Annotated in this window: 553 protein-coding genes, 4 tRNA genes, 2 rRNA genes, 26 pseudogenes and 2 riboswitches (2 of these 587 running past the window's edge); of the genes and pseudogenes, 258 read left to right on the top strand and 327 right to left on the bottom strand. The window is 60.2% G+C overall.

Features of this window, described 5'->3' with window-relative positions; genetic code table 11:
* Positions 1 to 2436 (top strand): 23S ribosomal RNA (locus LOY70_RS20845); it begins 456 nt to the left of the window's first position.
* A gap of 149 nt (positions 2437 to 2585) precedes the next feature.
* A 5S ribosomal RNA gene (gene rrf / locus LOY70_RS20840) occupies positions 2586 to 2701 on the top strand.
* A 116-nt stretch (positions 2702 to 2817) separates the two neighbouring features.
* Here rrf and LOY70_RS20835 read toward each other — a convergent pair.
* Positions 2818 to 3219 carry a lysozyme inhibitor LprI family protein gene (locus LOY70_RS20835; protein ID WP_265029172.1) on the bottom strand — a complete coding sequence of 134 codons (402 nt, stop codon included), beginning with the start codon at positions 3217 to 3219 and terminating at the stop codon, positions 2818 to 2820.
* A 123-nt stretch (positions 3220 to 3342) separates the two neighbouring features.
* Here LOY70_RS20835 and LOY70_RS20830 point away from each other — a divergent pair, with 123 nt between their 5' ends.
* The gene (locus tag LOY70_RS20830; protein WP_265029171.1) at positions 3343 to 3813 is read left to right on the top strand and encodes an SRPBCC family protein; all 471 of its coding nucleotides are present in this window, start codon (positions 3343 to 3345) and stop codon (positions 3811 to 3813) included.
* Between the two features lie 493 nt (positions 3814 to 4306).
* Here the strand turns inward: LOY70_RS20830 and LOY70_RS30245 are convergent.
* Positions 4307 to 4597 (bottom strand): annotated as a pseudogene (locus LOY70_RS30245) (hypothetical protein); the annotation flags it as partial.
* Positions 4598 to 4757: 160 nt separating this feature from the next.
* Entirely contained in the window at positions 4758 to 5705 is a 948-nt protein-coding gene (locus LOY70_RS20820; RefSeq protein WP_123416464.1) for an AraC family transcriptional regulator, read from the bottom strand.
* Between the two features lie 202 nt (positions 5706 to 5907).
* Between LOY70_RS20820 and LOY70_RS20815 the strand changes: the two genes are divergently transcribed.
* Both LOY70_RS20815 and LOY70_RS20810 read left to right on the top strand, forming a co-directional pair.
* On the top strand, positions 5908 to 6645 hold the full coding sequence (locus LOY70_RS20815) for an SDR family oxidoreductase (protein WP_265029169.1): 738 nt from the start codon (positions 5908 to 5910) through the stop codon (positions 6643 to 6645).
* Between the two features lie 27 nt (positions 6646 to 6672).
* The gene (locus LOY70_RS20810) at positions 6673 to 6930 is read left to right on the top strand and encodes an Atu4866 domain-containing protein (RefSeq protein WP_265029168.1); all 258 of its coding nucleotides are present in this window, start codon (positions 6673 to 6675) and stop codon (positions 6928 to 6930) included.
* A 62-nt stretch (positions 6931 to 6992) separates the two neighbouring features.
* Here the strand turns inward: LOY70_RS20810 and inhA are convergent, their stop codons facing one another.
* The gene (gene inhA / locus LOY70_RS20805) at positions 6993 to 7679 is read right to left on the bottom strand and encodes an isonitrile hydratase (protein WP_265029167.1); all 687 of its coding nucleotides are present in this window, start codon (positions 7677 to 7679) and stop codon (positions 6993 to 6995) included.
* A 98-nt stretch (positions 7680 to 7777) separates the two neighbouring features.
* On the opposite strand from inhA, the gene LOY70_RS20800 reads away from it, so the two are divergent.
* On the top strand, positions 7778 to 8770 hold the full coding sequence (locus LOY70_RS20800; RefSeq protein ID WP_265029166.1) for a GlxA family transcriptional regulator: 993 nt from the start codon (positions 7778 to 7780) through the stop codon (positions 8768 to 8770).
* On the opposite strand, the gene LOY70_RS20795 is transcribed toward LOY70_RS20800, so the two are convergent.
* The 6 genes from LOY70_RS20795 to tam form a co-directional block, all read right to left on the bottom strand.
* Complete coding sequence (locus LOY70_RS20795; protein WP_265029165.1) at positions 8739 to 9641, bottom strand: alpha/beta fold hydrolase; 903 nt, start codon at positions 9639 to 9641, stop codon at positions 8739 to 8741. The two genes, LOY70_RS20800 and LOY70_RS20795, sit on opposite strands and share 32 nt — an antisense overlap.
* 28 nt (positions 9642 to 9669) lie before the next feature.
* Positions 9670 to 10047 (bottom strand): hypothetical protein, encoded by a 378-nt coding sequence (locus LOY70_RS20790; RefSeq protein ID WP_265029164.1) that lies wholly within the window; start codon positions 10045 to 10047, stop codon positions 9670 to 9672.
* A 320-nt stretch (positions 10048 to 10367) separates the two neighbouring features.
* Positions 10368 to 12191: a glycoside hydrolase family 15 protein gene (locus LOY70_RS20785; RefSeq protein WP_265029163.1), complete on the bottom strand. Its 1824-nt coding sequence runs from the start codon at positions 12189 to 12191 to the stop codon at positions 10368 to 10370.
* A complete protein-coding gene (locus tag LOY70_RS20780; RefSeq protein ID WP_265029162.1) occupies positions 12184 to 12984 on the bottom strand; it encodes an SDR family oxidoreductase in 801 nt (266 codons plus the stop codon). Before LOY70_RS20780 ends, LOY70_RS20785 begins: the two co-directional genes overlap by 8 nt.
* 311 nt (positions 12985 to 13295) lie before the next feature.
* Positions 13296 to 14429 carry a cupin-like domain-containing protein gene (locus tag LOY70_RS20775; RefSeq protein ID WP_265029161.1) on the bottom strand — a complete coding sequence of 378 codons (1134 nt, stop codon included), beginning with the start codon at positions 14427 to 14429 and terminating at the stop codon, positions 13296 to 13298.
* An 82-nt stretch (positions 14430 to 14511) separates the two neighbouring features.
* Positions 14512 to 15282 (bottom strand): trans-aconitate 2-methyltransferase, encoded by a 771-nt coding sequence (gene tam / locus LOY70_RS20770; protein WP_265029160.1) that lies wholly within the window; start codon positions 15280 to 15282, stop codon positions 14512 to 14514.
* A 144-nt stretch (positions 15283 to 15426) separates the two neighbouring features.
* Here tam and LOY70_RS20765 point away from each other — a divergent pair, with 144 nt between their 5' ends.
* The 5 genes from LOY70_RS20765 (at position 15427) to LOY70_RS20745 (ending at position 48776) form a co-directional block, all read left to right on the top strand.
* Positions 15427 to 16224 carry a thioesterase II family protein gene (locus tag LOY70_RS20765; protein WP_265029159.1) on the top strand — a complete coding sequence of 266 codons (798 nt, stop codon included), beginning with the start codon at positions 15427 to 15429 and terminating at the stop codon, positions 16222 to 16224.
* Between the two features lie 213 nt (positions 16225 to 16437).
* Entirely contained in the window at positions 16438 to 29007 is a 12570-nt protein-coding gene (locus LOY70_RS20760) for a non-ribosomal peptide synthetase (protein WP_265029158.1), read from the top strand.
* Positions 29007 to 42557, top strand: a complete 13551-nt coding sequence (locus LOY70_RS20755; RefSeq protein ID WP_265029157.1) for a non-ribosomal peptide synthase/polyketide synthase — start codon at positions 29007 to 29009, stop codon at positions 42555 to 42557. Before LOY70_RS20760 ends, LOY70_RS20755 begins: the two co-directional genes overlap by 1 nt.
* A complete protein-coding gene (locus LOY70_RS20750) occupies positions 42554 to 45781 on the top strand; it encodes a non-ribosomal peptide synthetase (protein ID WP_265029156.1) in 3228 nt (1075 codons plus the stop codon). Before LOY70_RS20755 ends, LOY70_RS20750 begins: the two co-directional genes overlap by 4 nt.
* Before the next feature lie 523 nt (positions 45782 to 46304).
* On the top strand, positions 46305 to 48776 hold the full coding sequence (locus tag LOY70_RS20745; protein ID WP_265029155.1) for a TonB-dependent siderophore receptor: 2472 nt from the start codon (positions 46305 to 46307) through the stop codon (positions 48774 to 48776).
* Between the two features lie 275 nt (positions 48777 to 49051).
* Here LOY70_RS20745 and LOY70_RS20740 read toward each other — a convergent pair whose 3' ends face one another.
* The 5 genes from LOY70_RS20740 to pvdM all read right to left on the bottom strand — a co-directional run bounded on the left by LOY70_RS20740 (position 49052) and on the right by pvdM (position 58799).
* Positions 49052 to 53209, bottom strand: a complete 4158-nt coding sequence (locus tag LOY70_RS20740) for an amino acid adenylation domain-containing protein (RefSeq protein ID WP_265029154.1) — start codon at positions 53207 to 53209, stop codon at positions 49052 to 49054.
* Positions 53210 to 53246: 37 nt separating this feature from the next.
* Complete coding sequence (locus LOY70_RS20735) at positions 53247 to 54905, bottom strand: cyclic peptide export ABC transporter (protein WP_265029153.1); 1659 nt, start codon at positions 54903 to 54905, stop codon at positions 53247 to 53249.
* A 346-nt stretch (positions 54906 to 55251) separates the two neighbouring features.
* The gene (locus LOY70_RS20730) at positions 55252 to 56127 is read right to left on the bottom strand and encodes a formylglycine-generating enzyme family protein (protein WP_265029152.1); all 876 of its coding nucleotides are present in this window, start codon (positions 56125 to 56127) and stop codon (positions 55252 to 55254) included.
* 24 nt (positions 56128 to 56151) lie between these two features.
* On the bottom strand, positions 56152 to 57432 hold the full coding sequence (locus LOY70_RS20725; RefSeq protein ID WP_265029151.1) for an aminotransferase class V-fold PLP-dependent enzyme: 1281 nt from the start codon (positions 57430 to 57432) through the stop codon (positions 56152 to 56154).
* Entirely contained in the window at positions 57429 to 58799 is a 1371-nt protein-coding gene (pvdM, locus tag LOY70_RS20720) for a pyoverdine-tailoring dipeptidase-like protein PvdM (protein WP_265029150.1), read from the bottom strand. Before pvdM ends, LOY70_RS20725 begins: the two co-directional genes overlap by 4 nt.
* Positions 58800 to 59128: 329 nt before the next feature.
* On the opposite strand from pvdM, the gene LOY70_RS20715 reads away from it, so the two are divergent.
* The gene (locus LOY70_RS20715) at positions 59129 to 60751 is read left to right on the top strand and encodes a PvdJ/PvdD/PvdP-like protein (RefSeq protein ID WP_265029149.1); all 1623 of its coding nucleotides are present in this window, start codon (positions 59129 to 59131) and stop codon (positions 60749 to 60751) included.
* Positions 60752 to 60946: 195 nt separating this feature from the next.
* Here the strand turns inward: LOY70_RS20715 and LOY70_RS20710 are convergent, their stop codons facing one another.
* The 4 genes from LOY70_RS20710 to LOY70_RS20695 all read right to left on the bottom strand — a co-directional run bounded on the left by LOY70_RS20710 (position 60947) and on the right by LOY70_RS20695 (position 66340).
* Entirely contained in the window at positions 60947 to 61273 is a 327-nt protein-coding gene (locus LOY70_RS20710; RefSeq protein WP_265029148.1) for a DUF6124 family protein, read from the bottom strand.
* Between the two features lie 539 nt (positions 61274 to 61812).
* Positions 61813 to 63207, bottom strand: coding sequence for an efflux transporter outer membrane subunit (locus LOY70_RS20705; RefSeq protein ID WP_265029147.1), 1395 nt, complete (start codon positions 63205 to 63207; stop codon positions 61813 to 61815).
* Positions 63208 to 63217: 10 nt separating this feature from the next.
* On the bottom strand, positions 63218 to 65188 hold the full coding sequence (locus LOY70_RS20700) for a MacB family efflux pump subunit (protein ID WP_265029146.1): 1971 nt from the start codon (positions 65186 to 65188) through the stop codon (positions 63218 to 63220).
* Positions 65189 to 66340 carry an efflux RND transporter periplasmic adaptor subunit gene (locus LOY70_RS20695; protein ID WP_265029145.1) on the bottom strand — a complete coding sequence of 384 codons (1152 nt, stop codon included), beginning with the start codon at positions 66338 to 66340 and terminating at the stop codon, positions 65189 to 65191. It abuts the gene before it with no gap.
* A 473-nt stretch (positions 66341 to 66813) separates the two neighbouring features.
* Between LOY70_RS20695 and LOY70_RS20690 the strand changes: the two genes are divergently transcribed.
* The 11 genes from LOY70_RS20690 (at position 66814) to LOY70_RS20640 (ending at position 81323) form a co-directional block, all read left to right on the top strand.
* Positions 66814 to 67311: a sigma-70 family RNA polymerase sigma factor gene (locus LOY70_RS20690; protein ID WP_265029144.1), complete on the top strand. Its 498-nt coding sequence runs from the start codon at positions 66814 to 66816 to the stop codon at positions 67309 to 67311.
* Positions 67312 to 67455: 144 nt separating this feature from the next.
* Positions 67456 to 68790: a lysine N(6)-hydroxylase/L-ornithine N(5)-oxygenase family protein gene (locus tag LOY70_RS20685; RefSeq protein ID WP_265029143.1), complete on the top strand. Its 1335-nt coding sequence runs from the start codon at positions 67456 to 67458 to the stop codon at positions 68788 to 68790.
* A 352-nt stretch (positions 68791 to 69142) separates the two neighbouring features.
* Positions 69143 to 72358 (top strand): ATP-binding protein, encoded by a 3216-nt coding sequence (locus LOY70_RS20680; RefSeq protein WP_265038138.1) that lies wholly within the window; start codon positions 69143 to 69145, stop codon positions 72356 to 72358.
* A 143-nt stretch (positions 72359 to 72501) separates the two neighbouring features.
* Entirely contained in the window at positions 72502 to 72936 is a 435-nt protein-coding gene (locus LOY70_RS20675; RefSeq protein WP_265029142.1) for a response regulator, read from the top strand.
* Positions 72937 to 73051: 115 nt separating this feature from the next.
* Positions 73052 to 73666, top strand: a complete 615-nt coding sequence (locus tag LOY70_RS20670; protein ID WP_265029141.1) for a response regulator transcription factor — start codon at positions 73052 to 73054, stop codon at positions 73664 to 73666.
* 227 nt (positions 73667 to 73893) lie between these two features.
* On the top strand, positions 73894 to 74760 hold the full coding sequence (locus LOY70_RS20665) for a pirin family protein (protein WP_265029140.1): 867 nt from the start codon (positions 73894 to 73896) through the stop codon (positions 74758 to 74760).
* A 207-nt stretch (positions 74761 to 74967) separates the two neighbouring features.
* Complete coding sequence (locus LOY70_RS20660; protein WP_265029139.1) at positions 74968 to 76410, top strand: mechanosensitive ion channel family protein; 1443 nt, start codon at positions 74968 to 74970, stop codon at positions 76408 to 76410.
* 158 nt (positions 76411 to 76568) lie between these two features.
* Positions 76569 to 77009 (top strand): carboxymuconolactone decarboxylase family protein, encoded by a 441-nt coding sequence (locus tag LOY70_RS20655; RefSeq protein WP_265029138.1) that lies wholly within the window; start codon positions 76569 to 76571, stop codon positions 77007 to 77009.
* 258 nt (positions 77010 to 77267) lie between these two features.
* Positions 77268 to 77768 carry a sigma-70 family RNA polymerase sigma factor gene (locus LOY70_RS20650; protein ID WP_025214715.1) on the top strand — a complete coding sequence of 167 codons (501 nt, stop codon included), beginning with the start codon at positions 77268 to 77270 and terminating at the stop codon, positions 77766 to 77768.
* Between the two features lie 37 nt (positions 77769 to 77805).
* Entirely contained in the window at positions 77806 to 78789 is a 984-nt protein-coding gene (locus LOY70_RS20645) for a FecR family protein (protein WP_265029137.1), read from the top strand.
* Positions 78790 to 78887: 98 nt separating this feature from the next.
* Positions 78888 to 81323 carry a TonB-dependent siderophore receptor gene (locus LOY70_RS20640; protein ID WP_265029136.1) on the top strand — a complete coding sequence of 812 codons (2436 nt, stop codon included), beginning with the start codon at positions 78888 to 78890 and terminating at the stop codon, positions 81321 to 81323.
* A 199-nt stretch (positions 81324 to 81522) separates the two neighbouring features.
* On the opposite strand, the gene LOY70_RS20635 is transcribed toward LOY70_RS20640, so the two are convergent.
* Positions 81523 to 82674: an MFS transporter gene (locus tag LOY70_RS20635; protein ID WP_265029135.1), complete on the bottom strand. Its 1152-nt coding sequence runs from the start codon at positions 82672 to 82674 to the stop codon at positions 81523 to 81525.
* Between the two features lie 185 nt (positions 82675 to 82859).
* On the opposite strand from LOY70_RS20635, the gene LOY70_RS20630 reads away from it, so the two are divergent.
* On the top strand, positions 82860 to 83885 hold the full coding sequence (locus tag LOY70_RS20630; protein WP_265029134.1) for a diaminopimelate epimerase: 1026 nt from the start codon (positions 82860 to 82862) through the stop codon (positions 83883 to 83885).
* A 32-nt stretch (positions 83886 to 83917) separates the two neighbouring features.
* Here LOY70_RS20630 and LOY70_RS20625 read toward each other — a convergent pair whose 3' ends face one another.
* A complete protein-coding gene (locus tag LOY70_RS20625) occupies positions 83918 to 84406 on the bottom strand; it encodes a hypothetical protein (protein WP_265029133.1) in 489 nt (162 codons plus the stop codon).
* 98 nt (positions 84407 to 84504) lie between these two features.
* A pseudogene (locus LOY70_RS20620) lies at positions 84505 to 84582 on the bottom strand (transcriptional regulator); the annotation flags it as partial.
* A 130-nt stretch (positions 84583 to 84712) separates the two neighbouring features.
* Here LOY70_RS20620 and arsN2 point away from each other — a divergent pair.
* Entirely contained in the window at positions 84713 to 85138 is a 426-nt protein-coding gene (gene arsN2, locus LOY70_RS20615; protein WP_265029132.1) for an arsenic resistance N-acetyltransferase ArsN2, read from the top strand.
* On the opposite strand, the gene chrA is transcribed toward arsN2, so the two are convergent.
* Complete coding sequence (chrA, locus tag LOY70_RS20610) at positions 85135 to 86493, bottom strand: chromate efflux transporter (RefSeq protein ID WP_265029131.1); 1359 nt, start codon at positions 86491 to 86493, stop codon at positions 85135 to 85137. The two genes, arsN2 and chrA, sit on opposite strands and share 4 nt — an antisense overlap.
* Before the next feature lie 297 nt (positions 86494 to 86790).
* Here chrA and LOY70_RS20605 point away from each other — a divergent pair, with 297 nt between their 5' ends.
* The 4 genes from LOY70_RS20605 to LOY70_RS20590 all read left to right on the top strand — a co-directional run bounded on the left by LOY70_RS20605 (position 86791) and on the right by LOY70_RS20590 (position 92027).
* Positions 86791 to 88362, top strand: a complete 1572-nt coding sequence (locus tag LOY70_RS20605; protein WP_265029130.1) for a GGDEF domain-containing protein — start codon at positions 86791 to 86793, stop codon at positions 88360 to 88362.
* Between the two features lie 277 nt (positions 88363 to 88639).
* Entirely contained in the window at positions 88640 to 89434 is a 795-nt protein-coding gene (gene xth / locus LOY70_RS20600) for an exodeoxyribonuclease III (RefSeq protein ID WP_123343032.1), read from the top strand.
* A gap of 113 nt (positions 89435 to 89547) precedes the next feature.
* Complete coding sequence (locus tag LOY70_RS20595; protein WP_265029129.1) at positions 89548 to 90372, top strand: arylamine N-acetyltransferase family protein; 825 nt, start codon at positions 89548 to 89550, stop codon at positions 90370 to 90372.
* A gap of 134 nt (positions 90373 to 90506) precedes the next feature.
* A complete protein-coding gene (locus LOY70_RS20590; protein WP_265029128.1) occupies positions 90507 to 92027 on the top strand; it encodes a nucleobase:cation symporter-2 family protein in 1521 nt (506 codons plus the stop codon).
* 87 nt (positions 92028 to 92114) lie between these two features.
* On the opposite strand, the gene LOY70_RS20585 is transcribed toward LOY70_RS20590, so the two are convergent.
* Positions 92115 to 92465, bottom strand: coding sequence for a hypothetical protein (locus tag LOY70_RS20585; protein WP_025214700.1), 351 nt, complete (start codon positions 92463 to 92465; stop codon positions 92115 to 92117).
* A gap of 258 nt (positions 92466 to 92723) precedes the next feature.
* On the opposite strand from LOY70_RS20585, the gene LOY70_RS20580 reads away from it, so the two are divergent.
* On the top strand, positions 92724 to 93542 hold the full coding sequence (locus LOY70_RS20580) for a shikimate 5-dehydrogenase (RefSeq protein ID WP_265029127.1): 819 nt from the start codon (positions 92724 to 92726) through the stop codon (positions 93540 to 93542).
* Positions 93543 to 93549: 7 nt separating this feature from the next.
* Here the strand turns inward: LOY70_RS20580 and LOY70_RS20575 are convergent, their stop codons facing one another.
* Positions 93550 to 94197: a YceH family protein gene (locus tag LOY70_RS20575; RefSeq protein ID WP_123343036.1), complete on the bottom strand. Its 648-nt coding sequence runs from the start codon at positions 94195 to 94197 to the stop codon at positions 93550 to 93552.
* A gap of 131 nt (positions 94198 to 94328) precedes the next feature.
* Between LOY70_RS20575 and LOY70_RS20570 the strand changes: the two genes are divergently transcribed.
* On the top strand, positions 94329 to 94838 hold the full coding sequence (locus LOY70_RS20570; protein ID WP_123343037.1) for a DUF1993 family protein: 510 nt from the start codon (positions 94329 to 94331) through the stop codon (positions 94836 to 94838).
* A gap of 219 nt (positions 94839 to 95057) precedes the next feature.
* Here the strand turns inward: LOY70_RS20570 and sstT are convergent, their stop codons facing one another.
* The gene (gene sstT, locus LOY70_RS20565; RefSeq protein ID WP_265029126.1) at positions 95058 to 96290 is read right to left on the bottom strand and encodes a serine/threonine transporter SstT; all 1233 of its coding nucleotides are present in this window, start codon (positions 96288 to 96290) and stop codon (positions 95058 to 95060) included.
* A 286-nt stretch (positions 96291 to 96576) separates the two neighbouring features.
* Between sstT and LOY70_RS20560 the strand changes: the two genes are divergently transcribed.
* The gene (locus tag LOY70_RS20560; protein WP_265029125.1) at positions 96577 to 97734 is read left to right on the top strand and encodes an MFS transporter; all 1158 of its coding nucleotides are present in this window, start codon (positions 96577 to 96579) and stop codon (positions 97732 to 97734) included.
* Here LOY70_RS20560 and nhaR read toward each other — a convergent pair.
* On the bottom strand, positions 97731 to 98627 hold the full coding sequence (nhaR, locus tag LOY70_RS20555; protein WP_265029124.1) for a transcriptional activator NhaR: 897 nt from the start codon (positions 98625 to 98627) through the stop codon (positions 97731 to 97733). The two genes, LOY70_RS20560 and nhaR, sit on opposite strands and share 4 nt — an antisense overlap.
* Before the next feature lie 138 nt (positions 98628 to 98765).
* Between nhaR and LOY70_RS20550 the strand changes: the two genes are divergently transcribed.
* Complete coding sequence (locus tag LOY70_RS20550; protein ID WP_265029123.1) at positions 98766 to 99017, top strand: hypothetical protein; 252 nt, start codon at positions 98766 to 98768, stop codon at positions 99015 to 99017.
* Positions 99018 to 99044: 27 nt separating this feature from the next.
* Positions 99045 to 99794: a TerC family protein gene (locus LOY70_RS20545; RefSeq protein WP_265029122.1), complete on the top strand. Its 750-nt coding sequence runs from the start codon at positions 99045 to 99047 to the stop codon at positions 99792 to 99794.
* A 73-nt stretch (positions 99795 to 99867) separates the two neighbouring features.
* Here LOY70_RS20545 and LOY70_RS20540 read toward each other — a convergent pair whose 3' ends face one another.
* Complete coding sequence (locus LOY70_RS20540) at positions 99868 to 100029, bottom strand: hypothetical protein (RefSeq protein ID WP_185045864.1); 162 nt, start codon at positions 100027 to 100029, stop codon at positions 99868 to 99870.
* 224 nt (positions 100030 to 100253) lie between these two features.
* On the opposite strand from LOY70_RS20540, the gene LOY70_RS20535 reads away from it, so the two are divergent.
* The 3 genes from LOY70_RS20535 to LOY70_RS20525 all read left to right on the top strand — a co-directional run bounded on the left by LOY70_RS20535 (position 100254) and on the right by LOY70_RS20525 (position 101569).
* Positions 100254 to 100931, top strand: coding sequence for a peptidase C39 family protein (locus LOY70_RS20535; RefSeq protein WP_265029121.1), 678 nt, complete (start codon positions 100254 to 100256; stop codon positions 100929 to 100931).
* A 100-nt stretch (positions 100932 to 101031) separates the two neighbouring features.
* Entirely contained in the window at positions 101032 to 101235 is a 204-nt protein-coding gene (locus LOY70_RS20530; RefSeq protein WP_265029120.1) for a DUF6021 family protein, read from the top strand.
* Between the two features lie 178 nt (positions 101236 to 101413).
* Entirely contained in the window at positions 101414 to 101569 is a 156-nt protein-coding gene (locus LOY70_RS20525; protein WP_185067214.1) for a hypothetical protein, read from the top strand.
* Positions 101570 to 102050: 481 nt separating this feature from the next.
* On the opposite strand, the gene LOY70_RS20520 is transcribed toward LOY70_RS20525, so the two are convergent.
* The 3 genes from LOY70_RS20520 to folD all read right to left on the bottom strand — a co-directional run bounded on the left by LOY70_RS20520 (position 102051) and on the right by folD (position 105604).
* Positions 102051 to 103226: an integrase core domain-containing protein gene (locus LOY70_RS20520; protein ID WP_265028313.1), complete on the bottom strand. Its 1176-nt coding sequence runs from the start codon at positions 103224 to 103226 to the stop codon at positions 102051 to 102053.
* 239 nt (positions 103227 to 103465) lie between these two features.
* Positions 103466 to 104404, bottom strand: a complete 939-nt coding sequence (pbpG, locus tag LOY70_RS20515) for a D-alanyl-D-alanine endopeptidase (RefSeq protein ID WP_123416513.1) — start codon at positions 104402 to 104404, stop codon at positions 103466 to 103468.
* Positions 104405 to 104749: 345 nt separating this feature from the next.
* Positions 104750 to 105604: a bifunctional methylenetetrahydrofolate dehydrogenase/methenyltetrahydrofolate cyclohydrolase FolD gene (gene folD / locus LOY70_RS20510; protein WP_025214688.1), complete on the bottom strand. Its 855-nt coding sequence runs from the start codon at positions 105602 to 105604 to the stop codon at positions 104750 to 104752.
* Positions 105605 to 105885: 281 nt separating this feature from the next.
* Between folD and LOY70_RS20505 the strand changes: the two genes are divergently transcribed.
* From LOY70_RS20505 to LOY70_RS20460, 10 genes are all read left to right on the top strand, one after another.
* Positions 105886 to 105962 (top strand) — tRNA-Arg (locus LOY70_RS20505).
* Positions 105963 to 106002: 40 nt separating this feature from the next.
* Positions 106003 to 106078 (top strand) — tRNA-His (locus LOY70_RS20500).
* A gap of 58 nt (positions 106079 to 106136) precedes the next feature.
* Positions 106137 to 106221: transfer RNA gene (locus tag LOY70_RS20495), tRNA-Leu, on the top strand.
* Between the two features lie 417 nt (positions 106222 to 106638).
* A complete protein-coding gene (gene tig, locus LOY70_RS20490; protein WP_265029119.1) occupies positions 106639 to 107949 on the top strand; it encodes a trigger factor in 1311 nt (436 codons plus the stop codon).
* A 93-nt stretch (positions 107950 to 108042) separates the two neighbouring features.
* Entirely contained in the window at positions 108043 to 108684 is a 642-nt protein-coding gene (gene clpP, locus LOY70_RS20485) for an ATP-dependent Clp endopeptidase proteolytic subunit ClpP (protein ID WP_003183177.1), read from the top strand.
* 107 nt (positions 108685 to 108791) lie between these two features.
* Complete coding sequence (clpX, locus tag LOY70_RS20480; protein WP_123343048.1) at positions 108792 to 110075, top strand: ATP-dependent Clp protease ATP-binding subunit ClpX; 1284 nt, start codon at positions 108792 to 108794, stop codon at positions 110073 to 110075.
* A 160-nt stretch (positions 110076 to 110235) separates the two neighbouring features.
* Positions 110236 to 112632 (top strand): endopeptidase La, encoded by a 2397-nt coding sequence (gene lon, locus LOY70_RS20475; protein WP_025214685.1) that lies wholly within the window; start codon positions 110236 to 110238, stop codon positions 112630 to 112632.
* Between the two features lie 148 nt (positions 112633 to 112780).
* Positions 112781 to 113053: an HU family DNA-binding protein gene (locus tag LOY70_RS20470; protein WP_003183171.1), complete on the top strand. Its 273-nt coding sequence runs from the start codon at positions 112781 to 112783 to the stop codon at positions 113051 to 113053.
* 224 nt (positions 113054 to 113277) lie between these two features.
* Positions 113278 to 115149 carry a SurA N-terminal domain-containing protein gene (locus LOY70_RS20465; RefSeq protein ID WP_265029118.1) on the top strand — a complete coding sequence of 624 codons (1872 nt, stop codon included), beginning with the start codon at positions 113278 to 113280 and terminating at the stop codon, positions 115147 to 115149.
* A 227-nt stretch (positions 115150 to 115376) separates the two neighbouring features.
* Positions 115377 to 116189, top strand: a complete 813-nt coding sequence (locus LOY70_RS20460; RefSeq protein ID WP_265029117.1) for a DUF2242 domain-containing protein — start codon at positions 115377 to 115379, stop codon at positions 116187 to 116189.
* A 320-nt stretch (positions 116190 to 116509) separates the two neighbouring features.
* Here the strand turns inward: LOY70_RS20460 and LOY70_RS20455 are convergent, their stop codons facing one another.
* Together LOY70_RS20455 and LOY70_RS20450 are read right to left on the bottom strand one after the other, a co-directional pair.
* Entirely contained in the window at positions 116510 to 117547 is a 1038-nt protein-coding gene (locus LOY70_RS20455) for an AraC family transcriptional regulator (protein ID WP_265029116.1), read from the bottom strand.
* A 2-nt stretch (positions 117548 to 117549) separates the two neighbouring features.
* Complete coding sequence (locus LOY70_RS20450) at positions 117550 to 118680, bottom strand: carbon-nitrogen hydrolase family protein (protein WP_265029115.1); 1131 nt, start codon at positions 118678 to 118680, stop codon at positions 117550 to 117552.
* A 341-nt stretch (positions 118681 to 119021) separates the two neighbouring features.
* Here LOY70_RS20450 and LOY70_RS20445 point away from each other — a divergent pair, with 341 nt between their 5' ends.
* Complete coding sequence (locus LOY70_RS20445; protein ID WP_265029114.1) at positions 119022 to 121061, top strand: FAD-dependent oxidoreductase; 2040 nt, start codon at positions 119022 to 119024, stop codon at positions 121059 to 121061.
* Between the two features lie 739 nt (positions 121062 to 121800).
* Positions 121801 to 122709 carry a 1-aminocyclopropane-1-carboxylate deaminase/D-cysteine desulfhydrase gene (locus tag LOY70_RS20440; RefSeq protein WP_265029113.1) on the top strand — a complete coding sequence of 303 codons (909 nt, stop codon included), beginning with the start codon at positions 121801 to 121803 and terminating at the stop codon, positions 122707 to 122709.
* 7 nt (positions 122710 to 122716) lie between these two features.
* Here LOY70_RS20440 and LOY70_RS20435 read toward each other — a convergent pair whose 3' ends face one another.
* Positions 122717 to 123265, bottom strand: a complete 549-nt coding sequence (locus LOY70_RS20435) for a cytochrome b (protein ID WP_123343056.1) — start codon at positions 123263 to 123265, stop codon at positions 122717 to 122719.
* A gap of 130 nt (positions 123266 to 123395) precedes the next feature.
* Entirely contained in the window at positions 123396 to 124802 is a 1407-nt protein-coding gene (locus LOY70_RS20430; protein WP_265029112.1) for a type VI secretion system Vgr family protein, read from the bottom strand.
* Positions 124803 to 125022: 220 nt separating this feature from the next.
* Here LOY70_RS20430 and LOY70_RS20425 point away from each other — a divergent pair, with 220 nt between their 5' ends.
* Positions 125023 to 125727: a YebC/PmpR family DNA-binding transcriptional regulator gene (locus tag LOY70_RS20425; RefSeq protein WP_003199952.1), complete on the top strand. Its 705-nt coding sequence runs from the start codon at positions 125023 to 125025 to the stop codon at positions 125725 to 125727.
* Between the two features lie 3 nt (positions 125728 to 125730).
* Here the strand turns inward: LOY70_RS20425 and LOY70_RS20420 are convergent, their stop codons facing one another.
* The 8 genes from LOY70_RS20420 to LOY70_RS20385 all read right to left on the bottom strand — a co-directional run bounded on the left by LOY70_RS20420 (position 125731) and on the right by LOY70_RS20385 (position 133875).
* On the bottom strand, positions 125731 to 127077 hold the full coding sequence (locus LOY70_RS20420) for a leucine-rich repeat-containing protein kinase family protein (RefSeq protein WP_265029111.1): 1347 nt from the start codon (positions 127075 to 127077) through the stop codon (positions 125731 to 125733).
* A 94-nt stretch (positions 127078 to 127171) separates the two neighbouring features.
* Positions 127172 to 128233: an ABC transporter substrate-binding protein gene (locus LOY70_RS20415; protein WP_265029110.1), complete on the bottom strand. Its 1062-nt coding sequence runs from the start codon at positions 128231 to 128233 to the stop codon at positions 127172 to 127174.
* Between the two features lie 17 nt (positions 128234 to 128250).
* Positions 128251 to 129366, bottom strand: a complete 1116-nt coding sequence (locus LOY70_RS20410) for an NAD(P)/FAD-dependent oxidoreductase (protein WP_265029109.1) — start codon at positions 129364 to 129366, stop codon at positions 128251 to 128253.
* Positions 129363 to 130718 (bottom strand): NAD(P)/FAD-dependent oxidoreductase, encoded by a 1356-nt coding sequence (locus LOY70_RS20405; RefSeq protein WP_265029108.1) that lies wholly within the window; start codon positions 130716 to 130718, stop codon positions 129363 to 129365. The genes LOY70_RS20410 and LOY70_RS20405 overlap by 4 nt, the downstream gene beginning before the upstream one ends.
* A 166-nt stretch (positions 130719 to 130884) precedes the next feature.
* Entirely contained in the window at positions 130885 to 131175 is a 291-nt protein-coding gene (locus LOY70_RS20400; protein ID WP_265029107.1) for a (2Fe-2S)-binding protein, read from the bottom strand.
* 7 nt (positions 131176 to 131182) lie between these two features.
* Positions 131183 to 131977 carry an ABC transporter permease gene (locus LOY70_RS20395; RefSeq protein WP_265029106.1) on the bottom strand — a complete coding sequence of 265 codons (795 nt, stop codon included), beginning with the start codon at positions 131975 to 131977 and terminating at the stop codon, positions 131183 to 131185.
* 6 nt (positions 131978 to 131983) lie between these two features.
* Positions 131984 to 132853, bottom strand: a complete 870-nt coding sequence (locus LOY70_RS20390) for an ABC transporter permease (RefSeq protein WP_265029105.1) — start codon at positions 132851 to 132853, stop codon at positions 131984 to 131986.
* A complete protein-coding gene (locus tag LOY70_RS20385; protein WP_265029104.1) occupies positions 132850 to 133875 on the bottom strand; it encodes an ABC transporter ATP-binding protein in 1026 nt (341 codons plus the stop codon). The genes LOY70_RS20390 and LOY70_RS20385 overlap by 4 nt, the downstream gene beginning before the upstream one ends.
* A gap of 242 nt (positions 133876 to 134117) precedes the next feature.
* Here LOY70_RS20385 and LOY70_RS20380 point away from each other — a divergent pair, with 242 nt between their 5' ends.
* Positions 134118 to 134954, top strand: coding sequence for an IclR family transcriptional regulator (locus LOY70_RS20380; protein ID WP_265029103.1), 837 nt, complete (start codon positions 134118 to 134120; stop codon positions 134952 to 134954).
* 133 nt (positions 134955 to 135087) lie between these two features.
* Here the strand turns inward: LOY70_RS20380 and LOY70_RS20375 are convergent, their stop codons facing one another.
* A complete protein-coding gene (locus LOY70_RS20375; protein ID WP_265029102.1) occupies positions 135088 to 135840 on the bottom strand; it encodes an anti-sigma factor family protein in 753 nt (250 codons plus the stop codon).
* Complete coding sequence (locus LOY70_RS20370) at positions 135837 to 136343, bottom strand: sigma-70 family RNA polymerase sigma factor (RefSeq protein WP_123416533.1); 507 nt, start codon at positions 136341 to 136343, stop codon at positions 135837 to 135839. The genes LOY70_RS20375 and LOY70_RS20370 overlap by 4 nt, the downstream gene beginning before the upstream one ends.
* 167 nt (positions 136344 to 136510) lie before the next feature.
* Here LOY70_RS20370 and LOY70_RS20365 point away from each other — a divergent pair, with 167 nt between their 5' ends.
* Together LOY70_RS20365 and LOY70_RS20360 are read left to right on the top strand one after the other, a co-directional pair.
* Entirely contained in the window at positions 136511 to 137590 is a 1080-nt protein-coding gene (locus tag LOY70_RS20365; RefSeq protein ID WP_265029101.1) for a catalase family peroxidase, read from the top strand.
* Complete coding sequence (locus tag LOY70_RS20360) at positions 137587 to 138123, top strand: cytochrome b (RefSeq protein WP_265029100.1); 537 nt, start codon at positions 137587 to 137589, stop codon at positions 138121 to 138123. The genes LOY70_RS20365 and LOY70_RS20360 overlap by 4 nt, the downstream gene beginning before the upstream one ends.
* Positions 138124 to 138318: 195 nt before the next feature.
* Here LOY70_RS20360 and LOY70_RS20355 read toward each other — a convergent pair whose 3' ends face one another.
* Both LOY70_RS20355 and LOY70_RS20350 read right to left on the bottom strand, forming a co-directional pair.
* Positions 138319 to 139470, bottom strand: coding sequence for a M14-type cytosolic carboxypeptidase (locus LOY70_RS20355; RefSeq protein WP_123416536.1), 1152 nt, complete (start codon positions 139468 to 139470; stop codon positions 138319 to 138321).
* A gap of 502 nt (positions 139471 to 139972) precedes the next feature.
* Positions 139973 to 140314, bottom strand: a complete 342-nt coding sequence (locus LOY70_RS20350) for a DUF6124 family protein (protein ID WP_265029099.1) — start codon at positions 140312 to 140314, stop codon at positions 139973 to 139975.
* 129 nt (positions 140315 to 140443) lie between these two features.
* Here LOY70_RS20350 and LOY70_RS20345 point away from each other — a divergent pair, with 129 nt between their 5' ends.
* Positions 140444 to 141091 (top strand): LexA family protein, encoded by a 648-nt coding sequence (locus LOY70_RS20345; RefSeq protein ID WP_265029098.1) that lies wholly within the window; start codon positions 140444 to 140446, stop codon positions 141089 to 141091.
* 29 nt (positions 141092 to 141120) lie between these two features.
* Here the strand turns inward: LOY70_RS20345 and LOY70_RS20340 are convergent, their stop codons facing one another.
* From LOY70_RS20340 to LOY70_RS20325, 4 genes are all read right to left on the bottom strand, one after another.
* On the bottom strand, positions 141121 to 143070 hold the full coding sequence (locus tag LOY70_RS20340) for an acetyl/propionyl/methylcrotonyl-CoA carboxylase subunit alpha (RefSeq protein ID WP_265029097.1): 1950 nt from the start codon (positions 143068 to 143070) through the stop codon (positions 141121 to 141123).
* On the bottom strand, positions 143067 to 143885 hold the full coding sequence (locus LOY70_RS20335; RefSeq protein WP_265029096.1) for a gamma-carboxygeranoyl-CoA hydratase: 819 nt from the start codon (positions 143883 to 143885) through the stop codon (positions 143067 to 143069). The genes LOY70_RS20340 and LOY70_RS20335 overlap by 4 nt, the downstream gene beginning before the upstream one ends.
* Before the next feature lie 13 nt (positions 143886 to 143898).
* A complete protein-coding gene (locus LOY70_RS20330; RefSeq protein ID WP_265029095.1) occupies positions 143899 to 145503 on the bottom strand; it encodes a carboxyl transferase domain-containing protein in 1605 nt (534 codons plus the stop codon).
* Between the two features lie 106 nt (positions 145504 to 145609).
* Positions 145610 to 146773, bottom strand: a complete 1164-nt coding sequence (locus LOY70_RS20325) for an isovaleryl-CoA dehydrogenase (RefSeq protein ID WP_265029094.1) — start codon at positions 146771 to 146773, stop codon at positions 145610 to 145612.
* A gap of 189 nt (positions 146774 to 146962) precedes the next feature.
* Here LOY70_RS20325 and LOY70_RS20320 point away from each other — a divergent pair, with 189 nt between their 5' ends.
* Positions 146963 to 148660 carry an AMP-binding protein gene (locus tag LOY70_RS20320; RefSeq protein WP_265029093.1) on the top strand — a complete coding sequence of 566 codons (1698 nt, stop codon included), beginning with the start codon at positions 146963 to 146965 and terminating at the stop codon, positions 148658 to 148660.
* 652 nt (positions 148661 to 149312) lie between these two features.
* On the opposite strand, the gene LOY70_RS20315 is transcribed toward LOY70_RS20320, so the two are convergent.
* The 3 genes from LOY70_RS20315 to LOY70_RS20305 form a co-directional block, all read right to left on the bottom strand.
* The gene (locus LOY70_RS20315) at positions 149313 to 150212 is read right to left on the bottom strand and encodes a hydroxymethylglutaryl-CoA lyase (protein WP_265029092.1); all 900 of its coding nucleotides are present in this window, start codon (positions 150210 to 150212) and stop codon (positions 149313 to 149315) included.
* 149 nt (positions 150213 to 150361) lie between these two features.
* Entirely contained in the window at positions 150362 to 150763 is a 402-nt protein-coding gene (locus tag LOY70_RS20310) for a MerR family transcriptional regulator (protein ID WP_265029091.1), read from the bottom strand.
* A 198-nt stretch (positions 150764 to 150961) separates the two neighbouring features.
* Positions 150962 to 151891, bottom strand: coding sequence for a LysR family transcriptional regulator (locus LOY70_RS20305; protein ID WP_003200002.1), 930 nt, complete (start codon positions 151889 to 151891; stop codon positions 150962 to 150964).
* Positions 151892 to 152068: 177 nt separating this feature from the next.
* On the opposite strand from LOY70_RS20305, the gene LOY70_RS20300 reads away from it, so the two are divergent.
* On the top strand, positions 152069 to 153298 hold the full coding sequence (locus LOY70_RS20300) for an acyl-CoA dehydrogenase (protein WP_265029090.1): 1230 nt from the start codon (positions 152069 to 152071) through the stop codon (positions 153296 to 153298).
* A 233-nt stretch (positions 153299 to 153531) separates the two neighbouring features.
* Here the strand turns inward: LOY70_RS20300 and LOY70_RS20295 are convergent, their stop codons facing one another.
* The 8 genes from LOY70_RS20295 to LOY70_RS20260 form a co-directional block, all read right to left on the bottom strand.
* Entirely contained in the window at positions 153532 to 154401 is an 870-nt protein-coding gene (locus LOY70_RS20295; protein WP_265029089.1) for an isocitrate lyase/PEP mutase family protein, read from the bottom strand.
* Between the two features lie 158 nt (positions 154402 to 154559).
* Positions 154560 to 155594 carry an arginine N-succinyltransferase gene (gene astA / locus LOY70_RS20290; RefSeq protein ID WP_265029088.1) on the bottom strand — a complete coding sequence of 345 codons (1035 nt, stop codon included), beginning with the start codon at positions 155592 to 155594 and terminating at the stop codon, positions 154560 to 154562.
* Positions 155595 to 155655: 61 nt separating this feature from the next.
* Positions 155656 to 156672 carry an arginine N-succinyltransferase gene (locus tag LOY70_RS20285; protein WP_265029087.1) on the bottom strand — a complete coding sequence of 339 codons (1017 nt, stop codon included), beginning with the start codon at positions 156670 to 156672 and terminating at the stop codon, positions 155656 to 155658.
* 108 nt (positions 156673 to 156780) lie between these two features.
* On the bottom strand, positions 156781 to 158130 hold the full coding sequence (locus tag LOY70_RS20280) for an APC family permease (RefSeq protein ID WP_265029086.1): 1350 nt from the start codon (positions 158128 to 158130) through the stop codon (positions 156781 to 156783).
* Between the two features lie 58 nt (positions 158131 to 158188).
* Positions 158189 to 158941, bottom strand: a complete 753-nt coding sequence (locus LOY70_RS20275; protein WP_265029085.1) for an N-formylglutamate amidohydrolase — start codon at positions 158939 to 158941, stop codon at positions 158189 to 158191.
* Entirely contained in the window at positions 158925 to 160277 is a 1353-nt protein-coding gene (locus LOY70_RS20270) for a glutamine synthetase family protein (protein WP_265029084.1), read from the bottom strand. Before LOY70_RS20270 ends, LOY70_RS20275 begins: the two co-directional genes overlap by 17 nt.
* Positions 160274 to 160918, bottom strand: a complete 645-nt coding sequence (locus tag LOY70_RS20265) for an isochorismatase family cysteine hydrolase (protein WP_123343082.1) — start codon at positions 160916 to 160918, stop codon at positions 160274 to 160276. The genes LOY70_RS20270 and LOY70_RS20265 overlap by 4 nt, the downstream gene beginning before the upstream one ends.
* Before the next feature lie 2 nt (positions 160919 to 160920).
* A complete protein-coding gene (locus LOY70_RS20260) occupies positions 160921 to 161775 on the bottom strand; it encodes a MurR/RpiR family transcriptional regulator (RefSeq protein WP_265029083.1) in 855 nt (284 codons plus the stop codon).
* Positions 161776 to 162064: 289 nt separating this feature from the next.
* Between LOY70_RS20260 and LOY70_RS20255 the strand changes: the two genes are divergently transcribed.
* The gene (locus tag LOY70_RS20255; RefSeq protein ID WP_265029082.1) at positions 162065 to 162643 is read left to right on the top strand and encodes a histidine phosphatase family protein; all 579 of its coding nucleotides are present in this window, start codon (positions 162065 to 162067) and stop codon (positions 162641 to 162643) included.
* Positions 162640 to 163398 (top strand): precorrin-6A synthase (deacetylating), encoded by a 759-nt coding sequence (gene cobF / locus LOY70_RS20250; protein WP_265029081.1) that lies wholly within the window; start codon positions 162640 to 162642, stop codon positions 163396 to 163398. The genes LOY70_RS20255 and cobF overlap by 4 nt, the downstream gene beginning before the upstream one ends.
* A gap of 169 nt (positions 163399 to 163567) precedes the next feature.
* Here the strand turns inward: cobF and ftrA are convergent, their stop codons facing one another.
* On the bottom strand, positions 163568 to 164527 hold the full coding sequence (gene ftrA / locus LOY70_RS20245) for a transcriptional regulator FtrA (protein WP_123343086.1): 960 nt from the start codon (positions 164525 to 164527) through the stop codon (positions 163568 to 163570).
* 102 nt (positions 164528 to 164629) lie between these two features.
* Between ftrA and LOY70_RS20240 the strand changes: the two genes are divergently transcribed.
* Positions 164630 to 165064, top strand: coding sequence for a rhodanese-like domain-containing protein (locus LOY70_RS20240; RefSeq protein ID WP_123343087.1), 435 nt, complete (start codon positions 164630 to 164632; stop codon positions 165062 to 165064).
* Between the two features lie 411 nt (positions 165065 to 165475).
* Here the strand turns inward: LOY70_RS20240 and LOY70_RS20235 are convergent, their stop codons facing one another.
* On the bottom strand, positions 165476 to 165760 hold the full coding sequence (locus LOY70_RS20235) for a fructose-bisphosphate aldolase (RefSeq protein ID WP_265029080.1): 285 nt from the start codon (positions 165758 to 165760) through the stop codon (positions 165476 to 165478).
* 1186 nt (positions 165761 to 166946) lie between these two features.
* On the opposite strand from LOY70_RS20235, the gene LOY70_RS20230 reads away from it, so the two are divergent.
* The 3 genes from LOY70_RS20230 to LOY70_RS20220 all read left to right on the top strand — a co-directional run bounded on the left by LOY70_RS20230 (position 166947) and on the right by LOY70_RS20220 (position 169723).
* Positions 166947 to 167726: an ABC transporter substrate-binding protein gene (locus LOY70_RS20230; RefSeq protein WP_265029079.1), complete on the top strand. Its 780-nt coding sequence runs from the start codon at positions 166947 to 166949 to the stop codon at positions 167724 to 167726.
* A gap of 103 nt (positions 167727 to 167829) precedes the next feature.
* Positions 167830 to 168942, top strand: a complete 1113-nt coding sequence (locus LOY70_RS20225; protein ID WP_265029078.1) for a M14 family metallopeptidase — start codon at positions 167830 to 167832, stop codon at positions 168940 to 168942.
* A 64-nt stretch (positions 168943 to 169006) separates the two neighbouring features.
* Complete coding sequence (locus LOY70_RS20220) at positions 169007 to 169723, top strand: alpha/beta hydrolase (protein WP_265029077.1); 717 nt, start codon at positions 169007 to 169009, stop codon at positions 169721 to 169723.
* A gap of 118 nt (positions 169724 to 169841) precedes the next feature.
* On the opposite strand, the gene LOY70_RS20215 is transcribed toward LOY70_RS20220, so the two are convergent.
* Both LOY70_RS20215 and LOY70_RS20210 read right to left on the bottom strand, forming a co-directional pair.
* Positions 169842 to 170429 (bottom strand): hypothetical protein, encoded by a 588-nt coding sequence (locus tag LOY70_RS20215; RefSeq protein WP_265029076.1) that lies wholly within the window; start codon positions 170427 to 170429, stop codon positions 169842 to 169844.
* Between the two features lie 105 nt (positions 170430 to 170534).
* Entirely contained in the window at positions 170535 to 171464 is a 930-nt protein-coding gene (locus LOY70_RS20210; protein WP_265029075.1) for a LysR family transcriptional regulator, read from the bottom strand.
* Between the two features lie 142 nt (positions 171465 to 171606).
* On the opposite strand from LOY70_RS20210, the gene LOY70_RS20205 reads away from it, so the two are divergent.
* Complete coding sequence (locus tag LOY70_RS20205) at positions 171607 to 172209, top strand: NADPH-dependent F420 reductase (protein WP_265038137.1); 603 nt, start codon at positions 171607 to 171609, stop codon at positions 172207 to 172209.
* 14 nt (positions 172210 to 172223) lie between these two features.
* Here LOY70_RS20205 and LOY70_RS20200 read toward each other — a convergent pair whose 3' ends face one another.
* Complete coding sequence (locus tag LOY70_RS20200; protein ID WP_265029074.1) at positions 172224 to 173156, bottom strand: LysR family transcriptional regulator; 933 nt, start codon at positions 173154 to 173156, stop codon at positions 172224 to 172226.
* 112 nt (positions 173157 to 173268) lie between these two features.
* Between LOY70_RS20200 and LOY70_RS20195 the strand changes: the two genes are divergently transcribed.
* Both LOY70_RS20195 and LOY70_RS20190 read left to right on the top strand, forming a co-directional pair.
* Complete coding sequence (locus LOY70_RS20195; protein ID WP_265029073.1) at positions 173269 to 173766, top strand: DMT family transporter; 498 nt, start codon at positions 173269 to 173271, stop codon at positions 173764 to 173766.
* A gap of 2 nt (positions 173767 to 173768) precedes the next feature.
* Positions 173769 to 174221, top strand: a complete 453-nt coding sequence (locus tag LOY70_RS20190; RefSeq protein ID WP_265029072.1) for a DMT family transporter — start codon at positions 173769 to 173771, stop codon at positions 174219 to 174221.
* 5 nt (positions 174222 to 174226) lie between these two features.
* Here the strand turns inward: LOY70_RS20190 and LOY70_RS20185 are convergent, their stop codons facing one another.
* The 3 genes from LOY70_RS20185 to LOY70_RS20175 form a co-directional block, all read right to left on the bottom strand.
* The gene (locus LOY70_RS20185) at positions 174227 to 174511 is read right to left on the bottom strand and encodes a hypothetical protein (RefSeq protein ID WP_265029071.1); all 285 of its coding nucleotides are present in this window, start codon (positions 174509 to 174511) and stop codon (positions 174227 to 174229) included.
* A 247-nt stretch (positions 174512 to 174758) separates the two neighbouring features.
* Positions 174759 to 175784, bottom strand: coding sequence for a purine-nucleoside phosphorylase (locus LOY70_RS20180; RefSeq protein ID WP_265029070.1), 1026 nt, complete (start codon positions 175782 to 175784; stop codon positions 174759 to 174761).
* Between the two features lie 41 nt (positions 175785 to 175825).
* Positions 175826 to 176776, bottom strand: a complete 951-nt coding sequence (locus tag LOY70_RS20175; RefSeq protein ID WP_265029069.1) for a nucleoside-specific channel-forming protein Tsx — start codon at positions 176774 to 176776, stop codon at positions 175826 to 175828.
* 310 nt (positions 176777 to 177086) lie between these two features.
* On the opposite strand from LOY70_RS20175, the gene selD reads away from it, so the two are divergent.
* Complete coding sequence (gene selD / locus LOY70_RS20170; RefSeq protein ID WP_025214629.1) at positions 177087 to 178121, top strand: selenide, water dikinase SelD; 1035 nt, start codon at positions 177087 to 177089, stop codon at positions 178119 to 178121.
* Complete coding sequence (mnmH, locus tag LOY70_RS20165) at positions 178121 to 179224, top strand: tRNA 2-selenouridine(34) synthase MnmH (protein ID WP_265029068.1); 1104 nt, start codon at positions 178121 to 178123, stop codon at positions 179222 to 179224. Before selD ends, mnmH begins: the two co-directional genes overlap by 1 nt.
* A gap of 123 nt (positions 179225 to 179347) precedes the next feature.
* Here mnmH and LOY70_RS20160 read toward each other — a convergent pair whose 3' ends face one another.
* Positions 179348 to 180022, bottom strand: coding sequence for a histidine phosphatase family protein (locus LOY70_RS20160; RefSeq protein WP_265038135.1), 675 nt, complete (start codon positions 180020 to 180022; stop codon positions 179348 to 179350).
* Positions 180023 to 180341: 319 nt separating this feature from the next.
* On the opposite strand from LOY70_RS20160, the gene LOY70_RS20155 reads away from it, so the two are divergent.
* The 4 genes from LOY70_RS20155 to LOY70_RS20140 all read left to right on the top strand — a co-directional run bounded on the left by LOY70_RS20155 (position 180342) and on the right by LOY70_RS20140 (position 184461).
* Positions 180342 to 181040: a glutathione binding-like protein gene (locus LOY70_RS20155; protein WP_265029067.1), complete on the top strand. Its 699-nt coding sequence runs from the start codon at positions 180342 to 180344 to the stop codon at positions 181038 to 181040.
* 8 nt (positions 181041 to 181048) lie between these two features.
* Positions 181049 to 181894, top strand: coding sequence for a PhzF family phenazine biosynthesis protein (locus tag LOY70_RS20150; RefSeq protein ID WP_265029066.1), 846 nt, complete (start codon positions 181049 to 181051; stop codon positions 181892 to 181894).
* A 115-nt stretch (positions 181895 to 182009) separates the two neighbouring features.
* Positions 182010 to 182984 carry a porphobilinogen synthase gene (hemB, locus tag LOY70_RS20145; protein ID WP_025214624.1) on the top strand — a complete coding sequence of 325 codons (975 nt, stop codon included), beginning with the start codon at positions 182010 to 182012 and terminating at the stop codon, positions 182982 to 182984.
* Between the two features lie 382 nt (positions 182985 to 183366).
* Positions 183367 to 184461 carry a DUF1615 domain-containing protein gene (locus LOY70_RS20140; protein WP_265029065.1) on the top strand — a complete coding sequence of 365 codons (1095 nt, stop codon included), beginning with the start codon at positions 183367 to 183369 and terminating at the stop codon, positions 184459 to 184461.
* A 101-nt stretch (positions 184462 to 184562) separates the two neighbouring features.
* Here the strand turns inward: LOY70_RS20140 and LOY70_RS20135 are convergent, their stop codons facing one another.
* Positions 184563 to 185309 (bottom strand): phage infection protein, encoded by a 747-nt coding sequence (locus LOY70_RS20135; protein ID WP_265029064.1) that lies wholly within the window; start codon positions 185307 to 185309, stop codon positions 184563 to 184565.
* A gap of 221 nt (positions 185310 to 185530) precedes the next feature.
* Between LOY70_RS20135 and LOY70_RS20130 the strand changes: the two genes are divergently transcribed.
* Positions 185531 to 186160 carry a glutathione S-transferase family protein gene (locus LOY70_RS20130; RefSeq protein WP_265029063.1) on the top strand — a complete coding sequence of 210 codons (630 nt, stop codon included), beginning with the start codon at positions 185531 to 185533 and terminating at the stop codon, positions 186158 to 186160.
* A gap of 1 nt (position 186161) precedes the next feature.
* On the opposite strand, the gene LOY70_RS20125 is transcribed toward LOY70_RS20130, so the two are convergent.
* From LOY70_RS20125 to LOY70_RS20105, 5 genes are all read right to left on the bottom strand, one after another.
* Positions 186162 to 186698: a membrane integrity-associated transporter subunit PqiC gene (locus tag LOY70_RS20125; protein WP_265029062.1), complete on the bottom strand. Its 537-nt coding sequence runs from the start codon at positions 186696 to 186698 to the stop codon at positions 186162 to 186164.
* Between the two features lie 17 nt (positions 186699 to 186715).
* Positions 186716 to 188374, bottom strand: coding sequence for an intermembrane transport protein PqiB (locus tag LOY70_RS20120; protein WP_265029061.1), 1659 nt, complete (start codon positions 188372 to 188374; stop codon positions 186716 to 186718).
* Positions 188355 to 189014: a paraquat-inducible protein A gene (locus LOY70_RS20115; protein WP_413776610.1), complete on the bottom strand. Its 660-nt coding sequence runs from the start codon at positions 189012 to 189014 to the stop codon at positions 188355 to 188357. The genes LOY70_RS20120 and LOY70_RS20115 overlap by 20 nt, the downstream gene beginning before the upstream one ends.
* On the bottom strand, positions 189011 to 189607 hold the full coding sequence (locus LOY70_RS20110; protein WP_265029060.1) for a paraquat-inducible protein A: 597 nt from the start codon (positions 189605 to 189607) through the stop codon (positions 189011 to 189013). Before LOY70_RS20110 ends, LOY70_RS20115 begins: the two co-directional genes overlap by 4 nt.
* Positions 189608 to 189678: 71 nt before the next feature.
* The gene (locus LOY70_RS20105; protein WP_123343109.1) at positions 189679 to 190119 is read right to left on the bottom strand and encodes a CBS domain-containing protein; all 441 of its coding nucleotides are present in this window, start codon (positions 190117 to 190119) and stop codon (positions 189679 to 189681) included.
* A gap of 211 nt (positions 190120 to 190330) precedes the next feature.
* On the opposite strand from LOY70_RS20105, the gene LOY70_RS20100 reads away from it, so the two are divergent.
* Positions 190331 to 192694: a DNA polymerase II gene (locus tag LOY70_RS20100; RefSeq protein ID WP_265029059.1), complete on the top strand. Its 2364-nt coding sequence runs from the start codon at positions 190331 to 190333 to the stop codon at positions 192692 to 192694.
* A gap of 196 nt (positions 192695 to 192890) precedes the next feature.
* Here the strand turns inward: LOY70_RS20100 and LOY70_RS20095 are convergent, their stop codons facing one another.
* Together LOY70_RS20095 and LOY70_RS20090 are read right to left on the bottom strand one after the other, a co-directional pair.
* Positions 192891 to 193712: an aldo/keto reductase gene (locus tag LOY70_RS20095; protein ID WP_265029058.1), complete on the bottom strand. Its 822-nt coding sequence runs from the start codon at positions 193710 to 193712 to the stop codon at positions 192891 to 192893.
* Between the two features lie 230 nt (positions 193713 to 193942).
* Positions 193943 to 195094 carry an aldose epimerase family protein gene (locus tag LOY70_RS20090; protein WP_265029057.1) on the bottom strand — a complete coding sequence of 384 codons (1152 nt, stop codon included), beginning with the start codon at positions 195092 to 195094 and terminating at the stop codon, positions 193943 to 193945.
* Between the two features lie 319 nt (positions 195095 to 195413).
* Here LOY70_RS20090 and LOY70_RS20085 point away from each other — a divergent pair, with 319 nt between their 5' ends.
* From LOY70_RS20085 to LOY70_RS20075, 3 genes are all read left to right on the top strand, one after another.
* A complete protein-coding gene (locus LOY70_RS20085; RefSeq protein WP_259696019.1) occupies positions 195414 to 196139 on the top strand; it encodes a hypothetical protein in 726 nt (241 codons plus the stop codon).
* Positions 196140 to 196248: 109 nt separating this feature from the next.
* Positions 196249 to 197034 (top strand): sulfite exporter TauE/SafE family protein, encoded by a 786-nt coding sequence (locus LOY70_RS20080; RefSeq protein WP_025214611.1) that lies wholly within the window; start codon positions 196249 to 196251, stop codon positions 197032 to 197034.
* 269 nt (positions 197035 to 197303) lie between these two features.
* Positions 197304 to 197849 carry a DUF4174 domain-containing protein gene (locus LOY70_RS20075; protein WP_265029056.1) on the top strand — a complete coding sequence of 182 codons (546 nt, stop codon included), beginning with the start codon at positions 197304 to 197306 and terminating at the stop codon, positions 197847 to 197849.
* A gap of 172 nt (positions 197850 to 198021) precedes the next feature.
* Here LOY70_RS20075 and ampC read toward each other — a convergent pair whose 3' ends face one another.
* A complete protein-coding gene (gene ampC / locus LOY70_RS20070) occupies positions 198022 to 199170 on the bottom strand; it encodes a class C beta-lactamase (RefSeq protein ID WP_265029055.1) in 1149 nt (382 codons plus the stop codon).
* A gap of 272 nt (positions 199171 to 199442) precedes the next feature.
* Here ampC and LOY70_RS20065 point away from each other — a divergent pair, with 272 nt between their 5' ends.
* Positions 199443 to 200321, top strand: coding sequence for a Dyp-type peroxidase (locus tag LOY70_RS20065; RefSeq protein ID WP_025214608.1), 879 nt, complete (start codon positions 199443 to 199445; stop codon positions 200319 to 200321).
* A gap of 77 nt (positions 200322 to 200398) precedes the next feature.
* The gene (locus tag LOY70_RS20060) at positions 200399 to 201145 is read left to right on the top strand and encodes an SDR family oxidoreductase (RefSeq protein ID WP_025214607.1); all 747 of its coding nucleotides are present in this window, start codon (positions 200399 to 200401) and stop codon (positions 201143 to 201145) included.
* A gap of 150 nt (positions 201146 to 201295) precedes the next feature.
* Here the strand turns inward: LOY70_RS20060 and mapR are convergent, their stop codons facing one another.
* From mapR to LOY70_RS20045, 3 genes are all read right to left on the bottom strand, one after another.
* Positions 201296 to 202705: a GntR family transcriptional regulator MpaR gene (mapR, locus tag LOY70_RS20055; protein ID WP_265029054.1), complete on the bottom strand. Its 1410-nt coding sequence runs from the start codon at positions 202703 to 202705 to the stop codon at positions 201296 to 201298.
* Positions 202706 to 202775: 70 nt separating this feature from the next.
* On the bottom strand, positions 202776 to 204188 hold the full coding sequence (gene ccoG / locus LOY70_RS20050; protein ID WP_265029053.1) for a cytochrome c oxidase accessory protein CcoG: 1413 nt from the start codon (positions 204186 to 204188) through the stop codon (positions 202776 to 202778).
* A 205-nt stretch (positions 204189 to 204393) separates the two neighbouring features.
* Positions 204394 to 204633 carry a DUF3203 family protein gene (locus tag LOY70_RS20045; RefSeq protein WP_265029052.1) on the bottom strand — a complete coding sequence of 80 codons (240 nt, stop codon included), beginning with the start codon at positions 204631 to 204633 and terminating at the stop codon, positions 204394 to 204396.
* 137 nt (positions 204634 to 204770) lie between these two features.
* Between LOY70_RS20045 and LOY70_RS20040 the strand changes: the two genes are divergently transcribed.
* Complete coding sequence (locus LOY70_RS20040) at positions 204771 to 205271, top strand: MgtC/SapB family protein (RefSeq protein ID WP_265029051.1); 501 nt, start codon at positions 204771 to 204773, stop codon at positions 205269 to 205271.
* A 148-nt stretch (positions 205272 to 205419) separates the two neighbouring features.
* Here LOY70_RS20040 and LOY70_RS20035 read toward each other — a convergent pair whose 3' ends face one another.
* Positions 205420 to 205584, bottom strand: a complete 165-nt coding sequence (locus LOY70_RS20035; RefSeq protein WP_265029050.1) for a hypothetical protein — start codon at positions 205582 to 205584, stop codon at positions 205420 to 205422.
* Positions 205585 to 205795: 211 nt separating this feature from the next.
* Here LOY70_RS20035 and LOY70_RS20030 point away from each other — a divergent pair, with 211 nt between their 5' ends.
* The 3 genes from LOY70_RS20030 to glgB all read left to right on the top strand — a co-directional run bounded on the left by LOY70_RS20030 (position 205796) and on the right by glgB (position 213590).
* Complete coding sequence (locus tag LOY70_RS20030; RefSeq protein WP_265029049.1) at positions 205796 to 207793, top strand: alpha-1,4-glucan--maltose-1-phosphate maltosyltransferase; 1998 nt, start codon at positions 205796 to 205798, stop codon at positions 207791 to 207793.
* Between the two features lie 206 nt (positions 207794 to 207999).
* The gene (treS, locus tag LOY70_RS20025; RefSeq protein ID WP_265029048.1) at positions 208000 to 211344 is read left to right on the top strand and encodes a maltose alpha-D-glucosyltransferase; all 3345 of its coding nucleotides are present in this window, start codon (positions 208000 to 208002) and stop codon (positions 211342 to 211344) included.
* An 11-nt stretch (positions 211345 to 211355) separates the two neighbouring features.
* Positions 211356 to 213590 carry a 1,4-alpha-glucan branching protein GlgB gene (gene glgB / locus LOY70_RS20020; protein WP_265029047.1) on the top strand — a complete coding sequence of 745 codons (2235 nt, stop codon included), beginning with the start codon at positions 211356 to 211358 and terminating at the stop codon, positions 213588 to 213590.
* 174 nt (positions 213591 to 213764) lie between these two features.
* On the opposite strand, the gene gudD is transcribed toward glgB, so the two are convergent.
* Both gudD and LOY70_RS20010 read right to left on the bottom strand, forming a co-directional pair.
* On the bottom strand, positions 213765 to 215108 hold the full coding sequence (gudD, locus tag LOY70_RS20015; RefSeq protein ID WP_123343130.1) for a glucarate dehydratase: 1344 nt from the start codon (positions 215106 to 215108) through the stop codon (positions 213765 to 213767).
* Between the two features lie 19 nt (positions 215109 to 215127).
* The gene (locus LOY70_RS20010; protein WP_265029046.1) at positions 215128 to 216477 is read right to left on the bottom strand and encodes an MFS transporter; all 1350 of its coding nucleotides are present in this window, start codon (positions 216475 to 216477) and stop codon (positions 215128 to 215130) included.
* Between the two features lie 337 nt (positions 216478 to 216814).
* Here LOY70_RS20010 and LOY70_RS20005 point away from each other — a divergent pair, with 337 nt between their 5' ends.
* Positions 216815 to 217525, top strand: coding sequence for a FadR/GntR family transcriptional regulator (locus tag LOY70_RS20005; protein ID WP_265029045.1), 711 nt, complete (start codon positions 216815 to 216817; stop codon positions 217523 to 217525).
* Between the two features lie 375 nt (positions 217526 to 217900).
* Here the strand turns inward: LOY70_RS20005 and LOY70_RS20000 are convergent, their stop codons facing one another.
* From LOY70_RS20000 to LOY70_RS19990, 3 genes are read right to left on the bottom strand one after another with little or no spacing between them, the layout of a single operon-like run.
* Positions 217901 to 219082: an acetyl-CoA C-acetyltransferase gene (locus tag LOY70_RS20000; protein WP_265029044.1), complete on the bottom strand. Its 1182-nt coding sequence runs from the start codon at positions 219080 to 219082 to the stop codon at positions 217901 to 217903.
* A gap of 11 nt (positions 219083 to 219093) precedes the next feature.
* Entirely contained in the window at positions 219094 to 219759 is a 666-nt protein-coding gene (locus tag LOY70_RS19995) for a CoA transferase subunit B (RefSeq protein ID WP_207966691.1), read from the bottom strand.
* A 35-nt stretch (positions 219760 to 219794) separates the two neighbouring features.
* The gene (locus tag LOY70_RS19990; protein ID WP_063322042.1) at positions 219795 to 220493 is read right to left on the bottom strand and encodes a CoA transferase subunit A; all 699 of its coding nucleotides are present in this window, start codon (positions 220491 to 220493) and stop codon (positions 219795 to 219797) included.
* 168 nt (positions 220494 to 220661) lie between these two features.
* On the opposite strand from LOY70_RS19990, the gene LOY70_RS19985 reads away from it, so the two are divergent.
* Positions 220662 to 221567 (top strand): LysR family transcriptional regulator, encoded by a 906-nt coding sequence (locus LOY70_RS19985; protein ID WP_265029043.1) that lies wholly within the window; start codon positions 220662 to 220664, stop codon positions 221565 to 221567.
* Positions 221568 to 221693: 126 nt separating this feature from the next.
* Here the strand turns inward: LOY70_RS19985 and LOY70_RS19980 are convergent, their stop codons facing one another.
* Positions 221694 to 222533 carry an NAD-dependent protein deacetylase gene (locus tag LOY70_RS19980; protein ID WP_265029042.1) on the bottom strand — a complete coding sequence of 280 codons (840 nt, stop codon included), beginning with the start codon at positions 222531 to 222533 and terminating at the stop codon, positions 221694 to 221696.
* A gap of 166 nt (positions 222534 to 222699) precedes the next feature.
* Between LOY70_RS19980 and LOY70_RS19975 the strand changes: the two genes are divergently transcribed.
* From LOY70_RS19975 to LOY70_RS19950, 6 genes are all read left to right on the top strand, one after another.
* Positions 222700 to 222972 (top strand): hypothetical protein, encoded by a 273-nt coding sequence (locus LOY70_RS19975; RefSeq protein WP_265029041.1) that lies wholly within the window; start codon positions 222700 to 222702, stop codon positions 222970 to 222972.
* A gap of 35 nt (positions 222973 to 223007) precedes the next feature.
* Complete coding sequence (locus tag LOY70_RS19970; RefSeq protein ID WP_123413183.1) at positions 223008 to 223256, top strand: metallothionein; 249 nt, start codon at positions 223008 to 223010, stop codon at positions 223254 to 223256.
* 233 nt (positions 223257 to 223489) lie between these two features.
* Entirely contained in the window at positions 223490 to 223867 is a 378-nt protein-coding gene (locus LOY70_RS19965) for a general stress protein (protein WP_265029040.1), read from the top strand.
* Between the two features lie 253 nt (positions 223868 to 224120).
* Positions 224121 to 225002: a manganese catalase family protein gene (locus tag LOY70_RS19960; RefSeq protein WP_265029039.1), complete on the top strand. Its 882-nt coding sequence runs from the start codon at positions 224121 to 224123 to the stop codon at positions 225000 to 225002.
* Positions 225003 to 225105: 103 nt separating this feature from the next.
* A complete protein-coding gene (locus LOY70_RS19955) occupies positions 225106 to 226035 on the top strand; it encodes a ZIP family metal transporter (protein ID WP_265029038.1) in 930 nt (309 codons plus the stop codon).
* Positions 226036 to 226222: 187 nt separating this feature from the next.
* Positions 226223 to 227242 (top strand): hypothetical protein, encoded by a 1020-nt coding sequence (locus LOY70_RS19950; RefSeq protein WP_265029037.1) that lies wholly within the window; start codon positions 226223 to 226225, stop codon positions 227240 to 227242.
* A gap of 10 nt (positions 227243 to 227252) precedes the next feature.
* Here the strand turns inward: LOY70_RS19950 and LOY70_RS19945 are convergent, their stop codons facing one another.
* On the bottom strand, positions 227253 to 227447 hold the full coding sequence (locus LOY70_RS19945; RefSeq protein WP_025214578.1) for a hypothetical protein: 195 nt from the start codon (positions 227445 to 227447) through the stop codon (positions 227253 to 227255).
* 152 nt (positions 227448 to 227599) lie between these two features.
* Between LOY70_RS19945 and glsB the strand changes: the two genes are divergently transcribed.
* Complete coding sequence (glsB, locus tag LOY70_RS19940; protein WP_265029036.1) at positions 227600 to 228508, top strand: glutaminase B; 909 nt, start codon at positions 227600 to 227602, stop codon at positions 228506 to 228508.
* A gap of 219 nt (positions 228509 to 228727) precedes the next feature.
* Here the strand turns inward: glsB and LOY70_RS19935 are convergent, their stop codons facing one another.
* Together LOY70_RS19935 and LOY70_RS19930 are read right to left on the bottom strand one after the other, a co-directional pair.
* Positions 228728 to 229057 (bottom strand): hypothetical protein, encoded by a 330-nt coding sequence (locus LOY70_RS19935; RefSeq protein ID WP_265029035.1) that lies wholly within the window; start codon positions 229055 to 229057, stop codon positions 228728 to 228730.
* Positions 229058 to 229753: 696 nt separating this feature from the next.
* Positions 229754 to 231676 (bottom strand): annotated as a pseudogene (locus tag LOY70_RS19930) (DNA topoisomerase III); the annotation flags it as partial.
* A gap of 241 nt (positions 231677 to 231917) precedes the next feature.
* On the opposite strand from LOY70_RS19930, the gene LOY70_RS19925 reads away from it, so the two are divergent.
* The 4 genes from LOY70_RS19925 to LOY70_RS19910 all read left to right on the top strand — a co-directional run bounded on the left by LOY70_RS19925 (position 231918) and on the right by LOY70_RS19910 (position 236491).
* On the top strand, positions 231918 to 232325 hold the full coding sequence (locus tag LOY70_RS19925; protein ID WP_265029034.1) for a response regulator: 408 nt from the start codon (positions 231918 to 231920) through the stop codon (positions 232323 to 232325).
* 114 nt (positions 232326 to 232439) lie between these two features.
* Positions 232440 to 232961: a sigma-70 family RNA polymerase sigma factor gene (locus tag LOY70_RS19920; protein ID WP_265029033.1), complete on the top strand. Its 522-nt coding sequence runs from the start codon at positions 232440 to 232442 to the stop codon at positions 232959 to 232961.
* Positions 232958 to 233917: a FecR domain-containing protein gene (locus tag LOY70_RS19915; protein WP_265029032.1), complete on the top strand. Its 960-nt coding sequence runs from the start codon at positions 232958 to 232960 to the stop codon at positions 233915 to 233917. The genes LOY70_RS19920 and LOY70_RS19915 overlap by 4 nt, the downstream gene beginning before the upstream one ends.
* Positions 233918 to 234013: 96 nt before the next feature.
* A complete protein-coding gene (locus LOY70_RS19910) occupies positions 234014 to 236491 on the top strand; it encodes a TonB-dependent siderophore receptor (protein WP_265029031.1) in 2478 nt (825 codons plus the stop codon).
* A 43-nt stretch (positions 236492 to 236534) separates the two neighbouring features.
* On the opposite strand, the gene LOY70_RS19905 is transcribed toward LOY70_RS19910, so the two are convergent.
* Complete coding sequence (locus tag LOY70_RS19905; protein ID WP_265029030.1) at positions 236535 to 238157, bottom strand: MFS transporter; 1623 nt, start codon at positions 238155 to 238157, stop codon at positions 236535 to 236537.
* A 205-nt stretch (positions 238158 to 238362) separates the two neighbouring features.
* On the bottom strand, positions 238363 to 240006 hold the full coding sequence (locus LOY70_RS19900; RefSeq protein ID WP_265029029.1) for a GMC family oxidoreductase: 1644 nt from the start codon (positions 240004 to 240006) through the stop codon (positions 238363 to 238365).
* 130 nt (positions 240007 to 240136) lie between these two features.
* On the opposite strand from LOY70_RS19900, the gene LOY70_RS19895 reads away from it, so the two are divergent.
* The 7 genes from LOY70_RS19895 (at position 240137) to LOY70_RS19865 (ending at position 249475) form a co-directional block, all read left to right on the top strand.
* The gene (locus LOY70_RS19895) at positions 240137 to 241021 is read left to right on the top strand and encodes a LysR family transcriptional regulator (RefSeq protein ID WP_265029028.1); all 885 of its coding nucleotides are present in this window, start codon (positions 240137 to 240139) and stop codon (positions 241019 to 241021) included.
* Positions 241022 to 241102: 81 nt separating this feature from the next.
* Positions 241103 to 241720, top strand: a complete 618-nt coding sequence (gene lexA / locus LOY70_RS19890; RefSeq protein WP_265029027.1) for a transcriptional repressor LexA — start codon at positions 241103 to 241105, stop codon at positions 241718 to 241720.
* Positions 241720 to 242352, top strand: a complete 633-nt coding sequence (imuA, locus tag LOY70_RS19885) for a translesion DNA synthesis-associated protein ImuA (RefSeq protein WP_265029026.1) — start codon at positions 241720 to 241722, stop codon at positions 242350 to 242352. Before lexA ends, imuA begins: the two co-directional genes overlap by 1 nt.
* Before the next feature lie 7 nt (positions 242353 to 242359).
* Positions 242360 to 243781 (top strand): Y-family DNA polymerase, encoded by a 1422-nt coding sequence (locus LOY70_RS19880; protein WP_265029025.1) that lies wholly within the window; start codon positions 242360 to 242362, stop codon positions 243779 to 243781.
* Positions 243757 to 246855 (top strand): error-prone DNA polymerase, encoded by a 3099-nt coding sequence (locus LOY70_RS19875; protein ID WP_265029024.1) that lies wholly within the window; start codon positions 243757 to 243759, stop codon positions 246853 to 246855. Before LOY70_RS19880 ends, LOY70_RS19875 begins: the two co-directional genes overlap by 25 nt.
* A 130-nt stretch (positions 246856 to 246985) precedes the next feature.
* Positions 246986 to 249097, top strand: a complete 2112-nt coding sequence (locus LOY70_RS19870) for a PAS domain-containing sensor histidine kinase (protein WP_265029023.1) — start codon at positions 246986 to 246988, stop codon at positions 249095 to 249097.
* Between the two features lie 96 nt (positions 249098 to 249193).
* Entirely contained in the window at positions 249194 to 249475 is a 282-nt protein-coding gene (locus LOY70_RS19865; protein ID WP_185067104.1) for a hypothetical protein, read from the top strand.
* Between the two features lie 59 nt (positions 249476 to 249534).
* Here LOY70_RS19865 and LOY70_RS19860 read toward each other — a convergent pair whose 3' ends face one another.
* Together LOY70_RS19860 and LOY70_RS19855 are read right to left on the bottom strand one after the other, a co-directional pair.
* Positions 249535 to 250188, bottom strand: coding sequence for a Pr6Pr family membrane protein (locus LOY70_RS19860; protein ID WP_265029022.1), 654 nt, complete (start codon positions 250186 to 250188; stop codon positions 249535 to 249537).
* A gap of 218 nt (positions 250189 to 250406) precedes the next feature.
* Positions 250407 to 250928: a DUF4142 domain-containing protein gene (locus LOY70_RS19855; protein WP_025214561.1), complete on the bottom strand. Its 522-nt coding sequence runs from the start codon at positions 250926 to 250928 to the stop codon at positions 250407 to 250409.
* A gap of 217 nt (positions 250929 to 251145) precedes the next feature.
* Between LOY70_RS19855 and LOY70_RS19850 the strand changes: the two genes are divergently transcribed.
* A complete protein-coding gene (locus tag LOY70_RS19850; protein ID WP_265029021.1) occupies positions 251146 to 251379 on the top strand; it encodes a DUF465 domain-containing protein in 234 nt (77 codons plus the stop codon).
* Positions 251380 to 251477: 98 nt separating this feature from the next.
* On the opposite strand, the gene LOY70_RS19845 is transcribed toward LOY70_RS19850, so the two are convergent.
* From LOY70_RS19845 to LOY70_RS19830, 4 genes are all read right to left on the bottom strand, one after another.
* Positions 251478 to 252341 (bottom strand): LysR family transcriptional regulator, encoded by an 864-nt coding sequence (locus tag LOY70_RS19845; protein WP_265029020.1) that lies wholly within the window; start codon positions 252339 to 252341, stop codon positions 251478 to 251480.
* Positions 252342 to 252404: 63 nt separating this feature from the next.
* Positions 252405 to 254123 (bottom strand): hydrogenase maturation protein, encoded by a 1719-nt coding sequence (locus LOY70_RS19840; protein WP_265029019.1) that lies wholly within the window; start codon positions 254121 to 254123, stop codon positions 252405 to 252407.
* 218 nt (positions 254124 to 254341) lie between these two features.
* Positions 254342 to 254656 carry an SCP2 sterol-binding domain-containing protein gene (locus tag LOY70_RS19835; protein WP_265029018.1) on the bottom strand — a complete coding sequence of 105 codons (315 nt, stop codon included), beginning with the start codon at positions 254654 to 254656 and terminating at the stop codon, positions 254342 to 254344.
* 51 nt (positions 254657 to 254707) lie between these two features.
* Positions 254708 to 255418: a histidine phosphatase family protein gene (locus LOY70_RS19830; protein WP_265029017.1), complete on the bottom strand. Its 711-nt coding sequence runs from the start codon at positions 255416 to 255418 to the stop codon at positions 254708 to 254710.
* Positions 255419 to 255682: 264 nt separating this feature from the next.
* Here LOY70_RS19830 and sohB point away from each other — a divergent pair, with 264 nt between their 5' ends.
* Positions 255683 to 256714: a protease SohB gene (gene sohB / locus LOY70_RS19825; RefSeq protein ID WP_265029016.1), complete on the top strand. Its 1032-nt coding sequence runs from the start codon at positions 255683 to 255685 to the stop codon at positions 256712 to 256714.
* 213 nt (positions 256715 to 256927) lie between these two features.
* On the opposite strand, the gene LOY70_RS19820 is transcribed toward sohB, so the two are convergent.
* The 4 genes from LOY70_RS19820 to metH form a co-directional block, all read right to left on the bottom strand.
* The gene (locus LOY70_RS19820; protein WP_123413203.1) at positions 256928 to 257422 is read right to left on the bottom strand and encodes a DUF934 domain-containing protein; all 495 of its coding nucleotides are present in this window, start codon (positions 257420 to 257422) and stop codon (positions 256928 to 256930) included.
* Positions 257406 to 259064 carry a nitrite/sulfite reductase gene (locus LOY70_RS19815; RefSeq protein ID WP_123343169.1) on the bottom strand — a complete coding sequence of 553 codons (1659 nt, stop codon included), beginning with the start codon at positions 259062 to 259064 and terminating at the stop codon, positions 257406 to 257408. The genes LOY70_RS19820 and LOY70_RS19815 overlap by 17 nt, the downstream gene beginning before the upstream one ends.
* A gap of 484 nt (positions 259065 to 259548) precedes the next feature.
* Positions 259549 to 259767: a DUF2970 domain-containing protein gene (locus LOY70_RS19810; RefSeq protein ID WP_092170364.1), complete on the bottom strand. Its 219-nt coding sequence runs from the start codon at positions 259765 to 259767 to the stop codon at positions 259549 to 259551.
* 139 nt (positions 259768 to 259906) lie between these two features.
* A complete protein-coding gene (metH, locus tag LOY70_RS19805; protein ID WP_265029015.1) occupies positions 259907 to 263617 on the bottom strand; it encodes a methionine synthase in 3711 nt (1236 codons plus the stop codon).
* Between the two features lie 155 nt (positions 263618 to 263772).
* Between metH and LOY70_RS19800 the strand changes: the two genes are divergently transcribed.
* Both LOY70_RS19800 and nfuA read left to right on the top strand, forming a co-directional pair.
* Entirely contained in the window at positions 263773 to 266064 is a 2292-nt protein-coding gene (locus LOY70_RS19800; RefSeq protein ID WP_265029014.1) for a fatty acid cis/trans isomerase, read from the top strand.
* Positions 266065 to 266181: 117 nt separating this feature from the next.
* Complete coding sequence (gene nfuA, locus LOY70_RS19795) at positions 266182 to 266766, top strand: Fe-S biogenesis protein NfuA (protein WP_003182850.1); 585 nt, start codon at positions 266182 to 266184, stop codon at positions 266764 to 266766.
* A 208-nt stretch (positions 266767 to 266974) separates the two neighbouring features.
* On the opposite strand, the gene cobM is transcribed toward nfuA, so the two are convergent.
* From cobM to LOY70_RS19775, 4 genes are all read right to left on the bottom strand, one after another.
* A complete protein-coding gene (gene cobM / locus LOY70_RS19790) occupies positions 266975 to 267721 on the bottom strand; it encodes a precorrin-4 C(11)-methyltransferase (RefSeq protein ID WP_265029013.1) in 747 nt (248 codons plus the stop codon).
* 76 nt (positions 267722 to 267797) lie between these two features.
* Positions 267798 to 268202 (bottom strand): cobalamin biosynthesis protein, encoded by a 405-nt coding sequence (locus LOY70_RS19785; RefSeq protein ID WP_265029012.1) that lies wholly within the window; start codon positions 268200 to 268202, stop codon positions 267798 to 267800.
* Entirely contained in the window at positions 268199 to 268894 is a 696-nt protein-coding gene (locus LOY70_RS19780; protein WP_265029011.1) for a CbtA family protein, read from the bottom strand. Before LOY70_RS19780 ends, LOY70_RS19785 begins: the two co-directional genes overlap by 4 nt.
* A gap of 11 nt (positions 268895 to 268905) precedes the next feature.
* Positions 268906 to 269094 carry a CbtB domain-containing protein gene (locus LOY70_RS19775; protein ID WP_025214547.1) on the bottom strand — a complete coding sequence of 63 codons (189 nt, stop codon included), beginning with the start codon at positions 269092 to 269094 and terminating at the stop codon, positions 268906 to 268908.
* A 100-nt stretch (positions 269095 to 269194) separates the two neighbouring features.
* Positions 269195 to 269430: riboswitch (cobalamin riboswitch) on the bottom strand.
* A 178-nt stretch (positions 269431 to 269608) separates the two neighbouring features.
* A riboswitch (cobalamin riboswitch) is annotated at positions 269609 to 269824 on the top strand.
* A 97-nt stretch (positions 269825 to 269921) separates the two neighbouring features.
* Here LOY70_RS19775 and cobW point away from each other — a divergent pair.
* The 14 genes from cobW to LOY70_RS19705 all read left to right on the top strand — a co-directional run bounded on the left by cobW (position 269922) and on the right by LOY70_RS19705 (position 285970).
* Positions 269922 to 270986: a cobalamin biosynthesis protein CobW gene (gene cobW / locus LOY70_RS19770; RefSeq protein ID WP_123343177.1), complete on the top strand. Its 1065-nt coding sequence runs from the start codon at positions 269922 to 269924 to the stop codon at positions 270984 to 270986.
* A 3-nt stretch (positions 270987 to 270989) separates the two neighbouring features.
* Complete coding sequence (gene cobN, locus LOY70_RS19765) at positions 270990 to 274763, top strand: cobaltochelatase subunit CobN (protein ID WP_265029010.1); 3774 nt, start codon at positions 270990 to 270992, stop codon at positions 274761 to 274763.
* Between the two features lie 210 nt (positions 274764 to 274973).
* The gene (locus LOY70_RS19760) at positions 274974 to 275972 is read left to right on the top strand and encodes an ATP-binding protein (RefSeq protein WP_265029009.1); all 999 of its coding nucleotides are present in this window, start codon (positions 274974 to 274976) and stop codon (positions 275970 to 275972) included.
* Positions 275973 to 276025: 53 nt separating this feature from the next.
* Complete coding sequence (locus tag LOY70_RS19755) at positions 276026 to 276631, top strand: vWA domain-containing protein (protein ID WP_265029008.1); 606 nt, start codon at positions 276026 to 276028, stop codon at positions 276629 to 276631.
* A 198-nt stretch (positions 276632 to 276829) separates the two neighbouring features.
* Positions 276830 to 278476, top strand: coding sequence for a phospholipase D-like domain-containing protein (locus tag LOY70_RS19750; RefSeq protein WP_265029007.1), 1647 nt, complete (start codon positions 276830 to 276832; stop codon positions 278474 to 278476).
* Positions 278477 to 278540: 64 nt separating this feature from the next.
* Positions 278541 to 278789: a type II toxin-antitoxin system Phd/YefM family antitoxin gene (locus tag LOY70_RS19745; protein ID WP_265029006.1), complete on the top strand. Its 249-nt coding sequence runs from the start codon at positions 278541 to 278543 to the stop codon at positions 278787 to 278789.
* Positions 278790 to 279206: 417 nt separating this feature from the next.
* Positions 279207 to 280055 carry a transporter substrate-binding domain-containing protein gene (locus LOY70_RS19740; protein WP_265029005.1) on the top strand — a complete coding sequence of 283 codons (849 nt, stop codon included), beginning with the start codon at positions 279207 to 279209 and terminating at the stop codon, positions 280053 to 280055.
* Between the two features lie 54 nt (positions 280056 to 280109).
* Positions 280110 to 280772 (top strand): amino acid ABC transporter permease, encoded by a 663-nt coding sequence (locus LOY70_RS19735; protein WP_265029004.1) that lies wholly within the window; start codon positions 280110 to 280112, stop codon positions 280770 to 280772.
* 9 nt (positions 280773 to 280781) lie between these two features.
* The gene (locus tag LOY70_RS19730) at positions 280782 to 281444 is read left to right on the top strand and encodes an amino acid ABC transporter permease (RefSeq protein ID WP_265029003.1); all 663 of its coding nucleotides are present in this window, start codon (positions 280782 to 280784) and stop codon (positions 281442 to 281444) included.
* A complete protein-coding gene (locus LOY70_RS19725) occupies positions 281441 to 282232 on the top strand; it encodes an amino acid ABC transporter ATP-binding protein (protein WP_265029002.1) in 792 nt (263 codons plus the stop codon). Before LOY70_RS19730 ends, LOY70_RS19725 begins: the two co-directional genes overlap by 4 nt.
* Positions 282233 to 282257: 25 nt before the next feature.
* Entirely contained in the window at positions 282258 to 282644 is a 387-nt protein-coding gene (locus LOY70_RS19720) for a RidA family protein (protein WP_265029001.1), read from the top strand.
* A 234-nt stretch (positions 282645 to 282878) separates the two neighbouring features.
* Positions 282879 to 283643 (top strand): IclR family transcriptional regulator, encoded by a 765-nt coding sequence (locus LOY70_RS19715; protein WP_265029000.1) that lies wholly within the window; start codon positions 282879 to 282881, stop codon positions 283641 to 283643.
* 41 nt (positions 283644 to 283684) lie between these two features.
* The gene (locus tag LOY70_RS19710; protein ID WP_265028999.1) at positions 283685 to 284902 is read left to right on the top strand and encodes an amino acid deaminase; all 1218 of its coding nucleotides are present in this window, start codon (positions 283685 to 283687) and stop codon (positions 284900 to 284902) included.
* Between the two features lie 153 nt (positions 284903 to 285055).
* On the top strand, positions 285056 to 285970 hold the full coding sequence (locus LOY70_RS19705) for a sugar kinase (RefSeq protein WP_265028998.1): 915 nt from the start codon (positions 285056 to 285058) through the stop codon (positions 285968 to 285970).
* A gap of 123 nt (positions 285971 to 286093) precedes the next feature.
* Here the strand turns inward: LOY70_RS19705 and LOY70_RS19700 are convergent, their stop codons facing one another.
* On the bottom strand, positions 286094 to 286369 hold the full coding sequence (locus tag LOY70_RS19700; protein ID WP_019690952.1) for a peptidylprolyl isomerase: 276 nt from the start codon (positions 286367 to 286369) through the stop codon (positions 286094 to 286096).
* 45 nt (positions 286370 to 286414) lie between these two features.
* Complete coding sequence (locus LOY70_RS19695) at positions 286415 to 288958, bottom strand: PAS domain-containing protein (RefSeq protein WP_265028997.1); 2544 nt, start codon at positions 288956 to 288958, stop codon at positions 286415 to 286417.
* Positions 288959 to 289091: 133 nt separating this feature from the next.
* Between LOY70_RS19695 and LOY70_RS19690 the strand changes: the two genes are divergently transcribed.
* A complete protein-coding gene (locus tag LOY70_RS19690; RefSeq protein ID WP_265028996.1) occupies positions 289092 to 290207 on the top strand; it encodes a PilT/PilU family type 4a pilus ATPase in 1116 nt (371 codons plus the stop codon).
* A 151-nt stretch (positions 290208 to 290358) separates the two neighbouring features.
* Here LOY70_RS19690 and LOY70_RS19685 read toward each other — a convergent pair whose 3' ends face one another.
* From LOY70_RS19685 to LOY70_RS19640, 10 genes are all read right to left on the bottom strand, one after another.
* Positions 290359 to 292314, bottom strand: a complete 1956-nt coding sequence (locus LOY70_RS19685) for an acetoacetate--CoA ligase (RefSeq protein WP_265028995.1) — start codon at positions 292312 to 292314, stop codon at positions 290359 to 290361.
* Positions 292315 to 292513: 199 nt separating this feature from the next.
* Positions 292514 to 293290 (bottom strand): 3-hydroxybutyrate dehydrogenase, encoded by a 777-nt coding sequence (locus LOY70_RS19680; protein WP_265028994.1) that lies wholly within the window; start codon positions 293288 to 293290, stop codon positions 292514 to 292516.
* A 7-nt stretch (positions 293291 to 293297) separates the two neighbouring features.
* Positions 293298 to 294689, bottom strand: coding sequence for a GntP family permease (locus LOY70_RS19675; RefSeq protein WP_265028993.1), 1392 nt, complete (start codon positions 294687 to 294689; stop codon positions 293298 to 293300).
* A 302-nt stretch (positions 294690 to 294991) separates the two neighbouring features.
* Positions 294992 to 296407 carry a sigma-54 interaction domain-containing protein gene (locus LOY70_RS19670; protein WP_265028992.1) on the bottom strand — a complete coding sequence of 472 codons (1416 nt, stop codon included), beginning with the start codon at positions 296405 to 296407 and terminating at the stop codon, positions 294992 to 294994.
* Between the two features lie 144 nt (positions 296408 to 296551).
* A complete protein-coding gene (locus tag LOY70_RS19665; protein ID WP_265038131.1) occupies positions 296552 to 298132 on the bottom strand; it encodes an ABC transporter ATP-binding protein in 1581 nt (526 codons plus the stop codon).
* Between the two features lie 26 nt (positions 298133 to 298158).
* Positions 298159 to 299181 carry an ABC transporter permease gene (locus tag LOY70_RS19660; protein WP_265028991.1) on the bottom strand — a complete coding sequence of 341 codons (1023 nt, stop codon included), beginning with the start codon at positions 299179 to 299181 and terminating at the stop codon, positions 298159 to 298161.
* Positions 299181 to 300239, bottom strand: coding sequence for a microcin C ABC transporter permease YejB (locus LOY70_RS19655; RefSeq protein ID WP_265028990.1), 1059 nt, complete (start codon positions 300237 to 300239; stop codon positions 299181 to 299183). The genes LOY70_RS19660 and LOY70_RS19655 overlap by 1 nt, the downstream gene beginning before the upstream one ends.
* Entirely contained in the window at positions 300239 to 302107 is a 1869-nt protein-coding gene (locus tag LOY70_RS19650; RefSeq protein ID WP_265028989.1) for an extracellular solute-binding protein, read from the bottom strand. Before LOY70_RS19650 ends, LOY70_RS19655 begins: the two co-directional genes overlap by 1 nt.
* A gap of 127 nt (positions 302108 to 302234) precedes the next feature.
* Complete coding sequence (locus LOY70_RS19645) at positions 302235 to 302516, bottom strand: peptidylprolyl isomerase (RefSeq protein WP_016781241.1); 282 nt, start codon at positions 302514 to 302516, stop codon at positions 302235 to 302237.
* Between the two features lie 95 nt (positions 302517 to 302611).
* A complete protein-coding gene (locus tag LOY70_RS19640) occupies positions 302612 to 303490 on the bottom strand; it encodes an esterase/lipase family protein (RefSeq protein WP_265028988.1) in 879 nt (292 codons plus the stop codon).
* Positions 303491 to 303814: 324 nt separating this feature from the next.
* Here LOY70_RS19640 and LOY70_RS19635 point away from each other — a divergent pair, with 324 nt between their 5' ends.
* Entirely contained in the window at positions 303815 to 304876 is a 1062-nt protein-coding gene (locus LOY70_RS19635) for a hypothetical protein (protein ID WP_265028987.1), read from the top strand.
* A 34-nt stretch (positions 304877 to 304910) separates the two neighbouring features.
* Here the strand turns inward: LOY70_RS19635 and LOY70_RS19630 are convergent, their stop codons facing one another.
* Positions 304911 to 305981, bottom strand: coding sequence for a 3-deoxy-7-phosphoheptulonate synthase (locus LOY70_RS19630; RefSeq protein ID WP_265028986.1), 1071 nt, complete (start codon positions 305979 to 305981; stop codon positions 304911 to 304913).
* Between the two features lie 615 nt (positions 305982 to 306596).
* On the opposite strand from LOY70_RS19630, the gene LOY70_RS19625 reads away from it, so the two are divergent.
* From LOY70_RS19625 to LOY70_RS19595, 7 genes are all read left to right on the top strand, one after another.
* Positions 306597 to 307355 carry a carbon-nitrogen hydrolase family protein gene (locus LOY70_RS19625; RefSeq protein ID WP_265028985.1) on the top strand — a complete coding sequence of 253 codons (759 nt, stop codon included), beginning with the start codon at positions 306597 to 306599 and terminating at the stop codon, positions 307353 to 307355.
* Positions 307356 to 307365: 10 nt separating this feature from the next.
* A complete protein-coding gene (locus tag LOY70_RS19620; RefSeq protein WP_092459230.1) occupies positions 307366 to 307800 on the top strand; it encodes a GNAT family N-acetyltransferase in 435 nt (144 codons plus the stop codon).
* A 127-nt stretch (positions 307801 to 307927) separates the two neighbouring features.
* On the top strand, positions 307928 to 308569 hold the full coding sequence (uvrY, locus tag LOY70_RS19615; RefSeq protein ID WP_003200277.1) for a UvrY/SirA/GacA family response regulator transcription factor: 642 nt from the start codon (positions 307928 to 307930) through the stop codon (positions 308567 to 308569).
* A 3-nt stretch (positions 308570 to 308572) separates the two neighbouring features.
* Positions 308573 to 310396 carry an excinuclease ABC subunit UvrC gene (gene uvrC / locus LOY70_RS19610; RefSeq protein WP_265028984.1) on the top strand — a complete coding sequence of 608 codons (1824 nt, stop codon included), beginning with the start codon at positions 308573 to 308575 and terminating at the stop codon, positions 310394 to 310396.
* A 32-nt stretch (positions 310397 to 310428) separates the two neighbouring features.
* A complete protein-coding gene (gene pgsA, locus LOY70_RS19605; RefSeq protein ID WP_123343204.1) occupies positions 310429 to 310989 on the top strand; it encodes a CDP-diacylglycerol--glycerol-3-phosphate 3-phosphatidyltransferase in 561 nt (186 codons plus the stop codon).
* 62 nt (positions 310990 to 311051) lie between these two features.
* Positions 311052 to 311127, top strand: a tRNA-Gly gene (locus LOY70_RS19600).
* A gap of 305 nt (positions 311128 to 311432) precedes the next feature.
* Positions 311433 to 311627 (top strand): hypothetical protein, encoded by a 195-nt coding sequence (locus tag LOY70_RS19595; protein ID WP_265028983.1) that lies wholly within the window; start codon positions 311433 to 311435, stop codon positions 311625 to 311627.
* Positions 311628 to 312046: 419 nt separating this feature from the next.
* On the opposite strand, the gene LOY70_RS19590 is transcribed toward LOY70_RS19595, so the two are convergent.
* Positions 312047 to 315286: an AAA domain-containing protein gene (locus tag LOY70_RS19590; RefSeq protein ID WP_265028982.1), complete on the bottom strand. Its 3240-nt coding sequence runs from the start codon at positions 315284 to 315286 to the stop codon at positions 312047 to 312049.
* A gap of 1194 nt (positions 315287 to 316480) precedes the next feature.
* On the opposite strand from LOY70_RS19590, the gene LOY70_RS19585 reads away from it, so the two are divergent.
* The 6 genes and pseudogenes from LOY70_RS19585 (at position 316481) to LOY70_RS19560 (ending at position 323570) form a co-directional block, all read left to right on the top strand.
* On the top strand, positions 316481 to 316906 hold the full coding sequence (locus tag LOY70_RS19585; RefSeq protein WP_265028981.1) for a LexA family protein: 426 nt from the start codon (positions 316481 to 316483) through the stop codon (positions 316904 to 316906).
* Positions 316899 to 318176, top strand: coding sequence for a translesion error-prone DNA polymerase V subunit UmuC (gene umuC / locus LOY70_RS19580; RefSeq protein ID WP_265028980.1), 1278 nt, complete (start codon positions 316899 to 316901; stop codon positions 318174 to 318176). The genes LOY70_RS19585 and umuC overlap by 8 nt, the downstream gene beginning before the upstream one ends.
* Positions 318177 to 319056: 880 nt before the next feature.
* Complete coding sequence (locus LOY70_RS19575; protein WP_265028979.1) at positions 319057 to 319800, top strand: abortive infection family protein; 744 nt, start codon at positions 319057 to 319059, stop codon at positions 319798 to 319800.
* A 149-nt stretch (positions 319801 to 319949) separates the two neighbouring features.
* Positions 319950 to 320212 (top strand): annotated as a pseudogene (locus LOY70_RS19570) (hypothetical protein).
* Between the two features lie 123 nt (positions 320213 to 320335).
* A complete protein-coding gene (locus LOY70_RS19565) occupies positions 320336 to 321580 on the top strand; it encodes a Shedu immune nuclease family protein (RefSeq protein ID WP_265028978.1) in 1245 nt (414 codons plus the stop codon).
* Between the two features lie 853 nt (positions 321581 to 322433).
* Positions 322434 to 323570 (top strand): HNH endonuclease, encoded by a 1137-nt coding sequence (locus LOY70_RS19560; protein ID WP_265028977.1) that lies wholly within the window; start codon positions 322434 to 322436, stop codon positions 323568 to 323570.
* A 348-nt stretch (positions 323571 to 323918) separates the two neighbouring features.
* On the opposite strand, the gene LOY70_RS19555 is transcribed toward LOY70_RS19560, so the two are convergent.
* From LOY70_RS19555 to LOY70_RS19545, 3 genes are all read right to left on the bottom strand, one after another.
* Complete coding sequence (locus LOY70_RS19555) at positions 323919 to 325190, bottom strand: hypothetical protein (protein ID WP_265028976.1); 1272 nt, start codon at positions 325188 to 325190, stop codon at positions 323919 to 323921.
* 409 nt (positions 325191 to 325599) lie between these two features.
* Entirely contained in the window at positions 325600 to 326565 is a 966-nt protein-coding gene (locus tag LOY70_RS19550; RefSeq protein WP_265028975.1) for a hypothetical protein, read from the bottom strand.
* A 1-nt stretch (position 326566) separates the two neighbouring features.
* A complete protein-coding gene (locus LOY70_RS19545; RefSeq protein WP_265028974.1) occupies positions 326567 to 328036 on the bottom strand; it encodes a GIY-YIG nuclease family protein in 1470 nt (489 codons plus the stop codon).
* A 782-nt stretch (positions 328037 to 328818) separates the two neighbouring features.
* On the opposite strand from LOY70_RS19545, the gene LOY70_RS19540 reads away from it, so the two are divergent.
* The gene (locus tag LOY70_RS19540) at positions 328819 to 329037 is read left to right on the top strand and encodes a hypothetical protein (protein ID WP_265028973.1); all 219 of its coding nucleotides are present in this window, start codon (positions 328819 to 328821) and stop codon (positions 329035 to 329037) included.
* A gap of 1 nt (position 329038) precedes the next feature.
* Complete coding sequence (locus tag LOY70_RS19535) at positions 329039 to 330268, top strand: YcaO-like family protein (protein WP_265028972.1); 1230 nt, start codon at positions 329039 to 329041, stop codon at positions 330266 to 330268.
* A gap of 945 nt (positions 330269 to 331213) precedes the next feature.
* On the opposite strand, the gene drt5 is transcribed toward LOY70_RS19535, so the two are convergent.
* From drt5 to LOY70_RS19520, 3 genes are all read right to left on the bottom strand, one after another.
* Positions 331214 to 332710, bottom strand: coding sequence for an antiviral reverse transcriptase Drt5 (gene drt5, locus LOY70_RS19530; RefSeq protein WP_265028971.1), 1497 nt, complete (start codon positions 332708 to 332710; stop codon positions 331214 to 331216).
* 171 nt (positions 332711 to 332881) lie between these two features.
* On the bottom strand, positions 332882 to 335536 hold the full coding sequence (locus LOY70_RS19525; protein WP_265038129.1) for a DEAD/DEAH box helicase: 2655 nt from the start codon (positions 335534 to 335536) through the stop codon (positions 332882 to 332884).
* A 6-nt stretch (positions 335537 to 335542) separates the two neighbouring features.
* Complete coding sequence (locus LOY70_RS19520; protein ID WP_265028970.1) at positions 335543 to 336559, bottom strand: DUF1837 domain-containing protein; 1017 nt, start codon at positions 336557 to 336559, stop codon at positions 335543 to 335545.
* Positions 336560 to 337103: 544 nt separating this feature from the next.
* Between LOY70_RS19520 and LOY70_RS19515 the strand changes: the two genes are divergently transcribed.
* On the top strand, positions 337104 to 337970 hold the full coding sequence (locus LOY70_RS19515; protein ID WP_265028969.1) for a DNA/RNA non-specific endonuclease: 867 nt from the start codon (positions 337104 to 337106) through the stop codon (positions 337968 to 337970).
* A gap of 65 nt (positions 337971 to 338035) precedes the next feature.
* Here the strand turns inward: LOY70_RS19515 and LOY70_RS19510 are convergent, their stop codons facing one another.
* A complete protein-coding gene (locus LOY70_RS19510) occupies positions 338036 to 338287 on the bottom strand; it encodes a hypothetical protein (protein ID WP_265028968.1) in 252 nt (83 codons plus the stop codon).
* Positions 338288 to 338548: 261 nt separating this feature from the next.
* Positions 338549 to 340390, bottom strand: coding sequence for a MobH family relaxase (gene mobH, locus LOY70_RS19505; protein WP_265028967.1), 1842 nt, complete (start codon positions 340388 to 340390; stop codon positions 338549 to 338551).
* A 190-nt stretch (positions 340391 to 340580) separates the two neighbouring features.
* On the opposite strand from mobH, the gene LOY70_RS19500 reads away from it, so the two are divergent.
* Complete coding sequence (locus LOY70_RS19500) at positions 340581 to 340946, top strand: DUF3742 family protein (RefSeq protein ID WP_265028966.1); 366 nt, start codon at positions 340581 to 340583, stop codon at positions 340944 to 340946.
* Between the two features lie 23 nt (positions 340947 to 340969).
* On the opposite strand, the gene LOY70_RS19495 is transcribed toward LOY70_RS19500, so the two are convergent.
* The 34 genes from LOY70_RS19495 to LOY70_RS19330 all read right to left on the bottom strand — a co-directional run bounded on the left by LOY70_RS19495 (position 340970) and on the right by LOY70_RS19330 (position 371317).
* On the bottom strand, positions 340970 to 342475 hold the full coding sequence (locus tag LOY70_RS19495; RefSeq protein WP_265028965.1) for a conjugal transfer protein TraG N-terminal domain-containing protein: 1506 nt from the start codon (positions 342473 to 342475) through the stop codon (positions 340970 to 340972).
* A complete protein-coding gene (locus LOY70_RS19490) occupies positions 342472 to 342825 on the bottom strand; it encodes a hypothetical protein (RefSeq protein ID WP_265028964.1) in 354 nt (117 codons plus the stop codon). The genes LOY70_RS19495 and LOY70_RS19490 overlap by 4 nt, the downstream gene beginning before the upstream one ends.
* A complete protein-coding gene (locus LOY70_RS19485; RefSeq protein ID WP_265028963.1) occupies positions 342822 to 344228 on the bottom strand; it encodes an integrating conjugative element protein in 1407 nt (468 codons plus the stop codon). The genes LOY70_RS19490 and LOY70_RS19485 overlap by 4 nt, the downstream gene beginning before the upstream one ends.
* Positions 344225 to 345178 carry a TIGR03756 family integrating conjugative element protein gene (locus LOY70_RS19480; RefSeq protein ID WP_265028962.1) on the bottom strand — a complete coding sequence of 318 codons (954 nt, stop codon included), beginning with the start codon at positions 345176 to 345178 and terminating at the stop codon, positions 344225 to 344227. Before LOY70_RS19480 ends, LOY70_RS19485 begins: the two co-directional genes overlap by 4 nt.
* Positions 345179 to 345345: 167 nt before the next feature.
* Complete coding sequence (gene radC / locus LOY70_RS19475; protein ID WP_092459192.1) at positions 345346 to 345840, bottom strand: RadC family protein; 495 nt, start codon at positions 345838 to 345840, stop codon at positions 345346 to 345348.
* Between the two features lie 368 nt (positions 345841 to 346208).
* Positions 346209 to 346577 (bottom strand): hypothetical protein, encoded by a 369-nt coding sequence (locus tag LOY70_RS19470; protein WP_265028961.1) that lies wholly within the window; start codon positions 346575 to 346577, stop codon positions 346209 to 346211.
* A 71-nt stretch (positions 346578 to 346648) separates the two neighbouring features.
* Complete coding sequence (locus tag LOY70_RS19465) at positions 346649 to 349498, bottom strand: conjugative transfer ATPase (protein ID WP_265028960.1); 2850 nt, start codon at positions 349496 to 349498, stop codon at positions 346649 to 346651.
* Entirely contained in the window at positions 349498 to 349923 is a 426-nt protein-coding gene (locus LOY70_RS19460; protein WP_265028959.1) for a TIGR03751 family conjugal transfer lipoprotein, read from the bottom strand. The genes LOY70_RS19465 and LOY70_RS19460 overlap by 1 nt, the downstream gene beginning before the upstream one ends.
* Entirely contained in the window at positions 349901 to 351328 is a 1428-nt protein-coding gene (locus tag LOY70_RS19455; RefSeq protein ID WP_265028958.1) for a TIGR03752 family integrating conjugative element protein, read from the bottom strand. The genes LOY70_RS19460 and LOY70_RS19455 overlap by 23 nt, the downstream gene beginning before the upstream one ends.
* Positions 351318 to 352205 (bottom strand): TIGR03749 family integrating conjugative element protein, encoded by an 888-nt coding sequence (locus LOY70_RS19450; RefSeq protein ID WP_265028957.1) that lies wholly within the window; start codon positions 352203 to 352205, stop codon positions 351318 to 351320. The genes LOY70_RS19455 and LOY70_RS19450 overlap by 11 nt, the downstream gene beginning before the upstream one ends.
* Positions 352202 to 352885, bottom strand: coding sequence for a PFL_4703 family integrating conjugative element protein (locus tag LOY70_RS19445; protein WP_265028956.1), 684 nt, complete (start codon positions 352883 to 352885; stop codon positions 352202 to 352204). The genes LOY70_RS19450 and LOY70_RS19445 overlap by 4 nt, the downstream gene beginning before the upstream one ends.
* Positions 352882 to 353277, bottom strand: a complete 396-nt coding sequence (locus LOY70_RS19440) for a TIGR03750 family conjugal transfer protein (RefSeq protein WP_265028955.1) — start codon at positions 353275 to 353277, stop codon at positions 352882 to 352884. The genes LOY70_RS19445 and LOY70_RS19440 overlap by 4 nt, the downstream gene beginning before the upstream one ends.
* Before the next feature lie 12 nt (positions 353278 to 353289).
* Entirely contained in the window at positions 353290 to 353649 is a 360-nt protein-coding gene (locus LOY70_RS19435; protein ID WP_265028954.1) for a TIGR03745 family integrating conjugative element membrane protein, read from the bottom strand.
* Between the two features lie 16 nt (positions 353650 to 353665).
* Positions 353666 to 353899 (bottom strand): TIGR03758 family integrating conjugative element protein, encoded by a 234-nt coding sequence (locus LOY70_RS19430; RefSeq protein ID WP_265028953.1) that lies wholly within the window; start codon positions 353897 to 353899, stop codon positions 353666 to 353668.
* Entirely contained in the window at positions 353896 to 354234 is a 339-nt protein-coding gene (locus LOY70_RS19425) for an RAQPRD family integrative conjugative element protein (RefSeq protein ID WP_265028952.1), read from the bottom strand. The genes LOY70_RS19430 and LOY70_RS19425 overlap by 4 nt, the downstream gene beginning before the upstream one ends.
* A 114-nt stretch (positions 354235 to 354348) precedes the next feature.
* Entirely contained in the window at positions 354349 to 355098 is a 750-nt protein-coding gene (locus LOY70_RS19420; protein ID WP_265028951.1) for a TIGR03747 family integrating conjugative element membrane protein, read from the bottom strand.
* Positions 355095 to 357224 (bottom strand): type IV conjugative transfer system coupling protein TraD, encoded by a 2130-nt coding sequence (gene traD, locus LOY70_RS19415; RefSeq protein ID WP_265028950.1) that lies wholly within the window; start codon positions 357222 to 357224, stop codon positions 355095 to 355097. The genes LOY70_RS19420 and traD overlap by 4 nt, the downstream gene beginning before the upstream one ends.
* A gap of 2 nt (positions 357225 to 357226) precedes the next feature.
* A complete protein-coding gene (locus tag LOY70_RS19410) occupies positions 357227 to 357598 on the bottom strand; it encodes an integrating conjugative element protein (protein WP_256244317.1) in 372 nt (123 codons plus the stop codon).
* Between the two features lie 53 nt (positions 357599 to 357651).
* Positions 357652 to 358227, bottom strand: coding sequence for a transglycosylase SLT domain-containing protein (locus LOY70_RS19405; RefSeq protein WP_265028949.1), 576 nt, complete (start codon positions 358225 to 358227; stop codon positions 357652 to 357654).
* Entirely contained in the window at positions 358212 to 358931 is a 720-nt protein-coding gene (locus LOY70_RS19400) for a TIGR03759 family integrating conjugative element protein (protein WP_265028948.1), read from the bottom strand. The genes LOY70_RS19405 and LOY70_RS19400 overlap by 16 nt, the downstream gene beginning before the upstream one ends.
* Before the next feature lie 8 nt (positions 358932 to 358939).
* Positions 358940 to 359587, bottom strand: a complete 648-nt coding sequence (locus LOY70_RS19395) for a hypothetical protein (protein WP_092459163.1) — start codon at positions 359585 to 359587, stop codon at positions 358940 to 358942.
* On the bottom strand, positions 359584 to 360111 hold the full coding sequence (locus LOY70_RS19390) for a PilL N-terminal domain-containing protein (RefSeq protein WP_265028947.1): 528 nt from the start codon (positions 360109 to 360111) through the stop codon (positions 359584 to 359586). The genes LOY70_RS19395 and LOY70_RS19390 overlap by 4 nt, the downstream gene beginning before the upstream one ends.
* Positions 360112 to 360279: 168 nt before the next feature.
* On the bottom strand, positions 360280 to 360582 hold the full coding sequence (locus LOY70_RS19385; protein ID WP_063321920.1) for a hypothetical protein: 303 nt from the start codon (positions 360580 to 360582) through the stop codon (positions 360280 to 360282).
* 137 nt (positions 360583 to 360719) lie between these two features.
* Positions 360720 to 361202: an STY4534 family ICE replication protein gene (locus tag LOY70_RS19380; RefSeq protein ID WP_092459159.1), complete on the bottom strand. Its 483-nt coding sequence runs from the start codon at positions 361200 to 361202 to the stop codon at positions 360720 to 360722.
* A gap of 122 nt (positions 361203 to 361324) precedes the next feature.
* A complete protein-coding gene (locus LOY70_RS19375) occupies positions 361325 to 361729 on the bottom strand; it encodes a hypothetical protein (RefSeq protein WP_092459157.1) in 405 nt (134 codons plus the stop codon).
* A 205-nt stretch (positions 361730 to 361934) separates the two neighbouring features.
* A complete protein-coding gene (locus LOY70_RS19370) occupies positions 361935 to 363191 on the bottom strand; it encodes a DNA cytosine methyltransferase (protein ID WP_265028946.1) in 1257 nt (418 codons plus the stop codon).
* 459 nt (positions 363192 to 363650) lie between these two features.
* Positions 363651 to 365666 carry a DNA topoisomerase III gene (locus LOY70_RS19365; RefSeq protein WP_265028945.1) on the bottom strand — a complete coding sequence of 672 codons (2016 nt, stop codon included), beginning with the start codon at positions 365664 to 365666 and terminating at the stop codon, positions 363651 to 363653.
* A gap of 285 nt (positions 365667 to 365951) precedes the next feature.
* Positions 365952 to 366353 carry a single-stranded DNA-binding protein gene (locus LOY70_RS19360; RefSeq protein WP_265028944.1) on the bottom strand — a complete coding sequence of 134 codons (402 nt, stop codon included), beginning with the start codon at positions 366351 to 366353 and terminating at the stop codon, positions 365952 to 365954.
* Between the two features lie 11 nt (positions 366354 to 366364).
* A complete protein-coding gene (locus LOY70_RS19355) occupies positions 366365 to 366865 on the bottom strand; it encodes a DUF3158 family protein (RefSeq protein WP_265028943.1) in 501 nt (166 codons plus the stop codon).
* Positions 366865 to 367656, bottom strand: coding sequence for a PFL_4669 family integrating conjugative element protein (locus tag LOY70_RS19350; RefSeq protein ID WP_265028942.1), 792 nt, complete (start codon positions 367654 to 367656; stop codon positions 366865 to 366867). Before LOY70_RS19350 ends, LOY70_RS19355 begins: the two co-directional genes overlap by 1 nt.
* Positions 367657 to 367808: 152 nt before the next feature.
* Positions 367809 to 368987: an STY4528 family pathogenicity island replication protein gene (locus LOY70_RS19345; RefSeq protein ID WP_265028941.1), complete on the bottom strand. Its 1179-nt coding sequence runs from the start codon at positions 368985 to 368987 to the stop codon at positions 367809 to 367811.
* Positions 368959 to 369519: a DUF2857 domain-containing protein gene (locus tag LOY70_RS19340; protein WP_265028940.1), complete on the bottom strand. Its 561-nt coding sequence runs from the start codon at positions 369517 to 369519 to the stop codon at positions 368959 to 368961. The genes LOY70_RS19345 and LOY70_RS19340 overlap by 29 nt, the downstream gene beginning before the upstream one ends.
* Positions 369516 to 371090, bottom strand: a complete 1575-nt coding sequence (locus LOY70_RS19335) for a ParB family protein (protein ID WP_265028939.1) — start codon at positions 371088 to 371090, stop codon at positions 369516 to 369518. The genes LOY70_RS19340 and LOY70_RS19335 overlap by 4 nt, the downstream gene beginning before the upstream one ends.
* A gap of 8 nt (positions 371091 to 371098) precedes the next feature.
* Entirely contained in the window at positions 371099 to 371317 is a 219-nt protein-coding gene (locus LOY70_RS19330) for an AlpA family transcriptional regulator (protein WP_265028938.1), read from the bottom strand.
* Between the two features lie 858 nt (positions 371318 to 372175).
* On the opposite strand from LOY70_RS19330, the gene LOY70_RS19325 reads away from it, so the two are divergent.
* Together LOY70_RS19325 and LOY70_RS19320 are read left to right on the top strand one after the other, a co-directional pair.
* Positions 372176 to 372991: a helix-turn-helix domain-containing protein gene (locus LOY70_RS19325; protein WP_265028937.1), complete on the top strand. Its 816-nt coding sequence runs from the start codon at positions 372176 to 372178 to the stop codon at positions 372989 to 372991.
* A gap of 86 nt (positions 372992 to 373077) precedes the next feature.
* A pseudogene (locus tag LOY70_RS19320) lies at positions 373078 to 373539 on the top strand (DSD1 family PLP-dependent enzyme); the annotation flags it as partial.
* A gap of 127 nt (positions 373540 to 373666) precedes the next feature.
* On the opposite strand, the gene LOY70_RS19315 reads toward LOY70_RS19320, so the two are convergent.
* The 15 genes from LOY70_RS19315 to gabT form a co-directional block, all read right to left on the bottom strand.
* Positions 373667 to 374911, bottom strand: a complete 1245-nt coding sequence (locus tag LOY70_RS19315; protein ID WP_265028936.1) for an OprD family porin — start codon at positions 374909 to 374911, stop codon at positions 373667 to 373669.
* 154 nt (positions 374912 to 375065) lie between these two features.
* On the bottom strand, positions 375066 to 376214 hold the full coding sequence (locus tag LOY70_RS19310) for an NAD(P)/FAD-dependent oxidoreductase (RefSeq protein ID WP_068934443.1): 1149 nt from the start codon (positions 376212 to 376214) through the stop codon (positions 375066 to 375068).
* Positions 376211 to 377599 carry an NAD(P)/FAD-dependent oxidoreductase gene (locus LOY70_RS19305; RefSeq protein WP_265028935.1) on the bottom strand — a complete coding sequence of 463 codons (1389 nt, stop codon included), beginning with the start codon at positions 377597 to 377599 and terminating at the stop codon, positions 376211 to 376213. Before LOY70_RS19305 ends, LOY70_RS19310 begins: the two co-directional genes overlap by 4 nt.
* The gene (locus LOY70_RS19300) at positions 377584 to 377889 is read right to left on the bottom strand and encodes a (2Fe-2S)-binding protein (protein ID WP_265028934.1); all 306 of its coding nucleotides are present in this window, start codon (positions 377887 to 377889) and stop codon (positions 377584 to 377586) included. The genes LOY70_RS19305 and LOY70_RS19300 overlap by 16 nt, the downstream gene beginning before the upstream one ends.
* Positions 377886 to 379730, bottom strand: coding sequence for an ABC transporter ATP-binding protein (locus tag LOY70_RS19295; protein ID WP_265028933.1), 1845 nt, complete (start codon positions 379728 to 379730; stop codon positions 377886 to 377888). Before LOY70_RS19295 ends, LOY70_RS19300 begins: the two co-directional genes overlap by 4 nt.
* Before the next feature lies 1 nt (position 379731).
* Positions 379732 to 380604, bottom strand: a complete 873-nt coding sequence (locus LOY70_RS19290) for an ABC transporter permease (protein ID WP_413776609.1) — start codon at positions 380602 to 380604, stop codon at positions 379732 to 379734.
* Positions 380601 to 381557, bottom strand: a complete 957-nt coding sequence (locus LOY70_RS19285; RefSeq protein ID WP_265028932.1) for an ABC transporter permease — start codon at positions 381555 to 381557, stop codon at positions 380601 to 380603. Before LOY70_RS19285 ends, LOY70_RS19290 begins: the two co-directional genes overlap by 4 nt.
* Before the next feature lie 36 nt (positions 381558 to 381593).
* Positions 381594 to 383237 (bottom strand): ABC transporter substrate-binding protein, encoded by a 1644-nt coding sequence (locus LOY70_RS19280; protein ID WP_265028931.1) that lies wholly within the window; start codon positions 383235 to 383237, stop codon positions 381594 to 381596.
* A gap of 96 nt (positions 383238 to 383333) precedes the next feature.
* Positions 383334 to 384611 carry an NAD(P)/FAD-dependent oxidoreductase gene (locus LOY70_RS19275; RefSeq protein ID WP_265028930.1) on the bottom strand — a complete coding sequence of 426 codons (1278 nt, stop codon included), beginning with the start codon at positions 384609 to 384611 and terminating at the stop codon, positions 383334 to 383336.
* A gap of 26 nt (positions 384612 to 384637) precedes the next feature.
* Positions 384638 to 385306 (bottom strand): haloacid dehalogenase type II, encoded by a 669-nt coding sequence (locus LOY70_RS19270; protein WP_265028929.1) that lies wholly within the window; start codon positions 385304 to 385306, stop codon positions 384638 to 384640.
* Positions 385307 to 385608: 302 nt separating this feature from the next.
* Positions 385609 to 387612, bottom strand: a complete 2004-nt coding sequence (locus LOY70_RS19265; protein WP_265028928.1) for a hydantoinase B/oxoprolinase family protein — start codon at positions 387610 to 387612, stop codon at positions 385609 to 385611.
* A 4-nt stretch (positions 387613 to 387616) separates the two neighbouring features.
* Complete coding sequence (locus tag LOY70_RS19260; protein ID WP_265028927.1) at positions 387617 to 389668, bottom strand: hydantoinase/oxoprolinase family protein; 2052 nt, start codon at positions 389666 to 389668, stop codon at positions 387617 to 387619.
* Between the two features lie 174 nt (positions 389669 to 389842).
* A complete protein-coding gene (locus LOY70_RS19255) occupies positions 389843 to 391321 on the bottom strand; it encodes an aldehyde dehydrogenase family protein (RefSeq protein WP_265028926.1) in 1479 nt (492 codons plus the stop codon).
* A gap of 143 nt (positions 391322 to 391464) precedes the next feature.
* Complete coding sequence (locus tag LOY70_RS19250; protein ID WP_068934466.1) at positions 391465 to 392166, bottom strand: hypothetical protein; 702 nt, start codon at positions 392164 to 392166, stop codon at positions 391465 to 391467.
* Positions 392167 to 392258: 92 nt separating this feature from the next.
* Positions 392259 to 393551: a 4-aminobutyrate--2-oxoglutarate transaminase gene (gene gabT / locus LOY70_RS19245; protein ID WP_265028925.1), complete on the bottom strand. Its 1293-nt coding sequence runs from the start codon at positions 393549 to 393551 to the stop codon at positions 392259 to 392261.
* A 424-nt stretch (positions 393552 to 393975) separates the two neighbouring features.
* Here gabT and LOY70_RS19240 point away from each other — a divergent pair, with 424 nt between their 5' ends.
* Positions 393976 to 394692: a cupin domain-containing protein gene (locus LOY70_RS19240; RefSeq protein ID WP_265028924.1), complete on the top strand. Its 717-nt coding sequence runs from the start codon at positions 393976 to 393978 to the stop codon at positions 394690 to 394692.
* A 43-nt stretch (positions 394693 to 394735) separates the two neighbouring features.
* On the opposite strand, the gene LOY70_RS19235 is transcribed toward LOY70_RS19240, so the two are convergent.
* The 5 genes from LOY70_RS19235 to LOY70_RS19215 form a co-directional block, all read right to left on the bottom strand.
* Positions 394736 to 395227 carry an Lrp/AsnC family transcriptional regulator gene (locus LOY70_RS19235; protein ID WP_265028923.1) on the bottom strand — a complete coding sequence of 164 codons (492 nt, stop codon included), beginning with the start codon at positions 395225 to 395227 and terminating at the stop codon, positions 394736 to 394738.
* Positions 395228 to 395453: 226 nt separating this feature from the next.
* The gene (locus LOY70_RS19230; RefSeq protein WP_265028922.1) at positions 395454 to 396914 is read right to left on the bottom strand and encodes an NAD-dependent succinate-semialdehyde dehydrogenase; all 1461 of its coding nucleotides are present in this window, start codon (positions 396912 to 396914) and stop codon (positions 395454 to 395456) included.
* Between the two features lie 216 nt (positions 396915 to 397130).
* Positions 397131 to 400094 carry an FAD-binding and (Fe-S)-binding domain-containing protein gene (locus tag LOY70_RS19225; RefSeq protein ID WP_265028921.1) on the bottom strand — a complete coding sequence of 988 codons (2964 nt, stop codon included), beginning with the start codon at positions 400092 to 400094 and terminating at the stop codon, positions 397131 to 397133.
* A 167-nt stretch (positions 400095 to 400261) separates the two neighbouring features.
* Positions 400262 to 401158, bottom strand: coding sequence for a LysR substrate-binding domain-containing protein (locus LOY70_RS19220; protein ID WP_413776656.1), 897 nt, complete (start codon positions 401156 to 401158; stop codon positions 400262 to 400264).
* A gap of 449 nt (positions 401159 to 401607) precedes the next feature.
* On the bottom strand, positions 401608 to 402567 hold the full coding sequence (locus LOY70_RS19215; protein WP_265028919.1) for a GGDEF domain-containing protein: 960 nt from the start codon (positions 402565 to 402567) through the stop codon (positions 401608 to 401610).
* Between the two features lie 23 nt (positions 402568 to 402590).
* On the opposite strand from LOY70_RS19215, the gene LOY70_RS19210 reads away from it, so the two are divergent.
* The 4 genes from LOY70_RS19210 to LOY70_RS19195 all read left to right on the top strand — a co-directional run bounded on the left by LOY70_RS19210 (position 402591) and on the right by LOY70_RS19195 (position 406542).
* Positions 402591 to 402878, top strand: coding sequence for a fibronectin type III-like domain-contianing protein (locus LOY70_RS19210; RefSeq protein ID WP_265028918.1), 288 nt, complete (start codon positions 402591 to 402593; stop codon positions 402876 to 402878).
* 145 nt (positions 402879 to 403023) lie between these two features.
* A complete protein-coding gene (locus LOY70_RS19205; protein WP_265028917.1) occupies positions 403024 to 404031 on the top strand; it encodes a carbon-nitrogen hydrolase family protein in 1008 nt (335 codons plus the stop codon).
* Positions 404032 to 404060: 29 nt separating this feature from the next.
* Entirely contained in the window at positions 404061 to 405308 is a 1248-nt protein-coding gene (locus tag LOY70_RS19200; RefSeq protein ID WP_265028916.1) for an MFS transporter, read from the top strand.
* Positions 405309 to 405411: 103 nt separating this feature from the next.
* Positions 405412 to 406542: an alpha-hydroxy-acid oxidizing protein gene (locus tag LOY70_RS19195; protein ID WP_265028915.1), complete on the top strand. Its 1131-nt coding sequence runs from the start codon at positions 405412 to 405414 to the stop codon at positions 406540 to 406542.
* Between the two features lie 170 nt (positions 406543 to 406712).
* Here the strand turns inward: LOY70_RS19195 and LOY70_RS19190 are convergent, their stop codons facing one another.
* The 3 genes and pseudogenes from LOY70_RS19190 to tnpB form a co-directional block, all read right to left on the bottom strand.
* Complete coding sequence (locus LOY70_RS19190) at positions 406713 to 407120, bottom strand: DUF3224 domain-containing protein (RefSeq protein WP_265028914.1); 408 nt, start codon at positions 407118 to 407120, stop codon at positions 406713 to 406715.
* A 69-nt stretch (positions 407121 to 407189) separates the two neighbouring features.
* Positions 407190 to 408735, bottom strand: a pseudogene (gene tnpC, locus LOY70_RS19185) (IS66 family transposase).
* A gap of 61 nt (positions 408736 to 408796) precedes the next feature.
* Positions 408797 to 409132: an IS66 family insertion sequence element accessory protein TnpB gene (tnpB, locus tag LOY70_RS19180; protein ID WP_265028913.1), complete on the bottom strand. Its 336-nt coding sequence runs from the start codon at positions 409130 to 409132 to the stop codon at positions 408797 to 408799.
* A gap of 162 nt (positions 409133 to 409294) precedes the next feature.
* Here tnpB and LOY70_RS19175 point away from each other — a divergent pair, with 162 nt between their 5' ends.
* The gene (locus tag LOY70_RS19175) at positions 409295 to 409498 is read left to right on the top strand and encodes a hypothetical protein (protein WP_265028912.1); all 204 of its coding nucleotides are present in this window, start codon (positions 409295 to 409297) and stop codon (positions 409496 to 409498) included.
* Positions 409499 to 409531: 33 nt separating this feature from the next.
* Here the strand turns inward: LOY70_RS19175 and LOY70_RS19170 are convergent, their stop codons facing one another.
* The 6 genes from LOY70_RS19170 to LOY70_RS19145 all read right to left on the bottom strand — a co-directional run bounded on the left by LOY70_RS19170 (position 409532) and on the right by LOY70_RS19145 (position 414740).
* A complete protein-coding gene (locus tag LOY70_RS19170) occupies positions 409532 to 410347 on the bottom strand; it encodes a DUF1206 domain-containing protein (protein WP_265028911.1) in 816 nt (271 codons plus the stop codon).
* Positions 410348 to 410540: 193 nt separating this feature from the next.
* Positions 410541 to 411095, bottom strand: a complete 555-nt coding sequence (locus tag LOY70_RS19165; protein WP_265028910.1) for a restriction endonuclease — start codon at positions 411093 to 411095, stop codon at positions 410541 to 410543.
* Positions 411096 to 411328: 233 nt separating this feature from the next.
* Positions 411329 to 412021: a DUF421 domain-containing protein gene (locus LOY70_RS19160; RefSeq protein ID WP_265028909.1), complete on the bottom strand. Its 693-nt coding sequence runs from the start codon at positions 412019 to 412021 to the stop codon at positions 411329 to 411331.
* 154 nt (positions 412022 to 412175) lie between these two features.
* On the bottom strand, positions 412176 to 412403 hold the full coding sequence (locus LOY70_RS19155) for a DUF6555 family protein (protein WP_265028908.1): 228 nt from the start codon (positions 412401 to 412403) through the stop codon (positions 412176 to 412178).
* Positions 412404 to 412567: 164 nt separating this feature from the next.
* Positions 412568 to 412978, bottom strand: a complete 411-nt coding sequence (locus LOY70_RS19150; RefSeq protein WP_265028907.1) for a response regulator — start codon at positions 412976 to 412978, stop codon at positions 412568 to 412570.
* A gap of 538 nt (positions 412979 to 413516) precedes the next feature.
* On the bottom strand, positions 413517 to 414740 hold the full coding sequence (locus tag LOY70_RS19145) for a zinc-dependent alcohol dehydrogenase (protein WP_265028906.1): 1224 nt from the start codon (positions 414738 to 414740) through the stop codon (positions 413517 to 413519).
* A gap of 249 nt (positions 414741 to 414989) precedes the next feature.
* Between LOY70_RS19145 and LOY70_RS19140 the strand changes: the two are divergent.
* The 3 genes and pseudogenes from LOY70_RS19140 to LOY70_RS19130 all read left to right on the top strand — a co-directional run.
* Positions 414990 to 415103: pseudogene (locus LOY70_RS19140) on the top strand (glycosyltransferase family 2 protein); the annotation flags it as partial.
* 240 nt (positions 415104 to 415343) lie between these two features.
* Positions 415344 to 415787, top strand: a complete 444-nt coding sequence (locus tag LOY70_RS19135; protein WP_265028905.1) for a DNA methylase — start codon at positions 415344 to 415346, stop codon at positions 415785 to 415787.
* 46 nt (positions 415788 to 415833) lie between these two features.
* Positions 415834 to 416649, top strand: coding sequence for an alpha/beta fold hydrolase (locus LOY70_RS19130; protein ID WP_265028904.1), 816 nt, complete (start codon positions 415834 to 415836; stop codon positions 416647 to 416649).
* Positions 416650 to 416779: 130 nt separating this feature from the next.
* On the opposite strand, the pseudogene LOY70_RS19125 reads toward LOY70_RS19130, so the two are convergent.
* The 7 genes and pseudogenes from LOY70_RS19125 to LOY70_RS19095 all read right to left on the bottom strand — a co-directional run.
* Positions 416780 to 417102: pseudogene (locus LOY70_RS19125) on the bottom strand (integrase core domain-containing protein); the annotation flags it as partial.
* Between the two features lie 19 nt (positions 417103 to 417121).
* Positions 417122 to 419143 (bottom strand): nitric oxide reductase activation protein NorD, encoded by a 2022-nt coding sequence (locus tag LOY70_RS19120; RefSeq protein ID WP_265028903.1) that lies wholly within the window; start codon positions 419141 to 419143, stop codon positions 417122 to 417124.
* Positions 419144 to 419959, bottom strand: coding sequence for a CbbQ/NirQ/NorQ/GpvN family protein (locus tag LOY70_RS19115; RefSeq protein WP_320110191.1), 816 nt, complete (start codon positions 419957 to 419959; stop codon positions 419144 to 419146).
* A gap of 14 nt (positions 419960 to 419973) precedes the next feature.
* Entirely contained in the window at positions 419974 to 421341 is a 1368-nt protein-coding gene (locus tag LOY70_RS19110) for a cbb3-type cytochrome c oxidase subunit I (protein ID WP_013692871.1), read from the bottom strand.
* Between the two features lie 15 nt (positions 421342 to 421356).
* Positions 421357 to 422214 (bottom strand): c-type cytochrome, encoded by an 858-nt coding sequence (locus LOY70_RS19105; protein ID WP_230147165.1) that lies wholly within the window; start codon positions 422212 to 422214, stop codon positions 421357 to 421359.
* A 670-nt stretch (positions 422215 to 422884) separates the two neighbouring features.
* Positions 422885 to 423235 (bottom strand): hypothetical protein, encoded by a 351-nt coding sequence (locus tag LOY70_RS19100; protein WP_034114485.1) that lies wholly within the window; start codon positions 423233 to 423235, stop codon positions 422885 to 422887.
* A gap of 365 nt (positions 423236 to 423600) precedes the next feature.
* Positions 423601 to 423753: pseudogene (locus tag LOY70_RS19095) on the bottom strand (DUF488 family protein); the annotation flags it as partial.
* 563 nt (positions 423754 to 424316) lie between these two features.
* On the opposite strand from LOY70_RS19095, the gene nosR reads away from it, so the two are divergent.
* The 6 genes from nosR (at position 424317) to LOY70_RS19065 (ending at position 432125) form a co-directional block, all read left to right on the top strand.
* A complete protein-coding gene (nosR, locus tag LOY70_RS19090; RefSeq protein ID WP_265028902.1) occupies positions 424317 to 426506 on the top strand; it encodes a transcriptional regulator NosR in 2190 nt (729 codons plus the stop codon).
* 76 nt (positions 426507 to 426582) lie between these two features.
* Positions 426583 to 428520 (top strand): TAT-dependent nitrous-oxide reductase, encoded by a 1938-nt coding sequence (nosZ, locus tag LOY70_RS19085; protein WP_265028901.1) that lies wholly within the window; start codon positions 426583 to 426585, stop codon positions 428518 to 428520.
* A gap of 29 nt (positions 428521 to 428549) precedes the next feature.
* The gene (locus LOY70_RS19080) at positions 428550 to 429842 is read left to right on the top strand and encodes a nitrous oxide reductase family maturation protein NosD (protein ID WP_265028900.1); all 1293 of its coding nucleotides are present in this window, start codon (positions 428550 to 428552) and stop codon (positions 429840 to 429842) included.
* Entirely contained in the window at positions 429839 to 430762 is a 924-nt protein-coding gene (locus tag LOY70_RS19075; RefSeq protein ID WP_265028899.1) for an ABC transporter ATP-binding protein, read from the top strand. The genes LOY70_RS19080 and LOY70_RS19075 overlap by 4 nt, the downstream gene beginning before the upstream one ends.
* Positions 430759 to 431589, top strand: a complete 831-nt coding sequence (locus LOY70_RS19070; RefSeq protein WP_265028898.1) for an ABC transporter permease — start codon at positions 430759 to 430761, stop codon at positions 431587 to 431589. The genes LOY70_RS19075 and LOY70_RS19070 overlap by 4 nt, the downstream gene beginning before the upstream one ends.
* Positions 431590 to 431612: 23 nt before the next feature.
* Positions 431613 to 432125, top strand: coding sequence for a nitrous oxide reductase accessory protein NosL (locus LOY70_RS19065; RefSeq protein WP_265028897.1), 513 nt, complete (start codon positions 431613 to 431615; stop codon positions 432123 to 432125).
* Positions 432126 to 432194: 69 nt separating this feature from the next.
* On the opposite strand, the gene LOY70_RS19060 is transcribed toward LOY70_RS19065, so the two are convergent.
* Both LOY70_RS19060 and norR read right to left on the bottom strand, forming a co-directional pair.
* The gene (locus LOY70_RS19060) at positions 432195 to 432509 is read right to left on the bottom strand and encodes a c-type cytochrome (RefSeq protein ID WP_265028896.1); all 315 of its coding nucleotides are present in this window, start codon (positions 432507 to 432509) and stop codon (positions 432195 to 432197) included.
* Between the two features lie 769 nt (positions 432510 to 433278).
* Positions 433279 to 434802: a nitric oxide reductase transcriptional regulator NorR gene (gene norR, locus LOY70_RS19055; protein ID WP_265028895.1), complete on the bottom strand. Its 1524-nt coding sequence runs from the start codon at positions 434800 to 434802 to the stop codon at positions 433279 to 433281.
* A gap of 158 nt (positions 434803 to 434960) precedes the next feature.
* Here norR and norV point away from each other — a divergent pair, with 158 nt between their 5' ends.
* Both norV and norW read left to right on the top strand, forming a co-directional pair.
* Positions 434961 to 436403 carry an anaerobic nitric oxide reductase flavorubredoxin gene (gene norV, locus LOY70_RS19050; RefSeq protein ID WP_265028894.1) on the top strand — a complete coding sequence of 481 codons (1443 nt, stop codon included), beginning with the start codon at positions 434961 to 434963 and terminating at the stop codon, positions 436401 to 436403.
* The gene (gene norW / locus LOY70_RS19045) at positions 436400 to 437533 is read left to right on the top strand and encodes an NADH:flavorubredoxin reductase NorW (RefSeq protein WP_265028893.1); all 1134 of its coding nucleotides are present in this window, start codon (positions 436400 to 436402) and stop codon (positions 437531 to 437533) included. Before norV ends, norW begins: the two co-directional genes overlap by 4 nt.
* A gap of 861 nt (positions 437534 to 438394) precedes the next feature.
* Here the strand turns inward: norW and LOY70_RS19040 are convergent.
* Positions 438395 to 438750 (bottom strand): annotated as a pseudogene (locus LOY70_RS19040) (type II toxin-antitoxin system RelE/ParE family toxin).
* Positions 438751 to 438752: 2 nt separating this feature from the next.
* Positions 438753 to 439043, bottom strand: a complete 291-nt coding sequence (locus tag LOY70_RS19035; RefSeq protein WP_265028892.1) for a type II toxin-antitoxin system ParD family antitoxin — start codon at positions 439041 to 439043, stop codon at positions 438753 to 438755.
* Between the two features lie 379 nt (positions 439044 to 439422).
* Here LOY70_RS19035 and LOY70_RS19025 point away from each other — a divergent pair.
* The 3 genes and pseudogenes from LOY70_RS19025 to LOY70_RS19015 form a co-directional block, all read left to right on the top strand.
* A pseudogene (locus LOY70_RS19025) lies at positions 439423 to 439751 on the top strand (DUF421 domain-containing protein); the annotation flags it as partial.
* Positions 439752 to 439753: 2 nt separating this feature from the next.
* A pseudogene (locus LOY70_RS19020) lies at positions 439754 to 440113 on the top strand (hypothetical protein); the annotation flags it as partial.
* A 37-nt stretch (positions 440114 to 440150) separates the two neighbouring features.
* On the top strand, positions 440151 to 440507 hold the full coding sequence (locus tag LOY70_RS19015; protein ID WP_265028891.1) for a hypothetical protein: 357 nt from the start codon (positions 440151 to 440153) through the stop codon (positions 440505 to 440507).
* A 371-nt stretch (positions 440508 to 440878) separates the two neighbouring features.
* On the opposite strand, the gene LOY70_RS19010 is transcribed toward LOY70_RS19015, so the two are convergent.
* The 4 genes and pseudogenes from LOY70_RS19010 to LOY70_RS18995 form a co-directional block, all read right to left on the bottom strand.
* The gene (locus tag LOY70_RS19010) at positions 440879 to 441520 is read right to left on the bottom strand and encodes a dihydrofolate reductase family protein (protein WP_265028890.1); all 642 of its coding nucleotides are present in this window, start codon (positions 441518 to 441520) and stop codon (positions 440879 to 440881) included.
* Positions 441521 to 442013: 493 nt separating this feature from the next.
* Positions 442014 to 442246, bottom strand: a pseudogene (locus LOY70_RS19005) (IS21 family transposase); the annotation flags it as partial.
* 160 nt (positions 442247 to 442406) lie between these two features.
* Positions 442407 to 443384: a DMT family transporter gene (locus tag LOY70_RS19000; protein WP_265028889.1), complete on the bottom strand. Its 978-nt coding sequence runs from the start codon at positions 443382 to 443384 to the stop codon at positions 442407 to 442409.
* Positions 443381 to 443953 (bottom strand): TetR/AcrR family transcriptional regulator, encoded by a 573-nt coding sequence (locus LOY70_RS18995; RefSeq protein ID WP_265028888.1) that lies wholly within the window; start codon positions 443951 to 443953, stop codon positions 443381 to 443383. Before LOY70_RS18995 ends, LOY70_RS19000 begins: the two co-directional genes overlap by 4 nt.
* Positions 443954 to 444116: 163 nt before the next feature.
* Here LOY70_RS18995 and LOY70_RS18990 point away from each other — a divergent pair.
* Together LOY70_RS18990 and LOY70_RS18985 are read left to right on the top strand one after the other, a co-directional pair.
* Positions 444117 to 444266, top strand: a pseudogene (locus LOY70_RS18990) (transposase domain-containing protein); the annotation flags it as partial.
* A 211-nt stretch (positions 444267 to 444477) separates the two neighbouring features.
* Positions 444478 to 444888 carry a YybH family protein gene (locus LOY70_RS18985; RefSeq protein ID WP_265028887.1) on the top strand — a complete coding sequence of 137 codons (411 nt, stop codon included), beginning with the start codon at positions 444478 to 444480 and terminating at the stop codon, positions 444886 to 444888.
* A gap of 546 nt (positions 444889 to 445434) precedes the next feature.
* Here the strand turns inward: LOY70_RS18985 and LOY70_RS18980 are convergent.
* Positions 445435 to 446421, bottom strand: coding sequence for a fimbrial protein (locus LOY70_RS18980; RefSeq protein WP_265028886.1), 987 nt, complete (start codon positions 446419 to 446421; stop codon positions 445435 to 445437).
* 289 nt (positions 446422 to 446710) lie between these two features.
* On the opposite strand from LOY70_RS18980, the gene LOY70_RS18975 reads away from it, so the two are divergent.
* Complete coding sequence (locus LOY70_RS18975; protein WP_265028885.1) at positions 446711 to 447079, top strand: type 1 fimbrial protein; 369 nt, start codon at positions 446711 to 446713, stop codon at positions 447077 to 447079.
* Between the two features lie 8 nt (positions 447080 to 447087).
* Here LOY70_RS18975 and LOY70_RS18970 read toward each other — a convergent pair whose 3' ends face one another.
* The 7 genes from LOY70_RS18970 to LOY70_RS18940 form a co-directional block, all read right to left on the bottom strand.
* Complete coding sequence (locus LOY70_RS18970; RefSeq protein ID WP_265038122.1) at positions 447088 to 449550, bottom strand: fimbria/pilus outer membrane usher protein; 2463 nt, start codon at positions 449548 to 449550, stop codon at positions 447088 to 447090.
* 176 nt (positions 449551 to 449726) lie between these two features.
* Positions 449727 to 450464 (bottom strand): molecular chaperone, encoded by a 738-nt coding sequence (locus LOY70_RS18965; protein WP_265028884.1) that lies wholly within the window; start codon positions 450462 to 450464, stop codon positions 449727 to 449729.
* Positions 450465 to 450535: 71 nt separating this feature from the next.
* Positions 450536 to 451126: a fimbrial protein gene (locus LOY70_RS18960; RefSeq protein ID WP_265028883.1), complete on the bottom strand. Its 591-nt coding sequence runs from the start codon at positions 451124 to 451126 to the stop codon at positions 450536 to 450538.
* Between the two features lie 239 nt (positions 451127 to 451365).
* Positions 451366 to 452013: a response regulator gene (locus LOY70_RS18955; RefSeq protein ID WP_265028882.1), complete on the bottom strand. Its 648-nt coding sequence runs from the start codon at positions 452011 to 452013 to the stop codon at positions 451366 to 451368.
* Between the two features lie 35 nt (positions 452014 to 452048).
* A complete protein-coding gene (locus LOY70_RS18950) occupies positions 452049 to 455264 on the bottom strand; it encodes a hybrid sensor histidine kinase/response regulator (RefSeq protein ID WP_265028881.1) in 3216 nt (1071 codons plus the stop codon).
* A 78-nt stretch (positions 455265 to 455342) separates the two neighbouring features.
* Entirely contained in the window at positions 455343 to 456530 is a 1188-nt protein-coding gene (locus LOY70_RS18945; RefSeq protein ID WP_265028880.1) for an EAL domain-containing protein, read from the bottom strand.
* Positions 456527 to 459340, bottom strand: a complete 2814-nt coding sequence (locus LOY70_RS18940) for an ATP-binding protein (RefSeq protein WP_265028879.1) — start codon at positions 459338 to 459340, stop codon at positions 456527 to 456529. Before LOY70_RS18940 ends, LOY70_RS18945 begins: the two co-directional genes overlap by 4 nt.
* Positions 459341 to 459615: 275 nt before the next feature.
* Here LOY70_RS18940 and LOY70_RS18935 point away from each other — a divergent pair, with 275 nt between their 5' ends.
* Positions 459616 to 460521: a cation diffusion facilitator family transporter gene (locus LOY70_RS18935; protein ID WP_265028878.1), complete on the top strand. Its 906-nt coding sequence runs from the start codon at positions 459616 to 459618 to the stop codon at positions 460519 to 460521.
* 191 nt (positions 460522 to 460712) lie between these two features.
* Positions 460713 to 460991 (top strand): annotated as a pseudogene (locus LOY70_RS18930) (ammonia channel protein); the annotation flags it as partial.
* A gap of 80 nt (positions 460992 to 461071) precedes the next feature.
* Here LOY70_RS18930 and LOY70_RS18925 read toward each other — a convergent pair.
* Together LOY70_RS18925 and LOY70_RS18920 are read right to left on the bottom strand one after the other, a co-directional pair.
* Positions 461072 to 462115 carry an LLM class flavin-dependent oxidoreductase gene (locus LOY70_RS18925; RefSeq protein ID WP_265028877.1) on the bottom strand — a complete coding sequence of 348 codons (1044 nt, stop codon included), beginning with the start codon at positions 462113 to 462115 and terminating at the stop codon, positions 461072 to 461074.
* Positions 462116 to 462217: 102 nt separating this feature from the next.
* On the bottom strand, positions 462218 to 462703 hold the full coding sequence (locus tag LOY70_RS18920) for a flavin reductase family protein (RefSeq protein WP_056740501.1): 486 nt from the start codon (positions 462701 to 462703) through the stop codon (positions 462218 to 462220).
* Between the two features lie 205 nt (positions 462704 to 462908).
* Between LOY70_RS18920 and LOY70_RS18915 the strand changes: the two are divergent.
* Positions 462909 to 463939, top strand: a pseudogene (locus tag LOY70_RS18915) (purine-cytosine permease family protein); the annotation flags it as partial.
* Positions 463940 to 464337: 398 nt separating this feature from the next.
* Here the strand turns inward: LOY70_RS18915 and LOY70_RS18910 are convergent.
* From LOY70_RS18910 to ribBA, 5 genes are all read right to left on the bottom strand, one after another.
* Positions 464338 to 465486 (bottom strand): ABC transporter ATP-binding protein, encoded by a 1149-nt coding sequence (locus LOY70_RS18910; protein ID WP_265028876.1) that lies wholly within the window; start codon positions 465484 to 465486, stop codon positions 464338 to 464340.
* A 17-nt stretch (positions 465487 to 465503) separates the two neighbouring features.
* Positions 465504 to 466313 (bottom strand): ABC transporter permease, encoded by an 810-nt coding sequence (locus LOY70_RS18905; protein ID WP_265028875.1) that lies wholly within the window; start codon positions 466311 to 466313, stop codon positions 465504 to 465506.
* A 6-nt stretch (positions 466314 to 466319) separates the two neighbouring features.
* Positions 466320 to 467264 carry an ABC transporter permease gene (locus tag LOY70_RS18900; protein ID WP_265028874.1) on the bottom strand — a complete coding sequence of 315 codons (945 nt, stop codon included), beginning with the start codon at positions 467262 to 467264 and terminating at the stop codon, positions 466320 to 466322.
* Positions 467261 to 468286 (bottom strand): ABC transporter substrate-binding protein, encoded by a 1026-nt coding sequence (locus LOY70_RS18895; protein WP_265028873.1) that lies wholly within the window; start codon positions 468284 to 468286, stop codon positions 467261 to 467263. Before LOY70_RS18895 ends, LOY70_RS18900 begins: the two co-directional genes overlap by 4 nt.
* A 283-nt stretch (positions 468287 to 468569) precedes the next feature.
* Positions 468570 to 469679: a bifunctional 3,4-dihydroxy-2-butanone-4-phosphate synthase/GTP cyclohydrolase II gene (gene ribBA / locus LOY70_RS18890; RefSeq protein WP_265028872.1), complete on the bottom strand. Its 1110-nt coding sequence runs from the start codon at positions 469677 to 469679 to the stop codon at positions 468570 to 468572.
* A 71-nt stretch (positions 469680 to 469750) separates the two neighbouring features.
* Between ribBA and LOY70_RS18885 the strand changes: the two genes are divergently transcribed.
* Entirely contained in the window at positions 469751 to 470044 is a 294-nt protein-coding gene (locus LOY70_RS18885) for a DUF1330 domain-containing protein (RefSeq protein ID WP_265028871.1), read from the top strand.
* A 6-nt stretch (positions 470045 to 470050) separates the two neighbouring features.
* Here LOY70_RS18885 and LOY70_RS18880 read toward each other — a convergent pair whose 3' ends face one another.
* The 8 genes from LOY70_RS18880 to LOY70_RS18845 form a co-directional block, all read right to left on the bottom strand.
* A complete protein-coding gene (locus LOY70_RS18880; RefSeq protein ID WP_265028870.1) occupies positions 470051 to 470614 on the bottom strand; it encodes an NUDIX hydrolase in 564 nt (187 codons plus the stop codon).
* A 2-nt stretch (positions 470615 to 470616) separates the two neighbouring features.
* Complete coding sequence (locus tag LOY70_RS18875) at positions 470617 to 471369, bottom strand: GntR family transcriptional regulator (RefSeq protein WP_095129270.1); 753 nt, start codon at positions 471367 to 471369, stop codon at positions 470617 to 470619.
* 87 nt (positions 471370 to 471456) lie between these two features.
* A complete protein-coding gene (locus tag LOY70_RS18870) occupies positions 471457 to 471846 on the bottom strand; it encodes a carboxymuconolactone decarboxylase family protein (protein ID WP_008059553.1) in 390 nt (129 codons plus the stop codon).
* Positions 471843 to 473318, bottom strand: coding sequence for an NAD-dependent succinate-semialdehyde dehydrogenase (locus tag LOY70_RS18865; RefSeq protein ID WP_265028869.1), 1476 nt, complete (start codon positions 473316 to 473318; stop codon positions 471843 to 471845). The genes LOY70_RS18870 and LOY70_RS18865 overlap by 4 nt, the downstream gene beginning before the upstream one ends.
* Positions 473319 to 473385: 67 nt before the next feature.
* Positions 473386 to 473871: a flavin reductase family protein gene (locus LOY70_RS18860; protein ID WP_265028868.1), complete on the bottom strand. Its 486-nt coding sequence runs from the start codon at positions 473869 to 473871 to the stop codon at positions 473386 to 473388.
* A gap of 12 nt (positions 473872 to 473883) precedes the next feature.
* Positions 473884 to 475365: an aldehyde dehydrogenase gene (locus LOY70_RS18855; RefSeq protein WP_095129274.1), complete on the bottom strand. Its 1482-nt coding sequence runs from the start codon at positions 475363 to 475365 to the stop codon at positions 473884 to 473886.
* A complete protein-coding gene (locus LOY70_RS18850; protein ID WP_265028867.1) occupies positions 475362 to 476195 on the bottom strand; it encodes an alpha/beta fold hydrolase in 834 nt (277 codons plus the stop codon). The genes LOY70_RS18855 and LOY70_RS18850 overlap by 4 nt, the downstream gene beginning before the upstream one ends.
* 43 nt (positions 476196 to 476238) lie before the next feature.
* Positions 476239 to 476829: an amino acid synthesis family protein gene (locus tag LOY70_RS18845; RefSeq protein WP_018927718.1), complete on the bottom strand. Its 591-nt coding sequence runs from the start codon at positions 476827 to 476829 to the stop codon at positions 476239 to 476241.
* A 536-nt stretch (positions 476830 to 477365) separates the two neighbouring features.
* Here LOY70_RS18845 and LOY70_RS18840 point away from each other — a divergent pair.
* The 6 genes from LOY70_RS18840 (at position 477366) to LOY70_RS18815 (ending at position 483746) form a co-directional block, all read left to right on the top strand.
* Positions 477366 to 478085, top strand: coding sequence for an ABC transporter ATP-binding protein (locus LOY70_RS18840; RefSeq protein ID WP_265028866.1), 720 nt, complete (start codon positions 477366 to 477368; stop codon positions 478083 to 478085).
* Positions 478078 to 479295: an ABC transporter permease gene (locus LOY70_RS18835; protein ID WP_265028865.1), complete on the top strand. Its 1218-nt coding sequence runs from the start codon at positions 478078 to 478080 to the stop codon at positions 479293 to 479295. Before LOY70_RS18840 ends, LOY70_RS18835 begins: the two co-directional genes overlap by 8 nt.
* Positions 479288 to 480763 (top strand): TolC family protein, encoded by a 1476-nt coding sequence (locus LOY70_RS18830; RefSeq protein ID WP_265028864.1) that lies wholly within the window; start codon positions 479288 to 479290, stop codon positions 480761 to 480763. The genes LOY70_RS18835 and LOY70_RS18830 overlap by 8 nt, the downstream gene beginning before the upstream one ends.
* Entirely contained in the window at positions 480756 to 482039 is a 1284-nt protein-coding gene (locus LOY70_RS18825; protein ID WP_265028863.1) for an efflux RND transporter periplasmic adaptor subunit, read from the top strand. Before LOY70_RS18830 ends, LOY70_RS18825 begins: the two co-directional genes overlap by 8 nt.
* Before the next feature lie 310 nt (positions 482040 to 482349).
* Positions 482350 to 482796 (top strand): hypothetical protein, encoded by a 447-nt coding sequence (locus LOY70_RS18820; protein WP_215004908.1) that lies wholly within the window; start codon positions 482350 to 482352, stop codon positions 482794 to 482796.
* Between the two features lie 149 nt (positions 482797 to 482945).
* Positions 482946 to 483746 carry a hypothetical protein gene (locus LOY70_RS18815; RefSeq protein ID WP_265028862.1) on the top strand — a complete coding sequence of 267 codons (801 nt, stop codon included), beginning with the start codon at positions 482946 to 482948 and terminating at the stop codon, positions 483744 to 483746.
* Positions 483747 to 483809: 63 nt separating this feature from the next.
* Here LOY70_RS18815 and LOY70_RS18810 read toward each other — a convergent pair.
* A pseudogene (locus LOY70_RS18810) lies at positions 483810 to 483983 on the bottom strand (IS4 family transposase); the annotation flags it as partial.
* A 355-nt stretch (positions 483984 to 484338) separates the two neighbouring features.
* Here LOY70_RS18810 and LOY70_RS30010 point away from each other — a divergent pair.
* Positions 484339 to 484521: pseudogene (locus LOY70_RS30010) on the top strand (Arm DNA-binding domain-containing protein); the annotation flags it as partial.
* 61 nt (positions 484522 to 484582) lie between these two features.
* Here LOY70_RS30010 and LOY70_RS18805 read toward each other — a convergent pair.
* The 4 genes and pseudogenes from LOY70_RS18805 to LOY70_RS18790 all read right to left on the bottom strand — a co-directional run bounded on the left by LOY70_RS18805 (position 484583) and on the right by LOY70_RS18790 (position 486648).
* Positions 484583 to 484939 (bottom strand): annotated as a pseudogene (locus LOY70_RS18805) (type II toxin-antitoxin system RelE/ParE family toxin).
* Between the two features lie 9 nt (positions 484940 to 484948).
* A pseudogene (locus LOY70_RS18800) lies at positions 484949 to 485139 on the bottom strand (type II toxin-antitoxin system ParD family antitoxin); the annotation flags it as partial.
* Entirely contained in the window at positions 485138 to 485344 is a 207-nt protein-coding gene (locus LOY70_RS18795; RefSeq protein WP_265038257.1) for a hypothetical protein, read from the bottom strand. The gene LOY70_RS18795 and the pseudogene LOY70_RS18800, both read right to left, overlap by 2 nt.
* Before the next feature lie 428 nt (positions 485345 to 485772).
* On the bottom strand, positions 485773 to 486648 hold the full coding sequence (locus tag LOY70_RS18790) for an alpha/beta fold hydrolase (RefSeq protein WP_230164590.1): 876 nt from the start codon (positions 486646 to 486648) through the stop codon (positions 485773 to 485775).
* 202 nt (positions 486649 to 486850) lie between these two features.
* Between LOY70_RS18790 and LOY70_RS30005 the strand changes: the two are divergent.
* Together LOY70_RS30005 and LOY70_RS18785 are read left to right on the top strand one after the other, a co-directional pair.
* A pseudogene (locus LOY70_RS30005) lies at positions 486851 to 487024 on the top strand (helix-turn-helix domain-containing protein); the annotation flags it as partial.
* Between the two features lie 45 nt (positions 487025 to 487069).
* Positions 487070 to 487750, top strand: coding sequence for a LysR substrate-binding domain-containing protein (locus LOY70_RS18785; RefSeq protein ID WP_320110205.1), 681 nt, complete (start codon positions 487070 to 487072; stop codon positions 487748 to 487750).
* 374 nt (positions 487751 to 488124) lie between these two features.
* Here LOY70_RS18785 and LOY70_RS18780 read toward each other — a convergent pair whose 3' ends face one another.
* A complete protein-coding gene (locus LOY70_RS18780; protein WP_265028860.1) occupies positions 488125 to 489681 on the bottom strand; it encodes a methyl-accepting chemotaxis protein in 1557 nt (518 codons plus the stop codon).
* A 904-nt stretch (positions 489682 to 490585) separates the two neighbouring features.
* On the opposite strand from LOY70_RS18780, the gene LOY70_RS18775 reads away from it, so the two are divergent.
* From LOY70_RS18775 to LOY70_RS18725, 11 genes and pseudogenes are all read left to right on the top strand, one after another.
* Positions 490586 to 491701 carry an amidase gene (locus LOY70_RS18775; RefSeq protein ID WP_265038120.1) on the top strand — a complete coding sequence of 372 codons (1116 nt, stop codon included), beginning with the start codon at positions 490586 to 490588 and terminating at the stop codon, positions 491699 to 491701.
* 23 nt (positions 491702 to 491724) lie between these two features.
* Entirely contained in the window at positions 491725 to 492897 is a 1173-nt protein-coding gene (locus LOY70_RS18770) for an acyl-CoA dehydrogenase family protein (RefSeq protein ID WP_265028859.1), read from the top strand.
* Between the two features lie 26 nt (positions 492898 to 492923).
* Positions 492924 to 493286, top strand: a complete 363-nt coding sequence (locus LOY70_RS18765) for an IacB protein (RefSeq protein WP_265028858.1) — start codon at positions 492924 to 492926, stop codon at positions 493284 to 493286.
* A 3-nt stretch (positions 493287 to 493289) separates the two neighbouring features.
* On the top strand, positions 493290 to 493805 hold the full coding sequence (locus LOY70_RS18760) for a nuclear transport factor 2 family protein (RefSeq protein ID WP_265028857.1): 516 nt from the start codon (positions 493290 to 493292) through the stop codon (positions 493803 to 493805).
* Between the two features lie 39 nt (positions 493806 to 493844).
* A complete protein-coding gene (locus LOY70_RS18755; protein WP_265028856.1) occupies positions 493845 to 495119 on the top strand; it encodes an aromatic ring-hydroxylating oxygenase subunit alpha in 1275 nt (424 codons plus the stop codon).
* Positions 495120 to 495186: 67 nt separating this feature from the next.
* On the top strand, positions 495187 to 495663 hold the full coding sequence (locus LOY70_RS18750) for an aromatic-ring-hydroxylating dioxygenase subunit beta (RefSeq protein WP_047703540.1): 477 nt from the start codon (positions 495187 to 495189) through the stop codon (positions 495661 to 495663).
* A gap of 10 nt (positions 495664 to 495673) precedes the next feature.
* Entirely contained in the window at positions 495674 to 496414 is a 741-nt protein-coding gene (locus LOY70_RS18745) for an SDR family NAD(P)-dependent oxidoreductase (protein ID WP_265028855.1), read from the top strand.
* Between the two features lie 117 nt (positions 496415 to 496531).
* Complete coding sequence (locus LOY70_RS18740; RefSeq protein WP_265028854.1) at positions 496532 to 497491, top strand: PDR/VanB family oxidoreductase; 960 nt, start codon at positions 496532 to 496534, stop codon at positions 497489 to 497491.
* A 17-nt stretch (positions 497492 to 497508) separates the two neighbouring features.
* Complete coding sequence (locus tag LOY70_RS18735) at positions 497509 to 498009, top strand: flavin reductase (protein WP_047703537.1); 501 nt, start codon at positions 497509 to 497511, stop codon at positions 498007 to 498009.
* Positions 498010 to 498188: 179 nt separating this feature from the next.
* Positions 498189 to 498296: pseudogene (locus tag LOY70_RS18730) on the top strand (IS5/IS1182 family transposase); the annotation flags it as partial.
* Positions 498297 to 498450: 154 nt separating this feature from the next.
* The gene (locus LOY70_RS18725) at positions 498451 to 499074 is read left to right on the top strand and encodes an NIPSNAP family protein (RefSeq protein WP_265028853.1); all 624 of its coding nucleotides are present in this window, start codon (positions 498451 to 498453) and stop codon (positions 499072 to 499074) included.
* Positions 499075 to 499130: 56 nt separating this feature from the next.
* Here LOY70_RS18725 and LOY70_RS18720 read toward each other — a convergent pair whose 3' ends face one another.
* The 4 genes and pseudogenes from LOY70_RS18720 to LOY70_RS18710 form a co-directional block, all read right to left on the bottom strand.
* Positions 499131 to 499274, bottom strand: a complete 144-nt coding sequence (locus LOY70_RS18720) for a hypothetical protein (RefSeq protein WP_197678627.1) — start codon at positions 499272 to 499274, stop codon at positions 499131 to 499133.
* 77 nt (positions 499275 to 499351) lie between these two features.
* A pseudogene (locus LOY70_RS30240) lies at positions 499352 to 499497 on the bottom strand (LysR family transcriptional regulator); the annotation flags it as partial.
* A pseudogene (locus tag LOY70_RS18715) lies at positions 499486 to 499698 on the bottom strand (transposase); the annotation flags it as partial. The pseudogenes LOY70_RS18715 and LOY70_RS30240, both read right to left, overlap by 12 nt.
* A gap of 308 nt (positions 499699 to 500006) precedes the next feature.
* A complete protein-coding gene (locus LOY70_RS18710; protein ID WP_265028852.1) occupies positions 500007 to 500939 on the bottom strand; it encodes a helix-turn-helix domain-containing protein in 933 nt (310 codons plus the stop codon).
* A gap of 176 nt (positions 500940 to 501115) precedes the next feature.
* On the opposite strand from LOY70_RS18710, the gene LOY70_RS18705 reads away from it, so the two are divergent.
* The 5 genes from LOY70_RS18705 to LOY70_RS18685 all read left to right on the top strand — a co-directional run bounded on the left by LOY70_RS18705 (position 501116) and on the right by LOY70_RS18685 (position 506359).
* Positions 501116 to 502156, top strand: a complete 1041-nt coding sequence (locus LOY70_RS18705; protein WP_144402720.1) for an NAD(P)H-dependent flavin oxidoreductase — start codon at positions 501116 to 501118, stop codon at positions 502154 to 502156.
* Positions 502153 to 503511, top strand: coding sequence for an amidase family protein (locus LOY70_RS18700; RefSeq protein WP_265028851.1), 1359 nt, complete (start codon positions 502153 to 502155; stop codon positions 503509 to 503511). Before LOY70_RS18705 ends, LOY70_RS18700 begins: the two co-directional genes overlap by 4 nt.
* Positions 503512 to 503513: 2 nt before the next feature.
* Positions 503514 to 504299 (top strand): MOSC domain-containing protein, encoded by a 786-nt coding sequence (locus tag LOY70_RS18695; RefSeq protein ID WP_265028850.1) that lies wholly within the window; start codon positions 503514 to 503516, stop codon positions 504297 to 504299.
* Positions 504300 to 504361: 62 nt separating this feature from the next.
* Complete coding sequence (locus LOY70_RS18690; RefSeq protein ID WP_265028849.1) at positions 504362 to 505261, top strand: NAD(P)H-binding protein; 900 nt, start codon at positions 504362 to 504364, stop codon at positions 505259 to 505261.
* 81 nt (positions 505262 to 505342) lie between these two features.
* Entirely contained in the window at positions 505343 to 506359 is a 1017-nt protein-coding gene (locus LOY70_RS18685) for a transporter (protein WP_265028848.1), read from the top strand.
* A 193-nt stretch (positions 506360 to 506552) separates the two neighbouring features.
* Here the strand turns inward: LOY70_RS18685 and LOY70_RS18680 are convergent, their stop codons facing one another.
* The 5 genes and pseudogenes from LOY70_RS18680 to LOY70_RS18660 form a co-directional block, all read right to left on the bottom strand.
* On the bottom strand, positions 506553 to 507029 hold the full coding sequence (locus tag LOY70_RS18680) for a MarR family winged helix-turn-helix transcriptional regulator (RefSeq protein WP_265028847.1): 477 nt from the start codon (positions 507027 to 507029) through the stop codon (positions 506553 to 506555).
* 412 nt (positions 507030 to 507441) lie between these two features.
* Positions 507442 to 508599: pseudogene (locus tag LOY70_RS18675) on the bottom strand (IS3 family transposase).
* 121 nt (positions 508600 to 508720) lie between these two features.
* Entirely contained in the window at positions 508721 to 509806 is a 1086-nt protein-coding gene (locus LOY70_RS18670; protein ID WP_265028846.1) for a maleylacetate reductase, read from the bottom strand.
* Between the two features lie 28 nt (positions 509807 to 509834).
* A complete protein-coding gene (locus tag LOY70_RS18665) occupies positions 509835 to 510848 on the bottom strand; it encodes a cyclase family protein (protein ID WP_047703528.1) in 1014 nt (337 codons plus the stop codon).
* A 51-nt stretch (positions 510849 to 510899) separates the two neighbouring features.
* Entirely contained in the window at positions 510900 to 511685 is a 786-nt protein-coding gene (locus LOY70_RS18660) for an IclR family transcriptional regulator C-terminal domain-containing protein (protein ID WP_047703527.1), read from the bottom strand.
* A gap of 222 nt (positions 511686 to 511907) precedes the next feature.
* Here LOY70_RS18660 and LOY70_RS18655 point away from each other — a divergent pair, with 222 nt between their 5' ends.
* From LOY70_RS18655 to moaA, 3 genes are all read left to right on the top strand, one after another.
* On the top strand, positions 511908 to 512717 hold the full coding sequence (locus LOY70_RS18655; RefSeq protein ID WP_265028845.1) for a dioxygenase: 810 nt from the start codon (positions 511908 to 511910) through the stop codon (positions 512715 to 512717).
* A 111-nt stretch (positions 512718 to 512828) separates the two neighbouring features.
* Positions 512829 to 513983 carry a muconate/chloromuconate family cycloisomerase gene (locus LOY70_RS18650; RefSeq protein ID WP_265028844.1) on the top strand — a complete coding sequence of 385 codons (1155 nt, stop codon included), beginning with the start codon at positions 512829 to 512831 and terminating at the stop codon, positions 513981 to 513983.
* Positions 513984 to 514474: 491 nt separating this feature from the next.
* The gene (gene moaA, locus LOY70_RS18645) at positions 514475 to 515467 is read left to right on the top strand and encodes a GTP 3',8-cyclase MoaA (RefSeq protein WP_265028843.1); all 993 of its coding nucleotides are present in this window, start codon (positions 514475 to 514477) and stop codon (positions 515465 to 515467) included.
* A 331-nt stretch (positions 515468 to 515798) separates the two neighbouring features.
* Here moaA and LOY70_RS18640 read toward each other — a convergent pair whose 3' ends face one another.
* Entirely contained in the window at positions 515799 to 516683 is an 885-nt protein-coding gene (locus LOY70_RS18640) for a LysR family transcriptional regulator (RefSeq protein WP_265028842.1), read from the bottom strand.
* A 125-nt stretch (positions 516684 to 516808) separates the two neighbouring features.
* On the opposite strand from LOY70_RS18640, the gene LOY70_RS18635 reads away from it, so the two are divergent.
* From LOY70_RS18635 to LOY70_RS18615, 5 genes are all read left to right on the top strand, one after another.
* Complete coding sequence (locus LOY70_RS18635; protein WP_265038118.1) at positions 516809 to 517957, top strand: muconate cycloisomerase family protein; 1149 nt, start codon at positions 516809 to 516811, stop codon at positions 517955 to 517957.
* A gap of 12 nt (positions 517958 to 517969) precedes the next feature.
* The gene (gene catC / locus LOY70_RS18630) at positions 517970 to 518260 is read left to right on the top strand and encodes a muconolactone Delta-isomerase (RefSeq protein ID WP_265028841.1); all 291 of its coding nucleotides are present in this window, start codon (positions 517970 to 517972) and stop codon (positions 518258 to 518260) included.
* A gap of 52 nt (positions 518261 to 518312) precedes the next feature.
* Positions 518313 to 519242 (top strand): catechol 1,2-dioxygenase, encoded by a 930-nt coding sequence (gene catA / locus LOY70_RS18625; protein WP_265028840.1) that lies wholly within the window; start codon positions 518313 to 518315, stop codon positions 519240 to 519242.
* A 744-nt stretch (positions 519243 to 519986) separates the two neighbouring features.
* Positions 519987 to 520400, top strand: coding sequence for a hypothetical protein (locus tag LOY70_RS18620; protein WP_265028839.1), 414 nt, complete (start codon positions 519987 to 519989; stop codon positions 520398 to 520400).
* Between the two features lie 190 nt (positions 520401 to 520590).
* On the top strand, positions 520591 to 521034 hold the full coding sequence (locus tag LOY70_RS18615) for a hypothetical protein (RefSeq protein WP_265028838.1): 444 nt from the start codon (positions 520591 to 520593) through the stop codon (positions 521032 to 521034).
* Between the two features lie 377 nt (positions 521035 to 521411).
* Here LOY70_RS18615 and LOY70_RS18610 read toward each other — a convergent pair whose 3' ends face one another.
* The 15 genes from LOY70_RS18610 to LOY70_RS18540 all read right to left on the bottom strand — a co-directional run bounded on the left by LOY70_RS18610 (position 521412) and on the right by LOY70_RS18540 (position 548175).
* Positions 521412 to 521783: a beta-ketoacyl synthase N-terminal-like domain-containing protein gene (locus LOY70_RS18610; protein ID WP_265028837.1), complete on the bottom strand. Its 372-nt coding sequence runs from the start codon at positions 521781 to 521783 to the stop codon at positions 521412 to 521414.
* 252 nt (positions 521784 to 522035) lie between these two features.
* Positions 522036 to 522440 carry a hypothetical protein gene (locus LOY70_RS18605; RefSeq protein ID WP_092225402.1) on the bottom strand — a complete coding sequence of 135 codons (405 nt, stop codon included), beginning with the start codon at positions 522438 to 522440 and terminating at the stop codon, positions 522036 to 522038.
* 602 nt (positions 522441 to 523042) lie between these two features.
* Entirely contained in the window at positions 523043 to 524404 is a 1362-nt protein-coding gene (locus LOY70_RS18600; protein ID WP_265028836.1) for an isochorismate synthase, read from the bottom strand.
* Positions 524401 to 524709, bottom strand: coding sequence for an isochorismate lyase (locus tag LOY70_RS18595; RefSeq protein ID WP_265028835.1), 309 nt, complete (start codon positions 524707 to 524709; stop codon positions 524401 to 524403). Before LOY70_RS18595 ends, LOY70_RS18600 begins: the two co-directional genes overlap by 4 nt.
* Entirely contained in the window at positions 524706 to 525464 is a 759-nt protein-coding gene (locus tag LOY70_RS18590) for a thioesterase II family protein (RefSeq protein WP_265028834.1), read from the bottom strand. The genes LOY70_RS18595 and LOY70_RS18590 overlap by 4 nt, the downstream gene beginning before the upstream one ends.
* Positions 525461 to 527059 (bottom strand): (2,3-dihydroxybenzoyl)adenylate synthase, encoded by a 1599-nt coding sequence (locus LOY70_RS18585; RefSeq protein WP_265028833.1) that lies wholly within the window; start codon positions 527057 to 527059, stop codon positions 525461 to 525463. Before LOY70_RS18585 ends, LOY70_RS18590 begins: the two co-directional genes overlap by 4 nt.
* The gene (locus LOY70_RS18580) at positions 527052 to 527771 is read right to left on the bottom strand and encodes a VOC family protein (protein ID WP_265028832.1); all 720 of its coding nucleotides are present in this window, start codon (positions 527769 to 527771) and stop codon (positions 527052 to 527054) included. The genes LOY70_RS18585 and LOY70_RS18580 overlap by 8 nt, the downstream gene beginning before the upstream one ends.
* Complete coding sequence (locus LOY70_RS18575) at positions 527768 to 528913, bottom strand: Gfo/Idh/MocA family oxidoreductase (RefSeq protein ID WP_265028831.1); 1146 nt, start codon at positions 528911 to 528913, stop codon at positions 527768 to 527770. The genes LOY70_RS18580 and LOY70_RS18575 overlap by 4 nt, the downstream gene beginning before the upstream one ends.
* Positions 528910 to 530622, bottom strand: a complete 1713-nt coding sequence (locus tag LOY70_RS18570; protein ID WP_265028830.1) for a methyltransferase — start codon at positions 530620 to 530622, stop codon at positions 528910 to 528912. The genes LOY70_RS18575 and LOY70_RS18570 overlap by 4 nt, the downstream gene beginning before the upstream one ends.
* Complete coding sequence (locus tag LOY70_RS18565) at positions 530622 to 531653, bottom strand: class I SAM-dependent methyltransferase (protein ID WP_265028829.1); 1032 nt, start codon at positions 531651 to 531653, stop codon at positions 530622 to 530624. The genes LOY70_RS18570 and LOY70_RS18565 overlap by 1 nt, the downstream gene beginning before the upstream one ends.
* Positions 531650 to 532753: a saccharopine dehydrogenase NADP-binding domain-containing protein gene (locus tag LOY70_RS18560; RefSeq protein WP_265028828.1), complete on the bottom strand. Its 1104-nt coding sequence runs from the start codon at positions 532751 to 532753 to the stop codon at positions 531650 to 531652. Before LOY70_RS18560 ends, LOY70_RS18565 begins: the two co-directional genes overlap by 4 nt.
* Positions 532747 to 534492 carry an ABC transporter ATP-binding protein gene (locus tag LOY70_RS18555; RefSeq protein WP_265028827.1) on the bottom strand — a complete coding sequence of 582 codons (1746 nt, stop codon included), beginning with the start codon at positions 534490 to 534492 and terminating at the stop codon, positions 532747 to 532749. The genes LOY70_RS18560 and LOY70_RS18555 overlap by 7 nt, the downstream gene beginning before the upstream one ends.
* The gene (locus tag LOY70_RS18550; protein ID WP_265028826.1) at positions 534489 to 536228 is read right to left on the bottom strand and encodes an ABC transporter ATP-binding protein; all 1740 of its coding nucleotides are present in this window, start codon (positions 536226 to 536228) and stop codon (positions 534489 to 534491) included. Before LOY70_RS18550 ends, LOY70_RS18555 begins: the two co-directional genes overlap by 4 nt.
* Complete coding sequence (locus tag LOY70_RS18545) at positions 536225 to 541699, bottom strand: non-ribosomal peptide synthetase (RefSeq protein ID WP_265028825.1); 5475 nt, start codon at positions 541697 to 541699, stop codon at positions 536225 to 536227. The genes LOY70_RS18550 and LOY70_RS18545 overlap by 4 nt, the downstream gene beginning before the upstream one ends.
* 38 nt (positions 541700 to 541737) lie before the next feature.
* Positions 541738 to 548175 carry a non-ribosomal peptide synthetase gene (locus LOY70_RS18540; protein ID WP_265028824.1) on the bottom strand — a complete coding sequence of 2146 codons (6438 nt, stop codon included), beginning with the start codon at positions 548173 to 548175 and terminating at the stop codon, positions 541738 to 541740.
* Between the two features lie 309 nt (positions 548176 to 548484).
* Here LOY70_RS18540 and LOY70_RS18535 point away from each other — a divergent pair, with 309 nt between their 5' ends.
* From LOY70_RS18535 to LOY70_RS18525, 3 genes are read left to right on the top strand one after another with little or no spacing between them, the layout of a single operon-like run.
* Positions 548485 to 549369: an ABC transporter ATP-binding protein gene (locus LOY70_RS18535; RefSeq protein ID WP_265028823.1), complete on the top strand. Its 885-nt coding sequence runs from the start codon at positions 548485 to 548487 to the stop codon at positions 549367 to 549369.
* On the top strand, positions 549366 to 552461 hold the full coding sequence (locus LOY70_RS18530; RefSeq protein ID WP_265028822.1) for a hypothetical protein: 3096 nt from the start codon (positions 549366 to 549368) through the stop codon (positions 552459 to 552461). The genes LOY70_RS18535 and LOY70_RS18530 overlap by 4 nt, the downstream gene beginning before the upstream one ends.
* 32 nt (positions 552462 to 552493) lie before the next feature.
* Positions 552494 to 554641, top strand: a complete 2148-nt coding sequence (locus LOY70_RS18525) for a TonB-dependent receptor (protein ID WP_265028821.1) — start codon at positions 552494 to 552496, stop codon at positions 554639 to 554641.
* A 26-nt stretch (positions 554642 to 554667) separates the two neighbouring features.
* Here the strand turns inward: LOY70_RS18525 and LOY70_RS18520 are convergent, their stop codons facing one another.
* A complete protein-coding gene (locus LOY70_RS18520) occupies positions 554668 to 556638 on the bottom strand; it encodes a TonB-dependent receptor (RefSeq protein ID WP_265028820.1) in 1971 nt (656 codons plus the stop codon).
* Between the two features lie 420 nt (positions 556639 to 557058).
* Between LOY70_RS18520 and LOY70_RS18515 the strand changes: the two genes are divergently transcribed.
* Positions 557059 to 557937 (top strand): helix-turn-helix transcriptional regulator, encoded by an 879-nt coding sequence (locus LOY70_RS18515; RefSeq protein ID WP_265028819.1) that lies wholly within the window; start codon positions 557059 to 557061, stop codon positions 557935 to 557937.
* A 447-nt stretch (positions 557938 to 558384) separates the two neighbouring features.
* Here the strand turns inward: LOY70_RS18515 and LOY70_RS18510 are convergent, their stop codons facing one another.
* The 8 genes from LOY70_RS18510 to LOY70_RS18475 form a co-directional block, all read right to left on the bottom strand.
* On the bottom strand, positions 558385 to 559980 hold the full coding sequence (locus LOY70_RS18510; protein WP_265028818.1) for a gamma-glutamyltransferase family protein: 1596 nt from the start codon (positions 559978 to 559980) through the stop codon (positions 558385 to 558387).
* 24 nt (positions 559981 to 560004) lie between these two features.
* Positions 560005 to 560877 carry an ABC transporter permease gene (locus LOY70_RS18505; protein ID WP_265028817.1) on the bottom strand — a complete coding sequence of 291 codons (873 nt, stop codon included), beginning with the start codon at positions 560875 to 560877 and terminating at the stop codon, positions 560005 to 560007.
* Positions 560874 to 561821: an ABC transporter permease gene (locus LOY70_RS18500; RefSeq protein WP_265028816.1), complete on the bottom strand. Its 948-nt coding sequence runs from the start codon at positions 561819 to 561821 to the stop codon at positions 560874 to 560876. The genes LOY70_RS18505 and LOY70_RS18500 overlap by 4 nt, the downstream gene beginning before the upstream one ends.
* Positions 561822 to 561855: 34 nt before the next feature.
* Positions 561856 to 563358: an ABC transporter substrate-binding protein gene (locus LOY70_RS18495; protein WP_265028815.1), complete on the bottom strand. Its 1503-nt coding sequence runs from the start codon at positions 563356 to 563358 to the stop codon at positions 561856 to 561858.
* Positions 563355 to 564473: an ABC transporter ATP-binding protein gene (locus tag LOY70_RS18490; RefSeq protein ID WP_265028814.1), complete on the bottom strand. Its 1119-nt coding sequence runs from the start codon at positions 564471 to 564473 to the stop codon at positions 563355 to 563357. The genes LOY70_RS18495 and LOY70_RS18490 overlap by 4 nt, the downstream gene beginning before the upstream one ends.
* Complete coding sequence (locus tag LOY70_RS18485) at positions 564470 to 565474, bottom strand: ABC transporter ATP-binding protein (protein WP_265028813.1); 1005 nt, start codon at positions 565472 to 565474, stop codon at positions 564470 to 564472. Before LOY70_RS18485 ends, LOY70_RS18490 begins: the two co-directional genes overlap by 4 nt.
* A complete protein-coding gene (locus LOY70_RS18480; RefSeq protein WP_092396186.1) occupies positions 565471 to 566208 on the bottom strand; it encodes a FadR/GntR family transcriptional regulator in 738 nt (245 codons plus the stop codon). The genes LOY70_RS18485 and LOY70_RS18480 overlap by 4 nt, the downstream gene beginning before the upstream one ends.
* A gap of 600 nt (positions 566209 to 566808) precedes the next feature.
* A complete protein-coding gene (locus LOY70_RS18475; protein ID WP_265028812.1) occupies positions 566809 to 567720 on the bottom strand; it encodes a LysR family transcriptional regulator in 912 nt (303 codons plus the stop codon).
* A gap of 91 nt (positions 567721 to 567811) precedes the next feature.
* On the opposite strand from LOY70_RS18475, the gene LOY70_RS18470 reads away from it, so the two are divergent.
* Genes LOY70_RS18470 through LOY70_RS18460 form a run of 3 tightly spaced genes read left to right on the top strand, consistent with a single transcriptional unit; the run spans position 567812 to position 570156 of the window.
* Positions 567812 to 568252, top strand: a complete 441-nt coding sequence (locus LOY70_RS18470) for an ester cyclase (protein WP_265028811.1) — start codon at positions 567812 to 567814, stop codon at positions 568250 to 568252.
* Positions 568253 to 568272: 20 nt separating this feature from the next.
* On the top strand, positions 568273 to 569193 hold the full coding sequence (locus LOY70_RS18465) for an NADP-dependent oxidoreductase (RefSeq protein ID WP_265028810.1): 921 nt from the start codon (positions 568273 to 568275) through the stop codon (positions 569191 to 569193).
* A 15-nt stretch (positions 569194 to 569208) separates the two neighbouring features.
* Positions 569209 to 570156, top strand: coding sequence for an SDR family NAD(P)-dependent oxidoreductase (locus LOY70_RS18460; RefSeq protein ID WP_265028809.1), 948 nt, complete (start codon positions 569209 to 569211; stop codon positions 570154 to 570156).
* Between the two features lie 69 nt (positions 570157 to 570225).
* Here the strand turns inward: LOY70_RS18460 and LOY70_RS18455 are convergent, their stop codons facing one another.
* Positions 570226 to 571137, bottom strand: a complete 912-nt coding sequence (locus LOY70_RS18455; protein WP_123413425.1) for a LysR substrate-binding domain-containing protein — start codon at positions 571135 to 571137, stop codon at positions 570226 to 570228.
* A gap of 108 nt (positions 571138 to 571245) precedes the next feature.
* Between LOY70_RS18455 and LOY70_RS18450 the strand changes: the two genes are divergently transcribed.
* A complete protein-coding gene (locus tag LOY70_RS18450) occupies positions 571246 to 572325 on the top strand; it encodes a tartrate dehydrogenase (RefSeq protein WP_025214295.1) in 1080 nt (359 codons plus the stop codon).
* Between the two features lie 100 nt (positions 572326 to 572425).
* Here the strand turns inward: LOY70_RS18450 and LOY70_RS18445 are convergent, their stop codons facing one another.
* The 11 genes from LOY70_RS18445 to LOY70_RS18400 form a co-directional block, all read right to left on the bottom strand.
* Positions 572426 to 573133 carry a LysR substrate-binding domain-containing protein gene (locus LOY70_RS18445; RefSeq protein WP_265028808.1) on the bottom strand — a complete coding sequence of 236 codons (708 nt, stop codon included), beginning with the start codon at positions 573131 to 573133 and terminating at the stop codon, positions 572426 to 572428.
* Positions 573124 to 574068 (bottom strand): LysR substrate-binding domain-containing protein, encoded by a 945-nt coding sequence (locus LOY70_RS18440; protein ID WP_265028807.1) that lies wholly within the window; start codon positions 574066 to 574068, stop codon positions 573124 to 573126. Before LOY70_RS18440 ends, LOY70_RS18445 begins: the two co-directional genes overlap by 10 nt.
* Before the next feature lie 370 nt (positions 574069 to 574438).
* Positions 574439 to 576232, bottom strand: a complete 1794-nt coding sequence (locus LOY70_RS18435) for an FAD/NAD(P)-binding protein (RefSeq protein ID WP_265028806.1) — start codon at positions 576230 to 576232, stop codon at positions 574439 to 574441.
* Positions 576233 to 576235: 3 nt separating this feature from the next.
* Positions 576236 to 577252, bottom strand: a complete 1017-nt coding sequence (gene sbnB / locus LOY70_RS30000) for a 2,3-diaminopropionate biosynthesis protein SbnB (protein ID WP_320110190.1) — start codon at positions 577250 to 577252, stop codon at positions 576236 to 576238.
* 10 nt (positions 577253 to 577262) lie between these two features.
* Positions 577263 to 578255, bottom strand: a complete 993-nt coding sequence (gene sbnA, locus LOY70_RS29995; protein WP_320110189.1) for a 2,3-diaminopropionate biosynthesis protein SbnA — start codon at positions 578253 to 578255, stop codon at positions 577263 to 577265.
* A gap of 18 nt (positions 578256 to 578273) precedes the next feature.
* A complete protein-coding gene (locus tag LOY70_RS18425) occupies positions 578274 to 579533 on the bottom strand; it encodes a SidA/IucD/PvdA family monooxygenase (protein WP_265028805.1) in 1260 nt (419 codons plus the stop codon).
* Between the two features lie 13 nt (positions 579534 to 579546).
* On the bottom strand, positions 579547 to 580449 hold the full coding sequence (locus tag LOY70_RS18420) for an ABC transporter substrate-binding protein (protein WP_265028804.1): 903 nt from the start codon (positions 580447 to 580449) through the stop codon (positions 579547 to 579549).
* A 46-nt stretch (positions 580450 to 580495) separates the two neighbouring features.
* The gene (locus tag LOY70_RS18415; protein ID WP_265028803.1) at positions 580496 to 581515 is read right to left on the bottom strand and encodes an NAD(P)/FAD-dependent oxidoreductase; all 1020 of its coding nucleotides are present in this window, start codon (positions 581513 to 581515) and stop codon (positions 580496 to 580498) included.
* A 10-nt stretch (positions 581516 to 581525) separates the two neighbouring features.
* On the bottom strand, positions 581526 to 583034 hold the full coding sequence (locus LOY70_RS18410; protein WP_265028802.1) for a methionine--tRNA ligase: 1509 nt from the start codon (positions 583032 to 583034) through the stop codon (positions 581526 to 581528).
* Complete coding sequence (locus LOY70_RS18405; protein ID WP_265028801.1) at positions 583027 to 583416, bottom strand: cupin domain-containing protein; 390 nt, start codon at positions 583414 to 583416, stop codon at positions 583027 to 583029. The genes LOY70_RS18410 and LOY70_RS18405 overlap by 8 nt, the downstream gene beginning before the upstream one ends.
* A 144-nt stretch (positions 583417 to 583560) precedes the next feature.
* Complete coding sequence (locus LOY70_RS18400; RefSeq protein WP_265028800.1) at positions 583561 to 584811, bottom strand: MFS transporter; 1251 nt, start codon at positions 584809 to 584811, stop codon at positions 583561 to 583563.
* A gap of 183 nt (positions 584812 to 584994) precedes the next feature.
* Between LOY70_RS18400 and LOY70_RS18395 the strand changes: the two genes are divergently transcribed.
* Entirely contained in the window at positions 584995 to 586212 is a 1218-nt protein-coding gene (locus tag LOY70_RS18395; protein WP_320110188.1) for an amidohydrolase, read from the top strand.
* Positions 586213 to 586261: 49 nt separating this feature from the next.
* Complete coding sequence (gene cysE / locus LOY70_RS18390) at positions 586262 to 587023, top strand: serine O-acetyltransferase (protein WP_413776655.1); 762 nt, start codon at positions 586262 to 586264, stop codon at positions 587021 to 587023.
* A 63-nt stretch (positions 587024 to 587086) separates the two neighbouring features.
* On the opposite strand, the gene LOY70_RS18385 is transcribed toward cysE, so the two are convergent.
* From LOY70_RS18385 to LOY70_RS18370, 4 genes are read right to left on the bottom strand one after another with little or no spacing between them, the layout of a single operon-like run.
* Complete coding sequence (locus LOY70_RS18385) at positions 587087 to 587761, bottom strand: glutathione S-transferase family protein (protein WP_265028798.1); 675 nt, start codon at positions 587759 to 587761, stop codon at positions 587087 to 587089.
* Entirely contained in the window at positions 587758 to 588282 is a 525-nt protein-coding gene (locus LOY70_RS18380) for a GNAT family N-acetyltransferase (protein WP_265028797.1), read from the bottom strand. The genes LOY70_RS18385 and LOY70_RS18380 overlap by 4 nt, the downstream gene beginning before the upstream one ends.
* Before the next feature lie 26 nt (positions 588283 to 588308).
* Positions 588309 to 589748: an NAD-dependent succinate-semialdehyde dehydrogenase gene (locus LOY70_RS18375; protein ID WP_265028796.1), complete on the bottom strand. Its 1440-nt coding sequence runs from the start codon at positions 589746 to 589748 to the stop codon at positions 588309 to 588311.
* A gap of 22 nt (positions 589749 to 589770) precedes the next feature.
* Positions 589771 to 590949 carry an iron-containing alcohol dehydrogenase gene (locus tag LOY70_RS18370; RefSeq protein ID WP_265028795.1) on the bottom strand — a complete coding sequence of 393 codons (1179 nt, stop codon included), beginning with the start codon at positions 590947 to 590949 and terminating at the stop codon, positions 589771 to 589773.
* Positions 590950 to 591102: 153 nt separating this feature from the next.
* On the opposite strand from LOY70_RS18370, the gene LOY70_RS18365 reads away from it, so the two are divergent.
* Positions 591103 to 591888: an alpha/beta fold hydrolase gene (locus tag LOY70_RS18365; protein WP_265028794.1), complete on the top strand. Its 786-nt coding sequence runs from the start codon at positions 591103 to 591105 to the stop codon at positions 591886 to 591888.
* Between the two features lie 222 nt (positions 591889 to 592110).
* Here LOY70_RS18365 and LOY70_RS18360 read toward each other — a convergent pair whose 3' ends face one another.
* Positions 592111 to 592821: a hypothetical protein gene (locus LOY70_RS18360; protein WP_265028793.1), complete on the bottom strand. Its 711-nt coding sequence runs from the start codon at positions 592819 to 592821 to the stop codon at positions 592111 to 592113.
* 315 nt (positions 592822 to 593136) lie between these two features.
* Between LOY70_RS18360 and LOY70_RS18355 the strand changes: the two genes are divergently transcribed.
* Together LOY70_RS18355 and LOY70_RS18350 are read left to right on the top strand one after the other, a co-directional pair.
* On the top strand, positions 593137 to 594117 hold the full coding sequence (locus tag LOY70_RS18355; RefSeq protein ID WP_265028792.1) for an AraC family transcriptional regulator: 981 nt from the start codon (positions 593137 to 593139) through the stop codon (positions 594115 to 594117).
* 214 nt (positions 594118 to 594331) lie between these two features.
* Positions 594332 to 594787 carry a hypothetical protein gene (locus LOY70_RS18350; RefSeq protein ID WP_265028791.1) on the top strand — a complete coding sequence of 152 codons (456 nt, stop codon included), beginning with the start codon at positions 594332 to 594334 and terminating at the stop codon, positions 594785 to 594787.
* Positions 594788 to 594997: 210 nt separating this feature from the next.
* Here the strand turns inward: LOY70_RS18350 and LOY70_RS18345 are convergent, their stop codons facing one another.
* From LOY70_RS18345 to LOY70_RS18325, 5 genes are all read right to left on the bottom strand, one after another.
* Entirely contained in the window at positions 594998 to 595807 is an 810-nt protein-coding gene (locus tag LOY70_RS18345) for an isocitrate lyase/PEP mutase family protein (protein WP_265028790.1), read from the bottom strand.
* 202 nt (positions 595808 to 596009) lie between these two features.
* A complete protein-coding gene (locus LOY70_RS18340; protein WP_265028789.1) occupies positions 596010 to 597356 on the bottom strand; it encodes an MFS transporter in 1347 nt (448 codons plus the stop codon).
* Positions 597346 to 615159 carry a non-ribosomal peptide synthase/polyketide synthase gene (locus LOY70_RS18335; RefSeq protein WP_265028788.1) on the bottom strand — a complete coding sequence of 5938 codons (17814 nt, stop codon included), beginning with the start codon at positions 615157 to 615159 and terminating at the stop codon, positions 597346 to 597348. The genes LOY70_RS18340 and LOY70_RS18335 overlap by 11 nt, the downstream gene beginning before the upstream one ends.
* Complete coding sequence (locus LOY70_RS18330; RefSeq protein WP_265028787.1) at positions 615156 to 624719, bottom strand: non-ribosomal peptide synthetase; 9564 nt, start codon at positions 624717 to 624719, stop codon at positions 615156 to 615158. The genes LOY70_RS18335 and LOY70_RS18330 overlap by 4 nt, the downstream gene beginning before the upstream one ends.
* A gap of 442 nt (positions 624720 to 625161) precedes the next feature.
* Positions 625162 to 626493, bottom strand: a complete 1332-nt coding sequence (locus tag LOY70_RS18325; protein ID WP_265028786.1) for an ankyrin repeat domain-containing protein — start codon at positions 626491 to 626493, stop codon at positions 625162 to 625164.
* Positions 626494 to 626720: 227 nt separating this feature from the next.
* Between LOY70_RS18325 and LOY70_RS18320 the strand changes: the two are divergent.
* Positions 626721 to 627335 (top strand): annotated as a pseudogene (locus LOY70_RS18320) (methyl-accepting chemotaxis protein); the annotation flags it as partial.
* Here the strand turns inward: LOY70_RS18320 and LOY70_RS18315 are convergent.
* The 11 genes from LOY70_RS18315 to LOY70_RS18265 form a co-directional block, all read right to left on the bottom strand.
* Positions 627291 to 628430: a class II histone deacetylase gene (locus LOY70_RS18315; protein ID WP_265028785.1), complete on the bottom strand. Its 1140-nt coding sequence runs from the start codon at positions 628428 to 628430 to the stop codon at positions 627291 to 627293. The pseudogene LOY70_RS18320 and the gene LOY70_RS18315 overlap by 45 nt on opposite strands.
* Positions 628431 to 628463: 33 nt before the next feature.
* The gene (locus LOY70_RS18310) at positions 628464 to 629609 is read right to left on the bottom strand and encodes an MFS transporter (RefSeq protein ID WP_265028784.1); all 1146 of its coding nucleotides are present in this window, start codon (positions 629607 to 629609) and stop codon (positions 628464 to 628466) included.
* Between the two features lie 22 nt (positions 629610 to 629631).
* Positions 629632 to 630507: a transporter gene (locus LOY70_RS18305; protein ID WP_265028783.1), complete on the bottom strand. Its 876-nt coding sequence runs from the start codon at positions 630505 to 630507 to the stop codon at positions 629632 to 629634.
* Between the two features lie 140 nt (positions 630508 to 630647).
* Positions 630648 to 631619 (bottom strand): helix-turn-helix transcriptional regulator, encoded by a 972-nt coding sequence (locus LOY70_RS18300; protein WP_265028782.1) that lies wholly within the window; start codon positions 631617 to 631619, stop codon positions 630648 to 630650.
* 311 nt (positions 631620 to 631930) lie between these two features.
* The gene (locus tag LOY70_RS18295; RefSeq protein ID WP_123413452.1) at positions 631931 to 633295 is read right to left on the bottom strand and encodes an MFS transporter; all 1365 of its coding nucleotides are present in this window, start codon (positions 633293 to 633295) and stop codon (positions 631931 to 631933) included.
* 52 nt (positions 633296 to 633347) lie between these two features.
* On the bottom strand, positions 633348 to 634577 hold the full coding sequence (locus LOY70_RS18290; protein ID WP_265028781.1) for an OprD family porin: 1230 nt from the start codon (positions 634575 to 634577) through the stop codon (positions 633348 to 633350).
* Positions 634578 to 634696: 119 nt separating this feature from the next.
* Positions 634697 to 636061 (bottom strand): MFS transporter, encoded by a 1365-nt coding sequence (locus tag LOY70_RS18285; RefSeq protein ID WP_265028780.1) that lies wholly within the window; start codon positions 636059 to 636061, stop codon positions 634697 to 634699.
* An 80-nt stretch (positions 636062 to 636141) separates the two neighbouring features.
* Positions 636142 to 637419 (bottom strand): FAD-dependent oxidoreductase, encoded by a 1278-nt coding sequence (locus LOY70_RS18280; protein ID WP_265028779.1) that lies wholly within the window; start codon positions 637417 to 637419, stop codon positions 636142 to 636144.
* 99 nt (positions 637420 to 637518) lie between these two features.
* Complete coding sequence (locus LOY70_RS18275) at positions 637519 to 638001, bottom strand: aconitase X swivel domain-containing protein (RefSeq protein WP_265028778.1); 483 nt, start codon at positions 637999 to 638001, stop codon at positions 637519 to 637521.
* The gene (locus LOY70_RS18270) at positions 637998 to 639281 is read right to left on the bottom strand and encodes an aconitase X catalytic domain-containing protein (RefSeq protein ID WP_265028777.1); all 1284 of its coding nucleotides are present in this window, start codon (positions 639279 to 639281) and stop codon (positions 637998 to 638000) included. The genes LOY70_RS18275 and LOY70_RS18270 overlap by 4 nt, the downstream gene beginning before the upstream one ends.
* Positions 639278 to 640990 (bottom strand): dihydroxy-acid dehydratase, encoded by a 1713-nt coding sequence (locus LOY70_RS18265; protein WP_265028776.1) that lies wholly within the window; start codon positions 640988 to 640990, stop codon positions 639278 to 639280. The genes LOY70_RS18270 and LOY70_RS18265 overlap by 4 nt, the downstream gene beginning before the upstream one ends.
* A 121-nt stretch (positions 640991 to 641111) precedes the next feature.
* Here LOY70_RS18265 and LOY70_RS18260 point away from each other — a divergent pair, with 121 nt between their 5' ends.
* The 3 genes from LOY70_RS18260 to LOY70_RS18250 all read left to right on the top strand — a co-directional run bounded on the left by LOY70_RS18260 (position 641112) and on the right by LOY70_RS18250 (position 645204).
* The gene (locus tag LOY70_RS18260; RefSeq protein ID WP_123413459.1) at positions 641112 to 642044 is read left to right on the top strand and encodes a LysR family transcriptional regulator; all 933 of its coding nucleotides are present in this window, start codon (positions 641112 to 641114) and stop codon (positions 642042 to 642044) included.
* An 87-nt stretch (positions 642045 to 642131) separates the two neighbouring features.
* Positions 642132 to 643370 carry a thiolase family protein gene (locus LOY70_RS18255; RefSeq protein ID WP_265028775.1) on the top strand — a complete coding sequence of 413 codons (1239 nt, stop codon included), beginning with the start codon at positions 642132 to 642134 and terminating at the stop codon, positions 643368 to 643370.
* 82 nt (positions 643371 to 643452) lie between these two features.
* The gene (locus LOY70_RS18250) at positions 643453 to 645204 is read left to right on the top strand and encodes an acyl-CoA dehydrogenase (RefSeq protein WP_265028774.1); all 1752 of its coding nucleotides are present in this window, start codon (positions 643453 to 643455) and stop codon (positions 645202 to 645204) included.
* A gap of 42 nt (positions 645205 to 645246) precedes the next feature.
* Here the strand turns inward: LOY70_RS18250 and LOY70_RS18245 are convergent, their stop codons facing one another.
* From LOY70_RS18245 to LOY70_RS18235, 3 genes are all read right to left on the bottom strand, one after another.
* On the bottom strand, positions 645247 to 648339 hold the full coding sequence (locus LOY70_RS18245; RefSeq protein WP_265028773.1) for an efflux RND transporter permease subunit: 3093 nt from the start codon (positions 648337 to 648339) through the stop codon (positions 645247 to 645249).
* 26 nt (positions 648340 to 648365) lie between these two features.
* On the bottom strand, positions 648366 to 649517 hold the full coding sequence (locus tag LOY70_RS18240; RefSeq protein WP_265028772.1) for an efflux RND transporter periplasmic adaptor subunit: 1152 nt from the start codon (positions 649515 to 649517) through the stop codon (positions 648366 to 648368).
* A 62-nt stretch (positions 649518 to 649579) separates the two neighbouring features.
* Complete coding sequence (locus LOY70_RS18235) at positions 649580 to 651085, bottom strand: efflux transporter outer membrane subunit (protein WP_265028771.1); 1506 nt, start codon at positions 651083 to 651085, stop codon at positions 649580 to 649582.
* A gap of 159 nt (positions 651086 to 651244) precedes the next feature.
* Here LOY70_RS18235 and LOY70_RS18230 point away from each other — a divergent pair, with 159 nt between their 5' ends.
* The 3 genes from LOY70_RS18230 to LOY70_RS18220 are packed head-to-tail and all read left to right on the top strand — an operon-like array spanning position 651245 to position 654100.
* Positions 651245 to 652060: a MipA/OmpV family protein gene (locus LOY70_RS18230; RefSeq protein WP_265028770.1), complete on the top strand. Its 816-nt coding sequence runs from the start codon at positions 651245 to 651247 to the stop codon at positions 652058 to 652060.
* Positions 652060 to 652746, top strand: a complete 687-nt coding sequence (locus tag LOY70_RS18225; protein ID WP_265028769.1) for a response regulator transcription factor — start codon at positions 652060 to 652062, stop codon at positions 652744 to 652746. The genes LOY70_RS18230 and LOY70_RS18225 overlap by 1 nt, the downstream gene beginning before the upstream one ends.
* Complete coding sequence (locus LOY70_RS18220; RefSeq protein WP_265028768.1) at positions 652715 to 654100, top strand: sensor histidine kinase; 1386 nt, start codon at positions 652715 to 652717, stop codon at positions 654098 to 654100. The genes LOY70_RS18225 and LOY70_RS18220 overlap by 32 nt, the downstream gene beginning before the upstream one ends.
* A gap of 33 nt (positions 654101 to 654133) precedes the next feature.
* On the opposite strand, the gene LOY70_RS18215 is transcribed toward LOY70_RS18220, so the two are convergent.
* Entirely contained in the window at positions 654134 to 654475 is a 342-nt protein-coding gene (locus tag LOY70_RS18215) for a hypothetical protein (RefSeq protein ID WP_265028767.1), read from the bottom strand.
* 200 nt (positions 654476 to 654675) lie between these two features.
* On the opposite strand from LOY70_RS18215, the gene LOY70_RS18210 reads away from it, so the two are divergent.
* From LOY70_RS18210 to LOY70_RS18200, 3 genes are read left to right on the top strand one after another with little or no spacing between them, the layout of a single operon-like run.
* The gene (locus LOY70_RS18210) at positions 654676 to 655308 is read left to right on the top strand and encodes a TonB C-terminal domain-containing protein (protein ID WP_265038115.1); all 633 of its coding nucleotides are present in this window, start codon (positions 654676 to 654678) and stop codon (positions 655306 to 655308) included.
* Positions 655305 to 655850: a sigma-70 family RNA polymerase sigma factor gene (locus tag LOY70_RS18205; RefSeq protein ID WP_123413469.1), complete on the top strand. Its 546-nt coding sequence runs from the start codon at positions 655305 to 655307 to the stop codon at positions 655848 to 655850. The genes LOY70_RS18210 and LOY70_RS18205 overlap by 4 nt, the downstream gene beginning before the upstream one ends.
* Positions 655851 to 655887: 37 nt before the next feature.
* A complete protein-coding gene (locus tag LOY70_RS18200) occupies positions 655888 to 656829 on the top strand; it encodes a FecR family protein (RefSeq protein WP_265038113.1) in 942 nt (313 codons plus the stop codon).
* A 5-nt stretch (positions 656830 to 656834) separates the two neighbouring features.
* On the opposite strand, the gene LOY70_RS18195 is transcribed toward LOY70_RS18200, so the two are convergent.
* On the bottom strand, positions 656835 to 657446 hold the full coding sequence (locus LOY70_RS18195; RefSeq protein ID WP_265028766.1) for a type II secretion system protein J: 612 nt from the start codon (positions 657444 to 657446) through the stop codon (positions 656835 to 656837).
* Positions 657443 to 657892, bottom strand: coding sequence for a type II secretion system minor pseudopilin GspH (gene gspH, locus LOY70_RS18190; protein ID WP_265028765.1), 450 nt, complete (start codon positions 657890 to 657892; stop codon positions 657443 to 657445). Before gspH ends, LOY70_RS18195 begins: the two co-directional genes overlap by 4 nt.
* A 116-nt stretch (positions 657893 to 658008) precedes the next feature.
* Between gspH and LOY70_RS18185 the strand changes: the two genes are divergently transcribed.
* A complete protein-coding gene (locus LOY70_RS18185) occupies positions 658009 to 658440 on the top strand; it encodes a type II secretion system protein N (RefSeq protein ID WP_265028764.1) in 432 nt (143 codons plus the stop codon).
* Positions 658441 to 658452: 12 nt separating this feature from the next.
* On the opposite strand, the gene gspI is transcribed toward LOY70_RS18185, so the two are convergent.
* On the bottom strand, positions 658453 to 658833 hold the full coding sequence (gene gspI, locus LOY70_RS18180) for a type II secretion system minor pseudopilin GspI (protein ID WP_265028763.1): 381 nt from the start codon (positions 658831 to 658833) through the stop codon (positions 658453 to 658455).
* A gap of 149 nt (positions 658834 to 658982) precedes the next feature.
* Between gspI and gspG the strand changes: the two genes are divergently transcribed.
* The 19 genes from gspG to LOY70_RS18085 all read left to right on the top strand — a co-directional run bounded on the left by gspG (position 658983) and on the right by LOY70_RS18085 (position 692055).
* The gene (gspG, locus tag LOY70_RS18175; protein WP_123413473.1) at positions 658983 to 659426 is read left to right on the top strand and encodes a type II secretion system major pseudopilin GspG; all 444 of its coding nucleotides are present in this window, start codon (positions 658983 to 658985) and stop codon (positions 659424 to 659426) included.
* Between the two features lie 8 nt (positions 659427 to 659434).
* Complete coding sequence (gspK, locus tag LOY70_RS18170) at positions 659435 to 660418, top strand: type II secretion system minor pseudopilin GspK (protein WP_265028762.1); 984 nt, start codon at positions 659435 to 659437, stop codon at positions 660416 to 660418.
* On the top strand, positions 660415 to 661593 hold the full coding sequence (gene gspL / locus LOY70_RS18165; protein WP_265028761.1) for a type II secretion system protein GspL: 1179 nt from the start codon (positions 660415 to 660417) through the stop codon (positions 661591 to 661593). The genes gspK and gspL overlap by 4 nt, the downstream gene beginning before the upstream one ends.
* Positions 661586 to 662131: a type II secretion system protein M gene (locus LOY70_RS18160; RefSeq protein ID WP_265028760.1), complete on the top strand. Its 546-nt coding sequence runs from the start codon at positions 661586 to 661588 to the stop codon at positions 662129 to 662131. The genes gspL and LOY70_RS18160 overlap by 8 nt, the downstream gene beginning before the upstream one ends.
* Positions 662128 to 664482 carry a type II secretion system secretin GspD gene (gspD, locus tag LOY70_RS18155; RefSeq protein WP_265028759.1) on the top strand — a complete coding sequence of 785 codons (2355 nt, stop codon included), beginning with the start codon at positions 662128 to 662130 and terminating at the stop codon, positions 664480 to 664482. The genes LOY70_RS18160 and gspD overlap by 4 nt, the downstream gene beginning before the upstream one ends.
* A 196-nt stretch (positions 664483 to 664678) precedes the next feature.
* Positions 664679 to 666097 carry a type II secretion system ATPase GspE gene (gene gspE / locus LOY70_RS18150; RefSeq protein WP_265028758.1) on the top strand — a complete coding sequence of 473 codons (1419 nt, stop codon included), beginning with the start codon at positions 664679 to 664681 and terminating at the stop codon, positions 666095 to 666097.
* Entirely contained in the window at positions 666097 to 667308 is a 1212-nt protein-coding gene (gene gspF, locus LOY70_RS18145; RefSeq protein WP_265028757.1) for a type II secretion system inner membrane protein GspF, read from the top strand. Before gspE ends, gspF begins: the two co-directional genes overlap by 1 nt.
* A gap of 535 nt (positions 667309 to 667843) precedes the next feature.
* Positions 667844 to 669025 (top strand): substrate-binding domain-containing protein, encoded by a 1182-nt coding sequence (locus LOY70_RS18140; protein WP_265028756.1) that lies wholly within the window; start codon positions 667844 to 667846, stop codon positions 669023 to 669025.
* A 213-nt stretch (positions 669026 to 669238) separates the two neighbouring features.
* On the top strand, positions 669239 to 681676 hold the full coding sequence (locus LOY70_RS18135) for a filamentous hemagglutinin family protein (RefSeq protein ID WP_265028755.1): 12438 nt from the start codon (positions 669239 to 669241) through the stop codon (positions 681674 to 681676).
* 259 nt (positions 681677 to 681935) lie between these two features.
* Positions 681936 to 682538 carry a transposase gene (locus LOY70_RS30235; RefSeq protein ID WP_123343308.1) on the top strand — a complete coding sequence of 201 codons (603 nt, stop codon included), beginning with the start codon at positions 681936 to 681938 and terminating at the stop codon, positions 682536 to 682538.
* Positions 682539 to 682564: 26 nt separating this feature from the next.
* On the top strand, positions 682565 to 684169 hold the full coding sequence (locus tag LOY70_RS18125; RefSeq protein ID WP_123343309.1) for a ShlB/FhaC/HecB family hemolysin secretion/activation protein: 1605 nt from the start codon (positions 682565 to 682567) through the stop codon (positions 684167 to 684169).
* Positions 684170 to 684186: 17 nt separating this feature from the next.
* On the top strand, positions 684187 to 685986 hold the full coding sequence (locus LOY70_RS18120; protein ID WP_265028754.1) for a DUF2341 domain-containing protein: 1800 nt from the start codon (positions 684187 to 684189) through the stop codon (positions 685984 to 685986).
* Between the two features lie 11 nt (positions 685987 to 685997).
* A complete protein-coding gene (locus LOY70_RS18115) occupies positions 685998 to 686423 on the top strand; it encodes an ExbD/TolR family protein (RefSeq protein WP_003201710.1) in 426 nt (141 codons plus the stop codon).
* A gap of 2 nt (positions 686424 to 686425) precedes the next feature.
* Positions 686426 to 687130 carry an energy transducer TonB gene (locus tag LOY70_RS18110; RefSeq protein WP_265028753.1) on the top strand — a complete coding sequence of 235 codons (705 nt, stop codon included), beginning with the start codon at positions 686426 to 686428 and terminating at the stop codon, positions 687128 to 687130.
* Between the two features lie 39 nt (positions 687131 to 687169).
* Complete coding sequence (locus LOY70_RS18105) at positions 687170 to 688861, top strand: putative porin (RefSeq protein ID WP_265028752.1); 1692 nt, start codon at positions 687170 to 687172, stop codon at positions 688859 to 688861.
* Between the two features lie 15 nt (positions 688862 to 688876).
* Complete coding sequence (locus LOY70_RS18100; protein ID WP_265028751.1) at positions 688877 to 689533, top strand: DNA repair protein; 657 nt, start codon at positions 688877 to 688879, stop codon at positions 689531 to 689533.
* Positions 689534 to 689554: 21 nt separating this feature from the next.
* On the top strand, positions 689555 to 690034 hold the full coding sequence (locus LOY70_RS18095) for a YbjN domain-containing protein (protein WP_265028750.1): 480 nt from the start codon (positions 689555 to 689557) through the stop codon (positions 690032 to 690034).
* On the top strand, positions 690031 to 690975 hold the full coding sequence (locus tag LOY70_RS18090) for a peptidylprolyl isomerase (protein WP_265028749.1): 945 nt from the start codon (positions 690031 to 690033) through the stop codon (positions 690973 to 690975). The genes LOY70_RS18095 and LOY70_RS18090 overlap by 4 nt, the downstream gene beginning before the upstream one ends.
* A gap of 99 nt (positions 690976 to 691074) precedes the next feature.
* On the top strand, positions 691075 to 692055 hold the full coding sequence (locus LOY70_RS18085) for a LysR family transcriptional regulator (protein WP_265028748.1): 981 nt from the start codon (positions 691075 to 691077) through the stop codon (positions 692053 to 692055).
* Positions 692056 to 692094: 39 nt separating this feature from the next.
* Here the strand turns inward: LOY70_RS18085 and LOY70_RS18080 are convergent, their stop codons facing one another.
* From LOY70_RS18080 to ppk2, 3 genes are all read right to left on the bottom strand, one after another.
* Complete coding sequence (locus LOY70_RS18080; RefSeq protein ID WP_265028747.1) at positions 692095 to 693786, bottom strand: thiamine pyrophosphate-binding protein; 1692 nt, start codon at positions 693784 to 693786, stop codon at positions 692095 to 692097.
* Positions 693787 to 693877: 91 nt separating this feature from the next.
* Positions 693878 to 694633, bottom strand: a complete 756-nt coding sequence (locus LOY70_RS18075; protein ID WP_265028746.1) for a molybdopterin-dependent oxidoreductase — start codon at positions 694631 to 694633, stop codon at positions 693878 to 693880.
* A gap of 241 nt (positions 694634 to 694874) precedes the next feature.
* Positions 694875 to 695792 carry a polyphosphate kinase 2 gene (ppk2, locus tag LOY70_RS18070; RefSeq protein ID WP_265028745.1) on the bottom strand — a complete coding sequence of 306 codons (918 nt, stop codon included), beginning with the start codon at positions 695790 to 695792 and terminating at the stop codon, positions 694875 to 694877.
* Between the two features lie 184 nt (positions 695793 to 695976).
* On the opposite strand from ppk2, the gene pstS reads away from it, so the two are divergent.
* The 6 genes from pstS (at position 695977) to LOY70_RS18040 (ending at position 701217) form a co-directional block, all read left to right on the top strand.
* A complete protein-coding gene (pstS, locus tag LOY70_RS18065) occupies positions 695977 to 697005 on the top strand; it encodes a phosphate ABC transporter substrate-binding protein PstS (RefSeq protein ID WP_265028744.1) in 1029 nt (342 codons plus the stop codon).
* 74 nt (positions 697006 to 697079) lie between these two features.
* Positions 697080 to 698045 (top strand): phosphate ABC transporter permease subunit PstC, encoded by a 966-nt coding sequence (gene pstC / locus LOY70_RS18060; RefSeq protein ID WP_265028743.1) that lies wholly within the window; start codon positions 697080 to 697082, stop codon positions 698043 to 698045.
* Positions 698045 to 698956, top strand: coding sequence for a phosphate ABC transporter permease PstA (pstA, locus tag LOY70_RS18055; RefSeq protein WP_123413492.1), 912 nt, complete (start codon positions 698045 to 698047; stop codon positions 698954 to 698956). Before pstC ends, pstA begins: the two co-directional genes overlap by 1 nt.
* 75 nt (positions 698957 to 699031) lie before the next feature.
* On the top strand, positions 699032 to 699793 hold the full coding sequence (pstB, locus tag LOY70_RS18050; protein ID WP_025214260.1) for a phosphate ABC transporter ATP-binding protein PstB: 762 nt from the start codon (positions 699032 to 699034) through the stop codon (positions 699791 to 699793).
* Positions 699794 to 699886: 93 nt separating this feature from the next.
* Positions 699887 to 700585 (top strand): hypothetical protein, encoded by a 699-nt coding sequence (locus tag LOY70_RS18045; protein ID WP_265028742.1) that lies wholly within the window; start codon positions 699887 to 699889, stop codon positions 700583 to 700585.
* Positions 700585 to 701217 carry a hypothetical protein gene (locus LOY70_RS18040; RefSeq protein ID WP_265028741.1) on the top strand — a complete coding sequence of 211 codons (633 nt, stop codon included), beginning with the start codon at positions 700585 to 700587 and terminating at the stop codon, positions 701215 to 701217. The genes LOY70_RS18045 and LOY70_RS18040 overlap by 1 nt, the downstream gene beginning before the upstream one ends.
* Before the next feature lie 24 nt (positions 701218 to 701241).
* Here LOY70_RS18040 and LOY70_RS18035 read toward each other — a convergent pair whose 3' ends face one another.
* Complete coding sequence (locus LOY70_RS18035; protein ID WP_265028740.1) at positions 701242 to 702246, bottom strand: aldo/keto reductase; 1005 nt, start codon at positions 702244 to 702246, stop codon at positions 701242 to 701244.
* 101 nt (positions 702247 to 702347) lie between these two features.
* Positions 702348 to 702908, bottom strand: coding sequence for a PaaI family thioesterase (locus tag LOY70_RS18030; protein WP_320110187.1), 561 nt, complete (start codon positions 702906 to 702908; stop codon positions 702348 to 702350).
* Positions 702909 to 702967: 59 nt separating this feature from the next.
* On the opposite strand from LOY70_RS18030, the gene LOY70_RS18025 reads away from it, so the two are divergent.
* Positions 702968 to 703423 (top strand): MarR family winged helix-turn-helix transcriptional regulator, encoded by a 456-nt coding sequence (locus LOY70_RS18025; RefSeq protein WP_265028738.1) that lies wholly within the window; start codon positions 702968 to 702970, stop codon positions 703421 to 703423.
* A gap of 61 nt (positions 703424 to 703484) precedes the next feature.
* Here the strand turns inward: LOY70_RS18025 and LOY70_RS18020 are convergent, their stop codons facing one another.
* The 5 genes from LOY70_RS18020 to LOY70_RS18000 form a co-directional block, all read right to left on the bottom strand.
* Entirely contained in the window at positions 703485 to 704993 is a 1509-nt protein-coding gene (locus LOY70_RS18020) for an amino acid ABC transporter permease/ATP-binding protein (RefSeq protein ID WP_265028737.1), read from the bottom strand.
* A 106-nt stretch (positions 704994 to 705099) separates the two neighbouring features.
* On the bottom strand, positions 705100 to 705903 hold the full coding sequence (locus LOY70_RS18015; protein ID WP_265028736.1) for an ABC transporter substrate-binding protein: 804 nt from the start codon (positions 705901 to 705903) through the stop codon (positions 705100 to 705102).
* A gap of 79 nt (positions 705904 to 705982) precedes the next feature.
* Complete coding sequence (locus LOY70_RS18010) at positions 705983 to 707035, bottom strand: isopenicillin N synthase family dioxygenase (RefSeq protein WP_265028735.1); 1053 nt, start codon at positions 707033 to 707035, stop codon at positions 705983 to 705985.
* A gap of 13 nt (positions 707036 to 707048) precedes the next feature.
* Positions 707049 to 707900: a sugar phosphate isomerase/epimerase family protein gene (locus tag LOY70_RS18005; RefSeq protein WP_265028734.1), complete on the bottom strand. Its 852-nt coding sequence runs from the start codon at positions 707898 to 707900 to the stop codon at positions 707049 to 707051.
* A 293-nt stretch (positions 707901 to 708193) separates the two neighbouring features.
* On the bottom strand, positions 708194 to 709087 hold the full coding sequence (locus LOY70_RS18000) for a LysR substrate-binding domain-containing protein (protein WP_265028733.1): 894 nt from the start codon (positions 709085 to 709087) through the stop codon (positions 708194 to 708196).
* A 94-nt stretch (positions 709088 to 709181) separates the two neighbouring features.
* On the opposite strand from LOY70_RS18000, the gene LOY70_RS17995 reads away from it, so the two are divergent.
* The 7 genes from LOY70_RS17995 to LOY70_RS17965 all read left to right on the top strand — a co-directional run bounded on the left by LOY70_RS17995 (position 709182) and on the right by LOY70_RS17965 (position 720102).
* On the top strand, positions 709182 to 710348 hold the full coding sequence (locus LOY70_RS17995) for an MFS transporter (RefSeq protein ID WP_265028732.1): 1167 nt from the start codon (positions 709182 to 709184) through the stop codon (positions 710346 to 710348).
* A 187-nt stretch (positions 710349 to 710535) separates the two neighbouring features.
* Positions 710536 to 713811: an amino acid adenylation domain-containing protein gene (locus LOY70_RS17990; RefSeq protein WP_265028731.1), complete on the top strand. Its 3276-nt coding sequence runs from the start codon at positions 710536 to 710538 to the stop codon at positions 713809 to 713811.
* Positions 713812 to 713855: 44 nt separating this feature from the next.
* A complete protein-coding gene (locus tag LOY70_RS17985; protein WP_265028730.1) occupies positions 713856 to 715520 on the top strand; it encodes a cyclic peptide export ABC transporter in 1665 nt (554 codons plus the stop codon).
* 99 nt (positions 715521 to 715619) lie between these two features.
* Positions 715620 to 717848, top strand: coding sequence for a TonB-dependent siderophore receptor (locus tag LOY70_RS17980; protein WP_265028729.1), 2229 nt, complete (start codon positions 715620 to 715622; stop codon positions 717846 to 717848).
* A gap of 91 nt (positions 717849 to 717939) precedes the next feature.
* A complete protein-coding gene (locus LOY70_RS17975) occupies positions 717940 to 718251 on the top strand; it encodes a hypothetical protein (protein ID WP_265028728.1) in 312 nt (103 codons plus the stop codon).
* A complete protein-coding gene (locus LOY70_RS17970) occupies positions 718251 to 719798 on the top strand; it encodes a PepSY-associated TM helix domain-containing protein (RefSeq protein WP_265028727.1) in 1548 nt (515 codons plus the stop codon). Before LOY70_RS17975 ends, LOY70_RS17970 begins: the two co-directional genes overlap by 1 nt.
* Positions 719791 to 720102: a DUF3325 domain-containing protein gene (locus LOY70_RS17965; protein ID WP_265028726.1), complete on the top strand. Its 312-nt coding sequence runs from the start codon at positions 719791 to 719793 to the stop codon at positions 720100 to 720102. The genes LOY70_RS17970 and LOY70_RS17965 overlap by 8 nt, the downstream gene beginning before the upstream one ends.
* Before the next feature lie 49 nt (positions 720103 to 720151).
* Here LOY70_RS17965 and LOY70_RS17960 read toward each other — a convergent pair whose 3' ends face one another.
* The 5 genes in view from LOY70_RS17960 to LOY70_RS17940 are tightly spaced (at most 54 nt apart) and all read right to left on the bottom strand, a layout consistent with a single transcriptional unit that may run on beyond the window.
* Complete coding sequence (locus LOY70_RS17960) at positions 720152 to 724783, bottom strand: non-ribosomal peptide synthetase (RefSeq protein ID WP_265028725.1); 4632 nt, start codon at positions 724781 to 724783, stop codon at positions 720152 to 720154.
* Positions 724784 to 724837: 54 nt separating this feature from the next.
* The gene (locus LOY70_RS17955; protein WP_265028724.1) at positions 724838 to 725890 is read right to left on the bottom strand and encodes a TauD/TfdA family dioxygenase; all 1053 of its coding nucleotides are present in this window, start codon (positions 725888 to 725890) and stop codon (positions 724838 to 724840) included.
* Between the two features lie 3 nt (positions 725891 to 725893).
* A complete protein-coding gene (locus tag LOY70_RS17950) occupies positions 725894 to 730660 on the bottom strand; it encodes a non-ribosomal peptide synthetase (protein WP_265028723.1) in 4767 nt (1588 codons plus the stop codon).
* Positions 730661 to 730683: 23 nt separating this feature from the next.
* Positions 730684 to 733791 carry a non-ribosomal peptide synthetase gene (locus LOY70_RS17945; protein WP_265028722.1) on the bottom strand — a complete coding sequence of 1036 codons (3108 nt, stop codon included), beginning with the start codon at positions 733789 to 733791 and terminating at the stop codon, positions 730684 to 730686.
* An 8-nt stretch (positions 733792 to 733799) separates the two neighbouring features.
* On the bottom strand, positions 733800 to 735455 hold the final stretch of the coding sequence (locus tag LOY70_RS17940; RefSeq protein WP_265028721.1) for a non-ribosomal peptide synthetase. 7281 nt of this gene lie beyond the right edge of the window; only the last 1656 of its 8937 coding nucleotides appear in the window; the start codon falls outside the window, past its right edge — the gene reads right to left on this strand; the stop codon is at positions 733800 to 733802.

Below are 735455 nucleotides of genomic sequence, written 5' to 3'. Positions count from 1 at the left end.
AGGGAAAGGCGAAAAGAACCCCGGAGAGGGGAGTGAAATAGATCCTGAAACCGTATGCGTACAAGCAGTGGGAGCCCACTTTGTTGGGTGACTGCGTACCTTTTGTATAATGGGTCAGCGACTTATTTTCAGTGGCGAGCTTAACCGAATAGGGGAGGCGTAGCGAAAGCGAGTCTTAATAGGGCGTCTAGTCGCTGGGAATAGACCCGAAACCGGGCGATCTATCCATGGGCAGGTTGAAGGTTGGGTAACACTAACTGGAGGACCGAACCGACTACCGTTGAAAAGTTAGCGGATGACCTGTGGATCGGAGTGAAAGGCTAATCAAGCTCGGAGATAGCTGGTTCTCCTCGAAAGCTATTTAGGTAGCGCCTCATGTATCACTGTAGGGGGTAGAGCACTGTTTCGGCTAGGGGGTCATCCCGACTTACCAAACCGATGCAAACTCCGAATACCTACAAGTGCCGAGCATGGGAGACACACGGCGGGTGCTAACGTCCGTCGTGAAAAGGGAAACAACCCAGACCGTCAGCTAAGGTCCCAAAGTTATGGTTAAGTGGGAAACGATGTGGGAAGGCTTAGACAGCTAGGAGGTTGGCTTAGAAGCAGCCACCCTTTAAAGAAAGCGTAATAGCTCACTAGTCGAGTCGGCCTGCGCGGAAGATGTAACGGGGCTCAAACCATACACCGAAGCTACGGGTATCACTTAGGTGATGCGGTAGAGGAGCGTTCTGTAAGCCTGTGAAGGTGAGTTGAGAAGCTTGCTGGAGGTATCAGAAGTGCGAATGCTGACATGAGTAACGACAATGGGTGTGAAAAACACCCACGCCGAAAGACCAAGGTTTCCTGCGCAACGTTAATCGACGCAGGGTTAGTCGGTCCCTAAGGCGAGGCTGAAAAGCGTAGTCGATGGAAAACAGGTTAATATTCCTGTACTTCTGGTTATTGCGATGGAGGGACGGAGAAGGCTAGGCCAGCTTGGCGTTGGTTGTCCAAGTTTAAGGTGGTAGGCTGGAATCTTAGGTAAATCCGGGATTCTAAGGCCGAGAGCTGATGACGAGTTACCCTCTGGGTGACGAAGTGGTTGATGCCATGCTTCCAAGAAAAGCTTCTAAGCTTCAGGTAACCAGGAACCGTACCCCAAACCGACACAGGTGGTTGGGTAGAGAATACCAAGGCGCTTGAGAGAACTCGGGTGAAGGAACTAGGCAAAATGGCACCGTAACTTCGGGAGAAGGTGCGCCGGTGAGGGTGAAGCATTTACTGCGTAAGCCCACGCCGGTCGAAGATACCAGGCCGCTGCGACTGTTTATTAAAAACACAGCACTCTGCAAACACGAAAGTGGACGTATAGGGTGTGACGCCTGCCCGGTGCCGGAAGGTTAATTGATGGGGTTAGCTAACGCGAAGCTCTTGATCGAAGCCCCGGTAAACGGCGGCCGTAACTATAACGGTCCTAAGGTAGCGAAATTCCTTGTCGGGTAAGTTCCGACCTGCACGAATGGCGTAACGATGGCGGCGCTGTCTCCACCCGAGACTCAGTGAAATTGAAATCGCTGTGAAGATGCAGTGTATCCGCGGCTAGACGGAAAGACCCCGTGAACCTTTACTATAGCTTTGCACTGGACTTTGAATTTGCTTGTGTAGGATAGGTGGGAGGCTTTGAAGCGTGGACGCCAGTTCGCGTGGAGCCAACCTTGAAATACCACCCTGGCAACTTTGAGGTTCTAACTCAGGTCCGTTATCCGGATCGAGGACAGTGTATGGTGGGTAGTTTGACTGGGGCGGTCTCCTCCTAAAGAGTAACGGAGGAGTACGAAGGTGCGCTCAGACCGGTCGGAAATCGGTCGTAGAGTATAAAGGCAAAAGCGCGCTTGACTGCGAGACAGACACGTCGAGCAGGTACGAAAGTAGGTCTTAGTGATCCGGTGGTTCTGTATGGAAGGGCCATCGCTCAACGGATAAAAGGTACTCCGGGGATAACAGGCTGATACCGCCCAAGAGTTCATATCGACGGCGGTGTTTGGCACCTCGATGTCGGCTCATCACATCCTGGGGCTGAAGCCGGTCCCAAGGGTATGGCTGTTCGCCATTTAAAGTGGTACGCGAGCTGGGTTTAGAACGTCGTGAGACAGTTCGGTCCCTATCTGCCGTGGACGTTTGAGATTTGAGAGGGGCTGCTCCTAGTACGAGAGGACCGGAGTGGACGAACCTCTGGTGTTCCGGTTGTCACGCCAGTGGCATTGCCGGGTAGCTATGTTCGGGAAAGATAACCGCTGAAAGCATCTAAGCGGGAAACTTGCCTCAAGATGAGATCTCACTGGGACCTTGAGTCCCCTGAAGGGCCGTCGAAGACTACGACGTTGATAGGCAGGGTGTGTAAGCGCTGTGAGGCGTTGAGCTAACCTGTACTAATTGCCCGTGAGGCTTGACCATATAACACCCAAGCAATTTGAGTCGAAAGGCCAGATTGCGGTGTGTGAAGACGACATGAACCGAAAGTTCAACGCTGCTCACAAACACCCACCTATCGCATACCCATTCGCTGGAACGTGACCGCAAGGCACGCGCTGGCTACCGAATTTCTTGACGACCATAGAGCATTGGAACCACCTGATCCCATCCCGAACTCAGAAGTGAAACGATGCATCGCCGATGGTAGTGTGGGGTTTCCCCATGTGAGAGTAGGTCATCGTCAAGATTAAATTCCGAAACCCCTATCTGCTGATGCAGGTAGGGGTTTTGTTTTTGTGCTAGAAAAAGCCTGTTCCAAAAAAAAATGACCTTTAGGAGGTCATCTTTTTTTATCCGGGGTGGTTAGGCCTCGGGTACAGGGCAGCTCAAATCGCCCTCCTTGCACTTGAGATAGGTCTTGAATGCCTCGACCCGGGCCTTGGTCTGGGCTGTGATGCAGTTGCTGTAGATCAGCGGATAGACGCTGCCACCCTCGACTCCGGACGCGGAAAAATTGCATTCGGCGTCACGGAAGTCGATCCAGGCCCGTTGTGCCTTGACCAGCATTTGCTTGGCCTCGGGGTTGTCTTTCAGGCGTGCTGTGATTTGCTTATACAGGCTGTTCAGTTCGTTGTCGGCGGCCTTGTTTTCTTTGGCCGCGCACTGGTTCATCTCTCCCTGAGTAATGGCATTGGCACAGTCGTCGGCTTGGGCCGCGGTGATAAAAAACAACGGCGTGAGGGCCAGAAGCAAGCGTGGTGGCATGGTCGATCTCTCCTTGAGGGGGGGACAAAATGCCGAAGGAGTGTACCCAAACAATGGACTGATACAACTTTCCGGTTGGCCGCGTGGTCTTACAAGCCTACTGTTGAACACAGGAGGTGACCCATGTATTCATCCGATCGCATTGAAAGAAAGATCCTGCTCAAGGCGCCGCGCTCTCAAGTCTGGCGTGCCCTGGCCAATGCTGAAGCCTTTGGCCAATGGTTTGGCGTCGCCCTTGAGGGCAAGCGGTTTGTGGCGGGCGAGCGTACGCAGGGCCAGATCACTTATCCAGGTTATGAACACCTCATTTGGGACGTGGCGGTGGAGCGGGTCGAGCCCGAGCGAGTGTTCTCGTTTCGCTGGCATCCATACGCCATCGAGCCCCAGGTTGATTACTCTCAAGAGTCCGAAACACGAGTGCAATTCGAACTCGAAGACATGGATGGCGGCACCTTGCTGAAAGTGGTGGAGTCGGGGTTCAACAATATTCCTGAGGCGCGCCGACTCAAGGCCTTTCGCATGGATAGCCGTGGCTGGGACGAACAGATGGCTAACATTGAGGCGTTTCTGAGCAAGGCCGATCTTCTCCGCTGACGCAAATACTGCGATGCCTGGCGAGGCTAAGGGTTTGCGGAAGCGCTGGTATAGCGAATGTCTTACACGAGATAGTAGCTATATCGTCTATTGCACTTTGGATCCGAGGCGTAATCTGGACTCATCCACTGAAGCACAGGAAGTGCTCAGGATCAGGGACGATCGACCTTGCAAGGATGGCTACCGACAGGGAGTCGTAATGGTCTTGGAAAAACCCGCTTCGGCGGGTTTTTTTTCGCCCATCAAAAAGGCCCGAAGGCGCTGTATAGCGAAACGCTTACACGTTGGCGCTGCTTTCTCGTCTTTTTCCAAGGCAGTGGTGGGACTAATCTATGTTCATCCATTGAGTACAGGGAGTGCTCGGGGTCATGGATGATTGGACCAGGCATGGAATGCCGGACAGGGAGTCAAATTGGTCCTCAAAAAACCCGCCTAGGCGGGTTTTTTTTCGTCTGTGAAAAAGTGCTCCCGATCATGCCAGACGCCGAGTCATCGTACGATCCGCGCCATCAGCAGCCAGGGTTTGCCCACCCGGCGTACGATCCGCGCCATCAGCAGCCAAGGTCTGCCCACCCGGCGTGCGATCCGCGCCATCGGCAGCCAGGGTCTGCCCACCCGGCGTACGATCCGCCCCATCAGCGGCCACAGGCTGTTGATATTCGGAGACCTGGGTAAAGAAACGGTCTTGCTGTTGGCTCGGCAAGGCAAACGCGCCAGCGCTCAGGGCAAAGGTGGTAGCGGCGATCAAAGTACTGAAAGTTTTCATGGTAAAGACTCCGGTCATATCAAGGGTTGAGTGCCGGGTCGTTCAGATGTCGTGATCTGCTGAACCCGTTGCAGCGCGGACGGTTGTCTTGCTGCATGGGTTCAGAGTAGGGCGGAGGAGGGGGCGATCGTTAGACGGATACTGCCCGCGGTTTGCCTGATCCTGTTTATGTGCAGGATCAGGCGCTGCTGGCCTGCAGCGCCTGGGCACGCAGGCGAGCGATATCCTTGCTTGGAGAAGCGCCAAATAGACGGCTGTATTCGCGACTGAACTGTGAGGGGCTTTCATACCCCATCTTGTAGCCGATTGACGAAACGTCGCTGTTCTCCGCCAACAGTAACCGTCGGGCTTCTTGCAGGCGCAGCTGTTTCTGGTACTGCAGCGGGCTCATGGCGGTCACGGCTTTGAATCGGTGATGCAATGCCGAAGGGCTGAGGTTGATCATTTGCGCGAGGCTGTCGATGCTCAGCGGCTCGGCGTAATGGGTATTGAGCCACTCGATGGCCCGGCTGATGCGATGGGTCTGAGTGTCGGGAATCGCAATTTCGTGCAAGCGCTGGCCTTGGGCACCCCGCAGCAGCCGGTAGAAAATCTCCTGTTGGGCCAGGGGCGCCAAGGTCGGGATATCATCCGGACTGTCCAACAGCCGTAGCAGGCGCAACATCGCATCGAGCAGCGGCGCATCGATGCGGTCCAGGAACAACCCACGTCCGGTCCGTTGGGCCGGTACACCGATAGGGCTGGCGTCGGCGATCAGACGGCAGATCTGTGCCGGGTCGATGTCCAGGCGAATGCACAGATAAGGACGCTCGGGACTGGCTTCGATCACCTGCCCGGCCAACGGCAGGGTCACCGAGACCACCAGGTAGTTGAGCGGGTCATACACGTAGCATTCATCGGCCAGGCGCACTTCCTTGCGCCCCTCGATGATCACGCACAGACCGGGCTTGTGCACGACGTGCAGGGCTTCGCTCGGCTGATCGCTGCGGATCAGGTGCAACGCCTCGATGGCCGTGGGGTGGACGCCGTATTCCGGCGCGAAACGCTTCATCAGCGCCGCCAGTTCGGCGCGACGCTGATTGACGCCGTCATCAGGCGCAATGTGGATGGACGTGGATACCGACATGCCGCTCAATCTCCCTGGCCAAATGCGTAGATCGCGCTAGTAAAGCCGATTGTGCGGCTGGCGACTAGAGTCCGTTTTCTCGCTACAGGATCGTGCAAGCGCACAGGAGGATCCGTCTAACCCAGTCATCGACCGGTTCCCTAATCTGAATGTGTCCAAACGCTCCCACCGGGAGCCAGCACATCCAGACGAGGAACCCATCATGTCCGATATCCAAAACAAAGTCGTAGTCATCACCGGTGCCAGCAGTGGAATTGGCGAGGCTGCCGCACGGCTGCTGGCGGCCCGGGGCGCTCGTGTCGTACTGGGGGCACGACGTGTCGAGCGCTTGCAGGCGTTGGTCCAGGAGCTTGAAGGCGCCGGCCAGCAGGCCGTCTGCAAAGCCGTGGACGTGACTCGTCGCGAAGATGTCCAGAGCCTGATCGATTTCGCTGTCGAGCGTTTCGGCAACGTCGACGTCATCATCAATAACGCCGGGGTCATGCCCCTTTCCAAACTCGAGGCGCTGAAGGTCGAGGAGTGGGACCGCATGATCGACGTCAACATCCGTGGCGTGCTTCACGGCATCGCCGCAGGCCTGCCCTTGATGCAGCGCCAGCGCAGTGGCCAGTTCATCAACATCGCGTCCATTGGAGCCTATACCGTCAGCCCGACCGCTGCCGTGTATTGCGCCACCAAGTATGCCGTGCGGGCGATTTCCGAAGGCCTGCGCCAGGAGGTCGGCGGTGATGTGCGGGTGACGGTGATTTCCCCCGGGGTCACGGAGTCGGAGCTGGCCGAGAGCATTTCCGATGAGGGTGGCCGTGCCGAAATGCGCGAATTCCGCCGAATCTCGATTCCTGCCGAAGCGATCGCCCGGGCGATTGCCTACGCCATTGAGCAACCGGCAGATGTGGACGTCAGCGAACTGATTGTGCGGCCAACCGCCAGCCCGTTCTGAACCGAGCCAAACGACAGGAGATGCTCCATGAGAAAGGCATTTGGAGACCAGGATAAATTCGTCGGCCTGTGGGTGACGGCCGATGGCGTGATCCGCCATCGGCTCTTGCCAGGCGGACGCTACGACGAAGCACGGGGTTTGTGTGAAAGTGCTTATCAAGGCGACTACTGGCTGCAGGACGACCATATCGAATACCACGACGACACCGGTTTTACCGCCGACGGGGATTTTCGCGAAGGCGTGCTCTATCACGCGGGAATGGTGCTGTATCGCCAGGAGGGGTGATGAACCGATGACCTTTGTGGTGAGGGGGGACAACTCCCCTCACCACGGATCGGGACCGATCGTTACGCCTGTTCCAACCGCGCCGCAGCGCGCTGGGCGATCTGCGAGCGTACCCGGAACGACTCCGCCGCGCGCCGCTGGGCTTCTTCCAATACTTGCGCGGGTGCAGTGTCCGGGCAGCCGGCGTTGAACGGCGGGGCAGGGGCGTATTCGAGTTGCAATTGGACCAGTTCGGCAGTGTCCTGGTCGAACAATTCCGCCGCCAGGGTCAAGGCGAAATCGATCCCGGCGGTAATGCCGCCACCGGTAAGCAGGTTGCCGTCGCGGACCACCCGTTCCTTGATCGGTGTCGCGCCCAGGGTAGCCAGCAAGCTGTGGTAGGCCCAGTGGGTCGTGGCCCGTTTCCCTTGCAACAGGCCTGCCGCACCGAGCACCAGTGAACCGGTGCACACCGAGGTGATGTATTGCGCGTGGCTGGCCTGTCGCTTGATGAACGCCAGGGTCTGCTCGTCTTCCATCAAGGGGCCGACGCCGGTACCACCGGGGACGCAGATCACGTCAAGCTTCGGGCAATCCTCGAACGTGGTGGTTGGCAACAGCCTCAACCCGGTGCTGGAGGTGACCGGCGCCAAGTCTTTCCAGATCAGGTGAACCTTCACGTCGGGCAACGAGGCCAGCACGTCATAAGGACCGGTCAGGTCCAGTTGCTGAACCTGGGGGAATAGCAGCAAACCGATCTGCAGCGTCATGGTGATTTTCTCCTTAAGGATGCCCGAGGGGTGGACGGCTTTACTTTAGGCTCGTAGGATTTGGCGCATACGCCAATAAGCCCACGAATTACGCCAATATGCCCAATACTCCGAAAACCGTTCACGTCCTGGCCTTTGCCAACGTGCAAGTGCTGGATGTCACCGGGCCCTTGCAAGTGTTCGCTTCGGCCAATGACCTGGCCCGCCAGCAAGGCTTGCCGTTGCCGTACGCGCCGACGGTGATCGCCTCTGGCGGCGGGGCGGTGATGTCGTCGGCGGGGTTGGCGCTGATGGCCGAGCCGCTGCCAAGCGAAGGCAGCGACACCTTGCTGATCGCCGGCGGCTGGGGCGTGTACGAAGCGGCGAAAGATCCGGCACTGGTGGCCTGGGTCAAGGAACATGGCCTGCGCTCGCGGCGCGTGGCGTCGGTGTGTACCGGGGCCTTCCTGCTGGCCGCCAGTGGTTGGCTGGACGGACGGCGAGTGGTGACGCACTGGACCCGTTGCGAGCAATTGGCCGAGCAGCATCCGCAATTGCGGGTCGAACCCAATCCGATTTTCATCAACGATGGCCCGGTCTGGACGTCGGCTGGCGTCACCGCCGGTATCGACCTGGCCTTGGCACTGGTCGAGGAAGACCTGGGCCGTGCCGTGGCCCTGGAGGTCGCCCGGCATCTGGTGGTGTTTCTCAAGCGGCCTGGCGGGCAATCGCAGTTCAGCGTGACGCTGTCGCTGCAGAAACAGGGCAGCCGTTTTGACGACTTGCATGCGTGGATTGCCGAAAACCTCACCCGTGACCTGGGCTTACCGAGCCTGGCCGCCGAGGTGGGCATGAGCGAACGCAGTTTTGTCCGCCACTACCGCGCCGACACCGGCCAGACCCCGGCGCGGGCGGTGGAGTTGATTCGGGTGGAGACCGCTCGCCGCCTGCTGGCCGACACGGCGGTGTCGATCAAGCGCGTGGCGGTGCAATGCGGCTTTGGCAGCGAAGAAACCCTGCGCCGCAGCTTCCTGCGGGCCATGGGGGTGACGCCCCAGGCGTATCGCGAGCGGTTTGCGCTCAGCCCTCAAGCAGATCCAGCAATGCCTTGAGCGTGGCCTCAGGGGCTTCCTGGGGGATGTTGTGGCCTACACCGGCCAGCACTCGGCGCTCGTAGAAGCCGCTGAAATGCCTGGCGTCTTCATCGTGTTCCGGCGCAGGCCCCACGCCATCGTCGGCTCCGCACAAGGAAATGCTCGGTACACTGATGACCGGTTGCTCGGCAAGTCGTTCTTCCAGCCATTCTAGCGTCGGGTCGCCCGGTGCGTACATGAAGCGATGACGGTAGGAATGAATCACCACGTCGACAAAATCCGGGTTGTCGAACGATGGGGCACTGAGGGGATAAAGTTCGGCGCCGCGCTTCCAGGTCGGTGACCACAGGCGCCAGAGCAGTTCACACAGTTCGCGTCGATTCTGTGTCAGGCCCTCGACGCCCCGCGCCGTGTGGAAATAATACTGGTACCACAGGCGATGTTCGGTTTGCGGGTCCAGCGGTTGTTTGGATCGGGGAATATCCTGCAGGTTATAGCCATCCCCGGTCACCAGGCAGCGCACGCGCTCGGGCCACAGCGCCGCGACGATACACGCGGCCCGACCGCCCCAGTCATAGCCGCACAACGCCGCCTGGGGGATGGAGAGGGCGTGCATCAGGTCCAGCAGGTCCTGGGCCAGCGCCGCTTGTTGGCCGGAGCGCAGGATGGCCGGGTTGTTGAACCGGGTTGGGCCGTAGCCGCGCAGGTAGGGCACGATGACCCAATAGCCCCGCTGGGCCAGAACCGGCGCGACTTCATCGAAAGCCCTGGGATCGTAAGGGAACCCGTGCAGCAGGATCACCGGTTCGCCCTTGGCGGGGCCGTGTTCTTCGTAGGCGATGCGCAGCAAGGGCGTCACTGCGAAGTTGATCCTGGGCTCGAGGTTCATGTTGGTCTCCGGCATTGCGTGGTTGCGCTCAGGCAGGTTCCTGATTCACATATTTGGCCCGATCCGGCGTGAACGTCACGATCATGTTCGTGTTCGAGCAGGTCAGGGTGCGTTCCTGGGTCAGGTCGATGTCCAGGTCTTCACCGCGCAGGCCCTGCCATTGTGCGAGATATTTGAGACAACCGAATTTTGCGTTTTTCTTCAGGCTGCGGCTGACGCCGCCTTTCCAGCCGAGCACCGGCAATTCACCGGCCAGGCAGCGTTGCGCCAGTTCCGGAAACTTCAGCGCGCGGTCGCGACCGATTTCCCAGCATTTGATCAGGCCCCGGTCCTGGCCTTCCCAGAGGTCTTCCCGGGTCAGGCCTGTTCGGGGTGGGGTGGTGATGGGGCGTTTGATATGGGTCATGTCAGGTCCTTGAGTCGGGTTTTTATCGGGCAGCTCCGCTGCACCCGTGAGAGCATCGATCTTAGGAGGGGTTTGGGGGGCTGGCAACCTGTAACGGGGAGTGGCGATAAATAGGGAAGTGGCGGTGATCGCTTTTGTAGCGAGGGGATTTATCTGTGGCGAGGGGATTTATCCCCGTTGGGCTGCGCAGCAGCCCCTCAAAAGAACAACCTCAATTAACCTGACATACCGAGTTGCCAGATTTTGGGGCCGCTTCGCAGCCCAGCGGGGATAAATCCCCTCGCCACAGTGTGTTCACCCGAAAGTGCTGGCGACCTCGCTCACGGCTGCCAATGATTCTTCTCCCCACTCAATTTGCGATCCAGAAAACTCGCCGCGCTGATCAACGCCAAGTGGGTCAGGGCCTGCGGGGTATTGCCCAAGTGATACCCATGGCTGTCGAACTCTTCGGCGTACAGCCCCAGCGGGTTGGCGTAGCGCAGCAGCTGTTCGAATTCCAACTGGGCTTTTTCCACGCGACCGGCGCGGGCCAGGCATTCGACGTACCAGAACGAGCAGGCGGCGAATGAGCCTTCGATGCCGCTGAGACCATCAATGGGGCTGTCGTCGTTGCGGTAGCGGTACACCATGCCGTCGCGCACCAGGCTTTTTTCAATGGCGTCCAGGGTCGATAGCCAGCGCGGGTCGCGGGCACTGACGAAACGCACCAAGGGCATTAACAACATTGAACCGTCCAGGGCGGTGCTGCCCTGGCGCTGGATGAAATGTTGGTGTTCCTCGTTCCAGAAATTCGTCCAGATGTCCTGGTAAATGGCCTGGCGAGTCTCGTCCCAACGGGCGAATGGAGCAGGCAGGGAGCGTTTTTCGGCCAGGCGGATGGCGCGGTCAACGGCAACCCAGCACATCAACCGCGAATGCAGAAAATGCTGCTTGTCGCCGCGCATTTCCCAGATGCCCACGTCCTTGTCCTGCCAGACCTCGCACACCTGGTCGACCACGTCGACGGTATGTTTCCAGCCTTGATGGGAGATGGCTTCGCCGTATTTGTTGACCAGGTACACCGCGTCCATCAGCTCGCCAAAGATATCCAGCTGCACCTGTTGGTAGGCGAGGTTGCCGATGCGCACCGGCTGCGCGCCACCGAAACCACTCAGGTGGGGCAGCTCGGTTTCCGGCAACTCCAGCCGGCCGTCCAGGCCGTACAGGATGTTGAGCTTGGTCGGCTGGTCACAGCAGTCACTGACTCGATTGCGCAAGAAGCGCATGTAGGCGTTGGCTTCTTCGACGAAGCCCAGGCGCATGAATGCATAGACGGTGAACGAAGCGTCGCGGATCCAGGTGTAGCGGTAATCCCAGTTGCGCTCGCCGCCCCGGGTTTCCGGCAGGCCGAAGGTGGCGGCAGCGAGGATGGCGCCGTGTTTGCGCGAGGTCAGCAGCTTCAGCGCCAGGGCCGAGCGGTTGACTACTTCCCGCCAGCGCCCGCGATAGTTCGATTGGCCGATCCAGCCGCGCCAGAACGCGAGGGTGCGTTCCAGGCAGATCGCGCTGACGTCATCCTGGAGTCGCGGATCGTCGATGCCGCCCAATAGGAACTCGGCGGTCTGGCCCTGTTCCAGGGTGAACTCGGCCACCGCCGCGTTGCCGTCCAGCGTCATGGTCTGGTCGGAACACAGGCGTAGGCTCGGTTGCCTCGGTGCGTCGAAGCAGATGTGGGCACCGTCCTGGCGCGCCGTGGTGGCGGCCCGGGCGTAGTCGTGGCGCACCGCGCAGCGCATGCGAAACGTCGCGCTGCCAATGGTCATGCGCACCCGGCGCATCAACACCGGCAAATCATCCTCGCTGTCGCCTATGGGCAGCAGGTCGGTGACTTCCACCACGGCGCCGTCGCTCAGCCAGCGGGTTTGCAGCACGTTGGTGTCGGGCAGGTAGATTTGTTGGCGACGGGCATCGAGCAGGTCGGGCGCGAGTTGGAAAATGCCCGCTTCGGGGGTGTCCAGCAGCGAGCAAAAGATCGACGGGCTGTCGAATTCCGGCCAGCAGAAAAAGTCGACGCTGCCGCGGTCATTGACCAGCGCGGCGGTGCGCATGTCGCCGATGATGCCGTGGTTCTCGATGGGGCTCTGTGGTTCGTCATGATCAGCCATTGCCGCGAAACCCCGGATAAAGGCTCATCCCGCCATCGATGAACAACGTGGTGCCTACCACGTAGTCGGACAAGTCCGACGCCAGCCAGACCACCGCGTTGGCGACGTCTTCCACGTTGCCCACACGACCATAAGGAATCAGCTCCAGCAGTTTCTGCTCCTGTGCGCCTTCGGTGGCGTCGCGGTTGATGGCCGTGCGGATGGCGCCGGGGGCGATGCTGTTGATGCGGATGCGCTGATGGCTGGTTTCCTGGGCCAGGCTCTGCATCAGTAGATCGACACCGCCCTTGGACGCGGCGTAGTTGACGTGACCGGCCCAGGGAATGCGTTGGTGCACCGAACTCATGTGAATGATCTTGCCAGCGGCCCGGGACACGCCCCGGCGAATGCCCTGGCGGGTGAAGATCCGCAGGGCGGCGCGGGCGCAGAGGAACTGTCCAGTGAGGTTGGTACCGATCACGGTGTTCCAGTCTTCCAGGCTCATGTCGACGGCCGCAGCGTCTTTTTGCAGACCGGAATTGGCCACCAGGATGTCCAGCGTGCCAAAGGCTTCGAGGGTCTGGGCGAACAGCCGCTCGACGTCCGGCTCTTTCGACACATCGGCCCCGACGGCGATGGCGCGGCCGCCGTTTTCATTGATTTCACGGGCCAGGTCTTGCGCCGGGCCGGCGCTGGAATGGTAGTTGAGCACCACGGCGGCACCAGCGTTCGCCAACGCCCTGGCCGAACCTGCGCCAATGCCCGAGCTGGCGCCGGTGACCAGGGCGACTTGTTGCGCGAGGGATATCTGCATGGGTCTAGCACCTTGAACTGAGGGCCTTACCTGCTGACTGGCGTGAGGCGGGCAGAGTTCATTTGGGTGAAGTGATCTTCACGATGGAGCGACACGCACATACCGAACACAAAACCTGTGGCAAGGTGATTTATCTGTGGAAAGGAGATTTATCTGTGGCGAGGGGATTTATCCCCGCTGGGCTGCGGAGCAGACCCAAAGGCTGCCAACTCGCTGTGTCAGGTTAATGGCGTTGTCTTCTGGAGGGGCTGCTGCGCAGCCCAGCGGGGATAAATCCCCTCGCCACAAGGGCGGTGTTCGAACTCCGGCGGCTACCAACCCCGCCCCGAGTTCACCCAGAAATTCACCGACAACGACGTGGACACCGACTCCACCTGATGGAACCAACCTTCGGGCAGGAACAACAGATCCCCGGCCTCCAGCGTCACCCGCAGGAAGGTCACGTCCCGGGCGTGGGGGAAGCGCTGGTAGTCCGGCGCGTCGGGGTTGAAGTCACAACCGTCCAGCCCGCCTTGGGGCGCTGTGGACCACGTACCCAGCGCTTCGCGGTGATGGGGTGCGGCGAGGGTGAAGATCTTCTGCCCCCAGACCTGGGCAAACAGGTTGTCGGTGTCATCGCGGTGCAGCGGCGTCAGGGTGCCCTTGGGGCCGATCCAGATGCGCGGTGGGATGAACAGCGACGGGTCGAAATAGGGCGGGTATTGGATCTGCTCCATCAATTGCGCCGGCAGGATGTTGTTGCCCATGTAGGCCGGTGGTTCGCCGTCGGCGCCCTTGACCGCCGGGCTGTCCAGGGAGGCGATGAAGTCGGCCATGGACGTGGAGCGGAAATCCCGTTCGGTAGAGAAGGTTTTCTTCACGTAGTCGCCATGGCGGGTAATGCCTTGCAGCTCGGCAAAGTGCACCAGGGACTCCTCGCGGCTGAGCTTGAACAACGGCCAGTCCTGCAAGGCATCGCTGATGACCACCGGAATGCCATGGGGCAGGTAGCGTGCTTGAAACTCCTGCACCGATAGCTCGCTACGCGGTCGTCGTTCCACACTGTATTGGGTGGGCAGGCTGGCGGTGAGTTTTTCGCTGAAACGCGCCGGGGTGGGGTAGCGCTTGTTCATGTCGACCTTTTCCACCACGCCACCGCCATGACGGGCATGGTCGATGATCTGCGGCAGCAACGTCGCCAGGCCCATGTTGCCGCCGATCTTCAGCCGACCGCTGGCAAACAGTTCTTCGACATTGGCCATGCCGGCCATGATCCCGAGAAAATCCTTTTCCGCCACCTCGATGGTGACGTCGGGGCTGGTGTGCCGACCGGCCTGGGTGCGGCTGCTGGCCTTGACCTCGGACCAATACGCCTGATGCGGGCCGAACACGAATTGGAAGACACCTTCGATACCGACGGCGCCGGCATTGGCGAACAGTTTGCCCAGGATGGTTTGCAGGTCCACGGCGGTCACTCTTGTGGGTTTTGGTCTTAGCAGGTAACGAGGGCCTTCATCAGAAATTTAGCCCTCGCTGCTGACCATCGCCTTAGCGCGTCGCAACCATGAACACCCGGGGAAACGGCAGCAATACCGTGCCATCGTCCAACGCGGGATAAGCCTGTTCGATCGCCTGGAGATAACGCTCCAGATACTGCTCGCGCTGCGCCTGATCCAGCCGCTCGAGAAACGGCCGCAAAGCGCTGCCCTTGAACCACTCCACCACGCCCTCGGCACCGCCGGCCAGTGGATGGTGATAGGTGGTGCGCCACACGTCGACGCGGGTGCAGTGGGACTTGAGGATCGCGTAATAAGTGCTGGTGTCCTCGACTTTCGTACGCATATCAGCCACCCCGGCCAGTGGGGTGGCCCAGGGGCCGTTGGCGGCGATTTCCCGCATTAATTGGTGGGATGGTTGGTGGAGGTTGTCGGGCATCTGGACCGCCAGGCTGCCACCCTCGGCGAGTTTGTCCACCAGCGAAGGCAACAGGGTGGCGTGGTCGGGCAGCCATTGCAGCACGGCGTTGGCGAAAATCACGTCGAACGGCCCGGGTTCGTTCCATCGGCCGATGTCCGCCGTGTCGAACGTGACGGCCGGCAAGCGCTGGCGCGCGGCTTCGATCATGTCGGCGGAACTGTCCAGGCCGCGCACCGTGGCGCCGGGGAAGTGTTCCACCAGCAGCTCGGTGGAGTTCCCGGGGCCGCAACCCAGGTCGATCACTGAGCGCGCTTCCACGGAGGGAATGGCGGCCAGCAGGTCCCGGGCCGGACGGGTGCGTTCCTGTTCGAAGGTGACGTATTGCTTGGCGGACCAGCTCATGGCGTGCTCCTTTGTGGTGGAGTGGTCGAGGTGCCGCCAGTATAAGGGGGCGCATGGAAGATGTAGCGAACGTAACGTTTTTGACTAATTCTGTGTGCTGTTCCTTCGTTATTTTCCATACACGACCGATCGGAGAAAACCGCAGTGACTCAACTGACCCTGCTGTGCTTGCCTTATTCTGGCGCCAGCGCGATGGTTTACAGCCGTTGGCGGCGCACATTGCCGCAGTGGCTGCACGTGCAGCCGGTGGAGCTGCCGGGACGCGGAGCACGTTTCGACGAACCGCTGCACACCGACATGGGCCCGTTGGCGATGCAGTTGGCGCGAGAGCTGTTGCCCTCGATCAAGGCCCCTTACGCGCTGTTCGGTCACAGCCTGGGTGCGCTGCTGGCCTGTGAAATCGCCTACGCCTTGCGCGAACTCGGCTGCCCGGAGCCGGTGGCGCTGTTTGCCTCGGGCACTGCGGCGCCGACCATGCGGGCCGATTACGACCGTGGTTTCGCCGAGCCGAAAACCGACGTCGAACTGATCGACCAACTGCGCACCCTCAACGGTACCAGTGAGGAAATATTGGCCAACGAAGAGCTGATGGCCCTGACCTTGCCGATCCTGCGGGCGGACTTCCTGCTGTGCGGACGTTTCCAGCCCCGGGTGCGACCACGGCTCAACTGCCCGGTGCATGTGCTTGGCGGCACCACCGACAAGGCCACCACCGAGCAACTGATTGGCTGGCGCCAGGAAACCACAGGCAGTTTTTCGGTGGACATGCTGTCCGGTGGGCACTTCTTCATTCACCTGCACGAGGCCAGGGTGCTGCGACTGATCAAGGATCAGTTGAGCGTGCATCATCGGCGGCATGGGTTGGCGACTGTGGCGAGGGGATTTATCCCCGTTGGGCTGCGCAGCAGCCCCGAAAATGGTCAACCCAGTTTGTCAGATTGATTGAGATTGTTCTCCTGAGGGGGCTGCTGCGCAGCCCAGCGGGGCGGTGCGACGTTTCGCTAAATCCCCTCGCCACACTGTGGGCGGTCTGTTGCATGTCGGGATGCTCTTCCTGATACCTGTTCTCAAACGCTAATTTTTCCGGTCTGCATTCGTTTTATAGGGACGACTTGCCTTTGTGCCTTGTGCCCACTGATTCCGGATACCCCAGAAATGAATGCTGAAGACGCCTTGAAACTTGCTCGCCGGTTTATCGGGTTGCCCCTGGACAAGCGCCGGATGTTCCTCGCGGCGTTGGCCAAGGAGGGCGTGGAGTTCAGCGGTTTCCCCATTCCCCAGGGCGTCGAGGCCGAGGATCGCCAGGCCTTGTCCTATGCCCAGCAGCGCATGTGGTTCCTCTGGCAGCTGGAGCCGGACAGCGGCGCCTACAACCTGCCGGGGGCGGTGCGGCTCAGCGGAGTGTTGAGCCTGCCGGCCCTGGAACAGGCCTTCGCCAGCCTGGTGGCGCGGCATGAAACCCTGCGCACAGTGTTCCAGCGCCAGGCCGACGACCGTCTCCTGCAGGTGCCGGCCAGCGCGCCGCTGGTGATCGACCACGCGGACTTCAGTGCCATGCCGGCGGACGAGCGCGAGCAGGCGGTTCGCCTGGCTGCCGAGGCCCAGTCGATGCGGCCCTTCGACCTGGCCTGCGGCCCGTTGCTGCGGGTCGAATTGCTCAAGCTCGATGAGCAGGAACATGTGCTGCTGCTGACCCTGCACCACATCGTTTCCGATGGCTGGTCCATGAACGTGTTGATCGATGAGTTCATCCGTTTCTACGACGCCCATGAGGCGGGCGTTGCACCGCAGTTGGCCGACTTGCCGATCCAGTACAGCGACTACGCCCTGTGGCAACGTCGTTGGCTGGAGGCCGGCGAGCTGCAGCGGCAACTCGATTACTGGCAAGCGCAACTGGGCGACGAGCATCCGGTGTTGGAGCTGCCCCTCGATTACCCACGGCCGGTGCTGCCGAGCTATCGCGGTTGCTGTCTGGAGCACGTGGTGGAGGCCGAGCTGGTCGAGCAACTGCGCGGCGTTGCCCGGCAGCAGGGGGTCACTTTGTTCATGCTGTTGCTGGGCACCTTCAATATCCTGCTACACCGTTACACCGGACAAGCCGACCTGCGGGTCGGCGTCCCGGTCGCCAACCGCAACCGCCAGGAAATCGAAGGGTTGATCGGTTTTTTCGTCAACACCCAAGTGTTGCGGGTGCAAGTGGATGGCCAGGCCCGCCTTGGCGACCTGTTGCGTGACATCAAGGAAACCGCCCTCGGCGCCCAGGCCCACCAGGACCTGCCCTTCGAACGGCTGGTCGAGGCGCTGAAGCTTGAGCGCAGCCTGAGCTACAACCCATTGTTCCAGGTGATGTACAACCACCAGCCGGAAGTGGCCGACGTCACCACGCTGAAAGTCGGCAGTGGTCTGGAGCTGGGTGTCATCGAATGGGAATCGCGCAGCACCCAGTTCGACTTGAGCCTGGACACCTACGAAAAGGGCGGCCAATTGCATGCCGCGTTCACCTACGCCAGCGACTTGTTCAACCCCGAAACCATCGAGCGCATGGCGCGGCACTGGACGCTGCTGTTGCGCAACATCGTCGCCGACCCACAGCAGCGGGTCGGCGAACTCGCGTTGCTGGCGCCGGCTGAATATCGGCAGTTGGTGACAGAGTGGGGGCGCCACGACACGACCTGGCCGAGCGAGCGCCCGGTACACGAACTGTTCGAGGCGCAAGCTGAACGCAGCCCGGACGCCATCGCCTTGATCTGCGATGGACAACGATTGACCTATGGCCAGCTCAACGCCCGGTCCAACCGCCTGGCGCGCACGTTGGTGGCGGCGGGTGTCGGTCCTGACGTGCTGGTGGGCATAGCTGTCGACCGCAGCCTGGAACTGGTGGTCGCCATCCTTGCCGTGCTCAAGGCCGGCGGTGCGTACGTGCCGCTGGACCCTCAGTACCCGGTCGATCGCCTGCGATTCATGATTCAAGACAGCGCCAGTCGCCTGCTCCTGACCCAAAGCCACTGGCTTGAACGCCTGCCTGTGCCCGATGGCGTGCGTTGCTTGTGCCTGGATCAGGGCCAGTCTTGGGAAGGCGCCGAGCCCGGCAATCTGCAACGCCAGGTGTGGGCCGACAGCCTGGCCTACGTCATGTTCACCTCCGGCTCGACCGGGCGCCCGAAAGGCGTCGGCATCAGTCATGGCGCGCTGAGCAAGCATGCGTTTGCCTCGCAGCACTATTACGGTTTGAGCAGTGCCGACTGCGTGCTGCAATTCGCCACGTTCAACTTCGATGCCTTTGGCGAGCAACTGTTCGGGCCGCTGACCTGCGGCGCCTCGGTGCTGCTGCGTGGCAACGAGGTGTGGGACAGCGAAACTCTGTACCGCCAGATCGTCGAGCAGGGCATCACGGTCATGGACCTGACCACCGCCTACTGGAACATGATCGCCAAGGAGTTCGCCGCTGTCGGCCCGCGTGACTACGCGGCGCTGCGCCAGGTGCACAGCGGTGGTGAAGCGATGCCGCCCGAAGGCGTGCAGGCCTGGCGCCGGGCCGGGCTCGAGCGGGTCAAGCTGCTCAACACCTACGGCCCGACCGAAGCCACGGTCACCGCCACCACCCTTGATTGCAGTGACTACGTCTTCAATCGCCGGCCGCTGCCGTTGACCTTGCCCATTGGCCAACCGCTTCCAGGCCGGCACACCTATCTGCTCGATGGGCACCTCGAACCCACACCGGTGGGCGTGGTTGGCGAGTTGCTGATTGGCGGCGAGCTGCTGGCGCGCGGTTACTTCCAGCGTCCGGGTCTGACCGCCGAACGTTTCATTCCCGATCCGTTCTCCACCACCGGCGCGCGCCTGTATCGCACCGGCGACCTGACACGTTTCAACACCTTGAGCCAGATCGAATACGTCGGTCGCGTTGACCATCAAGTGAAGATCCGTGGTTTGCGCATCGAGCTGGGCGAAGTCGAAGCGCGGCTGCTGGAACTGGACGCGGTAAACGCGGCCGTCGTGTTGGCGGTGCAGGGTGGCAGCAGCCTGCAACTGGTGGGCTACGTGGTGCCCCAGGATGCATCGCTGGTGTCGGCCTCGGCCGAGGCGCAGGGCGCGGCACGGGAAACCCTGAAGGCGCAACTCAAGGAACACCTGCCGGATTACATGGTGCCGACCCAGGTGCTGTTCCTGGCGCAATTGCCGCTGAGCCCCAACGGTAAGCTCGACCGCAAAGCCTTGCCTTCAGCCGATGCCAGCCAACTGCAGCAAGCCTTCATCGCGCCCCGCAGTGAGCTGGAACGAGGCATCGCGGCCATCTGGCAAGACGTACTCAAGCTTGAGCAGGTCGGCCTGACCGACAACTTTTTCGAGCTGGGCGGCGACTCGATCATCTCGATCCAGGTGGTCAGCCGCTCGCGGCAGGCCGGGATCTATTTCACCCCCCGTGACCTGTTCCAGCATCAAACCGTGCAAGGCCTGGCGAGCGTCGCGCAGCAGGGCGGCAGTGGCTTGCAGATCGATCAAGGACCGGTCAGCGGCGAGCTGCCATTGCTGCCCATCCAGCAGGTGTTTTTCGAGGACGCCATTGTCCAGCGTCACCACTGGAACCAGGCCGTCCTGTTGCGCAGCCATCTACCGTTGCAGGCACCGGCGTTGCTCCAGGCGCTCAACGCACTGCTGGCGCATCACGATGCCTTGCGTTCGCGCTTTACCGAAACCCCGACGGGCTGGCGCGCCAACGTGGCGCCGGTGGCGATCGACCCCGAGCTGCTGTGGACCGCGGACAACCTGAGCGCCGCTGAGCTGCAAGACCTCTGTGCCAAGGCCCAGCGCAGCCTCGACCTGCTAAATGGCCCGCTGCTGCGTGCCGTGCTGGCGAACATGGCCGATGGCAGCCAGCGTCTGTTGCTGGCCGTGCACCACCTGGCCGTGGACGGCGTGTCGTGGCGCATCCTGCTGGAAGATCTGCAACGGGCTTATCAACAGGCCAGCGCCGGAGCCGCCCTCCAGTTGCCGGTCAAGACCAGCGCCTACAGGGCCTGGGGCGAACATCTGCAGGCCTACGCCAGCACTGAAACGCTGCGCGCCGAATTGACCTTCTGGCAGCAGCAACTGCAAGGCGCCGTGCTGGATCTGCCCTGGGATAACCCCCAAGGCAGCCGGCAAAGCCGATACGCAAAAGTGCTGCACAGCCGACTCGACAAAACCCTCACCCAGCAACTGCTGCAACAGGCGCCCGCGGCGTATCGCACCCAGGTCAATGACCTGCTGCTGACCGCCCTGGCGCGAGTGATCTGCCGCTGGACCGGGCGTGCCGACACACTGATTCAACTGGAAGGCCATGGCCGCGAAGAGCTGTTCAGCGACGTCGATCTGACCCGCACGGTCGGCTGGTTCACCAGCCTGTTCCCGGTGCGCCTGACTCCGGCCGACAGCGTGGGCGCCGCGATCAAGCAGATCAAGGAACAGCTGCGGGCGATCCCGAACAAGGGCATAGGTTTTGGTGTGCTGCGCTACCTGGGCGACGACGCGGCACAAGCCTGTCTCAAGGCCTTGCCATTGCCGTGCATCACCTTCAATTACCTCGGCCAGTTCGACGGCAGTTTCGATGCCAGCGAGGGCGCACTGTTCAGCCCGGCGGGCGAAAGCGCGGGGCGTGAGCAGAGCCTCGATGCGCCGCTGGACAACGGGCTGGGCGTCGAGGGTCAGGTCTACGACGGCGAGCTCGACTTGCGTTGGACGTTCAGCACTGAGCAATTCAACGAGGCGACCATCGCCCGTCTGGCCGATGACTATGCCCGCGAACTGGAAGCGCTGATCGACCATTGTTGCCTGGCCGATGCCATGGGCGTCACGCCGTCGGATTTCCCACTGGCGCGTATCACCCAGGCGCAGTTGGACGCGATCCCAGTGCCCGCTGCCGCTATCGAGGACATTTATCCGCTGTCGCCGATGCAGCAAGGCATGTTGTTCCACACCTTGTACGAGCAGGGCACCGGCACCTACATCAACCAACTGTGCGTGGATGTCGATGGCCTCGACCCCGAGCGTTTCCGCGCCGCGTGGCAGGCGACCCTGGACGCCCACGAGATCCTGCGCAGCGGCTTCATCTGGCAAGGCGAGTTGCAGGAGCAGTTACAGATCATCCATCGCCGCCTGGCGCTGCCTTACACCTTGCTCGATTGGCGCGAGCGCCATGATGTCGCCCAGGCCCTCAAGGATTTCACCGCCACTGACCTGGCTAAGGGCTTCGACCTGACTCAGGCCGGACTGCTGCGGGTCACGCTGATTCAATTGAGCGATGAGCGTCACCACCTGATTTTCACCAACCATCACATCCTGATGGACGGCTGGAGCAGCGCGCAGATGCTTGGCGAAGTGCTGCAACGCTACGCCGGTCAACAACCGCCGCGTCCGGTCAGCCGCTACGCCGATTACATCCAATGGTTGCAGCGCCAGGACACAGCCCTCAGCGAAACGTTCTGGCTGGGGCAACTGGCCGATCTCCAGGAGCCGACGCTGCTGGCGAACGCCGCCGCGGCGAGTGCTGAAGTGCGCAGCGAAAGCGCTCACGCGCTCAGGCATTACACGCTGGATGCGCCGCGCACGGGCCGTCTCAATGCATTCGCCCGCCAGCAGAAAGTCACCGTCAACACCCTGGTGCAAGCGGCGTGGTTGCTGCTGTTGCAGCGTTACACCGGCAGTGATTGCGTGGCGTTCGGCACCACCGTGGCCGGGCGGCCGGCAGAGCTGGTTGGCATCGAACAACAGGTCGGCCTGTTCATCAACACCTTGCCGGTGATCGCAGGTTCGCGTCCGGACCAGACGGTCGCCGCCTGGCTGGCCGCTGTGCAGGCCCGGAACCTGAGCCTGCGCGAATTCGAGCACACGCCGCTGGCGAGCATCCAGCGCTGGGCCGGGCAGGGCGGGGGAGCGCTGTTCGACAGCCTGCTGGTGTTCGAGAACTTCCCGATCTCCGCGGCGCTGCAACGTGGCACCGCCCAAGGCGTGGTGTTCGGCGAAGTCGCCAACCAGGATCAGACGCACTATCCACTGACCCTGGGCGTGACCTTGGGCGAGACGCTGGCGCTGCACATGAGTTTTGACCGGGCGCATTTCAGCGTCGCGACCATCGAGCGCTTGAGTGCGCAATTGCTGCACTTGCTGGAACGGTTTGCCGAATCCGCCGAGCGTCGCCTCGGCGAGATCGCCCTGGCCAACGATGAGGAACACCAGGCGCAACAGGCTGCCAACTACCCGCAACCGTACCCGACCGACATCGCCGTGCATCAACGCATCGCCCATCTGGCGGCGCTGAAACCGCACAGCACGGCGGTGATTTTCGATGGCCAGCGCTTCAGCTATGGCGAGATCGACCGCCGGGCCAACCAATTGGCCCATGCCCTGATCGCTCGTGGCGTGGGCCCGGAAACCCGCGTCGGCGTGGCCCTGCCGCGCAGCGAAGGGGTGATCGTCGCGCTGCTGGCGGTGCTCAAGGCCGGCGCTGCCTACGTGCCGCTGGACACCAGCTACCCTCGTGAACGCCTGGCGTACCTGATCGAGGATTCGGGGCTGGCGCTGTTGCTCACCGATTCCCGGGTGTCGGCACAGCTGCCCCTGGAACGTGCCGCACAGGTGCTGGAACTCGATCGCCTGGACCTGAGCTTGCAACCCATCCATGCACCTTCCATCGAGGTCGATCCACAGAACCTGGCGTACGTGATCTACACCTCCGGTTCCACCGGCAACCCCAAGGGCGTGAGCGTCGCCCATGGGCCGCTGGCGATGCACTGCCAGGCCATCGGCGAGCGCTATGAAATGCAGGGCAGCGATTGCGAATTCCATTTCATGTCCTTCGCCTTCGACGGTGCCCACGAACGCTGGCTCACCAGCCTGACCCACGGCGCGTCGTTGCTGATTCGCGACGACAGCCTGTGGACCCCGGAGCAAACCTACAACGCGATGCGCGAGCACGGCGTGACCGTGGTGGCGTTCCCACCGGTGTACCTGCAACAACTGGCCGAACACGCCGAGCGCGAAGGTAACCCGCCCAAGGTGCGCATCTATTGCTTCGGCGGCGATGCGGTGCCCAACGCCAGTTTCGAACGGGTCAAGCGCGCCCTCGATCCGGACTTCATCATCAATGGCTACGGCCCGACCGAAACCGTGGTCACGCCGCTGATCTGGAAAGCCGGCCGTGACGTGACGTGCGGCGCCGCGTATGCGCCCATCGGCAGTCGTATCGGCGACCGCAGTGCCTACGTGTTGGATGCTGACTTGAACCTGCTGCCCCAAGGCATGGCCGGTGAGTTGTACCTGGGCGGCAGCGGCCTGGCCCGGGGCTACCTGAACCGCCCGGGGCTGACGGCCGAGCGCTTTGTCGCTGATCCATTCAGTGCTGAAGGCGGCTTGCTGTACCGCACCGGCGACCTGGTGCGCCAACGCACCGACGGCGCCTTCGATTACCTGGACCGTATCGACAACCAAGTGAAGATCCGCGGTTTCCGCATCGAGCTGGGTGAAGTCGAAGCCAGCCTGCAAGCCCTGGACGGCGTGCGTGAAACGGTCGTGGTGGCCCAGGAAGGCCCGGCTGGCAGTGGCAAGCGTCTGGTGGCCTATGTTGTGGCTGACGAGCCCGCAGCCCAGCGTGAGGCGTTCGCCGAGCACCTGCGCGAGCAGCTCAAGGCGACCCTGCCGGCGCACATGGTCCCGGTCTATCTGCTGCTGCTTGAACGCCTGCCGCTGACCCCCAACGGCAAGCTCGACCGCAAGAACCTGCCCAAGCCTGACGTCAGCCAATTGCAGCAAACCTACATGGCGCCGCGCAGCCCGCTGGAGCAGCAATTGGCGGCCATCTGGCAGGACGTACTCAAGCTTGAGCAAGTCGGCCTGCAGGACAACTTCTTCGAACTGGGCGGCGATTCCATCGTCTCGATCCAGGTGGTCAGTCGCGCCCGGCTGGCCGGTATTCACTTCACGCCGAAGGATCTGTTCCAGCACCAGACCATCGAGGCCCTGGCCGCCGTAGTCCAGACGGGCACGCCGCGGCAGTCGATCGACCAGCAACCCGTGACCGGCGAAACCGCACTGCTGCCGATTCATCAATGGTTCTTCGCCCAGCCGATTCCCGACCGCCATCACTGGAACCAGTCAGTGATGCTCAAGCCGGCGCAGGCACTGGATGCGCAGGCGTTGGAGCAAGCCTTGGGCGCGCTGATCGAGCACCACGACAGCTTGCGCCTGGACTTTATCGAGCAGGGCGAAGGCTGGACCGTGCGTTACCGTGACGTCGAGACGCAGGCCGCTGGCACGCTGCTCTGGCACGCCGACGTCGCCGATCTCGCTGAGCTGGAGGTGCTGGGCGACCGGGCCCAGCGCAGCCTGCAACTGGATGGCGGGCCGCTGCTGCGCGGGCTGCTGGCGAACCTCGCCGACGGCACGCAGCGGCTGTTGCTGATCGTGCATCACCTGGTGGTGGATGGGGTGTCCTGGCGGATTCTGTTCGAAGACCTGCAAAGCGCTTATCGGCAGAGGCTCGCAGGCGCAGCGCTGCAACTGCCGGCCAAGACCAGCGCGGTCAAAGCCTGGACCGCCGCGTTGCAGGACTACACTGCCAGCGCACCCTTGCAGGCCGAGCTGGGCTTTTGGCAGCAACAGTTGCAAGGCGCCTCGGCGGGGTTGCCTTGGGATAATCCCCAGGGCGGGCAGCAACACTGCCAAGCCGTGACGATTCGCACGGCACTGGATAAAACCCTCACCCGGCAACTGTTGCAGCAGGCCCCGGCGGCCTACCGCACCCAGATCAACGACCTGCTGCTGACCGCGCTGGCGCGGGTGATGGTGCGCTGGACCGGCGACGACAGCGTGTGGGTACAACTCGAAGGCCACGGTCGCGAAGATCTGTTCGACCACGTCGACCTAAGCCGTACCGTCGGCTGGTTCACCAGCCTGTTCCCCGCAAAGCTGACCCCGGCTGCCGATCTCGGCACCTCGCTGAAGCAGATCAAGGAACAACTGCGCGCCATTCCCAACAAGGGCATTGGCTTCGGCGCCTTGGCGCACCTGGGCGATGACTTTGCGCGCCAGACCCTGCATGCCTTGCCGAAACCGCAACTGACCTTCAACTACCTCGGCCAGTTCGACGGCAGTTTCGATGGGGCCGACGAGGCCTTGTTCGTGCCGACCAGCGAGCGCGGCGGCGAAGAAGTGAACCTGCAAGGCCCGCTGGGCAGTCCGCTGGCTCTCGACGGCCAAGTGTTTGGTGGCGAGCTGGACTTGAGCTGGACCTTCAGCGGCGACCTGTTCAACGCCGCGACCATCCAGCGCCTGGCCGATGACTATGTGCAGGAGCTCACGGCGCTCATCGCCCATTGCTGCGACAGCACTAGCGGTGGCGTGACGCCGTCGGATTTCCCCCTGGCGCGGCTGACCCAGGCGCAACTGGACATACTGGTGCAACAGCCCCAGGCCATCGACGACATCTACCCGCTGTCACCGATGCAGCAGGGCATGCTGTTTCATTCCTTGCTCGGCCAGGGCAGTGGCGACTACATCAACCAGATGCGCCTCGACGTCGAGGGCCTCGACCCGCAACGTTTCCGCGCCGCCTGGCAAGCCGTGGTCGATGCCCATGACATCCTGCGCAGCGGCTTCTTCTGGCAGGGCGACCTGGCGCAGCCGGTGCAGATCGTGCAGCGTCAGGTCGAGGTGCCGTTCCGTGTGCTCGACTGGAGCGGGCGCACTGATATTGATGGCGCCCTGCAAACCCTCGCCGATGCAGAACGTGCCCAAGGCGTGGACCTGACCAGCGCGCCGCTGATGCGCCTGGTGCTGGTGCGCACCGGCACCGACCGTCATCACCTGATCTACACCAACCATCACATCCTGATGGACGGCTGGAGCAGCGCGCAGTTGCTCGGTGAAGTCTTGCAGCATTACCGGGGTGACAGCGTGGCCCGTCCGGCCGGGCGCTATCGCGACTACATTGCCTGGCTGCAACGCCAGGACGAGGCCACCAGCGAGGCGTTCTGGACGCCTGCGCTGCAACGCCTGGAGACGCCGACGCGGCTGGCCGACGTTATGGCGAAGCCGGCAGAGTCGCTGGCCGGTTATGGCGATCATGTCCAGGTGCTGGACGAAGCGCTGACCCGACGCCTGGAAGCCTTTGCCCGTGCCTCGAAAGTCACCGTCAACACCTTGGTGCAGGCGGCATGGCTGCTGCTGTTGCAGCGTTACACCGGTCGAGACACGGTGGCCTTCGGTGCGACGGTCGCCGGTCGCCCGGCGGATTTGCCCGGCATCGAGCAGCAGATCGGCCTGTTCATCAACACCTTGCCGGTGATCGCCAGCCCGCGGGCCGAGCAGTCCCTGGACAGTTGGTTGCAAGCGGTGCAAGGGCAGAACCTGGCGCTGCGGGAGTTCGAGCACACCGCGTTGCTGGACATCCAGCGCTGGGCCGGGCAGGGCGGTGAAACCCTGTTCGACAGCCTGCTGGTATTCGAGAACTACCCGATTGCCCAAGCCTTGGAGCAAGGCGCGCCGGACGGCCTGCGCTTCGGTCCGGTGGCCACCCAGGAGCAGACCAACTACCCGTTGACGCTGTTGGTGGGCCTTGATCGGCAGCTGTCAGTGCACATGAGCTACCAGCGGGCCAGTTTTGAGCCCGCCACCGTGGCGCGACTGGCGGCGCACCTGGCGCAACTGTTGGGGCAGATGACCACCCATGGCGAACGCTGCCTGGGTGAACTGTCGATGCTTGAGTTTGATGAGCATCAGCGCCTGACCCATGACTGGAACCCGGTGGACGCCCCGTTCGAGCAAGCGCTGTGCATTCACCAGCTGATCGCTCGTCAGGTCGAAGCCACGCCAGATGCCCTGGCGGTGACCTTCGCCAACACGCGCCTGAGCTACCGCGAATTGGACGGCCAGGCCAATCGCCTGGCCCATAGACTCATCGAACTGGGTGTGGGCCCGGAAGTGCGAGTGGGCGTGGCAATGCCGCGCTCCGAGCAGTTGCTGATCGCCTTGCTGGCGGTGCTCAAGGCCGGCGGTGCCTACGTCCCGCTGGACCCGGACTATCCGGCCGAACGCGTGGCCTACATGCTCGACGACAGCGGCGCGCGGGTGCTGCTGACCGAGCAAGCGGTGGCGGCGACGCTGACCGTTGCGGCCGAGACCGCTGTGTTGCGGCTGGATCAACTCGACCTGACGCACTACCCGCTGAGCGCACCCCACACCCAGGTCACGCCAGACAACCTCGCCTACGTGATCTACACCTCCGGCTCCACCGGTAAGCCCAAGGGCGTGGCGATTGCCCATCGCAACGTGCTGGCGCTGATCGACTGGTCGAAATCGGTCTACAGCCGCGACGATATCCAAGGCGTGCTCGCCTCCACTTCCGTGTGTTTCGACTTGTCGGTGTGGGAGCTGTTCGTGACCCTGGCCAATGGCGGCTCGCTGATCATTGCGCGTAACGCCCTGGAGCTGCCCCACCTGCCGGCCCGGGATCAGGTGCGCCTGATCAACACCGTGCCGTCGGCCATCGCCGCGTTGCAGCGCAGCGGTGAAATTCCGGCCAGCGTGCGCATCATCAACCTGGCGGGCGAGCCGTTGAAGCAGAGCCTGGTGGAAGCGCTGTACCAATGTGTGTACCAAGGTGGGAGCGAGCTTGCTCGCGACAGCGGTGGATCAATTACACATAAGCCAGCAGATGGATCGCCATCGCGAGCAAGCTCGCTCCCACAGTTGACCGAGTCGCCTTTGAAAGGGGGCATCGAACACGTCTACGACCTCTACGGCCCATCGGAAGACACCACCTATTCCACCTGGACCCGCCGCACCGTCGGCGGCACCGCGAACATCGGCCGGCCCCTCAAGCACACCGCCAGTTACCTGCTGGACAGTGACTTGCAAGCGGTGCCCCAAGGCGTCTCGGCCGAGCTGTACCTGAGCGGCGCGGGCATCACCCGTGGCTACCTCGGCCGCGCGGCGATGACCGCCGAGAAGTACGTGCCCAACCCGTTTTCCAGCAACGGCGAGCGCTTGTACCGCACCGGCGACCTGAGCCGTTATCGCGTCGATGGCGTGCTCGAATATCAGGGCCGGATCGACCATCAGGTGAAGATCCGCGGCTTCCGTATCGAGTTGGGGGAAATCGAAGCGCGGCTGCTGCAACAACCCGAAGTGCGTGAGGTGGCCGTCCTGGCCCAGGACGCGGCGGGTGGCCAGCAACTGGTGGCCTACGTGGTCGCCCCAGCGCTGGACCTGGACGCCACCGAAGCGCTGCGTGCCCTGCGCGATCAACTCAAGGCCGGTCTCAGGGAACACTTGCCCGACTACATGATTCCGGCCCATCTGCTGTTCCTCGACCAACTGCCGCTGACGCCCAACGGCAAGCTCGACCGCAAGGCCTTGCCGGCCCCGGAGACCGGCTTGCTGCAGGCCGGTTATGTCGCGCCGGCCAGTGAACTCGAGCAGCAGGTCGCAGCAATCTGGGCCCAGGTGCTCACGGTGGAACGCGTGGGCCTGAACGACCACTTCTTCGAGCTGGGCGGCCATTCGCTGCTGGCGGTCAATGCCGTCTCGCGTCTGGCCCTCGAATTGGGGCTGAGCCTGACCCCGCAACTGATTTTCCAGCACCCCGTCCTAAGGGACTTTGTCGCGCAACTGGACACCGGGGACGGGCCCATCAACGAACAGAAACTGAACAAGCTGGAAGCCCTGCTTGATGAAATGGAGGAAGTCTGATGGATAAGAGTGTTGCTTTGAGGATTGCCAAGCGCTTTATCACTCTGCCGCTGGACAAACGCCGGCTGTACCTGGAAAAGATGCTCGAAGAGGGCGTCTCGCCGGCCAACCTGCCGATCCCCGAGGTGCGCTCCGGGTTCGAACACATCGCGCTGTCCTATGCCCAGGAACGCCAATGGTTCCTGTGGCAGATGGACCCGCACAGCTTGGCCTATCACATCCCCAGTGCCCTGCGCCTCAAGGGGCCGTTGGACGTGGCCGCCCTGGAGCGCAGCTTCAACGCCCTGGTCGAGCGCCACGAGAGCTTGCGCACCACCTTCATCGAGCATGGCGAGCAGGCCGTGCAGGTCATCCACCCGCACATGCCGCTGCGCATTGCGGTCCAGGCATTACCCGCCGGTTCGCCGGCCAGCCAGGACGACAGCATCAAGGCCTTCGTCGAGGCGCAAAGCGCGCGCCCATTCGATCTGCGCCAAGGGCCGCTGCTGCGGGTTTCACTGTTGAAAATCGCCGAAGACGACCATGTGCTGGCGCTGATCCAGCACCACATCATCTCCGATGGCTGGTCGATGCAGGTGCTGGTGGATGAGCTGGTGCGTCACTACGCCTTCAACACCGCCGCCGACACTGCCGGCCAGCCACTGGAACTCCCGGAACTGACCGTGCAGTACGCCGACTACGCCATCTGGCAGCGCCACTGGCTCGAGGCCGGTGAGCGCGAGCGGCAACTGGCCTATTGGCTCCAGACCCTGGGGGGCGAACAACCGGTTTTAGAGCTGCCCCTCGATCACCCACGCCCACCCGTGCAGAGTTTTCGCGGTGCGCGCCTGGACCTGAACCTACCGCCGGAACTGGGCGCGGCGCTCAAGCAATTGGCCCAGCGTGAAGGGGCCAGCCTGTTCATGGTGCTGCTGGCGTCGTTCCAGGCGTTGCTGCACCGCTACAGTGGCCAGCCGCAGATCCGCGTCGGCGTGCCCGTGGCCAACCGCAACCGGGTCGAGACCGAGGGCCTGATCGGCTTTTTCGTCAACACCCAGGTGCTCAGCGCAGATGTCGATGGGCAGTTGCCGTTCGATCGTTTGCTCCATCAGGTCAAGCAGGCGGCCATGGCCGCCCAGGCTCATCAGGACTTGCCCTTCGAGCAGCTGATCGAAGCCCTGCAACCGGAGCGCAGCCTGAGCCACAGCCCGATCTTCCAGGTCATGTTCAACCACCAGACGGCCGGCGATACCCAGGACCGGCAGTTGCAGCTGCCACAGCTGAGCATCGAGGACCTGGTGTGGGAAGGGCGCACCGCCCAGTTCGACCTGACCCTGGGCACCTATGAAACCGAGCAGGGCGTTGCCGCCGAACTGACCTACGCCACCGACCTCTTCGAGCCGCAGACCATCGAACGCCTGGCCCAGCACTGGCAGAACCTGCTGCAAGGCATTGTCGAGGCGCCGCAACGACGTATCGGTGAGTTGCCGTTGCTCGACGCCGCCCAGCAGCGCCTGACGCAGCAAGACTGGTACCGCGTGGCCGACCACGGTGCCGGAACCAGCTGTGTGCATTGGCGCATCGCCGAACAGGCGCGCCAGACTCCCGACGCGCTGGCGCTCACCATCGATGGACAGACCCTGACCCAAGGGCAACTGGACGCGCGCGCTAACCAGCTCGCCCACCGCTTGATGGCCCTGGGCGTGACGCCTGACCAGCCGGTGGGCATCGCGGTGGAGCGTAGCGTCGAAATGATCGTCGGCCTGCTGGCGATCCTCAAGGCCGGTGGCGCCTACGTGCCCCTGGACCCGGCGTATCCCGAGGATCGCCTGGCCTACATGATCGAGGACAGCGGCATCGAATTGCTGTTGACCCAGGCTCGTTTGCAGGCGCTGCTACCGATTCCGGCCACCCTGCAGACCCTGTTGCTGGACCAGCCCGACGCCGCGCTGCAGGCCGCACCGTGCAGCTGTCCGGTGGTGCCACTGACCGCCGAACACCTGGCCTACGTCATCTACACCTCCGGTTCCACCGGCAAACCCAAGGGCGTGATGGTACGGCATGGTGCGCTGAGCAATTTCGTCGCCAGCATGATCGCCCAGCCGGGGCTTGCGGCCAGCGACCGCATGCTTTCGCTGACGACGTTTTCCTTCGACATTTTCGGCCTGGAAATCTACGGGCCGTTGGCGGCCGGGGCCAGCATTGTGCTGACCGGCCAGAACGTCCAGCAGGATCCACAAGCGGTGCTGGCGCTGATCGAACGCCATGATGTGACCGTGCTGCAAGCCACCCCTTCGAGCTGGCGCATGCTGCTGGACCATGAGCACGCTGCGCTGCTGGCCGGGCGCACGTTCCTGTGTGGTGGCGAGGCGCTGCCCCTGGAGCTGGCGCAACGCATGCTGGCCCTTTCGCCGAAGGTCTGGAACCTCTACGGCCCGACTGAAACCACGATCTGGTCGGCGGTGCACCCCTTGAGCCTGGAGAACAGCCGTCCGTTCCTGGGCAAGCCCCTGGACAACACCGCGCTGTACATCGTTGGCAGCGACCTGACGCTCAACCCACCCGGTGCGCCGGGTGAGCTGTTGATTGGCGGTGAAGGCCTGGCCCGCGGCTATTTCCAACGCCCGGCCCTGACCGCTGAACGCTTCGTGCCCGATCCGTTTTCCAGCACGGGCGAGCGGTTGTACCGCACCGGCGACTTGACCCGTTATCGGGCCGAAGGCGTGGTCGAGTACATCGGTCGTATCGACCATCAAGTGAAGATCCGTGGCTTGCGGATCGAACTGGGGGAAATCGAAGCGGCGTTGCTGGCCCAGGCGAGCGTGCGTGAAACCGTGGTGGTGGCCCATGAAGGCCCGACCGGGGCGCAACTGGTGGGCTATGTGGTGCCGGCCACGGCTGAAGTGCTGGACGCCGAAGCCGAGGCCGCGTTGCGCGCCTCGCTGAAAACCGCGCTCAAGGCGCAGCTGCCCGAGTACATGGTCCCGGCGCACCTGTTGTTCCTGGCGCAACTGCCGCTGACGCCCAACGGCAAGGTCGATCGCAAGGCGTTGCCGGCCCCGGATGCCAGCGAATTGCAACGTACCTACGTAGCGCCTTGCAGCCAGCGCGAGCAGCAAGTGGCGCAGATCTGGCAGGAGGTCCTCAAGCTTGAGCGCGTGGGGCTGCACGACAACTTTTTCGAGTTGGGCGGGCACTCGTTGCTGGTGACCCAAGTGGTTTCGCGGGTCCGTCGGCTGCTGGACATCGAGGTGCCGTTGCGCAGCCTGTTCGAATACAGCACGTTGCAGGATTTTGTCGAAGCCCTCGACGCCGGGTCGGGCCCGCAGCCGCAGGCCATGGTCGCCGTGGCGCGGGACCAGCCGCTGGCGCTGTCGTTTGCCCAGGAACGCCAGTGGTTCCTGTGGAAAATGGACCCGGACAGTGCCGCCTACAACATTCCCACGGCGCTGCGATTGCGCGGCACCTTGGACAAAGTCGCTTTGCGCCGCAGCTTTGAAGCGCTGGTGCAACGGCATGAAAGCTTACGCACCGTGTTCGTGGAGGACGATGGACGCACCTGCCAGGTGATTCGTCCGCAGGGGCACGTCAGCTTCGTCGAACAGCGTCTGAGCGCGGCGGATGAGGTCAGCATTCAGGCGTTCATCGAAGAGCAGACGCAACGCCCGTTCGACCTCTTGAACGATGCGCTGCTGCGCGTGGCATTGCTGGAACTGGGTGAGCAGGACCACGTCCTGGCGCTGACTCTGCACCACATCGTTTCCGACGCCTGGTCGTTGCAGGTGATGGTCGATGACCTGATGAGCCTGTATTCGGCGTTCACCCAGGGGCTGCCCGCGCAGTTACCCGTGCTGGAAATACAGTACGCCGACTATGCCGTCTGGCAGCGCCAATGGATGGCCGCCGGCGAACAGGATCGGCAACTGGCCTACTGGACCGCGCAACTGGGCAGCGAGCAACCCTTGCTGGAACTGCCCACCGACCATCCGCGCCCGGCCCAGCAAAGCCTGCGCGGCGCGCGGCTGCCGATTGTGCTGGATCCTGCGTTGAGCGATGCCCTCAAGGCCCTGGCCCGGCGGGAAAACGTCACGCTGTTCGTGTTGTTGCTCGGTTCTTTCCAGGCATTGCTGCACCGCTACAGCGGCCAGGCCGACATCCGTGTCGGGGTGCCGATTGCCAACCGCCAGCGCCTGGAAACCGAGCGCTTGATTGGTTTCTTCGTCAATACCCAGGTGCTGCGCGCCGAGTTCCACAGCGATCTGACCGGTGCCGATTTGCTGCAACAGCTCAAGCAGACGGCCATGGCGGCGCAGATGCACCAGGACCTGCCGTTCGAGCAATTGGTCGATGCCTTGCAGCCGCAGCGTAACTTGAGCCACAGCCCGTTGTTCCAGGCCATGTTCAACCACCGCAACGAAACCGCCTCGGTCTTTGAAGACGCATTGCCGGGCCTGGCGGTCGAACCCCTTGGCTGGGCGCAGCGCACCGCGCAGTTCGACCTGAGCCTGGAGACCACCGACAGCCCGCAGGGCCTGCACGCCGCGCTGATCTACGCGACGGACCTGTTCGAACCGGCCACCCTCGAGCGCATGGGCCAGCATTGGCTCAACCTGTTGCACGGCTTGGTGCAGGACCTGCATCGCCCGGTTGCGCAGTGGGCGTTACTGGATGCTGACGAGCGTCGGCGCCTGCTCGTCGACTGGAATGCGACGGCGGTTGCGTACCCCCTCGATCGCAGTGTCCAGGGGTTGATCGAAGAACAGGTACGCAAGACGCCGGATGCCCCGGCGCTGGTATTCGGCGAGCAACGCCTGAGCTACGGCGAGCTCAACGCCCGGGCCAACCGCCTGGCTCACACCCTGATCGAGCATGGCGTCGGCCCGGATGTGCTGGTGGGCATCGCCGTGGAACGTTCGGTGGAAATGGTCCTGGGGCTGTTGGCGATTCTCAAGGCCGGCGGTGCCTATGTGCCGCTGGACCCGGAATACCCACGGGATCGCCTGGCCTACATGTTCGAAGACAGCGGCATCGGTTTGCTGCTGACCCAGCAGCATTTGCTCGATCAATTGCCGATTCCGCAGGGGATCGACAGCCTGGTGCTGGACCTACCTGATGGCGGGGTGTACGCAGGTCGCGACACGAATCCAGACGTCGTGGTCGACGGCGAGAACCTCGCCTATGTGATCTACACCTCCGGTTCCACCGGCAAGCCCAAGGGCGCGGGCAACCGGCATTCGGCGCTGGTCAACCGCCTGTGCTGGATGCAGCAGGCCTATGGGCTCGATGCCTGCGACAGTGTGCTGCAAAAAACGCCGTTCAGTTTCGACGTGTCGGTGTGGGAGTTCTTCTGGCCGCTGCTGACCGGCGCGACGCTGGTGGTGGCTGCGCCAGGGGCTCATCGTGACCCGGCGCAACTGATCGGGCTGATCACGGCGCAGCGCATCACGACGCTGCACTTTGTGCCATCGATGTTGCAGGCGTTTGTGCAAGACCCCCACGTAGCCGAATGCACCAGCCTCAAACGCATCGTTTGCAGCGGTGAAGCCCTGCCGGTGGATGCGCAACAGCAGGTGTTCGCCAAACTGCCGAACGCCGGCCTGTATAACCTCTATGGCCCGACCGAGGCGGCCATCGACGTGACCTACTGGACCTGTGTCGACGAAGGTCGCGACAGCGTGCCGATTGGCCAGCCGATCGCCAACCTGGGCACCTACATCCTGGATGATGAGCTTTCGCCAGTGCCGGTGGGCGTGATCGGCGAGCTGTACCTGGCGGGCGAGGGACTGGCCCGTGGTTACCACCGCCGCGCCGCGCTGACGGCCGAGCGGTTCGTGACCGGTCCCTTTGGCCACGGCCAGCGGCTGTACCGCACCGGCGACCTGGCGCGCTACCGCACCGACGGTGTGATCGAATATGCCGGGCGCATGGACCACCAGGTGAAAATCCGTGGCCTGCGCATCGAACTGGGGGAAATCGAAGCGCGCCTGGCCGAGCACGATGACGTGCTCGAAACCGTGGTGATTGCCCAGGGCGGTAGCCTGTTGGTGGCCTACGTGGTGCCGACACACGCTGAATTACTGAGCGCCGAAGAGGCCGTGCGCCAGGCGCTGCAAGGCCGGCTCAAGGCGTATTTGAGCCAGTCCTTGCCCGACTACATGGTGCCGCAGCACTGGTTGTGGCTGGAAAAAATGCCGGTCAGCCCCAACGGCAAACTGGAGCGCAAGGCGCTGCCCCCAGCCGATCTCAGCACCAGCCCCAAGGCTTACGTCGCAGCGCATACCGCCATGGAGCGGGCGCTGGCCGGTATCTGGCAAAGCGTGCTCGGGCAAGCGCAAGTGGGTGTCAGCGACAACTTCTTCGAGCTGGGGGGCGATTCGATCATCTCCATCCAGGTGGTCAGCCGGGCCCGTCAGGCCGGGATCCATTTCAGCCCCAAGGATTTGTTCGTCCACCAGACCATCCAAGGCCTCGCCAGTGTGGCGACCCTGGATGACAGCCGCCCAGGCATCGACCAGGGCCCGGTGACGGGGAACGCGGTGTTGCTGCCGTTCCAGCAGTTGTTTTTCGAACACGACATGGCCGAGCCTCATCACTGGAACCAGTCGGTGCTGCTCAAGGGCTTGCGGCCGATCCACGGTGGGTATCTGGAGCAGGCGCTCCAGGCCTTGGTGGTCCACCACGATGCCTTGCGCCTGGCCTTCAAGCGCGAAAATGGCAGCTGGACCGCGCACCATCAAACCCTCGCCGAGCAGCAGGCGGTTTGGCAACGTTCTCCACTGTTGTGGACCGCCGAAGTGGCCGATGCCCCGGCGCTCGAACGCTTGGCCGAACAAGCCCAGCGCAGCCTGGCGCTGGAAAGCGGCGAGCTGCTGCGTGGGGTATTGGCTAATCTCGCCGACGGCAGTCAACGGCTGTTGCTGGTGATTCATCACTTGGTGGTGGACGGGGTGTCCTGGCGCATTCTGCTGGAAGACCTGCAACAGGCTTACCAGCAGTTGCAAGCCGGCCAGGCCCTGGAACTGCCGGCCAAGACCAGTGCCACCCAGGCCTGGGCGCAACGCTTGAAGCTGCATGCCGACAGTGCGGCGTTGCAGGCGCAGATGACTTATTGGCAAGCGCAACTGGCGGGCGCTCGTCACGATCTGCCTTGCGACCGACCTCACGGCGAATTGCGCAGGTGCGATGGGGTGCAGGTTCAGACGCGACTGGACAAAGAGCAGACCCGCCGGCTCTTGCAGCAAGCGCCAGCGGCCTATCGGACCCAGGTCAACGATCTGCTGTTGACCGCCCTGGCCCGGGTCATCGGTCGATGGACCACCGATGGCTCGACCTTGATTCAACTGGAAGGCCATGGCCGTGAGGCGCTGTTCGATGATGTGGACCTGAGCCGCAGCGTCGGCTGGTTCACCAGTCTGTTCCCGGTGCGGTTGACACCGGCAGCGACCGTTGGGGAGTCGATCAAGGCCATCAAGGAGCAATTGCGGGCGATACCCGACAAAGGCCTCGGATTCGGTGTATTGCGCTACTTGGGCGACGAGCAGACGCGGCGCACCCTCCAAGCGCTGCCGAAGCCGCGGATCACCTTCAACTACCTGGGCCAGTTCGACAGCGGTTTTGCCGAGGAGGCCGACGGGCTGTTCAGCCCGGCCAGTGAAGCGGCAGGCGAGCCACAGAGCCCCCTGGCGCCGCTGGACAACTGGTTGACGCTCAACGGCAGTGTCTACGCGGGCGAGCTGAGCATCGACTGGACATTCAGCGCACAGATGTTCGACGCCTCGACGATCCAGGCGCTGGCCGTGGACTACGGTCAAGAGTTGCAAGCGCTGATCGAGCACTGCTGCCAGGCGCAGCACCAGGGCTTCACACCGTCGGACTTCCCCCTGGCCGGGTTGACCCAGGCGCAACTGGACGCCTTGGTGCTGGCGCCGCGACAGGTCGAGGATATCTATCCGTTGTCGCCCATGCAGCAGGGCATGTTGTTCCACACGTTGCTTGAGCAACAGGCCGGCAACTACATCAATCAGTTGCGGGTGGATGTCGAAGGCTTGGACGTCGAGCGCTTCCGCCAGGCCTGGCAGGCGGCCATGGACGCCCATGAGGTGCTGCGCAGCAGTTTTGTCTGGGAAGGCGAATTCAAGCGTGCCTTGCAGGTGGTGCACAAACGCTTGGACGTTGCGTTTGTGTCCCATGACTGGCGCGCCAGGACGGACCTGGACCAAGACCTTGAAACCCTTGCGTCGGCACAGCGCCAGGGCTTTGCACTGGATGCGGCGCCGTTGCTGCGGCTGGTGGTGGCGCGCGTGGCAGAGGACCGCTATCACTTGATCTACACCAGCCATCACATCCTGATGGATGGCTGGAGCAACTCGCAGTTGCTCGGCGAAGTGCTGCAACGCTACAGCGGCCAAGTCCTGGCCCGGCCATCCGGACGCTACCGCGACTACATCGAGTGGCTGTCGGCTCAAGACCCACGGGCCAACGAGCAATTCTGGCAGGCGCAACTGGCCGAACTGGACGAGCCGACGCTGCTGGCGGGGGCTTTTGCCCGGGACAACCGCACCGATGCCCGCCATGGCCACGGCGAACACGAGCAGTTGCTCGATGCCCAAACCACGGCGCGGCTGCAGCGCTTTGCCCGTGAGCAGAAAGTCACGGTCAACACGCTGGTGCAAGCGGCCTGGCAGTTGTTGCTGCAACGCTGTACCGGACACGCCGCCGTTGCCTTCGGCGCCACCGTGGCCGGACGTCCGGCACAGATTCCCGGTGTGGAGCAGCAGATCGGTCTGTTCATCAACACCTTGCCGGTCATCGGCCGGCCACGGGCCGAGCAGAGCGTCGGCCAATGGTTGCAGGAGGTTCAGGGGCGCAACCTGAGCCTGCGCGAGCACGAACACACGCCGCTGTTCGATATCCAGCGCTGGGCCGGGCAGGGCGGTGCGGCGCTGTTCGACACGCTGCTGGTGTTCGAGAACTACCCGGTTGCCCAGGCGTTGCAAGAGGGGGCGCCGGCCACGTTGCGCTTCGGCGAGGTGGCCAATCACGAACAAACCAACTACCCGCTGACCCTGGCAGTGAACTTGGGGGAAACGCTGTCGTTGCTCTTGAGTTACAGCCACGACAGCTTCACGCCGGCCGACGTGAGCCGTATCGGCGGGCACCTGCGCCATCTGCTGGAGCAACTGCCCCTGGGCGGCGAGCGCTCGGTCGGGCAATTGTCATTGCTCGATGCCGAACAGCAACAGGTCCAGCAGGGTTGGAACGCTACCGCGATGGATTACCCCCTCGATGGCAGTGTGCATCGACTGATTGAAGCGCAAGTGGATAAAACCCCCGACGCCTGTGCCCTGGTTTTTGCGTCCCAGCGGCTGAGCTATGCCGACCTCAATGCCCAGGCCAACCGCCTGGCCCATGTGCTGATCGAGCACGGGGTCGGCCCGGATGTGCTGGTGGGCATCGCCGTGGAGCGCTCGGTGGAAATGGTGGTCGGCCTGTTGGCGATCCTCAAGGCGGGCGGCGCCTACGTGCCGCTGGACCCGGAGTATCCCCAGGATCGCCTGGCCTATATGTTCGACGACAGCGGCATTGGCTTGCTGCTGACCCAACATCATTTGCTGGAACGCTTGCCGGTGCCGTCGGGCCTGCGCAGCCTGGTGCTGGATCAGCCCGGCGACTGGCTGGCCGGCCGCAGCGACAGCAATCCAGCGGTCGCGGTCGATGGCGAAAACCTCGCCTACGTCATCTACACGTCGGGCTCCACCGGCAAACCCAAGGGCGCGGGTAACCGTCATTCGGCGCTGCTCAATCGGTTGTTCTGGATGCAGGACGCCTATGGGCTGGCGGCGAGCGACCGTGTGCTGCAAAAAACGCCGTTCAGTTTCGACGTGTCGGTCTGGGAGTTCTTCTGGCCATTGCTGACCGGTTCGACCCTGGTCATGGCGCCGCCCGGCGCCCACCGCGACCCGGCGCAGATGATCGAGCTGATCAGCGCGCAGCAGATCAGCACCTTGCACTTCGTCCCATCGATGTTGCAGGTGTTCATGCAAGACCCGGCGGTGGGGCGTTGCCAGAGCCTGAAACGGATCATTTGCAGTGGCGAAGCCTTGCCGGTGGATGCCCAATTGCAGGTGTTCGCCAAACTGCCCGCTGCCGGCCTGTACAACTTGTACGGCCCCACCGAAGCGGCCATCGACGTGACGCACTGGACCTGTGTCGACGAAGGCCGGGACGCGGTGCCGATTGGCCAGCCGATCGCCAACCTGAGCACGTTTATCCTCGACCCGGACCTGTCGCCGTTGCCGGTGGGGGTCACCGGCGAGCTGTACCTGGGAGGCGAAGGCCTGGCGCGGGGTTACCACCGTCGCCCGGCGTTGACCGCCGAGCGCTTTGTCACCAGCCCGTTCGGTGACGGCGCGCGCCTGTACCGTACCGGTGACCTGGCGCGCTACCGGGCCGACGGAGTGATCGAGTACGCCGGGCGCCTGGATCATCAAGTGAAGATCCGTGGCCTGCGCATTGAACTGGGCGAGATCGAGGCGCGCCTGGCCGAACATGCCGAGGTCCGCGACAGTGTCGTGATCGCCCAGGACGGCACGTTGCTGGTGGGCTATGTGGTGCCGCAATCCTCGGCGCTGTTGAATGCCGAGGCCAGTATCGGCCTTGCCTTCGAGCAGGCCTTGAAGACCCACCTGGGCCAGCACCTGCCGGACTACATGGTCCCGCAGCATTGGGTATGGCTTGAGCGCATGCCGGTGAGCCCGAACGGCAAACTGGAGCGCAAGGCGCTGCCCCGCTTCGACGCCAACCAGTCGCAGCAAGGCTTCGTGCCGCCCGAGGGTGAGCTGGAGCAACGGATTGCCTGCATCTGGCAAGAAGTACTGGAGGTGGAGCAGGTCGGGCGCAACGATCATTTCTTCGAACGCGGCGGCCATTCGTTGCTGGCCACCCAGGCGGTTTCACGGCTGCTCAAGCTGACGGACTATCCGCTGAGCCTGCGGGACCTGTTCAATCATCCGCAGCTCAAGGCACTGGCGGCCCTGATGGGCGCCAGCATCGACGGGCAGGCGCCGCGGGCGGGCGACTCCCGCGGGGTCCGGCTCAAGGCCCATGGGCCGCGACGTTCGGCACCGTTGTCGTTGGTGCAGCGGCGCCTGTGGATCGCCGAACAATTGTCTGGCGGCACCTCGGCCTATGGCATGCCGTTGGCGTTGCGCTTGTCTGGCGAGTTGTCGGTGGAACATCTGTTGAGCAGCTTCGCCGAAGTGGTCCGCCGCCATGACGTGCTGCGCACGGCGTATACCCAGGACGACGAAGGCGATCCGCTGGCGCTGATTGCCGATGAGATCGAGGGGGACTTCCCGGTGATCGATTTGTCGGGCCTTTCGCCCAGTGCCCAGCAAGAACAGGTGGCCCGGGCGACGCTGGAAAACGCGCGCACGCCGATTGACCTGCAACAGGCTCCGCTGTGGCGCGGGCGAATCTTGCACCTGGGACCGACCGAGCATGTGTTGTTGTATGCCATGCACCACATCATCTCCGATGGTTGGTCGATGGGGCTGTTGATCAACGAGCTGGTGCAAGTCTACGAAGCGTCCCTCAACGGCCAACCGATGCCGCTGCCGCCCCTGGACGTTCAGTACTACGACTTCGCGTTGTGGCAGCAGGCGCTGGAAGACCAGGGCGTGCTGGCGCGTCAGGCCGACTACTGGAAACACCGGCTCAGCGGCTATGACGGTTGCCTGAGCCTGCCACTGGAAAACCCTCGGGGGCAGACGGCGTCCTATGACGGCGATGCGTTGCAGTTCCACCTTTCCCCCGGATTGACGGCGGCATTGCGGCGCTTGTCCAGCGAGGTCGGTGTCACGCTGTACAGCACGCTGCTGGCGTCGTTCCAGGTGTTGTTGCACCGGGTCTGCGCCGCGCAAGACGTCGTGGTGGGCGCCGACGTGGCCGGCCGTGAACAGCCTGAGCTTGAACGCCTGATCGGTTTCTTCGTCAACGTGCTGCCCCTGCGTTCGCGCTTTGACGCCGAACTCACGTTTTCGGCTTTCCTGGCACACACCCAGGACAACCTGCTCGGTGCGCTGGAGCACCAGGACCTGCCGTTTGACCAGATTGTCGAGGTGTCGGGCGTGCCGCGACACAAGGGGATGAACCCGTTGCTCCAAGTGTTGTTCGTGATGAACAACGTACCGGTGCGCAGCCGAACCGTGGCCGGATTGAACGTGGAGGCCCTGCCGGCCCTTGAGACCCATTCTAAATTCGACATGGCGTTGTTCGTTGACGAAGAAGAAGGGCAACTGCGTGGTAATTGGCAGTTCGCCACAACCTTGTTCGGACATGAGCGCATTCAGCACCTGATTCAGGCCTGGACAGCCCTGTTGGAACAGATCGTCGCTGATCAGGACATTCAATTGGGAGCTATCCGCATGCCAGTCGACAACTTGGCGGCAGCCGCCAGGCCTGCCACCGTCCCGGGGCCCAAGGCCGATAAGCTGGGCAAGTTTCTCAAGCGTTCCGCGACACCCGTCGCCAGGCCCCGTCCAACCCGGGTGCGCGAATCACTGGTGGCGGCGCCGCAACGATTCCCGCTGATGCTGGAGCCGGGCGAGCCCCATCTGGATGTCATCGAGTGGATCCAGCAGAACCGGCCGTTCATCGAACAGAAGCTGGCCGAACATGCGGGCATCCTGTTTCGCGGTTTCGAGCTGGACGGCATCCAGGGCTTTGAAGCGTTCGCCGAAGCGATCCAGCCGGGCCTTTATGGTCAGTACGGCGACCTGCCCAAGAAGGAGGGGGGCAAGAACACCTACCGCTCCACGCCGTACCCCGAGCGCAAGATGATCCTGTTCCACAACGAGAGCTCCCATCAGGACCGCTGGCCGCGCAAGCAGATGTTCTATTGCGAGCAAGCCGCGCCCGTGGGCGGTGCCACCCCAGTGGTGGATTGCCGCCTGATGTATGAAAAGCTGCCGGCGGACCTTCGCGAAAAGTTCGAGGACAAAGGCCTGCTCTACGTGCGCACCTTCACCGACAAACTCGATGTGTCGTGGCAGCACTTCTTCAAGACTGAAGATCGCCGCGAAGTCGAAGCCCGTTGCCGAGCGGGTGGCATCCAGTGGCGTTGGCTCGATAACGACGAGTTGCAAACCCGCACGCCGGGCCCGGCGATCATCACCCACCCGATCACTGGCGAGAAGTCGTTCTTCAACCAGGTGCAGTTGCATCACATCTACTGGCTGGAGCCGGACGTACGGGAAGACCTGTTGTCGATGTTCGGCCTCGAACGCATGCCACGGCAGGTGTACTACGGCGACGGCACACCGATCGAAGACGAGGTGATGGCGCGTATCGGTGAGTTGTACGAAGCCTGTGCGGTGCGTTTCGACTGGCACAAAGGCGACGTGATCCTGCTGGACAACATGTTGGTGGCCCACGCCCGCGATCCGTTCGAGGGGCCCCGCAAGATCGTGGTGGCCATGGGCGATATGTACGACCACAGCAGTCTTGAGCACCGGCCTGTCGCCGGGCAAACCACCCAGGACGCACTCAACACCGAGGAAAGCGGAGCATGAACGAGGTTACGATGGACGCGTACGATTCGGGTTTCGCCCTGACGCCCGAGCAACAAACCGTGCTTGAGCAACTGTCGACCACGGCGACCTGTGGCGACGCCTTGCGCTGGTTGAACGTGGTCATTGACGGCGATCTCGATCCGCAGCGCTTGCAGGTGGCGTTCGATACGCTACTGGCGCAGCAGCCGATGCTGCTGGCGCAACTGGGCAAAGTCGCCGGGTTCCACGGTTCGCGTCAGGCCGCCGCCGGTGCCGGGCGCTTCCCATTGACGGTGCGGGGGGGTGAGCAAGGGGCCGAGGAGGTCCAGGCGCAGATCAACGAATCGATGGGCCGCGCGTTTGTGGCCGGCGAATCGGCAAGCGTCCAGGCCGTGCTGTATCGCCTCGGGCCCCAGCAATGGCAACTGCTGCTGGGCATCGCCCGCTACAGTGCCGATGGGCAATCGCTGAATCTGCTGCTTGAGCAAGTACAGCAGGCGTACGCCGGGGTTCTGGCATCGGAAGACGAAGCGCCGGGCGAATTTGCCCAGTACCTGGAATGGCGCAGTGAAGTGGTGCTGGATGAAGATGCCGCCAGCGCGCGCACCTACTGGCAGCAACACCTGCAAGACCAGCAGACGGACATCGCCACGCCATGGCTGGCGGCACGCAGCGCCAGCCGTGAAACCAGTGCCGCCGACACGCGCTTATCCTTGACGCTGCAACCTGCCCAGCGTGAGGCTTTGCAACGTCTGGCCGCGCAACTCGGGCAGCCGCTTGCCACGCTGCTGCAAGGCGCCTGGTGGGTGTTGCTGGGCCGTTTGAGCGGGCGTGAGCAGGCGCTGGTCGGTGTGCGCCATGACAGCCGCAGCGACTACGAATATTTCGCCAGTGCCGTGGGCGTGTTCGAGAAAACCTTGCCGCTGTGCGTTCCGTTGCCCGCCACCCAGTCGTTCGATGAGTGGCTGGTGGCGCTGGCGGCTCGCCTCGAAGAACACCGCACCTGGCAGGAATACTGGACGCCGGAACTCAGCCCTGACGCGGCGCGCCCGGTCTACGGTTTTACGGTTGCCCAGACGAGTCGTGCCCAGGACAGCAGCGGTCTGCACTGGGCGCCGGTGTCGGTGCCTGTGCGGGCCGATGGGTTCGAGTGGCTGTTGCAGGTGCAATTGAACGGTGCCGAGCAGCTTGCCGGGATCGATCTGTATTACGCCAGCGCGCTGTATTCGCCAGTCTCGGCCAGTGCCGTGCTGGAACAGTACGGCGTGCTGCTGACTTCGATCCTTGCGGCCGGGCACACCCCATTGGCGCAGCTCAACCTGTTGAGTCACGCCGAAGAACAGCGCTTGCGAGCGATCAACCCGCCGATGCAGGCCTTGGTCGATGGCCGCTATCTGCCCCGGCGCATTGCCGATTGGGCGAGTCATGCGCCGGATGCCATCGCCCTGACTGATGCCCACCAGCAGTTGAGCTATGACCAGTTGCAAACCCGGGTCGACAGCTTGGCCCAGGGCTTCAAGCAGCAAGGCCTGGGCGACGGTTCGATTGTCGCGCTGGCGTTGCCGCGCTCGGCGGAGCTGGTGATTGCAATGCTGGCGAGCTGGCGCGTGGGGGCGGCGTATCTGCCCCTTGATGTGCAATGGCCCCAGGCGCGCCAGGCATTGATGCTGGAACAGGCCGGCGCGGCTATGTTGCTGACCGATGCGGCGCATCTGCCGGTGTGGCAGGATCAGCCATACAAGGCGCTGACCGTGGCGGGGCTGAGCCAGTCGGCGGGGGCATTGCCGGACCTGGTCACTCAGGGCAACGATATTGCCTATGTGTTGTTTACGTCTGGCTCCACCGGTGTGCCCAAGGGCGTGGTGGTCGAGCATCGGCAATTGCTCAACTACACCGCCCAGGCCAGCCAGGCCCTGGGACTTGAGCAGTGCAAGGACGTCGGGTTCACGTCCACCGTGGCGGCGGACCTGGGCAACACGACGTTGTTTGGCGCGTTGTTCAATGGCGCGACCCTGCATGTGGCCAGCGATGAGCAAATGCAGGACGGCGCGTTGTTTGCCGAGTACCTGCAACAGCATCGGATCGACTGCCTGAAAATCGTGCCATCGCACCTCGCGGCGCTGCTCGACAGTGAGCACACGACCCTGCCGCGTACGCTGGTACTGGGTGGCGAGCCGATTCCGCCGCCGCTGATCGAGCGCATCGCCCGGTTGCGCAGCGATTGCCGGGTGTTCAACCACTACGGCCCGACCGAAACCACGGTCGGGGTGATGATCCATCCCTTGGCCCTGGACGGCGCTGCCGACGAGTGTGCGGCGCTGACGCAAGTGCTGGGCAACAACCAGGTTTATGTGCTGGACGCCGATCTGCGCTTGGCGCCGGTGGGTGTGTTGGGCGAGGTGTACCTGGGCGGTGCGCAGGTGTGCCGGGGTTATCTGAATGCCGAGGCTGATGAGCAAGCGTTCATCCAGAGCCCATTCGATCCGGCCCAACGCTTGTATCGCAGCGGCGACCTGGCGCGTTACCGCGCGGACGGGGCGATCCAGTTGCACGGTCGGCGTGATCAGCAGGTCAAGGTGCGCGGGTTCCGGATTGAACTGGCGGAGATCGAGGCCGAGCTGCTGCGCGTGCCGCAGGTGGCCGAAGCGCTGGTGCTGCCGGCCCTGTCGGCCGAGCAAGGACTGTTGGCCTTTGTCGTGGCGCAGCAGGGCAGGTCGACGGGCTTGCTGGACGCCGTCCGTGCTGAGCTGAGCGCTCGGCTGCCCAGCGTGATGCTGCCGCAGCACCTGCAACTGATCGAACGGTTCCCGCGGCTGGCCAACGGCAAGGTCGATCGCAAGGCGTTGCAACAGTGGGTGGGTGCGGCGATGGCGGACGAAGACGCTGCCCCGCGCGATGCACTGGAGCAATTGCTCGCCGCGCGCATGGCGCAGTTACTGGGACTTGAACGATTGGGCATCGACCGCGACTTCTTCGCCGCCGGTGGTCATTCGTTGCTGGTGATCAAACTGGTGGCCGGTATTCGCAAGTTGTTGCAGTGCGACATTCATCCGGGACTGGTCTTCGATCATCCGACTGTGGCGTCGTTGGCCCTGGCCTTGCGAGCAGTGGAAAGCAGTCCGGGGCAGTTGGAGAAAATCGCCCAGGTGCGCCTGCGCATGGAAGCGATGAGCCCCGAGGAAAAGGCCCTCCTGACCGAACAGGCGCGGCAGATGCAAGCCGCCAGGGCGGCGCCGCTGGGCTGATTCAGGGGCGGATCGGATCTTAAAACCCAGCAGAACCCTGTGGTGAGGGGATTTATCCCCGTTGGGCTGCGAAGCAGCCCCAAAACCAGGCAACTCGGTGTGTCAGGAAGATTGAGTTTGCTGTTTTAGGGCTGCTGCGCAGCCCAGCGGGGATAAATCCCCTCGCCACATTTGTGTTCACAGCTTTGGTATTGGCGGTGTTCAAAAAAAACCGGCGCCCATCAGCGCCGGTTTTTTTTAACTTTTTACGCGAATGATAAATAAACTCATTCCGGTTTTTTGCAGGTGCTGCGTCTTACTAAGGTATGCGGGCAAATCGGGTCGGGCAGGGCAGCCCAGGCACCGGATTTGTCCAGTAAAGATTTCGCCGTCGTCCAGCCAGATGACCGTGCCCGGGGAGGGGCCGGTCGGCCACGTACTGACCCATTGCCCCGAGGCAATCGATCGTGCGGGCTCCCCTGTGCTGGCGAGCGGCGGGCCCTTCGGCCCCATGGACTTTTACTTACCCATAATAGAGAGCGCGATGTCAGCAATTCATGAGTTGAAACCTCTGTTCAAGGCACTCGTCATGTCCCGCGGCCTGCGTCCACGTCGAGTGCTGGCCGGTTTGGGGTTGGTCTGCGGACTGCCACTCAGTGCTCAGGTGATGGCTGAAGACGTCAGCATCGACATTCCTGCGCAACCGCTGCCGCAGGCACTGCAAGCGTTCGGTCAACAGACCAACCAGCAAGTGATCTACAACGCCGCCGACATGGCCGGCCTGAAAAGCACCCGCGTCAGCGGCAAGATGAGCCCGCAGGCGGCCATTGCCGAATTGCTCAAGGGCACTGGTGTGCGCTACAGCCTGGAGGGCAACACCCTGATGCTGATGCGCGGCCCTGCCACGGGTGGCCTCGAGCTGGGCGCGACCACCGTGAAGGCAACGGCACTGGACGCGACGACCGAAGGCAGCCAGGCCTACACCAGTAACGCGGTGACGATTGGCAAGGGCACCCATACCCTCAAGGAAATTCCCCAATCGGTCACCGTGATGACGCGCAAGCAGATGGATGACCAGAACCTGGTCAGCCTCAAGGACGCGGTCAACCAGACCACCGGCGTCGTTGGCCTGCAGGGCGTCGGCCAAGGCATGATCCTGTCGTCGCGCGGTTTCCAGATCGACGACTGGCAGTACGACGGTGTGCCGATCCTGCGTAACAACTATTCCCTGGGCAACTGGGCGACCCAGGACCTGATCTTCTTCGACCGCCTGGAAATCATGCGCGGCGCCGCCGGTCTGCTGCAAGGCACAGGCAGCCCCGGCGGTGCCGTCAACCTGGTGCGCAAGCGTGGCCAGAGCGCACCGACCGTGACCCTGACCGGCAAGGCCGGCTCGTGGGATCACTACGGCCTGCAACTGGACGCCGGCGGCCCGCTGAACGACGCCGGCAACATCCGCGGCCGTATCGTCGCCGACGAAGACCAGAGCAACTCCTTCGTCGACCATGCCTGGACCAAGACCCATTCGCTGTACGGCGCGCTGGACATCGACCTGAGCGAAGACACCACCCTGGGCTTCGCCGTCAGCCAGTCCAACGGCGAATCGCGCGGCAACATCCGCGGCCTGCCACGCTACGCCGACGGTTCGATGCCAGACGTGTCGCGTTCGACCTACACTGGCGCGCGCTGGAACCGTTCCGACATCGATGTCACCACCTACTACACCGATCTGGAGCATCGCTTCAACGAGGACTGGGCGTTCAAGGTGGGTGCCGTGTACATGACCGAAGACAACCAGGCGAAAAACCAAAGGACGCAAAATGGCGGTGTCGGCCTCGCCCCTGACGGCAGTGGTGTGCAATATGCCGACTTCGTGACCGATTTCCAGTCTACGAAGTCCGGTCTGGACATGAACCTGAACGGCAAGTTCGAAGCCCTGTCGATGGAGCAGGAGGTCATGCTGGGCGGCAACTTCTCGCAGTTGGAGACGGATGATAAATTCGCCCGTACCTTCAACAACAGCAGCGACACGATCTTCGACCTGAATAATAACCGGCCGGACATCAGCTACGACGGCCTGATCAATAGCCCGGGTGGGCGAGGCACCCTCAGCAAATACGATATCCGCCAGAAGGGTGTATACGGCACCTGGCGCGTCAAGCCGGTCGATGACCTGACGCTGGTGCTGGGTTCCCGGGTCAGTTGGTATGACTTCAGCTACAAGTCGAAAACCGAAACCGCGGCCAACGGTATCACTCGCAACGAGCCAAGCACCGGAACTGAAACCGGCGTGGTCACACCGTACGCCGGCATCATCTATGACCTGAGCCGTGAGTGGGCGGTATACGCCAGCTACACCGATGTGTTCCAGCCGCAGACCGAGGTCGATCCCAGCGGTTCGGTGCTCAAGCCTATTATCGGCAGCAACTACGAAGTCGGCCTCAAGGGTGAGCTGATGGACGGTCGGGTCAATACCTCCCTGGCCGTCTTCCGTTACGACCACGAGAACCGTGCCGTCTCCATCGATGGCTGTACTGACGTGAACTGCTCCAGTGCCTCGGGGAAAGTGCGCAGCCAGGGTATCGATGCGGAAATCAGTGGTGAAGTGGTGGACAACCTGCAGTTGTTCGCGGGCTACACCTACAACACCACCAAGTACCTGGAGGACCCGGACAATGAAGGTCGTGTCTTCAGTACCTGGACGCCGAAACACATGCTGCGCGTGTGGGGTAACTACCAGTTCACCGGTGACTGGAGCCGTGTCAGCACGGGCTTGGGTTTCACCACCCAAAGCCACACGCTTGTCTACGACTATGACCGTGAAATCCCGGGTTACACCGTATGGAACGCCCGCGTCGGCTACCAGCTGACGCCGGAAATCGCTTTGGCGGTCAACGCCAACAACCTGTTTGACAAGAAGTACTTGACCTCCGCTTACAACCAGCTCAATGGCAACAACAACTTCGGTGACCCGCGTAACCTGATGTTCACCGTGAAGTACACCCCGCAGTTCTGATTCGCGCGCGCAGAAAAAACCGACCCGCCTTGTGCGGGTCGGTTTTTTTATGGCTGATGGGGAAGTGTGCAAACACCTGAAGCAGCACAAAAACTGTGGCAGCCCAAAACCTGTGGCAGCCCAAAACCTGTGGTGAGGGGATTTATCCCCGTTGGGCTGCGAAGCAGCCCCAAACCAAGCAGCTCGGTGTGTCAGGAGGATTGAGTTCGCTGCTTTAGGGCCGCTTCGCAGCCCAGCGGGGATAAATCCCCTCACCACAATGACTGTGCCTGACGCTACTTATCGTGTGTCGTGCTGCTCAGAAAAGCCTCGATCAGCGAATCGAGCAACGTCTCATCAAAGATCATGCTGCGATGGCGCAGCGGGGAATACACCGAGCAATGCAGCTCCCCAGTTAGGCTATAACCCTTGATCAAACTCTCGCAGAAGGCCAGTTCTTCTGGCGTTTTTTCCGCCTGGGTCCACCAGCAGCTGGGGCGTACCCGTACCGGTTTGAAGGTGAATCCGTCGAACGCTTCCAGCAACCGATCATGCACCGAGAACGCCTGGGCGTTCATGACTTCATCCTTGACGCTCTGCACGATTGACAACAAGTCGCCTCGCCCCGGCTCGATCTGGCTGGCGGCCCATTCGTGGAATGCCTGGACCGTGCTGTCGGGGTGCTCTTGCCGGTAAGCCGCCGTGCGCTCGGTGAGGGTTGGAAACAGCAGGTCGAAGTATTCGATGGCCCCAAGCAGATCCTGGGAGGCTGGGTCGGCTTGTTCATCGCCTGGCAAATGCCGATGACGCGCCAAGGTTGCCGGGTACAGGTGTTCCGGAATCGTGCTGTCCACCAGGCCGAGGAAACTCACCGTGTAGCCCTGGCTTTCCAGCGTCGCCGCGATGTCCAGCGCGATGGTCCCACCCAGGGACCAGCCCATCAGGTAATACGGGCCTTGGGGCTGGGCCGTGACGATTTCCCGGCTGTAATCGGAGATCATCTCGCGCCAGGCTTCAGGGCTCGCATGGGGTTCGCTGAAGCCACGGTGCATGACGCCAAAGGTGCGCGCCCGGTGTTGGAGTTTGCGCGCCAGTGGCTGATAGCAGAAGACGATGCCCCCGCTGGGATGCAGGCAAAATAACTGCGGTGCGCTGGCGGGTGCGTTGTTCAATTCGACAAGGCATGGGGTCTGCTCCCGATGTTTTTGCGAAATGAACAGGGCCAGCTCGGCGATGCTCGGGTGGGCCAGCAGCTCTTGCAGCCGCACCGTGATATTCAGGCGGGCCTTGAGGTTGGCGATCAGCTCGATGGCCAGGATCGAATGCCCGCCCAGTTCAAAGAAGCTGTCGTTGACACCCACGCGCTCGACCTTGAGGGACTGTTGCCAGAGCTGCGCCAGGGCCTCTTCCAACTGAGTGCGGGGCGCCACGTAGTTCGAATGCCGGAGGCTGGCGTCGGGCTCCGGCAAGGCCTTGCGGTCGAGCTTGCCATTGGCATTGAGCGGTAAATGATCGATGAACAACAGGTGACTGGGCACCATGTAGTCCGGCAGCTGCGCTTTGAGCGCGCTCAACAAACCTTCGCGTAACTCGGTCGTGGACGGTTGCGTGGCAATCACATAGGCGATCAGTTGCAGGCCGCCCGGGCCTTCATGGGTCAACACGACACAATCGCGCACCTGCGGCAGCGCTTGCAGGCGCGCCTGGATTTCGCCCAATTCAATGCGGAATCCACGGATCTTGACCTGATGATCCAGACGCCCGATGTATTCGATGCTGCCGTCGGTGCGGTAGCGCGCCAGGTCGCCGGTGCGATACAGGCGTCCACCCGGCAGCGGATCGAACGGGTCGGGGATAAACCGGCTGGCGGTCAGGTCGGCGCGCTGGTGGTAGCCACGAGCCAGGCCGGCCCGGCCGACATACAACTCACCGATGCAACCCTTGGGAACCGGGTTCAGGTGCGCGTCGAGCAGATACCAGGACAGGTCGACGATGGGCTGGCCTATAGGGCTCGCGGCCTCGCTGTTCAGGTCCTGCATCGACAGCGGTCGCCAAGTGACATGGACCGTCGTCTCGGTGATGCCATACATGTTGATCAATTGTGGCGACTGGTCGCCGAAACGTTCAAACCAGGGCCGCAGGCTCTGCACGTCAATCGCTTCGCCGCCAAAAATGACTTGGCGTAACCGGTGCTCAAGCGGCTGCCGAGGCGCGCAGGCGACCTGCAACAACGACTTGAACGCCGAAGGCGTCTGGTTGAGCACGGTGACGTTTTCCTGGCAAAGCAGGGCGTAGAACTCCTGCGGCGAACGGCTCACGGCGTGAGGCACGATGACCAGCCGGCCGCCGTGCAGCAAGGCACCGAAAATCTCCCACACGGAAAAGTCGAAGGCATAGGAATGGAACAGGCACCACACGTCCTGGTGATCGAAACTGAACCAGTGCTCCGTGGCCTGGAACAGGCGGCTGACGTTGTGGTGCGCGAGCAGTGCGCCCTTGGGCTTGCCGGTCGAGCCTGAGGTGTAGATCACGTACGCCAGGTTATCCGGATGCATCGGCACATCCGGATTGTGTTCGGGATAGGCGCTATCGGCATCGTCCAAATCCAGCAACAGACAATTTATGTCAGCGGGCAGCGCCAGCGATTCACGCAAATGAGCCTGGGTCAGGACCTGGGTGATGCCGCTGTCCTCGATCATGTAGGCCAGGCGATCGGCCGGGTAGGCCGGGTCCAGCGGCACGTAGGCGCCACCGGCCTTGAGAATCGCCAGCAGGCCGATGAGCATCTGCGGCGACCGCTCGACGGCGATGCCGACCAGCACGTCGGGCCCGACGCCTTGCTCGATCAGCCGATGGGCCAATGGGTTGGCTTGTCGGTTGAGCTCGGCATAGCTCATGTGCTGCCCTTCAAAGGTCAGGGCGATGGCGTCGCCCGTGGTGGCGGCATGGCTTTCGATCACCTGGTGCAGGCAACGCCCACGGGGCAGTTGGGTCGGCTGGCGGTTCCAGTCGTGCAGGGTTAGCTGGCGTTCATCAGCACTGAGCAATGGCAGCTCGCCGAGGGCGCGTTCAGGTGTTTCGATCAGGCCCCGCAGCAGGTTCTGCCAGTGCTCGGCCATGCGCTCGATGGTTTCAGTGCGATAGAGGTCACGGCTGTATTCGAAGGTCGCCACTACCTGCTGTTGTGAATAGTCGACATCCAGCGATAAGTCGAACTTGGCCTGGTTGTCACCGGTATTGAGAAATTCCAGCGCCAGTTCGCCTTTGGGCGACATCGGCAGGGACGGCGAGCCGGTGCGCCAGTTGAACAACACCTGGAACAGCGGACTGGCGCCCTGTACGCCGGGACGTTGCAGCTGATCGAGGATCAACTCCAGCGGGTAGTCGGCATGTTCAAGGGCTGCGAGGGACTGCCCGCGCAGATTCCGGAGAAAATCCAGCCCGCTGCGGCTCGAGTCGATTCGTGTGCGATACACCTGGCTGCTGACGAAAAAACCTACCAGGTCTTGGCTTTCATGGCTGTTGCGGTTGGCGTTGGGGACGCCGACGGTGAAATCGTCCTGGTTGCCGTACCGGCCCAGCAACATTTGCCAGGCCCCCAGCGCCACCACGAAAGGCGTCAGCCCCTGGCGTTGGCAGAACGTGTCCAGGGCCTGTGCCAATGCGGGGGCAAGTGACAGATGTACGCGTCCGGCCATATGTTGCTGGCCTGTGGCGCGGGGGAAATCCTGGGGCAGCTCCAACGTGGGCAGGTCCTGCCCCAGGTAGCGACTCCAGTATTCGCCACTGCGCTGGCAGGCCGTACTCTGCAAGTACTCGCCTCGCTGGCGGGTCGCGTAGTCGGCGTATTGCATGGGCAATTGTGGCAGCGGTGTCGGATCGCCGATCAAGGCCCGGGCATAGGCCTGGGTCATGTCCTGCATGAGGATCGTGTTGGACCAGGCATCGGAGACGATGTGATGCATGTTGAGCAACAGCACGTGTTCGTCGCTGTCCAGCCTCAGGAGCGTGGCCCGCATCAGCGGCGCGTGGCTGAGATCGAACGGTTGCCGGGCGTGCAGCTCGATGCGCTGTGAGAGTGCCGTGGCCCGCGCCTGGGGGGCGAGGGCGCCGAGGTCTTCCCGGTGCAGGACGAGGCAGGCGTTGCGCTCGACGACCTGGACCGGCGCGCCGTCGATGTCATTGAACGCGGTACGCAGGATGTCGTGTCGGTCGATGACGCGATTCAGGGCCTGTTCCAGGGCGTCGGCGTCGAGCTCACCGCTCAGGCGCAGGGCCCGTGGCAGGTTGTAGGCCGAACGGGCCGGGTCACGCTGGTGCTCCAACCACAAGCGTTGCTGGGCGAAAGACAGGGGGGCGCGGTCCAGTCGGCGGCGGCTGGACAGGGCGTGCGTGTCGCCCGCCAGGTCATCGAGCAGCAGCGTCAGCAGATCATCATCTAGCAGTTCGTTCATGGTGTTCTCGCGGTAAACAGCATTGCGTCGGGCGGGCTCAGGCAAACGCCGCCGCAGCTTTTTCACTGACCACCTGACCGGCCTGCATCCGGACCAGTTGATCGGCGATGTCGAAATAGCGGTCGTCGTGGGAAATGACGATGATGGTTTTGCCCAGTGCCTTCAGTTCCGGCAGCAGTTCGGTATAGAACACCCGCCGGAACACTGGATCCTGGTCGGCGGCCCATTCGTCGAACACCAGCACGGGGCGCTCCTCGAGCCAGGCGTTGAGCAACGCCAGGCGTTTGCGCTGGCCGGTGGACAGATCGGTGGTGCTGAAGGCACCGTCGCGGATGCTGACCTTGTGGGCGATTTCCAGACGCTCCAGGTAGCGGTTGGCATCCTTGGGCACCTGTTGATCGCCCTGGACCAGCTCATCGAACAGGTAGTAGTCGGCAAAAATCGTGGTGAACAACTGGCGATAATCATCCCGTTGAGCGGCCCCTACCGGCGCGCCGTCGAGGAGGATTTCGCCGCCCTGGGGGAAATAGAGGCCCAGCAGCAGTTTGATCAGCGTGGTCTTGCCCCCACCGTTTTCGCCAACGATGAACACAATCTCACCTTGGGCGATGGACAAGTTGACCGGTCCCAGGGCGAAGGGTTGGCTGCCTTCGACCACCGGGAAGGCGTAGTGCACATCACGCAGTTCCAGCTGCTGGATCGTGGGTTTGCGCAGGTGCTTGTCATCGAGCAGCAGATGCGGCTCTGGTGAGGAAAACTGCTCGCCCAGTTCGGCAATGCGCTTGAAGGCAATGTTCGCCCGGCTGATCACCGGCAAGGTCATCACCAGGTATTCCAGCGGGCCCTTCATGTACAACAGCACCAGCACGAAGCCGCTGAGCACGGTTTTATCGATGCCCAGCCACAGAGATTGCAGGGCCAGGACCAGGCCAATGACCACGAAGAACAGCATCGAGCCGAAGGTCTTGGCCACCACGAAGGTGTTGACCGAGCGGATGTTGGTCGCGCAGATATAGTCGGCGGTCGCTTCGATGCGCTGGCTGAACATGCGCTGGCGGCGTGGGCGATGAATGCGCAGTTCCTTGGCCCCGGCGGCGATGGCGCCGTAGTGTTTCTGCAGCGCATCCTCGGCCTCACGGGCCGCTTCGAAACCCCGGATGCCACGGGCACGCGCCAGGTATTGCACGACCGTGCCGATCACCAGCGCCACCAGCAGCAGGAAAAACATGGGCAGTGACAGGTAGGCCAGGTAACCCAGGCAACCGAGGGTGACCGTGAAGGCGATGGCCAGCGGCGCGAAAGAAAACGCGAAGTCGCTGACGGTGTTGACGTCGTGGGTCAAGACCGGAATGAGCCGATGGCTGCGATAGCGTTCGATCTGTTCGATGGGGGCCAGCAGGACTTTCTTGCCCAGGGATTTACGCAGCTCGGCGATGATGTTCTGGCCGACATGGTTGGTGCCGATGTCCGACAGAATCGAGGCCAGCAGCGCCGCCGCGCAAAGCCCGGCGAACGTCGCCAGCAGCCGGGGCGTGGGCGTTGTGGCGGCGTTCAGGGCGTCGTTGATGGTCGCCAGCAGGGCGGTGATGCTCAGGCCGCCCAACATGCCCAAGAGGATGGAACCTACGACAATCAGCCGGAAGGGTTTGAGCAAGGTGAACATTTCATTGATCACCCCGCGTGTTGGTTGGCTCATGGAGGTTTCCCTGCTTGATGAAAAGGGCGAAGGCCATCGCGGGCATTCACCGCATGGGCTGGAGGACGGCGGCACGCCGGTTGGGGCGCGCCCACCTGTAGAACGATTGGTGGGGGAGGGGATTTAGTGATGCCTACTGCATCGGTCCAGACGAACGAAGCACTTTGTGGCGAGGGGATTTATCCCCGCTGGGCTGCGAAGCGGCCCCAATGAAATCACCGCGTTATTTCTGACTGATCGGTGTTGCCTGTTTGGGGGCTGCTTCGCAGCCCAACGGGGATAAATCCCCTCGCCACAGGTTAACCATGTCTCCGGTCTAAACAGGTATTTGGACGAGTCCGTTGATTTACATATCCCGCGCCACCCGAAAACCAATCCAATCGCCGCGATCGCTGGGCACCAATGCGTTGCGGTTGCCGGAGCGGGAGAACACCGGTGCTTCGCCCCAGTCGTTGCCACGGATCCGCTTGAACTCGCACTTGCCGGTCAGCCAGGCGCTGCCGTCGCTCGGCGCGCCGACGTAGCTGTCGTTGTAGCAATCGGCCGTCCACTCGTAGATGTTGCCGTGCATGTCGTAGACGCCGAAGGCGTTGGGCGCGTAGCTGCCGGCCGGCGCGGTGAAGTTGTAGCCGTCCGCCGCACCGTAGGTGTTGGCGTGTTGGGCGATGCTGTATTCCTTGCCTTCATCGAACGGGAAGGGGAACGGGCCGGTGCTGCCGCCGCGTGCCGCGTACTCGCGCAGGGATTCGCTGACCAGCCGGTACTGTTTGCCGGTTTTTTTCGACAGCCAGGCCACGTAAGCGTTGGCCTCGGCGAAGTCCATGCACACCGCCGGGTGTCGGTCGGTGTATTGCTTGCGCGGGTCGCTGCCCTGGTAGTCCGGGATACCGGCCTTGCAGGCGCGACCGGGACGCTTGTCGCCGTCGGGCATCTGGTAACCGGTGTCGCGCAGGTAGGCGAACCATTCGCCCTTGAGCACCTGGAAGCGGCTGATCGCCAGCGGTTTGGCGAAGGTCACCGGGTGCATCGGACCTTCGTCGGGTTCGCGGCCCACTTCATCTTCCGGGGTGCCCATCTGAAAGGTGCCGGTGGGCAGCACGACCATTTCCGGGCAGTCCTTGCAGTCACGGAACACCTGCCCCGGTTGCGAGGCCTGGGCGCCGGAGGGCAGCAGGGCGGCGAGGGTCAGTGCCGGCAATAGCTTCAACGAAAAACTGTTCATCCATCTCTCTCGATAACGTCAGGTTCAGAGTGTTTTGCCCAGCAAGCCCATGAACCGATCGATCTCGGCTTCGCTGTTGAGCAGCCCCGGCGCGGTACGGACCACCGGCCCTGCATCGCGGTGCACGGTGTCGGCGATCACGCGATTCTTCATCAGGTAGCCGGCGATCTCATCGCTGTCGCGACCCTTGACCCGGAAGAAGGTGAAACCGGCTGAAAGATCCGGACTCAGAGGCGTGACCAGTTCGATCTGCGGCAGTGCCACCAAGTGTTTTTTCAGGTAGGTGTTGAGGGCATGAATGCGTGCTTGCACCTCGGCCTTGCCCAGTTGCAAGTGCAGCTTGAAGGCTTCGTCCGCCGCCCAGCGATGCTCGAAGGCGTGGTAGCCGCCCGGCGTCAGGGTGGTGGAAAACGCCGTGGCTTCGGAAAAGGTCGGGATGATCGGCGTGACGTACTTGAGCTCTTCGCTGCGGCTGCACACCAGGCCCGTACCCCGTGGGCCGAACATCCACTTGTGGGTGCCGGCGATGAAGAAGTCGCAGTTCATCGCCGGGAAGCCCAGGTCCTCGACGCCAAAACCGTGGACGCCGTCCACCACGTAAACGATGCGCTGCGCCTCGCTGCGGCCTTGGTTGTGCTTGTCCACCAGCGCGCCGATCTTGTCGATGGGCAGCTTCACGCCGCTGCCTGAATGCACCCAGGTCATGCCCAGCACTCGAGTCTCAGGGCGGATGTTGCGGTCGATGGCCGTGAGGATTTCTTCGTGGCTAGCGTTGTGGGCGTTTTCGAACAGCTTGATCTTGCGCACCCGGGTGCCATCCCGTTGGGTGCGCAAATCGAGGATGGTGTGGGTGGCGTAGTGCTCGTGGGCAGTGGTGAGGATTTCCTGATCGGCCGCCACCTGCACGCCGCCGTAGATTATCGCCAGTCCCTCGGTGGTGCTGCCGGTGAGGGCGATTTGCTTCGGCGTGGCTTGCAAGTAACGGCCGGCCCAGGTCCGCACGTTCTCCTCGCGTTCCTCGGTAACACCCAGGTCCCAGTCCATCAACAGCCCCGGATTTTTATCCAACGCGGCGCGGTGTTTTTCGATGGCCTCGCGTACCGGACGTGGGTGGGTGGTGACCAGGAAATTGGAGAAGTGCAGGTACTTCGGGTCCTGGTCGAACAGCGTGCGCAACTGCGCCCATTTGTTACGCGGCAGTGGCGGCAGCGAATCGGCGGCGGCCGTGGCTGGCAGGCTGGTGGCCAGCGGCAAACCGGCGGCGAGGATCCCGGCTTGCTTCAAGAATTTGCGGCGTTCATTCATGGCTGGACGGCTTCCTGGGTTGAGGCCAGGGTCGGACGGGCCGATTTCTGGACTTGATCCCAGACTCGCAGGAAGTTGCCGCCCCACAGTTTGGCGATGTCGGCTTCGGAGTAGCCACGGGTCAGCAGCTCGGCGGTGACGTTGCGGATGTCGCCGACGTTCTCCCAGCCTTTGACGCCGCCACCCTCGTTGAAGTCCGAACTGATGCCGACGTGGTCGATGCCGATCTTGCGCACGGTGTAGTCGATGGCATCCCCCAGGTCCTTGAGGCTGGCCTTGGGTTCTTCCTCCAAGATGGCGTAGAGCTGGCTGGCGTATTCGCCAAACTTCTTCTCCGGCCAGGCGGCGATGATCGGGTCGCCGGGCATCAGCGCCATCGCCAGGTTGGGCAGCGGTGGCAGGTCGAAACGTTCGCGCAGGGCGTTGAGCCGGTCCTGGGTCTTTTGCGTCAACGGGCGCAGGTATTGGGAGAAGCCGACGATCTGCACCACGCCGCCACTGGCCTTGATCAGCTGCATTTCCTTGTCGCTGAGGTTGCGCGGGATGTCCACCATCGCCCGGGGTGCGGAGTGCGAGGCCACCAGCGGCGTGCGGCTCAGTTGCGCGACTTGCTCCAGGGCCTGGGTCGACATCTGCGACACGTCGATGATCACGCCGAGGTCGTTCAGGCGGGTCACCGCTTGCTTGCCGATGTCCGACAGGCCACCGAGGGCGTCGGGGGAATCGTTGAAGAACGGCAGCGGGCGCGAGGAGTCGGCCCAATCGTTGTTGCCGATGTAGCTGAAGCCGAACATGCGCATGCCCCGCGCCGTCCACAGGTCCAGCAGGCTCAGGTCATGGCCGAGGGGGTAGGCGTTGAGCATGCTGATGAAAATCGCAAACTTGCCTTCGCCGTGCAGGCGGCGGAAATCATCCGGGGTGTAGGCGATGGCGACCTGGTTGGGAAAGTCCCGGACCAGGCCGGTGATGATCTTGTAGCGCACTTCCTGTTGGTTGCGCGCTTCCTCGACGAACCCGGCGGTAGGTTTGTGCGGCGCGTTGTCGCCGTTCCACAACTCGGGCCAGCCGAACACCGTCAGGGCCGCGCCGGACAGCTGCCCGCGATTGGCCTTGACCAGGTCGAACTGACCGCTGCCGTCCTTGTCGGCTTCATTGCCGGCGGTGCCGAAATCCAGCGGCACGGTGATGTGGCTGTCAAAGGACAGCAGGCGTTCGTGCAGCTCCCGGGCTTCTTTCATCACCTTGACCGGGTAGCCGGGGTTGTCCCGCCACCAGTGGTCCCAGGCTGCCAGACCACCACCGACGGCCAGCGCCAGGGCCAATGGCAGGCCGATGAAAAGAGCCTTTTTCGAACGTCGTGTTGTCATTGCCGATCTCAGTCAGGTTCGCCTTGGAAGGACAGGCGCAGGGGCCTTTGCTATCTGGGGAGAACGAGTGATCGGGCGGAAAATTTAGGCGCTTTCAAGGGCCCCTTCGCGAGCAAGCCCGCTCCCACATTGGAACGCGGTCACCTGTGGGAGCGAGCTTGCTCGCGAAGGCGGCCTTGAACCCATCAAATTTTCATCGAATGTACTCACCTCTATTGTGGGAGCGAGCTTGCTCGCGATGAGGCCCTCACAGCCTCTATAAATTTGTTGGCCCGCCCATCGTTCTAGCTTGGATAAAGCCCGTTCCAGGGCTGGACACAGGTAAGGCAATGACGATTTCTCGACGATGGTTCATGGCAGGCCTGGCGCTGACCGGTGCCGCCGTGCCTGCGGTGTATTACGGGCATCGCGAACTGACCCGGCCGGACCCGACCATCACCCCCGGCGAGGCCTCGTTCGATGTGGCCGACGTGGCAGGCCAGCGTCGGGCCGATACGTTGCGGGGCATCTGGACGATCCGTTTCACCGGCCGCGACGCCGGCCTCGACGGCTTGCCCCAGGACGGTCTCCAGGTGTTCCTCGATATCGGCCACAAGGGCCGTGGCCTGGTGGGTTGCCTCGATACCGCCGAACGGCTGCGTGCCGGGGATGAACCGCGTTATCGGGTGTTGGGCGATTTGGCCGACACCAACCCCAAGCAACTGAGCTGGCGACTGATCGGCGCCCAGGCCCCGGGCGGCGCGCCGGACTATGAATTCACCATGACCCTGGACGAAGTCTGGGCCGGCTTCGGCAATGCCGGCACCGCGACGCTCAGCGGTCGTGTGTTGCGGTTGGATCGTCCGCTGGGCCTGCTGGAACTCGACAATCAGTTCATCGCCCGCAAGCAAGCCTTCCCCGAAGCCCGCGAGCGTACGCCGCTGAGCCCGGCGCTACTGGCCTGGCTGGTGTCGCCCGAGCATCGGCTGTTCCACCAACTCTGGCATGCTTCCCGGGATAAATGGCACACCCTGGACGAGGACAAGCGCAACGCCTTGCGCGGCATCGGCTGGCAGCCCGGCCCCAGGGACCGGGAGCGCGATGCCCGCGGGCCGCGCAAGGATCGCAACGGCTCGGGCATCGATTTCTTTTTCATGCACCGGCACATGCTGGGCACCGCGCGTTCGTTCCAGCCGCTGCCATCGTGGCCGCGCTTCCCCTTGCCACAACCGGAGCTGGAGCGTGATCGCCCGGGCTTCGCCCGCTATTTCGATAACCACGACGGCACCGCGTTGCCGCCGACCTGGCTGGCCGATGGCGACGAGCAATACGCCCAGTGGGTCAGCGACATCAAGACTGCCGAGACCTACCACAGCAATTTCCAGGTCTGGGAATCGCGCTACCGCGACCCGCGTTATCTGTCGAAACTGACCCTGGGCCAGTTCGGCTCGGAAGTGGAACTGGGCCTGCACGACTGGCTGCACATGCGCTGGGCCTCGGTGCCACGGGACCCGTCCAACGGCCACCCGGTGCCGTTCGCCCGCGACCCGGACGACTTCGCCCAGCGCTGGTTCGCGCCGGAAAACGACTTCCTCGGTGATCCGTTTTCCTCCCATGTGAGCCCGGTGTTCTGGGCCTTCCACGGCTGGATCGACGACCGCCTCGAAGACTGGTTCCGTGCCCATGAGCGTTTCCACCCGGGCGAAGTGAGCCGGCTCGAAGTCAGCGGCGTCCCTTGGTTCGCCCCCGGCCGCTGGGTGGAAATCGCCGACCCCTGGCTGGGCCCGGACACCCACGGTTGCAACACCACGCCTGGGCTACAGGTCGGGCGCTCGGTGGAAATGGACCCGGAAACCATGAAACTGGCGTTGCGCATCACCTTCGGCAGCGATGACAAAAAGCTCACCGAACTGTTCCGCCGGGTGCCGCAACGGCCGTGGTATGCGCGCAATCTCAAGAGCAAGCCCGTTTAACCTTTCCTATTGGATGAACACTGTTGTGGTGAGGGGATTTATCCCCGCTGGGCTGCGCAGCAGCCCCCAGAGCCGGCACCTCGGTGTGTCAGGTGTTTTTGAGGGAGCCGGTTTTGGGGCCGCTTCGCAGCCCAGCGGGGATAAATCCCCTCACCACAATGTCACTTGGCTTGAGGGTTGTGTTGTAAGGGTTTTTTAGCGCGGCGCGGCGATGTCCAGGGCGCGGTTTGCCAGCAGTTCTGCCAACTCGATCATTTGCTGGATGCCCAGCGCAAAATGGCGCCGCGAGCCTTCCAGTTCAAAAGCTTGCTCGCTTGCCATGACGTTGACCGAAGCGAGGGTTTCGCTGAGGTTGGCCAGCAGGCATTCCATATCCACGCCTTCTGCCACAGTGAACAGCTGACCCGGTGGTGGATTGGGTTTTTCAGGTTTGGGATCGAGGTAAAAGGCGAGGGCGCGGTCGGCGGCTTCGTTGAGTTTTTTGGAATCGTCTGCGGGGGGATTGGGGGTGATCTTGAACATGGTGCAGCTCCTGATTATTCAAAAGGCGCTGCCAGTCATCACTTGCAGATGATGGGTGGCAGCTATGCGCGGGTCTGCAAGACCGGGAAATCAGGAACCCGGCAGACCCGAAGGTCTCCCACACATAGCCGCCATGGAACGAACACAGATGTGTCGACCTTTGGCTATGCGCCTGATATTCGTCGGGCTTGCAGACCCGATCACTGATGAGCAGTGACAGGGAACAAGTTATCGATGGGGTGCCAGGCGCACAAGCCGGCGGATTCTGGCGCAGTTGTAGGTAACGGCGCAAGGCGATGTAGCCTCACTCGGGAGTCCTACACGGCTGGATAAACAGAACCAAAGCCGAACACTATTTATAAAGATGGAATGATCTGTGGCGAGGGGATTTATCCCCGCTGGGCTGCGAAGCGGCCCCAAAACCAGCGCCCTCGAAGCATCTGACACACCGAGGTGTTCGCCATGGGGCTGCTGCGCAGCCCAGCGGGGATAAATCCCCTCGCCACAAATGTCACTTGGCTTGAATGTGTATTCGAGGCTTACATCACCCGCCAACCTCCACCCAACGCCCTGTACAACGCCACACTCGCCTGTACCCGCGCCAGTCTCAGTTGCACGTTCGTATCCTGGGCGGTATAGAGGGTGCGTTGGGTTTCCAGCACGGTGAGCAGGTCTTCGGCGCCGGCCTGGTAGCGGTGTTGGGCGATGTCGAAGGCGGTCTGGGCCTGCTGCAGTTCTTCGCTTTGCCACTGCCGCTGCTGGTCCAGGCCGTTGATGCTGTTCAGGGCTTTTTCGACGTCGGCGAAGCCGTTGATGATGGCGGCGCGATAGAGCTCCAACAGTTCCTCCTGGCGGGCAGTGGCCTTGTCCCGTTCGGCCCGCAGGCGACCGTTGTTGAAGATTGGCGCGGCCAAACCGGCGCTGAGGTTGTAGACGTTGTTGCGCAGCAAATGGTCGGCGATGTCGGCGCCAGTGCCCAGGCTCAGGCCCAGGGTCACCGAGGGCAGCATGGCGGCGCGGGCCACGGTGATGTCGGCCTGGGCGGCGGTGAGGCGCGCTTCGGCGGCGGCGATGTCCGGGCGGCGGCGGAGCAGGTCGCTGGGCACCCCGGCGTCGATGGAAGGCCACTGCAGTTGTTCGAACTGTTCATCGTCGAGCCTGACCGCCTGCACCGGTTGCCCCAGCAGCGCCGCCAGGGTAATCAGCGCTTCCTTGGCCTGTTGCTGCACTTGGGGCAAGCGGCGTTGCTGCGCCGCCACCAGGCTTTTCTGCTGGGACAGTTCCAGGGCCGTGGCGCTGCCGGCGTCGTAGCGAGTCTGCACCAGCTCGAGCACACTTTCGGCGTTGGCCAGGTTCAGTTCGGCGATGCGCTGTTGTTCGCGCAGGGACAACGCCTGGGTGTAGCTGTTGGCGACCGCGCTGAGCAGGGTCAACTCCACGGTCGCCCGGTCGAACTGACTGGCCGAGAGCGTGCTCAACGCACTGTCCCGGGCCGCCCGTTTGCCGCCCCAGAAATCCAGCTCGTAGCTGGCGCTGAGGTTGGCGTCGTAGTAATCAATGGTGCGGTTATCCTGATCCACGTCCAACTGGCTGTAACCCTTGCCCCGCAGCAACTCCTGGCGATTGCCGTTGAGCCCGGCCCGGATTTCCGGCAGCAGTGGGGCGCCGGCGATCACCGCGCTGGCCTGGGCCTGGCGCACCCGGGCCATGGCCGCGGCGAGGTCGTGGCTGTCCAGGCGCGCCTGTTCGATCAGCCGGTTCAACTGTGGGCTGCCGAAGTGCGTCCACCATTGCTGGTTATCGGCGCGCGCGCTGGGCGTGTCGAGGTGCTGCCAGGCCGGTGGTGGCTGGATACCGCTGTCCGGTGGCGACAACGGGCTGGCGCAGGCCGCCAATAGCAGGCTGGCAGCCAGGAGGGTCAGGGACGCTTTCATGGGATGAGGTTCATTCACTGGTGAGGGCCGCGACCGGGTCGAGGCGGGCGGCCTTGCGGGCCGGCATGAAACCGAAGACAACGCCGGTGACCAGGGCGCAGCCGAAGGCGCCGAACACCGCCAGCCACTCGAACGCTACGGCGATCTTGCCCAGCAGCAACGCACCGCCCACCAGCAGGGCCAGGCCGATGCCCGCCAGCCCGCCGACCACCGAGAGCATCACCGCTTCGGTGAGGAACTGGCGCAGGATGTCGCGCTGGCGAGCGCCGGTGGCCATGCGGATGCCGATTTCCCGGGTCCGTTCGCGCACGGTCATGAGCATGATGTTCATCACACCGATGCCGCCCACCAACAGCGAGATCGCCGCAATGGCGCCGAGCATCAACGACAGCGTGCCCTGGGTGCGGGCCTCGGCCTGGATCATCGCGGCGTTGTTGGTCAGTTCGAAATCCTGCTTGCCGTCATGCAGGCGCAGCAGCGTTCGGGAGACGGCTTGCTCGGCTTCCTTGACCTTGCCCGCGTCCTTGGCGGCGATCACCACGTACTCGGGATGACGACTGCCGAACAGCCGCACGCTGGCGGCGGAGTAGGGCACGGCGATGCGGTCATCGGCGTCCGAATCCCCGGAGCTGGCGCCTTTTTCGGCCAGCACGCCGACCACCTGGAACGGCATGTTCTCGATCAGGATGTAGCGGCCGACGGGGTCGGCGAGGTCCTTGAACAGTTTCTGCCGGACCCGGTAGCCGATCACCGCTACCGCGGCAGCGCTACGCTCATCGGCCTCGCTGAAGTAACTGCCCTGGGCCACCGGCCAATTGAAGATGATCGGGAAATTCGTGTCGTTACCGCCGACGTAGCTGGTGTGGTCGAGGTTGCCGAAACGCACGCTGGCGTCGGCGCCGTTGACCGGCATGATCCGCTGCACTTCGGGCAGGGCAGCGAGGGCGGCCAGGTCGTATTCGCTGATGATGCCCTTGGCCGCGCGCGGGCTGGGTGCGCTGCCGTTGAGGTAGATGATATTGGAACCGAAGGCGCCCATCTGGGCCATGACCTGACGCTTGCTGCCTTCGCCCACCGCCAGCATCACCACCACCGAGGCCACGCCGATGACGATACCGAGCAAGGTCAGGGCGGTGCGGAAACGGTTGATCCACATCACCCGCCACGCGGCCTGCACGGCGTCGACCAACTCGCCTTTCCAGGCGCCGTTGTGTTCGCTGCCGGCACTCAGGCGCTGGCGCAGGTCCACGGCTTGCAGGGCTTTTGGATTGGCTTGCACGTCGGCCGGCAAAGAGGTGGCGCTGTCGCTGATGATCGAGCCGTCGCGGATTTCAATGATGCGTTTGGCCCGGGCCGCCACTTCGCGGTCGTGGGTGATCAGGATCACCACGTGGCCCTGGCTTGCCAGTTCGTCGAGCAAGGCCATGACTTCGATGCCGCTCTGGCTGTCGAGGGCGCCGGTGGGTTCGTCGGCGAGAATGATGTGGCCGCCGTTCATCAAGGCCCGGGCAATCGACACCCGTTGTTGCTGGCCGCCGGAGAGCTGATGGGGACGGTTGCCGGTGCGGCTGGCCAAGCCCAGTCGTTCCAGCAGGGCGCTGGCGCGGGCATGGCGTTCGGCGGCCGAGGTGCCGGCATAGATGGCTGGCATTTCGACGTTTTCCTGGGCGGTGCCGGACGGGATCAGGTGGTAGCCCTGGAACACGAACCCGAACGCCTCGCGCCGCAACCAGGCCAATTCATCGCTGCCCAGATTGGCGACGTCTTCACCGGCAAAACGGTATTCGCCGCTGGTAGGGCGGTCGAGGCAGCCGAGGATGTTCATCAAGGTGGATTTACCGGAGCCGGACGCGCCGACAATCGCCAGGAATTCCCCGGCGTGGATGGACAAGTCGATGCCGCGCAGCACCTCCACCCGGGGACTGTCGCCGCCGCCGTAGGCCTTGTGAATGTCCCGCAGTTCGACCAGGGGCGTGTTCATTCAGCCTCCGCTGCCGGTGGCCGGGCCGATCAGTACCTGTTCGCCCTCGCTCAGGCCGTCGACGATCTGGATGCGCAGTCGATCGCTGACGCCGGTGCGCACGGCCCGCGACTGGACATCGCCGTTGTCGGCCAGCACCCGCACCTGGGCGGCGTTGTCCTGTAGCGCAGCGGTGGGCACGGTCAGCACGTTCTGGGCCTGGGCGGCGACGAAAAACACTTGGGCGGTCATGTCGGTCATCAGGCTGCGGTCGGCGTTGTCTACGTCGAGCAGCACGGTGTAGAGCACCACCCGTTCGCTGCCACTGCGCCCGCCGGTCGGGCCACCGCCCTGGCTGGCTTCCAGCGGACGTGGCGGTACCGGGAGGATCTGGCGCACGGTGCTGCTCCAGCGACGGGCGCCGCCGGACAGCGTCGTGAAGTAGGCGGTCATGCCCGGTTTGACGTGGCCGATGTCCGCTTCTGAAACCTCAGCCCAGACCGTCATCGGCGACAGCCGGGCGATGCGCAGGATCAATGGGGTTTGTTGCTGGGCGTTGAGGGTCTGGCCCTCCCGCGCGCCGACGGCGACCACGGTGCCGCTCATAGGCGCATAGATTCGCGTATAGCCCAACTCGGCCTCGTCACTGCGCAAACTGGCCTGGGCCTGACGGATCTGGGCCTGGAACATGTCGATCCGCGCTTGGGTCGCCCGCACTTCGGCCTGGGCGGTCTGCACGTCTTCCTCGCGGGTGGCGCCGCCGGCCTTGAGTTGCTGCTGGCGGCGGAATTTCTGCTGTGCCAGGTCGTGTTGGGCACGCTGTTCCTGAAGCTGGGCCTTGAGGTTCTCGATGGAGAAGCGTCCGGCGTCCAGCCGGGCCTTTTGCGTGGACGGGTCGATTTCAACCAGCAACTGGCCTTCGCGAACCTCGTCGCCGGCCTCCACATGGATCTTCTGGATTTGCCCGGAGGCCTGGGCGCCGACGTCCACGTAGCGACGCGGTTGCAAAGTGCCCAGGGCGGTGACGCTGTTTTCGATATCGCCACGGGTGACGGGCGCGGTTGCCAGGGGCTCGCGATTCGGTGCGACCGCTTGCCAGGCGGCGAAGGCCACGGCCGGAAGCAGGGCCAAGGTTAAAAGCCAGGCGCGTCGGGTAGGACGGGGACGTTTCATGCAGGGTTCCGGCCAGTGATATCGGGTCCGTCGCAGGCAGGGCAGGGACGGGAGGCTGTTCTGGTAGACGAGCGCTTGGGGTGGGAATTTACTGGCTTGAAACACTTGGTAGCAGGTTGAGGGGAAGGCAACTCGGCAGCCAAGTCATGTGATGTTGTGGTGAGGGGATTTATCCCCGCTGGGCTGCGAAGCAGCCCCCCAAAGCCAACGCCTCGGTATATCAGGTGGATTGAGTGGGCTGGTTTGGGGCCGCTTCGCAGCCCAGCGGGGATAAATCCCCTCGCCACAGATACATCCCCTCTCCACACAAAAGCCGTGCTCCGCCAGGGTTGAGATGAACGAATCAGCCCTGATACAAACGAAAGCTTTAAATCTATATGAGAATTACTATAAATTACGCCATTGAATCTGCCACTATCGTGCCATTGCCTGTCCAGGCATGCCGAATGGGCACAGGGATAGCTGGCGCAGCCATGCGCACGGGAGTCATGTTGGAAAACTACTATCGCGAGCTGGTGTGTTTCCTGAACGCCAGGCTAGGCAACCGCCAGGCGGCCGAGGATGTGGTGCATGACGCCTATGTACGGGTGCTGGAGCGCGCCAGCGACACCCCCATCGAACAACCCCGGGCCTTCTTGTACCGCACCGCATTGAATCTGGTGATCGACGGTCATCGGCGCAATACCTTGCGCCAGGTCGAATCCCTGGACGTGCTGGACAGCGAAGAGCGCTTCTTCACGGCGTCGCCCCACACCAGCCTCGACCATGGCCAGCGCCTGGACATGCTGCAGCGCGCCCTGGCCGAGCTGCCACCGCTGTGCCGCGAGAGCTTTCTGCTGCGCAAGCTCGAAGGCCTGTCCCATCCGCAAATCGCCGAGCGCCTGGGCATTTCCCGGGCGCTGGTGGAGAAGCACATCGTCAACGCCATGAAGCACTGTCGCATTCGTGTACGACAGTGGGACGCGCATTAATCCGTCGACGGCGGTCGCATCGCGGTAAATTTTTTTTCATTGTCCTCGTTTCTCTCAACAGACGACTTGCCGGCCTCACAAATGCTGGTCAGGTCCCCCAGGCTTTTTGTGCCCTGTTGAGGGCTTCTCCAGAGGACACTGGACATGACACAGGCAATTGCATCGCCCACCGTTCACGACTTGATCGGTATCGGCTTCGGCCCCTCGAACCTGGCGCTGGCCATCGCGCTGCAGGAGCGGGCCCCGGTCCAGGGCGAACTGGATGTGCTGTTCCTCGACAAACAGGCCGATTACCGCTGGCACGGCAACACCCTGGTGACCCAGAGCGAGTTGCAGATTTCCTTCCTCAAGGACCTGGTGACCCTGCGCAACCCCACCAGCCCTTATTCGTTCGTCAATTACCTCAAGCACCATGGCCGCCTGGTGGACTTCATCAACCTCGGCACGTTCTATCCGTGCCGCATGGAATACAACGACTACCTGCGCTGGGTGGCCGCGCAGTTCGCCGAACAGAGTCGCTACGGTGAAGAAGTGCTGCGCATCGAACCGCTGCTGCACAACCAGCAGGTCGAAGCCCTGCGGGTGATTTCCCGCGGCCGCCAGGGCGAAGAATTCGTGCGTACCACCCGTTCGGTGGTGGTCAGTGCCGGTGGTACGCCACGCATTCCCGAGGCGTTCAAGGCCTTCAAGGATGACGGCCGGGTGTTCCACCATTCCCAGTACCTGGAGCGCATGGCGACCCAGCCGTGCGTGAACGGCCAGCCGATGAGCATCGCGATCATCGGTGGCGGACAGAGCGCGGCGGAGGCCTTCATCGACCTCAACGACAGCTTCCCGTCGGTGCAGGTCGACATGATCCTGCGCGGTTCGGCCCTCAAGCCGGCGGACGACAGCCCGTTCGTCAACGAAGTGTTCTCGCCGGAATTCACCGACCTGGTGTTCCAGCAACCCCACAGCGAGCGCGAGCGCCTGGTCAACGAGTACCACAACACCAATTATTCGGTGGTGGACATCGACCTGATCGAACGCATCTACGGGATCTTCTATCGGCAAAAGGTCTCGGGCATCGCTCGCCATGCATTCCGTACCCTCACCACGGTGGAGAAAGCCACGGCCACCGACGGCGGCGTGGAGTTGGCGACGCGCAACAACGCCACTGGCGAGCTGACCGTGCGCCGCTACGACGCAGTGGTGCTGGCCACCGGTTACGAACGGCAAATGCACCGCACCCTGCTGGAGCCGCTGGCGCAGTACCTGGGAGATTTCGAGGTGGATCGCAACTACAAGCTGATCACCGACGAACGCTGCAAGGCGGCGATCTACATGCAGGGTTTCTGCCAGGCCAGCCATGGCCTGAGCGATACCCTGCTGTCGATCCTGCCGGTGCGCGCCGATGAAATCGCCGGCTCACTCTATGAGCACGGAAAAAATCGCGGGCAGGGTCGTCCGGTGCGCGATCTGTTGCTCGCCGCCGTATAGGCGAGCGCTGCGCGACTTATCAGTCAATGCACAAACCCTGTGGGAGCGGGCTTGCTCGCGAATGCGGTGGGACAGTCGACATCAATGTAACTGACCCACCGCCTTCGCGAGCAAGCCCGCTCCCACTGGTCTGAACCTCTGACCCCTGAACTGACCTGCCTCAGGTCACCCGCAGGAAATTCTTCAGAAGTTTCCTACACTCATTTCGCGCCTTGTGCATTTTTGCCTGGCGCCCAGACGGTTCGCTGTTCCCTCGTTTTGGCAGTCTGAACCCATCAGCCGGTCACCCTGACTGATTGTGAAGTCGCAGGTGTACCGGGCCGACTACGCCAAGCGAAACAACCTGATCCAGATGATGCTGCTTCGACGCACAGGCCTGGTGGTGCTGTTGCTGGGCTCATTGAGTGTGATGCCACGGGTTGGCGCGGCACCCGAGACGCTGCAGGTGCTCGGGCGCTCCAATGTGAACGACTATTCGGTGTCCCTGGACGCGGCCGACCAGGCCTGGCTGCGGCAAAAAGGCCGGTTATTGCTGGGCGCTTCGGCACCGGACTATGCGCCTTTCAGCATCACCGGCAATGGCCGCGACTATGAAGGCCTGACCGCCGACTTTGCACAATTGCTCGGGCAACTCTTGCACGTCGAGGTGCAGGTGCTGCGCTATCCGTCCCGCGCCGAATCGCTCCAGGCCCTGCGCAGCGGTGAGATCGACTTGCTCGGTACCGCCAACGGCTTCGAGGCCAGCGACCCGGACCTGGCGATGTCCCAGGCCTACGCCGATGACCTGCCCACCCTCGTGGCTCGCATCGATGACAGCCAGGATTTGCCTGCGGACCTGGCGGACAAGCGTATCGCCATGCTTTACCACTACTTGCCGCCGGACACGGTCGAGGCGTTCTACCCCGAGGCGTCCCTGCAGTTGTACCCCTCGACCCTGAGTGCCATTGGCGCCGTGGCGTTTGGTCACGCCGATGTCTATCTGGGGGACTCGATCAGCGCCAACTACCTGATCAGCAAGAACTACCTGAACAACGTCCAATTGGCGGATTTTTCGCGCATGGAAGTGCAGCCGTTCGCCTTTGCGGTCAGTCGCGACAATGTGCGTGTGTTACGTGTCGTCAACGCCGCGCTGCACGCCATTCCTCCCAGCGAACGCATGAACATCCTGCGCCGCTGGAGCGCTGGGGGCGCGAGCATGCCGGGTCAGCAAGCGCTGCATTTCAGCGTCAAGGAGCAGCGCTGGCTGGAGGCCCATCCGCGGATCAAGGTGGCCATCAACGAAAACTTCCTGCCGCTGACGTTCTTCGATGAGCAAGGCCATCTGCGCGGCATCAGCGCCGATGTGCTGGCCCGCATCAGCTTGCGCACCGGTTTGAAGTTCGATGTGCAGCGTGGCGGCTCGGTTGACGATCTGATCGGGCAGATCGAGAGCGGCAAGGCTGACGTTTTGGCGACGGCCATACCCAGCGCCGAACTTGAAGATGAGTTGCGCTTTACCCGGCCTTACCTGACCAACCCGTTCGTGCTGGTGGTGCCCGCTCGGGACAAGGTCCCGCTCACTCTGGACCAGATGGCCGGCAAGCGCCTGGCGCTGGTGCGTGGCAACGTACTGCGCGAGTTCCTGCTGGAGCAGTTTCCCCGGGTGCAGTTGGTGGTGGCGCAGAATGCGGCCGACGCCATGGCCATGGTTGCCGCAGGCACGGCGGACGGTGCGATCAATCCGCTGATCAGCGCCCGCTACATGATCTCCCGCCAATACCGCGACAAATTGCAAATCACCAGCACCGTGGGCACCTTGCCCGCGCGCGTTGCCCTGGCGACGAATCGGGGAGCATTGGAGCTTTACTCGATCCTGGACAAGGCGTTGCTGAGCATCTCCCCCGAAGAAATGGACGAGCTGACCAACCGCTGGCGCAGTGAAGTGGTGATCGATGACAGCTACTGGCTGCGCAACCGCACGACCATCGTCCAAGGTTTTTCCATTGCCGCGCTGCTGTTGCTGGTGACGTTGGGTTGGGTTGTCTACCTTCGCCGTCTGCTGGAGCAATTGCGCGTGGCCAAGAAGAGCGCCGACGACGCCAATCGGGCCAAGACCACGTTTGTGGCGACCATGAGCCATGAAATCCGCACGCCGATGAATGCGGTGATTGGCATGCTGGAGCTGGCCTTGAAAAAGGCCGACCAGGGCATCGTGGACCGGTTCGCTATCGAAGTCGCTTCGGACGCCGCCCGGGGCATGCTGGAATTGATCGGCGACATCCTCGACATCGCCCGCATCGAGTCAGGCAAATTGTCCCTGGCGCCGGAGCGCGCCAACCTGCGGGAACTGATCGAGTCGGTGGCGCGGATTTTCGAAGGCCTGGCGTGGCAGAAACACTTGCGCCTGCCACTGGACCTGGAGGCGGCGATCGACCGCGACATATTGATCGACCCGTTGCGCTTCAAGCAGGTGGTGTCGAATCTGTTGAGCAACGCCATCAAGTTCACCGAGCAGGGCGAAGTGCGCCTGAGTGCGCGCGCCGAAGCGGGGCCCGACGACGGGCGCCTGGGCATCTGCCTGCGGGTCGAGGACACCGGCTGCGGTATTTCGGTGGAGGACCAGCGACGTTTGTTCAGCCCCTTTACCCAGGCCAGCCATAGCACCCAGTCGGCCCGCAGCGGTTCCGGGCTGGGGCTGGTGATCAGCCGCACCTTGTGTGAAATGATGGGCGGCAGCCTGACGCTGAGCAGCGTGCCGGGGGAGGGCACGCAGGTCGAGGTCCGGCTGAGCCTGCCCGTGCTCGATGCCTTGCCGACAGCGCCGCCTGCCGAGGTCGAGACGTTGGGGCCGGGACGGACGCTGAACATCCTGGTGGTCGACGATTACCCGGCCAACCGCGTGCTGCTGTCGCAGCAACTGAGCTACCTGGGGCATCGCGTCCAGGATGCGCCGGACGGCGCCCAAGGTTTGCGCGCCTGGCGCAGCGAACTCTTTGATGTGGTCATCACCGACTGCAACATGCCGATGATGAGCGGCTACGAACTGGCCCGCGCCATTCGCGACGAGGAGCAAACGCGAGGCTTGGCATCGACGGTCATCCTGGGGTTCACCGCCAACGCCCAACCCGAGGAAAAGGACCGCTGCGTCGAAGCCGGGATGGACGACTGCCTGTTCAAGCCCATCAGCCTCAGGGACCTCAATGCGCGCCTGGCTTCGGTCATGCCGGATGCCGAGGCGGCTCCGTCCGCCGAGTCCTTCGACTTGACCCGCCTGGAACAACTGACGGGCAACGACTCGACTGCCATCCAGCATTTGCTGAAGGAACTGGTCAGCAGCAATGCCGAAGATGCCGCGCGACTGTTGCGCTTGTCCGCTCAACAAGACTTGCCGGGCTTGGCGGACCTGGCGCATCGGATCAAGGGCGGGGCGCGGATCATCCAGGCGCAACGCCTGATCGCCGCCTGCGAGGCGTTGGAAAACGCTTGCCGAGCGTCCGACAGGACGTTGCTCGCCCAAGCGGTCGACGACCTGCACCAGGCCATGGAGCAACTGGCTGAACAACTGGAGATCCCTGTGGCGAGGGAATAAGTCTTCTCGCCGCAAGGGCTGCGTCTGGCTTCATTTTAGGACTAGTCCTACAGCGCCTCTCAAAAGCTTCCACTAGCCTGACGCCCCTTAATAACGTTCACAAGCCGGTTCATACCTGGCGCGTCGCTATTGGAATGCCTGCCATGCCGAACAAAGCACTACGTATCCTGATTGCCGACCCACAACATACTCATCGAATCGTGCTGGAGCGCTTGTTCAATCAACAGGGCTATTTCCGGATTGTCCCGGTGAGCAATCTGCCGGAGTTGCTGACGCTGGTGGAATACGGCAGCGAGCCGTTCGACCTGGTGGTCGTCAACGCCGGGTTGGCGAGTGGGGCGCTGAACCTGCACGATTTCGTTATCTACAACCCACAGGTTCGTCACGGGATGATCTACAACGCTCAACAGGTCAGTCAGTCGTCAGCACCTGTCGCGCGTCGATCGAGCATGCACTTGAGCCAGGCCCCGCTGCCTGATCTCGCTGCACTGCGGGGCCTGATGGAACGGGTTGATCATCAGGCCGGAGAGTCGCTGCCAGCTTGGGATCATGGCCTGCGACAGGGCGGTTCAGGTTGAGGCAGACCGTTGGTCCGCACTGTCGGATCTGACAGGTGGCATGGCTTGGCGATTGTGCAAGAGTCCGGTGCAGTCATGGCACCGGCGCCGTTTGTATTGACCTTGGGGGACTGCCTTGAAAGACGTGTTGATCGTGGATGACCACCCTGTCATACGCGGGGCCTTGCGGCTCATCTGCCAGAATGAGGGGTTCACCCGCATCAGGGATGCCAGCGGCGTGGTCGATGCCAGGAGACTCATCAAGGAGGGGATGCCAGACCTGGTGATCCTGGACCTGGTGATGAACGGTTTCGATGGCCTGGACCTGCTGGTCTGGATCATGGCCCAGTTTCCTGAGTGCAGTGTGCTGGTGTTCACTGCCCAGGATGCGCAGCACTTCTGTAACCGTTGCATCTCGGCCGGGGCCAGGGGGTTCGTGACCAAGAAAAGCGATCTGCAAGAGCTGACCAAGGCCATTCATGCGTTGAAGTCCGGTTACGCCTATTTTCCTCAAGTGTCGGTCAGGCTGGATCTACAGCAGCGCACCGAACAGCAGGCCCTGGAAAGCCTGTCCACCCGCGAGTTATCCATTCTGCGCATGTTGTCCATGGGCATGCGCGGCAAGGACATTGCCGAGAACCTGTTCCTGAGTCCAAAGACCGTCAGCACCTACAAGACTCGGCTGTTGGAAAAGCTCGGTTTGCGATCCTTGGTGGGCCTGTCGGAGTTCGCCAAGCGCAATCACCTGTGAATGCGTAACACCTGAACTTGTGGGAGCGAGCTTGCTCGCGATAGCGGTCCGCCTATCGATGCATCTTCGGCTGATACACCGCTATCGCGAGCAAGCTCGCTCCCACAGTGCGATTTGACTGTTCTCCAGATAGAACGCTAAGGCCGGTTTTTGCAGTCTAGTGCTTCAAAGGTGGCGGTTTTATCCTGTGTCCATTGAATCGCAGTACCTGATATGGGAGACACAGCATGAAGAACATCATCGGCCTCTACACCAGCCCACGGCCCCATTGGGTCGGCGACGGCTTCCCGGTTCGCACGCTGTTTTCCTATGACAACCTGGGCAAGCACATCAGCCCGTTCCTGCTGCTGGACCACGCGGCCCCCAGCGAATTTACACCCACTACCGAGCGTCGTGGCGTCGGCCAACACCCGCATCGCGGTTTTGAAACCGTGACCATCGTCTACCAGGGCGAACTGGAACACCGTGACTCCACTGGCAGCGGCGGCAAGATCCGCCCTGGCGACGTGCAATGGATGACCGCCGCATCCGGGATCATCCACGAAGAATTTCACTCCGAAGCCTTTGCTCGCCAAGGCGGGTTCATGGAAATGGTCCAGCTGTGGGTCAACCTGCCCGCCAAGGACAAAATGGCCCCGGCCGGCTACCAGACGCTGCTCAAGGGCGACATTCCGAACATCGCCCTGAAGGACAGCGCCGGCAGCCTGCGCCTGATTGCCGGGCGCTTCGAGGGACATCAAGGGCCCGCGAAGACTTTCACCCCCATCGACGTCTGGGACATCCGCTTGAATGCCGGGAAAAGCCTGACCCTTGACCTGCATGAAGGCCACAACACCGCCCTGGTGGTGCTGCATGGCTCGGTCCAGGTCAATGACCGCGAACGGGTCGAGGCCGGGCAACTGGCCCTGTTCGACCGGGCCGGCGACCAGGTGAGCCTGCAAGCCAATAACGATGCGGTGGTGCTGCTGCTCAGTGGCGAGCCCATTGACGAACCTATCGTCGGCCATGGTCCGTTCGTGATGAACAGCGAGCAGGAAATCCACCAGGCCTTCAACGATTTCCATTCCGGACGCTTCGGCCAGATGGACGATTGATGCCCTAGCTGAAGGCTAAGTAACGGACAACGCGGATCCACTGTGGGAGCGGGCTTGCCCGCGATAGCGGCCTGACAGTCAATGCATCACTGACTGACACACCGGAATCGCGAGCAAGCTCGCTCCCACATTGGATCTGCAGTGATCTCTACAGGGCGTTCAATCTGTGCCAATCTTCGCCCCAAATGATCTTTCTGGAGCTGTCCGATGCTGTCTCTGATCTCCGACCACCCGTTGCTCTGTGCCTTGGCGCTGCTGGTGCTCGACATACTGATGTGGCGCTTGGTCAGTGCGGATCGGACCTATTGGAAAATCGGCGCGCGGCTGGTGATTTTCTCCTTGTTCAGCATGTTGCTGTTCAACGAGGGCCTCAACCCCATGGAACCGGCGCAGTGGGTCGACGATGTGCCACGACACTTGGCGGCCACCGGGTTGCAAATCGCCTGGTGGCTGCTCGCTGCGCGAACCCTGACGGTGATGATGGGCGCGGTGATGATGCAACGGGTCGGTCATACCGGGCGCTTGTTGCAGGATTTGCTCGGCGCGGTGATTTTCCTGATCGCCGTCATCGCGGCGCTGGCCTATGTGCTGGACCTCCCGGTCAAGGGCGTGCTGGCGACGTCCGGCGCGATGGCGATCATCGTCGGCCTGGCCCTGCAGAGCACCCTCAGCGATGTGTTCTCCGGAATCGTACTCAACACCACCAAGCCTTATCAGCTCGATGACTGGATCTCCATCGACGGCACCGAAGGCCGGGTCACCGACATTGACTGGCGGGCCACGCGGTTGCAGACCGCCCAGGGCAGCATGGCGGTGATCCCCAACTCACTCGCGGCCAAGGCCAAGGTCATCAACTTCAGCCGACCCAGCGATGTCCATGGGTTGTCCATCAGTGTCCAGGTCAGCCCTCACGCGCGGCCCCAAACCGTGATCGACGCGCTGGAGCGAGCGATGATCGGCTGTCGGACCTTGCTCGCCGACCCGGCCCCCTGCGTGACGCTCAAAAGCAGCAGCAGTGACGGGGCGGAATACGAGATCAGCGGCTTCGTTGTCTCCAGGGCCCAGAAGCGCGAGGTGCGCAACCAGTTGTTCGACCTGGCGTTCCGGCATTTGCAGGCATCGGGCGTGAGCCTGTTGTCCAACAGTGAAAGCGTCACGGCCAAGGATGCGTCGCGGCCCCGGGCGTTGCTGGAAAGCTCAAACATCTTCTCCACCTTGCGCCAGGACGAGAAAGATACCTTCAGCCAGAACATGACCCTGCAGACCTTCCGCGCCGGCGACATGATTTTGCCGGCGGGGGAGGTCAGCGATCATTTGTTCATCATTGAATCCGGCGTGGTCAGTGTGACCCTTATGCGTAACGGCCAGCCCTTCGAGGCTGGGCGCATGGGGCCGGGGGAGGTGATCGGGGAAGCCGGGATCGTTTCCGAACAGGCCGCGCTGGCGAGCTTTTCGGCCAAAACCTTTTGCACCCTTTATCGCATCGAGAACAGCTACCTCAAACCTTGCCTCGACGCCCGTCACGACATCAACGACGCCATGAAAAACCTGCTGGACGTGCGCATCCACCTCGCCCAGAACCTCATCCGCGAGCTGCCAAAGCCCGTCGCCAAGAAGCGCTTCCTGCAGTGGTTGCGCAGCCGGGTCTGAATCAACTCTTGAAGTGTCCACCCTGTGGTGCGGTATTCATTTCCAAGGGATAGGTATCAGTCACCCATTGGCCACCCGAACTTCCCAACAATTGGCTATTTGTCCTTCGCCAGGGCAACGCTAACGTAGCGCCACACCCCATTGTTCTGGAGTTCATCATGCAACCGCGTATCGACTTCTACACCGCTTCCCCTGAAGCTTATAAAGCCATGCTGACGTTCGAAACCACTGTCTCGAAACTGGGCCTGGAAAAGTCCCTGCTGGAGCTGGTCAAGCTGCGTTCCTCGCAAATCAACGGCTGCGCCTTCTGCATCGACATGCACACCGCCGATGCCCGCAAGGACGGCGAGAGCGAACGTCGCCTGTACGCCGTGACCGCCTGGCGCGAAGCACCGTTCTTCACCCCGCGCGAACGCGCCGCACTGGCCTGGACCGAAGCCCTGACCCGCCTGAGCGAGACCCACGCGCCGGACGCCGACTACGAACAGCTGAACCAGCATTTCACTCCCAAGGAAATGGTCGACCTGACGGTGGCGATCAACGCCATCAATGGTTGGAACCGCCTGGCGGTGGGCTTTCGCAAGATGCCTGAGGCGTAAGCTCACCCTTTCTATACGGACAGGGCATGTGTCCTGCCGTCCTCAATGAAAACACCATACCCTGTGGGAGCGAGCTTGCTCGCGATAGCGGACTGACCTTCAACGGTGAGGGTGACTGATGTACCGCCATCGCGAGCAAGCTCGCTCCCACAGGACATTCTCAATTCTGAAAGCTTCGGACGACAGGCACCGCAATAGGTTTGCTTCGCATTAATGGGAAGCATTACTATCCGTACCCCGTTTCCACAGCGCGCCGCGATGACCCCCAAGCTGCCCCGCAGACCCGGCTTTTTCGAGCATTACGAAGAGTTGATCGGCACCTGGACCCGTCGCTTGCGCAATCGCCAGCAGGCCGAGGACCTGGCCCATGACACCTTCGTGCGGGTGCTTGAGTCCGATTCGGCCGGGGTCGAGCAGCCGCGGGCCTATTTGCACCAGACGGCGCGCAACATTGCAGTGGATGGTTATCGGCGCGAAGATCGACGGGGGGCCATGGAGGAGGCGGCCGTCGACCATAGCCAGTCGCTGTCGGGCGACCCGGAGCACTACATGCATGCGATCCAGCTGGCAGACTCCATCGAGCGAGCGCTTGCCGAGCTGCCGGCCAACTGCCGTACGGTGTTTGTCTGGCAGAAGATCGAAGGCCTGACCCAGGCGGAAATCGCCGAGCGCCTGGGCCTGTCAAAAAACATGGTGGAAAAATATATGATCCGCACCCTGCGGCATCTGCGCGATCGCCTGGACGGGCCAGGCCAATGATCCGTCGTCATCTTCCACCTGAACCACAGGACCTTCCATGATGGATAGCCGTGAATGCCCGTGCGGGCAGAACAGGGTTCGCGACGAGGCGGCGCAATGGTTCGTGCGCCTGCAAGCGCCCGCCATGAGTGTCGAGGAGCGCCAGCGTTTCGACACCTGGCTCGACGAGCATCCCAACCACCGCGACGAAATTCACTTGCTGCAAGGGATCTGGAGTGCCACGGACCTGCTGCCTCGGGAACGCCTGCAGGCGCTGTGCGAACGCCCCGCCGAACGCCCCAAGCGGCGGCCGCTGCTGCGCTACGCGGTTGCCGCCGGGCTGTTCGCGGTGGCGGTCGGCTTGGGTCTGTTCAGCGGGCTGAGTTCTTCCACCGATTACAGCGGCGACTTTGCCACTGCCTTCGGCGAGCGTCGGCACCTAGCCTTGCCGGACGGTTCGATGATCGACCTCAACAGTCGTAGCCGGGTACGGGTTCAATTCGTCCACCGCCAGCGCCGAGTGGAACTGGTCGAAGGCGAGGCCTTGTTCAGTGTCGAGCATGACGCTGGCCGGCCATTCACCGTCGAGGCGGGGAATGGCCAGGTGACGGTGACCGGGACGCGCTTTGACGTGCGTCGCGATGCGAACACCACCCGGGTGGCGGTGGAGCAGGGCAGCGTCAAGGTCCAGGGGCGGGATGCGCCACGGGCGCAGGTCGTCAGCGTGACGGCGGGCCTGGGCACCCAGATCGATGCCCAGGGCCAGGTCGCCGCACCTTATGCGATCAACGCCGACGCGCTCACCGCCTGGCGCAACGGCAAACTGGTGTTCAACAACGCGCCGTTGAGTGAAGTGGCCGAAGAAGTTTCCCGCTATCGGGCCAAGCCGTTGCGGGTCGGCAGCGCGGCGGTGGGCAATCTGCGCCTGACCAGCGTGTTCCGTTCCGATGATCCCGAGGCGCTGCTCAAGGCGCTGCCAAACATCCTGCCGGTGGCCGTGCGGACCCTGGAAGACGGCAGCCAGGAAATAATTGCGCGATAGATTCAGGTTTTTTTCGAGTTCTTCGTCTTCTTGTCCAACTGCAACTGGTTTGCATTAACAGACGCGTATTCTTGCGATTCGACAGGATAAGGTTCGACGTGAAAACTTCCGCCAAACACCACAACCGCACCTCTTCGCGCTGGCTGCCGCTGGCCTTGGCCCTGGCCGTCGGCGCCGCGCTGCCCCAGGCGTTCGCCGATCAGGCCAGCAACATTCATATCCCGGCGCAGCCGCTGGGCCAGGCCCTGAGCCAACTCGGCCAGCAGACCTCGTTGCAGGTGTTCTTCAACCCCGAGCTGGTGGCCGGCAAGCAAGCCCCGGCGGTGGATGGCAACCTGTCCCCGGAAGCGGCCTTGCGCCAACTGTTGCAGGGCAGCGGCCTGCAATACCAGATCAATGACGGTTCAGTGACGGTGCTGCCACCGTCGCCGGTATCCGACGCTGGCCCGCTGGAGCTGGGGGCGACTGAAATCCAGGTGGTCGGCGACTGGCTCGGCGATGCCAACGCCGAAGTGGTGCAGAACCATCCCGGCGCGCGGACGGTGATCCGCCGCGAAGCGATGGTGGAGCAGGGCGCCATGAACGTCGGCGATGTGCTGCGGCGTGTGCCAGGGGTGCAGGTGCAGGAGGCCAACGGCACCGGCGGCAGTGACATCTCCCTGAACGTCGGCGTGCGCGGCCTGACCTCGCGCTTGTCACCACGCTCCACAGTGCTGATCGACGGCGTACCGGCGGCATTCGCCCCCTACGGCCAGCCGCAACTGTCCATGGCCCCGATTTCCTCGGGTAATCTGGACAGCATCGACGTGGTGCGCGGCGCCGGTTCCGTGCGCTACGGGCCGCAGAACGTCGGCGGGGTGATCAACTTCGTGACCCGTGCCATTCCGGAAAAAGCCACCGGTGAAATCGGCAGCACCCTGGAAACCTCCCAGCACGGCGGCTGGAAGCACATCGACACGGCCTTCCTCGGCGGCACGGCGGACAACGGCCTGGGCGTCGCGCTGCTGTATTCCGGCGTGAACGGCAACGGCTATCGCCAGAGCAATAACGGCAATGACATCGACGACGTCATCCTCAAGACCCATTGGGCGCCCACCGAGGTGGACGACTTCTCGCTGAACTTCCATTACTACGACGCCAAGGCCGACATGCCCGGCGGCCTGACCCAGGCCCAGTACGACGCGGACCCGTACCAGTCCGACCGCGATTGGGACAACTTCAGCGGCCGGCGCAAGGACGTGTCGTTCAAGTGGTTGCGACAGATCGACGACCGCACCCAGGCCGAAGTGCTGACCTATTACTCCGACAGCTATCGGGGCAGCACCATCGCTTCCCGGGACCAGCGCAACCTGGCGTCCTACCCGCGCACCTATTACACCTTCGGCATCGAGCCGCGGGTGTCCCATGTGTTCGACCTGGGCTCCACCACCCAGGAGGCCAGCGTGGGTTATCGCTACCTCAAGGAAGGCATGCACGAGGAGGCCAGTCGCCTGGCGTTGCGCGATAACCAGCCGGTGGTGCGTCCAGGGTCCGACGGCCACGTCTACCAGGACCGTACCGGTGGCACTGAAGCCCACGCGGTCTACTTCGATGACAAGATCGACGTCGGCAAATGGACCATCACCCCGGGCATCCGCTTCGAAAGCATCAGCACCGAATGGCACGACCGCCCGGTGCTCGACACTGCTGGCCGCCCAGTGCAGGAAAAACGCCGCAGCATCGACAGCAACGAACCGCTGCCGGCACTGAGCGTGATGTATCACCTGTCCGATGCCTGGAAGCTGTTCGCCAACTACGAGACCTCGTTTGGCAGCCTGCAATATTTCCAACTGGGCCAGGGCGGCGACGGCAACAACACCGCCAACGGCCTGAGCCCGGAGAAGGCCAAGACCTACGAGATCGGTACGCGCTACAACGATGACGTGTGGGGCGGGGAGGTGACGCTGTTCTACATCGACTTCGATGATGAGTTGCAGTACATCAGCAACGATGTGGGCTGGACCAACATGGGCGCCACCAAGCACCAGGGCCTGGAAGCCTCGGTGCACTACGACCTGGCCGCGCTGGACCCGCGCCTCGAAGGCCTGAGCGCCAATGCCGGTTTCACCTACACCCGTGCCACCTACGAAGGCGAAATCCCCAGCTTCAAGGGCCGCGACCTGCCGTTCTATTCCCGTCAGGTGGCCAATCTGGGCCTGCGCTATGAGATCAACCGCTGGACCTACAACCTCGATGCCTTTGCCCAGTCCAAGCAGCGTTCACCGGGCAACAACGTGAACGCCGATGGCAGCTTCAGCGGCGACTACATCACTGACGGCAGCGCCGACGGGCAGTTTGGCGACATGCCCGGCTACGTGCTCTGGAACGTGCGCGCCGGCTATGACTTCGGCGCGCAGCTGTCGAACCTGAAAGTCGGCGCCGGGGTGAAAAACCTGTTCGACCATCAGTACTACACCCGCTCCAGCGACAACAACTCGGGCATCTACGCTGGCGCACCACGCACGTTCTTTGTGCAGGCGAGTGTGGGGTTCTGAGCAAAATCCAAGGCTGAGGCATATCCTTGTGGCGAGGGGATTTATCCCCGCTGGGCTGCGAAGCAGCCCCAAATCCTGTCGATGCGGTCTGTCTGGCATACCGGGGTGGCTGGTTTCAGGGCTGCTTCGCAGCCCAACGGGGATAAATCCCCTCGCCACAGATAGATCTCCTTTCCACAAAGAGCTGTGTGTGGGGGCATCAGACCTTCAAGACTTTCCCGCTGACGGCTACCGCCATCAGCGACAACGCAATCAACCCAAACGCAAAGCTCAAACTGCTGCCATGGGCAACAAACCCGATCAGCGCCGGGCCGGCGAGGATGCCGGCATAGCCGATGGTGGTGATGGCCGGTACGGCGATCGCTTCAGGCATCAGGGTCTGTTTGCCGACGGCGGTGTACAACACCGGCACGATGTTCGAACACCCGATGCCCACCAACGCATACCCCAGCAGCGCCGCTTGCCACATCGGTGCCAGGGTCGCCAGCAGGAACCCCGCCGCAGCGACCGCACCGCCATAAATGATCACGCGTCGGGCGCCCAAGCGATGCACCACTGAATCGCCCGTCAGGCGGCCGACGGTCATGGTCAGTGCGAACGCGGCATAACCCAACCCGGCATAGGCCGCATCCACCGCACGCTCGGTGGTCAGGAACACGGCGCTCCAGTCCAGCACCGCACCTTCGGCCAGGAATACGATGAAGCACAGGATGCCGATAAACAGCACCACGCCGTGGGGAATGGCAAACGCGGGTCCTGAGCTTTCACTGCCGTAGGGCAGCAGATGCGGCGCGGCCTTGAACAACGCCACCAGCAGCACCCCATTGACCACCAGCGTCGCTCCCAGCGGCGAAAGCCCCAGGCCGAGCAAGGCGCTTACACCGGCTGCGCCAATGATCCCGCCGAGGCTGAACATGCCGTGGAAACCCGACATCATGGTCTTGCCACTGGCGCGCTCGACGATCACCGCCTGCAGGTTCACGGTCGAGTCCACGGTGCCGAGCCCGGCGCCAAACAGGAACAAGGCGGCCACCAGCCAGGGCAGGGACGTCATTGTCGCCAGCAGCGGCAACGCCAGGCAGATCAGGAGCGTGCCGCCGCTGAGCACCCGACGGCAGCCGAATCGCGTGGCGAAAGCGCCGGAAATCGGCATCGCCAGGATCGAGCCCACGCCGAGGCACAACAACAGCAGCCCGAGGGTGCCTTCATCCAGGTTCGCCCGTACCTTGGCGTAAGGCACCAGCGGTGCCCAAGCGGCGATGCCGATGCCAGCGATGAGATACGCAATGCGGGTGGACATCTGTTCCAGGCGTCCGGGAATAAAGGTGGGCGGGGGCGTAATGGCAGTCATGAAACGTCCTTGGTTTTCTCGCGGTGCGGTGATGCGGGGCAGGGGGCCCATGCTTGCATATCCACTGACCGCACCGCGACCCCAAGGTGCCGATTCAAGTGCGGGGCACGCGAGCAAGCTTTGCCCGCAGGGCCGATGCCAGCATAAAGTACTGGCCCTTGCTGGCTGATTCCGAGGTCTGATCCATGACGCAGTTCTATGACGCGCGCGGCAATATCTATGCGGTCGTTTCTCCGCAGCAGGTCCGTGCCGGTGGTGTGGACCTACCGCACTCGGCGGCCCAGGCCGCACAAACGCGTCAATCCTGGGCAGTGGCTGCCGTGCACGTCTTCTGTGCCTGGGCGCCGGGCGAAGCGCCGCCGGATGCCAAGGCCCATCGTAGCGACGGACTGTTGATCGGCCCGTTCCAGAGTGAACCCCCCTTTGACGTTTTGATCGTCAACACCGACGGCACCCTGGCCGAACGCAGCGGCAATGGCCTGACGATTTTCTCCCAGGCCCTGCAGGAGCAAGGCTTGATGCCGGATGATCAGGATTGTGTGCTACAGGTTCATCACGACCAACCCCACGGCTTGTCACCGCTGCAAACGTCGGTTCAGGCCGCTGGGTTCGAGGGGATGCAGGGTTTTTGGCTGGACTTGGGACAAGCGCTGTTCGGGCCTCAGGCGGTGGACGCCCAGGACGTAGAGAAAGTGACCTTTAACCAACGCGACGTCAGTCGAGTCGCCGCGCTGCAGGCGTTGAACCCAGGCTGGGGCAACAGCCAATTCGTGAGCATCGGTAACCCTCACTGCGTGACGTTGGTGGACGATGCCAAGGCGTTGCCGAGCAACCCGCAGATGCGGGCTACGGCGTTGTCGCAACCCCTGACGCGCATCGCTTATGCCGTTCCCGGTGGGGGCGGAATTCCGTGTGCGATGGGGGTGAACCTGCAATGGGCCTGGCTCGAAGCCGAAGGGCGGATCGTTGCCCGGGTATTCGAACGCGGCGAAGGCCCCACCGCGTCCTCGGGCACCAGTGCCAGCGCCGTGGCCTGCGCTGCGTGGCGGGTGGGTTGGGTGAAGGCGGGCCAGGTGCGTGTCGTGATGCCTGGCGGCATTGTGCCGATCCTGTTGCAGGAACAGGGCGATGGGCAGGTGCGGGTCAGCCTGTTCGGCACGGCCAAACCCGTACCAGAGCAATCCACGCAGAGTTCTGTGTCGGTTAACTGATCGGATTTAACCTCCGGGGTCGCCCGTTGGCATTAAAGGCCAAGGCCTTCCTCGATCAGCGAGAGCAAGGCGTCCTCGTCCAGGGGCACCGGTTCAGGTTGCGGTTGTCCGCTCGACCGGAGCGTCTGGAGATGCCAAAGCGATTGGCCATGCTCGCCGAGTGTTCGCACCATGCAGCGTGCTTGCCCTTTCATATGGACCTCGATGCACCCATCTCCCTTGGGAGAAAAGCGGGCGATGGGATCGAATGAAAGGCGGTGATGGTTGCCTTCAATCACCAATTGATCGATGGCGTAGTGGTAGGTCGAACCGCTGGAATGACTTTCGAATACGTGAGTGGGGTTGCGCCGGATGTCCAGCCCGGCCTCGCATACGGGGGCCAGCCAGGTTTCGATCTGGCGGTACAACTCGTAGACCTGGGCGGGCCAATGTTCGATTGCCAGGTCGGCACAGTTGTCGGTATCCGCGCGGGTCTGCTGGGTTTTCCTCAGTTTGGCCGCTAGCTCGTCTGCCTTGCTCATGTCGATTCCCTGTCGTGATGATAGGTTGAGCTTAGCTGATGGGGTGTTGGGTTTATTTGCGCTGGGTCATGCGGTGGTATGTTGTTGGAAGTGGGCGGGGACGGTTGGCGCTCGCCTTGGACGATCTCATCCATCTGCTGAACGCTTTCCATCAACTCATTGAAAAATTTGCTCATGTGGTTATCTCCGGTGTTTGAAGGTGAACAATGCTAGGGGACTTTCATTCCTCGATTCACCTCGTGAGTTGTAACCAAATTTGGAAATGCCCCGATGATCAGGACCGGAGAACAAAGCAAGACCATGCACATGACAACACTGAGTCATAACGATCTGGAATCGCTGCGCCACGCGCTTACCCTGGCCAGTCTACCCGTGGACGACCTGACGCTTCCCGGCCGACGGTTTTTCAGCTTCAACCAACACGGCATCGACGTGGCGTTCGGTGGAATCGAGGGCAGTGGTGCCGACCGGTTGCTGCGCTCGCTGGTGGTCCTCGAGGGCCAGCGGGGGCGAGGCACCGGCGCGGCGGTGTTGGGCGCCCTCGAGGCGTTTGCGAAAAGCGAAGGGGGCGGGCGGCTCCATTTGCTCACCGACAGCGCCGTCGCGTTCTTTACTGCCCACGGCTATCAGGCACGAGATCGTTCGCTGGCGCCTGCGTCGATCAGCGCAATGGCCCAATTCAAGACGTTGTGCCCGGCTTCGGCGACGTATCTGAGCAAGGGCCTCGCCTAGCGCAGCAGGTGCACCGCTAGTCCGGCCAGCCCGCATGCCAGCAAGACCTGGATCACCCCGCGCTTGTAGCGAAACAGTGCGATGGCTGCGGTGATCGCGATGATTGCCGAGGGCCAGTCCAGCGCGCCTGCAAAACCGTTGGGCCAGAGCACGTGGTAACCGAAGAAGCAGGCCAGGTTGAGGATCACCCCGACCACCGCGGCGGTAATCGCGGTCAGCGGTGCGGTGAATTTCAGCGTGTTGTGGGTCGACTCCACCAGCGGGCCGCCGGCCAGGATGAACAGGAACGAAGGCAGGAACGTAAACCAGGTCACCAGCGCGGCCGCTACGGCGCCGGCGAGAAAGGCCTGTTCGGGGCCGAATACCTGCATCACGTAGCCACCGACGAAACCGACGAACGCCACCACCATGATCAACGGCCCGGGCGTGGTTTCACCCAAGGCCAGGCCGTCGATCATTTGCGTCGGCGTCAGCCAGCCGAAGTGTCCCACGGCGCCCTGATACACGTAGGGCAACACCGCGTAGGCGCCACCAAAGGTCAGCAGTGCGGCCTTGGTGAAGAACCAGGCCATTTGCGTCAGGGTGCCTTCCCAACCGAACATCACCGTCAGCAGCCCCATGGGCAATGTCCACAACACGGCACCGATGAGCGCCAGTTGGGCGAGCCGCAACGTGCTGAATCGGGCATGGTCCGGGGTCGGGGTGTCATCGTCGATCAGTGCCGGGCCGAAGGACTGGTGCTGGGCGTCATGACTGCCCGGGCTGAATTTTTCCGGTACCCAGCGACCGCCCAGGTAACCGATGACAGCCGCACCCAGCACGATCAAGGGGAAGGGCATGTTGAAGGCAAATATCGCGGTGAACGACGCGGCGGCGATTGCCCACAGCCAATTGTTCTTGAGCGCGCGGGAGCCGATCCGGTGGGCGGCATGCACCACGATCGCCGTCACGGCTGGCTTGATGCCGTAGAAAATTCCCGCCACCACCGGCACTTCGCCAAAGGCGACGTACAGCCAGGACAGTGTGATCAGAATGAACAGCGAAGGCAGCACGAACAGCGCCCCGGCAATCACCCCGCCCCAGCTGCGGTGCATCAGCCAGCCCAGGTAGGTCGCCAACTGCTGGGCCTCGGGCCCTGGCAACAACATGCAGTAATTGAGCGCATGCAAGAAGCGTCGCTCGGAAATCCAGCGGCGGCGCTCCACCAGCTCCTGATGCATGATCGAGATCTGTCCCGCCGGACCGCCGAAGCTGATAAAGCCCAATTTGAGCCAGAACCAGAAGGCTTCACGCAGGCTGACGACCGCGGGCCGGGCGAGGGGGAGGGCGTCGACGGTTCGGGTGGGTTCGCTCATGGTTGGCGGGTGCTTAACAATCAGGGGCGGTCTACGTTATGGGGCGTTACGCAATTTAGATAGCCCCCGGCTGGAAAAAGGCTCAAGACGCAGTGCCGGGGCGGGGAAATTCGGGTGTCGCCAGTGTGGCAAGCGCGTGTTATTTCTGCGGAGTAATGACTGGTTTTTGGATCCACTCCAGCCGCCCATCGGCTGCACAATACAGGCAAATTGCCGCCCCACAAACGGTAGGATAAGCTCACGGATATAAGGGGCTTTGAGCGATTTGCTCATGCTTTGCCCTCTTCAGGAATTCGCTTGCCTATCCCCATTTTCGATCCGTTCCATGTCCATGGCGGTGCCCTGAAACGCCTGCCCCTGCTCAAAGCAGCGGTGATGTTTATTGCGGCGGTGTGCCTGTGCCTTTGTGGTTTGCTTTACCTGCAACTGGAGCAGTCGCGTCGCCACGACCTGGAGTCGGCTCGCGTCGCCTCGGCCAACCTGACACGCGCCATGTCCCAGCAGGCCCAGGATACTTTCCTGCAGACTGATCTGGTATTGGCCAGCTTGGCAGATTGGATCCAAGTCGATGGTTTTGGCCCGGCGCAGAAATCGCGCTTGCAGAGTACGTTCGAACGGCGGGTCCAGTCTCTGGAGCAGTTGCATGGCCTGTTCCTGTTCGACAAGCACGGTCATTGGGTCGTTACCTCCTTTGAAGACCTGCACAGGGGGCCAGGGGTAGCGGATCGGGATTATTTTACGTTCCACCAGCAGAACGCCTCCCTGATCGCACATATCGGTCCGGCGATCCGCAGTCGGCAAAATGGCGAATGGATCATCCCGGTTTCCCGGCGCTTGAATGATCAGGACGGCAACTTCCAGGGTGTGCTGCTGGCCGGCATCAAAATGTCGTACTTCGATCGGTTCTTTAAAAGCTTCAGTCTCGACGATAAAGGCGAGATGGCCTTGGCGTTGTCCGACGGGACATTGTTGGCCCGCCGGCCTTTCGACGAGGCGCGGATCGGCCATCCTCTGGCCGAGGAGCATGTTCTCAGGCATGACCCGGTGAGCGGGATGTCCGGCGATGCCATCATCCGTTCCGCTGCCGACGGCATCGTCAGGCTCTATGGCCATCAACATTTGCAAGCCTACCCACTGACGGTTACCGCTGCGATGTCTGAAGAGTCGATCCTGGCGGGCTGGTATGAGCGGGCTTTCCAATCCAGTCTCATTGTGGCCCTGGTGGTCCTGGGCATTTGCCTGTTCGGCTGGGTATTCGTGCGTCAGGTGCGTAACAGCGAGCGGATCGAAGCGGACCTGCGCAAGGCCCAGCAAGCGCTGGAGCTGATTGCCACCCATGACAGCCTGACCGGGCTGGCGAACCGGCGATTGTTCGAACGGGCCCTGGACATCGAGTTCGGTCGAGGCGCCCGCCAGCGCAGCCCCTTGAGCCTGATCATGGTCGATATCGATTTCTTCAAGCGCTACAACGACACCTACGGGCACGTGGCGGGGGATCATTGCCTGGCGGAGGTGGCGCAGGTCCTCAAGGATTGCTGTCACCGCAAGGCTGACCTTGCGGTGCGTTACGGCGGTGAAGAGTTCGCGGTGCTGCTGCCTGACACCAACCTGAACGGGGCCATGGCGTTGGCCGAACAGATCCGTCACCGGGTTATCGACAAACACATCACCCATGCAGGATCTCCGACCGGCTACTTGACGGTGAGCCTGGGTTGCTACGCCTTTGTGCCTAGCAGCCTGGACAACATCGAAGTCTTCATCCAGCGGGCCGATGCGGCGCTTTATCAGGCCAAGCACGGCGGCCGCAACCGTGTGGCGGCGTTGTCGACCGAAGGCGGACTCGACGCGCTGGAGCGCTCGGATCGTTGAGATCGGTTGGAATCATCAGCACCTGACGACGGTCCATTGCTCAGACACTTCGCTGGCGAAATGGAGGCGGTGTGTAGGCCCTGTCGCTTCAGGTCATGAATGCCACGAAGTACAGGGCTATTTCCTCAGCCGACCGATCGACAAAGCGGCGTTCGCGCATTTGCTGCAAAGCGGTCGGCCCTTACCGAAAACCGGTTCCTGAGCACCCATTGCAACCACCGCGACCTGTCGTCGGTCACAGCTAATGTCCTGAAAAAGTAGATCGAGTGCTGGCTCCATGAAAAACCTGCGGATCGCGACCTTCAATATCAACGGCATCCGGGCGCGGTTGCCTAACCTGCTGGAGTGGCTGGAGCGGGAAAAACCCGACATTGTCTGCTTGCAGGAGCTCAAGGCAGCGGACAAGGATTTCCCGGCGGCGGAGTTGGAGTCGGTGGGGTATGGGGCGATCTGGCACGGGCAGACGTCCTGGAACGGCGTTGCCATTCTCGCCCGTGATGCGCAGCCGCTGGAGAGTCGCCGTGGCCTGCCCGGTGGCGATGAGGACAGCCACAGTCGCTACTTGGAGGCGGCGGTGCATGGCGTCCTGGTGGGCTGCCTCTACCTGCCCAATGGCAATCCGCAGCCTGGCCCCAAGTTCGACTACAAACTGGCGTGGTTCGAACGGCTCATCGCCTACGCACAAGGGTTGCAGGCCAGCGATCATCCTGTGGTGCTGGCGGGTGACTACAACGTGGTGCCCACCGACATGGACATCTACAACCCACGGTCCTGGCTCAAGGATGCGTTGCTACAGCCCGAAAGCCGCGAATGTTATCAGCGCCTGCTCGACCAGGGCTGGACGGACTCGTTGCGCCATCTGTATCCAGAAGAGCGGATCTACACCTTCTGGGATTATTTCCGTCAGCACTGGCAGAAAAATTCCGGGCTGCGCATCGATCACCTGCTGCTCAACCCCGTGGCAAGCCCCTACTTGAGTGAGGCCGGCGTGGACGCCTGGGTCAGGAACCAGGCGCACCCCAGCGACCATGCCCCCACCTGGATCCGGCTGGCATCGCGAAAACGGCGATGAGAGACGAAGCGCCCTGACCGCTTATTGTCTCTGCAAGGGGAATGCCTTATACCTGGCGCCAACCGCAGCGAGCTTTCTGCAAGCCCTGCATCGGACCAGGAAAGGACACCCTCATGAGCCAACCCCGACTGAGCGATATCGGCCGCTATCTGCAACGGCTGGGCTTCGATACGCCGCCAGCCCCGACCCTCGACACCTTGCGTCAACTTCAATGGCGCCACACGGCCGAGTTTCCCTTTGAAACCCTTTCGACGCTGCTGCGTCAGCCGGTTCCCATTGACCTCGAATCGGTCGAGCGAAAAGTCTTCGAACAAGGGCGCGGCGGCTATTGCTATGAACTCAATCAACTGTTCCTGGCGCTGTTGCAGGCGCTGGGCTTCGAAGCCCGAGGCATCACCGGACGGGTGGTGATGAATGCCCCCGAGGGCGCCTGGACTGCTCGGACGCACCGCCTCAGCCTGGTGATGTTCGACGGCGTGCGCTACATCACGGATGTGGGCTTCGGCGGCATGGTGCCCACTGCGCCACTGTTGCTGGACAGCCGAGACACCCAGCTCACCCCCCACGAACCGTACCGCATCGAGGTCAACGACGACGGTTACCTGTTGCGCGCCAACGTCGCTGGTGAGTGGCGGCCAATGTACCTGTTCGATCTGCAGCGTCAGCAGGACATCGACTACACCGTCGGCAATTGGTACGTCTGCAACCACCCTGAATCGCCCTTCATGGGCCGGTTGATGGTGGCCCGCACCGGCGACGGGCTGCGCAAGACCCTTAATGGCAACAGCTATGCTGTCCACCGGATAGGGCAGGAGAGCGAGCGACGAACCATCAACGACGCAGACGAATTGATTGACCTGCTGGAAACTGAATTCAGCTTGCGCGTACCCCCCAGGGAGCTCTTGCGACCCGCAGTCGAGGGGTTGTTCCAGCCATGAGCCAAGCTTCTTGATACCGGATTGAACCTCTGTTGAAGGCGTGAATGGCAACAAATTGTATACAACTCTATGGACATTTGTCCTGAGTTTTGAATACAGTGTGCCCATAACAAAAAACAGGGAACCTGCGAACCATGAAAACGCCCCATGTTTCACTCCCACGGCCCGAGGACGAAACCCTCGGCGTCGGTGCGAATATGGCTTACGGCCTGCAACATGTACTGACCATGTACGGGGGGATCGTCGCGGTGCCGTTGATCATCGGCCAGGCTGCCGGGCTTTCACCGGCGGATATCGGCCTGTTGATTGCCGCGTCATTGTTTGCAGGAGGCTTGGCGACCTTGTTGCAAACCCTCGGCTTGCCGTTTTTTGGCTGTCAGCTGCCGCTGGTCCAGGGGGTTTCGTTTTCAGGCGTTGCCACCATGGTGGCGATTGTCGGCAGCGGTGGAGAAGGGGGCTTCCAGGCCATCCTGGGCGCGGTGATCGCCGCGTCCTTGATCGGTTTGCTGATTACCCCGGTGTTCTCGAGAATTACCCGGTTCTTTCCGCCACTGGTCACTGGCATCGTGATCACCACCATCGGCCTGACGCTGATGCCCGTGGCGGCACGCTGGGCAATGGGCGGCAACAGTCACGCCGCCGATTTCGGCAGCATGGCGAACATCGGCCTGGCTGCCGTCACGCTGGTGCTGGTGCTGTTATTGAGCAAACTGGGCAACGCCACCATCTCCCGGTTGTCGATTCTGCTGGCGATGGTCATCGGCACGCTCATCGCGGTGTTCCTGGGCATGGCGGACTTTTCCTCCGTCAGCCAAGGCCCGATGTTCGGCTTCCCCACACCCTTTCACTTCGGCATGCCGACCTTTCACATCGCTGCGATCCTCTCGATGTGTATTGTGATCATGGTGACGCTGGTGGAAACCTCCGCCGACATCCTGGCGGTGGGCGAGATCATCGACACCAAAGTCGACTCCAGGCGCCTGGGCAACGGCCTGCGGGCCGACATGCTGTCGAGCATGATCGCGCCGATCTTCGGGTCTTTCACGCAGAGTGCCTTTGCCCAGAACGTCGGGCTGGTGGCGGTGACCGGGATCAAGAGCCGTTTCGTGGTGGCGACCGGCGGCCTGTTCCTGGTGGTGCTCGGCCTGTTGCCCTTCATGGGCCGGGTGATTGCGGCAGTGCCAACCTCCGTACTGGGCGGCGCCGGTATCGTGCTGTTCGGCACCGTTGCCGCCAGCGGCATCCGAACCCTGTCGAAAGTCGATTACCGCAACAACGTGAACCTGATCATTGTCGCCACCTCAATCGGCTTCGGCATGATTCCTATCGCCGCACCCAGTTTCTACGATCATTTCCCCAGTTGGTTCGCGACGATCTTCCACTCGGGTATCAGTTCCTCGGCCATCATGGCAATCGTGCTGAACCTGGCGTTCAACCATTTCACCACGGGCAATTCCGACCAGCAGTCTGTCTTTGCCGCCGGAACCGAGCGGGTGTTGCGCTACCAGGACCTGGCCGCGCTGCGTGAAGGCGACTACTTCATCGACGGCAAGTTGCACGATGGTGATGGCAACGAGATACCTGTGGTGACGGAACCTTCCCATGCGCCTATCGGACAGGGTCAGGTTCGGCTGAAAAGCAGCGAGCATGTCTGATCCAGTCAGACTGACCCTGGTCCAATAAAAAAGCAGCCTGTGATCCTCGATCACAGGCTGCTTTTTTTGCGTCACCGCAGTGGCTGGCTACCAGCGACCGTAATGACCGCGAGGTGGGCCGTAGTAGTAGCCCCGTGGTGGCCCGTAATACACCGGCGCCGGGCGATAGTAGATGGGCTGCTCTACATACACCGGCTGGGGCTGGTAATAGACCGGTGGCGGTTGCTGCACATAGACCGGTTGCGGTTGGACGTAGACGGGTTGTTGCACATAAACCGGCCGGTCACGGTTGATCAATGCCGAGCCGACGATGGCCGAACCGACGATGGCACCAAACACGGCGGGACCCTCCCAACCACCACGACCATGGGCGGATGCCTGGCCGGTGACCGCGAGTGCCCCCATGAGCAGGGCGATGATGGGAAGTTTACGATTCATGGCTGTTCCTCGTTTCGGCCCCGGCGCCTGTGGTCTGCAACAGACCCAATGAGGGTTGCGGGGATACTTGCTCTGACAGCGATTTTTCCAGATTTTACCGCGCCGTTGGGTAAATATTGTGTAAGGTCTGTACCGATTTCTTTACCGCGCCGAGCAACCCGGCGGGCCTGAGGCCTGGCTGGGCTTGGCTGAATCATCGAATAAGACCTGATGGGACGGTGACTCCGTCTGTCCGAATGTGACTGCAAGGAGACGAGCATGCAGATCAATCCTAACAAAGACACTCAACTGTGCATGTCGCTGTCGGGGCGCCCCGGAAATTTCGGCCTGCGCTTTCATAATCACCTGTATGAACAATTGGGCCTGAATTTCTATTACAAGGCGTTCAGCAGCCAGGACCTGCCCGGCGCTGTCGGGGGGATCCGCGCCTTGGGCATCCGCGGGTGCGGTGTGTCGATGCCGTTCAAGGAAGCCTGCATTGCCCTGGTCGACGAGCTGGATCCTTCCGCCGCGGCGATTCAGTCCATTAACACCATCGTCAACACCAATGGCCATTTGAAGGCCTACAACACCGATTACATTGCCATCGCCCAGTTGCTGCAAACCCACGCCGTGCCCCGGGACTCGACCTTTGCCCTGCGCGGCAGCGGCGGCATGGCCAAGGCCGTGGCCAGCGCCTTGCGCGACGGCGGCTACAAGAACGGGGTGATCGTTGCCCGTAATGAAGCGGCCGGCCGCGCCCTGGCCGCGTCCCTGGGGTACGAGTGGCAAGCTGAAGTGGGGGCGCTGCGGCCACAGATGTTGATCAACGTCACGCCGATCGGCATGACCGGCGGCCCGGAAGCCGATCAACTGGCGTTCGAGCCCGACGCCATTGCAGCGGCCGAGACTGTGTTCGATGTCGTCGCGATTCCGTCCGAGACGCCACTGATCGTGCGCGCCCGGGCGCAGGGCAAGCGGGTCATCACCGGGTTGGAAGTGATTGCGATCCAGGCCCTGGAGCAGTTCGTGCTGTACACGGGCGTGCGGCCAGACCTGGAGCAATTCGAAAAAGCCGTGGCGTTCGCCCGGTCCTGAACAGCGGTTATTCCAGGCGTGCCAGACGCTCCTCCAGCGCCGCGATCCGCGCTTCGAGCTCTTCGATGCGCTCCAGTGACACACCGCTGCCGGCACCGCGTTCCACGGGATGCTGGCGGGCGGCGAGGATTGTCTCGATGTCCGCCGGGTCGCCCATGGCATGCATATAGCGATCTTCGCGCTGGCCGGCCTGGCGCGGTATCAGCAACGCCAGCCCGCGAGCGATCAGGCGTTCAAGCTGATGCACCACCTGTTCGGTATCCTCGAAGTCGTGCATGCGGCCGCTGCGGGTCAGCAGCTCATTGACGGTTTGCGGGCCGCGCAGGAACAGCAGCCCCATCAGAATCACCTGGGCCGGCACCAGCTCCAAAGCCTTCTCGATCCGATGTTCCCAACGGTCGGCGCGGCTGCCCATTACCAGTCTGGTAAAGCCGCGACCTTCCAGTGCCCGCAGGCTCTGGCCGACCTGGCCCGGGTTGAGATTCATCACCGGTTCACGGCTGGTCTTCTGGTTGCAGGCCAGTACCAGGGCGTTAAGGGTCAGTGGGTAGGTCTCAGGGTTGGTGGCCTGCTTCTCGACCAACGCGCCGAGGATGCGGATTTCCGTGCTGTTGAGCCGTGGCTCTTGAGCCTGGCTTTGTTCTTCTATGCTCATCGCGCGTTCCCTATGCTGTGGAAGCCGCCTAGCCTAATCCTTGCGCAATAAAAGACAAGCTGCGCAACAGCCGTGGCTATAATCGCTCCACGTTTTGATTTGTCCTTTTCCACCACCTGCATGAGATCACCATGACTATTTCCCTGTACGCCGCTTCCGTCCCGGTTTTCAAGCAGATGCTCAACGCCCTGAGTGATGTCTTGAACAAGGCTGAAGCCCACGCCAGCGCGAAAAACATCGACCCGAATGCCTTCCTGCAAGCCCGTCTGTACCCGGACATGTTCCCGTTGGTGCGCCAGGTGCAGATCGCCGTGGACTTCGCCAAAGGCGTGTCCGCGCGCCTGGCCGAGCTTGAAGTGCCGAAGTATGACGACAGCGAGACCACCTTCGCCGAGCTGCAAGCCCTGATCGCCAAGGTGCTGGCCTTCATCGACGGCATCAGCCCCGAGCAGATCGATGGCAAGGAAGGCATCGAAATCGTTACCCGCCCGGGCACGCCGAAGGAAAAACGCTTCACCGGCCAAAACTACCTGCTGACCTATGGCCTGCCGCAGTTCTTCTTCCACGTCACCACCGCTTACGCACTGCTGCGTCACAACGGTGTGGAAGTAGGCAAGCGCGACTACATGGGCGCGTTCTAAACCCGCCGGTATGAAAAAGCCCGGAACGGTGTGGGCCGTTCCGGGCTTTTTTGTGGCTGCTGTTTATGGGATCAGCTGGTTAGTCATCTGTGAGTGATCTACCGCTATCGCGAGCAAGCTCGCTCCCACAGGGTTTGCGACAGGCACAAATCCAATGTGGGAGCGAGCTTGCTCGCGATGACGGCGCCACAGAGGCCACCAGAGGCAGGTCGATCCTGATTACGCCGTACGCGCGAGCTTCTCTTCTTCACCCAGGCAAGCCGCCGCGGTGAACAGCACGTCCGTAGACGAATTCAATGCCGTCTCCGCCGAGTCCTGCAAGACACCGATGATGAAGCCCACCGCGACCACCTGCATGGCGATTTCGCTGGGAATGCCGAACAGACTGCACGCCAGGGGAATCAGCAACAGCGAGCCGCCGGCCACGCCGGACGCGCCGCAGGCGCAAATGGCGGCGACGACGCTCAGCAGCACAGCCGTCGGCACGTCCACCGCGATACCCAGGGTGTGCACGGCCGCCAGGGTCAGCACAGTGATGGTGATGGCAGCGCCGGCCATGTTGATGGTCGCGCCCAGCGGGATCGATACCGAATAGGTGTCTTCGTGCAGGCCCAGGCGTTTGCTCAGTTCCAGGTTCACCGGAATGTTCGCCGCCGAGCTGCGGGTGAAAAATGCAGTGATGCCACTTTCACGCAGGCAGGTGAATACCAGCGGGTATGGGTTGCGACGCAGTTTCCAGAACACGATGAGCGGATTGACCACCAGCGCCACGAACAGCATGCAGCCGATCAGTACGCTCAGCAGGTGCAGGTAACCGAGCAGGGCACCGAAACCGGACGTCGCCAGGGTCGAAGCGACCAGTCCGAAGATCCCCAGCGGGGCGAAGCGGATCACCAGGCGCACGATCACGGTTACGCCGTTGGACAGGTCTTCGAGCACGGTGCGTGTGGTCTGGCCTGCATGGCGAATGGCGAGGCCCATGCCGATGGCCCAGGCCAAGACGCCGATGAAATTACCGTCGATCAGCGCCCGGACCGGGTTGTCCACCGCGCTCAGCAGCAGGCTTTGCAGCACCTCGCTGATGCCGCCGGGAGCGGTGACCGCAACGTCTTGGGTCGTCAGCACCAGGCTGGACGGATACAGCGTGCTGGCAACCACCGCGACCACGGCCGCTGCGAAAGTACCGAGCAGATACAGAAACAAAATCGGCCGGATGTGGGTTTCCTGGCCATGCTTGTGGTTGGCGATCGACGCCATGACCAGCACGAACACCAGGATCGGCGCCACGGCCTTGAGCGCGGACACGAAGACCTTGCCAATGAATGCGGTGGACTTCGCCACGTCCGGCGCCAGCCATGCCAGGACAATACCGGCGATCAGGCCAATGATGATTTGCGTCACCAGGCCGGTGCGTTTGAGGCGGTGCAAGAGAGAAGGGGACACAGCAGTCATGACGGCATCTCTGATTTTTTTGTGTGCAACGGTCGACGAATCAGGGCAACAAGCGGGCAGGCCACATGAGCGGGACCGAAAAGGAGTACGACGTTTTGCAGGCCGCGGACTTTATCACAGCCCGACGAAAAATCTGACGGACCTGTGACGATCCGTCACCCTTATCCGGGTCATCCTGCGCGCTTGTCTGATGCCCACATTCTGTTAGGCTTTGTCGCCTCACCTTTCTATTCCGCCAGCGGGCCCTTGGGCTAACGCTGGTGTCGTCGTTTTGCTGGAGTTTTGCATGTTGTTGCCCATTTTCCTGTTGTCGGCCGCCGGTTTTACGGTGTTGACCACGGAATTCATCATCGTTGGCCTGTTGCCGTCCATCGCCCGCGACCTGCAAGTCACCATCCCCCAGGCCGGGTTGCTGGTGACGTTGTTCGCGTTTACGGTGGCGGCGTTCGGGCCGTTCCTGACCGCCTGGTTCGCCCGCTTCGAGCGGCGCAAGCTGTTCATCAGCGTGCTGGTGATGTTCGGCCTCGCCAACACACTGGCGGCCCTGGCGCCCAACATCTGGGTGATGGCCGTCGCTCGGTTGATTCCCGCCCTGGGTTTGCCTGTGTTCTGGGCGTTGGCCAGTGAAACGGCGGTGGACATCGTCGGGCCGGAGTACGCCGGGCGGGCCATCGCCCGGATCGGGTTCGGCATCGTGTGTGCGACTGTATTTGGCATTCCCGTGGGTACGCTGATTTCCGATGCGTTCGGCTGGCGCAGCGCGTTTGCGATCCTGGCGGTCATTGCCTTCGCCAAGGCCTTGCTGCTGTATATCTACCTGCCCAAGACCGACCTGCACCAACATCAGGTGAGCTTGCGTTCGCAATTCAAAATCCTGCGCAGCCCGTTGATGCAAGGGCATGTGCTGCTGTCGATCCTGGTGTTCAGCGGCATGTTCACCGCCTACACCTATCTGGCCGACATCCTTGAACGCCTGGCCGGTTTTGACGGCACGCTGGTGGGCTGGTGCCTGATGGGCTTCGGGGCCGTGGGGCTGGTGGGCAATTCCCTGGGCGGCCGTGCGGTGGACCGGCATCCGTTGATGGCGTCGATGGTGTTCTGTCTGTTCATGATTGGCGGCATGGTGGCGCTGGTGCCGAGCATTCACTCGACCCTCGGGCTGGCGGCGGCGATGGGCATTTGGGGCGTGACCCAGGCGGCCTTGTTCCTGGTCAGCCATGTGCGGCTGATGAAGGCCGCGCCCGAAGCACCGGCTTTTGCCGCGTCGCTGAACATTGCCGGTGCCAACCTGGGGATTGGTTTGGGCGCGATGGTCGGTGGGCGGGTCATCGATACCCTGGGCCTGGGCAGCGTCGGTTTTGCAGGGGCCGGGTTCATTCTCGTATCGATCCTGCTGGCGTTGTTGCTGATGACCTTCAAACCCCGCGCCACCTGTTCGGGCTAGCCATTGAACAACTCGCGACGTGCCCCTTCGGCAATCGCGACGATGCCCGGATGGCAGACCTTGCGTTCTACGGAAATGGCGTAGAACGACTCGCTCACCGCATCGGTCCGGCCGATCACCTCCACGCCGTATTGGCGCTTTACCTCTTCGGCGATCACGCTCGGGCCGATGAAAATCCCGCTGCCTGATTGGCCGAAGGCCTGCATCAACGCGCTGTCGTCGAACTCACCGACGATGCGCGGTTGGATCTGTTGCTCGGCGAACCAGCGTTGCAGGCGGCTGCGTACCACGGTTTCCGGGCCGGGGATGAGCAATGGCGCGTCATGCAGGCTGCGGGGAAAGTCCTGCCCGTAACGTTCGGCCAGCGCCGCGGTGGCAAAGAAACTGATTCCGCATTCCCCCAATTTCTGGCTGTAGCCCTTGATGTCCAGGTGGGTCGGCATCGGGCTGTCGGAAATCACCAGGTCCAGGCGCTGGATCGCCAAGTCCGCCAACAGCCGTTCGAGCTTGTCCTCGCGACAGGTGATGCGCAGCGGTTCATTCAATTCCATGGTCGGTGCCAGTAGCCGATAAACGATGGATTTGGGCACCACATCCGCTACCCCGACCCGAAACAGGGTTTGCTGCTCGTTGGGCTGGGCCCGCAGCATCAACTCCAGTTCACCGCCCAGCTGGAACATATGTTCGGCATAGGGCAGCGTCTGGCGCCCGGCTTCGGTCAGTTCCAGCTGTCGCCCGACGCGGCGAAACAATTTGATGTTATAGGTCTGCTCGAACAGGGAAATCTGCCCACTGATGGTTTGCGGGGTGAGGTTCAGTTGCTCGCAGGCCCGCACGATGCTCCCGGTTTTCGCCACCACCCAGAAGTAATGCAGTTGTCGGTAATTGAGCATGGGGTCACGTCAGTTCGTAAAAAACGAAGTATAACCGCTAAAAATACGAATTTTCCTGAAGTATCCTCGTCTCTAGAATGCCTTGCCATTGGTGGGCACCTTTCGGGCTCCTTCTATTTCTCAAGAGGCATTTATTTCATGACATACAAATCCCTGGGGCTTGTAACCTTGCTGGCGATGTCTTCAATGACCCTCGTGGGTTGTGAACAGGCTGAAAAAAGCGCCCAGCAATTAATGGGGCAGGCTGCGGAAACCGCCAAACAGGCCATCGACGACACCCACAAAGCCGCCGAACAGGCCATCAGCGAGGCCACCGGCGGGTTGATCAGCCCCGAGAAAAAACCGGCGGACGACGCTGAAAAAACCGAAAACTCCACCCAAACCATCTAAGCCGCCCTATCGAGTCAGGACTGACCCATGGATTATCTTCTGCAACTCGTTGCCAGCCCCACCGCCTGGATCGCCCTGGCTACGCTGGTCGTCATGGAAATCGTGCTCGGCATCGATAACCTGATCTTCATTTCGATCCTGACCAACAAACTGCCTGAACAGCATCGTGCCAAGGCCCGGCGCATCGGTATCAGCATGGCGCTGGTCCTGCGCCTGGGCTTGTTGAGCACCATTGCGTTCATCGTGCAGCTGACTGAGCCTGTCATCGAAATCCTTGGCCATGCGTTCTCCTGGAAGGACATGATCCTGATCGCCGGTGGCCTGTTCCTGCTGTGGAAAGCCACCACCGAGATCCATCACAGCATGGACCCCGCGCCGGAAGATCCTAAAACGGCCGCGTCTGGCGTGACCCTGGGCTTTGCGGCCGCCATCGGTCAGATCCTGATGCTGGATCTGGTGTTTTCCATCGACAGCATCATCACGGCCGTGGGCATGACCGAACACCTGCCCATCATGATCATCGCGGTTGTGGTCTCGGTACTGGTGATGCTGCTGGCGGCCGAGCCCCTGGCTAAATTCATCAATGACAACCCGACGGTGGTCATGCTGGCGCTGGGCTTCCTGATCATGATCGGCATGACGCTCATCGCTGAAGGCTTCGGGGCGCATGTACCTAAAGGCTACATCTACGCCGCCATGGCGTTCTCGGCGGCGATCGAGGTGTTGAACATGATGTCCCGTCGACGCCGGGAAAAGGCGTTGGCCAACAGAGCCTGACTCCAGGCAGACGCAAAAAAGCCTCCCGGGTCCAGGCCCGGGAGGCTTTTTCATGAATGTTGCACAAGGAGGATCAGTGTGCGGCGGCGTGGCGCCTGGTGGATTTCGCGGTTTTTTCCGCTTGCGGTGGCGCGTGATGGTGGCGACGGGTGATCCGCAGCACACCCCACAGCATGGCCGTGGCTACGCTTAGCCAACCGAATATCAGCATCAGAATTGTCGTTGTCAGGCTCATCTGTGCCTCCTTCCGCCCAGGTTCAGGGCACGCAATCAGTACAGTAGACAGTCTAGTCGACCCAGTGTTGCAGGTAGTCGATCGTCAACGCCCGGGACGCAGCGGTTCGCTCTATCGCGGTGTTGCGACTGTTGTTTAAGGCTATATACCCAGGCGTTTGCGCACCTTATGATCGACGGCCCAAGCATGGCCCGAATATCGGGTGCCTGAACAAGAGAGTCATAATGTTGCCGGTAATTTCCTCTTTTCGATCACTGGTATTGGCGACGGCTTGCCTGGCGGCCCTGGCAGGCTGCGCGGCCAGCGTGTCGCCCCAGATCAAACGGCTGCCCGAGCGGGTGGAACTCAACAGCGTGCCGTTTTTTCGCGGCGAAATGTACCAGGGGGCCCCGCAGTCCCTGGCCGCCCTGTTGACGTTGCAAGGCACAGTGATCACGCCGGGGCTGTTGGAGAAACCTTTGCACCTGCCGGGAGGCGAAGCCGGTTTGCAGCAAAATATGCAAACCCTGGCGCGCGAATATGGGTTGGTGGTGTACCCACTCGACGACGAGCTGTCGGCACTGCTGGAGCAGGTTGCGGCGGGCTACCCCGTGTTGCTGCGCTACACCGGCGGAACGGCGTTCTGGTCCGGGCCGCGCTATGGGATTCTCGTTGGGTACAACCGGCAGAAGCAGACGGTCTTGTTGCGATCAGGCATGGATCGGCGACAGCTGATGAGCTTCAGTTCGTTCGAGTCGGCCTTCAAAAGCGCAGGTGGCTGGGCGGTACTGGTCCAACGTCCTACGCAGCTTCCGGCCAATGTCAACGCACAGCGCTGGCTGAAAGCGGCGGATGAACTGGCCGGCGCAGGGCAGGAACGAGAGGCGGCGCGGGCCACCAAGACGCTGGGCGCCGCCCACTGATCGTCGGTTCCGTTCGTCACTTGTCGGGCACGACCGGGCATGCCTGGGGCTCTTATCGTCAGGGTCCGGCGTTTCCGGGCCATGATTCGAGGAGGCAGGTATGGCACAGTCGAAAACACCTACGGGGCCGCATTCTTCCGAGCATTCATCGGGTGACGATGAGCTGGGGTTCGATCCTGATTCTCCGGATCTGGGGGATCCTCAAGTGGATCCGATCGGGCCGGCCAAGGCGCCTCGGGATAAGGAAAAGCAGGAGAAGTCCCCGTCCAAGGCTTATGACCCGCTTGGTGATCTAAAGCCTTGAACTGAAAAGTTCTCAGGAACTATTTAGGCGGTGGTCAGGGCGTCTGGGGTGGGGTGTATATCCATTTCTGCGGTAACGGCTACTGGCGGTTCCGCTCTTACAGCGGGTCACTTTCGAAAAGCGCGAAAGTAACCAAAGCGCTCTTGCCCCACCACTCGGTGCCTCGCCTAGGCTCGGCATGCCCGAACGCAGGCATTGCTCCGTGGGCCGCCGCGAAGGGCCATCCATGGCCCAGCGCGGCTACCTCGGCATCCATGCCGAGGTGCCCACTGCGCAATACCTACGTTCGGCCAGCGTGGTTTTATGGGGCGCTCAGATCAAGATCAAGATCTAAAGCAGAGCAAGAGCGGGGGGTATATCCAGCATCTATGTGACTGGACCACCGCTATCGCGAGCAAGCTCGCTCCCACATGGGTTTGTGGGTGCTCATAGCATCTGCACACGACACAAAAACCTGTGGGAGCGAGCTTGCTCGCGATGAGGCCAGCCCATTCAACATCTTTATCTCAGTGACACCGCCATCGCGAGCAAGCTCGCTCCCACAGGAGGAACGCGTTCACCCCAAACTAGGCCGGCTATTAGGCCGCCTCGCTTCGGCTTTTGATCTTAGGCGCCCCGTTAAACCACGCTGGCCGAACGCAGGCATTGCGCAGTGGGCATCCCGGCATGGATGCCGGGATAGCCGCGCTGGGCCATGGATGGCCCTTCGCGGCGGCCCACGGAGCAATGCCGGAGAGAGGGCACACCGAGCCTAGGCGAGGTGCCGAGTGGTGGGGCATGTACGGAACAACCACATGGGTTACAAAAAAGTGCATTCACATAGGTGACACTTTGATTGAAACGTAGCCGTTCTTGGCATTTCTCGCATTAACATGACCCAGGATCACCGGCCCGAAGATCACATTCCATATCCCATCACCAATCATCTCCATGCCGATGGTCTGATAACAGAGCAAATTACCTACATAAACCCTCATACCGCCTCGATTGATGATCCCATTACTATCGGCCAGGTAACTTTCGATATGGCTCGCATAAGTCATTTCAGGCAGCGTTTCGGGATACATTCGAGTTGAAGGCGTATAACAGGCAGCAGGCGTTTTCTGTCCCAGCGACTCGTGCCCACGCTCGTAATTGTAGTGCTGTCTGAAACGATCAAAATGACGTTGCTGGGCCTCCCAAGCAATAGCCGCAGGTTGAGGCAACGTACTTTTCAGCGTCCGATGCATGCGCTCGTGACGCCCATTTTGATCCGGGCGGCCCGGCTCGATCCGCTCAGGGATGATCCCGAGTCTCATCCACCAGATCGACAGCTGTGACAGCCCCGCACGACTCGTACTGGCAAACGGTACGCCATTGTCGGTACGAATCCGTTCCGGCAGCCCATACTCACGAAAAACCCGCTCGAAGGTTTCCTGGGTTTCCTTGAAGTTGGTGCTGCCCATGCTCTGGCAAGCCAGTAGAAAGCGACTGGCATGATCCATGATTGTCAGTGGATAGCACCAAACACCTGCCCCGGTCAGATACTGACCTTTGTAATCAGCGCTGAAGAGCTGGTTGGGATTCTCTGCCTTGTGCAAAGGCTTGGGATAAACAGCCACACGCCTGCGCAAAGGCCGAGGCGTGATCAAATCAGCTGCCTTGAGTACATTATAAATGGTCGTTTTCGACGGCGGATCCTGATCAGGAAAACGCTGCACGAGGCAGTTTTGAATTTTCTTCGGGCCGGGAATCGTCTCGCCAATGGAGCGAAGCTCAATGATCGCCTGTTTCACGACCAGGGGCACAACATAGGTTTGGTTGTGCCGGCGGCGGCTACGCTCATCAAGCCCACCGGGGCCCTCTGTTTCGTATCGTTTAACCCATTTGTACGCAGTCTTTCGGCTGATCTCATAGTCCCGGCACAGCTGACTTAAGCTGTGCTCTTTGGACAGATAATCCGCGATGAACATCACTTTCAGGTCCATAGGTTTCAGCTCTCTCCAGGGCATGGTCAGATCCTCGCGAAATCGACCCTGCCAGTTAAAAACTGTTACCTATGTGCGTGAACTGATTTGTAACCCATGTGGGTGAGTCATACCGGCAAGAGCGTTTTGCTTACTTTTGCGCTTCTCAAAAGTGAGCCGCCGTAAGGGCGGAACCGTCAGTAGCCGTTACGCAAAAACGGATATACACACGAGAACCCCCGCCCCCCGCATTGCGACGAATCGGGGGGCTTTGCGAAGCGCAGTTACTGAGAAGCCTCCACAACACCACTCTGGCGGCTCTTGAGATTCTTCGCCGCCTTGTACTGAAGGGCCACCGCCGGCACGTTAGCGCTCTTCCCGGTTTCGACCCAGCTACGAATCCGGCTGGCATCGGCAAAGTGGGTGTACTTGCCGAAGGCATCCAGAATCACCAACGCCATCGGACGATTACCCATTTTCGTGACCAGCACCAGGCAGTGGCCGGCCTGGTTGGTAAACCCGGTCTTGGTCAACTGAATGTCCCAATTGGCCTTATGCACCAAATGGTCGGTATTACGGAAGCCCAGGCTATACACCGGTTTACGGAAGGTGACGGTCTTTTCCTTGGTGGTGCTCAGTTCGCTCAGCAGCGGATACTTGCGGGCGGCGATCAGCAGCTTAGTCAGGTCCCTGGCGGTGGAAACGTTATGGATCGACAGGCCGGTGGGTTCGACATAATGGGTGCTGCTCATGCCCAGCGATTTGGCCTTGGCATTCATGGCCGCGATGAACGCCGCGTAACCGCCCGGGTAATGGTGGGCGAGGCTGGCGGCGGCGCGGTTTTCCGAGGACATCAAGGCGATCAGCAACACATCCCGGCGCGACAGTTCACTGTTGAGCTTCACTCGGGAAAACACACCCTTCATTTCTGGCGTGTTGGCGATTGTGATGGAAATGTATTCATCCAGGTTCTGTTTGGCATCCAGCACGATCAGGCCGGTCATCAACTTGGTCACCGACGCGATCGGTACCACCACGTCCGGGTTGCTGGAATAAACCACTTTATCCGTTTGCAGATCCAACAGGATCGCACTGCCCGAGGCGACTTGCAGTTTTGACGTGTCTCGTGGGGTCGCGATGGTTTCCTGCGCATCGACATTCTGCGTGATAAAGGTGCCTGTGAAAGCGATGAACAGGCTAAGGATCGAAAGACGGATTTTCACGCGAGTAGGTCCGATGGAGTTGAAGGTGCCGTTGGCGACGGCTTTCTAAAAAAACGTCGCATTTTATGAGTATGGGCGACGGCAGCGCTATATGCCTGTGCCGCAAGGGCTTGTGAATAAATAAAGTTTAATGAAGGTGTGATTTTGGCGAATCGAATCTGAAAAATTTGTAATTTGGGTGATTTCAATAAAAAACATCAGCCTGTCGGTTGAGGATCAGGTGACAAAAGCGCCTGTGGGAGCGCGCTTGCTCGCGATAGCGGTGTGTCAGTCAACTTGGATGTTGGCCGGTGCACCGCTATCGCGAGCAAGCGCGCTCCCACAGGTTTTTTGTTGGCGCGTCTATCAGCTGTGCAGCGTTTCCGCCGCGTACAGCGTGTTTTCCAGCAGGCAGGCGCGGGTCATTGGGCCGACGCCACCAGGGACGGGCGTAATCCAGCCGGCACGGGGCAGGGCGGTCTCATAGACCACGTCACCCACCAGCTTGCCATCGTCCTGGCGGTTGATGCCCACGTCGATGACGATGGCGCCTTCCTTGATCCACTCGCCCTGTACCAGGCCAGGCTTGCCGGCGGCAACGACCACCAGGTCGGCGCGCCCGACGTGGCCTGCCAGGTCCTTGGTGAAACGGTGGGTCACGGTGACGGTGCAGCCAGCCAGCAGCAACTCCATCGCCATCGGGCGGCCAACGATGTTGGACGCGCCCACGACTACGGCATCAAGGCCATAAAGGTCCACGCCGGTGCTTTCCAGCAGGGTCATGATGCCTTTGGGGGTGCAGGGGCGCAGCAACGGGATGCGTTGGGCCAGCCGGCCGACGTTATAAGGATGGAAACCGTCGACGTCTTTGTCCGGGCGGATACGCTCCAGCAGTTTGGAGGCATCGAGGTGTTCGGGCAGGGGCAGTTGGAGCAGGACGCCGTCGATGTTCGGGTCATCGTTCAGGCGATCGATCAGATCGGCCAACGCTTGCTGGGTGGTTTCGGAAGGCAGGTCGTAGGCCTGGGAAAGGAAGCCGACCTCTTCACAGTCTTTACGCTTGTGCGAGACATAAACCTGAGAGGCAGGATCGCTGCCGACCAGGATCACCGCAAGGCCGGGCGTGCGCAGGCCTTGCTGGCGCCGCTCGGTGACTCGTTGGGCGATCTGCTGGCGCAGGCTGGCGGCGATCGATTTGCCGTCGATAAGTTGTGCAGTCATTGCGCGTGGTTAACCATCGAGAGGGGAAAAAAAGAGAACGCATTCTCGCATGCCGAGGCGTGAGGGCAAAGGCGCTTGGTCTGCAAATTCCCCTAAGCCCTTTAATTAAATGAATTTTTTTTAAAAAAGAGTTGACGCCCCATGAGGCCGTCTATAACATTCGTCGCACTTGTCGGGCACAGCCTAGCACTGGTTAAGAAGGTGGAGCGGAGTTGGTTGTTTAAACTCGGCAAAGCTGAAAGCACTTAGTTTGTAATCGTCCAAGAATACAGATTAAAAAGGCGCCCGTAGCTCAGCTGGATAGAGCATCCGCCTTCTAAGCGGATGGTCGCAGGTTCGAGTCCTGCCGGGTGCGCCATTAGGCAGCTTTGGCACAAGTAACGCAACAAGGCAATATGGTGGGCGTAGCTCAGTTGGTAGAGCACGGGATTGTGACTCCCGTTGTCGTGGGTTCGATCCCCATCGTCCACCCCATATTCTAGGAAGGCGCCAGATTTAACAGTCTGGCGCCTTTGCTTTAAAAGCTTGATACGCGGATGTGGTGGAATTGGTAGACACACTGGATTTAGGTTCCAGCGCCGCAAGGTGTGAGAGTTCGAGTCTCTCCGTCCGCACCATACAAGTGGCTATTTAAATAGCAGAAAACGGCGCAGTACCTGAAGAGGGCTGCGCCGTTTTTGTTTTCAGTGGTTTTGTGTTCATTGTCAGCTCCATTTCGGGGAGTGGGTGGTCGGTTCGTCGCGATTGTGTTTCGTGATGATGCGCGCGATGCCCGTTGGTCCCCTCGTGGGGCCGGGCGCCAGTGGTGCTGGTGCAGTGCTTCTATATATAGAAGCGTTGGCGCAGAGCCCTGGGATGATCGACTGTATTTGCAAACCGGGCGAGACATGACCGTTTGTCTCGCTCCTAAATTCGGCGCCTGTTTCCTGCCCGTTTTCAGTAGGGTGACTTCTTGAGTTTGACCTACTAGAATGCATGCCCTTGATTCTGGGGTCGGAAACGCCCGGCCAACGTCTGTGCAACGAGGAATATCCATGCAAGTTTCTGTTGAAAATACTTCTGCTCTTGAGCGCCGCATGAGCATCACCGTGCCGGCTGAGCGCATCGAGACTCAGGTCAACAAGCGTCTGCAGCAGACTGCCCAAAAGGCCAAAATCCCAGGTTTCCGCCCAGGCAAAGTGCCAATGAGCGTGATCCGTCAGCGTTACGAAGCTGATGCGCGTCAGGAAGCCGTGGGCGATGTGATCCAGTCTTCGTTCTACGAAGCGGTTGTCGAGCAGAAGCTGAACCCGGCTGGCGCTCCATCCGTCGAGCCTAAAGTGCTGGAAAAGGGCAAGGACCTGGAATTCGTCGCCACGTTCGAAGTGTTCCCTGAATTCACTGTTGCCGGTTTCGAGTCCATCGCCGTCGAGCGCCTGAGCGCTGACGTGTCGGATGCTGACCTGGACAAGATGCTGGATATCCTGCGCAAGCAGAACACCCGTTTCGAAGTGGCCGACCGCGCTGCCCAGAACGAAGATCAACTGAACATCGATTTCGTCGGCAAGGTCGACGGTGAAGTGTTCGCTGGCGGTTCCGCCAAGGCCACTCAGCTGGTGCTGGGCTCCGGTCGCATGATCCCAGGTTTCGAAGATGGCCTGGTCGGCGCGAAAGCCGGTGAAGAGCGCGTTCTGAACCTGACCTTCCCCGAGGACTACCAGAACCTGGACCTGGCCGGCAAAGCCGCCGAGTTCACCGTGACCGTCAACAGCGTTTCCGAGCCGAAACTGCCTGAGCTGAACGAAGAGTTCTTCGCTCAGTTCGGTATCAAGGAAACAGGTCTGGAAGGTTTCCGCACCGAAGTTCGCAAGAACATGGAGCGTGAGCTGCGTCAGGCCATCAAGTCCAAGGTCAAGAACCAGGTCATGGACGGTCTGCTGGCCTCCAACCCGATCGACGTGCCAAAGGCACTGCTGGACAACGAAGTGAATCGTCTGCGCGTGCAGGCTGTTCAGCAGTTCGGCGGCAACATCAAGCCCGACCAACTGCCTGCCGAGCTGTTCGAAGAGCAAGCCAAGCGCCGGGTCGTGCTGGGCCTGATCGTGGCCGAAGTGGTCAAGCAGTTCGAACTCAAGCCTGACGAAACCCGCGTTCGCGAGCTGATCCAGGAAATGGCCTCGGCCTACCAGGAGCCTGAGCAAGTCGTGTCCTGGTACTACAAGAACGACCAGCAGCTGAACGAAGTCCGTTCGGTTGTGCTGGAAGAACAAGTTGTGGATACTGTTCTGCAGAAAGCTAGCGTGACCGATAAAGCGGTCTCTTACGAAGAAGCGGTCAAGCCGGTGGAAGCTCCACAAGCCGATTGATTGTTTTGCGGTAAGAAATACACACCCATAAGCCAGCCTTCGCGCTGGCTTATGCGTATTCAAGACATAACTATTTGGGAGTGACTGCGAGACATGTCCCGCAATTCTTTTTATCAGCAGAGCTCTGACATCCAAGCCGCAGGCGGCCTGGTCCCGATGGTTATCGAGCAGTCCGCCCGTGGCGAGCGTGCCTATGACATCTACTCGCGTCTGCTCAAGGAACGCGTCATCTTCCTGATCGGCCCCGTTGAAGACTACATGGCCAACCTGGTCGCGGCGCAATTGCTGTTCCTTGAAGCGGAAAACCCGGACAAGGATATCCATCTCTACATCAACTCACCTGGCGGTTCGGTGACGGCTGGCATGTCGATCTACGACACCATGCAATTCATCAAGCCAGACGTTTCCACCATCTGCATCGGCCAGGCCTGCAGCATGGGCGCGTTCCTGCTCGCCGGTGGCGCAGCGGGCAAGCGTCACTGCCTGCCGAACTCGCGCATGATGATTCACCAGCCACTGGGCGGTTTCCAAGGCCAGGCGTCGGATATCGACATTCATGCCAAGGAAATCCTCCATATTCGCTCGCGCCTGAACTCGCTGCTGGCCCATCACACCGGGCAAAGCCTCGAAACCATTGAGCGTGACACCGAGCGTGACAACTTCATGAGCGCAGAGCGTGCGGCCGAATACGGCCTGATCGACTCCGTGATCAACAAGCGTCAAATGCCTGCCTAAGCCGCTCAAAATGCAGGTGGTTGGGATGACCGGCCGCCTGCGGGCTTGAAAAAGCCCGCAATTGCCTTCATCTTGTGTTGCAAGCCTATCGGATTTGGATCGATCGAATGACTGACACCCGCAACGGCGAGGACAACGGCAAACTGCTTTATTGCTCCTTCTGTGGCAAAAGCCAGCATGAAGTACGCAAATTGATTGCCGGCCCCTCGGTCTTCATTTGCGACGAGTGCGTCGACCTGTGCAATGACATCATCCGCGAGGAGGTGCAGGAAGCCCAGGCCGAGAGCAGCGCGCATAAATTGCCTTCGCCTAAAGAAATCAGCGGCATCCTTGATCAGTATGTGATTGGTCAAGAACGCGCGAAAAAGGTACTGGCCGTAGCGGTGTACAACCACTACAAGCGCCTGAACCAGCGCGACAAGAAGAATGACGACGTCGAACTCGGCAAGAGCAACATCTTGCTGATCGGCCCGACAGGCTCGGGTAAAACCTTGCTTGCCGAAACCTTGGCCCGCTTGCTGAACGTTCCGTTCACCATCGCCGACGCGACCACCCTTACAGAGGCGGGTTATGTCGGTGAAGATGTCGAGAACATCATTCAGAAGTTGTTGCAGAAGTGCGATTACGATGTGGAAAAAGCCCAGATGGGCATTGTCTACATCGACGAAATCGACAAGATTTCCCGCAAGTCCGACAACCCGTCCATCACCCGGGATGTTTCCGGAGAGGGCGTGCAGCAGGCCTTGCTCAAGTTGATCGAAGGTACGGTCGCTTCCGTTCCGCCCCAGGGTGGTCGCAAGCATCCACAGCAGGAATTCCTGCAGGTCGACACGCGTAACATCCTGTTCATCTGCGGTGGTGCGTTCTCCGGTCTGGAAAAGGTTATTCAAAACCGTTCCACCCGTGGCGGCATTGGCTTCAACGCCGAAGTTCGGAGTAAGGAAGAGGGCAAGAAGGTCGGTGAATCCCTGCGTGAAGTCGAACCTGACGATTTGGTCAAGTTTGGTCTGATCCCGGAATTCGTCGGTCGCCTGCCGGTCCTGGCGACGCTGGACGAGTTGGATGAAGCGGCGTTGATGCAGATTCTGACCGAGCCGAAGAACGCCCTGACCAAGCAGTACGCCAAGCTGTTCGAAATGGAAGGTGTCGACCTTGAGTTCCGTTCCGACGCGCTGAAATCGGTTGCCAAACGTGCCTTGGAGCGTAAAACCGGTGCTCGTGGGTTGCGCTCGATTCTGGAAGGCGTGTTGCTCGACACGATGTATGAGATCCCCTCGCAGTCCGAGGTGAGTAAAGTCGTGATCGACGAAAGCGTTATCGAAGGCAAGTCCAAACCATTGTATATCTACGAAAACAATGAAAAGCCTGCCAAGGCTGCACCGGACGCTTAAGCGTCCTGCTGCCGGAACAAAGGAGGGGCCTTCGGGCCCCTTTGCTTTTAGCGCGCTTTAGACGTGTCTTGCGCTTGTTTTTTTTCAAGGCTGCCCCCATCTTGGTTTCAAGCTTACTTCCATCTGTTTCCGGCCTTGTGGCCGCCGTAGAGGCGAAATCATGAAGACAACCATCGAATTGCCTCTCTTGCCATTGCGCGATGTCGTGGTGTATCCGCACATGGTTATCCCGCTGTTCGTGGGGCGCGAGAAGTCCATCGAAGCCCTCGAGGCTGCGATGACGGGTGACAAGCAGATTCTTCTGCTGGCTCAGAGAAATCCTGCCGATGATGATCCCGGCGAGGACGCACTTTATCGCGTAGGTACGATTGCAACGGTTCTGCAGTTGCTCAAGCTGCCTGACGGCACCGTCAAGGTCCTGGTCGAAGGCGAGCAGCGAGGTGCAGTCGAGCGTTTCAGTGAAGTGGACGGCCATTGCCGGGCCGAGGTGTCGCTGATCGAAGAGGTGGATGCGCCCGAGCGTGAATCAGAGGTGTTTGTCCGCAGCCTGCTGTCCCAGTTCGAACAGTACGTGCAACTGGGCAAGAAGGTGCCTGCCGAGGTCCTGTCGTCGCTTAACAGCATCGATGAGCCTGGACGACTGGTCGATACGATGGCGGCCCATATGGCCCTCAAGATCGAGCAGAAGCAGGAGATTCTCGAAATCATTGATTTGTCGGCCCGTGTCGAACACGTGCTGGCATTGCTCGACGGCGAGATCGATCTGTTGCAGGTCGAGAAACGCATTCGTGGTCGGGTCAAGAAGCAAATGGAGCGCAGCCAGCGCGAGTACTACCTGAATGAGCAGATGAAGGCCATTCAGAAGGAGCTTGGCGATGGCGACGAAGGCCACAACGAAATCGAAGAGCTGAAAAAGCGTATCGATGCCGCTGGCCTGCCCAAGGACGCGCTGGCCAAGGCCCAGGCCGAGCTGAACAAGCTCAAGCAAATGTCGCCGATGTCGGCTGAAGCCACCGTTGTACGCTCCTACATCGACTGGTTGGTCCAGGTGCCGTGGAAAGCCCAGAGCAAGGTGCGTCTGGACCTGGCCCGTGCCGAAGACATCCTCGACGCCGACCATTACGGCCTGGAAGAGGTCAAGGAACGCATCCTTGAATACCTCGCCGTGCAAAAGCGCGTGAAGAAAATTCGTGGCCCGGTGCTGTGCCTGGTCGGTCCGCCCGGCGTCGGTAAAACCTCCCTGGCCGAGTCGATTGCCCACGCCACCAACCGTAAATTCGTACGCATGGCCCTCGGTGGCGTGCGCGACGAGGCGGAAATCCGTGGTCATCGTCGTACCTACATCGGGTCGATGCCAGGAAGATTGATTCAAAAGATGACAAAGGTTGGTGTGCGCAACCCACTGTTCCTTTTGGATGAAATCGACAAGATGGGCAGCGATATGCGCGGTGATCCCGCCTCTGCGTTGCTCGAAGTGCTCGATCCTGAGCAGAATCACAATTTCAACGATCACTACCTGGAGGTCGACTACGACCTGTCGGACGTGATGTTCCTTTGCACCTCCAACTCCATGAATATCCCGGCGGCATTGCTGGATCGGATGGAGGTGATTCGCCTGCCGGGTTACACCGAAGACGAGAAAATCAACATCGCCGTCAAATACCTTTCGCCCAAGCAGATCCAGGCCAACGGCCTGAAAAAGGGCGAGCTGGAATTCGATGCGGAAGCGATTCGCGACATCATCCGTTACTACACCCGTGAAGCGGGTGTGCGTGGCCTGGAGCGGCAAATTGCCAAGGTTTGCCGCAAGGCGGTCAAGGAGCATGCGCTGGAAAAACGCTTCTCGGTGAAGGTCACCGCGGACCTGCTGGAGCACTTCCTGGGTGTGCGCAAGTTCCGCTACGGTCTTGCCGAGCAGCAGGATCAGATCGGGCAGGTGACCGGTCTTGCGTGGACTCAAGTGGGGGGTGAATTGCTGACCATCGAAGCGGCTGTGGTGCCGGGCAAGGGGCAACTGATCAAGACCGGTTCCCTGGGTGACGTGATGGTCGAATCGATCACCGCGGCGCTGACGGTGGTTCGTAGCCGGGCCCGGAGCCTGGGTATTCCCCTGGACTTCCACGAGAAGCGCGACACCCATATCCATATGCCTGAAGGGGCGACCCCCAAGGACGGCCCTAGCGCTGGCGTAGGCATGTGCACGGCCCTGGTATCGGCACTGACCGGGATTCCGGTGCGCGCCGATGTCGCCATGACCGGTGAAATCACGCTACGCGGGCAGGTACTGGCGATCGGCGGCCTGAAGGAAAAACTGCTGGCGGCTCACCGTGGCGGGATCAAGACTGTGATCATTCCCGAAGAGAATGTCCGCGATCTGAAGGAAATTCCCGACAACATTAAGCAAGATCTTCAGATTAAACCGGTTAAATGGATTGACGAGGTCCTGCAAATTGCGCTGCAATACGCGCCGGAGCCCTTGCCGGATGTGGCTCCGGAGATAGTCGCGAAGGACGAAAAGCGAGAATCTGACTCTAAGGAAAGAATTAGCACGCATTAATACGCATTTGCCTGGGGGGCTTCCTTGACAGTTTTTTAGAGCCCTTGTTATAAAGCGGCTCTTAAGTGTCTGTAGGCCATTCAGCACTCGTTTTTGCTTTCACCAAAAAAACTTAGAATCATCTCAAATAGATATAAGGGGACTTAGAGTGAACAAGTCGGAACTGATTGATGCTATCGCTGCATCCGCTGATATCCCGAAAGCTGCTGCTGGCCGTGCGCTGGACGCTGTAATCGAATCCGTCACTGGCGCTCTCAAAGCCGGCGACTCCGTTGTTCTGGTAGGTTTCGGCACCTTCTCCGTGACTGATCGCCCAGCTCGTACCGGTCGCAATCCGCAGACTGGCAAGACGCTGGAGATCCCTGCTGCCAAAAAGCCAGGTTTCAAAGCTGGTAAAGCGCTGAAAGAAGCCGTTAACTAAGGTTTCATTGAGTTTATCCGGGTCGGGGTCATGCCTGGCTTGGCAGCGGAGCGGTAATACGACCGGTTGCTACCGGTCTGTGACGCCAGGGCTTGCGGGTTCGAGCCCGGTCCGCTCCGCCAGTTACGAGAAGGCGCATCCTCGGATGCGCCTTTCTTCTATCCGGATTCTACCCACGCTCCACGGTTGCCTAATTTTGAAGTTCAACCGTTTCTGGGGGACGCATGCTGCAGAATATCAGGGACAATTCACAAGGCTGGATTGCCAAAACCATCATCGGGGTTATCGTCGCATTGATGGCGTTGACCGGTTTCGATGCCATTTTTCAAGCCACCCGGACCAGCAATGACGCGGCCAAGGTCAACGGCGAAGAAATCAGCCAGAACGAGCTGAACCAGGCGGTCGAAATGCAACGCCGTCAGCTCATGCAACAGCTGGGCAAGGATTTTGACGCCTCCCTGCTGGACGAAAAAATGCTGCGTGATTCGGCGCTCAAAGGCCTGATCGATCGCAAGCTGTTGCTGCAAGGCGCACACGATGCGAAATTCGCGTTCTCCGAAGCCGCGCTGGATCAAGTCATCCTGCAAACGCCTGAGTTTCAGGTCGATGGCAAATTCAGCGCCGAGCGTTTCGATCAAGTGATTCGCCAGTTGGGTTACAACCGCATGCAATTCCGCCAGATGCTGGCTCAGGAAATGCTGATCGGTCAGCTGCGCGCGGGTCTGGCAGGCAGCGGTTTCGTCACGGATGCCCAGGTGCTGGCATTCGCCCGCCTGGAAAAACAGACCCGTGATTTTGCCACCTTGAACATCAAGGCTGACCCGTCGGCCGTGAAGCTGACCGATGACGAGGTCAAGGCGTACTACGATAAACACGCCAAGGAATTCATGACGCCTGATCAGGTGGTCATCGATTACCTGGAGTTGAAGAAGGCTTCTTTCTTCAATCAGGTCAGCGTGAAGGACGAAGACCTGCAGGCGGCCTACCAGAAAGAAATCGCGAATCTGTCCGAACAGCGTCGGGCCGCGCACATCCTGATCGAAGTGAACGACAAGGTCACCGAAGCCCAGGCCAAGGCAAAGATCGAAGAAGTCCAGGCCCGTCTGGCCAAGGGCGAATCGTTTGAAGCCCTGGCGAAGGAGTTCTCCCAGGACCCAGGTTCGGCGAGCAACGGCGGCGATCTCGGTTATGCCGGTCCTGGTGTCTACGATCCGGCGTTCGAAAAGGCGCTGTATGCCTTGAACAAGGACCAGGTCTCGGCCCCGGTGCGCACCGACTTCGGTTTGCACCTGATCAAGCTGCTGGGCGTCGAAGCGCCTGAAGTCCCGACGTTTGCCAGCCTCAAGGACAAGCTGACCCGCGAGCTGAAAACCCAGCAGGTAGAGCAGCGTTTCGTGGAGGCGACCAAGCAACTGGAAGACGCCTCGTTCGAAGCCTCCGACCTGGCGCAGCCGGCCCAGGACTTGAATCTGACCGTTCACACGTCGGCAGCATTCGGTCGCGAAGGCGGAGAGGGGATTGCCGCCAACCGCGCCGTGGTGACGGCGGCGTTCAGTCCGGAAGTGCTGGATGAGGGTGCCAACAGCACCGCCATCGAGCTGGACCCGGAAACCGTCGTGGTGCTGCGCGCCAAGGAGCACCGCAAGCCTGAGCAAATGCCGCTGGAAAGCGTGGCCGGGGCGATTCGCACCCAGTTGTCCAAGGAGCACGCCAGCGCGGCGGCCAAGACCAAGGCTGATGAGTTGATCGCCAGTCTGCGTGACGGCAAGACTGCGCTGGATAAGCCTGTCGCCGGCCAAAACTGGAAAGTCAGCGAAGCCGCCACTCGCAACCAGGAAGGTATCGATCCGGCGGTGCTGCAAGCACTGTTCCGCATGCCCAAGCCTGAGTCGAAAGACAAGCCGACATTTACCAGCGTGACCTTGCCCGACGGCAGTCTGGTGGTCGTGCGTCTGAACGGCGTGAATGAAGCGGCGGCACCGACCGACGAAGAGAAAGCCCAGTACCGTCAATACCTCGCTTCTCGTATCGGCCAGCAGGACTTCGCGGCTTATCGCAAGCAGTTGGAGAGCCAGGCGGACATCAAGCGTTTCTGAATGCCTTGATGGCTTGCTGTTAACCAAAGACCTCGGCCGAAAAGCCGGGGTCTTTTTGTATCTGCTTATTGCCAGTGGCGGGATGTTCGTCGATCCATGGACATCGCACCTTTTTCCTGCCAACAACCCCCAGTAGACTGGTCACCCTTTTAGTCGTGATTACTTCACGTTGCCGAGCCGTGTTCTGTTGCACAATACGCCCCGGACTGTTTTTCTCAGGATGTTCAATGTTCAGATCACCTCACATGCGCACCCTCGGGCTTGCATTGGCGCTGGCCGCCGCAGCCGGTTGCTCGTCCAAGAAAGCCGCCATTTACGAGCATGAAAACTTCGATGATTCCGGTACGTTCTCGCGGACTTACCCGGTGAGTGATGCCGCGACGTGTGAAGCCGGGCGCCGGGCGTTGCTCAGTCAGGGCTACATCATTACCAGCAGCGATGCGAAGCTGGTCAGCGGTCACAAGAGTTTTCAGCAGACCGGCGAAACCCACATGGAGATCAGCTTCAACCTGGTCTGTGCCGAAGACGGCGGTGGGCACCGTGCGACCATATTCGCCAACGCCCTGCAGGACCGTTATGCGCTGAAGAAAACCAATAACTCCGCCAGTCTGGGCGTGGGGGTGTTGGGGTCGGTGTCGATGCCGATCGGCTCGTCAGATGACTCGATGGTCAAGGTCGCCAGCGAAACCGTGTCGGCGGCCAAGTTCTACGAGCGGTTCTTCGCCTTGGTGGAACTGTTCCTGCCACCAGAAGCGAAAAAACCTGTTGAGAACGTCGAAAAACCAAAAACCGAGTTGGGCGTTCCGGAGACCAAGGTCGAGCCGGCTGCGTTGATGCCTGCTCCTGAAGCTGCCGCGCCGCAAGCTGCGCCAGCACCTGTCGAAACCGCCCCGGCGGTGTCGGAGCCGATCGCCCCGCCAGCCGAGTCGACGCCGATTGCCCCCGAGTCGTCAGAGCCAGCGCCAGCGACGCAAACCATCACTGCACCGCCACCCAGTACGTTGCCGGCTCCGACCGAGCCAATCCAGCCGCTTCCATGAGGCGCTCGGCGAGGGTTGATCCCTTGCCAGCCTCCTAGCGGTAATTTCCCGACGCTGTGCTACGTTTAATTCATGAAGCTTTTGCTTCATGTTTTGTTCATAAAGCAGCTTTATGCTGGTACCAGCGCCATCAGGCATTGGTTTCAACGACAGGGGAAGGACGCGTAATGGATGATTATCAGGAAGAGCTGCTGGAATACCAGGCGTATGAACTGGACCCGCTGGAACCCGCCGAGGATGCGACGGAGCTTTAATGACGGAGCTGATGACGTCGCCCTGATGCAGCGACAGGCGACATATCAAAAGCGGCAAGCCGAAGCTCAAATGATCCGGTGACTGCGACGAAACTCTCCGGGCGTCTGGTCGTTCCAGCGCTTGAAGGCCCGTTGAAACGCCTCGGCTGAGGCGAAGCCCAACAGGTAGGCGATTTCGCCGAACGCCAGTTCGGTATCGCGGATGTAGGTCATGGCCAGGTCTCGGCGCGTGTCGTTGAGGATGGCGCGAAATTGCGTGCCTTCCTCGGCCAGTTTGCGGCGCAACGTCCAGGTCGGCAGTTTCAGGCGTGCCGCCACTTCTTCCAGGTCAGGCTCCCGCCCGCCATTGAGCAACGGCCCCAGCAGCTGAATGATGCGCTCACGCAGGCTGCGGGTGCGGGTCAACTGTTCCAGTTCCCGCTCACACAGTTGAACCAGGTGCTGCCAGGTGCTGGGGCAATGCTGTGGGTTGCGCTGGGCGAGGCTGCCCAAGCCCAGGCGCAGCTGATTCTGTTCGGCGCCAAACTGGATCGGGCAGTCGCCGAACAGCCGGTAGGCCTCCAGATACGCCGGTTCCTCGAATTCGATGTCTATGCGTTCGGCCCGCAGCGCCACGCCGCTCACGCTGGACAACTGCGCCAGCCAGCCGGCGATGATCGAGTCCACGACGAAGCGGTTGTAGGCGTTATACGGGCTAATGGAGTAGAACCGTAGCCACGCCCCCCGGGCGTCCTCATGAAAACTCGATTGGCCACGATAGTTGGAACCGTACAGCGGCTCGAAGCGGATCAGGCAGCGCGCGGCTTCGCGTACTGTCGGCGCCTGGGCGGCGGTAACGCCCGCTAATCCGGCCTGGCTCAAGCGGCTGAGTTGACCCATGCGCAGGCCCAAAGCCGGATCCTGGGTCTGTTGGATCGCGGCGTGGCCCAGGCGCATGTAGCGCGGGATCGACAGTCGAGCACCTGGCTCGGCCAGGCGGGCGGCATCCAGGCCGTATTGTTCAAGCAAGGGCAGGGGGTCCTGTCCATGGCTGGCAACCGCGTCCGCCAGGCTGTGGACGAAGCCCACTGACAGATCCCCCAGGCGCATCGGTTGCGGTTTCATGCTCACAACCAAAGGTTCAGCAGGCGGGCGCCACGGGCCTCGCCGTCGGGGAACTGTTCGCCGTTGTGGCTGATGAAACTCTGGCCGGCGCTGCCGCTGTCCCAGAACTGGCCCCGCAGGAAGACGCTGACACCGCCCCTGGCTCGACTGATGGGCTGCTGGCCGGTCAGCGTCAGGCGATGCCAGGCTTTGCCTTCACTGACTTCACCTGGCTTGAGGCTTACTTCGCTCGGTGTGGACACACCCTTGTAGCCGCTCCAGGGTTTGTCCCATGTGTCGCGGCCGCTGACGAAGGCGGGGACGGCGATCAGTTCCACGCCTTGCTCGTCGAGTTGCCGATAGTGAAGTGGGTACCAGCTGTCGCTGCCGATCAGTACGCCCAGGCGGCCGGCGGGGGTGTCGATGACGCGGGTGGCGTCCGGGCGATCAGCCCCCAGCACGTCTCGCTGTTCGAACACTGGATGTTGTTGACGCTGGGGCTGGCCGATCGGCCGCCCGTCGCGGCCGAACACCAGGCTGCTGTTATACAACGCGCCGCGGCCAACTTTCAGTTCGCCTTCGCTGACGCGGGGTTCGGGCAGCACGATGGAGCCGGCCACCAGGGTCACGCCGAATTCCTTGGCCAACCCGCCAAACAGCGCCTGGTAGTCACGGGCCATGGTAGCGGCCTTCATACGCAGGTAGGCGTCGTCCAGTCGATTGTCACCTTGAGCACTGAACAGCGCGCGGGTAAACGCCAGCGGGTTGCTGACTGCCAACCAGTTCATGGCGTCCTTCAACGTGGCGGCCTGATACAGCTCGTCTTTTTCACCGCTGATCATCAACCAGGTGCCGACGTGCTCGGGCAAGACCACGATGGTTTTGTCATTGAGAAAACCCAGGTCGCGCGCGTTCTGCAAATAGGCCGCCAGTTTGCGACGCAGGTGCTCGGGGCTTTGGTAGTCGGTGGGAAATAACTCGGGTTGGATGCCCAGCAAGTTGCCCCGGTCGGCGCGGGTGCCCTGGTCGACCGCCAGGTTGATGCGAAGGTCTGACAGGTAATGACCCGCCGGACGATCCGCCGTCCACAGTGCATAAGTGATCAGGGCGGCAATCAAGGCCAGTGAAAACAGCAGGTACAGAAATTTGCGCATGGGGACAGTTCAGCGGCCGTATGCAGGTTCGTGATGCTTCATCAAGAGCTACGGGGCAGGGTACGGTAAAACAAGGGATTAGCGAAGGGCGCGGGCTTATTTGTGCTGGCTGGGAGCCTACGCAAAGTCGCCCTGCACCCGTGCTTGAAGCAGGTCGCCGGGGTAGGCGCAGCTCATGGCCGGCTGTTCGAGGCATTGATCGGCGCACTGCGCATTTGGATCATTAAGTTGTCAGTTACGGTCATTGAGCGCCCGCACCCCGGCTCTTAGGCTGTCGGGCATGACTGATGGAAGCCGCAGAGCTTCCGCAATTCCCGTGATTGCCGTTGTGGAGTGACCCGATGACCGCCTCTCATTACCCGCACCTGTTGGCCCCGTTGGACCTGGGTTTTACCACGTTGCGCAACCGTACCCTGATGGGGTCGATGCACACCGGCCTTGAAGAGAAACCCGGTGGTTTCGAACGCATGGCGGCGTATTTTGCCGAACGGGCGCGGGGCGGCGTGGGCCTGATGGTCACCGGCGGGATCGGGCCGAACGATGAGGGCGGCGTGTACTCCGGTGCCGCCAAGCTGACCACTGAAGAAGAGGCCCTCAAGCACCAGATCGTCACCCGGGCGGTACACGAGGCCGGTGGCAAGATCTGCATGCAGATTCTTCACGCCGGGCGCTATGCCTACAGCCCCAAGCAAGTGGCGCCGAGCGCGATCCAGGCACCGATCAACCCGTTCAAGCCCAAGGCGCTGGACGAAGAGGGTATCGAGAAGCAGATCAGTGATTTCGTCACCTGTTCGGTGCTGGCCCAGCAAGCCGAATACGACGGTGTCGAAATCATGGGCTCGGAAGGTTATTTCATTAACCAGTTCCTGGCGGCCCACACCAACCACCGTACTGACCGCTGGGGCGGCAGCTACGAAAACCGCATGCGCCTGCCGGTGGAAATCGTGCGTCGGGTACGCGAAGCGGTCGGCCCGAATTTCATCATTATCTTTCGCCTGTCGATGCTCGACCTGGTGGAGGGCGGCAGTTCCTGGGACGAAATCGTCCAGCTGGCCAAGGCCATCGAGCAGGCCGGTGCGACGATGATCAACACTGGTATCGGCTGGCACGAGGCGCGGATCCCCACCATTGCCACCAAGGTTCCGCGGGCGGCATTCAGTAAAGTCACGGCCAAACTGCGCGGTTCGGTGAATATCCCGCTGATCACCACCAACCGTATCAACACGCCGGAAGTGGCCGAGCGGATTCTCGCCGAAGGCGACGCCGACATGGTCTCCATGGCGCGGCCGTTCCTGGCGGACCCGGAGTTCGTCAATAAGGCCGCCGCGGGGCGTGGCGATGAAATCAACACCTGCATCGGCTGCAACCAGGCCTGTCTCGACCATACCTTTGGTGGCAAGCTCACCAGTTGCCTGGTGAACCCGCGGGCGTGTCATGAAACCGAACTCAACTACTTGCCGGTCACCCAGGTGAAGAAAATCGCCGTGGTGGGCGCTGGCCCGGCCGGGTTGTCCGCCGCCACCGTGGCGGCCGAGCGCGGTCATCAGGTGACGCTGTTCGATTCGGCCAGTGAAATCGGCGGTCAGTTCAACGTCGCCAAGCGCGTGCCGGGCAAGGAAGAGTTTTTCGAAACCTTGCGTTACTTCCAGCGCAAATTGCAGACCAGCCACGTCGAGCTGTGCCTCAACACCCGTGTGGATGTGGCGCAACTGGTGGCGGGCGGTTACGACGAGATTATCCTCGCCACCGGTATCGCGCCGCGGGTGCCGGCGATTCCCGGAGTGGAGCATGCCAAGGTGTTGAGCTACCTGGACGTGATCCTCGAGCGCAAGCCGGTGGGTCGCACCGTGGCGGTGATCGGCGCTGGCGGTATTGGCTTCGACGTGTCGGAGTTCCTGGTTCACCAGGGCGTCGCCACCAGCCAGGACCGCGATGCGTTCTGGAAGGAGTGGGGAATCGACACCTTGCTCCAGGCTCGCGGCGGCGTGGCCGGGATCAAGGCAGAGCCCCATGCCCCGGCGCGTCAGGTGTTCCTGTTGCAGCGCAAGAAATCCAAGGTTGGCGACGGCCTGGGCAAGACCACCGGCTGGATTCACCGCACGGGGTTGAAGAACAAACAGGTGCAAATGCTCAACAGCGTCGAGTACCTGAAGATCGATGACGACGGCCTGCACATTCGCATCGGCGAAACCGGCGAGCCACAAGTGCTGGCCGTGGATAACATCGTGATCTGCGCCGGCCAGGATCCGCTGCGCGAGTTGCAGGAAGGCCTGGAAGCGGCCGGGCAGAACGTCCACCTCATCGGCGGTGCCGACGTGGCGGCGGAGCTGGATGCCAAGCGGGCGATCAACCAGGGTTCGCGGTTGGCGGCGCAGTTGTAAGGCGCAAGGCCGGTAGAACCCCAATCCTCCTGTGGGAGCGAGCTTGCTCGCGATTGCGCTTAGTCAGTTGCATAAATGTCGACTGGCCTGCCGCTATCGCGAGCAAGCTCGCTCCCACATTTGTTCTCGGTCGTTCACAGACTCAGTGTTCGCCGCCAGCCCCTGTGGGAGCGGGCTTGCCCGCGAAAGCGGTGAGTCAGCTTGCATCGATGTTGGATGTGCCGCCGTCTTCGCGAGCAAGCCCGCTCCCACATTTGTTCTCGGTCGTTCACAGACTCAGTGTCCGCCGCCAGCCCCTGTGGGAGCGGGCTTGCCCGCGAAAGCGGTGAGTCAGCTTGCAACGAGGTTGGATGTGCCGCCGTCTTCGCGAGCAAGCCCGCTCCCACATTTGTTCTGGGCCGTTCACAGACTCAGTGTCCGTCGCCAGTCCCCTGTGGAAGCATGCTTGCCCGCGAAAGCGGTGAGTCAGCTTGCATCGATGTTGGATGTGCCGCCGTCTTCGCGAGCAAGCTCGCTCCCACATTTGTTCTTGGTCGTTCACAGATTCAGTGTCCGTTGCCAGTCCCCTGTGGGAGCGGGCTTGCCCGCGAAAGCGGTGAGTCAGCTTGCATCGAGGTTGGATGTGCCGCCGTCTTCGCGAGCAAGCCCGCTCCCACAGGGAATGCAATGAACATGGATACTGAGGTCATCCCCAAGCGAGCTGTTAAGATTCCAGCTCGTTCCAATTTGGCCCACTGCAATGCTACTCCCCGCCCTCGACTGGCATCCTCAACCCCACCTCGAACCCCTTCATCTGGATTGGCTTGCCCGTGCCGGCATTGAAGTGACGGTGTTGCGTCTGGACCGGATCGATCCGCTGATCAGTGGTAACAAGTGGTTCAAGCTGGTTCACCATTTGCGCGCCGCCCACGAGACCGGTGCCCAAGGGGTCATGAGCCTGGGGGGGGCCTATTCCAACCATCTGCATGCCCTGGCCGCGGCAGGCAAGCGCTTCGGGTTTGCAACGGTCGGGCTGCTGCGCGGCCATCCCCAGGACACGCCGACGGTGCTCGACCTGAAAGCGTTCGGCATGGCGTTGCACTGGTTGGGGTATGGCGGATACCGGGAGCGACACGCCGCGGATTTCTGGGGGCCGTGGCAGGCGCGGTATCCTCATTTGCATCCGGTGCCCGAAGGCGGTTCAGGATTGCCCGGTGCGCAGGGCTGCATGGGCTGGGTGACCCGTGCCCGTGAACAACTGGCGACATTGGGGTGGGCGGATTATCACGGCTGGTGGTTGGCCTGCGGCACCGGAACATCGCTGGCGGGGCTGGTGTTGGCTGAAGCGGGGGAGCGCCCGGTCTATGGCGTGCTGGCGGTGCCCCAGGATCACGGCGTGGCGCAGCAAATCGAAAGCATCGTGGCGACGGCGGGGCTTTGTAGTCCGCGTTATGAGTTGTTCGACGGCAGCCGTGGCGGGTTCGCCCGGGTCGATGCCGAACTCAGCGCCTTCATTGATACCACCGACGCAATCGAGCTGGAGCCGGTGTACACCGGCAAAGCACTGATGGTGCTCAAGGCACAGGTCGAGGCTGGGCGGTTTGTCCCAGGCACCCGCTTGATCTTTGTGCACACCGGCGGCTTGCAAGGCCGCCGAGGGTTCGAATAGTCGGCTATCAACCGCGTTTGGGCATCATCCGCAACAGCGTGTTATCGCGCACCACGTAGTGGTGATACAGCCCCGCCAAGGCATGCAGGCCAATCAACCAATAGCCGATGGTGCCGCCCAGCACATGCCAGCCTTCCAGCCGTTTGGCGAAGTCCTTGTCTTGATCGATGAGCAGCGGCAAATCGAAACCGTAGAACATCACCTGGTGACCTTCGGCGCTGGTGATCAGCCAGCCAAGCAGCGGCATAGCGATCATGAACAGGTACAACGCCCAGTGCATCAGGCGCGCCAGGACGGTTTGCCACGCAGGCGACGCGGGAAATATAGCCGGTGCCTTACCCATGCTGCGGGCGAACAGGCGCAGCCAGACCAGTACAAACACCGTCAGGCCGAGCATGAAATGCGCTTCCTTGATCAGGGTCCGGCCGCCACTGCCCTTGGGAAAAATCCCGCGGAACTCGATGCAGGCGTAAACCACGGCGAGCAGGACCAGCATCAGCCAATGCAGGGTCACCGTGACGGTACTGTAGCGGCTTTGCGAGTTTTTCCAGGGCATTGCAGTTATCTCCAGCGATCAGGTAATACGCCGTCTTGTGCGGCGTTGTGTGCTTACTGTAAGCCCGTTTCGCTGGGCTTGCTTGAGTCAGATCAGTTTTATCAGCAGGAAGCCCCGCGACGGGGTTGGCTCAGGGCGTCAAGTCCGGCGGGTTCAGCAGCCAGTCCAACAGCAGCCCCGCATCATGATCGCGCAACGGTGGTTTCGGCGCTGCAGCGGCCGATCCTGCGCCGGTATCGACAGCCCCGGGGCACAGCACTGGCCGGTCGGGGTCGCCGTCGAGAAAACTCACCAGTACTTCACTGCCGGCTATCAGGGCGGGGCTGTCGTCCAGTGTCAGTCGCGATACGGGCAGGGTGATGCCTTCGCCATCCGGCGCCCACAGGCTGACGCTGACGTGGCCGCGCTCATCGAGTCTGGCCGGCTGGCCGGCAGGGCCGAGCACATGAGCGAGGTGATAACCGGGGATGCATGGCTTGCGATGCTTGAGTGCCGGCCTGAACACGGTGGACCAGGCAATGGCCGAGAATCGGTTGCGATAGTCCTGGGCGGGCGGTGTGGACGGCAGATCGGTTTCAAGAATCGAAAACTGCCGCCCACGATGTTGGACTTCTGTGATCAACCATTGGTCATTGAAGGCGGATACCGGGTGTTCGCTGATCTGCGCGACATGGCCGCTGCGCAGGGCCGGCTGGGTGCTGTGGCCGTGGATCTGCCGTTGCCGACAGCGCAACCGTTCAAGGTTTCGGCGACCGACCTGGTCACGATAAGCCAGCGCTGGATTGCTGCGCATGGTTTCGTGGTCGACACCGTTGAAGGGGTGATTCGCTGCGCTGGCCGACGTTTCGGTCAGCCCCCGGTCGCTGAAGCCGGCAGGCAGGCCAGGGGCTATTGAGTGGTGACGCTGGTACAGTCGCTGGACCGCCGGTTGCGGGCCGGCGCCTTGGTGCATCGTCAGCTCGACCGGCCGGGCGGGGAAGCTTTTAGGGTCTTCGGCAAACACCAAGACATGCCCCTGGAAGGCATGTTCGAAGTGATAATGGATGCCTTCTTCTTCGCATAAACGGTGCAACAGATCCAGATCGCTTTCCTCGTACTGGATGCAGAAGGGACGGCACGGATACTGCCCATGGGGCAAATCGAAACGGTAGCTGTGGACGGGCAGCGCATTGTCCTCCAACAGCCGTTGCAGCACTTGCACAACGCTCAGTCGATGGAAAACCCGGCGCCGTGGGCCTTGTTCCAGATGCTGGAGGTAAGGCACCAGCGTCACTCGGTAGCCGATGCGGTGCGGGGCATTAGCGCTCAGGCTGACACTGTGGACAATCCCATGGATGCCCGATTCGTCGTCCAGGCACAGGAAGGCCGGCTGCCCCAGCAGCGTGTCGGGACTCATTGGCGGCGCCAGGCCGATCAGCTCGAGATCAAAACGGTACGGCTGGTTGAGGGCTTCCCGACCGTTGAAGCGCAATACTTGCAGTCGCAAGTCGCTTTGCGTGAGGGTCAGGCTGAAGGGACTTTCCGTGTCGTTGCGCATCGCGGCTCTTACTTGCAGGGAGAAAGGCGCAGAGGGTACGAAACCCTGGGGAAGAACGGTGCTAGCGAATCGCTATTTCAGAAACCCCCTACAACATCCTGCGCAAATGTCGATTCAACAGGGCCAAATTTTTTGGTCGATCAGCCGGTTTAGGCCGTATAAACTTGCGCCACAGCGCCGGCCGGCAGATGTCTCGGCGCGTCAGACAAGAGAGTGAGTAATGGGCGCACAGTGGAAGGTTAAACACAAAGAAGCGGCTGCCAACGCCAAGGGCAAGATCTTCGGCAAGCTGGTGAAAGAAATCACCATTGCCGCGCGCAACGGCGCCGATACCGCGACCAACGCGCACTTGCGACTGGTGGTCGAGCAGGCGAAGAAGGCCTCGATGCCCCGCGAGACCTTGGAGCGTGCGATCAAGAAAGGCTCCGGCCAGCTCGGTGAGACCGTGCAATACCATCGCGTCACTTACGAAGGGTTCGCCCCGCATCAGGTGCCGCTGATCGTTGAATGCGTGACCGACAACATCAACCGCACCGTTGCCGAAATTCGCGTCGCGTTCCGCAAGGGCCAACTGGGCGCCTCGGGTTCGGTGGCGTGGGACTTCAACCATGTCGGCATGATCGAGGCCGCGCCGGACAGCCCGGACGCCGATCCGGAAATGGCCGCCATCGAGGCCGGTGCCCAGGATTTCGAGCCGGGCGAAGAGGGCGCGACGTTGTTCCTCACCGATCCTGCCGATCTTGACGCCGTGCAGAAGGCGCTGCCGGAGCAGGGCTTCACCGTGTTGTCGGCCAAGCTGGGCTATCAGCCGAAAAACCCGGTCAGCGGCCTGACCGATGAACAAATGGCTGAAGTCGAAGCGTTCCTTGAAGGCCTCGACAACCATGATGATGTGCAGGATATGTTCGTTGGGTTGGCGGGTTAAGCACTACCCGACATGCCCTGTGGTGAGGGAGTGTGCTCCCTCGCCACGGTCGCGCAGTAAACCTTCGATTTCATCGAATCCTGGCCGTGCCAGCACATCCGGCTGACAGCAGCGCGCCTCCAAATCCAACAGCCATGCAAGATCCTGCGCACCGAGCGCCGGTTCGATCCGCGCCAGCAATTCCCCCAGCAGAATCCCGAAGGCCCGCACCTCGATGCGTTGCAGCGCCTGAGTTTGCAGGGTATCGGCGCTGGCGTGAAAAGACGCTGCGCCAAAGTCCCCCAGCAGGCAATCGCCTTGGTCATTGCAAAGGATGTTGTGTCCGTACAAATCGCCGTGGGTAATGCCCTGGCGATGCAGGTGTGCCGCCACCGAAGCGATGCCGCGGGCGATGCGCAAGGCCACCGGGGCGCTCAAGCGCAGCTCGTCGGCATACACGTCGCGGGTGCACGAGGCCAGGCTCGGCAGCCCGGCCAGGTTACGGTAACTGGGCTCGATCAGTGCCATCACCAGCCCGGCCTGTTCCTCGGGATGCCCGACGATCTGGCCCAGCACGTCAATCAGGTTCGGATGTCGACCTGCGGTGATGCTGGCCTGCATTTCATGCAACGGCGAGCCGTCGCTGGTGATCTGGCCTTTGTACAACTTCACCGCGACGTTGCGCGCACTCTGGTCTGGCGGCTGCCAGAGTGCCTGGTGAATCACTCCCGACGCCCCTTCGCCCAACCGTTGTTGCAGACTCAGTTGCGACCAGTCGAGAGGCGTTGTGGCAGCGAGGGCATCGGCTTGGGCTTCCAGCGGGTTGCCGGCGTAGGCCAGCCAACTGAGGCAGGGCAGTTCCAGCAACCATTGCGGCAGTTCGGTCAACTGATTGGCGGCAATGCGCAGCAGTTCCAGACGATGGCACTGGCCCAGGCTCGCCGGCAATTGCTGCAAACGGTTGCCGGCCAACATCAGCTTTTGCAGATGTGGGCGTTGGCCCAGCTCATCCGGTAATTGGCTGACGCAGTTGTCCGTCAGGATCAGCCAGCGCAGCAGCGGCGGCAGGGCGGCGCCGGTTACGCGCTCGATGCGGTTGGCCTTGAAGCCGACCATGGTCAGCGCGGCACAACGGCCCAGGCATTCGGGCAGTTCAGTGAAACGGTTATCCGAACAGAACAGCACGCGCAGGCGAGTCAACCGATGCAGGTCGTCGGGCAGTGTGTCCAGCGCGTTGCCGCTGAGGTTGAGGACTTCGAGGGAGTCGGCCAGGTCGAAGATTTCCCGGGGAAACTGCGTCAGGCCGCAGGCCAGGTCCAGCCGGGTGATGCCTGACAGCTGGCCGGCGCGGAGTTGGGCGAGGGTATTCATGGAAGGGTTCGCTGTTGATCAAGGGGCGGGCGCAAGGTCCGAAGCCCGACAGTTAACCAATAATCAACCCAACACAAAACCCCTCGCCACCGTTCTAGCGCTCGATGCTGCGGTTCCAGCGTGCGTTCCAGGCCGGGCGCTGTTCGTTGACCTGGTCCCAATCCACGGCAATCGCGGTTTCCAGATATTGCTTCATCGCCTCCACCTGGCCACGGGTCTTGTCGGTGGTCGGGGTGTTGGGGTTGGACGGGATCTGGTCGCCTTCTTCCAGGGCGACGGCCTGGGCTTGTGGAGACAGCAGGAACGCGGCAAGTTTTTGCGCCAGTTCAGGCTGGGTGTTTTGGGCGATGGCACATTCGGCAACGTTGAGCACCACGGCGCCTTCCTTCGGTTGCGCGTACTCGACCGACATGCCCTTGATTTTCAGCGCGGTGACCTGGGTCGGCGTCAGCGGGAACAGCGCGGCTTCATCGGTCTGCAGCATTTCGGAAATCTTCGCCGAGCTCGGGATGTACTCCAGCACGTTGCGTCCGACGGTGTTTGGCCAGGCCTTGAAACCCGGCTCGACGTCGGCCTCGCTGCCGCCCTGGATCCGGTTGAACATCAGGAAGCCGTGCAGGCCAAATGTGGACGAGGCCATCGATTGGAACACCACTTTGTCCTTGAAGCGCGGATCGGCCAAGTCCATCCATGAAGTCGGCGCGCTCCAGCCTTTTTCCTTGAACAACCGTGTGTTGTAGGCCAGCCCCGTCACCCCGAGGCTGACGGCCACGGCCTGATCCTTGATGCGACCCTTGGCCGGAATCTGCGCCAGGGTCGGGCTGTCCTCGAGCTTGTCGCACAGGCCCATGGCGATGGCGCGGTACATGATGCCGTCATCCAGGAACATCACGTGCATCTGCGGGTTGCCTTTGCTGGCCTGGACTTTCGCCAGGATGTCGGCAGAGGTGCCGGGCACGATCACCACCTTGACGTTGTTGGCTTTCTCGAAAGCCGGCAAGACCTTGTCGGCGTAGAGCCGCTCCATGGTTCCGCCGTTCATGCCCAGGTAAAGCGTCGGTTCGGCCAACGCCTGGGTGACCGGGAGCAGGGCGCCCAGGCAAGCGGAACCCAGCGAGCAGAAACCGAACAATGCACTGCGTTTGACGTGATTCATGGCGCGACCTTCCTCTATCAAGCAACGGAGATGGAGTGAAACCGGGTGATGGAAAACGCATCCAGCGGCGTGGTTGAGGCGCCGCTGCAGATGATCTCGGTGAGCGCCTGGCCCACCGCCGGGCCGATCTGGAAGCCTGCGCCGGCAAAGCCGAATGCATGCAACAGACCGGGCTGGGTGCTGCTGTGGCCGATCACCGGCTGGCGATCGGGCAGGTAACCTTCGGTGCCGCTCCAGGTACGAATCGCCTGGGCACCTGCCAAAAATGGGTAGAGTTCGACCGCTTGGCGCAAGATCTCAATCACCGCGTTCTGCCCGGGCCGGGCGCGAGCATCGTCCAGGGCGAAACCTTGGCCGCCCCCCAGCACGCAATTGCCGCGCGCGACTTGGCGGGCGTAAATACCGCCGCCCTCGACACCGGTGCTGGCATTCATCACCAAGGGCAACGGCTCGGTGACCAGCATCGCCGGGTGCCCGGCAGACATCGGCACCGCTTCGCCGAATTGTGCGGCGAACTGGCTCGACCAGGCGCCGGCGCAGTTCAGCAGCCAAGGCGCGTGGAATGCCAGGCCCGTTTCGGTGTGTACACCAAAGCGCTGGCCGTCGTGCGCCACGGCACTGACGGCGCATTGTTCGTGGACCTGCGCGCCATGCCGGCGGGCCGCCTGGGCGAATGCCGGCGACACCAGGCGCGGATTGGCGTGGCCGTCATCCGGGCACAACGACGCCCCGACCGCGACGGCACCGACCCACGGAAACCGCGCGCGTAACTCATCGCGGTCGAGCAGTTGCAGATCGAGGCCGAAGCCCTGGCTGCTGGCGGCGTAGTCCTGCAACGCTTGCAGGTCTTCAGCGCTGCGGGCCAGTTTCAGATGGCCGCTGCGCTGGTACTCACCATCGATGCCGATCAACTGGGGCAACTGGTTCCAGATTTCATGGGCCCGTTGTGACAAGGGCAGTTGCGACAACGGCCGTCCCTGGCGGCGCACACCGCCGTAGTTCACGCCGCTGGAGTGCGAACCGCAGAAATCCCGTTCCAGCAGGGCCACCCGCCGTCCGGCCTTGCTCAAGAACAACGCCGCCGAGGCGCCGACGATGCCGCCGCCAATGATCACCACATCCACGTCGATCATGGCTCGACCTCCAGGCCGAACGGCACCGGTTTGATCGGCGCCTGGGCCCGCAAGCGGCCGACGCTGGCGACCGGGCGGCCACTCTCGCGGGCAATGATTTCCGCTGCGGCGGCGCCGCACATCCGTCCCTGGCAACGGCCCATGCCGACCCGGCAATGGGCCTTGACCCGGTTGATCTCCCAATGACCTTCACCCACTACCTGGCGGATGTCGCCGACGCTGACTTCTTCGCAGCGACAGATCATCAGGTTGTCAGCTGCGTCGGCGGCCCAATCTTCGGGAAAGGCAAATGCGCGCTCCAGGCCTTGTCGGAAATGGCCGATGCGTTTGAGGGATTGTTCCAGCTCGGTGCAGCGCTGCGGGTCGATCAAGTAACCGATGTCTTCAAGCAAGGTCAGGGCCGCCCGTTCACCGGCCATCTCGGCGGCGTCGGCGCCCATGATTCCGGCACCGTCACCCGCCAGGTAAACCCCGGGCACGCTGCTGCGTCCAGCGTGGTCCCGCAGTGGCAGCCAGGCGCGGTTGAGGGCGCTCCAGGCAAACTCGCAGCCCAGCAGGTCGGCCAATTGGGTTTCGCTGCGCAAGCCGTGGGCAAAGGCCACCGCGTCGCAATCGAGGGCTTGCTCGCCTTTTGCGTTGCGCCATTTCAGCGACTGGACCCGGCGTTCCCCGTCGATGCGCGACAGGCTCGCGCCTTGATGCACACTGACTCCGTGGGCAGTCAGCCAGGCGCGGTAGTAAAGCCCCTTGGCGAGGGTGACCGGTTGCGCCAGCAGGCCGGGCAGGGCGCGGGCCTGGGCGCTGAAGGGCGAACTGTCGAGCACCGCGACCACGTCGGCACCGGCCTTGGCGTACTGATACGCCACCAGATACAGCAAGGGACCGCTGCCGGCGAACACCACCCGTTCACCGATGGCGCACCCCTGGAATTTCAGCGCGATCTGCGCCGCGCCCAGGCTGTACACCCCGGGCAGGGTCCAGCCCGGCACGGGCAGGATCCGGTCGGTGGCACCCGTGGCGACGATCACGCTGGCATATTCAAGACGGTCGGCGCGGCCTTCATGCAAAGTGTCCAGCAGGCCGGCTTCGGCGTTCCACACCAGGGTGTCCGGACGATAATCGAGCTGCTCGCGCAACTCGTCGAGGGTCTGGTGGAGGGCGCTGGCCTTGTGTGCTTCGAAGCCATAGAGCTTGGCGGGCGAGCGCTTGAAGTTGGCCGGTTGACGCCGATAGATCTGCCCGCCACCGCGGGCGGCTTCGTCCAGCAGGACGGGGTACACGCCGTGGGCGACGAGGGTCTGCGCGGCACGGATACCGGCCGGGCCGGCGCCGATGATGGCGACGGGTTTCATAGCCACCTCATCGACAGGCGCTGTGGATTCATGGTGCTGTTGAAGCCGCCATCGCGAGCAAGCTCGCTCCCACATTGGATCGGGGCTGGGTTTTGGTTGTGTGAACGCTGCCGCTTCCCTGTGGGAGCGAGCTTGCTCGCGATGGGGCCATTCCAGGCGGCATTGTTCATACCTGACGCCCCGGCTCGCGGCGGATGTCCTGCCCGGCTTCGAGCAGGGTCGAGCAGGCGCGGACGCGGCGGCCGTCGCCCAGGCGGACCCAGCAATCCTGGCAGGCGCCCATCAGGCAGAAACCGGCCCGGGGCTCGGCGCTGAAGTCGCTGCCGCGCAAGTGTTCACTGCGGGTCAGTACGGCGGTCAGCAGCGTGTCACCCAACAGACCGCTGGCAGGCTTGCCATCGAGGGTAAAGTCCAGGGCCGGGCGGTCGCCTTCGGCCAGTCGTTTCAGCAGAGCCATGTCGCCCTCATTGTTTGCCTACCAGGACCCGATCCAGGCCGTAGACCCGGTCGAGCAGAATCATGGTCACCGCGGTCAGCGCAATGACCAGCGCCGACACCGCCGCCATCATCGGATCGATGGACTCGGTGGCGTAGACGTACATGCGCACCGGTAAGGTTTGCGTGGCCGGCGAGGTGACGAAAATCGACAACGTGACTTCATCGAAACTGTTGATGAACGCCAGCAACCAGCCCCCGGCCACTCCGGGCAGGATCATCGGCAAAGTGATTTGCCGAAACAGTGTGAAGCTCCCGGCCCCCAGCGATTGCGCGGCCTGCTCGGCGCTGCGGTCCAGGCCGATGGCCGAAGCGAGCACCAGGCGCAGCACATACGGCGTGATCACCAGCACATGGGCGAAGATCAGCCAGGCAAAGCTGCCATTCACGCCCATCAGCGCAAACAAGCGCAGCAGCGCCACGCCCAATACCAGGTGCGGAATGATGATCGGCGACAGGAACAGACCGTTGAAAAAGTCTCGGCCAGGGAACTCGAGGCGGGTGATCGCCAGGGCCGCCGGCACCGCGATCAACGTCGCCAGCGAAGCGGCGCAGAAGGCGAGGATCAGGCTGTTGTAGAACGCATCGATGAAATCCGCGCGCTCGAACACTGCGCGGAACCAGCGCAGGGAAAACGTCGTGGTCGGCAGGCTCAGGGTGTTTTCCGGGGTGAAGGCGACGAGGCAGACCACCACCAGCGGCGCCAGCATGAACACCACCACCAGGGCATGAAACAACAGGGCGAAAGGACCGTTCCTGGACATGACTGATTACCCCAATGACTTCTTGTAGCGGCCTTCGATCATCCGGTTCCACGACAGCATGATCAGCAGGTTGAGCAGCAGCAGGGCGACGGCGATGGCGGCGCCCATGGGCCAGTTCAGCTCCGACAGGTATTGGTCGTAGATCAGCGTGGCGACCATTTTCAAACGGCGACCGCCAAGCAGGCCGGGAATGGCGAAGGAGCTGGCGGCGAGGCCGAACACAATCAGCGTGCCCGACAGCACGCCGGGCATGATCTGCGGCAGCACGACCTGGCGGATCACCGTGAACTGGCTGGCTCCCAGGGACAGCGCGGCCTGTTCGGCGGCCGGGTCGAGCTTTTGCAACGAGGTCCAGACCGGAATGATCATGAACGGCAGCATCACGTGGACCAGGGCGATGACCACGGCGAACGGCGTATAGAGCAGTTTCATCGGCGAGCCGCCGAAGGCTTGCAAGGCTTGGTTGACCAGGCCGTCGGCGCCGAGCAACAGGCTCCAGCCGAAGGCCCGCACCACCACTGAAATGAGCAGCGGGGTGAGGATCAGGATCAGGAAGATCGAGCGCCACGGCGCCCGCATGCGGCTGAGGACGTAGGCTTCGGGCACGCCGATCAGTACGCACAGAATGGTGGTCAGGGCGCTGATCCAGAGGGTTCGCAGGAAGATCTCGTAGAAGTACGGGTCGCCCAACAGGCTGGCGTAGTGGTCGAAGGTATAGGCGTCGCCGTCGATGCCCGAGCTGTAGTCGAAGACGTTGAACGACAGCACCAGCGTCAGGCCCAGGGGAATGACCAGCAGTCCCACGTACAAGGCCAGGGCCGGCGCGGACATCAGGTAACCCTGGCGTCCCCGGCGCATCGCGTCGAGCAGCTTCATGCCGGCACCTCGTCCACGCTCAGCACCCGCAGCAGCGCCGGGTCCCAATCCAGGCCCACCGCCGTGCCTTCGGTCATGGGCGCGGAGCCGTCGTTGCGACGCACCACGCAGAGTTCGCCCAGGCTGGTCGAGACGCCATACAGCCATTGGCTGCCAAGGAAGAAGCGGCTGGTGAGGGTGCCTTGCAGGCGTCCCGAACCGGCTTCGCACAGGTCGATTTTTTCCGGGCGCAGGCTCAGGGTCAGTTCCCCGTGACCCGGGCTGCAAACTTGCACGACGCCTGCACTGTCGCGGGTGCCTGGCAGCAGGTTGGCTTTGCCGACGAAGCCGGAAATGAATTCGGTGCGCGGGTGTTCGTAAAGGGTGTATGGCGCGTCGATCTGGGTGATGCGCCCGGCCTGCATCACCACGACCCGGTCACTGATCGACAGCGCCTCGGACTGGTCGTGGGTCACCATCAATGTGGTGATCCCGACTTCTCGCTGGATGCGGCGGATTTCGTATTGCATTTCCTCGCGCAGGTTGGCGTCGAGGTTGGACAACGGTTCGTCGAGCAGCAGCACCGGCGGTTCGATCACCAACGCCCGGGCCAGGGCGACGCGCTGGCGCTGGCCGCCCGAGAGTTCCCGTGGGTAACGTTCGGCGTGCGGGTCCAGGCGCACCAATTTCAGCACCCGATCCACCCGTTGTTGCAGCTCGACGTTGGCCACTTTGCGCATGCGCAGGCCGAAGGCGACGTTGTCCTTGACGGTCATGTGGGGAAACAGCGCGTAACTCTGGAACACCACGCCCAGGCCTCGGCTGGCCGGCTTGGCGTGGGTAATGTCGCGACCGTCCAGCAGGATGCGGCCACTGCTGGCTTCGACGAAGCCGGCGATCATTTGCAGCGTCGTGGTTTTACCGCAGCCGGAGGGCCCCAGCAGCGAGACGAATTCGCCTTTCTCCACCGAGAGGTTGGTGGCGACCACGGCGTCGATCTCACCGTAACGTTTGCCAAGTCCTTCAAGTTGCACAAAAGCCATCGCTGCGCTCCACCTGAGATTGTTATGCGTCGCCGTGAGGCGGGCTTTTTTATGGGCAGATACGAAAGGGTGCTGCGGGGTGCGTTGGCGCTCGACCTCAGTCGGCTGCCGCTATTGTTCGAATCGCCCCTGTATGGACGCAGAGTAGGACGAAGAATAGGATGGGCTCAATGGACTATTTCACTGAAGCTATGACTATTTTCAGTTTCATTCGGTGAGTAAATTTAGTGATAGGAAAATGAATGAAAGATTCCACTGAACGGAATGTCAGCAAAAGCGAAGTGGGGGTGGGTGCCGTCTCGAGGTTGTTCGCCGTGTTGCGTAGCCTGGGTGACACCGTCGAAGGCGGGGAGCGGGTGACGCAGTTGGCCCAGCGCGTCGGTCTGTCCCAACCCACCACCCATCGCTTGCTGCGTAGCCTGATGGACGAAGGCATGGTAGAGCAGGACGCGCGCAGTAAACGCTATCGCCTGAGCCTGGATTTCTTCGCTTTGGCCGCCCGCGCCGGCAACACCGGCAATCTGCGCGACCTTGCACGGCCGGCCATGCTGCGGCTGTCAGCGTCCCTGGGGGATTCGTTGTTTCTGCTGGCGCGCAGCGGTTTTGATGCCATCTGCCTGGACCGCAGCGAAGGGCCGTTTCCGATCCGTACGTTCACTGGCGACATCGGCGGGCGCGTGGCGTTGGGCGTAGGGCAGGGCAGCCTGGCCATCCTTGCGTTCCTGCCGGAAGAAGAGCGTGACACGGTGATTCAATACAACCTGCCACGGCTCAAGGATTTCCATTTGTACGACGAAGTCTTCCTGCGTTCGGAAGTGGAGAACGTGCGCACGCTGGGTTACGCCGGGCGCAATACCGGCGTATTGCAGGGCATGGCTGGGGTGGCGGTGCCGATCCTGGATCGTGATGGCAGGGCCGTGGCGGCCTTGAGCGTGGCGACGGTGAGTGATCGACTGGGGCCTGATCGCCTGCCAACGGTGGTGGAAATGCTCAAGCGCGAGGCGGCCCTGATCGGACCGCGGGTCAATCCCTTCGACCCGCTGCTGCGCAGGCCTTCGCAGGTGTTTGGGCAGGGGTGAGCACCCTCTCAAGAACACCGCCGTCCCCCTGTGGGAGCGAGCTTGCTCGCGATGGCGGTCGTTCAATTGGCAATGATGGCGACTGACACACCGCTATCGCGAGCAAGCTCGCTCCCACAGGGATCTGCGCGGATCAGAAGTCCAACGTCTGCTTGAGCCGCTGCACCGTCGGCGTATCGCTGGGTATGACCATCGCATAGTTGTATCCCGGCCCGGACCAATACTCGGCCTGCAGCTCGCCGTCGCGGCGGCTGCCACGGGGCAGCAGGTAGTTTTTCGGACCTGGCGGGCGTACGTAGAAACTGATTTTCTGGCCGCTCGGGTCCTGATAAACCACCATCGCCGCTGCGCCTTGCTCGGTGCTGAGCAACCGGCCGCTGACCGGCTTGAAGCCCGCGCCCGACAGGTCCGGCAAGCGGTTGGCCTGGGTGAAGTAACGGTCGAGCCAGCCTTGCATGCTGCCCTCGTCACCCGTTTGGTAATCGGCTGGAAGGATGCCCTGCTGGGCGAACAACCGGTACGCTTCCAGGGCATCTGCCATGGGCGCTGCGGCGCTGATGAAGGTCATTTCCCGTGCCTGCCAGCCACTGTAGCCACTCACGCTGACCGCCAGCAGCAACACCGCGGCGCTGGCCAGATGGCGACGGGAGCGATGTTTCAAGTGTTGGCGAATCATTGCCGGATCGAGATCCGGATTAGCGGGCTGTTGCAAAGCGCCACTCAGGGCCGTGCGCAGGTGTTGCACGTCCTGTTGCCAGGCGCGGACCCGAGCGGCGACGTCGGGGTGAGTGCCGAGGTACGTTTCCATCAGGCGCAGGTCGTCGTCACTCAGTTGGCGATCGACATAGGCGTGCAGGTCGCTTTCGCTAGGGGGCATGTTGATCATTTGAGTCTCCGCAGGGTAGGGCGGGTGATTTCGCCGTCGCTGAGTTGGCGCAGGGCCTGGCGAGCGCGGGACAGGCGAGACATCACGGTGCCGGTCGGCACGCCGAGGATGTCGGCGACTTGCTGGTAACTCAAGCCTTCCACCGATACCCATAGCAACAGCGCCCGTTGTTCAGTGGTGAGTTGCTCGAACGCTTGGAGGGACGATTGCGCGATCACGCTGCGCTCGGCCGAGGGATGGGCATCGTCGCGGTCGGTGAAAAATTCCAGCATGCGTGCATAGCGCCGGGAGCGGCGATGGGCGTCGAGAAACTGCCGATAAAGAATCGAAAACAGCCAAGCCCGCAGATCGCCGTCCGGGCGCTTGTCGTTCCATTTGGACAACGCCCGCTCCAGGCACGCCTGCACCAGATCATCGGCGTTGCTCGGGTTACGCGTCAGCGACACGGCAAAACGCCGTAGCCTGGGGATGAGCTCGCGTAACTGTTCGTCGAGTTCGTTCATGGGAGTATGGCTTCTGTAGGCAGTCACTGCACCGGGACTGGAAAGACGACCCGCGCACGAGATTATTCCAGCGCAGGAAAAATAAATACGAGGCGTGGGAATAAACCTGTCAGGGCTTCGTCTGACAGGTCCTTTCCGCAAATGGCCTTGAGCCCTGGAGCTTCCTCATGGTTGACCCTTCCTCTTCACCGAGTCGGCCGCCGTTGAGTGCGGCCAGCCTGACGCTGCGCCTGAGCGGCATCGCCGTGATCGTCGCCGTGCTGGCTGGGGCGTTTGCCTACGTCCATGGCACCCTCGACCCACAGCGGTTGACGCCGGATGCGCTGGTCAACGTGCTGGAAAAAAATAACGGTGTTCATCCGGGTTTCCGGCGTAATCACTCAAAAGGTGTCTGTGTCGCCGGCTACTTCGAGAGCAGCGGCGAGGCCCGCTCCTTTTCCAGCGCCCAAGTATTCATGGACGCGCGAACGCCGGTGGTCGGACGTTTCGCCTTGCCCAGTGGCAACCCCTATGCACCTGACGGCAGCGTGCCGATCCGCAGCCTGGCGCTGCGTTTCACCCAGGCCAACGGCCAGCAATGGCGCACCGGCATGAACAGCATGCCAGTGTTTCCGGTGGGCACGCCCGAAGCCTTCTATCAACTTCAACAGGCTCAATCACCGGACCCGGCCACAGGGAAACCGAACCCTGCCGCCGTGCCGGCGTTCTTCGCCGCGCACCCCGAGGCTGCGCCTTTCCTGCAATGGATCAAGACCGCCAAGCCGTCGGCCAGTTACGCCACTGAAACCTACAACGGCATCAATGCGTTCTATTTGGTCAACCCGGCGGGGCAACGCCAGGCGGTGCGCTGGGGCGTGGTGCCGATGAGCCAGGATGCTGCCGATGCGATGCCGCCCCAGGGCGCTGATTTTCTCGAGCAGGATCTGGTGAAGCGTCTTGCTGCAGGGCCATTGCGCTGGCAGTTGAACATCACCCTGGCCAATCCAGGGGACCCGGTGAACGATGCCAGCAAGGCCTGGCCTTCTGATCGCAAGGTACTCAATGCCGGCACGTTGGTGCTGGAACGTACCCAGGCACAGGACAACGGCGAGTGCCGCGATATCAACTATGACCCGCTGATCCTGCCCAACGGCATCGAAGGTTCCGAAGATCCGCTGCTGGCGGCGCGTTCCGCCGCCTATGCCAGTTCCTATCTGCGGCGTACCAGTGAAGTCAGCCAACTGCCTGCCAAGGAGTCCCGCCCATGAGCGTCCCCCGTCACTTCGCCCCGTTGGCCCGGTTGCTGCACTGGCTGATGGCATTGATGGTCATCGCCATGTTGTTTATCGGCGCGGGCATGGTTGCCTCGGTGTCCGAGCGCCATGAATGGCTGCTCCAATTGCACAAACCGTTGGGCATTGCGATTCTGTTGCTGGTGATCGTGCGCCTGGTGGTGCGTTTCAGTACCCGACAACCGCCGCTACCGGCCGATCTGCCGGGCTGGCAGGTGTTGTCGGCCAAGGCCTCACACGTCTTGCTGTATGCACTGATGCTGATCCTGCCGCTGTTGGGTTGGGGCATGATTTCGGCGGCCGGAGACCCGGTGATGCTCAGCAGCTCGCTGCAACTGCCCTCGATCCTGCCGGCGGACGCCCAGACTTTCGCACTGCTGCGCAAGGCCCATGGGTACCTGGCGTATGTGTTGTTCTTGACTGTGCTGGTGCATCTGGCGGCGGCGCTGTTTCACGGTTGGGTGCGCCGGGATGAGGTGTTGGACAGTATGTTGCGAGGCAAGGGCTGATGCCCGCTGATATCTGACGACGAGCGAGAACCTGTGGCGAGGGGATTTATCCCCGTTGGGCCGCGAAGCGGCCCCTCTACCAGACACTTCAGTGGGTCATGAGGACCCCGTCGACAGGTTGGGGGTTGCTGCGCAACCCAACGGGGATAAATCCCCTCGCCACAGTGAATATATTGGATGGAGAGACAAGGATTTTTAGCGCAATTCGTCGACCATGCTCGCAACGGTGCTCAACACATCCTTGCCTAATTGCATCGAGCGCTTGCCGGACCAGCCTGTGAGCGGATTCGGGTGGTCGTCGTGGTCCTTGAAGGGCATTTCCAGGGTCAGGGACAAGCAATCGTATTTCTGGCCGACCGCGTTACAGGCCAGGGTCATGTTGGCACGGCCCGGTTCGTCGCGGGTGTAGCCATAAGTGGTCTGGAAGTCTTTGGTCTGATGCTTGAGATGGCTGCGAAAGCGTTCTTCGAGTTCAGCTATACGCGGCGTGTAGCCCGGATTGCCTTCGCATCCGGCAGTGAAGACGTAGGGGATTTCTTCATCGCCATGAACGTCGAGAAACAGGTCGACGCCGTACTTTTCCATTTGCTGTTGTACGAAAAATACCTCGGGACTGACTTCCGGACTGGCGTTCTGCCAGGCTCGGTTGAGGTCCTGGCCCATGGCGTTGGTACGCAGATGGCCATGAAACGCACCGTCCGGGTTCATGTTCGGCACCAGGTACAGATCGGCCTCGGCAAGCAGTTGCTCCAGTTGCGCATCATCCTGATGTTGGAGGCGTTCGATCACACCCTCCATGAACCACTCGGCCATGTGCTCGCCCGGATGCTGCTGGGCGATGATCCAGATTTTGCGCCGCCCTGGCGCACCGCTACCTTTGCGCAGCAAGGGAATGTCACGACCTTCCACGCTTTTACCAGTGGCCAGCAGTTCGGTACCGGCCTTGTGCAGCGCTTGCTCGATCAGCCAATCGTGACGGCCACGGCTGTAGGGTTCGAAGTAGGCAAACCAGGCGTGAGGCTGTTCGGCTTCCAGGTGAAAGCGCAGGGCGTCGCCTTCGAACTGCGTGGGAATACGGAACCAGTTCACGTGATCGTAAGAGGCGACTGCCTGATAACCGGTCCACGCCTTGTTGTAGGACGATTGGCTGGCATTGAGCAGGCGAAAGGAATATTCCTGACCCACATGCAGGCCGCTGGCCTTGAAGTGAAACCATTGAAAGTGGGCGCTGCGGGTGTCGGGCCTGATCTTCAGCAGCGACTGCAGCGGGTTGCTGATGTCGACGACCTGGATGTTGCCACTGTCAAAATTGGCGCTGATATCAAAAGAGGATTTAGCCACGGTCACGGCTCCTGAGAGGATTTTTATGGCCGTTACTTTACACGCAAGAAAGAGAAAGTCAGACGATTTGCGTCATATGAAGAAGGGGGTGAAGAAGGGGGCGCCCTCCCTGGACGCCAAAGCAGCTTAGAGAGTCAGCGATGGATACTCAAGTGCTTGCCTATCGATTGTTTTCGCCGGTGTGGTGGACGGATGCTTGTAAATGAATATTCATTTGCTATCATCGCCGCCACCGAATTTGCGACACCCAAAGACTTCATTAGCCTGAAGCCATAAGCCGAAAATCGGCAAAAAAAAGACCCGGCAAAAAGCCGGGTCAAAAACCGTGATTAGCCTGATGAGGAGATATTCCAGAAGTCCGACCTAAGGTCTTCTGGCCTATCGACTGATCTCGCGACCAGCTGATGCAATAATAATCATTATCATTTGCAAGTCAAATGGTTTTATCGCATCGATTGGAAATTTTTTTCTCCGTGCGCGTTCGCCACGCCATTCCCCTGTGTTACGCCTAGCGAGTAGGGTAGCCATCCAGGGATCGGTCAAGCATCACCTTGACCAGGTCAATCATATGCACCACTGAAAATGCCAGGTCACGGCTCGAGCCATTGAGTTGGTTGGCGGATTCGTGGGCGGTGGCCGCCGCACAGCGCAGCAGGTCACACGCGTGGACCAGGGCTTCCTCTGCGCTGATGTTGTGGTTGACGTCGAAGAAGCGGTGCTCTTGCTGTACATCCGAAACACTTGGTTTCAAGTAGTAGTCGAGGGCGCGTTGGGCGGCCGGGCAATCCTGCAGTGAAGGAAACGTGCTGTTGAAAGGGCTGTTGGGCTGATCCTTGTTGGGGGTGTCCATGATGTCGAGATTCTCCGTGTGGGGGCTGAAGTCCTCAGTCCAGAATAGTACTTATCGTAATTGTGACGATAATTTAAATACTACAATTTGTGTTTTGATGGTCAGGGCCAGCCACGTATCGTGCCGCACATGGATAAATGGATAGAGTTGGTCAAGGCCAAGATGAAGGAGCTGCGCGTCACGCAAGTGGTGCTCGCAGAACGTTTGGGCATGTCTCAGGGCGGCGTCGGCCATTGGCTGACCAAGCGCCGGCAACCCAGTGTCGAAGACATGAATCGGGTTCTGCAGGAGTTGGGGCTGGAATTTCTGGAAGTGGCGATGGTGATTCGCGAGCCGGACACCACGACCGAAGAAGGCATGGCCCTGGCGCAGAAGTACAACCCGTACTTTCGCTACCCGGTGAGTGATTGGAGCGAAGTGGGTGAGATCCGCGAAGGCGATCTCACCGCCTACGGCCAGGCGCGCTATGAACTGACGGATTACCACGCCCAGGGGCCCGCGTTCTGGCTGGTCGTGGTCGGCGATGCGATGACCGCTCCGAGCGGCTTGAGCATTCCCGAGGGCATGTCGATCCTGGTCGACCCGGCCATCGAAGCGGTGCCGGGCAAACTGGTGGTCGCTCAGCTGCCTGGCAGCAGCGATGCGACCTTTCGCAAATTGATCGAAGAGAGCGGGCAGCGTTACCTGGTTCCGCTCAATCCGACTTACCCGAAAAACCTGTACACCGAACAATGCCGCATCATCGGTGTGGTGGTGCAGGCCACCATCAGGTTCTAACTGGATCGGCCCGTAAAAAGGGCCGATGCCTATTCTTCGAACGCCACCAGCACACTGCCCTCGCTGACCATTTCACCTTCCTGGCAATACAGTGCCTTGATCACGCCGGCCTTGGGCGCGCGAATGCTGTGCTCCATTTTCATCGCCTCCAGCACCACCAATTGCGCCCCGGCCTCTACGGGTTGGCCGACATTGACCAGTACGCGAACGATGCTGCCGTTCATAGGCGCGGTCAGGCCGCCCTGATGGCCATGGCTGGACTCGGCGGCGGCTAACGGGTCATACACATCGATTCGGTGCAGGTCGCCTTCCCATTGCAGATACAGGCTGTCGCCCTGGCGGATGGCGCGATGCCTGCGGCGCAGGCCGTTGTGCTCGATGATCAGTTGATCGTCCTGGCGTTGCGCACAACCGGCTGTAACGTCCAGTGTCATCGCCCGATCCTGACCCTCGCAGCTGAGGTGCAAGGTGGTTTCCCTTGGCAGCCCCAGGCGCAACCCGGCGGCATTGGCCCAAGGCGAATGGGCGTCGTCGCAGCGTACACGCGGCGTCAGGCTCAACGCGAAGCCCTGGGCTGCTGCGAGCCAGAAGTCGTCATCCAATTCGCCAGGCTCTGGTAGCAGTTGCGCCTGGTAACGGGGAATAAACCCGGTGTCCAGTTCCGCCGCCGCGAAGGCCGAGTGGGCGACGATCCGCCGTAGAAAGCCGATATTGGTTTTCAGCCCACCGATCGCGAATTCATCGAGCATGCTCAACAATCGCAGGCGCGCCTGTTCACGGTCCTCGCCCCAGGCGATCAGCTTGCCGAGCATCGGGTCGTAGAACGGCGAAATCTCATCACCTTCTTCAACCCCACTGTCCACGCGACGCCCCGGCCCCGCGGCAGATTCGCGATACAACGCCAGGCGCCCGGTGGCCGGCAGGAAGTCGTTGGCCGGGTCTTCGGCGTACAACCGCACTTCGATGGCGTGGCCCAGCAGCGGCACCTGTTCCTGGGTAATCGGCAGTCGCTCGCCACGTGCCACGCGAATCTGCCAGGCCACCAGGTCGAGTCCGGTAATGGCTTCGGTCACCGGATGTTCGACTTGCAGGCGCGTGTTCATCTCCATGAAGAAGAACTCGCCGCGTGCATCCAGCAAAAATTCCACGGTACCGGCGCCGACATAACCGATGGCCTGCGCCGATCGCACTGCGGCTTCGCCCATGGCACGCCGCAGCTCCGGACTCAGGCCCGGCGCCGGTGCTTCTTCGACGACCTTCTGATGCCGGCGCTGGATCGAACAATCACGCTCGTTGAGGTACAGGCAGTGACCGTGTTGGTCGGCAAAGACCTGGATCTCAACGTGGCGCGGCTTGAGCAGGTATTTTTCCACCAGCATCCGCGAATCGCCGAACGACGACTGCGCTTCACGTTGGGCCGAGGCCAGGGCTTCGGCCAGTTGACTGACGTCCTCGACCACTTTCATGCCTTTGCCGCCACCACCGGCGGTGGCCTTGAGCAGCACCGGATAACCAATGCGTTCACAGGCGTCGCGGAAGGTGTCGAGGTCCTGGGCTTCGCCGTGATAACCGGGCACCAGGGGCACGCCGGCGGTTTCCATCAGGGCCTTGGCGGCGGATTTGCTGCCCATGGCGTCGATGGCCGAGGCGGGCGGGCCGAGGAAGATCAGGCCGGCTTCTTCAATCGCCCGGGCGAACCCGGCGTTCTCCGAAAGAAAACCATAACCAGGATGAATCGCCTGAGCGCCGCTGGCTTTCGCGGCGGCAATCAGTTTATCGATTTGCAGGTAGCTGTCGGCGGCCTTGCTGCCACCCAGGTCGACGCGAATGTCGGCTTCGCGACTGTGGCGGGCATTGCGATCGGTGGCGCTGTGCACGGCCACGGTGGTCAGGCCCATGGCCTTGGCGGTGCGCATCACACGGCAGGCGATTTCACCGCGATTGGCCACCAGCAACGTGGTGAGGACAGGGGCGCTCATCGACGCGGCTCCTTGTTATTCGATTCGGCTTGCCAGTTCGGCGCACGTTTTTGCAGGAAGGCCCGCAAACCTTCCTGGCCCTCCGGGCTGACACGGATGCGGGCAATGGCATTTTCGGTGTAGCGCCGCAGCGCCGGGGTGAGGGCGCCGTTGCCGACTTCACGCAGCAGGTCTTTGCTGGCGCGCATCGCGGCCGGGCTGTTGAGCAACAGGTTATCGACCCATTGCTCGACCTGATGATCCAGCGTCTCGGCCGGGTAGCTTTCCGACAGCAAGCCGATTTCCCTCGCCCGTTGCCCGCCGAAGCGTTCCGCGGTCAGGGCGTAACGCCGGGCCGCGCGCTCGCCGATGGCTTGCACCACGAACGGACTGATCACGGCCGGCGCCAGGCCAATGCGCACTTCCGACAGGCAGAATTGCGCTTCATCGGCGCCAATGGCCATGTCGCAGGCGCTGATCAACCCCAGGGCGCCACCAAACGCCGCGCCCTGGACGACCGCCAGCGTGGGGATTTTCAGCTTGGCGAGGTTGTACATCAGCTCCGCCAGTTCCCGGGCGTCGTCGAGGTTGGTGTGGTAGTCGAGCTCGGCCGATTGCTGCATCCAGGCGAGGTCGGCGCCAGCGCTGAAGTGTTTGCCACGCCCGCGGACCAGCAGGAATCGCAGGCTCGGATCGCTGCTGACCTGGTCCAGGGCCAGGATCAGCTCGCGGATCATTTCGGCGTTGAACGCGTTGTTTTTCGACTCGCGGCTGAGCCACAAGGTGGCGACGCCACGGGAGTCGGTGAGCAGTTCGAGGGTGTTGAAGTTATCCATGGGCATTCCCCGTTTACATCCGGAACACGCCGAAGCGGCTCGGTTCGATGGGCGCGTTCAGCGACGCGGACAAGGCCAGGCCCAGCACATCGCGAGTCTGGGCGGGGTCGATGACGCCGTCGTCCCACAGTCGCGCACTGGAATAGTAGGGGTGTCCCTGTTCTTCGTACTGGTCGAGAATCGGTTGCTTGATCTCGGCTTCCTGGGCAGCGCTGAAAGGATGGCCGCTGCGTTCGGCCTGTTCGCGCTTGACCTGCACCAAGACCCCGGCCGCCTGTTCGGCGCCCATCACGCCAATCCGCGCGTTCGGCCACATCCACAGAAAACGTGGATCGTAGGCGCGACCGCACATGCCGTAGTTGCCCGCGCCGAAACTGCCGCCAATGATCACGGTGAATTTCGGCACCTTGGCGCACGCCACAGCGGTCACCAGTTTTGCGCCGTGCTTGGCGATGCCGCCGGCCTCGTACTTCTGCCCGACCATGAACCCGGTGATGTTCTGCAGGAACAGCAAAGGGATGCCGCGCTGACAGGCCAGTTCGATGAAGTGCGCGCCTTTCTGTGCGGCTTCGGCGAACAGGATGCCGTTGTTGGCGAGGATCGCGACGGGGTAGCCGTGCAGATGGGCGAAGCCGCACACCAGCGTCGTCCCGAACAGCGCCTTGAACTCGTCGAACACCGAACCGTCCACCAGCCGCGCGATCACTTCCCGGACATCGAACGGCTGCTTGGCGTCGGCCGGCACCACGCCGTACAGCTCATCGCTGCTGTACAGCGGCGCGATTGGAGCCCGTTGCTGCACCTCTCCGAGCTTGCGCCAGTTGAGGTTGGCGATGCTGCGGCGGGCGATGGCCAGGGCATGTTCATCGCTGTCGGCGTAATGATCGGCCACACCGGAGATCTTGCAATGCACATCGGCACCCCCCAGGTCTTCGGCACTGACCACCTCGCCGGTGGCGGCTTTCACCAGGGGTGGGCCGGCGAGGAAAATCGTGGCTTGCTGGCGGACCATGATCGCTTCGTCGGCCATGGCCGGCACATAGGCGCCACCGGCGGTGCAAGAGCCCATGACCACTGCAATCTGCGGGATGCCCATGGCACTCATGTTGGCCTGGTTGAAGAAGATCCGGCCAAAATGCTCACGGTCCGGGAACACCTCGTCCTGGCGCGGCAGGTTGGCGCCACCGGAGTCCACCAGGTAAATGCAGGGCAGGCGATTCTGCTGGGCGATGGTCTGGGCGCGCAGGTGTTTTTTCACTGTCAGCGGGTAATACGATCCGCCTTTTACGGTGGCGTCGTTGGCGACGATCATGCATTCGATGCCTTCCACGCGGCCGATGCCGGCAATCACCCCGGCGGCTGGAACGTCTTCGCCATACACCTCATAGGCGGCCAATGGGCTGATTTCCAGAAACGGCGCGCCGGGATCCAGCAGACGATTGATCCGCTCACGGGGCAGGAGCTTGCCCCGTGACGTGTGACGTTCTTGTGCCTTTGGACCGCCACCTTGCGCGACTTGCGCGAGCAAGGTGCGCAGGGCCTCGACCTGGTCGAGCATCGCATCGCGATTGGCGATGAACTCCGGCGAACGCGGATTGAGCTGAGTGTGAAAAATCATGGGGGCTACTCCGTAGCAGCTTCGGGTTGCAAGCTACAAGCTGCAAGTAAAGGCAGAAGCGCAATATGCTTGCCGCTTGAAACTTGCCGCTTGCCGCCGACGAAATTCATTTCGTCTCGTTAAACAGTTCGCGGCCGATCAACATCCGACGAATCTCACTGGTGCCCGCGCCGATTTCGTACAGCTTGGCGTCACGCAGCAGACGTCCAGCCGGGAATTCGTTGATGTAGCCGTTGCCGCCCAGAATCTGAATGGCGTCGAGGGCCATTTGCGTGGCGCGTTCGGCGCTGTAGAGAATCACCCCGGCGGCGTCCTTGCGAGTGGTTTCGCCGCGTTCACAAGCCTGGGCCACCGCATACAGGTAGGCGCGGCTGGCGTTGAGCTGGGTGTACATGTCGGCGACCTTGCCCTGGATCAGCTGGAATTCGCCGATGCTCTGGCCGAACTGTTTGCGGTCGTGGATGTAGGGCACGATCAGGTCCATGCAGGCCTGCATGATCCCGGTCGGGCCGCCCGAGAGCACCACGCGTTCGTAGTCCAGGCCGCTCATCAGCACTTTCACACCGCCGTTGAGTACGCCGAGGATGTTTTCTTCCGGCACTTCGACGTCATCGAAAAACAGCTCGCAGGTGTTGGAGCCGCGCATGCCGAGCTTGTCGAATTTGTTGCTGCGGCTGAAACCTTTCCAGTCGCGCTCGACGATGAATGCGGTGATGCCGTGGGCGCCTTTTTCCAGGTCGGTCTTGGCGTAGATCACGTAAGTGTTGGCGTCGGGGCCGTTGGTGATCCAGGTCTTGCTGCCGTTGAGCACGTAACGGTCGCCACGTTTGTCGGCGCGCAGCTTCATTGAAACCACGTCGGAACCGGCATTTGGCTCGCTCATGGCGAGGGCGCCGATGTGTTCGCCGCTGATCAGCTTGGGCAGGTACTTGATTTTCTGTTCATGGTTGCCGTTGCGGTTGATCTGGTTCACGCAGAGGTTGGAGTGGGCGCCGTAGGAGAGGGCGACCGAGGCCGAGCCGCGGCTGATTTCTTCCATCGCCACCACGTGGGCCAAGTAGCCCAGGCCGGCGCCGCCGTATTCTTCCGGCACGGTGATACCCAGCAGGCCCATGTCTCCGAACTTGCGCCACAGGTCGGCGGGAAACAGGTTGTCGATGTCGATCTGAGCGGCGCGGGGGGCGATCTCTTTGGCGACGAAGGATTGAACCTGGTCGCGCAGCATGTCGATGGTTTCGCCGAGGGCAAAGTTCAGGGATGGGTAGCTCATGGGACACCTTTGGCTTTTTTATCGGGTGCGGAGAGCTGAGAAATGGCTCTCACCTTTACGTTAACGTAAGCCTGCGGCGAATGACTGTCAATCGTCCTTTACGTTAACGTCAACTTGGGCGAGAGTAAGGGCGCTTTTGTGCATGAGGTTCACCGATACACCCACTAATAAAGATAAGAGGGGGGCGTCATGGATCAACTCGGTTCGCATTCGCAGCTCAGCTACACCCGTGGTTCCCAGGCCAAGGCCTTGCTGGCCCAGACCATCGGCCAGGCTTTCGACCAGACGGTGGCCCGCTACGCGGAGGGCGAGGCGTTGGTGGTTCGCCATCAAGCGCTGCGTTACACCTGGCAACAACTGGCTGACGCCGTCGACCTGCACGCCCGAGCCTTATTGGCGTTAGGTGTGAAAACCGGCGACCGCCTCGGCGTGTGGGCGCCCAATTGCGCCCAGTGGTGCATCACTCAATTCGCCAGTGCGAAGATCGGTGTCATTCTCGTCAACATCAACCCGGCCTACCGTGCCTCCGAGCTGGAGTACGTACTCCAACAATCCGGATGTCAGTGGCTGGTGTGCGCCGGGGCGTTCAAGACGTCGGATTACCACGCCATGGTGCAGGGGCTGGCGCCAGAGCTGGCGGAGCAATCGATCGGCCACCTGCACAGCGAGCGTCTGCCGGATCTGCGCGGTGTGATCAGCCTCGATCCCCAGCCGCCTTCAGGCTTCCTGCCCTGGTCGCAACTGACAGCCCTTGGCGCAGCGGTGACGCCTGGGCAATTGGCTGAGCACCAGGCCAGCCTGCATTTCGATCAACCGGTCAATATCCAGTACACCTCCGGCACTACCGGCTTCCCCAAAGGCGCGACCCTTAGCCACCGCAACATCCTCAACAACGGCTACATGGTCGGCGAAAGCCTGGGCCTGACCGCCGCCGACCGCCTGGTGATCCCGGTGCCGCTCTACCATTGCTTCGGCATGGTCATGGGCAACCTGGGCTGCATGACCCACGGCAGCACCATGATCTACCCCAACGATGCCTTCGATCCGTTGCTGACCCTGCGCACCGTGGCCGAAGAGAAAGCCACTGCGCTGTACGGCGTGCCCACCATGTTCATCGCCCTGCTGGATCAGCCGCAGCGGGGTGAGTTCGACTTGTCCAGCCTGCGCACCGGGATCATGGCTGGGGCGACGTGCCCGATCGAGGTGATGCGACGGGTCATCAACGAGATGCACATGGCCGAAGTGCAAATAGCCTACGGCATGACGGAAACCAGTCCGGTGTCATTGCAGACCGGCCCTTCAGATGAGCTGGAATTGCGCGTGACCACCGTCGGTCGCACCCAGCCGCAATTGGAAAGCAAGATTATCAACGAAGCGGGGGAGGTCGTCCCTCGGGGCACCATCGGCGAGTTGTGTACCCGTGGCTACAGCGTGATGCTCGGCTATTGGAACAACCCCAAGGGCACCGCCGATGCGGTCGACCAGGAGCACTGGATGCACACCGGTGACCTGGCGACCATGGACGAGCAGGGTTATGTCTGCATTGTCGGTCGCAACAAGGACATGATCATCCGCGGCGGTGAGAATGTTTACCCCCGTGAGCTGGAAGAGTTCTTCTTCACCCACCCGGCGGTGGCGGATGTGCAGGTGATCGGCATCCCATGCTCGCGTTACGGCGAGGAAATCGTCGCCTGGATCAAATTCCATCCCGGCCACAGCGCCACGGAGCAGGAGCTACAGGACTGGTGCAAAGAACGCATTGCCCACTTCAAAACGCCACGACATTTCAAGTTCGTCGAAGAATTCCCAATGACCGTGACCGGCAAGATCCAGAAATTCCGCATGCGTGAAATCAGCGTCGAAGAACTGCGCGATAAGCAACGCTAGCCACAATACTGTGGGAGCGAGCTTGCTCGCGATGGCGGTGGGATAGTTGACAGATAGGTTGGCTGTGTCGCCGTCATCGCGAGCAAGCACGCTCCCACAGGGGAAAATGTGAAATCCGGAAAGCACAAAGGGGAGCCGAAGCTCCCCTTTAATTTTGTCGTCGCGTGCTCTTTTTTTATTATTGAGGGGCGGCCTGTTGTTGTTTTTGGTAGCCGTGACCCGTACCGCTGTTTTTGGCGATCCCCATCCGGGATCAAGAGCAAACGTATTTTTTTGAGCGCTGATCTGCTTTTTCGCCTGGCGATCCAACCGATTCGGGAGCTACCTGAAGGTAGTTTTATTGTTCTCTGCCCGGTTGCGGGTTGCTCCTGAAAGCACCCTGAAAAGCACATCCTCTCCAAAAAAATCTGTTAGCTGCGTCTCTGCCGTGTTGTTTTTGTTATGTCAGAGTCGTTTCGTCTTGTTTTTATTGGGTTTGCTGCATTTTTTATTCTTGTTATGTCAGAGATATAGCAGGTGGCGTGCCAACTTTAAAAAATGCATATAAATCAATGAGTTAATTTTTTTATCTGAAAAACCTGACAGAGCAAACCTGACAAATTGTTTCCGTGTTACTCGTTTCGCTTCCGTTACAAAGGCGCGCGGTAACACCTCACTGTGCGGCGCGTGCCTTGGCGACCCGCGAACCGGTCGGGCGACCGAGCACATCACAGATCTGCCGCCCCGCAGCGATCAGCGCGTCCAGGTCGACGCCGGTTTCAATGCCCAGGCCATTGAGCAGGTACAGCACATCTTCGGTGGCAACGTTACCGCTGGCGCCCTTGGCATAGGGGCAGCCGCCAAGGCCGGCGATGGAACTGTCGAACACGGCGATGCCTTCCAGCAGGCTGGCGTAGACGTTGGCCATGGCCTGACCGTAGGTGTCGTGGAAGTGTCCGGCGAGCTTGTCGCGAGGCACCTCAGCCGAAACCACTTCGAACATCTTGCGCGTGGCGCCGGCGGTGCCCGTGCCGATGGTGTCGCCCAGGGACACTTCGTAACAGCCCATCGCATACAGCTCCCGCGCGACCCAGGCGACCTGCTCGGGCTTGACCGCACCTTCGTACGGGCAGCCGAGCACGCAGGACACGTAACCGCGCACGCTGACATCGTGCTGCTTCGCGGCCTCCATGATCGGTGCGAAGCGCTCCAGGCTTTCCTTGATGGAACAGTTGATGTTGCGCTGGGAGAAAGCTTCGGACGCAGCGGCGAACACCGCGACTTCTTTCACACCGGCCGCCAACGCGTCTTCAAAACCGCGCAGGTTCGGTGCCAGGGCACCGTAGGTGACGCCGGGCTTGCGCTGGATCTGCGCGAACACCTCGGCGGAACCGGCCATTTGCGGCACCCATTTGGGCGAGACAAAACTGCCGACCTCGATGTAGCCCAGGCCGGCGGCACTCAGGGCATCCACCAGGCGCACTTTGTCGGCGACGCTGATGGGTTGAGCTTCATTCTGCAGCCCGTCGCGGGGGCCAACTTCAATCAAGCGTACAAAGGAGGGGAGGGACATGGGGGTTGACCTGTAGTGAGTTGCCAATATGTCGAGCGCAATGATGAACCCATTGTGGCAGCGAGCTTGCTCGCGGTAGCGGTGGATCAGCTTGCAATGATGTTGAATGTGCCGCCATCGCGAGCAAGCTCGCTCCCACAGGGAGAGTGTTACTGGACGATTTCCTCGCCCTCGATCGTCTGCTCCAATGCCTGGATACAGCGTTCTTCGGCGGTGTCGAGTTCCAGCTTCATTTGTTCGATGTCCAGCAATTGCTGTTCGAGTTGTTCCCGACGCTCGGCGATTTTCGCCAGCATGCTGTGCAGCTGTTTCTGATTGCCGCTGGTGGGGTCGTAGAGTTCGATCAGTTCTCGGCATTCGGCCAGGGAGAAGCCAATGCGCTTGCCCCGCAGGATCAGCTTCAGGCTGACCTTGTCCCGCGGCGAGTAAATGCGTTCCTGGCCTCGTCGTTCGGGGCTCAACAGGCCTTGCTCTTCATAGAAGCGAATGGCCCGGGTGGTGATGTCCAGTTCGCGGGCGAGGTCGGAGATGCTGTAGGTCTGGCTGCTCATGGAAGCGCTCGAAACGAAAGGGGCTGGCGCTAAAGCTAATGGCAGGTTGACGTTCGCGTCAAGCATGGGGGCCGACACTGCATGGAAGGCATGAACCTGTGGGAGCGAGCTTGCTCGCGATGGCGTCGGATCAGTCGCCATTGATATTGGCCGGTCTATCGCTATCGCGAGCAAGCTCGCTCCCACAAGTTCGATCCTTTAGACCTTATCCAGCTTTTTCTCATGAGCCGTCACCTGCTGGCACAGCTCGATCATCTGCTCGCGCATCCAGCGGTTGGCCGGGTCCTGGTCGGTGCTTTCGTGCCAGTACAAGTGGGTTTCAACCGGCGGCACGTCGTTGACCGGTAGCAGGAAGGCATGCAAATCGTGGCGACGGGCAAAGCGTTCGGGGACGGTCATGACCATGTCGGTCTGCTGCAGCACCTGGGAGGCCATCAGGTAATGCTGGGAACGCAGGGCGATCTTGCGCTGGATGCCCATCTTGCCCAACGCCAGGTCGACATAACCCAGCCCGTTGCGACGGCTGGAAATATGCACGTGGGTCTGGGCCAGGTAATCGTCGAGGCTGATCTTTTCCTTGCCCGCCAGCGGATGGCCCTTGCGCATGGCGCACACGTAACGGTCTTCCATCAGCTTGACGTGGCGTACCTGTGGGTCGGTGTTGAGCGGCGCGTCCACGGCAAAGTCGAGGCGGCCGGCGGCCAGTTCCTTGGTGGTTTCGCGACGTTTGGACAGGAAGCTCTCGATCGCCACGGTCGGCGCCAGGCGGCGCAAGCGCTGGAACAGCAGCGGCAGGATCACGCCTTCGGTGAGGTCGGTCATGCTGATGCGGTAGGTCTTGACCGCCTGCAGCGGGTTGAAAATCCGGCTCTCTTGCACCGACACCCGCAGCAGCGACAGGGCGTTGCGCACCGGGCCGATGATGTTCTGGGCCATGGGCGTGGGCACCATGCCTTGGGCAGTGCGCACGAACAGCGGGTCGTTGAACGTTTCCCGAAGACGGGCCAGGGCATTGGACACGGCCGGTTGCGTGATGCCGACGATCTGCCCGGCGCGGGTCAGGTTGGCTTCGGTGTAGATCGCATCGAAGACAATGAAAAGGTTGAGATCGACCTTGCTCAGATTCATGGCGCTGCACTCTTATTCTTGGACGTGTTGTGAGGTGCCGGATGGCGATGCGAATCAGTGAAACATATATCGGTGATGAATGTTAATACACGCCGAGAATAGGTTAGGTAAATTTTCGTAGCTGAACTAGCATCGATTTCATGACCTAAAACAACCTCTGCCAAGAAGGTGCTGCTCATGGATTTTGCCTATTCTCCCAAGGTTCAGGACCTGCGTGAACGCGTCACGGCGTTCATGGATGCCTACGTCTATCCGGCCGAAGCGGTGTTCGAGCGGCAAGTGGCCGAAGGCGATCGCTGGCAGCCCACGGCCATCATGGAAGAGCTCAAGGCCAAGGCCAAGGCCGAGGGCCTGTGGAATTTGTTTCTGCCTGAGTCTGAGCTGGGGGCCGGCCTGACCAACCTGGAATACGCGCCGCTGGCAGAGATCATGGGCCGTTCGCTGCTGGGACCGGAACCCTTCAACTGCTCGGCGCCAGACACCGGCAACATGGAAGTGCTGGTGCGCTACGCCAATGAAGAACAAAAGCAACGCTGGCTCGAGCCGCTGTTGCGCGGCGAGATCCGCTCGGCCTTCGCCATGACCGAGCCGGACGTCGCCTCTTCGGACGCCACCAACATGGCCGCCCGTGCCGAGCGTGACGGTGACGAGTGGGTGATCAACGGCAAGAAGTGGTGGACCTCCGGGGCCTGCGACCCGCGCTGCAAGATCCTGATCTTCATGGGCCTGAGCAACCCCGATGCGCCACGCCATGCCCAGCATTCGATGATCCTGGTGCCGGTGGACACGCCCGGGGTAAAAATCGTCCGGCCGCTGCCGGTGTTCGGCTACGACGATGCGCCCCACGGCCATGCCGAAGTGCTGTTCGATAACGTGCGGGTGCCGTACGAAAATGTCCTGTTGGGTGAAGGACGAGGGTTCGAAATTGCCCAGGGTCGCCTCGGCCCAGGTCGGATTCACCACTGCATGCGTTCCATTGGCATGGCGGAGCGCGCACTGGAATTGATGTGCAAGCGTGCCATCAGTCGCACCGCGTTCGGCCAGCCACTGGCGCGCCTGGGCGGTAACGTCGACAAGATTGCCGACTCGCGGATGGAAATCGACATGGCCCGCCTGCTGACGTTGAAGGCGGCGTACATGATGGACACCGTCGGCAATAAAGTGGCCAAGAGCGAAATCGCCCAGATCAAGGTCGTTGCGCCGAACGTGGCCCTGAAGGTCATCGACCGGGCGATCCAGATCCACGGCGGGGCCGGGGTTTCCAACGATTTCCCGCTGGCCTACATGTACGCCATGCAACGCACCCTGCGCCTGGCCGACGGCCCGGATGAAGTCCACCGCGCCGCCATCGGCAAGTTCGAGATTGGCAAGTACGTACCCAAGGAGATGTTGCGTAGCGGGCGCTGAAGGCCTGTTTTACCTTGGCAACGCCATCGCGCTCACCGCAACCCCCCTGTGGGAGCGAGCTTGCTCGCGATGGCGTTGGTACATCCAACACTCATGCAAGCTGAACCACCGCTATCGCGAGCAAGCTCGCTCCCACAGGGAACGGGGTATGTGCCCGAGATATTTGTCGCACCGCAAACCCACTGTGGGAGCGAGCTTGCTCGCGATGGCGGCCTCCAGGACAGTGAGCCTTCTTACTCCTTGACGCTCATGTACTCCTCGGCCCAACGGATGTAGTCCTCGGGTTGGGTGTAGGTGTGGGTCAGTTCGGTGGCGCTGAGGTCCGACGCCTGGGTGAAGATCTGCCGCTGTTCCCGCAGGCTGTCGTAAGTGGCCTTGATCGCGGCGAAATAGGCGCCGTGGCCGTCGATGGTGACTCGTACGCCCAGTTCGGCCAGGCGTTTGTCGTCGCGCAACTTCGGGTTGCCATAGGTGACGAGCATCAACGGCAGCGTCAGGTTTTCGCTGATTTTTTCCAGATGCTCGAAGTCTTGAACCCCCACCATGCAAATCCCATCGGCACCGGCACGTTCATATTGCTGGGTGCGGCTGATGATCTCCTGGACCGGCAAAATCCCGGCGTTGGTCCGGGCAATGATCGCCATTTCCGGATCGACTCGGGCTTCCAGCGCCGCGCGAATCTTGCCGACGCCTTCGGCTACGCCAATCAGGTCGGTGGATTTGCGGCCAAACTGGGCCGGCAATAAGGTGTCCTCGATAGTCAGCGCCGCCACGCCAGCGCGTTCCAGTTCGATGATGGTGCGCATCACGTTCAGGGCGTTGCCATAGCCGTGGTCGGCGTCGGCAATCACCGGCAGTTGGGCCACACGGCCGATGCGGGTGGCCTGTTCGGCGAATTCACTGAGGGTAATGAGGGCAAAGTCCGGGGCGCCCAATACTTGCAACGACGCGACCGAGCCACCCAGGATACCCACTTCAAAACCCAGGTCGGCGGCGATGCGCGCCGACATCGGGTCGAACACCGACGCGGTGTGATAGCAGGTGTTGGAAGCCAGCAGTTGGCGAAAGTCACGACGTAAATCTTGATGAGAAAGCCTGGGCATAAGAGTTCCACCAATGGAATGGAAAGGCTTGAGCAAAAGTGTCAACGCCGAAGGAATGGAAAGCTATCACGTGGGACGGCCAGGGATGATGACGAATTTACAGGGACAGACTGGCCGAAGTCGATCCCGCGAGACGTGGATGCAGCAACAAGCGAGGCTTATGCGGCCGCCGCCTGCTGCCCTTGCTTGAGCAACGCCACGGCGCGCACCGTGTCGCCCGGTTGTACTTGCAGGCGTTTGGCGGTGAGCCGGTCGACGAGCAGGCTGTGACCGTGCAGGCGTGCCCGGGCGCTGGTCACGCGGCAGTTCTCCAGGCGGCGATTATGGATCAACCAGACCGGTGCCTGTTCGTCCGGCGTGCCGATGGCCAGGGTCAGCGATTGGCTGTCGCGCACAGTGCGGATCTTCGAAACCGGCGCCTCGATCACCGGGCCGGCGTCGAAAATGTCGATATAGCCCCTATGGGAAAAACCCTCGGCGCCGAGAATCTTCATGGCCGGCTCGGTGTTCGGGTGAGCCTTGCCGATCACTGCCTGGGCCTGTTCAGTGAGTAGGCAGGTGTACAGCGGCTGGCGCGGCATCAACTCGGCAATGAATGATTTGTTGCCCATGCCGGATAACTGATCGGCGTAGCTGAAATCCTTCTTGAAAAAGTGCCGTCCCAGGCTGTCCCAGAACGGCGAACAGCCTTGTTCATCGGCATGGCCGCGTAATTCGGCAATCAGTTTTTCACCAAACAATTGGGAAAACTCAGCGACAAACAGCAGGCGCGCCAGGGACAACAGCCGCCCATTGTGGCCGTGACGCTGCTCGGGATGCAGGAACAAGGAGCAGACTTCCGATTGCCCGGTCATTTCATTATTGAGAAACAGCGTCGGGATCTGCCGCTGGATACCCAGTTCAGGTGCCGAGCTGACAGTGACCCCGACCCGGTAGTTGTACCAGGGCTCGCGCAGCCCGACCGCGCCGGTCAGGGCGCTGATGCCCACCACTTGCCGGTCATCGTCCTCGAGCACGAACAGGTAATCGGCATCGGCACGTTCGACTTGCCCGGCAAAGGTGCGTTGGGCCCAGCGCACGCGATGGGCCAGGCGCTCTTCGTTGGCCGGCAGGCTGGTAAAACCGGGGCCCGCGCAGCGGGCGAGGTCCAGTAACGCGGGCAGGTCGGTGATGGCGACCGGGCGGACAATCATGAGGCAGCTCCTTCATCGTGTCGGTCGAAGCGTCGATGCACGGCACGAGATCGAATGATATTCATAAGGCAACCACCCGGACCCGCTCGCCATCCGTGATGCCCAGGGCTGCCAGCATGTCTGGTGACAGCGCCACGGCGCCCTCGGCGTCGAGATCCAGTTCGGCCACGATGGCCCGGTAGTTCAGGAGGCTGTCGTTGCTCACCAGATAACGCCCTCGGGCGTCGATCTGCGCGCTTTGCCGGGCCACCGCGACACGGCTTTGGGTGATGGAGCGGATGTTCGCGATACGGGCGTGCAGCGTCGGCCCGCCGTCGAAGATGTCCACGTAGCTGTTGGTTTCAAAACCCTCGCGCTCCAGGATGTCGAAGGCTTCCTGGCCGTCGGGATGCACCCGGCCGATGCAGGCCTGGGCCGCCGCAGGGAGCATGGGCACGTAGATCGGGTATTGCGGCATCAGTTCGGCGAGGAAGGTACGGCTTTGCAGGCCACACAACCGCTCAGCTTCGACGTAGGGCAGGTCGAAGAAATGCTGGCCGATGGCGTCCCAGAAGGGCGACTGGCCATCCTCGCTGCTGAAACCGACGATTTCAGTGATCACCGATTCGGCAAAGCGATGGGGGTGAGCGGCGATAAACATCAACCGGGCCCGGGACAGCAACTCCGACGCTGGCGTGCGCACCCGCTCGGCGTCGATGTGAAAACCGCGCAGCAACGTCTGGCCGTTGAGGTCCTGGCACAGCGACAGCGCCGGCACGCCATGGTGGATGTTCAATTCCCGGGACTCGCTGGAGAACGGCCGGTTGCGCAAACTGTAGAACGGTTCATTGCAACCGGTGCTGGCGAGAATCTCCGAGCAGCCCGTCAGGCGTCCGGATACCAGGTCCTGCAAGACGAAAAAATAGTTCTCCCCGCCAGGGCTTCGTACATCGGACTCGAACGAGTCGCACGAATCGAGGATTTTCTCCCGCAGGCGCTCGGTATCGTCTGGAAGCGAGGTAACGCCCACCAGGCTGTCACGGGCCAGTTGCTGCAGTTGCGGCAGATCGGTTAATTGCACTGGACGTAAAGCCAGCATGGATTGCACTCCTGTTCCAGGGCCCGGTGACAGGCACCGGGCTTGACGATCACTGTCGATGTCCACGCGTAACAACCACGACGGGTCGAGCCTTTCGACCGCCGGACCTCAAGGAGCGGCCGGATCCGGCAGCGCCGTGGGGTTGCCGAACTTATTCAGCACACACAGATAGACCACGCCCGCGGCAATCCAGATCAGGCCGAGTTTCTGCGCATCCACGCCCATGTTGTACATGATGGCCGCGACGATCACGAAGCCGACCAGCGGGCAGAGCAGATGGCGAATCACCTGGCCGGACCGCTGGCGGCGCCAGTAATGGTTGATCACCGTGATGTGCAGCAGCATGAAGCCGCTCAGGGCGCCGAAGTTGACCAGGGAGGTCAGGGTGTCCACGGCGTTGATGAACAGGTAGCAGATCAGCAGCGACAGCACCGCGACCAGGTAGATGCTCAGGTACGGGGTGTTGTGTTTCGGATGGACCTTGGCCAGCACTTTGGGCAACTTGCCGTCCCGGGCCATGCCGAACAACAGGCGCGACACCGCCGCTTGCGAGGTGATTGCCACCGCGACGCCCCAGGCCAGCGCCGTGGCGACCGCGGTCAAGGTTGCCAGCCAACTGCCGGCCGCCAGTTCGGCGATCTCATAGAACGCGGTGTCGGCGGACTTGAAGCCCATGCCGGCCGCCAGGTCAGTGGCGATCCAGGTCTGCACCACGAAAATCGCGCCCATCACCAGCAAGGTCACCAGCGCTGCCTTGCCCACGCTGCGGCCCGGGTCGCCCTTGATCTCTTCGGCCAAGGTGGAGATGGCATCGAACCCCAGAAACGACAATACCGCGATGGATACGGCTTGCATCAGCAACGCGAAGTCGAAGTGTTCCGGGCTGTACAGCGGCGCCAGGGTCAGCTGGCCGTTACCGGCGCCACCGTGTAGGGCATTCCAGGCGTAGAACAGGAAGATCCCCAGCACCACCAACTGCGCCAGCAGAAAAATGATGTTCATCCGCGCGGTGAAGGTGATGCCCCGCAGGTTGACGAAGGTCGCGCTCACCAGGAACGCCAGGATGAAACCGACCTTGGGAATGTCCGGGTAGAGGTGGTTCAACGCCATGGCGGCGTAGACATACAGCAGCGGCGGGATCAGCAGATAATCCAGCAACATCAGCCAACCGGCGATGAAGCCGACGTGTGGGTTGAGTCCCCGTTGTGCGTAGGAATAGACGGAACCGGCCACTGGAAAGGCCCGGGCCATGCTGCCGTAGCTCAACGCGGTGAACAGCATCGCCACCATGCCGATGATGTACGCCAGGGGCACCATTCCCGGCGCCTCGGCGTTCACGTAGCCATACACGCCAAACGGTGCGATGGGGATCATGAAAATCATCCCGTACACCACCAGGTCTGTCAGCGACAGGCTGCGTTTCAATTCCTGTTTGTAGCCAAATGCCTCGATACTCATAAGCCGTTCTCCTTCTCAGCTGTGTGTGGATGTGTCCTTGCTCGCTGCCGCTGCTTTTCTACAACAATGGAGCCAGGTAAGCGCTCCAGGTCCGCACCGACTCGGGGCTGCGCAGCAGGTCGTTGCGCACTTCGATCAACACCGAGTCCAGGCCGCGGGCGTCGCCGTGTACCGGGACGGTCATGTCGGTCAAGGGGTTGATCTTGTAGGGCTGGTTGCCCGCCACGCGCAGCGAGTGCCGGCTCAGCCCATCGACGATGCGCTGGGCATAATCCTTTGCCTCGCCGAACAGCACGCCGGCTTCCAGCGCGCGCGGCTGGCCATAGAACACCGGGGTGAAGCTGTGGATGCCCACCACCCGCACCGGTCGGTTGGCGGCCAGGCGCTGGTCGATCAACGCGCGCAAGCGGTCATGGAAGGGATGGAACAGGCACTGGCGGCGATATTCGCGCGTGGCCTCGTCCAGGGACTGGTTGCCCGGGACCTGGTAGATCTCACTCTGGGGCGGAATGCTGTCCGGTACGTGCAGCGGACGGTTCAGGTCGATCAACAGCCGTGAATAATTGGCCGACAGCAAGGTCGCGCCGAGGGTTTCGGACAGGCGTTCGGCCAGGGCCAGGGCACCGATGTCCCAGGCGATGTGTTCCTGGGAGGCGGTTTCATCCAGGCCCAGAGCGTTCAGCGCAGCGGGAATGAAGCGGCTGGCGTGCTCGCACACCAGCACCAACGGATGCTCGGCCTCTTCCCGGATCAGTCGGTAGGCCGGCCCGGTGTAGAGGCCCGACTCAGCACATTCAATAGATTCGTGCATAGTGCTCACAACGCTCGGCAGGTGACAGCGCCTGGGTCAAGGCCAGCTCCTGGGCCTTCAAGGCGAAGTAGGTTTCGACCAGGGGGCCGGGCAGGGCCTCGAGCAGCGCCCCGCTGTGGCGCAGGCAATCCAGTGCCTGGGCCAGGGTCGTCGGCAGGGCGATAATGCCACGGGCGCGACGTTGTTCTTCATTCAATTCATCGGGTATTTCATCGGTCACGGCGTTCAGCACCAGCCGCTGCTCGATGCCCAGGCGCCCGGCGATCAACAGCGCGGCCATCGCCAGGTGCGGCGAAGCGGTGGCGTCCATGGCACGGAATTCCAGGTTGTACTGGTTCGCCAGCGGTTTGCCGCCCAGGCTCACGGTCGGGCAGATGCGCAACGCCGCTTCGCGGTTGCGCTGTCCCAGGCAAGCATAGGACGCGCTCCAGTGATGGGGTTGCAGGCGCTCGTAGGACACTGGCGTCGGAGCGGTCAGCGCACACAGCGCTGGCAGATAATGCAGCACACCGGCGGCCCAGTGCTGGCCGAGGCTGGACAAGCCGTTGCTGCTGGCGGCGTCATGGAGCACGGGATCACCGCTCAAGTCTTGCAGGCTCAAGTGCAGATGCACACCGTTGCACACGGCATTTTCCGAAGTCTTGGGCGCGAAACTGAGCGCCAGGCCCATTTGCCGGGCGATCTCGCGGGTGATCTCCCGTACGTTCACGGCGCGATCGGCGGCGGCTACGCCCAGGGTGGGGCGGCAGGTAATCTCGTACTGCTGCTTGCCGTATTCGGGCAGGAACATTTCCGGTTCGACGCCACCGGCGCGCAATGCGCTGAGCAGCCATCCGGCGAACCCGGCCTGCTGGCGCTGGGCCTGGAGGCTGAAGGCCAGGCGATCGGGTTGGGGAGGCGTGGCGCTGAGGTTGAATTCGTGCTCGAACGCGGCGAACACCTGCAAGTCCAGCTCAGCCCGATAACGCTCCACTTCATCGTGCAGCAGGGTGCGCGGGCAGGTGCTCCAGGGCCGGCCGTCGGTCTCGCGTATGTCGCAATGGATGAAATCCAGGGCAGGGGCCTGGGCGTCGGGGCCATTGTTGACGGTGACGCGGCTGGACAGGTCCGGGATCAACCGCAGATCGCCATAAGCGCCCCAGGGGTTGGCCGAGGCGATGATGTCTTGGGGCGTCAGCGCGCTGTTGGCCGGCACCCAGCCGCAACCGGCGGTGACGTAGTGGGGCAGTTCATCGCTGGGGAACGAGCGCCCGCGGGTCACGCCGATCAGGTCGGTGCTCACCAGCGTCGTGACCGGCAACGGTGCCAGGGGTATTGCAGCATCGAGGCGGTTCACGGCTGCATCTCCTGCAAGCGCCCGAGTACGGTGTCGGTATCGGTGATCCAGCAATAGCCCTTGATCGCGTTCAGGCACGCCAGATGCCGTTGTTCGGTGTAAGTGGCGCAGGCATCTTCCACCAGCGTGACCAGGTAGCCGCGGTCGGCTGCATCGCGTACGGCCATGTCGACGCATTGGTCGGTGACAATGCCGGCGACGATCAAGTGGCGGGTCTGCAGGTTGCGCAGCACGTAGTCGATATTGGTGGAGTTGAAAACGCCCGAGGACGTCTTGGGCAGCACGATTTCATTTTCCAGCGGCGTCAGCTCGGCAATGATCTGCGCCTCGGGGCTGCCCTTGGGCAGGTGCATGTCCGACAGCTTGTGATCCAGGGAGCGATCACGGCCATCGGCGGTGAGGCTTTCGATGTGGGTGTGCAACACGTTGTGCCGCGCCGCGCGCATCGCGTTGAGCAAACGCTGTTGGTTGGGAATCACTTGTTGGCGGGCCCGACGAATGAAATACGCGGCCTCGGGCGCATCCAGGTGGGCATCGAACTGCGCTTCCAGCCAGGCCCGTTGCATGTCCACCAACAGCAATGCCGTGTGGTCGTGAACGAAGGGTAAATCCCGTGGCGAGCGATGGGGGAGCGAGAACATCCTTATTTTTCCTCCAACAAGTGCGTGTTGAATTCCGTGCGCAAGGCATCGATACCTTCCAGGCGTTCGGCCAGGTCAGGGCAATGCAAGGTCATGCAGGCGATCAGCGCCTCGACCTGGGCCAGCGCCGGTACCAGGCTGTCGAAGGCCGAGACCGACTCCACCGGCGCGCTGATGATCAGGTCGGCCAGTTCGCGCAAGGGAGAAGCGTAGACGTCGCTGAACAGCACGACCCGGGCGTGGCGTTCCTTGGCCGCGCTGGCTACACGCTGGGCCTGGGCCTGGTAGCGACGATAATCGAAGATCAACACCACGTCCTGGCGCTGCACGTCGAACAGCCGGTCAGGCAACTGGGCGTTGTCTTCCAGGGCAAAACAGCCGGCGCGCAGCAGGCGCAAGTGGTTGAGCAGGTAGTGGGCAAGAAAGCTGCTGAAGCGTCCACCGAAGCAATGTACCTGGTGCCGGCTGTCGAGCAGCCACTGGACGAGAATGCGCACGTCTTCGGGCTGGGTCAGGGCCTGGGTGTTGATGAGGGCGCGTTGGCTGGCCGCCAGGTACTGGCTCCAGGTATCGCCTTGCGGCAATTTGGCCCGTGGTTGCAACAGCGTGCGAGGGGAGCGCAGGCGATGGTCCATGTCACTGAGCAGCGCATCCTGGAATTCGGCATAACCGCCAAACCCGAGTTTTTTCACCAGCCGCACGATGGTCGGGTCGCTGACGCCGGCATGGTCCGACAGGCGCGACATCGGGCCGAGGCCGTTGCGTGGATAGTGATCGAGCAGGGCTCGTACGACCTTGCGTTCCGACGGCGTCAAAACGAGGCCGGGATCGGTGATCAGGTCTCTGAGGGGCGGCATCCGTGCTCCTTGCTGGGATGGTGTGTTGGATTTCTTTCATTACTCCTGAAAATAGTATTTATGTAGCTGGTACTACATGTCCAGTGGTTTTTTCGTTCCGTTTAAAATGCTCGAAGATGGTGCGAAACCCCTGTAGGACTTGGAGTTGGTTGCCGGGAGGGGATATGTCAGTCGGTGCTTCAGTTTGTGTCAGATATAACGCCTTTTTGTCTAAATTATTTGATTTCATATAAGGTGCTGTACAAGAAAAAGCCTGAGTATCCGCCCACTGATTGCGTGAGTACGCCGCGTGCAAGCCACCCGCCTGACCCTGATCTGTCACGCCCGCACCGTCGCCCAGAAGCGGGCGCGCTTTGCCCTGGAAGAACCGCTGGAGGCCGACTGGTTGGCACAGCGCCCGGAGGCTGGCCAGGGCTATCGAAATGTCCGGCGGGTGCTCTGTGGGCCCGAGCTGCGTACTCGCCAGACGGCCGCGTTGTTCGGCGATGAGCCCCAAGTGGTCCAGGCCTTGGCCGATTGCGATTTGGGGCGCTGGCGCGGTTTGTCCATCGATGACCTGCTCAAGACCGAGCCGCAACAACTGCAAGCCTGGCTCGACGATCCCGAGGCCGTTCCCCATGGTGGCGAATCCGTAGCCCGGTTGTGTCGCCGCGTCGGGGACTGGCTGGCAAGCCTGGAAGACCGACCGGGACATTGGCTGGCCGTCACCCATCCGTTCGTGATCCGCGCGGCCCTGGTGAATGTATTGCACTGCCCGGCAGCCACGTTCAACCGAATCGACATCGAACCGCTGTCCGCCATCGAGTTGCGTTTCAACGGCGTGTGGCGATTGCGTGCCCAGGGGCCTGGCCAGGAGTCAGTGGAATGAAAAAGTTATCAGTCATCGGCATCGGCGCCGGCGATCCGGACTACCTGACGATGCAGGCGGTGAAAGCCTTGAATCGGGTGGACGTGTTTTTCCTCATGGACAAAGGGCCGGCCAAGCACAAGCTGCTGGATCTGCGGCGGGAAATCTGCCAGCGCTACATTGTTGATCGTACGTACCGCTTCGTCGAAGCCTACAGCCCTGAGCGTGAACGCGGCGACTTGGACTACACCGTCAGTGTCGAAGCGCTGAACCGTGCGAAGCAGGCCACCTTCGAGCGGCTGATCGATGAAGAATTGTCCGACGGGCAGTGCGGTGGTTTTCTGGTGTGGGGTGATCCGGCGTTGTACGACAGCACCGTGCGCATCCTGCAGACGATTCTCGACGCCGGTCGCTGCGTCTTTGAATTCGAGGTGATCCCCGGCATCACCAGCGTCCAGGCCCTTGCGGCCCGTCACAAAGTACCGTTGAACGGCATTGGCGGGTCGCTGGAAATCACCACCGGACGCCGGTTGGCGACAGGGCAGGTGAGCGACGCGGCGAACGTGGTGGTGATGCTCGATGCCGAGGATGCGTATCGCCAGGTGAGCGATCCTGAGACGCATATTTACTGGGGCGCCTATGTGGGGACGCCGGATGAGATCCTCATCGCCGGCCGGCTGGGGGACGTGGCCGATGACATTGAACGCACCCGCCAGGCTGCGCGGCAGGCGCATGGGTGGATCATGGATACCTATCTACTGCGCAGACCCCAATGAAGCCGACACTCCACCTGTGGCGAGGGGATTTATCCCCTCTGGGGCGCGAAGCGGCCCCAATAACCCCGACAAAACTTGCCTGACAAACTGAGAGGGCTGCTTCGCAGCCCAACGGGGATAAATCCCCTCGCCACAACAGTGTTCGACAGTCCCATTGACTGGGCTGACTTCACCCCCGCCCAAACCGCTCCCGATACACCGACGGCGCCAACCCCACCACACTGCGAAACGCCACGCGAAAGCTTTCCACCGAGCGGTAGCCGCACAACTGCGCGATGTTGTCGGTGTTGTCCGTGGTGCTTTCCAGCAACTCGCGGGCTCGGGCCAGGCGTTCATGTTGCAGCCAGGCCTTGGGTGACACGCCGCAGGCTTGGGTGAAGTGGCGCAAGAAGGTCCGTTCGCTCATGGCCGCCTGGCTGGCCAGTTCGCGCACGCCGAGGGGGTGATGCAGGCGTTCGCGGGCCCATTGCATGACGCTCGACAGGTCGCTGCGTGGCGTGCGGCTGACCGGTGATGGAATGAACTGCGCCTGCCCGCCCGTGCGTTGCGGTGACATCACCAGTCGGCGCGCCACGGTGTTAGCGACCTGGACCCCAAAGTCCCGCGCCACCAGATGCAGGCAGGCATCGATGCCAGCGGCGCTGCCCGCCGAGGTGATGACCTGTCCTGAATCCACGTACAGCACATCCGGGTCCACCCGCACGGCGGGAAAGCTTTCAGCCAGTTCGTCGGTGTAGCGCCAGTGGGTAGTGGCGCCCAGCCCATCGAGCAGCCCGGCGGCGGCCAGTACGAAGGCCCCGGAGCAGATCGAGAGCAGACGCGTGCCGCGGGCGTGGGCCCTGCGCAATGCGCCGAGCAAGGCTTCGGAAGGTGGTTCGCTGCGGCTGCGCCAACCGGGTATGACAATGGTTCGCGCCGTTTCCAGCAGTTCCATGCCGCCATCGGCCAATACCTGGAAACCGCCCATGGCGCGCATGGGGCCGTCATCGACCGCGACGATTCGATGCTGGTACCAGGGGAACGTGAATTCGGGTCGCTCCAAGCCGAAGATCTCGACGGCAACGCCGAATTCAAACGTGCACAAGCCGTCGTAGGCAAGAATCGCGACCAGACCGGGGTTAGGCTGCATTTGGCGGAAAATTCCCACAGAGTGTCTTGTACGCCACTGTAGCGGTAAGCCTCAGGCGGATAAAGTCTTCTTACGCCCTCATCCTCCCTGGAGTACCCGCCGATGACCAGCCTGGTTCGTGAAGTGCCTGCCGCCCCGTCCGAGATCGCCCTGCAGCATTTCAGCAGTCGCCTGGCGTTCGAAACCGATTGTTCCGACGTTCACGCCAGCCAACAGGCCGGTGATGTCGATTTTGTGCTGGTGGATGTGCGTGGGCCCCTGGCTTACGAACGCGGGCACGTGCCCGGGGCGATCAACCTGCCAAGTCGGACGCTCACTGCCGAGGCTTTGGCTGCCTACCCCAAGACCACTCTGTTCGTGGTGTATTGCGCCGGTCCGCATTGCAATGGCGCGAACAAGGCGGCGGTGCGTCTGGCGACCTTGGGGTATCCGGTGAAGGAGATGATTGGCGGGGTTATGGGGTGGCTCGATGAGGGCTTTCGTCTGAACGGTTTGGTGGAGCGTGTGGCGGATCAGGCTATCCGTTGTGACTGCTGACTTTTTCCCGAGATGGGACGACAGGGTTTTATAGTTCGTGTGTATATCCGTTGCTGCGGTAACGGCTACTTAGGGTTCCGCCCTGACGGCGGGTCACTTTCGAAAATCCGGAAGCCGGCCCAGGCGAAAGTAACCAAAGCGCTTTAGCCCCACCACTCGGTGCCTCGCCTAGGCTCGGCATGCCCGAACGCAGGCATTGCTCCGTGGGCCCGCCGCGAAGGACCATCCATGGTCCAGCGCGGCTACCTCGGCATCCATGCCGAGGTGCCCACTGCGCAATACCTACGTTCGGCCAGCGTGGTTAACGGGGCGCCGAGATCAACGTCCGCCGCGAGGCGGCCTTATAGCCGGCCTGGTTTGGGGTGGACGCATTCCTCCTGTGGGAGCGCGCTCGCTCCTACCAGAGGAGCTTTACTGTCCTTCGAGCCCGCGCTGTTCAATCACTCCAAAAACATCCGCCACATCCTGGACCATGATCCGGGCGATGTTGGTGACGGTATTGATGTCGGTCTCGGCTGAGTCGCGCAGGGTCGTGCAGGCCATGAGCGTCAGGTAGTCGAGGGTGGCATGCAGGCGTTCGCTGACGCAGGCGTGGAGTTCGGGCAATGGGGCTGTTTTATCGATGAACAGGACGGGGTGGGTGTTGGCAATTGGAGTAAGCGGGGTGAAGCGGCGGAACGATTGTTCGGTAGTCATAGTAAATCCCTAACTCAAGAGAAAATTTTCCACCGTTTTGCTGCGAAACAATTGGGTGGCAGCCATGTGCGGGTTCGCAGACCGAGGAGTTAGGACTCGGCAGACCCGAAGATCTCCCACACACAGCCGCCATGACAAGCCGAACGTAGGCGCGAATGCCTATGCCGATTCTTGACGGTTGTGATTCTAACTCACCAGGGCTGCGAAACCCTCCTGCTGACTAACGCCAGCAGGTGAGCCCAACTATAGAAGGGGATTTTGAGGCAACAACCGACCTGTAGGACACCCGCAAACCCCGTGGCGAGGGAGCTTGCTCCCGCTCGGTGGCGCAGCCGCCGTAAATCCTGGGCATGTGGTTGGTCTGACGAAAAGAGGGGGCTGCTTCGCAGCCCAGCGGGGATAAATCCCCTCGCCACAAAAGGGGGGATTCCTACGAGATTTTCAGAAGGCCAGGGAAGCAATTGATTTCAGAAGCGGAACGCGGAGCGTCCCTGGCGGCATTCCCACGCGGAGCGTGGGAACGATCAATTTCAAAAACGGAACGCGGAGCGTCAAAAATTTGTGGGAGCGAGCTTGCTCGCGATGACGTAGGCACAGCCAACATCACCGCAAACTGGCCCTCCGCTTTCGCGAGCAAGCTCGCTCCCACAGTTGGATCGGAGTACGACAAAAGAGCCAGGTCGGCTATCAGGCCGCCTCGCGCCGGACGTTGATCTCGGCGCCCCATTAACCACGATGGCCGAACGCAGGCATTGCGCAGTGGGCATCCCGGCATGGATGCCGGGATAGCTGCGCTGGGCCATGGATGGCCCTTCGCAGCGGGCCCACGGAGCAATGCCTGCGTTCGGGCATGCCGAGCCTAGGCGAGGCACCGAGTGGTGGGGCTAAAGCGCTTTGGTTACTTTCGCGCTTTTCGAAAGTGACCCGCCGTCAGGGCGGAACCATAAGTCGCCGTTACCGCAGCAATGGATATACACCCGAACTACAAACCTGTCAGGTTTTTCCCAAACCTAATGCTCCCCAGCCAACCCTGATTATTTTCATAACTATTTGTCGCCTCAACACAATTCCCCTCCCGAGCACCCCTCTAGACTCCCGCCCACTTCGGTTCCTCGCTGACCGAACGCTGCCTACGAATCTGCCAATAATTGCCAATAAAAAAACCCCTGCGCACTCAGGAGCAAAAATGAAGAAGCTAGCAATGTTCGGTGCCCTGGCACTGTCCGTGTTGTCCCTGTCGGCCGTGGCCGAAGAGGCCAAGCCAATCCGCCTCGGGATCGAAGCCGGGTATCCACCGTTTTCGATGAAAACCCCCGACGGCAAGCTGACCGGCTTCGACGTCGATATCGGTGACGCGCTCTGTGAGCAGATGAAGGTCAAGTGCACCTGGGTCGAGCAAGAATTCGACGGCCTGATCCCTGCGCTGAAAGTGAAGAAAATCGACGCGATCCTCTCGTCCATGACCATCACCGACGACCGCAAGAAAAACGTCGACTTCACCATCAAGTACTATCACACCCCGGCGCGTTTCGTGATGAAGGAAGGTTCCGAGGTCAAGGACCCGCTGACCGAACTCAAGGGCAAGAAAGTCGGTGTGCTGCGCGCCAGTACCCATGACCGTTTCGCCACCGAGGTGCTGGTGCCGGCGGGCATCAACCTGGTGCGCTACGGCTCCCAGCAGGAAGCCAACCTGGACATGGTCGCCGGGCGCCTCGACGCCATGCTGGCCGACTCGGTCAACCTCGACGACGGCTTCTTGAAAACCGATGCCGGCAAAGGTTTCGCCTTCGTCGGCCCGACCTATGAAGACGCGAAGTATTTCGGCGGTGGCGCCGGTATTGCGGTGCGCAAGGGTGACAAGGCCCTGGCCGAGAAATTCAACGCCGCCATCACGGAAATCCGCGCCAACGGCACCTACAAGAAGGTCCAGGACAAATACTTCGCGTTTGACGTCTACGGGCATTAATCGCTGAGTCCAAGGTGGCCCGCCGTTGACCCGGTCGGCCACCTTTTTCATGGGCGATTGTTTTACCCTGCGCCTATCGAGATACCGTCATCCGGAGTTCCCCATGCAACGCATCGACCATACCCTGCCATGGAGCCACCTGGGCACAGAGCGCCGGCTCAGCGTGTTTCGCTACGGCCATGGCCCGCGCAAGGCCTATATCCAGGCCAGCCTGCACGCCGATGAATTGCCGGGCATGCGCACTGCCTGGGAGCTGAAGCGACGGCTCAACGACCTTGAGGCCCAGGGCCTGCTCAAGGGGGTGATCGAACTGGTGCCGGTGGCCAATCCCATTGGGCTGGATCAGCATCTGCAAAGCGCTCATATGGGGCGTTTCGAGTTGGGCAGTGGCAAGAACTTCAACCGCGCCTTTGTCGAACTCAGCGCCCCGGTGGCGCAACGCATCGGTGATCGCCTGGGTGACGATCCAGCCGCCAATATCACGTTGATCCGCCAGACCATGGCCGAAGTCCTCGATGACCTGCCGGCGCCACCTTCGCAACTCGAAGCACTGCATCGCCTGCTGCTGCGCCACGCCTGCGACGCCGATGTCACCCTGGATTTACATTGCGATTTCGAGGCGGCGATCCACTTGTATGCCTTGCCACAGCACTGGCCGCAGTGGCGCTCCCTGGCCGCGCGGTTGAACGCCGGGGTGGCGTTGTTGTGCGAAGACTCCGGTGGCAGTTCGTTCGACGAATCCTGCTCCTCGCCCTGGTTGCGCCTGGCCAAGGCTTTTCCCGAAGCGGCGATTCCGCCGGCCAACCTGGCGACTACGCTGGAACTGGGGAGCATGGGCGACACCCGGGTGGAGCAGGCCCGGGCCAATTGCGAAGCCATCCTCGGGTTTCTGGCCGAGCAGGGCCTTATCGCCGGGGACTGGCCGCCCGCGCCCAGCGAATGCTGTGAAGGCTTTCCATTCGAAGGCACGCAATACCTGTTCGCGCCGCACCATGGCGTCGTGAGTTTCCTGCGTGAAGCCGGGGAGTGGGTGGAGCAGGGCGATCCGTTGTTTGAAGTGGTCGATCCGCTGAGCGACCGGGTCACCACCGTGCGGGCCGGCACCAGCGGTGTGCTATTCGCCCTGGACCGCGGGCGCTACACCCAGCCGGGGATCTGGCAGGCGAAAGTCGCCGGGCGTGAGCCGATTCGCGTGGGGAAATTGATCAACGACTGATAAGTGCTGTCTACCTCACCGCACGGTGTTTGCCGTGTGGCTATCGAACGATGGAGGAAGATCAATGTTTAAAGCGCTCGCCCTGTTCCTGTTGCTGGTTTCGTCCGGGTTGCAGGCCCAGCCCTCGCTGCACACGGACTTGCCGCTCAACTACCTCGCCCACGTCGATGAACAGGCCAGGAACCGACCGCTGGTGATCTTTCTGCATGGCTCCGGCAGCAACGAACAGGACCTGTTCGAACTCAGGGAAGAACTGCCCAAAGACTACAATTACCTCTCGGTGCGGGCCCCCAAAACCATGGAGCCGGATCACTACCAGTGGTTCGCCAAGAAGGGTGAGGGCGCCTATGACGGCGACACGTCAGACCTGAAGGCCAGCGGCCAGATGCTGTTGGCGTTCATCGAGAAGGCCCGGGCCAAGTACCTGACCGACGCGAGCAATGTCTATCTGGTGGGCTTCAGCCAGGGCGCCATGATGAGCTATGAGGTGGCGCTGCGACACCCCGAGGCTGTTGGCGGGATTGCCGCGATGGGCGGAAAGGTCCTGCCGGTGCTACAGGCTGAACTGACCCCCGACGAGTCGCGCCGGACACTGGCCGTGTTCATCGGCCACGGCACGGCAGACCCGGTCATCCCTTATCACGACGGTACCGAGGCCAACACCTTCCTCAAGACCTTGGCCCTGGAACCCGAATTCCATGCCTACCCGGGCGTGGGTCACAGCATCAGCGCCCTGGAAGTGCAAGACCTGCGGGCCTGGCTGGAGCGGCTCAACCCCTGATCACTGTAAATCCCTGTGGGAGCGAGCTTGCTCGCGATAGCGGTGGGTCAGCTTGCATCAAAGTCGGGTGTGCCGACGCCATCGCGAGCAAGCTCGGCTCCCACATGTTCTGGGGCGCTTATTGACCGCTGGCGATCTGTTTCACCAACGTCTCATGACCCGCCTTGTCGCTGGCCCGGGAGATGACCTGAACCACCGCCATACGTGTGCCGGAGGCAGCCAGCAACGTGGTGTCGAGGGTCGGCCCGCCGCCCTGGGTGGCGCTGGTGTCGAGCTGACGCAGGCCCAGGCCGGTGCCTTTCTGGGTCAGGCCTTTTGCGCTCAGGATCTTGGCGTCCGGCAGCGCTGTGGTTCGCTGGGCAGCGAAGTCGCCCATGGTGGCGTCGAGGAACGCACCATCATCATCTTTCACCTTCGCGCCGTTGATAATGGTGTTCTCTGCGGCGATCACCACGGTCCGGCTGGTGGCATTGCTGTACATCGTTCCTGTCGCGCCAGCGGTACCCTGGGCGGCGTCACCGGCGGGCAATGGTGTTGCGATGAACCCCTTGGGCAAGGTGAAGAGGAACTTACCGCCGAGCATCGAAACCTTCTGCGCCGGCGCATCACCGGCGGTTTTGGGCTGGGCCGCCTGGGCGGATATCGCGACCAGGCTGGCGATGGCCGTCAGCAACAGGGCGGCGGCGTGTTTACTCAGCAATGACATTGAAACTCTCCACGGTGATCGCGTTTGGAGGCCAATCATCCCATGGGCGCCGTGCCTGACTCCAGCGCCCGTGGCGAATGGGCGGGTCATTGCGGTGATGGACGTTCAAACCGGTCCGGCACTGAAGCGCCGGGCCAACGCCTCGCGCTCGAAATGCTCGGTGATGAAATCGATAAAGGCCCGGGTCTTGGCCGGCATCAGCGTGCGGCTGGGGTAGTAGAGGGAAATCACACCAAGGTCCACGTACCAATCCGGTAACAGCCGCACCAGTTCGCCACGCTCCAGCCAGGGCAGGGCATCGGGCACCACCAGCAAGGCCACGCCCAGACCCAGCAAGGCGGCCTCACGCATGGCAACGGGATCATTGAAGATCATGGACTCGTTCAGTTGCACGGCGCATTCACGCCCGGCGGCGTTGCGCAGCACAGTCTGGCGTACCCGGCCGGTGCGGCTGGCCCGCAACACGATGTTGTCCAGACTGGCCAGGTCCTCGGGTTGTCGGGGCAGGGCGCGTTCGGCCAGGTAGGCTGGGCTGGCGACGGCAATCAGGTGAGCGGGCGCCAGGGTGCGCGATACCACCCCGGGCGTCAGTGCGAAGCCGCCTCCGATGGCCGCGTCGAAACCTTCGGCGATCAGGTCCACCGGGCGGTTTTCGAAATGCCAGTCCGGACGGATCAGCGGGTAGCGGGCCAGCCATTGCGGCATCAACGGCAGTACCTGACCGATGCCGAAACTTGGCGAGAGGCTGACACGCAAGACGCCGGCCGGTTCGCCGCGCTCCGTGGTCACCGCACCAATGGCCGCCTGCAGGGCGTGCAAGTTGCCACCGATGCTGGCCAGGAAATGTTCTCCCGTTTCGGTCAGGGACAGCTTGCGGGTCGAGCGTTGGAACAACCGCACCCCCAGGTTGCGCTCGAGCATCGCCACGTTGCGGCTCACGGCGGCGGGCGTCAGCGCAAGCAACCGCGCGGCCGCCGAAAAACTGCCGGTTTCGGCGCTGCGAACAAAGCATTCGAGATTGGCGAGGCTTTCCATGGCATGGACCTGATAGTAATGCTTGAAAATGATTCGCCATATTACCGGCTAATAAGAAGGTAATGGCAAGGGCACCATGCACCTCAACGGCGGACATCACCGCCAGGCTTATCCAACCTTGAGGACACACAACATGAGCAACATCGACTCCATCGGCATCATTGGCGCCGGCGCCATCGGCAGTGCTTTCGCTCGGGCCCTGGCCCGCCAGAACATCAACGTCGTCATTGCCAACAGCCGTGGCCCGCAAAGCCTGGCCGAGCTTGTGGCTGACCTCGGTCCAAGCGTACGCGCCGGCACCGTGGAGGAGGCCGCCGCCCAGCCGATGGTGCTGGTGGCGGTCAACTGGTCGAAGTTACCCCAGGCGCTGGGTGGTCTGCCGGATTTTGCCGGGCGCATCGTGATCGACGCCAACAATGCGATCGAAGTGCCGGGGTTCAAGGCCGTGGATCTCCAGGGCCGGGCTTCGACCGAGGTGTTCAGCGAGTGGGTGCCGGGCGCACGGGTGGTCAAGGCCTTCAATCATCTGCTGGCGCGCCTGCTGGAGGCGGACCCGACGTCCGAAGGCGGCAAGCGGGTGCTGTTCCTGACCGGTGACGACGCGCAGGCACGGGGTGAAGTCGCGCAGTTGATCGAGCGCCTGGGCTTTTTCGGCGTGGACCTGGGCCCGTTGAGTGTCGGCGCACGCTTGACCCAGTTCCCGGGCGGCCCGCTGCCGGTGCTGAACCTGGTCAAGTTCGACTGAGCCCCGCGTCAGGCTCAACGATCCCAGTAAGGCACTTCGCCAAAACACTCCAGGAAGAAATCGATCACCGTGCGGACCTTCACCGACAGGCGTCGGCTGCCCGGCCAGAGGATGGCGATCTGCTGGGGTTCGAGGCTGTTGGACGCCTGGTAATCCTGCAGCACCGGGACCAGTGTGCCGGTGCGCAGGGCTTCGCCGATCAGCCACGACGGGAACATCACCAGTCCCAGGCCTTGTTCGGCGGCCTGGGTCAAGGTGTCGGCGTGGTTGCCGGTAATCGGACCTCTGACGCTGTAGGGCGTCCAGGCCTGGCCCGGGCGGCGGAAGAACCAGCGCTGCTGGCCGCTCACGCCTTTGTAGGCCAGGCACTGGTGGTGAGCCAGGTCCTGGGGCTTGAGTGGCGCGCCGTGGCGGGCCAGGTAGGTCGGGCTGGCGGCGATCTGGAAACGATGGGGCGCGAGGATCCGTGCCTGCATGCTCGAATCGTGCAACGGGCCGATGCGAAACAGTAGGTCGGCGCCTTCTTGCAGGGGATCGACGTAGCTGTCGGTCTGCTGGATCTCCAGTTGCAACTTCGGATAGCGCTCGCATAACGGCCCCAGCCACGGTGTCAGGTGGCGCTGCCCAAACACCACCGGGGCGTTGATCCGCACCAGTCCAGACGGCTCGCTGTGTTGCTCCTGCAGCGCCTGTTCGGCTTCCTCCAGTTGCACCAGCAGCAGCCGAGCATGATGCCCCAACAGGCGGCCAGCCTCGGTGGGTGAGACGGCCCGGGTGTGGCGATAGAGCAACTGTTGGTTCAGGGCCTGTTCCATCAGCTGGATCTGCCGGGAAATCGAGGACGGCGCCAGGCCTTCGCGCCGTGCTACTTCCGAGAAACTGCCGTGATCGAGCACGGCGACAAACAATCGCAGTGCCTTGAAACCCAGTTCATTGAGGCCGTGCATGATGCGGCTTTCCTGTGCGTATTGCGCAAAAGTATTATCGGGATACTCACATTTATCGCAAAGCGGCACCAGCCGATAATGCCGACCATCTTTCAATGAACAGGTCCTGATCATGCAAGCATCTTCACTCGGCGAGGCCGCGCCGGTCTCGACGGCCTCCAGACCCCGGGCATCGCTGCGCTGGCTACTGCTGCCCCTGGTGATCCTGGCCGGCATGGGCTTGTCGGTGGAGGCCGGCCTGCTCGGGCCACTTGGGGCCCGGGTCGGGCATCTGTGGGCCACGCTGAGCATCTTCGGCGTCGGTTCCGCGCTTCTTTTCCTGCTGTTGTTGCTCAGTGGCCGGCAGCAAGGCCCGGCCTTGCATGAGTTGCCGCGCTGGCAGTTGATCGGCGGTTTTCTCGGTCCGATCTATGTGGTGGTGCTGACACTCGCCACGCCCCACATTGGCATCGCCATGACCATGATTGCGATTCTCTCCGGCCAGGTGGGTAAAAGTGTCCTGATCGATCACTTCGGCTGGTTCGGGACGGCCCGCAAGCGGGTCAATGGCGAGCGCTGGCTGGCGTTGGCCCTGATTGTCGTCGCCCTTGTCCTGATTGCCCGAGGTTGAACATGAACCTGTTTGTTTTGTTGCTGGTGGTCGTCGCGGCCGGTGCGGTGTTGAGTGTGCAGGCGGCCATCAATGGGCACCTGGGCCAGACGGTCGGTGTGTTGCGCAGCAGCCTGCTGACGTTCACGGTAGGCACGGTGACTACCGGATTGCTGATCGTATTCTTCGAACCTGCCCACGCGGTCTCCCTGCTGGAGGTGCCGAAATGGCAACTCAGCGGTGCATTGTTCGGGGTCGTCTACATGATCGTTATGGTAGGTGCCGTGCCCAGGGTTGGCACGGCGGTGGCGACAGTGGCGGTGATTGTCGGCCAACTGGGCATGGGCATGCTGATCGACAACTTCGGCTGGCTGGGCAACCCGGCCATCGAATTGTCCGGTAGCCGGATCCTGGCCATGGCCTGCCTGGCATTGGCGCTGGTGTTCATGTATCGCAGCAATGCCCGTCAGGCCTGAACGGCTCAGTCGGGCTCCACGTTCAGTTGCAGGCTGCCATCGGCCAGGCGTTCAGTGCTGCGGACAATGCCGCTCAGGCGCCGGCCCTCGGCGCTGAACACCACGATCTCGGCCTTGTCCAGGTCGTCCGGCATCGGCGGTTGAACGTGCAGCGCGAACCACACCGGTTTGTCCTCGTCGAGGCGCTGGACGTCGTATTGGCAGTCGATACTTTTGGTCTGGCGGCCGAACAGGGTGTCGAGACCGTAGTCCAGGTGAGTGCTGTCGGCGGCGGAGGGGGTGAGAGGCATCGGCGGTCTCCTCGGGGCGCGCGGTTGATGTTCAAATGATCCCGCCCGGAATGGAAAATTCCATTGGATGATCCGTTGAGAACAGCCCAACCTCCGTCGCTCAACGGTTCCCTGTGGCGAGGGGATTTATCCCCGTTGAGCGCGAAGCGGTCCTGAACCCCGGTTATCCGGCGGGCCAGACTTGGGGCCGCTTCGCGACCCAGCGGGGATAAATCCCCTCGCCACAAAGGATCCAGGTCCTGAGGGATCAGAGGCCTGGCACCCCGTTTTTCCAGGCCGACCAGTTCTTCACAATGTCCTGCACCAGTGGGTTACCGGTGCGGAACAGGTTTTCCAACGCAGGGACGAACGCGCCCTGGTCGGCGTACTTGAGCAGGTTGTCCACTTCGCTGCCGCCAGGCTCGGGACGGTCGAAGTCGGATCCGGCCCGCAGAACCGCCAGCCGGTTGATGTCCACCCGGCCTTCGCGACTGGCCCGTAGCAAGGCTTCGTAGGTGGAGTTGTCTTCCTGTTGGGTCGTGCAATACACGCCTTTGTTGTCCGTGAGCAGGCGCGTCCAGACTTCGGCGCGTTCGCTCAGGCGCGTACCGGAAAACCAGGTGTTGCCCGCCACCGTGTCGCAGCGGGTCACCGCTGGCGGCTGGTTGGCCGGTGCGTAGGGGTATTTCAGGCGCCAGGCCGCCGATTCCTTGCTTTCGGCCAGGGCCACGTTCTGGCTGAGGGCGAACGCTTTGGCCTGCAGGGCCGGGTTGAGTTCGAAGACTTCGGTCTTGTAGTCCAACGGTGGTTTTTCGTTCGGCCCCTTGGTATTGATGCCCAGGTAGCCGGTGGGCCAGTCCTTGGGCGCGTCCCGTGAGTCCAGCTCCCATTGAGTACCGAACTCCACCAGGTAATGGGCCCAGGCGGCTGTGCCGAGGGAGCCATGGTGCGGGTTGATGCCGGCGATCCCGGCTACCAGGAAATAGCTCTTGCGCAGGTCGACGGTCGGCGAGAGCGCCAGGGCCAGGGTCGAAGCTGCCGCATTGGTCTGGCCCATGCCGGTGATCAGCAGGCAGACCCGCTGGGTGTTGCAGTGGATGGCCGGGTACTGGGCGGACAGTCCCGGCACGCGGATTTCATCCTTGAGCGCCAGGCGTTCGATCCAATTCTGCGCCTCGGGGGCGAACATCGTGATCAGCATGACCTTGGGCTGATACGGCGGTGCGGCCCCGGCGGCTGAGCAGAAGAGGGCCGTACCGGCCAGGCCGATTGAAGCAAGCAGGCGTTTGTTCATGTGTGCGTTACCTCCATGGATGCTAAGTGTGTTTCGACAGGTCAGAACTGGTAGCCGACGCCGGCGTAGTATCCCCAGCCATCGGAGCGGGCGCGAAAGTCGCCGTCGCCAAAATTGAGCTCGCTGCCGTCCTGCCAGTTGCCGCCGTTGTGGAAGTAACGGCCCACCAGGGTGAAGCGCAGGTGCGTGAATGAATACAGCAAGACGTTGGTGGCGACCGTGGCGTTGGCGGTGCGGGCCGGGTTGTCCTTGTGCAGGTCTGAACCGAAGTCGAAGTTGGTAAAGCCGATGTACGTCAGCGAGGCGCCATTGCCGAACTGGCTGATGGGCACGATGTACTTCAGTTGGGCGCGGTAACCGTCCCAGGAATACTCGTTGCTGGCGCCGTAGTTTTCCCATTGATAGCGCCCATAGAAATTGGCCGACAAGTTGACCCTCGAGTGAGTGTCGATGTCGGTGCCCAGGCCGCTGTACAAGGTGTTGGCGCGGTTGGCGCTGTTGCTGCCGTGATCGTAGATCCAGTCGAACGCCACATACCATTCCTTGAACGGCCCGATGGCCAGGCTGCGGCCGGCCAGGTAGTCGATGGAAATCCGCGGTTCATGTTCCATGAACACTGGCGAACCGTGGTCCCAGGCACCTTTGTCGTGGCTGTTGCCAATGTTGAAAATCTTCGGGATATCGACATAGCCATACAGTTCGAAAGGCCCCTTGCGTCCGAAGTATTCGTATTCCAGGTAGACATCGTCGACCGGCTGCGGACCAAAACTGATGTCTTTGCTGCCGATGAGCGTCAGGTCCTGGTTGTACCAGTCCGACAGGTAGGCGCCTTTTTTCGTGGGGGTGGCTTCGGGGCTGAGGGCTTCGCCTTGGGCGGACGCCTCGCTCGTTTGGGCCTGAGTCGGGGAGCTGAGTAATCCGGTAACGGCACTCAGTAGCAAGGCAGCTGCGAATACGCCGGGCACGGCGCCACATCGGGAAGGGAAGAGCATTGGAAAGTCCTTGTCCGTGCGAGCCGAAACCCGCGTTCCATGAAGGTTGAAAGAGCCATCGATCCGTTGCGGCCGACAACTTGCGCAAACGTTTGCACATCCCATACCAGATTTTGTCAGAGCCTTGAGAAACTGGGTGTTAGGGCATTTTTCCTGTCTTTTTGATCAGGTTGCGTGCACCGGAGGGCACCTCGACGCTCGAATCGGCACCAAGGCATGGCAAGGTACATTGGGGTACCCATCGCGATGCAGCGCTGAGCCACCGCTGTTGCTGTAGAATCAGCCACCTTGACTTACGAGAGGTATGCCCATGAGCGAGCCGATTCGCCTGACCCAGTACAGCCACGGCGCCGGTTGCGGCTGCAAGATTTCGCCACAAGTGCTGGAGGTGATCCTGGCCGGCAGCGGCGCGCAGAACCTTGACCCCAAGCTGTGGGTCGGCAATGCCTCCCGGGACGATGCCGCGGTGTATGCCATCGACGAGGAGCGCGGGGTGGTCTCGACCACCGATTTCTTCATGCCGATTGTCGACGATCCGTTCGACTTCGGCCGCATCGCCGCCACCAATGCCATCAGCGACATCTATGCCATGGGCGGTGATCCGCTGATGGCCATTGCGATTCTCGGCTGGCCAGTCAACGTGCTGGCCCCGGAGATCGCCCGCGAGGTGATTCGCGGCGGTCGTTCGGTGTGTGACGAGGCGGGCATTCCCCTGGCCGGCGGGCATTCGATTGACGCACCTGAGCCGATTTTCGGCCTGGCGGTCACGGGCCTGGTGCAAAAGCGCCACATGAAACGCAACGACACCGCCACCGCCGGTTGCCGCTTGTACCTGACCAAGCCCCTGGGCATCGGCATCCTCACCACCGCGGAAAAGAAAGGCAAGTTGCGCGCCGCCGACGTTGGCCTGGCTCGCGACTGGATGTGCACCCTCAACAAACCCGGCAGCCGCTTCGGCAAGCTCGACGGTGTCACGGCGATGACCGACGTCACCGGTTTCGGCCTGCTCGGGCACCTGGTGGAAATGGCCGATGGTAGCCAGGTGACGGCGCGGATTCGCTACGACGCGGTGCCGCGCCTGCCGGGTGTCGAGTACTACCTCGACCTGGGCTGTGTACCGGGCGGTACGTTGCGCAACTACGACAGCTACGCCAGCAAGCTCGGTCGCGTCCAGGAACTGCACAAACGCGTGTTGTGCGACCCTCAGACCAGCGGCGGCCTGTTGATCGCCGTCACCCCCGAGGGTGAGGGCGAGTTTCTGCGGGTTGCCGTTGAACTCGGCCTGGCGCTGGAGCCAATTGGCGAGTTGGTTGAGCGACAGACCTACGCGGTCGAGGTGTCTTGATGACCCAGGACATCACCGATTACCGCGATATCTTCCTCAACGACCGGCCGATGATGGACACTCGCGCGCCGGTCGAATTTCTCAAGGGCGCATTCCCCGGCGTGGTCAATTTGCCGTTGATGACCGACCTCGAACGGGAACGCGTCGGTACCTGCTACAAACAGCAGGGGCAGCAAGCCGCCATTGTCCTGGGCCATCAGTTGGTGTCCGGTGAAATCAAGGCGCAACGCATCCAGGCCTGGGCCGAGTTCGCCCAAAGCCATCCTGACGGTGTGTTGTATTGCTTTCGCGGTGGCTTGCGTTCGCAGATCGTCCAGCAGTGGCTCAAGGACGAAGCGGGGATCGAATACCCCAGGGTCGGTGGCGGCTACAAGGCCATGCGTACCTTCCTGCTCGGCACCGTCGAGCAGGCGGTCACCGAATGTGACCTGGTGCTGTTGGGCGGCATGACCGGCACCGGCAAGACCGAAGTGCTGACTCAGTTGGGCAATAGCCTGGACCTGGAGGGCTATGCCAATCATCGCGGCTCGAGCTTTGGCAAGCGCGCCACCGGGCAGCCTTCCAACATCGATTTCGAGAACCGTCTGGCGGTGGACGTGCTGAAAAAACGTGCCGCCGGTATCGAACAATTCGTGCTGGAAGATGAAAGCCGCATGGTCGGCAGCTGCGCCTTGCCGCTCCCCTTGTTCCAGCGCATGCAGCAGGTTCCGATGGTCTGGCTTGAGGATAGCCTGGAGCGGCGGGTCGAGCGGATCCTGCGCGACTACGTTATCAACCTGTGCGCCGAATTCATTGCCGTACATGGCGACGAAGGCTTCTCGCTGTTTTCCGAGCGATTGCTGGCGAGCCTGAACAACATTCACAAGCGCCTGGGCGGCGACCGCCATCGGCGTTTGATGGAAATCATGGAGGCTGCCCTGGCCGAGCAGGCCAATAGCGGCGCCGTCGACTTGCATCGCGGTTGGATCGAAGGTTTGCTGCGCGAGTATTACGACCCGATGTACGTGTTCCAGCGGGAGAAGAAAGGCTTGCGGATCGAGTTCTCGGGAGAGCAGGCGGCGGTGTTGGAGTACCTGCGCGAGCGAGCGCTGCGGGGCGGGTAATACCGGAACAAAATGTGGGAGCGAGCTTGCTCGCGATAGCGACGGATCAGCCAACGCTTATGTTGACTGACGCACTGCTATCGCGAGCAAGCTCGCTCCCACAAAGGAAGAAGCACTCAGTGGTTACGTCGGACAGGTTTCCTTGCCGTTGTCCAAGCCTTGCTTGTAGCTCCGGCTGCTGAGGCTGGCCTTGCCGTTATGCCAGGTCAGGGTCAGCACGAACAGCGAATCGAAGTCGCTGGATGCCCAGTCATCGGTAATGGTCTGCTTCTCGCCCACTGCTTCTTCGGCGACCTTGTTGATCAGCTCCGGCAAATAGCCGTGGGACCAGGCGGTATAGACGGTGGCGTTGTGGTACTTGTCGTGAAGCAACTCATCAGCCAGGTCGCTGGTGTCGTTGGCCGAATAATTGATATTCACCGGCAGCCCAAGCTTGATGGCACTGGGGCTGATGGTCATCAGCGGACGAATATAGCTATAGGAATTGTCCAGCTCACCCTCTTCGACGTTGCGGGTAGGGTTGGCCGCGAACACGTAGTCAGCCTTGCCGAATTTTTCCGGCAGCAGGGTGGCCAAATCGATGGCGCGGTTGAGGCCCTGGCAATTGAGCTGGCCCAGGCCGCCGGCGGGTTTCTCGGCATGCCGCAGGAACACCAGGGTCTGGGTGCCATCGGCGGGTTGGGCGCGGCTGACGCTGGATTCCAGCGACAACACCAGGCCACAGACCACAAGCAGCGTTGGCAGCAACAGCCACGAACGGTGTTTCAAGCGTTTGGCGAAATTCAGTGGGTTCATCATCGAGTAAATATTCTTCAGCACTCTTGATTCAGGCTGACAAACCTTGGCACCGCGAGGCTGTTGGCCGCGGGTGTGTTCCCTGTCGTGATGCCGCTTCGATTCTTCGGGGGCACTGCTCAGAGTCCCTTGAAGCCCTTTGGTTCGATCTCGGCTGATCCGCTGCACTGTAAAGCCTCTTCCTTGGAGGCAGGTCGAATGTTAACGACAGGATGTTGCGGAATTAAGAACGATCGGTGTGAATGCCATGACGTGCTCGTGATGCTGTCCCCTCCATCTTGGATTATTCTCAGGCCTTTGTTTAATCTGCGAGGCCGCTACCATGCCCGACCTGACTCCATTCCCCATCACCCAAAAATGGCCCGCTCAATACCCTGAGTGGCTCCAGCTCTATTCCCTGCCAACCCCCAACGGCGTGAAAGTCTCGATCATGCTCGAAGAGATCGGCCTGCCCTATGAACCGCACAAAGTGGACTTTGACAGCAACGACCAGCTGTCTCCCGAGTTCCTTTCCCTGAACCCCAACAACAAGATCCCGGCGATTCTCGACCCTCATGGGCCAGGGGATAAGCCGTTGGCGTTGTTCGAGTCGGGGGCGATCCTGATTTATCTGGCGGACAAAAGTGGCCAGTTGCTGGCCCAGGAGTCGGCGGCGCGCTATGAGACGATTCAGTGGTTGATGTTCCAGATGGGCGGTATCGGGCCGATGTTCGGGCAGTTGGGGTTCTTCAACAAGTTCGCCGGCAAGGACTACGAGGACAAACGGCCTCGCGATCGTTATGTCGAGGAAAGCAGACGCTTGCTCAAGGTGCTCGACGGTCGTCTCGAAGGCCGGGATTGGATCATGGGCGAGCGCTACACCATCGCCGATATCGCCACGTTTCCCTGGGTGCGCAACTTGATCGGTTTTTATGAGGCCGGTGATTTGGTGGGTATCCAGAACTTTCCCAATGTGACACGGGTGTTGGAGCGTTTCCTGGCGCGACCGGCTGTGGCGCGCGGGCTGAAGATCCCGGAATGAATGAGCCGATGAGCAGTCGATTCGAGTTCAAGCAACTGGATGTGTTCAGCTCCGTACCGCTCAAGGGCAATCCATTGGCGGTGGTGCTCGGCGCCGACGGGGTCAGTGACGAGCGCATGGGGGCCTTTGCCAACTGGACCAATCTCAGCGAAACCACGTTCCTGCTGGAGCCACGGCATCCGGAGGCCGATTACCGGGTGCGAATTTTCACCACATCGAGCGAGTTGCCGTTTGCCGGTCATCCGACGTTGGGCAGTTGTCACGCCTGGCTGGAAGCTGGCGGTGTGCCGAAAGGGCAGGAGATCGTGCAGGAATGTGGCGTCGGCCTGGTCAGGATCCGCCGTAGCGATTACGGATTGGCGTTCCTGGCGCCACCCTTGCTCAAGTCCGGTCCGCTGGAAGCCGACCTGCTGGAGCGGGTGCGCCAGGGGCTCGGGCTGGCGGCCGAGGCGATTGTCGAGGCGCAATGGGTGGATAACGGCGCCGGTTGGCTGGCTTTGATGCTCAAGGATCGCCAGCAGGTGTTGACGCTCAAGCCCGATTATCATCAATTGCTGGACTTGGCCGTGGGCGTGATTGCACCGTGGGATCTGGCGGTGGATGGCGATGAGGCGCAATTTGAAGTGCGCGGTTTTATTGCCGGTGACGGTATGCCGGAGGATCCAGCCACCGGCAGTCTCAACGCCGGGCTCGCGCAATGGATGCTGGGCAAGGGTTTGGCGCCGACGTCCTATGTGGTCAGCCAGGGACTGACGATGGGCCGGGCCGGGCGCATTCATGTCGAGCAGGTGGGGGATGACGTCTGGATTGGCGGCGCAGTGGTGACTTGCATCAATGGCTCGCTGACCTTGTGAGGCGATTATTGCCTGGCTGGTAACACTCTGTTCGCCAGCCGGCGTTTGTGCCCTGGCCGACCAGGGCATAAGCTTTGCCCCCTGTGATCGAGTACCCATTTGCCCCAGGAGTCCCATGTCCAGCCAGTTCCCCGAAGCGCGTCCACGCCGTCTACGTCGCAATGCGAGCCTGCGCAGCCTGTTCCAGGAAACCGAGTTCACCTTGAACGACCTGGTGTTGCCGATTTTCGTCGAAGAAGAGATCGATGATTTCGTGCCGATCAAGAGCATGCCGGGCGTGGTGCGCATTCCTGAAGCGAAACTGGCCAGCGAGATCGAGCGCTATGCCCGTGCCGGTATCAAGTCAGTCATGACCTTTGGTGTGTCCCATCACCTGGACAGCGACGGCAGCGACACCTGGAACGAGCGCGGCCTGGTCTCGCGCATGGCTGGGATCTGCAAGGACGCGGTGCCGGAAATGATTGTGATGTCCGACACGTGCTTCTGTGAGTACACCGATCATGGTCATTGCGGCGTACTCCACGGGCATGAAGTGGACAACGACCGGACCTTGCTCAACCTGGGCAAGCAAGCCGTGGCGGCGGCCCGTGCCGGTGCCGATGTGATCGCGCCGTCTGCGGCCATGGACGGACAGGTCCAGGCCATTCGCAGGGCCCTGGACGAAGCGGGCTTCAGCCAGACGGCCATCATGGCCTATTCCACCAAATTCGCTTCGGCGCTTTATGGTCCGTTTCGCGAGGCCGGCGGCAGCGCCTTGAAAGGCGACCGCAAGAGCTATCAGATGAACCCGATGAATCGTCGCGAAGCACTGCGCGAATCCTTGCTTGATGAGCAGGAAGGCGCCGATGCGCTGATGGTCAAGCCTGCCGGGGCCTACCTCGACATCATCCGCGACATTCGCCAGGCCTCTAACCTGCCGCTGTCGGCCTATCAGGTCAGCGGCGAATACGCGATGATCAAGTTCGCCGCCCAGGCCGGCGCCATCGACGAAGCCCGCGTGGTGCGCGAAAGCCTTGGCGCGATCAAACGGGCGGGTGCGGATCTGATCTTTACCTACTTTGCGATGGATTTGGCGTTGAGCGGGATCTGATCCAGCGTCAGGGACCGCGGTCTGACGCAAAATCCATATCCACCCCCAATCCCCTGTGGGAGCGAGCTTGCTCGCGAAAGCGGTGGGTCAGCTTGCACCGATGTCGAATGTGCCGACGCCATCGCGAGCAAGCTCGCTCCCACATGGATTTCGGGCGTTCACAAAAGTCAATCCATCCCCAATCCCCTGTGGGAGCGAGCTTGCTCGCGAAAGCGGTGGGTCAGCTTGCATTGATGTTGAATGTGCCGACGTCATCGCGAGCAAGCTCGCTCCCACATGGGTTTCTTCCCTGCATCATTTTGTTGCTCTGCGCGACGGAACATAGCCCGTGCCCGTTTTTGATCGTATGGTTGCTCCGGAATAACCAACCTGATGGAGCACCATGCAACTCAATCGATTGATGTTCAGCCTCGCCGCGTTGCTAGCCCTGGCCGGTTGCGGCAGCCGCCAGGCCCAGGAGCCTGAACGCCAGCCTGCCGAGGTCAAGGCGCAGATCGTGCGGTTGTTGCCGGCCAAGACTACGGATCGCGAAGGCTGGGCGACGGACATCTATGTGGCTTTCGCGGCTCAGCAGATCTCCCCCACGACACAGAATATCTGCGCTGTCCTGGCGGTGACCGAACAGGAGTCGACGTTCCAGGCTGATCCGACGGTGTCGGGGCTGGGCAAGATCGCTCGGCAGGAAATCAACCGCCGTGCGGCGAAGGTGCATATTCCAGAGCTATTGGTCAGCGGCGCGCTGCAGGTGCGCTCGCCCAATGGCAAAAGCTACAGCGATCGACTCAACGGGGCGCGTAGCGAGAAGGAACTGAGTGAAATTTTCGATGATTTCATCGACATGGTGCCGCTGGGCAAGACGCTGTTCGGCGGTTTCAACCCGGTGCATACGGGTGGGCCGATGCAGGTCAGTATCGCCTTTGCCCAAGCCAATGCCCGGGATTATCCCTACGCGGTGGACGGCTCGATTCGCCGTGAAGTGTTCAGTCGTCGCGGCGGGATGTATTTCGGTATCGCGCATTTGCTGGGCTATCCGGTGAGCTACACCGAGCCGTTGTATCGTTTCGCCGATTTCAATGCCGGGTGGTACGCCAGTCGCAACGCGGCTTTCCAGCATGCGGTGAGTCGGGCTTCGGGCATTTCCCTGGCGCTCGACGGCGATTTGATTGTGCATGACTCAATCATGCCGGGCAGTACCGAATTGGCGGTGCGCACGCTGGGTAAATCCTTGGGGATGCGCAACCCGACCATTCGCAATCAATTGGAGCAGGGTGATAGCCTGGCGTTTGAAGACAGCAAGCTCTACAAGCGCGTGTTCGAATTGGCTGAACAGGCTGAAGGCAAGCGGTTGCCTAGGGCCGTATTGCCGGGGATCGTGCTCAAGAGTCCGAAAATCACGCGCAAGTTGACCACAGCGTGGTTTGCCAAGCGGGTGGATGAGCGTTATCAGCGGTGCATGGCGAAGGCGTCGGGGCGTTAGCCAGACGTTGGGGGCATGAAAAAGCCCGGCGGATGAGGCCGGGCTTTACTGGGGTGGTTTTGGTTCGGAAGCTGTCTGGAGCGTTGTAGCGACAGAACAACTCATGCGCGGTTTTCGGTCAGACGATCAGAACCACCTTCGGCTACGCGGTTTTCGATCAGACGATCAGAACCACCTTCAGCGACGCGGTTTTCGATCAGACGATCAGAACCACCTTCAGCGACGCGGTTTTCGATCAGACGATCAGAGCCACCTTCGGCTACGCGGTTTTCGATCAGACGATCAGAGCCACCTTCAGCGACGCGGTTTTCGATCAGACGATCAGAGCCACCTTCGGCGACGCGGTTTTCGATCAGACGATCGGAGCCACCTTCAGCGACGCGGTTTTCGATCAGGCGATCAGAGCCACCTTCAGCGACGCGATTTTCGATCAGTCGATCAGAACCACCTTCAGCGACGCGATTTTCGATCAGTCGATCAGAACCACCTTCAGCGACGCGGTTTTCGATCAGACGATCAGAGCCACCTTCGGCGACGCGGTTTTCGATCAGACGATCGGAGCCACCTTCAGCGACGCGGTTTTCGATCAGGCGATCAGAGCCACCTTCAGCGACGCGATTTTCGATCAGTCGATCAGAACCACCTTCAGCGACGCGATTTTCGATCAGTCGATCAGAACCACCTTCAGCGACGCGGTTTTCGATCAGTCGATCGGAGCCGCCTTCAGCGACGCGGTTTTCGATCAGTCGATCGGAGCCACCTTCGGCAACGACTGGTTGGGAGGAGGCGGCGAATACATTGGCTGCCAGTACAGAGAAAGCGAGGCTGAGGATGATTTGGCGTTTCATGATGGTGTGCTCCGGGGATGCAGTGGGTTGGTGTGGGGCCATTGTTGCGCCGGGCAATCATCAAGAGAACTTCATTGGCATGATGGTGAACATCGATGGCAGTGATAGCTCGTCCACTGACCTTCGGTTAGCGTGATATCGGGATGGCGTATCGTCCGCCCAGTGGAACACCGACGGATTTGTGAGCTCTACCGCCAGAATGTCCAGCAGGAGACAAGCTCATGTATCAGTTATTCGGCCACAGGCAGTCCGGTTCTTCGGCGGTGGAGATTGCCCTGGATCTCTGTGGCGTGGCGTACCGCCGGATCGATGCCTATTCGACCGAGGACAGCGCGGCGGCGAAGGAACTGGAGGCGCTGAACCCTCAGAAGTTGGTCCCGACCCTGCAACTGCCGGACGGCTCGGTCCTGACTGAAGCCGCAGCCATTCTGATTCACCTCGGGTTGTCCTTTCCCCAGTCAAAGTTGCTGCCTGAAGACCCTGGGCATCGCGCGCAAGTCATACGGGGCCTGGTCTATATCGTTGCCCATTGCTATACGCCCATCGGCATTATCGATTTTCCGGAACGCTGGCTGGAGGATGCGGACGAAGCGACTCGGCAGCGATTGGTCTCCGGCACCCAGCAACGGCTGTATCGCAACTGGGCGCTGTTTGCCGACCAATTCCCGGCCCGGCCGTTTCTCAATGGCGACGAACCGGGAGCGCTGGACATCCTGGCCGCTGTGATCACCAAGTGGCAAGGAACCCGCGAAGCCATGTCAAGTGCCCGTCCGGAGTTTCATGGGCTGCTGGAGCGTATCGATCGCCATCCGTGCGTTGCGCCGATTCTGTCGCAGCATTGGCCGGAATGAGTCACGGACACGCCTTGCGTGATGCAGCCTGCTCGACGAGGCCGACAAATTGCCGGACATTGTTCTGATGCGCCGTCACCAGGTCGTCGATGCTGCCTCCCGCCGGCGTTTGCAGGCTGCTGCGGCAGGTGAGGGGACGGGCCTCGTTGCCGAAGTTACGCAGGCGCCATTGCACATCCATGCGGGCATAACGGCCAGGGATCGAGTCGAAGCGCTGCACATCCACCCGCAGCGATAGCTTCGGTGCGCCGGGGTTGTTCAGTTGTTCGTCCAGGCTGCTGTGCAGCTCATCCGCCAGGCTGGCGCCCCACCATTCGGTTTCCAGGATCGCCAGCCCGCTGTTGCCTTGGCGAATGACCATCTGGGTGCGATCCACTTGAGGTGGAACACTGACTTGCTCGACCTGGATGTCCACGCTGGCGCGCGTCTGATCGGCCGGTTGGGCCGGGCTCAGGGTGTGATAGTGGATAGGATCGCTGCGGCAGGCGCCGAGCAACAATGCCAAGGCAATCAGTGAGCATTTCAGCATCCGCGGCATAAGGCGTGCTCCTGTGATCATTCTTTCACCGGGAATGTGAGGTTCTGCGCCGGTGCGTCCTTGGGACGGCCGCGAAGCAGTGATTCGGGGTGGCGGCTCAGGTAGTCGGACAGCTCGCGCAACGAGCGCGACATGCGCCCCAGGTCGTCCAGGGTCTGGGTCAGTTGTTCGCGTTGCGGCGAGTCTTCGGCCAGGGTGGAGTTGGCCGATTGCAGGGTCTTGCTCACATCCTGCAGGGTGTTTTGCACACTGGGCAGGGTCTTGCTGTTGAATTGGGCCAAGCCCTTGCGCAGCTCCACCAGGTTGCCGTTCAGGTTGCTGGCCACGCTTTCCAGCGGCAGTTTATTGATCCGCTCGACCATCGCCTGCAGTTGTTCCTGCAATTGCTGGAGGCTGCCGGGAATGGTCGGAATACGGACAGGTCGAGCGGCAGGGTCGAAGGCGACTTTCTCCGCCTTGGGGTAGAAATCCAGCGAAATGTACAACTGCCCGGTCAGCAGGTTGCCACTGCGCGCCTGGGCACGCAGGCCTCGTTCGACGAAGCTGCCGATCAGGCGGGCCCCGGCGGCTTCGTCGTCGGGGTTGTGGTTGAGCGACTTGAGCAGTTTTTCATGGGCCTTGCCCAGGCGCTGAGGGTAGATCACCACACCGACGTTGACCGGAAAACTGCGCTGCTTCTCGTCGAAGTCCAGGTTGATGGCGACGACTTTGCCGATTTCGACGCCCAGGAACTCGACTGGCGCATCGACTCGCAACCCACGCAGTGCCTGATCGAAACGCAAGGCCAGGTACTGCGCCTTGCCATTGGGCGGGGCGAGGGCGCTTTGCTGGTCGGCAAACAGCTCGTACGTCTTGTCTTCGCTGGCGGGGGTGTCGTTGGGGCTGTATTCCGGCGCCCGGAACGCGATGCCTCCCAGCAGCAGTGCCGAGAGTGATTCGGTCTTGACCGCGAAACCGTTGGCACCGACGTTCACGTCCACGCCGCTGACGTTCCAGAACCGGGTGTTTTCGGTGACGTACACGTCATTGGGGGCATTGATGAACACGTCGATGTTGACGCCTTTGCCATCGGCGTCCAGGGCATAGGACACGACCTGGCCCACCGGGATCTTGCGCAGGTACACCGGCGAGCCGATGTCCAGCGAGCCGAGGTCCTGGGAGTGCAGGGTGAAGCGCTTGCCCGGTTCGCCGTAAGTGATGGGTGGCGGGTTCTCCAAGCCCGTGAAGGACTTGGCGCGCACTTTCGACTGGCCGGCGTCGGCCCCAATGAAATCGCCGGACAGCAAGGTGTCGATCCCCGAGATACCGCCGGCCCCGATGCGCGGCCGTACCACCCAGAACACCGAGTCTTCGTGGGTGAAGGTGTCGGCCGTCTTGGCCAGCTTGACCGTCGCGGTGACGTTCTTCTGGTCGTCGCTCAGTTGCACGTCGGTGACCTGGCCGATGACCACGTTGCGATATTTCACCTGGGTCTTGTTGGCGGTCAGGCCCTGGCCGGTCTTGAAGGTGATGGTGATGGTCGGACCTTCCTGCAGCCAGTTGTGGACCACCAGGGACAGCCCCACCAGGACCGCGATGATCGGCACGATCCACACCAGCGACACCGTCCAGCGGCGTGTGGTGACATTGGCGCGACCCGGTGCGGGTTGGCGCCCGTCAGTGGCTTGCGACTTCATCCAGGATCTCCTCGCAGGGTTGGGTGTCCCAGATCAACCGGGGGTCGAAACTCATGGCCGAGAGCATGGTGAACAGCACCACGAGGCCGAAAAACAGGATGCCCGGCCGCGGTTCGATATCGCTCAGTGCCTGGAACTTCACCAGCGCCGCCACCAGGGCCACCACCAGCACGTCGAGCATCGACCAGTAGCCGATGACTTCCACCAGCCGATACAATTTGGCCCGCTGGACCTGGGCCCAGGTGCTGCGTCGTTGCACCGTGACCAGCAACAGGGTCAGCACCACGAACTTGATGCCTGGTACGGCGATACTGGCGATGAAGATGATCAGGGCGATGTCCCAGGCGCCACCTTGCCAGAACTCGATGACGCCGCTGATGATGGTGCTGTCGGCACCTTCGCCAAGCATCTTGGTATTCATGACCGGCAGCAGGTTGGCCGGAATGTAGAACACCAGTGCCGCCAGCATATAGGCCCAGGTGCGGGTAATGGAGTCGGGCTTGCGCCGATGCAGGGCGGCCTCGCAGCGCGGGCAAGTCTCGGGCTGGTCGGTCATGTCGCAGGCCAGGCCGCAGCTGTGGCACAGGCACAGGTTCAGGTCGCTGGCCTGGGGCAGGGTGTCCAGGGGCGTGCCGTTCACAGGCGCTCCCACAGGTCGCGGACATCGCGCCCGGCAATGCGGATCATCAACAGGCTCAAGGCTGCCAGGGCGAACAGGCCGATGCCCGGCAGTACGTCCAGCAGCCCGGCGAGCTTGATCACCGCCACCAGTGCGCCCAGCAGGCACACCTCCAGCATGCTCCACGGCCGCAGGGTTTCCAGGCTGCGCATGCACAGGTTGAACCCTGGCGCCCGCTGGCTGGCGTAGGCATAGGCCAGGACCCAGATCAGCAGCGCCAGTTGCAAGGCCGGGGCGACGATGATCGCCACCGCGGCGACCAGGGCGATGAAGGTAATCGACCCCTGGCTCAGCGCCACGATGGAATCCCATAGCGTGGCGCTGTTGCTCAGGCCCTGGAGTCGGATGCTCATCACCGGATAGACGTTGGCAAATGCCCAAAGCACCGCGGCCGTCACGCTCAAGGCCAGGCGCTGCTCGATGCTCAGGCCGTCGTAACGCTGGATCACCGCGTGGCATTGCACGCACGAGGCTTTCTGATGCGGGACGAGCACCACCGGCTCGTACACCGCATCGCAATGTTCACAAATGATCAGTCGGTCGGTATCGGCCATCGGGGCGCTCGGGCAGGAACAACCCCTTCAATATAGAAGTGCGTTGAGAATGAGCAAACCGCCCGAACGGATCATTCGCCGCGAATGTATTGCTCCAGTTGTCGGATCAGGTCCGCCTGTTCGGCAATGGCTTCCTTGACCAGGTCACCGATGGATAGGAGCCCGACGAGCTTGCCGTCCTCGACCACCGGCAAATGCCGCAAATGCTTTTCGGTCATGATGCTCAGGCAGGTTTCGACATTCTGTTGCGGGTCTACCGTGATCACGGGGGATACCATGATGTCACTCACTTTCGTGCCCACCGACGAGCGGCCGTGCAAGACCATTTTGCGCGCATAGTCGCGCTCACTGATGATCCCCAGCACTTCATCGTTTTTCACCACCAGCAAGGCGCCGACGTTTTTCTCGGCCATGCGCATCAAGGCCTGCAATACCATGTCGTCCGGTGAGATGGTGTGCACTTGCTGGTTTTTCTCATCTTTTAGCCGGAGCAACTGCGCGACGGTTTTCATGGGGGAGCCTCGGGTGTTGTTTTTACGGGTGGTTTAAGAATCGTAGACCCAACGGCGCAGAGCAAGCGGGAAAGCGGCCGCCAGTCATCCAAAAACGTCATTACCGGTGAATTCACCTCAATATTAGGCCACGAGAGGCTGTCAGTTGAGCAGGTGAAGTCCCCCCGCCACAGGTAGAATCCGGACTCACGCAAAATTCGAGGTTACATCGGTGGATTTACAGCAGGGCTTCGTCCTGACCCGGCATTGGCGCGATACCCCGGCCGGCACCGAAGTCGAATTCTGGCTGGCGACCGACGCCGGCCCCCGGCGCGTGCGCCTGCCGGTGCAGCCGTCGGTGGCGTTCGTGCCGCAGGTCCAGCGCGGTCAGGTCGAAGCGCTGTTGCAAGGGGAGAAAGACGTTGAGTTGCGGCCCCTTGACCTGCTGGATTTCGAGCATCGCCCGGTGTTGGGGCTGTATTGCCAGCAGCACGCCCAACTGATGCGCCTGGATACCACCTTGCGCCGTGCCGGTGTGGAGGTGTTCGAGGCTGATATCCGGCCGCCGGAACGCTACCTGATGGAGCGTTTCATCACCGCTCCCGTCTGGTTTGGCGGCACAGCCACTGCTGACGGCCCACTACTCGACGCCCAGATGAAACCGGCGCCCGAGTACCGCCCACCGTTGCGCCTGGTGTCCCTGGACATCGAAACCACCGCCCAGGGCGATTTGTATTCCATTGCCCTGGAAGGCTGCGGTGAGCGCCAGGTCTACATGCTCGGCCCCCCCAATGGCGACGACACCGGCGTGGATTTTCAACTGGAATATTGCGAATCGCGCACCGTGCTGTTGAAAAAGCTCAATGACTGGTTTGCTCGCTTTGACCCCGACGGGATCATCGGCTGGAACCTGGTGCAGTTCGATCTGCGGGTGCTGCATGAACACGCCCGGCGCCTGGCCGTGCCGTTGCGCCTGGGGCGTGGCGGGGAAGAGATGCAATGGCGTGAGCACGGTGCGCGCAACAACCACTTTTTCGCCTCGGCGGCCGGCCGGTTGATCATCGACGGCATCGAGTCCCTGCGTTCGGCGACCTGGAGTTTCCCGTCCTTCAGCCTGGAGAACGTCGCCCAGACGCTGTTGGGGGAGGGTAAGTCCATCGACAACCCGTACCAGCGCATGGACGAGATCAACCGCATGTTCGCCGAGGATAAACCGGCCCTGGCCCGCTACAACCTCAAGGACTGTGAGCTGGTGACGCGGATCTTCGCCAAGACCGAACTGCTCAAGTTCCTCTTGGAACGGGCCAGCGTCACCGGCTTGCCGGCGGACCGCAGCGGTGGTTCGGTGGCGGCGTTCACCCACTTGTACATGCCGCTGATGCACCGCCAGGGTTTCGTGGCGCCGAACCTTGGCCAGCGCCCGCCCGAAGCGAGCCCGGGTGGGTTTGTCATGGACTCCCAGCCAGGGCTCTACGAGTCGGTGCTGGTGCTCGACTACAAGAGCCTGTATCCGTCGATCATCCGCACCTTCCTCATCGACCCCGTGGGCCTGATCGAGGGACTGCGTCACCCGGACGACCGCGAATCGGTGCCAGGCTTTCGCGGCGCACGCTTCTCCCGTACCCGGCATTGTCTGCCGGCCATCGTCGCGCGGGTCGCCGAAGGCCGCGAAACCGCCAAGCGCGAACACAACGCACCGCTGTCCCAGGCGTTGAAAATCATCATGAATGCCTTTTATGGTGTGCTCGGTTCCAGTGGCTGTCGCTTCTTCGATCCACGGCTGGCGTCGTCCATCACCTTGCGCGGCCACCAGATCATGCAGCGCACCCGGCAGTTGATCGAAGCCCAGGGGCATGTGGTGATCTACGGTGATACCGACTCCACGTTCGTCTGGCTGCGCCGCGCCCACGGTCAGGAAGAGGCGGCCAGGATCGGCCAGGAGCTGGTGGCCCACGTCAATCAATGGTGGCGCGAACAGGTGCGTGACGAGTTCGGGCTGGAGAGTGCGCTGGAGTTGCAGTTCGAAACCCATTTCAAACGCTTCCTGATGCCGACCATTCGGGGCGCCGAGGAAGGCAGCAAGAAACGTTACGCCGGGCTGGTGACTCGCGCCGATGGCCGCGATGAAATCGTCTACAAGGGCCTGGAAACCGTGCGCACCGACTGGTCGCCGCTGGCCCGGCAGTTCCAGCAAGAGCTCTACGGGCGAATCTTCCATCGCCAGCCGTATCAGGAATATGTGCGCGATTATGTGCAGCAGACCCTGGCCGGCGCGTTCGATGATCGACTGGTCTACCGCAAGCGCTTGCGCCGGCCCCTGGAGGACTACGAACGCAACGTACCGCCCCACGTCCGGGCCGCGCGGCTGGCCGACGAATTCAACCAGCGCCAGGGCCGGCCACGGCAATATCAGAATGGCGGCTGGATCAGCTACGTCATCACCGTTGCCGGCCCCGAGCCCCTCGAAATCCGTAGTGCGCCGATTGATTACGATCACTACGTGAGCAAACAGCTGCAACCAGTGGCGGATGCGATCCTGCCGTTTGTGAACGATGACTTTTCGACGTTGGTGGGGGGGCAGATGGGGTTGTTCTGAGATTTGCGTGTATTCCTGCAGAACTCTTTGGGCCGGGGATATGGTGGATCTGTGGCGAGGGGATTTATCCCCGTTGGGGCGCGCAGCGGCCCCTGAGATTTCGTGGTACCGATAAAGTTGCGAGTGCTGCGCACTCGAGCGGGGATAAATCCCCTCGCCACAAATCAGTGGGTTCCCGATGGTCCGTATTTAGGCGTCAGACCATCGCCAACCGCTGCTTGCCCTGAGGCTGGGGAAACATCAGGTCAAGGGCCGCCAAATCCTGCGGTTCAAGCTTCAGGTTCGCCGCCTCGGCATTCAGGCGTACGTGCTCAGGCTGTACGGCCTTGGGAATGGCAATGACACTGTCCTGGCGCAACAGCCAGGACAGTGCGATCTGCGCCGGTGTTGCCCGATGGCGTTCGGCGATCTGCCCCAAGGTATGGTCCTTGAGCAGATGCCCACCCTGGCCGACCGGGCAGTAAGCCATGACCGGCATACGCTGTTCCTGACACCAGGGCAGCAGGTCGAATTCGATACCACGCTCTTGCAAGTTGTACAGCACCTGATTGGTGGCGCAGGCCGGCGAGGCCAGTTCTTCAAGGTCGTCGACATCAAAGTTCGACACGCCCCAACGACCGATCTTGCCTTCTTCGCGCAACCGTTCGAAGGCTTCGACGGTTTCTTCCAGCGGGTACTGTCCGCGCCAATGCAGCAGATAAAGGTCGATGTAGTCGGTGTCGAGCCGCCGCAAACTGCGTTCGCAAGCCAGGGGAATGCCTTTGCGGCTGGCGTTGTGGGGATAGACCTTGCTCACCAGGAAAACCTGGTCCCGCAGGCCGGTGATCGCTTCGCCGACGACGGTCTCGGCACCGCCTTCGGCATACATCTCCGCCGTGTCGATCAGGGTCATGCCCAGCTCGATGCCCAACCGCAGGGCCGCGACTTCTTTCTTGTGATGGGACGGTTCCTCACCCATGTGCCAGGTGCCCTGGCCGATTACCGGTACGGACACACCCGCCAATTCCAGCGTCCTCATGCCTACCTCCTGTTTTTTGCTTTGACGTGTGGCAGCAGGATAGACCAAGCGTTCCCACATGGATCGTTCCCATGCTCTGCGCGAGCCCGCAGTATCCGAACTCAACACCAACCCGTGGGAGCGAGCTTGCTCGCGAAGGCGTCGGCCCATCCAGCATCATCACACGCAGACACACCGCTATCGCGAGCAAGCTCGCTCCCACAAGAGCATGGGAACGATTCGGCGGGGAGTTACTTCGCGGAGAACTTCAACACCATGGTCTGGGTGTAGGCCTGGCCTGGATCAAGCCGTGTCGAAGGGAAGTTCGGCTGGTTGGGCGAGTCGGGGTAGTGCTGGGTTTCCAGGGTAAATGCGCCCCAATGCGGATAGACCTTGCCTTGTTTGCCCTTGATCGTGCCGTCGAGGAAGTTGCTGGTGTAGAACTGCACGCCAGGTTCGGTGGTGTAGAGCTGCAGGCGTCGTCCGGACTCCGTGTCATACACCTCGGCGGCCAGTTTTTTCACATCGCCCTTGGCGTCCAGCGCCCAGTTGAAGTCGAAGCCGCCCTGTTTCGGTTCGGCGAACTTGAGTTGTGGGTGATCAGCCTTGATATGGGTGCCGATGGCGGTGGGTTGGGTGAAATCCATCGGTGTGCCGGCCACAGGGGCCAGTTCGCCGGTGGGAATGAGTTTGCCGGTGACCGGCGTGTAGTGGGCTGCGTGCAGGGTCGCGAGTTGCTCGAGTATGTCGCCGTTGCCTGCGCCGGCCAGGTTGAAATAGCTGTGGTTGGTCAGGTTCAGCACCGTGGGTTTGTCGGTGCTGGCCTTGTAGTCGATGCGCAACTCGTTCTGTTCGTTGAGGCTGTAGGTGACGTCGGTCTTCAGCGTACCGGGAAAGCCCATCTCACCATCGGGCGACACGTAGGTCAGGGTGACGCCCACCGAGTCCTTGCCATCATGGGGTTGGGCCTTCCATACACGTTTGTCGAAGCCTTGTGGCCCACCGTGCAGGGAGTTGCCATGGTCGTTCTGCGGCACCTGGTAACGCTTGCCGTCCAGCTCGAACGCGCCGTCGGCCAGGCGATTGCCGAAGCGGCCGATGGTTGCGCCGAAATACACGCTGCCGTTCTTCTGGTAACCCTGTACGTCGTCGAAACCGAGCACGATGTCGGCGGCCTTGCCGTTTTTGTCCGGCACGCTCAACGACTGAAGGATGCCGCCGTAAGTGATGACGGTCGCCTCCATGCCGTGGCTGTTGCGCAGCACGAATTTTTCCACCGGGGTACCGTCATCGGTCTTGCCGAACGCACCGCGTTCATTGGTCAGGCCGGCAGCCTGGGAAGCCGAGGTGGCGATCATCAGAGACACTCCGAGGGCCGTGAGCAGATGTCTGGATTCAAGCATGGTATGACCTTCCTTCTATTGTTTTGTTGTTGTTTTGAACGCGGGTCGAGTCGTTACTGGTCGGACAGCTTTGAAGGCTTTTCTGTTTAGTAGTCTTTCTATTTGAGTGGCAAGAAGGGATTTATAGCCATAAATAGAGATTAATCAATTAAAAAGTAAGACTAATTTGGTGTGAAAAGCGTAGCCCAAGGGTGAGGATTTTTGTCGGGCACTGCACTTTTGCGATTTTTGCCGCTCTATCCATGGCCTGGAAGCGGCGACCCCCATCGCTTCCCCCTATCCAGACCGAGACTCGATGGCCGGTGCTTTTTATTCTGTGATGAGGTTGCGACGTCGCTGTTCAGTGTTGTTGGTCGGTGTGTTGTTGCTGTTCAGCGGCGGCTGCAGCCATCAGCAGGGGCAGGACATGGTCACTCAGTTCAGCAACGCCAGGCCCCAGGAGTTCTTGCAGACCAGCGTCGACCGCATGGCCACGTTGGCGATGCGCGACAACCTGCAAAGTCTTTACCTGTTGATGAGCAAGCTGTACCTGCGCAACCCAGAGGAATTGCGCAAGTCCGGCTTTCTCGACGCTCGCGCCGCCGAAAAACAGGTTCGCCTGGCCATCGAGCAGCAGAAGCCCTTGCCGACCCTGGGTGGCAAGAAGGACCTGGCGGCCCTGAGCTATGCCATGAGTCCGGAGTTCCTCGGTGATCGGGTCGGTGCCTTCATCTATGCCATTGGCAGCATGTTGGTCACGGCCCATGGCAATCGCCTCGAGTTCTACATGACCGACGCCATCGACCCGCGCTTTGTCAACAACGCGGCGCGCAATATCGAAAAAGCCACCTGGCTGCTGAGCCAGCGCCAAACCAAGGATGGCAAGCCGTTGCTGTTTTCCAACGAAATCTCGGAGGAGGGCAGCAACCTGAGTTTCGCCGTGGAGTTCGGGAAAGTCGTCGCGCGACTGGACCTGCTGACCCAGATGCTGGATGAGCGCTATCGGCGCATCGGCCTGAATTACGCCCAGAGCCTGCTGTTCCTTAACTTCCTGCCGGTCCAGTGAGATACGACTGAAAAGGAATAAAGATAGATCACATCGATATAGGGGGTTATAAGAAAAATCGCTATGCTCGCGGCCAGATTTTTCACGCGGTAGCGCTGAGACGGGTTTAATGGATTTCGGTAATGTCGGTTTAGTCGTAGCAGGCTTGGTGGTCGGTTTCATCGTCGGGATGACCGGCGTGGGCGGTGGTTCGCTGATGACTCCCATTCTGTTGTGGTTCGGTATCAACCCTGCCACGGCGGTGGGTACGGACTTGCTGTACGCGGCCATTACCAAATCGGGTGGTGTGCTGGTTCACGCCAGGAACCGCAACATCGACTGGGCCATTACCGGCTGGCTGACCTTGGGCAGCGTGCCGGCGGTCGGATTGACGCTGTGGTTTCTCAGCAGCCTGCACAGCTCGCCCGACGCCATGAACGCGGTGATCAAGCAAGCCCTGGGTTTTGTGCTGTTCGCCACTGCCCTGGCAATCCTGTTCAAGAAACGCCTGCTGCAATTCGCCCATGACCGCGCGGGTGGACACTACAATCCCACCGGCACGCGCCTCAATGTGCTCACGGTCATCACCGGCCTCGTGCTGGGCACCATGGTCGCGTTGACCTCCATCGGTGCCGGGGCCCTGGGTACCGTTGCGCTGTTCATCCTCTATCCATTCCTGGTCACCAAGCGCCTGGTGGGCACCGAAATCGCCCACGCCGTGCCACTGACCCTGGTCGCTGGCCTGGGCCATGCGAGCATGGGCAACATGGACTGGCACATCCTGGGGTTCCTGCTGATCGGTTCGTTGCCGGGCATCTACCTGGGCAGCCATCTGTCAGGACGCATCTCCGACGAACTGCTGCGCCCTTGCCTGGCGGTGATGCTGGCGATGATCGGGTTCAAATTGGCGTTCTAAAACGATCACCCCCGTTCCACTGTGGGAGCGAGCTTGCTCGCGATGACGGAGTCACATTCAGCATCGATGCAAGCTGAACCACCGCTATCGCGAGCAAGCTCGCTCCCACAGTGGTCCCCGTTCCAACTTTCGCGCCGAACGCTCTCCACGGTTGCGCAATGAACCCTCTGGCCTAAGCTTCAAGGCAGGCAGGCGTAGTATTGATCGACTCGCGGAACAATCGCCGCCATGCGCAATCAGTACAGCGTAAATATCAAAAGGAGAGGCGCATGCTCATTCGGTCATTGACCTTCGCTACCTTGCTGGCTGTCGCCGGTCCCCTGTTCGCCGCCGACGGCGATTCACCTTTGTTGGCGGAGACGGGCAAGGCCCGCCCCTTGATCGTCATCGCCCCCAGCACTGTCGACCCTGCGTGGGTCAGCCTGAAAAAAGCCTTGGAGGAACCCGCCGGCAAGCAGGGTTTTTCCGAGCGTAATATGGTGCTCTATACCATCCTCAACACCATCGGGCAGCGCGACGGTAAAGACCTGGACCCGCAAAGCACCATGGCGTTGATTCGCTCACTCAAGTTGGGAGCCGGTGCCCAGACCAAGATCATCCTGGTGGGCAAGGACGGGGAAAAGAAGCTTGAGCATTCCGGGGCGATCGAGCTGAAAGAGATCTTCGACACCGTCGATAAACTGCCCGCGGCAGAAAAAGAAGCGGCGCCTCCGCCCCCGCCTCCCGCGCCGGAGCCTGCGCCGGCTAAGGATGCGAAGGGTGCCAAGCCTGGCAAGGCGGGCAAACCGGCTGCGGCGAAGCCGTTGGACGATTGATCTAAAAGTCGATGAGATCCCTTTTGTGGCGAGGGGATTTATCCCCGTTGGGCTGCGCAGCAGCCCCCAAACCAGACAACTCGGTGTGTCAGGAAGATTGAGCTCGCTGCTTTAGGGCTGCTTCGCAACCCAGCGGGGATAAATCCCCTCGCCAAAGTACTTGCTCAACCTTCTACTGCGCTTGCAGCGCCGTCAGGATCCGGTGCGCCGCCTTTACCCGCTCCTCAATCGGATAATTCTTGTTCGCCAACAACACGATGCCCATGTTTTTACCGGGCACGAAAGCCGCGTAGGCGCCAAACCCGTTGGTCGAGCCGGTCTTGTTGATCCAGGCATCGTCCGGTGCGGGGCGGGGCGGATCAAGCGGTTCTACCTTGTTCGGCGTCATGGCCATCTGCGGTGCATTGCCGGCCAGCAACTCATCCAGGCTGATCGGATAAGGGTAGAACTCCCAGCCCAACCCTTGGGTCATCCCGCCAACCGAATAGAACCCCGTGTGGGTCGTGGCGATGGCCTTGCGCAGATCGGCGTCGAGTTTTTCCGGCTGCAAGTTGGCCTCGATGAAGCGAATCAGGTCCGATGAACTGGTCTTCACCCCGTAAGCCTCGGAATCCAGCGCACCAGGCCCGACCCGGACGGGCTTGCCGTCCTTTGCGTAGCCTTGGGCATATCGACCCAACTGATCCTGCGGCACCCGCACATAACTGTGCTTGAGGCCCAACCCTGGCATCAGCGTGTGCTCCATCACCTCATCGAATGGCTGTCCCAGGCTGCGGGCCGCCAGGAAGCCGAACAGGCCGATGCTCGGGTTTGAATAGACCCGTTGGGTGCCGGTCGGGTAGAGCGGTTTCCAGGTCTTGTAGTAATCGAGTACCTGGCCTGGATGGTCTGCCTCGTCGGGAAACTGCAACGGCAGGCCACCGGGGGTGTAGGTGGCGAGGTTGAGCAGGCTGATGCCGTCGAAGGCGCTGCCACGCAGCTCGGGGGCGAAGCGACTGGCCGGGTCCGACAGGGACAGTTTGCCCTGGGCCTGGGCATAGGCGCCCAGGGTCGCGGTGAAGGTCTTGCTGACCGAGCCGATCTCGAAGAGGGTTTGGTCGGTGACCGGTTTTTTCGTGTCCTTGGACGCCACGCCATAATTGAAGAAATGGCGTTGACCGTTGTGGGTGATCGCCACGGCCATGCCCGCGACGCCTTGTTGCTTCATCAGGGGCTCGATGGTGGCATTGACCGTCTCTTCAATGCGTTCCTGGGCAAAGCCGGGAGTCGTCCCGCAGGCCAGCAAAAAAGTACCTGCGAGTAGCGCTTTGGCAATGTGCATGTCGGACCGTCTCCTTGGGTTGCGATGGTCAAGCCGCCTGCATCCAGCAGCTTTGAGTGCCTGAGTTCACCTGAGGGGGAGGCCAATCTAGGAGGTTTTCGGTTATTCGGCAATCGGACGTCACCCGGCCCAGGCCAGGTTCCGAGTTGTCCGACGGGGTCGCAGGAGCGTTCCTACGAAAATCTTTGGCCGTTGAGGTTTCGGCCGTGCATGGCAAATCACACAAACCTGCGGCTGCCGGGTAAACTTGCGCTCTTTCTAAAGGAGCCCACATGAGTTACTACCAGCCCGGCATTCTCGCCACCCCTGTTCCGCCTCAGGCCCGCCATTTGTTTTTTGCCCTGGAATCGGTCGAGGCGCTGCCGGCTGCGATAGACAAACTCCTGCTGCAGCTCGATGGCCGGGCCGTGATCGGCTTTGGTGAATCGCTGGTCCAGGCGCTGGGCGCCCAGGTCGAAGGCCTGCGGGCGTTTCCTGCGCTGGCCGGCGTCGGCGTGGACAATCCCTCGACCCAGCACGCGTTGTGGTGCTGGTTGCACGGCGAAGACCGGGGCGAGCTCATGCACCGCAGCCGCGCCATCGAGGCGGCGTTGGCCCCGGCGTTGCGCCTGGTGCAGATGAACGAAACGTTCCGCCACATGACCGGCCATGACCTGACGGGTTACGAAGACGGCACCGAAAATCCTCACGATGAAGCCGCCATTGCCGCCGCCCTGGCCCAAGGCGTTGACGGGGTGCGCGGTGGCAGTTTCGCGGCGATCCAGCAGTGGCAACACGATCTGGACGGTTTTGCGGCGATGCAGCCCCATGAGCGCGACAACATCATGGGTCGACGCCTGAGTGACAACGAAGAAATCGACGATGCGCCGGAATCGGCCCACGTCAAACGCACCGCCCAGGAAAGCTTCGCGCCGGAAGCCTTCGTCGTGCGCCGCTCCATGCCCTGGATCGAGGGTGATCGCGCGGGCCTGATGTTCCTGGCGTTTGGTTTCTCCCTCGACGCCTTCGAGGCGCAACTGCGCCGCATGAGTGGCTTGGAGGACGGCATCACCGACGGTCTGTATCGCATGAGCCGGCCGATCACCGGCGGTTACTACTGGTGCCCACCGCTGCTGGACGGGCGCCTGGATCTGCGGGCCCTGGCCCGGTAAGCGCAGCGGTTTGTGCAAAACGTGACGTGAACGCTATCCTTGGGGCGCACGTCATCCGTGGAACGGGAGAAGCAAGCGTGGATAAAGTCATCGTCATTACCGGTGGCGGCCGCGGAATCGGGGCGGCCACGGCACTGTTGGCTGCCGAGCTGGGTTATCGGATCTGCATCAATTACCAGTCCGATGAAAGCGCCGCGCAGGATGTGCTCGAACAAGTCCGGGCCAAGGGTGCCCAGGCGATCGCCGTGCGGGCCGACGTCAGCATCGAAGACGAAGTGATCAGTCTGTTCGACCGGGTGGACGCCGAGCTGGGCCGTGTCACCGCCCTGGTGAACAACGCCGGCACGGTGGCCCACAAATCCCGGCTCGATGAAATGTCCGAATTCCGCATCCTTAAGATCTTGAAGACCAATGTGCTGGGGCCGATTCTCTGCGCCAAGCACGCGGTGCTGCGCATGTCCCCCCGGCATGGCGGGCAGGGCGGGAGTATCGTGAATGTCTCCTCGGTGGCGGCCCGCCTGGGCTCGCCGAACGAATACGTCGACTATGCCGCTTCGAAAGGCGCCTTGGACACCTTCACCATCGGCCTGTCCAAGGAAGTGGCCGGCGAGGGCATTCGCGTCAATGCGGTTCGCCCGGGTTATATCTACACCGATTTCCACGCCCTCAGTGGCGACCCGGACCGGGTCAGCAAGCTTGAATCGGCGATCCCCATGGCCCGGGGCGGTCGTCCGGATGAAGTGGCCGAAGCGATTATCTGGTTGCTGTCGGACAAGGCCTCGTATGCGACCGGGACGTTCGTCGACCTGGGCGGCGGCCGCTGAGGTTCTGGATTTCGGTTGTCCGGACCGGCCTCTTCGCGAGCAAGCCCGCTCCCACCCTGGATTTGATGTGCACAAGAAATATGTGTTCGCAGGAGAACAAAAGTGGGAGCGGGCTTGCTCGCGAATGCGATAGCCAGATCAACATCGCATTCAAAACGATCGAATAATCCGCCCCAACGTCTCCATGGCCTGTTCCGACGCCTCGGTCCACGGGCTGCCGTAGTTCAGGCGAATGCAGTTCCGGAACCGCTGGGTCGGTGAGAAGATCGGTCCCGGCGCGATACTGATGCCTTGGGCCAGGGCCATCTGGAACAGTTTCAGCGAGTCCGTCTGCTCCGGCAGTTCCAACCACAGGAAGTACCCTCCCGTCGGCCGGCTGACGCGGGTCTGGGCCGGAAAGTAGCGGGCGATGGCGGCGAGCATGGCGCTTTGCTGTTCTTCCAGGGCATAGCGCAGTTTGCGCAGGTGACGGTCGTAGCCGCCGTGTTGCAAGTAGTCGGCGATGGCGGCCTGGGCCGGCATCGAGGCGCACAGTGACGTCATGAGCTTCAATCGCTCGATCTTCTGCGCGTAACGTCCGGCGGCGACCCAACCGATGCGATAACCCGGTGCCAGGCTCTTGGCGAACGAGCCGCAATGCATCACCAGTCCTTCGGTGTCGAACGCCTTGGCCGGCTTGGGGGCCTGTTGACCGTAATAGAGTTCGGCATACACGTCGTCCTCGATCAGCGGCACCTGATGGCGGCGCAGCAGTTCCACCAACGCTTGTTTCCTTTCCTCGGGCATCGTCGCGCCCATGGGGTTCTGGAAACTGGTCATGCACCAGCAGGCCTTGACCGGATGACGCTCCAGCGTCTGTTCAAGGACTTCCAGATCGATACCGTCGCGTGGGTGCACGGGGATTTCCACGGCCTTGAGCTTGAGCCGCTCCAACACTTGCAGGCTGGCATAGAACGCCGGCGCCTCGATTGCCACCAGGTCGCCGGGTTCGGTCACGGCCTGCAGGCACAGGTTCAAGGCTTCCAGGGCGCCGTTGGTGACCAGCAGTTCTTCCATGGGCAGCATCAGCCCGCCGACCATGTAGCGCAGGGCGATCTGCCGGCGCAGTTGCGGATTGCCGGGGGACATGTCCGTGACCACCACCCGCGGGTCCATGTCCCGGGTGGCGCTGGACAGCGAGCGGGACAACCGTTGCAGCGGAAACAGCATCGGGCTGGGGAATGCCGACCCGAACGGTACGGTACTCGGATCCTTGATTGAATCCAGTACTGAAAACACCAGTTCGCTGACGTCGACTTCGGTGGACTCGTGCACCTGGCTGCTGATCGCCGGCTCGGAGAACGGGCTCGGCGCATGGGTGTTGACGAAGTAGCCCGAACGCGGCCGAGCGCGGATCAGGCCGCGTCGCTCCAGCAGGTAATAAGCCTGGAACACAGTGGACGGGCTGACGCCGTAGGTCTGGCTGGCATAACGCACCGACGGCACGCGCTGGCCCGGCCCCAGCATGCCGGAGCGGATCAGTTCAGCAATGTCGTCGGCGAATTTCTCGTAGCGTTTCATGGCGGGCCCAGTCTTGAACGATTCGGCGGGAGCCGCGTGAGATGCACTCGGCGCCCGGCATCTTAAAGCTTCACCGATTCATCGGCGCGACAAAACGGCTCTTGCCCAGGCTGTAGATGCCGGGCTCATCGCTGTCGGTCACCTTGAAGGTCATTTCCTGGGAGCCACTGCGGGGCCGTTCGCTGAGCATCGCCACCGACACCGGCACATCGACGATTTCCCCCGGCGCCAGGCTCAGTTGCGTATTGCCTTGCAGGGCAAAACCGTCACCGTCCACCAGAGACAGCTGATAGTCCTGGCGTTGCTGGGTCTTGTTGATGATTTTCAGGCTGTAGATGTTCTCGATCTGGCCTGCGCTGTTTTCGCGGAACAGGCCGCGGTCCTTGCTGACGTCCAGGGACACCATGGGCCGCTCCACCAGCGCCAGGGCCAGTGCGCCGATCATCACCAGCAGCACGGCGGTATAGCCGATCAGTCGAGGCCGCAGCAGGTGAGTCTTGCCGCCTTGCAGCTGATGCTCGGAGGTGTATTTGATCAGCCCGCGGGCGTAGCCCATCTTGTCCATGATCGAGTCGCAGGCATCGATGCACGCCGCGCAGCCGATGCATTCCATTTGCAGGCCGTCGCGAATGTCGATGCCGGTGGGGCAGACTTGCACGCACATCTGGCAGTCGATGCAATCGCCGAGGCCGACATTGGCCGGGTTCACTTCGCGTTTGCGCGGGCCACGGATTTCGCCACGGGCCGTGTCGTAGGAAATGGTCAAGGTGTCCTTGTCGAACATCACGCTCTGGAACCGTGCGTAGGGGCACATGTGCATGCACACTGCCTCACGCAGCCAGCCAGCGTTGAGGTAGGTGGCGGCGGTGAAAAACAGCACCCAGAACAGACTGACGCCGGCCATTTGCAGGGTCAGCAACTCTTCGGCCAGGGGACGGATAGGCGTGAAGTAACCGACGAAGGTCAGGCCGGTGAGCAGGCTGATGGCCAGCCACAGCGTGTGCTTGGCCGAGCGGCGCAGCAGTTTGTTCAAGCCCCACGGCGCTGCTTGCAGCTTGATCCGTTGGTTGCGTTCACCTTCGGTGATTTTCTCGCACCACATGAAAATCCAGGTCCAGGAACTCTGTGGGCAGGTGTAGCCGCACCACACACGCCCGGCGAACACGGTGATCGCAAACAGACCGAAGGCGGCGATGATCAACAGGGCCGACAGCAAGATGAAATCCTGGGGCCAGAAGGTCGCGCCAAAGATGTGGAACTTGCTTTCGGAAAGATCCCAGAGCACCGCCTGGCGGCCGCCCCAGTCCAACCACACCGTGCCGAAGAACAGCAGGAACAGAACACCCGCACCGCTGATGCGCAAGGTGCGGAACAAGCCGGTGAAGCTGCGGGTGTGGATCAGGTTATCGGTGGTCCTGGCCTTGATTTTCGACGGCGCGGGTTCGAAGGTCTGTATCAACTGGACGGGGATTCTATCGCTCATGGTCGGTCGCTCATCAGCCTCTATCTGGCCGACGCACTATGACCATCGAACTGTTTGCATAACAGACTCAGGTAAATCGTTAAAAACCGGATCAGATGGTGTTAAGTGCCGCCCCTGCGACACTTTGATGCAGTCTGGAGATTGCTAAGCATCTTTGTGGCGAGGGGATAAATTCCCTCGCCACAAAATCTTCCTGGGCAAATCTTCAGATAACCGAATCACCATCGGTGGCCTTGACGTGGCGGCGTCCATCGACCGCGCCGGCCACAGTCAAGGCATCGGCTTCAGCCTCGGTGATGTAGACCCGCCCGCCATTGAGTTCCACGGCTGACATGGCTTTGTCCGGGTCGGTGATAACGGTCAGCTCGCTGGCGGGGCGTTGTTCCGTGCCGTTGGAGAGCTGGAAATGGCAGGTTCTTTTGTCTTCATCGATACGTACAGTCATGGTTGCACTTCCTTCTGGATGTCCTGAACGTTAGGCGCCGCCCCAAAGCCAGGGTTCGTCGCGGCTGATCAGCGGTCGGGCGCACCTCTGGCTTCGCTTGCGGTCCATCGTTTATTGAATGGAAAAAGGAGCGATTCATGGATGCCTGGTGGCATGAAGTCTGGGTGACCCTGCAAGCGGAATTCGCCGATATCACCGATGCCCAGCAGATGACGCGGGTCACGGTGCGTCTGCTGATGGCCGCGCTGCTGGGCGGCATTCTTGGTTTCGAGCGAGAACACAAGGGCAAGGCGGCCGGCGTGCGCACCCACATGCTGGTGGCCCTGGGGGCTGCGTTGTTCGTGCTGGTGCCGCAGATGTCCGGTTCCCAGGCCGACGCCATGAGCCGGGTCATCCAGGGAGTTGTCGCGGGCATTGGTTTTCTCGGCGCGGGCACCATCCTGAAAAGCACCGACGGCGATGAAAGCCATGTCAAAGGCCTGACCACTGCCGCCGGCCTGTGGATGACCGCCGCCATCGGCGTCGCCGCCGGGTTGGGTCGGGAAGCGACGGCCGTGCTCAGTACGATTCTGGCGTTGGCGATTTTCAGTGTGATGCCGGTGATTGTCCGGGCGCTGGAGAAGGAGGACAAGCCGTGACCGCGATCTCTAGCCAAAACACACCATCCGATGTGGGAGCGGGCTTGCTCGCGAAAGCGGTGTGTCAGTCGACGGAAACCTTGGCTGACACTACGCCTTCGCGGGCAAGCCCGCTCCCACAGTTTTTTGTTATCCACTAGGCTGTTGATCAAGCCCGTTCCGGCGGCGCTTCGCTCGGCGGGTCGCCCAACGGCGGCTGAGGATCGAGCGGTGGGTCTTTTTCGGGAATCGGCTCCGGGTCAGGGCCGGGCGGCGGTAGGGTGGGATCATCGATGTTGGGATCGGGTGTTTCGGCCGGGATGGGAATGTTCATCGGGACGGGTCTCCGTGACGCACATGGCTTGAGTCGTGCTTATTGTTGTTGACCACCCCGCGCCGGGTTTGATCCACCGGATGCCTCCGGGCAAATCCCTCTGAACTTTTAAGCGCTGGTTCGGTTCGGAGTTTAAGTGAGTTTTTTCAGGGACCCGTTGGGCCTTTACCGCCACAAGCGCGTCCATGGGGCGTAAAAGGAGTGATGCTCGATGACTGCTGAACACCCGACTGACATGGCTTATAACCCGCATTTGCCATTGTCCCAGGCTTTGTTGCTGCCACGTATCGCGATTGAAAACACGATGCCGGTGATCGACGGCGGACAGTTCGCTGCCAAGGCGGTGGCGGGCCAGGACGTGACGGTGACCAGCAAAGTGTTCGCCGATGGCCATGACAAGCTGGCCGTGCGTATCCGTTGGCACGCGTTGGAGGACGAGATATGGAACAGCGAGGTCATGACCGACCTGGGCAATAACGGCTGGCAAGGCCAGTTCAATGTGCCGAAACAGGGCCGTTATGTCTTCTGCATTGAAGCCTGGATCGATCAGTTCGCCAGTTTCTGCTATGAGCTGGAAAAAAAATTCGGCGCCGGCGTTCCCATCAGCCTGGAGTTGCAGGAAGGCCGCAACCAGGTGCAAATGGCTGCCGAGCGCAGCGACGGTGAACTGAAGGCGCAACTGACCGCGTTGCATCATGAGCTCTCGGGGTTATTGCCCGCCGAGCAGGTGGCGCTGTTCCTGGCGCCGCGCAGCGTCGATCTTATGTCCCTGGCCGATCATCGCCCCTACTTGAGCATCAGTCCCGAATTCCCATTGGATGTGGAACGCGAGTTGGCCGAGTTCGCCAGCTGGTACGAACTGTTCCCGCGCTCGATCACCGATGATCCTGCGCGCCATGGCACTTTCAACGACGTGCATTCACGCCTGGAAATGATCCAGGACATGGGCTTCGATGTGCTGTACTTCCCGCCGATCCATCCCATCGGTCGCAGTTTCCGCAAAGGCCCGAACAACTCCCTCACCGCCGGCCCCGACGATCCGGGCAGCCCTTATGCCATCGGCAGCGAGGAGGGCGGACACGAGGCGATTCATCCGCAATTGGGTTCCCGTGAAGATTTCCGACGCCTGGTGGCGGCGGCGGCCGAGCATGGCCTGGAGATCGCCCTCGATTTCGCCATCCAGTGTTCCCAGGATCACCCTTGGCTCAAGCAGCATCCGGGCTGGTTCAGCTGGCGGCCGGACGGCACGATCAAATATGCGGAAAACCCGCCGAAGAAGTACCAGGACATCGTCAACGTCGACTTCTATGCGGCCGATGCGATTCCCAGCCTGTGGCTGGAACTGCGGGACATCGTGGTGGGCTGGGTCAACGAAGGCGTGAAGATCTTCCGCGTCGACAACCCACACACCAAGCCGTTGCCGTTCTGGCAATGGCTGATCGCTGACGTTCGGGCCCAACACCCTGAGGTGATGTTCCTGGCCGAAGCCTTCACCACCCCGGCGATGATGGCGCGCCTGGGCAAGGTCGGTTATTCCCAGAGCTATACCTACTTCACCTGGCGCAACACCAAGGCCGAACTGGCGACTTATTTCACCGAACTGAACGAATCGCCGTGGCGCGAATGCTACCGGCCGAACTTTTTCGTCAACACGCCGGACATCAACCCAGCGTTTCTCCATGAGTCGGGACGTGCGGGCTTTCTGATCCGCGCGGCGCTGGCGACCATGGGATCGGGCCTGTGGGGCATGTATTCGGGCTTTGAACTGTGCGAATCGGCGCCGGTACCGGGCAAGGAGGAATACCTCAACTCGGAGAAATACGAGATTCGCCCTCGCGACTTCACCGCGCCGGGCAACATCATTGCCGAGATCGCCCAGCTCAACCGTATCCGTCGACAGAACCCAGCGTTGCATACGCACCTGGGGCTGAAGGTCTACAACGCCTGGAACGACAACATCCTGTACTTCGGCAAGCGCACCCCCGATGGCAGCAACTTCATCCTGGTGGCGGTGAGCCTTGACCCCCACAACCCGCAGGAAGCCAATTTCGAGTTACCGCTGTGGGAAATGGGCCTGCCGGACGATGCACAGACCCAGGGCGAGGATTTGATGAGCGGCCACCGCTGGACCTGGTATGGCAAGTATCAGTTCATGCGCATTGATCCGGCTTACCAGCCGTTTGGGATTTGGCGGATCAGCGTGGCTTAAGGCTGAACCATTCTTTTGTGGCGAGGGGATTTATCCCCGTTGGGTTGCGAAGCGACCCCCATGGATCGCACTGGGTACGTCAGGTTGGCCGTGTTGGAAATGTTGGGGCTGCTTCGCAACCCAGCGGGGATAAATCCCCTCGCCACAACGGCCCATCAAAAGCCTTTGTACAACGGCGGCTTTATAGAATTCATCAGGAGTTGCAAATGGCGAAGAAACCCCGGTCTGCCACCTTCATCAAAGACCCGCTCTGGTACAAGGACGCGGTGATCTACCAGGTTCACGTCAAATCCTATTTCGACTCCAACAACGACGGGATCGGTGACTTTCCCGGCCTGATCGAGAAGCTCGATTACATTGCCGACCTGGGCGTCAACACCATCTGGCTGTTGCCGTTCTATCCGTCGCCTCGGCGCGACGATGGCTACGACATCGCCGAATATCGCGGCGTGAGCCCCGACTACGGGACCATGGCCGATGCGCGGCGCTTCATTGCCGAGGCCCACAAGCGCAACCTGCGGGTGATCACCGAGCTGGTCATCAACCACACCTCGGACCAGCACCCGTGGTTCCAGCGGGCGCGCAAGGCCAAGCCGGGTTCGGCGGCGCGGGATTTCTACGTGTGGTCCGACAACGACCACAAATACGATGGCACCCGGATCATTTTCCTCGACACCGAAAAATCCAACTGGACCTGGGACCCGGTGGCCGGCCAGTACTTCTGGCACCGCTTCTATTCCCACCAGCCCGACCTGAATTTCGATAACCCGCAGGTCATCAAGGCTGTGCTGTCGGTAATGCGCTACTGGCTGGACATGGGCATCGATGGCCTGCGCCTGGATGCCATCCCGTACCTCATCGAGCGCGATGGCACCAACAACGAAAACCTGCCCGAGACCCATGACGTCCTGAAGCTGATCCGGGCCGAGATCGACGCCAACTATCCTGATCGCATGTTGTTGGCCGAAGCCAACCAGTGGCCGGAAGACACCCAGCTGTACTTCGGTGATGTCGATGCCCAGGGCCTGAACGGCGACGAATGCCACATGGCCTTTCACTTCCCGCTGATGCCGCGCATGTACATGGCGCTGGCCCAGGAAGACCGTTTTCCCATCACGGATATCTTGCGTCAGACGCCGGAGATCCCGGCCAATTGCCAGTGGGCGATTTTCCTGCGCAACCACGATGAGCTGACCCTGGAGATGGTCACCGACAAGGAGCGTGACTATCTGTGGAATTACTACGCGGCCGACCGTCGGGCGCGGATCAACCTGGGGATCCGCCGGCGCCTGGCGCCGTTGATGGAGCGTGATCGCCGCCGCGTGGAGTTGCTCAACAGCCTGCTATTGTCGATGCCGGGCACGCCGACCCTGTACTACGGCGACGAAATCGGCATGGGCGACAACATCTATCTGGGCGACCGCGACGGCGTGCGCACGCCAATGCAGTGGTCCATCGACCGCAACGGCGGTTTCTCCCGGGCCGACCCGGCCAGCCTGGTGCTACCACCGATCATGGACCCGCTCTACGGCTACCTGTCGGTGAACGTCGAGACCCAGGCCGGTGACCCGCATTCGCTGCTCAACTGGACCCGACGGATGCTGGCGGTGCGCAAGCAGTCCCAGGCCTTCGGCCGGGGCACGCTGAAAATGCTGTCCCCGAGCAACCGTCGGATCCTGGCCTATACCCGGGAGTACACCAGTCCGGAAGGCAAGCACGAAATCATCCTCTGCGTGGCCAACGTATCCCGCAGCGCCCAGGCCGCCGAGCTGGACCTGTCGACCTATGCCGGCATGGTTCCGGTGGAAATGCTGGGCGGTAATGCCTTCCCGCCTATCGGCCAGCTGAATTTCCTGCTGACCCTGCCGCCTTATGGCTTCTATTGGTTCGCCCTGGCGGCGGAAAACCAGATGCCGAGCTGGCACGTGGAACCGGCCCAGAGCCTGCCGGACTTCACCACCCTGGTGCTGAAAAAACGTCTGGAAGAGTTGCTCGAAGCGCCGTCGCGCACCACGTTGGAGCAGACCATCCTGCCGAGCTGGTTGCAGAACCGTCGTTGGTTTGCCGGCAAGGACAGCGCCATCGAGAAGGTCAACATTGTCTACGGCATGCGCTTCGGTGACCCGCAGCATCCGGTGCTGCTCAGCGAGATCGACGTCACCAGCGCTGGCCAGACCCTGCGCTATCAACTGCCGTTCGGCCTGTTGCCTGAAGACCAGTTGGGCGCTGCGTTGCCGCAGCAGTTGGCGTTGTCGCGTGTACGTCGGGGTCGCCAGGTCGGCTTGATTACCGATGCGTTCAGCCTCGAAAGCTTCGTGCGGGCCGTGCTGCAAGGCATGCAGAACGCCACGGTGCTACCGTTCGCTGAAGGTGAGTTGCGCTTCGAACCCACCGAGGGCTTGGCCGCATTGAACCTGGGGGCCGAGCCCGAGGTGCGTTACCTCTCCGCCGAACAATCCAACAGTTCGGTAGTGGTGGGCGGCGCGCTGGTGCTCAAGCTGATCCGCAAAGTCGCCTCGGGCGTGCATCCGGAACTGGAGATGAGTGCCTACCTGACGGCCGCCGGCTTCAGCAATATCTCGCCGCTGTTGGGCTCGGTGGTGCGGCGTGACGCCCAGGGCGAGGATGCCCTGCTGATGATTGCCCAGGGCTACCTGAGCAATCAGGGCGATGCATGGGAATGGACCCAGAACAACCTGGAACGCGCATTGCGCGATGAACTGGCCAATGCCGTGTCCGAGCAGGAGCAGCATTACAACGCCCTGGGCGAGTTGAAGGATTTTGCCGGCATGCTTGGCCAGCGCCTGGGGGAAATGCACCAGGTACTGGCCCAGGCCACCGACGACCCGGACTTCGCGCCCCAGCCCACCCATGCCAAGGAAGCCCAGGCCATCGGCAAGGACGTGGTCGCGCAGGTGGAAAACGCCTTGCGTCTGCTCAAGCAGAACCAAGGCCAATTGAACCCGGCAGACCAGGCCATGGTCGCACGTTTGCTGGAGCACAAGAAAACCGTCCTGGCCCATATCCAGGCGCTGGCCGCCAAGGCCGTCGGTGGCTTGCGCATCCGCGTCCACGGCGACCTGCATTTGGGGCAGGTGCTGGTGATCAAGGGCGACGCCTATCTGATCGACTTTGAAGGTGAGCCTGCGCGGCCATTGCATGAGCGTCGGGGCAAGCACAGCCCGTACAAGGATGTCAGCGGTGTGCTGCGCTCCTTCGACTACGCGGCCGCCATGGCGATCCATTTGAACACCGTCGACAGCACGGCTGATGCCGATGCCGCCCGGCAACGGGTGGCTGATCGTTATTTGAAAGAGGCCCGCGAAGCATTTGTTCAGGCGTATCGACTGGCGGCAGCTAGTCTTGCTCATGAATGGAAGGATGCTGAAGGCGAAGACGCCGCGCTGGCGTTGTTCGGCCTGGAGAAGGCGGCCTATGAAGTGGCTTATGAAGCCGAGAATCGCCCCGCCTGGCTGCCCGTGCCATTGCACGGCCTGGTCGGGTTATTGAGTGGGCTGGAACCGTTTTCCGACTTAGCCGGACCGATTTAGTGGAGAGAATCATGAGTGTCTCGAACAAAGAACCACAGGGGCAGGCCAAAGAGTCGTTACTGCCGGCCTCCCATGACATCGACGCGCTGGTGCGTGCCGAACATCATGACCCGTTTTCCATCCTCGGTCCCCACGGCGACGAGGCGGGCGGGCAATTCATCCGCGCCTACCTGCCCGGCGCACTGAGCGTGCAGGTGCTGGCCCGCGAGGGCGGCGAAGAATTGGGCGAATTGCAGATCACCGAAACACCGGGTCTGTTCGTCGGTCATTTCGACCGTGCCCAGCCGTACCTGCTGCGCACCCGTTGGGCCGGTGGTGAACAAGTGGCGGAGGATCCGTACAGCTTCGGGCCGTTGCTGGGGGAAATGGACCTTTACCTGTTTGGCGAGGGTAATCACCGCGACCTCAGCTCCTGCCTCGGCGCGCAACTGACGACGGTCGATGGCATCGACGGCGTACGCTTCGCCGTGTGGGCGCCGAACGCTCGGCGCGTCTCGGTGGTCGGGGATTTCAACGCCTGGGACGGGCGTCGGCATCCGATGCGCATCCGTTATCCGTCCGGTGTGTGGGAGCTGTTTATCCCGCGGCTCGGCGCGGGCGAGGGCTACAAATATGAAATCCTCGGGGCCCACGGCATCCTGCCGCTCAAGGCTGACCCCGTGGCATTGGCCACCCAGATGCCGCCCGACACCGCGTCGAAAGTCGCCTCGCCCTTGAAGATCGAGTGGCAGGACGACGACTGGATGCAGCACCGTCGTGAGCGGCAGCTGCCAGGCGCACCCTTGTCGATCTACGAGTTGCACGCCGGCTCCTGGCAGTGTGAACTCGACGAGGCCGGCGAAGTGGCCCGGCAGTACAACTGGCATGAAATGGCCGAACGGTTGATCCCCTACGTCAGGGACCTGGGCTTCACTCACATCGAGCTGATGCCGATCATGGAGCATCCCTTTGGTGGTTCCTGGGGCTATCAACCGCTGTCGCAGTTCGCCCCGACGGCGCGTTTCGGTTCACCGGACGATTTCGCCGAGTTCGTCAATGCCTGTCACCAGGCCAACATCGGGGTGATCCTCGACTGGGTACCGGCGCACTTTCCTACCGACGCCCACGGCCTGGCCCAGTTCGACGGCACCGCGCTGTATGAATACGGCAATCCGCTGGAGGGGTTCCACCAGGATTGGGACACGCTGATCTACAACCTGGGCCGTACCGAGGTGCATGGCTTCATGCTGGCTTCAGCCTTGCACTGGTTGAAGCATTTCCACATCGACGGCCTTCGGGTCGATGCCGTGGCCTCGATGCTGTACCGCGACTATTCGCGCAAGGCTGGCGAGTGGGTACCTAACCGCCATGGTGGGCGTGAGAACCTGGAAGCCATCGATTTTCTGCGGCACCTCAATGACGTGGTGGCCCTGGAAACCCCCGGTGCGCTGGTCATTGCCGAAGAGTCCACGGCCTGGCCGGGTGTCAGCCAGAGCACGCAGCAGGGTGGCCTGGGCTTCGCCTATAAATGGAACATGGGCTGGATGCATGATTCGCTGCATTACATCCAGCAGGATCCGGTGTACCGGGCTCACCACCACAACGAGCTGAGCTTTGGCTTGATGTATGCCTGGTCCGAGCGGTTCGTCCTGCCGATTTCCCATGACGAAGTCGTCCACGGCAAACGCTCGCTGATCGACAAGATGCCCGGTGATCGCTGGCAGAAGTTCGCCAACCTACGGGCCTACCTCAGCTTCATGTGGGGGCATCCGGGCAAAAAACTGTTGTTCATGGGTTGCGAGTTCGGCCAATGGCGCGAGTGGAACCACGATCAGCAACTGGACTGGTACCTGCTGCAATACCCTGAGCACCGCGGGGTGCAGCAACTGGTGACCGACCTGAACCGGCTCTATCGCGAAGAACCGGCGCTGCATGATCAGGATGACGCGCCCCAGGGTTTCCAATGGTTGATTGGCGACGATGCGGTCAACAGCGTCTACGCCTGGCTGCGTTGGAGCAAAGAGGGCCGGCCGGTATTGGTGGTCGCTAACTTCACACCGGTGCCGCGCGAGGCCTATCGGGTCGGCGTGCCGTTCGCCGGGCGTTGGGTGGAATTGCTCAACAGTGATGCCGACACCTATGCCGGTTCCAACTACGGCAATGGCGGCGGTGCTTCCACCGAAGAAGTGCCCAGCCATGGGCAGAACCTGTCGCTGGAACTCAACCTGCCGCCGTTGGCGGTGTTGATTCTGCGGCCGGAGGGTTAGGTTTTACAGAAGCCTGAAGGCGAATGACGACTGTGGTGATCATAAAATCAAAGGTCACCACAGTTCCAAATGTGGGAGCGAGCTTGCTCGCGATATCGGAGAGTCAGTCAACATCAATGTGGTTGATCCACCGCAATCGCGAGCAAGCTCGCTCCCACAAGGGGCGGAGTCGCTTCAGCGCACCAGGCACGGCCGTTTGTTGTTAAACGTCCAGCCTGGAATCAGGTATTGCATCGCCACCGCATCATCCCGCGCGCCCAAGCCCATGCCTTTGTACAACTCATGGGCCTTGGCCAACTGATCCGTATCCAGCTCAATCCCCAAGCCCGGCTTTTTCGGTACCTGCACGCAGCCGCCCTGGATCTGCAACGGTGCCTTGGTCAGGCGCTGGCCGTCCTGCCAGATCCAGTGCGTGTCGATCGCGGTGATCTCGCCCGGTGCCGCAGCGGCCACGTGGGTGAACATCGCCAAGGAAATGTCGAAGTGGTTGTTGGAGTGCGAGCCCCAGGTCAGCCCCCATTCATTGCACATCTGCGCCACCCGCACAGATCCCTGCATGGTCCAGAAATGTGGGTCGGCCAGGGGGATGTCCACCGACTGCAAGGTGATGGCGTGGCCCATCTCGCGCCAGTCGGTGGCGATCATGTTGGTGGCGGTCTTGAGACCCGTGGCGCGACGGAATTCGGCCATGACCTCACGACCGGAATAGCCGTTCTCGGCGCCGCAAGGGTCTTCGGCATAGGCCAGCACCTTGTGTTGGTCGCGGCACAGGCGAATGGCCTCTTTCAGTGACCAGGCACCGTTCGGGTCCAGGGTGATGCGGGCCTGGGGAAAGCGCTCGGCCAATGCGGTGACCGCTTCGATCTCCGCGTCGCCCTGGAGCACGCCGCCCTTGAGCTTGAAATCCTGGAAGCCGTAGCGTGAATGGGCCGCCTCGGCCAGGCGCACCACGGCGTCGGCGTCCAGGGCCTTTTCGTGGCGCACGCGGAACCAGTCGTTGTCGGCGTCCGGCTCGCTGCGGTAGGGCAGGTCGGTCTGTTGGCGATCGCCGACATAAAACAGATAGCCGAGCATTTTCACTTCATCGCGTTGCTGGCCTTCGCCGAGCAGGGCGGCGACCGGTACGTCCAGGTGTTGACCCAGCAGGTCCAACAACGCCGCTTCCAGACCGGTCACCGCGTGGATGGTGATGCGCAGGTCGAAGGTCTGCAGGCCTCGGCCGCCGGCATCGCGGTCGGCGAACGCGTGGCGCACGGTGTTGAGAATCTTCTGGTACGTGCCGATGGGGCTGCCGACCACCAGCGAGCGGGCATCCTCGAGGGTCTGGCGAATGCGCTCGCCGCCAGGCACTTCGCCCACGCCGGTGTGGCCGGCGTTGTCCTTGAGAATAACGATATTACGGGTGAAAAACGGGCCATGGGCGCCACTGAGGTTCAGCAGCATGCCATCGTGACCGGCGACGGGGACGATCTGCATGCTGGTGATGATCGGGGCTTTGCTGGCTTCTGGGGTCGTCATGTGCGCTTATCCTTGATGATCAGACGTGACTGGCGGCAGGAGGGTTGGCCGGCGTCGTTGCAGACTTGGGTTTAGGCGTATTCCGTGCGGCGAACACGATGATCGCGGCGATGATCGAGGTGGCTGCCAGGCCATAGAGGCCGCCCTGGATGGAGCCGGTGTGCTCTTCCAGCAGGCCGAAGGTGGTGGGGGCGACGAACCCGCCGAGGTTGCCCACGGAGTTGATCAGCGCAATCACCCCGGCGGCGATCCGGGCGTCCAGGTAGGCCTGGGGAATCGGCCAGAACAGCGACGACGCGGATTTGAAACCCAGGGCCGCGAAGCAGATGGCGACGAAGGCGAAGATCGGCCCGCCGGTGGTGGACATGAACATCCCGGCTGCGGCGATCAACAAGGCCGTGGCGACCCAGGCCTGTTGGAACTTCCACTTGGCCGACAGCGAGGCGAAGGCGTACATGCCGACAATCGACAGCAGCCAGGGGATCGAGTTGAACAGCCCGACCTGGATATCGCTGAGCTCGCCCATCTTCTTGATGATGCTTGGCAGCCAGAAGGTGGCGGCATAAATCGTCAGCTGGATGAAGAAGTAGATCAGGCAGAACAGGATGATCTGGCGATCCTTGAGCAACTGACCGATGGACAGTTTGACCGGTGTGGCGGCTTCCCGGGCCCGTTGCTCATCGTCAATGGTCTTCACCAGTGCGTCCTGCTCCTCGCGACTCAGCCATTTGGCGTCGTGGGGCTTGGAGTCCAGCCAGAACCAGACGAAGACGCACAGGCAGACGGAGAACATCCCTTCGATGAAATACATCCACTGCCAGCCGTGCATACCCAGGCCGTTGATTTGCAGGAGCAACCCCGACAGCGGGCCGGAGATCAGCGATGCGATGGCCGAGCCGCTGAGGAAGATGGCGATGGCTTTGCCGCGTTCGACTCCCGGCAACCAGCGGGTGAAGTAATAGATCACCCCAGGAAAGAAGCCGGCCTCGGCCACGCCTAGCAGGAAGCGCAGGATGTAGAAGTGGGTTTCGTTCTGGATGAAGGCCATGGCCGCCGCCACCAGGCCCCAGGTGAGCATGATGCGAGTCAGCCAGATACGGGCGCCGATTCTTTGCAGCAGGATATTGGACGGGACTTCGAACAGCGCGTAGCCGACAAAGAACAGGCCGGCGCCTAAACCGTAGGCGGCGGCACCGATACCGAGGTCGTGCTCCATGTGGGCACGGACGAAGCCGATGTTCACGCGGTCGATGTAGTTGACGATAAACATGATGACGAACAGCGGCAGGATGTGGCGCTTGACCTTGGATATGGCCGACAGCAGCACCGGATCCGCGCCGGCATTCGCCTTGAGGCTGGATGTGTTCACTTGGTTTTTCTCCCACTCGTTATTTTTATGCGGGCATCGTGCAGGTGCCGATGTTGATAGACATCATACAACTTGGATTTTTTCGATGACAAGGGGTTTTTGATGACAATTGGAAAGGATGGTTGGATTGTTTATGCCGTATTTGCTGGGCTAATCGGATGATTTTTGGGTTTTATGGGGCGCAGCGGCCGTGCGAGGTGATGTCTATACTGTGCCACTGATAGAGGGAATGTCGGTCTAACTTGAGTGTTGTCATACAAGTTGATTGTCCACCCATGATCATTTCCAGTCCCACTGATGGTAGGATCGCTTAGCCTGTTTTCGAGGAACCCTGGCGATGCAAGACACTGAAACCCCGCTGCGCAAGCGCACCCACAACCTGGCCCATGAGTTGGTGGCGAAGCTCAGCCAGAGCATTCTGCTGGGGCAGTTGAAGCCGGGGGAGAAGCTGCCGTCGGAAGGGGCCATCGTGCAGGAGCATGGGGTCAGTCGTACGGTGGTGCGCGAGGCGATTTCCAAGCTGCAAGCCTCGGGACTGGTGGAAACCCGCCACGGCATCGGTACCTTTGTGCTGGAGCAGAGCGACGAGCCGGGGCTGCGCCTGAATGTCGACACCGCTGCCGGTGTGCGGGGCATCCTGGAGTTGCGCCTGGGCCTGGAAACCCAGGCCGCCGCCCTGGCCGCCCAGCGCCGTAGCGAGCAGCAGTTGCAGCAGATGCGCCAGGCGCTGGATGACTATCAGCGGTTGTTCAGCAACAACGACAGTTGCGTCGAAGCCGACCGGCGTTTCCATCTGCTCATCGCCGAGGCCACGAACAACACCTGCTTCGTCGAAATCATGCAGCACCTGGGCAGTGCGATGATTCCCAGGACCCGGGTCAATGTGGCCGAGCGCGGCCAGGCTGACCTCGGGAAGCTGGCGCAGCTCGCCAACCTCGAGCACGAGGCGATCCTCAATGCCATCAAGCGCCAAGACCCCGACGCCGCCCGCGCCGCCATGTGGCTGCACCTGACCAACAGCCGCGACCGGTTTGGTGCGCGGACCTGACAAATAATTTTCTGCTAAAAACAGTTCGGCAATCTGTCCTGGTTAGGCGAGCACCTCCCTCTGTGGCGAGGGGATTTATCCCCGTTGGGCTGCGAAGCGGCCCCAAACCAAGCAACTCGGTGTGTCAGGAAGGTTGAGTTCACTGCTTTCGGGCCGCTCCGCAGCCCAGCGGGGATAAATCCCCTCGCCACAATGGACCGCTCTGTCAGGTACACCGATGTTGACGACATGAAGGGCACCAGAGTCCGATCCGGCCAATCATGCGCAAAGCCAACAGGCAAAAAAACCGGCGCAACCGAAGTTGCGCCGGCGGTGTTGCCGATGGCTGCGCGGATGTTCGTGGGTCCGCACAACCACCGTTGAACACTTTGCCGGTCAGGCGCGTTCCAGCGCCAAGGCCACGCCCTGGCCGCCGCCGATGCACAGGGTGGCGAGGCCTTTCTTGGCGTCGCGCTTGATCATTTCATGCAGCAGCGACACCAGCACACGGCAGCCCGACGCACCGATGGGATGACCCAGGGCGATGGCGCCGCCGTTGACGTTGACCTTGTCCATGTCCCATTTCAGTTCCCGGGCCACAGCCAGCGACTGGGCGGCGAAGGCTTCGTTGGCTTCGATCAGGTCCAGTTGGTCCAGCGACCAGCCGGCCTTGTCCAGGCAGCGACGGGTGGCCGAGACCGGGCCGATGCCCATGATCGCCGGATCAACGCCGGCGTTGGCGTAGGCGCTGATTTTTGCCAGTACCGGGAGGCCCAGGGCTTTGGCTTTTTCGGCGCTCATCAGGATCACGGCGGCGGCGCCATCGTTGAGCGAGGACGCATTGCCCGCGGTGACGCTGCCGTCCTTCTTGAAGGCCGGCTTGAGCTTGCCCAGGGATTCGGCGGTGGTACCGGCGCGCGCCTGTTCGTCAGTGGCGAAGGCCACGGGATCGCCTTTGCGCTGGGGGATCAGGATCGGTGTGATCTCATCGGCAAACCGACCGCCCTCGATGGCGGCGACGGCTTTCTGCTGGGACGCGGCGGCAAAGGCATCCTGTTCTTCACGGCTGATACCGTACTTGTCCACCAGGTTCTCGGCGGTGATGCCCATGTGGTAATCGTTGAAGGCATCCCACAGGCCATCGGTGATCATGCTGTCGATCATCTTGGCGTGGCCCATGCGCAGGCCGGTGCGGGCGGCCGGCAACACGTACGGGGCCAGGCTCATGTTTTCCATGCCGCCGGCAATGATGACCTCGGCGTCACCGCAACGAATTGCCTGGGCGCCCAGGTGCAACGCCTTGAGCCCCGAACCACAGACTTTGTTCAGGGTCAGCGCCGGCACCGCATGGGGCAGGCCGGCGAGGATCGACGCCTGGCGCGCCGGGTTTTGCCCGGAACCTGCGGTCAGCACTTGGCCGAGGATCACTTCATCGACCTGCTCGCCGGACAGACCGGTTTGCTCCAGCAGGCGCCGAATCACCGCTGCACCGAGCTCCGGCGCGGGAATGGAAGCCAGCGAACCCTGGAAACTGCCAATGGCGGTCCGGGTGGCGGCGACAATCACGACTTCTTGCATCGAATCTCTCCTCACTGGGCAGTGAACTGCATTTCAGGCACATGGTCCGGCACGATCAACTTGCCGGCGGTCTTGGCGACGATTTCCTCGACGCTGACACCCGGGGCACGTTCTTTCAGGATGAAGGCGCCGTCCTGGATTTCCAGGTAGGCCAGGTCGGTCAACACGCGCTTGATGCAACCGGCGCCGGTCAGCGGCAGGCTGCAACGGGGCAGCAGTTTCGACTCGCCGTCCTTGGACGCGTGGGTCATGGTGACGATGATGTTCTCGGCGCCGGCCACCAGGTCCATCGCGCCGCCCATGCCCTTGACCAGCTTGCCAGGGATCATCCACGAGGCAATGTTACCTTCGACGTCCACTTCGAACGCGCCAAGCACCGTCAGGTCGATGTGACCGCCGCGGATCATGGCAAACGATTCGGCCGAGGAGAAGATCGAGGCGCCAATGCGCGCGGTGACGGTCTGCTTGCCGGCGTTGATCATGTCGGCATCGACTTCGGCTTCGGTGGGGAATGCGCCCATGCCGAGCAAGCCGTTTTCCGATTGCAGCATGACTTCCATGCCTTCGGGGATGTAGTTGGCGACCAGGGTCGGAATGCCGATGCCCAGGTTCACGTAGTAGCCGTCCTGCATTTCGCGGGCGACGCGTTGAGCCATTTGTTCGCGGGAAAGTGCCATGTTCTTATTCCTTCATTCGGGCCGGGGGCAGGGGATCACTTACGCACGGTGCGCTGTTCGATGCGTTTTTCGAACGTGCCGCAAATGACCCGGTCGACGTAGATGCCAGGGGTGTGGATCTGCGTCGGGTCCAGCTCGCCGGGTTCGACGATTTCTTCGACTTCCACCACGGTGATCTTGCCCGCCGTGGCGGCCAGCGGATTGAAGTTCTGCGCGGTGTGGCGATAAATCACGTTGCCGAAATGGTCGGCCTTCCAGCCTTTGACGATGGCGAAGTCGCCGGTGATGGATTCTTCCATCAGGTACTGGCGGCCATGGAATTCACGTACTTCCTTGCCTTCGGCCACTGGCGTGCCGACGCCCGTGGCGGTGAAGAACGCGGGGATGCCGGCGCCACCGGCGCGCATTTTTTCGGCGAGGGTGCCTTGGGGGGTGAGCACGACTTCGATTTCGCCGCTCAGCAGTTGCTGCTCAAAGAGGGCGTTTTCGCCGACATAGGAAGCGACCACCTTGCGGATCTGCCGGTCTTCCAGCAGCACACCGAGGCCGAAGCCGTCGACGCCGCAGTTATTGGACACCACCGTGAGGTCGCGGATGCCCTTGCGCTTGATCTCGGCGATCAGGTTTTCCGGGATGCCACAGAGGCCGAAGCCGCCGGCGATCACGGTCATGCCGTCCTTCAAGCCTTCCAGCGCTTCTTCATAAGAACTCACGCGTTTGTCGAAACCTGCCATAGACACCTCTTTTATTCTTGATGGGGTCGCAATGAAATGCAGTGTTGCGCCAAGTCATATATTTGTTAAGTTGATTTTTAGGTTGAATTGATTGATAAAACTCAACAGTCGCCGCCATCCACTTGCGGCTCGAAACTTACGGCTTGCCGCTGGAGCGAAGCGATCCCCATGACCCTCAAGCAAGTCCGCGCGTTCCTTGCCGTGGCCCAGAGCCTGAGCTTCGCCGTGGCGTGCGAGCGCCTGCATCTGTCCCAATCGGCCCTGAGCCTGACGATCAAGGCCCTGGAAGAAGGCCTGGGTGGCCGTCTGTTCAGCCGCAATACCCGCAACGTGGCGCTGACGCCCGAAGGTGAATCCTTGTTGCCACTGGCCCGACGGCTGGTTGCCGATTGGGACAATGCCGAGGATGAAATGCGCCAACGTTTCACCTTGCAGCGCGGTCGCGTGACGTTGGCGGCGATGCCTTCGTTCGCGGGCAACCTGCTGCCACCGATCCTCAAGACCTTCCGCGCCCGCTTTCCGAATGTCAATGTCACGGTCAACGATGTGATCAATGAACAGGTGCTGGAAATGGTGCGGGACCGGCATGTCGAGCTGGGCGTGGCGTTCGAGCCGATGCAGAGTTCGTCCCTGGCCTTCACTGCGTTGTACCTGGATCGTTTTGTCGCGGTGGTGCCGCTGGATTCACCGTTGGCCCGACTCGGCGAAATCAAGTGGCAGGCCTTGTTGGAACAGCCGTTCATTACCCTGCAGCGGCCGTCCACCGTCCGCGTGATGCTTGAAGAGCACCTGCAGGCACGGGGGATGAAACTGCCCGTGGAATTCGAGAGCCATCAATTGGCGACCGTCGGCCGGATGGTCGCCAGTGGGTTGGGCGTCAGCGCGGTGCCGGCGCTGTGTATCGGGCAGATGCATGAGCTGGGGGCTCGGTGCATTACGTTGAGCGATCCAGTGATCGAACGGGCCATCGGAGTGCTGACCAAGCCGGGGCATGAACTCTCTGCGGCGGCGCAGGCGCTGTTCGATACGCTCAGGGATCAGGAGTTGGGCACGTTGACCGCAGGCCAGCACTGACCCTGTGAGAGTGATGGCCCTGTGGGAGCGAGCTTGCTCGCGATGGCGGTGTGTCAGTCAACATCAATGCTGGCTGATCCGACGCCATCGCGAGCAAGCTCGCTCCCACAAGGGGTCCGGGTGTTGCTAAAACGGGTGTTGTGTCAGCAATGGCAGTAATTGCTCACACGGCTCTTCAAGCTTGAGGTCCAGCAACTCATCGGCCCGGGTCTTGCCTCGGTTGATCGCCAGCAGCGGCTTGCCCTGGTCCTTGATGGCCCGGCACAGGCGAAATGCCGAATACGCCATCAGCGACGAACCCACCACCAGCAGGCCGTCGGCTTGCTCGACGGCTTGCATGGCGCGGGTCGCGGTGAGGGGGGCGACGTTCTCGCCGAAAAACACCACGTCGGGTTTCAACCGTTCGCCGCCGCAATGGGGGCAATGGGGCACTTGGAAGCGTGCCTCGAACGCCGGGTCCAGCAGGGTGTCGCCGTCGGGCGCCTGCACGGCGTCGACACCGGCCAGGTAAGGATTCTGCGCTTCCATCAACAACTGGATCTGCTGCCGTTCGCTGCGCTGGTCGCAATCCAGGCACAGCACGCGGTGCAGGCTGCCGTGGAGTTCGATGACGTCCTGGCTGCCGGCCTGATCATGCAGCGTATCGACATTCTGGGTGATCAACCCGGTGATGCGCTGCTGCGCCTGCAATTGGGCCAAGGCTTCATGGGCCACGTTCGGCCGGGCCTGCCTCACCCGTGGCCAGCCCAGCATCGCCCGTGCCCAATAGCGTCGGCGGGCCTCGGCCTGGGCGAGGAATTCCTGGTACATCATCGGCTGTCGACCCCGGCGCACGCCGTCGCGGTCGCGGTAGTCGGGAATGCCCGAGGGCGTGCTGATGCCAGCCCCAGTGAGCACCAGGAAACGACGCCCGGCCATGTGCTCCAGCAACTGATCGAGCGGTTCGAGGTGAAGGTCGTCGGGCATTGGGTGTCTCCGTTGGCCTGGAGCCGTTGAGGTTAGCACTCCAATCGGGCAGGGAAACCGTTGCCGCGCCTTTCGTCGCCCTGGCCTGTGGTCTTTTCAAACTTTCCCCGGCGCCGTGATATCCACCTTTATGTGCGGGACTTCGGTTGCCGAGAAGAGGAGACCTATGAACAAGACCACCGGTGAAGTACGGGCCATCAATCGACAGAGTGCAATGGTGGGGGTGTATGTGGCGCAGGAGGACGGCCATACCGTGCTCGAACTGAGTTCGGCCAACGACATCGACATTGGCGACATCCTCGAATGGAACAGCGGCACGGCCTTGGGCACGCAGTCCTATCACAACCTGACCAAAGGTTGGACCGCCGATGTGTACGTGGCCAATCACGGCGTTGCGGCGGCGAATCTCGAGGTCCAGCTGATGGTCGGGTCTTCCTGACGACGCCTGCGACCCCTTATCCCGGGAGAAAGAGCATGAGCGAATTAAAGTGCGGTTGCCCCGATTGCCAGTGTGAGGTCGATCCGCAACGGGTTTTCAATCACGACGGCGAGGCTTACTGCAGCCAAGCCTGTGCCGAACAACACCCCAATGGTGAGCCGTGTCCGGCGCCAGACTGCCATTGCGAACGCAGTGGCAAGGTGGGCGAGCGGGACGTCACCAATAAGCAGCTGGACGACGCGCTGGAGGAAACGTTTCCGGCCAGTGATCCGATCTCACCTTGACTTTGGCAGACAGCGTGGAAAGACACGCACTGATTTGCAATAAGTCTTTGCTCGATTATTTAAGATAATTTATTAAGTGCCGCTTATTTGATAGGACTTCATGAATGGATCTGTAAGTTATGACCGTTCGTCGCTGCTCACGGATTTTATTTAAAACCTTATTCGCGGCAGGTTTTCCCAATAACACGAGCCAGTGAGGCTCGTTTTCAACTTTAACTAACGAGGTGAATGAAATGGCTAACACAGGAAATAACAATCCTGGCAATTTCGCTAACGATCGTGACAAGGCATCGGAAGCCGGGAAAAAAGGTGGGCAAGCGTCCGGCGGTAATTTTGCCAATAACCCGGAACGCGCCTCCGAAGCAGGGCGCAAGGGTGGTCAGGCATCGGGCGGCAACTTTGCCAACGACCCTGGACGTGCTGCAGAAGCTGGCCGCAAAGGCGGGCAAGCGTCGGGTGGTAATTTTGCCAACGATCCTGAGCGCGCCTCGGAAGCGGGCCGCAAAGGGGGCCAAGCGTCGGGTGGCAACTTTGCCAACGATCGGGAAAAGGCCTCCGAAGCCGGTAGGAAGGGCGGAGAAAACAGCCGTGGTGGCGGTCGTGATTCGTAATGCCCGATGACCTGGCAGGCCCCGTGCCCATGGCATGGGGCCCCTAGGGTTTATATAACCCATTGTGCCAGGCCAGCGTATAGAAAGTTGTCCTGTTATATATGGCGAAATGATCGGTGAAAGTTAAGTCAATGACCGTTCGTCTCGCTTGTTGGGTAGAAGATAAATAACGTTTCCTTAACTTCTTCTTGTCCTTGTGAGCCTGTTACCAGCAGTGCTCTCATTCCGTGTGCCTTGAACGAGGGATTTAATCATGTTCCTGCATAACAAGAGACTGCAATACACCGTCCGCGTTGCGGAACCCAATCCAGGACTGGCCAACCTGTTACTTGAACAGTTCGGTGGGGCCCAGGGTGAGCTGGCGGCGGCGTCACGCTACTTCACCCAGGCCTTGTCCGAGGACGATCCAGGCCGCAAGGATCTGCTGATGGACATCGCCACCGAGGAACTCAGCCATCTGGAAGTCATCGGTTCGATCATTGTGATGCTGAACAAAGGTGCCAAGGGCAAGATGGCCGAGGGCGTGGAAAAGGAGGGCCAGTTGTACCGGGACATCAACGGTGCCGGCAATGATTCCCACATCACCAGCCTCCTGTATGGCGCCGGCTCGCCATTGACCAACTCCGCCGGTGTGCCCTGGACCGCCGCCTACGTAGATACCATCGGCGAGCCGACAGCGGATATGCGTTCAAATATCGCGGCCGAGGCGCGGGCGAAAATCGTCTACGAGCGCTTGATGAATGTCACGGATGATCCCGGTGTCAAAGAGGCGCTGGGCTTCTTGATGACCCGTGAAATCGCCCACCAGCTGTCGTTCGAAAAAGCCCTGCACTCGATCCAGCCCAATTTCCCCCAAGGCAAATTGCCGGGCATGCCGGAGTTCACCAACGTGTACTTCAACATGTCCCAGGGCGAACCTAGCGTGCGCGGCCCATGGAATCAGGGCGACGATTGGGAGTTCGTCGAAAATCCAGCGCCGGCAGTGGATGGCGGCGATGGCCTGGCCAGCGTCCAGCTGAGTGAAAAAGACGAAGCGCTGCTGATGGACATGAAGGCACGGACGATGTCCAACCCGCAGAGCAACCCCACCACGGGTGCCGACTTGGGTTCGGGGATGCAAGGTGACAAACTGTAAACAACGGCGAGGGGGGTAACTCCCTCGCCTGAACTTTCCGTCTGATCGTTCCCGCCATGCAACGATCAGACTAGCCATGCCCGCAGAGCATTAAGGACATTCGATGGACCAGCCCACTTCCCGGATCCGATCCCCCTGGCGTACCTGGCTGGGTCCTGTGCAAAACAACCTGCTGCTGGGGGTGAGTTTCTGGCTGGGGCTGGCGGTGATAACCGCGTTGTTACTCTACAGCGGCTACAACGCCTTGGTCGGTGCTGATCGGAACAATCTGGGTTACGCGGTCCTGGGCGGCACGTCCGGTTTCGCCGCCACGGCCTTGGGCGCATTGATGGCGGTGGTGCTGCGGGACATCTCGTCACGCACCCAGGACATCATGCTGGGTTTCGCCGCCGGCATGATGCTCGCCGCCAGCTCTTTCTCACTGATCCTGCCGGGCATCGAAGCCGCGCAGGTGATTTGTGGCAATCAGTTGCTGGCCGCGTTTGTCGTCGTGGTCGGCCTGGGCCTGGGTGTGGCCCTGATGATCGGCCTCGACCGTTTCGTGCCCCACGAACACGAGTTGAGTGGGCGGCGCGGTCCCGAGGTGGAGCGCATTAACCGTGTGTGGCTGTTCGTACTCGCCATCACCTTGCACAACCTGCCGGAAGGCATGGCCATCGGCGTCAGTTTTGCCGATGGCGATTTCAAGGTCGGCTTGCCGCTGACCACTGCCATCGCCATCCAGGACATTCCCGAAGGACTGGCCATTGCCATGGCGCTGCGGGTGACGGGCATCAGCACCCTGCGCGCGGCATTGATTGCGGTGGGCTCCGGGCTGATGGAGCCGCTGGGGGCGGTGATTGGCCTGGGCATGTCGTCGGGTGTCGCCGTCGCGTACCCCATCAGCCTCGGGTTGGCGGCGGGGGCGATGATCTTCGTGGTGTCCCACGAAGTGATTCCCGAGACCCACCGCAACGGCCATGAAACCCCGGCGACGCTGGGCTTGATGATGGGGTTTGCGGTGATGATGTTCCTTGACACGGCGCTGGGTTGAAAGACTCACCGATACCCTCCGTCAACGTTTCGACAAATGTCTGGAACATCCGAAATTTTCTCCGGTTCAGTGTTGATGACATGACGCCTCTCCCGGTTTGATCACCCTATGTGCTCAAGGCCGGATGGGTTGAATTAGCGAGGTATACTCAACCCCGTGGATGGCATGAATCCGGGGTGGCGCAATCGTGCTGCGTTCGCTGATGTTGGCCGTTGTGCTCGTTCTGGCGGGGTGCGCCACGCCACAGCTCGGCCAACCGACCGCCACGGTGATGATTGCCCAGGACACTTGGCGACAGGTGGACCAGCAGCTCATCGCTGCATCGAAAAGCGCCGTCGAACAGGCGGCACTCTACGCCCGCGGATCGATGGAGCATTGGCGCGTGTTGGTCTATGAGCGCACCGAGGTTGAATTCATCCCCTGGTTCAGCAGCTATTGGACCCAGGAGTGGCTGGCGGTGAAGGTCAGTTGGTACGCCGCCAGCGCCGAGGGCGAGACGGATTCCTCGGCCAGGCGCCTGGCGGCTTACCTGCAGGAACAATATCGCGAGCAGGTGCTGGAACCGGTGGCGGTGGAAATCGATCCCGAGGCGATCAGGGCCAATGCCATAGGCTACTACCTGCGCCAGCTCAATCAGCAGGTTCAGGTCATCGCCCTGCGGCATCGCATCCCGAACGAACTGATGAGCCGACGCCTGCACGGCATCCCGGCCATCCGCCTCGGGCCGCCAGCGGCGCGTGACGCTTCGTTGTACGAGATGGTCCACACCGAACCGTTGAACACCCTGCCGGCCTATGCGGCCCTGATCGATCACGTCAACAAGGCTGCAACCACAGGCGCCGGACCCTCGGAGGCGGTGATCGCCATGGTGGCGCAACGCACCAGCGAAAAAATCGAGGCCCAGTTCGCCACGCGTGGGGCAACCGGTGCGGCGGCGGCCGTGGCTGGGAAGGCGGCGGGAGCGTTGATCTCGGTGGGCGTGGCGGGCATTCGCGCGATCATCCACGAGGGCGAGCGGCCGGAAATGGAGGCGCAGATCCGCAAAAGCCTGAGCGCCGCTTTCGACGAGGCCTGGTTCAAGTCGCTCAAGCATCCCCTCAGCGGGGTGATGGCACCGGTTTACTACCTGGACGAAGAAATAGAAAGCAATCTGGTGGAGGCGGATCTGGCCAATCGAGCACTGGTGCTGCCGGATATCAAGCCGTGACGGGGTGGGGTCATTCTGGCCCGAGGGTGACGCGGCAACCCTTGCGATGGCGGATCTGTTCGTCCGTGGGGCGCTCTTTTACGAACTCGAAGCGGGGTTCACCTTCGCTGTAAATCACCAGCCAGCCCCATTCCAGCTCACTTTCGTCCTGTCCGGGCCTGGGCGGCGAGGCCCACCAGGGTTCTTTCTGCATGATCTGACGCATGGTGTCCCTCCTGCCGTTTGATCCTCTCAACTATAGACTGCTCGATTTCGCCACAAGACCTTGTTTGATGGGGCAGTGTGCTCTGACGCCGCTCATCAGCGTCTAGCGTCTGTATCCCCGCACTCGAACGGGGAATGATTGGACCCGCGCATATGCAAGCACTGTTGAACGAGATCCTCGATGCGGTTCGCCCCCTGATCGGTCAGGGCAAGGTGGCCGATTACATTCCGGCCCTGGGCACCGTGGTGCCTAATCAGCTGGGCATTGCCGTGTACGGCAACGACGGCGAGATGTATTGCGCAGGCGACGCCGATACGGCGTTTTCGGTGCAGAGTATTTCCAAGGTGTTCAGCCTGGTGCAGGCCATTGGGCATTCCGGCGAAGCGATCTGGGAGCGTCTGGGCCATGAGCCATCCGGCCAGCCGTTCAACTCCCTGGTGCAGCTGGAATTCGAGCGCGGCCGGCCACGCAACCCGTTCATCAACGCCGGCGCCTTGGTGATCTGCGATATCAATCAGTCGCGTTTCGCCGCCCCTGCGTTGTCGATGCGCGATTTCGTGCGGCGTCTGTCAGGCAACCCGCAAGTGATGGTGGACGGCAAGGTCGCCGAGTCGGAATACCAGCACCGCGCCCGCAACGCTGCGATGGCCTACTTGATGCAGTCCTTCGGCAACTTCCATAACGACGTGGAGGCGGTACTGCGCAGTTATTTCAGCCACTGCGCCCTGCGGATGAGCTGCATCGACCTGGCCCGGGCCTTCTGCTTCCTGGCCAACGACGGATTCTGCAAGCACAGTGGCGAACAGATCCTCAGTGCGCGGCAGACCCAGCAGGTCAATTCCATCATGGCCACCAGCGGGCTGTATGACGAGGCCGGAAATTTCGCCTATCGCGTGGGCCTGCCTGGCAAGAGTGGGGTGGGCGGCGGAATCGTCGCCGTAGTGCCGGGACGCTTCACGGTGTGCGTCTGGTCGCCTGAACTCAATGCCGCCGGCAACTCTCTGGCCGGCATGGCGGCCTTGGAATTGCTCAGCCAGCGGATCGGTTGGTCGGTGTTTTAGTGTCCTGTATCACAAATACTGTTCCTTTTTGACGGCGTCTGTTGTCGTCATGCTGCGTTGCCGCTCCTCGCCATAGCGGGCTATGACTCGTCGCGGCGCCTTGCCTGACGACAACAGCCACTCGTCAAAAAAGGAACGTATTTGCGAAACAGGACACTAGGCCCCACGAAAAAGGGCCCGTTCCTGATTGAGGAACGGGCCCTTTTCATTCAAGTGCAATCAGCAGAGGCGGTCGATGACCCGCACTTGCGAGGTGTTCTGCATCGACTCCCAAGCCTGGGTCAGCGTTTGCAGGACGCGTCCCATGAAGTCCTTGTCCGCGGCGGCCTTCTTGCCGACGTAGCCCTGGCCGCGACGGTACATCTTCAGCCGGGCGCACAGGTCTTGTGTGTTCTTTTCGAACTCGTCTTCCTGGGTGTAGGGAGACAGGCAGTCCATATGCACCTGGCCAGTCTTGCTGATCCACAGGATATGGCTGTCGAGTGTGTCTTTGTGCGCTGCGAACATGCGAGCCAGTTCATCAATAGATGGTTGATTATTCAGATTCATGTGTAAGCCCCTTGACCATTTGGTTGATCTGTCTGGTGGTTCGCAAAAACTTCGCTTCTCGGTAAGTGCCTGCCTGCTACCGAAACCAGGCCGTCAGCGTTCGTCCGTCGAACTTCGACGGGGTCGTGCATCGGTTGTGTAGTGTTATCGAAGGGCTGCTACGCAAATGCGCTACAACGAAGAGAAACAGCGAAGAATCGTCAGGCATTGTCAACTTTCGAGGGTCGACCACGCGCGTCATGAGGATCTTCGCCGACGTTTCTCGTCCTTGTTACCGGACGGTCAGGCCAGGTCAGCACCTTCAATCTGCCTTGTGGGCAGTCCCTTATCCAAAAAACAGCTCGGCGGTCAGACGAGCTTGCTCAAACAGTTGCCTGTACTCCCGATCGGGGAGACGTCTGCATCATGCAAGGGCAAATCGGAGGCGTCAACGGTTTTGTAGTGATTATTTTTGATCACTACATATTGTCGGACAAAACGGTTTGGGTATGAAAAATGGCTGAGAAGCTCGGCTGTGTTTTCTGTGGCGAGGGGATTTATCCCCGCTGGGGCGCGAAGCGGCCCGAATGGTTGGTGAGGTTGTCCTGATACACAGAAGCGTCTGGCTTGGGGTTGCTTCGCAACCCAGCGGGGATAAATCCCCTCGCCACAGGTTCTGTGTTTGGCATCATCTGATTGACTAGGCTCATGTCGCCTTGGCTTTGCTCGCCTTGCGCGGTGCACCGGCAGCCTTGCGCGCTTGTTCTTCCACGGTGTTGCGCCCCGCCCGGCAGGGCTGGCCGGGCCGCTGATGGTCAGGCTCATGCCCTGGCAGCGGGCGATGTGCTTGCTCATCCACGCGGCTTGCCGGGTCACGAATTCTTCCAGGCTCATTTCACCGCTTTGCACCATGTCCAGGGCCTGCTCCCAGATGGCGGTGGTGCCCGGGTCGGCGATGGCGCGGGGCACGGCGTCGATCAGGCTGAAGGCCGCCGGGGTGGCGGACAGGGCCTTGCCGTTCTTCACCAGGTAACCGCGGTCGAGCAGCCCCTGGATGATCGAGGCCCGGGTCGCTTCGGTGCCGATGCCGGTGGTGTCCTTGAGCTTTTGCTTGAGCAGCGGGTCCTCCACCAGTTTGGCGACGTTCTTCATGGCCTTGATCAGGTCGCCTTCGGTGAACGGCTTGGGCGGTTGGGTCCACAGGTCCTTGAGCTTCACCTCGTCCACCGCGCAGTCACGGCCCTCGGTCAGCGCCGGAAGGGTTTGCGGCGTCGGTGCTTCACGGCCCTTTGCTGGCGCCAGCGCTTCGGGCAGGGCGCGTTTCCAGCCGGGTTCGACGATCTGCTTGCCTACGGCACGCAGTGCCTGGCCGGCACAGTCGAAGTCGGCCTGGGTCCGGTCGTATTCGTGGTTGGGCAGGAACTGCGCCAGGTAGCGCGCACGAATCAGCGTATAGACGGCTCGCTGCTTGCTGGCAAGCTTGTCGAGGTTCTTCGCGGCGGCGGTGGGGATGATGCCGTGGTGGGCACTGACCTTGGCGTCGTTCCAGGCCCGGGATTTACGCTGCGGTTGCAAGTGTTCGCGCAGCGGCGCAAGGCTGGGGTCGGCCTGGGCGAGGGCGGCCAGGATGGCCGGTGCTTCGCTGTGCTGGCTCAAGGGCAGGAAACCGCAATCGCTGCGGGGATAGGTGATGAGTTTGTAGGTTTCGTAGAGCGACTGGGCAATGTCCAGGGTTTCCTGGGCACCGAGGCCGAGCTTCTTCGAGCAGATTTCCTGAAGGGTGCCCAGGTCGAACGGCAGCGGCGCGGCTTCGCGCAGGCGCTCGGTACGCACTTTCAGCACCCGGGCAGTGGCGGCGTTGCCCATGGCCTGGGCGGCATCGCGGGCCAGGGCCTGGTTCAGGCAACGTTCCTGATCGTCGCAAGCATCCGGGTCGGCGCGCCACTGGGCGGTGAAGGCCGTGCCTTCGTGACTGAGCTGCACGTCGATGGCCCAATAGGCGACCGGCACGAAGTTGGCGATGCTGCGGTCGCGATCCACCACCAGCCGCAGCGTCGGTGTCTGCACGCGGCCCACCGGCAGCACGCCCTGGTAGCCGGACTGGCGCCCCAGCAGCGTGAACAGGCGACTCATGTTCATGCCGATCAGCCAGTCGGCCCGGGAGCGGCCCAGGGCCGAATGGTACAGGTTGAAGGTTTCGGCGCCCGGCTTGAGGGTGGCCAGGGCCTTGCGGATCGACGCTTCGTCCAGGGCCGATAGCCATAGCCGCTGGATCGGCCCGCGGTAGCGGCAATGTTCCACCAGCTCCCGGGCGATCATTTCGCCCTCACGGTCGGCGTCGGTGGCAATCACCAGTTCCTTGGCTTCCCCCAGCAGGCGCTTGACCGCCTTGTATTGCCCAGCGGTTTTCGGCTTGACGGTCATTTTCCATTGCGCCGGCACGATAGGCAGGTCAGCCAGTACCCAGCGCTTGTAGCGGGCGTCGTAGGCATCTGGCGGGGCGGTTTCCAGCAGGTGACCGATGCACCAGGTGACCGTGACGTTCGTGCCCAGCCAGCAACCGTCGCCACGGCGCGTGGCGCCGAGCACGGCTGCGATGTCCTTGGCCTGGGACGGCTTTTCACACAGGTACAGCTGCATGGCACCCAATTCCTAAACAGATTTCATGGGGCTGTAGCATGGTCATGGATGCGCGCCGGGGCAAGTTTTATCTGTATGGATATACAGATAAAAGCGTTGCGCTGCGTTGCAACGGGGTGTCTAAGTCGACGTTCGGCGATCTCTTGGCAAGCAGAATGAATTTCTCGAAGGGGTATCGCTCATAACTTCAAGGCGGCTGAAACCGCACAGAAGGTTTATGAGGTCAGGGAGAGTCACTTACATGAATTCGATGCCAAAGGGCAACGGACAGGCGACGACACGTTTGATTCTCGTTGTGGAAGATGATCCGACAATCCTGGAGTTCCTCTGCGAAATCCTGGAAGAGGAGGGGTTTGTCGTGGAGCCTCGGGAAAGCGCCGACGCGGCGCTGACGTTTCTTGAGGAGAGTGCTGATTATGTGGACCTGCTGCTCACCGACATCACCATGCCCGGCATGCTGAACGGTGCGGACCTGGCCAACGTCACCGGGGACCGTTGGCCGCAGATACCGCTGCTGATCATGTCCGGCTTCGAGACCCCGGAAAGTGCCGGGATCAAGCACCACGCGTCCTTTATCGCCAAGCCTTGGGCGCTGGGGCAGATGTTGGATCTGGTGGAAAGCACGGTGAAAAGCCATTCAGTGCACTGATCGATCCCAGAACGACGGGTTGTGATCGACCCGTCGCACTCATGTTTGGGTTGCAAGCGGCGATGGCTCCCACGACAATGCGAGTCATTATCAGTCGCGAATTATTCCATTGCCATGTCCGCCAACGATCTGTCCTTACGCAGTGCCGTCGACGTCCTGTACAGCGATCATCACAGTTGGCTCCAGGGCTGGCTGCGCAAGCGCCTGGGCAATGCCTTCGATGCAGCGGACCTCACCCAGGACACCTTCGTGCGAGTCATCAAGGCTCGCTCCGCGCTGGAAATTCGTGAGCCGCGACCGTATCTGTCGATGATCGCCAAAGGGCTGTTGATCGATCTGTTTCGCCGCCGCTCACTGGAACAGTCCTATCTCGAAGCATTGGCCGCCATGCCGCAAGAGCAACATCCATCGCTGGAGGAGCAAGCCATCCTGCTCCAGGCCTTGATGGAAATCGACCGCTTGCTGCTGGGGTTGGGACCGCGCGTCAGGCAGGCGTTCATCCTGTCGCAGTTCGATGGCCTGACGTACCCGCAAATTGCCGAGCGCTTGGGCGTGAGTGTCCGCACGGTCAATAACCACATGGCCAAGGCCATGGAACATTGCTGCCTGATGCAAATTCAATTGCAGCTGTCATGAACCTGCCGCCCGAAGAGTTGAACGCCATCCGTGCTGCCGCGCAGTGGTACGCCAAGTTGCATTCCGGCATCACGACCGACGCGGACCGGACCGGGTGGACTGCCTGGCTGAGCGCTGATCCGTTGCATGGCCAGGCCTGGCAAAGAATGACGGCGGTGGCCGAACAGATGGCCAGTGTCCCGGGTGCCCTGGCGGCGCCGGCCTTGAGTGATGCCCACAACCGATCCCGGCGCCAGGTATTGCGTAGCGTGTTACTGCTGACGTCCGCCAGTGGCCTGGGGTGGTTGGGCTGGCGCAGTCAGGCGGCTCGGAATCTGTTTTGCGATTACCGCACCACGGTGGGCGAGCGCCGTGAGTTTCAACTGGCGGACGGCAGCACGCTACTGCTCAACACCGACACATCGGTCAATGTTCGTTTCGATGCAAACCAGCGGCGACTGGAGCTGTTGAGGGGGGAGATTCTCGTGACGACGGCGGTTGATCCCTTGCAGCGTCCTTTCAAGGTGGTCACCGGTCATGCCGAAGTACTCGCCTTGGGAACGCGTTTTATCGTCCGTGGCCAGGCGCGGGGCGGCGAGGTGGCGGTGCTGGAGAAAGCGGTCGAGGTCAGTCTGCCGGCTATTGGCTCAAGGCTGCGGGTCGAAGCCGGCCAACGCCTGGACTTCAACGATCGGTCGCTGGGTACGCTGCGCGGCAACGATGTGTCGGTGGGTGCCTGGCAGAAGGGAAGCATCATCGCCATTGACCGTCCCCTGGCGGCGCTGCTGGAGGAGCTTTCGCGTTACCGCAACGGCGTGCTGCGTTGTGATCCGGCCATTGGCGACTTGAAGGTGTCGGGGGTGTTTCCCGTCGATGACACTGACCTCGCCCTGGCGGCACTGGAGAGTGGTTTTTCCTTGCGGGTGACCCGATACAGTCGTTTCTGGGTCCAGGTATCGAGTGGCGACCGACGCTGACGCTACGGCGCGATAAAAAATTGTTCTGCACTTTTCATCCGCATCGTTCGGCTCTTCCTCAGTGAGTTTTTATCGACCGTTTTGGGGAGGGGAAGCATGTCTTGGGTGAGCGCGCCAGGTCGTCTGGTGTTTGCAGTGAAAATCGGCTTGCTGGCAGTCGCTACGGGCAGCGCCGGGGCCGTGAGTGCCAGCCCGGTTCCAGAGGCTTCGGCGCAGCAGCGTTTGGCGCAGGCCTACGATATCGGGGCCGGCAGCCTGGTGGATGTCCTGACCCGTTTCTCCAGCGCCGCCGGTGTCGCTATTTCGTTCGATGCCCGGCAACTCCAGGGCCTGCAATCGCCCGGCCTGAGAGGTTCGTTTGGCGTGGGTGACGGGTTTGCCCGCATTCTGGGGGGCAGCGGCCTGCAAGCCGCCCTTCAGGCCAACGGCACGTACGTACTTCGTCCTGTGCCCGGCAACGGTTCGGCAATGGAGCTGGGCGTCACCACCATCGATGGGCAGAGGCTCGGCGCGACCACTGAAAACAGTGGCTCCTACACAACTGGGGCGGTCACCATCGGCAAGGGCGAGCACTCGCTGCGCGAAACGCCGCAATCGGTGACGGTGATCACCCGCAAGGTGCTCGATGACCAGAACCTGAACACCATCGATCAAGTGATGGAAAAAACGCCTGGAATCACCGTCTACGACTCGACCATGGGCGGCAAATATTTCTATTCCCGCGGGTTTCGGATGTCCGGCCAGTATCAATATGACGGCGTTCCGCTGGACATGGGCAACAGCTATGTCCAGGCCGACAGTTTCAGCAGTGACATGGCGTATTACGACCGTGTCGAAGTCCTGCGCGGTGCGGCCGGGATGATGAAGGGCTCGGGCGGCACCTCCGGCGGCGTCAATTTCGTCCGCAAACGCGGCCTGGCCACGGCCCAGACTGAACTCAGTCTCTCGGGCGGCACCTGGGACAACTACCGTGGACAGATCGATACCGGCGGCCCGTTGAATGATTCCGGCACCGTGCGGGGCAGGGCGGTGATCGCCGAGCAGAGCCGGCATTATTTCTACGATGATGCCCGGCGCAAGGACCAGATCTATTACGGCGCCCTGGACTTCGATCTGTCGCCCGACACGACGCTCGGCCTGGGCGTTGCCTATGAGGACGTCGATGCAAACCCCTGCTGGGGCGGGCTGCCGCGCTACCGGGACGGCAGCGATCTGAAACTCAGCCGTTCCACTTGCCTGGACCCATCGTGGAACACCTGGCGCAGCCAGCGGACCACGGTGTTCGGCGATCTCAAGCACCAGCTCAACGACGACTGGGCCGTGAAAGTCGCCAGTGTCTATACGAAAAATACCCAGGACATCAAATACGCGTTTGCATCGGGCTCGGTGGCGCCAGGCACCTCGACCACCAACATGCTGGGCAGCATGTATGACTATGACCAGGTCGATTACGGCCTCGATGCCTACCTGGACGGCAAGTTCGACGCCCTGGGGCAGCAACATGAGTTGATCGTCGGTTTCAACGCCAGTCGTTCGGACAAGGACGACTTCTTCTCCGTCGCATTGCTGCCACAGAAGCAGAACGTATTCGATCCGGATCGCCATATCCCCGAACCGGACGACAGTTACTTCATCGCAAACTCGACGCGTGGTGGTCCGGTCAAGACCGTTACCGAGCAGCAAGGGATGTATTCGACCCTGCGCCTGAAGCTGGCGGAGCCCTTGACGTTCGTGGTGGGCAGTCGGGTGAGCTGGTACAGCTCCAAGACCGACTCGGTGTTCCTCACCGGCGGCTCGGAACACGCCAAGAGCACGGAGACGGGCCAGGTCACCCCGTTTGCCGCCGTGTTGCTGGACCTCAACGAACACCTGACGGCCTACGCCAGTTACTCGGACATTTTCACGCCCCAAGGCAACTACCGCTCCGAAAGCGGTTCGGCACTCAAGCCCCTGGTGGGTGAAAGCTATGAGCTGGGAATCAAGGGCGAATGGTTCGAGGGGCGCCTGAACAGCGCCTTCAACCTGTTCCGCACGTTGCAGAAAGACCAGGCCCAGACCGACTACAACTCAAGTTGTGCGTCCTCGGACGGTTACTGCTATGAGAATGCCGGCAAGGTGCGCGCCCAGGGTTTCGAAGCCGAGATCAGCGGTGAAGTCATCGAGCGCCTGCAACTGCTGGCCGGCTACACCTACACCCAGACCAAGACCCTCGACGACATTGACACCAGCCTCAACGGCGGCTCGTTCAACAGCTACGTGCCGCGCCATGTGCTGCGCCTGTGGGGTGATTATGCCCTCGGCGGGGCATTGGAACGGTTCAGTGTCGGCGCCGGGGTCAATGCCCAAAGCGACAATTTCCGTGTATCGCCGGCGACGGGCGAGAAGATTACCCAGGCCGGTTATGCCGTGTGGAACGGTCGCGTTGGCTACCGCATCGATGACACCTGGACGGTGGCCCTCAATGGCAACAACCTGTTCGACAAGCGCTACTACACCACCATCGGCACTGAGAGCTTCGGTAACTATTATGGTGAGCCGCGCAACTTCACCATGACCCTGAAGGGACGCTTCTGAGCCGGTGGCGAGGGCGCCAATGCCCTCGCCACGGTTTTTGCCCTCAGTTGGTATCCAGGTCCACGTTGCGGGTTTCCCGCAGGCAGATCATGCCCACCACCAGGCTCACCCCGGTGATCACCACCGGGTACCACAGCCCGTAGAAAATATCCCCGGTGTAGACCACCAGGGCAAACGACACGGTAGGCAGGAAGCCGCCGAACCAGCCGTTGCCGATGTGGTAGGGCAGGGACATGGAGGTGTAGCGGATCCGGGTCGGGAACAGCTCGACCATCAACGCCGCCAGCGGTCCGTAGCACATCGCCGAGATGATGATCAGCGCAACGATCAAGGCCACGATCATCGGCCGGTTGATCTGCTGGGCGTCGGCCTTTTGCGGATAGCCCGCGAGGGTCACCGCACCGCGCAGGGCGGCTTCGTCATAGCCTTCGAGCTTCACGTCACCGACGCTGACCTGCACCGTGCTCCCGGCCGGGGCTGCGACGCTGCTGTAGGGCAGGCCTTGCTTGACCAGGAAAGTCTTGACCTTGTCGCAAGGGCTGTCGAAACGCGCCTTGCCCACCGGGTCGAACTGGAAGGTGCAGGTGGCCGGGTCGGCGATCACGGTGATCGGTGCCTGGCGGCTGGCCTGGTCGATGGCCGGGTTGGCGTAGTGGGCCAGGGTTTTGAAGATCGGAAAGTACAGGGCAGTCGCCAGCAGCAGGCCGATCATCAGCACCGGTTTGCGCCCGACCTTGTCCGACAGCCAGCCGAAAAAGATGAAGAACGGCGCACCAATCACCACGCTGACAATCAGCAGGCTGTTGGCCAGGGCCGGGTCCATCTTCAGGAACTGGGTGAGGAAAAACAGCACGTAGAACTGCGCGGCGTAGAAGGTCACCGCTTGCCCGGCATTGATGCTGAACAGGGCGATCAGCACCACCTTCAGGTTTTCCCATTTGCCGAAGGATTCGCGGATCGGCGCCTTGCAGCACTTGCCTTCTTCTTTCATTTTCAGGAAGGCCGGCGACTCGTGCAGGCTCAGGCGAATCCAGGTGGAGATGCCCAACAGCAGGATCGACAGCAGGAACGGAATGCGCCAGCCCCAGACTTCGAACTGATCGCCAGTGAAGTAGCGGCAGCCCAGCACCACCAGCAGCGAGAGCAACAGCCCCAACGTGGCGGTGGACTGAATCCAACTGGTATGGAAACCGCGCTTGCCCATCGGCGCATGCTCGGCGACATAGGTGGCGGCGCCGCCGTACTCACCACCCAGGGCCAGGCCCTGGAGCATGCGCAACACCACCAGGATGATCGGCGCGGCGATGCCGATGCTGGCGTAGTTGGGCAGCAGGCCGACGCAGAACGTCGCCAGGCCCATGAGGATGATGGTGGCCAGGAACGTGTACTTGCGCCCGATCATGTCCCCCAACCGACCGAACACCAGTGCCCCGAACGGCCGCACGATGAAACCGGCGGCGAAGGCCATCAGGGCGAAGATGAACGCGGTGGTGTCGTTGACCCCGGCGAAGAACTGCTTGCTGATCACCGCCGCCAGGGCGCCGTAGAGGAAAAAGTCGTACCACTCGAATACCGTCCCCAGGGACGAGGCGAAGATGACTTTCTGGGTTTCCTGGCTGGTGCCGGCGCTGCGCGTGGCTTCCAGGGGCTGAACATGCTCGGACATAGCGGTATCCCTCACAGTGATTGTTTTTGTTGTTCCACTGTCGACGCCGGGTGGGCGTCTCCTGCTTTGACACACTTTCCTTGAATCGACTCACCCCCTTGTGGGAGCGAGCTTGCTCGCGATGACGGCGGCACATTCAACTTGTGGGTGACAGACAGGCCGCTATCGCGAGCAAGCTCGCTCCCACAGGTGTTTCTGTTGTTCTTCAGACCGTAGCAGGTGCTTTTTCGATGCTGGTGTTCCTCGTCGCGGGGTTGAGCATCATCTGCGCCGCCTTCTCGGCAATCATCAGCGTCGGCGAGCAGGTGTTGCCCGAGGTGATGCGCGGCATGATCGAGGCGTCGGCGATGCGCAGGCCCTTGATGCCGTGGACCCGCAGTTGTGCATCCACCACCGCGTCGCGATCCTGGCCCATGCGGCAGGTGCCGACCGGGTGGAAAATCGTCGTACCGATGCGGGCGGCGGCCTGGTGCAGTTCTTCTTCGGTTTGCAGGCTGGGGCCCGGCAGGTATTCCACCGGTTTGAACGCGCTCAGGGCCGGGGCCGCGACGATGCGGCGGGTCAGGCGGATGGCGTCGGCGGCGACCCGCAGGTCTTCGGGATGGCTCAGGTAATTGGGCTGGATCAGCGGCGCTTCGTGCGGATCGGCAGAGCGGATGTCCACCCGGCCACGGCTGTGCGGGCGCAGGTCGCAGACCGACGCGGTGAACGCCGGGAAGCTGTGCAACGGTTCGCCGAAGCGTTCCAGGGACAACGGCTGTACGTGGTATTCGAGGTTGGCCGAGGTCTGTTCCGGCCCCGAGCGGGCGAATGCGCCGAGTTGGCTGGGGGCCATGGACAGTGGGCCGCTGCGGTCGTATAGGTAACGCAGGCCCATGCCCATCTTGCCCCACAGGGTGCCGGCGATCTGGTTCAGGGTGCGGGCGTTTTCCAGCTGGTAGATCAGCCGCAGTTGCAGGTGGTCCTGCAAGTTGCCGCCGACACCGGGCAGTTCATGGGTCACGCCGATGCCCAGGCGTTGCAGCAGGCTGCGCGGGCCGATCCCGGAACGTTGCAGGATCCCCGGCGAACCCACGGCCCCGGCGCACAGGACGATTTCCTTGCGGGCCTGGAAAGTCATGCCCTTGCCTTGCCAGCGAGCGCTGACGGCGTAGGCCCGGTCGTCACGCAGCAACACGCGGTCGACCTCGACGTCGGTCAACACCGTGAGGTTGGCGCGCTGGCGAACCGGTTTGAGAAACGCCTTGGCCGCGTTCCAGCGCACCCCGGCCTTCTGGTTGACCTGGAAGTAGCCGCAGCCTTCATTGTCGCCGCTGTTGAAATCGTCGACGTTGGGAATGCCGCTCTGCTCTGCGGCACTGCGGAAGGCATCGAGAATCGGCCATGACAGGCGCTGGCGTTCGACCCGCCATTCGCCGCCGGCGCCGTGAAATTCGGACGCGCCGGCAAAGTGGTTTTCGCTCTGGCGGAACAGCGGCAGCACGTCTTCCCAGGCCCAGCCGGGATTGCCCTCGGCAGCCCAGCCATCGTAGTCCGCAGCCTGGCCGCGCATGTAGATCATGCCGTTGATGGAGGAGCAACCGCCCAGGACCTTGCCACGCGGGTAGCTCAGGGCGCGCCCTTGCAGGCCCGGTTGTGCTTCGGTCTTGAAGCACCAGTCGGTGCGTGGGTTGCCGATGCAGAACAGGTAGCCGACCGGGATGTGAATCCACGGATAATTGTCGCGTCCACCGGCTTCGAGCAGCAGCACCCGGTGGTGCGGGTTGGCGGAAAGCCGATTGGCCAGCAAGCACCCGGCAGGGCCAGCGCCCACGATCACGTAATCGTATTCATCGACGACAGGTTGCATTCGCGACCTCATTCTTGTTGTTGTGGGATCCATCCTAGTTGTTAGTTTTCGTCAAAAGAATGTTAGTTTTTGCGCAGTGGCTGTGCGTTTATAAACAGTCATGCCTTCAGGCGTGTTCAAGGATCGCTTCATGTTCGACTGGAATGACCTGCGCTATTTTCTGGAACTGCAACGCAGCGGGCGTTTGTTGACGGCTGCACGGCGCCTGAACACCACCCACGCCACGGTGGCCCGGCATATCGAGGCCATCGAGAAAAGCCTGGGCACCGCATTGTTCGTCCAGCATGCCCAGGGCTATGAACTGACCCCGGCCGGCGAGACGTTGCTCAAGCACGCCGAAGCGATGGAAAACGTGGCGTTGCTGGCCCAGGAAGACATCACCCAGTCCAGTGCGCCCCTGGGCAAGATCCGCCTGGGGGTGACCGAAGGGCTGGGCATCATGTTTCTCGCCAGTCGCATGGACGGGTTGTTCCAGCGTTATCCGGGTCTGGAGGTGGAGCTGGTGGCCGTGCCGCGCTTTGTCAGCATACTCAACCGTGAGGCGGAAATCAGTATCCACCTCGAACGCCCGGCGGCCGACCTGCTGGTGACCCGCAAACTCACCGACTACAGCCTGGCGCTGTACGCCAGCCAGGCCTACCTGGACCGCTCGCCGGTGTTGCGCAGCCGCGAGGACCTGGCTCGCCACGCCTGGATCGGTTATGTCGATGACCTGCTGTTCAGCCAGGAACTGATGTTCCTCAACAGCTTTTGCCGCAACCCCCGGGTGGTGTTCCACAGCACCAGCGTCATCGCCCAGCAACAGGCTGCGCGCTCGGGCCTGGGGATCGCCGTGCTGCCTTGCTACATGGCCAGCAGCGACCCGGCGCTGGTGCCACTGCTGCCAGACGAAACCATTCGCCGCAGCTACTGGATCAGCACCCGCCGTGAGCTGCACAAGTCTGTGCGGTTGAGGGTGCTGTGGGATTACGTGGTGCAGTTGTGCGAGCGTGAGCAGGGGCTGCTGCTGCCCTGACCCCAATCGCCACAATGACTGGTACAAACACCCTGTGAACTGACTGGCGGCGCTTGTCAGAAAAAACCCATAAGAGTACAAATGTACTCCATGACGACTCTCACCCCCCGCCGTACCGCCATCCTGACCTTCATCCGCGAACGCATCGCCGAGCAGGGCCAGCCGCCGAGCCTCGCTGAAATCAGCGAGGCGTTCGGTTTCGCCTCCCGCAGTGTGGCGCGCAAGCATGTGCTGGCGCTGACCGAAGCCGGGTTTATCGAAGTCAATCCGCACCAGGCCCGGGGTATCCGCTTGCTGAACCAGCCGGCACGCCCGGAGCTGCTGGACGTCCCGGTGCTGGGGCGAGTGGCGGCCGGCCTGCCGATCGGCGCCGATGCCGAGGTCCACAGCCGCCTGATGCTGGACCCGGCGATGTTCACCAAGGCGCCGGATTACCTGCTGCGGGTCCAGGGCGACTCGATGATCGGGGACGGTATTCTCGACGGCGACCTGGTGGGCGTGCAGCGCACCCCCCAAGCCTCCAACGGCCAGATTGTCGTGGCGCGGCTCGACGGTGAAGTCACCATCAAGCGCTTCGAGCGAATCGGCGAACGGGTGCGCCTGCTGCCGCGTAACCCCGCCTATGAGCCGATTATCGTCGAAGCCGACCAGGACCTGGCCATTGAAGGGGTGTTCTGTGGCCTGTTGAGGCAAGGCTGATGGGTGCTGTCGTTGCGCTGGACACGCTGTTCAACGGCGGCCAGGTCTGGAAGGGCCGGCCTGCGCCTCCGGCCGCCAGCCCGCAACCCACCGGCCATGCGGCACTGGATGCGGCGTTGCCCAGTGGCGGCTGGCCAGAAGCGGCGTTGACGGAGCTGCTCATCGCCGCGCCGGGCGTGGGGGAGTTGCAACTGGTGTGGCCGACCCTGGCGCGGTTGTCGGCGGCGGGGGAGCGGATCGTGCTGGTGGCGCCACCGTTCGTGCCCTATCCCCAGGCCTGGCAGAACGCCGGGGTAGACCTGCGCCATCTGTCAGTGATCCGGGCCGATGAACGCGATGCCCTCTGGGCCACCGAACAATGCCTGCGCTCGGGCAGTTGCGGCGCGGTGCTGTGCTGGCCCCGCCTGGCGGACGACCGGGCCCTGCGCCGCCTGCAAGTGGCGGCGGAAACCGGCCAGACCCTGGCGTTCGCCTGGCGCTCGATCCAGGAAGCCATCAACCCGTCGCCAGCGGCCTTGCGCATCGCCATTGATGCCCGGCCTGGGCAATTGCGCGTGCTCAAGTGCCGGGGCGGGCTGACCCGTTCGGCGCCGATTGCCTTCGCCACGCCTGCCTCACTGACAGAGCATTGAGGTTGCGATGCGCTGGGTGTGTATTCTCTTCCCGCAATTGGCCCTGGACGCCGCGCTGCGTCAGCGCCCCGATCCCGACCACCCCCTGGCGCTATTGACCGGCCCGGCCCAGCGTCGGGTGCTGCAAGCGGTGAATGCGCAGGCAAGGGCCCTGGGTTTGCGTCCCGGCCAGACCATGACCGCCGCCCAGGCCCTGAGCAAAGGTTTTGCCACCGCCGAATACGACGCCGCGCAGATCGAACACTGGCAACAGTTCCTGGCGGCCTGGGCCTACCGGTTCAGTTCCCAGGTCAGCGTGCATTACCCACGTACAGTGCTGTTCGAGATCGAGTCGAGCCTGGGCCTGTTCGGGCCCTGGCCGGTGTTCGAGGCGCGGTTGCGGGCCGAACTGAGCGAACTGGGCTTTCGTCATCGCATCGTCGCCGCTCCGAACCCGGTGGCGGCACGGGTATTGGCCAATGCCTATGACGCCCTGGTGGTCCCCGATAGCGAGACCTTGCAGGCGTGCCTGGGGCAAATGCCGGTGGAGCGGATCGGCCTGGAGCCCGACGTCGCCATGGCGCTGTCGCGCATGGGCCTGCGTCGCCTGAGCCAGGTCCAGGCCTTGCCCCGGCACACCTTGGCACGACGCTTCGAAGCCCAGGTGCTCAAGCACCTCGACGCACTGACGGGCAGCCGCACCCTGGCGTTGTCGTTCTATTTGCCGCCGGACCGTTTCGATGTGCGCATCGAACTCAACTACGACGTGCAGTCCCATCAGGCGTTGCTGTTCCCGTTGCGCCGACTGACCGGTGATCTGTCGGCTTTCCTCTGCGGTCGTGACAGCGGCGTGCAGCGGTTTGACCTGCACCTGGAACACGCCGGGTTGCCGGACACGCTGATCAAGGTCGGCCTGCTCAGCGCCGAACGAGATCCCTCGATGCTCTTCGAACTGGCCCGTGGCCGCTTGGAACAAGTACAGGTGGAAGCCCCGGTGCGGGGCTTTCGCTTGTGTGCCGAAGACCTGCCGAGTTTCGTGCCCCAGCGCCTGGAACTGTTCGATGAGCGCCCGCAACAGTCCTTGCCCTGGGAGCAACTGCGCGAACGCTTGCGGGCCCGGCTGGGGGATGACGCCGTGCAGGGCCTGGGGTTTCGCGACGACCATCGGCCTGAATGCGCCTGGCAGATGACACCCCAGCCACGGCCCCAGGCCTGCCCGGTGCGCGACGGCGTGCAGCGTCCCGGCTGGCTGTTGGAGGAGCCCCAGGCATTGGCGCAAGGTCAGGCGCTCATCCTCATGGGCCCCGAGCGCATCGAGACCGGTTGGTGGGACGGCGCGGATGTGCGTCGTGACTATTACCTAATCGAAACCCGCAGCGGACAACGAGGCTGGGCCTATCGACCGGTAGGCGAGGGCGGGCCGTTGTGGCTGCAAGGTTGGTTCGCATGAACGTCGAATATGCCGAGCTGCATTGCCTGTCGAACTTCAGCTTCCAACGTGGCGCTTCCAGTGCCCTGGAGCTGTGCCGACGGGCTAAAGAGCAGGGCTACCAGGCCCTGGCGATCACCGACGAGTGCACCCTGGCCGGGATCGTCCGGGCCTGGCAGGCGGCCAAGGAACTGGATCTGCAACTGATCGTCGGCAGCGAAATCCAGGTCGAGAACGGGCCCAAACTGGTGTTGCTGGTGGAGAACCTGGAAGGCTACCAAGCCTTGTGCCGGTTGATCACCCGCGCCCGGCGTCGCAGCGAGAAGGGCCGCTATCGCATCGTGCGGGAGGACTTCGACGAGCCCCTGCCGGGCTTGCTGGTGCTGTGGGTGCCCGATGATAAAGCCTGCGAAGAACAGGGCCGCTGGCTCCAGTCGAGGTTTGCCGGACGCCTGTGGCTAACGGTGCAGTTGCATTGCGGGCAGGACGACCGGCGTCGGCTGGCGGATGTGCTGGCGTTGGCGGAGCGCTTGAACCTTCCGGCCGTGGCCAGTGGCGATGTGCACATGCACGTGCGTGGTCGTCGCGCCTTGCAGGACACCATGACCGCCATTCGCCACCACGTCACGGTGGCCGAGGCTGGCCAGCGCCTGCACCCCAACGGCGAACGCCATCTGCGCAGCCGCAAGGCCCTGGCGGATCTCTATCCCCGTACCTTGCTCGACGAGACGCTGGACATTGCCCGGCGCTGTACCTTCGACCTCGACCAACTGCGTTATCAATACCCCCGCGAGCTGGTGCCCGAGGGCCATGATCCGGCGTCCTGGCTACGGCAACTGACCGAGCGGGGCATGCGCGCGCGTTGGCCTGATGGGGTCAGTGATAAGGTCCGGCGACAGATCGACAAGGAATTGGCGTTGATTGCTGAGCTGGGCTACGACAGTTATTTCCTCACCGTGCAAGACATCGTCAGCTTCGCCCGGCAGCAGCGCATCCTCTGTCAGGGACGTGGTTCGGCGGCCAACTCGGCGGTGTGTTATGCCCTGGGCATTACCGAAATCGATCCGAGCCAGACCAACCTGCTGTTCGAGCGATTCCTGTCCAAGGAGCGCAACGAGCCGCCGGACATCGATGTGGATTTCGAACATGAGCGCCGCGAAGAAGTGCTGCAATACGTCTTCCGGCGCTACGGTCGTCATCGCGCGGCGCTGACGGCGGTGGTCAGCAGCTACCACGGTGCCGGGGCGGTGCGGGACGTCGCCAAGGCCTTGGGCCTGCCTCCGGACCAGGTCAATGCATTGGCTGACTGCTGTGGGCGCTGGAGCGACGAAGCACCGCCGCTGGAGCGTTTGCGCGAAGGGGGCTTCGACCCGGACAGCCCGGTGTTGCGCCGGGTGCTGGGTCTGACCCAGCAACTGATCGGCTTCCCCCGGCATTTGTCCCAGCACCCGGGCGGTTTCGTGATTTCCGAGCAGCCCCTGGACACCTTGGTGCCGGTGGAAAACGCCGCCATGGCCGAGCGCACCATCATCCAGTGGGACAAGGACGACCTGGACGCGGTCGGGCTGCTCAAGGTGGATGTACTGGCCTTGGGCATGCTCAGCGCGATTCGTCGATGCTTCGACCTGATCGAGCGCTACCGGGGTCAGCGCCATACCCTGGCGTCGTTGCCCAAGGATGATCCGGCGACCTACGAGATGATCAGTCGCGCGGACACCATCGGCGTGTTCCAGATCGAATCACGGGCACAAATGGCAATGCTGCCCCGGCTCAAGCCCAGGACGTATTACGACCTGGTGATCGAAGTGGCGATCGTGCGGCCGGGGCCGATCCAGGGCGGCATGGTGCACCCGTACCTGAAACGGCGAAACGGGGAGGAAGCCGTCACGTACCCTTCGCCGGAGCTGGAGACGGTGCTGGGACGGACCCTGGGCATTCCGTTGTTCCAGGAGCAGGTGATGCAGATTGCCGTCGTCGCGGCCGACTACACGCCCGGCGAGGCCGACCAGTTGCGTCGCTCCATGGCCGCCTGGAAGCGTCACGGCGGGCTTGAGCCGCATCGGGTTCGCCTGGCGCAGGGGATGGAAAAAAATGGCTACTCTCCTGAATTCGCCGCGCAAATCTTCGAACAGATCAAGGGTTTCGGTAACTACGGCTTTCCCGAATCCCACGCGGCCAGTTTCGCCTTGCTGACCTACGTCAGCAGTTGGCTCAAATGCCACGAGCCGGCAGCGTTCGCCTGTGCCCTGATCAACAGCTGGCCCATGGGTTTCTACAGCCCGGACCAGATCCTCCAGGATGCCCGCCGACATCAATTGCAGATCCGTCCGGTGGACGTGCGCGCCAGTGATTGGGATTGCAGTCTCGAACCGATTGAAGGCCGGCAACCGGCGCTTCGCATGGGGTTGCGCATGGTCAAGGGCTTTCGCGAAGAGGATGCCCGCCGTATCGAAATGGCCCGTCGGCAGCGGGCCTTCAGTGACGTGGCCGACCTGGGCGAGCGCGCGCAACTCGATGCCCGGGCCCAGGCGCAACTGGCTGATGCCGGTGCCTTGCAGGGCTTGGCCGGTGATCGCCACCGTGCCCGCTGGGCAGTGGCCGGGGTGCAGAAACAACTGGGTTTGTTCGCCGGTTTGCCCAGCCAGGAGGAACCCCCCGTGGCTCTGCCCGAACCCACACTGGGGGAAAACCTGTTTGCCGATTACGCCACGCTTGGCACGACACTGGGCCCCCATCCGCTGGCCCTGCTGCGCCCCGAACTGCGCGCCCGACGCTGCCGCAGCTCACGGGAATTGCAGGCGGTGGAACATGGTCGCAACGTCAGCGTCGCCGGGCTGGTCACCGGCCGCCAACGTCCGGGCACGGCCAGCGGCGTGACCTTCGTTACCCTGGAAGATGAGTTCGGTAACCTCAACGTGGTGGTCTGGCGCGACCTGGCCGAGCGCCAACGCAAGGTTCTGGTGGGTTCGCAATTACTCAGGGTCGATGGGCGTTGGGAAAGCGTCGGCGAGGTCCGCCACCTGATCGCCGGGCGCTTGAGTGATTTGAGCGAATTGCTGGCAGGCATCCAGGTGCATAGCCGCGACTTTCGCTGAAATCGGCTGCCAACTTGTTTGGATCGACCAGCATGAAACCAAACGCCAACGCAGCGCTCGAAGCTCTGAGCGCTAGGGACTCGTGGTATACCCGTTCCCTACAAGCATTTTCAGCTTCAGAGTCGACCCTATGCAGTTTCTATCCCAGAATCACGGGTGCCCCGGGTGGGGCGGTGAAATGGCCGGGCGTATCCGGGCGTTCGATTGGAGCCGGACCGAATTGGGCGCTATCGAACACTGGTCCGCAAGCCTGCGCAGCGCTGTCCAGGTGTTGCTGGCGTCGCCTCTGCCAATGGTGATGTTGTGGGGCCGTCAGGGTTTCATGATCTACAACGACGCCTATGCCGAGTTCGCCGGCGGCCGCCATCCCTACTTGCTGGGGTGCGCGGTGGAGTTGGGCTGGCCGGAGGTCGCGGAGTTCAATCGCCATGTGCTGGACGTTTGCCTGGCCGGCGGCACCTTGTCCTATCGCAGCAAGGAACTGGTGCTATTGCGCAATGGCAAGCCTGAAGACGTGTGGATGGACCTTTACTACAGCCCGGTGCCGGACGACGACCAGGCCCCGGCAGGCGTTTTGGCGATCGTGGTGGAGACCACGGAGCTTGTATTGACCGAACGCGCCCGGCAAGAGGCCGAACGCAGTTATCGTGCCGTCAATGAGCGCATTCAGTTGGCGCTTTCGGCCGGCCCCTTGCTGGGCTCATTCGTCTGGGATGTCCAGGCCGACACACTGTCGGGCGATGAGCGTTTTGCCCGTACCTTCAACTACCCGCCAGACACTCCACTGGATGCACTGCCCGTCGAGATTGCCCGCCAGAGCATCCACCCGGACGACCTTGACGACGTCGATCAACGCGTCCAACTGACCTTGCGCACGGGCACACCTTACAGCGCTGAATATCGGGTGCGCCGCCTGGGCGGTGATTACCTGTGGGTGCTGGCCAGCGGTCGATGCGAGTTCGATGCGACGGGCAACCCCCTGCGGTTTCCGGGTGTGCTGATCGACATCAATGAACGCAAGACCGCCGAAGCCTCACTGCTTAAATTCACCCGTGACCTGGAACAGCGTGTCGCTGATGAGGTGCAGGCGCGACTGACAGCTGAAGACCAATTGCGCCAGTCACAGAAACTCGAGTCCATTGGTGGTCTCACGGGCGGTGTGGCCCATGACTTCAACAATTTGTTGCAAGTGATCGCCGGTAACCTGCACTTGCTGGCCCGCCACGAGCGGGACAACGCCAATGTACAACGGCGGGTCAGCGCCTCCATCGAAGCCGTGGAGCGGGGCGCCAAGCTGTCATCGCAACTGCTGGCATTTGCCCGGCGCCAGCCACTGTCACCGGCGGTCTACAATCCCCGAAGTATCTATGACGGAATGGGTGAACTGCTGCAACGGGCCTTGGGCGAAACCATTCAGATTGAAGTGAGCTTGCCTGATGAACCCTGGTGCATCCACGTCGACCGCAACCAGTTGGAAAACGCCCTGTTGAACCTGGCGATCAACGCTCGTGATGCCATGGGCGGCGAGGGAACGATCAGTATGATCGGCGAAAATATCGTGCTCGACGAACCGTCCTGCGCCGGCAAGGGCATTGCGGCTGGCGACTATGTGCGATTGTCGGTGACCGATCGCGGGGTTGGCATGCCGCCCGATATTCTCAAACAGGTATTCGAGCCGTTCTTCACCACCAAGACCGACGGCCAGGGCACCGGGCTTGGTTTGAGCATGGTGTTCGGGTTCGTCAAGCAGAGCGGTGGTCATATCGAACTCTCCAGCGAGCTGGGCGAGGGAACCCAGGTGCGGATGTATTTTCCTCGCAGCTACCAGGCGGAAACGGGCGAAGTGGCGCAACTCTACACGCTTGATTCCGGCGGGCAAGAGACGATCCTCGTGGTGGAGGACAATGACGAAGTACGCAGTGCGTCGGTGGAACTGTTGGAGCAGTTCGGCTACCAAACCCTCACGGCCAACAACGGCGACGAGGCCATGAGACTGCTGCTTGAAGGCGTCTCGGTGGACCTGATCTTCACTGACGTGGTCATGCCCGGCCTGATCAAGAGCTCCGACCTGGCAGCCTGGGCCAAGGTGCAGGAACCGCCGGTTCCCGTGCTATTCACGTCGGGCCACACCCGGGACATCATTTCCCGTAACCACCAGTTGAGCCCCGATACCCATCTGCTGAGCAAACCCTACGGTCCGGACGCGCTGATGCGGATGGTCAAGAGTGTGCTGGGCTGCTGATCGCGGCCCCATAAACAAATGGAACCGAAGTCGTTGCGTCGCCTTCGAATAAGCATGACCGGTCATCCATCCGGCCCTGCCATGAACGAGGTGCCCATGAACGACGATCCTGCACACACCCAGCAACAAGGCCAGACGCAAACCCCGTCCCCGCGTAACGATCCGGCTATCGATCCGCAGCTTCCGGCTGATTCGTCGGACACCCAGCCCGTCAGCCCCGCCGGGACCGACCAGGCCCAGAGCGCTGCCCCAGAGGTTGATCAGAAGAATCTTCATCAGGACAACGACAATACCTTCAGCCCTGGCTTCGAGCCTGATCCGGATCGGCCGAAGTCCGGCGAAAGCACGGATGCGGATATCGACACCGACGGTGGTTGACCGCTACCCGATTCGTCGGCCCATTGGGTGCTGATGAGGTGTTTGGCGCTGGGGCTGCCTCAGTGCCTGCCTTTCCAGCGATCCAGGGCAATCAGCACCAGCGACACCCCTACGAACCCCAGCAGTACCAGCACCGCATTAATGAACACCTGGGGGTAACCCAGTGTGTCCACTTCGATAAAAGGATAGGGGTAGGAACCGACAAAGTAACCACGCACCAAGGCGTAGATGAAATAGACCAGCGGATAGATCAACCACGGCCAGACGTCCTGCCATTGCAAAGTGCCCTTGGGCACGCAGAACCACCAATAGACCACAAACAGCACCGGCATCACGTCATGCAGCAATTCATCGGCCACCCACTGCAAGCCCTGGGGGTTCCAGATATTGCGCAGCAGCAGGTTGTACGCCAGCCCCACGAGTATGATGGCAGCGGCTACACCGCCCTGGACTTTGGGTTTGAGAAAGAAGCGCCGCAGCGCCGAATCCCCTGAAGTGGCCGCGCAGGTCAGCACCACTGCCACCAGGATATTGGTCAGCACCGTAAAATAACTGAAGAAGATGTCGACTCCGCCCCACAGGCTCTTGTCGCCCTGCCAGCGCGAAGTCAGGATCAGGTAGAGCTGGAGGATCAATGCGAACCATCCCAGCAGTGCGGCGACTTTCACCGCAATACCGCCAGCGCTTTGCGTTAACACCGGTTCATCGCTCATGACTTGGCTCCTGCTACGCGACACCTGCGACTGCAAAGCTCCAAGAGGTTGGACGCTTGTATAAGCAGGAGTGTCTATTGAGCAAGACCCTAGGAGCGTGAGTTGCAATATTCTACTGTCAGAAATGACAGTGCTGACCAACGGTAGTCATGAACACCGACGGGCTTGGGTCGAATAAGGCCATCTTCATGAAGACGGCCTTATTTTGTGTCGCAGGGTTACTTGCTGGGGTGAGCCGCCTGCAGTTTCTTGGCTTCGTCCAAGTGATGCTGCAGATCGGGCAGCATTTTCTGGGCGAACGCCTTCAGTTCGGTGTTGCCTGCCTTTTTATCGTCCGTAACCGTCTCGGCCTCTTTCTTGAATAGGGCGATGGTTTCTTCGTGGGCCTTCACCTGGTTGTTGGCGTAGGCCGCATCAAAGGATTCATCACGTACTTCGAGAATCTTGGCCTTGGCCTTCTTCATCAACGTGGTTTCGTCTGGCACTTCAATGTCATGTTTTTTCGCCAGTGCGAGCAGCTCTTCATTGGCCTTGGTATGGTCGGTGATCATCTTGTTGGCAAACGCCTTCACGTCCGCCGAGGCGCTTTTTTCCAAGGCCAGTTTGCTGGTTTCGATTTCCGCGATGCCACCGGCCGCCGCATTGTCGACGAAGTCATTGGAGGTTGCGGCCCAAGCCATGCCCATGCTGGTGCTGAGGGCAACTGCCAAGCCGAGTTGACGTAGGGTAAATCCGTCCATAGGTAAGTCTCCACACAGGTTGAAAGAGCGATTCTTTTCGTCTCTGATTAATGGAGAGCGACGCCTGGACAAAGGTTTGATTTGAAGGCGTTGCGTTACGACGAACGGTCACCGCTGGTCGGATTGGCGGTCGACAGAACCCCGTCGACGAGGCCATCCTGATCATCGACGAGCGCTGTAAAGGCGTCTTCCACCGACCCACTGAAGGAGGTGTTCCATGCCGGTGTCCCACGATTTGTGCCAGGACCTGAACTGCACAACAGACCACATCCAGCAAAAACGCAGCGAGGATCCAAGGCTCGACTCGTTACTCAATAAATACTCCCAACTTGATGCCGAGGTTGTCGACGCTGAAAAACCATCATCGCCGGGGCTGTCCGACAATGTCCTGGAGACGCTCAAGAAGAAACGCTTGCTGCTCAAAGATAAGATCGCAGCGAGAGTGAAGTAGCCGTGAGGCCAGCCTGCTTGTAAGGAGCGGCAGTGAGGGGGCTCACATTTTGAGGCGCGCTTCTGTGGCGAGGGAATAAATCCCTCACCACAGATCCATCAGGTCAGCGGGTCCCAGCGCTGGGACCAGTCGCTACCGGTCTTGACGATCTCGCGCAGCACTTCGAACGCCTGCTGCAGCGCCACCGAATCCCGGTCCCGGGAATAGACCAGGTAGGTCGGGTAGTTGAATTCCGGCGCCTTGGGCACCCGCTCCAGGATGCCGCTGTCCAGGTAGCTCTGCACAACGCGGGTGCGGAAGTAGCCGCTGCCACCGTTTTCCAGAATGTACTGCAAGGCCAGTGGGCCAAGGTTGAAGGTCACTGCCGCCTTGGCCTTGTCCGGTAGCGCGGTGTCGTGTTGGCGGCGGAAGTCGGCGCTCCAGTCGATGTACACGTAGGGTTCGGGACACGTGGCAAGGCGCACCAGGATGAGTTTTTCCTCCAGCAGTTGCTCGACTTGCAGGCGCGGCCAGTATTCCGGCTGGTACACCACCGCCGCATCCAACAAACCCAACTCCAGCTGCTGCACCAGTTTTTCACCGTCGCGGATGTCCATGCGCAGGGCATGGCCGGGGATCTTCTGGCGCAGTTCGCCGGCCCAGGCGAGCATCAAGGGGTTGCACAGGCTGACCTCGCCGCCGAGGTGCAAGACGTTGCGATAGCCCTCGGGCAGTGGCAGGTCGCGGCGGGCAGCTTCCCAGGTTTGCACCAGTTGGTTGGCGTAGATCACGAAGGCCTCGCCGTCGGCGGTCAGGCGTGCGCCGGCCCGGTTGCGCACGAACAACGCACAGCCGAGCTGGCTTTCGAGCTTCTGTACCCGAGCGGTAATCGCTGTCTGGGTGACGTGCAGCTTATCGGCTGCCGCGGCGAGACTGCCGTGGCGGACGATTTCCAGGAAGGTACGGGCGAGGTCGATGTCCATGTTCAGGCCGATGCAGGGGAAGCGGGCATTGTAAGAGCTGCCACGCGTCCCCGATACCGGGAATCATTGGAGGGCATGGGCCCGCGCCATCCGCGCCCAGGGCGCCACCAGGCGTTCTGGTGTGCGGCAGGCCTTATGCTTGAGCACGAAATGCCGGCACTTCTCGGCGAAGCCGTGGCGATTGTCCACCATGTCACGGCGCATCTGCATGAGCTCGCTGTCACGGCACGCCTGGATCGCCGACAGGCTCCGTTCGGCCTTGCGAACCCGAATGGCTTCATAGGTTGGATCGAGCAGCGCACTGTTGGCCCGTTGCAGTAGCCATAGGCCGAATTCGTCGGGGCAGCGTGGCCCGATCTCTTGGACCATGCCATAGCGCAGCGCCTGGAGCGTGCTGATGGGCAGGCAGTCCTGGGTGAGTTGCCGGGCTATGTCCGGCCCGACTGCGCGGGGCAGGCTGTAGGTCCAGTATTCGGAGCCGTACAGGCCCATGGTTGCGTAGTGAGGGTTGAGCACAATGTCGCTGCGTGCCAGGACGACATCGGCCGCCAGGGCCAACATCACGCCGCCAGCCCCGGCGTTCCCCGTCAGGCCGCTGACAACCAGTTGCCGGGCACTGAACAATTCGAGGCAGACGTCATCGATGGCCTGGATGTTGGCCCAGGCCTCCAGGCCGGGCTCGGCGGCGGCCTGGATCACGTTCAGGTGCACGCCATTGGAAAAGCTGCCGCGCCCGCCCCGGATCAACAGCACCTCGGTGTCCCGGGACTTGGCCCAGCGCAGCGCCTCCACCAGACGTTGGCATTGCCCGGTGCTCATCGCGCCGTTATAGAACTCGAACGTCAGTTCACCCACATGGCCGCATTCGCGGTAGCGAATGGGCTGATACGCTTCATCGCTGAATGGCTGCCGGGCCAGGGAGCTGTCGAGCACCGGGACACCCTTGAGTCGTTCCGACAGCACATGGCGCGCCGGGCGCTTGAATGTCTGTTCGCCAGGTTGCGGTTTATGGCGCAGGGCGCCGATCCACAGGCTCGCATCGCCTGTGGCCACCAACACCGCATCGTCGCGCACGGCCAGCAGTTCGCCGGGCAGGCCACGACGAACGTCCGCATGGGCGTCATACAGGTAGAACTGGCTACCCGCCAGGCTCGCGAGCACTCCGGGCTGACCGTCGGCGGCGTCGATGCAGCGCTTGATGAAGCGGCTGCTGTCATGCCAGCTGAAGGTGCGATCGTCCTGGGTCATGTTCGGTTGCAGGCGTCCGACCACGTCATGACGGTTGTAGTCCAGCGGCACCGGGGTGAAACCGTTGACGAATTTTTCCACGACTTCGCGAATGCAACGGATGGCCGCATCGCTGACCGGGCCGTTATACAACTCGGACTTGCGCAGGCCTTCGGGCAGGTTGAATTCGCAAGTGGCCCAGATCGGACCGGCGTCCATTTCCTCTACCGCCTGCAACGCCGTCACGCCCCAGCGCTCGGTTTGCCGGGTGATGGCCCAGTCCAGGGCGCTGGCGCCGCGGTCGCCGACGATGCCCGGGTGAATGATCACCACTGGACGCCGGGAATTGCGCCACAACTGTCCGGGTACGCGGTCCTTGAGAAACGGACAGATCACCAGGTCGGCGCCGCTTTCTTCGATTTGCCGACAGACCGAGGCGGGATCGGTGAACAGCACCACGCTGGGCCGGTAGCCGGCTTCGCGCAGCGCCAGCCAGGCGCGTTGGGTCAGGCCATTGAACGCGGTCGATAGCAGAATGATCTTCAGTGCGGGCATGAAAGTCTCTTCCTTGAGATGAGCAGGCGCAGGCTCCCGATGAGCCGTCCCTGGCTTTGATGGAGGCGCTAAATTACTGGTTGGCGGGCGATTGGCAACTGACTAGGGTCAAGGTTGTGTGTGCTGCGGGAAATCGGCGGAGGTTAAAAACAAGAATCCCGCCTTGGGGGCGGGATTCGTTTGCAGCGTAAAGGCCTGCGAAGAATGCAAGCGCCGTTTCAGCCAGGGAACAGTTCGGACAGTTTCATGGCCAGCATCATGTCGCCTTCGGTTTTCAGCTTACCGGACATGAACGCTTGCATGCCGTCGGTGCTGCCGTCGACGATGCCTTGGAGGGTTTCGCCGTCCATGACCAGGGTCACCTGGGCGTCCGGATTTTCACCTTCCTGCAGTTCGCAGGTGCTGTCCTTGACGATCAGCGAGAAATGCTTGGTATCGTCGATGCGAAAACCGAATACCAGGTCCAGGCCGGCAGCGGCGGCAGGGTTGAACTTGGCTTTCATGGCTTGTACGGCGTCGGCTACGGAGGTCATGGTTTCGATCCTTATTTGGGTGATACAGCAAGGGTCTACAGTAATCCGGACTCAGCGAAAGGTGATGAGGTCCGGGACCTTCAGCAGTTGCAGGTGGGCATGACTGTTGAAGGAAGCCAGGGCCACCTCGCGGCCCCTGAATTTCAGGTGGTTGAGCGAGGTGTTGACGATTTGCCAGTTGAGTTCGAAGGCCTGTCGGGCCGGTATCTGGGTGATCAGGTGGAGCAGGGCGGTGATGGTGCCGCCGGAGGTGAACACGGCGATTTTCTGGGCATTGTCGGCTTGTTCCAGGATGCGCTGCAGACCGGCCTGGACCCGCTCGACGAACCCCAGCCAGCTTTCCAGCCCGGGCGGGTCGTAGCGGCCGCTGAGCCAGCGCTCGACGATCAGCGCAAAGATGCGTTGGAATTCGGCGCGGTTCTGTGCGGCGTTGCGCAGGGTCTCCAGGGCGCCGGGTTCCTCGGGGAGCATGTCCGGCAACAGGGCGCGGATCACCGCGTCAGCATCGAACTCGTTGAACGCGGTGTCGATTTCCAGCTCGGGAACCGGCAATCCGGCGGCGACCATCTGGCCCAGCGCGCCCGTGGCGGTGTCCTGTTGGCGACGCAGGTCACCCGAGAGGCAACGATCGAATACGACACCGAGTTCCGCCAGGTGGCTACCGAGCACTTGCGCCTGGCGTATACCGTTGGGCGAAAGGACATCGTAGTCGTCCGCACCGAAGGAGGCCTGGCCATGTCGAATCAGATAGATGCTGCCCACGTCCGCGTCATCCCGGTACGTTGAAGGTTTGGCGAGGTTATGAGGATGGCGGTGAGCTGTCAATGAAAAAACATACGCTTGTTTGAAATGCCTGTTACAGCCGATGACCAGGGTCCTTGCTCGCGTTTGAATGCTCAGCCTGTATTCCAGGGAGCGCCAAGGTTACCGCAGGTTTCATGGCTGGCCGCGAGGCGGGCGCATGGGTATGCTGGGAGCGTTAGGTGCCCGCGTTTGAGCGGCGTTTTGAATTGACTAGGAGCCATTGTGGAGTTCTTCATCGAATACGCCAGTTTTCTGGCCAAGACCGTGACGCTGGTGATCGCCATCCTGGTGGTGCTGGCCAGTTTTGCTGCGCTGCGCAGCAAGGGACGGCGCAAGTCGGCCGGCCAGTTGCAGGTGAGCAAGCTCAACGATTTCTACAAAGGTCTGCGCGAGCGTCTGGAGCAGACGCTGTTGGACAAAGACCAGCTCAAGGCCCTGCGCAAGACAGAAAGCAAGGCTGAAAAGGCTGCGAAGAAGCAAAAGGACAAACCGGCGAGCAAGCCGCGGGTGTTCGTGCTGGATTTCGATGGCGACATCAAGGCTTCGGCCACCGAGAGCCTGCGTCATGAAATCACCGCGCTGCTGACCCTGGCGACGCCGAAGGATGAAGTGGTACTGCGCCTGGAAAGCGGCGGGGGCATGGTCCACAGCTACGGCCTGGCCTCCTCGCAACTGGCGCGTATCCGTCAGGCTGGCGTGCCGTTGACGGTGTGCATCGACAAGGTCGCGGCCAGCGGCGGCTACATGATGGCGTGCATCGGCGAGAAGATCATCAGTGCACCGTTCGCCATCCTGGGTTCCATTGGCGTCGTCGCGCAGTTGCCCAACGTCAACCGGCTGCTGAAGAAACACGACATCGATTTCGAAGTGCTGACCGCCGGTGAATACAAGCGTACGTTGACGGTGTTCGGCGAAAATACCGAGAAGGGCCGGGAGAAGTTCCAGGAAGATCTGGACATCACCCATGAGCTGTTCAAGAATTTTGTGTCCAACTACCGTCCGCAACTGGCCATTGATGAAGTGGCGACCGGTGAAGTCTGGCTGGGGGTCGCGGCGCTGGGCAAGGGGCTGGTGGACGAACTGAAGACCAGCGACGAATACCTCGCCGAGCGGGCCAAAGGTGCCGAGCTGTACCACCTGCACTACGCCGAACGCAAAAGCCTGCAAGAACGCATCGGCATGGCGGCCAGCGGTTCGGTGGATCGGGTCTTGCTGAGTTGGTGGAGTCGCCTGACCCAGCAGCGGTTCTGGTAATTGCAGAGAGAGTGCCTACCCCCCTGTGGGAGCGAGCTTGCTCGCGATAGCGGCGACACATCCAACATAGATGCAAGCTGATCCAGCGCTATCGCGAGCAAGCTCACTCCCACAGTGGGCCTGAGGCGGGTGGGAGCGAGATGGATCAAGGTACCGAAAACAAAAAAGCCCTGAACCGGAACACCCGGATCAGGGCTTTTTCATGGGGCTGTTTCAGCGACGACGAAACAGCGGCAGCGGCTCGTCGGTGGCGGCCTGGTAGGTCACCGAGAAGTCCTTGAGGCTTTCGAGGGCCTCGTAGGGGTCTTTATCGGCGCGCAAGGCAAAGGCGTCGAAACCGCAGCGGCGCATATAGAACAGCTGGTCGCGCAGGACATCGCCAATCGCCCGCAATTCACCCTTGAAGCCGTAGCGATCGCGCAGCAAACGAGCGTTGGAGTAGCTACGCCCGTCGGTAAAGGCCGGGAAGTTCAGGGCGATGACTTGCAGCTGGTTGGCGTCATCACCAATCTCTTCCGCTTCCTCGTCGGCGTCCAGCCATACGCCCAGGCCGCCGTCGCGAGCCTTGAGGGCGTGAGCATGATCGCGCCACAGGGCCAGGGGAACGATCAGGTCATCGCAGTTGGAGATGCCATCGAAAGACGCATCCTTGGGCAGAAGGTGCCAGGTTTCGTCGATGACCTCGTTGTTCTTAATGATTCGCTGCATAGACGCGTTCCTTGAAGAGGTCGATGCCAATACGTTGATAAGTGTCGATGAAGCGCTCGTCTTCGGTACGTTGTTCAATGTACACGTCGATCAGCTTCTCGATCACATCAGGCATGTCATCCTGGGCAAACGACGGGCCGAGGATCTTGCCCAGGCTGGCATCGCGGTTACCGCTGCCGCCCAGGGAAACCTGGTAGAACTCTTCGCCTTTCTTGTCCACGCCCAGGATGCCGATGTGGCCGACGTGGTGGTGGCCACAGGCGTTCATGCAACCGGAAATGTTCAGATCCAGCTCACCAATATCGAACAGGTAGTCCAGATCGTCGAAACGGCGCTGGATCGACTCGGCGATAGGGATCGACTTGGCGTTGGCCAGGGAGCAGAAATCACCGCCCGGGCAGCAGATGATGTCGGTCAGCAGGCCGATGTTCGGGGTGGCGAAGCCTTGCTCGCGCAACTCGCCCCACAGGGTGAACAACTGGCTCTGTTCAACGTCCGCCAGGATGATGTTCTGCTCGTGGGAGGTGCGCAGTTGACCGAAGCTGTAGCGCTCGGCCAGGTCGGCCACGGCGTCCAGTTGCTTGTCGGTGATATCGCCTGGCGCAACGCCGGTTGGCTTCAGGGACAGCGTTACTGCCACGTAGCCCGGCTTTTTGTGGGCCAGGGTGTTGCGAGTGCGCCAGCGGGCGAAGCCTGGATGTTCTTTGTCGAGGGCAGCCAGCTCGGCGTCCTGATTGCTCAGGGCCTTGTAGTCTGGATCGACGAAATGCTTGGCCACACGGTGGACTTCGGCTTCGGTCAGGGTGGTCTGGCCGCCGCGCAGGTGAGCCATTTCGGCCTCGACCTTCTCGGCAAACACTTCAGGCGTAAGAGCCTTGACCAGAATCTTGATCCGCGCCTTGTACTTGTTGTCGCGACGGCCGTAGCGGTTGTACACCCGCAGGATGGCGTCGAGGTAGCTCAGCAGATCCTGCCACGGCAGGAACTCGTTGATGAACGCGCCGACCACCGGCGTACGGCCGAGGCCGCCACCTACCAGCACACGGAAGCCCAGCTCGCCGGCGGCGTTGTAGACCGTCTCCAGGCCGATGTCGTGGACTTCGATGGCCGCGCGGTCCGAACTCGAGCCATTGATGGCGATCTTGAACTTGCGCGGCAGGTAGGCGAATTCCGGATGGAATGTGGTCCATTGACGGACGATCTCGCACCATGGACGCGGGTCGATCAGCTCATCGGCGGCGACACCGGCAAATTGGTCGGTGGTGACGTTGCGCAGGCAGTTGCCGCTGGTCTGGATCGCGTGCATCTGTACAGTGGCCAGTTCAGCCAGGATCTCAGGCACGTCTTCCAGCGCCGGCCAGTTGTACTGGACGTTCTGCCGGGTACTGATGTGGGCGTAGCCCTTGTCGTAGTCGCGGGCGATCTTGGCCAGCATGCGCACTTGGCGCGAAGTCAACTGGCCATAAGGCACAGCCACGCGCAGCATCGGGGCGAAGCGCTGGATATACAGTCCATTCTGCAAGCGCAGAGGGCGGAATTCTTCTTCGCTCAGCTCGCCTGCCAGATAGCGTCGGGTCTGATCACGGAACTGCTTGACGCGGTCCTCGATGATTCGCTGATCGTACTCGTCATATACGTACATATAAGTCTCGTTCTCAGGCTTGGGCCGATCAGAAACAGCTGCGTGTTGGCTCGCTGGAATCGGATTCTGCCTCGGCAATTCTGCGCGCACGGCCGCGCACTCCTAGAGGAGCCGGTGCAAGATACCTGTTTTGGGTTATGCGCAAAAGTGATGTTTGAGTATATGTAAAGAACCAAATCGACTATTGAGACTGATTATTGCCTAACCCACATTTGTCGTACGGGCAATCATCGTCTTAACTGTGGTCGAGTCCCTATGCAATCACCTACAAAACCGACAAGAGGCGATGCAATGAGCAATCCGACCAAAGCAAGGAAAAGCGACAGTACTGTTGATGCCTGGGCCATTTTGTTCCTGATTATCCTGGTGGTAGGCACCGCAGTATTCTGGGTCAGTCACCAATAACCGGTTATCCCAGGCGATGAAAAACCTGTGGGAGCGAGCAAGCTCGCTCCCACAGGGGCATGTGTTGTGTTGGAGAGCGTTACAACCCCGCCAGATGCACCACCAACTTGACGATGCCAAACAGCGTCAAGGCGAAAATCACCGTGAACGTGATGCCCAGTATCACGAAGTGACTCGGCTTGCCGTGGGTGAAATCACGGGCGCGGTTCTTGCCACTCTGCACGCCGAAAGCGGCGGCCAGCACGCTGTGCATCATCTGCCACAGCGTCGGTGGCTTGTTGTCGACTGGATCGTCCATAAATCCCTCGTCTGTCATGTGTGTGGAACAAGCATAGACAACACATGAAAAAAAGATCGCAGCGTGCAGCAGCTCCTGCAGAGATTGTTGATCCCTGTAGGAGCTGCTGCACGCTGCGATCTTTTTGGTTGAAAGGGTTTTAGTTGTCGTAACCCAAATTCGGCGACAACCAACGCTCGGTCACACTCAAGTCCTGGCCTTTACGCGCGGTATAGCTCTGGACCTGGTCCTTATCGATCTTGCCCACGGCAAAGTATTGCGCCTGGGGATGGGCGAAGTACCAGCCGCTGACCGCCGCTGCCGGGAACATCGCGTAGTGTTCGGTGAGGAACACGCCGCTGCGTCCAGCCTTCAGTTCGCTGGCCTCGGGGTCGAGCAGGCGGAACAGGGTGGCTTTCTCGGTGTGGTCCGGGCAGGCCGGGTAACCGGGGGCAGGGCGGATGCCGGTGTATTGCTCCTTGATCAGGGCGTCGTTGTCCAGGCTCTCGTCCTGGGCGTAGCCCCAATAGTTCTTGCGCACCTGCTGGTGCAACCATTCGGCGCAGGCTTCGGCCAGGCGGTCGGCGAGGGCCTTGACCATGATCGAGTTGTAGTCGTCGCCGGCCTCCTGATAGGCCTTGGCGACTTCTTCGGCACCGATGCCGGCGGTGGTGATGAAGCCGCCGACGTAGTCGGTCACGCCGCTGTCCTTCGGCGCGACGAAGTCGGCCAGGGAGAAGTTGGGCTTGCCATCGGTCTTGATGATCTGCTGGCGCAGGTGATGCAGGCGTGCCAGCGGCTTGCCGTCGTCACCGTAGACTTCCAGGTCGTCGTCATGCACCTGATTGGCCGGCCAGAAACCGAACACGGCGCGAGCGCTGATGAGTTTCTCGTCGATCAGCTTTCGCAACATCGCTCGGGCATCGGCGTACAGCGCGGTGGCGGCTTCCCCGACCACTTCGTCGGTGAGGATGCGTGGGTACTTGCCGGCCAGGTCCCAGGAAATGAAGAACGGCGTCCAGTCGATGTATTCGGCCAGGACGTTCAAGTCGATGTTGTCCAGCACCTTGGCGCCGGTGAAGGTCGGCTTGACCGGCTGGTAGCTGCTCCAGTCGAACTGCGGCTTCTTGGCCACGGCCGCCGGGTAGCTCAGGCGCTCGGTGCGGGCGCTGCGGTTGGACGTACGCTCGCGCACGTCCATGTATTCCAGGCGGGTTTTCTCGACGAACGCCGGCTTGAGTTCCTTGGACAGCAATTGCGTGGCCACGCCCACGGCGCGGGAGGCGTCGGTGACGTAGATCACCGCGTCGTTGCTGTACTTGGGCTCGATCTTCACCGCCGTGTGGGCCTTGGAGGTGGTGGCGCCACCGATCATCAGAGGCAGATGGAAATCCTGGCGCTGCATCTCGCGCGCCACATGCACCATCTCATCCAGGGATGGGGTGATCAGGCCGGACAGGCCGATGATGTCGCACTTCTGCTCCTTGGCCACCTGCAGGATCTTCTCCGCCGGCACCATCACGCCCAGGTCGACAATGTCATAGCCGTTGCAACCCAGCACCACGCCGACGATATTCTTGCCGATGTCATGGACGTCGCCCTTGACCGTGGCCATCAGGATCTTGCCCTTGGCCTCCGGCTTGTCGCCTTTTTCCGCCTCGATGAACGGAATCAGGTGGGCCACGGCCTGCTTCATCACCCGGGCGGATTTCACCACTTGGGGCAGGAACATTTTACCGGCACCAAACAGGTCGCCGACGATGTTCATGCCGGCCATCAGCGGGCCCTCGATGACTTCGATGGGCCGGGTGAAGGACTGGCGCGACTCTTCGGTGTCTTCGACGATGTGGGTGGTGATGCCCTTGACCAGTGCATGTTCCAGGCGCTTGTTGACTTCCCAGCCGCGCCATTCCTCGGTTTCCGCTTCCTTGACGCTGCCGTCGCCCTTGTACTTGTCGGCGATGGCGAGGAGGGCGTCGGTGCCTTCGGGGGTACGGTTGAGGATCACGTCTTCCACGGCGTCGCGCAGTTCCGCCGGGATCTGGTCGTAGATCTCCAACTGGCCGGCGTTGACGATGCCCATGGTCAGGCCCGCGCGGATCGCATACAGCAGGAACACCGAGTGAATCGCCTCGCGCACCGGGTTGTTGCCACGGAACGAGAACGACACGTTGGACACGCCACCGGAGGTCAGTGCGTAGGGCAGTTCGTCGCGGATGTAGGCACAGGCGTTGATGAAGTCCACGGCATAGTTGTTGTGTTCTTCGATGCCGGTGGCGACGGCGAAGATGTTCGGGTCGAAGATGATGTCTTCCGGCGGGAAGCCGACTTCATTGACCAGGATGTCGTAGGAGCGCTTGCAGATTTCCTTTTTGCGCGCCTCGGTGTCGGCCTGGCCGGCTTCGTCGAAGGCCATCACCACCACGGCGGCGCCGTAGCGTTTGCAAAGTTTGGCGTGATAGATGAACTGCTCGACGCCTTCCTTCATGCTGATGGAGTTGACGATGCCCTTGCCCTGGATGCACTTGAGGCCGGCTTCGATCACTTCCCATTTCGACGAGTCGATCATGATCGGCACGCGGGAGATGTCCGGTTCGCCGGCGATCAGATTGAGGAAGGTCACCATGGCCTTCTTCGAATCGAGCATGCCCTCGTCCATGTTGATGTCGATCACCTGGGCGCCGGCCTCGACCTGCTGCAGGGCCACTTCCAGGGCTTCGGTGTAGTTGTCTTCGCGGATCAACCGGGCGAACTTGGCGGAACCGGTGATGTTGGTCCGCTCGCCGACGTTGACGAACAGCGAGCTGCGATCGATGGTGAACGGTTCCAGGCCCGACAGGCGGCAAGCCCTCGGGATCTCCGGGATCTGGCGCGGCGCGTAGCCGGCCACGGCCTTGGCGATGGCTTCGATGTGTGCCGGGGTAGTGCCGCAGCAGCCGCCGACGATGTTCAGGAAGCCGCTCTGGGCGAATTCCTCGATGACTTGGGCGGTCTCGGCCGGCAATTCGTCGTATTCACCGAATTCGTTGGGCAGGCCGGCGTTCGGGTGGGCCGAGACGTGGGTGTTGGCCTTGTTCGACAGCTCTTCCAGGTACGGCCGCAGTTCGCTAGCGCCGAGGGCGCAGTTCAAACCCACGGAAATCGGCTTGGCGTGGGCCACGGAGTTCCAGAAGGCTTCGGTGGTCTGGCCGGAGAGGGTGCGGCCGGAGGCGTCGGTGATGGTGCCGGAGATCATGATCGGCAGTTCGACACCCAGCTCTTCGTAGACGCCCTGCACGGCGAAAATCGCCGCCTTGGCGTTCAGCGTGTCGAAAATGGTTTCGATCAGGATCAGGTCGGCGCCGCCTTCGATCAGGCCCTTGGTGGCCTCGGTGTAGTTCTCCACCAATTCATCGAAGGTCACGTTGCGGTAGCCGGGGTTGTTCACGTCCGGCGACAGCGAGCAGGTGCGGCTGGTCGGGCCGAGCACGCCGGCGACGAAGCGCGGCTTGTCCGGGGTTTCCAGGGTCTTGGCGTCGGCCACCTTGCGGGCCAGGCGCGCGCCTTCCAGGTTCAGCTCGTAGGCCAGGGCCTGCATGCCGTAGTCAGCCTGGGACACCTGGGTGGCGTTGAAGGTGTTGGTTTCCAGGATATCGGCGCCGGCATCCAGGTAGGCTTTTTCGATGGCGCCGATCACGTCCGGGCGGCTCAGTACCAGCAGGTCATTGTTGCCCTTGACGTCGCTCGGCCAGTCGGCAAAGCGCTTGCCCCGGTAGTCCTGCTCCTCGAGCTTGTAGCTCTGGATCATCGTGCCCATGCCGCCGTCGAGGATCAGGATGCGTTCCTTGAGGGCTTGCTGGAGAAGATAAAGGCGAGCGCTGCGATCGGACATAGGACTACCTGGGGAAAAGACCATTACGAAGGCCGGAATGATAACAAACCTGTACGGTATTTGATCATGGGTGGCTTTTGCATGAATGTTGCTCATGTTTGCATCGCGATGCTGGCCCGGTAGAATCGCCCAATTATCTCCTTGGGACCCGAGACATGCCGTACCGCGTCTTATTCGGCAGTCTGTTGCTGTCGTTTTCTTTTAGCGCAGCCGCCGGGAATCCCGCTCCGGCGATCTCTTATACCCGCGACATCCAACCGATCTTCACGGAAAAATGCGTGGCCTGCCACGCCTGCTACGACTCCGCTTGCCAGTTGAACCTGGGCAGTGGCGAAGGTGCGTCCCGGGGCGCGAGCAAACTGTCGGTGTACGACGGTGAGCGGCGCCAGGCCGCCGATCCGACCCGCTTGTTCTATGACGCCTCGGGCCCGCGGGCCTGGCAGCGCAAGGGCTTCTATTCGGTGCTCGATGCCCAGGGCAGCCAGGCGGCGTTGATGGCGCGGATGCTGGAGCTGGGGCACCGCACGCCGCTGCAACCCAACGCCAAGCTGCCGGAAGACATCGTGCTTGGGCTCAACCGTGACAACACCTGTCCAGTGCCGGGGCAGTTCGATGAATACGCCGCTGCGCATCCCCGCGAAGGCATGCCGCTGGCGGTCACCGGCCTGACCGACCCGCAATACCAGACCCTGCAGCGCTGGCTGGCCGCCGGCGCTCCCATTGATCAGCAGGCCCTGGCCCCGAGTGCTGCTGAAGCCTTGCAGGTGGTGCAATGGGAAAACCTGCTCAATGCCCCCGGGGCTCGGGAAAGCCTGGTGGGCCGCTGGTTGTTCGAGCATTGGTTCCTGGCGCACATCTATTTCAAGGACGGTGAATCGGGGCATTTCTTCCAATGGGTGCGGTCGCGCACGCCCACCGGCCAGCCGATTGACTTGATCAATACCCGCCGTCCGAACGACGACCCCGGCACCCGCGTGTATTACCGGCTCTGGCCAGTGCAAGGGGTGATCGTGCACAAGACCCACATCACCTACGGCTTGAGCGCGGCCAAGATGGCGCGGATCAAAAGCCTGTTCTACAGCGGCAATTGGCAGGTCAATGCATTGCCGGGCTACGGGCCGGAGCGCCGGGCCAATCCGTTTTCCACGTTCGAAGCGATCCCGGCCCAGGCCCGCTACCAGTTCATGCTCGATAACGCCGAGTACTTCGTGCGCACTTTCATCCGGGGCCCGGTGTGTCGGGGGCAGATCGCCACGGATGTGATCCGCGATAATTTCTGGGCGCTGTTCCAGGCCCCTGAGCATGACCTGTACATCACCGACCCGAACTACCGGGGCCAGGCCACGCCGTTATTGGCGATGCCGGGGCAGAACGACGATGTGGGCAGCGTCGTCAGCCTGTGGCTCGACTATCGCGACAAGCGCAACGCGTACGAAGCCTTGCGCCGCGACAGCTATGCCGATGTCCCGGCGCCAAGCTGGTCGACGCTGTGGGCGGGTAACGACAATGCGCTGTTGAGTATCTTCCGCCACTTCGACAGTGCCTCGGTCAGCAAAGGGCTGATCGGTGAAGTGCCGCAGACGATGTGGTTGTTCGATTTTCCGCTGCTGGAGCGGACCTATTATCAGTTGGCGGTGAATTTCGATGTATTCGGCAACGTGTCCCACCAGGCCCAGACCCGGCTGTACTTCGACCTGATCCGCAATGGCGCGGAGCAGAATTTCCTGCGCCTGATGCCGGCCGATTCCCGGGAGGATTACCTCAACGATTGGTATCAGTCCGGCGGCAAATTCAAGATGTGGCTGGATTACGAAGCCATCGACGATGACAAGCCGACCGCACTCAAGTTGGACGAACACGACCCTAAACGCGATTTCGCCCAGCAATTGCTGACCCGTTATGGCGAGCTGAACGCGCGGCCCGATCCGATCAACCGCTGCGACGGCGCCTATTGTTCCCGGCCGAACATCGACCCGACCCTGCAGAATGCCGAGCAGGCCCTCAGTCGCCTGGTGTCGCGACCGGCGGCGGGGCTCAGCGTCATCAATCAACTGCCGGAAGCGACCATGCTGCGCATCGAAACCGCCAGCGGTGGGCGCGAGATCTACAGCCTGTTGCGCAATCGCGCCCACAGTAACGTGGCGTTCCTGCTTGGCGAAGCGTTGCGTTACCAGCCCGGGCTGGACACCCTGACGGTGTATCCGGGCGTGATGAGCAGTTACCCGAACTTCATGTTCAACATTCCCGCCGGGCAAGTGCCGGCGTTTGTCGACGCCATGGAAAACGCCCAGGATGCGCCGGCATTCGAGCGAATCGTCGAGCGTTGGGGGATCCGTCGCAGCCACCCGCAGTTCTGGTACTACTTCCATGACCTGGACCGATACATCCAGGAAACGGAGCCTCTGGAAGCCGGTGTGCTGGATATGAATCGCTACCAGAACCTCTGATCGGGAGGCCCGGCGGCGAATCTGTGCCGCCGCCGACTGCTTTCCCGACAAAAATACTAGGACTTTGTCCGGCGCGATGATTGGCGTAAACTGCCGACAAGCCTGTGAGGAGTTCCCATGACCGCCATTACGATTACCGATGCCGCCCACGATTACCTGGCTGACCTGCTGTCCAAGCAGAACACCCCGGGTATCGGGATCCGCATCTTTATCACCCAGCCCGGCACCCAGTACGCAGAGACGTGCATTGCCTATTGCAAGCCGGGGGAAGAAAAACCCGAAGACACCGCGCTGGGGCTCAAGAGCTTCACCGCGTACATCGACTCGTTCAGCGAAGCGTTCCTGGATGATGCGGTGGTCGACTACGCCACCGACCGCATGGGCGGCCAACTGACCATCAAGGCGCCGAATGCCAAAGTGCCGATGGTCAACGCCGACAGCCCGGTCAACGAGCGCATCAATTATTACCTGCAAACCGAAATCAACCCGGGGCTGGCCAGCCACGGCGGCCAGGTTTCGCTGATCGACGTGGTGGAAGACGGCATCGCCGTGCTCCAGTTCGGCGGCGGCTGCCAGGGCTGCGGTCAGGCCGACGTGACCCTGAAGGAAGGCATCGAGCGCACCTTGCTCGAGCGTATTCCGGAGCTCAAGGGCGTACGCGACGTGACCGACCACACGCAGAAAGAAAACGCCTACTACTGATTGTGGCGAGGGGATTTATCCCCGTTGGGGCCGAGAAGGCCCCATCAAATTGTCTGACATACCGCCACAATAGTTTCAGCCGTCAGTCTGTACCCACCGCCCCTGTGGGAGCGAGCTTGCTCGCGATAGCGGTGGGTCAGTCTGCGATGATGTTGAATGTGCCGTCGTTATCGCGAGCAAGCTCGCTCCCACAGGGGATCGGATTGCGTCAGGGCCGGTAGAGATGCGCATGCCCGGCGCGGTACAGCGATGATTCGCTGAACACGTCATTGCCCAGCACACGCCCCACCAGGATCAGCGCCGTTCGGCGGAAACCCTTGGCCTGCACCTTCTCGGCAATATCAGCCAGCGTCCCCAGCACCCAGTCCTGATCCGGCCATGTCGCCCGGTGAATCACCGCGATCGGGCAATCCGCGCCGTAGTGGGGCAGCAGTTCACTGACGATTTTTTCCAGATGATTGACCCCCAAGTGAATCGCCATGGTCGCCCCGTGCTGCGCCAGGCTGGCAAATTCCTCCCCGGCGGGCATCGCGGTCTTGTCCGCGTAGCGGGTCAGGATCACGCTTTGGGAGACGTCGGGCAGGGTCAGTTCCGCACCCAGCAAGGCGGCGCAGGCTGAGGTCGCGGTCACGCCCGGGATGATCTCGAAGGGGATGTCCAGCGCCCGCAGGCATCGAATCTGCTCGCCGATGGCACCGTACAGACTCGGGTCGCCGGAATGCACCCGGGCCACGTCCTGGCCCTTGAGGTGCGCGGTTTTGATCAACTCGATGATTTGTTCCAAGTGCAGCTCGGCACTGTTGACCACCTGTTCGGCGTGATGGCCTTCAAGCACGGCCGCCGGCACCAGGGAGCCGGCATAGATGATTACCGCGCAATGGCGAATCAGCCGCTGGCCTTTGACGGTGATCAGTTCCGGGTCGCCGGGGCCGGCGCCGATGAAGTAAACGGTCATGACCGGCTCCTGTAGAAGTAAGTGGGCGTCGCCCAGATGAAGATCGCTCATGATCCTGAGGGCGAATTATCGGGATTTACGACACGAGCGCCAATGCCAACGTGACGCTGGGGGCCTTCTGGCGGGAAATCAGCAGGGTCGCGGGCTTCGTGCCTAACTGGTCGGCCAGGGCTAGGGCCGCGCTTTCGGCGACGCCGTAGCAGCCGGTGCGCTCGAAGGCGATTTCGGAGCGGTGACTGAGTCGATCCTGATAACCGGCCAACTGCTGGGCACTGAAGCAGGTCAGTGGCAACATCAATTGCTTGGTCAGTTCCAGCAGGCCCGGCTCGTCACACTTGAGATCGATGCTGGCCAGGGCCCGCACCTGATCAAGCGCAATGCCGTGGGCCAGCAGCGTCTGGTCGAGCAATGCCCGCAACGTGCTGGCCGGGCAACCGCGCTGGCAGCCGAGGCCGACCACCAGCATCGGCCCGTTGTTCATGCGTTGTGATGGGCTTGGCCGTCCCGGCGAAACAGCCAGGCGCTGATCAGGCCCAGGGCCAGCCAGAACGCGACGTTGGTCACTTGCGAGGCAATCTTGAATTGAGTTTCAAGCGCTTCTGGCGCCAGCATCGAATGGACTTCGGGTTGCGGCGCACCGATGACATGGGGCACCAGCAACGTCGCCACGCCGAGCAACTTGAGCAGCCAATGCTTGCCGAAGGCGATCAGCGCAATGCCCACCGCCGTGGACGCGGCGGTGCCGATCCACCACATCTGCCGCTGGGCCAGGTCGGCCGCTGCGGTGCCGGGCAATTCCGGCGGCAGGCCAAGGGTGGGTGCCAGGACGAAGGTGGCATAACCGGCCAGGCCCCAGAGCAGACCCTGGGAGGTGCGAGTCGGTGCGCGCAAGGTGTACAGGCCCGCCAGCATCAGGGCGAAACCCACCGCGACCACCAGGTTGCCACCGGTGGTGGACAGCACGCGCTGCCAGCCATCTTCCGGTTCCCAGGCCTCGGCATCATGGGTGTGGGCAACGCCGTCGGCGTGTTCATGGACTTCAGCGGTTGGGGCCTTCTCAAAGGTCTCGGCCTGCAGAATCAGCGGCGATACCCAGAAACTTTGCAGGAGGGTCAGCAGCAGGGCGGCCAGCAATCCGCTGAAACCGGCAGTCTGGGCGATACGCTTGATCATGTCGTCAGGTCTCAATGGCACGGAAATGCGGCGCTGTGACGGGTATCGTGGGCGGCGTTGTGCACCGCTTCGATGTGGGAGAAACCGGCGAAATAGACCAGGCCGGCACCCAGGATCGAAGCGAAGATCGCGGCGCTCAGGCGTTGGCTCAGGGTGGTGGTGCTGCTGGCGGTGCGGGCGGTGCTGCTGATGGTCGACATGGCGCTTCCCTCTGTTTTTGTTCCATGGGGGATGCGAGCGCAATGAGACCCCGGGCCAAAGACCGCCAAGGTTCGAACAGCGCCCGCCCACCGCGGGTTTGTTGATGCTTGAGTCATGGGCCGGTCTCCGGGCTCGCGAGGGGCAGAGGCTGGGCCTTGCCTGCAAGCGTCACCTTCCCATGGGCCCTTGTAGCAGGGCAGACACAGTGGCTCAGACGCTTCGCTCGCTTACCGTTGCGGGGGCAGCACCGGACTGACGTGGCCTTGAAGTAAAGCACACGATTCACCGGTTTCCCGTTTCACCCTGTGAAGGGCACCCGTAACTAGGCGCACAGGAGAGCATGGGCGGGGCGGGGCCGTCAATGCACAGGGGGCCGCTGCGCAGCCCATCGCGAGCAAGCTCGCTCCCACAGAGGGCTGCGGGATCCAATGTGGGAGCGAGCTTGCTCGCGATGGCGGCGGCAAGGACACCGCAGAACTTACTTGCGGACATTGACCCGTCTCCACACCCTGCGTAGCCTTGCGCCTTCGAGGTTCTTCGGCCTGCGCCGAAGCTAAGAAGGGAACGCGGTCCAAGCCGCGGCTGCCCCCGCAACTGTGAACGGTGATGTTTCTGCAAGGCCACTGTGCATACCCTTTTATCCGGGTTGCGCGGGAAGGCGCAGCAATTGCCAGTCGAATGACTGGCCCACCGTCAGCCAGGAGACCTGCCTCGACACAGATTCTCACTACAACCGGGCGGGGTGATCCGGTGGCGAAATCTTCCGCGCGCGCCTGTGCCAGCGGTTGTCGTCCCGTTTGCCCGCCACCTTGCCAAAGGGCATCCGATGAAAACACTGGCCAAACTCCCCGTCACCATCGTCACCGGTTTCCTCGGTTCGGGTAAAACCACCTTGTTGCGGCACATGCTCGACAACGCCCAGGGCCGGCGCATCGCCGTGATCGTCAACGAGTTTGGCGAACTGGGCATCGACGGCGAGATCCTCAAGCAGTGCTCCATCGGTTGCACCGAAGAAGAAGCCAACGGCCGCGTCTACGAACTGGCCAACGGCTGCCTGTGCTGCACGGTGCAGGAAGAGTTCTTCCCGGTAATGCGCGAGTTGGTGGCGCGGCGCGGCGACCTCGACCACATCCTCATCGAAACTTCCGGCCTGGCCCTGCCCAAGCCGCTGGTCCAGGCTTTCCAGTGGCCGGAAATCCGCAGCGCCTGCACCGTCGATGCGGTGATCACCGTGGTCGACAGCCCGGCCGTGGCCGCTGGCACTTTCGCAGCCTTCCCCGACCAGGTCGATGCCCAGCGCAAACTCGATCCGAACCTGGACCACGAATCACCGCTGCATGAGCTGTTCGCCGATCAGCTGGCCAGCGCCGACCTGGTAATCCTCAACAAAGCCGACCTGATCAGCCCTGAAGACCTGGCCAAGGTTCGCCTGGAAGTCGCCGAAGAGCTGCCGCCGGCGGTCAAGGTCATCGAAGCCAGCAGCGGTCGCCTGCCACTGGAAGTACTCATCGGCCTGGGCGCCGGCTCCGAAGAACACATCGACGGCCGCCATAGCCATCACGATCACCACCATGACGGCGACGATGACGACCACGATCATGACGCCTTCGATTCCATTTCCATCGAGCTGCCCCAGGCTGACGAGAGCCTGCTGCTGGACGCGCTGACGCAACTGGTGGTCCAGCACGGCGTGCTGCGGGTCAAGGGTTTCGCGGCGATCCCGAACAAACCGATGCGCCTGCTGATCCAAGGCGTTGGCACGCGATTCGACAAGCATTTCGACCGTCAGTGGGGCGCCGAGGAAGCGCGGGTGACCCGCCTGGTGCTGATCGGCCAGGCGCTGGACGCGGCGCTGCTTGAAGCGCAGTTGCGCGCAGCCCTCAGCGCCTAAGCCATGCACCTGCTCAGGACCCAGCCCGGCGGTTTCGTGTCGGATGACAACATTGCCGACCTGGGGCAAACCCCCGCCGAGCTGGTGATCCTGTGCAGCGGCGACTCCAGCCTGGCGCTGCTGGCCGAAGCGGCGAAGCAGTTGCCGGGTGATTATCCCGAGTTTCGCCTCGCCAACCCGATGCAGGTGCAGAACCACGCCTCGGTAGACCTGTACTTCGAAGACGTGCTGCGTCACGCCAAGGTCATTCTGTTGTCGCTGCACGGCGGCATTGGCTATTGGCGCTACGGCATCGAGCGCCTGATGGACCTGGCCGGGCGCGGGGTGACGCTGATCCTGGTGCCGGGGGATGATCGTCCGGACCCGGAACTCAGCGACCTGAGCAACGTGCCCTTCGAAGACCGCGACCGGCTCTGGCAGTTCTTGCGCCAGGGCGGACTGGGCAATGCCCTGGACCTGTTTCACAACCTGGGCAGCCAATGGTTCGGCCGCGATTATCCCTGGGCCGAACCACAAGTCCTGCCGCGCACGGCGATCTACCATCCCGGAAAAAGCAACGCCAGCCTCGACGATTGGCAAGCCGACTGGCAGGCCGGACAACCGGTGGCGGCGGTGTTGTTCTATCGCTCCCACTTGCAAGCGGCGAACACCGCATTCATCGACGTATTCTGCCAGCGCCTGCAAGCGGCGGGGCTCAACCCGTTGCCGATTGCCGTGGCGAGCCTCAAGGAGCCCGGTTGCCTGGCGCTGGTCGAAGACTGGCTGGATGCGGTGGAGGCCGGGGTGATCCTCAATACCACCGGCTTCGCTCAATCCAGCCCGGAGGCGCCGCATTTGCGGCCGTTCCGCCGCAACATCCCGGTGATCCAGGCGATCTGCGCCCAGGACAACGAACCGGGCTGGCGCGCCAGCGAGCAGGGCCTGGGCCCGCGAGACCTGGCGATGCACATTGCCTTGCCGGAGCTGGACGGGCGGATCATCAGCCGCCCCATCAGTTTCAAGGACCTGGCCTGGCGCAGTGAGCGCAGCCAGAGCGACGTGGTCTGCTATCGGGCCGTGCCGGAACGCATGGATTTCGTCGCCGAACTGGCCCGGCGCTGGACAACATTGGCGCGTTTGCCCAACGCAGAAAAACGTGTGGCATTGATTCTCGCCAACTACCCGACCCGGGACGGTCGCATCGGCAATGGCGTCGGCCTGGACACCCCGGCGGCGGCGTTGAACATCCTGCGGGCCATGCAGGCCGAGGGCTATCCACTGCCGGCCGAACTGCCGGCGAGCGGCACTGCGCTGATCCAGCAGTTGCTCGGCGGCGTCAGTAACGACCTGGACAGCCTCGACCTGCGTCCGTGTCACCAGAGCCTGGCCCTCGATGCCTACCTGGCCATGTTCGACGCGCTGCCCGAGGCCAATCGCCAAGCGGTGCTGGAGCGCTGGGGCACGCCCGAGAACGATCCGATGTTCCGCGACGGTCGCCTGATGGTCGCCGGCCTGCGCCTGGGCCTGACGTTCGTCGGCATCCAGCCGGCGCGGGGTTATCAGGTCGACCCGAGTGCGGTGTACCACGACCCGGACCTGGTGCCGCCCCACGGTTACCTGGCGTTTTATTTCTGGTTGCGCCACACCTATGGCGTCCACGGGGTGATCCACGTCGGCAAGCACGGCAACCTTGAGTGGCTGCCGGGCAAGGGCGTCGGGCTGTCGGAGAACTGCTGGCCGGACGCGCTGCTGGGGCCGCTGCCGAATATCTATCCGTTCATCGTCAACGACCCGGGCGAGGGCGCCCAGGCCAAGCGTCGCACCCAGGCGGTGATCATCGACCACTTGATGCCGCCGCTGACCCGGGCCGAAACCTACGGGCCGCTGCGTAACCTCGAGCTGCTGGCCGACGAATACTACGAGGCGCAATTGCTCGATCCGCGCCGCGCCCGGGAGCTGCAACGGGACATCCTCAACCTGGTGCGCGAGACGCACATCGACCGCGAGCTGCAACTGGATGCCGGCCTCGACAGCGATGCTGACGCCGCGATCTGGCTGCCACGCCTGGACACGTACCTGTGCGACTTGAAGGAGTCGCAGATCCGCGACGGCCTGCACATTTTTGGCGAATCGCCCAGCGGACGGCTGCGCATCGACACCCTGCTGGCGTTACTGCGCATTCCCCGGGGCGACGGTAAGGGCGCGCAGTCGAGCCTGCTGCGGGCGTTGGCCAAGGCGTTCGGGCTGGGTTTCGATCCGCTGGATTGCGCCCTGGCTGAGCCTTGGGCGGGTGATTGTCCCGAGGCCTTGCGTCGGGTTAGCGCCGAGCCTTGGCGCACCGCTGGCGATAGCCGTGAGCGTCTGGAATTGTTCGCCGCGCAGTTGATTGAGCAGGCACTGGACGGTGTGGTCGAGCAGCTCAATGCGCCGGGCTGGGAGACGGTGGGCAGCCTCATCGAAAACCTGCGCACTGTCGTGGCTCCGCGCCTGGACGCCTGCGGGCCGGCGGAAATCCGTGGCCTGCTTGATGCCTTGAACGGGTGCTTCGTGCCGGCCGGCCCCAGTGGCGCACCGAGTCGCGGGCGCCTGGATGTGTTACCCACCGGGCGCAACTTCTTCTCGGTGGACGTGCGCAACCTGCCCACCACCACGGCGTGGCGCATCGGTTTTCAATCGGCGAACCTGATCCTTGAACGGCACCTGCAGGACCACGGCGATCACCTGCGCCAGCTCGGCCTGTCGGTGTGGGGCACCGCCACCATGCGCACTGGCGGCGATGATATCGCCCAGGCCATGGCCTTGATGGGCGTACGCCCGGTGTGGGCCACCGGCAGCCAGCGAGTCGATGACTTCGAGATCCTGCCGTTGAGCCTGCTGGACCGGCCGCGGGTCGATGTCACGCTGCGGGTGTCCGGGTTCTTCCGGGATGCTTTCGCCAACCTGATCCGTTTGTTCGATGCCGCCGTGCAGGCCGTCGCCGCCCTGGATGAACCGGACGACATGAACCCCTTGGCGGCCAAGGTCCGCGGCGAACGCGAAGCCCTGTTGGCGTCGGGCCTGGAGCCAGAAGCGGCGGCGCGCCAGGCCGGCTGGCGGATCTTCGGCGCCAAGCCCGGTGCCTATGGCGCGGGCGTGCAGGGGGCTGTCGACGGTCGCCTGTGGCAGAGTCGCGAAGACCTGGCCGAGGTGTACCTGAACTGGGGCGGCTACGCTTACGGCGGCAGCGATGAAGGCACCGCTGCCCGGGAGCAGTTCTCCCGGCGCCTGAGCCAGGTGCAAGCGGTGTTGCAGAACCAGGACAACCGCGAGCACGACCTGCTCGATTCCAATGATTACTACCAATTTCAGGGCGGCATGCTGGCGGCGGTGGAGACCCTCAGCGGGGAAGCCGCGGCCAGCTATCACGGCGATCACAGTCAGCCGGACTTGCCCAGGATTCGCACCCTGAAAGAAGAACTCAACCGGGTCATCCGTTCCCGCGCGGCCAATCCGAAGTGGATCGACGGCGTGAAGCGCCACGGCTATAAAGGCGCGTTCGAACTGGCGGCGACGGTGGACAACCTGTTCGCCTTCGACGCCACCACGCAACTGATCGACGATCACCAGTACGCTTTGCTGGCCGATGCCTACCTGCTCGACCCGGACACCCGGGACTTCGTCCGCCAGCACAACCCCGATGCCCTGCGGGACATGACCGAGCGCATGCTCGAAGCGCAGCAGCGGGGGATGTGGCAGGAACCGGGCGAGTATCGCGAGGCGCTGGAGAGTTTGTTGTTGGACATCGAGGAGGATGGCTGAAATGCATAATCAGCAGGTCAGAGACCGTCCCTGTGGCGAGGGGATTTATCCCCGCTGGGTTGCGAAGCGACCCTAAATTCCAACACCTCGGTGTATCAGGCAGATTGAGTCGACTTACATGGGACTGCTTCGCAGCCCAGCGAGGATAAATCCCCTCGCCACAAGTACTCCGTTCATATTGACGTTATCGACCACCCTTGAGAATTAGACATGATCCAACCCCATTTCCCACTCTCCGCCGTGGTCGGCGCCGATGACCTGAAACTGGCCCTGTGCCTGGCCGCGATCGATCCGAAAATCGGCGGTGTGCTGATCGAAGGCCCGCGTGGCATGGCCAAGTCCACCTTGGCCCGGGGCCTGGCGGATCTGTTGGCCAGCGGTCAGTTCGTCACCTTGCCCCTGGGTGCCACCGAAGAACGGCTGGTGGGCACCCTCGATCTGGACGTGGCCCTGGGGGAAGGGCGCGCGCAGTTCTCTCCCGGCGTGCTGGCCAAGGCCGACGGCGGCGTGTTGTACGTCGATGAAGTGAACCTGTTGCCCGATCATCTGGTGGACCTGCTGCTGGACGTGGCCGCCAGCGGTACCAACCTGATCGAGCGTGACGGCATTTCCCATCGGCATCCGGCGCGCTTTGTGCTGATCGGCACCATGAACCCGGAAGAGGGCGAACTGCGCCCGCAGTTGCTCGACCGTTTCGGTTTGAACGTGGCCCTCGACGGTCACACCGTACCGGCTGAGCGCGGGCAGATCATTCGCCGGCGGTTGGATTTCGACAGTGATCCGGCAGCGTTCTGCGCGGAGTGGGAGGTGGCCCAGCACCAGCTGCGTGAACGCTGCCAACAGGCGCGCAATCGGTTGGTCGGGATTGCCTTGGATGATTCAGCGTTGGCGCAGATCACCGAGCGCTGCTTTGCCGCCGGGGTCGATGGCTTGCGCGCCGACCTGGTCTGGCTGCGGGCGGCACGGGCCCATGCCGCCTGGCGCGGGGCGGATGCCATTGCCGATGAAGACATCGATGCGGTCGCCGAGTTTGCCTTGCGCCATCGGCGCCGCGGGCACTCGGCACCGGCGTCGTCCCAGGCGCCGCAAGCGGCTGCGAATGCAACCACCAAGCCCAACGAAGGCCAAGGCCAGTGGGGCGACCTGCCGGCCCGGGCACTGCCGACCGGTGCCCGACGTGACGTGCCGAGCTGGCCAAAAAAGCCCTAGGCATTCGCCCTCGTTCAACGGCGGGGGCGAATGCCAGACCCCGTGCAGGACAATTGGAGCAGGGACGCCAGGGCCGCAGCAAAGCCGCGGCCAGCGGTGCGGTGAACTGGCCGGGTACGCTGCTCAATGGTCGTCCACGCCGGCAGGAAGACCTGCGTTTTCACAGCCGCCAGCGCTCGCCCCATGAGCTGTGGCTGGTCATCGTCGATGCCTCGGCCTCGACCCGTCGGCAGGGTGCCTTGAGCGATGGCAAGGGCCTGCTGGCGCAATTGTTCGACGACGCCTACCGGCAACGCGCCCGCTTGGCGCTGTTGACCGCCAGCGGTACCGTCCCGACTTGGCAGGTGCAAGGGCTCAAGGCCTCAGCCGGGCTGCGGGATTGGCTCGATGGACTCGGTGCCGGCGGCGGTACACCGTTGCTGGCGGCGCTGAACGAGGCCGGACGCTGGTTGACGGCCCGACGCAAGCGTTTCCCGGCGGAGCAACAGCGGGTGTTGGTGATGACCGATGGGCGCGTGAAAGACGGTCTGTCACTGCCCTCCCTGGATTGTCCGTGCCTGTTGATCGACATTGAGCGTGGCCCGATTCGCCTGGGCCGGGCCCGGCAGTTGGCGGGGCGGTTGGGGGCTGAGTATCGGCATATCGATGAGGCTGATTGAGAGGCTCTGTGACTGTCAGGGCCCCATCGCGAGCAAGCTCGCTCCCACACGGGTTTTGTTGTGAACACATGAATGATGAACACCTCGGCCCCTGTGGGAGCGAGCTTGCTCGCGATGGCATCCCCTCGATTCCAATGGCCTGCCCACCTGACCCGCATCACTGCACTATGCTCAGGCAGCCCCTCACAGGAGTGAACCATGCGCGTACTCGTCACCAACCCCCAGGACGATTTTCGGGTCAAGGCCTATGCCGGCACCAACGGCGTGCTGCTCGCCATGGACCTGGCCGAATCCCGGCGCAAGGGCTTGCTGGGTTTTGCCATCGAGAAACAGCAGGGCGACAAGCCCTGGCTGTTCCTGTTCAACAGCCTGACCTTCCCCGACAAGGCCCACACCTTTCCCCAGTTCCACGCCACCCCCAGCGACAAGGCACCCCTGCAGAAATTTCGTTGGGCCGACTACGCCGTCAACCCCGGCGTGACGATCCACTATCGCGTGCACCTGGCCTATGGCAGCCCCGATGCACCGCAGCTGGGGGAATCCCTGGCAGTCACGGTCACCAGCGACGACGGTCAGCCAACCAGCCAGCGAGTGATATTCAATCGGGCCGTGGCCGCCAGCCAGGCGTTCCAGCGCAAGTTTCCCGAGGTGGACGCGTTGATTAGCGCCAATAAAAACCTGTCCATCGATGATTGGCCCGATGCCCCCCGTCGCTGGTTGGAAAATGGCTTGCTGGGGCGCTTGACCGGTTTCATTGACCGGGCGCTGGATGCCCACTGGGCCCTGGACGTCGCCATCTATGAATACGAATTGCCGGTGATCGTCGACGCGGTCAACGCCGCTCACGCGCGCGGCGCACGGGTCCGAGTGCTTTACCATGCCGAGCCAGGCGACGACACCACGCTGCGCAACGAAGCCAATCTGGAAAAATTGCCGGCGGCCAACAAGCGCGGGCGGGTCACCCACAACATTTTTCACGACAAATTCATCGTGTTGAGCAAGGTCGATGGCAGCGGCGCGTTACAACCGGAGGCGGTGCTGTGTGGCAGTACCAACTTCACCGCCAACGGCGTCTACCGCCAGGCCAATGTGATTCATGTGCTGGACGATCCGCGGGTGAGCGACAGCTATCACCAGGTGTTCGAGCAGATCTGGGCCGTACCGCAGGACGTCGGGACCACCCGTGAGTGGATCAATCAGAACAATCCCATGGTCCCGGAAGAACAGTTGTTCATCGGCTTTTCGCCACGCACGGGAGAGGGCGACCTGGACCGCTTCGTCGACATCATCAACGCGGCTCGAAAGGACCTGTTGTTCGTCACCGCATTCGTCTTGCCCGACCGGATTCTCGATGCCGTGCTTGGCCAACCCAATGACGACGTGTTGCGCTACGGCCTGCAAAACACCAAGAGCCGCATCACCGGCTTCCATGCCGACCGCACCGCCGAATTCGCCGCCACCGCACTGCTCAACACCGGCCTGGAAGGCTGGCTCAAGGAAACCATGAAAGGCCAGAAGGGCAACCTGCTGGTCCACACCAAGGCCATCGTCACCGACTTCACCAGCGACACGCCAACCATCATCAGCGGCAGCCACAACCTCAGCGCCGCCGCCAGCAGCGGCAACGATGAGAACTACCTGATCATCCAGGGCGACACCCACCTGGCCGACCGCTACGGATTGGAATTGCTGCGTTTCTATGAGCACTACCGCTTCCGCTACTTCGCGAAAAAACTCGCGCTCAAACAAGTCAAGCCGCTGGCAGTGGATGACAGCTGGAGCGATGACTATTACCGCGAGGGGGATTTGCGGATGTTGTCCAGGGTGAGGTTTTGTGGGCGTTGACAGTTTTAAGTGTTGTTTTAGATCGCTATTGTTTAGCGTCATTAAGTGTTCAAGGTCTCATTTCATGACTCATATCGTGCTTTCTCGAGTGGTAGCCAGCATTTCTGAACTCAAGAAAAATCCGCTGGGTACCGTTGCAGCGGGTGAGGGATTATCCGTGGCGATCCTGAATCGTAACGAGCCTGCTTTTTACTGTGTCCCAGCCAGGGAATATGAAGCCATGATGAATCGGCTTGAGGACATGGAGCTTGTCGCTCTTTGTCACGAGCGGGAGAGCACCCCATCGATCAAGATTTCTCTTGATGATTTATGAGTAGAAGTTCTCCAAGGAAAGCGTCGTCGCTGTTTCCAGTGACACCGCCGAACAAAATGTGTGAGCTTGCTCGCGATAGCGTTAGGTCATCCAACATCAGCATTGACTGATCCACAGCTATCGCGAGCAAGCTCGCTCCCACAGGTATCCATTTACAGCTCCAGAGTGGCTCCGTTTCGGTGCGCGAGTACCCGGTTTGGGGCCTTATTACCCGTGCGTCGTAGCTAACGGTAGCAACAGCATTCACATGCGGGTGCCGGCGTCCGCAGGTCTGTCTTTCCCATCTCCCTGATTTCCTTAACTTTCCATTTTCCTCGCCCATGGGCATCAAACCTATGGCACACTTTCTGCTGTCTATTCCGTTGTTACATACTATGTTCCGGTATAGCGGAATAAACTCATCCTGGAGTGCTTGCCATGCAACGCCGACCTTCCTTGTTCAAAACATGTGTTTTTCTCTTCGCGGCCACGGTGGCTGCCGTGGGTGTCGCCCAGGCGGCCGACAGCAAGCTGGACAGCGTGCTGCAACGTGGGAAATTGATCGTGGGCACGGGTAGCACCAATGCGCCGTGGCACTTCCAGGGAGCGGATGGCAAGTTGCAGGGTTTTGATATCGACATCGCACGGATGGTCGCCAAGGGCCTGTTCAATGACCCGGAGAAAGTCGAGTTCGTGGTGCAGTCGTCCGATGCGCGCATTCCCAACCTGCTGACCGACAAGGTCGACATGAGCTGCCAGTTCATCACCGTCACCGCCAGCCGCGCCCAGCAAGTGGCGTTCACCCTGCCGTACTACCGCGAAGGCGTGGGCCTGCTGCTGCCGGCCAACAGCAAGTACAAGGAAATCGAAGACCTCAAGGCCGGCGGCGATGGTGTCACCGTGGCGGTGCTGCAGAATGTCTACGCCGAAGAGCTGGTGCATCAGGCATTGCCCAAGGCCAAGGTCGATCAGTACGACAGCGTCGACCTGATGTACCAGGCGGTGAACTCCGGTCGCGCCGATGCCGCCGCCACCGACCAATCCTCGGTCAAGTACCTGATGGTGCAGAACCCCGGCCGTTATCGCAGCCCGGCCTACGCCTGGAGCCCGCAAACCTATGCCTGCGCGGTCAAGCGCGGCGACCAGGACTGGCTGAACTTCGTCAACACCACCTTGCATGAAGCCATGACCGGTGTGGAATTCCCCACCTACGCCGCATCGTTCAAGCAGTGGTTCGGCGTGGACTTGCCGTCGCCAGCGATTGGTTTCCCTGTTGAATTCAAATGACCCTGTGAGCCCGGGGCGCCCGAAATTGGCGCCCCGTCGAAGGTACTGCCGACCATGAATTATCAGTTGAACTTTGCCGCCGTCTGGCGCGATTTCGACATCCTGCTGGCGGGGCTCGGCCTGGGGCTTTCCCTGGCGCTGGTGTCGATCGCCATCGGTTGCGTGATCGGCCTGGCCATGGCGTTCGCGCTGCTGAGCAAGCATCGGCTCCTGCGGGTGCTGGCGTCGGTGTATGTCACGGTGATCCGCAATACGCCAATCCTGGTGCTGATCCTGTTGATCTACTTCGCCTTGCCGAGCCTGGGCATCCGCCTGGACAAGCTGCCGTCGTTCGTCATCACCCTCTCGTTGTACGCCGGGGCCTACCTGACCGAAGTGTTCCGCGGCGGGCTGTTGAGCATTCACAAGGGGCAGCGGGAAGCGGGGCTGGCCATCGGCCTGGGCGAGTGGCAGGTGAAAGCCTACGTCACCGTGCCGGTGATGCTGCGCAACGTGTTGCCGGCCCTGTCGAACAACTTCATTTCGCTGTTCAAGGACACCTCCCTGGCGGCGGCGATTGCCGTGCCGGAGCTGACCTATTACGCCCGCAAGATCAACGTGGAGAGCTACCGGGTGATCGAAACCTGGCTGGTGACCACGGCCCTGTATGTCGCGGCCTGTTACCTCATTGCCATGCTGCTGCGCTATTTCGAGCAGCGCCTGGCGATCCGCCGTTAGGAGTGTCCCATGTACGAATCCCCCAGTTGGTTGCATGAGTTATGGGTCGCCCGGGACACCTTGTGGACCGGTTTCCTGACCAGTGTGCAGTGTTCGCTGTTGGCGATTGTGTTGGGCACGCTGATCGGGCTGGTGGCCGGCCTGGTGCTGACCTATGGCCGGACCTGGATGCGCGCGCCGTTTCGCTTCTACGTCGACCTGATTCGCGGCACGCCGGTGTTCGTGCTGGTGCTGGCCTGCTTCTACATGGCCCCGGCCCTGGGTTGGCAGATCGGCGCATTCCAGGCCGGTGTCCTGGGCCTGACGCTGTTCTGCGGTTCCCATGTGGCCGAGATCGTGCGCGGTGCCTTGCAGGCGTTGCCCCGGGGGCAGATGGAAGCGAGCCAGGCCATCGGCCTGACGTTCTTCCAGGCACTGGGCTATGTGCTGCTGCCCCAGGCGTTGCGGCAGATCCTGCCGACCTGGGTCAATTCTTCCACCGAGATCGTCAAGGCCTCGACCCTGTTGTCGGTGATCGGCGTCGCCGAATTGCTGCTCAGCACCCAGCAGATCATCGCCCGGACCTTCATGACCCTGGAGTTTTACCTGTTCGCCGGGTTTCTCTTTTTCATCATCAATTACGCCATCGAATTGCTCGGGCGGCACATTGAAAAGCGGGTGGCCTTGCCATGACTGATATTTCGACTCCTTCCAACACTCAACCGCTGTTGGACATTCGCGGCCTGCGCAAACAATACGGCCCGCTGGAAGTGCTCAAGGGCGTGGACCTGAGCATGCAGCGCGGCAACGTGGTCACGTTGATCGGCTCCAGCGGTTCGGGCAAGACCACGCTGCTGCGCTGCGTAAACATGCTCGAAGAGTTCCAGGGCGGGCAGATCATGCTCGACGGCGAGTCCATCGGCTATGACGACATCGACGGCAAGCGTGTGCGCCACCCCGAGAAGCTCATCGCCCGGCACCGGGCCATGACCGGCATGGCGTTCCAGCAATTCAACCTGTTCCCGCATTTGACCGCGTTGCAGAACGTCACCCTGGGTCTGCTCAAGGTGAAAAAACTGCCCAAGGACGAAGCGGTGGCCCTGGCCGAGAAATGGCTGGAGCGGGTCGGCCTGCTGGAGCGGCGCAATCACTTCCCCGGTCAGTTGTCTGGCGGCCAGCAGCAGCGCGTGGCGATTGCCCGGGCGATCGCCATGAACCCCAGCCTGATGCTGTTCGACGAAGTCACCTCGGCCCTGGACCCGGAGCTGGTGGGCGAAGTGCTGAACGTGATCAAGGGCCTGGCCGAAGACGGCATGACCATGCTGCTGGTGACCCACGAAATGCGCTTTGCCTTCGAAGTGTCGGACAAGATTGTATTCATGAATCAGGGGCGCATCGAAGAGCAGGGGCCACCGAAAGAATTGTTCGAGCGGCCGCAATCGCCGCGGCTGGCGGAATTCCTCAAGAACACTCGTTTTTAATTTTATTCAGTAAGGAGAAACACCCATGAGCATTACGCGCTACGGCACCGGCAGCTCCGCAGGCGGCGGTCAGCCACGGCCATTCGCTCGCGCCGTGGAGGCCGATGGCTGGTTGCATGTGTCCGGTCAGGTGCCGGCGGTGAACGGCGAGATTATTGTCGGCGGGATCGTCGAGCAGACGCACCAGACCATGAAAAACCTGATCGCGATCCTCGAAGAGGCCGGTTACGAGCTCAAGGACGTGGTGCGCTGCGGCGTGTGGCTGGATGACCCGCGGGATTTCTGGAGTTTCAACAAGGTGTTCAGCGAGTACTTCAGCCCCGAACACGCCCCGGCCCGGGCTTGCGTGCAGGCGAGCATGATGGTCGATTGCAAGGTCGAGATCGATTGTGTGGCCTACAAGACGAAGTGAGGCCCATTGCGGGTGAGCCGTGATGCCGTGAAGAGAACCCTGTGGCGAGGGGATTTATCCCCGTTGGGCTGCGCAGCAGCCCCAAACAAGCTACAGCGGAGTGTCAAGCTGGATCGTAGGCAGGTTTATTTGGGCCGCTTCGCGGCCCAACGGGGATAAATCCCCTCGCCACAAAATCTGTGAACAGCTTGCAGTCTGGTTACACTCGCGGCGAACTGATTGGGAACCAAAGACATGACCGAAGACACCATCAAACGCCGGGCCCGGGGACTGGATCGGGCGTTCGATATCCTCGATTTCCTCAAGGAAATCGGCCAGCCGTTGCGACCGAACGACATAGCCAGCGGCATCGGCAGCCCCAAGTCCACGGTCTATGAACTGGTGGCGTCGCTGCTGGAGCGGCGCATCCTGGAACCGGTGGGCAAGGACGGCCACGTCTACCTGGGCCGCCAGTTGTATTTTCTCGGGCAGGCGCACCTGCGGCATTTCGACCTGAGTCGCGAGGCCGATCACGCCTTGCAGGAGATCGTCAGCCAGACCCGCGAAACCGCACAGATGTGCCTGCTCAACGGGCGCAAATACACTGTGGCCTTGATGAAGGAGGGCGAGCGGCATTTCCGCATTTCATCGGACATTGGCGAAAACGCGCCGATTCCCTGGACGGCGTCCGGTCGCCTGCTGCTGGCACATTTGAGCGACCAGCAAATTGTCGACTTGATTGACCCCGACGACTTCATCCTGCCGGACGGTGAGCGCCTGCCCCTGGAGCAATTCCTCAAGGAAATCCGCCAGGCCGGCCTCGACGGGTTTTTCTCGTTCGACAGCGTCGCCGACACCTTCACCCATTGCTTCGCCGCCCCGGTCAAAGACCCCAGCGGCGTGGCCATCGCGACCCTGTGCATCGTCGCCCCGAGGGCCGATGCCAGGAACAATTACGCCGATTACCGCCGGGTGCTGATCGAAAGCGCCAACAACCTGGCCCGGCGTATCAATGAATAGATAGCCTCGGCTGCGAGCGGCCGCGTGCAAGGAGTTCGAACATGTCATCTGCCATTCCCAATGCTGACGTAGAGAAAGGTGCCGCCCCTGTCGGCGCTCACCTGCTAAAGGACGTCAGCCTGCCGGCGCTGGTGCTGCATCGCGCAGCGCTGGAGCACAACATTCGTTGGATGCAAGCGTTCGTCACCGACAGTGGCGCCGAACTGGCGCCCCACGGCAAGACCAGCATGACCCCGGCGCTGTTTCGCCGCCAGCTCGATGCCGGTGCCTGGGGCCTGACCCTCGCCACCGCCGTGCAGACCCGTGCCGCTTACGCCCACGGCGTTCGTCGGGTGCTGATGGCCAACCAACTGGTGGGCACGCCAAATATGGCGCTGATCGCCGATCTGCTGGCTGACCCGAGTTTCGAATTCCATTGCATGGTCGATCATCCCGACAATGTCGCCGACTTGGGGACGTTCTTCGCCTCACGCGGTATGAAGCTGAACGTGATGATCGAGTACGGCGTGGTCGGTGGCCGTTGTGGTTGCCGGAGCGAGGCCGAGGTGCTGGCCCTGGCCGAGGCGATCCGGGCGCAACCGGCGCTGGCGTTGACCGGCATCGAAGGCTACGAAGGGGTGATCCATGGTGACCACGCCATCAGTGGCATCCGCGCCTTTGCAGCGTCCTTGGTGGGGCTGGCGGTGCAGTTGCAGGACAGCGGCGCGTTTGCCATCGACAAGCCGATCATCACCGCCTCGGGTTCGGCCTGGTACGACCTGATCGCCGAATCCTTCGAAGCCCGGAATGCCCACGGGCGTTTCCTCAGCGTGCTGCGTCCCGGCAGTTACGTGGCCCATGACCACGGCATCTACAAAGAAGCCCAGTGCTGCGTGCTGGAGCGGCGCAACGACCTCCACGAAGGCCTGCGCCCGGCCCTGGAAGTCTGGGCCCATGTGCAATCGCTGCCGGAACCAGGCTTTGCGGTGATCGCCCTGGGCAAGCGCGACGTGGCCTACGACGCCGGATTACCGGTGCCGCTCAAACGCTACACGCCCGGATCGGATTCGGTAGCGGGTGACGATGTCAGCGGTTGCAAGGTGACGGCGGTGATGGACCAGCATGCGTTCATGAATGTGGCGGCCGGGGTTGAGCTGCGTGTGGGCGACATCATTTCGTTTGGTACTTCACACCCGTGCCTGACGTTCGATAAGTGGCGGGTGGGGTGCCTGGTGGATGAGCAGTTGCGGGTGGTCGAGAGCATGGAGACGTGTTTCTAGGGCTTAAGACCGAGTCGCGGCTATCGCGAGCAAGCTCGCTCCCACAGGGGGATCGAGACGATCACAGAGTTTGTATTCACAGCAATCCACTGTGGGAGCGAGCTTGCTCGTGATAGCGGCCTGCCAGACACCACCGAACCATCAGGATCATCCATGAACCACCCCAAACCCCGCATCGCCCTGATCGGCGAGTGCATGATCGAACTGCAACAACGCGCCGACGGCAGCCTGCTGCAAAGCTTCGGCGGCGACACCCTGAATACCGCGGTGTATCTATCCCGGGCCTTGGGTGACAACGGCTCGGTGGATTATGTCACCGCCCTGGGCGACGACAGTTTCAGCGATGCCATGTGTGAGCGCTGGGCCGAAGAAAACATCGGTCTGCAACGGGTCCAGCGCTTGCCTGGACGCCTGCCGGGTCTGTATTGCATCCAGACCGATGCTGCGGGCGAGCGGCGATTCCTCTACTGGCGCAACGAGGCGGCGGTGCGCGATTGCTTTACCACCCCGGCCGCCGGGCCGATCCTGGCTGCGTTGCTGGATTACGATGTGCTGTATTTCAGTGGCGTTACCCTGGCGGTGCTTGGCGAGAAGGGCCGGGCCAAACTCATCGAAACCCTGGTCGAAGCGCGTCGGCGCGGGGCCCAGGTGGTGTTCGACAACAACTACCGACCTAGGCTCTGGGCATCAGTCGAAGCGGCCCGCGCGGTCTATCGCAGCGTCCTGCCCTACGTGGAATTGGCCCTGCTGACAGTGGACGATGAACAGGCGCTGTTCGGCTATGCCGACACTGACACGGTATTCGCCGCCTATGCTCAGTTCGGCACACCGGAAGTGGTGCTCAAGCGCGGCGCCGAGGCGTGTCTGATTCGTTGCGATGGCGAGTCTTATGAGATTCCCGCTCAACGGGTCGAGCGCGTGGTGGACACAACGGCGGCGGGAGATTCATTCAGTGCCGCGTACCTGGCGAGCCGCTTGCAGGGTGGCAACCCGCAGGAGGCCGCCGAGGCAGGGCATTTGTTGGCGAGCCGGGTGATCCAGGTGCCGGGGGCGTTGATGCCAAGATAAGAGGTGGGCACAAAACCTGTGGGAGCGAGCTTGCTCGCGATAGCGGTGGGTCTGCTTGCCAACATATTGACTGTGTCGCCGCCATCGCGAGCAAGCTCGCTCCCACAAGAGCCCGGCTCAGTTTCAATCCCGGTAAAACACCTGCACCAGGTGATAGCCGAACTTGCTCTTGATCGGCCCATGCACCACCCGCAGTGGCTTCTTGAAGATCACCGCATCGATCGCACCGACCATCTGCCCCGGCCGCACTTCACCCAGGTCACCGCCGCGTTTGCCGGAGGGGCAGGTGGAGTACTTCTTGGCCAGCACGTCGAAGGCTTCGCCCTTGGCAATGCGTTGCTTGAGCTGTTCGGCTTCTTCGGCGGTTTTCACCAGGATATGGCGGGCTTGGGCTTTCATTGCAGCGCGGACCTGAACGTAACGGGCCGGCGATTATGCCTCAAGTCAGAGGCCATGGTTGATCATCGTCCGAATCTTGTTCGCCAGCAGATCGAGGCTGAAAGGCTTGGCGACCAGGTCCATGCCCTGGTCCAGGAACCCCTGGCGTTCGGCGGCTTTCTGCGCATAACCGGTCATGAACAGCACTTTCAGGTCGGGCCGGTGCTGGCGGGCGATCTCCGCCAGTTGCCGGCCATTCATGCCCGGCAGACCGACGTCGGTTACCAGCAAGTCGATGCGCTGGCCTGACTCCAGCAGGGGCAGGGCCGACTTGGCATCCTGGGCTTGAAGGGCGGTATAGCCCAGGGCGTGCAGCAGATCGAGTATCAGCATGCGCACCGCCGGTTCGTCTTCCACCAGCAATACGGTCTCCCCGGCGATCGCCGCGGGCGCGTCGACAGCCACTGACGCCGCCGGCTGTTCGGTGGGCGCGACGTGCAGCCGTGGCAGGTACAACTGCACCCGAGTGCCCTGGCCCGGCACACTGTCCAGGCTGAGGTGCCCACCGGACTGCTGGGCAAACCCGTAGATCATCGACAGGCCTAGGCCGGTGCCCTGGCCGATGGGCTTGGTGGTGAAGAACGGATCGAAGGCTTTTGCCAGTACAGAGGGCGTCATGCCGCTGCCATTGTCGCTGACGGCAATCATCACGTAGTCCCCGGCCTTCACCGGTTCCAGGGTTTTGATGTCATTGCCGTCGAGGTAGACATTGGCGGTTTCGATGGTCAGTTCACCGCCATCGGGCATGGCGTCCCGGGCGTTGATCACCAGGTTGAGCAAGGCGTTTTCCAACTGGCTGACATCGGTACTCACCGGCCAGAGCTCATCGGCCAGTTGCAGCCGCAGTACGATGTGATCGCCGGTGGTGCGACTCAGCAGGTCTTCGAGCGAATGCACCAGGGTATTGGGATCCAGCGGCTTGCGGTCCAGCGATTGGCGTCGGGAGAACGCCAGCAGCCGGTGGGTCAGGGCGGCCGCGCGATTGGCCGAGGACACCGCCGCTTCGGTGAAGCGACCGATCTCGGCGGCGCGACCGTTGGCGATGTAGCGCTGCATCAGGTCGAGGCTGCCGAGAATACCGGTGAGCATGTTGTTGAAGTCATGGGCAATGCCGCCTGTGAGCTGGCCCACGGCTTCCATCTTCTGGGCATGGCGCAGGGCTTCTTCGGCGCGCTCGCGTTCGAACATCTCGCTTTGTAACCGCTGGTTGGCTTCGGCCAGTTGCTGGGTACGGGCGATGACTCGCTCTTCCAGGGTTTCGTTGAGGTTACGCAGGGCTTCCTCGGTTTTCTTGCGTTCGGTCTCGTCGATCACAAAGATATAGAAGCCGTTCACCGCACCGTCCGACCCGTGGCGGGGCAGGTAGTTGATCAGTGCATGGCGTGGGCGCCCGTCGCGATGATCCGACTGTACGGCGAAGCTGCAGGGCTTGCCCGCCAGGGCGCCGGCGATCTGTTCGGCGCGAGCCGCGTAGGCCTGCTCGCCGAGTACTTCGCGGACGGTCTTGCCATAAAGTTCCTCAGGCGTCAGGCCATACCAGTCCAGGTAGGCGCTGTTGTTCAGCCGGAAACGTTCTTCGCGATCCACATAGCTGATCAGGATCGGCATGGCGTTGATGATCAACTGCAGCTCGGTCTGGCTCTGGCGCAAGGCTTGCTCGGTGTGCTTGCGCTCGGTCAGGTCCAGGGCCGCGCCGAGAAAACGCTTGGGCCGGCCATGGCGATCCTTGTAGCAACGCCCGCGCACGAACACCCAGCGCAGCTCGCCGTCGGGCTGCAGCAGCCGGTATTCCTCGGCATATTCGGTGCCGTGGGTGATGCAGTGCTTGATGCTGCGGGCGATCATCGCCCGGTCTTCGGGGTGCACGCCCTCGAGATAGGCGCTGATGGGCAACTGGCGCGACAGGCTCGGATCGACGCCATGCAGCAGGGCGAAATGCTCGTCGGCAATGAAGCGGTCTTCGCTGATGTCCCAATCCCAGGTGCCCAACGCGTCCGTGGCGGCCAGGGCCAGTTGCAGGCGCTCTTCGCTTTCGTGTTGGGCCTTGAGGCTGGCCTCGGAGCGCCGTTCGAACTCCTGGGCCAGCCGTCGTCGTTCGCTGGTTTCGATGGCCGTGACCAGGATGCCGGCGACGGCACCGCTTTCGTCGTGCACGGGGCTGTAGGTCAGGTCCAGCCACAGGTCGCAGAGGCGGCCGGCGAAGGGCAGGCGCCATTGCTGGTCGCGGCTGCTGTGCGTGCGACCTTGCAACACGCTGCGATAAATCGGTGCGCTGGTGGCCCTGAGTTCGGGCCAGGCTGTGTGGGTCGGCTGGCCGAACGCCTGCGGATGCTTGTCGCCGGCCAATCGGGCGAAGGCGTCGTTGTAGAAGTGGATCAGTTGGGGGCCCCACAGCAAGGCCATCGGCATCGGTGAGTGGAGCACGATGTCCATGGCGGTGCGCAGTCTTTGCGGCCAGGTTTCGGCAGCGCCCAGCGGGCTGGAGGCCCAGTCCAGTCCCAGTCGGGCGATCAGGCGCTGTATGTCGCTGTCGGAGGGTGTTGCGTTCATAGCGGAACCCCTGGAAGTCGTGTCACTGCCTCGGCGTCTACTATCCTCTGAAGAAGGTATGCGCGGGTTGGTCTGAAAGGTTTCATGCTCGGGTCAGCTTGTTTCAATTGATGTCTCGCGGAAGTTTCAATCCATGGAAATCGATCCCTTGTTGCGAATCCTGGCGAGTCAGGATGGCTCCGACCTCTACATGTCCACCGGCGCGCCGCCGTGCGCGCGATTCGAAGGTGTGCTCAAGCCCTTGGGTAACCAGGCATTCAAGGTCGGCGACATTGCCGGGCTCGCCGAGTCTTTGATGGACGCCGAACAGCGCCTTGAGTTCGATCGGGAACTGGAAATGAACCTGGCGATCTCCATGGCCGGTGTCGGGCGGTTCCGGGTGAATATTTTCAAGCAGCGCAACGACGTGTCCATGGTGATACGCAACGTCAAGCTGGACATTCCGCGCTTCGAAGACCTGAAGCTACCGCAGGTATTGCTGGACACCATTATGCAGAAACAGGGGCTGATGCTGTTCGTTGGCGCGACAGGCTCGGGCAAGTCGACGTCCCTGGCGGCACTGATCGATTATCGCAATCGCAACAGCAGCGGCCACATCATCACCATCGAAGATCCGGTGGAGTATATCCATCGGCACAAGAAATCCATCATCAATCAGCGGGAAGTCGGGGTCGACACCCGCAGTTTTCATGCCGCCCTGAAGAACACCTTGCGCCAGGCGCCGGACGTGGTGCTGATCGGCGAGATCCGTGATCGCGAAACCATGGAGCACGCCCTGTCCTTCGCCGACACCGGGCACCTGGTGATTTCCACGCTGCATGCCCATAACGCCAACCAGGCCCTGGACCGGGTGATCAACTTCTTCCCGGAAGAGCGCCGGCCGCAGTTGCTCAATGACCTGGGCAACAACCTCAAGGCCTTTGTCTCCCAGCGCCTGGTGCGCACCCGTACCGGCCAGCGCCGGGCGGCGGTGGAGGTCATGCTGGGCTCGCCCACGGTGGCCGATTTGATCCGGCGCAACGAGCTTGGCGAGCTCAAGGGGATTATGGAAAAGTCAGAGGAGCTGGGCATGCAAACCTTCGACCAGGCCTTGTTCAACCTGGTGGTGGAGGGAGCGATCGACGAGGACGAAGCCTTGAAAAACGCCGACTCGGCGAACAACTTGCGCTTGCGTTTGAAGTTGCATGCCGAGTCGGGTGCGGCGCCTCCATCTGACCCGGCGGCGGGGGAATGGGGGTTGGTGGATTGATTTTTCAACGTTCGACCGCGTTATCGTTCATCGCGAGCAAGCTCGCTCCCACAGGGTTCTAGGGTGACTGCGATTTCTGTGTTCACAGCTGACCCCTTGTGGGAGCGAGCTTGCTCGCGAAGAGGCCCTCACGGCCAACAGATAGCCAACGTCAGGTAGTCAGCTCCGGCCGATCCCGAAACTGCTCCAACGCCTGCGGATTGGCCAGGGCATCGGTGTTTTTCACCCCCTCGCCGTGCACCACGTTGCGCACCGCCAGCTCGACCACCTTGCCGCTGATGGTCCGTGGAATATCGCTGACCGCCAGGATCTTCGCCGGTACATGCCGCGGTGTGGTATTGGCGCGAATGACCTGGCGGATCTGCTGCTCCAAGGCCTCGTCCAGCCTCACGCCCTCGCGCAGGCGCACGAACAGCACCACCCGCACATCGCCCTGCCATTGCTGGCCGATGGCGACGCTGTCCAGCACCTGCTCGACCTTCTCCACCTGCCGATAGATTTCCGCTGTGCCGATGCGTACGCCACCGGGGTTGAGCACGGCGTCGGAGCGTCCATGGATCAACAGGCCGCCGTGGGGCAGTTCTTCGGCGTAATCACCTTGGGCCCACACGCCGGGAAACTGGGCGAAGTAGGAGGCGCGGAGCTTTTCCTGCCGAGGATCGTTCCACAGGCCAATGGGCATCGCCGGGAAATGCCGGGTGCACACCAGCTCGCCTTTCTCGCCGATGACCGCCTGGCCGGCTTCATTCCAGACCTGCACCGCCATGCCCAGGCTCTTGCCTTGCATCTCGCCCCGACGCACTGGCGTCAGCGGGTTGCCGTTGACGAAGCACGACACAATGTCGGTGCCGCCCGACATCGACGCCAGGCAGACATCGGCCTTGAAGTCGCGGTACACGTAATCGTAGCTGTGGGGCGCCAGGGCCGAGCCGGTGGACAGGAGCGTCCTCAGGCTACTGAGATCATGGCGTTGCCGAGGTTTCAGGCCCTGGCTTTCCAGGGCGGCCAGGTATTTGGGACTGGTGCCGAACACGCTGATGCGCTGGTGGTCGATCAGGTCCAGCAGGCGCTCGGGGCCGGGATGAAAGGGTGAACCGTCGTAGAGCACCACCGCACTGCCCACGGCGAGGGCCGACACCAGCCAGTTCCACATCATCCAGCCGCACGTGGTGTAGTAGAACAGACGATCCTCAGGGCCGAGGTCGACGTGCAGGCCATGTTCCTTGACGTGTTGCAGCAACACGCCGCCAGTACCGTGGACGATGCACTTCGGCACGCCGGTGGTGCCGCTGGAGTAGAGGATGTACAGCGGATGATCGAAGGGCACGCCGATGAACTGCGGTTCGCCACCGCTTCGGTAAAAGTCATCCCATAACGCGACGCTGGCCGGGGTCTTGAAATCATCCGTACGTGCATCAGGCTGGGCATAGGGCAGCACGATCAGCTGCTGCAGCGACGGCAGCCGTTCGAGGATTTCATTGACCTTGGCCCGCTGGTCGATGACTTTGCCGGCGTAGCGGTAACCGGCGCAGGTGATCAGCACCTTGGGCTCGATCTGGCCGAAGCGGTCGATGACGCCCTGGGTGCCGAAGTCCGGCGACGAGCACGACCAGATGGCCCCCAGGCTGGTGGTGGCGAGCATGCCCACCAGGGTCTGCCAAGTGTTGGGCATGCACGCTGCCACCCGGTCGCCCTGGCTGACGCCAGCGGCTTGCAGGCTTTTTTGCAGGCCGGCGACGTGGGCGGCGAGCTCGGCCCAGGTCAGTTGTTCCTGGCCGCCGTTTTCATCGATGGCGACCACCGCTACGGCTTCGTCGCGGCGGCGCAACAGGTGTTCGGCAAAGTTCAGGGTCGCCCCCGGGAACCATTGGGCGCTGGGCATTTGCGGGCCTTCCACCAGGACCTCGCTGGGTGCCTGGTGAAAGCGGATCTCGAAGAAATCGACGATGGCCTGCCAGAAGGCTTCGCGCTGGTCGATGCTCCAGGCGTGCAGGGCGGGGTAGTCACTCAGTTGCAGGTGATGCCGTGCGTTGACGAACAGGCGAAAGGCGTTCATGCGCGACTGGGCGATGCGTTCGGGGCTGGGTTGCCAGAGGATGTCGGACATGGGAGGCCTCTTGTTTTCTTATGTACACACAAACTATAGAGCGACCCGATCTTGTGGCGAGGGGATTTGTCCCCGTTGGGCTGCGAAGCAGCCCTCAAGCTGCAGACTCAATTTGCCTGACAGATCGAGGTGCCAGGTTTTAGGGTCGCTGCGCAACCCAGCGGGGATAAATCCCCTCGCCACAAGGAGTCGCAGGACCTTACTGAGCCAACCACCCACCATCAATATTCCACGCCGCGCCGCGCACCTGGCTGCCGGCTTCGCTGCACAGGAACAGCACCAACTCCCCCAGTTGCGGCGGGGTGACGAACTCCAGGGACGGCTGCTTCTCGGCCAGCAAGTCATGCTGCGCCTGCTGCGGGTCTACGCCTGTGGCGATGCGATCGTCGATTTGCTTCTGCACCAGCGGCGTCAGCACCCAGCCGGGGCAAATGGCGTTGCAGGTCACGTTGCTGGTGGCGGTTTCCAGGCCGACCACTTTGGTCAGGCCGATCACCCCATGCTTGGCCGCGACATACGCTGCCTTGCCCACCGAGCCGACCTGGCCATGCACGGAAGCGACGTTGATGATCCGTCCCCAGCCCTTGGCGCGCATGCCCGGCAGGCTCAGGCGGGTGGCGTGGAACACCGAGGACAGGTTGATGGCGATGATCGAGTCCCAGCGCTCCACCGGGAAATCTTCCACGGCGGCCACGTGCTGGATCCCGGCGTTGTTCACCAGGATGTCCACGCCGCCGAACTCGCGCTCGGCGTAGGCGAGCATGTCGGCGATCTGCGCCGGGTCGCTGACATCGGCGGGATGATGGCCGACCTTGCCGCCGAACTGTTTCACCTCGGCGATCACCGCCGAGGCATCGCCGAAGCCGTTGAGGATCAGGTTAGCGCCGGCCTTGGCCAGGCTCAAGGCGATGCCCAGGCCGATGCCGCTGGTAGAGCCGGTGACCAGGGCGGTCTTGCCCGAAAGAGGGGATGTCATAGGAACCTCACACAATGCCAGTGGCGTAGAACACACCGATCACGAAGAACACCGCGAGGGTCTTGATCAGCGTAATGCAGAAAATGTCTTTGTAGGCTTCCCGGTGGGTCAGCCCGGTGACGGCCAGCAAGGTGATCACCGCGCCGTTGTGGGGCAGGGTGTCCATGCCGCCGCTGGCCATGGCGGCGACGCGGTGCAGCACTTCCAGGGGAATGTTGGCGGCGTGGGCGGCGCTGATGAAGCTTTCGGACATCGCCGCCAGGGCAATGCTCATGCCGCCCGACGCGGAGCCGGTGATGCCCGCCAGCAGCGTGACGGTTACGGCTTCGTTGACCAGCGGGTTAGGGATGTTCTTGAGCCAGTCGGCCAGTACCAGGAAGCCCGGCAGCGAGGCGATCACCGCGCCGAAGCCGTATTCCGAAGCGGTGTTCATCGCCGCCAGCAATGCACCACCCACCGCGCTCTTGCTGCCTTCGGCCAATTTGCTGCGAATGGCCCGGAAGCCGAACAGCAGGACCATGATGATGCCCACCAGCAACGCCGCCTGCACGGCCCAGATCGCGGTGAGCTTGGCGATGTCACTGGTCACCGGTGTCGCCATGCCCGGCAGTGCCAGGCTGTGGGTCTTGCCATACCACTGGGGGATCCACTGGGTGAATAGCAGGTTCATGACCCCCACCGCCAGCAGCGGCGAAACAGCGATCCAGGGATTGGGCAGCTTGATGTCTTCGGCGGTTTCCGGCTCGTTGCGCAGTTCGGTGCCGTAGCCTTCACCCACGCGCTGGGCCTTGTTGCGCTGGCGTTGCAAAAACAGCATGCCGAGGCTGAACACGAAGATCGTACCGATCACCCCCAGCCACGGCGCGGCCCAGGCCGTGGTGTTGAAGAAGGTACTGGGGATGATGTTCTGGATTTGCGGCGTACCGGGCAGGGCGTCCATGGTGAACGAGAACGCACCCAGGGCGATGGTGGCCGGGATCAAGCGCTTGGGAATATTGCTCTGGCGGAACATCTCGGCGGCAAACGGGTAGACCGCGAACACCACCACGAACAGCGACACGCCACCGTAGGTCAGCAGGGCGCAGACCAGCACGATCACCAACATGGCCTGGCGCGTCCCCAGCAGGCGAATTGCCGCCGCGACGATGGAGCGGGAGAAGCCCGACAACTCGATCAGCTTGCCGAACACCGCGCCGAGCAGGAACACCGGGAAATACAGTTTGATGAAACCGACCATTTTCTCCATGAACACCCCAGTGAACGCAGGGGCGACGGCGGAAGGGTCGGTGAGCAGGACGGCGCCGAGGGCGGCGATGGGGGCAAAGAGGATAACGCTGTAGCCACGGTAGGCGGCGACCATCAGCAGCGCGAGGGCTGCCAAGGCAATGATCACACTCATGGTGTGTCTCCTGGATTGTTATTGTTGTGATGAAGCTGTGGGAGAGGCTTTAGCGAGTTTTGTGCCAGGTTGGTAACTTTATGAAATATAAGGAAATTATTTAATTTCGCTGAGCAGGTTTGGAGTTTTGTCTCTGTTTTGAGAATTTTGTGGGCTGTGCTGGCCTCATCGCGAGCAAGCTCGCTCCCACAGGTTGACCGTGTTTATTGGGATGACGCCGTACACTGTGGGAGCGAGCTTGCTCGCGATAGAGCGCAAAGCGCTCCGAAAGGAATTATCTATTTTTAGAGACTAAAGTCTCTTTATTGAGACTCTGCGATCCCCAACGCCACCATTTTCTTGTACAGCGTCGACCGGCCCAGCCCCAACCGCTCAGCCGCTTCGACCACCTTGCCCCCGCATTGCGCGAGGGTGGTTTCGATCAGGTGTCGGTCGAATCGCGCCCGGGCCTGGCTAAAGGTTTCATGGGGCAGCGGCTCAAGGCTCGCACTCGTCGGGCGGGTGACTGGTGTGAACGTGCCGATGGCCGCGCGGATGTCCGCCGCCGTCAGTACCAGGTCGTCACTGAGCAACGCGGCCCGTTCCAGCACGTTGCGCAGTTCGCGGATATTGCCCGGCCAGGCGTGTTGGCCCAGCAGGTCCAGTGCATCGCGGTTCAGTTCGTGCTGGCTACGAAGTTCTTCAAGGATCGCCTCGCTCAGGGCGGGCAGGTCATCCAGGCGTTCGCGCAGCGGTGGGACCTGGATCGGCAGCACGTTGAGGCGGTAATACAAGTCGGCGCGAAACTCCCCGCGCTTGATGGCCGCTTCCAAATCCATGGACGTGGCAGCGATCACTCGCACATCGCTTTGCAGCACCTCGTTGGAACCCACCGGTTCGTATTCCTTTTCCTGGAGCACCCGCAGCAGTTTGCTTTGCAGTGGCAACGGCATGTCGCCGATCTCATCGAGGAACAGTGTGCCGCCCTGGGCAATCTGCAGTTTACCGGCGCGGCCCTTGCGGTCGGCACCGGTGAAGGCCCCCGGGGCGGTGCCGAAGAATTCCGCTTCCAGCAGCGATTCGGGGATCGCTGCGCTGTTGATGCTGACGAATGCCTTGTGCGCCCGGGGCGAAGCGGCGTGGATGGCCTGGGCCAGCAGTTCCTTGCCGGTGCCGGTTTCGCCGAGCAACAACACTGGCGAATCGGCGCTGGCGCTGCGCCGGGCACGCCGCTTGACCTCCAGCCCGGCGCTGCTGGTGCCAATGAAGTGAGCGAAGTTGTACTTGGTTTGCCGCGCCCGCAACAACGAGCGAGTGGAGGCCAGTTCTTCCTGCATGCTCAGGTAGCGCTTGAGCATTGGCGACAGGCTGCGCAATTCATCGAACAAGGCAAAACCGATGGCGCCGATCACCGCGCCCGCGCTGTCATGGATCGGCAGGCGCATCACCACCAGCGGTTCCTTGGGCGTGTCCTGCATGTCCAGCAGGATCGGCCGCCCGGTACGCACCACTTCCCGCAACAAGCTGCCGGGAATCACGCTCTCGCACGCCCGACCGATGGCTTCCTGCGCCGAGTTCAGGCCGAAACGGCGGGCATAGCGTTCGTTCATCCAGACGATGTTCGCATCGCGGTCGACAATCACCGTGCCTTCGCTGGACTGCTCGATGATCTCGAACAACGAACGGATCGCCAGCGTGCGCACGCGCTTGTAATCCTTGAGGCTTTCGGTGGGGTTCATGGTCGGATCCGGATTAGGTAGTGCCTGTCAGGCCGTCATCGCGAGCAAGCTCGCTCCACAGGGGGGCTGCGTCGCACCGAAGATCGAGTGTGGGAGCGAGCTTGCTCGCGATGGGCGCGATACGGAGCCAGGTCATGCGTCGCATTATGCCCACCCCGGATGCGCCGCCGCCAACAGCTCCTTGGTGTAGGGATGCTGGGGTGAGTCGAACACGTCATGGCTGGCGCCTTGCTCGACCACTTTACCGTCCTTGATCACGATCATGTCGTGGGCCAGGGCGCGAATCACTGCCAGGTCATGGCTGATGAACAGGTAGGTCAAGCCGTACTTTTCCTGGAGCTGACGGAGCAGGGCGACCACTTGCTTTTGCACCGTACGGTCCAGGGCCGAAGTCGGTTCATCCAGCAGAATCAACGCCGGCTTGAGCACCAGCGCCCGGGCAATGGCGATGCGTTGGCGCTGGCCGCCGGAGAATTCGTGGGGGTAGCGGTGGCGGCTCTGCGGGTCGAGGCCGACTTCCTTGAGCGCCTGGATTACCTGGGCTTCGCATTCTTCAGGGCTGGACGGGCTGTGCACCTCCAGGCCTTCGCTGATGATCTGCTGCACCGACATCCGTGGGCTGAGACTGCCGAACGGGTCCTGGAACACCACCTGCATCTGCTTGCGCCACGGCCGCAGCGCTTTTTGCGACAGGTGTTCGAGGGCCTGGCCCTGGAAACGAATGCTGCCTTCGGACTCGATCAGCCGCAGGATCGCCTGGCCGAGTGTCGACTTGCCGGAGCCGGATTCGCCGACGATGCCCAGGGTCTTGCCGCGCTGGATGCTCAGGCTGATACCGTCCACGGCGTGCAGGTATTCCTTGCGCCGGAACAGCCCGCCGCCCAGGGGAAAACTCACGCGCAGGTCTTGTACCTGCAACACGTCCTCGCGGTCGTCCCGGGGCAGGGCCTCGCCTTCCGGTTCGGCATGCAGCAGTTCGCAGCTGTAGGGGTGTTTCGGCGCGCTGAAGAGGGTTTCGCATGGCGCCTGTTCGACGATTTCCCCGGCCTTCATCACGCACACACGCTGGGCGATGCTGCGCACCAGGTTGAGGTCGTGGCTGATCAACAGCAATGACATGCCAAGCCGTTGTTGCAGGGATCTGAGCAGCAGCAGAATCTTGCGCTGCACGGTCACGTCCAACGCGGTGGTCGGTTCGTCGGCAATCAACAGTTCCGGCTCGCAGGCCAGGGCCATGGCAATCATCACCCGTTGCCGCTGACCACCCGACAGCTGATGGGGGTAGGCCTTGAGGCGTTCGGTGGGTTTCTGGATGCCCACCAAGGCCAACAGTTCCAGGATGCGTTGGCGCGCGGCCTTGCCGCCCAGGCCCTTGTGCAGCATCAGGGTTTCACCGATCTGCTTTTCGACGCTGTGCAGCGGGTTCAGCGATGTCATGGGCTCCTGGAAGATCATCGCGATCCGGTTGCCGCGCAGCTCCCGCAGGGTCTGGGCGTTGGCCCCCAACAGTTCCTGGCCGCGATAACGAACGCTGCCGGTGCTGCGGGCTTCGTTCTCGGGCAGCAATTGCAGGATCGAATGGGCGGTCACCGACTTGCCCGAGCCCGACTCGCCCACCAGCGCCAGGCACTCGCCGGGGCGGATGTCCAGGCACAGGTTGCGCACCACGGTTTGGTCGTTGAAGGCCACGTTCAGGTCGCGGATTTCGATCAGGTTGTCGCTCATCTCAAGGTTCCGCTTCATGGCTGTTTTCAAGAGCGTGGGTCGAACGCGTCTCGCAACGCCTCGCCGATAAATACCAACAGGGAAAGAATCAGCGCCAGGGTGAAGAACGCCGTCAGCCCCAGCCATGGCGCTTGCAGGTTCTGTTTGCCCTGGCCGATCAACTCACCCAGCGATGCGCTGCCGGCCGGCATGCCGAAGCCGAGGAAGTCCAGGGCCGTGAGTGTCGAGATCGCCCCGGTGAGAATGAAAGGCAGGTAACTCAGGGTGGCGTTCATCGCGTTGGGCAGGATGTGTCGGACGATCACTTTGCGGTCGCTGAGCCCCAGGGCCCTGGCGGCTTTCACGTATTCGAGGTTGCGCCCGCGCAGGAACTCGGCCCGTACCACGTCTACCAGGGCCAGCCAGGAAAACAGCGCCATGATCCCCAGCAGCCACCAGAAATTCGGTTCCACGAAGCCGGACAGAATGATCAGCAGGTAGAGCACGGGCAGCCCGGACCAGACTTCCAGCAAGCGCTGCCCCAGTAAATCCACCCAGCCGCCGTAATAACCTTGCAACGCACCGGCGGCAATGCCGATCAGCGCACTGATGGCGGTCAGCGCCAGGGCGAACAGGATCGACACCCTGGCCCCGAAGATCACCCGGGCCAGCACATCTCGGGACTGGTCATCGGTGCCCAGCCAGTTCACCGGTGAGGGCGGGCTCGGGGCGGGCTGGTTGAGGTCATAGTTGGGCGTGTCGTCGCTGAACGGGATCGGCGGGAACAACAGCCAGCCGCCGTCCTTGTGGATCAGGTTCTGCACGTAGCTGCTGCGGTAGTCGGCCTGGAACGGCAACTGCCCGCCAAACTCCTGTTCGGTGTGGCGCTTGAACACCGGGAAATACAGCGAGCCCTGGTAGCTCACCACCAGCGGCTTGTCATTGGCGATCAGTTCGCCGCCCAGGGTCAGGATGAACAGGCCGATGAACAGCCACAGCGACCACCAGCCCCGGCGGTTTTTCTTGAAGCGCTCGAAGCGCCGGCGGCCCAAGGGTGAAAGCTTGAACATCAGGCATTCCTCGCGGCGAAGTCGATGCGCGGGTCCACCAGGGTGTAGCAGAGGTCACCGATGAGTTTGATGAGCAGGCCGAACAGCGTGAAGATAAACAGCGAGCCGAACACCACCGGGTAGTCCCGGGACACGGCGGCCTCGTAGCTCATGCGTCCCAGGCCATCGAGGGAAAAGATCACCTCGATCAGCAGCGAGCCGGCAAAGAACACGCTGATGAACGCTTGGGGGAGGCCGGACACCACCAGCAGCATTGCGTTGCGGAACACGTGGCCATACAGCACGCGTTGTTCGCTCATGCCCTTGGCCCGTGCCGTGACCACGTATTGGCGAGTGATTTCATTGAGGAACGAATTCTTGGTCAGAATCGTCAGGGTGGCGAAGCCGCCGATCACCAGTGACGTCACGGGCAGCACCAGGTGCCAGAAGTAATCGGCGATCTTGCCCAGCGTCGACAGCGACTCGAAGTTATCCGACACCAGCCCGCGCACCGGAAACCAGTTCAACGACGTGCCGCCGGCGAACATCACGATCAGGAACATCGCGAAGAGGAACGCCGGCATGGCATAGCCAATGATGATCGCCGTGCTGCTCCATACATCGAACGCGGAACCGTGACGCACGGCCTTGCGGATCCCCAACGGAATCGACACCAGGTAGGTGATCAGGGTTGCCCAGAGCCCGAGGGAGATGGTCACCGGCATTTTTTCCAGGATCAGGTCGGTGACCGTGGCGCCGCGGAAGAAGCTTTTACCGAAGTCCAGGCGGGCGTAGCTGCTGAGCATCAGCCACAGGCGTTCATGGGCCGGTTTGTCGAAACCGTATTGTTTTTCGATGTCCTTGATCAGCTGTGGATCGAGGCCGCGGCTGGCGCGGGAACTGCCGGCCATGGTGTTGCTCGAGCTGCCGACGCTGGCGCCGCCAATGCCCTGCAGGTGAGCGATGGCCTGTTCCACCGGCCCGCCTGGTGCGGCCTGCACGATGACGAAGTTCACCAGCAGAATGATCACCAGGGTCGGAATGATCAGCAGCAGGCGCCGCGCGATATAAGCCCACATCAATGCGGCCCTCCGGGTTTGCCGCGCTTGAGGCGCTCGGCGGTCATCTGCTCGTTGGTCAGCGGCGTGGTGCTCACTTCCCACCAGCTCTCGATGGCTTCGTCATTGCTGGCCTGGACTTTCGGGATGCCGAAGCGGTTCCACCACACGGTCGAGCTGCCCGGCGGGTAATAGTTGGGGATCCAGTAGTAGTTCCATTGCAGCACTCGGTCCAGGGCGTGGGCGTGGCGGAGCATGTCGGCCTTGGTCGTGGCCTTGACCAGACCGTCGATCAGGGCGTCCACCGCCGGGTTCTTCAGGGCCATGTAATTGTTGGCACCCGGGTCGTTGGCCGCCGCTGAGCCAAAGTAGTTGTAGAGTTCCATGCCCGGCGAGGTGCTGACGGGGTAGCCGGTGATGATCATGTCGTAGTCACGGCTCATCAGGCGATTGACGTATTGGGACGCATCGATGCGCCGGATGCTCATGTCGATGCCAATCTGCGCCAGGTTGCGCTTGTAGGGCAGCAACAGGCGATCCAGACCGTTCTGGGTGTTCAGGAAGGTGAAACTCAGCGGCTCGCCCTCGGCATTCACCAGGCGATCGCCGTCGGGTTTCCAGCCGGCGTCTTCCAGCAAGGCCAGGGCTTGCAATTGTTTGTCACGGATCACGCCACTGCCGTCGGTTTTCGGTGCCTCGAACACCTGGGTGAAGACTTCGTCGGGTATCTGTCCGCGCAACGGTTCGAGGAGCGCCCGTTCGCCGGCATCGGGCAGTTGTCGGGCGGCCAGGTCGGTATTGGAGAAAAAACTCTGCTGACGCACATAGAGGTTGCGCATCATCTGGCGGTTGCTCCATTCGAAATCCCAGAGCATGGCCAGGGCCTGGCGTACACGGCGATCCTGGAACTGCGGTTTTTGCAGGTTGAACACAAAACCCTGGGCGGTCTGGGGCGCCTCGGTGGCCAGGTGGGCCTTTTGCAGGCGACCGTCGCGCAGGGCCGGGCTGTCATAGCCGATGGAAAAGCCCGTGGCGGAGAATTCGCGGTTGTAATCATAGGCGCCGCCGCGCAGCACTTGGCGGGCCACGTCGGTGTCGCCAAAGTACTCGATGCTGAAATGGTCGAAATTGTAGAGCCCGCGGCTGACCGGCAGGTCCTTGCCCCACCAGTCGGCATTGCGCTCGAAGGTAATGCTGCGCCCGGAATCGACCTTGCCGACCCGGTACGGACCGCTGCCCAGTGGCGCCTCGTAGCCGCCTCCGCTGGCAAAGTCGCGGGTCTTCCACCAATGTTCGGGGAAGACCGGCAGGGTGGCGATGTCCAGGGGCAGGGTGCGGTTTTCGTTGTTCTTGAAGTCGAACCGAACGGTGCGCTCGGATTCCACCTCGACCCCTTTGACGGCCGCGAGCTGGGTGCGATAGCGCAGGCTGCCCTGGGTCATCAGCAACTCGAAGCTATAGCGCACGTCCTGGGCGGTGATGGGCTTGCCATCGGCGAAGCGGGCCTTGGGGTTCAGGTAGAAGCGCAGGGACAGGCCGTCGTCGGCGCGCTCCATCTTCTCAGCCACCAGGCCGTAGACGGTATAGGGTTCATCCAGCGAACGCTGGGCCAGTGGCGAATACAACAGCCCGTCGATCTGGCTGACGCCGATGCCTTTGTCGATGTAGGGCAGCACATGGTCGAAATGGCCGATCTCGATGGCCGAACGACGCATGGTCCCGCCTTTGGGCGCCTGGGGGTTGGTGTAGGCGAAGTGGCCGAATCCCTCGGGGTACTTGGCCGGCTCGCCATAGACGGTCAGGGCATGTTGTGGTGCGGCATCCACGCCCATGGCGCCTGTCAGCAGGGCCACGGCAGTGAAGAGCAGTGAAGGGAACGCCAGTCGCATTGTCAGCCTTAAAGCCGGGTGATCGATGAGCACGATTTGTACGCGAGCGGCGCGTGGATCGCCAGCCCCGTGTGACCCAAACACAACGGCCCACCGAAGGGCGGGCCGTCATGTCGATAAACCGGGATCAGTCCTGGCGGCTGGTCACTTCCAGCAGGTGATAACCGAACTGGGTCTTGACCGGGCCCTGGACCACATTGATCGGGGCGCTGAAGACCACGGTGTCGAATTCCTTGACCATCTGGCCCGGACCGAACGAACCCAGGTCACCGCCTTGACGGCTGGATGGGCACGAGGAGTTGGCCTTGGCGACTTCGGCGAAATCGGCGCCGCCTTCGATCTGGGCTTTGAGTTCGTTGCACTTGTCTTCGGTGGCAACCAGGATGTGGCGGGCAGTGGCTTTGGCCATGGGGCATTCCTTTCGATATTTTTTGAAGGTGTTGAGCCTACCGGATTCATTGACGGGTTGTTGTCAAAATTGCGTCAAAACCTTGAGCCTGGCGATCAAAGGCCAGCTTTGCGCAAGCGCTCGGCGTGGCGCAGGTAAAGCTCTGTCGGGTCGATATCCTTGCGTACTTTGCCGGCTCCTGGGCGGAGGGTGTCCATGTGGTCCATGGGATAGTCGGAGCGAATGACCTTGCCCAGGTGCGAGCTGAAGCGCCCGACCATGCCGTCGTTCTGCCCGGCTTCGGTAATGAAGTATTCGGAAAAGGCACGGCAGAACGCATGCGAGGGATTCGTTGCATCGAGTCTTTCCTTCGGCGCGTCGGGCAACGTGCCGCTCCATGAGTAGTAGCGCACGCCGTTGACCTTGTCCGGGCCGTGTTCCCCCCAGTTTCTGGGCAGGCCTTGGGGATACTTGTCATTGAAGGCCCCCACGCCTTCGGTGGTCAGCGCTGCCAGTGCTGCGATGGCGGCTGGCGGGAGCTGCGCCTGGCCATTGAGCAAGGAGATGAAATCGGCGAAAAGCGTGGCGATTTTACTCGCTACATGCCCCGGCAGCCGTCCCGGAGTGAGAGCCTTGAGCAGGAAATCAGCCAGTTCGGAGCCATGGTTGGGGCCGCTGACCGACGTCACCGAGGCAACCCTGTCAGGCGCCTGTGCGGCGGCATAGCGGGCGGCCAGCGCACCTTGGCTGTGGCCGATCAGGTTGACTTTGGCCGCGCCGGTACTGTCCAGGATCCGATCCATCTGCGCCAGCAACTGTTCGCCCCGGGCCTCATTGGAATGGGTGGCCGACAAATACGGGATGAACACCCGGGCACCGGCAAGGCGCAGTGCTTGTTTGATGCCGTGGAAAAGTTCGAAGCCGCCGATCCTGTCAAACCCGAACAACCCATGGACCAGCAGGATGGGAAATTGAGTGGTTGCATTCCGTTGCATGTTCGTACCTTTTTCGAAGAGGTTCACGTTGAAATTGCGACGTCACTCTAATGCAGGCTTTTGCTCGGCGGTGTAGGAAGAAACCGCAGTGACTCACTGAAACTGGAATAAAAGAAGTAGGAAGAATTGGACGGAAGCCAGACGGAGAGAAAGGTGTCTGGATACTTCCGATAGCGCCTGTGGTTTGCAGCTACAGCCTCAAGCGCCAGGGACCACTGATGTCGCTGCCTTGTCTGACTGCGGGGTGGGGGCGGTGGGGTTTTAATGGCTTTGTCGGGCACCGTCATATGGACGGTGCCTTCATCCAAGGACTGGAGCTTACGCATGACCACTTACCGATCCGCCCAACGAACCCTGCTCAGATCGCCAGCGAAGCTGTCGGCGCCTTCTCTGCCTGCCGCCAAGGGTGGGGTGATCAATCCCGCCTGGAGGAAAGCGGTCATCACCGTGAAACCTTATCCGCTGATGGCCTGTGGGGATGAGGTGTTGCTGTGTTGGCTAGGGCTCAATTCAGACGGCCAGCCCTACTGGCATGAAGAAAGCCGGTTCGTGACGGAGCGCCAGGTTGGGCGAGACCTCGTTTTCGTCGTACGAGAGCGGCATATCGCCGAGCTGGATGGCGGCTCGCTGGCGATTTCCTACCAAGTGACTGGCAAGCAATTGCCGGCCACGCTGGACTCGGAGCTCCTTCAACTGCAGATCGGCGACGCACCCTTGCAACTGCTGGCCGTCGTTGCCGACGATGCGGTGGGTGGCTGCCTTGATCCGGCCCGGGTGCCAGAAGGTACGCGTTTGACCGTCCGGCCCTATCCCAGGATGGCCGTAGGGGACCGCCTGATCCTGATTGCCAGCCGGCAGGCCAAGGCGCTCTGGCGCGATGTGCTGGAGATCGAGGCCCACACAGTCGGCCGCGAGGTATCGTTCTGGATCGATCATTCGCAAATCGCCCCCCATGTCGGCCACGAACTGAGCTTGGCTTATGTTGTCCGGCACGGGCATTCGGTACGCCGCGCCGAGCCCTTTTCGTTGCACATAGGCCCTCTGGAGCGCCCCGCGCTGAAGGCACCTCGGATCCTGGGGGTGGCGGAGGGGGTGTTGGAGGTCGATGAGCTTCAGGGGGGGCTGACGGTGGTCATCGACGGCGCCGGACTTGAGGCGGGGGAGCTGGTCTGGTTCCAGTGCAATGGCAACTACGCCCATGTCGAGGAGCGGGAAATCACCGAGGCCATGGCCGGTCAGCCGCTCAACTTTGTTGTGCCGGCGGCGTATTGGCAGGACCAGCGCGACCGATCGGTGCGCCTGTTTTATCAGGTCGAGCGCCTGGATGACGTCAGCCAGCAATCCGGCTGGGTCACGGTCCAGGTGCGTTCCAGGGTGCAAGGCTGAGCGAGCCCTCCCGGAGGAGGGCGCTTGTGGGATCTCAGGCGGGTGCTTGCAGTTTGCGATGGGCCTGGCGCAACAGCTGCTCGGTGGCTTCCCAACCCAGGCAACCGTCGGTGACCGACACGCCGTAGCGCATCGACGGGCCCAGCGGCTGGCAGCCTTCGAACAGGTGGCTTTCCAGCATCATGCCGATGAGGGCCCGGTTGCCTTGCAGGCGTTGCTCCAGCACGTCATTGAACACCTGCGGCTGGCGCAACGGGTCTTTGCCGCTGTTGGCGTGGCTGCAATCGACCATGATCCGCGCCGGTATCTTCAGGTGGGTCAGGTCGTTGTGGATCTGGTTGACGCTCTGTCGGTCATAGTTCGGCCCGCGATGGCCGCCGCGCAGCACCAGGTGGGTGTCGGGGTTGCCCGGGGTCTGGATGATCGCCGGATGGCCCTGGCTGTCGACACCAAAATGCCGATGAGGATGGGCCGCCGAACGCATGGCATCGCAGGCAATGGCGACCCCGCCGTCCGTGCCGTTCTTGAAACCCACTGGCATGCCCAGGCCGCTGGCCATTTCCCGGTGGATTTGTGATTCGGTAGTACGAGCGCCAATGGCGACCCAACTGAGCAGGTCATCGAAGTAGCTGGCGGCCATGGGTTGCAACAGTTCGGTGGCAACGGGCAGGCCAAGCTGCAGCACCTCGCGCATCAGCTCTCGGGACAGCGTCAGGCCAGCGGCCATGTCATCGCTGCCGTCCAGGCCCGGATCGTAGGCCAGGCCTTTCCAGCCCACGGTCGTGCGGGGCTTTTCCACGTAGGTGCGCATCACCAGCAGCATGCTGTCGCTCACGTCGTGGGCAACACGCGCAAGGTTGGCGGCGTATTCGAGGGCGGATTTCGGGTCGTGGATGGAGCAGGGGCCGACGATGACCAACAGACGGGCGTCTTTACCGTCGAGGATCGCGCGGACGGCCTGGCGATGGGCCTCGACCTGCTGGCTCAGCGCGGTGCTGAGGGGCAATTGATGCTTGAGCTGCAAAGAGCTGGGCAGACGCAGGGTCAGCGCTTCATTGGCAGGGTTGAGCGTGGACAGCGGCAAAGCGGAGACGGACGAATTCATGATCTGGCTTCCTGGACGAGCGGCGGGTTCGTTCCCGCGCGCCGGTCCTAGTGGGGTGTTCGACAATTGGCCGTAGGGGCCCGCAGTTGAGGCTTGCCACCGGTAGGTGACCGATCGGAGGCGGCAGGCTGTCCCGAGCGGTGGCTGGTAAATCGCCAGGCGGAAAAACTGTCGTAACGGTAATAAGTGGCGTAGTTCATGGCTCAATCCTCAATGTGTCGGTGTTGCAAATGTTATGGCCGGAAAAAACAAAACCCCCGGTCGGGAGGCCGACCGGGGGTTTTTGGAAAACTCTGGAAGGCGACCCGTTTAAAGTGGGCGCCGGTTGGGTATCAGGCGCGCCAGTGGCTAAACCAATACCCAAAATAAAAGCTGGCCGGAGTGTGCACGCTGTTCGCCCAGGCAGCCGCAACCGAGCGCGGGGCGCTGGCGGTTTGAAGCGGTGAGAGGGCGTTGAACATGGTCTGTCTCCGATGAATGGCCCCGAGCTTACTAGACGGCGGTGTGTCGGTTCAATCAGAAAATTCTATCGCCGACATGCAATTGTTCAGCCCGGCTTGAGTCCGGTGGGCTTTATGACAAACTTCAGGCTTGCGCCACCTTCCAGGGATAACCATGACCGCTCCAGCCTTCGCCGCCGCCCAGTCGATTTCCATCGCGGGGGATGTCCACGCCAATCTCTTGCGCCATCAGCGCTTCATGCAAGCCGCCGCTGAGCAGAACGTGCAGTTGCTGGTCTTTCCCGAGCTGTCACTCACGGGCTACGAGCGCGGCCTGGTGGCGGACCTGGCCATCCTGCCGCAGGACGCCGTACTGCAACCGCTGCGTGACCTGGCGCGTGAGCTTGGCTTGACCGCGGTGGTTGGCATGCCGATTCGCCTGGCGGCAGACGCGCCGATCTTGATCGGTGCGTTGGTGCTCGGCGCCGACGGCTCCCTCGGGGTGTACAGCAAGCAGCATTTGCACCCAGGGGAAGAGGTCGCCTTTGCTCCGGGCCACGGCGGCTCGATGTTGGCGATGGGCCAGGATCTCATCGCGCTGGCGGTGTGTGCCGATTTCTCTCACCCCAGCCATGCCGACGCCGCAGCCGGGCAGGGCGCTACGCTGTATGCAGCGGGCGTATTGATCACCGAAGGTGGCTACGTGCCCGATACGACGTTGTTGCAAGGTTATGCCAAGCAACATGCCATGACCGTCCTGATGGCCAACCATGGTGGCGTCACGGGTGGCTGGGAGTCGGCCGGCCGCAGTGCGATCTGGGGCCCTGACGGCTCGCTGATTGCGGCGGCCCCAGGTCCGGGTGAGCTGTTGGTGATTGCCCGCCGCGATGCCAATGGTTGGGCAGGGCAAGTCGTGTCGGCGACAACGCTTTGACGAGGTACCCATGAATTTCCAGTGGCGTGCGGCAACGGCCGAGGACATCGCTTTTGCCCGGCAACTGACGTGCGTCAACATGCTGCCCTATTACTTGCAGCACGATTTGTTATGGCAGGACGAAGCATTCGATCTGGCCTGGATCATTCGCCAGAACTGGATCATCTGCCGCGAGGGGCAAGCGCTGGGTTTTGTCAGCCTTAGTCGTGATGCGCGGGCGTTGTATATCCGGGAGCTACAGATTGCCGAGGCGTTTCGGGGGCAGGGTGCCGGCACTTGGGCGATCGGTCAGGTTTGGGACATGGTGGTGCAGGAGCGACGCCCGGCTCTGCGCCTGACGGTTTTCAAGAACAATCCGGCCAGGGTGCTCTACGAGCGCCTGGGCTTGCGGGTGGTCGGCGAGGATGAATGTTTCCTGAGGATGGAGCGGGATGCCAGGGCTTGAGGCCGCGCAGAGTGCGCCTCTGAAAGACGCGTTGTAACTTTTATATGTCCCTTTGCGCTAGGTCTGTCGGATGCTTTTTGCTAAGGTGTTGGGCAACCCAAATAAGACCAAATCGTGAGGTGTCTGCTTGATTAGGGTGTTAGTGGTCGACGACCATGATCTCGTCCGTACGGGCATTACACGAATGCTGGCTGATATTGACGGTCTGCAGGTAGTTGGCCAGGCTGAGTCCGGGGAAGAGTCCCTTATCAAGGCGCGTGAACTGAAACCCGACGTGGTCCTGATGGACGTCAAGATGCCAGGCATCGGCGGTCTTGAAGCCACGCGTAAACTGCTGCGCAGCCACCCGGACATCAAGGTGGTCGCGGTGACCGTGTGTGAAGAAGATCCGTTCCCGACCCGGTTGTTGCAGGCGGGCGCTGCGGGTTATCTCACCAAGGGCGCCGGTCTGAACGAGATGGTCCAGGCCATTCGCCTGGTATTTGCCGGTCAGCGTTACATCAGTCCGCAAATCGCCCAGCAGTTGGCGATCAAGTCGTTCCAGCCGACCAACGATTCGCCCTTCGATGCGTTGTCGGAGCGGGAAATCCAGATTGCCTTGATGATCGTTGGTTGCCAAAAAGTGCAGATCATCTCCGATAAGCTGTGCTTGTCGCCCAAAACCGTCAACACCTACCGTTACCGTATCTTCGAGAAGCTTTCGATCAGCAGCGACGTCGAGTTGACACTGTTGGCGGTGCGCCACGGCATGGTCGATGCCAGCGCCTGAAAAATGACTGAATTGTTTGATCCAAGCGCGTTCCTGTCCACTTGCAGCGGTCGCCCAGGCGTGTACCGCATGTTCGACAGCGACGCGCGCCTGCTCTATGTGGGCAAGGCCAAGAACCTCAAGAAACGCCTGGCGAGTTACTTTCGTAAAACCGGACTCGCACCGAAGACTGCTGCCCTGGTGGGACGCATCGCGCAAGTCGAAACCACCATCACCGCCAATGAAACCGAGGCGTTGCTGCTCGAGCAGACGCTGATCAAGGAATGGCGGCCGCCCTACAACATCCTGCTGCGTGACGATAAATCCTACCCGTACGTGTTCCTGTCCGACGGGGCGTTTCCGCGCCTGAGTATTCATCGAGGGGCGAAGAAGGCCAAGGGCCGCTATTTCGGTCCTTATCCCAGCGCCGGGGCGATTCGTGAAAGCCTGAGCCTGTTGCAGAAGACTTTCTTTGTGCGCCAGTGCGAAGACAGCTATTACAAGAACCGCACCCGGCCCTGCCTGCAATACCAGATCAAACGCTGTAAGGCGCCGTGTGTAGGATTTGTCGAGCCCGAGGTCTATGCCGAGGACGTGCGTCACTCGGTGATGTTCCTGGAAGGTCGCAGCAACGCGTTGACCGACGAGCTGTCAGCGGCGATGGAAGACGCGGCGGTCAATCTTGAGTTCGAGCGCGCCGCCGAGCTGCGCGACCAGATCGGGCTGCTGCGGCGCGTGCAGGACCAGCAAAGCATGGAGGGCGGCAGTGGCGACGTCGATGTGATCGCCGCGTTCATCAACCCGGGCGGCGCCTGCGTGCACTTGATCAGCGTGCGCGGCGGTCGTGTACTGGGCAGCAAGAACTTCTTCCCTCAAGTGGGCATCGAGGAAGACGTCTCCGAGGTCATGGCGGCTTTTCTGGGCCAGTACTACATCAGCAGTCCGGAACGCGACCTGCCTGCCGAGTTGATCGTCAACGTGGTCCACGAAGACTTTCCGACCCTGATTGAAGCCATCGATACGCTCCGCGGTCGCGAACTGACCATCAGCCACCGCGTACGCGGCACCCGGGCGCGCTGGCAGCAATTGGCTGTGACCAACGCCGAACAGGCCTTGGGTGCGCGCCTTGCCAATCGCCAACACGTGGCGGCGCGGTTCGATGCCCTGGCCGAAGTGCTTAACCTGGACGAGCCGCCGCAACGGCTGGAGTGCTACGACATCAGCCATTCCAGTGGCGAGGCCACCGTGGCCTCCTGCGTGGTGTTCGGTCCGGAAGGCCCGATCAAGTCCGATTATCGCCGCTATAACATCGAAGGCGTGACGCCGGGCGATGACTACGCGGCGATGCACCAGGCGCTGATGCGGCGCTTCGGCAAGCTGAAGGACGGGGAGGGCAAGCTGCCGGACATCCTGCTGGTGGATGGTGGCAAGGGCCAGTTGTCCATGGCCCGCGATGTGCTCAACGAGTTGATGGTTCCCGACCTGATCCTGCTGGGCGTGGCCAAGGGCGCAACCCGCAAGGCGGGTTTCGAGACCCTGTACCTGAACGATGCCGCCCATGAGTTCACCCTCAAGGGCGACTCGCCGGCGCTGCACCTGATCCAGCAGATCCGTGACGAAGCCCACCGTTTCGCCATCACCGGACACCGCGCCCGGCGTGGCAAGACCCGCCGTACGTCTACGCTGGAAGGGGTGGCCGGGGTCGGCCCGACGCGGCGACGCGACTTGCTAAAACATTTTGGTGGATTGCAGGAGCTGTCTCGTGCCAGCATCGAAGAGATAGCCAAAGCACCCGGTATCAGTAAAAAGCTCGCTGAGTCGATTTATGCAAACCTGCACAGCGAGTAGAATGCCCGTCAACCTCGTAGCCAGTTGTGCCGATGAATATCCCAAACCTGATTACCGTTCTGCGCGTCCTGCTCATCCCGATCTTCATATTGCTGTTCTATTTACCGTACCACTGGAGCTACGTGGCCTCGGCCTCGGTCTTCGCTTTCGCCGCCGCGACAGACTGGCTGGACGGCTACCTGGCCCGACGCCTGGAGCAAAGCACGCCTTTCGGCGCCTTCCTCGACCCCGTGGCCGACAAGCTGATGGTCGCGGTGGCCCTGGTGCTGCTGGTGCAGGAACACGGCAACCTCTGGCTGACCTTGCCGGCGGCGGTGATCATCGGGCGCGAAATCGTCGTATCGGCACTCCGGGAATGGATGGCCGAGCTGGGCGCCCGCGCCCAGGTTGCCGTGTCGAACCTCGGCAAATGGAAAACCGCCGCGCAAATGTTGGCCCTGGTGATCCTGCTGGCCAACCCCTCGGACTTCAGTTTCTGGGTGCTGTTGGGCTATGCGCTGCTGCTGATATCCGCAGGCTTGACGCTGTGGTCGATGGTCCAGTACCTGCGCGCCGCCTGGCCGCATCTGCGGACTGACGTGGACCCGAAATAAACTTTTTTGAATCAAAGGGTTGACGGCGTATTCTGAACCTATAGAATGCGCCACACCAAGACGCGGGAATAGCTCAGTTGGTAGAGCACGACCTTGCCAAGGTCGGGGTCGCGAGTTCGAGTCTCGTTTCCCGCTCCAAGATTCAGAAAAAAGCCACTCAGATGAGTGGCTTTTTTTGCCTGAAATTTGATGTCCTTGCGGTGGGGGGTAGTTAGTGGCCTCTTGGGAAATGGCAGGGGAGTGGTCTTTTAGCTTTTTCGGATAGCGCTCTTATCCTTGAGTTCCCATTCCCCTTCCAGCCCTTACCCGTCGTTTTTCCGCGTGTCCCTTTGTGTGGCAATCGTAATATCGATCTATCCTAGTGCCGTTTTGTTGGGTGCGTATGCTGGTACGAAAAAGGAAAGTGTCGGTACACTGCGGTGCGAATTTTATTGGGTCTCGCCATGAACCTAACTGATGCCACGCTCGTGCTGCTACTCGCGGCACGTATTCATGGAACAGACGAAGCCGTTAGGGCCTCGGCGAAGAGCGTGGTCAAGAAGCTTCCGCGCAGCAAACGTGATCTGATCTACAAGGTGATTGACAGCCGGAGCCCGCTCCATCTCGTGGATTTTCTGGCAGAGAATCTTGATGATTGACGGATGTTCAGCGATAGAATTCTTCTGGTTTAACTGCCCTTTTTTGCGCAGCCTATTGCCGGTCAGCTTGGTGCGGTGAGAGCGAGCATCTAGAGGCACGCAAATGGTGATATTCATCATGGATGGCCAGTTTTTATTGCGGAGGAGGTCTCCATTTGGCAATAATCTCGCCCCCGTATTCTTCTGTCAGCCCTCCATCCCTCTCATTTGAGGGCTGCGTTTTGGAGAAGTGGGTAACCCGGCCTTCGTGCCGGGTTTTTGTTTATTGGGGGAGCTCCTCTCAATCGACTTCGAGCGACGATCAGAGGTAAGCGTCTGCCTAACACCTCGTGTTTCCTGACCATCCCCTGAGACGGGCAGCCATTCGTTTTTGCCGAACTTCGTACAAAGCCCGAAGTAGGACTCAAGGCGACCGTTTGTCATGCAGGGCTGTCGATGGCCATCTTGGGATGTTCCGGCAACAGCTCTATAACGTCGCAGAAGAGTTTCCGTTGCTTCCAGTCATTGCGATCACCAATCACATACAAGCGTCGCTTGGCTCGAGTGGCAGCGACGTTGAGTAGGTTGGGTTTGGAAACTGCCCATTCGCGAGCCCCGCCATTTTCGCTGCTGCCACCCAGGACAAGGATGATCACTGCAGCTTCCTTGCCCTGCATGGTGTGAATCGTGCCGCGCACGATCTTGGCGTGTAATCGATCCTTTAGTTGGTTGCGCACGTCTTGGAAGGGCGTGATAACAGCGATGTTATCCAGCGGTACACCGTCCCCCTTCAGTAAGGCCAGCAAACGTTCGAGCGCTTTGCCTTCATTGTCGACCCAATTGCCAGAAGATCGGCCACTGGCGTGCACCCAGCCGGTGGGTAGACGGGCAGGAGTTTCTTTGGTGGGTGAAGGGGTGATGGTGCCATAGACCATGGCTCCGTCGTAGGCGATGCGATTCGCCAGGTCGAACATCGGTTTGTCACAGCGGCGGTGCACCACCAGCGGAAGACCGACCCAGCATTTCTTATCTTTAGGACCAGCCATGCGACCCCAAGGGGTCGCATGGTCGGCTAAGGTCTGAGCGGACTGGCGATTGGGCAGCCAATGGGCGTCGACTTGATAGCGGGTACGCATGTGTTCTAGCACGGCATCGGATACGGTGACGATCGGCTCCAGTTGCAGCGGATCACCGACCAGCACAGCCCGGCGTGCACGCCACAGGGCACCCACTGCAGCCTGCGGGGTAGCCTGACCTGCTTCGTCCACCAACAACCAGCCAATTTCCCCGCAGCCAAGGCTACCGAAGGAGCGGGCGAACGAGGCGAAGGTACTGCTGAGCACCGGCACTACCAGGAATAGCGAAGCCCATGCTGAACGCACCACGGTTTGGGACACACCACGGTAACGACTGCCGGTGAGCGTACTGGTGATGAAGTCCAAGTTAGCGCGCAAGCGCGAAGCTTCGATCTGGAAAAAGGCGCGGTGCAGCTTGAGTGCTTCGATGAATACCTTTGCCCGTGCCTGGCGCGAACCTTCGACTAGCCATGGTTCGAGCAGCTCGATCTCGTTGCCTCTGCCGATCTGGCCTTGTTCGAGCCACACCTGCAGGTGTTTGGCGTGGCCAACCAGGGCAATGCTGCGAGCCTTGTCGATCTGCCGAGACGCGTGGTGCACGGCTTCGTTTATCTCCAGTTCGTCTGTAGCCAATTGTCGATTGAGTTCAGTGAGTCGGCCGACGAGCCGCTGCATTTGGCGTTGGGCACTATTGAAGGCATCCTTGGCCAAGGCGTAGGAGCTATCGAGCAGGCGTTGCCGGGCGGCCCAGTTGCGGTGAGCGCCCCAGAGGCTAAATAGGTTGGAAAGGAATCCCGGTTTTTTTGCCTGGTGTGCTTCAAGAGCCCGAAGTTCGAGCTGCAGTTGCTCGCGGGCGGGCGTGAGCTGCAGCGTTTCCAGCGTAGCTTGTTCGTCATCGAGACTGCTGCGTTGGGTCAGGCGGACTTGGCGCTCTTGCTCCTTCTGACGCACGCGGGCTTTGGCACTGATCACCGCCTGAATCCGCTCCGAGATATCGCTGACTTGAGCTCGTATCTTCTGTTCGGCGTTCTTGGCATCCTGGTATTGCTTGACGGCGCCGCGCCAAAGATCGTTTTTTTCGGCGGAGGAGAGCAATTTCATCTGTTGGGCTTGTTCGGAAAGCCATTCACGCATCCCCTTGGGGGCTGGCTTGTCGTCCGTACTATTCGCTACAGCCTCGTCGCTTGTTGGATCGCCGTCGTATAAATCCTCGTCTAGGTCGCCATTGTCGAGGGGCTCTGGATGGGAGGCTATGAATTCGTCTTTGGCCTTTGTCGCTTTGGGCGGACGCTTGCCATAGAAGAAACGGTCAACGAATTGGGTGCGTTTGGCTTTGCTGCCCAATGCCGCAGAGATCATTGCCCAAGCTGGCTTGCCGCTGGTGAGCTCGCCCAATTCACTGAAGTACTCGGCATCGGGCAGCCAGGATGGGTCAACCTTATCCTGCTGGGGCAACTCGAGAGTTACGTTCTCGACGGCACCATTGTTGGAGGAGGCCACCACCATCTCGAAGCCGAACAGGCGTGGATTGAGTTGGTAGGCAAAACGCTCGCGCCCACCATCGTTTGCGGACTCGCGGCCATCCTTGATGAAGGCGTCCGAGGCCCTGCTCAGCGACGCCAGTACGTCGGCTCGTTGTGTCACCACTGCCGCGATCAGATCGCGCAGGAGAGTGGTTTTCCCGGTTCCTGGCGGACCGTTGACGCCCATTATGCCGGTGTGGCTGCTGAGATTCTGAAGCAGGCTGTTAACCGCCAGTTGTTGGGAGTGCACCAATCCCAGATGTTTTTCTGCAGGCCAGCAGCCTGCCGCATAACGCGAGGGGGCGAGGCAATTGATCATAGCCAGATCGGCTTCGGGCTTGTCGAGGTTCAGGCGCTGGGTGGAATCGTGATGGCTGAGGTAGCGAGCCAATGGCTCGCTTGTTTCGCCGCGGGCCAGTGCATCGGCCATGTCAGCTAAATCGCTTAGAAGGAAGCTGTTGAGCGGATCGTCTTCCTGTTCGGGCTTGTTTGGGTTAATCGGTGCCGAGCGGAAGCGATGCTCGCGTGGCTCGTCTCCGAAAAACTCATCAAGTCCCAAGGTCTGCCGAATATAGTCAGTCAGGCGTGACAGATCGGCGGCCTGGACTATGCCGCCGAGCAGACTTTTAGCCTTCTCGCGGAGAAAGTCTTGAGTCTCCTCAAATCCGCGGGTCCAATCTCTCTCGTTGACGGCGCAGCCAACGAACCATGCCTCGCTGGATAGCACCAAACTGTTGACCAACATCATGCCTTGATCGTTGAACTTGAGCGCGTATAAGGCGGAAATCCTTCGTTGCGGCTCCTTGTAGCCCTGATCAGCGCCGTAAAGAGCCTCTAACTGGCGAGAAACATCCTGGTTGTTGTAAAGGTGTGCATAGAGCGTATGGCTCCATACGCGTTTGTCAGGTAGGCGTTGCCGGGTCAGGATATTGCCTGGCGTCCACGGCAGGATTGTGGACCTGGAGGGGATGTCTTGAAGGAACGGTTGGTAGTCGCTGTCGCGCTTTTTCAGCTTGGGGACTGCTTGAGGTTGTAGCAGTTCGACGGCATGCCAGTAACGCACGATATTTTGCGAATTCATTCACTTCGTCCTTGAAAGTACTGAGGCTTGGATTCCTGATAGGGAAGGATATCAGGCCTGTTGCATCGTTTCCTGGCGCCGAGGCGTGGAAGCGATGCTGAAGTGGACCGAATCACTTCCTGAGGGATACCCAGGTGGAGTAGGCATGGGGTGCAGTTCGCGCTTTGTAACCTCTTGGACTTCTTGCCATTTGTGGCGCTAGGCTTGCAGCTGTGATCTGGTCTTATGGGCATGGACATAGAGGCACATCCCCGCGCTGGCAACTTGATAGGCCCTGATATTCGGTATCTCAGGCGGAGCCTATCTGTTCACTCGCTTTTCCAGCCGCCCTTACGTGCAACCTAGCGCGAGTAGTGGCTTGTGTTTGGTGTCCGAACAGTCTGCTGCATTTGCTCAGTACCGGTTATTCCTGCTCCACATCCGGCCCGGCGCTTTTACCTAAAAAAATTTCCGTTCCGTGTTTAGTTCGGACGCTCGGTCGTTATGGTTATAGGGGTATTCATAGCCGCGAGTAACCCAGATGTACGACCGTTTCCTCATGATCTGTAACCAACCTCTCCTGGGACACATCAATCCATTCTCAGTTTCGATACTTAGAGGCCACCACAGCCGAAGCGTGAACACCATGCATACCTTACCTCTAAGCCCTCTTTACAGGGACTCATCATCGACCATATCCAAGCTTTTCGCCGAGCATGCGGGAAAAATCGGCCTGCTTACGATGGTGCGGTCGGCGAAATCAAATTGATGAGGAGGAAGGCCATGCAAGGATTGAAATCGGTAGGGCAATGGTTGGCTGAGCATGCTGCACGGGCGCTGTTCAGAGAGATCTTCAGGGTGGTCATCCAGCGGATAGTGAAATTCTGGTGGCTGGATTAACTGCAACCAATCCGGGGCCGGCTTCGGCGGCGGCCCCGGTGATGACTGTCATGTCTCTGGGTATGGAGACACTGGTGTAGTTTCTGCGGCAAGTGATGCGGTTCAGCCAGCTTTGAGGTAGTCATACGGCTCATGCCTGCGATTGCGCTTTAGTAGCGCTGGTCGCGATCACAGCAGCCCTTTGCTGCTGGCATGCTTCTCAGTTCGGGCCGACCATTCCGGTCTCCGTCTGTCAGATCATTCCTATACACATTGACCCCAAAACTTGTACAAGATTAACTGTATATTCGTACAGGTTCTCGGAAGTCGTGCGTCATGAGCTTTTCAATTCTCGGTCCTATCGCCGTGGGTGGCTTGAAGCTGCCCTTGTGTTCGTTTCGTGTGCCTGCCGGGTTTCCATCCCCTGCGGCGGATCACATCGAAGCGCATATCTCATTGGATGAGGTTCTAAATATCCGTGCCCCACATGTGTACCTGGTCTCGATTGCCGGGGAGAGCATGCAAGGTGCTGGAATCTTTGAAGGAGATCTGGCGGTAGTGGACCGGGCGTTGGAGCCGGTGCATGGCCACATCGTCGTGGCGCTGTTGAACAACGAACCCGTCTGCAAACGACTGTGCATTCGCGGCAAGGAGGTGATTCTCCATTCGGAGAACCCAAAGTACCCGCCGAGGTACGTGCTTGAAGGCGATGAGCTGGTGATCTGGGGCGTTATCACCTGCAGTGTGCGCAGCCATGTCTAAAGCCCAGCCGGTTTTCGCCCTGATTGATTGCAACAGCTTCTACGCCAGTTGCGAACGGGTGTTCCGTCCGGACTTGGCTCGGGTGCCCATCGTAGTGTTAAGCAACAACGATGGTTGTGTGATCGCTCGCAGCTATGACGCCAAGCCCTACGTGAAGATGGGCGCGCCGTACTTTCAGATCAAGGACACGCTGCGTCAGCATGGCATCGTCCCGTTCTCTTCGAACTACGCGCTCTACGGCGATATGAGTGAGCGGGTGATGACGCTTATTGAATCGATGCTGCCCGCAGTTGAGGTGTACAGCATTGATGAGGCTTTTGCGGATCTGACGGGTATTGAGGGGCTGGACGCCCTCGGCCGGAAGATACGCAGCCACGTGCTGCGCTGCACCGGTATTCCGGTGGGGGTGGGCATTGCTCATACCAAGACTTTGGCAAAGCTGGCTAATCACACGGCCAAGCGTTTGCAGGGGCAGACGGGTGGGGTGGTCGATATCTGCGATCCGTTCAAGCGCGACTGGGTGCTGCGCAATACCGACGTCTGTGAAGTTTGGGGTGTGGGGCGCAAGATGAAGCTGCACCTGGAGGGGATGGGCATCAAGACGGCAATGGATTTAGCCAAAGCTGATCCATGGACGCTGCGTAAGAAATTCAGTGTGGTGATTGAGAAGACGGCTCGTGAGCTGGCGGGGACGCCGTGTCTGGAGTTGGATGAGCCGGATCCGCCCAAGCAGGAAATCTGCTGTAGCCGCATGTTCGGTAAGCGGCTCATCGAGTTGGCGCCCATCAAGGAGGCGGTGGCCACCTACATGATGCGGGCTTCGGAAAAGCTCAGGGCTCAGAAATCGTTGTGCAAGAAGATTCGAGTCAGCATCCGTACCGGCATGTTCAACCCGGAGGAGGCGAAGTATGCCAACGGGGTGTTGGTTGAGCTGCCGTATCCGACTGACGACGTGCGTCTTTTGACGAAAGCGGCAGTGGAGGCGCTGGATCGGGTTTTTCGGCCTGGCTTCAAATACAGCAAGGCTGAGGTGTTGCTGATGAATCTCTGCCAGGCGGGGGAGTACACCGATGATCTGTTTGCCACGTCGCAGCCTGCTGATGCGGCAAAGTTGATGGCTGTGTTGGACCAGATCAATGGGCGATGGGGCAGGGGGACGCTGCGCTCTGCGAGCGTGCCTGGGGACCCTGATTGGGAGATGCGGCGGGAGATGATGAGTCAGAGCTATACCACCAAGCTGGATCAGCTGTGGCGGGTTCATTGTCATTAAACCGGTCTGGGGGGGGCGCTTTGGTCCAGTTTATCGCCTGATTACAGTCGGCAGTCGGCCAGAAGCAGACCGTTCAGCAGCGGCCTAACAACAGGGCTACGTTAAGGCTTGGAGGTTTCTTCGAAATCCATGGCCTGTTCCGAAGAGGAAGTCTGCCAGGGTGCCTGCTGCCAGGAATATCGCAATCTGGTTCAAAGCTGTCGGAGCGTGCGCGGAAATATACGGCGACGCTGATCGTTCATGTGCGGGTAGCCTCGACGTTGGGCCAGTCCCCAGTACCGGGATGGCTTGCAGTCGTCTTTTCAGAGGAAATGACACGGTACCAGCCTGCATCCTAACGCAGAAAAATAAGCAGTGGGTCTACTAGGAGACTGATCGAGACTACCGAAACTGGTTGGCAAGATGTGCTAACACCAACCACTTCCGGAGTCACCATGCACCATACCCCTACACTCAACGACGCCTGCCACATGCTCACGTCCCTAGACAGCATTCCCCGTCCTTACGGAGACAACGAAGGCGACCCGATCAACAGCGACAGCGTTTACTACTCGTTATCAGCTGAACACCAAGCGATGGTCAACCATGCCGAAGGCGTGCTGAAAATCTACACACGGACGCCAGACCAGCAGCCCAACAGAGGCCAAGCTGGCCGTGTTGAGCCTCAGGCACCAGAAGTAAGCGGGGTAGCCGCAATCCCAAGGCGCCTATTTCACTCCTTGTCAGTTTGAGACAGAGGGGCGATCAGCTCTGGCCTTTGATTCCTGACATTGCCAACGGTTGTGCCGACTGGATACCAATGAAAGTCGAAGACCAGTCACGAACGTGTGCGGGCTGCTATAACGGGTTGGTACTACAACACGGTGAAGGTGCGAAATCCATGGCTCTCATTGATGACGTTGACAGCTTGCAATCGATTTACATCAATCGTGCCACCGGGAACGGGAACGACGATGATGAGCGAGATTACCCTCTTTACCGACAGAGCGTCCTCGATGATCATCGGGTGGCCTCACTGGTTCCCGCGTGGGTGCGTCGTTACAGGAACTTGGATCAGTTTTGGGGGTTCATCCAGCCAAAATTCCCAAGCTACGCCGAGCGTAGGAAGTTCATCTGGGACGGGTTTAAGGCGCTCGTTGACTTCGCTGAATCGGGTGGGGAGCGTCCTTCAGATATCGTTGTTTCGGAGGCGCTGGACCGCATTGACGCTGAGCACGTTCGGATCGCTTGGACAAAGGCGCTTGAAAGGCGCTCTACTGATCCCGAGGGAGCTATCACCATGGCTCGTACGCTTTTGGAATCGGTATGCAAACATATTCTTGACGAAGCCGGAACGAGCGACCATGAGACGACACCTGATCTGAACAAGCTCTACAAGCAAACCGCTACGCTTCTAAATCTGACGAAGGCACAGCACGAAGAGGTTGTGTTCAAGCAAATCCTTGGAGGATGCACAGCAGTTATAGAGGGGCTAGGTGCGCTTCGGAATCGTTTGAGCGATGCCCATGGAAAAGGAAAGGGCGGCGTGAAGGCTGCTCCAAGGCACGCAGAGCTGGCAGTGAATCTAGCGGGCTCAACTGCGCTTTTCCTGCTTGCCACATGGGAGGCAAAGCACGGGGATTGAGTGTGGTATCGCTCAATAAGGGGGCGATCAAATTCGTAGCAGATGGGTGTCAACTTAGGACCGACATATCAGCGGGTCTGGATGAGTAGCTTGAACCAGGAGCGAAGTCAACTAGCCTTCCGCACCGCTAATCCAAGAGCGACATTTTTATACCAGATAATTTTGAAGCCAACATACACATAGCTGACGCTTTCACACTGCTACTGCACAACCAGCATGCCTTGGCTGCGGCCATCGAGGATGTAACGGGGTTGGATTACAGAGAATGGGGGGGGGTGTCGCCGCTAACGCGATAGCTGCCCTGAACACGTTGGACACGAATGCCCAGAGGCTTACAGATGCCATCATGCGACTACGTCAGACGTTAACCTTCTGTCCCTCCAGGACGGAGGCACGACACCGACCCACTTAAGGCTTCTGCGCTAGCGAAAGATTTATCTCCGCGCATTAACCTAGGGGCGACAGGGAGGCGATCACCAACGGCAGAATCTTGAGATCGGTAGAATTCGCAAGCCCCAGGGAGGACGTATTAGTCATGACCACGACGGCAGTAGAATTTGAAGATGATGGAAATCAACTCATCTTGGTGTACCGCCCGCACGACGGAACAAATTGGGTATTGAGGAAGATTCAGGAAAAGGGCGAGGTGGTTATTAAAGGCACCTTCCATCTCTCTGATGAACACCTCGTCGCGCATGATCAGGCACCGTTTGAAGGTGATGCTTTTATCGATGCAGGCTTAGGGAATACGGACCATCTTGACGGTCCGTGGATGGCATTCAAGATCGGCAGTAGTTATGGTGACTATTTCCGTCTCGATCCTGCGGTTTTGGATATCGATGTACCGGTTCTCTTCTCAAAAGATGCCCCGGTGACATGGCGGTGGTTCAGCACTGACCATTCGGTCTCTATATTGGCTGTGATTGCTGAACTGAAACCCAGTCGCATCGTCATTGGTGGAAGCGAAGCAGATGCCATCCCTCTTTCCGAGTATAAGAAGCTCATAGATCAATTTCCCACTCGCTACGAGGTTCGACGTTACGTTCAGGCGAGGGTTAGCACGGTTGTAAGGCAATATTCGGACGCGAAGGTAGACGCGGAAGCCAAGCTCAATGCCTACGTAAACAAGCGTGTACAGACCAAGGGGAGGGATCTGTTCAAACCAGTTCGCCAAGCGGAGATTGCTAAATATGAGTTTCTGCTAGAGCAACTACAACAAATGCTTGATAGCGAAGACGGCTATTCTGAAGCGGTCTGGCAAAAAGAAATCCTTCAGATCGTCTGCCTCCTGAACCCAAAATATATCGCAGCCTTTCCAGAAGTCGAGATTCCAGATACTGATAGCGGGACCAAACGATTCCTCGATTTTCTCTTGGTCGATGCCTCTGGGAACGTCGATGTAATCGAGATCAAGCGGCCATTCGCCAAAGGGCTCGTTACCTCAACGACCTACCGTGATAACCACATCGCTTCGCGGGACCTTTCTGGCACTGTGATGCAGATTGAGAAATATCTCCGCCATCTCAACCGTTGGGGGGCGAAGGGAGAGACTGCGCTGCGGAAGCAGATTGGTGACAAGCTGCCGTCGGATTTCAAGATCAAGATCACGAATCCTTGTGGCGTGATCATCATGGGGCGGGAGAAAGGCCTTACACACGCTCAACTGCGTGATCTCGAAGTTACTCGCCGCCACTACAAGCACATCGCAGACATCGTGACCTATGACGAACTGCTGCGAAGGCTAAAGTTCATCTTGAAACATCTTCAAGCAGAAAGCTAAGCATAGCGGGAGTGTTGATGGATTAGGACCGTCTGCATTGATAAGCGAAATTGATGAGAGTCTGCCTTTGGCCGACTTCTTCTTGGGCGTTGAGTAGTCACGAATCATAATTGATGCCTGGGATAGTGCTTTTACCGGAGAAAGCAAGGGGCTTCAGATTACGGATGCTCGTAACGGAGGGGCGCAAGGACGATCACCTAGCCCACTACCTCAATCGTTAATTCGTCCCGAAACTTAAACCCATTTTTGAAAGCGGAACGGGCGGTAAATCGATTACAAGGTCGCCACCTCCATCCACGGCATCTTGGCATTTCACAAACCAGCGTTCGTCGTAGCTCATACCGGTACACACCATCCAATCATCGTTATCCGAAAGTCATCACGCTCATGCGGCTTTCGAATCGTAATTTTGACAACCGCCGACATTTACTTTGTAACCGTACAATAGACGTTAATCGGGTCGCGTCGATGACACCCTGTAGCGAGCGTTGTCGATAAGCGGCGTTATCTAAGGGCGGTGCACTATTGCCCGCCAGATTTGGCGGGTGTACCGGCGCTCAGTGTTGTAGCCCACCTGTGGGAGGTACGGACTGAGGCAGCCAGCAGTGGGGAAACTAAGATCGCCCCCTACAGTCGCTTGTGCGGTCACAGCGCGGTGTGCCCCTGCGGACAGGTCTCATCAATCTGTGCGTAAATGGGACAACCTCTCCAGTATTTCTTTGTGGCTATAGCCGAACCCGAGGCAGAGGAGGCTTGGTAGCCCTGCTCGGTTAGGGCAACCTTCCAACAAGAAAGCGCTGTTGCAGAAAACATCTAAACCGTCAATAAGCCCCTTATCGTTAAGGAGTACGCGTTGGAAAATTTGCAGGTCCCCTCAGAAGTACAGCCCGAAACCAAGTGTATGTATTGCTGGATATTGAAGCCTGCGAGCGACATGACTTTGGAGCATGCGATTCCTCAGAGCTTGGGCGGTGCACAGGCCCCCCAACGCTACAAAGTCCGAGCGGCATGTCGTAAGTGCAACAGCAGCTTGGGGTTGCACGTCGATGCGAGCTTCGAAAAGTCTTGGTTGCCCACTACCGCCTTGGGTGAGGCCGCCCGACACCTCTCTAAAACAAACGACAAAGTCGTACCTCCCTTGGTATGCACAGGCATTATCCATCTCGACATCCCAGGGCTACTCGAAACTGAAGTCTGTGAATGGTGGATCGGATCTCAGGCCGAACACGTCATCCTGATCCGCCCCGTTGACGAAGAACGCTACTGGTACATGGGCGGCAACCCTATTGCATTAAAGCAGGTATCGGCGAATGCGAGGGCATACTATTTTTTCAATGAAAGCGCCGATCCGAATCGCTCATTGTTAGAATTCAAGGAGTCGTTCAAACGTCGAAAGGTAAAAAAAATCTCGGGCACCAAGATCGACGGGATATCACCGGCTGATTACGGCTTTTCGGCTCCCGACGAGGCTGACTCCGCGGCCATTGAATGGATATGGAACAACGTATTTTCAGGGGGGAACATAGAAGGAGCCGTGCCATTTAACTCGGAGTTTGATATCCGTTTTATGTGCAAACTCGCATTGGCCATTGCGTATTGCGAGTTCGGCGAAAAATATCTCGAGACCGTTTATGCGAAATTATTGCATGCAGGACTGTGGCATCGTGGGGAGGGGGAGGCTCCAGATATTCCTGGGGCACGTCCTTTCAACGCGCCAGTCGACGAAACTCTCAAAAAATTCACCTGCGATCTTGGTGCAGTGTCCTTGCTGATCATGCCTGCAGGAGAATATTTGCAATTAACCCTTAACATTCATCAAAAACACACGTGGACAATCGCCATCGCGGCAAAGTCTGAGTTAACCGCTGAAGAATTTGGGCGTTTCACAGATGGCAAGCTATTGATGCTATTCGGTCCAACTCACTCCTCCTATGAAATCGATTTTCCGGATTATCTATCCCGTCGACTTCACCCGAAGGGGGGTAAGTAAAAAGCTCCTGTCATGGGGTGGTTACATCAGAGGGTGGTTGGTTCGGCGAAGGATCGGAACACGGCCATGAAATCGAGTTATGGGCCGTTTAGCCGAGTGCCTGCCAACGCCCATCCGGCAGATGTCGTGCGTCTTGGCGAACTGGCAGCCTTGGATTTTTCTCGACGCCCAAGGCATTACTTTCGTTCATCAGGTTGATCAAACTTAAGCAGGTTCTGGTAGATGGTGACTTTGTTGTATTGGTTGTCTACGAAAAAATTTGCACTGAGTTGCCCTTTATTTGCATTCAATTTGACCAGCCATTTGCATCGGTTTTGTCCTTACCACTACACGATCATAATCTCCACCTCACATTAACAGCTTGCGCACTATATTTTCTTCGGTGTTCTTCTCAATAGCGATGAATTTCTTCAGAAGGTGCTCGTCCACAGAGGCTGTAGTCGGGTGATTATATCCTTGATGTGTCCCGGCAGAGAAGAACGCGGGGGATCCGGGTACACAGTCAACAACAGATCTCGCGCTTGCTAAATCCCCGTGATGGGGAACAATTACCGCATTATAGATCTCGCTAAGCAGCTCTTTAATACCCGTATTGGCATCGGTAGCAAACCGGTGATAAGCGTAATCACCTGGGGCTAAGGCAAGCTTGCCGCCTTTGTAGAACGTAGTAACCAAGCATTGGCCGTTGCTGTCTGGGTGGCTGGGATCGCTCCGATAAATGCGAAGAAAAGCGTCTGCGGCAAGTCTTATGGAGGTGTCACTTACTTGAACTATTTTCTTCTTAATATTTTTGTCATTGAAAACCGGTGGCCGAGCCCCTGAAGGTACGTAGATGTTTTTAATTCTATTCCTTAGCTTCGTATCCCACGCTAGGATTCTCCAATGATCCGAATCAAAGTGCGAAATCAGGAGATTTAGTTCCTTCAATTTATCCGTCACAAGATGTAGATCGTTACTCAGTGTAGGGTATTTAGGCCGAAGGACCGGTTTTCCTGCCCCCATATCAAGAAGTATTCCCCATGTACCGTCGTGAACTATTGAGCACATTCCCTGACCTACATGAAATGACTCTAATACGAAGTCGCCGCCAAAATATTTATCCTCCAAGCGCAGATCTAATAAAGCGGTTTGGGCGGTGGCGACAATCCATTGTCCGGACGAGATCAGGGATGCTCTTATGAATGAAAGTGATTGGGTTGGTGGTCTGACCTCCAACCCAGGCTCCTCAATTAATCCCAAATCTTTTATCTCAAAATATCTAGGCGGATCCTCCGAAAATGTTGAGTAGAGGTAGTTTCTCGCATAATTACTTGGTTCGATGCGCAACGCATACCATCGATTGTAGTGCTCTGGGAGGTCCTCGAAAGCATATATAAAATTCCGAGTATCTCTATTAGGGATTCGTTTGTGGAGAATCTCTGCAAATTTCCAGAGATCAATGTCCACAATAAATGTTTCGACACCCTCATCATGATTTAAAATATTTCGGGTCGCAGCTTTTATACCTATGAGTCTTACGCACAAGCCTCCTTGCACATAATCTTTGGTTGCCCGAAACGTATCGACCCTACAGTAAAAAAAATTGTCTTTTGTAATTTCTTCCGGTGGCGCATTTTCCATAGCTATTCTCTTCTAAAATTGTAAGCATTCAACGAGACGTGACCTTGACACACAATGGTTGGAATCACTGTTAAATTACCCTAGCATTGGGGCAGCGGTCAGACGCTTCGATACGTGTCGATAACAATGCTCGCCCAATGTTTGGTGCCTACGGAATCACACTCCACTTGACCGCCTGATTCATTGGTACTGACCACTCGTTCGCATTGCACTTGACCAGGTGTTTGCATTAATCAGACCACCGATTGCATCGCATTTGACCAGCACACTTAGTAACCATGATCGGCTGAGAGCTGCGCATGGCTACCGTTCACCAACCGTCAAAAGCTGCCGCCTGAAATTGTCTACAAAAACAGAGACGATTTAGACGGTAAGAATCGCCGAGATCGATACTCCCCACGCGCTTACCTCATGAGGCAAACATCGAGGCGAGCGCCGCGCCTGCAAGCCCCACCGCGACAAGGGCCACAGCCTGTTGCCGCAGCCAGCTGGGTCTGACCAATAATTGTGCTTCCAATTGCTCGATTCGAGCTTGGGTTCGTTGTTGGTTTTCGAGTAATTCGCCCAGTATCGATTCGACGCGTTCCAGATGCTGGTTCAGCGCCTCGCTCACCTCTTTCAACGACGCCGTCATCGCGGTCGATAGACGTTCTCTCGCCTGGATTTCACGGCCCAGCAGCTTGGTCACTTGCTCGATCTGTTTCTGCTGGGCCCCCTGAGCTTCCCCCTGTTGAGTCAACTGACGTGCGGCCGTTACGTTAAGTTGTTCCTGCACCTGGGCGCCGCTTGAGAAGGACAGGCTCAATTGCTGCAAATTCGTCTCATGGTTGTTCTGCGCGGCTGCCAGTTGGTTCACTGCATGCTTGCAGTACTCATAGCCATCTGCAAGTGCCAACAGTTCGTCGATCTGATGCTTGAACTCATAGAGCACCACCAGCGCTCCGTTCTGATTGCCTTCAAGGGTCTGAGTATCCGCTTGTAGGCGTTCGATCTCGCGCACCAGGGCATCATTGAACCCGCGCAGTACATTATTATTTACGGTATGCACCTGAGTGACCAGTTGCAGCACGCTTTGCGTAACCTCAAGGCTCGCGCCAAATTCGGTCAGCAATTTGGCCAGGTCCTTGTCATTCCTGCCTGACAAGCCACCCCAAAATGAGTCCCAGCTACCCTGGTTTTGAAAATCGTTCAATTGCGCTCTAGTCTTTGAACCACGCCGTAGTGCCGTGTTGAGCTTTTGCAGGCCTTCATGGAAGTCTTTTAGTTGGTTCTCTTCGGAGCGCGGCGCAGGCAGCAACTGCTGCACTGGTTGAAGGATTACTCCATTGGCCGACGATCCAGTCAGTACAACTTTGCCACCCAGAAAATTGAACACGTCAGGGCTCCAGCGAAATACGGTTGGTTGGCAAGAGTGTCGAAAAATCGATTGCGCGCACGCTGCTGTGGCGAGCCAGTCGTTCGCGGTGGTCTATCATTTCCTTGGCCAACGCATCTACCGAATGTGCATATTCGATCAGGCCTTCGGCCATCAACCATTCGTTTTCCTGTACCTTAATAAGTTGCAGTGCCGCCTCTCGTTTGGCTTCCAGCGACTCGCTCCACCCGGTTTTGAAATCCACCAAGTAGGCAACGATAGGGGGCACCAGGTTCTGCAAGTGATAGCTGCACAGCCCGAAACCGATGGCCGACAGCACGCAGGATATATAGGGCGCTGCCACCCCGGTCAGTGGAATCAGCTGCGACTCTATCAGCGGCTCCAGGCCGTCCCAGAGCATTAGCGTGCCGCTGACGACTACGGTCTCGACGATTTTTTGGATCAGATCTTCCCGCGTCATCGACTGCGCGCCTTTGTACAGTTGCCAGGCGCTATGAGTGAGGTCGAAAAGGTTGCGGGCGAGGTTGTAAACTTGGCGGATCGCCTTGGACAAGGTATTGACGATGAATTCGACTATTCCGTTGAGCAGCTTCAGGGGCGCCTCGATGATTTTCTCGATTACCGCCCAGATCTTTTTGAGGAAGCGCTCCACACGCTGGCTCAGGCGGGCAGCGCCGCCCGTGAACACGTCGACCAGTTCGTCTTTAACGGCCATTATTGCGGCTGAGGTCAGTTGTTCCAGCAATTGCCAGCCTGAGTTTTTAAGTGCTTCTTCGCCAGCACCCATGGCGACGTTCGTGGCATTGCCCAGAGTGTCTTTGAGTTTTTTGGCTTCGATGTTGCTGCGGGTTCCTTGCTCCTGATGCAGTTCCTGGCGCTTGTTGATGGGCGGGTTTTCGGTCCTGATAAGGTGCGCCTCCAGGGCAGCAGCTGTTTCGGCAGAGTCCATGGTCACGAATTTCACCCTGCATCCCACTTCGAGTTGCTCGGAAAGCTTGTACGGTTCGCCTTTTTTGTTGCCGTTGCGATGATCGTTCAGATGTCCATCCTGCCAGCGCTGTCGCATGTTGGTGCTATCGCCGATGTAGACCAGCTTGCCACTCGTGTCATAGACCACATAAACGCCCGGTTTTTCAGGCAGTTGGCTGGTGCTTGAGGTATCGGCAGCGATGAGATTGATCTCTCCATCGAACTGCAAGGTAGTAAGTGACCCGATTCCAACTGACAAACTTTTCAGCAGAATTTCCTTCCACGCTACCCCTCGATTCGCAATATCCATCGCACTTTGCGCTGACGTGGCGGCAAGGGTGTCCTTGCCGACCTGCAACGGGTCAGCTGTCTTGGCGTTCGGGCGGGAATTATTCTTATTGCGGAAGCCTGCGATCAGTTTTCTATTAGTATTCTCGATCGCGCGATCAACGATAAGGTTTGCCAATGGAGAGAGCGACTTTTGTCCGTATTGTGGGTCCATGATTCCTTCCGAAACTGTTTGAGAGGCAAGCTACGGATACGGAAGCTATCAAAGTGACACTAATGGTTCCAGCCATTTCGTCAGGCACACTTGCGCCCAGTCGCCGCGTCATTGATCGCCCTCGAATATGGCTTTTCAACCGCCCCGGGATCGCCGTGCGCAGACAACCCAAGACGATGACGCCTATGACGATCGTTGAGCGTAAAACTGAAGTGGTCGTGACGCTTCTGAGGTTAACGGCTGCTTTCGACCCAGGCTGTGTGAAAACACACTTGCTACGTTCAACGCTGAGATTTTTTTGGATTGTCTGGAAAGTCGATAGTAGGAAGTAAAGATTGGTCCGTGCGGCCAACATCGGCGCTCATATGGCTGTTGGGGCCGCGTCAGCGGTCCCAACAGCCGCTTACCGACGATCCAGCGGCATGATCACTCCCTGATCGCCTCAAGCAGTCCTGCGATGCCGAGATGCTCATCAGTCGCTTGAGGTTGTTAGGCGAATCATAAGCGGTCATTCGAAGCCTATGAATCGTCGGTCGTTAGTATTTGTATTGCCGTAATTTCAGAACTTGGCACCATGGAGACTATTCCTCATAACAAGGTAGAAAACTTATCGCAATAATTTATAAGCGCAAGATAGCGGAATTGTGAACGTTAGCTAAAGTGACTCATATTGCAAATTTTCAAAGCTTACAATGTGAGCTGCTGATATTTCACGCACGGTTTGAAGTTTTGCTTGAAAGCTGCAATTTCTAGTGTTCGCATATTTTTACTGGAGGTGAAAAATGGGAAATATGTTTTTTGAAAGTAGAGGAAAAGGGCAAGCCTTGTCCGCTGAGGCAATGCTTGGGCAGTTACACGAAGCGTTTGTCGAAGCTGGAAAAGCAGAAAATACGCCTATAGGAATTCAAGTGGTAATTACAGGGAGCAAGGAGATAACTCTTAACTTTAGCATTAAAGAAGTTGATGAATTAATGTCAATCCTAGAATTAGGGAAGGACTAAAATGCTATGCTCACACCATGGCATCGAGCGATGTGCTGATGTGGAGTCAGCAATTAAAAAAGCAAAATCATTTCTTGCTAGAGAAGGCTTCTCGATTAAGTCGGTGAGCGTAGGTAGAAGTATTAAAACAACTCATCTAGAAATATTAAGTCGCGATGGTTGTTGCATTAATGGGTGTGGCAAAGGAGTGCTCAGGCAATCCATGGCTTCGGCTATTTTTGAGGCTCTTGAGCATGTATACACGCAAACCTACAATGAAAAAAACAAACCCAACCCTAAACCTAAGATTATTGATCTCAATGGAGAAGATAATTATTTGTCGTCCGCAACTCCATACTTAGAAAAAATCATTAAAAATGATGAGCTGTATTTCTCAAGACTTCCTTTTTTGGATGTCTTAACTCTGGAGAAAATAGAATATCCAGCATTCCTCGTCCATCCTCGTTACAAAGCAACATCCCCTGAAGAGTTATCGTCTATCAACGACTATAGCTTGATGAGGTATAGCTCAAACTCAGGATCTGCTGCAGGGGTAAACATCAACGAGGCAACTCTACATGGAATGCTAGAGTTGATAGAGCGCGACGCTATTGGTGTTGCGCTGCTTAAGTCGATCTTTAAGAAAAACCCTGACCCGGTTAGATCGGTTCGACTCTGGACTCTGCCAGAAAGTATTCAACGATTGTTACATGCTCTCAGCAGACAAGAAAATGTGAAAATTGAGATCTTTGATATTACTAATGATACAAGCTTACCATCTTTTATGTCATTCATCGAAGTGGTCTCTACGGGGGAAAGATTTTTCGGTTCTGGAACATCTACCAACTCCGAGTATGCAGTTGAAAGATCCATATTGGAGTCTCTGCAATATTTGCACATCTCTAGACATATTGGGAGGCCAACGCCGCGACGCCGCAAGCCTTCTATTGTTACCGGGATAAAGTATATTTCTGCTTATTTGGAGGGCGGAATATTTCAGTATAGAGGAGGATCTAACTCAGTTGACTTTATAGAGGTCAACAACCTTGCTCATAGTCTAGAGTTAAAAATTAAAGATATAGCCAGTCATCTCGCTAAAATTGGAGTGAATTTTTATAGGAGGGTGATTGTTGACGATGAAGTGGCGGTCGTACAAATTGTAGCGCCTAAATTAGAACGTTTTCATTTGGTTGCACGAGGAGTAATCGTTCTTCCTGGGTATCGCGGCCATCAGATTCTTGCGACAAATTAATGTTGTGGCCTATAGCTTTTTTAAGGTTGTCTTACCAAACTCTAGTCCCTTCGTCACTTTGCGCTCCTGCTGTAATTTTCTTTCGGGGGCCCCTGATAGTCCTACTTTACTCTTGCCGTTGCGTGGCCGACCGCTTTAGGTCGGATGCGGCCTTTCTACGACAGGCAGCAATCGGGCCAAAAGCTACCAGTCATAAAAGGTTGCTTTCGACCCAATGTGGATACAGCAGAGATGAAATCACACTCGCTTAAAAGCAACCTTAATCGCCGCACTAGCTTGACCAGCGAGCAAAGCTATCTCAGCGTTGATGACAACCTCGCTCCAAGACAATTTGGTTGCGACGCACACTATTAAATACAGCTCACAGTAGCGCCCCCGAGCTCGGTGTTGACCCAAGCAAGGGCGCCCCCTAAGATAGCCATCGTGACTGGGATAGAGATATACCGGCTTCCGTCCGTCACTCGGATGCCGCCACGACGACATTCGAAGTGAACGGCCAATCGTTCATAGGTCTCAATGCCATGCACGACGACGAGATAGCTTAAGCAATCATCTTGGCTCACTGTAGTGATCATATTTTTACAGCCTACCTCACAGACCAACTCGTCATTGGTGTCATAGCAGATAAATTTCGCTTTTGGCCCACTTTTGCCAGTGTCGACCGGCTGTATTGGGTCGTTTTCTTCCGTCTCGCGACGGGCAGAAGATGGCCAAAAAGCTGCCATAGGCGTGGAACTTTTCAGCTGCTGCATAGCGACAGGCAAGTGCCACTTATTACGATCGCATTAGAGAGTGGAGATTATGCAGCGGCTGTTGCTATCCATAACAGCACGTAACGCGCTGACTGTAACCAGGCGGACACTGTCGATTAGATGGACGATGGAAAAAATTTTGCTGAGCACCAACACATAGGCAATTGAATATTTTGTTTAGCGTTCTCCGGCACTATAACTTCTTCACGCAGTTCGCGATGAGGTGATTCATGGGTGAACCATTTGCGAAATACCCAAGAACGTAGTTACGCTCGGCGGTTGGCAGCGTCCGCGCGCCCACCGCGGATGCCCAACTTCTCCAGTTGGAGGCTCCAGACTTTAAGATCCGCGCTCGGATAGCCTTCAAACCGAATGTCTGATCTGGAATCTCTAAAACTTTCGCTGCGGCAATCTCATATGCATCCGATCGCCCGTAAATCCCCATTACTAAGTTTCCGAACTCGTCTGTGTTGCTGAGGTGATCTTCTGCGATTACAGCAAGCCAAAAGAGCTGGTACTCCAGCAGTTCTGCCTCAGAGTCGAGCAGTTCCGCAAAGCCTTCCGCAATAGCTTCCTTGTCGTCAGAGGCCGCTACCAATTTGTACAACTGCTTTGCAATGTTTGGGAAACGTAAGAAAAGCGTCGGAATAGCCGTGGTTGGAACCGCATCGTTTTCCTGAAGTATGCCAAGGATGAGCTCAACATCTGCTTCATCAGCTCGGACATCGAGCAGCAGATGTTCAAGCTCTGTAATCTGCTCGCTTGAAATCTCATCCTCGTCGTTATCCTCGTCCTCGTCCTCATCTGACCAATCACTGCCAGATCCAAAGTACGCGCGCGGGCGATCATCATCCAAAATTTCGCGTAGTCTGAAGCGAATGGTGGAGGCAGAGTCGTTGACGGTGCCGAGGCCAAAATCCAAGCTGGTTTTGGCCGCGTTGACGTTCAACGCCAGCCCACCTAGCAAATCCTGAATCTTCAGGAAATCGCTCACCAGAGTATCTCGGGAATCATCAAATAAGTGGATGTCATCCATGAAGCGCAGCGAGCACGCAGACTTGATCTCGCCCGAGCTTTCCACGAAGCTTAAAAAATTGGCTCCTATCATTTTTGTCGGGTAAAGGCCGTGTGGGAGGAAGTCAATCGATCTACCGGAATTGATTTCCCGCATGAAGATACCGAGGGCATTTACATCTTCAGAGGTGACACCCTTTAAATTAGCAAACCAGTTCGTCAGATCGTGGTGGTAGATCGAGTTGAAATAAGAAGCTATGTCGAAGCTGAGTGAATGCTCAAAATCGGCGCGCTCGATATTGATAGCTTTGGTGTAGTCACCGAAAGCCTTATGCACTGCGATGGGAGCCCCCTCCAGAAACCGGTATCCGAAAGAAACGCGATCAGGTTTTCTGCGGCTATCGAAAGCACGACGATTGCGATACACCAGATCATAGATGAAGAAAGTGCAAACAGGATCAAGAACCATCGTTCGTCTGAGATGGTGATTCGGTTTTGCCGCGTGCGCTCGTTCTTGCCCTAGAAAGTTATAAGGCGCATCGTTCGGTAGGTCTGATAGCGCTCGCTTGACATATTCTGCCAGTGCATCTCCAGCATTTTCCATCATCAACTTATTAGTTTTCAGAGGAAAAAGCCCAGACATGAAATCCAGTTCGAAGAACTCGCGGGTGTTCACAGTCGCTCCAAATGATGATTAGTAAAGATTCCCCATAGCGCTAAGCAAACTTGCCAGCTAATGATCAGCATGTCTAGGTTTCGCTCGTACGTCAGAAGAATCTATCCAGCAGGACACGCTTAACCAGTCTAGCCAGGGAAAGCCGATGTGTCAGCTCACCCCAGAGTCAGTTTAGCGTTTCAGAATATTCTCATCCTGCCGCTTAGTAAGGCCAGAGCGCTCCAAGTATCTTCGAAGTAATGGTGGCAATCTATATGTATTGTAGTTTTGAAGCCATGCTTCTACATTCTCGACTTGACTAGGCAAATCTTTGCGTAACTTAAGCGCGATGCTTCGATTTACTCCCAATGACATAAGCTCCAGAACTTTCGGATCGTAGCTTCCAAGCTCAATCATTGATGGAAGACTGAGGGCATACGCGTGCTGTTCATGATCTGGCTCTGGTATGCAGGCCTTCGTGATGTCAGACCAAAGCGAAAAGTATTTGACGAGCTTGAATGTAATATTGCTACTTATATTCTGAGTGACATGGCTGGCTGCCTTGTCGACGGTTCTCTTCTTTGATCCGCTATCGGAATCATCTTCTTGGTCAAAGTTATCCAACTCCTCAGCAAGTCGGACAAGATATTTATCGATAAAGTATCGATGCGGCTTACCTGCCATCCATTGGAAGGCATCATAAATTAGTGAACCAATGCCGACATATGGACCATATTTTGAGTTTACTTCGTCTTCAATATGAAAAATTCTGTCCAGCCTTCGAGCAACGTCATCAAACTGTTGATAAAAATTTTGATCCTCAAAAGCAACATCCTGGGGCGGGTTTAAGATTCGTCGAGAGTTCGGAAAATTGGTAGGTATCCAAGCATATGGATCGGCTTGAATTTCCATGTACAATTGATTTTGAAGGAATGGATCAACGTAAGGATTTTGGCGAAGCAACTCTAAAGGTATAGAAAGTTGGCTCCTTATCTCGGTGAGTTTATTTTCGAGAAGCTCGCGCTGGTCAACATTTATATTAGAAGTTTCCAGCAAGCGGTTGAAATGCTTTTCATCCGAGACGAACAAGTGCCTCAGATAGCAAATGGTCGTGTATAGTTTATCTCCTGCAGGAGTCTCGATTATTTCATCCCGTGTCGCTGTGGCGAGTTGAATCAATGTATCCGCATGCTCATCAAGAATTGATGTAGTATTGGGCTTTATTTTAGTTTTTTCATCATTGGTGAGTCGATCTTCGCCCCACTCCTCATCCTTAATTTCAAGACAGTAAACTTCCCCGTAGAGGTTTGTACTAACTCTTCCAGCTCGCCCGATTAGATTTTTAAACTCAAATGGAGTTAGTTGTGTATTGTCATTCTTCGGATTAATGATTATAAGTTTATCTGCCGGAAGATTCACACCCTGCAGCAGGGTAGATGTGCATACCAGGCTTGTTATTGCCTCTTTGGAGTAAAGTTCTTCAATCTCGATTCTGGCGATGTCTGGCAAGCCTGCATGATGGAACGCCACACCATTTCTTAGGGTTCTGATCAGAGAGTAATCAGGGTGAATTTCATCGGCCAGAAAATCGATGAGTTCCTCAATCGCCTCTGTATGTTCACTGCTCGCTTTGGCTGAGCGTGGCAGCTCTAGTGCCCAGTTCTCGGCACTAGACTTACGCGGCGCAAAAATAATACAACTCTCATCTTGCTTCAGATTCTCTAGGAACATCGCGATGGCTTGGCCTTTTTTATTTTTAGCTTTGGAAAAAAGCCTTTTATTCAAGATCGTTTCACCACAAATCACGTTTCCGGTCTGACTGAAAATCCGATATTCAGCAGAGTAACTCTTCGATATGAAAGTGATTGCAGCTCTAACCTGGAATACCGGAGTTGCAACAGTTGTTTCGTCTATTAGTTCTAACCCGGATAGTTCCCTGAGAGGCGTCACGATGTCTTCAATGAAGGGGCCAGCAAAGATGAACTGGCTTTGAGGAAACCTTGCAACCAGTCCATATAAACAGTTTTCGAATACCATGCCACGACCTTCCGCCTCAAGGTTGTGGATTTCATCTATAAAAATAATTTTTGGTGGTCTGATGTTTTTGTCATTGAGCAGCTTGTTGCATCGCTCCGGGGTTAACACATAAATTGTGGACTTTTGGTCTTCTTCCTGCGGGCGATAAGTGGTGTAGACATGTGCGCGATCCTTAAGGTCGGACTTGAAGTCCATGCTCACTTGATTTATTAGCGCTTTCGTGGGTACTACGAATACTGCTGTCTCAGCATGAGCTATCAACTTGTCAACAATATACCTTCGGATTATGAAGGATTTTCCCGCTGATGTAGGCGCTGAAATTGCAACGTTTGATCCAGCCTTAATGGCAGCCCAGAGCCTGGCTTGATAGTCCGTAAACACGAACTCGCCCCCACTCTCAAGCTTATGGGTCAAGCGCCCCCTAGTTGACCCAAGCTCGAGCTCGAGTAGCGAGCCAAAGCTACTTTGGTACTGACCATCTTTGAAAATGTTGGGAATGTGTTTGCTCGAAAGTAAATTACCAGACCTAGACTGAAGGACATAGCATGCACGTTGAAATGCTGAGTTGCTTGGCGCGTACAGATGTAGAAGCGCTCCGAAGGAGTTCGCAAGATTTTTAAGCGCCTCCGATTCGCTCAAAGCGATAATGGAGGCAAGCCAAGTTGCATTCTGAAGTTTTTCCGCAGAAATAGAAAATTGTTCAGTCGGTCCAGCCTGCTTGCTCAGAAATAAGTGTTTCAGAAGAGCGTCATAGATATCTACAAAGTCTTTGTCTTTCGAAGCTTCAAGAGAAAGAGTGCCTGAGTCCATAGTCACTTAGGATTCTCCCTTTTTGATGGTCTTTGCTGTCTTTTCACTAGCTGGCTCTTTGTACTCTATTCCGTGGATCTGCTTAAATAAAAGTTTTTTGAATTTTCCGACGTCACTCATTGGTATGAGGAAAAATTCGAGAAACAGTTTGCGCAAATCAGACTTAGTAGATAACTTCGATTTTATATTGGTGAGCACACCGTCCGAGTGTTCAGTAATCCACTCGGAAATTAACTTCTCCGCATGCTCTTTATTAGCAGCAACTTCTTCAATGCTATCAATTTCTTCGTCATCATAAATGAGAAGTATTGGGAATACTTTATTGCAGGCTTGATATTCAGGGGTGCCAGGACGGAACGCTTTAAGCAGCGCTTTCGCTTGGGCTAACGAAAAATTGCTAGAAATATTTGATCGTGCAATAAATAACTCGTGATCAAATGAGCTGGTGAGATGATCTTGATTGAATCGGTCAATAGATTGTAAGGAGCTATTTAAGGCGCCATTCAGGTCTTGATAAATTTTCGACTCGCCGATAAGTATTGATAAATTCCCGCCTCGCTGTCCAAAGAAAATCCCGTCGCCGCCTTTGACCTGATCATTTGAATTAGTTAGCAGGCAAAGCTTGTGACACACCATTGGGGTTTGAAATATTGCTTCGACCAAAAGATAAAGAATCAACTCTCCATATTTTCCATCTTTTACCGGATTTGTATTTCCGAAGAAGCTTGACGCCTTCGGATAAGAATTTATTTCATCTTCTCGATATCGCTCGAGTGCATTCTTATCAAATACATAATTCTCAATGCGGCTACTAACATACTCAGCAAACGCTAAGCTTTCCTGTCTATTCCCCGAAAACTTGAGAGATAGGACGTGCGCACGGACTTTAAGGTCAGTTCTCTCGGGGACTCGATGAAAGAATCGATCTACCCAATTAGTTTTAACCGTAAGGCAGTCATTCCAGGTTATACCGTCGAACAACTTTTGCATCTGAATCCCTTCTGGATGGCCGAGCAATGTCATAACGATACTACAGTAGCTGCGACTCGCGCCGCTACTGTAGCCCTGCTGGAGGTTCGTCTATCTGGTCATAAGGCCTCAGCATCTTTTCCGCCTGCTGAAAATTGAAGGTCTGTTTTAGTCGCTGCCCCGACCGTGCGTTAGCAGGCCATCCGAACACCAGATTGTGATCCGTTAGCCGTCGCTTGAGAATGTCCGCTTCTGGCCGGGTTCTGCCCGTTGTCGCCGGCAGGCCGAGCGCAGTCGTCTGCGCATCTGCTCATCGTTGATCTTTGCCTATGAAGTCGCCTAAAACCGGCACTGGCACCAGCTTTGTTAACCCGTGCGGCTAGGTGGGGATGCAAAAAAATGTGGCGTTTGTGATCTGCTTAACGCATGACCGTGGATGAACCCGGGCAGGGATACCTTAGCCCATCATGTCGGAAGCCGGGGGCATGTGTCAGAAAAGGAATCGATCTTTGTAATACACGCTTTGAAAGGCTACAGGAGTGGTTTCGCTGGAAACTGAGCCTTATGCTCACGGGCCTTTTTTCAGGAAACAACCTAAATGCAAGGAATGCAAAACGTAAAACTGGTCTCACTCTTCATTTTCCCACTGATAGCTGCCTGCACCACCCCTGGACCAACATACGCCCCTGACACACCCAAGCGGCTCCTGACTCAGCCAATAGCCATCGACAACTGCGCAGTCGGTTGCCCATCCGGCGGAAGCGATATCACGCTCAACCGGCAGGCCTACACACTAAACAACAACGGCTCCACGAAGTTCGCGAACTGGGTTGCCTACAAAATCACCAAGGAAACCTCAGCCAGTGGGCGTTCGCGAAACTGGAAAACCGACCCAGACGTTCCTGCTGACCAAACACTGAGCCCAGTCGATTACTACGGAGCCAGCGTTGCTCTGAAAATAGACAGGGGTCATCAAGCGAACCTTGCTTCGATGGGCGGTGTATCTGATTGGCAAACGCTGAACTATCTCACCAACATCACGCCTCAAAAAGCGGACTTGAACCAAGGCGCCTGGGCACGCTTGGAGGATCAAGAGCGCAGCCTTAGCAAGGCACCTGATGTTGATGCCGTCTATGTGATCACCGGCCCTCTGTACGAAAAGAACATTGGCTCGCTACCAGGCACAAGCAAAGTCCACACGATCCCAAGCGGATACTGGAAGGTCATCTTCACTGGCAGCACGCCTGAAAATGGACTGTACGCGGCATTCATCATGGAGCAGAGCACACCGCGCTCCGCCAATTTCTGCGATTTCCAGGTAACGGTGTATGAGATCGAGGAGCGCTCGGGATTGACCCTCTGGAGCGCATTGCCTCAGGACATCCAGACAGAGCTGAAAGCGAAGAAAGGGCAGTTGCCTCAGAAAATCGGCTGCATTGCGACAGCAGAGTTATCCAGCAGCTAGAGCCGCATAGAAAAACCACCTGTCATGGACAGGTGGTTTTCAGTACATCCAGTGTGATCGAAGGATCAATGAATAAATTTCATTGCTGTGATCAAGATACCTATCGTGGCTGAGAGCATGACGCCCATGCGGATGGTGAGCTTCACGTCCGTCTTGGCGATCTCAGCCGTGAGTCGATGCTCGAGATTAGTGAGATCACTCTTGGTTGCGAGAAGGGTATGCATGTCAGACTCCATTGCTTCGATTACGGCATGGGCTTTCTGCTCAGGGACGCTGATCGACATCAACGCTTGGTACAGAGCCAGTTCCATTTTCATTAAGGCCTCCAAAAAAATTAGGGCCTTGTCCCACGACGGGAAAAGGCCCGTCGTGGGTGAGAAATACTGTGTTTCCGAATCGACCGTTAAGTCGACCTAACCGCACTGCAGGAAACGAAGCGGTCATTGGGAAGGATCCTACGGATAATCTCCGTAGCGCCGTCTGAAAGATCCTTGGCGGCTGGGCATGTAGCTGACTTTGTCAGCAGAACGCGTACATAAATTGCTTCCCTGGCGGTTGGCTGTCAACCCAAAAACCGGTTACCGAGTGTTTCCTAAAGTTGGAGTTTTGCGTTTCCTCGGCATCGAATCCAGCAGCTTGAGGTACGGGTTGTTCAGCGCCAGGTCGTTCATGAGTCCTTCGTGCGACTTGAGTAGGTATCCGTACAGCCTTCGGGTTTTGCGCGCACCACTGACTTCGCAGATCCAGATGTTCAGGTCGTTGGGTTGCTTTCGATGCAGCTTCAATTCCTCGAACCGCTTTTGAATCCACTCCCAGTCCAAAAGCTTTTCTTTCTTGGCAATGCGTGCCAGATGGGGATGTTCTTGGGCATAGCGTAGGAAGACGCCTGGGGTAACCAAATAGAGGGTGTCGCTGACTGTATGCACCAGGGCGTTGGCGTCGTTCATGATAATTCGGTGAGATCGCAGCCCATTGGTCAGCCACTCCATGAAATGGGCGCCGGACAGCTCCGCGGTTTTGCTGTCCTGTGGAGACGCATCAGATGGCGAATGGTCAGCCTCTTCAAATGGAGGGGCGAAATCTTCGGGTAGTGCCGGAGGCCCACCAAAAAGGTCCATGAGTGAATCGAGTGAATTCGGTGCAGATGAATCCATCGCGATTGAGTTTGATGGTGGGGTAGGGGGCATGTGCGACTCTGCCGACGATTCCCTGACTGAAGGAGGAGCTTGATGGTGGGTAGAAGCGTCGTCGGAGAGTGTTGTGGTGCTCTCTAGCGGTATGACCGCCACCGAGCCTGTGAATACGTCTGGACGCTCTTCACGGTCCCAGATCATGGCTGGGGACAGCTTTAGGAACGTAAAACTATGGGACCAGCCTGTTTCGCTGGTGACGGTGGCTTTCCAGATGGCTTTGCCATTGGTGTTGGGGAGGGCAATGCCGTGCTCCTGGAGCACATTGAAAATGGCGATGTTTTGCTCCGGAATCCCATCGACACCTTGCGAAAGCAGATGAGCGCGTAGTTTGTCTGAGACGGTTTTACTGACCAGCCAGAGGGCTTCTTGAGTAAGCCAGCCATCTGAGGCTTGAGGCTGATTGAGCTTGAGTTCTTCGCTTAGCAAATAGCGCAGACCTTCCAACAACTTACGTTGCAGAGCATGTTTGGGGGCTGCCATGGCCTTGGTAGGGTCACCGCCGAGTGCTTGAGCAACGGAGGCCTGGTCCGCTTTTGAGATCAGGATACCGAGCTCGCCCGCATGTTCGTTTTGTCCTGCACAGTTGAACATCAAAGCTATCCATAGCTCAGGGAAGGTGCTGAGCCAATCCATTATTTCGCTGTTCAGAATCTTATGGATGAGTACTCCGGCTACGATGCCGTGGAGTCGGTATTGGCGGTTTTTTTTATAGCGCGCACGGTAGGGGGCTGAGAGTGGACCCTGCCAGGGGTGCCAGACGCGGCCGTCACCATACTCGACATGCACGTCTACAGCGATCTTGCCCAGGTCATGGCCCAGGGCCGCGTATACAAGGGCGGCAGTCCAGGCCTCAGCCTGGATGATTTGTACTTCAGGCTGAGCACCAGAGGGAAGCAGGTAAGATTGCCTTAGCTTCAACGCGTAGATAACGACTTCAAGCCCATGATCAAGCATGCCGCCGGGGTATGCGTGGTGATGACTTTCAGAGGCGGGAAGGAGCTGAACCAGTTCGGCGTAGCGGCTGATCGGGTCGAGGTAGATCTCGTTGAATTGTGGGCGGGAGACGGCGGTGTGCTGCCATATTAGCTTCAGCAGTTTTTCCCGGCGCGGTGTGGCCAAGAGAGACTTTGCTGACTGAGGACGTGTCAGTCCTGCAGGTGCCGTTGGCTCGGTTGAATCGATGTGTTTTGAAGCGGGTCGTGACTTGCGATGAAACAGCGAGAACATGATTGATCCTTTCGACTGGGTTTGCAGGAAGGCCTTTTCTGCTTTTCGGGTAGGGCCTTTCCCCTTCTGCTCCATTCCCTTGGTTTGCCCCCCTTTTAGCGTTTACCTTTTAAGCTGCGGAATTTGTGGTGTTAAAGCTAGATTGAATCGGTGAGCGAACCTACCCGTTTTTTTTACGCACAGAGGGTGTATGGACATGGAGGAAAAGCGTCCCATGATGGCGATGCGTTTTGGTCAATGGAGTGGGAAGCAGTGGCGCAGATTTGTTCGCGTAGAAGTTGAGGCGACTAGCTGGCTTAAAGATAAAAAAGTACCAGCTAGTGCTGCCGCCATTTTGGTATGGGTCGTTCGACTCGGTCTTCTATTGTTGGTCATATTTTCGCTGATCTTGCTAACCGTTATTTTCGCGCTCTTACACATCTACTCGAGGTGCGGTGGCGCTTCGAAGGCTGAATCAGCAGCGGGAGTCTTCGGCGAGCAGTGTGACCATAAAAAAAGTGTTTTCTACGATCCCATTAACTATAACGACCCGGATGATCCCCGATTTGACGATTAAAAATAGCTTGAGCGCAGCTCGTGTTATTTCAGCAACTTTGTAGCTGTGGCGCTTCCCTTTGATCCGGCGTCAGCGGCCGGTCTGGTGCTGTCGCTGAGTCCCTGAAGTACGCCGCCCGCTCGCACTCCCGCCCACGCTAAACTCGCTACCCAGAAACCTGGCAGTAAGATGAACAGGGTCGCCATGACGTAGTTCAGCAGCATGTCCCCGAAGGAGTTGTTCGCGCCGAGGAGCACGTTGAAATTGCTGTGGGGTGAGTTCCAGCCGTAGAGGGCGTCGAGGATGGTGCTGTCGAGCCAGCGTGCGAGCTGGAACCAGAAGTCGACGAAGAACAGGGCGAATTGCACGCAGCTGATGGTGACCAGTGCTTTGAGCTCGTAGGTGCCGATGACCAGGATCAGGGGGATGCTGATGGTCAGCGCCATCTTCAGAAAAGACAGGACCATGGGCAGGGCTTGGCGTACGACATCCATCGCGGGGAAGTACGCCGTTGCACCTACGGTCAGGCCCAGATCTGAGGCTAAGCGTGCGGTCAGGTTGGAGGCACTCATGTCGATCTGGCCTGCGTAGCTGGAATAGACCTGGCCTTGGTTCAGCGTCTGCTGACGTGGTGAAGCGACGGACCGAACAACGGCGTCCTCGGCTTGGGCCATGCTGAGGAAGCGTGCCCACTGGGTCAGTCGAAACAGTAGATTGGGATCAACCTGCCGCAGCAGCCTGCCCCGTAGTCCGTGACCGACATCTGACCACCACTGCTTGCAACTCGGATAGCCGCCACCGCCCGGAACCTGCAAAAGGCCTGCATCACGTGCGCTGTTGTAGGGCCAGCGGCTGCGAGGTGTTTTTGAGCGGTACGCGTCGTAGTAACCGTGGGTATCGAGCAAGTATTTTGAGCCAATCCAGTTGATGTCATCCATCAACGCTTCGTTCAACGTAGGCTGGTTCATGAACAGCTTGGCCCGGGCCGGGCCGTAGCAGTCTTGGCTAAAGTCAGCCACTTCCTGAGCCAGAAGAGGATCGTCGATGCGCGCTGCATCGATGTCGATGCGTATCTGTCGCAGATCTGTACCGCAGGGGATCGCAGCAGCGGCTCCGCTCGTCAACGCTTTGGACAACGAGTGCATGAAGAACCACCAAACGGGCACCTTCGCGCTTTGGTTGTTCAGCGTGGTGAACGTGTTGGACCAGCGCGTGTCCTGAGGTGTGGCCACGTTGACCTGGCACTGTGTAGAGCGTGTGTCGTCGAACTCAATGGTGTTCAAGTCCACATCAATGAACGGTACGCCCGCGAACATGATCACGACGATGGCGACCCAAACCCGATTTTCGATACGCAGCGAGGAGAGTACGCCCTTGTTGCCTTCGTCAGCACCTTCACTACGGGCCCTGAGCCACTCCTGAATGATGATCGCCAGGAAAGGCAGGGTGAAGACTCCGCTAGCGACGAGCATCTCCCATATTCCGTTGTTGACGATCCATCCGACCAGGGTCAGGTAATACTCCAGATAATCGTTCGTATAGAGCGTCATGGGCGTGTCCAAGGCCGGCTTTCGTCGGTGACGGCTAACAACTCAAGCAGTGTGAGGACACCCATGGCGGTGACCTCGGCGCACAGCAGGCGTCGATGCTGTTCGGTTGTGAGCCCGCGACGGGCCAGGCGCTGACGCATTCGGTACCACGCCACCGCAGTAGCGCCGTATAGGGTCAGCCGCCAGATCAGCAGGGCTGTTTTGTTCTTGTCCAGCCAGGAGTACCAACCGTTCAAATCGTTGGCCGCTTCCAGGGTCAGCAATCCGACGACGATGAATGCCAGGCCAAGGATGACGCCCCATAGAACCAGGTGAGCGATTACAATCCGTGTCTTTGATAGACGCATCATCGAGATTGGCCCTCCGGTACCGCCCGCTGGATCAGATCCAGGCGGTTGCGGACAGGGTCCCCCTGATAAACACCTCGAGAAGCGGCAGCGCGTTCGCTCTGACGCTGGATCAGCATCATGGGTGAGTTGCTCGCCAGGGTGCGACGCAGCTCGAGTTCGGTTTTGAGGTTGTTGATTTCCTGAGTCAGGGATTCACTTTCGGTGTTGATAGCTTGCTGAGCCAGTTGGTTGGCCGCCACGTTGGGCTCTTTGCGCCCGGTGAATAAGGTTCGTTGCAGCAGCAGAGCTTTTTCCAGGACGCTGGAGAGGGCTATTTCTGAGGCAAGACGTTTTGCCAGCAAATCTTGATCAGGTTCATCGCGCAGTGCTTCGATGACGCCGCGGGTGATGGGCAATGACTGGCTGCCCGCTGCCATGAGATGTTCGGCGGAGGTGGGCTTGCTGCCTTTGATCAAGGCATCAAGGACTTGCAGTTTGGCTTCGTACTCCTCCTGGATGAGTGGAGTGAGACCTACGCCAGGTTTGGTTTGCGTTTTGGTGCAGTTGTCGCAAGTCTGGTGTTCTTGTTCTCCCAGGACACGGGTTGCCCAGGCTTCGGCCTCCTGGGGTGACGACCAGGTCTGGCAACTTAGGCGGTTGCCGCAGCTGTTTTTGGGGATAGGGGTACGGTTGCCGGCGTCACGGCCATTGAGCAAGTTGAAACCGGCGCGAGTGACGTCAGAGACGACTTTGATGGGCGGTTGTCGTTTGCCGCCAGCCGACTGACCGCCAATCCAGGGGACACCGTTGTTGCCTCGATTGGCCTCGGCCTGCTCAACCGCCGCAACGGCGTCGTGGTTTTTGACGGTATGACTCAGCGCCATGCCTTCGGCTAATTGTCCCCAGCCGAGCTGTCCGCCGGCGATATCGGCCATTCGTTCGGCGACAGCTCGGCACGTCGACTTGGATCGGTCAAAGTCCAACCGTGCTTGGAGAATGCCGTTGGTGAGCAGGTTGTAGAGACCGGGGTCAGCACGCTGGATGATCAAGGCTGGGAGAGAGGCTACTGCGCTGGTAGCGTTCTGGATGATATTGCCCATGATGGATTTGAAGCCGCGTGTGGCACCGTTGAGTTGGTTCTGCAGCGTGGTGTCCAGGCTCATGTCGCCGCAGATCAAGTTGGTGTCCCAGCCGGCCCCCACCGAAATGCTGTCCATGGACGCCGATCCCCCCATGGACACAGCACGTCCGCCGCCAATGCTGTAGAGCACATCGTCTCCAATCGAACCGCTGTGATTGATGCCGTCTTTATTGATCTGGGTTTGAGCAGCGTATGCGTTGTGGGCCGTGAGAAGGAGGGTGGTGATGACGATTCCGGTGACGGAACGAGGTGAGACTGGAGCGCGAAAGTGGGCTGTTTTCATTCGCTTGCTCCTGCGAAATCGGTACTGCCCAGGAAGATCTGCCCCTTGCGTTCGCAGCAGCTGTAAGGTCGCCAGAGGGCCCAGGCGTAGTCACCACGTGGTGATTGAACATGCACAGCGTTGTTAGGAAAGACAACGCAGGTTGGGGATTGGCTGGGCATCAGCTCCTGCCATTTCCCGGTGCTTGCATCACTTTCTTTCAGCGGCCCGGCTGGCCAGTATGCATCCTGCTTGGAGCCCAGCAGCGGCTGGTATACGTGTGCCTGGCCTCGACGGGTGACGATGTCTCCCGCGCGTTGAGCGACAACAGCTGCGCTTTTGTAGTCGTCGACGCCATGCAAAAAACCTCCACGGGGATAGACCGCTCCCCACAGGTTTCCGGCAGCGCGACTGCCGATCTCTCTCATACCCGGCGTCACAGACTCAGGGAAGACCAGCTCCGGAATGTTGTAGCGCCAGGCAACGCTGTCCAAGGAGCTCAAGAAGTAAGGCATCAACAGCTGCCCAGCACCTGGACAGGAGTATCCCGACTGACCCGCAAACTGGCTGAAGGTGGCTCCGCCAGGATGGCCGATTACATCGGCATTCTTGAATTTGGCGAGATCATTTTCATGGCTGATACCTGCACTGCCATCGCCGCCGCCCTGGGCAGAGGCATTGGCTGAGCTCATGGCTCGTACTTCCGTCCAAGGGTTCTCGCCAGTGGTGCTGTAGCTCGACACTACTGCGTCAGGGACGTAGTGGTGAATCTTCGAAGAGGTTTTAACACTGCATCCGAGTGGGGTGCAGAAGAGCCAGTAACAAATGCCTACCACGCGATAGGCAATGCAATCTGGCGACAGGCTGGAGGCGGTGATTGTTGCAGTATTCAAAGCGTTTGCAGAGAGCGGAAGTCCGACGGCCAGAGTGGCTGCAATGAAGCGAAAGGTTGTCGAGCGGTAGTACGGCATGAGTTGATCCTGTGCAGGGTTATCTGCGCAGTGAATCAATGGTCGGAAGCCCATACCCGCGAAAAACGGATTCAGCTGCATCCCGCATAGGTGTTAACCCAGAAAAAAAGCGCCCTGAAAGGGCGCTTCGGCTAGGAGGTAGCGGAAGGATCAGGTTGCCTGATAGTTCAGAGCAAGCCAGCTTCAGCGAAAGAGTAGGGCTCTCCTTCTCCGATGACGAAATGATCCAACAGACGGACATTGAGCCTTGGCAGCAGGTCGTTTAGCACCTTGGTGATTTCTTTATCCACGTTGCTCGGGTGAGTTTCGCCAGACGGGTGATTATGGGCGACGATGATCGCTGCGCAGTTATGCTCCAGAGCGCGTTGCAGTATCCGTCTTGGATAGACGCTCACCGAGTCAATGGTGCCGTAGAACAGCGGTTCATAGGCCACCACTCGATGAGCGCTGTCTAGGAAAAGCGCAGAAAACACCTCTTGAGGTTCCCCTGCAAGTTGGAGCTTTAAATATTGGCGAACGTCGTGCGGCCTTTCGAGGTAAGGACCGCGCTTGAACATACGCTGCTCCAGAATGGAGATCGCTTTTTCGACCAGCAGGTCATCATGATTAAAGGGTTCATTCTCTTGAATGGAGGGCTGGGCCGGTGGAAAAACTATTGTCATGGGAGACTCCGTTGACGAAAAGAGGCTCCCGTCCCAAAGGGCGGAAACCCCAAGGGACTGTGTGAAATAGAAGACCGAGCTGACTCGGAAGGGAGAAAGGTGCATCCACCACCGCTTGAGCGGAGATTCGCTAAAAAGGATGCTCAGCGAACGACTTTGGTCTGCGCAGTGACGCTGCGCCGTAGCCTTAAGGACCAGAGCTACCTGGGCAGTTGCTAAGGGTGTCAGAGGTGACACGTTGTTGCCGGATCATTGTTATGAGAATGAAGGTCGCTGTCCCGATTTAAACCGTCCTGACAGCTCCCCACTTTTCATTCGTACTTCAACGTCGTCCCCCGGCTCGATCACCCATGTGGCGTGGACCAGTATTAAATGGCGGAGCGCTCATCTGGGTGTCTGGCATGCGGCCAGTTAGCTTCTTGCTTCATCCTCAAGCTTTCCTTGGCCACTGTTGAGTGGAGCGCTTCCGTCAAAAGATCCGCAAGTCGTAAAGCCACCTCCTGCTCCAATCTTCTGATTGTCCCCGTCCTAGGGGTGGCGCAACTGATAGTTTTCTCAGCGATACGGAGCGAGGAGATCACGCCCCATAGGTACCCGTCCAAGAATTGATTATCAAAGAGAACACGGCTTTCAGGCGCTTCCTGATAGTCCCAGTCCATTCTGAAATACTTCCCGTCTTTAGACACTTCGATTTTTGGCAACGATGCCTCTGAAAGAGACGCTTGTACTCGGCTCATTGACTGACCTCTTGAAGGCTTGGGGGCATGAGATTCACACAGTATGGAGAATGGTCGCCACGATGATGGTGTTAACCATCGCTATGAAATTGTAACGGTTCAATTCCTCGAGCCCGGTCTATGTTTTCTGCCATTCGAATGGCGGCATCGAGTTCGCTTATTCCATGTTCTTGCATGAGCTTGAACCTCGCAGCTTTCTCTTCAGGTTCGGTCATGGCCATGGCCAGATACAGGCTAGGTGGCACGGCGCGAAAGAGCGCCTCCATCGACTTGGAGAGCACGACGCCTTCGCAGTATTTTCCAGCCTCTTTGCGGGCTGACATCATCATCGTTTTTTGGGCAGGGCTGAGCTCGCGGAAACGCGCGATCTTCTCGACTTCGTCAGGTGGCATGCTCAGGCAAATCCACCACTCGATCATGTTAAGCATTGGCTCTGCGGCTTTGGGTAAGTCGTCAAGATTTTGTGTGGCCAGCCAGAACCAGGCACCGAGTTTTCGCCACATCTTGGTGATCTTTACGACGTAGGGTGACAGCAGGGGATTCTTGGTGATGATGTGTCCTTCGTCCGTGACGTTGATAATGGGCCGACCCTGGAATTGGTCACGTTCAGCGATGTTGTTCACTGTGTTGAGCAACGAAAGGTAAGCAATGGAGAGTTGAGCGTTGTAACCCTCACGAGCAAAGGTGGCCAGGTCGACAATGGTAATGTCCGCCTCCGGCCAAGGAGTGCCGGGGCGGTTGAATAATTCGCCATCCAGCCCCTGACAGAACAGATCCATGGCCTCAGCCATCTCGAGTAATCGCGTCCGCCGCGACTCAGGCAAGCCATTGTCTCGGCCACGATTACGCAATGCGTCGCGCACGTCCTGAGTTAGCACGGATCGATGCTCATCGGTGCAGCGTTGTGCCGCGTCGAGAATGCTTTGACGAATCAGACTACGGTCTGCCCGGGTCAGACGAGCCTCTTCTTTGTCTTCGCCCCCAGTGATCATCAGACGCGCCGTGATCTCCAACTCTCCAAGGACGTCTCGCTGCTCATCACCCTCCTGAGGAGCGACCGTCGCCTCTAGCCGCTCAGCATCCAATGTCTCGATTTCCTCAGGCGTTTCAATCAAGCGACGAGCATCTGCAAACGGCGCCAGGCTTACGCCGGCCCCGGGCGAGAGCTTTACATGGTGCACCGTCAGGCCCAGGCGCTTGGCGAACTCAGCAAACAGCCCAAAGGAGTTGCCGGCCTCTACGATGAACAACCGTGGTCGATAAATGGCAGTGATCTGGTTGAGAATATTGTTGAGCGTCGCTGACTTGCCGGAACCGGTAGGCCCAAACAAAAACAGATGGGCATTCATTTGCCGATCGAGGCGGTTCAGCGGATCGAAGGAGAGGGTACCGCCGCCGCGATTGAAGAATGTGATGCCTGGGTGCCCCGTCCCTTGGCTGCGGCCCCACACCGGGGCCAGGTTCGCCGCGTGCTGTGCGAACATCAGTTGGCTGTACCACTGCCGTTTGTCCTTAGCCGGGTCGAAGACACACGGCAGCCAACGTAGGTAGCTATTGAGGGGGGCTACTTCGTCGTCCTCTCGTACTGGCTGCAATCCGGCATTGAGCATCACATTGGCCAACTGCAAGCCGCGGGCATCCAGTTCCGCAATGTCTTTGCCATGTAGGAAAAACGCAAGGGATCCGCGATACAGTTTGTGAGCGCTTCCGATAATTGATCGAGCCTGCTGGACATCTTGGCGGGTTTGCTCCGAGGCCAGGGTGTCACCCACGGATTTCTTGCTGAGGTGGTTGAGGTGAGCTTCCAGTACATCCTGAGGTGTGGCCACCAAGGTCAGACACATCATGGTGTCTTCTGGCATCTGGTCGAAGTAACTGTTGATGGCATCACCCTTGCGCGTCTCACCCGTCAAATGGCCTGTGTGGGGCACTGAGCGCATACGGTCCATCAACATGACCCGATGCGGCATGCTGTTGAAGGACCATGTGCCGTGGGCTGCATCAGAGTGAGGTTGGCTGAAGAACAGACGTTGAGAGAAGTCTGTGCCGCTGGCCAATTCGACTTCCCCGGGATTTGTTTCCTCGGGGTAGGCTGTCAACTGATAGAACAGCTCCCGGTCACTTGTAGCATCCCCCAGTAGTGTGGGATTGGGGTTGAACCAGCGCAGTAGCCAGTCGTAAATATCCTTTGCCTCAAGGCGTTGCGTCTTGAGCCCAGCACTGCTCAAACCGGCCGTCAGCCTATCGCAAACATTGCTCAGGGCTTGTTCTGCCGATTGCCCCTTTCTGGATGTTGCGACAGAGGCCCGTCGGTAAACAACCATTCGTACCCGCCGATTCTTTCCCTTCCAGGGCAGACGAGTGAGCGTGGTGTCCTCAAAGAGTCCCCCAGGCTTGGCAATCGCCTTGAGATGGTGGGCAAAGAACCGTAAATAGAAATCACTGAAGGCGCTGTCTCGTGCCCGTGGTCGAAGGTACTGACCCAGCGTATTCAGGTAAGCGTCCCAGTTGGTTTCGTCCTGGGCATAGAGCTGCACCACCCATGGGTTGCTGTCCAGTTCGTCGAAGCTGTCCTGCAACACGTTTTCGAGCGTATCCCTGGCCTGCAACAGCCAGGCGGTTTCCCGGCCTTCGGTACCCAGTGGCATCAGCTCGAAAAAGGCCGCAACTGAAACGCCATCCTCCAGCAGCATGCACTTGGATTGGGGCAGGAATTCAACCCATGGCAGCCGCTCCACAAAGGACGGCGCCACGTCGTAAAAGGTGGTGTCGTCTGCTTCAGTTACGGGTTTGTTGTGCCAGCCACCGGGCCCCGCAATACCTCGCTCAGCGAGTTTCGCAATGTGCCGGCTCCAGGCATCCTGTTCCGTAGGCTCCGACGTTGACTCATGACATGTGTCCTGAGAAAAAAACCAGGCCATCAGTAGTCCTCCAGGCGTTCACCAGGCAGGGCGTATTGCACACGTTGGTGCAGTGGAAAAACGGTGCTGTACCCAGGCACCGGTACGGCTTCTGTGCCAGCCCGGTGAGGGAAGACGTACATCACGAGGTCCGGATTGGGTAGCCGATGGAACTGACGCTGGATTTCGTTTTGTGCGGTCCGTGTATAGGGAGCCGAAAAGGAGGACACCAAAGGTTCTGTCAGCGGACGTCTCAAGGCTTGCCGCGCCTCAAGCAATCGTTGACCCGATTGCTCGTTACTCGAGCCGGTTGTTTGTCGATTCCAGACCTCCAACATGGTGCTGCCGTCATGGCTGAGCAGGTCTTGAGTATTGGTTGCGCATCCAGTCAGCGCGATGACGGCCAGCGCAGCCGCCATTGCTTCAATCCAGGTCCGTGGTGTCATGGCGACCTCCGAGGGTGTGATCGACTTTGCGTCCTTGAGGTTCGTAGTCGAGAGTCAGTGGTTGTTCGATATGAACGGCGATCTGTGCGCCAGGCTCCACGTACACGGCGGCGAAGGCTTGTCCATAGAGTTTGTTGACCCATTGCGAGATGTCCTGCACACCGCTGGCCAGTAATCGATTCATGGCTTCACCGCTGGAGATCCCTACGGTCCCCATTGCACCGCCGCCATTGCCGGCATAGAGGGTCGTGCTGTCTGACTTGATCAAAGAGGCTGCGCCAACCCCGGCGGCCGTGATCAGGGCCTGTGAGCCCAAATACTGCTGAGCGTTGCTTCGCCGTTTGCCCGATACACACGGAATGCCATGTTGATCACTGATCCAGCCGAGACCTTCTTGCCGATGATTTGAGTCGCTCCTGGACTGTCCAGCAGACTCCTCACGACTATCACCCGGTAGGGTTCGGATGGTGCCGTCCTGGAAAACGAAGGTGATGGAGCGGATCTGACCTCTGACGCAAGACAGTGTCCAATCACCCGACGCAGTACCACTGACGACAGCACCTGCGATCTCAGGGAGATCAATGCCATTGGCCGTCAGGTTGTCGGCCCCGATCAGTACCTTGAACGGGTAGGGGTCATTAACGGTGCCGTCGATGGGGACTCTTCCAATGAGCGCTGTCATTGCAACGGAACCCATCAGCGTGGCATTGGATGGAACGGTATAGGTGGGCTTCACCTGCCGGCTACCAAGGTTTCCGATAGCTCGTTTGGCGAAATTGTTAGTTACATCGCCCAGAGGATTCTGCGCTGGACCGAAACGTGTCGGGAAACTGAAACTCGGTTCGTTGGAGGTGTTTGCAGATTCTTTTGGTATTGCATCATCGGGCTCAATCCAGCGGGTACCGTTCTTGAATGCCGTGCCGTCGCCATCCTGCAAGCCTAGCCCCAGCGGCAGGTCCGACGGATCATCCGGCTGCTGCAAGGTGCTCAGCTGCCGTTGAAGATCTTGTAGAAGCCATTGAGTCTCAGCGTTACCGTCATTGGTAGTGCTTTTTTCCTCCTGGATTCGTTGTCGTTCATTCTCCAGCGCGAGTTGAATGCGTTGCTCGATGACATCTGCGAGTTGGCCCAACGATTCGGGTGCACCCGTGCGAAGCTCGTTTTCGCTTATGGTTCTTTTCAACTCCGCCCGAAGCTGCCTGACCTGAGCAACCAGTGTGGCCACCGTATCGCTTGGCGTGTCGCCCTCCAGCCCCAGTGCCTTCATTTCTTCGGCGGTGAGCTGGCTTTCCAACTCTGGCGGTTCGGCTGGGGAGGGCTTATTGGAGAACACTTTCACAAGGATCAGCACCACAAGTAGCACCATCGGAACCATTAACCATTTGAGCAGCCCGTTACTTTTCATTTGGTCTCTCCTTCGGCGATGCTCCAAGCGCTTGAGGCAGGTTAAGGGCGGCATCGATCGGGCTGATCGTGGGAATCAACGCAGCCGCAATGCCTTGTCCACGAGTGGTGAGGTACAGCACCGTGGTGTCTGAGGGAGTGCCCCTGGGGCCAAGGAACTGATGTTGGAAGGTGGCCGTCGTGAAATCTCCCAACAGATATCGAGGATCCAGATCAACATGAGCTTGGGTTTGATTGCTGAGCCGAATGGCCGTAACCCAGTAATCATCCAACCGCCACGCAGCGAGCGCTTTGGCACTGATTGATAGGCTAGGCATTAATAGGTCGAGCGAAAGATCTGCCGGCAGGTTAACGGGTCTGACGCCGGTTAAAGGTTCTACAGTTCTAAGCGGTGCGTACAGGTTTTGGGCTGCATACCGGGTCAGCACGACTGGTACCGGTGTTTGTTGTACAGGTTCATGGACAGAGGCAGTCGTCTCGGAATGGCCATCTTTCGTGTGTGCTGGGTTTATGGGGGATTCGACGATCTTTATCGCTTCCAACGGCGGCTGACCCGCTTGAGCTACCTCAGCAGTGATATCCAGGAGAATCAGCTCTCCCGTTGCCGCGTCTTGTAGTTGCAAACGTGTCGGCTCGATCGGTTCATTGGCCCGCAGGTACACGGTTCCTCCGGCACTTTGGACTCGTAAGCGATCTCCCAGCCCTGCCGGCATACCGACCCGTACGTTACGTTCAACAAACAGCACGCGCTCTTCGCCAACAGCCAGCGGGACTGTCAAAGGCAGCCGCTCCCAGCGCATTAGCTCGACTGCTTGGCATTTGAAGAGGGGAAGAATCAGCGTTAGCCCTAGCACAACGGACGTTGCGAATGGATTCATGGCGCATCTCCCAACGGACGGTCCAGGGATCGTGTAGCAGGTGTTGAGGACGTGGGCAGTGTTATGCGTTGAGGCGTGCCTTCGTAGCAGTCCAGGGCCAGTCCGAAGGGGTTGAGCTCCGGGTCGATGTCCAGGCGTACGACCTTGATGGGATAGCGAACGAGTGCACGCTTAACCTGCTCGGCGCCGTGGTACTCATCGGCATTGATGTCCAAGGTGACCAGCCAATCATTGTGTGAAATTACTTTGACTCGGGTTTCCGGGTCGTCCCCGTAACCGCGTCCAGGAATCTCATACACCCCGCGCATACGCTTTCTGAGCTCACCTAATCGACGGCGTTGGTCATAGTCCTGTTGAAAGAACGATCGGCACGCCGGAGTCAGATAGGCCGCCAGTGATTGCAGGTTACGGCTGTAGTCTTCTTCACCGTCGTTGGGCCAGCGGTTGAGCTGCTGGAAGATGTAGAAGGTGAATGCGTAGACAGATTCGGGAGGGATCTCCCACCACTTACGAGTGCTGCCAGAGCGCAGGTCCGGGGGGACATGGATGGTTAAATCTCGTGGGGCATTCCACCATCCGGCACCTAACCCGACGACAACGAGAAATAACCCACCAGTGCAGAGCCTCAGCGTCCTGACATGAGATTGCAGGTGCAGGACCTCATTTTTAAACCGGCTCATGCGTCACCTCGACGCGTTACCCAGAAGCCGGAGTAGGTAATGAGTCCATGAATACCCAATTGGCGGCTCACGTGAGGGTATTTTGTGGCGAGCCTCCATTGGAGATGTCGATAGAGCCAAGTCTCCGGTCGACCGCGCTTCTGTCGACGTAACAACCCTCCGCCGAAGAAGAGTCCGGCTGCAATCGACAGTACGATCATGGTGGGGACCATGGCGATGCTGCTGGTGAGGCAGACTAGCGGTACGCCCAGAATCAGGCCAATTGCCGCTGATAATCCAGTGCAAATCCAGAGTTCATCTGCCGTCAATCCTCGAACGACAACAGGTTGTCGATTCAAGCGGTGGGGCAGGAAGGTGATGGTGGCCTTAGGCGCACTCTGTAGAGACTCCATGGTGCGTCGTCCTCACAAAATTCCGGTGGCTTTGGTCAGCAGCCAAATGCCGACCACCAGCATGACTGCACCCACCGCGATGCTCAGGCCGAACTGACCCCAGGTCGACCGTCCTGTATGAATTTCGGAGTAGCGGGTGTAAGCGTGATAGCAGACACCGATGAACATGGAAGCAACCACTAGCAGCGCCACGAGCATCACGATGTCGTAGCCATAGTTTTGCATCGTATCCATGATGCCTTTGCCCGCACCGCGGGATGGGTCCTCCATCGTTGGTAACTTGCCTTTGGCCAAAGCCAAGGAGGGCAGTGCGCTGGTCCAAAGGGCTGGTACGACAGTGAATCTTTTGGAGCACGAGAGATAAAAGTTCATGGAAGATTCCATTGGCTTACGAAAGGAGGAGGTAGGTCAGGGCCAGGTACATCGCCATGAAACGGATCACCACGCCGAGGAACTGGCGTTGGTTCAACCGTTGCTCAGCCCAGCCGGAATAGGCGGTTCGTATAGCCCAGGTGCCCCAGAGCAACAGCACCGCAAACACGGTTGAAGTCAGAACCAGGGCGATGATTGAAGGTGAGAAGCCACCGTTTGCTTGAAAAGCAGCGATCTGGGCGGTGCTCATTGATGAGGCACCGTTTCATCGAAATAGCTGCCGTACAACGCCCCGGCGTCGCGAGGGGAGGCTCGCTTGGGAGACAGGTAGTTTTTGACTCCCGTACTGACACGATGGATATCCATGCGTAAACGGACATAGTCAAAGTGATAGCGAGCCGTCTCGGGGGCTTTGATGAAATCATCGGCAGCGACGAGCCGCTCGATAGCCTTCAGCTCGCGAAGGACGGTGGCTAGGCGGGTATGTTCATCAACGATCTGATTGGCTGTTGCAGTGGCTGCTCCTAGGAGTGCGAAGAGCAGGCCAGTAGCTTTTGTGAGTGTTGGAGGTGAGGGAGTGATCATGGTTGAGCTCGTTCAGTCAGACGGCTCGATAGTGCTAGGGGGGACGTACTGATGCTGCGATCAATACGTCTTGGGAGAAGCCCCTATTGATCAGCGATATATCACTAGCAGCGGTCAGAGATATTTCTTGAATCTACTGGCTGCTAGGGAAAGAGTGATTGCCAGAAGAATCGCACCAGGTAACAGAATCCAGGCAGCATTCAAGCTCACCGGCAGCGCCAGGTAAATGACCCAGGGCCATGTCAGCAACGGCATCACACAGGCCTTGGCTCGATGGTAGACGTAGCCTGACTCACGACCTGCACCGAAGCGACGGATGTCACGTTGTACGAGCCCATCCACCAAGCCGATGAAGGCCGCCATAAACAACAGCGGCACTGAGAGAAACAGCACCATCAGCCGAACGACGAACACCAGGACGCAAAATGCCGCAGCGATCAGGTTGTTTTCCAGGTGCATATACAGCAGCGCAATGTAGTAATGAGGCTGGTGAGTCGCTTCAGCGTGGGCTCGGGCCGCACCCTCCGATGTTTCTTTCAGGGACCTGATGATTCCGGTCTTGATCAGCACACCTTCATACACCAGCTGGACAATTGCATTGGCGCTGCGACCTGGTTCTTGCACCAATGCGCTGCGTTTGAAGTTACTGGACAACTGGGTCAGCTCATGTTCAAACATCTGTCTTGAATGCCGCCAGCCATCTTCAGGCCAGAAGGCATACATACCGATGCACTCGATTACGATGTTCAGCAGCAGCGATCCAAACAACACAGCGACAAACCGGAAGGGCAGCGTAATCAAACCGAACACAAATCCCTGTTGCTGCCGCTGCTGACGTTGCGCTGTCGATGACGGTTCGCTCATTCTTCGGTCTGCTCAGACGGTGCAGATTCTTCGAGTAAATCCGTTGGCAGTGGGGCATCTTGATAAAGCTCGGCTGCCAAATTCAACCAATCATCCGCCGCGACGTAACGTTTACGCATGTAGCTGGCCATCATTTGGAGGTCCCTGGGCATCACTTCATCGGGATCTGGTGCCGGGAGTGGCATGCGAATCTTCCAAAGCTGACCGCCTTCAATCAATCCGAAGGCCTGCCCTTTGGGCAGGGCGACCACATGGGCAGGCTCAATCATGGGTACTGAGGTCGCGGTGACTCGATCCTGGGTATTTGAAGTGAAGGCAGTGTTGCCATGCGGGTCTGAGCTGTCGGTAGCAGCGCTCATCACCGACGCCGTATACACCTCCACCTTGGGCAACTGGTTGGTGAGTAACTCGGCTGTGGCCGTTTCACGAACGCGCAACATGAACAGATTATTGAAGTTGCCGATGACCTGGCCCGCCTTGGCCCGGTTTCCGATTCGTGCCTCGATATCACTGAGCGTCTGGGTGTAGGCCGTGACCTGAATCCCGGCACCACCACCTTTGTTAATCATCGGGATGAATTCGTCTCCCATCAGCTCGTTGAATTCATCGGCATGAAGGTTGATGGGGATTTTCTTATCTGGCACTGCTTTATCCAACCCAAAGTCCACCCCGAACTTGTAGATGTGACCGGCCACAGACACCAGGTCCGAAAACATGGAGTTGCCCACGGCAGAGGCCACCTCGGCATCCGAAAGTGCATCGAGGCCAACGTAAACGACAGCACGTTTGCGCATGACTTCCATCCAGTCAAAGATCGGTCGCGAGTCATTCAGATTGGTGTAGTCGGGAGCCAATAGATGGGCGATCTCACCCGTGGTGAGTTTTTCCAGCAGAGGCAGTAGGGAGGCGACGATCTTGTCGAAATAGGTCCGGTCATAGCGCACGGCTGAACGCAGTCCGTCGAGCACAGGATCATACAGGCGTGCCTGCGCCAGGTATTGCTCAATCGCCACGACCCGTTTCTCACGACCCATCATGTGCCGCGGAGTGTTTTTTTCATTGATTCTGGCTTCCAGTTGCACGATGACGTCCCAAGCCTTGGGAGCTTTTTCGGCAAAGAAGTGAGCCGCATATTCGATGAATAGCGCGTCGATGTTGATCACGTGCCGCTGGATCAGCAAATAATCCGGACGTTGGCCCAGTTCAACCAGGGCACGAGCGATGATGTTGACGAAGCGCCAGGCAAACTCCCTGAAAGCAGCAGAGTTACCTTCACCGGATAGTTGCCCGGCAATTCGGGATGCCACCTCAGTGATACGCCCGAAACGGCCGATGGCGTTGTATCGGGCTGAGATTGTGGGTTGTCCTAGGTGAAAGACATAGAATTCGTCATCGCGACCTGCACGTTGGGTCTCAACGTACATGCGCTTGAGCAGCTCGGCATCACCCTTTGGATCAAAAACGATGCAGACCTCGCCGCGACGAATGTCCTGGCTGATGAATAGCTCGGCAAGTCGAGTTTTTCCAACTCGAGTTGTGCCTAGCACCAGCGTGTGACCGACCCTCTCACCCAAGGGGAGGGTGACATCCAACTCTTGAAGCTCTACAGCATGGAGCCGTGGCATACCCCCCACTGGCGGTAATGGTCTCATCGGGTTCAGCGGATGGTCCCAGCCAGTGAGACGGGGGAGCTGGCTCAACGGGTGAGAGGAAAATTCAAGTCTTGCTTCCAGCCGGCGTGCCCACTTGTGCAGAATCGAGGGTTCTACATAACGTCGGAATTCCGGTCGGTAAGTCTGCATCAGTCGGTGGGTATGGCGTTGATCCCAACGAAATCCTTTTCCCACAAACAGGCACTGATGACTGATTGGGATTTCACGGCTGGTCATCATATAGCGTGGCAATCGCCTCATCTGCCTGCGATAGCGCAAAACGGTGCATGCCTGGTTTAGGCGAATGACGCCTAGAACCGCGAAGGCGCAGGCCGCGGCTGCACCGATACCAGGCGCCAAGGCCAATGACCACGGTGCCGAGATACATAGAATCGCCCCGGAGCTGCATGCAGCGACGCTGTACAACTCCACCGCCGGTCGTAGCAGCGTTTCAATGCCATGGTTGTGCGTCATGGCTACTGCTCGATACTGCTAGCCGTGACTAAAACGGGGTAGTGCTGAAGTTGCAGTCGTTGGGCCAGATCATCAGCGGATACGGGGGACAAGGTAAGACCTGGCGCTAATTGACGAAGGTGGGTGAGTGACGCGTTGGACTCCACATTAACGACCAACCCAGCGGCTTTGAGCCTGGTCAGTTGGGGCAGTCGCTGCCTGAGCCAAGATCGTGAAAGCGCGTCGTCTCCGATCAGGAAGAACGCCGGCAAACCAGAGGCGTTCAGGAGCCTGCGTTTAACGGTTCCGGGGGACAAGGCTTTGGAGCGAACCGGCAGTAAGTCGTCTTCGCGAAAGCGGTCCTCTGCGTACTGAGGCATCGCTCTGTCCGCCATGCATGGAGTGCAATCGAGTGCTAAAAGAATGCATATCCACACAACAGCATTTCTCATGGTTGCAGTCTCCTCTTTGAAGCCAATTGGTCCAGGTGTTTGCGGATGCGATGTCGGTAGCGTGCAGCCAACGGTCCGCCTGCCGGACGGTGATAACGGCCAGCAGCCAGGAGCCAATCTTCGCCCTGGCGGTGATGGTTACGTAGGATGGTGGCGGCAACCTCCACATTTCGATGAGGTCGCAGCAACTCACAAGGGTGCCGATAAAAATGGCGTTGGTGACCCAGGTTGATCTGGGTCAGTCCGGCGTCTATTTGTAAGGTAGGGTGTTGCTTGAGGGCTCTTTGAAGCGTGTCGCAGGCATCAGATTCTCTGTAAAAGTAACGGGAGCCCCCTGTAACGTTGAGCGTCCAGGGCCATGGCAGTCGTTGGCCACGCAGAATGATGCCGCTTTCCTGTAATGCCACTGCAAACAACAGCTCCGCAGGCACTCCCATTCGCTGCGCAGCTAAACCGTAGGCTGGGGGAGGCTCCAGAACGGGCACGGCCCCTTCGGCAAAACCCATCTCAAAAAGAGTGGCGAAGCTCAGGAGGCGCAGCAATGAACTGCAAGTATTCACTGTCGCAACCATCTGCCGTTGACCTCCTGCATCACAGCCGGCAGTTCCCCGGCATCACCGATCGATATCCAGCGTCCTTTGTCATGGTTGATTGAAATGGTTCCGTCTCGAACCTTGATGGGTCTGATCCCGACTTTTTGGGCCCACTGACGAATGCCGTTGTCGTCATGTTGGCTATCAACGATGTAAAGATCGAACGCTGTTCCAGAGACTTGGAGTTGCCTGACCCGATGCTCGCATTCAGTACAGTCAAGGCGCACGAAGACAGATTTTCTTCCGGCGGTCTTGGTCAATAGTGGACTGTGCAACGGAGGAGGATTGATCAATACCATCCCCGGAAATCGGTTTTTCCATGCTTGGTCATAGGCACGTTGATAGGAGAGCAACTTCTCGACACGTACAGCTTCAGCCTCAACCTGAAGCTGGGCATAGCGCCGCCGTTCCGCATCAGTTCGGGCCTCGATCCCCAGAGCGCTCAATGGGTCCAGGTGAGGGGAGTACGTACCCAGTGGGCCGTGCATCAGTGCAGTGAAACGGTCGTATTCTTCTTGCTCCAAACCCCATTGTTGAGCCAACAAAGCGCTTTCAAGAGAGGCTGTCGTATCGTTTTGTGGCTTGGACTTGAGCCCCGCGAGGGTACTCGGAGTGAAGTGTTGTGCCTGAACCCCACAACATAGCGACAGGGCCAGCAAGGGCAGTAAATGCAAGCGGAACATAGCCACCCCTATCGAATGTTCAGTCGGTGTGTGATGCCGTTGGCAGAAAACACCGCCGTCTGCTCGTCGAGGCGATCAAGCTTCCAGCCGAGATAGGTATCGCCGATCCTCAAAAGTTGGCTTTGATCCAGCGCTTGAACACCTACTGGTGCGACAGACAGAAACTGCACTGCGCCTCGTAGCTCCAGACCCAAGATCTGGAAGCTAGGCTCTGCGCCTTTCTTCGGTTTTTGAATAGAGGGCTTGGCTTGTTTGGGAGTGGGAGTTTGAGTGATTGATTTCTGGCTGGATTCGAGCCGCTCCAATCGTTGCAGCAATGGTCGCAGATCCTGCTGCGCTGTATGTGTTGCTGAGGAGTTCTCCAAGTTTGCCAGGCGCTTGTTCAGATCAACCTGCAGAGCCTCCAGGTCGTTACGATTCGGTACGTATCTCGCCGTCTGTTGCACTTGGAGGACAGATTGCTCTAGCCCTAACACCGTACTTTCAAGATGCTCCAGGCGATTAACGTCAGGGTAACCGCTCAGACCCTGGGCCAGCTTCGACAACGACACCTGATGAGAAGCGAGCACGCAGCTCATCAGCGTCAATACAAGCGGAGGCGTCCAGCGTTTAAGGCGACTTTGCAAGCGAGGTCCAGGAAGGGTGGCGTATATCATTGTGTGACCTCCAGATTGACTGCCGCTTGTGCTGTAGGGCTAGGCTTGGCAGTCCCGACAACAGGACTGAAGCAGACCAGACGAAGATGATCATCGGTTTGCAGCGCCCAGGCTGGCCCCGCCAGCGTCTGTAACGCGTCGCGAAGTTGAACAGGGCCGAGCTTCAGGTGAGGTGCAGGGAGGGGTAGGGCAAACAGTGCCGCGTTTTCTGGTGTGCGATCACAAAGTCGATACCCCGAGCGCAAAAGGACATAGCGCAGCGCATCAGCAACTGAGATGGACCAATTGCCGGGAAGATCGATATCGATCACTTGAAGCAGAAGGTTTTGTTGTGCGACGTGCGGCGCCAGTTCGACCAGGGTGTATCGACCATATCGTTGAACGGGGATGGAGTGGTCGGAAGAGGGCTGGGGCACACTCGGTACCGCCTGTTCTACGGAAGTTCGTTCTGTAGAGAGGCACGCAGTCAGGGTTAGGTGACTGAACAGCATGAAGGGCAGCAGACGTATCTGTATCGCGGGCATACGAGGAGTTCCTGAATGGGATATGCGAACGATCTCAAGCAGGTGCCTCAGTAGCAGCCATCAATAGGTAATGACCCGTTACCTGTTTCAATGCCATCAAAGAAAACGGCCTCCGAGGAGGCCGTTGCGAGGATTAACTGAAGTGCTAGAGAGGTCTGGCCGCAGGCCTCAATATTCCTCAGGCAGAAGAATGGTGGTCACGGTACGATCAGCTTCGGTGATAACCCACAATCTCAAGCCAGGTTCAACATCGTAGGCAGACATCAGACGATAGCCCGATTGCAGCGCATCTTCATTGAGCTGACGATCTTCATCACAGATATCGCCCCAGTCGCCCAAGATGTGGCGGCCGAAGTAGTGGAACGGATCTAATCGTTTCGTCCTCATCAGTGCATCAACGCCAGGGGTCATAACCAAAGCGCCGTGCTCGGACCAGGGTTTGGCCGAATCTCCAAATTTGATAACAATCATGGTCTGCTTCCTATTCAAAAAGTGGGGCCATGACACCCCCCTCGGGCGTCATGGCTTACGAGGGAGGGGGGAGCTTCAAACGTCGACGTTGAATGAAGACGTTGAGGAAAAACCAAGACCCGTAGCCGGATCTGAGATCAGAATGCAAAGTCCTCTTCGAGTGATGGAGGAGTTGCATTCACTGGTTGAGTTGTCGCTTCGGATTTCAGGCTGTCTTGATTCGAAGGTTCGCGCTTATGCACCAAAACACCGTCGATCTTGATCCAGTTCAACAAGAGCAATCGGGCCTTGAAGCTCACACCCAACTGTCCCTGGTTAATGCCTTTGGAGTAAGTGAACGTATCGACCCAGGGATCTCCCAGACGAAAACCAACCAGGACCTTACGGTCCAACTCAACGGCTCTGGCACAGCGCCGTACCAGTACCTGAGCATCTTCGCCTGTGACACGAACGTCAAAACGCCGATACTCAGCGCAGTCGGTCGGACCATTGAGCGCTGCGATGTCGCAAGCTAGGAATGATTCACCTTTCTTGAGCTTCACTTCACGAATGCGATTGAGATAACCCAGTCCAGTGATGTGAAGGTCAAAATAGGTCGTTTCATCAAACGTAGGATTCATGACATGCCTCCAGGCTAGGAATAACGATGGAGGCGCCTCTCCCGAAGGGGCAGTCGCCCCCGATGGGTGATTGGTTTGATAAGTGGGGAAAACTTCTAGGCCCCAGTGAATAAAGAGGCTGATTACCAGCCGTGGTAATGAAGGATCAGCGAAGCAATAATGTCTCGCTGTACAGGGTCTAAAAGGCCCAGATCAGCCAGGCCTTTGACCCCCGCCTGCTTGAGCAACTCACAACCTTTTTGCGTGTCATGGAAGCTCACCATCGCAGCTAGGAATACCCGTTCCTGATTGCTCAGGACTTCGAAGTTTTTATCGACCATTCGCAGGATGGGACGCAGATCCCATCGGCAATTGGCCTTATTGAAGCCTGCTTTAGAACCGTCACCAAAATAGGTGAAACCGGCTAAGTCCACGCCTTGTTTCCAGGCGAAGAAAAAAGCGGCTGCGGTATTGTCGACATCAACAAGATGTGCGGCGGGCTTAGGCTGGGACAGGGACGACAGTTGAGTAATGGGAGCGTTTTTCATGCTAATGACTCCTTGGATCTGATTTAAGTGAAAGGTGTGGGTAACCCTCACGGCGAAAGACAGGCATCAGCGCCTTCGGAGGCGCACGTCCGCAAGAAACGATGCTGGGCGGACTGGGACGGGGCCAGCGTGAAACATTTCACGACGCAGCTTTGAAGACCCTAGCTGCCTGGGCATGCGCTGATCAGTGATCAGTCTTGCGTGGTCAAGAATGGTTTTTCTTAGCCTGCCTGTCAGTGATCAATACCTCGCTGAAAGACTCCGGATTTCTAAGCACATCGAGCAAACGTTTACCAAGCCAAGTCAGGCAGGGGACGGCCATTGAGTTGCCTATGACCTTGTAACGGGGGCCGTCAGCAGCCATCAGCATCCAGCCATTGTGAGTGGCTTCCCACATGTCCGGAGGACGACGATGGCTGATGCGCCTTATTGCGTAATGACGCCTGGGAATGCGTGTGTAGTTATCGGGTAGCCCCTGCAAGCGCTCACACTCAATGGGAAGCAGGCGCCTGGCTCTAGGACGCACATAGCAGCTGCTGCGTGCGATAACGTCTTGGTGCAGCAGATGGGGAGTTGAGGTTGCACAGACGGAGCTGTGTGCTGTGCCACACACCACAATCGCAACGTCGTGATTGCAGGTCAGTGTTGGGCAGCATTCCAACCCTGCCTCAGCCCCGCCTTGGCCGTTGGCCATGCCATAGGCGTTGTTGAACACGACGGCGCGGAAGGGGGCACTTAAGGCTTCAAGGCCAGCGCCAACAGGGCAGGCAGCCTCCGTTTGTAGCGTGCGGTGCGGCGCATTATCCCGGCGCGGGCCTTGGCGCTCAAAAAGTACCGCGGCGGGATCGAATCCCACACGAGCACTTGCGACAAGGAACACGCGACGGCGTCGTTGGGCCAGGCCGAAATATTGGGCATCCAGGACGCGCCACGCGATTGTTCTTTGGGGGCCAAACACAACACCTGCGTGCGACCAAGTCTCCCTTGGGGAGACGAGTTCATGTTCTTCGCCAGCCAATGCTGCGAGAAAACATCCGAAGGCGTTTCCTCTATCGGTGAGCACGCCGAGAACGTTTTCCCAGACGATGATGGCTTCAGGTTCCTTTCGTTGCATTCGGACTTGGTCGATCGCATTGGCGAGCTCCACAAATGTAAGAGACAGAGCTCCTCGAGCATCTGCCAAGCCTTCACGAAAACCCGCCACACTGAATGCCTGGCATGGTGTGCCTCCAATCAGAATGGCAGGAGCAGCAATGGCTCGGTCGAGTGCTTGGAGGGCCAGTCGCTTCATGTCGCCTAGATTAGGTACGGTTGGGTAGTGATGGGCCAGCACCGCACAAGGGAACGGTGCTATTTCGGAAAACCAAGCTGGGGTGAGACCTAAAGGCTTCCAGGCGACAGTCACCGCTTCGATCCCGCTGCAAACGCTGGCGTATTGCAGTGGCGAGGAGGTTTGAATCATAGGGGTATGTCCTTTGGAGGCGCGCATTTCTGTGCCCGAGCGGTGTCAGGCACGGCGCAAAGTGGGAGAAAGGACAAAGGCGCCGAAGGCGACCTTCGGCTTGAACAGAGAGGCCACCCGTGGGGCTGTTCCGGGCTTGGCGGTCGTCAGGCCAGGCGCCTTCACAAGCATCTCACCCGACCCGTTTCGTGGCGTGGGTCGGTATCGTCAGGCACACATCCGCGTACAAAAGGAGCTCGTTGTTTGACCGGCGGGGTCCGGTATCGATTATGTCCACCCTGAAGGGTCTCCTGATCGCCCCGGGGAGGCGATCAGGGGACCCTTCAGCGCAGCACTGTCCTACTGAACCATCATGCTGTAGGCACAGCTCAGACGATGTGTTCCTCCGTGCCACCGGCTGTTGCTCGGCTTGGGCGCGCTCGCTGTTTCAGAAGGAGAAGCGAGCTTGGGCAAGGTCGTTCAGGAGTTTCCAGGTTTTGAACGACGCGGCTTTCGGTGGCGTGGGGACGCTCTCTCTTGCGAGGCGATGGGTAAAGCCCCCCGACATTCTGGGTACCGTGTACAGGACCAAAACTTGTTGTGCTTGCCGTCACGTTGACGCATTGGCGCCCCACACAAAGGGCAATTCGGGCCGCCGGGGCTATGGAGCGCCAAGGTCGTCGTACGGTAGTGCTCGACCAGTTGGCTGATCCAGGCGGTTTGCTTTGCGAGGAAATCCTCGAGCGTCAGTTGGCCGGCCTCGATCATGTCGAACGCCTGCTCCCAGATGGCGGTGGTGGCCGGATCTGCTATGGCGGGAGGTACCGAATCAATCAAGGTGAAGGCCGCCTCAGAAGCCCGTACAGATCGCCCTTTGATGTACAGATACCCTCGGCTCAGCAAACCGCTGATGATATTAGCCCTTGTGGCTTCTGTGCCGATGCCTGTCGTCTCCTTGAGAACCTGCTTCAGCCTTGGGTCTGTCACCAGTTTGGCCGCGCCTTTCATGGCCTTGATCAGCTCACCCTGGGTATAAGCTTTGGGGGGCTGAGTCTTGAGGGACTTTAGCTCCACGTTCGCCATGTTGCAGCACACACCCGAGTGGAGGTCTGGCAGCGCTTGGCTGCGTGGCGACGCTTCGTCGTCGTTGGGGGGGCATTCGCTACCCAATACCCGGTGCCAACCTGATTCCACGACGTGTTTGCCATGGGCTTTCAATACATGGTTGCCACAGGTGAGCCGCACGGTAGTGCGGTCGTACTCATGATGGAGCAGAAACTGCGCCAGATAACGGGCCCTAATCAACTCGTAGACCGCGCATTCGTGTTCGCTTAAGGCCAACCGATTAAACGGTTCAAGTGTCGGGATAATGCCGTGATGCGCGCTGACTTGGCTGTCGTTCCAAGCCCGGGAGCGTAGCGTGGGATCGGCGGATTGCACCAAAGGGCCCACGCCAGGATCGCTCTTTATCAGTGCAGCGAAGACCGCTTTTGCCTCGAGCAACATGCTTTCGGGTAGGTAACCTGAGTCTGTGCGCGGATAGGTGGTCGCTTTGTGGGTCTCATAAAGCGATTGAGCAATGTCCAGTGTTTCCTGCACGCCGAAGCCCAAGCGTCTTGAACAAACTTCTTGCAAGGTGCTCAAGTCGAAGGGTAGCGGCGGTGCCTCTCGAGTTCGTTGCGTCTCAACCTCCAATACCTGTGCAACCCCTGTCGCTCTGAAGCTCTGCTGCGCCTGCAAAGCGACGGTTTGCCTGATGCACCGGCCTGCTTCGTCAGTGGCACTGTCGGGCGCGACCCACTGCGCTGTAAACGCTTGCCCCAGTACTTCAAGCTTCACCTGGATAACCCAGTAAGGCGTTGGTACAAATCGTTCGATCTCGCGATCCCGATCAACCACTAAGCGTAAGGTCGGCGTTTGCACACGTCCCACCGACAACACCCCGTTGAGCCCTGCCTGGCGGCCAAGGAGTGTAAACAGTCGGCTCATGTTCATGCCGATTAGCCAATCCGCTCGTGAGCGGGCGAGGGCAGAATGGTAGAGGGACTGAGTTTCTTCTGCCTGTCGTAACTGACCCAGGGCTTTACGGATGGAGGCCTCGTTAAGTGCTGACAGCCACAGCCGTTGGATAGAACCGCGGTACTGACACAGCTCAAGCATCTCGCGAGCAATCATCTCGCCTTCGCGATCAGCATCAGTGGCGATCACCAATTCAGATGTTTGGGCCAGTAGCTGTTTGACGATTTTGTACTGAGCCGCCGTGTTCGCTTTGACTTGGACACGCCACGAGCTCGGAATGATGGGCAGATGGTCCAGCGACCACTGTTTGAAGCGTTCATCATAAGCTTCAGGTGGTGCCGCTTCGACCAAGTGTCCGATGCACCAGGTCACACTGATACCCACGCCTTTGAAGCAGCCGCTGCCACGTTGTCGAGCGCCAAGCACCCTGGCAATGTCTTTGCCCTGGGAAGGTTTTTCACACAGAAAGAGTCGCATGTCATGCCCAGCAAAGCAGTTGAGAGGGCAGGAAGATGCATGAGGGGAGACGGTGCGCGCGACTCTCAAAGCGATTCTGCATCAGAGCGTATTGATGATCAGTCGGCAGAGGTGACCCTGAGCCAGGCATGGGCGCAGCGGTCTTTGCACCAGCGAATTCGTCATGTGCCGCCGGCTGGGACAGGATGGACGTCAGTGGACGCTCACGATGCAGTAGGGGTTGCGAGCGTTTTGGCGCAAAAGAGCGACTGACGACTGGGCCAGCCGCTCAAGCGGTTTCAAGAATCAATTTGGATGGTCGTCGCCATCGGTGGCGGCAGATGATTTGCCACCCAATGTGACCCGTTCGACTCGGTAGGGCAGGATGCCCACGCGCCGCGCCTCGATTTTGAACGTCACTCGTGCGTTCTCATCCGCATCGGCCCATTCCTCCTTGACCGAGCGTCCTTCGACCATCACCCGCATGCCTTTTTGATACAGCGTGCTCCAGTGTTCTGCTTCACGGTGCCAGATTTCAACCGGCGCCCAGAAGCCGCCTCGATCTTCATAGCCGTCTTTGACAGGAACAGGGTTGTCGAAATAAACATTGAGCCTCAGCAGACGCCTGGGCTCGTCATTGCGGTTGTTGAATTCCCGAAATTCGGGCGCCGATCCAATATTACCTTCACCGAAAAAATGAGTGCTCATGAGGGGCTCGCTTATACAAGGGCGCGTTGTTTAATGCAGCGTTGATAGACCGCTTCGGCGTGCGACATCTTGATGGCGCAGTCATTGGCTTGGCGGGCCAGGATGTGGCTCATGCTGATTTGCATATTCAGCACGATCCGCTGTTGCTCCAGTGCGTAGAGGTCGTCAATCAGCAGATTGGGGGTGGCCTCGTGTTCAATGCATTGCTGCCAGAGGGACACCCCCATGTTGGTGCGGTCGGGGTTACGCCAGCGCAGAAAAGTCGTCCCGGCCCCCGTGCTGTGTCGGGTCAGCTGGGCTGCCAGCAGGTTGAAGGGATAACGCCGAGCTTGGGTCAGGATTCTTGTCTGCGCTAGCTCAATCAGACCGTCACGAAGTGCATTGCAATCGCTGGCCCAGTCCTCCAAACAGCCCTTACCTTTAAAAGGCTGTAAAAGGCCTTTTAGGTAGGCCGCATGCTGCAGTTGCTCTAGCTCTGAATGAACCAAGGGTTTGAAATAGTGCAAGGCCATCAGCGCTCTTCCTCTGCTGGCTGCTCCCGAGCGCAGGAGGCAGGTTCATGAGGACTGAGCGTTTCACTGTCGATGGCGACGTCCAGAGTTTTTTCTTCATCCTTTTGAGGGGCGCTGATCGTAAGCCGGCGCACCAAGGGCGGGGCAAAGCGTGAGCGACGGGTGCCTTCCAGAATGTCTTGATCAATCTCACCAAAACGTTCTTTGGCGGATATCGCCAGGGGGGTATTCGCCTGATAATCCTCACGGTTCAAGCCGGATGATTTGTACTGTTGAGCCAGGCTGAACAGGCTTCGCAAAGCGTGCGCCCCTTCGTTAAGCCAGCGTTCTAAGCTGGAGCGATCAATCAATGCGGTGTGATGAGCCAGGATCAGACGTCGTGCCAGATCGTCATAGTCGGCCAATAGATACACCGCCATGAAGCCAAGTTGGGCGTTGACGAATAGCGGCAATTTGACTGGCTGCACATTGAGGTTCTCGCCCAGACTCAAGGCGGAAGGCACTTCTGAAAGTGCCAGGTTCACCTGCTCATTCAAGGCCTTGAGGATGTCTTTGGTAGCGTTGAGCTTGTCTTCGATTCTTAGCATCCAGACGTCGGCGTAGGGGTCATCCAGTTCCGCGCCACGTTTCATTTTGTTCATGACGGCAATGAAACCGTTCAGGCCGATGATCGTTGCTCGGCCTTGGGAGGCGTCTCGCCCGTGCCAGATGCGAGATGCGTGATGGGTGTGCAGGGTCAATTGCACGCTACTGCGCAATGTACCGAGGTTCAGTTGCAGGTCGTTCGCCATGGGAAGTCACTCAGGGACTGTGGGAGGGCGCCCAGCTTTGCGGCACGGCGGGACTCTGTCATTGAACAAAGCGCAGGCTGTGCGAGCCTGATTGGTGTCTGCGAAGGTAGGGGCGGCAGCTATCCCCAGGGGATAGCTTCAGAGGCTTACTGTTATCGTTCCTTCAACAGACCCTTGAGTTCGTCTAGGTAGGCGTGAGCGACGGCAGGATCTCGTTCCGTTTTCTGAGTTTGCTTGGGGCTGGGCTTCGATCCGCTCGATTCAGGCGTTTGTTCCTTGGCTGCCCAGACGGTGAATTGACCCTGCAATGCTCTCTGCAGAATGCCAAATAGGTAGCCGGCCGGATTGCGTATATGGGCTTCTCGGCACCGAGCCGCCCATTCATCCAGAACTGCCTGCCGCAACTCGACGGGCAATTGCTGCAAGGCCACTTTGGCACCCGCTTGCTGTGTGGACGTGAGCGATGAAAAGCGGGTAGGGAGAATCAGCTCGGAACCTGCCTGCGAACTCTCGCCAGTACGTAGTATTTTTAACGCTTTTGTACTTAACGTACTCGCAGGCTTCGGATGCCGAAGAGAGTGGTCCGGCGGGGCTTTGGACCTCGGTTCGGATACCGAAGACTGGGCGTTTAGTTTCCGAAGAGCTTCAGGGGTACGTTCTTCGGTTTGCATATCTGGCGTCACATCGGTGGCCTGCGCTTGTTGTAGACGCACAGCTAAAACCTGTAGATGGCTGGGCAGCAATTGAGTTTGAACACTGGGGTCATGGCTAATTTCTTCGAGCACCGCCAATCCGACGCGCTGAATACCCTTATTGGCGTGCTTGAGCGTGTGGCTGACCAATACCATGTATCCGGGATCGATCTGCATAGCTTCAAAGGGCGTCAAAGGGCGATCGTGCAGGACATACAAGTTACCGAGCACACGTCCGGTACGGGCGTCTCGCCGTCGGCGGGCCAAGCTCAACCATCTTGTCAGGCGCAACAACGTCAAGGTCTTCGCTACCGTCTCATGGGAGGCCAGGGCACCGCAGGGGACGGATGCCAGGTAGCTACGCAGTTGATCATAGGTCGGGAAAGTGGTGACCCCATCGTCGTTCAGCAATAATCGGAAAATTTGCCAAGCATTGCGTTCAAGCGGAGTCAGACGTTGATCGAGAAGCAATGCTCTGGGGACGGTCTCATGGCGATTGCCACTGAACAGAAAACCGTCCCCGTTCCCTTGCGCGCTCTGGGCGTGCAAACTCTTCAGGGCGCTATCAAGCACGGAGGAGAGCGGTGTTGGGCCCGAGGTTTTCACCGCGCTAGACCAACCCTTGATCGATCCAATCACGCAGAGATGCCCAAACCACGGAGGCCGGGTACGAAAGCTCCTCTGCCAGATCAAGCGTCAGGTCCAGTAAGGCCCGGTCGTCATCCACCGAAATTTTTCGTGCCTTGAATTGAGGATGCCAACGCTCCCAGAGCAGTGTGTCTTGTGCTTCGCTGAGGACGTGATGCCGGCCTTTACGCTTGGGCAGTCCCAAAATGTTTCGGCGCAGGGCCACTTCCTGATGAGTCAGACCGTAGAATCTACTGACCATCTCCGTACTGGCGCCCAGGCGCAGCATGCGGTCAATACTGGAGATTTCCAGGGCGACGTCTTCTGCTTGACCGAGGATCTTCTGCAGCACACCACGGTTGATCTGGACCGTGCACCAAGGCACACGAGCATTGAGCAGAACGCTGATCAGCCCGGGCTCCTTGAGTGCGGCCAAGTCTTCATCAGCAAATCCCATGGTTTTGCAGCGTCTGAGTTGGCCGTTGCGCAGATCATGCAGCGCCTGGGCTATAACGGCTTGGTTGATCGGATGGGGCGTCGTCATAATTCCTCCTTGGTGTGCATGTCCTGATCAGTGCCAAATTCTGATTTGAGGTCAATCAAGCGTCGGGCTAAACGAATCAAGCGAAACAACTTGATCAGATTGGCGTCACTCAATCGGCATGCCTGGGCATCCGGTTGTGTGGTACCTAACAGTAGAGCGCCGATTTCCATCGGGACGCTCGATGCAGAGGAATTGGTTGTCAACGTTTCCAGTAAGGCGACCAAAGTTAACGGTGACGGATGTTCGGGTACCGTTTCGAAGCAACAGCGGAAGCCGATCCCTTCATCCACTTCAGTAATGACGTCAGCCTTGGCAACGTCCTGACATATTTCACGAGCGAATTGGCTGATGTGAATTCGCAGACGCTGTGGCTCATCCAGTGCCGGATCAATGTTCCAGATGTCCGAAATGGGGAAGAGGCTACCCTGCGCAAACGGCAGGACGTCTGATGCCAGTGAGGGGCCATCGCCAGCATGTCTGGCCACCAACGCTTGGATGGACTGCAGGCGATCAGAATCAGATACCTCCGGAAGGTTGGGCTCTTTGACTGCCTGAACAATTTTTGCTGCAGAGTCGGCCAGGATAGACGGGACGGCTGGACGGTCGAGCCCGGTATCCAATGCAGCCGCTGTTCGTGGGCAGGGCAGGGAGGCCTTCATCGGAACATGAGTCAATGCCTGCTCACGCTTCTCGCCTGCCTCAGACGCCAGTGCGAGCGTGTCGTAGTCAACGCCCAAGTAATGAGCCATTTGTCCAATGACCTCATCCTGAGCGCGGTCGATGGAAAAGTCGGCTGTGGTCCCATCAAACAACATCAGCGCTTCTTGGAAAAGGGACGCAAAATCGATGGTAAGGATTTTTGTTTTTGCGTGCTCCTCCCAAATCTTGACACAGGTTCGCCGCAGCACGGCCAGCCGTTCGACTTGATGGCGGCCCAGTCCTCCATATAGGACGTTGGGGATGGCCGGCAGTAAGTAGTGAACCGCATCTCGCATACGGCTAATGTGGGATTGGTGGACAGGGTAGCCGTCCGCGGTCAACCGCCTGGACAGCTCTGACTGGGAAAGAGAAGTACCGCTTTCAAGCTCATAGAGCTCCCTGGCTTTCTCAACCCCGAGCGCGCGCTCAATAAATGTCAGGCCTCCGCGCATTTCGTTCTCGGCCAGATGGCCGGTCAGTGAAATGATCTCACCGCGTTCTGGCCAGGGGCGGAACATGCACGTCAGGTGGAAATATTGCTCGTCCTTTGTTTCAGACCAGAGCTCACGCAGTATCGACAGCCGCGTGTTGCCACCGTTGCGAACCCGAAAATAAGGCTCACCTGGCCGTCGGGTGATTGGGGGTGGCGCATCAAGCCCACGCTGACGAATGGACGCCTTGATTTCATCGTACTTTGGGTTGCGCGTAACCCTCGGGTCCAGGTCGTAGGGCTTCAAGCAGTCCAGTGTGACGATCAGGGGCGTCTCGACCTCTGGATCGCTCGGGCAACCCGAGGCAGCTCGTTCGCACGGCGCTTTTGAATTTTGTTTGGATGCTTCATCTTGTGTGGGGTAGGTGGATGCCACGCTCACGTAACTCCTTAGCCGCGATCGCTTAAACGATCGGCAATCCATTGGTCGACTTCCGTGGCGTCCCAGCCTACGGCTCGAACGCCCAGACGGACGGACTTTGGGAATTTGCCCTGACTCATCAGGCTGTAAAGGAACGAGCGCTTGAGTCCCGTTTTTTGCTCGACGTCTGAAAGTCGCAATATACGAAGCTCAGGAAGGGGAGGTTTTGAATCAATATGCATAGGCATGGTTGACACTCCTTGACGATTGATCGCGCCTGTTAGCGCACGGGTAATAATGTTTCAAGGCAAACGAGCATCGCGAATGAGCGCTTTGGTTGTAGCGGTCAGGTCATGGTTGCTCTCAGAAACGGCGTAGTTCGTTAGCTGTTTGCAAATGTGTCATGGGTACAGTGAGCTTTATGAATACATGCAGGGGTGTTCAGGCCGACTGCTGGATTGAATTACCGGCTTTTGCGCATGGTAGTAAGCGTTGGTGCCGTTGAGCTGTTCATTTTGAATCATGAGTCTTTCCATAACCTGCAATGCCCATCTATGGAACTGCATGCTTGGGGACGACGAAAGATTCAATGCGTCAAGGCAGATACCCATTTAACTGGTAGACAGTTGATGATTTCTGGATGTTGCATTGGAGAGGCCGCAGCGTTGCGTTGTTCGCGGATCGTACGCGTTGTGAACGGGTACGCGATGATGCCGCGGATCAAGCCAGTTCATGCATGAACTCACTGCTAAAGCATTGTCTTTGAGAGATTCCAACTGATACACGCAGCGAGCATGAGGGGGGCGCCATGTCGTTAATGGGCAGAAACATTTTGAATAAAATTGCGTGCCTATTACACATGGTGAAATGGATGTGAAGTTGACAGCAACAAGACCTTTCCCTAGGAGGAAGTCGTTTATGACTTCGTGCATGTGGTATTCCTTACCATATGTTGCAGTGACTTACGTGAAGAGGACTCGCGACGGTTTGCGAACGCAATATTTCGTTAATGTCTTCTCATAAGCAAGTGCTCGAAGTGCCATTATCTGATGCGAGTTGCTGCTACTTTAATGGGCTTGTCGCTATGGAATTGAAAGCTTTCATATATGTCTGATCATTTTTCGTCAAACTTGTACCACCTATGCTGTCATTACCGATCTGTCGCGGAGGTGTGCCGAAAACTGAAGATCAACCGAGGCCAGTTCACCAAGTATTTGAACGGCAGCAGCCGACCTACGCCTTACAACCTAAAGCGTATTTGTGATTTTTTCGGTGTGGAGGAGTGCGAAATTGTACTGCCAACCGAGCAGTTTCTCCCCCTGATTGGCGTCCAATCGCGCTCTCGAACAACCGAGCCGCTGAGCGCCGCGTTGAGAATGTTCGATCATCTAGGCAAAAGCTCGACAGACCGGTTTTCGACGTTGCTGGGCTACTACCATGAGTACTACTACGCCATGACCGAACCCGGTCAAATCCTTTGCTCATTGGTCCATTTGCGCGAGGAAGCTGGACAGGTGGTATATGAGCGTCATGAACGAGTACAAACGCTTGAGGCGGGGCAAGAAATTTTTGAGCGATACCTGTACAAGGGAATTGCCTACTACCTGCGAGACCGGGTTTTTCTTCTCGATTATGAATCGCTGACGAATAATGAGATCACCCAGACCATTCTGATTCCTAGCTACAAAAGCCGTTTGTCTCGGCTCAATGGCCTGAAGCTAGGGGTATCGGCTACAGACCAACGCGCACCGACATGCACGCGCGTGGTGTGGGCTTTCTTGGGCACCCATATTGATCAGGAGGATGCTCTGAAGCGGACTCGATTGTACCGGCCCGAAGATGCTAGAGTGGATGCAGATTTGCGTGAGCGTTTATCGCGGACGGAGTTCGAGGGAGGGACATTTAGGCTGGTATCATCATAGAAACCGTGCGGTATTTTTATCGGGCCAGAACCTGGCCGATGCCCAACGTGATCAGGATGGCCTGCGTGATCGCCTCGCTAGTGCTTCTGGAGGGCGTCACCGAGCTGCGTGCTGGGGTGTACGTCTTTTTTGATCTGGTTATGCATAACGTTGGCGTATGTGCTCTCGAAGATTTGGCCCTCTCTGTGCTCACTACCGTGATCGGGCACCAACCAGACAAAGGATGGATCATCACCGATTCGGGCTGGATGGCAATGAGTCGAGATCGCGGAACTCAGTCACAGCAGTGCGACTTCGGCTATGGCTTGGTATCCGACACGAATGGTTTGATCATTGATGGCCTACTGCTGCGTTCGGCCAACCAGGTGCACGGTGTTGCCTCTTTTGAGGACGGCTTGAACGTGGATGTCGAGAAGCTGTACCCAATAGGTACACGACTCCGTGTACTGCCCAACCACGCCTGCGCAACAGGTGCACAGTATCAAGCTTATGAAGCGCTGCAGGCGAGCGGTGAGACAACTCATTGGCCTCGTGTAAATGGATGGTGATGCGCCTCGGGAAGGTTATGGCTCTTTCGCAATTCTTGTAGGTCCTAAATGGATCTGTGTGGTCGCGGTCGAAAGTTTGCCCGACCGAGAGAGCTTTGCACCCTCCCTCGGACGGCTAGTCATTGCTCTACCAATTCAAAGGATATTCCGTTATTAAGCGCACCTCATCCAATGAGGTGCCGAAGTCATTGCGATACGTTGCCTGGCGAATCTTGAAACTCAGTTTTTTTGCCGGGCCACTTTGTACAACATAAGCGAGCTGCACGTCTCGTTCCCATTCGGTGGCGTCGGTGACTCCGGAGGGTAGAGTGATGTTATCGCCATGTACATAGCGAACCATAAAGGCAAGACCCGGTATCCCAAGAGATGCGAAATTATAATCGTAGCGTGCCTGCCAAGATACTTCGTCTTCTCTTACGAAATCACCAAATTGGATGTAGTTGGCCAGATAGTTGCTGTCACCGCCATCAACGCCGTATGAGTAGGCGCCCTTGCCGTGAACTTGCTGGTTCGCTACAGCAAAGGTATGCGGCCCATACAGATAGGTGGCTTTCAAACTGAACGCACGGTTATCCAACTCGCCTCCACGTTGTTGACCGCTGCTTTTGAGGTCATAACCTCGAAAGTCAAATGTTAGCGTCTGTCCTGTATTGACAGGCAACGTCCAACTGGCACCCACATAGGTTTTGTCCCAGTAGTCTTCAACATGTGACCCGTAAAGCGATGCGCTAAGCGACGGGGTGAACTTATAAGTGGCGCCGAGGAAGTCAGCTTTAGTCAAAGGCGATGAGTCGTGAGAGGTCCGCTCCTTGAGCGTCATGGAGGTGATATGTCCGGCCTCAATGGTCAGATTGGCAATCTCCTGGCTATTCAAATAGAAGCCGCGTGCGGTTTCGGGAAGCAAGCGCGAATCGCTGTTGGTGAAGACGGGAGTGTTTAAAATCTGATCACCATACTTCAATACGGTTTGCGACACTTTTATTTTGATTGCTCCCCCAGCCTTAGAGTAATCATCCTGCGCATGGTCGACACCGGCCTGACGGTTGCCGCTGCTCGGTAATAGCCCGGTATTAATGCGATCAGAGCTGCTGTCCAGTTTCATCCCGTACATGCCGATTAGGTCCAGACCGAAACCCAAGGTGCCGGAGGTGAAGCCCGAGTTGAAAGTGCCGATAAAGCCCTGTGCCCATTCCTCACGGTAGTTCTGAGGGGCGTTAGCCTGGTGATAATCACGGTTGAAATAAAAGTTACGACTCAGCAACTGGGTCTTGCTGTCCTTGAAAAATGGCGATTCGGTCAAATCCTCTGCGCAACTCCACTGGGAGGTGGTGGCGGCGAGTACCGCTGTGCATAACGCTGGTAATTTGTTCATGGTGGGTTATGTCCGTAGTGGTAAGGGCAGTCTTCAATCGATTGCTTTCTGGTTATGGGTACAGCTTTTTTTGGCCGCAGAAGTCCTCACGGCGGTACTAGCGCCGCAGCGGGGACTTTGCGTCAAAGAGTCAGGCGTGCAGCGAGATCAGCAACTAGCCAGTGGTGGGTACAGCGGCTGCGGCGAATCGGGAGATGTCGAACTCGTTTATCGGCGTGCTGCTGGCTCCGGTGGCAATGAGTTCGGCCATGACGTCGCCCACTCCCGGACCCAACTGAAAACCGTGGCCGCAGAAACCGAAGGCGTAAAACAATCCATCGACCTGGCTGCTGGCACTTATGATGGGCCGGTCATCGGCGGTATAGCCTTCGACCCCGCTCCAAGTTCGGATCACATTGACATTCGACAAGCTGGGGGCAAGGCGGCGTAAACGACCCAGTTGCTCCACAACGGCCTTCGGATCAGGTGGTGACAGAAGCGCGGAGGCGTCCAGATGAGTGTGATAGCCGCCTCCAAATACGATGTTTCCGCGCGTCACTTGACGGAAATAGACGATTTCGCTTTTGATTTCAGAAAAAACCCCAACCACTTCCTTAAATCGATAGGGCAGGGGCTCGGTCACAGCCATATGGGGCCCCCGTAGTTCGATAGGTACCGTTTCCCCGAACTGCGAAGACAAACGGCTGCCCCAGCCGCCTGCTGTAATCAGTACCTTGGCGGCATTGAAGGTTTCACCTGCGCAGCTCGTCAACGTGAAATGATCACCGTTTTTTTCGACTCGGTTGATTTCGACTTGCTCGCGCAGCACCGCGCCTTCACGGACTGCCGCACGGGCAAACGACGGCGCTGCAAGCCTGGGATTGGCGTGCCCGTCATACGGGGCATGGGACGCGGCGAGTACATCAGGACCAAGATAGGGAAAGCGCTGACGCATTTCTTGACCCTGATAGATCGTCAGCCCAAGTTCGCTCAGTTGTGGATTACTGTTGTACGTACGCAGCAATTCGAGTTCCGACTCTCTGTAGCACGCACGCACATGGCCGGTAGGAATGAACTCCAGGTCCTCGCCGATCAGCTCGGGCAAGCGCCCCCAAAGCGCTCTGGACCGATTGGCCAACGGGATCTGGGACAGAATGCGGCCCTGACGGCGCACATTGCCAAAATTAGTACCGCTGGCGTGCTGGCCCACCAGGCCTCGCTCAAGCATGAGGACTTTAAGACCACGTCGTCCCAGAAAGAAGGCGCTCGTCGCGCCCATGAGACCAGCGCCTACAATGATTACGTCGGGGTGCCGGCTATTCATTTAACGGACTCCTTGGATGCCTCAGTCGCTGGACTGACTTGCAATGGTCGAACGGGAGCCTGGCCTCGCAAGCGGCCGACTGTTTCTACCGGTACGTGGGCGGCGCTGGCAATGATCTGGGCTCCAGCCTCCGCACAATAACGGCCTTGGCAACGGCCCATGCCGACACGGCTGAACGCCTTAGCGCGATTAGCTTCGCAGGCATGTCTTTCCCGTACCACGGCACGTAAATCGCCGGCGGTTATACATTCACAGCGGCAAACAATCGCCTCGTTCGGCAACTGCGCCGCGTGGTCTGCGGGCCACGGAAACGCTTGAGCCAGGCCCATGCGGAAGCGGTCAAGAGCCTTGAGCAAGGTGCGCTGCTGGAGTACAAATTCCGTATCGATCGCAAATCCAAGGTCTGACAGCACCGAGGTCGCCATCAATCGCCCTGCGGCTTCAGCCGCATCGGCTCCGCGGACACGTGCACAGTCGCCGGCGGCATAGACGTTGGGGCGGGAAGTGCGGTAATCATCGTCAAGCTGCATGACCCATTGGCCTGTCTCGCGCTCGAAACCGAAGGCGCATTTGGCCAGGTCGGCTAACTGGGTCTCAGGCCGCAAGTGATAGCCAACTCCGACGGCGTCGCAAGCCAAACGCTGGTATCGGCCTGCACGATCAAACCAGGAAACCGCGCAAACGCCCGACGCCTGGTCGCCTTGAATTTCGTCCGGGCGTATGCCGGTATGGATAGGGACCCGGGCCCTCCATAAGCGCCACATCAATTGCAAACCGGTAAGCATTACCATGGGGCGTGCAAGCATCATCGGCAATGCCTTGAGGCGTTGAGATAGCGCGGAGGTGTCAAGCACCGCGGCCACTTTGGCGCCCGCCTTGACGTACTGCGCAGCGACCAGATACAGCAACGGCCCTGTGCCCATGAAGACTACGCAATGGCCGATGGATACAGCTTGAGCCTTGAGTGCGATCTGCGCTCCACCGAGACTGAACGTTCCTGCGTGATGCCAACCTTTGACCGGCAACAATCTGTCCGTGGCCCCTGTGCAAAGAATCAGCCGATCAAATTCGACTTCGCGGTGTTCGCCCTTGCATGAGGCATACAAGGTTTTCCCGGAGATTCCCCAGACGCAGGTTTCCGGCCAGTAATCGATATGATCAAGTAGACTGTCGAAACATTCATGCAAGGCCTTGGCTTTGCTTGCTTCGGTGCCATAGAGTTGACTGTATCCACGGGTGAATCCCGAAGGCTGGCGTCGATAGATCTGTCCGCCGTCTCGGTTGTTTTCGTCGATGACCAGAGGACGGATCCCGTAGCTCACCAGCACTTGGGCACAACGGGTACCGGCGGGGCCCGCACCTACGATGACTACACGAGGTTCCATGCCGCCTCCGGGGAGCGAGTGATTATCGACAATCCTTCCCGAACAATGGTGCTACATGCACGTAGTCGCTCGCCGTCAGTAGTCCAAATCCAACAATCCTGGCATGCACCCATCAGGCAGAAGCCTGCTCTGCTACCCTTATCGAATTCAGACTCCCGCAAGCTATTGGTATGGGAAAGAATCGCAACCATGAGGGTATCGCCCTGCAAAACTTCCACGTGTTGACCATCTATCTTGATAGTGATCTGCGGCCGCGCATGCTCGGCCAAACGCTTGAATCTGCCGGTCATACGGTCTCTCCTTGACTTACCCACGGTTGATGATGCTGCAGACGCGCAAGGTCCTCGGCGCTGCGATGGCAAAGAACAAGATTGCCCTGGGGAAAGCGCTTGAGTGGCGGTGCGATGGTGTCACAGACGCCCTTGATATGGGCTGGGCAGCGGTTGCGGAAGGTACACAGAACCGCTGGGTCGCTACCAGGGGGTAGGGGAACTGTATTCCAAACCGGAACAGGCTGATCGTCGAGCCAGTGACGCCGCATTTGAGGTACCGAACGCGTCAGCAGATCGGTGTAGGGATGCAAGGGGCCACGGCTCAATGTCTGGCGACTGCCTACTTCGACTTGGTGACCTGCATAGAGTACGACGACTTCATCACAAAGTTCTTTGACCGTCGAGATATCATGACTGATGAACAGGTACGACAAACCTAGTTCGCGACGCAATTCGATCAACAGCGCAACGATAGCGGCACCGACCACTGTATCGAGCGCTGACGTCACCTCATCGCAAAGGATTACCGACGGTTCGGCAGCCAGCGCCCTAGCTAAGTTAACGCGCTGTTTTTGACCTCCGGATAACTCACTGGGGTAGCGGCTTATTACGCTAGCTGGAAGTTGCACCAGATCGAGCAACTCCATAACGCGCTTCTGTTGCTGTACGCGGCTCATACGACGGTAGATTTGCAGCGGACGACTAAGAATTTGCGCGATACTTTGAGAAGGATTCAAAGCGGTGTCGGCGTTCTGATGAACCAGTTGGATTTGACGAAACTGCTCGGGAGTACGTTTGGACAGAATGCCTGGCAACCGTTGGCCGTCAAATATCAACTCCCCTCGCGCAGCGGGAAGAAGCCCGGCGATAGAGCGTGCCAGGGTCGACTTGCCTGAGCCGGACTCGCCAATGATGCCGATGGATTGCCCACGGTGGAGATCGATATTGATGTCATACAACACTTTGATCGCGGGCAGGCCTTGTGAGTCCTTGTCGCCATAGCCGGCAGTCAGTCCGGATACCTGCAACAGGGCGTTCTGCATCGGCTTTACAAAGAGTGATTGTGTGACGTTCGGAGGCTGGGCGGCTTGCATAAGCTCGCGCGTGTAGATGTCGGTGGGAGCCAGAAGCACCTGGTCGATAGTGCTCGCTTCTCGCACACTGCCGGATTTGAGCACCAGAATCTGGTCGGCCATCTGCGCCACGACAGCCAGGTCGTGGGAAACATAAACTGCGCTGATACCGCGCTCGCGCATGACTTTTTTGAAGGTGCGCAATACTTCAATCTGGGTCGTTACATCCAGCGCCGTGGTGGGCTCGTCAAGGATAATCAGCACCGGGTCGGTGATTAACGCCATTGCCGCCATCACGCGCTGGAGCTGCCCACCGGATACTTGGTGGGGATAGCGTTCACCAATGGTTTTTGGGTTGGGCAGCGCTAGTGCTTCGAACAGTTCAATGGCGCGCTCGCGCGCCTGAGCGCGGTTCATCAAGCCGTGTATCAGTGCCGCCTCAATGACCTGTTCCATCAACCGTTTGGATGGGTTGAATGCCGCTGCCGCGCACTGCGCAATGTAAGCGACAGTGCGGCCACGCAGCTTATGCAGTTGTGCGTTGTTGAGAGAGAGGACCTGAATGTCGTCTACCCGCACCGTTCCGCCGCTCAGGCGACAACCCTCGCGAGCGTAGCCCAGCAAGGACAGGGCGATGGTGGTCTTGCCGGAGCCAGACTCACCGATCAACGCCATGACTTCGCCCTTGCGTAGCGTGAAGCTTACTCCTTTGACGATTTCGGTTTCGCTACCATCTACACCGTCAGCGGTCACTCGCAGGTCGATCACTTCTACCAGATCGGTCATGTCAGAATCCTCCCCGGTGCCGCGCCGACAAACTGTCGATGAGCAAATTGACGCCGATGGTCAACGTACCAAGGCTGATAGCCGGCCAGAGCACAGCAGGTACGCCCTGGCTCAGCCCCGAAATATTCTCCCTGACAAGGGAGCCAAGGTCTGCGGCCGGTAGTTGTACGCCAAGCCCTAGAAAGCTCATACCACTTAGCAGCAGCACGGAAAATACGAACCGCATGCCGAAGTCGCTCAGGATTGGCCCCATCATGTTGGGCAGCATTTCCCTGGCGGCGATGTAAAAACGGCTCTCGCCGCGACTGCGCGCAACCAGCACGTACTCCATCTGTGCAATGTTTAACGCCAGGCTCCGGCAGATTCGAAAGCAACCGGGACTATAGGCGAGCACGGCCATGATGATTAGCAGCGGTACCGAGGAGCCGAACACCGATACCAATACCAGCGCAAGCATCTTGCTGGGCATTGATATCAACGCATCCATAATCCGGCTAACAGCTTCATCCACCCAGGTATTGGAAAGCACTGCCAACAGTCCTAACGTCACTCCGGTCAAGCAGGCCAGTACGGTAGAAATGAGTGCCAGGCCGACTGAATAACGAGCACCGTCCAGGATGCGGCTGAGCATATCGCGACCCAGGAAGTCGGTGCCCAGCATGTGTGTCCTGCTGTAACTGGCGAAAATATCCTGGGACACCATATCGCTGGGATCGAAAGGCGCCAGAAAATTGCCGAACGTCGCGACGAACAACCAGAACAGCACCAGAAAGGCGCCGATCATTGCGCTGACGGGGCGCCGTACGGATTTTTTCTTGGGCTGGCGCAGGGTATCCTCGGCGGGACGCTGCGAAGTAGCATTGTCTTGGCTCATAGGCTTCTCAATTTCGGATTGGTGATAACACCGAGCACGTCAGCGATGATCAAAAGCAGCAGATAGGCGCTGCAGAACATCATTGCGCACGCCTGTATCAGCGGCATATCGCGGTTGGCGACTCCGTCTACCATCAACTGCGCGAGCCCCGGATAGTTGAATATGGTCTCGATGATCACTGCTCCGCCTACCAAGTACGACAAACTGACAGCGATTGCATTGGCGATTGGACCGACCGTGTTCGGCAGAGCATGGCTAAGCACCACTCGCACCGGTCCAACGCCCTTCAATCGAGCCATTTCGATGTAGGGCTTGCTCATCTGATCGACCAGTGCGGCCCGAGTTAGCCGCGCCATCTGCGCGGTAATCACGCAGCACAGGGTGGCTACCGGTAACGTGTATGCACGGATGAATTCCAGCGGACTATCAATGTCCTGAATAAATACCAAAGCTGGTACCCACTGAAGCTTAACTGCGAAGATCAGCACCGCCAGGGTTGCAATTAGAAACTCAGGTATCGCCACGGTGGTCATGGTCGCGGCGTTAAGACTGCGGTCGAGCGCGCTACCTCGGAACATTGCGGAGGTGATGCCGATCACCAATGCCAGTGGCACAGAGATGGCGGCCGTGACAGTCGCAAGAGTGGCGGAGCTACCCAGCCGGGCGCCAATCAGGTCAGTGATTGGTGCATGGCTGGCCAACGACATTCCCAAGTCGCCCTGTAGCAACCCATAAAGCCACGCAAAATAGCGAACCACTGCGGGGCGCTCCAAGCCCATTTCTTTGCGCAACGCTTCCAATTGATCTGGGGTGGCGAATTGTCCCAACGACTGCTGAGCGGCATCACCTGGCAAGAACGCAGTGACGAAAAAGACCATCAGTGACACGACTATCAGTGTCAGTACGATGCCGCTCGCGCGTCGCGCGATATACAAAAAGGTCTTGAGGCTCATGGCCTTCTGCTCCCGGAAAAGTCTAACGCCCGCACATCAGGCCTCTAGCCACACATACTCTGCGAATTGATAACCCATAAGACCGCCCACGGGGATCGAATCGAAACCTTGGAGCTTTTTCGAGACTCCATCCAACGTGCTAACGAACATTGGTAAGCCGATACCGCTATGCTGATGGATCAGAGTCTGCATGTCGGCATACATTTGCTTGCGTTTGATGTCGTCGGTTTCCGCGCGTGCGAGCACTAGCAACTGATCGAATTGCTCGTTTTTCCAACCTGATTCATTCCAGGCTGCATCTGATTTGAAAAACTGTGTCAGCTGGATATTTGCAGTTGGGCGTGAATTGATGGCCCCGAAGCCAAAGGGGTCCTTCATCCAGTGCGCATCCCAATATCCATCTGCGGAAACACGGTTGACCGTAATATTGAGTCCGGCTAGTTTCGCTGACTGTTGTAGTACCACGGCCATTTCATTAGCGCCTTCTGGTGCGGCGGATGTCACCAGAGGCAAGCGCGCACCACTTAGCCCCGCCTTGGCAAGCAGGAACTTGGCTTTTTCCGGATCGTATGGGCGTTGCGGCAGATCGGCGAAATGATAGGGAGTGCCAGGCATTATCGGCTGGTCATTACCTATCACACCGTAGCCTAGGAAGACCGCTTTTTTGATCTGCTCACGGTCAAGAAGGAGCTTGATCGCCTCAACGACATTGGGGTCGTTGAAGGGCGGCTGCGGTAAGCGCATGACTAGATCAGTATAAGTACCTGTGTTGGTTGTCTTTATCACCGCATTAGCACTTTGCTGCACACGGCTGGCTGAGCGGGGGTTGACTGACGCGATCAGGTGCACGTCGCCGGCCAGTAATGCATTGACTCGCGATGGCTCATCGGTAATGCCAATCAGTTCGATTTCGTCGAGGTAGGGCTTGCCGGGTTTCCAATAGTTCTCATTGCGCACCGCCTGCGTGCGCACGCCAGGCAGAAATTGCGCACACTTGAAGGGTCCTGTGCCGTTGGCGGTCGTGAAAGCGGTGGTGCCGTCGGCGATGATCAGAAAATGCGATACTGCCAGGACTGCCGGTAACTCCGTGTTTGGATAGGTGAGGGTGATCTGGACTTCGTTATCGCTGATCGCTTTAACATCGGCAAATTGTTCTGCCAACGATTTGACTTTAGATCCTGTCAGCGGCTCCTTGTGACGCATCAACGAATAAACTACGTCGGCCGCAGAGAAGCTCTTGCCGTTGTGAAAGGTCACTCCTTTGCGCAGCTTGATCGTCCAGGTCTTCGCATCGTTAGTTTCAAATGTTTCGGCCAGCCCCATTTGCGGGGTAAGCTTGCTATCGAAGAATGTCAGGCCGTTGTAGAAAAGATTATGTCGGGTGTAGTCCGAAGAGAACGCGCCACGGGCCGGGTCAAGAGTATCGGCCGCAGATGAGGCCGAGGCAGCGACGCGAATTTTGCCTCCTCGCTTGGGAGTAGCATGTTTGCCCGTCGGGGCATCGGCGGCCCATATGGAACCACTGGTGCCGAGCAAGGCCCCAACACCGGTGGCCATCAGACCAGCGCCACCAAGCAGACGCAGCGAGTCTCGCCGTGACATACCTCGATTCAAGGCTTCGAACACCGTCGTGCTTTGTTGAGCACTGATCAGTGGGCTGCCTAGTTCTTTATCACTCATGCCAACGTCCTCTTATTATATGGAACTACTATGGATGCGCTTTGGATGTGCGTGCGGGTGTTTGGGCTTGTCTCAGTATCCGTGTGGGCGGGCGATTCACGCCCATCTGTCCTGGAGTTTGTAATACGCTCCCACCAACGGTAGGAACCAGGGTTTGCCGAAGTGGCCCGGAATGGCTGGCCAGTCCAACGCACGCCATGGGTTGCTTTCGACCTTGCCCTCTAGCACATCGGCCATGATCTGCCCCATGTGTACGGACATTTGCACGCCATGCCCGCTATACCCCATGGCATAGAACAAGCCGTCATGCTCACCGGCTCGCGGCAGCCGGTCAGCCGTCATGTCAACGATACCGCCCCAGCAGTAGTCGATACCGACTGTATTAAGGGCGGGGAACATCCCCGCCAATGCCGATTCGAGGATCTTGCCGCTCTTGATATCGGAGCGAGGATTCGACATCGCGAAGCGCGCCCTACCACCGAACACAAGACGGTTGTCAACCGTAGTACGAAAGTAATTGCCGACGATGCGACTGGTTACATAAGTTCGGCGTTTAGGCAGTAATTGGTCGAGCAACTCATCGGGTAACGGCTTGGTGGCAATGACAAAGCTGCCCACAGGTGCAATACGTCGACGAAACCACTGAAAAGGACCTTTCATCGAGCCCCCGGTGGCTACCAGCACTTGGCGTGCCTCTATTACCCCTCGCGTGCTAGTTAGGAGGTGATTACCGTTAGGTAGGCGCTCAATTCCGGTGACCGCGGCCTGCTCGAATACTCGGGCTCCGTTACGCACGGCGGCTTCGCCGAGGCCAACGCCGAATTTGCCCATGTGCATCTGCGCGCCGTTGGCCTGTAGCATGCCACCAAAAAAACCGTCGGCATCCACTTCGTCACGGATCTTGTGAGCAGATATCATGCACACGTCGGGATCCACATCACGCTGAATCAGTTCACAGGAGCGCGCGATTGCATCGTAGTGTTTGGGTTTTGCCGCGAGCTTGAGCTTGCCTGTAATGCGCAACTCACAGTCGATGCCTTCACGCTCGATGAGCGTACGCACGGTTTTCACCGCGTCCGCGTAGGCTTGATAGAACCCCTTGGCAACTTCCCTGCCGCGTTGCTGAACCAGGCCGGCGTAGTCTTGAGACACCCCGGTGTTGCAATGCCCACCGTTGCGTCCGGACGCTTCCCCAACAATCCGGCCAGCCTCCAGCACCACGACGCTGGCGTCACGTTTTGCCAGGGCAAGGGCAGCGGACAGCCCAGTGAAGCCGGCGCCTACCACTACCACATCCACAATCCCTTCCACTGGGCCTTGGGCTGCGCCTATAAAAGGGGGCGCGGTGTCGAGCCAGAATGATTCAGAGGCCATGCCATGTTCCTCGTTAAGCAGCGCTGTTAGAGACCGACGATGGCAGCGAGTCCGCCAATGTCTTTGATTTCAATGTTTTTATAAAAGGGCGCGCTTGGCTCATGGCCGCGGTTGACAAACACCTTATTGGTAATGTTCATGAAGTCGGCCGGCATCAAGTCGTATCGGAAACTTGAAGAAACATGCAGGATGTCTTCAGGCCCGCAACCAAGGTTATCCAGCATGTACTCGAACGCAGCCAGACGAGGTTTATAGGCTTGACCTTGTTGTGCAGTGAAAACACGGTGGAAAGGAACGCCCAGCTTGTCTACGTTCGACATGATTTGCTCATCACTGGCATTTGAATAGATCACCAATGGAATTTCGTTGGCAATCTTTGCCAGCCCGGCTGTCACGTCGGCGTGTGGACCCCAGGTCGGAACCGCGTCATAGCACTGCTGACCTTCCTCGTCCTTGTAAGCAATGCCCCAGCGTTTGCATGTGCGTTCCAGAGCAGCTTTGAGAACCTGATCGAACGGTTGCCATGGTCCCAACACTTCGTCGAAGCGAAACCCGGCGAAGTCCTTGACGAATCTGTCCATCTGTTCGGCGGGGATACGGTTAGCGAACATTTGGCGGGCGAGGGGCCCCATCTGAAAGTCGGTGAGCGTGCCATAGCAGTCAAATGTAATGTATTTAGGGCGAACGACGGGCATAGCGTTTTTCCTTCATCGGGTTGTTGTCTTGAAAGAGAAAGCGGCGTGGCGCTTGGGTACATGACGATTACACCATTGCTAACAAGGCAGATGCCGTTTAAAGAGGCTTTAACAAAACATAAAGCACCGTTTTTACGGTGCTGCCCGGCATACTTTGCTGATTGCTTAAATAGGGTGCCAAAAACGCCTTTCGCGGTTTGATTGCAAGTTTTAGAGCCGGTTGTACCGGCCAATATCTGTACGCATAAAAAAACCCGAGACCTCGCGGGCTCGGGCTTGAGGGTGCGTTTGTAGCATGCGCTTCAGGCGTTGAGTGCTATTGTCGCGGCGATTTCTGGAAACGCAGCACATTGTGTGTCAAACAGGGTTTTGATCAATTCTCTTCCTGTAGTATCCGCCGGATGTTCGGTCAAATGCGCGTCCAAAGCATCGAATAGCCGATGTTTCAGGAAGTAGCGCCAGTTGACCGGCACACTGGAGAGACATTGAGTCAATGCGCTGTACCGTTCACGGGTCCATTTTTGCTCGAACGCCGTGCGGAACGGGCCGAAGTTGAAATGCCCCTCCATGACAGGACGGGCAGGTTGTCTCAACGCAGCAGTAGCCTCTGCATCGACGACACCATCGACAATCACGACCCCATACTCTTCGCGGGCTTGCTTCAGGGAAACGTATCCGCACTGTACGTCTTTCAGAACGCGTGCGATAGGTCGCTCGAAAGGATCGCCATAGCCGCCTGCGCCGGCACCCACCAGGCGAATGACATCGCCAGGTGCGCAATGCACCAAATCGCTGTTACCCAGTACTTCTTCTTGTGCAGTGCCTGGATTGCGAGTGAACACCGAGTTGCCTCCGGCAGTGCCACCCAGCACGCCCCAGGAGGCGAAGCGGCTGCGGTCGCGGTTACGCGCAGTGACCAGAGATCCTGGAGAAAAGACCTGGAACTCCATGACTAGTCCCAGTCCTCCTCGGTATTTGCCAGCGCCTCCAGAGCCAGGAGCCAGACAATACTTGCGAATCAGGATTGGCACTTCTGCTTCGTTGATTTCCACCGGTGTATTTCGCAAGAATGCGTTGTTGGCACCCGAGGCATCCGGGCCATCACCGTGCGGCATGCCGCCTGCGCCGCCCCCTACAGGGCCGATTGAGGCCATCACCTGGCGACCATCGCGACCCAGCGTCTTGACGTTCATGATAGCCAGTCCGCCAGCGGAACACGCAGGCAGACGGTCAGGAAGCGCCTGGGAAAATGCTCCAAAAGTGAGCATGTGGGTCAGCTTGCAAGTCAAGCTGCGCATGCCTACCGCGGCCGGTGCGGTGGCATTGACCACCGTGCCCTCAGGCAAGATGCAGCGCACCATGCGATACACGCCAGAGTTGAGAAGGATGTCCGGCGACAATGTGTAGAGTACGTAATTGAGGCCCACCAGCATGAGCGCATGCCGCTCATGGCCACCAGTAGGAATGTTGAGTGAGGAGGCGAGTTGCGGATCGCTACCGCTGTAGTCCATCGTCATCGAGTCGCCGTGAATCCCCAGCGTTAACGCTACGCGCAGAGGCTTGCCATTGACGCTGTCCTCGTCTGCGTACTCGGCGAAGAAGTATTCTCCATCAGGCATTGCCCGAACCAATGTGCGGGCTTGCTGCTCGGCATAGTCTAGCAGCGCGTACATTCCGGATTCGTAAGTTTCGATTCCAAAATGCTCGATCATTTCAAGCACCCGACGCTCACCGGTCATAAGCATGCCGATCTGGGCCTTGAGGTCGCCGTGGTTCTGTTCCGGCGCACGTACGTTAATCGCCATAAGACGCAATAGACTTTCATCCAGCACGCCTTCGCGTACCAGCTTGCAGGGTGGGAAGCGGATGCCCTCCTGATGGATCTCGGTCAGGCTACGCGACAGCGATGCCGGCACCGCGCCGCCCATATCAGTGTTATGAATATGTCCGCCGACAAAGCAGATCAGGCGTTCTTTATAGAACACCGGCTTCCACATGACGATGTCCGGCGAGTGGGTGGCAACATAACCACTGTAGGGATCGTTGGTGATACAGATATCGCCGGGACGATAGTCGTCAATCAGATCCAGTACACCCTTGTAGTCCAGGCCGGTGTACCAAGTGGCACCAAGTGTTTTGGGCGAAGCGAAGGTCTGGCCGTCCGGTGTAATCATCGAACAGGAAAAGTCTTCTGTTTCCTTGACGAAAGTCGAATGCGCCGTGCGAACCAAGGTGTACGCCATGCTTTCGGCTGCGGCGCTGCAGTAATTGGCGAAAATCTGCAGGGTAGTGTTATCGATTGCCATTGGCTCAGTCCCCGACGTGCGCGTTGGTAAGAATAAGGGTGCCGTATACGTCCACTCGGCCGGTGAAGCCGGGCAGTACGCAGGTCGTCGTGTCGTCTTGGGCGATTACAGCAGGCCCTTCGAAGGTATGGCCAGCCAGCAGGTCATGACGCAGGTATAGCGGCGCTTGATGGTATGCCCCGTCGAGCCAGACCTTGATGTGTCGGGTTATGGTCGGTTCACCTTGGCCTTCAGCTATGAGTTGCAGTCGCGGCTTGGGTGTGTCAGCGCTGATCACCAATCGCAATGACACAACCTGCACTGCAGCGTCGACGTCACAGTGGCCATATACACGAGTATGCTCATTGTGGAACGCTGCATTGAACCCGGCGACATCACCGCGTTGCAGTGCTTCAATGTTTACAGGAGTATCGAGTTCAAAGGACTGGCCCTTGTAGCGCATATCGGCCGAGACCTGAACCTTGGAGTTCTCGGCGCTGCCGGTCTCATTGATAATCCACTCTCGAGCCTGAACTTGCAGAGCTTCGAGATCATCGGCGAGGCGCTTGATGTTACTAGCCGAGACGTCGTAATAGGTGGTTTTGACGAAATCGTTGCGAGTGTCTGCAATCAAGCCGCCCAAAGCGCTTAGTACCCCAGGAGTCGTTGGAACTACGACTTCACGCATGTTGAGCGCACGGGCAAGATGGCACGCGAGCATCGGTCCGGCGCCGCCGAAAGGCAACAGGGCGAAGGTCCGCGGGTCGATACCAAAGCGCGAGACAATGCGACTGACACCGCTATACATACCTGACACTGACACGTTGATGATCGCTTCGGCAGTGCTCAATACATCGCCACCCAGCGCTTTTGCAAGGGGAGCGATCGCCGCGCTGGCGGCTGCCACGTCGACGGTAACGGCGTTGTAACCCAACTCAGCCTGGCCCAACACCCCGAGTACGGCGAAAGCATCTGTAATGGTCGGTTGGGTACCGCCACGCCCATAGCACACAGGCCCAGGGGTAGAGCCGGCGCTCATGGGGCCCACTTTGAGTACACCAAAATCATCTACCCAGGCGATTGAGCCACCGCCGTCGCCGATCGACGAAACCGATACCGAAGGAATGTGAATTTGGTAGTCGCCGATGTACTCACCGGTTGCGTATTGTGGCTGACCGTCTACGATCAGGGCTACGTCAGCGGTGGTACCACCGATGTCCAGGCTCATGCAGTTCTTTAGGGAACAGAGTTGTGCGATATAGGCAGCGCCAATGACCCCCGATGCAGTACCGGACAGGATCATTTGCACGCATTCAGACTTTCCGCTTTCGGCGCTCATAATGCCGCCGTTGGATTTGGTAACTTTCAATTCAGCCGGTATGCCGGCCTCGCGCAGGGCTTCTTGAAGGGAGCCGAGATAGTGGGCTACCTTGGGTTGTACATACCCACCGATAACCGCAGTCAGTGTCCGCTCGTATTCTCGGATAATGGGCCAGACGTCGGCAGAGCAAGACACGAAGAAGCCCGGCATTTGCTCTTCAATGACGGCTTTAACCTGTTGCTCATGCGCGGGGTTTCGATAGCTGTGCAATAGTGAAATCACCACCCCTTCGCAGCCCGTGGCGCGCAAGCCTGCAACAGCTTCCAGTACGCTGTTTCGATCAATGGCGAGCTGTTCCTGGCCTTGCGCGTCAAGCCGACCGTCTATGCCGAACACTCGATCACGAGGTACCAGCGACGGCGCGCGCGTAGACATCAAGTGGTACATGTCGGGCATCTTCAAGCGCGCGATGTCCAATACATCCTCGAAGTGTCGAGTTGTAATCAGACCCAGTTTAACGCCTTTTCTCATGACCACTGCGTTGACGCCTACAGTCGTGCCATGAGTGAAATGCACTACGTCGCGAGGGTCTATATCGTAGCGTTCGGCCAGCCCTTTCATCCCCTGCAGCACCTCACTGCCAGGACTATCAGGACGAGAAAAAACCTTCAACGTGCGCAAGGTTCCTTGCACATCATTTAGGACGGCGAAATCAGTGAACGAGCCGCCTATGTCCACACCAATGCGTAGCCCCATCGTAATGCCCTCTATCGCTGCGGTGGTGATCAGTCAGGCGCGGGCAGCATAGCCGCGCCGAGATGTGATTAGATCATCGCCCCAACGGCACATGCGCTGTGTTAAGGGCGGTTGTAAGCGATAAGTTGCTGTATTGAGCAAGCCTCTCAGCAGTGCCTGCTGGAGGGCGAAGTTTCAAGACTGACCGATGTCGATCAGTACACTTTTGAAGCGCAGATTGGCCTCATAGGCGGCGCGTCCCAGATCCTTACCGATGCCTGAGCGCTTGTAGCCTCCGGTGGGAATGATCCAGTCTGCGCTGCGTCCATAGCGATTGATCCACACAGTGCCAACTTCCAGTTTTCGTACAGCACGCAAGGCTCTACCAAGATCCGCGGTATGAACGCCTGCGGCGAGGCCGTAGGTAGGATGGTCGGCAAGCGCCATGCCTTCCTCTTCATCGTCGAATACCTGGACGGTGAGTACGGGACCGAAGATTTCTTCCATGACGGCGGGATTGCCAGCGGTCGCTCCAGTCAACAGGGTAGGAAGGTAGAAGCTACCGCCCAGCCCGGTGTCGGCTAATCTGCCGCCAATCAATGCTTGCGCTCCCCCGTCTAGCGCTCGATCGACGATGCCGGCAATACGATTAGCCTGACCTGCTGAGATAATTGGGGCAAGGGTCGTATGCTCATCCCAGGTTCGTCCAGGTTTGAGTGCCTGGAAAACGCGGACGATTTCCTCAACCAGCGGCTGGTAAGCGGCACGCTGAACGATCAATCGAGAGCCGGAAACGCATACCTGTCCCGCATTGCCAGTAATACCCTTGGCGATGCTGCGAGCAGTGCGCGCCAGATCCGGGGCATCAGCGAAAACCAGCTGCGGACTCTTGCCGCCAAGTTCCAGTGTGACTGGTTTTGGTCCGGTCTCGGCGCAAGCCTTCATAATCGAAATGCCAGTGGCGGTCGAGCCGGTAAAGGTAACTTTGCTGATTCTGTGATGGCGGCAAAGTGAGGTGCCGGTGGTGCGGCCGTCGCCCTGGACGATGTTGAAAATGCCAGGTGGCATGCCCGCTTCAATAGCAAGCTCAGCCATGCGCAAGCACGAGAAGGGCGTCATTTCCGAAGGTTTGAGAACCACCGCATTACCCGCGGCCAGCGCGGGCGCGATTTTCCAGCAGGCCATAGTCAACGGAAAATTCCACGGTGCGATAGCGGCTATCACGCCATAGGGCTCGCTGATCTGCATACCCAGATGATCAGTGGCCGTGCAAGCGACCTCGCCGCCTACCTTGTCCGCAAACTCGGCAAAAAAACGCAGACCTTCTGCGGCGAACGGTAAGTCAAAGGCTACAACTTCGGAATAGGGACGTGTCGATCCGACCGCTTCGAGAGGGGCGAGGGTGGCTATGTCGGCATCGATCAGGTCAGCCCAGCGGCGCATCACGCGAGCCCGTTCACGTGGTGGGCGTGAAGCCCAGTCTGAGGTCTTGAAGGCATGCCAGCTGTTCTCGACGACCTCGTCTACCATAGTCGTGTTTGCGATGGGGAGATCGGCATAGTGCTCACCGTCCGACGGCCGGATAACCTCCAGTTGAGCCTGATCCTGGCGGTAAACACCACCAATAAAATGCGCACAGCGGCTTTCTACACGTTTTGGGTCAAAGGAAGACATGCTGCGCTCCAGAAAGAAAAAACCAGAGCCCATCCTAGGAATAATCCGTCCGCACGTGCTGCTGAGTCGATGCTAACGGGTAGCAGTAAAGTTCATTTTTCGCGCTGATCCGGTGCTTTGTGCTGAAATCCAGATTCAGCCATTTATAGGCGCAATGCGTTCTGGTGGGCCAATACGAGATCGGCCATGCTGGCAAATTCACAATGCTGGGATTTGGTGCATGGATTTGTATCGTTCCAAGGGTGACGCGTGTCGCGCCGTAGAGTGCACACAGGTTGATCAATCAAGTCGCGCCAAGGGTCATCCTCTTCTTCGCTGCGGACAGGTAGCAGTTCATAGCGGTCTAAGTTTGCCGCGAGCAGGGCGTCCAGTAGTGCCTGGTGTCCGGTCTCGGGCTGATGAACAATCTGAATATCAGTTGTCAGGAGCAAGCGTTCGCTAAGCGCATCGCTGATACTCGGGTCGGTGGGGATCACGACGACCAATCTATAAAACTTGCTCAGGTACTGCAGAGCACCGCGTACATCTTCATAAAGCGGCCATTGGTCCACGCGTTTGGCGAAGGTCATGGCCTGCTCCCAATCAACGGTTTCATCCACCGCAATGCCCAAAGATCGGGCGATTGCGTCATGCACAAGGCATTGCAGTTTGAGTTGGCCAATGGTCGGCGATGCGCGACGCTCCTCCGTAATCAACGCATGATAGAGTTGTAACAACGCGTCGGGTTGTACGTTCTGTGCTGTTCGCTCCAGCAGAGGTCGTAAAGCGTGGAGTACGCCACGATTGCGATCTACCAAAGTGCCATAGTAGGAAAATCCAAGTGCTTTATATTGAGTAATCTTCATCGGCTGACTCATAAGGTGCTGGATGATGGGCTGGGCAGGAACGGTGGCCCGTCTCGCCCAGCCTGCAACCGGCGCAGGAATATGGAAAAGTCTCAGGCGCCTGCGTCGGCGAGTGCTCGATCAAGCATTTTCAGGGCTTCAGTCAGCTGATCTGGAGTGGTTACCAGCGGCGCCAAAAAGCGAATCACGTTTCGATGTACGCCACATTTGATCACTAGCAGTCCATGCTCTCGGGCTCGATCGATGATCGTTTGGGTTAGGTCTGAGTTGGCGCTCAACGCGGTATCAGCATGGGTTATTTCGATCGCTTGCATGAAGCCGAGGCCACGTACCTGAGCGATGCTCGTGTAGCGCTTCTGTAGCTCGAGCAGCCCGTCACGCAGTTGTGCCGCCAGTTTTTCGCCCTGAGCGAGCAGATCTTCTTCTACGAACAGATCCATCACCGCCAATGCAGCGGCGCAGGCAACGGGGTTGCCACCGTATGTCCCACCCAGACCGCCAGGAGCTGGCGCGTCCATGATATGCGCACGTCCGGTTACTGCTGACAGAGGCATACCGCCGGCGAGACTTTTAGCGGTGGTCACCAAATCTGGCTGAATATCAGCATGCTGGAATCCGAACATCTTTCCGGTGCGACCGAAGCCGGTTTGAATCTCATCGACGATCAATATGATGCCATGGTGGGTGCATAACTTGCGCAGCGACTGCATGAACTCAACAGGAGCAGGGAGGAAGCCGCCATCGCCCTGGACCGGCTCCAAGATAATCGCTGCCACACGCTCGGGTGCGATGTCGGTAGCAAAAACTTCCTCCAGCGCAGCCAGCGCCACGTCGCTAGTGATGCCGCGTAGCGCGTTAGGATAGGGCGTGTGAAACACATCCGACGGGAATGGTCCGAAGTTTTGTTTGTACGGTTGGCTCATGCCCGTGAGGGTAACGCCTAACAACGTGCGCCCGTGAAACCCTCCGCGAAAGGAGATCACGCCGGGACGATTAGTGTGGCTGCGCGCTATTTTTATGGCATTTTCTACCGCCTCAGCACCTGAGGTGAAAAGTACGCTTTTGAAATGTTCCTCGCCACCGATCAGATGGTTCAGGCGTGCAACCACTTCAAGATATGGCTCGTAAGCGGCGACCTGAAAGCTGGCGTGGGAAATTTCCCCTACCTGTCGGCGTACCGCTTCGACCAGGCGAGGATGGCAATGACCAGTATTGAGAACGCCAATGCCCCCTACGAAATCTAGAAAGCGTTTACCGTCCACATCCCATAACTGCGCGCCTTCGCCGCGTGCGGCTACCACCGGATGCGCAGTGATTATGCCCCGAGGGACGTGCTGATCACGCAGGGCCAGCAAGCGTTTGGTGTTGTGGGTGGCGATGTTCATATGAAACTCCAGAGCAGGGTCAAAGGCAGCCGGCAGGACACGAGCGCTGCGTCTTGCAAGTGGGCTTGGGTGCGTCTCCCAAGAGGGAGACGGTGTGACCAATATCTGAACATAGTAGAGTTTGTTGATCGTGCTGTTTTGCCGCGCTTTGAAGGTATATGTGCTTTTTTAAGCGGCCTTTACAACGGGATCGCCTGTGGGCGTCTGATCTCGTCAGATACGACACCCACCGTTCGGAATCGTCTGGTGTGGGTTTTAGTTCCTGCGTAATGGCATCACAAGATGCTGCCAGAAGCGGGGATAAAAACAGCATGTTGTGCGCCAGAGTTCCTTCAATCAGCACTAAACGTGGCGCTAGCGTGTAGATAATGGTGGGCACTCATTCGGATCTTTCCCTCGATTGGCCATAGGCCTAAGGTTGACCATGTCCTCTATGTTGCATTACCGCAGTCCAGCAAGTGCTCGTCAGCTACCTGTCGTGGAATTGGCTTTGGTAGGTGATCCATTTGCCGCAAATCGCGCGGTCAATTTTTGCGAAGCCGACCATCGTTATATCGTCGGCACTGTTCGTGCAGATGCAGAAAATTTGCACATTGAACATTTTCCTTGGGTTGAGCTGACGTTGATAGAGACAGGCCAGGTATGGGTCGAAGGTAACGGTTTCAATATTTTGGCTAAAGCCGGTGATGTGCTCCTCATTCCGCGCGGTCTGGCGTTGCGCTGGCATCATGATAGTGAGCTGCAACGCATGTACATGGCCTTTCCGGGAAAGGCGAGCGAGGGTGACATGCCTGCGGCACCGATCAAGTTTGATCTGACAGTAAAGCTTGAATCTGATGACCCGCCTGCAGCCAACGTCCTGATGACCGAGGCGCCGGTTACAGCTGGATTAACCCTTTTCAGTAGTGGCAATGGCGCGCTTCGAATCGGGATATGGGAGAGCACACCTTATACCCGCTCCACTATTGATCCTGGCTATTGCGAGTTGATGCACGTACTGGCTGGAAAAATCATTTTGCAGCCAGTGGCAGGTGAAGTGTGTGAAGTCGTGCCGGGCGAAACCATTGTGGTTCCAGCCAGAGTCCGCAATGCCTGGACCAATGAGGTGCCAGTGCGCAAACTATGGTGCAAGCTAACTTGATCCGGCACGCATTGCTGGCGGTGATTTCGGTCGTGACGGTGGTTCAAATGGCCTTGAGCAGGATGCGGAGTGGCACAGCATTCTTAACCACCGGCGACTTGATGACAATGTAGCTAAAGTACTTCTCGATACCGATATTTCGATCCAGAATCGACTCCATCAACTCTTGGTAATGCTGAATGCTGCCTGTCATGAACCGCAACAAATAATCATAGCCGCCACTGATCAAGTGGCACTCCAAAACCTCGTCTATTCCACGTATGTAGGACTCGAACTTCACAAAGTCTGCCCGCTTGTGGTCAGACAGTGTTACCTCCGTAAACACAGTCACCGAGTCGGCGAATTTGGTCATGTCCACGCGGGCCTCGTAGCCGCTGATATAACCCGCTGACTCCAAGCGTTTGACCCTCTGTAGACAAGGGCTGGGAGACAGCCCGACGGCCTCGGCAAGACTGACGTTTGTCATGCGTCCGTCCTTTTGCAATTGCACCAGAATATTGATGTCGAGCCGATCGAGTCTGGTCGCCGCGTCCATTGAATAGCACCCCCGTGATAGAAATGATTTGAAAGCTTCTGATGATTTTGCAATTACCGCGCCATCATTGGCATGTGGTAGTTGAACTGCCTTCTGGCCCCGGGTTTGCTCCAGGGGCCAGGCTTCTGGAAGTTGCGTTAATGTTGGCTATCGTTCATGTGCGGCAGTGGGCCAAAAATAGTCGTCGCATGCTGACAGTGGACAACCACAGGCGAGAGGTGAGGATTCAACCTAGCCCTCCGATATGCCAAGCTTTAATTTCAAGGAACTCCTCAATACCGTATTTGGACCCCTCACGTCCCAGTCCTGATTGCTTGACCCCGCCAAAAGGGGCAACCTCCATTGATATGCTGCCGGTATTGAGGCCGACCATTCCGAATTCCAGACGCTCGCCGACCCGCCAGGCGCGTCGCATATCTTGCGTAAAGTAATATGCACCCAGGCCGAATGGCGTTGAGTTGGCAAGATTCAGTGCCTCGTCTTCATCGTTGAAACGAAACAAAGGTGCTACTGGCCCGAACGTTTCTTCGCTGGCGATCAGCATTTGTGCCGTAGCGTTCAGCAATATGGCAGGCTGGACGAACAAATCTTCGGCGTCCGCGATGTTACCCATCAGTAGGGTCGCGCCTTTATCCAAGGCATCACTGATGTGCCGGTTGACCTTCTCGACAGCTGCACGGTTGATGAGCGGCCCTATAGTCACATCATCCTCGGTGCCGTTGCCGACTTTGAGTTGTCCTACTGCTTCGCTCAGGCGTGCCGCAAACGTGTCGAAAATGCCGTCCTGTACAAGAATACGATTCGCGCATACGCAGGTTTGACCAGCGTTGCGAAACTTGCTCTGCATGATTCCGGCGATAGCGAGATCCAGATCAGCATCGTCAAAGATAATGAAGGGCGCATTGCCACCCAGCTCCAAGGCCACTCGTTTGATCGTCGCGGCGCATTGGCTCATTAACAACTGGCCGACACGAGTGGAACCCGTGAAAGAGAGTTTTCGCACGTCCGGGTTTGAGGTCATTTCGCCACCGATCCCTGCGGGTAATCCTGTAAGCACGTTAAAGACGCCGGCCGGAATACCTGCTCGTTCGGCCAATACCGCCAAGGCCAGTGCTGATAACGGGGTCATTTCTGAAGGTTTGACCAGTACCGTACAACCTGCCGCCAGTGCCGGTGCGCACTTGCGAGTGATCATTGCATTAGGAAAGTTCCATGGAGTAATAGCTGCGACCACGCCAATTGGTTGCTTTAGCACCAGGATACGTCGATCGTTGGTAGGGGCCGGGATGGTGTCACCGTAAATTCGTCTTGCTTCTTCAGCGAACCATTTAACAAAGCTTGCACCGTACAGGATCTCCCCTCTGGATTCCGCCAAGGGTTTACCCTGCTCGGCAGTCATGATCTGCGCCAGGTCTTCCTGGTTTTCGAGAATCAGACGGTGCCAGACTTCCAATAGCCGAGCGCGCTCGGCGGCCGGTACTTCTCGCCAGTTTATCCAACTGCTCTGTGCATCGACTATTGCTCGGCGTGTTTCTTCAGCTCCAAGCGCTGGCACCTGAGCGATTTCACTGCCATCGGCGGGGTTAATTACGGGCAATGTCCGGCCGTCGTCGGCATCAATCCAGATTCCGTTGACATAAGCTTTATGAACAAGAAGGGAGGGATCACGCAAACGGGTATTCAACATGGTTCAAGCCTTTAAGCAAATGGTTGACCTCATTTTAGGAACCTTGATACATAGAGGTATGCCGAGATGCGGGCTTGTGGGCGCGGAAGATGCTGAAGATCGAGGCTTTACGGCACGCTGTGTTGTAATGATTGAGACTATTGCTCGTACACTGCATTCTAAACAGTCAGGCATACGCCCCTCGCCTCAGGAGCGCATCCAGGGAGCTAATGGAAACTATCTCAGGACCTTGGCCAGAAATTCCGCTAGATGCAGGGGCTCATGTCCACTAACGGTTCTGATTTGCCCACGGCAGCTGAATCCGTCAGCAACCACCTGCGTCCCAAGCGGAAGGGTGTCCAAATGTGGTTTGAACTCCTGAAGTCCTATCGTCCTGGCCACAGATGCACTTTTACTATGGTAGCCGTACGCCCCGGCAACTCCGCAACAGCCTGCAGGGATCACCTTTCCGGAGCCACCCAGTTGTTTCAATAGTTCTTGCTCTGCGTCCATCCCGCCGCACGACTTTTGATGGCAATGGCCGTGAATTCGAACATCTTGAGACAGGGCCGGTAGCGTAAGACCCTGGTGGTGAATGAACTCGCTGAGGGTCTCAATAGACGCCGTGAGCTTCGCTGCACGAGGATCATCTGGGAACAATCCGGGCATTTCATCTCGAAAAACCGAGAGGCAACTGGGTTCCAGCACTACAATCGGCGTATCGTCTGCCAGGATGGGTTCGAGTTGGTTTAGAATTGCGGACAGATTAGTTTTGGCCTGATCCAATAATCCGACATCATAATAGGGACGCCCGCAGCAGATATGGCGCTCCATTAATTTGACAGTAAAACCAAGTTTTTCCAGAACTTCTACGCCGGCCTCCAGCACGTTGGGCGTGAAACCGTTGTTGAACGTGTCCACCCAAAGAAGTACGTTGCGCGCGGCCGACTTATCATTACTGCCTAGTAACCTACGGGCCGTTACATCGGTTCGGAAGCTGCGCGCGGCAATGGTCGGGAATCGCACATCCGAAGCAAGACCCAAGAGGCTGGCCAGCGCCCTTATGGGACGAGCCCTCATGGCGAGGTTTATCAATGAAGATACCGGCGCTGCCAATGGCAGCCACTCACCGATGCGACCAATCATGGCATCCATAAACGATCGTCTGCGGTTGGCATAATACCGGTACAAGAACTCGGCTTTGTACCTGGCGATATCAACATTGGTAGGACAATCTGTCTTGCAGCCCTTGCAGCCTAAGCAGAGGTCAAGGGAGTCCTTTATGTCAGTATTGTTCCAGTCGTTTTGAATCACGTCCCCCTTCAATAATTCGAAGAATAAACGTGCTCGTCCACGGGTGGAATAACGTTCATCACGGGTCGCTCGAAAGCTCGGGCACATTGTGCCCCCTTCAAGAGAACGGCATTTGCCCATTCCGATGCAACGTTCTGTTTCCCTGGCAAATCCTTGATCACCCAGATCCTTGTGATAGCTGAATAGGCTTTTAACGTTGCGTCGGACATAGTCGGGTCCCAGGCGCAAGTTGGCATCCACCGGCATTGCATCAATTAATTTGCCGGGGTTCATCTTATTACGCGGATCCCAGATGCGCTTGAATGTGCCAAACGCTTCCATCATTTGCGCTGAATACATGATGTGCAGGTATTCGCCCTTGGCTTGGCCATCGCCATGTTCACCCGACAGCGATCCACCATATTTGACTACCAGGCGCGCTGCTTCATCCAAAAAGGCGCGCCATTGATCAATGCCTCGTTGAGATTTGAGGTTGAATGTAATTCTCGAATGTATGCATCCGTCGCCAAAGTGGCCATAGAGATTGGTTTTGTAGCCATAGCGTTCAACCAGTGCGATGAAATCGCGCAAGTAGGCGCCCAATTGCTCAGGTTCGACAGCTGCGTCCTCCCAGCCCACAATTGGATCGGGCTCGTGCGGATCTAGTCCGAGCGAGGTCGCCGATGCACCGGTTTCACGAATGGTCCAAATACGGTTCATCAGGACTTTATCGCCGATCAATCTAACGCTTGGCGCCCCGGGCAGACTCATACTAATATCCACGGCGTTTTGCGCCGCCTGCATTGCGCCTTCCATCGAGTCTGATCCAAACTCAACCATCAGCCAAGCATTACCCTCCGGCAGTTCGGCGATGTCCTCCAGTTTCATGCCTCGCACACGCAGTCCGCCGATAATTCCCTCGTCCAGCCCTTCCATCGCAATAGGATTCAGGGGTAACAACTGGGGCACCGAGTCAGCGGCTAAAACAATGTCAGCGAAGCCAAACACCACCAATACCCGATGGCCAGGATTCTTAACCAGCGTCGTTTCTGCCTGTAGTACCGTGATGCAGGTACCCTCAACTCCAACTAAGGCACGCGCAATATTAAAAGCGTTTTCAGGCAGCAGTTGATCCAGGTTATAGCCTGATACCCGACGCTTCAATTTTGGAAAACCAGTGCGAATAGCTTCAAGGTTTTCATCCACCAACGTCTTAAGCGCTTGGACGATTTCTGCCCGTCGCCCACCGGCGTCCAGATGCGCTTGATAGGTTGCTTCGTCGGTCGGCCCTACCCAAAACCTTTCACCATCGTAAGTCAGTATTTCCAACCGCTCGATGTTCTCTACAGTCTTGCCAGCCATGACCGAATGGGCGCCGCAGGAATTGTTACCGATCATTCCGCCCAGCGTACATCGACTGTGAGTCGCCGGATCGGGTCCGAAGGTCAAGCCATATCCTGCTGCCGCAGACTTCAATTGATCGCAAATGACTCCCGGTTCGACACGAGCGAGCTTACCCAGCGGATCAATGTCATGAATGCGTGTGAGGTGCTTGGATGTGTCAATAATGACTGCGGCATTGACCGATTGTCCGCACATGGACGTACCTGCGCCTCGGGGCAAAATCGGCAAATCCGCAGCGGCGCAGAGGGCTACCGTTTTGATCAGATCGTCGATGGTTCGAGGGATCACTACGCCGATGGGCAATTGACGATAGTTTGATGCTTCGGAGGCATAAACCGCCCGTGTGGCCGCGTCAAACCGAATCTCGGCAGTGGTGTTGGTCCCCAACTGTTCGCGAAATGCCAACAGCTTATTGAGTTCAATGCTCGGTCCACCCTGTTGTTCGGTTTGCGCGTCTTTACTCTGGGCCTGATGTTCAGCATTGTGGCGGATCGTTGGGTTCATGGGGCACCTGATGATTGCTCTTCTGACGCCTCAGTCTATTGAATTGCCGCGACCTGGTAATTGGTCTGGAAAGAAAGCCAATATTGAATTTAAGTTAATAATGATTGCAGGTGCGTTTGAGCGCCCTGGATACAGGTTCATTGGGCATCAAACGCTATGAAGCGATATCAACGGAGGCGCTCTGTGAGTTTTTGTGCAAGGAAGCGGGTAAATTCGCGAATACGTTGAGGTACATGACGCCGTTGTTGGTAAACGGCGAAGATGTCGGCTTGCGGAGCTTCGTAGGCAGACAACAATGCCACCAAGTTGCCCGAAGCCAAGTGTTCTTGGACATCCCAGTGCGAACGAAGGATCAACCCATGACCATCCAACGCGAGTCGCATCGCCACTTCACCGTCATTGCTGGAAAGGGTGCCATGCACTTTTTGACTATAGTCATTTCCGGCGCGTGAAAATCTCCAGATGGCATAATCGCTCTCATATTGCCTGAGCACAATGCAGTTGTGCTGTGCGAGATCCGACACTGCACGGGGAGCTCCGAAGCGCTTCAAGTAAGCGGGTGATGCGCAAAGTATGCGCGGGTTGGCCACAAGATGATGTGCGATCAGGCGTGAGTCAGGGGGGGCGCCGATTCGAATATCGATGTCGATAGTTTCATCCAGCGAATTGAGAGGCTGACTGGATAGCTGCAATGATAATTCCAGATCCGGATGTTCTGCGGCGAATGCGGACAATAAGGGGGCTACGTGGCGCCGACCAAAACCAAAGGAAGCGTTGATTTTCAGCTTTCCCCTTAGCAGGGGTTGGCGATTTCCCAACGCACTCTCGAGTTCTTCCAATTGGCGCAGGATCGGTCTAGCTCCTTCCAGATAAAGCAATCCCTCAGGTGTGAGATCCAGCCTTCGCGTGGTCCGTCTGATCAACTGCACGCCCAAGCGCTGCTCAAGCAGCGTAAGGCGCTTGCTCACAGCCGGTAGCGACAGGCCCAGTTCTCGAGCGACGGCGGTCAAGGTGCCGTGATTGGCAACACGATTAAAAAAACTCAGATCGTCCGTGCTAGAGATCGATTCTTTACTAATTTTCAAGTTTGGGCGCCCCGATTGAGTCGAATCGTTGGATTCTGTTAGTTAATACCTGAACAGCCCTGTCTGACAACCTCTGTAAGGCCAGCCCTGCGTGATATCGTTTGCCCTAGACCAGAGTAGCTTCTGAAGTACAAGGAGGCGGTTCAGATGTTATAGCGATTTACTCGAAAAGTGACGGAATTACGTCTGCGCGTTGACGACTGCGAAGGGCCGTTCAATGGAATTTTCCCTTAGATGTGCAATACACCGGCCCAGTATAACTTTTCGCCCACATTCATGGGCGATTCGGCTTTCATTGATATCGCGACGCCCGTGTCCAATTGTCGCGTAGTGATGCTGGGTAGGGCGATGAGTTAGCGCTTTTCCAGCCCCGGCAGCATCTGACATACATGACCGAGAGAGCTTGAGTATTGCGTGGTACACGGCGCCTAGCCAAACTTATAACAATTTTTCCCCGCAGATTTAGCAGCATACATTGCGAAATCTGCTCTGGATATTAACTGATCCAAACTTTCCGTTGTCAAGGAGGTGTTTGTGGCAATACCAATACTTACGCCTAGGCCTGCATAGGCCTTATTTTGGGCTGTGTAAACCCGGAGTTTCTCTATAATGCGCTCGGCAATGAGCGATGCTGATGCTTCATTGGTGTCTGGCATAAACACAATGAATTCATCCCCGCCCATGCGGGCTACGGCATCACTCTTGCGCAGCATACCCGTAATCATATTAGAAAAAGAAACGAGCACCCGGTCGCCGGTGGCATGTCCGTTCTCATCATTGATTTTTTTAAATCCATCTAAATCTAAGTAAAGTATGGAGGTTTCAACGCTTTGTGCTTCTGTCGAATCCAGTGTTGCTGCGACAATATTAACAATGCCTAAACGGTTTAACGCGCCTGTCAGTTTGTCGTGGGTCGCTGAATGAATACTCTCAAACTCTGCAATGTAAGCTTTTATTAGGTTGGTGTTGAGCTGGTTCAGCAATACCCACAATCCGGTAAGGTACATAGGGGCTTGGAGAATCAGTATCCGCAGTAAAGGGGCTGGCTGAAATAAAGTGGCTAATTTCATAGGGATATCGGTGAGTAAAATTTGAGTAAACGCGTAGCGAGGTATCCCTTGATTTCTCATTGCAATCGCCCCATTCATGCTGACCGCCGATGTACAAGCCAGGACTTGAAGTACAGGATCTACGCTAATAATGCAGCCTGCAGTGCCAATTCCTATTTCGACAGCCCAAATCAGACCAAAAAGAAGCGCAAGATCTGTCGCATAGTGAGATCGCGATTCGCCGCTCACTATGAATTTCTGCAGCAAAAACCAACGGATTATCCAAATTACAAGATCAGCAACTAACCAGCTAATGAAAAAGATCGTGGGATGAAGCATGACTGCGACGCAATATCGGCAAATTGACGGGGCAAGATGTTCCTCAGCTTTATCTGACAGGCATGCCAGGTCGAGCTCAGCAACGGTTGTTGGGCTGGAACAAGATTGAGCTCCGTGCCGGGGAATCCCGATCCGTAACCGTGCAAGTGGATTCACGCCTGCTGGCCGATTTTGACGTCAAGGCGCAGCGATGGTCTATAGCGCCAGGAGCGTATGCATTGGGTCTAGGCCATAGCGCTACAGAGTTCGTTGCCCAGCGACATGTAGATTTACCCAAGCAGGATTTCGCAGATCCAGTCGTGAGCCGCTAAGCCATTTTTCTTCATGCCTGGGTGCTCTACACCCCTGGCATGGGGAAGCTCAAGCAAACCTGACAAGACTTTCAGCACATCCCTATTCGGCATTTTCATCAAAGATGGAGGCAACGGCTGCGTGCCATCTTTTTTTGAGGTTTTTATGTCTTCTTCAACTTCGTATCGAGTCGCAGTGGTGCAGGCAGCACCCGTCTTCATGGATCGCAGCGCGACAGTTGATAAATGCATTCATTTGATTGGCGAGGCCGCTGCCAAAGGTGCTCGGTTGATCGTGTTTCCAGAAAACTTCGTTCCTGGTTACCCATGGTTTTTTTGGTTGGGATCACCAGCTTGGGCAATGCAGTACATGCTGCAATATCACGAACAGGCCTTGGTGATTGATAGCCCTGACTATCGTCGGTTGGAGCAAGCGGCAGCCGATCATGAAATATTCGTCTGCCTCGGCTTTACCGAACGATCTAATGGCAGCTTGTACATGGGGCAGGCTTTCATTGATGACCAAGGACGGACGCTTTCTACTCGTCGCAAGCTCAAACCAACAGTGGCGGAGCGCATGGTATTTGGCGAGGGCGATGGCAGCGATATTCAAGTCCACGAAACCAGCCTTGGTCGGCTAGGGGGGCTGTGCTGCTGGGAGCACATTCAGCCACTGACCAAATTTGCGATGTACAGCAAACACGAGCAAGTGCACGTAGCTGCGTGGCCTGGCTTTTCTCTTTACACAGACGTAACCCCAGCCATCGGAGGCGAGGTCAACAACGCGGTCAGCCGAACTTACGCCGTCGAAGGCCAGTGCTTCGTTCTGGCCCCTTGCGGAATGGTATCCGAGGACGTTGTCGAGCTGCTCTGCAAGACAGATGAGGCACGTGATTTGCTCAAGGTCGGCGGAGGCTTTGCACGAATCTATGGCCCAGATGGTGCGAATTTGGCAAACCCTTTGCCACCAGAGCAGGAAGGGATTCTGTACGCAGATATCAATCTTGACGCAGTCACCATGGCCAAGGTTGCGGCGGATCCGGTGGGCCATTACTCCCGCAGTGATGTGACACGACTCTTGTTCAACAGTGAGTCACGCCGGCCCGTCAGTGCCGATGCCATTGTTGGCTCCGAAGACTCTCCCGTTCTAATTGAAAACCCCGAACCCAATTAATCGATATCCCTATTCCATGGGTGCATAACATGCAGCATAAATCGCTTGGTGATTCAGCTTACGAGTGGAAAATGGTGTGGCTGCTTGCGGTGCTTTTTGGCATCGTAGGTCTGGATCGTCTGGTTATTGTTTACCTGTTCCCGATCCTGATACCAGAGTTAGGTTTGAGCAACACCCAAGCCGGTGCTATTGCTTCGATACTGGCGCTGACTTGGGCACTCTCCACCTATTTCCTCGGCGGCGTAAGTGATCGCCACGGACGCAAGAAGGTACTTATCTATTCGGGTATTTTCTTTTCGCTCATGACATGGATGACAGGGGCAGTCAAAAGCTTTACGGGCATGATGGTGGTTCGTGGCCTGCTCGGTGTAGGTGAGGGTGGAGTATTCAGTGCCAGTGTTTCAACGCTTGCTGAAATATCTACTCCCAAGCGTCGCGGGCTCAACATGGGCATTCATCAGGCGCTGTTTCCTCTTTTAGGTATTGGCCTGGGCCCGATCATCGCAACTCAGTTGAGCGTGTATTTGCCCTGGCAGTGGGTGTTCTTCCTGCTTGGGATTCCAGGACTGATCTTGACAGTCATGCTTGCGAAACTCATGCGTGAACCGAAAAGGACACCTGTCGAGCGCGCTGCAACCGAGAGTATTTCCATCGGCAGTGTCCTCAAGTTTCGCAACATCTGGGTGACCTCTGTCATCGGCTCACTTTTCCAGACCGGCTTGTTTGTGTTCTCGACTTTCGTCGCGCTATACCTCACTCAAGTGGTGGGGCTATCGCTGAGCACAACTGGTCTGATCGTATCTGGCTGGGGGTTTGGTGGTTTCATAGGGATGATCGCAATTCCTGCACTATCTGATCGCTGGGGGCGTAAGCCTGTACTGGTAACCTGCGCCACGATTTACGGTGTTCTGATGCTGGCATTCGCCATGAACAATGCCGGCCCATTGGTCATGTTCTCCATCCTGTTCATCGCCGGTATCTTTGGCTTTGGTATTGCACCGCTGTTCTTGGCCGTGATTCCCAGTGAGTCCGTGCCAGCAAATATGACGGGTGCAGCGGTTGGCGTACCAACAGGGGTGAGCGAGCTAATCGGCGGCGTGTTGATGCCGGTTGTCGCGGGTGGATTGGCCGACCTTTATGGCCTGGCTGTACCGATGATGGTAGTCGGCGCTGTTTCTATCGCAGCAGCTATTACCGCTTTATTCCTCACCGAAACCGCCCCAGGGATTGCTGGTAATCAAGCTAGTTCGATCCCACTCCCAATCATTGCAGAATAAATATGATCTATTTTGAATGCCTATGGTATCGATTTGATCAATCAAACCCTGCTCAATAGAGTAGGGTTTTTATTTTGTACTCCGGTACTGCCTTGAGGGTCTCATGAGCTCAGCTTTCAGCGTTGACGGTTTTCGTTTACTGGCACAGCGACGTCTTCCCAAAATGGTTTTCGACTATCTTGAAGGCGGAGCTGATGATGAGAAATGCCTGCAGCGTAATCGGGACGTATTTGACCATTGGGAGTTTTGCCCCAGGCGTCTTGTAGATGTCTCGCAACGCAATCTGAGTGTGAAAGTCTTCGATGCTTTGCAACCATTGCCGCTCATGGTCGCTCCTATGGGTCTAAATGGAGCCTTTTGGCCTAAGGGGGATCTCGCCTTGGCCCAGGCAGCTAAAAAAGCTGGCATCCCCTTTATATTGTCTACGGCGGCCAATGCCTCCATCGAGGAAGTCGCGGATAAAGCTGGAGGAGATCTATGGTTCCAGCTCTATGTTGTACACCCGTCGCTTGCTGATCAACTGGTAGCCCGAGCACTGGCAGCAGGGTATAGAACACTGGTGCTCACAACAGATGTAGCTGTAAACGGCAAACGTGAGCGCGATCTGCGCAGCGGATTTGGCTTGCCTTTCAAATACACACCCAAGGTGATGCTTGATGGCATGCTCCACCCAAGATGGTCAATGAGGTTGCTTGCAGGTGGGATGCCGCAGATGGCAAATTTTGCCAACCAGGACGCCAGCAACGTTGAGCTTCAAGCGGCGCTGCTTTCGAGGAAAATGGATGCCAGTTTCGACTGGGATTCTTTGAAGCGATTGCGAGAGCTCTGGCCACACCGGCTATTAGTCAAAGGGATCCTCCATCCAGACGACGCGACGCGTTGCATGGAGCTCGGAGCTGACGGTGTAATTCTGTCAAATCATGGTGGACGCCAACTTGATTCGAGCTGTTCGCCAATGTCCGTTCTTCAAAATATTGCCAGTGCTCATCCGGGCCAGGTATTTGTTGATAGCGGTTTCAGACGCGGTTCTGACATTGTAAAGGCCATGGCGCTTGGTGCTGGTGGTGTCCTGATAGGCCGACCACTGCTTTACGGCCTGGCTGCTGCCGGAGAGGAGGGGGTTAGTCAGGTGCTGAGCATTCTTAAGGATGAAATGGATCGCACGCTTGCGAACATGGGATGTGCCTCCATGGCGACTTTGACCCCCGACCATGTCACCTCAATCAGGGGGTGATGCCAATAATTATATCTGCGGACTCGGCGCTATGTTCTCACCGAGTTCGCTTTTGCTTTCAGGATGTAGGCGAAATTAACTGATGGGCTCGTACGGCAAATCAACGGTAAGCACCTAGCGAAGACACCTCCCTGATGGGTCAGGGGCGATGCCCTTTACGGCTTGTTAAATTATTCGAGGTGGTAATTCAACCAAATATGGTGCGTTCCATCGGTGTCAATTGTGATCCCTCCTGACCCTGATATCCCTTTCAAACCATCCGTACCACTGCCTCCAACTATGCAGAAAAACTCATCTGCACGATCAATTCCGGTAGTGGAGGCGGAATGAATGAAGTTAAAGGAACCCTCTACCCCATTCACCGTACCCTTGAAGCTCTCCATCGCGATGTAGCTGCCCCTTCTTGACGCTTGGTCGAACGCCGCAGTAAAGGCTGTTGAAGAAATACCATCGATAGCTCCTGTATAGGACTTTTCCATGGAGCTGATCGACACTGGTAAGCCTGTCGTAATTTCGGGCGTGGGAGTCAGGTCAGTTGGTTTGAAATTCTTGGCGGAAAAAGTGGCTCGCGCTTCCATTCGGATCAGTCCTGTTCCATATGAGTTGAGCGGTCATTCTAATGCAAGAGCACCCTCACGTTGAGGACGTCAGGCCGAGACCCAATGCTGTGGCAGCAGTTGGTCGATCTCACTCGCTCGCTGCGTCGGCAGGCGCGTCAGCACATCTTTGAGATACGCATAAGGATCATGCCCATTCATGCGGGCTGACTGGATCAAGCTCATGATCGCAGCTGCCCGCTTACCGCTGCGTAGCGACCCGGCGAACAACCAGTTCGAGCGTCCAAATGCCCACGGCCTTATCTGATTTTCGACAGCGTTATTATCTATGGGCACAGCCCCGTCCTCGAGATATCGAGTCAGTGCCGTCTAGCGTTTGAGGCTGTAATCCAGAGCTTTCGCGATAGCCAACCCTTCGGGCACAAGATCGCGCTGGGCCAACATCCAGGTATGCAGTGCGTCGATAATGGGGGCCGCTTTTTCCTGGCGTATTCGCCAGCGATTTTCGTCGGTCATTTCCCGCGCTTGCCGTTCAATTTCGTACAACCCGCCAATTGAGTGCAGCGCCTGCTCAGCCAGTTGGCTTTTATTCGTCGCGTGCAAATCGAAAAACTTGCGGCGGGCGTGGGCCAGGCAGCCGATTTCGGTGATGCCTTGCTGGAAGCTGGCTTTGTAGCCGGCAAAATCATCGCAAACCAGCTTGCCATTCCACTGACCAAGAAAGTTGCGTGCATGTTCGCCCGCACGGCTTGGGCTGAAGTCGTACACCACTGCTTGAGCGCCGAAAAAGGCGTAGTGCAGTAGGCCCAGACATAAGCGCGATGGGTTTTCTTCTCGCCCGGCGCGAGCATCTGCACCGGCGTTTCGTCAGCGTGGATCACGCCTTGAGCAAGCACTGTTTCGCGCAGTGCGTCGACCAAGGGTTGGAGCTGCACGCCAGTTTGGCCGACCCACTGCGCCAGTGTCGAGCGGGCGATGCCAGGCCGGCGCGGCCAAAGATTTTCTCTTGCCGATACAGCGGCAAATGGTCGGCGAACTTGGCTACCATCACGTGAGCCAGCAGCCCAGCGGTCGGGATGCCCTTGTCGATTACCTAGGCCGGAACCGGAGCCTGAGTCAGCGTTTCACATTTGCGGCAGACCCATTTCCTGCGCACATGCTGCTCGACGGTGAACACGCCCGGGATGTAATCCAGCTTCTCGCTGACGTCTTCGCCGATGCGCTGGAGCTGGCAACCGCAGGCGCACTGGGTGGGGTCGGGTTCGTGATAAATCACGGTACGCGGAAACTGTGCTGGCAAGGAAACACGCTTGGGCTGCTTGCGTGGTTCGGCCGGCGCAGCCAGCGGATTCAACGCCTTCAGTTCGGCTTCGATGGCCGCGATGTCGGTGTCGAGCAGGTCGTCGAGCAGGCAGCCTTGGGCAGGGCTCAGTTGCTCACTGCGCTTGGCAAACTTGTTACGTTTGAACCAGGCGATTTCGTGGGTGAGCTGCTCGATGATGGTTTGGTCGCGGTCGTTCTTCTTGCCCATCCGGTCGACTTGCTGCCCGAGAGAATCAACCTGGGACAGCAACTGCGCCGCGAGGGCACGCAGTTGGTCAGGGGACATTTGGTCGAGATTGGGCGATGAAGTCATGCCGCGAATTTTGCCAGAGCAAGCCGTTTGCGGCGATAGACCAATGGGCTAATGGCGGGCGTTAGAGCAGTGTGATTGCACCGCCAGCCCCAACGCGTTGCCAAGGCAGACCGAGCACCAAGGCCTGAAGTTGCTCTGTATCCAGTTCCACATCGCAGCCATTTCGAATACCGGGCCAGTGAAACTTGCCTTGGTTCAACCGGCGAGCAGCCAGCCAGACGCCAATCCCGTCATGCACCAGCACTTTCATACGAGTGGCGCGGCGGTTGGCGAACAGATAAGCACAGTGCGGCTTCGCCGCACCGAACACCGCGATCACTCTGGCCAACGCGGTCTCGGTGCCAGCGCGCATGTCCATCGGCTCGGTGACGAGCCAGATGGAGTCGATGCGGATCATCGCAGCAGGTCTCGAAGGAAAGCAGAACACCCCGCTGCATTTTCTGCCGGCCATACGCCTCAGACTGGGATAAATTCCTGGCGAGTTGGGAAGCAGAGATGCGGTACCTGGAGCAGCATAGGGTCGCAAGATATCAATGAAAAAGACTGAGCGGGTGAGGGCATGAGACAAGACGATGACACGGTGTACTGCGATATCCAGATGCCGCTAGCCCAGGGCCGAGAGCTTTTGGAGTTGGTAAATGCACTGCGAGAATCGAAAGCTCATCCGTTTCTCGACAAAGTCTTCGAGCACATGCAAGACGAACTCAGTACGTCCATCGATATCGTAGATCACCCGCCAACATGGGGGCCTTGGTGCGAGTAAGGCTCCTAATGGCGGTGAAACTTCAGTTTCTAATCAATCCGTGCTCGGCACTCCAGGGACATCCATGTTGATCTTGCGCCAAAAGGCTTCAGAGAAACTGTAAACCGAGAACGCAATCAGCCCCAAGGCCATCACAATCAAAATCAACCAACCAGCAGGTAGATTTTGGAGTGCGTCCAGTGATTCCTTCATACCAGGTGGATCCATGGCTTGATAAGTGGAACCGCTGATTGCCAGTAGCAACGCAATTTCTAAGAACACGACTCCACGGGCAATTAGTCCGAATCGTGATACAGGGCGGACATACCGCATGACGTCTTCGTCAGCTTCAAAATATTTCTCGAACGACGCCTTCCATCCCTTGATGATGTGAGCAACACCCACGCCAAGGGGAACGAGAGCGATCAGGTACACCAATAAATTCGAGTGATCCCAAGACAAAAAATGCGCTAGCCAGTCTTTGGTTTGCCCTCCGGAATCGCCCGAACTTTTAATACCGCTAATGAGTAGGCCCAACGCGAAAAACGCGAGAGCGCCGTTGACCATACCTCCCGCGAACAGACCTGCGCGAATTACCAAACCTTTGAATTTTTTGCCATGATGATCGACATCACGCGTTGCCTGAAGCACGCGCCATGCCGCAAACGCGAGCAGACCCGCCACCACAAGCCCAACCAGAAAATAGCCGAATGGCTGGCTCAGCAATGCTTCCAGGCTCTTGTGGCTGTCCTTCGGTTTTGTCGAGTCTTGTGCTGCGAGCAACGCGAAAATACCGATGATCAAATACAGCAATCCTCGAGCGGCGTAGCCTCCACGAGCGAGTATTACTAGGCTGTGTTGCGCGGACATTCGATGTATTCCCGAGATCTGATACAAGAGCAGACCCCTCTCGCCGGGCAGGGTTCTATATCAAGCCGGTGACTGCGGCGAATTCGTTACCCAAGACGACTGCCGACATAAAACATGAGTGCGTACGTCCATCGATTTCATGGAGAACCCACTAACGTGGAGGTTTATAGGTACCTAGGCTGTAGAGTTAGGTTTAGTCACCAAACATCTCGTTGAGCTCTGTATCAGCAAGCCCCAAGGATTTCATCGTGATGTTACCGGCGTCATTTTCACCAACGTGCCAGAGCGCAAATTTCGGAAGGTTTAGCCAGGCCGGTGGCTTCGCATCAACTGGATGCGCCGAGCGAGTTTCGTAGGTAGCTACACCGTCGATTATCGAGACCAGCGCTATACCGTGTGCTGTAGCGTACTTTATCGCTCCGGATTGAAACCCTGTGGTGGTGAACAACATACCTTTATGAGCGCCGACGGATCTCACCTTGTCGTGCAGCACCTGAACCAACTCTCGTTCGACCGCTTTGCGGTATTTTTTGCACTCAATGAGCACGAGAAATTCAGCACCTGCGAAAGCCCGGAATTTCGCCATCACGTCGATTTGGTAGGTCGAATCGTAAGCCTCAAGCTTCACGTCGTGAGTCACCTCCAGCGAGGTCAGCTCTCCACCTTGTTGAATGATCCAATCCCTGACTAAACACTCAAATTCGGTAGCTTCGATATGGAGATTGGTTTTCGCCATTGGTGGGTACATTCATCCATCCTCAAGGTGAGTTCTGGCCCGACTTAAACACTGTACCGTAGCGCTTGCTCTCCTCACAGTTCGGGAATCACCATGGCCCACGGAGGCGATGTCTCCGTGCCCCTCTAACGATGTGGAAGGAACCATGTTCACGGTACATTCCCTCGGTTAGCTCTTTCTCTAAATTCCGGGGGGCAGACACGCATAGTGACCGAGGCGCGGGGCTAGCCCAACCGAGGGCGTCGTCACCGACAGCGCGGTGTTGTGAGCGCAATTGACCAGATGTCATGACTACACCTAGAACAATCAGCCCGCTGGGCCTCCGCAATGTGCTGAGAGAAACCGCAATTTACGCAGCAATACAGGGCGGACGCAGGCGCAGTTTCAGACTCGGCACGATGCTCTAATGGCAAGACGGATAGCCCAGGGCGCAAATCTTTCTGTTCGAAAAAATAAAGGCTGATATCGCCGTCGGTCTCAACGAGACCAAGCCTTACTTGTCCAAGATGTTCAACACCTTGCTGTCGCAACTCCATCAACAATTCGTTGGATGAGATGTTCAGCGTTTCTAAAGACTTTAGCTCATAGAGACCGTCACGGATGACAGTTACCGGAAGCCCATCCATCCAGGCTTCGAATCTTTTGCTTTTGGTCATCACTAAGACAGTAAGCCGGTAGAGAAGCAGGAGCGTAAGAAATACTACGGCGACCGGCAGCAGCGGAACGTCATGGTAGAAGGACACATCTCCTGCGGCGGAGCCCAATGTCAAAATCACGACCAGCTCAAAAAGTGAAAGCTGTCTGATCCCTCGTCGACCGCTGGATTTCAAAAAAAGAAACACTGCGAGAAAAGCGAAGGTGGCCCGGAAACCCACCTCTAGCAAAAACGTTAAGGGAAATTCGTCTATGAGCATCCGCTGGATATCAAAAGGCGACATCGTGACCTCGATTTTATTGTGAGAATAGTCGACGGATCGATTCAACATTTGATTCCAAAAGCTGGTACCAGAGTATTCAGCGGGGAATCGAACTTTGCGGTGGGGCTGCGACGCGTAGCGGCTTTATCAAAGGCTCGCGCCATATCACGCGCTGCTACGTTGAGCTGGCTCGCCAGGTGACATCGGTAATGCCGTATTTTTCGGCTTGAGGTTTGGACACCATCTTCAGTGGCGGGCGTCCAGGCCTGGGAATGGGGGCTGCGCCCGCATCGCAACTAGCCCAGTGCCAGGCATCAGCGTTTTGCATCGCTTTGCTACGGATGATGAAGGACTTCGGCACACCATGAAGCTTGTAGTTGATGACGAATAGATTGTTTTCCATGACTTACTCCGTCTGCTCATTGTTAACGGAGTCATCGGGCGAGGAAAAATTCCAAAAATTCAGGGACTTCAGCACCGAATTGGCTTCATGAGCAGTAGTGTTGCAGACCTAGCGGGCTGAGCACCAACCATGTTCAGCCTGGCCTTACGATTTCGAAGCCTGGTTCAGCGTTTGCTAATCGGTTTATCGGGCTGCAAAAGCTCCGCCACTGCCGTCACCAATTCATCAAGTGACCAAGGTTTGTGCAGGTAAATAGTTTGAGCTGGCACTTTGGTGCTCTCGATCAGATAACCCGAGGTAAGTATCGCAGCGATGTGAGGCCACCTGCCTTTGACCATCTCTATGAACTCGATGCCTTGGACTTGTCCGGGGACGCCATAATCGGCAATCACTAAGGCGCATTCACCATGTGCTCCGAGCAGGTAGGTCAACGCATCATCCGCCGTAGCGAACGGGACAGTCTTAGCGCCCATCTCATCCATGATATCGGTCATGAGCGACTGCAGAGTTGGGTCGTCCTCAATGACGATGACCTCACCGCGAATCGGCAGAAAACCTTCCCAATTTACGTTCAAGCAATACCCCTTAACCAGAGAACCGACCGAACAGACGGGACGGTTGCATGAGTGTAAGCGAAAATATCGCGCACCTTAAAAGTGCTTGGAGAGCGCGGAACACCAGACTTCAGGTCGTGCCCCTACAGATGTCCTCGCAGCGTATTGGAGGAGCGCCTGGCGCCTCGATTATTCTAATCGGCTGCGTAAGCAACGAATTCAGACCCAATTGTGCGCTTAGGGCTACGGATGCTGCTCAGCAATCCCATGATCTAGATCAAGCAGTGCGCATTTTTTCGAACCTTCCCCCCGAGGTATCTATCGAAACTATGAAGCGGGTCAACGCGTCATCGAGACACAGACAATCACTCATTCGCAAAGTTAGCTGGGGCAGCTGAGTCAAATTGGAGGATGCAATAGCTAGCAACCAAGGATCGAGGAGCCTGGATCGGGCACGGCATCTTGACTTATATAATGCTGAGTCCTACCACAAATGAAAAAGGACGAGAGTTTTCGGTATAACACCGAGCCTTCTCGTCCTCGACACTTGTAGATAAATTTAGGTAGTCAAAACTGTAGCGCTGCTATCGGTTTCCGGCGAAGCGATGTAGCTATCGCCAGGTGTCAGGATGACTTTTCGGCAATCCTCTTCTTTCTTATCGAAGATTTTATATCCTTCGGCGGCCTGTTCCAGTGACATGCGATGGCTGATAATGACTTCCGGTGAGAGACGACCTGTCTCGATGTGGTCTAGGAGCTCAGGGAGGAAGCGATGCACATGGGTCTGCCCCATTTTGAAGGTCAGCCCCTTGTCGAATGCGTCACCGAAAAGAAAGCCATGAATGAACCCAGAATAGACGCCTGGTACGCTCACGACGCCCCCGCGTCTGACTGCTGCGATACACTGACGTAACGCTTTACCGCTGCTTCCCTCAAGCTTGAGTGTCGCGAGAACAGTTTCCGTCGTACTACCTTTTGCTTCAAACCCAACCGCATCCACCACGCCATCAACTCCCCGCATTCCTTTGGTTTGCCGAATGATCGTATCTGCAGGATCGTCGTCTTCATCGAAGTTGATCGGAATTACGCCATATGTTTTCTGCGCGTAAGCCAAGCGGTAAGGATGGTGATCGACCATAAAAATTTGGTCGGCACCGAGCATCCTTGCACAGGCCGCGCTCAACAATCCGACGGGGCCTGCACCATAGATGGCGATGCTTGAGCCGTTACCAATCCCTGCGTTCGTTACAGCCTGATAAGCAGTTGGAAGGATGTCTGAAAGGAAAAGAACCTTTTCATCCGACAGCGTCCCCGGCACTTTGAACGGCCCGGTGTTGGCTTTCGGTACTCGCACGTATTCGGCTTGCCCGCCAGGCACACCGCCATACATATGACTGAAGCCGAATAGTGCCGCTCCAGGTGGAATCGCCTTTTTATTTATGATCGCTCCACGCCCCGTATTTGTTGTTTCGCAGGCCGCGAACAGATCCATCGCGCAGAAGAAACAACTGCCGCAGGCGATTACAAAGGGAATCACCACACGGTCGCCCGGTTGCACTGCGGTCACTGCTGAGCCTGCCTCTTCAACGATCCCCATGAACTCATGGCCGAAGATATCGCCATGCTCGACAGTGGGAATCTTTCCCCTATAGAGATGCAGGTCAGATCCGCATATCGCCGTCGCGGTAACCCGAAGAATGATGTCATCACTTTCCTCGATAACCGGATCGGGAACCGTGTCGACTTTGACGCTGTGCGCGCCGTGATAGGTGAGTGCTCTCATGACGTCTTACCTACTTCAGCTCGATGGTAAGTGGGAGAGAAGGATCGAAGAAAGTAAGTTCAGACTGATATAGACGCAAATGACTAGCGGTCGCTTACGTAGGCACGCCCGTAATTTTTTTAAACCTATGGTGCGGAAGTAGGTCGACTGCTGGAGTCTGTAACCCAGGTAGTCGGAGGTGACATTTATGATCGGTGTTGTCATACCTGTGACCTTGGAGATTTGGTTCGCTCAAAGTACATGGAGCTTTACCAGTTCATCGAGAATCACCGGCACATCCACGGCGCCAATCTTGGCCTGAGTGCCGAGGCCTACCGGAATGCTGGTGGGTTCCAGCATCTCACTGCACACGAAGGCGTCCATTTTTGACGACCACAGATATCAATGACCAGCCTTCGTGAAGCTTAAGATTTGCTTCGTTGACTGACAGCGCTTCCATGACTTGGATAGGTCGGAAATATGCATTTCGTCTTACTAAGATCGTAAGGTTTAACCATTAGGCGTCGAGCATGAATAAGGGTTCCTTTATCGCTGCCTCGCTCAGCTGGATCATTCGCGATGGCGCCGGGTCTACATTGAGACCATCGCTTGAAGGGTGAACCAGTGAGCAAAATCATCAGCGCACATGATTTACAAATCGACCTTCAAGATGCGAACGAAGCCGGGTTATTCAAATGGCTGATCGCCAGTTTCCTGATGGGCAAGAGAATCCAGGGGCCGATTGCCGCAAAGGCGTATCAGGTTATCGTCGAGAAACACCATCGGGATACGCCGCACAAACTGGCGAGCTGCACCCACCGCCAGTTGGTCATGATGCTTGGTGAGGCGCACTACGTCCGTTACGACGAGACCACCGCGTCGCGGTTATTGGCATTGTCCAACAAGATGAATGCTGAATATCACGGCAAGGTCAGCAACATCGTCGCGGCAAGCGCAGATCTTAAGGCCTTCGAAAAACGACTATCTAAATTTGAGGGGATAGGGCCGAAAACCATCGAGATTTTTATGAGGGAAGCGGCTGCGGTGCTCTTCGGAACTTCCAACTAACACTCACTAACACTGCCTCCCCAGTTGCGTGCAGCCAGGAGAAATCATGACAACGCACAGGCTGACAGCGAAGGGCTTGCAGTTGAATGTTTCGATCTGCGGTCGAGGCTCTCCGCTGCTTTTACTCAATGGTTTGGGTGGTTTGATTCGTACCTTCGATCCGCTGCGCGATGAACTTGACGACTTCATGACCATCACGCTGGACGTGCCAGGAGTCGGTAGGTCGCAAATGCCCCGTTGGCCCATTCGCCTGCCACGCCACGCCGACGTGATTGCAGAGATGCTCCAGCAACTGGGGATCGACCAGGTCGATGTGTTCGGGGTGAGCTGGGGAGGTGCATTGGCTCAAGAATTCGCAATTCGTTACCCGAGCATGGTACGCAGGCTGATCCTCGCGGCGACCTCTCCCGGCCCAGTTCTATTGATGAAGCCTGCTGACGTTATGGATTTTTTCCGCAAGAGTAAAAAAGCCAAAATGCACAAGCAGGAAAGATTCGGCAATTCAATTCACACGCTGCTGCAGTTCGGTGTGACGAAAGGCATGCTCTCTGTTAATCCGCGAACCTACTTTTTCCAGCTCGCAGCGTTGATCGGATGGACAAGCGTGCTTCGGTTGTCCCGGCTGTCTCAAAGCACGCTGGTTCTTACCGGCGACCGCGATCCTTTAATACAGGCGTACAACGCCCATATCCTGCGCCGCACAATTCGACGTTCAGAACTTCGCCTTCTGAAGGGCGAGGGGCATTTCTTTGTGGTGACCAGCCCTAGACGAACTGCCGTCTTGATTCGCGAATTTCTTAGCCGGCAATATGACGATGAAGAGAAGGCCCCCGAGGGTCGCAAACCGAAACGCCAAGGCTAGCCTGGAGCGCACCTAGGTCAGTAAATCCGCTCGCTCACGTCGTTGTGAGGGGGATCACACGCAGTCGAAGGCAGCATTAGTTTCTTCGCCAAACCTTTCAAACTCTTCAGATCGACGATGGTTGTAGTGGTCAACTAATCCCGGACACGACGTTAAGTTTTTTCTCCGCCTGAGCTGGGGCCAGTCCGTTGTTGAATTGGTGCGGTCTAATCCAGTTGTACCGATGCATCAGGTAATGACTGATGTCGCAGTGCGCTTCTTGAGCTGTCATGTAGCCCACGGTCGGTATACATTCAGCTTTCAAGCTGCGAAACACACGCTCCATCGGCGCATTATCCCAACAGTTTCCACGACGGCTCATGCTTTGGCGCATGCGGTAACGCCAGAGCCGTTGGCGAAACTGGCGACTGCCATATTGGAGCCCTGATCCGAGTGAAACAGCAGCCCTTGAGGCCTGGCGGGCGTCTCTAGTTCACGCTGATACCAGTCGTTTAATCCAGTCCAGCAGCACACTGGGCAGCAACTCGGGTCTGTGCAACAAGGCATATTGCCGCGAGCCGAATACCGCTGGCAGGTAATTCGCCGCCTGGCGATCGATAGTCAAACAGAAGGGATAGATGCCTTGGAGCTTGGATTCGGTTACGGCCTGACGCATGTCTTCGACGCCGTAGCGGCCTTCATACTGGTCAACATCGTTGGGTTTGCCATCGGAGATCAGCAATAAGAGACGGTGCGTGGCAGCTTCGCGCATCAGCAACGTGCTGGCGTGGCGCAGGGCGGCGCCGGCCCGGGTGTAGCGTTCCGGTTCGAGAGCCGCAATGCGCCGACCGACTTCAAGGCTGTAACGCTCATCGAAGGTTTTCAGAGTTCGGATCGTGACCCGCTGCGGCCCTTCGCCGGAAAACGCCATCACACTATAGGGCTCGCCCAGGCTGTCTAGCGCCAGGCAGACCAGCAACAACGCTTCGCGCTCGACATCAATGACCCGACGATGGCAGGACAGCCAGCTGTCGGTGGAGCCGCTGACGTCGATCAGCAACATAATCGCCATGTCGCGACGGCCACGACGCTGGGTCTGATACAGCGCCTGCGGCATGCTCAGGCCAGCGCGGGCCTCGGCGCAAGCGTCGATATACGCTTCCAGATCGATTTCGTCTCCGTCCCATTGTTTGCGTAGCCTGACGCGTTGGGCCCGCAGACTTTCGAATTGCCGGCGAATGGCATCCAGCACCGGACGATGAGCATCAAGGGTTCGCTCGACCCATTGTTGCGGGCCTTCCCGAACAGGACACAGGTGCAGGGTCGCCCCCGGATCACGGTATACCTGGTGGTGATAATCCCATTCGGGATAGCTGATCACGTGGGTTGCGAGGTCCTGTGCGCGGTGTTGAAATCGGGGCCGTGGCGGGTCGAGGGACAGCAGCACTTCTTTCGGGCGACCTGCCGTCACCACCAGCCGGGCTTCGTTGAGTTCGGACAAAGACTCAGCGAAATCAGCCGCAGGGGTATCGGTATCCCGGTCGGTCGGGCGCTGCATGCCCATGGGGTCTTCGGCTTTTTCCAGCGGTTCGGCGGGTTGCACCATCCATAGGCCTTGTTCCTGATCGTCGTCCTCATCGGCACAGGCCTCGCGCGCAGTGGGCTGACGTGTGAGGCGGGCACTGCGTGGCAGGGCATCGTCGGTGTCGATTTCACCGGGCGAGGGCGACACTTCCTGACCCGCCGACGGTTCGCGCAGGTCGCCGGTCCAGGCATCAAGGAGAAGCCTGTCTGCGCCGAGCCCGTGAGATTCTTCGCAGAGGAGGAGACGTTGCGCGAGTGCTTCTGACAGTTGCAGCGAATCGGCGGTGTGGGTGGGGGTCGCCAACTCTTCCAGAGGCGCGCCGCATTCACTGTTTAGCAGTAAACGCAGGAAGTTTTCCAGGGGTTGTCGCTGGCTGGGAAAGGTGTGAAGCGGCGGACGGGTCGCCAGGGCATGCTGGCGCAAGTCATGGATCGAGGGCGCCAATCCCGGCAACAGGCGTATCAGATCCGCATCAGCCGCCCAAGCTTCGAGAAGTAGATAGACGCTGCGCTGCATCGGGTTGTCGAGGGCTGACAGGGTGTTTGCACTGCCTCGTTGGGCGCGCATCGCCTGTTGCAAGGCCAGGGCTCTATAGCGCTTCAGGGTGGGCGGATTCTCGCTGCTTCCCAAATCTTGCGGTAGCCATATAGTCACGCCATCGGTCGCTGGGACGGCCCTTTGCTGACACGGCTTTTCGTGACGCACAAAAAGCTTCTTCAGCAGCGTAGGGGGCGAGGGCGGTTGCGCGACGCGCAGCGAATAGTGGGTGTTGAACACTGCCTTGATCAGCAAGTCGAGGTGTTGGGCGACATCCCCAAGGGTGACGATTTTTTCAGTTTCCGAGGGGGGGCGGTGACGACGCCACAACGCCTGTGCATACACCGTCGCGTGGCGTGCAACATCGGTAATGAGGTCCTCGGCTTCGGCCATTTAGATAAATGTCAGGTCGACAAGGTCGCGCATGGCAGCGACCAGTACCGCATCGTCGGACAGCGGCGAGATCAACGCGACCCGACAAGCGATGGGCGCAGCAATGCCGCTGGTAATCAGTCGCGCAGTGGCAATCAACAGGCGGGTACTAGGGACCTCCGCCAGGCCCCGGTCCTGCAGGGCGCGTAGTCGCTGGGCGAGGGTGACCAGGGCGTGGGCGGTGGCGTAGTCGGTTCCACCTTCATGGACGACAATGGCGATTTCGCGCTCGGCCGGCGGGAAATCAAAATCCAGCGCCACAAAGCGCTGTCGAGTGCTCGGCTTCAAATCCTTGAGTATTCGTTGGTAGCCGGGGTTGTAGGACACCACCAATTGAAAGTGTGGCGAGGCTTCAACGATTTCGCCAATTTTGTCCAGGGGCAGAATGCGTCGGTGGTCGGTCAGCGGGTGCAGGACGACAATGGTGTCTTGCCGCGCTTCGACCACCTCGTCCAGATAACAGATAGCGCCTTCGCGCACCGCCCGGGTCAGAGGGCCTTCCGTCCAGTGGGTACCTTGGTGACCGATCAGGAAGCGCCCGACCAGGTCGCTGGCACTCAAGTCGTCATGGCAGGAAATAGTGATCAGCGGGCGCTCGAGACGCCAGGCCATGTGTTCGACAAAACGGGTCTTGCCACACCCGGTGGGTCCTTTGAGCATGACAGCCAGCTGCTGTGCATGGCATTGATGGAAGATCGCCACCTCGTCGCCGCTGGGCTGGTAATAGGGTTCTGCTTGCTGCAGCGCGGATTCTGCGGCCGACAGGTTCTGCTGCATTCGCGAACGATCCATCACAACGCTGCGCCCGACGCACGAGGCACCAGAACCGGATCTGCTTCATCGACATTGAATTGTGGCGCATGGCGGAAAAAATCGAAGATAAACAGCCCGACACCCAGGCTGAACATAGACGCCGTCGCCACCAGCATCAGGAAATGCACCTGAATCTTCAACTGCACATCCAGATAGCCCATGCCGAGAATGCGTTCCAGGTACACCTGAGCAATGCCCGCAGTGGCAAATGACAGGGTCATGCCGAACATCCCTCCCAACTGCAGCCAAAATGCCCAATAACCGATACTGCTTTCTTCCACGGGACGACGGGTCATGCCTGGAAGTGCGTAGGTGATCATCGCCAGGACTATCATGGCATAGGCCCCATAGAAGGCCGCATGGCCGTGCATTGCGGTAATCAGGGTGCCATGGGTCCATTTGTTGACGTCGGGGAAGGTATGAGCCAGACCGAGGAGGCCAGCTCCAAACATGGTGAACAGGGCGCTGCCCATGGTCCAGTGCAAGGCCAGTTTGTTGGGATGAGAGAGGCCGGAGCGGCGCATTGCGTTGTAGGCGTAGATCGCCATACCGACCAGCGCCATAGGCTCAAGTGCACTGAAGAAACCGCCCAATGGAAGCCAGTAATGGGGGACGCCGATCCAGTAATAATGGTGGGCGGTGCCAAGGATGCCGGCAATGAACACCAGGCCGACAATCACGTACAGCCACTTCTCCATGACCTCGCGATCAGCACCGGACAGTCTGATCAGCAGATAGGCCAGGAAGCCGCCCTGGATCATTTCCCAGACACCTTCGACCCACAGGTGAATCGTCCACCAGCGGTAGTAGATCGATACCACGTAGTTTTCATAGTGCAGCAGCGCCGGCAGATAAAGCACGGCGGCACTGGCCAGCCCCAACAAAAGAACGCCTTCGGTGGCAGTGAAGCGCCCGGCTTTCTTGATGGTCATGCCGATGTTGTAGAGAAACATCAGCATGCAGATCACGATCACAATCTTGTGCGGCAGCGGTTGTTCGAGCAATTTGTTCCCGGTGCCATAACCGAACAGATAGCCCAGTACGGCGGTGACGCCCATGGCCGTCCACAACCCGAGCTGGATATACGCCAGTTTGGTGCTGTGCAACTCGCCACGGGACTCGTCCGGCACCATCCAGTAGGTTGCCCCCATGAACCCGGTCAGCACCCAGACGATCAACAGATTGGTGTGTATCGCCTTGGTGACATCAAAGGGCAACACGTCCAGCAGGGGATCTGGTCCGAGGTATTTGGCCGCCGAGAGCAAGCCGAATACCAGTTGCAGACCGAATAGCGCCATGGCGACGGCGAAGTACCAGTAAGCGACGGATTGAGATCTGTAACGCATGGTCATCCCCTTTGATTACTGGAACGACGCCAGATAGGCGACCAGTTGATCGATCTGTTCGGGTGTTAGCGATTTGGCGAAGGTGTCCGGCATGAAAGACATACCATTGGCTGAATACATGTCGCCCGGATGCAGGTAGGCGCTTGGCGTGACGATGGACTCGCGGATGAAGCCTTCGACGTCCTTGGCCTTGCCCTTGTAGTCAGGCGAGGCAATGACCTGTTTGGCCCGAGCAGCCAACCCGGCCAGTGTTGGTCCGGCGAGATTGACCCCCGGTGCAATCGAATGACAAGCGCTGCACACCGGTGTGGCAGTGGTTCGAAACAGCGCCTCGCCCAGGGCGATAGGGTCTTCCTTGCCGGACACCGGGCGTGCGGCTGGTGGCTGGTTGCCACTGGCGACGTTCTGTTGCGCAACGGTGAGGTCCATGCCGGGAATCGACGTGCCGGTCACCAGGATCGGCCGCGGTGGCCAGCCTTGATTGTCGACCTTGCTCACCCAATCCATAAAGGCGATCAACGCCGCGATTTCTTCGTCGTTGAGTTTTAGGTTCGGCATCAACCGGCGATGACGTTGCTCGTCATAAAACTTTGAGGGGTCTTTGAGGAACGCGGTGAGATATGGGGTGCCGCGCTGCTGGGTGATTTTCGTAAGGTCCGGAGCGTAATACGCGCCTTCACCAAACAACGTATGGCAATTGATGCAATTGTATTCATGCCATACGTCCTTGCCGCGAGTGACTTCTGGCGTGATCTGTTGAGCGTTGGTCAATTTTGGAAACTGTCGGTGACTATCAACCGTCATGCCAAGAAACACAACGGCGGCGATGGCCGTCGATATCAGCGCGAACGAGCGTGTCTGGCGTTTGTTCATTGCGAACTCCCTAGACGCCGATACCCGTCCAATAGGTGATGCCGATAACGCTGGCATAAACGACCGCGCTGGCCATCAGCACGAGCACGGCATAGCTGACTATCTTCAAAGCTTTTTGCACGGCTGCATCCCGAGTAGAAAGTGCAGTTGGAAAGTTCTTGGAAAAGCGCTCTGCCGGTTGGGTATTATTAACGATACCAAGCGCTGCATATTTGAGTGTGGTGGTTCAAGTTGTGAGAATGAATGGTCTTGAGGGTAGTAGGCTTTGTATGGTTGTCAAGAAATTCTATAAAATTTTAACCAGTCGTAGTGACGGGTACATAGAAGAAATTGAAATAATCAGGTGAAGCAAATGATCAGCATATCTCTATTGAGGGCGGAGGCGCATGGCATTCAGTCATGATCAACCGTAAGCTCGATGGCGTCATGATATTTTGAGATCGGTATTTCGTCTCTTTTCATGATCCGGGATTCAAATTTCCGATCTAGATAGAGTCGATCGAGTAATCAAGGGCGGCGCAGCTCGAAACAGTCCGAACGGTGGGAATCCATTTAGGAATCTGATCAAACATCGAATGGTTAATGATAAATATCAAAAACGACTTAAAAAGGCCCGCAAGCGGGCCTAAAAAGGGGGGGGCTATTAGTCGCATGAAACTGTTCCGGCTTCTTACTCCTCAACTGCCACCAGTCGCGCACCTTTACGCGTGACCTGCTGCCCGACTTCAAATCTGGCATTGGGTGAGCGCACTGTACTCGTCTCACCTTGTGTGTTTTTTACTTGATAAGCGGTTTCAGATTTACCAATCCCTGTTTGCACCGCACTGCCTGCGAAAAAACCGCCAGCTGCGCCGACTAATGCACCAATCGGCCCCCCTACCGCGCCAACCATCATTCCGGTCAAGGCGCCGAAACCCTTGCCGGCAGTTGTGTCGGGGACTTCACGGATTATCTGGTCTGCCAGGCATAGCGGAGACAGTAGAGTACACAGGGTAAAACTGAGCGCGATTGAACGAGTCATGACATTGTCCCTTCGGGGTTTGCGTTAAGTTCAATACTCAATACACAAAACGGGCCAAGAATTTTATTCAACAATATCAATTAGTTAAGTAGTTGAATGGTCATTACGACCTAGTCCGGAAAGGGTCATAATGACAAAACGATAGTCAATATGACTTCTCGACTGGTGGCTTATTCGGCGGCAGCTTACGGGACAGACGGTGAAGCGCCGCTAATAGACCATCCACCTCCTGAGAATGTGCGACGCATCGGCGCGGGCAACAAGGGAGCAGCAGTAGAACTGCAATCATGGCGGCTACCGAGATTCCAGAGTTATCGGGTGCCGAATTAGTCTGCCTTAATATCCGAGCTCTTGCCTTGGAAAAGCTAGTAATCAAAGAGAAGGTAGTCCGCTACGATTCTGCGATGACAACGCCACCAGACGGCCTCCCACATAGGATCGCATCGCTGGTCCTGACTGAGTTCTTGCAAACGCAAAAAAGCCTGTTCAAATTCTTCGGACGATGCATGGTCGCCATAGTTATGAAAACTTTATCTGATCCAGAGTCCATTAGTGTGGGCGCGATTCGGATATGTAAGTTGCTGCAACTTGAATATTGGCTCGGTCCGACAATACCAAAAGGGCTAACTATGACAATGAACATCGACTCCGTTTACTGTCTCTTGGAAGGCTTAGGCGTAGGGTTAAACGCTTCACCATCAATTGATAGTCCGTCGCCTGAAATTGTATTTGCAGGGGGTTGGCTCGGAAATTTCGGTCATAGTCAATAAATAATCTATTCAAATCTTTATTTTAGACGAAAGGAGATAAAATCAGGCATGAATGCCCGTCAGGAGACGGTTTTGCAATGACGAAAATATATCGACCTGTTGGGGGATGATTATTGTCTACTGGATGGCCTTTCTTCCCTTAAATAAATATTGAACCACTGGTGCTGATAATTGGTTTGGCCCGTTTATAGAATATGATTGCTATTTCTGTGATTAAGGAGGAGTGTTGATCACATAATTTCAGTTAAGAGCGATTGAGCATAATCGTTACTCGACGGGTGTTTTTCAGAGGTCGATCGCTCAGCGAACCCATGCGTGCTTCCAAACTCCCAATGCCCGGTGTCCGGCGTCCATTTAATTATGGGCTGATCATTTTATTGTGCCTGGTGTTCGATGGTTTTTTCGGATTACAGGCGAAGGACTATGGCGGGCTCGAGCAGCAGCGTGTAGAAGCCATATTTCCCGGTAGCGATGGACTTTCCGAGCCTGACGGTGAGTTCAAGGTTCGCACCATCCGCACCGGCAAAGAGGTGCTCGGTTACGTGTTCCAGAGTCAGGACGTGGTGGATATTCCGGCTTACTCGGGCAAACCGATCAACATGCAGGTCATCCTCGATACCCACGGCGTCATCCAGGATGCCTATGTGCTGGAGCACCATGAGCCGATTCTGCTGATCGGCATTCCCGTGGAAAAGCTTCATGCCTTCGATGCCAAATACAAAGGGGTCAAGGCCGACCGAAGGGTGGTCGTTGGTCGGTCCAGTGATCTAGAGGCGGTGACCGTTGATGGGATTTCCGGCGCGACGGTGACCGTCATGGTGGTCAATGAGATCATCATGCGCGCCGCGCAAAAGGTCGCCGTATCGCTGAAGCTGATCGAGGACAGGGCCGGCGCAGCACAAAAGCCCGCCACTGTGCGCCAGGACTTTTACGAACCCGCCACCTGGGAGCAATTGACCGGTAACGGCGCGGTGCGCCGGTTGAACTTGACCCGTGGCCAGGTTGATGCCGCCTTCAAGGGCACCGAAGCCGAAGGTATCGACAACGCCGCCGCCGATCAAGTCGATGACACCTTTATTGAGCTGTACATCGCCGATTTGAACCCGCCAGCCATCGGTCGCAACCTGTTAGGCGACAATCAATACCGTTTCCTCATGCAGGATCTCAAGCCGGGCGAGCAGGCCGTCGCGGTGTTGGGCCGCGGCCTGTTCTCCTACAAGGGCTCGGGTTATGTGCGCGGCGGAATTTTCGATCGGGTGCAATTGCGCCAGTTCGGCAATGTCATCAGTTTCCGCGACATGGACCACCAGCGGCTCTCCGACGTGTTTGCCAAGGGCATGCCGGAATTCGATGAAATGTCGATTTTCATTGTGCGTGAACAGGCCCGGTTCGATCCGGGATCGCCCTGGTCGCTGGAATTGCTGGTACGTCGTCAGACAGGCGCAGTCAGCGGCGTGTTCAGTAGCTTCGAGCTGTCTTACCAGATGCCCGAGCAATACCTCCTGCGGCCACCGCCCACTGCCGAAGAACTGGCCGCCATCGAGGTTGCCAACCGGCCGACCTGGGTGAATATCTGGTACCAGAAAGCGTTTCAGATCGGGGTACTGTGCACGGCCCTTGCCGTGTTGATGGTGATTTTGTTCCTGCAGGACACCTTTACCAAATACCCACGCTTCCTCCACTGGCTGCGTCGGGTTTATCTGGTCTTCACCGTGGTCTTCATCGGCTGGTATGCCCTTGGGCAGATTTCGGTGGTCAATGTGCTGACGTTCGTCCATGCCCTGTTCGAGAACTTCCGCTGGGAACTGTTTCTCACGGACCCGATCATTTTCATCCTCTGGACCTTCACCGCCGCCAGCATCCTGCTCTGGGGCCGTGGTGTGTTCTGCGGCTGGCTGTGCCCGTTCGGCGCCTTGCAGGAGTTGATCAACGAAGCCGCGCGCAAGCTGAAGATTCCGCAATACGAGTTGCCGTTCGCGGTCCATGAGCGGTTGTGGGCGATCAAGTACATCATCCTGCTGCTGCTGTTCGGCATCTCTTTGGAGTCGATGACCACTGCCGAGCAATTTGCCGAGGTGGAACCGTTCAAGACCGCCATCACCCTTAAATTCGATCGCCAATGGTGGTTCGTGGCCTACGCGGTGGCGTTGTTGGTGATCAATATCTTTACCCGCAAGGTCTACTGCCGCTACGTCTGCCCCTTGGGCGCGGCGCTGGCGATTCCGACCAAGCTGCGGCTGTTCGACTGGCTAAAACGCCGAAAAGAGTGCGGTACCCCTTGCCAGCTCTGCGCCAAGGAATGCGAAATCCAGGCAATCCACCCGGACGGCCATATCAACGCCAACGAGTGTCACTACTGCCTCGATTGCCAGATGACCTATCACAACGAAAACAAATGCCCGCCACTGGTCATCAAGAACAAGCGCAAAACGCGGAACAAACCTGCGCCAGTGCTGGATCGCGAAGAGTTGATTCCTGTTGTGCAAGTGTTCGAGCCCTGAGCCACCTCGCTGCAAACGAGGTATCAAGACTCGAAGACCGAGCTTTTTCATATCTGCCCCCGATGGAGCAACACCCATGAGCGATAACAAGTCGAAAAGCGATCATGAAACCGTGAAAGCAAAGCAGGAGACGGAATCGACCGGCCTGAGCCGTCGCGGTTTCCTCGGCACGAGTGCCGTAGCCAGCGTCGCGTTGGCCGGCGCCACGGCCCTTGGTAGCGTGGTATTCACCCGTGAAACCTGGGCGGCAGCGGCCAAGGACGCGCAATCGAAGGTCCACGTGGGGCCGGGTGATCTGGATGATTACTATGGTTTCTGGAGTGGTGGCCACCAGGGCGAAGTGCGGATCATGGGCATCCCGTCGATGCGCGAGCTGTTGCGCATTCCGGTGTTCAACATCGATTCCGCCACCGGCTGGGGCCTGACTAACGAAAGCAAACGGATCATGGGCGACAGCGCCAAATTCCAGAACGGCGACTGCCACCACCCGCATCTGTCCATGACCGACGGCAAGTACGACGGCAAGTACCTATTTATCAACGACAAGGCCAACAGCCGGGTCGCGCGCATCCGCCTGGATGTCATGAAATGCGACAAGATGATCACTGTACCGAATGTGCAGGCCGTACACGGTTTGCGTCTCCAGAAAATGCCGCACACCAAATACGTGTTCGCCAACGCCGAATTCGTCATTCCTCACCCCAATGACGGCAGCACCTTCGACCTCCAGGACAAGAACAGCTACACCATGTTCAATGCCATTGATGCCGAGAAAATGGAGATGGCGTTCCAGGTCATCGTCGAGGGCAACCTGGACAACACCGATGCCGACTACACCGGCAAGTATGCGGCTTCGACTTGCTACAACTCGGAGAAGGCCTACGACTTGGGCGGCATGATGCGCAACGAGCGCGATTGGGTGGTGGTATTCAACATTCCGCGCATCGAGGCAGCGATCAAGGCCGGCAAGTTCATCACGCTGGGCGATTCGAAAGTGCCGGTGGTCGACGGTCGTAGAACCGAGGGCAAGGACAGCGCATTCACCCGTTATATCCCGGTGCCGAAGAACCCGCATGGCATCAATATGTCGCCCGACGGCAAGTATTTCATCGCCGCCGGCAAGCTTTCGCCGACCTGCACCATCATCGCCACCGCCAAGCTGGACGATCTGTTTGACGACAAACTCAAGGAGCCGCGTGACGCGGTGGTCGGCGAGCCAGAACTGGGTCTGGGTCCTCTGCACACCACCTTCGACGGTCGCGGTAACGCCTACACCACGCTGTTTATCGACAGCCAGGTGGTCAAGTGGAACATGGACGAAGCCGTTCGCGCCTACACCGGCGAGAAGGTCAATTACATCAAGCAAAAACTCGACGTGCAGTATCAGCCTGGCCACAACCATGCCTCGCTGACCGAAACCAGCGAGGCCGACGGCAAATGGCTGATGGTCCTGAGCAAATTCTCCAAGGACCGCTTCCTGCCGACTGGCCCGCTGCACCCGGAAAACGATCAGTTGATCGATATCTCCGGCGACGAGATGAAACTGGTGCACGACGGCCCGGCCTTCGCCGAACCTCACGACTGCGTCATGGCCCGTCGCGACCAGATCCGGACCAAAAAAATCTGGGATCGCAACGACCCGTTTTTCGCCGAAACTGTAGCGATTGCTGCCAAGGATGGGATCAAGCTGGAAACCGATAACAAGGTCATACGCGACGGCAAGAAAGTGCGGGTGTACATGACCTCGATGGCCCCGGCCTATGGTCTGCCGGAGTTCACCGTCAAACAGGGTGACGAGGTCACCGTGACCATCACCAACATCGACAAGATTGAAGACGTGACCCACGGTTTCGTCATGACCAACCATGGCGTGAGCATGGAGATCAGTCCGCAACAGACGGCCTCGATCACCTTCATCGCCGACAAGGCCGGCCTGCATTGGTACTACTGCAGCTGGTTCTGTCATGCGTTGCACATGGAAATGGTCGGCCGCATGCTGGTGGAGAAAGTCTGATCGTTGCCTATCGTCAGGAGCGCAGGCCAATGACCCCATTCAAGCCAACCCCGATGAAGGTCATTGTGCTGGCGTCGCTGTTGACAGGTGGCAGCGCGCTGGCGGCAGTACAACCCATCACCACGCTGCCGTTGAAGCTGGACGCCGAGCAACGCTGGCACCTGTCGGCGGGGGAATACCGCGGCTCGTTCAGTGTCGATCAATCGATGCAGATTATCTGTGAGCCGGGCGCGGTGATCCAGAGCGAGGGGCAGGGCAACGCTGTGTTCATCAGCGCTCCCGACGTGCGGATCGAGGGCTGCACATTGCTCGACTGGGGGCGCGACATGACGGCCATGAACTCAGCGATTTTCATCGGTCCCAAAGCCCGGGGTGCGGTGATACGCAACAACCGCATGAAAGGACCAGGCTTCGGCATCTGGGTGGATAGCACCCACGACGTCAGCCTGATTGACAACGATATCGAAGGCGATCCGAGCATTCGCTCCCAGGATCGCGGCAATGGGATTCATCTGTATGCCGTGCACGGCGCCAAGGTTATCGGTAATCACGTGCGACAGACCCGGGACGGGATCTACATCGATACCTCGAACGGCAACCTCCTGCAGGGCAATACTTTGGAGGACCTGCGCTATGGCGTGCACTACATGTACGCCAACGACAACCAGTTGCTCGGCAATACCACCCGCCGGACACGCACCGGTTATGCCTTGATGCAGAGCCGCAAGCTGACGGTGATTGGCAACCGTTCCGAGCAGGACGAGAGCTATGGCATCCTGATGAACTACATCACCTATTCCGAGCTGCGCGACAACTTCGTCAGCGACGTGCGCAGCGGTTCCGCCGATGGCGGTATGGTCAGCGGTGCCGAAGGCAAGGCGCTGTTTATCTACAACTCGCTGTTCAATGTCATCGAACACAACCACTTCGAGCGCAGTGCCGTGGGCATTCACCTCACCGCAGGCTCCGAAGACAACCGGATCGCCGACAACGCCTTCGTCGACAATCAGCAGCAAGTCAAATACGTCGCCACCCGCTTGCAGGAATGGTCGGCCGAGGGGCGGGGCAATTACTGGAGCGATTACCTGGGTTGGGATCGCAATAACGATGCGGTGGGCGACGTGATCTACGAACCCAACGACAACGTCGACCGTCTGCTGTGGCTGTATCCGCAGGTCCGTCTGTTGATGAATAGCCCGAGCATTCAATTATTGCGTTGGGTTCAAAGCAGTTTCCCCGTGACGAAATCACCGGGGGTAAAAGACAGTTTCCCCCTGATGAACCTTCCGACGATGCCCCAAACACAGCGGCCGACCTTATGATCGCCGTCGAAATCGATGGGGTCAGCCAGCGTTACGGCAGCATGACCGTGCTGCACGATCTGACTCTGAGTCTGGGCGAAGGCGAGGTGCTGGGTTTGTTTGGCCACAACGGTGCGGGCAAGACCACGGTGATGAAATTGATCCTTGGCCTGCTCAAGGCCAGCGCCGGCCAGGTGCACGTACTCGGCTGCCGACCCGCACAAGCCGACGTGCGTCGCCAACTCGGTTACCTGCCGGAAAACGTGACGTTCTACCCGCAGCTCAGTGGCCGCGAAACTCTGCGGTATTTCGCCCGCCTCAAAGGAGCCGCCTTGAAGCAAGTGGACGAATTGCTCGAGCAGGTCGGGCTTGCGGGGGCCGCAGACCGTCGGGTGAAAACCTATTCCAAGGGCATGCGCCAGCGCCTGGGCCTGGCTCAGGCGGTGCTCGGCGAGCCGCGCCTGTTGCTGTTGGACGAACCCACGGTGGGGCTGGACCCTATCGCCACCCAAGAACTTTACCTGTTGATCGACCGTCTGCGCCAACAGGGCGCGAGCATCATCCTCTGTTCCCATGTGTTGGCAGGTGTCGAAGCGCATATCAACCGTGCGGCCATCCTGGCCAATGGCTGCTTACAGGCGATCGGGAGTCTGTCCAGACTGCGTGAAGACGCCGACTTGCCGGCGCGGATCCGGGCCAGTGGTCTTTGCCGACGCGAGCAATGGTTGCAGCGCTGGAATGCCGCCGGGCACACCGCCACAGCGGTGGGCGGCAACGGGATCGAGGTGTTGGCTGTCAATGGCTACAAAGTTGATCTACTACGCCAGTTGTTCCACGAGGATCAACCGCAGGACATCGAGATACTGCAACCGTCCCTCGAAGACCTCTATGGCTACTACATGAGTCGTGCGACCACCGGCACAGAAGGCACCCAGCCATGATGCAGATCTGGAGTATCGCCGGTAAAGAGTTCAGCGACGGGCTGCGCAATCGCTGGCTACTGGCAATCAGCCTGTTGTTCGCCATTCTGGCGGTGGGTATCGCCTGGCTCGGTGCGGCGGCTTCCGGGCAAGTGGGCTTCACTTCCATTCCGTCCACCATCGCCAGCCTCGCCAGCCTGGCGACGTTCCTGGTGCCGCTGATTGCCTTGCTATTGGCCTATGACGCGATCGTCGGCGAGGACGAGGGCGGGACGCTGATGCTGTTGCTGACCTACCCCTTGGGGCGTGGACAAATCCTGTTGGGCAAGTTTGTCGGTCACGGTCTGATCCTGGCGCTGGCCACGCTGATCGGATTTGGCTGTGCCGCCGTGGCCATTGCCTTGCTAGTCGATGATGTCGAGTTGGGAATGCTGTTCTGGGCCTTCGGTCGCTTCATGGTCTCCTCCACGCTGCTGGGCTGGGTGTTCCTGGCGCTGGCTTACGTGCTGAGCAGCAAGGCCAGCGAAAAATCCAGCGCAGCCGGAATGGCGCTGGGGGTGTGGTTCCTCTTCGTGTTGGTGTTTGACTTGGTGCTGCTGGCGTTGCTGGTCCTCAGTAAAGGCCGGTTCAACCCGGACCTGTTGCCCTGGTTATTGCTGCTCAACCCGACTGACGTCTATCGCTTGATCAACCTTTCCGGTTTCGAGGGCAGCGGCAATGCCGTCGGCCTTATGGCGTTGAGCAGTGATCTGCCGGTGCCGGGTTTAATGTTGTGGGGCTGCCTGCTGCTGTGGGTCGGCGTTCTGTTGCTGTTGGCTTACTGGATGTTTCGCCGTCGGCTGACCTGATTTTCCAAGCTCGGGAGATTCAAATGAACACTTTGTACCTAACCGGGGCCCGTGTCCTGGTCGTCATCATTACCAGTTTGGTATTGGCGGCGTGCAACGATCGCGCAGAGGAAAAGCAAACCCTTGGACCCGTGGCCTACCATCAGAGTGACGAGTGTCATGTCTGCGGGATGGTCATCACCGACTTTCCGGGCCCCAAAGGTCAGGTCGTGGAAAAGGGCACAATCAAGAAATTTTGCTCCACTGCGGAAATGCTCGGATGGTGGCTTCAACCGGAGAATCACCACACTGGGGCAAAATTGTATGTGCACGACATGGGGAAAAGTGCATGGGAGAAACCCGACGACCATTTTCTGATTGATGCAACCCAAGCCTACTATGTCGTCGGCACTCAGCTTAAAGGTTCCATGGGTGTAGTTCTGGCATCATTTTCCGAGGAGGCCACCGCACGCAATCTGGCCAGCGAGCAGGGCGGCAGGGTGTTGCGTTTTGAGGATATCGATCTGGCGCTTTTACAGCAAACCCCGACAATGTAGCTGAGCGACCCGGTTCGCAGAAGAGAGCGGGCTCGCTTCTGCGGTGTGGGTGTTTTTTATTGGGCTCTCTTACTTCAGCGTCAGGATCCAGTCGGCCAAGGTCTTCGCTTCTTCGTCGGTCACCTGGTTGGCCGGCATTGCGATTGGCCCCCATTTGCCCGTACTGCCTTCTTTGATGCTCTTGACCAGGGTTGCCGATGCGTCGGCTTGGCCAGCGTATTTGGCCGCCACTTCCTTGTAACCTGGACCGACCATTTTGGCGTCGACCATATGGCAGGCAACACAGGTTTTGCTCTTGAAGAGCGCCTCGCCATCAACGGCTTGAGCTGACTGCAACGTCAGCGCGGCACCCAGGGCCAGCAGTGGAACAAGAATCCTTTTCATCAGTGTTACCTCAGACTACGAAGCAGATTCGAAACGACCCGCTTCCGGTTTATTCAACAGGCATCGCATTGAATATTATTAGGGTGAATTTACCGGTACTCACATTCTTCATGTGCTGTTGATTGTCGGTGGGGAGCCGAATTGTGGAAAAAACGCTCTTTTCACCTTTATTAGATTTTTAGATTTGCCATTTTGGGCAATCGTTCAATTTTATCAGGATGTATTGGAGGGCGTGTGGTTAATTGTCGCCGGTGGATAATTAACTGATGCATGCTAAGTGTGTCGTATTCGCAACTCCCGGGGTTGAGTGTTGAATATTTATCTTCATGGCCCTTTCTTTAAGTTTGTGTTGTGTAAGTCGCTAAAATGTATTTGAAATTAAATAGGGCGTGGAGGATATGCTGGACGTCAGAAAAGCCCTGTGTACGCTCGGCAATATATCCGCGTTGATTAAATTAAAAATAGGTTCTCGAAAAGAAAGAAAACATCATTGAGGTATGGCGTTGCTGAAATGATTGTTGCTGTGACTATGAGGAGCTCGGAGTCAATCATATCCACCCCCCTTGCCACCCCCTTCCTCCCGTAGGAGGCTCCTGGGTGCAACCGCTAAATTAAATCGAGTTCTGCAGGGCGCGCCAAATATCGTCGGAGTCCGGGTAGGAGGTGCTGGAGCATTGCCGGTGTCGGTAGCGGGCCTTGACTGACCTGCAATCGGCCAGTCGATCAATGCTTGGTTCTGGTTGAATTGAGCCCTGATCGGCCGTGAGTGTTATTTCAAACCAAGCCGCTTCGCCAGTCGGTGCAGGTTAGCTACGTCCATATCCAGCATTCGAGCACAGGCAGACCATTTCCTTGCGCAATTATTCAGCGTGTTATCAATCAGCTGACGCTGGAAGTCATCCGTCGCATCCCGCAGACCTTGGTCAACGCCGAGGGAAGGAACATCCAGGACAACAGGCGGCGCCACCATCTGCTCGGGAACTTGATTGAAATGCTGTGCTTCAAGCAGTAGCTCGTCACTTTGCTGGGTCGCACGAGCAATGATCGTCGCCCGATAAACAGCGTGCTCCAGTTCGCGAACGTTTCCTGGCCACGTGTACTGCTTGAGCAACGACAGACAGTTGGCAGCCAAAGCCACCCGTTTCAATCCCATGCGTTCCCGGCTCTGCTCGCAGAAAAAACCCGCTAGCAACGTGATGTCCTGATCACGCTCGCGCAGGGGTGGTACATGTACAGGGAATACGCTTAAACGGTGGAACAGGTCTGCACGGAACCGATTGTTTAGCACCTCCTGCTTCAGATCACGATTGGTCGCGGCAAGTACCCGTACGTTGACCCGCAAGACGTTATCGTCACCAACCCGTTGCAGGTCGCCATATTGCAATACCCGTAACAGTTTTGCTTGCAGATTCAGTGACAGTTCACCGATTTCGTCGAGAAACAGTGTGCCGTTATCAGCCATTTCGAACTTGCCGGTGCGATGATGGATTGCACCGGTAAAAGCCCCTTTGACATGGCCGAACAACTCACTCTCAGCCACTGATTCCGGTAGCGCAGCGCAGTTCAGATAAATCACAGACTGACCGGCGCGTGATGAACCTTCATGTATGGCCTTGGCGACCAGTTCCTTGCCGACTCCTGTTTCTCCAGTGATCAAGACGTTCAGGTCGGAACCTGCCACCATTTCGATCTCTCTTTTCAACTGTCGCATGACTTCGCTGAGCCCGACCATTTCGGTGCCAGGTTTGCCCGCCGGGATATTGCTAATGGAAAGAGGCGTTATTGTCTGACTTTCCAGTTGCTCCACCAGCAATGCATTGGCCAAGGCAGCAGATGCGAGGGCTCCCACCACTCGCAGCTCTTCGTCGCTGAAGTGATCAAACTGTGCCGGGTCCATGCCATCGATCGTCAGCGCACCAATCAGTGTCTGGTCCGCGAACAACGGCAATCCGATGCAGGCATGCACTTTGAGGTCCTGCCGGCTCGGTATCAGTCCGTCATAGGGATCAGGCAAATGACTTTCTGCCGGAAAGCGCACCACGTCACCGGCGCGAGCGATGGCTTCCAGTCGCGGATGCGCATCAAGGCTGAAGCGACGTCCCAGAACATCCGGTGCCAGGCCGTCAATCGCCAGCGGACGGAACTGTCGCTGTTCATAACGCAACAAGGCAGAAGCGTCGCAACCCAGCAATTGGCGCAAGGTATTGATTAGACGTTGAAAGCGATCCTGATGGGAAATGCCGCTTTGCAACTGAATAGCGATGCGCGCCAAGGATTCAACGGACAGACTCATGTTTTGTCACTTTGACAATGATTAGTCATAAAGACAGTAAACGGGTAATGTCATATTGACAATAGTTGTTTTATTTGTCCTTTAAAATCAATGTCTTATTGTCTGGCACGAACATTGCCATCTTCGGTGTAGAACATCATTTTTTACCGAGGTAGGTTATGTCAATTCTCGTCAAGAACAACATCCATTGGGTCGGTCAGCGCGATTGGGAGGTGCGGGACTTTCATGGCACAGAATACAAATGCCACAAAGGTAGCAGTTACAATAGCTACCTGATCCGTGAAGAAAAGACCGTGCTGATTGATACGGTTGATCACAGGTTCAGCCGGGAGTTCATACAGAACCTGGCGATGGAAATCGACCTGAACACGCTGGACTATATCGTCATCAATCATGCCGAAGAGGACCATGCAGGGGCGCTGACAGAACTGATGTCGCTGCTCCCGAATACGCCGATCTATTGCACCGCCAATGGCGTGGATTCGATCAACGGTCATCACCATCATCCAGAGTGGAATTTCCACGTTGTACATACCGGCGACACCCTGGATGTCGGTAATGGCAAACAGCTGGTTTTCGTGGAAACTCCGATGCTGCATTGGCCGGACAGCATGATGACGTACATGACCGGTGATGCCGTATTGTTCAGTAATGACGCCTTTGGCCAACATTACTGTGACGAACACTTGTTTAATGATGAAGTGGATCAAAACGAACTGTTCGATCAGTGCCAACGCTACTATGCCAACATCCTCACGCCATTCAGTCGCCTGGTCATTCCTAAGATTACTGAGATCCTCGGGTTCAACCTGCCGGTCGATATGATTGCCACTGCGCATGGCGTGGTGTGGCGTGATAATCCGACGCAGATTGTACACCGCTATCTGGAATGGGCAGCGGATTATCAAGAGGACCGCATCACACTGTTCTACGACACCATGTCGAACAACACCCGCATGATGGCCGATGCCATCGCACAAGGCATTCACGAAGTTGATCCGGGTGTGGCGGTGAAGATTTTCAACGTCTCGCGCCACGACAAGAATGAGATTCTGACCAACGTGTTCCGCTCAAAAGGTGTTCTGGTGGGCTCGTCCACCATGAACAACGTCATGATGCCGAAAGTCGCCGCCCTGCTGGAGGAAATAACCGGGCTGCGTTTTCGTAACAAAAAGGCTTCGGCGTTTGGCAGTTACGGCTGGAATGGTGGGGCGGTAGACCGTATTCAGACACGCTTGATGGACGCTGGTTTTGAAACCACATTGACGCTCAAAGCCAAGTGGCGGCCAGACGGTGACTCGCTTGAGGTTTGCCGAGCTCATGGCCGCGAAATTGCTCGGCAATGGGCGCTGCAACCATCGACGCAAGCACAAGTCGCACGATCTGCCACCGCCGCAACTGCCCAGGCAGAACCAATCGCGGACAACGGCCCGCGCATGCAGTGTAGTGTCTGCCAATGGATTTACGACCCGGCGATCGGGGAACCAATGCAGGATGTGCAGGCCGGTACGGCCTGGTGTGATGTGCCTGATTACTTCCTTTGCCCGGAATGTTCACTGGGTAAATCGGTATTCGATGAGCTTGCTTCGGAGGCGAAATGAACAAGGAAATCGTCATTGTCGGCTCCGGCTTCGCTGCTCGTCAGGTGGTCAAGAACTTGCGCAGGCTCGATGCAGCGGTGCCCATTCGGCTGATCGCTGCAGACAGTTGCGATGAGTACAACAAGCCCGACCTGAGTCACGTCATCAGTCTCAATCAGACAGCGGACGACATGACTCGTCAGTCTGCGGCGGAGTTTGCCGAGATGTATCGGTTAACCCTGAATGCTGGTTGCCAGCTGACTGCAATTGATCGCGAAAACAAGCGTGTCAGCGCCGGCAGTGAAGCGTTCAGCTACGACAAACTGATTCTTGCCACGGGTGCGCAAGCCATCGTTCCGCCAATTCCCGGACGGGAGTGGATGGTGACTTTGAATAGTCAGCAAGAATACCGTCATGCACAACACGCTCTGAGAGCGGCAGAGCGTGTACTGATTCTGGGAGCCGGCTTGATTGGCAGTGAACTGGCAATGGATGTCAATCGTGCCGGAAAGCAAGTGGTACTGATGGATAAGTCCTGCAGCCTGCTGGCATCGTTGCTGCCTGTTGAGGTGAGTAGCCGCTTGCAGCATCGGTTATGCCAGATGGGGGTGGAAATGGTGTTCAACCAGGCTTTGGAATCCATTGAAAAGAGAGACGATAGCCTGTTGGCGACTTTGTCCAATGGTCGGCCAATCAACACCGATGTGATCATTGCCTCAATCGGATTGAAACCTGATACGACGTTAGCGGCGCAGGCTGGCCTACGGGTTGATCGTGGCATTGAAGTTGATGAACGCATGTGCACCTCTGACCCACACATATTTGCCGTTGGCGATTGCGCGCAAATCCAGGGCAAGCTGCTGCCGTTTCTACAACCCATTCAGTTAAGCGCCATGACCCTGGCGAGTAATGTGCTGGGTGGCGATGAGCAAGTGAAGTTCCCGGCGATGCTGGTGAAGATCAAGACCCCGGAAATGCAGCTGCATCTGGCCGGAGAAACCAACCGGAAGGACTTGCAATGGCAGATCAACCTTGAAGCACAGGGGCTGGTAGCCAAAGGGCTGGACATGGCAGGGCAGCTACGGGCGTTCGTCGTCAGTGAAGACCAAATGAAGCAGGCCTTTACATTACTACGGCAACTCTCGTTGTAAATAAAATCGGCAGGGCTCACCGGATCAACCAATCGAGCTGAGTGCTTTGTTCTTCCTAGACTTATTGTCGACGCCAAGTCTGCAATCGCCAGATCGGTTTTGAGTAATTGACGTTAGACCGTTTTGCCGAACAAAAGCCGGAGTTGTGTGATCGCGACTTGTATATCGTGCAACTCGGCCTTGACCTGCGTTGGCATGGTTTACTATCAAGAGTTGCCGAGCAAAATGCAGCTGTACCGCTTGATGTGGGCCTCGTCAGCCTTCGAAAACAGGAGAGCACAGTTCTAAGCCTAGGCTAGGCCGAACGGATTGCGTTTCGTGCCGGGAGTGGCAGAAGGCGCGGATGGAGCAGCAGGTTCTTGTTTGGTTCGGTGGGTTCCGAGTTTCATCATCACCCTAGCCGCTCAATTCCTCAATCGTTGAGCCCAGCGCAGCGCCATAAAGTTCTGTGTACTCATCGAACACGAGCCGCGCCCACTGGGTTTGGGAATGTATTGAGGTTGGGCGCGGTCAGGCGTTGCATCATGTTATTTACCGTTCTGGTAGGCTCACCGTTCGTAACGGCGGCGCGCGTTCGTCCAATTGGCTACGGATGTAATCCAGTAGCGCAGCTTGGAATCAACCCCTTTTGACCGTTGAAGTACTTTAAAAACAAGTCCAGAATTAAGTCTTTTCCTGCCCTGGCAAGAAAAGAAACCCTATAGATTTCAATGGGTCGGACGCCAGATACGAGTCTCGTTTCCCGCTCCAAGATTCAGAAAAAAGCCACTCAGATGAGTGGCTTTTTTTTGCCTGAAAAATGCCTTGGCGGCTAGATGCGCTAGGCGCTAAAGCATTTCCTCGGTGGATCATTCAGCTCGTTCAATCGTTAGGCATGTGCAACTGCACATCCATGGCATCATGCAGGAGTCGGATGATCTCGATCACGTCGTCGTTTGCCACACGATAGAACACGATATGCCGTGGGCTTTTGACCGTTCCATGGGTTTGTTTGGCCTGCTGGCGTGAATAGATGAGGTGATAGCTGAGAAGGCCCGATGCAAGCTCATCGCGGTCGTGGCTGCCAATGCGATGGGCGTGTCGGCGATAGCTTGTAATACGCAGAGGATCAGCGCCTGGTGGCGCTGGCGTGCTTGATCACCGAACTGCGTTTGCGAGAGCCTGAGGATGTCGACAATGTCGGCGCGCGCCGCGTTGGAAATCCGATATTGCGGCATGCTCAGTGTTTCTCGCGCGCGGGGAGGGTGGCCTCCTGGCTCAATCCCTCAAGGAAATGCTCCAGATTCCCTTCGTTCAACTGAGTAAAGCGCCCGTGCTCAAGATCCATGATTCCGATCGAGGTCGCCTGACGCAGGGCCTCAATTTTGGCGGTGTCTTCGGCGACGCGCTGTTCCAATAGTCGCAAACCTTCGCGCATCACTTCGCTGGCATTCTGATAACGGCCGGACTGCACCAGGTTCTGGATAACCTGTTCCTGGTGAGGGGTGAGCACAACGTTTCGCGTCGCCATAATGAGCTCCAGCTCTGGGCAAAGAGAATCTTTCGACTATTGGCATATTATGCCATTTTGCCCGCGGACGCATCGCTCGGGATTTGTATTTGACGAACTGTTCCGTGCTAGTCATCCGTTTGCACGGAAAAGCGCGCGAGCCCCTAGAGGTAGCCCTCAGTGGCGAATTATTGCGCGGCTTCAATGTTGAAATGCTGCAGCCGTAACCCCTTAAGGCCAGTACCGCCGGGGAGGATATGAAGCTTTGACTGCTCAGCGACAATTATGGCCAAACGTAATGTCTCTGACTTTGCGCAGCGACGGAGTGGACCGCTTCGACACCAGGTGGCCACCAGCGCGTCCGTGCGTTTCTCACAATTCATTTATCCGTGGGGCACTCATGGACTCGGTATTGCGCGCAGCCGCCATTTACCTCGTGTTGATGATTCTGTTCAAGATCGCCGGCAGGCGCTCCCTGGCGGAACTCACTACCTTCGACCTGGTGCTATTGATGGTGATCGGCTAGGCCACTCAGCAGGCGTTGCTGGGCGATGATTTTTTGTTGACCAACGTTGTCCTGGTCATTGTCACGTTGATCGCCATCGACATTGGTTTCTCGTTGGTCAAACAGCGCTCACGCTGTTTTTCTCGGGGGCTGGATGGGGCGGACCGACGATCGTGGCCGAAGACGGCCAAGTACTCGCTGAGCGCCTCAAGCATGCGCGGCTGGCAACGAAGTCGGACTGCGCATTCCCGCACTCGAGCCGGAACGCTACACCCGGGCAGGGGCTGCCCTGCGCCGCGCCAGCACATTACTGATGTGCGAAGCCAGCAGTCATAGTCTGCTATTGTTGATTTCTGATGGCAAACCTAATGATATCGATCAGTATGAGGGTAGTTATGGTGTAGAAGACATGCGCCAGGCAGTCACCGGAGCTAATTTACAAGGCATCTATTCCTTCTGTTTGACCATCCACAGGCAGGCAGCAAACTATCTGCCTGCGGTATTTGGCGCGTGTCAATCCGCCTTGTTGCCCAGACCGGAGTTGTTGCCCGGCGTGAAGGGGATCAAAAGGCTGGTGATGGGTTGAACCTCCACAATTCGCCTTCTCTTTGGAGAATCCTCTTATGCCTAAAGACAAGACCCCATCGTCGGTTGTTGCACAACAACTTCAGATGACGCTTTCGAGATGGGACGCTGAAGACCCATCAACAGCTTTTCCCACCCAAGGCACCCATGAGCTTCCTGAATTATCAAATACCGAGTTGGTTCACCTTCGTGTTCGTGTAATTGCTCTGGAAAATCTGGTTATCGCGTTGCTCGCCCAAGGGACGGATCAACAGCTTACGGTCGCGCGTGAAATGGCTGGCTACATTCGGCCTAGACCGGGTTTTACCCAGCACCCTTTGACGATTCATGCTGCATCCCAGATGGTCAACAGCGTCGACCGTGCAGTGAGATTTCGAAAGCTCTCGGAAATATGAACAATCATCCTCCATTCGGTATGCAAGGGACTATCCGCCAATGATCGAGGCCTGCTTCAGTTCGACAACGGCATTGGTGGGTGTAACGGCTTGTGGCTTGATGCGTGCAACCTTTGATCTGGCTCTGGATTTCTGTCGGATCCAGCGTCGTGGAGGCCTGCTCCCGGTTATTGAGCACCCGGCCTCGGTATATCAGGCCTACGTTAGAGAAGTGAGTCGCTGATTGGGTTGATCCGACCGCTTTGCTGATTGCGCACGTTGCCGATTGCGCGGCCGACCTTAGACCACTCTATAACCTTGGGGGGCTCTCTCTAGACCGCCAGATGGAATGAGACTACATAAATGAATCTACAGAAAACCAACGTCGGCGCTTATCGCTGGAAAGTAAGATGCGTCGTCCCACTTTCTGCCGTTTCTGTTCTGACGGTGTAGCCGGCCTCCCATCCACGCAACTCGTCCCAGAGGCGTATGCCCCGCCCTAAGAGGATCGGAGTAATGGCGACATGGAGCCGGTCGACAAGTCCGGCCTTGAGATAATCGCGAACCACGGTTGGCCCACCACCGATACGAACATCCTTCCCCTTTGCCGCATTAACGGCCCGCTGCAGCGCATCGGCCGGGTCCTCTGCGATGAAATGGAACGTCGTGCCTCCAGCCATCTCGATTGATGGACGCAGCGTATGTGTCAGGACGAAAACCGGGCAGTGAAAGGGTGGTTCGTCTCCCCACCATCCCTTCCAGTTCGGATCGTTGGGAAAGTTGTGAAGTCCGAACTTGCCTGCTCCCATGATCTCGGCGCCAATGTTGGCGAAGTAATCCTTCGCATACTCATCATCAACCCCGGTGGTGCCTTGGCCGCTGATATCCTTGAGCACGCGCTCCTGAAACGTTTTTGTTGCTACATAGGAGCCAACAAGGCGAGACCAATCGTTGCCGAACGGGTTTTCAGGTGTCTGGTCTGTCGTTGTTGCGAAACCATCGAGCGAGATCAGAAGATCGGCACGCACTGCCATTGAGTTGCTCCCTATTTATTGGTAATTGCTTTCATATTTGGATTCAACACTAGGCAAGTGATTTGTTTCTTAATCTGCACGGCCCGCCGCACATGGATCAAGTCCTGCACCATTGCTTTCAGCATAGTCCAGCCCTTGCTGCATAAGGACGAAACGTTACCGATGGTCAGGGTCAACGTGAGTAAAGGCTCGGGTGGTCAGGGGCTACTTCATTTACCACGCGGTGCCAGAAAACCTGAGACGTCTGGTGGTTTTCGTTCGGCGGTATGTCGCCTATGGCGGCAAGCCCTCAAACGTCGCAGCCAGCGTAATCGGCTTCAATGGTCACGCTACGGACGCCTTGCTGACCTCTACATACCTAGACCCAGAAATGCACATCCTTACCCTGAGGATCGCTTCGCGTCACACACCCGAGGCTGGAGCCGTATGCGGTAGTTCCGCACGTACGGATCTGTGCGGGGCTGGCGGGTAACTGCCATCCCTACCGCTACCCGAAAAGTGCTTTGGCGCTTCTGCGATTGTGCTTTGCCCGAAACGACTCGGCTTTCAGCGCCTGTTCCAGGGGGTCGTGGACGGGGCTGAGTTTGTTGAAGGTCGCGCACCGCTGGTACGTCGGCTGAGTAACTTCGGGCGCGCAGACCTATTTTCGAACGGTGTTTCTCGACAGCCCGGTACGCTTGGCTATCTGTGCAGCGAGAGTTTGTCGCGGAAGTATATCCGCCGGATTTTTCACAACTTTTCCGTGCTGATCACCTGTGTTCCTGCTCGGAAAGTGTGCAGAAGGTAACCGTTCACCAAACACATCTTCCCGATTCCGGCACTCAGGGCAATGATGCCAAATCAATCCAAAGTGGACACCTGAAATGCCCATACCGGCGCAGTCGGATTAGTTTTGGCCAAGGTCAGTTACCCCACCACGCGTTGCGAGGCGTGGTTGTCTGCGATAAAAGGCGTGAATAGCCCAAACCACCCCTACGAATAGCAACCCTGTCCCAAGCGCTTCCATAGGAGAGGGCCAGCGTTGGTTGATGAGCAGGCCCATCGTAGTTGCATAAATGGTTCCACTGGCGATCAATTGCCCGCTTAGCGCCAGAGGTAGACGCCGAGTTGCGATTGACCATGCCCAAGCACCTGCAAGGGTAGCCCCCAGCCCCTGAATTAACCCACAGACTATTAGAGCCTGAGTACCTGCTAACCCGCTCGGATGGCTAGCGAAGTGGGATAGTTTCAAGTACAGCCCCACTGGGATGAAGGCCAGCATTTCGACGCTGCACATGAAGATCAGCATGGCTGACCATAGCATGGGAGATATGCTTGGGCGTTGAGCCAAAGCACTTTCATTTAATAATCCAAAACCAGTCCAAAATCCAATTGCCATTAACGATGCGAGCAGCCCAAGCAGAATCGAATCGGTCGGGAGCACCACCGTTGAGCTGCTAAAATCAAACACGCTCAAGTTGACCAAGCTTATGCCCAAAGCCGCTACCAACAGCGGCCCGGCAATGGCGCGCCAGGGCACGCTGGAGCTTCGCATGTTGCCAGCAATAGCGAGCACGATCGGCACTGACCCCATCATTACCGGAGGAATCACCGGCCCAGCTGCCAAGACCGCAGTGGTGATCAGGAAGAAGTAGCCGATGTACCCTAAGAAACCCAGCAGTGCGGCACAGGCCCAGTCACTCAGTCGTAAACGCCGCACTTCGATACGGTAAAAAAAAAGCACGAGCAGGCTACCTAAACCGGCAAAGGCATAGCTCACCACAGCCAGATCAAAAAGGCTGTAATCGCCCACCAAACCCGGAAAAATGTAGAGCAGCGACCATGAAAAAGTGGCGGCAATGGCCGCCAATAAGCCTAAGGTCATACGTTCTGCTCCTGCTGGCCCTGCTTCGGGATCCAGCAATGAGCTACGTGTCGAGCGGTGTCGAATACCCGCACGTCCTGGCCCATGGCGCCACTGACAAAGCTGCCCTCCAGCAAGATAAACAGCCCTTCAGCGACTATGTCAGGGTCGCTTATACCGGCGCTCATGGCCAAGGCAGTAAGATTTTCCCGTATCCCTTGCTTGTGCCTGCTAACTGCCAAATGCACAGGGTGGCTAAACTGGGGAAATTCAGCCGCACTGTTGACGAACAGGCACCCGCGCTCGCTATCTTGCAAAAGAAAGCGTTGATACAAATCGAAAAAAGCGAGCATGCCACTGACCGGGTCAGGATGCCCTGCCAAGGTGCGCGCTACCTCTTCACGCCAGCGTCGGTCACGTTCCTCAAGGCAAGCCACTATCAGCGCATCCTTGGAAGGGAAATGGCTGTAGAGCGTCATCTTGGTGACACCCGCCATCGCGGCGATGGCCATCACACCAGTCATGTATATACCTTGTGACAGAAACAGCTTCAGCGCGGAATCAATCAAGCGTTCACGGGTATTGTCCAATTCAAGGCACTCCGGCATAGGGACGGAGCTGACTATACTGACCGGTAAGATTTTGGCGCGTCCAAATACGACCTGAATCATGGCCGCTACGACACAAGCAGCGTGCCTCCGGGCAGTGAATTGAGGATTTGGCCAATCAGGATGTTCGTTACGCAGCGATTAACGGGCGGCAGCGATCATAAGCTTGATCCAGTCAGCGCGACTGACTGGTCACGATGCGTATGCGTATCTGAAGGACGTTCTGACGCGTCTGCCGACGCAGCGGGCAAGTGAGATGAGTCGATTGTTACCCGATCAGTGGCGACCGGCGTAGTGGCAAACGGTGTGTCAATACAGGATCGTATCAGTTGATTTTCTTGGCTTTATGCAACAGATTCATGCCATGAACAGTTATTGTTTCCTTTTCGCACATTCAATTATTACCACCTTCCCCTAGGTGGTGGGACTGCGCACGTATGCCAAAACCCCGCCTCAGAAGCGGGGTTGTTCATTCCTGCCTCTGAGGTTCACCCAGGAGCACAGGAATGGCCACACTTACCCGAACTCTCAAAGAGACAATCGAGGCCGCTGATCGAGCCATCACAGCCGAAGACTTTGACGAACTGACGAAGTTTTATGCGGATGACGCCAGTCTCGTGGTCAAACCAGGAGTGACCGTCGCAGGCAAAGAGAGCATCCGCCGAGCTTTTGTCGCCATTGCGGAGCATTTCAACAACAGCATCGTTGTCACACAGGGGGAGATGCAGGTTATACAAGGAGGTGATGTGGCTCTCGTTATCATGGAGACCCTGCTACAGGCCACGGATCAAGCCGGTGTCAAAACTGAGATTTCGCGCAGGGCGACCTATGTGTTTCGAAAAATCTCGGAAAAGTGGCTATGCGTAGTGGACAACTCCTATGGGACGACGCTACTCGATAGCGACGTCGGATCGTAGGACATCAAACGGGTGGTGCCTACCCCTGTAAGTATGCTCCATCACCTACAAACGAAGGGTGGCAGTTTAGTTATCAGAAAGGTGTGTCTGCCAGACGCTTACAGCCAGATGGAGTCCATGCGGATCACAGAGCAGTCGGACAAAGTGGGCACATCCGTCAGAGTCTGAAGTTGGCTGCTTCGTCATGGATCAAGGGCGATCAATCCTGCTACACGTCGACTGTTATGACGAAGTGTTTTGCGCCCCTCGCGAAGGGCTCGGATGCATTCAAGCATATTTACTTTTCGCCTCCGTCTTCGGTTATGACTTGCAGACTGAAAGCGGACGTCAACGCTATCTGGAGGAGCGGTGTCACCTTTTCATTACGCTGACCAACACCCGGGAGGAGGCGAGGGATATGGAGAGACCTAAAGAAAAGCGCGGGGACTATCGATTTGGAGGAAGGGTTAAGGCTCTCCCGCTCAACTGAGGCTTAAGGCAGTCCAATCAGTGTGAGTAAAGGTGGCTAGCCGTGCTTATGCTGAACGTGCCGGGCACGAAGTCCCTTCACAGATAATTCATGATGAACCAGATGTCAGCATTCGCAGTTCCTGCGTTCAAGCCAGGATCGAGTATCCCGTTATTTCCTGTCGGCAAGACTCGAAAGTAGCGCGCTGTAAGGGGAATACTGAAGTTTCCTCCTGCTGCCGGGGACTCGCCAAGGACATAACTTTTGTTGAACTCCAACGGTTGTTGATTATCGCCAAGTATTTGCAGCCCCAAGCCTTTGGCAGTCGAGGTGCCATTGAGGTTGACGATACCCAGGCTGGCGTTCCAGGCCGGGCTGTTCGGAGTCGGAGCCAGGGTATAGGTGATCTTGTTGATCCCCTTGGGGCAGTTGTTGACCCTTATATTGAAATTGACCGGGGTGGATTGCGAACCATATTCCGGAAATGAACTGAGCTTGTGTTTGCCCATGTCGACGGACACGTCTGGCGTGTCGCAGGATTGCGCAACGATGGATGTGCTACTTGTCACGCTCATCGCCATAGGCGTGATGCTGTCGAAGTAGTAATAGCCAAAGATGCCCGAAGGAATCTTCAGCAGCTCGCCCTGAGTGTCGGCGATCTTTATCAGGCGTAGCGCGTGTTGGGTACCATTCCACCCCCAAGTGCTGGAGGGCCCTGAATCAATGTTGGGGTAGCCGCGTGCCGCGCGGCTGTTTAGATCGACGCGTATCCACTGCCAGGCGATGCCTGTATTGCCTATCGGGAATATGTTGTTGCCGGGTGTCGTAGTCCCAAGGCTGTTTTTGATGCCATAGGTATATCCCGATGGGCACGTATAGGAACTGTTTACGCCTTGCAAGGTTTTTGTCGGCGTTTCATAAAGTACCGTTCCATTGGGTGCATCCCGAGGCACCGATAGCGTCGGTGGAAAATCGAACTGCATGGTCGTCAGTCCGTGTCCTTTTACAAACGAACAGGCTGCCGCTGCTTTTTGGCTCGTTAAGGCCAAGAACACGATAGGTAGTATTATTTTTCCTGGATTCATTCAACACTTGCTCTGGGTGGATGCGGCGCTTCGCGGGGATCGATGTGAAGTTGAAGGTTGACGGGGGCTGGAACAGGATTATCTGGATTTGACGATAAAATCTGTCGCCGGCTTTTGGAATAGGAAGATTCCTATACGCCATGTCCGCAACACCGAACCGATCGGGTGGACGCGCCTGCGCTGGGGCCGGAATCGCTTGGACGGTGGCCCCGAGCTCTTTCACAACACTCAAGATCCCTCTGCCGCTGACGACATAGACCTTGATGACTCAAGCCAAGGAGCAGTCGCTATGGGCGTTAAAGAGGTAGTGATGGGCGTGTCGGTGTGGGTGGCCCTGAACGGGGCGTGCCAGGCTGAACCGGCGATAACCGAAGGCGTTATCCGTTTCACTGGGAGCATCGTCGAGCCGGGGTGCAGAACGGACATGAACCCCGATGTAGCGATCGAACTTATCGAATGCCCGCATGCTGCCCGCGGCACTACCCTCAATGTCACGCACATGGGCGGCCAGGGCAGTCATACGCCCGGTGTCTCGGCACGACTGACCGCAGACAGCGGACCGGACGAGTCTTATTACAATCAGCGCTACACCCTGGTGGACGCTGCCGGAAAGCCTGTGCTCAATGGTACCTGGCTCGTGACGCTGACGACGCCATAAGGCGCCGGTCAGGGCATGCATTTGAGCTCGACCCGCTCGTAGTTGAGGGCCTTGTCGCGCTCGGGCAGGGAGTAGCTCGCCTGGCATTGCTTGTCCGCCCATTTCATCGTGAGCGTGGCGCTCTGGTCCTGCACCAGGGCCAGGGCCTTGCCGGAAGGATCGGCCATCGCGATCTGTTTACCGCTTGAATCTTCCAGCACCGCGCCGAACGGCAGGTGCTTGTGCATGGCGTCAAACAACTCGAACTGAACTCGTCGACCGGTTTGCGAGGCGTAGCGCACCAGTACGGCTGCGCCGCGTCGTGGCACGACCTGTTGCGTGGCGTTCTCGATCTCGACATCGGCGCCCAGATCGCGAGTATCGAGACTGATCCAGTTCACCCGGTAGGGTTGGGTGTTGGGAATGACCGCAAAGCCGTTGCGGCCGGTTTCGGTTCCGCTGAAACTGCTGATCTTGACACCTCCGGGTACGTCGGGCACCTCGGCTAATGCAAACGTTTCACCCAGGGTCTGCCCGAGGTTGATCCCACCCGCATGGGCCACCACCGAGCCAGCGAGGTTCAGGTTCTGCGAGGTGTAGCCGCGCCCCTGGCTGTAGCCCGCGTTGATGTCCACGAAGGGTTCTCGAATGCTGATATTCGCCGATCCCGAATTGCCGCTGATGCTGTTGCCTGCCTGTACGGAATAATAAGTGTCGCTATTTTCCGATAGATAGCCGTTTACGCCCAGTTGGGTGCTGTCGCCGGATTTCTGGCTGGTGGCCGAGAGATACGCGCGGGGTGCCCGTGGTTTGGAGCCGAGGGGAAACGACAGCGACAGGTTCATCTGCGTATCGTTGTTCGAGGGGCCGAAACTTCCCACGTCCTGGGTGTGGGTCACCCCGAGGTTGTATGTCAGGTCACCCCAGTTATTGCTGTAGCCGGCGGACAAGCTCTGGGATCCGCCTTGTCCCCAATAACGCTGGTCGGTGGCGTTCAGGTAAAGGCTTCCGAATTGCTGGTTGCGGCCCAGGCTCTGGCTGACGGTCAGGTCCGTGCGGGTCTTGGAGTTACCGCGACGCTGTTCAGCGTAGCTCCGATCCTCGATATGTTCGGTCAGCGTGCGGTAACCCTCGGTCGAGTAACGGTAGGCGGCGAGGGTGAAGTTGGTGTTGGTGCCACTGAAGGTCTTGGCGTAGAGCATTCGCAGGCTATTGCCTTGCGTCGTGTAGTCGTGGGACTGGCTGGAGGAATGGGTCAGGTCGAACGACACGGCCCCCCAGGAAGTATTGCGACCCAGGCCAATGGACAGCGCTCTGAAGTTATCGGTGGCCTGTACGCCGACGACGCCGGTCGTGTTGCTGCTCAGGCCATAGGCCAGGGTACTGCTGAGCATTTGCGGCGATGCCAGGCCCTCGGCGTTGCTCTTGTACTGACCCGCCGAGACGCTGTAGTTGACCTGTCCCTGGCGCACCATGATCGGCAGGCTGGAGAAGGCCTGGAGGGTTTCACGACGTCGACCGTCCGCTTCGATGATCGTCACCTGGAGGTCACCGTTGGAGCCGCTGGGGTAGATATCGCTGATCTCGAAAGGACCTGGCGGCACGTTGGTGCTGTACAGGATGTAATCGTTCTGGCGAATCTCCACGGTGGCGTTGCTTTCTGCAACGCCTCTGATGATCGGCGCGTAGCCACGCTCGCTGTCGGCACGCATGCCCTCGTCGGAGCTCAACATCACCCCGCGGTACCTGACGCTGTCGAACAACTGCGAGTCGGAAAAAATGTCCCCCGCGCTGAATTGTCCCTTCAGGGCCGTGACGTCATGCTGCACATAGCTACGGTTGCTGGTGAACGTATTCGGCTGGCCGGTCTGGCTGCTGAAGTTGGATTCGTTGCGCAGCCTCCAGCCGCCAAGGTTGATGCCATTGCGCAAACCCAGGTTATTGGAAATCGTCGTGGCGCTGTCGGTGCTGTTGCGATTGCTGCTCAATTGGTAGTTGATGAACCCAACGGGCACCCCCGCGTCCCACAGCGCGGGATCGACATAACCGCGCATGCCTCGTTGCATGGCGATCTGCGGAATGGTGATCGACAGCCGCAGGCGACTGGGGTCGTAGTTGACGGTCGCCTGGTCGACCAGGGCCGGGAGGTCATGGCAGGCATCCGGTGCAGCGCCTTTGAGCCGGTCCGCCACTTCGGGCCGGTTCAGGTTGATTCCCAGTTGTTGCAAGGTTTCCAGGGTCAGGCAGGCTTCCACTTTTCCGGTTTTCGCAGAGCGTCGAAAATCGATATCGCGACGGCCGACCAGTACGTCGTTGCTGTAGACGTCCACCCGATAATTTCCTGGCAAAACGCTGTTGGCCGAGAGCAGCAGATCCAGGTCCACGGAGGAGGCTGCGCCTTGCAGGAATGAGGTATTGAACTGGCTGGCTTGAAAGGGTTCTGGAACTGCCGGGTCGCCAGCTTCTGCGAGCTGGGTCAGGCCTGCCAACATCGCCAGGTATAACGCGTTAAGACCAAAGTTAATGGACGGCGTCGTTTTTGTCGGGGAGTTGGAGTTGCTGCGTGGGAATAAAGACATGCCCAGCCCTATATCGCTACGGACGACAGAAGTTAAGGTTCGTTATTGAAATCGGAGAGCGTCGGGAACTGCTGCGAGTACGGCGATCGTTATTGCACTGCTTTTCCATTGACGGCCGATGCACTGGTGAAAGTCGCTGCATAGCGAACTTGCGCACCGTAATCGTTGATGCTGGAAAAGTTGACGCTCGAGTAGTTCGAATGTGTCGCTTGTTTAAGTGGGAGCGTTTTGGTCTCGCCAGGCGCAATCATCATGGAGTCCACCGGGTGTTCCGTGCTGGAGCCTGAACGAACGGCCACTTCCGACAATGAAACGTGATAGAGACTCGGATTGCTTATCGTCAATGTCGCATGGCCTTGCTGCTCGCCCAGTCGCCACGACAGTTGTTCAGGCGCCAGATACGCTTCTGACGCAAGGCCGACAGGGCGGAAGAACACCTTGATGCGCTGGCGTACCGCCAGTTGCAACGTGTTCGGCGTCTTGGCGGCCTGGGGGATCTCCTGAACATTGAGCCATACCACCGATTCCTTGTCGGTTGGCATGCCGGTGCCCTCATGGATAATCCGCAGCAGTTGCTGCTCCTTGGCCATGATCCTTGCCAGCGGCGGTGTTACGGCAAAAGGGACTGGCGCTTTCTCGGACTCGCCGTCGATCCAGGATTGAATCAGCAGGTCGTCACCATTGTTACGTACTTTAATGCTCACCTCTTTGTGCTCGGCGTCGAACACCAGGCGGGTCGCGCTCAGCGAGATGCCGGCGCTTGCCTGCGCTGCGAGCAGTGCGCAGTGCAAACCCACGCACAACGATAGGAAGTGTCGGTTAAACATGACTAGATGCCTGAAATTGAAAAGAAAGGCGGGACCGTGAAGTCCCGCGCAATGTCAGCCCCGTCCAGCCCTTACTCGTATTGCAGGGTGAACGGTAGGGTGGCGTCGCCGCGACCGGCTACGGCGGTCTTCGGATCGGCAGTCGTGACGTAGGCAGCGGAGAACTTCAGGGTCGCGCTGCCGTCCTGCAGGGTGTTTTCGATTCTTGCGGCAGTTGGGGAGCTCAGGTCAATCTGGTCGCCATTAGCATTCAGCAGGGCGATACCGATGTTTTTGGCTGCACCTATACCATCAGTCAGTTTGAGAACCTTGGTGCCGGTCACGATGCCCGACCCCGCGCCTTTGGTAGGCTCGAACAGCATCGCCACCTTGGTGCCGGCGTTGCAGTTGATCTTCATGTCGAAGTTCTCTGCACTCAACTTGCCGCTGCCTATTGGCGCTGAAGCGGTCCCCATGTCCTTGATGGACACTTCACCCATGGGTACCGAGATGGTTTTATTCAGGCCGGCACTTTCGATGGAGCAGGCATCGTTGTTGATGATGCCGCTGAAATTGATAGTGCCACTGCCGGCCGCGGTTGGAGTTACCGGATCAGCTGCAAACGATTGACCCGCGACGGCGAGCATTGAAAGTGTCAGCAGTGTCAGAGAAATATTCTTCATTTAAATATCCATATGTTGGAGATATGTTGCGTTCTAAACGCCGGGATAATTTAGTTTCTTGTCAGGGGACGAGCCATCAGACGATTCTGATTGATGTCAATGGGCTAGCGGTGAATGAGGTGTTTAGAGCGACGAGCGGGCCCGGGCCTTATACACAGGCCTTTAATGAGCGGATGTTGGAGGAGGTGGCGCGGAAGTTAAAAGTTATAGATGTGCCAAAATTGGCGTGAAGATGATTGTCAATTGAAAATATTGTTTTCCAGGCAATACGTCAGCAGATCCTGATCGCTGGAAACTTCAAGTTTACGCATGGCGGCGATTTTCTGGGTGCTGACGGTCTTCGCACTCCTGGACTGGCTTTTCGCAATCGCGGTGACGCTCAGCCCGGATACGAACAGGCGCAGAATCTCGAACTCCTTGGGCGATAGCCTCGACAGTCGTTTATCCAGGGCGACGTTCTGTTCTCTCACGCAATTGGTCAGGGGCTTTGCGCTCTTGAAAGGCCGCCCCTGGGCGATGGCCGTGAGTGCAAGCTGGATGTCGTCCTGCAACTGGTTCTTCTGGATGACACCGACCACGCCCAACTCATGGAGCCGTGTCAGGATCAGCGGGTTGGAGATCATCGTCAGCAACAGGATTTTCACCTGTGGGAAGTGGCGCCGCAGGTACTCCACCAGTTTGAGTCCGTCACCGTAGGGTGAATCGGCCGGCATGTTGAAATCCGTGATCACCAGGTCAACCGTCTGGTGTTGTAGAAGCGCTATCAGTCCATTTGAACAGACCGCCTCACCGACGACCCGGAAGCGGTCGTCGCGTTCTATCAGCTCACGTACGCCCAGCAATACGATGGGGTGATCATCCGCGATCACGACGTTGAGTGTGGCCATGTTGGCTATCCCTAATACGTTATTGAGTCATACCGTTACGACAGTGCGTCGAGCATCGCTCTCAATCGCCCAAGCATAGTCCCGATGTCGCTGGCCAGGTCAGGTGTGATGTGCCGGCCCTCCAACTGGTTCTCCAGATCGATGCAGGTTTGCGCCAGGTCGACCGCCTGCACGGCGCCCAGTGCCCCGGCCATGCTGTGCAGTTGCCGGGTCACTGCGGCGGCGTCGTTGCTTTGGAGCGAGGCATTGAGCGTGACGATATCCTGCTGCATCGTGCTGAAGAACAATTCCCTCATCTTCGCGGACAGCTGTAGGCGGTCGGCACCCTGCACCGTATTGGCCGCAGGTGGGGCCTGGTTGAACGGGGGCGGCTCGGCGAGCTTGCAGTGTTTCAATAGCTGCGTTCGCAGCGTGTGCAGGTTGAGCGGCTTTACCAGCCAGGCATTCATGCCGACCGCTGCGCAGCGTTCCCCCTCATCCCGCAGGGCATTGGCGGTCACGCCGATGATCGGCAGGTCCGGCTCGTTCCTGCGCAGCGCCTTGGCCAGTTCGTAGCCGTTCATCACCGGCATATTCACGTCGGTCAGCACCAGGTCGAATGACCCAGGCAGCCATTGATGCAGGGCCTGTTCGCCGTCTGCCGTAGCGACTACCGAGCAGCCCAGCGCTTCCAGTTGCTCCTTGATGATCGCCCGGTTGATCGGGTTGTCCTCGGCCACCAGGATGTTCAGGTCCAGGCGTCGTGGCGGCTTCATGGGCGATGGAAGTGTTCGCGAGTCGGTCCCCTGCTGGGCAAAACGGATTGCCCACGCCATCGCCCGGATATCGTACGCATCCACCGTCCACCCGGCGCGGGTGTACTCCGGTGGGTTAGGGCCGGCGGCCCTGGCGATTATCCGTGGGCCGGTCCAGGAGGACTCCTGGGACGAGGGCAGTACATCGAGCAATAGCGATGACGGGCAAGGCGGCCGTTCAGGGCTGACGATACGAGTTTCCTGGCCCAGTCGGTCAAGCCAGCTGCAGACATGCTGCGCCAGTTCAGGCGCGGGTGCCTGCACATAGACGAGCGGGGCGTGTGGACCGAATTCCGGGCAGTCGCCCAGATGGCCTTGGGCGCAGGCAAGCTTGAGCTGCAATGAAAAGCTGCTGCCCAGACCAGGTTCGCTGACCACTTTCAGTTCGCCGGCCATCAGCTCGCATAGCCACCGGCAGATCGCCAGGCCCAGGCCGGCGCCCGCTTCGCTGGACGCATCGCGAACCTGATAGAAGGGGTCGAACAGCTGGGCCTGTTGCGTTTGGGAGATACCAATGCCGGAGTCGCTGACCTGCCACAGCAGGCTGGCAACGTCGGCATTCTTGTCCAAGACTCGCAACCTCAGTACGACGCGTCCGTTGTCTGTGAACTTGATCGCATTGCTCACCAGATTGTTGAGAATCTGGCGGATTCGCAGCGGATCTCCCCGTACTTGGTCGGGAATGACGGGGTCGATGCAGGCGTAAAGCTGCAAGCCCTTGGCCTGGGCGAAAGCGCTGTAGGCCCGTAGGGTCTCTTCGGTCAGTTCCAGCGGGCAGAAGTCCTGGGTTTCGATGGTCATCTGCCCGGCTTCGATCTTCGACACGTCCAGTACGTCGCTGATCAATTGGAACAAGGTGGCCGACGAGCGCTGGATCGTGCGCAGGTATTCCTGCTGGCGGGGACCGAGGTTAGTCAGGCCCAGGAGTTCGAGTGTGCCCAGCACACCGTATAAAGGCGTGCGAATTTCATGGCTCATGGTCGCCAGGAAACGGGTTTTTGCCGCATTGGCGGAATCGGCGGCGTGCAGTGCCTGTTCCAGCGCCACAGCATCCTCGATGTGGCGGGTCACGTCGGTGAATGCGCAAATCCAGACCTCCTGCCCGTGATAGCGAGCCCCGACGAAACCCACATGCAGATGGCGACCGTCGATCTCCAGCTCCGTCTGGCCCGCACGAGTGAGCAGTTGCCTCTGCTCGAGCGCGGCGATCAGCTTGTCGCTTGGCTGCCATTGTTGAAGACTCTGGTTTTCCAGGAGGATCCGGTGATCGCTGCGGCGTATCACGCACAGGCCGGTGGGAGCGCTGTCGATGATCGCGCGACTGAAGGCCTCGCTTTCGGCAATGCTCTGATGGGCCTCATGGGCGGGCAAGACCACGCGGGTCTTGTACCAACGGTTGAAGGCCCAGCCACCGCTGATGCTTGCGAGCATCAGTGTCAACATGCCCAGCAGGGGCCACCAGGCATAGTCGATGAAGCTCTTGAAACCGACCACATAGACAGCTGTCCACGGCTGTTGCCCGTCGCTGGAAATCTTGAACACCAGGCCGTCGAGGCGAAAATTGAGCCCGTCCTTAAGGTCTTGCCCAGGCTTTTCGGGGCCTACCAGCAGGGCACCATTGGGGGCTATCAGGCTGAAGCGATCATAGATCGACCACTCCATGATGCGCTCGATCTCGTTGAGCTGGTTCAGGTTCAACAGCGAAGCCACCACCACCCACGGGCTGGCACCCCGGAGACCCGACTGGGCGGCCGGCATGTCGATGTTGATGTAGGCCAGAACGGTCGGTGGGGCGCTCTTGTCCGTTTCGGCGCTGTAGCGTACCCAGTGCACACGACTGTCCGCAGGCCGAGGGTTGTCCTCATGCAGCCGTCGCAATACCTGGTTCATGACCTGCTGGTAGGTGCCGCCCTGGATCTGGCCGACGCCGCGCAGGCGGCCGGCAGCGGGCACGGCGATATCGAAGTTGTCTGGCATGTTGAACAGGAACACTTGGGGCGACTGGTAATACGATGCCGACCAGAAGGCGCTGTAGTAGCTCGCCAGGTGGGCGCCCAAGCCGAAGACCCGATGGCGTTCGCCCGACTCTATGGTTGTCGGATTGATCTTCACGCTGAAGGGTAGGGAGAAAGACAGCTCCTGTCCTTTGTAGATGCCATCGCCTTCGTCTGGCAACGGCTCTTCGAGAAACATCTGCAGTTGCCCGGTATTCAGTGGCAATCCTTTTGCGCTTTGCCGGGCAATCGCGTTGAGGAAGGTGTCCTGTTCGCCGATATTTTCCATCAGCCTGGCGAAGTGAAATCGGACAGTATCGCGCTGCTCCTCAATCATGCGGTTCAAGCCCCAGGCACTGAGACCGATCAATAGCGACGCCAGACCGCTCAGCACGATCAGCCCTTTGTTCATCCTCAAGGAGCTGCTGGCCAGTTTCTGTAGAAGATCATCGGAATGGGTCATTGGGCCAACCTTTGAAGGGCGCTCGGAAATGTTCAGCGCAGCGCGACCTTGGACAAAATGAAAATGGGCTTCCAGTCGTCAATCGACCAAAGCCGGTCCATCCTGAGTCAGCAATTGCTGGAACTCGCTCGACGACACGGCATGGGAGATCAGGAAACCCTGCACCTGGGTGCAGTTGATTCTACGCAATAGCGCCAGCTCCTGCGCCGTTTCAACCCCTTCGGCCACGACCGTCAGGCCCAGCTGGCGGCCGAGTGCGACGATGCTGGTGAGGGCCTGGGTCAGCTCTTCATTGGTGGTACAGCCGTGCACCAGCGCCCGATCGATCTTCAGCTCGGTGAACGGTGTCGAGACCAGATTCATATACGAGCTGTAGCCCTGGCCGAAGTCATCCTGAGAGAGGCCGAATCCCTTCATGCGTAACCGGCATGCACCGGCGTAGAAGTTGCTGATGTCTTCGGGCATGGAACACTCCATTAACTCGAAGCAGATCATCGCCGGGACACCACGGTGCTGAAGAACGAACGCGAGGATACGGTCCGCCAGGTCCGGGCTGTTGAGCAGATGCGTGGGCAGGTTGATCGACACCGGGATGGCATAGCCCTGGGCGCACCATTGGTTCTGGGCGGCGATCGCATGCTCCAGGATATGCCAGAGCAGGCATTCTTCCAGGTCGAACGCCTTGAGTGCCGGCAGAAAAAAACCCGGCAGTAGTAGCCCATGCTCGGGATGAACCCAGCGCACCAACGCCTCGGCGGCCACGATCCGCCCGTTGGCCAAGGATTTCTTGGGTTGGAACCAGGCTTGCAATTCACCGCTCTCCAAGGCATTGCTGATGGCCAGGTGGTCGATCTGCGGGCCGGGAAGGGGCAGGGCAACCTGGCGCAAGCCGCCCAGTTGATCGGTGAGATTGCGCAGCGCGGCGATCTTGACCGGCTTGGATATCAGTCCTATGACTTTGACGCCCAGGTTACGGGCGGCAAGGCTTGCACTCGTCAGCATTCGTCTCGACGCCACACTCATGATCGCTAGCGCGGGCCGGGAGCCGGAGGCGGCCAATCCCTGGATGAACTGGATGCCGTCCATGCCGGGCATCAACAGATCGGTCAGGACCAGATCGTAGTCACGCTTTTTCAGGCAATCCAACGCTGCGCTGCCTTCCTGGGCGAATTGCAGGTCGAAATCTCCCAGCTCGCTGAAGAGGTTCTGCAGATACACCTGCTGGAATGGATGGTCTTCGACGACCAGTACGCTGATGGGTTTCATGAGGGTGTTCTTTCGTAGGGCGCCAGTTGGTTGTGCAAGGCCTGTAGCGTGAATGGCTTGACCAGGCAGTGGTTCATGCCTGCGGCTAGGCACAGTGCTTCTTCACCACGCATGGCATTGGCGGTCGCGCCGATGATCGGTACTTCGCAGCCAAGGCGGCGTAGCTCGCGAGCCAGTTCATAGCCGTTTATGCGGGGCATGTTGACGTCGCTCAGCACCACATCGAACCGCCCCCGGCGCCACATCGCCAACGCTTCTTCACCGTTTCCGGCCAGCTCCGCCGTGCAACCCAGTTCCTGCAATTGGTCGTGCAGGATCAACTGGTTGATGACGTTGTCCTCGACCACGAGAATATGCAGGTGCAGTTTTTTCAGATGCCGCGACGGGGTGTCATGTTCAGGTTCGATGGCGCATAGGCCCTGGGCGCGGCTGACGGCCTGATGAATCGCGTTCAGGTGATTGATGTTCACCACCCAGCCGTCGGAGCCCTGCTGAGGTTCGTTATAACCGTCGCCGGTCGCCATCACCAGCGCCCCGCTCCAGCGGGCGTCTAGGCGTTGTCCGAAGGAACCCGGATGCAGCTCGAGTAACACAGCTCCCTGGATGGGCGTGCCCCGTGAAGGACGATCAAGCTGCGGGCGTGCGCCCCAGCGACGTAACCAGCCACTCATGGTTTCGGCCAGTTCGCGGATGGGGGAAACCACGAACACCACTTTCGGCAGCAGAGGCGGGGCGCTGCTCGTCGGCGCGGGCGCCATGGGTTGCTCGAGCGAGAGGGTCAGGGAAAAACTGCTGCCCAGCCCCGGCTCGCTGACGACGCGGATACTGCCATTCATCAGATGCGTGAGACGTTGGCAGATGGGCAGGCCCAGCCCGGTGCCGGCAATCACATTGGCGTGGCCGCGGGTCTGGTAGAAGGGTTCGAAGATGCGCGACTGGTCTTCCTGAGTAATTCCTTTGCCCGTGTCGGAAACCTGCCAGAACAGGCTAACCCGCTCACCGTCTCGCCCAGCCAGCTTGACCCGCAGCACGATTCGGCCTGCATCGGTGAATTTGACTGCGTTGTTCAACAGGTTGTAGAGAATCTGACGGATTCTCGAGACGTCGCCAATGACTCGCTCAGGTAATTTCGGATCGACGACAGCATACAAATCCAGCCCTTTGCCGTGGGCCGCGGCCGCATAGCCCTGGGTCGCCTCGTGAATCAGATCCAGCACGCTGAACTCGGTGAGCTCCAGAGCCAGTTGCCCTGCCTCGATCTTGGAGACGTCCAGTACATCGCAGATCAATTGCAGCAATGTCGCCGAAGAGCTCTCGATGGTGCGCAGGTAGTCGGTCTGCTGAGCGTCCAGTTCGGTTCGCGCCAGCAACTCCAGCGTCCCGAGCACACCGTATAACGGGGTGCGGATCTCATGGCTCATCGTCGCCAGGAACAAGGTCTTGGCTTCATTGGCGGCATCGGCCAGCTGCCGTGCCTGCTCCAGGGCTTCTTCGATCTGCGTGCGGGTGCTGATATCGCTGAACGCGCAGAGCAACACGTCTTCGCCCTTGTAGCGGGTCGGGGCGCAACTGAGGTACAGATGGCGTCCGTCGGCCGCCTCGAAGTAGTCGGTGACCTGCGGGTCCATGGCGTCGAAGGCCCGGTAGATCCATCGAGGGCTCAGACGCTCGCGTTCGCCGCTTTGCCCCAGCCACTGCTGCGACAGGGTGTTTTCCAGGACCACCTGGCCATTGGCGCGCCGCAGCACACACAGGGCCACCGGTGCCGTCTGGATCACATCGCTGCTGAACAGCTCGCTTTCCACCAGGGCCTGGATGCGACTGATGGTCGGCGCGATGAAGCGATGTTCGAGGCGGCGAATCAGTATCCACACCAGGCTGATGCTGAACAGGCAGAACAGCAGGGCACCCACGAGGCGGGGCCATAGCGCCACGATAACGTCACGCAAAGCGATGGAGTACACCAACTGCCAGTCGGAGGACTTGAGCTGCTTGCGCATGACCAGATGGTCGGGCAGCCAGGCACCGCCAACGAAGCCGAAGAAGTTCTGCCGTTGCACCTGCAACAGGTTCTGGCGGAGTTGCGCCGGCTGGCTGTTGCTGAACACCAGCATGCCGTCGGGATTGAACATCATGAATTGCCCGGCGCTCCTGTCGTCCAGGGCGTGGGACACCTCGCGGCCGTCCATTTCCAGCCCCAGCCAGCCGGAGTCGAGGTCACGCCCGTCGAGACGAATGAACATGTACAGCTGCGAATGGCTGCTCGATTGATTGGTCAGCCAGAGCTCATTGACCGAGGCTCTGTTGTCACCTTTCAATGCTTGCAAACGGTCCAACATCGCCGAAGGAAAGTCGCTCACGGCAGGGGTCGCCGTATAAAGCCGTTTCACTCGCACATCGTTGCCGCTACTGACATAGAGCAGGTTCACTTGTTTGCTGGTCAGGTAGTCCCTGACCCGCTCGGTCAACCAGATACTCCACTGCTTGCCCTGCGTGTTGCCCAGCAGCAGATGAATCTCCTCGGGCGACACTTGTGGCTTCACTCCCTCGGGCTTGCGGATGGCCGACAGGCTGAGGCTTTCCAGCAATGCCCCACGGGTCGTGAAGAACGTATGGGCCTCGGCAATGGCGCTGCTCATGTGGCTGCGCCTGCGCGAGACCTCGGCATTGAACGTCAGCAGGAGAAAGCTGTAGACACCACTGAGTATGCCGACGAGCAGCACCACGCCAAAGACGCGCAGCAGGCGTCGGGCGGCATTGGGAGTGGAGAGGAGGGGGTTGATCTGGTGAAGGTAGTTCTTCAATTTCATCCAGCCAACCTACCGAGGTGCGAGCCGGACGGGTATCAGACGATTCCGAAAGCGTGACCTCGGGAGCCTGGCATGAGGCACGCGATGGCGGGCCTGATACGCGCATCGGCCATGCCCGCCGGCCCTTGATTCGAATTTCGGTCCAGCATAGGACGATTCTTAAAATGCCGCCGGTGGGCGCCTCCAAAGGCTCCTTGTCAGGGCGATGAAGTAGACTGTCGCCCCGAAATCGATCGTTCTGTGCATCGATTCGAATGTTGTCAGAGGTAAGCTACGTGAGTAACCGAGGTGAGCAGTCGCTGCTCAAACAATCCACTTTCCTGATGTTCGCCGTGGCGATTGCCGGGATCTGCACCGGTTTCATAACGGGTGCCCAATCCATCCTGTTCGATGGTTTTTTCTCGTTGGTCGCCACCTTCATCAAGGTGCTCATGCTGATCACTGCCAGGTTGATCGCCAAGGAAAGCAACCACCGCTTCCAGTTCGGGTTCTGGCATCTGGAGCCCATGGTCCTGCTGATCGAAGGCAGCTTCCTGTTGTTGATCGCCATCTATGCCTTCCTCAATGGCGTGTCCGGCATCATCAACGGTGGCCGTGAAATCGAGCTGGGGATGGTGATCATCTATGCCGCAGTGTTCACCGTCGTCGAGTTCGGCTATTTCTTCTACGTTCGCTATCGCAATCGAACGCTCAAGTCATCGCTCATCCAGTTTGACAACATCAGTTGGCTGGTCGACGCGATGCTTTCGGTGGGCCTGCTGGTCAGTTTCCTGATCGCTCTGTTGCTCAAGTCCCAGGGATACGGACAGTGGGCGATGTATGTCGACCCGTTGATCCTGATCCTGCTGGCGCTGAGCATGCTGGCACCGGCTTTCAAGATCCTGCGCCCGGCTTTGCGCGATGTATTGGGTATCGCACCGGATCAACTTGACGATACGGTGCGCCAGGTGATGGATGCGGCCACGGTAGAGCATGGGTTCGAGGACTATGTGTCCTATGTCCAGAAACACGGGCGGGCGCGGTTTATCGAGATCCATATCGTGCTTCCGGCGGATTACCGGTTGCAAACTGTAGGGCAACTGGACGCGCTCCGTGAGCAGATCTCTGCCAGGTTGGGTCAAGCCGACGCGACGCGGTGGCTGACCATTTGCTTCACCGGTGATCGCAAGTGGATAGCTTGATTCGTAACCCTCCCTGAAGGCCGGCTGAGGTACGTGCGATTACGACGGCAAGTACGGTCCGCCAGGCCAACCTAATCTCAGGGTTGGAGCGTTTTATCTAGGATGTTTGGTGTCACGTCGGTACAGATGCCACATTTCTAGTTCTCCCGGCTGAGCGCTTGCAGGCGCCTATCTACGATTTTTTGCTACGGGTCGACGTGTTCGGCTTGCAAAGCATCGGTGGCATTATCAGCGCAGTGCTCACTGGCGTGTTCTGCGTGCCGTTCATGGGCGGTCTGGTGGAAGGTGTGACCATGGGCGTCCAAGTGGTGGCCGGACCAAGGGGGGCTGTTGACCACTGTGGACTGCTTCGTGATCAGTTGGACCCTCCACGAGTCGGTCAATGCTTTGGTGGGCTTGCCCGCCCATGAGTCAGTGGAAGAAAGAGACTGGTCCTGGCCGAGCACAATGAGCGTGCTTGCAACCATTAATATCTGGTACGGACCGCAGAACGCCGGCATGAGCCGGCGTTTTGCTTGCTGGGTTTTACCGCAAAGCCTGATGGGCGAACTTAGCGAAACGCCGGTACCACCTGCTTGATGAACAGCTCCAGGGATTTTTTCTTCTCTGCGTGAGGTAGGCTGTTATCGCACCAGAAGCTGAATTCATCGACGCCCAGTTCCTGGTAGTACTTGATGCGCGGGATGATTTCCTCTGCCGTGCCGATCATGGCAGTCTTGTGCAGGTTCTCCAATTCGAACTCCGGACGAGCGGCGAAATTTTCTTCCGGGCTCGGCGCCAGGAAGCCGTTGACCGGCACTTCCTTGTTGCCGAACCAGGCATCGAACGTGCGATAGAACTTTGAGATCGCCTTGGCCCCGACTTTCCAGCCTTCCGGGTCATCGGCCGCGTGGACGTGGGTGTGACGCAGCACCATCAGGTGCGGGCGTGGTACGTCTGGGTTGTTATCCAAGGCAGCCTGGAATTTGTTCTTCAGGTCGAGGACTTCTTCGTCGCCTTTCATCAGCGGCGTGACCATGACGTTGCAACCGTTGGCCACGGCGAAATTGTGCGAGTCCGGGTCGCGGGCGGCGATCCACATCGGCGGGTTGGGCTTCTGGATCGGCTTCGGTACGCTGGTGGACGTCGGGAATTTCCAGATGTCGCCATCGTGAGCGTAATCGCCTTGCCACAGGGCGCGCACCACTGGAACCATCTCGCGCAGCGCCTGGCCGCCGGAGGAGGCGGGCATGCCGCCGGCCATACGATCAAATTCAACTTGGTAGGCGCCACGGGCCAGACCGACTTCCATGCGACCGTTACTGATCACGTCCAGTAATGCGCATTCACCGGCGACCCGCAACGGGTGCCAGAACGGCGCGATGATGGTGCCGGCGCCGAGGTGAATGGTGGTGGTTTTGGCCGCCAGGTAGGCCAGCAGTGGCATCGGGCTTGGTGAGATGGTGTATTCCATGGCGTGGTGTTCGCCGATCCAGACGGTGCTGAAGCCACCGGCCTCGGCCATCAGTGTCAGTTCGGTCAGGTCTTCGAACAACTGGCGGTGGCTGACACTTTCGTCCCAACGTTCCATGTGCACGAACAGGGAAAACTTCATGACGCTTACCTCGGATCTTTTGTTGTTGGCCGGTCGATCGGGAGTCGGCTGGCTGATTATTGGATAATCGAAATTCGCAATATGCGCACAATATTTTCTGGATCAGGCGAGCACAGGGAGGGCGCCCATTTTGCCGTGGCAATACACCAGTGGCCCGGCGTTCTGCTGCGGCACGATCAGGTTCTTCACCGCGCCGACCATGATCGCGTGGTCGCCCCCTTCGTATTCGCGCCATAGCTCGCATTCGATCACCGCCGTGGCGTTAGCCAGAATCGGGTTGCCCAGCTCGCTCAGGGTCCATTCGATGCCTTGCGCCTTGTCTTTGCCTTTGCGCGCAAAGGCATAGGCTTCGCTCTGCTGGCCGCCGGACAGGACGTGAATGGCAAAGCGTTTGTTCTTGATCAGTACAGGATAGGAATCGGAGCTGTAGTTGGGGCAGAACAGCACCAGGGCCGGGTCCATGGACAGCGAACTGAAGGCGCTGGCGGTCAGGCCGACGATTTGGCCGTCGTCGTCCAGCGTAGTAATCACAGTCACCCCGGAAGGAAACGAACCCATCACTTGTTTGTAAATGGCGGCATCGATCATGGGGCGGTCCTCTGGCGGTGTAATGCGGATTCTTATGTGTTTGTAGGTATGATGGTATACCGTAATACATAGTTTGCAAGGGCTTTTTTGGGGGGGGCCGATAAACGTACGTGGTCGGCCTTCGAGTAAACGTTTACAGGGGTTTTAGCTCATCTTTGCGAGCGCGCTGAGGCACCAGAACTACGAGTCAGATGGACGCTAAAAGGCCGGAAAGTCGATCGTCGGAATTGTGCCTTCGGTTCCGGTGCCGGCGAGCATCCTCATCGGCGCCCTGAGCGCCACCGCGATCGGGGTGATCGGCTACCGCTTCATCCACACTATCAAACGCATTGGCACCTGGGTCATGGGCAGTGCCTTGCTCGCCGGTTTCCTCTACATCTTCGCCCACGACCTGCCGGCAGACTTCTTCACGCGCGGCGGTTTCAACCTGTCGGGCTGGCTGGCGACGGTGTCGCAGGGGATTCATCTGGCAGATCAGCTTCTCGCCTTATGCGTCGGATTACTCGCGTTACCTGCCGGCGGATATCGGGATTGCCCGTCCGTTTTTCTCCACGTATCTGGGCGCGACCCTGGGCACCATTCTCTCGTTCACCTTCGGCGCGGTGGCGGTGCTGGCGACTCCGGAAGGCACCGGTGCGATGGCAGCGGTGAAGCAGTCCACTGGCTGCTTGGGGCCGATTCTGATGGTGCTATTTTTGCTCAATATCATCAGCCACAACGCCTTGAATCTGTATGGCGCGGTGCTGTCGATCATCACCTCGATCCAGACCTTTGCCAGCCAATGGACGCCGACCATCAAGGTGCGCGTGGTGTTGTCGAGTGGGATGCTGGCGGGGTGCTGCTTCGTCGCATTGGGCGCTTCTGCAGACTTCATCTCGCAGTTCATTGGCCTGATTTTGGCACTGTTGCTGTTGCTGGTGCCTTGGGTGTCGATCAACCTGATTGATTTCTATCTAATCAAGCATGGCAGCTATGACATTGCCTCGATCTTCCGTGCGACGGCGGGATTTACGGGGGGGCAATCTGCATGCGATCGTTGCGTATTTCATCGGGATTATTGTGCAGCTGCCGTTTGCCAATACGTCGTTGTATGTCGGGACGTATGCCAATTTGGTGGAAGGGGCTGATCTGTCGTGGCTGGTGGGGTTGGTGGTGACTTGCCCGTTGTATTATTGCCTGGCTACCCGCAGTCAAGCGCAAGAGCGCAAAGCTTCCAGACTCGGTTATGCCGATTAATCAAACCCGTCTTCTGTTCGTCTGAGATGCCCGGCCTGTGCTGGGCATTTTCGTTTGGATGGTGACCAGAGGGGGGGAGCTGAAGGCGCACATTTGATCGGTACCAAGCTCGGATGCTATGCCCACTCAAGATTCACTGTGTGAGCTTGCTGGAGGAAACGGTTGGTCAGGGGCGACGGCGTTGTTGGCTGAAGGAGGTATTCGAGAGGGAGATACACATCCGCTCGGAGCAGGGCACGGATGTTGTGTTCGTGGCGATCCCAGGGCCTTTGCTCGTGAAAACGATGAGTCAGGCAGAGAGGATAGTGAGATCAAAAAAGTGGCCGCTGCAACCCGACGTTGCAGCGACCCGAGGGTGACAGATAACGTGCGGCCCACTGGCATGGGTCGCTTGAGGATCAATGAGCGCCAGCAGCCTTATTCAGATCGCTCTCAGCCCATTCGGTATAAACGCATGCATCCTTAGTCGCCCAGCGCACTCGCACCGGATCGCCAGCCTTGAGCGGCATGCCGGCGGCAGAGAGGGCCTTGACGGTCATCGACGTGCCGCCCGAGGTCACCACACTGCAAGTCTGGCTTTCACCAAGAAACAGCACTTCCACGACCTTGGCCGAAACTTCATTCCATCCCGCCGACAACGGTTCCTGGGCGGCCTGCTCGACACTCAAGGCCAATGCTTTCTCCGGCCGCACCATAAGCAAAACATCCTGATCGGTCTGCAACCCTGCGGTCAGGCGAATCGACAGAGACTGACCTTCAAACGTCGCGACCGCGTTGCCCTGGGCCTTGAGCTTGAGGAAGTTGGAGTTGCCAAGAAACGAAGCAACGAAAGCATTCGGCGGATTCTGATACAGGTCAAAACCGCTGCCCAATCCAACGATTTTGCCGTGACTGAAAATCGCGATGCGCTGAGACAAACGCATGGCTTCTTCCTGGTCGTGGGTCACGTAAATGATGGTGATACCCAGACGCCGATGCAACTGACGCAGTTCATCCTGCAAGTCTTCACGCAGCTTCTTGTCCAGGGCGCCAAGGGGTTCGTCCATCAGCAGAATGCGTGGTTCATAAACCAGCGCCCGAGCGATCGCCACCCGTTGCTGCTGACCACCGGAAAGTTGTGAAGGGCGGCGATGGGCGAATTGTTCCAGTTGCACCAGCTTGAGCATGGCGTCGACCCGGCGCTCGCGCTCGCTGGCGGCCAGCTTGCGGATGGCCAGGGGGAACGCGATGTTGTCGCGCACTGACAGGTGCGGAAACAGCGAATAACGCTGGAACACCATGCCGATGTCACGCTTGTGCGGCGGTACGTTGACCAGCGACTGGCCATTGACCTGGATCTCGCCGCTGCTCGGGGTTTCGAAGCCGGCGAGCATCGACAGGGTGGTGCTTTTACCGGAGCCGCTGGAGCCGAGGAAGGTCAGGAATTCTCCGTCCTTGATGTCCAGCGAGATGTCGTCCACGGCGGCAAAGTCGCCGTAGTACTTGTTCAGGTTGCGCAGGCTGACCAGCGGTTTGTCGTTTTGCTGGGCTTTGATGACGGCACTCATGTCGTACTCCTGTGCGCTCAGGCGCTGATTTGATTGCGCCGGCGAACGGCGGCGGCGATGACCATGACCAATACCGAGAGGCCGATCAGCAGCGTCGAAGCGACGGCGATCACGGGCGTCAGGTCCTGGCGCAGGGTGGTCCACATTTTCACGGGAAGGGTTTGCAGGGTAGGGCTGGCCATCATCACGCTCAGCACCACTTCATCCCACGAGACCAGGAACGCGAACAGCGCACCGGCGACCATGCCTGGGCGGATTGCCGGAAAAGTCACCTTGAACACCGCTTGCAGTCGCGAAGCGCCGCAGATCACCGCGGCATCCTCGATGGACTGATCGAACAGCTTCAGCGAGTTGATGATCGAGATGATGGTAAACGGCAGCGCCACGATGACGTGGCTGACCACGAAAGCGAACATCGTTCCGGTGTAGCCGAGTTTGAGAAACAGCGCGTACACCGCTACCGCGATGATCACCAGCGGTACGATCATCGGCAGGGTGAACAGGCCGTAGAGCATTTCTCGTCCCGGAAAGCGCCCGCGTACCAGGGCAAAAGCGGTCGGTAAACCCAGGGCTACGGCGCAGATCGTGGTCAGCAAGGCGACTTTGAGGCTGGCCATGGCTGCGTTCATCCAATCGGGATTGGAGAAGAACTGGCCGTACCATTTCAGCGTCCAGCCCGGCGGCGGAAACACCAGCCACTGGGAGGAGCCGAAGGACAGCAGCACGATGAACACGATCGGCAACAGCAGGAACAGCGCGATCACACCGGTCGTCAAATACAGGCCGAAACGCATGCGCCGGCTCATGGCATTGGGGGTCAGGAGCATGACGGCTTACCTCGAGTTGCTGGCGCCAACCGGGGATTCCGGCTGGAGCTTCAGGTAGAAGTAGAACAACACCAGCGTGATCACGATCAGCAACGCTGCACCGGCGCTGGCCAGTCCCCAATTGAGGAAAGACTGCACCTGCTGAATGATGAATTCGGGCAGCATCATGTTCTGCGCGCCGCCCAGTAGTGCCGGGGTCACGTAGTAACCGAGGGACATCACAAATACCATCAGGCCACCGGAGAACAGCCCCGGCCGGCACAGCGGCAGGAACACCCGGAAAAAGTTGGTCCAGGGGCTGGCGCCGCAAATCGAACCAGCCTGTAGAATCATTGGGTCGATGGCCTGCATGGTCGCCTGCAACGGCAGCACGATGAACGGGATCATGATGTAACTCATACCGATCACCACGCCGGTCAGGTTGTGCACCATTTCCAGTGGCTGATCAATGATGCCCATTGCCGTCAGCGCTTTGTTGATGACACCGGACGCCTGCAACAGCACCAGCCAGGAATAGGTCCGCGCCAACAAACTGGTCCACATCGACAGCAGCACAATGTTGAGGACCCAGCGGCCCCAGCCACGAGGCACCAGCGTGATCGCCCACGCCAGCGGAAAGCCCAGCAGCAGGCTGAACAAGGTCACCAGCCCGGCCACCGAGAAGGTGTTGAGCAAGACCCGGGCGTAAGCCGAGTTGGCGAACAGTTGTTCGTAGTTACCCAGGCCCGGTACCGGTTCCAGTACGCCCCGCAGCAATAGACCAATCAGCGGCGCCAGAAAGAACAGGCCGAGGAACAGCAAGGCGGGGATCAGGTTGCTCGAACCGCGCCAGCGCTGTGCCAGTGAAGGAGATTGGTTCATCGCAGCCGCCTTGCCGGGAACCGCCTCGGCAGCGCCAGTGGCGCTCCCGGTCGGCGTGGGTTGACGGGACGCTGTTGCCGTCATTTTCATTTGACCAGCCATTCGTTCCACCGTGTCGCGATGGCCGGACCGTTCTTGGCCCAGTACGCGAAATCAAGAGTGATCTGTTCCTTGGCGTAGGCAGTCGGCAGGTTCGGGGCGAGCACCGAATCCAGGCGCGCCACGCTGTCGACGTTGACCGGCGCATAGGCGGTCAGGTTGGAGAAGTCAGCTTGTCCTTTGGCGCTGCTGGCGTTGGCCAAAAACTTCATGGCGGCGGCCTTGTTTTTCGAGCCTTTAGGAATGACCAGAATGTCGGCCATGACCAGGTTCTGTTTCCAGCTCACGCCCACCGGCGCGCCATCTTGTTGCAGGGCGTAGATGCGGCCGTTCCAGAACTGCCCGAGGCTCGCTTCACCCGAGGCCAGCAACTGTTGTGACTGCGCGCCGCCGCCCCACCAGACGATGTCTTTCTTGATGGTGTCGAGTTTCTTGAAGGCGCGATCTAGGTCCAGCGGGTACAGCTTGTCGGCGGGTACACCGTCGGCCAGCAGAGCCAGTTCGAGTACGCCGGGGCTTGGCCATTTGTAGAGGGCGCGTTTGCCAGGGTAGGTCTTGGTGTCGAACAGCGCGGACCAATCTTGAGGTTTTCCGGCACCGAGCTTGCCTTCGTTGTAACCGAGGACGAAGGAGAAGTAGAACGATCCGACGCCATGGTCAGAGACGAAGCGCGGGTCGATTTTGTCGCGTTGGATCACCGAAAAATCGAGGGGTTCGAGCAAGCCTTCAGCTGCCGCGCGCAAGGCGAAATCAGCCTCGACGTCGACCACGTCCCATTGCACGTTGCCGCTTTCGACCATGGCTTTGAGTTTGCCGTAATCGGTAGGACCATCCTGGACCACGGTGATGCCGCTGGCCTTGCTGAATGGATCGGCCCAGGCCTGCTTCTGTGCATCCTGGGTGCTGCCGCCCCAACTGACGAAGTTGACGCTTTCAGCCGCCATCAGCGCCTGGCTGCTCATACTCAACAAACCCGCAAAAAGCATTGCGGTTACACCTTTGTTCAACACCATTTTTACGCCCTCATTTTGTTGTGTTTGTGAGCGGGTTGTTGATGCCCGCCTATCGGGAGCAGTAGGTCCATCTGGCCTCTAAAGGCGACCGTGCCAAAGGCTGTTGTTGGTGCTTTCCCTGTCGTGGGCCCTTGGTTGGAATTTCCGGTCTATGGAATATCATATTATGGTATTCCAAACTTTGTGCAAGCACTTTGCCTTACCGGCTATCAGCCAAAAGCGGTTTTTTTGCCGTCAGGCCATCCAATCGTGGCCTGCGTGGGTAAAGGGGTCAGCCCCGGACTCATTCGGTGAAAGGGATGCTCTCGACCACTTCCAGATCATAACCGGTCAAGCCTGCGTATTTCAGTGGCGGGCCGAGATGACGCAACTTGCCCACGCCGAGATCCTGCAGAATCTGCGCGCCTGTCCCTACTTCAGAATAGATGCGCGATTGCGAGCGGCTGAACTGCCGTGGCGGCTGGGTGAGTTGTGGAACTCGTTCCAGCAGCGCTTGCGACGACTCATGATTGGCCAGCACGACCACCACGCCACGACCTTCTTCAGCCACCCGTTGCAGCGCGGCCCACAACGTCCAGTTGGACGGGCCGCTGTACTGCGCACCGACCAGATCGCGCAGCGGATCGATCACATGCACCCGCACCAGGGTGGGTTCTTCTCGACGAATGTCACCCATGACCATCGCCATGTGCACGCCACCTTCGATGCGGTCCTCGAAGGTGATCAGCCGGAAAGTCCCATGCACCGTCGGCAATTCGCGTTCGCCGATGCGCACCACGGTGTGTTCGGTGCTGAGGCGATAGTGAATAAGGTCGGCGATGGTGCCGATCTTGATCCCGTGTTTACGGGCGAACACTTCAAGATCTGGCCGGCGGGCCATGGTGCCGTCGTCGTTCATCACTTCTACGATTACCGAGGCGGGAGTGAAACCGGCCAGGCGAGCGAGGTCGCAACCGGCTTCGGTGTGACCAGCGCGGGTCAGCACGCCCCCTTCCTTGGCGCGTAGCGGGAAGATATGGCCGGGCTGCACAATGTCCGTGGGACCTGCATTGGCGGCTACGGCGGCGGCAACGGTACACGTCCGATCGGCGGCGGAAATACCGGTGGTCACGCCCACAGCGGCCTCGATGGATATCGTGAACGCGGTGCTGAACACGCTACCGTTGCTCGGCACCATCTGCTCCAGACCCAGGCGCTGGCAGTGCTCGTCGGTCAAGGTCAGGCAAATCAATCCGCGCGCTTCACGAGCCATGAAGCTGATGGCCTCGGCGGTGCAGCGGTCGGCGGCGATCAGCAGGTCACCTTCGTTTTCCCGGTCCTCGTCATCGACCAGCAGCACCATCTTGCCTTGCCGGTAATCTTCGATGATTTCTTCGATGCTGTTGAAGGCCATGCTGGAACTCTCAGTGTTTGGTGGGTATATTTATTGGTATACCATAATACAGAATTAACCAAGAGGTCACTATGAAGGCGTACTGGATTGCTCACGTGGATGTCACCGACCCCGATCAATACAGCCAATACACCCAGCGCGCCCCGGCGGCGTTCGCTTCATATGGCGGACGCATGCTGGCCCGGGGCGGGCGCAGCGAAGCGATGGAAGGTCGGCCGACACCGCAACGCAGCGTGGTCATCGAGTTCGATTCTTACGAGCAGGCGCTGGCCTGTTATCACAGCGAGCAATATCAGGAGGCGAAACGGCACCGCGAGGGCGTGGCCAAGGCCGAGGTGATCATTGTCGAGGGGGTGGCACCCTAGGAGATGTCAGCGGATGAAGTGGATCTTGCCGGTATCGTCGTTGCCGATGTAGATGCCGTAGACCCCGGCCTGGCGTTCCTCGATATAGCGTTCGAGGATCTGCCGGATTGCCGGGTAATAGATGCTGTCCCAGGGAATGTCCTCGGGCGCGAAGAATTTGTAGTCGAGGGTCTCCGGCCCATACTGGCCGGTGGTCTCCAGCGCGATGGCGCGGAAGATGATGTACACCTCGCTGATCTTCGGCACGCTGAAGATTGAGTAGGGCGAGAGAATTTCCGCGCGCACGCCGCTCTCTTCCCAGACTTCGCGCAGCGCCGCCTGCTCGGTGGTCTCGCCTCCTTCCATGAAGCCTGCCGGCAGCGTCCAGGTGCCCGGACGCGGCGGGATCGCGCGTTGGCACAACAGGTACTTGCCGTCCTGCTCGATGATGCAGCCGGCGATGATTTTCGGATTGATGTAATGGATGTAGCCGCAACCACGGCACATCAGACGCTCGTGCGTATCGCCCGGTGGCAGCTGGTGACCGAGGTCACCGCCGCCGCACTTTGGACAAAAGCTCGGGCTGAACATGGTTAGCGACCTATGCGAGGTTCTTTGAGCGCAATGGGCAGGGTGATCTCGGGGATTTTTCCGGTCTCTTCCTGTTTGCGCTTGAGGTAATCGAGTGCGACGGTTGCGGCGGCGCGCACGTGGTCGACACAAGCCTGGTGGGCGGCCAGCGGATCGCCGCTCTTGATCGCTTCGACCATGCGTTCCATTTCCTGATTGCTCACGCCACGGCGATTTTCCTGGGACACCGAAGTCGCCCGCAAGTAACTGATCCGTGCCTGCAACTGACGCAGTTGAGTGGCCGCGACATGGTTGCCGGAGCCTTCGAGCAGGACGTCGTAGAAACCTTGAACCGAATCGATCACCTGTTGCAGTTCACCTTCCTTGAGAGCCTTGCGGTTTTCTTCGAGGGCTTTTTCCAGGGCCTTGATGTCCTTGGCCTTGGCACGCAGGGTGAACAGCTGGACGATCAGGCCTTCAAGCACACAACGTAGCTCGTAGATATCCACGGCATCGGCCAGTGTAATAATGGCAACCCGTGGGCCCTTGGCGTCGGCGAATTCCACCAGACCTTCGGACTCCAGGTGACGCAAGGCTTCGCGTACGGATGTGCGGCTGACGCCCAGGCGATCGCACAGATCGCGTTCGACCAGACGATCTCCCGGCAAAAGCTGGAAGTTCATGATGGCGCTTCGCAGTTTATCCAGCACGATTTCGCGCAGGGTAACGGGGTTGCGATTGACCTTGAAGCTGTCGTCGAGTGGCAGGCGTTTCATGGGGTCCGCTCTGAGTGTGGCTGTCCATGCAAAAAAGAGCACTTCGATCCAGGATCATCGTGCTCAGGTCATCAAAACAGCCAAGGGTTAACTGGAGGCCTCGGCATCGGCTTCGGCGAAGGCTTCACGGGCGAGCCGGAAACTGTCTACGGCAGCGGGAACACCGCAATAAATACCGACCTGAAGCAGAATTTCGCGTATTTGTTCACGACTCAACCCGTTACGCAAGGCGCCGCGCACATGCAGCTTGAGTTCGTGAGGCCGATTGAGGGCCGAAATCATCGCCAAGTTTATCATGCTGCGCTCTTTAAGCGACAAACCCTCACGGCCCCAGACGTGGCCCCAGCAGTACTCGGTGACCATCTCTTGAAGAGGCCGGGTGAAGTCGTCGGCGTTCTCGATGGAGCGGTTCACATAGGCTTCGCCCAACACCTGGGTGCGAATTTTCAGGCCTTTTTCATATTTTTCATTGCTCATCGCTGTGCGCTCCCAAAATCGTCGAGCCCGCCCATCAAGGTGTATTTGAGCTCCAGATAATCTTCGATGCCGTACTTGGACCCTTCACGGCCCAGCCCCGAGGATTTGATCCCGCCAAAGGGGGCGACTTCGGTAGAGATCAGCCCTTCGTTGATCCCGACCATGCCGTATTCCAGTGCTTCGCTCATGCGCCAGGCGCGACCGAGATCGCGGGTGTAGCAATAGGCGGCCAGGCCAAATTCGGTGTTGTTGGCCATGTAGATCGCCTCGGCTTCAGTCTCGAAGCGGAAAACGGCTGCCAGCGGACCAAAGGTTTCGTCTTGGGCGACCTTCATCGAAGCGGTCACACCGGCCAGTACCGTCGGCTGGAAGAATCCGTGCCCGAGGGCATGACGCTCACCGCCGCAGAGTAGTTGGGCGCCCTGAGCGAGCGCGTCCTGAACATGGTCTTCGACTTTGGCCACGGCACGTTCGTTGATCAGCGGACCTTGATTCACGCCGGTTTCAAAACCGCTGCCGACGTGCAGTTGCTTGACCCGCTCAGCGAGGCGAGCGACGAACGCGTCGTGAATGCCGTCCTGCACCAGGAAGCGATTGACGCACACGCAGGTTTGCCCGGCGTTGCGGAATTTGGCGATCAGCGCACCCTCAACGGCACGCTCCAGGTTGGCGTCGTCGAACACGATAAAGGGTGCATTGCCCCCCAATTCCAGCGAGACTTTTTTCAGCGTTGGCGCGCACTGCGCCATGAGCAGTTTGCCGATGGCGGTGGAACCGGTGAACGACAGTTTGCGCACCAGCGGGCTGGCGGTCAGCTCACCGCCGATGGCCACGGCGTCACCGGTGATCACATTGAAAATGCCCGGTGGGATCCCGGCCTGTTCCGCTAACGCGGCCATGGCCAAGGCCGAGAACGGCGTTTCCGGTGCCGGTTTGACGATGCATGGGCAACCGGCCGCCAGCGCCGGACCAGCCTTGCGGGTGATCATCGCCGCAGGGAAATTCCACGGGGTAATGGCCGCGACGACACCGATCGGTTCCTTACTAACGACGATGCGCGCATCGCCTTTGTGGCTGGGAATGGTGTCGCCGTAGATGCGCTTGGCTTCTTCGGCGAACCACTCGATAAAGCTCGCGGCGTAGAGGATTTCGCCCTTGGCTTCGGCCAGGGGCTTGCCTTGTTCCAGAGTAAGGATTTCTGCCAGGGCATCGGCGTGTTCGAGCATCAGCGCGTGCCAGCGTTTGAGCGTCTGGCTGCGCTCTTTGGCGGTCAGTGCGCGCCAGGCCGGCCAGGCTTTGTTGGCGGCGGCGATGGCCTGACGAGCTTCTGCGGCGCCAAGGTTGGGCACCTGGCCGATCTTTTCGCCGGTGGCTGGGTTGAAAATGTCCTGACAGACGCCATCGGGCGCATCCAGCCATTGGCCGTCGATGTAGGCCTGCTGGCGGAACAGTTGCAAGGCTGCTGGGCTCATGCCGGCTCCCATAATAGAAGTAAAAAAGGGCCGCACCGGGGTGGGAGACGCAGCCCAAATGTAGACGTCAGGCCAGCGTGGGCAGCGGGCCCAGCTTGCCTTTGTGATAGATCATCGGCGTTACCGGTTGCTCGGGCAGAATCAGGTTCTTCACCGCGCCGACGATGATCGCGTGATCGCCGCCGTCGTATTCACGCCACAGTTCGCACTCGATGATCGCCGTGGCTTTGCGCAGCAGCGGGTTGCCCCGCTCACTGAGGTGCCAGTCGATGCCTTTGGCCTTGTCCTTGCCTTTACCCGCAAACGCATAGGCTTCGGCAGTCTGGTCGGCCGATAGCAGATGAATCGCGAACTGCTTGCTGTCACACAGAATCGGGTACGTGTCCGAGGCATAGTTGGGGCAGAACAGCACCAGTGCTGGATCAATCGACAGCGCACTGAAGGCACTGGCGGTGATGCCGACGATGCCCCCGTCCGGGTCCAGGGTGGTGACCACCGTGACCCCGGATGGGAACGAGCTCATGACGTCTTTGTAAATGCCGGGTTCGATCATGTCGGCGGTCTCCTAGCGCATCACGAAGGGATCAGGCATGGGGGCCTGAGAGAGGTTGATCCACACCGTTTTCAGTTCGGTGTAGGCCAGCACCGAATCGATGCCGCTCTCGCGTCCATAGCCGCTGTTCTTGAAACCGCCGATCGGCGCCATGGCCGAGACAGCACGGTAGGTGTTGACCCAGATAATCCCCGAGCGAACGTCCCGAGCCAGGCGATGGGCACGCCCTAGGTCGCGAGTCCAGATGCCGGCGGCGAGGCCGAACTGCGAGTCGTTGGCAATCGCCAGTGCTTCGGCTTCGTCTTTGAAACGAATCACCGAGGCCACCGGACCGAACACCTCTTCCTGCATGATCTTCATCGAGTTGCGGTCGCATTCGAACAGGGTTGGCTCATAGAACCAGCCATCCCCCAGATTCTCTGGACGTTTGCCGCCCAGACGCAGACGCGCACCCTCGGCCACGGCATCGGCTACCAAGCCTTCGACCACGGCCAGTTGTTGCGCAGTGGCCATCGGGCCCATTTCGCTACTGTCTTCCTGCGGGTTGCCGATGCGGATGCGCTTGGCGCGTTCGACCAGACGATCGACGAACTCATCGTAGATTTCGTCCTGCACCAACAACCGCGAGCCGGAAACGCAGCTCTGGCCTGATGCCGCATAGATCCCGGCAATCGCACCATTGATAGCGCTGTCGAGGTCAGCGTCGGCAAAGATAATGTTCGGTGATTTGCCGCCCAGTTCCAGCGACAGCTTGGCGAAGTTCTCGGCGCTGCTGCGCACCACATGCCGGGCCGTGGCAGCGCCGCCGGTGAAGGCGATCTTGCGCACCAGTGGATGGCGGGTGAGGGCGGCGCCGGTGCTTGGGCCGTATCCGGTGACCACGTTGACCACGCCTGGCGGGATGCCGGCTTCCAGCGCCAGACGGGCGAGCTCGAGAATGGTGGCGGAGGCGTGCTCCGACGGTTTGATCACGATGGTGTTGCCCGCCGCCAGGGCCGGGGCGAGTTTGATCGCCGTCAGGTACAGCGGGCTGTTCCAGGGAATGATCGCCGCGACCACGCCCATGGCTTCATGCACTGTGTAGGCAAACAGGTCCGGCTTGTCCAGCGGCAGGGTGCCGCCTTCGAGCTTGTCGGCCAGGCCTGCGGTGTAGTGGAAGAACTCCGGCAGGTAGCCGACCTGACCGCGGGTTTCGCGAATCAGCTTGCCGTTGTCGCGGCTTTCCAGCTGCGCCAGTTGTTCCTTGTTTTCAGCGATCAGGTCACCGAGGCGGCGCAGCAGTTTGCCCCGAGCGGTGGCGGTCAGTCCGCGCCAGGCCGGGCTGTCGAAAGCCGTCTGCGCAGCCTGCACGGCGCGCTCGACATCGGCTTCGTCGGCATCGGGCAATTCAGCCCAGGCTTGAGCCAGGGCCGGATTCAGGCTTTCAAAGGTCTTGCCAGAGAGGGCATCGACCCATTCACCACCGATGCACATCTGGAAGCGTGCGAGTGTCATGCAACGATCCCCTTTATTTGGTTTTGTCGGGCGTTTGCCGTGTCGAGAAATTCCAACAACAACTGATTGACCAGGCGCGGCGATTCTACGGGCATCATATGCCGCTGCTCGGCGAGCACGGCGACGGTCGCACCGGGAATTCGCTCGGCCAGTTGCTGGGCCATTTCCGGTGTCGAGCCTGGATCCAGTTCGCCGGTGGCGACCAGTGTCGCCACCTCAATACTTCCCAGATCTTCCGCGCGGTACATGTCCTGGGTCGCGAACAGCTCATAAGTGGTCAGGTAACCCTGCGGATCGTTACCTGCCAAGGTCTGGCGCAGCGCGGCGATCTGTGCCGGGTTGGCCGCCTGGTATTCGAGGCTGAACCAGCGCGACAGCGCCGCTTCGGCATTGGCGTCCGGGCCATGCTCGGCTGCCTGAGCGGTGCGGGCGATGACGCCGGCACGTTGCTCGGGGCTGCGGTTGAACACGCTGTTGAGCACCACCAGACCTTGCAAGCGTTGTGGGTAATGCAAGGCAAACGCGCGCGCCACCAGCCCTCCCATGGAAAAACCGATTACGGTTGCTTGAGGCAGTTGCAGGTGATCGAGTAGTTCCAGCAACTGGTCGGCATAGCCCAGTAGGGGCGTGCCGCTTTCCGGGCGCGGGCTGGCGCCATGGCCAAGCATGTCGTAGGCAATCACACGGTACTTCGTGGCCAGGCCAACGACCTGGCCGCCCCACATTTCTTTGTTCAGGCCCACGCCGTGGATCAAAACCACGGGCTGGCCTTGGCCGGTCGCCAGGTAACTGGTGCCAGCCGGGGTGCGTTCAGCGGTGAGCCGAATCATGGAGCGCTCCTGCATGCCTTTTTGTTGTTCTTACCGACCTTGATTATTGGGCATTTTCAGCGGCCAGTTCTTCGAGGTCGATGTAACGGTTGCCGATGCGTGGGTGCAGGCGGCCGCCATCGGCGCAACCCAGAACCACCACGATTTCGTCGGCACGCGGTGCATCTTCGATCTGCATTTCCAGGGTGATGTAGTGCGAACGCAGACCTTCGTCGTCCTTGTGCATCATCGGGATCTGGATCGAGGTGCCTGGGCCGCCGCGCTTGTTGGTGAAGCTGAGGTAACTCTTGGCTTTCACCGCTTCGCGGTAATGGTTGCCGAAGCGCAGGGTGTGGATGACGGCGGAAGCGTGTTCGATTTCACCGTCGGCGCCCACTACAGCGGCCTTGCCATAAGCCTCGATCTTCTCGGCGCCGCCGATGATGCCCACCAGACGCTCTACCATCAGCGCACCGAGGTCGGAGCAGTTGGCGCGAATTTCCGGCTTCAGGTCTTCGACAAAGCCGCGACCCAGCCAAGGGTTTTTCATCACGACGGCAAGCCCGACCATGGTCACGGGCTTGTCGGCAGCCTTGCCGCCTTCGATAAAGGTTTCTTCGACGTAGCTGACGATCTTGCGAATTTCGAAACTCATGAGCTGCTCCGTGTAGGGTAAGAGTGTCTGCGCGTCTGATGGTATACCATAATACCGGAAGCACAAGCCCCTGAAACGGGTTTCTGGTCGGAAGGCGATAAAGGGGGGGTTGGCTACTGCAATGGTTGCTCTGAGTTCATCGCTTGCAGCAGGATTGGTTCTATTCGTGGCAAGGTAGGCGTTGATCACGCTGGACCAATACTCTGACGTTCGTATGGGGTTGGTTGTCGGGCGCAACTGGAGGAGGGGAATCTAGCTACTGGTTTTCGCGCTCAATAGTCGATTCTGAACCGAGCGTAGAGCGTTGCACCGGTATGCATTGGTGTCATCCGCTGCCATTTTTCAAGACTATAGCCATATCGAAGCAAGTGGGCGCCGCACTAGTGCTATTGAGAGAGATGCTTTTTCCTTTTTCCTTTTTCCTTCTTTCTGATTTTTGTGGTAAACACTCTCGCCTCACGAAGCGCATCCCCCTGAGGTGTCACTTCGCGAACCCTCTAGCCAGACGGCTGGATCAATGGAGAAAGAGGTCCGGCATGGAGCCACAGTCGCCACATACGCTCATCGCCATGAAAGATGTGTGCCAGTCTTATCCTATGGCAGGGCACAACCTGCCCGTTCTACACGATGTGACACTCAATATTCGACGTGGGCAAACGTGCGCGATTCTCGGTACATCCGGTTCCGGCAAAAGCACACTGCTGAACATCCTAGGACTCCTTGATCGTCCGGCATCTGGCCAGTTCTGGTTCGCTGGCCGCAACATGGTCGAGGCGACGGCTGACGAACGTGCTCATCTGCGCAACCGTGAGATCGGTTTCGTGTTCCAGAGTTTCAATCTGCTTCCTCGCCTGACTGCGCTCGATAACGTTGCCCTGCCTCTTTTCTATCGGGGCTTTACGCGCAGCGAAGCGCGTGAATGTGCGCGGGTCCAGATAGCGCGTGTGGGGTTGGGCGATCGAGCTCATCATCGACCCGCCGACCTATCCGGTGGGCAACGTCAGCGTGTGGCGATTGCGCGAGCCCTGGTGGGCAGTCCTTCATTGATTCTTGCCGACGAGCCGACGGGTAACTTGGACCGTTCAACGGCCCATGACGTGATAAATCTGCTGCTCGGCCTCAACGATGAGAAAGCGGTGACATTAGTAATGGTGACTCACGATGCGCAGTTGGCCAAACGCCTTGAGCGCTGTTTTCAGGTGCAGGACGGGATTCTGAAAGAAACTGCGAACAGGCGAGCGATGACGGATGCTTGAAGGTTCGCTTCATCGTCAAGGTCCGGGCCTTCTGCAAACATTGGTTGAGTCCCTGGACAGCCTGCGCCTCTTGGGGCGGCGTTCGTGGTTGGCGATGCTGGGTATTGCAGTTGGCTGCGCGGCGATTGTTGCGCTGCTGAACATCGGTCAGAACGCCGCGAATGAAGCGATGACGGCTTTCAAGGGGATGGGGGCTGAAAGCATTGTGGCGTCGTTTCCATTCTCGCCGCTCAACAGTCGAACTCTGCCGCCCACGCTCGACACTCGCTCGCTCCTGAAAAGACTCCCTGCCATCGCCCAAGTGGCCCCAACGACATTTCATTCTGGTCAAGTTGGTTACGCAGGGCGAACAGTTGATGCGGTGGTTTTGGGAACGACCGGAGGATTAGCCGAAACCCTGGATCTCAAACTCGCTCAAGGACGCTTTATTTCCGATTTCGATCAACAGGCCACCTACATCGTCGCAGGGGCCAAGGTTGCTCATGAGTTGGGAATCGGTGGGCCGGGCAGGTCGCTGATCGCGGGCATGCAGCTTCAGATCGAAGGGTATCTGTTTGAAGTGATCGGTATTGCTCGACCTCAGGCTCCGAACCCCTTGATCCCGATTCAGGTAGATGAGGCACTGTTTATACCGATAGAGAGCATGAGACGACTTCAGCCTTCTCCACAAATCAGTAGTGTGATTGCCAAGGTGCACGATCGTGGAGTGATCACGGAAAGTGCACAGGACTTACGTGCTTATTTGGAAGGGGTGCTCAAGGGGCATGACGTTGAGGTTCTTGTGCCGCAACAGCTGATCGACAGCCTTACCCATCAATCCAACACATTCTCCTATCTGTTGGCCGGTCTTGGGGGGATTTCCCTCTTGGTCGGAGGGGCCGGCGTGATGAATGTGATGCTCATGAATGTCTCTGAGCGTCGTCGCGAGATTGGCGTGCGAATGGCCCTCGGTGCCCGGGCACGCGACATTCGGATGTTGTTTCTTCTGGAGGCGGCTTGTTTGTCAGTGATGGGCTCACTGGTCGGGGCGGCCGTCGGACTGCTTTCAGCTTTTTTGTTCGTATGGTTTTCAGGGTGGCGATTTACCTTGGCCATTGAATCTCTGCCACTGGGGGTGGGAAGCTCCTTGTTGATCGGCTTGTTCTTCGGCCTCTATCCCGCCGTGACTGCGTCTCGCATGCAACCGGTTCAGGCCTTGCGAGATGATTGAGCACAAGCAATTTTCGATCTTGCTGGGGCTGCTGTGGACGTTATCTACATCGACGGTGTTCGCAGCGCTCACGCCGTCTCAGGCATCTATGCCAGGTGTCGCCGTGTCGTTGCGGGCTGAAACGATCAATCTGACGTTGGCCGATGCTGTCTATCTGGGGTTGCGAAGCAACCGCTCCATCCGTAGTGCCTACCTTGAGCGTGTTGCGCAGAAGTTCGATTTGCGCGTCGCTGAGGACTTGTTCACACCCAAGTTGGTATTGAGGGGTGACTATCGGGGTGAGCGCAGTGAAAGCGATGGTTCACGCTATCGGCAGTTGTCGCCAACAACCACTCTGTTGGGGGAGTTCGGTACACGGCTAAGCCTCTCTTGGGCCAATCAGTTGACCGATAGCAATAATGAAGGGCGTACCCGCAGCGATGGTGCGACGTTTACGCTCATACAGCCCTTGCTTCGGGGGGCAGGAGTGGAGGTCACGACAGCGCCGATGCGTTCAGCAAGGCTTTCCGAGTTGACGAACCGACTTGCCTTGAAAGCGACGGTGGCTCAAACCGTCACGCAAATCATCACGTCTTACCGTGATGTACTTCGCGCTCAAGAGCAGTTGCGTATCGCGACAGAGGCATTGAGCCGTTCGCAGCAGTTACTGGACGTCAACAGAGCCATGATTACTGCCGGCCGTATGGCTGCATTTGAGATTGTACAAACCGAGGCCGATTACGCCACTCAGGAGCTGGGTGTACAAGAGGCCCAAAATCAATTGGATGCCTATCGCCTGGAGCTGCTTCAGCTTTTGGCATTAGATCTGGAGTCGCGTATTAAGGCGGTAGAAGCACTGGATGCAACGCCTGTTCAGCTCAGTCGAGTGCAGGCACTTGATACAGCATTGGAGCAGCAGCCTGCTTACCTTGGGCAGTTAATCGCGCATGAACAGGCCGGCATCAACCTGGCGGTTGCCCGCAATAACCAGTTGTGGGATGTCTCATTGGTCGGCGGAGCAAGCCAGGTCAGTGATCGTTACCCTGATAGAGAGGGGCAGCGTTCAGATCGTCGCTGGGAGGGGTATGCGGGGATTCAGGTCGAAATTCCGATTGGCGATCTCAATCGTCGACAGGAGGTGGTCCGTGCTCAGGTGAATCTGGAGAACCAAGGGATTGATGCAGTCGAGGCTCGACAGACCCTGGAGCGAGATGTCACGAACGCGGTTCGCACGGTCGACACGCGCTGGCGCCAGTATGAAATTTCATTGCGTGCGCGGGATCTATCGCGCCGAAAACTTGATATTGAACGACAGAAATTACAGGTCGGTCGCTCCAGCAATTTTCAAGTCATCAGTTATGAGACTGATTTTCGTAACGCACAAAATACGAGCCTTGATGCACTCATCGCCTACTTGAATGCGAGAACCTTGCTGGATCAGGCATTGGGCACCACATTGTCGAGCTGGGATATTGCCCTTAATGATTAAAGAAGTCGGATTGGCTTGTCGGCACAATATGCGATTGCTCCTGGTGGCGACTTGTATGGCGGTTGTGGTCGTTGCGGTGTTGGTTGCAATGCCTCTACTTCCTCGGGAGCAGGTCGCGGCGGCCAGTTGGTTCAAGGTGGACTATCAGCCTTTGGAAAATCGACTGGGGCTTGTCGGACGTATCGAGGCTGCGATGCAACAAACCATGTCGTCGCCTTTCGAGGGGATTGTCGCAGACGTTGCGGTAAAGGAAGGTCAGCGTGTTGAGCGTGGGCAGCGCTTGCTGAGCCTGGACACGACGCAACTGGATATCCAGTTGCGTTCCGCCTTGACCGAGCAGTTGATCGCCAGGCGCAATGTGTTGGAAGTCGAGAGCTGGTCTCAGGGGCAGGATGTCGCTCGCGCAAAACGGACGCTTTCCAGCGTCCAGTCAACCTTGGCGGATAACGAACGCCGATTGGCAGAAACCAAAGTTCTTCTCGACCAGGGGATTGTGCCGCGGATGGAGTTGGAGGCAGTTGAGCAGCAGGTCAGGTCGCAACGACTAGATCTGTCGGCTGCCCAGTCGGAACTCGGCGAAGTCTTGAAAAAAGGTGGCGAAGAACACCTTCAGATAGTCCGGATGCAATGGGCCAACGCCCAGTCACGTTATCAATCACTGCTTGAGCAGCAGGCACAGCGAGACGTGCTCGCACCATTCGCCGGCGTGGTGATTCGTTCTCGTACGCCTCAGGGAAGTGGCGCTAATCTTCCATTTGTACAAAAAGGCCAGCGTGTCGGACAAGGCGTTCCCTTGCTCGAGTTGATCAACATCGAGCAGGTGCAGGTTGTTGCACGGGTCGAGGAAAGCGATGTTCACCAACTCCATGCGGGGCAGCCTGTGGAAGTTACCGGTGATGGTTTCGGTGGCATGGTGCTGCATGGTCAGATTGAGAGCGTCGGTGTACAGGGTGTCGATGCGCAGGCCACGTCCGGTGGCGCATTTTATGAGGTGATTGCGTCTATCCTAGGTATCGAGAGCGAGCAACTGCAGCGATTGCGACTTGGTATGAGTGCGAGGCTGCAAATTGTCACCTATCACCGTGATCGCGGTCTGGTGGTGCCGCTTGAGGCGCTGTCTAGCGACAGCCATGGGCAGTCGGTTGTGACCTATCGCCCTACCTTGTCTGAGAGAGCAAGTCAGGTGATCGTAACGACAGGGCGGGCCATGCCTGGTGGTATTGAGGTAGAGAATCTGGCGCCGGGATATGTTGAATTGAGACCCGCAGTGTTCTAAAAAAATGCTGGGGTTAGTTTTTCAAGTCTAAAGTTTATGATACAGTCCTGCTGTTGATAGGGATATCTTAGTGGGTCACTAGGATATGTCGTGTTTGCGGGATGCAAAGAGCACGTCATACGCCTTACGAATTATTTCTCTCATCATCTAGATGGCAGGGCTGATCTTCTTCGGTGGGAAGGGCGCGTCTGGACTTTCATGTTTCTATAATGTGCGAGTTTTTGCTTTTCATCGAGTTGTTGTGGTGTGGAGAGGTTTTGCTGCGCCATGAAAGTGCATGTATGGAATTTAAATCAAAAGGAATAAGTGCATGAAAATGTCGAAATCTGTTTTGTCGGTACTGACTGTTGGGATGTTGGCGGCAGGTTCAGCGCTGGCAGGTCCTCCAGTAGCTGTTACTTTCAAGAATCTTGGAACAGCCGATGCTACGTATACGATTATTACAAATAATGAAGCCACGACTAATGTAAATTCGATCCCGAAGCCAGTGACTACTGTCAAGGCGGGTGGTGCTGATACCTATACCGTTCAGAGCAATCTTTCGCCTATTGCCAACTATGCGAATCTGCGCTACACCATTGGCGGGAAGACTTGCACGTTCTTGGCAACCTACGTTGGGACAGTCGGCCCAGGAGGTTCTACTATTCCAAAATGGAATAATACGGCAACACCTAGCGGTGGTGCAGTGTGTACGGCGAAAGTAACATCGACCAATATCTCCACATACGCCTGGTCTGTTGAATTTACCATGAAATAAGGCCTAAGCCGGGCCTAGCGGTGTGGCTGCTTGCGCAAAGTCTGCCCGTGCCGCTGGGCCTGCGCCGGTTTTGTTCGTCCATTCATCGTGAATCATTACAGTTTTTTTGAGTGCTGCCGATAATAAATTTACTAGCCACGTTTTCAGGAATGGCTGATAACAGGGAGGACATTATCTTGGTCGGTTCAATTAATTCAAATGCGTTTTCTGGTTCGCAGGTTTCCAATGTGACGGCGAGCCAAAATGAATCGCTAACGAAAACTCAGGTGGCAACTGACAGCGCTGATGTCGGTAGTCATAAAGATACCAGTCGCCTTTCTTCACTCTCTCTGCAGTTGAGTGAGAGTGCCGCGCGTTCGGCGGCAAGGGATTCGAGTTTGAGCAGGAAAGAGCTTGGTGCTAAAGCGAATGAGCTTTTGAGCCAGATTTCCGGTGACGGTTATTTTGCCAACAAAAAAGCCAATGATGCTGAAGTGCCTGACACTCAGGACCCTGTGTTATTGGCTCGTGCGCATAATGCAACGCAGTTTGTCAATGGCAGTGGTAAAAATCCATTTGCGGGTATGTCGAGCGATCAGCTCTCATTGATTATTTATGACGATAGTGGAAGTTTTACGACTAACGAGCGTCGCGCTGCGTGGAGTGAATCGTTCGATCAGGAATATGCTTGGCGGCAGAAGGTTGTTGCCAGTGCGATGGCGGAATATAACGGAACCGGGAAACTGACGAAATTCTTTACTGCAGCACTTGAACACTATAAAGATTTGCCCGCTATTGAGCAGGCACAGTACCCTAATAGTTATGAGGCGAAGTTGCAGGGTTGGATAGCACTCGATTTCAACTACAAGACCCATACCGTTGAGGGTAAGGGCAGTCCTCAGGACGTAATGGACAAGGTCTTGAATCTCGACAAGCAACTGTTTGATGACGCTGGGGCAGATACGGCTTGAGTGCGGCACTCACCCAAGATTGAGCCTGTCTAAACAAAAAGCCCCGCATCGGCGTAATGCTGGTCACTTAAGAGGAGCAGCCTTATGATCCGCCGGAAACCGGGTCTTTGAAATCTTCACCGTCCTTGGCCCCTAAGGCCTTGGACGGTGATCCAGAAATATCCCTCCAATCCCCGCTCTTAACTCCGCCTAGCGTCTGCCCGTTGCTGATGTCGGGTTCGCCGCTGCCGTGACGATTCACTGACGGCGATGTATCTTGATACCCTCAGAAAACAAGTCCAGAATTAAGTCTTTTCCTGCGCGGGCAAGAAAAGAAACCCCTTAGATTTCAATGGGTCGGACGCCAGATGCGAGTCTCGTTTCCCGCTCCAAATATTGCGCTACAGAGTTCCATTGAATTCTGTAGTGATTGAAATAAGGTTCTTTAGGCCCTTTTTTTGTTCCAGCGGGAACTACTGAAATCCAGCACTATCCGGTGCGTTTAAGTCCAGGATTGAGTCCAGAATCCTGACGCGTGCCGAATCGGTTTGATGCTGGAGCAGTTTGCGCAACGAGACGAGCATCTGGCCCTGACTCTGTTCAGGAGCTCGCGATGGCACTCTCAGAAATGACAGTTCGGCATGCCCGAATCACTGGTAACGACTACACCCTCGGTGACAGTGATGGTCTCACACTCAATGTGACGGCCAGAGGTGGAAAAGTCTGGCTCTTCCGTTACTACTGGGCAGGCAAGCAGAAGCGCATGTCCCTCGGTAGTAATCCCCAAATTGGGCTTGTTCGGAGCGGATGTTAAATTTCGGAAAACTAGGGGATAAGCGTTTGGGTCAGATCGGTGATCAATCATTGAGCAAGTGCAGCTGCACTTCCATGGTGTCATGAAGGAGTCGGACGACCTCGATCACGTTGTCGTTTGCCACGCGATAGAACACGACATGGCGCGGGCTTTTGACCGTTCCATGGGGGTGTTTAGCCTGCTAGCGTGAGTGGATGAGGTGATAGCTGCAAAGGCCCGGTGCAAGCTCATCGCGGTCGTGGCTGCCAATGCGATAGGGCGTGTCGGCGATAGCTTGTAATGCAGAGATGATCAGCGCCTGGTAGCGCTGGCGTGCTTGATCGCCGAACTGCGTCTGGGAGAGTGTGAGAATGTCGACAATGTCGGCGCGCGCCGCGTTGGGAATCCGATATTGCGGCATGCCTAGTGTTTCTCGCGCGGGGAGGGTGGCCTCCAGGCTCAAGCCCTCGAAGTAGTGCTCCAGATCCCCTTCGTTCAACTGAGTAAAGCGCCCGTGCTCAAGGTCCATGATGCCGATCGAGGTCGCCTGACGCAGGGCCTCAATTTTGGCAGTGGGGCGGCGCGCTGTTCCAATAGGCGCAAACCTTCTCGCATCACTTCACGTTCCAGTCCTGAATTGCGGCGCGGACTCTGGAACGCGGAAAAGCTTGTGGATTTGATAGCCATAATCGAAACGACGAGAAGCTTGGTCGCGGAGTGATGCCACGATGAATTGTGGAAAAATTTGGGCGTCACAAATCAGATTGATGCTGTCCATCGTGTAGAAAAACGGTTTGTAGATATTCAGTTCCCTGACCATCGCCATGAAGTGATCCCAGTTAATACCCGCCTCCTTGGCCAATTTTGCGATATCAAACAGGTCTACGAAACTAGGGGCGATTATACTAAGTTTTTTAATGGAGTAGTATCGCCAATCTCGAAAGCGCTGATAGACCGTCGACCAGGGCCCGACTCGATCTGGTATGTACCGCCAGGGTCTCCCGAAAAAAGCACCCACCAAGACACTTTGGCGCGATATCACGCTTGCTGCGCAGGCGTGATATCGCGCCACACCAACCGCTGGCTCATCGCTTTGATGCGATCACGCATCCCATAACGAGCTTGCAAGGTGCATTCTTGGTTATGTAGAGCGAACTCGTCATGAAGTACCTGAGAGCATCAAATATATTTCGTAACGGCGGCGGGTGCCTCGACACGGGATCAACACAATCAGTGTAGAGAGATTGGCGTGCCCTACTTGCTGGAAGTAGATTCGATCAGGTCAGCAATCAGCTCTGCGACCTGGTCGTTCGCTTCGATTTGCGGCAAATGGCCCACATTGTCCAGAGTTCGGCTGGTTGCGTGCGGCACAGCCCGCAATACATGTTCCACAAGTGCTTGCGTGACAACGTTCTCGTGGGTTCCACAGACAAAAATCACCGGCATGTCAAGCTTCGTGAAAATATCCACGTTGCTGACAGGCCGGCGGGACAACGCACCGACCAGCATGGACGGAGTGGAGATGGCTCCCTGTGCAATCAGCGCGTCGTGAAGGTCTCTTGGAAGCGGACCTCGCGAGATCGCCTGAACGAAACCGCGAATCCCGTCCACCCGCTCCGAAAAGTCCTGGCTGAGGGATGCTTGCAGTGCGGGTAGAGTGTCCGGCCGGACGTAGTCCTGGGAAACCCCAGGTGGTTCCGCCGCCGCTGCAAGGAGGATCAGACCTTTCACTGCCGAGCTTCCCTTGTGGCGCAGGTAGTCAAACGCTACAACGCCACCGTAGGAATGTGCGACAAGGATGAATTGTTTGAGACCCAGGGCCGACGCGACCGCTGCGATATCCTCCGCCCACACCTCGCTGTCGGCGTAGGCTGATGGTTCCTCTGGCTTGTCGGAGGCTCCATGCCCTCGCAGTTCCACGGTAACAAGGTTTGCCTTGGTGGCCAGAGGACCGCAAATCAGAGGTGCCCACGAAAATCTACCGCCTAAAAAGCCGTGGATCAGCAGCACCGCTGGGGCATCAGCGGGGCCCCAGGCTTGTGCGGCGATGGAGACGCCATTGAAGCCAGCGACGCGAACGCTCTGCCGCGGAAATGGCATTAGAGGTTCGATAGAAGCTTGTGAGGTCATAACGAGTCCTTAAGGTAAAGCTTCATGAATGATCCTTTGTTGATGTCCAAACAGATGATTCCGTGTCTGTTAGGCGAATGATCTTTTGTCGCCGCCAACTTTAGAATCGCTTCGGACTGCAATTCACTTTTCTCGAAATTTCAATAAACACATTCGAGGTCTGGCATCATTGCCCGCCCCGAAGTTCGCAGGACGTTCATTGATGGATCGACTACAGGCCATGGCGACATTCCTCGCGGTCGTAGAGACTGGTGGCTTTGCGTCTGCCGCGCGCCGACTCAACATGTCGCCTTCCGTCGTCACGCGCGCCGTCTACGAGCTAGAGGAACGTCTAGGTGTAAGACTGCTGACTCGAACGACCCGCACTGTCAGGGTCACTGAGGCGGGAATGAGGTACGCAGAAAGCTGTCGGAGAATCCTCGTGGACATTGAGGAGGCTGACAGCGCGGCCGCTGGTGCACACGCATTGCCGCGAGGCCAGCTCACCATTACGTCATCGGTGAACTTCGGGTGCATGTATATCTCCCCGATTGCGCGCGACTACCTAACTCGATTTCCTGAGGTGGAAATTAACTGCTTGTTCTTGGACAGGATGGTCAACTTGGTGGACGAAGGAGTCGATGTCGCGATACGCATTGGTGAGTTACCAGACTCGTCATTGCAAGCCATCAAGGTTGGCCAAGTACGTGAGGTTCTTTGTGCGTCGCCAAATTATCTGCGACAACGTGGAACGCCAAAACGCCCCGAAGACCTGTCGCAGCATGTCGTCATAGTCGCCACTGGAGTCACGCCAGTGCCCGAGTGGAGGTTCCGAGACGGCAGTAAGTCTGCAACGATACGCTTGCAGCCGCGATTTACGACCACGATGAATGAGGCCGCGGCTGAGTGCGCTGTCGCAGGATTCGGTATCACGCGCCTACCGCTATTTCAAATCGCGCGAGGGGTGAAAGAAGGAGCTCTTGCACTGGTGCTCGAGGCCTTCGAGCGCCCGGCGGTGCCGATCCACGTTGTGCACCGTGAAGGCCGGCACGGTACCCAAAAGGTACGCGCCTTCATCGACATGGCGGTCGAGGCGCTACGGAACGACATAGACCTGCAGTAGCTCACAAAATGAAGCGAACCGTTGACTTGAGTTTGTTGCACGCCGGTGCTTGGATCAAGTATCCGGATGCCGTTCAGGTGGACGTGCCGCTACCGCAACCGTGTGACAGGCCGTCGCGATGAATTTCGACTGGAATCTCGTGCTGTCGACTCTGCCCGCATTCGGCGGAGCGTTGCGGGTAACCCTGCAGGTCGGGCCATTGCCACCTCGCTGCTGGTGGCGCTGGTCAATGCCTCGAGTTTGGTGTTGCGTGTGCCGCTGTTCCGACACCCGGTCGGCCTGTATGACGCCTTTGTGTGTCATCCAATCGCTCGGCGCCGGGTGTGGCGTGATTGATCTTGGCGGCCGAACTCTTGTACCTGGTTGCCAGGTTCTCAACCGTTGAGGAAGCGCTGCGCCAATCCCAATTGTGATTCGGCCAATTGGTGCAGTGCCTGACTGATTTTACTGGTGCGCCCAGCCTGCTGGCTGGTGCGCTCGGTGAAGCCGGCGATCTCGGTGATCTGCTGGTTGATCTGTTCGGCTACCTGGCCCTGTTGCTCGATTGCGGCGGCCATCTGCAGGCTCATGCCGCTGATCTGCGCGACCTCGGCGCAGATCAGCGTCAACGCCTGGCGCGCCTGTACGGCATCGCTGCTGGCACGCAAGGCTATCTGTTCGCCGCGTTGTGCAGTGGCCAAGGCCGTGCCGCTGTCCTGGCGCAGGTTTTCCAGCGAGCGCTGGATCTCGTGGGTTGATTCGCGAGTGCGTGAGGCGAGGCTGCGCACCTCGTCGGCGACCACCGCGAAGCCGCGGCCGGATTCGCCGGCGCGGGCAGCTTCGATGGCCGCGTTGAGGGCCAGCAGGTTGGTCTGCTCGGCGATGTTCTGGATTACCGTGGCAATGCCTCCGATGGACTCGATGGCCGCCGCCAGGCTGTCAACCGCCCGGCCAATCTCGCCCACCGAGTGACGCATGGTCTGCGCCGAATGCTGGCTGTCATCGGACAGGCGTTCACCGTCGCGCGCCAGCTGATCGGCGTTCTGCGCCGCTTGCGCGGTGTGCTGCAGGTTGCGTGACAGTTCCTGGATGGTGGCGCTCATCTGGTTGATCGCGGCGGCGGTCTGCTCAGTCTCGCGTACCTGGCGATCCAACTGTTCGACCGTGTGCTCCACCACGTCGGCCGAGGTCTGCGCCTGCTGGCGCAACACCACGCTGTTGATGCAGATGCGCGACATCACCGTGCTCATGCGTGCGCGCTGGCTGTCCAGGGCCATGGCCAGCAAGCTGGTGGGGCCGGGGTACTGCGCGTGGAGTGGGGTCAGCAACGGATCGCGGTAGGCCTGCGTGTGCTGGGCGAGCAGGGCGCGGGTCAACTGGCGCTGACGCAGTGCCGGTTGCAGTCCGGCAAGGCACAGCGCCAGCAGCAGCGGCGCGCCCAACGCTAGGGGCAGATAGCCCTGTAGAGTGGCCAGCGCCACGCCCAGGCCGAGCGCCAGTTGCAGCCCATGACCCAGCAGCAGTTCGCCAAGACGTTGCAGCAGACTCCAGGGCGCCTGGCCGCGCGCCAGACGCGCATAGAGCTGTTCGGCCTGCCGTGCCCGCGCCGGCTCGATAGGCTGGTAGACGGTGCCCAGCGCCGCCAGCTTGCCGTCGTCGAACAGTGGCACCACGTAGAGGCTGTGCCAGTGCGCGTCTCCTTGCTTGCGACGGGTCATTACCGGCGCTGTCCACGGCACACCGGCGCGCAGCGCCTGCCACATGCTGGTCGCCACCGCTGCCGGCATGTGCGGGTGGTTGATCAGTGTGTGAGGTTTACCGATCAATTCGCGTTCGGTGTAGCCGCTCATGTTCAGGTAGGCGGCGTTGCAGGTGAGCAGAACACCTTGTGGGTCTAGCCGGGAAATCGGCGGTTCCTCAAAGTCTGATGGGGGGGTGATGGCAGTTTGCATGGCACGACTCCTCGGCTGTGACCCGTTGCGGCCTGCCCTGGCGCAGGCCGTACAATTACCAGTCCATGGTCCGCTCGGCGCGCATCCTGCGCACCATGGCGTCATAGAAATTGGTGGCGAAACTGCTCTAGCGGATCAGCATCGCGCTGAGATCGGCGCATTTGGCTGCGATGCGGCCTTCAGCGGGTTGTCTTCGCCGCCCAAAGCGCCGGGGGCGCACTGGTTCCCGACGGCACGCAGCTCCTTCCAGAGCAAGAAGAAGGTCTTCTCGATGCTGCTCTCCTTGTGGGCACTGTCGGTGGTTGTCCCGTCCAATACAGGCTCAATTGCACCTCTCGTGCCAGAACGCTGTGCACCGCGCTGTTGCAATACGGCCAGCTGCCGTGTTCTAGGGGATTGCAAGTGTGGTGAGGAGGCGCTTGTCGGTCCTGTTCGTGGAGACGCCTGTTGATCAGCTCATGGCCGATTTCATCAGGCCAGACGGCACTTTCCGACTGCTTGAAAGGGGCGTCTTTTTAGCTTTTTTTATCTAAAAAAAGATGTGTTTATGCCTTCGAAAGTGGTGTCGTCTGAAGTGCTTTTTCTGTGCGATTATCGGTCATTCAGTGAGTAGGCCGGATTGCCTGAAAATCCGACTACGTGATGATAATGTTTCTCATTGAAATTTTAAGTATATGATTTTAATGCATTATTAAATAAATTTTTGCGAGTGCTAAAGAACTTGGGTGTTACGAAATTGCACGATAATGTTGCTCTAAGTATCAAAAGTGCACCGAATCTACACACCGTTTTTTATTGATAAATAAATTGACAAATCATCTAATTGTTCCGATTCTGGATTTAAGCGAATCGCGGCTCGTCCTGCGGTTCTGTTGATCAACCGGAACAGCAATGGGTGATGCAGATGGCGATAGTGGTCGAGAAGCTGAAGCTCGGTGAGCAAGAAGGGCCTCGTGTGATGGTGAAAGACACCATCGATGTGGCTGGTCATCCCACTCGTGCTTCCAGTCGCGCTCTTGAACATGCGCCGGACGCCGAGTGCCATGCCGAGGTGGTTCAGGCTCTCCTGGCTGCGGGCTGCCAACTGATTGGCAAAACCAGCTTGCATGAGCTGGCCTTTGGCACCACCGGGCTCAATGCTTGGACGGGTACGGCGCAGAACCCGCGCTACCCCGGACGCATTCCCGGGGGGTCCTCCAGTGGCTCGGCCGCTGCCGTGGCTGCCGGTCTGTGCGACTTCTCCCTGGGCACCGACACGGGGGGGTCGGTACGTATTCCCGCCGCGTGCTGCGGTGTGTTCGGTCTCAAACCCACCTTCGGCCGCATCAGCCGTGCCGGGGTGATGCCGACGCAGACATCGCTTGATTGCGTCGGTCCCTTCGCTGCCAATATCGAGATGCTGATCAACGCGATGAAGGCCATCGACCCGTCCTTCAAGGCACTGCCGAACGTAGCCGGCGTCCGCATCGGCGTGGTGCCAGTGCAGGCTCATCCCGAGGTACAGGCAACGCTGAATACTGTGCTCGAGGCGGCGAATTTCGAACAGTGCGAGATGCCGCTGCCCGGTATGCAATTGGCCTACAACGCGGGTCTGGCAGTGATCAATCGGGAAACCTGGAATGCCTGCGGGCACCTGCTGGAAACCGGTTTGGTGGGCACCGATGTCGCTGGCCGGCTGCTGGCCGCACGCGACACCCGTGACGACGCTCTGGCAGACGCCGAACGCTGCCGCACCGCCTTCACTGCCGAGGTGGACGCCGCCCTGGCGCAGTGCCCGATTCTTGCCTTGCCGACCATGCCGGATTACCCGGCGCGCGTCGCAGACGCTGCCGATACCCGCGCGGCCATCGGCATGACCGCTTTCGTACGCCCCTTCAACCTGACTGGCCACCCGGCATTGAGTATCCCTTTCGAGGGGGCCTCGAAGTTGCCGGTAGGACTACAACTGATCGCCGCCAAGGGCGCGGACGAACTGCTTCTGGCAGTCGCCCGCGAGCTGCTGCGGCGCCTCGAACAATAACCGTGCCCATCCTGGAGAAGCCCATGTCTTCCCTAAGCCAGCTGGATCACCAGCGCCTTGCCCCGATTACTGCGAATGAAGCTTTTCGGGCCCTGCTGACCGATATTCGTGAGCGCGCTCGGCGCGAGGAGTTCGATCAGCAGCGCTATATCTCCCATGACGTCATCGCGCGTTTCAAGGAGCTTGGCGTCTACCGCGCCCTGGTACCCACGCGCTTCGGCGGCGAGCAGCGCAGCCCCATGGAGTTCTGCGAGATGGTGGAAGATGTCTCTGCCGCCGACGGTTCCGCCGGCTGGGTCGCCAGCTTCGGCATGAACCCGGTGTACCTGGCGGCTCTGCCCTTGGAGACCCTGAAAAAAATCTATGCCGACGGCCCCGACGTGGTCTTCGCGGGCGGCATCTTCCCGCCGCAACCGGCGGAGTTCGTCGACGGCGGCCTCAAGGTCAGCGGACGTTGGAAATTCTCCAGCGGCTGCGTGGGGGCCAGCCTGATCGGCGTCGGCATCAGCCCGAAGAACGGCGACACAGTAGGCTTGCCGCGCCTGGCGGTGATGCCGCGTGAAAAGGTGCGGATCGATGAGACTTGGGATGTGGTCGGCCTGATCGGTACCGGCAGCCATGACCTGGTGATCGACGGCGTAGTGGTGCCCGAGGACTGGACCTTTGTCCGTGGCGGTCCGGCCAACCTCGACGAACCACTGTTCCGCTATCCCTCGTTGTCCTTTGCCGCTCAGGTGCTGTCCGTGGTCGGCCTCGGTGTTGCGCGCGCCGCGCTGGACTACTTAGCCGACATGGCCAGTGGCCGCTTCTCCGTTACCGGCGCACCGGTCCTGGCCGATCGCCCGCTGGCGCAGATGCAGGTGGCCAAGGCCGAAGCCGAGCTGCGCGCTGCCCGTGCCTGGTTCTACGAAGCCATGGAGAACGTCTGGGCCAGCGTGCTGGCCGGCGATGCGGTGAGTGTCGAGCAGACCAACCTGCTGCGACTGTCCTCCACCCATGCTACCCGTGTGTCGGCCGAGGTGGCGCGCACTGCGCAGATGCTCTCGGGCATGACCGGTGTCTACCGCCACAGTCCTCTGGCGCGCTTCGTCAACGACGCCCAGGTGGTTACCCAGCACGCCTTCATGGGCGACGTGACCTACCAGAGCGCCGGCGCGATTTTCTTCGGCGGCAAGCCGATGCCTGGCTACCTGTAATCGAAAACTAACAATTGGTGATTGCGATGACTGAGAAAAAAGCTCTGCGTGTCCTGTTCTGCATAGGCGTCAACCAGAATTTCTTCGATGCCCCACGTGAAGAGCAACTGGAAGTCTGGGCGGCGGTAAGCGCCATGTGGAACGGCATCCACGATCTGCCCGGAGTGAAGGTGCTCGGCAACATGGACGACGATCAAAGCATGGTCGGCCCATCTACCGGCTATCCCTGGACCACCTACCTGCTGGCCGACGTGCCGGACATCGAGACGGTACACGCCGCCTGCAACCTGTTCCGTATCACCGCGGTGGGCACCGGCCCTTACAGACTGTGGCGCTATTGCAAGGTGGAAGCGCGTACCGGTCGCGAACTGATCATCCAGAGGACCTGACCCATGAGCCGATCCCTCGAAGCCCGCCTGCGCCAGCTGGAAAGCGAGAACGCCGTGCGTGCCTGCATGAACCGCTACATGGTGCTGTGCGATGCGATCGACGCGCGCACCCCGTTGGACGAACTGGCAGGGTTGTTCACCGCCGACGCCATCTGGGAAGGCAAGGGCGCCAAGTATGTCAAGAGCTTTGGCAGCTATCGGGGGCGCGAGGCGATCCGCGCGATGTTCGCCGGCTACATGACCGAGCCGGCGCACTTCGCCCTCAACGTACATTTTCTCTGCTCGGAGCTGATCCGTGTGGAGGGTGAGGAGGCCAGCGGAAGTTGGGTGATGTTGCAGGCTTCCACCTTCGCCACTGGCGCATCGCATCTCAACGCGGCGCGGCTGACGGTGCGTTTTTGCGAAGAGGAAGGCGTCTGGCGCATGGCTCATTTCCAGACCGAGAACCTGTTCGGCCGCCCGATCGATGCATGGAACAGCGATGCCAATCTGCCCGTGCCGGGGCAGACCGAAGAATGACTTTTATGAGTCGGTGACCTGCGCCGACGAGGAGTGACCGTGACCAACCTGATCGAAACCGTGAACCTGGCCGGCTCGCCGGCCGACCTGGTGCTGCATGACCGCGTGCACACCTCCCTGTATACCGATGCACGCATCTTCGATGAAGAGCTGGAGAAGGTGTTCTACAGCACCTGGGTGTGGGTGGCGCACGCGAGTGAGATTCCCGACAACGGCAGCTACAAGAGCACCTTCATCGGCAAGCAACCGGTAATCGTCGTACGTGACCGCAAGAAGGACGTACACGTGCTGCTCAATCGCTGCCGTCACCGTGGCGCCACCGTCTGCGAGCACAAGAAGGGCAAGGCCAACAGCTTCGTCTGCCCCTACCACGGCTGGAGCTACGCCCTCGATGGCAGTCTGCGCGGCGTGCCGCACCCGGAGAGCTACGCCGACTGCCTGGACAAGGGCGAGCTGCCGCTGGTCAGCCTGCGCGTCGAGCAATACAACGGCATGATCTTCGCCACCTTCAAGGATGACATCGAGCCGCTGGAAGACTTCCTCGGCGCGGCGCGCAAGTGGATCGATCTGTTCATGAAGCAGGGCGCCGGCTATGGCGTGAAGGTATCCGGCGAGCATCGTTTTCGCTTCCCCGGCAACTGGAAGATCCAGCTGGAGAACACCACCGACGCCTACCACTTCCCGCTGGTGCACAAGTCCTTCCTGTCCTCGGTAGACGAACAGACCCTGAAGCTGTTCGATTTCGTCGAAGGCCCCGGCTACGTCGAGGATCTTGGCAATGGTCACAGCGTGATAGTGATGATCCCGGAACTGGTGGACCTGGAAGCCGATCTGGATAAGGCGATCCCCGAGCGCTTCGAGGCGCTGGCGCAGGAGCTGCGTGACGAAGGCATCGAGGAACAGCAGGTGCGCCGAATCGTCCGTGCCGTCGGCGGCTCGGGCTTCAACCTCAACCTGTTCCCCAACGTCGCTTGCTCCATGGCCTTCTTCCGCGTACTGCTGCCGGTCTCGGTGAACGAGACCGAGATCCACCACGCGGTGATCACCATGGACGGCGGTCCGTCCGCGGCCAACCGCTACCGCCTGCGCCTGCACGAGCACTTCCAAGGCCCGATGGGCTTCGGCACCCCGGACGATTCCGAGGCCTGGGAGCGCGTGCAGAAGGGCGCCCAGGCCGGCAGGGACCTGTGGATCATGCTCAATCGCGGCCTGACCGGCGAGAGGCCGAGCGAAGACGGGCTGGTCAGTGACGTGAGTGCAGAGACCGGCATGCGCGCGGCCTACCAGCAGTGGAAAAAGATGATGTCGGCCTGAGCCGTCGCGCCCCTCTGCCCGTAAGGGTGAGAGGGGCCCGTCACGCACCTATTTGAAGAGAATCAATATGAATCTTGAACTGCTCAACCACGTCAGCGCCTTCATCTGGCAGGAAGCGGACATGCTCGACCACGGCGATTTCGACGCCTGGCTGAACCTGTGGGCCGACAAGGGGACTTACGTCATCCCTATCGATCCCAACGAGACCGATTTCGAGAACACCCTCAACTACGCCTACGACGACCATCACATGCGCCAGTTGCGCGTGCAGCGCCTGATCGGCGGCGAGTCCATCTCCACCAGTCCGCGTGCACGCACCGTGCGCGGCCTGTCGCGCTTTCGCGTGCTCGGCGAGGACGGCGGTGTGGTCACCGTGCGCTGCGCACAGAACCTGCGCGAGTTTCGCAAGGACGTGCTCAAGCACTACACCGCTGACGTCACCTTCGAGCTCAAGCGCGACGGCGACAGCTTCAAGATTCAGCGCAAGCTGATCCAGCTGATCAACTCCACCGATACCCTCGCCGGTATCGGCTACATCCTCTAAGAGGCCCACCATGAGCCAAGTAGCATTAGTCACCGGCGCTGCCCAGGGCCTCGGTCTGTCTATCGCCAGCCGTCTGTTCGCGGCCGGTTATGCGCTAGTGATCACTGACCTGTCGCTGGAGCGTGCTCAGGCCGCCGCAGACCGCCTCGATCCGAGCGGCCAGCGTAGCCTAGCACTACAGCTCGACGTCGCCAGCAAGGCCGACTTCGAGGCGGCACTGCCTGCCGTGCGGGCGCGCTGGGGCGCGCTGCATGTGGCGGTCAATAGCGCTGCGATGACCCGCACCACGCCGGTCATGCAAATCAGCCCCGAAGAGTTCGACCAGGTCATGAGCCTCAACACCCGCAGCATCTTTCTCGGCTGCCAGGTGCTTGGCGGTTACATGGCTGCGGCTGGCTACGGGCGGATTATCAACATGGCCTCGCTGGCCGGGCAGAACGGCGGCACCGTTACGGGGGCGCATTACGCCGCCTCTAAGGGTGCCATCGTCACCCTGACCAAAATATTCGCCAAGGAGCTGGCAGGAGCCGGGGTGACGGTCAACGCCATCGCCCCCGGCCCCATCGAGTCGCCCGTCGTGCATGCTGCGCTGCCGCCGGAGCGCATGGCCGGGCTGCTAGCCAATATCCCGGTGAAGCGCCTGGGCGATGCCGATTTCCTCGGTGACCTGGTTGTTCAGCTGGCGCGCCCGGAAGCCTACTTCACTACTGGGGCCACTTGGGATGTGAACGGCGGCCTGTTCATGCGTTGAACCCCGCCCGACTTGGCCTTCGGCCGTGCCGGGCAGACGAAAGAATGCCGCGCGTGCGAGCTGCGGACTGTAATGAACGAGAACAATCAGCACCTCTAAGGGTGCGGGAAGGTTAGTATGACTGAGCAAGTGTTGAACCTGGTGGTGCGCAAGCGGCAGGAACAAGGCGAGGGCGTGGTAATCCTCGACCTCGCCGATCCGACGGGCAGCAATCTGCCGGCCTTCGAAGCCGGTGCCCATGTCGATGTCCACCTCAAGCCCGGCCTGGTGCGCCAGTATTCGCTATGCGGTGATCCGGCCAATGCCGCCGTCTACCGCCTCGGCGTGCTGCGTGATCCGGCCTCGCGCGGCGGCTCGGTGGCCGTCCACCAGCAGCTCAGCGAAGGCGCCCATATCAGTGTCGGCATGCCGCGCAACTTGTTTCCCCTGGCCGCTGACGCCAGCCGCTCGATCCTCATCGGCGGTGGCATCGGCATCACCCCGATGATCGCCATGGCGCATCAACTGACCGCACAGGACAGCCCGTTCGAGCTGCACTACTGCGGACGTTCGCGTCAGCGCTCGGCGTTCCTGGACGAACTGGCAGGCGCTGACTTCGCCGCCTGCGTGCGCACCCACTTCGATGACGAAGGCGATGCACAGAAGCTCGACCTGCCGGCCGTACTCGGCCAGCCAGGCGCTGGCGTGCACGTCTACGTGTGCGGCCCGAGCGGTTTCATGGATTGGGTCATCGGAGGGGCGCGCCAGGCCGGCTACACCGAGGATCACATCCACCGCGAGTACTTCCAGGTGGAGGTCGATGTCAGTGGCGATAGCTTCGAGGTGGTGGCTCAGCGTAGCGGCAAGAGTGTTCAAGTAGCCGAAGGCCAGAGCATCGTCAATGCCCTCGCAAGTGTAGGCATCCAGGTAGACATATCCTGCGAGCAGGGCGTCTGCGGTACCTGCTTGTGCGATGTGCTGGAGGGGGAACCGGATCACCGCGACTTCTATCTGAGCGATGACGAGAAGGCCGCCAATGACCAGATTCTGGTCTGCTGTTCGCGTGCCAAGTCGAAAAAACTGGTGCTGGATATCTGAGAAGCGAGGGCAACATCATGGTTGATACCACAGGTTTTCGTAATGCCATGGCGCTGCTGGGCGGCGCCGTTTCAGTAATCACTACCGACGGTGCAGCCGGGCGCTGGGGCTTCACCGCCTCGGCCGTGTGCAGCGTCACCGACCAGCCGCCGACGCTGTTGGTGTGCATGAACCGCGCGTCTTTCTCCAATGGCCACTTCAAGCAGAACGGTGTGCTCAGCGTGAATGTGTTGAGTGCCGAGCTAAAGGATATTTCCGGCGTGTTCGCCAACCGAGATCTGGACTCCGACCAACGATTCGCCCAGGCCAGCTGGAGCATCCTGGAAAGCGGCGCACCGCTGCTGGAAGACGCCCTGGTCAATTTCGATTGCCGTATCGTCCAGGCCCATGAGGTGGGCTCGCACACCATCTTCTACTGCGAAGTGCTGGGCATTCGCCACGGAAATAGCCAGGAGGGCCTGGTGTATTTCAACCGTGCCTATCACCGCTTGGGCGAGCAGTCGCGATCGGCCTGCTGAGATACCGTAGGTGGGCCGCGCGCCCATTCAGCCAAGGAACTCTTAATTCAATTGGATTGCAGGATGAATGATGAATTCATCATGCAGGATGTAGTAACCCTCAATGGAATTTAACTTCCCGAGTCTGGTGAGATACATCGATCCCGTTGCCCGAGTTCCCGATGAAACAGATGAAACAGATGAAACAGATGACCTTCGCCGACGCCGATTACGCCTGCAAACCCAAGCCGACTCGCAAGAGACTGTTCCTGATCGCGATGAATCAGAGGGTGCCATGGGAAGGCGTAACGTCGACATGAAGACCCGTTACGACAATGGCGTGGCGTCGGGCGCCGATTACAACGAAAAACGCTTGATCACCTCTTAAACCTTCAGGTTATGACCGGCGGCGGGTCCGGGTGCGGATCCGGCTCCGCCTGCATTCACAGCTACGAGAAGGCGATGCGACTCTACGAAATGATCACCTTCACCTTACGCGTACGCACACCGGCCGAAGCGCTGAAATGCCTGCGCCAAACCCTCGCCGAAGCGCGTGACGGCTGCGTGCTGATGGGCTGTTGGGCGTCGGAAATCGGCCCACTGAATCAGGTTGCAGTGCTGCGTGGCTTTCGTGACGAAACGGCGCGGCAGGCTGAGCGCGAGCGCTTCCTCCAGGCCCCGGATCCCTTTGGCATCGAAGCCTTCATGCTCGATATGAAGGTGGAAAACTACACGCTCTTCCCTTTTCTCGAACCCCTGGTGCCCGGCAAACACGGGCCGTTCTACGAATTGCGCGAATACAACCTGATTGCCTCCGGCTTGGCGCCGACGATGGCAGGCTGGGAAAAGGCCGTCGGCCCGCGCACCGGGAAGAACTATTCGGCGGTCTACGCTGCTTTCTTCGCCACCGATGGGCGTACCCCGCGCTACCTGCACATCTGGCCCTACGCCAGCCAGGAACAGCGCCTGGACGTGCGCACCCGTGCCGTGGCGGATGGCGTCTGGCCGCCGGAGAACTCCGGTCCGCAACTGCGCGAGATGCATTCGACCCTCTACCTGCCGGCGGCGTTCTCGCCGTTGCAGTAGCAGGTGAACTGTTTCATGCTCGTCCCCTTCATTGCGGGCTACTTTCTCCTCTGCGCTCAGCGCTGGCGAGCACGCAACAGCTCGACCAGCGCCAGGCAGTGATCGAGCGCCGACGAGGCGTCGCCGATACGCTGGCTGATGATTGGCAAGTTGGCTTGCGTTCCCTGCCGCGGCGCGTAGTTGACGTCGACGCAGTGCATCACCTGCACCGTGGTCGGCACCAAGGGTGATGCTGATGCCCGCGCTGATTAGGACGATGGTAATCCGAGCCGGCGTCGCTGCGCAGGCGCCGGTTCAGCTTCGGTAGCACGCCGTAGAGTGTGGACGGGGAGAAAGCTATGCGCCAATGCGTCGAGTACTGTCGCAGACCTTGCCCAGTTGCTTGAGCAGGGCACCGGAATGCTCGTGGAAGAAGCGCTCGGCCATGTCGCGCCAGGCAGCGCCCGGACAGAGCACCCAAAGCACGCCGTTGGGTATGAGCCGATCATCTATCCGTGGGCGTCCGTTCCGGCGGGGTTCACTGAAAATGTCCGCAACCAAATCCCGGGCTGCGTCGGGAAGTTCGTACCGCTTGGCTGTCGTGGGCTCCTGCCTATGATGAACGCGGACTTGAGTCCCGACAATTGCTGGGTTCAAATGGGTTTCATCTGATTTTGTACAGAACCTAATCATGCAAGTCGATAGGTGTAGGTTGGGCTATATTGCTTCGCTGAATAAGGCGCCTTTGTAGGGAGCGTGGCGGCGCTGCACGATTACGTAGTCACGCTCTGACTTCGAGCAACAGTGCGCTTGCTTCCTGCTGAACGCTGGTGCGGGCGAAAAGCAGAATGAGCGATAAGGTCGCAATCAGTCCCTGTCGGCAGAATGTCGCGACTAGACCGTTCCGGCATTGGATCAACCAATAAGTAACACGCAAACAAGAGCTTATCTTTTTATGTCTTAAATCTTTGGCCTGGAGCGTAGCCGTACGCTTTTCGGAAGGCCCGTCGAAAGTTACTGTCATCTTCAAATCCCCACTTAGATGCCAAGGCTGCGAGATGTGGCCGTGTTACCGCTGCCTGAAGTTCTCGAGAACAAGCAGCTAGCCGTTCATCCCGAACGAATTTCATGACCTGCATGCCATGTTGAGCGAACAGCTTATGGAGGTAGCGTAGGGATATTTGATGGGTCTGGGCTATTGTGGTTGGGCTCAATGTAGGGTCCCTGAGCGACGCACGAATACCGGCGCATATCCGTGTAAACAACGCCTGACTAACCCGGTCTCGCGTGACTACGTTTTCAGTGCTGGGGCCCATGACCGCAGCGCACAGATGGAGTGCCGCGAAGGTGGCGTGTCCTATTTGACTGTCGTTCATTTGGGATGACGTGTTCACGGTGCCGTGCACTAACTGTCGTAATAGTGCTGTAGTTGGCCCATCTTTCATCTTGACTGGGCCGTGGCTTTCGATGAATCCCAGTTCAACGGCATAGTTCCTCTTATGGCATAGAAGCATTGAGTGCTCAAAACGCTCAAGCATTTCCAACGTATAGGGGCGAGTGTTTTCGAAAATTATCAGGTCTCCGCTCGAAAGAAGCAATTGGCCGCCATCCTGTGTCAGCACGGTGTTGCCTGATTCTATAAGTAACAGGCACACGTCGTTGGCAGCGTTACAGGTAACCGAATCTCGTTGAACTGTCTGCGAGCCAGAGGACAACCGAGCAGTGCGCGCCGGACCTGACCCCTGCAGTGTCAGCTCGGCATGAAAAGGTTGGTCTTGCTGAATGTCAACGATCTCAAGTTGTTCAAATTTATGAAAAATTTCCTCACGCCATACAGTCAAACACTCTCTGTTTGAGGTGGGCGATTGCTGGAATGTATGGGACATATTTTCGTTTCCACAAAAGGTTAATAAAGCACCCCTCCCTGCTGAAACCGAGCATTGGATTCTGAGATTGCTTCTGTGCACTCTGCGAACGTTTTCAGGGCGCGCAGTGACTAACCGCTCCTTTTGCTCAGGGGTAGAGTGTTCCGAACAAGACTAAAACAAGCAAGGAACATTCCATGACCGTCGCTACCCTGAAGACCCGATTTTCCAGCCGCTATGAAATTCCGTATCCGGTTGTTCAAGCTGGCATGGCATTCGCGAGTATGACCGAGGTGCTTCCGGTGGCTGTGAGTGAAGCCGGGGGGATCGGAACAATCGCTAACGTGGGTTCTTTACCTCCAGAAATACTTGAACATGTCTGGCAGGCGGCACGTCGACTCACTTCTCGCCCATTGTCTATTAATCTCATCACCTACTATGTTAATCCGTCGATAATTGACACTATCGTCCGCTTGCGTCCGCTCTCGGTCTCTTTCCATTGGGGGCGTCCGAATCCAGAGTGGGTAAAATTACTTAAAGGTGCAGGCGTTGAAGTTTGGGAGCAAGTTGGCTCGGTAGCGGAGGCGTTACGTGCTGTTGAGGACGGCATTGATGTTGTCATCGTGCAAGGTAGTGAAGCGGGTGGACACAACTATGGCGAGTCCTCATTGTTAACACTGTTGCCTGCTGTTCGCGACGCCGTAGGTCCAGAGCCGATGCTGCTTGCTGCTGGCGGAATTGTTGATGGAAGATCATTGGCTGCGGCCTTGATGTTGGGGGCGGACGGTGTCTGGGTAGGAACTCGTTATTTGGCATCTGTGGAGTCTGAGGCGCATCCAGAGTGGAAGCGTCGACTTCTTAGCGCTCGTGCGGTAGATACATGCTGTACGCATATATTTGGACGTCAAGATCCTCTATTTAATCCCATTCGTGTGCTTCGCAACAAAGTGGTTGAAGAGTGGAATGATCGTGTTGATGAGGCGCCATTGGATGATCAGGGAAGTCCAGGAATTATCGGATCGATGGAGCTCTTCGGACAAGTTGTCCCTTTACAACGTTTTCAGAATATGGCCCCCATGCTGAGTGCCGAAGGTGACTTGGATGAGTTCCCACTTCTCAGTGGTGAGGGGGTCGAGATGATAAGAGATATTCCAACTGCCGCTGAAATTACGCACCGGTTAGTGGCTGAGGCATTGACGGTTTTGAATGGTTTCGAGCTGTCGGGGGTGACCAAATGAGTAATGTTGTAACCGCCGTAGAGCAGGCACTCAAAGCCATTGAACAGTACATTGAATTAAATGCGGTAATTTCTTATGACGCGGTCTCTGCATTAGGCCAAGCCCGTACGGCGGACGCTGAGGAAGAGTACAAGCAAAAGCCTGCTCATGGCGTGACTGCACTTATAAAGGACAACATCGCGACCAATGGTTTCGCGTTTACTGGAGGATCGCCGGTTTTCTCTAATTATTATCCTGATAAAGAGAGCTCCGCAGTAACTTTGTTGAGGGACGCTGGCGTTGTTGTGGTTGGAAAAGCCAACTTGCATGAAGTCGCTTTTGGTGTGACTAGCGCGAACGAACATACTGGATTCGTTCGTAATCCATTTGACCCTAAGCGACTAGCGGGGGGGTCGTCTGGAGGATCTGCTGTCGCTGTGGCAACGGGAATGGCTCACGTATCTTTAGCGACCGACACGGGTGGCTCGGCCCGAATTCCGGCTGCACTGTGCGGTGTATTTGGTTGGCGTCCGACAACAGGACGTTATCCTAATGATGGTCTTATGACCCTGAGTCCAACCAGGGACACGCTGGGTTTGATTGGTGCTGATGTTCATCAGATTGCAGTATTGGATGCCGTGTTGGCGGGCGTCCCGTCAGAACCGTTGAGCCCGCCAAGAAAATTGAAATTGGGTGTCGTGCGCCAGTATTTCTGGGAGGGGCTTTCTGAGCCGATGGCTGAGGCGTGCGAGTCGGCTTTGCACAAGCTCGCGAATGCAGGAATCGAGCTGGTTGATATTGATGCAAGTGAAATTGGTCGCATCGACGCCGAGATAAGTTTTCCGATAGCTTTCTGGGAAACATCTAAAACATGGAATGACTATTTAGAGCGCGTCCATGGATTGTCTTTGGTGGATTTTTTGAAAACGATTGCGAGTAAAGATGTCCGTGAGTTGTTTGAGTTCATGACAGGGCCGGAGATGCCGTCTGAGTCGGACTATCTCAAGGCACTGGAGGGGCTGGCTAAGATTAAAGAAGCGTATGCAGGTGCTTTTGCCTGTGGAGTAGACGCATTACTGATGCCCACGACGGTGCGCGACGCAATGTATATGCATGAGCGGGAGCTGTGTGAGCTAAATGGTGAAAGCAGGACGACGTTTTCAACATTCGTGCGTCAGACGAGTCCAGCCTCGCTGGCTGGAGTGCCGTCCATCAGTGTGCCAGCAGGATATTTGGATAATGGTATGCCTTTTGGGCTCATGTTGGAGGCGCCCAGGCTGGATGACAGGAAGCTCCTCAGCATAGCGCTGCGTGTTCACTCTGTATGTGGTGCGTGCGTAGCGCCTGACCTTTTTCAAAAAAAAGTTGAGTGTTGAAGATGCGAACCATAAAACACTTGTACCGTTACCCAGTGAAGGGCCTGAGCGGTGAAAAATTATCATCTGTGGAACTTGAACAAGGTAGAGGCTTCCCCGGTGATCGAGTATTCGCCATAACAAATGGGAGTGCTACTTTCGATGTTGATAGTTTAAAGTCTGAGCCAAAAACTAGCTTTTTAGTTTTGATGAAATACGCTGAATTAGCACGTTTAGATACGAGATATGACGCTCAGCGCAAAGTGTTAGAAGTTCGTGAGCACGGCGGACAGAACGTGTTGCTGGAGTCGTCGCTGATGACCGAAGAAGGTAAGGCAGATATAGCCGCTTTTTTTCGTGAGTTCTTGGGTGAGCAGGTCATTACGGGCAGTCCAAAGGTAGTGCATCGAGAAACGCATCCGTTTACTGATGTTTCTGTAGTGTCTCCTACGTTGATGCACAGTATTTCGATTATCAACCTCACTTCTTTATTTGAGGTTGAGAAGGCGCTCGGTAAAAAACTTGATCCGCGACGGTTTAGGGCGAACGTGTATTTCCAAGGTGGGCAACCTTGGGAAGAGTTTGAATGGATGGATAAGGAAATAACAATTGGCTCCATCAGAGCGAAGGTTAATTTTAAAACGCGCAGATGTCCTGCGACAGACGTAAATCCTGAGACGGCTGAACGTGATTTAGCGTTGCCACAGTTTCTTCGGAAAACGTTCGGCCATGGTGACCTTGGGGTTTATGCGGAGATTATTACGCCGGGAACCCTGAAGGTGGGTGATAAGGTGTTGCCGCTATTGTGAGCTGTTAGCGGGAATTTTTTTCATAAAGAGAGCACAGAATCTCTCAAAAAAGGAGGGTCGGAATGTCCCAGGACATAAACGAACTATCGCAACGCTATTGTGGCGACGAGATAGGGTTGATAGGCGCAACCGGTAATTTGGGAGGACGCGTTGCCCGAGAGCTGGCGGATCAAGGGTGCTTTGTGCGATTGATTGTCCGGCAACCCAAAAAGCTTCAGAACTCCGTGCATACAGTTGTATTTGGTGACCTAGACAGTCCAGAAACACTGGCTTCCGCCATGAAGGGCCTGAAGTGCCTCATTGTCATCACTTCGGATAACACTCGTCAGTATGTACAGGGTGCCTCGGCAATCAATGCAGCGAAACTGGTAGGCGTGAGTCGCATTGTGCTTGTGTCGGCAATGCTCGCGGGTGAACACGTCCCTCGAAGCTTTGCGGCAAGGCATGCAGGAATTGAGAGAGAGGTTAGGGCCTCTGGACTTGAGTACGTCATTCTCCGCCCCAGTGTTTTTATGCAGAGTTGTTCTAATTTTACAAACTTCAAAAATGGTCGCATGGTGGTTCCTGTGCCGAGTGGAAGTGTGGCGTTTGTCGACGCGCAGGACGTTGCTAGTGCGGTTGTACAATGCGCAATCAACCCGTTGTCCAGCGAGCTGAAAAATAGTATTAGAGTGTTGACTGGTGATGAAAGTGTGAGTTTCAAGGAGGCGGCGATAATACTTTCTTCATCTGTTGGGGTTTCTGTTAAACACAAATCTCCACCTCTATTGATTGTTAAATTCATTCTCCCATGGCTGGTAGGGCGTGAAATGGCCTCTATGTTGTCTTACATGTTTTCGCGCCTTGAGGATGGGCGAGAGGCCAAGCCGACGGGAGACTTGCAGCGCCTCTTGGGTAGAAAGCCCAAGACGCTTTCTGAATGTTTTACTCGTGAAAAAGAAACGCTAGTTAACAAGTACTAAAATAAGCGATTTGCTGAGTCGCCACATACTGCCTAGATAACAATCATTCCAATATATGCGTCAAAGACGCAAAGGTGAAGTATGCATAGCTTGATTGGCTCTGAGAATAAACTAATGACTTTGGGTGCATTCAGAGTAAATTTTAACTCTCTAGATGTGATAAGAGGTCTCGATCGTAGTTGTCGGCAACTGTGTATGTTTATGCTTTTCTTTTGCGTGACGACTGTGATGTTTCTGGGGCGGGCTTATGCTTCTGAGGGAGGAGGGGCGCATTATCCTAGTGGCGTTAATACGATAATGAACGGTGCGCTACCTGCGCCCGGCGAAACGATGATGTTCAATTATTTTCAGTATTATGAAAGTACACGTCTAAATGATTCGCATGGCCGTTCGCTGGATCCTGACTTCAAGCTTAATGTTGCAGCATGGGCTCCGCGATTTGCACACACGTGGGAAAATAAAGTGGGGCCGTTTTTTCTAGCATCAGCTATTTCTTTGCCGATGACGCGTGTGGATGTTAGGGCGTTTGGGCGGCATCAAGTGAGTACAGGGATGGGCGACCCTACATTGTCTCCGCTGCTGTTTTACTATGTTAATCCAGCTGGAAATTTCTTCGCTTATTTTGGCCCAGATATCTGGGTTCCGGTTGGAGAATACGATAAGGATCGTATAGCAAATAACGGTCTAAACTATTGGTCAGTGTCTCCAAATGTGATGTTTACTTGGCTCCCCTCAAGCCGCTGGGAGATCTCTGGTACTATCTACAGCGAATTCAATGCTGAAAACAAAGCGACAAATTATCGTTCCGGAAATAGCGTTACTATTGACGGAGCCGTCGGTTACAGACCGTTTTCTGATATGCCAGAGCTTAAGTTCGCTTTACAGGGTTTTGCTTTAAAACAGTTTACTGATGATAAGGTCGATAATGTCTCTATTCCAGGTGGTAATAGAGCCCAGGCGATGGGGTTGGGACCTCAGATTTCATATGATATTTTGGGCGGGAAAGGCGGAATTATGGTGAAATACCAGCGAGAGTTCGCTGTAGAAAACCGAAGTGAGGGTAATAAATTTTGGGTGGAAGTCGTCTTCCCCTTATAATTTCATGGTGAGCGTGTCGGCTAGGATGAAGGAGCTCTGGAGCGGCTTCTTGTGGATGAAAAGCTGGCTCGACCTTTCAGGCATGTTAAGGTAGATCTTGGTACTGGCCATTGCTGCTTAGGTTGGTTGCAAGGCTCCTGAGATTTTTGGAGCCTTGTAATTGATGTGCACTTTCGGAGTTGGGTGAGACGTGTTATTCATCGCTTAAGTTTATGAATAAGGTTTCGAGTAACTTGTTCAGTCGCTTTATTTGGGCTTGACTAAGGCCTTTGAAACTTTGACGGAATAGGTCGCTAGTTACTTCGATCATCTGTTCAAACATCTCCCTACCTCTTGGGGTGAGTCGAACTTGCGTGACTCGACCGTCGTCTGGATTGGCGGCGGTTTCGACAAGACCATCTTCTTTCATGCGCCAGATGATTCTAGTCGTGGTGGGAAGTTTTGTGATGGCGTGATTCGATATCTCCGATATGTTTGATTCACCATAGACCTTGAGGATGAAAAGTACACGCCAGGATGGAATATCTAAGTTAATTTTCTTGAGCGCTTTTTCCATGCGCTGAGTGTACTTTCCATGGGCCTGTGCTAACCAAAAAAAGGGAAATTCTTCCTTTTTAAATGTGTCACTAGCTGGGTCATATTGGGTGCGATGGATGCTGGGAGCTTTCACGTTTTCCCTCTGTGTTTTTGGTCATCACTCATGATAAACATATTTTCGCATTTTCGGCACGCTCTAGGATGGGGCTCGGCGTGCAGCACGCTCGTCAGCGGATGTTGAATTCTTCCGCACTGACGCATCCTTGTGCCAGAGGTGCTATGAGCCTTGCTATTTCGAACGGCTCCTACCAACGTCCCAGTTCCTGGGGAGGCGTTCTCTCCTTCTCAGGGGGGCGAGCCACGATTAGAAAGTATCCCCTTTCGCCCAATTTGTTTGCCGGATTTTTTAAGGATCGTCGGGAAATTGTTCTTGGTCTTTATGAACAGGATATTGGATTGCGCGAAATAAGCAGTGTTGCTTCATTGTTTTCTCACCCTGGGCTGAAGTAGTCCTACATTCCGGTCGACTTCAACCGCTGTAGTGGTCAACTGATCCCGGACACGATGTTAAGTTTTTTCTCGGCCTGGGCTGGGGCCAGTCCGTTGTTGAATTGGTGCGGTCTGATCCAGTTGTACCGATGCATCAGGTAATGACTGATGTCACGGTGCGCTTCTTGAGCTGTCATGTAGCCCACAGTCGGTATCCATTCAGTTTTCAAGCTGCGAAACACACGCTCCATCGGCGAGAGTCCCAACAGTTTCCACGACGGCTCATGCTCTGACGCATGCGGTAACGCCAGAGCCGTTGGCGAAAGTGGCGGCTGCCATATTGCGATCCCTGATCCGAGTGGAACAGCAACCCTTGAGGCCTGCCACGCTGTTCGTAAGCCATGTCCAACGCCTTGATGACCAGATCTGCATCCGGCTTGTTTGATAGCGCCCAACCCACAACCCGGCGTGCGTAGAGATCCAGAACGACAGCCAGGTAATGCCATTTCCCTTGAGCCCAGATGTAGGTGATGTCACCACACCAGACTTGATTGGGGGCCGGCACATCAAACTCTCGATTCAAGATGTTTGGAGTATCAGGCCGCTCGACCGTCGCTTGTTTGTAGACATGTGAGCCAGGCTGTTTGCTGACCAACTCCAGTTCCCGCATCAGGCCTCGCACCTTGAATCGCCCGATCTGCTCGCCGTTTTCCTGCATCATCGACACGGTGCTGGGGCTACCAGCGGCGCTACGACTTTGCGTGAACAGTTCATTGACCCGACTGCGCAACCGAAGCCGCTCAACGTCCGGAGTTCGGCGCCGGAGGCGGTGGGCGTAGTAACACGCGCGAGTAATGTCAAAGACTGTGCAAAGCCAATCGACCGGCTCTTGGGCGCTCAGTTGATCAATCAGCGCGTGCGCTCGTGCTCTTCCGACATCAAGAGCGCGGTAGCCTTTTTTAAAATGGATTTCTCCCGCTCAAGACGAGCGATCCGGGCTTCTAACTCCTGGATCTTCTGCTGCTCGGGCGTCAGCGCCTTTGTCTGCGGAGTAACACCGCTGCGCTCCTGCTGGAGTTGGTTAACCCAGCGACGCAACGTGGACTCGACCACCCCAAGCGAGCGGCTGGCTTCGATATGGCTATAGCCTTGATCGAGCACAAGGCCTGCGGCCTCTTTGAATCAGCGGAAAAGGAACGACCTTGTTTGGTCATCAGACACCTCTATCTGGCGAGCATTCTCGCCTAAATGGGTGTCCGGTTTCATTAGACCACTGCACCCCCAGCTTAGCCGGGGGGATTTCTTGGATGAATCACACCGGGTTTCGTGGAGTTCTCATGGACGATAACCTGACCACGCGTCGGCAATGATTTTCCTCACGGATTCACGATCTAAAGGTCTTGGATTGGAATAGGCATTCTTCATAGCAAGATCGGCGGCGACGTCTATTCCGCTTTCCGGCATACCCAAATCACGCAACGCCATGTTTGCACCAAGGTTGTGAGCTAAGTCGTACAGCCCTGTTGCTGCATGTTCGCTACCTAGTGCTCGTGCGATTTGGCGCATAGCTTCGGGAGCGTCAGCGCTGTTGAAGGCGGCAGCATGAGGAAGCAGGACCGTATGGGTTTCGGCATGGGGGAGATTGAAGGTTCCGCCTAAGGTGTGACAAAGCTTGTGATGGATAGCCATGCCGACCGAACCTAAGGCGATGCCGCACAACCACGCGCCATACAAGGCTTGCGTACGAGAGGCATGATCTTTTCCATTCTTCATCAGTATTGGCAATGCGTTAGCCAATGCCCTGATCCCTTCCTCTGCGAGTAAAGAAATTACAGGGTTGCGATCATGCGCATAGAGGGCTTCCACTGCGTGAGCTATCGCATTCATTGCACTGGTAAGAGACGTTTGTAGGGGCAGATCTAACGTTAGATCTGGGTCATAGATTACGACGCGGGGAAGTATTCGCGGGTCGCTTTTGGTAACTTTAAGGCCGTTTTGCGTTTCGCCAATGATGGCTGTCATTTCTGAACCCGCGTAGGTCGTCGGAGCAACAATCTGAGGTAAACCGGTTCTTAGTGCTATTGCTTTTGCAAGCCCCGTCGTTGAGCCGCCGCCGACCGCAACGATGCCATCGATCTGATGCAAGGTTACCAATTGCATCGCTTCATCAGTCACGTGTGTAGGCGTATGCATGGTGGCATTCGAGAATATAGCGGACGCATGGGAACCCAGATTGCTGGCTAAATTTTCGGCAAATTCGCGTTGTCGTGAGGTTGATACGATAATTACTCGCTTCAACCCCAACTTTTCGACCTCATCCGGCAGATTTTCTAAAGCGCCCGCGCCAAATATGACGCGAGGAGTTGTTGTGTTGAAAGTGAAGGGGTGCAGGACGTCTGGATGTGTTGGAGCACTTTTCATGGTTAGAGATCCCTACGGATGAGGTGTATTAGCGTATGGCCACGGCGTTGGCCGGGGAGCCCACACCTCCAACGATAGGAAGCGGCGAAGCGGTTATCAAAAAGGTATATCGCCCATCGGCGTCGCAGGCGGAGGCCAGCGACTCCATATCCCATAGCTCGCCAATAGGCATGCCTAACAAAGGAATGATGGAACGATGCATGATGCCTCCGTGAACGCTGCAGCTTTCATGCGCATGTTCGGCAGCGGTGAAAAATGGACTGTCTGGTTTTGCTGGCCAGCACTCAAGAGCAAAATTGTCGGCTGCAATCATGCTAATACGGTTATCCCATAACCACGCAACGGTGTCGTGAGACTGAAGCAGTCCTGGGTGGAACTGCTCACTGACTAAGCGTGCACGCGCTTCGTCTGTGGCGTGGTTGCGATAGTAATCTAACCATCCGAAGCGCAGTAGAACAATGTCACCCGTTTCGATTTCGACACCTTGAGCCATCCTCGCGGCTTCAAGAGTCTGTACTGAAATAGCTTCGCCGCCGGCTTGGTCGATCGGTGTACCCTGCGATTCCAGATAGCGCGCAACATCAATAAGCACGCCACGGCCCGCAATTGGCGCGGCGGTGAAATGGTGCATGCTTAGAGTTTCAGTGCCTGGCTTAAACTGTTTTGGATCATAACCGTTATAGAAGCCGTATTCGGGGTGACCAATATGGCGCAAGCCATCAATCTGCGAGCCATATTGCGTGTAGAAATTGTCCAGCCATTCGTCGTGGTGAAAGTCATTGCGCTGAAAGATGTGATGAGTAATGGGTTTGCGAGTGGGGGCCAGTGAAGGGGCGATGGCATCAGAGCGCAAGTCTAATGAAAAAGCCTGCCCTGTCAGGATGCTTTCGGCGCCGTTACGTCTACTAGTGGCAGAAAGAAAATTAAGTGTTCCAAGTTGGTCATTATCCCCGAAAAGCTTCCACGACGAGCCCGGAGGAGCATCGGAGCGATTCAGTAAGGCTTGATAGTCAGGAAGATTTTGGATGTCTGCAGGTAACATGAATGACTCCTTTTTATCAGCATGAGCATGTAATTTGTCGAATAAAGCCAATTACTTACGTGAGTAAGCCTTTGCGCCAAGCGCTGAGCTAATTTGTTCGGCAGCCTCTAGTAACGGTTGAAGCAGTTCATTTTTCATTTGCTCGAAATTACGTTCGCCGATACCGCATGAAAATGACAGCGCCGCAACCACTCTTGCGTTTGTGTCTCGAATCGGTGCAGCGATTGACCGGCGTCCTAGCTCCAGCTCTTGGTCGACAGCGTCCCAACCCTGAATACGAACATGCTGCAACCGAGCTTTTAATGCTTCCTGGTCAATAATGGTCTTATCGGTGAGGGCCTTAAGTTCGGCATACTTGAAATACCGGGCAAGTGCTTCCTCGCTCAAATCAGCTAGCAAAACATGTCCAGAGGAGGTGGCGTGAGCCGGAAGCCGTGTCCCCACGGCTAAGGTGATGCTGGTGATCCGATGGCGATGAACCCTGTTTATATACACCACGTCGGAGCCATCCAGGGTCACCAGCGAGGTACTTTCTTGCAAACAATCTGTTAGCTTCTCCATGATCGGCTGCGCGACTTCCGGGAGGTTTTGCGACGATAAATACGCGTACCCCAGCTCAAGAACTTTTGGATTCAAGCAGAATTTTGTGCCGAAACTGTTTGCGTACCCGAGGTGTTCGAGAGTCAACAAAATCCTACGCACCGTGGGCTTACTCAAGCCGGTTGCGGTGGCGATCTCTGTAAAGCTCAGATACGGCTTGCTATTGGTGAAGGTCTTTATCACCAGAATGCACCGCTCGATCGACTGTATGTAGTCCCGTCCTAGTTCATCACTCATTCGAATTTGCCATGGCTGTTCACTTTCTGTTGACAGAGTCGCGGTTTGAAATCAATCTGTACTCATTGCGTACAGACTGTACGCATAACGTACGCCATTTTGTGGTGCTGATGCAAGCCCAAAAACGCCGTGTCTACCATTGGCCTCAAGGCTAAAGCGGCAAGCACATCTGAAAAACCAGGCCATGCGAACCCCTGCGGGCCTCAAAAAAAGGTATCAGTAATGGTTAATCAGCGTGTCAAAACTGTGATTGAAGATCTGGAAACAACTCTGTGCGCCTTTATGCGTAAGCATCAAATCTCCCATTCTGAGTACCGGGCGGCCACGGATTTGATCATTCAGTCCATAAAGCTTGGTGAAGAGTCGTTGTTGTTTGACGTTTTCTTTGAGGCCGAAGCGAGCGACATCAGCAATAACGAGCGCCAGGGCAGTCCTGAAGCTATTGAGGGGCCTTTTTACCTCAGGGGTGCCCCGCAACTGTATCCGCCATACGTGATGCCTCAGCGTGATAATGAGCCAGGCGAGCTCCTTTTTTTTAAAGGCGCTATCACTGATCTCGAAGGTAATCCGGTGCCAGAAGCGGAACTTGATTTGTGGCATGCGGACGCGTTGGGGCTTTATTCCAATATCCACCCGGGAATTCCAGACTGGAATCTGCGCGGACGCTTTTACGCAAACAAGCAAGGGCAGTATGAAATTCAGTCAATCTTGCCGCCACCTTATGAGATCCCAAAGGCGGGCCCTACGGGTGCGGTGTTGAGCGCGCTAGGGCGGCATTGCTTCAGGCCTGCACACCTGCATGTAAAAGTCAAACACCCTGCCTTCGGTGAGATGACTTCACAGTTGTACTTTGAGGGCGGTGAATACCTTGACAACGACGTGGCCAGCGCAGTCCGCGATGGCCTGGTTGCGAAACTGGTTTATCGAGATTCGGCTGAGGACCTTGCTATTCGTGGGCTGACGAAGCCGTATTATGAAGTAATCTACGATTTCGTCCTGTCTGCGGTGCCTGGTAAAACTGCTACAGAATGAACGATTTAGGCAATAACGTTATTTTGAATGTGCAGACGTTGGTTGAGCATGCCTCTTGCGGTTGAGTAATCCTGAGTAGTAAAGAGTCCGGCTCACTATATGAGGCTATAGATGAACATTGAACCGTTTTACCTGAAGTCGATAACGACCCAATGTCTAGATCTGCCCTTATTACAACCGATCAAGATGTCGTTCGGCAATGTTGAAAAATTGAACGTTGTACTGATCCGGGTTAGGGATCAGGAAGGCCGAATGGGAATCGGCGAGGCATCAGTGTTAGGGGGGCCATACTGGGGAAGCGACAGTGTCGAAAGCATCCAGGCGGTCATCGAGCGCTATATCGCGCCTGCGCTTGTGCGCTTCCCAATCACCGGCATAGAGGCGACGTCTACCTTCTTGAGTCGGCTTATACGGGGTAACGGGCCGGGACGGTCAGGCGTTGAGATGGCGGTGCTGGATTTGTTAGGTCGCAGATTGAACACCTCAAGTATCAATTTATTAGGCGGTTGTTGCAGATCGCAGGTGCCTGTCGCTTGGACCCTTTCGACTGGCAGCTTGGAAGGTGATGTGGAAGAGGGGGAACGTGCGATTCTGGCGCGCGGACATCGTCGCTTCAAAGTCAAGTTGGGGCGTGAAAATATTGCCGCAGATGTAGCTCGTGTAGCCGGTATTGTAGACGCTTTCAACGGTAGGGCTACTGTAATTGCGGATGTTAACCAAGGGTGGGATCTAACTACCGCGTTAAGGTATTTACCTCAACTGCAGGAGGCCGGGCTGGAGGCGATTGAGCAGCCGCTGCTGGCCAATGATTTGGAGGGCGCGGCGCGTTTGGCAGGTATGCTGCATATGGATGTTATTGCCGATGAGGCTTTAACAGATTCCACTATTGCTTTTTCTCTAGCAGCGCGGCGTGCAGTCACTGCATTCGCTTTGAAGCCCAACCGCGATGGTGGAGTGGTGAACTCTCGGCGTCTTTCGTGCATCGCTCAGGCTGCGCGAATCAAGCTTTATGGCGGTACCGCTCTTGAAACGTCGATTGGTACGGCGGCCAGTGCCTTGCTATATGGCAGTTTACCTGAGCTGCAACTTGGGAGTGAGCTCTTTGGTCCTCATCGAGTGCGTGATGATCTAACCTTAAAATCACTCACGGTTGTGGATGGAATGTTGCAGCTGCCTGATGGTATTGGGTTGGGTGTTGAGTTGGATGAGGATCGTATCCTGGATTTAGTGGTGGCCGAGAAAGATTGCGCTAGTCGTCGGCCTTGACGTAGCTGATAAAGCGTGCGGCGGGTTCAAAAAACACACCTACTCTAAAATCAAAAATAAATACGATTGACCAAAGGTCAGCCTATTCATATGAGTGTGCGCGTCAGCTATGTGATAGCCAGTAAATTTCGACTGATGGCGTTGTTTTCATGTCGAACCTTGTTAGAGGGCAAGAACAACCAGTAGCCTATTCAAATTTCATCTGTAAAAGGTAGGGACTGCGAGCCTGACATATATGATTAGCCTCGCCTGTGGCAGAAAGAGTGTTTGTATAGTAATTCTGACTTCTTCAAGGCTCTGTGCTCTTCCTATGCGGTGGTGATTGCTCAAGGTGAATAGAAGCGAAATTTTTTACAGTGAAGATAAAAACACAACAACGCAGGTCTTTTATCACATAGTGCGTCCAAACCGGTGTTGCGGAATTTTGGGGTTGACATGTCAAGACGGATTATACCGCTTTGCAGCGGCAACTTATCCAATAGAGGATAAACATGACCAACGTAATGAAGGACGGTTTGGGGCGACAGATTGACTACCTGCGGATGTCGGTGACTGATCGTTGTGATTTCCGTTGTGTATATTGCATGCCGAAACGCATGACCTTCCTGCCACGTCAGCAGGTGCTTACGCTGGAAGAATTGCTGCGTCTGGCAAAGCTGTTCGTCGGGGCAGGCATACGCAAAATTCGGCTTTCTGGCGGCGAGCCGTTGATTCGTCCGGGGATAGTCGATCTGTGTCGCAATATCGCTGCGTTGCCCGGTTTGCGTGAACTGGTGATGACCAGCAACGGCTCACAACTGGGCAGCCTTGCCCGGCGATTGGCGGAGGCCGGGGTCAAGGGGATGAACATCAGTCTTGACAGCTTGGACGAGCAGAAATTTCGAGCTATTACTCGAAACGGAAATCTCGTTCAAGTGCTGGAAGGCATAGAGGCGGCACGGGATGCGGGGTTTGAGCGGTTAAAGCTCAACTGCGTGGTGATGAAGGGCCGCAATTTTGATGAAGTCCCGGCGTTGGTGCAATACGCCATTGATCGACGTATTGATATCAGTTTCATTGAGGAAATGCCGTTGGGCGATGTCGGGCGCTTCCGGGGCGAATCATTCTGCTCCAGTGATGAAGTGCTGATGTTGATCGCCAGCCATCATCGGTTGCTCGACAGCACTGAAAGCAGCGGCGGCCCCGCACGTTATGTTCGCTTGGAGTGCCATCCTGATACCCGGATCGGATTTATTTCACCTTATAGTCACAACTTCTGCGGCAGTTGCAATCGGGTCCGTACGACCGTTGAGGGTCAGTTGTTACTCTGTCTCGGTCAAGAGAACGCGCTGGATTTGCGCAGTTTAATGCGTCGTCATCCGCAAGAAGATCTGCCTTTGATCAGCGCGGTGCAGCAGGCGTTGCGCGGCAAGCCGCGGGGTCACAATTTCAGCTCGGAAGGCGCGGTACAAATTGTGCGGTTTATGAACATGACCGGAGGCTAATGATCGGCGCCGCTTCCAAAAATAATCGAACGGTATTTTGCCACAACGAAATCTTTATAGTTCTCGAGAGGATTCATTGTTGGCGGCGCGATCAGCTATATAGCGACGGTTGCGGGCCCGAGCGTTGAGCAGCCAGTGGTCGAGGTCGCGGATTTTGTAGTCGTTGGGATAATGCACGCTGCACTCGTACGCTGCGCCGCTATCGTTCACTCTATATGCGCTTTGCAGAGCTGATGTGGGCGTGACGCCTGCCAAATACGTGTTTGCTGAATCGAAATCTGTACCGGCCGAGCTATTCTCGAAATGTCCGATAAGGTGCGGTTGTTGTCGTTTAGTCTTGCTGTAACAATCCATCAATCGTCCGCAAGCAATGATTCAATCCCGGCGACCCATCGCCCACCCGCCGACTGAGAATGATCGGTGAGGTCGCATTCTCTTCCAGTAGCGGCGTGAAGCCGATGTCGTCGCGGTGCAGCAACTGCACCGAGGCCGGCACCAATGTGATTCCGATCCCGGCCCCCACCAGACCGATCGCCGTTTGCAGCTCATTGGTCCATTGCGCTACATGGATGCTCACTCCGTAGGATTCGAACAACGCAATAACGTGATCGGCGTAGCTGGGGCGTGGGTTGCCAGGGTAAAGCACAAAGGATTCCCTGGCCAAGTCGCGCAGGCTGATGGGGGCGGCCAGCAATGGATGTCCGGCGGGCAGGGCGGCAACCAGACGATCCTCGGCCAGTACGGTCTGCACGATAGCCGGGTCGTCGATACGGATGCGTCCGAAGCCGACGTCTATACGTCCCGCCTTCAGAGCTTGCACCTGTTGCAGCGTGGTCATTTCCGAAAGTCCTAACTCCAGTTCCAACGGCTCGCCACTACGCAACCGGCGGATAAGTTCCGGTAGCACACCGTATAGCGTTGATGGCGCAAAGCCGATACCCAGCCAAGTTTTCTCCCCGAGACCGATCCGCCGCGTGTTGTCGCAGACCTTGCCAAGTTGCTCCAGCAGCGCACTCGAATGCTCATGAAAAAAACGCCCGGCTTCGGTCAGCCCCAACGGTCGTCCACGTTCAAATAACCTCACCCCGAGTTCGACTTCCAGTTGCTGGATCTGCCGACTCAGGGGGGGTTGGGCTATGTGCAAGCGCTCGGCGGCGCGTGTGAAATTGAGGGTTTGAGCCAATACATGAAAATACCGCAGGTGACGCAATTCCATGGAGCCTCCAGCTGCAATTGATTTCATACCTTAAAGGTATTGATCCAGACCAATTCTATATTGGTATAGGGAAAAAAGACGTACGAGAATCGATTCCAGCCTTCAGGAACCTTATGGGTATTGTAATGATAGCAACCGCCATTGAATCGATAGAGACGATCGTTGTCGATCTGCCGACCATCCGCCCACACAAGCTGGCGATGCACACCATGCAGAAGCAGACCCTTGTGATCATTCGCGTGCGGTGCGCCGACGGTGTCGAGGGCATTGGCGAATCCACCACCATCGGTGCTTTAGCCTACGGCAGCGAAAGTCCTGACAGCATCAAGACCAACATCGACAAACACTTCGCGCCGCTGTTGCTGGGCCAGAACAGCGCCAACGTGAATGCCGTGATGTTGCGCCTGGAGCGCAGCATTCGTGGCAACACGTTCGCTAAATCCGGCATTGAAACGGCCTTGCTCGACGCTCAGGGCAAACGCGTTGGGCTGCCGGTCAGCGAGTTGCTAGGCGGTCGCGTTCGCGATGCCCTGCCAGTGGCCTGGACACTGGCCAGTGGCGACACCGACAAGGACATCGTCGAAGCGGAGAACATGCTCGACCTGCGTCGGCACCGCATCTTCAAACTGAAGATCGGTGCGGAGGAGGTCAACCGGGACTTGGCCCATGTAATTGCGATCAAGAAAGCGCTTGGTGACCGTGCCAGCGTACGAGTCGACGTCAATCAGGCCTGGGACGAAGCTGTCGCATTGCGTGCCTGCAGGATTCTCGGGACCAATGGCATCGACCTGATCGAACAACCCATCTCGCGTAACAACCGCGCTGGCATGGTTCGCCTAAATGCCATGAGCCCGGCACCGATCATGGCCGACGAATCCATCGAGTGTGTAGAAGATGCCTTCAACCTGGCCCGTGAAGGTGCCGCTTCGGTGTTCGCCCTGAAGATCGCCAAGAACGGCGGCCCACGCGCCGTTCTGCGAACCGCTGCAATTGCCGAAGCTGCGGGAATTGGCTTGTACGGGGGCACCATGCTCGAAGGCAGCATCGGCACCATGGCGTCTGCCCAGGCGTTTGTCACGCTGAATAAACTGGCATGGGGCTCCGAGCTGTTCGGGCCGCTGCTGCTGACCGAAGATTTGCTTAGCGAGCCGCTGATCTATCGCGATTTCGAGCTGCAGGTGCCGAATACTCCGGGGCTGGGGCTGAGCCTCGATGAAGAGAGCCTGGCGTTCTTCCGCCGCGACAAAACCTCTACTGCCATTCATCTAGCTTGAGGAGAGCTCTATATGCTGTTCCACGTAAAAATGACCGTGAACCTGCCGGTCGATATGAATCCTGAAGCGGCGGCCAAATTGAAGGCTGACGAGAAAGCCCTGGCGCTGCGTCTGCAAGATCAAGGCAAATGGCGTCACCTGTGGCGTATCGCCGGGCGGTATGCCAATTACAGCGTGTTCGATGTCGACAGCATTCAGGAACTGCACGACCTGTTGATGCAACTACCGCTGTTTCCTTACATGGCGATTGAGGTCGACGCCATGTGTCGGCATCCATCTTCCATCCGCGAGGATGACCTCTGAACCCAGCCTGTTCAGTTTTGCCAAGCTGATAATTACAAGATCGAGGAATCACATGAACGTCAAAATCTCCCTCACTGTCGATGCGCAGAAGTTTCTCGAAGAAGTCAGCGGCCTCCACAACGATGGCGGCAACCCGCGTACCAAGGCCCTTGTCTACCGCATTCTCCGTGACTCGGTGAAGGTCATTGAAGACCTGGCCGTAACCCCGGAAGAATTCTGGAAAGCTGTCAACTACCTCAACGTTCTTGGTGCGCGTCGGGAGGCCGGGTTGTTGGTGGCTGGGCTCGGCCTGGAACATTACCTTGACCTGCTGATGGATGCCCAAGACGAGCAGGCCGGTAAGATTGGCGGCACACCGCGGACCATCGAAGGTCCCTTGTATGTAGCCGGTGCACCGTTGTCCCAGGGAGAGGCACGCCTTGACGACGGTCTCGATCCAGGTGTGACATTGTTTATGCAAGGCCGGGTATTCAATACCGCCGGCGAGCCGCTGGCTGGGGCGGTGGTGGATGTCTGGCACGCCAACACCGGCGGTACATACTCCTACTTCGATAATGCACAATCGGAATTCAACCTGCGCCGCCGTATCGTCACCGATTCTGAGGGCCGCTACAAATTCCGCAGTATCGTGCCGTCGGGCTACGGCTGCCCGCCGGACGGCCCAACCCAGCAATTGCTCGATCAACTCGGCCGTCACGGCCAGCGCCCTGCGCACGTGCACTTCTTTATCTCCGCGCCCGATCATCGCCACCTGACCACCCAGATCAATCTCGATGGCGATCAATACCTATACAACGATTTCGCCTACGCGACCCGCGACGAGTTGATCGCAAAAATCACCTTCAGTGAAGATCAGCAGCGCGCCGCGGCATACGGCGTCAGCGGTCGTTTTGCCGAGATCGAATTCGATTTCACTTTGCAGCCGTCTGCCCAGCCTGAGGAACAGCAGCGCCATAAGAGGGTTCGCGCACTTGAAGATTGATCGCATTGGTTGCATGGAAATAGGGCAGTCGTGGCACCAGCTGTACGTCGACAACTGCTCTGTCGCCACCGCACCAACGGCAAGGGTTTAGAGCTGGCCTTCCCGAAAGGCGCCGGGAACTCTCGGTTAGTGCGTTCGCTACGATGCTCGAAACACAACCCCGAAGGAAGCTTGCATCTGTGGGCGTATTCTGATTAGAAAATTGCCGGGAGTGGTCTGCTCAAAGGCAGGTCCGTGCATAAACATCCAACTGAGGACTGCGCAATACCACCACGTCAAAATTCTGGATAGGTCATGGAGGACGACCTCGACTGACGACGTTCCCGTCGGTCAGGGTTCAATGAACGCCAACGCGGCTGATACCGAGTCGCTCAGTAACTGCCTTTTGCGTTCTTGATACTCCCCAAAAACAAGTCCAGAATTAAGTCTTTTTCTGCTACGGAAAAAAATAAACCCCTTATGTTTCAACGAGTCGGACACCAGATGCGAGTCTCGTTTCCCGCTCCAAGATTCACAAAAAAGCCACTCAGATGAGTGGTTTTTTTTTGTGCCTGGAAAATGCTTCAGCGTTTGGATACCTGTGCTAGATGCTTGATCATTAGCGCGTTTATAACAAACGGCAAAAAACATACGAGTAGATCGGCATCACGTCTCACCGCGGTGCGATTGAGTGTGCGTATAGGGGCTGAATGATCTAAAACACCTTGTTTGCATTTCATTCTGTCGACAAAAGGGAGCAAGGTTTTGAATTTCATATGGGCTATCGGCTTTCTATTGCTGGCGGGTTGCACAAATACACCCGCAAATCTGATGTCTGATCCAGACAGTTACGATGGTTCGATCCAGGCGAACGTTACTGCTCAATCCGCTTATCGCAACATCCGTCAAGCAAGCAGAATCTGTTTGGAACACTCGCCCCTGGGGACCCCGGTCACCACAGAAGGCGAGTTCGATTCAGAACTCGGTAGCGGGCAAATCACCCAGCGTATGGTGGCCCAAGGCGTGAGGCTCAGTTTGGCAATCATCACTATTGAGCCTACCCCTGAGGGAATCGCTGAGATAAAGCTATACACCCTCAAAGGCTGGAGCACGATTGGGGTCAAGGCGCCTACGTTGGACAAGCTTCGTTCATGGATCAAGGGCGATCAATCCTGCTAAACGTCGACTGTTATGACGTAGTGTTCTGCCCTTCTCGCGGAGGGGCTCGGATGCATTGGGGGGGCGTAAAACCGCTTCTGGTGGTGCGCTTCTCCAACACACGCCGCATGACCGTCCACTCAGCTCTATGGCGCGGTGCTCTTTCTGCAGGTCGGGCTGGGGTCATTACCATTGCGCAAGGATCTAAATCATGACTCACCTAGCACTTGAAATTCGCTTCTCTGATGTCGAAACAGCAGTGCCTACCACCCCAGGCCTTTATCAGATCATCACTGACGAAGGCGAGCTCCTGAAGGTTGGCATCAGCGGTAATCTTCGTAAGAGGCTGTTACAGCATCGACAGTCAAAACAGTCTCGCCTGAAACTCAGAGAGGGAGGCGACTGGCGCAACCCGGCTGACGTCATCAGCAAACAATCAATTCTCGCCAAGCATCTTTACTTTTCACCGCCTGTTTTGGGTTATGACTTACAGACCGAAATCGGACGGCAACGCTATCTGGAGGAACGGTGTCACCTCCTCATTACGCTGACCAGGACCCGGGAGGAGGCGAGGGATATGGAGAGGCCTAAAGAAAAGAGCGGGGACTATCGATTTGGAGGAAGGGTTAAGGCGCTCCCGCTCGACCGAAGCTAAGGCATGCACCCCATACGACCGTCATGCGCGCCTGCCTTGATTCTGCCTATTAGAAATTTTTCTACTCGCAACCAGCCCACCGCCGGTGTTCCAGGCTTGCCTTATCATCCATCAGATCAGTAGCTCGATGAGATTCGCCCCCCGCCAACACCACCAGCAAACTGCTGAAGGAGCCCAGGGTTTTCGGGTGACGTAGCTGGCAGCGATCAGCAACGCCAGATCTACACAGATATGCAAAACATCCGTCGAGAGGCCGGTGGCTGCAATGATCCCAAGCTTGAGTGATTGCAGCAATATCTCCACTTACGCTTGGGCTGTTGAGTTCACCATGAAGTAAGGCCAAAGCAGGGCCTGGCGGTGCGCTGTTTGCGCAGAGCCTACTTGATCGAATCCAGGCCGTGCAGCAGGTTCTGCCAGAGCCGGTCGAGGTTGTCGGCATCGGGAAAACGCCCGTGGAGGCCAACGATTGCGATATCCAGGGCGTCACTGTCCGGTCGCCGAAGGGCAAGTGGAGCGAGTTGCGGCCAGGATGCCGTGGCGGTGTCGGGCACCGCGGGCGTTTCCTGTTGCGTAGGGTGCTGCAGTTGCAAGTAACGGTTGCAGGCCTCGGGATGCTCGCGCAGCAGGTGCTCGACCACACCTCCAAGATGGCGGCAGTCGAAGAGCAAGGTCTTGTTGAGGCCGGGGAACACCGGCTGGATTCGCTCGTTGAAGTCGAGGATCGCCAGGGGGGGGCAGGCCGATCTCATGAAACGGCGCCTCATCGTGCAGCGATGCCGGGGCCAGTCCGGTGGCCTGCAGGAGCAGGTCGCGCACTAATTCCTTGAGCACCGGCTTGAGCGCGGCGTCTTCCCTGGATTGGATCATGTTCACTCCTTGAACTGACCATGGCGCAGCGTTCGGCGGACACGGGGCCGCCGACGCGAAGGCGCCAGGCAATGCTGACTTTCAATGGGGTTGAACGGCGACCGGCAGACTTCCGACCGCGGTCCGGCGAAGGTTTACAGCGTGATGTTGGGGGTGGGGTAGAACAAAATATTGAGTACGAAGAGGATCATCCAGAAACCGATTTCCAGTGTTTCGGTAATAGGCTGGATCTTCTTGATTGCGCCGTAGACATGCACAACGAACATCAGCGTGAAGACTACGAAAAGAATATCGAAGGCATAACTGAAACTGGTGCCTGTGGTGGCCGAGCGCAACATCGCTACTTCAACGACAAGGATGAACGCACCGAGGCAACGACCGAAATAGATAGCCAGGTGTTCGTGTTCGGGGACGGTCCAGCGCATGAGCCGGGCCCATTGGAGCGGGGCGAAAAATATGGGTAAGGCAAAGAAGAGGGTGGTCACCACCATCAGGGTTGTGATGTATTCCTTGCTATATTGCGCATAGTAGCCAAGCATTTAAGAACTCCTTGTCTCATCGGCGCATCTAGGCGCCCGGCAGTAATTATTATTGTTGTGACCGGCTGGTTTTGCGGCGTGAAGTATTGCGAGGGCTGACCAGAAGCGTCAATTGTACAAAAGCGCCTGCTACCAAAGACGCAGAGAGGGAGTAGTACCACTCACACACTAAGTTTTGACGGATGGCAGGGTTATCTGGCGGAGCCTCACTGCGGCGACGGTGACTGGCGTTTGCTCGACGCGAAACAGGTAGTGTTGAGGTTGAGCACAACTGTTGGTCGTTTCAATAAACTCAAATGCAGTGTCCGGCTCGCAGGTTGCCACTGTGACAGCGAGCCAAGATAAATCGTTGACGAAAAGTCAGGTTACAACTGAAAACTCTGCTGTCGGCAATCAGAAAGATACCAGTAGCCTGTCTTCACTCTCTCGGCAGTTGAGTGAGAGTGCCGTGCGCGCGGCGGCAAGGGATTCGGGTTTGAGCAGGAATACTGGTGGTTTTACGACTAATGAACGCCGCGCGGCGTGGAAAGATCAGGCGTATCACATCGATCGTAAACCCGGTTAGTTTTTATGCTCTTGCAATAGACATCTGTGAGAAACGCTCAGTTAAAGGAGAGGTGTAACGCATTCTCCATGCTGGCCAGCTTGATTTGAGTTTCCTCATACTCATCTTCCGGTCGAGACCCATCGACGATCCCACACCCCGCAAACAAGTGACAATGCTCAGGCGTAATCAGTGCCGAACGCAGGGCCACCAGAAAATCTCCATTGCCTCTCGAGTCCAGCCAGCCCACCGGCGCCGCGTACCAGCCCCGATCAAAGCCTTCGTGATGCCGAATGAAGCTCATTGCTGTCGCGCCCGGTAAACCTCCGACCGCTGGGGTGGGGTGTAAGGCCTGGATGCCGTCCAGCAAGGTGTACCGCTCTTTGAGCTGCGCCCTGATCGGGGTGCTCAGATGCTGCACCGTGGCCAGCTTCAGGAGTTCGGGTTGGGGGGCAGCGTGCAGTTGGCTGACGATGCTACTCAATCCCTGCTGGATGGTCTGCACCACCAATTGGTGTTCGTGCAGCTCTTTGATGTCCGCTAATAAGGCTGAGCCCACGTCCTGATCCTCCTCGGGCGTCACGGCGCGGCGAGCGCTACCCGCGAGGGCGTGGGTGCTTAGATTGCCTTGCTGGCAGCTGAGCAGCCGCTCCGGGGTTGCACCCATGAAACAGCTGTCTCCCCGGTGGAGGGCGAAGAGGTGGGCTTGGCTGCGCCGCTCGTGCAGCCGGCGCATGACGGCACCGCTATCGAGGGTGGTGTCCAGCTGATATTCGATATGGCGGGCGAGCACCACTTTGCTCAGGTCGCCGCTGTCGATGGCCTGCAAGGCGTTGGCGACTTTGGCCTGCCACTGCGGCGCTGGCAATGCGTTGCGCTCGATAACCTGGGGGGGCGATGCGGGGGCGTGTGGGGAGGCGAACAGCTCTGCGTATGCCGCCAGACTGGCATGCGCCAGCACGGCTGGATCGCTGTCGGGTTCTACCACGCACTGGCATCGCAGCCAGCGGCCATCGTTGTCTTCGCTGAGAAGCCAATGGGCAAGATGAAAACTGGCATCGGCAAACGGCACCCAATGTTGCGCGCAAGGCTGCTGCGCGTCGAAGCGCATGCCCCCCAGCAGCAGCGGTAGAAGAGGGCCGTCGAGCACCGCGTCGGCGCAAAGCGCGAGCCATTGACGGTTCACGTCGGCCAATCGCTGGGTCCCCGCCGCTTCGATCTGCCAGGCGCAGCCCAGGCCGAACAGCGTCAGGGCCGGCGAATGAGCGCACCAGAAGAAGCCCTGCCGGTGCGTTTCGTAGAGCACCAGGGGATCCAGAGTTGGCGCGGGGTGTGAGCTCACGGCGACGACGGGACGCTGATACTTCAGCGCGCGCTGGTGCGCAGCTTCGAACGCGTTTAACAAGGCGGCTTTGTTCATACGGCCGTGCTCTTTTTCTGCAGCCAGAACGCCGTCTGTTCCGCGATGTACCAGTGGATGATCTGATTGAACAGACCCTCGATGAATTCGCCGTCCAGACCGGCTTCCTGTGCCCATTGCCGGCGCTGCGGCAACATCGCCGCGACGCGGTCCGGTGCGGCGATACTGGCCTGGTCGGGCTTGAACGACGAGGCCGCCTTGACGTATTGCATGCGCAGCCCCAGGGCATCGATGATCTGCCGGTCGAGGGTGTCGATGGCGTGACGAATGTCCGGCAGGCCGGTGCAGTGTTCCGGGGTTTTCATACCGAGTCTCCTTGAAGATAGGCAGCGCGTTGCAGCAGGTGATGGATAACGGGGCGCGGCTGTTGCTTGAGGTAAAAATGGTCGCCGTCGAATAGGCGGATATCCGGGGTGTGCTTGCTCAGGTCCGCCCACGCCCGGGCCTGGTCCAGGCTGACGTCGGTGTCGGCCCGGGCCAGCAATACGTCGATAGGCGCCGTCAGCCGATCAAGCCGCGCCGGTCGCCAAGTCTCGATGGCCTGGTAGTCGCTGCGCAGGGTTGGCAGGAACAGTGCGCGCAGTTGCGGGTTGTCCCACAAGCCTGTGGCCTCGGCGTCCTGGCGCAGAATGTCGGCAATCAGCGCGGCGTCGTCCTGGCGGTGCAGGTCGCTGCACGGTTGCCGGTGCGGTGGCGGGTGGGCCGAGGCAAACACATGTTCGGCGCCGAAACCTGCCGCCTCCAGATGCACACCGACCGCGTAGGCCAGCGCCGCGCCCATGCTATGGCCAAACAGCCACAGCGGGCGGATGGGCAGGCTCAACAGGGCTTGGCTGATGTGCTCGGCCAGAGTGGCCAGGCACGCAATACGCGTCTCGTTGAACCGTTCTTCACGTCCGGGATACTGCACGGCCAGCAAGTCGATATCTCCCGGCAGGTGCGCCAGCCACGGGCGGAAAAAGCTCGCACTGCCTCCTGCGTGCGGCAGGCACACCAGGCGGGCGCGGGGTTGGTCGCCCTCACGCAGTACGCGTAACCACGCGGATATTTCGCCGTTCATAAGGCCTGCACCTGTTCCGCCAGCGCCTTGCGGTTGACCTTGCCCAGCCGTGTCAACGGGAACTCGCGCAGCACCTGCAAGCGATCCGGCAATTTGTAGGCGGCCAATCCTCGCTCGCGCAGCCAGGCGTTGATCGGTCCCAGCTCGACGTGTTCCGCGTGGGCCAGCACACAGGCGCAACTGCGCTCGCCCAGCAGTTCATCGGCCAAGGCCACCAGCGCGACATCGCGAATCAACGGATGGCCCAGCAGCAGATTCTCGATCTCTTCCACCGGGATTTTCTCGCCGCCGCGGTTGATCACATCCTTGGTCCGCCCCTCGACGATCAAATGGCCTTCGGGCAAGCGCCGCACCAGGTCGCCGCTGCGGTAGAAACCATCGGCAGTGAAAGCGCGCAGATTCTGCTCCCCGGCGTTGTAGTAGCCACGGATGGTGTACGGGCCGCGCACCAGCAGTTCGCCCACGGCACCTGGCGCGACAGGAACGTCATCGGCGTCGACAATGCGAATCTCGTCATCGGCGGTCAGTGGCAGGCCCTGGGTTTCGAAGATGCGCGCTTGCGGGTCATCCAGCGGCGTAAAGCACAGCAGCCCTTCAGCCATGCCATAGACCTGTTGCAGCCCACAACCCAGGGCCGGGCCGATACGCGCGGCGATCTCGGCCTTGAGCCGCGCTCCCCCGACCTGCAGCCATTGCAGGCTGCTCAGGTCATGGTCGGACCATTGCGCCATTTCCAGCCACAGCAGCACCAGCGGCGGGATCAAGGCGGTATGGGTGATGCCTTCGCCCTCGATCAGTTCGAAGGTGGTGTCCGGGCTGGGCTCGGGCGCCAGCACGAGGGTAGCGCCGACACTGAACACTCCCAATGCGCCGGGTGAGGCCAAGGGAAAGTTGTGCGCCACCGGCAACGCCGCCAGGTAGCGGGTATGGCTGTCGAAGCCGCACGCGCGGGCCGCCAGGCGGGCGTTACAGGCGTAGTCGTCATGGGTGCGTGGGATCAGCTTGGGCAGGCCGGTGGTGCCGCCGGACAGCAGCAGCACGGCGACTTCCCGTGAGTCCGGCGCGGGCAGCGCGCGAGGCTGAGCGACGCAGTCGCCCAAGGCAGCGAACTCTTCGGCCGCCCCGACCACCCAGATATGCTGCAGGCTCGGCGCCTGTTCATACAGGGCGCGCGCCAGCGGCCGATAATCGAAGCCCAGATGCCGATCGACGATCACGTAGGCCACGGCCTGGCTCAGGTCGGCCAGGTGGCGCAGTTCATATTCGCGATGGGCCGGCAGGGCGAACACCGGAATCACACCCAGGCGCAGCAAGGCGAAGGTCAGGCTGAAAAACTCGGCGATGTTCGGCAGTTGCACCAGCACTCGCTGGCCGGCGCGCAGGCCCCGATCGGCGAGGCCGGCGGCCAGGCGGTCGGCCTGCAGGTCGAGTTCGGCGTAACTCCAACGCCGCTGACCGTCCACCAGCGCCTCTTTGTGCGGCGTGCGCTGCGCCTGCTCGCGCAGCAACTGGCCCAGGGGGACGCCCTGCCAGTAGCCGTGTTCGCGATAACGGCGGATAAAGTTGTCGGGCCAGTCGGTGCATCCATCAAGCATGGCAATCTCCTTGAACGGTCGGGCACCCCAGCAAACGGGCGCCGTGCAGAATCAGCGGGTGCGCCAGGCCAGCGATCTGCACAGCCTGTACGCCGGTGTAATCAGCCGCCTGGATACGCAGCAAAGGGTCGTCACCGGTCAGCAGGCTGAGGGCGGTGTGGTCGGCGGGGTTCACGCCCAGGTGGATCGCCGCCAGGCCCGTTGCACCGTTGGGGTGAGTCATTCGGGGCGGATGCTGGGCTGGCTCATAGGGCGTGACGAGGAAGGGCAGGCGGTCGTGGCGCGGGTAGACGAAACGAAAGCGCGTCTGGCTGCCATCCGCGCAGGTCCGCCGCCAGTTCACCGTGCGGCCCATGGCCACGCCGCAGCCCGTAAGCCCCTTGAGGCGCGGCGCCAGGGCCGGGGTCTCGCACAGCAGCGCCAGGTCGCAGAAACCTTCGCCGTGGGCAGCCCAGCGCAACATCCGTCGTCCAGCGCCACGGCCGGCCAGGCAGTCGATGGGCCACTTGAACAGCCAGGCGTGACGCGGTGTGGTGAGCAATTCAATGATCGGCCCGTGGCTGAACCAGATATGCGCGTGTTGCGCACGAGCCTCGGCGGTGGCGTAGGTCACTTCGAAACCGGCAGCGCGAAAGTTCGCCACGGCCTGGTGCAAGTCGCGCACCCAAAGCAACACATGGCTGCAAGTGGAGGAGGATCGGGCTGTGTTCAAAACGGCAGCGCTCCCAACAGTTGGGCGGTGTCGTCACCGCGAGGCGGTTGCACGGCGTCGGCAAGGGCCTGGAGTTCGGCCAGCGGTAGCGCGCGGGGCACGGGCGGCTCAATCAAGACGGGCATGCCGATCAGGTTGTTCATTTCGCGCCAGGCCATGGCCACTTCGGTGGCCCAGACGCCACTGCGCAGACGCCGCGACGGTTCATCGATGTCGCGGCATAACTCGTCCAGGGCGATGCTGACCGCGTCGGGCCAGACCTGGTTGAACACCTGCTGGTAGCTCTTGGGCACCTGCGGATCGAGCAGCACCATCGTCGGTCCGGCGAGCCGTTCGCTGCCGGGGCCGGTCATGATCAGGCGGTCGGTGCTGTCCCTTGAGGCGTGCAGGCGCGGGTTCCACAGCACCGGGCCGTGGGTGTCGGCCAGGCTCAGCACCCCGGCTTCACAGCCGACTTCGAGGCGATGCAGCAAGAACGAGTGGTTGTCCGGGTCCTTGGGGTGCACCTGGTTCTGCACCCGCAAGCTGATGGGTATGCCATTGAAACGGGCATCGAGCCGCGTGAAGGGTTGCCCCACGAACGCAGGGGCGGGGGCCGCGAACGTCCAAGGCCGCAGACCACCGGCCAAGCGCCCGAGAATATCCAGTAGGGGATAGGCCACCTGGCTGTTGCAGGCGGCCTCGATGTACGCCAACCCATGGTGATCGTGCAGGTAGGCGGCCACTGCGAGAAAACGCCGGATCGCCAGGATATTCGGGTACAGCGTATTCACCGCATAGGCGGCTTGGCCCTGGCGTGCGGCCTGCATGCACACGGCGATTTCGCGGTGGTGCACCGGGTGCTCCTGCAATACGTGGATGCCACGGCGCAGAAGTTGTTGGGCCAAGTCACCGCCGACGCCCCCGGTTGCGCCGGAGCGCACCACCACGCAGGCGATATCGACGTCATCCGGCACCTGTTCGACGGTCTCGTACAGCGCCACTCCATAATGCTCGGCGCAGGCCCGTGAGTAGGCATTGCCACGCGACAGGATGCCCACGAGCTGGTAGCGGTCATGGGCGCGGGCCAGGGCCTGCAGGTAGATGCGACCGAATGCGGTGCCGGCCACGATCACGCGTTTACGCACGGGGATGCTGTTCATGGCCAGGTCTCCGGGAGGCGAGCCCACAGGGCCAGCGTGTGGTCGTCGGGCAACTGGTCGGGCAGTTCGAGGGACAGGGCGGGTTCCTCGAGGTGCGCGGCCAATGCCGCGCGGCTCAGCCGCTGGGCAGGTACCTGGGCGACGAAGACGCGATGGCCCAGGCGCGCCAGTGGGTGCCCGGCGGCGGGCAGGCTGCGGTTGCCCTGGAACCCGGTCCTGGCCAGCGCGGTTTGCCACTGCGCGAGGTTGAGGAAGGTGGCGCTGCTGAGCTGACGTTCATCATCGGCCTGGTTGAGCATGAAGGCCTGTGATGCCATCACCCAGAATTCCTCCTGCGTGGGTTCGCTGAACACCAGCCAGCCGCCCGGCTTGAGCAAGGCGAGCAGGGTCGCCAGGGAGCGCTCGGTGTCGCGCGCGGCATTGAGTACGCCACCGGCGATGATCAGGTCCCAGCTCTGGCTGCGATAACCCTGGGCCAGGGCGGGGCGGTCGATGTCGAACACGCCGTGGCGAACCCATGGCCAGGCGTGCAGACGCTCGACGGCCTGCTCGCAGAAATAGCGCGACACGTCGGTGCATAGGTAGTCCACCGAAGCATTTGCCAGGGCGGGCAATACCGCGTGGGTGGTAGCGCCGGTACCGGCACCGACTTCCAGCACGCGCAACGGTACGCCGGCCGGTTGGCGCGCGGCCCAGGCTCCCACCCAATGGGCTACGGCGCAATGCTGGTACTGCGCCGCCAGGCTTTCGCGGTACAACGCCGCCGCGCGTTCGGTGCGCCCCTGCGGAAATAACAGGTGCACGGCCGCACAGTCGCCGCGCATCAGCGCCGGCAATTGGCGCGCATTCTCTCGAGCATATTCGAGGGTGCCGCTGCCTCCGGTGTTGCGCGTCCAGTCCAGGGTCAGTTGCGTCCAGATACCCTCGAGGGCTTCGTCACGCCAGGTGCTGGCGTCAAGAGTGGGATGTAATCGGGTGCTTTCGCGGCGCAACAGGCCTTGCTCTTGCAACACGTCCAGCCAGCGTGCGATCAGCGCGCGGTGACCCGGCGCGATGCCGCCATGTGCCAGCGCTTGGGCGACATCGTTCAGCGGTGCGGGCAGCAGGCCGCAATGGTCCAGGCCGTTGAGCATCGACAATAACGCGGCGTGGCCCAACCGATCGTTGAGTCGTGCCGCTTCGACGAGTCGTTCGGTGGAAAACTGCTGATTGAGGGCGGCTTCAGTTGCATCGAGGTGATCCTCGACCCATGCTGCCTCGCAAGGGTGAGGCACGGCGAACAGGGTCTGGCCGTGCAGCGCGACGCTGTTCACGTCGGGATGCCCAAGGGCACGCTCGCGCCAGCGTTGCTGCTCGAGCTTGACGCTGACCAGGTCGCGCCAGTCGCCAAGGGCCTCCGTAAACCCCTGGACGCGGCAATTGAGCTGTGCCGCCGCGCGTTCGGCGAGTTGCCAGTCGCCCGGTTGCGCGGTGACGAACAGCAGCTGTTCCAGGTGGCTCAGATCGGTCAACGGCAGCGCGGGGAAGTCCAGCAGCCGTTCCAGCTGTTCGGCATTCATGACCGCCACGGCGGGGCGCTGGCGTTCGATGACCGCCAACAGGCGTGCCGGGGAGCGCTGGTGAGTACCCAGGTCGGTCAAGGCAGGCAAATGCCATGGAAACGTGCCGACGGGCAGATCAGTCAGCAGAATGTCAACGTGCAGCGTCATCAAGAAGCTCCTACGGCGTGAAACAAATGTTGCCCGGCGGCCGCCAGCGGGTCGGTTGCGGCGGGCCATACTTCGAGCAACTGGAAACCTTGGGCCTGCAAGGCCTGGCGCCATGCATCGGGCGTGATGAAGACCTCATCGGTATCGCGCAACGGCGCACCGGTGGGCGGTGACAGCAACAGGTGCATGAAGGTCAACATGGCCGGGTTGTCCGCAATGGACTCACTGAACAACAGGCTCCCGCCGTCCCGCAGGCAAGCACGAATCTGCCCGAGGCTGCGGGGCAGATCGCGGGCGTTGTGCAGCGCGTTGCCAGCGACCACCAGATCCTGGCTGCGCGCCGCGATGCCTTGTCCGGCAAATTCTTTATCAAGGTCGAGCAAGCCGAAGTGCATCCCCGGCTCCAGGCGAAACTGGCGCTGGGCCGCGCTGGTGAAAAGCGCACTGATGTCGGTAAAGCGATAGTCCTTCTCGCGTTCCTGCAACGCTGCAAGCACGGCGCGAGTGGTGCAGGCGGCACCGCCCCCCAGCTCCAGCACCCGCAGCTCATCGCCGTGGGCCGCGGTTTCGCCCGCCCGTCTCGCGAGGGCCTGATTGATCGCCGCGGTGAAGTGGTTGTGCTGGTAGGCCCCGAGCACCGCGACGGGGTCACCCGATTGCAGCAGCAACGGTGCCAGGGTGAGTTGATCGCGCAACAGGTCAGGCAAGCATTCGATGACCTGGCGGTGCAGGGTGGCCATGCTGGCCGGGAAGCCCAGTTCCGCGTACAGCTCGGACAGGTTTTCGATGGCGGCCTTGGGTGGCGTGTCCTGCCAGGCGAGGCGTTCAGCGTCTTCGCCCAGCGCCCCGGCGCGGGTCAGCGCCGCCAGCCAGCGTCGCACGATCCAGGCATGGCGGGGCGCAGTGCCTAACGCTTGGTTGATCTGCCCGGCGCTACGCCAGACCTGCAACGGCAAGGCCTGGGTGTTCAGCAATACCTGGGCCATCACCCCCAGGCTCAGGTGTTCGAGTTCGTTCAGAGCGTTGTTCATAGGCATCCTTCTTCGACGCTGTGCAGGTGATCGAGCGGGCCGTGCAGCAGGTTCAGGGCACGGATCGCCGAGGTGCGTTGCAAGCGCTCAAGGCTGACGGCGGGCGGCAATACCTGGGCGGCGTAATGGCAGCCGGTGCTGATTTCACCATGCGCCACGCTGACCACCGTGGCCGCCGCCATTGCTCCGGTCAGCGCCGCATTGCCTGCACCGCTGAGCACCAGGCTGCAGGTGCGCGCCTGGCCGTTCCACAGCCCGTCGAGCTGCAGCAGCAACGTGACGAAGGGGGCCTGGCCGCTGAGGTCCAGCAGGCTGGCCTCGCACAACCGCCGAACCGCTTCGGCGCGCGGCAGGCTGTGGGCCAGGTCCAGCGCCTTGAGCACATGCCCATCGGTGATCACGTTGAACCATTGGCCGACATCCAGGCGCAGGTCCATCGCCAGGCGTTCGCCTTCCTGGTTCAAATAGGGCAACACGTGGACCTGGCCGGGGAAACACGGCAGCAGCACGTCGCGGCTGCGGCGTAGCGCTCGGCTGCATCGGCCGTTGCGCCAGGCCGCCAAGGGTTCGTTGGTGCCATCCACCGCGCCTTGCAGGAAATCATCGGCGGCCACGGCGGTGAAGTGGTCACGCAAGCCGAAATAGCTGGTCAGTTCGAGGACTTGGGTAAAGGCTTGCTCGGCCAGCCAGCGCGGCAGCAAGCCGGTGAGCCCCGGTTGCAGACCGGCACCGAGGACGGCGCAACGGTTGCGCCATTGATGTGGGGCAAGTGTCATCTCGCCGGCCGCATCCACGTAATGCGCATCGGCTTGCAGCGCCGCCCGTGCGGCACGGTCCGCCAGCCGCCAAGAAGGGCCGGCGCAGTTGAGCAGCACGTCGCAGCCGCGGGCGAACCCGGTCAGGGCAGGGGCATCATTGAAATCCACCGCCGTCCATTGCAACCGGGCGTCGGGCCATTGCTGCTGCAGCGATGCCAGGCAGCGCGCACCGTTGCCTGGATCGCGCCCGCCCAGGCGAAGCTCGTTCACGCCCAGGCTCAACAACGCCCGAGCGCTGGCCAGACCGACATCGCCACTGGCGCCCAGCACACCGATCAGCATGGCTGGGCCTGCGCATTCAGGCGCCAGCCACCGGCGCGCTGGCGATCACGCCAGAACCCGGCGTAACGTCCGTCGAGGGCCAGCAGTTGCGGGTGAGTGCCGGATTCCACGAGGCGGCCCTGGTCCAGCACCAGAATCTGGTCGGCGGCCATGATGGTCGGCAGGCGATGGGCGATGACCAGTACCGTCGAACTTTGCTTCAGGCTACGAATCGCCGCTTGTACAAAGGCTTCGTTGTGCGGATCCAGGGCGGCGGTGGCTTCATCCAACAGTACGATAGGCGCGCGCTTGAGCAGCGCCCTGGCCAGGGACACCCGCTGGCGTTCGCCGCCGGACAGTGCCGCGCCGCCTTCGCCCACTGGGGTGAGCCAGCCTTGGGGCAGGCGCGCGACAATTTCATCGACGCCGGCGAGGCTCGCTGCCTCAGCCACCTGTTGCGCACTGGCGTCCGGCTTGCCGACGCGGATATTGGCTTCGAGGCTATCGTCGAACAGGTAGACGTCCTGCATCACCAGCGACAGTTGCGCCATCAACGCCTCATTGGACAGTTCGCGCACATCGACGCCGCCGACCTTGACCTGGCCCTCGGTTACATCGAAAAAACGCATGAGCAAACGCGTGACGGTGGTCTTGCCTGAACCCGAGGCGCCGACAATCGCCGTCATCGAATGGGCCGGTGCGTGGAATGTCAGGTCGCGCAGCACTGTCGGGCCACTGGCGTAGGCGAAACTGACGTGTTCGAAGGCAAAGCTGCCGGGTTCGCTCAACGGCTGACTGACCTGGGGTTGCGGCAATGGCGGCTCGCGCAGGATGCTGACCAGTTGCTCCAGGTCGTTGCCGGCCATGCGCAACAGCCCGCTGCGTGCCGCCGCCTCGGCCAGTGGCCCGACAAAACGCGCCGCGAGGGCGAGCAGGGCAACCAGTTGAATAGCGTCGATGTCGCCTCGGGCAGCCAGGGCGATACCCATGCCCACCAGCAGCGCGAAAGCCAATTGCACGGCCAGGCCGCCGGCCAGCAATTTCGGAAAGGTCTGGGACACCATCGAACCGCCGGCCTGCTTCTGCGCCAGGTTGGCCGCCTGCAACGGCGCATATCCCTCCTGGGTCCGGCCAAAGGCCCGCAGCACTTGCTGGTAGCGGGCGAACTCCACCACTCGGTTACCGGCGAGGGTCGCGGCGGCTTCGACCCGGGCATCGTTGTGGCCGATGGCATCGGCTGACCATCGATGGGTGAAGTAGATCAGCGGGGCGCACAGCACGGCGGTCAGGCCCAGGCGCCAGTCGAAGATGAACAGGGTCAGCGCGACCGTGGCCGGCACTACCACCCCGCAAACCACCGGCCCCAGGTAATGCGCAAACAAGCCGGTGACCATCAACGTGCCGCTGGTGGCGCTGCGCGACAGGCGCCCGACTTTCTCCGAGTTGAACCAGCCCAGGGGCAGGCTGGCCAGATGTTGGCCGAGGCGATCATGCAAAGTGGTCAGCACGACCAGTGCGAGCGCAAAGCCTTTCATCGCCTGCTGGTAATGGGCGATGCAGGTCAGCGTGGCCATCGCCGCGAGGCCGGTCAGCCAGGCCATCGCCATGGACAGGTCACCGGCAAACAATGCGTGCAGGATCGGCACCAGCAGCGCTACGGCCAGGCCTTGCAGCACGGCGCTGGTCACCAGCCACGCGAGGTATCGGTAGAGGCGCGCGGTATGCGCCGGCCCCAGTAAAGTGACAAGACTGCGGATCACAGCGACATCTCCAGCTCGGGGACTGAACGCTCGGCGCCGGCGCGCCACAGGCGGGCATAGGCGCCGTTGGCCTGAAGCAGGGAGTCGTGACGACCGCTTTCCAGCACGCGCCCCTGGTCGAGGACGACGATCTGGTCCACCCCGCTGATACTGGACAGGCGGTGGGCGATCACCAGCACTGTGCGACCCCGGGTCAGGGCCGACAGGGCATCCTGGATCAGCGCTTCGGATTCGGGGTCGGCGTGGGAAGTAGCCTCGTCGAGGATCAGCACCGGCGTGTCGGCCAACAAGGTGCGGGCGATGGACAGGCGCTGCGCTTCACCGCCGGAGAAAATCGCATCCTCGCCGATCACCGATTGATAGCCACGGGGCAGGGCCTGGATGCGCGAGTGGATCTGCGCCGAGCGGGCCGCCATCTCCATCTCTGCAGCGCTGGCATCGGGGCAGCCCAGGCGCAGGTTTTCGGCCACGGTCCCGTGCACCAGTTGCGCGTCCTGCAAGACGAAACCGACCTGCTTGTACAGTTGGCGCGGATCGATCTCTCGTACATCGACACCGCCGACCCGTACGCAGCCGGCGTTGACGTCGTGAAAGCGCGGTACCAGTTTGGCCAGGGTCGATTTGCCCGCTCCGGAGGCTCCGACCAGGGCGGTTACGCTGCCGGCCGGGCAGTGCAGATCGACGCCGTTGAGGATCGGGTGCTCGGCATCGTAGCCGAACTGCACCTGTTCAAAAGTGATGTCGCTGCCCTGGGGCTGCTTGCTGACGTTCGGCGCGGGCAGCTCTTGAACCGTGAGCAGCGCTTCGATGCGGTCGGCAGCGGCCAGGGCGGTGCGTTGCGCGGTCAGGCTCTGATTGATCACCAACAGTGACTGCGGAATCACCACCGCCACCAGGGTTTCGGCAAACAATTGCAGCGGCGTGATCCAGCCTTCGGCCAGCAACAGGCTGCCCACCCCCAGGCTTGCCAGCAGAATCACCGGGACGCTCAAGGCCATCGAGGAAAACGCTTCCAGGCGCAGCAGCGGCTTGACCCAACCGGCGTATTGCTCGCTGAACTGGTTGACCGCCCGTTGATAGCTGCGATGGGCCTGGCCTACCTGGCCGAATGCCTTGACCACGGCAATGCCGTGGACAAACTCGACGATCGCGGCGCTGACCCGGCTCATGCTCTTGTCCAGCAACCGCATCTTCGCGCCGAAGCCACGCATCATCAGGACATAGGCCAGCGCATACACCGGCAAGGTCAGCACCGCCAGTAATGCCAGGCGCCAGTTCAGCGTGGCCAGCCATACCAGCCCCGCCAGGGGCGTGACGATTGCCGCGGTGAGTTCCACCGCATGGTGGGCGACTAGATGATGGAGGTCTTCCAGATCGTCCTGCACCACTTTGCGTACCGCGCCCGAAGTGGTGTCGGTGTACCAGCCCAAGGGCACCCGCCCCAGCTTGTGCACCATGGCTTCGCGCAGGCTGGCCTGCAGGCGGTGGTCCGCCAGGTGGGTCAACCACAGTGCCACCCCGTTGGCCATCCAACCCAGGCTCAGGGCGATCACCACCAGCGCGGCCCAGCGCCACAAGGCCTGACTGTCGACGCTGCCGGCCAGCAGCAACCGACCCAGTTCGGTCAGCCCGATGAAGGGCACCAGGTTGACCAGCGCGCCGACCGCGGCAAATGCCACGCCCATGCGGATCAGGCGGTTGACCGGACGTTTGAGGGTATCCAGAGCGCTCGTCATGAGTTCTTCCGTAGGGCTTCCAGCAAGTGTGCGGTGACGGCGTGGACGTGAGGCGGTTCGATCACGCTGAAATGGTTGCCTGGCACATCGATCAATTCGAACTGCCCCAGGCACGCGTCTTCCCAGAACGGCGCCGCCAAATGGCCAACGCCGCCGGTGATACCGAACGATTGCTGCTCCAGGCAGCGCAGGTAGGTCATGTTGCCGAGGAACGGCGGCGGGTCGAACCGTGCCGCGCGCATGCTGTGACGACACACGCGAAACAACGTCGGCACCAGCTCCGGACCGATGGGCACCCCGGCCTGGCCCGACGCCAGGCGCGCATACTCGGCCAGGCGTTCTTCCTGGCTGCGCGCCGATTGTTGCTGCACCGCCAGCGCGAGGGCCTCCAGGCCCGGGTCGCCGCTCAACGAAGCCATGGCCCCGGCTGGTACGCGGCGATTGTCACGGGCCATCAACAGATCGATGGCGCGGTACACGTCATAGTCTTCAATGTGCGCGCCGAACACGGTCTTGACCGGGTCCAGGTTCAGGTTGGGTACGAAGATCGCCTCGTAGGCCAGCTCTTCGTCGGTGTCGATGAACATCGGAATACTGTCGATCAGACTCAAGTCCACCACGTCCATGCCGCGTTCGAGCAGGCGCCGGGCAACCTCGGTGGCAAGCAGCCCGCCGAGGCAATAACCAATCAACTGGAAGCGCTGGTGACCGTCGGCTATCAAGCGTTCGGCGTAGTCCTGGGCCACGCTTTCGATCAGGTGCTTGGGCTCCAGCGCCAGGTAGCGTTCAGTGTCGGCCACGGCAAAGCCGATCACCGGCCCGGCTTGTTGTTCGGCCAGGGCGCGGCCCAGGTGTTGGAAATAGTCCAGGGTGCCGAGGGCGGCGTGGAACATCACCCGCACCGGGCCGACCTCGCCACCGCCAAACGGCACCACCAACGCGTTGCTGCTTGATGAACGCTGGGCTTCGCCGCTAGCAGTAGTGGGGGCAGGCGCGCTTTCACCGTGGTTGAGCAGGCGCGCCAGGGCGGCGACATTCGGCTCGTTGAGCATCTGCCGCAGCAGTGTGTCGTAACTCAAGCCCTGGGCCTGGGGCAGTTGTTCACGCAGTTGTCCGGCGACCCGGGCGAGGATCAGTGAGTCCGCGCCTTTTTCATAGAAACTGTCGTTGACGCCAATCTGCGTCAAGCCCAAGGCCTCGGCCCATAACCGGCAAAGTTCGGCTGTGAGAGGATCACTCGGCGTCGCCTGGTCATTGGATACCTGAGCATCGACTGCGGGGCGCAAGCCGGCCAGAGTCTTGCGGTCGATCTTGCCGTTGGCAGTCAATGGCAAGTGGTCAAGCACTTGCAAGTGCGCCGGCAGCATGTAATCGGGCAAGCGCTGTGCCAGGGCGCGGCGCAGGCTGTCGACACCCAGGCGCCGATACCCGGCCTTGAAACGGGCGGCGAACACCTGCATGCCGAGGGCGGCCAGCGGATGATCGGCCTGGGGCAGGGCGGGCAGGCATTCTCCACCGGACGCCTGGATCCGCGCCTGCCAGGTTTCGGCGTCGCGCAAACCGCTGCGACCCAAGTCGTGGTCACCGTTGACCGGGGTCATCATGAAGCCCTGGGTCAGCAGGATCGGCGGCCATTCGCCGGTGGGTTCGCTGAACACCAACCAGCCACCGGGGCTGAGCAATTCGGTGATCCGGGCGAGGGCTTGGTCGACGTCCTTGACGCTGTTGAGCATGCCCGCGCAGAGCACGACATCGGCGCTGTTGCTGACCAGCCCTTGGGGCCGGATGTCCTGGTCGATGTCGAGCACGCCGTAACGCACCCAGGCGTGCTCGGCAAAACGTTGTTTGGCCGCCGGCAGGAAAAAGGCGGTCATGTCGGTGAACAGGTAATCGACATCCAGGCCATCGAGCAGGCCGATCACGGGCGCGCTGGTGGCCCCGGTACCGGCACCGATTTCCAGGATGCGCAGCGGACCGTCGCCGTCATGGTGGGTGGCGAGGCGATTGATCAGTGCCGCGATGCTGTGATTGTTGTAGCGCGAGATGGCGTCCCCGCCGTACAGCTGCAACGCCAGCTCCTGTTGGCCCTGGGGGAACAGCAAGTCGAATGGATTGACCTCGCCCTTGAGCAGTTGCGGCAATTGCCAGACATGGTTGAGCTGGTAGTCGAACAGCGCCTGGCTGCACAGCCCCGAGGCGACCGCCTGTTCCACCCGCCCCCAGGCCAGTGCCGGCTCTGGCACGGGTTGCGCCAGTCGATAGCGGGACTGTTCCAGTTGTAGCAGGCCCGCCTCGCACAGCGAGCCCAGCCAGCGCCGCACCAACCAGTGATGGCGCGGCTGTGCCTGCAAGGCGTTGAGAATGGCCGGCGCATCGGGTTCGGCCTGCTCGGCGCTGAACAAGCCGGCCTTGAGCATCACCTCCAGCATCGAGCTCAGCGCCGCAACCTTGAGGTCCGCCTGATAATCACGAACGCGTTGTGCATCGAAGGTGCCGACCTGGCTGTCGGCAAAACGATTGATCGTCGTGAGCAACGACGCGTCCGGCAGTGGTTCTGGCGCTGTCCGCGCAGCGGTGACGAAGGCCATCAGGCTGCGCTCGCCGGATGCTTCACCGCTGACCAGGCTGATGGCGCTGTCCACGCCGGGCGTGGCGAGCAAGGCCGCGTCGATCTCGCCCAGTTCAACGCGGTGCCCGCGAATCTTCACTTGGCCGTCTTCACGACCGAGGAACTCCAGTTCGCCACCCGGCAGGTAGCGTCCACGGTCGCCCGTGCGATACAGGCGCTGGCCGTCAACGGGATGGGCGAAGAACCGCGCCTCGCTCAGCGCCTGATCGCCGAGGTAACCCTGGGCCAGGCCGACACCGGTGATATACAGGTCACCGGGCACCCAGGTCGGGGCGTCGCGCCATTGGCTGTCGAGCACGCGAAAGCCCTGGTTGGCCAAGGGCAGGCCATAAGGAATGCTGCGCCACGCCGGGTCAATCGCGCCGATCGGGTGCAGGTTGGACCAGATCGACGCTTCGGTCGCGCCACCGAGGCCGACCAGGGCCAGGTCGGGCAGCAGCTGTTGGAGTTGCGGCGGCAGGTTCAGCGGGATCCAGTCACCGGACAACAACGCCAGGCGCAGGCTGTCCAGCGGCCGCGGTTCGGCATGCAAGTAATGAGCGAGCATGTGTAATTGCGCAGGCACCGAGTTCCATAACGTTACCTGGTGGCGCTGTATCAGCTCGGCCCAGTGCGACGGATCGGCGCCACGGGCCGGGTCGGGCAGCACCAGTGCGCCACCGACGGCGAGGGGGCCGAAGAGATCGTACACCGACAGGTCGAAACTCAACTGTGCCAACCCCAGCACGCGATCACTGGCGCTGAGCTGAAAGCGCCGATTGATGTCCTGCACGGTATTGAGAGCGGCGCGATGGCTGATCATCACGCCTTTGGGATCGCCCGTGGAGCCGGAAGTGAAGATCACGTAGGCGAGGTCATCGGGGCTGCCGTCGGCCGCTTTGAAGTCGGCTGGAGCCGGCGCCAGTTGATCCACTACATGCCAGTGCAGACCATCGGGCAGCGGCGTGTTGGGCAGCGGGTGAGACTGGCCGAGCACGTGGCGCACCTGGGCGCTGCGCAGCACGCGGTCGCGGCGGGCGGGCGGGGCGTTGCTGTCGAGCGGCAGGTAGGCGGCTCCGGCAAGCAATACACCGTAGGCCGCCACGACCTGGTCGAGGCCTTTGGGCATGAGGATTGCCACTGGTTCCTCGGCGGCGCAACCGGCCTGGCGCAAGGTGGCGGCGACGGCCAGGGCGCGTTCGACGAGTGCGGCGTAGGTCAGGCTGCCGTTGGCGTCGATCACCGCCAGAGCCTGCGGATGTGCAGCGGCCATGGCCAGCAGGCCGTCGTGCAAACGACCGGTAGGCAGCGGCGCGGCGGTGGCATTCGCCGTCAGGCGCTCGCGCTGTTGCCAGGCCGGCAGGGGCACGTGCATCGGTTGCTCCCAGGCGATCGGGTCCAGGGCCAATCGCTGCAGGTGGGCCAGGAATGCCTGCTGCATGTCATCGATCAACCCATCGGGGAACACGCCTTGGCGCACGTCCCAATGGATGTGCAAACCGTGATGGTCATCCATCACTTGGCAGTCGAGGGTGACCTGCGGGGTCTGGGTAATGCCGTGGCCCACCCGACGCTGGCTGGCCGCCAGTGGTTCGATCGCCAGGCCGATGGCGCTGGTGAACACCACCGGCATGACCGCGGCTTCACGGCCACGACGGCGGCCGATTTCGCGCATCACTTCAATACCGGAAAACAATCGGTGCTCCAGGTCCGCAAACAGCTGGCTGCCCAATTGGCGGGCCTGCTGGCTGAAATCCTGGTCTTGGGGATCGTTGACCTGCAGCAGGCTCACGGAGGTGAAGTCGCCCACCAGCCGATCCACCTGCGGATGCAGCGGCAAGCGGTTGAGCAGCGTCAGGTTGAGGCTGAAGGTGGGGCGCTGGCTCCAGCGTTGCAGGGTGCCTACATAGGTGGCGAGCACCGCAATGGAGGGCGTCAGGCCGCGTTCGCTGGCGACTTTTTTCAGGGCGTTCCAGTGTGGCTGGTCGAGCTGCGCGGAGTGCCGTTGGAAGCGCGGCATGGCCGTGTCGTCGCCACTCAGGGGCGCGGGCAGTTGCGGTGCAGCGGGCAAGTCGTCGACGCGCGCCAGCCAATATTCGCGGTCGCGTTGATGGCGGCTGCCTTCGAGCAGGCCACGCTCGGCCAGCAGGTAGTCGCGGAAGGTGATGTCCAGGGGTGGCAGGGCGGCTTGGGGATCGTCCAGCAATTGCTCCAACTCATTGAACAGCAACTGGGCGCTGGCCCAGTCGGCAATCAACGAGTCCATGGAAAAATGCAGGGTGTCGCCACTCTCGCTGCGGCTCATGCGCAACTCGAACAGCGGCCATTGATCAGTGGGGTAGAGCTTCTGCTCCATGGCTTGGCGGATCTGTTGCACGGCGTGCTGACGCTGTTCGCCCGTGGCGTCGCGCAGATCTGTGACGGCCACGCAATACGGGCCGACTTCGGCGAGGACACGTTGCGAGCCTTCACTGGCAATCACCGCGCGCAACATGTCGTGGCGCTCGATCAGACGGTTCCACGCGTTTTCCACCTGTTGCGGGTCGAGCGCCGGCCAGCTCAGTTCCAGGTAACCGTGGCAGGCCACGTTGCCGTAGCCAAATGAAGATTGACGGCCCAAAAGGTAGGCGTTCTGCACGTCGGTGAGCGGGAAGGGGGAGTGGTGGTTTGCCGGGTCAGCCTGGACCAACGGCCGTTCCTGTACTTCGAGCAGGTGCAGGATCTGTTCTTTGTGCTCGCGCAGTTGTGCCATTCGCTCGGCATTGAGCAGGCCTTGCGGGGCGCGGAATTTCAGTTGTCCGTCCTGGGGCCAGAGTTCGACGCCCAGGGACTTGAGTTCACTTAACAGTTTGGCGGCGGGCATGGATACAGCTCCTGGAGAAAGGGGAGGTTGTGCGGGCATCAGATGACACCCTCTTCAACGGTGTCCGAAGACGGCTGGCGCTCAAGGATTTGCGCCACCTCGGTCAAGGTGGCGGCGCCGAACAACTGGCCCATGGGCAGTTCAACGCCCAGGCGGGTGCGCAGCATTTCGAGAAAGCGCGTGGCCAGGAGGCTGTCACCACCGAGGCGGAAAAAGTTGTCGTGGCGCGACACGCTCGGCACGTTGAGCAATTGCTGCCAGAGTTCGGCGATCACCCGTTCGTCCGGGCGCAGCGGTTGCTCGTCCACCACCGTACGCGTTTGGGTGGCGTCGGCCAGGGCGGCCTGCAGCGCGCGGCGATCGACCTTGCCGTTGCTGCTCAGAGGCAAGTGTTCAAGCACCAGGATCTGCTCCGGGCGCATGTACCCCGGCAGGCATTGCTCCAGGTGTCGCGCCAGGGCCTGCGCCTCGGTGCTGGCGGTGACGGCGGCCATCAGCTGGTTATTGGCGACCAGTGCCACCGCTGTGTTTACGCAGGGGTGGCGGGCTAGGGCGGCTTCGATTTCGCCCAGCTCGATGCGATGGCCGCCAATCTTCACCTGGCTGTCAGCGCGGCCCAGAAACTCCAACAAACCGTCGGGGTGGTAGCGGCCCAGGTCGCCGGTGCGGTACCAGCCATCGACAAAGCGCTCGGCATTCAACTGTGGCGCGTGACGATAGCCGCGAGCGACACCGGCGCCACCAATCCACAGCTCGCCGGTGACCCAGTCCGGGCAGTCCCGCCCCAGGGTATCGACCACCCGGTAAGCCTGGTTCGCCAGCGGCACGCCGTAGGGGATCGAGCGCCAACCCGGCAAGGGTTGTTGCACTTGGAAATGGTTCGACCAGATCGCCGCTTCGGTGGCGCCGCCCAGGGCGATAAAGCGGCAGTCAGGGGCCTGTTGCCGCAAGCGTTGCGGCAGGTCGAGGCCAATCCAGTCCCCCGACAGCAGCGCCACTTTCAGACCCAGTGGCTGGCGGTCGTGGGCGTTGGCTTCGAGCAGCATGTCCAGCAGGGCCGGCACGCTGTTCCACAGGGTCACGCCATGGTGTTGCAACGCCTTGAGCCAGGCCCGCGCATCACGGCGTTGATCCTCTTCGATCAGCACCAGCGCACCGCCCACCGACAGCAGGCCGAACAAGTCGTATACCGAAAGATCGAAGTCCAACGCTGACAGCGCCAGGGTACAGTCGCTGGCGTCGATGCCATAACAGCGGTTGATCTCGGCCACGGTGTTCATCGCCGCGCGGTGGGTGATCTCCACGCCCTTGGGCTGGCCAGTGGAACCGGAGGTGTAGATCACGTAGGCCAGTTCTGCGGCCGGGACGGCGAGCGGCGCCGACAGCGGTTCAGCTTCCAGCGCGCGGCGCGGATCGAGGTGTCTGACTCTCGACAGCTGCGGGTCGTGCCCGGCAATCATCAGGCTTACGCCGGCCTGTCGCAGGATGCGTTGGCAGCGCTGCAGCGGTTGGTCGACACCCACCGGCAGGTATGCGGCACCTGCGGCCAGAATGCCCAGCACGCTGGCGATCTGTTGCGGCCCCTTGGCCAGGGACACGGCCACCAGCTCGCCCGGCCCGACGCCTGCGTCCACCAGGCTGCGAGCAATGCGCAGCGCCCGGTCGGCGAGTTCGCCATAGCTCAGGGTGCCGTGCTCGCCCCACAACAGGGCCGGGCGTTGTGGTGCTTGGCGTGCGTGTTCGAAGAACCCTTGGTGTAAGGTCGGGTCACCCGGCACGCTTGGGCCCGGGGCATTGAGCCGGGCGCGCAGTTGCGCCTGGGCTTGCGGCAGCAGGTCCGGCGGCGGGTTGTCCCAGGCGTGCTCGGCCAGCCAATTCAAGCTGTACAGGTAGGCGTCGAACATCGCTTCGACCAGACCTTCGGGGAACAGGCCGACCACGTAGTCCCAATTCAAGGCTACGCCGCCGTTGGCTTCGACCACCTGATGGTCGAGCCAGACCTGTGGCGTTTGAGTCAGGCCAAAGACTTGCCGGGCAAACGGCCCATCCACCGGCGCGGCCGTGCCATCCGGGACCCCGAGGGCACTGGTGAACACCACGGGCATGCTTACCTGGCGCTCGCCATTGCCCCGGGCCAATTGCCGCAGCAAGCTGACCGAGCCGAGGCAACGATGTTCCAGTGCCTCGCCCAGGATTCGCTGGGTACGCCGGGCGCGGTCGACCCAGCGCTCACCGGGCACCGGTACATAGCCAAGCAGCGTCAGGGAGGTGAAATCGCCCATGACCTGATCGATCTGGGGGTGCAGCGCGCGACGATCGAACAACGTGAGGTTGAGGCTGAGGTCCGGGCGCGCACTCCAGCGGCCGAGGGTTTCGGCAAATGCGCAGAGCAGTACCGCCGACGCGGTGAGGCCGTGTTGTTGGGCCTTGGCCAGGATCGCTGTCCAGGCTTGGGCGTCGATCTGCCCTTGCAGACGGTCAAAGCGCGGTTGGCCAAGGCTGGCGGGGTCAACCGCCAACGGCAATTGCGGATGCGCGGGCAGCTCGGGCAGGCGCTCCTGCCAGAACTGTTGCGCGGCTTGCAGCTCGGCCGCGTCCACGGCGGATTGCAGTTGATAATCGCGGAACGACAGTTCCAGGGGAGTCAACGTCAATCCGGGGTCCCGATACAAGGCATCCAGTTCTGCGTAGAAGCGCAGGATGCTCAGGGCATCGAGAATCAGATTGTCCAGGCTGATGGCCAACCGGGTGTGCCGATCATGAGTCACTGCCTGCAGATCGAACAGCGGCCACTGGCCTGGATCGAACACGCGATGGGCACAGTGTTCGCGCAAATCTGCGAGGCTGGCGTAGCCCTGGCCGATCTTGAAGGATGGCAGCTGTTGCAAGGGTAGGATGCGGGCCTGGCCGCATTGATCGAACACGGCGCGGAGCATTTCGTGGCGCTCGATCAAGCGCTCAAGGGCGTTTTGCAGGCGCGGCAGGTCAAGGTCCTCAACGTCGTATTCGCGATAGAAGTGACAGCTCACGCCGCCCAGTACCAGGCTCGGATCGCGGCCCAGCCAATAAGCTTGCTGGACCTCGGTCATGGGGAAAGGCGCGTGGCGTTGCGGCAGGTCGGGCACAATCGTGCGCTGCGGTTCGGCCTGGGTCAGTCGATGCAAATCAGCACAAAAATGCGCGAGCAACGGTTTGACAAAGACCTGGGCGATACGCGCGCCACCCAGCCCCTGTTCGGCGAGCAGGCGCACCAGGCGGGTGGCGCTCAGGGAGTCACCGCCCAGGGCGAAGAAATTGTCTTCACGGCAGACTTCGTCACAGCCCAGCAACTGCTGCCAGACACGCGCCACCTGCGTTTCGATGTCGCCGCAGGGAGGCGACAGGTTGGCCGGTACGCGAGTGTTGTTCACGGCCAGCCAGGCACTCAGCGCGTTGCGATCCACCTTGCCGTTGCCGGTCAAGGGCAATCGCGCGCACCCCAGGATCGTGCCGGGAATCATGTAGGCCGGCAGGTGCTCGGCGAGATGCCGGGCAAAGCCCGGCGAGTCAAACCGGGTGGGCTCTTCGGGGCCATTTGTCAGGCGCACCACCGCCGCCAGTTGCTGGCCAGCCAGCAGAGCCACCGCCTGATCGATGCCTGGCCAGGCAAGCAATGCGCTTTCGACTTCCCCGGCTTCGATGCGCAAGCCGTGCAGTTTGAGTTGGAAATCGCGGCGCCCGAGGAATTCGACATTGCCGTCGGGGTGATAGCGCGCATTGTCGCCGGTGCGATACCAGCGCAGGCCTTGGTAGTCTACAAAGCGTTCAGCGGTGCGCACCCGGTCGCCGCGATAACCCTCGGCCACACCGGTGCCGCCGATCCACAGTTCACCGGCGACCCAGTCCGGGCAGTCGTGGCCGTGCGGGTCGACGATGCGCAGGTGGACGTTATCCAGTGGCGTGCCATAGGGCAGGCAGTGCCAAGGCAATGCTTGGCCAGGCAGCACTTCGAACAGGGTCGAGTGGATGGCGGTTTCGGTGGCACCGCCCAGAGCCATGAAGCGGCAGCCGGGTGCTTGGGTCCACAGCCGGGGCGCCAGATTCGGAGCGACTTTGTCGCCGCCCAGCAACACCGCACGTAGCGGCAGGCTGGCGTCGGCAGGGGCGCAACCGAGCAGCATGTCGAGCAATGCCGGCACACAGTTGAGCACGCTGGCGCGATGCTGCAGGGCCAGTTCACGCCAGCGTCCGGCATCGCGCTGGGCCTCGGGCTCGATACCGATCACCGCGGCCCCCGTCGACAGCGCGGCAAACAGGTCGAACACCGACAGGTCGAACTCCAGCGCCGACAGCGCGAGGATTCGGTCGTCACTGTTCAGGAGCAAGCGCCGTTGCAGGTCTTGCAGGGTGTTGGCGGCCGCCTGATGGCTGATTTCCACGCCCTTGGGCTCACCTGTGGAGCCCGAGGTATAGAGGATATAGGCCAGGTCGCTGATTGCCCCGGGCCGCGGAGCGTCCAGCGCGGTGCCGGTGGCGGGCAGTTCCGTGAGCAATAAGCGTGCACCCGATGACTCACGGATTTTCTGGCAACGCGCCGTGGGTTGATCGACGCTGATGGGCAGGTACGTGGCGCTGCACGCCAGGATGCCCAGCACCGCAATCACCTGCTCGGGCCCCTTGGGCAGTTGCAACGCCACCACATCGCCGCGCCGCACGCCTTGGTCTTCCAGGTAGGCCGCCACGCTCAGGGCGCGCTCGGCCAGCTCGCCGTAGTGGATGACGGGCTGATTGCCGTGCAACAACGCGGGCAGGTCTGGCGTCAGGCGCGCCTGGGCAAAAAAGGCTTCGTGCAGGCGCTGCTCCGGCAGGGGCGCGGCCTGGCCTTGAACGCTGTTGCGGACCTCAAGTTGGCTGGCGGGGATCAGCGCCGGCGGTGGCAGATCCCAGGCCGAAAATTCAAAACACAGGCGCTGCAACAGGCCGATATAGGCCTCGAACAAGCCGTCCAGCATCCCGTCGGCGAACAGCCCCTCACGGGCATCGAGATTGACCAGGATACCGCCATCCAGTTCGGTAACCTGAGCGTCGAGCCACACCTGCGGGCCCTGGGAAATGATCCAGGCCGGTTCGCCGAAACACGCCTGCACGCCCTCGGCGAACAATTCCCCTAGCCCCAGGGCGCTGGTATACACCACCGGTGCCAGCACTTGCTCACCGCGTTGCCGCGACAGCTCGCGCAACACCTCCAAACCGGAAAACGCGCTGTGCGCCGCATCGCCATGGAAGCGTCGTTGCAGGGCCGTGGCGCGAGCGGCAAAAGTGCCGGCGACGTGACCTTCCCAAGCCAGCAGGATCGATGAGGTGAAATCGCCAACCAGGCGGTCGACATCGGCATGCAACGGGGTGCGGTTGAACAGCGGCAGGTTGAGTAGCAGCTCGGGCGTCTCGCACCAGGCACCAAGGGCTTCACAGAACACCGCCGCCAGGGCCATCGCCGGCGTGAGCCCATGTTCGCGGGCGTGGCGCTCGAAGGTCTGGCGCTGGGACGGCGGCAGCCAATGGTGACGGCGCCGCACCTGGCGATCGTCGCCCTGGGTCTTGACGGGCAGGCGCGGGGCACCGGGCAACCGGTCCAGGCGCTGCAACCAGTAGTCACGGGCGTGTTGATGACGAGCAAGCTGCTCAGGGTTGGCCTGTTCATCGCGCAGGTCGGCCAGGTAACGGGCGAAGCTGTAGTCCAGCGCGGCCAGGGGCTGTTGGTGATACAGCTGCACCAGGTCGCCGAGCAAGATGCGCAGGCTCAAGGCATCGGCTGCGAGCATGTCGAGGTTCAAGTGCAGGCGAGTCCCGTCGGGCAGCAGCGACAACTGGATATCCAGTACCTGACCTTGTTCAACGGCCAATTGGCGGTGGGATAACTCCGTGCGCAACGCCTCCAGTCGTTGTTGCTGTTGATCGGCGCTGGCCTGGCGCAAGTCGTGCACTTTCAATCCTGGCCAAGGGCTCTGTGCAAGGATCCGCTGGCGGCCGTCGTCGAGAAACTGCGCGCGCAACATCGGATGCCGCGCCAGTAACGCCCGGACGGCGGCCTCCAAGCGGACCGGGTCAACGTCGCGGCCGTCGAATTCGTTGTAGAAGTGCGCCGCCACACCGCCCAATTGCTGGCCGGGCGCACGCCCGATCCAGTAGGCGTGTTGCATCGGCGCCAGTTCGAAAGGCAGCCCTTCGTCCGTCTGCACGGTGGGCGCGGCAGGGACGGTGGGCTTCACATCGAGCAGTGCCAGCCAGGCGGATAGGCGCGGGTCGGCGATCAGCTCGGCGAAGCGCGCGGCCAGCCCCTGGCGGCGCCATTGGCCGGCGAGGCGAATCAGGGTGACGGAGTCCAGCCCCCATTCGATCAGGTTCGCCTCCAGGGGTATCTGCTCGGCGGGCAGATCGAGGGCTTGGGAAAGGGACTGGCGCAGCAGTGTTGCGGTTGAGGTGCTGGGAGTGGCCATGGCTCAACGTCTTCTCATTACTAGGGCCCGGACCGGGGTTGGCCCAGGCGCTGGGGGCAGGCAGATGCTTGGAGGAAGATGCTAGTCATTCTCATTTTGCCAACTACCCGGATCGAATCGTTTTTGCCCCGCATCCGCGTCTCGCTCATCGGTTGCAGTGGCGTGACGGCTGCGTGCAAGGCCGGTCGGTCGCAGGATGCGGTTGGAAAATGACTTGAATCGGGTAGAGCCCGGCCCATGGCCTTGATTACCGTCGCTCGCCGCCCTCTTGCAGGGCCTGTGTCCCTCTGATCTGGTCTGGAGTTGTGGATGTCTGTCGATTCGGGTTTACAAGTGCGCGGCCTGCGCAAGCGCTACAGCAACGGCGTCGAAGCGCTGCGCGGCGTGGACCTGAGCGTCGGGCCTGGCATGTATGGTCTGCTGGGGCCGAACGGCGCGGGCAAAAGCAGTCTGATGCGGACCCTGGCGACTTTGCAGCAACCAGACGCCGGCAGCATTCACCTGGATGGAGTGGATGTGCTGGCCGATGCCGACTATTTGCGCCGCCGCCTGGGCTATCTGCCGCAGCAATTGGGCGCGTATCCGGGCGTAAGTGCACGGGATCTGCTTGATCGTTTTGCCTGGCTCAAGGGGCGAACCGACAGCCGTCAACGTCGTGAGGAAATCGAGGGTCTGCTGGACAAGGTCAACCTCCGGCAGGCAGCCCATCGGGCGCTTGCCACTTATTCGGGCGGCATGCTGCGTCGGTTCGGCATCGCCATGGCGCTGGTGGGCTCGCCACGCCTGTTGATCGTCGACGAACCCACGGCAGGCCTCGATCCGGTGGAGCGCAACCGTTTTCATCGAGTGCTCGCCGATGTCGCCGCCGAATCGATCGTGTTGCTTTCGACGCACATCGTCGAGGACGTCGAGAACCTCTGCAGCCGGCTGGCGGTGCTGGCCGGTGGACAGATTATTGTCGAAGGGAGCCCGGCGCAGTTGTTGGGCGCCGAGCGGGGCCGATTGTGGGAAGGGTCCTTCGACCGTGGCGAGGCGCTGCCCGACGCCTTGCATGTGGCCGCCAGTCCGCAGGGCAGCCGCGTCATTGTGCACGGCACATGTCCTGCCGACCCTCGCTTCGTGCCCCACGCGCCGCGCCTGGAAGACATCTATTACCTGGCCCTGGCCCAGGCGGGTGAGGCGATCGACGCATGAATACCTTTGCTCTGCTGATGCGTGAGGCCTGGGTTGAAGTGCGCGCCGGGCTGCGCAGCGGCATCCCGTTGCTGGTGTTCCTCGGCCTGACCGGCTATTTGCTGATGTCCCTGGCCAACGCCGACTACGTGCAGAAAATGGGCGCCAGCGATATCGCCCGCAATGCCCCGAGCCTGATCTACCTGATGTCGTGCGGCTGTATGTTCTTCCTGTTTTTTGCCTGGGCATGGGTCTTTGCCCAGCCGGCCCTGCGGGACCGCAAGGCGCAATTGGAAGAAGTGTTGCTGGCTTTGCCACTGTCGCTGCCGGCGCTGTTGTGGGGACGTTTCATCGGTGCAGCGCTGGTGGGTGGTTTACTCGCCAGCTCATTGATCGTCGGGTTTCTGCTCAGCCCGGTGCTGGGGTGGCTCGGCTGGGTGCCAGCGGCGAGCATCGGCGCGCCAAACTGGTCGGCGCTGGGGTTTGCCTGGGTCGCGTTGCTGTTGCCGGTGAGCACCGGGATCGGTGCGTTGTATTACCTGCTGGCCTTGCGCAGCCGCGGCCTCGCCGCGCCGTTTGCCTTGGCAACGGTGCTGATGCTGCTGTGGATGTTCGCGGTAGTGGTGCTCAAGGGCGGACATATCAACCCGCTGCTGGCCGCCAGCCTTGATCCGTCACTGTTTACCTTTGCCCAGGCCCAGGTGGAAACCTGGTCCGCCGCGCAAAAATCCCGATCGCTGTTGGCATTGACGCCGGGGTTCTGGCTGAACCGGGCGCTGTGGTGTGGGTTGCCCTTGCTGCTGCTCGCCGTCGTCCTGGCCCGCACCAGCCGCCAAGGCTTGATGGGCCGGCGCAGCGGCGCCATGTTGGCCGAGCCACCGATGCAGTTGGCGAGCCACGTGCGCTTGCCGGGTCCGTTATCCAGCAGCCAGTGGTCGCGGGCCTTGTGGCGCGAGGTTCGCTGGCAGGTGCGGCAGTTGTTTGCCCGGCGCCTCTGGTGGGCAGCCCTTGGGTTGCTGCTGGCCATGGGCATTCTTAGCGGGTTTGTCCATATCGTCTGGCATGCACGAGGGCCGATGGTGCCGCGGCCGGATCTGATCTTGCCGCTGTTATCGAGCGCGTCTTTCCTGGTGATCGCCTTTATTGTCGCGGCGCTGGTGGGGCTGGTGTGCCGGCGCGATGACGTCGAAGGCCTAGGCGCGATGCTGCAAGCGACCCCGGCGCCGGCATGGCTGCGCTTGTTGGGACGGGTGGCCTGCGTGCTGACGGCGACATCGGCCTTGGCACTGGTGCCGGGCATTGCCAGCCTGGTGATCAGCGCGATTGCCGCCCCCGGTAACCTGGCCCCAGGCTTTGTGCTGATCTATCAGGTACTGGTATTCGCGCCACCGTTGCTGGAACTGGCGATGCTCACGGTGCTGGTGCATGCCTTGATCCGTCGCTCCGGCCTGGCGTACGCGACGTCGATGCTGCTGACATTTTTCCTGGTGCTCAACCATGAGTTGGGGCTGGTCAGTTATCCCGCCTATGCCATGGCGATTCCGGCTCACGTGGCGTTGTCGCAACTCACGGGCTGGGCGCCCTGGTTGCCTTATCTCGCGACCTTGACGAGCTGGAAACTGGCCTGCTGCCTGGTACTGGTCGCGTTGGCGGCGCTGGTCTTGCCCCGGGGGCCGGAACGGCGACGTCTCATCGATGTACGCCGCAGCCTGTGGAGGCTGCCCGGTGCTTTGCTGATATTGGGAGCCGTCGGTCTGCTGGGCAGCGGCGTGTTGTTGCATCGGCATCTGGTAGAGCAGGGCGAGTACCGGTCGGTGGCCGAGGAACGGGCCGAGCACGCCGAATGGGAACAGCGATGGTTGGCTGGGGCGGGCGCTTGGCAAGTAGCGCAAGGACGTTTGCGCTTGCGTATCGACAGCGTTGCGCGACGTGTCGAAGGCGAGTGGACACTGGGGGTTGTAACCGCTGCCAATCAGCGCCTGGACGCCGAACTGCCGCCCGGTTTGCACATCACGACGGTGAGCGTCATGGGGCGCCCGGTGATTTTCGAGCAGGCGGCCGGGCACCTGCGTGTGCCTCTGAATGAATGCGCGGCGAGCGGCTGCAGCATGCAACTGAACTGGACGCTGGAAGCCGCCGGCTGGCCGTCCGAAGGTGACGCATTCTGGCTGGGACCGCGAGGGGTGTGGCTGCAGGCGCGCCGCGTGATGCCGCGCCTGGGCCTGGACCGCGAGCGCTTGCTGCGTGCGCCGGCGCAGCGTGCCGAAGCCGGTTTATCGGCTGAGGCGCCGAGTCTGCCAGCAGGGTCGACAGTTGCCGTAGACGCGGTGGCGCCGGCGGGGGCGTGGCAGTGGCTGATCGAGGTTGATGGCCAGGCTTTAATCGGACAAAGCGACGGGCCACTGGACTTCGCCTACCACATGGCCGCGACGCAAGACCTCGACGGCGTGAAGGTACTCGCCGATGCCGGCCGCCAGCAAACCGCCCGTGAAGTCCGCGAGGATCTGGAGCTCATGTCCGCTTGTGTGGCTCGGCGCCTGGGCCATCGCCCGACCGTCGAACACCTGAGCCAGTGGCCGCCCGGCATGGGTTCCAGCCAGTTGAGCCAGACCCATCTTTTGCTCGGCCAGGCGCCGGATTGGGACGTGGCGCCGGTGGGCGTCGGGCGCTGGACGCGCCGCGCGCATATCGCCGAACTGCTCGCGCGCCGAATGCTGATCGACGCCAGCGACCTGCGACAAGCCCCGGGCTATCTCTGGTTGAGCCAGGGCGTGGCAGGCGCGATCGGCCTGTTGTGTGTCGGCGATGTCGACGGCGCTGATGCCCGCTCGGCCCTGGTGAAGTTGATGGGCGAAGACTTGACCCGTGCCTTGGGCAATGACGGCGAGCCCATCGGCACCTTGGCTGACGCCCGAGAGCAGGGCTGGGTTGCGTCTTATGCGCCCCTGGTCAGCCTGGATTGGGTGGCCGGACAAAGCGCCGGACAACTGATGGCGATGAGCACAAATATCCGAAACGGCCAGGGATGGCCCGCCGCAATGCAGGGCCTGCTGGGCGCGCCCTCCGATCAGGCAATCACCACGGCGCTCAAGCGCTGGGGGCCTGCGCAATGAATTCGAACCATCCCTGTTTTCTGGAGCTTCCCATGTCACCTGAGTTGTCTGTCCAACCGCTACGTCGTCCGCTTGGCTGGCGCGAGAATGTGCTGACCCAAACCCTGGCGCTGGCTTTGTCCAGCCAGGTATGCACGGCCTATTCTGCTGGCTATCAACCCTCCACCAGTGCGGAGGTCATCGAGTTGGCCCCGCTGACAGTCAGCGCCCGGTTGAACGAGGAAAGCGCCAAGGATATTCCCTTCGGACTTTCCGTGATCGACGGACAGACCCTCGAAACCCGGCGCTTGCGTAGCCTGGAGGATGCATTGCGGACCACGCCGGGCGTGGATGTGAACTCCTGGGGCGGCGCCAACGATGCCAATGTGCGCATCCGTGGTGTCGGTTCGCTGAACCAGATGAGCATGGACGATGGCTCGGTGGTACTGAATGTCGACGGGGTTCCGATGTCGGTGCGCAACGCGGCGATGGCCACGCTTGATGTGCAGCAAGTGGAGGTGCTCAAGGGCCCCCAGGGCACGCTGTTCGGGCGCAACAGCGAGGCGGGCGCGATCAATGTGACCACCCGCAAGCCGACCCGCGAACTGGAAGGTTATGTGCGCGGCGAAGTTGGCAACCAGGGCCAGTTCATGACCGAAGGTGCCGTCGGCGGGCCGTTGACCGAATCCCTCGCGGGGCGTATTGCCGTGCGCCGTAGCGGCTTCGATAACTGGATCGACGACCAGCAGGACGGCGACCCGTTGACCAAACCCCGCGACCTGGCCCTGCGCGGCAGTCTGCTATGGGACAACGATCAGGGCACAACCGGCCTGCTGACCGCCGAGCGCCAGCGCGCCGATCATTATGCCGGCCTGGAAATGCTGCGCCCGTTCGGCAACCGCCCCAGCCTGGACTACACGCCCGGTACGTTTGATGACAACCAGAAGACCAACGAGCGTTATTCTTTCGAGCTCAATCATGACTTGGCGCAGTCGCGGATCACCTCGATCAGCGCCTACACCAGCACCGATTTCAATGCGGTAAAAGGCTATGACCGCAACATCACCGAGGCTCTCTACGGATCACCGTTCGAATACCTGATCGAAGATACTGCCAAGGAGCGCGTGTGGAGCCAGGATCTGCGCCTGGGCTCGCTGGCGGATGCCGAGGTGTTCTGGGTGACCGGGATGAACCTGTCGCGCTCCGAGCGCAGCTTCGATTCCGACGACTTCACCAGCGGCGCCCGGCAGAGGCGCGATTTCACCACCAACAGTTATGCGCTGTACGGCGAGATGACGTATCCGATCGCCGAAGACTGGAAGCTCACCACAGGCCTGCGCCACACCTGGGACCGCAAGACCTATGGCGCCGACTATTCAAGCGGGAGCAATAGTGTCGCCGACGATCGCCGGTTACGGAATGACTACAACACCGGTCGCGTGGCCTTGAGCTACGCGCTCACGCCGCAGACGAATCTGTATGCGGTGCTGTCGCGAGGCTATAAGTCAGCGGGCTTCAACGATTACGCGACGTCGGTCAGGGACAGCGAACCTTACAAAGCGGCCAAGGTGAACTCCGCCGAAGTCGGTTTCAAGCATGAAAGCGCCGAGGGTGCCCTGAGCCTCGAAGGTGCGTTGTTCATGACACGTGTGCAGGACGACCACCTGCTGGGGTATGACTTCAACACCCTGGCGGTCAGCGCCGTGAATGCCGATACCCGCAGCAAGGGCGCCGAGCTGTCGAGCACCTGGCATGTCACCGATGAGCTGACCCTGGGCAGTGCGGTGAGCTACACCAACGCGGTGGTGACCTCTGATGCACCGGGCGTTTCCGGTGGCGATGTAGCGGCGGGGAATCGTGTGCCGGACGTGCCACTGTGGAGCGGCAACTTCAGCATCGCCTGGCAGAGAAACCTGGGCGAGTTCATGGGCTTGCCTGCCCCGCGGCTGAATACGTTGCTCAACTATCGCGTGCAGAAAGATCGCCCCGCCGACCCACAGAATCACTACGACCTCAAAGGCTACGCCAAGCTGGACCTGCACGTGGGCCTGGAGACTGGCGGTTCGGAAGTCTACCTGTGGGGCGATAACCTGCTCGATGCGCAATATGACTTGTATGGATCGTACTCAACTGATCAGGTGCTGACCGGCATGCCGGGCCGGGGGCGCTCGGCCGGCGTCGGGTACAGTTATTCGTTCTGAGCGCCCCTCATGGAGTCAAGGGCAGGTCAGAACTGATAGGTATAGCCGAGACCCAAGGTGCGCCGCCGAGCCGGTGCACCATAGGCTACAGGGTCACTGTAGAAACCATAGGTGTCGTAGGTCTGGTTCAGCAGGTTGTCGGCGAAGGCATAGACTTCGCCGAAGCGGCTTTCGAGGCCCGCGCGCAGGTCGAGTTTTTCGTAGTTGTCCAGGTTGAAGTGGTTTTGTGGATCGGCTGCGCGTTCGCCCACCAGATGATAGTTGAGGCTGGTGTTCAAGATCGTTTCGCCAAGGCTGGCAAAGCTGCCCAAGGGGTGTCGCCAGTCGATGTTGAGATTGCCGCTCCAGCGTGGAACATCCGGGGTACGGTTGCCGGCGGCGACGTCACCGGCCTGGATGCCGTGTACGGCGCTGGTGATCCTGGCGTCGAGGTAGGTGGCGCTGGCGGTAACGGCCAGGCCATGGTCGAAGCGCCAGGCGCCTTCCAGTTCAGCGCCCCGGGTGCGGGTATCGGCATTGAACGCACTGGTGGCGAAGGTTGCAGCGTTGTAGCCCAACAGGTGGTCGTCGTGCACGCGGGTGTAGAACAGCGCACCGTTCAGGCTGCCACGGCGATCTTCGGTTTCACTTTTGAAGCCCAGCTCGGCGGCTCGGCTGACGGCGGCCTTGTAGGGCTCGCTGTCGCTGACCTGCGCAGCATAATCATTGAACCCGCCGGATTTATAGCCTCGCGCCAATTGCACGTAGACGTTGGTTTGCGGGGTGAGCGCATAGCTCAGGGCTACGCGGCCAGTGCCGTAGTGGTCAGTCAGCTTGCGTGAATCGTCCACGGCGCTGGCGCCAGCGAAGTACTGGCCGTCGTAGGTCTTGCGATCCCATGAGTGGCGATAGCCGGTGGTGAGCTTCAGGCGCTCGGTGAGCGGGAAGGTGACTTCGCCGTAGCCGGCATACGTGGTGGTGGTGAAGTCGCGAAACCTGGCATCGGCGGCGCCATAGGTATCGCGTGGCGTGTCGTAGCTGCGCTCGTTGCGGCTGGCGGCAAGGCCGGCGATCCAGAACGTGTCTGCGTCGGGCAACGAGCTCAAGTGCAGGTCCTGGCTCCAGCTGCGCTCGAAGGATTTGTCCACCGCCCAGTACTCGCTGGGCGTGCCATACAGGGCGTCCATCAGTTTGCTGTCGTAGGCGACCAGGCCTTCGAAATCGGCGGTGGAGGTCGCGGTCGTCGACGTCAGGCGACTGTTGGCGAAGTCATGATCGACCTTGACGGCGTAGCGCTCGGTGGTCTTGTAATTGTCATCGAACAGACCGGGCGTCAGATCCAGGCTGGGGTCGCTGCCATAAGGTCGCAGCACCAACGAGTTGGTGGCGCGTTCGGTTTTCTGGCGTTCAGCGCTGAACAGCACATGGGTGTCATCGTTGAGGTCCCAGAGCAGGCTGGCGCGATAAGCCTCGTTGCGTGGCTCGGTGATCGGATCGTGGGTCTGATCGTTGTCGATCCAGCTGTCATAGCCGGCCCGGCGCACTGCCAGGCGGCCGCTGAGGCTGTCGCTGATCGGTCCGCCGATGGCACCTTCGCTGAGGAACTGGCCCGCCTGACCCATCTCGCCGCGTATATAACCTTCCGGTTCACGGGTCGGCTGGCGGGTGGTGATGTTCACCGCGCCCGCTTGGCCAATCGCACCGGACATCGTGCCCTGGGGGCCCTTGAGCACCTCTATGCGATCGATATCCAAGGTGCCGAAACCGAGGCTGCGTGACGCAACTGGAACACCGTCGATGTTGAATGCCACCGAGCTGTCATCCATCGACATCTGGTACAGCGAGCCGACACCACGGATCAGCACGTTGAAGTCATTCGGGCCGCCGGAAGAGTTGACGTTGACCCCGGACGTATTGCGCAAGGCGCTTTCCAGCGTGTCGAGCCGCTGGATACGCAGTTGTTCGCCGCTGATCACGCTCAGGCTGATGGGCAGGTTTCGCGGATCTTCCTGCTCCATGCGCGCGGTCACCGTCGAGACGGGTAATTCAAAGGTCTCGTCAGTGGCGGCGAGTACCGGACTGGCCAATGCCCAAGTTAAAATTATTGTTATAGTATTACATTTGTAGCATGATCCACGGATAGCCGTCGTGTTGCGTCGTGCAGACATTGTAGGTCCTTGAGCGAGGATTCTGATCGGTGCGCGTTACGTTGGCTGCAACGAATTGGCGCAGAAATGGGGAGCGCGCCAGATGCTAATAATTATCAATTGCATAGATCCACCCCAATGTGATCTGATTCGAGCCGTATCCGGTCAACCAGGAGATTCACGATGTCAGTCGTTCAAGGAGGCGCAGGAGAGCCGATGCCGGTCTCGCGAATAATCACGGGAGAATATGGAAGTGATCTCGGGCCTGGGGCGCACTGTCGGGTCACGCGAATGAACCTGCAGGACGGCCTCGACATCGTGCGTTGGCAAAGCAAGTTCGAGCAGCCGATCGAATTACCTTTGCAGGACGATAGCGAATGTATCCATTTCAGTTTTACCAACCTGCTCAAGGGCAAGGCTGCCTGCAGCTTTCGTGATGGTCGTCGGCAGCGTCGCTACGTGATCGACGAGGGCGCCGGCTGCATCAGCTACGGGCGTCGTCGCCACGGTCTTTATCACCAGCACGGGGAAATCGATAACATCACGGTGATGATCCGTCCCGAGGTGTTGGTACAGTGGGAGTTGAAACTCGATCCGCTGCTGAATAAAGCACTGGCTTGCGATCATTGTTTTCTTGAGGGGCACCGCAGCGGCGAAATGAGCGCGACGGCGCATTTGTTGTGCACGGCAATGGACCAGGGGCCTGACTCACCGACTAGCCAACCCCGAAGCGGCCTTTGGCTGTACGGTCAAAGCATCACCCTGGTCAGCCTGTTCCTGGAGGCGCGCCACAATGTCGACTGCACCTGCCGCGTCAGCCACATCGATCGCCAACGCTTGCTTCGTGCGCGTGAACGGCTGCTCGCGGATCTTGGCAAGGCGCCAAGCCTGTCAGAACTCGCTCGCGAGTCCGGGATGAGCCAACCAAAGCTTACACGCGGGTTTCGCCAATTGTTCTTGAACAGCGTCTACGGCGTCTTCCAGCAAGCGCGGATGATCCAGGCCCGGAGTCGATTGTTGAACGGAGAAGAGTCGGTGATGAGAATCGCGTCGGACCTTGGGTATGCCAACGCGAGCCATTTCGCCACGGCGTTTCGCAAACAGTTCGGGATCAACCCTTCGCTTCTCAAACATGGCGGGAGGAGCAAGTTATCGATTTCGGTAAAGTGAGCGCTGATCGTTAGGAAGAATGGTCTCTGCGTGGCGTATTAACGAACCTGGAGTCTGTTTTCTCCACGTCGCACTGCAAGCTTTCCAGAAAAAGCCACGCTAGCGCTGTCGAATGGAAAGGCCTATTTTTTCTTCCTTGAAGCGGAATTCAAACAAGTCCAGAATCTTTTCCTGCTCTAAAAAGAAAATAAACCCCTTAAAATTCAATGGGTAGGACACCAGGCGCGAGTCTCGTTTCCCGCTCTATGATTCAGAAAAAGCCACTCAGATGAGTGGCTTTTTTTTGTGCCTTAGAAGGGTTAGCTGCAAGACCCAATGCAAGCTCGCCACAGTTCTGAGTCCCAGGCGAGAAAGCATGTTGGCAATAGCTTGCGGTGGGATGAGAGTTAGCGGTTTTAAGAGAATAATCCTACGCGCAACTAAGTTACGCGTAGGATCTTCGGACTTTCAGTACGCGGCTACCAGACCATCCTTCCGGGGATCAGTGCCGCCCACATAACCATGAGTGGTGCGCTGGATAATCTGCGCGCCGCCAAAGGCGAATACGCCGTTAGGTTCTTCTACGTCTATGTCGTGGCCTTTGGCACGTAAGGCTTCGACCACCTGTGGGTCGAATGCACGTTCCACTGCGACTTTCAGGCCAGATTCGAGCCTCCAGCGCGGTGCGTCTGCGGCGGCTTGCGGGTTCTGTTTGTAGCGCAGGATGCGCATCATCATCTGCAAGTGACCCTGTGCCTGCATCGGGCCGCCCATCAGGCCGAAGGACATCAACGGCGTGCCGTCGGCGTTCATCACAAAGCCGGGGATGATGGTGTGGAACGGACGTTTGCGCGGTGTAACGTAGTTGACGTGCTGCGGATCCAAGGAGAAGGCCGCGCCACGGTTTTGCAGGCTGATGCCGGTGCCAGGCACCACGACACCTGAGCCGAAGCCCATGTAATTGGACTGGATGAACGAGATCATCATGCCGCTTTCATCGGCCGCCGACAGGTAAACGGTGCCGCCCGGTTTAGGCGAACCATGCCCCGGATTGGCGGCCTTGTCGGTGACGAGACCGGCGCGCTCCATCAGGTAGGTTTTGTCCAGCAGATGCTCGGAAGGCACGCGCATGTGGTCGTTATCCGCCACGTGTTCGTTCAGGTCGGCAAGGGCCAGCTTCATGGCTTCCAACACTGGGTGCACGGTTTCCAGGCTGTCCACTGGATGCTCGCCGACGCCCAATGCTTCGAGCATAGTCAGGCCGGACAGGGTAGCGATGCCCTGGCCGTTAGGTGGCAATTCATGAACCACGGCGCCGGCGTAGGGCACCGACAGGGTGTCGATCCAGTCCACAGTGTGGGTCGCCAGATCGTCGAGGCTCATGACGCTGCCATTGGCGTTGGCATGGGCGATGATGGCTTGGGCCAGTTCGCCGCGATAGAACGCTTCGCCTTTGGTTTGGGCGATCAGCTCCAGGGTGCGGGCGTGATCCTTGAGCCGGATTTTCTCCCCGGCCTGTGGTGCTTGGCCGTCGGGCAGGAAGCACTCGGCAAAACCCGGCTGATCCTTGAGCAGTTCAGCGCCGAGCTTCCACAGCTGGGCTATGATCGGGGTGACTTGGTAGCCATCCCGAGCATAGCCGATGGCCGGTTCAGCCAGGGTGGCGAAAGGCAGTTTTCCGTAACGCTCGGACAGCTCGACCCAGGCCGAAACCGCGCCCGGCACCGTCACCGCTGGCCAGCCGCGCTGGGGCATTTTGCTCTGCCCGGCGAAAAGCTCAGGGGTCCAGGCTTGCGGTGCGCGACCGGAAGCATTCAGGCCCTGCAACTTGCTGCCGTCCCAGACGATAGCGAAAGCGTCGCTGCCGATCCCGCAACCGGTGGGCTCGACCACGGTCAGGACCATGGCGGCTGCGATGGCCGCGTCGACGGCGTTGCCGCCCTTGCGCAGCATGTCCAGCCCGGCCTGGGCGGCCAATGGCTGGGAGCAGGCGACCATGTTACTGCCCATCACTGGCGAGCGTGCCGAAGCGTAGGGTTGGCTGTAATCCAGATCATCAAACATTAGCGTTTCTCTTTGGCAGAAAGGTTAGCCCTTGGGGTCCAGCGCATCACGCAAACCATCCCCCAGCAGGTTGAAACACAGGACCGTGATGTAGATCGCCACGCCAGGCGCAATCGACATCCAGGGTGCCTGCTCCATAAAGTTTTTCGCGGTGTTGAGCATCGATCCCCAGGAAGGCGAGGGCGGTTGCTGGCCCAGGCCGAGGAACGACAGACTGGCTTCAGCCAGGATCGCCGAGGCGATGGTCAAGGTGGCTTGCACAACCAATGGCGACATCACGTTGGGCAGCACGTAGCGCAGGATGATCCAGCGATCCTGCAAGCCAATGGCACGAGCACCTTCCAGGTAATCTTCGTGTTTGATCGTCAGCACCTGACCACGGGTCAGTCGGGCAAAGATCGGCATGGCTGATAGGCCGATAGCGATCATAGCGTTGGTCAGGCTCGGGCCGAGGAAGGCGCCCAGCGCAATCGCCAATACCAGAAACGGGCAGGACAACAGCGCTTCCATGACACGGGATATCACCGCGTCGAGTTTGCCGCCGAAATAACCGCCCAACAGGCCCAAAGGCACGCCGATGGCCATGGCGATGACCACCGAAACACCACCGGCCAGCAACGAACTGCGTGCGCCCCAGAGCAGACGGGAAAACAGATCGCGACCCAGTTCGTCAGTGCCCATCCAGTAGATCAGCGATGGTGCCTTGCGGACCGCGAGAAAGTTGGCTTTCAGCGGGTCATGGGGGGCAATCCAGGGCGCCAGCAAGGCCGCCAGGATAAACAGCAGCAACACCGCCGCGCCGAGTACCGCGCCTTTGTTGGCGAGGAATTTCTTCACGAACGGCGAGCGGCTGCGCGGGGCGATCGCGCTATGAGGGAGGCTGGAAATAGCGGTCATGAAGCAGTCCTCAGACGCGGATTAATCATCCGGTACAGCACATCGGCGAGCAGGTTCAGCAGCAGGAAGCCAATTGCGATGCACAGCACCACGCCTTGCACCACGGCGTAATCACGATTGAACACGGCGTCGACAATCATCTTGCCGAAGCCAGGTATGCTGAAGACTTGCTCGGTCAGCACCGCGCCGCCGAGCAGTTCACCAAACAGCAGGGTTGTCAGGGTCACAATAGGCATCAATGCATTGCGCAGGGCATGCTTGAGGATCACCGTGCGCGGGCGCAGGCCCTTGGCCCGGGCGGTGCGCACGTAGTCGGTGCGCAACACTTCAAGCATGGCGCTGCGGGTATGGCGCATGAGAATCCCCGACAACCCTGCACCGAGCACGAAGGCCGGCAGGATCAAGGTCTTCAGGTTTTGCCCGAAGTCCTCGCCCATGGGCACGAAACCCGAGGCCGGCAGCCATTGCAGTTTCACGGCGAAGACCATGATCAGCAGGATCCCCAGCCAGAAGTGCGGAATCGAAATCCCCGACAGCGCGATGACATTGGCCCCGTAATCCACGACGGTGCCTTTGCGTAGGGCCGAGATTATTCCAGTGGGAATGCCGATCAGCAGTGCGATCAACAAGGCCAGCACTGCCAGCTCCACGGTCACCGGCAACTTGGACGCCAACAGCGTGGTCACCGGTTGTTCGGTGCGCAGCGAAGTGCCGAAGTCGCCGGTCAGCACATTGCCGACCCAGTTCAGGTACTGCACGGGGATCGGGTCGTTGAGTCGATACTTGTCGCGCAGGTATTCCATCACCGCCGGATCGCGCTCTTCACCCGCCATGGCCAGCACCGGGTCACCCGGCAACAGTTTCTGCAGGGTGAAGACGAAGAGCGAAACCAGGATCAGTGTCGGGATCGCACTAAGCAGGCGTCGCAGGATAAACATCAGCATACCGGCCCCTCGTTTTTGCGGCGATCATTCACAGTCATGGCTTGAACGCGACGTTGTTCAGACGAATCAGGCCGTCCGGGTTTGGCACGAAACCCGTCACGTTGTTACGCATGGCCATGATTCGCGGATCGAAATACAGGTACGCGGTCGGCACTTCGTCGGCCAGCAAACGCAGGGCTTCGTTGTACAGGGCCTGGCGCTGGGCAACATCGTTGACAGTGCGGGCCTTGTCCAACAGCTCGTCGAGTTTGGCGTTGCAGTATTTGCCGTCGTTCTGGCCGCCCTTGCAGGTCACGAACTGATGAATGTCGCCATCCGGATCAGGACGGCCCGACCAGGCGCTCATACCGATCTGGAAGTTGCCGCTTTGCTGTTCGCTAAGCATGGTGGCGTATTCAGTGGCAATCAGATTGACCTTGAAACCCGCTTCTTCAGCCATGGCCTGAATGATCTGCCCGACCTGTTGTGCGATAGGGTTGTTGGCGACTTTCAGGTCCACTGCCAGTGGCAGCTTCACGCCTGCTTCGGCCAGCAAGGCCTTGCTCTTTTCCACATCGCGGGTCGGGATCGGCAGATCCTTGTCGTAGTACGGGCTGTTTTTCGGAAACGGCTGGGCGCTCGGCGCATACAGGCCTTCGAACACCACCTGGTTGATCGCATCACGGTCGATGGACAGCTCGAATGCCTTGCGCACGCGCTTGTCTTTGCCCATCGGCGAGTTGGCCTTTTCGCCGTTGTTAATGTTGAACATCAACTGCATGTAGCCAAGCCCTGGCGTGTTATAGATCGCCAGCTTGCTGTCCGCCTTGGCGGTTTTCACGTCGGTGGGGGCAACCCGTTCGATGATGTCCAGGTCGCCGGAACGCAGGTTGGCCAGACGCACCGAGGTGTCCGGAATCGGCAGGAAAATCACCTTGTCGAAGTGATAAGCCGGCTTGTTCCAGTAGTTGTCGAAGCGCTCCAGCACAATGCGATCCTGCTGCACGCGCTGGACGAATTTGTAAGGGCCGGAGCACACCGGTTTGGAGGCGAACTCACCCTGGGCGGCCTTCGGCGCAAGCATCATTCCGGCGCGGTCCGAGAGTTGGGAGACCAGGGTGGCGTCCGCTTGCTTGAGTTTGATGGCAACGGTTTTGGCGTCGATCACTTCAACGCTGTCCACCGAGGCCAGCTCGCTCTTGCGCAGGGAGTCGGGCAGGGTGCGAGCGCGGTCCAGGTTGAACTTCACCGAGGCAGCATCGAACGCCTCGCCGTCGTGGTAAGTCACGCCTTCGCGCAGAGTCATGGTCAGGGTCTTGCCGTCTTCGCTCCAGTTCCAGGCAGTGGCCAGTTGTGGGGCGAAGGTCAGGTCCGGGTTCACATCCACCAGCTTGTCGCACAGTGCGGTATAGACCAGACGGCCCGAATAGGTACGCGAACGATGCGGGTCGAGCCCATCAGGATCGTCCTGAATGCCGATGCGCAGGGTGGATTCGGCAAAGGCGGCGTTGGCGGCCAGCAATAACAAGGTTCCTGTCATGACGCGTGCAATTTTCACGGCTGGCTCTCCACTGCAAGGGATTGATGGTTCTTGAACAGATTCAGGCGCTGGGTGTAGGCAGCGCTGGGTGTCGGCAAAATCAGGGTGCCTGCACCGGCATTAGCAATTTCACGCCAGAAGTGGCACGCCACCTGACGCTCGGCCTCGACGGTTTCCATCACCGGCACCACTTCTTTGCACAGCGCCCGGGCGTGCGGGCAGCGGGTATGGAAGCGGCAACCCGATGGCGGGCGACTCGGGCTCGGCATGTCGCCGCCCAGCAATGGGCGCGGCCGGCGCAGGTCCGGGTGGCTGACCGGCACGGCGGCCATAAGCGCCTGGGTGTAAGGGTGCAGAGGGTTTTCAAACAGGCCGTTGACCGGCGCCAGTTCGACGATTTCCCCCAAGTACATCACGGCTACCCGGTCGCTCATGTGGCGGATCACGGCCAGGCCGTGGGCGACAATCACCAGGGTCAGACCGAATTGATGCTTGAGGTCTTCCAGCAGGTTGACGACTTGCGCCTGCACCGAAACGTCCAGCGCGGACACGGGTTCGTCACCCAGAATCAAACGCGGGTCAGACGCCAGGGCCCTCGCAATGCCGATGCGCTGACGCTGGCCACCGGAGAACTCGTGAGGGTGGCGGCCGCCGTGCTCGGGCGCCAGGCCCACGGTGCGCAGCAACTCGGCGACTTTGGCCTGGCGGTCGCTGCGGCTGGCATCGCTGTGCAGCCAGATAGGCTCACCGACGATGGATTCCACAGTCATGCGCGGATTGAGCGAGGCAAACGGATCCTGAAAGATGATCTGCAAATCACGCCGCACCTGGCGCAGCTTTTCCGGGGTCAGATTGGCCAGGTTACGGCCTTCATAAATGACGTCGCCCGCCGTAGGTTTGAGCAGGTTGAGCAGCAGGCGGCCGAGGGTTGATTTGCCCGAGCCGGACTCGCCCACCAGCGCCAGGGTCTCCCCTTTGCGCACCGACAGATTGACCTGATTGACCGCTTGCACCGGTGGCTTCTTGCGCTGGAACAAGCCGCTTTCCACCCCGAAGTGTTTGCTCAGGTCGATGCTTTCGAGAATGATCTCAGGGCTTGCACGCTCAACTTTTTGGCGTTCAGAAAGGCTCACGCGCTGACTCCCGTATGCTGTTCCAGTGGCGCACGAATGCACGCGGCGAAATGTCCGGGGGAAAGCTCAAGCAGCGGCGGGCGCGCCTCGCGACATGCCTGAATCACAAAAGGGCAGCGCCCGGCGAATCGGCAACCGGTGGGCATTTGCGCAGGCGTCGGGACGCGACCATTGATGGTTGCCAGACGACCTTCACGCGGGCCAATCGATGGCATCGAACCCATCAGGCCGATGGTGTACGGGTGCTGCGGGTCATCGAACAGGGTTTTTACCGGGCCGCTTTCCACCACTCGCCCGGCGTACATCACCATCACGTCGTCAGCGACTTCGGCGACCACGCCCAGATCATGGGTGATCAGGATCATGGCCGTGCCGGTTTCAGCCTGCAGATTGCCGATCAGCGACAGGATCTGCGCCTGAATGGTTACGTCCAGCGCGGTGGTGGGTTCGTCGGCAATGATCAGCGCCGGATCGTTGGCCAGGGCCATGGCAATCATTGCCCGCTGCCGCATGCCGCCGGACAGTTCATGGGGATAGGCGTCCAGGCGTTGCGCGGCGTCAGGCACGCGGACCTTTTCGAGCATTTGCAGGGCGCGCTGACGGGCGTCCTTGGCCGACAGACCCTGATGGCGGATCACGCTTTCGGCGATCTGCTCGCCAATGGTGAAGACCGGGTTCAAGGAGGTCATGGGCTCTTGGAAAATCATCGCCATGCGGTTGCCGCGCACATCCAGCAAGCGCTCGTCGGGCATGCCCAGCAAGGCTTCATCGAGCAGGGCGGACGTAAGGGCGGCGATCTTGGCGGTGTCGGGCAGCAAGCCCATCAGCGCCATGGACGTAACGCTTTTACCACAACCGGACTCTCCGACGATGGCCAGGGTCTTGCCGCGCTGGACCGAGAACGAGACGCCGTCCACGACATTGGCGGGTGCGCCTGCAAAGCACACGGTCAAGTTGCTGACACTCAATACCGTGTCGGTGGCCTGAGTTGTGGTGCTCATAAACTTGCCTCCAGATCTTGATTGATGACGTTGTCCAGCGCCTGTTGCAGCGCGCGCAAATGGCCACGCATGGCCGTGGCGGCCTTGATCGGATCACGGTTTTCGATAGCGTCGACAATGTCGTTGTGGTCGTGGCTATAGGTGTCGAGGCGGTCGGCGTTGCGAGCCCGCTGACGCAGGTCACGCCAGACCGGGTCGAGCCGGATCGCATCGAGCATTTCAAAGATATCCAGCATCAGGCGGTTACCTGCGGCCTCGGCGATCCCGCGATGCAGGGCGCTGTCCCACAGCTCAATGCCCTCGGCATCGGCAGGCTCGGCGGCCTGTTGGTGTCTGGTGCGTTCGGCGAGGCGGCGCAAAATTGCTATCTGGTCGCCGTTGGCTCGAACCGCCGCCAGGGACGCCAGTGCCGGCTCCAGATGCAGGCGCGCTTCCATAACCTCGCTGAAGTTAGTCCGCCCGGACAACCGGGCAAAGCTCATGGCCGCACTGGGTGGAGTAGGGCCGACGAAGGTTCCTTTGCCCTGACGCCGCCAGATCTGCCCTTCGGCTTCCAGCACCGACAGCGCCCGCCGGATGGCCCGGCGACTGAGGCCAAAATCGGCGGCCAGGTCCCGCTCGGTCGGCAATGGCCGGTGCGGAAAGGCAGCATGTTGCGCGACCATCTGCCGCAAGGCATCCAGCGCTAGTTTCGAAGTGTTGTCGATGGGTGTGTCAGGGTCGAACCTTTGCATCGTGGTGCTCGCGCCAAAGTATAAAAAAAGGCTCCGAGCTGACTGTAGGCAGGAGATCGAGGCAAAAGGGTAAGTGCAAGCGCGATGCCAATTGAAATTGGTTCGCCTCAGCATTGGCGCTATGTACTTAGCTATTACTCAGGAGTGGCGGCGGCGGGGGCCAATAAGTCAGGGGTCGTCGGGTTGGTTCAGGGGATTAAAGAGGATTGGTTCGTGGATAATTGGACCAATTTCCGCTGCTTATGCAGATTGTGCATCGATTCGTGCGGAGTGCGCCGGGGTGGTGCTTGGTATTGATCTGGATGCGATTCCAGTGTCGGTGATTCTATGCCTGCCCTCCTGCTGATGCCGTGGAACCGGCTTCAGCCGGGAAAGCCGCACATTTGACGATATAGATGCGGGCTCAATTGCCAGGCGCAGGTCCGAATTGAATGGATATTTGCTCGGGTTAGGCACGGCGATAAGGATGTGCGTGTGAGGACTATTTCCTTCCAGGTAAAAGCTAACGGATGCATTGGTTTTTTCTTATGAAAGCGCTCCCGCCAAGCACCTTTACTTTTCACCGCCAGTTTTGGGCTATGACTTGCAGACCGAAATCCATCACAGCTCCAACGCGACCTTCTCAATCATCGCCCTGAACCATTCTTGAGCCGGACTCCCATTGCCACGACGATGCCAGATCAGATGAAAAACAATCTCCGGTAGCGCCACTGGTGGGGGGAACAGGGCGAGTTTTTGTCCGCTGGGTGAGCTGAGGGCTATTCGTTTCAGGACCGTGGCGGTCATGTGAGAAGCCGCGATGATCGCTGGCACCGCGAACATCTGCGGCAGCGTCAGTGCCAGTTTGCGTTGTTTACCCAGTTGCGCCAACGCCTGATCCACCAGGCCGTGTCGCTCGCCTTCCGGCGAGGCCAGCACATGGGGCAACGCAAGGTATGTATCCATGTCCATCCCGCGTCGGGCCGCTGGGTGGTCGTGGGCGATGAGCGTGACGAAAGCGTCGCGCAGGATCGGGCGCGTCAGAATGCGGCCATCCTGATGGCTCGGTAATACGCCAATGGCGGCGTCGATAACCCCAGCATCGAGCAAGTCTACCGCCTGGTCGCGGTCGTTGAAGGCGTGGACGTTGATCGACAGGTTCGGCGCGTGTTCTGCCAGCGCCTGCAACAACTTTGGCAGCAGCACGAACGCGGGGTAGTCCGACAGGCCAAGGTTCATCGTGATCAGCGCATCGGCGGGCGCAAAAAGGGGTTTTGTCACCAGTGCGTCTTCGATTTGCCTTAATGCCAGTGCGATGGGTTGGGCCAGCTCGCGCGCGCGAGGTGTTGGCAGAAGGCCCTCAGCACTGCGTAAAAACAGCGGGTCGCCTAACAATTTACGCAAACGGGAAAGCGCTGCACTCATGGCGGGTTGGCTGACGCCGACTTGAGTCGCCGCTCGAGTCACATTGCGCTCGGTCATCAAGGCGTTAAACGCGGCCAGCAGATTCAAATCGATGCCATGAAAATCCATAATTCAAATAAACGCCTATACAGATCATTTGTTTTACAGATGTTAGCCTATAACAGATACTTTCGTCATACCCCACGACGAGAGCAACGCAATGACTTCCAGCGAACTTACCGCGCGCCTCAGCACCGAACGCCAGGCAGTTGAAACGCTGTATCGCGCCTTCAGTGAAAAGAATCCGGACCTCGTCGACAGCGTTCTGTCCGCCGACTGGGACGACATCCCTTTGGCACCTGGGCAAGGTCCAGGTCCGGAGGGTATCAAGCTGATTATCCGCAGCTTCGGCGAGGCATTTCCGGATGTGCACATCGTTATCCACGACATGATCCAAGTCCCCGGTCAGATCGCTGTTCGCGCTGAAATAACGGGCACCCACTTGGGCGAGTTGTTTGGCATTGCCGCCACCGGCAAAAAAGTGAGCTTGCGTCTGCATGAGTTCCATGCGCTGGACGGCGAGCGTGTCGTAACGACTTGGCACATGGAGGACTGGTTTGGCCTGTTCCTGCAACTCGGCCAATTCCCCGCCCAAGCTTGAACCACCGCGAGAGGCTCACCATGAAAGCAGCATCCATCTCTTTATTTGGCGGCCCTGAGGTCGTCACTTTCCACAACGTCGGCCCACGGCTGCCAGGCGCAGACGAGGCCGTCGTGCGTGTCGAGGCCGCGAGCGTCAATCCGCTCGATTTGAAGATAATCGCCGGGTATATGCAGCCGGTGTTTCCAGTCAAGCTGCCGTACATTCCCGGTACCGATTTCAGCGGCGTCGTCAGCAGCGTCGGTGAGCAAGTCACGCACCTGAAACCAGGTGATCGCGTGTTCGGCCGCAGCTCACCCAGCGCTGGTGGTGCGTTTGCCCAGCAGTTGATAGTCGCGGCCGCCGACCTTTGCGTGATCCCTCCCACCATGAGCTTCGAGCAGGCCGCGGCGCTGCCTACGGCGTTCGGTACTGCGCGACAGGCGTTATTCGTGGTCGGGCAGTTGAAAGGCGGCGAGCGGGTGTTGATCCATGCGGGCGCGGGTGGCGTAGGCAGCATGGCGGTCCAGTTGGCTCATATGGCTGGCGCCCACGTCATCGCCACGGCCTCCGCGCGCAATATTGAACGGGTGAAGAGCCTGGGTGCGGACGAAGTGATCGATTACCACAGCCAGGATTTCACCACGCTGAGTGACATCGACCTGGTGCTCGACAGCTTGGGCGGCTCCACCTTGGAGAACTCCTGGTCGGTGCTGGGTATGAGCGGACGTATTGCGACCTTGGTGGAATTCGACATCGAATCCCGTGAAGGACATGCCGGCCAGGCGGTGTTCTTCGCCAGTGCCACGCCTTTTCTCCAGGAAGCCGTTCGGCAATTCAGTGCGGGGCAGTTGCAGGTCATCACCGACTCGATCTTTACACTGGACGAGACCCGCGCCGCGCTGGAAAAAGTGGCCACCGGGCATGCGTGTGGAAAGGTCATCATCCGTACCGGCCATTGATTCGGGGGCCACAACATGACACTCAATGCACAACAGGTGGTTCTGATCACGGGGGCTGGTTCGGGCATTGGCAAGGCGATTGCTTTGGCGCTGGCCCGGGACGGGCACCATGTCTACGCCAGCCAGCGTGATGTCAAGAAGACAAACCGGGAGCGCAGTCAGGCATTGGAGCAGATGGCCCGGCAGGAAAGCCTCGCTTTAGAAGTGCTGGAGCTCGATGTGCTGTGCGAAACCGCCTGTCGTGCAGCAGTCGATCTGATCCTCGCACGACACGGTCGCCTGGACGTCGTGATCAATAACGCCGGAATGTTGATGACCGGATTGACCGAGGCGTTTTCAGTGGAGCAGGTTGCGCGAATTATCGACACCAATGCCTTGTCGTGGTTGCGGGTCAATCGCGCGGCGCTGCCGGCCATGCGGCGTCAGGGGCAGGGGTTGTTGATGTACGTTGGCAGTACGACCTCTCGGCTGCACGAACCCTTTCTGGGTCCCTACATTGCGAGCAAGGTGGCCGGTGATGCGCTGGCCGAAGTCATGGCCATGGAGGTAAGGCCGTCAGGCATCGAAAGCGTCATCCTGATGCCGGGCGCGTTTACCTCGGGGACCGAACATTTTGCCGATGCGCAGGTTCCGGCTTACCAGGCCATTGAGCATCAATACGGTGAGTTGGCCACGCGTACGGCCAGTCTGGGCGAGAAGCTCGATGCCATTGACCGGGCCAATGGCGGTGCGCTGGATGTTTCAGCGGTGGGTGAGGCTGCCGCCGCAGTGCTTGCAATGCCTCGCGGCCAACGACCTTTACGCGTGACTGTTGATGGTCAGCATAAGGGCACCGAAACAGTCGATGCGGTGTACTACCTGAAGCAAGCGGAGTTTCTGCGCCAGATGGGCCTGGACGACATGATCTTGCCGGCCCCGCTCGCTGGCATTGGGGACGATGCCGGGCAGCGCCCCCGGAAATGAGCCTTACCGCCTAAGCGCGGAACCTCTCGGGGACGCGGGGACGGCCATGCAAATCATCAAAATGGTCGCTCACTTGAGGGCCGCGAAGGGCAAACGCTCCGCCAGCGCCTGCGCAAGGTAGCGGGCGAAGACCGAGATGCGCCGGGGGATATGCCGTCGGTGCTGATACACCGCAAAAATGTCAGCCCTCGGTGCCTGGTGATCGGTCAGTACCGCCTGCAGGCGGCCACTTTCAAGATATTGCTGAACATTCCAGCGTGACCGCAGAATCAATCCGTGCCCGTCCAGCGCCAGACTCAACGCGACCTCGCCATCATTACTTGACAGCGTCCCGCTGACCTTGTGTGAGTAATCCTGGCCATCCTTGCTGAAGCGCCAGATCGCATAGTCGCTGCCGAACTGCCGCAGAACAATGCAGTTATGCTGCGCCAGATCCGCCACACGGGTCAGTTCAGGCATAGCTTCAAGGTATCCCGCAGAGGCGCAGAGAATACGTGGATTCTCCAGCAGACGAATGGCGATCAACCGTGAGTCCGGCGGCTCGCCCATGCACACGCCGATATCGAATTGATCGTCCAGTATGCTCAGTGGCTGGCTGGTCAGCTCGAGAGAAATCTCAAGTTCCGGGTGCAGCCGGGCAAAGCTCGATACCACGGGGGCGAGGTGCTGCCGCCCGAAACCCAGCGTGCCATTGATCCGCAACCGGCCTTGCAAGGTCGGCTGACGGCTGCTGAGCGCGCTCTCCAGTTCCTCGAGCTGGCGCAGAATCGGGCGACTTCCCTCCAGGTACAGCACCCCTTCGGGAGACAGCGACAATCGGCGTGTGGTGCGCTGTACCAGCTGCACCCCGAGCCTGGCCTCCAGTTGGCTGAGCCGTTTGCTCACGGCAGGCAGCGACAGCCCCAGATGGCGTGCCACTTCCGTAAGGCTGGCGCGCGTAGCCACCTGCTGAAAGAAACTCAGGTCATCGATCGTGCTCATGGATTCTTTCCTTAAAGCTAAGAATGGCTTTCCAGCAAGACTAATTATTAATCCATAGACACTGCATACACTGAGATCCCTGCCCCAATCAACCCAGGAGTCGAGTCCATGAGCAGAACCCAGTACAAAATTGCAGTGATCCCCGGCGACGGTATTGGCAAGGAGGTGATGCCCGAAGGCGTGCGTGTGCTCGACGCTGTGGCTGCCCGGTTCAATCTGGAACTGCAATGGGACTGGTTCGACTTCGCCAGCGCCGATTACTATCTGGCTCACGGCAAGATGATGCCGGACGATTGGTTCGACACCCTCAAGGGCTACGATGCGATCTACTTCGGTGCCGTGGGCTGGCCGGACGTGGTGCCTGACCACATTTCCTTGTGGGATTCGCTGCTGCAGTTCCGTCGTGAATTCGACCAGTACGTCAACCTGCGCCCTTGTCGTCTCATGCCCGGCGTGAAGGCCCCACTGGCGAACCGCAAGCCCGGCGACATCGATTTCTGGGTGGTGCGCGAGAACACCGAAGGCGAGTACTCCAGTGTCGGCGGCAAAATGTTCCCCGGAACCGATCGCGAAATCGTGCTGCAGGAAACCGTGATGACCCGCGTCGGCGTCGACCGTATCCTCAAGTTCGCCTACGATCTGGCGCAAAGTCGTCCGAAGAAGCACCTGACCTCGGCCACCAAATCCAATGGCATCGCGATCACCATGCCCTACTGGGATGAGCGCGTTGCGGAAATGGGCAACAAGTATCCCGACGTCAACGTCGACAAGTACCACATCGATATTCTCACTGCGAACTTCGTCCTGCACCCGGACTGGTTCGACGTGGTGGTGGCAAGCAACCTGTTCGGCGACATCCTCTCCGACCTGGGCCCTGCATGCACCGGCACGATCGGCATCGCCCCCTCGGCCAACATCAACCCGGAGCGCAACTTCCCGAGTCTGTTCGAGCCGGTGCATGGTTCGGCGCCCGACATCGCCGGAAAAGGCATCGCCAACCCGATCGGGCAGATCTGGTGCGGTGCGATGATGCTCGAGCACCTGGGCCATCCCGAAGCAGGTGCCGCAGTGCTGACCGCGATCGAAAGCGTGCTTGCGATGGGCCCGGAGAATGCGCCCTTGACCGCCGACATCGGTGGCACCGGCAACACTGAATCGCTGGGCAAGGCCATCGCTGCTGCGGTCTGAAGCCGAAAATAGCGTGCAATCTCCCATTCCCTTCAGATGAATCGGGAGATTGTTACGTCATCGGACTCTCGTCTCCTCACTACAGCCGTCGCCTGTGCATTCACTCAGGCGCAGTCTCGCCTCTGATGTCCATCGCCTGTTCGTGCAGAGCGTTGATGAGGGTGCTTGCAACGGGGGTTCTCAGCCCGTTACGTAGCAAAATGATGCCCACCGCCGGTAACTCGATCGGCACTTCCAGCGGCAAGGTATGACCCAGGCCTATGGATTCGAGGTAATGCGCGACTTTACTGGCGACGAAACAGACGCAGCTTCTTTTCCTCATAAACGTCATCGTCACCAAAAAGGACGAGGTTTCGATAATGTCGGCGGGTGGTTGCAGTTTGTGCTTATAGAACATCTGATTCAGCTTGACCCGCGAGGATGCCGACGTCGGGGGAGCGACCCAGGGAAGCGTCGCCAGATGATGCCAAGTGGGTCGGGCCACTGTGGTCAGTGGATGATCGGCGGCGACGACGACTCGCATTGAGTCGGTGTACAACGCCTCCGTTTCAAGGTCCGGAGAGCTATAGCCCGGTTCCAGCCTACCCACGATGAAATCGAGCTCGCCTGTACGCAGCCTTGGTAACAGGCGCGTGAGATCACCTTCCTCGATCGACACCGTCGTGTGTGGCGAGTTGAGCTTGAGGCGGGCGACGGCTCCTACCAGCAATCCAGGTGTGGCGACGACCATTGCACCGACACGGATACGGCCGGCTCCGCCGCTGGCGACTGAAGCGATGTCGTGGAAATCCAGGCTCCTCAGTCGCACGCGTAATCGGGTTGTCGGGACTGTACGGATTGTTCGTTGACGTCCAGGAACAGTCTGACTTCCGTTTTTATCCAGTTAACGAAAATGTCTATTTTCCAATCATCTGTCTGCCCCAGCGTGCTGGTCAGGTAATAGGCCATCTCGGTGTAGGGTGTGGCCGGTAGGACGGGAACGACATGCCCGGCCTCTATGGCGGGCCGGGCATAGACGTCGCTGACGAGTGCCAGGCCTTGACCTGCGGTAGCCGCGTCAATCATCAGATGCTCATCGGTAAAACTGCAACCGCGACGCGAGCGACTGTCTTCGATTCCATGAGCTTTGAGCCAAAGCTTCCAGGTTGAACGGCTCGCGTCTTGGAGTAAGGGATAGTGAAGGCAATCAACGGGTAGTTCTATTCTGCGGCCCTTTTTTTTCAGGAGGGCGGGATGGCCGATTGGCAGGATTTTTGGCGTCCACAGTTTTTCGCTGTGATGTCCAGGGTACACACCCACTCCCTGTCGGATCGTGATGTTTATCCCATCGCGGCGCAAATCTGGCGGGTAGTGGGAGGTCGACAGATTGATTTCGATGTCGGGCCAGCATTGCTGAAACCGACTGAGTCGCGGAATCAACCAGGAGCTGGCGAATGACGCGGTGGTATTGATCGACAGTCTGGCGGATCGGCTCCTGAACGATTCGAAGTCCTCCCAGACGGCTTCGATGTTGTTGAAAGAAACTGCCAATTGATCCATCAGAATCTTTCCTGCGTTGGTCAGACTGATCTCCCGGTGAGAGCGTTCAAACAGCTTGACGGACATCCGGTCTTCGAGGCTTTTTATTTGTTGGCTTATAGCGCCCGGCGTAACGCAGAGTGTATCAGCCGTCTTTTTCATGCTGTTGTGTTTGCAAACCTCAACAAATATATAGAGCGATGATAATGGCATTGATCGGCTCATCGTTCAGTCCTTGTTGTAATGTAACCCCGGTGTAATGCGTGCTGCTAATCAATGAAACCGTTATATCGAGACATGACTTCTCCCTCCGCTTTTTTAAAAGGGATGGACGAGACGTATAAATAGAAAAAGACAGTCCGTGCGATCAGGAACTATTGAGTAAATGCAGCATTGATATCTCCTTTTTACAGTGCGCATTGCTCTTTTATGGTGCGTCGGTAGCCCGACAGCAGCGGTTATCTAATGCGCACCTTAATAATCGGTTCAGCAACGTCGGGTAGCGGTGTTTACTTACGCTAATCGCAAATTAATGCCGGCTGCAAGCGCGCAGGAAAAAAACCATTTTGGCTTGGCTGCATGGCCAATATCGTCGTTAGAATGTTTCGCTGAAGCGGTAGTTGTAATGGTTGACTGCTTTGCTCAGGCACTTGTCAAGGGCCTTTGAAATGCGCGAGGGGGCGCTCGAGGGAACGTAGTGATTGTAATAGCTTGAGCCTTCCAGCACCGGGCCGAATATATAAATTCTTTCACGCAAATGAATGTGCACAAATTCTGGATGGTGGGCGCTGCTGAAGTCTTTGTACTCCATCGTGGTTAATGCGCTTGGATCGGTGATGGCGCTTAGCAAAGACTGCAACTCAAGGCGGGTCTCCTGGACATTCAGATTGGCCTTGATCAAGTGTTCGAAAATGAATTTCTGGCATTCGGGTTGTTGCAACGTGACGGTAAATCTCTGCGTGCGCGGATCGTAACGGTCGGTGCTGCTGTAACCCGGCAGAAGGCGGACAATCCCACTTCGAATCAAGGCGATCAATTCCGCGTGCCGTTCTTTCTGCGGCCCGGCCACGAGCCGATTAATGAGCGGGCAGTACTTTGTAAAGAAGGTGCGATGGGCGTCCTCGGTCAGGCCTTGGTGGTCGATGGCGTAACACAATTGATCACGCAGGTCGCGCCAGACCTCCAGTGATTTTTTCAGCGGGCTGCGCCGGCAGCCCTGGGCGCTCTCGTGGACGTCCTCCTGAAGCTGGGTGACAAACCATTGCGGGTAGGTCCCTGTTGTGAGGTGTCCGGGCGGGTAGCACGCCAAGGCATCCTGGGGGCAGTAGGGCCCATATACGTCGGCCAGGTGATCGAGCGTAGCCGGCAACGTCCCGCTGGCCTCGGCCCGTTGAAGTTGTGCCCAGACTTGCTGGTAGCGCTCCTGGTAGCGATACGCGTGGCTCTCGTCCTGCCCGGCGCTGGCACAATAGTATGCAGCTGCCATCTCCTGATAAAGCAGCGGTAGCAGGTCTTTTTCGAAGTCGATTTTTCCTTCCGGTAACCCACGCCTGATCTGGTCAATGGCTGCATGCGTCATGACCAGGGGTTGGTGGCGAATGACCGCGTCGTCTACCTCCGGCCTGGCGCGATACGGCATGCCTGAGTTGCTATACAGGCTGATGTTCGGTTCCAGACCTGAGGGAAGGTACTTCAAACCCATGGCGTTTTGCTCGAACATCCCGCCGCGCCCCGTGGTCAGCGCCGCGACGACGTCCATTGCGGTCAGCCCGACGCCTTGGATCGCCACAGCAGAATCCCTGGAGATGTGCTCAAGGGTGGCGGGAAGCGGATAGGGCTTGATGATAGGCGCGGCGGGCGTCCCGTTGGTCAAAACGCCGTGTCCGGTACACAGAAGCAATGTGTCGTAGGCACCCTTCACGGCTGGCGAGGCAAGCAGCCTAAAACGTTCATCCGCCTCCTGCTCGATGGAGCGGATCAAGCGACATGACGTCTCGAAGCGCACGTTGATAGGGATATGTTCAAGCAGTTGAGTGAAGAACCACTGCAGGTACAAACCGAGGTACTTCCTTGGCAGGAAGGCGAAGCGGTCCTGTTCTCCACGGATGGCTTCTGGATGGAAACGGGCGATCCACTCGTAGAGCGTGGGGCGGAACGCTTGGCGGGGGAAGAGCGAAAAATCATCGTCCTCGAACAGGGAAAGCTGTCCGGCTACAGTGTTGAGGCGCAAGTAGCTTGCCTGGTCGCAGCGGTGAACGCCCTGGCCCGGGGCCTGGGCATCAAAGGCATGGACGATTACAGACATGGTGGGATGACGCTTGGCCATGGAAAAGGTCTTGGCCAAGGCTAGCAGGCCTGTGGCGCCCATACCGATAATTGCTATGCGCATGGTTCAGCTCCAGCGAACGGTCGATTCAAAAAAATCAGTCACGGGCACGCTTGTGTGTTGGGCGCGGGCGATGTCGAGGATTTTCTTACCCAATGCCACGTCGAGGACGCCCAAGCCGAAAGGGGAAAAAATCATCGGTCGAGAAGGGTCTATGGGGTGCTCGCCGAGCAGCACCTGCGCAAGGGTGCAGTGGATGAAGTCACGGTGGCCTACCTGTTGCTCTGTCACGTGCAGCGAAGTGTTGGCCTTGAGGCAGTGCTCGGTGTCGTCGGTGACGTTGAACGCACCGAGGATCTGGCTGGGAGCCAGGTCGCGTAGCGAGATGTTGAGCAGTACGGTCCCGGCCTTGAAGATGTATCGCTCATCGATGTAAGGCTGGGCAGCATTGGTGGCGAGCACGACAACATCGCTCTCCACGGTTTGCTCAAGATGGATGGCAACACCGCAATTGAACCCAAGTGTCTGGGCATAGGCACTGAAAGCCTGTGCGGAATCAGCATCGGTGTCGTGGATAAGCACCTTGTCGATGGACCATTGGTTGATCCGAAATTGCTCCAGAATGGTTCGTGAGATCACCCCGGCACCGACGAACGCCAAGTTTGAAATCTCGCTGCGTTGCGCTAGCAGATATCGGGTTGCCAACACCGCCGAAGCGGCTGTTCGCACGGCGCTGATGATCGAAGCCTCGAGCAACGCCATGGGGTAGCCAGTAGACAGGTCATTGAGAATCAACGTGGCTGAGGCACGCTGCAGATTGTGTCGTGTATTGCCTGGAAAACTGGCAATCCATTTGATTCCTGCGACCTTGTCTTCACCGTCGACGCAGGCGGCCGGGAGGGCGATGATCCGGTTTGCGGGGTTGTCTTTGAACCTCAGGAAATAACTGTCCGGGTTTTCGGTACATCCGCGATGGTGCTGTAGATAGGTGTCCCGGACCACGTCCAAAGCGAGCGTCGGGAACTGGTTGAGGATATCGCGAACGGTGCTGCCCCGAACGATGTGCAGCTCGCGATTGTTCACCGTGATTGCGTTAGGCATGAGCGTATTCCTTATCTCCGGCGAGGAATTCGGGACAGGTGCGGTTGAAGTCATAGTCCGGGAAACGGGCGCGCACCCAGTCGTCGTTGTAGATCGTGTCCAGGTAACGCTCGCCGGCATCCGGAGAGATGGCGACCACGGTTGCGTCGGGATGAATCCGGTCTTTCCAGGCCATCACACCCGCCAGGACGGTACCGGTGGAGCCTCCGAACAACAGGCCATTCTCCCGGGCCATGTAGCGGCACATCTGGATGGTGTCGGCTTCCTTGATGCTCTCCATCGCATACAGACCGTCGGCGCGAAACAGCGGTGGCATCTGGCTCGAGCCCAGTCCCGGAATGTGTCGTTTCCCCCCCGGCCCGCCAAACGTAACGGAGCCCAGGCTGTCGACGGCGATGATCTTGGTGTAAGGGCTGTACTTCTTGAAGAAATCGACGCACCCCATCAAGGTGCCTGTGGTACCCGCGCCTACGAACAGGTAGTTGACCCGGGTGAAGCTATTGAAGATCGAGCTGGCGGTGGTACGGGCATGAGTTTCGGGGTTGGCCGGATTTGAATATTGGTTGAGCCAGAGGCAGTCCGGATCGGCAGCGATTTTCTGCTTGACGTAAGCGATGCGGGTGCCCAGGAAGCCACCGTTGGAGTCCTTGGTGTCCACCTGAACAATCCGGGTGCCCAAGGCCATCATCAACTTCAGATTGGATTGGGAGATATTCGGGTCGCACACGCAGATGAACCTGTATTTGCGCTCGGCGCAGATCATGCTCAGGGCAACGCCCAGGTTGCCGGAAGAGGATTCGATCAACGTGGTATTGCGGTTGATCAGGCCTTTCTGTTCCAGGCTCAGCACCAGGCCCAGCGCCGTTTTCATCTTGATCGAACCGGCGGCATTGAAGTAATCCAGTTTCAAGGCACAACGAATACCCAGGCCTCTTACGGTCAGGAATACGTTGTCAAACACGATATCGGATGAGGCGTTATACATGTCGACACCTTTGGGCGTTCAGAACAGTGAGTGAGTCAGGATGCCGGCGCGCATGGCCAGCAGAGAAAAGGACTGCCCCTCGCCGATGCCGTGGGAGCGCTCGGAAAGGCCATTGACGAAAATCGCGGGCCGGAATGATGGCGCAGTCGTCAACCTGTAGTTCTGCTCTACCTGTACGCCGTTATCACTGCCCAGGCTCAGCCAAGGCTGCAGTTGGGACAGAAGCGGGGGAACGTAGTCCTGTTTGTAGCCTGTCCCCAGGAACACGTAGTCGGCCTCAACGCTGCTGCGTTCAAGGGTGTACGGGTCACACGTATGCAGGGTGAGCTTGTCCGATGTCTGCGAAACGGATTCGATCTGGGTGAAGATTTTCAATGCCAGCCGGGGTTGGTTGCTGACCAGACCTTCATAGAATAATGAGTACAACGCCTGGCTTTCGTCGACATCGATGCCGGAGTAATTGGTGGATTTGACCTCCTCAAGGATCATGGCCTTTTCGGCCTGCCCCAACTTGTGGAAATAGGCGACTCGATCCGGATGGAACGCCTGGTTGGGGAACTGACCCAACTGGGCGATCTTGAATCCGCTGCTGCGGTGGATCGAGGTGACCTGGGCGTTGGGGAAACGATTCAATAAGTCGATAATGGACTCCCCCGCGCTCTGACCTGAGCCGATGACGGCAAAGGTCCAGGCGGCTTGGCGGTCAAGGCCCTCCAGGCTGCTGAGGTAGCGGGAAGTATGAATCACCCGGGCACTGTCTATTGGCTCGAACTGGCTGGGGATATTGGGTGTACTGCCGCTGGACAGCACCAGGTTGCGCGTCAGGTACTGTCCCTTGGAGGTCATCACCAGCAGCTGCTTGATTTCGCCATCTTCCATGACTGGCCGAATTTCCTGGACTTCTTCCTCATAATGCACATGAGCGGCGAAAGCCTTGCCGACCCAGGCGACATAATCAGACCATTCGTTGCGACTGGCCGGACGTCCCAGCAGACCGAACTGATACAGCCGGCCATGTTCCTTCAGGTACATCGCAAATGAGTGCCGGCTTTGCGGATTGCGTGGTGTGACCAGGTCACGCAATAGATGGTGATTGATATCGGTACCCTCCAGTAGGAACTCTGGGTGCCAGGCGCAGTTCGAGTGCTTATCCAGAAACAGGCACTGGCCCGTTTCCAGTGGCCGATGGGTGGCTTCTTCGAGTGCGCACGCCAGTGCGATGCCGGCGGGGCCGAAGCCGATATTGATCATTTCGTAATAATCGGGAGTTCCTTGCATGGAGCACCTGTGATCAAACGCAAGTGAATGGAATGAAACGTCGATTGCCTATTTTCCAAAGTGCTGCTCGGGCGAAACGGTTCTCACCGTCACAGAATTGAACGTCACCGATGACGGTGTTGAAGGTCCTGGTTCGCAATGCGTCGAGCGGTGGATCGCAATGGCTCAGGGCCCTGGCGATTTGCAAGGCCGCCAGGCTTTCCAGGTAATAGGTTTCGCAGGTCGATAGGCCTGGGTCGGCGACCGCCAGGCCAACGATGCTCAGATTGTCCAAAGGGGCGGCGTGCTCGATGAACCAGCTCGAAAGCGCGTCGTCCGTGAGGTAGACAGGCAAGCGGCGATAGGAGCCCGGTAGTGCGTTGACGTAGCGGATGCTGTTGTTCAGGCGCCCGCAATAAACCACGACTTCGGCATGGTCGAGTGACGAGACGACGCGTAGGGGAGAGCCGTCAAGAATCCCAGCCAGGCAGTGGGCCAGGGATTCACCGTGTTCGGTCGAGTCATGAGTGACAAGCACACTGGCGGCCGGCTCATTTTTGAGCAGTTGCCTGGCCAGCAGGCCCATCAAACGGCTATCCGAAGGGCAGAGGCGAAACGCATGCGTTGTCCCTCTGACCAGATCCTGTTTGGTCGCCGCCGGGAGCAGCACCGCAATGCCTGCCGCCTCGTAGAGAGGCAAAGCTGCTCCCGCCGCGTCCGATGAGAAGTGTCCGACCACAACGTCGGCCCCGCGGGCTATCAACCGCTCCGCGGCTCTGCGCCCGCCTTCGGGGCTGGCATCGTCGTCCTCGAAGATGAACCTCAGGCCCATCGTTTCGTGGGTATTTATGAAACGATTGACCGCCGCCAGGAACGTGCGCGCGTGCACGGTTCTGGAACTCTCGAAAATCGCCGATATACCGATGCAAAAAGGCATGGCTGTCCCTCCCTGGACCTAGGTTCAAGACATGTGATGGTGTGGGTTATCGTTGTCGGGCCAGCCTCTCGTAGAGGCGCGTAGCGATCGGGTATGCGTACTTGTATCCAACCCCATTGAGGCCAGTCGCCAACCAGATCCGGGAGCCGGGATATTGCGGACCCAGTCGCGGCAGACCTTGCGGCGTATAGAGGTCGGTCGCCAGATTCGTCGACAGCAGTGAATACTCATCGATGTCGCCGAACAGGCCCTTTAGCCGTTGTCGGCAGTCTTCGACCATGCGGTGCAAGTGCGTGGGATCCGCCTCTATCTCCGCCAAGCTCGGCCGGATCGCTGTGCTGCTTTGCAGCAGCGTGTCGGACAGTGGAAGAGCATAAGTGCCGCCGACAAAATCGATGCACGGCAATGTGGGAACCGACGCCCCTCGGAACTGGAAGTACGGGATGGTGCGTACCTGACTGTCCTCCACGAGGCTGAGCGTCGGGCTGTTGGAGCCTGCCGCATTGATCACATGGCCGGCTCGATAGACGGCTTCAGCGCCATGGATCTCAACATCGGTCCCACACTCCATCAAGCGCTGGACTTCGCAGCGCTCAATCAGGCAACCGCGCTTACGAAACATCGTGCGCAGCTCATTCATGGTTGAATGTACTTCGCTGACCGCGGCAGTGGACTCGTAATAGTATGCACCGCTGCTGGCGACTGGCCGACCCACGAACTCTTGCGCCTCCTGGGGCGAGATCCGCCGCACTGCAGTGTCACGAGTGGGCGGCGAGTCGGCGAGCGACAGGCGGTAAAGCGCGCCAGTGACCGTCTCATGCCTGCGCAAGATAGACTCCACTTCGGTCTCGCCAGGCTTCAGGCCAACCACGTTGGCCAGCTGCGCCAGCTGTGCATTGGGTTCGAATGCGCGGCAGATGCCGCCTGTGTGAGCGGTAGCGCCGCCGTAGCCGCAACGCGTTCGCTCCACCAGCAAGGTATCGAAACCGCGTTCTGATAGCAGCGCGGCAATGGTCAGCCCGATAATCCCACCACCGATGACGGCTACTTCGAAGTCGCTGTTCATTGCGTGCTCCCTAGATGGAGTAATCGAGGAAGTTGGCATTCATCAGGTTATCCAGCACGACCGGTTCGTTGATCGAACAGCGCTTGTGTATCTGCCTGGACAACGTCGGCGTGATCGGCGCGCAGATGCATGAAGCCAGCGCCACCAAGTGGTACAGCGGCTGCTCCGCTTCCAGACGGGAATAGGCCATCTCGTAGAGTTCGACCGCCAGCAACGCCAGGTTTCGACTGGAAAAGCTGTCGGCGCTGGTTACCGCATGCCAGCGGTTGTACACCTCGCACAGCAGCTTATGTTCACTGCGCTTCATTCCATCGAGCCAGAACCGCGGCGATTCCTGCGTGGCCGCGACGGTGAGTTTTTCGAGTTTTTGCTGGTAGAACGCCTGGTGCCACTGGACGAATTGTGTTTCGACGAAGTCGCTCTCTTGCTCCTCGGGCGCCAGCAAGGCCATGTACAGGCGTACCGAGTCGGTGTCGTAGTCGCTGACCAGATCACGGATCCAGATAGCGTGGTTACGGCTGGTGGAAAGATTCAGGCCGTTGAGTTTCAAGAACATGTTGGTATAGAGGCGCTGTTGTTTCTTCGCGTATTGAGTGCCGGCCAACAGGATCGGGTAAGCGATACCGTGGCTGTACAGGCAGTCGTAACCGAGGAAGCTCACCAGCGTCGTTTGATCGTCACGCCAGAAGCTGTCGAACAGCTCGGGAGTTTGCCGGTTGGTGGTGAAGTGCTCCCGTGTCGCGGCGATATAGCCGGCGATGCCCATGAACCATGTGTGTGCCTTGCCCAGGCTGGGGTGGTCGATATCCAGACCTGCGTCGCCATGACGGGTGATCTGCCAGTCCTGCGGTATAGGAGCCAGCTCACGTTCCACGAACGCCTGTGAATTGAGGCGTACCGCGCTTTCACCAAGCCAGGCCCGCAGCTTATGCACGTTCTTGCCGATATTCAGATAGGCGTGTTCTTTTTCCACCCATTCGTGTTCGCCGCCGCAGAGTTTGCACTTGAAATTTTTCATGTACAGGTAGTTCGGTGCGCAAGCACATTCTTCGCATTGGCTGGCGTCCGAGTCCTGGCCGCAACTGCTGCACTGGCCCCGGCCGAAGGCTTCGTAGCCCCACACGTTGCAGGCCCGGCAAAATGGCGCTAGAGCGGTTTTCTGGTAAATGTTGCGATCGTCGACGCCCTGCCGATAAAGCTCCAGCACCACGTCGCGAAAGCAGCTGTTATCCAGCGATCTCATCCAGTGATCGATTTCGATACCGGCCATTTGCAGGCTGATGTTTATCTTGCGGGTATTTTCCTCACCGATGACCGAGGGCTCGCGACCTTGTTCCCGCCCCCGGCGCAGCATGTAGGACTGGTAATCGTCGGAATAGGAAACCAACACGCAATCATGGCCTTTTTGCCGCTGACACCTGGTGAAGATATCGGCACTCAAAAACGGGCCGGCAAGATGACCGATGTGCAAATCACCGTTGGGAGTAGGTGGGGTGATAGTGACGATGAATTTAGACATTCCCGGTCTCCAGGTGAGTGATATCGGCTTTCATGTAGTCACCCGCGATGAACTTGTCCCACCAGATCACGTAGAAGTGAAAGTCTTCGTCGCTGTCGTTGATGACATAGTGATTGGTGTGCTTGGGAATGGCGGCGATGTCACCGCTTTCAAATCGGTATTGCGTATCGCCAATGACCAGGCGACCGGTCCCCTTGAGACCGATGAAGATTTCCTGATCGATCTGCACATGAGGTTCGCTGCGAGTGTGCGGCCTGACAACACACCAGCCAGCGGCAAACGGCATGGGGTAGCCGTTCCACGGCAGCAAGCGTTTTCCGTCCAGGTCGTATTCATGCACCAGCGCGGACCAATCCATTTTCCTGAAAATTTCAAAACCCATGGGCTTACCCTGCGAGTGGAGAAGTTCACTCGATGGTGTTTGCCGAGGGCTTTGTTGACAACGCAGATTTATTCAATGCTGGGTTAAGAAGGACTAAATTCAGGGCAGGCGGCCAGGCAGTGCACTGCCTGGCCGGGGGAGGGGTCAGAAAACGGTTTTCTTGAAGGGGCGAGCAGATACGCCCCGGTAGAACGAAACGATGGCGAGCGCCTGCACGATGACCGCCCCTGTTACCACGGCGACGATGGCATGATTCGAATCGGTGAAGGCGGATCGCACCAGGCCGAAAAAAGCCGGGGCGAAGGCGTAGGTGGCTTGACTGATCGCGACCATCAGGGCGATCACTCTGGCGGTTTGCTCACGGCTGAACTCGGTCTGTGCTATCAGCGGCGGCAAGGAAGTGGCATTGCCTATGCCCGAGCCGATTAGCACCACTGCTATCCAGGCCACCGTTGGGTGAAGGTCCAGGCCGAGCAGCATCAGCGTGCCGAGCATCTGGATGGCATATCCCAGGCAGGCCAGTTGTCGGCGGTTCATACCCTGAATCATCAGGCGTGCGGCGATGTATCGCCCGCCCATCGCGCTAGCGGTGGCCAGCCCCATGGCGAACGAGGCGTCATGCGCTCCCATGCGTCCCACCAGGATCGAGTAGAGGTGCGCGATCAAACCGATCTGGGCAAACAGCCCCAGAGACATGCCGGCTGCAAGGGTGCGGAAGCTGGTCGACCTGAGTGTCTGCATTGCGGTCCATGGCGCGGCGCTGGCACTGGTCGGCTCGGGGTCCGGCTGGTCAGCATTATCGGGATGTTGTCCCAGGCTTTGTGGACTCTTGTTGAACACCAGCAAGGCAAAGGCGCCTATGAGCAGCACCGTGACGACGCTGATCACCAGCGCTGCCGTGGCAAAGCCGAAACGCTCGATCAGCAATACCCACAGCGGCGAAAAGATCACGCCACCCATGCTGGCGCCGTTGTAGGCCTTGCTCAGGGCCTTGGGTCTTTCCTTGACGTACCATGGGGCGATCAAGGTGTTGACGGCTGCGGCGCCCAATGTCACCCAGCCAATACCCGAGCAGACGGCGCCGGCATACAGCAGCCATAGCTCGCCGGCTTGGGCCCAGATGTTCACGCCGATGCCCAGGACGATGCTGCCCAGCAGCGTAATGGCAGGTATTCCGAAGCGTGCGTACAGTCGCGGCAGGTTGGCGATGACGATCGTACCGCTGAGAAAGTGCAAGGTAACCGCGGTCGAGACCTGGGCGATCGGCCAACCTGTGCGTTCCATGACAGCTTGCATATAAATCGGCGGTCCATAGAAGCCGATTCCCCAACCGATAATCGCCAGGACGAACGTGCAGGCCAGTACGGTTTTTCCAAAAAAACGGGTGTTTGTCATCGCCATCTCCTCCCTGTTGGCTCATAGACTATGCGCTTGGCTGGTTCCTCACTTCGAGGTGCGTCGAACAATGGATGTCGCGCACCCTGCGCCTTGGATTTAGTTTTCTTCACGCCTGGGTTTAACGTAAATCGATTTTCATCGAAGGGGCAGCGCTCATCATAGAGATCGGAGGACTACACGATGATGCTGAACCAAGACCAACAGAGAGACCTTCAAAGCAGGCTGGCCAGGCTGAGGAAGAGTTTGCACCGGATTCCTGAACTTGCCTATGAAGAGTTGCGCACCAGCGATGTGATTTGCGAACAGCTGCAAGCACTGAATATTCCATTCATACGCGGTCTGGGCAGGACCGGTGTAGTGGGGTTCATCACCAAGGGCCAACGAGGCCCCTGCATCGCACTGCGTGCCGACATGGATGCCTTGCCCATCACCGAACACAATACTTTCGAACACGTGTCGCAACATGTCGGCTGCATGCACGCCTGCGGCCATGACGGACATATGGCGATGCTGCTCGGAGGTGCGGAACTGATCAGCCGTCATGTCGATTTCAACGGCACGGTGTGTTTGATCTTCCAGCCGGCCGAGGAGGGCCACGCGGGCGCGAAAGCGATGCTCGACGACGGGCTGCTCGAGCGTTTTGCGATCCAGGCTATTGCTGGCCTCCATAATTGGCCCTTGTTGCCCGCCAACAGTTTCGCTACCCGCCCGGGTGCGATGATGGCGTCGAGCAACAAGTTCGAGATCCGTCTTGAAGGCCGTGGCGGTCACGCGGCGCAGCCTCATACTGCGACAAACCCGATCATCGCCGCCGCGCAACTTTGCCTGGGGTTGCAGACCCTGGTGGGCGTCGAGATCAATGCTTCTGAAAGCGCGGTATTGACGGTGACCGAACTGCAGGCCGGCAATGGTTTCAATGTGATTCCTGAGCACGTGTCCATTCGTGGCACCGTGCGGGCATTCGACAGCCTGACGGTAGACCGGCTGGCAGAGGCGATCCAGCGGTTGAGCGAGGGGGTGAGCCTGGCTTTCGGTTGCCGAGCCAGAGTTGAGTTTCAACGCAGTTACCCAGCGCTGATCAACAATCCCTTCATGGTCGACCTGGCGCTGGAAGCAGCCCGGCAGGTTTTCGCGCCACAGCACATCAATGCCATGGCCGAGACCTCCATGGCGGCTGAGGATTTTGCTTTTTTCGGCGAGCGCATACCGAGTGTCTTCGCCTTTCTCGGTTCGGCTCGCCAGGCGAATGAACCGCCGCTGCATTCCGATCACTACGACTTCAATGATGCGATTTTGTACGCCGGCGCGGCCTGGTTCGCCTCGTTTGCGCGCACGTGTTTCGCGGCCATGGGTTCGGCCAAAGACCTGGGAGGGCACGGGAATGTTTCTGGTCAATGATAATGAGTTTCAGAGCGGTCCGATCGAGGCAACCGGCGGTGCCGTATTGATGTGGGATGCGCTGAGGAGGCAGGCGAGGGCGGCTTTGCTGGATCACCCTGGCCTTGGCTGCCTGCTCGGCGATCCGGTGTTCGAGTGCCCGGACCTGGGTTCGGGTATGGCCACGCGCATTGCAGGCTTGCTGGTCCCCCACGATGCCCGGGCGCATGAGTGGTTGCGCGACGTGCTCCTCGGACTCAGCTCCAGCCGGGACCTTGTGTGTTGCATGGTGGCGGACCTGGAAGCGGTGATTTTGCGTGACCCGGCCTTTAAGAGCGAGCTGGAGGTTTTTCTGTTTGCCAAGGGCTACGTGGCGTTACAGGCCTATCGCTTTGCTCATCTGTTGCTGCAGCAAGGTTGTCGCCTGGAGGCGTTGTACCTGCAAGCCCGGTGCAATGTCGTCTTGGGAATCGACATCAACCCGGCATGTCGGATTGGACGGGGTGTGCTGCTGGACCATGGCACCGGCATTGTGATTGGTGAAACGGCAGTCGTGGAAGATAACGTGTCCATATTGCAAGGTGTCACGTTGGGCGGCACCGGCAAGGAAAGTGGCGATCGTCATCCCAAGGTCAGGACCGGTGTGATGATTGGAGCTGGGGCGAAGATCCTTGGCAATATCGAGATCGGCGCCGGCTCCAAGGTGGGAGCTAACAGCGTGGTGCTGAAGGCAGTACCTCCCAGGACCACCGTGGTCGGAGTGCCTGCCAGAGGGGTGGGGCAGCCCCGTCACGAACGACCCGCCCAGGAGATGGACCAGTCCATCGGTTAGCTGGAAGAAAACGGCGAGAAGACTCGCTTCTCGCCGGCGGATTTTGCTCCGGCCTCGGACCGGTCAACGGGGATCAAACTCTTCCTTGATCATCCCGAAGGTTTCATAGCCAGGATGTTGCGACAGACAGGTGTAGGGGCTTTGCCAACCCTCCAGGCTGGCGATCCTACCCAGCCACGCGATGACGGTCTCGGGCAGTTCCACCTGGGCCTGGTTGCTCCAGAACAGATAGCCGGCCAGGGAGAAGTCGGCGATCGACAGCTCGTCATCGAGGATGAAGCGACGGCCATCGCGCAGCTCTTTGTCTAGCCGGCCGATGTCTTCCTTGAAACGACTCTCCAACCACTGCACCGCTCCTTGCGGGTAGTCATCCGGGAAGTAATTTCGAGCCAGCCGCAAATGTGGCAGGCACAGGCCAATCTTGTTGGCCTCCCACATCAGCCATTCCTTGCAAGAGACCGTGCCCCTGCGGCCGCTGCCACCAAACAGCCCCAGGGTATCGGCCAGCTCAATCAGGATGGCGTTGGATTGTACGTAGTGCATCTGGTCGACAGTGACCAGCGGTACCTCACCAAAACGCTCCAGGCTAAGCGATCTGAAAGGCTCGGGACGCGCGTCCCGCTCAATCAGAATGTCCACTTGTCGATAGGTATATTCCACTTTGGCGACGTCCAGCATCAGCTTGACCTTATAGCTATGTCCTGATTCCGGGTGGCCGTACAGTGTGATCGCCGTCATGGTTTTTGCTCCTCACGGGTATGGGTCATCCAGTGGACGTCGATCCAGCCGATCGGCGTATCGATTGCGTGGGGCCACAGGCCAATGTCCTTGAACCCCGCTTTTCGGTAGCAATTGATTGCCAGCAGATTCTCCTTCTTGACCCCCAGATCGACCCGGGCCACGTTGTACCGGGCATACGCCAAGGCCAGTGCTTGGCGCAGGATCGCCTGGCCATGACCTTTGCCCCGCGAGCCTGGGTCGCCGATAAGGATCCGCGCAAAGCGCAGGGACAAGTGAGGCCAAATGTCCGAGAACTCGATGTGCCCCATCAATTGTTCAGTATCCTGGTCGACCACCGCATACAGGCTGCGCCATGGGTAGCACTCGCCGGCCTTGTCCAGATACCGTTGAAGCTGTTCTTTTTCCAAGGGATAGGTGAATGTCGCACCCGCCCAGAGGGCCAAGGTCTGCGGCCCATCGATCCAGGAAATAACCGTGTCGAAGTCGCTTTCCTGGAAGGCTCTCAACGTAATATTCATGGCGATTACCTCTATCGCAACGCAAGTCAGGGACGAGTCAGTTCGCTGATCAGGACGGTCGACAGATAACTGTCGTAGGTCTCGGCGCCACCTTCGCTGCCGTAACCACTGTCCTTGATGCCGCCGAAGGGCGTTTCCGGCATGCCGAGACCGTAATGGTTGATGGAGATCATGCCGGCCTCCAGCCCCTCGGCGAGTTTGGCGCACTCGATCCGGTCCTCGCTGAATCCGTAGGCTGCCAAGCCATAGGGAAGCGCGTTCGCCACACCTATTACGGTGTCCAGATCATCGAAGGCAACGACCGGAATGACCGGGCCAAAAGGTTCTTCCTGCATCAATTGGGCGTTGGATGGCACGTTGGCGAGTACCGTCGGTTGAAAATAGTTGCCTGGCCGGTCCATCCGACTGCCGCCCATGACCAGGCTCGCGCCCTTGGCCAGGCTGTCATCGATGAGGGCTTGCAGTCGCTCCATCTGGCGTGCGTTGCATAAAGGCCCCATTCGGGTATCAGGGTCCATGCCATCCCCCACCTGGACCCGACGGGTTTTGGCAACAAGGGCGGTCATGAACTCATCGATCACTGATTCGTGGACAAAAAAACGGGAAGGGGAGATGCAGATCTGTCCGGCGTTGCGAAACTTTGCCTCCACCAACACGCTGCAAACCTTGTCGATATCGCTGCTCGCGCAGACGATCACCGCGGCATGTCCGCCCAGTTCCATGCTGACCCTTTTCATCTTCGCCCCTGCCAGGGCCGCGAGCTTTTTCCCGACGGCGATGGAACCGGTGAAAGAGACTTTGGCGACCACCTCGGAGTTGATCAGGTAGTTCGAAATCTGTTCGGGATTGCCCCAGACCAGGTTCAGGCAGCCGGCAGGTAGCCCAGCTCGGTGAAAGATGTCAGCGAGCGCCGCGACGGCCGAAGGCGCTTCCTCGGGCCCCTTGAGAATAAGCGTGCAACCGGCCCCCAGGGCTGCACAGATCTTGCGAATGGCCTGGTTGAAAGGAAAGTTCCAAGGGGTGAATGCACAGCACACCCCTACCGGTCGTTTAAGCACGGATTGACGAACCTTGGGATTTCGAGCCGGCACCAATCGTCCATACACTCGCTTGCATTCTTCGGCATGCCATTTGGCGTGTTCGGCGCAGAACCGCACTTCAGCCATGGCTTCAGCCAATGGTTTGCCCTGGTCCAGCGTCATCGACGCTGCGATGGATTCCACTTCGCTCAAAATGATGCGATAGGCTTCGTAGAGCACCTTGCTACGCTCTTCGGCGCTGGACATTTTCCACTGTGCAAACGCTTGTCTGGCGGCGTGCAGGGCTCGGTCCAGGTCGTCCTGGTCAGCGCACGCCAGGCGTCCGAGCGTCTGGTGGGTACTGGGGTTGATGATGTCGAGGCACGGCTTGTCCCCGTCGGGGTAGAGCCATTCGCCATCGATGAACAGGCCTATGTCCTTGTACATATGATCTCCTTGCTATGTTCGCTCAGTCCCCGGACCAGGCGTTGTTGATGATGGTCTTGTACTGCTGTACCGAAAGGATCTGCGGGTTTGTGCGGGCGGTGGGGTCCGCGGCTGCCAGGTCGGCCACGAGCTCTGCGTCGAACGGCTGGTGGATAATGTCGCGCAGACGGCGGGGAATACCGAGGTTTGCCAGGAACCCCTTGAGCCACGCCATGAAGGATTCATAGCCTGGCTGCGCCAGGTTCAGAATTTCACTGAGCCGCACCAGCTTGGCTTCGATGACGGGACGGTTGTAGGCGACCACATAGGGCAATATCACGCCATTGGTAAGGCCGTGGTGGGTGCCATACGCACCGCCGATGGAGTGGCTGATGGCGTGGACCGCCCCCAGCCCCTTGTGAAACGCCACGGCCCCCATCAACGCTGCCGCGCTCAGGTGGCAACGCGCTTGGAGATGATTTCCGTCCTGGACCGCAATCGGCAACCAGTCCTTGATCAGCCCCATGCTTTGCAGAGCGATGCCGTCTCCCATGGGATGGAAGCTGGTGGCACAGTACGCTTCGAAAGCATGGGTAAACGCATCGATCCCTACGGCCGCGGAAATCGCCGCAGGCACCGTCAGCGTCAAGGCTGGATCAACGATAACCAGGCTGGAAAGCATCTTGGGATGGAATATCAACCGTTTGCGGTTTTCCAGTTTGTCCAGCAGCACAGCAGCTCGGCCAACTTCGGCCCCGGTGCCCGCCGTGGTGGGCACGCTGATAATCGGCGGCACGTTGGCGTTGGCGGCTTTCCAGAGATTGGGCAGGCTTTCGAAAGACCAGGTCGGTTTGGTTTGCACGGCCATGAAGGCAATCGCTTTCGCCAGGTCCAGAGCACTGCCGCCACCGATCCCGACAACCAGATCCCGGGCGTGCTCATTGAACGCAATGATGCCTTGCTCGAGCATCTCGGTATCCGGGTCGGAGCGGAAGTTCGAGAAAATCCGGAGGTCAATGCCCGCCTGCGTGCAGCGCTCCAGGGCACCCACGACAAGCGGATGCTCCAACAGTATCTGATCAACTACCACCAAAGGTCGGTGTTTGCCCAAGAAGACACAACCATTGACAAGTTCATTGATCCGCTCGACTCCGAACCAGATAGGCGTGGGGTAGCTCCAGTCGGCATTGAATTGCTGCGCATTGAATGTGGGGTTGTTCATCTGCATGGTGTTCCTCCCTTTTGACCTTTTTAGGTCGTTCGCAAGGGGGATACAACGCACAAAAGCTGAAGCTTCGGTTTAGAAAAAATGACTTTTGAGAATTAGCGAAACGGCTACGATCGGGTCAGGTTCGGTCCTGGAAAAGGTGCGCAAGTGCTGGATTTGGTGGAGATGAATTCAGAGGGGCAGGTCTGTCTGGTGCTGATTCACGGTACCGCAGGAAGTCCGCTTTCCACGTGGGGAAAATTCGCTGGTTGTCTCGACGATCAATACCGACTCCTGGCTGTTGACCTGTCGCGCTTGGAGCAAGGGAGCACGGTTGAAAAAACGCTCGAAGAACTGGGCAAGGCGATCGCCGGGCGCATACGAGATCGCGTCGTGGGAAATTTTCATCTGGTCGGCTATTCATTAGGCGCCGCGTTGGCGGTTGAAGTGGCGAGGCTCATGGCGGGGCCGGTACATTCGCTGACCTTGATCGCACCTTTCGACAGCGGCCTTGAGCCGCAAGTGTGCCGGACCTTCGACTATTGGCAACGGCTGCTCGAGGACCATCCGAGGAAACTGGCGGCCGACATTGTGATGCGCGGCTTTTCCATTTCCTGGTTAAGAACCCTCTCCGCCGTTCAGGTGGCCACTTGCATAGATGATTTTTACCAACGGGTTCATTGGCCGGGGGTTGCCGCCCAGATGAAACTCAATCTTGCATTGGACGTGTCGTCGCAGGTACGGCAGCTCCAGTGTCCGACAGCGGTCATCCTTGGCAAGGATGACCGATTGATCCCAATGGCGGTCAGTATGGCCTTGCACCGGCAGTTGCCCGACGGCCATCTGTTTTCGTTGTCGGGTGGGCACCTGCTGCCCGCCGAAGATCCCCTTGGCCTGGCACGGATCGTCCAAGCTTTTGTCGCCAGACATACGTCCGCTACCCGATTTCGCTAACCGACCGACTCGCCTGAATATCTTTGCCGGAGTTCCTATAGGCCTCCTGACCGTTCTTCCCATAAGTTCGCTTGCCGCGGAACCCCCAGGTGCAATTGTTGGGCGCCTCAGTGCAGCGTTATCGATTGGGCGAGAGATCGGTTGGCTTGTCTGGAAGCCAGGCCCCCGGGTTTTATCGAAAACTGGGTTACTCCGAGCCACGCAGCGAAGCCAGGTCCAAAGTCAGGTCGGCGGGCTGAGCGAAGGCGATCTTCTTGCTCCCGCTGCAGAGTTTAACCAGAGCAGAATCGCTGCCAGAGAGGCGGCTACTATCAGGGTAAGCCACATGATCACCAACAGGGTGAATGTGACACTGTTGTTTAACTCACGAAAAATGCCGAAGGCAAAAGCTGTGTACCAAGACACACCCGAAACTGCGCCTGCTGCGAGAAATAAGGCAGCTCTCCTGCGGGAAACGCCAAAGAGCAGGGGGCGACTCAAGTCGCGTAGTGTTTCTGGTAACACAAACGCGTGGAGGATGAGTCCATTGATGGTCAGAACGATCACCACAATGACCTTCGCCCAGAGTTTAGGGTTTTCAAACTTTTCCGGCGACTCCATCGCATAAAGGGCAAGGAAACCAAGACCTGAGAGCCACAGGAGGCATAGTCCAAGGGTGACCGCGTCGCTGACGAAGTGAAAGGTGCGTCCGATTTCAACGGGGAGGCTACCCCTACGCATCCAACGCAAAATCCAGAGGTCCAGCATCGTCGCCCCGCCGAGACCGAAGCACATGCCGAGCAGGTGTAAACCTACAAGGAGTGTCAGAACCTTCAACTGTGGAAGTGGATCAGGCAACGGAACGCTGAGCACAAGTGTGTCCGCGAGTAAGTGACCACTGCTGCAGAGCGCCAGTAGACCTGCGGAAATCATGAGAGACGTTCGTTTTTTCATTTATTGCGACCTTAGGCTGGCGTTCTTGTTTGAACGCGTGCGCAGTTATTGGCTGGAGAATAAGGTCCTTGAATTCTCACTGTTACGGATATGAGTGATTGCCGTGAGAGGAAGTAAAAGCCTGCTCGAACGCACCCCAAGCAGCCTGCTGGATTACGGGCTCATCGAAGCCGGTATTCGGACTAGAAGTTAGAACAACGAGGGTTGGCCGGGTGACCCTAATGCGCCATATCTTTTGCACAATCCTGCCGATGCACTTGTGCTGGCCACGCACTCTCAGCAAACTCGAGCATTCCGTATATAGGGGCGCATGTGATGACGAGCGGTTCCATCTCGCAGTTCCGTTTTAGCCATGTGCATTCCCTGGGCATGCACGAATCCGCTCAGCCCAAAGAACGCCTTCAGGCACTCAGACGGCTTATCGAAAAAGTAACCCGGCAGATTGGCCTGGCCGAGGCTTGCACGACGTCGATTCCAGGTCTGGCCTTTTATCGAGTGGCCGAACCCGGTACACCCAAGTACTGCATTTATGAGCCTTGCGTGGCCATCATTCTGCAGGGCGCGAAGGAGATCACGTTCGGCGAGGAGGCCTGTGAGTTCGGGCAGGGGGCGTTTTTTGTCACTTCGGTCGATATACCCACACTGGCTCGCGTTAACGCGGCTAGCGAGCAAACCCCTTATTTATCAATTGTGTTGAAGCTCGATTTTGCCATGCTCAACGAGGTGATCCTGACCCTGGAATCGTCAAAGCAGGAAACGGCTAATGAGGCACGGGGCTTCGTATCCGGCGTGGCAACGAGTGAGCTGCTCGATGCGTTCGCTCGACTCTCCACGCTGATCGAGCGGCCGCTTGAAGCAGGCTTGATGTCGGGCCTTATCAAACGGGAGATATACGGTAGGCTGCTGCTCAGTGAGGCGGGGCATTTGTTGCGCAGCGTCACTCGCGATGGTTACCGAGACAAGGGCATCGTGAGAGCCATTGAATGGCTGAAATATCACTACGACAAGCCGCTGCATGTGGCCGACCTCGCCGAACGATCAGGCATGGCCAGCTCAACCCTGCATCACCGGTTTCGCAAGCTGACGGGCACCAGCCCCATCCAGTATCAAAAGTCGTTGCGGCTGCAAGCCGCGCGCAGCCTGATGTTGACCGATAGGGTCGACGTGAATACCGCCGCGTTGCGGGTCGGCTATGAAAGCGTCGCCCAGTTCAGCCGCGAATACGCGCGACGTTTCGGAGCCCCTCCCTCGAGAGAAATCAAGTACGCCCGGGAAAAGGGTGGGCGGCTCGACTAGCCGCGCTACGCTCATCGCCTCTCAATATGTGAGAGGTCTGACCGCAATGGTTTCGTAAGGCCCCAACTGCTCCAAAGTGACCACCGTGGGGTGTATCAGCAAGCGGAACAGATTAACGTCGTGGTTGTCTTCAAGTGTGCCCCCCTGGCAACTGACTGTTGTTACAGGGGGACGATCCGCAACGTTGGAGTAGGTTTTCCATAGGAGGTTTCGCGTGTCCTGGAAGTCAAATCTTGTAGTGTTCGCCCTGTCTGCCGTTGCCTTTTCGGCGCAGGCCCAATCTGATCGTCAAGTGGTCGAGGACATGGTTACTCGCTCGGCCAATGTCTGCCCGGGCCACAGCGCCGAGCGCACCACGCCCACGGTGAAGGCGGTGCCTGTCGGCGCGTTGCGGGTTATGCTTGATCGCGGTCTGGTCATGTGTCCCGACCGGCGCCTCGATGTCGACGCGCCGGCTGTGTTCTACGGTAGAGTTGGCGTATTTGAATGGAACCCCGAAGTGCCTGCAAGCTCGGAGGTGATCGCCAAGCAGATCGACGCCATGACCCGCAAAGACGAGTACCCCTCGGACACCTTGGTTTGGGATGCCAAGGGTATGCCACTTGAGCAGCGCACTGTGCCGGCTTTCGAACCCAAGCCAGGGGCTGCTGTGCTGTACCAGATACGGTAAGTGGTGGTCGGCATTAAGTTCGTCCAGCGACACTGGAAACAGAGGGCTCTGGGGCGATTTTCACCTTGGATATAGCGCATAAGAAAAATGCCCGTATCTTGCGATACGGGCATTTTCTTCAACCGGTAGGTTTTCACACAGCCTGCAGATGATTGGCTTTTTGTGTCATCAAGGCGCCTAGGTCGGACAGGCTTCGTTCGTGGATCGGTATTACTCGGTTTTCGCCGCCATCAAAGCGTTCAATTCGCCGTATGTGTGGGCTTTCAAGGCCTGGGTGTCGAGTTGGCCATTGTCCAGGAAGCTGCGGACCAACGCTCCCATGGCACCATACAGAAACTCGGCGATGCTGGAACCCGCACTGAGTCGTCTAACGCCCAGGCGCTTCAATTCTTCAGGGGAGGGCAGTCCATCCCGGGATAGCAGGTTGACTGGCAGTTTGGTCTCCTGGCAGAGGGTGGAAATTTCGTTCGAATCGACCACGCCAGCGGCAAACAGGCCGTCTGCTCCGGCGCTGGCATACAGTGCGGCTCGCTTCAGGAGTTCCTCCAGGCGTTGTTCTGCGGGGAACAGGTTTTTCAGGTAGACGTCGGTCCGTACGTTGATGAACAGCTTGACGCCCGCCTGATTCGCCACCTTTCTCGCGACGTCGATCTTGCGGACAAGCAGCTCTGGCGAGCCCAGCCCGTCTTCGATGTTGATCCCGACCGCCCCTGCGGCGATGACGGCATCAATCACCTGACCGACCCGCTCCAGGTCATCCGAGTAGCCACCTTCGATGTCCACCGTGAGCGGTACGTTGAGCACTCGTACCATCGATTTGACGGTGGTGCTCAGCAGGTCGAGAGGCAGCTTGTTGCCATCCTGATAACCATGGGACCAGGCCATGGCCGCGCTGCTGGTCGCTACAGCCTTGCCGCCCAAGCGTTCGACGATACGCGCACCGCCCGCATCGGCCACATTGGCCAAGACCAGTAGTCCGTTTTGATGCAGATTGTGAAAAGCGTTATCCAGTGTGGTCATGACAATCCAATTCCTTTGAAAGTTATGCTTTTTATGGCGAGGGGCGGCGTGTTAGGGGCCGGTTGTGCAATGTACGTTGCTCGATAAGCTCAATTCCACGTATTCCGCCGGGCAGTTCCGAGTTTCATCATCACCTAGCCACCCATTATTGCGCCGAGCGCAGCGCCATGAAGTTCTGAGGCTGCTGACTTTTTAATGGGCTCTAAGCAGTCGGCTCTGTCGCGCCGCTTGCCCCAGGTCCTTGGTCGAGCTTCGCGCCGGATAACGGCAACCCTGGCTGCAGGCGCGGCAAGGGGCCGAAGGCCAGCCCCAGGCTGGCCAGCAGCACATACAACAGACCTGCCGCGGCAAACAGCAGGCTCAGGCCGCCCACCTTGCCCGTCCCCAACAACGGCGCCAGTCGGGCTTGCCACTCTCCGGCTGTGCTCATCCATGTGATCGCCCATCCGTCGGCCAATGCGCCGGCGCCCAGGGCGCCAATGGGCATTGCCAGCAGGCAAACCATTTGCCGGGCCGACAAGACCCGGCCGAGGGCGTCGGCGGGCAGGCTGCGTTGCCAGAAACTCTGGTCGCTGCTAGTGCTCAGGGAAAAACAGCCGAACGCGACGAAGGCGGCCACATACAGCACCACCGGCGAAGCGCTGGCGCCGATAGTCAGGACGGCGGCGCCGAGCAGCAGGTCGGCCAGCAATACAGTGCGGATCAGTTGCACCGGCGGCCGGGCCACCACCCACAGCGAGCCGCCGAGCATGCCCAGGCCGCCGCAGGTCATCAGCGTGCCCAGCACCAGCACCGAGTGGCGTTCCAGCACCAGTGGCGACAACAGCGCCGAGGCCAGGCCGAGCATCAAGTGCTCCAGCCCGAGGTAGGCCAGCAACGCCCATAGCGCCGGACGTCCACGCAGCACTGTCAGGACCACCGACGATCCGCCCTCGAAGTCGACGCGGCCCTGGCCGATGCCGCGCACGGCGCTGACGAACAGGCCGATCCAGACAAGGACGGTGGCGCAAAACAGCACGGCCCCAAGGTCCAGCAACAGCACCCCCGCGACCCCGACGCTGCTCAACAGCAGCGCCGCCAGGGTGGGGGCGATCAACTGCGGCAAGCCCACCATCATTTGCATCAGGCCATTGGCCCGGCCGATCGCCTGGGGGCTGCGCAGAAGTCGCGGGATGGCCGCCTGACACACCAGCATGCGCACCACCAGGGTGCTGGAGTTCACCGCGGCGAAGGCGTACACCTGCCAGCGATCCAGGGCGTTGGATTCGAACAGCCACCAGAGCGCCAGCGCCGCCGCGCCGCTACAAGCTTCCACGCCCAACAGCAAGGCACGCGCTTCACAGCGGTCCACCAGCCACCCGGCCAGCGGCGCCAGCACCAGTCCGGGCAAGGCTGACAGGGCGATGACCCAGGCGTAGTCGGTGACGCTGCCGTGTTGCTGCAGCAACCAGATCCCCAGGCTGAACGCCGCCAGGGCCGAGCCCAGGGTGGACGCGACCTGGGCGCCCCAGGCCCACAGCCAGGGGCGTAGCGAAGGTTCAATCGCCATGGTTCGGCAGCGCCTCGATCGCGGGCCAATGGTGCCGCAGCAAACCGGCGAGGGCCGGCGCCGCGCGGGACTTGAGAATCGACAAATGATTGCAATCCTCGAGCACTTGCCGCCTGCAGTTGGGCGCGAACGCTTCCCAGCGTCGCGCCGGGTCGTCCGGTTCGGCGCTGTGCTGGCCAGCCTCGACCAGTACCACGGGCCCGGGGTAGGGCGGTGTTGGTTGGTACTGCGTCGCCAGGTTGGCCTGGAACACCCGCAGTGGTCCGCGCAACGCATCGGCCCGGGCTTGCGCCGGCATCAGCCCGACCGCTTGCATGCTCGCCAGCAGTTGAGCGCATTGCTCGTCGACTTCGAGGCTGGCGAGGCGGTCGATGTCCAGGCCCAGGTCGCGCCCGGCATCCATCTCCAGCAAGCCGACGTAACGGGCCAGGGCGTGGCGCGCGTCGCTGGCCAGGCGCGGGCCGGGCGCGCGGCTGTCGAGCAACACCACGGGCGCCACCAACGCGCCCTCGGCCAGCAGCTGACGGGCCACTTCGAACGCCAGCCAGCCGCCAAACGAATGGCCGAGCAGGTAATACGGGCCATCCGGCTGCTGTCTGCGGATCTCCTTCACATAGGCGCTGGCGGCCGCCGGCACCGTCCCGTGGGGCTCGCAGCGCCCGTCGGAGCCGCGGGCCTGCAGGCCGACCACGTTCAAGCGCACATCCAACTGCTGGATCAACGGCACGAAGCTGGCGACGTTGGCCCCGGCACCGGGGATCATGAACAGGCAAGGCGCCTGCGTCGCGCCGGTCTGCAAGACAAAGCCGCTACGACCGCCGCGCGGTTCGTCGACATCCCGTTCGGCCTGCCTCAAGGCCTGCTCCAGCGCTTGGGCCAGGTGTTGCAGCGGTTCGGGGTCACGCATGATCGACCAGTGATCACCCTCGATGCGTTGCTCCACCAGATCGTTGCCCAGCAGAGCCTGCCAATCGGCCCCAAGCCCGTTCGGGCTGGACAACCCCGGCACAGGCGAAGTCGCGCTGAACAAGTGCACCGGCAGGCCCAGGGGCGCCGGCCGGTAGCGGACCATGGCGTTGCGCAGGGTCAGGTTGAGGCGGGCGCGACGGTCCAGTGTCTGGCGGTCAAAGCCGCCGGGCAGCCAGCCGCGTTCCTGGGCCGTGGTGATCAGCGCATCGAGGTCGAGGCCAGCGTGCCAGGCGTCCCCCGGCTCGTGGCCGGCCCCATTGCGCCAGTGCTGCGACAGATAAGCGAGCAGTTGCTGGCGCAGTGCGTCATCGTCCAAGTCCAGGGTCACCGGCGCGGCGCGCAGTGCGCCCGGCTGGCTGCTGTCGATCAGGCCAACGAATGCCACCGGACAATCCTCGCCTCGCAGTTGGCGGGCCATTTCATAGGCCAGCAGGCCGCCCGCCGACCAGCCGGCGAGCCAGTATGGGCCCTGAGGTTGGACCTTGCGCAGCAGCGCGATGTAGCGGCTGGCGAGGGCCTCGTTGCAGATGCCTTGCTCCAGTTCGGCGGCGGCTTGCACCGCGTATATCCCCAGCGCCGGGTCCAGGTAGCGGGCCAGGCGAGCGTAGGGCAGCGCCTCGCCGGTACCTTCGTGGATGAAGAACAGCGGGGCTCGTTGGTCCGTGCCGGCGCGGATACACAGTAGCGCCTGCTGGTCGACGTCCTGGGCATCCAGGGGCCGCACTTCACGAGCCAGTGCCGCCAGGTCCGCGGCGTTGAACAAGTCGCCCACGGACACGCCCAGGCCTTGTTCGCGCAGGGCGTCGAGCATTTGCACCAGCAGCAGCGAATGCCCGCCGAGGGCAAAGAAATTGTCTTCGCGACCCACCTGCTCGACCCCCAGCAACCGTGCCCAGAGTTGTGCCAGCAGGCTTTCCGTGGCGCCTTGGGGCGCAGCGTAGGGACGCTGCTGCAGGGCGTGCTGGTCAGGCGCGGGCAAGGCGCCGCGGTCGACCTTGCCGTTGGCGGTCAACGGCCATCGTTCCAGTTGCACATAGGCGCCGGGCACCATGTGTGCTGGCAACTGTTCCGCCAGTGCCAACCGCAGCGCCGCTGGCTCCAGTTGGCGGGCCGGTTCGGCGAGCAGATAGGCGACCAGCCGCGGATCGCCGGGTTCGTCCTGGCGTGCCAGGACCAGCGCCGAACGCACGTCGTCCAGCGCCGTGAGGCGTGCTTCGATCTCCCCCAACTCGATGCGGAAGCCGCGCACCTTGACCTGCTGGTCGTTGCGTCCCAGGTAGTACAGGGTGCCGTCGCTGCTCCAACGCGCCAGGTCGCCGGTTCTGTAGAGGCGTTCGCCCTCGCCACCGGCGAAGCGCGCCGGAAGAAATCGCTCGGCGTCCAGCGCTGGACGGTTGAGATAGCCGCGGGCCAGGCCCGGCCCGGCGACGTGGAGCTCGCCCACCACGCCGCGGGGCACCAGTTCGCCCCGCTCATCGAGCAGATAGACTCGCAGGTCGGGGATCGGCCGGCCGATGGGAGCCAGCCCGGCGTGGCAGTGGGCGGCATCGATGGGTTGGTAGGTGACATGCACTGTAGTCTCGGTGATGCCGTACATGTTCACCAACTGCGTGCCCTGGCTGTCCGGGCGCTCGAACCAAGGCCGTAGCGCCGCGCCATCGAGGGCCTCGCCGCCGAAGATGATGCAGCGCAGGCGATGGGGTTCGGCGCGGGTCTGCTTCATCCAGGCGTAGAAGGCGCTGGGCGTCTGGTTGAGCACGGTGACGCCGGTCTCCACCAGCAGCCGGTAGAAGTCTTCGGGGCTGCGCGAGGTCAGGTAAGGCACCACCACCAGCCGGCCGCCATGCAGCAGCGCGCCCCAGAGCTCCCAGACCGAGAAGTCGAATGCGTAGGAGTGGAACAGCGTCCAGACGTCTCGCTCATCGAAGCCGAACCAGGCATCGGTGGCGCTGAACAGCCGCAACACCGAGCGGTGCTCGATCATCACGCCCTTAGGCATGCCGGTCGAGCCGGAGGTATAGATGATGTAGGCCAGGTCGCGGTCGCTGGCGTGCGGATCGGCTGCCGGATCGGTGCAGGGCAGGTCGCGCCAGCCGCCGCGATCCGGGTCCAGGGAAAGGACTTCGCAGCCGGCCGGCAGGTGCAGTTCAACCGGCAGATCAGCCAGGGTCAACAGCACCCGCGGCTGGCTGTCGTCCAACATGAAGTTCAGGCGCTGGGCCGGGTAGACCGGGTCTAGCGGCACATAAGCGCCGCCGGCCTTGAGGGTCGCGAGAATGGCCATGGGCATGTCGAGGCTGCGTTCGACATGGATTGCCACGCGGCTGTCCGCGCCGACCCCCAGCCCACGCAAGCGATGGGCCAGGCGATTGGCGCGCTCGTTGAGCGCTCGATAACTGAGCCGTTGTTCACCGTACTCCACCGCAACGGCATCCGGGCGGCGCACTGCCTGGGCCTCGAAGCGCTGGTGCAGACGCTCGCCATTGGTCGTGGGGAGCGTCACGGCGGGGTTGAAGCCATGGAGCAGTTGCTCGCGTTCGGTTTGGCTGAGCAGATCGATGTCGGCCACCGATTGACGGTCGTCCGCGACCATCGCCCGTAGCACCGAGAGCAGCGCCTGCCAGTGGCGAGCCACGGTATCGGCGTCAAACAACGCGGTGGCATAGTTGAAGCCACCTTCGATCACGCCGTCCACCTCGTGCACATCCAGCGCCAGATCGAACTTGGCCGTGGTCACCGGCGCACCGACGCTTTCCAGACGCAAGCCGTTGCCCAGGTCCAGTTCGCCCGCCGGGGCGTTCTGCCAGGCCAGCATCAGTTGGAACACGGCGTTGTAGGCTTGGGAACGTGGCGGATTGAGCGCCTCGATGACCTGTTCGAACGGCAGGTCCTGGTGTTCCTGGGCGGCCAGCGCCAGGTCCTTGACCCGGGCCAGCAGGGTGACCACCGTCGGGGCGTCGTCCACTTCGATGCACAGCGCCTGGAAGTTCACGAAGAAACCGATCAGCGGCTCCAGCTCGACCCGGTTGCGGTTGGCCACCGGCGAGCCGATGACCACCCGGTCCTGGCCCGAGAACCGGCTGACCACCACCGCCCAGGCCGTCAACACGGTCATGTACAGCGTGGTGCCGTGGCGCTGGCCGAGGGCCTTGAGGCCGTGGGTCAGCTCAGCGTCGATGCGCACCGGCAGGCTGGCGCCGGCGTAGTCCAGCCGTGCCGGCCGCGGCCGGTCGGTGGGCAGGGTCACGCAGGTCGGTGCGTCCTGCAAATGGCGGGTCCAGTAGGCGCGCTGGCGTTGCAGTTCGTCGCCTTGCAACCAATCGCGCTGCCAGAGGCTGTAATCACCGTATTGGCGATCCAGGGCCGGCAGTGGATCGACCCGCCCCTGGCTGAACGCTTGATACAAGCGCGAGAACTCGTCGGTGAGGATGCCCATGGACCAGCCGTCCGAGACCAGGTGGTGCAGCGTGACGAGGACGACGTGGTCGTCGTGGTCCAGACGCAGCAGGCTGGCGCGGATCGGCCATTGGCGCGTGAGGTCGAACGGGCGAGCGGCTTCCTCGGCGCAGATCGATTGCCAGTCCGCCGCGCCAGAGGCGCTCAGGTCCAGGGTCGTAAGGGCCAGCGCCCGGGGCAAATCGATCACTTGGCGCGCCTGTCCCGCCACACTGACGAAGCGGGTGCGCAGGCTTTCATGCCGCGCCACGATGCGGTCCAGCGACCTGCGCAGCGCTTCGATATCCAGGTGCCCGCGCAAGCGCAGGCCCGCGGGCATGTTGAAGGCCGCGGTGGAATCCGGATTGAGCTGCTGGATCAGCCAGAGGTTCTGCTGAGCGAACGACAGCGGCAGCGGCTGACTGCGGTCACTGGCCAGCAGCGGGCCAAGGCGGCTGCGTCCGGCGTTGCCCAGGGCGGCGGCGAGCGCGTGCAGGCGCGGCTGGGCGAAGACCGCCGAGAGCGGCATTTCCAGGTCCAGTCGATGGCGCACCTTGGCCAGCAAGCGCAACGCCAGCAACGAGTGCCCACCCAGGGCGAAAAAGTCATCGTCACGACCCACTGCCTCGACCCCGAGCAATTCGCTCCAGATCGCTGCCAGGGTGATTTCCAACTCGCCCTGGGGCGCGCTGTATTGACTCTGGGCGAACGCATCGGCGGGAGGCGCCGGCAAGCGCTGACGGTCGACCTTGCCGTTGGCAGTGATCGGCAGTGCCGGCAGTTGCACGAAGGCACTGGGCAGCATGTACTCGGGCAGGCGCTCGCGCAGTTGGCTGCGCAGCGTCAGCGGCGAGAGAGTCTCGCTGGCGCTGTAGTAGGCCACCAACCGCGCCTGACCGTTGTCGTCCGGCAGAACAATCACCACCGATTCGCGCAGGCCGGGCAACTGATCGAGGCTACTTTCCACTTCGGCCAGTTCGACCCGGTAACCGCGGATCTTGACCTGGGAATCGTTGCGTCCCAGGTACTGCAGGGTGCCCTCGGCGGTCCAGCGTGCGAGGTCGCCGGTCTTGTACAGTCGCGCGCCGGGGGGGGTGTCGAAAGGGTGCTCGATGAAGCGCTCGGCGGTCAGCTGCGCCCGGTTCAGGTAACCCTGGGCCAGGGCCACGCCGGCGACATGCAGTTCGCCGGCCGCGCCCTGGGGTACCCAGTGGCCGGTGCCGTCCAACAGGCACACCTGGGTATTGGCGATCGGCCGGCCGATCACCGGCAAGTCCGGCCAGAGCGCAGGATCACCGGACAGGGTGTGGGTGCAAACCACGTGGGTTTCGGTGGGGCCATAGTGGTTGTGCAGACGAGCCTGGGGATGAGCCTCAAACAGTGCGCGCAGGGCGCCATTGATACGCAGCGCTTCGCCGGCGACGATCACGTCCCGCAGCATCGGCAACGCCAGTGGCGCCTCGGCCCAACTGTCGGCCAGGGTCGCCAGGGCGATGTAGGGCAGGAACAGCCGCTCGATCCGCGCCTGCGCCAGCCACTGTGGCAGACCGGCGAGGTCCAGGCGCTGGGACTCGTCCAGCAGCACCAGGGTGCCCCCGGTGCCCAAGGTGGAAAAGATCTCCTGGAACGCCACGTCGAAGCCCAGCGCGGCGAATTGCAGGGTCCGCGCCGGACCGGGCAGCGCCTGGGCGGCCTGCCAGGCCAACAGGTTGCCCAAGGCCAGGTGGCCCATGGCGACGCCCTTGGGCGTTCCGGTGGAGCCGGAGGTGTACATGACGTAGGCCAGGTCATCCGGCCGCGGCGGCGCCAGTTCCGGCAGGACGGACGCCGGACCCACGGTGGCCGCCAGGCGAACCGACAGCGCGGGGCAGCGCTCGCCGAGCCTTAGGGCTTCGACGCGCTGGGCATCCCAGAGCAGCAGGCAGGGTTGGCAATCGTCGACGATAGCCTGCCGGCGGGCGATGGGCTGGCTGGGATCCAGGGGCACGTAGGCCGCGCCGGTCTTGAGCGTGGCCAACAGGGCCAAAATCATTTCCAGGCTACGGGGCAGGTGGATGGCGATCCGTTGGCCCGGGCCTGCGCCCAGTTCCAACAACTGCGCGGCGAGCTGGTTGGCCTGGCGATCGAGTTCGCCATAGCTCAAACCGCGTCCATGCAGCTCCACGGCAAGGGCCTCGGGTTGCTGCCGTGCTTGGCGTTCGAACGGCCGATGGACCCAGCCTGCTTCTGAGAACGGCGTCGGGAGCGGATTGAGCTGGTGCCAGAGGCGCTCGCGCTCCCGGTCGTCCACCAGCGACAGGCGCGCCACCGGCTGGCGGTCGTCCAGGCAGAGCTGTCGCAGCACATTGGCCAGGCAGTCCCAATGCCGTTGCACACTGGCGGGATCGAACAACGCGGTGGCGTAATTCAGTCCTCCGATGATGCGTCCATCGGCCTCGTACAGCTCCAGGGACAGGTCGAACGGCGCGGTGATCTGCTCACCGGCGACACTGGTCAGGCTCAGGCCATCAAGGTCCAAGGCTCCGCGTGGCGCGTTCTGCCAGGCGAACATGAGTTGGAACACTGGGCTGTGGGCCAAGGTGCGCGGCGGATTGAGCGCTTCCACCACGTGCTCGAACGGCACGTCCTGGTGCGCCTGGGCCCCCAGGGCATGCTCGCGGACCTGGGCCAGCAATTGGCCAACGTCCGGTTCCCCGCGCAGGTCGACGCACAGCGCCTGGGTGTTGACGAAAAAGCCGATCAGAGGTTCGACTTCAGCGCGGGTGCGGTTGGCCACGGGTGTCCCGATCACCACCTGCTCCTGGCCGGCCAGGCGCCCGACCACCACGGCCCAGGCGGCCAACAGGGTCATGTACAGCGAGGTGCCGTGGCGCCGCCCCAGTTCCTTGAGCGCGGCACTGGTGGATTGATCGAGAGCGACCGCCAGGCGCGCGCCACTGAAGTCCTGGCGCGGCGGCCGCGGCCGGTCGCTGGGCAGGTCGATGCGTGCCGGTGCGTCGCGCAGGTGCGCGAGCCAGTAGGACAGCTGTTCGGCACCGCGCTCGCCGGCCAGCCACTGGCGTTGCCAGGCGGCATAGTCGGCGTACTGGATTGCCAGGGCCGGCAGCGGGTCCGGGGTGCCCCGGCGAAAGGCCTTGTAGAGGGCCGACAGTTCGTCCACCAGCACGCCGATGGACCAGCCGTCGGCGATGATGTGGTGCAAGGTCAGGTGCAGCACATGGCGCTGGTCCTGCAGTCGCACCAGTAGCGCCCGCAGCAAGGGCCCTTCGCTCAGGTTGAACGGTTGCGCCGCTTCGGTGGCCAGGGCCGCCCGCAGGCCGGCGTCGTCGTTGGCTTCCAGGGTCAGCCGCGAGGGTCCCCAGCGCGGCTCTGGCTCGATGACCTGCCGGACTTCGCCGTCCTGTTCAACGAACCGGGTGCGCAGCACCCCGTGGCGCTCGACGATCCGGGTCAGGGCCTGGTCCAGGGCGGCTTCGTCGAGTTCGCCATCCAGGGCCAGGGCGCCGCTGATGTGGTAGGCGGCGCTCGCCTGGGCGTCCAGGCGGCTGATGAACCACAGCCGCTGTTGGGCGAACGACAGCGGCCGTTCGGCAGTGTCCGGCAATACCGGGATCGCCGTCAGGGCAGAGCGCGCCGCGCCCGCCATCAGCGGGGCCAGGGCTGCCACGCTCGGGTTCGCGTACAGGGTCGCCAGGGGCAATTCCAGGCCCAGGCGCTGGCGCACCCGCGAGACCCATTGCACCGCCAGCAGTGAATGGCCGCCCAATTCGAAGAAATTGTCGTGCCGGCCGACCCGGGCGACCCCCAGCAGGTCGCGCCAGATAGCGGCCATGAGGGTTTCCTGCTCACCCCGCGGAGCTTCGTAGGCCTGGCTGCTCCAGGCCTCCTCGCCGGGCAGCGGCAGGGCGCCGCGGTCGAGTTTGCCGTTGGGTGTCAGCGGCAGGGCGTCCAGCGGCATGATGACCGCCGGAACCATATAGCCCGGCAGCCGGTTCGCCAGGGCATCGCGCAGGGCCGCCGGCGTCAACGGTCCGTGGCCAGGACTGACCACGGCGTAAGCCACCAGCGCCGGCTCGCGGCCATTGCGCGGGACCGCCAGGACTGCCGCCGCGGCCACTTGCGGCAGCGCCAACAGGGCGCTTTCGATCTCCCCCAGTTCGATGCGGAAGCCGCGGATTTTCACCTGGAAGTCATTGCGCCCCAGGTAGTGGAGCTGGCCGTGGACGTCCCAGAAGCCCAGGTCGCCGGTGCGGTACAGCCGCGCTCCGGGCTGATCGCTGAAGGGGTCGGCGAGGAAGCGTTCACGGGTCAGGTCGGGCCGCCGGTGGTAGCCGCGTCCAACGCCAGCACCGCCGATGTACAGCTCGCCCGGTACGCCTACGGGCAACCGCTGCATGGCGTCATCGAGGACGTGCACCTGGGTGTTGTCGATGGGCCGGCCAATGTGCGGGACGAAGCCGACTTCGCGGTCCATCGCAACCCAGGTCGAGTAGACCGTGGTCTCGGTCGGGCCATAGAGGTTGTTGACCTGACGCACGCGGCTCTGCTCGAACAGACGCTGCACCAGCGTCCGGGGCAGCGCCTCGCCAGCCAGGTTGACGTTCTCCAACGAGTCCCCCAGGGCTTCTGCGCGCAACAGCGCATCGAGGGCCGAGGGCACCGTATTGAGCAGGCTCAGCTCCGGACGCTGGTCGAGCAGGGCGAGGGCGTCGTCCACCAGCTCCAGGGTGCCGCCGCAGGACAGCGGCGCGAAGCATTCGAATACCGACAGATCGAAGTTGATCGAGGTGCTGAACAGGCTCTGGCTGAGCACTTGCGGTGTGAAACTGCCCAGGGCCCAGTCGAGGAAATTGCGCGCGTTGCGGTGTTCGATCATCACCCCCTTGGGTTGTCCGGTGGAGCCGGAGGTGTAGATCATGTAGGCCAGATGCTGGCCTTCCAGCCCTGGGGCCAGCGGCGCGTCGCTGGTCGCGGTTTCGCTGTCGCGCAGCACTTCATCGACGTTCACGCGGTGGCAATCGTCGGCCAGCGTCAGTTCCAACGGCGCGTCGGCCAGGGTCAGCAGCGCCAGCGGGGCGCTGTCGTCGAGCATGTAGGCCAGGCGCTGCGCCGGATAGGCCGGGTCCAGCGGCACGTAGGCACCGCCGGCCTTGAGCACGGCGAGCAGGGCGACGATCAGTTCCGGAGTGCGGCGCAGATGGATGCCGACCCGCGCCTCAGGTCCGACGCCCAGCGCTTGCAGGCGCCGCGCCAGGTGATTGGCCTGGCGGTCGAGCTCGGCGTAGCTGAGCCGGCGGCCCTTGCAATGCACTGCCAGGGCCTGCGGGGTCTGCCGGGCCTGGGCCTCGAAGCGCTCGTGGAGCAGGGCACGCTGGGGCTGGGGACGCGCAGTGGCGTTGAACCGCGCCAGTTGCGCGAGTTCCGCTGGCGGCAGCACATCCAGGGTCCGGGCCAGACGTTGCGGGCTACTGTCCAGGGCTTGCACCAGGCTGGTGAGGGCTTGTTCCAGGAATCCCCAGGCCCGTTGCGCACCCACCGAGCCGGCAATCTGCGCGGTGATGCCGAAGCCCTGGCCGAGGTCGTCCACCGAGAAGGTGAAGGGGTAGTTCGTACGCTCGGCGGTGCTCAGCACCTGCATGCCAGCGACGCTCTGGTGAGGCGTGTCCTCCAGGCTGTAGCGAAAATTCAGCAACGCGCAAAACAGCGGCGTCCCCGCCGCCACGCCACTGCAGCGCTGGGCCAGCGTCAGTGGCGCGTGCTCATGCTCAAGCAGGCCCAGCAGCGCCTGATGGGTGCGCTGCAGGCTGTCGCTTACCGAGGTCTGCGCGAAGCCGATGCGCAGCGGCAGGGTGTTGATGAACACCCCCAAGGCCTGGACCGCCCCCTCGATCCCCTGCAGACGACCCAGAAGCACCGTGCCGAACACCACGTCGGCGCGGCCCGTGGCCTTTCCCAATACCAACGCCATGGCCAGGTGGAACAGGCTGGCGACGCTCACCTGGTGGTGGCGTGCTGTTTGCCGCAGGGCCAGCGCCAGCGTCGGGTCGAGAACGCCCCGGGCTTCGTCCAGGGCTCCGGTGTTCTGCACGTCCAGCAGGCCGAACGGCGCGGTGGGTTCGCTGACGTCCGCCAGCATGGCTTCGAAAAACCGTTGCTGGCGGGCGCTGTCCTGGCCGTGCCGGGCGTGGGACACAAAGGCCCGGAACGGCACCGGCTCGCGCAGTTGCGCGGCGCGACCCTGCTGGATCAGCACGATTTCCTCGACCATCCGCTCCAAGGTGGTGTGGTCCAGCACCAGGTGATGGTGCAGCACTTGCAGCAGCCAGCGTTGCCCGGCGGCGTCGAAGGCCTTGACCACCCGCAGCAGGGGCGCCTGGCGGATATCCAGGCGGCGCTGCCGTGGATGGGTGTGCGCCTGCAACTGGGCGAGGGCGTCGGCCTCGGTGATAGGCAGCACCTCGATGGGCAGCGGCGCGTCACGCCAGACCACCTGCACCGGCTGTTCCAGACCTTCCCAGGCCAGGGCGGTACGCAGGATGTCATGGCGGGCAATGACCTGTTGCAGCGCCTGGCAAAAACCGTCCAGGCCGGTTTCGTCGTCGAAGGCCAGGGTGGTGTGCAATAGGTAGGTGTCGCCTTCCTCCTGCAGCAAGTAGTGGAAGAACAAGCCTTCTTGCAAAGGCGCCAGGGGGTAGATGTCCTGCACGTTGGCGGCGCCGCCCTCGACCTGGGCCACGATGGTGTCGATCTGCGCCTGGGTCAGCTCCACCAAGGGCAGCAGCTCAGGGACGATACGGCTGCAGCCGGGAGGTATCGTCGCCTGCAGCGATGCAAGCTCAAGACTCGGGACCGTCGGGCGCTGTGCCAGGCAGTCGGCCAGCGCGGCGACACTGGGGGCGCCGAACAGCGTGCGTACATCCAGCGGCCAGCCCTGTACCCGCAGCTGTTCCACCAGTTGCACCGCCAGCAACGAATGCCCGCCGAGGGCGAAGAAGTTGTCCTGCCGACCGACCCGCGGCACCCCGAGGACCTCGGCCCACAGTTCGGCGAGTCGGGTTTCCACTGGCCCTTGGGGCGCTTCGTAGCAGTGCAGGGCGAAGTGCTGTTCGTCGGGCTCGGGCAGGGCGTGGCGGTCGAGCTTGCCGTTGGCGGTCAGCGCGAAACCTTCTACCTGGACGAAAGCCGCCGGCAGCATGTAGTCCGGTAGCACGGCCGTCAGGCGGGCGCGCAGGGCGTTGGGTTCTTGCGCCTCGGTGGCGCTGAAGTAGGCCAGCAGGCGCCGCTGGGCATCGGCCAGCACCACCGCCTCGCCGATCCCCGGCAGGGCCTTGAGCTGGGCTTCGATTTCCCCCAACTCGATGCGAAAGCCACGGATCTTCACCTGGAAATCATTGCGGCCCAGGAACAGCAGCACGCCGTCGGCGCGCCAGCGCACCAGGTCGCCGGTGCGGTACAAACGTACCCCGGGCGCCTGGCTGAAGGGGTTGGCGACGAAGCGTTCTGCGCTCAGTCGGGGTTGGTTCAGGTACCCCAGGGCCAAGCCATCACCACCGACGTAAAGCTCGCCGGCCACCCCAATCGGCACTGGACGGCGCTGTTCATCCAGCACATAGACCTGGGTGTTGCCCACGGGCCGGCCGATGGGAATGTCACCGGCCAACGCGTCCTCGAGGGTGATGGTGTGAGTGGTGGTGAAGGTGGTGTTTTCCGTCGGCCCGTAGCCGTTGAGCAAGTGCTCGGGCGGCGAATCGCGCAGGACCTTTTCGATGCGCCGCGGATCGAGCACGTCGCCGCCGACCATCAGGTAGCGCAGCGCGCCGAAGGCCGGCGCCAGGGCCTCGGCGTACTGATGGAACAGCCCGGCGGTGAGCCAGAGCACGCTGACTTCGTGGTGCAGCAAGTGCTCGTTGAAGCGGGCCGCGTCCAGCAGGGTTTCCCTGGGGCAGACCACCAGGCAGCCGCCATTGAGCAGCGCGCCCCAGATCTCCAGGGTACTGGCGTCGAAGGCCGGGTTGGCGGCGAGGGCGAAGCGGTCCTGGGCGGTGAACTCGGCGAAGCCGTTGTTGCGCACCAGCCGGGTGATGGCACGGTGCGGCACCTGCACGCCCTTGGGCGTTCCGGTGGAACCGGAGGTGTACATGATGTAGGCCGGCGCCTCGCTCGACACTGTGACAGGCTGACGCGGCAGGGTGGGTTCGCCCGCGGTCGCAAGGCGATTCCAAGGGCACAAGAGCTGGTAGCCGCTACCTTGCACCGGCGCGTCCGGATTGTCACAGAGCAGCCAGGCGCTGGCACAGTCGTCCAGCAACGCGCGTTGACGCTGCGGCGGGGTGGCGGTGTCGATGGGCACGTAGGTCGCGCCGTTTTTCAGGATCGCCAGGACCGCCGTGACCAAGCGCGGGCCGCGCGCAAGGCTCAGGGCGACCCGGGCGCCCGGGGTGACGCCGTGCTCGGCCAACCAGTGCGCCAGCTGCTCGGCCTGTTGGTCGAGCTGGCGGTAACTGAGCAAGTGGTCGCCGTCCTGCACCGCGGTGGCGTCGGGCCGGCGCTGGGCCTGGGCCTCGAACAGACGGTGCAGGGGCTCGTCGGCAGGGTAATCGCGGATGGTTTCATTGAATCCGTGGAGCACCTGCCGACGTTCGTCCGCGCCGAGGATCGACAGCGCCTGGAGCGGCAGCTGGTCGTTCTCGGCCATCGCCTGCAACGTGGCGCACAGCGCCTGCCAGTGACGCTCGACGGTGCCGGGGTCGAACAGCGCCGTGGCGTAGGTCAGCCGACCGCCGATCACGCCGTCGCGCTCATACAGGTTCAGGGTCAGGTCGAACTTGGCGCTGTCCTCGTCGGTGGATAGCGGGGTCACTTCCAGGTCGCCCAGCGCCAGGCTCGGCTGCGGAGCATTCTGCCAGGCCAGCATGACCTGGAAGATCGGACTGTGAGCCAACGAACGCGACGGGTTCAAGGCTTCCACCAATTGTTCGAAAGCCAGCTCCTGATGGGCCTGGGCATCCAGCGCAGTGCGCCGCACCTGGGCCAGCAGCTCGCCGACCTGGCTGACCCGGTCGAGGCGCACCCTCAACGCCTGGGTGTTGACGAAGAAGCCGATCAGCGGCTCGACCTCGGCACGGGTGCGATTCGCCAGCACCGAGCCGATGACCAGGTCATCCTGCCCCGACAACCGGCCAAGGACCACCGACCAGGCGGCCAGCACGGTCATGAACAACGTCGTGCCGTGGCGTTCGTTCAATTGCTTGAGGGACCGCACCAGCGCAGCGTCGATGCTCAGCTCCAGGCTGGCACCGGTGAAGTCCTGTCGGGCCGGGCGCGGCCGGTCCAGGGCCAGGTTCAACGAAGGGGGCGCGTCGGCCAGCTGGGTGCGCCAGTAGTTCAGTTGCTCAGCGATGCGTTGCGCCTGGCGCGGGGAGCGTTGCCACAGGGCATAGTCGGCGTACTGGATGGCCAGCGGTGGCAGCGGATCGGCTTGCCCCCGGCAGAAAGCCCGGTACAGCTCGCTCAATTCCCGGGTCAGCACGCCCAGGGACCAGGCGTCGCCGACAATGTGGTGCAGGGTCACCAGCAGGACGTGCTCCTGCTCGGCCAGGCGCAACAGGCGGGTGCGAAACAGCGGGCCGCCGGCCAGATCGAAAGGCGCCTGGGCTTCAGCGGTGTAATGGGCCTGCAACTGTGTCGGCGACTGATCCCGCAGGTCGTGGCACGGCATCATCAGCGAATGCCCGGGATCCACCACCTGGCACGGCTCGCCGCCGTCGGACACAAAACGGCTGCGCAAGGCTTCGTGCCGCTCGACGATGCGCGCCAGCGCGGCGCCCAGGGCCGCTTCATTCAACTCACCGCGCAGCCGCAGGCCTCCGGCCATGTGGTAGGCCGCGCTGGCCTGGGCATCCAGGTGCGCGATGAACCACAGGCGTTGTTGGGCAAACGACAACGGCAGCCGTGCCGGCCGTGGACCGACCGGGATCGGTGCCGCGCCGTGGAGCCCGGCTGCGCCCAGGGCTTCGATGGCCCGTGCCTGGCGTTGCAGCGTCGGGTGATCGAACACACTGGCCAAGGGCAGTTCGACGCGCAATTGCTGACGCAGTTGGGAAACCAGTTGCACCGCCAGCAGAGAGTGGCCACCGGCCTGGAAAAAATGCTCGTCGCGGCCGATCCGTGGCCGGCCCAACAGGCGCCCCCAGATCGTCGCCAGTTGGTTTTCCAGCGGACCCAGGGGCGCTTCGAAGTGTCCGCTGGCGGCCTGTTCCGGTGCCGGCAGCGCGCTGCGATCGAGCTTGCCGTTGGGCGTCAGTGGCAGGGCGGGCAGGGCCACGTAGGCGCTGGGTTGCATGTACTCGGGCAATACCGCCGCCAGGGCGTCGCGCAGTATCGCCTCGTCAGGCGCCGCTTCCGGCTGGGCCACCCAATACGCCACCAGCCGCGCATCGCCGCTCGGCTCCTGACGAGCCACGACCACGGCATGCTGCACCCCCGGAACACGCGCCAGGGCGCTTTCGATCTCGCCCAGTTCGATACGATAGCCGCGCACCTTGACCTGGAAGTCGTTGCGCCCCAGGTAGAGCAGTTGCCCATCCTCGGTCCAGCGACCAAGGTCGCCGGTGCGGTACATCCGCGCGCCGGGCTGGGCTGCGAACGGGTCCGGGAGGAAACGTTCCTCGGTCAGCGCCGGCCGGTTCAGGTAACCCCGAGCGACACCGGCGCCGCCGATGTACAGTTCTCCCACCACGCCACGGGGCACCAGTTGCCGGTGCGCATCGAGCAGGTAGACCTGGGTGTTGTCCAGCGGCCGACCGATACCCGGCACGAAGCCTTCGGCGCGGTCCATCGCCACCCAGGTCGAATAGGTGGTGGTTTCCGACGGTCCATACAGGTTGCACAGGCGCTGCACGTCACTGTGGTCGAAGATCCTTTGCACCAGGCCCTGCTTGAGTGGTTCGCCGGCCAGGTTGACCACCCGCGTCGAGGCCGGGATCGCCGCGGCCCCCACCAGCGCATCGAGCGCCGAGGGCACGCTGTTGATCAGTGTGACCGGCACCGGACGGTCGAGCAGGGCCAGGGCATTGGTGGCCAGGTGCAGGGTCGCACCGGCGGCCAGGGGCACGAAATACTCGAAGACCGCCAGGTCGAAGTTGATCGAGGTGGCGAACAGGCTGTCGCGCAGGCTTTCGGCGTCGAAGACGCGCAGCGCCCAGTGCAACAGGTTGCAAGCATTGCGGTGCTCGATCATCACGCCCTTGGGCAGGCCGGTGGAACCCGACGTATAGATCACGTAGGCCAGGTGCGCGCCGGTCAGGCCCAGGCGTGCCGGGTCCGGGTTGTCGGCCGGTTGCTCGGCCAGACGGACCTGGGTCTGCGGATCATCCAGGCACAGGGCGGTGCAGCCCGCCGGTGCCGTCACGCAGGCTTGCAGTGCGATGGTGGTCAGCAACGCCTGGGGCGCGCTGTCTTCGAGCATGTGCGACAGCCGCTCGCGCGGGTACGCCGGGTCCAGCGGCACATAGGCTGCGCCGGCCTTGAGGATGCCGAGCAGGGCGACCAGCAGATGCGGGCCACGCTCCAGGCAGATCGCTACCCGGCTGTCCGGCTGCACACCTGCGCCCAGCAACAGGTGGGCAAGGCGATTGGCCTGGGCGTTGAGCGCTCCATAGGTCAACGGACTGGCGCCATCGGCCGCGTCGAAACGCGCGGCGATGGCTTGGGGCTGGCGTTCCGCCTGGCGTTCCAAGGCCAGGTGCAACAGGTCCCGCTCGGGCAGCGGCCGGGCAGTCGCGTTGAACGTGCGCAGCAGCTGCTCACGCTCCGCCTCCGGGAGTATCGAAAGATGGCAGGCCAGGCGCTGGGGTGAGTCTTCCAGCGCGTCGAGCAGGTTATCCAGGGCCGTTTGCAGCCAGCCAAGCACCGGGGCCGCGCCCACCAGGGGGTCGATTTGCAGGCTCAGCGAAAACCCATCGCCCAGGTCGTCGACCGACAGGTTGAAGGGATAGTTGGTGCGTTCCTCACCGCCCAGAACCTGCATGCCATCGAGCACCGGGGCATGTCCCTGGGCCGTGCTGTGCCGGTAGTTGAGCAGCGCCGAGAACAGCGCCGTGCCGTTGGGCAGCGCGCTGCAGCGTTGGGCCAGGCCCAAGGGCGCGTGCTCATGGGCGATCAACCGGCTGAGTAACCCATGGGTGTCGCGCAGGGCCTGCCTCTCCGGCACCGCCAGGCGCACTCGCAACGGCAACGTATTGATGAACAGGCCCATGGCGGTGGCTGCTTCGGCGGCGCCCTGCAGGCGACCGAACATCACCGTGCCGAACACCACGTCGTCACGGCCGCTGGTCTTGCCCAGCACCAGGGCCCAGGCCAGATGGAAAAGACTGGCGCTGCTGACTTCCAGGCGGCGCGACAGTTCGCGGATGCGCCGGCTCAGATCCAGCGCCAGCGGCGCTTCCAGGGTCTGCACCTGGCTGCCGTCGCCGCGCACATCGAGCAGCCCGCAGGGCGCGGTGGGCTCGTCGATATCGCCAAGCAGCTCGGTGAAGAATGCCGTGTGTTGCGCTTCGCTCAGGCCCTGGCGGGCGCGCACCACGAAATCACGAAACGGGCGTGGTGGTTGCAGGTCGGCCAGGCGGCCCTGCTGAATCGCCGCGACCTCGCTCACCAGTCGCTCCAGCGATGTATGGTCCATCACCGCATGGTGGTGCAGCAGTTGCAGCAGCCAGCGACCGTTTGCCGGATCTGCTGCAGCCACCGCGCGCATCAGGGGTGCCTGGCGCAGGTCCAACCGATGCTCCCTGGGATCGGTCCAGGTGCGCAACGCGGTGGCCACGTCGTCCGCGGGCGGGCTGAACAGTTCCAGTGTCAGCGGGGCCTGACGCCACACCACTTGGACCGGCGCATCGAGACCTTCCCAGGCCAGCGCGGTGCGCAGGATGTCGTGGCGGGCGATGGCCTGGTTGAGAGCGTCCATGAAGCGGCGCAGGCGCGGTTCGTCATCGAAGGCCAGTAGCACGTGCAGCAGGTAGGTATCGCCACGCTCCTGGAGCAGGTGGTGGAAGAGGATGCCGGCCTGCAGGGGCACCAGCGGGTAGATGTCCTGGATATTGGCGGCACCGCCCGGAACGCTGGCGACGATGCCCTCGATCTGAGCCGCGTCGAGCTGGCAAAGGTCGAGCAGTGCCGGGGTGATGGCGGTGATACCCGCCGGCAGTCCGCTGGTGCCGGCGGGCTGTGCCGCGGGCTGGCGCAGGGCTTCGATCAGCGCCGGCTTGTGGCTGCGCAGGAGGGCGATCAGCGCCTGGTCGGCCAGAACTTCATCGTCGGCCACCACCGAGAGTTGGTCGCCGCGCAACGACAGGGTCACGCCGCGGTGTTTGAGCAGAGCCAGTAGTTGATCCGCAGTCACAGGAGCAGTTCCTTCAATGGAGTAGTGGCCGCGGCCAGACCGGCAAGGGTCGGTGCGGTGAACAATTGGCTGATGTCGACCCGCAGGTGGTGCTGGCGCATGCGCTCCACCAGCCCCATGGCAATCAGCGAGTGGCCGCCGAGGGCGAAGAAGTTGTCGTGCCGGCTGACCCGCTCGACGTTCAGCAGCTCGCACCAGATGGCCGCCAGGGCTATCTCGATGTCGCCTTGGGGGGCTTCGTAACGGGTTTGCACGTACGCCTGGGCGTCGGGTTCGGGCAGGGCATTGCGATCGAGCTTGCCGTTGGCCGTCAACGGCAGGCTATCCAGGCGCACATAGGCGCTGGGCAGCATCGACTCGGGCAAGCGTTCGGCCAGGGCCGTCCGCGCCTGTGCCGGCGTCGGTGGCGCGTCGCCCAGCAGGTATGCGATCAGTCGGGCCACGCCATGGCGATCGGGGCGACCGACCACCACCGCTTGCCGAACACCGGGCAGCGCCAACAGATGGCTTTCGATTTCCCCCAGCTCGATGCGGTGCCCATGGATCTTCACCTGGAAGTCGGTGCGGCCAAGGTAGCTGAGGCTGCCATCCAGCTCCCAGCGGCCGAGGTCGCCGGTGCGGTACAGCCGCGCGCCGGGCTGGGTCGAGAGCGGGTCGGCGATGAACCGCTCCCGGGTTAGCGCCTCGCGCTGCCAGTAGCCACGGGCCACGCCTCGGCCGCCAATGTGGATTTCACCCACCACCCCCAGCGGTGTGCGCCGACCGTGATGATCGAGCACTTGCACTTGAGTATTGGGCAGGGGCTGGCCAAGGCTGGGCAGCGGATGCTGATCCAGCCAGGCGCTGGTGGTGTCGACTGTGCACTCGGTCGGGCCGTAGACGTTCAGCACCCGCACGCCGGGCTCGCCGACCAGTTGCTGCCAGAGCTCTGCGGGGACGGCCTCGCCGCCGAGCAGCAGGCGGCGGGGCAACGGCTGGGGCAGGGCCAGCGTCTGGCGATGCTTGAGCAGCGCTTGCAACTGGGTCGGGGTGCAGTCGAATAGGGTTACCTGCCGGCTCTGCAGGTAATCGAGCAGGGCCGCTGCGTCCAGGCGCACACGTTTTGGAATCAACACCAGGCAGTGGCCGCTCAGCCACTGACACAACTGCTGGACCGAGGCATCGAACGCCACCGAGGCGTTGAGCGAGCAGCGCGTACCGGCCGGCAGGTCAGCCAGACGCTGGTGCAACCCGGCCCAGAGGTTGAGCACCGAGCGGTGCTCGACCATGACGCCCTTGGGCTGGCCGGTGGAGCCTGAGGTGTAGATCAGATAGGCGAGGTCGCTGGGCTGGGTGCCGATGTCCGGATCGTCGGTTGCGGCCTGCTGCCAGGCGGCACCAACGGCATCCAGGCAGATCAGCGGCCCGGCGTCGAATGTCGGCAGCCCCTCGCGCACTCGTTCCTGGGTGAGCAGCGCCGCCGGAGCGCTGTCTTGCAGCATGAAGGCCAGCCGCGGAGCCGGATAATCAGGGTCCAGCGGCACATAGGCGCAGCCGGCTTTCCACACCGCCAGCAAGGCGATCGCCAGGTGCGCTTCGCGGTCCAGGCACACCGCGACCCGTTGCCCGGGCCGTACGCCCTGGTCCAGCAAGTGATGGGCCAGGCGGTTGGCCTGCTCATCGAGTTGTCGAAAGCTCAGTTGGCGATGCTCGTCGATCAGCGCAAGGGCGTCGGGGCGGCGAGCGGCCTGCTCGGCGAAGCGCCCGTGCAGGGTGCCGTCGGGCGCTGACACGGACAGCACTGGGTTGAGGCGATTCAACCGTGCCTGCTCGGCGGCCGGCAATACGTCCAATGACTGGATGTGCCCATCGTCGGTCTGTTCCAGTGCATCCACCAGGGCGTGCAGGGCCGCCAGCATGAAGCCCAGCAGCCGTTCCGGCGCATGATCGGGGTGGGTCTGGGCGGTCAGCTGGAAACCTTCGCCCAGATCGTCCACCGCCAGGTTGAAGGGGTAATGGGTTCGCTCCTCGCTGTGCAGCAGGGTCATGCCGGGCATGGCTTGGTGCACATTGGCCTGGCCGGCATGGCTGTAGCGGTAATTGAACAAGGTGCTGAACAACGCCGTCCCCGGCGCTACCGCGCTGCAACGCTGGGCCAGGGCCAGCGGGGTCTGCTCGTGGCAGAGCAGACCGTTGAGGGTGTCCTGGACCTGCCGCAGGGTGGCGTGGACGCCGCCGTCCAGGCGCACCCGCAGTGGAAGGGTGTTGATGAACAGGCCCAAGGTCCGGTCGGCGTGGGCGCCGGCCTGCAGGCGGCCGAACAGTACCGTGCCAAAGACCACATCGTCGCGCCCACTCAGGCGCCCCAGCACCAGGGCCCAGGCCAGGTGGCAGACACTCGCCGGGCTCACCCCGTGGGCCTCGGCCTGGCGACGCAGGCGGCGCGCCAGCTCCGGCGCCAGCGGTTGCTGGTGTTCCAGGGCCTGCCAGCGGGGATCGGTCTGCAGGTCAAGGTCGAAGGGCAGGGTGGGTTCATCCAGATCGCCCAACTGCTCGCTGAAAAAAGCGCGGGCGGCGGCCACCGCTTCTGGGCGCCGGGCCTGGGCCACCAAGGCTCGGGTGCCGGTGGGCGGCGGCAGGTCCGCCGGGCGCCCGCCCTCGATCAGGGCGATCTCTTCGATCATCAATTCCAGGGAGGTGTGATCGACCACCACATGGTGATGCAACAGCAGCAACAACCAGCGCTCCTGCGCCGGGTCAAAGGCCACCCGGGCCTCGATCAGCGGGGCCTGTCGCAGGTCGAGGCGGTAGTGGCGCGGGTCGGCACTGGCCTGCAGCCGCGACGCGACGTCGTCACCCTCCAGCGCCAGGCGCCGAGGCGTGAACGCGACCTGCCGCAGCACCACCTGCACGGGTTCCTCCAGGTCCTCCCAGAGCACCAGGGTGCGCAGCGCGTCGTGCCGGCCGATGACCTGGCCCAGCGCCGCGCAGAAACGTTGCAGGCGCGCCTCGTCGGTGAAGGCCAGCAGGCTGCGCAGCACATAGCGATCACCCTCGCGCTGGGCGCGGTGGTGATAGAGCATGCCCTCCTGCAAGGGGCCCAGTGGATAAATGTCCTGGATATTGCCGGCGCCGCCGGGCACTCGCGCCGCGATCAGGTCGATCTGTGCCTGGGGAAGGGTCACCAGATCCAGCATCTGCGGGGTGATGCGGGCGCACGGGGTCGGGATGGCGCTTACGCTGGGTGCCGGCGCCGGAGCGCTGGCCAGGTTTTCCAGGCGCAGGGCCTGGGCGGCCAGTGTCGAGCGTTCGAACACGCTGCGTATGTCCAGGTCCCAGCCATTGCGGCGCAACTGTTCGAGTAATTGCACCGCCAGCAGCGAATGCCCGCCAAGGCTGAAGAAGTCATCTTCACGGCTGATTTCCGAGACGCCCAGCACCTGGGTCCAGATGGCCGCCAGCCGCCATTCGGTGTCCCCTTGCGGCGGCTGCCTGGCGGCACTGCTGGCCTGCACCTCGGGCAGCGGCAGGGCCTGGCGATCAAGTTTGCCGTTGGGCGTCAGTGGCAGCTGCTCCAAGGCGACGCAGGCGCTGGGCAGCATATAGTCCGGCAAGCGGCTTTCCAGATAGGCGCGTACTTCAGCCAAGTCCGGAACGGGCGTGGTCGAGTCCTGCGCTATCAGATAGGCCACCAACCGCGGATCACCGGCAGGGCCGGGCTGCGCCAGCACCACCGCTTCGCGCACCGCCGGCATGCCCAGCAACTGCGTTTCGATCTCCCCGAGTTCGATGCGGAACCCGCGTACCTTGACCTGGAAATCGTTGCGTCCCAGGTAGTCCAGCGACCCATCGGCCCGCCAGCGCCCCAGGTCACCGGTGCGGTACATGCGCGCCTGGGGATCGTCGACGAAGGGGTCGGACAAAAAGCGCTCTTGGGTCAGCTCGGCACGATTGAGATAACCCCGCGCCACACCTGCTCCGCCGATGTAGATCTCACCGGCCACGCCCAATGGCACCGGCTGGCGATGACGGTCGAGCAGATAGACACGGGTGTTGTCCAGGGGCCGGCCGATGCCGGGCCGGTAGCCCCCGGCACGGTCCATCGACAGCCAGGTGGAATAGGTGGTGGTTTCCGTTGGCCCATAGAGATTGCAGACCCGTTGCGTCGCGCTGCGGGCGAACAATTGCTCCACCAGTCGCGGCTTGAGCGGTTCGCCCGCCAGGTTGACCACCCGGATGCTGTCCAGGATGGCGCCGACCCTGACCAGTTCTTCCACCGCCGAGGGTACGCTGTTGATCAGCGACACCGGGCAGGGTCGGGCCACCAACGCCAGGGCGTTTTCCACCAGGTGCAGGGTCGCGCCGGCGGCGAGCGGGACGAAGCATTCGAAGACCGCCAGGTCGAAGTTGATCGAAGTGGCGAACAGGCTGCGGCGCCATTCCTCGGCGTCGAAGCTGCGTAGCGCCCAATGCAGCAAGTTGCAGGCGTTGCGGTGCTCGATCATCACGCCCTTGGGTAGGCCGGTGGAGCCCGAGGTGTAGATGACGTAGGCCAGGTGCGCCGGGCTCAGGTCCGCAACCCTGGGGTTTTCCGTGGGCAGGGTCGCCAACCGGTCCCGCAACTGCGCTGCATCCAGGTGCCAGCATTCGACCGCCGCGGCCGGTAACCCACTGGCCACGGCCTGGCTGCTCAGGACCAGCCGGGGCGCGCAGTCTTCGAGCATGTGCGCAAGGCGCGCCGGCGGGTAGTTGGGGTCCAGCGGTACGTAGGCCGCGCCGGCCTTCAAGGTGGCGAGCAGGGCGACCAACAGGTCTGGACCACGTTGCAGGCTGATCGCTACCCGGTCATCGGGGCGCACCCCGGCCGTCAGCAAGGCGTGGGCCAACTGGTTCGCCTGCTGATTAAGCTGGGCATAGCTGAGCTGCGCTCCCGCGGCCGTTTCGAACTGCGCCGCCACGGCGTCGGGATGCAGTGCCGCCTGCCGCTCGAAGGGCTGGTGCAGCAGGGTGTCCCGTGGATGCGCCTGCCGTGTGGCGTTGAACGCTTCCAGCAGTTGCTGGCGTTGCTCCAGGGGTAGGATGTCCAAGGCACAGGCTCGGGTGGCCGGTGCGGTTTCCAGGGTCTGTGCAACCACCTCCAGGGCCCGAATCATTTGCGCAAGGACCGCGTCGACGCAGACTGAACGATGGACCTGTCCGGTCAGGGCAAAGCCTTCGCCGAGGTCATCGATGGACAGGCAGAACGGATAGTTGCTGCGCTCCTCGCTACCCAGCAGGTGCACCCCGGGCAGGTCGAACTCTGGGCGGGCCGAGCGTTGTGCCTGGCTGTGGCGAAAGTTCAGCAACGCTGAGAACAACGCTGCCTGGGTGGGCAGCGCCGTGCAACGTTGGGCCAGGGCCAGCGGCGCGTGTTCATGGGCGAGCAGTTCGGTCAGTCGTCCATGGGTCTGGCGCAAGGCGCTATACAGAGGCATGTCGAGGTCGATGCGCAGGGGCAGGGTATTGATGAACAGCCCCAGGGCCTGCTCCACCTGCTGGCCGGCACTGAAGCGGCCGAACAGCACCGTGCCGAAGACCACGTCGTCGCGGCCGCTGGCCTTGCCCACCACCATGGCCCAGGCCAGGTGGAACAGGCTGGCGACGCCCACCGCCTGGGTCTTGGCCAGTTGCCGCAGGCGGCGGGCCAGGGCGGGGTCGAGTGAGCGCTGGGCCTCACGGTTGTCGCGGCCGGAACCCTGGATGTCGTGCAGCGCGTAGGGCAGGGTCGGTTCGTCGAGCGTGCCGAGCAGCCGCTGGAAATAGGCCTCGGCGCTGGCCTGGCGCCGGTGCTCGCGGGCCTGGGCGACGAATCGGCGAAACGCCACGCTCGGAGGCAGCGGATGCCCGGGATCTTGCATCAAGGTGCGGACTTCGCCGAACAACAGCGCCAGGGTGGCGTGGTCGATGGCCAGGTGGTGGTGGACCAATTGCAACTGCCATTGGCCGCTGGGTGCGTCGAAGCGCACGTAGGCCTGGGCCAGGGGCGCGCGGCGGATGTCCAGGGGCTGTTCGGCGAAGGCTTCGCCTGCCGCCAGCCAGACCACCGGCAGGGGCGCCTCGCGCCAGGCCACTTGCACCGGCTCGTCCAGGCCTTCCCAGAGCACGGCGCTGCGCAGGATGTCATGGCGGGCGATCACCTGATCGAAGGCGGCGATGAAGGCGTCCAGCAGTGGGCGGCTGTCGAAGGCCAGCGTCGCGCGTAACAGGTAGGCGTCATCGGCGGGTTGCAGCAGGTGCTGGAACAGCAAGCCTTCCTGCAGGGGCGCCAGGGGGTAGATGTCCTGCACGTTGGCGGCGCCGCCTTCCACCGCCGTCACGATCAGGTCGACCTGAGGCTGTGGCAGGCTGAGCAACGGCAGCATGGCCGGGGTGATGCGCTTGCAGTCCGGCGCGATGGCGGGTGCCTCAGGCAGCGCCTGTGATTTGGCCGGACCCAGCGGGTTCTCCAGCAGCAGTGCCAGATTGAGCAGGTTCGCCGCGCTGAACAAGGTCCCCACGTCCAGCTGCCAGCCTTCGGCCCGCAACTGCTCGACCATCTGCACCGCCAGCAACGAATGCCCGCCGAGGGCGAAGAAGTTGTCCTGCCGACCGACCCGCGGCACCCTGAGGACCTCGGCCCACAGCTCGGCGAGTCGGGTTTCCACTGGCCCTTGGGGCGCTTCGTAGCAGTGCAGGGCGAAGTGCTGTTCGTCGGGCTCGGGCAGGGCGTGGCGGTCGAGCTTGCCGTTGGCGGTCAGCGCGAAACCGTCCACCTGGACGAAAGCTGCCGGCAGCATATAGTCCGGCAGCACGGCTGCCAGGCGGGCGCGCAGGGCGTTGGGCGCTTGCGCCTCGGTGGCGCTGAAGTAGGCCAGCAGGCGCTGCTGGGCATCGGCCAGCACCACCGCCTCGCCGATCCCCGGCAGGGCCTTGAGCTGGGCTTCGATTTCTCCCAACTCGATGCGAAAGCCACGGATCTTTACCTGGAAATCATTGCGACCCAGAAACAGCAGCACGCCGTCGGCGCGCCAGCGCACCAGGTCGCCGGTGCGGTACAAGCGTGCCCCGGGCACCTGGCTGAAGGGGTTGGCGACGAAGCGTTCGGCGCTCAGTTGCGGTTGGTTCAGGTACCCCAGGGCGAGCCCATCACCACCGACGTAGAGCTCGCCGGCCACCCCGATCGGCACCGGGCGGCGCTGTTCATCCAGCACATAGACCTGGGTGTTGCCCACGGGCCGGCCGATGGGAATGTCACCGGCCAGCGCGTCTTCGAGGGTGATGGTGTGAGTGGTGGTGAAGGTGGTGTTTTCCGTCGGCCCGTAGCCGTTGAGCAAGTGCTTGGGCGGCGAATCGCGCAGGACCTTTTCGATGCGCCGCGGATCGAGCACGTCGCCGCCGACCATCAGGTAGCGCAGCGCGCCGAAGGCCGGCGCCAGGGCCTCGGCGTACTGATGGAACAGCCCGGCGGTGAGCCAGAGCACGCTGACTTCGTGGTGCAGCAGGTGCTCGTTGAAGCGGATCGCGTCCAGCAGTGTTTCCCTGGGGCAGACCACCAGGCAGCCGCCGTTGAGCAGCGCGCCCCAGATCTCCAGGGTACTGGCGTCGAAGGCCGGGTTGGCGGCGAGGGCGAAGCGGTCCTGGGCGGTGAACTCGGCGAAGCCGTTGTTGCGCACCAGCCGGGTGATGGCACGGTGCGGCACCTGCACGCCCTTGGGCACGCCGGTGGAACCGGAGGTGTACATGATGTAGGCGACATCGCCGGCCTCGCGGGCCGGGTGGGATTCAGCCAATACATGGCCTGGCGCTGCAACGTCAATGAAACGGACGTTTTCCAGTGCGGGCCGATCGTCACCCGCCACCAGCAGCCAGGCGCTGCCACAGTCCGCCAGTACCCGCGCCTGATGGGCCGTCGGGGCCTCCCGGTCGATGGGTACGTAGCATGCGCCGCGCTTGAGGATCGCCAGGATCGACACGATCAACGCCGCGCCCCGGGCCAGGCACAGCGCCACCGCATCACCGGCGCCAATCCCACAGGCCGCCAAATGCCCAGCCAGGCGCTCGGCCCGTTGGTCGAGCTGGCGATAGCTCAGGGTCTGTGCGCCGTCCAGCAGCGCACACGCATCGGGGCGCCGTTGCACCTGCTCGGCGAAGAGCGCCGGCAGCGATTTATCGGCCGGGTAGTCACGGTTGCTGGCATTGAAATCGTCAAGGATCTGCTGCCGTTCGGCTGTGTCCAGCAGCACCCAGTCGCCCAGGGCCCGGGTTGGCTCGGCGAGGACCTGATCGGTCAAGCACTCCAGGCGCCGCAGGTGCGTGGCCATCTGCTCGGCACTGAACAGTCGCGGGTCGTAGTTGAATTCCAGGAAGGGTTCGACCTGGGCTTCGTAATGCCGCAGATAGATCGCCAGCGGATAGCGCTCATAACCGTTGTGCCAGGTACGCAGAGCGCAGCGGGCCGAGGCAAGGTTGACGTCGCCGGGGTACTGTTCGACCGACAGCATCAGCTCGAACAACTGGCCGGGGTGGCCGGCGCGAGCCCGCAATTCACGATGCAGGCTTTGCAGGGGGTAGCGTTGGTGGCGGTAGCTGCGCAGGGTCTGGCTGGCTACCCTTTGCACGGTCTCGATGAAACTGGCGGCGGGGTCGACCTCGACCGTCAGCGGTAGCACCGAGGAGAACATGCCCACGGTCCGTTTCTGCAGGGGATTGCTGCGGTTGTGCACCGGAAGGCCGATGACCAGCCGCTCACGCTGGTCGGTCACCCGGCTAAAGTAGCCGGCCAGCAATGCGCTCAGACAATGGCTCAACGTCGCGCCCTGGGTTCTTGCCCACTGGGTCATGAGGGCCAGGCGCTGGTGGCCCAGGGTCCAGATCGCCTGGGCACTGGGCTGCGGCTCGCTGGCGCTGGCCGGATCGCGGGACGGCGAAGCACTCTGGAACAACGGTTCCGGCAGTGCCGGGAACTGCTCCAGCCAGAAATCCCGCGCCTTGGCGTGGCGCGCCGAATCGAGGTAATCGCGGTCGCTGGCGACAAAGTTGCGATAGCCCTGGGCCAACACCGGGTCCAGTTGGAGTGGCTCGCCGACGAACAGTTGGTTATAGGCGGCGCTGACAGCCTGGCCGACCAGGCCCACCGAAGTGCCGTCGCTGATCAGGTGGTGGTAGCGGCTGTTCCACAGCGCATGGGTGTCGGACAGTTGAAACCATTCCATGCCCCACAGAGGTTGCCCGCGGAGCGAGAACGGCGTGCGATTCAATTGCCCGATGGCGGCTATGGCCCGGCTCTCGGACTCACCACGCCAATCGTGGAAGGTGAACGGCACCTCTAGGTGCTCGACGACCTGCTGCTGCACCTGCCCATTGCGGTCGCTGATCATCAGCCGCAACGCATCGAATTGGGCTACCACGGCTCGCAGCGCCGCGGCGAACAACGCATGGTCCACCGTGCCGTGGATTTCCACGGTTACGCCGATGTTGTAGGAGGGGGTGTCGGGCGATAGCAGTTGGTCGAGCCAGACGGATTGTTGCGTGGAACTCAACGAAATGCATCGCGGTTCGATCATGACACCTCCTTGTGCAGGGGTCGTGCCCCTGGGTCGACGCGGCAAGGCTTGTGGCCTGCGCGATACGGACCGGTCCTGTTTAGAAAAAACAACGGCAGACAAGCCTCGACGCCGCTCCCCTGGCCGGATATGGCCGCGCTGGAAACGGATTTCCGGCGCCTTTCGATGGGGTGGGACGGGCTCGGTGCGCATTTAAAATAACAGCGCTTTTGCAGATGGGAAGCATTTTTTAATAGTTGTACGATGTCGTATCGTAATCATTTCCCGCCACGCTGCGGGCTAGAGCTACCGCGCAGGCTTGAGCCCGCCCCTTGCAGGCGGGGACATGGAGCGGCAAGCGTAGGGCGTGTACCGAAATTCCGGCTGGCAGCCCATTGAAAATGTGCCAGAAGGTGATATTCGCCTTAAAAAGCTCATGAAAACAGGCTGGCATGGGGTCCGCCTATCCCTGCAAAGTTTGTTTGACGGACGCTGACAAAAAGCTCGCGCGTATGCTTGAGTTGATGTCTTGAAGACGATGAAGGCTGAGCGTCTGCAATTGATCATTTCCTGCTTGCTCGGCAATTTCAGCCAACAATTTTTGCCTAAATGCCCGTATCTTTTGCTCATCCAGATAGTGGGCTTTTTCGCCGTTTTGGCCTTTTATCCGCACGACTAGATCCGCAGGTAATGCTACTTCTTTTATAGCGCACCCAAGACACAAGGTGGCAAAATCACTCAGACTTCGCACTTCCAATTCTTTTAGCTTGCCGCCCTTTTCTGGATGCCCGGACAGAGGATGCTCGGTATCCTGATAAGAATATTGCTTGATCTTGGAAGAGTACTGGATGCGGTGAGTGGACAGATCGTTGATTTTCTCGAAACCAAAAACTAAAGGGACTATGCCTCCCTGATTCAACAAACCCAGATAAGGGGCTTTGCCAGCTTCTAGAGAACGCTGCAATTCACTTGCCGCCTGATGATAAAAGCGGTTCAGGTCTTCACCTCGCAGCTCGTTAATCTGTCCACTAGATTTCAAGGCAACAGATCCAGGCAGTTTTAGGGAGTTCAGGTGCTCATCCAGAGGTGTGCCGATGAATTTCCTCCCCCCTCCAGTATTGATATAACTGACATGCAGTAAGCGCTGTAGCCAAGCGGCACCTTCGATCTGCGGTTGCTTTTGGTTGGCGACTTCGATCAATGGCGCAGCCGTGGTGGCTGGGAGCGTTTGTCCGTTGTTCAGAGCATGCAGGATGACTTGTGCCATGCGGTGTTGGATCGCCCGCGAGTGAGCGTTACTGGGATGAAGACCTTTGCCAGCAGCGTAGACTCGGGGCTTGCTGCGCAAGTCAGGCCGAGTGGCCTGATCAGCCGTACTCTCAGGTGTGCGGTCAGAGAAAAATACCTTGCCCTCGAGGGACTGGGTTCCGCCCTTGGCATCATTGACGCCACCCTTGAGAGCCCCTGATTGGAGTATTTCAAGCCCCCACGGTGTTCCATGCAGCGCCTCCGGTTTGGTATAGCCCAAGGGCGCAGTCGGGTTGAGTGATTGCAGTAAAGCCACGTACAGACCGGAGCGACTGCGCTCGTCGATATCGCGCATGTTCTCGAGCACGTCCAAAGGGGAGCGGCCATCTGCGTCTAATGTATTGGCGCGCACACCTTCATTACGCAGTCGCGCTATAGCCTTGTCATCTCGCAGGGTGACTGCCGCATGAAGAGATGTAGTGGAGGATTCACTACCTGGCGCAAAGATAGACTGCACGGAAGACTGGGGAGTTCGGATGGGGTTCACGACTGGGCCTCATGGAGAACGACTGTGAGTGGCATTTGCGCCCGTAGTGGTTCCTTAGTGCTGATGCGCCTTCCGACGCAGCGAGCGAGTGAGTATCCGCGAGACCAGCAAGATGCAGACAGGCATTTTGCGCCTGCGTCTTGAAAGCATCCGCATCACCGTGATCACCGACGAACAACAGCGCCCAATCCTCCCGCGAGTCCATGGAGTTCACTCGCTCGGGTATCGAGAATGTGGCGCAGACTCTCAAAGCCATCGAAAGCCTGGCCAACAACGTGGCCAGCGCTGGGGATCAAGTCAAGGCCTTGTCCGGCAGGGCCCAGGACATCAGCAAGGTGGTCGAAGTGATTCGTGCGATTGCCGAGCAGACTAACCTGCTGGCGCTGAACGCGGCCATTGAGGCCGCCCGTGCCGGTGAGCAAGGTCGTGGTTTTGCCGTGGTGGCCGATGAGGTACGGGCCCTGGCACACCGCACCCAGCAGTCGACCCAGGAAATCGAACAAATGATCAGCGCGATCCAGGCCGACTCGACTCAGGCGGTGGGTGCCATGAACGTCAGCGCTCAGATGGCCAGTAGCTCAATCTCGGTGGCGCAGAGCGCTGATCTATCACTCAAGCAAATCGCCGAGGCTATCACCCGGATCAACGAACGCAACCTGTTGATCGCCACCGCCTCCGAAGAGCAGGCTCAGGTGGCCCGCGAGGCCGACCAGAACCTGACCAGTATCCGTGAACTGTCTATCCAGAGCTCGACGGGCGCCAGTCAGACTGCAAGCGCCTGCAGTAAGATGGCGGGCCTAGCGGTTGAACTGAATCGCGTGGTGGCGCGCTTCAAGGTCTGAGTGTAGTTGGTCGACCCACGCCCGCTGGAAACTCAGCAGCGCCTCGGTGGGCTGCTGCAGTTGGATGAGTTCCAGCATGGGATCGCTGACTGTCGTTCTCACACCGGACAGTTCCTCCAATGCCGCCAACCCACAAAACGGCACATAGGCTTCGCTGTAGCCTCCTTCATGCACCAGAACCAGCCGGCCTTGGCACATACGCTCGGCGGCGTGGCGCAACAGGCGGGTCATCATGCGGAACGAGTCACTGTGCAGCAGCATGCGTGCCAGCGGGTCGACGGCGTTGGCGTCATAGCCGCAGGCGACGATGATCAACTCAGGCTCGAAACGCTCCAGTGCCGGAATCACAATCTGCTGCATGGCATACAGGTACGCTTCGTGCCCGCTGCCGGGCGGTAACGGAATATTGATGTTTGCCCCCAGCCCATCGCCTTGGCCACGGTCATCTGCTCCGCTGTAACCTGGGGGGAAACAACCTTCCTGGTGCAGGGAGAGGGTCAATACATCGCCCCGGGTCTCGAATATGGATTGGGTGCCATTGCCGTGGTGCACGTCCCAGTCGATCACCGCGACTTTGCCCACGCCATGCCGAACCTTGGCCGCTTCGATGGCGATGGCGATATTGGCCAGCAGGCAAAACCCCATGGCGCTATCCGCCAGGCAGTGATGCCCAGGTGGGCGCGAGAGGGAATAAGCGTTGGTTACCTGACCGCTCAGCACGGCGTCCACGGCGCCGATGGCCAGCCCGGCGGAAAGCTTTGCGATTTCGTAACTGCCGGGACCGATAGGCGCGGACGGGGCCAGCTCGCCGCCCCCGGCATCGCTCAGGTCCTTGAAGCGCCGCAGGTAGTCGGGGCTGTGAACCCGTAACAGCGCCTCTTCACTGGCTGGGATTGCACTGTGCTGTTGCAAATGGCTGCTAAGGCCGGACACATCCAGCAAGTTTTTAAGGCGCCGCTTGGTTTCCGGCGATTCGGCATGCCCGGCCCCCGCTGGCGGTTGTACCCAACCGCCGACGGGTAGCACCAGTACGTGGGAACTGGCGCTATGCCATAGGCACAGTTCGTCGAAGAAAAACGCGGTGGTTCGGTTCATCTGAGTCTCCAGGATCACGGTTAAAAAACAGTTTCACGCCTGTGCGCGGCTGCCGTGCATCAACACCAGGGATAGCAAGGTGATGGTGGCGCCGCCCAACAGCAGCGCCGTGAACCCGCCGTTGGTTTCGATCAAGCGGCCGGCGACAGCAGGTCCGATGGCCAGGCCGCTGCCAATCATCAGGTTCGAGGCATTCATCAATTTGCCGCTGTGGTCGAGCTTGGCCAGGCAGGCGAGGATCAGAGGCAGCAGAAAGGTCCAGGTAAACTTGAACAAAAACGCTGCCAGGGCAAAGCGCCACACACCGGGCTCGCCCAGCAACAGGATCACGGCAGCCGCCATGAGGCCGTAACCCACGGGTAGCAGCACAAGGCGAGTGCCAATCAACGAAGCGCAGGCGGCGCCGGCGATGCCTATCACGGTGGCGAAAGCCAGAATTTCGCCACTGTTTTGCGCTGAAATTCCCGCATCCGCGCCAATTGCACCGATGAAGGTCCAGACTCCGCCAAGGCTGATGTAGAAGGTCAAAATGCCGAGAATGCCGAGGGTGGTCTTTACCCTTGAGCCGGGCAAGGCGGCGTGGGTTTCCCGTAGTGCCGGTTTGCCGGTCGTGAAACAACGCGTCAAGGGCAGCAACAGGGCCATTAACCCCGCCAAGGTCAAGTAGCAAGCGCCCAGGCCATAGCGCTCGAACAGCGCCGGCATTAGTGCAAGGCCCAGGGCCCCAACCACCAGTTGGCCCATTACCCACAAGCCGTAGACCCGGCCAGGATTGGCAGCCGCGGCAGCGCTGGCCAGGCAGATGATCATCAAGGAACCGCCCGCAATCGCACTGACGAAACGCAAGGCCAGCAGCAGGTTGTACGTATCGGCCAGCATCGATAGCAGGTTCGCTGCGATGAACAAGACGGCGGCGGCGAAGGCCGCAAGGCGCCAACTGACTCGTTTGAGCCACCAGAAGGCCGGCAGGGAGGCCAGGCTCATCGCACCTAATTCCACAGAGAACAGGTCACCGATCTGTGACGGGCTTAGCTGCCACTGGCTGGCCAATTGCGCCGCCACAGCCGGCGCGGTCATCAAGATGGCCGGCGCGAGGGCGGCGAACAGAATGATTGCGGCCAGCAAGCCCCAGGTGCTCGAAGGTAACGGCAGGCCATCGATTGCAATGCGAGTGTTCATAGGCAAACTCCGGGAAGACCATTCAAAACACATGAACCAGGCGCAACAGGGCGTCGGCACCGGCATAGCCGTTAGAAGCCGCCACATTCTGCGAAAGGCTGAACATCACTTGGTTTTGCCGATCCAGCCAATGCCCGACTTCAAAGCCAAGCTGGGTGTACCGCTTGTGGGTGTCGTCGATCCGCTGGTCGTTGATGCGCAGGGCACCGCCATCGGCTTGAACCAGGCGCAGCGCGCCGTAGGTCGAGGGCGTGAAGTCATAGGATGCAAAGGCTTGCAGTCGATACAACGGGTCCTGCTTGAGGTCGCTGCCGTAGTAGTTGTCGTTCTTGCCATACAACTGCGCTTCCAGGCTGGCTTCCAGCACCCATTTTTCGCCGACGCCCTGGGTGTAGTTGTAAACAAAGGTCGCACCCCAGCGATTGGCGCCGGGCGACACGTCCGGGTTTTCGCTGTGGTATTCACCAATAGGCAGCGTGAGCAGGCTCAGCAGGCCGCTGTAGGTCCGTGAGGCGGGGTCATTGATAAAGAACAGCGTGCCGCCGATCAGTGGGTCGCCAAATCCGCTTTCCCCGACGTGTTGGCTCGTGCCCGGCAAACGGGCGTTGAGGTCGGCAAAGGGCACCAGAAATTGCGGGGTACATAAGGTGCCGCATACGTCGGTGTAGAACACCTGGCGGTACACGACCACGTTGGCCTTGAGGTCGGCTTTACCGTCACGGTCAGCCGGGCCGTGAAAGTCGTCTGAGCGAGTGCCGGCAAGGTAAAGCGCACCAAGAGTGGTGCCGGAGGGGGCGCCGAAAAAATCTCGCGCATTGAGGTCAGCGGCCTGGCTCTGCAAACTCAGCAGCATGCCGCCCAAGCATAAGATCGGGTTACGTAATAAGGCTTGATTCATGGCAAGACGTCTCTTTTATGATTTTATTCTTGCGGCGAGTACATCGCCGTACGTGACAGCACTGGCAGGAAAAACGGGCAAAAGCTGGCCGTGACCGTCAAAACGACGGTGCAAAAAACACTGGGTCAGGGGGAGGGGGGTCAGTCGGGAGGTGTGTTAAGCAAGTGCGCAATACGCACCTTGTCCTTGACCCCAAGCTTGCTGTAGATGGTACGAATATGATGACGCACGGTATTGGGCGATAAGCCCAGGTCGCGGGCCACTTCCTTGTAGGTCTTGCCTTCACCAAAGCCCTGTGCGACGTCGTTTTCCCGAGGGCTGAGCTGGGGCAAGGCACGGTTTATACGGGCCGCCAATAGGGTCTGGTCGCCCACTGCCGACGCCTCGATATGCACCAGCCGACCCTCGTACCCTCGGTCGCCGAGTTTCACCGGCAGGCACGGGCCGGTCCATTGCGGCCATTCACTGAGCAGCAAGTCGACAAAGCCGCGTTCGGAGCACTGCAATACCCCGCGCCGATCGCATACCGCCAGGGCCAGGTTACGTGGGCTGGTCAGGGTTTCGCGCATGGCTACCAACGTGCGGATCAGATTGGCTGAAACGGAGGCCACCAGATGCAGCATCAGGTTGCTCAGCAGATGGCAGTCCTGTTCGTTGAACCTTGGGGCGCCGGGTTTTCGATACAGGCTCAAATGGTCGCTGAGGCAGGTTTGGGGATCGACATGCACGATGCACAACAACTCACCGATATCATGCCGTTCACCAAGCCAGTTCAGGGCGGCGCCATTGGCTGGGTCGCGCATATCGAAGATCACGGCCTCGCCGGGCCTTTTTTGAGTGAGCGCGACCGCAACGTCCACATGGCGCATCGACTGCCAATCCGCCAGATAGGTGGGCGGCAGGTTATAGAGGTAAGTGCTGTGCTCTTCCGGCAACCCGTCGATCACGGCAGCGCGGCCCCACCAGGCACTGTCGAAAGGCAGCAACTGACTGATGCGCTCGAGTGCGTGCCTATGAAAATTATCAATATCCTGGTCTTGTGCCAGGCGATGCAAATCCAGGGTCAAGGTACTGAACGCTTGCAACAGGGCGCGGGGATCAAAACGGCTCATGAGCATTCCTCTGTGCGACTTTTTTATTGTTCTAGTCACAGGGTTATAAAGGCCGATACGTGTAATCGTCGTGGCAGGGCCTGAGCCAAGTATCGGCATTGCTATGAGCAATTACTATCCTGCAGATGTAGGATGAATTTCGCGCGATGGTGCCATCGTCGATGCAGCTGAAAAATTGCATGCCGAGTCGGTTCTCAGAACATTCGCGACGAACTTCATGGGGCTGAGCGCACCATCGTTATGGAAAAACGGCAGCCCATTTGCCGCGCCCGGTTGGGGGAGACGGCAACCTCCCCCGATTGCTTTTTTCTCTACTGTTCTGACGTCGTCAAAAGCTCGGCTTTCATGGTCGAGCGTCTGTCGATGCGTGCCACGGTGTAGGCACACACACCCAATACGGCAGGGCAGAGGGCGAGTACTGCGAAGCTCTTCACCACGGGCATGCCACTGTTGAGCACATAGGCGCCGAGGAGCGGCCCGAATATTGAACCGATCTTGCCCATGGAGGCGGCCCAGCCGGCGCCGTTGCCGCGGATGGCGCTTGGATAGAAGATACCGGCGATGCTGGTGATGCCGTAGTGACTGCCCTTGACGAAGATTGCGCCGATCAGGCTCAGCACGATGAAAGCGTTACCTTGCAGATTGCCGATACCCAGGACCAACAGGAAGGGAAGCGACAGCAACGGGTAGATCATCACCGCGTATGGCCCTCGGGTGTCGACCAGGCGCATCAGTGCCAGCCCGGCCATGGCCCCGCTGAAGGAGGCGAAGGAGCTGACCCATGACGCGGTAGCCCTGTCGAACCCCGCGTACTGATACACCAGCGGACTCCACGAGGCGAGGAAATACATGGCCATCGAGCTCGCGCCGAAGCCAATCCAGATCATTGGGGTGATCCATTTCAGCCTGCCGATGAACAACTGTCCGATACGAAATGGCTGGTCGCCGATATCGACTTCATCGGCGAGGAAGTAGCGATCTGCGGGCCGGACGTCGATGCTGGGATCCAGGCGCTTGAGGATCCGCGCCACGGCCTCGGGATGCTTGTGCTTGCTCACCAGAAACCGCACCGATTCCGGCAGTGTGAAAAACAACAGCACGCTGGACAGCAGGGTCGCAATGCCGCCGAGTGCGAAAACGCTGGCCCAGCCGTAGTGAGGCGCGATCCATACGGTCAAGGGGCCGGCTACTGCGCCGCCCAGACTGAAGCCGACCATGATGATGGTGATCACGCTTGCGCGGTAGCGTTTGGGCACGAACTCGATATTCAAGGCCCAGCACAGGGGCAGCATGGCGCCTAAGGCAAAACCGTTGAGAAAACGCAAAACCAGCAGCGATGCGTAACTGTCGGCGAAGACGAACAGCAAGGTCATCAGGCCGAAGGCGCTGGTGGACAGGATGATGGTCGGGCGGCGACCGATCCGGTCACCGAGGTAACCGAAAAAGAAACCACCGAGCATCATGCCGAACAATCCGATGGAAAAAATGTTGCCCAGTTGCAGCTTGTCCAGACCGATGTCGTCGGCCATGTAGGCGGCAGTGTGGGAGAGCATCAGCAGGTCAAAGCCATCGAGAAAAGTGATCAGCACCGACGCGCAGATGATCACGTAGTTGAAGCGCGAAAGCTTGCGGCCCTCGATCAAGGCGGCGACATCAATGGTACGTGACTGAGTCATGGTTGTTCTCCACGCAATAAGAGGCAAGCGGACAGGTTCCGGCTTACCGGACTCACCACAATTTCCAGGTGTAACCGACGATCAGGCGATTCTCATCCAGCTTCTGAGTCAGGCCATCGCCGGATCGATAGGTCACGTTGCGCCAGCGCAGGTTCAGACCTTCCAGCGCACCACGCTGGAAGACGTAAGTCAGATCGGTGTCGCGCTCCCATTCACTACCGTTGCGTACCGTCGGAGTGCGGATCTCGCTGCCTTTCACGTAACGGGTCATGAATGTCAGGCCCGGTATGCCCAGCGCAGCGAAGTCGTATTCGTAGCGCAGCTGCCAGGACTTTTCGTTGGCCTTGGTGAAGGTGTTGTAGGTCACGAGGTTCACCACGTACGGGGTTCCGGTGTCGATGACCGGGAACACGCTGTCACCCGACAGACGCTGGAACGCGGCAGAGAATCGTTGTGCCCCGACCGACAGGGTGAACATGCCGTTGAAGTTGCGATTGTCGATCTTCCCGGCCTTGCCGACGCCAATGTCATTGCTGTCGAAATAGCGTAAGTCGGATCGCAGGCTCAGGCCTTGTCCCAATGGCAATACATGCACAAGACCGGCGAACTGCTGGCGGTAGATGTCTTGCAGCTCCCCATGGTGATAGCGCAAGGTCAGGTTCTTGCCCAGCGCATATTCACCGCCGAGCAGGTCCAGATGATCGCTGCTCTGGCCGGCGTAGCTGATGTCGTCATTGCTCGACGAATCGCGGCCGTTGGCTTCAGTCAATCTCGCCGCAGTGACGGTCAGGTCGTCGATCTCACTCGAGGTCAAATAGGCGCCGGTGAAAGTCGAAGGCAGCAATCGGGTATCACTGTAGTAGGCCAGCGGATGGATCGGCATCAGGGTTCCCACTTTGAGCTGGGTCCGGGAAAGGCGCATTTTCGCGGTCAGGCCCAGTTCGCTGTAGTCGTCTGCTGGCTGCTTGCTGTTCGGTCCATAGGGCAGTAGCCCGGTGCCTCGCCGACCCGGCCCCGAGTCGAGTTTGATCCCCAGTTCACCCAGGGCGTCGAGCCCGAACCCCAGGGTGCCGTCCGTATAGCCGGACTGAAACTCGGCGAAGAAACCTTGGGTCCACTCTTCGGCCTTGGCCTGGGGCGCGCCACTCTGACGGAAGTCCCTGTTCAGATAAAAGTTACGGGTCGTCAGTGTCGCGGTGCTGTCTTTGACGAAGTCTGCATGGGCGTAAGTGAGGTGGCACAAGAGCAAGACCGCTGTGGCAAATAATTGATTCCTGTTCATTTTTATTAGTCTCCAGGCGCGCGGATGAAGGTTTTTCCAGGACGAGTTCTGCCGGGCCGCGTCGATGACGACGCGGCGGGGCGTGTGTGGGTCAGGTGCTACGGATCAGAGGGCGTCGGTCACGATCGCGAAGGCGCGGGCAGAGGTTCTGCTACACGGTCACTGCGAGTCAGATGACCGATCGCGAGCGCACTGGCCGCCAGTACGGCTGGACAGATAGCGAGGACCAGAAAGCTCTTGACCACCGGCATGCCGCTGTTCAGCACATAAGCACCGAGCAATGGGCCGAGGATCGAACCGATCTTGGCGATCGAGGTGGCCCAGCCAGCGCCATTGGCGCGTATGGCGCTGGGGTAAAAGACCCCGGCGATACTGAGGATTCCATAGTGGGAGCCCTTGACGAACACGGCACCGACCAGGCTTAGCATGAGAAATGCGGTGCCCTGCATGCCGGTGATGCCCAGTATCAGCAGGAACGGTAGCGCCAGCAGCGGATAGATCATCACCATGTAAGGGCCGCGGGTATCGACGAAACGCATCATCGCCAGACCGGCCATCGCGCCGCTGAAAGAGGCGATGGAACTGACCCACGAAGCGGTTGCACGATCAAAGCCGGCGTACTGGTAAACCAGCGGGCTCCAGGAGGCGAGGAAGTACATGGCCATGGAGCTGGCCGAGTAGCCGAGCCAGATCATCGGCGTGATCCATTTCAATCGGCCGATGAACAGCTGGCTGATGCGAAAGTCCTTGCGGCCGATATCCGGTTCGTCCAGCAGGACGAATCGATCACTCGGCCGCACATCCAGGCTCGGGTCCAAACGCTTGAGAATCGCCGCGATCTTGTCCGGGCCTTTGCGCTTGCTGGCCAGGAACCGGACCGATTCGGGCAGGGTGAAGAACAACAGCACGCTGGCGGCAAGGGTCAGTATGCCGCCGAACACGAACACGCCTTGCCAACCGATATGCGGCGCCAGCCACACCGTCAGTGGTCCGGCCATTGCGCTGCCGAGGCTGAATCCGACCATGATGATGGTCACCACCGTGGAGCGATAACGCTTGGGCACGAATTCGATGTTCAAGGCCCAGCACAGCGGCAACATGGCGCCCAGGGCGAAGCCATTGAAAAAGCGCAGGACCATCAGCGATTCATAGCTGTTGGCCATGGCGAAGAGCAGCGTCAACACGCCGAATGAGCAGGTCGAAAAAATGATCGTGGGGCGCCGACCGATACGATCACCCAAGTAGCCGAAGAAGAACCCTCCGAGCATCATTCCCAGCAGGCCGACCGAGAAAATCTCGCCCAGTTGAATCTTGTCCAGGCCGATTTCGTCGGCAATGTAGGAAGCCGTGTGCGACAGCACCAGCAAATCGAAGCCGTCGAGGAAGGTGACCAGTACCGAGACCAGAATCACCACATAGTTGAAGCGTGACAGCTTGCGATCTTCTATGAGCGCTGCCACATCAAGGGTGCGGGGCTGTGACATGTACGTTCTCCACTATATTTTTATTTTTTTGTAGTGGCGCCCACGTGTTGAACGGTGGGCGCTTCGAACCGCTTGAAGTCTTATTCCAGATTGAACGCCAGTCGCTCGCGCAAGGCCTCGGCGGGTATGTCGCTCACCCTGCCGTCCGGGCCGGCGAGATCCAGTGCATGGGCCGCTGCGGCCCCCATCGCGATACAGGGCCCCATTACGCGCACGCTTGACAGCGCCGCTGCATCGGCGTCGATGCAGCGACCGGCGACAACGAGGTTGTCGCTGCCTTCGGGAAGCATGCTGCGCAGCGGCACACTGTGAATGTGATCGTCACCAAAGGGTTCCCATTGATAACCACTGGTGTTGCCGTGCAGTTCCACCGGCCAGGAGGTGCGTGCTACCGCATCCGGGAACATCGTCGCCGCCCGGACTTCGTCGGTGCTCAGGTGATGATGCCCGACAATCCAGCGGGTTTGGCGAATACCTGGCAGCCCATACGCGCGCACCCTGGCCTTGCCATAGGCCTCAGGGTATTCCGATTGAAGGAAGTTGATCACTTGATCCACCTGCTGACGCCCCGCGATTGCGACATGAGAGGCCGCGACCGGATCCAGAGGCGTTTCGATATGAGTCATGTTGAAGGCGGCAGTGCCGCGCCCGGGGAACTGAAAGAACAACCCGTCGTCGCGTTCGATGCCGTAGCTTTTGGCCTTTTGCTTGACCCGTTCGGTGAACTGCGGGCGAGTGGGCAAATGCGCTTCATTGATATGCTCAAGAACGAACATCTGGGTGCCATAGATAGGCGTATCGGGCTCGCGACAGGCAAACCCGGCATTCCAGGTCAGCGCCGCGTCTCCGCTGGCGTCGACAAAGCCTTTGGCCGCCACGCGCACATCGCCGTAGCGGGTGGCCAGTTCCACTTCCTGTACTCGCGAGCCTTCGCGCACGACATCGCGCAACACCGCGCCGAGCACTACCGTGATTCCGGCGTCGAGCACTTTCTGGCCGATCCAGCGACCCAGCGCCACCTCGTCGTAATAGACCACCGTGGTCAAGGGCCCGATAGCCTGGTGTAGATCCCCCGAGGCACCCAGGTCGCGGAGGATGCCGTCGGCGATGCCGTGGGTCAGCAACTGGCGGTTCGGACCATTGGAGAACAGCCCGCAAAAGGTCCCGATGATCGAGCCGACTGCCTGCCCGCCGAGCATCGGCAGGGCATCGAAGAGCACCACGCGCTTGCCGAGCGCGGCGGCCTCGAGGGCCGCGGAAATTCCGGATATGCCGGCGCCGGCGATGCACACGTCGGCCTGCAGGCGTTGGACGGTGGGTGCGCTGGTACGGCGTACTGTGCGAATTACATGAGCCATATGACTACCTTTGAGGTGTGAAAAGGGCAGCCGATCCCGAGTCCGTTGGCCTGGGGCCACGGATAACGGTTGTTTCGGCAAGCGAATCTCGGGTTCGGGTTACGGCTGGCCTGGTGTTCGATCCAGGCCGGTCGCAACGGCTGACAAATGCCTATTGCTGCGATGCTCGCGCGGGGTCACCTCGATGGTCCCGGTGTCGGCATCGACGCGGACCCAGTCGCCGGTACGGATGCGCTCCAGTGGATCCTCATCGAAGTCGGTCATGGCCGGGGCGTGCACGACCACAGCGCCAAGGCCCATCTTCGCGGTCATCTCGTTGAACAACATGGCGCCGGGCGCCATCCCGGCGAGGCGGGCGATATGGAACTGCGATGACCAGCCGGACGAGCCCTTGGCCCCCGGAAACACCAGCACTTTGCCGGCGAAGCTGATGCCTTTGAGTTCGTGGCGGGTCTCGATGACGGTGCCGCTGCGCGGGTCGATACCGCCCCAGCCGGAGATGCGGTCACGGGTCACCAATGCTTCGCCTTCGAAACGGCCGCCGACGACTTTGCGACCTCTGAGAATGAAGGTCTCGCTCATTTGAGTACTCCTCTCCAGCGCCCCTCGATGGCCGCCTGGACGCAGTCGGCCGTGGTACCGAACCAGGCCTGGATCCCCATGATCGCCGGCAGGTAATGGGCCTGTTTGGCCGAGTCGACGGCTGCCACCTTGGTACCCTTGGGGACCACCTTGCCGATCGCCGAACAGGTATCGGTCATTACATGGCCACCGGCCTGTTCGATGATGCGGGTGTAGCCGGCCAGGTCGGCCAGTTGTTTGATCGATGCCGCCGTGAATATCCACAGTTCGGTATTGGGGCTCAGGCGTTGGCCCTCCAGCAGCTGGCAGACCTCCCAGATCTGCTCGAGGCTGTAGTGGGGACAGCCGAGCATCACGAAATCGACTTCGGCATCTCGCGCTGTGAGGTTGACTTGTTCATAGGCCCAGCGTCGTTCGGCTTCGCCGAAACGCAATGTGCCTTCAGGCTTGCGTGAGCCGAAAGCGTCCTCGCGGGTGCGAGCCTCCGGTGTGACGCCGACCAGATGAAACATCTCCACGCCGCCGCTGGAGGCCGCCGCTGCGCCGAAGTGCTTGAGCCGGGCCAGGTTCGGTTGGTGACTCAGGCCTTCGATGACCGGGATGCGATCCTGTACCTGTTCACCGATCCAGTAGCCGAGCAATCCCCAGTCGGCGGTGGTGCTGACCTCGATATCCAGTTGGATCAGGTGGGTGCCGCGACGGTTCTCGTCGATGTGCAGGCCCCAGTAGGGAATCTTGCCGGTGAGCATCGCCGCGCCTGTGCTTTCCCGGCCTTCGGCATTGGTGCGGGCACCGAGTACCGAGTTGATGTAAATCACCGCCGAGGACTCCATCCAGGCGCAATGCTCGCCTTTTACCGGCACGTTGCCGACCTGGTAAGGCGTACAGGTATTCAAGGGTTGCACGCCCAGGCTGCTGCTGTAGGCCTGACCGGTTTCATAGATGCGTACCACATCCTCCGAGATACCCTGGCGTTCAGCTTGGCGAGGGTCGATGCCCTGTTGCAGGTGGCTGCTGAAGACCTTGACCTTGGGAATGCTGACCACTTCGGCACTGTCGAGGTTGAACTCACTGAACACCGCGTCCATACCGCCGTTGCGATCGCCGTACTGGCGCAAGAAGGGCGTGGTGGCGCCGATCGTACCGGCCACGTTTCGCGTATCCACCAGGTACTGCGCACCCAAGGCTTCGCCATAACGCACCAGCAAATCCATGGCTTTGCGCACTGCGGGGCCTTCATCGCCGGCGAGCATGGCTTTTTCGTCGTCGCGCAATATCATTGCGGCTGCTCCGGTTTGTCGGTGATGTCGAGCGGTTTGATCAGCACGGCACCGTGTTCCATCGAGGACACGCTGTTGCGATAGATATCCAGCCAGCCACCGCCGAACTGCGATGCCATGGGCTGCCAGTGGGCGCGGCGCGTTTGCATTTGCGTTTCGCTGATGTCGGCGTTGAGCGTGTTGAGATCCAGGTCGATGTCGATGATGTCGCCGTCTTCGACCAGCGCCAATGGACCGCCGACGGCCGCTTCCGGGGCCACCTCGGCGACCACCAGGCCTTTGCACACCAGCCCCGAGAGATGGCCGTCGGTGAGCATCGCCACATGGTCGCCGAGCCCGGCCCCATCGATGGCGAACACCACTTTCGAGGCGCCGCCGCCCATGGCTGGACCGCCGCGTACACCGGCACCGCGCATGACCACCACATGGCCGGGCTGGATGCGCCCGTCCTGCAACGCTTCGATGGCATCGGCAGAGCGGTCGAAGCAGATTGCCGGGCCCTTGAACTGGCGCATCTTGTTCGGGTCGATGCCATATTTGACGATGCCCGCTTGTGGCGCGATATTGCCACGCAACATCACGATCGCCGGCTGGGTCGCGAAGGGGTTGTCCAGCGGCCGGATCACCTCATCGTCGCTGATGGTTACCCCTTGCAGGTTTTGCGTCAGGGTTTTGCCGGTGACGGTCATCACATCGCCATGCAGTAAAGGCTCCAGGCGCTTGAGTAGCCCACGACCACCGCCCGCCGCTTCCATTTTCTCAATGCTGTGTTCGCCCACCGGACGCACGCCCACCAGCACCGGCACTTGATTGCCAAGCTCCCTGAAGAGCTGGTAGACGTCCACATCAATGCCGCCTTCGGCTGCAACCGCCTGCATGTGTTTGATGGTATTGACCGAGCCTGCGGCCGCGAGAATGGTCGCCACGGCATTGGCAAAGGCACCAGGGGTCAGGATGTCGCGGGGTTTGAGGTCTTCCTCGACCATTTCCACAATGCGTTTGCCGGCCTGACGAACGAAGTCAAACATCTGCGGGCTGTTGGCCGCGATGGGTGAACTGCCGGGCAAGGCCATGCCCAACGCTTCACAGACCAGGTGCATGGAGTTGGCGGTGCCCATGCCCGAGCAGACGCCAGGCCCCTTGATGGCATTGCGCGCCATGCCGACCAGCTCTTCGACCGGTAGTTTGCCGGTGACCACGTGCATGGAACTGATGAACACATCTTCGATGTCGACGTGCTGGCCCTTGTATTCGCCACTCGGCTGATACCCGCACACCACGATCAGCGTTGGAATGTTCAGTCGGGCGGCGGCCATCAACTGGCCGGGGACCGTTTTGTCGCAGGAAGCCAGGCAGATCATGCCATCAAGTTGAGCGCCTTCGACCGCCACTTCGATATCGTTGGTGATGAGGTCGCGGGCGGCCAGCATGTAGGCGCCACCGGCACCGGCACCGGTGATGAAGTCACTGGGTGCGGCCGTGCGAATTTCGAAGGGCAGGGCGCCGGCGTCGCGGATCGATTGTTTTATTTCGGCGGCAATGCCGTCCAGGTGGCTGAAGCAGATTGCCAGGTTGGACGAAGAGTTGACGATTGCGATCTTCGGCTTTTCCAGTTCGCTCTCATCAATCCCCAAGGCACGCCATTGGGCGGCACGCACGGCCCACAAATAGGAGCCGTAGGGAAAATTACTGCGCAACTTTCTGGGCATGTCTTGCTCCGTTATTTTTATAAGAGGCTATTCGGTGTACCGCTCGAGTGACCTTGTGCCGAGTCTAGGCTTCGACCTAGAATCCGAAAACCTTATTTAACTTATAGATAAAATCCAAAATATGGATATCAAGGATGTCGACCTCAACCTGCTGAAAGTCTTCGATGCCCTGCGCAAAAAGCAAAGCGTGACCCTGGCCGGTGATCTCATGGGGCTCAGTCAGCCCGCGATGAGCTTTGCCTTGTCCAAGCTGCGCACGTTATTCGATGACCCGTTGTTCATCCGTACTTCCCGAGGCATGCAGCCTACTGCGCGGGCTCTGCAGATCGCCGAGCCGGTGCAGCGGATTCTGGAGCTGGTCAGCAGCGAAGTGCTGCCATCCACCGGTTTCGCTCCCGATCACTCCGAGCGGCAACTGGTGCTGTGCATGTCGGATATTGGGGAAATGGTGTTCCTGCCGAGGTTGATGCGGATGCTCGACAGAGAAGCACCGCAGTTGAGAATTCGCACCCTGGCGTTGTCCCAGGAGCAGCTGGAAGAGGGCCTGGATGCCGGCGAAGTGGACGCGGCAATCGGCTATTTCCCGCGGTTGCTCAACACCTCGATCCGTCATCGGGCGCTGTACAGCCACTCGTTCGTCTGCATCGTGCGCCGCGATCACCCGACCATCGGTGACAGCCTGAGCGCCGAACAATACCAGGCAGCGGTGCATGTCGCGGTCCAGGCCGAAGGGCGTGGCATGAGTGTGCTGGATCGCGAGTTGGCCGCCCATGGCATCACCCGGCGTGTGCGTTTCAGCTTGCCGCGCTTCATGGGCGTGCCGTTTCTGGTGGCCGAGTCGGACATGATCGCCACCGTGCCGCTGGCGGTAGGACGGCGGTTTGCCGAAATCACTGATGTGCGGCTGGTGCCGCTGCCTTGGGACATTTGCGGCTACGACATCCACCTGTACTGGCATACGCGTTTCCATTACGACCCGGCCAATCGTTGGTTGCGGCAGTCATTCATTGAATTGCTCGGTGATTTCGCTCCCGCCGAACAGGTACTGATTTGATTAGTTACGTTAATGGTTAATTGACATAACTAAATGTGCCGGTTAGGTTTTGCTCACCTTCAAGCGAATAACAAGCGAGCAACCGCTATGAACCCAGGGCAGTATTCGGTGTTCAGGGATGTGGCGATCCTTGAGGCCGTGCGCACACCTTGGATCGACCTCGGCGGTGCGCTGGCCCAGATATCGCCCATTGATCTGGGAATCAAGGTCGGCCGTGAAGTGCTGGCCCGTGCCGGGCTTGATCCACGAACAGTCGACACGGTGTTGGCCGGCTCCATGGCCCAGGCCAGCTTCGACGCCTACTTGTTGCCACGTCACATCGGTCTTTACAGCGGTGTGCCGCAACAGGTGCCGGCGCTGGGGGTGCAGCGCATTTGCGCCACCGGCTTCGAGTTGCTGCGCCAGGCCGGTGAGCAACTTCGCGACGGCGCAGAACTGGCACTGTGTGTGGGCACCGAATCCATGTCGCGCAACCCGATTGCTGCCTACACCCATCGGGACGGATTTCGTCTCGGTGCGTCGGTGGATTTCAAGGACTTCCTGTGGGAGGCGCTGTTCGACCCGGCACCGGGACTGGACATGATCGCCACGGCGGAAAACCTTGCCAGGCGTCATGGGCTGAGTCGCGAGGCGGTGGATACCTATGCCCTCAACAGCCATGAGCGAGCGTTGCAAGCGCAGGCCTCTGGCTGGTTCGCCGATGAAATCGTCACAGTACGCAACGAGTCGTTCGAGCTGGACGGCTATCAGCCAAGGGGTATTGCGCTGCCGCGCCGGATAGACGCAGTCACCCTCGACAGCCACGTACGGCCCACTGATTTACCCGCGTTGGCAAAGTTGCGGGCAATTCATGTGGGGGGCGTGCAAACCGCCGGCAACAGCTGTGCCGTGGTGGACGGAGCGGCGGCGATGCTGGTGGGGCGCGCATCGGCCGGTACGCGACCGGCACTGGCAAACCTGCTGGCGACTGCGGTGGTCGGCGTGGCGCCGGAGTTCATGGGAATCGGCCCGGTTCCGGCGATCCAGCTGCTGTTGCAACGCAGCGGGTTGGTCCTGGACGATATCAGCCTGGTTGAGATCAACGAGGCGCAGGGCGCGCAGGTGCTGGCGGTGGCCCAGGCGCTGGAGCTGGACACCCACAAGCTCAATCGCCGCGGCGGCTCAATCGCCCTTGGGCATCCATTGGCCGCTACCGGTCTGCGTCTGGTGATGACTCTGGCCCGACAGCTGCGCGAACAGCATCTGCGCTACGGAATCGCCGCGGCCTGTGTCGGTGGCGGGCAGGGCATGGCCGTGCTGATCGAGAACCCGCAATACCGCGGTTGAGTACGATCGCCGCTTTGACCAACGCCGGGCGAATGGTGACCGGCCGTAGACCCTTGCCGTTCTCGACGCTATGAGGCTTTCCATGTGGCACTACCAGGCGCCGTTGCGCGACATGCAATTCATTTTCGAACACTGGCTGCAGGCACCCCGGGCGTGGGGTCGAATGTCCCCATTCGGCACCCTGGACTTACCGCTCGCGATTCAGGTTCTGGAACAAGCCGGACGTTTCAGTACGGGCGTTTTGGCGCCGCTCAACAGCAACGGTGATCGCCAGGGCTGCCGTTTCGAAGAAGGCCGGGTCAGTACCCCGGACGGTTTTGTCGAGGCTTACCGGGCATTCGCCGAAGGCGGTTGGCCGGCGCTGGCCTGTGATGAAGCTTTCGGCGGCCAAGGGCTGCCGCAACTGCTCGATGCCGCACTGCAGGAAATGCTTTATGCCAGCAACCACGGCTGGGCCATGTACACCGGCATCGCCCATGGCGCCTACCTGTGCCTCAAGGCCCATGCACCGCAGTGGATCAAAGAGCGTTATCTGCCGCAGATTGTCAGCGGTGAGGCGCTGCCTACCATGTGCTTGACCGAGCCCCAGGCGGGCAGCGACGTCGGCCTGCTGCGCTGCCGCGCCGAGCCGCTGAGTGACGGCAGCTATCGGCTGAGTGGCAACAAGATCTTTATTTCCGGAGGCGAACACGACCTGACCGAAGACATCCTGCATCTGGTGCTGGCTCGATTGCCCGGGGCGCCCGCCGGCAGTCGTGGTATTTCGCTGTTTCTGGTGCCTAAACGCCTGGATGGCGCCCAAGGCAACGCCGTGCGCTGCGACGGTATTGAACACAAGATGGGCATCAAGGGCAGCGCCACCTGCTCGCTGACGTTCGACGGCGCCCGGGGGTGGCTGATTGGCGAGGCGAATCGCGGTTTGGCGGCGATGTTCGTGATGATGAATTCGGCGCGATTACAGGTCGGCCTGCAGGGGCTGGGACACGCCGAAGCCGCTTGGCAGAATGCCCACGCCTACGCATTGGAGCGCAAGCAAATGCGTGCGCCCAATCGACCGGACGGCATTGGCGCCGAGGCTGCCGACCCGATCCACTATCACCCAGCCATACGTCGCGCTTTGCTGGAACTGCGGGCTTACACCGAGGGCATGCGCGCCGTCGGTTATTGGGCCGCACACTTACTCGATCAGGCCGAGCATGACCCGGACCTGGCGACTCGACAGCAGGCCTTTCAGCTGGCGGGGCTGTTGACGCCAGTGATCAAGGCGTTCTTCACTGAGCAGGGGTTCCGTTTGGCCAGCAATGCCTTGCAGGTGTTCGGTGGCTACGGCTATGTCACCGAGTTCGCCATTGAGCAGACCCTGCGCGACAGTCGAATCGCAATGATTTATGAGGGCAGTAACGAGATTCAGGCCAATGACCTGCTGTTGCGCAAAGTACTGGGCGATGAAGGTCGCGCCTTCCACCAGTTACTGAGGGTTTTGCGCGAAGAAGCCCGGGAGGTCGGAGCAGGTTGCGCCAGCTTTTGCACTGAGCTGGCGCTGCTCTGCGACAAGCTCGAGGGGGTGCAGGCAGGGATCCATGACCAGGCAGCCGAGGAGGGCGAATACCCCTATCGAGTCGCTGGAGATTTTCTGGATCTGTGCGGTATGGCCCTGTTGGCTTTTGCCTGGGCTCGGACGGCGCGGGTCGCTCGGTTGCTGCCCGAGGGTGACCCACTGCGCCCTGGCAAACTGGACACCGCCCGCTTCTTTTTTGCGTATCTGTTGCCGCAAGCCGATTACCGGATCGCTGCCATTCGCGCAGCCAAGGCGCCGCTGCCGTTTTTGGAGTGAGTTTGGTAAGTACAGGTATTGCCCGCTGTGGGTTGAGGAGCGCTAGAGGTTGGACGAGCCAGCCACAGCGATTTCAGCTCGACCTCTTACCCACTGAGCAGCATCATCCACGAAGCTGTAGATCACTGGAATCACTAGCAGGCTCAGGAAAGTCGACGAGATCAACCCGCCAATGACAGCGATTGCCATGGGCGCACGAAAACTCGGATCGCCTCCCCAACCGAGTGCGATTGGCAGCATGCCCGCAGCCATGGCAATGGTTGTCATTACAATGGGCCGAGCCCGCTTGTGGCAGGCGTCGAGGATGGCATCCGTGCGCGTCAGGCCATGCGCATGTCGGGCGATAACGATGTAATCGACCAGCAGAATGGAGTTTTTCGTCGCAATGCCCATCAGCATGATCAGCCCGATCATTGAAGGCATCGACAACGCTGAACCGGTGAGGTAGAGCGCGAGAACCGCGCCGGGTATTGCCAGTACGAGCGCAGCCAGGATGGTGATGGGCTGCACGAAATCCTTGAGCAGCATGATCAGCACCATATAGATGCACAGGATGCCGGTCAGCATGGCGACAGCGAAGCCAGTGACCAGCTCACCCATATCTTCGGCATCCCCCAGCGCGGTTTGCGTGATGCCGGACGGCGGCGTTTTTACGCTGGGCAGCGCAAGCACGGCGCGTTCCACCTCGCCAAGCGCGCGACCGTTCAACTCGATCTCGAAGTTGACGTGACGCAATCGATCGTAGCGCGTTATTTCGACAGGCCCGCCGCCCAGTGTCAGCGTCGCCACGTTGTCCAACGGCACGGGACCGCGTGCGCCGGGCACCGGCAGCCGCTTGAGCAGTTCATAGTCGCTGCGGGCCGTGTCGTTGAGCCGCACGACCACCGGCACCTGACGCTCGCTGAGGTTGAGCTTTGCCAAGGCATGGTCATAGTCGCCCAGCGTCGCGACACGCAGCGTTTCGGCGATCGCCGCCGAAGTAACCCCCAGATCGGCAGCTCGGGCGAAGTCGGGCCTTACGATCAGTTCCGGGCGCACCAGGCTCGTCGTCGACGTGATCGCACCGAGGCCAGGAATGCTGGACAACTCACGCCCGACTTGTTGCGCATGCTGTTCAAGCTCCCGACTGTTCTCGCCAGCGAGCATCAGGATGTAGCTTTCGCTGGAGCCACCCATGCCGACCGCGACCCGAACCGCAGGCAGTACCGCCAACGCATCGCGCAATTGTTGCTCAAGTGCTTGCTTGCGCAGTCCCGTGCGCTCGCTACGGTGCGTCATGTTCAGCGTCAGCACCACTTTGCGAACCTGTGCGGCCGAGGGGGCTGCCGGTTCGGAGGGATCGGCCCCCGCGGTACCCGCGCCGATTGCGGTATAGACCGTTCGTACATGAGCGTTCTGCTTCAGGATTCGTCGCGCTCGCTCAGCCAAGGCAATGCTGTCGCTCAACTTGCTGCCGGGGGGCAGGCTTAACGTGACCTGGGTTTGCGAGTCGTCATCGGCAGGGATGAAGGTGCCAGGCAGTAGCACGGCGAGCAGCAGGCCGGCGCAGAAGAATGCCGACGCGCCCGTCATGGTCAGGCGTCGATGGCGCAGGCACCAGCGTGCCGATGACAGATAACCGCCCATCCACCAGGGCTCCGGCTTGGCCAGTTTCTTGGGAATACGCATCAGGTAGGCGCACATCATCGGCGTCAGCATGCGGGCAACGACCAGCGAGACGAAGACTGCGGTAGCAGCCGTCCAGCCAAACTGGACGAAAAACTTGCCGACCGTGCCGCTCATGAAGGCGGTCGGCAGGAACACGGCAACCAAGGTAAAGGTCGTCGCCACGACGGCCAGTCCGATTTCGTCAGCCGCTTCCATGGCCGCTTGATACGGTGTCTTGCCCATTCGCAGGTGTCGCTCGATGTTCTCGATCTCGACGATCGCATCGTCAACCAGAATGCCAATCACCAGGGATAGCGAAAGCAGGGTCACGATATTCAGGCTGAAGCCCATCAGGTGCATCATCGCGAAGGTCGGAATGACCGATAGCGGCAACGCCACTGCGGCAATCAAAGTCGCCCGCCAGTCCCGCAAAAACAGGAACACCACCAGCACCGCGAGCACCGCGCCCTCATAGATCAGTTGCATCGAGCCCGCGTAAGTTTCAACCACCGGATCGACGAAGTTGAACGCTTCGACGATCGAGATATCCTGGCGCTTGCTCTTCATTGTTTCGATGGCCGCACGCACGCCCTCGGCGACCTCGATTTCGCCTGCGCCCCGAGCGCGAACGATTTCAAAACCCACCACGGGCTTATCGTTCCAAAAGGCAGCGGAGCGGGGTTCAGCCGTTGTATCGTAGATATTCGCCACCTGGTCGAGCCGGATGTGGCGGCCGTCGCTCAGCGCGATCTCCAAGGCGGCCATCTCCTGCGCCGAATCGACCGTTGCAATCGTACGCACCGACTGCTCGATGGCGCCAAGCTCGACACGGCCGCCTGACGCTTCCTGCTGCACCCGCTCCAACTGGCGTGAGATGTCCGCGGCACTGGCGTTAAGCGCCAGCAACCGCGCCGGGTCCAGATCCACGCGTATTTCGCGAGTGACGCCACCGACACGAGTCACTTGGCCAACGCCGGGCACGGCGAGTAGCGCTTTGCTCAGTTCGTTATCGACGAACCAGGACAACGCCTCGCCATCCATGCTCGTGGCGTCCACCGTGTAGGTCAGGATCGGCGAACCGGCGAGTTCAACCTTGCGGATCACCGGGTCGCGCAGGTCGCCAGGAAGGTCGGCGCGTACCCGGGAAACCGCATCGCGGACGTCGTCGACTGCCTCCTGCGTGGGTGTCTCCAGGTTGAACTCGACCGTGATGTTGACCTCGCCGTCAGTCAGCGTGCTCTGGATATGCTTCACGCCCTGGATCGCCGCGAGCGAATCCTCGATCTTGCGGGCAACGTCGTTTTCCAGTTGAACCGGGGAGGCGCCTGGCAGGCTTGCGGTTAGGGTGACCGTCGGCAGATCGATATCGGGAAAGTTCTGCACCTTCATCGCCACGAACCCCATCAGGCCCACGACCGTGAGCAGGATGAAAAGCAGCACCGACGGCGTCGGATTGCGGATCGACCAAGAGGAAATATTCAGGCTCATCGTGTGCACCTATTCGTTGCAAGACGTCATTTCAAGACGATGGGAGCAATGCCAGGATTGGATGCCCGGTGATGATCGGCAGAGGAAGTCTCGGTAACGACGCGCACCAGGTCGCCGTCACTCAGAAAACTTCCGCCTACCGCGACGACTTGGGCAGAGATGTCGAGACCGCTGACAATCTCCACGCGATCTGCTGTGCGTCGGCCTGTGGTGACTTTGGTTTGTACGACTCTGGACTGCGCCCCGATACGAAACACATGGCTGAATCCGTCGCGCAGCACCACGGATGTTTGCGGCAGGGTCAGCAGTCGTCGCGTCTCGATTTCGAACTCACCGTGGGCGAACATTCCGGCGCGCGCGGCGCCAGGTTGCGGCAGGTCGACGTAAACCATTGCGTTGCGGGTCTGAATATCTATGAGGGGAGCAATCATGCGTAATGTGCCGGTAATCGGCTCTCCACCCGCCGGCTTGACCTGAACGGTTTGCCCCACTTTCAGCTTGGCCAGGTCTGCGGCGGCCACTTCGGCGCGCCATTCGAGGCGGTTACCCAGAATCATCCGATACAGTTCCTGGCCGGCGGGCAGCACGGCACCCACCGTGGCACTTCGTGCGCAAATCACCCCATTGTCAGGTGCCAGCACCTGCGTCTGGACGAGGCGCAGTTGCTGTGTTTTCTCTACTGCGCGTGCACCTTCCAGACGCGCCTGGGCAGCGCGCTCCTGCGTCAGGTATTGCTGGATCTGCTGGGCCGACATCGCCCCGGTTTCCCGAAGTTCTCGGGCTCGGCCGGCGTTGGCGGTCGCCTCTGCCTGTGCCGCGAGCGCCTCCGCGGTCGCCGCACGACTCTGCGCCAGTTCGGCGGTTACCGTATGCGCGGCGAACACCGCGAGGACCTGGCCACGGCGCACCACGTCACCCACATTGACCTTGACCTCGGCCAGCCTCAGGCCGTCCGCCTCGGTACCGATGCTGGCTTCCTGCCAAGCCATGATGTTGCCATTCGCCGAGACCTTGATAGGCATCAGATCGAACTGTGGTTGGGCCAGGGTGACTGTGAGCGCGGGCCTGGCGGCAACGGGTTCACTGCGTTCCGATTGGCCGGTAACGGTGATGGCCATGCTGGTGACAACCAAAGCGATGCCCGCGATAAGCGCTACGTAAAAATAGGTGCTGTTCATCATCTCTTTCCTGATGCCGGCCCGCCCGAAACAGCGCGGTCGCCAAAGCGTGTAAGGATCTTCTAGGGGGATTTTTTGCTGTTTGACTTCGAGGGAAGGCCGGCCTTGGGCAGGTCAGTGGTGGACCAGCCGCCACCTGTCGCGCGGTAGAGCGCAATCCAGGCGTTGACGCGCTCGCGATCCAGTTCGATCGCCGTACTGCGCGCAGTCACCAGGCTGCGGCGTGCATCCTCCAGTTCGAATACGCTGGACACTCCGGACCGGTACGCCGATTCCGTTGCCCGGTAGGAGCGTGTAAATCCTTCAACGGCGACTCCGGTATCCGCGCTGCGTGCCGCTGTGCTTTGCAGGGACACGAGGGCGTTTTCGACTTCTCGCACGGCTTCGCGCACGCGGGCGGTGAAAATCGTCGCCGTCGCTTCGTAGCGGATGAGGGCCGCCTGTGCCTCGGCTTTACGCACGCCACCGTCGAACAGCGGCATGGTGATGGAGATCGGCCCCACGCCCCAGACAACTCCATCGGTGCTGACGCCTGCGCTGTGGAGGCGGGTTGGCGTGATGTCGCCGCTGAGGGTGATCTTCGGCCAGCGCTGGGCCTGTGCTTGATCCGAGTCGGCGCTCGCGGCCATTAGATCCAGCGCGGCGGCATGGACGTCGGGGCGTTGTGTGACCACCGAAGCCGGTACGCTGGCGATACTGAGTTCAGCCGGTCGCGGCAGGCGTGCGGCAGCGCTGGCAAGATCTTGTCGCAGCGCCATTTCATCGCGTGCCGTGAAGGCCACCAGTGTCTTGACGAGGAGGTCGCATTGCGCCTTCTGCTGCACCACGCTAACCCGACCCTGGGCTGCGCTGGCGTTGGCCAGGTCGGCTGCAGATGGCGAGCGAAAGCCCGCAGCTACCGCAAGCCTGGTCAGCCCGGCAATCTGCGCCCGCGATCCGGCATCGATCTCGGCCTCCCGGGTCTGTGCCTCGCACGCGCGATAGTCGACATAAGTCGTTGCTATCTCGGCAGCCAGGGAAACCCGCGCATCGTGCCAGCCGGCCTGGCTGGACTCCAGCCTGGCAGAGGCTGCGTCAGTGGCGGCGCGATTCTTCCCGAAAATGTCCAGCTCCCAACTGGCCCGTAGACCTGCCGCGTAGCTATTGCCCTTCGCGCTATCAAGATCGCTACGTCCCCGGCTCGCGCTGGCGTTCGCTTCAAGGGAAGGGAGCAGGGCAGCCCGGCCGGTAACGTACGCTGACCGGGCATCCGCGATGTTGCGGGCGGCCTGGGCGAGTGTCGGGCTGGCACGTTGACCGTCCTCCAGCAGGCGCAGCAGCAGACGGTCATCGAATTGCGCCCACCATTGACTCATTGCTTCAAGCCGCCCGCCATGGGGCAACGGCGCGTGCCATCGTGTCGCTACAGGTTTGATCCCACCCGGAATCGGTTTAGACATTCCGGACGAGCAACCCAGCAGCGCTATCGCCACACTTGCCAGGGCCACGGTGGACAGTGCATGCCCGATAGCCGCCAATCCACGCCGCGATCCGGCTGGATTCGTGATAGAGGTGGTAGGGAATGGCATGCGGTGCTCTCATCTGTGTCGGCGACAGGAGAGACCTTCCGGTAATGCGACTTTCCAGACACTTACCGGCGATAAAATCGAAAAAACCGTTCCGGTAAGTAATGCGTAAGAAGAGCGCCTTGATGATGCGACTTCCCAACGCAATTACAGGAAACGGTTATGCGTACGCTCTTGTCGCCGGTCTCGATTTTCCACGTTCCGTACATTCACAAGGCGTTTGCGGCGATATTTGTCGTAGCGCTGGTTTTTCCTGCGACAGTGAAGGCCGAGGACGATCCGCACACTTCATCGTCCTGGGGCGTGGGCATCGGTGCCAAGAGCTCCCAGAAGCCCTACAGCCGAATTGATCGTGATACCGAGGCGTTGCCGCTGATACAGTTCGAGAACTCATACATCCGGTTGTTCGGCCCCAACGTGGCGTTGAAACTGCCGGGTCTTGCGATCACCGAGGCCCATGGAATCGATTTCAGCCTGGTCGGCAAATATGACTCAAGCGGTTATGAAGATGACGATGCCGATATTCTCGAAGGCATGAGCGACCGCAAAAGTAGTTTCTGGGCTGGCGCCAGAGTCGATTGGCAAACCGGTCTGGCGGACGTCAGCCTGGAGTGGCTCCATGACATTTCGGGTCACAGCAAGGGGCAAAGTGTCAGCCTTGGATTGGAAAGGACATGGCAGATCAACGAGCACGTTATGCTGACACCACGTGCTGTCGCGACATGGCAGGACAGCAACTATGTTGACTACTATTTTGGCGTCCGGGAGAGCGAAGTGCTTGCCAATCGTGATTTTTATGAGGGCAAGTCCGGTGTGAACATCGAGCTGGGCCTGCGCGGCGTCTATCGATTCGATAACCATAATTCCGTTTTTGTCGATGCAGAGGTCACCCAATTGTCATCCGAAATCAAAGACAGTCCGCTGGTGGATCAATCCACCCAGAACAACCTCACCTTTGGCTACGTGTACCGTTTCTGATGAGCCGGATACTGCTTGTCGAGGATCATGAACGACTCGCCCAGTTGATGTGCAAAGGGCTGGCGGCTGCGGGTATCGCCGTCGATGTGGTCGATCGTATCGATGCCGCATGGGCTGCTGTCCAGCAGATGTCGTATCAGGCGGTGATCCTCGACCGGGGGTTGCCCGATGGTGACGGTCTTGTCCTGTTACCGAAGTTGCGCAAGGCCGGGCTGGGCATTCCTTGTCTCGTACTGACCGCGCGCGATGCGTTGCATGACCGCGTCGAGGGCCTGGACGCCGGGGCTGATGACTACCTCCCCAAACCCTTCGCCATGGATGAGCTGGTGGCGCGGGTCAAGGCATTGCTACGCCGGCCCGTGGAGTTTCGTACACTCGACCTCGATCATGGTGATTTGACCCTGCGTCCTGACACTGGCGCGCTGTGTTGCGCCGGGCAGAGCATCACACTCGCACCGGCGGAAATGCACATCATGCTGCTGCTTTTGCGCAAGCATCATGAGGTCGTGCGTCGAGCCACACTGGAGGCCGCGGCCTGGGGGTTAAGCGATGCGGTCACCCCCAACGCGCTGGATGTCGCCCTTCATCGTATTCGTCGCAAGCTGCTCGCCATTGGCTCACGCCAGCGAATAGCCAATGTGAGAGGTCTTGGTTATGCGCTTCGTGAAGATGATCCAGCCCAATAGCCTGAGACTGAAAATCCTGCTGGCCTATGTGGCCGGCGTGCTGCTCAGCATCACCTTGCTGGTGATCGCTGCCGCTTTCGCATTGCAGAGCGACGTCCTGGCGCGCATGGACTTCGCCGACCTCGTGGAAGAATTGGCGCAAGACATTCGCTTCAACGACGATGGCAGGCCCGTTGGATTCTACGAGGACGCCGATGAGTTGGGATGGGTCTTCGTCAGCCTGAACCATGAAGTCGCTTATCGGATTCTGGATGACGCCGGAAATGTGGCGTTGCTGTCGAGTGCCTGGGCGCAGTTCTGGCCAACTGACGGCGAGTTGCTGCGCCTTGAGCGTGGTCGCTTCGACTTCGAGCACAACGATGTGACATTGTACGGTGCCACTGAACCGGTTTTACACGAAGGCCGGACGTGGTTTTTCCAGGTCGCTGTCAGCACAAGATTCATGGGGCTGCTCCATCGTGTTGCCCTCCCGTTGGTGGGCGCTGGCATCATCCTGTTCAGCCTTGTGCTGCTTGTTGCCTTCGGCTTGTGCACCTACATCACCTTGCGCTACACCCTCAAACCCCTGCAAGACCTGTCCCAGTCCGCCACGGCAATCTCCCCGCGCTCCCTGAACGCCCGTCTGAACATCGAAGCGGTGCCGTCGGAAATCGCCCCACTTGTCGACAGTTTCAACCAGGTGCTGGATCGCCTCGAACGCGGCTATCGCGTGCAGCAGGATTTTCTCGGCAACGCCGCGCACGAGTTGAAAACGCCCCTGGCGCTGATCCGTGCGCAAATCGAATTGAGGGAGGATGCCGGAAGCCACCGCGACGCACTGCTGAGCGACGTCCAATACATGAGCCGGCAGGTGCAGCAGATTTTGCTCTTGGCGGAAGCAAGCGAGGCGCACAACTACATTTTCAGCCTCGTCCGGGTGCAAGAGACCGTCGAGGAAGCGATCGACTACATGCAGCGCATGGCGTCGGCCGCTGACGTGTGCCTGAGAGTTTGCGCGGCAGACGATGTGATATGGAGGGCTGACCGGGGGGCCTTGTTCACCTTGCTCAAGAATTTGTTAGAGAACGCTATCCAGCATGCTCCGGTCAAAACGGTGGTCAGCATCGACATTCATGACGACAAAATAATCGTACGAGATGCAGGACCAGGCATCGATAGCGCGCAATTGCCGTTGCTGTTCGAACGCTTTTGGCGCGCTGCCCACCGCCGAGACCATGGCGCCGGGCTGGGTTTGGCAATTTGCCAGGAAATTGCCCTGGCCCATGGCTGGCACTTCACCGTCGAGCAAGCTGAACCGGGACTCCGATTCGTGCTGTCGAATGACCAGGTAAGCCAGGCCCGCGTGAACCCGTGAAACGAGCGGCGCTGGGCATGTCCCCATAAGCGCCTACTTGGGTAGCGGCGAATTGACCGCTGGCGCGGGCGGCCGCTGGGGTTTGACCGACGTGCCGAAGGTGTTGCCCATGCGCACACCCGTGGCCGCCGGGGTCGCCAGGCCGATGTTGTTCGGTGCGCGTTTGTCGATCGGTACATTCAGCCCATCCTGCACGTGTTGCGCGGCAGTCTCGGCATGGGGATCGTTGCCCATCTGCCGGCTCAGGCAATTGTAGTCCGGGGTTTTATAGCCGCCGACGGTCACTTCGATACAGCCCGGGGCATCTTCGCCCTGGGCCCAGGGCAAGGCCATCAGAAGCCCGATGCCGGCTGTCATGCTCATCCATTGTTTCATCACTGACCTCTTGACCCGCCAAGGGGGATGATTCTTCGTGGTCAGTCTAGTGCGGCCCGGAGGATTTGTATCAGTTGTCATACGACATTCATAAATACCCATCAGGATGACGTTTTTCAACGGATACGTCAGTCGTGCAACAGGGCAAAACCGGGGGCGGACGCAGGCGTGGATCGGCCAGGACGCACCTGGGGCGGCTGGTGGTTGCGTGGTGTTTACTGGCCGAGCCGGTCCAGGCCAGTGGATTGGTGGACTTGGACATCGCCCCTCAGGAGCTGACGACGGCCCTTGAACAATTCAGCCGCGCGACTGGCATGGCGGTACTGGTGGATCACCCCTTGTCGAGCCGGCGCCAGACCTTAGGCGTCCAAGGGCTGTTCACGCCCGCTCAAGGGTTGAATGTGCTGCTCAGCGGCACCGGGCTGGCTGCGCATTACGCCCGTGCGGATGCATTCACCTTGCAACCGGTGCGGGTCCGCGAGGTGCCACTGCCCCCCGGCACCACCCCTGGCTTGAGCGACAGCAACTATGCGGCATCGATCCAGGCGGTGATCCAGCGCAACCTGTGTCATTCGCCGTTGACCAGGCCGGGCAGTTTTCGTGCGGTGCTGCAAGTGTGGATCGGCCGCGACGGCGTGGTGCAACACAGTCGGCTGGTCAGTTCCACGGGCGATGTATTGCGCGACAAGGCCCTGGTCAACAGTTTGCAAAACCTCAGGATCGACCGCCCGGCACCCAGTTCGCTGCGCCAGCCGGTGACCCTGCTTTTGTTACCCGACTCATCAGGAAAAAGCATGGAATGCACAGCAGGGGAAGAGGTGTCCGGGCAATGAAAGACACTGGCCGTAGCCCGATGGTCAAGCTGTTCCTCACCTCCTATGAGGATTTCAGGGTGCGCTTGCGCAGGCGCCTGGGCTCCGAGGAGCTGGCCAACGATGTGCTGCATGAAACCTACCTGAGAGTCGATCGCATGGTCGACACGCCGGACATCGCCCAGCCCAATGCCTATCTCTATCGCATGGCCCTGAACATCGCCGCCGACCGCCGGCAATCCGATGCCCGCCTGCTCACCGGCAGCGAGATCGAGGAGTTGTTGCAGGTCTCGGACGAAGCACTGGACCCGGCCCGGGTGGTGGGCGGGCAGAAAGAATTGCAGACACTGCTCAAGGCCTTGTACGAGTTGCCGGCGCGGCGCCGCCGGATCTTCATCGCCGCGCGCCTGGAAGAAGCCCCCCACCTGGAAATCTCCCAGCGCTTTGGCATTTCCACGCGCATGGTGGAGAAGGAAATCAAGGCTGCGCTGGGGCACTGCGCCCTGCGCCTGGAAAGAAAAGTCATTCAGCGGTTCGGTCCCGGCGCGGGAAAACCGTCTTGAGAGTAGAGACCCGACCCTTTGGTGAGTGTGTGTGCGCTTGAACATCTTCAGCATCGCTTCCCCTGACGTCACGCCCGAGGCCCGATTGGCCAGCGAGGCCCGTGACTGGCTGATCCTGCTGACCTCGGGACGCGCCACCGTCGCCGACGCCCGCGCCTTGCGCCAATGGTGTGGGCAAAGCCCCGAGCATGCGCGGGCATTCGAGCAGGCCAAGACGCTGTGGCACGGCTTGCAACCGGCCGCCGAGGCGGTGCATCGTCCTCGGCATTTCGGCCGGCGCGCCTTGCTGGGCGGCGCGATCGCCGCGTCGGCGGGGTTCCTGCTGATCCGCGCCACCGTGCCGGGTGGCGTTTCCGGGCTTGGTGCGGATTACGTCACCGAAGTGGGCGAGCAACGTCGGGTCGAACTGGGCGCCGGCGTGAGCCTTGAGCTCAATACTCAGACCCGTCTCAGTCGCCTTCCGTTGGCCGAGGGCAGGCAGGACTTGGAATTGCTCGCCGGGGAGGTCGAAGTGTCGGGCAGCAGCACTGCGACGGTCAGCGTCCAGGCCGGCGCCGGCTGGATCAGCGCTGCCCGCGCCCGGTTCAATATCCGCTATCTCGACCAGAGCGTCTGCACGACCTGCCTGGAGGGCGTGGTTCAGATCCAGGTGCAAGGCCAACACTTTCGCCTCGAGCCAGGCATGCAATTGACTTACGACCCCCGTCATGTCGGCAGTCCGCAAACCGCCGATGTGCCGTCTGCCATTGCCTGGCGTGAACAGGTGCTGGTGTTCAACGACGCGACCCTGGCGAGCGTTATCGATGAGATCAACCGCTACCGGCCCGGCATGTTGTTGCTGCTCAATCGCGAACTGGGCCTGCGCAAGGTCCAGGCCCGTTTCCGCCTCGATCAGCTCGCTGGCGTGGCGCTGCTGATTCGCGATGCCTACGGTGCCAAGTGCACCGAGTTGCCGGGTGGGGTGGTGGTGCTGAGCTAAGTGGCTTAGTCCAAGGGCCCCAGCACCTGGCGATAGCGTTCAGCCCCCTGGGGCGTCTGCCGGGTCAGGCTGATCTCGATGCCCGCCGGGTTTTCCTGCTGGTTGCCGCTGAGTTTGCGCCAGCCTTTTTCCTTGTCCCAGAACCGCAGCCCCGCATCGCTGACTTCACTGAGCACAGCAACCCCCGCGCCCGGCGCCGGCAAAGGGTAGCGGCTGCGGGACTCGCCCTGGGCGCGGTAAAGCGTGTCGCCCTTGAGCCACCAGCGGACCCGTTGCAGCCCGCCCTCCAGATCGGCGGCCTCGCGGATCACGTCCAGGCGAAAACCCTGGCCGTCGGTGCTGCGTACTGTGAGGGCGGGCGGGGCCGTCGAGGGTTCGTCGTCGGCGCCGGGCCTGACCGGTTCGCTCAACTCGATGCTGGCGCGCAGGGCGACGTCGCGCTCCAGTTGGTTCAACACCCGCAGCAAAGCTTCGGTCTGCTCAGTGCTGGCCTGCAAGTGGCTGTCGGCCCGGGTGACGCTGTCCAGCCCACGCCAGGCGATCAGACTGACCACCGCCATCAGCAGAATCGCCACCATGACTTCAAGTAAGGTGAAGCCCGTCTCCCGGCCGCTCATTGCACCTGCACCCGGCCGGTGGGGCTGCGTTGCACGATGAAACTGTTCTGGCCGTCCGACAGGCGGATGAGCAAAGGGGCGCCGATCCATTCGGCATCGAGCACGACACGCTGCTTGGGCTCCACACGAATCTCCATGGACGGGCTCTGCCACCGTCGCGGGTGCAACTGTGGGTCTTCCTTGAAGCGGTCCAGCCCCGGCCCTTGGTCCAGACGACGGCTGAAGCCGAACCCCTTGGCGTCCCCCCGCCAGGTGATTGGCCGCCCGTCGGTGCGCGCTTCCGTCTGGGCCAGTTGCAGCAGTTGTGCCAGCTGTTGGGCATCCTGGCGCAGCAGCTTCGCCGGGTCCGGCTTGATGCTCAGGCTCACGGCGGCGCTGGCGATGCCGACGATCACCAGCACCACCATCAATTCGATCAGGGTGAAACCGCGTTGCTTGCCGCACATGGGCGCGCTCCTTTGCATCGGTACCTATCCTGCCGGGTGAAGATGATAGGGATGTGAAATAAAACGGAGAGAATTGCCGCGTACGCTGGACACTGGATCGAAAAGGAGATCAAGCCATGACGTTCATCGAGCGAGTGTCCGCGGCACAAATCGTACAGGCGCTGGGGTTGTTGGCGGCGCTGGCCGGGGTGGCGACCTGGTCGTCACTGCTGCTGACGTCCGCCGAGTCACGCACCCCGGACGTGGCCCCGCAACGCATGGCCGAGGGCTCCGATAGTCCGGCGTTGCAATGGTTCTCCAACCAGCCGGCGACGGTGGAAATCAAGGTCAGCGGGGTGATGGCTGGTGCTCGCGGGGCCGTGGCGATCCTGAGCCTCAACGACGGACCGCCGCGCAGCTTCCTGGTAGGCGAGCGGGTCGCCCAAGGGGTGAGGTTGGTGTCGATCGAGGCACAAGCCGTAGTGATCGAGCGCGGCGGCGAGCAAACCCGGCTGGCGCTTGCGCGATTGCCGGATTCGGTGAGCTTGCCCTCGCTGACCCGTCCCTGAAATCACGGCGCCTCATCGACTGGTTTCTCGACTGAGCAACGTTTCCAGCCGAGCCAGCGGCGGCGCCTCGCGGCTGCGGTCGAACACGCTCAGCTCGACCCGCAGCATCCGCCCATCTTCCGCTGGGCGCAGGTTCTGTTCGCAGCGCAACGGCAATCGCCCCTGGTCACATTCGAAGACTTTCATACCCGGACCCGAGCGTCCTTCCAGGCGCAATTGCGCCAGTTGGCTGCGAGCCGCCAGCAGGGCGATGGATTTGTCCCGCAGCAAGCCGTTGCTCTGGGTCATCACCGCTGCCACGCGCACCGCCGCGGACATGGCCACGGCAATGATCGCCAGGGCCACCAGCACTTCGATCAGGGTGAAACCGGCTTGCTGGGCAGGGCGTGGCATCGGTCGGGCTCGATGGGCGAGGACAGCCCCCAAGCCTAGCTGGCGCGTTTGACAAAATGACGACGCAAGCTCCTGAGCAATTTCAATATCACTGACATATTTTCTTGCAACACTGCGCCTCGAATCGAATCCAGCGAAGGACCGTCGAGATGCAGATCGCCCGTTACAATACCCCAGGTCCACGCGGGCAGCAGGGTTTCACCCTGATTGAAATCATGGTCGTGGTGGTCATCCTTGGCATCCTCGCGGCGATGGTGGTGCCCAAGGTCCTCGACCGGCCCGACCAGGCCCGCGCCACGGCGGCGAAACAGGACATTGGCGGGCTGATGCAGGCCTTGAAGCTGTATCGCCTGGACCACGGCAGCTACCCCAGCATGAACCAGGGCCTCAAGGTGTTGGTGGAGCGGCCGGCCGATGCCAAGAACAGCACCTGGCGTTCCTACCTGGAGCGCCTGCCCAACGATCCATGGGGCCGCCCCTATAACTACCTCAACCCTGGCGCGAACGGCGAGGTCGATATCTTTTCCCTGGGAGCCGACGGCCAGCCCGACGGCGATGGCGTGAATGCCGATATCGGCTCCTGGCAGCTATAAGGGCCGTGATGCGAACGGATTCGCCCACAGCGGCGAAGCAGCGGGGCATGGCGGTCATCAGTGCCTTGCTGATCGCCGCCGTGGTGGCGGTGATCGCCGGCGGCATGCTCACCCGCCAGACCCTGTTCACCCGCAGCCTGGAAGCCGAGCAGCTACGTATCCAGGGCACCGCCCGGTTGCAGGGTGGCCTGCAAGTGAGCCGCCAGCTACTTTGGGACGCCCGCCAGCGCGACCCCTTGACGCGCTTCGGCCAGGCCTGGGCAAAACCTATCGTGATGCCGGGCTCCGACCGGGTCGACACGCCATTCGCAGGGCAATTGGAGGATGAACAGGGCAAGTTCAACCTGCGTAACCTGGTGACCAACGAGCAGGTGGATCAGGAACAACTGCGGGCCTTCGAGCGGCTGTGCGAGCAGCTTGGCGTCGCCGCCACGGTCCGGGCGCGGATCGTCGAGCGGGTGATTGCCGGCTATCCGCGCCAGTCGAATCCGGAGCGCGCCGGCAAGATGCCCGCGAGCACTACGTTCGACAGTGGTCGAAGCACCGCCCCGGACGCAGCCGGCGCCTTGGCGCCGACACGACCAATGCTCCGCGCCCTGCAAGACCTGGGCAACGTCAAGGGCGTTACCCCGGCATTGCTGGAGACGCTGGCCCCTTACGTCACGATCCTGCCGGCCAACACCTGGCTCAACGGCAACACCGCCAGCGCTCCGGTGCTGGCCGCCTACGTACCGGGGTTGTCGTTGCAACGGGCCCAGGCGCTGATCAATGAACGCGACGGCGGCCACTGGTTCATCAACCGTGGGGATTTCGTCAATCGCCTGCGCATGCCGGAGTTGGAAACCAGCGCCGTCAAGGTCGGCATCACCAGTGACTGGTTCCGCTTGCGGGGCCAGGCGCGCAGCGGTCAACGGCGGGTCGAGCTGGATGCCTTGCTGCACTGCAGTCAGGACCGATTGCCCCAAGTGATCTGGTCGCGGGTGGGTGTATGAGTCGTTTGCGCATCGCCCTGGCGCCGCTGGACGGCCTGGGCCTCGACAGCCCGGTGGCGTTTGCCTGGCTGGATCGCCAGGGCCAGGTTCGTGACACCGGAACCAGCAGCCTGAGGGCCCTCGGTCGGGACACGAAGAACCTTGCGGTCGAGTGTTTTCTTCATCCGCGCGACAGCTTGCTGACGAGTCTGGAACTGCCGCCGTTGCCCTCGGCGAAGATCACCGCTGCGGTCATTTGTGCCGCCCAGGCGCTGATGCTCGGTGCCAGCGACCAGATGCAGGTGGCCCACGGCCCGCGAGGCGCAGACGGGCAGGTGCCGGTCACCTGGCTGGACCGCGATTCCTTGAACAACCTGGGCCAGATTCTCCTTCGGGCCGGCCTCAAATTGCGCGGCCTTTATCCGGCGGCGTACGCCTTGCCGGTGCTGTCGGGGCCGGTGGCGTGCATCGACGACGGACACTTGCTGATGCGTCATGGCTCGCAACACGCCGTGGTCCAGCCACTGATGGAAGATGCGCTGGACGAGTGGCTGCTGGAAATGGGCAGCGGCCTGCATTGGGTGGGTGAGCCGCCGAAAGCGGCAATCGATCGTTTGCCCGCTACCGAGCGCTGGACTGGCGCCGCGCCGGGGTGGGGCCTGCATGCCGGGTTGACGCGGGATCGGGTCGGGCGCGGGGGGTGGGGACGGGCAGTGGGAATCTGCGCATTGGCGTCGGCGGTCTGGGTGCTCGGGTTGAATCTTTACGCCTCCCGTGAAGCCGCTCAGGGTCAACGGCTCAAGGCGCAAATGATCCAACGGGTCAAGCAGGCGTTTCCTGAGCTGCCAGTGATTCTCAACCCCTTGCAGCAGGCACGCCAGCAGATCGCCGCGCGGCAGAGCGGTTCGGTGACCGACCCGGCGCAGCGCTTCGCCAGTCTGGTGCGGCAGGCGGGCAGTGTCATGCCGTTCATGAGTGGCAACGTGCAGGAGCTGGTATTCGAAAACGGTGAGTTGCGCCTGAATAGGGTGGCCGAAGCGCAGAAAGTCGCTGTGGGCGACGACTGGAAAATGCCCCTGGTCCAGGCGGGTATCGAGGTCGTGGCCATTGACCAGGGTTGGACGTTGCGCGTGGCGCCTGCCGGACAGGGCGGTCAGGACAGTGCCGACGAAACCCAGGACGCAAATGATGAATAAGTCATTTGCGCTGCAACTGATGGCGCGCTGGCAAAGCCTTCGCGCGGCCTGGCTGGGTCTTGCCGCGCGGGAACAGCGTGCCGTGGCCCTGGCGGCGCTGGTGCTGGGTAGCGGCCTGGTTTGGCTGGCGCTGATCGAGCCGCCGCTGAAAACCATCGCCCACTGGCAGGCCGAGACCCCGAAGCTGCGCTCGCAGAGCGAAGCCCTCGAAGTGTTGCTGCGGGACGTTGGCGGACCTGTCCGGGGCCAATCCCTTGAAGCCGCCCTGCGCCAGACCTTGGAGGGCAGCGGCCTGGGCGACCATTACGAGCTACAAGCGCCGGGTGCCGATGCGCCGGGTGCCTGGCAGCTCACTTTCACCGACGCGCCGGCCGATGGCGTGATCGACTGGCTGCTGGGCAGTCCACGGCAATTTTCCCTGGAAGTGATCGAGGCCCGCTTGCAGCGCACGGCCCCGGCCAGTTCCGACCCAACCCCCGGCACTCTGTCCGGAACCGTTCGCATGAACCAGGCGTCAAGCGCTAAGGAAGCTTCATGAAGGGGTCCAGATACCCGCGTCATTGGCGCAAGGTCGCGCCGATGCTGTTGCTCGCATTGGGCGCGTGCACCAGCACGCCGCCGGCATCGCAGCCACCCTTGCTGGTGGACAGCGAGCTGGGCATGCCGTTGGGCAGTACCCAGCGCAGCGGCGACGTGCTATTGGATCGCCAACGGGCTCAGGCTTCGCGCGAACCGAAGCCAGCGGTGCGGCACCAAGTCGATCTCACGGCCCGCGCCCGCGAGCCGCGCAGCAGCGCTCCGGCGGCCACCCCCTTGGGTGATCAACCGGTGACGTTGAATTTCGTCGAGGCAGATATCCAGGCGGTCGTGCGAGCCTTGTCCCGTTCCACCGGGCAACAGTTCCTGGTCGACCCGCGGGTCAAAGGCAACCTGACCCTGGTCTCCGAAGGCCAGGTGCCGGCCCGCCAGGCCTACGAGATGCTGCTCGCCGCCTTGCGCATGCAGGGCTTCAGCGTGGTGGACGTCGGTGGTGTGGCCCAGGTGGTGCCTGAAGCCGATGCCAAGTTGCTGGGCGGGCCGATCTACAGCGCCGACAAACCGGCCGGCAACGGCATGCTGACCCGTACCTTTCGCCTGCAATACGAAAACGCGGTGAACCTGATCCCGGTGCTGCGCCCGATCGTCTCGCCGAACAACCCGATCAATGCGTACCCCGGCAACAACACCATTGTCGTTACCGATTACGCCGAGAACCTGTCCCGTGTCGCGCAGCTCATCGAGGGCATCGACACCCCGAGCGCCATCGACACCGACGTGGTGCCGATCCAGAACGGCATCGCCGTCGACATTGCGCAGATGGTCTCCGATCTGCTGGAGACCCAGGGCGGCGACCAGACCCAGAAGATCAACGTGATCGGCGACCCGCGCTCCAATTCCATCATCATCCGCGCCGGCAGCCCCGAGCGGACCGAGCTGGCGCGAAACCTGATCTACAAGCTCGACAATGCCCAGAACAACCCGAGCAATCTGCACGTGGTGTACCTGCGCAACGCCCAGGCCGCGAAACTGGCCCAGGCCTTGCGCGGCTTGCTCACCGGGGAAAGCGAAGGCGAGGGCAACGACAATTCGCGCTCGGTGCTCAGCGGCATGGGCGCCAGCACCAACGGCCAGAGCGGGCAGGGGAACGAAAGCGGCACCAGCCCTGCGGGTGGCGTCGGCTCGACCAGCAGCAACGGCTACGCCAAGAGCAGCAGCGGGCCAACCTCCACCACGACCCAGAGCGAGCAGAACACAGCCTTCAGCGCCGGTGGCGTGACCATCCAGGCCGACGCCACCACCAACACCTTGCTGATTTCCGCTCCGGACCCGCTGTACCGCAACCTGCGTGAGGTCATCGACCTGCTGGACCAGCGCCGGGCCCAGGTGGTGATCGAGAGCCTGATCGTCGAAGTCGGCGAAGACGATGCCAGTGAGTTCGGCGTGCAATGGCAGACCGGCAACCTGGGCGGCAGCGGCGTGATCGGCGGGGTCAACCTCGGTGGCACCGGGCTCAACCTTAACGGCAAGACCAGCATCGACGTATTGCCCCAGGGCCTGAACCTGGGCCTGGTCAACGGCACGGTGGACATCCCAGGCATTGGCAAGATCCTCGACCTCAAGGTGCTGGCCCGGGCCTTGAAGAGCAAGGGCGGCACCAACGTGTTGTCGACGCCGAACCTGCTGACCCTGGACAACGAAGCGGCAAGCATTTTCGTCGGCCAGACTATCCCCTTCGTCAGCGGCAGCTACGTCACCGGCGGGGGCGGTACCAGCAACAACCCGTTCCAGACTGTGACTCGTGAAGAAGTGGGGCTGAAGCTCAACGTCCGCCCGCAGATTTCCGAAGGCGGCACGGTCAAGCTCGACATCTACCAGGAGGTCAGCAGCGTCGACAACCGCGCCTCCAGCACCACGGGAATCGTCACCAACAAACGTGCCATCGACACCAGCATCCTGCTGGACGACGGGCAGATCATGGTCCTCGGCGGATTGCTGCAGGACGGCTACAGCCAGAGCAATGACGCGGTGCCTTGGCTGTCGACCATCCCCGGTATCGGTGCGCTGTTTCGCAACGAGCGGCGGCAGGTCACCAAGACCAACCTGATGGTGTTCCTGCGGCCCTACATCATCCGCGACACAGCGGCCGGACGCGGCATCACCCTCAATCGCTACGACTTCATGCGCCGCGCCCAGGGCCTGCTGCAACCGGAGCGCAGTTGGGCGCTGCCGGACGTGCAGGCGCCGCAACTGCCGGCCTCGGCCCGGGCGATTCCCAGCACCACGCCCGTCGGGCTGCAAACGCCGAGGGCGGTGATCAAGGCGGTGCCTGTCGAAGGAGGCATTCGCTGATGAAGAACAACCCTGGAAACACTGCATTTGTGGCGAGGGGATTTATCCCCGTTGGGCTGCGCAGCGGCCCCAAAAAATCTTACAACTTCCACCTGGCATACCGTGGTGTCAGGCTGGGGGCTGCTGCGCAGCCCAGCGGGGATAAATCCCCTCGCCACAGGTTTTGTGCATGGCCAAGTGGCCGGGGGTTGTTGCCATGAACACCCTCCCATACGCCTGGGCCAAGGCCCAGCGCCTGGTGCTGCGCCAGTCCGCGGAAGAGGCGGTGTTGATGGTGTGCCCTTCGACGCCGGGCTGGTCCATCAGCGAAGTGCGTCGCCAGTTCGGTGAGGTGCGGCTGGAGCGGGTGCGTGACGAGGAACTCGATGGTCTGCTCAATACGGCCTATGCCGACACCGGCAGCGCCGCCGCCGTGGTGGGCGCGGCGGAGAATGAGGTGGACCTCGACCGTCTGATGCAGGACATTCCCGAGATCACCGACCTGTTGGATACCCAGGACGGCGCGCCGGTGATCCGCATGATCAACGCCTTGCTGACCCAGGCCGCCCGGGACGAGGCCAGCGACATTCACATCGAGCCCTATGAGAGCCATTCGGTGGTGCGCTACCGGGTCGACGGCACCCTGCGCGATGTGGTTTCGCCACGCAAGGCCCTGCACGGCGCGCTGGTGTCGCGGATCAAGATCATGGCCCAGCTCGACATCGCCGAAAAACGCCTGCCCCAGGATGGTCGCATCGCCCTGCGCGTCGCCGGTCGACCGATCGATATCCGCGTCTCGACGGTGCCCACCGGCCACGGCGAGCGGGTGGTGATGCGCCTGCTGGACAAACAGGCCGGACGCCTGCAACTGGAAACCCTGGGCATGGACCCGGACGTACTGGGCAAGCTCGATCATCTGATTCGCCAGCCCCACGGCATCGTGCTGGTCACCGGTCCCACCGGCAGTGGCAAGACCACCAGCCTCTACGCCGCCCTGGCTCGTCTGGACGCCAGCACCAGCAACATCCTCACCGTCGAAGACCCGGTGGAATACGACCTGCCGGGCATCAGCCAGATCCAGGTCAATGCCAAGATCGACATGACCTTTGCCCTGGCCTTGCGGGCGATCCTGCGCCAGGACCCGGACATCATCATGATCGGCGAAATCCGCGACCTGGAAACCGCGCAAATCGCCGTACAGGCCTCGCTCACCGGTCACCTCGTGTTGGCCACGTTGCACACCAACGACGCGGTGTCGGCGATCAACCGCCTGATCGACATGGGCGTCGAACCTTTCCTGCTGGCCTCGTCGATGCTCGGTGTGTTGGCCCAGCGTCTGGTGCGCAGGCTCTGCCCACACTGCAAGCAACCTGATCCGGCCACGCCCGGGACCTGGCGCCCGGTGGGGTGCCCGAGCTGTAACCAGACCGGCTACAGCGGTCGCACCGGTATCCATGAATTGTTCTGCATCGACGACGACATCCGCACGCTGATCCATCAAGGGGCAGGGGAGCAGGCCCTGCGCGCCGCCGCCCGCCAGGCCGGCATGTTCAGCATGCGCGAGGACGGCGAGCGCTGGGTGCGCAGTGGCATCACGGCCCCTGAAGAAATCCTGCGCGTGACACGGGACGCCTGATGAATCGCTACCGTTTTGAAGCCGCCGACGCCACCGGCAAGATCGAGGTCGGCCACCTGGAAGCTGACAGCCAGGGCGCGGCTTTCAACTTGTTGCGCAGTCGCGGACTGACGGCATTGCAGGTGCAGGTCGAGCGCAACACGACACCGGCCAATGGCGGTGGTTTGTTCAGCGCCAAACTCTCGGACAACGACCTGGCCTGGGCCACCCGGCAGCTGGCGAGTCTGTTGGGGGCGAGCTTGCCACTGGAGGCGGCGTTGAGCGCCACCGTGGAACAGGCGGAAAAAAAACACATCGCCCAGACCCTCAGCGCGGTGCGCGCCGATGTGCGCAGCGGCATGCGCCTGGCTGAAGCCCTGGCGGCGCGGCCACGGGATTTTCCGGAAATCTACCGCGCGCTGATTGCCGCCGGCGAAGAATCCGGCGACCTGGCCCAGGTGATGGAGCGGCTGGCGGACTACATCGAGGAGCGCAACAACCTGCGGGGCAAGATCCTCACGGCGTTCATCTATCCGGGTGTGGTGGGGCTGGTGTCGATCGCCATCGTGATTTTCCTGCTCAGCTACGTGGTGCCCCAAGTGGTCAGCGCGTTTTCCCAGGCCCGTCAGGACCTGCCCGGGCTGACACTGGCGATGCTCACCGCCAGTGACTTCATCCGCGCCTGGGGCTGGCTATGCTTTTGTATATTGGCCGGTGGCTTCTGGAGTTGGCGGATGTACCTGCGCAAGCCCCAGGCGCGGTTGAAATGGCATGCGCGAGTGCTGCGCCTGCCGCTGATCGGGCGATTCGTGCTGGGGCTCAACACCGCGCGTTTTGCCTCGACCCTGGCGATTCTCGGCGGCGCCGGGGTGCCCTTGTTGCGAGCGCTTGAGGCTGCGCGCCAGACCCTGTCCAACGACCGCCTGAGCCTGAGCGTCAGCGATGCCACCGCCAAGGTCCGCGAAGGGGTCAACCTGGCAGCCGCGCTGCGGGTGGAAAAAGTCTTCCCACCGGTGCTGATCCACCTGATCGCCAGCGGCGAAAAAACCGGCTGCCTGCCACCGATGCTCGAACGCGCCGCACAGACCCTGTCCCGCGACATCGAACGCCGCGCCATGGGCATGACCGCGCTGCTGGAACCGCTGATGATCGTGGTCATGGGCGGGGTGGTGCTGGTGATCGTCATGGCGGTGCTGTTGCCGATCATCGAGATCAATCAGTTGGTTCAATAACCCGCCCTTCTGGTTGACACGCACCGTGTGGCAAACACGGTCCCTGTGGCGAGGGGAGTTATCCCCGTTGGGGTGCGAAGCGCCCCCCACAACTGCCGCCTCGATGTGTCAGTCGAATTGATATGGGGCTGCTGCGCACCCCCAACGGGGATAAATCCCCTCGCCACAAAAGCATACCGAGCAAAATAAAAGTTGAGGCCGTCAACACCTCCCGAGCCTCGCCATCGCCAAACTCGGGTTCCTCGTTCTGTCATGTTTCGCCGCTGCACGACGGCCTGCCGCCGACTTCGCTGGCAACTCTTTCCGCATCCCCGAAAAACCAGCTTGAACCCTTAGTCCAGAGCCCTCGAACACCCGAGGAAAAAACCCGAAAAACAGCCCTCAGCTCCCGAGGTTTTTTCCTTTATCTGTCACCGGAAACTGCGAATTTCTAACCCATGGCCTCACCCCATCGCCACCGGCACAGGACCGAGCGCCATGACGGCAAGCACGCGTCAATCAACCAACGTACGAACACGATGAAAGGAGATTCTTCATGTTTAAGCGCAACGTTCTCGCGGTATCCCTGACCCTCGCCGGCCTCTGCGCCGCTCAGGCCGCCATGGCTGATGTCAATGGCGGTGGTGCTACCTTGCCTGCGCCGCTGTACCAGACTTCCGGCGTATTGACTGCCGGTTTTGCCCCTTACCTCGGTGTGGGCAGCGGTAACGGCAAACTGGCTTTCCTGAACAACGACTACACCAAGATCAAGCCGGGTGACACCAGCAACCCACCGAAGAACGTGCACTGGGCTGGCAGTGACTCCAAACTCAGCGCCACTGAGCTGAGCGGCTACGTCACCGCTCACGGTACTGCCTGGGGCCCACTGATCCAGGTGCCTTCGGTCGCTACTTCGGTTGCCATTCCGTTCAACAAGACCGGCACTGCTAACGTCAACCTGAGCGTCAACCAGTTGTGCGGTGTTTTCTCCGGCCGTCTGACTGACTGGAGCCAGATCACCGGTTCGGGCCGTACCGGCACGATCACCGTGGTTTACCGTGCAGAAAGCAGCGGCACCACCGAGCTGTTCACCCGCTTCCTGAACGCGAAGTGCGCTGAAACCGGCACCTTCGCCATCACCACCAACTTCGCTTCCAGCTACAGTGGTGGCCTGCCAGCCAGCGTTGTAGCCGCTAATGGTAGCGAGGGTGTCATGACCGCCCTGAACGCAGTCCAAGGTCGCATCACCTACATGAGCCCGGATTACGCAGCGACTACCCTGGCGGGTCTGGATGACGCCACCAAGGTTGCCCGCGTTGCCGGTGTTTCCCCTGCACCAGCCAACGTTTCAGCCGCCATCGCTGCTGTTCCAGTACCAGCCGCCGCCAACCGCGCCAACCCGAACGCCTGGGTGCCGGTGTTCGCGGCTACCACCAACCCTAACGATCCAAGCGTAGTAGCTTACCCAGCCACCGGCTATCCGATCCTGGGCTTTACCAACCTGATCTTCAGCCAGTGCTATGCCGACGCTGCGCAAACCACTCAGGTGCGCGACTTCTTCACCCGTCATTACAACGCAACTGCGGCCAGCAACAACGACGCCGCTATCACCGCCAACCGCTTTGTGCCGCTCCCAGCGACTTGGAAAACCGCCATTCGTAGCAGCTTCGTGACCGCAACCAATGCACTGAGCATCGGTAATGCGAACGTCTGCAACGGCATCGGTCGTCCGCTGTAACGTCAAGCCTGAGTGACAAGCAACACCGATCAGCGACGGCGAAAGCCGTTGCTGTTTTTTTTCGTAAGCCTCGTGCGAACACAGCCACATGAAATTTTCATGACAACCGTTCGGTCCCGAGCGGCTGTAACCGCCTATCCCCTATAACCAACGCTGGCAGCTTGACACCACCGCGTTGCGACCCCTTAGAGCGAACCCGAAAGGATGAGTAGGATGCTGCGCTGCAAACCCCAGACGAACCCGAACGCCCCTCGTCGCGATGGCGAGTTGTCGATGTTGCGGCTCAAGCCACTGGCCCAGGCCATTGCGCTGCTGTTGGTAGCCGGCAATGCCCACGCGGCGACGGCGTTCAGTTCGGCCTGGTTTGCCGCCAAGGGCGCGTCCCAGGCCGGAGGCGCGGGGCGGCCTACGACGGCTGCGCCAGGCATGCCGCCGCCCCTGGCACAACAGCAACGGGCCAATGCGCAGTTGCAGCGTTCGCTGACCAACCTCAACAACACCGTGGCCGCCATCGCGGCTCAGCAGGCGGCCCAGGCCGCGGGGCGCCAAGCCGCGTTCGGCCAGGTACAGGTCGTGCCCGACGGCTTGGGCGAGGGTGGGCTCAAGGTCGATAACAGCCTGACCCAGGGCTGGCTCAACGCCAAAGGACCGCAGCAGACCCAGGACGGCGGCAAGACCACGGTGAAGATCGAGCAGACCGCCGACAAGGCGATTCTCAACTGGGAAACCTTTAACGTCGGGCGCAACACCACGGTGGACTTCCAGCAGCAGGCGGACTGGGCCGTGCTCAATCGGGTCAACGACCCTCAAGCGCGACCAAGCCAGATCCAGGGCCAGATCAAGGGCAACGGCACGGTGATGCTGGTCAACCGCAACGGCATCGTGTTCAGCGGCAGCAGCCAGGTCAACGTACGCAACCTGGCGGCGGTGGCGGCCAACATCAGCGATGAGCAATTCAGCAAACGCGGCTTGTATGTCGATGCCACCGGCAGCCAACCGACCTTCACTGACGCGGCGGGCAAGGTCGAAGTGCAGCAGGGCGCACTGATCGAAACCCACCGCGCCGCTACCTCTACGGCCGGTGGTGGTTATGCCTTGTTGCTGGGTAGTGAAGTGGAGAACGCCGGCTCTATCATCACCGCCAAGGGCCAGACCACCCTGGCGGCGGGCGACAGCTTCTACATCCGCCGGGGCCAGGGCACCAGCGGTAACCTGCGTTCCACCACCCGTGGCAACGAGGTGGCGACGTCCCTCAAGCCGGGCAGCAGCGCCGGCACGTTGATCAACAGCGGCCTGATCCAGGCCAGCACCGGCGACATCACCCTCACCGGACACAATGTGCAGCAGAACGGCGTGGCCGTGGCCAGCAGTTCGGTGGACACCCGCGGCACCGTGCACCTGCTCAACGCCGCGAGCGACAGCACCGGCAGCGTGACCCTGGGGCAGGGCAGTGCCACGGCGGTGCTGCTTGACGCCGCCGGCGGCAGTGCCCTGGACAGCCAGCGCAATGCTGGACCGGCCGGCCTGGATGGCACGCCGAACAACCTGATCACCGGCCAGTTCAGCAACCTCAGCAGTGTGGTCGACCGCAGCGACCAGTCGCGGGTCGAGATCGTCAGTGGCGGCAGTGTCGACTTTCAGAACGGCTCCATCACCCTGGCCACCGGCGGCCAAGTGGCAGTCAGCGCCGCCGGTCGCAGCCTGGTGCGCGATGGTGCGGTAATCGATGTGTCCGGCGCCATCGGTGTCAAGGTGGCGATGGAATCCAACTCCATCAAGGTCAACGTGCAGGGCAACGAGCAGCGTGATGCGCCGGTCAACCGCGAGGGCGGCAAGCTGACCAATAACGATGTGTGGGTGGACGTGCGTGATTTGATCTACGTGCCGGCGGGTACCAATGGTTACGCCACCGACCGTTGGTACACGGCGGGTGGGCTGCTGGAGGTCGGCGGCTACCTGGGCACACGGGGCCACAGCATGGGTGAATGGGCAGCCCAAGGTGGCACGCTGACGTTCACCGGCAACGACGTGGTGACTCAGCAGGCGGCGCAGTTGAACCTGTCCGGCGGCACCCTGGATGTGCAGAGCGGTTATCTGCGTCAGTCCTGGCTCAAGGGCCCCAATGGGCGCTTGTATGAGTTGTCCAAGGCGCCGGGGGACATTCTCTACACTGGCATCTACAAGGGCTATGAAGACCACAGCCAGCGCTGGGGCCAGACCGAGTACTTCTACAACCCGCTGATCGCCCCACGCGAGCGCTTTGAGGCCGGCTACACCGTCGGTCGTGACGCCGGCAAGCTGGTGGTGTCGACCCGTAACGCCGTGCTGGAAGGCCAGATCGTCGGCGAGGTCTATCAGGGTGAACGCCAGACCCAGGCGCCGAACCTCAACCTCGACGGTTACCAGCAATCGCAAAACGCCGTGGCCCGACGCGCCCAGTTGTGGGTGGGCAGCTACACGCCGATTTATGACAAGAGCAGCGGCGTGATCAACAGTGGCCTGAACCCCACCTTCGATCAGGTCACCGTCGGCAAGGTGACCGACAAGATTGCAGCAGGCCTGGACCTGACCTCGGTGGTCGGCAGCGACCGGCAAGGCAAGTTGGTGCTGGATAACACGCTGCTCAATGGCTTCCAGCTCGGTGCGGTCAAGGTGGCAGCGGCTGAAGGCATCAAAGTCGACGGCACCCTCAAAGTGGCCGATGGCGGAGACATTACGCTTTACGCGCCGCGGGTCGAAGTGAACGCCGATCTGACGGCCCGTAGCGGTCGCATTGCGTTAGGTAACGTCCTGAGACAGGTCGATATCCTCAAGAATTATGTGGTAGGTGACGTCACGTTGGTGCCAGCAGCCGGTACTCGAGCTGCGGTCACGTTGGGCGAGGGCGTTTCGCTAAATACCTCTGGCCTATGGAGCAACCTGCTGCTCGACGGCGGTGACCGCGAGGGCCTGCCGTTTATCAACGGCGGCACCGTGTCTGTGCGCAGCGGCGGCGATATCGACGTGGGCCAGGGCAGCCTGATCGACGTCAGCTCCGGCGCGGCCGTCATGGCCGATGGCAAGACCCGCGGCGGCAAAGGCGGTGACTTGACGCTGACCGCCGGTCTAAGCGCGTCGTCCAGTAACGGCGCCTTGAACTTGGACGGTGAGCTGCGCGGCACCGGGGTGAACGGTGGCGGGACCTTGAAGCTGGCGGCCAATAAAGTGCTGATCGGCAACAGTGGCTCGCCGCTTGAACCGGGCACCTTGCAACTGGGTGGCGATTTCTTCGACAAGGGCTTCTCGGCCTATGACATCACCGGCAATGAAGGCCTGACGGTGGCCGAAGGTACTAAGGTCGATGTGACGATGCCGGTGTACCGTTTCGGCGAGCAGGCGTTGAGCACCGTCAGTGGCGCAGAACCGGCGGATGCTTTGCAGCGCTGGACGCCGGAGCAGTATCAGGAAGATGCGATCAAAGGCGTCCTCACCCAGCGTCGCGGCGCGAGTTTGAGCCTCACCGCCGGTACCCCGAACTCCAGCGCAGCCGACATGGCCAGCACGGTATTAGACCTGGGTAAGGGCAGTGTCATCAGCGTCGATCCGGGCCAGGGCATCGATGTGCGCAGCATCGGTCAGTTGACTGCCAACGGTACCCTTAATGCGTGGGGTGGGCGGGTCAGCCTCACCGGATTGAGCGTCATTGGTGCGGGCGAAGGGGTCAATGCCCAGGGCCACGGTCGCTCCATTTGGGTGGGCGAGCAGGCGCTGATCGACGTCTCCAGTCGTGCCGTGACCGCCCGGGACATGCGCGGCCAGACCTATGGACTGGTACGCGACGGCGGCCAGATTGTCATCGGCGGCCAGATCGATGCCGCGAAAGGTTCGGCATCAGCGTCCGAGTTGTTCGTGGTGGTGCGCGAGGGTGCGCGCTTGCAAGCGGATGGCAGCCAGGCCGTGCTGGATGTTCCCGGCCAGGGGCGTACCGCGGTGACGAGCAATGGCGGCAGTATTTCCCTGGCGTCGGCCAATGGTTTGTACCTGGACGGCGAGTTCAGCGCTCGTTCGGGTGGCACAGGGGCGGCAGGCGGTAGTCTGTCAGTAGCCCTGGAAGCGCCCTATTACCGCAACGATGCGGTCAGTGACCGGGTCTTGCAGGTGCGTGAACTGGTGCTGGGGCAAAACGCCCAGGCGACCCTGCTGGGCGACACCGCCGAGAGCTCGGCGGATTCCCTCGTCTACGGTCACGGCCGGTTGGGCGTGGACCAGGTCCAGTCGGGCGGCTTCGACAGCCTTGCCTTGTTGAGCAATGGCCTGTTGGGCGTCGACGGCGACGTGTCACTGTCTCTCGGCCAAAGCCTGAGGCTGTATGCCCGAAGCTTTGGGCCGAGCGCAAACGCGCCGGCCAATACTCGGGTCCAACTCAATGCTTCCCATGTGCTGCTGTCTGGGCCGGCGGCCGGTCGACCAAATCCGGACGGGTATACCCGGCCAGTGATCGAGGGCGGCGGCGTATCGCTGTTGGCAAACAAGGCAGTGTTTTCCGTTAACGCCGACCTGCTGGATGTACAGGGCAGTGTGATATTTAGCGGCAAAGGCATGCTGAGGCAGGCCGACGGCAGTACCGTCGCGCTGGAACGTGCCGGTTTCGACCGGGTGCAGCTAAACAGCCGGGGTGATCTACGATTCTTGGCCGGGTTCTCTGGCGAATATATGCCTGAAGGCTTCACTACCCAATTGCTGACCCCTTCGGACATGATCTTGCAAGCGGCGCAGTTGTACCCCACGACCGGGGTCGGTGCACGGATATTGGCAGGCTATGGCTGGGGTACCGAACCCGGTAGCGGCATGATTCTCTATGACCCGGCGCGTAGCCTGGTCATCGGACGCACCACTCAGGTTGCACCTCAAGTGCCGTATTCGGTATTCGGGCGCTTGCAACTGGGTAGCGCGAAGATCGAGCAAGGTGGTGTTGTCCGTGCCCCTTTGGGGTTGCTTGAGATCGGTACAAACGACAGCTTGGCGGGCGTATCGGCTCGAGTAGATTTGTTGCCGGGCAGCCTGACCTCGGTTAGCGGCCTAGGGTTGGTTCTGCCTTATGGCGGCACTGTCGATGGGCAGAACTATCAGTACGCTGGAAAGAAAGTTGTGTTGCTAGGGCAAGGCGCGGTGCCCTCCAACAACGGCGACCTGAACATCGGTGTGATTCTGGGCGGCAAGTCTGTGGCGGCCCAGGAAAACTCGGTACTCGATCTTTCTGGGGGCGGTGAACTGCTTGGCGCCGGTTTCATCTCAGGCCGTGGAGGCTCTACTGACGCGCGTTTCAACCCGCTGGTACAAATCGGCGCCAATGGCGGTTTCACCCTGCCGGGGTTGTCCAGCAATCCGGTCTACGCCATCGTGCCGGGCAATCAGAGCCAATACGCACCGGTCGCTGCTGAAGGTGGCGCGGTGGATCCGAGGGTCGGTCAGCAAATCACCATCGGTGCCGGTGTGCCCGGGCTGGCCGCGGGTACCTATACACTGATGCCGTCCACTTATGCCTTGTTGCCTGGGGCTTTCCGGGTGGAGGTCAACGGCCTCGCGGGTCAGGGCTCCACGGCGGGTGCGTTGCAGATGCGCAACGGCTCCTGGGCCACCGCCGGGGTGCTGTCGGTGGCCAATACCGAGCAACGCAACAGTCTGGCCAGTCAAGTCATCCTGACTTCAGGCGATGTACTGCGTCGCTATTCGCAGTACAACGAAACCAGCTATGCCCAGTTCGCTGTAGCCGACGCCGCACGCCTGGGTGTGCCGCGAGCCCTGTTGCCGGTAGACGCCAAGACCTTGAAGTTGAAGCTGGCCCCTGGGGCGGGAGACCAAGCGTTCTCCTTCAAGGGCGTTGGTAAGTTCGCGCCTCAGAAAGGTGGCTATGGCGGCACTGTCACGGTATTGGGTAATGTGAGGGGCGCGCTGGAGGTAGTGGCTGATGGGCGCGGGGCCACGGCTGGCTTCGAGGGTGTGACCCTCAATGCCGAAAGCCTCAATGCGTTGAATGCATCGCGCCAGGTGATTGGCGGCCAGTTCTATACGCTCTATGGTCAGGGCGGAAATTACATCACGCCGACATTTGCAGCGTCGTCCAGGGTGATCTTGCGTGAAGGCGCGACGTTAGCGGCACCGGAAGTTTTCCTGCTGGCCAACGGCGAGTTGTCGATGGAACAAGGCGCGGCCATCAACACCATCGGCCGTGGCGCGTCTGTCTACGATGCCCGTGATGGTTTTGTCTATGACCTCAATGTGAATGGCCAGGATTTGAGCTTGCTGGCCGCCTCCAACGGCTTGCTCAACGTGCTGGCACCCTCATCGGGCAGCAACGGCAGGATCAACATCGGCGGATGCAGCCTGACACCGTGCAGCGGCGTGACCCGGATTCATTCCGAAGGCAGCATCGTCGCCGCTACCGGGGGCAGCCTGGAACTGGACGATCGAGTGCGCTATGGCACCCGCCACCTGACGCTGGCCCTGAGTAATATCAACGTCGGTACCGCCCAGGCCCTGAGCAATGCGGCGACGCGCCAGGTCCTGCCTGGCGGTCTGACCCTGAGCCAGACGGTACTCGATCGCCTGTTGCGCGGGGACACCGAATACGGTGCCCCGGCCCTGGAAACTCTTGAACTGTCGGCCCGTGAGGCATTGAACTTCTACGGCACTGTCAGTCTCGACACCTATGACTCGGCGACGGGCAAGTCGCGGCTGGCCAACCTGATGCTCAGCACCCCGGCCATTTATGGCGCAGGCAGCGCCAGTGACGTGGCGACCATTCGCACCGCCAACCTGATCTGGAACGGCGCCGTTGGCGCGCCGGGTTCGGTGATTGCCGGCGGTGCTGGCACCGGGGCCGGTCGCCTGGACATCCAGGCCCAGCGTATCGAGTTCGGCTATGGCGATTTCACCCAGCCTAGCTCGGTCACCACCCTGGGCCGTCTTGCGCTGGGTTTCGCCAACGTCAACCTCAGTGCCAGCGAACGCCTGACCGCCAACCACAAAGGCAGTCTGGCGGTGTATCAAAGCCAGGGCGCCTACGACGCGAAAACGGGCTACGCTTATAGCGGCGGCAACCTGAATATTCTCACCCCGTTGCTCACCGGAGAAGCTGGCTCGGTCAACCGCATCACCGCGGGCGGTGCGGTCAATGTAACGGGCGCGACCGCTAAGCCGGGCACTGTCTCCGGGCTCGGGGGCGAGTTGTCCCTCAAGGGCCAGAGCCTCAACCTGGCCAGTGCGGTGATGCTGCCCAGCGGCAAGCTGACCCTGAGCGCGACGGACGACTTGACCCTGGCCGATGAGGCGCTGATCGATGTGGCGGGGCGCACAGTGACCTTCAACGATGTCACGCGCTACAGCGCCGGTGGCGAGGTGATCCTGCAAAGCCAGAACGGCAATATCCGCCAGGCGGGTGGCTCAAGCATCGACCTCTCGGCTCGCCACAACCAGGCCGGTCGGCTCAGTGCGGAGGCCTTGGGCAGTACGGCGGGAGTAGTCGATCTGCAAGGACGGATCCTCGGCAGCAGCACCGGCGAATATGGCGCCGCTGGTACCGCCATGCCGTATCTGGCCGGCGGCGTGGAAATCCAGGCCCAGGGCCTGGGCGGCAGCGGTAGCCTCAGCGAGCAGTTCGCGGCGTTGAACCAACGGTTGAACGAAGGTCAGGCATTCGGTTCCCGTGGTTTCCAGCTCAAGCAAGGCGACTTGGTGATCGGCGACGAACTCAAGGCCTCATCCATCAACGTGTCCCTGGACAATGGCAGCCTGTTGGTCAATGGCAAGGTGGACGCCAGCGGTGAGCGGGTCGGCAGCATCCGGCTCGCGGCCGGGCGCTCCCTGACCCTGGGCAGCAACGCGGTGCTCGATGCCCACGGCAGCCGTCTGCGGGTGGACAGCTACGGCAAGATCATCGATTCGCCGAACCGTGCCATCGTTGACCTGACTTCCCGCAACGGCGTGCTGACCCTGGCCGACGGAGCTCGCATCGATTTGCGCCATGGCACTGCGGCGCCCGCCGGACAGCACGACGGCCGTGCCCGTGGCACGCTGGAACTCAATGCACGCCGCGCCGGCTCGGTTCCGACCCAGGGCGACATTGCCATCGACGCCAGCGGTGGCCTGGATATCCAGGGCGCTCGTTCGATTGCCGTCAACGGTACGTGGCAGTACAGCGACGCAGCCTACGGCAGCGATCCGGCGGCCAGCGGACGCCCTTATCAGGTCATCGACCAGGCGTACCTGGATGGCAAGCACCAGGACAGTATTGCCTTCATCGACGCGGCGCTGGCCAACGGCGATTTGATGCAACGTAAACTCGCCGGTCTGAACAACGCTCGATATGCCGACGCGTTCCACCTACGGCCCGGCGTGGAGATCGTCAGCGCGACGGCCGACGGTGATCTGGTGGTGCGGGGTGACCTGGACCTGTCCGGTTATCGCTACGCCAGTGTGAATCCGCATACGCGTAAAACCGCCGTGTACGGCTCCGGTGAGTCGGGTGCGCTGACTCTGCGCGCCGGGGGTGACCTGAACATCTATGGCAGTATCACCGACGGTTTTGCCCGGCCACCGGCCAGCAACGATGACAAGGGCTGGGTGCTGTTGCCGGGCATTGATTTCGCGGCGGGCGATATCGTCGTGCCCGGCAGCGGCGTGACCCTGGCGGACGATACGGCGTTTCCGGCCGGCTCGGTGCTCAACTTCGACGTGCCGCTCAAGGGCGCGACCCTGGCGGCGGGAACACGCCTGCCGGTGGCCGCGACGCTTGATCAACCTCTGGTGCTGCCGGCCGGTACGGTGCTAGCCGCCGCGGTGCATGATGCCTCGGGCAACTTATTATTCGCGGCCGGCACTTTGGTGGTTTCGACTCAAACCCTTGAGGCGGGAACAGTGCTGGAAGCAGGTAGCCTGCTGAGCAGCAGCACAACCCTAGGCAGCCTGATCTGGCCTAAAGGGGTTGCGTTGCCAAGCATTGCGGACGCGAGTAACGGCTTGACCAACGTCCTGCGTCTCAACGGCGCCCTGGCACTGAGCGTGGGTTCGAAAATTCCTTCAGGTACCGACATCAAGTTGCCGGCCGGGGTTGAGTCGGTGCAGTTGCGTGCGGAAGTGGCGGGGAGCAACTGGGCTATCGCGCCGATGCTGGCCGAGGGGTCGCAGTCCTGGTCCCTACGGTTGGTGGCCGGCGCCGATACGCAGGCGGCTGACAGTCGGGTCGTGAAGCCTGCATCGGCCCATGGCGATCTTCATCTGGCTGACAGTCATTACGGTGTATTTGGCGTGCCGAATATGGTCTGGACCGAAGCCGGATCGCTGGAGTTTTTTGGTGACTCCAGCATGGTAGGGCAGCCCGTGGACTTTGTTGGGTTCGGTGATCCTAACCTGTGTATCGACGACCCGTCTCGCTGCGAAGTGGGTGGTCCCCCCGGGTATAAGCCGGGCAGCCAGCGCTGGAGCGTCATTCGCACCGGCACGGCGGACCTTGAGTTGCTGTCGGCAGGTGATTTGAAAATGGATTCACTGTACGGGGTCTACACCGCCGGCAGCTCGGCCAGCGCGACCTACGCAGGCGATCCGTACAATCAGCCCAAGGCGTTGGGGGTAGGAGGTACGGTGCTCAATGACGCAACAGGTGAAAACGAGCAATTCGTGGACGGCGGTATCAACAGTGTCTATCGCGCTTGGTACCCTGACTCAGGCGGCAACCTGACCCTGAAGGTCGGTGGTGACTTGATCGGCAACGCTATGGATGTTTCCAGCAGCAATTATGGGCGGCCCAATTCTTTCGACACCGGTTACGACACGGTCAACGTTGGTAACTGGCTGTGGCGCCAAGGCAGCGGCTCAACCGCCACGGGTACCGGGGCACAACCGTCCGCCTGGTGGATCAACTTTGGTAGCTATACCGCTGCGCAGGATCCCAGCAATGCTGACCTGATGGTTGGTTTTACCGGTTTCGGTACGCTGGGCGGGGGCGACCTGAACGTCCAAGTGGCCGGTGATGCCGGGATACTCGATCAAATGGCGGGCAGTCTTCTTGAGCCGCGCAGCAACAGCCGCAGTCAAGGATTGGTGCTTGCCGTGGGCAGCACCGGGCGGGTAGGTGCCGATGGGAGTTTGCAACTGACCGGCGGTGGTGATCTCAATCTGCGTGTGGGTGGTGCTTTGAATCCCGAGGGCCTGTTCGCGAACGGGCATCTGAACGGCGCAGTCATCAACCTGCGGGGCCACGCGCAGATCGACAGCGGGGCAATTGGTCGAATCGACCTTCAATATGGCAACGCTGCCTCAGCACAGTCACCTGGAGAAACGCGGGCCTACGACTCCTTCAAATCCACACGAGGGGTTGCGACCGGCGGACTGACCCTCATGCCGGGCGATGCTACGTTCGATCTGACCACTTCAGGCGACCTTGTGGTAATGGATGTCGCCGACCCGGGTCGGGCGCCGATGATGAGCGCCTCACGTTTCAAGGACGGTAACACCAACGGAGCGGGCGTGAGTTGGTTCACGCTGTGGACAGACAATACTGCGGTCGACTTGTGGTCGTCGGGAGGTAACCTGACACCTTTCACATCCAGTACCGCAACGGATCTGGCGGTGGTCTATCCATCAATCCTGAGGGCTGTGGCAGCCAGTGGCAGTCTTTATTACGGGAAGTCCTCGGAACTGTATGACAGAGGCTACAACGGCGACAATCGTCCAGCCCTGCTGCTCGCGCCTGGCATCAATAGTGAGCTGCAATTCATGGCCGGCGACTCCATCTATGGTGGCGATATGTCGGTCAGTCGTTCCGGTGCTGCCTCCGCAGCCCTGGCTACACCGTTGCGGCCAGCCTTTGTCGGTATTGTCGATGGTTTCGTCATAAAGGCCAGTAATCTCTCAGCCAATGGCAACCCCGCGCGCCCCAGTGCGAAAATATTGCCTCTGTTTGCCTTCGATACCAGCAGCGCTTCCAGTGAATGGGCCCTTAATGTCGATCCTGCTCGCTTCTATGCGCTTGAAGGCGACTTGCTGGCAGTCGCCACTGGACGGTCGATGACCTCGGTTTCCACGGGCAGATGGCCGGGGCGAATCGCCTACGAAGGCGCCGGACCTGTACGGATGATGGCTGGGCGAGACATTGTCAGCAGCGGCATACCGCTGGGCGGGTCTTTGAATGAGGATACCGGCGTGGGGGGGGCGGGAAATTACACCACCACCGGCAACCTTTTCATCCACAACAACCCCACCGACATCTCCATCGTCTCGGCCGGGCGCGACATTCTCTACAGCAGCTTCAACGTCGCCGGTCCCGGCCTGATGGAGATCACCGCCGGGCGCAATATCCTGATGGACGACAAGGTCAGCATCACCAGTATCGGCGCGGTGGTGCCAGGGGATTCGCGTCCTGGCGCGAGCCTGGTGCTGCAAGCCGGCGCGGGTCTCAACGGGGCGGATTACGAGCGCTTCGTCAAGGCGTACCTGGATCCGGCCAACCAGGCTTTGGCCGGTGTGCCCCTGGCGGACCAGGACGGCAAGGTCGCCAAGACCTACGAAACGGAGCTGGTGAAGTGGCTCAAGGAACGCTTTGGCTTCAGCGGCGACACCGATCAGGCGCGCAGTTTCTTCGCAGCGCTGCCGGCGGAGCAGCAGCGGGTGTTTGCCCGCGACGTGTACTTCGCCGAGCTCAAGGCCGGTGGTCGTGAGTACAACGAAGTCGGCGGTGTGCGCCAGGGCAGCTACCTGCGTGGGCGAGAAGCGATCGACTTGTTGTTCCCAAGCAAGGATGCGGCGGGTAACGCGATTGCCTACAAGGGCGACATCACGATGTTCGGCGGGGCGGGGGTGCACACCGATTTCGGTGGCAGCATCCAGATGCTCACGCCCGGCGGCGGGCAAACCTTCGGCATCGAAGGCAACGCGCCGCCGTCCACCGCCGGGGTCATCACCCAGGGCGAGGGCGATATCCAGTTGTATGCGCAGAACAGCATCCTGCTGGGACAGAGCCGGATCATGACCACTTTCGGCGGCTCGATCCTCGGTTGGTCGGCCCAGGGCGACATCAACGCCGGTCGTGGTTCGAAGACCACCGTGGTCTACACGCCGCCCAAGCGTTTGTATGACACCTGGGGCAATGTGACCCTGTCGCCTTCGGTGCCGAGCACTGGCGCCGGTATCGCCACGCTCAACCCGATTGCCGAAGTGGCGCCGGGCGACATTGATCTGATCGCGCCGCTGGGCACCATCGATGCGGGCGAGGCGGGGATTCGGGTGTCGGGCAACGTGAACATCGCGGCATTGACCGTAGTGAACGCAGCCAACATCCAGACTCAGGGCAAATCCAGCGGCGTGCCGCTGGCGGCTTCGGTGAACACCGGCGCCATCACCTCGGCCAGTTCGGCGGCGTCCTCGGCGACACAAGCGGCGGAGGACGTGGCGCGCCAGCAGCAGAACGCGGCGCGGCAGAACCAGGCGTCGGTGTTTACCGTGCAGGTGGTGAGTTTCGGTTCAGAGCAACTGGCCCCAACCCGCGACGGCGCCAGCCGTGAGGCGCCACGCGCCTATGATCCCGCCAGTCCGGTGCAGGTGTTGGGCGCCGGGCCGTTGGATGAACAGGCGCGGCAGCGGTTGACCGAGGAAGAGCGGGGGCGGTTGAGCTTGTAGGAACCGAGTTGCCGCCATCGCGAGCAAGCTCGCTCCCACAGGGTTTGTTGTGCCTGGGCGTCATCGGGCACCCACTACCCCGTGGCGAGGGAGCCTGCTCCCTCGCCACGACAGCAGTGGCGCTCTCTCAAATGAAGCTTTCATGACAAAAGTTCGGTAGCACATCGCCATTCCCGTCATGCCTGTGTGACGTGTTCGAGGGGACCTTTCAGGTCGTTTGGAGCCGGGGCGCGAAGGCGGGAGTGAGGCGATGGGGACTATGGAACGTTATTCGAAAGTGGGCATGCAGGAGCTCGACCAGCGGCTGTCGAAGATCGTCGAGGCGGCGCGCAAGCAGCCGGTCTCGGTGTATCGCTACGGCGCGCCGTGGGTCTGGATCGTTTCCCAGGATGACTGGCAGGGCGCGCTCAAGGAAGTGTCCAGCTACATCCCCCAGGGTCATTCCCTGGTGCTGTTACGGCCGCAGATCGATGACCTGCTGGCCGAGCATCGCGACGTGCTGCAGGGCCTCAATGCTGAAGCTGGCATGCTGATCGCTCCGCAAACGGCCATGCACATCCTGCTGCTGCAACTGCTCTATTCGGTACCCAGCGAACAGCAACTCTACGAACAACTCAATTACAACCTGCTGTTCCGCTGGTTCGTCGGCCTGGACCTGAACCAGAAGGTCTGGAGCTTCAACGTCCTGAGCAAGGACCTCGCCACGCTGTTGGGCGATGCGCGGGCGGTGCGGCTCATCGAGAAAATCATCGGTGAAGTGTTCTGTGGTGCCTTGCTGCAAATGCCGGAGTTCTCCTTGAACTTCGCGCTGCTGCACACCTGGCTGGCCCGGCACGCCTCGACATCGACCGCAAGCAATTGAGCCGTATCTTGAATTCAGGGGGTGATGTGGAGCATTTCTTCAAATTGCGGCCAGCGCTGTGGGGCTGGCTGCTGCTGACGGTCGGGGGGCCGTCAGCCTATGCGGCAGAAGGAGGGCCTGAGGTCGAAGCGGCGCCGGCTCGCCTGGTGGACGTGAACGAGTATTTCGTGCGGGGCAACACCGTGCTCGATGCCCGGGCGATTGAGGAAGCGGTGTACCCGTTCCTGGGCCCACAAAAGACCTTGGACGACATCGAAGGCGCCCGCGAAGCGCTGCAGAAGGTCTATCAGGCTCGCGGTTACCAATCGGTGTTCGTGGAGTTGCCGGAACAGAAAGTCGAGGATGGCATCGTCTACCTGCAGGTCAGCGAGACCAAGGTTGGCCGGGTGCGGGTGGTGGGTGCCAAGCACTATTCGCCCGTGGAAATCCGCGAAGACGTGCCGGCCCTCAAGGAAGGCGAGGTGCCGGACTTCGCCCAGGTCCAGACCGAGCTGGCGCAACTGAACAAGACCCCGGGTCGCCAGGTGATGCCGCTGGTGCGCGAAGGCCAGCGGCCCGGCACCATGGACGTGGACTTGCAGGTCGAAGACCAAGACCCCTGGCAGGCCAGCCTGGGCCTGAACAACGACTACAGCGCCGACACCGAAAAGCTGCGCACGGTCGCCAGCCTTGGCTACAACAACCTCTGGCAACTGGGCCACAGCGTTTCGCTGACCTTTTTCACCGCGCCCCAGGACACCGAAAACGCCAAGGTCTGGTCGGGTTCCTATACCGCGCCGCTGAGCGAGCGCTGGAGCGTGCAGTTCTCCGGTTACCAGTCCGACAGCAACGTGGCGACCGTCGGCGGCAGTAACGTGTTGGGCAAAGGTCATTCCTACGGGGTGTCGGCGATCTACAGCCTGCCGTCCGCTGGGGCATGGGCCAACAGTTTTTCGGTCGGAGTGGATTTCAAGGATTTCGACGAAGAACTCAACCTGGGCGGTGCCAGCGACAAGGCGCCGCTCAAGTACGCGCCGTTCACCTTCGCCTACAACGGCTTTCGCTACACCGAAACCAGCCAGTTGGGTTTGGGCCTGAGCCTGGTGGCCGGTACCCGCAGCCTGCTCGGCTATGGCAGCACCGACGAAGAGTTCGACTACAAGCGCTATCGCGCCAGCCCCAGTTTCGCGGTGCTCAAGGGCGACGGCAACTACACCTTCACCTTCGGCAACGACTGGCAGACCGCCTCCAAGGCGGCCTTCCAGCTGGCGTCCGGGCCGCTGGTTTCCAACGAACAGTTCTCCGCCGGCGGCGCCACGTCGGTACGCGGCTACCTGGCCGCCGAGCGTACCGGTGACGACGGCTACCTGCTGTCCCAGGAGCTGCGCACGCCGTCCCTCGCCAAGTTTCTCGGCAGCTATGTCCAGGAGTGGCGTTTCTATGCCTTTGCCGAGGGGGCGCATTTGTACCTGCGCGATGAACTGCCCGACCAGGACCCCGATTACAGCCTCGCCAGCGTCGGCCTCGGCACCCGCGCGAGCCTGAGCAAATGGCTGTCCGGCAGCCTCGACTGGGGCTACCCGCTGCTCGACGGGCCGAACACCACGAAACAGGAATCGCGCCTGCACTTCAACCTGCAAGCGACGTTTTGAACCCAGGAGTCATGTCCATGCAACGCTTATTCATACCGCTGTTGATCTGCCTGGGGCTGCTGCTTCCGGCGACCGCCAACGCCTGGTGGCAGGACGATTGGCACTACCGCAAACAGATTTCGGTGGACACCACGCCCCAAGGCGCGGCCATCGCCCAGGCCCTGGGCCGCACGGCATTGCTGGTGCGCCTGCACACCGGCAACTTTACGTTCGACGGGGTCAAGGACGACGGCTCGGACCTGCGCTTCGTCAGTGCCGACGACAAGACCGTGCTCAATCACCAGATCGAAAGCTTCGACCCGCTGATGGGCATGGCGCTGATTTGGGTCGATGTGCCGAACGTGGAGGGCGGCCAGCGCCAGGACCTGTGGATGTACTACGGCAACCAGAAAGCCCCGGCCACCGCCAGCGGCCAACTGGCCTTCGACCCGGATTACACCGCGCTGTACCACTTCGACACGGCCACTGGCGTGCCGCCCAAGGACACCACGGCCTACGGCAACAATGCCCAGGGCGCGGCCGGCGTGAGTATCGACGGCGTGATCGGACGAGCCTTGCAGTTCAATGGTCAGCCGCTGTTGTTACCCGCCAGCCCTTCGTTGCAACACAGCGCCGGCGCGGCGTTCACTTTCAGCACCTGGCTGCGCCAGGACCAGGCCAGCGGCGAACAAATCGTCCTGGCCCGTCGCGAAGCCGCCGCCAGTCTGTTGGTTGGGGTCAACCAAGGGGTGCCGTTCGTAGCGATCAATGATCAGCGTGCGGTCTCGACCCAGCCGCTGAACCCCGGCCAATGGCAGCACCTGGCGTTGACCGCCTCGGGTGATCGGGTGGTGCTGTACGTCAACGGGCGTGAAGCCGCGAGCCTGGCGCTGGCCATGCCGGCGTTCAACTCGCCGATCGCCCTGGGGTCGGATGTTTCCGCCGGTACCTTTGCGCCGTTCAGCGGGGCCATGGACGAGGCACGCCTGTCGAAGGTTGCCCGGCCTGCGCCGCTGCTGTTGGCCGATGCCAATGCCCAGGGCGCCGAGTCGAAATTGGTGGCTTATGGTGTCGATGAAGAACAGTCCGGCTTCGGTTTCGGCAGCCTCGGTTTCCTGCTCAACGCCGTGCCGCTGGATGCCTGGGTGATCATCGCCGTACTGGTGCTGATGATGTTCCAGTCATGGATCATCATGATCCGCAAGAATCGCATGGTCAGCCGTCTCAGTGCCGCCAACGAAGCCTTCCGCGAGCAGTTCGCCCGGATCGGCACGCGCCTGGAAATGTTCGCCGACGACCAGGACCTCGCCCAGCGCCTGCAGCACTCATCGTTGTGGCGGCTGTACCTGGTGGCGGTCAAGGAAATCCGCACCCGCCGCGAGCAGGGCGCCGATACCTCGTCGGTCTCGGCCGCCACCATCGAGGCGATTCGCTGCTCGATGGACGGCGTGCGCACCCGGGAAAACCAGCAACTGAGTTCGAAACTCTCGACCCTTTCCAATGCCATTGCCGGCGGCCCCTACATCGGCCTGCTCGGCACGGTGTTGGGGATCATGGTGGTGTTCCTCGGCACGGCCATGGCCGGCGACGTCAACATCAACGCCATCGCCCCGGGCATGGCCGCGGCCTTGCTGGCCACCGCCATGGGCCTGTTCGTCGCGATTCCGGCGCTGTTTGGCTACAACCGCCTGATCACCCGCAACAAGGAAGTCAACGCTGACATGCGGGTGTTCGTCGACGAGTTCATCACGCGCCTGGCGGAGATGCACGGCGAAGGCCAGTCCGGCGAAGTGGCTCATCGCCGCGACCATCACGTCCAATCGTCCGTACCGGCCTGAGGAGCATCGCCATGGCTAGCGTAAATGCTTCACACGATGACGACGATGATGCGGCGGTCGACAGCATCAACATCACGCCGCTGGTGGACGTGCTCATGGTGGTGCTGGTGATGTTCATCCTCACCGCCACGGCGCAGGTGTCGGGTATCCAGATCAACCTGCCCAAGGCCAGCGCCTCGGTGTCGCTGTCGGAGGCCAAGACCAAGGCGATCTCGGTGAATGACGGCGGCCAGGTATTCCTCGATGCCTACCCGGTGACCCTGGCCGAGCTGGAGGAACGCCTGCGCATCGAGAAGGCCCAGAGCCCGGACTTTCCGGTGATCGTGCGCGGCGACGCCACGGTGCAGTACCAGAAAGTCATCGAAGTGCTGGACCTGTTGCGGCGCCTGGAACTGTCCCAAGTCGGTCTGGTGACCGGCAAACCGAGCCAGGGCTGATCATGACCGCCAGACTTCCCGTCAATCCGCCCCCAGTGAAGCGTTCGCCGCTGCGCCTGCTCAAGTGGGCCGCCGGCCTGGCGCTGGCTGGCCTGGCGGCCTGGCTGCTGTGGCAATGGGCCAACGACATGAGCGGCGTGCGCCGTGAAGCGCCGAAGGTGCCGACCATCATTCCGCTGCCGCCCCCACCGCCGCCGCCCCCGGAAAAACCCAAGGAGCCGGAACCCAAGGTCGAGGAGAAAGTGCTCGAGCCCGAGCCGACGCCGGAACCCGAAGAGGTCAAGCCCGAGGAAGAAGCACCGCCGTCCCCGGTGGATGACCTGGCCAACCCGATGCAAATGGACGGCGACGCCCAGGCCGGCAACGACGCTTTCAACATTGGTGCGGGCAAGGGCGGCGGCATGGCCGGGGCAGGTGGCGGGCGCCTCGGCAACGGCACCTACAGCCAGTTTTTGGCGTTCACCTTCCAGCGCTTGCTGCGGGAAAACCCCGACTTGCGCAGCCTGGCGTTTTCCCTACAGGCCGACGTCTGGCTCAGCGCGGTGGGGGAGATCACCCGCGTCGAGCTGGTCAAGTCCAGCGGCAACCCGCAGGTGGATGAGCAAGTGATCGCCGCCCTGCGTGCCGCGCCGCATTTGAGCGAACGGCCTCCGGCCTCCCTGACCTTGCCCGTGCGCCTGTCCTTGCAGGGACGGCGGCCGGGTTAACCGACTATTTGAAAGTTTGCCAACAGGAGTTGTGTGCAGATGATTTCCAATGTGAATCGATTGTCGTGGGCGATCGGCCTGGTGGTCTTGAGCCTGGCCGGGCACGCGTCGGCAGCCCCGGCGCCTTCGGAAAACGCCACGATCAATCTGATCCGCCTGCTGGTGCAGCAGGGTGTGTTGAAGCAGGACCAGGCCGAAGGCCTGATTGCCCAAGCCGAGCGCGAAGCCGTGCAGGCCCGACAAGCCGCCACGGCCGTTGCCGCAACGCCGACCGGTGCGCCGGGGGACGTGCGCGTGCAGTATGTGCCGAACATCGTGCGTGAGCAGATCCGTGACCAGGTCAAGGCCGAAGTCATGGCCACCGCCAAACAGGAAAATTGGGCCCAGCCCAACACGTTCCCGGATTGGGTCTCGCGCATCAGTTTCGATGGCGACATTCGCCTGCGGGATGAGTCGCGCTATTACTCGGGCACCAACAGCAACCAGATCGTCGACTTCGCCCGGCTCAACGACCGGGGCCCCTACGACGTCAACCCCAACAGCAGTTCCAACCTGCCGCCCTTGCTCAACACCCGTGAAGACCGGGAAAACCTGTTTCGCCTGCGGGCGCGCCTGGGCATGAAGGCGGTGATCGCCCCAGAGTGGACTGCGGGCATCCGCATCGGTACCGGCTCGGACAACAACCCGGTGTCCACCACCCAGACCCTCGGCGGAGGCTTCGGCAAGAAAGACATCTGGCTCGACCAGGGTTACCTGACCTGGAAGCCGTCGGATGAATTGACCGTGACCGGCGGGCGCTTCGCCAACCCGTTCTACTCCACCGACTTGCTGTACTCCGGCGACCTGAACTTCGATGGCGTGGCGGCGATTTTCAACCGCAAGCTCAGCCAGGACTTTGGCCTGTTCGGCACCGTCGGAGCGTTCCCGGTGGAATACACCAACGACACCAGCACCAGCAACGGCACCGACAAGGAAGAGAGCGACAACAAGTGGCTGTACGGCGCGCAACTGGGCGCCAACTGGGCGATCAACGACAGCAACCGCATCAAGGGCGCGTTGGCCTACTACCGCTTCGACGACATCGAGGGCCAGCGCTCCTCGCCGTGCGAGCCCTGGTCGGGTGATCCAGGCTGCGACAGCGACGGCTCGCGGGTGGCGTTCATGCAGAAGGGCAACACGGTGTTCCTGCTGCGGGACATCACGCCCAACCCGCTCAACCCGTCCACCACGCCGCAACCGCAATACGTCGGCCTGGCCTCGGAGTTCAACCTGCTGGATCTGAACCTTGCGTGGGACACGGATCTACCGCAAGACCTGAAGCTGCGCAGCCAGGCTCACTACGTGCATAACCTGGGCTACGACGAAGGTGAGATGCGCAAACGCTCGGCAGGGCAGTTTGCCAACAACCTGGACGAGAACGGCGAGGTGGAAAGCGGCGCCAATGCCTGGATGCTCCAGTTCACCCTCGGCAACTCGTTGGAACTCAAGCGCCAGGGCGACTGGAATATGTTCGCCGGCTACAAGTACATCCAGCCGGACGCCTTGCCGGACGGCTTCAACGATTCGTCGTTCCACCTGGGCGGCACCAACGCCAAGGGTTACTTCCTGGGCGGCAACTACGGCCTGGCGAGCAACGTCTTCGCCACCGGTCGCTGGCTGAGTTCCGAAGCGGTCTACGGCGCGCCGTATGACATCGATGTCTTGCAGCTTGAAATCAACACGCGCTTCTAAGCGCCGGGAGGCCTCATGAAAAGGCGAGCCATCAACCCTTGTCCAGCCGCGTTGCTGCTGGGCCTGCTGCTCAGTTCGTTATTGAGCGGCAGCGCCCACGGTGAAGGCCTGGAAGAACGTCTGCGAACGCAACTGCGCAGTACCACCGCGCAACTGCAGGCCTTGCAGAGCGAACAGGCCCAGGCCAGCGCCGCCCGCCAGGCGGCGGAAAACCGCGCCAAGGAAGCCGAGACGCAGGTCAAGCGCTTGACCGCCGAACTGGCCAAGGCCCAAGGCGTGATCGAGCAACTGGCCGGGCGCCAGGAAAGCCTGCAAAGCCAGGCCCAGGCCCAGCTCGCGGCCAGTCACGAGCAGATCGGCAAGTTCAAGAAGGCTTATGACGAACTGCTGGTCCTGGCCCGGGGCAAGGAAGCCGAACGGACCCGTCTCGAGGCTCAGCTCAATGAGCGTGACACACAAGTGCAGCAATGTTCGGTCAAGAATCAGCAAATGTACGAAGTCGCCAAGGAACTGCTGCATGCCTACGAGACCATCGATATGGCCGACATCATGAAAATCCGCCAGCCGTTCGCCGGTAAGGCACGGGTACGTTTCGAAGAGCTGGCCCAGGGCTTTGGCGACGAACTCTACAAGAACCGTTTCGACGCACCCCAAGCCTCGATCACCCATTGATAGCGCAAGGAAGAACCGACCATGACGTCATTGATTGAACACGTCACGCCCCAGTCCCTCACCGAGGTGTTGCAAGCCGCCGGTTATCGGGTCAACGAAACCGAGCAGAACGGCATCGTGCAACTGCTCAGCGCCAGCCAGGGCATCGGCTACGCGGTGCGTTTCGGCAATCCAACGCCGATGCCGGGCCAGTACCTGGACTTCACCTTCAGCTGCGCGTTGCGCGTGCAGGGTGAGTTACCGGCCGGGCTGGCAGAGCTATGGAACGCCTCGCGGCGCTTCGCCCGGTTGTCGGTGCAGGGCGAGTTCCTGGTGATGGAAATGGACGTGGTGGTGGCGGCCGGTGTCAGCGCCGAGCACCTGCGCAGCAACCTGGAACTGTGGGACCGGCTGCTTCAGGAATTCATCGTTTACCTGCGCGAATTCAGCCAGAACGCGGCCCGGATGCACCCCGCCGCCGAGCCCGCTGAAGCCGCGCGGGAGGAGGCCGCCGCACTGTGAAGAAGCCAACCTTTGTCATCAGCGCCGCCGCGCTGGGCCTGCTGGCCGTAGCGGTCACTCTCGGCTTGCGCCCCGGCAACGATCCGGTCGCGGCGGTGCAGACAGCCGCCGTGGCGACAAGCGACTCGCCGAGCCTGGCGCGATTGGGCAGCCAGCAGGTCAGCCCCGAAGAACTCAAGGCCCTGCTTGCCGCGCTTGCCCCCGAGGTGCGCCAGCAGATGCGCGGCAACCGGGCTGCACTGGAGGGCTGGATCCGCGCGCGGCTGGCGGAAAAGGCTGTGCTGGAGCAGGCCGATGCCCAGGGTTGGCGCCAGCGACCGGAGGTGGAGCGCCAGACCCGGGCGGCGACTGAGCAGATTGTCTTTCGTGATTATCTACAGTCGGTCAGCCAGGTGCCGGCGGGGTATCCCAGCGAAGAGGAACTGAAACAGGCCTACGAGGCGGGGAAGGCCAACTGGACCGCGCCTGCGCTGTATCGGGTGAGCCAGATCTTCCTTGCGGCGACCGAGCCACAGACGGTGGAAGCGGTACGCCGGCAAGCCGTGGAGCTGAGCAAAAAGGCCCAGGCCTCGCCCGCCGAATTCGCTGCGCTGGCCAGCCGTTTTTCCCAGGATCGCGCCAGCGCTGAGCGCGGCGGCGACAGCGGTTTCCAGCCCTTGCAGCAACTGGTGCCCACGGTGCGCGAAGCGGTGGTGCGCTTGAAGGTGGGGGCCGTGTCGGACCCGGTGCAGAGCGCGGCGGGATTCCATGTGATCAAACTCACCGAACAGCAACCGCCTCGGCAAGCCAGCCTGGATGATGTGCGCGAGCGCCTGACCGAGGCCTTGCGTGCCCAGCGCCAGGAACAGATCGCCAAGGCCTACCTGGACGGCATGCTCGACACCGCGACGTTGAGCATTGATGGCGCGCAGTTGAGCAAGGTGCTGGAGGAGGCTTTGTAGCCCGCCTGCACCGATTTTTCTGTGGCGAGGGTGCTTGTTCCCTTGCCCCGGGGACGATTGGCATGACCGCTTTTCCAAAAAAACGACAGGGAGTCACCAATGTCATTCACCGAGCCCGCAGGACGCCTGGCTGTCACCGGATACCGCGCGCCCTTGCGCGCTCCCGAACCCTGGCTGGCCCTGGCCGCCAGCATCGAACCCCAGGTGGCGCAGTGTTTTCTGGTCAGCGCCCGTTGCGGCTGTTTCATGCAGGCGGCCCGCAGCCTGAACGTCAAGGCCACCTGGCTGCGCAAACAATTGGCCCAACTGGAAGCGCGCCTGCAGCGATCACTGTTCAGTTTTCAGGGCAGCGCCTTGGCCCTAACCCGTGAAGGACGGCAATTGCAGGCGCGTTTGCTCGCCTTGGGCGAGGACGATCCGCCACCGCTGGCCGATCAACCGCTGATCCGCCTGGCCGTGGCCGAGTCGATCCTGCATGACATCCTGGGCCGCGACCTGATCTCGTTGCTGCGCCGCAACGCCAGCGTGCGGCTGCAAATCATCACCCTGGACAGCGAGCTGGCGTTGCAGGCGGTCAGCGCCGACCTTGTACTGTGGCTGAGCGATTCGCAGGCGTCGGCGCCCGGGCCGAGCTTTCCGACGCAGGCGCCGGAGCGGCTGGCGCGGCTGGATTACCTGCCGCACATCGCCAAGCGCTATTCGCGACCGGCCACCCGCCCGGGCCGCCTGGATGATTTAAATGATTACATGCTGGTGCAGTGGCAGGCCGACCGACAGCTTGACTGCTTCACGCCGTGGAATGCCCTGGTGGAGCAACGCCGCGCCGGCGTGGTGCAGGTGCAATCCTATGAGCTGATGCTGGAGATGATCCGCTGCAGCGCCTGCGTTGGCCTGTTGCCGCAGTACATGAGCCGTTTCGACCGTGGCCTGGTGGCCTTGCCGGGGTTGTTCGACCAGCCGATGCAGCGGTATCTGTGGATGGCCGTGGGCACCGAGTCTCAGCAGACGCCGCAAGTGCAGATGCTCGTCGAATTGATCCGCCACACCCTGGATGAGCGCAGGGAATGGTTCCAGACTTGAAACACATGGAGCCGCGCCAAGGGTGAATACCCGTTAGCTTCAAGCCATGATCGGTAATTCGATGAGATTGGGGCGGCCTGAGCGAATGCCATCCTCGACCGCGTCGGCAATATCGCCGGCGCGCTCGACCCTGCGCGAAGCCACCCCCAGGGCGGAGGCGAGGGCCTGGAAGTCGATGGCCGGGTCCCGGATGTCCATGCCGATGAACTGGTTCGTACCGGCACTTCGGTAGTGCGCCTGGTTGCGCGCGTAGTTTTTCAGGATGTTGTATTCGCCATTGTTCATGACCACAAAGGTGACGGGCAAACGCTCGTGTGCCGCTGTCCAAAGCGCTTGGGGTGAGTACATCGCCGAGCCATCGCCGACCAGACAGACCACCGGGTTGCGGTCCAGGCCAAGGGATGTACCGACAGCCGCCGGCATGCCCCAGCCGAGGATGGCGCTACGCGTAAACAGGTACTGGCGGGCCGAATGCGAATCCAGGCAAGCACGCACATGAGCGATGGTGGCCGGTGCTTCGTCGACGATCCACACGTCAGGGCCGATTGCCCGGACAGCTTCATGGGCCGCAACGAAAGGCGTTGTCACGGGCCTATTGAATTCGTGCTCCGCGCGCTCGGCCACTTCGATTCGGCGGGTACTGCGCTCGCGCGCCGCGACATTTCGCAGCGTCGCGATTGCCTGGCTGTGCGGGGCCAGTGTCTGATCCAGTAACGGCAGCAACAACTGCAAGGACAGCTTGATGTCGCCTATCAATCCCAGCGCCGTTCCATGCACTCTGCCCAGTTGGTGGCCATCGCCGGTCAATTGAATGAGGCGGCAATGAGGAGGAATCGCCGGGCCTTGCGAGTATTGGTAACTGATCAGCGAATGGCCGCCGAGAAGCAAGACCGCATCGAAGTCAGCGAACGTTTCGCAGATATCGGCAGCTTTGGGCGACAAGGCTCCGCGCCATTGAGGATGAGCGGTGGGGAAGGGGATATGCCCGGGCCAGGAGGGCCCGAAGACCGGCGCGCCGAGTGCTTCGGCGAGTCTCACCGCTTCCACTTGCGCATTCGACTGGAAGACTTCCTCCCCGACGATAATCGCCAGGCGGCCGGGGGTAACCGTCGATAAGGCGTCAGCCAACGGGTCAAGCGCCGCGGTCACCGCACCTCGTTCGATTCGCGACGGCTGGCCAGCACCGGCATCGGTGTGTTGCTCCATCACGTTGATCGGCAGCGACAGGAAAACCGGGCCGGTCGGCCCCGTGCGGCAGTCCTGAAGAGCGCGACGCAGCAGCATCGGGATGTGTTCGGGATGCTGGATTTCCTCCGCCCATTTGACGCTCGGTCGGGCCAGGCTGACCAGATCACCGTGAAGCAGCGGGTCGGTCACGCCATGGCGGGTATCCTGTTGGCCCGCGGTGATCACCAGCGGCGTGTTCGCCATTTTCGCGTTCAGGATGGCGCCCATCGCATTGCCAAGGCCTCCGGCTGTATGGAGGTTGACGAAACCAGGGCGGCCGCAGGCCTGCGCATAACCGTCGGCCATCGCCACGACGGAGGCCTCCTGGAGGCCGAGCACGTAGTGAATGTCGCAGACGCCCGAGAGCGCATCGAGCAAAGGCAGCTCCGTTGTTCCCGGATTGCCGAAGACATGGCGAACGCCTTCGCTGCGCAGTACTTCTACGAACAGGTCGGCGCCGCGTTGCCCACGGATGCTGGACGGGACACTGGGCGTTGAAGGCATGGCGGGAAACCTCACTCATTTGGAAGAAATAATTTACCCTGCCTTCGTGGCTATCGGAACGCTGGGTTTGATTTGAAGCCCCGGCAGTGACTTAACGTCCGCCCGTTCTTTCGAGCAACTGGCTTCTGGGCGGCACATCGCTGGTACGCTTGTCCGAGGCTTTGCGAATCGCATTGCACAAGGCCCGGACGATGGGTACGTAGCTCATCTGGCTGGGCAGGCAGGCTTGGAGCGCACCCGTCGGGTTGATCAAGTGTACCGCGATGCGCCCTGGCAGCCATGAGATGAGTGGCCAACGGGGGCGTTGGGCGATCGTCGGGCACAGATCAGCCGCCGTCACACCAAATTCAGCAGATGCCACGAATGCGACCCCCATCAGGCACGCGCCTTCAAGCTGGGCGCGGAGGCGACCGGGGTTTTCTACAGCGCCCAGGTCAGCGACAAACACCGTGTCATGCACAATCAAGCGCCCCTCGTCGCTCAGCTCGACATCGAGTACCGCGGCCATGCAAGTCTGCGCATCGTAGTGTGCGGCGATGCCCTGCGTTCGACGACCTCCTGAAGGCTTGCCCCAATGGCTTCTCGTGGCCGCTTCGGTGATGACGCTACGCATTCGCCGGGCATCGAAACCTGAGCGTTGCGCGGCGCCGTCGGCCCGTGTTGATGCCGAGTCGACCAGGGAAAGCAGGTAGTCTCGTTGATCGAGCCTGCATGCAGGGTCCTGTGCGGCCATGAATCGCTGTTCGGCACGCAGGCGAAGCAGCAGGTCTTTACGGTCCAGAATGCCGTCTGGTGATGGCCAGATGAATTGACCAAGCGCGCTGTCGTGCCCGTCAGGGTGGTTCATTTGCGTTTCTCCTTCCGGCTGATGACAAGAGCTCCAGCAAAAAGCAACCTCGGGTACAAGTCTCTGGTTAAGCCAGGTTACTGCGGGAGCGAGCAGGTTCGCTCACGCAGGTTGACGCTGGCGCCGCAGGAGCAATCCTGGCGTTACTTTAGGCGGAGCGATCTGACGTCAGGGTGACGGGAGGCTGACAGGAACATGTCAGGCGATAAAGGGGCGCTTGGCACTGGGCGCCCCTGGCGTATCAATAAACCTGAGGAACGATGATTTCCGGCGGTGTGGGACTGCGGAAGTAGTCTTCTTGCCTGACGCGTTCCGGTAGCTCGATCACCGGGAGTTCGACTTCCTCATAGGGCATCTGGCTGAGCAGGTGATGGATACAGTTGAGTCTGGCCTTCTTCTTGTCGTCGGCTTGTATCACCCACCATGGCGCCTCGGCGATATGGGTGCGCTCAAGCATGATTTCCTTGGCCTTTGTATACGCTTCCCAGCGCCGACGGGATTCCAGGTCCATGGGGCTGAGTTTCCATTGCTTGAGCGGGTCGTGGATACGGCTGAGGAAGCGCAGGTGTTGTTCCTGGTCGGAAATGGAGAACCAGTATTTGATCAGTTGGATGCCGGAGCGGCCGAGCATCCGCTCGAACTCGGGCACGGTTCGGAAGAACTCCTCGTACTGATCCTCATTGCAAAAGCCCATGACTTGTTCAACGCCTGCGCGATTGTACCAGCTGCGGTCGAACAGAACGATTTCACCCGCTGCCGGCAAATGTGAAACGTAGCGCTGGAAATACCACTGCGTCCGTTCGCGGTCGTTGGGAGCGGGCAGGGCGGCGACACGGCAGACCCGGGGGTTGAGGCGCTGAGTGATACGTTTGATGACGCCGCCCTTGCCGGCGGCGTCGCGTCCTTCGAACAGGATCACGACTTTGTGGCCCGTCTTGACCACCCAGCTTTGCAGTTTTACCAACTCGCCTTGCAGACGGAACAGTTCGCTGAAGTAAATCCTTCGAGCAGCCTTCTCGCTGCTTTCCCCAACATGTTCATCAAACAGTGCATTCAGGTCATGCCCGTCTTCGGATAATTCCAGTTCCAGCTCTTCGTCACTGTGATCGAGCAGCTCACGGTGGATGCGCTGTATCAGGGTGTCTGCAGTAGAGGGCATGGGCGGAACTCTGTCGTGGGGATTGCAAAAGTCTTAGTCGCAATTTGTTACCGATGAATGACATGAAAATGCGTTGCTGCGGTGCAAAGGAGGGACGAAAGTGTTGTGTGACATTCAATTTTCATAAAATCGTAACAAAGCTGCTGCAAAGTTTCGGGAGCCCGTAATCACAAGGATTCCCTGAATGAAACGTCTGATGAAGACTGCTGCACTCGCCGTTGCGGTTACTCTAGGTACCACCTCGGTATTTGCTGCCGAGAACGTCCGTCTGACAGGTTCCGGCGCCAGCTTCCCGGCACCGATCTACCTCACCTGGTTCAAGGATTTCAGTAAGAAATCCGACGGCGTGACTGTGGACTACCAATCCAAGGGCAGTGGCGCGGGCGTACAGGACTTCCTGAACAAAACCGTTGATTTCGCCGCCAGCGACTCGGCCATGAAAGACGAAGATATCGCCAAGGTCGCCGAAGGCGTGCAGTTGTTGCCGATGACCGCCGGGGAAATCGTGCTGGCCTATAACCTGCCGGGTAATCCGAAGGGGCTCAAACTGCCACGCGACGTGTATTCCAATATTTTCCTGGGCAAGATCACGCGCTGGAACGATCCGCAGATCGCTGCCGCCAACCCGGACCTGAAACTGTCCGATACGCCGATCACTGTCGTTGTACGTGCGGACTCCAGCGGTACAACCGCGGTATTCACCAAGCACCTGGCAACCATCAATCCAGACTTCAAACAGGCGCTGGGCGAGGGCAACACCGTCAACTGGCCGGCCAGTGACAAGTTCATCAAGTCGCCGAAGAACGATGGTGTGACGGCTACCGTGCGCCAGACCCCGGGCGCGATTGGCTATATCGAATACGGCTTCGCCAAGCTCGCCAAGGTCGACTTCGCCCAACTGCAGAACAAGGCCGGCCAGTACGTCGTGCCAAACGCCGAAAGCGGTGCCGAGGCCCTGGCGGCGGTGAAGATGCCGGAAAACCTGGTGGCCTGGTTGCCTGATCCGGACGGTGCCAAGTCCTACCCGATCACGTCCTACACCTGGATGATTTTCCGCAAGGACAACGGCAATCCGGCCAAGGCCAAGGCCATGCGCGAAATGGTCGAATACAGCTTGACCGAGGGGCAGAAAATCGCTGATTCGATGGGCTATATCCCATTGCCGCAATCGGTCGTCGAGCAGGTTCGCAAAGCATCCGCCAACATTCAGTAACGCCGTGAGGTCTCTCTCGGTGTGTGCGTCTGCGCCACGCCGGGAGAGTTTTCCCCCTGTTCCGGACCTAGCCCATGAACAAACCTTTTGTCGTACCGGTTAACCCGGACTCTGCCTGCCAGCCACCCTCGACGAAGGATTTCCTGGTTGATCGCACCTTTCGTGCGCTTGCGCGCATCGGCGTGGTGCTGATTCTGGCGCTGGTATTTGCGCTGGTGTTCGAGGTGGGACGCAAGGCACTTCCCGGCATGGAGAAACACGGTTTCGACGTGCTTCTGGGCAGTGTCTGGGACGTTAACCAGGGCAAATATGGCATCCTCCCGGCTATCTGGGGCACGCTCTACAGCGCCTTGATCGCCTTGCTGATCGCCGGATTTTTCGGCGTCAGCATGGCGATTTTCCTGACCCAGGACTTCCTGCCGCCCAAGCTCGCCGCCATTTTCCGTACCATCGTCGAACTGCTCGCGGCCATCCCCAGCGTGGTCTATGGCCTGTGGGGGATCTACGTAGTCATCCCGGCGATTCGGCCGCTGACAACCTGGTTGAACAGCGAACTCGGCTGGGTACCCTTTTTCGGCACGTCCCTGAGCGGGCCGGGGCTGCTGCCGGCGGCGCTGGTGCTTGCGATCATGATTCTGCCGACCATCGCCGCCGTTTCGCAGGATGCGCTTACAGGCGTACCGATGAAGACCAAGCAGGCGGCCTATGGCATGGGGACCACGCACTGGGAAGCGATTCTCAAAGTGATGGTGCCTTCCGCCGCCACCGGCATCTTCGGCTCGCTGGTGCTGGGCCTTGGGCGCGCGCTGGGCGAGACGATGGCGCTGGCCATGCTGGTCGGCAATGCCAACAACATTTCCCTCTCGCTGTTTGCCCCGGCTAACACACTTGCCGCCTTGCTGGCGCTGAACTTCCCCGAAGCCGGGCCGAACGAGATCGAAGTGTTGATGTATGCGGCCCTGGTGCTGATGTTGATTACGCTGATCGTGAACATCTTCGGTTCGATGATCATGATGTATGCCCAACGGGGTAATAAGTGATGACTGATCTCACCGCAGCAACAGACTTGACGGCCCCAACGGGCGCGATGCCCAGCCTGCAACGCAAGTTCGAAGGCCGCGCACTGCGCAGCCTGATCCTGACCACCCTGGTCTGGGCGGGTGCGCTGCTGGCCAGCGTGCCGCTGATTTCCGTGCTCTACATGCTGATCACCCGTGGCGGTGCGCGCCTGAACCTGGAAGTCTTCACCGAACTGCCGCCGACCGGCTTCGAAATGGGCGGCGGTTTCGGCAACGCCATGGCGGGTACCTTTGTGATGGTCGGTATCGCGGCAGCGATCGCGGTGCCGGTCGGCATCATGGCCGCAGTCTTCCTGGCTGAGCTGGGACCGGACAGCAAGCTGGGGAACGCCGCACGGTTTGCCGCCAAGATGCTCACGGGCCTGCCGTCGATTCTGGCCGGGGTATTTGCCTACGCCCTGGTGGTGATGACCACGGGCACTTACTCGGCGCCGGCGGGCGGCGTGGCGCTGGCCGTTCTGATGCTGCCGATCGTCGTGCTGACGGCGGAAGAGTCGATGCGCATGGTGCCCAAGATCATGAAGGATGCCGCCTATGGCATGGGCTGCACCCGCTCGCAGGTGATCTGGAAAATCGTCTTGCCGACGGGCATGCCGGCCATCCTGACCGGCGTCATGCTGGCTGTGGCGCGTGCCGCGGGCGAGACCGCGCCGCTGCTGTTTACCGCGTTGTTCAGCAACTACTGGATTTACCACCAGGGCAATTTCGAGGTCATGAACCCGACTGCCTCGCTGGCGGTGCTGATCTACAACTTCTCCGGGATGCCTTTCGACAACCAGCTCGAGCTCGCATGGGCGGCCTCACTGGTGCTGGTGATGATCGTGCTGTTCGTGAACATCATCAGCCGTATTTTCGGCAAGCCTAAGTATTAAGAACGGGAGCATCTGATCTTGAACGTATCCACTGCGCAAATAGCCGCTCCGTTTGTCACCCAGGCGCCTGTAGTCATGGACTGCAAGCTGGACAAGATTTTCTACGGCAACTTCATGGCAGTACGTGACAGCCATGTGCCGATCGAGAAAAACAAGATCACCGGATTCATCGGCCCTTCCGGCTGTGGCAAAAGCACCGTGCTGCGCAGCCTCAACCGGATGAACGATCTGGTGAAAGGTTTTCGTTTCGAGGGGCACGTGCATTTCCTTGGACAGGACGTCTACGGCAAGGGCGTTGATCCGGTTGTCGTGCGCCGCTATATCGGCATGGTGTTTCAACAGCCGAATCCGTTTTCGATGAGCATCTTCGACAACGTCGCGTTTGGCCTGCGCCTCAATCGCTACAAGGGCGATATAGGGGACCGGGTCAAGCATGCGCTGCAAGGCGCCGCGCTGTGGGATGAAGTCAAGGATAAGCTCAAGGTCAGCGGCCTGTCCCTTTCCGGTGGCCAGCAACAACGACTGTGCATTGCCCGCGCCATCGCCACTGAGCCAGAAGTCCTGTTGCTGGATGAGCCGTGTTCGGCACTCGACCCGATCGCTACCCGGCGGGTCGAGGAGTTGATGGTCGAGCTGAAGAAGGACTACACCATCGCGCTGGTCACCCACAATATGCAGCAAGCCATTCGTGTCGCTGACACCACGGCGTTTTTTTCCGTGGATATTTCCCAAGGCACGCGTACCGGTTATCTGGTCGAGATGGGACCGACGACGCAGATTTTCGACAACCCGCGAGAACAGATGACCGGCGATTACATCAGCGGCAAGTTCAGCTAAGCAACACCCTGGTCAAGGCCGTATACCTGCAGAAGCCAAACGGATTTGGCGGGCATCGGTAGACTTTTTACCAAGTGTTTCCAAGGAGCATCAATGCCTGTAACGCATCGCCTTGATTTGCCAGCGATTGAACGCGCATTGCGAGAAGTGCAGAGCCGCTTCGCCGAGCTTAGCCAGCATTTCACGGAGCCTCGCGATCCCCTGACTGACGAAGTACTACACAATGTGCTTGAAGGTTATGCATTGGTTGACGACTATGTTGCACGCGGCGTTGACCTGTTTGACCTTCAGCAACTGAACCTGATGCTGGAGATCAATGCCACGGTGCTCTGTGGCCGGGATCCGGTCCGCCGATTGGAGTACACCCAGCACCTGGCAGCGACCGAGGCGCATTTCTTCAACAACGTTGAGGGAGGCATCAAGGACTTGTACAACTGGTACTGCGCGTATCGCAGCGATTCAGTCTGGAAGCGTGCAGCCGGCGTCTATGTGCGTATCCTCAGCAAGCCGCAGTTGTTCATCGAAGGCAATAACCGCAGTGGGTCGCTCATCGTCAGCTATCTGCTTATGCGCGCCGGTTTGCCTCCTTTTGTGTTGACGCTGGAAAACGCCAAGGGCTACTTCAACCCGTCTTCGGTCATCCGCAACTCCGCCAAGCATGGAGTCAAGGCGTTGTACGAGTTGCCCAAAATCAAGAAAAAATACGCAGCGTTCCTAGAAGAACAGGCACCCGATCAAATGAATTTCTTTCTCAAAGGCAAATCTTTGCCCATTTATCAAGGTGGCCATTGATGAGCGAACATCCAGCGTTAGCCAAGTACCGAACCTTAGGCAGCAGGGTAGGGCAGGCCATCCGGGGTGCCATACCGGTGGCGGTGCCCAGGCGTCCGCGCATACGGATTTCGTTTGATATCGATGACACGCTCGCTTGCCAACTCCACCATTGCGCGGTGGAGCACAGCAAGCTACCGGCCTGTATCCTTCGTTGGTTGGGTGAGCCGTTGCGTATGGGAACCCGCTCGCTGATCAGCGAGTTACGTCGCCAGGGCTGCAGTATCTGGGTCTACACGTCGTCCGGGCGCACGCCGTCCTACATCCGCCGTTGGCTGTTGCTGTACGGCATCCGCGTCGACGGTGTTGTCAACAGCGTGCTGCACAACCGCGCCCTGACGGTGCACGGGCTGTCGAATGCACCTTCGAAGTATCCGCCGGCATTCGATATCGACCTTCACGTCGATGATTCCGAGGGCGTGCGGATTGAAGGCCATGATCACGGGTTTCGCGTTGTCGTGGTGCATCCTGAGGATGAACGCTGGGCACGGAAAGTCCTGGATGCGGTGGCTATTGTCCAGGCGCAGCTCGCTTGGCAGCAAATGTTCAGGCATAAAGAATCGGTGCAGCAACGGGAGGAGGCTTTCAATTAGGCATGCCCGAATCTCCACTCACGTTCAAGCCACGATCTGCGCCGCTCCGCAAGCCCAAGGGGCCGCTGTCCTTGCTGGCATCGAAGGGGACAAGCTGCTAACGGTGTCGAGCCGATGAATCTGCTCGGCTGACAGTTCGACCGACAGGGCGGCGAGGTTGTCGGCCAATTGTTCAACCGAACGCGGGCCGATGATGGGTAACGACCCGTGCGTGCCGGACCAGGCGATGGCGACCTGACCGGGGTTGACGCCCAGTTCGTTGGCGATGGCGATCACGGTGTCGAGGATCTGTGTACGCTGCTCGCTATTCTCTGGTTGGAACACCTTGCCACCCAGGCCCTCGGCGCGTCCTTTCTCGCCCTTGCGGTACTTGCCGGTCAGCATGCCTCCGCCGAGTGGCGACCACGTGACGATACCCAATCCCAAGGCATACGAAGCCGGGAACAGATCAACCTCGGGCTCGCGGTGGACCAGGCTATGCTCGAATTGCGCCGCAGCGATCGGCACCGAGTGGGTGAGTTCGGCGAGGGTGACTGCGCGCGATAGCCGCCAAGCAGGGAAGTTGGAGAGGCCGGCATAAAGAATCTTACCCGCGCGGGCGAGATCCTCGAAGCCACGGACAATTTCCTCGGCGGGCGTGACATTGTCCGGCCAATGCGCCCAATAGAGATCGATGCGATCGGTTCTGAGTCGCTTCAGGCTCGCTTCTACCGAGGCCACCATGGCTTTACGACTATTGCCAGTGACGAGGCGATCAGCATTGGGCTGCGCGCCTTTGGTGTACTTGGTCGCCAGGACGAAATTCTCGCGTCGCCCCTTCAAAAGGGTCCCGAGCAGCTCCTCGGATTCGCCGAACTGGTAGACGTCTGCCCCATCGATGAAGTTGCCGCCGGCCTCCGCGTAGGCGTTAAAGATTGCCTTGCTGATATCGGGATCCGCGCCGTAGCCCCAGCCTGTGCCAAAGTTGCCCGTCCCGAGCACGACCTGAGACACATTCAGTCCTGTTTTGCCGAAGGTTGCATATTTCATGTTTTCACCATTGATCAAGTCGGAACGATATTTTCAGACAGTGTCGGCGCAAAGCCCTGTGTCGCAGTGTTTATCGGGTAATGGGTGGGCCAAGATCGGTCTCAGCCTTGGCCATGAGCGTTCTCCTGGGTGGCTGCGGGATGATCGAAGATCAGGCAGGTGGTCGTCGCGTGCGCATACAGTTTGCCGTCGGGGCCAATGATCCGGCCCTCGGCCGTAGCCACTGTACGCCCCGCATGGATGACCTTGCCCTCGGCACGCACCAACGGAACCTGGTCGCTCAAGGGGCGCACCATGTTGACCTTCAGCTCCAGCGTGGTGTAGCCCTTGCCTGCGGGCAAGGTCGAGTGCACGGCGCAACCTACCGCCGAGTCGAGCAGCGTAGCGAACCACCCACCGTGGACGGTGCCCAGTGGGTTGTAGTGCCTGCGCTGTGGTCGACCTTGAAAAACCGCGATGCCGGGCGCCATGTGTATCGGCACGAAATCGAGCGTGTCACCGATGGGTGGGGGAGGCAGTTCTCCCGCAAAGATTGCCTCGAACACTTCCATGCCTGTTCGATTGGCGATCTGATCCTGCGGCGCGGTATCGGCGGCCAGCAAGCGCGCACGAACCGATTTTTCCTCCGCGTCCCAGTGAGCAACGACCTGATCGACGTCCATCGGCATTTCCTTCTCTCCAGAGAATTGTATATGCAAATATTGCAGGTACAATATACCGTATGAAAAACGCTATCAAGCCACAGGGCTGCACCAATCTGAAGCTCCGCCAGCTCAATCGCATGGTGACGCGTCACTACGACCGCTATGTCGCCGAGTCCGGCCTGAAGAACACGCAGTACGCGCTGTTGTCCCATGTCGTCAGGCTGGGGCCTATTCGGCCGAGTGACTTGGCCAGGCAAATGCAGATGGATAATTCGACCTTGACTCGAAACATGCAGCCCCTGACCGCTCAGGGGTGGCTGAAGATTGGTGCAGGAGGCGATGCCCGAAGTCGCCTTGTCGAAGCGACCGAGGCTGGACGCGTAAAGCAAGCCGAAGGCCAGCGCGCCTGGAAGGAGGCACAGCGGGCACTCAATGGTCTACTCGGCGTGGAGCGCGTGGCTGCATTGCACGAATTGCTCGACGCGTGCATTGCGAGCCTTAACGACGATCTTGATGAGTCCCCATCAGAATGACTCGTCGGCTTGCTTGAGCGATAAACCCCATCTCGGGTGTGAGGATCCAATCACACCCAGTTCAGACCCTCATGAATTTCTTGATTCTCTCGCCGCACTGATCAGCTCGGATCATCCCAGGCTCCGCATCCAGTTTGACCAAGCCGTCCTCCATGAAAACTACCCGGTCGGAAATAGACATGGCGAAGTCCATTTCATGGGTCACGATCAACATGGTCATGCCTTCTTTTGCCAGGTCGCTGATCACCTTGAGCACATCGCCAACCAGTTCCGGGTCAAGGGCTGACGTAGGCTCATCGAACAGCATGATTTGAGGATCCATCGCCAATGCGCGGGCGATTGCCACGCGTTGTTGCTGACCGCCTGACAACTGATGCGGATACTTCTGCGCATGAGCCAGCAGCCCGACCTTGTCCAGCAGGGCGTAGGCGCGCTGCTCGCTGATGGACTTGTCGCGGCCGTGATAGCGCGGCGCGAGGGTGACGTTGTCGAGAATGGTGCGATGGGGAAACAGGTTGAAGCTCTGAAACACCATGCCGATGCGCTGCACCCCGTGGCGGACTTGTTGCGTGTTGGTGTTGTCACCGGCGTGGATATAGCTTTCGCCGAACAGAATGATCTCGCCCTGGTCGATGCTTTCCAAAGCGTTGACGGTCCGAATCAACGAGGTTTTTCCCGATCCCGACGGACCGATAATGGAAATCACCTGACCCACGTTGACATCAAGGTTGATGCCCTTGAGCACGGCGTGCTGGCCGTAGCGCTTGTGAATGTTGACCAGTTGCAGGGCGGGTGCCGAGCCAGGCCCTGACGCTGTGTGAGCGTCTGCAGAAGAGGGCGTTGCCTGTGACGCGCGTAGACGCCGCAGGCTGATGTCATCCAGCGTTTGTGGTTTGCGGTTGTTGAGCTCCAGGTGTTGCTCCAGCCAATGGAACAGCCAGCCGAGCACGGTCACGATCAGCACGTAATACACCGCCACGGCCGACAGGGTTTCCATGACCAGGAAGTTTTGCGCGTAAAGGCGCTGGCCCACGGTCAACAGTTCGGTCAAGGAAATCACCGAGACCAGCGAGGTCAGTTTCACCACGGTGATGTATTCGTTGATCAGCGTCGGCAGGGAAATGCGGAACGCCTGTGGGATCACGATCAGGCGCTGCAGACCGATCAGGCCGATGCCCAGGGCACGGCCGGCTTCTTTCTGGCCTTTGGCAACGGATATCAAGCCGCCACGGTGAATTTCCGCCATGTACGCCGCCTCGGTCACCACCAGCGCGAACAGGCCGGAATAGAACGGGTTGGACAATACTCCACGGGTGACCGGGAACATCTGCGGCAGGTTATAGACGAACACCACCAGTACCAGCAGCGGCACGCTGCGAAAGAACCAGATATAAATCGACGCCGGCACGCGGACCCAACGCGTGGCCGAAAGCTTGGCCGAAGCCAGCAGGAAGCCCAGCAGCATGCCGATAAACCAGGCCAGCGTGCTGAGTTCCACCACCGTAATGCAGGCTTTCCAGAAGTCCGAGACCGAAAACAGAGAAAAAAAGTAGGGCCATTCAAATTGCATGTGTACCTCCAACTGCTGGCGTCGACGGAGGTTTCACCTATGCCGGGCAGTCAAGCGAACGCCGCCGACTGTGGGAGCGGCCTCGCTCCCACAGGGCTGCACTGAGTCAGTTAGTCGGTTCTTCCAGGTTGTATTTCTTCAACAGGGCGGCGTATTCACCCGACGCTTTCGTCGCATCAAAGGCCTTGAGCAGCGCCTGATAGAGCGCGTCGTTGTCCTTTTTGACGTAGATACCCAGTGTCTGTTGATAGATCGAGTGCTCGGTGCTGATCACAACCCGGCCTTTGGTGCGTTCCGCGATCATGCCGGCGGCGCCGTCGATCTCCACCTGAGCCTGCACGTTGCCGGAGAGCAGCGCTTGGGTCACTTCAGGTGCGGACGGGAATTCGCTGACCATGATCGCACCCTTGTTGTTCGGGACGCAGTAATCGGTCGAGAGTTTGTTGAATTGCGTCACCCAAGTGGTGCCTTTTTCCAGGCCGACTTTCAGGCCGCAGAGGTCTTCCGGTACTTTCGGTTTCAGCGGGCTGTCCTTCAGCACCATGATCGCTGCGCCGGTCTTGGCGTATGGGATGGTTTGCGCCTGAGTCTGCCGTTGGGGCGTGATGTACATGCCCGAGATGATCGCGTCATAGTGACCGGCGTTCAGGCTCAGAAGCAGGTTGGAAAATTTGGTGTCAACGAAGTCAGCCTTGAGGTCCAGATGTTTGGCGAGCAATCGCGTCAGTTCGGGGTCGGAGCCGACGACATTTTTGTGTTCGTCGTAAGATTCGAAGGGCGGGTAGGTGATTTCCATGCCGACCTTGAGGACGCCGGGTGTCACCGTCGTGGCTGCGTGGGCTCCTGTCGCACCGAGGATCGCGAAGGCCAGCAGGGACAAGCGGACAGCAATATTCATTGGATTGCGCATCAAGGGTGACTCCACGTCGGAAAAGTTGGATTGGGCTGGTTTTGAAACAGGGCTGTTTTGGAACGGGTCGAGGGTTGCATCAGGACGCTTCCTGCGTCTGGCGCTTCAAGTGACCGAAGCTCGATGGCTTGCGCGCGCGCTCGTACAGTTTGAGTTCGCCGCGTTCGACCTTGCGGCGCAGGTATTGATAGGTTTGCAACGCTTGGCCAAACATGTGCTCACCGATGGTGATTTCCTCGTAATCCTTACCGCCTTCAAGAAACTGCGGCAGTGGCTTGATCTGCGTATGGAAGTCGCACGCATAAAAGAGTGGGAACGAGTAGCGCTCTTCGCTGACGGTTCGTACTCGGTGAGCCGTAGCGACGAACGTACCCGCGGTCATGACCTCCAGCATGTCGCCGATGTTGACCACAAAAGTACCGTCCATGGGCGGCGCATCAATCCATTGCCCCTGATCGTTCATCACCTCGAGGCCTGGCTTGTCGGCAAGCAAAATGGTGAAGCACTCGTAGTCGGTATGCGCACCAATGCCGGGCGCGTCTTGAGCCGCCAGGTCAAACGGGTAATGAATCAGGCGCAGCTTCGACGGTGGGCGAGTCACCAGTGCTTCGAAATAGTCTTCCTCCAGGCCCAATGCGAGCGCGAACCCCTTGAACAAACGACGACCTAATGCAAACACCGCGGCGTAGTAAGCTTCGACGGCGGGACGGAAACCCGGCAGGTCTGGCCATTCGTTGGCCCCGATCAATGGCGTCCCGGCAATGACCAGCGGATCGTCTTCGCTCACTTCGAAACCGATATCGAAAGCCTCCTTGTGATCCGGTTTGCCTTTGGCATAGACCTCTTCACCTTCAGGCACAAAACCCTTGTGGCTGCGGGAAGTACCGATGTAATGCTGCATTTTGTACTCAAGCGATTGGGCAAACAGGTCCTTCGCCGCTTGACGCAAACCGTCGATCAGTGACGACTCGATGCCGTGGTTCTTGATGTACAGGAAACCGACTGCGCGGGCGGCGTTACCCAGTTCTTCGGCCACTGCCTGGCGCTGGGTGATGTCGTCGCTGTACAGCCCGGCGATGTCCACCACCGGAATGCGATTGAAGTTGGCGGTGGTTGGTGTTTTATCAGGCATGAGGCAGCACTCCTTATCGGGTTGAGGTGCAGGCGAAACGCCGAAAATGCTCGCGCTCGGTGTTGGCCATCCACGCGTTCAGCGACCACAGGTCAGCCACCGGCACGTTGGTGAAGGGCAGGTGATGCAGATAGCCGTCGGCGCCGAACTCCGGTGTCAGCGTGCTGACCTGGTACCCGCGTTTTTCCTGGGATCGCCAGATGGCCTCCCAATGTTGCTGATGGAATGCAAGCGCTTGGCTGTACTCGGGGGCGGCGGGGTGGGGAACTTGCGGTCCCTGGTCATAACCGACTCGGGCTTGAATATGGTGAACGCGTTCGACGAAGGCGCTGAGGTCGTCTTCCGGATCGTTGAGCAGGCGCTCGCAGGTGACGACCCAATGACTGATGTCGCTGGTGAAGCGCAGGTCCGGCAATTGACGAATCAGTTCGAGGGTAACCCAGGGGTTGAATAACGAGCGAGCGCGATGAGTCTCGAAGGCGCACACCTGGCCATGCTTGCGCGCGAGGTCCAGCGCGCGGCCAAAGAAGTCGACTTGCTGTGCCAATGGCCAGCGGTCGTTGCCAGCCAGCAGATTGATGAAGCGCGGCGACAAATCGGCCGCCCAACCGAGTTTCTTATCGAGGTCCAGAAGGTGTTCGTCGACGGTTGCCGACTGTTCCGGCAGAACGTCGTAGGCGCTGAAGACGGTGCTGATATAGCTGACTTTGTTGATGCGTAGAAAGGCTGCGAACTCGGCACGTTCGCTGGCGGTCATGGGCAGGCGGGCTTCCATGCCGTCGAACCCGGCTTCAAGCAACTCATCGAGCGCTTGTGCCTTGCTCGCGGTGTAGCCCCACAACGTTCGGAATATTTCCAACTTCATCGATCTGCTCCAAAGGTTCCTTCGCATGATTGACACGGCGACGTTGCGGCGCTAACCGAAACGCACAACGAACGGCAGTGACAATCAGAAAAGGCAATCTTCGGGCCGCATCTCTATGGAAAGGCTCCTTTGTTGCCGTCAATAGTAGGGAGGGGCGGTTGGCGGAAAGAATAGGGAAGCGCAAAAAGATAGTTCAGAGATTTCTAAACTATTGAGCATGACGCGTGCTGCCTCCTGTCAGAGGCGTGTGCAGGGGATGGCTATGCCGTAGCGCAGAGCCAGCGGGGATGAGTTCACATCCGGTGATGTTCCACCAGAAAATCCACGAACAGCCGCACCCGCGCCGGCATTGCCGAGCCCCCTACGAACACCACATGAATCGGTTCTCGGTCGCCTGGGTTCCAGGCTTCCAGCAGCGGTATCAGGTCACCGCGCTGCAGATCCTCGCTCACGGTGAATTCGCCGATACGGGCAATGCCGGCACCGACTCGCGCGAGTTGCGCCAGCGCCTCTCCACTGCTGCATTCGATGTTGCCGCTGACCTTCAGGGAGAACTCTCGTCCGTCGCGGATGAACGGCCAGTTGGGTTCGGCACGCCGGAAGTTGAAGCGTAGGCAGTTGTGTCGTAGCAGGTCTTCCGGCTCTCGGGGGATGCCGTGGCGCTGCAGATATTCGGGCGATGCCACCACGACCTGGCCGGTGTCGCCGATCCTGCGCGCAGTCAGCGGGCTGTCCGGTAGATGGCCGAAGCGTATCGCCACGTCGGCCTGGCCGCCGAGAATGTCGACGACTTCATCGCCCAAGGTGAGGTCGACGACGATGTTCGGGTAGCGGGCGCTGAAGGCTGCCACCAAGGGAACGATGGTTTGCCGCCCATGGCCAAGGGCGGCGCTGACCCGCAGTCGGCCCCTGGGTACGCCCTGGTCGGCGATGGCTTCTTCGACCTCGTCCATGTCGGCCAGGATACGCCGGGCGCCGCGCAGGAACGCCTCGCCCTCGGCGGTGAAGGTGAGCGTTCGGGTGGTGCGCAACAGCAGGCGGGTACCCAGGCGTTGTTCGGTACGCGCGATGATCCGACTGACCGCCGAGGGTGTCAGCCCCAGTGCACGCGCGGCGGCTGACAGGCTGCCTTCCTGCGCCACGGTGGCGAACACGCTCATTTCACCCGACCTGCCGTTGAAATCCATTTGTGCCTCTTGCGCAAAGGTGATTGCCAAAAATGCTATCTACCGCCTGATTAGGCTGGATCGTAGCATTGGCGGCATAGATAAGGAGCCTACCATGCGTATCAATCCACCACTTGTCGCACTCGCCATCGGTGCCTTTGGCATCGGCGTTACCGAGTTTGCCCCCATGGGCATGCTGCCGGGCATCGCTGCGGATCTCGGCGTTTCCATTCCCGCCGCCGGTCTGTTGGTCAGTGCCTACGCCCTGGGCGTACTGCTCGGCGCGCCGCTGATGACCCTGACCACCGGCAGGATTCCCCGGCGCTATCTGCTGATCGGGCTCATGGCGATTTTTACCCTGGGTAATCTGATGTCAGCCCTGGCGACCGATTACTACAGCCTCATGGTCGCCAGGGTGGTGACCTCACTGAACCACGGTGCGTTCTTTGGCGTTGGCTCCATCGTCGCCGCCAGCGTGGTCGCCCCGGAGAAACGTGCCGGGGCGGTTGCGGCCATGTTCATGGGCCTGACCCTGGCGACCATCGGCGGCGTGCCGCTGGCCACCTGGTTTGGCGAGCTGTTCGGCTGGCGCACGGCATTCTGGGGTATCACTGGCCTCGGCGGGGTGACTATGGCCGCGTTGTGGTTCGCCTTGCCCAACCTGAAAATGCCGCAAGGCGTCGGTGTGCTGGCTGAAATCCGGGTACTGGGCCGTGGCCCGGTGCTGGGTGCGTTGGCCCTGACCGTAGTCGGCTCGGGTGCAATGTTTACCGTCTTCACTTACATCGCGCCGATCCTCAGCAACGAGACCCACGGGTCCACCGCTTACATCACCGCCATGCTGGTGCTGTTCGGTGTGGGGTTGACGCTGGGCAACATGTGGGGTGGCAAGGCCGCCGACCGCTCGATAGACCGAACCCTGATCGTTTCGCTGGGCGTGCTGATTGTTGTCCTGCTGGCGTTTACTGTCCTGATGCGTTGGCCACTGCCGGCCGCCGTGGCCATCCTGATATGGGGTATCGCCAGCTTCGCCCTGGTGCCGCCGCTACAGATGCGCGTCATGGAAGCCGCCAAGGACGCGCCCAACCTGGCCTCGGCAGTGAACATCGGTGCCTTCAACCTCGGCAACGCGATAGGGGCGGCGCTGGGCGGAGCGGTGATCAATGCCGGGCTGGGTTATCCGGCGATTTCCCTGGCCGGAGCGGCAATGGCAGGCCTGGGGTTGCTGATGGTGTTGGCTTTTGCCTGGCGTTCCAGAGCGGCTGCAACGGCGGTTGCGTGACGATGATGTGAGGGGCTGTCAGTCGCCATCGACTCGACATGTCCCCTTGGCGCCCCTGCCCGGAATTAATGATCCGGACTGCCAATAAACGTAAAACTATTCATCGCAATTGACATTAATTATCATTGGCACCTAATATTCATTCCCCTTGTTTCTGGTCGGACCATATAGGGATATAGAAGTGCCGATGAACGACTTTGATGATGCATTGCTTGCGCTCCTCCAGGATGATGAATTACAGCTGCCCGAGAGCCTCCAAAGGCAATCCGGCGCTGGACCGCAAGTCCTTTCCTTCGCCCAGCAGCGTCTTTGGTTCCTGCAACGTCTGGAACCGAATGCCACGGCTTACAACCTGTCCCGCGCTTTTTTGTTTACGGGGACGTTGAACGTTCCAGCGTTGCGTTTGGCATTCGAGGCGCTGATCAAGCGTCATGGCGTATTGCGTACCCGCTTTATCGAAATCGATGGCGAGCCCCGGCAAGAGCTGCTAGACGATGTGGCCTTCGTCATGCAAGAGCATGAGATGCCAGGCGTCGATCGCGCCGCGCGGCATGAACATCTGGCGTCGTTGCTGGCGCTTGAGGATCAGTCGGCATTTGTCCTGTCCCAGGCGCCGTTGCTGGAGGTCAAGCTGATTCGCTACGACGTCTCCAGCCATGCGCTTCTGTTGAAAATGCATCACATCGTGTCCGATGCGTGGTCCAATCCGATTCTCGTGGGTGATCTGGCCTCGGCTTACACCCAGGCTGTCCGAGGTGAAACCCCGACGTTGCCCCCGTTGCCCGTGCAATACGTGGACTATGCGATCTGGCAGCGACAACGCCTCGACACTGACGCCGTGCAGGCTGATCTCGGGTACTGGAAAAACTACCTGGGTGCGTCGGTACCGGTGCTGGAGTTGCCCACTGATTTTCCGCGTCCGGCCCAACAAAGCCAGCGTGGCCAGCGGCTGCGGTTCACCCTGGATCCCGTCCAGTCCGCGCGGATCCAGGCGTTCTGTCGCGACAGTGCGTCGACTCCTTTTGTCATCCTCCTGGCGGCCTGGCAATTGCTGTTGGCGCGCTTTAGCGGCCAACAGACTTTTGCCGTGGGCGTCCCCCACGGCGGGCGCAGCCGGGAAGAGCTGGAGCAACTGCTGGGCTTCTTCGTGAACACCCTGGTTTATCGTGTTCAGTTGGATCCGCAACTGACGGGCCGTGCACTTTGCCAGCGTTTGCGCAGCGAGTCGCTGTCTGCCTTGCAGCACGCCGAACTGCCATTCGAGTTGCTGCTCGATCACCTCGAAATCGAGCGTGACGTCAGTCGCACACCGGTGTTCCAGGCGATGTTCAACTTGAGCACGGGGGCGGCAGTCAACCTGGCCTTGCCCGGGCTTGAGGTCGAGCGTGTATTGCCGACGCAAGACAGCGCCAAATTCGATCTCACCCTGGACGTAGCGGCTCGACCCGACGGTGTGCACTGCGAACTGGAATACAACCTGGACCTGTTCTCGCCGGTCACCGCCGAGCGTCTCGCCGGATGTTATCGCCAATTGCTGGATGGGCTCTTGACTCGACCGGACGTGCCGGTCTGGCAATTGCCGATGCTTGATGACGCCCAGCGCTTGCAACATTTGGAAGCCTGGAACCGGACCGAGCGAACACTGCTACCGAATCAAGGCGTGCCGGACTTGTTCGAGCGTCAGGTCGATGCCGGTCCTGATCGCTGCGCCTTGATCAGCGGGGAGCAACCGTTGAGCTACGCAGCGCTCAACGCTCGCGCCAATCGACTGGCCCATTGGTTGAGAGCGGCCGGTGTGGTGGCGGATCAACGGGTAGGCGTTTGCCTTGACCGTGACGCTGATTTGCTCGTGACCCTGCTTGCCATTCAGAAAAGCGGCGGTGCCTACCTGCCAATCGACCCCGGGCAACCGGCGGCACGCAATGCCGATATTGTCGAACAGGCCCGACCGGGCCTGGTGCTGACGCGCGAGGCCTTGCGGGACGTTGTCGGTTCCGCCGCTCGCGTGGTCACCCTGGAAACGCTGGACGATGCATTGCCAGCACTGCCCGATACCAACCTGGAACGGGTCACTCATCCGCGTCAGTTGGCGTACACCCTCTATACCTCCGGCTCCACAGGACGCCCCAAAGGCGTCGACATTGAATGCCAGGCCTTTGTCAATTTCCTGCTGGGCATCCAGGAACATGTGCAACTGAGCAGCACCGATCGGCTCCTGGCGGTGACCACCCTGGGCTTCGATATCGCCGGGCTGGAACTGTTCCTGCCGTTGATCCAGGGCGCGACGGTGGTCCTGGCCAGCCGTGAGGCCGCCCTGGACCCACCGGCATTGATCGACTTGCTCGAGCGCCACGCCATCACTGTGATGCAGGCGACACCTGCCACGTGGCAAATGCTGGTCGATCACCCTTCAGCCGCCTGGAAAGGCCTGCGGGTGCTCTGCGGTGGCGAAGCCCTGGGGGCGGAACTGGCTGAACGCCTGTTGGCACGTCAGGTCAAGTTGTTGAACGTCTATGGCCCCACGGAAACCACGGTGTGGTCGGCGGTGCAGGAGGTGGAGCGGGTCGACAGTGCCGTTATCCCCATCGGCCAGCCCTTGGCCAACAATCGCCTGTATGTCCTGGATGAGTTTCTTGAACCCCAGCCGGTCGGCGTTGCCGGTGATCTGTACATCGGTGGCAGCGGTGTCGCCCGAGGTTATGCCGATCGGCCTGAGTTGACCGCCGCGTCATTCGTTCCCAACCCATTCGTACAGCCTCATGCACCGGGCGTCCAGGCGGGCAGTCGCTTGTACAGGACGGGCGATCGTGCGCGTTATCGCACCGACGGTGGGCTGGAGTTCCTGGGGCGCAGCGATTTCCAGATCAAGCTGCGCGGCTTTCGCATCGAACCAGGCGAGATCGAGGCAGCGTTGGCCGCGTTGCCGGGCGTGGCCCAGGCGGTCGTGGTCATGCGACGCGGCCCGGGTAATCAGGACGTCCTGGTGGCGTATCTGTGCGGTGAAATCATCGAGGTGGACAGCGCTGCCGTGACCCAGCGACTGCGTGAACGGCTGCCGGCCTACATGATCCCCGGGGCTTTTGTCGTGTTGACGAAACTGCCACTCAATGCCAACGGCAAGATCGATCGCAAGGCGCTGCCGGAGCCGCTGTGGAATGTCGGGGCGGTGGGCGAGGAGCCTATAGGAGAGTGGCAGACAAGCCTCGCCGAGATCTGGAAAGAAGTGCTCGGCGTCTGGCCCATCACAGCCGATGCCGATCTGTTCCGGTTGGGCGCGCAATCGCTGCAACTGGTCAGGATCCAGGCACGGATCAGGCACCAGTTTGGTTGTGAGGTTGCATTGGCTCAGTTGTTCGCTCACCCGGTGCTCAGTGACATGGCCGCGTTGATCGAACAAGCCTGCGCTACCCCCGAGGTTGATGAACTGACCGCTATCGAAAACCTGTTGCTGGCCTTCGAATAACCAGTCGATCCGCCGCACGCGTGTGCAGCCTCCGAGGAATTTGCATGACCCTTTTTTTATCTCTTCTCAAGCGTCACCGTGGATTGCTGAGCCTGGGCCTGTTGGCCAGCCTGGTCAGCGCCGCTGCCGGCATTGGATTGCTCAATGAGATCAATCGCCTGATCGCCGGCGCCGTCACCATGAACACGCTGCTGGCGGCGAAGTTCGTGGGCTTGCTGGTGCTGCTGTTTGCCTGTGGTTTCGGTTCCCAGGCCTTGTTGACCGCGCTGGGCCACCGCGTGGTGTATGAACTGCGCCTGCAGATGGTCAAGCGCTTGCTGGACACCTCCATCGAGCAACTGGAAAAAATCGGCGAAGCCAGCCTGTATGCGACCTTGAGCAAGGACATCGTCAGCATCGGCCAGGCCTTCAACCGCTTGCCGTTCGTGTTTTACAACACCGTGTTGATGCTGGGTGGCTGCCTGTACATGGCTTGGTTGTCCTGGCAACTGCTGCTGATATGTGTCGTCGGCTTGGGCTTGGGAACCTGGCTGGCCCACGGCTGGTTCAACAAGATGCGCCAGCTGATGAAGCACGTACGGGAAACTGACGACCGCTTGTACGCTGCCTATCAAGGCGCGATCGAGGGACGCTTCGAACTGGCGCTCAATGCCCGGCGCAAGGAGCGTTTCTATTCCCTGGATCTGCAGCCAGCCGCGGAGTATGCGCGGCGCAACGAAGTGCACGCCGATCGTTACTGGACCTTGAGCCTGAACTGGACGGTGGCCCTGATCCTTGCACTGGCGGGCGGCTTGTTCGCTGCCGGTGCCTGGTTGGGCCTGGGCAATGGCGTTATCGCCGCGTTCGTCCTGGTGTTGATGTTCTTGCGCATGCCGCTGAATGACTTGATCGGCAGCCTGCCGACCCTGGTGGCGGGCAACGTCTCGCTGGCCAAGATCGAGACCCTGGCCTTTGCCGATTACCGTACTGAGTTCACGGCGCAGACCGGTCAGGCGGATGTCCGCCAGCCCATGCTCGAATTGCAGGGGCTGGGCTACGACTATCCCCATGCCGCCGACGACTATGGTTTCCGCCTGGGGCCCGTGGACCTGAGTGTGGCGAAGGGTGAGATCCTGTTCATCGTCGGTGGCAACGGCAGTGGCAAGTCGACCCTGGCGAAGTTGCTGACCGGGCTGTATGAGCCCAGCGCCGGGACCTTGCACCTCCAGGGCGTGGAAATCACCCCGCAGTTGCGGGACTGGTACCGCGCGCATTTCTCCACGGTGTTTTCCAGCTTCTATCTGTTCGAGCGTCTGGTCGGTCCGAACGGTGATTTCGACATGGACCTGGCCCAGGCTTGGCTTGAGCGCCTGCGCATGGAGCGCAAGGTTACGATCGATAAGCAAGGTGGCCTCTCCACCACTCGCCTGTCCCAAGGACAGCGCAAGCGGCTGGCGCTGCTGGTGGCGTTGGTGGAGGAGCGGCCGATCCTGTTGCTCGATGAGTGGGCCGCTGACCAGGACCCCGGTTTCCGTGGTTTTTTCTATCAGGAGCTGCTGCCTGAACTGAAGGCCCAGGGGAAAACCATCATCGCGATCAGTCATGACGATCGTTATTTTTCCATCGCTGATCGAGTCCTCAAATGCGACGGCGGCCAGCTGTATCCGTTCGATCATTCAGGGGCGGATGTCGAACAGCATTCAGCACAGGGGCATTGCGTTCCTGTCTGAAACGGTTTTCTGCAGTGTTTCTTGGCGAACAGTGGTTCTGCACTACAACAATCAAAAAAAAACGATGGCCCTGCTGGGTCACACATAGGAGCGAGCGGCATGCAACAACGGGCTAAAGGCCGGCCAACGGCCAAGATGGGGAATCTGCTGTTGGTGCCGATGGTGAGCGGGGGGATGTTGCTCACTGCATCGGCATGGGCGCAAGAAAACGAAGTCAGTCAATCGCCGCCCGAGACAACGAGCACCATGACGCTGCCGGCGCAGTCGATCGTGGGTATGCAGACCGAAGCGCCGACCGTATCGGTGGGGACCAAGGTGCCGTTGCGTCTTCGCGAAGTGCCGCAGACCATCAACGTGATCGGCCAGGAGCGTATCCAGAAGCAGAACCTGTATACCCTGGAAGATGCCTTGGGCAAGGTCGGCGGTGTCACTGTCCAGCGTATCGACGCCAGCCGCTTGAGTTTCTTTTCCCGTGGTTTCGAGATCACCTCGTTGCAGTTGGACGGCACGCCGACCACCATGGATAACCGGATCTTCCTGTCTCCGGACTTGACGATGTATGACCGCGTCGAAGTCCTCAAGGGACCGTCCGGCAGCCTGACGGGCGCCGGTGGCCCTGGCGGCAGTATCAACCTGGTTCGCAAACGCCCATTGAGCGAGGCGGCGGTGTCGGCCGAAATCAGTGCCGGCTCCTGGGACAACTATCGGGGCATGATCGATGTCACCGGTCCGTTGACCGACAGCGGCAACGTGCGTGGACGCCTGGTGCTCAGCGAGCACGATCAAGGTTTCTACTACGACGGTGGCGGTAAGCGCGAATCGAACCAGATCTATGGCGTCGTCGACATTGACCTTACGCCCGATACCGTCTGGACCATCGGTGCCAGCAACCAGAATACCGACATCCGAGGCGCCCAGCGCTCGCTGCCAGCTTATCGCTACACCAATGCGGCAGGCCAGGCAGCCATGTCGCTGCCGGACGTCTCGCGCAAGAATTTCTTCGGCGCCGACTGGAACCGCGACTACTTCTGGAGCACTGCGGTCTTCACTGAAGTCGAGCACGATTTGGGTGACGGCTGGACCACCAAGCTGGCCTTGCGTCACGCCGACAACAACTACGACCTGACCCAGGCCTATGCCCGCAATGGCGGCGGGATCGATCCGGCGGACGACCTGGTGTCGATGAACTCGATCATGTTCGATTATCGGGAGAAGCAGGACGAGGCGGACGTCTACGTCGACGGGCCCTTCAACTTCCTTGGCCGTGAGCACAAAGTGCTGGTGGGCGCCAACTATTCGCGCTCGGAGTTTGCCTCGAACGGCGGCTATTTCTCTGATTTCATTGGCGACGTCGACCTCGACGATCCACAAACGGACTTCCCTTATCCGGCTTTCCCAGACTCGGACAAACTGCCGACCAGCGTGGCCAACACCCGCTCCAAAGCGGTCTATGGCAACGTGCGCCTGAGTCTCTCGGACCCTTTGACGCTGGTACTCGGCGGACGGGTGACCTGGCTTGATATGCATCGCAGCCAGCATCAACCCACGGCAGGTTCACCTTCGGAAAAAGTCAGTGATGGTGTTTCGCAGAAATTCACGCCGTTCTATGGCCTGATCTACCAGCTCAACGACACCTACTCCTTGTACGGCAACTACGCCGGGGTGTTCCAGCCGCAGCCTGTCAGCAACCTGGATATCAACAACGGCATCATCAAGCCCCTTGAAGGTAAGCAGTACGAAGTGGGCATCAAGGGCGAATACCTCGACGGCGCCTTGAACGCGTCGCTGGCGGCGTTCCAGATCGAAGAAGAGAACCGCGCGGTTCCGGATATGAACGACCCGAACTCCCGGGCATCGGTCGCCAGCGGCAAGGCCCGGACACGGGGTTTCGAAGCTGAATTGAGTGGGCAGGTGACTCCGGACTGGTTCCTGAGCGCCAACTTCACCCACACCTACAAGCGCTATGACAGCCCTAACGAGCAGTTGCAGACTTACCTGCCGAAAAACATGTTGCGCGTCTGGACGCTCTACAAGTTGCCTGGCGAGCTGGAAAAATGGAGTCTGCAGGGCGGCGTCAGTGTCGTCAGCGAAACGTTCAACAAGCTGGACGTGCCTTCGATCGGCATGGATGGCACCAAGCTGCGCCAGGGCGGGTACGCCTTGTACGATGCCGGTATCGGTTACCAGATCACACCGAATCTGTCGGCCGACCTGCTCGGTACCAACCTGACCGACAAGAAGTATTTCCAGCGCATCAACACCTTCCAGGACGGGAACATCTTTGGTGATCCTCGTGCTGTGTCCATGACCTTGCGCGCCAAGTTCTGATCGGGACAGTCACGAACGAGCCCGGCATACTTCGGTATGGCGGGCTTTTGTCGTTATCGGGGCAGCTGCGGCGATGTGCAGGGAGGGTAGGGTGACGCGTCGAACGGTAAAACGGGATAAAGAGTCGCTGGATCGACAGCGAACGGTGTGGTTGGTGCTGGCGTTGTTGATTGGCTATCTGCTTGTCTGGGTACTGACGACCCTGGCGGGACTGGGCCTGGTGCAACTGGGCGTGCAGCGAAGTGAAGCGGTGCTTGCCAGCACGATCGCAGGGTTTGTGATCTACCCGTTGTTGGTGCTCTGGTTGTTCTGCGCCCGGCGCGCAAGGCGCCTTGGCGTGCTGCTGGCTGGCGTGTCGATACTGGTGCTGGGGATGGTTCACTCTCTGGCGGGAGGCACCTGATGTTCGACAGTGTTCGTCAGTCCATGCTGTGGTTGCACCGGTTCGTCGGCGTCGGGTTTTCCGGACTGCTGCTGATCGCTTTTTTCATGGGCAGCCTGGCGGTGTACGACCGTGAACTGGACAGCTGGATGTTGCCGCAAACCCGTCTGGCGCCTGTCGATGAGCCGATATCCCTGGACCGGCGCGTGGTGCCACACGTCGCCAGCCTGAGCGAAGGCAAACCGCTGATGCAGTGGTACGTCGAAATGCCCGACGCCCGGCGACCCTTGTTGCGTTTTCAAGCCTGGACCCTCGAGGGAAATGGCTACAGTCGATTTCTTGCACCGACGGGGGATCAGGTCTTGCCCGAAGCCGGCAGTCGCGGCGGCGATTTTTTCTATCGACTGCATTACACCTTGAATATCACCACCTGGAGCGCCGGGGCCCGCTTGCTCGGCCTGGCGGCCATGTTGGGTTTGATCGCGTTGATCGTCGGGGTTTGCATCCACGCCCGGCTGTTCCAGGATCTGTTTGTTTTTCGCGTCGACAAGTCGCCCAGGCGCCTGCTGGATTTGCATAACCTCACGGGGGTTTTCGCCCTGCCGTTTCATTTCGTCATCATGCTGACCGGCTTGCTGATCCTGTTCCCGCTGTACTTGCCCGCCAGCGTGCTGGCGGTCTATCAAGAGCAGGCCGACCAGTTCGGTGCCGAAGCCAACGCGGCGTATCGTCGGGAAGCCTCAGGCAAACCGGGGGTTCTGGCATCGCTCGACCAGATGATGGCGCAAGCCCGGTTGCGCTGGGGTAACGGCGAGCCAACGTTCGTCAGGGTTTGGCATCCGGGGGATGCCAATGCTTACGTTGAGATCAGTCGCTCCGCCGGTGACCGTCTGAGCGAGGATGAGCAGACGCTGTATTTCGACGGTGCCAACGCCAGCCTGCTGTACGAATCCAAGTTGCCTGTCGCCGCCGGGACGTTCAAGTTCCTGGCGGGTCTGCACGTCACGCACTTCCAACAGGCGTGGTTGCGCGCCTTGTATTTTCTTGCCGGTTTGAGTGGTTGCGTGATGCTGGGCAGCGGTCTGTTGTATTGGCTGGAGAAGCGCCGCCTGCAAAACGCGAATGGGCCGTTGAGCGTTGCCCCGATGACGCTGTTTACCAGCGCATTGATCACGGGTATGCCACTGGCCACCTTGGCCATGCTCGTCGCCAATCGCTGGCTGCCGGTCGAGTTGGACGGTAGGGCCGATTGGGAAATCCGGGTGTTTTACGCGGCCTGGCTGCTGGCGACCGCCCATGCCGCGCAGGTTATCTGGCGCTCACCGCAACGGCGCGCGCCATGGGCGACGCAATGTCTGGCGATCAGCGCGTTGGCCGTGCTGGCGGTGATCTCGAATGCCTGGAGCACCGGCGATCATCCCTGGCACGCCATCAGGCAAGGCTTCACGGCAGTCGCCGGGGTGGACCTGGCGCTGCTGGCCGTTGCGCTGCTGGCAGCCAGTGTCGGCTGGCGTTTGCGCAATCGCGCTGGCGCAGTGGTCGCGCTCGGTGAGGTGAAGAATGGCTGATGGGATGTCGAGCCTGTTGGTGCTGATGCTTCAGGGGGTAGGGCTCAGCACGCTGGCGCTGAGTCAGATCGTCCATTGGCGCAAGGTCATGGCGGGCGAACCGTTTCCCGGACCCCGAGCGTTGCGCTGGACCGGGCTACTGGCGTTGACCTTGGGGTTGGTGTTGAGCCAGGCCGCCCTGGGTGTCGCCATGGGCATGGTCTTCTGGTTGCTGGCGCTGGTGCCCTGCGGCATGGTCGTGACGCTGCTATTGTGCTGGCGAGGGTCATGGCTACGCGGGTTGGGGCGCTTGTTCAAGGCTTGAGCCCCTCGCCACGCTGACAGGCCCCGGGGGACACCCCGGGGCCTGTCATTCAGCCGGTCACTGTCTTGGCGTAACGGCTCAGGACATTCGCCAAGTCGTCCAGCGTCGGATTCAGGAAGACCAGGTGCGCGGGGATTTTCGTACCCCACAGTTCCTGGAGCCGGGCGCACAGCAGCACCGCCTTGAGCGAACTGCCGCCGACTTCGAAGAAGTTCGCCTGCTTGTCGAGAACGCTGAGTTCAAGCTCCGCCTGCAAGGCATTGAACACCTGCGTTCGTGCGTCCGCCGCAGGCTCGACTGGTGGCCGTTTCATCGGCTTGAGCTGCTGCACCAGCGTTTCGAAGGACGGCGCCGCCTGGCCCAGGACGGTATCGAGCAAGGCGCGGAAGTCTTCGCTCAACGCGACGATGCTGTCATGTTCGAACAGATCGGTGCTGTAAGTGAAGGTCGCGATCAGCCCCTGCTCGCGCTCGCTGATGTCGAGCATCAGGTCAAACAGGGTACTGCGCTTGCCATTGTCCTCCTTGATCGGCTCGATCCTCAAATCGCCAAACTCGGACGAGGTCAGGATGCGCTCGCGGTGCAGGTCGAACATGACCTGGACCAACGGCACACTGTGCTGCTGCGCGCTGGGCAATGCTTGCAGCAGTTGCTCGAACGGCAGGTCCTGGTTGGCGTGGGCCGTCAACAGGTTGTCCCGGACCTGTTTGAGTACCGTGTCGAATCCCGGGTTGCCGGCCAGGTCTGTGCGCAAGGCCAGGGTATTGACGAAGAAACCGACCAAGCCCTCCAGCTCCTGGCGATGGCGATTGGCAATCGGGATGCCGATACGTATGGCCTGCTGCGCGCTATGGCCGGCCAGCAGCACGTTGAACACGGCCAGCAGCGTCATGAACAGAGTCGCGCCTTGTTCCCGGCTGTAGGCGTGCAGCGCTTGCGTGGTCTCCAGGCCCAGTTCGAAGGTGTGCTCAGCGCCCCGATGGCTGGGCAGGGCCGGCCGCGGCAACATACAAGGCAGTTGCAGCAGCGTTCGGTCGGTGCCCAGGTGTTGCAGCCAGAAATCCAGTTGCGGCTTGAGCGCGTCGTGATTCAGTTCACGGCGTTGCCATTGGGCGAAATCCGCGTACTGCAGGGTTTGCCCAACGAGAGGCGAGGGTTCCCCTTTGCTCAACGCCGTGTAGAGCTGGGTCAACTCACGGGTGAACACACGCATCGACCAGCCATCGAAGACGATGTGGTGCAAGGTCAGCCAAAGCACATGCTCTTGTGGCGAAAGCCGCACCAGGCCAGCGCGGATCAAAGGTCCCCGAGCCAGATCGAACGGATGGGCGGCCTGGGCCCTGAGTTCGGTGTGCAGGTGCTCATGCCGATCACCTTCGTCCAGATGGCTGAGGTCGATCAATGGCAGCGTGAAGCCCTGCGCGGCGCTGATGCGCTGCACCGGTTGATTGTTTTCCAGCGTAAAGGTGGTGCGCAGGGCTTCATGGCGTTGCAGCAACAGCGCAAAACTGCGCTCCAGCGCCAGCCTGTCCAGGTCGCCGTGCAGGCGCACCGATTCAGGCACGTTGTACGTGGTATTTCCCGGGTGCAGGCGATCGAACAGCCAGAGCCGTTCCTGGGCGTAGGACATTGCCGTTGAAGGCTGGCGGTGTTGGGCGGTGATGGGCGGTAACGTCGAGGCATCGGCCTTTGGCAGCGCCTGGTCAATGAATTCGCCCAGCGTCGGGTGCTGGAACAGCGCACGTACCGGCACTTCCAGCCCAAGGCTGCTGCGCAGCCGTGACACCAGTCGGGTCGCGGTCAACGAGTGGCCGCCCAGTTCGAAGAAGTTGTCATCGAGGCCGACACGCTCCACCCCCAGCACCTGGGTCCACAGCGCTGCCAGCAATTGCTCGCGTTCGTTGCGGGGTGCCCGGTAGCTGACCTGGCGATCACGGGCGGGGGCCGGTAACGCCTTGCGATCCAGCTTACCGTTCGGGGTCAAGGGGAATGCCGACAGCATCACATAGGCGTTTGGCAACATGTAGTCAGGCAATTGCGTGCCCAGGTATTCACGCAACGCGGTGGCGCCGGGGCAGGCTTCGCGCGCCACCAGATAGGCGATGAGTTCGGTATCGCCGACGTCGTTCGGGCGGGCGATCACGACGGCCTCCCGTATGCCTGGATGACTCAGCAGGCGGGCTTCGATTTCCCCCAGTTCGATCCGGAAACCGCGAATCTTCACTTGGTCGTCGAGACGTCCGAGGAACTCGATGTCACCCTGGGGGTTGACCCTGCCGATATCGCCGCTGCGGTACCACTGGCTGCCTTGGGGATCGAGCGGATTGTTCAAGAAACGCTCGGCGGTCAGGTCCGGTCGTCCGAGGTAACCCTGGGTGATGCCAGCGCCGCTGAGGTAGATTTCACCCGCCACGCCAGCGGCCACCGGACGCCGCTGTTCGTCGAGGACGAACACCTGCATATTCGCGATGGCCTTGCCGATCGGCAACACACCGTGTTCGTCGCCTCGGGCGCGGTAGTAGCTGCACCAGACGGTGCCCTCGGTCGGTCCGTACTCGTTGTACAACCGGGCTTGCGCGCATTGTTCGCGATGGTGTCGAGAGAGGGCAGCAGGGCAGGCTTCGCCGGCGACGATGGCGCAGCGCAGGCTGCCCAGTTGGTCGGCGGCCTGCTCCAGTACCTGGGCGTAGAGCGACGGCAACATCAGGGTATGACTGATGCGTTGGGCCGCGATCAAGCGGCCCAGCGCCAGCGCATCCTGAACCTGGTCGTCCTGGGGCAGGCACAGTCGACCGCCACGGCCCAGGGTCCAGAAGAGACCGGCGACCGAACTGTCGAACGCCAGGCCTGACACGAGCAGGAATGACGTCAACGGCTCTTCATAGGCCAACTGGCGCGCCGAGGTCGAATGCACGGCATTGCGATGGGTCACCATGACCCCTTTGGGGCGTCCGGTGGAGCCCGAGGTGAAAATCAGATAAGCCAGGGTGTCGGCATCGCTGATGGGCTCGGGACGCAGGTCGAAGGTGCTGTCGCTACCTGGCTGGTCGAGCCATAGCGTTTCGTAGTTGCCCTCGGGCAAGCGCGCTTGCAGACGCGTCAGGCTCAGCAGCAGTGGGGCCGCGGTCTGCTCAAGCATGTCGCTCAGGCGTTCGGCCGGGTACGTTGGGTCCAGCGGCAAGTAGGCGCCGCCCGCTTTGAGAATACCCAGGATGCCGACGAGGGCTTCGCTGCAACGCTCGATGAACAACCCCACCGGCTGCCCGACCGTCAGCCCCGCCTGGCGCAGTCGGTGCGCCACTTGGTTGGCCTGGCGTTCCAGCATCCGGTAACTCAGGTGAGTATCACCGTGGGTCACGGCGATGGCGTCCGGTTGCAGGTCGACCTGTTGTTCGAACAGCTGGTGCAACAACGCCGGCGTCGTCAGGTGCGTGGCGGTCTGGTTCAAGGCCGCCAGCCAGTCCTGGTGAACACGACTGATACCGTTGGCATCGCTCAAGGGGCGCGAGCTGGCATCGCTGGCTTGCACGCACAGGGTCAGGTACTGGTCGAGCAGCAGACGTGCGGCGTCGACGTCCAGTGTCGAGGCGTCGAAGTGCAGGCGAAATTCAAAGCCTTGCGCCCGTTCAATGACCTCCAGCAGTAATGCATGCGCACATTCTTCGCCTTCCAGTGCCTGCACGGCCCAGGCCGACGGCGCCGGTTTGCGCAAGCGAAAGCCGAACGGCGTTGGCGCCGATTGAGCGGGCCACGCTTCTTGCCAGGTATCGGCCTCGGTCAACAAGGAGGAGAGCTCTGCGAGCAGGCCGGCCAGGGACTGGCTGTCATCGAATGTCAGCAGTAGCGGTAAATACTTGGCATAGGGACCCATGGCGGTCGTCGTGGCACTGTTACGGCCAGGATGTTCCCAGCCGAGCACCACCTGGGGCTGGCCCAGATGGCGTCTGAGCAGCACCGCCCAGCACGCGCCGAACAGATGCTGCGCCGGGGTATCGAGGCCGGCGAGGGCGCTGTTGAGCCGGTCTTGGAATTCAGCGTCCAGGCTCTGTTGGACCTGGGCCATGTGCCGCTCATTACCGGCCGATGCGCGCTGGAATGGATGCAGCACCGCCATCAGGTCCGGCGCTTGTTGGCGTTGCCAGAAGGCACGACCGGCGTCGCTGTCGCTGCCGCTGGTGTACTCGAACTGCCATTCGGCGAAGTCAGCGAACTGGACGGTGTCGTCCGGTAGCTCATCGCCCTGGTAAAGCGCTTGCCACTCCGACAGCAGGCGCTCCACAGTGGTAGCGTCGACGTTGGCGGCAGGCAATGCGACCAGCAAGGTGGCGGGGAGCCGGGCGACGGCCAGGGCGGGTGGCGTATCCTGGCTCAGGACCGCGCGCAGTGCCGATTTCAAGTCGTCGACAGAGGCCGGGGCCGTGGTGATGTCTCGCCAGTCAATGTCGATGTGTTCGGCGATCACCTGCACCGGCAGGTCCATGCCGGGAGCGGCTAGCAGGCGAGTGCGCAGGATTTCGTGACGCTCCAGCACCTGCTCCAGGGCCGAACGCAAGCGTGCGCTGTCGATACCGTCAGGCAAGGCCAGGGTCAGGAACAGCGGGGCGCTGCGATCAGCGGCGCGCGACCAATACAGGTTTTGTTGCAGGGCGGGGCGAAAACCCTCTAAGGCGTTACTGGACATAAAATGAGGCCTTGAAAATAGGGGCAAGTCAGGGACGTTGGACGGTCAAGCGGCTCAGGGCTTGAGCGCAACGTCCGTACTGTTCAGTGCTTCTGCCATGGACACCAGAATGCGCCTGGGACCGCTGTATTCGTTGCGCGCGTGCACCGATAGCATGTTGTCGAGCAGCAACACGTCGCCGTGCTGCCAACTGAACTCGATCATGTTTTGCAGGTACACGGCGCGCAGGTGCTCAAGCACCTCGGGCTCGATCGGGCTGCCGTCGCCATAAAAGGTGTTCTGCGGCAGGTCGTCGTCGGCGAAATCGGCCTGCAGGGCATCGCCCACGCTGGCCGGCAAGGTGCTGACGTGGAAGAACGTCGCGTGGTTGAACCAGAGGATCTCGTCGGTGCGCGGGTGCCGGACCAGCGCTGGGCCGACCTGGCGGGTGCGCAGGCGATTGTTCTCTTTCCACTCCGTCTGTATGCCGACACTGGCGCAGTAGGCGTCGACCTGCGCCCGGTCCTCGGTCTGGAACACGGTTTGCCAAGGTAGGCCGAAGCCGTCTCCGTAGTTGCGCACGTACATGATGCCCAGGCGGGCGAAGCGTTCACGGACCTGCGGGTCGATGCCGCGGGTGATGGCGCGGGTATCGCCGATCGGCGTTTCACCCCGCGATTGCGGGGCGACGTCGCACCACAGGAAAATCTTCAGCGGGAACACCGGCGAGTAGGAGTGCTCGTTGTGGGGGAAGATGCGCTGGTCCTGTGGGTAATCGGTGGAGGTGTAAATGTTCAGGCGCGGATCGACCTGCGTCCTCGGCGAGGCCCTGAACTTGTATTCCAGCGCTCCCCCTGACAATGAGCTGATGCATTGGTCGAAAGCCGTGGCGGTGTCGACCTGGAAATTACGAAACAGCAACGCACCGTGTTCCAGCAGTTTGCGTTCGATCAGTTCCCGTTGCCGCTGCGCCCAGGCGATCAGGCTGACACCGGGGCTGGCGGGTTCGCACAGCAGCGTGTAGTTCTGGCCGTCGTTGAGCGGCTTGAAAGTCACCAGGTTTTCTTCATCCAGGCGAATCGGCTTGCGGCGCATGCCGCCCAGGGTAGGTGTCGCGGGACCATTCATGTCTTATCCCTCCATAGAGTCAGTAGTGAATCGAGTACGCCGACGTGTGCTGCCCAACCGCGCCAGGCTCTGCTCGTTGCGTGCGTTCAGGTGCTTCATGCGTTGTTCATGGGTTTGCCGTTTCAGGTCCTGGGCGAGCTCGTCGATGAGTCGCTCGGGGTGAGTGGCAACCTGTTCCAGCAGCGTGCTGAAGGCGTTGGCGAACGCCTCGGCCGTTGTCGCGTCGAACAGATCGGTGCTGTACTTGAGGGTGCAGGCCAGGGTGCCCCGGTCCTCCTCCACGGTGAGGTGCAGATCCAGCTGTGACTGGCCGTGCTCGATGCGCTCGGGCAGTACGTCCAGCCCCGGCATCTGCAGCTCGCTGGCCGGTTGGTTCTGCAACACCAGCTTGACCTGGAACAGCGGGTTATAGGCGAGGCTGCGCGGCGGGTTGAGTGCTTCAACCAATTTGTTGAACGGCAGCTCCTGATGTTTGAAAGCCTCCAGTACCTGCGGGCGCAGACGCTGGATCAACTGGTTGAACGTCGGGTTGCCGGTCAGGTCGCCGCGAAGGGCCAATTGATTGATGAAAAAACCGATAAGCCCTTCGGTTTCCGCGCGATTGCGGTTGGCCACGTCGGTGCCGATCACCGGATGCTGGCGACCGCTTTGGGCATACAGGCACACCTGCAAAGCGCCCAGCAATCCCATGAACAAGGTGGCCCCGTTGCTCAGGCACAACCGTTTAAGGGCACCTGTGGTGTGTTCGCCAATCTGGAACGACCAGCGTGCACCTTGCCCGCTCATGGCCGCCGGGCGCGGTCTGTCGCTGAGCAGGTCCAGCGGCGGCTGGGGTTCGCCAAGCGCCTGCTTCCAATAGCCCAGCTGACGCTCGAGCATCGGCTCGTCCAGGTATCGCTGCTGCCAGGCCGCGTAGTCGGAATACTGGATGGGCAATGGCGCCAGCGTCGGGTGTTCACCGCTCAGGGCGGCGCGATAAAGGTGAGTCAACTCGCTGACCAACAGGCCCATCGACCAGCCATCGGAAACGATGTGGTGCAGCACCAGCAACAACAGGTGTTCATCGTCCCGCAGTTTGATCAGGTGCAAGCGCAGCAATGGCGCCTGGCGTAGATCGATAGGGCGTATCGCCAGATCAATCAACAGCCGCCGGGCCGCGTCTTCGCAGGCCTCGGCGGGCAGGGCGCTGAGGTCGTGCAGGGGCATCGGCAGATCGACCTGCGGCTGCACCTGAACGAAGAGTTCCGCGTCCTGTTCGTGGAAGCTGCTACGCAAGGCTTCATGGCGCTGCACCAACCCCTGGAACGCCTGGTGCAACGCGTCGATGTCCAGGTGGCCGCGCAAGCGCGCTGCGCTGGGAATGTGGTACGCCGCGCTTTCCGGTTGCATCGCCTGTACCAGCCACATCCCTTGCTGGGCGTGGGACAGCAGCCTGCGGCCATGGGACGGCACAGGCGCGGGCTCTATGGGGCGTTCGTTGCTGGCCGCTGCCTTGGACAGCACAGATGCCAGTTGCGCGATGGTCGGCGCTTCGAACAGTGCCCGCAGGGGCAGTTCGATGTTCAGCGCCAGGCGAATGCGGGTGACCAGTTGCGCCGCCAGCAACGAGTGCCCGCCCAGGGCGAAAAAGTTGTCGTGCAGGTCAATGGACTCCACTCCGAGCACGTCTTGCCAGAGCGCCAGCAACTGCTGCTCTTGCGGGGTTTGCGGCCCACGCACTTGAGTCGCCTGCAGCGAATAGTCGGGGGCCGGCAGGGCTGCCCTGTTGAGTTTTCCGCCGGGTGTCAGCGGTATCTGCTCCAGGGTGACGAAGGCCGACGGCACCATGTAGTCAGGCAAATGCTTGGCGATGTGTTCGCGCAGGGCGGTGATCGCCAAAGGTTGCGCCTGGTAAACCACATAGGCCACCAGGCGCCGGTCGCCGGGCCGGTCCTCACGCACGATCACCACGGCCTGGCGAACCTCCGGATGGCTCTGCAAGCGTGATTCGATCTCGCCCAATTCGATCCGGAAGCCTCGCAGCTTGACCTGCTGGTCGATGCGCCCGAGGTATTCGTAGGTGCCGTTGGGCAGGCGCCGGACCCGATCACCGGTGCGGTACAGACGGCTGCCTGGCGGGCCGAACGGGTCGGGGCAGAAGCGTTCGGCGGTCAGGCCTGGAACGTCGTGGTAGCCGCGAGACAACAACGAGCCGCCAATGCACAGCTCCCCGGGCACACCGACAGGCGCGAGGTTGTCGTCGCGGTCGAGCAGGTAATAGGCGCGGCCGCGCAAGGGTTCGCCGATGGGCATTTGCAGCGGCAACTGTTCATCGTCCAGCAGCAGGGTGCAATCCTGGATACTCGATACCACGGTGATTTCCGTGGGACCGTAGATGTTCAACAGCCGGACATGACTCAGTCCAGCCTTGCGCCAGGCGTTGAGCCCTTCGGGCGGCATGGCTTCGCCACCGACACTGACCAGGCGCAAGGCACCGTAGGCGTCGGCCGGGACCAGGGCGAAATCCTGGGCGAGCTGGTACCAATAGGCAGTGGTCAGGCAGGCCGCGACGGTAATGCCATGGCGATACAACCGGGCCAGAAATTCGCGAGTGTCCCAAAGCTCGGGGCCGCGTACGACCAGGCTGGCGCCGCACACCAGCGGAGGAAACAGCTGATCGACGAAGCCATCGAAGTTGAACGTGGAGAACTGCAACACCCGGTCCTCGGCACTGACGCCGTAATAGGCGCGCGCGACTTCGGTGTATCCGGCCAGCGAGCGGTGAGTGACCGCCACGCCTTTGGGTTTGCCCGTGGAGCCGGAGGTGTAGATGACATACGCCAGTTGTTCTCGGTGCACGGTCCGCTCCGCCACGGCGGGTTGGACCCCGGGCATTGGCGCGAGTGCACAGACGTCGAGGATCGGCCGTTGATACGGCTCGACGACCGGTGCTGTGGATGCATCGACCAGTACCAGACGGATGTTGGCATCGTCGATCATGTGCGCCAGGCGTTCCGCTGGAAATTGGGGATCCAGCGGCACGAAGGCAAGCCCCGCTTTCAACACGCCGAACACGGCCGCGACAATGTCCAGGCCCCGGGGCAGACACAGCCCGATGCGCGCTTCCGCCGGCAGGTCGAGCGCCAGCAGATGCTGGGCGATACGGTCGACTCGGCGTTGCAGTTCGGCGTAGCTCCAGGCCCGCTCATCGTGGATCAGCGCCAGGCTGTCCGGGGTCTGCGCCGCTTGCGCCGCCAGTCGCAGGTGCACCAGCTCGGGCAGCGGCGAAAGGGCCAATGAAGCCTGGCACTGCGCCAACAGATGCTGCTCGGCTTCGGCATCACGTATCGGCAGATGAGCGATGAGACTATCGGGAGCCCCTGTCAGGCCCTGCAACAGACAGGCGTAGGCCTGGCCATGGTTGACGATGCTGTCTTGTTCGAACAGATCGGCGTTGTAGGTGAAGCATACCTCGAGCCGGTCGCTGCGCTCCGACACGTTGAGCACCAAGTCCAATGGCGCGGTCATCTGCTCGCGCTCGATCTCTTCGATTTCCAGCCCGGGCAACTGCAGGCGACGTGGCGCGTGATCATCGAGCAGGTTGAACATCACCTGGAACAAGGGCGAGTGGGACAGATGGCGTTCGGGCTCGAGGGCCTGGACCAGTCGCTCGAACGGCAGTTGTTGATGTTCCAGGGCATTGCGCCGCGCGTTGTTGACGTCTTCCAGCACCTCATTGAAGGTGCGCCGGCCGTTGAGCTCGCAGCGCATCACCAACGTGTTGATGAAGCAGCCGATCAGACCTTCGGTTTCCATGCGCGTACGGTTGGCCACGGGCACGCCGACACGCAAGTCGGTCTGGCCGCTGAGGCGATACAACAGCACGTTGAAGGCGCTCAAGAGCACTGTGAACAACGTCGTCCCGCGCGCCTTGGCAAGCGCTCGCAAGCTGTCGGTCAACGCCGGGTCGATGGTGAGGTAATGGCGGGCACCTCGACCGCTTGAGTGCTTCTGGCGAGGGTGATCGACCGGCAGTTCCAGCACCGGTTGCTCCCCCGCCAGGTGTTCCCGCCAATAGGTCAGTTCCGGTGCCAGGGCGCTGTCGCTCATGCACGTCTGTTGCCACACCGCATAGTCGCCATATTGGACCGGCAAGGCGGGCACTTGCGCCTCGACGCCTTGCAGCGCGGCGCTGTAGAACGCAGTCAGTTCCTTGACCAGGATCCCCAGGGACCAACCGTCCGCGACGATGTGTTGGGCGGTCAGGATCAGCACGTGCTCATCGTCGCTGAGCTTGACCAGCAGGCAACGCAGGGGCGCCTGTTGCAAGTCGAAAGGACGATTGGTTTCGCTGTCGATCAGCTGTTGCAGGCGTGACGGGCGCACGCTGGCCTGCTCAGCGCAAAGATCGATCCGCGCCAGCGTCAAGGGCAGTTGCTCGTGGATGAGCTGATGTGCCTTGCCCTCGGCTTCGTGGAAGGTGCTGCGCAGAATTGAATGCCGCATCACCAGTTGATCGAAGCTGTGTTGCAAGGCATCGAGGTTGAGCAAGCCACGCAAGCGTAGTGCGGCGGGCATGTTGTAGGCGCTGCTGTCGGGATCGAGGCGGTGGAGAAACCACAGGCGCTGCTGGGCCCAGGACAGCGGACGGGGTCCGTCGTCCGGCGACGGTACGATCGGCAAGCGGCTGAGCGCGATGCCTTGCGCTGCCAATGCCGCGGCGAAGGCTTCGCGTTTTTGCGGCGTGAGCCTGGCGATACGCTCGGCCAGTTGGTTCGGATTGATTTCCATAGCGTGATTGCGTCCTGGGGGCGTCAGACAGAAGGGCTGGAGGCTTTGGCGCGGGCCTGCAAGGACGCGCGCTCCTCGGGCGACATCGCGGCCAGCGTGCGGCGCAGCTCGGCAATTTTCACCAGTCGTCCCGGCTGGTTTTCCTGGTCGCGCAACGCTTGGGCCAGCGTCGCGACGCTCGGGTTGTCGAACACCAGCCCCGGCGGTACTTCCAGCTGCAACAGGCTGCGCAGGCGCGTGCAGAGTTTGATGACCATCAGCGAATGGCCGCCCAGATCGAACAGGCTGTCGGTGATGCTCAGGTTGTCGCGTTCCAGCAGTTCCCGGTAAAGGTCTGCCAGCAGGGCTTCGAGCGCATCCCGTGGCGCCAGCTCCACCCGCTGCTCCGCCAGGCTGTCGGGGCTGGGCAGCGCGGCGTAGTCGATCTTGCCGTTGGCCAGGCGCGGCAGTGCCGGCACGCGCAGCAGTTGCGAAGGGATCAGGTAGTCGGGTAGCGAGGTACGCAACTCGGCGAGCAAGTCAGCGCTTTCGCGGTGGCTGACGGCGTAGGCGAGCAGCTGGCCAGCGGTGAAATGCACCACCGCCTGGTTGACGCCGGCCAGCTTCAAGAGCGCCGCCTCCAACTCTCCGGGCTCGACGCGAAAGCCGCGAATCTTGATCTGCTGGTCGCTGCGGCCGGCCAGGTGCAAGCGCCCGTGGGCTGACAACCGTGCCAGATCCCCGGTGCGATACAGGCGTTGGCCTGGCTTGAAGGGGTCGTCGATAAACGCGTCCGACGCTCGGTTCAGATAACCCCGGCTGACTTGCGAGCCCCCCAGGTACACCTCGCCCAAGGCGCCCAGCGGTGCCGGTTGCAGACCGGACGGGGTTTGCTCCAGGACATAGGCGCAGGTGTTGGCCAATGCCTGTTCCAGGGCCAGCGGCGCGGCGCTGTCGAACGCCTGGCCGTGGCTGAACAGCACGCCCACGGTGGTTTCGGTCGGGCCGTAGTGATTGTGTACCCGGCTATGGGGGGCTACTTGCTGGATGCGTTGGCGCAATGCCCCCGGGCAGGGTTCGCCGCCCAGTATCACCACATCCGGCAAGGCACTGGCTTGGTCTTCGAGCAATGCCGCCAGGTGCGACGGGACGATCTTCAGGCAGTCGATCCGTTGATCGCGAACAAACCGTGCGAATGCGCTGGCATCGCGGCTGGCTTCGTCACTGGCCAGCACCATGCACGCGCCATTCCACAGCGCGCCGTACAGCGTGGTATTGCCCAGGTCTGCGGCCACCGAGGAAATCAGCGCGAAGCGTTTGCAGTGGGCCAGGTCCAGCGCTTCGCTGACCGCGGCGACGTAGTTGAGCAGATGACTGTGTTCAATGATGACGCCCTTGGGTTCACCGCTGGTGCCAGAGGTATAGAGCAGGTAGGCCGCGTCGTTGAGCGCGATACTGTCGATAGAAGGCAGTGCGCCCACCGCCGAGTTTTGCAGCTCGGCAATGCTCACGCCCTGGGCTGAACCGATGAGCAGCTGTGGCTGCGCATCGGCGAGGATTTTTTCCTGGCGAGCGGTCGGCCAGGACGGGTCCAGAGGGATGTAGGCGGCGCCGGCGCGCAGCACCGCGAACAGACCCAGCAACAGGTCCGCCGAGCGGGGCAGCAGCAAAGCCACTTTCGATTCACGACCAATGCCTCGGGCGCACAAGGCCCCGGCCAACTGTTCGACCTGCTCGGACAGCTGGCGATAGCTCAAGGTATGGTCGCCGACCTGCAAGGCCGGCGCATCCGGCGTGGTGTGTGCCCAGTGATCCAAGCGCTGAGACAATGCCTGTGAACCGAAGTCCCGGCGGGGGCCGCACAATTGGAATTGGCGGGCCTGATGCTCGGCGTTGCTCAACGGCAGCTCGATCATGGCGCGACTGTCGAGCCCCATGGGCAGGCTTTGCAGCAGGCAGGCATATTGGTCCAACAAGCATTGCAGCGCTTCGTCGTCATAGTGCCCACCGGGTGCCTGGAGGCTGACTGTCAGCCCGTGACCCTGCTCATCCAGCACGACTTGCAGCGCCAGCTCGAAGCATGGGTCGACACCCGGCAGCGTCTCAACGTGCCAGCGCAGGCCAGCGATGTCGACGTCCTGGCACTGGCTGGCCAGGTTGAAACCGACTTTGCGATGAAGGGTGTGGGTCGCGTCGGCGACGTTCCAGTATTCCTGTTGTTGAGCATGTTCGTTGAGTTGACTGGCCAGGCTCTGCAGCCACTGCTCGAACGTGCCGTTCAGGTCCGGGGCGAGCACCAGCGGCAGGATTTTTTCATACACGCCGATTCCGTTGGCCAGGGCCTCGTACTCGACACGGCAATCCTGTTGCCAGCCAGCCGTGTAGACGCGATGCCCGCCCACACGGGCCAACAGCAACCACCACGCGGCTTGCAGCACGGTCCCCAGCGGTTGCTGGTAACGCTCGGCCAGTTGCTGTAGCACCTGATGCAACTCGACGGGCAGGCGTTGGGAGAGCGACGACAGGCCACGCTGCCCCGGTTCGTGATGCGATCCCAGCTGCATTGGCGGCGTGTCCGCAAGCGCCAGCGCGGCCCAGTAGGCGCGACCGTCGAGGGCTTCGTCATCGGCATCGAGGTCGTTGCGCCATTCCACGTACTGCGAATATTGGAATGCTTCCTCCAGGACGGTTGCGGGGCGAGCATAGAGTTCGGTCAATTCACTGAACAGGTTTTGCAGGCTGAGCCGGTCACCGGCACACGCCGCGACCAGCAGATCGAGGCGCCACTGGGTCGGTGCCAGTTGACGCAAGATGCCTCGAACCAGGCAACCGCTTTCGATGGCAAACGGCGCTTGCAACAGCGCGGCACTTTGTTGCTCGGCGTCGGTCACGCCGGCCTCCAGCACATGCCATTGCAGCGTTGGCGCCACGACATGCTGGCGCAGGCTTCGATACAAATTCGAGGGGCGTAGCGCCGTGTGCAGGCTGGTATGACGTTCGATCACCTGCAGCAATGCTTCATGCAGTTGCCCGGGGTGCAGGGCGCCCTCAAGGGTCACGCCCAAATGCACGGACGGGCGGCCGCTTTGCAGGGCGACGGACTGCTCCGCACTGAGGGGCAGGTCGTGATGCGTTTCCAGGTTATGGCTCATGGTGGGGTTCAATCCTGCAGTTCCATTGCGTTGTTGTGACCGGCCAGGCGGGCCGGCTCATGCAGATCGCCCATGGCGACGACAATTTTTCGCGGGCCCTCGAAAGGATCACGGGCGTGGGCGGCCAGCAAGTTATCGAGCATGATCACATCGCCCTGTTGCCAGTCGAAACGCACCGCGCAGGCTTCGTAGAGGCGACCTATCAGCGCCATCGTTTCAGGGTCGATGGGGCTGCCATCACCGAAATACACTTGGCGCGGCATACGTTCCGGACCGACCATCCGCAGCAAGTCTTCGCGTACCTGAGGGTCCAGGCAAAAGGTGTGGTGCAATTGAATCTGGTTGAAGAAGCTGCGCTCGCCGCTCAAGGGATGACGGATCACCGCCGGGCAACGGGTACGGGTTTGCAGCTCATCATTGGCCAACCAGCTGAACTCGGTGCCGCTGGCCCGGCACAGGGCCTCGACCTCGTCGCGGTTCTCGGTCTTGAAAAACTCTCGCCAGTTGACATCGAGGCGCTCGGTGAACGTGCGCACATAAAGCAGGCCTTTGCTTTCGAACCTTTCGGCCAGGGCGGTCGGCAAGCGCCGGTACAGTTCGCGGCAGTCGACGATGGGCGTCGCGCCCCCTACAGGCGAAGGCAGCTCACAAAAAAACCATTGTTTGCGCGGGGAGCGGGGCAAATGCGAGCTTTCGTTATGGAACAGGATCATCTCCCGCTCCGGGTAGGGCGTGGAACGGTAGATATTGCGTCCGCCTTCCTTCTTCGGCAGGTCGCCATAGCCACCGAACAGGCCTGGGTGGATGGCCTCGGCGAACGCTTCGAAGGCCTTGGCGTCGTCCAGGGCAAAGCCGCGAAACAGGAGTCCGGCGTGCTTGCACAGCAGGGTGTCGATGAGGTCCCGCGAGCCTTGTGCCCATCCCACCGGATCCAGGTCGGGTACGCAGGGTTCGATCATCAAGGGAAATTCCCGTCCCGGCTGCAGTGGCGCGGTGCGGATCAGCGGCTTGGGCGCCGCCGTGGCGCGGGTCGGCATTTTTTTCAGTTTGTCGAGCTTGCTCGACGGCATGGGTGAATTAGCCAAGGCGGACGACTCCACAGAGGGCAATGTAAAGGTGAAATGAGCAAGCGCGGCGTGGGGTTGCTCGACGACCTGTTGCAGCAGGCTCAGCCAGGCGCTGATCAAGGCCTCGATACGTTCGCCCTTGAACAGTGCGCGGGCGTAGACCCAATCACCGCGCATGACATCGCCCTGGCGCTCGAGGAACAACGCCATGTCGAACTTGCTGGTGCGTTCCGCCGGCGGCTGCACGCGCACCTCCAGACCGGGAATGGCAAAGTCGGCCGGGGGCGTGTTCTGCAGGACGAACAAGGCTTGCACCAACGGGTTGCGGCTGCGTTCGCGAGGCACTTGCAAGGCTTCGACAATACGGTCGAACGGCAGCGCCTGATGTTCGAAGGCTTGCAGGCAGGTATCCCGGGTATGGGCCAGGAAATCCCTGAAGCGCTGGTCAGCGGTTCGGCGCGAGCGCAGCGGCAGGACATTGACGAAGAAGCCGATCAGACCTTCCAGGTTGGCGTTGTCGCGACCGGCGACGTCGGTGCCCAGCAGCAACTCATCGTTGCCCGTCACCTGATGCAGCAGCATTTCGAAGGTGCTGAG

Origin of the sequence: Pseudomonas sp. B21-054 (genome assembly GCF_026016345.1) — a bacterium.
In the GTDB taxonomy this organism is placed as follows: domain Bacteria; phylum Pseudomonadota; class Gammaproteobacteria; order Pseudomonadales; family Pseudomonadaceae; genus Aquipseudomonas.
The sequence above is the reverse complement of the archived record's forward strand: the minus strand, read 5'-3'. Positions and strand labels throughout refer to the sequence as shown.

Bases quoted from the DNA above. Each gene is read 5' to 3' on its own strand.
- metH (WP_265029015.1), bottom strand. From the start codon at position 263,617: ATGTCCGATCGCAGCGCTCGCCTTTATCTTCTCCAGCAAGCCCTCAAG.
- LOY70_RS20540 (WP_185045864.1), bottom strand. From the start codon at position 100,029: ATGAGCCTGACAACGACAATTCTGATGCTGATATTCGGTTGGCTAAGC.
- LOY70_RS19175 (WP_265028912.1), top strand. From the start codon at position 409,295: ATGAGACAAGACGATGACACGGTGTACTGCGATATCCAGATGCCGCTA.
- LOY70_RS20085 (WP_259696019.1), top strand. From the start codon at position 195,414: ATGAGGTTGCGACGTCGCTGTTCAGTGTTGTTGGTCGGTGTGTTGTTG.
- LOY70_RS20445 (WP_265029114.1), top strand. From the start codon at position 119,022: ATGACCGCCTCTCATTACCCGCACCTGTTGGCCCCGTTGGACCTGGGT.
- LOY70_RS20385 (WP_265029104.1), bottom strand. From the start codon at position 133,875: ATGGCTTTTGTGCAACTTGAAGGACTTGGCAAACGTTACGGTGAGATC.
- LOY70_RS20745 (WP_265029155.1), top strand. From the start codon at position 46,305: ATGTCAGCAATTCATGAGTTGAAACCTCTGTTCAAGGCACTCGTCATG.
- gudD (WP_123343130.1), bottom strand. From the start codon at position 215,108: ATGACGACCCCAGAAGCCAGCAAAGCCCCGATCATCACCAGCATGCAG.
- LOY70_RS19235 (WP_265028923.1), bottom strand. From the start codon at position 395,227: ATGGACGCGGCGACCAGACTCGATCGGCTCGACATCAATATTCTGGTG.
- LOY70_RS19495 (WP_265028965.1), bottom strand. From the start codon at position 342,475: ATGACGCTCTATACGAACGATTATCTGGAGTATTACCTGACCCTGGTC.
- treS (WP_265029048.1), top strand. From the start codon at position 208,000: ATGGCGAAGAAACCCCGGTCTGCCACCTTCATCAAAGACCCGCTCTGG.
- LOY70_RS18505 (WP_265028817.1), bottom strand. From the start codon at position 560,877: ATGACCGCTATTTCCAGCCTCCCTCATAGCGCGATCGCCCCGCGCAGC.
- LOY70_RS19075 (WP_265028899.1), top strand. From the start codon at position 429,839: ATGATCGCCGTCGAAATCGATGGGGTCAGCCAGCGTTACGGCAGCATG.
- LOY70_RS20125 (WP_265029062.1), bottom strand. From the start codon at position 186,698: ATGCCGCGGATGCTGAAATGCTCACTGATTGCCTTGGCATTGTTGCTC.
- LOY70_RS19895 (WP_265029028.1), top strand. From the start codon at position 240,137: ATGTTCGACTGGAATGACCTGCGCTATTTTCTGGAACTGCAACGCAGC.
- cysE (WP_413776655.1), top strand. From the start codon at position 586,262: ATGTGGGATGCGCTGAGGAGGCAGGCGAGGGCGGCTTTGCTGGATCAC.
- LOY70_RS20780 (WP_265029162.1), bottom strand. From the start codon at position 12,984: ATGCAGATATCCCTCGCGCAACAAGTCGCCCTGGTCACCGGCGCCAGC.
- LOY70_RS18270 (WP_265028777.1), bottom strand. From the start codon at position 639,281: ATGATATTGCGCGACGACGAAAAAGCCATGCTCGCCGGCGATGAAGGC.
- LOY70_RS20375 (WP_265029102.1), bottom strand. From the start codon at position 135,840: ATGATCAACATGCCCCCTAGCGAAAGCGACCTGCACGCCTATGTCGAT.
- LOY70_RS20820 (WP_123416464.1), bottom strand. From the start codon at position 5,705: ATGTCGGTATCCACGTCCATCCACATTGCGCCTGATGACGGCGTCAAT.
- LOY70_RS19845 (WP_265029020.1), bottom strand. From the start codon at position 252,341: ATGGACATCGACCTCGCCCGTACCTTCCTGGAAATCGTCCGCCACGGC.
- LOY70_RS19145 (WP_265028906.1), bottom strand. From the start codon at position 414,740: ATGAGAGCACTCACCTATCACGGCGCGCACAGCGTCAAAGTCGACACG.
- LOY70_RS20435 (WP_123343056.1), bottom strand. From the start codon at position 123,265: ATGCCCTGGAAAAACTCGCAAAGCCGCTACAGTACCGTCACGGTGACC.
- LOY70_RS18650 (WP_265028844.1), top strand. From the start codon at position 512,829: ATGAACATTGAACCGTTTTACCTGAAGTCGATAACGACCCAATGTCTA.
- LOY70_RS20300 (WP_265029090.1), top strand. From the start codon at position 152,069: ATGGATTTTGCCTATTCTCCCAAGGTTCAGGACCTGCGTGAACGCGTC.
- LOY70_RS20625 (WP_265029133.1), bottom strand. From the start codon at position 84,406: ATGAGCAAGGCAGACGAGCTAGCGGCCAAACTGAGGAAAACCCAGCAG.
- LOY70_RS19910 (WP_265029031.1), top strand. From the start codon at position 234,014: ATGTCTTGGGTGAGCGCGCCAGGTCGTCTGGTGTTTGCAGTGAAAATC.
- LOY70_RS18955 (WP_265028882.1), bottom strand. From the start codon at position 452,013: ATGGCCACACTCAACGTCGTGATCGCGGATGATCACCCCATCGTATTG.
- cobW (WP_123343177.1), top strand. From the start codon at position 269,922: ATGAAAACACTGGCCAAACTCCCCGTCACCATCGTCACCGGTTTCCTC.
- LOY70_RS18965 (WP_265028884.1), bottom strand. From the start codon at position 450,464: ATGTTTAACCGACACTTCCTATCGTTGTGCGTGGGTTTGCACTGCGCA.
- LOY70_RS18295 (WP_123413452.1), bottom strand. From the start codon at position 633,295: ATGACTCAGTCACGTACCATTGATGTCGCCGCCTTGATCGAGGGCCGC.
- LOY70_RS19010 (WP_265028890.1), bottom strand. From the start codon at position 441,520: ATGGCAGTGCGTGCCGATCTTCTGATCTCGCTCGATGGTTTCGCAACA.
- mapR (WP_265029054.1), bottom strand. From the start codon at position 202,705: ATGAAACGCTACGAGAAATTCGCCGACGACATTGCTGAACTGATCCGC.
- LOY70_RS20325 (WP_265029094.1), bottom strand. From the start codon at position 146,773: ATGAGCTACCCATCCCTGAACTTTGCCCTCGGCGAAACCATCGACATG.
- LOY70_RS19130 (WP_265028904.1), top strand. From the start codon at position 415,834: ATGACAACGCACAGGCTGACAGCGAAGGGCTTGCAGTTGAATGTTTCG.
- LOY70_RS20155 (WP_265029067.1), top strand. From the start codon at position 180,342: ATGCCCGACCTGACTCCATTCCCCATCACCCAAAAATGGCCCGCTCAA.
- LOY70_RS19435 (WP_265028954.1), bottom strand. From the start codon at position 353,649: ATGAACTTTTATCTCTCGTGCTCCAAAAGATTCACTGTCGTACCAGCC.
- LOY70_RS18035 (WP_265028740.1), bottom strand. From the start codon at position 702,246: ATGAAATATGCAACCTTCGGCAAAACAGGACTGAATGTGTCTCAGGTC.
- gabT (WP_265028925.1), bottom strand. From the start codon at position 393,551: ATGAACATCGCCACCCACAACACCAAACGCTTGCTGGCCCTGCGTGAT.
- LOY70_RS20630 (WP_265029134.1), top strand. From the start codon at position 82,860: ATGACGCAGTTCTATGACGCGCGCGGCAATATCTATGCGGTCGTTTCT.
- LOY70_RS19705 (WP_265028998.1), top strand. From the start codon at position 285,056: ATGAACCACCCCAAACCCCGCATCGCCCTGATCGGCGAGTGCATGATC.
- LOY70_RS19120 (WP_265028903.1), bottom strand. From the start codon at position 419,143: ATGGCCGAAGCCGAGGACCTCATTACCGATGTTGCACGCCACGCGACG.
- pstS (WP_265028744.1), top strand. From the start codon at position 695,977: ATGAAACGTCTGATGAAGACTGCTGCACTCGCCGTTGCGGTTACTCTA.
- LOY70_RS20545 (WP_265029122.1), top strand. From the start codon at position 99,045: ATGGATTATCTTCTGCAACTCGTTGCCAGCCCCACCGCCTGGATCGCC.
- LOY70_RS19395 (WP_092459163.1), bottom strand. From the start codon at position 359,587: ATGATATACGCCACCCTTCCTGGACCTCGCTTGCAAAGTCGCCTTAAA.
- LOY70_RS20525 (WP_185067214.1), top strand. From the start codon at position 101,414: ATGCCCGAACGCAGGCATTGCTCCGTGGGCCGCCGCGAAGGGCCATCC.
- LOY70_RS18585 (WP_265028833.1), bottom strand. From the start codon at position 527,059: ATGCTTGATGGATGCACCGACTGGCCCGACAACTTTATCCGCCGTTAT.
- LOY70_RS20345 (WP_265029098.1), top strand. From the start codon at position 140,444: ATGGATAAATGGATAGAGTTGGTCAAGGCCAAGATGAAGGAGCTGCGC.
- LOY70_RS20460 (WP_265029117.1), top strand. From the start codon at position 115,377: ATGTTCAGATCACCTCACATGCGCACCCTCGGGCTTGCATTGGCGCTG.
- pstC (WP_265028743.1), top strand. From the start codon at position 697,080: ATGAACAAACCTTTTGTCGTACCGGTTAACCCGGACTCTGCCTGCCAG.
- LOY70_RS18440 (WP_265028807.1), bottom strand. From the start codon at position 574,068: ATGAGCCGATCAATGCCATTATCATCGCTCTATATATTTGTTGAGGTT.
- LOY70_RS19945 (WP_025214578.1), bottom strand. From the start codon at position 227,447: ATGCGTCAGATCATGCAGAAAGAACCCTGGTGGGCCTCGCCGCCCAGG.
- LOY70_RS19445 (WP_265028956.1), bottom strand. From the start codon at position 352,885: ATGAGCCGGTTTAAAAATGAGGTCCTGCACCTGCAATCTCATGTCAGG.
- LOY70_RS20440 (WP_265029113.1), top strand. From the start codon at position 121,801: ATGCTACTCCCCGCCCTCGACTGGCATCCTCAACCCCACCTCGAACCC.
- LOY70_RS18885 (WP_265028871.1), top strand. From the start codon at position 469,751: ATGAAGGCGTACTGGATTGCTCACGTGGATGTCACCGACCCCGATCAA.
- LOY70_RS18375 (WP_265028796.1), bottom strand. From the start codon at position 589,748: ATGTACAAGGACATAGGCCTGTTCATCGATGGCGAATGGCTCTACCCC.
- LOY70_RS18535 (WP_265028823.1), top strand. From the start codon at position 548,485: ATGTCTGTCGATTCGGGTTTACAAGTGCGCGGCCTGCGCAAGCGCTAC.
- LOY70_RS19730 (WP_265029003.1), top strand. From the start codon at position 280,782: ATGTACGAATCCCCCAGTTGGTTGCATGAGTTATGGGTCGCCCGGGAC.
- traD (WP_265028950.1), bottom strand. From the start codon at position 357,224: ATGACGCACAACCATGGCATTGAAACGCTGCTACGACCGGCGGTGGAG.
- LOY70_RS18605 (WP_092225402.1), bottom strand. From the start codon at position 522,440: ATGCTTGGCTACTATGCGCAATATAGCAAGGAATACATCACAACCCTG.
- LOY70_RS18025 (WP_265028738.1), top strand. From the start codon at position 702,968: ATGAAAAACGCTATCAAGCCACAGGGCTGCACCAATCTGAAGCTCCGC.
- LOY70_RS20420 (WP_265029111.1), bottom strand. From the start codon at position 127,077: ATGAATACCCTCGCCCAACTCCGCGCCGGCCAGCTGTCAGGCATCACC.
- LOY70_RS20815 (WP_265029169.1), top strand. From the start codon at position 5,908: ATGTCCGATATCCAAAACAAAGTCGTAGTCATCACCGGTGCCAGCAGT.
- LOY70_RS20315 (WP_265029092.1), bottom strand. From the start codon at position 150,212: ATGTCCCTCCCCTCCTTTGTACGCTTGATTGAAGTTGGCCCCCGCGAC.
- LOY70_RS20790 (WP_265029164.1), bottom strand. From the start codon at position 10,047: ATGACCCATATCAAACGCCCCATCACCACCCCACCCCGAACAGGCCTG.
- LOY70_RS30235 (WP_123343308.1), top strand. From the start codon at position 681,936: ATGGAACGTTATTCGAAAGTGGGCATGCAGGAGCTCGACCAGCGGCTG.
- LOY70_RS17990 (WP_265028731.1), top strand. From the start codon at position 710,536: ATGAACGACTTTGATGATGCATTGCTTGCGCTCCTCCAGGATGATGAA.
- LOY70_RS19880 (WP_265029025.1), top strand. From the start codon at position 242,360: ATGCGCTGGGTGTGTATTCTCTTCCCGCAATTGGCCCTGGACGCCGCG.
- LOY70_RS18290 (WP_265028781.1), bottom strand. From the start codon at position 634,577: ATGAACAGGAATCAATTATTTGCCACAGCGGTCTTGCTCTTGTGCCAC.
- LOY70_RS20455 (WP_265029116.1), bottom strand. From the start codon at position 117,547: ATGAAACCGCAACCGATGCGCCTGGGGGATCTGTCAGTGGGCTTCGTC.
- norR (WP_265028895.1), bottom strand. From the start codon at position 434,802: ATGAGTCTGTCCGTTGAATCCTTGGCGCGCATCGCTATTCAGTTGCAA.
- LOY70_RS19700 (WP_019690952.1), bottom strand. From the start codon at position 286,369: ATGAAAGCCCAAGCCCGCCATATCCTGGTGAAAACCGCCGAAGAAGCC.
- LOY70_RS19970 (WP_123413183.1), top strand. From the start codon at position 223,008: ATGAGCGAATTAAAGTGCGGTTGCCCCGATTGCCAGTGTGAGGTCGAT.
- LOY70_RS20395 (WP_265029106.1), bottom strand. From the start codon at position 131,977: ATGTCCAGGAACGGTCCTTTCGCCCTGTTGTTTCATGCCCTGGTGGTG.
- LOY70_RS18075 (WP_265028746.1), bottom strand. From the start codon at position 694,633: ATGAACCACCCTGACGGGCACGACAGCGCGCTTGGTCAATTCATCTGG.
- LOY70_RS18015 (WP_265028736.1), bottom strand. From the start codon at position 705,903: ATGCGCAATCCAATGAATATTGCTGTCCGCTTGTCCCTGCTGGCCTTC.
- LOY70_RS20285 (WP_265029087.1), bottom strand. From the start codon at position 156,672: ATGCTGGCTTTACGTCCAGTGCAATTAACCGATCTGCCGCAACTGCAG.
- LOY70_RS18395 (WP_320110188.1), top strand. From the start codon at position 584,995: ATGATGCTGAACCAAGACCAACAGAGAGACCTTCAAAGCAGGCTGGCC.
- LOY70_RS19285 (WP_265028932.1), bottom strand. From the start codon at position 381,557: ATGAGCCTCAAGACCTTTTTGTATATCGCGCGACGCGCGAGCGGCATC.
- LOY70_RS18255 (WP_265028775.1), top strand. From the start codon at position 642,132: ATGAACCCAGGGCAGTATTCGGTGTTCAGGGATGTGGCGATCCTTGAG.
- LOY70_RS18980 (WP_265028886.1), bottom strand. From the start codon at position 446,421: ATGAATCCAGGAAAAATAATACTACCTATCGTGTTCTTGGCCTTAACG.
- ppk2 (WP_265028745.1), bottom strand. From the start codon at position 695,792: ATGCCCTCTACTGCAGACACCCTGATACAGCGCATCCACCGTGAGCTG.
- LOY70_RS18825 (WP_265028863.1), top strand. From the start codon at position 480,756: ATGATTAAAGAAGTCGGATTGGCTTGTCGGCACAATATGCGATTGCTC.
- LOY70_RS19675 (WP_265028993.1), bottom strand. From the start codon at position 294,689: ATGAGTGTGATCATTGCCTTGGCAGCCCTCGCGCTGCTGATGGTCGCC.
- pgsA (WP_123343204.1), top strand. From the start codon at position 310,429: ATGAATATCCCAAACCTGATTACCGTTCTGCGCGTCCTGCTCATCCCG.
- LOY70_RS18695 (WP_265028850.1), top strand. From the start codon at position 503,514: ATGCGAACCATAAAACACTTGTACCGTTACCCAGTGAAGGGCCTGAGC.
- LOY70_RS19110 (WP_013692871.1), bottom strand. From the start codon at position 421,341: ATGCGTTACAGATCTCAATCCGTCGCTTACTGGTACTTCGCCGTCGCC.
- LOY70_RS19325 (WP_265028937.1), top strand. From the start codon at position 372,176: ATGTCTGATCATTTTTCGTCAAACTTGTACCACCTATGCTGTCATTAC.
- LOY70_RS18705 (WP_144402720.1), top strand. From the start codon at position 501,116: ATGACCGTCGCTACCCTGAAGACCCGATTTTCCAGCCGCTATGAAATT.
- lon (WP_025214685.1), top strand. From the start codon at position 110,236: ATGAAGACAACCATCGAATTGCCTCTCTTGCCATTGCGCGATGTCGTG.
- LOY70_RS19080 (WP_265028900.1), top strand. From the start codon at position 428,550: ATGACCCCATTCAAGCCAACCCCGATGAAGGTCATTGTGCTGGCGTCG.
- LOY70_RS19370 (WP_265028946.1), bottom strand. From the start codon at position 363,191: ATGATTCAAACCTCCTCGCCACTGCAATACGCCAGCGTTTGCAGCGGG.
- LOY70_RS18540 (WP_265028824.1), bottom strand. From the start codon at position 548,175: ATGGCCACTCCCAGCACCTCAACCGCAACACTGCTGCGCCAGTCCCTT.
- tam (WP_265029160.1), bottom strand. From the start codon at position 15,282: ATGAGCTGGTCCGCCAAGCAATACGTCACCTTCGAACAGGAACGCACC.
- LOY70_RS20550 (WP_265029123.1), top strand. From the start codon at position 98,766: ATGACATACAAATCCCTGGGGCTTGTAACCTTGCTGGCGATGTCTTCA.
- LOY70_RS18905 (WP_265028875.1), bottom strand. From the start codon at position 466,313: ATGCTCCTGACCCCCAATGCCATGAGCCGGCGCATGCGTTTCGGCCTG.
- LOY70_RS20120 (WP_265029061.1), bottom strand. From the start codon at position 188,374: ATGAAGTCGCAAGCCACTGACGGGCGCCAACCCGCACCGGGTCGCGCC.
- LOY70_RS19455 (WP_265028958.1), bottom strand. From the start codon at position 351,328: ATGAAAAGTAACGGGCTGCTCAAATGGTTAATGGTTCCGATGGTGCTA.
- LOY70_RS17965 (WP_265028726.1), top strand. From the start codon at position 719,791: ATGGCTGATGGGATGTCGAGCCTGTTGGTGCTGATGCTTCAGGGGGTA.
- LOY70_RS19840 (WP_265029019.1), bottom strand. From the start codon at position 254,123: ATGCCCGCACTGAAGATCATTCTGCTATCGACCGCGTTCAATGGCCTG.
- LOY70_RS18795 (WP_265038257.1), bottom strand. From the start codon at position 485,344: ATGGCGATGGTCAGGGAACTGAATATCTACAAACCGTTTTTCTACACG.
- LOY70_RS18115 (WP_003201710.1), top strand. From the start codon at position 685,998: ATGGCTAGCGTAAATGCTTCACACGATGACGACGATGATGCGGCGGTC.
- LOY70_RS18470 (WP_265028811.1), top strand. From the start codon at position 567,812: ATGACTTCCAGCGAACTTACCGCGCGCCTCAGCACCGAACGCCAGGCA.
- LOY70_RS20175 (WP_265029069.1), bottom strand. From the start codon at position 176,776: ATGCTCTTCCCTTCCCGATGTGGCGCCGTGCCCGGCGTATTCGCAGCT.
- LOY70_RS18460 (WP_265028809.1), top strand. From the start codon at position 569,209: ATGACACTCAATGCACAACAGGTGGTTCTGATCACGGGGGCTGGTTCG.
- LOY70_RS18085 (WP_265028748.1), top strand. From the start codon at position 691,075: ATGTCATTCACCGAGCCCGCAGGACGCCTGGCTGTCACCGGATACCGC.
- LOY70_RS20265 (WP_123343082.1), bottom strand. From the start codon at position 160,918: ATGTTCTCGCTCCCCCATCGCTCGCCACGGGATTTACCCTTCGTTCAC.
- LOY70_RS19290 (WP_413776609.1), bottom strand. From the start codon at position 380,604: ATGAGCCAAGACAATGCTACTTCGCAGCGTCCCGCCGAGGATACCCTG.
- LOY70_RS18975 (WP_265028885.1), top strand. From the start codon at position 446,711: ATGGGCGTTAAAGAGGTAGTGATGGGCGTGTCGGTGTGGGTGGCCCTG.
- LOY70_RS19240 (WP_265028924.1), top strand. From the start codon at position 393,976: ATGTCCTCTATGTTGCATTACCGCAGTCCAGCAAGTGCTCGTCAGCTA.
- LOY70_RS19405 (WP_265028949.1), bottom strand. From the start codon at position 358,227: ATGGTTGCGACAGTGAATACTTGCAGTTCATTGCTGCGCCTCCTGAGC.
- LOY70_RS19400 (WP_265028948.1), bottom strand. From the start codon at position 358,931: ATGTTCCGCTTGCATTTACTGCCCTTGCTGGCCCTGTCGCTATGTTGT.
- LOY70_RS20705 (WP_265029147.1), bottom strand. From the start codon at position 63,207: ATGAAAGCGTCCCTGACCCTCCTGGCTGCCAGCCTGCTATTGGCGGCC.
- LOY70_RS18945 (WP_265028880.1), bottom strand. From the start codon at position 456,530: ATGAAACCCATCAGCGTACTGGTCGTCGAAGACCATCCATTCCAGCAG.
- LOY70_RS20310 (WP_265029091.1), bottom strand. From the start codon at position 150,763: ATGAGCAGCCAGACCTACAGCATCTCCGACCTCGCCCGCGAACTGGAC.
- LOY70_RS20280 (WP_265029086.1), bottom strand. From the start codon at position 158,130: ATGAGTATCGAGGCATTTGGCTACAAACAGGAATTGAAACGCAGCCTG.
- LOY70_RS18735 (WP_047703537.1), top strand. From the start codon at position 497,509: ATGGTTGATACCACAGGTTTTCGTAATGCCATGGCGCTGCTGGGCGGC.
- astA (WP_265029088.1), bottom strand. From the start codon at position 155,594: ATGATTGTCCGCCCGGTCGCCATCACCGACCTGCCCGCGTTACTGGAC.
- LOY70_RS17995 (WP_265028732.1), top strand. From the start codon at position 709,182: ATGCGTATCAATCCACCACTTGTCGCACTCGCCATCGGTGCCTTTGGC.
- LOY70_RS20225 (WP_265029078.1), top strand. From the start codon at position 167,830: ATGCAACGCATCGACCATACCCTGCCATGGAGCCACCTGGGCACAGAG.
- LOY70_RS20335 (WP_265029096.1), bottom strand. From the start codon at position 143,885: ATGGATAACTTCAACACCCTCGAACTGCTCACCGACTCCCGTGGCGTC.
- LOY70_RS20575 (WP_123343036.1), bottom strand. From the start codon at position 94,197: ATGAGCATAGAAGAACAAAGCCAGGCTCAAGAGCCACGGCTCAACAGC.
- LOY70_RS18765 (WP_265028858.1), top strand. From the start codon at position 492,924: ATGACTGAGAAAAAAGCTCTGCGTGTCCTGTTCTGCATAGGCGTCAAC.
- LOY70_RS18420 (WP_265028804.1), bottom strand. From the start codon at position 580,449: ATGCCTTTTTGCATCGGTATATCGGCGATTTTCGAGAGTTCCAGAACC.
- LOY70_RS19520 (WP_265028970.1), bottom strand. From the start codon at position 336,559: ATGACATTGCTCGGCCATCCAGAAGGGATTCAGATGCAAAAGTTGTTC.
- LOY70_RS18670 (WP_265028846.1), bottom strand. From the start codon at position 509,806: ATGAAAAGTGCTCCAACACATCCAGACGTCCTGCACCCCTTCACTTTC.
- LOY70_RS18575 (WP_265028831.1), bottom strand. From the start codon at position 528,913: ATGAACAGCATCCCCGTGCGTAAACGCGTGATCGTGGCCGGCACCGCA.
- tig (WP_265029119.1), top strand. From the start codon at position 106,639: ATGCAAGTTTCTGTTGAAAATACTTCTGCTCTTGAGCGCCGCATGAGC.
- LOY70_RS19165 (WP_265028910.1), bottom strand. From the start codon at position 411,095: ATGTACCCACCAATGGCGAAAACCAATCTCCATATCGAAGCTACCGAA.
- LOY70_RS18010 (WP_265028735.1), bottom strand. From the start codon at position 707,035: ATGCCTGATAAAACACCAACCACCGCCAACTTCAATCGCATTCCGGTG.
- LOY70_RS18720 (WP_197678627.1), bottom strand. From the start codon at position 499,274: ATGCACTGCGTCGACGTCAACTACGCGCCGCGGCAGGGAACGCAAGCC.
- gspL (WP_265028761.1), top strand. From the start codon at position 660,415: ATGAGTCGTTTGCGCATCGCCCTGGCGCCGCTGGACGGCCTGGGCCTC.
- LOY70_RS18920 (WP_056740501.1), bottom strand. From the start codon at position 462,703: ATGATCGATGCCGCCATTTACAAACAAGTGATGGGTTCGTTTCCTTCC.
- LOY70_RS19925 (WP_265029034.1), top strand. From the start codon at position 231,918: ATGAATTCGATGCCAAAGGGCAACGGACAGGCGACGACACGTTTGATT.
- LOY70_RS18300 (WP_265028782.1), bottom strand. From the start codon at position 631,619: ATGAGCCGTTTTGATCCCCGCGCCCTGTTGCAAGCGTTCAGTACCTTG.
- LOY70_RS19430 (WP_265028953.1), bottom strand. From the start codon at position 353,899: ATGAGCACCGCCCAGATCGCTGCTTTTCAAGCAAACGGTGGCTTCTCA.
- LOY70_RS19100 (WP_034114485.1), bottom strand. From the start codon at position 423,235: ATGACTCGTTCAATCGCGCTCAGTTTTACCCTGTGTACTCTACTGTCT.
- LOY70_RS19225 (WP_265028921.1), bottom strand. From the start codon at position 400,094: ATGAACCCAACGATCCGCCACAATGCTGAACATCAGGCCCAGAGTAAA.
- LOY70_RS19460 (WP_265028959.1), bottom strand. From the start codon at position 349,923: ATGACACCACGGACCTGGATTGAAGCAATGGCGGCTGCGCTGGCCGTC.
- gspG (WP_123413473.1), top strand. From the start codon at position 658,983: ATGCAGATCGCCCGTTACAATACCCCAGGTCCACGCGGGCAGCAGGGT.
- LOY70_RS19835 (WP_265029018.1), bottom strand. From the start codon at position 254,656: ATGACCTCCGTAGCCGACGCCGTACAAGCCATGAAAGCCAAGTTCAAC.
- LOY70_RS20795 (WP_265029165.1), bottom strand. From the start codon at position 9,641: ATGAACCTCGAGCCCAGGATCAACTTCGCAGTGACGCCCTTGCTGCGC.
- LOY70_RS18435 (WP_265028806.1), bottom strand. From the start codon at position 576,232: ATGCGCATAGCAATTATCGGTATGGGCGCCACAGGCCTGCTAGCCTTG.
- LOY70_RS20645 (WP_265029137.1), top strand. From the start codon at position 77,806: ATGATGGATAGCCGTGAATGCCCGTGCGGGCAGAACAGGGTTCGCGAC.
- LOY70_RS18750 (WP_047703540.1), top strand. From the start codon at position 495,187: ATGAATCTTGAACTGCTCAACCACGTCAGCGCCTTCATCTGGCAGGAA.
- LOY70_RS20185 (WP_265029071.1), bottom strand. From the start codon at position 174,511: ATGCCTCTCACCCCCTCCGCCGCCGACAGCACTCACCTGGACTACGGT.
- LOY70_RS20105 (WP_123343109.1), bottom strand. From the start codon at position 190,119: ATGAAAACCGTCGCGCAGTTGCTCCGGCTAAAAGATGAGAAAAACCAG.
- clpP (WP_003183177.1), top strand. From the start codon at position 108,043: ATGTCCCGCAATTCTTTTTATCAGCAGAGCTCTGACATCCAAGCCGCA.
- LOY70_RS19900 (WP_265029029.1), bottom strand. From the start codon at position 240,006: ATGCAACCTGTCGTCGATGAATACGATTACGTGATCGTGGGCGCTGGC.
- LOY70_RS20160 (WP_265038135.1), bottom strand. From the start codon at position 180,022: ATGATGAACCCACTGAATTTCGCCAAACGCTTGAAACACCGTTCGTGG.
- LOY70_RS19760 (WP_265029009.1), top strand. From the start codon at position 274,974: ATGATCCAACCCCATTTCCCACTCTCCGCCGTGGTCGGCGCCGATGAC.
- LOY70_RS19650 (WP_265028989.1), bottom strand. From the start codon at position 302,107: ATGCGACTGGCGTTCCCTTCACTGCTCTTCACTGCCGTGGCCCTGCTG.
- LOY70_RS18465 (WP_265028810.1), top strand. From the start codon at position 568,273: ATGAAAGCAGCATCCATCTCTTTATTTGGCGGCCCTGAGGTCGTCACT.
- LOY70_RS19170 (WP_265028911.1), bottom strand. From the start codon at position 410,347: ATGTCCGCGCAACACAGCCTAGTAATACTCGCTCGTGGAGGCTACGCC.
- gspI (WP_265028763.1), bottom strand. From the start codon at position 658,833: ATGCCACGCCCTGCCCAGCAAGCCGGTTTCACCCTGATCGAAGTGCTG.
- LOY70_RS20810 (WP_265029168.1), top strand. From the start codon at position 6,673: ATGAGAAAGGCATTTGGAGACCAGGATAAATTCGTCGGCCTGTGGGTG.
- LOY70_RS19490 (WP_265028964.1), bottom strand. From the start codon at position 342,825: ATGATGCGTCTATCAAAGACACGGATTGTAATCGCTCACCTGGTTCTA.
- LOY70_RS20390 (WP_265029105.1), bottom strand. From the start codon at position 132,853: ATGAAGCTGCTCGACGCGATGCGCCGGGGACGCCAGGGTTACCTGATG.
- cobM (WP_265029013.1), bottom strand. From the start codon at position 267,721: ATGACCGTTTACTTCATCGGCGCCGGCCCCGGCGACCCGGAACTGATC.
- LOY70_RS17985 (WP_265028730.1), top strand. From the start codon at position 713,856: ATGACCCTTTTTTTATCTCTTCTCAAGCGTCACCGTGGATTGCTGAGC.
- LOY70_RS20830 (WP_265029171.1), top strand. From the start codon at position 3,343: ATGTATTCATCCGATCGCATTGAAAGAAAGATCCTGCTCAAGGCGCCG.
- selD (WP_025214629.1), top strand. From the start codon at position 177,087: ATGAGCGAGCCGATTCGCCTGACCCAGTACAGCCACGGCGCCGGTTGC.
- LOY70_RS18870 (WP_008059553.1), bottom strand. From the start codon at position 471,846: ATGAGCAATGAAAAATATGAAAAAGGCCTGAAAATTCGCACCCAGGTG.
- LOY70_RS19690 (WP_265028996.1), top strand. From the start codon at position 289,092: ATGGAAATCGATCCCTTGTTGCGAATCCTGGCGAGTCAGGATGGCTCC.
- LOY70_RS19695 (WP_265028997.1), bottom strand. From the start codon at position 288,958: ATGAACGCAACACCCTCCGACAGCGACATACAGCGCCTGATCGCCCGA.
- LOY70_RS18660 (WP_047703527.1), bottom strand. From the start codon at position 511,685: ATGAGTGATGAACTAGGACGGGACTACATACAGTCGATCGAGCGGTGC.
- LOY70_RS18215 (WP_265028767.1), bottom strand. From the start codon at position 654,475: ATGAAACAATGGATGAGCATGACAGCCGGCATCGGGCTTCTGATGGCC.
- LOY70_RS20665 (WP_265029140.1), top strand. From the start codon at position 73,894: ATGAAGAACATCATCGGCCTCTACACCAGCCCACGGCCCCATTGGGTC.
- LOY70_RS17955 (WP_265028724.1), bottom strand. From the start codon at position 725,890: ATGAATGGTCCCGCGACACCTACCCTGGGCGGCATGCGCCGCAAGCCG.
- LOY70_RS18250 (WP_265028774.1), top strand. From the start codon at position 643,453: ATGTGGCACTACCAGGCGCCGTTGCGCGACATGCAATTCATTTTCGAA.
- LOY70_RS19955 (WP_265029038.1), top strand. From the start codon at position 225,106: ATGGACCAGCCCACTTCCCGGATCCGATCCCCCTGGCGTACCTGGCTG.
- LOY70_RS19545 (WP_265028974.1), bottom strand. From the start codon at position 328,036: ATGGACCCACAATACGGACAAAAGTCGCTCTCTCCATTGGCAAACCTT.
- LOY70_RS18355 (WP_265028792.1), top strand. From the start codon at position 593,137: ATGACGAGCGGTTCCATCTCGCAGTTCCGTTTTAGCCATGTGCATTCC.
- LOY70_RS18600 (WP_265028836.1), bottom strand. From the start codon at position 524,404: ATGAACAAAGCCGCCTTGTTAAACGCGTTCGAAGCTGCGCACCAGCGC.
- LOY70_RS19440 (WP_265028955.1), bottom strand. From the start codon at position 353,277: ATGGAGTCTCTACAGAGTGCGCCTAAGGCCACCATCACCTTCCTGCCC.
- pvdM (WP_265029150.1), bottom strand. From the start codon at position 58,799: ATGACAACACGACGTTCGAAAAAGGCTCTTTTCATCGGCCTGCCATTG.
- catC (WP_265028841.1), top strand. From the start codon at position 517,970: ATGCTGTTCCACGTAAAAATGACCGTGAACCTGCCGGTCGATATGAAT.
- LOY70_RS19625 (WP_265028985.1), top strand. From the start codon at position 306,597: ATGACCGCTCCAGCCTTCGCCGCCGCCCAGTCGATTTCCATCGCGGGG.
- LOY70_RS18245 (WP_265028773.1), bottom strand. From the start codon at position 648,339: ATGAGCCTGAATATTTCCTCTTGGTCGATCCGCAATCCGACGCCGTCG.
- LOY70_RS18045 (WP_265028742.1), top strand. From the start codon at position 699,887: ATGCCTGTAACGCATCGCCTTGATTTGCCAGCGATTGAACGCGCATTG.
- LOY70_RS18185 (WP_265028764.1), top strand. From the start codon at position 658,009: ATGACGTTCATCGAGCGAGTGTCCGCGGCACAAATCGTACAGGCGCTG.
- LOY70_RS19740 (WP_265029005.1), top strand. From the start codon at position 279,207: ATGCAACGCCGACCTTCCTTGTTCAAAACATGTGTTTTTCTCTTCGCG.
- LOY70_RS19665 (WP_265038131.1), bottom strand. From the start codon at position 298,132: ATGAGCGACAACCTGATCGAAATCCGCGACCTGAACGTGGCCTTCAAC.
- LOY70_RS18340 (WP_265028789.1), bottom strand. From the start codon at position 597,356: ATGGCGATTGAACCTTCGCTACGCCCCTGGCTGTGGGCCTGGGGCGCC.
- LOY70_RS18530 (WP_265028822.1), top strand. From the start codon at position 549,366: ATGAATACCTTTGCTCTGCTGATGCGTGAGGCCTGGGTTGAAGTGCGC.
- ftrA (WP_123343086.1), bottom strand. From the start codon at position 164,527: ATGCAGCCTAACCCCGGTCTGGTCGCGATTCTTGCCTACGACGGCTTG.
- sstT (WP_265029126.1), bottom strand. From the start codon at position 96,290: ATGACTGCTGTGTCCCCTTCTCTCTTGCACCGCCTCAAACGCACCGGC.
- LOY70_RS19265 (WP_265028928.1), bottom strand. From the start codon at position 387,612: ATGGCAATCGATAACACTACCCTGCAGATTTTCGCCAATTACTGCAGC.
- LOY70_RS18565 (WP_265028829.1), bottom strand. From the start codon at position 531,653: ATGAACAACGCTCTGAACGAACTCGAACACCTGAGCCTGGGGGTGATG.
- LOY70_RS19535 (WP_265028972.1), top strand. From the start codon at position 329,039: ATGCTATGCTCACACCATGGCATCGAGCGATGTGCTGATGTGGAGTCA.
- LOY70_RS19420 (WP_265028951.1), bottom strand. From the start codon at position 355,098: ATGAGCGAACCGTCATCGACAGCGCAACGTCAGCAGCGGCAGCAACAG.
- LOY70_RS19160 (WP_265028909.1), bottom strand. From the start codon at position 412,021: ATGTCGCCTTTTGATATCCAGCGGATGCTCATAGACGAATTTCCCTTA.
- LOY70_RS20305 (WP_003200002.1), bottom strand. From the start codon at position 151,891: ATGAATCTGAGCAAGGTCGATCTCAACCTTTTCATTGTCTTCGATGCG.
- LOY70_RS19260 (WP_265028927.1), bottom strand. From the start codon at position 389,668: ATGGGGCTACGCATTGGTGTGGACATAGGCGGCTCGTTCACTGATTTC.
- LOY70_RS19975 (WP_265029041.1), top strand. From the start codon at position 222,700: ATGAACAAGACCACCGGTGAAGTACGGGCCATCAATCGACAGAGTGCA.
- LOY70_RS19620 (WP_092459230.1), top strand. From the start codon at position 307,366: ATGAATTTCCAGTGGCGTGCGGCAACGGCCGAGGACATCGCTTTTGCC.
- LOY70_RS18960 (WP_265028883.1), bottom strand. From the start codon at position 451,126: ATGAAGAATATTTCTCTGACACTGCTGACACTTTCAATGCTCGCCGTC.
- LOY70_RS19725 (WP_265029002.1), top strand. From the start codon at position 281,441: ATGACTGATATTTCGACTCCTTCCAACACTCAACCGCTGTTGGACATT.
- pstB (WP_025214260.1), top strand. From the start codon at position 699,032: ATGGACTGCAAGCTGGACAAGATTTTCTACGGCAACTTCATGGCAGTA.
- LOY70_RS19470 (WP_265028961.1), bottom strand. From the start codon at position 346,577: ATGAGCCGAGTACAAGCGTCTCTTTCAGAGGCATCGTTGCCAAAAATC.
- LOY70_RS19155 (WP_265028908.1), bottom strand. From the start codon at position 412,403: ATGGAAAACAATCTATTCGTCATCAACTACAAGCTTCATGGTGTGCCG.
- chrA (WP_265029131.1), bottom strand. From the start codon at position 86,493: ATGAGCGAACCCACCCGAACCGTCGACGCCCTCCCCCTCGCCCGGCCC.
- LOY70_RS18280 (WP_265028779.1), bottom strand. From the start codon at position 637,419: ATGGCTCATGTAATTCGCACAGTACGCCGTACCAGCGCACCCACCGTC.
- LOY70_RS20380 (WP_265029103.1), top strand. From the start codon at position 134,118: ATGAAAGATTCCACTGAACGGAATGTCAGCAAAAGCGAAGTGGGGGTG.
- LOY70_RS18030 (WP_320110187.1), bottom strand. From the start codon at position 702,908: ATGGACGTCGATCAGGTCGTTGCTCACTGGGACGCGGAGGAAAAATCG.
- LOY70_RS19355 (WP_265028943.1), bottom strand. From the start codon at position 366,865: ATGGCCTTGCACTATTTCAAACCCTTGGTTCATTCAGAGCTAGAGCAA.
- LOY70_RS20210 (WP_265029075.1), bottom strand. From the start codon at position 171,464: ATGGAAAGCCTCGCCAATCTCGAATGCTTTGTTCGCAGCGCCGAAACC.
- LOY70_RS18875 (WP_095129270.1), bottom strand. From the start codon at position 471,369: ATGAAACGCCTGCCACTCGACGACAGCTTCAAGGTCAATCGCAACCCC.
- LOY70_RS18450 (WP_025214295.1), top strand. From the start codon at position 571,246: ATGAGCAGAACCCAGTACAAAATTGCAGTGATCCCCGGCGACGGTATT.
- LOY70_RS17960 (WP_265028725.1), bottom strand. From the start codon at position 724,783: ATGTCCAGTAACGCCTTAGAGGGTTTTCGCCCCGCCCTGCAACAAAAC.
- LOY70_RS20585 (WP_025214700.1), bottom strand. From the start codon at position 92,465: ATGAATCGTAAACTTCCCATCATCGCCCTGCTCATGGGGGCACTCGCG.
- LOY70_RS19385 (WP_063321920.1), bottom strand. From the start codon at position 360,582: ATGATTGTTATCAAATTTGGAGATTCGGCCAAACCCTGGTCCGAGCAC.
- LOY70_RS19680 (WP_265028994.1), bottom strand. From the start codon at position 293,290: ATGACATCCCCTCTTTCGGGCAAGACCGCCCTGGTCACCGGCTCTACC.
- LOY70_RS19270 (WP_265028929.1), bottom strand. From the start codon at position 385,306: ATGCCCGTCGTTCGCCCTAAATACATTACATTTGACTGCTATGGCACG.
- LOY70_RS18725 (WP_265028853.1), top strand. From the start codon at position 498,451: ATGCGACTCTACGAAATGATCACCTTCACCTTACGCGTACGCACACCG.
- LOY70_RS18160 (WP_265028760.1), top strand. From the start codon at position 661,586: ATGAATAAGTCATTTGCGCTGCAACTGATGGCGCGCTGGCAAAGCCTT.
- LOY70_RS18900 (WP_265028874.1), bottom strand. From the start codon at position 467,264: ATGAAAATGACGGCAACAGCGTCCCGTCAACCCACGCCGACCGGGAGC.
- LOY70_RS18690 (WP_265028849.1), top strand. From the start codon at position 504,362: ATGTCCCAGGACATAAACGAACTATCGCAACGCTATTGTGGCGACGAG.
- LOY70_RS20715 (WP_265029149.1), top strand. From the start codon at position 59,129: ATGACGATTTCTCGACGATGGTTCATGGCAGGCCTGGCGCTGACCGGT.
- LOY70_RS19295 (WP_265028933.1), bottom strand. From the start codon at position 379,730: ATGACCGATCTGGTAGAAGTGATCGACCTGCGAGTGACCGCTGACGGT.
- LOY70_RS19785 (WP_265029012.1), bottom strand. From the start codon at position 268,202: ATGAACAACGGGCCGATGCTGGTGGTCGGCCTCGGCTGCCAGCGCGGT.
- LOY70_RS19995 (WP_207966691.1), bottom strand. From the start codon at position 219,759: ATGGCACTTTCCCGCGAACAAATGGCTCAACGCGTCGCCCGCGAAATG.
- LOY70_RS19810 (WP_092170364.1), bottom strand. From the start codon at position 259,767: ATGGACGATCCAGTCGACAACAAGCCACCGACGCTGTGGCAGATGATG.
- LOY70_RS20140 (WP_265029065.1), top strand. From the start codon at position 183,367: ATGCAACTCAATCGATTGATGTTCAGCCTCGCCGCGTTGCTAGCCCTG.
- sbnA (WP_320110189.1), bottom strand. From the start codon at position 578,255: ATGTATAACGCCTCATCCGATATCGTGTTTGACAACGTATTCCTGACC.
- LOY70_RS20040 (WP_265029051.1), top strand. From the start codon at position 204,771: ATGGATGCCTGGTGGCATGAAGTCTGGGTGACCCTGCAAGCGGAATTC.
- LOY70_RS20350 (WP_265029099.1), bottom strand. From the start codon at position 140,314: ATGGACACCCCCAACAAGGATCAGCCCAACAGCCCTTTCAACAGCACG.
- LOY70_RS20320 (WP_265029093.1), top strand. From the start codon at position 146,963: ATGGATCAACTCGGTTCGCATTCGCAGCTCAGCTACACCCGTGGTTCC.
- LOY70_RS19060 (WP_265028896.1), bottom strand. From the start codon at position 432,509: ATGAAAAGGATTCTTGTTCCACTGCTGGCCCTGGGTGCCGCGCTGACG.
- LOY70_RS18835 (WP_265028865.1), top strand. From the start codon at position 478,078: ATGCTTGAAGGTTCGCTTCATCGTCAAGGTCCGGGCCTTCTGCAAACA.
- LOY70_RS18635 (WP_265038118.1), top strand. From the start codon at position 516,809: ATGATAGCAACCGCCATTGAATCGATAGAGACGATCGTTGTCGATCTG.
- LOY70_RS19720 (WP_265029001.1), top strand. From the start codon at position 282,258: ATGAGCATTACGCGCTACGGCACCGGCAGCTCCGCAGGCGGCGGTCAG.
- LOY70_RS18400 (WP_265028800.1), bottom strand. From the start codon at position 584,811: ATGACAAACACCCGTTTTTTTGGAAAAACCGTACTGGCCTGCACGTTC.
- LOY70_RS20730 (WP_265029152.1), bottom strand. From the start codon at position 56,127: ATGAACAGTTTTTCGTTGAAGCTATTGCCGGCACTGACCCTCGCCGCC.
- nosR (WP_265028902.1), top strand. From the start codon at position 424,317: ATGCGTGCTTCCAAACTCCCAATGCCCGGTGTCCGGCGTCCATTTAAT.
- LOY70_RS18760 (WP_265028857.1), top strand. From the start codon at position 493,290: ATGAGCCGATCCCTCGAAGCCCGCCTGCGCCAGCTGGAAAGCGAGAAC.
- LOY70_RS20180 (WP_265029070.1), bottom strand. From the start codon at position 175,784: ATGAACAAACGCCTGCTTGCTTCAATCGGCCTGGCCGGTACGGCCCTC.
- LOY70_RS18475 (WP_265028812.1), bottom strand. From the start codon at position 567,720: ATGGATTTTCATGGCATCGATTTGAATCTGCTGGCCGCGTTTAACGCC.
- LOY70_RS19990 (WP_063322042.1), bottom strand. From the start codon at position 220,493: ATGGCAGGTTTCGACAAACGCGTGAGTTCTTATGAAGAAGCGCTGGAA.
- LOY70_RS18850 (WP_265028867.1), bottom strand. From the start codon at position 476,195: ATGATTCGGCTCACCGCTGAACGCACCCCGGCTGGCACCAGTTACCTG.
- LOY70_RS20560 (WP_265029125.1), top strand. From the start codon at position 96,577: ATGTTGTTGCCCATTTTCCTGTTGTCGGCCGCCGGTTTTACGGTGTTG.
- LOY70_RS20465 (WP_265029118.1), top strand. From the start codon at position 113,278: ATGCTGCAGAATATCAGGGACAATTCACAAGGCTGGATTGCCAAAACC.
- LOY70_RS18360 (WP_265028793.1), bottom strand. From the start codon at position 592,821: ATGAAAAAACGAACGTCTCTCATGATTTCCGCAGGTCTACTGGCGCTC.
- norV (WP_265028894.1), top strand. From the start codon at position 434,961: ATGTCAATTCTCGTCAAGAACAACATCCATTGGGTCGGTCAGCGCGAT.
- LOY70_RS19870 (WP_265029023.1), top strand. From the start codon at position 246,986: ATGCAGTTTCTATCCCAGAATCACGGGTGCCCCGGGTGGGGCGGTGAA.
- LOY70_RS20425 (WP_003199952.1), top strand. From the start codon at position 125,023: ATGGGCGCACAGTGGAAGGTTAAACACAAAGAAGCGGCTGCCAACGCC.
- LOY70_RS18455 (WP_123413425.1), bottom strand. From the start codon at position 571,137: ATGAGCACGATCGATGACCTGAGTTTCTTTCAGCAGGTGGCTACGCGC.
- LOY70_RS18940 (WP_265028879.1), bottom strand. From the start codon at position 459,340: ATGAAATTGAAGAACTACCTTCACCAGATCAACCCCCTCCTCTCCACT.
- mobH (WP_265028967.1), bottom strand. From the start codon at position 340,390: ATGTTCTCGCTGTTTCATCGCAAGTCACGACCCGCTTCAAAACACATC.
- LOY70_RS18235 (WP_265028771.1), bottom strand. From the start codon at position 651,085: ATGCCATTCCCTACCACCTCTATCACGAATCCAGCCGGATCGCGGCGT.
- LOY70_RS19780 (WP_265029011.1), bottom strand. From the start codon at position 268,894: ATGATCAAGCGTATCGCCCAGACTGCCGGTTTCAGCGGATTGCTGGCC.
- LOY70_RS19375 (WP_092459157.1), bottom strand. From the start codon at position 361,729: ATGAAAAACGCTCCCATTACTCAACTGTCGTCCCTGTCCCAGCCTAAG.
- LOY70_RS19965 (WP_265029040.1), top strand. From the start codon at position 223,490: ATGGCTAACACAGGAAATAACAATCCTGGCAATTTCGCTAACGATCGT.
- LOY70_RS19305 (WP_265028935.1), bottom strand. From the start codon at position 377,599: ATGGAACCTCGTGTAGTCATCGTAGGTGCGGGCCCCGCCGGTACCCGT.
- LOY70_RS20695 (WP_265029145.1), bottom strand. From the start codon at position 66,340: ATGAAACGTCCCCGTCCTACCCGACGCGCCTGGCTTTTAACCTTGGCC.
- LOY70_RS18740 (WP_265028854.1), top strand. From the start codon at position 496,532: ATGACTGAGCAAGTGTTGAACCTGGTGGTGCGCAAGCGGCAGGAACAA.
- LOY70_RS19350 (WP_265028942.1), bottom strand. From the start codon at position 367,656: ATGGCGAACGACCTGCAACTGAACCTCGGTACATTGCGCAGTAGCGTG.
- LOY70_RS19735 (WP_265029004.1), top strand. From the start codon at position 280,110: ATGAATTATCAGTTGAACTTTGCCGCCGTCTGGCGCGATTTCGACATC.
- LOY70_RS18260 (WP_123413459.1), top strand. From the start codon at position 641,112: ATGGATATCAAGGATGTCGACCTCAACCTGCTGAAAGTCTTCGATGCC.
- LOY70_RS20045 (WP_265029052.1), bottom strand. From the start codon at position 204,633: ATGACTGTACGTATCGATGAAGACAAAAGAACCTGCCATTTCCAGCTC.
- LOY70_RS19540 (WP_265028973.1), top strand. From the start codon at position 328,819: ATGGGAAATATGTTTTTTGAAAGTAGAGGAAAAGGGCAAGCCTTGTCC.
- LOY70_RS19275 (WP_265028930.1), bottom strand. From the start codon at position 384,611: ATGGCCTCTGAATCATTCTGGCTCGACACCGCGCCCCCTTTTATAGGC.
- LOY70_RS20130 (WP_265029063.1), top strand. From the start codon at position 185,531: ATGTATCAGTTATTCGGCCACAGGCAGTCCGGTTCTTCGGCGGTGGAG.
- LOY70_RS19015 (WP_265028891.1), top strand. From the start codon at position 440,151: ATGCCTAAAGACAAGACCCCATCGTCGGTTGTTGCACAACAACTTCAG.
- LOY70_RS20635 (WP_265029135.1), bottom strand. From the start codon at position 82,674: ATGACTGCCATTACGCCCCCGCCCACCTTTATTCCCGGACGCCTGGAA.
- LOY70_RS20005 (WP_265029045.1), top strand. From the start codon at position 216,815: ATGCAAGACACTGAAACCCCGCTGCGCAAGCGCACCCACAACCTGGCC.
- LOY70_RS17970 (WP_265028727.1), top strand. From the start codon at position 718,251: ATGTTCGACAGTGTTCGTCAGTCCATGCTGTGGTTGCACCGGTTCGTC.
- LOY70_RS18710 (WP_265028852.1), bottom strand. From the start codon at position 500,939: ATGTCCCATACATTCCAGCAATCGCCCACCTCAAACAGAGAGTGTTTG.
- LOY70_RS19655 (WP_265028990.1), bottom strand. From the start codon at position 300,239: ATGTGGGCTTATATCGCGCGGCGCCTGCTGCTGATCATTCCGACCCTG.
- LOY70_RS19855 (WP_025214561.1), bottom strand. From the start codon at position 250,928: ATGGACGGATTTACCCTACGTCAACTCGGCTTGGCAGTTGCCCTCAGC.
- LOY70_RS20800 (WP_265029166.1), top strand. From the start codon at position 7,778: ATGCCCAATACTCCGAAAACCGTTCACGTCCTGGCCTTTGCCAACGTG.
- LOY70_RS20835 (WP_265029172.1), bottom strand. From the start codon at position 3,219: ATGCCACCACGCTTGCTTCTGGCCCTCACGCCGTTGTTTTTTATCACC.
- LOY70_RS19920 (WP_265029033.1), top strand. From the start codon at position 232,440: ATGTCCGCCAACGATCTGTCCTTACGCAGTGCCGTCGACGTCCTGTAC.
- LOY70_RS20415 (WP_265029110.1), bottom strand. From the start codon at position 128,233: ATGAATCACGTCAAACGCAGTGCATTGTTCGGTTTCTGCTCGCTGGGT.
- nosZ (WP_265028901.1), top strand. From the start codon at position 426,583: ATGAGCGATAACAAGTCGAAAAGCGATCATGAAACCGTGAAAGCAAAG.
- catA (WP_265028840.1), top strand. From the start codon at position 518,313: ATGAACGTCAAAATCTCCCTCACTGTCGATGCGCAGAAGTTTCTCGAA.
- LOY70_RS18020 (WP_265028737.1), bottom strand. From the start codon at position 704,993: ATGCAATTTGAATGGCCCTACTTTTTTTCTCTGTTTTCGGTCTCGGAC.
- LOY70_RS19065 (WP_265028897.1), top strand. From the start codon at position 431,613: ATGAACACTTTGTACCTAACCGGGGCCCGTGTCCTGGTCGTCATCATT.
- LOY70_RS18860 (WP_265028868.1), bottom strand. From the start codon at position 473,871: ATGATCGAACCCGGCATTTACAAAGACGTCATGAGCTCGTTCCCATCC.
- LOY70_RS20365 (WP_265029101.1), top strand. From the start codon at position 136,511: ATGGTTGACCCTTCCTCTTCACCGAGTCGGCCGCCGTTGAGTGCGGCC.
- LOY70_RS20275 (WP_265029085.1), bottom strand. From the start codon at position 158,941: ATGCACGAATCTATTGAATGTGCTGAGTCGGGCCTCTACACCGGGCCG.
- LOY70_RS20590 (WP_265029128.1), top strand. From the start codon at position 90,507: ATGAAAACGCCCCATGTTTCACTCCCACGGCCCGAGGACGAAACCCTC.
- LOY70_RS20260 (WP_265029083.1), bottom strand. From the start codon at position 161,775: ATGCCGCCCCTCAGAGACCTGATCACCGATCCCGGCCTCGTTTTGACG.
- LOY70_RS19070 (WP_265028898.1), top strand. From the start codon at position 430,759: ATGATGCAGATCTGGAGTATCGCCGGTAAAGAGTTCAGCGACGGGCTG.
- LOY70_RS19585 (WP_265028981.1), top strand. From the start codon at position 316,481: ATGAGCTTTTCAATTCTCGGTCCTATCGCCGTGGGTGGCTTGAAGCTG.
- LOY70_RS19960 (WP_265029039.1), top strand. From the start codon at position 224,121: ATGTTCCTGCATAACAAGAGACTGCAATACACCGTCCGCGTTGCGGAA.
- cobN (WP_265029010.1), top strand. From the start codon at position 270,990: ATGCACCTGCTCAGGACCCAGCCCGGCGGTTTCGTGTCGGATGACAAC.
- norW (WP_265028893.1), top strand. From the start codon at position 436,400: ATGAACAAGGAAATCGTCATTGTCGGCTCCGGCTTCGCTGCTCGTCAG.
- LOY70_RS19630 (WP_265028986.1), bottom strand. From the start codon at position 305,981: ATGAATTCGTCCGTCTCCGCTTTGCCGCTGTCCACGCTCAACCCTGCC.
- LOY70_RS18830 (WP_265028864.1), top strand. From the start codon at position 479,288: ATGATTGAGCACAAGCAATTTTCGATCTTGCTGGGGCTGCTGTGGACG.
- LOY70_RS19800 (WP_265029014.1), top strand. From the start codon at position 263,773: ATGCCGTACCGCGTCTTATTCGGCAGTCTGTTGCTGTCGTTTTCTTTT.
- LOY70_RS19640 (WP_265028988.1), bottom strand. From the start codon at position 303,490: ATGCAACGGAATGCAACCACTCAATTTCCCATCCTGCTGGTCCATGGG.
- moaA (WP_265028843.1), top strand. From the start codon at position 514,475: ATGACCAACGTAATGAAGGACGGTTTGGGGCGACAGATTGACTACCTG.
- LOY70_RS18370 (WP_265028795.1), bottom strand. From the start codon at position 590,949: ATGAACAACCCCACATTCAATGCGCAGCAATTCAATGCCGACTGGAGC.
- clpX (WP_123343048.1), top strand. From the start codon at position 108,792: ATGACTGACACCCGCAACGGCGAGGACAACGGCAAACTGCTTTATTGC.
- ampC (WP_265029055.1), bottom strand. From the start codon at position 199,170: ATGCACATTGCCAAAGCGCTACTCGCAGGTACTTTTTTGCTGGCCTGC.
- LOY70_RS18780 (WP_265028860.1), bottom strand. From the start codon at position 489,681: ATGCAAACTGCCATCACCCCCCCATCAGACTTTGAGGAACCGCCGATT.
- gspD (WP_265028759.1), top strand. From the start codon at position 662,128: ATGAAGGGGTCCAGATACCCGCGTCATTGGCGCAAGGTCGCGCCGATG.
- LOY70_RS19515 (WP_265028969.1), top strand. From the start codon at position 337,104: ATGCAAGGAATGCAAAACGTAAAACTGGTCTCACTCTTCATTTTCCCA.
- LOY70_RS18790 (WP_230164590.1), bottom strand. From the start codon at position 486,648: ATGACCTCACAAGCTTCTATCGAACCTCTAATGCCATTTCCGCGGCAG.
- LOY70_RS19905 (WP_265029030.1), bottom strand. From the start codon at position 238,157: ATGTCCGAGCATGTTCAGCCCCTGGAAGCCACGCGCAGCGCCGGCACC.
- LOY70_RS18230 (WP_265028770.1), top strand. From the start codon at position 651,245: ATGCGTACGCTCTTGTCGCCGGTCTCGATTTTCCACGTTCCGTACATT.
- LOY70_RS19715 (WP_265029000.1), top strand. From the start codon at position 282,879: ATGACCGAAGACACCATCAAACGCCGGGCCCGGGGACTGGATCGGGCG.
- LOY70_RS19935 (WP_265029035.1), bottom strand. From the start codon at position 229,057: ATGAATCTGAATAATCAACCATCTATTGATGAACTGGCTCGCATGTTC.
- LOY70_RS18525 (WP_265028821.1), top strand. From the start codon at position 552,494: ATGTCACCTGAGTTGTCTGTCCAACCGCTACGTCGTCCGCTTGGCTGG.
- LOY70_RS20215 (WP_265029076.1), bottom strand. From the start codon at position 170,429: ATGTCATTGCTGAGTAAACACGCCGCCGCCCTGTTGCTGACGGCCATC.
- LOY70_RS18775 (WP_265038120.1), top strand. From the start codon at position 490,586: ATGGCGATAGTGGTCGAGAAGCTGAAGCTCGGTGAGCAAGAAGGGCCT.
- LOY70_RS19480 (WP_265028962.1), bottom strand. From the start codon at position 345,178: ATGCCGTACTACCGCTCGACAACCTTTCGCTTCATTGCAGCCACTCTG.
- LOY70_RS19300 (WP_265028934.1), bottom strand. From the start codon at position 377,889: ATGACCGGCAGATTCAAGCGTTTGGCCGAGCATGCGCGGCCGCAGATC.
- LOY70_RS18510 (WP_265028818.1), bottom strand. From the start codon at position 559,980: ATGTTTGATGATCTGGATTACAGCCAACCCTACGCTTCGGCACGCTCG.
- LOY70_RS18405 (WP_265028801.1), bottom strand. From the start codon at position 583,416: ATGGGTTTTGAAATTTTCAGGAAAATGGATTGGTCCGCGCTGGTGCAT.
- LOY70_RS19195 (WP_265028915.1), top strand. From the start codon at position 405,412: ATGAGCTCAGCTTTCAGCGTTGACGGTTTTCGTTTACTGGCACAGCGA.
- LOY70_RS19750 (WP_265029007.1), top strand. From the start codon at position 276,830: ATGCGCGTACTCGTCACCAACCCCCAGGACGATTTTCGGGTCAAGGCC.
- LOY70_RS17950 (WP_265028723.1), bottom strand. From the start codon at position 730,660: ATGGAAATCAATCCGAACCAACTGGCCGAGCGTATCGCCAGGCTCACG.
- LOY70_RS20735 (WP_265029153.1), bottom strand. From the start codon at position 54,905: ATGAGCCAACCAACACGCGGGGTGATCAATGAAATGTTCACCTTGCTC.
- LOY70_RS18220 (WP_265028768.1), top strand. From the start codon at position 652,715: ATGCGCTTCGTGAAGATGATCCAGCCCAATAGCCTGAGACTGAAAATC.
- LOY70_RS20580 (WP_265029127.1), top strand. From the start codon at position 92,724: ATGCAGATCAATCCTAACAAAGACACTCAACTGTGCATGTCGCTGTCG.
- glgB (WP_265029047.1), top strand. From the start codon at position 211,356: ATGAGTGTCTCGAACAAAGAACCACAGGGGCAGGCCAAAGAGTCGTTA.
- LOY70_RS18415 (WP_265028803.1), bottom strand. From the start codon at position 581,515: ATGAACAGCGACTTCGAAGTAGCCGTCATCGGTGGTGGGATTATCGGG.
- LOY70_RS20230 (WP_265029079.1), top strand. From the start codon at position 166,947: ATGAAGAAGCTAGCAATGTTCGGTGCCCTGGCACTGTCCGTGTTGTCC.
- LOY70_RS20650 (WP_025214715.1), top strand. From the start codon at position 77,268: ATGACCCCCAAGCTGCCCCGCAGACCCGGCTTTTTCGAGCATTACGAA.
- LOY70_RS18195 (WP_265028766.1), bottom strand. From the start codon at position 657,446: ATGAGCGGCCGGGAGACGGGCTTCACCTTACTTGAAGTCATGGTGGCG.
- LOY70_RS20655 (WP_265029138.1), top strand. From the start codon at position 76,569: ATGCAACCGCGTATCGACTTCTACACCGCTTCCCCTGAAGCTTATAAA.
- LOY70_RS20410 (WP_265029109.1), bottom strand. From the start codon at position 129,366: ATGATCGACGTGGATGTGGTGATCATTGGCGGCGGCATCGTCGGCGCC.
- LOY70_RS18770 (WP_265028859.1), top strand. From the start codon at position 491,725: ATGTCTTCCCTAAGCCAGCTGGATCACCAGCGCCTTGCCCCGATTACT.
- LOY70_RS20685 (WP_265029143.1), top strand. From the start codon at position 67,456: ATGACACAGGCAATTGCATCGCCCACCGTTCACGACTTGATCGGTATC.
- LOY70_RS20700 (WP_265029146.1), bottom strand. From the start codon at position 65,188: ATGAACACGCCCCTGGTCGAACTGCGGGACATTCACAAGGCCTACGGC.
- LOY70_RS19380 (WP_092459159.1), bottom strand. From the start codon at position 361,202: ATGAATCCTACGTTTGATGAAACGACCTATTTTGACCTTCACATCACT.
- LOY70_RS18100 (WP_265028751.1), top strand. From the start codon at position 688,877: ATGAAAAGGCGAGCCATCAACCCTTGTCCAGCCGCGTTGCTGCTGGGC.
- LOY70_RS19105 (WP_230147165.1), bottom strand. From the start codon at position 422,214: ATGAACAAACGCCAGACACGCTCGTTCGCGCTGATATCGACGGCCATC.
- LOY70_RS20750 (WP_265029156.1), top strand. From the start codon at position 42,554: ATGAACGAGGTTACGATGGACGCGTACGATTCGGGTTTCGCCCTGACG.
- LOY70_RS18820 (WP_215004908.1), top strand. From the start codon at position 482,350: ATGAAAATGTCGAAATCTGTTTTGTCGGTACTGACTGTTGGGATGTTG.
- LOY70_RS18135 (WP_265028755.1), top strand. From the start codon at position 669,239: ATGCTGCGCTGCAAACCCCAGACGAACCCGAACGCCCCTCGTCGCGAT.
- LOY70_RS19410 (WP_256244317.1), bottom strand. From the start codon at position 357,598: ATGGCGGACAGAGCGATGCCTCAGTACGCAGAGGACCGCTTTCGCGAA.
- LOY70_RS18700 (WP_265028851.1), top strand. From the start codon at position 502,153: ATGAGTAATGTTGTAACCGCCGTAGAGCAGGCACTCAAAGCCATTGAA.
- LOY70_RS20330 (WP_265029095.1), bottom strand. From the start codon at position 145,503: ATGATTTTTCACACTCAGCTCAATCCGCGTTCGCCGGAGTTCATCGCC.
- LOY70_RS19850 (WP_265029021.1), top strand. From the start codon at position 251,146: ATGCCGGTGTCCCACGATTTGTGCCAGGACCTGAACTGCACAACAGAC.
- LOY70_RS19230 (WP_265028922.1), bottom strand. From the start codon at position 396,914: ATGTTGAATACCCGTTTGCGTGATCCCTCCCTTCTTGTTCATAAAGCT.
- LOY70_RS19115 (WP_320110191.1), bottom strand. From the start codon at position 419,959: ATGCAGCAGAACCTGTCGGCCGCAGAATCCGCGCTGCAGCAAGCAGAA.
- LOY70_RS19190 (WP_265028914.1), bottom strand. From the start codon at position 407,120: ATGGAAGCGCGAGCCACTTTTTCCGCCAAGAATTTCAAACCAACTGAC.
- LOY70_RS18655 (WP_265028845.1), top strand. From the start codon at position 511,908: ATGGTTAATCAGCGTGTCAAAACTGTGATTGAAGATCTGGAAACAACT.
- LOY70_RS19340 (WP_265028940.1), bottom strand. From the start codon at position 369,519: ATGACGACGCCCCATCCGATCAACCAAGCCGTTATAGCCCAGGCGCTG.
- LOY70_RS18520 (WP_265028820.1), bottom strand. From the start codon at position 556,638: ATGGAGCAGGAAGATCCGCGAAACCTGCCCATCAGCCTGAGCGTGATC.
- lexA (WP_265029027.1), top strand. From the start codon at position 241,103: ATGTACTCCATGACGACTCTCACCCCCCGCCGTACCGCCATCCTGACC.
- LOY70_RS20220 (WP_265029077.1), top strand. From the start codon at position 169,007: ATGTTTAAAGCGCTCGCCCTGTTCCTGTTGCTGGTTTCGTCCGGGTTG.
- LOY70_RS20760 (WP_265029158.1), top strand. From the start codon at position 16,438: ATGAATGCTGAAGACGCCTTGAAACTTGCTCGCCGGTTTATCGGGTTG.
- LOY70_RS20190 (WP_265029072.1), top strand. From the start codon at position 173,769: ATGAACCTGTTTGTTTTGTTGCTGGTGGTCGTCGCGGCCGGTGCGGTG.
- LOY70_RS18560 (WP_265028828.1), bottom strand. From the start codon at position 532,753: ATGCTGATCGGTGTGCTGGGCGCCAGTGGCGATGTCGGTCTGGCCAGC.
- LOY70_RS20095 (WP_265029058.1), bottom strand. From the start codon at position 193,712: ATGAGGACGCTGGAATTGGCGGGTGTGTCCGTACCGGTAATCGGCCAG.
- LOY70_RS19365 (WP_265028945.1), bottom strand. From the start codon at position 365,666: ATGCGACTCTTTCTGTGTGAAAAACCTTCCCAGGGCAAAGACATTGCC.
- LOY70_RS19360 (WP_265028944.1), bottom strand. From the start codon at position 366,353: ATGAGCACTCATTTTTTCGGTGAAGGTAATATTGGATCGGCGCCCGAA.
- LOY70_RS18895 (WP_265028873.1), bottom strand. From the start codon at position 468,286: ATGGTGTTGAACAAAGGTGTAACCGCAATGCTTTTTGCGGGTTTGTTG.
- LOY70_RS20240 (WP_123343087.1), top strand. From the start codon at position 164,630: ATGACCAGCCTGGTTCGTGAAGTGCCTGCCGCCCCGTCCGAGATCGCC.
- LOY70_RS18310 (WP_265028784.1), bottom strand. From the start codon at position 629,609: ATGAACACTCGCATTGCAATCGATGGCCTGCCGTTACCTTCGAGCACC.
- LOY70_RS19660 (WP_265028991.1), bottom strand. From the start codon at position 299,181: ATGTTCAAGCTTTCACCCTTGGGCCGCCGGCGCTTCGAGCGCTTCAAG.
- LOY70_RS18685 (WP_265028848.1), top strand. From the start codon at position 505,343: ATGCATAGCTTGATTGGCTCTGAGAATAAACTAATGACTTTGGGTGCA.
- LOY70_RS19820 (WP_123413203.1), bottom strand. From the start codon at position 257,422: ATGCAGCGAATCATTAAGAACAACGAGGTCATCGACGAAACCTGGCAC.
- LOY70_RS18120 (WP_265028754.1), top strand. From the start codon at position 684,187: ATGCAACGCTTATTCATACCGCTGTTGATCTGCCTGGGGCTGCTGCTT.
- LOY70_RS18225 (WP_265028769.1), top strand. From the start codon at position 652,060: ATGAGCCGGATACTGCTTGTCGAGGATCATGAACGACTCGCCCAGTTG.
- LOY70_RS19555 (WP_265028976.1), bottom strand. From the start codon at position 325,190: ATGGAAAATGCGCCACCGGAAGAAATTACAAAAGACAATTTTTTTTAC.
- LOY70_RS19525 (WP_265038129.1), bottom strand. From the start codon at position 335,536: ATGGACTCAGGCACTCTTTCTCTTGAAGCTTCGAAAGACAAAGACTTT.
- LOY70_RS20680 (WP_265038138.1), top strand. From the start codon at position 69,143: ATGATGCTGCTTCGACGCACAGGCCTGGTGGTGCTGTTGCTGGGCTCA.
- LOY70_RS20030 (WP_265029049.1), top strand. From the start codon at position 205,796: ATGACTGCTGAACACCCGACTGACATGGCTTATAACCCGCATTTGCCA.
- LOY70_RS18745 (WP_265028855.1), top strand. From the start codon at position 495,674: ATGAGCCAAGTAGCATTAGTCACCGGCGCTGCCCAGGGCCTCGGTCTG.
- LOY70_RS18425 (WP_265028805.1), bottom strand. From the start codon at position 579,533: ATGCAAGGAACTCCCGATTATTACGAAATGATCAATATCGGCTTCGGC.
- LOY70_RS19645 (WP_016781241.1), bottom strand. From the start codon at position 302,516: ATGGCCAAAGCCACTGCCCGCCACATCCTGGTTGCCACCGAAGACAAG.
- LOY70_RS20200 (WP_265029074.1), bottom strand. From the start codon at position 173,156: ATGCACGGCCTCAATGAACTGGGTTTCAAGGCACTGCGATTGTTTGTC.
- LOY70_RS19565 (WP_265028978.1), top strand. From the start codon at position 320,336: ATGACCACGACGGCAGTAGAATTTGAAGATGATGGAAATCAACTCATC.
- LOY70_RS19815 (WP_123343169.1), bottom strand. From the start codon at position 259,064: ATGTACGTATATGACGAGTACGATCAGCGAATCATCGAGGACCGCGTC.
- LOY70_RS19745 (WP_265029006.1), top strand. From the start codon at position 278,541: ATGACTCATATCGTGCTTTCTCGAGTGGTAGCCAGCATTTCTGAACTC.
- LOY70_RS20370 (WP_123416533.1), bottom strand. From the start codon at position 136,343: ATGAACGAACTCGACGAACAGTTACGCGAGCTCATCCCCAGGCTACGG.
- LOY70_RS20400 (WP_265029107.1), bottom strand. From the start codon at position 131,175: ATGGCTCTGCTGAAACGACTGGCCGAAGGCGACCGCCCGGCCCTGGAC.
- LOY70_RS19710 (WP_265028999.1), top strand. From the start codon at position 283,685: ATGTCATCTGCCATTCCCAATGCTGACGTAGAGAAAGGTGCCGCCCCT.
- LOY70_RS18665 (WP_047703528.1), bottom strand. From the start codon at position 510,848: ATGTTACCTGCAGACATCCAAAATCTTCCTGACTATCAAGCCTTACTG.
- LOY70_RS19250 (WP_068934466.1), bottom strand. From the start codon at position 392,166: ATGAAGATTACTCAATATAAAGCACTTGGATTTTCCTACTATGGCACT.
- LOY70_RS20080 (WP_025214611.1), top strand. From the start codon at position 196,249: ATGGATTTCGGTAATGTCGGTTTAGTCGTAGCAGGCTTGGTGGTCGGT.
- LOY70_RS18840 (WP_265028866.1), top strand. From the start codon at position 477,366: ATGGAGCCACAGTCGCCACATACGCTCATCGCCATGAAAGATGTGTGC.
- LOY70_RS18000 (WP_265028733.1), bottom strand. From the start codon at position 709,087: ATGGATTTCAACGGCAGGTCGGGTGAAATGAGCGTGTTCGCCACCGTG.
- LOY70_RS18385 (WP_265028798.1), bottom strand. From the start codon at position 587,761: ATGACGGCGATCACACTGTACGGCCACCCGGAATCAGGACATAGCTAT.
- LOY70_RS18315 (WP_265028785.1), bottom strand. From the start codon at position 628,430: ATGAACCGAACCACCGCGTTTTTCTTCGACGAACTGTGCCTATGGCAT.
- LOY70_RS20570 (WP_123343037.1), top strand. From the start codon at position 94,329: ATGACTATTTCCCTGTACGCCGCTTCCGTCCCGGTTTTCAAGCAGATG.
- LOY70_RS18640 (WP_265028842.1), bottom strand. From the start codon at position 516,683: ATGGAATTGCGTCACCTGCGGTATTTTCATGTATTGGCTCAAACCCTC.
- LOY70_RS18925 (WP_265028877.1), bottom strand. From the start codon at position 462,115: ATGAAGTTTTCCCTGTTCGTGCACATGGAACGTTGGGACGAAAGTGTC.
- LOY70_RS18275 (WP_265028778.1), bottom strand. From the start codon at position 638,001: ATGAGCGAGACCTTCATTCTCAGAGGTCGCAAAGTCGTCGGCGGCCGT.
- LOY70_RS19985 (WP_265029043.1), top strand. From the start codon at position 220,662: ATGACCCTCAAGCAAGTCCGCGCGTTCCTTGCCGTGGCCCAGAGCCTG.
- ccoG (WP_265029053.1), bottom strand. From the start codon at position 204,188: ATGAGCGATAGAATCCCCGTCCAGTTGATACAGACCTTCGAACCCGCG.
- LOY70_RS18080 (WP_265028747.1), bottom strand. From the start codon at position 693,786: ATGCCTTCAACGCCCAGTGTCCCGTCCAGCATCCGTGGGCAACGCGGC.
- uvrC (WP_265028984.1), top strand. From the start codon at position 308,573: ATGACTGAATTGTTTGATCCAAGCGCGTTCCTGTCCACTTGCAGCGGT.
- LOY70_RS20405 (WP_265029108.1), bottom strand. From the start codon at position 130,718: ATGAAACCCGTCGCCATCATCGGCGCCGGCCCGGCCGGTATCCGTGCC.
- LOY70_RS19635 (WP_265028987.1), top strand. From the start codon at position 303,815: ATGACCACTTACCGATCCGCCCAACGAACCCTGCTCAGATCGCCAGCG.
- LOY70_RS20690 (WP_265029144.1), top strand. From the start codon at position 66,814: ATGCGCACGGGAGTCATGTTGGAAAACTACTATCGCGAGCTGGTGTGT.
- LOY70_RS18865 (WP_265028869.1), bottom strand. From the start codon at position 473,318: ATGAGCCCAGCAGCCTTGCAACTGTTCCGCCAGCAGGCCTACATCGAC.
- LOY70_RS20235 (WP_265029080.1), bottom strand. From the start codon at position 165,760: ATGACTACCGAACAATCGTTCCGCCGCTTCACCCCGCTTACTCCAATT.
- mnmH (WP_265029068.1), top strand. From the start codon at position 178,121: ATGACCCAGGACATCACCGATTACCGCGATATCTTCCTCAACGACCGG.
- LOY70_RS19500 (WP_265028966.1), top strand. From the start codon at position 340,581: ATGGACATGGAGGAAAAGCGTCCCATGATGGCGATGCGTTTTGGTCAA.
- LOY70_RS19860 (WP_265029022.1), bottom strand. From the start codon at position 250,188: ATGAGCGATGAACCGGTGTTAACGCAAAGCGCTGGCGGTATTGCGGTG.
- gspE (WP_265028758.1), top strand. From the start codon at position 664,679: ATGAACACCCTCCCATACGCCTGGGCCAAGGCCCAGCGCCTGGTGCTG.
- LOY70_RS18485 (WP_265028813.1), bottom strand. From the start codon at position 565,474: ATGAGCACCACAACTCAGGCCACCGACACGGTATTGAGTGTCAGCAAC.
- LOY70_RS20090 (WP_265029057.1), bottom strand. From the start codon at position 195,094: ATGCTTGAATCCAGACATCTGCTCACGGCCCTCGGAGTGTCTCTGATG.
- LOY70_RS19280 (WP_265028931.1), bottom strand. From the start codon at position 383,237: ATGAGTGATAAAGAACTAGGCAGCCCACTGATCAGTGCTCAACAAAGC.
- LOY70_RS19310 (WP_068934443.1), bottom strand. From the start codon at position 376,214: ATGAATAGCCGGCACCCCGACGTAATCATTGTAGGCGCTGGTCTCATG.
- LOY70_RS18265 (WP_265028776.1), bottom strand. From the start codon at position 640,990: ATGCCCAGAAAGTTGCGCAGTAATTTTCCCTACGGCTCCTATTTGTGG.
- tnpB (WP_265028913.1), bottom strand. From the start codon at position 409,132: ATGATCCGCATCGACTCCATCTGGCTCGTCACCGAGCCGATGGACATG.
- LOY70_RS20360 (WP_265029100.1), top strand. From the start codon at position 137,587: ATGAGCGTCCCCCGTCACTTCGCCCCGTTGGCCCGGTTGCTGCACTGG.
- LOY70_RS18815 (WP_265028862.1), top strand. From the start codon at position 482,946: ATGGCTGATAACAGGGAGGACATTATCTTGGTCGGTTCAATTAATTCA.
- LOY70_RS19315 (WP_265028936.1), bottom strand. From the start codon at position 374,911: ATGAACAAATTACCAGCGTTATGCACAGCGGTACTCGCCGCCACCACC.
- LOY70_RS18610 (WP_265028837.1), bottom strand. From the start codon at position 521,783: ATGAGATCGGCCTGCCCCCCCCTGGCGATCCTCGACTTCAACGAGCGA.
- LOY70_RS19000 (WP_265028889.1), bottom strand. From the start codon at position 443,384: ATGACCTTAGGCTTATTGGCGGCCATTGCCGCCACTTTTTCATGGTCG.
- LOY70_RS20755 (WP_265029157.1), top strand. From the start codon at position 29,007: ATGGATAAGAGTGTTGCTTTGAGGATTGCCAAGCGCTTTATCACTCTG.
- LOY70_RS19590 (WP_265028982.1), bottom strand. From the start codon at position 315,286: ATGAATTCGCAAAATATCGTGCGTTACTGGCATGCCGTCGAACTGCTA.
- LOY70_RS20530 (WP_265029120.1), top strand. From the start codon at position 101,032: ATGGCACAGTCGAAAACACCTACGGGGCCGCATTCTTCCGAGCATTCA.
- radC (WP_092459192.1), bottom strand. From the start codon at position 345,840: ATGACAATAGTTTTTCCACCGGCCCAGCCCTCCATTCAAGAGAATGAA.
- LOY70_RS19485 (WP_265028963.1), bottom strand. From the start codon at position 344,228: ATGAAAACAGCCCACTTTCGCGCTCCAGTCTCACCTCGTTCCGTCACC.
- LOY70_RS18910 (WP_265028876.1), bottom strand. From the start codon at position 465,486: ATGAGTGCCGTCATCAAAGCCCAGCAAAACGACAAACCGCTGGTCAGC.
- LOY70_RS20660 (WP_265029139.1), top strand. From the start codon at position 74,968: ATGCTGTCTCTGATCTCCGACCACCCGTTGCTCTGTGCCTTGGCGCTG.
- LOY70_RS20740 (WP_265029154.1), bottom strand. From the start codon at position 53,209: ATGAACGAACTGCTAGATGATGATCTGCTGACGCTGCTGCTCGATGAC.
- hemB (WP_025214624.1), top strand. From the start codon at position 182,010: ATGTCCAGCCAGTTCCCCGAAGCGCGTCCACGCCGTCTACGTCGCAAT.
- LOY70_RS20150 (WP_265029066.1), top strand. From the start codon at position 181,049: ATGAGCAGTCGATTCGAGTTCAAGCAACTGGATGTGTTCAGCTCCGTA.
- LOY70_RS18005 (WP_265028734.1), bottom strand. From the start codon at position 707,900: ATGAAGTTGGAAATATTCCGAACGTTGTGGGGCTACACCGCGAGCAAG.
- gspH (WP_265028765.1), bottom strand. From the start codon at position 657,892: ATGTGCGGCAAGCAACGCGGTTTCACCCTGATCGAATTGATGGTGGTG.
- LOY70_RS20785 (WP_265029163.1), bottom strand. From the start codon at position 12,191: ATGGCTGATCATGACGAACCACAGAGCCCCATCGAGAACCACGGCATC.
- LOY70_RS19510 (WP_265028968.1), bottom strand. From the start codon at position 338,287: ATGAAAATGGAACTGGCTCTGTACCAAGCGTTGATGTCGATCAGCGTC.
- LOY70_RS18095 (WP_265028750.1), top strand. From the start codon at position 689,555: ATGACGTCATTGATTGAACACGTCACGCCCCAGTCCCTCACCGAGGTG.
- pstA (WP_123413492.1), top strand. From the start codon at position 698,045: ATGACTGATCTCACCGCAGCAACAGACTTGACGGCCCCAACGGGCGCG.
- LOY70_RS18590 (WP_265028834.1), bottom strand. From the start codon at position 525,464: ATGAACGGCGAAATATCCGCGTGGTTACGCGTACTGCGTGAGGGCGAC.
- umuC (WP_265028980.1), top strand. From the start codon at position 316,899: ATGTCTAAAGCCCAGCCGGTTTTCGCCCTGATTGATTGCAACAGCTTC.
- LOY70_RS20450 (WP_265029115.1), bottom strand. From the start codon at position 118,680: ATGCGCAAATTTCTGTACCTGCTGTTTTCACTGGCCTTGATTGCCGCC.
- LOY70_RS18570 (WP_265028830.1), bottom strand. From the start codon at position 530,622: ATGACGCTGCACGTTGACATTCTGCTGACTGATCTGCCCGTCGGCACG.
- LOY70_RS20295 (WP_265029089.1), bottom strand. From the start codon at position 154,401: ATGCCCAGGCTTTCTCATCAAGATTTACGTCGTGACTTTCGCCAACTG.
- LOY70_RS18205 (WP_123413469.1), top strand. From the start codon at position 655,305: ATGAAAGACACTGGCCGTAGCCCGATGGTCAAGCTGTTCCTCACCTCC.
- gspF (WP_265028757.1), top strand. From the start codon at position 666,097: ATGAATCGCTACCGTTTTGAAGCCGCCGACGCCACCGGCAAGATCGAG.
- LOY70_RS18500 (WP_265028816.1), bottom strand. From the start codon at position 561,821: ATGCTGATGTTTATCCTGCGACGCCTGCTTAGTGCGATCCCGACACTG.
- LOY70_RS18105 (WP_265028752.1), top strand. From the start codon at position 687,170: ATGATTTCCAATGTGAATCGATTGTCGTGGGCGATCGGCCTGGTGGTC.
- LOY70_RS19390 (WP_265028947.1), bottom strand. From the start codon at position 360,111: ATGCCCGCGATACAGATACGTCTGCTGCCCTTCATGCTGTTCAGTCAC.
- nhaR (WP_265029124.1), bottom strand. From the start codon at position 98,627: ATGCTCAATTACCGACAACTGCATTACTTCTGGGTGGTGGCGAAAACC.
- LOY70_RS19450 (WP_265028957.1), bottom strand. From the start codon at position 352,205: ATGAATCCATTCGCAACGTCCGTTGTGCTAGGGCTAACGCTGATTCTT.
- LOY70_RS19425 (WP_265028952.1), bottom strand. From the start codon at position 354,234: ATGATCACTCCCTCACCTCCAACACTCACAAAAGCTACTGGCCTGCTC.
- imuA (WP_265029026.1), top strand. From the start codon at position 241,720: ATGGGTGCTGTCGTTGCGCTGGACACGCTGTTCAACGGCGGCCAGGTC.
- LOY70_RS19670 (WP_265028992.1), bottom strand. From the start codon at position 296,407: ATGAACCCCACCGAAAGCCTCAAGGATTACAAGCGCGTGCGCACGCTG.
- xth (WP_123343032.1), top strand. From the start codon at position 88,640: ATGAAAAACCTGCGGATCGCGACCTTCAATATCAACGGCATCCGGGCG.
- LOY70_RS18285 (WP_265028780.1), bottom strand. From the start codon at position 636,061: ATGTCACAGCCCCGCACCCTTGATGTGGCAGCGCTCATAGAAGATCGC.
- LOY70_RS20535 (WP_265029121.1), top strand. From the start codon at position 100,254: ATGTTGCCGGTAATTTCCTCTTTTCGATCACTGGTATTGGCGACGGCT.
- LOY70_RS20065 (WP_025214608.1), top strand. From the start codon at position 199,443: ATGAGTTACTACCAGCCCGGCATTCTCGCCACCCCTGTTCCGCCTCAG.
- LOY70_RS18140 (WP_265028756.1), top strand. From the start codon at position 667,844: ATGTTTAAGCGCAACGTTCTCGCGGTATCCCTGACCCTCGCCGGCCTC.
- LOY70_RS19915 (WP_265029032.1), top strand. From the start codon at position 232,958: ATGAACCTGCCGCCCGAAGAGTTGAACGCCATCCGTGCTGCCGCGCAG.
- LOY70_RS18345 (WP_265028790.1), bottom strand. From the start codon at position 595,807: ATGACCACACTGGATAACGCTTTTCACAATCTGCATCAAAACGGACTA.
- LOY70_RS20035 (WP_265029050.1), bottom strand. From the start codon at position 205,584: ATGAACATTCCCATCCCGGCCGAAACACCCGATCCCAACATCGATGAT.
- LOY70_RS20135 (WP_265029064.1), bottom strand. From the start codon at position 185,309: ATGAAACGCCAAATCATCCTCAGCCTCGCTTTCTCTGTACTGGCAGCC.
- LOY70_RS18950 (WP_265028881.1), bottom strand. From the start codon at position 455,264: ATGACCCATTCCGATGATCTTCTACAGAAACTGGCCAGCAGCTCCTTG.
- LOY70_RS20340 (WP_265029097.1), bottom strand. From the start codon at position 143,070: ATGAGCGCCCCTGTCCTCACCACGTTGCTGGTGGCCAATCGCGGTGAA.
- LOY70_RS19215 (WP_265028919.1), bottom strand. From the start codon at position 402,567: ATGCTTCATCCCACGATCTTTTTCATTAGCTGGTTAGTTGCTGATCTT.
- LOY70_RS20595 (WP_265029129.1), top strand. From the start codon at position 89,548: ATGAGCCAACCCCGACTGAGCGATATCGGCCGCTATCTGCAACGGCTG.
- LOY70_RS18615 (WP_265028838.1), top strand. From the start codon at position 520,591: ATGACTCACCTAGCACTTGAAATTCGCTTCTCTGATGTCGAAACAGCA.
- LOY70_RS18595 (WP_265028835.1), bottom strand. From the start codon at position 524,709: ATGAAAACCCCGGAACACTGCACCGGCCTGCCGGACATTCGTCACGCC.
- LOY70_RS18545 (WP_265028825.1), bottom strand. From the start codon at position 541,699: ATGCCCGCCGCCAAACTGTTAAGTGAACTCAAGTCCCTGGGCGTCGAA.
- nfuA (WP_003182850.1), top strand. From the start codon at position 266,182: ATGACCGCCATTACGATTACCGATGCCGCCCACGATTACCTGGCTGAC.
- LOY70_RS18110 (WP_265028753.1), top strand. From the start codon at position 686,426: ATGACCGCCAGACTTCCCGTCAATCCGCCCCCAGTGAAGCGTTCGCCG.
- LOY70_RS18880 (WP_265028870.1), bottom strand. From the start codon at position 470,614: ATGTTCAGCCCGAGCTTTTGTCCAAAGTGCGGCGGCGGTGACCTCGGT.
- LOY70_RS18240 (WP_265028772.1), bottom strand. From the start codon at position 649,517: ATGAACAGCACCTATTTTTACGTAGCGCTTATCGCGGGCATCGCTTTG.
- LOY70_RS18305 (WP_265028783.1), bottom strand. From the start codon at position 630,507: ATGAATCAAGCCTTATTACGTAACCCGATCTTATGCTTGGGCGGCATG.
- glsB (WP_265029036.1), top strand. From the start codon at position 227,600: ATGCAAGCACTGTTGAACGAGATCCTCGATGCGGTTCGCCCCCTGATC.
- LOY70_RS20520 (WP_265028313.1), bottom strand. From the start codon at position 103,226: ATGCCCTGGAGAGAGCTGAAACCTATGGACCTGAAAGTGATGTTCATC.
- LOY70_RS19980 (WP_265029042.1), bottom strand. From the start codon at position 222,533: ATGCCCGACGACCTTCACCTCGAACCGCTCGATCAGTTGCTGGAGCAC.
- LOY70_RS19200 (WP_265028916.1), top strand. From the start codon at position 404,061: ATGCAGCATAAATCGCTTGGTGATTCAGCTTACGAGTGGAAAATGGTG.
- arsN2 (WP_265029132.1), top strand. From the start codon at position 84,713: ATGACAACACTGAGTCATAACGATCTGGAATCGCTGCGCCACGCGCTT.
- gspK (WP_265028762.1), top strand. From the start codon at position 659,435: ATGCGAACGGATTCGCCCACAGCGGCGAAGCAGCGGGGCATGGCGGTC.
- ribBA (WP_265028872.1), bottom strand. From the start codon at position 469,679: ATGGCCTTCAACAGCATCGAAGAAATCATCGAAGATTACCGGCAAGGC.
- LOY70_RS18515 (WP_265028819.1), top strand. From the start codon at position 557,059: ATGAACCTGCAGGACGGCCTCGACATCGTGCGTTGGCAAAGCAAGTTC.
- LOY70_RS18330 (WP_265028787.1), bottom strand. From the start codon at position 624,719: ATGATCGAACCGCGATGCATTTCGTTGAGTTCCACGCAACAATCCGTC.
- LOY70_RS18985 (WP_265028887.1), top strand. From the start codon at position 444,478: ATGGCCACACTTACCCGAACTCTCAAAGAGACAATCGAGGCCGCTGAT.
- LOY70_RS19205 (WP_265028917.1), top strand. From the start codon at position 403,024: ATGTCTTCTTCAACTTCGTATCGAGTCGCAGTGGTGCAGGCAGCACCC.
- LOY70_RS19575 (WP_265028979.1), top strand. From the start codon at position 319,057: ATGGCTCTCATTGATGACGTTGACAGCTTGCAATCGATTTACATCAAT.
- LOY70_RS19330 (WP_265028938.1), bottom strand. From the start codon at position 371,317: ATGCCTATGCATATTGATTCAAAACCTCCCCTTCCTGAGCTTCGTATA.
- LOY70_RS19465 (WP_265028960.1), bottom strand. From the start codon at position 349,498: ATGGCCTGGTTTTTTTCTCAGGACACATGTCATGAGTCAACGTCGGAG.
- LOY70_RS17945 (WP_265028722.1), bottom strand. From the start codon at position 733,791: ATGAGCCATAACCTGGAAACGCATCACGACCTGCCCCTCAGTGCGGAG.
- LOY70_RS17980 (WP_265028729.1), top strand. From the start codon at position 715,620: ATGCAACAACGGGCTAAAGGCCGGCCAACGGCCAAGATGGGGAATCTG.
- LOY70_RS20110 (WP_265029060.1), bottom strand. From the start codon at position 189,607: ATGGCCGATACCGACCGACTGATCATTTGTGAACATTGCGATGCGGTG.
- LOY70_RS19595 (WP_265028983.1), top strand. From the start codon at position 311,433: ATGAACCTAACTGATGCCACGCTCGTGCTGCTACTCGCGGCACGTATT.
- LOY70_RS20195 (WP_265029073.1), top strand. From the start codon at position 173,269: ATGCAAGCATCTTCACTCGGCGAGGCCGCGCCGGTCTCGACGGCCTCC.
- LOY70_RS19775 (WP_025214547.1), bottom strand. From the start codon at position 269,094: ATGTCGACCATCAGCAGCACCGCCCGCACCGCCAGCAGCACCACCACC.
- LOY70_RS18970 (WP_265038122.1), bottom strand. From the start codon at position 449,550: ATGTTGGCAGGCCTGACCCAGCTCGCAGAAGCTGGCGACCCGGCAGTT.
- LOY70_RS19685 (WP_265028995.1), bottom strand. From the start codon at position 292,314: ATGTCCGACATCCTCTGGCAACCCAGCCCCGAACGCATCGCCCAGTCG.
- LOY70_RS20710 (WP_265029148.1), bottom strand. From the start codon at position 61,273: ATGTTCAAGATCACCCCCAATCCCCCCGCAGACGATTCCAAAAAACTC.
- cobF (WP_265029081.1), top strand. From the start codon at position 162,640: ATGAAAAAGTTATCAGTCATCGGCATCGGCGCCGGCGATCCGGACTAC.
- LOY70_RS18410 (WP_265028802.1), bottom strand. From the start codon at position 583,034: ATGTCTAAATTCATCGTCACTATCACCCCACCTACTCCCAACGGTGAT.
- LOY70_RS19035 (WP_265028892.1), bottom strand. From the start codon at position 439,043: ATGGCGACGCGAAACGTTGTGCTCACCCCTCACCAGGAACAGGTTATC.
- LOY70_RS20725 (WP_265029151.1), bottom strand. From the start codon at position 57,432: ATGAATGAACGCCGCAAATTCTTGAAGCAAGCCGGGATCCTCGCCGCC.
- LOY70_RS18380 (WP_265028797.1), bottom strand. From the start codon at position 588,282: ATGAATATTACGTTGAGAGCCTTCCAGGAAAGCGACTTCGACACGGTT.
- LOY70_RS18480 (WP_092396186.1), bottom strand. From the start codon at position 566,208: ATGCAAAGGTTCGACCCTGACACACCCATCGACAACACTTCGAAACTA.
- inhA (WP_265029167.1), bottom strand. From the start codon at position 7,679: ATGACGCTGCAGATCGGTTTGCTGCTATTCCCCCAGGTTCAGCAACTG.
- LOY70_RS19255 (WP_265028926.1), bottom strand. From the start codon at position 391,321: ATGTCTTCCTTTGACCCAAAACGTGTAGAAAGCCGCTGTGCGCATTTT.
- LOY70_RS20430 (WP_265029112.1), bottom strand. From the start codon at position 124,802: ATGCGCAACGACACGGAAAGTCCCTTCAGCCTGACCCTCACGCAAAGC.
- LOY70_RS20075 (WP_265029056.1), top strand. From the start codon at position 197,304: ATGCTCATTCGGTCATTGACCTTCGCTACCTTGCTGGCTGTCGCCGGT.
- LOY70_RS18040 (WP_265028741.1), top strand. From the start codon at position 700,585: ATGAGCGAACATCCAGCGTTAGCCAAGTACCGAACCTTAGGCAGCAGG.
- LOY70_RS20675 (WP_265029142.1), top strand. From the start codon at position 72,502: ATGCCGAACAAAGCACTACGTATCCTGATTGCCGACCCACAACATACT.
- LOY70_RS20000 (WP_265029044.1), bottom strand. From the start codon at position 219,082: ATGCAAGAAGTCGTGATTGTCGCCGCCACCCGGACCGCCATTGGCAGT.
- LOY70_RS18855 (WP_095129274.1), bottom strand. From the start codon at position 475,365: ATGACACTCGCACGCTTCCAGATGTGCATCGGTGGTGAATGGGTCGAT.
- LOY70_RS18845 (WP_018927718.1), bottom strand. From the start codon at position 476,829: ATGAGTTTCGAAATTCGCAAGATCGTCAGCTACGTCGAAGAAACCTTT.
- LOY70_RS19865 (WP_185067104.1), top strand. From the start codon at position 249,194: ATGAACGACGATCCTGCACACACCCAGCAACAAGGCCAGACGCAAACC.
- LOY70_RS18550 (WP_265028826.1), bottom strand. From the start codon at position 536,228: ATGACGAGCGCTCTGGATACCCTCAAACGTCCGGTCAACCGCCTGATC.
- folD (WP_025214688.1), bottom strand. From the start codon at position 105,604: ATGACTGCACAACTTATCGACGGCAAATCGATCGCCGCCAGCCTGCGC.